Genomic DNA, 914,086 nt, shown 5'->3' with positions numbered 1-914,086 from the left:
GGCGATCGCGGCGCTGTCCGACCTCGGCAAATACGTCGCGGTCGACGTCTCCAGCATGAACACCGTCGCTGATGCCACGGCCAACGCCAACAGCGACGACGATGACGACGATGACGGCACCGGCGTGCGGCTCTACCAAAGCATCTACGAGACCGCGATGCGCAACAAAGTGCCGATGCCGGTCATCGACGACATGATCAAGATCTACTCCTACGACGTCGATTTCCAGCGCAAGGTGCAGCCTGGCGATTCCTTCGACGTGTTCTACGCCGGCGAAGACGAGGGCGTGACGTCGAACGAAAAGAACGACGTTCTGTTCGCTTCCCTCACGGTCGGCGGCGAGACCAAGAAATACTACCGCTACCAGAGTCCCGACGACGGCGTCGTCGACTACTACGACGAGAGCGGCAAGAGCGCGAAGAAGTTCCTGGTCAGGAAGCCCGTCAACAACGCCATCATGCGCTCCGGCTTCGGCGGCCGCCGCCATCCGATCCTCGGCTATGTGAAGATGCACACCGGCGTCGACTGGGCCACCGCCTACGGCACGCCGATCTTCGCCTCCGGCAACGGCGTGATCGAGAAGGCCGGCACTGAGGGCGGATACGGCAAATACATCCGCATCAAGCACAACAACGGGTACGAGACGGCCTATGGCCACATGTCGGCCTTCGCCAAGGGCATGGAAGCCGGCAAGAAGGTCCGCCAGGGCCAGGTCATCGGCTTCGTCGGCTCGACCGGCGCGTCGACCGGCCCGCACGTGCACTACGAAATCCTCGTGAACGGCCGCTTCGTCGATCCGCTGCGCGTGAAACTGCCGCGCGGCCGTTCGCTGGAAGGCCCGATGCTGGCCGGCTTCGAGAAGGAGCGCGACCGGCTCGACGGCATGATGAGCGGCCGGGGCGGCGCCATCGCCCGTATCTCGGATGCGACCGGCGGACCGTTGCAGGTCACCAACCGGTAGGCCGGCAACCGGCCGACATCGACCGGACATCTTCACCAACACGGTTGAATGGGACACTTTCGAAGCGACGCCGCTTTACGGCGACACAACGTCAAGTTTCGTTTGCCAAAGCCGGATGACGGGCGAATACTTTCCAAAAATGGGAGGTCACGCCATGAAGAACAGGCTTGCCTGCACGGCCGTCGTTGCTGCGATTTTCTGCACCACGAGCGCGTCAGCCCAGAAATTACCGGAGACTTGGGAGGTCACGAAACTCGTCCCCGGCTCGGCGTTCCATGGCGTGCATGGGCTCGGGATCGACAAGGCCGGCCATCTGTTTGCCGGCAGCGTCGCCGGCGCCATGCTCTACGAGGTGGATATCGCTAGCGGTACCGCCAAGGTTGCAATCCCGGCTCCGATCGGAATGGCCGACGACATCGCATTCGCGCCCGACGGCACCATGGCCTGGACCGGCTTCCTGGCCGGCGATCTCTATTCGCGCAAGGGCGACGGCCCGATCAAGAAGCTCGCCTCCGGCCTTCCCGGCATCAATTCGCTGGCCTTCCGCAAGGACGGCAGGCTCTACGCCACGACGGTCTTCCTCGGCGACACGCTCTACGAGATCGACGTCGAAGGCGTCAAACCGCCGCGTCAGATCATGGAGAAGATGGGCGGCCTCAACGGCTTCGAGTTCGGTCCCGACGACAAGCTCTACGGCCCGCTCTGGTTCAAGGGACAGGTCGCCAAGGTCGACGTCGACAGGGCCGAGCTGACGGTGGTTGCCGACGGCTTCAAGGTCCCGGCCGCGGTGAATTTCGATTCCAAGGGCAATCTGTGGGTGGTCGACACCGCGCTCGGCCAGCTCGTTCGGGTCGATCCCAAGTCGGGCGCCAAGACCATGGTCGCGCAGCTGAAGCCGTCGCTGGACAACCTCGCGATCGACGAGAAGGACCGCATCTACGTCTCCAACATGGCCGACAACGGTATCCAGGAGGTCGATCCGGCCAGCGGCCAGGCCAAGCAACTCATCATCGGCAAGCTCGCGTTGCCCGGCGGCATCGGCGTCACCTCGGAGAATGGCAAGGATACGATCCACGTCGCCGACGTGTTCGCCTATCGCACCGTGGACGGTACGACCGGCGAGGTCACCGAGAAGGCGCGCATGCACGCCGCCGGCGTCACGCTCGAGTATCCGATGAGCGCCACGGCAAAGGGCAACGACGTGATCCTGTCGAGCTGGTTCACCGGCACGGTGCAGGTGATCGACAACAAGACCGGCGCGACGCGCGACATGCTGCATGACTTCAAGGCGCCGCATGATGCGATCGTGCTCGAGGACGGCAGCATCCTGGTGGCCGAGCTCGGCACCAAATCGCTGGTCCGCGTCAGCGGCGAGCACGGCAAGGATCGCACCACGCTGATCGGCGACCTCGAGGGTCCGGTGGGGCTCGTCGCCGGATCGCATGGCGAAGTCTATGTCACCGAGGCCTTCGCGGGTGTCGTGTCCAAGATCGAGCAAAACGGCGAGAAGACCGTGCTCGCCAAGGAGTTGAAGATGCCCGAGGGCCTCGCGCGCACCAGCGACGGCAAGCTGATCGTGGCGGAAGTCGGCGCCAGGCGGCTGATCGAGATCACGCCGGAGGACGGCAAGATCACCGAGATCGCGGCCGATCTCCCGATCGGCCTTGCGGGCGCACCCGGCGGCCTGCCCACCCACATCCCGACCGGCGTCGCCATCGGCGCCACCGGCGTCATCTATTTTTCCTCCGACATCGAGAATGCGATCTACAAGGCGGTGAAGAAGTAGCGTCTGCCAGCGGAATCCGGCTGCGGGGGAACCGGCGCGCGGGTTCCCGGTTAGAGGCTAACGGGACCGACCAGCAGGAGGATCGCCCCATGACGCGCCTCTCACGCGACGATGTCGTCAAGACCGTGGACCGGGCCGACGACGTCACCATTGCCCAGATTATCGGGACCGGCGCGACCGTCGAAGAACTCGCCGAAGCCCAGGCCTGGCTCGCCAATGACGAGCCGATGATCAACGACCTACGTCCACTGGCGCAGGGCCGGGTGCGCGAGCTGGTGGATATCCTGTCCGAGCTTGAAGAAGAAGACGACGAGGCCGGACCGGCCGAGCCCGGCTCCGCGTCCGCCGTCGGCTAGGATCAGCCCAAAACAATTCGCCCCGGAGAAGTGAACCTCTCCGGGGCGGTCTGTCGTTTCAGGCAGCGATGACGCTCAGTTCAACTTCCGCTTCGACACCGGCGCCTCGAACTGGGCGATCTCCGCGGTCTGCGGCGCCTTGCCGTTGAAGGTCAGCACGTTGCCTTCAGAGGAGATTGCAACGCTGTCGCCGTCCTTGACGTCGCCGGCCAGGATCATCTCGGCGAGCGGGTCCTGGAGGTAGCGCTGGATCACCCGCTTGAGCGGCCTTGCGCCGTAGGCCGGATCCCAGCCCTTGGCGGCGAGCCAGTCGCGGCCGGCATCATCCAGCGTCAGCACGATCTTGCGATCGGTCAGCAGCTTCTGCAGCCGGGCGAACTGGATCTCGACGATCCGGCCCATCTCGCTCCTCTGCAAGCGATGGAACAGGATGATCTCGTCGACACGGTTGAGGAATTCGGGGCGGAAATGTCCCCGCACCATTCCCATCACCTGCTCGCGCACGGCCGACGTGTCTTCGCCCTCGGGTTGATTCACCAGGAACTCCGAACCGAGGTTCGAGGTCATGATGATCAGCGTGTTGCGGAAATCGACGGTGCGGCCCTGGCCATCGGTCAGGCGGCCGTCGTCGAGCACCTGCAACAGGACGTTGAAGACGTCAGGATGCGCCTTCTCGATCTCGTCGAACAGCACGACCTGGTAGGGCCGGCGCCGCACCGCTTCGGTGAGCGCGCCGCCCTCGTCATAGCCGACATAGCCCGGAGGCGCGCCGATCAGCCGCGAGACCGAATGCTTCTCCATGTACTCGGACATGTCGAGGCGGACCATCGCGGTCTCGTCGTTGAACAGGTACTCCGCGAGCGCCTTGGTCAGCTCGGTCTTGCCGACGCCGGTGGGGCCTAAGAACATGAACGAGCCCATCGGCCGGTTCGGATCCTGGAGACCCGCGCGGGAGCGGCGCACGGCCGTTGCGACCGCATGAACGGCTTCGGCCTGGCCGACGACGCGCTTGCCGAGGGAGTCCTCCATCTTCAGCAACTTGTCCTTCTCGCCCTCCAGCATCTTGTCGACGGGCACGCCGGTCCAGCGCGAGACCACCTGCGCGATGTGGTTGGCGGTGACCGCCTCCTCCATCATCTCGCCGGAGTTCTCCTTGGCCTCGATGTCCGCAAGCTGCCGTTCGAGCTCGGGGATCCGGCCATAGGCTAGCTCGCCGGCACGCTGGAATTCGCCGCGGCGCTGGGCATTGGCGAGCTCGACACGCAAGCCGTCGAGCTCGGCCTTGAGCTTCTGCGCATCGGAGAGCTTGTTCTTCTCCGCGCTCCAGCGCGCCGTCAACGACGCGGATTTTTCCTCGAGCTCGACGAGTTCCTTTTCAAGCGTCTGCAGGCGGCTCTTCGAACCGGCGTCGCTCTCCTTCTTCAATGCTTCCTGTTCGATCTTCAGCCGGATGATTTCCCGATCCATCGAATCGAGCTCTTCCGGCTTGGAATCGACCTGCATCTTCAGGCGCGCGGCGGCCTCGTCCATGAGGTCGATCGCCTTGTCGGGCAGGAAGCGGTCGGTGATGTAGCGGTTGGACAACGTCGCGGAGGCAACAAGCGCGGAATCGGTGATCCGCACGCCATGGTGCTGCTCGTACTTGTCTTTCAGGCCGCGCAGGATCGAGATGGTGTCCTCGACCGAGGGCTCGCTGACGAAGATCGGCTGGAAGCGCCGCGCCAGCGCCGCGTCCTTCTCGACATGCTTCTGATACTCGTCGAGCGTGGTCGCGCCGATGCAGTGCAGCTCGCCGCGGGCGAGCGCCGGCTTCAGCAGGTTCGATGCGTCCATCGCGCCGTCGCCCTTGCCGGCCCCGATCAGCGTGTGCATCTCGTCGATGAACAGGATAAAGGTGCCCTCGCTCCCGGTCACCTCCTGGAGCACGGCCTTCAGCCGTTCCTCGAACTCGCCGCGGTATTTCGCGCCGGCGATCAGTGCGCCCAAGTCGAGCGAGAGCAGCTTCTTGTCCTTCAGGCTCTCCGGCACGTCACCGTTGACGATGCGCAGCGCGAGGCCCTCGGCGATGGCGGTCTTGCCGACGCCGGGCTCACCGATCAGGACGGGATTGTTCTTGGTCCGGCGCGAGAGCACCTGGATGGTGCGGCGGATCTCCTCGTCGCGGCCGATGACCGGGTCGAGCTTGCCGTCGCGCGCGGCCTGGGTCAGGTCGCGGGCATATTTCTTCAGCGCGTCATAGGCGTTCTCGGCGGTCGCCGAGTCGGCCGTGCGGCCCTTGCGCAGGGCCTCGATCGCCGCGTTGAGGTTTTGCGGGGTGACACCACCCTTGCTGAGGATCGTGCCGGCCTCGCTGGTCTTCTCCAGCGTGAGGCCGAGCAGCAGCCGCTCGACGGTGACAAAACTGTCGCCGGCCTTCTCGCCGGCCTTTTCGGCGGCATCGAAGGTGCGTGCGAGCTCGGGCGCCAGATAGATCTGCCCGGCGCCGCCGCCGGAGACCTTCGGCACCTTGTTCAGGGCGTCCTCGGTCGCCTTCAAAATTGCGCGGGAGTTGCCGCCGGCACGGTCGATCAGACCGGCAGCGAGCCCCTCATTGTCGTCCAGCAGCACTTTCAGAACGTGCAGGGTCGAAAACTGCTGGTGCCCCTCGCGCACCGCAAGCGACTGCGCGGACTGGATGAAGCCCCTGGAGCGTTCGGTATACTTCTCGATGTTCATCTTTTCTTTCCCTCGGCCTGCCCATGGAGCCCTCTAAGGCACTCCAAACGGCATCTTCATTGGGTTTCCGATTACCGCATTGACGTTTCTCAACCGGTAACGGTCGTTATTTACCGACGCTGCCGCCGGCCTGAGGCAGATGTGGGAAGCGGGCTGCGGGAGCGAAAGAGGCGTCTTCACAATTTCGTGCGCGCATCGGCCCGCTTGGCGCGGCGTGGCCGAATCCCCTAAGTAGCGCCATGACAGCCAGCCAGACCGCCGAGATTACCGGCCTCTACCGCTATCCCATCAAGGGCCTCACCCCGGAACCCCTGCCCCGCGTTGCCTTGCGGGTCGGCCAGACCCTGCCCGCCGACCGCCGCTACGCCATCGAGAACGGCCCGAGCGGGTTCGATCCCGAGGCGCCGGCCTGGAAGCCGAAAATCCAGTTTCTGATGCTGGCGCGCAATGAGCGGCTGGCTTCGCTCGACAGCCGGTTCGAGGACGCGACCAACCGCCTGACCATCCGCAAGGACGGCCAGATCGTCGCCAGCGGCGATCTGGAGACCGCCGCCGGGCGCGCCGCCATCGAGCGCTATTTCACCGAGAACTTCCAGCCGGAGTTGAAGGGCCCACCGAAAGTCCTGTCGGGCCGCGACCACAGCTTTTCCGACGTCGCCCGCAAGGTCGTCTCCATCATCAATCTGGACAGTGTCCGCGCGATCGAGACCATGCTCGGCGGCACCGCCGTGCATCCCCTGCGCTTCCGCGCCAATCTCTACGTGAAGGGCTGGCCGGCCTGGTCCGAGCTCGACCTCGTCGGCCAGACGCTCGCGATCGGTCAGGCCCGGCTGAAGGTGGTCAAGCGCATCGTCCGCTGCCCGGCCACCAATGTCGATCCGGAGACCGCAATGCGCGACCTCGAAATCCCGCCGACGCTCTCGCGGCATCTCGGACATATGGACTGCGGCATCTATGCCGAGGTGATCACCGATGGCGAGATCGGCGTGGGGGATGCGGTCGCGGTGGAAGAGCCGAAGCTGGTGTGAGCTTCGTAGGGTGGGCAAAGCGAAGCGTGCCCACCAACTTTATCTCTGCGGAGCGAGATGGTGGGCACGGCGCTAACGCGCCTTTGCCCACCCTACGCTCCCTCACCTCAGTTCGGCATCACATACGCATAGATGCGGCCGCGCGAGACCGGCGCCTCGCGGACGCGGTTGCCGTTGTTGCCGGAGATCATGATCGGATTTCCCTGCGCGTCGACGCCGGTGATGATGCCAACGTGGCCGCCCCGGCCGCCGCGCGACATCACCGCGATGGCACCGACCTGCGGGCCGGAGACACGCGTGCCGTAACGCGCGAATGAATTCGCCATGTCCGAGCCGGTGCCCCGGTGGCCGGTCTTCTCAAGCACCATGTTCATGAAGCGCGCGCACCACAGGCTGCCACGCCCGGTCGGGTTGCCGCCGAGATAACGGCGCGCCTCGGACACGAGGCCCGATCCGCCGCCGAAGCCGCTGCTCATACCCATGTTGCCGGCGTTGCCATTGTCGCCAGCGCTGCTCTTGTTGACAGCGTGGCTCATGTTACGGGCGCGGCTCACTTTGCCGGCGCGGCTCACGTTTTCACCGATGCCCATTTCACCGCCGCCCAGATAGCGCGTGTCACCCATGCCGCCGCTATTGGCGTTCGGATCGTAGCTGGCCTGCGTGTCCATGAAGCCGCCGGCCTGCAACTGCGCCGCGCTGCGCTCGAAGCGCGAACTGCGGGCCTGGTGCCGGTAATGATGATATCTGCTGGCGTGATGCGCGTAAGCATGCCGCTCTGCGCTATGACGATGCGGCCGTGCCGAGGCCGGAGACGAGAACGCGGCGACCGCCGCGAAGAACAGCGCCAGCGCGACAACACAACGCGACAGGCGAGACGCAAACAACTCGAACATTAGTCATCCTTCGTTGACACCCCCACTTCCCAGCCGGCCCGTGCGCGGCCGACATCCCTCGGGCCGTTAAGCCGCCCCATGTGGCGAGAAAAAGACACCGTGCCGGTGAATAGCTGGGTTGATTTTGTGTCGGTGCCGGCCTGACGCTGCCGCATTGCGGACAACAGCATTAACTGCGATCCTCCATCTGCGGCTAGAAGAGAGGGAAACGGTTAATGCCCCACGCCACGACCAGGGACGACGTCCGCATCTATTTCGAGGAAGCGGGCCAGGGAACGCCGATCATCTTCCTGCACGAGTTCGCGGCCGACTACACCAATTGGGAGCCGCAGATGCGCTACTTCTCGCGCGGCCACCGCTGCATCACCTATTCGGCGCGCGGCTACACGCCGTCGGACGTGCCTGAGGGCGAGGTCTACACCTACACGCATTTCTACACCGACGCGCTCGCGGTGCTCGATCATCTCAGGATCGACCGCGCGCATCTCGTCGGGCTCTCGATGGGCGCCTATTCGTCGCTTCAAATCGGACTGAACGCGCCGCAGCGGGCGCTGTCGATGACGCTAGCCGGCGTCGGCTCCGGTTCGGAGATCGAGAATCTCGACGCCTGGCGCAGGCAATGCCGCGCCAATGCCGAGCAATTCGAGACGCTCGGCTCCACGGAGGTGGCAAAAGTCACGCGCGAGGCGCCGAGCCGGATTCCCTTCCTGGTCAAGGACCCACGCGGCTACGCCGATTTCTACGCCGCGCTGGCGCGGCACGATGCCAGGGGATCGGCGCGCACGATGCGCGGCTTCCAGGGCGGCCGTCCCTCGATCTACACCACGACGGACGCGATCAGGGGCGTCGCGACGCCGGCGCTGATCATCTGTGGCGACGAGGATGACCCTTGCGTCGGGCCGAGCCTGTTCCTGAAGAAGCATCTTCCGGCCGCGGGCCTCGCGATGTATCCGAAGTCGGGGCACGTGCTCAACCTCGAGGAGCCCGCGCTGTTCAACGAGACCGTGGAGCGGTTCGTCACGCTGGTGGAAGCAGGTCGCTGGCCGGCGCGCGATCCGAGGTCGGTGGCGGCGCATTAGTTTACCCAGTCATTCCGGGGCGCTCGAAGAGCGAACCCGGAATCTCGAGATTCCGGGTTCGGCACTTCGTGCCGCCCCGGAATGACGCCTACGGCGTCACTTCCCCTGCCCGCGCGTGAGCAGAAACACGCCCTGCTCGCCGAACATATTCCACACCCACCAGGGCAGGTTCAGCGGCACCGGGCGGCCATAGAGATCGAGCGCCACCGAGCGTTCCATCTTGACGTTGATCTCGTCGCAGAGCTCGACGAAATCCTTGATGGTGCAGAAGTGGATGTTGGCGGTGTCGTACCAGGTCGCCGGCAGGTTCTCGGTGCGCGGCATGTGGCCGCCGATCAGGAGCTGGAGCCGCATCTTCCAGAAGCCGAAGTTCGGGAACGAGACGATGGCGCGGCGGCCGATGCGCAGGAGATTTTCCAGCACTACACGCGGCTGCCGCGTCGCCTGGAGCGTCTGCGACAGGATCACGTAGTCGAAGGCATCATCGGGATAGTTCACGAGGTCGGTATCGGCGTCGCCCTGCACCACCGCGAGGCCCTTGGCGACACAGCGGTTGACGCCCTCGCGCGACAATTCGATGCCGCGGCCGTCGATGCCGCGGGTCTCCAGAAGCTGGAGCAGATCACCGTCGCCGCAGCCGACATCGAGCACCTTGGAGCCCGGCTTGACCATCTCGGCGACGAGCAGATGGTCGGCGCGAAAATGACCGGACTGTCCCGCGCTAAGGCCGCCCAGCGGCAGCACTTCCTGCACTGACATCCTAGCCACCCCTGCCGTTGAGTCCGCGCGCCTTGCCGGCCGATTCCAGGAAGGCGCGGGCGATGTCGAAGAATTCGGGCACGTCGAGCAGGAAGGCGTCATGGCCGCGATCGGTCTCGATCTCGGCGAACGATACCCGCGCGCTCGACGCATTCAGCGCATGCACCAACGCGCGCGATTCCGAGGTCGGGAACAGCCAGTCGCTGGTGAAAGAGACCACGCAGAAGCGCGTCTTGATGCCCGCGAACGCCTTCGCCAGCACGCCGCCATGGTCGCCGGCGATGTCGAAATAGTCCATCGCTCGCGTCAGATAGAGATAGGAGTTGGCGTCGAAGCGCTCGACAAAGGACGAGCCTTGGTAGCGCAGATAGGACTCGACCTGGAAGTCGGCGTCGAACGAAAAGGTCGGCAGGTCGCGGTCCTGCATGCGCCGGCCGAACTTGCGATGCAGCGCCGCGTCGGAGAGATAGGTGATGTGCGCCGCCATCCGTGCGACCGCAAGGCCGCGATGCGGATGGATGCCGCGATCGGCGTAGCCGCCATTGTGCCAGTCGGGATCGGCCATCACAGCCTGGCGACCGAGCTCGTGAAAGGCGATGTTCTGCGCCGAGTGCCGCGTCGAGCAGGCAATTGCCAGCGCGGAATACACGCGCTCGGGGTAGGCCGCCGTCCATTGCAGCACCTGCATGCCGCCCATCGAGCCGCCGACCACCGCGAACAGCGTGTCGATGCCGAGCCGGTCGATCAGCATCGCCTGCGCGCGAACCATGTCGGGGATGGTGATGACCGGGAAATCCAGGCCCCACACTTTGCCGGTCGCGGGATTGATCGAGGCCGGCCCGGTCGAGCCCATGCAGCCACCGATCACATTGGCGCAGATGATGAAGTATTGGCTCGGATCGAGCGGACGGCCCGCACCGACGAGGGTTTCCCACCAGCCGGGCTTGCCGGTGACGGGGTGCACATTGGCGACATGCTGGTCGCCGGTCAGCGCATGGCAGATCAGGATCGCGTTGGAGCGATCGGCGTTGAGCTCGCCATAGGTCTGGTAGGCGATCTGGAACGGGGTGAGATCTATGCCGCAGTCGAGCGGCAACGGCCGATCGGCGCCGAACTGCGCGACGAGCGAACTCGGATGATCCACTTCATGCGACCGCTCATCGGCACTGATCGCGGGACTGGATATCGACGTGACGCCAACCATCTGACCATCGACCTCGTTTGCGATCGGACTTCAGAGCGCTACTTGCATCAGGCCATAAAAAACCCGGCCTGAACGATAGGTTCGGCCGGGATCGGAAGCGTCCCCGGCCTGTTTAGCGAGTTTTTTAACGTGGCTGCAAGCCGGCCGGCTCAAATGACCACGGAACAGGCAAAACTTAACGGCTTGGACGGTTTTCGTCAAGATACGGTCCTGATTGACCAAATTCGTCCCCGTCGCGTCAGCCGAAAAGGCCCGATTTCCCTTTGCATTTCTCTTTGCTTTCGCCGCTCCGACTGCCTAATCAAGACATCGACCGCAGCGGGTCCGACCTGATGGACCCGCATTGGAACGCCTCTCAACAGCACTTGCCAGATATGTCCCAACGTCCGCCCGCGCCACCATCGTTGCAGGAATTGCGCAAGGAGATCGACGCGATCGACGAGGGCATGCATCGCCTCCTGATGCAGCGCGGCGACATCATCGACCGCCTGATCCAGGTGAAGCAGACCCAGGAGGTGGGCTCGGCGTTCCGGCCTGCGCGCGAGGCCGACATGATGCGGCGGATCGTGGAGCGCCATCGCGGCATCCTGCCGCTCGACACGGTCGAGAGCATCTGGCGCGTCATCATCGCGACGTTCACTTACGTGCAGGCGCCGTTCGCGGTGCATGCCGACATCTCGGTGAGCGAGCCCGCGATGCGCGATTCCGTGCGATTCCATTTCGGCTTCACCGTGCCTTACGTGGCGCATTTCAGCGCGCAGGCCGCGGTCGAGGCGGTCGCGAAATCCAAGGGCGATCTGGCGCTGGTCTCGGCGACTTCCAGCCGCACCCCGTGGTGGCTGGAGCTGGAAGCAGAAGGCGCACCGAAGATCATCGCGCGGCTGCCCTTCGTCGAGCGTGCCGACCATCCGGCCGCGCTGCCCGTGTTCGCGATCTCACGCGTCGCCGACAGTGCCCTGGTGACGGAGGTCGAGACCTTCAGCGTGCGCGTCTCGGGATGGAATGCCGAGATCGCGCGGGCGCTGTCGCCGCTCGCCGACATCGTGGCGGTGCCCGATACCGCCTTCGATGGCGCCGCGCTGCTGGTCTCGGTCACGAGCGCGAGCAGCATCGAAAAGATCAAGGCTGCCCTGATCGAGGCGGGGGCCTCGGTGCGCTCCACGGCCCTCGTCGGCAGCCACGCGACGCGCTATACGGTGCCCCCGACCGGGTCGAAATCGTAAGTTACGAGCCGCCTGCCATTCCGGAGTTGAAGATGTCCCGCCCCGTGCCGAACCCCGGCATTCTCGATATTGCGCCCTACACGCCCGGCAAGAGCCCGGTGCCGGAGCCGGGCCGCAAGGTGTTCAAGCTCTCGGCCAACGAGACGCCGTTCGGCCCCTCCCCCAAGGCGATCGAGGCCTTCAAGAAGGTGGCTGATCATCTGGAAGACTATCCGGAAGGCACCTCGCGGGTGCTGCGCGAAGCCATCGGCCGCACCTTCGGCCTCGACCCCAACCGCATCATCTGCGGCGCCGGCTCGGACGAGATCCTCAACCTGCTCGCCCACACCTATCTCGGCCAGGGCGACGAGGCGATCTCCACCACCCACGGCTTCCTGGTCTACCCGATCGCCACCATGGCGGTCGGCGCCAGGAACGTCATTGCACAGGAGAAGAACCTCACCTGCGACGTCGACGCCATCCTCAAGGCTGTGACGCCGAAGACGAAGCTGGTGTGGCTCGCCAATCCGAACAACCCGACCGGCACCTATATTCCGTTCGACGAGGTCAAGCGCCTGCGCGCCGGCCTGCCCTCTCACGTGCTGCTGGTGCTGGACGCCGCCTATTGCGACTATGTCTCGCGCAACGATTACGAGATGGGCATCGAGCTCGTCGCCACCACCGAGAACACCGTGGTGACGCACACCTTCTCCAAGATCCACGGCCTCGCCGCGCTGCGCATCGGCTGGATGTTCGGGCCCGAGCACATCATCGACGCGGTCAACCGCATCCGCGGTCCGTTCAACGTGTCGACGCCGGCAATGTACGCCGCGGTCGCCGCGATCGAGGACACCGCGCATCAGGCGATGTCGAAGCAGTTCACCGAGACCTGGCGCAACTGGCTGACCGAAGAGATCGGCAAGCTCGGCCTGAAGGTGACGCCGAGCGTCGCCAATTTCGTGCTGATCCACTTCCCGACCGACAGGGGCAGGACCTCGGACGACGCCGACGCCTTCCTCACGAAGCGAGGCCTCGTGCTGCGGGCATTGAAGAATTACGGCCTGCCACATTCCCTGCGCATGACCATCGGCACCGAGGAGGCCAACCGCCTCGTCGTCGACGGTTTGCGCGACTTCATGGCCGGCAAATGAGCGTACAGCCGCACTTCCAGCGCGTCGCCCTGATCGGCTTCGGCCTGATCGGCGGCTCGATCGCGCGCGCTGCGAAGCTCCAGGGCCTGGCCGGCGAGATCGTCACCACCGCGCGCTCGGAGAAGACGCGCGCGCGGGTGCTCGAGCTCGGCATCGTCGATCAGGTCGTGGCGACCAATGCGGAAGCGGTGAAGGATGCCGATCTCGTCATCCTCTGCATTCCCGTCGGCGCCTGCGGACCGGTGGCGCAGGAGATCGCCGCGCATCTGAAGCCCGGCGCGATCGTCTCCGACGTCGGCTCTGTGAAGGGCGCGATCGTCAGGGACATGGCGCCGCATCTGCCGAAGACCGTTCATTTCGTGCCGGCGCACCCCGTGGCGGGCACCGAGCACTCGGGGCCGGATTCCGGCTTTGCCGAGCTCTTCATCAACCGCTGGTGCATCCTCACCCCGCCGGAAGGCGTCGACGCGTCGGCCACCGATCGCTTGCGCGCCTTCTGGGCTGCGATGGGTGCCAAGGTCGAGGTGATGACGCCGGATCATCATGATCTCGTGCTCGCGATCACCAGCCATCTGCCGCATCTGATCGCCTACACCATCGTCGGCACCGCCGACGAGCTGGCGCAGGTGACGGAATCGGAAGTGATCAAGTTCTCCGCCGGCGGCTTCCGCGACTTCACCCGCATCGCGGCGTCCGACCCGACGATGTGGCGCGACGTCTTCCTCGCCAACAAGGAAGCCGTGCTGGAGATGCTCGGCACCTTCACCGAGGATCTGGCAAAACTCACCCGCGCGATCCGGCGCGGCGACGGCGAAGCGCTGTTCGACCACTTCACCCGCACCCGCGCCATCCGTCGCGGCATCGTCGAGATCGGCCAGGATTCGGCGGCGCCGGACTTCGGCCGGCCGCATGCGGCGCTGAAGAAGCCGTAGCTCCTGTCATTCCGGGGCGCCCGAAGGGCGAGCCCGGAATCCATTGGGCCACAGCGCACGCGGTGAAATGGATTCCGGGTTCGATGCTACGCATCGCCCCGGAATGACGAGAGAGGTTTCAATACAGCGGCGGAATCTGGCCGACCTTGACCGGGCCGAGCAGCACGGCGCCGTCGACGAACTTCAGCGGGAAGCTGCGGGCCTTCTTGCCTTCCAGCGTGCTCTCGGTGCCGATCGAATTGATGCCGGCGGCGACGCCGGCATTGGCGTTCTGCTTGATGACCTTGCCGAGGCCGGGAACGGCGCGATCGAGCGCGCCGAACAGATTGTTGAGATCCTGCGACTTCACGCCGGGCGCGACGCGGTCGAGGGTTGCCTGCGGCACACCCTCTTCCAGCATCTTCTCGATACCCAGCGCCGGGATCACGCGCTCGAGGCCCGTCACCGTCATCTGCAATTCGCCGTCGAGTCGGCCATTGGCCGAGAGCCCGAGCGTGCCGGCCGCGACCGCGATCATCTCGCCCTGCTGGATCCGCGACTGCACGATCTCGATATGGCCGCCGGCGGCCTGGATCTCGCGGAAGCGCTGCGGCCATGGCTTTGGGGTGAGGTCGGAGAGCCCGGTGACCTTGGCGCGCGTGTCCGCCTCGAACGGCTCGGCGAGCAAGGGGTGAACACCCTGGATGCTGCCCTGCGCGACGTGGAGCACGGTCTCGATCACGGGATGATCGGACGGCGATCCGTCCGCGAGGCGCCCGTGCAGCTCGACCTGCTTGGCGCGCGCGAGCGGCACCTGCACGCTGCCGTCGAGCCGGTTGATGACGGGATCGTCGAACACGATGGAGGCGCGGTCCGGCACCGCCGGCAGGCCGACCACGCTGCTGCGGCCCTTGCTCCAGTTCACCACGAAGGTGTTTTGCGTAACGCCGTCGGTGAGGGTCGCCGGCGCCGAGAATTCGGCGATGACGCGCTTGGGATCGTAGACCTGGGCGACGACCAGGATGTTGTCGAGCCTCGCCGTGAACGGCGTCTTGCTCGCGTTCTGCGAGACCAGGGCGACGCTGGCGCCGGAGCACTGGACCTCGAAGCGGAACGGGAAGCCCGCGATCGAGCGCTTGGCGCAATCATAGATGCGGCCGGACTTGGCCTCCTGCGCGCGCCAGGCGTCTGCGGCGATTTCGGCCTGCGAAGCGGCGTAGAACCAGAAGCAGCTCCACGCGACGGCGAGGATCAGGAGGAGAATGGGTGCGATGAAAAGGCCCCAACGGGGGCGGCGGCCTGCGGCAACGGTCAGATTGGACATGCGGCGACCCTTTGGCCTCAGATTTTGTCAAATGTAAGCGAGGTTGGCTTGCTCCGAAAGGCGGAGAATTCGCTTCGCTTGGGGGCGCGGTTCTGGTAGCCGTGCCCGCCATGTCGGAAATCACCCTCCCCTCCGTCACCACAGCCAACGGCGACCTCTGGGTGTTCGGCTACGGCTCGCTGATGTGGCGGCCGGGCTTCGAGTTCGAGGAGCGCGTCCCGGCGCGGCTGGTCGGCGAGCATCGTGCGCTCTGCGTCTATTCCTTCGTGCATCGCGGCACGCCGGAGAAGCCGGGCCTGGTGCTCGGGCTCGATCGCGGCGGCGCCTGTCGCGGCATCGCCTTCCGCGTCGCCGAAAAGAACCGTGCCGACGTCGTCGCCTATTTGCGGGAACGCGAGCAGGTGACGTCGGTCTATCGCGAGGTGATGCGTTCGGTGTGGCTGGAGAACGATGCGCGGCAGCGCGTCTCCGCACTCGCTTATGTCGTCGACCGCGGCCATGTGCAATATGCCGGCCGGCTGTCGCTCGCCGATCAGCATCGCCACGTGCTCCAGGGGCACGGCCAGTCCGGGGCCAACCGCGACTACGTGACGGCGACGGTGAAGGCGATCGAGGCCGAAGGCTTTCGCGACAAGCAACTGCATCAGCTCGCGACGATGCTGCATGGGGAGGCGCATTCCCTGCACGCGCCGGCTCCGAGCGAAGATCGCGAAAGCCGCTAGCTGCCAGTCGGCGCGTAGCTCGGCGCCGAACCGATCAGCTGCTCCTGCTCCTTGCGGCCCGCTTCGACGAGGCGGTCGGTCGCCTCTTCGATCGCCGTTTGCACGCGGGAGAGATACTCGTCCTTCGGCAGGCCCGGCGGCAGCGGATCGAGAAACTCCACCACCAGCGTGCCGGGATAGCGCATGAAGGTGCGGCGCGGCCAGAACAGGCCGGAATTGAGCGCAATCGGCAGACACGGCACGCCGCAGGACGAATAGATCTGCGCAAAACCGGTCTTGTAGTCGGGGGGCGCGCCCGGCGCGCGGCGCGTGCCTTCCGGAAAGATCACGAGCTGGCGGCCGCTGCGCACCGCGTCGCGCGCCCGCCGCGTCATGTCCAGCAGCGCCTTCACGCCGGCCTTGCGGTCAATCGCGATCATCCCGGTCTTGACCAGGAACTGACCGAACACCGGGATCTGCATGAGCTGACGCTTGAGGATGAAGATCGGGCGGTCGAAGAATCCCGGCAGCACGAAGGTTTCCCAGAACGACTGATGCTTTGCCACGATCACCAGCGGCCCCTGCGGGATCTTCTCCTGCCCGCGGAATTCCACCTTGATGTTGCAGATCACCCGCATCAGGACCAGCGTCGCCTTCGCCCACCATTGCGCGACCGTCAGCATGGCGCACGGAGGCATTGCAAAGGTCGGCAGCGCCACGATCGCGAGACACACCAGCACGGCGTAGAACAGCACGTTGAACACGAGCGAGCGCAGGAAAATCAAGAACATCGACGATCCGATCAATTGCCGATCAATTGGCCTGTGCAGTGGCGGGCCGCTTCGGCTGCATCCCGGGAGGCTGCTCCGATACTTCGGGCGAAAGGTCAATCCCGAAATCCTCCAGCCGCACCCTGACTTCGGCCGCGATATATTTGACATATTCCGACAGCAGCAGCCGCAAGGTGGACGCCGAGGCCCACCACGGCTCCTCGCGCCATTTGTCGCCGACCACGGCGAACGGGATCAGAATCGTCTCCGGCATTGCGTGCGAGAATTCCACCAGCGCGCGCGGCATGTGATAGTTCGAGGTCACCACGATCAGCGATTTGAACCGGCGCGCCTGCGCCCAGCGCCGCGCCTCCGCGGCGTTGCCGCGGGTCGAGAGCGCGGTGCGGTCGAGGTCGACGCAGCAGGTCATGAAGGACTGGTTCTCCGGCAGGGTCCGCGAGATGTCGCTTGCGGTCGAGGTCGGATGCACCCCGGAAATCAGGAGCCGCCTGCCGTAGCCGGCAGCCAGCAGCTCCATCGCATCCGACACCCGCGAGGAGCCGCCGGTCAGGACCACGATGCCGTCCGCCTTGCGGTCCGGCGCGATCTCGGCGCCGCGCAACTGCGACAGGAACGCGATGAAGCCCGCCGCCGCGCCGACGAAGGCGAACGCGATCGTCGACACCACGGCTGCGCGCAGCCAGCCGCGCGGCAATTTCGGCGATCGATCGTCGGTCGGCGAGGTCATGCGATGTCGGTAATCCCTTCCCCGGATGATTTTAAAACGTTTTGAGGCGAAGTGGAGTCCGGTTTATTCACCTTCTCCCACACGGGGGAAGGAAGAAGCACAACCTCAATCCACATCATTCAGCGTCGCGAACAGCGTCTGGCGCGAGGCGACGGCGGTGATGGCGCCGATCAGCACCGCCTGCACCGCGAGCACGACATAGCCGGAGGGCCGCAGCGAGAAGGTGCCCAGCAGGGCGGCGAACTGGTCGCCGACGGGCGTCCCCGAAAACCAGCCGGCGATCGACTCGGAGAAGCCGAACACCAGCATGGCGGCGCCGCCGCCGATCACGCCGCCCTCCAGGCCCAGCCTGAGGAAATGGCGCAGGAAGCGGTTGGCGATGTAGCGGTCGCCGGCGCCGACGAAATGCAGGACCTCGACGATCGGACGGTTCGCCGCCATGGCGCCGCGGGTCGCGAACGAGACCGAGATGATTGTCGCGATGATGACGAGCGCGAGGATGCCGAGACCGGCGAGCACGGTGGCGTTGGTCATCGAGCGCATGCGCTCGATCCAGGCGCGGTGATCGTCGACGCTGGCGCTTGGCGCCACTTGCGTCACGCGGGCGCGCAAGGCGGCAAGATCGAGCGCCGTGCCGGGCTGCACGCGCGCGATGATCATGCGCGGCACCGGCAGATCGTCCATCGACAGTCCGGTGCCGAGCCAGGGCTCGAGCAGCTTGCCGCTCTCGTCCTTGGTGAACGGCTTGACCTCGACGATACCGGCTTGCGCGCGCATTGCCTCGGTCACCGCGGCGGTGTCGCGCTCGAGGTCGCGCCCGGACTGCGGGCGAACCTGGATGGTGATTTCGCTCGCGACGTCCGACTGCCATTCGGCGGCGGAGGCGCTGACCAGCAGCACCGTGCCCGTGGTCATCGAGGCGAGGAAGGTCATGATGGCGACGACGGCGACCAGCGCGCGGCCGTGGATCGAGGCGCGCGGCACGATCGGCGACATGTTGCGCGCCTTGGCCGGAAGCTGCGGACGCTCCTGTCCGAGATCGACCAGCACGCCGCGCTCGTCGGGCTTACTCATAGACGTGCAGCCGTCCCTGATGCAGCACCAGCCGCCGCGCCTCGTACTGATCCATCAGGCCGATGTCGTGGGTCGCAATGATGACGGCGGTGCCCGATTTGTTGAGCTCGATGAAAAGGCGCAGCAGGCGGCGGCCGAGCGTCGGATCGACGCTGCCGGTCGGCTCGTCCGCGAGCAGAAGCTGCGGCCGCGAGATCACGGCGCGCGCGATCGCCGCACGCTGCTTCTCGCCGCCGGACAGGATCGGCGGCAGCGCGTCCATGCGTTCGCCGAGTCCGACCCAGCGCAAGAGGTCGATGACCTCCTTGCGATAGCTCGACTCGCTGCGGCCCATGACGCGAAACGGCAACGCGACGTTCTCGTAGGTCGTCATGTGGTCGAGCAGGCGGAAATCCTGGAGCACGATGCCGATGCGCTTGCGCAAGTCGGCGATCTCGTCCTTGCCGAGCTGCGAGATATCGTGGCCGAACAGGTTGACGAGGCCGCGCGTCGGCCGGTGCGACAGGAACAGCAGGCGCAAGAGCGAGGTCTTGCCGGCGCCGGACGGGCCGGTGAGGAACTGGAAGGAGTGCGCCGGGATCTGGAAATTGAGGTCGCGCAGGATCTCCGGCCCCAGGCCGTAACGCAATCCGACATTTTCGAACCGAACCAAGCTCAGCTCCGTTCGAGAGGGGGCGATGGCCGCGACGCGACGCTCCGCCACACGCGATCAACGGTTTTTGCGACCGTTATGGTTTCCGGTTCGTTAACGGTCGCCCTGTAGCATCCAGGACGCCCGGGTCTCCGCGACCTTGGCATCGTCAAGACTCGTTCATGCATCAAGGCTCGTCCATGCATATCGTCTGCCCCCATTGTACGACATCCTACGCCATCAAGCTTGCAAGCCTGGGGGCGAACGGGCGGACAGTCCGCTGCTCCCGATGCAAGCAGACCTGGGTCGCCTATGCCGAGGATGCCATCGAGGAGGCGTCCGTCCCGGCCATGGCCGCAGCCAGCCAGGCCGACGACCAGTCCGACCTCGCCGAGCAGTGGAACTCCTACGCCAAGGACGACGGCGCCACCGACACGCCTGTGGTCGACAGCCCCTCCATCGCCAGCGACTGGCCGGAGGAGGACGCCAAGGAGACCGAGGACGAGTGGTCGGCGGCGGCCCGGGACGCCGAGGACGAGGTCGACGGCGCGCAGCACCAGTCCTGGTTCCGCGGCCTGTTCAGCCGGCGCGGGGCACGGGTGAGGCGTCAGGCCCCCACGGCGGCGCCGCGAAAGTCCCATTTCGGCCTGCCGACCGCCTGCGCCGCCATGGGCGCGCTGGTGCTGGCCCTGATCGTCTGGCGCGGCGATATGGTTCGGCTGCTGCCGCAGACCGCGGCCTTCTACAAGATGGTCGGCCTCGACGTTAACCTGCGCGGGCTGGCCTTCAAGGACGTCAAGCTGTCCAGCGAGACCGTTGACGGTAAGCAGGTGCTGGTGATCGAGGGCGTCATCGTCGGCGAGGGCAAGAAGCCGCTCGATATCCCGCGGCTGCGCTTCGCGGTGCGCGACGCGCAGGGCGCGGAGATCTATGCCTGGAATACGGTGCTGGAGCAGACCGTGCTGCGGCCCGGCGAGCGCGCCTTCTTCCGCTCGCGCCTAGCCTCCCCGCCGCCGGAGGGCCGCAATATCGACGTTCGCTTCTTCAACCGGCGCGACATTGCCGGCGGCAGCGTGTAATCAGGCTCGCAAGGTCCGCACGGGAGGTTGGTCCCAAGGTTGGTCCCATGCCAAGAATCTTGATCGCCGACGACGAGGATTCGATGCGCCAACTGGTGGCGCGCGCCATCGCCATGGACGGGCACGAGACCGTGACCGCGCAGGACGGCGCCGAGGCGCTGGAGATCCTGACCCGCGAGGACGGCGCCTTCGATTTGCTGCTCACCGACATCCAGATGCCGGTCATGGACGGCATCGCGCTGGCGCTCTCCGCCGCGCGCGATTTTCCCGACCTGACGATTTTGCTGATGACCGGATTTGCCGACCAGCGCGAGCGCGCCTCGAACCTCAACGCGCTGGTGCATGACGTCGTGACAAAACCGTTCTCGGTCGCCGACATCCGCACCGCGGTGGCGGACGCGCTGGCGGCGAAGAAGAGGTAGCGCGCGCCGCACTTGTAGCACTGCTGTTACGCGATCCTCGTCCCTCATACACGGTGTCGTCCTGGCGAAGGCCAGGACCCATACCGCGAGGTCTATCTTTTAGGAATCGATAGCCGTACCGGACGGCGAGTCTTCGCCAAACCACTCCCTGGGGTAATGGGTCCTGGCCTTCGCCAGGACGACATTGGGGAGATAGTCGCGCTATCGCCTCAAAAATCCTTCAGCAGCCGCTCGATATAATCGAGCTCGATCTGCGGACGCGAGGTATCCCCTAAGCGGCGGCGGAGCTCTTCGAGGATGCGGCGGACGCGCTGGGCGTCGATCTCGCCGGGGATCTTGACCGTATAGTCGTCGCCGAACTCACGGCCGTGAAGCGGGCGACCGAGCGGATCGGTCTGATTGCCGCCGCTCTGCTGGCGGCCGGCCCGGTTGCCGGGACCATCGCCCTGCCCCTCGCCATCCCCCTGCTGCATCGCCTCGGCCATCTTCTGCGCACCCTTGCGCAAGGCGTCGAGAGCCTTGCCCTGCGAGTCCACGGCGCCGTCTGCATTGCCCTCGCCGAGCTTTGAGCCGGCATCGCCCATGGCACCGTCGGCGGTGTCCAGGCTGCCGTCGTCATCGTCACCGTCCTGATCGCCATCCTGACCGGGCTGTCCCTGGTCGCCCTTCTGCCCCTGCTGCCCTTTCTGGCCCTTTTGTCCCTTCTGCGTGAGGCCGCGCTTGGCGAGCTCGTCCTGCAGCTTCTTCAGCCGGTCGCGCAGCGCCTGCTGGTCCTGCTGGAGGTCTGACATCGACTGATCGCCCTGCTGCTTGCCGCGCGAGCGGTCACGCCGGGAGTCCTGGCCCTGCTTGTAGGTCTTGTCGCGCAATTGCTGCTGCTTGCGGATCATGTCGCTGAGCTCGTTGAGCGCCTGCTCCATGTCGCTGTCGCCGGATTGGCCGGGCTGCGCCATCTGGAGATTTTCCATGATCTGCGCCAGCTGCTCGAGCATGCGCTGCGCCGCCTCGCGATTACCTTCGCGCGCCGCCTTCTCGATCTGCTTCAGGAGATCTTCCAGATCCCGCTGCGTGATGACGGAGCGATCGCGATTGGAGGATTGGTTCCTTTCCGTCGCGCGCTTGTACTCCTCGAGCTTCTGAATGGCATCGGATTGATTGTTCAGGCTGCGCCCGGATTCCTTCTGCCGGAGGTTATCGCCGGCATCCTGCATCGCCTTTTCCGCGCCATCGAGCAGCGCATCGGGATCCTGATCCTGCTGGGCAGCGACGGACGGAAGGCCTCCCAACAGGAAGGCGAGGCAGGCGATCGAGATCGCCTTCAAGACTGGCACGCACGCTAGCTTCCGCATTTCCGGTCCCGCGTAAACTGGTTGGCCCCGTCGTCCCCCGCCTTGGCCCGGTTGCTCGCCGACTTCCGATAGGCCTGAAGCTGCTGACGCAATGCGTCCTGCTGCTGCGCCAGCTCCTCGAGCTGCTCGGGCGTCGCGTGCTGGGTCTTCTGTCGCAGCTCGACGGCCTTGTCGAGGATGAGCTGGACTTCCGCGGGGAACGGCTGCCGGGGTCCCAGCGGATTTTGCTCCGCGCGCCGGGCGAGGTCGCGCACCTTGCCGGCCATGGCCTCGCGGAGCTTTTGCGTCAGCACCCTGATCTCGTCCTCGCCGGCACCGCGCTCCAGCGCCCGCTTGAGCGCGTCCTGCGCCGAGCGCAGCGCGGCGTTGACGCTGCCGGCGACACCGTCGTCCTCGATGGTGACTGCGAACGCCCACATGCTCGCCACGACGTCGCGCATCGCGTCGTCGGTGCGGGCCGCCTCGAGCTGGACCGCGAGGCTGCGGAGACCGAGATAGCAGCCGGCATCCGGGGTGAACAATTCGGGCGCGATCATCAGCGCGTCGAGCGCGGCATAGACGTCGGAATTCTTGTTGGCGTCGAGCGCGAGGATGCGGCGCTGCTCGATCAGCGCGCGCGCCAGCGAGTTCGTGAACAGCCGCTCGGGCAGGCGCATGTTGAAGGGTTCGCTTCTAGCCTCGTTGCCGGCCTCGTCCTTGGCGGTGAGCGTCAGCGTGACGTCGGCGCCGGCATAGGGATCCTCGCTGAGGTCCTTCACCGTCTGGCCGACGCCGTTGCGGGTGCGCGCATTCGGCAGCACCAGCGGGAATTGCGGCGGCTGGAACAGCGGCCGTGCGGCCGCCTTGGTATCGGCGTCCTTGGTGGCTTCCTTCGCGCCGTCCTTCGCACCGTCCCTGGCATCGGCGGCGCGCAGGCCAATGTGCGCCTCGGCGCCGGTGACGCCGTAATCGTCCTCGATCTTGTAGGAGAGCTGAAGCGCGCCGCGCGCCTGGCGCTCCGGATCCTTGGCCAGCGCAATCGTCGGCGCGCGGTCCGGCGTTGCCGCAAACGCCCATTGCGGCTGGCCGGAGGGCGCGCGGACATGCGCGGTGCCGTCGCCGGTGATGGCGAAATGCTTCTCGTTGGTGCCCTTGGGCGTGGCTTCAGTGGGGGCGATCTCCTTGAGGCCGCCGGAGACGGCGACATCCAGGCTGCCGCCGGAGGAACGCACGATCAGGGTCGAGCCGGCGGGAACGGCGAGCGGGCCGCTGGCGGGCAGCGCCGCGGCCTCCCTGTTGGCGGCCGACAGGATCACCGGCGGCTTGCCGGTGTAGAGCGGCGGCGTGACCCAGGCATCGACGCGAACATTGGTCGGCGCCAGCACGCCGCTCCAGTCGAAGGCCGCCCCGAGCCGCATCGCACGCTCGTCGCCGGCGGCGAAGAAGGTCGCAACCAGCATCACCATGACCAGCGCACGCAGCGCCCAAGGATCATGCAGAGCGAGCCGCGGGCGCGGCAGACCGGCACGGATGCGCTTGAGCGAGGCCAGCGTGCGCTCACGCTGCGCCTGCCACAGCGCCTTCGCAACCGGGTCCTGCGAGGTCAGCGTGTCCGTGAGCGTGGTGGCCGGGCGGTGACGAATGCCGGAGCCGCGATCGAGCCGGCCCAAAGCCTCCTCGCGGCTCGGCCAGCGGAAGCGAACCAGCGGGAACAGGGCGGCAATCGCGATGCCGGCGAAAACGACGAGACCGATGGCGCGGGCAAGGAACGGCAGCGCCAGCCAGAGACCGGCCCAGGACAGCGCCAGGAACAGGCCGACGACGGTCAGAAGCCGCGCCAGATTCGGCCAGGCACGCTCCCACGCGATGGCATATCTCGCCCGATCAAGGGCCTGCGCCAGCTTCAACCGCGACAGAGCGTCGCCATCGCGGATCGGGTCTGACGGGTCAGGGGTGACGCCGTTCAATAAGCTCTCCAGGTTGCCCGGTAGAGGAGAGCGTATCACAACGGCAGCACTGAGGCATCCGTTCCCGTACGGGAGACACCCCTTTTCCCGCATAACACGAGGACGTGACTGGCCCGCCGCAACCCCGTAATTTCCGCGCCGCCATCCAAGGGACATGCAAAGGGAAACGAAGGAAACGCCATGGACAAGAAGATGCACGACAAGGGCCTGGAAATCCGCAAAGCGGTGCTGGGGGAAGCCTATGTCAACAACGCCCTGAAGAACGTCGACGACTTCAACCGTCCGTTCCAGGAGATGCTCAACGAATATTGCTGGGGCACGGTGTGGGGCCGCGAGGAGCTGCCGCGCAAGACCCGCAGCATGCTCAACATCGCGATGATCGCGATCCTCAACCGCCAGCACGAATTCCGTGCGCATCTGAAGGGCGCGCTCACCAACGGCGTCACCCGCGACGAGATCCGCGAGATCCTGATGCAGATCGCGATCTACGGCGGCATGCCGGCCGCAGTCGACAGCTTTCGCATCGCGCGCGAGGTGTTCGCGGAGATTGATGGGAAGGCGTGAGGGGGCAGGCTCTCGCCACTGTCGTCCCGGACAAGCGAAGCGGAGCGTAGCGCCGATCCGGGACCCATCACCGCAGGCGGATGTGGTTAGCGGGACTCGGAGTGACCGCTTTCGCGCTGCGACTCCTCCCTGGGGCTATGGGTCCCGGATCTGCGCGCGCTTGAGGCGCGCTTGTCCGGGACGACACCGGGGATAGAGCGCGGATTTTCACGACAACAACGAATAATCAACACAAGGAAACACCATGGACATCGGATTCATCGGCCTCGGAAACATGGGTTTCCCGATGGCGCGGCGGCTGATCGAGGCTGGCAACCGGCTCGTCGTGTTCGACACGCGCAAGGAGGTCGTGGACAAGCTCGTGGCGCGCGGTGCGACGCCGGCGACGTCGCCAAAGGACGTTGCCGATCGGGTCGAGACCGTGATGGCGAGCCTGCCCTCGCTGCAGGCTTCGCTCGAAGTTGCAACGGGGACGAACGGCGTGATCGAGGGGAGCCGCGTCAAGCGCTTCATCGATCTGTCCACCGTCGGCTCGACGATGGCTTCGAAGATTCACGGCCTGCTCGCCAAGCGCGACATCGTACAGATCGACTGCCCCGTCTCCGGCGGCGTCGGCGGCGCCGAGAAGGGCACGCTGGCGGTAATGGTGTCGGGGCCGAAGGCGGAGTTCGAACTGCTCAAGCCGGCGCTCGATGTGATCGGAAAAGTGTTCTTCATCGGCGAGAAGCCGGGCGCCGCGCAGACCATGAAGCTCGCCAACAATTTCCTCTCGGCCACCGCGATCGTGGCGACGTCGGAGGCGGTCGTCATGGGTGTGAAGGCCGGGCTCGATCCCGCCGTGATGATCGACGTCATCAATGCCGGCTCGGGCATGAACACCGCGAGCCGCGACAAATTTCCGCGCTCGGTGCTGCCGCGCACGTTCGATTTCGGCTTCGCCACGGGGCTGATGGTGAAGGACGTGCGCCTCGCGCTGGAGGAAATGAAGCAGCTCGGCCTGTCGATGGAGGTCGCGGACGCCGTGGGGCGCCTGTGGGAGACCGTGATCAGCGCGGAAGGCGCCGATTCCGATTTCACCGCGGCGATCAAGCCGATCGAGAAGAAGGCGGGGGTTGTGGTTGGGGGGAAGACGGGCGGTTTAGCGGGGAAGTAGTTTTCTCGCGCATCCCCTTTCCAGGTCGTCCTGGACAAGCGAGCGTAGCAAGCGCTGATCCAGGACCCATTACCACAGGGCGAGGTTTGGCGAAGACTCGTGGTTACCAGCCTCCCGCCAAAGTACTCCCTGGGGTAATGGGTCCTGGCTTTCGCCAGGACGACACCGAAATTGTCGAGGTTACGTCGCGTCTCACGATGAGATCACGACACGCCTCACAGCCACGGCGCCGGCGTGTCCATCGCGATCAGTTGCTCGACATCGATGCGCGGGCGAACCACGGCGTATTGGTCGTCCTTCACCAGCACCTCGGGCACCAGCGGCCGCGTGTTGTAGGTGCCGGCCTGCACCGCACCATATGCGCCGGCGGTCATGATGGCGAGGAGATCGCCCGCCTTCGGCGTCGGCAGCGTGCGGTCGAGCGCGAGATAGTCGCCGGTCTCGCAGACCGGCCCGACGACATCGGCCACCATCGTGGCCGCGTCCCTGGCCGGCTGCGTTACCGGCAGGATGTCGTGATGGGCTTCATACAGCGTCGGGCGGATCAGATCGTTCATCGCAGCGTCGATGATGACGAAATTCTTGCCGTCGCCGTGCTTCACATAGATCACCTTGGCAACCAGGATGCCGGCATTGCCGACGATCATGCGGCCCGGCTCGAACATCAGCGTGCAGCCGAGATTATGGCTGACGCGCTTGACCATGGCGGCATAGGCATCGGGCGCCGGCGGCGCCTCGCGATCCATGTAATAGGGAATGCCGAGGCCGCCGCCGAAATCGACATGCGAGATGTCGTGGCCGTCGGCGCGCAGCGTCTGCACGAATTCGGAGAGGATGCGAAACGCCGTCTCCATCTTCGACAGATCGGTGATCTGGCTGCCGATATGCACGTCGGTGCCGGTCACCTGGATCCCGGGCAGCTTCGCCGCGCGCGCATAGACCTCGCGAGCATGTGCGATCGGGATGCCGAACTTGTTCTCGGACTTGCCGGTGGAGATCTTGGCATGCGTGCCGGCGTCGACATCGGGATTGACGCGCACGGAAATCCGCGCGGTCTTGCCCATCTCGGTCGCAAGGCGCGACAACAGCTCGAGCTCCGGCTCGGATTCGACGTTGAGGCAGAGGATGTCGGCGGCGAGCGCAGCGCGCAGCTCGTCTTCCGTCTTGCCGACGCCGGAGAACAGGATCTTGCGTGCGGGGATACCCGCGGCCAGAGCACGCTTCAATTCACCGCCGGAGACCACGTCGGCGCCGGCGCCAAGCCTGGCGAGCGTACGCAGCACCGACTGGTTGGAGTTCGCCTTCATGGCGTAGCAGACCAGCACCTTCTCGCCGGCGAAAGCATCGGCGAAGACGCGGTAATGCCGCTCCAGCGTCGCGGTCGAATAGCAATAGAACGGCGTGCCGACGGTTGCGGCCAGCTCGGACAGGTTCACCGCCTCGGCGTGCAGCACGCCGTTGCGGTAGTCGAAATGGTTCATGGCGTTGGCTCAGTTGCCCCAGCCTATTTGCTGGGTTGGTCGTCCAGGAGCGGGTCGAGAATAAACGGTTTCTTCTTGCCCTTGGACGCCGCGGGGGCGGCGTCGGCGGCGGAGCTGGGGTTGAACAGGCTCGGCGTCTTTTGGGCTGCGGTCTCGGTGTCGGTTGGAGCTGCGACGTTGGCCGTGGACGCGCCGGAGGCGGTCGGCGGCAGGTCGAGGGGACCTTTGCGGCCGCAGCCGGCAAGCGCGAGCGCCGTCAGGCTCAAGACAATGATGGCCCACCCCGAGCCGGCCGGGCGAAACTTTGACGTCACGACGAATTCCCCACTACGCGGGGCGCACCATACAGAGATTGGCGCGCTCTGGCGAGAGCCGGATGACCATGAAACATAAGCGAAATTTTGCCCCTCAGCCCAATTTTCGCTCTTTTTCCAGCCGCTTCGCCCAGCTCTTTGCCTGCGACGCCACGTTCTTCGGCGCGGTACCGCCGAAGCTGGTCCGGCTCTTCACCGACGATTCGACCGAGAGCACGCCGAGCACATCCTTGGTGATCCTGGGCTCGATCGCCTGCATCTCCTTCAGCGGCAGCTCGTGCAGCGCCACGCCGCCCTCGGCGGCCTTGGCCACGATGCGGCCGGTGACGTGGTGCGCCTCGCGGAACGGCATCTTCAGCGTCCGCACCAGCCAGTCGGCCAGATCCGTCGCGGTGGCATAGCCCTCGCCGGCGGCGGCCTTCATCTTGGCCTCATCGGGCGCGAGGTCGCGGACCATGCCGGTCATGGCGCGGATGGCGAGCGACAGCGCGGCAAAGCCCTCCATCGCGCCCTGCTTGTCCTCCTGCATGTCCTTTTGGTAGGCGAGCGGCAGGCCCTTCATCACGATCAGGAGACCGTTGAGCGCACCGATGACGCGGCCGGTCTTGGCGCGTACGAGCTCGGCGGCATCCGGGTTGCGCTTCTGCGGCATGATCGAGGAGCCGGTGGTGAACTTGTCGCTGAGGCGGATGAGGCCGACCAGCGGCGAGGTCCAGATCACGATCTCCTCGGCAAAGCGCGACATGTGCACGGCGCAGATGGAAGCCGCCGACAGCGTCTCCAGCACGAAGTCGCGGTCGGAGACCGCGTCGAGCGAGTTCGCCATCGGCCGGTCGAACAGAAGCGCCTTTGCGGTCGCGTGGCGGTCGATCGGGAACGAGGTGCCGGCAAGCGCGGCGGCGCCAAGCGGCGATTCGTTGAGCCGCTTGCGGGCGTCCTGGAAACGGCCGCGGTCGCGCGCGGCCATCTCGACATAGGCGAGCAAATGATGGCCGAAGGTCACGGGCTGCGCTGTCTGCAGATGCGTGAAGCCGGGCATCACGGTGCCGGCATGCTCCAGCGCGCGTTCCACCAGAGCCTGCTGGAACGCGGCGAGCGCGGCATCGGTCTCGTCGAGAACGTCGCGGACATAGAGCCGGAAGTCGGTGGCGACCTGGTCGTTGCGCGAGCGCGCGGTGTGCAGCCGGCCGGCGGCGGGGCCGATCAGCTCGGACAGGCGGCTCTCGACATTCATGTGAATGTCCTCGAGCGCGCGCTTGAACGTGAAGCCGCCCTTGCCGATCTCTGACAAAATCGTGTCTAGACCCTTGCCGATATTTTTCGCATCAGAGGCCGTGATGATGCCCTGCGTGGCAAGCATCGCGGCGTGGGCCTTGGACGCGGCAATGTCCTGGGCATAGAGGTGACGATCGACGTCGATGGAGACGTTGATCTCTTCCATGATCTCATCGGGACGTTCCGAGAACCGGCCGCCCCACATCTTGTTGCTCATGATCCCCTGCTCACGCCTTGCTAGTCGCTGGTCACGTTTGCTGGCCGCCGCCAGCCGTATTAAGAGGCCCCTGATAGCCATATCTGCGACCGGATGACAAACGATATGCTCGACACGAAGCCCTCCGCCACGCGCCGGATCCCCCTCGTCATCGCCACCGTGGCGGTCGGCGGGCTGGCCGGCTTCGCTGCGTTGTACGGGCTGGGCCTGAGCCGGGCGCCTACCGGCGATCCGGCCTGCCGGGCGGCAGTGGCTACGGCGCAAAAGATCGCCCCGCTCGCCCATGGCGAGGTGGCGGCGCTGACCATGGCGAGCGCGCCCCTGAAGCTGCCCGACCTCGCTTTCGAGGACGCCGACGGCAAGCCGAAAAAGCTATCCGATTTCCGCGGCAAGACGCTGCTGGTGAACCTCTGGGCCACCTGGTGCGTGCCCTGTCGGAAGGAAATGCCGGCGCTGGACGAGCTCCAGGGCAAGCTTTCGGGCCCGAATTTCGAGGTGGTGGCGATCAATATCGACACCCGCGACCCCGAGAAGCCCAAAACCTTCCTGAAAGAGGCCAATTTGACCCGGCTCGGCTATTTCAACGATCAGAAAGCCAAGGTTTTCCAGGATCTTAAGGCCATAGGCCGGGCGCTCGGCATGCCGACCTCGGTGCTGGTCGACCCGCAGGGCTGCGAGATCGCGACGATCTCCGGACCGGCGGAATGGGCGAGCGAGGACGCGCTCAAGCTGATCCGGGCTGCGACGGGCAAGGCCGCCGCGGCGCTTTAAGGGTTTCAGGCCGTAACGTTGAGATTGCCGCCGACGCCGGGGCCGACATTGGCGAGCGAGGGTTGACCGGCGCCCATCAGTGTCAGGATGGTGGATTTCTCCATATCCATGTTCTGCTTGGTCAGCGTCGCCGCGATATTCGACTGCAACGCGCCTTGCTGAGCGGCCAGCATGGTGCTGACCATTGCCATCATATCCATTACGCGAACCCTCGTACCGGCCGTAACCTAGGCGCGAGGGGTTAACGCGACATGAATTGTCACGGAGCCGTAGGGTGGGCAAAGCAAAGCGTGCCCACCAATCAGCATCCTAGTTGCGGAGACATGGTGGGCACGGCGCGTCGCGCCTTTGCCCACCCTACGACGTCAGCGCGTCGGAACCGGCTTGGCGCCGCGATAATCGTAGAAGCCGCGCTGGGTCTTGCGGCCGAGCCAGCCGGCCTCGACGTATTTCACCAATAGCGGGCACGGACGGTACTTGGAGTCGGCGAGGCCCTCGTGCAGCACCTGCATGATCGACAGGCAGGTATCGAGGCCGATGAAATCGGCGAGCTCGAGCGGACCCATCGGATGGTGCGCCCCGAGCTTCATCGCCGCGTCGATCGCCTCGACATTGCCGACGCCTTCGTACAGCGTGTAGATCGCCTCGTTGATCATCGGCAGCAGGATGCGGTTGACGATGAAGGCCGGGAAATCCTCGGAGACCGCGACCTGCTTGCCGAGCTTGGCGACGAATTCCTTGGACGCCTCGAAGGTCGCATCGTCGGTGGCGATGCCGCGGATCAGTTCCACCAGCTCCATCAGCGGCACCGGATTCATGAAGTGAATGCCGATGAAGCGCTCGGGCCGGTCGGTGGCGGCGGCAAGGCGCGTGATCGAGATCGAGGACGTATCCGAGGCGACGATCGCCTCGGGCTTCAACACGGCGCAGAGCTCGTGGAAGATCTTGCGCTTGACCTCTTCCTTCTCGACCGCGGTCTCGATCACGAGATCGCAGTCGGCGAGATCGTCGAGCTTCTCGGCGGCCACGATGCGCGACAGCGCCTTGGTCTTGGCCTCCTCGGTGACGACCTTCTTGGAGACCTGGCGGGCCAGATTGCCGTTGATCGTGGCCATGCCCGACTTGAGGCGATCGGCCGAAACGTCGTTGAGCACCACGTCGAAGCCAGCCAGCGCCGCAACATGCGCGATGCCATTGCCCATCTGCCCCGCGCCGATCACGCCGACCTTCTTGATCACTGCCGCCATAATGTCATCCACCGGAACGGCGCGCATATCGCGCCTGCCTATCCCCCAAGCCGGGAGGTCTGATTGATCAGAGCCTTGATTTAATCAGAACCTTGGCTCGAAACCTAGATTGGATCGCTCCCCCGACGTGCCCCACGCCAAAGAAAACGCCTCAAAAATGAAACACCGGCCGGAGTGTATACCTCCGACCGGTGTTTTGAACGGCTTTTACTTGCCGAGCTTGCCGAGTTCGGCCGTCAGCTCCGGAACCGCCTGGTAGAGGTCGGCGACCAGGCCGTAATCGGCGACCTGGAAGATCGGCGCGTCCTCGTCCTTGTTGATCGCCACGATCACCTTGGAGTCCTTCATGCCGGCCAGATGCTGGATCGCGCCGGAAATGCCCACCGCGACATAGAGCTCGGGGGCCACGACCTTGCCGGTCTGCCCAACCTGCCAGTCGTTCGGCGCATAGCCGGCGTCCACCGCCGCGCGCGAGGCACCGACGCCGGCGCCGAGCTTGTCGGCGAGGGGCTCGATGTATTTGGCGAAATTCTCGCGGCTCTGCATGGCACGGCCACCGGAGACGATGATCTTCGCCGAGGTCAGCTCGGGACGGTCGCTCTTGGCGACCTCCTCGCCAACAAACGACGACAGGCCCGGATCAGCCGCCGCCTGAACGCTCTCGACCGGCGCACTGCCGCCCTCGCCCGCTGCGGCGAAGGTGGAGGTCCGCACCGTGATGACCTTCTTGGCGTCCTTCGACTTCACCGTCTGGATGGCGTTGCCGGCATAGATCGGACGCTCATAGGTATCGGGGGCGACCACCTTGATGATCTCCGAGACCTGCATGACGTCGAGCAGGGCTGCGACGCGCGGCATCACGTTCTTGAAGCGCGAGGTCGCGGGCGCGACGATCGCGTCATAGGACGGGGCCAGCGAGACGATCAGCGCGGCCAGCGGCTCGGCAAGATCGTGCGCGTAAAGCGCGCCATCGGCGAGCAGCACCTTCTTCACGCCCGCGAGCTTGGCGGCGGCATACGCCGCGGCCTTGGCACCCTCGCCGGCCACTAGGACCTCGACGTCCGCGCCGAGCGCGGCGGCCGCGGTCAGGGCCTTGTTGGTCGCATCCTTCAACGACGCGTTGTCGTGTTCGGCAATCAGAAGCGTCGTCATCAGAGCACCCCGGCTTCGTTCTTGAGTTTCGACACCAGCTCGGCGACGTCCTTGACCTTGACGCCGGCCTTGCGGCCCGCCGGCTCGGTCGTCTTGAGAACCTCGAGGCGCGCGGTGACGTCAACGCTGTAATCGGCGACGGTCTTCTCCGCGATCGGCTTCTTCTTCGCCTTCATGATGTTGGGCAGCGAGGCGTAGCGCGGCTCGTTGAGACGCAGGTCGGTGGTCACGATCGCCGGTCCCTTCAGCTTCACGGTTTGCAGACCGCCGTCGACTTCACGGGTGACCTTGAAGTCGCTTCCTTCGACCTCGAGCTTCGAGGCGAACGTCGCCTGCGACCAGCCGAGCAGCGCGGCCAGCATCTGGCCGGTCTGGTTGCTGTCGTCGTCGATCGCCTGCTTGCCGAGGATGATCAGGCCCGGCTGCTCTTCCTCAGCGACCTTCTTCAGGATCTTGGCGACGGCGAGCGGCTCGACGGTGCCCTCGGCCTTCACCAGGATGCCGCGATCGGCGCCCATGGCAAGACCGGTGCGGATCGTCTCCGACGCCTGCGCCGGCCCAATGGAAACCACCACGACCTCGGTGGCCTTGCCACCTTCCTTCAGGCGCAGCGCTTCCTCGACCGCGATTTCGTCGAACGGGTTCATCGACATCTTGACGTTGGCGAGTTCAACGCCCGATCCATCGCCCTTGACGCGGACCTTGACGTTGTAATCGACCACCCGCTTTACCGGCACTAAGACCTTCATCGATCCTCTTTCACTCAATTTGGGAGGGGGGTTATCAACTGGCGCGGAACCTAAAGGCCTGACCCGGCCCGGTCAACGCGCGAAGGGGCCAAATTTTAGACCTTAGAAATGCGCCGCTCCAATGGGTCAGCGGTTCTGGCCTGGAACCCAGAGCACGTCGCCGGCGCCGTTATGGTTGGCGGCGCGGCTGGCCACGAACAGGAAGTCCGACAGGCGATTCATATACTGGATACCAGCAGCGCCGACCGGCTCGCCCGGCTGGGCAGCCAGTTCCACCATCACGCGTTCCGCCCTGCGGCATATCGTGCGTGCGACATGGAGGTAGGCGGCAGCGGGCGTTCCCCCCGGCAGCACGAAGGAGGTGAGCGGCGCGAGCTTGTCGTTGAGCGCGTCGATGTCGTGCTCGAGCCGCTCGACTTGGCTTGCCACCACCCGCAGCCGTTCCACCTTGCCCTCACGCTCGGGCACGGCGAGGTCGGCACCGAGATCGAACAGGTCGTTCTGGATGCGGCCGAGCATCGCATCGAACTCGGGCGCATCATGGGTATGGAGACGCACGACGCCGATCGCGGCATTGGTCTCGTCCACCGTGCCATAGGCCTCGATGCGCAAATCATACTTCGGACGGCGTTCGCCCGAGCCGAGCGCTGTCGTGCCGTCGTCACCAGTCTTCGTATAGATGCGATTCAGCACAACCATGTTCAACGCCCCATCGCCCAGACCGCGATCATGGCAATGACAATCGCCACAAACTGCAGCAGCACGCGCCAGCGCATCAGCTTCTGCGAGGTGTTGGGCGAGCCGCCGCGCATCATGTTGACGAGACCGAGCAGCAGCACCAACGCCACGGCACCGGCTGCCGCCGGCAGGATGAAAGTACTCAGGATAAATGCCATCGGGGGTAGATAACACCGTGCGCGCCGGTCCGCTATCTCCCCCCACCCGTCATTCCGGGGCGCGCCAACGGGTCCGCAACGCGGCCCGGTGGCGCGAGCCCGGAATCCATCAAGCTGCGTCACGCGCGGCGAAATGGATTCCGGGCTCGATGCTCCGGGTCGTGCTTTGCGCGGTCCCGTCACATCGCCCCGGAATGACGACTGGCTTGGTCGGCGATCTGGCTTTTAAGCCAATAATATCAGAAGCTAGCTGGATGATTTCTGATCTGCATAGGTCGCCTGTCTTCTTTGCCTCTCCCGGCAAGCGGGGAGATGGTATGCGCCGGGGCAAGCCGTGAAAGCCATCCGCTACATCTACGTCGTCGTGATGGATGCGTTCTACACGTTCCTGGCCGACGACGGCTGGGCGATCGCGAGCCACATCGCGCTGTCGACATTGATGGCGCTGTTCCCGTTCCTGATCGTGCTGACCTCGCTCGCCGGCTTCTTCGGTTCCAAGGAGCTCGCCGACCAGGCCGCCAGCCTGATGCTCGAGGTCTGGCCCAAGCAGGTCGCCGACAGCCTTTCCGGCGAGATCCACGACGTGCTGACCACGACCCGCACCGGCGTGTTGACCATCGGCGCGGCGCTGTCGGTCTATTTCGCCTCGAACGGCGTCGAGGCGCTCCGCGTCGCGCTCAACCGCGCCTATGCGGTGGTGGAGATGCGGCGCTGGTATTGGCTGCGGCTGGAATCGATCGGCTATACGCTGGTTGCGGCCTTCACCGCGCTTGCCATGGCGTTCCTGATCGTGCTCGGCCCACTCATCATCGAAGCGACGCGACGCCACATCCCGCTGTTCGTCGAGTCCAACGAGAGCATCCTCACCTGGCTGCGCTACGGCATCACCATCGGCGCGCTGGTGGTGGCGCTGATTATCCTGCATGCGTGGGTGCCGGCGGGGCGGCGCAGCTTCCTCCAGATCCTGCCCGGCATCGTCTTCACCATGGTGGCGTCGCTGATCTCGGGCATCGTGTTCGGGCAATATCTGGCGCGCTTCGCCAACAATTACGTGACGATGTATGCGGGGCTGGCCTCGGTGATCATCGCGCTGGTGTTTCTGTATTTCATCGCCGCGATCTTCGTCTACGGCGGCGAGCTCAACGCCGCGATCATCAAGTCGCGGCTACCTCACGGCGTGTCGCTTCAAGCAGCGCAGTCGCTAAAGCACGCGGAGACACGGGCTTGACCAGGAAGGCGTCGGCGCCCGCCTCGCGCGAGGCCGCCTCGTCCTCGCCGCGCCCGGAGACGCCGATGATGGGTATTTGAGCGAGCGGCGCCGGCATGGTGCGGATCCGCCGGATAGCCTCGACGCCGTCGATGCCCGGCAGCACCATGTCCATCAGCACCGCGTCGAAGGCCCCCTGCGCCAGCCGGTTCACCGCATCCTCGCCGCGCCCGATGAACTCGGCATGGTGGCCGAGCTCGGTCAAAATGGTGTTGAGCACGACGCGACCGAACGGATTGTCCTCGACGCTGAGCACGCGCAGCGCGGCCGCCGCATCGGCCTCGGCTTCGCCCTTCGCCTTGCGGGACCTGGCCGGTCCCGCCGCGTCCAGCGACACGGTCAATGTGAAGGTGGCGCCGCCGCCGCGCCGCGGTGCGACCGAGATGTCGCCACCCATCCCGCGCGCCAGCTGCTTCACCGAGGATAGCCCCAAGCCCGCGCCGCCGAAGCGCGAGGCGATGGTGACATTGGCCTGGGTGAACGGGCGGAACAGCCGCTTGATCTCGGCCATGGTCAGGCCGATGCCGCTGTCGGACACCGCGAAGGCGACGCCGACCCTGCCCTTCATCTTGTCGTTTTTCTTGCCTTTGGTTGGACGCCAAGGCGCGACCACGAGCGCCACGCCGCCCTGGTCGGTGAACTTCACCGCATTGTCGATGAGGTTCTCGAGTGCAGCGCGCAGGCGGACGGGATCGCCGACCACCAGCCCTGGCAGCTTTTCGGAGAGCTCGACCTGGGCCTGGAGGCCCTTGGCCGCGGCGCGCCCGGCGAGCGAATCGCCGGCGCTGCGGGCCAGCGCCCGCAGGTCGAACAGATCCTGCCGCAGCGCGCCGCCACCCTTCCCGGCCCCCTTGCCGGTTCGGGCGGCGTCCACGAACAGGGTGGCGAGGCTCGCCAGATGCTCGGCACCGGCCTTGATGGTGTCAGCCCAGCGCCGCTCCCGCTCCCCGAGATCCGAGGTCGCGAGCAGGTCGCTGATCGCGAGAATGCCGGTCAGGGGCGTGCGGACCTCATGGGCAAAGGCGGCAAGCGCCGCCTGGACCACGTCCGGCGCGACCACTTTGGTGGTGCGCTTGCGCACCTTTCCGGCCGCCCCGGACCGCTTCCGAGGCAATCGCCTGGACGTCCGCGTAGTGCGCGCTGGGCGCGTTTTCGCCGCCATAATTCCCCTTCGAAGTATCCCCTTCGAACCCCCGGGCCGTCAGTCGAGCATGGCACGGCGGAACCCCTGGAGTCACGGCGGTGTTTGGCTAAACCCCAGAGAAACTTCACCTAATCCCACCAGAGCGCGGATGCCGACGGGCGATGCACCGGCGTCGCGTAACTCCCGCAAGCCGGTCGAGCGGCTCGATTTCGACAGCTTCCGCCCGGCTTCATCCCGAATCAGGGCGTGGTGGCGGTAGGCGGGTTCCGGCAGGCCAAGCAGGGTTTGCAGCAGGCGGTGGACGGAGGTGGCGTGAAACAGGTCCTGGCCGCGCACCACCTCGCTGATCCCCTGGAGGCCGTCGTCGACGACCACGGACAAATGGTAGCTGGTCGGCGTCTCCTTGCGAGCCAGGATCACGTCTCCCCAGGCCTCCGGCCGCGCGGGAACGACGCCCCTCTCGCCGTCCGGCCCCTCGCCGAGTTCATTCCAGGCCAGACTGGCAACGCGCCGGCAGGCGGCCGCCATGTCGAGCCGGAGCGCATAGGGCGCGCCGGATGCGATCAACCGCGCCTGCTCGCCGGCGGACAGCGACTTGGCGTCTCCGGGATACAGCGGCGCGCCGTCGGGATCGCGCGGCCACGGCCCATCGGCCTCGCGCGCGGCCACAAGTCTTGCGATCTCGGCGCGGCTTTCGAAGGCGGGATAGACGAGGCCGAGCGCAGAGAGCTTTTCCAGCGCGGCGCGGTAATCGGAAAGATGCTCCGACTGCCGGCGCACCGGTGTTTCCCAGGCAATGCCGAGCCAGGCGAGATCCTCGTAGATCGCCGCCTCGAACTCAGGCCGGCAGCGCGTCGCATCGATGTCCTCGATCCGCAGCAACAGCCGCCCGCCGGCCTCCCGCGCGCGGTCGAAGTTGAGCAACGCCGAATAGGCGTGGCCGAGATGCAGGAAGCCGTTCGGGCTCGGAGCAAATCGGAAAACGGGTGGCGACATATGACAGGATCTCGTGATGGCCGGGCTTGACCCGGCCATCCATCTTCCATGACTCTGTTACGATAGGAGATGGATGCGCGGGTCCCGCCTACGCCGAAGGCATCAACGGGCTTTTCGGTATTGGGCCAGCGCAGCTTTAGCAGAGACGGCAAGCCCCGCGCATGACGAGTTAGGCCACAATGACCATCCACCTCGAAACCCAGTCCGATCTCGAAGAGGCCGTCCACGCGCTGGTGAAGCGCGATCCTCGGCTCAAGCCCGTGCTTGCGGCTGCGGGCATGCCGGCCTTGCGGCGACGCGAACCGGGCTTCCCCGGGCTCGCGCATATCGTCTGCGGGCAGCAGCTCTCGACCGCCAGCGCCGCGGCGATCTGGGGACGGCTGTCGGCCGCGTTAGATCCGTTCGATCATGAGGCGGTGGGCCGCGCGCGCACCGACCGGCTGGGACGGCTTGGCCTGTCCGCCGCCAAGATCAAGACGCTGAAACATCTTGCGCGCGAGATCACGGCGGAGCGGCTGAACCTCGACGTGCTCGCCGAGGAAGATGCCGACGCCGCGCATCACACGCTGATCTCGCTGCCCGGCATCGGACCGTGGACCGCGGACGTCTATCTCCTGTTTTGCCTCGGCCATGGCGATGCCTGGCCGGCCGGCGACCTCGCGGTGCAGGAGGGCATCAAGATCGGCCTCGGCCTTCAGGCACGGCCGACGGAGAAGCAGATGGTGCCGCTCGCCGAACCCTGGCGTCCGCTGCGCGGCGCGGCGGCGCATCTGTGGTGGAGCTATTACCGCGCGGTGAAGAAACGCGAGGGCGTGCTCGCGGGCGAGGCGAACGCCGTTTTAAACAATGTTGCTGTTGCAAAGCCCTCACAGGTGAAAGAGAAGATGCCGGCACGAAAGAAGCCGGGACCTTCGCCATGACCTCGACCGACTTCGTCGTTGCGCGCAACGATCTCGAGCAGTGCAAGCTGATCGAGACCGCCATTCCGGATGCAGCCGCGCTGCCGGCGGATGCGCTGCTGGTGAAGGTCGAGCGCTTCGCGCTCACCGCCAACAACATCACCTATGCCGTGATGGGCGACGAGCTGAAATACTGGCAGATCTTTCCGGCGCCGCAGGGTTTTGGCAACATTCCGGTATGGGGTTTTGGCGAGGTGATCGCCTCGAAACATCCCGGCGTCGCCGCCGGCGAGCGGTTGTTCGGCTATTTTCCGATGGCGACGCATCTCGTCATCGAAGCCACGGACGTCAGCAAGCGCGGCTTGCGCGACGGAGCCGCGCATCGGCAAGGCGTGGCGCCGGTCTACAATCTCTACTCCCGCGTCACCGACGACCCTGCCTATGCAGGACGGCAGGGCGACTACCAGGCGCTATTGCGACCGCTGTTCATGCTGTCGTTCCTGGTCGACGATTTTCTGGCGGAGAACGATGATTTTGGCGCGCGGACCGTGCTGCTGTCGAGCGCCTCGAGCAAGACGGCGTTCGGCCTTGCGCATCTGTTGCACACACGCGGCCGCAAGGTGATCGGCCTGACCTCAGCCGGTAATACCGGCTTCGTGACGTCGCTCGGATGTTACGACGAGGTCGTCACCTATGACCGCGTGACGTCCTTGCCATCGAATGCGCCGGTCGCCTTCGTCGACATGGCCGGCAGCAGCGCCCTGCGCGCCGAACTGCACCGGCATTTTGGCGACCAGATGAAATGCTCGGTGCGCGTCGGTTTGACACATCGCGCCACCCTGCCCGGCGCAAAACCGCGCTGGTTCTTCGCGCCGGACCATATTCGCAAGCGGGCAAAGGATTGGGGGCCTGGCGGCATCGAGCAGCGCTTTGGCGCGGCATGGTCGGGCTTCGCGCCGCTGCTGGAGAAATGCCTGCGTGTGATCGAGAGCCGCGGACCGGAGGCGGTGCAGAGCATTTATCTCGACACGTTGAAGGGGCGCATTCCGCCCGAGCAGGGCCATATGCTCTCGCTGCTCGGGTAAAGCGCTTTTGACATCGGCTGATCCAGTATAGCGTTCGACCTCTATTATTATCGGAGCATGATCTCTTCGGAAAACCGCTACACACTTTTCCGGATCATGCTCCAGAGGAAACGCCGCGAAGACGGCCACGAGGTCGCGAATGCTGGACAGGACGAAGGATATTTCCGTCGCCGCGCAGGCCTGGCTCGATGAATTCAGGGACGCGCTGGGCAAGCCGGAGCCCGCCGCCGCACTCGACCTCCTCTTCCTCCCCGACAGCTTTTGGCGCGATGTGCTGGCGCTGAGCTGGAACTTGCAAACGCTGGCTGGCCGCAGCGCAATCGCGCAGGCGTTGGCCGCGCTCGCGTCCGGGGCTGCACCGACCCATTTCGAGATCGCGCCGAACCGTGCGCCACCGCGCTGGGTGACGCGCGCCGGCACCAGCAACATCGAAGCCATCTTCAATTTCGAGACCGCGCTCGGCCGCGGCAGCGGCATCCTGCGGCTCGTGCCTGATAGCACCGACGGCGACCGGTTGAAGGCGTGGACGCTGCTGACCGCGCTCGACGAGCTCAAAGGCTTCGAGGAACAGCTCGGCACGTCACGGCCGCGCGGCCAGGCCTATTCGCGCGATTTCCGCGGGCCGAACTGGCTCGACCAGCGCAACACGTCGCGCGACTACGCCGATCGCGACCCGGCCGTGCTGGTGGTCGGCGGCGGCCAGGCCGGGCTCGCCATCGCGGCACGGCTTAAGCAGTTGAAGGTCGATACCTTGATCGTCATCGCGAGGCGCGGATCGGCGACAATTGGCGCAAGCGCTATCACGCGCTCACCCTGCACAACCAGGTGCAGGTCAATCACCTGCCCTACATGCCGTTCCCGGCGAACTGGCCGGTCTATATCCCCAAGGACAAGCTCGCCAACTGGTTCGAAGCCTATGTCGATGCCATGGAGCTGAACTTCTGGACCGGCACCGAGTTCGAGGGCGGCGCTTACGACGAGGCGAAAGGCCAATGGACCGTCACGCTGCGCCGCGCGGACGGCGGCAAGCGCACCATGCATCCGCGCCATGTGGTGATGGCGACCGGCGTCAGCGGCATCGCCAATGTTCCTCACATCCCAACGCTCGAGAATTTCAGGGGTACGCTGGTGCATTCCAGCCGCTACGAGGACGGCGAAAACTGGACAGGCAAGCGCGCCATCGTCATCGGCACCGGCAACAGCGGCCACGACATCGCGCAGGATCTTTATTCCAGCGGCGCCGAGGTGACCCTGGTGCAGCGCTCGCCGACGCTGGTCACCAATATCGAGCCGTCGGCGCAGTTGGCCTATGCGACCTACAATGAGGGCACGCTCGAGGACAACGATCTGATCGCGACCTCGATGCCGACGCCGCTGGCGAAGAAGACCCATGTGATGCTGACGGAGCAGTCGAAGGAGCTCGACAGGGAGCTGCTCGACGGCCTCTCCCGCGTCGGCTTCAAGCTCGACTTCGGCGAGGCCGGCACCGGCTGGCAGTTCAAATACCTCACCCGCGGCGGCGGTTATTATTTCAACGTCGGCTGCTCCAACCTCATCGCCGAGGGGGCGATCAAGCTCAGGCAGTTTTCCGACATCGAAAGCTTCGTCGCCGAGGGCGTTCGGATGAAGGACGGCACGACCATTCCGGCCGACCTGATCGTGCTCTCGACCGGCTACAAACCGCAGGAATATCTGGTGCGAAAGCTGTTCGGCGATGGCGTAGCCGATCGCGTCGGCCCGGTCTGGGGATTTGGCGAAGGCTTCGAGCTGCGCAACATGTATGCGCGCACGAAGCAGCCCGGCCTGTGGTTCATCGCCGGCAGCCTCGCCCAGTGCCGGATCAACTCGAAATATCTCGCGCTCCAGATCAAGGCCATCGAGGAAGGGATTTTGGGGCGTGAGGTGGATACAAGGTAACACACACGTCATTCCGGGGCGCGCGTAGCGCGAGCCCGGAATCCATCTACCCCCGGGATATGCGGCCCGATGGATTCCGGGTTCACGCTACGCGCGCCCCGGAATGACAAGAGGAGAAACCCAATGCCAGCCATTCTCGGCACCGGCGAGCACCGCTACCGCGTCGTCGAAAACTTCGCGAAACTTCCGGACGGCTGGCAGCTCACCGACGTCGCCGCGGTCGCGGTCGACAGCCTCGACCGCGTCTATGTCTTCAACCGCGGCGCCCATCCGATGGTGGTGCTGGATCGCGAGGGCAATTTCCTGCGCAGTTGGGGCGAGGGCCTGTTCTCGCGCGCGCACGGCCTGCACATCGATGCCGACGACAATCTCTACTGCACCGACGACGGCGACCATACCGTGCGCAAATGCACCAGCGACGGCAAGGTGCTGCTGACGATCGGGATCCCCGCAAAGCCGGCGCCGTTCATGAGCGGCGAGCCGTTCCACCGCTGCACCCACACCGCATTGTCGCCGAAAGGCGAGATCTATGTCTCCGACGGCTATGGCAATGCGCGCGTGCACAAGTTCACGCCGGACGGCAAGCTGATCAAGAGCTGGGGCGAGCCCGGCACCGACCCCGGCCAGTTCAACATCGTGCACAACATTGCCACCGATTCCGACGGCTGGGTCTACGTCGCCGACCGCGAGAATCATCGCGTGCAGGTATTCAATGGCGAAGGCAAATACGAGACGCAGTGGAACAACCTGCACCGGCCCTGCGCGCTGTGCTGCTGCGGTGGCGGCAGGAGCCCGACCTTCGTGATCGGCGAGCTGGGCCCCGGCCTCGATATCAACCGCAATGTGCCCAATCTCGGCCCGCGGCTGTCGATCGTGGACGCCAAGGGAAATCGCATCGCGCGGCTCGGCGGCGAGGAAGGTCCGGGCGTGGCCAGCGGCAAATTCCTGGCCCCCCACGGCATAGCGCTGGACTCGAAGGGCAACATCTATGTCGGCGAGGTCGGTGTCATCAACTGGACGACAAGCTTCCCGGACCAGGAGATGCCGGCCGTGGTGCGCGCGACCCGGTGCTTGCAGAAGCTGGAACGGGTGCGGGAGTAGCCGCCGCGGCAAGCCACGACGCGCCGCCAAAGGCGGTTCCGCGCCAGTTGCCGGCCCCGCCCCGAATCGCGGCGTTTTTGAGCGCTTTTGCCACCCCGCCGCCGCATTGCCTGCGCCTGAATAAGTCGCTCAACGGGCTTCACAATCCCGTCACGCTGCATGTAGTATGTCAATACATGCTGCTTCGCAGCGTACATGGAGGCCGGGAGCGTTACTTGAACGCACATGTCTCGCAAGGCAGTTGGCCGGTGTTGGTGCTGAATGCGGACTTCCGGCCGCTGAGTTACTACCCACTGTCTCTGTGGTCGTGGCAGGACGCGATCAAGGCGGTGTTCCTCGACCGCGTCAACATCGTCGCGCATTACGATCAGGCGGTCCGAAGTCCCACGCTGGAAATGCAGCTGCCAAGCGTGGTCTCGCTCAAATCCTTCGTCAAGCCGACCACCCACCCCGCCTTCACCCGGTTCAACGTCTTCCTGCGCGATCGTTTCGCCTGCCAATATTGCGGCTCGCCCGAAGATCTCACCTTCGATCACATCATCCCGCGCAGCAAGGGCGGCCAGACCACCTGGGAGAACGTGGTCGCGGCGTGCTCGCCCTGTAATCTGCGCAAGGGCAATCTCACCCCGGCGCAGGCCAAGATGTTTCCGCGCCAGAGCGCCTTCGCGCCGACCGTGCACCAGCTCCACCGCAACGGCCGCATGTTCCCGCCGAATTACCTGCACGACAGCTGGCTGGACTATCTCTACTGGGATACCGAACTGGATCCGTAGGGCCGGCGCGCAACAATGTTGTGGGACTCATAAGAGTGTCAAAGGACACATAAGAGTGTCACGTTTTTGGGCGCCGCCGGGGCCTAAGAATTGCAACCTTAGATGCGTTTCAAGCCTGCAAACCGCAAGAATCCGGCATTTGCGGCGCGGTCGGCGGGAGGGATTGCTCCATGCTGACCCAGATCTATGAGATCTCAAGCCCGGATGAGGCGCGCGTCGTTTCGCAGATCGGTATCGACCACGTCGGGGTTCTAGTAGGCGACGGCGGGTTTCCACGCGAACAGCCGCTCCCCCGGGCGGCGGAAATTGCGGCGGCGATAGTGGCGCCTGCGAGATTTTCGGCGCTGTTTCTCACGGCGCGAGTGGCCTTCATCATCGAGTGGGCGCGGGCGCTCAAGCCGGCCATCATCCACCTTGGCGCAGCACCCGAGCTGCTCGCTCCGGATCAGGTCGCCACCGTCAAAGCGGCGCTGCCGGATAGCCTGATCATGAGGAGCGTGCCGGTCTATGGCGAGGAGAGCATCGACATCGCTCGAACCTACGAAGGCATCGCGAACTACCTGCTGCTGGACAGCCACCGTCCATCCGACAAGCAGATCGGAGCGCTGGGCGTGCCGCACGATTGGAGCATCAGCAGGCGCATCGTCGAAGCAGTCGGCACCTCCGTAATCCTCGCCGGAGGACTGGGTCCCGACAACGTCGCGCAGGCAATCGGTGTGGTCCGGCCGGCCGGCGTGGATTCAAAGACGAAGACCGACAGGGAAGGATCTCACGCAAAGGATCTTGAACGCGTGAGGCGATTCTACGAAGCCGCGCGCAAGGCGATTGCGGCGACGTAGGACGGGGTGCGAACATCCCCAGGGAATCAACGGGGAAATGAGCGCCGGCCGTAGTAGCGTTGCCGCAACGTGTCATTGTTCATGTTAAGCCACCGCCTCTTCTTCGATACGTAGCGCTTGGTGGACGAAACCTCTTCAGAATCCGATTTGAGGTTTACGGCGAGGAACTCCCCCGTATGGTCTCCAATGGATCTGACGACAACATCGCCGGTCTTGGTCGTCATGAGAGCAATGCCTTGCTTCCAGAGGAGCTCCTTTATCTCGTCGCGAGGATGATCGTACTGATTGTCGTAGTTCGACGAGCAAATTGCGAGGCTAGGCTCAAGATGTGAAAGGAAGGTCTTCGTCGTAAATCCGTTATCAGCGCCATGATGAGCGAGAATCATGACGTCCGTCTCGGATCTGAGAATCGGAGCGCGTCGCAGTCTGGAGGAGATCATGGAGCATTCAACGTCGCCGAGGCTGAGCACGTTGAAGCTACCCTTCCTGAAGTGTTTGACTGTGGAATTGTTGTTCGCGCACTCTTGGTCAATGTGCTTGGGATTGTAGAAGGTGTTTCGGTACGCGGCAGTCGAGGCCTTATCGAGAGCCTCTATGTACTTCGGTGTGATGTGCTCGATGTCGGGTATGCGGTTGCGGGGCGCTCGACGGCTCTGATAGTCGGCGATGATCTCCAGACAGCCCTCCCCATGATCGCTGTAGGGATTGTATCCGGGGCACTCGATTTCGGCTGGACGAATGAGATCGAGCAGTTCCTGCAGTTCGTGCTTGTTGCAGTGGTCGGAGTCCCAACTGGTTATGTCGAGAGAGTCTGCGTACTCGACGCCGCAGATCTTCATTTCGTGCATGAGCGTCCGCCGGCTCACGTCGGTCAATCGACCCTCGATCACCGTGAAATGTCCACCCGCAAAGTAGGAGAAGGACGAACCGGGGCAACCGAGCTGGTAGGCGCGAAAGCGCGTTACTACACCTTTCAACATGTGGTCGGATCCCAAGCAAGCGAACGGGTAAAGTGTTTGGTGGCGTACGTCGTGAGCGTGATGTCGGCGGCTTCGTATCCATGCCGAGTGAGGCGATCGAAACCCTGTTCGCCAAGGGCCTTCAAATCGGTTGGATGACCGGCGGCAGCACCCGCTTCTTGGTCTGGCTGAACCGCGTCGTAAAAGCCTACAGGTCGGTTCGCCGAGGCTTTTATGCCCACCTCTCGGACAGAATTTCCCATGCGGACCAGCACGCCAGGCACGGCCCCGGTTGTCAGATCCGCAACCAGCATTCGGCTTCGAAGCGAACGAATTTGATCACTCGCGATGTCGAAGAGTCGAGGCGATGCCAGGCGGCCGCTTGCCAGCGCGGCAAGTTTGGACTGAGTCGGCGGACCGAGGGGGCCGGAAGCATCGCTGCAAATGAGGAAGTCTGATCTCGCCAAGCCCTTTCCGGGCTTGTGGAAGAACTCGAGACCGAGATTTTCGTATGCACCACCGTCCCAAAGGCGCACTACATCGAAGGGCGGATCCTTCTTGCGGATCGGCTTTCTGGTCGCCGGGTCGGTATCCCACCATCCGTCGCTCGGCACCGCCATTCGCAGAGCTCCGATGGCATATGGGACGGCTGCGGATGCGGCGACTGCCGACGACAACGGGACGCCGGGATCGTAGTGCCTTCCGAATTTCCAGTCGCCCATCTCTCGCTTGGAGAAGCGCCAGTTCTTGCCCGTTTCAAAGCAGGTGGTGTTGATCTGCCATGTCGGCTCGTCCGGAAGATCGGTCAGTTTGCCACGGACGCCCCACCGTCGTTCTAGTAGTGTCGCCAACACGGAGGCACGATGACGAAGCAGTTGCAGATTGAATTCCAAGACTCCGCGCCAACCGACCGCACTCAAACTGAAAAGGTCGGTTGTGGATAGGATTCTTCGAAGTTCCGGGAAGATGGTCTGCTTGAATTCGGCCGAGGTCGGCCATCGCATGCCTGCATGGGACACGATGGCCGCGGTGATGAGGCTGCCGCCCGAGACGGTTGACAGAGCAGTAACCGACTCCATGAGGTGTTCGTCGGCCAGGCGCCTCAACACACCGAGATGAAAGGCGGCGGCCCTCACGCCACCGCCGGAAAGGGCGAGGCCGAGTTTCAGCGGCTGTTGTGCGCTGATATCAGGCTCGCTCACCGGTAGCCTCCTTGACGATGATCAGCGAAACAGGAAGATCGACGTCGGGTTTGGTGGCGGAATGGATCCGTACGCCGTCGTCGTTTGCGATTCCCATCAGCGCGGGCACGCCGTTCATGTCCAGAAGTTCGGCCAATTCGGCGAGTTGAAGGAGGTCCTTCGGGCTAGGCGCAGCCGCATAGCCCTTCGGATGCGAATGCCATTCGCCGACGTAGACTAGTACCCACTTTTCTTGGAACGTGAGTCGTGATTCAAGGTCGGGATGATACCCGAAGCAAGAGAAGTCCACCTTTCGAGGAAAGATCGCAAGGTGCTTGAGGCGTGCTGTCGCTCACCGGTGACGTTGCAGCGCGATTTGAAGCGGGCGCGGATAGTTCTGTTGGCGGCGGATGGGCGCAGCACCCGGTCGATCGCCAAGGAAGTTGGGGTCCAGCCGCGGATTGTCAGCCTTTGGCGGCATCGCTATGCCGACCATGGCCTTGAAGGGCTGCAAGACAAGCCGCGGCCTGGCAAGCAGCCGATCTATACGAAGACGACCGACAAGCGGATTCTGAAGCTGCTGGATAAGCCGCCACCGCAAGGGTTTGCGCGCTGGACCGGCCCCCTGCTGGCCGAGGCGCTGGGCGATGTCGATGTCCAATATGTCTGGCGGTTCCTGCGCAGCCACAAGATTGACCTGGTGGCTCGCAAGTCCTGGTGCGAGAGCAACGACCCGAACTTTACGGCCAAAGCCGCCGATGTTGTCGGCCTCTATGTCGCGCCGCCGGCGAAGGCCATTGTGCTGTGCGTGGACGAGAAGCCCTCGATCCAGGCTTTGGAGCGAGCGCAGGGTTATCTGAAGTTGCCCGATGGCCGCGCCTTGACCGGCCAAAGCCACGATTACAAGCGGCATGGCACCACAACATTGTTTGCGGCGCTCGAAGTCGCCACCGGAAAGATCATCGCGACCCATTCAAAACGCCGGCGCCGCGTCGAGTTTCTCGATTTCATGAACAGCGTCACCGCGGCTTTTCCGAACCGCAAGCTTCACGTCATCCTCGACAACCTCAACACCCATAAAAAGAACGAGGACTGGCTCAAGGCCCACCCCAACGTGCAATTTCATTTCACGCCGACAAGTGCGTCATGGCTCAATCAGGTCGAAGTATGGTTTTCCATCTTGCAGGGGCAGTCGCTCAGCGGCACCTCCTTCACGAGCCTCAAGCAGCTTCAGGAACACATCGATGCCTACGTCAACGCATACAAAGAGCTGGCCCCGCAAATTCGGACAGTAGCTTGAGTGGATTTTCTGCCTGACAGCGGCGAGGATTCTTGCTGCGAATCAGGAGCGAAGATGACGAAGAAGAGCCGCCGGACGCATTCTCCGGCATTCAAGGCGAAGGTTGCTTTGGCTGCGGTCAAAGGCGACAAGACACTGGCGGAGCTGGCGCAGCTGTTTGATGTTCATCCGAACCAGATCACGATCTGGAAAAACCAGCTCCTGGAAGGCGCCGCCGGCGTGTTTGGGCATGACAAGACATCGGCCGAGACGCCGGTCGATTTGAAGGCGTTACATGCCAAGATCGGCGAGCTGGCGTTGGAAAACGATTTTTTGTCCGGCGCGCTCACCAAGGCGGGCCTGCTGAGCGCAAAGCGATGATCGACCGCGGTCATGATCTTTCTATCGTGCGCCAGGCGAAGGTCCTGAAGCTGGCTCGCAGCACGGTCTACTATGAACCTCGGCCAGTTTCGGCCGAGGACCTTGCCTTGATGCGTCGGCTCGATGAGCTGCATCTCGATTATCCCTTCGCGGGAGCGCGTATGCTGCGATCGTTGCTGCGGCGGGAGGGCGTATACGCCGGTCGCCGCCACATCGCGACGCTGATGAAGCGCATGCGGATCGAGGCGGTCTATCGTCGCCCGAACACGAGCAAGCCGGCTCCGGGTCACAAGATCTACCCGTACCTGTTGCGCGGATTGAAGATCGAGCGGCCCGACCATGCGTGGGCAATGGACATCACCTACATTCCGATGCGGCGTGGCTTCGTCTATCTCGCGGCGGTCGTCGATGTGTTCAGCCGACGGGTCCTGGCCCATCGCGTCTCGATCACAATGGAGGCGGCCTTCTGCGTCGAAGCGGTCCAGGAGGCGTTGGCGAAGCACGGCAGGCCCGAGATTTTCAACACGGACCAGGGCAGCCAGTTCACCAGCCTCGAGTTCACCGATGTGCTGCTGGACGCGAAGATCGCCATCAGCATGGACGGCAAGGGCGCCTGGCGCGACAACGTGTTTGTCGAGCGCCTCTGGCGCACGGTCAAATACGAAGAAGTTTATCTCCGCGCCTACGACAGCGTGTCCGAGGCGCGAGCGACAACTGCCAAGTATCTGGCCTTCTACAATCAGGGGCGCCCTCACTCGAGCCTTGACGGGCGCACGCCCGACGAGGCTTACTTCGGCACGCAAGCTATGGTGATGGCCGCATGACCGTCGCCGACGATTTTGTCGTCGCTCTGGTCGGGCTACGCCCTCCCGACGCAACGACAAAATCGTAAAGCCCCGCGTTCAGCATAACCCGGCAGGAATCCACTTAAATCCAGCGGGGCGCTGTCCAAACAACCGGGGCCAGCTCTATCTGCGCCTGGCCAAGCGCGCCGCCATCATGGTCGGCCGCTATACCCACGCTCACCAGTTCAAGCGCGCCCGGCGCCAACTCAAGTTCCTGCGGACGCGGCTTGGCCGGATCATCCGCGACATCCGCCGCAAGATTGATGGCGATGCGGCGCTGGAAGCGCGCTTCGGCCCGCTGCTCGATCTGGCGCAGCGGGTGCGCAGCCAGGATCAGCATCAGCGCGGCCCCAAGGGAGCTATGGCTGATTTTGGGTGACGCGGCCTGATCAGGCGGCGTGGCTTTCAGTGTTCGGAATGACTTCGATTCCGTCGATGAACTTTACACCGGCGATGACTTTCGGCAACTGGTTCGTGCTCTTCAATCGCCGCCAGGTCTTCGATGCGGCGTCGATGAGCTTGAACACCATCAGCTTCGCAGTTTGTTGCGACAGCGATCCCTTGGTCCGCACCGTTCGGTGGCGCACCGTGGCGAAGACGCTCTCGATCGGGTTCGAGCTGCGTAGGTGGATCCAGTGCTCAGCAGGGAAGTCGAAGAAGGCGAGCAGCGCATGGCGATCCTTGATCAGGCACTCCACCGCACGTCCGTATTTGACGTGGTATTTCTCGACGAAGACGTCGATCGCGGTTTCAGCTTCGGCCCGGTGTGGGGCCAGATAGATGTTCCGCAGGTCGTTCTTCATGGGGCCCTGCACGGATTTGGCGACCTTGTCGAGTACGTTGCTCACTTTATGGCACCAGCATCGTTGGTGCCGCGTGCCGGGAAAGGCCTCGTCCAGTGCCTTCCAGAAGCCGAGGGCGCCGTCGCCGATGGCGAGTTGCGGGGCAATCCGTAACCCGCGTTGCCGCAGGTCGATCAGGAGTTCGCGCCAGCTCTGCGCGCTCTCGCGCACGCCGACCTGGAAGCCGATCAGCTCCTTCTTGCCTTCCGGCGTGGTGCCAATCAGCACCAGCATGCATTCGCTGTGATCTTCCATGCGGGCCTGCAGGTACACGCCATCGGCCCAGATGTAGACATAGCGACGCGCCGACAGATCGCGTCTCTGCCAGCGTTCGTACTCGACCTGCCAATCGGCCTTCAGGCCGGCGATCACCGAAGGCGACAGGTTCGGCGCATCCTTGCCGAGCAGCGCCGAGAGCGCCTCCTGGAAGTCGCCGGTCGAGATGCCGCGCAAATAGAGGACCGGGATCAAGGCATCCAGGCTCTTCGTCCGCCGCGCCCATAGCGGCAGGATTGCCGAACTGAAGCGGAGGCGGTCGCCTGGCCCGCTCGCTCCGCGGTCGCGGACCTTGGGACGAGCGACCTCCACCGGACCGATGCCGGTCGCAATCTCGCGCACCGGACCGTGCCCATGTCGGACCAGGCGCGCTCGACCGTCGGGCAGCGTCAGATTGGCCGTGCTGGCCAGAAACGCGCCAACCTCGATCTCGATCGCCCTGGCAAGCAGGTCCCGCGCGCCGGCTCGAACGATATCGGTCAGTGGATCATCAACCGCGGACGGCTGACGGAAAGCAAGAACATTGGTAGTCTCGGTCATGGCGTATCGCTCTCCTCGAGAGGTTCTGGCAGGCTCGTCACCCGCCTCGATACGCCGCCTTCCTCACACCGTCATCACCCAGATTCCGCCATAGCTCGCCCCAAGGTCTATGCGTTGCATGCGCCGGAGGTCGAGTGCATCGGCAAGGGCAAAGCCCGCGCGCCTTACGAGTTCGGCTGCAAGGTCAGTATCGCCACCCCCGTGACGTCCCCGAAGGGTGGACAGTTCGTGCTCCATACCAAGGCGCTGCACGGCAATCCCTTTGACGGCCACACGCTCGGCCCCGTGGTCGCCGACATGGAGAAGCTCACCGGCGTGGAGGCTCGTCGTATCCACGTCGACAAAGGGTACCGTGGCCACAACTACCCGCACCGGTTCAGGGTCTGGATCTCGGGTCAGGTTCGCCGCGTCACGGCTTCCATCCGGAGCGAGATGAAGCGTCGCGCGGCTGTCGAACCCGTCATCGGTCACGTCAAGGCCGAGCACCGCATGGACCGCAACTATCTCAAAGGCAGAGTCGGTGACCGCATCAACGCCGTCCTCGCCGCGGCCGGCTACAACTTCGGCCTGCTCCTGCGATGGCTCGCAGAACTCTTGCGTGCCATCATCCGCGCCTTCGCCGAAACTGTCCCGGCTCAAAAGATCGCTTAAATCAGCGCTCGTCCGCGTTCTTCACGGAGGACCAACATGCGTAATCGAGCGCGTTGCAAAGTACGGGTCGTCAGGCGGTGAAAAGCCGAAGGCAATCCTGTGCGCCTCGCCAGACAAGATGTGCGGCCGCATCAATCGGGCCCAAAAGCCGCCCTCTGACGAATAGGATGGGCTAGCAGTTGACGGTGCTCAGACCGTGTAGCGGCACACGGTATATGCATGTATATGCATGTATATGCATGTATATGTAAAGAAATGCGACAGATGCGTTAATAGAATTGCAGAATCCTACATGTCGAACGCGATGCTCAAATCCAGCTGCGCCCCCCCGAATTTACCGCCCCCCAACGCCTTTCCCGAAGACCCCGGGTCGCTGGCTGCCAAAGAGGTCGCGCGACTGAGCATTCTTGACGGCATGCGGGGAATTGCTGCCATCTGTGTCGCCTTTTTACATTTTTATGAACCCTTTCAGTTCGGTCCTCAGAACTGGATTCCTCACGGTTATCTCGCTGTAGATTTTTTCTTTTGCTTGTCAGGGTATGTAATGGCATTTGCCTACGACCCTTCTCGCGTAGAATTGTCACCCACAGAACTTATTAAAAGGCGTCTGATACGACTGCATCCGCTCGTCGTAATTGGCTCCTTGTTGGGCTTCGTTGTGGTTGTAATCGGACGATTCTATGCGCCTATGGCTGCCGCGTTATTCAATTTTAGTGTCACGGAGTTTTTTATTCTCCTCACCTGCAGCGTACTTCTGTTGCCGCACTTATTTGTCCACGATCCCAGCTTTCCTATTTTTCCTTTTGTCGCTCCCGCCTGGTCATTGCTTTGCGAGTATGTGGCGAGCCTAACGTTTGCTCTTTGTCTGCGCCAACTATCGCTTCGATGGTTGCTAGCGATGCTCGCCTTCGCCGCGGTTGCAACGGCATACACGTGCTACGATTTCGGAAGCCTAAACGGCGGTTTCGACCGCAGAACCTTCTGGATTGGCTTTGTACGGGTAGGTTTTTCATTTATCGCGGGCGTTGTTGCTTGCCGTATTGGCAGGCAACCGCTGTTGCCAGGGGCAGCATATTACCTTCCGCTTATCATGCTTGCGACCTTCTTTTGGCCCTTCCTTTGGAAGCCCTACGATTTCCTGATCGTCACAATCGTATATCCGCTCCTTGTTTGGCTGGGCGCTAATGCAATCGGGAGTCCGTCGATCAACCGTTTTAGCGAGTTTATCGGAGATCTTTCATATCCGCTTTATATGACCCACTACGTTCCACTCATGCTATTGTTCGGCGGAACTTCGGCAGGTTGGGTTGCGCAGATCCATGCAGCGCTAGCGGTACCAACCGTGACTCTAGTTGCAATCGCTTTTAGCTTTCTTGTTAAGCGATATATCGACGAACCGATCCGAGCCACTTTGCGTCACAGATCATTTGAGCACCTCAAAGGCTAATGCAGGCACTGCCGCAGGTATGCACGGATGTTCTTATCCTGTTCTGCTCTCAGAAGCGCTTTCGCCCCCTCTGGCCTTCCAGCTTCAGGGTAATTAGCTAGCCCGATCTATTCACGAGAGCACGGTCGTTCTTGACGTCTGACGGGGGCTGGCGGCTGGCGTGGGTGACCGTCCGGCCTTTTCTCACCGGGTTCTACATCAAGCTGTTTTGTAGGCGATGGAGGAGTGGGGCGGGTGAGCGGGCGCAGGCCCGGTCGGTTACGGACCGAGCGGGAGCAGCGCGCCGGGCAAGCAGCGGATCAGGTCGGCTTCGGGACATGCCGCGGCAAACGCAAGGCGAATGCGGCTCGAGGTCTCGACCACACGGGCGGCGAGCTTCAAGAGCCGAAGACGCAGCGTCGCGAACTCGGCAGCGGCCAATTCCCGGACTTTGGGAATGGCGTCGCGCACGGTCAGCATCAGCCAATAAGCGGCCGTATGGAGCACGAGACGGACCTGGTTGGCGAGCGCCGAACGGCAGCTGGTGCGGTCGGAGGCGAGCTGCGTCTTATGCAGCTTGATCAGATTCTCGGCTTGGCCGCGCGCGCAATACAGGCTGTCGTAGATCCACTCGGCCGAGCCGACATCGAGGCTGGTGACGACGAAACGGATGTCGAGGCCGAGCATCGTCGCCTCAATACGGGCGACGGTGCGCCGTTCGCGATCCCAGGACTTTGCCTTGTGGCGCGTCTCGGTATAGCCACGCAGAACCGGCAGGTTCTCGATGGCGCGTCGGGTGCGGATGTCGTCGGCGACCTCGTCGACTTTTCTGGCGAGAGGCTTGGTGCCGGACAGACCGAAGATGTAGTCGATGCCGTTGGTCTCGCACCACGCCATGGCCTCCGGCCGGGCATAGTGCCCGTCGCCACGGAACGTAATTCGCGTGTTGTGCCACCGCGTCCGGATATGCCGTACCAGGCGGCGCAGAAGGGCACGCACCTCGACGCCGCCCGGCGTCTTGCCGGGCCTCAGCACGACCGCCACGGGACGGCTCTTCTCCGTGTCGTAGACGTGGATCGGCAGGAAGCAGCGTTCGTCATAATGAGCGTTGAACAGCGAGAGCTGCTGATGGCCGTGGACGACATCGCAGGTATCATCGATGTCGAGCGTGACGGATGCCGGCTCGCGCGGGTAGCTATCCATCCATGCGTCGACCAAAATGTAGGTCAGTCGGATCACGTCGCGCAGGCGCGGAGCATTCTCCAGCCGCGACAGCGTCGGTTGGGAACACAGATCGCGGCCCGTGTCCGGCAGCCGTCCGCAGGCCAGCTTGAATGCGGGATCGGACCGCAGATGATCGAGGTCGTCGGCGTCCTCGTAGCCGCAGCAGATCGCGAACATGCGCGCGCGGAACATATCGACAAGGCTGTGCACGACCCGCGTCGGATCGCGCCGATCCGGGAACACCCGGGCCAGATTGTCGGCCAAGCCGAGACGCCGCTCGGCCATCGCCAGAAGCATCACGCCCCCGTTCGAGGTTAGGCGCCCACCATCGAAGGCAGCTGTGACTTTCTTGGCGTGAATGGCTGGAAACGAGAAGGGCGGAATCGTATCGTCGGTCATGGCGGGCGTGGCGTTCGCGGTTGGAGGTGATGGGGTTGGCTTCACAACCGAATCCTACGCCGTATCAGCGCTTTACACCACGCTCGCCAGCCTCTCGGGCGCCTCTTACGAATAAGACAGGTTAGCTTGCTAATGGTCTACGGCTTGAAATGGATAATCGAGCGAAGGAACTCGGGCATCTCAGGGCGCGTGGGACACGCATACTCAGTCGGTGGGGCGCCATCCTTGAAACCCAAGCCATAGCGGAAGGCGATGACGAGGTGTGCGGCATAATTCGTTAGTTCTTCAGTGCTGAATACCTGGGCTTTGGTCAGAGATCGCTTTTTCGAGCGAAGGTGAAAGACGAAGTCGTCGCCTTCATACTCCCCAGCGATAGAGTGAACGACGTTATTTCTGACGTACTGGATGCCTTTTAGTATTGGCCTTAGTTCATCGAAAGCCTTCTGCGCTGGGGCCGGTAATTCGGAAAGCTTCGACAGCTGGTGAATCTTTTCCGCCCGCTGGTCTGCACTCAGGGTGAAAACGACTATTACTGCTTCATCATCGGTGAGGCCCCCGCGGGTCACTTCAAATTCCTCCGGGTGTGGTCAGTCAAATTCCTCCACCCGCGAGGCAGGACAAGGGACTGTTAGTTTGAGTTTGTTTCCCGGGCAAGAGCTTCAGCGGCTTCTTTGAGCCGATAGCTGCGTCCGTCGAACTCAAGCAGATGGCAATGATGCATAAGGCGATCGAGGATCGTCGTGCTCATAGTGTTGTCCCCAAGGTATGCCCCCCAATCCTGCACGACGCGATTGGAGGTGACGATGACGCTGCGGCGCAGTTTGTAACGCTGATGGATCAGGGTCTGCAGCAAAGTGCCGGCGTCGTCGGGGATGGCGCGTGCGAGGAATAGATCGTCCAGCACGAGGAGATCGCAGTCGATGATGGTTCGCAGCCGGACCTCGCGTTGTGCCGGAGAGTTCAGGGCGTAGTGGTGAAAGAAGTCGTCGGTCTCAAGATACTGGACCTTGTGGCTTTGCAGGATCGCCTGATAGGCAATCGCCTTGGCGATGTGCGACTTCCCGGTGCCAGGTTTGCCAACAAGCAGAGCGTTCTCGCCAGCGGCAATGAACGCCAGGGTGTGGAGCTGGAAGCAGGTCTGACGTGGCAGTTTGGGATTGAAGGACCAGTCGAACTCGGCGAGCGTCAGCTTTTCGTCGAGCCCGGATTGCTGGTATCGCCGCTCGATAAGACGGGACTGACGACGGTCCAGTTCATCCTGCAGGATAAGGGAGAAGGTCTCGAGGAAGGGCTGGTTGGCGCCCTGCGCCTGGAGCACGCGCGTCTGCAGCGTGTCGCGGACACCCGACAGGCGCAGCTGTCGTAGGCAACGCTCAATTTCCGGCATGGTCATCATGTGGCTAGGTCTCCAGTTTAAGGTGAGAAGGTGCAGCGGGAGCGCTCGTGGCGCCGGAGTTGGCCGGGGTTGCGCAGGCGACACGAGCGCGGATTGCCGTGGCGTGATCGTCGTGAGCCTCGGCCTGCCGACCATTGTCGTCGGCGTCGCGCCGCACAGCGCGGCTGAAGAGGTCGCCGTATTCCGCGGGGGTACGGATCAGCGGATGATCCTGGGTGAGCGGCGATGCCGGCTGTGGCGTCACTCCAACCTGCTCGATCGCCTGTTCGAACAACCGCTCGACGGTCGCACGCACGTGCTTGTAGCGGTAGATGCGGTTGTCGATGGCGTGCGCGCAGGCCTGCTCGACCAGCCGCGCCGGATACTTCCGGCCCAGCCCGACAATGCCCCACATCGCGCGCTGTCCGGGGCGCCCTTCGGTGTCGAACACCTGCTGGCACAAGGCCCTGGTCTGCGGTCCGATGCGCTCGGCGCTCGCCAGCAGCACGGCGGTTTGCCGCGACGGGTTGAACGGCCGTTCGCTGGTCGGCAGGACGACAGAACCGGGGTGCGCCATCCGGGAATGAACACGCAGCAGCGCACGGGTGTGGCGATCACGGATCTCGATCGTGGTGGTGTAGATGCGCACGACGACCTGGCTGCCGATCGGCGCGGGCCGCGCGGCGTAATAGCTGTTGTCGACGCGTACGGTGGTGTCGTCGCAGACAGTCCGGACGACTTCGGTGAAGATGCGGAAGGGAGCGACAGGCAGCGGCCGCAGGTGCGGCTTCTCTTCCTGGAACATCGCCTCGACCTGACGGCGCGTGCTGCCGTGGATGCGTTTGGAAGCCCAGTTCTCCTCCCAGTGCCTCAAGAACTCGTTTTGCGCCTCCAGCGTCTCGAAGCGCCGTCCGGCCAGCGCAGTGCCCTGGGTATGTTGAATCGCATTCTCGACGCATCCTTTCCGATTTGGATCGGCCACGCGCGCGGGATCGGCGACCACGGCGTAATGAGCCAGCATCGCGCTGTAAATCGGGTTGAGCTGGGGCTCGTACAAATCCGGCTTGAGGACGCCTTCCTTCAGGTTGTCGAGCACGACATAGCTGGGGACCCCGCCAAAATACCGGAACGCCTCTTCGTGGAGCTGCGCCCAGACTTGTTGGCTGGACTTCCAGACTACCCGCCGGAAGCTGCGCCGCGAGTAGCGTAGCGTCATCACGAACAGGCGGGGACGACGGTACCGCCCGCTCTTCGGATCAACCGTCGGCGCGCCCTCGCCATAGTCGACCTGAGCTTCCTCGCCGGGGAGGAACTCAAGACGATCAAACTGCTCAGGATCAGCGTGCCGCAACCGGCGCACAAACCGCTTGACACTCTGGTAGCTGGACGGAAAGCTAAATTGATCAACCAGGTCCTGGTAAATCGCCTGCGCGTTCCGCTTCAGCCGGACCTGTTCTTCGATCCACGTCCGATGCGCTTCGCAAGCCGAACGGGCCAGGCTGCTGGTGACCGTCGCTTCCGATGTCCCAAAAGCCGGTGGTCGGGGTGGAGGAATTTGGCCGTCCGCGCTCACCGAGCCGGTGGTCACTTCCCCGGGGGAATTTGCCTCCGCACCGGCCCGCAGCGCCTGATAACGCCGGATCGTCTTGCGATCGACACCCGTCAGCCGGTGAATCTCGCGCTGGCTGGTGTTGCGATCAAGTAATGTAAGTACGGTGCTTTGCAGATGTCGCTTCAAGACGTTCAACTCCCCGGCCCCTTGCTGGCTAAAGGGGTCGAACATAAACGTCCTGCCTGACCGGCTACTGCTGTTCAGCGGCGCTGACGGCGATCATCAGGTGGGGGAGTTTCAAGTGACCATACCCGGGGGATTTTGACCGACCCACGGGGGTGAGGCGAAGAATGACTTTCAGGCAATTTCCCAGGATGTGCTCGATGTGGGACCAGCGCAAAGCCAGGACGCCGAGCTTGGCGTACTCAGCATCCGTGAGGGCTGGCTCAAAATTATAGGGTGTGGGGATCATGACGTCGCCCTGTTAAGACGCGGGCTTAAGACCCCCACCTTCCGCGAGCTAACGCTTTTTCCTTCCGGCCGCCCTGCGCATCCCGACACGGAGCTTCAGGGCCGCCAGCGCGGCGGCGCTCGTCAAACGATTTGCGCTCGTTCCAATCGGCTACGGCGCGGAGACTCGCCGCACCGGCGCCAGTGGAGATGGCCTGCTGCAGATGCGAATTGTTTATTCCCTCGGCCCGTTTCGGCTTCCGGAAAGTGCGAGAAATTCTCGCACTTTCTCCAACGGCCATTTCTGCCTGCACCTGCTCCCAAATCTCCTTACGTCGCTTGATGTAAAACCTCTCGCACCTAGCCAACCACCGGACATTTACGGAGAGCGAAGCTGTCTCTTTCCGGTGGACAGCCTTTGGTTGCGATAGTAACTTGGTCGTTTTTCAGGATGTGAGATTTTCTTATGCGCGATTGGCAACTGCCGTTTTCTCGCGTGTGCTCGGATTGCACCTCAAAGCGCGAACGAAGATCCTACCGCCGATTACTGTCATGCGCTGCGATTTTGAGCGGTGCGTGATGCTGCTCTACATTTACACGGTCATAATGATCGAGTCGTGGCTCGATTTCTGGCTCACGTCAGCCCAACGTCTCGCCCCAGCATGCTGCCCGTGCTGGGGTCTCTCTTTCGGAGACTGACTTGGAGTCCTGGCAGCCTGTCGGTCGTGATTGAAGCAAGACAGTCCGTCACCCTTTCGCCAGCTATCGCGAGCGCACCCAGTGCCTTTTATGACTAACCCGCACACCGCAAGCAGCGCGGGCGCGCTGGCGAAAGTCTCACAGGCATGCCACCCGAACCGGTTGGCACACACGCGGCTCTCCTAGCCTGTCTTATTCGTAAGAGGCGCCCGAGAGGCTGGCGAGCGTGGTGTAAAGCGCTGATACGGCGTAGGATTCGGTTGTGAAGCCAACCCCATCACCTCCAACCGCGAACGCCACGCCCGCCATGACCGACGATACGATTCCGCCCTTCTCGTTTCCAGCCATTCACGCCAAGAAAGTCACAGCTGCCTTCGATGGTGGGCGCCTAACCTCGAACGGGGGCGTGATGCTTCTGGCGATGGCCGAGCGGCGTCTCGGCTTGGCCGACAATCTGGCCCGGGTGTTCCCGGATCGGCGCGATCCGACGCGGGTCGTGCACAGCCTGGTCGATATGTTCCGCGCGCGCATGTTCGCGATCTGCTGCGGCTACGAGGACGCCGACGACCTCGATCATCTGCGGTCCGATCCGGCATTCAAGCTGGCCTGCGGTCGCCTACCGGACACGGGCCGGGATCTGTGTTCCCAGCCGACGCTGTCGCGGCTGGAGAATGCTCCGCGCCTGCGCGACGTGATCCGACTGACCTACATTTTGGTCGACGCATGGATGGATAGCTACCCCCACGAGCCGGCATCCGTCACGCTCGACATCGATGATACCTGCGACGTCGTCCACGGCCATCAGCAGCTCTCGCTGTTCAACGCTCATTATGACGAACGCTGCTTTCTGCCGATCCACGTCTACGACACGGAGAAGAGCCGGCCCGTGGCCGTCGTGCTGCGGCCCGGCAAGACGCCGGGCGGCGTCGAGGTGCGTGCCCATCTGCGCCGCCTGGTACGGCATATCCGCACGCGATGGCACAACACGCGAATTACGTTCCGTGGCGACGGGCACTATGCCCGGCCGGAGGCCATGGCGTGGTGCGAGACCAACGGCATCGACTACATCTTCGGTCTGTCCGGCACCAAGCCTCTCGCCAGAAAAGTCGACGAGGTCGCCGACGACATCCGCACCCGACGCGCCATCGAGAACCTGCCGGTTCTGCGTGGCTATACCGAGACCCGCCACAAGGCAAAGTCCTGGGATCGCGAACGGCGCACCGTCGCCCGTATTGAGGCGACGATGCTCGGCCTCGACATCCGTTTCGTCGTCACCAGCCTCGATGTCGGCTCGGCCGAGTGGATCTACGACAGCCTGTATTGCGCGCGCGGCCAAGCAGAGAATCTGATCAAGCTGCATAAGACACAGCTCGCCTCCGACCGCACCAGCTGCCGTTCGGCGCTCGCCAACCAGGTCCGTCTCGTGCTCCATACGGCCGCTTATTGGCTGATGCTGACCGTGCGCGACGCCATTCCCAAAGCCCGGGAATTGGCCACTGCCGAGTTCGCGACGCTGCGTCTTCGTCTCTTGAAACTCGCTGCCCGTGTGGTCGAGACCACGAGCCGCATTCGCCTTGCGTTTGCCGCGGCATGTCCCGAAGCCGACCTGATCCGCGGCTTGCCCGGCGCGCTGCTCCCGCTCGGTCCGTAACCGACCGGGCCTGCGCCCGCTCACCCGCCCCACTCCTCCATCGCCTACAAAACAGCTTGATGTAGAACCCGGTGAGAAAAGGCCGGACGGTCACCCACGCCAGCCGCCAGCCCCCGTCAGACGTCAAGAACGACCGTGCTCTCGTGAATAGATCGGGCTAGAAGAGCGCGTATGCGTGCAGCGATCTTCCGCGCCTCCTTCGGCCCGAGGTTGGGTTTCAAGCTGTCGAGTATGCCTAGCACTGCCTGAGCCTCCTCGGCATTAAACGTCGCGACATGGCGATCTGCTTGGCTCAAAGACTGATCGGCCGCGCTGGCCTGATTGGCTGCAAACACCGCAAGCGCTTGAGACCGCAGGGACGTGATTTGCTGCTCGAATATGTGCATCCATTGGCCTGTAGCTACCCTGTGTGGTGACGTCGCAAGCGATGGTGGCCAGCCTTCGCCCCTTGGATTGGCAGGGCTGGCCACCTTTGCTCCCGAGGGGCCCAAAATTCCCCCCTGGTGCCACCAAGGAGTATCGCTGAGAAGGACTGGAAGCACCTACCAGCACCAGTGGGTTGTCGCGCCCCCGCGTGCATGCCATATCAAAGTGCTCGGCCTGCAAATGTTCGAGCTGGCTCCGCTCATAGGAGTAACCGCCGTGCCTAGGACCGAAGTGGTAGCGGCAATCCAAGCATTCACGGACTACGCCCGGAGGCCAAGCCATACACCGGCAGAAGACACGTACGCGCCACAGCGAACTGAAGAACAGCTGCCGTTTGGCGATCCCGGGTTGAAGTTATCTGCTCAAAAATGGACGCGGTGGCGGATTGCCCTCTTTCGACCTTATCCGAATTCGAGGCGCTCAGACGCGAGATGGGGACAGATTTTCCCGCAACGCACCCGCTTTACTAAACCGTGTAGCGGACGCATTTTTACGCTGCGGGTCGACGGATGCCGGCCCCTTAATCAGGACGGAGCCGGATGATGCCTAGCACATTCTCGCTGCACAAGATCGACGAAGCTATACGCGACCTCGAAGAAAAAGTTGCTCACGGTGCAGAAATCAGCCGCGAGGAGCTCGCGAGCGGCATTCTGCGGATTACGAAGCGTCTTCGAGATGAACTCGAAGCCGCGCTCAAGGTAATCGATAGCCTCAAGGATCACACCGGGCTCACGGTGGCAGCCGCGCGACCTAAACAGCGGGAACGTTAGCGGTCACGTGACTCGGCGCTTTGGGGTGGACCGATAAAGCGCTGTCCCTATCACGCGCCGCCAACTTCGCCCGGTCAGCCTCAAGGGAGGGAGAAGCTGACCGGGCAACGTATCCTCCGGACGAATGCCCTAGAGCAACTACCAGGATAGGGCGGTACTTGGCAATCAGTCTCGGATCGCAGGCAGCGCCGTCGCGAGTCGCCATCGGCAACTTACTACCAAGGAAGGTACAGCGCAACGAACAGTACCAAGAGGATTAGAGCGCACGCCCACGCGAACAATAGCGCCTTATCCATCGGCCGATTCCGATCGATCTCCTCGGCCGCCCGCAGCGGCGTACCACTGCGGCCTTTTTTCGTTGAACGCACGTTGCGGTCCTTCACCCGATTCGTAGATTTTCCGCCGAGTCTTTTCCGCGATTGTTCACGACGTCGAAGCTAACCTTAGCTCCCTCTGCGAGTGAGGTGAAACCAGCCTTCTCAACTGCCGAGATGTGAACAAAGACGTCCTTCCCACCAGAATCCGGTTGAATAAACCCGTACCCCTTCGTCGGGTTGAACCACTTCACCGTCCCCATTGCCACTTAACTTCTCCATTTTTAAAAAACCAAAGCTATTCCCGACTTTCGACAAAAGAAAGGCTGGCGGTAACCCCTCGCTTAGGAGTCACACTCCCGAATGATTAGGTCGTTTCAATTGTTCCGGTGATAACCACTCCGCGTCCCGACGCGATGATCTCTTCTGGGGAATGTCGTGGTGACTCCGCACCTCGTTGCGAGGCGCTACACGCTGAGGGACCAGGCCTCGCGTTCCGCGACTAACTGATTATTACGTTCCCGCTGTAGTTGCTTTCTATGAAATGCAGAACATCGGGAGGGGAAATGCCAGACGTACAGGTCACCTGCATCAACAAGCAGCCACGCGACAACTCGCATGAGGGGATTACGCACCTCGGAGGGGGCGGTTGGAAGTGGCCGAGATCGCAGGAACGGCACCAATACATTTTTCACGTTGGTCAGCGGTAAGCGCGCCGACGTTGGTGTCGTTAGCGGCCCGAATGGGAAATACGATCGAACTCACGCTGATGGCTACTACAACGATAACCTCCTAGCTCTGCCGGAGTGTCTGTGAGTTCTAGTCAAGCAAATCGTCCGCCTCCTCTGCCGTCGCCCAACTAATCTTGCTCGCATCGGCCGGTGTCGCGCCCATACTGCTTAGGCACAGCCTCAGTAGGCTGAGCGATTTTGTATCCGTCTCCGCGCCGCTTTGCAGGCGAGCGCGCAAGACTGATGCGATGGAGACAAGACAACGGTGCGATGCATTGAGCCACGGCAACTCGCTGGCGAATTCACGCCATGCAGTAGCCTGTTGCTCGTTTAGCCAAGTGGGTGGAGCGCCGATTATCGTTGCGTTTATAGCGACCAGCATTGATGATGTGCCGGCCTTCAACCAGCGCCTTGGCGGCCGGCTTTCTTGGTCGTGGCATTTTGCCCCTGGACGTCCGAATTGCAGATGCGTGAATTTTCGGGGGCCGCCGGTAGCTAGTGGCGGCAGTGGGAGGGATTGCGAACACCCCTCCCCGGCACTGCTGCTCAGGGCGTTAACGATATCCCTCGACGGCGCATCGCAGCCTCAATCCGCCGCTTTGCTGCAGCGCGGTTGTCGGAGCGCAGCCCTGCTGAGGTGGCCCTGCCGTATGCGCCCCAAAGAACCAAGCTAACTTCTTCATAAAGCCTGGCCTGAGTTATCAGCCGTCGAGGCAGGTCACCCGTATCGTCCCACTCTTCGATTTCAGGCGAAAATGAAACGGAAACCTCATTAACGGTGTCGGTCCCAACGATTGCAATCGCTTCCTGCCCGAGCGGAGATTCGGCGTTCGGAATGATCGAGTAGAAAAGCCCGACATTGTCGGAACGGAACTTGAGGGTGCCGTTGCCGACACGGGCCAGCGGCCGTGAGACGTCGTGCGCCCACAGCGCTGCCACGTCTGGGTCTTCCTGGAGGTGTGAGTCAAAAGCGCCGCGCGCGAAGCGCTCCTCGAAGGCACCCGCAATGATCGCGGGCTGATTCCACGAGATCGCGTAGCCGGTGATAGCTTGCTCACCCATTGCGAGAAGCCGCTTTCATTCGTCGCCCACGCTTGTCGATCTCAAGCTTTCGCGCAAAGTAAATCGCAGAGTCAGACCGCTCAACATGTCGCTTCTCGCCAGGCAACTTGACGAGGCGGCGACGTTTGGGGCGAGCGGAGTTTGCATCTGTCTTCTCAAGGGCGCGATTATCAAACATACCCCGCCTCCCTGGCTTCGCGCACAAATCGCGGAATCTGCCCGTCACGCGGGTCTCCGAGGAATCCAAGCGAGAGTGGGGTCAGCGACGTCCAGGCGACGTCCTCGGCCTCGAACTGGTTACGCAAATCATCATAATCCGCGCGTGCCGACGCCAGCACATCAAGAGCTTTCGCGACGGCAGCAACACGCCGCGCGTATTCCGGCTTGGCGATCTGACAGACAGCCTGGCTCGCCGGAGTTTTCGCATCGCTCAACCTACGTCCAACGATTTCAATAGCGATCTCGACGTCGGCCAGCTTTGCGCGAATATCCGTCGCCTGCTTGCCCAACATCGGGGCGCTGTCGGCCTCATCGCCCAACAATTCAGCTATGCGCGGCGAAACGCGCGGGCCTTTATCACCGGCCGCGTCGATCTGCTTCTGTACATCGCGCAATTCGCCGTTGAGTTTGGATTGCAGCGCGTGAAGATCGGCCCTCTTCTGTACCAGGGCGGCAAATTCCGGGCTTGCTTCCGCCAGTGACGGAATGCGGTATTCTGCCGTGTCTTTCTTCTTAAGCAATGCCATCAAAACAAATCCTTCATCAAATTCACGAACGCCTCACCCTTCACCAGGCCAGCGATGCGATGCGGTGCCTGTTGGTGAGAAGCGAGCGTGCCGGGCAACACGAAACGAATTACGATGCCTTCTGGCGTATGTACCGATAGCTCGCGCCAGCCGTGGACGAACTCAAAGCGGTGGCCGCGAACGTCCTCGACGGCGTCGGACGCCCCGCCGATAGCGATCTCGGATTTCACTTCCAGGTACTCCAGCGCCGATCGCGGGATAGAGTCCGGAGCATCGGCCGAGAGCATCGCACCGCCGGGAGTCATTGCGCTATAGGCGCGAGCATGGTCCACGGCTTCATGAAGTTTCGGCGCCGACATCAGCGTTGACAGTAGAGTGCAGACGTCGCGCTCCCTAGTTCTGGGGCAACGCCCGGCGCGCCAACGGGAAGCTGTCCGGCCTCCTGTAGCCGCCGGCTGATGCCGTTGGTGCGGCTTCGCGGAAAGCCGATATGTGTCTCGATTGCGTCGAGCACGCGATTGAGTGTGGCCGTGGTGGCCCTATCATCCTTTCAGGATTGGGAATTGCGATTGGTGGGCTAAATAAAAAGCCGACAGGCGGCCTCACGGCTCAAGGCCGGAAAAAAGGACGCCGGTTTAGGCCGGCGCCGAAGTGCGCGTCACGTCGAGATGTTCGTAAGCGGAGCTTTTCTCCCATTTGATTGACTGGTTTCGCTTCGGCTTTCGCTCTGCGATCCTTGGCTTGTCAGAGAGCCGAGAGGAGACTGAAGGCGATGGAACAATCGGGGGAGGAAGCCGAAGCTGATGGCTTTGTGGGGAAGCTTACGCGCCGGACGCGTTCTGGAGGCCGGTTATGGTCTGCGGAGATCAAGGGGCGCGCTGTTTTCGAGAGCATGAAGCCCGACGCCCGGGTATGTGATGTCGCACGGCGTTATGGTGTGAAGGCCCAGCAGTTGACGACGTGGCGCAGATTGGCGCGTGCTGGCCGGCTCGCATTGGTCACGGACGACGCGGCGGATTTCGTGTCGATCGAGCTGAGCGATCCAGTGGCGTCAGGCAAGAGCGAGGGGCCCGTCGAGATTACGATTGGCAAGGTTTCGGTCCGCCTGGATGCGGACGTGTCGGCGGTGCGGATCGCGGAGATCGTGACTGCGATCGAGCGCGGCGCATGATCATTCCGGCGCAGGGACTGCGGATTGTGCTTGCTGTGCGTCCTGTTGACTTCCGGTGCGGGCACGACGCGCTGGCCGGTCTTGTGCAAAACACGCTTGGGCTCGATCCGCATTCGGGCCTGATCGTGGTTTTTCGTTCGAAGCGCGCCGACCGGCTGAAGATTTTGCTATGGGACGGCACGGGCCTCGTTTTGGTCTACAAGCGCCTTGGCCGCGATGGTCGTTTCGAGTGGCCGCAGATCAGCGACGGCGTCATGCATCTGACGCGCGTGCAGTTGTTGATGCCCCTCCTTGTTAGGCTGACAGATTCTTAGATCAAGTTGCGCGATGACGTGGTTTCGAAGGTCTCCGATGGCGTGAAGAACGGATGGTGTATTCGGGAAGAGATAGGCGCCGCTGGGCTGGCGATCAATTAGCAAACGCTTGGTTCGGATCTGAACATAGAGCCAGTTTACTGGAATCTCGAGCCTTCGGGCCAGTTCGGGCGGGCTGAGGTATGAGTCGTCATGCTCCCATCGGCTGCGCTGGGCAGTTACCTTGATGGCGGCGGCACGACGGAGCCGCCCAACGGTGATAGGCAGCACCTTATCGGCGCAACGGGGAGAGCGGTGACCTTCCCGAGTAAGGATTGTGGCGATCTTGTCGTCTGGGACGCCGTCGCGAGCGAGCGTCAGAAGGCGTTCCCGCATCTCTGTGCCTCGCGTCAATCTGGTGACGGAGTTGACGCTCATCTTCACTTCGAGCTCCGTCACGGCGCCTCCCCGCCAGACGATCCTAGCCAGGGCCAAGTCGCGCTCACCGCGGTCGAGAACGACCTTTTCGATGAGACATCGCAACAACGCCTTGCGATGCGCATCCGAGATAGTCTCGTCACCCCATATCTGCGGGAGGCGGCCGGTGAGGCTGATGACCTTGTCGTTGAGCTCCTTGCTTATGGCCACTTGTGTGATGGCTTTGGGCGGCGTCTGTCGGGCAAGCGCCTCTTCGGCGGCGCGCACGTCGTTTAGCGCCGCTTCCCATCGACGCTCGAGTTCCGAGGCGACCAACCGATTATCTGGATCAGCTCGGTTGAACTGCCGTTCGGCGAGCGCCGCCGTGTATCGCTTGCGCTCGAGCTCTCGTTCTGCACTGGAGCGTAGCGCATTGTTCGTCTGCTGCTGCACCCGGCGGGAGCGCGACAAGGCATCGAGTTCGGCCGGCGCTAGTGCGGTTAGGAATGCGTCGCCAACGGCTGCATCGATATGGGCGGCGCGGATGTGTTGGCAGGTTGGCTGACCTTCCTGGGTACGCAGGTGATTGCATACATATTCGCCGCCGCCCTTGTAGCGGACGTACATCTTATGGCCACATCGTGCGCACCAGGCAATGCCGTGGAGCAGGAGCTCGCCATTGCGAGGCGCGCCGCGGGTTTTGATGCGCATGTATTCGGCTCGGTTATCTCTGATGACGGATCGGATTTTTTCATAAATTGGCCAGTCGATATAGGCTGGATATCGATCTTTAACGACGATCCGCCACTCCTCCATCGGCCGCGGAGCCTTTTGTGGCAGGGCCCCCTCCCGCTTCGGCGGCCGGAAGCGGGTTCGTCCATAGACAAAGGCGCCCGCGTATGCGGGGTTCTTCAAGATCGCCGCGACGGCAGCCAGCGTCGCGCGCGTCCAGCACAAATCGCCATATCGATCACGACGCGGCAGTTCCAGGTCACGCTCGTTCAACGCTCGCATGACCTTGGCAACGCTGCGCAGCTGCAGGAATAACTGGAAGACGAGACCGAGCCGCCCTTGCACGGCCATGTCGGGATCCTTAACGACCACACCGCTCGGGTCCCGCATCAGCCGAGCTATGGCGGAATCTGGGTGATGACGGTGTGAGGAAGGCGGCGTATCGAGGCGGGTGACGAGCCTGCCAGAACCTCTCGAGGAGAGCGATACGCCATGACCGAGACTACCAATGTTCTTGCTTTCCGTCAGCCGTCCGCGGTTGATGATCCACTGACCGATATCGTTCGAGCCGGCGCGCGGGACCTGCTTGCCAGGGCGATCGAGATCGAGGTTGGCGCGTTTCTGGCCAGCACGGCCAATCTGACGCTGCCCGACGGTCGAGCGCGCCTGGTCCGACATGGGCACGGTCCGGTGCGCGAGATTGCGACCGGCATCGGTCCGGTGGAGGTCGCTCGTCCCAAGGTCCGCGACCGCGGAGCGAGCGGGCCAGGCGACCGCCTCCGCTTCAGTTCGGCAATCCTGCCGCTATGGGCGCGGCGGACGAAGAGCCTGGATGCCTTGATCCCGGTCCTCTATTTGCGCGGCATCTCGACCGGCGACTTCCAGGAGGCGCTCTCGGCGCTGCTCGGCAAGGATGCGCCGAACCTGTCGCCTTCGGTGATCGCCGGCCTGAAGGCCGATTGGCAGGTCGAGTACGAACGCTGGCAGAGACGCGATCTGTCGGCGCGTCGCTATGTCTACATCTGGGCCGATGGCGTGTACCTGCAGGCCCGCATGGAAGATCACAGCGAATGCATGCTGGTGCTGATTGGCACCACGCCGGAAGGCAAGAAGGAGCTGATCGGCTTCCAGGTCGGCGTGCGCGAGAGCGCGCAGAGCTGGCGCGAACTCCTGATCGACCTGCGGCAACGCGGGTTACGGATTGCCCCGCAACTCGCCATCGGCGACGGCGCCCTCGGCTTCTGGAAGGCACTGGACGAGGCCTTTCCCGGCACGCGGCACCAACGATGCTGGTGCCATAAAGTGAGCAACGTACTCGACAAGGTCGCCAAATCCGTGCAGGGCCCCATGAAGAACGACCTGCGGAACATCTATCTGGCCCCACACCGGGCCGAAGCTGAAACCGCGATCGACGTCTTCGTCGAGAAATACCACGTCAAATACGGACGTGCGGTGGAGTGCCTGATCAAGGATCGCCATGCGCTGCTCGCCTTCTTCGACTTCCCTGCTGAGCACTGGATCCACCTACGCAGCTCGAACCCGATCGAGAGCGTCTTCGCCACGGTGCGCCACCGAACGGTGCGGACCAAGGGATCGCTGTCGCAACAAACTGCGAAGCTGATGGTGTTCAAGCTCATCGACGCCGCATCGAAGACCTGGCGGCGATTGAAGAGCACGAACCAGTTGCCGAAAGTCATCGCCGGTGTAAAGTTCATCGACGGAATCGAAGTCATTCCGAACACTGAAAGCCACGCCGCCTGATCAGGCCGCGTCACCCAAAATCAGCCATAGCTCGCATCAGCCCGATTGGCAGCATAACCGCAAGTTCGCCGCGTTCGGCTTTGGCCAGCAGGCCGGCGGTCAGCCGGCTGCGGATCGTATGTAGCTCAAGCTCGGAGATCGAACCCTTCAGCCCGAGAAGCAACCGTCCGTTGGGAGTGCCCGGATCATAGACACCATCGCGGTCGGCGATCAGGCAGCCACGTAGACCACAGATATCCAGGAGCGGATACCAGTCGGTACAATTACGCGCCAAGCGGGTCACGTCGATCGACAGGATGAGTCCCACTTCACTCAGGCCAACACGGCCAACGAGTTCCTTGAAGCCGTTACGCTGTGCTATAGACGCGCCGCTCAACCCGAGATCGGCATCAATCACGTCGATGGCCGCCTCACGCCATCCGAGTTCGCGGGCGCGCTGGCGAAGCGCGTATTGAAGGCGCAGGCTCTCCTGATTGCTTACGACCTGATGGGGCGTCGACTGCCGGATGTAGACTACGGCTTTGCGCGCCAAGTGGCTTGGTGTGACCAGCTCGGACTTCATGAGGGATCTCCGCCAAAATTGCGGCGACGTCTTCGACGATCTGGCGTCGGAGCGCGGGCGTCAGCGTCGACCAAAGATCGGCTGGATCCATGCTCATGTGCGTCGGGACAATCCGCTGTCGATAAAAGCTCGAGTAGAGCCTCCATACTCAGCTTAATCTGATTTGCCTCTTGCTCATAATATTCGATTGCGGTTGCTTGAATCAGAAGACTGCTTCCTGCGCGATACTCAACTTCATACGAAGCGGGAATGCCTCGGCCTCGCTGACCGATCTTCCTAATCACTCGATATGAGCGCCCCCACAAAGGATGGTGGGGGTCCCGAACCTCGACCACCTCCGGAAATGATTCGTCAGACTCACTATCAGGGACATTCCTCAATCCCCTCGTTTGAAGGGCTGAACTGGAAGCGAGTGGGCGAACGGATTGTCGCGACGACGCCAGCTGCGGCGAACTGACTCAGACCCGACAACCTGTTTCGCGCGGGGCTTTGGGATGATAGCTTGCGGATGTGCCGCCGTCCCCCTTTGATCCCGCCCGTCTTGCAGCGCTGCCCGCCGATTTGCGCGCGCTCTTCCGCGCGCAGGAAGCGATGATTGAAGCCGAGCGTCGTCGCGCAGACGATGAATGCTCGGCGCGCCTTCATGTCGAGAGTGAACTGGCTGCGTCCAAAGAGAGCGTCGAACGCCTCGAACTGCTCGTGAAGGAGTACGAGCGCGCACGTTTCGGTAAACGCTCGGAGAAGTTCAATCCCGATCAGATGCAACTGGTTCTCGAGGACATCGAGATTGCCATCGCCGAAGTCCAGGAACGCCAGGACGATCGTGCGCGCCGCGCCGGCACGGCGCCGTCCAGCCGCCGGACCAGGCGCGCTGCCCGTGCCTTTCCCGCGCACCTGCCGCGCATCGAGCAGGTGATCGAACCCGAGAACCTCGAGTGTCCCTGCGGCTGCGGCCGGATGGTCCAGATCGGCGAGGATCGCTCCCGCCGTCTCGATGTCATGGCCGCCCAGTATCGTGTGATCGAGAGATAGCGGTACGACGACCCCACCTCGTTTAGGTGGACGGGATGAGCGAGACTCGCGCGTGGATTTGACAACGCGAGGGACGCTCGTTCCATGCATCAAGACAGACATCAAGACGGGCATGATGCCGCCTCCTATCAGCGGATCGAGGTGATCACAGGGGAGAGGCGACGGCGCAGTTGGAGCGATGCGGAGAAGGCGCGGATCGTGGCCGAGAGTGCCGATCCGGAGACGAGCATTTCCGAGGTGGCTCGACGCAACGGGGTGAACCGGGGACTGCTCAGTGTGTGGCGGCGCCAGGCGCGGCTCGCGTCGAGCGAAGCGCCGCAGTTCGTGCAAGTCAGGCTCGAGGCCGCCGTCGAGGCGCAGCCGAACGCGATCGATAAGGCGCATGTTCTGACGGATCCGGCCGAGCGGATCGAGGTGATGATCGCGGGCGCGACGGTGCGCGTGCCCGTCGGCGTCGACGCCGCGACGCTGGAGCGCGTGCTGGCGGCGGTGAGATCGACGCGATGATCTCTTTCGGTCCAATGGTCCGTGTGTTCGTCGCGACGCAGCCGATTGACTTTCGTAAAGGCGTTCATGGCCTTGTCGCGCTGGTAGCGGAGGGATTAGGCGGCAAGCCCTACAGCGGTGACGTTTATGTCTTCCGATCGAAGCGATCGGATCGTTTGAAGCTACTGGTTTTTGACGGCTCGGGAATGGTTCTAGCGACGAAGTGGCTGGAGAATGGGGGCTTTGCCTGGCCACCTGTTCGCGAGGGTACGATGCCGGTGACGGGGGCGCAACTGGCGATGCTGATTGAAGGTCTTGCGGAGTGGTCGCGTGTGGTCCCGAAGGTGACGAAGCGGCCGACGAAGGTTGCCTGAAGCGTCTTGTTTTGCTGGCGATTGCGAGTGCGTTCGTGTAGCTCTGCGATATGGCGCTTCGCCCCGAAGATCTCCCCTCTGACCCTGCGGCTCTTGCCGAGATGGTGCTGGCTTTCGAAGGCGAGAACGATGATCTGCGCGCAGAGATCGCCACGTTGAAGAGCCTGATCTTCGGCGCACGATCGGAGCGCGCGGCGATCGTCTGCGCCGAACAGATCGCGTTTGATCTGGAACGGACCGCCGGCTCACAGCTCCCGGCCAATGACGACAAACCGGACGCGCCGCGGCCGGAGCGGCGCAAAGCGAAGCGCAACATCGGCGCGCTGCCGGCGCATCTGCCTCGGGTCGAGCGGGTGATCGAGCCGGCGTCCACGCTGTGCCCGTGCTGCACGGGTCAGATGCATCGGATCGGCGAGGAGAGCAGCGAAGCGCTCGATCGGGTTCCCGCGTGGCTGCGTGTGCTCCGCACGATCCGTCCAAAATACGCCTGCCGCTCCTGTGAGGGCCCGATTGTCCAGGCCCCGGCACCGGCGCGGCTCGTCGAGGGCGGCATGGCAACGACGGCGCTGATCGCGCATATCGCCGCGGCCAAATATGCCTGGCAATCGACGCTCTATCGCCAGACGCAGATCCTGGCGGGTCAGGGTGTCGTCGTCGACCGTCAGACGCTGGCGCGCTGGATGGGGAGCGCGGCGTGGCTGGTCAGGGGCCTCTACGATCTGCAACTGAAGACTATGCACGGCTTCGAGCGGCTGTTCTGCGACGAGACGCCGATGCCAGTTCTCGATCCGGGACGCGGCCGCACGAGGATCTGCCAGTTCTGGGCGCACGCGACGGACGATCGGGCGTGGAAGGGGCCGGCGCCGCCGGCGGTCGCCTACGTGTTCGCAGGCGGTCGCGGCAAGAAGGAGATCGTGGCGCAGTTGGCCGGCTTCGAAGGCGTGCTGCAAGTCGACGGCTATGCCGCCTACACCTCGCTGGCCGGCGATGCGAAGATGTCGGGCCAGATCCAGCTGGCGTATTGTCTCGTTCACGCGCGCCGCAACTTCGTTAGGGTGCACAAGACGACGAACTCACCCCTCGCCGCGGAGGTTATCGAGCGCGTTGCGGCCGTCTACGCGATCGAGGAGAGGATCCGCGGTCTCGACGCTGGGGAACGCCGCGCGACGCGACAGGCCGAGACGAAGCCGCTGATGGAGGCGTTGAGGGCCCGTCTGATCGCTGTGAAGGACGGGATCTCCCGCCGCTCGACGCTCATCAAGGCGATCGACTACATGCTCGAACGCTGGCAGGGCCTGACGGCATTCCTGGATGACGGGCGGCTCGAGCCGGACACCAACACGGTCGAGCGATCGATCAGGCCAATTGCGATCGGAAAAAAGAACTCGTTGTTCAGTGGTGACGAAGGCGGGGGCGAGACCTGGGCGATACTCGCTTCGCTTCTTAACACAGCGAAATTGAATGGCCTCGACCCCGAGGCGTATCTCGTCGACGTTCTCGATCGCATGGTGAGCGGCGCCACGAAGACCAACCAGCTTCACGAACTTCTGGCCTGGAACTGGAAGGCCGCACGCGAAGCCGAAAAGCGGGCCGTGGCATGACGAAGCCGAAGCAAGGGCGGGGAACGCGAAAAGCACGCAAGACGACGATGGCGGACTATGCCATGTCGTTCGAACGGCTCGGGCAATGGATCAGCAAGCGCGCCAGGTCGCCGACGCTTCGGCATCCGCGGGCGACGTCGCTCTCCATGCTCGATGGCGCGGTGGCCGCGGTCGTCGCCGGGCCGGTCTCGATGGCGTCCGAGGAATGGGTGTGCCCGCTCCTCGGCGTAGACCCCGACGCCTTCAATCACGACACCGAGGAGTTCTCGGCGATCGCCGCCACGCTGATGCGCCACAACGCAATCGGCGAGACGCTGTCGACGAGACCGGAGAGCTTCGAGCCGCTGTTCGTGCGATCACCGGACGGCGAAGTCGACCCGCGGCCCTGGTGCATGGGCTTCTACGCCGTCATGAAGCTTCGGCTTCTCGTCTGGTCGCGGCTTCTCTCCCCGAACGGAACCGAACACCTTATGCTGCGGCCGATCTTGGTCCATTGCATCGACGACGCCGGTCGGCCCTTGCTACCTCCGGCCCGGCGCACGCTGGGAACGCAGCCCATTGTCCAAAACGCCTGGCGCGACATTCCAGCAACCGTCGAGGCCCTGCGGCAGTTCTGGATGCCTATACGCTTCAAGCGCGGTGCGTAGGCCGTCCGCACCAAGTCCGTGGCTCCGTGGGCCTCTCGTACCGTTTACGATCGAGACGGTGCGACCGCGCTACGCCTGCGCAAAGGGCTGCACCGGTGTTGCTCAGGCGCCGGCGCCCGCCCATCTCGTGGAGGGTCATCCCCACCGAGGCGCTGCTGGCGCAGGTGGCGGTCGCCAAGTTCAGCGAGCACATGCCACTCTATCGTCAGTCGCAGGTTCTGGCTCGGCATGGCATCTTCATCGATCGCGCCGTTCTGGCAGACTGGATGGGAACGGTCGCCTTCCACCTCGCGCCGCTGGTCGAGCGCATGAGCGTCGTGATGAAGCAATCGGGCCGCTTGTTCATAGACGAGACCAGGGCGCCTGTGCTCGATCCGGGCCGGGGCCGAACGAAGACCGGCTATCTGTGGGCTGTCCTGCGCGACGATCGCGGCCACGGCGGCGCTGATCCACCAATCGTGGTCTACCACTACGCGCCAGGACGCGGTGGTGACCATGCTGAGCGCATCCTCGAGGGCTTCGACGGCATCCTTCAGGTCGACGGATACCAGGGCTATCATCGGCTCGCACGGCCCAAGCGCAAAGGCGGCGTGCCGCTGCGGCTGGCCGCATGTTGGTCCCACTCAAGGCGCAAGATCATCGCAGCGACTCCGAAAGCCGGCTCACCCATCGCCGAAGCCGTTCTCGCGCGCATCGCCGCACTCTATGCGATCGAGAAGGAGATCCGTGGCGCCGACGCCCCGGCTCGGCAAACGACCCGTAACGAGCGATCACGGCCGCTCGTCGCTGAACTCGAGAGGTTTCTGCGCGAGCAAGCGCTCGCCTGTCGCCGGGCAGCGAGATGGGCAAGGCGATCGCCTATCTCCTGAACCATTGGGATGGCCTCACCTTGTTTCTCGACGATGGTTGCGTTGAGATGGACACCAATCCCGTCGAAAATCAAATCAGGCCGCTGACTCTGACGCGTAAAAATAGTTTATTTGCTGGTCACGACGAAGGTGGTCGTTCATGGGCGCGCATAGCTTCGCTCATCGCCACCTGCAAAATCAACAGCGTGGAGCCCTACGTCTGGATGAAAGCGACGCTCAAAGCGATCGCAACCGGTCACCCGCAGTCCCGGATCGACGAGCTCCTGCCCTGGTCGTTCGGCCGCACCTCGTAATTCTCCGTCGTTGCCGCCTCCATACCCCCCGCCAACGATTTGCAAACACGTTGATCAACAGACTGCAATCCCCACGCCAAACCTTTGCGAATGGGACGCGAACGTCGCTTACTGTTCTTCGCATTCGCGGTTACCCCCTCTTAGTTTTTACTGGCTAACAGCAACCATCATGCCAACTCTTGAATTTGCTCCGTCAGATTCCGAAGAAGCTGGTATAACACTCGTGACCTATCCTCATAGCAAGTGCATAGCACTTGAGAGGCTGCGCACCGCCGTCAGGAACGAAACAGCGGCTGTTCACATACCTACACGGCTGCTGAATTGGCGGATTGCTTCAAAGGCGCCGCATAGGTTGGCTTTGCTCCTTAAAGCCAGCGACAGGGCTTTGGACGTGCAGACGGCAGCGCTAGCATGGTGACCCGGGTTGCTGACGTATTCCGTCTTTGCTCGCGACCGGTACGGAGGAAGCAATGGTCTTCCACGGTCGAACACGACAAAACGGAAGATCTGAAATATGCGCAGGCCTGTTTGGCCGTGCCCCGGCAATCCTGGGCGGCTCCGGACTCGATCGTAGCGATAACGTGCTCTACGGAACATGCGGCCTCAGCCGATGGCGAGATCGACGGATGGCATAGCAAACTCTTATGGTAGCTTACCGCGTTGCACAACGACATGTTGCGCTCTCATCGACTCGGGGGCGGGCGTTGATACATTTCTTGGAGCGCGTTGCTAACATTGCCCGGACAGTCCAGATCGGGCGTCACGAGCAAGTGTCGCCAGATCGGTTTCGAGCTTCGGTTGATTCAAGAAGATTGCGTCTATTAGCGCCTGCGCCGGCTGCTCGGCGGACTCAACCAGCGCCGCCCTCTCGGCCCGCGCAGGGGGAGCGAACACACGTTTGACGACAGTCGGCGAGCCCTTGAGCCCACATTTGGAGATGTCTTCGACACCTGCATCTTGCGCGCTCCATTTCACGATTTTGGCTCGCGCGGCACGCAAGGCATCCGCCATCGCGCCTCGCCGAATCTGATTCGTCGCCTCAAGCATGGTGATGAGGCAGGGCAACCTAGTGTGCAGAACCTGCACACCGCCTTCCGAGCGCCGCTCCGCTTCAATTGTTTCATTGGCGACGTCCACGGATCTGACCTTCGCAACGTAAGTTAGCTGCCCTACGCCCAGTCGCTTCGCGATGCCAGGACCAACCTGCGCTGTATCGCCGTCGATGGTCTGCTTTCCCGTGAAGATGAGGTTTGCCGGACCATATTCCTTGCCAATTTTCCGGATCGCTGTTGCAAGCGCATACGTAGTGGCCAGCGTATCCGAGCCCGCAAAGCAGCGATCAGTAAGTAGGACGGCGCGATCAGCACCATAAGTCAGCGCCTTTCGCAACGACTCCTCTGCCGATGGCGGCCCCATGGTAAGCACGGTAATTTCGCCACCGAACCGATCGCGCAGCCCCAGCGCGGCCTCGAGCGCGAATAGGTCATACGGGTTGATGATGGTCGGCACTCCCTGACGCATGATTGTATTGGTCACGGGGTGCACGCGGATCTGCGCCGAGTCCGGAACTTGCTTGATGCAGACAATATTATGCAAGGTGTTGCTCCTAAAGTTACGTCAGCTGGGAAGAGAACAGCAAGTGTTGTACCATCCCCGCCGCTTGGGACCGCGCTCGCTGTCACAAGGCTTAAGACCGGGTAGTGCGCCCTCTCTACCCCGCGCTTCCTGAAAGGGATGCCGGCACAAAGCAGGCTCGGACAGCGCTGTTTCGCAGCACCACGCTGGCAAGTGGCGGCGGGACTGCTTGCGGATTGACTGCCGCTAATCCCCTGCAGGCCCGGACCGGTCGAGGGTCATTAAGCATTGCGTTCGCCAATCCGGCTTGATTGAGATAAGGATGATAGCTCTTTGCATACCGGCGGTTCGCGATTGTGCGACTCGCAGGTGAGGCTCTCCGCCCCATCTGTCGCTGAATAGTTGAGCCCTTCTCGGGGTCGCGGCAAGCCGACGCCCCCGGCGGTCCATTCCCCTCAGATTGCTAGATTAACTACGCGGACCGTCTTCACTTATCGATTTGGCGGAATCAGTCCAGGCCGATGCGGGGCGCTCAGAACCGCTTTATCTCGATTCCGTATTTCCTCAGCGCGTAGCCGACTTGGCGCGGGGTTAGCCCGAGTAGGCGCGCTGCCTTGGCCTGCACCCAGCCAGACTTTTCCATAGCCGCAACGACCCGCTCGCGATCAGCCATTCTCGCACCACTAACGAGAACTGTGCCGGAAGGTGCCAATGAGCCCGGTTCGCAGACAGCCTGCGGCGGAGGGGCCGTTTCAGCCAGCGGGATGATGGACTTTGCAGGCACCGGTTGCATCGGTGCCGCCGGGTCTGTCTTGCCATACGATGTGCTTTTCCAAAGCGTCGTGGAAAGGCATTGGCCTTGGCTGCATGCAAAGTCACTTCTTACAATCGATGATCCGGCACTGAGTGTCGCGGTCCGCTCGATGCAGTTCTCGAGTTCGCGGACATTTCCCGGAAATTTACAGCTCATCAGTACATCGATCGCACTCGCCTCCAGAGTAAGAGAGCGGCCGTTCTCGCTGTTAAACTTTCTGAGGAACTCTCTTGCGAGCAGCGGAATATCACTGCGTCTTTCGCGAAGCGGCGGCAACAACAAGGGAACTACGCTAATACGATAGTAGAGGTCCGCGCGGAATTCGCTCCTTGCCACAGCCTCTTCAAGGTTCCTGTTGGTCGCAGCTATCACCCGAACATCGACTTTAATCGTGTGATTGCTGCCGACGCGCTCGAACTCCTGCTCTTGCAGAACTCGCAGCAACTTCGCCTGGAACGGAGCTGAGATCTCTCCGATCTCGTCAAGAAATAGCGTCCCTTTGTCAGCAAGCTCGAAGCGCCCCTTGCGGGCGCTGACAGCACCGGTAAAGGCACCTTTCTCATGGCCAAACAATTCCGATTCCAGGACCGTCTCGGGGAGCGCCGCGCAATTCAGCTTAACGAACGGCCGCTTAGCACGAACGGACGACTCGTGAATGGCCTTGGCTACCAGCTCCTTCCCGGTACCGGATTCGCCACGCAGCAGAACCGTGCTGTTTGATCTGGCTACAACGACAATCTTCTCAAGCAGTGCGCTCAGCGCCGGGCTGTCGCCAATGATCCCGTGTGCCTGAAGCTGCTTGCGCTCGCGAGCGGGCGGCCCACGATCAACTGTCTGTTTCTCTAGCCGGTCCTTGTCCACCAACGATTGTTCGCGATCGCCGGCGAACAAGCGATGTAACTTGATCGTTTGTCCTATCACGTTCGCGACCATGGCGAGCAGCCGCGCATCGTACTCGAGAAGACTTGAACTGCCTTCCGGGATACGGTCGATCGTCAGCGTACCAACGACCGTCGAATCAACGCGAATCGGGACCCCGATGAACGCTACCGGTATACTATCAGAGGCGCCGAGAACCTCCCGGTCGGCAGCGCTGAAGGCCGTCTCGGCGGCTACATTCTCGACCATAAGAGACCTGCCTGTCGCTACGATCTCGTGGATTGCTTTCTGCGGCACGCACGTCCGGTAACGTTCGTCAGTGCCTTCGCTCCAGCCGGCGCCAACTGTAAGTTCTGGAACGCCGTCATCGTTGAACAGCGAGACGAGGCCGTGTCGCATCTGCACAAACGATTGCAGAAGACCGAGAACGTTGGCCAAGGTGACTTCGAGCCGGCCGGGAGCATTTAGTATTTTCGATATTTCGAAGATGCCGGCCAGCGCGCTCTCATGCGACGGCTCCCCCGGGGGGGCACGCTCCGGTTCCGGCTGCGAGGCAGGTCTTTCGCTCGAGGAGGGGATATGCAGCATAAGCCTGTCTCCGTTTCCTTGATCATCCTCCCTGGACCCATGTCCGGATTGGCGAGGTTCGTTTTGCATGTCACTCTCGATCTAGCGCCAAGTGTTGACGAGATGACATCGAACCGTGACACTTTTTCATGGCACGACAGTAAACTTGCCGTGTGCCTTCGATTCATTTTCTGTTGATTGTATGCGCGCGGTCAGCGGAGAACGTGAGTCCGTTGGGAAGCTCAAGTCAGCTTCGCCGCCGGGCCGGCCGCTTCACAGATGCTGGCCACCGTTGATCGGCACCTCGGCACCCGTAACATAGCTCGCCGCATCCGAGCATAGGAAGAAGATGACCTTGGCCACTTCGTCCGGAGTACCCACTCTGCGCAGCGGGATACTTGCCACGACGCGCGCTTCCGCGTCGGGCGACAGCATGTCGGTCCTGATTTCGCCGGGCGCGATCGCATTGACGCGAATGCCATGCGGCGCATAGTCGTGGGCCAATTCGTGTGTGAGGCTCGCAAGCGCAGCTTTCGAGGTCGCATAGGCGCTACCGGCGAATGGGTGCACCCGCGAGCCCGCGATTGAAGTCACATTCACGATCGATCCTGACGCGGCTCTTAGCTCATCAAACAAACCCTGCGCCAGCAGGATCGGAGCCACCAGATTAAGATGAAAGACCCTCATCCAGGTATCGGTTGAGGTGGTCAACGATGTCATCCGATCGCCTGTGGGCGTTTTCGGCGACACACCCGCATTATTCACCAGCGCGTGCAAGGGCGCACCGGCCAAGCGTTTCTTAACCTCGGTGATTGCGCGCGGCAGCATTCGATGATCGCCGAGGTCGACCTGGAAATGATCGTCATTCCCAGCCTCCCAGGGGCATCGCTCGCCGTCGAACGGTTGGCGTGCGCAAGAAATGATGCGCCAGCCTGCCTCCGAGAATAGCTTGGCAGTGGCATGGCCAATTCCGCGCGATGCCCCGGTGAGTAACATCACCTTCGGTTCTCCACGATCAACGCGCGCATTAACGGCGTCAACGAGGCGATCCAAATGTGCTTCGGGCAGCGGACCTCGGATCAGATTGTCATTTGGCAGATCGAGACCCACGGCCGCCTCCTCTACTTTTGCGCCCGCGCACGCGTAGCAGGATTTGCGCCACTGCGATGCACGTAAATACGCTTCCGTTTTGCGTCCTAATGTCGCGCACGCGGAATGCTTGGCGCATTCAAGACAGCGGAGGTGAGCTTTCTGACAGCGATGGTGACTCTGCTACGTAAGTTCGCGAGCACTCGCCCGCTTCATGAAAGGGCTACCCAGCCCGCGTTCGCTTTCACGATCGCACAACCGTACGAGCCTGCGGCTGGCCGGCGCCTCTCGTCGAAGTCGAAAGATGCCCGGGGATAACGGCCACGGCCATTAGCCGCCCCAACATAAAACTGATGTACCAAGCTTGCACGTTAGATTCGTCGGCGGCCACTTTTGATCTATCGCGCCATGCTCTGAGCGGCACTGGATTTCGCGGCGCTAGTTCCAAGCATGAGCTGGCGAGCTGAAATGTTCATCCGTGATTGAGCGTTGTTTAGCTTCCATCTGCGGCCCGCCCGAAGCGAAGACGAAGGCGTGCTCCTTCTGTAAAACGCAGCGGCACTTTAGGGCCGTTGTTGTCGAAGCCGCGCCTTAGCCGAACGCATTCGGCCGCGGCTTCGTTCTCTTCGCCCCTGGAACGTTGCGGCAATGACAGCCCGCGGGCCAGAAAATCGTCGCCCGGAGAAGAACTTCCACGGCTATCGGACGTAAAGAGCGGCGGTGAGATCGATCACGCGGGTTTGCGACTTTCACGAGAGCTATGGCTGATTTTGGGTGACGCGGCCTGATCAGGCGGCGTGGCTTTCAGTGTTCGGAATGACTTCGATTCCGTCGATGAACTTTACACCGGCGATGACTTTCGGCAACTGGTTCGTGCTCTTCAATCGCCGCCAGGTCTTCGATGCGGCGTCGATGAGCTTGAACACCATCAGCTTCGCAGTTTGTTGCGACAGCGATCCCTTGGTCCGCACCGTTCGGTGGCGCACCGTGGCGAAGACGCTCTCGATCGGGTTCGAGCTGCGTAGGTGGATCCAGTGCTCAGCAGGGAAGTCGAAGAAGGCGAGCAGCGCATGGCGATCCTTGATCAGGCACTCCACCGCACGTCCGTATTTGACGTGGTATTTCTCGACGAAGACGTCGATCGCGGTTTCAGCTTCGGCCCGGTGTGGGGCCAGATAGATGTTCCGCAGGTCGTTCTTCATGGGGCCCTGCACGGATTTGGCGACCTTGTCGAGTACGTTGCTCACTTTATGGCACCAGCATCGTTGGTGCCGCGTGCCGGGAAAGGCCTCGTCCAGTGCCTTCCAGAAGCCGAGGGCGCCGTCGCCGATGGCGAGTTGCGGGGCAATCCGTAACCCGCGTTGCCGCAGGTCGATCAGGAGTTCGCGCCAGCTCTGCGCGCTCTCGCGCACGCCGACCTGGAAGCCGATCAGCTCCTTCTTGCCTTCCGGCGTGGTGCCAATCAGCACCAGCATGCATTCGCTGTGATCTTCCATGCGGGCCTGCAGGTACACGCCATCGGCCCAGATGTAGACATAGCGACGCGCCGACAGATCGCGTCTCTGCCAGCGTTCGTACTCGACCTGCCAATCGGCCTTCAGGCCGGCGATCACCGAAGGCGACAGGTTCGGCGCATCCTTGCCGAGCAGCGCCGAGAGCGCCTCCTGGAAGTCGCCGGTCGAGATGCCGCGCAAATAGAGGACCGGGATCAAGGCATCCAGGCTCTTCGTCCGCCGCGCCCATAGCGGCAGGATTGCCGAACTGAAGCGGAGGCGGTCGCCTGGCCCGCTCGCTCCGCGGTCGCGGACCTTGGGACGAGCGACCTCCACCGGACCGATGCCGGTCGCAATCTCGCGCACCGGACCGTGCCCATGTCGGACCAGGCGCGCTCGACCGTCGGGCAGCGTCAGATTGGCCGTGCTGGCCAGAAACGCGCCAACCTCGATCTCGATCGCCCTGGCAAGCAGGTCCCGCGCGCCGGCTCGAACGATATCGGTCAGTGGATCATCAACCGCGGACGGCTGACGGAAAGCAAGAACATTGGTAGTCTCGGTCATGGCGTATCGCTCTCCTCGAGAGGTTCTGGCAGGCTCGTCACCCGCCTCGATACGCCGCCTTCCTCACACCGTCATCACCCAGATTCCGCCATAGCTCCTTTCACGAAGCCATAAGCGCTTGCGAGTTGTCTTCAATCAGGATCAACCGGCCCGGATCGTTCAAATCGAATTCTATAACGCGTGGGGCGAAAAGACGCGCATAGCGCGTAAAAGCGCTCGTTGGCGGAAAACGGATCACCGTGTCGCAGCGGGCAAGGAGATACATCTCGGTGAGGGCAGAAAAGCCGCCTTCAGCTCCGAGGGCGGGATGGTGCAATGGGCCCGCTTGAGGCTCCTGGAACTGCTTTGGAATCGCGAAGATATCGGGAAATTTAACCGAAACCTGCTCGAGGACGAGCGCACTGTCCGTGCACAGGAACGCCCTCACAGGTTTTGCGTGGGATAAACTCCTGGCCTCATCAATGGCATTGTAGATCTGCCGCAAGGCGCGCTCCGTGTCCGCCCAGTAAGGGGCATGCCCCATAATATCTTCGCCATTGCCATGCCGGACATGAATGCCGATTACGCTGTACGGCTCAAAGTGCTCGCGGTAGATAGCATCAATCCGGGCCTGAATTTCAGGCCGCGGCTTAATACTCCGGAAGATTTCTCGTTCCGCTTCCTGATCGCAGCGCCACATCAGGCAGGCATCACACACAACCGTGTTAGCGTCACTATCTCTCTGACTTTGGAACAGTTGATCGAGTTGATCGCGTTCCCTGAAAATCTGCTCGTCCGGTCGATAGATGCAATCGAAAGATGGCTTGTTCCACCATGTTGGAAAGAATGGTCCTGGAAACGAACGCGTATTGATGTCGTCATCGCAAATTACTCGCACTCCGCCAATGTCTTCAACCGGTTCGAAGAAGACTGGAAAGGCATTGGTGAATGGTTCATCAAGATAACAAGATCCCCGCCAATCAATGGCTAGCGTCCGTCCTGTCTGCTTTGCAAATCGCCAGGCTGCCGCGAGTGACCACAGACAGTCGCCAAACCCCGTACGTCGCCGGGACACTACGAACCGATCATTGCTCGAACCGCTAACCATCTGCCTTGCCTTTTCGCGCGCTCCTGGTTGGACAAGAGACGTCAGTACAGACGTCTCGCGTATCTTCTCGCCCGGCGTCACGGCCTGAAATCGCGGTGCCGGCGAGCTGCATCGGTAGAACTTCATAGCAGGGCTATCCGTGACGGGCCGCGTTTTCTCAATACGATCGTCCTTTCTTCAACGGTGTTGCATCGACCTGCCCGAAGCCCGATGCCCGATGCCCCGCTCTGCATCGGATGGCCTGGTCCCCTCACATGCACGCATGGGCGTGGCCATGCTCATGAGTCATGGCTATGTTCCGCTTTGTACATTATCGTGACCGCAAGCCGCGTGCAGCGGATGCAGGCGAACGCCCCGAAGCTCCCATACGAGCCGCAATTCCTTCACAAGATCTTCACGCTTGGCCTGGTCCAGCAGGGCTGTGTCGAAAAGCGACCCGAGCGACGCCTCGCCCTCGATTCGCATCAAGATCTCGAAAAGCTCAGGTGAGATACGCATACTAGAGTGGGCGGAATGTCCCATGCGGATCTCGCAGACCGTTTCCTGCCGATCTGGCGCTATGTGGGAGCGAACACGATGAAGGGATGCGTACGGCGGCAATGACGCAGCCAGCGCACTCCAATCCTGCAGTGATGCTGGCCGCTTCCTGACGAGGAACGGCCCAACAACAAGTCCGTCCAGATCAGTCGTCAAAAACGTGGTGATCGCATCTGACACGGACTGCACGATCGGCTCGGCATTGTTGTTAAATGAGGTATTTAGAAGAATCGGAATGCCCGTTCGCTTCTTGAACGCATTAATGACGTCCCAGTAGGCGGGGTTTGTCTTGCGCGATACGGTCTGCAGCCGAGCCGTCCCATCAACGTGCGTGATCGCACCGAGCACGTTACGCTTGGCTTCACGCACGCGAACTACGAAGTTCATGAAGGGGAGCTGCCGCGTGCCGTCGGGGAGCTCAAAAAACTCGCTCGCATCCTCCTCTAATGCAGATGGCGCAAAGGGGCGATAGCCCTCGCGCTTCTTGACCATCGCGTTGATGCGATCCTTGTTTTCCGCAGGCCGCGGGTCCGCTAGAATGCTGCGGTTACCAAGCGCACGTGGGCCGAACTCAGAGCGCCCCTGAACCCAGCCGATTACAGCGCCATTTGCCATCCAGTCCGCCGCACTGGATGCTATGTCATCACTTCGTTGAATGTCGAGGTGGCCTGACCATGCGTTGAGCTCAAGCTCTGTGGCTTGCTCGTTCCCAAGATCGGGCCCCCAATAAACGTCCGGCAGTCGCTCGCGCGGCGCTGGCCTGCCTAGCTCGCTTGATACCATTAATGCAGCGCCGAGTGCGCAACCGGCGTCGTGCGACGCGGGTTGAACAAAGATGTCGTCAAATAGCCCGGAATAAAGCAGCTTACCGTTCAGCGTGCAATTATGGGCCACCCCGCCAACTAGGCACAGGCGTGTCATGCCCGTCGCTTCACGATGGTGCCGCAGGGTGTGAAACACGATCCGCTCCATCGCTTCCTGCAGCGACGCGCTGACATCTCGATGCTGTTGGGTGAATGGCATTCCCTTTCGCCGAACCTGGATGCTGCGCAAAAGGGCTGGTCCGATTCGATCCAGGTGAACGCGATAGCCACCGCTGTCCAACAACTCGTAGAACTGCGCGAAGAGCTCGCGATAGCGATCGGGATCACCATACGGTGCAAGCCCCATCACTTTGTATTCGTCGAACATCCCGCAGCCGAGATATCGGATCGTCTCGAGATAGAACAGCCCAAGAGAGTTGTGTTCCGGGAAACTTACAAGCTGCGCAATTTCGGTCCCGGACCCTACCGCCATTAAGCCTGAGAGAAAATCGCCCCCGCCGTCGATCGCAAACACCAGACTTTGCTCGAACCCGGACATGGCAAACGCGCTCACGGCATGTACTTCGTGGTGATTCACGAAGGAAACCCGGACGGATCGATCTCGGCCCCGAATTCCCGTGCCAACAGCTGCCGCAGCAACAGTTTGGGGTCCAACGGAACGGGCTGAGAAACAGAAAGGCGCTCGAGCATGGTTTTGCAGTAAGCTTCAGTCGCGTAGAACGCGATACGGTCGATGTCGCCGAGCTCGACTCCTGCGGTAGAAAGGCAGTATCGGATCGAATTGCTGGGGAACTTGTTGGAGTGCTTGACGCGGTTGAGGCGCTCCTCTTCGACAGCAGCAATTACGCGGCCGTCCTGCACAAGTACCGCAGCGCCATCGTGAAGAAATGTATTCGGCAGCTCCGGAGAGCTTTCATAGATTCTGTCAAGGCCGCCACTCAGTCCTATGCTCAACATCCCGTTCTCCATGGAAGGCCATGCCGTCCCACCGATCTAATCTGTACAGTCACGCGCAGCCGGTGCGCGTGCCAGGCAGCACAACACGACTTTGCAAGGTCCGATCGGCCGAACAGGCGGCCGTAGAGCTGGCTCGATCGCGGCTTCTCAAGGCCGTTTCACAAGCTGCTGTGACAAACCAGGTCACTCGCGAGCTACCGCGGAACGCATCATGACACTGCATCGCTTTGACTTTCTCCGTTTCGCTGAACTCACGTCAACGCAGCAGGCGGCGCCGAAATAACGCGATCGACGCGAAAAAGGGCAAGACCGCGTAAACGCAGAGCGCGCCTACGTGTAGGGCGGCATTGTCGGCGCCGCGCTCAAGCATCACTGGGCGAATAAGGTCGACCGAATGTGCCAGCGGCAACAAGCCGGCAAAGTGCTGAAATGAGTCGGGCATTTGGCTCGTCGGAAAGACCGCGCCACACAAGAACACCATGGGCGTAAGGACGAGCGACTGGTAAAACACGAAGTAATCGTAAGTTGGCGCAAGAGATATGACGATCATTGCCAGGCTGGCGAAGACAAGGCCCGTAAGGGCGATTGTCGGTATCGCACAAAGAACCGACGTCCAGGATGCATAACCCAGGGTGGCAGCGACAATCCCGATTGCTGTCCCGGCTAGAACGGACTTACTGGCCGCCCACACCAACTCACCTAGAACGATATCGCCAAGCGTGAGCTGTGTGAACAAAATTCCCTCCCAGGTGCGCTTGACATCCATCCGAGCAAAGGCTGCGTACAGAGTTTCAAAGGTCGCGGATGTCATAGCGCTAATCGCGACCATACCCGCCGCCAAAAACGCAATGTACGAAGTCCCCTCAACCCGTCCCACAATGAGTCCGAGCCCAAAGCCAAGGCCAAACAGATTGGTTATGGGATCTGCGAGGTTGCCGAGAAGCGATGCAAGCGCGACTTTCCTCCATGCCAAGTAATTTCGACGCCATACCGCGGTCCAATTGTACGCATTAGCCGGCATGACCGACGCATAACCATCATCCATCGCTCATTTCTCCATCTCGCGCCCGGTCAACCGCAAAAACACGTCTTCGAGATTCGGGGGGCGCTGCAGAACGCGAAGGTCCGTTCGCCCGCGCAGGTGCACGCTGATTTCGTCCGGACATCGCGCGTAACAAAAAAGCGTCTCTCCACTCACTTCGATATGCCGCGCATACGGCCTGATCAGCTCCCGGAGTTGATCTAGATCACCGCCATAGATCTCGATCACGTTGCAGCCGATATGCTCGTCGATCAAGGCGTCTGGCTTGCCTTCGGCGATTTTGCATCCACTCTCAAGCACGCATAGCCGATCGCAAAGGCGTTCGGCCTCTTCCATGAAGTGAGTGGTCAAGAGGATCGTCTTGCCGCGCGCAAGAAGAGCCCGCAGGCGTTCCCAGATCAGGTGGCGAGCATGCGGATCGAGCCCCGTCGTCGGCTCGTCCATCACGAGTAGATGTGGATCATTGATCAGAGCGCGCGCCAGCGTCAGCCGCCGCTTCATACCACCGGACAAAAGGGAGACGCGCACGTCCGCCTTGCTTTCAAGCCGCGCAAACTCAAGCAACGAGGGCACAACCGCTTCGATCGCGCGAGCGCTCATGCCGAAATAGCGGCCAAACACAAGCAGGTTCTCCCGCACGGTGAACTCGGGCTCAAGGTTATCGAACTGCGGCACCACGCCTACGCGCACACGCGCCGCACGAGCGCGGGAAGGCACAGGCTCATCGAGGACCGTAATCTTGCCTCGATCGGGGGAAATCATGCCGAGGAGCATGCGTGCAATCGTACTTTTGCCAGCTCCATTTGGCCCAAGCAGCCCGAAGCACTCTCCGCGCGCAACCGAGAACGACAGGTCATTGACGATAACCTTGTCCCCGAATGACTTTCTCACGCCGACAAGGTCGATCGCCATATTGGACATGTTCATCTTAGGCTGACAGAAGTCGTTCCGCAGGCGATGACTTCTTGATGACCGTTTTGCTCCAGAGCATGCCCTCGCACCACACATGCTCGACGCGCCCCCATTGGCATGCCGCCGCAGCATCGGGAAAGAATCCCCGTCCATGGAGGTTGGCGCTCGTGGTGCAGAGCAGCGGAATGCCGGTGAGTTGCTCAAATTCGATGAGAAGCGCAGCAATTTTGTGAGGAGAGTTGCGGGAAATTGTCTGCAGCCGCGCCGAGCCGTCGAGATGTACCACTGCCGGGATCTTGTCGCGCCAATTCGCCCGGGTCTGGTGATCGAATAGCATGTAAGGATCTGGCGTACCCGGGCTGAAGATCTCCGGCGCACGATCTTCCAGACAGATCGGCACCACCGGCCGGAAGTGTTCGCGCCGTTTGATGTCGTTGAGATGATCCTTCATCTCCGGGGACGTTGGGGCCGCAAGAATGCTTCTACCGCCCAACGCCCGCGGCCCGAGCCCGGCACACCCGGAAAGAAAGATGACGGGCTTGTTGTCAGCAAGAATCGAGGCAAGTTCAGGCAGACTGCACGGCGCCGCCTCCCAGTCCGGCGGAACCTCGCTCTCCTGCAGGGCGGGGCCACTGTAAACTGACCATTCCAACGGCTCGAAGCCATCTTGCGCTGCCATAGCGCCGCACGCCGCGCCGATTGCCGAGCCACTGTCATTTGGAAACGGCGGCACCCAGACATCATCGAATAATCCGGTCGCGCGAAGCGCGCTGTTCCATTTGATGTTGAGACCGCAACCTCCGGCGATGCATAGATTTCGCGCTCCCGGAAGCGACGAGTGCCGTAGCAGAACCATCGCGATCTCCTTAACGAGAAGACGTCCCAGAAACACATGAAACGACGCAAGGACGTCCTCCGCGCGCTTGGCCTTCAGGCGCAATGCGCTTGACTCGAAGAAGTCGTGAATAACTGCGAGAGACGCTTCCGCATTGTTGATGTTTTCGCGGTAGCGACGAGCCTGCTCCGTGTCAGCCGCTAAGCGCGTTTCATAAAGCTCCTGGAACACTTCCACGATGCTTTCGTCCACGGAACCAAGCTCGATGTAGGCCATCAGCTTGCCAGCAATGCCCAAATCCCAACTGGAGCGGTTCGGCTGCCGGTATGGGCCGAAGTGAAGGCCCGCGGCGGCATAGGCATGGCCAATCATCGGAAACAGCGATCCGATGAGCCGCGCGCCCTGGGGCTCGACATAGTAAAGGCGTGGAAAGATACAGCCGTCCCATACCAGACACAACGCGGGTTTCCCCGCGCTGGCGAAAGGACTGGTGCTATATGCTGAGGCGACATGGCCCGTGACATGCGGGTAGCTCTTATATGGAAACTCCTCGCCTCCGAGGAGGAGGCCATAGCCGTCGACGGAATCAAGGAGGCCCTCAGCATGACGCTCGACATATGGCGCGCCTTTTAGCGCGACCGGCACCGCTCCGCTTAGGAGCTGGAACTGCGATTCATTCTCCCCGTCCCAGCCATCAATCACGAACTGATCGATGTCGCGCGGATTCAGGCCATGCTCCGCCAAGGCGAAGACGACTGCATCGAGATTGTCGACGGACTGATAGCGTGGACCATTGCCGCGCTTCTCTTGCTCGACGCAAAAAAGACGCCGACCGTCCTCGACGACAGCAATTGCTCCGTCATGTGTCAACTTTATTCCGCAGATGCGCATACGTCCTCCTGGCCTAATGACCGGCGTTTGATTGTGCCGACGCGCCGCCCGGCTTCAGAAACCGGACGATCAAGCAGTCTTCGCTCGCCGACCCGGTGCAGCAGTGCCGGCGCTCGATCTCTGATAGGCTCTCATTGAAGAGAGCGATCACCGTCTCAGCACCGGCAGCATGCCCCCAGCGTTGACATATTTCATCACGCGCAGACCCGAAAATGAGAGTCTCATCTGGCGCAAGCATACTCACCAGGTTGCGGATAGCCGCATGCATCTCGACCACGTCCCCGAGGTAGTAAAGAACCTCAGCCACGACAATCAAATCGAATTGCTCAGTGGTCGAGAACCGCTGAATGTCGCAGGTCACCCAACTAATATGTGACCATTTCCCGGTCCGCAGTCGCGTTCGCTCGATTGCCTGCGGCATGACATCCACGACCGTAAGTCGCTCGCATAGCGGCGCCAGCATCTCCGTGAATGCACCGGCTGCACATCCTACTTCGAGCGCAGACGCCGCATCTCCGTCGCGGCGCGACATCCGGAGCATTTGCGCGTATCGCTGCTGCTCGAACGCACTAGTGTCGAGGCGCCACGGGTCGTCGACAGCCAACTCTCGCTCTAATAACTGATGGTTTTCGTCCTGAGTCATCAGCCGACCACTTATTTGTAGACAGTCGAACGATCGCGACCGGAAACACGCTCCGTCGCCGCCAGGCTCGATGGAGGCTGCGATAACGCCGCCTTACGAATAGGAGCAGGCGCCCCCCTACACCAGCAGGACTTCGTCCGGCATTCGGGTGCAGGATGACAGGCTGTTTCCCCTCTTCCGTCGGCATATCGGTGACTTTCCGAGATAGCCAATCGCTATTGCTCAATGTACAAAGCGCATAGGCCTTCAAAGGCAGTAAGAGACAGATATTGATCGGCGTGTGGAGCGAGAAGCCGATAAACCGCAGCTCGCGGGCACGAAGCGCTGCCACACAGCACCGGACCGTAGTCATTGCAGCAATCGTCAATCCCGTCCACCAGGGTATAGAGCCATCGATCAGGAGCTGTGCGAGCGCAGCAAGTGATGAAATGGCGAGGAGCAATGGGCCGAGATTTTGCCCGATAACGTCTAGCGTCAAATAACCATCGAGCTCTGGCAGCAGGCGCCAAGCAAGAAACGTATCTCGAAAGGTACTTCGCGCCCAGCGGAGTTGCTGTCGTAGATATGGCCGAAGACTGTGCGGGACGACTGTGGCTGCTATGGCGTCCGGAACGTATTCGGTTCGAAACCCCGCCTTGAGCATGAGTATCGTTAGGTGGCGGTCCTCGCCGAAATCGCTCGGCTTCCCACGAAAGAATTGGGCTTCATATTGATCAAGAAGCAAGGCGAGCGCGGAACGCCGATACATGGCACATGGGCCGCAGCAACACATGACGGCACCGAAGCGCGCCTGTGCCGCGCGCTCTTCGTTGCACGCGAGCCAATATTCCATGTCGATCAGCCTGGTCAGCCAGGTCTGGTTGCGATTGCTCGCGATCAGCTGACCCATGGCCGCACCGATTCCCGGGTCATGCATCTTCAATACAAGCTTCGTGACGACGTCGGCAGCAAGTATCGTATCGGAATCGACGTTGAGAACCAGATCACCGGATGAGCTGCGTATCGCTGCGATCTGCGCCTTGCGCTTTCCCACATTGTTCGCCAACAAGATAAAACTGAATCTCGGATCGCTCGCATATATCCGGTGTACAGGCGCGACAACGTCGCGGTTTGCCGATCCGTCATCGACCACATATATCTGCATCTTTCCGGCGTAGTCTTGACTGGCAATCGACTCCAGACATTCGGCGAGTGTGTTCGGATTCTCGTTGAAGCACGGCACGATCACGTCCACAGCAGGAACGACCACCTCGGCTTGTCCAAGGTTGTCCAGCGATGAGTTGATCGCCGGCTGAGCATAAAGCGCTTGCACGCTCTTATAGATCGTCGATAGGAGCGCATAAGATGAAACGGCGGCAGCACTGGTCGTCGCGAGCAGGTCCATGGGGTGTCGTTTTTTCAGTGGAGTTGAGGGAGTGGACGGATTACAAACCCGCGCCGTTGTAGTGCTGGAATGAGATATGCCAGCGCCGTCCTGGTCTGATCGCGCAGCGTAGAGCCACTGGGCAATCCCTCCTCATCGGGAGGATATCCGTCGTGCAGGAGCACAATTGCACCCGGGCGTACGTTCGCCAGTACGGAATTCACAATTGCATCAACCCCGGGGCGGGACCAATCTCTAGGGTCGACCGACCAGTGCAGAGCCGTGAGACCAGCGCTCGCCGCCACTGCGAGCACATCTCGCGTCCATATGCCGTAAGGCGCTCGCATATGCCTGGGCGAGGCCAGCGGGCACGCCAGACGGATGGCTTCGCTCGCCGTCAGCACCTCGTCGTGTAGCTCCGTAGGTCCGCATCTGGATAGATCAGGATGGGTCATCGTATGGTTCGCAACCTCATGCCCTTCCGCAATCATTCGTCGGATGAGTTCAGGATGCTCCGTCGCGTACGTCCCGATGACGAAGAATGTCGCGGGGACCCGATGTTGCGCCAGGACATCGAGCACCTCTGGCGTACAAAATGGATTTGGCCCATCGTCAAAGGTCAAATGGACAGCTCGACTTCCGCCCGCGTCAGCGTAGTCGCAGCGGACAGTAGATAGGGTGGAACGCTCTGTCACAACTCAGGCCCGTTACGATCGATGACAGTCCCGGCCGGCCATTCGCTTATCGAGCGTCCGACCGGAAACACCACGACGATCACGTCTTCGATGCGCGTCGGCGATACATTTGGATAGACATCCGGCAAGGTGGAGCGGACGCGAATGCCACGCATCAGGGTGGCGAGCCCCTGCCTTTCGACCAGTCGGGTCAAATGTTTTTCGAGGGCCGAGCGAACCGCGCCAAATCCGAATGGAACGCCGAGCTCCTGGAGTGCGGGATACATCACGCGCATTGCGTGGCCTATCCCGTGCCCCTCGAGATCGGGGCGCACCGCATACAACCCCAGTTCGGCCACAGGGAGATCGACTTCACCAACTTTGATGAAGCGGCGCAGTAGCCCGATGTGAGCCGCTACCCCGCGCGCGTCGTAACCAATTACGCGGAGCTCGGGTCTTGCTCCAGCCCAACTTCGGCTCCGCTCAAACGGCTGCGCATTGAACGCACCCGTCGGTCCGTAACTCTTGCGGAAGAACTCCGCGAGCTCGGCATGATCGGCGAGCTGCAGTTCACTTTCCCAACGAAGGCTCCACTGCACTTGAGCGCGCCCAGAAGATCCTTCCGCAGTCGGGGAGACGGCAATGTTCATGGCGAGCTTCCTTGCGCCGGTGGAATGAAGAGCGGGGATGGTCACGTCAATTCGCTATTCGCCGAACCGCCGATGAATGCTGAGATGCGCCGCCATGCTCTGTCGGAGCTCGGCACTGCTCGCCTACTCCGCGCCGCTGGCCTTTGCGCGACGGAGCGATCGCTTGATTGCACCCTCGTGCGGTTGATGCCGCGCTCACGATAAATCGGAAGCTGCCGACGAGGCGGTTGGGCTAGCCAGAACCTGTCTGCACCAGCGAGCTTTTGCGCCTGCAGTCGCATCGCCCTCCGGCGCTTTGACGTCTGAGGGCCGGCCATCGGCGCGCAAGCCTCATCGATGGCGCATCGGAGCGGCATCAGATCACACTGGCTTTTATACATCTTCGACACGCCCCACATGCACTGGACAGGCGAGCCATTTGGAACGGCGCCTGGAATTCTTGGCATCCGCAACCTGCGTCTGCCTCTATTCTTCGACACTAGAATGAGTCTGAACGCGCCCTCAATTGTACGCGGGTAAACCTCAAATATGGAAACGGATGATATCCGCATACCAACGTTTATCGGGACGCGCTTGGCGTTCGAACGGCCACGCTTAAGGAGAAACACAACGCGCGCCCATGGTGCGCTCCCACGTCTGGGAGCTCTTCTCTTAGCTCACGTGAACGACCGGAAACCATCGTGGCGCGTCTAATTGCTTTTTCCAAACTTCAGTTTGCTATCCAACCTCCCCCAGTTTGGTAAAATCGATTGTTTCGATAGAACACATCCACACGATGGATAGACTCATCACATGCGGTTCAAGGGACTTGATCTAAATCTTCTCGTTGCGCTCGACGCCGTGATGACGGCGCGCAACCTCACAGCGGCGGCTCGCAAAATCAATCTGAGCCAGCCTGCTATGAGCGCTGCGATCGCACGGCTGCGCACCTATTTCCGCGATGAACTCTTTACTATGAGAGGTCGCGAACTCGTCCCGACACCTGGCGCGGAAGCTCTTGCAGGTCCGGTTCGCGAGGCCCTGCTGCACATCCAACTCTCAATCATATCGCGGGACGCGCTCGACCCTGCTCAATCGAGCCGACGCTTCAGGGTCATTCTCTCAGATTTTATGACGATCGTTTTTTTCCGCAGAATTGTGGACCGCATGGCGCAAGAAGCCCCCGCGGTGCGCTTCGAACTGCTGCCATTTTCTGATGAACCGGATGAGCTGCTGCGGCGGGGCGAGGTCGACTTTCTCATTCTGCCGGAACTTTTCATGTCGAGCGCGCACCCTAAGGCGACGCTGTTCGACGAGAGCCTCGTATGCGTCGGATGCCGCGCGAACAAGCAGCTATCCCGGCAGCTTACGTTCGAACAATACATCTCGATGGGGCACGTTACTGCCAAGTTCGGACGCGCACTGAGACCGAACCTCGAAGAATGGTTTTTGCTTGAGCACGGCCTGAGGAGACGAATTGAGGTCGTCGTGCAGGGCTTTAGCCTGATTCCGCCCCTGTTGCTAGACACGAGCCGTATCGGCACGATGCCCTTACGACTGGCCAGGCACTTCGAAAAGCGGATGCCGTTGCGGATCATCCAACCGCCCCTCCCCCTGCCCACATTCACAGAGGCCCTGCAGTGGCCCTCATTCCACAATACCGACCCCGCGAGCATCTGGATGCGTCGGATATTGCTCGAGGAAGCATCCAACATGGCATCTGGGGACCAGGAGCCTCCAACTCGCAGGCGCTGTTAGGCTTACCTTAAGCTGCGCTCTGAACATCCCCGGCACACTGTAGAACCTTCGACGTGCCCCGTTTTCTTTCGTCTCTCCAGGGTATGGAGGTGAGAAGGAGCCATAGACGCGCAATGCGACGATCGGTCGCGAAGCCTTTTCCAGTTGTGCGCGTGGTGACCTCGAAGGTGCGGTTTGATGCGCTCACGACGCATTCAGGCTACGTCCGGCAACCATCGCAGAAGAATATGCCACCCGTGCAAATGTTTGGCTCTATCACTAAAATGTCTTGAACCGCACATTGCGTCAGGTTGTAGGTTGCTCTCGTGACAAGCGCTGCACGACCCAGCTGTCGACACCGCGCTTTGGCACGCTGACGAACACTGGGCTGATCTGCCATCAGCGGACTGAACGACCCTGCTGCGTGGCCGGCCGGAACCGGCAAGACCAATTAGCTTGGAGCTCCCGACGCTTTCCCGCCGCTGCCGATCGGCTTTCCGCTTGCTCTCCATTGTTGCGGTCATCTCGCAAGCTTCTTTTCCCGGGCGCAGGAATGAGCCGATGTCCATTGGGGCGGGCCAAGACGATTGCTCCAGGCGCTGGCGCCACCGCACGCTATTGCGCAGCAACGACGTTTGTGCCGGATAGGAAGAGATGCGTTTCAAAGGTCTGGATCTAAATCTTCTGGTCGCGCTGGATGCTCTAATAACTGAGCGCAACCTCTCCTCAGCCGCACGCAAGATCAATCTTAGTCAGCCGGCAATGAGCGCAGCCGTTGCCCGGCTGCGCAAGCATTTCCGTGATGAACTGTTTGGAATGAGGGGGCGCGAACTTGTCTTGAGCTCACGCGCGGAAGGGCTCGCGGCTCCTGTGCGCGAGGCTCTGATGCACATTGAACTCTCGATTATGGCCCGACATCCGTTCGACCCAGCTCGATTGAACCGCCGATTCAGGATCGTCCTTTCTGACTTCGTAACAGTTGTGCTCTTCCGAAATGTCGTAGCACGCGTCACGCGAGAAGCCCCCGCCGTCAGCTTCGAATTGGCTGCGCCGACCGATGAACACGAGCTGCTCCTCCGCCGCGGTGAAGTCGATTTTGTTATCCGGCCAGATTTTTTCATGTCCAGCACGCACCCCAGAGCGGCCCTATTCGAGGAGCGACTCGTCTGCGTAGGCTGCTGCACCAATAGGGAATTACAACCCCGGCTTACATTCGATCGATATATGTCGATGGGTCACGTTGCAGTTAAGCACGGAGGTGCGCCCCGGACGCCAGTTGAGCATTCCTTTTTGACTGATCTCGGACCCACGCGGCGCATCGACATCCTCGTGCAGAGCTTCAGCATGATCCCGCCTCTCATAGTTGGGACGAACCGCATAGGCACGATGCCATTAGGGCTCGTGAGGCATTTCCAAAGAACGATGCCCCTTCGGATCGTTGAGCTTCCGCATCCATTCCCCGCCTTCACCGAGGCGGTCCAATGGCCCTCACTTCACAACAGCGACCCGGGAAGTCTGTGGATGAGGGACATTTTGTTGCAGGAGGCCACCCGCATGGCAACTACACAAGAGCTCCGTGTGACCAGCAGCCCGGAAGACGCGGAGCCCCCGGGACATTTCGTGCGATCCGTCTCACCGTTGCCGTAAGCACATTCGCGAAGTCTACGAACCTCACATTCCAACACTTGTCTCAACACACAATTCCTGCTCGCCTGGCTTGCTCTTATTGCCGGGGGAAAGGATCCTTGCGGCAGGCAAGAGGCGCTTTCGCTCTTCGCACCTCCGCCTCGGGCGCGAGAAACGGCAGACTGCCGACTTGATGCTTTTAGGGACGGGAACGGAACGGGGCCGGCGAGCGACGGAGCAATGCCTTCGCACTGAAGCTAGCCCGATCTATTCACGAGAGCACGGTCGTTCTTGACGTCTGACGGGGGCTGGTGGCTGGCGTGGGTGACCGTCCGGCCTTTTCTCACCGGGTTCTACATCAAGCTGTTTTGTAGGCGATGGAGGAGTGGGGCGGGTGAGCGGGCGCAGGCCCGGTCGGTTACGGACCGAGCGGGAGCAGCGCGCCGGGCAAGCAGCGGATCAGGTCGGCTTCGGGACATGCCGCGGCAAACGCAAGGCGAATGCGGCTCGAGGTCTCGACCACACGGGCGGCGAGCTTCAAGAGCCGAAGACGCAGCGTCGCGAACTCGGCAGCGGCCAATTCCCGGGCTTTGGGAATGGCGTCGCGCACGGTCAGCATCAGCCAATAAGCGGCCGTATGGAGCACGAGACGGACCTGGTTGGCGAGCGCCGAACGGCAGCTGGTGCGGTCGGAGGCGAGCTGTGTCTTATGCAGCTTGATCAGATTCTCGGCTTGGCCGCGCGCGCAATACAGGCTGTCGTAGATCCACTCGGCCGAGCCGACATCGAGGCTGGTGACGACGAAACGGATGTCGAGGCCGAGCATCGTCGCCTCAATACGGGCGACGGTGCGCCGTTCGCGATCCCAGGACTTTGCCTTGTGGCGGGTCTCGGTATAGCCACGCAGAACCGGCAGGTTCTCGATGGCGCGTCGGGTGCGGATGTCGTCGGCGACCTCGTCGACTTTTCTGGCGAGAGGCTTGGTGCCGGACAGACCGAAGATGTAGTCGATGCCGTTGGTCTCGCACCACGCCATGGCCTCCGGCCGGGCATAGTGCCCGTCGCCACGGAACGTAATTCGCGTGTTGTGCCATCGCGTGCGGATATGCCGTACCAGGCGGCGCAGATGGGCACGCACCTCGACGCCGCCCGGCGTCTTGCCGGGCCGCAGCACGACGGCCACGGGCCGGCTCTTCTCCGTGTCGTAGACGTGGATCGGCAGAAAGCAGCGTTCGTCATAATGAGCGTTGAACAGCGAGAGCTGCTGATGGCCGTGGACGACGTCGCAGGTATCATCGATGTCGAGCGTGACGGATGCCGGCTCGTGGGGGTAGCTATCCATCCATGCGTCGACCAAAATGTAGGTCAGTCGGATCACGTCGCGCAGGCGCGGAGCATTCTCCAGCCGCGACAGCGTCGGCTGGGAACACAGATCCCGGCCCGTGTCCGGTAGGCGACCGCAGGCCAGCTTGAATGCCGGATCGGACCGCAGATGATCGAGGTCGTCGGCGTCCTCGTAGCCGCAGCAGATCGCGAACATGCGCGCGCGGAACATATCGACCAGGCTGTGCACGACCCGCGTCGGATCGCGCCGATCCGGGAACACCCGGGCCAGATTGTCGGCCAAGCCGAGACGCCGCTCGGCCATCGCCAGAAGCATCACGCCCCCGTTCGAGGTTAGGCGCCCACCATCGAAGGCAGCTGTGACTTTCTTGGCGTGAATGGCTGGAAACGAGAAGGGCGGAATCGTATCGTCGGTCATGGCGGGCGTGGCGTTCGCGGTTGGAGGTGATGGGGTTGGCTTCACAACCGAATCCTACGCCGTATCAGCGCTTTACACCACGCTCGCCAGCCTCTCGGGCGCCTCTTACGAATAAGACAGGCTAGGCGTTTACGTTGCAACGGCCGCGGCAGGGCGCAGCTCTCTCAAGAAGGTAGGCCAGGCACGGAGCTCTTGCCGTCAACTCCCTGGGTCGGTAGTTGCTCCCGATGAACGGAGATGATCAGCTTATTCGGATTCCTACCACCGTTCATTGTGAGCATAGAGATCGTCGGACTTGCCGTGCCGTCGAAGCTAGCATCGCGAACGCGTGTGGCCTGAACGCATCACACAGCAGCACATCACATCCTCATCGCCTTGCGCCGCAGGTATGACTTCTTTTGGCCCTACCGCAGCCAAACGTCTTGACGACGTGCGCTGCGCTTGACTCAATTTCAAACAAGGAGCTGAACGTTGAAGCTTTGCAGCGGGGTGTTCGATCCAGAAGAGCTATCTGCCCTCGGACGGCTTTATGACGGCGCCGTCGACGCGCTACCTCCGTCGATGCGGAGTCCAGAAAACTGCGCAGCAATCGCCAAACTTATCCTGGAGCGTACGGCGGCTGGCGAGGCTGAACTGGCACGCCTGGCGAACTTGTTGATCACCCTTTCTCCTGAGGGTTGATCAGCCGCCATTCTAAGGATAGTCACCACTCGCGCGCATGAATTAAAGGCGATTCAACTGGAGCTTAGAAATCCGCTTGAATCATACGTGACGTCAGGTTGTAGGCTTTGAAATTGAACAACATGAACAGAGCTACACCAAGACGGCGTCGATGGCGCATCGGCGAACTTGCAGAGGCGACCGGAGTAACGGTGCGCACGCTGCACCATTATGAGCACACTGGACTGCTAGCAGCGACAGAGCGCACTGAGGGCGGTCACCGGATGTATGACCGCGAAAGCGGGCAACGGGTTCATCAGATTCGCGCGCTGCGTGAGCTTGGCTTCTCGCTCGTGGAGATCCGTAAAGCTATGGAGGGGACGACCTCACTCACGGACTTGCTGCGCAAACATCTAGAGCGCATAGAAGTCCAAGTCGCGCGCACAACTCTGTTGCGCGACCGTTTGCGCAACATGACCATCGACAGCGAGGCGCAGGTAAGTGTGGATGAGCTGCCTGCCACCCTGAACGCCATGTCGCGCGCCGAGACGCGGAGTCAGACGTCCCGGTGCACCTGCAATTTAGCTGCGGAGCGAGAGGACCGCTGGCGGCGAATCCGTGATGATCTTCGCGACTGCATGGATGGGGGCGAGCACCCTTGCGGAGAGCGCGCAAAGGCTGTCGCGGTTGCAGCACGCTTGCTGATCAGCGAAATCGCCGGCGACGATTCACGTGTTTCGATGATCCTGAAGGTACTTGCACGATTAAGCGCGCCCCGCAGTCTGGCTGGTTGGGATCCCTGTCTAATGCAATATCTCGATCTTGCCCTTGGCGGATTGGAGGATCAGCCTTACTGACGCATTCATGGCGGGTTCCACACGCCGGTTAGGGCAAGCTAAGAAACGCTAGGTGAACCGGCCGCTCTCCGACGCGGCTTGGAGTTTTTACGGAATCAAACGGAAGGATTGTCACCGCCGGTCGATCCGCGTCCCTGACGCCTCCATCGCTCTTCCCAAAAGGGCTTGATCCGCACGTAACGTCAAGTTGTAGATCTTACCGTAGTTGGCGGCTCGCCCGGCCAACGCAGGTTTGCCCAGCAAGCAACGCCTGTCTGCAGGCGTGGTTGACTACAACCAGTTGCGGTTCACTTCAGGTGAGCATTGGAAGCTCTACAATGGTAAATAAGCGGCATGCCTCTCTTGCGCCTGCGGCGCTTCTCTTCTGCGCTCTCGTCGCTCCGTCTGCGCGCGGCTCTGAAATAAAGATCGCCGTGGCTGGCCCAATGACCGGAAGCAGCGCTGCATTCGGCGCGCAAATGCGCGATGGTGCGGCCGCGGCGGTCGAGGTCCTGAACGCCTCAGGCCAGCTTCCCGATAATGCCAAAACTATATTGAGCGTCGCTGACGACGCCTGCGACCCGAGGCAAGCTGTCGCAGTCGCGAATAAGCTCACGACAGAGCGGATCCTGTTGGTGGTTGGCCATTTTTGTTCCTCTTCGTCGATCCCGGCCTCCGACATCTACGCGAAGCTGGCATCGTCCAGGTGTTACCAGGCTCGTCAACTCCTCAACTAACAGAGCACGGCCTTGAGACTGTCTTTCGGATCTGCGGCCCGACGACCAACAGGGAGCCGTTGCCGCCGAGTACATTCACACGAATTATCGCCTCGAGAAAATCGCGGTGCTGGACGACAAGAGCACTGCTGGCAGGGGGATTGTCGACGTGGTTGAAGCCCGGCTTCATCGATTGGGATGGCAGGTGAGCCGGCAAAGCTATGTTGCCGGTGAAAGGGGCTTCAGAGCCTTGCTCTCAAGAATGAAGAAGGACCGGCTGCGCGTCGCCTATATCGGCGGCTACCACACCGAAGTCGGATTGTTGGTACGCCAGGCAGCAGAAGCAAAAGCAGACCTCACGGTCATGGCGAACGATCCGCTGATGACCTCCGAATTCTGGGCCATTACCGGCAGCGCTGGGAATGGCACATTGTTTACCTTCATGCCCAACCCCGCTGGGAACGCCAATGCTGCCAGTGCGGTCGCCGGACTCAAAGCTTCCGGGCTGCCCGGTGAAGGCTACACACTATACGCTTGTGCCGCTGTGCAAGCCTGGGCAGAGGCGGTGAACCGGAGCGGCTCCTTCAATGCTGACCGGGTCGCCAGCGCGCTTCGTTCCCGACCGATCGACCGGTTCGACAAAAGGAGGGACAACTCGGCTTCTGGATTTTTGGTTTATCGCTGGCGCGACGGTCATGTCGAGCGTGTCAAGAAGTACTGATTTTCATGCAACGCAGCATTCCCCACGCGAAGTATCTCGAATGATGAGACGCCCTCAGAACGTTGTCGCAGCAATGCTCGCTAGCGCTTTTATATTCGCTGCTTTTGCAGCGTTTTTCGCGCTCGCTGCGGCGCTCGCAGAGCTACCGAGCGCCGCCCTGCCGAAGGTGCTACGCCCGATGATAGACAAATAGCAGCCCCCTTGTCTGATCCCGTCTGCAGCACTGGCCTCGGAGGCGGCCATTTACCGTTCTGCTAGGTTTGAAGGCATGCCCCTTATGCAGCCAGTGATCGAAGGTTGAGGACTAGGAAAGCGAAGCTAACGATTCTTTATGGACAAGCACGGATTTTGTTGGAGGCGTTCGCCTTCTGTCAGATTCGTGCCCGACCAGCATCTACGCATTCTCTAGCCTGGATTATATCGCGCAATCTCAGATCCACGAATGGAAGAGACAGCGGGACGGCACGAAGCAATCAGGCCCACTAGCTAGACTATAGCCGAGTATACGGGTAGCGAGAGCTGGTGGATAGCCGGCGCCGGCATGTCTCTCTTGGCCGCGGGGGCACCAAGGTTTTGGCGTCCAAGTCAACGCTACTCGTTCCGCTACTTCGTGCGCTCTCAAGCATGGCGGGTCATCAGCGGCTCAGCCGCCTGCCCGGGCATTCCCTATGCTTCCTAGCCCGGATAGCAGGAGAACCAATCAACCGGCTCCGATGAAGGCGGTGAGATTGCTCGCCTGCGCTATCAACGAACTGGATGCATCCCATCAACACTTTCTATTTTACTAATTGAAGCCAAACACCGCATAAGTCGATCGCCGGCTTACGGAAGGCAGTGTTCACGAATGTCGCGTGATAATGGATCACTTGGTCGCAGAGCAAATCACGTGCTTCGTGGCTGCTTCGAGCAATGTTTGACGGCAAGACACGTGGGGGCACGAATGCAGTGCGGTGACCAGTCGCAGTTGGCGCGCAATCTACACGACGTTGCCTGCCCCTTTGGGCATGATACTTGATTGCTCTAAGAAGACAGCTATCACGCACACTCGGCGATGGTAAATGCCTCCGCAGCGTAGAACTCGGGCAGGTGAGTTGGCCTTCGCAGGGGTGCGGGCTGGACCTTTCGCTCTGACCAGGCGGGTCGCCTCAACAGTCCGGCGCTGTTGCCGCGGCCTCCAAGCAGAGCAGTACAATCAGCTGTGTGGCCCCGAACAGAGTCACCGCTGTTGCCGAACGCACTGGGCGGCTCGAGAATCCATTCAAATCCCGCGCCATCGGCAACGCTTTTCGTTTTTCCCTAGACGCTCATTGCACTTTTGCAATCCTTTCGCGGCACATATGTGCCCCCTCTTCCAGGGGACCGGAAGCGCCTCCTGTGCAGCAGTCATTTGTCCAGCGAAGCGTCCGCCGTTTGGCGAACGGGAAACGATACCTCTACTCCGCCTGTCTTGCATTTCACCACTTTGGAGAAATACCGTGGAACTTGACCCTTCCAATTCACGCATACAAAACCTCGAGGATCGCGTCGACCTGCAACTCGACATCGTGGCTGGGCTCATGCGCGAAGAAGGCAACGAGCTGGAAGCGATCCGATTACTTAATGCCCTCATAGGCCAAATGATCACCGCGGAACTGGAGCTCGGCCAGCTTGGCGATACAAGAACCGGCCACGGACGAATGCGATTGTCGCAAGACCGTGGCGTTTACCACCCCGAGGACCTTCAGATTCTGGGACGCCTTTTTGATCAGACTGTGGCGGCATTACCGGCCGCGCTGCGGACTTCCGCCAATCGATTGACGATCGCCAAGCTCATTCTTTCACGTGCGGCAGCGGACTGAGATTTCATTTGCGCTTTTTGGAGATTGATGGCGTTGAGCGGACGTTTATGGCTGGGCTGACAGTTACACTTAGGCCGCACACACCAGGGATCGACATTTGCTGTTTATGGGCTCACCGTCCGTAAGCGCGCCGCTTCCGCTGGCCTTTCATATGGCAACAGTTCGCCACCACTTTCGAAATCAGGCTTGCTCTATCTCACGCCGCCGGCGACGCATTCGATCTAGCTGGGCCTTGCTGTCCCTCGACGCCTTTCACGAGCTGCAAGTATCCAAAGCTCGGAAGCGCGCCGCCGATCCCACGCTGCGCCGGCTTTCCTACGCAACTCCGTATTGAACCCACACCGACGGCGCCCGGCCCTTCTTTGCCAAACGACTAAGAATCCGCCGTGGGGAAAGTGCAATTGCCCTTGCATCTCGTTCCCTCTCTTAGGCGCCTGACCGGTAACAAACACCACGGCCGGAGCGAAAGCCACGCGCAGGTGAATATCACACGGCAATAGGCGTCGAGACTTGTCGCAAAGCAGACAAGTCTCATCCGGAACAGGCTACATCACCCCAAATCCGACGTCACAAGCGCCATTGCGGTTTGAACGCTTCTTGAGAGTGGGAAAAGAGTAGGCGGCCTTTTTCATCATGCTGGGCTTTAACCGCAACCGGTGGGGGCCGATCTTCCGAATGAAGGAAGAAAAGCCACAACTTGGTGACCGACCAAGAGGCCCACGACGGCAATGAAGGGCACGACAACTCGTACTCGCTTCACTCTTTTCAGAATTTCTTCGAATTGCGCGGGCATTACGGCGTTCGGTCATCGCAACTTCAACAAGCATCTATATCCTCTCCTGAAGTCCCGGGAGTAGCGTGGAAGAGGTTGAAGAGCAGATGTCTTTCGTGCTGAGACACGCAACACAATCCGGTTGCTTTTGAGAAGGTACTTCCTTGTATCAGGATGTCGAGGAGCGTTAGAGATGGATCAGATCTTTTCCGAGCAGGTGCAGGTGCCAGATGCCGTTGTGAGCGTCGCATTTGACAAGGCTTGGAGCTTTGTCGAGAAGGATCCGCTGCTGGCACGTAATCTGAAGGCCGTCCTTCATAGCCGATTGCGCACTTACCTCGAGTGCTCGATAAGAAACAGCGAACGGAATGCTCTGAATCTGGCCAACGAGGCGATACGCAACTTGCGGGCTGAACTGGCACCGTCGACCGGGCAATGACTCGCTTGTGCCTATTGCGGCGAGAGCATCCGGCGCCGTTAAGGCATTTAGGGCGCCTCATACGGTGGAAAATTCGGGCCAGTGCGTGGTCGAGCAGACTTTTCTCTAATCATGTGCGGCCCCGCTGAAACGAGAGCGCTCGAGAAAGCTGTTGCCTCTGCAGCTCCTCTGGCGGCCGAGACCAGGAAGCTGAACACCAGGCCCAGACGGCGGCGAGACGGGGCGGCCGCGCTGGTATTCGCTCGCGCCAGGAAACCGACCACGGTGACCTTGAGCTCGGCACGATCTTGCGCAACTTCAAGCAAGAGCAAATCCGCAGTCTAGCACGCAGTGGGCTTCCCGACCCATCAATCAAGGTCGAAGTTGACGGACCATCGAGCTAGACTTGTGGTCGTTCCAGAGCCAAAGCGATCGAGCCTGCAATCGATCGGCATCGCGTTGCTCGCGATTGCAAGCGATAGCACGTCCGTGTTGCCGGAAGAATGACCTTAAGCGCCTGAGGCGTGCCATCGATCCAGTACTGTAAGTGCGGCTGGGCGTTGCCGCAGCTTAGCGACGGAAGGAGCCGAACACCTTTTGGCTTTGCTCCGCGTCGCAGGTGATCATGAACGATCATTTTCAAAGAGGATGATCCGCGCGAGGCGACCACTGCCGAGCCACAGCGTCTCGGTAGAAGCAAAGCAGCGGAAACCGCGAGCTCCGCAATCTGACGCCGCGGGCGATTGGGCACGTTTCTTTCCAAGACATGTTGTGCGCCAGTTACAGCAATTCGCGTTCATGTTGTTAAACGGCACGGTGCCTGGGGCACCTAAAGGAAACAACACGCGAATGAAAAAGATTCTTATTCTGACTGCATGCATCGGCGCACTCTGTGCGGCCGCCCCCTCATTCGGCACGGATCTGGCCGGGCAGCCCGTCAAGGTCAAGGCGGCACCGCTGCCGGTCGCGGCCCCGATTATCGATTGGTCCGGCTACTATATGGGCGCAAACGGTGGCTGGGGAACGAGCCACAATTGCTGGGATTTCAATGGCATCACTTCCGAGGGCTGCCATAATTCGACTGGCGGTACCGTTGGCGGCCAGATCGGCTATCGTTGGCAAATCTTCAACATGGTGTACGGCCTCGAAGGCCAGGGCAACTGGGCCGACTTCCGCGGCTCCAATGTCAGCACCGCCTTCCCGACAGACACCGTTGGCACCACGACAGATGCATTCGGCCTACTCACGGGCCATATCGGATACGCGTTCAATGCTGTGCTCCTTTATGGCAAGGGCGGTGCTGCGGTGACCAGCAACACCTATTACGTCAACTCGGTGGCAACCGGCACCGAGCTTGGCAAAAACAATGATGTGCGTTGGGGTGGCGTGCTGGGCGCCGGTGCCGAAGTCAGCCTCACGCCGAACTGGTCAGCGGGCGTCGAGTATAACCACTTGTTCATGCAGCGCAGCAACATAAGCTTCCCAGCGGCCCTTGGCGCGGATCGCGCGCACCAGGACGTCGATCTCATCACGGCACGGCTCAACTACAAGTTTGGCTGGCCATTCGCCAGATAAAGATCTCCACGCGTTTGCATGAATCGGGACCCCGACCCGCGGTCGGGGTTCTTTCCTCAGCTGTTCCTCTCCCTAGACCCCTGTCCGACGTCCCGAGCAAGCGGTGCGGGCTCATCTGAGCAAAGAATCACCCGCTGGTGGAGAGAGCCATGCTCCGACTAGTGAGCATTAGATCGGCCGATTCCACATCTTACCGACCTTACGAAGCCCCAGAACCTCACCCAGCGCGAGATGCAGACTTGCCCAAAGGAGGGTTATATCTGCGAGTTCACCGAAAGCGCCGTGCTCAACTTGCCAGAAGCTGGAAGCCAAAGTCGTTCCTCAATTGAATTCAAAGAACATCGAGGCGAATAGCTATCGCGACTGCTTGAATCCGGCTGGTCGCACCCAGCTTTCCCATCGTATTCTTGACATGAAAATTGACTGCATTCTCGCTGATTTCCAGGATCATCCCAATTTCCCATAACGATTTTCCTTCTCTGACGCCATTGGCCGCATTCGTTGCTCTGCCGGCGACTGCGCCAGGATGATCGCATCGTCAAACAACCGAATAGCGTCATCATCCTTGCTCCGAGGCGATCGACAAAGTGCTCGCTGATGGCGAGCTGGCGAACTCGGAGATCATCGCCTGTCGTCCGTGCGGATCGACTCCATGCGAACACAAGGATGCTCCATCTTACTCATGCCGGCAGTGATAGAAGGGCCGAGGGCCCCGGGACTGTGCTGGCGACAAGAACCGAGCGCACGCACGGCTAGATGCTTGGGTCGGTTTAGCTTGCATGGCGAGAAAACGCAGTCGCGTCCGAACGGTGCTTCGCTTTGTCTCTCGGGCGAGCACGAGGAGATCTTGGGCTCTGAACTACACGTAAGGTAGAGCACGCACCTTTCAGTGCGAGACTCGATCTGCGTCTTGTCAGTACCAATTCCCTGCTTTGAGATGAAGACAACAGAAGTGTCATCTTTTTTTCCCAATCTTGCGAATCATCCATCGCTAACCTGTCGCTGATTCTCGGCGTGTGACAGCGTCGGTGACGCGATCGATGAGCTGCACGGAAGATCCGATGCAGACGCTACTCCCCGCATCGTTGTCCGGCATTTCATCGGGCCCGTCCGGCAGCCCGGTACAAACGAACCGAACGGACAGAAATGGGCCACGTCAAAAACGCAACAAGCGATAGGCGCAGTCGCGAAACCTGTTTGATGCGGAAGACGCTTTGCATGCGCATTCCAGAAGGAGAGGCCCCCGGATCGGACTAGCAAGTGCCATACCAACTGTTGATTTCGCCAAAATCAATCGTCGCAAAAGGACTTCGAATGCGGACGGTTGGTTGCGAGGTAGGTGCCTCGAAGCATTCATGACATGGGGAGGGAAGGCGACAGTACCATTGCGAGCTGCGGCACGAGGTAAGCTACAGCAACAAATGCAGCTCACCTCGGCAGCTCACCTCGGCCGCCCCCTCGAGTGCCGTCCTCTCAGGGCCTCAAACGCCCCCTATTGGGGCCCAGTCAACTACCAACCTCGGCAATTGATGGGAGGGTCCACACATGGCACTCGCTAAGGAACTTGAACTGACTACACCTCCGGCCGCACGATTCCGGCGAACCGCTTAGATCCGCCCCGAGCGGAAATACAATTAGGCCGCACCAGATGCACGAATCATGATGGGCTTGCTAATAAAACGGGCGAAGATCGTCGCCAAGATATGTGAAACATGGCTTCCCTGCTCTTCGCGATCATCTCCCTGCTATATGCGAGCGTTGGCCAGGCTGGCGGGACTGCATTCCTCTCGCTAATGGCTTTTTTTTGGTATGTCATCGACAGAGATGCGCCCCACGGCGCTTGGTCTCAACATTGTCGTCGCGGCTTATTCTACTTGGCTGTTCAACCACAACAAGGTCGTTGACTGGACAATCCTGCGCCCTCTTCTCTTTTCGTCAATGCCAGCGTCGCTTGCCGGTGGCTTGATTGTGCTCGAGGAGCACATGTACAAAACACTAACCGGACTCGTTCTTCTTCTGGCGAGCGCAGTGATGATCATGCAGCGGGGACGAGCTGTCGATCGCGTCGGCGAAATTCCGCTCCGGGAAAGCGTGAGCATTGGCGCGGTCCTTGGCCTCGTTTCTGGCCTGACTGGGGTGGGCGGCGGTGTGTTCCTCGCCCCGACGCTCATCGCACTGAATTGGGCATCACCGAGGCAGACCGTCGCGCTATCACCCCCTTTTATCCTGGCCAATTCCACAGTCGGCTTCGTCGGAGCTCTTTTCACCGGGCAATTTCCCTCTCCGGATTTGGCTCTATACGCTATCTTCACGCTGGCGGGGGCGGTCGCTGGAGCAGTAATCGGCCTGAAATGGTTGAGCCAGACAGCCATCAGATTCATACTGGCGGCCGTTCTGCTCGTTGCCGGCATTCAATTGGTTCGCGCTTAAAGTGGAAACGCGCATCTTTCATGCGGGCGATCCCAGCGCGGTCAGATCGAAGTACAAGGTTTCTGCGAGCCGCGGCTCAAGCCTGGTCCGAGCGCCTTGCCCAACACTGAAAGCCGCCAACACGATCGCGAAAAGCCGTAGGGTCGAGCGAGGGTGAGGCGGATCCGAGCGCGCTCCGCATCGTCCTGAGGCGGACGGTCAGTACTAGATCGCATCCGATTCGCGCTTCCAATCGACCTGCAGGATCAACGTCGGGCAGGCCGGGCGAGCAAACGAGGCGTACGCCGATCTCGGCTATGGCCTGGCGCGACGCTTCAATCAAGCGTGCCCGACGAAGAGCACCTGATCGATGGCGATCCGGCAAGCTCTCACTACCCTGAGGACCGCGCCAGGGTGCGCATTCGACTTGGTTAGGAGCGATAGGGCGATGAACTCTCAATATAGTATTTCTGCAAGGCCGCGCAATCTCCTTTCTCGCGCGCGTGTGGGCTGCGTCCTCATGGAGAATATTACGAAGATGATGTCCACGCTCGATTGGTTTTCGAAACAGACACTTTATCGATCCAGTGTGAATGGACTGGAACGCCAGGATGCGAATCCCATTTTCTGTAATCATGAGGCACAACCTTACACCCCGGCTCCTGCATACATGGCCTCCAGCTCGCAGCGTAGGAATGTTTTGTGACGGGATGATCGACGCCTCACCAGGCGACTTATGTGGAACCGAATCTGGAGGTCCATCGCATTGATGCGACGCCAATGAAGACTCGCTGCATAGATATGCGATCTGGCCAATCAACAGCTGCAACGGCGTTATCAGAAACAAAACGCCTCAACCGATGAAGCAGAATAGAAAGTACAGCAAATCGTTCCGAGCTCGCGTTTGCCATCAGCACGACGTCCAACTCGTTGTGAGTTAGTGACATGTATTTGGATCTGAACGAGACGCCGGCGAACCAAGGCGTCCCGACGCACTTTGCCGGGGGCGTGAAGTGCGCCGGGGCCACCCCAACATCATCAGTACATCCGTGATGATGCTTGCGGCAATGAGACAAGCAGCGTGGCGGAATTGAGGCTCATTGATTTTATGCTGGAAACCAAAAAAGTTTTTCGTGAGCTGCTACAAAAGACTTGAATCGCACGCAGCGTCACGTGCTGCAATCGCACATCGCGCTCTGCTCTAGCCCGATCTATTCACGAGAGCACGGTCGTTCTTGACGTCTGACGGGGGCTGGCGGCTGGCGTGGGTGACCGTCCGGCCTTTTCTCACCGGGTTCTACATCAAGCTGTTTTGTAGGCGATGGAGGAGTGGGGCGGGTGAGCGGGCGCAGGCCCGGTCGGTTACGGACCGAGCGGGAGCAGCGCGCCGGGCAAGCCGCGGATCAGGTCGGCTTCGGGACATGCCGCGGCAAACGCAAGGCGAATGCGGCTCGTGGTCTCGACCACACGGGCAGCGAGTTTCAAGAGACGAAGACGCAGCGTCGCGAACTCGGCAGTGGCCAATTCCCGGGCTTTGGGAATGGCGTCGCGCACGGTCAGCATCAGCCAATAAGCGGCCGTATGGAGCACGAGACGGACCTGGTTGGCGAGCGCCGAACGGCAGCTGGTGCGGTCGGAGGCGAGCTGTGTCTTATGCAGCTTGATCAGATTCTCTGCTTGGCCGCGCGCGCAATACAGGCTGTCGTAGATCCACTCGGCCGAGCCGACATCGAGGCTGGTGACGACGAAACGGATGTCGAGGCCGAGCATCGTCGCCTCAATACGGGCGACGGTGCGCCGTTCGCGATCCCAGGACTTTGCCTTGTGGCGGGTCTCGGTATAGCCACGCAGAACCGGCAGGTTCTCGATGGCGCGTCGGGTGCGGATGTCGTCGGCGACCTCGTCGACTTTTCTGGCGAGAGGCTTGGTGCCGGACAGACCGAAGATGTAGTCGATGCCGTTGGTCTCGCACCACGCCATGGCCTCCGGCCGGGCATAGTGCCCGTCGCCACGGAACGTAATTCGCGTGTTGTGCCACCGCGTGCGGATATGCCGTACCAGGCGGCGCAGATGGGCACGCACCTCGACGCCGCCCGGCGTCTTGCCGGGCCGCAGCACGACGGCCACGGGCCGGCTCTTCTCCGTGTCGTAGACGTGGATCGGCAGAAAGCAGCGTTCGTCATAATGAGCGTTGAACAGCGAGAGCTGCTGATGGCCGTGGACGACGTCGCAGGTATCATCGATGTCGAGCGTGACGGATGCCGGCTCGTGGGGGTAGCTATCCATCCATGCGTCGACCAAAATGTAGGTCAGTCGGATCACGTCGCGCAGGCGCGGAGCATTCTCCAGCCGCGACAGCGTCGGCTGGGAACACAGATCCCGGCCCGTGTCCGGTAGGCGACCGCAGGCCAGCTTGAATGCCGGATCGGACCGCAGATGATCGAGGTCGTCGGCGTCCTCGTAGCCGCAGCAGATCGCGAACATGCGCGCGCGGAACATATCGACCAGGCTGTGCACGACCCGCGTCGGATCGCGCCGATCCGGGAACACCCGGGCCAGATTGTCGGCCAAGCCGAGACGCCGCTCGGCCATCGCCAGAAGCATCACGCCCCCGTTCGAGGTTAGGCGCCCACCATCGAAGGCAGCTGTGACTTTCTTGGCGTGAATGGCTGGAAACGAGAAGGGCGGAATCGTATCGTCGGTCATGGCGGGCGTGGCGTTCGCGGTTGGAGGTGATGGGGTTGGCTTCACAACCGAATCCTACGCCGTATCAGCGCTTTACACCACGCTCGCCAGCCTCTCGGGCGCCTCTTACGAATAAGACAGGCTAGCAAGTCACTTATCTCCGTGACGCTCCGGCCTTGAACGGGAGGCATCCGTCGATTGCGGAGCAACCACGTCGGCCTTTCCTCGGAAGTCCAGCAACAAGCTCAGCTGCCCTGCTGAGGTTTTAAGATCCCTGTTTCCGTCGCAAAAAGGCAGGACGCCAGGGGGAATGCGGAAACGACGCTGCCCGATGAGCGATTGATACTGCGCACGGCTAGTCGCGGTACACCGCGCTAATTCGAGCGTCCTCGTAGAAATTCATATGCCACCATAAACGTCCGAATAATTGCGGACGAGCGGCGCTCACTTCCAGGCATGAACCCCAACGCTGCGTTTGGCCGTGACGTCGAGAGCAGGCCAGATCTCAGGAACCGTTAGACGCGTTTGACATAACGCAAAGACATAACAGTGGGCATCGGTCAGCTTTATGCCGCTCGACCATGAGAAAGTTAGGCTTTGCAGACGTCTCTCCTGAACAAGTATTGCGACGCTCGCCTGCCTTGGTACACCATATACCCGACCGTGCCGGATTTCTCCGCGACCGTCGGTGCCAAGACTTGTGAGACATGGTTGAGGCGGCTGCCGCCCGACGATCCCGTGTCGCTATACATCCACGTTCCGTTCTGTCGTGCTATCTGTTGGTATTGCGGCTTCCCTACAAGCCTCACTCGCAGCGAGCGACCGATCCGCAAGTACTTGGCGACGCTGCATGCCGAGATACGTTTGGTCGCAGAGCAAGCGCCTCGCGCGCTGCCGGTAAGCGACGTGCATTTCGGCGGCGGGACGCCGACTACTATTGCACCGGCCGATTTTCTCGCCTTGATGGGACTCCTGCGACGCTGCTTCGCGTTCAGCAAATCAGCTACCATCGCCATAGAAATCGACCCACGTGCGTTCACGGCCGAGATGGTTGAAACATTACAAGTGGCCGGCGTCAATCGCGCGAGCATCGGCGTGCAAAGCTTCGACGGGGTGGTTCAGAGGTCGGTCAACCGCGTCCAGAGCGAGGTGCAGACGGCGTCTGTCGTCGAAAGCCTTCGCCAGCATGGGATAAGCCGCATCAATTTCGACCTCCTCTTCGGACTGCCGCATCAGACGGTGCGATCTTGCGTGGACTCTACACGGACGGCTCTGGCCATGCGGCCAGACCGGCTTGCAGTTTTCGGCTATGCTCACGTCCCCTCCTATATGAAACGTCAGCGCCAGATCGATGAGACGGCGCTGCCGGATAATCTCGCCCGCGCCGAGCAAGCCGCGGCTATTGCAGATACGCTGGTCTCGGCTGGCTACCGCCAGATCGGGCTCGACCATTTCGCCCTGCCCAACGACGAGCTCGCGCTGGCGCAGAAAGCCGGTCAGCTTCGCCGCAACTCCCTGGGCTATTCGGCTGATACCTGCAAAACCGTGATCGGCTTAGGTCCGTCAGCCATCGGCCGTCTGCGTGAGGGTTACGTTCAGAACGAGAGCGCAACCGCTTCCTATCACCAACACATTCAGGCTGGTCGTCCGGCAACCTCAAAAGGCTACTGCCTCTCCCCCGAAGATCGCCTCCGCGCCGCAATTATCGAGCGTCTGATGTGCGATTTGCAGGCCGACGTACCAGCGATCTGTGCTGCTCACGGATTTGATCCAATTCCTCTTCTCAATTCGGCCGACCGGCTGGGAATGCTCGCCGAAGACGGGATAGTGGACATTGAAGAGGGATTCATTCGGGTCAAGCAGGAACACCGGTTTCTCGTTCGTGCTGTTGCTGCCGCATTCGACACCTATCTCGACCGTATCCCTATTAACTAAGCCGCGCATGTGAGCAGATCTCAAACATTTAAGCTCTTCGCGACGGAATGATCTGAAGAGGCACCTCCGGCAGACAGGCCAGATTTCGAGGATGCAGCGGCGGTGTCATGACAACGATCTTTCAGATATGGCCTCAAACCGGGAGGGCTGACTAAAGGGAAGCTGATTTGAAGGAGAAGCGCAGCGGATTCCGCCGTTCAGGGCCACGGCTCGATCATGCCGAAAGGGCTCTGCCCCACCTCCCCTTGACTGCTCTTGATGCTGGTGACGGCCTCAGCGACGTGCCGCTGGAGACGCCGGCGCCCGCACCAGCTTCGGGAAATTTACGGCTGGAGGCAGCTTTGCGAAGCTACGGTCCACCTCCTCGAGCACAGTTGGACACTCGACGACGCCTGCAGCGTCCCAGACTCAAGGCTCGGCTGTCTTCGGTCCGGCGATCACTGGCGCGCCTCCGACGGAAACAGGTCCCTGTGGTTTGGACCGCCCGAAGCGTTTCCTGGCGGCGCTCGAAACAGCCCGGGCTGGCGACAAAGGAGGCTCGGAAGCAGCAGAAGGGACAGGTGTTGAACTCTGCAGCGCATCGATCCGCGAAGTCAGTATGGTGATCTGATCCAGGACCCCTTTGAGGACATCCCGCTGGGCATCGATCCGGCGGTTGAGTTCTGCGATCTCATCACCATTTTTCTGCTGTGCCCACTTTATCTCGGACAAGGATGCCCTGTCCTCCGGTGGCAGGCTCATCGTTGAAGCGACTTCGCTGCTTTCCGGCGTCTCGACAGGCTCTTCAAGGTTAGCCCAAAGCCAGGCGCTAGCAGCACACGAGCCGACGAGGATAAGCGGGAGCACCAAAACCGGGAGAATCCGTCTTGACGGCCCGTGCAAGAGCGGCCGCAAGTCTGAAGCGGCCGCTTGATCAATCAAGTCCATTGTCCCTCGCTCAAGATCTCGTTCCAGCAGGCTTATTTTGTCGACGCGATAGCTCGCGATGCTCCCGCGTTCCAGGAGCTGCCAGCGTCGACAATAATCAATCTTGGTGAGCTTCCCGATCGGCTGCGCCTACTCCTATGAAACGCTCCTTCTTGAGCAACGCGACAATTTGCGCGCGTTCTCAATGATAGCGCCACCAGCGAGCAATGGTTCTCGTCGTAGTCGGCGATGGCGCAGCATTCTCTCATCATTCAGAAGAACCTTGCAGATTTTTTACCGTGCCCCGGCACGAATGCAAACCGTCCACTGATTCCTGCAAGTGTTCGATGGAGCCCCGCCTCACGCATTGCCCAGACCAGCAACCTCGTCTGGGACGCGCCACGTAAGCGCCACGGCTGATCGGCCGAGCCGCAATGGCGCGATTGGACCGGCAAACATTGCACCTGATCAACTACCAGTTCCGGCAGGTTGTTCGAGATGACGGGCACGTGGCAAGCGTAACCAACGAACGCCGCGCACATCAAGGTTTTGGATGCAAGACAGGTTTTGCCGCGCCGACGGCAGAAAGCAACTGCTCGCCGATATCCGCCAAAGCTGCTCGATGGCTGATTCCTCCGGTCCCCTGGGCTATCACGTTGGATGTTGTGGTGTGGTTGCCGCGCGCGCAAATCCAAAAGCTCTTCGGCCTTCAAGCCCGCCGATCGTCTCGTGTTTCGCTGACAACGATACCAATGAAACGCTTCGTGAAGCCAAGCCTCTTGCACGGCTAGCCTTGCTTTCGGGTGGCTGCCGTTTGGTCCAGAAAGCCGCCTTCGATGCAGATGCGCACCACCGCCAGACTCGCCTGACGCACAGTGAGCAAGGTGGACATTCGCAACGCTTTGGCGGCCAGGACAGAACGCTCCGCGCGCTCGTGAGCATTTGCCGAGCCAGCGCTCTCCGCTGGCTCTGGGCGCACCGGCGTCACGCACAACCAAAGTTTCGGACCAGATCATCCTCGCGCCGCGAGCTGAGAGGTTCAGGAAGCCTGAGTGGCTCTGTTCGGATAGATCGAGTTCTGGCTCGTCCCCCTCCCCCACGGACGCGAAACGACAGCCGCGATGCCGCTTGCTCGTCATTGCGAGGAGCGCTGGCGACGAAGCGATCCAGACTGCCACTGCGGGGGGTTCTGGATTGCTTGGCTGCGCTTGCAATGACGATGTGGAAGCAGGCGCGTGCCACACGCCGCCGCGAGCTCACTTCGGGCCAATCAGGCCGCATATTCATGGCCGGCAGACATGGACCCGAACTACGCCATGCGTGATTGCCTTCTTGCGACGACCTCGCCCCGGACATACTCGGCTACGGCAGCACTTTCTTTCAATTTAAGACCAAGGGGAAAGCAATCTGGGCTTGCTATCGCACTTTCGCTAGCGGCTTGTCTGGTCGGCAATCCCGTACTGGCACAAACCGCGAGCGGACTTGATCCTAGTAACCACCCTGTGGATCAGGCCAGCAAAAGAGGAAAGACTTCCGACCGGGCCGCAAAGCTCCCGATCGACCTGATCTGTCAGGCAATCCGCCCTCCTGCCCCGGCGCGAGCAGCAGGTCCCGGAGTGCCTTTGGAGAAGCGCGGCAATGCGGACAGGGCTGCTCAGACGAGACCGCAAAAAACGATCGATCCCTTCCAAAGGTACGACAATCTGCGTGAAAAAGGGTTGTGGTTCCCCATCCCTGGTCCTGCAGATACGATTGATCAGGACAAGGGGGGCGTTAGATCTGCGCTGGCGGACGTCGGCATCGGCTATATCGGGTGGACACATAACTCCTTTGCAAGCAACCAGCTACCGCATGCAGCCAGAAGCACTATCGCAAACCAGCTCTATATGGGCCAGAATCCGACTTTCGCGTCGGCGAACTTCATGATCGTCACCTACGATCTGAGCCGGTTTGGCATTGCCGACGGACAGATTGTCGTAGGGGCCGAGCAGCAATACTGGACGTGGGATCGCCCAGGGCCAGATCGGGTGGGACTCAATACGCTCGCCTACTACCAGACTTTCTTCAACAGGACACTAGAACTCAAACTTGGCTACCTCAGAAACCAGAATGAATTCACCGGCACATTGTTCGGAGGAATCACAGGATCGAACATGTCTGCCTTGTTCCAGGCTGGGATGAGCACCAATGCCGCGCCCACGCCAGCGGCCAACTTGAAGTACAATTTTGACGCTCGCTTGTACAACAAGGTCTCCGTCCAGCGCTCAATCAGTCCAGATGGTGCCTATGCCCATATAACCGAGAATCCCACCGGCTTGAAATGGAGCACGGCCAATGCAGGCATCCTTCTTGTCGAAGAAGCCGGCTACAAGAGCAAGGCTGCTCCCGGCGTACCCGACACGTGGCTGCGGGCGGGCGTTGGTTTGAACAGGAGCCGCTACACGAATTTGGCGGATCCCAAGCAACAAAGGGAGAGCGGAAATAATTTTCACTACATCGCTGCGGACAGGCAGCTCTGGCAGAGTGACGCCCTTGGGTCGCCGTCTCGCGGCATCTACGGCGGCTTCTCCGTCATGGGAGCTCCACCTGAGCGCAACAGGATCAGCCGGTATTACGAGCTTCGTCTTTATGCAAAGGGACCTTTTGATAGCCGGCCCAGTGATCTGATTGCTCTCGTGGCGACCAACACGGCCTGGAGTAAGCTTGCAGTGGATGCTGCTCTGGCAAAAGGCCAGCTTGCGCACCGCGATAGCACAGCAGTCACGGGAACATACATCGCGCATCTCGCTCCGGGGATATATGCAAGCGTCGGACTGTCATACATTCATTACCCGACAATCATCACACACACGCCCCAAACGGAACACGCGCTCAATCTGTTGATATCTACGTTGATATTCTTCTGATCATCGCAAGCGCCGTTCTGCTCCGACGTTATCGTGACGCATGGGACCGAACCCTACCACGGCAAGTCGGCTAAGCGTGACAGAAACGAGAGCGCGACCTTCGACCGAGCAACGAGCACCACTTTATCGGCATGGGGAAGGACCTGGACGATCGTAAGCTCGGGGGAAACCAGCGAGCGGAAGGCATGGAGCAAGGGCGAATCGCGGGCATCGATTGCGATTCTGATCTTATGACCTTATTCGCGCCCGTGAATTCCGCAACCTTCACCAAAGAACCCAATTGCATGAGACGAGGCGGTCTCGCGGGCGCCGGCATCACCGCGTTGATGAGCCGCGAGGCCGTTTGCTACGACAATGCCCCGATGGAGAGCTTCCTCCATACACTGGTTCGTCATCGCAACCATAACCGCGCCGACGCCCAGCGCATTATCTTTGCTTTCATCGAGGGCTTCTACGAGCCGAACCCGGCTCCATTCCGCAATCGATATATCGCCCGATCGAGATGGAGCTAAAAGCCGCTTAAACCCCTCCACTCTTTCGGGGAAGATCAGACTGCCCTAAATTTAGAGCCGAGTCATCTGGATCGACGGATACTGGCGACGGTATGGATTGATCATCGAGCAATCGCCAAAGCTCCCCTGGAGAGAATTGCTCTAGATCGAAACTAAGCCCTTCTGGACCGGCGGAGAACGACGGGGCAGGGTGTTGGCGCAAGTCATCCTGCAAGTCCTTTTCTAGTCGCTGAAGCTCCTCTGAGGGGACGGAGACGGGGGACGGCATGGATTGATTATCAAGCAATCGCCGAAGCTCCCCTGGAGAGAATTGCTTTAGATCGAAACTAAACTCTTCTGGATCGGCGGAGAACGACGCGGCAGGGTGTCGGTGCAACTCGCCCTGTAAGTCCTTTTCCAGTCGCTGAAGCTCCTCCGAAGGGACGGAGGCTGGTGACGGAATGGGTTGATGATCAAGATGATCCAGCACTTGCAAAAGCTCCCACTGATGAAGCTGCTCGGGATTGATCGCGACGTGCCCTTGGACGAAAGCCGACGGGGCGGGTTGATCCTCCTGCCCGTCCCGAAGCTCCTCTCGCCGACTGCTAGCTAGCTTCGTACGAGGCCCTGTGCTGTGCAGCGGCGTCGCCGATGAGCGTCGGTTCCATCAGTGCCGCGCTTTCGGGATGGATGGGGGCCACGTTCGGGGGGCGGGCGCGACCGCTCCGTTGGCGTACGATGACTTCGCCCGTCGACCGAAAGGTGCGGAGATGGTCTAATGCTACAAGGAGGATTTTGGGATTTCCCTTTCCGACGAACTCGTATACGTCACCGCCATTGCTCAGCGACTTATTGTCCTGCCGAGCAACAATGCTCGGTCTGCGTTTTGCGAAGAGCCAACGGCTAAAGCTAAGAAGAGCGCCTGCATGTTGCTTCGCCCCACCGGCGACCATCCCGCCTTTGATGAGAGCCTCCTCAAGCCTCAAGATTTCGGGAGCATCCTCGGATAAACAGGCCGCTTGTCCAACTGATGCCCCCGTACCACAATCCCAGTTGATTGAGCCGGCTGCATCGCGGAGGCTGCTGACATTGCTCCACCACCGCCTGAATTGGCGAACTCGCTCAGCTGCTGCTCAATGGCAACGCCTTGCGGACTTTTTAGGGCCCTTGGCCTCTTCGCTGCTCTCAACTCAGCTGTGTTACGCTCATCGTTGATGAGGACCTCGCTTGGCAAGAGGTTGCTCCTGGCAAGTGCACTCATCGGCTCGGCCGGGGACTGCTGGTGTAGCTAGACCATTGGTAGAGGGCCTACCGCGTGGCCCACCGTCAGGGATCGCGTTATCGGCTTCGCGCACCTCGTTTAATTGCTGCTCAAAGTCGTCTTGCCCGGATCGGTCGGGTTGATGCTCTTGCGAGACCTGTACCGCGGCCCGGCAGTTACGTCAAAATTGTGCGGTTCCACATTAGCCTCTCGTCATGAAATCAATTGAGCTAGGGTCTGTACCTAAATAGCGCCACGTGATTCTCTTGCCTACGTGTTGATTCGGGGGCGAGAGAATGCGCGCTGGTTTGTTTTGGCTGAACGACAGGCAATGGGCGCGTATCGAACCGCATCTGCCGAGGGGACTGACGGGGCCGGATCGGGACGACGACCGACGCATCGTCAGCGGCATCATTCACATGCTGCAATCGGGTGCACGATGGCGTGATTGTCCACGTGAATACGGCCCTTACACGACGATCTACAATCGCTTCAATCGCTGGGCCAAGCGAGGACGATGGTGCGCAATCTTCGAAGCGCTGGCCAAGCCTGGCGAAGACGGCGTCGTACTGTCGCTCGACTCGACCTCGATTAAAGCTCACCGGTGTGCCTCCGGCGGAAAAGGGGGGAGCACAATCAAGCAATCGGCCGCTCGCGCGGAGGCCGCACGACAAAAATCCATGCGCTGAGCGATCCGCTCTGCCGGCCGGTCGTCCTGCATCTGACTCCAGGCCAGGATGCCGATATCGCTGCGGCTCCCGATGTCCTGGCGCTCGCGCCACCCATGAGCGTGCTCCTCGCCGACAAAGGGTATGATGGCGACAAGCTTCGCGGCGAAATCATTCGTCGTGGCGCCAAGCCCGTAATCCCCAATAAATCTAACCGTGTCGTCATCCATCGCTTCAACAAACGCGCCTACAAAGAATGTCATCGAACGCTGCTTTTGCAGGCTCAAGGACTTCCGGCGCATCGCCACGCGATATGACAAGCTCGCCCGTAATTTTTTGGCCGCTGTTCATCTCGCCGCTCTCGTCGCATATTGGCTCAATTGAGTCTGGACCCTAGTCCTACTATGAACAAACTTTCGAGAATCTGACGAGCCGTCGCCCGCGGCTCTCAATCGTCGCGCAACTTCATGCCGAAATCCTCGACTTGCGCGCCACCGGTCTGTCGCCGCGCGGGATCGCGCCGCAGATCGCCATGAGCGTGAGGACTATCGAACGCTGGCTTGCTGCGGGCGGTGAGCCTGAGCGCCGGCGGCCGCCCGCACACTCTGTCCTCATTGATCCTTTTCGAGATTATTTGGGAAAAGCGCTGGGAGGAAGCTGACCTTAGCGATTTTTATCGCACCAAGCTCGCTTTCTCGACTTCCCAGGTCCAGTGGGCACTTGCACTCTGCTCCCGAGCGGACCAGGTGTTTGCAACGCAGCGCGAGGGGACTTTGCATAGCGCAATAACTGAACTGGGCATGAGGCCTTAAGCTATGCAGGTTGCGAAATACCGCGCCCGCCGAGGAATTTGGGCGGCCATCAGGAAAAGCCTTTGTCAGCAAACTTTCGTTTGGTGGCCAAGTTCTTGGCGCTTGGCCATCGCCTGCGCTCGGCGCCGGTGCTCCCTCGATCAGGAATGCGTTCGATCTGTGGTAGCTGCGGTTTTCAAGACAAGAATTGGCGGACTATGTGAAAGGATCAGGGATGCAGAAAGCATGTCCGGGCACGCACCAAATTGGTAGAATCGCTTGGCAGATTCTACAAAGAGGAGGCTGGACGGTTCAGGCCGTGCCCCTGCAACGGATCCATCGCCTGCCAACAGCCTCGCTATAGAACGCCTTACGCGAGCTGCCCCGCCGAAAGCTCGATTGCAGGCCCTGCTGCCTCTTCAGCCACGTTCAGGATAAATGCGTACGCGCTGGCGGCCTTCGCTCTCCACCAATTCACCCCTGTAAGGCACTCCGCGGATCTCGAAATAGGTTGGTTGGCCCGCCCGCGGCAGGATGCCTTGGCCTTCCAGGGCGCGGACGAGGTAGGGCGGAAGGAATCGATCTCGGTGCTCCCATCCCCGCGGATCAGATACCCAAGATCAACGGGCCCCTCACCGGATTGCACGGCTGGCACGATCGGCCGGGGACGATAGAGCGACTGAGACGGGCCTGGTTCATCCGGCTGGCTCACGCGGGGATGATGGATCAGGCGAACATCCCTGCGGCCTCCTGGTCCAAACGTAGCCGAAAATAGCGCTCCCCATTGATCACAAACTGACTTGGCCCGAACTGGTTTGGCAGCAGATGCATATTTCCCAATACATCGATCAACACGACTGAAGCCGCCTGGGAGCCGTGGCGCCAGCCGGCGCCAACGATCGCTCCTATATCCCGCAGCTCCGGAGCCGCCCCCGGCGGTCCTGCGAACGACGAGGCGGCTGCAAATTCAGATGCTGGCGCAGAGCGCGCATCGTCACGCAAGTCGTGGGGTGTGGGGTGGATCCAGATCAACGAAGGAGTCGAGACCGCCGTAGATGTTTGACGATCGAGGCCTCACGGACGACGGCGATGCGGAGTCTTGCATCTGTTGCCCGAGCCAGGCCCAGGCTCCCTGGCTGGGGGTGGCCGGTGTAGCAGGAAGCTCGAGCGGCGGATGAGCTTGCGCGCCCCAGTGCGGCGCTGGCTCTGGTGAGGCGGGTCCTTGGATCTGCTCGCCAAGCCAATCCCAGGCGCCCGCGCTCGGGCTAGCTGGCGTTGCGGGAGGACCCTGCAGTGCATGCGGCTGTCGAGCAGCTTCCCAAGAAGGCTGGCCCGGATCCTCAGGAGGCCTCAATCCAAGCGCCCTGTTCGCCTCCAGGATTTGCTCGTATCCGCCAAGTTTGACCAGATCAGCATTGATCTTCTTGTCGTTGGTTTCGCGCCTGTACTCCTCGAGATCCCGGACAAACGCGGGGGTGGAAAGTCGGCCGGCCATCGGTGGCCTATCATGGGTCCGCAGCCACTCACTCAGCTTAGACATGCGGCGAGCTTGCCTGTCGATCGTCTTCGGCTCGATCCTGTGTGTTGCCTTTTCCGCCGCCGCCCACATGTGGATGAGGGTTGCGTCCGCGCCGTGAGGAGCCAGTCGGCGGAGATCAGGCGCCAGGGCGTTTCCGGCACCGACCTCACGGAGCTTCTTCAAGGCCGCCTTGATGCGCGTGCCGCGGCGGCCTGCGTACCTGTCGACCTCCTCATCGAGCTCAGCTTCCAGCTGGTGGTTTTCCACCTCCGGATTGTCCTGCTGCGCGTTTTCCAATTCCCGGCTATTCGATCCGCAATTGAGGGCCTGCCGTGCTCGCTCAGGAGCACGCTCAAATGGCGCAAATCGGTTGCCGCATTCTTGATCGTGCCGTCGGTGAGGTTACCCGCCGCCTTGTTTCGGAAATCTTTAATGAGCTCCTCATCGGCCGCAGAGACCCCGCGCGTCCGGCCCGGCTGCCTCGCATAATCAATTCGTAAATTCGTCGAAAAGACGTCAGATTGCCCAGCGTCGCGCGACGAATTTTCACTGCTGCTCCGGCCAAGCGCCTTGCCGATTCCCGACTTGAAGCGTGACCATAATCTGCGGCTTTTTCCGCGTTTGGCCGACGCGGCAGACTCTGCGTCCGGAAAGCTTTAGCGCGCGCTGCTGAACAGATCATCTCGCAAACTAGACTGCGGCACTTGCGTCGCAGCGGTAAGCTGGGAATGTCTACGCTCCGGCGCGTGTCGCCTAGCGCACTCTCCCTAAAAGTGGAGTGCGGCGGCGCCCGCATCGAACCGCCGAAATCGTCCCGCCGGACTGCTCGACCACCTCCTGCGGGAGGCCGATCAGGTGAAGTTGACTTGCTTTGATCAGACGGATCGAGATGCAAATCCTCCATACGCTTCTCAAAGTCGCCTTGCTCGCTTGAGTCGCCCCGTCGCTGACCCGCCCGCCCCGGCAGCGCGGCGTACTCCCGCATCCAGGCTCCTGAATCGAAGAATGGGTCAACCGGATCCATCCTGCTCTCCTCATGTTTGTAGAGACCCTGCAGCAATCCGTACGGCCTGGATTACGGCGAGATTGCAGCTCTTCAGATTCTCGATTGTTGTAGCCGCAACCTTTCAAGAAGCTGACGAGATCAGGATATTGCTGCGCGCGAGACCGGCGTCGCATCGGCACCCGCCTGACGACGGACGGAGTTGCTCCAATTTTATCGCACCTCTCCCCGTGGGTCGGTCAAAATCCCCCGGGTATGGTCACTTGAAACTCCCCCACCTGATGATCGCCGTCAGCGCCGCTGAACAGCAGTAGCCGGTCAGGCAGGACGTTTATGTTCGACCCCTTTAGCCAGCAAGGGGCCGGGGAGTTGAACGTCTTGAAGCGACATCTGCAAAGCACCGTACTTACATTACTTGATCGCAACACCAGCCAGCGCGAGATTCACCGGCTGACGGGTGTCGATCGCAAGACGATCCGGCGTTATCAGGCGCTGCGGGCCGGTGCGGAGGCAAATTCCCCCGGGGAAGTGACCACCGGCTCGGTGAGCGCGGACGGCCAAATTCCTCCACCCCGACCACCGGCTTTTGGGACATCGGAAGCGACGGTCACCAGCAGCCTGGCCCGTTCGGCTTGCGAAGCGCATCGGACGTGGATCGAAGAACAGGTCCGGCTGAAGCGGAACGCGCAGGCGATTTACCAGGACCTGGTTGATCAATTTAGCTTTCCGTCCAGCTACCAGAGTGTCAAGCGGTTTGTGCGCCGGTTGCGGCACGCTGATCCTGAGCAGTTTGATCGTCTTGAGTTCCTCCCCGGCGAGGAAGCTCAGGTCGACTATGGCGAGGGCGCGCCGACGGTTGATCCGAAGAGCGGGCGGTACCGTCGTCCCCGCCTGTTCGTGATGACGCTACGCTACTCGCGGCGCAGCTTCCGGCGGGTAGTCTGGAAGTCCAGCCAACAAGTCTGGGCGCAGCTCCACGAAGAGGCGTTCCGGTATTTTGGCGGGGTCCCCAGCTATGTCGTGCTCGACAACCTGAAGGAAGGCGTCCTCAAGCCGGATTTGTACGAGCCCCAGCTCAACCCGATTTACAGCGCGATGCTGGCTCATTACGCCGTGGTCGCCGATCCCGCGCGCGTGGCCGATCCAAATCGGAAAGGATGCGTCGAGAATGCGATTCAACATACCCAGGGCACTGCGCTGGCCGGACGGCGCTTCGAGACGCTGGAGGCGCAAAACGAGTTCTTGAGGCACTGGGAGGAGAACTGGGCTTCCAAACGCATCCACGGCAGCACGCGCCGTCAGGTCGAGGCGATGTTCCAGGAAGAGAAGCCGCACCTGCGGCCGCTGCCTGTCGCTCCCTTCCGCATCTTCACCGAAGTCGTCCGGACTGTCTGCGACGACACCACCGTACGCGTCGACAACAGCTATTACGCCGCGCGGCCCGCGCCGATCGGCAGCCAGGTCGTCGTGCGCATCTACACCACCACGATCGAGATCCGTGATCGCCACACCCGTGCGCTGCTGCGTGTTCATTCCCGGATGGCGCACCCCGGTTCTGTCGTCCTGCCGACCAGCGAACGGCCGTTCAACCCGTCGCGGCAAACCGCCGTGCTGCTGGCGAGCGCCGAGCGCATCGGACCGCAGACCAGGGCCTTGTGCCAGCAGGTGTTCGACACCGAAGGGCGCCCCGGACAGCGCGCGATGTGGGGCATTGTCGGGCTGGGCCGGAAGTACCCGGCGCGGCTGGTCGAGCAGGCCTGCGCGCACGCCATCGACAACCGCATCTACCGCTACAAGCACGTGCGTGCGACCGTCGAGCGGTTGTTCGAACAGGCGATCGAGCAGGTTGGAGTGACGCCACAGCCGGCATCGCCGCTCACCCAGGATCATCCGCTGATCCGTACCCCCGCGGAATACGGCGACCTCTTCAGCCGCGCTGTGCGGCGCGACGCCGACGACAATGGTCGGCAGGCCGAGGCTCACGACGATCACGCCACGGCAATCCGCGCTCGTGTCGCCTGCGCAACCCCGGCCAACTCCGGCGCCACGAGCGCTCCCGCTGCACCTTCTCACCTTAAACTGGAGACCTAGCCACATGATGACCATGCCGGAAATTGAGCGTTGCCTACGACAGCTGCGCCTGTCGGGTGTCCGCGACACGCTGCAGACGCGCGTGCTCCAGGCGCAGGGCGCCAACCAGCCCTTCCTCGAGACCTTCTCCCTTATCCTGCAGGATGAACTGGACCGTCGTCAGTCCCGTCTTATCGAGCGGCGATACCAGCAATCCGGGCTCGACGAAAAGCTGACGCTCGCCGAGTTCGACTGGTCCTTCAATCCCAAACTGCCACGTCAGACCTGCTTCCAGCTCCACACCCTGGCGTTCATTGCCGCTGGCGAGAACGCTCTGCTTGTTGGCAAACCTGGCACCGGGAAGTCGCACATCGCCAAGGCGATTGCCTATCAGGCGATCCTGCAAAGCCACAAGGTCCAGTATCTTGAGACCGACGACTTCTTTCACCGCTACGCCCTGAACTCTCCGGCACAACGCGAGGTCCGGCTGCGAACCATCATCGACTGCGATCTCCTCGTGCTGGACGATCTATTCCTCGCACGCGCCATCCCCGACGACGCCGGCACTTTGCTGCAGACCCTGATCCATCAGCGTTACAAACTGCGCCGCAGCGTCATCGTCACCTCCAATCGCGTCGTGCAGGATTGGGGGGCATACCTTGGGGACAACACTATGAGCACGACGATCCTCGATCGCCTTATGCATCATTGCCATCTGCTTGAGTTCGACGGACGCAGCTATCGGCTCAAAGAAGCCGCTGAAGCTCTTGCCCGGGAAACAAACTCAAACTAACAGTCCCTTGTCCTGCCTCGCGGGTGGAGGAATTTGACTGACCACACCCGGAGGAATTTGAAGTGACCCGCGGGGCACCTCTTCGCCGGTTTCGTGTTTGAGCTGACGAAATTGGTCGACCGATCTAACAATGGATCGCCGGTCGATCGTGCGCCGAATTCAAGCATCACGGCGGGACTTACATAGCCGCTACCGTCTCCAATGGATCATACGTGACGTGCATCTTGTCGTCCTTGGCATCAATTTTGGTAGTGAGCTTGTCCTATTGCAGGCGTTCATTGATGACGCACAACGTCTTTTCCTTGACGCAGACCGGAGGCGTTCTCGCGCGTTGGCACTTTTGCTTTGACTGCGGTTCTGAGGGACCAAATTGTCCACCGGGTCCGGAGCTGTTGCTCGAATGCCGTATGTGAGATCCACGTCGTACGAGAAACGGCGAATTGCGCCGTAAGCCTTCGAAAGGGACGTTCCGCTCGGAGACGAGATTCTCGCCCAGTGGCGACGAGCGCGTTCAGGCATCAAAACGACCCCAAACATTCTTTTTCGAGAAGATGTGCAGGGCGTCCTGAGTTCGCAGCAGTAACGGTGCCTGGCAAGCCAAGTTGGCAATGAAGATCCGGCAGACTTCGATTCGCTCACTTCAATCGGGCTCAGTCTTTGACTGAGGGACCGCAAGGCTTCTCGTGCAGTCTCGGGACCGCCCCGCTCGAGCGCGCACGACCTCACCTGCACGACGGCTTGGCCATCGTAAGCTGCCAACGCGGTGCATGCTTGAACTCCACAACTTGCTTGCCAAGATGGAGCTCGCGGAACGCCCCCGAAGTCAAATAAACCTGCCGAACAGTCTGCGGCCTCGTCAACCGAGTTGGTTGGCTGAGGCAGCGCCTCCGTAACCGATGATTTCGCCGCGGCGCGCCTTGGTCTCCTCAACAACTTTTCGACCGACTGAGCTCTCGTTCCGAAGCAACTTTCGACGGGGCGCAGATAGGCGCCCTCGCCTCGCGCACGGGAATTTTCGTCGCTCACCGACCGAACGAATATAGCCGCGAAGCATCAGCCCACTTCGCTCTCCGGAGATCTGCGCAAGGCGCTGAACAGGCAAATCAGCCGTTCCCGAGCGATGACGACGTGCTGACGTGACGGTCCGTAGAGCTTGCCGACACTGATCCGCCAAAACGGACAAGATGATCTGCGAGCTGAAGCGGGCGCATGTGGGTGGACGGCGAACAGATGAGATCGTCGCGCCGGCCCCCCTTTCCGTCGGTTTGGCTCCGGCGGCGGTTGGGTTGCTGTACAAGACTCTCCATCACAATCAGGCTCGCTCCCCTCATTCATCCGAGGATCGCCGTGGAACCCCTTCACCGTGAACATTGCTCTTTGTTCGATCCTGATGGTTCGTGGGCAGCCAATCTGTGACACCCGCGAAGAACACTCTCAGCGACCATCTCGCAGCTTCGCCATCTTTCAGTTGATGGGAATGAGGCTCGCGGCCTGATGGGTTAGCACCGATGCCGAAGGATCTATATTCGGCATAATAGCTCGTGCTCAACTTGTTGGTCTCGCCGGGAGCCCATTCGCGCCAGCCTTCCGCAATCACTCGTGCATCTATCTTTGTCGACAGGAAGACCACTGTGGCGTAGGAGCGCCAGGGGCGGCCAAGCGCGATATAGCGCGCAGCAGGGTCGGCACTTAGCCTGCAATGATCAAAAACATAGCCACTGTCCTCATCCGGCGTTGCCTTGCTCTGAGCGGTATAGATGACCGCTTGATTGGCGATGCCGTGCAATTCACATTGCCGGAACCAGGCCTTGGCGTTGCCAAATATGAAATCGACATGCCCTTCGATGTAGCAGTTCGAGAAGTATTGTCGTGACATTCTACCGTTTGGTCCCTTGCCGGCAAACAGCGTGTCCTGGGCGCCGAGCAGGCGGACGCGCGTAATGACGTCCCTATCTCCGGTAACGGACAGCGCTACCGCCTGCGAAGGTGGATTGGCCGGATTGAGGGCATAGTCGTTCTGAATGGTCAGATTCTCGAGCCGGAAGTCATCGCTAGGGGCATCCAGCGTCGCCGAACGGGCCGTTCCTCCTACATTGACCGCGCCGTCGCCATACACAATGACCGTATCCTCCGGCTTGTTGCCAGTCCCTGCGAGATGAACACCGGATTTCGTGATTTTAACCTTCTCGCGATAGATGCCCGGCGCGATCCGGACGTTTCCGCCTTCCGCCGGCAATGCGTCGATGGCTTGCTGCACGGAGTGATAGTCTGCATTTCCGGCATGCGACACCAACAGTGGATGAGCGTACGCCGCGGCGATGCAGAAACATCCCGCCAGAAGTGCAGCGGAGGAAACGAAAATTCGCATGTGATCTTACACTTCGTTTCTCAGCGGGATAGCCGTCGCGCATCGACACAAGATTTTCATCGCCAAATCAGAACCTGCGTCACCTTGACATTTCCGGCCCTGCAAAACTGTCGGCCAATAGCAACCAACTCGGGACATGAGCCCGACCTTCGTCAACACCAGTAATCTTGGCCCCAGATGCGGAACTCACCACCTGAGTTCGGCGCCGCGTGTAGTGCTTACCGATTGCCGTCGCGGAATGCCTTGGAACATACCTCCGATCCGCGCAGCGGCGGTTGTGTAGCTCGTCCGGGCAGCGGGGGCCATACGTCAGAGTGATTTGCGCTGACGTTCGCATGTTCAAGTTGCCAAGTCGCGGAATTGGCAAATCGAACATCTTCGAGTGTCACGTCCAGGGCATGCCGCTCGTCTATGCCGCGCATCAGCAGCACACCAGTGTCGCCATGCACATGACGGAGAACGATTTGCCGATAGACCGGAATCCTCGTGCCTTGAGCGCGCGGATCATATTTTGCATCGAAAGCCAGCGGCCACCGGTTGCCCCTCAGGCACACGTACTCATAAGTCACGTTCTCGACCAGACCGCCTCGACCAACATCGCTCTTGATGCGCAGGCCCGACGTCGTACCATCCAGTGTCAGATTACGCACCAATATGTCTCTGGCCCCGGAATTCACCTCGCTGCCGATCGACATGCCATGCCCCCAGCCGAAATAATTATCAATGATCGAGATATGGCTGCTTGAACCATTGTCGCCGGCCTTGATTGCGACATTGTCGTCACCCGTACGGATCCAGCTGTGGGTGATGGTCACATCCTGACTGGCGCCAAGATCGATGCCATCGGTGTTGCGGGCATCCGCCGGCGAATCGATCGTGAGGGCCCAAAACGTGGCACCTTCAACCCGGTTCATCGCGACATGAAAATTGGCAGCGTTGCGCAAGGTGACACCAGAGAACGTGATATCCTGCGCATGATCGACCTGGATCAAGCGTGGGGCGTTCTGATTGCCGCCCTGGGCTTGGGCGCGGCGGGCTAGCTGCCACCAGGTTTCCGCGCCGCCGCCGATCAGCGCGCCGCCCTGACCATCGATGATGCCCTCTCCGTAGATACCGCCGCCGCGCGTTTTAGAAAAGCTGATGAATGGCCGGCAACCGTCGCCCTTTTCCGCAATGCGACCACATTGTCCGAGGCCCTTGTCGTAAGCGGCAGGTTCGGGGATGGCGATCAGTGTCGCACCGCGTCCGACCCATAAGGTCACGCCCGATTTCATCTCGAGTGGACCTGAGTGAAACTCGCCGCGCCCGAGATAAACTGCAGCGCCATCGGGGCAATGTTCAATGGCCTCCTGTAGGCTAACTGTATCGTTCTTGCCGGAAGGCACAGGGCGATCACAGACCGTATCAGGTGCAACAGGTTCGGCGATAGTCCGGCGGTCTTGCGCTTTTGCGGCGGGGCCGACAACCATGGAGGCGAGTATGGACAATAGGGCCCAGTTGCGAAAACGCTTTGTCATTGACCTGCTCGTGCTTTTGTCACGCGCATCATTGTCGCGTGCCTTTTCTGGTATTGAGCGCTGGCTTGATCGAGTCGCCGCGTGCGTCACTGGCGCGCACAAGATGACATTTATCCGACGCAGTAGACGCCTGGACTTGAGATCGCGCAGCAGCACCTTGCCTATGCGCGAAAAAGATGAAGCGTTTTGCGATAGTACGAAAATCCAACAACTTCGTAACGTCAGCCTGCTCACACTGATTGAGCTCCCAACCGGCCCCCGATTTCATTTGTGCAACTCCAATTGCGCGTGAGTCCACGCAGCCTCTCGTCCAGGATCGGTGGGCAGTGAGTATTCGGGAAAGCTTTCGAGAAGCTGACGAGGCTACGGCCGGCACCGGATCGCATTCGCACCGGATCCCCTCTTCCTGGTGTCTCACGAATTTTTAGATGACTGCCGTTACCCGCCCTGTTCCGGAGTGATCGCTTGCGGGACATAGTCAGTGAGTTCCGTCATCATCCATGCGATGCCGGAGGCATGGTCGGCTTCCGCGGTCAGCACCGCTCGGCACGTCGCCTGCCCCACGGCCATAGCGGACCATCGTGGTCATTGAACGCGCCCGCTCGCGCCCCCTCCATGGACGCCTAATCGGAAATTTCAACGACTTAAAGACGGACAAGACGACCGAACTGGCTGGAAGTGGAGAGCTCTTGACACTCGATTCAGGACATCTACGTGAGCAGCCCCGAAACAGGAGGCTCTAGCCAAAGACGCGGCGATACGTCCCCTATCTGGTGCTGCTCTGCGCGCATCCCTGGCGGACGCACCGCGATCAGCCAAAAAGCCGAGCCTATCGGCAAGGCCGCACCTAATTGTCCAGTTCGCCCGCCGGGTTCGCAACACCATGCGTCTCGAGATCTTCGCCAGGTCCGTCCCAAAACCTGTCGCCGTTAACGTGCGCGGCGGCAGCTTTCAGCGGTCCCATCGAGGCGAAAACGCCACGGCAGCATCCGGGTTAACAGGATTATCGAGGCTTCGCGATTTAGGCGGCCGTGCGTTGCGTATTGAATTGTTTGCCGCAGAGTTGCGCTGGCGTTCATCGATCGAGACCGCTCGACACTCAAGCCTCCGCTCCAGATCCGCCAATCCTGCCTTACATTCGGCGACAACCGATTGGGCGCGAAGCAGCTTGACCTTGAGCTCGTCCTGTTGCCTGAGTATGTTCTCAATTTCCCAATCGTTCTGCATTAGCCTCATTGACCATCTGCAAGCCCCGATGCAAGGCCGACACCTAGCTTCAAGAGCGCAGGCTCTGCATGTCGCAGATGCCCCACCCCGAACCATGGGCTAATCCGATGCCAAACGATCGTCCTGAGGACGCCTTTACGCTGGCGTTCTTGCTGAGAACCACCATTCGTTGCGAGCCCCCAAGACAATCGGCTTCTGCCCGGCAAACCGGAGCGCGATCCCAAGATGGCAGAGTTCGCGAGGCAGGCGCCCGGTTTGGAAAGCGCATCGGGGGACCTCTGCCATCGATCAAGCGGGCATATTTCATCTCAATACTTCAACCGGATGCTGAACGAGCATCATAGTCACAGGTGGTTTCGTCCCATCTTCAAGCAACTGGCATGCCAATGCTGGTTGAGCGTTTTTATGAAGAAACGATGTCGGTTTGCCCGCAGCACGTAGTTGCGGGCGGTGCTGTTGTCGCGCTTGAAACAAATGACGTCCTGAGCGAGACAGCCAAAGCCGCAACCACGAGCGTCCGCGCGCATTTTCTAATGAAACTCTGGCAGGACTGGATCGAGTTCTTCCTGCTCGAGCGTCTTGGCTCCATCTTTCGCCAGGTACGCTGCCAGAGCTGCGATACCGGAGTCCGGTGGACATCGAGCGGGTGCGGATTTTTTGAACGGCACTTGTCCCAAACGCTCGGCAACTTCGACACTCATGAGGTGGGCACGGATCGGCCGGTCGACGGCGCGCTCGATGGTGTGGAAGATCCAGGTGCCGTCCGGATCGATGTCCGACCAATGAAAGATCGGCGTCTGTTCGGATACCAATCCTGCGATCGTCCGCAGCGCCTGCTGGGTGGCAAGCGAGGGGTACCCTCCGACATACATGGTCGTTCCTAATCGGCCGGGGTCCGCCTCGGCGATGTGCCGGTTGAAGCTTGCGAGATTTTCGATCGTTAGCACGTAGGCCGGCGGCTCCCGGAAGCGGACGCGATCTGCTTCCTTGGGAGTGATTCCGAGATACAGCGGAGAGATTCCGGAGAGGTCGGCTCCATCGAGGTCGATCTTGCCCGCGATCAGCAGCGGTGGCGCGAAGCGCTCAAGGCCGATTGCCCGGAGCGCCTCGCGTGGCCGCGCGCCGGGGGGAAACTCCAGGATGCCGCTCAGGAGCCGCACGACCGCGCCTTCGATCCGTTCGAGCGTTTTGCTGTGCCCCACCGTTCGTCTCGAGAAGGTCTTGTAGTCGACGCCAAGATGTTTGTTGGCCAGGATGGCCTGGGCGAGAACGAACGCGTCGCGCAGTGTCTCGACATCGGACGAAGCGAACCCGTGCCACGTTTTCCCCCGCCCCCATACCTCGGCGACTTGGGAAGCGCTGTTCTTCAGAGAGTCGTGCATCGCCGCCCCGGCGACAAGCCGCACAGCGGCATCCTCCGCGATGCGCGACGCGGGGGTACGGCGGAGATATCGGTATAGGATCTCCGCCGAGGCCAGCCGCACATGTGCCACTTGGTCGCGCATGGGGCCCCGCCCCCAACCAAGGGAGACCGCGCCGGCGCTTTCGGCTTCCCTGATCTGTTTCAGGAAGGCGTCCGCCGCGACTACTGATGGGAAAGCGGGGTAGTCCGGGTGGGCGATCGGGCTTGCGGCCCCCGCCTCGAAGCGGTTGAGCAGGTCGTTCAGCAGGCCGATCGCATCCGTGAAACGCCGAGCCATGGCTACTCGGCGGCCAGACGGGTGGCGAGCTCATCTTCGGACATCAGGTCCGGATCGATGGCCATCAGCTCGCGCTTGGCCTTCTCTTTCAGTTCCACCACAGTGGCCCTGGACTGCTCGCCGATGCGGTCCACCTCCACGATGGTGTCCATGTGCTCGAGCACGGCGACGCGCTTCTCGAACGGCGCCGCGATCACGAACTGCAGGCCGAGGTTTTTGTAAAAGCTCATCATCTGCCGCTGGTTCTTGCCGTCCATCTTGGAGAAGGCCTCATCGAACATGGCGAGCGCGAAACCGGCGGGCTTGCCGGCACGACGCTCCGCGCTGCCGTAGACGGCGGCCAGCGAAGCGCCGATGGCAACGTAGATAGGCACCTGTTGTTCGGCGCCAGACCCGGTGCCGCGCCGCTGCTCCCAGCGGGTCGAGCGGCCGGTGGCAACATCCTCCATGTGGATCTCGAAGGTGTAGAAGTTGCGGTAGTCCTCGAACTGGGTGAAATCCTTGTCGGGGTCCTCGAGCAGCGCCTCGAGTGCGACGATCGTATCCTTGTGCGGGAAGTCATCGGGCACGTCGCCCCGGAACAGTATATCGAGCGCCTCCGGAGAGGTTTTGGCGATCTCGATGATCTTCAGGATGGGCTGGAATTCCACCATCTGGGTGCGATGGAATGAATATCGCTCGTTATGGAACGGATGTGCGTAGAGGCTACGGTTCAACGATTGCAGCTCCCGCTCCATCTTTCCGATCCGGGCCGTGAGCGCGTTGATGAACTCGCCGCGCAGCAGGGTAGAGGCCTTTTCCGCCGCATCCCGCGCCTGCCTTTCGTACTGGCGCAGCTCATTGGATTCGATATCCGAGATCAGCCGCTCCATCCATGGCTTCACCTCCCGCAGCGGCTCGCTTTCCGCACCGACCTGCGAACTCATCCCGAACTGGTCGAAGTAATCGTAAAGAAGCTCGCGGACCCGTCGCTCGATCCGGGCGCGCTCGTTGTCGGACACATTCGCATCCTTCAAGGCCTTCTCGGCGATGGCCCGGTGTTTCTCAGCGAAGCCCTTTTGGGCTGCGGCATCGAGGCGGTCGCGGTAGACGGCCCTGCCTTTCGCGGTGGAGTAGAGTGGGAAGAACTTGCGGTATATCGACCGGGCGACCCTGAGGTTGAGTTCGGAGCCGGGCACGTTCTCGCCCTCTCCGAGCCTCCTCTCCGCCGACCTGACCTCGCCGTCATGCTCGCCGAACGCCTTCTGCTGTGCCTTTCTCTCCTCCAGCCTCTTCTCCTTCAGCTTTTGCTGCGCCCTCTTTTTGTCGCGAAGCCCGCCGTCCCCCGCGCCGTCGAGGGCATCGAGCCTGGCCTGAGCTTCAGCGACCTCAGTCTGCGCGGCCGCGAAGGCGGCCGCGCAAGCCCCCAGATCATTACGTCCCTCGCAGATGTTCTTCAGAGCGGCAAAAGCCTGCTCCGCGGCATGGGCCTCCTTCCCCTTGTCGATCAGGATCCGACCCAGCTCCTCGGCCTGATCCTGCAGGGATCGCAGGGCGTTCGCCTGGGCTGCCTTTCCGATCTTATACTGCGAGGATTCGATCCAGCGATGGCTCCGGACGAGTCCGTCGTCGTAGAGGCCGTCCTTCATAATCGCCCGGCCGGGCCTGTTGAACTGGTCGAGCGTGTCGGCGAGACGGACGTTGCCGTAGCGGCGCATGATGAAGGCCATCGCGTCCGGATCCTGGCTCCGGAAGATCGAGGGGAAAGTGCCGCGCTCCGGCTTGGCCCTGAACTGCTCGAGCTTGTTTAGGCTCACGAGCGATGCATGGCGAAACTCGCGGCGACCTTCCTTGAAGATTGACGTGGCGGCGCTGATATCCGCTCTGTCCACGAACACGGCTTCCCGGTCGCGACCGAGGAGCGCCTCGGCGGCTCCTACCCACTCGGGTTCGGCGACTTCGATGATGTCGCAGAGTACGCGCGGGACCATTCCACCCTGCCGCAGCCTGCGGCAGAGGAGTTCAGTGTCGTCGCCGAGATAGGCGCGCGCCCCTCCGGCGGCGTGCTGTCGGATCCGTTCGAGCACCTCGTCGCGCCTGCCGCGGAGGCCGGAAAGCTCCGCGATGATCCTTTGACGCGCTTCGTCGATCTTCGGCAGCCATTTGGCGCCGCTTGCCGCGAAGGACTTCTCGGCCGCGGTGACCTCGTCGGAGACGCCCCCGATGTCGGCCCCGGCGGTGGCGGTCAGAAGACGCTCAAGCGCAGGAACGAAGTCCTCGAAACCGTCCGCGCACATCGCGCGTAGCGGCTCCAGGCGACGGATGTTCTCCATGCGAGCCTTGAAGTCCGCCGAGGCGCGGTGCGCCGCCTGCCCGGCCACATCGGCGGTCTGCTGCAGGGACTTTCTGCCGGTCTTGGCATCGTGCTCGGCGATCGCGGCCGTGAGACGTTCGATCTCCTTATCGATGGCCTTGACGTCGTCGTCGATGAATTCGAGTTCTTTTGCTGCGGCGTCCCGGCGCGCCATCTCGGTACGCCGCTTGGTCTTGAAGTCCAGGTTTGTCGCGCGCGCCGCGAGCCAAGTCGCGCGTTTTGCGACCCATTCCTCCCTGAACTTGGTCTCGAGCGCCTCTTCAAGCGCGGCGAGGACGCCCCGAAGCGCCCTTAGGGCTTCGAGCCTGAGGCGCATTTTCCGGATGGTCTCGCTGATGTTGCGGTATGTCTGGATCGACTCGCGCAGCTCCTTGATGCCGATCGGACTGTCCTCGAGGATGTAGTTCCGCACGAACTGCGTCGCCGTCTGGTTGTGATCGAGCGTCATCGCGTTGACGATTGATTTCTGCAGGGCGCTGGCGTTCTGTTCGCCAAAGGACGAATGCGGCAGAAGATGGCGCATGTACTCGCGGACATAGTCGCTCGCCCGGTCGCGATGATTGACGAAGTTGCCTTCGCCGACCGCTGCGACGATCCGGGCGCGCACGTCCTCCCACTGCGCCGGGAATTGCGACTTTCCTCGCTGCTCGATGAAGTCCTTGGAGCTCAGAACGGTCCCGACGGCGACGAAGAGTGCCAGCACGGTCTCCCTGCTGTCGGACTTGCGCGCCTCGAGCGCCATGCCGATCGTGACCGGTGACCGGGCGCCTTCCGTGTCTTCGAAACCGAGCGCGATGTAGGTGCGCGCCTCGTCGCGCCGGCGCTGATCTTCGCCGAGCGTCCCAAGGCAGTAATCGACGACGCTGCGCTTCGAGCCGCTGCGCGATTTTCCGCTATCGCCGGCGACCGCGTTCAGTGCGCAAGAACCGCCGGCTCCCGCCGGTGAGAACGACCTGTGCCATGTCGAGGATTGTGGATTTGCCGGACCGGTTCTCGCCCAGGACCCCGACGTGTCCCCTCACGTCGATGTCGGCGACGTCGAATAGGTGCCAGTTCACCATCGTCAGGTGGCGTAGCTCCATCATGCCTCGTCTCCTGCGGGCTGCGGAAACCGCGCCTCCTCGCTACGGACGTAGCGCTCGAGCCGTTGGAGGGCATCGCCGCCACTGATCAGCTTAATCATCGGACGGATCCTGATCTCGCAGTCCTGCTGCTCGTCGTCAAAATCACCGATCTCGACCAAACTGCGTTGGGCGACCTCGCGCAGGATGTCCCGGAACCGGGCAGCCGAGATCGCGCCACCGCCGCCGTGTTGCGCCATCTCGCGGTAGCGATCGAACAGGTCGTTCAAAGTGGCCACTACGACGGCCCGGTCCTCGACTGCTCCGACGTTCACCTCCTGCTGCCAGTATGCCGCCAGCACCAGCATGACGATGGTTTCGTCGAGCTTCATCCGGGGCAGCGGCACGTCCTCGTCCATGGCGACGATGCCGGCCCACTGCGCCTCCGGATCGCGGTGGACGCGGTATCCGCAACTATCGAAGAAGCCGTCGACCACGTCGCGGAAGCGGCCGTCCATGATCGTGTTGTAGACTGTCCCGGTCCGGGGGTCTCCCGCGAACACGAACTGCCGCCGTAGCAGGAAGTGCTGCGCTTTGCGGAGGTCGGCTGCCTTTTCCGCGCCGAAGGAGCGCTCGACGTTTTCGAACTCACTGAGCATGAGCCGCCCTCGCCTTCCGGAGTGCGCCCGATCGCTTGACCAGGAAGTTGGCGCAACGGAGCCATTCGCTGTCGTGTGGGGGCGTGTCGGGGCACGGTTCGAGTTCGAACCCGGCCGCGACCTGCGCCGGAACCTCGCCTGTCAGCGCATATCGGCGGGCGCAATCGAAGGCGAGAAAGTCGTCCACGGTATCGATTTCCATGAAGCGGGCTTCCCTGGTCGCGAATGGCGGCACCTGGCCCTCGAGGAATCGTCTGACATCCTCGGGGCGGGGCGCGATGCGAGCGATGTACTCGAGGCGGAGCTTCTTGCGCAGTTCATACAACGGATCCGACGGCGGCTCGGCGAGCTCCCTTGCTTCGACGGGACGGCGCGGCTGCCTGGCCGGCGCCTGATGGTGCTCCGACCAGGGCGACCGCAGCGGCTCGATGCTCCATTCGATTGTCGCCTTGTGGTGCCTGCCGTCGCGCAGTAAGGCATCCAGGCGCCGCACCAGGTCGCCGGCCCGGCCGACGAGTCCCTGCCCGCCCCGCTCGGCGTACTTAATGGTGTTGCGGACCCGGGCTTCGAGCTGCCTGCGGAAGGCCTCGATCCTGTCGAACATCTCCCCGATCTGATCGAAGATGCTTTCGATAGCCAGCAGGTCGTCGGCCGCGGCCATTCGACCGTCCTCGATGTCGGCTGCCATGCTGGAAGCTATGTACTCCTCGGCGAGGACCTGCATGGTTTCCGGGCTGTAGGAGATCCTCCGCGCGAGATCGACGATGGCGTCGCGGAAGCGGTATGGATGGTTGACGGTGAGGATGGACTCGAAATCCTTCAGCAGGAGCTGTTCGATGAACTCCTCGAAAAAGGCTTCGAGCCGGGTAGCGACTGTTTTCGACTCCATGACGGTCCGTCGGACGCGCTTCAGGTCGGCCAGAATGGCCCGCAGACTCTTAGTGAACTGGTCGGCCTGATTGCGCGCCTCGCGGACGGCGAGCGCGGCTTCGCGCTGCTTGCGGTCGGTGATCTCAGGCCTCAGTTTTTCGACGGCCTCCAGGTTGAGGCGGATTTGCACGATCAAGCCGCCGAATCGCTGCGAGAGATCCTTGTTGAGGCTCGCGAGCCGTTGCAGCACGAGCAGCGGTCCCATAGCCATGTCCACAGTGACGCGAAGCCCGTATTCCTCCTCTTCAAGCCATCCCCAGACGAGCAGCCGGGCGTATAGTTGTCGGGCAAGACCGAGCGCCTTGTCGCCCTTCTCGGAAGCGAGCGCGACGTCGGCCTTCCGGATCCGGCGGCGTCTCGCGGAGATCATTTCCGGCAGGCTGCCGAAATCATCGCCCTCGTTCCAGAGGACGGGGTTGGCGCGCATGACGTCGTAGATGGCGTGGACCACCTGCTGCGGCGTCGGGAACGACGGCGCGCCTGAAAAGAAGCGTTCGTGCAGATCCGGCAGACACGCTGCGTACAGGTGCTTGTGATCGCGCGAAAAAGCTAAAAAGGCGTCGTCATGCAAATGGCGGAACAAGGTCAATGACGCGGCTCCTGGGCCCGACCTCATCCTGAGTTGGCGGCGCTAAATGCACGGCCTGCCGGGCAAAATGTTAGTGAGAGTGGGTCTTGAAAACACAACCGGAAGATCAGTTCTTAGTATGTTCTAATATAGCTTTCCAGCTCAATCGCTGTCGAGACTCCAAAGGTCCGATCGGAGCTAGTGTCCGGTCTCAGATCGGGAACAATCCGGCCTCAAGTCATTGAATTTGTTGTTGTTACTATTGCGGCAAAATGGATACAAGGAGTTGCTTGGCACGATAGTGATACGAACGTTCGACATGTCGAGGAGGCTCTCTCGCCCACCGGCAGATTCGAGCCCAGCTCTACATCGATCATCAGCTTTAGCTTTTTAGTAATTTCAATAAGAGCGGCAGTGGGATCGCGGGGTTTCATACGCAATTGCGTATTATGCCTAGTATACGCGAAAGCGTATGATCCGTAGATATTCGCGGTCGCGTATATTGACAAATTATACGCGTTTGCGTATCATGCCTTTATGGATACGATTGCCCGCACCCCCCAGCAAATCGGCGCCGGGATCAGGCGCTACCGGCGGCAGAAGAAGCTCACCCAGGGGGACCTCGGTGAGAAGATGCATGCGCGTCAAGCGACGGTCTCGAAGCTGGAGGCCGGTGAACCTGCAACGCAGCTGCGCATCTTGATGGATGCGCTGGCCGCGCTCGACCTCGAGCTGGTCATCCGGCCGCGCACCAAATTGACGGCTGAAGCGATTGAGGATCTGTTCTGATGGCGCGTCGCCCTGCCCGTGCGCCGCTCAACGTCTACCTCAACGCACGGCTGGTCGGGCGGCTGCGGCGCGAGAGCAGTGGCGCAATCGATTTCCAGTATGACAAGCAGTGGCTCGCGTGGGAAAATGCCATCCCCGTTTCCGTGTCGCTGCCATTGCGGGAGGATCGTTATATCGGCGATCCCGTCGTCGCTGTTTTTGACAATCTTCTGCCCGATAATGACGACATCCGCCGACGCGTCGCCGAACGCGCGCATGCTGATGGCGCCGATGCTTACAGCCTGCTCTCCGCCATCGGCCGCGATTGCATCGGGGCGCTGCAATTCCTTCCCGACAGTGCCGCACCCGGGGGCGCCGGCGCCATTGATGGCCGCGCCGCTAGCGATCAGGAGATCGCCGCCATTCTCGGCAACCTTGCCAGCAATCCGCTCGGCATCGGCCCCGACCAGGACTTCCGCATTTCTCTCGCGGGCGCGCAGGAAAAGACAGCGCTGCTTTACTGGAAAGACAAGTGGCACGTGCCTCATGGCACGACCGCAACTACGCACATTATCAAGCCGCAGATCGGGAAGTTGCCGAACGGAATCGACCTGACCGGCAGCGTTGAAAACGAGCATCTGTGCCTTGAGCTGGTTGCGGCACTCGGCTTGCCTGTCGCCAAATCAAGCATCATCGATTTCGCCGGGCGCCGCGTGCTCGCAGTTGAGCGGTTCGATCGCATCTGGACGCGCGACGGCCGCCTGTTGCGGCTGCCGCAGGAAGACTGCTGCCAGGCGCTGTCCGTTCCACCCGCGCGAAAGTATGAATCCGATGGCGGACCCGGCATCCGCAAAATCTCGGATTTCCTCAAGGGCAGCGATACGCCTGAGGACGACCAGGCCATTTTCTTCAAGGCGCAGATCGTGTTCTGGCTGCTTGCCGCCACCGATGGCCACGCGAAGAATTTTAGCATTCATTTGGCGCCGGGCGGTCGTTTTCATCTTGCACCGCTTTACGACATCATTTCGACCCAACCGAGCTTGGACGCTGGACAGATCAGCCAAAACCAAATGAAGCTGGCCATGGCGATCGGCAGCAACCGGCATTACATCGTCCACACGGTTCTCGGCCGACATTTCGTGCAGACTGCGAAAAGCTGCGGTCTACCCGACAAAACAGTCAAGGTTGTCATCCAGCAGCTCGGCGATACAGCCGCAAAGGCCATAGATCAGGTGCTGAATGCGCTTCCAAAAGGATTTCCGGAGAAGATGGCCATATCGATTGCTGATGGCGCAAAGCGCCGTGTGAATTCGCTGGCTGTGCTCAAGAGTAGTGAATGATCGCCGGTTTGCGCAAGCGTACGATGACCTCCGTGAACGGTGGCAGGAAGACCGGATCTACCAAACCAAACCTGGAAGCTGCCTACCAGAGGAGCAGCAGCGCGATCAGCAACAGGGAGCGTTGCCCGAAAGCAGCCAACCAGCGGCTCAAGAAACGGGCCCGGTTCAAGAACGGCGATTGCCGCTCTCCTTCGACGGCGAGCGGCCCGCGCCGTCCGTATGCAAGCTCCAACAGCGACTGCGTTTCCAAACTAGTACCCACTTTTCTTGGAACGTGAGTCGTGATTCAAGGTCGGGATGATACCCGAAGCAAGAGAAGTCCACCTTTCGAGGAAAGATCGCAAGGTGCTTGAGGCGTGCTGTCGCTCACCGGTGACGTTGCAGCGCGATTTGAAGCGGGCGCGGATAGTTCTGTTGGCGGCGGATGGGCGCAGCACCCGGTCGATCGCCAAGGAAGTTGGGGTCCAGCCGCGGATTGTCAGCCTTTGGCGGCATCGCTATGCCGACCATGGCCTTGAAGGGCTGCAAGACAAGCCGCGGCCTGGCAAGCAGCCGATCTATACGAAGACGACCGACAAGCGGATTCTGAAGCTGCTGGATAAGCCGCCACCGCAAGGGTTTGCGCGCTGGACCGGCCCCCTGCTGGCCGAGGCGCTGGGCGATGTCGATGTCCAATATGTCTGGCGGTTCCTGCGCAGCCACAAGATTGACCTGGTGGCTCGCAAGTCCTGGTGCGAGAGCAACGACCCGAACTTTACGGCCAAAGCCGCCGATGTTGTCGGCCTCTATGTCGCGCCGCCGGCGAAGGCCATTGTGCTGTGCGTGGACGAGAAGCCCTCGATCCAGGCTTTGGAGCGAGCGCAGGGTTATCTGAAGTTGCCCAATGGCCGCGCCTTGACCGGCCAAAGCCACGATTACAAGCGGCATGGCACCACAACATTGTTTGCGGCGCTCGAAGTCGCCACCGGAAAGATCATCGCGACCCATTCAAAACGCCGGCGCCGCGTCGAGTTTCTCGATTTCATGAACAGCGTCACCGCGGCTTTTCCGAACCGCAAGCTTCACGTCATCCTCGACAACCTCAACACCCATAAAAAGAACGAGGACTGGCTCAAGGCCCACCCCAACGTGCAATTTCATTTCACGCCGACAAGTGCGTCATGGCTCAATCAGGTCGAAGTATGGTTTTCCATCTTGCAGGGGCAGTCGCTCAGCGGCACCTCCTTCACGAGCCTCAAGCAGCTTCAGGAACACATCGATGCCTACGTCAACGCATACAACGACAGAGCCGAGCCCTTCGTCTGGACCAAGAAAAAGGTCCGTCAACGCCGTTTCAAAGGCCGCCGTATCACTCAGCTCTGATTCCGGGTACTAGGTGTTTAGTCCCGGCATTTGCTGGAGCGGATTAAGTTTGAATCGTTCTGGCTGGGAAGTCCAGCATTTGCAGATGTATTCGTAGGGCGTGAGGCCCTTCAGGGTCTTCAGCCGGCGAGCGAAGTTGTAGGCGCGGACGAAGTCGGCGAGGTGGCTGCGCAACTCGTCATGCGTGTCGTAGTGGAAGCGCTTGACTGTGGCCTCCTTGATGGTGCGGTTCATCCGCTCGACCTGGCCGTTGGTCCAGGGATGCTTAGGCTTGGTCAGGCAACGATCGATATCATTGCGGGCGCAGGCCACCTCGAAGGCATGAGCCCAAAATGGTTGCTTTCGTTCGATCATGGCTTTGATATCGGCCACAGTCCAACTCCCACCGCTTGGGTCGGTGAGTGGGTGCCGTTGTCCGTCAGAACGGTGTGGATCTTGTAAGGGACTGCCTTGATCAAGTTCCGCAAGAAGTCGGCTGTGACACTCGTGGCTTTTCGTGCAACTCGGTGAAGGCGCATCGATCGATTGCGACGAAGAGATAAAGCCCTCCCATCGCGGTGCGAACCTCGGCGATGTCGATGTGGAAGTATCCGAGATAGCTTTTGAACTTGCGCCTTACGCCCTTGCCATCCTCCACGTCGGAAGCCGTGAGATGCCATGGCGCTGAAGACAGCGATAAAGCGATGAGCGTGTCAGATGCGGGATTGTCGCCTGGAGAGCATAGAGGCAGTCATAGTCATCCAGCGGCAGCAGCGCATGCTTGCAAAAGGCGACGATGATGGCCTCCTTCTCAAGCGACAAACTGGTGGATTTTGGCTCTCTCGGGCCGGTCGGAAGATCGGCCACCGAACCGCGCTTCTTCCATTTTGCGACGGTCTTCGGATTGATCCATAACGCTTGGACAGCGCCCCAGGCTCTCTTGACTATTTTGTATTGTTCGACGGATTGCCTCCGTCGTTGTGGCGCAGCCGTGAAGAACCTGCTCCGTTTGGATACTGTCAACGAAAACCTCGTCCCGCGTAGCGGGCCGATTGTCAGTTCGGCAACAAAGTGTCACCAAGTGGACGATACGCAGGGTCAGAAAAACGAAAAATCAGCAATCTTCAATTCGGCACGCCTCTTGCCCTGTTAACGGCGTCGGCACCAATCGCTTGTGAGCCCGAGATGGATGATTTGGCGACTTTGAGCAAAGGCACGGAGACTGGCTGTGTCGCGAACTGACGTAGAGCGATTCGTCAACGATCTGGGGAACGACGGTGGTCTGCTTGAACGCGTAAAACCAATTGCTACCGGCCTTGCATCGATTGTCGCGATCGGAAAGAGCCTCGGCTACAGCTTCACACCTGATGAAGCTAAAAGTTGCATTCGAGCTCGACAGAAGTTGACGACTAAACCGCTCGCCGGTGGCACTTTTAATTCGAGTGATACGATCTCGACCGGCGCTGTTCAGGCCCTTGCAGAGGTGGCCACGAGCGGCGCGCAAGCCGCGGAAGCGGCCTCTGACCACGCCACAGCAGTTGAGCCCGTTGCAGTTGTTGTGGTTGTTATTGTAGCGGTCGTGGCCGAGGTCTGACATGCCTTCGCTCTGACCGCATCGGGTGGTTGCTCGAGGAGGCGATGAAGTGCGATGAAAACATGAAGTAAGCTTCGTCAATGACACACGCTGCCGCCGAGCACTACCGACAGATTTTTGACCGACGTACCCCGGAGCAACTGCGCACGCTATCGCACCTCAAACGCTTCATGGAGCGGTTAGTCGGTGACGTGGAGTTCCGCAGGGCGCTTGCGGAGGCAATCGCCACCCCTCGAGCGGTAACAGAGCGGTACGGCATCAAAGTGGATCCAATGGAGGTTCTGCCGCTCTGGCGCGGTGGCTACCAACAATTCCGCTTCAAGCCGGAGTCTGCGCCGTGGCCGCTGGCTGTGATGTGGGATGAGTATCTCCGCGAGATGATGCGTCATCGCGACCTCTTGCGCGACGAAGGCGAGATGTCGACGATCAATCCTCGCTTTCATGCTTGGCGCGAGCGGCAAATCCGGCGCTGCAATGACCAATTGGGCGTGTCGGCGGCGTCGCTCACCCACCCATAATCGCTTTCGAGCTAAGCGAAGGCTGCAGCGTCGGTTGTTGGTTCTGTGGCCTCTCGGCCGAGAGCTTCACAGGGTATTACGACTATAGCAAAGAGCATGCAGCGCTTTGGCGGGGCGTGGTTGGTGTCGCGAGCGAAATGTTTGGTTCGGCAGTCCGCACGGGCTTCTGCTACTGGGCCACGGATCCTATGGACAACCCACACTACCATCGCTTTCTGTTCGACTACTATCAGATTACGGGCACGTTACCGCAAACAACAACGGCAGCCCCACTCAAGGATCCGGCACTCACCAGGCACGTGCTCGGGCTCTTCAATCTATATCGTACGACGACGAATCGTTTCTCCGTGCTGAGCAGGGCACATCTTAATCAGATTCACACGGCGTTTTCGCCCGAGGAGTTGCTAGGAGTCGAACTCATCCTGCAGGGCAAGGAGGCGCTGACGGCAAAGGCCATGGCCGGGCGCGCGCGCGAGCGGAAGGAGAAGCTCAGGGGCGCTAAAAAGGACGCTGCAATCGCCTTTCTGGAACGCAATCACACGACGATCGCCTGTGTTTCCGGCTTCCTCGTAAATATGCGACAGGGGCGTTTCGACTGGTGACGCCGGTGCCGGGTAGCGACCGCTGGCCTCTCGGGTACCGCATCCTGGGCGAACGCTTCTTCAGCACGCCTGGTGTGCAGTTGCCGTCCGCGATCAAAGGGCCAACGGAAATCGGGGCGATGTCGTCGAGCACGCGGTGTTCCATGTTGCGTGAGCGAAGATGAAAGCACCGGTTCCCCGCCTTGTATTGCAGGTCCCTGCGGAAGCGGATCGGCAGGTCATGGGCTGGGCTCTCGAGCATATGCTGTTCGATCATGCTCTGCAGCCCGCCCCGGAAAGCGTCGTCCAGTCACCGGTCTGCCAGATGAAGCAGTCGTCGAGGTCTTCTTCGATCAGCCCGGTCATGTACAAACGTCGGAGCTGGTTATTCGGGTCGCAGCTGACGGAACAACCCTCCTTGGGGTCGCCGACTTGCTCGATCAGTTGCGAAGGAGTCAAACACGCGTCCTCCCATACGGGTGCAGATTGTGCCGATTCGCATTGAGGCACTACTTAGCCTCAAGCAACGGCAGCATCCCACCATCCAGCAGTGCTGAGCGCGATGTCAAGCCGCTCCGCATCCACGGTCCGTGGCTTCGTGCGTGCACAACCGGCGTGACAAAAGAAGACCAGCGGGGTTCCGCGCTTGCGGCTTCGAGCCAAGCCCTCATTTCCGGGCATCAGCGGTGCACGACTGGGACGCACGCGGTTAAGTCAAGAATGGCTTGCCCCGCCCAGTGGTCAATCAAATGGTTCTGCCAGACGACGGTGCCGCTGGTTCCGGAGAGGTCGTGGCTTTTCGTGGCGCGCCACTGCAACTTGCACTGGCGGTGATCCCTGCTAGCGGACGACGACGCGCCTGAAACTTTGATAGGCCCATGTGAATGACGACGTCAGTCCGTTCATCGATGATGAAAAACAGCGAGTCGCAGTCGAGGGTGGCGCCGCTAAATACCAAGAGCGGAGCCGCGTGTAGGCAATTATTCACCGCTCGGCTCCAGCACTCTCTGCTTGTTCATGCCGTCCAGTCGCCCGGCAACGAACGTGACGCGGAAATCGTGGCTCGAAGCGGGCTGCCCACTAGCCGAATTAGCGACTTCATGTTCACGGCTCCAGTCAGGAGTCGCGCAGGAATTCACTTTGCCGTCCGGCGCATGAGACTATGGCAGGGCGAACGCACCTGTGCGCACATCATGAATAACGTGGAATGATTATGAGTATCTATGTGCCAATCGTCCTAGTCAACATGCCTGTGTCGGCAGTCGAAAGGCCGTCGCTAGCGCTTGGTCTGCTGAAATCAGCGCTGACCCAGGCTGGACTGCAATCCACCATAGCATATGCCAACATCTGGTTTCTAGAATACATAGGCATCGCCGACTATGGACCTCTTGAGAATTGCCCGCCAGAGGAGGCACTGGTTGATTGGCTGTTCGCGGGCATTGCTTTTCCCGACTTCGAACCCGAACAAAACGCCTTCCTCGACCTCTATTTCGAGCGCAACCCGATACACGCAGGCAAAGGTATGGCCGAGCGTCGCGCGAATTTCCTTAGGCTGCGCTCGCTCATCGGCGGGTTTATCGACTGGACGGCTGACAAGATATTGGCGAAGCGGCCGGCTATGGTCGGGTGCAGCTCGACCTTCACCCAGCATGTCCCCTCGCTCGCGTTGCTGCGCCGGCTGAGCGAGCGCTCACTTGATCTTGTCACCCTCATGGGTGGAGCGAACTGCGAGTCGGTAATGGGGCGCAGCACTCACGCGCGTTTCCCATGGGTCGACTATGTCGTGTCGGGCGAGGCCGACGCACTGATCGGCCCGCTGTGTTGGGACATCCTAAATCGCGGCAGAGACATCCCGCCTGCTGACCTGCCATTTGGCGTTTTCGGCCCGACGCATCGCGAGGCCGGCTATCCCGCGGCGTCGACGCGCGACTTAGTGCCCCGCGCCGTGATCGAGAACATGCGTGACCTGCCGCTGCCGGATTTCTCGGACTATTTTGCGGAGGTCGAGGCATCGCTCTACGCCGACCGCATCCATGCTGGGCTGCCGATGGAGTTCTCTCGCGGCTGCTGGTGGGGCGAGCGCAGTCATTGCCTGTTTTGCGGGCTGAACGGCGGATCGATGACCTACCGCCAGAAGCCCGCGGGGCAGGCCGCAGCGGAGATGATTGAGATGTCGGCGCGCTACGGCTCGTCGCGCATCGAAGCTGTGGACAATATTATGGCCATTGACTACCTTGAAAAGGCGCTGCCTCACCTCACCGCGCTACCCGAGAAGCTCGCGATCTTCTTTGAGGTCAAAGCCAACCTGAAGCGCCACGAAGTGGAGAAGCTGGCTGCCGCCGGCGTCCGCTGGATTCAACCGGGTATTGAGAGCCTGGATACTCGTGTTTTGAAGCTGATGCGCAAAGGAACGACCTCAGCGCACAATGTTCAGCTGTTGAAGTGGTGCCGTCAGTACGGCGTGCGGGTCAGTTGGAGTTTATTGTGGGGCTTTCCCGGCGAGAGTGATGCATGGTATGCGGAAATGGCCTCTTGGTTGCCGTTGCTGCATCATCTGCAGCCGGGACCTGCGGTACGCTTGCGATACCAGCGCTACAGCCCCTATCATTACACAGCTGAGAAACATGGACTGAAGCTGCTCCCGGCCGCCCCCTATCGCTACGTGTATCCGCTGTCGGAGCGCGATCTCTCGGAACAGGTATACTACTTCGAAGACAGCGAAGACCACGATGTCGGCGGCCATTTCACAGCGCGCGACGAAAACCGCCCGGGGCTAAATGCCGTCGCCAAGGGCATCGATGCCTGGCTGAAAGCCTGGAGCGTTCCGACTTTCTCTATGCTGTCGATGCAGGACAACGGCGACGAAATCATAGTCGAGGACACGCGAGCCATAGCAGTCGAGCGCGAACACCGCGTCAGAGGACTCGAGCGAGAAATTCTTCTGGCCGCGGACGAAGGCTCGCCTGAAACCCGCCTGCGCGATCGGCCGGGCGCGGCGAATGTAATGCAGGGCGAGATTGATGAGGCGATAGCTAACATGATCGCCCGCAAACTGATCGTACGGCTTGACGCGCGGCTGGTTGGGCTCGCGTTACGGCATCCATATACGCCAATCCTTCCCCTGACTGCGTTCCCTGGTGGCTATCTCGACCGACGCTCCACGCCAGTGGCCCTCCCGCGCGAATAGGAAAACTGCGGTGTGCACTTCGCAGGGCCACACCCTTCGCCTGTCTCCTTTGCTTGGCGCTCGCGCCAGTCTTGTCGTTTTGTTCGCCCGCGTCGTCGAGCACAATCAACGGCGTCGAGCCCAAAGCTCCAACATATATGGTTTGAGATATTTGGCCGAAGCGGCGGCGATAATCGCGCCAACCCTAGTGGAGCCGATGAAGTTTATGCGGCGTACGGTGGGATGGGCAATGATCGCCCCAACGACGGGGCCAGCATCGGCGCTCGCATTCGCGAGGAAGTTGACCACTCCGGCGGGACGGCCCGCCGCTCTCCGTCACGGTGTCCGAAAGAAATCCCCAGACTAAACCCCAGACTAAACGGAAATTTTAGTCTGGGGCCGCTCCGGGTCAATCTCAAAACCAATCTTATTTGAAGGAGTTAACTGGCGCGCCACTCCGAATAAAACCACGAACTCTTATGTAATTGAGATCAATATGTAATTCAGCCATACGTCTGTTGGCCCGCCGCTCTAGGATTGAGCGTTTCAAATCGTGAGGCCTACGCTCGGCTGCGCTGATCATCCGAGGGACCAGAATTCGTTTTGCTCCCTCACACGGGATATTGTGGGGCTCCGGCACATCCCCGCTGCGCATCGGAGCGGTATCCAGGTCGACCAGCACCTCCCCCGATGTCACCGCCGTCGGTCTCTGTTCGCCATCGAAAAGCGCCTATCAGGCACACGCACCTGGATCGGTCTTACGTCTTGATAGAGGTCCCAAACATGAGCGCCGAAAAGACCGACGCTCGCCAAAGCAAGCGAGATCACGATCATAACTGCCTCCTCTTATTGTTAATCTGGTGAGTAGCAGAGGAGGCCGGTTTTCGAAATTTCGGTCGTTTGCTTAAGTGATTTCCCGGAGGAGAGGTCACTCAGGCGGAGGGGGCTAACTGTTCTACGCGCCTGCCGCGCCAAGAGCGCGCGGCCGCAAAAGGGAAGTTCCACTCATCTCTACCGGCCTTGGCAAGCCCATCAGCTCCAAGATCGTGGGCTCGATATCCGCAAGCCGCCCTTGCGCCAGCGATGCGTCGCCAGCGCCCGCCAGCAGGACAGGCACAGGATTTGTCGTGGGAGGTATGGGGGGCCACCAGTTTCTATCGCCCTCTGACCGTCACGCTCGGAACTGAGGGCGGCAGCGCCGCGCTCAGGCGCGAAATATCCCCAATTGCAGACCGCGGCGGGGTGTCACGGGGTCGTAATCACATGCAAGACTGCAGACACACCGGCCTCAGTGAGTATCATCGCGAGCCGCGTGATCCTGATGCGAGTGCACGCCCCCTGGTGAGACCAAGCCCAAGAGGTGGCAGGTACCGCCGGTCTGCCGCAGCCGGTCTCAGGCCGATGAGGGCAGCCGTATGCTTGATCTCGCCGTCGGCAATCGCCGCGCTGATGCGCGGCAGGTCCTGCATCACGAGCGACCGGCGCCAATGTTGAGATGCCTGACCTCAGAATTACCCATTTGCCCTTTCGGCAGCCCGACATCCTGGCCCGACGTTCGCAGGAGGGCATGCGGGCAGCTGCCCCATAGAAGGTTGGAATTGGGAGTTCGCGCCTGACGAACGGCATTGTCAGCGATCTCGTCTCGCCAACCCCAGCCGTCCAAAACGACCAGCATCACGGATCGGCGCTTGTCCATCTCTTGAGCCCTCTCGCTTACACGACGGGACCGATCGAAAGGAGATGAGATACTATCTGTCGGCGTGTCGCTAACCTGCGACACCGTCTCGATCCCCTGTGAGCATGCCCCGATCTCATTTCTTGACCGCGAGAGCGTAAAGGTAGGCAAGGATCGCGTGTACGTCTTCGTCGGAGAATTCGATCTGTGGCATTTCCCTGTGCTTGGAAACCATGCCCTCCGAGAGCTCTGCTTGCAGCTCGCGTGGATTGAACCGGGCGTAGACGTCGCGCATCGGCGGAGCTTCCTTGAGCGGGCTTTCGCCAACGGCTTCGATCACGTGGCAACGGGCGCATTTCTCTTGAAGGACCATCTTGCCTTGCTTAGCTGCCTTGCTGAGGTCGGCGGCCTCGATCTCCACCGGCAAGCCCAGGAGCAATCCGATGCTGAGGCTCCGAGCCACGAAACGCGCTGCCATTTGTCTGTACCTTCCTAGGACCGAATTAGCGGACCGCGCTGACAAGACGCCGACTGGGCGATCAAATAGTCCTAGCTTCATCGGCGTCACCTTGTGTGCCCACTCCGGGCGCCCCGGTGAACATAGTCGACAGGCCTTCGTACGGCCTCCCGAACCTCATCGTCTTTTAGTGCATCCTGAATCCCGCGCGCCGACTTGCACTGATTGATCTCCATCGGGATAGCCTTCTCAAAGCGCGAGCGACTTGACCGCGCGCTCTCGCGCTTTGAACTTCAACTCTTCGCGATGGGCAGATTCCGTTTCATGTGGGTTTTCAAGCTCGTCGAACGAAGTCATTGTTCGTCTCATTCCGTCGGGCTCGCTCGGCAAGCAAAGCTAGTCGGAACACACAGTCAGCTATTGATTCAAGTCAACGCCGGTCAGCGAAAATCCACTTCTGTTGTTGGCGAGGCGCATGCACCCGAAACTGAAATAGACTTCTCGACTCCTTGAAGATCCATCCTTGGGACTGCTGCGAAATGAGAGGCGTCGCAACTTCGATTGGAGATCACACCGGTGGCCCGATGCCAGGGCATGCCTCTGCGCCGCCGCCCCGCGACTGCCAAACGGCCTTTCAAAAGATCGCCACGGACTGCGTCCAATTGATTGAGCGCAATCACACGTCGGCCACTGCGGCTGATCCTGAGGCCATTCATGCGATGAGGATAGAGCTCACGCGGCTCCGAGCCGCGGTCCGTTTCTTCTCTTCCATGGTCAAGGATGAGGCATGGTCACGGATCAGCAAGGAGCTGCGCTGGTTGAACTCCGCGCTTGGCAATGCACGCGACCGCGATGTTACCGCAAATTATACGCGGCGAAAGCGTTATCGCAGCTGGGCAAAGGGTTCTCGGCGCGAAGTGGGGCGAGAGCAGGAGCAAGCTCATCGTAGCCTAACGCGAATGCTCACCTCTGCTCGATACGCTCAATTGATAGCGACGCTCAATCATTGGCTGGCGAAGGGTCCCTGGCTGAAGCATGATCAGCGGCTCCGGTCCGAGCCCATCGATGTCTACAGCCAAGCGATTTTAGGTGATTGGAGGACCGAAATTTGGCAAAAAGGCCAACGTCTTCGAACTCTCCGGCGCAAACAACTACATCGGCTGCGGATCCGGTGCAAACGCTACCGCTATATGTTAGCGGCACTGCAGTCTCTGCAAGTCAGCATGCCTCCGCAAGATTTGGCATTCGGTGAGATCGCCACACGAGCGCATCGCGCGTTAGGCGACCTCCGAGACCTCGACCGCCTGCGGAAGACGGCACAACGTCTGCCTCCCCATTATCGCAAGAACAAGCGAAAACTACTCGAACAGGCTGATCAAGCGTTTCGACGGGCGCCCGAGGCTTTGCGGCGGACCGCGCCGGTTAAGCCCTCACGGCGGCACCGCTAAGCTCCTGATTTCACATCAACACCCGCAACTCATAGTGGCTGCAAGCAAAGATCGGTCACGATGAACGATGAAGCAAATCTTCTCCAGGGAAACGGTGAGCGTCGCTTCGTACGCTTCCATCCTCGTTGATTCATTCATCCTGCATGATGTTTATCCCAGCAGAACGAGCGAGGCTCATGACTTGGATAAAGCTATGTGACACCCGCGCTATCACTCGTACGCCTCCATGGCGCTTTCAGTACGACAGCTGTCGATTCAAATCAAACCGTGCGATCGGCTTCTGGTCTTTCAACACCGTCGTGCGGAGCCAAGAGAGGCGAAGCGCGGCATCGCAGCGTCTACGGGCGTGGATTTGCCTCCAGTAAGCTGTCCTCGTCGGCCGGTATCAGAGGTAGTCCAGACATTCGGCAACGACTGCCGGTCCGAGGCTCTTCGTACCGACGAAAGGCGACGAAATAGCCGCGTTCTGTCACGCAAAGCCGTCGCCGAATTATTGCGGCGGCTTTAACTCGCCTGCCAGCCAGCCGACAGCATCTGTTTTCATTGGATCCACCGCGAAAGACACGACTTCCGTGCGTTCGCAAGTCGAGCATTCAAATGTTCGCTCCTCGAAACCACGCTTGCCAGGAGAGACGCGAGCCAATGCCATCCGGTGCTTACACACCGGACACATCGGCCGCGTGTTTGAAGATGCAGGCATCTGTTGACCACCCATGCCGGATAATACGTTTTTCGAGGCAGGACTCTCTGCAGCGGAAGCTGATCGCTTATTGAGCGTGAATCGCACCGTAAACCGCGCGCCTTGCCCGGAAGGATTTGCGCCGAAGGTCGCCTGGCCGCCGATTTGATTGACCAAAGATGAAACGATCTTCATCCCGAGACCTTTCGACCTCGTTGGATCAAATCCCTTTGGAAAGCCGGGGCCGTCGTCAAAGACCGACAGTTCGTAGCCTTCCGCGCTCATGCCCAATCTTATTGTGATTTTGCCGTCGGCATGTTTGGCGGAGTTCATAACAAGCTCACTGACAATGTATCCCAGCGGTACTCCGATCGTGGTCGGCACTTCCACCGCAATACCCTCAACTGCAAGATCGCGATGTTCGCCCGGAAGAATCCCCCTCAGGTCGTGGCAGAGGTTCTCAAGATAATGCTTGAGCTCGACACTTCCGACGTGATCAAGAGCGTGAAGACGTTTATGCACGCTCCCTATGGTGGCGACCCGATTTGCTGCGATTTTCAGTTGATCTGCTGCCTTGGCGTTCGGCACTTCCCGGCTTTGCAGTGAAAGCAAGCTTGCAACCATCTGAAGGCCGTTCATCAGTCTATGGTCAGACTCGCGGTTCATCAGATCTTTGTGCCTAATTAATTCGTCTTTCTGATCCAGCAGCAATTGTTCACGCGCGAGGGCTTCTCGTAGCTGGGCTTCCGTTTGCTTTAGCCTTTCGACTTCCTTTTGCCCCGCCTCGATCGCAACGCAAAATGCGCGGGAGCAATCTTCGGGCTGTCGAAATGGCTCCGGTCGAACGGGCTCTTGTCCTGGAGGCGTGAACGCATTGCTCATAGCTTACTCCAATACCAACGATAACAAGTTTGGTATTCCAGCAGCCACCGTTCGTAGTGGCGGAGAACTACTCCGGCGGCTCAAGACCCGGTGAGCGCAGCCAATTGCTGATCTGCAAGCCAATTTCAGCCTGCCGGGCCTTGCGTATCAGTTTCTCGCGCCCGGCGCCTGCTGCAAGCAATTTTGCTTGCTGACGCAATCGCTCTGCCTCTTCGCCAAGGCGCTGTTCCAGAGTTTTCGTCTGCTTGAAGCGACTTCGCATCCGATACCCCCACTTGGGCGGCTACAACTTATAATATTCTCCTTGAGACGCGAAAAGAACGCTTGATGCAGATCAAAAAGCTTTAGACCCCTGCTGGGGCCTATTGCAGCCACAACACTGACCAAGGCCGATACAAAGATCTTGCATCCAGCAAGCCAAGCTGCGCGCGATTGCTAAGACTTGATCTCATCGGTCCACACCTTGAAGCTGACCAAGGTATTGGGCCCGAACGTATGGGTAATCGGGACGTCAGCAGCGTCACGTCCCTGCGCAATCAATATGCGTCCGATACGCGGGACGTTGTTGCGTGGATCGAACGTGTGCCAACGCCCGCCGATGTAGGCTTCGAACCATCCGGCGAAATCGCCTGCGGCATATGGCGGAGGCATGCCGATATCGCCCAGATAGCCGGTGCAGTATCTTGCCGGAATGTTCATGCAACGGCAGAAGGTGATGGCCAGATGCGCGTAGTCGCGACAAACGCCCTTACCCTCATTGAATACTTGCCATGACGTCTTTGTCGCGCGCGCGTGCTCGTAGCCAAATTGAATGTGATTGTGAACGAAATCGCAGATCGCCTGAACGCGCGCCCATCCAGGCGGCTCCTTTTCAAAAAGCTTCCACGCGACATCGGACAGCAGGTCTGTTTCGCAATAGCGACTGCCGAGAAGATAGACGATTGTATCTGCCGGCAAGTCTTCGATCGCGTGTTGTTGTGCCGTGGGCACAACGACATCCGGCAAGCCTGTGTCGCGAATGATACCGTCAGCCGCCAGGCGCATCCGGCCGCGTGGGGCAACGATGCGGCTGCACCAATTGCCGAAGCCATCACGGTATGGGACGATCGTAACGGAGGGATCCGTCGTCAGATAGTCGGGCACAATCACATCTGAAGCCCGCGTGAAATGAACGCCCAGCACCATGATCATGGGTGTAGGCTGAGGAAAGTCGTAAATCATCTCGTAGCCGACCCGAATCTTCACCTCAGAATCCTCCAGGTTGGTCGGTTTGACTGATTCCGCCTATGGGCTCACGCTATGGTAAAGTGTAAAGTTGCATGCAACACGCAGCCGACGGGCGCTAGCCCCGATGATGCAGTCCAAGTGTTTCTTTCACTTCGTCGTCCTCGAGGGCATCTTTAATAGACCGATCGGCCTGCTTCCTCTCCAGGATGCCCGCGCCCCGATCCGGTGCGGGCACCTCCGACTGATGCTTGGCTAAGCGCCCCAGCGCCCTCTGATCATCCTTGCTCATTTCACTTTCTCTCGTCGAACTGCTCCGCCAGCCAAAAAGACGTTGCTGACTCGATCGACGCACGGTGGGGCCGACTCAATATCGGGAAAGGCGCCTGCAAATCGAAGCGCGAGACTTCGGTTACCATCATTACGGGCATGGATGGCGTAGGCCGTCGTAACCAACATAGGTGCCGGAATACGGGTCATAGGACCTGAAACGTTGCGCACAATAGCCGACCGCGTCGCCACCAACATAGGGAGCCGGCGCGACGTAGGCCGGCCCGTAATACCCGGGACCGTAGCCGTAATAGCCGTAGGGTTGCGGTTGCGTTGCGCCAATAATCGCCCCGCCGATCAGCGCGCCAGCGATGCCTGCACCAATCCCAATACCTGCACCGCCACGATAGCCGCCGCGCCAGCCGCGACGATATTGCACGGTCTCTACCGATGGTGTCACCGCGCTGCGCAGCATCAGCGGGGAGGTTAATGGCGCCGCAGCGGCAGGCACGATGAGCCACGGCGTGGCGGCGACGATGAGCGCAAGAAGCATAGTTTTAGGCGACTTGTTCATGACAGCATCTCCAAATGCGTTTTCGAGTGGCGCGGCTGCCTTGGGTGCAGCCGTCGTCTTCGGAAAGGGAATGCGTAATAATGATCCAGGAAGGCTTACGTGAATTGATCTAGCGCAACGTGAGCGCGCATCAATCGGACAGACTTAGCTTTGTTCATCGCAGACCCTCGTGAAGCAGCGCCCTGCGCATGAGCGAGAGCCGATCTTTCTTTTCGTCCGCAGTGGCGCACGCGCGTCGCGGCCCGCGGCAGCACAGGGGCTTCCATGCTTTCACTCATCATCGGGATCTTGATCATTTGCGTCGTCGGGGCACTTTGCTTCTGGGCCATCGACAGGTTCGTCAATGAATCCCGCTTGGCGGGCCTTCTCAAATTGTTGGTGGCGCTGATCTGCCTGGCGGCCATCCTTCAACGGCTGTTGCCGTTGGCGGGAATCAATTGGCTATAGCCGACCGGGAATCGCCGAAGGTCGATCTATGACGTGACAAGAACTTCTACGGACATCCCGGCGAAGGCGCCGGTGCTACCGACGAAGCTGCCGGACACCGGGATCGTCTGCCGGATATCGCGCGCGACCGCGACCGGGATCAGATTGAAGCCACCGAGGCTACGATTCGTCGGGTCGAATGTGATCCAGCCGGCTCCAGGTACGAAGACCTCCGCCCACGCATGGGTCGATCCCGCACCGCTCGATCCAATGCTTTGTCGCTCCGGGTTGTAAAGGTAGCCAGAGACGATTCTGGCTCCGAACCCGAGCATGCGTGCTGCTTCGGTGAATAATACCGCGAAATCCCGACACGACCCCCAGCCACGATTGAGGGTTTCTACCGGCGTTTGGGTGCCCTCATCCTCGCGGCTCTGATATCGGACAGCTTCGGACACGCCGAAGCTGAGGTCCTTTAGCAGTGACAGCGTGTCAGTCCGACTTCCTCGAACGAACGTTTGTGCCCAATTTCGCAGGACCCCCGCCGTGTCCGAGAACTGGGGGACGGCCAGGGCGCCGAGATCGGTCCAATCATCATCGGAATAGCGGAATGGGTAAGATATTGCCGAAACGGCGATGTCGAACACCGGCCATGCAACTGCGTCGAGCTGAAGCTCCGCGACGCTCGCGATCACCAGGTTGGAGGCTGTCATCTGAAACGTGGCCGTCGCGATCGCATTGCCAAACACATCGTGCGCCCAGGTCAGCGCCGCAGGGGGCGTCACCGTGACGTTGCTCGAAATCAGACGAAGCTCGCGGCTTTCGCGCGGACGAAGCATCAGGCGGTGCGGTAACAGGCGCACGGGCTCGTTGAATCGATAAGTCGTTGTGTGAAGAACCCTCAGCGTCGTCAACGAAAGCTCCAATCGGCCACAACTTCGGATCGAGACCTTGTTGGTGACCCCCTCGCGAAGTATGGCCCAGTTGAACGTGCCCACGCAAATGTCGATCCAGATGACCGAAAACCAGATGGATTTGCGGTCGAGGCATCGGGCAAGAACGTTGAATGTCTCCCACGTGGCCCTGTTGACGGATATCAAAGTCCGAGCACAACATCGGTTTCGCTATGCCGCGTGATCCGACAGGTGTGACGCGACTGCCGGTCAGAGGGCTGCAAACCTGTGGATGTTGCGTCGGCGCGCCGACCTTGGGATGGTTGAGGCGATCAGGAGGCAGCACCATGAAGAAACGGCCACCGCTTCCAAAACATTTGAGCCGCCATCGGTATCACACGCTGCTGATCCGGCTGCAGATCGAGCTCGTGAAGCTGCAGCGCTCCGTGATTGAGCGCGATCAGCGTATCCTCATCATCGTCGAAGGTCGCGACGCCGCCGGCAAGGATAGCGCGATCAAGTCGATCGTCGAACATTTAAGCCCGCGCGATACCCGCGTCGTGGCGCTGGGGCCGCCAAGCAATCGGGAACGGTGTTCATGGTACTTCCAGCGTCACGTTTCGCATTTGCCCGCGGCAGGAGAGATCGTGCTGTTCAATCGCAGTTGGTACAACCGGGCGGGAGTTGAGCGTGTCATGAGCTTTTGCACCAAGGAGGAAACCGAGGAATTCCTGGAGACCGTGCCGGCTTTCGAGGCAATGATTGAGCGGTCGGGTATCACCTTGCTCAAGTACTACCTGGATATTTCGAAACAGGAACAGAAGCGACGGCTCGCTGACCGCCAAAGGGATCCCCTGAAGCAATGGAAGTTGAGCCCCATCGATGCCAAGGCGCAGAAGTATTGGAAGGCCTATTCCGAAGCACGAGACAAGATGCTGGAGCGGACGCACACCGTCACCTCGCCCTGGACCGTGGTCCGGGCCGGCGACAAGGAACATGCGCGACTTAATATCATTCGCGATATGCTGTGGCGGCTGAACTATCCAGGCAAGCACCGTCGCCTCGACAGGCCGGATCCGACCGTCGTGTTTCCTTACGACAGGGCCTGTTATGAGCGCGGCCTCATCGAGGCTTAGACTGAACTCGACCGGTGATCCCTGAGCACCTGGCTCACTCAGAAGCCGCCCTTATGCAATACCCTGTTGACTTAGATCATTACGGGAAGCGCCAGTTCCGGAGACTAAGCAGTGATCGTGACGCGCCTGAGCGGTGACCGTGGTCGAGCGTCACGAGGTGAAATAAGTATCGCATCGGCTGCCTACCGTCAGGAGGCCCTCATCAGGCCCTCCGCTGGACGGCTAAGGAGAGAGGGAATTGGACAAATGAGCCGCCTCCACAAAGAGACCCACCTCGTTACGCGCATCGGCTGGTTGAGAGCGGCCGTGCTCGGTGCCAATGATGGGATCATTTCAACCGCCAGTCTTATCCTGGGAGTGGCGTCAGCTGCCGTCTCCCGAAGCGACGTTCTCTTGACCGGGATCGCCGGGCTGGTTGCCGGCGCAATGTCCATGGCGGCCGGCGAATATGTTTCCGTCAGTTCGCAGTCGGATACGGAGCATGCCGACCTCGCGCGTGAGAAGCACGAACTGACGGGTGATCCGGTGGCTGAGAGGGAAGAGCTTGCTCAGATTTATGTCGCGCGAGGCGTCGAGGCGAGCCTCGCCCGCGAGGTTTCCAAGCAATTGATGGCAAAGGACGCCCTGGGTGCGCACGCACGGGATGAACTTGGCATTTCGGAAATCAGCACCGCCCGTCCCGTACAGGCGGCGTTAGCATCGGCCGCAACCTTCTCCGTAGGAGCAGCAGCGCCGCTTGCGCTTGTCCTGGTCTCGCCATCCAATGTTTTGATCCCGACCGTCTCTGCAGGTTCGTTGCTCTTCCTGTCGCTGCTCGGCGCGATCGGTGCCAAGGCAGGAGGCGCCGGCCTATTGAGGCCAACCATACGAGTGACATTCTGGGGGGCCTGTGCGATGGGCCTCACGGCGGGAATTGGCGCGGTTGTTGGCAAGGTTGTATGAGCGCCCGTTTGCCAAGCCTGTTGGCAGTGCCTGCTTACGGCGAAACCGTGTGGTCTCGATGTCCAGTACTTTTTTCGTCCGACCGATGTTCGATTATCTCTACAACGTTGGCCCCTCACGACTTGGCCCGAAGTCGTTTTCGCGGGCGCACTGCCCCGGATTTGATTTAGATCAGTCTTCTCGCGAACCACGCCTGTACAGGTGGAACAAACGCAAGTGCGGAGGCTCTCTTTGAGGTGAGGTAGCGCTCATGTTTATCAAGACATTTACGTTGCATTCACTTACCTATCTCGTTGGCATTACCAGTTCACTAGCAGTGCCCCAAGTCATTCCATCGGCGGGTCCAGCGGCAGTTTTTCAGTCGGATACCAGCACTCCTCGTCAGGTCGTCGACCGCACGCTTAAGAGTGACAGGTTGCCCGTCAAGCAAGCAGAGCCCGAGGCTCATGGCAAAGGGGCGCGCGTACCGGTGCCAGCACGCACGGCGCCAAATCGAAAATGGACCGATTGTAGGCCGCCTATCGATGTAATTGGGCGCTGCTTTGCAGACCTTGGAAACCAGGGCACCTTTCGGACCTGACCTGCAAAAGAATTGCATTGCGCCAACGCGCACCTAGCGGCTCGGTCCAACCGCAACACTTCCCCTAATGGCACTTGCGTTAAATCGTCAAACGGACACAATGGCTCTCGCCAGCGCCCTTAGCACATCACGGCTTGGAGGCTGCTAATGGATCAGACGGTTGATCGAAATGTGGGTGCCCTAGGCGGCACAGGCGCCCGTCGGTTGTTACTATCGACCACTTTGGCGACGGCTCGCGAGAAGCGGCTTGCCCTGGTGATTGCCGTCGTAGCCTTTGTCGCGTTCCTGGCGGTCGTGCCTTTGGCGCGGGTCCCGTTGGCAAAAATGCCAGCCTTCATCCCAAGCTACGAAGCTGCGCTCTTCTTCATCGACCTGATTACAGCAGTTCTTCTTTTCGACCAGTTCGTCCGCGTGCAGACTAGCGGCATCCTGTTTCTTGCCGCTGGATATCTGTTTGACGCTTTCATCATCGTTCCACACGCCCTGAGCTTTCCCGGCGCCTTCGCGCCGACTGGGTTGCTGGGTGGCAACGCACAGACGACTGCCTGGCTTTATGTGTTTTGGCACGGTGGATTTTCACTGTTCGTGCTTGGCTATGCGATGTGGGAGCGAAGCATTGTTGATCAAGGCAAGCCGTCATGGACGCGCTCCCAAATCATATGGGCTATCTTCGGTTCCATCGTGGCGGTGGCGGTATTGACGACCGTATTTGTAATGATCGCAACCGTAGGACATGACTTGCTACCGATAGTGATGCAGGGCGGCGATTATTCGCTTCTGGTGACGAAGGGTATCAGCCCAACAGTCTGGGTTCTGACCCTTATTGCCATGCTCCTGCTTTGGCGGCCAAAGCTTGGCGGGCTGCCACCAGCCTAGCTAGTCGGACAGAAACGGGTAGCTAATTGGTATGGCGACCCTTTGACTTGCATGCTCTACCACGTGCGTCGTCTTCAAACGTTACCTCTCAGCGGAAGATCGGAAGCGGCGATCTGGTCCATGAACGGCGCAGTCTGAGCCGAATCGGACATTCGCCCTTTGGCCCCTTGATCTGTCGCAATGGGCTCGCCGCAAAGTCCTGCTATCAACACACTCAGTCCGCACATCGCCGTGCTGGGGCCAGAATGGAGGCTAAAATGACCATCAAGGACATTGGCCCGAAACCACAATCGTTCAATATTGAACACGCGACGAAGGAAAACACAAATTATCGCTCCGTCGCCTGGAGCGGGCGTTATCTGCAAGTGACGCTAATGTCGATCCCCGTCGGCGGGGATATTGGCCTTGAAGCACATCCAGAAACGGATCAGTTTTTGCGCCTTGATGCTGGCCGTGGCCGGGTGCAGATGGGAGCCGCGAAAGACAAATTGACTTTTGAAAAGGAAGTTTCGGACGGTTGGTGTGTGCTTGTTCCGGCGGGAGCTTGGCACAACATTACCAACATAGGCACGACTCCAATGCAGGTCTATGCGATCTATGCGCCCGCCCATCACAAGCCTGGCAAGGTGCACGCGACGGCGGCGGCGGCCGAAGCAGACAAAGACGACGAGCCGGCGGCGTGGTCAGTGCAGCTAAAACATGCACCCGACAAACACGGGTGATGGCGGAAAAGCCGCTGCCCATTTCTCGCTTCGCATCCATGGCACCGCCCTCTTGGCCGTTCGTGTCATTTGCTGCGGTCGCACAAAGATGTTCGTTATCGGAGCGAAGGGGGCATGGCCGAAATTGTGAGTCATGAAAGGGTACCGATCAGCTAGGTGCTCCATTCGAGGGCGAATTGATCAGTCCCAGACATCGCCTGGTCCCCCTGCATCACTTTTGATCCACCTCAACGGCATAGCCAGGATCGCCTCATAACGTAGGGCTTCGGGCCTCGACCGAGAGATTGATAGCAATGGAGGACCATGCCGTGCTCAAATTCAATCAACTCGTCACAGTCGCTTCCATATCAATCGCCATCGCAGTGTCTTCCCCAGGCGCCAACGCCCAGCCTTACGGACCTGGAGCGCATGGCTGGGGACGGGACATGATGGGCTCAGGCATGATGATGGGGCCAGGGTTCATGGGGCGCGGCGGATTTGGGGGCATGTGCAGCCCCGCCGCCGCCGGCTTTTCCGGGTGGCGCATTGATCGGCTAGAACAGGTGATCAAGCCGACCGATGCGCAACGTGCGAAGTTCGATGAATTGAAGGCGGCATCCGATAAGGCCTCCGAGGCCCTCCGCCTCGCGTGTCCGACCGACGTGCCGACGACCGCGGTCGGTCGAATGGAGTTCATGGAGAAGCGCATGGAAGCGATGGTGCAGTCCGTCAAGACCATGCGTCCCGCTTTCGAGGCCTTCTACGCCACTCTCAGCGACGAACAGAAGAGCCGACTGGATTCGCCTTCGGACCGGGGCCGATTTTGGCGCCACCTTTGGTAGAGCCCCAGCCCGGCCCTGAAGACGACGCTTCGGATTTTCGTGCAGTTGCAGTTGGGCCTATGCCGATGGCCAGGAGGGATCCTAAAATGGGTTATTACTTCAGCAAGACCTTGCCGGTCGGGTTCGACGAAGCCGTGCGACGCGCCACCGAAGCCCTGAAGCAAGGCGGCTTCGGCATCATCACGGAAATCGATGTCACGCGAACGTTCAAGGAAAAGCTCGATGTCGACTTCCGAAACTATCGTATCCTCGGGGCATGTAACCCGCGGCTCGCCTACGAAGCTCTTCAACTTGAGGACAAGGTCGGCACCATGCTGCCGTGCAACGTCGTCGTTCAGGAGATCGCTCAGAATCGCACCGAGATCGCTGCGATTGATCCCGTCGCATCGATGCAGGCAACTGAAAATCCCGGCCTCAAGGCATCAGCTCAGCGCGTCCAAACCCTGCTCCGAAGCGTGATCGACGGCTTGTAGTCAGCCACGTCAAACCATTCATAGATTGGCCGACGGCTGACGCACGTCGTAGAGGAGAACAAGCTTACCGAAGCGGATTGTTGCTTTGCACGCCAAGACATGTTGCCGCTACAATGCTGATCGGCGAGGTCGTTCAGCCGGCGGCAACTTTCGTCGTAGTCCAGAGAGCCTACAGCTGGTTTGCCGACAACTACGCGCGCCTTGCATAACGGGCGGCTCCCGCCAATAGCCTCGCCTCACCTCTGTTGGTTCTGGACCAGATTGATCGATGCAAAGCGGATGACCAGCCGGCATGTGCACGCCCTTGAGTGTAGCAGACCGAAAGGCGGACCAAGTGGACGACGAGCTGCTTTTCAAGCTGGAGCAGCGTCTGGGGCGGATCCATGCCCGGCAGCGACTCGGCATCGAGACCGATCACGAGGCGCAACTCTTTGGTCAGGGCCTCAACTTCTTCCATATCGAAAACTGGTACTCCGTCCATTCGTTGATACGAAGTGTTCTCAGGCTTTCCGGCCTCTATTGGCGCGGACGTCGAAATGCCGAGCGCATCGTCGTCAAGCACAACAGCGTGGAATGCGCGAATTTGCCGTCGCTGTTTGACGGCTTCACTATCCTTCATATCAGCGACACCCACGTCGACATGAGCGAGCGAGCCATGCAACGGCTCATCGAACTGGTTTCCGGCATGAACTACGACTTGTGCGTTCTGACCGGCGACTATCGCGCCAAGACTTTCGGAGACTACGGCGCAGCGCTGAAAGGCATGGCACGGATAGTGGCCCACCTGAAACGCCCCCTTTACGGCGTGCTCGGCAACCACGACACCATCAAGATGCTGCCCGGCCTTGAGGCGATGGGCATACGCATGCTTCAGAACGAGTGCGAGAGGATCAAGCGCGGCGACCAGGAGATATTTGTCGCGGGCATTGACGACGCACACTACTTCAGGGTGGATAACATCGAGAAGGCCCGGTCGCAGGTCCCCGACGGCGCATTCTCGATCCTGCTGTCACACACACCGGAAATCTATCGGCAGGCGGCCCATGCCGGGTTTGATTTACTGTTGAGCGGCCATACGCACGGGGGGCAGATCTGCCTTCCCGGATCGATCCCCATCACCCTCGACTCCGTGCTGCCTCGCCGGATGGGCGCCGGCGCCTGGCGCTACAATGATATGATTGGCTATACGTCCGTTGGCGCGGGATCGAGCGTCGTTGCCGTAAGATATAACTGTCCGCCGGAAATCACGTTGCATCGTCTGTGCCAGCTTACGGATTAATTCAATACGGCTGATCTCTAAGGCGCAACATATACAGTATCCGCGACGTCGCGAGCTCGCCGACGAAGAAGAGCCAGACAGCCACGACTATGTCGACGTAACTCAGAGAAAGCATGTCCCGGCAAGCCAGCAGCGGGAACAGCGATTCCGGCACCTGATCCAAGCCGATTGCCTGGCTGCTCGGCGGAAAATTGAGACGCCGTTTCAAGAAGCTCGATAAGAGATCGCCCACCATCGCGACAACCGCCACCAAAGCGCCGCGCTCGGGATCGAGGCCAAGGAAGACCGCACCGATTGCCGTCGCCACGATCGACACGATGATACCGCGAATGGTCTTCGAAGACCCGAACAGCGGTCGGCCATCGAAAAGCAAGAGACCTGCATCCAGCGGACACGCAAAGTGGGCCCTGAAGACCTTCTTGGCCACGACCGGTGCTCCGTTTGCGAGCGTCAAAAGCACGAGTGAAACAAGAATTGGCACCGCGGACATCTAGCGGCCTATCGTCTGCATTGTAGTCGAGGCGAGCCGACCATCTCGTCCGGCGAGGCCCCCGCTCCCATCCCCGAACACGTCCATAAAGTCGCCATTGGACTCCCGGCAGCGCTACCTTTTGGAATGAGGCAGCATCCGAACGAGGGTGCGGTCCCGAAATACCCAGTGATGGATGAGAGCGGCGCCGGCGTGGAACGCCGCCAGAATGACCAATGCATGGGCAAGAATTTCATGCACCTCTTTCACACTGTGCGCAAAGACAGGGTCCTTGAGCCATGGTGACGATATTACAGCAAGACCAAACAGCGGCAGCTCGTCGCCACGCGCGAACTGAAGCACGATGCCTGCGACCGGCACCGCGACAAGCAATGCATAAAGGCTGTAGTGCGCAATTCCGGCGGCAGGGTCCAGCCATCTTCCCATCCACGCGCCGAATTCAGTCGCCTCCGTTGGAGGTGCTGGATCAACCCGCCGCCAACTCAGGCGCGCGACCAGTAGAGCCAAAATCGCGATGCCGGCGGAAATGTGAACGAAAAGGCCGGTCTGGCGAGGTTCGCCCTTGGGCAAGACATCGCCAAATACTCCTAGCACCCAAGCAAGGACGACGAGAAAGACGGTCAGCCAGTGCAATGCCCGCGCGATCGCACCGTAGTCCCTGGCCGAATTAAAAAGTCGCATGGCGGGCGTCCTCACACCAACAATATCCGGAGCACGGTTCGATTCTTTGAGATGGATCAAGTTGGTCCGCTGCAAGCCGAGAGATCGCGCCCAATCGTCCAGATTGTTCGCGATATCGACTTGCCGCGCCTTTATAACAAAGGCTTCTCGCTCGGGACCTGGCGGAAGCGTTCGGGTCGCCCAAAACAGGCCACCACGAAATTCAGATTAGGCCACTGAGGGTTAAAACAGGCCAGCGCCCGACCTCACAACTCAAACGATTGATTCGGCAGCGGCATTTCGACATGGGTATCGCCAAGATGCGCCGCGAACTGATTCATGGTGTTTTCTTCGCCGTGAACAAGGAACGTTCGTTTTGCGCCGGTCTGCTGTTGCCAGGCCAGCAACTCGGCCTCGTCGGCATGCGCTGAAAAGCCGTTGATGGTGTAGACGCGAGCCTTAACGGGGATATCTTCGCCAAAGATGGTCACTTGTTTGGCGCCGTCGATAATGCGGCGAGCGAGAGTTCCAGCGGCCGCGTAACCGACGAATACGATGCTAGAATCCTCGCGACCCAGATTGTGCTGCAGGTGGTGGCGCACGCGGCCGCCGGTGCACATACCGGCGCCGGCCATGATGATGGCCCCGCCGTGAACGTTGTTTATCGCAATGGATTCGGCGGACTCCCGCGTGAAGTGCAATCCTGGCAAATCAAGCGGGTCTTGTCCGCCTTCAAACAGCTTCGCCGTCGCCGGCTCAAAGCATTCCGGATGGCGTCGGAAGATCTCGGTCGCTGAGATCGCCATCGGTGAATCCAGATAAACTTGCGTCGATTTCGCGAGCCGACCCTGAGCCATCCCCTGCCCCAGGAAATAGATCAGCTCTTGCGCACGCTCCAGAGCGAAAGTGGGGATGATCACATTTCCCCCGCGCTTGAAGGTTTCGGCAATTGCCGAGAAAAACTCATCGATCGAGGGGCCCAAGGGCTTGTGCAGGCGATCGCCGTACGTGGTTTCCATGACGACATTCTCAGCGCGTGGCGGCGTCGCGGGGCTGCGCAGCAGCAACCGACCAGCATTGCCCAGGTCGCCCGAAAAAAGTACACTGGTCGAATGGGTCTGCTCCTCCAGCTGCAGGAAAATGCTTGCCGAACCCAGAATATGCCCGGCGTCGACGAACGCCGCGTGCACGCCCGCAGCGACCTCAAGAACCTCAGAATAGGCAGCGGTCCGGCCGAAATAGTCGAGACAGTTCAGCGCATCGAGGGTCGAATAGAGCGCCTCTTTTGTGTCACGGCTTGTTCCGCCGTGACCGGTCCTGCCGGCACGGCGTCGTACCTCCTCCTCCATGAGGTGGGCCGCATCGAGAAGGACGAGCCGCGCCAATTCACGGGAGGCTGACGTTGTGATGATCTCTCCCCGAAACCCTCTCTTCGCCAATAGAGGCAGGCGCCCGCAATGATCCAGATGCGCGTGGGTTAGTAGTACGTAGTCGATACTGGCGGCTTCAAAGCCGAAAGGCCCGGCGTTCTCCTCGTCCAACTCTCGGCTACCCTGATATAGCCCGCAATCGATCAAAATTCGCTTTCCCGCGCATTCAACCAAATGACAGGAGCCGGTAACATCGCGGTCCGCTCCATGAAATGACAATTTCAAGTCACCCTCCCTTGTAAGACAAACCTTCAAACCTGTGCCGGCGTTGCATTGCTGTCGAACCACCGTCTGTCAGAGTGCCGCGTGCAACGGCTCGCCGCTCGCATCGTGCCACCGCAAGATTCCGTCCCAGATCTCCTGCGCCGTCTCCGCAAACCAGAACAACTCCCGATCCTCAGAATCGATGACACCTTCCTCGACGAGGAAATCGATGTCGACGGCGCGACGCCAATAGGCTTCACCCACCAGCACGACAGGAATTGGCTTGATTTTCCGCGTTTGAATGAGAGTTAGCACCTCGAACAACTCGTCCAAGGTACCGTAGCCCCCCGGGAAGGCGACCAACGCCTTGGCGCGCAGAAGAAAATGCAGCTTGCGCAACGCAAAATAATGGAAGCTGAAGCAGAGCTCGGGGGAGACGTATGGGTTCGGGTATTGCTCGTGAGGGAGGCTGATGTTCAGACCGACCGATTTGGCGGCGACGTCGAATGCTCCACGATTGGCGGCCTCCATCATTCCTGGTCCTCCGCCCGTCATGATGGCCGTATGGCGTTTGCGCGCGCCATGATTTGCACTGCTCACGAGGCGGCCGAATTCGCGAGCCACCTCGTAATAGTGGCTCTTGGCATGGATTCGCTCGGCGATGCCGAGCTGACGGTCCAGGTCCTTGTTGCTTGCGTCGGCAGCGAGAGCTGCGCGCAACATATCTACCTTGCGGAGCGCTGCAGCCGGCTCGCAGATGCGCGTGCTTCCGAACACCACGAGGGTTTGATGAATTTCGTGCTCTTCAAGCAGCAGCTCGGGCTTGAGATAGTCGATCTGAAGGCGCACGCCACGCAGGCCATCTCGCGCAAGAAACTCAATGTCGGTATCAGCGCGACGGTAGCTAGGGCTATTCAAGACGGCCTGCACACGCTGCAAGGCCTCAGGATCTTCCTGAATTGCCTTTGGCTGTTGCCACGGCAGCGCTTCACGCCATTTCCGTGGGTGAGCCGGCGCCGGAATCGCATGATTGTGTTTCATAAATCTCCAGAAATCCCCAATTGGCTAACGTCTTTCCGTACGGCCAGCTACCGAGATTCGAGTCTAGTCAGATTTGCGCCGCTCCAAGCAATAATCTCAAGAGTGAGACCTAATTGCCATGAGCGTGTTGATGCGGATCAAGCCTCATCCAGCCTCCGGAGCTCGGACTGCTTGATGGCGATCAAATAGCTCACCAATCTGCGTGTTATTCGCTTGCGTGCCACGAAACGCCGGCAATCCTCGGTGCAACCTGCGCAAATGAGAGCCGGATCAGCCGTCAAAGAGATCATGCCATGGCGAAGCAAGGGACTCCCAAAGCAAGAACGAAAGAAGGCGTAGTAAGGAGCAGGAAAGACGGGGTTCGAGAGATTAGCGGAATGCTTGATTCAATTCGGCTGGATTGGAACGATTTATCCAAGAAACCTGTCGCCGTTCGACACACCAATGGCATCAAGAAGCTGCTCCGTTGGTGTGAAGCCGAATTAAAGGCGCTGAGGAAGCATTACAATGAAACCGATGGGTGAGCACCCCATAACCGGCGACGGTGTTTCCTCGAAGTGGTGAGAATACCATAGCGAACGAAGGGCCGGCGGATATGGCACCCCAAAAACTTCGACTACCATTTAACTTTAGCGATCTCGAACATAGACACGACAAGCTGATTTCGCCGCGCGATTTTTTTCACCGAATGTTGCGGGCAATCGGTGTCTGGTGTGCGCTTGCCCTGTTCGGGCTCATCATTGGCATGGCAGGCTATTGTTACTTCGAAGGCATGTCGTTTCCAGACGCCTATGTGAACGCGGCCATGATCCTCTCCGGCATGGGGCCGCTCGGCGAACTCAAGACGACTGCCGGAAAGCTCTTCGCGGGCTCTTACGCAATCTTCTCTGGGCTCATTATCGTGATCGCTACGTCCTTTGTCCTCGCACCCATTTTTCATCGCGTGCTGCATCACTTTCATGTCGAGACAGCAGAAAGAGAGTAGTTGCACTCTCCCGTGCACCCACGCGCCAACGTTCCTGATCGTTGTCGCCGGGCAACGCCTGGCCAGCGTTCAGGCGAGCCGGCCTAGATGCGGCGTCTACGCCGCGACGACAAAACAATGGAACGTCAACTCCAATCGATAATTGGCGGCATCGCGGACGGATCCAACAGCGTTTCGAGATGCTCGCACGACCGTTTCGCCAGGCCCTTGTGATCCAATATCGTGATCATGCCTCTGGCATCGAAATGAGGACCTGTGTTTGAATTTTGCCGGCCTTTTGTGCGCCGCACGCCCAGCGTCTCAGCCAGCAATTGCTGCGTCAGCCCGATCTTGTCGCCGCCAATAGGCTTGATCGGGATGCTTCGTCGGTCCGCTAACCGCCACGAGCGGTATGTTGCTTGAACTTGTTTCGTTGTCGGCGCGAATAGACCAGCACCGACGTGGTGTTGCGAGGAACAGTTCCAAATCAACCTATAGCTCACGAAATCGCTAGATCGCTTTCACCGTCGCTTAGGAGCTTCGTCATCATGGGCGGCCTTTCCGCTTCGAAATAAACCGTCGATTTTGCGCTACATCAAAGCTGCCGCGAGCGCGAGGAGCAGGCTTTATCTGATATTTCTTCAACCTGCGGAGAAGCCAGATGAGCCTTCCGAAATTGTGGACCACCAGCCTGGAACCTGCATTCGACCCGTTCAGGGCCATGCGGCGTGAAATGGAAAACGCGCTTCGCGCTTTCGATCAGGGCTCGCCTTCGCCCAGCATTGGCGCGGGAGCGCCGGCAATCAATGTGGCGGAAACCAAGGATGCCTTCGAGGTGACAGCCGAACTTCCCGGCGTGGACGAGAAAGACATCAAGGTCAGCCTGGACGGCAATCAGCTGGTTATCTCCGGCGAGAAAAAGGCGGAGAGCACGAAAGATGAAAAGAACTGGCACGTCGAGGAGCGCAGCTACGGCTCATTCTATCGATCGATGTCTCTGCCCTTCGAACCGGAAGACGGAGCCGTCGAGGCTCATTTCGACAAGGGCGTGCTGCATCTCGCCGTCAAGAAGCCTGCCAAAGCGGTGAAGACCACCAAGACGATCGATATCAAGACCGGCGCTCCCCCGAGCGCGAGCTCTGCGCCGAACAAGGTCGCGGCACCTGACAAGGCCGCCTAGCCCTGTGCAGCCGTCGTCGAAAGCCGGAGACCCGAACTCAGATAAGCTGGTCGCGGTCTCCGGATTTTCTCATTCGTCTTCTTCGATGCCGCGATCGAATGAGACCTCGCAGCTTGATCGGCTTTTTGGTCTCAGCAGGGCCACTTGTCGCGCTTGTGAGACACGATGAGAGTTCCGATGAAAAAGCCAGTTCGCTCAATTGACGAGCCTGAGCTGAGCCTGAGGAGGCACCACGTGCCGACCGGCCGCCGTCGGAAGGATTTGTGGTGGTTGTCGACGGGCACTTCAAGTCGGAATTCGAGACGGCCGAAGCGGCAAAATCAGACGGTCGCAAACTGAAATCGACCTATCCGATGCTCAAGATCGAAATCTATGACGCCGTTACAAAAGTCAGAACGTTATTGGGCTAAGAAACTTAGGCCAGGTTCCACTGTCTCAGCCACACGTTCCTTTAACGGAGGCCGGTCCGAATCGCGTCGGCGCGTTGACGTGCACAAGCAGAAGCGCTGCGCCTAGGACTCCAGGAAGGACATCCCATGTCACCTTTCACCCATTCCGCTGCCATGTCCGTGCCCTTCGTCCGCTTGGTTGCGATCACGGCGCTGGTAGGCTCCACAATGCTCGCCAGCGCGTCGGCTCGCGCCGAGACCAACCCAGACGCGGCAATCCAGTTGGTGCAGGCCGATACGAGCCGGGCCGCCGCGGGAGCCACCGAGGCAAAGGGAGAGAGCGTCGAACAACGGATAAGCACTCTTCAGAGAGCGCTTAAAATCACGCCCGACCAAGAACCGAAATGGGACGCGGTAGCGCAAGCGATGCGCGAGAATGCCATAAACATGGACACCTTGATTGCGGAAAATCGGAGGATTCCCCCACAAGACATGACCGCAGTCGACGATCTGAAAAGCTATCAGAAATATGCACAGGCGCATGTCGACGGGCTGAAGAACCTGATTGCATCATTCGCGACGCTTTACGACGCGATGCCCAACGACCAGAAAAGGATCGCCGACGACGTTTTCAGGACCTCCGAACGCGAACGCTCTCCTGCGCCGGTAGTTTATGGTCCGTTCTTTCCCTTCTTTCCGTATTTTCCATTCAGCAGGTAGTGCCAGGGAAACGCTCGCCGCAGGGCACCTATTCGACGATCTGTAAAGCGATTAAGCCGCGTAGATCTCGATCGGTTCTGGAAACCCTTGAGTTGGTACACCTTGGCCTCGCTGCGCTACCCACGCCTGCCGAGCGGCCAGCTTCCAAGCTTTCGCTTGGCTACGTCGGGCGCGGTGCACGCACAACCCCGGGAATGGTCACTCCTTAGAGTATTCAAACGCCGGCAGCATCTTAAGCCCGTCCTTTGACCCGCCTGGCAACACAATCTTCTTATCGGCGAACTTCAGGCTGTCATAACGGACTACCACCAGGTGGGTGCCCATACCCAAGAAACCACCGATGGACAGAACGGCATAGGGCTGCTTTCCATCTCGCGTCACAAGGAGGTCATCAATCTTCCCGATCGTTTCATCCGCGTCGTTGACGATGCTGCTGCCAATGACCTTGGAGGCTCGATAGCCGGCCGCCACAGTCTGCAGATCGACTTTTGCTATCTCTACTGATTGTGGTGCGCCCTGTGCGTTTGCATGTGAAATAAGAAGGCTCATGCCAATCATTACAGCGCCGGAGAACAACGTCGTTTTCTTCATCACTACTCTCCTTTGCTAGGTGTGCACCTAGCTACAAGAGGCGATATCGCTAAGCGAGGCGAGGCCGCCGAAAGAGAACGTCGACCAAGTCGATCAGCGGCCTCGATTAGCAACTTACTTTAGGGTAGAGAACCAACTATCAATGTCCTTGCGAACCTGGTCTTTCGCAAAACCATATCGCTGCTGAAGCCGCCCCTCTAGCTGTTCGCGTTTGCCGTTGATCGCAGTGAGATCGTCGTCGGTAAGCTTGCCCCATTTTTCCTTCACTTTGCCTTGGAACTCTTTCCAGTTTCCTTCAACTCGGTTCCAGTCCATGGTGTATCTCCAAAGATGAGATCAAACACGCGCCCGTCGAAACGAGGCTTAGCAAGTAAGAACGATTACGCTCGTACGGCTCTTGACAAAGATCAAAGTGAGGTACTCGGATAAGCCTGAGGACCAGACGCCGCGATGGGCCACCAGAGGCCAAGATTCATTTCACGCCGAGGTCGTCTCCTAGACCACCAAAAGTTCGACCTCCAGCACGATGACGCTGGCCTGCATTGCAAGAGCCGTCCTCCTCGAGATCGGCCAGCGCGATCACGAGCGCGGCGCCGACGAGACGCTTGGTCTCATCAAGTGGAGTGGGCCAGCGCGGATGGATAGGCCTCTCTCGCGATTACGAAGCCCGCTGAATTCAACTCAACCCGAACCGTCCAATGAACCACGTCTTCACGACATGCGTCAGGATGACGTAGCTCGGAAGAATAAGGCTGAGCGCGATCCAGTAGGTCGGCGGCAGTGGGACGAAACCCAAAAAGCCCGCAAGCCAGGAGTATGGGAGAGCTATTCCGATTGCGGCAATGATGAGGGTTGTCGTGATGAGCGCTGTGCTGGCTCGACTCTGAAAACACGGAATCTTCGCCGTGCGAATAATATGGATGATCAAGGTCTGGGTAAGCAGCGATTCGACGAACCAGCCGGTCTGGAACAATGCCGGGTTATTCCACGCATTGAAGGCGTAGAGCATCGTGAAATAAGTGACATAGTCGAAGATCGAGCTGATTGGGCCGATGAACAGCACGAATTTCGTGATGTTGCCAATGTCCCATCGCCGCGGCACCGCCACAAATTCCGCATCTACATTATCGGTCGGGATCGTGGTCTGCGAGCAGTCGTAAAGCAGGTTGTTGGTGAGCACCTGAATCGCCGTCATAGGCAGAAACGGCAGGAAGATGCTGGCCCCGAGCACGCTGAACATATTACCAAAATTGGAGCTCGCGCCCATCTTGATATACTTGGTGATGTTGCCGAACACCTTACGTCCCTCGATAACGCCGTCGCCGAGCACCGCCAGGCTCTTCTCGAGCAAAATGATATCCGCTGACTCCTTGGCGATGTCGACGGCGCTGTCCACGGATATGCCGACGTCCGCCGTCTTGAGCGCAGGCCCGTCGTTGATGCCATCCCCCAGGAAGCCGACGACGTGCCCCTTGCGGTGAAGGGCATCGATAATGGCGGCCTTCTGCGACGGCGACACCTTGGCGAATACCGTCGCGGTCTCCGCCAGGTTCGCCAACTCTTCCGGCGACAGCGCCACCATCTCGCTGCCGAGAACGATGCGGTCCACGGAAAGACCAACATCATGGCAGATCTTGCGCGTAACGATGTCGTTGTCCCCGGTCAGGATTTTCACTTGAACGCCGCCAGCCTGTAGCGCGGCAATCGCCGGGGCGCATGTCTCCTTCGGAGGGTCAAGGAATGCGATGTAGCCGAACAACATGAGATCGGCCTCGTCGGCGACAGAGTACGTCGCCTGAGTTGGCGGCATCTCCTTGGTGGCGACAGCGATGACCCGAAATCCGTCCGCGTTGAGCTTTGCCGTCGTTTCCTTCGCGGAGGCGAGATGGCTCTCATCGAGGAGACCCGTCTCGTCACCGATCGCGTAGCGCTTGCAGACCGCGAAGACTTCTTCGACAGCGCCTTTACAGATGAGGATATGAACTCCGTCGTCGCGCCCGAGAACGACGGACATTCTCCGCCTCTCGAAGTCGAATGGTATTTCGTCGATCTCCTTGAACCGCTCCCGAACCTTTAGGCCACCTTCGAGATCACCGTGCTTCAGGACCGCGACGTCGAGCAGATTCTTGAGGCCGGACTGGAAATAACTATTCAGATAGGCGTACTCGAGCACGCTGTCTGAATCGGCGCCCCTAATGTCAAGGTGGCGCTTGAGGATAATCAGGTCCTGAGTGAGAGTGCCGGTCTTGTCCGTGCACAACACGTCCATGGCCCCGAAGTTCTGGATTGCATTGAGACGCTTAACAATGACTTTCTTTCGGGCCATTGCCATTGCGCCCTTTGCCAGATTGACCGTCACAATCATCGGCAACATCTCGGGCGTCAAACCTACAGCCACGGCGACCGCAAACAACAGCGCTTCGAGCCAGTTGCCCTTGGTCACGCCATTGATCACAAACACAAGCGGCGCCATCACCAGGATGAACCCGAGCATCAACCAGGTAAAACGAGTAATGCCCTTGTCGAAGCTCGTGAGCTCTCGCGTCCCGGCGATTGCAGTTGCTACGATGCCGAAAGCAGTTCGCGGGCCGGTCAGCACGACGACGCCGCAGCCGATTCCGCTGACGACGGCGCTGCCCATAAAGCAGATATTGGGGAGATCAAACGGAGTCTCAGCCGCACCTTCATGGGGCGCGGCGAGTTTCTCAAGCGGCATTGCCTCGCCAGTGAGGGTCGATTGGTTGACGAAGAGATCCTTGGCCGAAATCAGTCTGAGGTCGGCGGGGATCATGTCTCCGGCAGACAGCAGAACGATGTCGCCAGGCACAAGTTGATCGATCGGAACAACGATGTGGTCGGCTCCCCCCTGTCGACGTACAGAAGCGGTTATCGAAACCATCTTTTGTAGTTCGTCGGCAGCGTTGTTCGACCGATACTCCTGTAGGAATCCTAGGGCGATGCTCAGGACGACCATGATCGCGATCATGATCGCCGCACGCTGATCGCCAAGGAAATAGGATGCCGTCGCCAGTGATAGCAGAAGGATATTCAACGGATTTATCGAGCGCGCAGCAAGCTCGCCAAGAACCGTATGACGCGCTTGCCGAGCGACTCGATTGAGCCCGACTGAGCGGAGCTGCTCGACGACCTGACCGGGCGCGAGGCCCGCCGCCGTGCTGGACAACCGCTGCAATGCCTCGTCGGGCGACAGGCGAGCGACTTCGGCCAGGGCTTTTCCGCTTAGCGTCGATCCTTCGGGTGTACTCGGCGGCGATAGCACAGGGACTAAAGTAGTCGTCACCGCTACCGGATCCAGCTTGTTCAAGAAACGTCTCCTTGCACCGATGGGATCCGCCTGGATCACTGAAAAGAGCTGTTCGGACAAGTAAGCGCGCATTCCCCTAAGTGCATCGGACAAAATGTTCGGTGCGAAAGGAGGCGATTGCGTAGCCACTGCATCCTGCCGCGGGTATCCGAAAGCAGGATATCGACTTGACCAACCGAACGAGTTTCAAGCGTAACGGCTGACTATGCGCGAACTTTGATTGGGATCAATGGCTCTCGCTGCGGACATCGACGGCAGCGGACACTCAACGTCTCAAAGGCAAGCCCTTCCCTGGCTGTCATTGATCCAGGTCAATGTGCGCAAAAAACAAAATCCGGTGCCGCAGGAACCATCATCGGTCGGCGCCATTCGTTTCTTCGTCCGATACCGGACGTATAACAATTGGTGAAGCTCATGAAAAAACTTCTTTTAGCGACGGTCGCCATCGTCGCATTCTCTGCGCCCTCATTGGCGGCTGAAACGACCAAGACTGTCGGCCAAGCGCCGCCATCGTTCTACCTGGCTCAGGATACCGCGACTTTGAAATGTCAAATCGTCGAAGCTCAGCCCGCTGCTGGCAGCAGCATGAAGGTCATCGGTGCTGCTCACACGACAAAGGCATCAGCAGAGACGGCTTTGAAGGCGGATAAGACCTGCGCCAAGTAATTGAGTGCCGGCGCGAGCACGGGACGGGTCTGTTAGTTGCCTACCTCGACCCGTCCCGCTGCTACCGATGGTTTAACCGAGGGCGCCGCCAACCACCAACAGGGACAACTCCATTGACGGCCCGACCGGTCGCTGAGCCTTTGCTCTGCGTGCCCAACACGACACGAACTATTCCCAGTTTAAATTTCCCCAAAAGGAAGACGTCATGCGAAAGGCTCTCATTATCGCTACGACCGCAGCCTTGTTGACCGGTACGGTCATAACCGGGTCAGCGGTCGCGCGCGATCGTTCGGACCGCACAGAATTGACCTTGAGCCAGATCACAGATCAGGCGTCGGCTCGCGCCGCCCAGATGAAGGCTGACCTGCGTCTCACTACAGAGCAGGAGAAGAATTGGCCGGCTTTTGAAACTGCAGCGGTGGATATGTGGAAGAAGCAGACCGAGCAACAAATTGCCTGGCGAAATGCCCGGGCCAAGCAACAGGGTAGCGTCGATCTCATCGACGAAATGCGCAAGGATGCTGACCAGCAGATCGACGAAGCGAATGCACGGAAGAAGCTCGCAGAGGCCGCCCAACCGCTTTACAGCAGCCTCGACGATCAGCAAAAGCACCGATTTGCCGAGGCCCTTTTTCGCAGGGATCGTGATCGGCGCGCCTATTGAGCGACGAAATTGAATAGCGGGCAGCTCTCCTGGCTGCTCGCTATTGCAGCGCCACTCGCGCTACGCGATCGAAGCAAGTCCGCGACTGACTTCTGTCAGTCGCCAGCTCGAAAGTCATCGGCGAAATACCGTTGATACAAATCAACGACGACCAACCATTCAAGCCACAACTTGAAATGCTCCCGTTCAGGGAGTGAGCATTGGAGGATACACCTATGGACAAGGACCGGGTCATCGGAATCGGCGAAGCAGATCGAGGGCACAGTGAAGCAGGTGGTCGGCAAAGCGGTCGGCGACGCCAAGCTGGAGGCGGAAGGCAACGCTGACAAGATCGAGGGTCAGGTGCAGAACGCCGTCGGCGGCATCAAGGACACGCTCAAAGGAAAATAGAACGGCAGCGAGCCTTTTCTTCCCGTCCGGCTTGGGATCGTGCCCTAGCCGAAAGGCAAGAGTCTTTCATTTGGAGGCATCGATGGTTTTTGAATCCGTAGAGATTTCGACCCCTGCTCAAGAAGATGTCGCAGTATCGTGGCCAGCGATTGCGGCGGGTGCAATTGCGGCCGCCGCCCTGACCCTCGTTCTCCTTGCATTCGGTGCCGGCATGGGGTTCTCGGCCGTATCCCCATGGGGCAATTCGGGCATATCGGCGAGCACATTTCAAATCACGACAGGTCTTTATCTGATCGTGGTCGCGCTGCTCGCCTCCGCCATGGGGGGATATGTCGCCGGGCGATTGCGTACAAGATGGGTCGGTGTCCATACCCACGAAGTCTACTTCCGCGATACAGCTCATGGCTTTTTGGCGTGGGCATTGGCCACTGTGATCGGCGCCGGGTTCTTGGCCGCGGCGGCCAGCAACATTGCTGGCGGCGCATCACCGGGACTTGCAGCGGCACCCAATGTGTCGGCAACTGCGGGCTCCGGCAGCCATTTGGATTATTATGTGGATGCCTTGTTGCGACCCAATCCTGCCGCAAGCCCGAATACTACCGATCCGGGAGCAGCTCGCCGCGAAATTGCGGGCATCCTGATGAAGGGCGTTGCTGACGGCGATGTCGCCGGGCCGGACCGCACCTATTTGGCGCAGGTCGTCGTAGCCCGAACCGGACTTAGTCAGGCGGATGCCGAGAAGCGGGTTTCGCATCTGATCGACCAGGCAAAGACCGATTTGGACAACGCCCGAAAGGCCGCGGCCAAATTGTCTCTATGGCTCACCGCCGCTCTCCTTATCGGCGCCTTTGCTGCGAGCCTGGCGGCCACGCAGGGCGGAAGAGTCCGGGATTTAAACGCGAGTCTTACCGACGGGTAGGCGAAGCAACAGGAGGACATCATGGGCCGTGGAATTCTACTTTGGATGTTGGGAGTCCCCATTCCGATTATCATTCTTCTCGCTCTTTTGCGGCACTAGATCGCGAAGGAGCCCTTCGAGATGCTGTGCAGCTCGCCTTGTCTGACGCCGGGCCTGCCACATCGCGAGGAACACACAGTTCACTGCTTCGGCTCCGCCAAGCGAGCAGCCGTCGCGAAATTGCATGTGATTGCCACTGCGTTGCTGCAATTGCTCTTATTCGAGCCGATACACGCGGTCGATGAAGAACAGGATGAGTGCGCTCTTGCCTCGGTCTATTCAACCCTGAGCGAAGAGACGGCAAGCGGACAAGACACCAGCGTCAACGATCGAACCGCCGCGCATCGATCGCTCCCGTTTGGGACGCTCGTCCGCGTCGACAATCAGGCAAACGGACAGTCGGCCGTCGTAAGGGTCACCGATCGCGGCCCGTTCGTCAGCGGAAGAATAATCGATCTATCACAAATCGCCGCACATGAGCTCGGCTTCGCCGATTTGACGAAGGTGTGCCTCAAGATCCTGTGGCTTCCGGAAGCTCGACCGATCAAGGAAAAATGACTGTTGCGATCGGTACTCGCCCGGTTCAGCGGCTTCGCCGACGCACCAGCGCCGTTTGGATCGCTCCGAGACCTCAGTCCAGAGCTATCAAGAGGCGCGGCCCGGAAGTCTGGTCGGCTCGACGACCATAGCGGTGTTCATCGTGTGAACCGCCGCCGTGGGCCGCACGACGGTGGCGGCCCAGTCACCCCTCAGTCTGATTTTCTCAATTGCGCATGAGCATCATTCGATACCTAAAATACATTGCCGCACCGAATTCCCGCTCGAGCGAGCTCGGCGCGTGAACCGCCGCGCGCACGACGGCCTCAGGCGGCGTTATGTCTCATTTTGCTTCTCGTTTGCGATTTGCGCCAACAGCTTGCGTACCCGCTCATCATGAAAGGCCATTCCGAAGAGCGCCAGAACGACCTGACCGGGCGGAAGTTCTTCGTCGCCCTTTGCCTGTCGGATGAACATTTCCATCTCACCGTTCTCACGAACGACAATAGCCGCGTCGTTGGAACGAAGATCAATGCGAGTCGGCCGTTTTAGCCCGAACATTCTCAACTCCTGCTCGCGCGTTTCGCCAGATGGCACATTTCCAACACTCGTGGATGGAATTCCAGAGAAGCAAAATCTCGCCGCTAGACTACCGCACCCTGAGTTTGGGAATTGAAGCTCTATCGTCGGTGAAAGGGCTTGATCCATATCAACCGCGCACGAACCGACCGATACGAAAATTGGATACGCATGCAGGGCGTTACGCAAGGTCCCCCTCGGTGAGCGGAGAGAATAATATGAATTTGCACACACCATCAGTGCCGCTCTTTATCGTCTCGTTGGTGCTTGCTGCACTTGCCTTGATTGGGCATTTCGTACTGCTTCCGTTTGTTACGCTCTATGGTTTCTGGGTGGCTATCATCGCCTATGTCATCCTCGCCGCGGGCGTCGTGATGAAAACCTAACCGCTCCGAAGAGGTGAAGGTTGCAACTCGTTGTTGTTTTCACTCATGGAAAGCTTCGGATTGCGGTGTGTGTCTCAGCCACGAGCGAGATCGTCGCGCCTTCGGTCAATTGTTGCACACTGGATCACTTTTAGGAGATTGAAATCGTTCTCACTGCCAATCACATTGCGCCGATCGTCGCCCTCGTCGCCGGCATGATCCTGATCGTGCCATGGCTATTGAATTTCATCATCGCCATCTACCTCATCGTGGTAGACCTGTCGGACTCAACGGCGTTTACCATTTCGTCGGGTGGAATTGCGTATGCACCAAGACAGACTAAAGACATTTCAGCGATAGGATCACTCTAACGGCGCGAGCTTGAGGCGGCCAAGTGTCGCCGCCAGATCTTCGAACTTGAAGGGCTTCTTCAGCACCGGCCGGCCCGCATAACCGTCTTTCAAATTATGACCGCTGTTGCCGGTCGCATAGACAAACGGTACTCCGCGCGCGGAGAGCGCGTCCGCCACAGGATGACTATCGTTTCCGTCCAAATTCATGTCGAGCAGAGCGACGTCGAACGCTTGCGTATCAATCAGCGTGAGCGCCTTACCGACCGTCGCGGCAGATGTCACCGACTTGCAGCCGAGGTCGGCAAGCATGTCTTCAATCATGATGAGAACCAGCATTTCATCCTCGACCACGAGGGCTCGCAGGCCGCACAGCAACTTATCCAACATGAGCACCTCCTGGCACCGGAATGTCCATCGTGCAGATAAGGCCGTTCGGCCGATAGTCGAGCTGCACGGTTCCTCCCAACTCATGGGCGAGGCCACGCTCAAGCACCCGCGAACCAAAGCCCTTGTGTGGCGGCGGCGTGACCGGAGGCCCACCGTTCTCCGTCCAGCTCAGCAACAGCCGTTTTCCGGCCGGTGTCGTCTCCGTCGTCCACGCAATCTGGATTGATCCGGCCGCGTTGGACAATGCACCGTATTTCACGGCGTTGGTCGCAAGCTCGTTGAACGCAATGCCAAGGGCTAAAGCTGATTTTGGCGGGAAGCGGATGTTCTCCCCCGTGATCACGATGCGATTCGCCCGTCCGCCGGAGACCCCGAATGGCTCCAGGGCATCGTGAGCGATATCGTGCAGACCGGCGCTTTCCCATCTTTCACGCGTCAGCAGGTCGTGCGACCGGGAGAGCGCAAACAGCCGGGATTCGATGGATTGTCGAATCGCCTTCGGATCGGTCGTCATTCGCAATGTCTGCCAGACGATCGATTGCACGGTGGAAAGGGTATTCTTGACGCGATGGTTCAGCTCGTCGATCAGCATCCTGGATCGGACTTCCTCCTCCTTGTGCTTGGTGAGATCGATGAGCGATACGAAATACTGAACGATTTTACCGTCCGTATCGCGAACCGGGCTGACGAAGAGCGCGCCCCAGAATTCGCTCCCGTCCTTGCGGCGGTAGAGAACTTCTGTGCCGCCACCGGACGACCCTTCGAACTCGGTTTTGGTTCGCCTCAAGGCCTCGGCATCCGAACCGTTCGCCATCAGAAAATTGAAGCCTTTGCCGAGCACTTCTTCCCGGCTGTACCCGGTCAGGTCGAGGAGACTGTCGTTGGCAAAAATGATCGGATTGTCGGGCTTCGCCGCGTCCGCAAACAGCATTGGCATTCGGGTTGTTTCAGCGGCAACGACGAACGGGCCGAGGTCCTTGCGAAACCCCTCGACTGCGGCCTCGGCACCCTTCTGCCGGTCAGACTTTTCCGTGATCTCTGGCATGTCCCCGGTCGATCAATGGCGCTTTGCAGGCAATGCCGTGATCACGGTCCTGCTTCTTCCTGAAACAAGCGTTTTGATGATAGCATAATGGTCATGCCGCCGGGGAAGTCATTGCGGTGGGTCAAGATCCCGATCGCCCGGGCCTGCTTAGCTAATTCGGTGACTCCCGGCTGATGAAACAGGGTGACGCGGGCGCATGAAGGCTGACGTTGCATCACCTGCGGCTCCCGAGGCCGTCCCCCAACCGGCGGAGGCAATTCCGAAGCTGCCGCAGGCCGCAGATCCTCTGCTGCCGATCATGCCGGGCGCGACGGCGAGACCTCCTCTCGCGGACGCGCTCATCAAAGCTGCGCCAGTACAAGATTTCAATCTTGCCCGAGACTTGGGCGTGTTCGCGCGTGTTCGCGCCGAAGGTGGACGGCGCGTGGTAGCGATCTTCGCTGCCTCGACGGTCGTCACCATTGCCAACATGTTCGGACAAGTCCAACTCAATGATTGGAACGGCCGGTTCTTCGATGCTGTCGGCCGCAAGGACTTGTCGGGCTTCGTCCACGATCTCCAGGCGTTCGTTGTCATTATCGCCATTTTGTTGGCGCTCACGGTCGCGAACACCTATCTCCAGGAGCGCCTGAAGTTTCGACTGCGCGAATGGATCACCCGTCACCTTCTGGCCGAGTGGCTCAAACCATTGCGCGTCTATCAGCTCGGCTTTGCTGGCGAATATGGACACAATCCGGACCAGCGCATCCAGGAGGATACGCGCCTTTTGGGCGACTACACTGCCGACCTCGGCTGCGGCATCGTCTATTCCTTGCTCCAACTCATCGCCTTCGTCGGCATGCTTTGGACTCTCTCGGCGCAGGTCACGTTCCAGGTCGCGGGCTACGGCATCGCCATTCCCGGCTACATGGTCTGGTGTGCGCTCGCTTATGCCTCGATCGGCTCCGCTCTGACTTGGATCGTGGGGCGACCGCTGATTGCCCTGAACGGCGAGCGATATGCGCGTGAGGCGGAATTCCGCTTCGCGCTCGTTCGGGTCAACGAATCCGGCGAGAGCATCGCACTGCACGGAGGGGAGACCGACGAACGACGGCATCTCGAGGCTGGGCTCGCGGCTGTCGTGGACACGATGCGGCGGATATCCACTTCGCTCGCTCGCCTGACGTGGATCACATCGGGCATTGGCTGGCTGTCGTTGGTCGTTCCGATACTGGTGGCAGCACCGGCCTATTTCGGCGGCAACCTGACGCTGGGCGGCCTGATCATGGTGGCGGGCGCGTTCACCCAGGTCCAATTGGCGTTGCGATGGTTCGTCGACAATTTTTCACGGCTCGCCGACTGGCGCGCAGCGGTCCACCGCGTCGCGCGCTTTCGCGAAGCGCTCGACAATCTCCCTGCGATCGAATCGGGCGCAGAGGAAATCAAACGCGCGCTGCACCCGGAGGGACATCTCACTTTCGAAGCCGTGCGCGTCCTCTTGCCGGACGGACATATCGTTATCGATGACGCGACGGTCAGCATCACCCCGGGCGAGCGGGTCCTGATTGTCGGCGACACCGGAAGAGGAAAATCGACACTGTTCCGCGCCGTGGCGGGTCTATGGCCATGGGGTTCGGGGACAATCCTCACGCCTCCACCCGCAGCCATGGCATTCCTGCCGCAGCGACCTTATCTGCCGCTGGGGACGCTACGAAACGCCCTGAGCTATCCGAGCCCGCCCGACGCCTTCCTCGATGCGGATGTGCGACAGGCCCTGGAGCGGTGCGATCTCGGCAATCTCATTCCCAAGCTCGACACAACCGAGCGTTGGGACAAGGAGCTTTCGCTTGGCGAACAGGAGCGCCTCGCTTTTGCACGCCTTCTCCTGCACAAGCCGGGATGGGTCTTTCTGGACGAAGCGACGGCGGCGCTTGACGAGGACAGCCAGCGCCGCGTCATGGCTCTGTTCGATGATGAGCTGAAGCAGACCACCGTGTTGAGTATTGGTCACCGTCCCGATCTTGCCGTCTACCATACCCGAACTCTCCAGCTCGTTCATGGAGTTGACGGTGACCGCCTCAAGCTCAAACCGCCCCCTGCACCACCTCCGCCACGACGCTGGCTGCAGCGGCTCGACGACTGGCTGCTGACTATCCGGCGATAATGGGGGACCATTTCGGGCACCTACAACTTTTGATTTGAGTCAACAGGCTTGGCTTAACTTCGCTACAAGATGAGTTCCTTATTGGAAACTCATCTATCAACCTCTGGTTGATCAATGTTGAAGCGATGACGTCGCGACCAAACCACAAAGGGAGCTATCGAAATGTCAATTTGGACCATCATTCTGATCATTCTAATCATCGCGCTGCTGGGCGGCTTTAGCGGGATCGGTGGCGGTCCGTTTTACGGTACTGGCTACTACGGCGGCGGCGGTCTTGGTCTTGTGATCGTCATTCTGCTGATCTTGCTTTTGCTCGGCAAACTTTGACCCAGCGGTTGCCGGCAGCGGTGATGGTCCGGCTTGAATTTGAATTGGCCGGACTCAGGCATCCAATTAACGCACGCAAATCGGGAATCCCGGACCATGTCTCGCAATATACTCTACCTCGTCATCGGCGCGCTCGCCGTCGTCGCTGTGGTACTGGGCTATCAAGTCTACCGGGAGCGACAGAAAACCACTGGCGTCGAGATCAGCATCGGCGAGCATGGCGTTTCAATCGAAAAGAAATAGCACAGCATCTCCCCGGTGATGCTGGCCACAGCCGTCGCCGGAAACTTCGAGATCGCCCACTCAACTCAGACGACCAAGAAACCCAATATCCACAAGGTCCCACCAAAGGAGTCGGACAATGTCGATCGGACTTATCCTCATCATCATCCTTGTCATCTTCTTGCTTGGTGGCTTCAGCGGCCGCTTTGGCGGCTACGGCTACGGCTACGGTCACGGCGGCATGGGTATCATCGGCATCATCCTGGTCATCCTCGTCGTATTGCTGCTGCTGGGTCGGATTTGACCCCCGTCGTTCTCAGCTGCGGCGACCTTGGGCTTTCCACGAGATCTGTCGCCGGCGTCATGAGTCCCAACGAGCCTCGACCATGCATCTGGTCGTGGCTTTCCGGTCCGCCGCCACTTCATGCGGGACTGAGCGTCCGCGTCGCTGCTTGATTGGAGTTGCTGATCGGTCAAGGGGCCGCCCGAAGAGATCGCCGTTCGATCGAGTGGAGAAAAACGGATGCACCAGCCGAAGCTCACAACGCTCGCCGAGGTGTTTGTCCCCGCCTCGGTGCTGCTGCAGCGGTTGCACGACGAGGCTCCGGCAGATCACTTTACCCTGGGTTGGCTGATGAGCCGCATGCACAAGCGCTCCTTCGGCCTCATCATGCTGCTGCTCGCTGTGGTCGCCGTTGCACCGGGTGTCTCGATCGTCGCGGGCCTGCTGCTCATGATCCCCGCGTCCCAGATGATCCTGGGCCAGAACATGCCGGTGTTCCCGCGCCGCATCGCCGCCCGTCCGTTGCCGACGCGGCACCTTGCCGCTCTGGTGCAGCGCGCCGTGCCCGTGCTGAGGTATCTTGAGAAACTCATTCATCCGCGCTGGCCGACTCCGATCGATGCGACCAAGCGTCTCGTCGGCGCCGTCGTCGTGCTCCTGAACATCACCCTGCTCTTCACGCCGGTCCCTTTCAGCAACGTCGTTCCCGCCCTGGTGATCGCGTTGATCTCGCTGGCCTATTTGGAGGAAGACGGACTCCTGCTCTCAATCGCACTGCTGGTCAGCGTCGTTGTGCTAGCGGTCGAATTGACGGCAGTCTGGCAGACCGTCCTTGGCGCGAAATGGATCTTCGGCCTCTGGTAATAGCTCGGCCGAGCGCAAGCCCCGCGGTGAAATGGCGGGTGTACCGTCGCGCTGATCTGAGCACGGCAAAGGCCGGATCGCTGTCAGGCTAAAGCCGGATCTGAAACATGGGTATCCGCTTTCGGTTGCCAACGACGGTCCGGCTTTGCCCGAAGGGTTCGACCCCGGCGCGAGCAGAGGCTTGGGGATGAGAATAATTCAATACTTCACCAGCCAGATTGGCGGTGAGTTACGGATCGACCGTGGCGACGACGGTAAGGGCGCGCGATTTACCGTGATGTTTCCTGCGCCGACGGGAGCAAGCGACTAGCTGCCTTCGGCATTATCCGGAAAGACGTCTCGTCGAACTTGATAGCCTCTCTCAAGGAATGGGTGTCGGGCAACCGCCAGAATCGCAAATCTAGCAGATTCCCGCTCGGGAAAGCGTATGATTTAGTTGTGATGACCGCATCTTTCACGGAACGGCCGATGTGTCCGGTTTGCAAGCACCGGATGGCATTGGCACGCATCTCTCCCCGGCAAACGCGGATTCGAGGAGCGCACCTTCGAATGCTCGACCTGCGAACGTACTGAAGTGGTGTCTTTCGCCGTCGACCCCATGAAGACAGATGCGGTCGGCTGGCTGGCAGGCGAACTGCGGCCGCCTCGATAAAGTTCGGTTGCCGCTTTGCGTGAGTGAGGGGGGCCTGATGGACGAGGATTTCTGCAGAGAACAGGCGCAGCGCGCTCGTGCCCTAGCCAAACGGGCCGATCCCTTCACCAGGCGGCGTCCGCTGGCGTTGGTCAGCCGATATGACGCAATGTGGGCGGCTCCGACGCAGGACTCGAAGATCGAGCGGCCGCTGCCGGTGCGCACTGCGCCGCCGGCGTCGATCTTCTCCGGGTAGGCCGAGGCATGACGAGAGAAACCTCACCTTGACGGCGTTTGCGCTTTCCGTCTGAACCCCGTCGCCTAGCGCATTCGTTTTGTGGTGTCTCCCTGGACCGCGGTCGAGGGCGGCGTCAGGAACGCATCGAACCGCTCCTTTACGACGGCGTAGCATTCGCACGATGCCTTCTCCAGTCCGGCCCGATCTACGATCTGGATCTTCCCACGCCGGTAATATCTGATCAGCCCCGCCGTCTGCAGCGCCTGCGCCGCCATGGTCACCGACTTGCGGTTGGCGCCGAGCATCTCCGACAGGAATTCGTGGGTGTAGGGCAAGGCCTCACCCTCGGCGCGGTCGTGCATCATCAACAGCCAGCGGCACATCCGCTCTTCCGTGCTGTGCAGGGCATTGCACGCGACGGTCTGTTGCACCTGTGACAGCAGCGTCTCGGAGTAGCTGACGAACAAGTTGCGGACGTGTTCGCTACTCCTGAATTCCGATTGCAGCAGTTCGATCGGACAGCGGACCATGCCGCCCTCCAATTGTACCAGGCACCGGTTAAAGGAGGCCCGACTGTACATGGCGGCGAACAAACCGAACGCGCCCTCGCGGCCGATGTTCGCGGTCTCGATTGCCGAACCGTTTTCAAGAACAGTCAGCAGCGACAAAACCGAACCTTCCGGAAAATAGGCATGCTTGAGCAGCCCGCCCGCATCGCAAACCACAGCGCCCAGCTTAAGCGTGACCGGCTCGAGATGAGGGTCGATGCGCTTGCGGCTGGAAGCCTCCAGCGCGCCCAGCAACCGGTTGCCTTGCGGCTCAACTATTCGAAGCATCGGCATCCGGTTCACCTGTCTATTTCAGAACTCCTCCGCGGCGGCAAGACATGGTCACCCGCAGGCTAGTCCCTCCAAAGCTGGCGCGGGAGCGAGTAGTGCCGCTCATCCCGCCAACGTTTCCTGGCTGACATGAAGCTCTATCGGCTGCAGGCCGCCGTCCTTGCCGAAGTTTGCCAACAGCGCCAAGTCCCGCGCCAGTTGGGCCGTCATCGGCCCTGAAACCGGATTTCCGATTGTCACGATTATGATGTCTGGTAGCGGACATAATCTTGATTTGAGTCAAACGGATATGGCTGCGCCGCTATAGGTTATTCCGACCGCGCGAGCCGCGGATCCCCAGTATCCGCACGGATCAACCGACGGGCTCAAACCTTCACGGAAAATTTCCATAAGTCGTTCCCATCGCCCTCACAAAGAGACCCATCTCGTCGATCGCATCGGGTGGCTCAGGGCGGCGGTTCTTGGAGCCAATGACGGAATCATATCGACCGCAAGCCTGATCGTCGGCGTAGCCGCAGCGGCGGCGAAGCAGAACGACGTCCTGATTGCTGGAGTCGCTGTACTGGTCGCCGGCGCCATGTCGATGGCAGCCGGCGAGTATGTCTCCGAGAGTTCGCAGTCCGACACCGAGAAGGCGGATCTCGCACGAGAACGGAGTGAACTGCGCAGCAACCGTGAGGGAGAGCTCGAGGACTTCGGCGTTAGCGCAGGCGCGAAGGTGAGCTTCTGAGCTGCGGCAGGTTTGGCGCCACTATGGTTCTGGGCGCGGCCTCCGCGCTCAGTTACATTTCTTCGGGAGTAGCAGATGAGAAAGACGATTGACCACGTCGCTGTGGTGGGCTGTGGATTGATCGGCTCGGGTTGGACGAGTTGGTTCCTCTCGCAGGGGTTGGCGGTCACCTGCCATGCCCCTGCACCGGGAGACGCGCTTGAGACGAGCCGTTGCCGCCGATTTGTCTCAGGTTGGACTCAAGGAGGCAGCCCAAAGGCAACTGATGGCGCGCCTCAATTTCGAAGCGGATTTGGCGAAGGCCGTATCCTGCGCGAGCTGGGTACAGGAAAACGCGCCTGAGGATATCCAGCTGAAGCGCGACGTGATCATCCGTATCGACGATACTGCGCCGCCAGACGTGGTGATCGCGTCCAGTACCTTGAGCATCAAGGTCAGCGACTTGCAGACGGGCATGTCTCGTCCGGCGCGCCTGGTGGCCGGTCATCCATTCCTGCCCGTGCCCTTGATATCGCTTGTCGAGGTCGGCGGCGGAGCAGCCACATCCTCCGCCGCCGTCACCGCTGCAATGGACTTCTATCGTTCGATCGGAAAGTAGCCCATTCGGCTGAACCGTGAAATCACTGGGCACATCGCGAATCGCCTGCAGGCTGCCTTGATGCGGGAAGCGTTCTTCCTTCTGCAGGAGGGCATTGCTTCAGCATCGGATATCGACCTCGCGCTGACCTAGGGTGGCGCGCGCCAGGCGTTCGCCAACCTCGGTGGGGCGCTGAAGAACATGTGGGAAGATCTAGGCGCTACGGTGCCGACGCCAGAACTCGAGGTGCTAGCTATCGCCCGGAGCCGAGGAATGCCTCCGACAAAACCTAGGCGCGGTGGACCGAGGAACGGGTGAGAGTGGATAGAACGGTCCAGCGAGAAAAGAGGCTCCTCGCCGCAGAAGAGCAGACTCGATGAAGAAGGTGCGGCAGGCTTAGCTTACGCAGATCCTCCGGAACAGCCTTCCGGAGCGGATAGATGCGAATTTTTGGATGCTTCCACGGACGTCACATTGCAAGCGGCACTGTACCAATGGGGCAGTGCTAAGCGGTTGGAATTACTGAATTGCTTTGGATATCCGGCTCTTAGAAGAGCCATGGTGCGCTACTCAGAATAAAACTTCGAATACGTATGTCATTGAACAACGTGCAGCGGGCGCTTTGAAGCGTCGCAATTATTTCGAATATTCCGAATTCTGTGAGACCCCGATGCACAGGTGTGAAAATGCTAGTTTTAATGGTAGACAACTAGGTCTTCACTAGCATATAGTTTTAGCTAGTGCGGTGGTTTCTGGTGTAGACTGCGGTATGATGGTGAATCCCAAACAACTGCGAAGTGACGCGTCAAAATTTCAGGCTGACCGATCGAAGTCGCGATCCGGTAGGGAAACGACTGGAACGACCAAGGCGATCCGGGCTGTTCTTCCGCATATCTACAGCCTCCGCCAAGACGGAGTGCAATGGGCTGCGATTGCGGCCGCTCTTGCTGTTCAGGGCATCGTTCAAGGTAAAGCCCGCATCCCCCTGACGACCAATCGCCTAACGGCGCTTGTCCGCCAAATCGAACTGCAGAATCAAAAGCGTGCTGCGAAGAAAGAAGTAGTTAGAGAGGCGAACGAAATCGCAATCCAAGATCACGGTCTGTCCATGCCCCCAGCGCTTGAAACAAAACCGCGGACGATTGTTGGGGAAGAGGCTCGGCGCCCGCACCGCCGAAGCCAGTCCACTTCGCAAGCCACAGATTCCCAGGAGGCGTGGTCCGATCAGGCACACGCCGTCGGCCGGCAAATGGATCTAGAGAATGGCGGTGCTTCCCGGAAACAGCGCGCACGCGGCGATGTCGCCGAAAGTGCCTCAGGTCGATCGAAGCGCGCAGTAAAATTGCCCGCGCAATCCAACCGAGAGGTGCTTGCGTTCATGGATCGAGCTCGTGCCTTTCGGCGACGACAGGACTGACTTCTACCGACGGCAAATCTGCCGTCGGCTCCAGACATGTTGACCTCGACCACAAGCTTCGTAATGAACGCTTTCTGCAGCCGGAGTGGTCGCGTGATGGAGCTATAAGGTCGGCTGGCGCAGCGCGTGCGCCGCATAGCCGAGCTACCACCCTTTCATCAAGCGGCGCTGGTTGCTCTTGCGGAGCGATACGTCGTCAAGTGTCATTCGGAGTGCGATTCGAGCTCTTGTCGGCGCCGAAGGGGTTGGCCGCTCTGACGGCTATGCCGGCGCACAACGGAACGAGAGGCTTAGGACGGTGGAGTCGTCTCTCGGCCATCACACCCTAGGTCGATGCAAAGACCCTCTCAGAAGGTTCGCGTAACCTCTGGCGATTGAACGGTTGAAAGCCGGAAGTCGTGACGTTCCGGACGGCTTGTAAGGAGAGCAGGCGAGGTGGCAGAGTTCGCCAGTGAATATCCCGCAGCATCTATCCAGTCGACACGATCGCCACGAACGATCGGCCGAACGTCATATATTCCCTGCCGGCCGTCCGTCCCTGTTAAGGCGGCGGCACTCCCTCGAACGATCTCCTGCGCGACATCTCCATCGGCAAGAGACCTCTGCCAGGCGAGGAACCATTGCGGATCGATCAGGGTCTCGGCCTCGAGCCCAGCGGCTTGTGCCGCAAGCCAGACTTCAAACTCGGCACGTCGCGCGGCCGCAGCCTCCCTGGTTTGCGCCAGGCCCTGCGACAGTGCGAAGGCGACGAAAGGATCTAGTGTTCCCCAGCGCAGCAATTCCCGGAACCAAAAGGCGGCCCATGGGAGGTTCGTGGTCGCACGCCAGGTTTGCAGACTCGGCGTCTCGAGCGCACCAGCGTTAGCATTCCACGCTTGGGCCACCGCCGCACCCACCGCGACGCCTAGTCTAAACTCAAGATTGTCTCCGACAAAACGTTGCCAGGATCGCAACCTATCCGCGCTCGGCGCCACCGAGCCTGGGCGTTGTGTCCACCAGCCCAAGATGCCACGCCAATCGGCGAGGAGCTGCTGGTCACCGGGAGTCGGACGAACACGAAAACCGATTCCGGGCTCCGCGCGGATGCGCTCGCCGAGTCGAGCAAACAGTTCGAAGCGTTGTTCTGCTGTCCATGTCCCGTATTCGGCAGCCGCGAAGAGCTCTGCGACCAGTTGGGGGGCGACGAGCTCAAAGCGGCGACCGATATAGGGGGTAAAGCCGTACTGGTAGAGCCTTCGACGCTGCAGTGCATTGGGATAGAGCCTCTCGACAAATGCTCTGCCACGCTTAATGAAGCTGCGTTCCAGCCAGGCCTCCTCGGCCGCGGCCACCTGCGCAAAGGTACGTTGCCACAAGTCGCGCAAGTAAACCTCGGCACGCGGGCCGTTGACCTCTGCTTGTTCGAACCGAGCCAGCTCTTCAATCGCTGCCAGCAAGAAGCCGTCCAATTCGTCCAAACTGTCGCCCAGCAAATCGTGCGGCGTCCGTGACGCTACCCCGAGGTTCGCACCCGCCCCCTCGGGAAGTGTCGCCTCCAGCCAAGCGAGAAAGTGCTCCTCGGTCTGCAACCCGAATTGAGTAATCGCACGATTTGCGATTGACCGCAGCAGCACCGCAAGCGGGCTTCCGGCGCCTCCAACCTCTTCGTCGGCGCGCAGGCGGAACAGGAGGTTGTCATATTCTGCTGATCTTGCACGAACCTGCCTTTGCTGGACTCGACGCTTCGCGGGGGCCGTCGACGATATCGTCTCAGGTACAGCGACGAGCGTGATCCCTTCTATCGATTGAGCGGCGCCTGGACGCCCGGCTCTTCCAGCGAGGTTGCGAAACTCCGCCGTCGACATTGGTACGACGACCGGTTGACCAGTTTGCGGATCAAAACTGCGGCGCTCAAGGCTCGTCAGGAAGATGATGTCGAATGGCAGGTTCACCCCTTCCGTCAGTGTAGCTGTTGCCACCGTGATCGGGCAGATTCGCCGATCGATGAGGTCGGTCATCAGGCGCCTCAAGCGTTGAGGCATCTGGCCGTGGCTTGTAGCAATCCCTCTCTCAAGCAACCGGAGTTCGAAAGAATCGAGGCCGCAATAGTCGAGGCATGCCAAGCGAGTCTCCTGGTAACGCGCAAGGCCATCCGCATCCGTAGGCGGCGCAAATGGCGGCACGTTCTGCCAATTGGCTAAAGCGAATGCTTCAGCATAGCGCTTCATCAAGCGCTCAGGCGCCTGAGCCACCGATATCAACACACGGCGTCCGCCTTCGAGGAGATGCAGAGCGGTCCACAAGACATATAGTTCGGTGAAATGCGGAAGGCTGTCGCGAACAGGTGCTGCAGGATCCGGCATCGCCGGAATTCGCAGCGGAAGGTAGACAGGTTGATCGCGCCCGCGAACGTACAACATCTGTCCGTTCATGATGTCGAGGATTGCCTCCGGCACGCGCCGCGAAGCTACTCTCAAGGCGCCAATCAATTGGCGGCTGCTCCTGTAGCCTATCCCGACGGGCTCGGCGTCTGCTCGCCCCTCGATCCAACGAGCAACGGGGCGTGCCGCGCCACCCGCGACCGCCGTGAGCGCGATCCGCGCCATGTCAGGTTTGTTCGCGAGCAAGCGCGTGACCATTGCTTCAATACGCATTGCGCGGCTGGTGTGGGCGGCTAGGGCCTCCCTTGTAGTGACATCGTCCTCGCTTACCACCTGATGCGCTTCATCTATTATCAATAAGCGCAATCGCTGGGTTAGCAGGTGACCGACGTATCGCAGAAGCGCTTCAGCCTTTTCAACCGTTGCGATCAATACGACGGCTCGATCCGCCGTTAGCCAATAGTCCGTAATGCCCCAGTCGGCGCCGCCATACAGGCCGGTGATGATGAGATCGCTACCGAGCTCCGAGGTCAGTTTTGTCTCGACCTCACTCGCGAGTGCCCGAGAGGGGACGAGGTATAATGCAAGCGGCGCCTCGCCCGGCTGAACATCAATAAGGAGCAATTCCTTCACGAGCGCCAGATTTGCGACGAGTGTCTTGCCGGAGCCTGTCGGCGTGCAGAGAGCGAAGCTGCTGTTCGCCATGAGCCGTTCAAGGCCTTGAACCTGCGATGCCCACAGCACGCCACGTCCTCTGGCGAACTGCTCACGAGCGAAGCGCCACATGCGGGCCTGATGGTTCGGTGCGTTTTCTGCAAGTCGCCGAACGCGCCCGTGCAGGCTGTTATCGGCAAAGCGCTTCGCCGTCGATTCGATCAAGTTGATGAGTATCCAGAGCTCCTCGCTGGAAAGCCGAGTGGCAAGCATGTTTAGGTCTGAAAGCTTGTTCAGCGCCAGCTCGACCCGACCTTGGCTGCCTCGACGAACGGCATCGCCGAGAAGCCCGACGACACGTATAAGCTCCACGAGCACGTACCACCCGACGGGGCTTTCGCGGCGGTCGGCTTCCCGACGCTGCGGACCTGCGGCATCATCGTCGTTGGCCGGGTCGTCGGTCTCATCGTCTGCCAGATCTGCGGCGTCGAGGACTCCGGCTGAACCGGAGCGACCTGTCAGCTCCGGATGATCCCTCCAAAAGAGGGCGCAATGCTCAAGCAGGCTGTCGAAATCGGGGCTCAGGAAGTCCGCGAAAATCTCAGCGATGCCGGCGCCGTATCGCCCCTGACGCAGCAAGCTCGTCGCCATGGCCGGCAAGCCCGCAAGCTGGTATGCCCCTGCGGCGAGAAGCGCCACCGGCACGTCTCTGGTGACGGGGTCGGAGGATCGAGCCAGCCATTCGAGCAATTCGGCCGCTCGACGATAGCAGGCGAGCGAATCCGGCGAGGCCTGACCGTCCACTTCGCGAAGGATTGATGCGGCGTGCAGCAGGCGACGAGCATCGGCGAGCTGCTCATGCGACTCTCGCTCCGTCCATCCGATGGGCGGAACCTGCCAGGAGATCTGGAGGCTACGGACAAACAGCCGGGCCTGCGTTGGCGTGAGCTCGTTCTCGATCGCAAGAGCCCTGAGACTCAGCGCCAGTTCGCGCCTCTGCTCGTCGAGCCGAGCCATCAGCGACCGTCCCACAACGAGCGATACAGGCTTTCTATGAGATCGACGCCGCCCTCAAGAACGAGCTCGACTACCTGCAACGGACGGCCGGCGGTGTATTCGACCGGGTGCGAATTCGTCGGGAGGTACGTTTGCCCTTGCGCCCGACGGGCCGCCCTGTTCCCTGCCACGAAAACGAGGTCTGTTCGCGGGAGGGGATTCCCGCCGATGAGCAACGCTCTATCGAGCGAGACGATCGCCTCCGCATAGTAGTCGCGCGCCTTCTCGCACAACAGGCGGTGCATCTGCTCCAGACCTTGGGGAGTTGGTAGCCCGCGGTTGATCTCGTTCCAGACACCGTCGTTGCTTCGCACCCGGGCGCCAGCCGGACCTGTCCATTCACCGAACATCATCGTGTCCATCACGCTAGGCGTGAGATCGGCGCGCCACTTGGCTTCACCTGCGATGAATCTGACGACCTCGCCGCTGGCCGGATCTATGGCTAGAGCAATGAAGTCGTTTCCGTGCCGGCCGGAGATTTCCCGCACACGCGGCGGATCACGCGCCAAGTCGAAGATGTAGGCCTCCGCTTCTGCGTGGTATCGAAAGAGGAAAACCGGAATGGTCCACTGATGTCCGCCGATAAACTGGTAGGCTTGGGTCATCAGCCCGGTCATGACCTCCCCAAATAGACCCTTTTTTGCCGTGGGCGGGAGACAGGTGGGATACTGAGCATGAGCGCCCGGAGCCCCGGCATCGGGATGCAAGTCGATGCGAGCAGTGCGGTGAAAGACCTCGCGGGCATCGAGATGGGCCGACTCGAAATAGGGGCGGAGTTCGTCAACAACGGTTTGGTCGTTCGGGATGATCTGTTCGAAAAGCAGATGCCCGTAGCTTCCGTTCATTCGCGCATATCCCCGAAGCCAGCGCTGGAGCAGCGGCATTGGAGGGGGGCAATCATGCATCATTCTCGTTGAGCTCCAGCGCATTCCGCGAGCCAGCGGATCGCTAGTTCGCGGTCATCTCAAGACTCCCACATGCAATGCAAATCCATTACCCGCGCTGTCGTTACGACGCAAGGAGCCGTCTACCATCCAAAGGCAACGGATATCAGGCACTTGTGGAATTATCCAACTGCGTCGAGATAAGCTCACGAAACAAACGCGGCAATCAGGGAAGCCATTGCTGTCGCAGCGATAAGGCTGCTCGGGACGCCTGACGCTTAGCGAGGCCGAATCGGACAGCCGATCGATCGCCGCCTGACCACGAAGGAACGCTGGACGCGATACCTCGCTATGACCTGTGCGCGTTCCATCGTGCCTAGCCTGCGCCCGGTTTAGGTCAAACTCGAGACTAGAAGCCGGACGGATCGTCTCCGCCACGCGTCGAGAACGGCCGCCCGGCGAACGCCGGGCGGGCTTGTTTGAGCTTCCCTCAGTCTGCACTCTTGCGTGGCCGCGACCAGAGGAGCGTGTAGCCTTCGTCGCCTTCGTCATCGAACAGGTTGGCGTAAATCGGCGAATTGAAGGAGGGATCGTCGAGCTTGAGCGAGAGGTAGTCGCGGCCCTCCTCGGAACGCTTTGACCACGCTGCTCCGATTTCTGCTCGGCGAACGTACACGCGGTGGCTCGGAGCATTGTCGTTGGAGCGGTTGGGCTCGGCGACGATGCGGACACCCTTGGCCTGCAAGCTCAGTGTGACGATCTCACCCTGAAAATCGTTACCGACCTTCTTGAACGAACCGATGGTAGCCATATCAAGTCTCCTTGCGTTGTTTCGGACCGCGACCACCGCGGCCTCGATGGCGATGACCAGGCCGAATGACGAGCGGCGACGCACCCGCATGCGGGCCGAAGCATCGCGGAGGACGCCATGGCTGAGACTTTCTTGTCTCGCGAGGAATGGGCTTGCCCAGGGGAAGAAAGTCGCAAGACTGGCGTTGCGTCTCAGACGGTCGAGGCGCAGCCGGTCTTCGGCCAGATCAAGCCATCAAAGAGGCGAGGTGTTCGCGTGCTGAACAACATTGAGAGGAGGCGTGGCTGCTTTCGGTCGTACGATACAAGAGGTCGGTTCGTTTTCAGGTGGGAAATGAGAGAGCACAGTGCAGGAACGGGCGACATCATCTTCCGAATACAAGCGCGCCTGCAAGCAGGCTCCTATCCCAACACATGGCGTGACGAAAAGCGCTGGCCTGGTGGTTCTGAAGTGCTGCAAGAGAAGGCCGCCTATCGGATCGACCGAACGTCACTGCGCATAACGACCCAAGCGACAAACGATGCGGAAGCGAAGGTAACACGCTGCTCTGGTCGCGGCTGCCAGCGCAAGCGAAGACCCGTTCAAGCCCGTTCCGGTCCCGACAGGCGCATTCGATGGGGACAGCATCGCACACCGTCTATGCAAGCGGCCTGGAAACAGACGGAGGTTGCGTGTGGTGGCGATAGTCCGGCACAGTTTGCAAACCGTGCTGATTCCTCGGAACGTCTTTGCAGTAGCAGCGCGGCATGAAGCGCGAGACTGGACGGCGGCGCTATGCGCCGCCGTCGCCAAACTTCCAGACCGGGATTCCCATCCGCCTCGCCTTGTCAGCGAGATTGTCCTGAATTCCCGTTCCTGGGAAGACCATGACGCCGATTGGCATCATCGTCAGCATGAGATCGTTGCGCTTGAATGGCGCCGACTTGGCGTGCTTCGACCAATCCGGCTTGAATGCGACTTGCGGCACCTTGCGGTTCGTCGCCCATTTGGCCGCAATCAGCTCGGCGCCCTTTGGCGAGCCTCCATGCAGCAGGACCATGTCGCTGTGCTTGGCGTGAGCCTTGTCGAGGCGATCCCAGATCAGATGATGGTCATCGAAGTCGAGGCCCCCGGTCAGTGCGACCTTGGGTCCGATCGGAACAAGCACCTCAGTCTCGGCGCGACGCTTTGCGGCGAGAAAGTCTCTGGAGTCGATCACCGCCGAAGTGACCGAGCGATGGTTGACGAGCGATCCGGATCGTGGGCGCCATAGCGAACCAGTGTGGGTTTCGAATTGCGCGATGGCTTGTTCGCGGAACAGCTCCATGCAATTGCGGCGTTCGATCAGGGAAAGCCCTTCCTTGACAAGCCGCTCGAGTTCGACCGACCGCACCTCGGAACCATCCTGCTCACATTGAGACCTGCGCTGAGCCTGTTCGTTGTCGTCGAGCTGGCGCTCGATGCGACCCGTCGCTCGATGGAACAGATTGACCGTCGACCGGAGCAGGTCGTCCAGATCCGGCTCCATGCGGCTGTCGCTCAGGGTTGCCACGAAGGCATCGAAGATGTCGGCCACCGCCGCTGCGATCATCTTGCCTTCGGGAAGTGGCCTGGGATCAGGTTCGTCGCTGAACGGTCGGTAGCCGTAGAGTTGCAGCTCGGTCAGAACGTGATGAAGCGGGGATGAACCGTGCTGCGGTTCGAATGCGGTGTCGTCACGATCGGTCATGGGATGAGGCCCTGCGTGGATCGGCCGCGACCATCGCGGCCTTCGTGGCGATCACTCAGGCGGCGGGCGGGCCGGACCAGAACCCGAAGCAAAGCGGAGGGCCGAAGCGAGAGCGGAGGATGGCAGGGCGCGGCTATTTTGCTTCGCGATGCAAAGGCGGATGGACTGATCGATGTTGATTTTCACAGTGACCACCGCCGGCGGAAAATAGCCGCGCCGCTGCCATTGCCGGTCCGGCCCGCCTGCGGTCCGATCGCCCTCTTGAAGGCCGGGCGCGGTCTTGTCACAACGAGGTCTCGTCTTGATCGGGCTGTCGACTACGATTGCGAAGCGCAGGCGCTCATGCCGTGATCGCGACCGTCGACGGCAAGAAGCGGACGACATCCACGGGCGCAAGCTGAAAGCGCAACGCTGCCCGGAGCTCGTCGACGCCGAAGGCGCGCAGATCCTCGTTGAAATCGTCAGACCGGGGCGATAGTGGGATCGCCTCGATACCGGCGGCTCGAGCCCGCTGCGCCAACGTGGAAGCGACGGCCTCTCCGGCCGCATCGGCATCACCGGCGATGTAGAGCCTTCGCAGGCTCGGTGGCAGCAGCAAGGCCGCGAGATGATTGGCCGATAGCGCTGATGCCATTGGCAAGGTCGGCAGGGCGCAACGCAAGGAGAGCATGGTCTCGATGCCTTCGCCCGCAACGAGCACGTCATCGGCGACACCGAAGCGAACTGCGTTGCCGAGCAGAAGGCCCATCGACCGGCGTGGCGTGTCGATGGGCGCCTTGCTCTTACCGGAAGGATCGAGCCAGGTGCGGTGCACGCCCGTGATGACACCATCGAGCGTGGTGACGGCCGCGATCAAGGCTGGCCAGAGCTCCATCGGCAAACGGTGATCCGGCCTGTAGTAGCAGTGCGGATGGAAGCGAAGGCTTGAGGTCTCGTGGAAAGCAGAGATGCTTCTGGTCCGGAGGTAGGTTTCAGCGATCGTACCGTGGATCGGCTTTGACATGGCAAATAGCCGCCGTGCTGATTGCGCTGAGCCGCTAGGTACGGGCGCGATCAGCGACGTCGATCCTGCTTCACATTCCGGCTGTGGCAGGCTGAGAAAGCGCCGCGCCTCGGCGAGGACATCGCGGAATTTAACAAACCCGCAGCTTTCCCTGATGACGTCGAGCAGATCGCCATGTTCAGCGGTCGCGGCATCGGTCCACTTGCCGGCCGCTCCCGGGTGCTCGCTTCGTGGGCGCAGCCGAACGAACATCGATCGGCCGGGCGTGTTGCGGACATCGCCGACGACCCAATAACGGCCAACGCGTCGCCCATTGGAAAGATAGCAGCGGCAGAAGACCTCCGCCCGCTCGGCAAGCCGGCGGGCGAGATCGGATACTTGAGCAGACATGACCGTTCCCACCAAAAAGAAGGCCCGCCGGGGCTGGCGGGCCTTCGAGGTCGACGCTTCCGCTTGCTTACTCGGCCGCGACGAACGGCTCGTCTGTGACAATTGCATCATCTTCGGTCGGATGGTCTGCGTCGGGCATGGCCGCTTCGCATTCGATCACTGGCGCCTCCTCGCCCGAAGCGGATGACGAGATTCGACCAGACTCAAACGCCGATGATGTTGCGCTGATGGATCGACCAGGCGTGCGCAGCGGCTCCGGAAGCCAGCCTGAGCCGGCGAGCAGCTCTTGTGCCTTCTCTGCCATTTCACCCTTCTTGAGGTGCTCGATGCGCTGGGCGGCAGTGTCGCCCTTGGCCTCGCGGACCGATTGCAGGATGCGCGCCTTGGTCACCCGCCCCAAGTAGTTGTCGACGGTCGGCGTCCAGCCTGCGGCAGCAAGGTTGAGCCCGATTGCCTCGGCGAGGCGGTCGGCGTGAGCCAGCGCACGCGGCCGCCGATTCCAGGGCTCGTACACCGCATTGATGCTGAGCGCGATGCAATGCGCGAACAGGGCATCGCGGCTGTCCCGATCGAAATTCGCGAGCGCGTCCCAGAGCTCGGCTGATTCACGCGGCAATTGCTCCGACCACCGCCGGTGCCTCTCGTCGACGGCCTTGGCGATCGTGGCATCGCCGAGGCCCGGCGCCTGGCTGCCGAAGACGATGCTTTTGGCGTCGATATCGAGGCAGGATTCGGGCGTGTAGCGGTAGAAGAGCTTCAAGCAAAGGGCGTGCAGTGCCGCCAGGAACGCGACGTCGGGGTCCCCTGCCAGCGCTTCGCGCAAGGCCAGGGTGCGATACGCCGTGAGCTCGGTCATCAGCCGGTCTGGGATAGGCTTGATGCCGTCCTCCTGATCAGGCACCTCGGCAGTTGCCGAGGTGCCTGTCTGCCCCACGGCCGGATCTCCTGAAGCAGAGCTCGCCGCTGGAGTAGCACTCGACTGGGCGTCCGCCTCTCCCTTCGGCTCCGGAATTGTCGGCTCATCTCGGGACGGACGTAGCCGCGCTCGACCCGAAGCGCTCCCGACGCGTCGATGCTGACGAAGGCACCCGCGCGCGCGATTTCGTCAGGATCGTACTGGACCGGCCGATCATCGAGCTCGGCAAGGGCCGTCTCGATCTCGCCAAGGCGCTGATCGATCCCTTCGGGAAGGACGTCGACATCGGAATGCTCCTGCTCGAGACCCTCGTATTCGGCGCGCAGCGCTGCGGCCGCGGCGACCTCCTCGTCGGTCATCGCGACCGGCTCGCCAGAGATGCGGCGTAGACCGTAGATGTGGCCGTAGGGAAAATCGATCGCAACCTCCACCCATTTCCAGCCTTCGGAGCGGATGTTGGCCGCCTCGCGCTCCAGCTTCTCGGCGACGAGGCGATCGAGCAGCATCGGCTCTTGCAGCCAACCGCCGTCATCCTGCTGAAAGAGATCGCGGATGAGGTCCCCGCCGGCGGCTTCATAGGCCTCGATTCCGACGAACTGGGCGCGCTTGTCGGTGGCGCGCACGGCCCCCTCGGTGAGGAGACGCCGGATGTAGTAGGGTTCCTTGTTGTGCGACCGCTGCACAGCCTCCCACACCTGCTCCTGGCGCGCGTGGTCCGGATTAACTGCAAAGGCCATGAGCTGGTCGAGGCTCATGCCGTCTTCGGCATAGACCCCGAGTAGCGCTGGCGACACGGCGGCGAGCCGGAGCCGTTGCTTGACCACCGACACGCTGACGAAGAAGGCGGCTGCAACCTCCTCCTCGGTCCTACCCTTCTCGACGAGATCGCGGAAGGCGCAGAACTGATCGATGGGCGCGAGTGGCACGCGCTGGATGTTCTCAGCGAGCGAATCTTCCTCGGCGAGGCCATCGGTCCGGATGACGCAGGGAACCGGCGCGTTGCGCGCCAGCCGCTTCTGCTTGACCAGAAGCTCGAGCGCGCGATAGCGCCGCCCGCCGGCCGGGATTTCGAACATGCCGGTTTCGGCACCCTGTTCGTCGAGGACCGGCCGGACGGTGAGGCTCTGAAGCAGGGTGCGCCGCGCGATGTCCTGCGCAAGCTCCTCGATCGAGATGCCCGCCTTGATACGGCGGACATTGGACTGGCTCAGCACCAGCCGATTGAAGGGAATATCGCGAGACTGGCTGAGGGTGATCTTGCGAACAGAATTTGCCATTGACGTTTCTCCGCGACGGGCGATCCAGAGCCTCTCTGGACCTTCTGGCCCGTCACGAAGCGAAGCGCCGCCCTCTTCCTCTGAGGGCGGCGCCAAGGCGGAGAAGACGGCAGGCTGGGCTGCGGTAGCTCGCTTCAGTTGACGCGGTCGAGCAGCTTTTTTGCCCGCCCCTCAAGATCGAGCCGGGCGTCCTGATGCGGCTTATCCCGCGCAACAGCAGTGATGCCCTGCACGAAATCGAAGACGCTCTCGGGCTTGCGGCCTTCCTCGGCAAGCACCGTCTCGATGATCTTTGCTGTCTCCAATTTGCCGAACCCACGCTTGCGCAGGAAGTCGGTTCGCTCTTCGTCGCTGCGGGCGACGATGCGCTCGCGCGCCGTCCTAATGCCGTTGAGGTATGGTAGCGGCGAGGAGTTGGCAAAGCGCGTAAGCGCCGGCGCCGCCTCATGGGCGAAGCGGGCCGCCGCGTATTTGGAATGGCGGATGGTGATTTCCTCAAAGTCCTCGACACCCCAGAGGTTGCGGTTCTGGCAGACCGCTCTGAGGTAGAAGCTCGCAATGCCGAGCGTCTTGGCACCGACCTCCGAATTCCAGCAATAAAAACCGCGGAAGTAGAGGTCGGGCGAGCCATCAGACAGCTTGCCGGCCTCGATCGGATTGAGATCGTCGACCAGAAACAGGAATACGTCGCGATCGGAAGCGTAGAGGGTCGTGGTGGTTTTCGTGACGTCAACTCGCGGATTGTAGATGCCGATCGACCAGTCGAGCACGCCCGGCACCTTCCAGCGGGTGTCGCCGGTGCCATTGCCGGCAATGCGCTGCACGGCGGCGACCAGCTCCTGGTCAAAGATGCGCCCATAGTCGGGGCTGGTGACTGCGCGAAGTTCAGCACGTCCGTCCCCGACCTCAAGCGTCTTGATCAGCTCCGCTCGATTTGAAGTCAGTCCGTACTGCAAATTGATGGCCGCGAGTGGCGCCGGCAGTTGTCGCAAATAGGCCGATGGTGCGCCGACCATTGTAGCGAGCTGACCGAAGCTCCAGTGCGTCGGCGCAAGAGGGGCGGACTCACCTGGCAGCATCAACGTCAGCCGCTCCGCGTTATCGCGATTGGCTTCCACCCGGATCGCCGCGCTTTCCACGGTCCGGGTCCGACTTCGCTCGGCGCGGCCGCGCACGGCGGCGTGGAGTTCGGAGAGCGACAAATACCGCTCGTCCGCCGGGCGGGAAAACCATTCCGACGCGACGCGGCCGACGCGTTCACCGCGGCTCACATCCACCCTATAGCCGGCTCGCTGATTGCGAGCGCTATCTAAAACAGTCACTTTGGTCATGGGAATCTCCATGACGGGCGCCGCGAGACTCTTCTCTCGGCTCTCAACCCGTCACAGAAATTCCGACCAACCTCTAACTTGGACGGTGCTGGGGAACTTTCGAAGACGCCCAATAGAACCCGGCCAGTTTCGAATCCCATGCCATGGGAATTAGTGCCGAAGGAAAGTGAAGTCACTCGCGGCACAACTTCACGAAAACGCAGCAAGAGCGCCGCTTGAGGCGGCCTTCACGCGGAGCGTGGAGGCAACTACGTGGAAAGCGCTGGCGCTCGCTAACGCAAATGTACTCTCAGTCACGCCGGAACGGCCAGAACGCGATTGGTCCCCAATCTTCGATCCGGCTCGCTGAACTTGACGCGTCGAAACACGTCCTCAATGCGGCATTTCACAGGGGCTGTGTCATATTCATCTCCACGCGACCCAACGATCAATCCGCGTCCCGGAAAGCTCTGGCCGTCGATCTCGAAGAATAGCCGATGTGTGAACAATCCTTCTTCGTCCACATACAGAATGTCTCCGCCCGAAAATTCGGCCGCCAATTGGATGCAGCCTCCGATCGCACCTTGCAGCGACTCCAATCTGTTAGTGACCTCGATTGCTTTCACGTGGCGGTGATATGGGTCGATGAGAATTGCGGGATAAGTCCGTAGCCTGCGCGCAGCGCCTGACTTGACCGACGGGGTTGGTCGGCGGATGGGAGGCAGCTGTGATACATTGAAGAACGTCGACCCGGGCGGAAGAAAGTCATCGACGTCCTGGAGTTCCTCTGCGGTCCTGATATCGACTTTTCGTAGATGATTTGCAAAGCCACGGTCATACTCGCAAGCCGCATGCCAGGAGGTGGTAACAGCGATTCGCTGAAGTGTCCGAGCGAGCTCATCGGATGTCGTGCCGGCCGCTCGAAATAGATCCGCGCTTACCGGCTTTTGATTCGGCGGACCTCCAAGCGGCGTCAACATGTCGGTAGCAAGGACCTCGCCGGGTGAACCCCACATCCAGGTCAGAATCCGACGGGAGAATTCACCAGGCGGCGAGACGACCGCGAAAACACGCGGCGCCCCAAGCTGCCCACCGGGACTCGTCTGCGTCAAAAGTACGATAGCGGACACTTCGAGCGCTTTGCCAATCATCAACGCCTGATCAACAAAGTCTAGATACAAGGCAAGGTAGCCCGCATTAAACGTCTCCGCCTTTTCGGCCATTTCTCTGGTGACTTGAAGCTTGATAAGGCTGTCGAGGACCTCCCCTCCAAATTGGAAAGCCGCGACGTGACGATCGCAATGCCCGCCTTGGTCAAGGAACCAACGCGCGATCGTTGCATCGAACTCAGTATTGATATCGACCCCGCCGGGAGACTGCGCGCGGATAGCAGCCGCTTGGTATGCCGTCGCCATCATGGCAACCAATGGGTTCTTGGCTTGAGGTGAGTTGCCCTTACCGCTGGCGCGGAGCGCGGCCGTCACTTCGCGGCTCATCCAATACGAAACGGTCCAACCAAGTTGTCATTCTGCTTTCCTCAGATTGTTGGGCAATTGCCTACCTGATGAAGCCTCCGATCAAATGAAGCGAATACATCAATTTCAACCGATTGCAGTTAGGCACACCGAGGCAAGGTTGCTGCGCATCCGAGCATCTCCTGCTCTGTACAAGAGCGGCGGTAGCAGCGAACGTCGTCCAGTGCACGTCGACGCTGGAACGGCGGGAGCGGCACGTTAGGGATCGATCAACCAAAGTAACTGACAGGAGAAGGCGAATACTGCCAATCGAAGCGAGGCGGTCGCAAAGCCGTCACAGGCGAAGAAAACGTTTATTCGCGTGGGGTAGATCACAACGGAGCAAGCGAATGAATGCGCCCGTGCGTTGAGCATCTAACAGGCAAAGCGGATTGGCCCGTCACGCGGAGTTTTCTCGATGGACAGTACTAGCGCCCCCTCGGTGAACGTCTTCTTCGCGTATCAGCTTAGCTATATCCCACGCGGGTATCGCAAAGTGCGCACGCGCTGGTGTCCCGGAACGGAGACAATTGCGCTCCGATCGGTCTCAAAATCGGTCATGAAGCCTGCTTTCAGGATCGACCGACGGAGCGCAGGAAGCCGCATGGTCACTGAGATATTTCGCCTCGATGACGAGCTGTGGTGGCCGGTCGTGTTTAGATCTCCATTCTGGAACAAGCAATTTTTCTTTAACGCTTTGGAGGCCGGCGTTCCTGAGGCTCTTCAAGCGATCAGCATTGATGTGCCTTGGGCAGGCGAGGCCATTGAGGAACTCGACCCTTTATTCGTCGGGCGAGTTGTCGCGTCCACGGAGCAGAAGATGCAAACGAGGGCTGCAGGCGCAGCAAACAATTTAATGATGGTTGATGGCGACCATTTGTTCGTACGCGGCGGAGAACCAATCTGGATTGGGCCTCGCAATCGCCAGGGCGCGCCTTCTCACCTGTTCGGAGAGATAGCTAACTCTGGTGCTGCATTCGGTTCGGCGCTACCGCTCAATCCGGTTTCGACTGCCGGCGAGAACGAGCTCACTATATCAGACATAAATGCTGCAGCGATTGCAGGACGAATTAATAGGGTCTTGAGAACTGCAGCTCGTCATCCAGTTTACGATATCCAGATACTCGAGGATTGCCGCCCCAAGTTCGATCCAATTGACTTTCAGATAAGAGCTTGTCTGAGGGAGTTATCCAGACAAGTTGAACGAGCAATCAATCGGCCTAAGTTATCGCAAGCAGTTCGCCGATCTGCGACCATCTTCACAGATATCGATCTGTTTACCGACCAAACGACCACCGAATGTGCAGCCACCTTGCGCGTTTTCGTGAACTGGTATCGATATCTGCCGGTAGAGCAGGGCTATGAGTTTCGTGCGGCATACGACCTAGTTTTGACCTGCATCGGTGCCATCGAGGCGCGGTGTACCCGGGAAGGTCTGAAATCGCCATTCGAGCCATGGCGACTGGAGCCTGCGGACGAGGAGGCTCTCGTGCTTCTCGGTCAATGAGGCTTATTCCAGCGAAAACCATGAGCTAAGCAGGTTGGCGTCGCCCCGCTGGGTCGTTGTCGCCACGCATCGTTTGGAGCACCTGTCAAGCCCACGGGGTCGGAGTGACGGATAGCTAAACCTCGCAAATTGTCCGCGCCAGTTAACTGCGGACAAAAGCGATGCTCACCTGGTTAGACGAATATACTGCCCATATGGGTCGCAAGCTGCGCCTCGAGCTTGCAAACAGGGTGGCCGGAATCACGGACACCACTAGCGATTATCAGATCGTGCGAGAGGTGACGGACACGGCGGCGGATCGCTTGTTTGCCGCCGCTGAGTTCGACCTCCCCTTTGACAGCACGTACGAATCCGTCGCAGCATTGTGGCCCTTCTTTCGCCGTCCTGACGAGTTGAAAGGCGCGCGCCCCTACGCATGCGCGGTCGGAGCCGATCTTGCCAATCTCTTCAAGAATGCTGCTGCGTCGCCGGAGATCGTGCGCACAGCGGACCGGTTGCTCAAGGAGCGCGTGACCGCTTACATCGACATTGCGGACAAGGCGGTCCGCATTGGGCCCTTGCTGCATGTTAAGGCGGTGATGGTGATGCGGGTTCCGAGCGAAGCGGAGGACCGCGCACTGCAGCCTGGGGAACGATGGGCGCCGTCCGACACGGATCGGCTGCGCATCTTTGTGAAACTTGGGCCCGTCGGCGACATCGCGCTCGGGACGATCAAGTGGACATCGGGCGGGACACAGGTTCAATGCGACCAGCTGGCCGCCTCATTCCTGAGCGAATTTTCTGACTCGAGTTGGGATCCCAATGATTTCGCCACCAAGATCGAGAGCTTCATCTCGCTTTCCCTGGCGTACTCGGTGGTGGCGGCGCCGCGAGATCGCGAGGAACTGCGGGCAGGCCCCGAACCATTCCGCAACCGGATGGACCGGAGTGCGCGTCGAGGATGGAAGCGATTTACGCTATTCCAAGTCGAGCGCCTCAAGGCCCCCGCCAACAAGTTCGGCAGGATCGGCGGCGGCGGAGCGGAAGGATGGGAGCTTACCCGGCGGATCTCCGTGACCGGTCACTTCAAGATGCAGCCCTGCGGAGCCAGGTCCGAAGACCGTAAGCTGATCTTCGTCAGCACGCACTATCGCGGTCCTTTGGACGGAGCTCCGCTTCATAGGATTTCGGCACTTAGGGCCCCGCCGAACGGGGCCGGTTAGGGGACGCGCTTATGCGCCCCCGCTTGTGTAAAGCTTTTAGCACCTCGGTCGACAGAATTACCGAATCGCGTCATTCGCACGGACAAGACACTATCGGTTGGCACTTGGGTCAAGCGCTGGTTGATCTCGCCGCCGGCCAGAACTCTGTCGAGGCGGCGATTTTCAATCAGGCATACTTTAACGCGAATTATCAGTAGGGACTAGTGCCCAAGACTTGCGGTTAGCATAGATCGCGTCGAGCCGGCTCCGCACGCGTAGGACATTGCGAGCCATGTCTGAGAAAATTTGGCCGTCGGCCTGGCGGTTCGCCTCCGTGTAGTAAGATAGAGGGCATTCAAGGTCGTAAATAGCGAGAACGGTGATGTTCTGTTTGAGGATGCGCTGCAATGCGAGCCGCGCCTTATCGCTCTTGTGTTCCACCAGTTCATCTGTCGACGGCACGAGAATCGTTCCGTTGCTTTTGATTCTCTGCACCAGTTTGAGCAAGTCTGTCCTGTCGGCGCCGCCGCTCTCGCTAACAACTCCCCTGCACCAGACATCTCGCGAGGGATCAAACCGGTCCACGATCAAGAAGTAAGCAAGTTCTTGTACATCGGGGCGTGACAGGTAGCTCAGGATGCTGCCTACGGCACTGACCTGTTGCGCTCGAGACGGAATTGGCTTCGGGTAATCTTCCAGAGCAGGTTGGCCAGTGGCGTCTGGATCAATGTATCCATAGATTGGTAATTTGGTGCCCATGTCGCTCTGTTCTCGCTCCGACTTAATCGCGTCAGTTGTAAGGGGAGCGTTCTAAACGGCGCCTCAAGTTTTGAGGTTAGGTTTTTCTTATTAGGTGCGAGGAATTCGGGCGAAGGGTCCGATTATCTGGCTCTGTCCCAGCTAAAATTTATTCCGCACCCGCGCAAACCAAACCTTTGTCAAGCCCACCGGGTCGTGCTGCGAGCGGCGCTCCTGAAGCCTAGGAGATCCGGCAGCGACAAAGGAGACAAGCTCAATGCGTGCGATCCTGATTAATCCCGTGAAGAAGACCGTCGAACCCTACACCGTCGACCACCGGCTCGCCTCCCTGCAAGCCGCCGTCGGGGGGACCATCGCTTGGGGCACCGAGCTCCAGACCGGCGACGTGCTCTACATCGATGACGAGGGCCTCTTGAAGCCCAATCCGGCTTTCTTCTCACTGGGCAGGCGCACTTTCGCAGGTCGTGGACTTCTGGTCGGCCCCGAGCGTCCGCGCATGACCGACGTGGTGTCGACCGTCGAGGAAATCGCAAGGAAGGTCCGCTTCGGCGTCACGATGGATGTCGACAAGCTCCTGACGGCCAAGTGCATGACTTTCGAAACGGCGGAAGAGTTCTTCGAGTATCTGCGCCGGCAGCGCGACGAAGAGCTCGAGTAGGCCGCAAGCAGGAGAAATGATCATGGATTTCACCGAATCTGTCCAGCACACCTGCGACGGCGTCGATGCAGGCGACGTCGGTTCTGACGGAGACAACGCCGAAAACGTTGCTCAAGCAGCAAAACTGATGATCGCGGAAGCGGACCGCGCGGTTCAGTCCTGCAACGAGGTCCTGCGCGATCAGCTCGAGAAGGTTGGCCGGAAGGTTCCGACCGAGAAGACCGTGGCGTTGATCTACACCGCCTACTGCGCGATCGCTGCGACCGGCTCTCAGGCTCAGTTCTTGGCTGAGCGTCAGATCAAGGTCCATGGCAGCACGAAGAACGACTGCTACCCGGTCTTTCGGGCGTTCACCCGGACCGCGCATCCCTGGTTGCGCGACCGGGTTTGCAAGTATGCGCAAGTCGCGGCTCTTGCGGTTCACGGGAAGGTGGCGCCCGAAACGTTTCCCGATTGGCTGAAGCGCAACCCCATCGAAAAGGCCTGCCGCGAGTACCGCCGCATCATGCGGGATCGGAACAAGTCGGAGCGTGACGAGCATCTGCAGCGTGTCTGGGAGTTCTTGGTCGATCCGAAGAAGGAGCCCGAGAAGGCGCCGATCGTCGCCGCCACGCCGATCACGCCGGGCTACGTCGGGTTGAAGCTGGCCGTGGTCGACTTCACGCACGACGGCAGCGGCAATTTTCGCGTGCTCGGAATCATGCCGCAAGATGCCGACGCCGTCATGCGCATGGCACTGACGGCCGCGAACAAGGAAACGAATATCTAGCCAAGTAAGGAGTACAGAAATGTCGACGAACGACTCGAATGACGACTTCGCCCCAGCCGCCGCGTTCATGGAATCGGCTGCCATGGATCTCGACGCGACGATGAGCTTTCTCGTGGACACCGCCGACATCGCTTCGCAGCTCCGAGTGATGTCGACCGGCGCCGTGCAGCACACCGAGCTGGTGGACGTGCTCAGGCCGGATCTGACGGCTGCTTTCAAGTTGCCGCTCCATACGGTTATCGATCCGCCGGGCTTGGCGTCGAAGATCGTGAAGGCGTCGCGTCGCGGCAAGCTCAGGCTGGAGGGGTTTCAGGTCGTGGAAGGCTTCTTCACGCAGCCGCGTCTGGTCCTGCTGATCCATCGCCGCGTCGTCGGCCAGCTCTACTGCTCGCGCGATGGCCAGAGCCTCCAGCTGGAATTCCGCGAGCGGACGGACGCGCGGGACATGGGCAACGCTGTGCTGGCGCTCGGTCGGCTCTCCTTCAACGTGCATACGCCGCTCGGCTCCGCGCCGGCCGACAGCATCCACTAGCCTCGATGCCGATTAACGAGACCACAATGCGGCTTGACCGCGACCTGTTGCATCGCCGTCCGGATCTGGCCGACGCTCTCCTCGACGGCCAGCATGGAACCATCCTTCATGAGGTCAGCCACTATACCGCGGCGAATGCCGACGGAATAGTTAGGGGACACCTCGTCATTCACGCGAGCTCCGCCCGCGCGGCCGCCGGTTTTGTGCCGGATGACATATTGGCAAAGCAGCTCGCGTCAGACCCCGCGCGGCGGTCTTTCGTTGCCTCTGCCGGCCTGCTGGCCGAACATCACTTCTGCGGAAAGACAAGGCCGCTGCGTGCACGGGCCGACATCGCCGCCCATCAGGCGGTATTCGGCCTGGCCTCCGCCGACCTGATCATCGCTCACTGGAAGCAAGACTACCTTCCGCGCATCGGCGCTCTCGCTGGCTGCGTCGCCGCGAATTTCGATCGGTGCGTTCACTATTGTGACACCAACAGGTTCCTCATCGACGACCACCACGTGATCCCGAGCTGCATGTTGCGGTCGCCGCGGTGGCGGGGACTGCGTGCACGTCTTGATGAAGCGGTTTGGACCTACCCGGTCAAGGAGCGTCGCCGGGCATTGGAGGAATTCCTCGCGGTGCACGCCGGCTCCCGCACGGCCTAGTCCAGCTCTGAGCAAGGATTTTGAGTTTGCCCAGGACAAAATCTTCGTTCCCGAAATTTCTCAACTTCCGCTGGAGCAGGATCGGGACTCCACGACACAGGAGATAAACTCGTGCCCGACACTGAACTGCGCATTCGGCTCGTGACCCTGAACGAGGCGTTCGAAGACCTCGGCCGCAACCCGCGGCCCTTCCTGCTGATCAACATCGAGCGGCATCCCCGCGGCCTTCCCATGCCGAACCAGCGCCTGCTGGAGCGGCTTCGGGAGGATTGCGACGATGACCTCCTGATCGTCCCGGCGCAGCTGGCCGAGCTCGATGCCGCCCTGCCACTCTGCCGGGACCGGGACAGGTTCTGCGCCGGTGAGTTCGTCCTGATGAATGCGACGCAGCTGCACGAGACCCCCGAGCGTCCGCATGGCGGACAGGACGTAGCAGGACTCGAGGAGCGCGCTCGCGACGGACTTTACATGACCGTGGCGATGGTCACCGAGCGGCTGCGGGCCTGCGACGATCATCAGGAAGGCCGCAAGATGGCGACCGAGACCCGCCGCGGCGAGATCTTCGAGACCCTGCAGCCGCTGCTCGGGAACTTGTCGGTGAGGAACTGCTTCGATGCTGGCCAAAGGCGCATCACGGCATGGTATCCGGGGTTGACTGCTTATCAAGTCATGAAGTCGGTCTACGTCGGCGTGCTGGAGCAGTTGCGCAGCGGCGCCAAGCCGGCGTTCGTGAAGGCAGAGCAGCTCGAACTCGTGCGCGTCGCGCATGCCGTCTACGCCAAGACCGAGGAACTCCTGAAGGCCCAGCACGCGATGTCCGCCGAGCTCCGCAAGATGATGGAGAGCGACGTGTTCGCGAAGGCAAATCCGCAGGAGCAGCATGAGATGCAAGCGAAGTTTCTGCGCGAGCATGCGCCGGCCCAGCATCAGGAGCTGGCGCACAACAAACAGGGCGGGCCGTCGCTGGCGCAGCTGATGCGGGCGGCAGCTGCAATGGATATCAATCCGTCCGGGATCTATGCCAACGTTCTCTTCTACAAGAGCGAACTCGACTGCGCGATGCTCCTGGGCCGCGTCGAGCGCGGCGTCGGCGTCATGTTCAGGTCCAACCACATCAAGGCGCTGAAGCGCTTCATGACGCAGGCGGATGAAGCCGAAGCCAAGATCGCCGTCGATGCGGAGATTGAGGCCGCGCGCTGCCTCCGACATCTCGCCCTTCGGGTGAGGACGCGTGCCGGATGGGACGAGTTCTTCAGCATTGCAGAGGCGGATGGCCGCGAGTACTGGATCAGCAAGGCATTGTAGTCTTTAGTGTTTTTGGCAGCGATCTTCGTTCCCGAAATTCTGAGACCAAACTGGCTTTAATAGAAGGGCTCCGCAACCGGCGGGGCCCTTCGCGTTTCGGCTCCGTCCATGAAGAGGGAGCCACATGGCCAAGACCAAATCTCCGATCCACCCCGTCAAGGCGGTTAACCCGCCCGTGACCTGCATTGTCGACGGCGACGTCGGCGGGGTCGGCAAGTCGTTGCTCGCGATTTTGATCGCGATGGCATTCTCGCTGATCGACGTCACGCTCAAGGTCTTCGAGCTCGACGAGCAGGGCAAGCTCCAGAGGTTCCTGGGCCCCGAGGTCCAGAGCCTGCATGCCGCAAGGCTCGACGCCGATGCCGATGGCGAGCGCGACCTCCTGCCCGTGTTCTCCCCCTTCCATGAAGCACTGACAGGCATGCCGCAGACCAATGCGTCCGTGCTGCTCGAGGTCGGCGGCGCGTTGACGGAACTCGCAAATGCCTTCATCGCGGAGGTCGACGTCGACGACGACATTTCGGCGCTCGGTCTCAACGTGGTGGTCTTCCTGGTCATGGTCGCCACTGCAGAATCGGTTCGTCAGGTTCTCGGGCAGGCAGCGAGGCTCGAGCGCATCCTGCCCTCGGCGCAAATCGTGATCGTCCTCAACGAGCGCGACGGCTGCCCGCAGAAGGCCTCGCGCGACATGCCGGAGGAATTGGCCAAAGGTGTTGACGGTCTTCTCGACACTTATACCCACATCCGCCTGCCGCGCCTGAGGCCGCAGTCGCGTCGCCTGTTGGAGATGCTGGGCGAGTCGCCACCCTCAATCATGTCCTGGCGTCACGACCACTTCCGGGAAGCCATGTTGCGGACGAGGCTGCCGCTGTCGTACGCGAAGCGTTTCGTGAACGACGTCGCCGACTGGAGCGGAAAGATCCACAGCGAGCTGGTGCGCATCCTGCCGTTTCTCGGAGGCGGTCATGGCTGAGCGGCTCAAGACGTTCCTGCAGGATGTGCGCACCCTGCGCGCGCAGCAGGGTGCCGAGCAGTCGGCGCGCTTGGACCGGCTGAGGGCGATGACGCCCGAACAGCTCGTCCGCCTCCCGCGCGAGGAGCTGCAGCAGCTCACGGACCGGCAGTATGTCGAGATCGTTCGCCACGTCGCGCCGGAGCATCGGCTGCCGGAGCCGCAGGAGGTGCCGGTGGGGTCGGGTGAGTCCTGGGCTCGACTCCGCTCGATCGCGATCCCGACGGCCGCACGAGCGGCGGTGCTCGGCGTGTTGACGGGGCTCGCCGTCCTCCTCGCGAGCCTTGCGGTCGGCCCCACCATCGATTGGTGGCACTACCGCAAGCCGCCGGTGCGCAGCGCGCAAGCCTCGACTTGGCCGGGCTGCCCGCGGCTAAGCGGCTGGGTGGATGGCTGCACCTATGTGCCCGTGCGGGACATCGCGTGGGAGCGTGCAGCTGACCTGCTCGAGATGAGTGAGGCAGAGCTGCGGCAAGCCAACCAACACATCAACGCGGCCTACATCCCCGCCCAGGCGACCCTCGTTCTCTGGCGGCATCGCGGCCAGCTCTACTAGGGAGACTGACATGAAGCTCGCAACTTACGAAAAGCGCGATCTGACGGCGACGAAGCGCGTGCGCTTCCCCGTCGGCATGGCTATGCTGGTGATGGCGATCTGGATGGCGTTTTGGGTCGCGCCGCCCGTCGGCTGGTATGCTGATGCGCCGTGGACCGGATCCGGTCCGCTGCTGTGGGAGGCGATGAGTGGATCGTACCTCGGCGTGCTCGCCGAATGGCCCACGGTAATTCCGGCCTACACCCATGTACTCGCGGCTTTCACGTCTGCTTGGCGCATCCCGCTCGCGACCGGCATGGTCTTCGAGTTCTACATCCGTGTCGCCGGCTGCCTGCTGGCCTGGTTCGCAGCCTGGTCCAGCGCCTCGCGCATCATGATGCGCGAGGCCGCGATCATCGATACCCGTAAGCACTATGAAGGCCAGGAACTTCAGCACGGCAGAGATGCGAGGCGAAGCGCTTCGGCGTCCATGGCCCAAGAGGATCGGGAGAAAGGGCTGGGAATCGCGCTTGCCCCCGGCGTGATTCTGTCGCGCTTACGGGAGATTCGCGGCGTGCTCCTCCTCGGGGCACCCGGATCGGCGAAAACACGGATCATCTTGCATCTGTTGCAGGAGATCTTTGCCGCGATGTACCGCTGGCCAAACCGCAACGTGCGCATCCTGATCCACGACACCACCGGCGAGATTCTGAGCGGCCTGCCGCTACCTGACGCAGCCTTCGCGGCGCTGCACGGGCACCGGCCGGGCGGCTACGCCTGGGCAGTCGGGCGTGACGTGTTGACCAAGAGCGACGCCGAAGCTTTCGGTGCGCTGCTCGCTCCCCACACGGACGAAAGCGTTTGGGAATCCGGCAGCGGCACCCTGCTCGCCGGCTGCGCCGTCCTGTGCCAGAGCCGCCACGGGATCCTGTGGGGCATGCCTGAGTTCTATGATGCGACGCTTTTGGATCCTGTTGAACTCAAGACGCAGTTGCAGGCCGTCTACCCGCCCGCTGCCGAGCTGATCGAGGTCGACCCGGAGACCGGCGGGTTGTCGCGGACCACCGTCAGCTTTTTCCTGTCGCTCCGCGCCGCAGTGTTGCGGTTCCTGCGACCGCTCGCGGATAACTGGCGCGATCTTCCTGCAAACCGGCAGTTCTCGTTCCGGGAATGGCTCGACGGCTCGAACCCGGCTCAGCCGCGGACCGTCGTGGTGCAGCGCGCGGGTCGCTATCCCGAGCTCTCCGCCGCCTGGATCGGCGCCATCGTCGACACCATCGCCGCCCATGTGAACGACGAGTCGTTTCCGAACTCGCAAACCCGGCGTGTCTTCCTCTGCCTTGATGAGCTGGCCTCTCTAGGCCGGCTGCGACGCTTCCCGGATCTCGTCGATCTCGGCCGCAACAAGGGTGTGGGAGTCCTGGCGGCTGCACTGCATGAGGTCGAGCAATTGCAGGAGCGCTATGGCGACAAAGTCGCAACCAGCATTCTGCGCCGTTTCCGCACCAAGATCGTTTGCCAGCAGAATCTCGATGGCGGCACGGTGCAGTTCTCTGAGCACATGATCGGCAAGCGGACCGTCGAAGTGGAGGAGATCACCACGACCACAGCGAGAGGGCCGCAGGGCAGGACAACCTCGCAAACGAAGGCGAGCGCCAAGAAAGAAGTGCCGATCGTTCGCGCGGAGCGCCTGGCCTGCGAGCTCGGCGTCTTCGGCAACACGGTCAAGGCCATCGCCGTCGGTATCGGCGATCCCGCGCTCCTGACCTGGCCCGTGACCGTCTGGCGTCGCCGTCGATAGAAGAGCGGACGAGTCCGGCCTCAATCTTCGTTCCCGAAATTTGCAGGCCGCATCGGGTGTAATTGGAAGGCCTCCAAAGGGGGGCCTTTCTTTCGTGGTTGCGACCTGGAATCCGGCGGCGGCGAGTTCGTACTACACGCGTCAGCGTGAGACGGAGTATTACGCTGGTAGTGGCGAGCCGCCCGGCATCTGGTACGCGCCTGCCGGGGATCTTGGTCTCGTCGACGGCTCCGCCGTCGACCGCGCCACGTTCGATCGCCTGTATCATGCGCTCGATGTAAATGGCGCGTCGCTGCTCGAACAGATTCGCCGCCACAAAGAGCGTACGCCCGCCTTCGACGTCACGCTGAGCGCGCCGCGTTCGGTTAGCCTCGTTTGGGGCCTTGGATCGTACGATACAAAAAGCCTGATCGAAGCAGCCCAGCAGAAGGCCGTTCGGGCTACGCTCGCCATGCTGGAACGCGAGGCGAGCTGGGCGCGCCGCGGGTTCAAAGGGACGTTCGTAGAGAAGGTGGCGCTGTCGGCGGCGACGTTCCGGCACGGGGAGAGTCGAAAAGCCCAGCACAGCGACGGGCGCGTATTCGCCGATCCGAATTTGCACACGCATTGCGTGTGGCTTAACATCGCCACACGTCGAAGCGATCACACGGTCGGCGGGCTGCATTCGAAAATCATCCGCAACTTCAAGATGGCAGCGGGCGCGACGTATCACGCAGCATTGGCGCATGAACTCAAGCAGCTCGGTTTTGCCATTGATCGCGTCGGCAAGAACGGCACGTTTGAAATTGCCGGCGTCGATGATGCGACAATCAAGTATTTCAGCGCACGGCGCCAGGAGATCGAGGACGAACTCGCCGAACATGGCGTCACCAGCGGCCAAGCAGCGGCGCTGGCGGCCGCCATCGCCAAGGCGACGCGAAGCAGCAAGCGTGAGAGCGAAAGCGTCCAGCGGGAGGAGGTTTGGCGCGACGCCGCGCAATCGCTGGGCCTCGACACCGCATCGTATGCCGAGAGCTTGAGGGACGCCTCGAAGCTGCTTGATCAGGAGGCGGGCGAGCGGCTGCTCTCCGAGCGGTTGGCGGCGCTGCCGGCGATTCTCACCGAACATGAGAGCGTCATTGAGCGGCGGGAGCTCCTGCGTTCCGTCTCTGCCGCCTTGGTCGGCACCAGCTTGCCGGCCGAGCGCGCTGAAACGGAGCTCACCCGCCTGCTGAGCCAGGGGGTGTTTCTGGAAATCGGCCGGGATGCAGTCGGCTTACCCTGCTACTCGACGCCGGAAATGCTGGCGATCGAGCGCGAGGTCGTTGAACAGGCGCAGCGTCTCGCAAGCCAACCCTGGCTCTCCCTCGATCCGCAGTGGCTGAGGCATCGCTGCCAGACTTCCGGGCTCACAGCCGAGCAGACCGAGGCGGCACTCGCAGCCACGACTAGCGCGGCGGTGGCCATCGTCGAAGGCGCCCCTGGGGTCGGAAAATCTGCCCTGCTGAAGCCAGTAGTACAGGGATACGCCAGCGCCGGATGCCGGGTGATCGCCACGGCATCCGCCTGGCGGATCGCCAACATGCTCCGAGACGATCTCGGAATCGAAGCGCGGGCGACCGCCTCCTGGATCTCGCGGCTCGAGGCCGGTGAAAAAGTTCTCGACGATCGGACCATCCTGATTGCCGACGAAGCCGGCTTGCTCTCCTCGCGGGACATGCACGCTCTGCTGGGCGCCGTCACGAAGGCCGGTGCCAAGATCGTCCTGGTGGGGGATCGGCGCCAGCTCCAGGCGATTGGCGCCGGCGGAGGTCTTGACCTCGCCTCCCGCGCCGTTGAGGCCGCGCGTGTCAACCAGATCGTTCGCCAGCGCGAACCATGGGTGCGCGAGGCCATCTCCGCCTTTGGCATGGGAAGGGCAGCGCACGCGCTCGAGGCGTTCGCAACCCGCGATCTCGTGATCGAGGCGAATGGCGCCAAAGCAGCCATCACTGGGGTTTTGGATTTGGCGGAGCAGGTCCACGCACGTGATCCCGGTGCCTCGATCCTGATCCTCGCCAAGACCAACGCCGCGGTAGCCGGCATCTCGCGGGCCACTCGCGAGCGCCTCAGGAACAGCGGCATCATCAGGGGTCCCGAGCTTAGCTTCACCGCGGCTACATCATCCGGCCACTCGACCGAGATCGTACTGGCCGCGGGGGACAAGATCCGCTTTCTTGTCCGCGATGACGAGCTTGGCGTTGTCAACGGATCTACGGCAACCGTCGTCAAGGTCAGCGAAACCAACGAGCCCTTCAGCAGCGGCAATCGGGTTCTCATCGAGGTCCAGATCGGGGACCGGCGGATTGCCTTCGATCCGATGCGACTTGCCGACGCGCAGGGGCGCCCCCGCCTTGGCTGGGCCTATGCCTCGACCATCTACGGCAGCCAGGGCCTCACGGTCGACCACGCCGTGGTCTATCTGGATCATACCTACAATCGTCATGACATCTACGTGGCGGTAAGCCGTGCGCGGGAGCGGACGGCGCTGGTGGTCGATGCCAAGAGCATTGATCGGCGCCTTGCCTCCGAACTGCCCTTCGATCAGCAGCGCGATGAGCTGTTTTCGGCGAGCCAGCGCCGAAGCTGGCTGGCCGAGCGGCTATCGCGCGCCTCGCCCAAGGTTTCCACGCTCGACGTCATTGAGGGTTCGCCGCCGCTCGAGCCGCAAGCCGAGAAGGATCGGCATCGTCGACGGGAGCTCAGCTATGAGCTCTAAGCCCAGTACTGCTCCGTCGCAAATCACGCGGCGGAGGATGCAGGTCGGTACCCGCGTCCAGGTGGCTGCTGCTCATGGCGTGACGAAGAAGAGAGGACGTCGGCAGCCGCAGGCCGAGGAATTTCAGGTGGCACTCGATCTTCCACCCTCGCCTCCGATCCTGGAGCGCGAGCTACGGGCGATCGAGGTTTTGCTTGGTCGCGAACTGCAGGACTTGCTGACTGATAATGCAACCGATTCTAACGAAAATAGCCGTTGACAGGGCATCACGTGAGATTCACGAATCGAACGTGAGAAGGCCGTCAGCCTAAAGGTGTCAGTAGAGTCCTCCGATGAACAAGCACGTATTTCGCAATTCGATTTCCAAACAAACTGACGCAGCAAAGCGCGTCGCGACCTACTACAGGGTCAGCACCGGACGCCAGTATGCCAACGAAGCGTCAATACCGAGCCAGCGGAAAATTACGGCAAGCTTCGCCGATCAGAACGGCTACGCCATCGTCGAAGAATTTGTGGAAGCAAAGACCGCGACCGATGATCGTCGGCCCGTGTTGCAGGACATGATCGAGCGCGCCTGTGCGCCCGATCACCCCTACGACGCGATCCTCTTCTATGCATTCAACCGGTTCTTCCGCAACGTCGCCGAGATGGAGTTGACGATCCGGAAGCTGCGCAAGCACAGCGTCGAGGTGGTCTCGGTCACACAGCCGACGGAGGACGATCCCAGTCAAATCCTCGTTCGTCAGATCATCGGAGCTTTTGACGAGCACACATCCAGAGAGATATCAAAAAACACAACACGCGCTATGCGCGAGTCGGCAAAACAAGGGTTCTGGAACGGTGCGACGCCGCCCCTCGGCTATCGGATTGTTGAGGCTGAGCGGCGCGGACAGAAGATCAAGAAGAAGCTCGACATTGATGCAGTCGAAGCCGAAACGGTTCGGCTGATGTTCAAGCTTTATCTTGAGGGCGACGGCAAGAGCGGCCCGCTCGGCGTCAAGGAGACGACGAAGTGGCTGAACAGCCATGGCCACCGCACCCGCCGCGGCGCGACCTTCGGTGTCGGGCCGGTCCACAAGATCTTGACCAACAGCTGTTACGCGACCGGACAATGGCCGTACGGGGTGCGCAGCTCGCGCGATGGCAGCAAGCATGACCCATCGACGGTAATCCATATTCCCATCCCGGTCCTGATCGAGCAGGCCGATTTCGACCGCGTCCAGGCAAAGCTCGCCCGCAGCAATCCCAAGACCACGCCGCCACGGGTCGTGAACGGTCCTTCACTGCTGACCGGCATCGCGGTCTGCGCCTCGTGTGGCTCTGGAATGACCCGGACCGGCACGACCAATCGACAGGGGCGCTCATACTCGTATTATTCGTGTGCGGGTTGCCAGCAGAAGGGGAAGTCCGCTTGCAAGGGCCGCCATGTGCCGGCGGCGACGCTGGATGAAATCGTCTTGACCAACCTCAAGCAGCGCGTGCTGGCGCCCGACCGCATCGCTGACCTCCTGAAGTTGCTGATCGAGCGCCAGGCCGCGAAGAGCGAGTCCGCCGACGGCCGGCTGCTGGCTCTGCAGAAGGAATTGAGCGATTGCGAAGATCGCCTGAAGCGGCTTTATCGCTCGATTGAAGACGGCATCGTCGAGCTCGACGATATCCTGCGAGAGCGCACTGCGGCTCTGAAAGCTCAACGGGACCGGGCCAAGGCGGCCCTCGATCATGCCCGCGCCCAATGCGGCATGGCGGCTGCCGTCACAGCGGAGAAGATCGACGCCTTCGCGCGACTGATGAACGCGAAGCTGGATGGCGGCGACACAAACACCCGCAAAGTCTATATCCGCTCCATCATTGACGCGGTCGAGGTCGACGACAGAGCCATCCGGATTATCGGCAGCAAGGATATCCTCCAAGCTGCCATCGCCGGCAAACAGACCGAGAACAGGAATCTTCTAGGTTTGGTACGCAAATGGCGCGCCCGGAACGATTCGAACGTCCGACCCTCAGATTCGTAGTCTGTATTTCCTCGTTGATTTTATTGGATAATTTCGCGATTTGTTGCATTTTTGTTGCATGAGTTCGAGGTTCGACGTAATACAACATGGTCACACGTGATGCGGGATCGGCCATGTCAATCAGGAAGCGTACCTGGAAGACCGCCAACGGCGATATTCGCACGGCATGGGTGCTCGATTACTTTGATCAGAACCGCAAACGACGCCTTCGCACCTTTGACCGTAAACAGGATGCAGAGAAGTTCGAGGCCACAACCCGCATCGAGATCGGTAAGGGCATTCACGTTGCCGATCGTGACTCCATCACGGTGAAGGAGGCAGGGGACATGTGGCTCGCTGAATGTCGCGCCGAAAACCTCGAACCGACGACCCTCGAGCAATACGACCAGCATCTTCGACTGCACATCGTGCCGTTCATCGGGTCAGAGAAGTTGTCCCATCTCAATGTGCCGCTCGTCAGTTCATTCCGAACCAAGCTTCGCGATGAAGGGAGGTCCCCCGCGATGGTCCGCGGAGTGATGGGATCGTTGGGTGCCTTGATCTCGGTCGCTCAACAACGCGGCCAAGCCGCGCACAATCCCGTCCGCGAATTGAAGCGATCACGACGGAAAGGCAACGCGAGCCAGCAGCGTCATAAGCCAAAGCTCAAAATTGGCGTCGACATCCCGACTCGCGACGAAGTTCGTGCATTGTTGTCGAAGGCAAAAGGTCGATACGGGCCATTGCTGATGACTGCCGTCGTCACCGGACTGCGTGCCTCCGAATTGCGCGGTTTGCGATGGGAAGATGTAGATCTAGACACTAAGAAACCCGAGCTGCATGTTCGACAGCGCGCTGATCGGCGCGGCGTCATCGGTCCACCGAAATCGGCATCCGGCTATCGCACGATCCCCTTGCCTCCTGACACCGCTCAAGTGTTGCGCGAATGGAGACTGATTTGCCCGAAGAAGCGAGATCACAAGAGGGATCCGGGCAAGCTGCACCTTGCCTTTCCGAACGGTGCCGGCAACGTCGAATTGACGGGCAACATCATCAAGCGTGGCCTGATCCCGACCATGATCGCAGCCAAACTCGTCGTACCAGCGCTCGATGAACACAAGAAAGTAAAGCGCGACGAGAGCGGAAAGGCGATCTTTGAACCCAAATATACGGGGATGCATGCCCTGCGGCATTTCTTCGCGTCATGGTGCATCAATCGCAAGGTCGATGGTGGTCACGAATTGCCACCGAAAATTGTGCAGGAGCGATTAGGTCATTCGACGATCGCGATGACGCTCGATATCTATGGACACCTCTTCCCGCGCGGTGACGACACCGCCGAGTTGGCGGCGGCCGAACAATCGCTGTTTCGCCCCCCTGAAAGAAGCCGCTCTTAAAAATCGCAATGCGAACTAGTTTTGCGCTGGAACGGCGTTCGCTCGCTCCCCTCCATTCAGGATTTGCCATGTCACGTGCGGCGGCCATTATCTTTGTGCTTTTTTGCGGTAGCGCTCACGCCACTGAAGCCGACAGCTTCGTTCAGTGGAGCTCGACAAAGTTCAAATCGATTCTCACCGAGATGGGCGCAGCGTCGGTCGGCTACGGTGGAAAGCTAATTTTGGGCAACTGTGCTCCGCCAGACGCGAGCGCTTTCGACCAGACCGTAAGAAGTTATCAAGAATTTGAGCGCGAGGCGCTCGCCCGAGCTGCAACGAAGTTCGCTGGTCGAGACCCCGACAGCGAATACGTGCAGCGAACGATCGTATCCACGCGCAACGCTTGGCGCAGAGCACTGTCAGGATCGAGAGCCCTTCAAGCCAAGAGCGCCTTCGACAGCAACTGCCTCGATTCTGCGGATCGCCTCTATCGAGAAGTCATCGATCTTGATGCATCGCCGCACGACGTGCAGTTGGCTCTGGTCGGAATGGGCGACATCCGTGAGCGTCGTCGGCAAAAGCAGCCAACCGATAGCTCCTTCGGGGGACGTTGGTGGAACGGCAAATAGACTGCACCTTTTTCAAGGCTCTTGCCGGCACCACGCAGAACGCTACCCATTCCGCCGGCGGGCTGCCGCTCAGCCTAGACCGCTACGGGCGGACGGTGGCAACTTTCCAGGTGCGTGGCGCGGATTTGCGCGAATGGCTGGTCGAGCCGCCTTAGCTTCGATTGGCCCGAACAGTCGGCAGGCATGTATGGACGGCGAGAAGCCGGACCGGGCGGGCCGGGTATATGGTGGGGGTACTACGTCGAGCGAGCTATGGCTGATTTTGGGTGACGCGGCCTGATCAGGCGGCGTGGCTTTCAGTGTTCGGAATGACTTCGATTCCGTCGATGAACTTTACACCGGCGATGACTTTCGGCAACTGGTTCGTGCTCTTCAATCGCCGCCAGGTCTTCGATGCGGCGTCGATGAGCTTGAACACCATCAGCTTCGCAGTTTGTTGCGACAGCGATCCCTTGGTCCGCACCGTTCGGTGGCGCACCGTGGCGAAGACGCTCTCGATCGGGTTCGAGCTGCGTAGGTGGATCCAGTGCTCAGCAGGGAAGTCGAAGAAGGCGAGCAGCGCATGGCGATCCTTGATCAGGCACTCCACCGCACGTCCGTATTTGACGTGGTATTTCTCGACGAAGACGTCGATCGCGGTTTCAGCTTCGGCCCGGTGTGGGGCCAGATAGATGTTCCGCAGGTCGTTCTTCATGGGGCCCTGCACGGATTTGGCGACCTTGTCGAGTACGTTGCTCACTTTATGGCACCAGCATCGTTGGTGCCGCGTGCCGGGAAAGGCCTCGTCCAGTGCCTTCCAGAAGCCGAGGGCGCCGTCGCCGATGGCGAGTTGCGGGGCAATCCGTAACCCGCGTTGCCGCAGGTCGATCAGGAGTTCGCGCCAGCTCTGCGCGCTCTCGCGCACGCCGACCTGGAAGCCGATCAGCTCCTTCTTGCCTTCCGGCGTGGTGCCAATCAGCACCAGCATGCATTCGCTGTGATCTTCCATGCGGGCCTGCAGGTACACGCCATCGGCCCAGATGTAGACATAGCGACGCGCCGACAGATCGCGTCTCTGCCAGCGTTCGTACTCGACCTGCCAATCGGCCTTCAGGCCGGCGATCACCGAAGGCGACAGGTTCGGCGCATCCTTGCCGAGCAGCGCCGAGAGCGCCTCCTGGAAGTCGCCGGTCGAGATGCCGCGCAAATAGAGGACCGGGATCAAGGCATCCAGGCTCTTCGTCCGCCGCGCCCATAGCGGCAGGATTGCCGAACTGAAGCGGAGGCGGTCGCCTGGCCCGCTCGCTCCGCGGTCGCGGACCTTGGGACGAGCGACCTCCACCGGACCGATGCCGGTCGCAATCTCGCGCACCGGACCGTGCCCATGTCGGACCAGGCGCGCTCGACCGTCGGGCAGCGTCAGATTGGCCGTGCTGGCCAGAAACGCGCCAACCTCGATCTCGATCGCCCTGGCAAGCAGGTCCCGCGCGCCGGCTCGAACGATATCGGTCAGTGGATCATCAACCGCGGACGGCTGACGGAAAGCAAGAACATTGGTAGTCTCGGTCATGGCGTATCGCTCTCCTCGAGAGGTTCTGGCAGGCTCGTCACCCGCCTCGATACGCCGCCTTCCTCACACCGTCATCACCCAGATTCCGCCATAGCTCACGTCGAGCCATGGCTATTCATACCAGAGGCCAGCCGGCCGCTTGTTTGGTAGTGACGAACGAGCATCCCAATTCGGCCGACTCAATTGTTGCTTGCGTTTGGTCCGAAATTCCCGCAGCATGAGGACCTCGGAGAGTGACTATGTCCAATGAGTTTCGGATCAGCTTTCCTGAAGCAAGCTCGGCCGAGCGTTCTCGCTTGGCGGCGAGGCTAGAGACTGCGCTCTTGGCTGTCGAGGGACTTCAGGTATCCTTAGTGAAGGAAAGGTCCGACTCACAAGACGCAGGCACGATCCTCTCGATTGTGTTGAGCGCTCCCGCGATCGCCCTTTCAATAAAAACATTAGCCGCGTGGCTTGTTCGAAATAATCAGACCAGCATAACCATTCAAAAGGCTGATGGGGCGGTCATCATTCGAAATATGCGAAGCGAGGACGCACCAAAGGCCATAGAGGCCTTGAAAGAAATTGTCGGCACCTGATTCCATTGGCGATTTCTATGCGATCATCTTAGGCGCGAGCAGCTGGCCTAAAGCGCCTCAGCTCACGGCCTCGCACCTGTTTTCAAATTCAGCAAAAGCCTTCAAGCAATACCTAGTTCATCCATCTGGATTATCGGTGAGGTCGGACCATCTACTCGATCTCTTTGATGACAATCGATCGTTCAGTGAGATCGATGAGGAAGTTGAACACTTTCTAAGGACAGCGGCAGCACGATCAGGCCATGAGATAAAAAATCTGGTCCTTTACTATACCGGCCATGGTGTTTTCTCAGAGGGGGACCTCAAATATTGCCTTGCCGTAAAATCCACCAGGATCGGAGCTCTCGGCGCTTCGGCCTATCGGGTTAACAGCTTGGCTAGAACGCTAAACCGCGTCGCCCCAGATGCCCGCAAATTCATAATCATCGATGCCTGCTTTGCTGGCGCAGCCCAGCCCGACTTCATTCCGCAAGGACCAGTCGCGGAGCGGATGGAAGAGCAGACGATGGCAGGTTTCGCCGAAAGTGGAACGGCGCTTCTATGTGCGGCGAGCGCTGCGGACGTCGCCCTCGCCCCTGTTTTTGGAACTTACACGATGTTCAGCGATGCCTTGTTGAATGTCATGCAAAGCGGCTCGCCTAACCGAGGAGCCTATTTGTCGTTTGATGACATCAGAACTTTGGCTACCCAGTTTATAAGAAAAAAACACCAAGACGATGCCGTCCTCCCAGAAGTACACGTGCCGGACCAAAGGCGCGGAGACCTTGCAAGTGTCAAATTCTTGCCCAATCCCGCGACTTCCGGAGAGCGTCGAAAAGCTCCAAGTTGGCGGGCGACCTATCACAGCTATTTGGGAAACTTGGCTCAAATCGCACTCAAGAATCCCGTTCGATCTAGTGTAGCGGCCGGGGTCGCTTCGGCACTTGCTTCCTATTTGGTAACGCATTCGGGCCTTCAATTGATCCCGCGTGAAAACATGCCGCTGGAGCCGGGGGTAATTTTTGGGGCAGTTCTCGCCCTCTGGCTGTACTTGTTCGGGTCTCGCAAGAAACGTCTCCTAATGGCGACCATTGTGCTTGTGACGCTCGGATGGTACGTGGCCATTAATGCAACGCTGGCGATTTTCAACGAAATTCCAACAACCCGCGTATCGCCTCCCATCGCGGAGACCGATGGAGGTCAGCCGCAGATCAGTGACGGCACGCCTGATAATCGAGAGGCCGTTGTTCAGGAATTTCGGTTTACGTTGTTTATTGCTGGACTTGGCGGAGGATTCATCGGTGCAATTTCTGTAGCGTTGTCCGCGTCTCTCAATCGGAGAAACTTTCGCCGGGTTGAGCCTTGGGCGCTAACCCTGTTGACCGGGACTATCATCGGCGCAGCCGGAGTGCAGATTTTCCAATTTTTTGATTTAAAACCGGGGGGTGGGGATTTGCAATATTTGATCTTATTCTTGTTGTGGCAACCTAGTGTTCTATTAGTGGTATGTTACTCGCTCCAACCGCGCGACTGACGCGATAATCGGTTGCCGGCCGAAGAGCGATTGCTCGCGAATGCTTTAGCAATCCCAGCACCCAATCCCGAAATAATGAGAACGGACATCCTCTCCTTCGCTTCATCCTCTTGTTCTGGGCTTGCTCAGCCGCGCCCCCAAATTAGATTTGCGTGGAAGATTCAGCTCTGAAACATTCAATGCAACGACCGTTGCACGATATGTTCCGGGGCAGTTCATGAAGCCAAATCGCTATATCGCCTACTACCGCGTTTCGACCCAGCGCCAAGGGCGATCTGGCCTCGGTCTAGAGGCTCAACGAAAGGCCGTAATTGACCGCCTATGCGTCGGCGCTCAGCTCGTAGCCGAATACACGGAAATCGAAAGTCCTAGCAGCTTGCCGACTGCATCGCGCCACCCTGATCATTGCCAAATTGGATCGCCTCGCCCGAAATGTAGCTTTCGTGTCCAACCTCATGGAGGCGGGAGTCGAGTTCGAGGCAGTAGATTTTTCGCAAGCGAATAAGCTCACGATCCATATCCTCTCAGCGGTGGCGGAGCATGAAGCCAAGATGATATCTGATCGCACGCGGACCGCGCTGGATACTGCAAGGGCCCGGGGAACCCGTTTAGGCGGGTACCGTGGTCGTGCAGGAACCTGCAACGACCTCGCAAAAGCGCGGGCTGCCCGAAGCGCCAAAGCAGACCGCCGGCCTCTGATCTCGTTGCTACTATTCAAGCAATCAGGGCCGATGGCGGGTCTTCTCTTGCTGACCTTGCCGCAGCGCTAAACGCTCGAGGCATCACTGCGCCTCGCGGAGGCAAGTGGCGTCCGGCCCAAGTGAGACGGGCCTTACAGCGCAATCCCCCACCGCTTCCTGTCGAGCTTCGCCTTTCACCTGTCAGCGGCAGAGATTTCCCTTAGCTGTGTCTCATACTCGACGCCTAAAGGGGACCCAACAGCCTCTCCACTCGTCAGCAGGAGTGAGGCGATAAAGGCGTCATTCATTTTCTTTCCCGACAGGCTCACTCTAATCGCAGGCACAGTCTGCATCGGACGCCACAGCCGAAACGCCTCTTCGGCAATGACATTCTGCCATTGTCTCTCCAGCCAATTCGCTAGAACTGGGATAAGCGTTTTCCGGAAAATTGATTGCCGAATTCTTTCGAACAGCCTCAATCCAACTTCCCACAATCTGCGGGGCTCTAAATGGCTCCGCGACCATATGAGGGTAATAGCTTCAGTTACAGTCTGGTCTAAGGGGGCGAGAGGCGCGTTTACACCGCACCATTTATCGACCACGCATTTGCCAGGATAGCTTTCGCCGAAAACTTCCGTGAGGTTCTTCTGAAGGTCAATAGCAGGGTTGGTCGCGCCCCCTAACGCAGCGGCTACTCCAAAGGCAATGAGAGCGTCCACCGCCACGCCCTCAACATGTGGGTCGGCCAGCTCAGCGGCTGCAAGAGGCCGAACCTCTCCCCTTGGTGGTGCCATGGGATTAAACGTAGCGCGAGCGGCTAACCGCTCCCTGCGCACATGTTCCGCGCCAGCCAGATAATCCGCCAGATGTCGCGCGAAGCCCACGCTGTCCGCGCTGAGCACATCCAACGTGATAGAGCGCTGTCGCAGCGCGATCTCCATCAGCAGGATGGGGCCATCCCGGAGGTGCGAGCGCAGCGATTTCACGACGCCAGCATCGCACTTAGACGAAATCTCTGCCTCAGCTAACATATACCAAGCAAGGTCCAGTGGGCCGAGCGGCAAATCCGCAACGGAAGCCGTAGGATCTGGGTTGCTACACGCGCCCGGCAACATCTCGATCGAGTTGTCAGCGATCAACAGTGCTTGCTTGTCGACACGCGACTTTAGCCAAAGCACCGTATGGCGCACCACACGATGACAGTATCCGGAGCGCAACGATCCTTCCGGATCGATCTCTTCCAACCGTATCAAACACGATGCCATCGCTTGAAGCGCCGCTTCTAATTCGCCCGTTTCGATGAGTGCAACCGCACGATCGGCCTCGAGGCCGATTGCCATTGCCTGCATATCACGTGCCTCCGCCGCGGCAGCAGACTTTTCCGCCTCTCCAAACCAGGCTCCGGCTTGCGTCCAATCCTTCGTTTTTGCGGCGCTGATTGCCGCTTCGCGCATTGCAAATGCCCGGTCACTCGGGCTGTCCCGGCCGACCACATCCGCTATCCCGTGCAAGATCTTAACCGATTCCTGATGCTTGTCATGCCGCCAGAACACCCTCGCACGTGCACGTGCGATCGCCACATCCTCATCCACTGCCGCAACAGCTTCGTCGAGCGCTGCCAATGCACCCGCTTCATCGTTCATATACTCATCGAACATCACAGCGCGCGCCACATAGCATTGAACCGCAAGCGCTCGGAGCTTCCATTTCTGTGCCAGGAGCGCCATTCGCTCGTAACGCTCAGCGGCATCGGCTGGATTCAGCTCATTGCGGCGCGCCTCGGCTGTCCACGGCGGATTGACTAACAACGAATAGTCGAACGGATTGCCTTTAAACGCTTCAAGCCACAGGGACCGATCCGCATCGCTCAGGCGGTCCATGTCGACCAGGATCTCCTCAAGTCGCCTAACCGATTGCAAGTGGCTGCAACCAACGTTGAAGATGAATCCATAGAAGGTTAGTCCAGCATCTTTTGACGCCTTCTCTGCTCCTTCTTTTAGTTCTCTGAGGATCGGATTTGTTTTGGCCAGGGCTCGGGCTCGCTGCAACAACTCGACCCAATTCGACACCGATGAGGCAATACCAAGCGTGGTCAAGATTGATACCAAAGCAATCGGCTCTAAGAGGCCGCGCAGCGTTTCATCCGTCTCCTCACTTGCCTCGCGCAGGAGCGCATCGACGCAGGCTACCGTATCTTTTGGCTCCTTTTTGCTGGCGACGAGCTTGAACTGGGCCATTCGCAGCATAACCGATACCGCGCGGTTCTGCGGGAAGATGGGCTGATCTGTTCGCAAAAGCGGGAGCATGAAGAACTGCTCCTGCAGTAGCTCCGCTGCCTTCGATTCTGCGGTCAAAACGGTGTGTGCCAGGACGAACAGACTATGCTCTTCTTTGCCCAGGATCCCATGCATCAAGATCCCGTTGGCGTCAGTTGCGTTGATACGGCGCTTTGCAAGCATCTGAATAGCTATGGCGGCATGTATCGACTGCCGCACCTCAGAAGTCAGCATGCCTTGGCCAGCGTTGGCCGCCAGCGGCGAAACTCGAAGGACGTCCTTACCGGTTACCTCGACCCACGGCCCGATGAGGCTATCCAGCAGTTCCCCCGCGCGTGGGATTGGAGGCGGCGTCTCGGCGACCTTCAAGGCGAGTGAACGATCGAAGCGGCCAACGATTAGACTCATGCGGTAGAGAAGATTGCGAGCATCTTCCGACAAAGCAGCAACCATGCTGCGGCGGGAAGCCTCCCGTTCCGCATCGGTATCGTCCGAAGCAAAACCTCGAATTACGACCTCGCGCACCTCGGCCCAAGGCCAGCCGCGCGCAGCCATCCCCATGACGAACGCATGGACAAGCTGGGGATGACCTTGTGCACCTGCGGCGAAAGCGATTGGTCCCCACACATCAGGATCACCGCCCGCGACCTGAACAATTTCATTCGCCTCTGCCTCTACGAGATAGGGAACCTCGATAACAGCCGTGGCATCAAGGCCAATTTCGGTAAGGGTCTTTTGAGAAGGGCGGCGGTAGGCCGTAACGATCGCCAAACGATCCCGACGCCGCAAAGCTTGCACGCATCGGACAAAAGCGGCTCGTGCCTGCCCATCTTCCATCTGATTGAAATCATCGAAAATCAAACAGTCAAAGTTAAGAGTCCCGATGCGTCCTAGCGTAAGGCCCAGCCGGTGGACAGCGTCTGGTGGGTCGGCATCTCTTAAATCGACAGTGACAAAGCCGAATGGATTTTTGGTTGCGACCTCACGGGCAATGAGGGATTTACCGAGTCCGCTACCGCCCACCAAGATAGCGCACCCCTTTTGCACCAGTTCGTCCTCGACCTGGGACGCCAACGATCGTCTGGCAATGATGCCGCGCGGAGTGGCAAGGTCAGAGCTTGGGATCAGCCATCGGGTATCGACCACCGATAAAACGGCGTCCAGGGATTGCCCGCCCGCTAAGGCGACTGCAAGCGCGGCTCCCAAATCCAGCACGGACCCAGCGGCTTTACGCGGCACGCTTATGCGCGTTGCCCCATCGATTACGCTGTAAAGCTCGGCCCTTGTCAGAGCGCGGTCTGAAGCGTTCTTGAGTACACTTTTCTTAAGAACCTGGTGCATCAAAACATTTGCGAGTTGCCGAGCTTCCGTCGCCGGAAGATTGAACCGATCACGGCCAAGAACGACCAGGCGCTCTTCGATTTCCTCCGTGATCCCTGCGAGGTCGGCTTGCTGAGTATCCCAGTGGATTCGTTGAAGCAGATCACGGCGGAGCGCTTCATCGTCGCGTAAGGTCACGAAAGTCCGCACATCAGCGGAAAACCTATCGCTGGCCAGGATGGCGCGCAACGGAGCAACGTCCGCACTTGCAGCAGCTTGCCGCCAGTAGATGAGGCCCGGCAATCCCCCAGGGCGATCAGAAACTCTATGCTCAATCCCAACTGAAGACGTGGTGAGATACCGCAATTGAACTATGCGGCTTTTGTTGCCAGCGGCAAGCACAACAAAGGCGTTGATGGCTTCCCGTACAGCTTCGGTGTTGAGGGTAACTGATCCTGACTCGGCCGTATCCTTGACCTGGACAGCGTTCAGCGACTGCTCGGCCACTGTTGCGTAGTCCTCGGCAACTTCCAGAAACAGACTGCCGGTCTCGCCAAGATCAAGCCAAGCGAGCGTGGCGGCAGCGACCTGATAAGCATAGCCCCTCAGAGACGCAACCGCTTGCCGCTCCGCCTCGCCCACCGGGGGCTCGTCGATGGATGCGCCAGGAGTAAAGGGGCCAGCGCCGCTGGGATACGTGGTCAAGAATCAAGCTCACCGATTGAAGTGGAGGCAATCATAGCGTGCGTTTGGTACCGAACAAGCGCGTCCTTCGCGACGACTAGTCAGGGCTTCCAATGTCGCGAGCTGCGTCGAAACCGTGGCCCTGTACTACCCCCTCCCTATCTGTAACAGTGCAAAGATAGAGCTGGCCCCGGTTGTTTGGACAGCGCCCCGCTGGATTTAAGTGGATTCCTGCCGGGTTATGCTGAACGCGGGGCTTTACGGTTTTGTCGTTGCGTCGGGAGGGCGTAGCCCGACCAGAGCGACGACAAAACCGTCGGCGACGGTCATGCGGCCATCACCATAGCTTGCGTGCCGAAGTAAGCCTCGTCGGGCGTGCGCCCGTCAAGGCTCGAGTGAGGGCGTCCCTGATTGTAGAAGGCCAGATACTTGGCAATTGACGCTCGCGCCTCGGACACGCTGTCGTAGGCGCGGAGATAAACTTCTTCGTATTTGACCGTGCGCCAGAGCCGCTCGACAAACACGTTGTCGCGCCAGGCGCCCTTGCCGTCCATGCTGATGGCGATCTTCGCGTCCAGCAGCACATCGGTGAACTCGAGGCTGGTGAACTGGCTGCCCTGATCCGTGTTGAAAATCTCGGGCCTGCCGTGCTTCGCCAACGCCTCCTGGACCGCTTCGACGCAGAAGGCCGCCTCCATTGTGATCGAGACGCGATGGGCCAGGACCCGTCGGCTGAACACATCGACGACCGCCGCGAGATAGACGAAGCCACGCCGCATCGGAATGTAGGTGATGTCCATTGCCCACGCATGGTCGGGCCGCTCGATCTTCAATCCGCGCAACAGGTACGGGTAGATCTTGTGACCCGGAGCCGGCTTGCTCGTGTTCGGGCGACGATAGACCGCCTCGATCCGCATGCGCTTCATCAGCGTCGCGATGTGGCGGCGACCGGCGTATACGCCCTCCCGCCGCAGCAACGATCGCAGCATACGCGCTCCCGCGAAGGGATAATCGAGATGCAGCTCATCGAGCCGACGCATCAAGGCAAGGTCCTCGGCCGAAACTGGCCGAGGTTCATAGTAGACCGTGCTGCGAGCCAGCTTCAGGACCTTCGCCTGGCGCACGATAGAAAGATCATGACCGCGGTCGATCATCGCTTTGCGCTCAGCAGGCCCGCCTTGGTGAGCGCGCCGGACAAAAAATCGTTTTCCAACGCCAGCTCGCCGATCTTGGCATGTAACGCCTTCAAATCGACCGGCGTCTCGGCCGATGTCTTGTCATGCCCAAACACGCCGGCGGCGCCTTCCAGGAGCTGGTTTTTCCAGATCGTGATCTGGTTCGGATGAACATCAAACAGTTGCGCCAGCTCCGCCAGTGTCTTGTCGCCTTTGACCGCAGCCAAAGCAACCTTCGCCTTGAATGCCGGAGAATGCGTCCGGCGGCTCTTCTTCGTCATCTTCGCTCCTGATTCGCAGCAAGAATCCTCGCCGCTGTCAGGCAGAAAATCCACTCAAGCTACTGTCCGAATTTGCGGGGCCAGCTCTAGCGGACTTCAAGTTGTTTGGATTTGAGCCGGTTTGCGACAATATGAACAAGAATGAATAGGTAAACTGATTTAGAGAGGGCGCTGATGCGCCTACCCGGCGCAGATGATGTTCCCCGCATCCATAAACGGGCAGCGTCCCCAGCCCTCCCTAATTGAGGCACAGAGGGGTTCAATCCGGATAGAGGCATATGGATAGCGTGCACGATCAGGTCTGTGAGCCTTCAGACCGCAAGTATCTCTCGCAGTTGACGATCGAATTTAGGTTGATTGCCTTGCACAGGATGATTGGTACTGGAACGGCCGCTCGGTGCTGTGATGTCCTCCTCAATTGCGGTACTGCTTGACGTCAGTGTCTTCCGCTGCTGGGAATGCGATATGTGTTCGTCGCTCGTCCTCTCGATTTTCTACGTCGGGACGTAGCCATACGATGGCAGCATCGCTCATTACATCTCGCGCCCCAGTTGGAGGAGGTAGAAATGTCCGACGAAATTGTCGATCAATCCGATGATCACATCTCCATAGACATCGGCCTAATTCAATTGGTCAACGAGGAAGGGCAAACGCTGATCCAGAAGGACTACCGCGTCGGCGGCGAGGTATGGCGCGTTCACAAATACGATCCCGACCCATTACCATCTGCCCCTCACGCGCACTGCATCGATGGCCGAAAGCGGTTCGGCTATAAGCTCCATCTCGGTACCGCCGAAGTGTTCCATAGCAACAATGACCCGACTGGATATCGGCTGGAGCGAAAATACTTCCTGCGGCTGTGCGAGCTAGTGTCTAAGAAGTTTCCGCACCTGGTACTGCCTCTCGCGACCTCAGCCGAGTGATCCGCATAATCGGTCCGGCTGTTTTAGGGGATGAAGTTGGTATAGCCGGAGCCGCTCAGGGGCGGCGTGCCGCATCCAGGCCACGACTGCGGAACGTCGCTCGTCGCCGTCAATTGTAATTCGTCAGCACGTAACAAGAATATTCTGCTTGGTTTTAACTAGTTTAACTACAGCGGCAGCCGGTATTAGGAGGGTCGTGCAAACCGAAATAGGAGTTTCACGATGTCAGCCTACGATCCACTGCGACGTTATCTGATGGCTAGCCAGTCCGATCTTGTCGTTATGGACTTTCGCGAGATCGAGGAAGTGAACTGCAGGCCGTTACCCTCGTCCGCCCATAGGTATCCAGCCTGGTGGGCTAACGAAGAACCCGACAAGACTACTCATTCCCACAGCCGCGCATGGATGCTGGCTGGCTATGCCGCGACACCCGAACTGCTTCGGCGGCGGGTCACCTTCAAACGCCAGCGCTAGGTGCCGACGGTCACCAATCCATTACATTGCGCAGGGTGTTGATCGCATGCGGTGGCTTACCCTTCATCGCTGCATTTGAAGTGATCCCGCCGATCCCCACTCCGTCCAGCCACGCCGTATGTTTTCGGTTCAAAAGAGCCGGATTTTTTCGCCGGCAGATAAATATCATCAGCGCTTCGAGTGCCTGAAGCCAATCTCTGCGAGGCCGGGCAAATCCGACCTGTTTCTCCTTCCGCTTTCCGAGGAGGTGGAGACAGATTGTCCCCTTCATCCAACCGTTGCGGCTATCAAGCTGCGAAATCATGCGTAAATTGCGTTGGTTAAATACCTCTTTGCTAAATTTCTGCTTAGTCGTGAGGCCGACGTAGATTGGTTTATAATTCCGACCGTTACGCAGAGAGAAGATATAGATTCCTATAGCGTCCGAGAGCCTGCCTCCTGCGGCCTGATTGACATAATCCCACCCATCTTTCTGCCAAGCGTTTTCAAATACTCGGTCTCGGTCAATTTCATATGGTCCGAACACCTCGAACGTCTTCGTCATGAACGGGATACCTCGCTTTATGAAACACGATTGGTTGGAAGCGCCACCGTGGGAGCAGCTCCAGAACACGATGCCAATTTGGCATCTCACTAGCTCTCACTTCTTGGTCGGTCCCCCGATTGGCTCCTCGTTCAGGTACCGCAAAAATTCCGGTGCAAGTAGCTTGCTCCCAATCAGGACAAATGCATCGACCGCCGCAACGAGCAATTTCACGTCCAGACCTTTGGTCGAGGCGGCTACCAGGAACGAAAACGCTACCAGATAAAAGATCGTCACCAGAAGCAAGATCAACCCCAAAAAGCCGAGATCGAGCGCATCCTGCTCTGTTTCGGCGTGGTAGGCGCTGTACCAGAAGAACAGGACGATCAGTGCGATCGTAACAAGGAAGGCTAGTCCGAGCCCCGCTCCGAACCATTGCCAGGCGTCCTTCGTGAGAGCTTCGGACTCCAACATCAGCATCTCATCCCCCAATATGTGTATGCTATCGTGCTGCGTCAATCTTAGGCTGAAATTGGTCGCGTGTTCAACGGGCCACCCGAAAAGGACGAACGATCGACGGGCTTCGAGGGTCTTCCGGCTTTGGAGCTTATAACTCCAGAACCTCGCATTCGAACGCCACGCGCGGCGAAGACTTTGATCTCGTCGACGCCGCCGATCTGCCTGCTCGTGTTGACGTAGACAAAGACGGTCATTGGTCCCTCTTCAGCTCGCGCCGGCCTCAATGCGGCTCTCTGCCGTCCGGAGTGAAACTCCCGAACGTGATGGCGGTTCAATGCGCGCATGACGCCGATCCGAGCGAACGTCATCGGGCCGCCGAGATCAGCTAGCAGCATCAACGCCTCGATCGCGGCCTGCCATTCTGGCGCATCGTGCGGGTGTTGATGGTACTGGAACGGCCGCTCAGTGCTGTGATGTCCTCCTCAATTGCGGTACTGCTTGACGTCAGTGTCTTCCGCTGGTGGCATCCTCTCGATTTTCTACGTCGGGACGTAGCCATACGATGGCAGCATCGCTCATTACATCTCGCGCCCCTGTTTGGAGGAGGTAGGATCTAATTGGGTACCTCGCCTTTGGGAGTTGCGGTTTGGAAAAAACACCCACAGGGTGAGCGTAGGTATTACTTAACCCAGAGGGCTCCATGCTGCGAATTGTAATCGCCGTATTGCTTTGGTTGCCTGCAACGGCCATCTGGGCTTCTGATTTCGAAATCAAGCCATTTATGTTCGGCTGCCATAAAAGCAAAATCAACTGGGTATGGCTCGCATATAGGATTGATAACAAGAACCGAAAAATCCACGCGTGCACCGGGTCTTTTCAAGTCAAGAGCGCCGAAGTCACTGGGAATTGCCGGGAACAGACCTTTGAGAGCGCCCTTCCTGCATCGAGCAGAATCAAGAGCGAAATACATCCAACTTATAATGATCCGACGTGTTTCACTTCGCCGAACTACGCCCTGTGGCAAATTGACGAGGTCACGGGAGCCACGCAATTTTGTCTCGTAAACAATGGCCCGCAAAAATGCGTTGATGCTACGCCAAGATAGATGGATGGATTACGCGCGAAAGACCAGGTTGGAAGATGAAGGAGTTATAATCATTGGAGAGATTAAATGAGAACTCTTGCCTTTGTGGCTGTAGCAATCGGAATTGGATGTACTGCATTATCGCCGGCTTACGCGTATCCCGCTTGCCCGGTCAATCAGCCCGCGCGCGAGCTTTGTAAGTGCGGCGGTATAGCTTTCCAGATATGCGCTCCCGGCCAGTATTGTACCGACATCGGAACGTGTGTCGGGAGATCAATAAAAAGACATAGAAAATCTCAGGAGTAGTGTGATTTTGCCGGCATCCGGCCCCCGACAATATTTTCCCGATAATCTTTCACAAGGTTCTTCGTAAGGAGGCACAGCGCCTGTTTCACATCGCTGCGCGCCGCCTGACCTCCTCGGTCCTTATCGATCGTCCTCGGCTAAGGTCACTTGCGTTCCTCAATAGGTTGGCCTTCACGTTTGAAGTGAAGGAGCAATTTTTCCCATCTCTAACGGGCTGAAGGTAGAAACGAGACCGCCAGATTTATCACATGGGCCGACTACCTCCAAGTTCAGGACGCGCGTTTCCCACGCGATGGTTGACATAGGGTCTGCCAATCGCGCTCCCAACCTCTCGACGCGCGCGGGAGATTGATCGCGGTTTGCAGATGGACCCAGACTGAATTCGATTCAGGTTCAATTGCTCGCGGCAAGAGGCGACCGAGGTGCCGCCCCGTACTGCTGGTACGACCGCACTACCATCTCTTTAAAAAGACCGCAGTGCCGCCGCGAGGGAGGCCAATGATCAGCATTGACCAGTTTCGCGCAAAGTTGCACGACAATGAATAAGTGAACCTGCTCAAATGCGTGCTGATGCGTGTTTTACCCTGTCGGTGATGTTCCCCTCGTTACACGCGAAAAATCGTCCCAGTGGGCCCCTAATGGAGGCGAACATGGGTTCTAGACAAGGAGCGGCATGTGGGATCATCGGGTATCGCGGGCGGCGTAGGGTGATCTGCGTTCTGTTTTCCGAACCGCAGTACTTCAACGCCATTGGCGGGCACGCGTGCCTCGTTGCTGGTGAGCCGAAGCATATCGGCCGGTTCGAGGACTCCATGAGACGCCTCCCAAGAACTGCTACTTGCCGTCTGAATGCACCGATCGCACCAGTACGCGAGCACGTCTCGGCTTCGGTTATGTTCTATGCGGCTGGATGAAATCGACACGATGGAGATGCCAGTACTATCGGCTCACATGGAACGTGATGCATCTGTGATGCTGTATGGTCGGGTTGTCTTTTGGGGATGCATCAGAGTGACATGATTTTTGCGGTTTTGTGTTTGATGTTGAATACGTTGCTGAGGGAATGAATGGTTCGACAACATAATCAATATAAAGGGTGGGATCACGGCAGGAGGTTCCTCGCATCAAGTCTTACGAGAAACGGCCCTCTGCCGTAGCTCTGCACGAACGCATCTACGGTGAACAGATCCAAGAATGGGTTATAGCTGTGATTGCGAAACAGAATCGCGCCGACGGATCGGTCAACGTTGTACCGGAGACGGCCGGACTTCTCGATGCGGCTACAATGACGCTTGCGACGAAAAAGTCGGTTTTCGTGAAAACGGCCTAATCGGTCTAAGTTCACACAAAAAAGCTGTAGATTAGACTGCCAGAAGGCGACGTGATCAAAAGTAAGCAGATCACCGGCAGAACTTACACCCGCCCGGCTGACGGCCCGAGTACCAGTATGCCGAGCTTCGATGTGGAAGCAATCCTGGTGTCCGTGGTTGCGGTCGGGCCTGTCGGAATAGGCCGTGAACAAGCGACCCGGCATTCTTCTGGGACCGGTATAGGTGGTGCCCCTGTCCTCACCGGTCTGTCTTGAGTGCCATCGTTGAACAAAGTGCTCATTGAAGAGCGCGTGCAACCGAGGCAGAGATTCTGGACCATCAAACGACACGTCTAGAGCTATCTCAAGGTACGACATAACGTGAGATACTTCTGATAAAAACTTCAACGCAGTTGGTAATGGCCGGACCACGGTCAGCACTACGTTGGCGTGGTTTTCGCTGGGACGCTGGTCAGCAAAGTAACTTTGCCTTTGGAGAAAGGATAGCTCCTGCTCCCTCAGTTCTCTCGGCAGCCGCAGCCTCAAATTGTCAAAATAGGTAGTCTTTTGGCGAGGCCGCAAGCTATCCAAGACCACTTGAGCGGTCATCATGCATCCGGATCCGCACTATCGGCGTGAACGAGCGATACCAGATCTCCAAGTCTGTAGTAGGCCTTCGGACAGTTTGCTTTAGTATTGAGCCGCACTCTCTTCAGTATACCGGCCTTTTCCAACCGGATGATTGTCGATTTGCAGACGCCCAGAATGCGCGCTGCCCGAGCGCGATCGACTAGTAACCGTTCCGTGTCACCAATATTGCTTCTCATGAAATCACGAAGGGGTTGGCGCCAAGCGCGCGCTGCCAGACTTTCAGCGTTTTGAACGATCAGCTCCCTGCGTGAGCGCACGATCGATCTCCGACCTGCGGGCGCAGATGGTCTTCGCGCCAAGCTTCTTGGCAGGGATCACCCCTTTAGAAATCAAGTAATAGACACTTCTGCGTTCGCGTCCGATGTACTCCGCGATAGCAGCAACCCCCCAGAGGAGATCGCCAGGAAGGTTGGTCGGCTGTCTATCATTGATCATGGTGCGGCTCCGTTTCACCATGATCGAAATAGTAGAGCTATTAGAGAAAATCTTCGGCGATAAATCGCGATCAATCGTCGATGCGCGACTGCATCTTGCGTTTGATCGTGCTCGCCGCAAGGTTGAACCCGTAACGCTCGGATGCAAAACTGCTTGCCTCCTCGGCAGCTTGATCTTCTGCGCTATTCGCTCCGGTCGCCTTCATGCCTTCAGCGCGCAACTTGTCTCTGCGTTTGCGGGCCCAATTCACGATCGCTTCGCTCTGCAGTTTCTTGACACGATTTGGTGGAGCGCCTTTGCGCCCGTGCCCCTTGTGCTGGCCCAGTTTTGCGCAATCGAAAATTAGGCGTGCGGCCTCAAGTGGCAAAATGATCGGATTGTCCGATCGGCGCGTGTTCCTCTTGTAGATTTCCATCTCTAGGAACTCGACCGCGCTTTCTCGGTCCCAAATCTGCTCCTCAGCAGGGTCTTCATCGTCGCGTGGGGTCATATCAACGCAATTTTGTTGCGGTCATGTTGCATTCACACAGCATCATAATTTGTAAGTGTTTGAAAAACCACGAAAACATGTTGGGTTAGATGCAACATGAAAAATGGAGACCTAATCGTAGCGATCCGGGTAACGGTATGACATTAAAGAGGAAATTATGGCGCGCCCGGAACGATTCGAACGTCCGACCCTCAGATTCGTAGTCTGATGCTCTATCCAGCTGAGCTACGGGCGCGTTTTTCGCGGACAGTGCGGGCTGGGCCCGCAGGCAGCCTCCGGACAGCGCCGGAGGGGTGCGAAAGAGCGCTCTGACTAACCGCTCTTGTCCCGATTGGCAAGGTCCGGGATGGGGAGATTTTGTAGAGAAATGACGACTTCGCCCGGGTCATTCCGGGCTCGCCAAGCGAGACGTGCGGAATCTCGGCCCCAAACCTCTGGATTCCGGGTTCGGCGCTTTGCGCCGCCCCGGAATGACGCCGTTGCTCGGCCGCTGACCGACTTACGCCCGCGCCCGCTCGTTGCGGATGGAGAGCAGTTCCACGGGGCGGTCGGGGATGACGATCCGGAAGGTGGCGCCGATGGTGCCTTCGACCAGGTGGATGTCGCCGCCATGGGCGCGGACGAGCTCGGCGGCGATGGCCAAACCAAGCCCGCTGCCGCCAGGACGGCCCGATGTCTGGAACGCCTCGAACAGATGGTCGCGGGTCTTCTGGGGGACGCCGGGACCGGTGTCGGAGACCTCCAGGATGGCGACGGCGCCCTCGCGCTTGCCCGTGATCCGGATCTGCTGCGCGCCGCCGTCGCCGGAGGAATGACTTTCCAGCGCCTGGGCGGCGTTGCGGACGAGGTTGAGCAGCACGCGGAACAGCTGGTCGGGGTCGGCATCGACCGCGAGCCCGCGCTCGATCGCGGCGACCCAGGCGATCGAGGCATCGCTGGCAAGGCCGGCGGTCTCGCGCACCTCGAGCACGACAGGCTCGATCAGGATCATGCGGCGGTCGGGCGAGGCCTCCTGGGCGCGGCCGTAGGACAGCGTCGACTGGCAGAAGGCGATGGCGCGCTCGAGCGAACGCACGAGCTTGGGCGCAAAGCGCTGCACCCGCGGATCCGGCACGCTGGCAAGCTGGTCCGACAAAAGCTGCGCCGACGCCAGCAGATTGCGCAGATCGTGGTTGATCTTGGAGACGGCGAGGCCGAGGGCGGCAAGCCGGCTCTTCTGATGCAGCATCGACATCAAATCGCGCTGCATGTCCGACAATTCGCGTTCGGCGACCCCGATCTCGTCGCTGCGCTGGCTCGGCACGATGATCCGCGCCGAGCTCTCGGGGTTTTCGTGGAAGCCGACCAGGCTCGCGGTGAGCCGCCGCATCGGCCGCACGAAGAGATAGTGGAGCGCGAGATAGACGAGGCCCGCGGTCAAGACCCCGATGATCAGCGCGACCACGACGACATTGCGGGAGAAGCGGTACATCGACTGCCGCAGCGGCAATTCGTCGGTCACGATCTCGACGAACTGGGCGTTGCCGACGCCGGGGCCGACGATGCGGATGGCCTGGTTGCCGGTCTCCAGCATCATCTGGATCGAGCCGGTGATCGCCTCCCATACGGTCATGTCGCGGAGATCAACGTCGTGCTCGATCGCGGCGGGCAGATTGTCGCTGGCGAGCAGCCGGCGCTGCTGGCCCATCTTGATGGCGACGGCGCGGGCATTGATGCTTTTCAGGATCTCGCGCGACAGCGAATCGGGAACCATGCCGAGCGGGGCGGCGTCGAGCACCAGCGCCGCCGTGTTGGCGGCGGCCACGCGGTCGTTCAGCCGGTTGACCCAGAAGTTGGCGATGGCGGGCACGTAGAGCAGGATGGCCGCGATCATCACCAGGGGGACCGTGAGCAGCAGCAGCTTGCCTGACAGCCCCAAGCCGGCAGGCCCGCGCGGCCGCATCGCCGGCGGGTCCCGCTGATCCGTATCCTGGATCGGCTGGAGGTCTGTCGCTGCCACGAAATTCGTCCTCACTGACTTGGCCCGACTGAGTTGGCCGGTGAACGATCTGGCGGAGGAAGGATGCGGCCCGCCCCCGGTCCGGTCAAATTACGGATCGCTAATCTCCCAAGGTGGGATGTAGGCGCTGATAAGGCGAGTCGCCACCTCAACGATTAAAAACCCCGCACAATCAGCGATATTCAGCGCAATCCTGCGCTCTCGCGGCGTTGACGAAAAGGGAGCGCTCGCATATAAGCCGCCCGAATTGTCCGCGATGACCCGGTGTGACGCCGGGAGCGGCTCTCTTGGGGCCGAAAAAGGGCCCGTTTTGGGCCGCATCGTTGGGACTTTACCATCAATTCTACAGGCAAATTGCCCGGTCAGCGGAGAAAAACCCGTGAAGCGGACTTATCAACCCAGCAAACTGGTGCGCAAGCGCCGTCACGGTTTCCGTGCCCGTCTCGCCACTGCCGGCGGCCGCAAGGTTCTCGCCGCCCGCCGCGCCCGCGGCCGCAAGCGTCTGAGCGCCTGAGCCAGACCCCCTTTTTGGGATTTCATCATGGATCGGCTGAGGCAGCGGGCGGATTTCCTCGCCGTTGCCAATGGCGCGCGGGTGAATAGTCCCGCGTTCGTCCTGCAAAGCCGCCCCCGCGACGACAGCGGCCCGATCAGAATCGGCTTCACCGTCACCAAAAAGAACGGCAACGCCCCCGAGCGCAATCGCATCCGGCGCCGGCTTCGCGAACTCGTGAAGCGGCTCGAGCCGGTGTTAATGCAGCCCCATCATGATTATGTGCTGGTCGGCCGAAGGGACGCGTTGTCGCGCCCCTTCGCCACCATGCTCGACGATCTGCGCATAGCGTTCTCGAAGCCCGCGCGGCATACGGCCAAGGAACAGTCAAAGGGACGCGGCCAGAGGCCCGGCACCGCTCCTGCTGCCAGCCGCAAAACGGATTGATGACGAGACATTAGATGATGACCGACAATCGCAATACCATCCTCGCCGTCATTCTATCGGGCCTCGTGCTGATCGCCTGGCAGTATTTCTACAACGTGCCGGCGATGGAGAAGCAGCGCGCCCAGCAGCAGGCGCAGGCCGAGCTTCAGAAGACCACGCCGCAGCCGACGGCCTCCGCGACGCCGGGGGCCACGCCGCAATCCGGCGGTGCCGCGCAGCCGTCAACGCCGGCAGCAGGCCAGCAGGCCCAGCCGGTCGTCGCCCGCGACGCCGCGATTGCGGCCAGCCCGCGCGTGAAGATCGACACGCCGCGGATCGCCGGCAGCATCTCGCTGAAGGGCGGCCGCATCGACGATGTCGCGCTGGTGCAGTATCGCGAAACGGTCGATCCGAAGTCGCCGCCGATCGTCCTGTATTCGCCCTCGGGCACCGCTGAGCCCTATTACGCCGAGTTCGGCTGGGTGCCGGCCACGGGCGTGACGGCGAAACTGCCGGACGCGCAGACCCTCTGGCAGCAGGACGGCAGCGGCAGCCTGACGCCGACGACGCCGGCGGTGCTGAAGTGGGACAATGGCGAGGGCCTCACCTTCCGCCGCACCATCTCGGTCGACGACCACTATCTCTTCACCATCAAGGACGAGGTGAGCAATGTCGGCAACGCGCCGGTCACGCTCTATCCGTTCGCGCTGATCTCGCGTCACGGCACGCCGCAGGTTTCCGGCTACTACATCCTGCACGAAGGCCTGATCGGCTATCTCGATGGCTTGCAGGAATACGCCTACAAGAAGATCGACGAAGCCAAGTCGGTGAACTTCAAGGCCACCAATGGCTGGCTCGGCATGACCGACAAGTACTGGGCCTCGGCGCTGCTGCCGGACACCAGTGCCCAGCTCCAGGCGCGCTTCTCGTCGAACCCGGTCGGCAACGTCCACACCTACCAGACCGACTATCTGCTCGATCCCGTCACCGTCGCGATCGGCGGCAGTGCGACGGCGAACGCGCGGCTGTTTGCCGGCGCCAAGGAAGCCGGCGTGGTCGGCATCAACTTCCCGCTCGCCGGCCACGGCGGCTACAACAAGGAACTCAACCTCAACCATTTCGACCTGTTGATCGACTGGGGCTGGTTCTACTTCATCACCAAGCCGATGTTCCTCGGCCTCGACTTCTTCTACCGCTTCTTCGGCAATTTCGGCATCTCGATCCTGCTCGTGACCGTGATCGTGAAGCTCTTGTTCTTCCCGCTGGCGAACAAGTCCTACGCCTCGATGGCGAAGATGAAGTCGATCCAGCCGCAGCTTCAGGCGCTGAAGGAGCGCTACCCTGACGACAAGGTGAAGCAGCAGCAGGAGATGATGGAGATCTACCGCAAGGAGAAGATCAATCCGGTCGCCGGCTGTCTTCCCGTCGTGATCCAGATCCCGGTGTTCTTCTCGCTCTACAAGGTGCTGTTCGTCACCATCGAGATGCGGCAGGCGCCGTTCTACGGCTGGATCAAGGACCTCTCCGCGCCGGATCCGACCAATCTGTTCAACCTGTTCGGGCTGATCCCGCTCGATCCGACCACGATTCCGGTGTTCGGCCACTACCTCGCGCTCGGCATCTGGCCGATCATCATGGGCATCACGATGTGGTTCCAGATGAAGCTGAACCCGACGCCGCCGGATCCGACCCAGCAGATGATCTTCAACTGGATGCCGCTGATCTTCACCTTCATGCTGGCGGGCTTCCCGGCGGGCCTCGTGATCTACTGGGCCTGGAACAACACGCTCTCGGTGCTCCAGCAGAGCTTCATCATGCGCCGCAACGGCGTGAAGGTGGAGCTGTTCGACAATCTCAAGGCGACGTTCGCGAGGAAGGCGACGTAAGTCACCCACTCCGTCATTCCGGGATGGTGCGAAGCACCAGACCCGGAATCTCGAGATTCCGGATTCGATGCTTCGCATCGCTCCGGAATGACCGCGAAACAAAGAGCTTCGCATGACCGACGACAAAGATGCGAAGCTGATCGAGGCCGGGCGAAAGCTGTTCGCGCGCGACTGGCAGTTCATCTGGGCCTCGCCCTCGATCCAGACGCTGCCGCCGATGGACGGGCTGGAGATCGCCTTTGCCGGCCGCTCCAATGTCGGCAAGTCGAGCCTGATCAACGCGCTCACCGGCCGTAACGCGCTGGCGCGCACCTCGCATACGCCGGGCCGCACCCAGGAGCTGATCTTCTTCGAGGTCCCCGGAAAGAAAGACCTGCGCCTCGTCGACATGCCCGGCTATGGCTACGCCAAGGCACCGAAGAGCCAGGTCGCGTCCTGGACCGAGCTGATTCATAAATTCCTGCTGGGCCGCGCCAGCCTCGCGCGCGTCTATGTGCTGATCGACGCGCGGCACGGCCTGAAGGACGTCGATCTCGATATCCTCGGGACGCTCGACCGCTCCGCCGTCAGCTACCAGATCGTGCTGACCAAGGCCGACCAGGTGAAGCCCTCCGAGCTTGCCTCGCGCATTGCCGAGACCGAGGCCGCGCTGGCCAAGCATCCGGCCGCGTTCCCGAACGTGCTCGCGACCTCGTCGCGGAGCGCGACGGGCATGGCCGAGCTGCGCGCCGCGATGGCGAAGCTGCTGGAAGAGCGGAGCTCGTGATGGCCGCGCATCGCCTGTTGATTGGGCTTGCCGGCTTGATGGGCGCCGCCGGCGTCGCGCTGGCCGCCGCCTCCGCCCATGGCGGCGACGCGAGCCGGCTTGCCTCCGCCAGCGCCATGCTGCTGTTTCATGCAACTGCCATACTTGCGACGGTCGCGCTGCTCGCGCGCGGCCTTCTGCACGGCGGAATTGGCCTCATTGCCGCGTGCGGCTTCGTAGGCGGCGCCGCGCTGTTCGCGGGCGATCTCACCTTGCGGCAATTTGCCGGGCACTCGCTGTTTCCCTACGCGGCGCCGACCGGTGGGACGGTGATGATCTTGAGCTGGCTGGCGGTGACGCTGGCGGCCGTGGTGGCGCAGAAATAGCGCACGATCTTCCCCTCCCCTGGAGGGTAAGAACCAACACCCACTTTGCGCTGCCCCCGCCAATCGGATAGAACGCGGCCCGACAGTCCCGCCAGCGAGATCCGCCTCATGACCGACATCTCCCCGCTCGACCAGGCCCGCATCCTGTCCGAAGCGCTGCCGCACATGCAGCAGTATGACGAGGAAACCATCGTCATCAAATATGGCGGCCATGCCATGGGCGACGAGGAGACCGCGAAGAACTTTGCCCGCGACATCGTGCTGCTGGAGCAGACTGCGATCAACCCGGTGGTCGTGCATGGCGGCGGGCCGCAGATCGCGACCATGCTCAAGCGCCTCGGCATCCAGTCGGAATTCGCCGCCGGCCTGCGCATCACCGATGCCGCGACCATCGAGATCGTGGAGATGGTGCTGGCCGGCTCCGTCAACAAGCAGATCGTCGGCTATATCAACGAGGCCGGCGGCAAGGCCGTGGGACTATCCGGCAAGGACGCCAACATGGTGAAGGCGTCGAAGACGACGCGCACCATCGTCGATCCGGGCTCGAACATCGAGAAGGCGATCGATCTCGGCTTCGTCGGCGACCCCGAGAAGGTCGACCTCACGCTGCTCAACCAGCTGATCGGCTACGAGCTGATCCCGGTGCTGGCGCCGCTCGCAACCTCCAAGGAAGGCCAGACGCTGAACGTCAACGCCGACACCTTTGCCGGTGCCGTCGCGGGCGCGCTGAAGGCCAAGCGCCTGTTGCTGCTCACCGACGTGCCGGGTGTGCTCGACAAGTTGAAGAAGCTGATCCCGCAATTGTCCGTGAAGGACGCGCGAAAACTGATCGCCGACGGCACCATTTCCGGCGGCATGATCCCCAAGGTCGAGACCTGCATCTACGCGCTCGAACAGGGCGTCGAGGGCGTCGTCATTATCGACGGCAAGATGCCGCACGCGGTGCTGCTGGAGCTGTTCACCAACCAGGGCACGGGAACGCTGATACATAAGTGAGGCGCGAGCGAACAAAGAGCGGCGTCATGGCCGGGCAACAGCGCGAAGCGCGTCTTCGCGAAAATGTCCCGGCCATCCACGATCTTTCGCCCCGCGCCAAGAACGTGGATGCCCGGGACAAGCCCGGGCATGACGAGCCGAGAGAGCGACGGCATCGTCGCTCGGTCGTGACCCGTTTCCTGATGACGCTGCCGGCTGCGGCCGTGTCGTTCGTCTTCTCCTCCGCCCCCGCCTTCGCCGACCTCGAGATCTGCAACCGCATGTCCTATGTCGTCGAGGCCGCGATCGGCATCGACGACAAGGCGGCGACCGCGACGCGCGGCTGGTTCAGGATCGATCCCGCCACCTGCCGCGTGGTGGTGCAGGGCACGCTGACCGCCGACCGCATCCTGCTCAATGCCCGCGCGCTCGGCGTCTATGGCGCCTCGCCGATCCCGCAGAACGGCAACGACATGCTGTGCGTCGCCCAGGACAATTTCGTCATTGCGGCTGCGCGGCAATGCCGCAGCGGCCAGACGCAAGTCCCCTTCACGCAGGTGACGCCGACGCAAGGCGACGACGGCAACCTGGTGACGTATCTCGCCGAGGATTCCGAATATGACGACGAGCAGGCGCGCCTCGCCGGCATCCAGCGGCTGCTGGTGATTATCGGTTATGACGTCGGGGCGATCGACGGTGTCGACGGACCGAAGACGCAAGCAGCGCTGGCTGCGTTCCTGAAGAGCCGCGGGCTGCCGTCCGACGCCGTGTCGTCGCCAAATTTCTTCAAGACCATGGTCGACGCGACGCAGACGCCGTCGCCGAGCGGCCTGACCTGGTGCAACGACACCCCGCACAAGGTGATGGCGGCGATCGCCACCGACGACGGCAAGTCGGTGACGAGCCGAGGCTGGTACCGCATCGACCCCGGCAAGTGCCTGCACCCCGACGTGAGCGGCCAGCCGAAGCAGATCTTCAGCTTCGCGGAAGCCGTCGACGCCGACAACCGCGCCGTCAAGCTGAAGGACAAGCCGCTGAACTGGGGCGGCGAGAAGCAGCTCTGCACGCGCGAGACCAAGTTCGAGACCGTTGAGCAGACCGATTGCGGCGCGCGCGGGTTTGCGGCGACGGGTTTTGGCGCGGTCGACATGTCGAGCGGCGGCAGGACGCTGCGGTTTGCGATGCCGTGATGTGATGATGGCGCTACGCATTGCGCCGTCGTCCTGGCGAAAGCCAGGACCCATTGCCCCAGGATCGGGTTTGGCGAAGAACGACGACCAGATTGCCCCAATGATCGGTCACGGAGTATGGGTCCTGGCTTTCGTCAGGACGACGATTGAGGGCGGGGCCGCGGCCTCGGTCAACGGATAGAGAGTTGCAATGAACCCACCCCGCGCCTTCACCCATGTCGACACCTGGGTGTTCGACCTCGACAACACGCTGTATCCGCATCATGTCAATCTGTGGCAGCAGGTCGATGCGCGGATCGGCGAGTTCGTGTGCAATTGGCTGAACGTCAGCCCTGAGGAAGCGCGCCATATCCAGAAGGACTACTACCGACGCTTCGGCACCACCATGCGCGGCATGATGACCCTGCACGGCGTGCGCGCCGACGACTATCTCGCCTACGTGCATAAGATCGATCATTCGCCGCTGGAGCCGAATCCGGCGCTCGGCGCGGCCATCGCAAAACTGCCGGGACGCAAGCTGATCCTGACCAACGGCTCGGTCGACCATGTCGGTGCGGTGCTGGCGCGGCTCGGCCTCGCCACCCATTTCGACGGCGTGTTCGACATCATCGCGGCCGAGTTCGAGCCCAAGCCGGCCCCGCAGACCTACCGGAAATTCCTCGGCGACCATGCCGTCGATCCCGCCCGCGCCGCGATGTTCGAGGACCTCGCCCGCAACCTCACCGTCCCGCACGAGCTCGGCATGACCACCGTGCTGGTGGTGCCCGACGGCACCAAGGAAGTGGTGCGCGAGGACTGGGAACTGGAGGGCCGCGACGCCGCCCATGTCGACCACGTCACGGATGATCTGGCGGGGTTTTTGGCGGGGTTGTCGCCTCACTGACCGCCGTCGTCCTGGCGAAAGCCAGGACCCATGACCCCAGGGAGAGGTTGCGGCGCGAGACTGACAACCACGAGTCGTCGTTAAACTCCTCCCTGGGGTCATGGGTCCTGGATCGCCGCTCCGCTTCGCTGCGCTGGTCCAGGACGACGGTGGGGGATGGAGGACGACAGCGGAGTATGCCTTGACTCTCCCCTGCCAAATCCCGAAAAAGCGCCCCAATCCGTCAAAATTCCCGTTCCGAAGAGGAAATCCCGATGTCCCTGTCCGCCCTCGAATCCACCATCAACAGCGCCTTCGACGCGCGTGACGGCATCTCGACCTCGACCAAGGGCGAGGTGCGCGAGGCCGTGGACCAGGTGCTGGAGACTCTGGACAAGGGCGAGGCACGCGTTGCCGAGCGCGGGGCCGACGGCAAGTGGAAGGTCAATCAGTGGCTGAAGAAGGCCGTGCTGCTGTCCTTCCGCCTCAACGACATGGGCGTCATTCCCGGTGGTCCGGGCCAGGCGACCTGGTGGGACAAGGTGCCCTCGAAGTTCGAGGGCTGGGGCGAGAACCGTTTTCGCGATGCCGGCTTTCGCGCGGTGCCGGGCGCGGTAGTGCGCCGCTCGGCGTTCATCGCCAAGAACGTCGTGCTGATGCCGTCCTTCGTCAATCTCGGCGCCTACGTCGATGAGAGCACGATGGTCGACACCTGGGCCACCGTCGGCTCCTGCGCGCAGATCGGCAAGCGCGTGCACATCTCCGGCGGCGCCGGCATCGGCGGCGTGCTCGAGCCGCTCCAGGCCGAGCCCGTGATCATCGAGGACGATTGCTTCATCGGCGCGCGCTCCGAGGTCGCCGAAGGCGTGATCGTGCGCAAGGGCGCGGTGCTGGCCATGGGCGTGTTCCTGGGCGCCTCGACCAAGATCGTCGACCGCGACACCGGCGAGGTCTTCATCGGCGAAGTGCCTGAATATTCGGTCGTGGTGCCCGGCGCGCTGCCCGGCAAGCCGATGAAGAACGGCCATATCGGCCCGAGCACCGCCTGCGCCGTGATCGTCAAGCGCGTCGACGAGCGCACGCGGTCGAAGACCAGCATCAACGAGCTGCTGCGGGATTAAGACTCTCTCCTCCCCCTCTCCCCGTTCTTACGGGGAGAGGGTTGGGGTGAGGGCCTCTCTCCACGGATGAGATTGCCGTGAGACCTGTACCCCCTCACCCGGATCGCTCCGGACGATGCTTCGCATCGCCGAGGCGATCCGACCTCTCCCCGCAGGCGGGGAGGTGAAGAGCCCCTTGCGGCACCTATCGAACCCTCCCTCCCTCCATCGCGACCAATTCCCGGACGGCCTGCGCCGCCCGGAACCTTCGCCATGGACTGGACCTGGTACCTCTTCCGCTTCGACGGCCGCATCAACCGCGCCCTGCTGTGGCAGGCGCTGCTGATCGTCGCGCTGCTGGCGGGCTTGCTGGAGATCGTCGGTCAAGTCATCGGGATCCTCGGAGGGACCAGATCCACCTTGAAGCTCGCCGTCGACCTCGATTTCGACTTCGGTCTCGACGACCTGTTCAAGCTGGTCGATCCCCGAGCCTCCCGCTCGCTGGCATCCGCCGATCGCGCGACCTCGATCCTCAAGGCGTCCGGCATGGCGCTGTTCTTCTGGATTTATCTCGCGACTACGATCAAGCGACTGCACGATCGCGACAGGAGCGGCTGGTGGATCGTTCCGTTCTTCGTCGTGCCCGGCCTGTTCAGCCAGTTCGCGGACCTGCTGCCCAACTCAAACTGGATGCTTCCGCTCAGCCTGGCCGCCTCGCTCCTGTGGCTGTGGGGTCTTGTCGAAATGTTCTGCCGGCCCGGCACCTCGGGCCACAACCGGTTCGGCCCCGACCCGCTCATCGAGATCGAGGACAGTTCGGCATCGGCCGCGCCGCCTGCGCAAGGCTGGGACCAGAGCCGCGAGATCGAAATTGTCCCGCCCAGTGCTAGCCCACCCGGCGGCATGCATGTTAAGCGGGGCGCATGACCGATGCTCTCTCGATTGCCCGCGATCTCATCCGCTGCCCCTCGGTAACTCCGGCCGATGCCGGCGCGCTCGGGGTGCTTGAAAACGCCCTCAACGCCGCCGGCTTCACCTGCCAGCGCGTGACGTTCAGCGAGCCCGGCACCGCCGACGTCGACAATCTCTATGCGCGGATCGGCAGCGAAGGGCCGCACATCACCTTCGCCGGCCACACCGACGTGGTGCCCGCTGGCGACGAAAGCGCCTGGAGCGTCGGCGCATTCTCCGGCGAGGTAAAGGACGGTTTTCTGCACGGCCGCGGCGCGGTCGACATGAAGGGCGGCATCGCCTGCTCGGTCGCCGCGGTGCTGGAGCATCTCGCCGCCAACGGCGGCAAGCCGCGCGGCGACGGCACGGGTTCGATCTCGTTCCTGATCACCGGCGACGAGGAAGACGTCTCCATCAACGGCACCATCAAACTTCTGAAGTGGGCCGCCGAGCGCGGCGAAACATTCGATCATTGCGTGCTGGGCGAGCCCTCCAATGTCGAGACGCTCGGCGACACCATCAAGGTCGGCCGACGCGGCTCGCAATCCGGCACGCTGTATGTCGACGGCGTGCAAGGCCATGTCGCCTATCCGCACCGCGCCTCCAATCCGGTGCCGGACATTTCGCGATTGATCGTGGCGATCTCCGACGAGCCGCTCGACCACGGCAGCGCGCAGTTCCAGGCGTCCAACCTCGAATTCACCTCGGTCGACGTCGGCAACAAGGCCAACAACGTCATCCCCGGCGAGGCCCGCGCCAAGTTCAACATCCGCTACAACGACAACCATACGCAAGCGAGCCTGCGCGAGCTGGTCGAGACGCGGCTGGCAAAGGCTTGCGGCAACCGCATCAAGGCTCGCATCGTCTGGGAGCCGTCGAACTCCAACGTGTTCGTGACCAAGCCGGGTCCGTTCACCGATCTCGCCGTGTCCGCGATCGAGGAGATCACGGGGCGGAAGCCGGAGCTGTCGACGAGCGGCGGCACCTCGGATGCGCGCTTCATCTCCAGCTATTGCCCGGTGATCGAGTTCGGCCTGGTGGGGCAGACGATGCATCAGGTGGACGAGCGCGTGCCGGTGGGGGATCTGGAAAAGCTGACGAAGGTGTATCGGGGGATACTGACGCGGTATTTTGGGTGAGGCGATAGCGCCGCCTGGAATTCCGCTGTCATCGCCCGCGAAAGCGGGCGATCCAGTATTCCAGAGACAGCCGTGATTGAACCGAGAGGCCGCGGCGTACTGGATTCCCCGCCTTCGCGGGGAATGACAGTGGCGGGTGTCGCGAGAGTTTCCCGCCTCCCGTCTCTCTAATAATCTACCTTCACCAGATACAGCCCATCCGGCGGCGCGACGATGCCGCAGGCGGCGCGGTTGCGGGCCGCCAGCGCTGCGGAAAGATCGTCCGCGGTCCAGCGGCCTTCGCCGACCCAGACCAGCGATCCCACCATCGAGCGCACCTGGCTGTGCAGGAACGAGCGCGCCGAGGTGATGATGGTGATCTCGCGCCCGTCGCGCAGCACGTCGAGTTGGTCGAGCGTCTTCTCCGGCGACTTGGCCTGGCACTCGGTGTCGCGGAAGGTGGTGAAATCATGCTTGCCGAGCAGGCGCCGCGCGGCCGCATGCATCGCATTGCTATCGAGCCGGCGCGGTACGCGCCAGGCGTGGCCGATGTCGAGCGCGAGATTGGCGCGGGTGTTGACGATGCGGTAGCGATAGTGGCGCTTCACGGCCGAGAAGCGCGCTTCAAAAGTATCAGGTACGATCTCGGCCTCGAGCACCGCGATCGGATGCGGCCGCAGATGCGCATTGAGCCCGTCGCGAAAGCGGCCCGGCGGAAACTGCTTCTCGATATCGACATGCGCGACCTGACCGCGCGCATGCACGCCGGCATCGGTGCGACCCGCGCCATGCACCCGCAGATCCGCACCGGTCATCGCCTTCACCGCCGCTTCCAGTGCGCCCTGCACCGACGGCAGCGTATCCTGCACCTGCCAGCCGAAGAACGGCGCGCCGTCATATTCGATGGTGAGCTTGTAGCGGGGCATCGTTTCCAATTCTGCCGTCATCGCCCGGCTTGACCGGGCGATCCAGTACGCCGCGGCCTATCCGTTCGACCGAGAAGCCTCGGCGTACTGGATACCCCGCCTTCGCGGGGTATGACAGTGTCAGGTGAATTTGGCGCCCGCCTTCAGCGGCACACCACGCAAGAAGTCCGTAGCCTGCATCCGCGCCTTGCCTTCGCGCTGCAGCTCGATGATGCGGATCGCGCCCTCGCCGCAGGCGATGGTGAGCCGGTCGTCGAGCACCTCGCCCGGCGCGCCCGAGCCCTTGGCGAGCTCGCAGCGCAGGATTTTGACGCGCGCGTTCTCGCTGACGCCTGCGAGCTCGGCCCAGGCGCCGGGGAACGGCGACAGGCCGTGGATGTGGCGCAGCACCGCCCGCGCGGGCTTGGTCCAGTCGATCCGCGCCTCAGCCTTGTCGATCTTGGCCGCATAGGTGACGCCGTCCTCGCTCTGCTTCTTGAGCTGGAGCCCCCCGCGGTCGAGCGCGGCCATGGCGCGGACCATCAGGTCGGCGCCGAGGCGCGAGAGACGACCGTGCAGGTCGGCCGCGGTCATGGTGTCCGTGATCGCCAGCCGCTCGGCCATGGCGACATCGCCGGTGTCGAGGCCGACATCCATCTTCATCACCATCACGCCGCTTTCGGCATCATCAGCCATAATCGCGCGGTTGATCGGCGCGGCGCCGCGCCAGCGCGGCAAGAGCGAGGCGTGCAGATTGTAGCAGCCGAGCTTCGGCGCATCGAGGATGGCCTGCGGCAGGATCATGCCGTAGGCGACGACGACGGCGGCATCGGCGTCAAAGGCGCGAAATTCTTCCAGCGCCTCCTCTGTCTTCAGCGTCTTCGGCGTCAGCACGGGAACGCCGAGTCTTCGCGCGGCTTCCTCGACCGGGGTCGGCTGCAATTGCAGGCCGCGCCGCCCGCCCGGCTTCGGCGCGCGGGTATAGACGGCCACGATCTCATGGCCATGCGCGACGAGCTCGAGCAGCGTCGGCACGGAGAAATCGGGCGTGCCCATGAAGATCAGGCGAAGGGGCATCGGAAAAACCTGCGAGGAACGTGATCCAATTACGGTCATTCCGGGGCGGCTCGAAGAGCCGAACCCGGAATCTCGAGATTCTCAGGTGCGCAATTGCGCACCATAGTTCGATGCTGCGCATCGCCCCGGAATGACGGAGAACCTCACTCCGCGCGCTTGGCGGCTTTCTCGAACTTCTTCAGCACGCGGTCGCGCTTCAGCTTCGACAGATAGTCGACGAACAACACGCCGTTGAGGTGGTCGATCTCGTGCTGGATGCAGGTGGCGTAGAGGCCTTCGGCGTCCTCCTCGTGCACCTTGCCGTCGAGATCGGTGAAGCGCACGCGCACCTTCGCAGGCCGCTCGACCTCCTCGTAATATTCGGGGATCGACAGGCAGCCTTCCTCGTAGACCGACAATTCCTCGGACGAGGCGATGACTTCCGGATTGATGAAGACGCGCGGCTCCGGCTTGGTCTCGCCGTTCTCGTCGCGCTTGGCGAGGTCCATGGTGATCAGCCGCAGCGGCTGGGCGATCTGGATCGCCGCCAACCCGATGCCGGGCGCGTCGTACATGGTCTCGAACATGTCGTCGGCAAGCTTGCGGATCTCCGTCGTGACCTTCTCGATCGGCTTGGAGACCAGACGCAGCTGCTTGTCGGGCAGGATGATGATTTCTCTGAGGGCCATGGCGGGCGATTTAAGCCGGGCGCGACAAGCGGTCAATGAGGCCCGGAACGCGTTAACGATCCGCTAACCATAAAACTTCAGCTTTTGTTAACCATAAAAATTAACGGGGCATTTACCATAAATGTTCGCTATTCGTTCGTGCCAGCAGCCGAATCGGCTAGAAGGACAGGCATGAACGAGATCATTTTCGTGGCTGGCGACTGGCCGGTGCGCACGATCGACGCGCTGATCGGCTTCGGCGTCCTGGTCCTCATCCTGCTGGTTGTGATCGCCGTGGTCATTGCACGCTCGGGGCGGCGCGGGGCGGAACTCGCGATGGCGAATGCCATCCGCGCCGACGAGCTCGAGGAGCGCATCAGCCAGATGCTGCACGCCCAGAGCGAGGCTTCGGGCCGGGTCGATGCCATGACCCAGGCGCTGGCCGGCCGCCAGGCCGAGATGGCGCGGGCGGTCAACGAGCGGCTGGATTCGGTGACCCATCGCGTCGGCCAGTCCATGGAGCACTCGACCCGCAACACCATGGAGAGCCTGCACGCCCTGCACGAGCGGCTCGGCATCATCGACAACGCGCACAAGAACCTCACCGACCTCACCACGCAGGTGACGACCTTGCGCGACGTGCTCGCCAACAAGCAGTCGCGCGGCGCCTTCGGCCAGGCCCGGATGGAGGCGATCGTCCAGGACGGCTTGCCGAAGGGCGCCTACGAGTTCCAGTTCACGCTCTCGACCGGCAAGCGGCCGGACTGCGTCATGTTCCTGCCCGACCAGCGCCCGCTCTGCATCGACGCGAAGTTTCCGCTCGAGGCGATGACCGCGCTGCACGATGCCCGCACCGACGAGGAGAAGCGCATCGCCACGCAGCGGCTGCGCGGCGACGTGATGAAGCATGTCAGCGACATCGCGGAAAAATATCTCGTCACCGGCGAGACCCAGGAGATGGCGCTGATGTTCGTGCCGTCGGAATCGGTCTACGCCGAGATCCATGACGGCTTCGACGACGTGATCCAGAAGGCCTATCGCGCCCGCGTCGTGCTGGTGTCGCCCTCGCTGCTGATGCTGGCGATCCAGGTGATGCAGCAGATCATGAAGGACGCGCGCATGCGCGATGCCGCCGACCAGATCCGCACCGAGGTCATCAAGCTCGGCGACGATCTCGGCCGCTTGCGCGACCGCGTGCTGAAGCTCCAGAAGCATTTTGCCGACGTGAACGAGGACGTCCGCCAGGTGCTGATCTCCGCCGACAAGATCGAGAAGCGCGCCGGACGGATCGAGGAGCTGGATTTCAGCAAGGCCGATACGCCCGCGGAGGGCCCGCACCTGGTGGCGACGGGCGCGGCCGAGTTGTTCCCGAGGAAGCTCCAGGCGGGGGAGTGAATTCTTCACCTCTCCCCGCTTGCGGGGAGAGGTCGGATCGCCCCCGGGCGATGCGAAGCATCGTCCGGCGCGATCCGGGTGAGGGGGTACAGGTCTCACGGCCATCTCACGTGCGGAGAGAGGCCCCTCACCCCGCCCTCTCCCCGTAAGAACGGGGAGAGGGAGAAGAGGCACCGCCCCCAGAATCTGCTAACACCTCCCCATGACCGCACCCGACGCGACCACCGGAACCGTCCAAACCAGCGCTGACGCCCCCGCCGCCTCCTGGCGCGACAGCCTTGCCGTGTACCTGCAACCGCGGGTGCTGATCGTGCTGTTTCTCGGCTTCTCGTCCGGCCTGCCGCTGGCGCTGTCGGGCTCGACGCTGCTGGTGTGGATGCGCGAGGCCGGGGTCGATCTCGGGACCATCGGGCTGTTTGCGCTGGTCGGTACGCCCTACACGCTGAAATTTTTGTGGGCGCCGCTGGTGGACGCGCTGCATGTGCCGCTGTTCACGCGCGCGTTCGGACGGCGCCGCGGCTGGCTGCTGTTCTCGCAGCTGCTGCTGATCATCGCCATCCTGCTGCTGGCGCTGACCGATCCCGCGCGCTCGCCGTTCTACGTCGCGCTCGGCGCGTTGCTGGTGGCGACGACGTCCTCGACGCAGGACATCGTGGTCGACGCCTTCCGCGTCGAGAGCCTGCCGGAGAGCGAGCAGGCCGCCGGGATGGCATCCTATGTCGCGGCCTATCGCATCGGCATGCTGGTCTCGACCGCGGGCGCTCTGTTCATCGTCTCCGGTTTCGAGAGCACCGGCATTTCGCGCACATCGGCCTGGATGTGGGGCTATGTGGTGATGGCGGCGATGGTGCTGATCGGCACAATCACCGCGCTGGCCGCGACCGAGCCCGAGCAGTCGGTGCGGGCGGAAGCCGCAACGCAGGCCGATACGGCGTTCGCGCGCGTGCTGCACGCGGCGATCGGCGCGTTCTCGGAATTCCTGGCGCGCAAGGACGCGCTCGCCGCGCTTGCCTTCGTCGTACTGTTCAAGTTCACCGATGCCTTCTCCGGCACCATGACGGCGCCGTTCGTGATCGACCTCGGCTTCTCCCGCAACGACTATGCGGCGATCGTGAAGGGCGTCGGCCTTGCGGCGACGCTGATCGGCGGCTTTGCCGGCGGCTTCCTTGCCCGACGCTACCCGCTGGCGACGTGCTTATGGATCGGCGGCGTGGTGCAGGCGCTCGCCAACCTCTCCTTCTCCTGGCTGGCCTTCGTCGGCACCAGCCAATGGGCGCTCGCCTTCGCCATCACAGCTGAGAATTTCACCAGCGCCATCGGCACCGTGATCTTCGTCGCCTATCTCTCCGCGCTGTGCCAGAATCCGCTGCACACGGCGACGCAATACGCGCTGCTCACCGCGCTCGCCGCGGTGGGACGCACCTATCTCTCGTCGGTGGCCGGCTATGTCGCCAAGGCGACCGGCTGGCCGCTGTTCTTCGTGATCTGCGTGCTGGTGGCGATCCCGAGCCTGGTCCTGCTGACATGGCTGCAGAAGCGCGGGCATTTCGAAGAGCTGGGGCCGGTAAGGGTGTGACCACCACTGCTGTCATGCCCCGCGAAGGCGGGGCATCCAGTATTCCAGAGACAGTTGTGATTGACCGAGAAGCCGCGGGGTACTGGATCGCCCGCCTTCGCGGGCGATGACACCGGAGTTGTGGAGAAGGCGTCGCGAATCACCCCCTACTGCTTCTTGATGATGCTCCACTTCGTGACCACGGCTTCGCTCATCTGGCCGGGATCGCTGGCGCAAGCGACCTCGTCGACCTTGACCGAGATCTCCTTGCCGACGAACGATTTCAGCTGCGTGGCCTGCGCGTCGCTGGAGGTGACGAGCTGGAAGGTCTCGGGGCCCGTCTCGAGATTGCAGAGCCCGTTCGGCGCCGGCAGGCGGCGCGGCTCGGAGGTGATCTGATACATCGCGATCCGCTTGCCGGCGTTCTTGACGTCGCGCACCTTCATTGCGTTCAATTCGCCGGAGAGCACGTCGCCGGTGTTGATCGGCTTGCCGGGCTTGGGCGCCGGCGGCGCCGCGTCGTCCTGCTGCGCGGAGATGGCCGGCGTCACCAGCAGCAGCATCGTCGCGGCCAAAGCCAATCGAGTGGCGAAAAGTTTCGTCATGTCGTCCGTTCCGTGGGGTCTGTAGGATAGCTAGAACAGGGTCCGCTGCCGCATCGCGGCCGATAGCGTACCTTCATCGAGATAATCAAGCTCGCCGCCGACCGGCACACCATGGGCGAGCCGGGTTACTTTTACGTTGGCGTCCTGAAGCAGGTCGGTGATGTAGTGCGCCGTGGTCTGGCCGTCGACCGTCGCGTTCAGCGCCAGGATGACTTCGTGGACCTCGGCAGCATGTGCGCGCGCGACCAGCGCGTCGATGGTGAGATCCTGCGGGCCGACGCCGTCGAGCGGCGACAATGTCGCACCCAGCACATGATAGCGCCCTTGAGTCGCATTGGCCCGCTCCAGCGCCCAGAGGTCGGCGACATCGGCGACGACCACGATGATCGCGGGATCGCGCTTCGGATCGGTGCAGACGGTGCAGGGGTTTTGCGTGTCGATGTTGCCGCAGGTCTTGCAGACCTGGACCTTGTCGAGCGCGACCTGGAGGGCCGAGGACAGCGGCATCATCAGCGCCTCGCGCTTCTTGATCAGATGCAGCGCGGCGCGCCGCGCGGAGCGCGGACCGAGGCCCGGCAGCCGTGCGAGAAGCTGCACCAGCCGCTCGATTTCGGGACCTGCAACCGCGCCCATGTTACTGGCCGAACAGCCCCGGCGGCAGGCCGAGCCCGCCGGTGAGCGACTGCATCTTCTCCTGCACGGCGGCCTCCGCCTTGCGGCGGGCATCGCCGAGCGCGGTCACGAGCAGGTCCTCGAGCACCTCGCGCTCTTCCGCCTTCATCAGCGAGGGATCGATCTTCACGCCCTTGACGTCCATCTTCGCGGTCATACGCACCACGACGAGGCCGCCGCCGGAGATGCCTTCGACCTCCACATTGCCGAGCGCGTCCTGCATCTCCTGCATCTTGGATTGCAGCTGCGCCGCCTGCTTCATCATGCCGAGAAAGTCAGCCATAGTCCCGTGTCCTTGGAAAGATAGGCTCAGAGATCGTCGTCGGTATCGGAACCGTCGGGCGGATCGTCACTGCCATAGTCGGCGTTAATATTGGATTCCGGCGTCTCGGGGGCAAGCCTGCGAACCTCGACGACCTTCGATCCGGGGAAGCGCGACAGCACCTCCTGCACGCGCGGATCCGCCTCCGCGGTACGCGCATGCTCCTGCTTGGCGGCCTGGTTCACCGAACGCAGCGTCGGCTGGCCCTGCTCGTTGGAGACGATCACGGTCCAGCGCCGGCCGGTCCAGAGTTCGAACTTTCGCGCGAGCTCGGTGATCATGGTCCTGGAGGCATTGGGCTCGAGCGCGACTTCCAGCCGGCCCTCCTCGAAACGGACGAGGCGCATGTCGGCTTCGAGCGCGGCCTTGGTCATGATGTCGCGCTTCTGGCCGGCAAGCGCGACGAGCTGGGTGAAGCTCGTGATGCGCAGCTGGGGTGCCGCGGCTTGCGGATCCGGCGCGGGCGCCGCCATCTGCGGCCGGGCAGCACCGCCGCCGAACGATGACGGCGATGAGGTCGGCGCGCGCATGGGCGCGGCCGAGGCGACAGGCGCAGCAGACGCAACCGGCGCGGCCGGCGCGCTACGCGCCGCACTGCCGCCGCTCACGACCGGCGAGCCGCCGCCGTTCTGCTCCAGCATCCGGATCGCCTCGTCCGGCGTCGGCAGGTCGGCGACATAGGCGATGCGCACCAGCACCATCTCGGCGGCGGCGGCGGGGCGCGTCGCGGCCTGCACCTCGGTGATGCCCTTGAGCAGCATCTGCCACATCCGCGACAGCACGCGCATCGAGATTTTCGAGGCGAAATCCCGCGCGCGCACCCGCTCGGTCTCGCCATAGGCGACGTTGTCGGCGGTCGCCGGCACGATTTTCACGCGGGTGACGAAATTGACGAACTCGGCGAGGTCCGAGAGCACGACGATCGGATCGGCGCCGACGTCGTACTGGTCGCGGAACTCCTTGAAGGCGGCGGCGATATCGCCACGCGCCAGCGAATCGAACAGGTCGATCACACGCGTACGGTCGGCGAGGCCCAGCATCTGCCTGACCGCATCGGCTTTCACCGTGCCTGCCGCATGCGCGATCGCCTGGTCGAGCAGCGACAGCGAATCACGCACGGAGCCTTCCGCGGCACGCGCGATGATGCCGAGCGCCTCGGGCTCGATCTCGACGCTTTCCTTCGCCGCGATGCTGGCGAGGTGCTTCATCAGCACGTCGGCCTCGACCCGGCGCAGGTCGAAACGCTGGCAGCGCGACAGCACGGTGACCGGAACCTTGCGGATCTCCGTCGTCGCGAACACGAACTTGGCGTGCTCCGGCGGTTCCTCCAGCGTTTTCAGGAAGGCGTTGAACGCCGCCGTCGACAGCATGTGGACTTCGTCGATGATGTAGACCTTGTAGCGGGCGCTGGCCGGCGCGTAGCGCACGCTGTCATTGATCTGGCGGACGTCGTCGACGCCGGTATGCGAGGCCGCGTCCATCTCCAGCACGTCCATGTGCCGGCTTTCCATGATCGCCTGGCAATGCACGCCCAAGGTCGGCATGTGGATGGTCGGACCCTTCACCGAGCCGTCCGGCATCTCGTAGTTGAGCGCACGGGCAAGAATTCGCGCGGTGGTGGTCTTGCCGACGCCGCGGACGCCGGTGAGGATCCAGGCCTGCGGGATGCGCCCGGTCTCGAATGCATTGGAGACGGTGCGGACCACGGCCTCCTGGCCGATCAGGTCGTCGAACGAGGAGGGGCGGTATTTGCGCGCCAGCACCCGGTAAGGCGCGTTGCCAGCCTGGCTGGCGCTATCGGAGTTAGGGGGGGCGCCGGCGTCGGTCATCGGTCGATCCGCAATGAAATCTCTCTCGGCCGGCTCTTGCGGAAAGGAGCGCGCTGGCGGCAGGGCCGCCGGCGCAATTCGCTCGGAAAAACAGGTAGGAGACTGACGAGCGACCCGATCCGGACCTCGTTAGGGCTGCTTCCTTCCGGACCTGACCCGGTTGGCGAGTGGCTCGTCCACCGCCAATCTCCCGGTCCCTATTTGGGGCCAAAAGGTCGGGAAAGCAAGCGGGTATCAGCTTGAACCGGTTGAGTTTGCCCAGCATCCGGGCAATTCCCGGTCTGCCCAGCCGACAGGCTGTGCTTTCGCTGATGAGACCACCTTGCTAGAACCTTGCCGGAACCCCATCCAACCAGAAAAGCGATTGATCCCAATGGTTACACGTCGTGATGTTGCATCGATTGTCGGACTTGGCGCCGTTGGCGCGATGGCCGCGGGCGCACTGGCGTCCTCGGCCGTGGCCCAGGCCGCCGATCCGAACGAATCGACCTTCGCCCGCATCCGCCGCACCAAGAAGATGCGGATCGGCGCGGTCGGCGGCGGCGCGCCCTATTACATGAAGGACCTCGCCAGCGGCCAGTGGAAGGGCTTTTACGTCGACATCGCCAAGGCGCTCGCCGACGACATGGAAGCCGAGCTCGAGATCACCGAGACCGCCTGGGGCAATTCGGTGCTGGACCTGCAGTCCAACAAGATCGACATCTTCTTCGGCCTCAACCCGACCCCGAAGCGCGCGCTGGTGGTCGATTTCTCGGTGCCGGTCTTCAACAACGCCTTCGGCATCCTGTGCAAGAAGGACTTCAAGCCGAAGACCTGGGCCGAGCTGAACTCGCCCGACGTCAAGATCGCGGTCGACCAGGGCTCCTCGCACGACCAGGTCGTCAGCCGCCTGATACCGAAGGCGCAGATCTCGCGGCTGAAGACCGCCGATGACGCCACCGCCGCGCTCCAGACCGGCCGCGTCGACGCGCAGTGCCTGATCACCATGCTGTCGCTGACCGTGCTGAAAAAGAATCCCTCGCTCGGCCAGTGCTGCCGACGCCGATCTTCGCCACCACGTCGAACGCCGGCTTCCGCCGCGAGACCGACAAGACCTGGCGCGACTACGTCAACACCTGGATCGACTTCAACAAGGGCCTCGGCTTCATCCGCAATGCGATCATCACCAACATGGAGCTGGTGGGCGTGACCGAGGCGGACATTCCGCCGGGCGTTTCGTTGTAAGCTCCCACTGTCATTCCGGGGCGATGCGAAGCATCGAACCCGGAATCTCGCACTGCAATCTCTGGATTCCGGGTTCGCGACTTCGTCGCGCCCCGGAATGACGGTGCAAACGGCACCCGCGACGAGTAAACGCACGCATGTATCACTGGGACTTCGGCATTCTCTGGAGCTATCGCTGGCTCTTTCTCAACGGGCTCGGCGTCACCGTCGGCTTCACCGTGGTCATCGTGGTGCTCGGACTGGTGTTCGGCCTGTTCGGCGCGTTCGGCAGCCTGTCGCGCTTCAAGGCGGTGCGCCTCGTCGCCCTCACCTTCATCGAGGCGTTCCGCTGCACGCCGATCCTGGTGCAGCTGATCTGGTTCTATTACGCGCTGCCGATCCTCGCCGGCGTCGAGATGACGCCGATCACGGCCTCCGCGCTGGCACTCTCGCTCTATGGCGGCTCGTTCTATTCGGAGATCATCCGCGGCGGCATCGTCTCGATCGACAAGGGCCAGTCCGAAGCGGGTGCCGCGCTCGGCATGACCCCTGGCCAGGCGATGCGGCGCATCGTGCTGCCGCAGGCGATCAAGCGCATGATCCCGGCGCTGATGAACCAGTCGATCATCCAGTTCAAGAACACCTCGCTGGTCTCAGTGCTGGCGGTGCCTGACCTCGTCTATCAGAGCCAGGTCGCGGCCCATGACAGCTACCGGCCGCTGGAAACCTACACGGCGGTCGCGGTCGCCTATGCCGCGATCCTGATTCCGCTCACCATCATCGTCCGGCGCGGCGAGAAGCGACTGGCGGTCGGCGAATGAGCGACACTTCGAAGATCGAGATCCGCGCCTTACGCAAGAGCTTCGGCAGCAACGAGGTCCTGAAGAACATCAGCCTCGACGTCGCCAAGGGCGGCGTCGTGGCGCTGATCGGCCCGTCGGGCTCGGGCAAGTCGACGCTGCTCCGCTGCGTCAATCTTCTGGTGACGCCTGATGGCGGCAGCGTTCGCGTCGGCGATACACGCTTCCAGTTCGGCGAGGGCGCAAAGCTGCCCGACGTGAAGACACTTGCAAGATTCCGCGCCACCACCGGCATGGTGTTCCAGCACTTCAACCTTTTCCCGCACATGACCACGCTCCAGAACGTGATGGAGGGACCGGTCACGGTGCGCCGCATGGCCAGGGCCGACGCCGAGAAGCTCGCGCGTGCGCAGCTCGCAAAGGTCGGCCTTGCCGAGAAGGCGGACCAGTATCCGGCGACGCTCTCGGGCGGACAGAAGCAGCGCGTCGCGATCGCGCGGGCGCTGGCGATGGAGCCGGACGTGATGCTGTTCGACGAGGCCACCTCGGCGCTCGATCCCGAGCTCGTCGGCGAGGTGCTCGCCGTCATGCAGCGGCTGGCCTCGGAGGGCATGACCATGGTGATCGTGACCCATGAGATCGCCTTTGCCCGCGAGGTCGCCGACCGCCTCATCTTCATGCGCGACGGTGTCGTCGTCGAGGAAGGCCCAGCGCGACAGGTGATCGACAATCCCCAGGAAGCCGCGACGCGTGCCTTCCTCAGCCATTTCCACCGCACCGGCGCGCTGCCGCCGGCCAACGCAACATCCTGATGTCCGATATCAATCGCGTCTATCTCGTCACCGGTGCCGCCAGCGGCATCGGCCGCGCCACCGCAAGACTGCTCGCGGCGCCCGGCACCGCGCTGCTGCTGCACACGCGCTCCAATGCGGCCGGCCTCGATGTCCGCTGCGGCGGAAGCCGAAGCGCAAGGCGCTGTGGTCGCAAAATGCCTCGGCGACCTCGCCGGGGAGGCCGCCGCCACCGACGCCGTCGCCGCTGCGCAAACCGCCTTCGGCCGACTCGATGGGTGGATCCTCGTGGGCGGCCATGCCCGCCGCGGCAGCGCGATCGGCACGCCGGCGGATCAATTCCGCCAGGCGATGGACGAATCCGCGCTGGCCTTCACGCGCCTGGTCGACGCCGCGCTGCCGCTGCTGCGCGCCGGCCGCGACGCACGGATCGTCGCGGTGTCGTCCTTCGTGGCCCACGCGATCCGCCCCGAGTTTGCGCCGTTCGCGGCAACGGCCGCCAGCCGCTCCGCGCTTGAAGCGCTGGTGCGGCTCACTGCGGTTGAGCTCGCGAAAGACGGCATCACCGTCAACGCCGTCTCACCGGGCCTCATCGTCAAGGACAAGCCGAGCGAGAGCCGGCTGTCGCCCGAGCAGATCGCTGCGACCGAAGCGCTGATTCCGATGCGCCGCCGCGGGCGGCCGGAGGAAGTGGCCGAAATCATCGCCTTCCTGGCGTCCCCCAAAGCATCCTACGTCACCGGCCAGGTCTGGCACGTCAATGGAGGCCTGACATGACCGAAGCAACCGTCGAACGCATCAGGCTGTTCCTGATCGAAAGCCCGATCAAGATGGCGCGCCTGCAGGGCGTCGGCAACGTCAAGGGCACGGTGAAGCGCGTGCTGATCGAGCTCACGTCAAGCGACGGCGTGATCGGCTGGGGCGAGGCAGCGCCGTGGGAGGTCTTTACAGGAACGCCGGAAGCAGCCTTCTCCGCGCTCGACATCTATCTGCGGCCGATCGTGCTCGGCAAGCCGGTGCGCCGCATCCGGGCGCTGATGGCCGAGCTCGACCGCGCGCTGGTCGGACATGCCGAGGCCAAGGTCGGAATCGAGATGGCGCTGCTCGACATCGTCGGCAAGTCGTCGGGGCTGTCGGTCGCCGACCTGCTCGGCGGCCGCGTGCGCGACACCATCCCGCTCTCCTTCTCGATTGCCGATCCGGACTTTCCCGCCGATCTCGAGCGCATGCGAAGAATGGTTCCGGACGGCAATGTCATCTACAAGGTCAAGACCGGCGTGAAACCGCATCGCGAGGATCTCGATCATCTCGAGGCAATCCGGAAGGAATTCGGCGACAAGGTCGACCTCCGCGTCGACTACAACCAGGCGCTGGCGCCGTTCGGCGCCATCTAGATCCTGCGCGATGTCGAGGAGTTTGCGCCGACCTTCATCGAGCAGCCGGTGCCGCGCAAATATCTCGACGTGATGGCGCAGCTCACCGCGGCGCTGGAAACGCCCGTGCTCGCCGACGAAAGCTGCTTCGACCGCCGCGACATGATGGAGGTGGTGCGACGCGAGGCGGCCGACGCCGTCTCGATCAAGCTGATGAAGGCCGGCGGCCTGTTCGAGGCCCAGGCGATCATGGCGATCGCCGACATCGCCGGCCTGCCCGGCTATGGCGGCACGCTGTGGGAGGGCGGCATCGGCCTTGCCGCAGGTACGCAGCTGATTGCGGCCACGCCGGGCATCTCGCTCGGCTGCGAATTCTACATGCCGCATCATGTGCTCACCGAGGACGTGCTGGAAGAGCGCGTCGCCAACCGCGCGGGTCACGTGGTCGTGCCCGACGGCCCCGGTCTCGGCATCCGCGTGAGCGAAGCCTCGGTCCGCGCCAATGCGCAGGTGCTCGCGGAGGCGTAGTTTCTGTCATTCCGGGGCGCGCAAAGCGCGAGCCCGGAATCCATAACCACAGGAAGAGGTGGTGGCGGGGGCTGGCAACTGCGAGTCTTCGCCAAATCTCTCCCTGTGGTTATGGGCCCCGGATCAGCGCTCCGCTTCGCTGCGCTTGTCCGGGGCGACGACCGTGTATGCGGTACCGGCGGAGCCCCGATCCTTCCCCTATCGGAATCGGTATCGTATGGTCGAACCCAACAAGCCCGTCCCACCGGGCCATCCGGAAAACCTTCATGTCCGAACCCGCCTGGTCGCTGCACTCCCGCCTGAAAGAGGACACCATCGACATCGGCGACCTGCCGCTGTCGATGGTGCTGGTCATCAAGGACGCCAATTATCCCTGGCTGTTGCTGGTGCCGCGGCGCCCCGATGCGGTCGAGATCATCGATCTCGACGAAGTGCAGCAGGCGCAGCTGATGACCGAGATCTCCCGCGTCTCGCGCGCGCTGAAGGAGATCACCAAATGCGACAAGCTCAATATCGCGGCGCTCGGCAACCTCGTGCCGCAGCTTCACGTCCACATCATCGCCCGCCGCACCGGTGACGCCGCCTGGCCGCGGCCGGTCTGGGGCGTGATGCAGCCCTTGGCGCATGACGCCACAGAGGTGCAGAATTTCATCAGCGCGCTTCGCCGAAAAATCTGGTTGGGTTGAAAGAACAAGAAATGTCAGCATTCGACGCATTTCCGCTGGGACAGCCGGCCTTCGTCACCAACATCCTCGACCGCGCCGCGCATCTGCGCCGCGACGACGAAAAGCTGTTCGCGCTGGAGCAGAAGCCGTCCTCGCGCGCCTATGTCGTCCACCGCGACTCGCTGTTGGTGAAGCGCGAAGGCGAAAACGTGCGCGCGCTGCTGGGAATCGACGAGGCGCTGAAATGCGGCGCCAATCCCGGCACGATCTTCTTAGGCTTACGCGACGGCGCCGCTGTGTTCGGCATGGGCCTGTCGCAGGCCGCCGCCGAGAAGCTGGTCGGCCGCGAGGACTACAGCCTCACCGAGCTGCGCGGCATGGCCATGCAGGGCGCGATTCCCCCCGACGAGCTTTCGGCGATCGCGATGGCGAAGTCGATGGTGAGCTGGCACCAGCGCCACGGCTATTGCGCCAATTGCGGCACGCGCAGCGCGATGAAGGAAGGCGGCTGGAAGCGCGATTGCCCTGCCTGCAAGGCCGAGCATTTTCCGCGCACCGATCCGGTCGTGATCATGCTGGTCGCCTCCGGAGAAAAATGCCTGCTCGGCCGCCAGAAGCAGTTTCCGCCGGGCATGTTTTCCTGCCTCGCCGGCTTCGTCGAGGCCGCCGAGACCATCGAGGACGCGGTGCGCCGGGAGATCCTCGAAGAATCCGGGATCCGCTGCACCGACGTGCAGTATTACATGACGCAGCCGTGGCCCTACCCGTCGTCGCTGATGATCGGCTGCAGCGCGCGGGCGCTGAACGAGGACATTGTCGTCGATCATTCCGAGCTGGAGGATGCGCGCTGGTTCACGCGCGAGGAGGCGGCACTGATGCTGACGCGGACGCATCCCGACGGGCTCGCCGGCCCGCATCCCTTCGCCATCGCCCATCATCTGCTCGGCCGCTGGGTGCACGACAAGAGCGGCGCTTGAGCTGAGGCCGGTGATGGCCGGGATCGCGCCGCGCATTCTCTGCATCGGCATTCCCGTGCGCGACCTGACCTTTCGCGTGGAGGCCGTGCCCGCGCACGGCAGCAAGGCGAATGCCACACATCTTGCCGAGATCTGCGGCGGCAACGCGCTCAATGCCGCGATCGCGATGGCACGGCTTGGCGGCCGCGTCTCGCTCGCGGGTCCCATGGGCGATGCGCGGGAGACGTCGAGCGGCTTCATTCTCGAACGGATGGCGCAGGAAGGCATCGACATCGGCCATATCGTGCGCATGCCAGGCCTGACGACGCCCGTCTCCGCGATCATGATCGAGCCCTCCGGCGAGCGGACACTCACGATCTATCGCGATCCCGGCCTGTGGAGCGTGGAGCTGCCCGATGCCGACGCCCTGCTCGCCGATTGTCGGGCGGTCCTCGTCGAAAGCCGCTGTGCAGGGTTCGCGACCTCCCTCTGCGCCGAGGCACGCCGGCGCGGCATTCCCGCCGTCGTCGGCGTGGACCGCGCGATGTCTTTGCAGGACGGCCTGCTCACGGCGGCCTCGCATCTTCTGTTCGCCAGTGAACAGGTGCAGGAGACTGCCGGCATCGCCGACGACGGCGAAGCATTGCGGCACCTGGCGAGGTTGACGTCGGCCTTCCTCGCCGCCACACGCGGTCCCCTCGGTACGATCTGGCTGAACGATGCAGGCGAGCTTGAGGAGACACCGGCCTTCCCGGTTCAGGCGGTCGATACGCTCGGCGCCGGCGACGTCTTCCATGGCGCCTTCACGCTTCGCCTGGCCGAGGGTGCGGTGGTACGGGAGGCGCTGCGATTCGCCGCGGCTGCCGCAGCGCTGAAATGTACCCGCCATGGTGGCGGCCTGGCTGCCCCGCAACGCGTTGAAGTTGAAAGGCTTTTAGACGGACCGCCAGCGGGGGCGCCGGGCGGGTCGCCAAGATTATAGGCTTGTCGTGGAAAGATTTTCTCTATATCAGGGAAATCGCCCCCTATAATGAAACAAAGTTCTTCAAATGACTGACCTCGCCGTCCAGATCCCCGAGACCAGCCGCCGCCTCGACGCCATCGACCGCAAGATCCTGATGGTACTCCAGGAGGATGCCTCCCTGTCCGTCGCCGAGATCGGCGATCGTGTCGGCCTGTCCTCGACCCCCTGCTGGAAACGCATCCAGCGGCTGGAGGCCGACGGGGTGATCCTGAAACGGGTCGCCCTCGTCGACCAGAACAAGATCGGGCTCGGCATCTCCGTGTTCGTCTCGGTCGAGAGCTCCGATCATTCCGACGCCTGGCTCAAGAAGTTCGCCGAAGCCGTCAGCGCCATGCCCGAGGTGATGGAGTTCTACCGGATGGCCGGCGACGTCGACTACATGCTGCGCGTCGTGGTCGCGGACATGCAGGCCTATGACGTGTTCTACAAGAAGCTGATCAGCGCCGTGCCGCTGAAGAACGTCACCTCGCGCTTCGCGATGGAGAAGATCAAGTCGGTCACCGCGCTGCCGATTCCGGCGGTGGTGGCGGCTTAGAGCTCACCACACGAAAAGTGTCATCGCCCGGCTTGACCGGGCGATCCAGTACTCCGAGACGCCTGCGATTGAACCGGGAGGCCGCGGCGTACTGGATGCCCCGCCTGCGCGGGGCATGACGCAGTGCATGTGGTGATACCGGCCCCTCTCAGATCGTCTGATTGTACGCGCCGACTTCGGGATGCGTGCGCAGCACGCTGTTCACCATCTCGAACATGTCGTGCATGCGCTGCTCGGAGACCGGGCTCTCGACCACGACCACGAGCTCGGGCTTGTTGGAGGAGGCGCGCATCAGGCCCCAGCTGCCGTCTTCCACCGTGACGCGCACGCCGTTGACGGTGACGAGATCGCGGATCGCCTGGCCGCCGATCTTGGCACCCTTGGCCTGCAAGCCTTCGAAATGCTTCACCACGGCGTCGATGACGCCGTATTTGACCTCGTCGGCGCAATGCGGCGACATGGTCGGCGACGACCAGGTTTTTGGCAGCGCGTTCTTCAGGTCGGCCATCGACTTGCCGGGGGCGCGGTCGAGCATATCGCAGATCGCAATCGCCGAGACCAGGCCGTCGTCATAGCCGCGTCCATACGGCTTGTTGAAGAAGAAGTGGCCCGACTTCTCGAAGCCGGCGAGCGCACCCGTCTCGTGGGTGCGGCGCTTCATGTAGGAATGGCCGGTCTTCCAATAGGTGGTCTTGGCGCCCTGCTTCTGCAACACCGGATCGGTGATGAAGAGGCCGGTCGATTTCACGTCGACGATGAACTGCGCGTCCTTGTGGATCGCCGACATGTCGCGCGCCAACATCACGCCGACCTTGTCGGCGAAGATTTCCTCGCCGGTGTTGTCGACGACGCCGCAGCGGTCGCCGTCGCCGTCGAAGCCGAGGCCGACATCGGCCTTGTGATGCAGCACCGCGTCGCGGATCGCGTGCAGCATCTCCATGTCTTCAGGATTCGGATTGTATTTCGGGAACGTGTGGTCGAGCTCGGTGTCGAGCGGGATCACCTCGCAGCCGATCGCCTCCAGCACCTGCGGCGCGAATGCGCCCGCGGTGCCGTTGCCGCAGGCCGCGACGACCTTGAGCTTGCGCGTCAGTTTTGGACGGCTGGTGAGATCGGCGATGTAGCGCGCCGGATAATTCTCGTGGAATTGATAGGAGCCGCCGACCTTGTTCTTGAAATCAGCGTTGAGCACGATCTCCTTGAGCCGCGTCATCTCGTCCGGGCCGAAGGTCAGCGGGCGGTTGGCGCCCATCTTCACGCCGGTCCAGCCATTGTCGTTGTGCGAGGCCGTGACCATCGCGCAGCAGGGCACGTCGAGATCGAACTGCGCGAAATAGGCCATCGGCGTCACCGCGAGCCCGATGTCGTGCACCTTGCACCCCGCCGCCATCAGGCCGGAGATCAGCGCATATTTGATCGAGGCCGAATAGCCGCGGAAGTCATGGCCGGTGACGATCTCTTGGCTGACGCCGAGTTCCGCGATCAGTGCGCCGAGGCCCATGCCGAGCGCCTGGATCCCCATCAGGTTGATTTCCTTCTGGAACAGCCAGCGCGCGTCGTATTCGCGAAAACCCGTAGGTTTCACCATCGGCTCGGATTCGAAGGCGTAGGTGTTGGGCAACAAGACGGATTTCGGCTTGGGAAACATTGAGACGGTCTCGTGAAAAGGGGGGGGCAGGATTTGATGCAGCCTTAGCGAATGCCAGGCCGCAGCGGAAGGCGGGAATGGCAGCTTGTGGCTTATAATTGCGGCAGTTTAGCAACGGGGGAAATCTGACCGCGAGAGCGGTCGAAACAACGACGCTTTTTGAAATATACGGTCGCAGGAGCCTTTGGGAGGCTCTTACTGCTCCAGCACCATCTGCCCGTTGGCGTACTCAAAACGCTTCAGCCGGGACAGGAAGGAGAGGCCGAGCAGGTTTTCCGACAGCGCCTCGTCCGGCAACACCATGGCGTCGACGTCGCGCACGACGAGGCCGCCGACCTACAGCATGGCGATGCGGGTGCGCGCGGCCTTGATGGTGCCGTTGGCGGTGGAGACGGTGGCGTTGTACTCGCCGCGCGAGGGACGCAGGCCGAAGCGGGCGGCCGAGGTCTCGTTCAGCGCAACGACGGAGGCGCCGGTGTCGACCATGAAGCCGATGCGCTGGCCCTCGATCCGGCCCTCGGTCTGGAAATGGCCACGGCCGTCGCGGCCAATGGCGAGGCTGCGGCCACCGACCGGCGCCGTGGTTGCGACCGCGACCGTCGGGCGCGGCGCTGACGTGGCGGAAGCGGAGCTCATCCTGTCCGCCATCTGCGCCATGAAGGTGCCGAGGCCGATCATGATGGCCGCGAGGATCATTATGTTACGCATCACACCACTTCCGAGCCGGAAAGCTCGATTTCACCACGCGACACGACCGTCCGCGAGCGACGCCGCGGCCGGGCCAGTGCCATTTTGACGAAAAGGATGAGCGGACGGTTAATACGGGTTCGTGATTTCTCAGGTGCCGCGCGGTTTGACCCGCCGGGTCGGCAATGCATTCGCCGGATCTTCCGGCCAGGGATGGCGCGGGTAGCGGCCGCGCAGGTCGGAGCGTACCGCGGCGTAGCTGCCGCGCCAGAAACCGGGGAGATCGCGCGTCACCTGCACCGGGCGCTGCGCCGGCGACAGCAATTCCAGCACCAGCGGCACCTTGCCGGCCGCGATCGACGGATGGGTGTTGAGGCCAAACAACTCCTGGAGCCGCACTGCGATGGTCGGCCCCTGCTCGGCCTCGTAGTCGATCGCGAGCACGGTCCCGGTCGGCGCCTCGAAATGCGTCGGCGCCTCGCGGTCGAGCCGTGCGCGCATCTCCCACGGCAACAGCGCCATCAGCGCATCGGAGAGATCGCCGGCGGAGATATCCTTGAGCGCTATCTTGTCGTAGAGCGCGGGCACCAGCCAGTCGTCGCGCCGCGCGATCAGACCGTCGTCGGACAGGTCAGGCCAGCTGTCGCCTTCGGCCTTGCGCAGGAACATCACGCGGTCGCGCCATTGCTTGGCCGCCTTCGACCAGGGCAACCGGTCGAGGCCCGCGGCGATCAGACCATCCGCGAAGATGCGCGCGGTCTCCTCCGACGGCGACACAGCCAGCGTAGCTTCAGAGAGCGTGATCGCATGCAGCGCGCGCTTGCGCCGTGCACGCAGCGCCATCGCGCCGCGATCGAACGAGATCTCGTCAACGGTCTCGATATGCTCGGCGAAATGCCGCTCGATGTCGCCCTCGGTGATTTGCGCGGCGAGCAGGATGCGGCCGCTCGCCGCCGTGCCCGTCATTTCGCCGATCGCGATATAGGGCGCGCGGGCGAGCGACGAGGTCTGCTCGACGGCGGCGCCGCGACCGTTGGCGAGCACGAAACTGCCGTTACCGCGATTGCGCGCGACGCGGTCCGGGAAGGCGTAGGCGAGCATCAGGCCGGTCGAGAGATCTTCCTGCGGCCCCTCCTTCTCTGACGCCGCGACCTGCGAGGCCCAGCGCCGGGCAAGGTCGCGCGCACTCGATGCGCGCGGTGAGCGGTCGCGGCGGAACTGGTCGCGCCGGTGCTCGAGATCGGCGCTGTCGCCGCCGAGCCCGCGCTCGGTGAGGATCGCCGCGATCTCGGCGGCGTCTCCGCCCGCGCCGGCGCGATGCGAATCCACGATCATGCGCGCCAGCCGCGGCGGCAATGCCAGCGCGCGCAGGCTCTTGCCCTCCGCGGTGATGCGGCCGTCGCCATCCAGCGCATTGAGCTCGCTGAGAAGGCTCTTGGCTTCCTTCCAGGCCGGCTGCGGCGGCGGGTCGAGGAACGACAGCGCGGCGGGGTCAGTGACGCCCCATTGCGCCAGATCGAGCACCAGCGAGGACAGATCGGCGCTGAGGATTTCGGGCTGGGTGTAGGGCGCGAGCGACGCCGTCTGCGGCTCGTCCCAGAGCCGGTAGCAGACGCCCGGCTCGGTGCGGCCGGCGCGGCCGCGGCGCTGGTCAACCGCGGCGCGCGAAGCGCGCACGGTCTCGAGCCGGGTCAGGCCGATATCAGGCTCGTAGCGCGGCACGCGGGCAAGACCGGAATCGACCACGATGCGGACGCCTTCGATGGTGAGCGAGGTCTCCGCGATCGAGGTCGCCAGCACCACCTTGCGCGTGCCCTTCGGCGCGGGCGCAATGGCGCGATCCTGCACGGCGGCATCGAGCGCGCCGAACAGTGGCACGATCTCGATACTGGCGTCCTGGACGCGCTCGCCGAGAAAATTCTGGGTGCGGCGGATTTCAGCGGCGCCGGGCAGGAACGCCAGCACCGAACCGCCATCGGCGCGCAACGCCGAGGCGATCGCATCCGCCATCTGCCGCTCGATCGGCGCGTCCGCCTTGCGGCCGAGATAGCGCGTCTCGACCGGAAAGGCGCGGCCCTCGCTTTCGACGACGGGCGCCTCACCGAGCAGCTTTGCGACGCGGGCGCCGTCGAGCGTTGCCGACATCACGAGAATGCGCAGATCCTCGCGCAGGCCGGTTTGCGCGTCACGCGCCAGCGCAAGGCCCATGTCGGCGTCGAGCGAACGCTCGTGAAATTCGTCGAACAGGACGGCGGCAACGCCGGAGAGCTCGGGATCGTCCATGATCTGGCGGGTGAAGATGCCTTCGGTCACGACCTCGATGCGCGTCGCGCGCGATATTTTCGAGCCGAAACGGACGCGGTAGCCGACGGTCTCACCTGCCCGCTCGCCGAGCGATTTGGCCATGCGATCGGCGCTGGCGCGCGCCGCGATGCGCCGCGGCTCCAGCACGATGATCTTCTTGCCCTTGGCCCAGGGCGCATCGAGCAGCGCCAGAGGCACGCGCGTGGTCTTGCCGGCGCCGGGCGGGGCCACCAGCACGGCCGCATTGTGTGCCTCGAGCGTGCGCGACAAATCGTCGAGCACGGCATCGATCGGGAGGGGCGTGTCGAAGCTGCGGGGCAAAGGTCTCGGTCCGTCATCACCCGCGAAGGCGGGTGATCCAGTAAACTCAGGTCCCAATCATCACGAAGATCGGGGTTACTGGATACCCCGCCTTCGCGGGGTATGACAATCGTGTGTCGCTATCAGCCCTGCGCCGACGGACGGCCGACGCTCTCGTAGGTGAAGCCGGCGGCGCGCATGTCTTCGGGGCTGTAGATGTTGCGGAGGTCGACGACGACGGGCTGCGCCATGACGCTCTTCAGCCGGTCGAGATCGAGGCCGCGGAACTGCACCCATTCGGTGACGACAACCAGCGCATCGGCGCCTTGCGCACAGGAATAGGCGTCCTCGCAATAGGTGATGCTGGGCAGCTCACTCTTGGCCTGCTCCATGCCGACGGGATCGAAGGCCTTCACCTTGGCGCCCATGTCGATCAGGCCGGTCACCAGCGGGATCGACGGCGCATCGCGCATATCGTCGGTGTCGGGCTTGAAGGTGAGGCCGAGCACGGCGATGGTCTTGCCGCGCAGCGAGCCGCCGAGCGCCTGGCTGACCTTGCGCGCCATCGCGCGCTTGCGGTTCTCGTTGACGGCCAGCACGGATTCGACGATGCGCAAGGACACGTCGTAGTCCTGCGCGATCTTGATCAGCGCCTTGGTGTCCTTCGGGAAGCACGAGCCGCCGAAGCCGGGACCTGCATGCAGGAACTTGGTGCCGATGCGGTTGTCCAGGCCAATGCCGCGCGCGACCTCCTGCACGTTGGCACCGACCTTCTCGGAAAGGTCCGCGATCTCGTTGATGAAGGTGATCTTGGTCGCGAGGAACGCGTTGGCGGCGTATTTGATCATCTCGGCTGTGCGACGCGCCGTGAACATCAGCGGCGCCTGGTTCAGCGACAGCGGGCGATAGATGTCGCCCATCACCTTGCGGGCGCGCTCGTCGGAGGTGCCGACCACGACGCGGTCCGGGAACTTGAAGTCGCGGATCGCCGCGCCCTCGCGCAGGAATTCGGGGTTGGAGGCGACGACGACGTCGGCGTTGGGATTGGTTTCGCGGATGATGCGCTCGACCTCGTCGCCGGTGCCGACCGGCACGGTCGACTTGGTCACCACGACGGTGAAGCCCGACAGCGACTGCGCGATCTCTTTCGCGGCGGCGTAGACGTAGGACAGATCGGCGTGGCCGTCACCGCGGCGCGACGGCGTGCCGACCGCGATGAAGACGGCATCGGCGTCCGCGACCGGCTTCGACAGGTCGGTGGTGAAGTCGAGCCGCTTGGCCTTGACGTTGGTCGCGACCAGCTCGTCGAGCCCGGGCTCGTAGATCGGGATCTCGCCGCGATGGAGTGCCGCGATCTTCTTCTCGTCCTTGTCGACGCAGGTGACGTCGTGACCGAAATCCGCAAAGCAGGCTCCGGACACCAGTCCCACATAGCCCGTTCCGATCATCGCGATTCGCATGAGAAACCCTGTCTTGGCTTGGTTAACGAAACCCCAATGCGGGGCGGTTTAGCATTTTCCCGATGGAAGGGAACAGTCTGCGAGCAAAAACCGGCACGCGAATTGAACCGGTAAAGAAGTCGTAAGCCGCAAGGCCCCACACTGCATCACGCCCGCACAGAGCCGGGTGGAACACGCCTCGAAACGGGACACCATGGCACCATCAGGCACAATCCCTGGGAACGGGGGCGTTAACGCCCCTTCTGCCGCACGTGTCGACTGGGTCGACTATGCCAAGGGCATCTGCATCGTCATGGTCGTGATGATGCATTCGGTGCTGGGGGTCGAGCTCGCCGCGGGCGAGACCGGTTTCATGCATGTCGCCGTGGCCTTCGCAAAGCCGTTCCGGATGCCGGATTTCTTCCTGATTTCGGGCCTGTTCCTGTCATTGGTGATCGATCGCGACTGGCGAACCTATCTCGACCGCAAGGTGGTGCATTTCGCCTATTTCTATGTCGTCTGGGTGACAATCCAGTTCGGCTTCAAGGCGCCCGCCTTCGCGGCGGAGACGAGCTGGCGCGAGGTCGGCCTCTTGTATCTCGAATCCTTCATCGAGCCGTTCGGCACGCTCTGGTTCATCTACCTGCTGCCGGTCTTCTTCGTCATCACAAAGCTGACACGGCGCGTCCCACCGCTCGCGATCTGGCTGATCGCCGCGGCGCTGGAGACGGCGCGCATCGCGACCGGCTGGACCGCGATCGACGAGTTCTGCGCGCGCTTCGTCTATTTCTATTCGGGCTATCTGTTCGCGCCGTACGTGTTCGCGCTGTCGGATCGCGCGCGCAGCCATCCTGGGCCTGCACTCGCGGCGCTCGCGACCTGGGCGCTGATCAATGCCGGCCTCGTCGCGCATGGGGCCAGCGAATGGAAGGTCGTCTCACTCCTGCTCGGCTTTGCAGGGGCCTGCGCCATCATCACCATGGGCACGCTGCTCGCGCGCGTGCGGTGGCTGAACTTCTTCCGCTTCTGCGGCGAGCACTCGATCGTGATCTATCTCGCCTTCTTCCTGCCGATGGCGGCAACGCGCACGCTGCTGCTGCGCACCGGCGTCATTCCTGATATCGGCACGGTGTCGCTGATCGTCACCATCGCCGGCGTGCTTGGATCGCTCGCGATCTGGCAGGCCGCCCTGCGGCTCGGTGCCGACTTCCTGTTCGAACGGCCGGATGCGTTCTGGATCGCGCCGAAGAAGGCGGGCGTGCGGTTGCAGGCGGCGGAGTAGCTGCACTCTCGGTGTCGTCGCCCGGCTCGACCGGACGACCCAGTACGCCGGGACGCCAGTGATTGAGCCGAGAAGCCGCGGCGTACTGGATTCCCAGCCTTCGCGGGGAATGACAGTGGGGATGCGAGGAATGACAGCGGGGGATAGTCGCGCCGTCAGCCCAAAAATCCCCCTCCCAAGGCTGTCAAAGCCCGCAAAAATTCATACATTGCGGCCATGCCCAAGACATCCCCGAAGACCACCGCCAAAGCTGACACCAAGGCTGCCGCGCCCAAGACGGCCGCCGACAGCAAATCCGCTGCTGCCACAGCTGCTGCCAAACCGGTGGCGGCGAAGGCGGCCGGCAAGGGCGACCATGTCTTCCTGGTCGACGGTTCCTCCTACATCTTCCGCGCCTATCACGCGCTGCCGCCGCTGAACCGCAAATCCGACGGTCTTCAGGTCAATGCCGTGCTCGGCTTCTGCAACATGCTGTGGAAGCTTTTGCGCGACATGCCAGCCGACAACCGGCCGACGCATCTGGCCATCGTGTTCGACAAGTCGGAGGTCACCTTCCGCAACAAGATCTACCCCGAGTACAAGGCGCACCGGCCGCCGGCGCCCGACGATCTGATCCCGCAATTCGCGCTGATCCGCGAGGCCGTGCGCGCCTTCGACCTGCCCTGCCTGGAACAAGGCGGCTTCGAGGCCGACGATCTGATCGCGACCTATGCGCGGGAGGCCAGCGACCGCGGCGCCACCACGACCATCGTGTCCTCCGACAAGGATCTGATGCAGCTCGTGAACGACAGGATCACGATGTACGACACCATGAAGGATCGCCGGATCGGCATTCCCGAGGTGATCGAGAAATTTGGCGTTCCGCCGGAGAAGGTGGTCGAGGTGCAGGCGCTCGCCGGCGATTCCACCGACAACGTGCCGGGCGTCCCCGGCATCGGCATCAAGACCGCGGCGCAGCTGATCGTCGAATATGGCGACCTCGAGCAGCTCCTGTTCCGCGCGACCGAAATCAAGCAGCCGAAGCGGCGCGAGGCGCTGATCGAGAATGCCGAAAAGGCGCGGATCTCGCGCAAGCTGGTGCTGCTCGACGACAAGGTCGAGCTGGAGGTGCCGCTCGACGACCTCGCCGTCCACGAGCCCGACGCGCGCAAGCTGATCGCCTTCCTGAAGGCGATGGAGTTCTCCACGCTGACGCGCCGCGTCGCCGACTATTCGCAGATCGATCCCGCCAATGTCGATGCCGATGTGGCGAACAGCAGCGAGGCCCGCGGCGGCGACAGCGCGGCCAGGACGACCTCGTCCGCGACGTCCGGCGATCTCTTCGCCGCTCCTGCGGTTACGGCAACGGGCGGCGACAAAGGCGGCAAGTCGGCCAGCATCGAGGGCGCGCCGATCTCGCTCGCCGCCGCGCGCGAAGAGGCGCTGCGCAAGCTTCCGGTCGACCGCGGCAAGTACCAGGCGATCAAGACGCTCGCCGAATTGAACGCCTTCATCGCGCGCATTCACGATGCCGGCCATGTCGCGATCGAGATCAGGGCGAACTCGATCGATCCGATGCAGGCCGATCTCTGTGGCATCGCGCTGGCGCTCGCGCCGAACGATGCGTGTTACGTGCCGCTGGCGCACAAGCAGTCCGGCGGCGGCGCCGGCCTGTTCGATGCGGGCCTCGCGCCCGATCAGGTCAAGCATGCCGACGCGATCGACGCGTTGCGGCCGGTGCTGGAATCATCGGGCATCCTCAAGATCGGCTTCGACGTCAAATTCACCGCCGTCATGCTGGCGCAGCACGGCATCACCCTGCGCAACACCGACGACGCGCAGCTGATCTCTTATGTGCTCGACGCCGGCCGCGGCTCGCACGGACTGGAATCGCTCGCCGAGCGCTGGTTCGGCCACGCCATGCTGAAGGAGGGCGAGCTGCTCGGCAGCGGCAAGGGCAAGATCACCTTCGACCAGGTGCCGATCGACAAGGCCGCGCCGCTGTCGGCCGAAGGCGCCGACATGGCCTTGCGGGTCTGGCGCGTGCTGAAGCCGCGACTCGTCGCCGAGCACATGACGACGGTCTATGAGACATTGGAGCGGCCGCTGGTCGCGGTGCTCGCGCGCATGGAGCGGCGCGGCATCTCGATCGATCGCCAGGTGCTGTCGCGTCTCTCCGGCGACTTCGCCCAGACCGCGGCCCGCGTCGAAGCCGAGATCCAGGAGATCGCGGGCGAGCCGGTCAATGTCGGCAGCCCCAAGCAGATCGGCGACATCCTGTTCGGCAAGATGAGCCTGCCGGGCGGCACCAAGACCAAGACCGGCGCATGGTCGACCACCGCGCAGGTGCTCGACGAGCTCGCCGAGCAGGGCCACGACCTTCCGAAGAAAATTCTGGAGTGGCGCCAGGTCTCGAAACTCAAATCGACCTACACCGACGCGCTGCCTGAATACGTCAATCCGCAGACCCATCGCGTGCACACGACCTACGCGCTGGCCGCGACCACGACGGGCCGGCTGTCGTCGAACGAGCCGAACTTGCAGAACATCCCGGTGCGCACCGAGGACGGCCGCAAGATTCGCCGCGCTTTCATCGCGACGCCCGGGCACAAGCTCGTCTCCGCCGACTATTCGCAGATCGAATTGCGGCTGCTGGCCGAGATCGCCGACATCCCCGTGCTGAAGCAGGCGTTCCGCGACGGGCTCGACATTCACGCCATGACCGCGTCGGAAATGTTCGGCGTGCCGATCAAGGGCATGCCGAGCGAAATCCGCCGCCGTGCCAAAGCAATTAATTTCGGCATCATCTACGGCATCTCGGCGTTCGGCCTCGCCAACCAGCTCGGCATCGCGCGCGAGGAGGCGTCGGCCTACATCAAGAAGTACTTCGAGCGCTTCCCCGGCATCCGCGCCTATATGGACGAGACGCGCGACTTCTGCCGGAGCCACGGCTATGTCACGACGCTGTTCGGCCGCAAGTGCCATTACCCCGACATCAAGGCGTCCAACGCCTCGGTGCGCGCCTTCAACGAGCGCGCCGCGATCAACGCGCGTCTTCAGGGCACCGCAGCCGACATCATCCGCCGTGCCATGACGCGGGTGGAGGACGCACTCGCCGAGAAGAAACTCTCGGCGCAGATGCTGCTCCAGGTGCATGACGAATTGATCTTCGAGGTGCCGGACGCCGAGGTCGAGGCGACGCTGCCGGTCGTGCAGCACGTCATGCAGGACGCGCCGTTCCCGGCCGTGCTGCTGTCAGTGCCGCTGCATGTCGATGCACGCGCGGCGAAGAATTGGGACGAGGCGCATTGACGGCTCTTCACCTCGGCTCACTTGCGCTTCGCTGACGCCACAAACACGGTGTCGTCCCGGCGAAGGCCGGGACCCATAACCACAGGATCGAGTTGGGCGAAGATTGCCCACTACGATCCCGCACCACACTTCTCCCTGGGGGTATGGGTCCCGGCCTTCGCCGGGACGACGCCAGAGAGACACGCACTGTATCGAATTGTCCTCCGAGCAATTGCGCGATGGCCCGGCGGCGCGGCGCATATTAGAACCGTGCCGTCTCCTGCACCGGTTCTCCCATGCCCCACACTTCCGCGCTGCTCGGCTTCGCTCTCGTCTGCCTCGGCCTCGTGCTCACGCCGGGACCGAACATGATCTACCTGATCTCGCGCTCGATCACGCAGGGGCCGGCGGCGGGCATCGTCTCGCTCGGCGGCGTGGCGCTCGGCTTCGTGTTCTACATGCTGTGCGCGGCGTTCGGCATCACGGCGCTGCTGCTCGCCGTTCCCTTTGCCTATGACGCGCTGCGCTTTGCCGGTGCCGGCTATCTGCTGTGGCTGGCCTGGCAGGCGGTGAAGCCGGGCGGGCGCTCGCCGTTCCAGGTGAAGCAGCTTGCGATCGACAGTCCGCGCAAATTGTTCGCGATGGGCTTCGTCACCAATCTGCTCAACCCGAAGATCGCGATGCTGTATCTGGCGCTGCTGCCGCAGTTCATCGATCCCGCAGCCGGCAGCGTGCTGACGCAGTCGGTGGTGCTGGGCGCGATCCAGATCGCGATCAGCGTCAGCGTGAATGCGATGATCGCGCTCGCGGCCGGATCGATCGCGCTGTTCCTGGCGAACCGGCCGAGCTGGATGCTGGTGCAGCGCTGGCTGATGGGCACGGTGCTGGCCGGGCTTGCGGTCAGGATGGCGGTGGAAGCGCGGAAGGTGTGATTGGCTCTTAACCTCTCCCCGCTTGCGGGGAGAGGTCGGATTGCGAAGCAATCCGGGTGAGGGGGTACAGGTCTCACGCCGATCTCGCGTGTGGAGAGAAGCCCCTCACCCCAACCCTCCCAGCGCGAGCGAAGCTCGTCGCGGCCCCGTAAGAACGGGGAGAGGGAGAAGAAAGCTCAATCCAGCTTCGCGTCCATGCCCCGCTTCACCGCAGGCCGCGCCATCAGGGCCTCGTACCAGCGCTTGACGTTGGGGAAGTCGGCCAGCTCAACCTTGTGGCGTGGATGGCGCCAGGCCCAGCCCAGGATGGCAAAATCGGCAACCGAGAGGTCGCCGGCGACGAAGTCGCGGTCCGCCAGCCGGCGGTCGAGCACGGCGTAGAGCCGGCGGGTTTCGGCCATGAAGCGCTTCAGGCCGTAGGCGCGGTCCTGCTCGTTCTCGAGCGCGATGAAATGATGCACCTGGCCGGGCATCGGGCCGAAGCCGCCCATCTGCCACATCAGCCATTCGTAGACCGGGATACGACCCGCGAGCGATTTCGGCAGGAATTTGCCGGTCTTTTCGCCCAGGTAGAGCAGGATCGCACCGGATTCGAAGATGCTGACGGGCTTGCCGTCCGGCCCCTCGGGGTCGACGATCGCAGGGATCTTGTTGTTGGGGGAGAGCTTCAGGAACTCCGGGGCCATCTGCTCGCCCTTGGTGATGTTCACCGGGATCACCTTGTAGGGCAGCCCCATTTCCTCCAGCGCAACCGAGATCTTGCGGCCGTTCGGCGTATTCCAGGTGTGCAGCTCGATGGTCATGCGTCGTTTCCTTCCCCAAAAGGCATGAGCCCTCACCTACTCCAGAAGGTTGCGACCCCACAACCGGCGGTCCGGGATGGCCGATCGTCGGCCGATCCCTGTTGACTGGACCTGTCCCCTCTGGAATGTCGCGGCCGTCGCGGATAAATTCCGCCACTTCCAAAAACGCTCCCGAGGGACCGCCGTGTCGAAATCAGCCTCCCGCGCCCGCCTGTTCGAAATCATCCGCCGGCGCTCCTTCGGCCGCGGCGAGGTGACGCTCGCGTCGGGCCGCAAGAGCGATTTCTACTTCAACCTCAAGCCGACCATGCTCGACCCGGAGGGCGCGACGCTGCTCGCCGAGCTGACCTATGAGGCGCTGAAGGACGACAATCTCGATTTCATCGGCGGGCTTGAGATGGGCGCGGTGCCGCTCGCCGGCGCGCTGGCGCAGATCTCCTGGATCAAGGGCCACCCGATCGCGGCGTTCTTCGTGCGCAAGAAGCCGAAGGAGCACGGCGCCAAGCTCGCGATCGAAGGCCTGCCCAGGGGCGAGACGCTCCAGGGCAAGCGCGTCGTGATCGTCGAGGACGTCACCACGACAGGTGGCTCGGCGATGAAGGCGGTGGAATCCGTGCGTGAGACCGGCGCCGAGGTGGTGCTGGTGCTGACCATGGTCGACCGCGAGGAAGGCGCCACCGACACGTTCGGTGCGGCCGGCCTGCCGTTCCGCTCGCTCTACAAGGCGTCGGAATTCTTGAAGGCGTGACGGCTCTTCCCCCTCGCCCCGTTCTTACGGGGCCGCGACGAGCTTCGCTCGCGCTGACGGTTGGGGTGAGGGGCCACCCTCCACGGGTGAGATGGCCGCGGGACCTGTCCCCCTCACCCGGATCGCACCGGACGATGCTTCGCATCGCCGAGGCGATCCGACCTCTCCCCGCAAGCGGGGAGAGGTGACCTCAACCGCTCATTTACCATCCCGCCTTATGGTGAATCCTGTGCTGAGACCTCGCGGGTCGCGGCCGGTTCAGTAGCGTCGGGTGGAGTAAGCGTTGCGTACAGTCATGTCCCATGCGCGCCGGCGGCGTCGCGCGATGCTTGTGGCCGCCACCCTGGCAGCCCCGCTGCTTGCAGCTCCCGCCCCGGTTTCGGCCGAAGGCCTGTTCGACTTCTTCTTCGGCGGCGTGCAGCAGCAGCGGCCGCAGCGCGAGGTGCCGCAGCAGGCGAGCTCCTACGCCGATCCCTTCACCGGCCAGCAGAATCCCGCAACCCCGCAATATGTGCCGCCGACACGTTCAGCGGCCGCCGGCGGCTCGGGCCCGGCGTTCTGCGTGCGCAGCTGCGACGGCAAATATTTTCCGCTGATGCGCGGCCTCGCCTCGCCGGCGCAGATGTGTCAGGCGTTCTGTCCTGCCAGCGCGACGAAGATCTATTTCGGGTCCTCGATCGACGGCGCCGCGTCGCAGACCGGCGAGCGCTATGCCGACAGCGAGAATGCGTTCGCCTATCGCAAGGCGCTGCGCGCGGACTGCACCTGCAACGGCCGCGAGCCGGTCGGCCTCGCCCCGGTCGATCTCGCGCTGGATTCTTCGCTGAAGGCCGGCGACGTGATCGCCACCTCCGACGGCCTCGTCGCCTATACCGGCATCCGCGTTGGCAACGACCAGACCGCCGACTTCACCCCGGTCGCCTCCTATCCCGGCCTCACCGCACAGGTCCGCGCGCGCCTCGGCGAGATGAAGGTGGCCCCGGTGCGCGCAGAGACGGTGGCAGCAGATGCGCCGGCAGCGGAGATCGTGCGCGAGACGCTGCCTGATGTGACGGTGCCGAAGACGCAGGCGAAGCCGGCGAAGCGGGCAGGACTGGATTAGGACCCAACTATAACCAAGCCGTCGTTGCGAGGAGCACTTGCGACGAAGCAATCCAGAATCCCTCTGCGGAAGGATTCTGGATTGCTTCGCTACCGCTCGCAATGACGGAGGGTGCGGCGTCACCTCCCGATAATCACCCCGATCACATTCGGCGCCGCCAGATATTTCTCCTCGATCGCCGCCCGCGCGGCGGCGCGGTTTTCGGCAGTCAGCAGGCCGCGCTTCTCGGCCAGGATCATCCAGCAGAAACCCCACCAATCGGTCAGCATGCCCTGATCGCCAACGAGGTCATAGCCCTGCTCGGCCGCGAAGATGCGCGCATGCGCTTCGTCCAGCGCGTCGAGAAACAGGTGGTCCTCGACCGAGAACAGGTCGTCGCTGATGTCGTCGATGGTGTAGCCCCAGATCGACTGGCACACCGCGTTGAACTCGCGGTCGAGCTGGTCGTCATCGATCCTCTGGCGCCGCGCCGCCTGATGCAGCCGCGACAGCGAGCGCGCGAAATCGGCGATCCGGGTGAGGGCAAACTGGTCGAAGGCAATGGTGGACATGTAGTCCTCGCAAAGTCGGACAGACGCTAGATATTGTGTCGGCAACGCGCCGAATCACAATGATATATCAAAGGCTTGCTAAATTGTTCTTAATTTGTTCTGATGCTGAAGGATTGGTTGTTGAGATCGTCGTCCTGGCGAAAGCCAGGACCCATTACCCCGGTCAGCGTTGCCTTTGCGAGCTTGAGCCATGAGCGCAGGCGGCTATTACGTCTACATCCTCGCAAGCCTCCATCAACGGGACGATCTATATCGGCGTGACCAGCGACATCCGCACGCGGCTTGAACAACATCGTTCGGGCCGCGGCTCCAAGTTCGTGCAGAAGTACAATATCTTCCGTCTCGTTCACGTCGAAGCGTTCGCGACGCCGCAGGAAGCCATCGCGCGCGAGAAGCAGCTCAAGTTCTGGAAACGGGACTGGAAGATCAAGCTGATCGAACAAGAAAATCCTGATTGGAATGACCTGTCGGGCCTTCTCTGACAGTCGGGGTAATGGGTCCTGGCTTTCGCCAGGACGACGTTGTGGTGAAAGCTGGCGCGAAGGCGACACCGAAATCTTCGCCGGGACGACGATGGGGAAGCAGTTTCCGCTTCCCTCCCCTCCCCCTCAATTCACCGCCGACACCAACCTGTCCCCGCACGCATTCGCATAAAACTTGCCGCCGCATTGGCGCTTGATGGCGGCGCAGCGTTGTGCGGGTGTTGCGTTTTGCGGGAGCGAGAAGCCGCAGCTCAGGCCATCAGCGCTACGGCCCTTGCCGGCGGCGAAGGCGGCGCTCGAGGAGGCGATGCAGATGACAAGGAGCGCTGCAGCAGCGATTTCAATCAGCAGTCTCATGGGGCGTCTCCTCCACACTGATGGCTGAATTAGCCGCCACACTAGCACCAAATCCACGTTCTCCGTGCTCGTCCGGGTTCCCAAATCGGCCCGTTCCTTGCATAAATTTGCGCCAGCGCAGTGCACGGCCGCACCGGCGATAGTTCCGGTGCAGAGGCAAGACGCGTAGGGTTAGTGGTGTTTCTGTCGACCAGGAAGTGACGGCCTTGCAAGATCAATCGTTCCAGCCAAACTTTCCCGCCCCCGACCAGCCCATCGACGAGCTCGCGCTGGCCGAGATCAAGGGCGCGATCCTGGCGAAGCTGCGCCTTGCCATCGGCAAGGACGCCGGCATGGCGACCAGGCACGACTGGTACCAGGCCGCGGCGCTCGCGCTGCGCGACCGCATCGTGCATCGCTGGCTCACGGCCGAGAAGCACAGCTACGACGCGGGGCGCAAGCGCGTCTATTATCTCTCGCTCGAATTCCTGATCGGCCGCCTCTTCACCGATGCGCTCAACAATATGGGGCTGCTCAAGATCTTCGAGGTCGCGCTCGGCGATCTCGGCGTCTCCCTGCCCGAACTGCGCAAATGCGAGCCGGATGCCGCGCTCGGCAATGGCGGTCTCGGGCGGCTTGCCGCCTGCTTCATGGAGAGCATGGCAACGCTCTCGATCCCGGCGATCGGCTACGGCATCCGCTACGATTACGGCCTGTTCCGCCAGATCATCAACCAGGGCTGGCAGCAGGAATATCCGGACGAGTGGCTCGGCTTCGGCAACCCCTGGGAATTGCAGCGGCCGGAAGTGATCTACAACATTCATTTCGGCGGCGGCGTCGAGCATGTCGACGACAAGGGCCGCGACCGCGCGATCTGGCATCCGGGCGAGACCGTGCAGGCGATCGCCTACGACACGCCGATCGTCGGCTGGCGCGGCCAGCACGTCAATGCGCTCCGCCTGTGGTCGGCACGCTCGCCCGATCCGTTGAAGCTCGACGCCTTCAACAAGGGCGACTACGTCAGCGCCAGCGCCGAGCAGTCGCGCGCCGAAGCGATCTGCAAATTCCTCTATCCGAACGACGAGAGCCCGGCGGGCCGCGAGCTGCGCCTGCGCCAGGAATATTTCTTCGTCTCCGCCTCGCTCCAGGATCTGGTCAAGCGGCATCTGTCGTCCGACGGCCAGCTTCGCAGCCTGTCGTCGAAGGTCGCGGTGCAGCTCAACGACACCCATCCGAGCCTCGCCGTCACCGAGCTGATGCGGATCCTCGTCGACCTGCACAATTTCCGCTGGGACGAGGCGTGGAAGATCACGGTCGCGACGCTGTCCTACACCAACCACACGCTGCTGCCCGAGGCGCTGGAGACCTGGCCGGTCGAGCTGTTCGAGCGCCTGTTGCCGCGGCATCTGGAGATCATCTACCGCATCAACGTCCAGCATCTGGCGCTCGCCGAGGCGCGCGCGCCCGGCGACATCGATTTCCGCGCCTCGGTCTCGCTGATCGACGAGAAGAGCGGCCGCCGCGTGCGCATGGGCCAGCTCGCCTTCGTCGGCTCGCACCGCATCAACGGCGTCTCGGCGATGCATTCGGACCTGATGCGCGAGACCGTGTTCCACGATCTCAACCATCTCTATCCCGGTCGCATCACCAACAAGACCAACGGCATCACCTTCCGCCGCTGGCTGATGCTGGCAAACCCGAAGCTGACCGACCTGTTGCGCGAGACCTGCGGCGACGCCGTGCTCGACGATCCGACGCAGCTCTCACTGATCGAGGCGCGCGCCAGCGACGTCGAACTCCAGAAGAAATTCCGCGCCGTCAAGCATCACAACAAGACGGCCCTGGCGCGGCTGATCGGCGAGCGGCTCGGCATCAAGGTCGACCCGGGCGCGCTGTTCGACGTGCAGATCAAGCGCATCCACGAATACAAGCGCCAGCTGCTCAACGTCATCGAGACGGTCGCGCTGTACCAGGCGATCAAGGACGATCCCAACGGCAACTGGGTGCCGCGGGTGAAGATCTTCGCCGGCAAGGCGGCGGCGAGCTACAAATACGCCAAGCTGATCATCAAGCTGATCAACGACGTCGCCGAGGTCGTCAACAACGACCCCGCGATCGGCGGCAAGCTGAAGGTCGTCTTCCTGCCCGACTACAATGTCAGCCTCGCGGAGGTGATCATTCCCGCGGCCGACCTGTCCGAGCAGATCTCGACCGCCGGCATGGAAGCTTCCGGCACCGGCAACATGAAGCTGGCGCTCAACGGCGCCATCACCATCGGCACGCTCGACGGCGCCAATATCGAGATCCGCGACCATGTCGGCAACGAGAACATCGCGATCTTCGGCATGGAGGCCGGCGACGTCATGATCCGGCGCAAGCAGGGGCTGGATGCCTCCGACGTGATCCGCAGTTCGCCAAAGCTCCAGCGCGCCATCAACGCGGTCGGCGCCGGCGAGTTCTCGCCCGGCGACCCCGGCCGTTTCGAATCCATCGCGCATGCGCTGCGCTATCTCGACCATTACATGGTCAGCGCCGATTTCGATTCCTACTACGAGGCGCAGCGCGCGGTCGATGCGCGCTGGCAGGTGGCGCCGGCCTGGACCCGCGCTTCGATCCTCAATGTCGCGCGCATGGCGTGGTTCTCCTCCGACCGCACCATCCGCGAATATGCCGAGGAGATCTGGAACGTGCCGGTCAATCCGACCACGCCGCTGCTGCCGGACCTGCGCGACGCCGCCGGCTGATTTTCCGCAGTGTGAAATCGGCGTTACCTGCGAGGTTATTGCACAGCCAGGCAATGGCTGTGGTATGACGACCGTCATTCCGGGGCGGCTCGCAGAGCCGAACCCGGAATCTCGAGATTCCGGGTTCGATGCTTCGCATCGCCCCGGAATGACAGACGGAAACACCCATGCACGCCAAGCTCCCGCACCCGTTCGACGACGCCACCCGCATCACCGCCGGTGACAGCAGCTGGCAGGGGCACACCAGCGACGATTACTGGGCCTTTGTCGGTCCGTTCGGCGGCGCCACCGCCGCGACCATCTTGCGCGCGCTGATCGAGCATCCGCAGCGCGCCGGCGACCCGCTGGCGCTCACCGTCAATTACTGCGCGCCGATCGCCAAGGGCCCGTTTGACCTGGATGTGCGGCTGGTAAAGGCCAACCGCTCCAGCCAGCACTGGAGCGTCGAACTGTCGCAGGACGGCGGCGAGGTCGCGACGCTCGCAACCGCGGTGTTCGCCGAGCGGCGGCCGTCCTGGGAGCACAGGGTGGCGACGGTCCCGGACGCCGCGGCGTTCGAGGCAACGCTGCCGTTCCCGAAGATCTCGGCGTCCTGGGCCAACCAGTATGAATTCCGCTTCGTCGAGGGCGAGATGCGGATCGGCCCGCCGCAGGCCGAGCTTGCCAGCACCTATTCGAAGATCTGGATCAGCGACCGCACCCCGCGCAGGCTCGACATGCTGTCGCTGATGTCGATGTCGGACGCCTTCTTCGGCCGCATCTTCCACGCGCGGCGCGAGCTGGTACCGTTCGGCACGGTGTCGCTGACGACCTATTTTCACACCGACAGCGAGGAGCTCGCAGCCGAGGACATCACGCGCGTGCTGGCGACGGCCGATTCGAAGATCATGCACAAGAGCTACGCCGACCAGAACGCCGAGCTGTGGTCGCCGAACGGAAGGCTGCTCGCGACGACGACGCAGATCGCGTATTTCAAGGCTTGAGCTGCCTCCACGTCATTGCGAGGAGCGTAGCGACGAAGCAATCCAGACTGTCTCCGCGGAGGGATTTCTGGATTGCTTCGCTGCGCTCGCAATGACGGTGGAGATATCTCGCCACAAACAAAAAGGGCGGCCTCGCGGCCGCCCTTTTGCATTCTCAAATGATGCGACCTTACTCCGCCGCGAGCTTCACGTCCGGCGCGGCCGCGCGCACCTCGGCGTCGACCTGGGCTTCGAACTTGGCAAAGTTCTTCTGGAACATGCCGACCAGCGCGCGGGCGGTCTTGTCGAACTCGTCCTTGTCCTTCCAGGTGTTGACCGGGTTGAGGATCTCGCTCGGCACGCCCGGCAGCGCGGTCGGGACCGCGAAGCCGAAATACTTGTCGGTGCGGAATTCGACGTTGCGAAGCGAACCGTCGAGCGCCGCGGTGAGCAGCGCGCGCGTCACCTTGATCGGCATGCGCGAGCCCGTGCCATACTTGCCGCCGGTCCAGCCGGTGTTGACCAGCCAGCAGTCGACATTGTGCTGGGCGATCAGGTCGCGCAGCATGTTGCCGTAGACGGATGGATCGAGCGGCAGGAAGGGCGAGCCGAAGCAGGTCGAGAATTCCGGCTGCGGCTCGTTGCCGAGACCGCGCTCGGTGCCCGCGACCTTGGCGGTGTAGCCGGAGAGGAAGTGATACATCGCCTGCGCCGGCGACAGCTTTGCGATCGGCGGCAGCACGCCGAAGGCGTCGGCGGCGAGCATCACCACGTTCTTCGGCTGCGGCGCGCGGCCGGTGCGCGAAGCGTTCGGGATGAAGTCGAGCGGATAGGCCGACCGGGTGTTCTCGGTCTTGGAGCCGTCGTCGAAGTCCACAACGCGGGTGTCCTCGTCGAGCACGCAGTTCTCGAGCACCGCGCCGAAGCGCGTGCTTGCGGCATAAATCTGCGGTTCGGCTTCCTGCGAAAGCTTGATGCACTTGGCGTAGCAGCCGCCTTCGAAATTGAAGACGCCGTTCGGGCCCCAGCCGTGCTCGTCGTCGCCGATCAGGGTGCGGTTCGGGTCGGCCGACAGCGTGGTCTTGCCGGTGCCGGAGAGGCCGAAGAAGATCGCGGCATCGTCCTTGGCGCCGACATTGGCCGAGCAGTGCATCGGCATCACGCCGCGCTCGGGCAGATAGTAGTTCAGCGTGGTGAAGACCGACTTCTTCATCTCGCCGGCATAGTAGGAGCCGCCGATCAGCACGATCTTGCGGGCGAAGTCGATCGCGACGACGTTCTCCGACTTGCAGCCGTGGCGCTTCGGATCGGCGCGGAAGCTCGGCATGTCGATGATGGTGAGCTCGGGCGTGAAGGTCGACAGCTCGATCGCCTCGGGGCGGATCAGCAGCGTGCGGATAAACAGCGAATGCCAGGCGAGCTCGGTGAACACGCGGGTCTTGATCCGGTAGGCCGGATCGGCGCCGCCGTAGAGGTCCTGCGCGAACAGGCTCTTGCCTTCGGCGTGCTTGAGGAAGTCCTGATAGAGCGTCTCGAACTGCTCCGCGGTGATCGACTGGTTGCCGGCCCACCACATCTTCTTGTCGGTGGTGGCATCGCGCACCGTGAACTTGTCCTTGGGGCTGCGGCCCGTGAACTCGCCGGTGTCGGCGCACAGCGCACCGTCGGCAGACAGCACCGCCTCGCCCGCGGAGAGCGAGTATTGATAGAGTTGCGGCGCGCCGAGGTTCCAGTGAACCTGTTTGAGATTCTTTAAGCCGAATTTGTCGGCGCCGAAGGCACCGTTGCGCACGCCCGTCTCTTGCACGAAAAAATCCTCCTAGAACCCGCGACACATAGCGCGACCAAGCTTTGGCGCCATCGCAGTCACCGTGAATAATAGGCCATCCAGCCTAGGTTGGGCGACCTAATACTGATGAACGCTGGCGTTGCCAAGCCGATCCCGCAGGATTTGGTTTATTCAAGGACCGCGCCAAACGTCGCGCATGTCTGCTCTGAGCAGGTGCATCAAAAAATCACGAATGATCGCGCAACCAAATGCGCGTTTCGACGTTATCGGGGGTTATTGCGACGCACAATTCCCTGGCGTCTATCGTACGTCTCCCTCGCCGATCAGCGCGAACGGTCCCCACATCGCAGGATAGGCGTTGCGCGGCGACGAGGCGTCGTCGAGATACGTCAACATGGCGCGGCGCAATGCTTGGGCACGACCGATTCTTGGTTCGTTTTTGAGCAGAGCGAATGTCGACGTGGTCAAGCGGGTGGCAGCTTCCGAATCCACTGCCCAATGCGAGACCAGGAGCGCGCGGGCACCGGCATAGAAGAACGAGCGCGCCAATCCCGACAGGGCCTCTGCGCCGGGCTTGTCGCCGGCGATGGTGTTGCAGGCCGACAGCACCACCCAATCCGCATTGAGCTTGAGCTGGGCGACTTCGCTCGCCGTCAGCAAACCGTCGTCCAGCTCCGTAGGCTGATCTGGAATGGAGAGCGCAAGCGAAGGCTCGCCCAGTCCCTTGACGTCGCCCGCAACGAGGCCGTGGGTGGCAAAGTAAATGATGCTGTATTGAGCAAGCGCTGCACGCTTGAGCGTCGTTTCGCTGGCGTCGCGGCCAAGATGGATATCGACATCGCCTGCGCCGACATCCCTGGCCACCGCGTTCAGTTCGTCGGCAGTGTCAGGCAGTTGCGGCAGCGCTTGCGCAAGCCGCGCACGATCGACGCCGGCGCCGCGCCAGAAGTCGGTATAGGCAATCGTCGCGATGCTGCGCGCGGCGACCTTGCCGCTTGCGGCGCGACGATCGGCCGGCCCTTCGGCTGCAGGGTTGAACACAGGATCGCCAAAGCCGGTCATTGGCTTGACGCCTTGATCCTTGCGCGCAAAGGCCCGCAGCGATTTCAGGCTGATCACCGACGGCAGCACCGAGACGGCCTGACGCCGCAACAGCCAGGCGGCGTTGCGATAGCCTTCGAGCTTGTCCGGGATCGCAGCTTGCGGCTTCTCCGTGACGAGCAGATGAAACGGCAGTGCGGTCAGTGCGGCCGAGGGCACCACCAGCAGGCTGCGCTTGTCTTTCGTCAGCGCTTCGACCGGGCCGAGCAGCGCGACATAGAGCTCATTGGCGAGCGCGAGGTCGAACAGGCCGGATTTGCCGGACGCATCACGCGCCTTGCCGACGTCGAGCCCTTTGCGGAACGCCGACACCTTCTGCGCCAGCGCGTCCGCGCCAAGCGGAATCTCCTTCCAGTCGACGCCCTCGCGCGTGATCGCGATGACATAGCCCTGCTTGTCCACGACGGAATAGATCGTCATCGCCTCGTCGGCCGACAGCAACGGCTGGATGTCCTTCACACCGAGCGGCAGCGGATTGGACAGCAAGGCATAGTCGGGAAACTCGACGGCGAGTGTCTTCTGCAAGTCGGCGCGCTCGCTCGCGATCGCCGCGATCCGCGCGCGGCTGCGCTGCTCGGCCGCGACGTCGCGTTGCGCCGATTGCTTCGATACCGCCGTGATGATCGCCTTGTCGAGCGCCTCGGCCTCGGCCGCGAGATCCTGCTCCTTGCGCACGAGTTCGGCGAGCCGGTCGCTGCCGGCTGCAAGCCGCACCGCGAGCTTGTTCACGGCGGAGGCGGCGGACGATTGCGTGCCGCGCTGGATCGCGGCCAGCGCTTCGTCGAGGGCCTTGTCGTCGGAGAGGAGATGCTGCTGCCGCGCGGAAAACAGGATCGGCAGCACCACACGCAGCTGCGCGCGGCCGCTGCGAAGCGTCCTTTCCGCCAGCGGCAAGGCATCGGCAGTGCGCCCGGAGACATAAAGGAAATAAGCGAGATTGCTGGTCGAGGTCACGACGTCAGGATGATCCAGCCCAAGCGCGCGCTCGCGGATCGCAAGGGCGCGCCGGTAGAGCGGCTCGGCATCGGCATAACGCTGCTGGTGGTCGTAGAGCCCGGCGAGATTGTTCAGCGAACGCGCGACGTCGGGATGATCCGGACCCAGCACCTTTTCGCGGATCGCGAGCGAGCGCTTGATCGGCGCCTCGGCATCCGCATCGCGGTTGAGGTCGCGATCGACCTGACCGATGTTGTTCAGAACCGTGGCGACCGCGGGATGCTCGGGCCCGGCGGCCTTCTGATAGATCGCGAGCGCTCGCTGGAACAGCGGCTCGGCGTCCGCAAAATGCTCCTGCTTCACGTAGAGCGTGGCGAGATTGTTGAGGGCCTGGCCGACATCGGGATGCTCGCGCGACAGCGCCTTTTCGCGAATGGCCAGCGCACGCTTGAACAGCGGCTCGGCTTCAGTGAAGCGGCCCTGCCGCTGATACAGCGCGGCGAGATTGTTCAGCTCGGGCGCGATCAAGGCGGTGTCGAGGCCGAGCGACTTTTCCATCAGCGCGATCGCGCGCTTGAAGATCGGCTCGGCGAGGTCGTCGCGGCCCTGGCCGGCATAGACCTGGCCGAGATTGTTGAGCGCGGCGGAGAGTTCGCGGCCGTCGTTACCCTTCTCCAGGCTCGCCACCATGGCCTGCGCCAGGGGCAGCGCCTCCGCATATTTGCCGGCCTGGTTGAGCGCGTTGATCCGCGCGCCCTGTGCGGCGAGATCGGCCTTCTGGGCAAGACCGGGGGTGGCAAGCGACGTGGTGATCGCGAGCGCCAGACCCGCGGCCAACGCCAAACGACGATGCGTCATGAACCCTCTCGCTGCCAATCCCGAACCGCTCACGGTGTTGGGTCGCAGCGATCGGCAGCGGCGTTCAATTCTGGCGCGGCTCCTCCGCCTTCGCGCGCGCCTCGCCGGCAAGGCGGACCAGCATCTTGCGCAGCGCCGTGCCGCTGGTCACCCGCTCCGGGAAGTCCAGCCGCAGCGCGGTCTGGCCGTCCTGCATGTCGAGGCCCTCCGGGTCACAGCCGGTGCAGCGCCAGTCGCCGGCGGCGGCGCCGAGCAGCCTGGTCGCGTAGAGGCCCATGGCGTCGCGGTGGTCGGCATTCATGTGCTCCACGGCCCCCTCTTCCGCCGCCAGCAGGTCCTCGGCGCCGCTGAGATCGGTCAGAAACTGCTCCGGCTTGAGGTCGACGATCCGTCCGAAGCCGGCCACCAGATGGGTTCCCGTGGGCCGGATCCTGAAGAACGAGAAGTCCTTAAACGAAACAAAGGCTTCCGCCGACGGGTGCGCATTCAGATACCGCCGTTCGAGAAGATCCTTCTCGGCGCCGGCCTGCTCCGCCAGGCCGGACAACATGATCCGGGCGCCCTCTAGCGGATCGCCGGCGGCGCGCTCATCCAGCATCAAGGAGACCCGGCTATCTGCCAGGATGTTCCTGGTGTGCACGGCCAATCCGGAGATCAGCAGGATCGGCGAGCCATCCGGGTGGCTCGCCAGATTGACCAGGGAGCAATAGGGATCGCCGCTGCCCACCATCAACGTTGCGAGAGCGCCCTGCCGCGACCGCCTGAGCAGCGACTTGGCGAGCTTTCCGGGGTCGAAATCGGGGGTCGGTTGCATGGGCTTTCTCGGCTCAGGTGGTTGCAAGGGGGGTCTTTTTTCGGCTAAACGGGGGTCTGGTTATGGGTCGGGATGCGGCGAATCTGCCGTGTTTCGTGGAACTTGGTCACACTTCAGCCCAGCTTGCATTGCTCGGTGACAAAGTTCGAACGCCAAGTTCGGGACCCATGTATGCGGCGCATCACTGGATTGCTCGCCGTTTCAAGCCACGACCCAAACGGAAAGCAGAAAGCAGAGGCTCATGCCCACAATCGCTTTGGTCGACGACGACCGCAACATTCTCACATCCGTCTCGATCGCGCTGGAAGCCGAAGGCTACCGCATCATGACCTACACCGACGGCGCTTCCGCGCTTGACGGTTTCCGCACCACCCAACCCGACCTCGCCATCCTCGACATCAAGATGCCGCGCATGGACGGCATGGAGACGCTGCGCCGCCTGCGGCAGAAGTCCGACCTGCCGGTGATCTTCCTGACCTCCAAGGACGAAGAGATCGACGAGCTGTTCGGCCTCAAGATGGGCGCCGACGATTTCATCCGCAAACCGTTCTCGCAGCGGCTGCTGGTCGAGCGCGTCAAGGCAGTGCTGCGCCGCTCGGCGCCGAAGGACCCGACCGTAGCGCCGAAGGAGAACGACGCCAAGGCGCTCGACCGCGGTCTTTTGCGCATGGATCCGGAACGCCATACCTGCACCTGGAAGAACGAGCCGGTGACGTTGACCGTCACCGAATTCCTGATCCTGCAGGCGCTCGCGACCCGGCCCGGCGTGGTGAAGAGCCGCAACGCGCTGATGGACGCCGCCTACGACGACCAGGTCTATGTCGACGACCGCACCATCGACAGCCACATCAAGCGGCTGCGCAAGAAGTTCAAGGTGGTCGACAACGAGTTCGAGATGATCGAGACGCTGTACGGCGTCGGCTATCGTTTCAAGGAAGCCTGAGGCGGCAGGGCACCTTCGCGAATGTCCAGAGCATTGCCGGTTCTGGTTCCATCGGAACCGGGATGACTCTAGAATGCGGGGACCGTCGCACGAGCTGTCCTAACGCGGGCGTAAGCATTGCTGGACCGAACGCAGCCTGACCCGAACCAGAGCGCCGAGGATATCGCATCCGACGGCGTTCCGGTGCACGTCGCCGAGGACAAGCCGGCGGCGCAGGGCTGGCGGCCGCTGAACTGGCTCAAGCGCGCCGGGCAATTCTTCTTCGCGCTGTCCTTCTCGAGCCTGACCCGCCGCATCGTCTCGCTCAACCTCGCCGGCCTCGTCGCGCTGGTGGCGAGCATCCTCTATCTGTCGCAATTCCGCGCCGGCCTGATCGACGCGCGCGCGCAGAGCCTGCTGGTGCAGGCTGAGATCATCGCCGGTGCGATCGCGGCCTCCGCGACGGTGCAGACCAACGCCATCACGATCGACCCCGACCGGCTGCTCGACCTCAAGCCGGGCGAGACCTATGGCGGCTCGGACGACTATTCGCCGCTGGATTTTCCGATCAATCCGGAGCGCGTCGCGCCGGTGCTGCGCACGCTGATCTCGCCGACCAAGACGCGCGCCCGCATCTACGATCCCAACGGCAGCCTGCTGCTCGACAGCCGCAACCTCGAGAACGTGCTGCGCTTCCCCCTGCCGCCGCTGTCCGCCGAGAAGCCCGGCGTGGTCGAGCGCGGCATGGTCGCGGTGCGCACCTGGCTGAACCGCGGCGACCTGCCGCTCTATCGCGAGCTCGGGCCCGAGAACGGCAATGGCTATGCTGAAGTGGGCGACGCGCTCCAGGGCCAGAAGCGCTCGATGGTTCGGGTCAATGCGCGCGGCGAGGTGATCGTCTCGGTCGCGGTCCCCGTGCTGCGCTCGCGCGCCATCCACGGCGCGCTGATGCTGTCCACCCAGGGCGACGACATCGACCAGATGGTCACCGCCGAGCGCCTCGCCATCCTGAAAGTCGGCGGCGTCGCCGCCGCGGTCATGATCATGCTGTCGCTGCTGCTGGCCAGCACGATCGCAGGTCCCGTACGCCGGCTCGCGGACAGCGCCGAGCGCGTCCGCCGCCGCATCAAGACCCGCGTCGAGATTCCCGACTTCACCCGCCGTCGCGACGAGATCGGGCATCTGTCCGGCGCGCTGCGCGACATGACCAACGCGCTCTACAGCCGCATCGAGGCGATCGAGATGTTCGCCGCCGACGTCGCGCACGAATTGAAGAACCCGCTGACCTCGCTGCGCTCCGCGGTCGAGACGCTGCCGCTGGCGCGCAACGAGAACAGCCGCGCCCGCCTGCTCGAGGTGATCGAGCACGACGTCAAGCGGCTCGACCGCCTGATCTCTGATATCTCCGACGCCAGCCGGCTCGATGCCGAATTGCAGCGGCAGGACGCGATTCCGGTCGATCTGCGCCGCCTGCTCGGCACGCTGGTCTCGGTCGCCAACGAAACCAAGCTCGGCCACGACGTCGCGGTCGAGGCGCGCTTCGAGGGGCGCGGGCCGACCGACACGTTCGCCGTGACCGGCCACGATTCACGGCTCGGGCAGGTGGTCTCGAACCTGCTCTCCAACGCGCAATCCTTCTCGGAGGCCGGCAGCAAGGTGCGCCTCACCTGCCGCCGCGTGCGCGGTGAAATCGAGATCGTGGTCGACGACGACGGCCCCGGCATCCGCGATGACGCGCTGGAGCGCATCTTCGAGCGCTTCTACACCGACCGTCCGCATCAGGGCTTTGGCCAGAACTCCGGCCTCGGGCTCTCGATCTCCAAGCAGATCGTCGACGCGCATGGCGGGCGCATCTGGGCGGAGAACCGCCCCGGCCCCGCGGACGAGGACGGCGCGCCGACGGTTGCCGGCGCGCGCTTCGTGGTGAGGCTGCCCGCGCTATGAGCGACGGCGGGCCCAGCGTGCACGCCTCCGCGGTCAAGGTCGGGAATCTGGCAGTGCTGATCCGCGGACCGTCGGGCTCCGGCAAGTCGCGCCTTGCCTTCGATTTGATCATGGCGGGGCGCGCCGGCGTGGTCGAAAGGGCCGTTCTGGTCGGTGATGACCGTGTCCATCTGGCGACAGTCGGCGACGAAATTGAAGTCCGCCCCGCGCCGCCGCTCGCCGGCCTGATCGAGATCCGGGGCCTCGGAATCCGCCGCTGCGACTTCGTGGAGCATGCGACCGTCGGCCTCGTGGTCGATCTGGCCGCCGCGGACACGGAACGCCTGCCGCCGGCCGAATCCCTGAAAACAAGCATTTTAGGTGTCGAAATACCGCGAATCCCTGTTAGCCGCGATTATTCGCCCCTCCCACTGGTTGTTGCGGCCTTGACCACTACCAAGAGTTCATCTTCCGTTAATCCCTCAGGCGATTGTTTGAAGGGAAATGGTAACCATATGAACCCCACTATCGCGACCGAATAGACCGGCGCAGCTCCCCTCATCCATCCGTCTAAGTTCAGGGAGATACGCAACATCCCCTCTTGCGCAGGGGCTCTGGATGGTCAAAGTGGCGCGTTCGTGCGGTGCACCAAAAGCGCCCGCGAGGAGTTTTCCGATGATTGGTCTAGTACTTGTGACCCACGGGCGCCTTGCCGACGAATTCAAGGCAGCGCTTGAACATGTCATGGGCCCACAAAAGCAAATCGAAGCGATTACGATCGGCGCTGAAGATGATTCCGATCTGTGCCGAAGCGACATCATCGAGGCGGTTAACCGCGTCGATTCCGGCGACGGCGTTGCGATCCTCACCGACATGTTCGGCGGCACGCCATCCAACCTGGCAATATCCTGTATGAGCCGGCCGAAGGTCGAGGTGCTCGCGGGCATCAACCTTCCGATGCTGGTGAAGCTCGCCAAGGTGCGTGAGGAACGCGCGCTGCCCGACGCGATCGCGATGGCCCAGGAAGCGGGTCGCAAATACGTCACCATCGCCAGCCGCGTGCTCGCCGGCAAATGAGCGACGACGCGCCGCAAGCCGGGTCGGGCGTGCCCGCGGGCGCGATCTCCAAGGAGCTCCTCATCATCAACAAGCGCGGCCTGCACGCACGCGCCTCGGCGAAATTCGTCCAGGCGGTCGAGCGCTTCAACGCGCAGGTGTGGGTGACGCGCGGCTGCGAGACCGTCGGCGGCACCTCGATCATGGGCCTGATGATGCTCGCTGCGGGACCCGGCACGACGATCACGGTCGCTGCGGCCGGTGCAGATGCCGATGCCGCGCTCGCGGCGATCACGGAGCTCGTTGAAAGCAAGTTCAACGAGGAGGGGATTTAGCGCCCTCCCGCCATGCGCCGTGCTGCACTCCCTCGCCCCGTTCTTACGGGGAGAGGGTTGGGGTGAGGGGCCTCTCTCCACACACGAGATCGTTGTGAGACCTGTACCCCCTCACCCGGATCGCAAGAGCGATCCGACCTCTCCCCGCAAGCGGGGAGAGGTGAACAGAGGTCACTTCGCCGGCGGCGCGATGTAGATGTTCCAGCTCATCGACGGGCCGGCCTTGCCATGGGTGAAGCGGCGCGTCGTCATCACGATGCGCTCGGCGTTCGGCGCAGTCTCCGACACCCATTTCTCGAACGCCGGCAGGCGGCCGTCGGTCGGATCGAACACGCCGATGAAGCCGTAGGTCTTGACGTCATCGCGCGAGGTCAGGCCGGAATCCCAGGCCTCTAACGGCAGCAATGCGGACGGATGATCCGGGCTGTAGAACACCAGCGGCTGGATCTGTTCCATCGTGCCGGCAACGACGGCCCAGCGCGAGCCGAAGCGGGTGTGCCAGGCCTGGGTCAATTCGCGCGCGAGCTCCGAGCGCGCGCCATAGATCGCTGCGTTGCCGGCATTGGCCGCCATCTCGCGCGCGGCGATCCAGGGCGAGGCGGCAAGCGTCGCAACGCTGAGCACGAGCCAGATCGCGACGATGTTGAACAGGGTCGCGCTCTGCACCCGCAGCGCGGGGATCGCGACCAGCGCCAAGGGCACCAGGAAGAACAGCGAGATGCCCCAATCGGTCTTCATGTAGATGCTGAAAACCAGTGCGCCGAGCGGCGGGCCGACCGCGACGATGATCTGGATGATCCAGACATTCAGCGCCTGCGAGACATTGACACCCGGATTGGCGCCGCGCGCCCAGGCGCGGGTGACGATGCGCGAGGGCGTACGCAGCAGCAGCTTGCGCCACGGCGGCACCCACGCCATGGCGAGCGCGGCCAGCACCACCGGCAGCGCCAGCAGCGCGACATTATGCAGGGCATAGCCGGCCACGAGCTGATGCACGAGACGGCTGTCCTCGAGGCTGTAGGTGTCGCCGGCATAGGTCAGCGGCACGAAATGCACCTCCGCCAACCAGACGATGTGCGGGATCATCGCCACCACCATCGTCGCGATCGCCACCCACGGCGCCGGCGACAGCAGGAATTTCAAGCGGTCGGGATGGATCAGCGCGGCAAGGCCGATGGCGCCGATCATGGTCAGCACCCAGTACTTGGTCATCAGCGCCAGCGCGCCGGCGAGCCCGAACCAGATCCCGGACTGCCAGCTCCGCTTCTCGAAGGCGTTGAGATAGGCGAGCACGAGCAGCGGCAGCATGACGAGCTGGAGCAGGTCCGGGTTGTACTTGAAGCCCTTGAAATTGAAGATCGGGTAGAGCGCGACCATCACCACGACCAGGAACGCACGCCGTGCATCCACGACGCGCAAGCTCAGCAACCAGCAGATCACCATGCCGATGCCGACGGTCGCCATTGCCAGCGCATAGGTCGCCCAGTCCGCCGCCGGGAACACCTTGAACCAGAGGCCGGCGACCCAGCCCGACAACGGCGGGTGCTTGCCGTAGCCCCACAGGAATTTCTGGCTCCAGCCCCAGGCTTCCGCGACGTCCATGTGAACGTCCTGCGCTGCCTTGAGATTGATCAGGATGAAGGTCCAGAGCACCGCATGCAGGATCGCGAGCTGGATCACCAGCCACAGGCGGGCCTCCGGCCGGACCGCGCTGGCAACCAGCCAGGCCCGGAAGCGGTTGAAACTCACCCGGGTCTTCGCGCGGGCTCGGCCAGATGGGATTGAGGTCGTCGACATCAGCCGTTGCGTAGCGCGTTTTGGCCCGTCGTGGAATCAGCTTGGCGTGAAGAAAGGCCCTGAAAATACAGCAATATGGTTGCCGCACGGGGATGTGAGTGGTATCCCGCGCCCATGACGACCGTCCCCATTTCCAACATCCGCAATTTCTCCATCGTCGCCCATATCGACCATGGCAAATCGACGCTGGCCGACCGCCTGATCCAGATGACCGGCGGCCTCACCGACCGCGAAATGGCGGGCAAGGAGCAGGTGCTCGATTCCATGGATATCGAGCGCGAGCGCGGCATCACCATCAAGGCGCAGACGGTCCGGCTCGCCTACCGCGCCAAGGACGGCAAGGACTACATCTTCAACCTGATGGACACGCCCGGCCATGTCGACTTCGCCTACGAAGTCTCGCGGTCGCTGGCGGCCTGCGAGGGTTCCCTGCTGGTGGTCGACGCCAGCCAGGGCGTCGAAGCGCAGACGCTCGCCAACGTCTACCAGGCGCTCGACAACAATCACGAGATCGTTCCGGTCCTGAACAAGGTCGACCTGCCGGCCGCCGAGCCCGAGAAGGTCAAGCAGCAGATCGAGGACGTCATCGGCATCGACGCCTCGGACGCGGTGATGATCTCGGCCAAGACCGGCCTCGGCGTGCCCGACGTGCTGGAAGCCATCGTCACCCGCCTGCCGCCGCCGAAGGGCGACCGCGATGCGACCTTGAAGGCGCTGCTGGTCGACAGCTGGTACGACGTCTATCTCGGCGTCGTCGTTCTGATCCGCGTCGTCGACGGCGTCATGAAGAAGGGTAGCCGCGTGCGCATGATGGGCACGGGCGCTGCCTACGACGTCGAGCGCGTCGGCTTCTTCACGCCGAAGATGACGCAGGTCGACGAGCTCGGCCCCGGCGAGATCGGCTTCATCACCGCCGCGATCAAGGAAGTCGCCGACACCCGCGTCGGCGACACCATCACCGACGACAGGAAGCCGGTCACGGAAATGCTGCCGGGCTTCAAGCCGGCGATCCCGGTGGTGTTCTGCGGCCTGTTCCCGGTCGACGCCGACGATTTCGAGACGCTGCGCGCCGCGATGGGCAAGCTGCGCCTCAACGACGCCAGCTTCTCGTTCGAGATGGAAACCTCCGCGGCGCTCGGCTTCGGCTTCCGCTGCGGCTTCCTCGGCCTGCTGCACCTCGAGATCATCCAGGAGCGGCTGTCGCGCGAGTTCGACCTCAATCTGATCGCGACCGCGCCGAGCGTCATCTACAAGATGAAGCTGACCGACGGCACCGAGCTCGAGATCCACAATCCCGTCGACATGCCCGACGTGGTCAAGATCGCGGAGATCCAGGAGCCCTGGATCGAGGCGACGATCCTCACGCCCGACGAATATCTCGGCAGCGTGCTGAAGCTGTGCCAGGACCGCCGCGGCTCGCAGAAGGAGCTGACCTATGTCGGCGCCCGCGCGATGGTGAAATACGACCTGCCGCTGAACGAGGTCGTGTTCGACTTCTACGATCGCTTGAAGTCGGTCTCCAAGGGCTACGCCTCGTTCGACTATCATCTCACCGACTACAAGCCGGCCGATCTCGTCAAGATGCAGATCCTGGTCAATGCCGAGCCGGTGGACGCGCTCTCGATGCTGGTCCACCGCACCCGCGCGGAAGGGCGCGGCCGCGCCATGGTCGAGAAGATGAAGGAGCTGATCCCGCCGCACATGTTCCAGATCCCGATCCAGGCGGCGATCGGCGGCAAGGTGATCGCCCGCGAGACGGTCCGCGCGCTGCGCAAGGACGTCACCGCGAAGTGCTACGGCGGCGACATCACGCGCAAGCGCAAGCTTCTGGAGAAGCAGAAGGAAGGCAAGAAGAAGATGCGGCAGTTCGGCAAGGTCGACATCCCGCAGGAAGCCTTCATTGCCGCGCTGAAGGTGGATAGCTGAGGCTGCTGCCCGGACCAGTTTTGACGTAACGAGACTGGTCAGGCCCCGCTATCCGTGGCCGGCAAACAAAAACCGCGAAAATAACCCCATGCACAGTAGCCGGCCCCTTGTCGGCATTGCGCTTTTTCGAATTTTCGATTTTACGAAATCGATTTGACCCGTCGGGCAAAACAGGGGCATGATGGCATCATGGCAGCGGGTGCGACGCGGGCGCTCATCAGGGCGCATCATCTCGACCGCCGACCGATTGGCAACCTCTGATCTCGATATCCAGGCGCCACGTCGATGACGCTTACGTCGGCTTCTGGCCAATCAACCGACCTGCCAAGCGCTTCTCCTCGAAGACCGCTTCCGACCCGAAGGTAACACGCCGAAGGCCTGAGTGATCAACATCACAGATCCAAGACTTGCCTTTCGGCAGGCTCCGCATACGCTGCGCACGTGATGTTCGGGGCTGCGATGGGCGCATTTCGCTGGTTTTCATTGTTATTCGTCGTCTGGCTAACCTGCGGTTCGGCGCACGCCGAGCGCCGCGTCGCGCTCGTTATTGGCAATTCGGCCTACAAGAGCGTGCCGAGGCTTGCGAACCCGGTGAATGATGCCGCTCTGGTCGGTGGCATGTTCAAGAAGGCCGGATTCGACAGCGTCGACATCAAGCTCGACCTCACCGTGGTCGATATGCGCAAGGCGCTTCGCGAGTTTGCAGGCAAGGCTCGCGAGGCGGAAGTCGCCGTCATCTATTACGCCGGCCACGGGATCGAGTTGGACGGCAACAACTATCTGATCCCGACCGATGCTGCCCTGGAGACGGACAACGACGTGTTCGACGAGGCGTTTCCTCTCGACCGAGTGTTGTTTGCCATCGAACCGGCCAAACAGCTCCGCCTCGTCATTCTCGACGCCTGCCGCGACAACCCCTTTGCCAAGACAATGAAGCGCACGGTTGCCGCGCGCTCCATCGGACGTGGTCTTGCCAAGGTCGAGCCGACCAGTTCGAACACCATGATCGCCTACGCTGCGAAGGCGGGCTCGACCGCCTCCGATGGCGACTCGAAGAACAGCCCGTTCGCGGCCGCGCTCGTCGAGCGTCTGCCCACACCGGGCGTCGACCTGCGCAAGGCCTTCGGCTTCGTGCGCGACGATGTCCTCAAGAACACCGGCTACAAGCAGGAGCCCTACGTCTACGGCTCGCTCGGCGGTGACGACGTCCCCCTGGTCCAGGCCAAGCCGGCAGCCGCATCCGGGCCTCAGGCGAGCCCCGATGACGCCGTCCGTCGGGATTATGAGCTGGCTCTGCAGATCGGCACGAGAGAGGTTTGGACGGCTTTCCTCGCGAAGTATGCCGACGGGTTCTACGCCAGCCTGGCCAAGGGGCAATTGAACCGAATCGCAGCAGAAGAGACGCGCGCCGCCGCCGCCGACAAGGCGCGGCAGGCCGAAGACGAGAAAGCGCGGCTTGCGGCGGAGCGGGCCAGGAAGGCGGAGCAAGACAGGGCGGCGGCAGCCGCCAAGGCCGCCGAAGATGCGCGGATTGCGGCTGAGAAGGCCAAGCAGGTCGAAGAGGCCAAGGCCGCCGCGGCCGAGCAGCGCAGGAAAGAGGCCGAGGCCGCAGCAGCCAAAGCGCTCGCCGACAAGCAGGCAGCCGAGAAGGCCCTTGCGGACAAACAGGCCGCCGACAAAGCCGCTACCGAGAAAGCCGCCGCAGAACTGGCGGCGAAGAAGGCCGCCGAGAAGCCCGCAGGCGCGGATGGTGAACAGAAGGTCGCGGCGCTCGCGCCGCCGTCGGCGCAGCCTGCCATGTCACCCCAGGAGGTCGCGAAATCGGTGCAGTCGGAATTGCGCCGGGTCGGGTGCCTGACTGCGTCGGCTGACGGTGACTGGAATACGACGTCACAGCGCTCGCTGACGCTGTTCAACAAGTATGCCGGAACGAAACTCGACGCCAGGCTCGCCAGCTTCGACGCGCTGGACGCCATCAAGGCGAAGCCGGGCCGGGTCTGCCCGCTGGTGTGCGACCATGGCTTCAGGGCCGACGGCGATGCCTGCGTCAAGATCACATGCCGCGCCGGCTCCCGCGTCAACGACGACAACGAATGCGAGAAGATCCCGGAGAGGAAACCCACGGCCGCGCGCGAGAATGCAAAGGGACGAGACGAGCAGCGCAAGCAGGTTGAATCGGCACCGACCAAGCCGCAGAGCACCGGCCAGATGGTTTGCAATGCGGCGGGATGCCGCCCAGTACGTCCGGGATGCAAGCTCGGCTATGCAAGGTCCGGGCAGGGCGTGACGGTCGCTGAAGGGACCCGGGAAGTCTGCAATTGAGGCGACGGGGGATAGATTTGCGGCGATGAAAGAGATTTCCCCTGGATAGTGAGCGCTTCGTTCCAACTCTCGATGATCGGGTGTACGGAAAGCCAGTGTCCGCCTTTCCTAAAGCGGTGACACAGCGCCTCGTCGGCTCTTGGCCATCGCGCCGGCGAGCGCAACGCAGCGGCTTGTCCGGAGCCCGGCGCAAGCCGGAGGTCGCCGGCTGAGGGGTAAACCGACGCGGTTGCCCCCAAGCCGGCTATTCCCCGACTGTTCAGTTCCTGTCAGGTGCTCCGCCCGGAAAGCCGACGACGCCCGTCAGGGACCTCCATCTCGTGCCCCCGCGCGGCTTCACGACGTCTTCTGCTTCGCTTCGACGTATCGCGCGAAGTTGTCGAGGATCGCCTGCCAGCCGCCCTGCTGCTGCTCGACCGAGTGGGTCGGCTCGCTATCGAAGACAACGCGGACGACAATGCCATTCGAGCCCGGCACGAACTCAACCTCGGCCTTGCGATCGCCGAACGCATATTCGATCAGCTTGTGTTCGACGATCTTGGTGTAGGTGCCGGCGAAGTCAAAGCCCATGCTGCCGTCCTTGGCCTCCATGCGAGACGAGAAGATGCCGCCTTCTCGCAGGTCGACCGTCGCCTTGGTTGTATGCCAGTCGTCGGACGCCGCGTTCCACTTCACGATGTCGGCAGGCGTCGTATAGGCACGCCAGACCTGATCGATGGGGGCTGCCACGGTGGTTTCGACGGTGATCCTCATGAACATTGCTCCTGGTTCGATTTTGACGGTCGAGGTGACGGCATCACTGACGTGTGCGAGGTCCATCCAAGGACGATCGAGACTGGTCCGTGCCGACATGGTCGTGTCGTGAATGTCCAGAAAAAGCAAACCCGTCACACTGAAGGGCGAGCAAATGCGCGGTCATGAGGTCCAAGGCGCTGTCAGATCATTGCCCGAGCTGTTGAAGCACGGCGGACCACAACGCAAGCGGCTCCCTGAGGGCTCCCGGTTCGGACGGCTTCTGGCGAACGGCGGTGTGCACCATGACGAGCTTCGAGGCCGGATCGACCAGGATGACCTGACCGCGGATGCCGAGCAGGGCAAATCTGCGCTGCTCGCCGGGCAGGAGCCACACCTGATAGCCGTAGCCGAAATAGGGTGTGGCCACGCGCGGAGCGAGATGACCGTCGTCTGGCCTGACGGTCGTGGCATCCAGCAGCCATTGCCGGGGGATCAACTGACGGCCTTCCCAGGCGCCGTCATGCGCGAGCAGCCGGGCGAGGCGCGCATAGTCGCGCAAGGTTGCGTTGAAGCAGCAAAAGGCGATCTCCTGCCCGCTGCCGTCGATCGCCCATGAGGCATCCGCTTCGGTGCCGATGGCATCCCAGATCCGGTCGTGGAGATAGTCGGCAACCGGCGTGCCCGTTGCGGAGCGCAGGACCAGGCCCAAGATCTCGGTTTCCACACTGGCATAGTGCCATCGGGTCCCCGGCGGTGCGGTTCTTGTATTGAATTGTGCGACGACGGCGGCGGGATCTTTCGGCTCTTCAACGAACAGGGCTCGCCCAAGCCGGGCTATGTCATCTTGCCCGTCATAGACCTCGGAAAATTCGACGCCCGACGACATGTTCAGCAGGGCCCGGATGGAGGTGCTTCCATATTCCGTTCCCGCAAGGCCGGAGACGTAGGTCGAGACGGGATCGTCGATCGACTTGATCCGTCCCTCCGAGACCGCGATCCCGACCAGCATGCCCACCAGCGTCTTGGCCATGGACTGCGAGAGAAAGCGGTCGTGGTCGGTCCGCGCATATTGATAGTGCTCGTACAGGATTGTGTCGTCCCTGGCGATCAGGAGTCCCGTCACCGGGTTGCGCTTGAGGTAATCCGCGATGCTCAGCCGTTCCGTACCGAAACTGTAGGTGATCGCTGGCTCCGGCGCGCGCTTGAACTGCCAGGGCGCCGTCGCCCGACCGATCGGGCGCGAGGGATAGATCTCGCCGAAATGGCTGTAGACGCCGACGAGCTTGTCGATCTGGGTGGTGGTCCCCCGCGTGCCGACCGGATAGCCGGACGCCGCGCCGTAGAGCTCGGCATCGGGGCCGCTCTCCGAAAAGACCGGTCCCGCCTCGCCGGGAAAGCTTCGGACGTCCTGTGCGCAGGCCAGGGGCGCCCAGAGCGCGGAGGCGAGAATGACAGGCAAGAAAAGCCCCCGGCACCCGCGGGGCTTGCTGAGTGCTCCCCAATTCATCGTACTTGTCTCCTCACACATTTTTGTTTGTGTGCGTTTATGAGAACAACCTCGCAGACCGGTGACGGAGGCATGCTATCATTACGGGTAGACGGTGTCAGCATGTGGCCCATCGCCGACGTCGGCCGAATTCCGCGCTGCAGATGACAGACCTCTCGCGCCACCGAGACATCCATCATCCGATCGCGAAATCAGCCGCTGTCTCGGCGTGGATCGCCGTCGTGTCGAACGTCTCGACCGTCGTGTCGCCCTGCCCGACCAGCATCGTGATCTCGGTGCAGCCGAGGATGATGCACTCGGCACCACGGGCGACCAGCGCCGCCATCACCTCCCGATAGCGGCAACGCGAGGGGGCGGCGACGTTTCCAAGGCACAGCTCGTCGTAGATGATGCGGTTGACGTCGGCCCGCGCCTCGGCGGGAGGAACGAGGACGTCGAGATCATGCGCGCGCAGCCGGTCGATGTAGAAGTCTTCCTCCATCGTGAACTTCGTGCCGAGCAACCCGACGCGCCGGTATCCTTTGGACCGGATGCGCTGTGCCGTTGAGTCGCCGATATGGATGAAGGGAATGGTCAGCTTCGCCACGATCTCGGGCGCCAGCTTGTGCATCGTGTTGGTGCACAATACGATCGCCCGCGCGCCGGCGCTTTCCAGGCGCAGCGCGACCTCGGCGAGGCTGCTTGCGGCCTCCTGCCAGCGGCCGGCGTACTGCATCTCCTTGATCTCCTGAAAATCGAAGGAATACATCAGCAACGGGGCCGAGTGCAGCTTGCCCATGCGGTCGCGGACACGCTCGTTGATCAGCTTGTAATAGAGCGCGGTGCTCTCCCAGCTCATGCCTCCGATCAGGCCAATGGTTCGCATCCCGGCGTCTCCCAAAACTCGCTCGATGGATCGTAGACGAAGACGCGGAAGCTCGCCATGACCCGATTGAACCAGCCGCAAGTCCGGCTACACCAAACAAGGTCGTGCCGCTGCAATAGCCGCCGTTTCTCGCAGATGGATGCGCGATACGGATGAAGCGGGGTGCCTGCATGCGGTTTTTCCTGTGTGAGATCGTCGCCCGAATCGTCGCGATCTATCTGTGCGTCGATTGCAGCCGCATGCTGCGCGACGGCTATACCGAGAGGCAAATCAGGGCTTCCAGTCCCGATCTCGTGGTCTGTCTGCTGGACTGGTCGAGGCAGGTTTTCCAGAGGGACACCGCGCCGGTCCAGTACTGGATCGAAATGGGCCATCAGGCCATCTGCCTTTTGGCGTGCCTCGTCGTCGCGACCTTCGGGTGGTGGCTGCCGAACGGCTGAGCAGCCGGCGATGGCGTTCCGGGACCGCAACCGACCTCGCCCTGGGGCGAGCGAGCGCGGGCAATCTTGATCCTCCCTGCCAAATAGACCACCATCGCTTGTCTTACCGCTCACGGCAGAATGGCGAGGAAACGCAGATGAACGCAACTCGCGGGTTTGGCCTGGTTGAGCGGGCGCGGGCCATCGCACCACTGATCGCGGGCGAGGCCGACGAGATCGAGCGGACGCGGAGGCTGACGCCGGCCGTCGTTTCAGCGCTGGTCGAGAACGGGCTCTATCGCGCGCTGCTGCCGCAGAGCCTTGGTGGCACGGAAGCTCCGATCGAAGCCTTCATGCAGATGCTGGAGGAGATCGCGAAGGCGGACGCCTCCACGGCCTGGTGTCTCGGCCAGTGCTGCGTCTGCGCGATGATCGCGGCCTCGCTCGACCGCGACACCGCGCACGAGATCTTCAACACACAGCCGGGCATCCTCGCCTGGGGTGCGATCGCGCATGAGGCGCGCGCGGTCGAGGGCGGCTATCGCGTCACCGCGCGCTGGGATTTTGCCTCGGGCTCGCGGCAGGCGAACTGGCTGGGGGCGCATGTCCGCATCGTCGGCGCCGACGCTGTGCCGCGAAAAAATGCCGACGGCTCGCCAGAGGTGCGCACCATCCTGTTTCCGGCAGAGAGCGCCGTGCTGCACGACGTGTGGCAGGCGATCGGGCTCGCCGGCACCGGCACGGATTCCTATGAGGTGAGCGACCTCTTCATCCCCGAGCGCTTCACCGCGTTCCGCGACGTGCCGTCCGCGCTGCGCGAGAAGGGGCCGCTCTACAGGATCGGCACCGGCTCGACCTTCAGCCTCGGCTTTGCCGCGGTCTCGCTCGGCGTCGCGCGCGCCACGCTGGATGCCGCAATCGCACTGGCGCGCGGCAAGCACCAGTCGCTGGCGGCCAGCGCCATGCGCGACAACCACGCGGTCCACGGCCTGATCGGCCGCACCGAGGGCGACCTTCGCGCCGCGCGCGCCTATCTCTACGCCACCGCAAATGCGATGTGGCGCGACCTGTCAGCGACCGGCGAATTCAGCGCGGCGCATCGCAGCGCGGTTCGCCTCGCCGCGACCTGGACCATCCACCAGTCGGCCAAGGTGGTGGACGCCGCCTACCACATGGCCGGCGCCACGGCCGTGTTCCGCAGCAATCCGTTCGAACGGCGGTTCCGCGACATGCACGCCATCGCGCAGCAGATCCAGGCGCGCGACACGCATTATGAGGATGTGGGGAAGGCGATTTTAGCGGGCAATTGAGGCGGAGTGATAGCCGCACGGCCGGTGCGCTCCCTCCCCCGCTTGCGGGGTCGCGACGAGCTTCGCTCGCGCTGAGAGGGTTGGGGAGAGGGTGGCTCCAGAATCGAGAACCCCCAAGAGGAGAGAACCCTCACCCGCGCCTTCGGCGCGACCTCTCCCGCAAGCGGGAGAGGTTAACCGAGAGAGTGGCGCGTCCCTTACATTGGGAATTCACGGTGAGCTGCGAAGAATGGCCGGAGGAGCATGACGATCACGCCACCATCGCGGCGTCTTCCTCGTCGGCGGCATCGATGCCGCGCTGCGCGGCGAGCAGGCTGATGATCTCGATATTGGGGCGGGCCTTGCTAAACAGAAAACCCTGGCCTTCGTCGCAGCCTTCGGCCCGGAGGCAGCTCAGCTCGGCCTCGGTCTCGACGCCTTCGGCGGTGATGGTGACGCCAAGACCTTTGCCGAGGCTGACGATGGAGCGGATGATCGCCTGGGCCTCGCGGTTGGCGCCGAGATCGCGCACGAAGGACTGGTCGATCTTGATCTTGTCGAAGGGGAAGCTGCGCAGATAGCTGAGGCTGGAATAGCCGGTGCCGAAATCGTCCATCGAGATGCGTACCCCGAGCGCGCGCAGCGCATGCAGCGTCGCCAGCACCTGGGCGCTCTTCTCCAGCAGCAGCGTCTCGGTGATCTCGAGCTCGAGCCGCCGCGGCGGCAGGCCGGAATATTTCAGCGCGTCCGTCACCATCGAGAGTAGGTTGCCGCTGCGGAACTGGAGCGGCGACAGATTGACGGCGACGCGGACGTCGTCGGGCCAGGTCGCGGCGTCGAGGCAAGCGCGGCGCAGCATCAAGCCGCCGAGCGGATTGATCAGGCCGGTTTCCTCGGCGACAGGGATGAACTCCGCCGGCGAGACCATGCCGCGCTCGGCATGCGGCCAGCGCACCAGCGCCTCGAAGCCGGTGATGCGGCCGCTCGAGAGGTCGATCAGCGGCTGGTAGTACGGCCGCAACACGTCGTTCTGGATCGCGTCGCGCAGCTCGACCTCGATCTTGCGCCGGCTCTGCGCTTTCGCATGCAGCGCCGCCTCGAAGAAGGCGAAGGTGCCGCGCGCGTCCAGCTTGGCGCGCGACAGCGCCATGTCGGCGCTCTTGAGCAGCTTTTCGGAATCGTCGCCGTCGGCCGGCGCTATCGCGATGCCGATGGAGGCGCCGATCACCACGGAATGGCCGTCGAGCAGATAGGGATCGGCGATGGCCTCCAGCAGGCGCTTGGCCAGCATCACCGCGTCCTCGGGACGGGTCAGCCCGCTCTGCACGATCGCGAACTCGTCCGAATTGAGCCGCGCCAGCGCGTCCTCTTCGCGCAAGGTGGAGCGCAGCCGCTTGGCGACACCGCGCAAGAGCTTGTCGCCGACGGCGTGTCCCAGCGTCTCGTTGACCGCCTTGAAATTGTCCAGCCCCAGCATCAGCACCGCGACCTTCTCGGAACTGCGGCGCGTGTGCAGCAGCATCTCGTCGACCTGCTGGCGCAGCAGGTTGCGGTTCGGCAGGCCGGTGAGCCCGTCATGCTGGGCCATGAAGGCCAGCCGCGCCTCGGCGCGCTTGCGCTCGGTGATGTCCATCAGCGCGAGCAGCACCGCGGGCCGCTCGGCATAGGTCAATTCGCGCGAATAGATCGCAAGGTCGATCAGCGCGCCGTCGGCCTTGACGTGCTTCCAGGTGCGCGCGGCCTGCTCGTCGCTGGAGCGGTCGGTGGTCCAGGGCGGCTCGCTGTCGAAGGCCTGCAAGGACCGGATCTTCAGCTTCTCGAACTCGGTGCGGCTATAGCCGTAATGGGCGACCGCGGCGTCGTTGACGCCGAGGATGCGCTCGTCGTCGAGCGCGCAGACGATCATGGGGACGGGATTGCCGTCGAACAGCAGGCGGAACGAGGCCTCGCGCTGCTTCAACTCGGTGATGTCGACGCGCACGCCGACGACGCCGCCGTCGTCGGTGCGGCGCTCCTCGATCAGGATGACACGGCCGTCCGACAGCGTCTGCTCGTGACGTGCGCCCGGCTGATAGAGCTTCTCCAGCCGCCGGGCGATCCACTCTTCCTCGTGGCCTGCGGCTTCCGGATAGTCGCCGCGGGCGACGCCGACGCGCAGCGTGTCTTCGAGGCGCGCGCCCTCCGCGAACAGATCGGCGGTCTTGCTGTAGATCTCGGAATATTGCTTGTTCCAGAGAACGTAGCGGCCTTCGGGGTCGAGAATCACGATGCCCTGCGGCAGCAGGTCGACGGCCTGGCGCAGCCGTTCGTGCGATTTGCGCGCCTCGATGATGGCCGCTTCGGCTTCCGCGCGGCTCTGCACGAGTTCGTCGTGCCTGGCGGGTCGATGCGAGGCGCGCGCGAAACGCGGCTTGCGCGGCCGCTCGCCGGCCGCAGCACGCACGTTGCGCTTTCGCTTTCCTGGTTTTCGAGACCCCAAACTCAACTTCACATGTCCCAGTCGCGCCCTGTGGCCGCAAGTCTTGAGGCAAGTCTTGGGGCAAGGGTCTGAAAAAAAAGTAATCTTCGCCGGCCCCGCGGCTCGCATGCATCCGCAGCCGTGCCTGTTTGCGAGGCGTGAAAGCCTCGGCGGGCGCAGCAAACCCGTTTCGCCGTCGCAATCGGACGGCGCGCTGGCGCAAAATTGCGCGCGCGCTTGAATCATTTCCGAAATCGCGCGCGATTGCATGCCGACCGCGGTTATTCCGCACGCCGCGCACGAATTTTGGTCAATGCAGGATACGGTTATCGGGCCGTTAAGAATCGGCTGGCCGGCATGCGACTTTGTGATGGTCTAATTGGAAATACGGATCGTCGTGTTGCGCGCACCCTCGCGCTGGACCAGCGCGAACAGGGCGGCCGCATGCGCGGGATGCAAGCGGACACAGCCGTGCGAGGCCGGCCCGCGCCGGCGTCACCCAATATCCCGCCAGCACAAGCGCCGCAGTCACGCCCCGCATCGCGAGCCGTGCACATTGCCGGTTCATGACCAAAGCCCCGCAGCTTTTTGTCCGGCCAGCATGGTGTCGGGGCCGGACCGCGGCTGTAAAGACACCGTGAGGCGGCGGCCGGTCGAAAGCCTAATTCTTAACCCTGACGCAGCGTTGGGCTATAAGGTGATCAGCATGAGTCCCCGCCGCCTCGTCCCTCTCCTGCTTTTCGCGACACTCCTGACCGCCGGCGGCGCGCTGGCCCAGGACAAGGGCAGCGTGAACCCAAAGCCGCTGCCGCCGCTCGCCAACCCCAACGATCCCAGCATCGGCGCCAAGGAGCTGTTCGCGCGAAAGCTGCTGCCCTCGAAGGGGCCGGCGCATGTCATCGGCTCCTACACCAAGGGCTGCATCGGCGGCGCCGAACGGATGCCGCTGAACGGCGACAATTGGCAGGTGATGCGGCTGTCGCGCAATCGCAATTTCGGCCACCCCGAGATGATCGCGCTGATCAAGCGGCTCGCGGCAAGGGCGCACAAGGACGCGGGCTGGCCGGGCATCCTGGTCGGCGACATCGCCCAGCCGCGCGGCGGGCCGGCGCTGTCGGGCCATGCCAGCCATCAGATCGGCCTCGATGCCGACATCTGGCTGACGCCGATGCCCGACCATCGGCTCTCGCGCGAGGAGCGCGAGGAAATGTCCGCGGTGATGATGGTGCGGCAGGACCGGCTCGACATCGACCCGAAGGTGTTCACGCCGTCCCACGTGCTGGTGCTGCGCGACGCCGCGCAGGAGCCGGCGGTGCAGCGCATCTTCGTCAATGCCGCGATCAAGAAGGCGCTGTGCCGCGAGGCCAAGGGCGACCGCTCCTGGCTGTCGAAGATCCGGCCATGGTGGGGCCATGACTATCACTTCCACATCCGCATGCGCTGCCCGCCGGGCGCCGGCGAATGCGAGGGCCAGCCGTCGCAGTCCGAGGACGAAGGCTGCAAGGAGGCCGATCTCGCCTACTGGTTCTCTGATGCCGTGCTGCACCCCAAGCCGCCGCCGGAGCCGCCAAAACCGAAACCGCCGATGACGCTGGCGCAGATGCCGGCGGCCTGCAAGGCGGTGCTGCACGCGGCGGATGCGAAACCGTAACGCTCTCCGCCGTCGTCCTGGCGAAAGCCAGGACCCATTACCCCAGGGAGGGGTCGTGGCGCGAGCTGGCAACCGCGAGTCCTCGCCAAACTACTCCCTGGGGTAATGGGTCCTGGATCGGCGCTCCGCTCCAGACAACGCTATGCGTTGTCAGGAGCTGCGCTTGTCCAGGACGACGATGGGTGGTTCGCTCCAGCCCAATGCGCTAGTATCGGCCTGCCGCCGCGCCGTAAGCCCGCGGCATCTCGGGACGCGCATCCCGTTCTTCAACAAGCCTGACCGCAAGCCCCGCGTCTTTCGCGTGGCCAACGATGAGATTTGACATGCGCATCCTCACCTTCCTCGCCGCGCTCACGCTCGGTGCGACCTCCGCTCTGGCCGCCGAAGAGCCGAGCGGCTGCGACAAGTTCAAATGGCCGATCGAGCGCGAGCGCGCCGCGCTGACGGCGCCGGACCGTGCGAAGCTCGTTTCGGGGAGCGAACAGGCCGCGCTGCCGTCATCGGCCATTACGCTGGGGCTGGTCGCCCCGAGCGAAGCAAAGCTGCCCACGCCGCCGGAGCGGGCGCCGAAGGACGGCACCTTTGCCGGTTTCACCGGCATCAAGACAACGAAAGCCGGGCTCTACACGATCAGCCTGTCGGCCGGCGCCTGGGTCGACGTGGTGCAGGACGGGCATGTCCTCAAGCCCGTGGCCTTCAGCGGCGCGACCGATTGCGACGGCATCCGCAAGACCATGAAATACGAGCTGTCGGCGCAGCCCTTGGTGCTCCAGGTCAGCGGCGCCAGGGACAATTTTATCTCGATCGCGATCCTGCCGAGCGAGTAGGCAAGGGTCGGACCAAAGGTCGCCTTTGACCTCAAAGGTCGCCTTTGACCTGTTCCGCCAGCCTGTTATGGTCGCGCCCAGCGATATCCCGAGGGACCGTAAGTCCGTCGGGCTCCCCGGAACAGCGCGTCCGCCGATCGCACCCCTGACTCAACCAACGCCGTCTTGCGTGCGCTATTGGCGCGCGCAGGCGCGCATGGAGCGCTCCCGATGTCCCGCCCTTCCGTACTTTTTTCCGCCTTCATCGTTTTGCTCGCGGCTTTGTCGCCCGCCGCCGCCGAGGACAAGACCATCACCGTGTTCGCCGCCGCCTCGATGAAGAACGCGCTCGACGAGATCGACGCGGCCTACACCGCGAAGACCGGCGTCAAGTTCAGCGTCAGCTATGCCGCAAGCTCGGTGCTCGCCAAGCAGATCGAGCAGGGCGCGCCGGCCGACGTGTTCGTCTCCGCCGACACCGACTGGATGGACTACGCGATCTCCAGGAAGACCATCAACGAGCCTTCCAGAGTCAACCTGCTCGGCAACAGCATCGTGCTGATCGCGCCGAAGGATTCCAAGATCGACAGCGTCGCCATCGCGCAGGGCTTCGACCTCGCCAAGCTCGCGGGCGACGGCAGGATCGCGACCGGCGACGTCAAGTCGGTGCCAGCAGGCAAATATGCCAAGGCTGCACTGGAGAAGCTCGGCGCGTGGCAGGCGGCCGAGCCGAAATTCGCCATGGCCGAGAGCGTGCGCGCCGCGCTGACGCTGGTCGCCCGCGGCGAGGCCGATCTCGGCATCGTCTATTCGACCGACGCCAAGGTCGAGCCGGGCGTCAAGATCGTCGGCACCTTCCCGGCGGACTCGCATCCCGCGATCATCTATCCCGTTGCCGCGACCGTGACCGCGAAGGGCGAGACCAGCGACTATCTCGCCTTCCTGCGCTCGACTGCGGCCAAGACGATCCTGGAAAAATACGGCTTCAAGTTCCTGATCAGCCCCACGACGTGATATCAGCGACTTGATGTCCGAGATCTCACCTGCCGAATGGACTGCGATCCTGCTCTCGCTCAGGGTCGCCGTGATCGCAACGCTGGTGGCGACGCCGTTCGGCATTGCGCTGGCATGGCTGCTCGCGCGACGCGATTTCTGGGGCAAGTCGCTGCTCGATGCGCTGGTGCACCTGCCGCTGGTGCTGCCGCCGGTCGTGACCGGCTATCTGCTGCTTCTCACCTTCGGCCGCCGCGGCCTCGTCGGCGGCTTCCTCGCCGACCATCTCGGCATCGTCTTCGCGTTCCGCTGGACCGGCGCGGCGCTCGCCTGCGGCGTGATGTCGTTTCCGCTGCTGGTACGCCCGATGCGGCTGTCGATCGAGGCGATCGACCGCAAGCTGGAGCAGGCCGCGGAGACGCTTGGCGCGGCACCGTGGAAAGTGTTCTTCACCGTGACGCTGCCGCTGGCGCTGCCCGGCGTGCTCGCCGGCATGGTGCTCGGCTTCGCGAAAGCGATCGGCGAGTTCGGCGCGACCATCACCTTCGTCTCCAACATTCCCGGCGAGACCCAGACGATTTCCTCGGCGATCTATTCGTTGATCCAGACGCCCGATGGCGATGCCGCGGCGGGCCGCCTCGTGATCGTCTCGGTCATCCTGGCGCTGGGTGCGCTGATTGCCGCCGAGTGGTTCGCCCGCCGCGCCACCGCGCGATTGCACGGGAATTGACCATGCTGCGGGTCGATGTCGAAAAGCAGCTCGGCGAGTTCTCGCTTCACGCATCGTTCACCGGCGAAGGGCGCGTCATCGGCCTGTTCGGTGCGTCAGGCGCCGGCAAGACCTCGCTGGTCAACATGATCGCCGGGCTCTTGCGGCCCGACCGCGGCACTATCGTGATCGACGGCGAGACCGTGGACGACACCGCGGCCGGCATTCATGTGCCGCCCTGGCGCCGCCGCATCGGCTATGTGTTCCAGGACGCGCGGCTGTTCCCGCATCTCAACGTTGCGCAGAATCTCGACTATGGACGACGGATGAACCGCCTTGCGCCCGATCCTGCCCAGCACAGGCGCGTCATCGACCTGCTCGACATCGGCGCCTTGCTTGACCGCCGTCCCGGAAAACTCTCCGGCGGCGAGCGCCAGCGCGTCGCGCTCGGCCGCGCGCTGTTGTCCAAACCGCGCTTGCTGCTGCTCGACGAGCCGCTCGGCGCGCTCGACGAAGGCCGCAAGCTCGAGATCCTGCCCTATCTGGTGCGGCTGCGGGATGAGGCCAACGTCCCCATGGTCTATGTCAGCCACGACGTCGCCGAGTTGCGCCAGCTCGCGACGCAAATCGTGATGCTGAAAGAGGGGCGCGTGACGTCGTTCGGCGGGGTGAAGGTGCTGACGTGAGGGGCTTGTGACGTTGCCGCTCTCTTGCTTGTCGTCCCTCAGCTCGCGAACAGCGGCCGCGCTGCGTCGGTCAGCATGCCATGCGCCCGCTTGACGTTGTCGAGAAACTGCCGCACGCTTTCCTGCCAAGTGAAAGTCAGGGCATAGGCCCGGCATTTTTCGCGCGGCACCTGCAGGGCGGCGAGCGCCGCGCGGCGCAGGTCGGCATCGAGACAGCCGCATCCGGACTCTCCGATCACATCGAGCGGCCCCATCACCGGGAAGGCCGCAACCGGCAGGCCGCACGCCAACGCTTCGAGGATCACCAACCCGAACGTATCGGTCAGGCTCGGAAAGACGAAGACATCGGCTGACGCGTAGACATCGGCGAGTGCTCGCCCGGTTCGCGTGCCGAGAAAATGGACCTGCGGAAACCGCGCCTGCAGGCTCGCACGCAACGGCCCGTCGCCGACCACGACCTTCGAGCCCGGCAGGTCCAAGGCAAGGAAAGCCTCGAGGTTCTTCTCGACCGCGATGCGGCCGACATACAGGAACACCGGCGCCGGAAAGGCGAGCGGCTGCACGCTGCGCGGACGAAACAGCACGGCATCGACGCCGCGCGACCACGGCATCAGGTTGCGGAAGCCATGCGCCTTCAGGGCCTGTTCCAGCGTCGGCGAGCCGACCATGATGCCGTCGCCGCCGTTGTGGAAACGGCGCAGTACCGCATAGCTCCACCTCAGCGGCACCGGCAGCCGCTCCGCCAGATATTCAGGAAAGCGGGTGTGATAGCTCGTCGTGAACGGATAGCCGCGGGTCTGGCAGACATGGCGAGTGATCCACCCGATCGGCCCCTCGGTCGCGATGTGCACGGAATCCGGACTCATGCTTTTGATCGCGCGCTCGATTCGCCCCACCGAGGCCAGCGCGAGGCGGATCTCCCGGTAGCCGGGCAGCGGCACGGTGGGGAAATCGCCCGGCGTGAGGAAGCCGATACTGGCGCCGAACGAAGGCGCTTCGCTGGCGAGATATTCGAGCGAGCGCACCACGCCGTTGATCTGTGGGCGCCAGGCGTCGGTTGCCACCAGCACGCGCATCAGGCGACCGCCCTTGCGAACGGCACCACGCTCGACGGCCCCGGCATCTGCTGGGGCCGCGCCTCGACCCAGCGGATGATCTCGAACCGGCCGTCATGGTGCTCGACGACACCGGTGCAGGATTCCACCCAGTCGCCGGTGTTGATGTAGCGAATGCCGAACTCGTCATGCATCGCTGCGTGATGGATGTGGCCGCAGATCACGCCCTGCGCAGCGTGCCGCCTTGCCTCCGACGACAGAACCTCCTCGAAGCGGCCGATGTGATTGACCGCATTCTTGACCCGCAGCTTCGCCCAGGACGAGAACGACCAATAGGCGAGCCCGAACCGGCTCCGGATCCAGTTGAGCCAGACGTTGGAGGCAAGCGCCGTGCGATAGCCGACATCGCCGAGCAGCGCCAGCCAGCGGGCGTGGCGTACGACGAGATCGAAGTGATCGCCATGGACGACGAGACAAGCGCGGCCGTCGACGCCCCGGTGGATCGCGTGCTCAACCACCTCGACGCTGCCAAAGGTCGAGCCGACATAGTCGCGCACGAACTCGTCGTGATTGCCGGCTACATAGACGATCCGCTTGCCGCGCCGCGCGATATCGACGAGCGCCTGCACCACTGCATTGTGCGTGCCTGGCCAGTACCAGCTCGACCGCAGGTACCAGCCATCGACGATGTCGCCGACCAGGAACACAGTGTCGGCGTCATGGTGATGGAGAAAGTCGATCAGCCGCTCGGCCTGGCATCCCCTCGTCCCAAGATGGACATCGGAGATGAACAAGCTCCTGACCTTGACGACGTCGGACGGCAAGGCCGCATCCCTGTCCGGACTCTGCGCCGGCCGGTCGCCGCGATTGTCATCGCGCAGGAATGCCATCGCGGCAGCTTCCGCCAATCCCGCGACCGCCTTCGTCACATCGCGGTTGGCGCGGCGCCGGAAGATCGAGCGATGCCAATAGACGCCGACGGCAAGAACCAGGAGCGCGAACTGGGCGCCGCGATGCCGCCCGTCGGACGCCGCGACACCGAACTGAAGGCCGGCGAGCAGGATCAGCACCGCGGCGGTGAGATGCTCAAGCGTGTGCGAGCCGGACCGAAACCGGGACAACAGGGGTCTCATGCGATCTCCTCCACAGCCTTGGGGGCGGCGATGGCGCGCGACGACGCGAGGCGCGGCCGCGCGATCGCGTGCGTGTAAAGGCGAAGTCCGAGAATGATCGCGACCTCCACAGCGACGAGGATGGCGACCACCCAGAAGCCGATGCTGACGGGATCCTGACCGCTGTCGCGCAGCACATAGCCGAGGCTCAGGAACGGCATGTTCCAGATCACGGTGCCGATTGCGGTGGCGGTGACGAAGGCGCGCGGCTCCAGTTGCAGCACGCCGGCCGGCAACGCCAGATAGATCCGCACGGTCGGCAGCGTCTGGCCGATCAGCGTGACCCAGAAATGGTTGCCGCGATAGGCATCGGTGAGTTGCTGATAGAACGAGGGCCGCAGCAGCACGTATTTGCCGTAAGTCCTCACCAGTCGCTCGATCCGCTGCGAGCCGAGCGCGCGGCCAAGCCCGTACCAGCCGAGCGCGCCGACGACCGATCCAACACTTGTCGCCACGATGGTCATGGCCAGCGACGCGCCGTCGGACACGGTGAGACCGAGCAGCATCAACAGAACGTAGGACGGAAACACCGGAATGAATTTCTCGGCGAGCGCCAGGCAACCAATGCCCAGCAGGCCGAAGTGCAGAAACATTGCGATCGTGCTCGACGTGTCCATGGTGCCTCGATCACGCGTAGGGGGGACGGCGGCTGATCCGGTACACCGAGGCCGGAGGCAGGTTGCGATAGGTCTGCCCGATGCAACTTGCCTGCAGATCGAGATGATCGAGGATCGCATCAGGGACGGGACAGCGCGGGCCGTACGTGATCTGGTAAAACGCGCCGCCCGGACGGAGATAGGCAAACGCGCCGTCGAGAATCGCCAGCACTTTTCCTGGCGGCATCGTGAGCAATCCGAGGCCGCTGACGACGGCGCCGACCGGCGCCCCTTCAAACAGTTTTTCTCTCACCAGCCAGGCCGCATCCATCCACAGCACGCGCGCGCCGGGGAAGCGCTGCTGCAGCAACGGGATGAAATCGGAGCCGTATTCGACCAGCGTCAGATTCTGCTGCCGGACGCCGCGATCGAGCAATGCGCGGGTGAACACGCCGGTGCCGGGGCCGAGTTCGATGACGGGGCCAGTCTCGGCCGTGATCTCCTGCGCCATCAGCGACGACGCGGCGGGTCCCGACGGCGTAACCGCTGCGACACGCAAAGGATCGCGAATCCAGGCGCGGAAGAACGGCAGGATGTCAGCAGACAACATGCGAGATCTCCCTCGCGATGCAGTCGGTCTCGCAGGTGCGGTTCAGTACCAAGGTCATTCAAATGTCTTTCCGCTTGCGCGTGTCCGCCATCGAACGCGGGGCGTCGCGCAGGTGAGCCATGTCGGGCCTGGCAGGATGATCAAGCCCGACCCAATAGTGGCTTCAGTCTCACGCCTACATTGCGAGAGTCTGTCGCGAATGCGCATCTTTCAAAAAAACATCCGCGACGTTCGCGCTGGATGGAGCCGCAAGGTTGCCGCAATGAATTGGACAAAAAGCCGGCAGCGAGCGCGAAGGAGAGACTCCTCGATGCGGGCACTGTTGGTGGAACCACACCCTCCGCTGTCGTCCCGGCGAAGGCCGGGACCCATACCGCGTGATCGATCGAGAGCGTTCGGTGCGAGTACCGGCAAAGAAGAGATAGCTACCAGTCTTCGCCAAACTTCTCCCTGTGGTTATGGGTCCTGGCTTTCGCCAGGACGACGTTGGGGAGGCTTATCGCTTCAACAACTCACACCGCCATGACGACGCCGGGACCGCTAAACCCCCGCCACCGAGGTCCACAGCTCCGCCAGCTTGCGGCGCAGCGCCTGCCAGCGCGTCAATGGCGCGGGCGTTTCCTCGTCTTCCGGCAGGCGCAGGCCCACGACGTTGACGCGGCCGCCGGAGATGCTGCGTGCGACCAGCACGATCTCGTCCAGCGCAAGCTCAGCGCCCTCTTTCGGCGCGCGGTCGAGATGGACGTCGAAATAGTCGGCCAAGGTCAGCTTGCCTTCGTCCTCGCTCACCTTCACGCCATAGATCTCGGCGAGCTCGGCGAGCGTGTGCTCGCCGGAGACCATGAAGTCGCCGAGCAGATGCGGGTCCGGCGCGGTGCTCGGCTGCATGTCGACGAAGAAGCGGTCGAGCGACTCGGCCTTTTCCGGCGGCGCCAGCAGATAGATGTAGTCGCCGGGCGCGATCGGATCGGCCTCCGTCGGCGTCAGAATGTTCTCGTTGCGGATCACCAGCGTCGGCTTCGACCAGGACGGGATCAGGCCGCGGCGGAAGTACAGGCTCTTGGATCGCACCGGATAGCCGACGAGCTGCTGCTCGAGCTGGCCGGGCAGATCCAGCTCGACACGCCTCGGGCCGCGCTCGGCGCGCGGCAGCGCGACGTGCAGCTTGCGTGCGGCCGGCGCCAGGGTCCACCCTTGCAAGAGCAGCGAGATGATGACGACGACGAAGGCGACGTCGAAATAGAGATAGGCCTTGGACAGGCCGACCAGCATCGGGATCGACGCCAGGAAGATCGCGACGGCACCGCGCAGGCCCGTCCAGGCGATGAAGATCCTTTCGCGCCAGTTGAAGCGGAATGGCGCCAGGCAGACGAACACCGCGAGCGGCCGTGCGACCAGCATCAGCACGAGCGCGACGGCGACAGCCGGCAAAACGCTGGCGCCGAGCCGGCTCGGCGAGACCAGGAGACCGAGCAGCACGAACATCACGATCTGCGCCAGCCAGGTCGCGGCATCGAGGAAGGTCACCACCGAATTATGCGCGCGCGTAGGCCGGTTACCGATGATGATGCCGGCGAGATAGACCGCGAGGAAGCCCGAGGCATGCAAGATCTGCGAGCCGCCGAAGATCACGAGCGCGCCTGTGGTCACGAACGGCGCATGCAGGCCCTGCGGCAGCGCCACCTGGTTGAGCGCGATGACGACGAGACGTCCGCCGAAGAAGCCGACGACGGCGCCTAGCACCGCCTCCTGCAGGAACTCCATCAGCACGTGCCCCGCCGAGCTCGATCCCAGCGAGATGTATTCGACCAGCATCAGGGTGAGGAAGATCGCGAAGGGGTCGTTGGTGCCGGACTCGGCCTCCAGCGTCGCACCAACGCGCGGACGCAGGCGCAGGCCCTGGGTATGGACCAGCAGGAACACGGCGGCCGCATCGGTCGAGGCTACCACGGCTCCGACCAGCAGCGACTCCGTCCAGTTGAGGTCGAGCGCGTATTTGGCGAACGGCGCCGTGATCAGCGCGGTCAGCAGCACGCCGACGGTCGCGAGCACCACGGATGGCGCAAGCACGGTGCGGATGCTGGCAAAGCGCGTCTTCAGGCCGCCGTCGAACAGGATCAGGGCCAGCGCCACCGAGCCGACCAGATAGGTGGTGCGGACGTCGTCGAACTGGATCTGCCCGGGACCGGAATCGCCGGCGAGCATGCCGATCACAAGGAAGACGAGCAGCAGGGGCGCACCGAAGCGCAGCGCAAGCAGGCTCGACAGGATACCCGCCATCACCAGGACGGCGCCGAGCAATATGGCGAGGCTGACAGAGTCGAGAGAGGCCATCCACCTTCCGGGTAAAAATAGCTGGATTTGCATCCTTATCGTCGCTGCACCGGCGCGCCAACCCATTTTCTCCCGCTCGCGGCAATCTGCCCGTATTTTGCGGCCTTAACGCGCTTCACATAGCGGTGTATCGATGGCCGGGCCGCACCCTTTGTGGGATTCTGCAGCGCCCTCGAATCAATTCCTCCCCCGCTTCCCGACGAGACCGATGGACATGGACCTCAAAGACTTCATGGAGTTCGTGCAGACGACCGCACGCAGCGTCGGGGCGGAGATTTCCTCACCCTGGTTCTACCTGCAATTTGGTCTCATTCTCGCGGCAGCCGGCATCGCCTATGCCGCGGAAGCCGGCGTTCGCAACCGCGTCGACATGACATCGCTGGCGATGGGCTGGCCGCTGCCGCTCCGGCACTTCTCCCGCGTCATGGTCTCCAGTGCCTCGACGGCGGTGTTCACCCTGCTCGTGATCATCTCCCGCTTCGTGATGTACCATGCGACCTGGCCGAGCCGCAGCTATCTCTTGATGGTCGCCGCCAAGATGGGGTTGGCCTGGCTGGCGATCCGGCTCGTGACCTCGGTGCTACGCAACGCCTTCATCGTCAAGCTGGTGTCGATCACGGCGTGGTTCGTCGCCGCGCTTTCCATCCTCGGCCAGCTCGACGCGACGATCGATCTGCTCGATTCCTTCGCGATCGTGCTTGGCGGCCTGCGGCTGACCCCGCTGCTGGTGATCAAGGCCGGCGCGCTGCTGCTCATCGCGCTGTGGGCCACCAACATCGCCAGCAATTTCGCCGAGAGCCGGATCAACTCGACCACCGATCTGACGCCGTCGGTGCAGGTGCTGCTGGTCAAGATCATCCGCATCGGACTTCTGGCCATCGCAATCGTCATTGCGCTCGGCGCGGTCGGCATCGACCTCTCGGCGCTCGCGGTATTCTCCGGCGCGGTCGGCGTCGGCATCGGTATCGGCCTGCAGAAGATCGTCGCCAATTTCATCTCGGGGATCATCCTGCTCGCCGACAAGTCGGTGAAGCCCGGCGATCTCGTCACCATCGGCGACAACACCGGGCGCATCAGCGCGATGAAGACGCGTTATATTTCCGTCGCCGCCGGCGACGGCCGCGAGTTCCTGGTGCCGAACGAGGACCTGGTGACGCAGAAGGTCGTCAACTGGACCTATACCGACAAGAACACGCTGGTGAAGATCGCCTTCGGCACCAATTACGACGCCGACCCCAGGCTGGTCTGCAAGCTCGCCATCGAGACGGCCATAGCCCATCCCCGCGCGCAGAAAGCCAAGCCGCCGAACTGCATCCTGACCGAGTTCGCGGAGGCCGGGATGAAGTTCTCGCTGACCCTCTGGCTCGCCGACCCCGACGGCATGGACAATGTCAAAAGCGACGTGATGCTGGCGCTGTGGGAGGCCTTCAAACGCGAGGGCATCCGGGTTCCCTATCCGGTCCGCGAAATCCGCGTCCGCGGCGGCGCCCTGCCGGTGGAAACCACCGTAGAAGTCCCGAATTAGGCCCGCTTTCGGGCGCAAGGCCCACGCTCGGCTTGCATGAAGGCCCGCGATCATTAGATTAGGGCCTGAAATCAAGCCCTTTCCACCGCATCGAGCCCCGCAAAGACCATACAAGCATGAGCTACGTCGAAGCCACCGATACCTCCCTGCGCAAGACCGGACAGATCAAGCTGCATGGACCGAGCGCCTTTGCCGGCATGCGCAAGGCGGGCGCGCTGGTAGCCAAGTGCCTCGACGAGCTCACCGACATTGTCGGGCCGGGGGTGCCGACCGAGCGCATCGACCAGTTCGTCCGCGACTTCGCCTTCAGCCATGGCGCCTATCCGGCGACGCTGATGTATCGCGGCTACCGCTACTCGACCTGCACTTCGCTCAACCACGTGGTCTGCCACGGCATGCCCGGCGACCGTCCGCTGAAAGAGGGTGACATCGTCAACATCGACGTCACCTTCATCGTCGACGGCTGGTACGGCGATTCCAGCCGGATGTATGCGATCGGCCCGATTGCGCGCAAGGCCGAGCGGCTGATCGAGGTGACCTATGAAGCCATGATGCGCGGCATCGCGGCGGTGAAGCCCGGCGCCACCACCGGCGACATCGGCCACGCCATCCAGAGCTTCGTCGAGCCGCAGGGCATGAGCGTGGTGCGCGATTTCTGCGGCCATGGCCTCGGCCGCATGTTCCACGACGAGCCGAACATCATCCATATCGGCCGCCCCGGCGAAGGCGTCCAGCTCAAGCCCGGCATGTTCTTCACCATCGAGCCGATGATCAATCTCGGCAAGCCGCATGTGAAGATCCTCTCCGACGGCTGGACCGCCGTCACTCGCGACCGTTCGCTGTCGGCGCAGTTCGAGCACTCGGTGGGCGTGACCGCGACCGGCGTCGAGATCTTCACGCTGTCGGAGCGGCACGGCGAGAAACAGATCGGGTGATCCCGGCGCGCGTCCTATCGCCGGCGGCGGAATGACGACGGCGGCCGCCTGTAGGTCGCGGCAAAAGCATCGTTGAAGCGGCGGACGCTGCCGAAGCCCGCCGCAAACGCAATCTCCGCCAACGTCATCTCAGTCTGGTCGATCAGACGCTTGGCTTCCTGCACCCGGCGGGTCGCCGCGATCTCGCTCGGGCTCGCGCCGGTGTGGCGCATGAACAGGCGCAAGAGATGGCGCGGCCCGACCCCAAGCGCTTCTGCAAGCTCCACCATCGACGCGCGATCCAGAAAACCGTCGTTGATCAGGCGCATGCCGCGCGCAACGGTGGTGGCGGTCCCCATCCAGGCCGGCGACCCCGGCGCCGTTTCCGGCCGGCAACGCAGGCATGGGCGGAAGCCGGCGCGCTCCGCAGCCGCAGCGGTCGGATAGAAGGTCACGTTCTCGGAGCGCGCGGGGCGAACCGGACAGACCGGCCGGCAATAGATCCGCGTCGAGCGGACGCCGGAGAAGAACAGGCCGTCGAATGCGCGCGCACGCGCCAGCCGCGCCCGGTCGCATGTGTCCCAGTCGAGATGCGGTGGCAGCGTTTGCCGATGTGCCGAACCTGTCGCCATCGCGGAAGAATAATGGCCGCGCGGCTCGCCGAGTAGCTGAAATCGGACTCGGTCGGGCGATGAGGTCCGAATTCAGCCAGCCCGCGCCGTCGCTCCGGATCATGGTGCCGACACATCCGGAGCACATCGCATGAGCACGCAGGCGCAACAAACGACGTCAGGACAAACCACGCTCGCATTCGAGGTCGGGCCGCTGCTGCTGCTGGCGCTGATCTGGGGCAGCTCGTTCACGCTGATCAAGGTCGCGATCCCCTCGATTCCGCCCGTCACGATGGTCGCGGCGCGGGTGACCATCGCGGCCATTCTCCTGCTCCTGATCGCTCGCGCGCAGGGACACGCCCTTCCCCGCCGGGGATCGGTGTGGGCTGCGTTCCTCGTGCAGGGCCTGCTGCAAAGCGCGCTGCCGTTCACCCTGATCAGCTGGGGCGAGGCGCATATCGCCAGCGGCCTCGCCGGCGTGCTCAATGCGACTCCGCCGATGTTCGTGCTCGCAATCGCGATGACGACCGGGCGCGGACGGCAGACCGTCAGCGGCCGTAAGATCATCGGCGTCGCTCTTGGCCTTGCGGGCGTTGCCGTGACCATGGGCGCCGACGCGCTCTCGGGGATCGGCACGACCGCTCCGCTGGCGCAAGCGGCCGTGCTGTGCGCGAGCCTCTGCTACGCGGTCGCGCCGATATGGGGACAGCGCTTCTCGGGCCTTCCCGCGATCGTCACGGCCGCCGGGGCCATGAGCTGCGCCGCCGTGCTGATGCTCCCGGCGGCCGCAGCGCTCGAGCGGCCATGGGCGCTGGCGCCGACGGCGCAGGCGATCATCGCGGTGCTCAGCCTCGCGGTCATCTGCACCGCGCTCGCCATGGTGATCTATTTCCGCCTGATCCGCACACTCGGCCCGCTCGGCACGACAAGCGGGAGCTATTTGCGCGCAGGTTTTGCGGTGGCGCTCGGCACCGCGCTCCTTGGCGAGAGCTTCACATGGTCCAGCCTTGCCGGAATGGCGCTCATTCTCGCAGGCGTGGTGGCGGTCACGGTGCCCGCTCCTGCACGGACCGGCAAGACAGCGACCGGCGCACCGTCCCGCAATTGACGGTTGCAAAAGCGCAGGTCCCCGGCGATGCTGGCGGCCGATGCCCGCCAAAGCCGACCACGACAAGAGCAAGCCGGAGGACGCGCCGCACTATCACGGCCATCGCGAGCGGTTGCGCGAGCGCTTCTACAGCGCCGGGGCGGATGCGCTCAGCGACTACGAGCTGTTGGAGATGGCGCTGTTTCCGGCGCTGCCGCGGCGCGACACCAAGCCGCTCGCCAAGACGCTGATCAAGATTTTCGGCTCGTTCGCCGAGGTCGTGCACGCGCCGGTGGCGCGCTTGCGCGAGATCGACGGCATCGGCGAATCCGCGATCCACCAGCTCAAGCTGATCGCAGCCGCCGCGCATCGCATCGCCAAGGGCGAGGTCAACAGCCGCAACGCGCTGTCGTCCTGGAACGAGGTGATCGACTATTGCCGCACCAGCATGGCCTTTGCCGACAAGGAGCAATTCCGTCTGCTCTTCCTCGACAAGCGCAACCAGCTGATCGCCGACGAGGTGCAGCAGACCGGCACCGTCGACCACACCCCGGTCTATCCGCGCGAGGTGATCAAGCGCGCGCTGGAGCTGTCGGCAACCGCCTTGATCCTGGTGCACAACCACCCTAGCGGCGATCCCTCGCCGTCGCAGGCCGACATCCAGATGACGAAAGCGATCATCGACATCGCCAGGCCGCTCGGCATCGCCGTGCACGACCACATCATCGTCGGCAAGAACGGGCATTCCAGCTTGAAGGGGATGAAGCTGATCTGACGACGTCGGCTCTTGGGGCTAAAGCGGACCTTACCGCGAACTTCGCAAAACGACGCGACTGACCCAATGTATGGTCCGGCCGTGCGTAGCAAGAGGTTCGTCGATCAGGTGGTGTGGTCTTGCATCAATGTATCCGGCCTTTGATTGGAGCATTTTCTCCGGGCCATCATGGATATCAGCGCGCGTGCGTTCTCATTAGCGGACAGGCCTCGATTGGGCCATTTGGGTCACCAGTGTTCGCATGCGCCGGGAAGACCGAACCTCCATCTCGTCTCATCCTCTCGCAGACCTCGGCTGGAACCTGTTGATGGGGTTACGTCATCGCTTGCTCCTCCTACCTCGCAGTTCCTGTGTTCGAGCCAGGGGCCGTTCCTTCGTCCCGGCCCGCAGGACGTGCGTCGCGTCGCGCGCACGGGCGGTCAAGGCCGGCCGTTGCGCTTTGCTTGCGGCTGGCTCCGGCGTTGCCAGGCCGCGCCTTGACCGCGCCGAGCACGGCGCGACGATCAAGCGGGTCGGACGCCTGCATCGTTGGTCCTTGTCAGCTCGAAGGCGCGTCCTTTAGCCAGCACCGCCCAGGCGATGCGGGCAAGCTTGTTGGCGAGTGCGATCGCCAGCACGTTGTGGTGCAATCGCTTCTTGGCGGCTTCGATCCAGGATCTGAGTCCGTAACGTTCCCAGTTCTTGATCCTGACCAGCACCACCCATGCCGCCTGGACGAACAGAACGCGGAGGTAGCGATTGCCGCGCCTTGAGATTTTGCCGAGGATCGTGCGGTCTCCCGTCGAGATCTGCTTGGGCACCAGCCCGAGCCAGGCGCCGAAGTCACGGCCTTTGGAGAAGACGTCTCCAGTGCCGATCGCGGCCACCATGGCGCTCGAAATGATCGGCCCGATGCCAGGCACCGTCATCAGGCGCGAACATGCCTGATCTTGACGGGCCAGTGCTTCGATCTCGCCGGAGAGCCTATCGATGCGCTGATCCAGCCGACGCCAGTCGCCTGCCAACTCCTCGATGACACACAACATGCGTGGCGACAGGGCATCGGTGCGCGTCGCAAGGATGGTGGGCAGTTCTGTGCGCAGGAAGCCGATACCCTGGCGCACCGCGATCCCGCGTTCCAGCATGAAGGCGCGAATCTGGTTGATGATGCCGGTGCGTTGCGACACCAGCCGCTCGCGCACCCGATGCAGCGCCTGCAGATCCAGTTGCTCCGCGGTCTTGGTCGCCACGAACTTCATCGTCGGGCGCTGCACGGCTTCGGCAATCGCTTCGGCGTCATTGAAGTCGTTCTTCGGTCCTTTGCTATAAGGGCGGACATATTTGGCCGGCATCAACCTGGCATCGTGACCTAACGATGCGAGTTTGCGGCTCAAATGATGTGCGCCGACGCAGGCTTCCATGCCGATCAGGCAAGGCGGCATATTGGCGAGCCGCGCCTCGACCTGGCCACGCGACCACTTTTGCCGCAGCACGACGGTGCCGCGCGTATCGTGGCCCACGACGTGGAACGAGTTTTTGCCGATATCGATGCCGATCACGGCGATCGCGGTACTGGGTGTCTGGGACATGGCGTGCTCCTTGTCTTGGCGCCCCTGGCCAGCTTATCGCTGGCGGGGCAGGAGCACGGCCGGACCATCCCATTAGGCGACATTCAACGTCTGGAGTGATTTCCAGCTTCTGTCTGATCTTCGGATGCTAGCCGGGGAAGTCGCGGAACTCCTTGACGAGATTAAACGGAATTTTCCACCCGGCGCCTCCCCCGCGCATCAGCATCTTGATGTCTTCCGCCCTGTTTTCTTTTCCGGTTTTCGGATCGGTCTCCAGCGTGTGGCCTTGGCTGTCCCAAGGTTTGCTCGCGCTCTTCGAGTAGTAGCCGAGAAAATGGCCAGATTCATGGGCAGACGTGTTAGGCCCGCGTTGCGAGCTGATGAAGGCAAGGTCCAGCGATCGAGCAAATGAGCCATTGGCGGGGCCGCCATTGGACCAAACCTTATCGACGCAAAAAATGGTTAGATGGGCGCCCTGAACTTTGTGTTTGACGAAGAAGCCCTTCAGTTTTTCGACGTCGATCACATCGGGAAAGGTCGCTAGGCTCGCATCCTTCATGCCAGTCGCAGTGGCGAGGTCCTGTTTGACGGCAGCCTGCGAGTCGTCGATGACCAGCCAGTCGCTTGGCACCCGCTCGAAGCGGATGTTGGCCTGCGGCCTCCATATATTGTTCATCGTCAGCAATTCATCTTGCTCGTTGCAAGGCTTCTTGGCGTGAAACGCCGGAGCGCCGCCACTCCCCGGAACCATGACGTTACGGAACGCCACCTTGATCTTGATTTCCGGCAGCACGACGACATGGAGCTTGGCTTCGATCTTCCGGCCGGCCGAACGGGCCACCACCTCCAGGCCGGGAAAGCCAATCGGCTTAATCCGGCCATTGATTTCGAAAAACCGTGCATCGCCATTGAAGGTGGTGGGAAGTGACGCCGCCCTGAGCTGCGGATCGATATCGGGTTCGGAGAAGGTGTCTCTGGCTTGCATTACGCGTCTAAGGGTATCGGCGCCATCGATCTCCTTGATCCCGAGGGCATGGGCGTTAGGATCGACTTTGAGCTTTCTTCCGGGATCGATCAGCGCCACGATGTTGGAGCCGCCGAACGGCACCACCATGCCTGGCGGGCTGCGGCGCTCATCGATGCCGGAGCGGCGGAAAACCTCTTGAAAAGCGGCCATGTCTGGTTCTCCTGTCTTAGTTCGGTCCGTCAACGCGAAATTTTGCGCGCGGAATGAGAGCCTCCTTCGGCGGCGGGAACACCAACTGGCCGGCCCCCGCGGCGAGATGCAGAAAATTTCGGCGGCGAAGTTTCATGGCAGTCCCTCCGCAACAATTGGGCACGGACGGCAGTAGGCGTAGCCTACTCCGCTTTGCGGAGAACGCGGAAGGCCAATCAATGTCCGCTTCTGGCCCATCAGAGAAGTGGCGGAACGCTTCATTGAGGTCCGTTCAATCAAACGCCTCATCGGCCGCGCTCCACGGCCAGAACGAAAGCCGTTCCGAGCGGTCCGGCGAATGCGCGCGGTGTCAGGCCGGGTATGTGAATGACCGAGGCCACGGCCGACGGCCCGGACTTCCGGCACCACGCACTTTCCTTCATCCGCCTTGAGTGGTCGTAGATCTTGCCGGTGACGATGGGGCGGGCTTGAAAAACGCTCTCAGCGGCGGCAATCTCGGCCTGATTGAGGCCTCGATCTGGAGAATCTCGGCTTATGCCGATCGATGCGAGGATCGACGATGAAGCAGCGGCTTATAATGTGGCTTGCCGTTGTTGCGGGCGTCGCCCTGGTGCTCGCCGTCGCCTGGGCCGCCATCCTGTGGACCCGCCCGGAGCCTATTCGCATCGCGTTCGCCAATTCGCTTTCTGGACCGTCGGCCCCGGCCGGGACGGAAAGCCTGGTCGCGACGCAGCTTGCAATCGACGAGGTGAACGCCAAGGGTGGCGTCAACGGACGGCTAATTGAACTCGTTCTGTTCGACGACGCAAGCGATCCAGCCGTGGCGCGCGCGAACGCGCAGGCGATCGCCGACAGCCCATGCGTCGCTGTGCTCGGCCATTATCTCAGCTCCGCGTCGCTCGCGGCCGCGCCGTTATATAAGGATGCGCGGATTCCGGCGCTCACGGGAAGCGCGGCTGCCGACGATCTGACATCCACCAATGATTACTATTTTCGTGCGTTGGCGCCGGTCTCCGCGCAGGCGCGCTCGATCGCGGAACATCTGCGCGCCGTGATGAAGGAGCCAAAAGTCCGTCTTGTTCACACGCGCGATTCCTACGGCAATAATTTTGAGCATGGGTTTGCCGCGGCCTATCCGGCGGAGCAGTTGCACGTGTTCGGACTGGACGTCGCAGCCGGTCAGATCGGATCGATGGATGGGACGCTAGCCGCTGCCGCGCAGGAGCCCGGACCCGGCGTTATCGTTGTCGGCGCGGCACCCGATTTTAGCCCAGACATCGTCAAGGCGCTGCGCCGCCACGGCATCAAGGGAACGATCATCGCATCCCAAGGCGCGGCCCGCGAAAGCTATTTGCAGAATTTCGCCAACGAGCCCGAGGAAAAATCGCATCCGGGTTTCTTCAGCGAGAATCTGTATGCCGCTTCATCGCTGATGTTCGACAGCGCAGGCGTGGCGGCGCAGGCCTTTGCCGTCGACTACAAGGCGAAAGCGGGAACCTCGCCAAGCTGGGTTGCCGGCGGCGCGTATGACGCCGCGCGCCTGATGATCGATGCGCTGAAACGAGCTGCCGTACATCACCGGTTTATGGGGCAGGGGATTCAGAAACGATCCGACAGCAAGCTTGCGGATCGCGACCGGGTGCGCGCCGCACTGGCCGCGATCGACAGTCCGAAATCGGCGGTCGTCGGGCTGACGGGGCGGCTCTATTTCAACGCGAACCGCGACATTCCGCGCCCGATCCGAATGGGTTTCTTCCATTACGGTCGGTTCGTCACGGCGCCGCAGCAACTCGTGCGCATCGATCAGCCTGATGGAATCGATCTCGCCGCGGAACAGGAGAAGGGCCATGTCATCGCGTTCGAGGATCGGCGCTACTGGATTCAGCGCGTCGTTTATACCGGCATCGACATCATTCGCGTCAGCCGGATCGACGTGAAGCAAAATTCGTTCAACGTCGACTTCTATCTCTGGATGCGATTCGCTGGCGACGATGAGGCGCAGACGCACGTCGAATTCCCGGCATTGCTGGATCGCGGGGCGTTCGATCCAGCTCGACCGGTTCAGGCTGGACACGAAGATGGCCTGAGCTACCGGCTCTATCGCATCAACGGCGATTTCAAGGCCCATTTCGATCTCCATGATTATCCATTCGACACGCAGCAATTGCATCTACTTTTTCAGAACACGGAACAGCGGCGGGAACTCGTCACCTATGTCATCGATCGGTTCGGCTTGCGCCTCGCCGACGACGGAAGCTCGCGGGCCGAGGACGGGGCCTATTCCGGACTTCCGCTCTGGCGATTTCTCGGGCTGAACTATTTCGTCGAATCCCTGTCCAGCGGATCGACGCTCGGAAAGGCGCCTTTGTTTGGTGCCGAGGCAAGGACGGAATTCGCGGGCTTCGATGCGGCCATCATGCTGCGCCGCAGCTCCGCCATCTACATGCTGAAGAACCTACTGCCGCTGTTTCTGCTCGTGCTCGTCGTATTCGCCACGCTGTTCTTTCCCGAAACCATGTTTCGTGAACGCGTGACGATCCCAGTGACCTCGATCCTGGCGAGCGCGGTGCTGCTCGTAGCGGTAAACAGTCAGATCGGCGATGTCGGATACACGGTGGTGGTCGAAGAGATGTTCTACATCTTCTTCGTACTATGCCTGATGGCGATGTTGGCGGGCTACAGACATGAAAAACTTCGGGACGCGGGCCGAAAGCGCGTCGCTGTTGTTTCGGATCACGTAGCGCAGATCATTTATGCCGGGACGGTGCTCGCTATGATCGTCGTGCTCTACCGGCGTTACGCCGTATGAGGCAAGCGTGGATACCTCGCCGGCCCGCCACACATCGCCAGGTCGCTCGGCATCGCCGTGCACGACCACATCATCGTCGGCAGAAGTGGCCACGCCAGCCTGCGCGGGATGCGGTTGATCCAGGGCTCCAAATCGTGGCGGCGGATTGAGAGGAAGTCCCGCCTATCTTATCAGTGCCTGCCGCTGAATCGGCCGCATGGCTCTCAGGCCATCTCACCGAACCAGTTGCCAGCCCTTCGGCGTCCAGCGCAGCAGCGCGGCGGAAAGCGGCTTCGGCGCGCGCGCCATGACGTTCCTGGCGAGCGTCCGCAGCGCGTCGAGCGCGGCGCCGCTGTCTTCGCTTGCATAGAGCACGAGATCGGCCGACGGCGCCGCCACGATCAGGACGCCACCCTGGGCCTGCGCGAGCGGCGCCCAGCTGTCGATCAGCGCAAGCCGGCTGGTCTGATAGTAGTCTCCCTTCAGCGTACCGAATTGTCCTGATGGGACCGCCTTTGCGGCGGTCGCGAGCGGCTTCATGCTGCTGCGCAGATTGGCGATGGCGATGTCGAAGACCTGGTCCGGCGTCAGGCCGAGCGCAGCACGATCCTTGTCATTGAACACCCGTATCGTCCGCGGCGAATCCAGCACCGGGACGATCACCAGCCCCTCTGCCAGGGGCCGCGTCAGGGCCGGACCGCGCGCATCGACCTCCCGAAGCGCCTGCCGCATGTAATCGGCCGAGCGCACGACCACGCGCAGCGCTGCTCTGGTTGGAGGATCATTCCGATTGCTTGTCGTTGCCACGACGCCGCTGACATAGGTGCCGATCTCCTTGCTGCAGGCGCCCGTGTTGGTCTTGCAGAAGGCGTAGATGCGATCGAGGTTGGCTTGCAGAGGGCCGATCGAAAGCGTCAGCGGCCCCTTGATCACGACAGGGGTGTCACGAATCTCGGCGCGGATGCGCTCGGCCACGAAAGCCGTAAACGCGGGTTCGTCGGCTGGAGTCTGTTGTGCACGGGCGGACCCGGCTCCGACGAGCTCGCCCGCTGCGATGACGGCGATCAGAAGCCGGCACATGCGAGATCGGATAGTCATGCGATCCACCACCCCGGGATGGCGGCCCGCGGCCGATGCTCACCCCTCCCCGCCAAGTCAACCGCCGGCCGCCGTCAACCCCGCGACGCCGGAGGCTGAACGATCAATAGCAATATCGGGGATCGACCGGGACGTAGCGGCCGTCGGGGCGCTGCATGTAGCAGCCGCGCTGATAGGCGTACTAACCGGAGCGGCGGCGCTCGCCCTCGGAAGCGATCGCGGCACCCGTGCCGGCACCGACGACGGCCCCGATTGCGGCACCGCGGCCTCCACCGATCGCGCCGCCGAGGATCGCCCCGCCGACTCCGCCGATGATTGCGCCGCCGACGGCGTCCTGGGCCGCCGCCTCATGCACCGGCATCGCCATCGCAACCGTCAGACACGCAGCGATCCCAAAACTTCCAATGCGAAGACCTCGAAGCATGCTCGACCTCCCCTGTGGTGAGCTGTGTCATAGCGCCGGAAGCGGATTTGGGCCAGAAAAATAGCCGGCGCGGCCACCTGGCACGCGCCGCGATGGCGCCGGGGGCTCTGCGATGGCGGCAGCTCAGACCGTGCCGGGTGCGGTGCACATGCCGGCCATCTCCGTGTCAGGGCTCGATCCAGCGCTGCACGGCCTCGGCGGTGTCGGCGGGCGTGGTGTTGAAGCAGATCGCCGCATTGGGCGCCAGGCGGTGGACGAGGTTGAGCACATTCTCGAACAGCAGCAGGCGCTGCTTCGGCTCGCGCAGGCCCGCGCCGATCACGATGCAGTCGAAGCTCTCGTCGCGCAACGCCGCCGTCACCGCCGCTTCCGCAGCCGCGTCGAGATCGATCAGGCAGCTCGTGACCTCGTAACCGAGACCGCGCAGGCGCAGCAGCTGGGTCTCGATATAGTTGCGCACGAGCTCCGGCGTGAGCTGCGGGAATGTGCTGTAGTCCGCAACCCCGGGTTCGATGCCGATCGCGAGGACGCGCTTGGCCATGCAAGCCTCCTGAGCAAGCCTCCTGACCGTGTGCGCTGCTAACGGGCGGACGCCGCCGCGGGTTCCGGGATTCGCGGTGACCCGCGTTCGCAAGCCGCATCCGCCTTGCGACCTCCGACCGCAGCCCTGCCGTCGATTTTCCCGCTCAGGCTGTAACCCATTTCACACACGCCGGGCCGGCGACCTGTCACATTCACGCAGATTACGCCGGCGTCGCGCCCTGATTACGGCGCCTGGCTCACTTTGACATGCACGGCGACTCGATCGTTCATCCATTTGCGGGAGCGGGAAATGTTGTCATTCGAGAGTTTGAAAGACGAATACGAGCGGAATTGGGCCAGTCTCGAGGTCAGGCCCTCACGCCTCGCCGAAGCCAATGCGGTCGCACGCAAGGCCCTCAACGGCAAGGCGACCTATCAGCAGATCGAGCGGTTGACCGGCGTGCCCTGGCATTTTGCCGCGCTCTGCCACTATCGCGAATCCAACTTCGATTTCGACACCTATCTCGGCAACGGCGAGACGATCCATCGCGCGACGACCATCGTTCCGAAAGGGCGCGGCCCGTTTGCCACCTTCGTGGACGGCGCCGTGGACGCGTTCAGAATCGAGAATTTCGTTGGCGCTCACGACTGGGGTATCGCGCGGATTCTGTACCGCCTCGAGGCGTTCAACGGCTTCGGCTATCACGCCAAGGGCTGCAATTCGCCCTATCTCTATGGCGGCTCGACACTGTACGGCCCGCCCGAGGCAAGGGCCGGCAAATTCGTCCGCGACCACGTGTTCGACTCGAACCACGTCGATTCCCAGCTCGGCACCGCGGTGATCCTGCATGCGATGATGTCGCTCGATTCCTCGATCGCCATCGACGGCAGCACGCAATTCGTGGGCCGCACCGAGCCCGAGGACGACATCGCCTCGACGGTCGTTCTGATGCAGCAAGCGCTCAACAAGCTCGGCGCCAACCCGCCGCTTGCAGAGGACGGCATCAGCGGACCGAAGACCAAGGCTGCGGTCTCGCAGTTTCAGCAGCAGAACGGCCTGAGGGATACCGGCCTTCTCGACGGGGCCACGGTCGCCGCCATCACGCGCGCGACGCAGTCGGGCACCGCCGGGCAGGCCGGCGATCTGTCCCAGGCCCTGAAGCGGCTGGAGGACCTCGCGCAGTTGCTGCGACCGTCGGCCGGCGGCGCAACGCCGGGGACGACGACGCCGGGCAACACGCTGCCCGCCACCAACGACCCGATCAGCCTGTTCGAACGGCTCTTTTCCCTCATCAACAAGACGGCGCCCATGCCAGGACCGGTCACCCCGACCAATCCCGCCCCCGTCGATCAGCTGAAGCAGGTCGTCGACCTGCTCAGCACCTTGCTCAACAAGGACGGCAAGCCCGTGCTCGGCCAGGTCAACGGCGCGCTCGGCGAGACCATCGGCAAGCTGCTCGACGGCAAGAAGACCGCGCTCGGCATCGGCGGCTCGGTGCTCACCGCGCTGCTGTCGTCGGTGACGGCAAGCCCCAATGCGGGCGGCATTGCCGGATTGCTCGGAACGATCGTGTCGGCCGTGCCGGGCCTCGGCCAGTTCGCGATGCCGATCTCGCTGGCGCTCACGGCCTGGGGCGTGCTCGGCAAGCTGGAGAAGTGGGCGCAGGGCACCGCGCCGCCGCCCAAGGCTACGACGTAAAGCCGACGACGTAGAGCCGACGACCTAACCACAACCGCGCAGCCGTTTCAGCGCGCCTCAAGCCATGCCGCCGGCATCGGCAATGTCTGCCGCACGTCGTTCCATCAACCCGCGCTCGCGCGCATTGGTTGCAAGACGGGCGGCGGTCTCGAACGATAGCCGTGCCTCGGCGAAGCGGCCGAGCCTGTGCAGAAGGTCGCCGCGCACGGCCTGAAGATGGTGATAGGTCCTGAGCGCCGGCTCGTCGGCGATCAGCTCGACGAGATCGAGCCCGGCCTGCGGCCCTTCGGCCATGCCGAGCGCGACCGCGCGGTTGAGTTCGATTACGGGCGAGCGCACCAGCGTCGCAAGCTGGCCATAGAGCTCCGCGATGCGTCGCCAGTCGGTGCTTGCGGCCGTCTCCGCGGTGGCGTGACACGCGACGATTGCGGCCTGCAGCGTGTAGAACCGGCCGGCTCCGCCGAGCTCGCGCGCGCGGTTCAGCGCCCGAAGGCCGCGCGTGATCTGGAGCCGATCCCACAGCCCGCGATCCTGGTCCATGAGCAGGATGGGCTCGCCATCGCGGTCGGTGCGGGCATGCATCCGCGCGGCATTCAGGTCCATCAGCGCCATGAGACCGTGCACCTCGGGCTCGAGCGGCGCGAGCCCGACCAGCACCCGTCCCATGCGTAGGGCCTCGTCACAGAGCTGCGGCCGCAGCCACTCCTCGCCGCGAGAGGCCGAATAGCCCTCGTTGAAGATGAGATAGACGACCTCGAGCACCGAGGCCAGACGCTCGGAAAGCGCCTCGCCGCCAGGCGTTTCGTAGGTGAGGCCCGACCGCGAAAGCGTGCGCTTGGCGCGGACGATGCGTTGGGCGATGGTTGCCTCCGTGACCAGGAAGGCGCGCGCGATCTCGTCAGTGGTCAGGCCGCAGATCATGCGCAACGCCAGTGCCGCGCGGGCCTGCCGCGGCAGCAGCGGGTGGCAGGCCGTGAAGATCAGCCGCAGCCATTCGTCACCGATGTCGTCGTCGAGGGCGGTGTCGAAATCGGGCATCGCGTCCTGTTCCTGCATCAGCTCGTGCGTCAGCAGGTCCTGCTTGCGGGTGAGCATTTTCGCCCGGCGCAGATGATCGAGCGCACGGCGCTTCGCCGTCGCAACCAGCCACGCACCGGGATTGTCCGGCACCCCGCTCAGCGGCCAGGCCTCCAGCGCGGCGACGAGAGCGTCCTGGGTCAATTCTTCCGCGAGCGTGACGTCCCGCAGCATGCGCGACAGCGTCGCGATCAGCCGCGGCTGCACGACGCGCCAAGCTGCGTGAATCGCGGCGCGGATCGCGCGATCGATGTCGGCGGCCGTCATCGCCGCCGACCAGAGCCCTTTCCGTTCCGACGGAATCGGAACGGGGCTCTGGATTCTTGTCTTGACGCGTTTTCTTTACGCGAACCGGTATCCACTTCGCTTGAAAACGCTCTAAGACGAACGGTGGTGTTCATCAGGCGTGGGCGGCGACCCTGGAATGCGCGTCGATCTCGCACGCCGTGTCGACGCCCGGCGTCGCGAATGCCCGCAATTCGCAGGTACCGTCCCATCCCGGCATGTGATCGAGATGCAACTGCATGAATTCCTTCGCCATGGCCAGGGCTTCCGCCTTGTCGCGCAGCTCGAAAATGGCGTAGCCGCCGATCACTTCCTTGGCCTCGACGAAGGGGCCGTCGATGACGCTGAGCTCGCCGTCGACGATCTTCACCCGTGCGCCGGTCGCAAGCGGCATCAGGCCGCCGGTGTCGAGCATTCGACCGGCCTTGATCTCCCGCTCTGATATTTTCTGCATCGCCTCCATCAGTGCCGGGGTCGGGCCCGCCATCGGCTGGCTGGAGGTGACGATGTACATGAAGCGCATGAAAAACTCCCTTGGCGCGAGCAGCGACCGCTCCGGCCGCAAACCGGCTCGCTATGGATGTGACGATTGAGCCTCGGCTAAATCGACATCCCCGAGAGAAATTATTGGCCGGGAGAAATTATTGCCGCAGCATGATCAGGGGATCAGCGGTATCGGGAACGCGCCGCCACTGCGCGTTGTCGTCGGCCTCGAACTGCCAGACATCGCCTGATTTCGACATCAGGATGATCTGGCCGCGTTCGAGCCGCCATTGCGTCGGATTGAACTGCGCGATGCCCGCATCGCATTTCGGCTTCAGGAAGACCTGGAAATTGTCCGGCCCCGCCTCGGTATTGGTCAGCGTCAGCCCGCAGACCGGCTGGCCGTTGCCGCGCACCATCGACCAGTCGCCGATCATCTGGTCCATCGACTTGGCCATCGAACGGGCGGCGGCGAGGTCCTGCAGGATGTAGACACCTTCGCCCTGCCGCAGCCCCTCGAAGATGCCGGCCTCGACCTCGGTGAAGTCGATCACCGCTTCACCGGTCGCATCCTGCAAGCGAACGATGTCGAGACCCCTGACGCTCCAGGCTACGATGTCCTTGGTGAAGGGCAGCGCGGTCTTGCAGGCCGGCTCCAGCTCCAGCTTGAAGCCCTGGCCCGCGGCGTCGCTCTTCATGGTGACCACGCAGGTCTTGCTGCGCTCGGTGGTCGAGAGCTCCCATTGCCCGGGCATCGTCTTCTTCAGGCTCGTCGCATCCTGCGCCAAGGCAGGGCCGACCGCGGCGACACATGCCGCGATGGCCAATGCAGCGACCCGAAGAATGGTCATCAGCGCCCCTTGAACGGCGTTTCCGCAACCGGGGTCAACGGCGCCTTGCCGGCGAACCAGGCCTTGAGGTTGTCGACGACGAGCTGATCCATCGCGTTGCGCGTCACCACCGAGGCCGAGCCGATATGCGGCAGCAGCACGACGTTCTGCATGCTCTTGAGCTCGTCCGGCACGCTCGGCTCCGCTGCGAACACGTCGAGGCCGGCGGCCAGGATGGTGCCGGATTTCAGCGCCTGCACCAGCGCCGGCTCGTCGACCACGGAGCCGCGCGCGACATTGATCAACACGCCGCGCGGGCCGAGCGCCTTGAGCACCTCGGCATTGATCATCTTGTTGGTGCTGGCGCCGCCGGGCACGATCACCATCAAGGTATCCACCGCCTTCGCCATCTCGATCAAGTCAGGGTAGTGCTTGTAGGAGACGTCCTTGGACGGGTTGCGGGAGTGGTAGACCACCGGCACCAGCGAGGCATCGAGCCGGCGCGCGATGGCCTGGCCGATCCGGCCCATGCCGACGATGCCGACCTTGCGGTCGCGCAAGGAGCCGACGCTGAGCGGATAGTTCTGCGTCTGCCAGAGGCCGGAACGGACGTAGCGGTCGGCCTTGATGAATTCGCGCACGGTGGAGATCAGCAGGCCCATCGCGACGTCGGCGACCTCCTCGGTCAGCACGTCGGGCGTGTTGGTGACGATGATGTTGTGCTCGGCCGCGTATTTGGCGTCGACGTGGTCGTAGCCGACGCCGAAGCTCGCCACCATCTCGATCTTGGGCAATTGCGACAGCGAGTCCCTGTCGGCACGCACCGTGTGATAGGTCACGGCCACGCCGCGGATCTTTTCGCGGATCGCGGGTGTCAGCCGCTCGAGGTCGCCTCGTGTCTCGGCCTTGTGCACGACGAAATGATCGGAAAACCCGTTCTCGAGGATCGGCCGCACCGGCCCATAGATCAGAAGGTCGATCTTTTCGGACGAAATCGAACCGGCGGTCATCAGTTTTCCTTTCCAAGGGCGCTTTCGTGCCAGCGCCGTAAAACGAGGTGGGAAACTAGCGCCAGCACCCCATAGATGACAATCCCGGCCAGCGACAACAGCAGCAGCGCGGCGAACATGCGGGGTATATTCAATCGGTAGCCTGACTCGGCGATCCTGTAGGCGAGCCCAGAGCCGGCGCCGGCCGTTCCGGCCGCGATCTCGGCCACGACAGCGCCGATCAGCGACAGCCCTCCGGCGATGCGCAGGCCGCCGAGGATATAGGGCAGCGCCGCCGGCAGCTTCAGGAAGCGCAGGGTTTGTGGTGGCGAGGCGCCATAGAGCTGGAACAGGCCGGCCAGATTGCGGTCGACCGAATTGAGCCCGAGCGTGGTGTTGGAGAGCACCGGGAAGAAGGCGACGATGAAGGCGCAGACGACGACCGCGGTCTGCTGCTCCAGATAGATCAGGAGCAGCGGTGCAATCGCGATAACAGGCGTCACCTGGAGGGCGACGGCGTAGGGGAATAGCGAATATTCCACCCATTTCGACTGGTTGAACAGCAGCGCCAGCGCGATACCGCCGACGCTCGCTGCCACAAATCCTTCAAGCGTGGTCAGAAGCGTGGTGGCGAGCGATTGTGACAGCACGGCCCAGTCCTTGATCAGCGTCAGGAAGATCACGGAGGGCGCGGGCAGCACGTAAGGCGGGATCTCCCTGATGCGGACCACGAGTTCCCAGGCGAGAAGCCCGGCCGCAAGCACGATGACGGGAAGCACGAAGCGCACCGCGCGGTGCGCGCCGGACGGACTGGCGGTGACGGAGGGCTGCGCGCTCATAGCACCGGTTGCCCCGAATAAGACGGCGCCAGCGCGGCCGACACCTTCCGGCAATAGTCCGAATAGGCGGCCGAGGTGCGAAACTCCTCTCCGCGCGGCTCGACCGTCTCGATGCGGATGTCGGCCTGGATCCGGCCGGGCCGCGCCGTCATGACCACCACGCGCTGCGACAGATAGACGGATTCGAACACCGAATGGGTGACGAAGATGACGGTCTTGCGCAGGCTGCGCCACAGCGCGAGCAGGTCGTTGTTGAGGCGGAAGCGCGTGATCTCGTCGAGCGCCGCGAACGGCTCATCCATCAGGAGGATATCGGGATCGGTGACGAGCGCGCGCGCCAGCGAGACCCGCATCTTCATGCCGCCGGACAGCTCGCGCGGATAGGCGTCGGCGAAATCGGCAAGCCCGACGCTCTCCAGCGCTTCGTCGGCGCGCCCGCGCGCCTCCGCCTTCGCCACGCCCGCGAGCTTCAACGGCAGCCGCACGTTCTCGCGCACGCTGGTCCAGGGCATCAGGGTGGGCTCCTGAAAGACGAAGCCGATGCCGTGCCCCGGCTGTGCAGGTCCCGCGTGACGCGCCATCCGCACGATGCCGGACGACGGCGCGCTGAGCTCTGCGATCAGCCGCAGCGCGGTCGACTTGCCGCAGCCGGACGGCCCCAGCAGCGAGATGAACTCGCCCTTGCGCACGGCGAGATCGAGCGGCCCGAGCGCCATGACGCCGTTGTCATAGACCTTCGTCACGCCGCGCAGGCTGACGGCGAGCGCCGTCAGGCTGGCCTCGACGGTGGACGAGGTTTTGACTGGTGACATGGACCTTGCGTTACGGCTTGCTCGGGCGCAGCTCGACGCCGACGCCCTTGTTGACGAAGCGCAGCGTATAGGACTTGCGGAAGTCGAGATCCGGCTTCACCACGCCCGCCTTCACCATCTTGTTGAAGAAGGAGGTGTAGCGCTCGTCGCTCATGGCGCCGATGCCGTTCTTCAACGACTCGCCGGAATCGACGATGCCGTATTCCTTCATCCTGGCGACGGAATAGGCAAGCAGATCGTCGGTCATCTCAGGGTTGAGCTTCTTGATCATGGCATTGCCGGCGGAATTATCGCCGTAGATATAGTTGTACCAGCCGATCATGGAGGCATCGACGAAGCGCTGCACCAGATCGGGCTTCTTCTCGGCGATGTCGCGGCGGGTCTCGATCAGGGTCGAATAGGTATTGAAGCCGTAATCGGCGAGCAGCAGCACGTTCGGCTTGAAGCCGGCGGCCTTCTCGACCGCGAAGGGCTCGGAGGTGACGTAGCCCTGCATCGCGCTCTTGGGATTGGCGATGAAGGGCTGCGGATTGAAATTGTAGGGCCGGACGTTCTTCTCGTTGAAGCCGTATTCGGACTTGAGCCACTGGAAGTAGCTGCTCATGCCCTCCTTGGAGACGAACAGGGTCAGCGGCTTGAGGTCCTCGATCTTGGCGACTTTGGCGTCCGGCTGCGTCAGCATCACCTGCGGATCCTTCTGGAACACCGCGGCGATGGTCACGACGGGAACGTTGTTGGCGACCGCATCGAACGACATCAACGTGTTCGCGGCCATGAAGAAATCGATCTTGCCGGCGATCAGCAGCATCCGGTTGTTCTCGTTGGGACCGCCGGGGACGATGGTGACGTCGAGCCCGTATTTCTTATAGGTGCCGTCGGCGACCGCCTGGAAGAAGCCGCCATGCTCGGCCTCGGCGACCCAGTTGGTGCCGAAGGTGACTTTGTCCAGGGTCTCGGCGCGCGCCGGGACGACCGAGACAAGAGCGGCCATCAAGCCCGCCGTTAACGCTCGCCGCAGATGAGAGAGGGTCATAATGGCACTCCGTCGATCGCTTCTGGCCCAATCGCTTCTGGCCCATGTGAAAGCAACGCGATAAAACCGCATGAGTTCGGGGACGCGAGCCGGCCAGGCCCGCGTCCCCTCATACGCCAAATTACGTGACAAATTCGGGCAAAGAAACCTTGATGATGCCGTCCCGCGACTGGACCGAGATCCGTTGGGCCGACGCCGTCCCTGCGGAGACATCGCGCTGGATCGCGGTGCTGCCGCTGGCGGCGACCGAGCAGCACGGCCCGCACCTGCCGCTTGCAACCGACGTGCTGATCGCGGACGCCTATCTGGCGCGCGTGCGCGAGCTTTTGCCCGCGACCATTCCGGTCAGTTTCCTTCCCGTTGAACCGGTCGGAATTTCCACCGAGCATATCGACTATCCGGGCACGCAGACGCTGCCGACCGACGTGGCGCTGAAAAGGTGGACCGCGATCGGCGAGGAGGTCGCGCGGCGCGGGGTGAAGAAGCTCGTCATCATCACCAGCCATGGTGGCAACAGCGCGGCCATGATGCTGGTCGCGCAGGATCTGCGCGCGCATCACAAGCTGTTCGTGGTGACGACGTCGTGGTCGCGCCTGTCGGGCGCCGACAAGCTGTTCCCGGCCGAGGAGGTGCGCCACGGCATTCATGGCGGCGCGATCGAGACCTCGATCATGCTGGCGCGCTATCCCGACCAGGTGCGCGCGGATGCGATCGCGGATTTTTCCGCGAGCAGCGTCGCGATGGAGACGCAGTATCGTTGGCTGTCGACGCAGCGGCCCGCGCCATTTGCCTGGCAGGCGCAGGATCTGAACGCCAGCGGCGCCATCGGCAATGCGACGCTGGCCGTACCTGAGAAAGGCGCGCAATTGTTGGATCAGGGTGCGCGCGCCTTCTGCGAGCTGCTCACCGAAGTCGATAACTTCGACGTGAACAGGCTCGCCAAGGGCCCTCTCGGCTAGGCCAACATCCTCCTGGAATCATTGAGGAAAGGACCTCACCCGGGGGGCGCATCCGCCGTCTTCGAACCGGACGCGCAGAGCCTCCGTCCAACTGGGCACGCGGGCCACAACGGACCGCCTCAACCCGGATGGAGTTTCACATGTCGATCAAGACCAAGATTGCCGCCGCAGCTCTCGCTGCCCTCGCCGTCACCGGCAGCATCGTGTCCACCACCTCCTCGGCCGAAGCCAAGCAGCCCGGCTGGGTCTGGGGTGTGGGTGCCGGCATCGCCACCGCCGCTGTGGTCGGCTCCGCGATCGCCGCCAGCAATGACCCCTATTACTACGGCTATCACCGCTGCGGCTGAGTCGCCCAGTACAACGCCTTCGGCCAGTACGTTGGCCGCGTTCGCAGCTGCTACTGATTTGAGTACCTGAGGCCGATCTCACGTGGATCCTGCGTCCGACACGGGCGCCTCATCCACCCCGTGTCGTGCCCCGACCCCGCCCGGCTGTCCCCCCGGGCGGGGTCAACTGTTTTGGGCCTGAGAATTTGTTGCAGTCACGTCACACAGCGGTGCGAACCATCACCTGCGGCAATCCGCTTCAGTTGCTATTGCGAATTAATCGCAATAAGGTTTGCAGCAGACACGGGGACTTGGGAAGAAATCGCGTCGGATCGAGATCATCTCGGCCGATCATGCGAGCAACCGGAACCTGGTGACAGGATCGTCGCGAATCGGCAGGGATGTCGGCTGCGGCTGATAGGACACATTCGCGTATTGGGGGCGTGCGTTTTGACGTTGAGAGGTCACCGTTACAGGTATTTGCGGACGGCCGCGGCAATCGCCTCGGGCGTGATGGTTTTGCCCGCCGCGAGCCGCGCGGCCGATCTGCCGCTGAAGGCACCGGCGCTGAAGACCGTCTATGACTGGACCGGCCTCTACATCGGCGCGCATGTCGGCGTCACCCGCGGCACGTCGTCGGCGACACTGATCGATCCGACGCTCGCGACCGACGACCATGTGTTTACCGGCGCGACCGGCGGCGTGCAGGCGGGCTACAACTGGCGCCTCAATTCGGGGCTCCTGCTCGGCGTCGAGGGCGACATCTCGTTTCCGAACTATCTGCCGTCCAACCACGTCGTGTCGTCGGCGGCGACCGTTCTGTCGAGCGCGGAGGAGCGCTGGGACTATGTCGCGAGCCTGCGCGCACGGCTCGGCTACACCAGCGGCAACTGGCTGTTCTACGCGACCGGCGGCGCGGCCTTCACCGGCGAGCGTTTCCTGTCGACGCCGACCGGCGGCACTGAGGAGAAGGTGTTGCACACGCGGTTCGGCTGGACCGCCGGCGGCGGCGTCGAATATGCCTTCGCGCCGCACTGGAGCGCGCGGCTCGAATATCTCTACAGCAAGTTCGACAACGCCAACGTCACCTTCCCGTCCGGCGCGCAATATTCGTCGTCGATGGATTTCCAGAGCCTGCGCATCGGCCTCAATCGCAAGATCGACTGGCCGGGCGTGCCGACCTACAACCCGAAGTCCGACGTCACCGACACCGAGTCCAGTCGCTGGGAGATTCACGGCCAGTCGACCGTGCTGGGGCAGGGCTACCCCGCGTTCCACGCGCCCTATACCGGAACGAACAGCCTGCTCCCGTCGCCGGATTTCCAGCAGACCTGGAGCAACTCGCTCTATCTGAATGCGCGGCTGTGGGACGGCGGCGAGGTCTATTTCAATCCCGAGCTGCTGCAGGGCTTCGGCTTCAACAACACGACGGGCGCTGCGGGCTTTCCCAACGGCGAAGCGCAGAAGTCCGGCTTCCCCTATCCGCACTTCAACGCCTCTCGCCTGTTCGTGCGCCAGACCTTCGGCTTCGGCGGCGAGCAGGAGGAGCTTGCCAGCGGGCAGCTTCAGCTCGCGAGCAAGGTTGACGTCTCGCGCCTCACCTTGCAGGTCGGCAAGTTTTCCGTGGTCGACGTGTTCGACGGCAATTCCTATGCGCACGATCCGCGCAAGGACTTCATGAACTGGTCGATCTGGGCGTCCGGCGCTTTCGACTACGCCGCCGACAAGCTCGGCCTCGGCTACGGCGCGACCGCCGAATTGAACCAGAAGCAATGGGCGCTGCGCGCCGGCTACTTCCTGATCGATGCCGTCTCCAACTCGAACAATTTCGACATGAACGTCGGCCGTCGTGGCGAATATGTCATGGAGCTCGAGACGCGCTACTCGCTGTTCGGCCTGCCCGGCAAGCTGCGCACGCTCGGCTTCGTCAACAGCGCCTTCTCCGGCAGCTATCGCGAGACGCTGGACAATCCCGCGTTCGGCGTCGACATCAGCCAGACCCGCCGCGGCCGCCTCAAATACGGCTACGCGTTCAACGTCGAACAGGCCATCACCGACGATATCGGCGTGTTCGGCCGCTGGAGCTGGAACGACGGCCGCAACGAGATCATGGCCTTCACCGACATCGACCGCAGCCTGTCCGGCGGCGTCTCGGTGAAGGGAACGAAATGGGGCCGGCCCGACGACGTCGTCGCCATCGCCGGCGCCATCAACGGCCTCTCGCAGGACCATCGCGACTTCATCGCCGCCGGCGGTCTCGGTCCGCTGATCGGCGACGGCCAGCTCAACTACCGCCGCGAACGCGTGCTGGAGACCTATTACGCCTACGCGCTGAACAAGGCGCTGACCTTCACCGCCGACTATCAGCTCATCGTCAATCCCGCCTACAACGCGGATCGTGGCCCGGTGTCGGTGTTCTCCGGCCGGCTCCACGGCGAGTTCTGAGCGCGCGCGCCTCGTCCTTCGAGACGCCCGCTTCGCGGGCTCCTCAGGATGAGGCTAAGCATTGGTGCCCGTCGAAACTGTGGCCGCGCACTCCGTCCTCATCCTGAGGAGCCCGCGAAGCGGGCGTCTCGAAGGATGGGCCAAAGGGACGTCGCTCTGCAAATACGATTGCGACCCCAGCGGGGAGAGGAGTTCGATTTTCTACGCGGCCCGGATCGCGTCCAGGAACTTTCCGACCTCGACCTTGAGGCGGCTGCTCTCGCCCGACAGCGATCTGGCTGCCGCGAGCACATTCGAGGATGCCGATCCGGTCTGGCTCGCGCCGCGCTGCACGTCGACGATGCTGGCGGAGACCTGCTGGGTGCCGCGGGCCGCCTGTTGCACGTTGCGGGAAATCTCCCGCGTCGCCGCGCCCTGCTCCTCGACCGCCGAGGCGATCGCGGACGCGATCTCGGACATGCGGGTGATGGTGTCGCCGATCGACTTGATGGCGCCGACAGAATCCTCCGTCGCCGTCTGGATTCCCGCAATCTGCTGGCTGATCTCGCCGGTGGCCTTGGCGGTCTGCTCGGCCAGCGCCTTGACCTCGGAGGCGACGACGGCAAAGCCGCGGCCGGCCTCGCCGGCGCGGGCCGCCTCGATGGTGGCGTTCAGCGCCAGGAGATTGGTCTGGCCCGCGATCTGGCTGATGAGCTCGACGACATCCCCGATCCGGCCGGCGGCCTTGGCCAGCTCGCCGACGTGATCGTTGGTCCGCCCGGCCTGCTGCACCGCTTCGCCGGCGACGCGCGCGGAGTCCTGGACCTGCCGGCTGATCTCGTCGACCGACGAGGCCATTTCCTCCGCCGCCGCGGCAACGGTCTGCACGTTGGTGGAAGCCTGCTCGGACGCTGCCGCGACGGTCGCAGTGACCTTTTCCGATTGATCGGCCGTGCTCGTCAGCGTTCCCGCCGAGGCCTCCAGCTCCGAGGATGCCGACGCCACGGTGTTGATGACGTCGCCGATCATCGCTTCGAAGTCGCGCGCGATCTGGTCCATCCGCTGGCTGCGACGGAGCTTCGCCTCGGCTTCGACCGCGGCCGCCTCGTCGGCGGCCTTCTTGGTCGCGAGCGAATCCTTGAAGTGCCGCAGCGAGCCCGCCACCTGGCCGATCTCGTCGTTGCGGCCCGTCGCGGGGATCTCGACCTCATGCTGTCCGGCGGCGAGCGTGCCGATAACGTCCGCGAGCCGGCTAAGCGGCGTTACCACGCGGCTGCGCAGCATCATGGTCACGCCACCGAGCGTCCCGAGCAGTGCCAGCACCGCCACGCCCGCAAGCGCGAGCATCGCCAGCGCGCCATCGCGCGCGGCCGCGGCGCGCTCGGCCGCTTCGGCCAGCGCGGCGTCGCGCACGCCGTAGAACATCTGGATGGCCGGCACGATAACACCGGCCAACTCTTCGGCGTTGACGCCGTACTTGCCGTCGCTACGGGCCGCCGGCATTTCCTTATCCACGACGAGCGCGGCTTTGCCGAAATAGGAGTCCGTCGCCGCCTTCAGCGCGGTGGCGATGCGGGGCGGGCTTCCGAGCTGGTCGATACCGGCCTCGATGCGCTCGCGGTCGGCCTCGACACGCCCCTGCATGCGATCCATCAGCGAGAACTCGGCCGCGGTGAGCGGCCGGCGTACGCTCAGCGCCGGCGACAGCGTGGCGGCGCGGCTGCCGGCCGAGACGCGCAGATCCTGCGCCGTCCGTGCCAGGCTCAGCAGCGCCGCAAGCGAGGAATCGGCATTGACGACCTTCGCCTCGAGCCGGTTCATGACCGGCTCGATATTGCCGAGCACCTCGGCAACACCGGGCAGGAAACCCTTGATCGCGGCGCTGTCGCGCGCCGCCAGCGGAACACTCATCGCGCGATCTGCCGCAGCGTTGATCTCCTTCAGCCGCCGCGCGGCACGGTCGAGATGCTCCGCAATCGCTCCGCCGTCATCCAGCACCATGATGGCCCGCCTTGCGCTCTCGAAGGCGGTTTCGGCGGCTTTTGCGGCCTTCGCGGCAGCATCGATCTGGGCCTGCGTCGCAGCGACCTCCTGGAAGATCGGTCCAATGTAGGGGGCACGAAGACCGGCGACTTGCTGGCTGACCATCAGGGTCGCACCAAAAGCGTCAACCGTCTTGATCGCATCGGAGCGGTTCGTGAAGATGCGCGCCTGGGGTATCAGCACCTCGGCGCCGAGGATGACTGCAAAAACCGTCACCGTCAGCATCGACAGCGCGAAGAGCTTCCCGATCCGCATCCTTGGGTCCCCGAATACATTGCTACAAATGTCGAAAACCTAGCTGGCGGCCACTAAGGGCCCGTTAAGCAACGGCCCGTAGTTCAGCGGAGTGCCTTGCGCCGCGCGGGTCGCCGGAAAGCTGTCATCGCCGGGTTCCCCGTGGTGCCAGATGCGACAGAATTGCCGGCATTCTCCTCGCAAAACACCTATATCAATGCTTGCGCCGCCATCCGGCCGCACTCGCATACCTCCGGAACATCAATGCTCTCGGTCGAACTCGTCATCGTCGTCGTCCTGATCGTCATCAACGGCCTGCTCTCCATGTCCGAGCTGGCCGTGGTCTCGTCCCGTCCGGCCCGCCTCTCGCTGCTCGCCGCCAAGGGCGTGCGCGGCGCCGACCGCGCGCTGACGCTGGCGGCCGATCCCGGCAAATTCCTCTCGACAGTGCAGATCGGCATCACGCTGGTCGGCGTGCTCTCGGGTGCATTCTCCGGCGCGACGCTCGGGCAACGGCTGGCGCAATGGCTGGTCGAGCTCGGCCTGTCCGCCGGCATCGCCGACATCGTCGGCGTCGGCATCGTCGTCACGCTCATCACCTACGCCACACTGATCGTCGGCGAGCTGGTGCCGAAGCAGGTGGCGCTGCGCGACCCCGAGAGCATCGCGGTCAAGGTCGCGCCCGCGATGCATGTTCTGGCGCGGATCTCGCTGCCGCTCGTCTTCCTGCTCGATCTCTCCGGCAAGCTGATCCTCACGCTGCTCGGCCGCGGCGGCAAGGCCGAGGAGAAGGTCTCGGAGGACGAGATCCATCATCTCGTCAGCGAAGCCGAAAATGCCGGCGTGCTCGAGCCCGGCGAGAAGGAGATGATCGCCGGCGTGATGCGGCTCGGCGACCGGCCGGTCGGCGCCGTCATGACGCCGCGCACGGAGGTCGACGAGATCGACCTGAACGACGCACCGGAAGCCATTCAGCAGATCATCGCCAAGAGCCCGCATTCGCGCTTTCCGGCCTCGGACGGCGAACGCGACAAGCCGATCGGCGTGCTCCAGGCCAAGGACCTGCTGGTCGCGTTCATGAGCGAACGCACGCCCGATCTGCGGGCGCTTGTTCGCGAAGCGCCAAGCATTCCCGCCTCGGCGGATGCCCGCGACGTGCTCGCGATCCTGAGGGCCGCTCCGGTCCATGTCGGTTTCGTCTATGACGAGTACGGCGCCTTCGAAGGCGTGGTCACCGCGGCCGACATTCTGGAATCGATCGTCGGCGCGTTCCATTCCGAGGAAGGCCCGCCGGAGCCGGCCTATGTCAAGCGCGCAGACGATTCGCTGCTGGTCGCCGGCTGGATGCCGGTCGACGAATTCTGCGAGCTGCTCGGCATCGAGCTGCCGCCGCACCACCGCTTCTACACCGTGGCGGGCCTCGTGCTGCAACACTTCAACGTGCTGCCCAATGTCGGCGACGCCTTCGACCTCGGCGGCTGGCACATCGAGGTGGTCGATCTCGACGGAAGAAGGATCGACAAGATTCTGGCGAGCCGTCGGGGTGAGCAGGCGGCGGCGTGAGTGCGCGCTTGCGTGAAGTGACGCATGCTGTCGCGCCAATCTCCACTCGTCGTCCCGAACAAGCGCGCCTCAAGCGCGCGCCGATCCGGGACCCATACTCCCAGGAAGCCGTTTGGCGAAGACTGGGTGTTCGGTACTACCACCAACCGCAATCGATCGATCACGCGGTATGGGTCCCGGATCTGCGCTGACGCTTGTCCGGGACGACAGCTGAGATTGTGGCTCGCGCTCATGCCAGATGCAGGCGCCTACCCGAACCTCACACCGATCCGCTTTTCCTTGCGCCAGACCACGGTGCACGCCAGATGCTTTCCGTCGGCCTGGATGAGCAGGGTGAAGTGTTCGGGAATGCCGACCGGGCTGGTAACGTCGAGGGCTGCGCCGGTGTCCGAGAAATTGCGGACAGTGCAGTCGATCGCGCCGCCACCGAACTCGATCGTTCCGGCCTTCAGCACGCGATGCCTGGCTTTGTTGCGTCGCTCGTCCATGGGATGAACTATACCCAAAGTTGAATCAGACGTTAAGCCCCCGCTCTGCTCGCGACAATTTCATGGCCTCGCGCGGGCCGCATCATGCCGTGGCCCGGCGCCTCACAGCGCCGGCTGGAACGTCTCCGCCCGCGCCATCCGCCAGGCGTCGCAGAAGCGCGGGTCCTCCGTGCCTTCGAGCAGTTCGCCCGGCCGCAGCGCCGGATAGAGCTGTGCGAAAGATTGCACCTGGGTCGTCGACCTCCGTTGACTGAAGTGGATCGGGCGCAGCTGCTGGGGATGTTCGAGGCCGGCCGCGGCGATCAGCTCGGTCAGCGAATGCAGCGTGGCATGGTGGTAATTGTGCACGCGGTCGATCTTGAGCGGCACGTAGAGCGCGCGCGCCCGCGTCGGGTCCTGCGTCGCGACACCGGTCGGGCAGCGGTCGGTGTGGCAGCTCAGCGACTGGATGCAGCCGAGCGAGAACATGAAGCCGCGCGCCGAATTGCACCAGTCGGCGCCGATCGCCATCGCCCGCGCCATGTCGAACGCGGTGGCGATCTTGCCGGAGGCGCCGAGCTTGATGCGGTCGCGCGCATTGATGCCGATCAGCGCGTTGTGCACGAAATTGACGCCCTCGCGCATCGGCATGCCGAGATGGTCCATGAACTCGAGCGGCGCCGCACCAGTGCCGCCCTCGTTGCCGTCGACGACGATGAAATCGGGATAGATGCCGGTCTCCAGCATCGCCTTGCAGATCGCCAGGAATTCCCAGGGATGACCGATGCACAGCTTGAAGCCGGCCGGCTTGCCACCGGAGAGGCGGCGCATCTCAGCGATGAACTGCATCATGCCAACGGGCGTCGAGAAGGCGCGGTGCGAGGCCGGCGAGATGCAGTCCTCGCCCATGGACACACCGCGGATCTTGGAAATCTCCTCCGAGACCTTCGCCGCTGGCAGCACGCCGCCATGGCCGGGCTTGGCACCCTGGCTGATCTTGAGCTCGACCATCTTGATCTGGTCCTGGCCGGCGACGCGCGCGAACGCTTCGGGATCGAACGAGCCGTCGAGATGGCGGCAGCCGAAATAGCCGGAGCCAATCTCCCAGATGATGTCGCCGCCCATCTCTGCGTGATAGGGGCTGAAGCCGCCCTCGCCGGTGTCATGGGCAAAGCCGCCCTTCTTCGCGCCGGCATTGAGCGCACGCACCGCGTTCGGGCTGAGCGCGCCAAAGCTCATCGCCGAGATGTTGAACACCGAGGCCGAGTAGGGCTTCTTGCAGTCCGGTCCGCCGACGACGACGCGAAACTTCTCCTCGGCATGCGCCTTCGGCGACACCGAGTGATGCATCCACTCATAGCCCTCGCGGTAGACGTCCTCCTGGGTGCCGAACGGACGCTTGTCGAGCTGCATCTTGGCGCGCTGATAGACCACCGCGCGGGTGTCGCGCGAGAACGGCATGCCGTCCTTCTCGCTCTCGAAGAAATACTGCCGCATCTCGGGGCGTATCTCTTCGAGCAGGAAGCGGATATGCGCCGAGATCGGGTAGTTGCGCAGCACCGCATGGCTCTTCTGGAGCAGGTCGCGGACGCCGAGCAGCGTCAGGGCGCCGAAGATCAGGATCGGGATCAGCAGGATGTCGAAGATCTTGCGGTCGGCGATGCCGAAGCCGATCAGGAGCGCGGTGACGACCGCGCAGATCGTCAGCACTATGAAGCGCGGCGAGAATGGCATCAGCAGGGTTTCCATGGCCCCCTCTTCCAACGGCCCACGCTTCGATTTTGGCGCTTTGCTATTTTCGTCGGCCGCGATTCCCATCCTCTCGCCAGCTTGAGGCGGTACGATACGCCCGCGCCTGTCATACGGATATGACGCGGCCCTTGTTTCAGGCTAGCGAATTCCGCCGCCGCAGATCAATCCGCCGAGAGGTTAGGCTTTTGCAGTGCAGCAGAGGGAGTGGGGATGGGAATAGTGGGGCGGCCGGGCCAGGTGCTTTACCCACCGCCGTCGTCCTGGCGAAAGCCAGGACCCATTACCCCTAAACGGGGTTGCGCGAAGACTGACAACGACCAGCCTTCGCCAAACTTGACTCGGTGGGTATGGGTCCTGGCTTTCGCCAGGACGACACCGAGAGGATAAACGAGCGGTGCTTACCGCTCGACGAACGCCTTCTCGATCACGAAATGGCCCGGCTTGTTGCCGCTTCCCTCGATGAAGTCGCGGCCTTCGAACATCACCTTCAGCTCTTCCAGCATCGCCGGGCTGCCGCACATCATGATGCGGTCGGTTGCGATGTCGAGCGGGCCCTGTCCGATGTCGTTGAAGATCTGCTCGGAGCTGATGAGGTCGGTGATGCGGCCCCGATTGCGGAACGGCTCGCGGGTCACGGTCGGATAATAGACCAGCTTGTCCGCGAGCAGCTCGCCGAACAGCTCGTCCTCGCGCAGATTGGCGACGAGCTTCTCGCCGTAAGCGAGCTCGGAGACCTGGCGGCAGCCATGCACCAACACGATGGTCTCGAACTGCTCGTAGACGTCGGGGTCCTTGATCAGGCTCGCGAACGGCGCGAGGCCTGTACCGGTCGAGAGCAGCATCAGCCGCTTGCCCGGGATGAGGTTGTCGGTGATCAGCGTGCCGGTCGCCTTGCGGCCGACCAGGATGGTGTCGCCCTCCTTGATCTTCTGGAGGCGCGAGGTGAGCGGGCCGTCCTGAACCTTGATCGAGAAGAACTCGAGCTCTTCCTCGTGGTTGGCGCTCGCCATGCTGTAGGCGCGCAGCAGCGGACGGCCGTCGACCTCGAGGCCGATCATCGCGAACTGGCCGTTCTGGAAGCGGAAGCCCGTATCGCGCGTGGCGCGGAAGCTGAACAGCGTGTCGGTCCAGTGCTGGACGGAAAGAACCTTCTCTCGGTAAAACGCGCTCATGATTTTCGATATTCCGAATAATTGCGGTTTTAGGGCAAAAGCGCTGCCCGGCCCTGAAAGCGGGGCGGACACCATTGCCATGGCGGAGGATTTCGCGTGTGTGATCTACGCCATTGAGACCAATAATCAACCTCGTTTCGGATGCAATTGATGCCGATCAAACCGGCACTTGCGGTGGAATTGGCCGCATCATTAATGAATCTGCTGCGCGGCGCGCACAGAGGGCAATTTCTTTTCCCTTTCGGGCTCGATGGCAGCACTTAATTTCCGTCGCGCTCGCGAGAATTTCATTAAGAATAGCTCTGATCTTCACCCCGGCTTGGCGCCGATGCCCGCATTTTTGCGGCTTTTGGCGACAGGAATGATTGAGACCCATGGCCAGCAGCGAACGCATCTTCGTCCAGGCGATCAGGCGCTATTGCGCCCGACATGGCATTGCCGTCGACATCCGCGCCGGTGGCTGGCTGATCGCGATGCGCCGGGGCGAGGCGCGCCACTTCGCCTTCGGCTACGACATCGGCCTCAACAGCGCCATCGCGCATCGCCTCGCCAACGACAAATCGGCGACCGCCGAGGCGCTGTCGCTTGAAGCCGTGCCCTGCATTCCTCATCATCTCTTCCTCAACCCGAGCATGGGCGCGCATGTCGCCGGCCCTGGTTGGCGTGAAGCGATGCTGGCGCTGCTTGCGCAGCACCCGCAAGGCGTGGTGGTGAAGCCGAACGAGGGCACGTCCGGACGCGCGGTGTTCAAGGTGACGAGCGCTGCCGAGCTCGATCGCGCCGTCTGCGAGGTTTTTTCGTCGGGCCTCGGCCTCGTGATCGCGCCTTATGTCGAGATCGAGGAGGAGGTCCGCGTGATCCTGCTCGATCGCAAGCCGATGATCGTCTACCGCAAGGACCGGCCGTCGGTCGTCGGCGACGGGGAGCATACGTTGCGCGAGCTCGCGATCGCGGCGGGACACGACGGGCAGCTCCGCGAGCTCGAAGCGCGCGAGGTGAATGCGGTCGTCCCGAACGGCAAGCGGCGCATCCTGAACTGGCGGCACAATCTCGACGCCGGCGCGCGGCCGGTCCTGATGGAGAATGGCGAGGTGCGCGCGGCATGCGTGAAGCTCGCCGTCGACGCCGCCAACGCCATCGGCATCGCCTTCGCCTCGATCGACGTGGTGCGCGTGGATGGCGCCTGGCGCGTGCTCGAGATCAATTCCGGCGTGATGATGGAGGCGCTGGCGAAGCTCCATCCGGAGCTGGTGCAGGCGACGTATGACGCGGCGCTGGACCGGGTGTTTGGGAAGAGATAGCAGCCGCGAGCTCGCTGCGCCCTCTCCCCTTGTGGGAGAGGGTGGCTCACCGCGTAGCGGTGAGACGGGTGAGGGGTCTCTCTCCGCGCGTGAAACTCTTGCGTCTGAATTTGCGGAGACAACCCCTCATCCGGCGCTTCGCGCCACCTTCTCCCACAAGGGGAGAAGGGAAGGCAGCGAGCCTGCGGCACGGCGCGATCACTAATTATTCGCGCTCGCCGAATCGTCCATCGCCTTGAAGGCTTCCTCGAGTTGCAGCGAGATCGGCACGTTGAGCCGTTCGCCGGTCGGAAGCCTGGCAGTGAACCATTTGTTGTAGAGCGGGACGAGGTCGCGGTTGGAGCCGAGCTTGCGGAAGGTGCGCTCGACCACGGCCGACAATTGCGGCTCGCCTTTCCTGAACATGATGCCGTAGGGGTCGTAGGACAGATAGTCGCCGGTGACGCGGTACTTGTCCTGCGCCTTGTGGCGCGCGATCAGGCCGGAGAGCAGGATGTCGTCGGTCGCGAACGCATCCGCCTTGCCGTCCGCGAGCATCTGGAACGATTGCTCGTGATCGGCGCCGACGGCGATGGTCAGCCCCAGCGAGGATTTCTTGTCGGCCGCCTGGATCGCCTGCTCATTGGTGGTGCCCTTCGTCACCACGATGGTCTTGCCCTTCAGGTCGGCCAGCGACTGGACGCTGGACGCCTTCGGCACCATCAGCTTGGTACCGGCGACGAACATCAAGGGGGAGAACGCGACGCGCTTGGCGCGCTCGGCATTGGCCGTGGTCGAGCCGCACTCCAGGTCGATCTTGTTCTGGAGCACCGCTTCGATGCGGTCGTCCGAGGTGACCTTGACGTAGTCGATCTTGAGATTGGGATCGTCGACCTCGACGCCGATCTCCTCGACGATGGCCTCGCAGAGTTCGAGGCTGTAGCCGATCGGGCGGCCCGACTGGTCGAGGAAGGAGAACGGCGGCGAGCTCTCGCGATAGCCGAGCCGCACGACATGCGCCTTCTTGATGGCCGACAGCGTCGGGCTGAGCCCTTCGCTCCCGGTCTGGGCGAGTGCTGTGGTCGCGAGCAACGATGCCGCGAGCCAGAGGCAGCCGCCGATCACTGACCTTGTCAGTGTCTGGCCCATGGTGTGCTCCTAACCATGGCCGGCCATGGCGGGCACTTCGCCCGGCACCATGTCATCAGGAACGGCGTCGCCCGGTCCCATCGCATGCTCCGGCCCAAGCTCGCCTTCCCACTTCGCGACGACCGAGGTCGCGAGCGTGTTGCCGATCACGTTGGTCGCGCTGCGGCCCATGTCGAGGAAGGTGTCGATGCCCATGATCATGAGCAGGCCGGCCTCGGGGATGTTGAACTGCGCCAGCGTCGAGGCGATCACGACGAGGGAGGCGCGCGGCACGCCGGCGACGCCCTTCGAGGTGATCATCAGCGTCGCCAGCATCGCGAGCTGCGTGCCGAGCGGCATGTCGATGTGGTAGCTCTGCGCGATGAAGATGCTCGCGAAGGTGCAGTACATCATCGTGCCGTCGAGGTTGAAGGAATAACCGAGCGGCAGCACGAAGCTCGAGATCCGCGACGAGGCGCCGAAGCGGTTGAGGCCCTCCAGCGTCTTCGGATAGGCCGCTTCCGAGCTCGCGGTCGAGAACGCGATCATCAGCGGCTCGCGGATCAGCTTCAGCAGGTGGCTGTAGCGCGGCCCGATCACGATGAAGCCCACGATCACCAGGATCGTCCACAGGAGCGCCAGCGAGAGATAGAAGCCGCCCATGAACACGACGAGCTTCCAGAGCACCAGCAGGCCGTTCTTGGCCACCGTCGCCGTGATGGCGGCCCACACCGCGAGCGGCGCGAACAGCATCACATAGCTCGTCACCTTGAGCATGATGTGGCCGATATCGTCGATCAGCGCCAGGATCGGCTTGGAGCGCTCCGGCATCGCGCCCATCGCCACCGAGAAGAACACGGCGAAGATCACGATCTGGAGGATCTCGTTCTGCGCCATCGCGTCCGCGATCGAGGTCGGGATCAGATGGGTCAGGAATTTCTCGATCGAGAAGGCCGAGACCGGCAGGCCGGTCGATTGGCCTGCCGCAGGCAGCGTGCCGGGGAAGTTGGCGCCGGGCTGAAGCAGATTGACCATGATCAGGCCGAGCATCAGCGAGACGAAGGAGGCGCTGATGAACCACCCCATGGTCTTGGCGAAGATGCGGCCGAGCTTGGCGCCCGAGCCCATATGGGCGATGCCGCCGACCAGGGTCGCAAACACCAGCGGCGCGATGATCATCTTGATCAGGCGCAGGAACATCATGGCGATCAGGTTGATGGACGAGGCCCAGTCGGCGCGCGTATCGGGCAGGAAGTTGTAGATCGCCGAGCCCATGATGATGCCCAGCACCATCGCGCCCAAGATGTATTGCGTAAACCTGTTCGACATTGCTTACCCCCACGTACACCGGCGCTTCATGATGTCGCAGATATGGCGGCTGCGCAACTCGCTTGCCGGGTGGCCGCGTTGGCCGGATGTTCCCGTTGTGAAACGGCCCCCCGCGATCTAGCCTTCATGCAGCGCACAACGAATGCGCCTGCACGTTTTCTTTGCGGCAGCTGCATCAATAATCGTCAAACAAACGGAGAGGGAAACGCCATGAGCGGCAGCATCAATCGCCAGATTCTTCTGGTCGAAAAACCCAGCGGCAAGCTCGGCCCTGAACATTTCAAGATGGTCGACGGCGCGATGCCGGAGCCGAAGGACGGCGAGGCTTTGCTGCGCGTGCGTTACATCTCGCTCGACGCCGCCAACCGCGCCTGGATGCATGGCGCGACCTATCGTTCAGCCGTCGAAGCGAACAGCGTGATGGCCGGCGGCGGCATCGCCGAGGTCGTCAGCTCGAAGGCGCCGGGGTTGGCTGCCGGCGACATCGTGTTCGGCGACACCGGCTGGCAGGAGTTTGCCGCGGTGCCGGCAAAGCATCTCACCAAGATGCCGAAGCTGGAACCGATGACGCATCTGCTCAGCGTGTTCGGCATCGCCGGCCTCACCGCCTATTTCGGCCTGCTGGAGGTCGGCAAGCCCAAAGAGGGCGAGACCGTCGTGGTCTCCGCGGCGGCCGGCTCGGTCGGCTCGGTCGTCGGGCAGATCGCCAAGATCAAGGGATGTCGCGTCATCGGCATCGCCGGCGGCGCCGACAAGTGCAACTGGCTGACCTCCGAGCTCGGCTTCGATGCCGCCGTCGACTACAAGGACGGCGCGGTGTTCAAGGCCCTGCGCGCGGCCGCGCCAAAGGGCATCGACGTCTATTTCGACAATGTCGGCGGCGACATTCTGGAAGCCTGCCTGCCGCAGATGAACAATTACGGCCGCATCGCCTGCTGCGGCGCGATCTCGCAATATGACGGTGCGCCTGCCGCGCACGGTCCGCGCGGCGTACCCGGCCTGATCGTGGTGAAGCGGCTCGTCATGCAGGGCTTCATCGTGATGGACTACATGAAGGACAGCCAGCGCGCGCTCGCCGAGCTCCAGGGCTGGGTCAAATCCGGCAAGCTGAAGGTGCAGGAGGACATCATCGACGGATTGGAGAACACGCCGAAAGCGCTGATCGGATTGCTCGCGGGCGAGAACCGCGGCAAGCGCATGGTCAAGCTCTGACGACGTATTGCTTGAGCATGATCTCCGCGCAAACGCGTTCCGCGTCTGTCGCGAGGGATAACCGCTGCACACTTTGCGCTGACGCGGCCCTTCGGGTCCGGATCATGCTCTAGTTACGTCGCAATTGCGCCGGCATTATCCACTTGCGGTAGAGGCCAAAGCATCCAAAGATACCGCGCGCGAGGCATCACTCGCGACGATTGCGCTTGAATCACATTTGAAAATCGTCGGCGCTACCGACAGGGCGGGAATTCACTCAGATGTTCAACACGTTGAAACATGCATCAACGCGCACGGCGTTGCTCGCGGCCGCGCTCTTCGCAACTGCAACAGGCGCGGTCGCGCAAGCGCCGACCGACGCGCAGAAGAGCGCGATCCGGTCCGCATGCCGCTCGGACTTCATGGCGCACTGCTCGAGCGTCACGCCCGGCGGCGTGGAAGCGTATCAATGTCTGGCGAAGAACATGTCGAGCCTGTCACCTGGGTGCCAGACCGCGGTTCGCGCGGTCGAGCCCGCTGCGGCTCCGAAGACCGAAGCCGCGCCGGCCGCACCAAAGACCGAAGCTGCGCCCAAGACCGAGTCCAAGACGGAAACGGCGCCTGCGGCGCCGAAGGCTGAATCGGCGCCCGCCGAAAAGCCCGCCGCCGCACCAGCGCCGAAGGCAGCTGCCGCCAAGCAACCGAGCAGCGCGCAGGTCGCCGCGGTCAAGAGCGCGTGCCGCGCCGACTATCCCAAGGTCTGCGCCAGCGTGCCGCCGGGCGGTGCGCCCGCGCTCGAATGCCTTGAGAAGAACAAGGCAAGGGTTTCGCCCGCCTGCGAGAAGGCCCTGAGCGCCGCGGCCGGCGGCGGCGCGGCAGCAACGGCAGCGCCTGCGGGCGCAGCCCCTGCGGCGGCGGCAGCACCGGCGGCCGCGCCAGCCGTGATCGTTCTGCGCCCGCTGCGGCCGCGCGAAGAGCTGTTCATCGTCCGATCGGCCTGCGGCGCCGACATCCGCACGCTGTGCGCCGGCGTCGCGCCCGGCGGCGGCCGCATCGTGCAATGCATCGCCAGCAATGCCGCATCGCTGTCGCCCGCGTGCAAGGACGTGCTGGCACCGTTCGCGGCGCGATAAGGCAGCGCACGGCGACGCGCCGGAGTACACGACACCGATCGGCGGCATGCGCGAATGAATTCTCGCACGCCTGCCGCGATCAACCTTTGCGGATATCGATTTCGATCACGACAAGACCGGGAGGACAACATGCGTTCATTGCTGCTGGTTGCTTCTGCACTCCTCGCCTTCGGGGCGACCATGACGTTCGAGGCCACCGACGCCAACGCGGTGGTGTGCGCCCGCGGCGTCTATCGCGCCGGCTGCGCCGGGCCGAACGCGGCCGTCGTGGTCCGCAAGCCGGTTCCGGTGGTCCGCTGTACCAGGGTGCTGGTGGACGGGGTCTACGTGAAGCGTTGCGTCTGATCGCCGGGTGGCCAAGAGGGCGCGCTTTGGCTATGGTTCGCTCCTGACGGTTTCGGACGCGCGCAAGACGCAGGTCCGGAAGCGAGCTTTGGCGCGCCGTGCTTGGCCGATAATTCTGCTGGCGCGGGAGGCCGGAGCACATTAGTCTACCCCTAGATAGTAAGTATACTGTCAATTAGGGAGGCAGACGTTGCGGATCGCCGTGATTGGCGGGGGGCCCGGCGGGCTCTACTTCGCCTATCTCTGGAAGAAGCGTCATCCCGAGGATCAAGTCGACCTGTTCGAACAGAACCCGGCCGACGCGACCTGGGGCTTTGGCGTGGTGTTCTCCGACCAGGCCCTGGAGTTCCTGCGCGCCGACGACCCCGAGACGGTCGATGCGATCGCGCCGCATATGGAGAGCTGGGAGAACATCACGCTCAACCTGCAGGGCGGCAGCGTCGCCATCGACGGGGTCGGCTTCTCCTCGATCGGGCGGCTCGAGCTCTTGCAGTTCCTTCAGCAGCGCGCGCTCGATGTCGGGGTCACGCCGCGCTTCGACACGCAAATTCACGGGATCGACCAGCTCAACGGCCACGATCTGATCGTCGCCGCCGACGGCTTGAACTCGCTGGTGCGCCGCGCTTACGAGGGCGATTTCGGCACCTCGCTGTCCTACTCCTCCAACAAGTTCGTCTGGTACGGCACCTCGAAGCGCTTCGACACGCTGTCACAGACTTTTGTGAAGACCGACCGCGGCGCCTTCAACGCCCATCACTACCGCTATTCGCCGACCATGAGCACCTTCCTGGTCGAGTGCGACCACGCCACCTGGCAGGCCTATGGCTTCGCCTACAAGGACGTCGAACAGTCCAAGGGCGTCTGCGAGGAGGTGTTCGCCGACACGCTCGGCGGCCACTGCCTCGTCTCCAACAAATCGGTGTGGCGCAATTTTCCCTGGGTCTGGAACGAGCACTGGTCGTTCAAGAATATGGTGCTGATCGGCGACGCGCTGCACTCGGCGCATTTCTCGATCGGCTCCGGCACGCGGCTCGCGATCGAGGACGCGATCGCGCTGGTCAAGGCGCTGGAATCCGATGCGCATCTGAACACCGCATTGCTTCGCTACCAGGCCGCGCGCAAACCGGTCGTGCAGAAGCTCGTCGACGCCGCACGAACCAGCGCCTCCTGGTACGAGAACTTTGCCCAGCACATGCAGCTCGACCTGATGGATTTTGCCTACAGCTACATCACCCGCTCCGGCCGCATCGACGATTCCCGGCTGCGGGCGATGTCGCCGGCCTTCATGGCGCGTTACGAGGCCGCCAAGAACGGTGGGGATGCGGCCAGTGAGGCTACCGCATGAGCAGCGAGATTTGCGACCAGGTGCCCGCGGACAGCGCGGGCGCACGCGAGATCGGCTTTGCCGTTCCGGAAATCTACAACGCCAGCCGCGTGCTGTTCGACAATCTCGGCAAGGGATATGGCGACAAGCTCGCGCTGATTGGTCCGGCGGGCACGCGCACATATGCCGAGCTCTGCGCGGAGGCTTGCCGCTGGGGCAACGGCTTCATCTCGCTCGGCCTCAAGCGTGGCGATCGCGTGCTGCTGTTCCTCGACGATACGCCGGCTTATCCCGCCGCCTTCTTCGGCGCCGTGCGTGCCGGCTTCGTGCCGCTCCTGATCAACACGCTGACGCCGCCGGATCTGTTGCAATTCTATCTCGCCGATTCCGGCGCGACCGTCGCGGTGGCCGAGTCCGAATTCTGCGCGCGCTTCAATGCGGAGGCGTGCAAGGACACAGACCTGCGCTCGCTGATCGTCGTCAATGGCGAAATGGGCGAGCATGCTGCGCCTGCGGCGGTCATGGCGGCAAGCTGGCTTGCGCAATTCCCGGCGGAGCTTGCGGAAGCGAACACCCATCGCAACGAGATGGCGTTCTGGATGTACTCGTCCGGCTCGACCGGCCGGCCCAAGGGCATAGTGCACCTCCAGCACGACATGACCTATAGCGAGCTGGCCTTCGCGCAGAATGTGTTGAAGCTGACGCCTGACGACATCTGCTTCTCGGTGCCGAAGATCTTCTTTGCCTACGGGTTCGGCAACTCCGTCACCTTCCCGTTCTCGGTCGGCGCGGCGACGCTGCTGCTGCCGGGACAGCCGAAGCCGGCGACGATCTTCGCGGCGATCGAGCAATACAGGCCGACCGTCTTCTTCGGCCTGCCGACGCTTTACACCTCGCTGACCAAGGCCGAGGGCGCACAACAGACGAACTTCTCGTCGCTGCGCATGGCGCTCTCCGCAGCCGAAGTGCTCTCGGCCGAAGTCTTCAACGGCTGGAAGGCGCTCACGGGGCTCGAAATCGTCGAAGGCCTCGGCTCGACCGAGGTGCTGCACATCTATCTCTCCAACCGTCCCGAACGGAAGAAGCTCGGCGCCGCGGGCCTGCGCGTGTCCGGCTACGAGGTCACGCTGCGCGACAAGGACGGAAGCGAGGTCGGCGACGGAGAGGAAGGCATCTTGTGGGTGCGCGGCGATTCCAACACGCCACTGTACTGGAATCGGCCGGACAAGTCCGCCGAGACCATCCGCGAGGGCGGGTGGATCTACACCGGCGACCGCTTCGTCCGCGATGCCGACGGCTTCCACTTCTTCCGCGGCCGCGCCGACGATCTCATCAAGATCTCGGGCCAGTGGGTCTATCCGCTCGAGGTCGAGCTCTGCCTCGCCGATCACCCCGACATCCGCGAATGCGCGGTGTTCGCCGCCGAGCTGCCGGACCGTCGCATGACGCTGAAGGCGGTGGTGGTGATGAACAGCCGTGCCGTCGACCAAGGCGAAGCGACGCGGCGGCTACAGGATTACGTGAAGGGCAAGCTCTTGCCCTACAAATATCCGCGCGAGGTGATCTTCATCGACGAACTGCCGAAGACGGGGACGGGGAAGATCGACCGGCAGGCGTTGCTGCGGATGTGAGGCCAGGCACTGTTAGGGACGCAGCACGCAACCACACTCTCGCTGTCATCGCCCGCGAAAGCGGGCGATCCAGTACGCCGGGACGGTGAGGAATACGGAGAATCCGCGGCGTACTGGATTCCCCGCCTTCGCGGGGAATGACACCGCTATTGTTGCAACATCAGCGTCTTACTCACTCGTTCACCCGCCCTTCCCCAGATGCTCCAGCGCGTCCTCGGCCCGCAGCGGCACGCGCGAGACTTCGTTGTTGAGATCGACGAGCTGCACCAGAAGCCCCATCAGCGCCTTGCGGTCGGCGGGTTTCAGCGGCTCCAGCATGCGCGCCTGGGCGCGTTCGACGGCGGGGATGATCTCGCGCAGGATCGCGGCGCCTGATTTGGTCAGGTAGAGCAGCTTGATCCGCTTGTCCTCGGGCGCGGGCTTGCGCTCGATATAGTCCTTGGCCTGAAGCCGTTCGATCACGCTGCCGAGGGTGGAGCGGTCGAACGCGATCACCGCCGACAGCCGCGTCGCATCGATGCCGGGATGGGTGTGGATCGCGATCAGCGCCCCATACTGCACCGGCGTGAGATCGAACGCCTTGCACTCCTCCATGAAGATCGAGACCGCGATCTGCTGCATGCGCCGGAACAGATAGCCCGGCGCGGCATAGACCGCGTCCATCGTGATCGGGGGAGGAGGCTTACTCGGCATCGGGCTGCTTCTCCGGTGCGGCATCGGCGAACGCCGGCAGCGCCTTGGCGGCGGCCTCCGCCTTCAGCAGGCGCGGATAGGCCGAGACGTCGACGCCGAAGCGGCGCGCGTTGGCAAGCTGCGGCACGAGGCAGAGATCGGCGAGCGTCGGCGCATCGCCGAAGCAGAACGGGCCCGGCTCGTCCCTGATCAGCGTTTCGCACGCCGACAGTCCCTCGCGGTTGACCCAGGCGGCCCAGTCCTGGACCTTCTCCTCCGCAAGCCCGAGCTCGCGCAGCCGCGCCAGCACCTTCAGGTTCTGCACCGGATGGGTGTCGCAGGCGATCGCCAGCGCAAATGCCCTCACCTTGGCGCGTCGCAGCGGATCCTTCGGCAGCAGCGGTGGATTGGGGTGCGTCTCGTCGAGCCATTCGATGATCGCGACCGATTGGGTCAGCACCGCACCGCCATCGTTCTCCAGCGCCGGCACCAGCCCTTGCGGATTGATGGCGAGATAGGCGGGCGCGCATTGCTCGCCCTTGCGAAGATGATGCGGCAGATGCTCGGCGCCGAGGCCCTTCAGATTCAGCGCGATCCGCACCCGGTAGGCGGCGCTGGAGCGGAAATAGCCGTGCAGCTTCATCGAAACCCTCCCTTTTGTTTTCTGTCATTCCGGGGCTCGCGAAGCGAGAGCCCGGAATCCATACTCCCGATCGTGGTTATGGATTCCGGGCTCGACGCTGGCGCGTCGCCCCGGAATGACGACAACCTTGTATGCCGTCCGTCACATTGACGCTACCTAGATCGTCAGTATACTGTCAATCAACAAAACGACGGGAGCCGCACCATGGAAGCCGTGACCAAGACGCCGGAACGCGAGGCGTTCTACAAGAAGATCGACGGCGAAAATCTCACCGCGCTGTGGACGGTGATGGGCGATCTGATCACGCCGGAGCCGAAGAGCGCCTGCCGGCCGCACCTCTGGAAATTCGACGTCATCCGCGACTACATGCGTGAAGCCGGCAAGCTGATCACGGCCAAGGAGGCCGAGCGCCGCGTGCTGGTGCTGGAGAACCCGGGCCTGCGCGGGCAATCAAAAATCACGACCTCGCTCTATGCCGGCGTACAGATGGTGGTGCCCGGAGACGTCGCTCCCGCGCATCGGCACAGCCAGTCGGCGCTGCGCTTCGTGCTCGAAGGCAAGGGCGCCCACACCGCCGTCGACGGTGAGCGCACCGCGATGGAGCCCGGCGATTTCATCATCACGCCGTCGATGACCTGGCACGATCATTCCAACGAGACCGACGAGCCGATGTTCTGGCTCGACGGCCTCGATATCCCGCTGGTGCAGTTCTTCGACTGCTCCTTTGCGGAAGGCGCGAAGGAGGACCAGCAGAGGATCACGAAGCCCGCCGGCGACAGCTTTGCGCGCTATGGCCACAATCTGCTGCCGGTCGACGTGAAGCGGAGCTCGAAGACCTCGCCGATCTTCAGCTATCCCTATGCGTACACCCGTGAAGCGCTGGAGAAGGCTCGCGCGAGCCAGGAATGGGACGCCTGTCATGGGCTGAAGCTGAAGTTCAGCAATCCCGAGACCGGCGACTTTGCGATGCCGACCATCGGCACCTTCATCCAGTTGCTGCCGAAGGGGTTCAAGACTGCGCGATATCGCTCCACCGATGCGACGGTGTTCTGCCCGATCGAAGGCCGCGGCCGCAGCCGCATCGGCGATGCCGTTTTCGAATGGGGCCCGCGCGATCTGTTCGTGGTGCCGAGCTGGCACTGGGTGACGCACGAGGCCGACGACGACGCCGTGCTGTTCAGCTTCTCGGATCGGCCCGTGCAGCAGAAGCTCGACCTGTTTCGCGAGGATCGGGGGAATGCCTAAGGCGGGGTGCTATAGCCTTACATTCGGTGTCGTCCCGGCGAAGGCCGGGACCCATACCGCGTGATCTATCGGGGAAACAGCGGTATTCGTACCGACCAAAGGTAACTACCAGTCTTCGCCAAACCGCTCCCTGTGGGTATGGGTCCCGGCCTTCGCCGGGACGACGACGGAGGTTGTGGCGCGCGGCTTCGTCTACGTCATCATTGCGAACGCAGCTACCGCCAGTGCAGCAACCGCGTCTCCAGCAGATTGATCACCTTGCCCACCGCGAGGCCAAACACCGATAGGATCACCACGCCCGCGAGCAGCTGATCCGTCTGCATCAGATTGCCGGCCTGGAGCACGAAGGCGCCGATGCCGTATTGCGCGCCGATCATCTCGGCGCTGACGACGAGCAGCAGCGCCACCGAGGCAGTGATGCGGAAGCCGGCGAGGATCGCCGGCAGCGCGCCCGGCCAGATCACCTTGCGCACAATGGTGGCGAAGGGCACGTTGAAGCTCTGCGCCATGCGGATCAGGTTGCGCGGCACCGCATCGACGCCGCTATAGACCGAGATCGCGGTCGAGAAGAACACACCCAACGCAATGGTCGCGATCTTCGGCTCTTCGCCGATGCCGAGCCAGAGGATCAACAGCGGCAGCAGTGCGATCTTCGGGATCGGGAACAGCGCCGAGATGAAGGTGATGCCGACGCTGCGCGCGAGCCGCGACAGGCCAATGGCAAAGCCGACGGCGACGCCGGCCGCCGTTCCCAGCAGCCAGCCGACACCGATGCGCAGCAGCGAGGCCGAGAGGTGCTGCCAGAGCGCGCCTGACATCGCCAGCTCGTAGATCGCGCGCACGATCGCTAACGGCGCCGGCAGGAACAGCGGATTGACGAGACCGGCGCTCCCGGCTGCCTGCCAGATCGCGATGACGAGGGCGAGCGCGATCCAGCCGCCGAAGCGGCTCGACGCGGGCACGAAGCCGGCGCCGCGGAAGCGGACGCGACGGGTCGCCTCGCTCTTGACAGGTGTCTCCGCCACCGGCGCGCGATCAAGCATGCTGGACCTCGCGCTCGGCATCGATCGCCTCGTGGCGGATCAGCGACCAGATCTGGTTCTGAAGCAACAGCAGCTTTTCGCGCGCCGCGGTTTCGCCGCGCTCGGCGCGCGTCATCGGCACGGTGACGACCTCGCGGATCCGCCCGGGCCGGCGCGACAGCACCACGATGCGGTCGGCGAGCCGCGCCGCCTCTTCGAGATTGTGCGTGACATAGACCGCGCCCATGCCGCCGTCGGCGAGCAGGCGGACGAAGTCCTCCATCAACAACTCGCGGGTCTGCGAATCCAGCGCCGAGAGCGGCTCGTCCATCAGCAGGATGGCAGGCCTGACCGCCAGCGCCCGCGAAATCCCGACGCGCTGGCGCATGCCGCCGGAGAGCTGCTTTGGATAGGTCTTGCGAAAATCGGTCAGGCCGGTGCGGCGCAGCGCATCCTCGACCAGCGCGCGGCGCTGCGCCGCCGAGAGCTGGGCGTGCAGCAGCGGGAATTCAACGTTCTCCTCGACCGTCGCCCAGGGCAGCAACGCAAAATCCTGGAACACGAAGGTGAGCGGATTGAGACTGTCCGCCGGCGGCGCCCCGCGCAGCTCCGGCGCGCCGGAGGTCGGCTGCAACAGCCCGCCGAGGATCGACAGCAGCGTGCTCTTGCCGCAGCCGGAAGGACCGACGATCGCGACCACCTCGCCGGCACCGACGGTGAAGGAGACGTCGTCAAGCACGGCGAGGTCGCCGAAGCGGTGGGTGATGTGGTTGGCGATCAGGTCCATGCTGTCTCGTCTATCCGGTTCTCCGTCGTTCCGGGATGATCCGAAGGATCAGACCTCAGGTGCGCAATTGCGCACCGGGGAACCTCGAGATTCCGGGTTCGATGCTTCGCATCGCCCCGGAATGACGGAAGCATCAATCCGCCTTCACATAGTCCTTTGCAATGATCGCATTGGCATCAAAGCCCTTGTCGGCAAAGCCCTGCTCCTGGAGCCATTTGATCTGGTTGTCGACGTTCTTGACGTCGAGCTTGCCGTCGGGATCGATGTAGGCGCAGTTGCCGACCACCTGCTCGACCGGCAGATTGGTGTACTTCGCGATGATCTCCAGCAGCGGCTTGGTCTGCTCGTTGACGGGCGCCACGCCGTCCTTCATCGCGGCGAGGATCACGTCGTGGTATTCGCGGTCAGCCTTTGCCAAAGCGCCGAGCAGCTTGGTCACCAGCGCCTTGTTGGTCAGCGTCTTCGGCGAGGCGAACACTGCGCCCAGCTGCCAGGGCGTCTCGTCCCCGACCCAGCCCAGGAACTTCGCGCCGCCCTCATCCATCAGTTTTCGCGCGGTAGAAATCGGTAGTAGCGCGGCATCGACAGTCTCGCCTTTCAGCGCGGCCGTCGCATTGGACAGCGACTGCAGCGGGATGATCTTCACGTCGGCGAGCTTGAAGCCGTATTTGTCGGCGAGCAGCCCGAGCGAATAGTGGAAGGATGATCCGACCTGCGTGACCGCGACGCGCTTGCCCGCGAGGTCCTTCGGCGTTTTCAGCCCGGCCGCGTAAGCGTTGTTGCTGGCGAAATAGCCGATGAGGGGATAGCCGGCTTTTTCGCGGCTCATGCCGCCGATCACCTTGAGCACGCCCTTGCCGGCGAGATTGTAGAGACCGGCAGTGAACGCGGTGACGCCGAAATCGACGTCGCCCGAGGTGGTGGCGACCGCGATCGGCTGCGCCGCGTCGAAGAACTTCAGCTCGACGTCGAGCCCGGCCTCGCGAAAATAGCCCTTGTCCTGCGCGATGAAGACCGGAGCGGAGGAGGACAGGCGGAGCACGCCGATCCTGGCCTTCAGCGCGTCCTCAGCCTGCGCCGCGCCCATCGCCATGATCGCCACCAGGCCCGCAAGCGCGAGCCGCGCAATCCCGATCATCCGGTTTCCTCCGTCGTTGTCTTGGTCGTTCTCTTGCAGCCCGTCAAAGCCCTTCGGGCACGGGCTGGTCCCGTCCGATGAAGGCGCCCTGTTGTTTCAACGTTTCCTGCAATTTTTCAATGGGGATGTCACGCGGGATCCGATTTCCGGAGAGCGCCAGCGCGGCGGCGGAACCTGCGGCCTCCCCCATCACGAAACAGGCACCCGAGACGCGGGCGGCCGACTGGCCCTCATGGGTCATCGAGGCGCAGCGGCCGGCGACCAGCAGATTGTCGACCCCCTCGGGCACCAGCATCCGGTACGGTAGTTCGTTATAGCCGCGCGATTCCGGGATTGGCGGAAAAGTGAAGATCACATCGCCGGGAACGTGAGCCTCGATCGGCCAGCCGTTGACGCCGATGGAATCCTCGAACGAGGCACAGCCGAGCACGTCCTCGCCGCTGAGCTGGTAGCCGCCTTTGATGCGGCGGGTCTCGCGGATGCCGAGCTGCGGCGGCAGGTCCACGATGTAGGACTTCTCAAACCCCGGCACCGTGCGCAGGAATTCGAACGCGGCGAGCGCCTGCCTGCGGCCCTCGATCTCACCGCGGGTGAGATCGTCGGGCTCGATGCCGTTGATGGCGTGGCCATCCTCGCGCGCGACCTGCGTGAAATTCACCCGCCATTCGATGCCGGATTTCTGCGGCCGCACGATGGCACTTTTCCGCGGGAAGCTGTGGGTGCCGGCGGCGAGCGCCCTTTCCATCAGCTGCGGGATGGTGCGCCAGGCCTCGCCCGCCTTCTCCGGATCGATATTGTTGAGGCGGAGCATCATCGACGGGTAGAGCGGATGGCCGTGTTCGTCGCCGACTTCGAACGGCGCCCCGGCCCAGACCGCGAGATCGCCGTCACCGGAGCAGTCGATGAAGATCTCCGAGCGCACCGCCTGCCGGCCGCCCTTGGTCTCGACCATCAGCGCGTCGATACGGCTGTTATCGCCCATCACCACGCCGGCGCCGAGCGCATGGAAGAGGATATTGACCTTGTGACTTGCAAGGAGGTCGTCGGCCGCGATCTTGTAGGCCGCGGTGTCGTAGGCCTGGGCAAAGACCTTGCCGAGGATCAGATGCGGGGTGTTCAGGCCGTTGAGCAGGTCGATCCGCGCCAGGAGCTCGGACGCCATGCCCTGCACCAGCCGGTGGGCCTGGCCGTAGACGTTGCCGTGCAGGCCGCAGAAATTGGTGACGCCGGCCGCGGTGCCCATGCCGCCAAGGAAGCCGTAGCGCTCGATCAGCAGCGTCTTCCGCCCCGCCCGCGCTGCCGACGCCGCCGCGATAATGCCGGCCGGACCGCCGCCGAGCACGACCACCTCATATTCGCCGTAGAGCGGCACCCGGCGCGCTGGTTCTTCGATCGTCGTGGCCCGCATGGCGCGTCCTATCCCTGAAAATCCTTGCTTGGGACCGACTATGAATTAACGCGAGGCGGGCTACAATCCACCAAATTACGCGATCAGCTTTCTCGAATCGCGAAAGGTCAGAGATGGACATCCTGGTGAACCTTCAGGCGTTCCTCGCCACCGCGGATGCGGCCGGCTTCTCTGCCGCCGCGCGAAAGCTCAATGTCTCGACCTCCGTGGTGGCCAAGCGCGTCACGCAGCTGGAGGCGCGGATCGGCACGCCGCTGTTTCACCGCTCGACCCGGCAATTGCGGCTGACCGACGCCGGCCAGCGCTATGTGCATCGCGCGCGTGGCGTCGTCACAGACGCCACCGACCTGCTGTCGCGCATGGGCGAGAAGGGCCACGATCTCGTCGATCACCTTCGCATCAAGGCGCCGACCTCGCTGACGGTGGCGCGCCTCGCCGACGCCTTCAGCGCCTTCCAGACCCAGAATCCGCGACTGAAGCTCGAGATCGTGCTGATCGACCGCCCGGTCGATCCCGTCACCGAAGGCTTTGATATCGCCATCGGCGCCTTCCCGCACTCCTTCGGCGGCGTGGTCGACGAGCCGCTCTGCGCGCTGAAGCGGCTGCTCTGCGCTTCCCCCGCCTACTTGAAGAAGCACGGCACGCCAAAGCATCCGCGCGACCTCGTCGAGCATCGCTGCCTCAGCTTTCTGCCGACGGGACCGGAATGGATTTTTGACGGGCCGCGCGGCCGCATCAGCATCCAGGTCAGCCCGCTGCTCTCCTCCAACGAGGGACACGTGCTGGCGCGCAGCGCCATCGCCGGCAACGGCATCGCGCTGATCTCGCATTATCTCGTCGCCGATGCCTTGCGCGACGGCACGCTCAAGCCGGTGCTGCGCGACTTTCCGATTCCGGAATTGTGGGTGAAGGCCGCGATCCCCGAACGCCGGCGCAACGCGGCGGCGGTGCAGGCGCTGCTCACTCTGCTGAAAACGTCACTCGCGTCGTCACTGTAAGCCGCGTCGCGCGGCTGTCACAAGATCGCAGTTGCTCTTGATTGTCGGACCTGAGAGAAGGGCCGCCATGGATTCGATAGTCGTGAAATTCGCCCTGCCAGCCCTGATCGCTCTTGCGATCTCCACCACTCCCGCCGCAGCCGTGGAGCAGAACTGCCGCTTCATCCAGGCCAAGGCCGATCGCGAGGCCTGCTACATGCGGCAGGAGGAAGAACTGGCCGCAAAGCGCAAGCCTGCTGCGCCCGTGAATGAGGGCAAGACGCTCGAAACGCTGCGCCAGATGCGGCAGGACGACGACGCCGTCTATCGCAGCATCAACAACATCTGCCGCGGCTGCTGAGCCGAGAACGCTCAGCCTTTCCCGCCACCCCAATTCCCCGCCCGCTTCTCGGCGAACGAGGCCAGCCCCTCCGCCGCCTCCGAGCTCTGGCGCTTGACCGAATGCAGGTGCACGAGCCGCGTGTACGCCGCATCGTCCACCGCCATCCCGCCGAACGAGCTCTCCAGCGCGAGCCGCTTGGTCTCGGCCATCGCCTCGGGTCCGTTGGCGAGGAGCTGCCCGACCACCTTGGCTCCGGCGGCCTCCAGTTCGGCGAGCGGCACGACCTCGTGCGCGAGACCGATACGGCGCGCGTCCTCGGCACCGAAGCGTTCGCCGGTCAGCGCGTAGCGGCGGACCTGCCGCACGCCGATGGCGTCGCAGAGCTGCGGGATGATGATCGCCGCCGTCAGGCCCCAGCGCACCTCCGTGATCGAGAACAGGGCATTGTCCGCCGCGATCACGACGTCGCAGGCCGCGATCACGCCGGTACCGCCGCCGAAGCAGCCGCCCTGCACCAATGCGACGGTCGGAATCGGCAGCGTGTTGAGCCGCTGCACGGCCTCGAACGTCGCCCGCGATGCCGCTTCGTTGGCCTCGGCCGATTGCGGCCGCACGCCGTTGATCCATTTGAGGTCGGCGCCGGCCTGGAAATGCTTGCCGTTGCCCCGGAGGACCACGACGCGCAAATTGGGCCTCTTGCCGAGATCGTCCATGGCCGCGAGCACGCCCGCGATCAGCGCACCGTCATAGGCGTTGTTGACCTCCGGCCGGTTCAACGTGACGGTCGCAACCCCACGCTCATCCAAAGTCCACAAAACGGGGTTGGCAGTCATCGGCGATCCTCCGGTCGTTTGTTTGCCCTGCACTATGGCCGAGGCCACGCGCCCTGATCCATATCTTTCCGGCGTGGGGCGGCCGCGTCCATCGCATGGCGGCTTGTGTCATGCTGGCGCGGGGTGGCAGCAAGGGATCAGGACGGGACATCACATCATGCGCATTTGCATTTTCGGCGCGGGCGCCGTCGGCAGCCACATTGCGGTCCGGCTGGCGCGCGCCGGCCATGAGGTCTCGTGCGTGATGCGGGGGGCGCATCTGGAGGCGGCGCGTGCGGGCGGCCTGAAGCTGCGTGTCGGCGATTCCGAGGTCACCGCCAAGGTGAACGCCTCCGGCGATCCCGCCCAGCTCGGCCCGCAGGACGTGGTGATCTCTACGCTGAAGGCCACCGCGCTGACCGGACTGGTCTCCAGCATCAAGCCGCTGCTGCAAGACGACACGGCGATCGTGTTCGCGCAGAACGGCGTTCCCTGGTGGTACGGGATCGGCCTGCCGCCGCGGCACCCGACGCCGCCGGACATTTCCTTCCTCGACCCGGGCGGGCGCCTGCGCGCCTGCATCCCGAAGGAGCGGATCATCGGCGGCGTGATCTTCTCCTCCAACGAGGTGGTCTCGCCCGGCGTGGTGCAGAACCTCACCCCGGACCGCAACCGCCTGCTGATCGGCGAATGCGACGACCGCAATTGCGAACGCATCACGAAACTCCGCGGCGTCCTCAACGATGCGCGGCTGGAATCGCCGCCGGTGGCCGAGATCCGCGAAGCGATCTGGTCAAAGCTGCTGACCAACATGTCGCTGTCGGTGCTGTGCCTGCTGACCGGCCAGACCGCACGCGGCGTGCGCGACGACCCCGCCTTTGCCGAGGTCATTCCGCGCATGTTGAACGAGGCCAACGACATCGCGCAGCACTTCATTCCCGAGGTCAAGCGCGTCACGCGCAGCGGCCCCGCCCCCAACCACAAGCCGTCGCTGCTGCAGGATTACGAGATCGGCCGCGCCATGGAGATCGACGTGCTGGTGAAGGCGCCCGCCGCCTTCGCGCGCACCTCGGGCCTGCCGACGCCGACCCTCGACCTGATCGCCGCGCTGGCGATCCAGAAGGCGCGCGACAAGGGGCTTTATTCGGCCTGAGTTCAGGCGAGCCCGCCGATCCAGGTCGTGAGCGCGTCGAGCACCTCGGTGAGCGCCTCTTCGTTGCTACGGCCGGACTTCTTCAGCACCGCGAAAGAGTGATCGCCGCCCTCGACCTCATGCAGCGTCGCCTTCGGGCCAAGCCCTTCGACGACGGGCTTGAGGATGCCGAGGTCGGCAAGCTTGTCGCGCGTGCCTTGCAGGAACAGCATGGGGATAGCGATGCCGGCGAGGTGCTCGGCGCGCTCCGCCGACGGCTTGCTGTCGGCATGCAGGGGAAAGCCGAGGAAGGCGAGCCCTTTGACACCAGGCAATGGAGCCTTGGACTGCGCCTGCGAGGTCATCCGCCCGCCGAACGACTTGCCGCCGGCGACGAGCGTCACGCCAGGGCACAGCCGCACCGCCTCCGCGACCGCCGCGCGGATGGCGGCGTGCGCGACCGCCGGCTGGTCGGGACGTCCTTGTTTCTTTTCCATATAGGGGAAATTGAAGCGGAGCGTCGCGATGCCGCGCTCCGCGAGGCCTTCCGCAACCTTGTCCATGAACGCATGCCGCATGTCGGCACCTGCGCCGTGCGCCAGCACGTAACAGGCGCGCGCATTTTCGGGCTGCGTCAGGATCGCGGAGACCGTACCAATGCGCTCGATGTCGAGCTTGAGCTCTTGAGTTTTGGTCGCCACAATCAGCCATCCCGACAGACGCTGCTCCGGCCGCCTTGGTAGCGTCACCGGCGCAGCCTGAAAACACAATAATTGTCGCCGCCGACCAGCCTACCAAGCCGGAACGACGCATCAACCGAGGTGACCATGTCCTACCGCTCCTCCTGGATGACCGAAGAGCTCGACGTCTTTCGCGACCAGTTCCGGAAATATCTTGCCAAGGACCTGGCGCCGCATGCCGAAAAATGGCGCGAGCAGAAGATGGTGGACCGCTTCGCCTGGCGCGGGCTCGGCGAGATGGGCGCGCTCTTGGCGAGCGTGCCGGAGGAATATGGCGGGCTGGGCGCAACCTTCGCCTATGACGTCAGAAGATTGACCAGGACCTGCTGCAGCTGAATCCGGTCGCCGCGAACCGGCGGCAAGCCGTGCTGCGGCTCGACGATGAGGGCGACGTCGTCCTTGGCGAGCTCGCGCGCGACCAGCGCAGTCGCCTCCTCGATGACCTCGCCGATTTGCAGCAGATCCTGCTGGGGTGCAGCCTTCTTCAGGAAGGTCCGGATCCGGGTCACGATCTCGCTGGCGCGGCGGCCCTGAGCAACAACATGGCCGATCGTGGTGGCGACCTCCTTGAGATCGGGTACGTCGCGCCGCAGCCATCGCAAGCCGGCTTCGCCGCTGGTGACGATTGCCGCCAGCGGCTGGTTCACTTCGTGCGCGATGGACGCGCTGAGCTCGCCGAGGGTGGCAACGCGCGCAGCATGGGCGAGCTCGGCTTGTGCCGCGAGCAGTGCATCCTGAGCCTGCTTGCGCTCGGTGATGTCGACGACGAAGACGAGCACGTTCTGATCTCCGTCGGGTTCGGGCGGAAAGGTGATCGTGAACAGCACGGGGACCTTACGCCCGTCGAAGCTCACGAGCTGGGTCTCCCCTTCGTGAAACCGCTCTCCATTCGCGAATGCGACCAGGGCGTCGACGAAACTGCGATCATTCTCGCCCAGCAGCTTGTCCGCGTTCTCGATGAAGGCAGCAGAGCCGCTTGCCCCCGCCATCTTCTGCAGGGCCGGATTGACGTCGGTGATTCTGGCGAGGCGGCGGGCATGCCTGACGAAATCGGGGTTGCGTGCCAGATAGTCGCGCAGGTCCGCCCCTCCGGTCTGCAGCGAATCCAGCGCGGTCCGCAGTCCGCTCCAGTCCTCCTCGACGACGCCGATCCGGCTTGCGTCGAACATCCGGCGGTATCGCCGCTCGCTCTGCACCAGCGCGCTGTGCGCCGCCACGCGGTCCGTAACGTCGGTGTGCGTTTCGAGCACCCCGACGGGTTTGCCGAGATGGTCGTGCTGAAGGGCCCATCGGGCGTCGACGGTGAGCGCGGCGCCGGCCTTCGTCCGTTGCTCACCCCTGCCTTCCCATCGCCCGGTATCGAGCAGGCTGGCCTCGATGGCTTCCCGCCGGTCGGAATAGCTGGTCCGCAGAAGCTTGTCGGCGAGCTGCCCGAGCGCCTCGTCGGCCGACCAGCCGTAAGTCTGTTCCGCGGTTTTGTTCCAGAACGTGATCACGCCGCCGCGATCCCTGACGAAGATCATGTCATGCGAGAGATTGAGCAGGCGCGCTTGCGCCGCGAGGCGCGTCGTCGCCGCGTGATTCTGCAGCACCAGCAGGGTGGTGATCCCGATCGCCGCGAGGCTCACCAGCGCGCGAAGGGCGGGCGAGGCGATTTCATGCAGATCGTGCGACAGCAGATAGGCCGTTATGGTCAGGACGACACAGGCGGTCGCGGCGACGACGATGTCGTTGCGCCGATTCGTCCTCGCCGCGAGGAGGATCGCGATGACATAGAGTACTGCGACCGCGCCCTCGAGCGGCGTCAGCACGTCAACCATGAAGACCGCGAAGGCGAGGGCGGCGGACCAGAACCGCAAGCCGGCGCGGCTCATGGATGAACCCGTGGGCCGATCAAGGTTCGTCATCGTCGCAGGCTGTGCTTCTTCTCATCGCAGCCACGTTGATGCCGCGATTTGATCGCGTCCACAATATCCAGCCGGCCGATTTTCGTGCTCTCGTGGAAGACCTCCTGGACAGTTGAATCCGGCGCGGGCGCGACCGGGAGATTCTCCGGCGGAACGAGGCTTCTCGGTGATATCGCCGATCACGGCCGCGTCAACTTACCGCAGGCGCGCCGAACCGCCGGCCTCGTGCGTCCGTAGCTGCCGGCGAGGTGTTCCGCTCGCACTCTCGCCCGGTGGCTGTACCGCGATCATACCTAGGTATGACGCAGTTAACCCGAGACCTTATCCATGCACCCGCGCGTAGAATGGAGCGCGCGGATCGCCGAACTACTCTGCTCCCATCGCATTCGGACAAGTCGTCAGACATTGCCGATGCGAAATGGAACAAGGAGTTCGACGATGTCGCTGCAGATGTCACACCCGCAAAATGCCAAGGACCATGTCGCCGCCGCAATCGACGTCTCGTCAATCGAACGTGGGCGGCTGCGGTCATCGAGACGTTCACGGCGCTCCGGCGAGGAGGCCATGACGCTCTCCCTCGTTCATCTGGATGTTGCGCTGGCCATCGAGCCGCCTGCGCCGGACGTGCTGGGATCTGCCGATAGCGAGCCGAGCTTCAGGGTGTCCGCGAAACGGCTTGCGTGCGCCTCCTCGGAGGTCGATCGGGAGACGGGCGCGGAAGGATTCACGGATCCGGTGATGCAGCGCCTCTCGGATGCACTCGCGGCCACCAAAGCCATGCACCATCCCCATTCTGCCATCCTTGTCGATGCGCTGCGTCTGGCCATTCTGACCCGCAAGGCAAGCCGGCGGACGGTGGCCGGACAAGGCCAGCCCGAGTCGGCCGAGGGTGATCATGAAGGCCGGGTTTGCCGGGCGGTGCGGTCGTTGCAGAAATGGCGCCTCAAGCGCGTCATGCAGTATGTCGACGACAATCTGGCCGCCAAGGTGACCTTGGAGCATCTGGCCGCCGTTGCCGGCCTTAGCCGGATGCACTTCGCGGCGCAGTTCCGGGCGGCCGTCGGCATCAGGCCGCACGAGTATTTGCTGAAGCGGCGGATCGAGCGGGCCCAGGAATTGCTGCAACAAGCTGACGTCTCGCTCGTCGACATCGCCTTGACCGTCGGGTTCCAGACGCAGGCTCATTTCACGACGGTGTTCAAGCGCTTCGCGGGCGACACGCCGTATCAATGGAGGAGCGCCTATCTCGCGCAATTCCTGCCGCTGCCGCCCGTCGGAGCAAGACCGTCATGAGCAACCCTGGCATTCAGGCCCTGCTGCTGCAGCTGGTCGGCATTCATTCGGCGCTGGTGCACCATGAGATCATGGGAATGTTGGAGATCGCTCGCGGTCTCGGCGCCTCCTATCGGTTCGCATCCTCGGAACCCGGGGCGGGCGCCTTCTACGGTCGCGTTACTATAAACTTCTGCAGGCTCATTGCCGCCGGCATCGCGCACTATGCCTTGATGGAGCCGTCGATCGAAGAAACGGCCACGCAAAGCTGAAGGAGGCGGAGCCAGTCTCGGAATGTCGAGAATGCTGTATCTTTCAACGGGGATTGACTGACACCCTCCGCCATCCCACGATTTTGTGCGGCAAGCAACGTTTCCGAACTATTTCGAGCGCGATAGCTGTTAGGCCTCAGGCGTCATCGCGAGAATCTCCTCCAAGCCCAAGAGCCCAGAATGAATGCAAACGACATCACGCGCATCCCGAACAGGAATCTGCCCAGCAAGTCAGCGGTAACAACATATCATATGCCGGGCGGCGGCGGGTTGCTGTGGGCGGTGGCGGTTTCACCTGATCGCACCCAGGACATTCGCATACAGACGCTGGGCGCCTTGGGCGTCATCGATACTTATCTGAAGGATGCGGGTCTGGACCGTACGCGCATCGTCAAGGCTGAGATCGTGGTGACCGACCACGACAACAAGCCAGCCTTCGACGAGGCCTGGGCGAGCTGGATGCCGGCGGGTTATGGGCCGGTGCGCTCGTTCGTGCAGTCGGTCATGCCCGATGGCGATATGATCGAGATCATCATCACTGCCGCTCTGCCGGCGGGCGCGCGCGACACGTCTCAGGCGTCAGGCTGAAGATCCCCGAAGCTTGTTCGCTTTGCCCCGTCTTGCCGGCGCTCATCGGCCATCGTCAGAGGACGACGTCCCGGTTGACGTTCTTGTACAGCAGATAAACCGAGTGGTTCAGGCCGGTGGGATAGAATTGCTGCGGACAGAACGATCCCATCCAGATGAAATCATCAACCCAGATTTCGTGCCAGCTATTGCCAAGATAATACAGGCCTTGCCCCTCCAGCATGAACAATCCGTGTTCCATGATGTGCGTTTCGACAGCCGGGAAGCAGACGCCGGGCTGGAAAAACATCAGGTTCATCTCAAAGTCGAACCGCAGGTCGCCCATTGGCAGCAGGTGCTTGAACCCGCGGCCCTGCAGCCCGGTATGGTTCGTCATCGGCATGGATTGTTGTTGACCGATGATCGCCGTCGGGGTGGCGATGCCCTCGGCCTTCTCATAGCGCTTCTTGACGGCGATGATGCGGGCAGGCGCGGTGGGACGACAGGACATCGTGAAGGATACGCCGGGCGGTACATAGACAAAGGCGCCGACAGCAAGCTCCACTGGCGGGTCGGAGCCGATGGTCACGTCCACGCCTCCTGCCACAACATAGAAGAAGTGCTGCAGGTCCACACAGATCGGCTGGGCCGTACCGCCCGCGGGCTCGATTTCCAGCATATATTGGGCAAAACCGGCGCCGAGCGAAGGCGCCGCCAGAAAGCGCACGGTTGTGGATTTCCACGCCGGAAGCCGGCTCTTCAACACGCCTTCCGGCGGCATGAACGCGAAGTTGCGACCGACAACGCCGCGATTGTGGCCGATCGCTCCGGGAGGAACGATGCCGGGTTGGCCGGGCAAGTCGGTGGGATGCATCTGAGGTCCTCGGGGAGTCTGGTTCAATCGAAAGGTTCTAGCGAAAGGCCGCGTCGGCGGATTTCGGAAACATGCCGCGGACACTGGAGCCCGCTTCACGTTGCAGCCGGTTCCGGACAGTTATCATCACGGGATCCTTGCGACGAGAGCGCGAATGCAGAACATACCAGCCAGTCCCTCGCATCAATGCGGAAAGGACAGTGGAGCAATGAGCCGGCCCAGGTCGAGCTCCGATGCGACGCCGACGTGAGGCTTAGCTCAAGGAATAGGACGCGTCCGCCGGATTTCCATCACCCTCCATTTCCCGTCCCCCGCGCGCTTCAGCGCGGGGTCGCTCACCCGCACGTGCTCCGCCAGAAAATCGATGAACGCGCGGACGCGCGCCGGGAGCGGCGCGGTGTGGCCGACATAGACAGCGTGGATGTCTTCGCGGTCGCCGGGATTGTAGTTCTGCAAGACCGGGACGAGGCGGCCTGATTCGATGTCGGGGCCGATGTGGAAGAGGGCGAGGCGGGCGAGGCCCACGCCGCCGAGCGCGAGGCGGCGGGCGGCTTCGCCGTCGCTGGCGCGGGCGGCCGGCGGCGGCATGGCTTCCTCGGTGTGCTCGCCGCGCTTGAAGGGCCAGGCGCGGATCGAGCGCGGAAAGGTCCAGCCGATGCCGCGGTGATCGGCGAGATCCGCTGGTGTCTTTGGTGTGCCCGCGTGCGCGAGATAATTCGGCGCGCCGACCACGACCATGCGGCTGGTGCCGAGTTTTCGCGCGACGAGGCGTGAGGCGCGCAACGGGCCGACGCGGATGGCGACGTCGGCGCGCTCCTGCATCAGGTCGATCAGCGTGTCGGTCAGCACGAGATCAAGCGTGACGTCGGGATGCTGTTCGAGGAAGCGCGGGATCAGCGGCATCAGATGCAGCATGCCGAAAGGGATGTTGCTGTTCACCGCCAGGCGGCCGCGCGGCGCGGCGCCTGAGGCCGCCTCGCGCTCGGCCTCCTCCATCTCGGCGAGAATGCGCACGGCGCGCTGGTAGAAGGCCTGGCCTTCCTCCGTCAGCGTGAGCTTGCGCGTGGTGCGGTTGATCAGCCGCGAGCCGAGCCGTGCCTCCAGCCGCGAGATCAGCTTACTGACGCCCGACGGCGTCAGGCGCAGTTTTCGCGCGGCCTGGGTGAACCCGCCCAGGTCGACGACGCGGACGAAAACCTCCATCTCGGCGGAGCGGTTGGTGTCGAAACGGGCCATGTTGAATTTACGTCACAAATGATTGGATTGCGGACATGCTAATGCTTTTGCTGCAGCGCGGCTATCTGCGTGGCTCGTGCCATCCATTGGAGTACCGCATGCCTCCCGCCGTCCTTGCGCTCACCGCCGGTGCCTTCGGCATCGGCACCACCGAATTCATCATCATGGGCCTGCTGCTCCAGGTCGCCGCCGACATGCATGTCTCCGTGCCGATCGCGGGCCTCCTCATCTCCGGCTATGCGCTGGGTGTGTTCGTCGGCGCGCCGGTTCTGACGCTGGCGACGCGGCGGATGCCGCGCAAAACCGTATTGCTGGCGCTGATGGCGATCTTCACGCTTGGCAATGCCGCCTGCGCGCTGGCGCCGAACTACGAATTGCTGATGGCGGCGCGGGTGCTAACCTCGCTGGCCCACGGTACGTTCTTCGGCGTCGGCTCGGTCGTGGCCACCGGCCTCGTCGCCGAGGACAAGCGCGCCTCGGCGATCGCGACCATGTTCATCGGCCTCACGGTCGCAACGCTGCTGGGCGTGCCCTTCGGCGCCTGGTTCGGCCTGATGCTCGGCTGGCGCGCGGCGTTCTGGGCGGTAACGGTGATCGGCGTGATCGCCTTTGCCGTGGTCGCCGCGTTCGTGCCCGGCCATGTCGGCAATGGCGACAAGCCGATCTCGCTGGCTGAAGAGCTCGCGGTGCTCGGCCGTCCGCAGGTGCTGCTCGGCCTCGCCATGACCGTGTTCGGCTTTGCCGGCCTGTTCGTCGTCTTCACCTATATCCAGCCGATCCTGACGCGCTTCACCGGTTTTTCGGAGGAAGCGGTGTCGCCGATCCTGCTGGTGTTCGGCGCGGGTCTTGCGATCGGCAACGTCGCGGGCGGCAAGCTCGCCGACCGCGGCCTGGCGCGGGCCCTGATCGGCACTCTCGCCGCGCTCGCCATCGTGCTGCTTGGCCTTGCCGCGGTGCTGTCGGTCAAGATCCCCGCTGTCGCGTTGATCCTGCTGCTCGGCATCGCCGCCTTCGCAACCGTCGCGCCGCTCCAGCTTCGCGTGCTGGAAGCCGCCGGCCCGAGCGGCCGCACGCTCGCCTCGAGCCTCAACATCGCCGCGTTCAATCTCGGCAACGCGCTGGGGGCCTGGGCCGGCGGTGTCACCATCGATCGCGGGCTCGGCCTCTCCGCGTTGCCGCTGGTGGCGGCCGGCATCACCGCGGTCGGCCTCGTGCTGGCGCTGTGGAGCCTCCGGCTCGACCGTACCACGGTCGCCGTCGCAGCATGCCCGGCGGAATAGGAGAGCGATCATGGAATACCGTAATCTCGGCGCGTCCGGGCTCAAGGTCCCCGTCCTCAGCTTCGGCACCGGCACTTTCGGCGGCCAAGGCCCGTTATTCTCTGCCTGGGGCCGCAGCGGCACGGAGGAAGCGCGCAGGCTGGTCGACATCTGCCTCGATGCCGGCGTCAATTTGTTCGACAGTGCCGACGTCTATTCGAACGGTGCCTCCGAGGAGATTCTCGGCGCTGCGATCAAGGGCCGCCGCGACAAGGTGCTGATCTCGACCAAGATGAGCCTGCCGATGGGCGATGGCCCGCTCGATGCCGGCTCATCGCGGCAGCGGTTGCTGACTGCGGTCGACGCAGCGCTGCAACGGCTCGGCACCGACACCATCGACCTCCTTCAGCTTCACGCGTTCGACGCGTTCACACCGATCGAGGAGGTGCTGTCGACCCTCGATACGCTCGTGCGTGCCGGCAAGCTGCGCTATGTCGGCGTTTCCAATTTCGCGGGCTGGCAGCTGATGAAGTCGCTCGCCATCGCGGACCGGCACGGCTGGCCGCGCTATGTCGCGCACCAGGTCTATTACTCGCTGCTCGGCCGCGACTATGAGTGGGAGCTGATGCCGCTCGCGCGCGATCAGGGCGTCGGCGCGCTGGTCTGGAGCCCGCTCGGTTGGGGGCGGCTGACCGGAAAGATCCGGCGCGGCCAACCGCTGCCGCAACAGAGCCGCCTGCACGCCACCGCGCAATTCGGTCCGCCCGTGGACGAGCAGCGGCTTTACGCGATCGTCGACGTGCTGGATGCGATTGCCGCCGAGACCGGCCGCACCGTGCCGCAGGTCGCAATCGCCTGGTTGCTGTCGCGCCCCACCGTCTCTTCCGTGATCATCGGCTCCCGTGACGAGGCGCAGCTGCGCGACAATCTCGGTGCGGTCGGCTGGTCGCTGGGCGCGGATCAGATCAAGCGTCTCGACGAGGCGAGCGCCGTGATGCCGCCCTATCCCTATTACCCCTATCGCATCCAGGAGGGTTTTGCGCGGCTCAATCCACCGCTGGTGTGACGGATAGCTAATAGAAGGCGGCGATCGCTGCGCCTAGCCCCTGCGGAAGGTTGGGTTCTTCAGCGTGTCGATGAAGACGGGATCGTCGGCCACCGTGAGGCCATCCAGCTTGATCGGATGCAGCGGCTCGGCTGCTGCTGCGACAGCTGCCAAATCCGGACCGGTCCGGATGCCGTTATATGCCAGCCGCGGGCGCAATTGGACATTGTTGCCGAACTGCTCGTCCAGCGCGAGACGCCATCCGGTTCGTGACACCGTTCCGCTCGCGATCGCGGCCGACATTGCGATGCTGTGCGGCTGCAACGTGCCGAGATTGCCGAGCGCGGCACTCAATCGGGTCGTTGCTTCCGCCAGCGTGATCTTCTCGATCCCCGGATCCTGGTCGGGCGAGGTGAAATCGATCACCCGCGCACTCCTGCCGACTTTGAGGGCCTCGCCGCTTCCGCCTGCCTGCTGCATGGCCTTCTTGGTCCCATAGCGCGCTCGCCCGCCGATCGTGACCAGGACGATATCCTGCTCGCGCGATTTGATCAGGTGGGCGTAAGGATCGCCGGTGACACCCTTCACGACGAGGAGATCGGCGAACTTGCCCTTGGCGATGGTTCCCAGCTTTGAGTCCCACTTCAGGATCGCGGCCGGATTGCGCGTTGCCATCGCGACGATATCGTAATCGCTGAAGCCGAGATTGAAATGCGCGGATACGACCTTCGCCGCCTTCAGCTGGCCCAGCAGGTTCTTGCTGCCGGACGGCGACCAATCCGAGCCCAGCGCGATGGTGAGGCCTGCGGCGCGCGCTGCGGCGACATCGGTCGTCTTGCCATAGAGCAGCAGGTTGCTCAGGGGCGACCAGACGACCCTGGCCTGGTGCTGGGCCATCGTTCCGAAGTCGGTCGCATCGAGCGCCGTGCAATGAATGCCGGCCAGCGACGGCTCGATCGCCCAATCTCCCGCGGAATTGCGCAGCGCCAGGAAGTGGCTATGCGCCTTGGGATCGATGCCCTCGCTTAAGTGGAGCAGGAAACACGCCGACGATTTCAGCTCGTTGTCGAACTTCGCCCAATCCTCGGCATCGATGTCGGGAATCTTGGAGTGTGCCCGCGGAAGATCGGGCGGGCTCCCGATCTCGGCGGCGCGCAGCGCGCCCTTGTAATATTTGTGGATCGTGCCGCTCCAGTTCGACAGCGTGATCCCCTGGCTCGTCGTCGTTCCCGCGACCAGGCATTTGGCTTCGACATAGCGAACCAGGGCCGGCAGCAGCGAGCCGTCGTCGGCAAGGGCGATCGCGCTCATCGGGCCGGTCACGGACGTCTTGTACGATTTGGCATTCTGCCACTGGTCGCGATTGCCAAAGAGCTGCGGCACGCGCCAGAGCGGCAGGACGTTGTAGCTGAGGTGATTATGCAGCTCGATCAGGCCGGGATAGATGGTGCCGCCGGTGGTCACCGCGGCGACGGCCTCGAAGCCCACCGGGGCCGGCTGTCCCTTGGGCAGGATCGCGGCGATCCGATTGTCCTCGATGAAGATCGTCCCGTTCTTGATGACGTCGCCCTCAGTGGCCATCGTCACGATCCGGCCGGTCAGCGCCCATCGCTTCGGGTTTGCGGCCGGGCTCATGGAATCACCCCATCGGGAATGGTGATCATGATGGTGCGCCGCTTGGCCGCCGCGTCAACGCCCTGGCGCACGGCCCACGGCGTATCTCCACGCATCCAGGCCGGCAGTCCCGCCGGAAGGTCCTTTGCAATGATGTCGACAAGCTCGGACGGCTTGAAGGCGTCGCCGTACGGCACGAGTGTCGTCGGCACGTCGGGATGCTTGACCTCAGGCGCCAGCGCCGCGAGGGCGGCATTCCATTTGGCCAGCATGATCTTGGTATTCGCCGCCTGCGTCGCGGAATCATGCGCGGAGCTTTCCGGCCAGGTCGGGTGCGTGATGTGCTGATACGCGAGGGTCTTGTAGGCCGCGCCGTCGGAGCTCTTGAGCCAGGCTTTCCAGGCCTCGTCCGCGAGGCCGCCGAGCGAGACGACAGCCTCGATGTTGCCGGGGCCCAGCACGGCCTTGAACCATTTGTTGCGATAGTCGACGATGCCCGGCTCGTTCTTGTGCTTGGAGCCGCCGCTCTGGCCGTAAACGCTGTACAGGAAGGTGTTCACCATCACATAGCTCTGCACGATGCCGAGCTTGGCCAGAAAGCCCTGGGTCCGGCGGCCCGCGGTGCCGACCAGGATTCGGCGCACGATGGTCTCGTGCTGGGCGGGATCCTGGCCGACGATGAGCACACGCGCCGATCCGTCCAGCCGGCCGCGGTGAAAGATGGGCCCCCATTCGATGCGGAAGTCGTGGGGATCGTAGGCTTCAGGACCAGGGTAGCTGGTGCACAGATCGCGAAAGGGTTGCTCGCCGTATCCGGCGTCGAATTCTGTGAGCATGGAAAATGCTCCAATCTGCCGATGTCAAAATAGCTGCGTCAAAAAACCTGGTCGTTATGCCGCAATCTCAGCGGTAGCTTGTTCAACCATTCAACCAATATATGGGTCAAGACAGCGGGCGCAAAGGTTCATGGGCGTCCCTGGCTCCGGGGCCGTGACAGAGCGTCGCGACAACGCGCCATGCAGAAACGCGCCTGTACACGGTCGCGTGATCTCCATAACCTCCGCGGCGCAATTTCAGGAGATGCGGCGTGGCGAAGAAGACGGCGAGCAAGAAGAAAAGTGTTTCAAGGAAAGTAACGAAGACCTCGAGCAAGAAAGCCACCGCCCGCAAGGGTGCCGTCGCGAAAGATGCGAAGAAATCAGTCAAGAAGGCCGCCCCGCGCAAATCGGCCACGGCGCGCCGTCCCAAGGGGCCGGTCTGGCAATGGTCTGCTGTCGATACCGCGGCCGCGATCCGCAACGGCGCAATCTCCGCGGTCGAGACTGTCGAGGCGCATCTGGATCGGATGCGCGCGGTCAATCCCAGGCTGAATGCGGAATCAAGGAAAACGTCGATTACGAAGGCCGGCCGAACTTCAACGGCGTGCCCGCCAACAAGGATTACATCGCGCCGTCGGATGCGCCTGTTGTCCGTAACCTGAAGAAGGCCGGCGCGATCGTCATCGGTCTCACCAACACGCCGGAATTCTCCTTCCGCGGCTTCACCGACAATCCCCTGCATGGGCTGACGCTGAACCCCTGGGACCCTGATATCACCTGCGGCGGCTCCTCGGGTGGCGCGGGGTCGGCGGTTGCCGCCGGTATCGGCACGATCGCCCATGGCAACGACATCGGCGGCTCGCTGCGCTGGCCGGCGCATTGCAACGGCGTTGCCACCATCAAGCCGACGCAGGGCCGCATCCCCGCCTTCAACGGAAGCGCAACAGCCGAGCGGCCGATGCTGGCGCATCTGATGTCGGCGCAGGGGCCGCTCGCCCGCCACGTCGCCGACGTTCGCCTTGCGCTGGAGGTGATGAGCCAGCGCGATCCGCGCGATCCCTGGTGGGTGCCGGCGCCGCTTGTGGGGCCGAAGCCGAAGGGACCGATCAAGGTCGCGCTGGCGAAGATCCCCGACGACATGGACGTCGATCCGGCGGTCGCCACGGCGCTGCGCCGGGCCGCCGATCACCTCGAGCGTTCCGGCTATCGCGTCAGCGAGGTCGAGGTGCCCGACATCAACGGCGTCTGGCAGACCTGGTGCGACATCATCACCAACGAGACGATGGTGATGCAGGAGGCCGCGATGCTGAAGGTCACGTCCGAGGATTTCCACAAAGCGTGGAACGGCATGAAGGCCAAGGCCAATGTGCTCGATCTCAAGGCCTGGATGCAGGCGACGGCCGCGCGCAACGGCCACATCCGCGCCTGGCAGCTGTTCTTCGAGGACTATCCGGTCGTGCTGGCGCCGACCACGGTCAGTCCGACGCCGGGCCCACGCGACGACACTATCAGCGCCGAGCGCGTGCAGGAGGTGTTCTGGGGCGGGATACGCTTCATCTCCGCGATCAACGTGCTGGGCCTGCCCGGCGCGGTGGTGCCGGTGGCCTTGCACGAGGGCAAGCCGATCGGCGTGCAGCTCATCACCGGCCGCTACCGCGAGGACCTCGCGCTCGATGCCGCGGCGGCGATCGAGAAGCGTGCCGGCGTGCTCGCCCATCGCCTATGGGAGACGATGGACTAAGCGCTCGCGAGTTGCCGCCGCGTTGACAGTGCCGCCCTCGCTCCCTGTGGGAGAGGGTGGCACTGGCGGCCTTCGGCCGCCGTCCCTTGAGAACGCCGATGCTTTGCATCCGCGATGGGAAGCGAGTCGCGCCTAGGCGTACGAATTCGTTAATCCAATTTGATTCGAATTTTAGCCAATTCACCAATAACCGTTAGGGTTACTTCCTCGATCTCTAGGCGAATTATTGCTCGCTTTACCACCCGCCTCTAACACGAGGACGGCGGACAACGCACGTGCCTCATACAGGCCAATAAGTGCGGCCCGCTCCACGCGGAGGTGGCACGATGCGCAACGAGACGATCGCTATTCACGCCGGCTATGAGCCCGAAGCCACCACGCATGCGGTTGCCGTGCCGATCTACCAGACCGCGGCCTACGCCTTCGACAGCGCCGATCACGGCGCGGCGCTCTTCAATCTCGAGGCCGAGGGTTTCCGTTACAGCCGCATCGCCAATCCGACCAGCGCGGTGCTGGAGAAGCGTATCAACCAGCTCGAAGGCGGCGTCGGCGCGCTTGCGGTCGCGACCGGCCAGGCGGCGCTGCATTTCGCCTTCGTCAACGTCGCCGATCACGGCGGCAACATCGTGTCCGTGCCGCAGCTCTACGGCACCACGCACACGCTGCTCTCGCACATTCTGCCGCGCCAGGGCATCACGGGCCGCTTCGCCGAGAGCGACAAGCCGGATGCGATCGAGAAGCTGATCGACGAGAACACCCGTGCGGTGTTCGCCGAGACCATCGGCAATCCTGCCGGCAATGTCTGCGACATCGAGGCATTGGCGAAGATCGCGCATGCCCATGGCGTGCCGCTGATCGTCGACAACACGGTCGCAACCCCGATCCTGCTCAAGCCGTTCGACTACGGTGCCGACATCGCCGTGCATTCGTTGACCAAGTTCCTGGGTGGCCACGGCACCACGCTCGGCGGCGCCATCGTCGATTCCGGAAATTTTCCGTGGGCGAAATACGCCGACCGCTTCCCCGCCTACAACAAGCCGGACGCGTCCTATCACGGCCTCGTCTATGCCGAGCGCTTCGGCAAGACCGCCTATATCGAGCGCGCGCGCAGCGTCTATCAGCGCACCATGGGCTCGGTGCTCTCGCCGTTCAACGCCTTCCTGTTGCTCCAGGGCATCGAGACCGTGGCGCTGCGCATGGAGCGCCACGTCGAGAACGCGCGCAAGGTCGCCGAATTCCTGCGCACTGACCCGCGCGTCGCCTGGGTCAACTACACGGGCTTCCCGGACAGCCCCTACTATCCGCTGGTCCAGAAATATCTCGACGGCAATGCCTCCTCGCTGTTCACCTTCGGCATCAAGGGCGGCATGGAAGCCGGCAAGACCTTCTACGATGCGCTGAAGCTGATCACGCGCCTCGTCAATATCGGCGACGCGAAGACGCTGGCCTGCCATCCGGCTTCGACCACGCACCGGCAGATGTCGGCGGAGCAGCAGCGCCTCGCCGGCGTTCTGCCGGAGACGATCCGCCTGTCCATCGGCATCGAGCATGCTGCCGATATCATCGAGGACATCGACCAGGCGTTGGAAAAAGCCTGTCCGTCGTCGCGCCTCCAGGCCGCGGAGTAGGCGACGGCCCCGATGACGATCCTGATCGACAGGGATCACGGTATGTCGAGCCCGGCGCTGGTGCCGGCTGAGGGCGATCTGGCGCGCGATCATGCCGGCGCCGAGCTCACCATCGGGCTGGTCAACAACATGCCTGATCCGGCGCTGAAGGCGACTGAGCGGCAGTTCATGAAGCTGCTCCAGGCCGCCGCCGGCCCGCGCCGCATCCGCTTCCACTGCTTCTCGCTGCCCTCGGTCAAGCGCTCGCCCGAAGCTAAATGGCACGTCGAGAGCGAATATTCCGATCTCGCGGATCTCAAGCGTCAGCGATTCGACGGGCTGATCGTGACCGGCGCCGAGCCGGTCGCGCCCGAGCTCGACCAGGAGCCGTACTGGCGCGACCTCACCGATCTGGTCGACTGGGCGAGGACCAACACGCGCTCGACGATCTGGTCATGCCTCGCCGCGCACGCCGCGGTGCTGCACCTCGACGGCATCGCGCGGCGACGGCTACCGGCCAAGTGTCACGGCATCTTCGACTGCGAGGCCGTTACGGGTGATCCGCTGACGCATGCCCTGCCTGCGCCGCTCAAGGTTTCGCATTCGCGCCTGAACGAGATCGTCGAGAGCGACCTCGAGCAGGCCGGTTATCAGGTCTTGACCCGCTCGGCACTGGCTGGTGTCGACGTCTTCGTCCGCCAATATGCCAGCCGCTTCGTGTTCTTCCAGGGCCACCCCGAATATGACGCATTGTCGCTCCAGCGCGAATATCTGCGCGACGTCGGCCGCTACCTCGTGCGCGAGCGTGACAATTATCCGCACCTGCCGGTGAGCTATTTTGACGCAGCGACGGAAGAGAAGCTTGTGCGCTTCGAGAAGCAGGCGAGACACCAGCGCCATCCAGCGCTCAGCAACGAGCTTCCCGCGCTGAATTTGCGCGCCGATATCGCCGCCGGCAGCGCGGCGGCGGCGCTATTCCGTAACTGGCTGCAGTATCTCGGCGCGGACGCCGATGCGTCGGTCCTGGCGCGCTAGGTCAGGACGCTTCACGTTAGGACTAACGAAGTGTGAAGCTTGCTTCCGGCAGCGTACGAATGCTTCACTGAAGGGGGCGGGGCAAACAGGAAATGCGGTCGTGTGGTCGGCACTCCAGGGACGCGTGAGCAATCGGCTGGCCCGGCATTTCCGCGCCGCGCCGCACCGGCTGCCCGCGCACGCGCCGATGGTGAGCTTCACCTTCGACGATGCCCCCGATAGTGCCGCCGGCGAGGGTGCTTCGCTTCTCGAAGCGCATGGTGGCCGCGGCACCTACTACATCTCCGGCAGCCTGATTGGCCGGCCGTCGGATCATTGGCATGGGCTGTCGAACGACGCGATCGTGCGGCTTCACCATGCCGGCCACGAGATCGCCTGCCATACCTTTTCGCATCAGAGCGCGGTCAATCTCGGCGAGGCCGCCATGACCCGCGAGATCGAACGAAACCGCAGCCATCTCCGCGAAATCGATTCCTCGATCGCGCTGGAGAATTTCGCCTATCCGTACGGCCTCGCCTCGGTCTGGCGCAAGCCGCAGCTCGCGAGAACCTTCCGCTCGGCGCGCGGCATTCTGCCCGGCGTCAATCGCGATGTCATCGACCTCCAGTTCCTGCGCGCCTCGCCGTTGGTCGATTGCGAGATCGATAGGGCGGGCGTCGATCGCTATTTCGACGAGGCGGTCGCAAGCGGCGGATGGCTCATCTTCTACGGCCATGACGTCGTGAACGCGCCGAGCCCCTATGGCTGCACGCCGCACCTGATGCGCCATGCGCTGGAGGCGGCCGGCAAGCGCGACATGCCGATCGTAACCGTCGCGGAGGCGCTGCGACGAATCGGGGCGTAGCTCTCTTACCTCGCCCCGCTTGCGGGGAGAGGTCGGATCGCTCTTGCGATCCGGGTGAGGGGGTACAGGTCCCGCAACAGTCTCATCCGTGGAAAGAGGCCCCTCACCCCAACTCTCTCCCCGTAAGAACGGGGAGAGGCAGAAGAAGCAGCGGCGCAAGCGTCAAATCGTCTTGCCATGCCCGCGCAGCCATGCGACTGGCCTTGGGACGAATCCCACGGCCTCCGACACACCCATGAACGTCCCTTCCACTGCTCCGCTGCCCGCGCCGGCCAACGGCCGCGACGCGCTGTCGGTGCTGCATTCGGCGTTCGGCCTGCCGGGGTTCCGCGGCGCGCAGGGCGAGATCATCCGGCATGTCACCGATGGCGGCAATTGCCTCGTGTTGATGCCGACCGGCGGCGGCAAGTCGCTGTGCTACCAGTTGCCGTCGTTGCTGCGCGAAGGCTGTGGCATCGTGGTCTCGCCCTTGATTGCGCTGATGCGCGACCAGGTTGCCGGCCTGCTCGAGGCCGGGGTCAACGCCGCCGCGCTGAACTCGTCGCTGACGCCGCAGGAGGCTTCCGACATCGAGCGGCGCCTGATCGCGGGCGATCTCGACCTGCTCTATGTCGCGCCGGAACGACTGGTGACGCCGCGCTGCCTGTCGATGCTGGCGCAGGCCAAGGTGGCGCTGTTCGCGATCGACGAGGCGCACTGCGTCTCGCAATGGGGCCACGACTTCCGCCCCGAATATGTCGGCCTCTCCATCATCGCCGAGCGCTTTCCCGAGGTGCCGCGCATCGCGCTGACCGCGACCGCCGACGAATTGACGCGGAAGGAGATCGTTGAACGGCTCAAGCTTGGGGGCAGTCCGCAATTCGTCTCGAGCTTCGACCGCCCCAATATCCGTTACGAGATCGTCGACAAGCGCAATGCGGTGTCGCAGCTCAAGGAGTTCATCCGGGAGCGCCATGCGGGTGACGCCGGCGTGGTCTACTGCCTGTCGCGCAACCGGGTCGAGGAGGTCGCCGCCGCGCTCGATGATGCCGGCATCGCCGCGCTGCCCTATCACGCCGGGCTCGACAGTAGCGTGCGCTCGCGCAACCAGGACCGCTTCCTCAACGAGGACGGCATCGTCATCGTGGCGACCATCGCCTTCGGCATGGGCATCGACAAGCCCGACGTGCGCTTCGTCGCGCATCTCGATCTGCCCAAGAGCATCGAGGCCTATTACCAGGAGACGGGACGCGCCGGCCGCGATGGCAAGCCGTCCGCGGCATGGATGGCCTACGGCCTCTCCGACATCGTGCAGCAACGCCGCATGATCGACGAGTCCAGCGGTTCCGACGATTTCAAGCGCGTGTCGATCGGCAAGCTCGACGCGCTGGTCGGGCTCGCCGAGACCGCGCAGTGCCGGCGCAGGCGGCTGCTAGCCTATTTCGGCGAGATCGTGCACGGCGAAACCTGCGGCAATTGCGACAATTGCCTGACGCCGCCGAAGATGCGCGACGGCAAGGTGCTGGCGCAAAAACTGCTCTCCTGCGTCTATCGGACCGGCCAGCGTTTCGGCGCGATGCACCTGATCGACGTGCTGATCGGTCGCTTGACCGAGAAGGTCACGCAGTTCGGCCACGACAAGCTGTCGGTGTTCGGCATCGGGCGCGAGCTCAACGAAAAGCAGTGGCGCACGGTGCTGCGGCAGCTCGTCGCGATGGGCTATTTGCAGAGCGACAGCGAAGCTTACGGCGCACTGAAGCTGACGGAGGCCGCGCGCGGCGTGCTACGCGGCGAGACAGAGGTGTGGCTGCGTGAGGAGGCGCCCGGCACCCGCGCCCGTTCCAGCCGCGCAAAATCCCGCCGCGGCGATCTCGCGCCTGCCGCCAGCGCCCCGCAAGGCGATGTCGATCCTGAATTGCGTGCCCGGCTGCGCTCCTGGCGCTCGGATGTCGCGCGCGAACGTGGCGTGCCGGCCTATGTCGTGCTGCACGACGCCACGATTGACGGCATCGTGCGAGCCTGGCCGACCACGCTGGACGAGCTCCGCAACGTGCCCGGCATCGGCGACAAGAAGCTCGAGCATTACGGCGACGAGCTGCTGCAGATCGTGCGGACGCGGTAGGGGGGAGCTAATATCTCCACCGTCATCCCGGACAAGCGCGCCCAAAGCGCGCGCAGATCCGGGATCCATAACCACAGGCCGTGGGAAACGGCACGCCGACAGCCTCAGTGTGTTTCAACAATTGGCAGTCGGGGTAATGGGTCCTGGCTTTCGCCAGGACGAGACCAGTGAGGAGGCGCGCGCCGTCTTACGGCACCGACGCACTAGCCGTTTCTGAACGCGTAGCCGTAGCCGTTGAGCGCCGGGGCACCGCCGAGATGCGCGTAGAGGACCTTCGCGCCCTTCTCGAAATAGCCTTTCTGCGTGAGGTCGATCAGGCCCTGCATCGACTTGCCCTCGTAGACGGGGTCGGTGATCATGGCTTCGAGACGCGCGGTGAGGCGGATCGCCTCCTTGGTCTCTTCCGACGGCACGCCATAGGCGGGATAGGCGTAGTCCTCGATCAGCACGACGTCGTCTGCGACGATGTCCTTGCCGAGCTCGACGAGCTTGGCCGTGTTCTGGGCGATCGAGAGCACCTGCGCCTTGGTCTGCGCCGGGGTGAACGACCCGTCGATGCCGATCACCTTTCGCGCGCGGCCGTCGGCGGCGAAGCCGACCAGCATGCCGGCATGGGTCGAGCCGGTGACGGTGCAGACCACGATGTAGTCGAACTTGAAGCCGAGCTCAGCTTCCTGCTTACGCACTTCCTCGGCGAAGCCGACATAGCCGAGCCCGCCATATTTGTGCACGGAGGCGCCGGCGGGAATCGCGTAAGGCTTGCCGCCCGCGGCCTTCACTTCCTCGATCGCCTGCTCCCAGCTCTTGCGGATGCCGATGTCGAAGCCGTCGTCGACCAGGCGCACGTCGGCGCCCATGATGCGCGAGAGCATGATGTTGCCGACGCGGTCATAGACGGCGTCCTCGTGCGGCACCCAGGCTTCCTGCACCAGGCGGCACTTCATGCCGATCTTGGCGGCGACGGCGGCGATCATGCGGGTGTGGTTGGACTGCACGCCGCCGATCGAGACCAGCGTGTCGGCGTTCGAGGCGATCGCATCCGGGATGATGTATTCGAGCTTGCGCAGCTTGTTGCCGCCATAGGCGAGACCGGAATTGCAGTCCTCGCGCTTGGCATAGATCTCGACATTGCCGCCGAGATGCTTCGACAGCCGCTCCAGCTTCTCGATGGGCGTCGGGCCGAAGGTCAGCGGATAGCGCGCGAATTTTTCCAGCATGGTCAGGTCATCCCGATTGGTGTTGAGCTGGCCGCAGCGACTAGCATATGTGGTAAGGAATGTGCTCTCGAATGCTGCGCCGATGCTGCATGATATCTTGCGAAGATTTGCGATTTGGCTAAGGTTTTTTTCAGAAAATCATCCAGGATCGGAAGCTTCTTCCATGTCACTTCGGCTCGATCGAACCGACCTTAAGATATTGAGATTGCTTCAAAATAACGGTCGGCTCAGCAATGCCGAGCTGGCCGAAACCGTTGCGATCAGCCCCGCCACCTGCCATCGCCGCACCCAGCGCCTGTTCGAGGACGGCTTCATCGACACTGTGCGCGCCATGATCGCGCCGAAGAAGGTGGCGAAGGGGACGCTGGTCATGGTCGGCGTCGTGCTGGACCGCTCGACGCCGGAAAGCTTTGCCATCTTCGAGCAGGCGATCGCAAAACTGAAATTCGTGCTCGACTGCCACCTCGTCGCCGGCGACTTCGACTATTTCCTCAAGATCCGCGTCGGCGACATGGAGGATTTCAACCGCATCCATGGCGAACAGCTCATCGCGCTGCCGGGGGTGCGCCAGACCCGCACCTTCTTCGTGATGAAAGAGGTCGTCGACAACGCGCCGCTGGAGTTTTGAGCGGCTTCACGATGCCTGTTCGACGACGCCGTCCGGGACCTGCTCCCGCTCGGCGTCCTCCGGCCGCATCGCGATCACCGCGATCAGCCCGAGGCCGACGCCGATCATGACATAGAAGATCGGCGCCAGCGGGGAGCCGGTGAGCGCGATCAGCCAGGTCACGAAGAACTGGGCAAAGCCGCCGAACACCAGCACCGCGACATTGTTGACGATCGCAAGCGCGGTCGAGCGGACGCGGATCGGGAACAGCTCGACCAGCGTGGTGCAGTAGACGCCGAGGAAGAAGGCGCTGAAGAAGCCGATGACGATTTGGGCGACCAGGAGCCTTGCGATCGACGGCTCGGAGATCACCCAGGCATAGAGCGGGTAGAGCGAGACGAAATAGCCGATCAGCGAGACCAGCAACAGCGGCCTGCGCGGATAGCGGTCGGAGACAGCGCCCGCGATCGGCACGACGATCACCATCACGATTGCCGCGATCATCTGCACCAGGAAGCTCTGCATCAGCGGCAGCTTCAGCACCTCCTTGGCGTAGGTCACGGTGTAGCCGAAGGTGACGTAGAACGACACGGCGCTCGCCACCACCATGCCCATGCCGATCAGGAAATTGCGGCCGGGATTCTTCAGCGCGGCGATGAAATTGTCCTTGTGCAGCGTCGCCATGCTGCGCCGGGAAGCTTCGGGCTCGATGACGCTGGCGCGCATATAGAGCAGGATCGGAACGATCACGAGGCCGACGAAGAAGGGAATGCGCCACGCGCCGGCGGCAAGCTGCTCCGGCGTGAACGCCAGCGTCAGTGCGGCACCCAGCACTGCGCCGAGCACGTTGGCCATGAGCTGGCCGGCGATCTGCCACGAGCCATAGAAGCCGGTGCGGCCGGGAGGCGCCGCTTCGATCAGATAGGCGGTCGAGGTGCCGAACTCGCCGCCGACCGAAAAGCCCTGCAACAGCCGCGCCAGCAGCACGATCAGCGGCGCCGCAATGCCGGCCGTGGCGTAGGTCGGCGTCAACGCCAACAGCGCGACCGACACAGCCATGATGCCCATGCCGAGCGTCATCGCCGCCTTCCGCCCCTTGCGATCGCCGAAATAGCCGAGCACGAGGCCGCCGATCGGCCGCATGAAGAAGCCGGTGCCGAACAGCGCGGTGGTCAGCAGCAGTGCGTTGATCTCACTGCCCGAAATTTTCGGGTCGACCGGGAAGAACAGGTTCTTGATGACCGGTGTCATCAGGGCGAACACCGTGAAGTCGTACCACTCCAGGGCATTGCCGGCGATCGCGGCTGCGATGGCTTTCCTGTTCGTCTGCATCTCTCGCTTGCCTGTCCGGTTGCGCCTATTCGGCGGGTTGATGGGTGACGTCGGCATCCTGCCATTCGTCGCCGGCGAGTTCCGGCGTGGCGAAGGCCTGACGAACAGGCGACGGACGATGCCGCGCGCGAGCCGGTCGGCGCCTTCGCTGATCGCGGGGATATCGCCGGAGAGCTTTCCGTGGCTTAGCGTCGCCGGATAGTTGAAGCAATGCAGCCGCGCCAACATGGGGCAGGCGCCGGGCTCTTTCTCCAGGAACTGGAAGCTGTCGCCGAGGTCTGGCGAGTTCTCCAGCTCGGCATTGTCCATGCCGTCAGGTGCCGGGAAGCGGTCGCACCAGAACCGGATATGCGGCGCGAACTCGGCGAGCTCGTCGCGCAACGCGAGGTCGACCTTGAAGCCCGTGCCGAAGATGATGAAATCGGTCGCGTAGCGGCCCTTCGGCGTCGTTACCGTGAGATGGTCTCCCGCGACGACGAGGTCATCGATCGGGCTTGCGAGATGGAAATGCGCCTGCGGATAGGCGGAGACGCGCAGTACGCTTTGACGCGGCGGCGGCGTCTGCGCCTTCAGCGTGTGATCGAGGAAGCGCCATTTCCAGTCATCCGACAGGCCGGCAAAGCCGTGGACGACGCCCTGGCTGCCGATGCCGGTGAACTTGTTGACGCGCGGGATATCCGCGCGCCGAATAAAGAGGTCGAGCCGCGCTGCGCCCGCCTCCAGCGCCATCGCTGCGTTGTCCATGGCGGATGCGCCCGCGCCGACGACGGCAACACGCCTGCCGCGAAGTCTCTCGAAGTCGATAGGGGCGGACGAATGCGCCCAGAAACGTCGGTCGATGCCGTCGCAGAGCGACGGCACGTAAGCACCGCCGAGGCCGTCGCGCCCCGTCGCCAGCACGACATGGCGCGCGAGAATCTGTCGCGACGTGCCGCCCCCGCTGATGTCGAGCGCGAACAATTCATCGGTGCGCGCGTGGATTCGCTCGACCGAAACCCCGTTGCGGACCGGCAGGTCCAGCACCTTGCGGTACCAGATCAGGTAATCCATCCACATCGTGCGCGGCGCGCGGTCGAGCGCCTGCCAGGCCTGCCTGCCATATTGCGCCTCGTAGAAGGCGCGGAAGGTCAGCGCCGGCATGCCCATCGCAGGTCCGGTCAATTCCTTGGGCGAGCGCAGCGTCCGCATCCGGGCGAACGTGACCCAGGGGCCTTCCTCGCCGGCGCGGGCACGGTCGAGCACGAGCTGGTTGTCGACGCCGAGACGCCTGAGCATGGCGGAGGCGACGAGGCCGGCCATGCCGGCGCCGACGATGACGACGTCGACGACGCTCTCGCCATCGACGAGGCGGCGCGGCACCCACGATTTGGCCGGCAGTTCGAGCCAGGCCAGATCCTGCTTCAGGCGCGCTTCAAGCGCCGCGAGGCCCGCCGCGTCAGGTGTCATCGTCGTCATGAGGGAGCTTTCTCGAATTCACTGGTTTCGTCGCCGGCCTCGGCCAGCGCGGCGGCGCCGCTATGCAGTTTTGCGCCGGGCATCAGCGCGACCGCGGCGCGCAGTGCGTCGTTGAGCGCGGCAACCGTCGGCGTCAGCTCGCGCCCGGTCGGCGCAATCGCGGCGAACAGGAAGGGAATGGACACGTCCAGGGGCCGGGTGACGACGCCCTCCACCGGCAGGCTGGAGGTCAGCACCGGCTCGACCACGGTGATGCCGAGCGACTGCTTGGCCATGGCGATCGCCGTCAGCGAAGCGTTGGTGTCGATGACCTCAGCGGGCACGACACCCTCACGCTCCAGCGCCTCCTCCACGCGGCGGCGAAGCCGGTAGGGGTTGGCCATCGTCAGCAGCCGGACGCCAGCAAGATCGTTGAGGCGAATGACCTTCTTCTTTGCCAGCGGATGATCCATCGCGAGGCACGCGACGCACGGCACCTCGCAGACCCACTGCATGTCGAGCCCGGGATGCTGGATCGGCAGGCTCGCAAGGCCGAAATCGACCGACTGCGACAGCACCGATTGCACGACGTTCTCGGCCGAGAGCGCCTGCACGTGGACCTGGCTTGGCAGCAACTCGCGTTCGAGCGCTGCGAGCGCGGCCGGGACGAAGCCGGCCGCCAGCGCCGGGATTGCCGCCAGGCTGAGCACGGGAAGCGCCCCCGCACCGATCGCGTTGGCGCGCTGGCGGATGTGCTTCAAGCCCATCAGCAGCCGCTCGACCTCGGCATGAAACAGCACGCCCTTTGGCGTCGGGCTGATGCGCGGGCCGTTCCGGGTGAACAGGAGATAGCCGACGTCAGCTTCGAGATCCTGGATCTGACGCGTCACGACCGGCTGCGATCGGCCGAGCAGCCGCGCTGCGCCGGTGATGCTGCCGGCCGACATCACGGCGGCGAAGGCCTCGAGAAGGCGGATATCGATAACGTCCTGGTTCATCGCCATGTCGCCCGAATTATGTGAATATAGAATGAACAATATTTCTTGATGTGCAAGAGGTATTATGAGAGCATGAGGTTATGCCGATGGAGCCAACCCCCTTTCGCCACCACAATCCGGCCGGGCCGGTCTACCGGCGCGGCTGGGTCGACGAGGCTGTAGCTGCGATCGAGGCCGACCAATGCCGCACGGCCGACACGCATCTGATCCGGCTGATCGTGCCGGCGCTATCAGGCATCGACATCTATCTGAAGGACGAGTCCACGCATCCGACCGGCAGCCTGAAGCATCGGCTGGCGCGCTCGCTGTTCCTCTACGCGCTCTGCAATGGCCACATCCGCGAAGGCACGCCCGTGGTCGAGGCCTCGTCGGGATCGACCGCGGTGTCGGAAGCCTATTTCGCGCAGATGATCGGCGTGCCCTTCTACGCCGTGATGCCGCGCACGACGTCGGCGGAGAAGATCGCTGCGATCGAGCATTATGGCGGCAATTGCCATCTGATCGACGACGGCCGCGCGCTGTATGCTGAGGCCGCCGCGCTCGCCACCCGCCTGAACGGCCACTACATGGACCAGTTCACCTTCGCCGAGCGCGCCACCGACTGGCGCGGCAACAACAACATCGCCGAATCGATCTTCACGCAGTTGCAGGGCGAACCGCGCCCGCTGCCGGACTGGATCGTGATGGGCGCCGGCACCGGCGGCACCTCGGCCACCATCGGACGCTACTTGCGCTACCGCCAATATCCGACGCGGCTGTGCGTCGCCGATGTCGAGCATTCCGCCTTCTTCGATTGCTTCCGCACGCAGGACCGCTCCCACGTTTGCGAACGGCCCTCGCTGATCGAGGGCGTCGGCCGGCCGCGCTGCGAACCGTCCTTCGTGCCTGGCGTTGTCGACCGCATGATGAAAATCCCGGACGTCGCAACGATTGCGGCGATGAATGTACTGTCGCGCCGGCTGCGCCGATCCGTCGGCGGTTCCACCGGCACCAACTTCCTGGCGCTGTGCCGCATTGCCTCGGAGATGCGTAGCGCCGGCCAAGCCGGATCGCTGGTCACGCTGATCTGCGATTCCGGAGAACGCTATCGGCAGACCTACTATGACCCCGCATGGCTGAAAGCACGCGGCCTCGATCCAGCGCCGTTCGAGACTGCCCTGTCGTCGTTCCTGGATACGGCGCAGCCGCTGGCGCTCGCCGTCGAGGATGTTGTCAATCCACAGAGCCCGCGGAGTGTTGCTTGACCACGCTGATCGAAACCATTGCCGGCGTGCGCGCGGCGTCACGGCTCGGCCAGGCTCTGAACGCCCGCGCCGAGATTTTGCACCTCAGCGAAGCCGCCCATGACGCGGTGCTGCTGCCGCGCGAGCCCGGCGGCCTGAGCCACGGCTTGCGGGCGGCGCTCGCGGCGCGGATGTGCCGGCACGTCGGCGACGAGGCGCTGACCGCGCATTACGACTCCTATCTGGCGCACGCGAGCGATCTCGACCTGGCCGCTCTGGCACGGCCCGGCGGCCTGTGTGGCGATTCCCTGCACGACGCCATGGCCCGCCATGCCGACCTGCTGACGCTGTCGCCGCGCGAGGCGACGCGACAGGACATTGCGGCGCTGAAGACGGCCGGCGTCAGCGAGGCCGATATCGTGCGGCTGTCCGAGCTTGCCGCCTTCGTGAACTACCAGCTGCGGGTCCTGGCCGGCCTCAGGCTCCTGAAAGAGGTCGAAGCCCGATGAGCGAGGTCGTCCACAACTTCACCGCCACGATCCCGACCTGGTCGCCCTATGTCACGCCTGTCGAGCTCGCCTCGGCGACATCAGAGCAGCTCGCGGCGATGAAGGTCACGCCCTCCAACAAGGGCGTCTCGCCTTACGTGCTGACGCTGGCGCATGACCCGGAATCGCTCGCGGTGCGCTCGCCGCTGTTCAACCTCATCATGTATGGCAAGGACGGCTTGTCCCCGGCCGAGCGTGAGCTCGGCGCGCTGAGTGCCTCGGTCGTCAACCGCTGCATCTATTGCGCCGCCGTGCACGCCTCACGCTTCATCAGCTACTCCTGGCGCAACGACGTCGTCGAGGAAATCTTTGTCGACGAGCGCGATGCCACGCTGGAGGCGCGCCAGCAGGCACTGTTCAATTTCGCTACAAAACTCTCAACGACGCCGATCGAAGCTACCGCAGAGGACGCGCGTGCACTCGGCGAGGCCGGGCTGAGCGAGCTCGAGCAGCTCGACCTGGTGCTGTCGGCCGCGATCTTCGGCTGGGCCAACCGGCTGATGCATACGCTGGGCGAGCCGCTGGCGCGCCCGGAGGCGCCGTAACCGGCGTCTCCCTGTTATTTGCAAAATTGCACGATCGTCACGGCAACTTCACTTGCGATGCGCGCACATGCGGGCGACGGTCTCCGCTTCTCAACGAGGAGATCCCGCCGTGCGCCTTCCCATTCTCGATCCGAAAGATCTGACCGACGAACAGAAGCCGCTCTATGACGACATGCGGGCCGGCATCAAGGACCACTTCAAGGGCTTTGTGAACATGCGCGACGACGGCGCGCTGCTCGGACCCTGGAATCCCTGGGTCCGCGAGCCGCGCTTCGGCAAGCCGGTGTGGGAGCTGGTCAAGGCGATCGCGTCGAACCCGCTGCTGCCGGCCTCGGTGCGCGAGGTCGCGATCCTCGTCACCGGCTCGCATTTCCGCTCCGGCTACGAGCTCTATGCTCATGTGCTGGTGGCCGAGCAGCGCGGCCTCTCCGACGAGAAGCTCGCGACCATCGTGGCCGGGCAACGGCCGGTGGATCTGACCAAGCAGGAGGCGGTCGCCTACGACGTCGCATCGGCGCTGGTGAGCGGCGGCGTGCTGCCGGAACTGACCTGGCGCGCCGCGGTCAAGGAGTTCGGCGAGCATGGCGCGGCCGAGCTGTCCTATCTCGTCGGCGTCTATTGCATGGTCTCGGTCACGCTCAACACCTTCGACGTGCCGGTGCCGGAGTAGAAGCGCCTTGTTCTGTTCGAGCATGATCTTTTCGGAAAACCGCTGCACACTTTTCCGGATCATGCTCTAATTGCGCACGGCGTAGAGCGGCGTCCGCAGCGTCAGCTGGTAGGACGGTTTCGGCATCCATGCGATCTGCGCGGTGATGCCGAACAGGCGGTTGTCGTTTTTCGCAGCAGGCAGTCCGCTCGGCAGCGTCACGCTCCGTTGGGCCGCCAGGGCTTCGAACGCGGCCGACAGGGAGGTATCGCCGAAGCCGAGCCCGAGCGTGCCCGCGCGAATCGTCGCGTAAGTCGTGCGCAGGTCGAGATAGATGTCCGAACGGTCGGCTTCGCGATGGGCTGTGACGGGGCACGTGACGATCCGACGCGTGGCGACTTGATGACGGAACTGTTGTTAGATGGAACGTGATCACACCTGTGGTCAAGCGCTGTCCGCAAGCGATGGACTGCGCGGATGTGCGCGGGTACCCTGCGGTGATCGCGTTGACATACTCGCCGGCCAGAGTGCAGGCCGGACAATGGAGGGACGACAGTCATGAACACGACACGCCGCATCCTGCTCACTGGTCTGGCAGGCCTCGCTGTCGCTCCGACCGCCGTGGCCGCCGCCGTTCCGTCGGCCGAACCTGGCGACGTGACGGTCGCCGAAGAGCGCTTCGCGCGCACGATCGCGGCCGCGCATGCCCCCGATGTCACCTGCGTGCGGCAGGCCGAACGCTATGCGGATGCGCATTGGCTTGAATATGTTGCGGCAGCCAGAGCCGTGCTGGACGCGCGCGTGTGATTCGCGCTTTTACTTCTCCACCGCCCGCCGCACCTGTTCGCCGATCTGCGACAGCACGAGCTGCGCCTGCGGCAGGATCGCGCCCATGGCGTGGAAATTGTGGACCATGCCGTCATGGCAGACGTGCTCGACGGTGACGCCGGCGGCGAGAAGCTTGCGCGCATAGGCATTGCCTTCGTCGCGCATCGGGTCGAACTCGGCGGTATGGATGATCGCGGTCGGCAGGCCCGCAAGGCGTGTGGCGCGCAGGGGTGAGATGCGGGGATCGGCGGCATCGATGCCGCCGGGCAGATAGTCGGCGAGATCGGCTTCGATCGTGATGCGATCGATCAGATGGCCCTCGGCAAACGCCTCGCGCGAAGGCGAGGTCTCCTCGAAATCCAGCACCGGGCAGATCAGGCATTGCGCTAGGATGGACAGGCCGGCGTTCTGCAGCGCTTCCTGGCACACGATCGCGGCGAGCGTCGCGCCGGCGGAATCGCCGCCAACCACGAGGCGTCCGGCGTCGATGCCGAGGGACGACGCTTCGCGCGCGACCCATTCGGTGGCGGCGATCGCATCGTCCACCGCGGCGGGAAATTTGTGCTCCGGCGCGAGGCGGTAATCGACCGAGACCAGGCGGCAGCCGGTGGCATGCGCAAGTGCCGCCGCGATGCGGTCGTGCGTGGCGACGCTGCCGGCGACGAGCCCGCCGCCATGAAAGAACACGAAGCCCGGCGCGCGCTCACCGGCGGTTGCGGGCGAATACAGCCGATAGAGAAGCTCTCCGTCGGGGCCGGGCAGCGTGCCGTCGGAGACGGTCACGTCAGGCGCGTTAGTGCGCGCGAACTGCATCAGTTTCGCCAGCGACTGCCGCCGCGCCTCGACGCTCGGCCGGTTTCGCACCTGCGGCCCGGCCGCAGCCATCATGGTCAACAAACGCTTTGCGAGCGGATCGAGCGGCATGGAGGACTCCGTAACGTGGACGGCATTATATCCGGTTTGCTCCCCAATGTTATTTCACCGCGATGCTCACCCTCCGTCCAGGGGCCCCTCCAGGGGAGGGGGGTCATTCCCCGCAGGGAATCATTTAGAAATTGCCCCCAATAGTCGTGCCATATTGTGGCATCACGCCAAGGGGAGGCCGGCCATGGCCGAGATCAAGAAAGCCATCGAATATTCGCCGAGTTGGACCTTCTTCGAGGGCAAATGGCACGACGGCAATGTGCCGATCATGGGCCCGCGCACGCATGCGGCCTGGCTCGGCTCAGTCGTGTTCGACGGCGCTCGCGCGTTCGAGGGCGTCGCACCCGATCTCGACCGTCACATCGCCCGTGCCAATCAATCCGCGATCAATTTTGGCCTGAAGCCGGCGGTCGATGCCGGCACCTGGCTCACGCTCGCAAACGAAGGCATCGCGCGCTTTGCGGCGAATGCCGAGCTTTATATCCGTCCGATGTACTGGGCGGAGAACGGGTCGGGCGGCGGCGTGCTGTTCGACCCCGAGACCACCAACTGGTGCCTGTGCATCTACGAGGCGCCGATGCCCAAACCCGTCGGCAACGCCATCACGCTGTCGCCGTTCCGTAGGCCGACGGCCGAATGCGCGCCGGTCGAGGCCAAGGCGGCCTGCCTCTATCCCAACAATTCGCGCGCGCTGTCGGAGGCCGCCTCCCGCGGCTTCCAGAACGCGCTGATGCTCGACATGCTCGGCAATGTCGCCGAGTTCGGCAATTCCAACGTGTTCATGGCCAGGGACGGCGTGGTGTTCACGCCGGTGCCGAACGGCACCTTCCTCAACGGCATCACGCGCCAGCGCGTCATCGGCCTACTTCGCGCCGACGGCGTCACCGTGGTCGAGAAGACGCTGCGCTATGCCGACTTCCTCGCCGCCGACGAGATTTTTTCAACCGGCAATTTCGCCAAGGTCGCGCCCGTGATTCGCATCGACGAGCGGGAGCTGAAGCCGGGCCCGCTCTACACAAAAGCGCGCAAGCTCTATTGGGACTTTGCGCATGCGGTGAAGCTGGCGGCATAGGCTTCCTGACGTCGTCCCGGCTTTCGCCAGGACGACACCGAGGGTGTGGCATGCGCCACGCCTCAGGAGCCGCGCCTCCGGAACCGGCTGAACTGAAACGCCTGCGTCGATTTCCACGGCGTGTGATGAGTCTCGCTGCGCGTTTCGATCAGCTCGAAATCCGGCCCCAACTCCGTCGAAAGACTCGTGCTGTCGTGGCGCTGCACCGGCAGGCCGCTGCATTTCTCCGGACCATCGAGCGCAAAGGTGGCGATGATGACGTGGCCGCCGGCCGCAACCGCCGACCGCAGGCGCTCGACGTAAGCGGCCCTGTCGCGCGGATCGGTCAGAAAGTGAAACGCCGCACGATCGTGCCAGACCTCGTAGCTGCGCGCCGGCGGCCACGTCGTGGCGTCGGCGACGATCCAGTCGACGGACGCGGCCGCCGGGCCGATCCGCCGCTTCGCAGCGTCGAGCGCATTGGCGGACAGGTCCAGCACGGCGAGGTTGCGGTATCCGTCCTGCAAGAGAGCGTCCACCAGCCGCGAAGCGCCGCCGCCGATATCGATGATGCCTGCGCCGCGATCCACGTTGGCGGAGCGGATCATGTCGAGCGAGATCGCCGGGCTCTCCTGAAACCAGCTGACCTCGGTCTCGCCCTTTGTGGCGTAGACGTTGTTCCAATGCGCGCTTGGGTCGGACATGGCGGCTTCTCCAGCGTCGTCCTGGTGAAAGCCAGGACCCATTACCCCAGGAAGCAGTTTGGCGATGATTCGTCGTTCGGTACTGCTATCGATCTCTACCGACAGATCACGCGGTATGTGTCCTGGCTTTCGCCAGGACGACATTGTGGAATGACGGGCGCACAATCGCCAAGCAAACGCCCGCGGCAGGCGGCCGCGCTGAGGCGAACGAGAGGACCTACTCTTCCTTCTTCGACATCCGCTCGAGGCGTTCCTGCATTTCCTTCATCTGCTGGCGCAGATCGTCGATGTTGCTGTCCTTCGGCGCCTCGGCGGTCGCATCGGGCTCCGGCTCCGGGGTGGTGGAGGAGCGCGCCGGCGGGGCGAACGGCTTGAACATCGAGAAGGTCTGCTGGAACAGCTCCATGTTGCGGCGGACCTGCTCCTCCAGGGGCGCAAAGGGCGTGCCGGACAGCGTATTGGCGATCTGCTTCCGGAACTTCTCCTGTTCCTGGGTCAGCGTCGCGATCGACTGTTCCAGATATTTCGGCACCACCATCTGCATGCTGTCGCCGTAGAAGCGGATGAGCTGGCGCAGGAAGGTGGTCGGTAGCAGGTTCTGGCCGGCCTTGTTCTCCTGCTCGAAGATGATCTGTGCCAGCACCGAGCGGGTGATGTCGTCGCCGGTCTTGGCGTCGTAGACCAGGAAATCTTCGCCATCCTTGACCATGGCGGCGAGGTCTTCCAGCGTCACATAGGTGCTCGTTCCGGTGTTATAGAGCCGGCGGTTCGCGTATTTCTTGATGGTGGTGGGTTGGTCTGATTTCGCCATGGGCTCTCACTTGCAAGACGCTGAGAACGGGAACCCGGCGGCCGATGCCGCAGGGCGGGAAGAGTACGCAACGCAACAAAATAAGCATTTTCAAAGGGGTCACGCTACCGTTTTGTGCGCCACGGTTAATCGGGCAGCAAAAACGTGCTTGCGAAAGCGCCAAGAACGCTATTTGGAATGCGTTGCGGCATGAATTCGGTCACCGGCCGATTGACATGCCGCAATGACGTTAACAGGATGCCGTCCGAGACTGGCGAGCCGTTTCCCCAGCCCCGTCTGCCCCCATTCAACCCCAGGAGATGCCCATGTCAGACGATGTCGTCATCGTCAGCGCCGCCCGCACCCCGGTCGGAAGCTTCAACGGAGCGTTCGCGACCCTTCCCGCCCACGATCTCGGCGCCGTCGCCATCAAGGCCGCGCTGGAGCGTGGTGGCATCGAGCCCGGCCGGGTCTCCGAAGTCATCATGGGCCAGATTCTGACCGCCGCTCAGGGCCAGAACCCGGCCCGCCAGGCCTCGATCGCTGCCGGCATTCCGGTGGAGAGCCCGGCCTGGGGCGTCAACCAGCTCTGCGGCTCGGGCCTGCGCACGGTCGCGCTCGGCTACCAGGCGCTGCTCAACGGCGATTCCGAGATCGTGGTCGCCGGCGGCCAGGAATCGATGAGCATGGCTCCGCACGCCCAGTATCTGCGTGGCGGCGTCAAGATGGGCGCGCTCGAATTCATCGACACCATGATCAAGGACGGCCTGTGGGATGCCTTCAACGGCTACCACATGGGCAACACCGCCGAGAACGTTGCGCGCCAGTGGCAGATCACCCGCGCCCAGCAGGACGAGTTCGCGGTCGCCTCGCAGCAGAAGGCCGAGGCCGCGCAGAAGGCCGGCAAGTTCAACGACGAGATCGTCCCCGTCACCATCAAGACCCGCAAGGGCGACGTGGTCGTCAGCGCCGACGAATACCCGCGCCATGGCGCAACGCTCGATGCGATGGCCAAGCTCCGTCCCGCCTTCGAGAAGGACGGCACGGTCACCGCAGGCTCTGCTTCCGGCATCAATGACGGCGCTGCCGCCGTGGTGCTGATGACCGCCAAGCAGGCTGCCAAGGAAGGCAAGAAGCCGCTCGCGCGCATCGTGTCGTGGGCCCAGGCCGGCGTCGATCCGAAGATCATGGGCTCGGGCCCGATCCCGGCCTCGCGCGCCGCGCTGAAGAAGGCCGGCTGGAACGTCGGCGACCTCGACCTGATCGAGGCCAACGAGGCCTTCGCGGCGCAGGCTTGCGCCGTCAACAAGGACCTCGGCTGGGACACCTCCAAGGTCAACGTCAATGGCGGTGCGATCGCGATCGGCCACCCGGTCGGCGCCTCCGGCGCGCGCGTGCTGGTGACGCTGCTGCACGAGATGCAGAAGCGCGATTCCAAGAAGGGCCTTGCCACGCTGTGCATCGGCGGCGGCATGGGTATCGCGATGTGTCTGGCGCGCGACTGAATCTAGCTGTCGCGCAGCTTATTTGGACCATGCGCGTGCGCTGCACACATAAGTGAGTGCGTTGCACGCGACTAAAAAGGCAGCGGTTGCAAATCAAATATTCTTCGCAACCGCGTCAGCCTCGACTAAAGAGAAACGCCCGGCTCACGCCGGGCGTTTTGTTCTTGATGTCCGTCAAACGTCCCGCATAATCCGTAGCTAAAAACGATCACTCAGAAACGTCCGAAGAGTCCAAGGGAAGGAATACGATATGGCACGTGTTGCATTGGTGACGGGTGGTACGCGGGGCATCGGAGCTGCGATCGGCAAGGCGCTGAAGGCGGCCGGCTACAAGGTCGCGGCGAGCTACGCCGGCAACGATGCCGCGGCGGAGAAGTTCAAGGCGGAGACCGGCATCGCTGTCTACAAATGGGACGTCAGCAATTTCGACGCCTGCGCCGAAGGCGTGAAGAAGGTCGAGGCCGAGGTCGGCCCGATCGACGTGCTCGTCAACAATGCCGGCATCACCAAGGACGGCGCCTTCCACAAGATGAGCCTCGAGCAATGGAACGCCGTGATCGGCACCAATCTCGGCTCGCTGTTCAACATGTCGCGCCAGGTGATCGAAGGCATGCGCGGGCGCAAGTTCGGCCGCATCATCAACATCTCCTCGATCAACGGCCAGAAGGGCCAGTTCGGCCAGGTGAACTATTCTGCGGCGAAGGCCGGCGAGATCGGCTTCACCAAGGCCTTGGCGCTGGAGAACGCCAAGGGCGGCGTCACCGTGAACGCGATCTGCCCCGGCTACATCAACACCGAGATGGTGCAGGCGGTGCCGAAGGACGTGCTGGAGAAGGCGATCCTGCCGCTGATCCCGATCGGCCGCTTAGGGGAGCCCGAGGAAATCGCACGCGCGGTCGTGTTCCTCGCCGCCGACGAAGCCGGCGCCATCACCGGCTCGACGCTGACCGTCAACGGCGGCCAGTACATGGTGTGATGCGTAGGCATCACGCAGGCTGATATCGACGACGTCGTCATGCCCGGGCTTGTCCCGGGCATTTGTCCATGCACTGTCATTCCGGGGCGCCGCGATAGCGGCGAACCCGGAATCTCGAGATTCCGGGTTCTGCTCTTTGAGCCGCTCCGGAATGACGAGGCGATTTAAATGACTCCCCGCACCGCGACGCTGATCGGATTGACCGCGATCCTGATGTGGTCGCTGCTGTCAGTGATGACGGTGGCGACCGGAAAGATCCCGGCATTCCAGCTCGCCGCGATGACATTTGCGATCGGCGGCCTCGTCGGCCTGCTCACCTGGATCGGCCGCGGCGAGGCGGCAAAAAGCCTGCGCCAGCCACTGGCTGTGTGGACCGTCGGCGTCGGCGGACTGTTCGGCTATCACGCGCTGTATTTTTTGGCACTGCGCTTCGCGCCGCCGGCTGAAGCCGGTCTGCTCAACTATCTCTGGCCGCTGCTGATCGTGCTGTTCTCGTCCTTCCTGCCGGGCGAGCGGCTGGCCGTGCATCACATCGTCGGTGCCGTGCTCGGCCTCGTCGGCACCGTGCTGCTGTTCGCCGGCAACACCTCCGGCTTCGCGCCGGGGGCGGTGCCGGGATTGATCGCGGCCTTCATCGCCGCCTTCGTGTGGGCGACCTATTCGGTGCTGTCGCGCCGATTGAAGGCGGTGCCGACCGACGCGGTCGCGGGCTTCTGTCTCGCCACGGCGTTGCTCGCTGCGCTGATGCATGGCGCGCTCGAAACCACCGTGTGGCCGGAGACGGCGCTGCAATGGATCTCCGTGATTGGGCTCGGCATCGGCCCTGTCGGGGCAGCGTTCTACGCCTGGGACATCGGCATGAAGCGCGGCGACATCCGCGTGCTCGGTGCCGCCTCCTACGCGACGCCGCTATTGTCGACCGGCTTCCTCATCGCCGCCGGCTTCGCAAAAGCCAGTGCCAATATCGCCATCGCCGCGGTCCTGATCGCCGGCGGCGGCCTGATCGCGGCGAAAGATATGGTGTTGCGGAAGCGATGATTGTCATTCCGGGGCGCACGACGTGCGAACCCGGAATCCATTTATCGGCGTCAATGGTGGCGAAATAGATTCCGGGTTTGCCGCTTGCGGGGCGCCCCGGAATGACAGTGTGGAGCTACGGCTCCCAGCCCTTCGGCGCGAGCTCGAACTTCGCGAACTCGAATGCGGGTGCCACGGTGCAGCCGACCAGTGTCCACTCACCTGTTGTCTCGGCCATCTGCCATGCATCGGCCGGTACGATGGCCTGCGGTCGTTCGCCGCTCACGAGATCCGTGCCGAGGCGGACCTCGTGCTGGGAGCAGCCTTCATGCGCGATGCGCAGCATCAGCGGGCTGCCGGCGTAGTAATGCCAGATCTCGACCGCATCGATGCGGTGCCAGTGCGAACGCTCGCCGCGCGCGAGCAGGAAGTAAATGAGGGTCGAGCGCGAACGGCCGTTGGCGTCCGTGGTCTGGTCGCGAAACGTCTCGCGATAGTGCCCGCCTTCGGGATGCGGTCGGAGTTCAAGGCGCGCGATGATCTCGGCTGCGGTCGGCATCGATCCCCGTCAGGATTTGTTCTTTAGGATTTGTTCTTGCGCTCGCGCAGCTCGCCGAACACCGCGGCGGCATCCGCACCCTTCATGTGTAGCCTGGCTGCGACCGAGGGGTCATCGGCACGCAGGAACACGTTTGCTCGCTTCTCGTCACCAAGCAGTGAGGGGATCGTGGGCTTGTTCTCGGCGCGAAGCTTGGTCACCTCCGCCGCGCGCGCCTGAAGCGCCGCATTGTCGGGATCGACGGTGAGCGCGAACTTGACGTTGGAGGCGGTGTATTCGTGGCCGCAATAGAGCTTGAAATCGTCGGGCAGGGCCCGCAGCTTCAGCAGCGAATCCCACATCATCGGGTAGGTGCCCTCGAAGACGCGGCCGCAGCCGATCGAAAACAGCGTGTCGGCGGCGAACACGGTCTTCTCGGTGTCGAACACGTAGGAGATGTGGTCGAGCGTGTGGCCGGGCGTCTCCACGACGCGCGCCAGCAGGTTGCCGACCTTGACCACGTCGGCATTGGCGACGCGCAGGTCGACGTTGGCGATCGCAGTGGTCTTGTCGTGCGGCGCGACGACGCGGCAGTTATATTTCTGCTTGAGTTCGGCGACCCCGCCGACATGATCGCCATGATGATGTGTGATCAGGATGTCGGTGAGCTGCCAGCCCTCGCGCTCCAGCGCCTTCAGGATGGGGCCGGCCTCCGGCGCGTCGATCGACGCTGTCGCCTTGGTTTCCACATCGTGGATCAGGTAACCGAAATTGTCGTTTAAACAGCTGAAAGTACGAATTTCGGCAGCCATGACGTCTCCTTCGCGCTCAGCCCCGCCAGACAAATATGGCGTTAACGTTGCGCAGGCAATGCAATATTCAGCGCGCAGCGGCGGCCTTGCGCATGTTACATTGCCGTCATGAGCATCGACGTCGTCGACCTCCGCGAGTTCTATTCCCGTCGCCTCGGGATTGTGGCGCGGCAAATGATCAATCGCGGCATCAGGGAGCGCTGGCCGCGCGCCGAGGGCCAGCGTGTGCTGGGCATCGGCTATCCCACGCCCTATCTCGGACTGTTCCGGGAGGACGCCGAGCGCTGCCTCGCCTTCATGCCGGCGGCCCAGGGCGTCCTGAAATGGCCTACGGGGCGGCCGGCGCTGGCCTCGCTGGTGGATGAATTCTCGCTGCCGCTTCCCGATTCCGCGGTCGACCGCATCCTGCTGGTCCACGCGCTGGAGATGTCGGACGATCCGGCTGCGCTGCTGCGCGAGGTGTGGCGCGTGCTGTCGCCGTCCGGCCGCGTGATCGCGGTGATCCCGAACCGGCGCGGCGTGTGGACGCGCAGCGACAATACGCCGTTCGGCCACGGCCGGCCCTATTCGCGCTCGCAGATCACCGATCTGTTGCGCCAGACCTGGTTCACGCCGACCGCCTGGGGCGAGGCGCTGTTCATGCCGCCCTATGCCGGCGGCTGGGTGCTGAAATCGGCGCAGATGTGGGAGCGTGCCGGCGCGGCGCTGTCGCTACCCTTCGCCGGCGTGCACATCGTCGAGGCCACCAAGCAGGTCTATCGCGCGATCCCCGCCAAGCGCGAGCGGGCGCGGCTGATTCCCTCGTTGAAGCCGGTGCTGGTGCCGTCCTCGACGGTGACGCGCAGCTGAAAACAAATCGTCCCGGCGCGAGGCCGGGACGATGCAGATCAGAAAATCCGAAGGAGCTTACTCGCCGGGCGCCAGATCGTCGCTGGACGCGGCCGGAGCGGCTTCGCGCTCGGGGCGCGGGCCATGCGGCCGGCGCCGCCGGCGCGGAAAGCGCTCGCCGCCACCACCGCCCTCGAAGCCAGCCTGGCCGCCGTTCGCGCCGACATTCACTTGCGGCTGTGCGCCGGTGATGAAGGAGGGCAGGCGATCGACGCTGCCGGCATCGGCGATGACGGGCTGCGGCTGGTTCGGCGGCATTGGCTGCGGCTGATATTGCTGCGGCTGCGGACGATGGTCGCGTTCGCGGTGCTCGCGCGGCTGCTGGTTGTCGCGCTGGTACGACGGCTGGTTGTCACGCTGCTGGTGATCACGCTGATGATGATCGCGCTGGCCGTCGCGGTCGCGCATGAAGGGCTGCTGCTGTTGCGGCTGCGGGACGAAGCCCGGCTCCTGGCCGAAATTCGAGAAATTCTCGCCGTCGTCTTCGCCGTCGTCGCTATTGCTGCTGATGGGCTCGTCGCCGCGCGGCTGCTGGTTCTGGCGGAACTGCTCCTGGGCGGCCGCGATCAGGCGGAAATAATGCTCGGCGTGCTGGTAGTAGTTCTCGGCCGCAACGGGGTCGCCGGAGGAGCGCGCGTCGCGCGCGAGCTGCAGATATTTTTCGGCGATATGCGAAGCCGTGCCGCGGATCTTGATATCGGGTCCGTTGGACTCGTAGACCCGGGTCATCGGGTTCTGGCCGCGCCGGTTGTTGTTATTGTTATTGTTGTTGTTGCGGTTGCGCATCCGCTGCTTGTTCTGACCGTTTCTCATGTCCTGCCTTTAATTCCAGCCCTAAAGGTTGCACGCATTACTGATTGCTAGGAGTGACCTGATGACAGCGGTTCACATCGCTCACGCGCACCGCGCGCAAGAGGCGGCTTGAACCCTGCCAATGTTCGTCGACCGTCGCGTTCAACAAAGACGCGTTCCCCACCCGCCAGCATTCATTGCCAGCGAACCCATTCATTTTGCCTGCCAAAACAAGCCCTGGTTTCTTGCGTTAGTCTTCGCGCGCAATATCAGGCTTTCGTTCACTTTGCGGTCGGAAAGCTGCGCACCTCAATGGGCTATCGCGCTTAACAGGACCTGCGGCAAATCAGTGAAGCTCTCGCCCGAGAGCCCGGCTTTCGCCCGTAGGTGTACGGGGCCGACACCGATGTGTTGAGTAGAAGGTAGTCGTTCCCAAGGGATATTCCAAGTGGTTTTTACAGGCCAATCCGGCTTTTATGGGGGCATTTTTCGGGCCGAAACGGCCCGTGGGATACCCGCCAAATCGGCCTTGGGCGGCCTGTCCACCACCAACGCCGCAGCCGTCAAAAGGGTTTCAATATTTCGGGCCTGGCCCTGTCCGGCCTCGACGATCAGCGCTCCGCCGGGCGCGAGACGCTCGGCCGCCTGCGGGATCAGGGCGCGGTAGGCGTCATATCCGTCGTTGCCGCCGTCGAGCGCCAGATGCGGATCGTGCTCGCGCACCTCGATGCTCAATTTCGAAATTTCGGCGGAAGGGATATAGGGCGGATTCGACACGATGAGGTCGAATGGGCCGCGGAGCGCCGCTAAATAGGAACAGGCGACGAAGGCGGAGCGGTCGGCAAGGCCAAGGGTCACGGCATTGCCCCTGGCGGTCTCGAGCGCGTTCAGGCTGAGATCGGTGCCGACGCCGAAGGCGCCGGGAATATCGTGCAGCAGCGCCAGCAGGATCGCGCCGGATCCGGTGCCGATGTCGGCGATGCGTGGCTGCTGGATTGCCTTCTGCTCGCGGAAAAGCTCGAGCGCGCGCTCGACGACCGTCTCTGTGTCGGGGCGTGGGACCAGGGTTGCGTCCGACAGGCGGAACGGCAGGCCCCAGAATTCGCGCGTCCCGAGAATGCGCGCCACCGGCTCGCCCGCGATCCGGCGTTGCGCATGCTGCGCGAGCCGCGAGGCCTCCGCTTCCGTGAGGAGCCGCGCAGCCTGCGCGATCAGGCCGGTGAGATCGAGGCCGAGCGCAGCACCAAGCAGGATGCGGGCCTCGAGCTCGGCTTCCTCGAGCTGCGCCGATCGCAGCCGCGCCGCCAGTGCACGCCGTGCGCTCTCGATCGATTGTCCGGTGAAGGGATCGCTCACGCGGGGCGTCACGCCGCCGCGCCTTGCGCGGCGAGCTGTGCGGCCTGGTGCTCGGTGGTCAGCGCGTCGATCAATTCGCCAAGCGCTTCGCCCGCGATCACCTGCGGCAGCTTGTAGAGTGTCAGATTGATGCGGTGGTCGGTGACGCGCCCTTGCGGGAAATTATAGGTGCGGATGCGCTCGCTGCGATCGCCGGAGCCGACCTTTTCCTTGCGCTCGGCCGAGCGCGCCGCATCGACGCGTTGCCGCTCGGCGTCGTAGATGCGCGAGCGCAGGATGTTCATCGCCGAGGCGCGGTTCTTGTGCTGCGAGCGGCTGTCCTGCATCATCACCACGATGCCGGTCGGGATGTGGGTGATGCGGATCGCCGATTCGGTCTTGTTGACGTGCTGGCCGCCGGCGCCCTGCGCGCGCATGGTCTCGATGCGCAGATCATCGTTCTTGATGTCGACGTCGACATCCTCGACCTCCGGCAGCACCGCCACCGTCGCGGCCGAGGTGTGGATGCGCCCCTGCGTCTCGGTGTCGGGCACGCGCTGCACGCGGTGCACGCCGGATTCGAACTTCAGCTTCGAGAACGCGCCGCGGCCCTGCACCTCCGCGATGATTTCCTTGTAGCCGCCGACGGTGCCTTCGCTCGCCGAGATGACCTCGACCTTCCAGCCCTGCAGGCTGGCGAAGCGCTCGTACATCCGGAACAGGTCGCCGGCGAACAGCGAAGCCTCGTCGCCGCCGGTGCCGGCGCGGATTTCCAGCACCACGTTGCGGTCGTCCATGGCGTCCTTGGGCAGCAGCGCGACGCGGATTTTCTGGACGAGATCCTCGATCCTTGGCGTCAGCTCGTCGCGCTCGGCTTCCGCCATGCCGCGCATCTCCGCATCCGTCGTGGGATCGGCGATCAGCGCCTCGGTGTCGGCGAGTTCTTTAACCGCGGACCGGTAAGTCTTGACCGCCTCGATCAGCGGCGTGATCTCGGCGAGCTCGCGCGTGATCTGCACGTAGCGCTCGGAGGCGAGCTGTCCCAGCGATTCGGCCTCGAGCGAAGCGTGATGCGCGAGCAGGACGTCCAGTTTGGCTTCGGGGAGTGACGACATCGGGTAAGTCTCAAATGGCGGAAGGCGGCGAGGCGGCGGGACGCGGGCGACAGGCCCGCTACAAGGCCAGGCCTTCGGCCTCGGCAAATTCCGTCAGCTTCTGCCGGATCGAGACGCTGCCGCTTGGCGCATCCAGCAACGGGCCGAGCATCGCCTCGGCCTTCTTGGCATCGAGATCGATCACCATCGCCTTGACCGGGCCGAGCGCGGTTGCCGACAGCGACAGCGAGCGATAGCCCATCGCGATCAGCGCCAGCGCGCCGATCGGCTTGGAGGCCATCTCGCCGCAGAGCGACAGCGACTTCTGCGCCGCATTGGACTTGCGGGCAATGTCGCGGAGCGCGCGCAGGATCGGCGCCGACATGGTGTCGAAGCGCTCGGAGACCTTGGCATTGCCGCGGTCGACCGCGAACAGGAACTGGAACAGATCGTTGGAGCCGACCGAGATGAAATCGACCTTCTTCAGGAGCTCGTCGAGCTGATACAGCAGCGCCGGCACCTCGACCATGGTGCCGATGTCGATCCGCTCCGGCAGCGTGTGGCCGTGCTGGCGCAGATATGTGAGCTCGCGCTCGACCAGCGCCTTCGCCGAATCGAATTCGGCGACCTCCGAGATCATCGGGAACATGATGCGCAGCGCGCGGCCGCCGCCGGCGCGTAGCAGCGCGCGGATCTGGCCGCGCAAAAGGCCGGGACGATCGAGCCCGAGCCGGATCGCGCGCCAGCCGAGCGCCGGATTCTCCTCGATCACCGCTTCCATATAGGGCAGCGCCTTGTCGCCGCCGATGTCGAGGGTGCGGAAGGTGACGGGCTTGCTGCCCGCCGCATCCAGCACGGTGCGATAGAGCGCGAGCTGGTCGCTGGTGCGCGGCAGGCTCTGGCCGACCATGAATTGCAGCTCGGTGCGGAACAGGCCGATGCCGGCGCTGCCGGTGTCCTCGATATGCGGCAGGTCGATGGCGAGACCTGCGTTGATCATCAGCTCGACCTTCTGGCCGTCCTTGGTGACGCAGGGCCGGTCGCGCAGCGCGAGGTACTGCGCCTGGCGGCGGGCACGGAAGCGCACGCGCTCGGCGAAGGCCGCCTCGATCTCCTGCGAGGGGCGCACATAGATCGAGCCCGACGTGCCGTCGACGATGATGGCGTCGCCGGGATCGGCGATACCGGGCGCGTTCGGCACTTCGCCGACCGCAGGGATTCCGAGCGCGCGCGCCACGATCGAGACGTGGGAGTTGGCGGTGCCTTCCTCCAGCACGATGCCGCGCAGGCGCTTGCGGTCGTAGTCGAGCAGCGCCGCCGGGCCCATCGCGCGGGCGATGACGATGGCATTGTCGGGCAATTGTTCGCGTGACGGCGCGTGGTCCTGGCCGACGAGCTGCCGCATCAGGCGGTAGCCGAGATCCTCGAGGTCATGCAGCCGGTCGCGCAGGTATGGATCGGTCGAGCGCAGCATGCGCGCGCGGGTGTCGGACTGCACGCGCTCGACGGCGGCTTCCGCGGTGAGGCCGGTGGCGACCGCCTCGTGCAGCTTGTGCGACCAGCCCTGGTCGTTGGCAAACATGCGGTAGGCTTCCAGCACATCGCGGTGCTCGCCGCCCTCTGCGACGTCGCCGCGCTCCAGCATGCGGTCGAGATCGGCGCGCAGCTTGGCGAGCGCGGTGTCGAGCCGTTTGATTTCCTTCGGCAGGTCCTCGGCGATGTAGTCCTTGATGACGACGCGCGGCTCGTGCAGCACGACATGGCCGAGCGCGATGCCTTCCGACAGGATCGCGCCGACCCTCTGCATGGAGTGGCGCGCGGCCGGCTCGAGGCCGGGCTGGGCCAGCGCCGACAATTCGCCGGAGGCGATCAGCTCCGCCAGCACCATCGCGGTGGTCTGCAGCGCCTCGAGTTCTTCCTCGACATAGGTGCGCTTGGCACGGTTCTGCACCACCAGCACGCCGAGCGTGTTGCCGGCGCGCAGGATCGGCACGCCGAGGAAGGAGTGGTAGATCTCTTCGCCGGTCTCCGGGCGGAACGAGAAGGCCGGATGGCTCTGCGCGTCGTTCAGATTGAGCGGCGTCGCCTCGCTGGCGACGAGGCCGACCAAGCCCTCATGGGCGCTGAGCACGGTATGGTGCACTGCCTCGCGGTTGAGACCTTCGGTGGCGTAGAGCTCGAGCGTGTTGTCGATGCGCAGCACATAGACCGAGCACACCTCGGCCACCATGTTGGCGGCGATCAGCACCACGATCTTGTCCAGCCGCTCCTGGGCCGAGACCTGCTCCGCCATGGTTTCGCGGAGCCGTCTCAACAAGACGCGGGGACCTCCCGACGCGCTCCGCATGTACCCTCAGTCTCCTCCGTCAGCCGGGCCCGAAAGGGGGTCCCGGCGGCTCGCCCGAAAATCCAGAAAAACAACGAATTTGCTCATCCGGCGCCGGCCCGGGTCCAAATCTTCTTCAGATTTGGCGCCTGAGCCGAATCAGCACCGCCTCAACTGGGGCACAGTATGTGGCAGCCCACCCTGTTCGCCGTATAGCGAATTGGGGCTTGTTTTGCCAAGCAAAACGCCTGCCAGACGCGAAGGTGTGTACACCTTCGCGTTTGCTGCGACCGCTAAGAGAAAATTAGCCTAAGCCTGATCGAGGCCGTAGAGCGTATGCAGGGTCCGCACCGCAAGCTCGGTATAGGCGGTGTCGATCAATACCGAGAATTTGATCTCGGAGGTTGTAATGGCCCGGATGTTGATATTCCGTCCGGCGAGGGCCGAGAACGCCTGGGCGGCGACGCCGGCGTGGCTGCGCATCCCGCTGCCGATTACCGATATCTTGGCGACGTCGGTGGCGGTATCGAGCCGGGCATAGCCGATCTTGCCCTTGGCGGCGGTAATCGTGTCCCTGGCGCGGGTGTAGTCGGCGGCCGGCACCGTGAAGGTGAGGTCGGTGGTCTTGCCGTCCTCGGAAACGTTCTGCACGATCATGTCGACGTTGATGTTGGCATCCGCCAGCGGGCCGAAGATCGACGCGGCGACGCCCGGCTTATCCTCGATCTGGCGCACGGAAATCTGGGCCTCGTCCTTCGAAAAGGCGATGCCGGTGACGACGTGGCTTTCCATGATCTCCTCCTCGCTGCAGATCAGCGTACCGGGCGGCTGGTTGGCATGCGGGTCGATATCCTCGGGCTTGTCGAAGCTCGAGCGGACGAAGATCGGCATGTTGTGGACCATGCCGAGTTCCACGGAGCGGACCTGGAGCACTTTCGCGCCCTGCGAGGCCAGTTCCAGCATGTCTTCGAATGCGATCTTGTCGAGCCTCTTGGCCTTCGGCACGATTCGCGGGTCGGTGGTGTAGACGCCGTCGACGTCGGTGTAGATGTCGCAGCGGTCGGCCTTGACGGCGGCGGCGACCGCCACGGCCGAGGTGTCGGAGCCGCCGCGGCCGAGCGTGGTGATGCGGTTGGTCTCGGGGTTGATGCCCTGGAAGCCGGCGATGACGGCGACTTCCTTGCGATCCCTAAAGCGCTTGATGATCTCGCTGCCGTCGATGTCCTCGATCCGGGCCGAGGCATGGGCGTCGCTGGTCTTGATCGGGATCTGCCAGCCCTGCCAGGAGCGGGCCTGGATGCCCATGCTCTGGAGCACGATGGCGAGGAGGCCGGAGGTCACCTGTTCGCCGGAGGCGACGACGGCGTCGTATTCGCGCGCATCGTGCATCGGCGAGGCCTCGGTGCACCAGGCCACCAGCTCGTTGGTTTTGCCCGACATCGCCGAGACGACCACGGCCACTTCGTGGCCGGCGTCGACCTCACGCTTCACATGGCGTGCGACGTTGCGGATGCGTTCGATGTTGGCGACGGATGTGCCGCCGAATTTCATCACGAGGCGGCTCATGACGACGCGTGCATTCCCTCATAAGGATCAGTATGGTGACCCGCACTGGACGGGCCTCGCGGACACCGACCGCGCGTATACATAGCGGCGGGGCCGGGGGCAAGCGGGTTCCTGCGGGGGCAGGCTCGAGGTCCGGTTCGGGGGTAATGGGTTAACCGAGATCATGGCGCGTTACATCGACGAGATCCTGCAACCGGGCGAGCGGGTGCTGTATTCGACCAATGCGCACTGGATCTTCTATTTCCCGGCGATTGTGGCCTGGATCGTGGCCCTGGCCCTGTTCGCCCTGTCCCGGCAGAGCGACATCTACAGCGTGATGATCCTGTCCCTGTTCGGCTCCGGCCTGGTGGCGCTGGCCGCCCTGTACTGGACCGTGAAGGGCTGGTTCCATCGCTTCACCACCGAGACCGACGTCACCAACCTCAGGGTTGTGCACAAGACCGGGTTCATCAAGCGCCGCACCTTCGAGATGGCGCTGGACAAGGTCGAGAGCGTCGACGTCGATCAGACGATTCTTGGACGTATTCTCAACTACGGCGACGTGACCATTCGCGGTGTCGGCGAGGGGATCGAGACGATCAGGACCATCGCTTCGCCGCTCGCCTTCCGTAGTTCGATCACCACGCGGTAGGACCGCGCGTAACCATGAGCATGCAGCAAAATACTTCCGCAACTGCCCAGCTGGGCTCGACCGTCGACGCCGCCGAGATCGCGAAATTCTCGAAACTCTCCGCGGAGTGGTGGGACCCTAAGGGCAAGATGGCGCCGCTGCACCGGATCAACCCGTTGCGGCTCGGCTACATCCGCGACGCCGCCTGCCGCAAGTTCGAGCGCAACGTGCGCAGCCTCAACTGCCTCGGCGGCCTGCGCGTGCTCGACATCGGTTGCGGCGCCGGCCTGCTTTGCGAGCCGCTGTCACGGCTAGGGGCCCAGGTCATCGGCGTCGATCCCTCGCAGAGCAATATTGCGGCCGCAAAACTGCACGCCGACAAGAGCCATCTTGCGATCGACTACCGCTGCACCACGGTGGAGGAGATCGACCCGCGCGAGCGCTTCGACATCGTGCTGGCGATGGAGGTGGTCGAGCACGTCGTCGACGTCGGCGTTTTCCTGAAGCGCTGCGCCGCGATGCTCAAGCCCAACGGGCTGATGGTGGTCTCGACGCTGAACCGGAACTGGAAGAGCTTTGCGCTCGCCATCGTCGGCGCCGAATACGTGCTGCGCTGGCTGCCGCGCGGCACCCACGAATGGAACAAGTTCGTCACCCCCGACGAGCTGACGAAATACCTGCTCGACAACCGCCTCGTCATCACCGAGCAGACCGGCGTCGTCTACTCACCCTTCGCCGACAAGTGGACCCTCTCCTCCGACATGGACGTGAACTACATGGTGGTGGCGGAAGGGATGGTGTGAGGGGCTGTTCGTGGCGGCCCAGCTGCATCCACACCCACGGTGTCGTCCCGGCGAAGGCCGGGACCCATACCCCCAGGAGAAGTTGCAGCGCGAAGCTCGTCACCACGAATCTTCGCCAAACCAAATCGAGTGGCTATGGGTCCCGGCCTTCGCCGGGACGACATCGGCGTTTGTAGCGAGAGCATCGCACCCATGACATCCCTGTGATTGACCTGCTTTGCTGCTAGCGGCAGGTTGGCCGCAAATCCTCTCCCGCCACACCATCCCCACCCACCCCCATGCTCACCATCACCAGCCTCTGGATTCCCTTCACCGTCATTGCCGCGCTCGGGCAGGTCGCGCGCAATGCGATGCAGCGGTCGCTGACGAAGCCGCTGGGGACGTGGGGCGCGACCAATATCCGCTTCCTGTTCGGCTTTCCGTTCTCGCTGCTGTTTCTTGGCGTCGTGCTGGTCGCGACAGGCGATCATCTCGGCATGCCGCCGCCGGTGTTCTGGCCGTGGCTGCTGCTCGGTGCGCTCAGCCAGATCGTCGGCACCGGGTTGATGCTGCTGGCGATGAACGATCGCTCCTTCGTGGTGACGACGGCATACCTCAAGACCGAGGCGATCCAGACCGCGATCTTCGGCTTCGTCTTCCTCGGCGATCATCTCACCTTGCTGAAGGTACTGGCGATCGTGGTTGCGACAATCGGCGTCGTCATCACGGCGCTGCGGCCCGGCGGCGAGAAAAGCTTTGCCGAGCTGAAGCCGACCATTCTGGGGCTTGTGGCGGCCGCGGCGTTCGCGCTGTCCGCGGTCGGCTTCCGCGGCGCCATCATCACGGTGCCGAACGTGTCTTTCGTAACGGCGGCGTCCTTCACGCTGGTGCTGGGCCTGTTCGTGCAGACTCTGATTCTGACGATCTACCTGCTTTGGCGCGCGCCCAAGATCCTGCAGGCGATCCTTGGCCTGTGGAAGCCGTCGCTGTTCGCCGGCTTCATGGGCGCCTTCTCCTCGCAGTTCTGGTTCCTGGCGTTCGCGCTGACCGCGGCCGCGAATGTCCGCACGCTCGCCCTCATCGAGGTGCTGTTCGCACAAGGCGTGGCGTACTACTCGTTCAAGCAGCCGATCGCGCCACGCGAGATCTTTGGCATCGCGCTGATCGTGGTCGGCGTGGCGGTGTTGGTGGGGGCGTAGTTGACTGTCATTCCGGGGCGCCCGAAGGGCGAACTATGGAGCGCAATTGCGCTCCTGAGAATCTCGAGATCCCCCGATGCGCAATTGCGCATCTGAGGTCTGGTCCTTCGGACCATCCCGGGATGACGCGCTTCGCGCGTCAATTCCTGTCTTCCGGCAGCGTCGGCAGCGGCGAGACTTCGATGCCTTCGTCGATCAGCGACTTGGCCTCGTCGGGCGAGGCCTCGCCGTAGATCGGCCGATGCTCCTTGTCGCCGTAGTGCATCGCGCGGGCTTCGTTCGCAAAGCGCTCGCCGACATTGTCGGCGTTCTTCACGATGTGGTCGCGCAGCTCCTTGATCTTGGCGCGCAGCTCGCGCTCCTGCGCCATCAGCAGCGGGGTCGGTCCTGACGGCGCAGCCTCGGGCACGGGTGTTGAAGCGGGCTCCGGCGGAGGCGTGGCCGGCCCGCGGCCCTTCTTGCCGACGATGCGCGGCGCCATGATCGCCTTCTCGACCTTGGCCGAGCCGCAGATCGGACAGGTCACGAGCTTGCGCTTCACCTGCGAATCGTAGGCCGACGAGCTCTGGAACCAGCTTTCGAATGCGTGGTTGCGGTCGCAGTGAAGCGCGTAGCGAATCATGCCGATCCCCGCACCAGATGCAGATGATCCGGCCCGGCCTTGGGGTCGGCGACGCCGAAGCGGCGGCCGTGCTGGAGCGAAGGGATCGCCCGGCGCGCGGTCTCGACCTTGGCGGGATCGATCGTGGCCATGATAATGCCGGGCTCGACGTCACCTTCCGCGAGGATCTCGCCCCAGGGATCGATGATCAACGAGTGGCCATAGGTCTCGCGCTTGTTCTCGTGCAGGCCGGCCTGCGCCGCGGCGAACACGAAACAGCCGGTCTCGATCGCGCGCGAACGCAGCAGCACGTGCCAGTGCGCTTCACCGGTCTTGCGCGTGAAGGCGGAGGGCACCGTGATGAAATAGGCGCCGCTCTCGGCCAGCGCGCGGTAGAGCGCGGGGAAGCGCACGTCGTAGCAGATCGTCAGCCCGACCCGGCCCCAGGGCAGGTCGGAGATCACGGCGGTCTCGCCCGGCTGGTAATTGGCGGATTCGCGATAGCTCTCGCCGTCCGGCAGCTCGATGTCGAACATGTGGATCTTGTCGTAGCTCGCGAGCACATTGCCCTCGGGCCCGATCAGGAACGAGCGATTGACGGCTTTTTCGTCCGAGAACCGCAATGCCAGCGAGCCGACATGGATGTGGATCTTCAGCTCCGCCGCGAGCGCGCGATAAGCCTTCAGCGAGGCGTCGTTCTCTTCGCTCTGGAGGTGCTCGAACAGCGCCTTGCGGTTGAGCTGCATCATGTTGCTGACTTCGGGCGTCTGCACGTAGTCGGCGCCGTTGGCCGCTGCCTGCCGGATCAGCCTGGTAGCCTGCGCGAGGCTGGGCTCGGGCATCAGGCCGGTGCGCATCTGCACCATCGCGGCGGTGAAGGTCCTGTTGTCGCTCATGATTCGGCCTTCACGCTTTCGAGCATGCCGTCGAGCTTGCCCTCGCGGTCGAGGGCGTAGAGGTCGTCGCAGCCGCCGACATGGCTACCGCCGATCCAGATCTGCGGGAAGGTCGAGCCCTCGCCGGCGCGGTCGTACATCTCGTCGCGCCAGGACGGGTTCCTGGCGACGTCGAATTCCGTGAAGGTCGCCTTCTTGCGGGTCAGCAGCGATTTGGCCGCGGAGCAATAGCCGCAGCCTGGTCTGGTGTAGATCTCGACAGCGGCGGGCATCTTGTCTGGCGCTCTCATGTCATGAATTCATTGAATTATATGGGACTTCACCTGACCTCCACAACCCGGGCAAACACCAGCACGTCCACCTGGGCCGCTTTGGCGCGCAGCAAGGCACGGGCGCAGGCATCCAGCGTCGCCCCTGACGTCAGGACGTCGTCGACCAGGACGATGCGGCGGCCCTGCACCTCGGCCTGACGGTCGGGAGATACCTGGAATGCGCCCTGCACATTGGTGGCGCGCTGGGCCCGCGACAGGCCGATCTGCTGCTCGGTGGCGCGCACCCGGCGCAGCACCTCGCCTCGCACTTTCACCCCGCTCTGCCGCTCGATGCTTCGCGCCAGCGCCCCGGACTGGTTGTAGCGGCGGCGCCAGGCGCGCCGCCAATGCAGGGGAACGGGGATCAGCATGTCGGCCCCAGTGAGCAGTTCGCCGCCCGCGCGCGCCATCCAGCGGCCCATCGCCGGCGCCAGATCGGTGCGGTCCTGGTATTTCAGCGCATGCACCAGCGTGCGCGCGACGTCGTCATAGCGCACCGCCGCGCGCGCTCGCTGGTAGGCCGGCGGGCTCGCGATCGCCTCCATCGACAGCATGTCGGGGCCGGGATCGTAGACGAAGGGGATGCCGAGGCGCGGGCAATAGGGCCGTTCGATGAATGACAGCCGCGCCCAGCAGGCCGCGCACACGCCCTCGCTATCCACCGGCTCGCGGCAGGACACGCACAAGGTCGGCAGCGCAATGTCGAGCGCGAGCCGTGCCGCGCGCGCCAGCGCGTGACGACCGGCCGTCCATGCGGCACGCAGAGGGGCCGCGATCGAACGGGAAGGAGCGGGGTCGGCTTCCATGGGGGAAGGCTAGCGCTCTGCGACAATCCGCTCAAGCGGCTCGGTCTCGTGCCCCGGACGCAGCGCGGCGCGTCACTTGGTGCCGCACTGCGTCCGGGACACGGTTGCCAGAACGACTTGGATCGGCGTAACCAGCGGCATGGCTCAGAACGTGCAAACCCCGCCCGCCCTGTTCGATCGGGCCTTGCTGCACGCGCGGCAACGCCGTGCGCACGCGCAAGGCGCCGTGAGCTTCCTGCTCGATCGGGTGACCGAGGACATGTCCGACCGGCTCGCCGCGGTGATGCGGGAGTTTCACGCTCCGGCCGATCTCTGGACGCCCGGTGAAGGCCTCGCGGTCCTGCGCGCGCGGCTGCCGTCACTTCAGCGGATTGCACTTGGCGAAACCGGCGAGGAGAAGCTGCCCTTCACGCCCGAGAGCCTCGATCTCGTCGTCTCGGCACTGGCGCTGCAATTCGTCAACGACCTGCCGGGCGTGCTGGCGCAGGTCCGGCGCGCGTTGAAGCCGGATGGCTTGCTGCTGGCCGCGATGATCGGCGGCGACAGCCTGACAGAGCTGCGCCAGGCTTTTGCTGCCGCCGAAGCCGAATGCGAAGGCGGCGTGTCGCCGCGCGTCGCGCCGTTCGCCGATCTGCGCGACATCGGCGCGCTGTTGCAGCGCGCGGGCTTTGCGCTGCCGGTCACTGACGTCGACCGTGTCGTGGTGCGCTACGCCAATGCCTTCGCGCTGATGCAGGATATCAGGCACATGGGCGCGGCCAACGTATTGATCGAACGCCGCCGCACGCCGAGCCGGCGCGCGACGCTGCTGCGCATGGCCGAGATCTATGCCGAACGCTTTGCCGATTCCGACGGCCGCATCCGCGCGACATTCGACATCATCTGGCTCTCAGGCTGGGCCCCGCATGCGAGCCAGCAGCAGCCGCTCAAGCCGGGGTCGGCCAAGGCGAGTCTTGCGGAGGCGGTGAAGAAGGCGGGGGAAGAGTGATCCTCATGGTGAGGAGGCGCGTAAGGGCCGTCTCGAACCATGCAGGCCCCGCTCTTGCCGTGTGGCCATCCTTCGAGACGACCGCTTCGCGGTCTCCTCAGGATGAGGTCCGGCTTCACATCAGCAAATCAATCAAATGCGGGATCAGCGGAATGTCCGCGGGCGGCATCGGGTAGTCGCGCAGCTTGTTGGCACGGACCCAGGCGAGGGTCTGGCCTTCGCGTGCGGTGACCATCCCCTCCCAGCGCCGGCAGATGTAGAGCGGCATCAACAGGTGGAAGGTCTCGTAGCCGTAGCTCGCAAAGGTTAGCGGCGCCAGGCACGGCTCGGCAACGGTAATGCCGAGCTCTTCATGCAGCTCGCGGATCAGGCTCTGCTCCGGCCGCTCGCCGGGCTCGAGTTTGCCGCCGGGAAATTCCCAGAGGCCGGCCAGCGCCTTACCCTCGGGGCGCTGCGCGATCAGGACGCGCTTGTCGGCGTCGACAAGCGCGCAGGCCACCACCAGTGTGAGCTTGAGAGGGGTCATGGAGACTACGACCTGTAATCCCCGTTGATCGCGACATATTCCTTGGTGAGGTCGCAGGTCATGACGCGGTCGCGGCCCTTGCCGAGGCCGAGCGAGACCTTGATAGCGATCTCCGGCGCCTTCATCGCCTCCGACACCTGCGCCTCGTCGTAGTCGGGATCGCGCGCGCCGCTCCTGGCGACGCGGATGCCGTTGAAGGAGATCGAGAGCTTGTCGCGGTCGGCCGGCTCGCCGGCCTTGCCGACGGCCATCACCACGCGGCCCCAATTGGCGTCCTCGCCGGCGATCGCGGTCTTCACCAGCGGCGAATTGGCAATCGACATCGCGATCTTGCGCGCCGACGCCTTGGTCTTGGCGCCTTCGACGGTGATTTCGACCAGCTTGCGCGCGCCTTCGCCGTCGCGGGCGACCTGCTCGGCGAGGTTGGCGAGCACCTGGTTGAAGGCCTTGACGAAGGCCTTCAGCCTGGGATCGCTGGCGCGGCTGATTTTGGGCGCACCGTGCTCGGCGGCGGCGCCCGTCGCGAAGGCGAGCAGCGTGTCCGAGGTCGAGGTGTCGCCGTCGATCGTCACCGCGTTGAAGGTGTCCTCGACGCCGCTCTTGAGCAACGCTTGCAGGGCGGCCGGCGCGATCGGCGCGTCGGTGAAGATGAACGACAGCATCGTCGCCATATCGGGCGCGATCATGCCGGCGCCCTTGGCCATGCCGTTGATGGTGACCTTGGCCTTGCCGAGCTTGACGGTCGCTGTCGCGACCTTGGGGAAGGTGTCGGTGGTCATGATCGCCTTGGCCGCGGCGAGATAGTCGCCGGGCTCGGCGGTCTCGGCCAGTCGGCCCAAAACGCCGTCGAACTTGGTCGCGTCCAGCGGCTCGCCGATCACGCCGGTCGAGGCCAGGAAGATCTCGCTCTCGCTGCACCCGACGGCCTTGGCCGCGATCTTGGCGGTCAGCGCGGTGGAACCGCGGCCGGTCTTGCCGGTGAAGGCGTTGGCATTGCCGGAATTGACGACGAGGGCGCGCGCCTTGCCGCCCTTCAGCTTGGCGCGGCACCATTCCACCGGCGCGGACGGGCATTTCGACTTGGTGAAAACGCCGGCGACCGCAGTGCCCTTGTCCATCACCGCCAGAAGCACGTCGGTGCGGTTCTTGTAGCGGATGCCGGCCTCGGCCGTCGCAAGGCGGACGCCCGCGATCACGGGCATGTCGGGAACAGTCTTGGGAGCGAGGGGAGAGACGGAGGAGGACATCGCGGGGCGCCTTGGTGGGGTCTGGATATGCAGATGGCCGGGCATTTGCCCGGCCATTGCGACGTTAGATACTATTGGCGTCCGCGAAGTGACAGCGAATTCTTACTTCTTCGCAGGGGGCGCCATCTTGCTGTCGGAGGGCTTCGCATCGGAAGGCTTGGCCGCGTCGGCCGGCTTGGCGTCCGCGGCGGGCTGGTCCAGCCGCTCGACTTTGGCTTCCGTGCGCAGCTTGGCGACGTAGTCGGCCTGGGCTTTGCGGGTGACGTATTGCTCGATCTGGGCCTTGACCTGCTCGAAGTCCGGCGCCTTGCGGTTGCGCTTTTCCTCGACCTTGATGATGTGCCAGCCGAACTGCGACTTCACGGGGTCGGAGATCTTGCCCGGCTCCAGCGCGAAGGCCACCGCCGAGAATTCCGGCACCATCTGCTCCTTGGTGAAGAAGCCGAGGTCGCCGCCGTCGGCGGAGCCCGGATCCTTGGACTTCTTCTTGGCGAGTTCGGCGAAATCGGCGCCCTTGTCCAACTCGGCCTTCACCGCCTTGGCCTCGTCCTCGGTCTCGACCAGAATGTGGCGGGCGCGCACCTCCTGCTCGCCGGTGATCTGCTTGGAGGCCTCCTCGTAGACCTTCTTCATGGCGTCGGGGGTGGTGGCGGCCTTGCCCTCGTTGGCGAGCAGGCTGTCCATCAGGAGGCGGTTGCGGGCGAACGCCAGGCGCTTCTTGAACTCCTCGCTGTCGGCGACCTTCTTGTCCTCGGCGGCCTTGGACACGATCTTCATGTCGATCAGGAAGGACAGGACGTTCTCGTCCTTGGTCGCCGGGTCCATCTGGGCGAGGCTCGGCCCGAGTTCCTCCTCGGCCATGGCGACGTCGCTCTTCTTGATTTCCGCGCCATTGACCTTTGCCAGGACCGGATCGTCGGCAGCCCGGCCGGGACCCGCGATCAGCGCCAGCGCAAGGCAGCCCACGAGGGCGGTGGCGAGGCCGAAGCGCAGGCCGGTTTTGGTTACCGGGAACGAGGTGGTCATGGAAAATCCTTTTGTTGAAGCAGGGGGCTGCTCGAGCGGGGCGGACACTCGCCCAATTCAGGGGGGCTTGGCAACGCGAAAAGTCTGTCAAAATGATGAATTAGCCGCAATGCGCCCGCCGTTGACAAGGCCCTGACCGGGCCATATCTCTGCCCGGTCGCGACCATGGCGATGGCGTTTATTTTGCTGCGTTTTTGGCCGTTGAACCCAGACTTGCCCAATTCCCACCCATATGGCGGATGACCCCCCGCAGTCCGGGCTCTGGCGCCATCAGCGTCACGGTGAGTTGATAGGCAGGCGGGGGACAACTTCTTGGCTGCAACGCGGTTAAATCGCGAACACAGGAACTAGGCATGATCGGCGCGCTCGCCCGCAAGTTTTTCGGCTCCGCCAACGACCGGCGGGTGAAGGGATATCAGTCCCGCGTCAACGCGATCAACGCGCTGGAGCCCGAGCTCATCAAGCTCTCCGACGAGGAGCTCAAGGCCCGCACGGCCGACTTCAAGAAGCAGCTCGCCGAGGGCAAGACGCTCGATGACCTGCTGGTGCCGGCCTTCGCGACCGTGCGCGAGGCCGCCAAGCGCACGCTCGGCCAGCGCCATTTCGACGTCCAGCTGATCGGCGGCATGGTGCTGCACGAGGGCGACATCGCCGAGATGAAGACCGGCGAAGGCAAGACGCTGGTGGCGACGCTTGCGGTCTATCTCAACGCGCTCGCCGGCAAGGGCGTCCACGTCGTCACCGTCAACGACTACCTCGCCCGCCGCGACTCCGGCTGGATGGGCCAGATCTACGGCTTCCTCGGCATGACCACGGGCGTGATCGTCCACGGTCTCGACGATGCCGAGCGCAAGACGGCCTATGCCTGCGACATCACCTACGGCACCAACAACGAATACGGCTTCGACTATCTGCGCGACAACATGAAGTACCGGCTCGAGGACATGGTCCAGCGGCCGCACTTCTTCGCCATCGTCGACGAAGTCGACTCCATCCTGATCGACGAAGCGCGCACGCCGCTGATCATCTCCGGCCCGCTCGACGACCGCTCCGACTTCTACAACACCATCGACGGCTTCCTGCCCAAGCTCGACAAGACCGACTACGACGTCGACGAGAAGCAGCGCACGGTGACGCTCACCGAAGCCGGCATGGAGAAGATCGAAACCCTGCTGCGCGACGCCGGCCAGCTCAAGGGCGAGTCGCTCTACGACGTCGAGAACGTCTCGGTCGTCCACCACATCAACCAGGCCCTGCGCGCCCACACGCTGTTCACCCGTGACAAGGACTACATCGTCCGCGACGACGAGGTCGTCATCATCGACGAGTTCACCGGCCGCATGATGCCGGGCCGGCGCTATTCGGAAGGCCTGCACCAGGCGCTCGAGGCCAAGGAGCACGTCCAGGTCCAGCCCGAGAACCAGACGCTGGCCTCGATCACCTTCCAGAACTACTTCCGCATGTACGAGAAGCTTGCGGGCATGACCGGCACCGCCGCGACCGAAGCGGACGAACTGTTCGACATCTACAAGCTCGAGGTCGTGGAGATCCCGACCAACCTGTCGGTCGCGCGTCTCGACGAGGACGACGAGGTCTACCGCACGCAGAAGGAAAAATACGCCGCCATTCTCGCCGAGATCGAGCGGGCGAACGCGCGGCTCCAGCCCGTGCTGGTCGGCACGGCGTCGATCGAGAAGTCGGAGGTGCTCGCCGAGTTCCTCAAGTCGAACGGCTACAAGCAGATCGATTTCGGCAAGGAGAACGCGCTCGACAAGCTCTATGCGGCGGCCCGTGCCGGCAAGCCGTCGAAGCTGTTCGCGGTCCTGAACGCGCGCTTCCACGAGCAGGAAGCCTATATCGTCGCGGAAGCCGGCGTGCCCGGCGCGATCACGATCGCGACCAACATGGCCGGCCGCGGCACCGACATCAAGCTCGGCGGCTCGCTCGAGATGCGCGTCCCGAAGGAAACCGCGGGCATCGAGGACGAGGCCGAGAAGGCCAGGAAGATCGAGCAGATCAAGGCCGACGTCGAGCGCTTCCGCGAGATCGTGCTGAAGGCGGAGGAGATCGTCGAGATCGAGCCGGCGAAGGGTTCCAAGCCCGCCAAGACCGTGACGAAGCCGGGCGGTCTCTACATCATCGGCTCCGAGCGTCACGAATCCCGCCGCATCGACAACCAGCTGCGCGGCCGATCCGGCCGTCAGGGCGACCCCGGCCGCTCGAAGTTCTTCCTGTCGCTGGAAGACGATCTGATGCGCATCTTCGGCTCGGATCGCCTCGACAGCATGCTCCAGCGTCTCGGCCTGCAAGAGGGCGAGGCCATCATCCATCCCTGGATCAACAAGGCCCTGGAGAAGGCGCAGCAGAAGGTCGAGGCCCGCAACTTCGACATCCGCAAGAACCTGCTCAGGTTCGACAACGTCCAGAACGACCAGCGCAAGGTGATCTTCGACCAGCGCGTCGACCTGATGAAGGACGACAGCGTCGCCGAGACCGTTACCGACATGCGCCATGCCTTCATCGACGACCTCGTCGCCAAGCACGTGCCCGAGCATGCCTATGCCGAGCAGTGGGACGTTGCCGGCCTGAAGGAGGAGCTGAAGCGCGTGCTCGATCTCGACCTGCCGGTCGACGACTGGGCCAAGGAAGAGGGCATCGCCGACGAGGAGTTGCTCAACCGCATCGAGAACCGCGCCGACGAGCACATGGCCGCCAAGGTCGCGCAGTGGGGTCCCGACGTGATGCGTTACGTCGAGAAGACCATTCTGCTCCAGACGCTCGACCATCTCTGGCGCGAGCACCTGATCATGCTCGACCATCTGCGCCAGGTCATCGGCCTGCGCGGCTACGGCCAGCGCGATCCGCTGCAGGAGTACAAGACCGAGGCCTTCAATCTCTTCCAGGAGATGAGCGCGCACCTGCGCGAGGTCGTCACCGCGCAGCTGATGCGGGTCGAGATCGTCCCGCCGGAGCAGGAAGCGCCCGTGCTGCCGCCGATGGAAGCGCACAAGTTCGACCCGAACACCGGCGAGGACGAGATGGCGCTCGCCAGCGTCACGCTCGGCGCGCCGGCCTCCGACGCCGCCCAGCGCGATCCGAAGAACCCGGCATCCTGGGGCAAGATCGGCCGCAACGAGGATTGCCCGTGCGGCTCAGGCAAGAAGTACAAGCACTGCCACGGGCGGTATGCGTAACCGCTAGGCCCCACTGTCATGCCCTCGCGAAAGCGGGGCATCCAGTACGCCGCGGCGCTAGTTAAGCGCGACACCGCTGCAGCACATTCCGTCGTCATCCCGGCGAAGGCCGGGATCCATACCGCGGAATCTATCGAGAGCATGCAGTCGTTGCACCGCGCGAAGAAGCGCAACTAGAAGTCCACCTTTCGAGGAAAGATCGCAAGGTGCTTGAGGCGTGCTGTCGCTCACCGGTGACGTTGCAGCGCGATTTGAAGCGGGCGCGGATAGTTCTGTTGGCGGCGGATGGGCGCAGCACCCGGTCGATCGCCAAGGAAGTTGGGGTCCAGCCGCGGATTGTCAGCCTTTGGCGGCATCGCTATGCCGACCATGGCCTTGAAGGGCTGCAAGACAAGCCGCGGCCTGGCAAGCAGCCGATCTATACGAAGACGACCGACAAGCGGATTCTGAAGCTGCTGGATAAGCCGCCACCGCAAGGGTTTGCGCGCTGGACCGGCCCCCTGCTGGCCGAGGCGCTGGGCGATGTCGATGTCCAATATGTCTGGCGGTTCCTGCGCAGCCACAAGATTGACCTGGTGGCTCGCAAGTCCTGGTGCGAGAGCAACGACCCGAACTTTACGGCCAAAGCCGCCGATGTTGTCGGCCTCTATGTCGCGCCGCCGGCGAAGGCCATTGTGCTGTGCGTGGACGAGAAGCCCTCGATCCAGGCCCCGCGGGTCACTTCAAATTCCTCCGGGTGTGGTCAGTCAAATTCCTCCACCCGCGAGGCAGGACAAGGGACTGTTAGTTTGAGTTTGTTTCCCGGGCAAGAGCTTCAGCGGCTTCTTTGAGCCGATAGCTGCGTCCGTCGAACTCAAGCAGATGGCAATGATGCATAAGGCGATCGAGGATCGTCGTGCTCATAGTGTTGTCCCCAAGGTATGCCCCCCAATCCTGCACGACGCGATTGGAGGTGACGATGACGCTGCGGCGCAGTTTGTAACGCTGATGGATCAGGGTCTGCAGCAAAGTGCCGGCGTCGTCGGGGATGGCGCGTGCGAGGAATAGATCGTCCAGCACGAGGAGATCGCAGTCGATGATGGTTCGCAGCCGGACCTCGCGTTGTGCCGGAGAGTTCAGGGCGTAGCGGTGGAAGAAGTCGTCGGTCTCAAGATACTGGACCTTGTGGCTTTGCAGGATCGCCTGATAGGCAATCGCCTTGGCGATGTGCGACTTCCCGGTGCCAGGTTTGCCAACAAGCAGAGCGTTCTCGCCAGCGGCAATGAACGCCAGGGTGTGGAGCTGGAAGCAGGTCTGACGTGGCAGTTTGGGATTGAAGGACCAGTCGAACTCGGCGAGCGTCAGCTTTTCGTCGAGCCCGGATTGCTGGTATCGCCGCTCGATAAGACGGGACTGACGACGGTCCAGTTCATCCTGCAGGATAAGGGAGAAGGTCTCGAGGAAGGGCTGGTTGGCGCCCTGCGCCTGGAGCACGCGCGTCTGCAGCGTGTCGCGGACACCCGACAGGCGCAGCTGTCGTAGGCAACGCTCAATTTCCGGCATGGTCATCATGTGGCTAGGTCTCCAGTTTAAGGTGAGAAGGTGCAGCGGGAGCGCTCGTGGCGCCGGAGTTGGCCGGGGTTGCGCAGGCGACACGAGCGCGGATTGCCGTGGCGTGATCGTCGTGAGCCTCGGCCTGCCGACCATTGTCGTCGGCGTCGCGCCGCACAGCGCGGCTGAAGAGGTCGCCGTATTCCGCGGGGGTACGGATCAGCGGATGATCCTGGGTGAGCGGCGATGCCGGCTGTGGCGTCACTCCAACCTGCTCGATCGCCTGTTCGAACAACCGCTCGACGGTCGCACGCACGTGCTTGTAGCGGTAGATGCGGTTGTCGATGGCGTGCGCGCAGGCCTGCTCGACCAGCCGCGCCGGGTACTTCCGGCCCAGCCCGACAATGCCCCACATCGCGCGCTGTCCGGGGCGCCCTTCGGTGTCGAACACCTGCTGGCACAAGGCCCTGGTCTGCGGTCCGATGCGCTCGGCGCTCGCCAGCAGCACGGCGGTTTGCCGCGACGGGTTGAACGGCCGTTCGCTGGTCGGCAGGACGACAGAACCGGGGTGCGCCATCCGGGAATGAACACGCAGCAGCGCACGGGTGTGGCGATCACGGATCTCGATCGTGGTGGTGTAGATGCGCACGACGACCTGGCTGCCGATCGGCGCGGGCCGCGCGGCGTAATAGCTGTTGTCGACGCGTACGGTGGTGTCGTCGCAGACAGTCCGGACGACTTCGGTGAAGATGCGGAAGGGAGCGACAGGCAGCGGCCGCAGGTGCGGCTTCTCTTCCTGGAACATCGCCTCGACCTGACGGCGCGTGCTGCCGTGGATGCGTTTGGAAGCCCAGTTCTCCTCCCAGTGCCTCAAGAACTCGTTTTGCGCCTCCAGCGTCTCGAAGCGCCGTCCGGCCAGCGCAGTGCCCTGGGTATGTTGAATCGCATTCTCGACGCATCCTTTCCGATTTGGATCGGCCACGCGCGCGGGATCGGCGACCACGGCGTAATGAGCCAGCATCGCGCTGTAAATCGGGTTGAGCTGGGGCTCGTACAAATCCGGCTTGAGGACGCCTTCCTTCAGGTTGTCGAGCACGACATAGCTGGGGACCCCGCCAAAATACCGGAACGCCTCTTCGTGGAGCTGCGCCCAGACTTGTTGGCTGGACTTCCAGACTACCCGCCGGAAGCTGCGCCGCGAGTAGCGTAGCGTCATCACGAACAGGCGGGGACGACGGTACCGCCCGCTCTTCGGATCAACCGTCGGCGCGCCCTCGCCATAGTCGACCTGAGCTTCCTCGCCGGGGAGGAACTCAAGACGATCAAACTGCTCAGGATCAGCGTGCCGCAACCGGCGCACAAACCGCTTGACACTCTGGTAGCTGGACGGAAAGCCAAATTGATCAACCAGGTCCTGGTAAATCGCCTGCGCGTTCCGCTTCAGCCGGACCTGTTCTTCGATCCACGTCCGATGCGCTTCGCAAGCCGAACGGGCCAGGCTGCTGGTGACCGTCGCTTCCGATGTCCCAAAAGCCGGTGGTCGGGGTGGAGGAATTTGGCCGTCCGCGCTCACCGAGCCGGTGGTCACTTCCCCGGGGGAATTTGCCTCCGCACCGGCCCGCAGCGCCTGATAACGCCGGATCGTCTTGCGATCGACACCCGTCAGCCGGTGAATCTCGCGCTGGCTGGTGTTGCGATCAAGTAATGTAAGTACGGTGCTTTGCAGATGTCGCTTCAAGACGTTCAACTCCCCGGCCCCTTGCTGGCTAAAGGGGTCGAACATAAACGTCCTGCCTGACCGGCTACTGCTGTTCAGCGGCGCTGACGGCGATCATCAGGTGGGGGAGTTTCAAGTGACCATACCCGGGGGATTTTGACCGACCCACGGGGATCCAGGCTTTGGAGCGAGCGCAGGGTTATCTGAAGTTGCCCAATGGCCGCGCCTTGACCGGCCAAAGCCACGATTACAAGCGGCATGGCACCACAACATTGTTTGCGGCGCTCGAAGTCGCCACCGGAAAGATCATCGCGACCCATTCAAAACGCCGGCGCCGCGTCGAGTTTCTCGATTTCATGAACAGCGTCACCGCGGCTTTTCCGAACCGCAAGCTTCACGTCATCCTCGACAACCTCAACACCCATAAAAAGAACGAGGACTGGCTCAAGGCCCACCCCAACGTGCAATTTCATTTCACGCCGACAAGTGCGTCATGGCTCAATCAGGTCGAAGTATGGTTTTCCATCTTGCAGGGGCAGTCGCTCAGCGGCACCTCCTTCACGAGCCTCAAGCAGCTTCAGGAACACATCGATGCCTACGTCAACGCATACAACGACAGAGCCGAGCCCTTCGTCTGGACCAAGAAAAAGGTCCGTCAACGCCGTTTCAAAGGCCGCCGTATCACTCAGCTCTGATTCCGGGTACTAGCAGTCTTCGTCAAACCCAATCCTGGGGTAATGGGTCCTGGATCAGCGCTCCGCTCGAGACAACGCTGCGCGTTGTCGCGAGCTGCACTTGTCCAGGACGACGTGGGTTGAGAAATCGCGTCCGAAACGACGAGCTCAATTCGAGCTGTCGATCAAGCTCTCCAACAGCCGCTTCAATTCGCTCGTCGACTTGTCGCCGTAGCTTTCCAGGATGTGCTCCTCCTGGTCCACCGCGAGCGAGTTGAGCTTCTTGCACAGCACCTTGCCGCGGTCGGAGATGAACATCAGCACCTTGCGGCGGTCGTTCGGGTCCTGCACGCGATAGACCAGCGTGTCGGAGACCATGCGGTCGATCATCTTGGTCAGCGTCGGATGGTTGAGCAGCACGGCGTCCGCAAGCTCGCCCATCGAATGGCCGTTGCCATCCGACAGCACTTTCAGGATGCGCCATTGCTCGACGGGAACCCCTTCCTTGCTCAAGCGCAGTTCCAGCTGCCGGTTGATCTCCCGGTTGGCTTGCGCGAGCAGGTACGCGAGATGTTCGGTGATCGGGGTGTTTTCTTTCGACGGTTTTGCCACGGCTAAGACTTCGTCTTGACCCAAATGAGTGAATGACTTGCAATCAATGCTGCATCTATATGCACTTCAATTCTTGAATATTCAATATTTTCAAAATAGGATCATTGCCCAACAAAAGGGCGGAAGCCGCGGCCGCCTGCTCAATGTGCTTTCAGGTCTGGTGCCAGACAGGAGTTGGCGTGCGCGCGACGGTAAACTTCCCGGCTCACGGCGGCCCGGCGTTGCCGCCGTCCTTGGTGTTCAGGAATCTGTCGTCGTCGGCGGCCGACTTCGACCTGTCTCCGGTTGACGCGCATTTCATGAAGCGCCGTGGTGCGCGCAACAAGCTGCGCATCGGCAATTTCCTCACCTTCACCGGCTCGCCCGGGATCTGGGGCCCGACCTCCACCAACAGCGCGATGCTGGCGGTCGCCGAGATCAACAAGCGCGGCGGCATTCTGGGCCGCGAGCTGGAGCTGTCGATCTACGATTCCGGCGGCCCGATCGACGAGGTGGTGCAGCGCGCGGAGCAGGCGATCGCCTTCGACGAGGTCGACCTCATCATGGGCTCGCATATCAGCGCGGTCCGCGTCGCGCTGCGCAAGGTCACCGGCAATCGCATCCCCTACATCTACACGCCGGTCTATGAGGGCGAGCGCACGCCGGGCGTGATGGCGATCGGCGAGACGCCGCGCTGGCAGAGCCGCCCCGCCATCCACTGGCTGGCCGACGTCAAGAAGGCGGCTCGCTGGTATCTGATCGGCAGCGACTATGTCTGGCCCTGGCAGTCGCATCGCGCGGTGAAGCGCTACATCAAGGAGGCCGGCGGCCAGGTCGTCGGCGAGGAGTTCGTTCCCGTCGGCGAGGACAATCACGAGTCGCATCTGGCGCGCATCCACGCTGCCAAGCCGGACGTGGTGCTGATCTCGCTGATCGGCACCGACAGCATCACCTTCAACCGTGCCTTCGCAGAAGCCGGCCTTGCCACCTCGACGCTGCGGCTCGCGGGCGCGATGGACGAAACCGTGCTGCTCGGCATCGGCGCCGACAACACCGAGAACCTGTTCTGCGCCTCCGGCTATTTCAACGGCATGGTTTCGCGCGCCAATGACGAGTTCCTCGGCGCCTATTATTCCATGTTCGGTGCCAACGCGCCGCCGGTCGGCTCCGTCGGTCAGTCGAACTATGAGGGCCTCCGCTTCCTGGAATCCGTCGCCAATCGCGCCGGCTCGCTGGCCTTTCGCCCGCTGCTCAAGGCCGCGCGCAACACTGTCTATACGGCGGGCCGCGGTCCCGTGACGCTTCGCGACGGCCGCGCCGAGATGCCGATGTATCTCGCTGAAGCCGACGGTCTCGACTTCAGGATCATCAAGACGCTCTGAGAGGCATCTGCCGACGCGGCGCAGTCGACTTGCGAAATAATACTTGAAAAGGAAAATATTTCCGTCTGTAATATCGAGGCGAAGCCGGCTGGCCCGCGCCGTGCAGGCGCGAGCGAGCGGCCCCCCATCCAAAGCCAGGGATCAAGAAACCTCAAGGAGAGCGCCGTGACAGTTGTCCTTCCCACGCCCGCCCAACTTCGCAGTGTCGCCGAGCAATGCGGCCTTTCGCTCACCGACGACGACGTCGCCTCGTTCCGCGGCCTGATGCAGGGCTCGATCGAAGCCTACAATCTCGTTGCTGCGATGCCGGACGAGGTGCCGGAGGTGAAATATCCGCGCACGCCGGGCTATCGGCCCTCGGCCGAAGAGAACCCGCGCAACGCCTGGTATCGCAAGTCGACGGTGAAGGGCGCCGCCGGCGGCAAGCTCAAGGGCAAGACCGTCGCGCTGAAAGACAACATCATGCTGGCCGGCGTGCCCATGACCAACGGCTCGTCGACGCTGGAAGGCTATGTGCCCGATTTCGACGCCACCATCGTCACGCGCATGCTGGATGCCGGTGCCGAGATCAAGGGCAAGGTGCATTGCGAGCATTTCTGCCTGTCCGGCGGCAGCCACACCGGCTCTTACGGGCCCGTGCACAATCCGCACAAGATGGGTTACTCGGCCGGTGGCTCGTCGTCAGGCTCGGGCGTCGTGGTCGCGCTCGGCGAAGTCGACATGGCGATCGGCGGCGATCAGGGCGGCTCGATCCGCATGCCGTCCTCGTTCTGCGGCATTTACGGCATGAAGCCGACCTGGGGCCTCGTGCCTTACACCGGGATCATGCCGATCGAGATCTATGTCGACCATACCGGTCCGATGACCGCGACCGTCGCTGACAACGCGCTGCTGCTTGAAGTGCTCGCCGGCGATGACGGCTACGATCCGCGCATCAAGGCTCCGAAGGTCGAGGAATACACCAAGGCGCTCGGCCAGGGCGTCAAGGGCATGAAGATCGGCATTCTCAAGGAAGGCTTTGAGCAGCCGGTCGCAGAAGCCGCGGTGAATGAAAGCGTGCGCGAGGCGGCAAAGCGCTTCAAGGATCTTGGCGCCACCGTAGAGACGGTCTCAATCCCGATGCATCTCCTGGGCGGCGCGATCTGGACCCCGATCGGCACCGAAGGCCTGACCCAGACCATGATGTTCGGCGACGGCTACGGCCTCAGCCGCGGCGATCTCTATTCGACCTCGCTGATGGATTTTCATCGCGGCTGGCGCCGGCAGGCCGACTCGCTGTCCGAGACCACGAAGCTTTTCATGATGCTCGGCACCTACATCAACAACAATTTCGGTCCACGCTTCTACGGCAAGGCGCTCAATATCTCCCGCAGGCTGACCGCCGCCTACGACAAGGCGTTTGGGGATTACGATCTGCTTTTGCTGCCGACGACGCCGATGAAGGCAACCAAGCTGCCGGAGCCCACGGCCAGCCGCGAGGACTACGTCGCCCGTGCGCTGGAGATGATCGGCAACACCGCGCCGTTCGACATCACCCATCACCCCGCGATGTCGCTGCCCTGCGGCATGGTCGACGGCCTGCCCGTCGGCCTGATGCTGGTCGGCCGCATGTTCGAGGAATCGACCATCTATCGCGCCGCGCACGCCTTCGAGCAGATCGGCGACTGGAAGAAGATGTGAGCGAGGCGTCGATGCAGACGGACGGAACAGCACCAAATGGCTAACGCGTTCGTCGCGGCGTTCGAGATCCTGAGCTTTGGCGCGATCATCGTCCTGATCGTGCTGGGGCTCGGGATCATCGCCAGCATGATGGGCATCTTCAACTTCGCGCAAGGAGAGTTCGTCCTGCTCGGGGCCTACATCACCTATCTCGCCTACGCCGGGGGCCTGCCGATCTGGGCCGGCATGGTCGCGGCGCCCTTCGTGGTCGGCGCGCTCGGCTTTGTGCTGGAGGCGCTGATCATCCGCCGCTTCTACGCCGCGCCGATCGTGGCGATGCTCGGCACCTATGCGCTCGGCCTGATCATCCGCGAATCCGTGCGCGGCCTGATCGGCGGCTTCTATCTCACCGTGCCCGAGCCGATCGGCGGCTCGATCGACATCGGCGCGATGCACATCTCGGCATGGCGCTTCACCATCATCGTCATCACGCTGCTGGTGATGGGTGGCTGCTATCTCCTGCTCTCTCGCACGAGCTTCGGCCTGCGCGTCCGCGCCACGCTGGAAAATCCCTCGCTGGCGCGCGCCTCCGGCATCTCCACGCCGCTGATCTATGGCGCCACCTTTGCCTTCGGCGCGGCGCTCGCCGGCCTTGCCGGCGCGCTGATCGTGCCTGTCTTCAGCCTGTTCGCCGATCTCGGCCTGCGCTTCCTGATCCAGGGCTTTGTCGCGGTCATGGTCGGCGGCGTCGGCTCCTTCATCGGGCCGGTGGCGGGTGCCGGCGTCATCGGCACGCTGAGTGCCGCGCTGCCCTGGGTGATGGCGCCCGTCGTCGCCGACGTCCTCGTCTTCGTGCTCGCCATTGTCTTCATCAAATTCCGGCCGCAGGGCCTCATCGCTGGCAAAGGGGTTTAGTCATATGTTCGATCGTACGCAGCTCTCACGCCGCCGCTTCCTCTCCAATTTCGCCTTTGCGTCGGGCGCGGTCGCGACCGGCGTCGGCAGCTGGGTAATCCCGGCCCCTGGGCCAATGCGGCCGAAGCCCCGATCAAGGTCGGCATTGCCACCGATCTCACCGGCCCGATCGCCTACGCGGGCAATGCCGACGCCAATGTCGCCAAGATGGTGATCAAGGAGATCAACGCCGCCGGCGGCATGCTCGGCCGTCCGCTCGAGCTCTATATCGAGGACACCGCGTCGAACGAATCCGTCGCGGTCGGCAACGTGCGCAAGCTGATCCAGCGCGACAAGGTCGACATGGTGCTGGGCGGCATCACCTCCTCGATGCGCAACGCGATCAAGGACCCGATCGTGGCGCGCGGCAAGACGCTCTACATCTATCCGCAGCTCTACGAAGGCAAGGAGTGCACGCCCTATCTGTTCTGCACCGGCCCGACGCCGGCGCAGCAATGCGACGAGTTCATCCCCTGGCTGATCAAGAACGGCGGCAAGAAGTTCGCGCTGCCGAGCGCCAACTATGTCTGGCCGCACACGCTCAATGTCTATGCCCGCAAGGTGATCGAATCCAACGGCGGCGAGGTCGTGTTTGAAGAGTACTATCCACTCGACCAGGTCGACTTCTCCTCGACCGTCAACCGCATCATCTCCAACAAGGTCGACGTCGTCTTCAACACCGTCATTCCGCCCGGCGTCGGCCCGTTCTTCAAGCAGCTCTACGAAGCGGGCTTCCTCAAGAACGGCGGCCGTCTCGCCTGCGTCTACTATGACGAGAACACGCTCAACATCAATCAGGCGAGCGAGATCGAGGGCCTCGCGAGCTGCCTCGATTATTTCAAGGTGCTGACCAAGGAGAACCCGTTCGACGCCAAGATCCAGGCGGCCTACGAGAAGGACTTCCCGGGCAACTTCCTGTTCGCCGCCGGCAGCGCCGCCACCGGCACCTATCGCGGCCTCAAGCTGTGGGAAGCGGCGGTGAAAGAAGCGGGCAAGCTCGACCGCGAGTCGGTCGCCGCCGCGCTCGACCACGCCAAGATCGCCGAAGGTCCCGGCGGACCTGCCGAAATGGTGCCGGGCAAGCGGCACTGCAAGATGAAGATGTACACCGCGGTCGCCAAGGGCGGAAATTACGAGATCGTCGGACGCAGCGACGGGCTCGTCGATCCCAAGGAATGCTGAGGCGGAATGCCGAAGTCGATGAGTGTGGTAAGGGAAGCCATCGCCGGCGACGAAGCGGACGATGCAATGGCTGAACGCGAAGCGGCGGGACAGGTCGCGGCGGGACGAAGAGTCCTGCCGATCGTGGAGGGCGTGGTGCTCGTCGCCGCACTGCTCGCGCCGCTGGTGCTGCAGGACTATCTCACGGTGTTCGCCACCCGCGTGATCATCCTCGCGCTGTTCGCCCTGTCGTTCGATCTGGTCTGGGGCTATGCCGGCATCATGAGCTTTGGCCAGGCCCTGTTCTTCGGCTCGGCCGGCTATGGCGTCGCGCTGCTCGCGCGCGACCTCGACATCACCAACATCTTCCTGGTGCTGCCGGCGGGCACCATCATCGGCCTCACCTTCGCGCTGCTGCTCGGCGGCTTCCTGCTGCTGGGACGGCATCCCTCCAGCGTGATCTTCGTGTCGCTGGGCACGCTCACCGGCTCCTATGCCGCCGACCGCCTCGCGCGCGGCTGGTACTATCTCGGCGGCCAGAACGGTATTCCCTCGATCGCGCCGATGACGCTCGGAGGCTACGAATTCTCGGAAGGGCCCGCCTTCTACTATCTCGTGCTCGGCATCCTCGTCGTAGTCTACCTGCTCTGCCGCTTCCTGGTGCGCTCGCAGTTCGGCCTCGCGCTCGCGGGGCTGCGCGAGAACGAGCAGCGCATCGCCTTCTTCGGCTACAAGGCGCAGCATCTGAAAGCGATCATCTTCACCATCGGCGGCGGCGTCGCCGGTCTTGCCGGTAGCCTCTATGCCTTCCACGAAGGTTTCGTGTGGCCCAACATGGTCGGCGTCGTCGTCTCGACGCAGGTGGTGCTTTACGTGCTGTTCGGCGGCTCCGGCACGCTGATCGGGGCGGTCATCGGCGCGATCATCGTCGAAGGCGTCAGCTTCTGGCTGCCCGACAATTATCGCGACATCTGGCCGATCATCCTGGGCTTGCTGCTGCTGCTCGTGATCCTGTTCCGGCCACTCGGCCTGATCAGCTTCGCGCTGGGCGAGCGCGAGCGTGTCGGCAGCTTCGGTGCGAACCCGAAGGAGAAGCGCAATGCCGCTCCTTGAGGCCGCTGGCATCAAAAAGATCTTCGGCAAGCTCACCGCGCTCGATGGTGCGGCCCTCACCGTCGGCGAGAACGAGTTTCACGGCCTGATCGGCCCGAACGGCTCCGGCAAGAGCACGCTGATGAAGTGCATTGCCGGCGCCGAGGTGCCGACGCAGGGCAAGGTGAGTTTTATCAATGCCGACATCACCGCGTTCACGCCGACCGAGCGCGCCCGCGCCGGCATGAGCCTGAAATTCCAGATCACGAGCGTGCTGCCGACGCTGACGCTGTACGACAACATCCTGCTCGCGCTCCAGGCGCAATCCTCGCTGCTCGACCTCGTGTTCTCGCGCACGCGCGGCGCGCTGCACGACCAGGTCATGACCATGCTGACGCAGTTTCGCCTCGCCGACCGCGCCTTCGACGCGGCGGCGGCGCTGTCGCACGGTCAGCAGCAATGGCTGGAGATCGCGATGGCGCTTGCAGGAAAACCAAAGCTCCTGCTGCTGGACGAGCCGACCGGCGGCATGAGCCTCGAGGAGCGCCGCGTCACCGGCGAATTGCTCCAGCCGATCAAGAAACATTGCTCGCTCGTCATCGTCGAGCACGATCTCGATTTCATCCGCGACATCTGCGATCGCCTGACCGTGCTCGACCAGGGCAAGGTGCTGGCGTCAGGCACCGTGTCCGAGATCCAGGCCAACAAATCCGTCCAGGAGATCTATCTGCGCCGTGCCTGAATTTTTGGACATCAAGCATCTCGACGCCGGCTATGGCCGCAGCCAGGTCCTGTTCGACGTCAACCTCGGCATTCCCTGGCGCGGCGGCGTCGCCGTGCTCGGGCGCAACGGCGCCGGCAAGACCACGCTGATGAAGACCATCGTCGGCGAGCTTCCGGCGTGGAAGGGCGAGGTCGCCTTCGACGGCCGCGACATCAGCCGCCGCGCGACCCAGGAGCGCGTACGCGCCGGTATCGGCTACGTCCCGCAGGAGCATTCGGTGTTCGCGCGCCTGTCGGTGCGCGACAATCTCGCGGTCGGCTCGCTCGCGAGCAGCAAGGCCGACGCAGTCGATCACGTGCTGACCATCTTCCCGAAGCTCGGCCAGCGCCTCGACCAGCCCGCCGGCACGCTCTCCGGCGGCGAGCGCAAGATGCTCGCCATCGGCCGTGCCATGCTGGGCGATCCGAAACTGCTGCTGCTCGACGAGCCCACCGAAGGTGTCTGGATCGGCGTCATCGAGGAGATCACCGAGCGCCTGATGGAGCTCGCGAAAGAGATCGCCGTCATCATCGTCGAGCAGCACCTCGACCTCGCCTTGCGCGTCGCCGACTATGCCTACGTGCTGGACCGCGGAAGGGTCGCGCTGCAGGGCGAGGCGAATGATGTGCGCGGCAATCCGGAACTGCTGCGGTATCTGGCGCCGTAAGGTAGCGCTGCTCACCTGCGAGTGAGGCGCGGTACTCTCGTCCCCCCCTGTCATTCCCCGCGAAGGCGGGGCATCCAGTACGCCGCGGCTTCTCGATCGCTAATTGGTGCCTCTGGAATGCTGGATTCCCCGCCTTCGCGGGGAATGACGGCGTCAGGCTGGAATGGACCGGAGAGAACGCGCGGAGAGGCCGCGCGCTTACTTCACCGCCCCAAACCGGCTGTCGAACGAGTTCGACGACACCACAGGTGCCGCGCCTGCCATCTGGCCGCTGTCACCCGCACCATCCGACACCGACGGCTTCAGCGCAGGACGCGTTGCGGCGAGGCGCGTGTCGGGCTTCACCGGCTCTGCCGGCTTGGCGGCGGCCACAGCCGGCTTCGGCGCGTCCTTCGCTGCATCCTTGGACTTGTCATGGCCCGGCACGAACCGGGTGACTGCGGCCTTCAGCCTGGACGCTGCCGTCGGCGGCGTCGTGGACGTCGTAGCCGGGGCCACGGACGCCGTGGCTTGCGGCGGAGCCGAAGCGGTCGCCGTCGTGTCGGCGGTGCCAAGGCCCATCTTGCGGCCGAGGTTGGAGAAGAAGCCGCCGCTCTGCGATTTCTCTTGGGATTTCTCGGCGGGCGCTGCGGCCGCGACGCGCGTGCTGGTCGCGGGCGCGCTGACGGCGACGATCGGCTCTTCCTGCGGCGAGGGAGCGGCCGCGTCGAAATTCGGCTTCGGCGGATTGACGTGGCCGGGGATCGTGCCCGGCGCCTTCGCCATTGCCAGCATCTGCAGCGTGGTGCCTTCGGCGCCCTCCGACAGGCCGGTCGAGCCTTCCGGAATCTTGGCGGCGAAGATCTTGTTCATGCCGCCGTCGATGCCGGTGTTCATGCGCGCCACCGGCGTGCCCTTGGCGACGAGCTTGGCGTACTCGGCCTGGTCGCGCGCGTCCTTCTCGCGCACGGCGCTCGCGATGTCCTCGGGGATCACATAGCCCGGGCACTTTGCCGAGGCGTCGAACACCGGATCGCGCTTGGCATCGGGCGTCTTCGCTGCGTCGAAGACGTACTTCTTCTCGCAGAAATCGACCTTCGGCTCCTGCCGCGTCACCTCGAAATGATCATAGCCTTCCTTGATCATCTTCCAGAACGGCATGTTCGGATTGTTCCGGTGCTTGGCCATGTTCACCGGCGTCATCTTGAACGGATAGGCCTGCAGCTGGAACGCCTTCTGCCCGCCGAAGAAGGACTCGCGGCCGAGCGAATAGATCTCCGCGATCTGCTCGTCCGTCATGGCGTAACAGCCGCGCGAAGAACAATCGCCATGCACCATCAGCTGCGAGCCGGTACGGCCCAAAGCCTTGTCGAACGCGTTCGGATAGCCCGTGTTGAACGAGAGGTAATAGGCCGACTGCGGATTCATCTGGCCCGGATTGATCGAGTAGAATCCTTCCGGCGCCTGGCGGTCACCTTCGCGCACCTTCGGACCCAGATCGCCCGACCAGCGGCAGATCGGATAGGTCTTGAGCAGCGCGAACTGGCCGTTGCGGGTCTGCTTCCAGACTTCGAGCTCGGCTTCCTGCTTGAACAGGCGGACCAGGATCGGGGACTGCAGATCCATGTCCTTCTCGACCATCGCGGCGAGAAGCTTTGGCGGCACCGGCTGGTTGGCCTTGGCGTTGGTCGCGAGCGAAACCTGGTCGGTGTCGCAGCCGGCCAGCAGGACACTGGCCGTCAGCAGCGCAACCGAAGCCAAGAGCGCGCGAGCAAGCGAACGAGAAATCAAGATGGACCCCACACCGTGCCGGGCAGAGAGCGCGAACCCCAATTCTTTGGAGCATGATCCGACCGGAGATCCGGACCCGTCGTGACGGGCTTTTTCAAACCACGCTCCAGCGCTTATGCCCTGAAGCCATTGATTAAAATTCTAACCTCTGGGTCATGTGGTCGCAACCCGAGAGGGGATCACGAGCCCGTTGGCCCAGTAGCATGGTCAACAGAGACTAAATGGACGCGACTTTGGGCCTTACTTGGGCCTTCCGGCCCAATTGGGACTCAGATCGCCGATTTGGGCAAAAAAAGGGTTAATGCGGGGTTACCGGGCTCCAACCGTCATTCCGGGGCGCCCGAAGGGCGGACCCGGAATCTCGAGATTCCGGGTTCGATGCTTCGCATCGCCCCGGAATGACGACGTCGATGCCGCCCGAATCAGCCCAGTTTCCGGCCGATATCGAGGAATTTCTGCCGACGCTGCTTGCGGATGGCGTCGCCGTCGAGGCCGCGGAGCTCGTCAAACGCCTTGGCGATGGCCTCGCCCGTGGTGGCGATCATGGCGGCGGGGTCGCGGTGGGCGCCGCCGACCGGCTCCTTCAAAATGCTGTCGATCACCCCGAAGCGGAGCATGTCCTGGGCGGTGATCTTCATGTTGTTGGCGGCTTCCTGCGCCTTGGTGCCGTCGCGCCAGAGGATGGAGGAGGCGGCCTCCGGCGAGATCACGCTGTAGATCGCGTGCTCCAGCATCAGCACCCGGTTGGCGGTGGTGATCGCGATGGCGCCGCCCGACATGCCTTCACCGGTGATGATGGCGACGTTCGGCACGCCCAGGGACAGGCACGCATCGGTCGAGCGCGCGATCGCCTCGGCCTGGCCGCGCTCTTCGGCGCCGATGCCGGGATAGGCGCCGGCGGAATCGGCGAGCGACAGCACCGGCAGGCCGAATCGCTCGGCCATCTCCATCAGCCGCACGCATTTGCGATAGCCCTCGGGCCGCGCCATGCCGAAATTGTGCCGGATGCGGCTTTCGGTGGAATCGCCCTTTTCCTGGCCCATCACGCAGATCGGCTCGCCGCGGAAGCGGCCGAAGCCGGCGACCAGGGCCTCGTCCTCGCCGAACTTGCGGTCGCCGGCGAGCGGGGTGAATTCGGTGATCAGGCCTTTGATGAAATCGTTGAAATGCGGCCGCTGCGGATGGCGCGCGACCAGCGTCTTCTGCCACGGCGACAGGTTCGTATAGAGGTCGGCCAGCGCCTGCGCCGCCTTGTCCTCGATCCGCCCGATCTCGTCGGTGATGTCGGTCCCGGAGGCCGCGAGCGTCCGCAGCTCGTCGACCTTGGAGTCGAGCTCGGCGACGGGCTTTTCGAAGTCGAGATAGCTGCGCATCTGGTCTTGCATCAACTCAATATAGGGAGGACGGGGCGCGGCGGCGAAGCGATTTCGGACCTGCGGAAAGAAGTGTAGCCTCTTCAATGAGTTGGCTTGTGGGCTTCTGGGCAGCCCGCCAATTCAATCGTGAGGCCACGGCTCTTTCTGCGGAGATGTGGCCGAAGTCAAGGCGGTTTCGGCTGCGGCAGGCCTACTTCTCCGCCAGCGGGTGCAGGTCGCGCACCAGGCTCTTGAGCCGCTCCTCGACCACATGGGTGTAGATCTGGGTGGTCGAGATGTCGGTGTGGCCGAGCAGGGTCTGCACGATGCGTAAGTCAGCGCCGTTGTGCAGGAGGTGGCTGGCAAAGGCGTGGCGCAGCACGTGCGGGGAGACCAGCCGGGCCTGAAGCCCGGAGGCGACCGCGAGCTCCTTGAGGTCGCGGGCGAAATGCTGCCGGGTCAGATGCCCGCTCTCGCCGAAGGAGGGGAACAGCCATTTCGAGGCGGCAACGCCGGTCTTCTTGTCGGATTTCGCGGCTTCGGTCGCGGCGAGATAATCCGCCATCGCCTGCCGCGAGGCCTCGTTCAGCGGCACCAGTCGCTCCTTGTTGCCCTTGCCGCGCACCACGATCATGCGGGCGTCGCGCTTGGCCGCCGTGCGCGGCAGCGCCACCAGCTCGGAGACGCGCAGGCCCGTGGCGTACAGCACCTCGAGCAGGCAATAGAGCCGCAAGGCGCGCAGCCGCTTCGAGGGCGAGGCATCCTCCGCCTCGCTCAATTCCCTGGCGCGGCGGAGCATGCGGTCGACATCCGCGATCGACAGCACCTTTGGCAGGCCGCGGCCGCGTTTCGGGCCGGACAGGATCGCGGCGGGATCGTCGCTGCGAATCCGCTCGTTCAGCAGGAAGCGGTAGAGATGCCGCATCGCCGACAGGCGGCGCGCGACGCTGGTGGATTTGAAGCCACGCGTGTCGAGATCGGCGAGATAGTCGCGTAGCGTTTGGGTTTCGGCGTCCGCAAAACTGTGGCCGACGCGGCCCAGAAACTCGGAGAAGTCCGTGAGGTCGCGGCGGTAGGCATCGAGCGTATTGGGGCCGGCGCCCTGTTCCGCCGCGAGCATGTCGAGGAACAGGCCGGTGAGCTTGGCGTCTGAGGGCTTTGCACGCATGCCCTGGAGGCTAACTCCTATTTCTTGAGAAACTTATCCGGCGGGATCGTCACCGACATTTCCCGCGGCTTCGGATTGACGAAGTTCGCCAGCGCGAAAATCACGCCATAGACGATGCCGGCGATCACGGCGACGACCGTCAGGAAGCGGAACAGGCTGGGCATCGGTCTGGGGTCTCTGTAGGGGACTTGGCAGGCAAATTAACCAATGAAATCATCCAACATGTTCGCCGTTTCGTGGCAAGAGTCCTCTGGCGAGGCCTCCTTTGGGGTCGTATAGGTGGCCAAAGCAGGCCGCTTTTGGCGGCAGATCGAGCGAGACCCAGAGCGAGACCCAGAGCGAGACCCATGTCCGACGCCGCGTTGCCGATACAAGCATCGCCTGAGGCCGACATCCTGTCGGCGCTCGGGGCGCGCTCGATCGTGCTCGTCGGCATGATGGGGGTGGGCAAATCCACCATCGGCCGCCGCATGGCGGCCCGGCTCAAGCTGCCCTTCGTCGATGCGGACACTGAGATCGAGGCGGCGGCCGGCATGACCATACCGGAGATTTTCGAGCGCCATGGCGAGGGCCATTTCCGCGACGGCGAGGCCCGCGTGATCGCGCGCCTGCTCGACGGCGGCTCGGTGGTGCTGGCGACCGGCGGCGGCGCCTTCATGCGCGAGGAGACGCGCGCGCGCATCGCGACCAAGGCGGTCTCGATCTGGCTCAAGGCCGACCACGACGTCATCATGCGCCGCGTCCGCCGCCGCGCCGACCGCCCGTTGCTCCAGACCGCCGACCCCGAGGGAACCGTGACGCGCCTGCTCACCGAGCGCGAGCCGGTCTACAGCCATGCCGACCTCACCATCGCCTCGCGCGACGTGCCGCACGACAAGATCGTCGAGGAGTGTATCGAGACGCTGCGCGCCCATCTCTGCGGCGAACAGGCCGCCCAACCACCTGCCGACGTTGCGAGTGCCGTACGATGACTGCGCCGTTGAAACATTCCGATCCCGTCAACGTCGACGTCGCGCTCGGCGACCGCGCCTATGACATCGTCATCGGCCGCGGCGTGCTGGCCTCGCTCGGCGAACGGGTCGCAGCGCTGCGCCCAGGCGTGCGCACGGCTGTTGTCACCGACCGTACCGTTGCAAAGCACTGGCTCGAGCCGGCCGAAGCATCGCTCGCGGCCGCCGGCATCCCGACGTCGCGCATCGTCGTCGAGGAAGGCGAGATCTCCAAGACCTATGCCGGCCTGGAAAAGGTCAGCGAAGCCCTGATCGCCGCGAAGATCGAGCGCAACGATCTCGTCATCGCGCTCGGCGGCGGTGTGGTCGGCGATCTCGCCGGCTTTGCCGCCGCGATCCTGCGCCGCGGCGTCGATTTCGTGCAGGTGCCGACCTCGCTGCTGGCGCAGGTCGATTCCAGCGTCGGCGGCAAGACCGGCATCAACTCGCCGCAGGGCAAGAATCTGCTCGGCGCCTTCCACCAGCCGGTGCTGGTCATCGCCGACACCGCCGTGCTCGACACGCTGTCGCCGCGCCAGTTCCACGCCGGCTATGCCGAGGTCGCCAAATACGGCGTGCTCGGCGATGAGGCCTTCTTCACCTGGCTGGAAAAGAACCATTCCGACATCTTCAAGGGCGGATCAGCGCGCGAGCACGCGATCGCCACCTCCTGCCGTGCCAAGGCCGGAATCGTCTCGCGCGACGAGCGCGAAACCGGCGAACGCGCGCTGCTCAATCTCGGCCACACCTTTGGTCACGCGCTGGAAGCTGCGACCGGCTTCTCCGACCGTCTGTTCCACGGCGAGGGCGTCGCGATCGGCATGACGCTGGCGGCGCAGTTTTCCGCGAAGCTCGGCATGATCGGCGAGGCCGACGCGGCGCGCGTCGAGCGGCATCTCATCGAGGCCGGCCTGCCGACCCGCTTGCAGGACATCGCGGGCTTTTCGCAGGAAGGGCTTGCCGATGCCGACGCGCTGATGGCCCTGATGGCGCAGGACAAGAAGGTCAAGCGCGGCAAGCTCACCTTCATCCTGCTGGAGGCGGTCGGGCGCGCCGTGATCGCAAAGGACGTCGAGCCGGCCCCGGTGCGCGACTTCCTGAAAGAGAAGCTCGCGCAGAAGGCCTGATGCGCGGCTGAATTTCGTGAAAGCGTTTTCGAGCGAAGTGGGGACCGGTTCGCGCAAGGAAAACGCGTCAAGACAAGAAACTCGAGTGGTGCATGGACTGGCTCGGATTCACCATCGTCGTCCTCTGCCTGCTGGTCTCGGCGTTCTTCGCGGCGAGCGAGACCGCGCTGACCGGCGCCTCGCGCGCCAGCATGCTGCGGCTCTCCAAGCAGGGTAATCACGACGCCGACGTCGTATCCCAATTGCTCGACATGCGCGAGCGCCTGATCGGCGCGCTGCTGCTCGGCAACAACATCGCCAATATCGGCGCCTCCGCGCTCGCCACCGCCATCTTCACGTCCTGGTTCGGCGATGTCGGCGTGCTCTACGCCACCGGCGTGATGACCGCGCTGGTGGTGATCTTCGCCGAGGTGCTGCCCAAGACCATCGCCATCAACGCGCCCGACCGCATGGCGCTTGCGGTCGCGCGCCCGATGCGGCTGACCATGTATGTGCTGGGGCCGCTCCTCAAGATCGTCGAAGTCATCGTGCGCCTCTTGATGCGCCTGTTCGGCCTTGCCGGCGAGCACCAAGCCATCCTGTCGCCGACCGAGCGCCTGCGCGGCGCGGTCGACCTGTTGCATCACGAGGGCAAGTTCGAGAAGCAGGACCGCGACATGCTCGGCGGCCTGCTCGACCTGCGCGAGCTCCAGGTTTCCGACGTCATGATCCATCGCACCGAGATGATGATGATCAACGCCGACCTGCCGCCGGAGGAGCTGCTGCGCGAGGTGCTGGCGACCGAATACACCCGCATTCCGCTCTGGCGCGAGAAGCCGGAAAACATCATCGGCGTGCTCCACGCCAAGGATCTCTTGCGCGCGATCCGCGCCTCCGAAGGCGACACCTCGCGCATCGACGTCTCCACTATCGCGCTGCCGCCCTGGTTCGTGCCGGAGATGCGTCCCGTGTCCGAGCAGCTCAAGGCGTTCCGCCGCCGCAAGACCCATTTCGCGCTCGTCGTCGACGAGTACGGCGAGGTTGAAGGTCTCGTGACGCTGGAAGACATTCTGGAAGAGATCGTCGGCGACATCTCCGACGAGCACGACGTCGTGGTCGCGGGCGTGCGCGCCCAGCCGGACGGCTCGGTCGTGGTCGACGGCTCGGTGCCGATCCGCGATCTCAACCGCGCCATGGACTGGCATCTGCCCGATGGAGAGGCAACCACGGTCGCCGGCCTCGTCATTCACGAGGCCCGCTCGATCCCCGATCGCGGCCAGAGCTTCACGTTCCACGGCTTCCGCTTCCGCGTCCTGCGCCGCGAACGCAACCGCATCACCGCGCTCCGTATTTCACCGGTGCCGCGCGAGGCCGAGATGGAAGAAGCCAAGCCGAGAAGGGCGGGGACGTCGTTCTAGTTCTGCTTACGTTGCCGACTTGCATCGTCATTCCGGGGCGCCCGAAGGGCGAACCCGGAATCTCGAGATTCTCAGGGGCGCATTTGCGCCCCGTAGTTCGATGCTTTGCATCGCCCCGGAATGACTGGGCTACCCTTCCCCCGGCGCCTGCGCGTGGATGGCGAGCGCGTGCACGCTGCCGGAGAGTTCCGCGGCCAGCGCCGCATTTATCATGCGGTGGCGATCGACCCGGCTCTTCCCTTTGAAGGCTTGAGACACAATATAAACGCGAAAGTGCGTCTCGCCGCTGGGCCGATGGCCGGCATGGCCCTCATGCAGATGTGACTCGTCGACAACCTGCAGGCTTTCCAACGTGAAAGCTTCCTGCAACTTGTTGCTGATAATGTCGCTCATAGCCATGTGTGTGCCATTCAGGTGCAGAGGTCGCACTCCGTTATTTGCCGGGTTCGCAGCTAATTGCAATGTCAAGACTTGAAGGTTTTTGCATTGCGTAGTCAAAGTCAGCCATGCCGATCGATTCATCAAAGTTCTTCGACTCCATCCGCGTCAAGCCGCGGGGCAAGCAGCCCGAGGTGAAGCCGCGCGACACCGCGGTCGCGTGCGAATGGGCCGGATGCCAGAACAAGGGCGCACACCGCGCGCCGAAGGGGCGTGAGAACCAGCGCGAGTACTGGCACTTCTGCCTCAATCACGTGCGCGAGTACAACCAGAACTACAATTTCTTCTCCGGCATGAATGCCGACGCCGTCGCGCGCTACCAGAAGGATGCGCTGACCGGCCACCGCCCGACCTGGAAGATGGGCGCCAATGGCGGCAAGAAGGGTGCGGAAGCCGATATCGACATGGCGTCCGATCCGTTCAGCATGTTCAGCGAGATCAATGGCCGCGCCAACTGGCGGAAGGGTCCTGACGCCCAGCCCAAGGCCGAGACGCGCAAGGTGATGAACGCCGAGCGCAAGGCGCTCCAGGTCATGGGCCTCGGCCCCAGTGCCACGCTCGCCGACGTCAAGAGCAAGTACAAGGCGCTGGTGAAGCAGCACCACCCCGACGCCAACGGCGGCGACCGCTCGACCGAAGACCGCCTGATCGAGATCATCAAGGCGTATAATTATCTGAAGACGGTGGTGCGGGAGGCGTAGGGCCTCTTGCGGTCGTCGTCCTCCGAGAGTCTGACGGTCGCAGCCAAACTCTCGATGTCGTCCCGGCGAAGGCCGGGACCCATAACCCCAGGGAGTGGTTTGGCGAAGACTCGCAGTGAAGACGTCTTCCCGCGGTACTCCCACCTCCCACTATCGATAGATCACGCGGTATGGGTCCCGGCCTTCGCCGGGACGACGACGGAGTGAACCACTCCGTCGTCATCATTCCGTTCAAAGCTACTGGCCCTAGGCCTTCGGCACCGCCCCCACATAGGACGAGCTCGGCCTGATCAGCCGCCCGGTGCGCTGCTGCTCGCGCGCATGCGCGGTCCAGCCGGCGGCGCGCGCCACCGCGAAGATCGGCGTGAACGCCTGCCTTGGAATCGCGAGCGCATCGAGCAGGATCGCGGTGAAGAACTCCACATTCGTCTCCAGCGGCCGGTCCGGGTTCTTCTTGCGCAGCGCTGCGCGGATATAGGCCTCGACCTCGCCGGCAAACGGCAGGTCGGCGCCGTTGGAGGCGAGGGCCTCGATCGCGGTCTTCAGCACGTCGGCGCGCGGATCGCGCACGCGATAGACGCGATGCCCAAAACCCATCATCCGCTCGCCGCGTGCGAGCGCGGCATCCACCCAGGGCTGGATACGCTCGCGCGAGCCGATCGCATCGAGCATTTCCAGCACCGGCTCCGGCGCGCCGCCATGCAAGGGACCGGTCAGTGCGCAATAGCCGGCGGTGATGGCTGCGAACAGATCGGCCTGGGTCGAGGCCACCACGCGCGTGGTGAAGGTCGAGGCGTTCATGCCGTGGTCGCAGACGGTGACGAGATAGGCATCCAGCGCCGTGACCTCGCGCGTTGCCGGCGCGCGCCCATGCAGCATGCGCAGCGTGTCGGCGGCGTGGCTCGCGCTCGGATCGGGCGCGACCGGCTCGAGCCCCTTGGCGCGCCGGACCAGCGCGCCTGATATCACCGGAAAGGCGCCGACGATGGTCGCCTCATGCTCTAGCCCGTGCTCGGCGCGAAGGCCCGCGACGGCCGCGCGAAACCCGTCGACGATTCCCATCCCGTGCGTCGCCGGCAGCAGCTCGGCGAGCCGCGCGAAGGCGCGCTCGCGTGCGGCGCCCAGGCTCGCCCGCACATTGGCCTCGCTCAGCGAGGTCTTGCTGGCGCCGTTCCAGAGCCGGGCGGTGACGCCCTCAAAGCTCGATTTGGCGGCCAGCCGGCCGACATGCTCGCCGGCGATGATCAGCTCGCCGCGCTCGCCGTCGACATGACTCAGCACGGTCTCGGCCGCGGGAACGCCGTCCAGCCCGATCTGACTTTTGGTGAGGTGGATGTTCATGGCCCAAATCTCCTGTTCTACGCAGGTCAAAAGTCGGGCCTCTCGACAGATTGATCAATCTTGATTACATAAATCAATATGAAAAATTCTGATGAGCTCTACCTCTCCGCCCGGGAGGCGGCCGCCGAACTCGCGATCTCGCCGGCCACGCTCTACGCCTATGTCAGCCGCGGCCTGATCCGCTCCGAGCCGACGCCGGATTCGCGCAAGAACCGCTACCGCGCCGAGGACGTCCGCGCCCTGAAGGAGCGCCGGGTGCCGTCGCCGGAGCCGCGCGGGCTGCGCAGCTTCGATGCCGACTTGCCGGTCATGGACACGGAGATCTCGACCATCACCGAGGAGGGCGCGATCTATCGCGGCGTCAATTGCGTCGATCTCGCCGAGAACGACACGCTGGAGCACACGGCGACGCTGCTCTGGGACGTTTCCGGCGTCGATCCGTTTGCGCCTGACAATCAGCCCGAGATATCCGAGGAGATGCGCACGATCGCAGGCGCCGCGCGCCGCGCTGCGCCGATCGACCGCGCCATCGCCGTGCTGGCGCTCGCCGCGAGCGCCGATCCCCGCGCCTTCACCCGCGCCCCCGATGGCCGCGCCATGGTCGGCGCGCGCATCGTCCGCCTGCTGGTTGCGACCATGCTCAATGCGGAAGCCTCGGCCGAGCCGCTGCACCAGCAGGTCGCGCGCGTCTGGGCGGCGGACAACAAGCACGCGCCCGATCTGATCCGCCGCGCGCTCGTTCTGCTCGCCGATCATGAACTGAACGCCTCGACCTTCACCGCGCGCTGCGCGGCCTCGACCGGCCTCAATCTCTACGACGCCGTCATCGCCGGCCTCGCCGCGCTGAAGGGACCAAAGCATGGCGGCGCCGGCGTGCTGGCTTCACAGCTGGTGAAAACGCTGGTCGACCGCGATGTCGCTCCCGTGGTGCGCGAACGCGTCGCGCTCGGCGAGCGCTTCGCCGGCTTCGGTCACGGCGTCTACAAGCGCGGCGATCCCCGCGCGCAATCGCTGCTGAATGCGCTGTCGCGCGCCGGCGCGCCGCGCAAATTCACGCGCGAAGTGCCGGAGCGGATCGCCGAGGCGACCGGCGAATTCGTCAATATCGACTATGCGCTCGCCGTCCTCGTGCATGCCTTGCGCCTGCCTGCAGGCAGCGAGCTCGCGCTGTTTGCGATGGCCCGCAGCGTCGGCTGGATTGCGCACGCCAGCGAGCAATTGCAGTTCGGCAAGCTGATCCGCCCGCGCGCGCGGTACGTTGGTCCCGCGCCGGGGCGGCGGACGGGCGGGTCCTAACCTCTCCCGCTTGCGGGAGAGGTCGCGCCGGAGGCGCGGGTGAGGGCTCCCTCCTCTTGGGGGTTCTCGATTGTGGATGCACCCTCTCCCCAACCCTCCCCCGCAAGCGGGGAGGGAGCGCACCTCCGTCCGCCGTGGCAGCCAAAGCTAATCAGACCCGCGGCTTGGCCGCCGCGACACCACCACCGTTCCGCCGACGATAGATCCAAACCGTCACGCTCAGCACGATCGCACCGCCGATCACGGCGAGCATCCAGATATGCTTGCCGACATGCTCATGGTGCGGCAGCCCGGCATATTCGTGCAGGGCGGACACTGCCAGCACGCCCGGCAGCACATGCGCGGGGGCCCAGACCAGGATGGCCGGGATGTTGATCGCGTAGAAGCGGGCAGGGGGCATCCCGAGCGCGCCGGCCGTGACCGGGACAAACGCGCGGATCGGCGGCACGAAGCGGGCAAAGAACACGGCCCAGGTGCCGAAGCGGTGGAAGAAGCTTTCGCTCTCCTCGACCACGCGCGGATAATTGGTCAGCGGCCAGGTGTTGAGGATCTCGCGCTGCTGCCGGTGCCCGATCCAGTAGGCCGAGCCGTCACCCAGCACGGCCCCGAGCGCGGCCGCCAGCAGCACCCAGCCGAGTTTCAGCTCGCCGCCCGGGATCAGGGCGCTGAGCGCCAGGATGATGGTCGAGCCCGGGACCACCGATCCCACCACTGGAACGGCTTCCAGAAGCGCTGCCAGGAACAGGGTCAGATAAGCCAGCCACGCGTGGGCCGAGACGAAAGCGATGAAGGGATCGAGGAATGACGTCACGTCGTCTTTCGTGGTGGGAGGGGTTACGCCGGTCCAGACCCTACATAAGTAAGGAGAGGCGGTAAAAGTGCCACTCGCGTGGGCAGGCCAGCTGGCCCGCGCGAAATTCGAGCGTGATTCGCAGGGCAGCCTTCCAAAAATCGCGTTCCTTGCCTATCTAAATGAAAAGACAACGGAACTTTGATTGGAGGGCGGGCTTCTGCCCGCACGTTGTCTCTGATAGGTTCGCAAACGCACCCAGCCGCAGCCACCGTGCAATAACTGGTCTCGGGATCGCCCGGGGCCTCGGAGGATTGATGACGACCGCCGCCATGTCCAAAGTTGAGGAAGTTTCCGGTTTGCCCGACATGAAGGTGTCGGTGCGCCAGGTGTTCGGGATCGACAGCGATCTCGAAGTGCCGGCCTATTCCGAAGTCGATCCTCATGTGCCTGAAGTTGATTCCGACTACCGCTTCGACCGCGCCACCACGCTCGCCATTCTCGCCGGCTTCGCCCGCAATCGCCGCGTGATGGTGACCGGCTATCACGGTACCGGCAAATCCACCCATATCGAGCAGGTCGCCGCCCGCCTGAACTGGCCCTGCGTGCGCGTCAACCTCGACAGCCACATCAGCCGTATCGACCTCGTCGGCAAGGACTCGATCGTGGTCCGCGACGGCAAGCAGGTCACCGAATTCCGCGATGGCATCCTGCCCTGGGCGCTCCAGCACAACGTCGCGCTGGTGTTCGACGAATACGACGCCGGCCGTCCGGACGTGATGTTCGTGATCCAGCGCGTGCTGGAAGTCTCCGGCCGCCTGACGCTCCTGGATCAGAACAAGGTGATCAAGCCGCATCCGTCCTTCCGGCTGTTTGCGACCGCCAACACGGTCGGCCTTGGCGACACCTCGGGCCTCTATCACGGCACCCAGCAGATCAACCAGGGCCAGATGGACCGCTGGTCGATCGTCACTACGCTGAACTATCTCAGCCACGACGAGGAAGTGGAGATCGTGCTGGCGAAGGCCAAGCACTATCGCACCCAGGAAGGTCGCGACATCGTCAACAAGATGGTGCGCCTCGCCGATCTCACCCGCAACGCGTTCGCCAATGGCGATCTGTCGACGGTGATGAGCCCGCGCACGGTGATCACCTGGGCGGAAAACGCCGACATTTTCGGCGATATCGGCTTCGCCTTCCGCGTCACCTTCCTCAACAAGTGCGACGAGCTCGAGCGTCCCCTGGTCGCCGAGTTCTACCAGCGCTGCTTCAATGCGGAGCTGCCGGAATCGGCAGTCAACGTGGCGCTCAGCTGACCCATGGCCACCATCACCGTCGAGCGCACCATTGGGACGACCAAGAAGGCTGTGCTCGCCGGGCTCGGCGCCTATAACGACGAGCACTTTGGGAAGCAGAAGGTCAGGAGCATCGCGGTCTCACTGAAGGACCGCCGCAAGATCGTCGGCGGCATCGTCGGGCATCTCTGGGCCACGGTTCTGTTCATCCAGTACTTCTGGATCGACCAGAAGCTCGCGGCAAGGGTTTTGGGACGAAGCTGATCGCGGCGATCGAGGATGAGGCGAGACGGCATGGCGCGATCCAGGCCTATGTCGACACGATGAGTTTCCAGGCGCCGGGCTTCTATCGTTCCTGCGGGTACGAGGAATTCGGCACTCTCAAGGGCTATCCCGGCGGCGTGACGCGCCATTCGTTTACGAAGTCGCTATGAGCACATCATCATCCAATTCCAAATTCCGTAACAGCAAGGAAGCGCCGACCGAGCCGTTCAAGCGCTCGGTGGCTTCCTGCCTGAAGGCGATCGCGAAATCGCCCGAGCTCGAGGTCTCCTTTGCCGCCGAGCGGCCGGGCCTTGCGCCCGGCAAGGCGCGGCTGCCCGAGCCGGCGCGCAAGATGACCAAGCGCGATGCTGCCATCGTGCGCGGCCACGCGGATTCCATCGCGCTGAAGCTCGCCTGTCACGATCCGAAGCTGCATCGCAAGCTGATGCCGGGCAATCCGCAGGCACGCGGCGTGTTCGAGGCGGTCGAGCAGGCGCGGGTGGAGGCGATCGGCGCGCGCCGCATGGCGGGCGTTGCGAAAAACCTCACCGCGATGCTCGACGACCACTTCCATCGCGGCAAGTTCGACGAGATCACCGACCGTGCCGATGCGCCGCTGGCCGATGCGCTGGCGATGCTGGTGCGCGAGCGCCTCACCGGCATGGCGCCGCCGACGGCTGCGAAGAAGATGGTCGATCTCTGGCGGCCGATTCTCGAAGACAAGATCGGCAAGCGCCTCGACCGGCTCGACGGCGTGGTCGAGGACCAGACCAGGTTCGGCGACGCCGTGCATGACCTCTTGTCGGCGCTCGAGCTCGGCGACGAGCGCAACGCCGACAGCGAAGAGAATGACGACGACGACGAAAACCGCGACGGCGACAACGACCAGTCCGGCGCCGAAGGTTCGCCCGATTCCGATGCCGCCCAGGAGATGAGCGCCGACCAGGCGCAGGCGTCGAGCGAGGAGATGAGCGAGAGCGCGATGGAAAGCGCGCAGGCCTCGACGTCAGACACGTTCGACGACGGCGAGCTCGGCGACGACGAGACTCCGGGCGAGGCGACGCGTCCGAACGCGCACGGGAAGAACGAGCCGCGCGGGCCCGAATATCACGCCTTCGCGCCGAAATTCGACGAAGTCATCGCGGCCGAAGACCTCTGCGACCATGACGAGCTGGAGCGCCTGCGCGCCTATCTCGACAAGCAGCTGGCGCATCTGCAAGGCATCGTCGCCCGCCTCGCCAACCGGCTGCAGCGCAAGCTGATGGCGCAGCAGAATCGCGCCTGGGAGTTCGATCTCGAAGAGGGCATCCTCGACCCCGCGCGGCTGTCGCGCGTGGTGACCGATCCCTATCACCCGCTGTCCTTCATGCACGAGAAGGAGGCGACGTTCCGCGACACCGTGGTGACGCTGCTGCTCGACAATTCCGGCTCGATGCGCGGCCGCCCGATCACGGTGGCGGCGACCTGCGCCGACATCCTCGCCCGCACGCTGGAGCGTTGCGGCGTCAAGGTCGAGATTCTCGGCTTCACCACGCGCGCCTGGAAGGGCGGGCAATCGCGTGAAGCGTGGCTTGCGGCCGGCAAGCCGGCCAATCCCGGCCGTCTCAACGATCTCCGCCACATTATCTACAAGTCCGCCGACGCGCCCTGGCGCCGCGCGCGGAAGAACCTCGGCCTGATGATGCGCGAGGGACTCCTCAAGGAGAATATCGACGGCGAGGCGCTGGACTGGGCGCACAAGCGCCTGCTCGGCCGGCCCGAGCAGCGCAAGATCCTGATGATGATCTCGGACGGCGCGCCGGTCGACGATTCCACGCTGTCGGTCAACGCCGGCAACTATCTCGAGCGGCACCTGCGCCACATCATCGAGGAGATCGAGACCCGCTCGCCGGTCGAGCTGATCGCGATCGGCATCGGCCATGACGTCACGCGCTACTATCGCCGCGCAGTGACGATCGTGGACGCCGAGGAGCTCGGCGGCGCCATCACCGAGAAGCTTGCCGAGCTGTTCAGCGAGACGGCGACCGCACCGCAGCCCTCGGCAAGTCGTCCGCGCCGTAAACTGCATTCGTGAGCACGCTTCGATCCCGCCGCAGCTTCCTTGGCCACGCGGCGGCGGGATTTTCCACTTTCGCACTGTCCCGATTGGCGCAGGCGCAAGTCGCGACCGAGCCGCCGCCGCGCCCGCTCCAGGTCGAGCGCGCCGTCGCCGAGCCCGTCAGCATCGAGGTCAACGCGCGGCCGATCCCGAATTTCGAGCCGCGCGACCGTTCGCGCACGCGCTTCGGTTCGCTGGAGTATCGCAGCGGCCTGGTGCTGACCTCGCCCTATCGCGGTTTTGGCGGCCTGTCCGGCATCCGGCTGGATGCGAAAGGCGAACGCTTCCTTGCGGTCTCCGACCAGGGCGGCTGGTTCACCGGGTCCATCCGCTATTCCGGCAGCAGGATGGCCGGGCTCGACGACGTCGAGGCCGCGCCGCTGCTCAATGCGGAGGGACGGCCGATCACGGAAAAGCGCCTCTGGTGGGATTCGGAGTCGCTGACGCGCGACGGCAATGTCGTCTATGTCGGGCTCGAGCGCGTCAACCAGATCCTGCGCTACGATTTTTCGAAAGGCGGCACGCGCGCCCGCGGCGAGGTGATCCAGGTGCCGCCCGCGTTGCGCAAGCTGCCGCACAACAAGGGGCTCGAGGGGCTGGTCTTCGTCCCGAAGGGCCAGCCGCTCGCCGGCACCCTGATCGCCTTCTCCGAGCGCGGGCTGGACGCCGACGGCAATCTGGTCGCGTTCCTGATCGGCGGCCCCACGCCCGGCCAGTTCAGCGTCCGCCGCACCGAGAAGTTCGACATCAGCGACGCGGTGCTCTTGCCGTCGGGCGAGCTGCTCATCCTCGAACGCAAATTCTCCTGGTTCACCGGCGTCGACATCCGCATCCGCTCGATTCCCCTGAAATCGATCGCGCCGGGCGCGGTGGTCGACGGCCCTGCGCTGTTCAAGGCCGATCTCGGCCAGGAGATCGACAACATGGAAGGCATCGACGCCCACGTCACGCCCGCGGGCGACACCGTGCTGACGCTGGTCTCGGACGACAATTTTTCAATGCTCCAGCGCACGCTGCTGCTCCAGTTCACGCTGGTGGAGTGAAGTCATCGTTGAACGCGGTGGCTTTTGGCCGCGACAAACCATCATGCAATTCCGCTGTGCCATCGCTGCTGCGCTCTTCGTCGTGCTTGCCGGCCTGCCGCAGGCGCACGCCACGGCCGAGCACACCTATGCGAAGGGCGAGTACGGCATCATCTCGGGCGGGTGGGCGCCGAACAAGCGGCTCGCCATCGCCGTCCATGGTGAGGGCGACGGCGCGCATGATAAATTTCACGCCTATCTGATGGCGGAGCCGGGCCATCGCCGGCTTATGACGCTCGACAACGTCAACGACGACAACATCCTCGACACCGCGCCGGATGCGTTCCACGCCGCCTGGTCGGCGGACTCGCGCTACGTCGCCGTCACCTTCCGCAGCGAGCGCCACATCGTCACGCTGAACCTCTACGCCGTCGACGGCCGCCGCGCGCGCCTCGTCGATGCGCCGGACCTGTTCCGCGACGCGACCGGCCGCAGCATCGATCGCAAGACCGACGGCGATATGCGCACATCGGTACCCGCGCTGACATGGCAGGCACCGCGCCGTTTCCATCTCACCGACTACCGCGTGTTCGTCCTCGACGACACCGCGCTCGCGGACAAGCTCGGGCCGCTCGGCAAGGCGACGGCGATGAAGGATGGCCGCACCACCATCCAGTTTTCCGCCGAGACCGACGGCGAACTGCTGCCCGATGGCCGCATCCGCATGGGCAAGCCCAGGGCGGGCCAGTTCGAGGAGCTGGAGTAGGGCGGCGGCTGAGTTGATGTCGCGATCCCGTGATCATATGACGCGCGCAATGCATGCCGCCACGGGCGGGCATGTCCGCCGCGCGGCTAGCAATCCGGCATCCGCTCACTACACTTCCGTGATTGCCCTCCATCCCCCGGAACTCCCTGCATGAGCGCCCTGTTTTCCCCGATCAAGCTGCGCGGCCTGGCCTTGAAGAACCGCGTCGTGGTGTCGCCGATGTGCCAGTATTCGGCCGACGACGGCGTTCCGACCGACTGGCACTTCACCCACATCAACAATCTTTCGCTCTCGGGCGCGTCGATGTTCTGCATCGAGGCGACCCATGTGGAAGCGATCGGCCGCATCACGCCGGGCTGCCTCGGGCTCTACAGCGACGCCGCCGAAGCCGCGCTGAAGCAGATTCTCGCCTCCGTGCGCAAGCATTCCACGACCGCGGTCGCGATGCAGCTCGCCCATGCCGGCCGCAAGGCCTCCAGCGCGCGGCCCTGGGACGGCGGCCAGCTGATCCCGATCAGTGAAGGCGGCTGGCAGACGGTGGCCCCAAGCGCGCTGCCGCACAAGGAGGGCGAGGCCGCGCCGCTCGCGCTCGATGCCGCGGGCCTGACGCGCATCCGCGAGGCCTTCGTCGAGGCTGCGAAACGCGCGGAGCGGATCGGCATCGACGCCATCGAGCTGCACGGCGCGCACGGCTATCTCCTGCATCAGTTCCTGTCGCCGATCTCGAACCGGCGCACCGACGAATATGGCGGCAGCCTGCAAAACCGCATGCGCTTCCCGCTCGAAGTCTACGACGCGGTGCGCGCCGTGTTCCCGCACGACAAGCCGATCGGCATGCGGGTGTCGTCGACCGACTGGGTTGAGGGCGGCTGGGATCTGGCGCAGACCATCGAATTCGCCAGCGCGCTGAAGGCGCGCGGCATCGATTGGATCGATGCCTCCTCCGGCGGCGTCTCGCCGCTGCAGAAGATTCCGCTCGGCCCCGGCTATCAGGTGCAGTTCGCAGACGCCATCCGCCGCGAGACGGGACTGCCCACCATCGCCGTCGGCATGATCTCCGATGCCAAGCACGCCGAGGAGATCGTCGCCTCCGGCAAGGCCGACATGGTCGCGCTCGGCCGCGGCATGCTCTACGACCCGCGCTGGGGCTGGCACGCCGCCGCCGAGCTCGGCGGCGAGGTCGAAGCTCCGCCGCAATACTGGCGCTCGCAGCCGTCGACGCAGAAGGCGCTGTTCGGCAAGACGACGTTCGGGGCGAGGTAGGGGCGCATGCGAGGCGCAAGGACAGCGGCATAACCACAGGGAGTAACTCGATAGGTTTAAGTTGCGCGATCGCAGCCGTTCCCTCACGCATCCGTAACATCCCTCGGCTTCCACCCCCCGCAAAACTGGCCTAACGTCCGCACGTTCAACGCCTCACGGAGGCCCGCCATGCGTTATCCTGTCCGCAAAGCTGCTCACATCTTCGAGCGCGTGGGCCTAGCGATGGCAGGCGCGGCGTGCGGACTGTTCGTCGGCGCCTATGTCGGGTCGGCAATCCCCGTGCTCACCACGCAGGGTTTCCTGGTGCTGATGATGGCGCTGGGCGCGGTCGGCTTCTATCTCGGCATCGACACGCCGCAGCTGCCCTTCGACGAGGCGCACAGCGCCATCGACGCCGCGGAATTTTTGAGCTCCGCCGGCACGCTCTGCGCCACGCTCACCGCGCTCGCCTCCGTCGCCGTCATCGTGCTGCGGCTCGATCCGCACCTGGCCTGGACCTGGCTCTCTCTGTTCGGCTGGGTCGGCGGCGTCGCCATGCAGATCGTCGCCGGCGCGAAGGCCAGGATGCGGAAGTAGGCAAAGCCGTCGCCGCAAATTCCGGTGTCGTCCTGGCGAAAGCCAGGACCCATTACCCCAGGGAGAAGTTTGGCGGAGACTCGTCGTCCGGTACGCCTACCATCCACAACCGATAGATTCCGCGGTATGGGTCCTGGCTTTCGCCAGGACGACCATGGAGCGAGAGGCTACGGCAGAGCCAAGGAGGCAGCTCGCGCCTCAAAACACCACGCCGACTCGCGAGCCGCGCTTCCAGGCGATGCGGCAGCGTTTCTTGGTGTTGACGTGCAGCAGCTCGAACCTGTCGGGGATGCTCACCTGGCCGCCGAGATCGACGCACGCTCCGCCGGGCGAATAGTCGATCAGCGTGCAGGGGATCACCGGCGCGCGCGGGTCGGTGATGATCTTGGCCTGGCGCGATACCAGCCCTGCGGGCTTTACACGGGCGAACTTTCGCGGATGCATTGGCACATCTCCTCCAATTCCGCGGATAGCGCGGGTGGTCTCTTCCCAATGATCGACGGGAGTTGATGCGATCCGACTAAGGTGGGCGCGAGAATTTTAATGAAAAGTAGCGGCGAATGGCGAAAGCGGCGGTAGCGGGGTGCGACGGCGTTGCCCCACGCTCCGCCGTCGGCGCCAGCGCCATCTCACCCCGTCACCATCTCATCCGTCTCCGCCGCGGCCCCCACATGCGGCGGCACCGGCATCGGCACCGTCTCGTAGGTCTTCGGCAGATTCACCGGCCGGTAGTCCGGCTCCACCGCCATCCGCTTCACGACGCTCTCGTGCACATGCGCGCCTTCGGGGATCAGGCGCGGCTCGCAATCGGGGATGTAGAAGCCGAGAAACACCTTTCGCTCCGGCCACTCCTTGTACTTCGCGCTCTTCGGCAAATATTCCAGCAGCCGCCAGGCCGCCGTCATCGAATTGTGCAACTCGCCGGTCTTGCCGGTGTAGGCGGGCGGCACGTACTGGAACGGGGAGTTCTTGCGATGGACGCCCCAGGCGAGCTGGTTCACGGTGCGCGGGTTGAAGTTGAGCCCGGCCTTTCCCGCCTCGTCGATCATCCAGATCAGCGGATATTTCGACTCGCCGCTCTGGGCCTCCGGATAGCCGCCGCCGACGTCGCTGTGCACGCCGGCGAACCACACCTGCATGATGTCCTGCGGCTCCTTCTTGTCGTCGGGCACGAAGCGGTTGCTCCAATATTCCTGCGGCTCCCGCCATTGCTTGAGGCGGAACATGCAGCGCCGCTCGTCGATCGCGATCGCCTGCCGAAAGATTTTCACGCTCGGATTGCGCAGCGTGAAGGCGAGCTCCTCGAAGCTCGGCCAGTACAGCCGGTCGGGACGCGGCACGATCACGCTCGCCACGGTGTCCCACACCCCGATGAAATGGATGGTCGGCCAGCGCGAGGAGGTGATGCGCGCGAACTGCGCGGCGAGGTCGAACTTGTCCTGCGGCAGCGGCCCGTCGTCGTCGGAGCCGACGTCCTTGAGGTCGGCGATGTCGTTGCCGCGCCCCGAGCCGGAATATTGCTTGTAGGCGACGAGGCCCGAGCCTGCGAGATTGGCCTGCTCCGGCGAGATCAGCCCCACCTTGTGGATCAGCCCCGCCAGCACGCGCACGGTATAGGCGCCGCGCGAGAAGCCGAACAGGTAGATCTTGTCGCCGGGCGCATAGTGCTCGACCAGGAAGCAATAGGCCGACAGCACGTTGTCATCGAGCCCGTAGCCGGTGGCGAGCCCCAGCACCAGATTGACGTTGGCCTTGAGGCGGTGCCACGTCGTCGGCTCCGTCACCGTGCCGACGCCGGGATCGTAGAACACCATCTGCCGCGGCTGCGTCTTGTCGGTCTTGCGCAGGCAGCGATACAGCTTGAGGACGTTGGAGATGTTCTCGCTGATCTCGTTGCCGGTGCCGTCGCAGCAGATGACGAGGTGCTTCGGCTCGGTCTTCGGTTCGGTTCTGCGCTCGTGCTCCACAGGTCGGCCCCTCCCGGCAATGCTACCGGGGCGAGTATAGCAAAAAAGCGCGACGGCGAGGAGACGGGGGTGGTTGCCGCAGCGAAGGTGCGCTCCCTCGCCCCGCTCATGTCCGCCGAAGCCTTGGCGAAGGCGGATGCGGGGGCGCGACGAGCTGCGCTCGCGCTGAGAGCGTTGGGGTGAGGGGGAGTCTCCGCAGGGGAGGTGAGAGCTGGACTCGCGGAGAGTCCCCCTCACCCGGTATTTGCTGCGCAAATCCCGGCCTCTCCCCGCAAGCGGGGAGAGGCGAAAGAAACCCTACTTCTTCTTCGCCGGTCCGAAATCCGGCTGCCAAGCCGCGTCCTTGCGGCTCGGGGCCGCGGCGATCACCTTGGTCTTGTCCTTCTTCGGCTTCTTGGTTTCGCGGTTGCTGCGTTGCTGTCCCTTGGCCATGGCGTCGGTCTCCTGTGGGGGTTTGAGTTCGTCCAGTTCGTCCGATTGCAGCACGCGTCCGCGCGGCGTGCAGACGCGCACGTCCATGTAGCCCTCGCGCAGCAGCTTCCGCGCCAGCCGCAGCGCGACGGTGGCGCTGCCGCGGCCGAGATTGGAACAGCCATATTCGTTGGTGCCGCTGACGAGATAGGGCACGCGCATTGTCCTAGCCATTGAGGATGGCCGCCGCGCAGACCAGGAGCAGAAGGAACAGCGCGACGTCGACCTGTGGAACGATCCATTCCGGGACGCGAAACCGCGACATCGCACGCTCCTGCCAGAGCATGAAGATCAGCTCTGATAACTGGTCCTACGGCGGGAGCGCACGTGACCCTCAGTCACCGGTCGATGCCGTTGCAGGAAGTGCGGTGATAGGAGCGAGCCTACGCCTGCCCCATGCCAATAGCGAGGACTAAAACGCAGCCCGCAGCCCGCAGCCCGCGGCCCCGGCCGCGCGCGGCGCGGCGACGATAGTGCTGGCTATATCCGCCCAGGGAGCGCATGCTTGTCACAGCCGGCGTCGGTTGGGGCTTCGCTCGCAGGAAGGCAGGCGTCCATGACCATCCGTTCGCGACGAGAAACCGTCACCTTCAGGCATCCGTTCCGCATCAACGGCATCGACCGGTTGCTGCCCGCGGGCAGCTATGACGTCGTCACCGACGAAGAGATGATCGAGGGCCTGTCGTTCCCGTGCTGGCGGCGTATCGCCACCATGATCACGGTGCCGGCCGAAGGCGGGGGCGCCGGCATGACGGAAATGTTGTCGATCGGCTCGGTTGACCTCGCGGACGCGCAAGCCGCGGATGCGCAGGCCGCGCCGGCGAGCGTCGCCCAGAGGGTCGCCCATGACTGACGTCCCGGTGGATCTCGACAGGCATCGCGGCATGGCCGCCCAGAAGGCGACCGACCTGCGCCGCGCGCTGGCCGAGGTCGAGAACAATGTCCGGGAGCTGCGCGAGCGCGAGGCCGATCTCGAGAACCGCCTGATGACCGTGCCCGCCACCTCGTGGCCCGAGGCCGCGGTGAAGGCGCGCTATCTGCTCAACCTCTATGCCGCCAGCCTCTCCACCGAGGACACCCGCCACCGCGCGCTGGTGACGGCGCTGTTCGACGATTTCGCCAGGCTCAGTGGCGACAGCTGAGGCTCAGTGGCGGCAATTGAAGGCCGGCCGGAGCGCGGCAGCGGCAGTGCGCCCGTGGAACACAGCCGTCGTCCTGGCGAAAGCCAGGACCCATAACCACCGAACCGAGTTATTGTGAACGAACGCGGCCACAGCGTGCCTCCACAACGCTGACCGGGATAATGGGTCCTGGCTCCCGTGCGCAATTGCGCACCAGGCCGGGACGACGTCGGAGAATTCGCGGGCCGCGGCGGCATCGAAGCCCCGCGGCGACCGCCAAGGTGCAATCGCGTAAGGGAGTAAGCCATGACACCCACGAGCAGCCGCTTCGTCGGCTACGAACAGGACCGCGGCATCGTCCAGTTCCTGATGCAGGACGGATCGAAGGAGATCGCCTGCGCGATCTCGACCTCCGCGATGGACTATCTCGAGCGCGGCCCGCAGGCGAGGCCCGAGCAGCGCGAAGCCCAGTTCACCCGCCTGCGCGACCGCATCGAAGCGCGCGCCGCGAGCAAGTACCGCGCGACGGAGTTCGAGGGCACGCCGCCGGGGATCGTGCTGCGGAGCATTGATTTTCGGGGGTAGGGGAGGCGGGCTACCGCGGCTGCGACTTGTCCGTCTTGCGCAGGCAGCGATGGAGCTTCGGGACGTTGGAGATGTTCTGCGGGATCTCGTTGCCGATGCCGTCACGCCCCATGGCCGCATCGTCTGTTGACATTAACCGTCTGTTAACCATGCGGTTGCCTAATGTTGACGATGGGGGATCACCATGTCGGCCCATGTGACGCGACCGAGGTTGATGCCTGTTTCGGCCGATCCGGCCATCCGGTCGGTGGCGAGGCTGGCGGTTCGCGCCAAGGCCGTCCTACAGGGCAAAGCGCCTGTCCCACGGAGCAAAGCCATGTTCGGAAAGGACGACTTAGTGGACAATCTCAGCCGCGATCTCGATCGCGCGCGCGGAAGACGAGATGCGCTTGCATCCGAAGCCACGACCCTGACGGCCCAGATCGCCGAAATTGAAGCCCGTCTTTCGGAGGAAAAGAAAAGGCGTGAGCGTGAGCGCGTCTTGAGCGAGGTCGAAGCGATCAAGACGCGAATCAAGCAAGCCGCCGGCGCGTTTGCGCCTGTCGTCGATGGTCTCTCGAGGGCGATCGAGCAGGCTGCGGCGGTTGTGCCCGAGGCGCGCGAGCTCAATAGTTTCCTGGTGTCGGTGGCGACCGAGATCGACAGCGTGCTCGATCCCCTGCTCCGCGAACTGGATCAGCGCGCGGATGCGGTGCGAACCGGACAGGCAGCGCTGGACCTGCCGAGTTCGGCCATTGAAGCGCCGCCCATCGAGCTGCCAAAGGACACCAACGAGCGCCTGCTTCGTTTTCCGGCGTGGCTGTCCCGCGACAGGGAGACGGACAAGAAGGACACCGCCGAGAGCCCGCGCAGCACGGCGGCTTGAAACATCGGCGCGCTGCGCACGCTCTACGCCGTCATTCCGGGGCGCGCCTCTTGGCGCGAACCCGGAATCCATCCCTCAACACGCACTGCGGCCAAATGGATCCTCAGGTGCGCAATTGCGCATCCTAGCTCGCGACTTCGTCGCGCCCCGGGATGACGAGCTGTTGTTGGGCTCGCTGGTTGCCGAGCAGGTAACTCCCCCGCTCGCCACCGCTCAGTTGGCGGCGCGGCGCAGGAAGGCCGGGATATCGAGAGCGGCCTCGTCGGGCAGATTGCGCGCAGGGGCGCGGCCGTAAGGATCGAGCGGCTGAAGCGCCGCCTGCCGCGCATAGTCCAGACCCGGCCTTGCCGGTGGCCCCACGGGGTGGTGCGGCTGCGGGCGGAGCGGCGGGCTTTCCACTTGCGGCAGGGTAGCACTGCGCTCGATGCGATCGGCGATGCGACGGCCGTCGTTGCGCAGCCTGCCGGCGAGCTGCGTGAGGGCGGTTTCCACCGGTAGCGCCTGCTGCGCCGGATCGAGATTATCGATTCCGGTCGCAACCACCGAGACGCGGACGATGCCTTCGAGGCTTTCGTCAAACGACGCACCGACGATGATGTTGGCGTCCGGATCGGCCTCGTCGCGAATGCGGGTCGCGGCTTCGTCGACCTCGTACAGCATGAGATCCCTGCCGCCGGTGATGGAGATGATGAGGCCACTGGCACGCTTGATCGAGGGATTCTCGATCAGCGGATTGGAGATCGCGGCCACGGCGGCGGCGAGCACGCGCTTCTCGCCGGAAGCCTCGCCCCGTCCCATCATCGCCTTGCCCTTCTCCTTCATGACGGAGAGGACGTCGGCAAAATCGAGATTGATCAGACCTTCCTTGACGATGAGGTCGCTGATGCAGGCCACGCCCGAATAGAGCACCTGGTCGGCAAGGGCGAAGGCATCGGCGAACGTGGTCTTCTCGCTGGCCACCCGGAACAGGTTCTGGTTCGGGATGATCAAGAGGGTGTCGACCGTCTTCAGCAGCTCCTCGACGCCGGCTTCGGCAAAGCGCATGCGGCGCTGGCCCTCGAAGTAGAACGGCTTGGTGACCACGCCGATGGTGAGGATGCCGAGCTCGCGCGCAGTCCTGGCGATGATCGGTGCAGCCCCGGTGCCGGTGCCGCCGCCCATGCCGGCCGTCACGAACACCATGTGCGCGCCGGTCAGGTGCTCGCGGATCGTATCGATGACCTCCTCGGCTGCGGCGCGTCCCAATTCCGGCTGCGAGCCGGCGCCGAGGCCTGCGGTGACCGTTGTGCCGAGCTGGATGAGGCGCGTCGCCTTCGACATTGCAAGCGCCTGCGCGTCGGTATTGGCGACGACGAACTCGACCCCTTGCAGCCCGGCCGTGATCATGTTGTTGACGGCGTTGCCGCCGGCGCCGCCGACGCCGAATACGACGATGCGGGCCTTCATCTCGCGAATGTCGGTGATGCCAGTCATTCTGTCCTCGCGGTTGCTCCGGCGGCCGGGAATGGGGAAAGGTTCGAGTGCTACCTGCGAGCCGCGCGATCTGCTTGCACGATCGCAGCGGCCAGATGTCCCAATCGAAGCGCGGCCTGTCCCGCGATCCCGCCGCCAGGGCGGCGACCGGTCCGTAAGTCCGCCACTTCGTCTTCCAGTCGTGCCGCCCACGCATTGGCTGCCGCCGTCTCGGCCGCCGCCTGCATCAGCTCGACGGCCAGACGATCGGCGCGCTCACGCTCTCGCTCGAACACGGCCCTGTAGGCGGCTGCGACTTCTTCGAGCCGCGCGACCTCCGCCTTGAGTGCGTTGATCTCCAGAGCGTTTTCGAGCGAAGTGGGTGCCGGTTCGCGTGAAGAAAACGCGTCAGAACAGGAATCTAGAGCCCCGTTCCGACTTCGTCGGAACGGAAATGGCTCTACCGCCTCGATCTTTGCCATGGCGGCATCGATGTGGCCTGCCTGGCGGGCACGTCGCGGGCGGGACGTGTAGCGGAGCTCGGAGAAATCAACGCTGATCAGGGCCTTGCCATCATCCGACCGCGAGCGCGGCAACCGGCGACGTCTCGCCAGCGAACGAGCGGCCTCGCGCGAGATCTTGAGGCGGGCACTGAGATCGGCATACGTCAACAACGCAACGCACATCGGCGCTTCTCCTGGGGCGAACCGGGAAGGCATTTCGGGCTAATGATGGCTGGACGATCACAGCAGGCTAGGCTGCGTTGGTTAATGCACGGTTAACGCGCGGGGGACACTAACGCCGGGCGTGCGCGCCCGCCCCGAGCAGCGCGAAGCCCAGTTCACCCGCCTGCGCGACCGCATCGAGGCGCGCGCCGCGAACAAGTATCGGGCGACCGAGTTCGAGGGCACACCGCCGGGGATCGTGCTGCGGAGCATTGATTTTCGTGGGTAGGGGGAGGGCAATTGCGGTCGCGCCTTGTCGGTCTTGCGCAGGCAGCGATACAGGTTCAGAACGTTGGAGTTCAACGTCTCGTTGTCGGTGCCGTCAGAGCAGATGACCAGGAGGCTGGCAAGAAAGACTCTTGGCGAAGCTTACTGAAATCCCGTGAGGTCAGTAAGATTGGCGGGACATAATATTTTGAATGGCTGTTATCTCACGGTCTTTTATCATCGTGACAGCTACTCCAACGACAACACCTTCGGCCCCTATATCTTTGTAATGTCCCGCAGACGCGACGGAATATCGAAGCACGGATACTTGAGGCTGATGTAGGCGGCCAGCGAGAATCATCGTGGCGCTGAGTATCTTCGGTCCCATCGGTACGGCAACTATGGTGCTGTTGTGTTTCGTCGAAACTATCAGGTTGGAGATGTCATCGTATGCCCCAGCCATGTCGTTTAGAAAGTAGTCCACTATCTCATAATTTCGCTCGCCGAAATCGAAGCCGAAGTTTGCCTCTCTTCCGGCCTGCTGGAAACGCTCATCAATTCCGTTGGGACGGAAAATGAAGCTGATGTCAGGCTCATGAGCCTCCAAAATGTTGAGGGAAACGCCGTACTCGTAGCCGACGCCTAATAACGCAATTCTACCTGAATCAGGCGGTGCGACTTGCCCTGCGATTGCAGGGTGAGCAGCTGTCGAATTTCTTATAGGAACTAGGGTCCAGACTCAATTGAGCCAATATGCGACGAGAGCGGCGAGATGAACAGCGGCCAAAAAATTACGGGCGAGCTTGTCATATCGCGTGGCGATGCGCCGGAAGTCCTTGAGCCTGCAAAAGCAGCGTTCGATGACATTTCGTCCTTTGTAGGCGCGTTTGTTGAAGCGATGGATGACGACACGGTTAGATTTATTGGGGATTACGGGCTTGGCGCCACGACGAATGATTTCGCCGCGAAGCTTGTCGCCATCATACCCTTTGTCGGCGAGGAGCACGCTCATGGGTGGCGCGAGCGCCAGGACATCGGGAGCCGCAGCGATATCGGCATCCTGGCCTGGAGTCAGATGCAGGACGACCGGCCGGCAGAGCGGATCGCTCAGCGCATGGATTTTTGTCGTGCGGCCTCCGCGCGAGCGGCCGATTGCTTGATTGTGCTCCCCCCTTTTCCGCCGGAGGCACACCGGTGAGCTTTAATCGAGGTCGAGTCGAGCGACAGTACGACGCCGTCTTCGCCAGGCTTGGCCAGCGCTTCGAAGATTGCGCACCATCGTCCTCGCTTGGCCCAGCGATTGAAGCGATTGTAGATCGTCGTGTAAGGGCCGTATTCACGTGGACAATCACGCCATCGTGCACCCGATTGCAGCATGTGAATGATGCCGCTGACGATGCGTCGGTCGTCGTCCCGATCCGGCCCCGTCAGTCCCCTCGGCAGATGCGGTTCGATACGCGCCCATTGCCTGTCGTTCAGCCAAAACAAACCAGCGCGCATTCTCTCGCCCCCGAATCAACACGTAGGCAAGAGAATCACGTGGCGCTATTTAGGTACAGACCCTAGGTCTTTTGGGGGGGCGATATAAGCCGACGGCGAATAGAGGACGAGCATTGTCTCGCCATCGTTCAAACCGTCGAGCACGGTGAGAAGTACGCGTGCCATAAGCGACCGATCCATCGATGACACATCAACGGCAATCCTGACTGGGCCCTCGGTCCGTCTAAGAGATGTAATCAAACGCTGTATGGCTGCCTCAACAACGCCAGTTTGATCAGACGCTAATGTGAAACCCTTCTGTTCGGCAATCCGCGGATTTCCTTCGCACATAGTCAGGAGCGAGTCGTACCCTAAGTAGATATCGGCCAACGCTTTCCTGCTGGGCGGTCGTTCGCCCTGCGAACTGTCTCGTCTAGTAAATGGACTCAATGGCCCGTAGGCAAGTCGACAGGCGACCTGCCAAATATACTTGCGCGCTCGTCCCGCTCTTTGATTCTCATTTCCAAGGTGCATCTCGTCTAAGTTGATGCGTCGATCCTCGATAAACTGACCAAACGCGACGTCGCGCTCCAGCAATGCCTTAAATCGAACGTAGTGACTTCCTGACGGTGGGCTGTAGGCATGCTTCTGGTCGGGTGAAGTATTTGCTTCAGATATTGGCGATCGTCCTAGCACTCGCCAGGCAAAGGTTTGCGCATCGGGATCGGCCTGATCGGCAATATCTCCGGGGCACAAAATCCAGTCGACTGAGAGCCCCTCTTGTCTCAGGATTTCTGGAATTGCTCGGATTGGATTTGCAGGATTGTCCTTGCTCGAAGCAATTAAGAACGACGGTTCGCGCGTGTGCTCTTTTGACGGGCGATAGGCGTGTAGGTCACTTAGGATCAAAATTTGCGTCATTGTGATCGAAATTCGTTGTCAAGACTTCGACGGCATTCTTCCGCGCGTTCGCAAATCCGCTTATGTTTCGACGAACGGTAATTAGGCTTTGCTTCCATCTCTTCCTAAGCAGAAATTTTTTTGTGAGGGCGCTGTCGTAGGTCAGCGCGAATTGGCCGCCGACGTCGTCAATTGCCTCTAAGCAACCCAGCAGTCTCTGCAGATCCTGCTGGCTGAACGCAGAGCGATCATACTCAGTGAAAGGTCTTCTGCGTTTTATTGCGTAAGGCGGATCGAGAAAGAAGAATGCGTCCGATCTTAAATGGGCGGTAATGGTTGCTTCAAAATCGCTTACGCGAAATCTTGCTGACTGAAGGGTGGACGCCGCATCCAAGAACTCGTCCTCGCTCAACATCCTTCCCGTGCGGGACTGGGAGAAGGGGACGTTAAACTGTCCTTTTTTGTTCGTGCGATAGAGTCCGTTAAAGCAATTCCGATTTAGGTAATAGAAGTAGGCCGCTCGCCTGAATTTGTCGCTCGTGTCACCAATTTCTCTTCTAACCCGCAAATATGTTGCCTTCGAACGGCGCAGTCCGGTAGCGATTGTGTAAACAAGATCGGGCTGCTCCCTGCTGCACTTATAGAAGTTGATGAGATCAGAGTTGATGTCCGAGAGCACGGCGCGCCGTGGCTTCTGATCGAAGAACAGGGCGGCGGATCCGCAAAAGGGCTCGATGTAAACGGTAAGCGACGTTCGCGTCCCATTCGCAAAGGTTTGGCGTGGGGATTGCAGTCTGTTGATCAACGTGTTTGCAAATCGTTGGCGGGGGGTATGGAGGCGGCAACGACGGAGAATTACGAGGTGCGGCCGAACGACCAGGGCAGGAGCTCGTCGATCCGGGACTGCGGGTGACCGGTTGCGATCGCTTTGAGCGTCGCTTTCATCCAGACGTAGGGCTCCACGCTGTTGATTTTGCAGGTGGCGATGAGCGAAGCTATGCGCGCCCATGAACGACCACCTTCGTCGTGACCAGCAAATAAACTATTTTTACGCGTCAGAGTCAGCGGCCTGATTTGATTTTCGACGGGATTGGTGTCCATCTCAACGCAACCATCGTCGAGAAACAAGGTGAGGCCATCCCAATGGTTCAGGAGATAGGCGATCGCCTTGCCCATCTCGCTGCCCGGCGACAGGCGAGCGGCTTGCTCGCGCAGAAACCTCTCGAGTTCAGCGACGAGCGGCCGTGATCGCTCGTTACGGGTCGTTTGCCGAGCCGGGGCGTCGGCGCCACGGATCTCCTTCTCGATCGCATAGAGTGCGGCGATGCGCGCGAGAACGGCTTCGGCGATGGGTGAGCCGGCTTTCGGAGTCGCTGCGATGATCTTGCGCCTTGAGTGGGACCAACATGCGGCCAGCCGCAGCGGCACGCCGCCTTTGCGCTTGGGCCGTGCGAGCCGATGATAGCCCTGGTATCCGTCGACCTGAAGGATGCCGTCGAAGCCCTCGAGGATGCGCTCAGCATGGTCACCACCGCGTCCTGGCGCGTAGTGGTAGACCACGATTGGTGGATCAGCGCCGCCGTGGCCGCGATCGTCGCGCAGGACAGCCCACAGATAGCCGGTCTTCGTTCGGCCCCGGCCCGGATCGAGCACAGGCGCCCTGGTCTCGTCTATGAACAAGCGGCCGATTGCTTCATCACGACGCTCATGCGCTCGACCAGCGGCGCGAGGTGGAAGGCGACCGTTCCCATCCAGTCTGCCAGAACGGCGCGATCGATGAAGATGCCATGCCGAGCCAGAACCTGCGACTGACGATAGAGTGGCATGTGCTCGCTGAACTTGGCGACCGCCACCTGCGCCAGCAGCGCCTCGGTGGGGATGCCACCCTCCACGAGATGGGCGGGCGCCGGCGCCTGAGCAACACCGGTGCAGCCCTTTGCGCAGGCGTAGCGCGGTCGCACCGTCTCGATCACACGATACTGGGCGGCCATGACATCGAGACGGCGGGAGCGATCCTCGCCGATCTGGACCATCCGGCCGCAGCCGCAGGGACACTCGAGGTTCTCGGGTTCGATCACCTGCTCGATGCGCGGCAGGTGCGCGGGAAAGGCACGGGCAGCGCGCCTGGTCCGGCGGCTGGACGGCGCCGTGCCGGCGCGGCGCGCACGATCGTCCTGGCGTTCCTGGACTTCGGCGATGGCAATCTCGATGTCCTCGAGAACCAGTTGCATCTGATCGGGATTGAACTTTTCCGAGCGTTTACCGAAACGTGCGCGCTCGTACTCCTTCACGAGCAGTTCGAGGCGTTCGACGCTCTCTTTGGACGCAGCCAGTTCACTCTCGACATGAAGGCGCGCCGAGCATTCATCGTCTGCGCGACGACGCTCGGCTTCAATCATCGCTTCCTGCGCGCGGAAGAGCGCGCGCAAATCGGCGGGCAGCGCTGCAAGACGGGCGGGATCAATGGGGGACGGCGGCACATCCGCAAGCTATCATCCCAAAGCCCCGCGCGAAACAGGTTGTCGGGTCTGAGTCAGTTCGCCGCAGCTGGCGTCGCGACAATCCGTTCGCCCACTCGCTTCCAGTTCACTGCACGCGCGTCAGATGCATGACGCCGTCGCTGATCTGCGGCCACTCGAAACGACCATCGCGGCCAAGGCGCTTGTAGACCAAAACGAGGCCCGTGCCGTCCCATAGCAAAATCTTCAGCCGGTCGGCGCGCTTCGAACGAAAAACCACGATCAGGCCCGAATGCGGATCGAGCCCAAGCGTGTTTTGCACAAGACCGGCCAGCGCGTCGTGCCCGCACCGGAAGTCAACAGGACGCACAGCAAGCACAATCCGCAGTCCCTGCGCCGGAATGATCATGCGCCGCGCTCGATCGCAGTCACGATCTCCGCGATCCGCACCGCCGACACGTCCGCATCCAGGCGGACCGAAACCTTGCCAATCGTAATCTCGACGGGCCCCTCGCTCTTGCCTGACGCCACTGGATCGCTCAGCTCGATCGACACGAAATCCGCCGCGTCGTCCGTGACCAATGCGAGCCGGCCAGCACGCGCCAATCTGCGCCACGTCGTCAACTGCTGGGCCTTCACACCATAACGCCGTGCGACATCACATACCCGGGCGTCGGGCTTCATGCTCTCGAAAACAGCGCGCCCCTTGATCTCCGCAGACCATAACCGGCCTCCAGAACGCGTCCGGCGCGTAAGCTTCCCCACAAAGCCATCAGCTTCGGCTTCCTCCCCCGATTGTTCCATCGCCTTCAGTCTCCTCTCGGCTCTCTGACAAGCCAAGGATCGCAGAGCGAAAGCCGAAGCGAAACCAGTCAATCAAATGGGAGAAAAGCTCCGCTTACTGTAAACGCGTCTATCTAATGGGTAAACGGCTCTGAGAGGTTGCAGCATCTGCCGCTTGCTTCCTGCCCATCGTAGTAATGGTCTCACCCTAATTGCGCCCCAGGTTGATCCGAACTCGGTAGTGGACACGGTAGACCGCAAGCATCGGAACTTACAAGTTTTGGATGTAGGAGCGTCAACTACGACTTTGGATATCCACTGACGGATATGTTTAAGCCCGGCCGAGCCAGTGCCCCTAAAACAAAAACGGCCGGATCTTCCGATCCGGCCGCTACACAAAACTCTACTTGGCTAAGCCTACGCCACGCGACGCAACTTAGCCCCCGCCCAACTCGAAGAAATTCGCTTAGCTGGCCTTCTTGACCGGCGCGGTGACGCCGACCTTCTTCTGGATGGCGCGCTTCAGCTCGAGGGCGCGCGGCGACAGGGCGTCGGCGCTGGCCTTGAGCAGGAAGGCGTCGAGGCCGCCATTGTGGTCGACGCTCTTCACCGCGTTGGTCGAGACGCGCAGGCGCACGTTGCGCTCCAGGGCTTCGCTGATGAACGTCACGTTGACGAGGTTCGGCAGGAAGCGGCGCTTGGTCTTGATGTTGGAGTGGCTGACCTTGTGGCCGACGAGGGGGCCCTTGGCCGTCAGTTCGCAGCGGCGAGACATGTCTCAAATCCTCAATCTAAGCCCCCAACAATTTGCGGCCGCCATTCGGGGCGCCACGGGGGCAAATTCTCTGTCCTTGCAGGGAGCGGCGGACGTATAGGGGGGAAGCGGCGGGACGTCAAGTTTTTGGGGCGGATTTTGAGGCCGCCCGGGCGGTGTCCTCCCTCTCCCGCTTGCGGGGGAGGGCCGGGGTGGGGGTGCCTCCGCGGAGGGGCAGTCGTTATCACGGTTGGTGTCCCCAAGGGGAGAGAGTCCTCACCCGCGCCTTCGGCGCGACCTCTCCGGCAAGCGGGAGAGGTTTCAGAGCCCGCGGCTAAGCGCCCCGATCACCAAAACGGCAATGTTTAAAGTGCCTTACCATCACATAAAGGGCGTATTCGCCCCCGAAGTATCAGGTGGAGTTCCGCGCTTGTTGCGCCCGAACACATTGTTTGCCGCGGTTTTTGGCTTAAGTAACAACCGTCGCGCCCCGATTGGATCGTTTCGTGCCCATTTCCTCCCGATTTGCGCCCAAGCCGCGCATCGCCAGCCCGCGGTCTGCCGCCCGGCTGGCCATGGCGGCCCTGTGCGGGCTGGTCTTCGCCTGGGAGGCGAAGCCGGCCGCCGCACAAGGCAAGCTCGAGGCGCAGTATGAGGCGACGCTGGCAGGCATTCCGGTCGGCCGGGGCGCCTGGAACATCGACATCCAGGACGACGTGTTTGCCGCGGCCGCCTCCGGCGGCACCACGGGGCTCTTGAAGTCGTTCGCGGGCGGGTCCGGCACCGGCGCCTCGCAGGGCCGGGTCGTCAACGGCGCGCTGGTTGCGACCGGCTACCAGGCCTCCACCACCACCTCGAAGAAGACCGAAGAGATCCACATCACGCTCGACAAGGGCAATGTGAAGGAGTTCGGCATCGTGCCGGAGCCGCCGGTCGACCCTGATCGTATCGTCGTCACCGAGGCGCATCGCCGCGGCGTCTGGGATCCGATGACGGCCTCGCTGTTGCGCGTGCCCGGCACCGGCGATCCTGTCACGCCGGACGCCTGCCACAACGCAGCGCCGGTGTTCGACGGCCGCATGCGCTACGACTTAAAACTCGATTTCAAGCGCATGGAGACCGTGAAGGCGGAGAAGGGCTATCGCGGCCCGGTCGTGGTCTGCGCGCTCTATTTCGTGCCTGTCGCCGGCTACATCCCCGACCGCCCCGTGATCAAATACCTCGCCGCCCAGCGCAACATCGAGATCGCCTTCGCCCCGGTCGCCGGCACGCGCATCCTGGTTCCGTTCTGGCTGAAAGTGCCGACGCCGCTCGGCCCCGCGATGCTGGAAGCCACCAGCTTCATCACATCCCCCCAGCCGCCGCGGGTCGCGAAGACGCAGTAAAAGCCGCGCCATACGGGCTACCATTCCTCCGTCATTCCTGGGCGCGCCACTTGGCGCGAACCCGGAATCCATGGTGAGGCGAACCTTGCGGCCTGATAGATTCCGGGTTCGCGACTGGCGTCGCGCCCCGGAATGACGAGCGGAGCGATTCGGCACGCAGCTCCAACGCCTTATCCGCCGTCACCCCGCCAATCCCACGCGCGCCGTTTCTACTGTGCATGGGGTTGTTTTCGCAGTTTTTGTTTTGGCGCCCTCGATCCTTGAATCCATTTGACTCCTCCCCGATTCTGATTCGACTCCGCGCGCCGTCCCCAATTTTAAGGAACCCGCCATCGAAACGTCGCTTGTGCGGCAGCCCAAAACTCCATCTAGTGCAATCAAACACAGGGTGCCGCGACATGTTGCGTGAACGTAACAGGACTCAACAGGGAGTCAGCGATTCGGCCGCGATTCGTTCTAGAGTCGTTCCGAAGCTTAAGGACACAGGGAAAAGCGTCGCAAAGTGAGACAGTTGCGCGAGGTTCGGGCGGCTCCTTCTTCTCCCTCGCCCCGTTCTTACGGGGAGAGGGTTGGGGTGAGGGGCTGCTTCCACGGAATAGGTGATAGCTGGTTCGTGGAGAGTCCCCCTCACCCGGATCGCTTCGCGATCCGACCTCTCCCCGCAAGCGGGGCGAGGTGACTTCCAAGCGCTTCGCGCCTGGCCCTATTCGCGCCCGGCCGCCGCGCCGCCCCAAACAGCACTGACATTCGCCGAAATCGGCACTACCTAATCGTACAGAATGGCTTTTCCCCCTTCCCCCTTCGCCTCCGAGCGCGCACCCGGCGCGGGCGTCACTGCGGTGCTCGGGCCGACCAACACCGGCAAGACCCATCTCGCCATTGAGCGGATGCTCGCGCATCCCTCCGGCATGATCGGCCTGCCGCTGCGGCTGCTGGCGCGCGAGGTCTATAACAAGATCGCCGATCGCAAGGGCGTGGAGAGCGTCGCGCTGATCACCGGCGAGGAGAAGATCAAGCCGAAGAACCCGCGCTACTGGGTCTCGACCGTCGAGGCGATGCCTAGGGATCTCGACGTCTCTTTCCTCGCTGTGGACGAGGTCCAGATCGCCTCCGATCTCGAACGCGGCCACGTCTTCACCGACCGCATCCTCAACCGCCGCGGCCGCGACGAGACGCTGCTGCTGGGCGCTGCGACCATGCGCCCGATCATCGAGCGGCTCCTGCCCGGCGTGTCCATGATCACGCGGCCGCGGCTGTCGCAGCTGGAATTTGCCGGCGACCGCAAGATCACCCGCCAGCCGCGGCGCACCGCCATCGTCGTGTTCTCGGCCGACGAGGTCTACGCCATCGCCGAGCTGATCCGCCGCCAGCACGGCGGCGCCGCCGTCGTTCTCGGCTCGCTCAGCCCGCGCACCAGAAATGCGCAAGTGTCGATGTTCCAGAACGGCGACGTCGACTATCTCGTCGCCACCGACGCGGTCGGCATGGGCCTCAATCTCGACGTCGACCACGTCGCCTTCGCCTCCGACCGCAAGTTCGACGGCTACCAGTTCCGCCGCCTGACGCCGTCCGAATTCGCGCAGATCGCCGGTCGCGCCGGCCGCGCCACGCGGAATGGAACGTTCGGCACCACCGGCCGCTGCGCGCCGTTCGAGCCCGAGCTCGTCAACGCGCTGCAGAACCACACCTTCGACAGCGTGAAGATGCTGCAATGGCGCAATTCGAAGCTGGATTTCTCCTCGCTCGGCGCGCTCCAGGTGTCGCTGAACCTGTCCCCCGGCCATGAGGCGCTGACGCGCGCGCCGATCGCCGAGGACATGCGCGTGCTCGACCACGTGGCCCGCGACGCCGATGTGCGCGATTCCGCACATGGCAAGCTGGCCGTGGAGCGGCTGTGGGAGGCCTGCCAGGTCCCTGACTACCGAAAACTGTCGCCGGCGGCCCATGGCGAGCTCGTGACCACGCTGTACGGCTTCCTGATGCAGAAGGGCCGCATTCCAGATGCCTGGTTCGCGGCCCAGGTCGACCAGGCCGACCGCATCGACGGCGATATCGACACGCTGTCGGGCCGGATCGCGCAGATTCGCACCTGGACCTTCGTCGCCAACCGGCCGGACTGGCTCGCCGACCCCGAACACTGGCAGGGGATTACGCGGGAGGTCGAAAATAAATTATCGGATGCGCTCCATGAACGCTTGACTGAGCGTTTCGTTGATCGCCGGACCAGTGTATTGATGCGCCGCCTGCGGGAGAACACGAGCTTGAATACTAAAATCGGCAAGACCGGCGAAGTCATCGTCGAAGGCCATGTCATCGGCCGTCTCGATGGCTTCACCTTTGCACCGGATGCGGCGGAAGCCGGCTCCGATGCGAAAGCCTTGCAGGCTGCGGCCCAAGCGGTGCTCGCCGGCGAGATCAACGCGCGCGCCGAAAAGCTGGGCAACGCGCCGGACGAGCAGTTCGTGCTGACCTCGGAAGGCACCATCCGCTGGACCGGCGACGCCGTGGCGCGACTGTCCGCCGCGGAGGACGCGCTGCATCCGCGCATCCGCATCATCTCGGACGAGCGCCTGACCGGCAGCCCGCGCGAGAAGGTGCAGGCGCGCCTCGACCTCTGGCTCAAGACGCATATCGAAAAGCTGCTCGGGCCGATGTTCGAGCTCTCCAAGGCCGAGGACGTCACCGGCATTGCCCGCGGCATCGCCTATCAGCTCGTCGAGGCGCTCGGCGTGCTCGAACGTCCCAGGATCGCCAACGAGCTGAAGGATCTCGACCAGCCCTCGCGCGCCACTTTACGCAAATACGGCGTCCGCTTCGGCGCCTATCACCTCTATTTCCCCGGCCTCTTGAAGCCCGCCGCGCGTGCGCTGGCCGCGCTGCTGTGGGCGCTGAAGCAGGACAATGTCGATCTGTCCTCGCTCTCGGGCGCGCAGCATCTGGCATCTTCGGGCCGCACTTCGTTCCCGGTCGACAAGGCTCTGCCGCGCGATGCCTATCGCGTGCTCGGCTACAAGCAGGCCGGCGAGCGTGCCGTGCGCGTCGACATCCTGGAGCGCCTGGCCGACCTGATCCGTCCGGCGCTGGCCTGGCGCGAGAACTCGCCCGGCGAAAAGCCCGCCGGCGCGTTCGACGGCCGCAGCTTTATCGTGACCCAGGCGATGACCTCGCTCACGGGTTCGGCGGGCGAAGATTTCGCCTCGGTGCTGCGCGCGCTCGGCTATCGCATGGAGAAGCGCCCGCCGCTGCCGCCGAAGCCTGTTGCGCCTGTTGTGGAAGCGTCCAGCGCAGAGGCTTCCGCCGAGACGCCCGCGACCGAATCGCCGGTCGAGGGCGCTGTCGCCGCAGACACACCGATCGAAGTCGCAGCCGAAGCCGTCACCGTCGAAGACGCGCCCGGCATGGAGCAGCACGACGAGCCCGCGCACGAAGAGCCGGCGCTCGAAGCATCGCTAGAGGCTCCCGTCACGCCCGAAGATGCGCCCGGCATCGCGCCGCCGGCCGAAGAGGCGGCTGTGCCCACCGAGGCTGCCGGCCTTGAAGCCGCGCCCGCTGAAGCTGCCGCTGTCGAAGCTGCTGCATCGCCCGATGCCGCAGCACCTGTCGAGGCCGCTGCCGCGCCCGCCGAGCCGGAGCTCGTCGAGGTCTGGCGTCCCGGCGGCCGTCACGAGGATCGCAAGCCGCGCCACGAGCGCCATCGCCACCAGCGTCACCATCATCAGCCGCGTCCGCAGGCGGGCGCCGAGGCGGGTGCTGCGCCCGCCGAAGGCGAGGCCGCGCAAGCAGCCGACGGCGAGAAGCGCGGCGAGCGTCATCGCCATGGCGGGCATCGGAAAGATTTCCGCAAAGGCCGCGAAGGCGGTGCCGACGGCGCGCCGCGTCCCGAGGGGCGCGACGACAAGAACCGCAGCTTCCAGGGCAAGGATCGCGACAAGGATCGCGATCGCAACAAGGGCAAGTTCGGCGGCGATCGCGACAAGGGTCGCGACAATCGTGGCCGCGACCGCGACAAGGGCCGTGACCGCCAAGGCGGGCCGTCGCTGCGTCCCTACGCCTCGAGCGCGAACCCGCGCGAGCGCGATCGCCCGGTCGATCCCAATTCGCCCTTCGCAAAGCTCGCTGCGCTGAAGGAGCAGCTCGCGGGGCGCAAGGAGTAGCCCACGACCGAGCGGCAGCGCATCGACAAATGGCTGTGGCACGCGCGGGTGGTGAAGGCGCGCACCTCCGCCGCTGAACTCGTCGAGTCCGGCCATGTCCGCGTCAACGGCACGCGCGAGACCTCGCCCGGGCATGCGATCAAGGTGGGCGACGTGCTCACCATCGCGCTCGACCGCACCGTGCGCGTGTTGAAAGTGATAGCCTTCAACGAGCGCCGCGGCGATGCCGCCTCGGCGCGCGTGCTCTACGAGGAGTTCGGCGAAGGAAAGCGCAATTAATTGCGCTTTGAATTCATTTCTTGGTCGATCAATCGCGCAAAGCCGTCATGATCGACCGTCCCCGACCTTGCGGCGCCGGGCCATCCGCGCTACGCAAGCCGCGACTTTTAAAAGAGCTTTTCGGAGCGTTGGATGACTTACGTCGTCACTGAAAACTGCATCAAGTGCAAGTACACCGACTGCGTCGAGGTCTGCCCGGTCGACTGTTTCTACGAGGGTGACAACATGCTCGTCATCCATCCTGACGAATGCATCGACTGCGGCGTGTGCGAGCCGGAATGCCCCGCCGACGCCATCAAGCCGGACACGGAACCGGGCCTGGAAAAGTGGCTTTCGGTCAACGCCGACTACGCCAAGAGCTGGCCGAACATCACCCAAAAGAAAGAATCACCCGCCGACGCCAAGGAATTCGACGGTATGGAGGGCAAGTTCGAGAAATATTTTTCTCCGAATCCCGGCTCCGGAGACTAATTCGGACCCAAACTTAACCCTAATACCTTCGTTCGCGCCGAAAACCAGGCCTAAAGACCCCTAAATCATTGATTTTTGCGGGAAATGTGCTATATTGGGCACATTAAGCCGAACCCCGTCAGCCCCGTTGGCCCCTCTGGGTTCCCGTGAAACCAAATGTCGAACAGGGGCGTGGCAGTTTCCGCGCGCAGGCTGTGTCACAGAAAACGCGTAAAAAGAGTACTTCAGCGAGGGCTTCCCATAAGGAGGCCAAAAAAGTCGCCGCGGCCAGCCGTAGCGCATCCAAGGGTCGGACCGCGACGAAGGCGCCGGCTGCAAAGTCCTCGAAGAACAAAAGAAGCGCAATGCCTAACAAGACTGCCAAACCGGCCGCGAAAGCGACCGTTGCCAAGCCTGCTGCTGCTAAGGTTCCCGCTGCCAAGCCCGCTGCGCCGAAGGCCTCTGTTGCTGCTCCTGCCAAGGCTCCTGTCGCTGCCAAGCCGGCCGCGAAGCCGGCGGCTGCTGCGCCGAAGGTCGAGGAAAAGAAGGTCGTGACCCAGCGCCAGGGCTTCAAGGCCAACGAATTCGTCGTCTATCCCGCTCACGGCGTCGGCCAGATCCTGGCCATCGAGGAGCAGGAGATCGCCGGTGCGAAGCTCGAGCTGTTCGTCATCAACTTCATCAAGGACAAGATGACGCTGCGCGTTCCGACCGCCAAGGTCGCGAACGTCGGCATGCGGAAGCTGTCCGAGCCCGCGCTGGTGAAGAAGGCCCTGGAAACGCTCAAGGGCCGCGCCCGCGTCAAGCGCACCATGTGGTCGCGCCGCGCCCAGGAATACGAAGCGAAGATCAATTCGGGCGATATCGTCGCGATCGCGGAAGTCGTGCGCGACCTCTATCGCTCCGAGTCGCAGCCCGAGCAGTCCTACTCTGAACGCCAGCTCTATGAAGCCGCGCTCGATCGTCTGTCCCGCGAGATCGCGGTGGTGCAGCACTCGACCGAGACCGAAGCGGTCAAGGAGATCGAGGCCCAGCTCGCCAAGAGCCCGCGCCGCAACGCCAAGGCGGAAGCCACCGAGGGCGAGGCGGATGCCGAGGGCGATGCCGACGATACCGATGGCGACGACACCACCGTCGCCGACGAGGCGGCGTAAGCGCCACGTCGCGTCGATCGCAACAGATCAAAAGCCCGGCCTTGCGGCCGGGCTTTTTGTTTGGGGGCAGGGTCATACCAAGCGTCGTCCTGGCGAAGGCCAGGACCCATTACCCCAGGTTTGAGTTGCTGCGACGGCTCGGAGTTACAGCCTTCGTCAAACCGCAGCCTGTGGTGATGGGTCCCGGATCGGCGCTCGCTTTGCTCGCTGATCCAGGACGACGAGGAGAAGGAGGCATTGCCTCATTTCACCGGCCGCTTTTCCAGCTTCCTCGCCAGCGTCCGCCGATGCATGCCGAGCCGCCTCGCCGCCTCCGAAATATTGAAATCCGTCTCGATCAGGGTCTGGTGGATGCGTTCCCATTCCAGCGTTTTGATCGATGTCGGCCGCGCATCGAGCGCGACTTCGGCATTGCCTTCGGCCTTGTTGAAGGCGGCCTCGATGTCGTCGGTGTTCGACGGCTTGGCCAGATAGTGGCAGGCGCCGAGCTTGATCGCCTCGACGGCAGTCGAGATGCTGGCAAAGCCGGTCAGCACCACGATCAGCATCTCCTCGTCGTGCGTGTGCAGCAGCTCGACGCAAGCCAAGCCCGAAGCGCCGCCGAGCTTGAGATCGACCACGGCGTGGCCGAAGGATCGCTCCTCCAGCACTTTCCGCACCTCCTCGATCGAGCCGGCGAGCACGACCTCGTAGCCGCGGCGCTCGAACGAGCGTTTCAGCGTGCGCGCAAAGCCTTCATCGTCTTCGACGACGATGAGCGAACGGTCAGGCGTCAAAACTGCCTCCGATCGCGAGCGTTGCGAGGGGCAGGGTCAGGCGGACGGTGGCGCCGCGCTTCCTGTGGTTCTCGGCGGTTACGCTGCCCCCGAGCTTGCGCACAACGTTGACCACCAGGAACAGGCCGAGCCCGCCGCCGGCGCGGCCCTTGCTTGAGTGATAGGGCTTGCCGAGCTGCGCCAGCATCTCCGGCGCAAAGCCCGGGCCGCGGTCGCTGATCGACAGCACGAGATTGTCGCCCTCGCGCTCGGCCAGAAGCTCGACCCAGTCGCGCGAGACCTCATAGGCGTTGTCGAGCACGTTGAAGATCACCTGCTTCAGCGCGACGTCCGAGGCGATCGCGACGTCCTCGCCGAACGTGTTGACGAAATAGAGCGTGCGCGCCGAACGGGCGTTGCGCCACTCATCGACCAGTGCGGTGACGAAGGCCGTCACCGTCGTCGGCGAGGAACCTTCACCGCGCGCTTCGCCGGCGGACACCAGAATGCCCGTCACGATCGACTTGCAGCGTTGCAGCGAGGTCTCCATCTCCGCAAGATCCTCGGCGAGTTCCTGATCGGCGGCGAGATCCGGCATGCGGCGCCAGTCGCTGAGGATCACCGAGAGCGAGGCCAGCGGGGTGCCGAGCTCGTGCGCCGCGCCGGAGGCAAGCAGGCCCATACGGACGATGTGGTCCTGCTCGGCCGCATGCTGGCGCAGCGCCGCCAGATGCGCGTCGCGCTCGCGCAGGTTTCTGTTGATGCGGGTGACGAACACGACCAGCAGCACGGCGTTGAGCACGAAGCCCAACAGCATGCCGGCCACGGTGAGGCTGTAGGCCTCGCTGATCGGGTTCGGCGGCAGGTCGAGCGGCCGGTACGCCAATGTCAGCCAGACAAAGCTGGCGCAGGTCAGCGCCACCAGCGACCAGGTCGAGCGCGCATCGAGCAGCACCGCGCCCAGCGTCACCTGGAGCAGGAATAACGAGGTGAACGGATTGGTGGCGCCGCCACTGAGATAGAGCTGCGCGGTCAGCGCGGCGACGTCGAGCATCAAGGCGACCAGCAGCTCGTTGCTGGAGATCGCGGCGCGATGGCGCACCCAGACCAGGCTCGAGACGTTGAGCAGCACCAGCGCGCCGATCACGGCGCCCATCCGCTCCAGCGGCAGGGGGATGCCGAGCCAGAAATGCACGCCGCCGATGGTCACGATCTGGCCGACCACCGCGGTCCAGCGCAGCTGGATCAGCAACGCCATGTTCTTGCGGTTGGTCTCGTCGTCGGTCGGCGCAGCGCCGATCAGCTCGCTGCGCGCGTCCGCCTGCGATTGCAGCGTGACGGCGAGCTCGCCAAACGCCTGGGGAGGCGTTCTTCCGTCGTCAGGTCTGTTCGACGATCGTTCCAGCATCTGATCCCGTCCTGCGGGCGGCAGCATCGGAGCCGCCGGCCGGTTCGTGGACGAAGCGCCCGCGGCGGAACAGCCCGCCGCCGAATGTGACGAAAAGTTTACCGGCCAGCATGAACGCCAGGGCAAACCACGTCAGCGCGTAGATCAGGTGGTTATTGGGAAAGCGGATCACGGTCAATCCGCCGATGGGGCCCTCGATGGGGCCTTGGGCGGTTTGTGATCCGGCATCGGCATCGACGAAAAAGGGTGCGACATCGTGGAGGCCGCGCGCCGCCGCAATCGCGGCGACATCCCGCGAGTACCAGCGGTTGTGCTGGGGCACGTTGTTGCGGAGGAAGCCGCCTTTTGGCTCCGTCATGCGCAGCAGGCCGGTGATCTCGACCTCGCCGTCCGGATTGCCGTTCCGGCGCGTCGATGCCTCGCGCCGCTCGGGCGGCACGAAGCCGCGATTGATCAGGACCTGGGTGCCATCGTCGCGCTTGAGAGGCGTCAGCACCCAATAGCCGGGGCCTTCCTCGGTGACGGCCTGAACCAGCGTCTCGCGGTCATGCAGGAAGCGGCCGGCGACGGTGACATGCCTGTATTCGTCGCTTGCGGCGGAGACCGCAGGCCACGAAGCGGGCGAGGGGATCGGCTGGGCCGGGGCATGGACGCGCTGCTCGACGCGGTCGATCAACGCCAGCTTCCAGGCGCGGCGTTCGATCTGCCAGATGCCGAGCGCGATCAGAGCGGCAAAGGCCGTGAGCGAGAGGACCGTGAGCCAGAAGGACGGGCGCGCAGCCTTACGGCGCGCCCGTCCTGCCTTGCTCGTCACGGTCCCCAATTCGCTCACTTCATTCCGCTCATCTGGTGGATCGGCATCATGTTGCTGTTGAGGTGGTTCATCACCCACAGCGAGCCGGACAGTGCGATCACCACCATGACGATGGTGAAGATCAGCGCCATCATGCTCCAGCCGTTCTCGGATTTCGTGTTCATGTGCAGGAAGTAGATCATGTGCACGACAATCTGCACGACCGCGAAGGCCATGATGACCAGCGCGGTGATCTGCTTGCTCGCCAGTGTGCCGCTCATCACCAGCCAGAACGGGATCGCGGTGAGCACGACCGAGAGCACGAAGCCGAGCATGTAGCCCGAGAACGTGCTGTGGGCGTGGCCGTCGTCGTGGTGATGGTCGCCCGCGTGAGCGGCGTGGGTATCGGTGTTCATCGCAGAACTCCCAGGATATAGACGAAGGTGAAGACGCCGATCCAGACCACGTCGAGGAAGTGCCAGAACATCGACAGGCACATCAGGCGGCGGCGGTTGGCTTCGATCAGGCCGAACTTCCAGACCTGCACCATCAACGTGACCAGCCAGATCAGGCCGCAGCTGACGTGCAGGCCGTGGGTGCCGACCAGGGTGAAGAAGGCGGACAGGAAGGCGCTGCGCTGGGGCGTTGCGCCTTCATGGATCATGTGGGCGAACTCGGTCAGCTCGATGCCGATGAAGGCGGCGCCGAACAGGCCGGTGATCGCCAGCCACATCTGCGTCTGCGCGATCTTGTTCTGCTGCATCGTCAACATCGCGAAGCCGTAGGTGATCGACGACAGCAGCAGCATCGAGGTGTTCACCGCGACCAGGTCGAGGTCGAACAGGTCCTTCGGCGCGGGGCCGGCGGCGTAGTTGGCGCCGAGCACGCCGAAGGCGGCGAACAGCATCGCGAAGATGAGGCAGTCGCTCATCAGGTAGATCCAGAAGCCGAGCGAGGTGCTGTAGCCTTCCGGATGCGGGTGTTCGTCGGCGAGATAGAAGACCGGCTCGCCGGTCTGCGAGGGATTGACAGCGACAGTCATTTACTTGGCTCCGGCGAGCAGTTTGGTGCGCGCGTCCTCGGTCCGGATGACGTCGTCAGCCGGAATGTCGAAGTCGCGGTGATAGTTGAAGGTGTGACCGATCCCGACGGCGAGCATCGCGATGAAGCTCGCGGCGGCCAGCCACCAGATGTACCAGATCAGGCCGAATCCCATCGCGGTTGCCAAGCCGGCGAGGATGATTCCGGTGCCGGTGCTGCTCGGCATGTGGATCGGCTTGAACCCGATGAGCGGACGCTGGTAGCCGCGCTTCTTCATGTCCCACCACGCGTCATTGTCGTGAACGACGGGGGTGAAGGCGAAGTTGTAGTTCGGCGGCGGCGAGGAGGTCGCCCATTCCAGCGTGCGCGCGTCCCAGGGATCGCCGGAGACGTCCTTGAGCTGCTCGCGCTTGAGGAAGCTGACCGCGAACTGCATCAGCATGCTGAGAATGCCGAGGAAGACGAGGCCGGCGCCGATCGCGGCGATGACGAACCAGATCTGCAAGGACGGATCGTCGAACACGCGCAGGCGGCGGGTCACGCCCATCAAGCCGAGCACATAGAGCGGCATGAAGGCGAGGTAGAAGCCGACGACCCAGAACCAGAACGACAGCTTGCCCCAGAACACATCGAGCTTGAAGCCGAACGCCTTCGGGAACCAGTAGTTGATTCCGGCGAACGCGCCGAACACCACGCCGCCGATGATCACGTTGTGGAAGTGCGCGATCAGGAACAGGCTGTTGTGCAGCACGAAGTCGGCCGGCGGCACCGCCAGCAGAACGCCGGTCATGCCGCCGAGCACGAAGGTCAGCATGAAGGCAATGGTCCACATCATCGGCAGCTCGTAGCGGATGCGGCCGCGATACATCGTGAACAGCCAGTTGAACATCTTCGCGCCCGTCGGGATCGAGATGATCATCGTGGTGATGCCGAAGAACGAGTTCACGCTGGCGCCCGAGCCCATCGTGAAGAAGTGGTGCAGCCACACGAGATACGACAGGATGGTGATGACGACCGTGGCGTAGACCATCGACGTGTAGCCGAACAGGCGCTTGCCGGAGAAGGTCGAGGTCACTTCCGAGAAGATGCCGAAGGCGGGGAGAACCAGGATGTAGACCTCGGGATGGCCCCAGATCCAGATCAGGTTCACGTACATCATCGGGCTGCCGCCGAAATCGTTCGTGAAGAAGTTGGTGCCGACGTAGCGATCGAGCGAGAGCAGCGCGAGCACGACGGTCAGAACCGGGAAGGAGGCGACGATCAGGATGTTGGTGCAGAGCGAGGTCCAGGTGAACACCGGCATCTTCATCATGGTCATGCCGGGGCACCGCAGCTTGACGATGGTGCAGATCAGGTTGATGCCGGATAACGTCGTTCCGACGCCGGCGACCTGCAGCGCCCAGATGTAATAGTCGACGCCGACATCAGGGCTGTAGCCGATGTTCGACAGCGGCGGATAGGCGAGCCAGCCTGTGCGGGCGAACTCGCCGATGAACAGCGAGGCCATCACCAGCACCGCGCCGCCGACCGTCATCCAGAAGCTGAAATTGTTCAGGAACGGGAACGACACGTCGCGCGCGCCGATCTGGAGCGGAACGACGTAGTTCATCAGGCCCGTGACCAGCGGCATCGCCACGAAGAAGATCATGATCACGCCGTGGGCGGTGAAGACCTGGTCGTAGTGATGGGCGTTGAGATAGCCTTCGGAGCCGCCGAACGCGAGCATCTGCTGGCCGCGCATCATCAGCGCGTCGGCGAAGCCGCGCAGCAGCATCACGATGCCGAGGATCATGTACATGATGCCGATGCGCTTGTGGTCCACCGTGGTGAACCATTCGCGCCAGAGGTAGCCCCAGAGACGGAAATAGGTGAGGCCGCCGAGCAGCGTGGCGCCGCCGAGCGCGACCACCACGAAGGTGCCGACGACGATCGGCTCGTGCAGTGGCAGTGACTCGAGGCCGAGCCGGCCGAAGATGAGCTTGAGAAGATCAGGAGACATGCGAGCTCTCTTTAGGAGTCTGACTTCGGACGCTGTCCGAGGAAGAAGGACGAGGACTTGAGCGGCGTGAAGGTCGGCCGCTTCAGGCCGGCGCCGAGCAGCGGCGCGGTGTCGGCCGGCGCCTTGATCGACGCGGTGGTCTGGCCCTGCGGCGCATCCGGCGTGCAGGTGCCGGCGACGAAGGTCGGCTCGGGCCCGAGCGCGGTGCCGCGACGGGCGTACTTGTCGTAGGCGAGCGGCAGGGTGTTGTTCAGGCCCTCATGGCCGCGGCCACCCTTGGCGTCGATCGCCATCATCTCGCTCTGGCACATCTTGCCGGTCTCGACGCACATGTTGAGGATCAGGCGGTAGAGATCGGAATCGATGGTGCCGTAGCGCCGCACCGGCTCGTTCTGGCTCGGCTTTTCGAGCTGGAGATATTCGGCGCGGCCGAGCGAGCCGCCGGCGGACTTGGCGCTGGCGATCCAGGCGTCAAAGCCCTTGTCGTCGAGGCCCTGGAAGTCGAAGTGCATGCCGGAGAAGCCGGCGCCGCTGTAGTTCGCCGAGAAGCCCTTGTAGGTGCCGGTGTGGTTCACGACGGCGTGGAGCTTGGTCTCCATGCCCGGCATCGCGTAGATCTGGCCGGCGAGCGCGGGGATGTAGAACGAGTTCATCACCGAGGAGGCGGTGATGCGGAAGTTGATCGGGCGATCGACCGGCGCCGCCAGGTCGTTGACGGTGGCGATGCCGTAGTCCGGATAGATGAAGAGCCACTTCCAGTCGAGCGCGACGACGTCGACCTCGAGCGGGGCCTTGGACTGGTCCACGGCGCGGTCGGCGTGGATGCGGCCGAGCGTGCGATAGGGGTCGAGCAGATGCGTGCCCATCCAGGTCAGCGCGCCCAGGCAAATGATGATCAGCAGCGGCGCCGACCAGATCACCAGCTCGAGCTTGGTCGAGTGGTCCCAATCCGGCTCGTAGCGGGCCGAGGTGTTGGACTGGCGGTAGCGCCAGGCGAACAGCACCGTCAGTGCCATCACGGGGACGACGATCAGGAGCATCAGGACGGTGGAGATGATGACGAGGTCGCGCTGCTGGGCAGCGATGTCGCCGGCTGGCGCCAGCACGACGTAGTTGCAGCCACTGAGCGCGGCTGCCAAGGGTAGCAGCGCCAGGATCTTGAGACGGGACACGGGCCGAGCCTTTGAGAATGAGTTTCCTTTGCGGGCCAACGGGTAGCTGCGGCGCAGCAATCCGGACATTGGACAATTTGTCCAATGTTGCAGTGCGGAATGTTGGGCCAGACAGGCCCGGATTGCCTGGCGCACCGCCGGGCGGTCGGCTTTGGTTTTCAGGACGTTAAGGGCGCACGAATGGCGACGGCACAGACCCCTGCAATGGCAGACCTCCACTCGGGCGAGCACGGCCACGACCAGGCCAGTCCCGGCGAGATCGCCATCGGCGTCATCATCGGCCGCACCTCGGAATTCTTCGACTTCTTCGTCTACGCGATCGCCTCGGTGATCGTGTTCCCGCGCCTGGTGTTTCCGTTCACCAGCGAACTGACCGGCACGCTCTATTCCTTCATGATTTTCGCGCTGGCCTTCATGGCCCGGCCGATCGGAACCGTCATTTTCATGACGGTCGACCGTGAGTACGGCAAGACGGCCAAGCTGGTCTCGGCGCTGTTCCTGCTCGGCACCGCCACCGTGGCGCTCGCGTTCCTGCCCGGCTATTCCGAGATTGGCAGCGCCGCGATCTGGCTGCTGGCGCTGGCGCGTATCGCGCAGGGTCTGGCCTGGGGCGGCGCCTGGGACGGCATGGCCTCGCTGCTGGCGCTGAACGCTCCGCCCTCCAAGCGCGGCTGGTACGCGATGGTGCCGCAGCTCGGGGCCCCGCTCGGGCTGATCGTGGCGAGCGCGCTGTTCGCCTATTTCGCCGGCAACCTCTCGGCCGACGATTTCTTCGACTGGGGCTGGCGCTATCCGTTCTTCGTCGCCTTCGCCATCAACGTCGTGGCGCTGTTCGCGCGCCTGCGCATGGTGACGACGGAAGAATACGCGACGCTGTTCGAGACCCGTGAATTGCAGCCCGCGCGCATCTCCGAGACGGTCGCGCGCGAAGGCCAGAACATCATGCTCGGCGCATTCGCGCCGCTGGCGAGCTTTGCGCTGTTCCACATGGTCACGGTGTTTCCGCTGTCCTGGGTGTTCCTGTTCACCCGCGAAAGCCCGGTGCGCTTCCTGATCATCGAGATCGTCGCCGCCGTGTTCGGCGTCGCCGCGATCGTGGCCTCCGGCATCATCGCCGACCGCGTCGGCCGCAAGTCGCTGCTGATGGGATCGGCGATCGCGATCGCGGTCTACAGCGGCTTCGCTCCGCAGCTGCTCGACGCCGGCGCGTTCGGCGAGACCATCTACATGGTGATCGGCTTCGTCCTGCTCGGCCTGTCGTTCGGCCAGTCCTCGGGCGCGATCGCTTCGAACTTCAAGCAGGCGTATCGCTACACGGCCTCGGCGCTGACCTCCGACATGGCTTGGCTGTTCGGCGCCGGCTTCGCGCCGCTGGTCGCGCTGTTGCTCGCCACAAATCTCGGTGTCATCGCCTCGGGTGCGTATCTGCTCTCGGGCGCGTTCTGGACGCTGCTCGCGCTCTGGCTCAGCGGCCAGCGCGAGGCGGGCGACATGGACGCGGGCGCTTAGTCAAGCGCGGAGCTTGTAGGGTGGGCAAAGGCGCATGGCGCCGTGCCCACCTCTCTCAACGATTTCGATCGGAAATGGTGGGCACGCTACGCTTTGCCTACCCTACGGCAGTGTCTTCGTGGCTCCAGATCCCGGGTTCGCGCCAAGCGCGCCCCGGGATGACGCGCGCTTAGCGCAGCGTCAATCCGCCACGACCTTCACGCGATCCCTCACCTTCACCTGCGCGTTGCGATCGAGGCCGTTGAGCACGCGGAAGCGCTCGGCGGGGTGATCGACGCCGGCCATGCGGTGGGAGAGCGATTCCACGGTGTCGCCGGGCTGCACGGTGATGACCTTGATGCGCAGCGGGCGGGCGGCCTGGATCTCGTCGAGGGTCAGGCGACGGAACGAGTTGACGGTCTCGCGCGCATTGCGCTCGCTCTCGGTCGACTTCTGCCGTGCCGCGAAGATGAAGCGGTAGACGTCGCTGCCGAAACGCAGCGCATAGACCTTGAACTGCCACTGGTCGCCCTTGGCGGTGGCGGACGCGGCCGGGAAGCCGTTGATGGTGATGTCTTCCGTGGACGCCTTCTCGACGCCTTCCATCCAGCCCGAATTGAGGTAATCGCCGAGCGACTGCTCGGCCGGCACCCGCACCACGTCGAAGCGCATCGCCTGCGAGCCGCCGTCGCGCACGCCGATCACCGCCTGCGCGGTGTTGTCGAGCGTGAAATTGTCCGGCGCCTGGAAGGTGAAGCCGAGCTTCGGATGCAGGAAACGCCGGCCGCGGACAAAACCTTCGCTCGGGTCTTCGCCATAGACGAGGTTGTCGATCGCAGCGAGATAGCTCTCGCGGTCGCGCTCGCCTCCTTCCGGAGCGACGTATTGCCGCGCGATGGTCTGCGCGTTCTGCACACGCTCCGGGGTTGCCGGATGCGACGAGGTGAAGTCCTGCGCGCGCGGATCGAGCGAGGTCTTGCCGGCCTTGAGCTCGGCATTGCGCTCCATCGCGGAAAGGAAGCGCGCGGCACCATACGGGTCGAAATGTGCCTTGGCGGAGATGCCGACGCCGATGCCGTCCGCCTCGAACTCCTGGTTGCGCGAAAAGCTCGCCATGGTGAGCTTGGTCTTGGCCAGCGCGAGCGCGGTGAGATCGGGATCGTTGCTCATGTCGGTGACGACACGGGTGACGATCGCGGCCTGGCGCGCCTGGTCCTCGCGCATCGCGGCGTGCTTGGACAGCACATGCGCCATCTCGTGGCTGAGCACGGAGGACAACTCCGACGTATCGCTTGCGAGCGCAAGAAGACCGCGCGTGACATAGAGCTGGCCGTTCGGCAGCGCGAAGGCGTTGACCGCGCCGGAATTCAGAATGGTGACCCGGTAGCCCTGGTCGGGGCGGTCGGAGGCGGCGACGAGCCGGTCGACGGTCTTGGTGACCAGCGATTCGAGCCTCGGGTCGTCATAGGTGCCGCCGTAGCTCGCCAGGATGCGCTCGTGCTCCTTTTCGGTGGCGGGGGTCTGCGCGACGGCCGGCTTCGGCTTGGGCATCGCGACCGCCGGCGGGGCCGCCGCGGTCTGGAACCGGTTCATGTCGCCGCAACCGGCGAGCGCCGTGCCCAGCAAAAGGCATAGCACGGCCGGCGCAGCCCGAAGGCGGCGGCCTTCACCCGTCCAGTGCTGTTCTAGCACCCCATTCACGTCGCTTAACCCGTGCCCGGCCCGTTTAAGGCCTTACCCCTGCCGGCTCGTTTGCACCCAGCAACTCGACCTGTCCAACGAGGCGCACATCGATACGCGGCCCCGTATTCCCCTCAACCCAGCCCCGGACTCGAATACGTCGATTTTCCAGGGACTTAAGGGCTATCCCGGCGGTTTCGAACGCCGGTGATGCGCGCCTTGAAATAGTCACGGCAAAGCCGCGTGTCCAGTTCCGTCCGAAGTTGAGGTAGGTCATTGCCCCAGCTTGCCGGACCGATAGGACTTTGCCCTCGACCACCACAAAACGCCCGATCCCGGCCAAAATATCGTCCGGACTTTCCGCGTTTTTTATGGCCGACGGGTCAGCCCAGTTGCCCTTTTTTTGGCGTCGCGCCTCGGCCTCGGACGACATCAGGGCGGCCGCGCAGTCCCTGTCGGCGATCTCGGCGGAGACGATGGCGTCGCCCTGGGCCAGCAGCAGCGCCTGCACCGGGGTGTCGCTTTCGCCGATGAAGATCAACCCGCGCTGGCGCCCATAGCGGTCGGGCGTGTCGTCGGCGCTCCGCAGCGTCACGTCGCGGCCGACGAGCAGCGAACCCAGCGCCTGCTTCGTCGTTGCGGTCGGCTCGATTCCGGTAAGGCGGATCTCGCGGCCGTCGTCCAGACGCACGCTGCGCGCATCGACGATCGCGGCGACGCGGCCATCGCCCTGCGACTCGAACTGGCACGGCGCCGCGAACGCAGTGCGACCCGCAACGAGAAGAAGTGCGACGATGAGGTGAAGCAGTCGCGTCACGTTGCCTGGAGAGGTTGCGTTACGCTCCACTCTTAACTCAAACGAGGCCAACGACGAAGTGCTTCGATCCGATCCAGTGGCCGTGTGACGCTCAGCCATTGCCTCACATGCGTCATTGCGAGCGCAGCGAAGCAATCCAGGACTGTCCCCGCGGTGACAGTCTGATTGCTTCGCTGCGCTCGCAATGACGGTGCGGAAACGTCTTGCGTCATTCCACCATTCCGCTTTGCGGAAAACGCGTGACGATCGCGCGACCTGCACGCCCCTCGCGCTTGCTGCCCCCTCGCGCATGCGGCATGATTGCGGCAATAGCGATAACCAAGAGCAATAACCAAGCCGCCATCAGAGTACGGCGCGATAAGGGAGGTCTTTTTCGATGACGAGAATTTTGCCGGGCATTTTTGCCGCCGCGTTGGCCCTGAGTGCGAGCGCCGTGCAGGCCGAGGACAAGCCGCCCCTGAAGATCGGCGGCATCCTCGATATGTCGAGCCTCTATGCCGACATCACCGGTCCCGGCAGCGAGACCGCAGCCAAGATGGCCGCTGAGGATTTTGGCGGCGAGGTGCTGGGACGCAAGATCCAGGTGCTGGCGGCCGACCATCTCAACAAGGCGGATCTCTCCGCCAACATCGCCCGCGACATGCTCGACAACCAGGGCGTCGAGATGATCTACGACGTCGCGGCCTCCGCGACCGCGCTTGCGGCGGGCGAGATCGCGAAGGCGCGCAACAAGATCATCATGTTCAACGGCCCGGGCTCGATCCGTCTCACCAACGAGGCCTGCGGTCCCTACACCGTGCACTACGTGTTCGACACCTACGGCCAGGCCAACGTGACCGGCCTTGCAGCCGTGAAGTCGGGCCTCGACACCTGGTTCTTCCTCACCGCCGACTACGCCTTCGGCCAGGATCTGGAGAAGGACACCAGCGCCGTCGTCACCAAGACCGGCGGCAAGGTGCTCGGCGGCGTGCGCCATCCGCTCAACACGTCGGACTTCTCATCCTTCCTGCTCCAGGCGCAGGCTTCCAAGGCCAAGGTGATCGGCCTCGCCAACGCCGGCGGCGACACCGTCAATGCCATCAAGCAGGCGGCCGAGTTCGGCATCACCAAGGGCGGCCAGAAGGTCTCGCCGCTATTGGCCTTCGTGACCGATATCGATTCGATCGGACTGGAGACCGCGCAAGGCCTGCTGCTGGCGGAAGCCTTCTACTGGGACCTCAACGACGACACGCGTGCATTCTCCAAGCGCTTCACCGAGCGCATGAAGCGGCCGCCGACCTCGGCGCAGGCCGGCGTCTACTCCTCCGTGACGCATTACCTGAAAGCTGTGAAGGCGGCGGGCACGACGGATGCGGCTGCGGTCATCAAGGTGATGAAGGAGACGCCGATCAACGATTTCTTCGCCAAGGGTGGCAAGATCCGCGAGGACGGCCGCATGATCCACGACATGTACTTGTTCGAGGTGAAGAAGCCGTCGGAATCCAAGGGCCGCTGGGACGACTACAAGCTGCTCGCCACCGTGCCCGGCAGCGAAGCGTTCCAGTCGCTGGAGCAGTCGCGCTGCCCGCTGGTGAAGAAGTGACGGCGTGACGTAAGTCATGACGTCATCCCGGGGCGCGAAGCGAACCCGGGATCTCGAGGTTCCGGGTTCTCGCTTCGCGAGCCCCGGAACGACAATCTAACGGTCGGCGCGCCCCGGAATGACGAAACAACAAACAACAAGAGGGAGACGTCCCATGAGTAACGACATGGTCCTGCAAAAGCTCGAAGGCGGGCTGCTCACCATCACGATGAATCGCCCCGAACGGAAGAACGCGCTCAACCCGGACATGGTGCGCGGGCTGGTCGAGGCGGCGCGGCGCGCGGCTGACGATCGGAGGTGCGCGCGGTGCTGTTCAAGGGCGCCGGCGGCTCGTTCTGTGTCGGCGGTGACGTCAAGTCGATGGCGGAGGGCCGCGCGCCGCTGCCGTTCGAGCAGAAGCTTGCGAATCTGCGCCGCGGCATGGAAGTCTCGCGCATCCTGCACCAGATGCCGAAACCCGTGGTGGCGCAGCTCGACGGCGCCGCGGCCGGTGCCGGCCTCTCGATGGCGCTGTCCTGCGATCTGCGCATCGCCTCTGAATCCTGCAAGATCACCACCGCCTTCGCCAAGGTCGGCTTCTCCGGCGATTACGGCGGCACCTATTTCCTGACCCAGCTGCTGGGCAGCGCGCGGGCGCGCGAGCTCTATCTGATGTCGCCGGTGCTCACCGCGAAGGAGGCGCAGGCCATCGGCATGGTGACGAAGGTCGTGCCCGACGCCGAGATCGACACTGCCGCCCACGAGCTCGCGCTGTCGCTGGCGCAGGGCCCCTCGATCGCGCTCGGCTTCATCAAGCGCAACATCAACAATGCCGAGCATCTGGCGCTGGAGGACTGCTTCGACGGCGAGGCGATCCATCACACCCGCTGCGGCGACACCGAGGACCACAAGGAGGCCGCAAAGGCCTTCGTCGAGAAGCGCAAGCCGACCTTCAAGGGCGCATGACCATGGCGCCCTATGTGCGCTTGCGACAGATCTGCCTGGTCGCGCCGCAGCTCGCGCCCGTGATCTCCGACATCGCGGACATCATGGGCCTCGCCGTCTGCTACCGCGACGGCAATGTCGCAAAATACGGCCTGGAGAACGCCCTGCTCCCGGTCGACACGATCCTGCTGGAGGTGGTCGCCCCCTTCAAGGACGGCACCACCGCCGGCCGCTTCATCGAGAAGACCGGCGGCCGCGGCGGCTACATGGCGATCTTCTGCTGCAACGATCCGGACGAGCGCGGCTGCAACGCCAACGCGCTCGGCGTGCGTACGGCGAACGTGATCGACCACGCGCCGTATCACGGCGTGCAGCTCCATCCGCGCGACTGCCGCGCGGCCTTCATCGAGTTCAACCACACCAAAGGCAGCGACGACATTCTGGGGCCGTATCCGCCGGCGGGACCGGACTGGCAGAAATTTATCCGCAAGGATGTGACGCAGGCGCTGACAGCGGTGGAGATGCAGAGCCCGGATCCAGCGGGGCTGGCGGAGCACTGGGGCGGGATCATCGGGGTTGCGCCAAGCGATGCCGAGCTGAGGCTGCCCAACGCAACTTTTCGTTTCGTGAAGGGGCGTAGCGAGATCATGAGCGCGCTGGAGTTCCGGGTCGCTGATGTCGCGAGTGTGCTGCACGCGGCGAGGGCGAAAGGCCACGCGGTGGCTGGCAACGAGTTCTTGCTGGGCGGAGTGACGTTCCGGCTCAATGCGTGAGCTCTCGCCTTCGTAGCTCTCAAACCGTCATCCCCGCGCAACGGCTTCGCCGTTGCGCGGGGATGACGGTTTGAGAGAGTGCACGGCTCCACGAAAAAGGACTCGCCTCCCAATGCCGCATCCGCTCGACAGCTTCTTTTCGCCCGCCAGCATCGCGCTGATCGGCGCCTCGCGCGATCATGAGAAGATTCCCGGGCGGCTGCTCGCGATGCTGCGCAAGAACGAGTATCCCGGAAAGATCTATCCGGTGAACCCGAACTACGCCGAGATCGACGGGCTCGCCTGCTACAAGTCGATCGCGGAGATCGGTGCGTCGATCGATCTCGCCGTCGTCATCATTCCCGCCCGTGCCGTGCTGCCTGCGCTCGAGCAATGCGCCGTCGCCGGCGTCAGGAACGCCGTCATCATCTCCTCCGGCTTTGCGGAGGAGGGCGGCGACAGTGCGGCGATGCAGGATGCGATCGCGGCGCTGGCCAAGCGCACGGGCATGCGGATCTCCGGCCCCAACGCGGAGGGCTTTTTCAGCCAGATGCAGCGCGTGGCGGCGACGTTCAGCCCGGCCGTGGACGTCAAGCCGGGTGTGGTGCCGCTCGTCGCCACGCAAAGACGAATCGGCATCGTCGCGCAGAGCGGCGGCATCGGCTTTGCCTATTATCACCGCGCCCGGGCGCTCGGTGTCGCCGTGAGCTACGTCGTCAGCGCCGGCAACGAATCCGATCTCGGCGCCGGCGAATTCCTCGATTACCTGGTGCAGGATTCCTCGACCGACGTGATCCTGCTGTTCATCGAAGGCATCCGCGACGTTGGCAAGTTTCTTACGGCGGCGCGCCGCGCCGCGGAGGTGAAGAAGCCCGTCATCGTCACGAAAGTCGGCCGCTCCGGCGCAGGCCAGCGCGCCGCGGCCTCGCATACCGCGAGCATGGCCGGCTGGTCGGCAGCGTATGATGCGGTGTTCGCGAAATACGGCTTCATCGTCTCCAACGATCTCGACGAGGCGCTGACGATTGCCGCCGTGCTGGCGAGCAACCCGTTGCCGAAGGGCGATCGCGTTGCGGTCGTCACCGTCTCCGGCGGCGCCGGCATCTGGGGCGCGGATGCGGTGGCGCTGCGGGGCTTGCAGGTGCCGGAATTGTCCGAACCGGTCCAGGCGGAGATCAAGACGCTGATGCCGTCCTACGGCACCGCGCGCAATCCGATCGACGTCACCGCGCAGGGCGTCACGTCGGGCGGTCTTCAGAAGAGCGTCGATCTGCTCACGGCCTCGGACGAGGTCGACGCGATCCTGGTCGTGCTGTCGCTGTCGAGCGAGATGCGCAAGCCCTTCAGGGAGGAGGAGCTGACGCCGGTGCTGGCGGCGCAGCACAAGCCGGTGCTGTTCTATTCCTACACGGTGCCGTCCGACTTCGCACGGCGCGAGCTTGCCAAATCCGGCGTCGTCGTGCTCTCCGGCCTGTCCCATGCCGGCGTCGCGATGCGGCAACTCGTGGATTACGCCCGTTTCGAGCTGCCGAAGCCCGCGGACGAGGCGCGGTTGCCGTCGCGCGATCTCTCCGCGCATCTGACCTCGCCGGTTCTGTCAGAGGCCGACAGCAAGGCGTTGCTGCGCGCCGCCGGCATCGCGCTGCCGGACGAAGTGCTGGTGAAGGACAAGGCCGGGCTCGATGAAGCGGTCGCCCGCATCGGCTTCCCGCTGGTGATGAAGATCCAATCGCCCGACATCGCGCACAAGAGCGAGATCGGCGGCGTGCGCGTCAACATCGCCGCCAAGGGCGAGGTGTTTCTGGCGTTCGAGGCGCTGCTGGGCAATGCGCGCAAGCACCGCCCGGAGGCTGTGATCCAGGGCGTGCTGGTCGGTCCGATGGCGAAGCAGGGTGTCGAGATCATCGTCGGCACGATGACGGACAAGACCTTTGGTCCGATGGTGATGGTGGGTCTCGGTGGGATCACCACCGAGCTGTTCCGTGACGTCGCCTATCGTCCGGCGCCTGTGAGTGCGGAGGAGGCGGGGGCGATGCTCAAGGGTTTGAAGGCGGCGCCATTGCTGAACGGTTTTCGCGGAGCAGCGAAGGCGGATGTCGTGGCGCTGTCGCAATTGATCGCGGACGTCTCCGTGCTCGCCGCGCGGCATGCGAGGGACATCGCGGAGATCGAGCTCAACCCGGTGCTGGTGCACGCCGAAGGGCAGGGCGTGACGATCGTGGACGCGCTGGTGGTGGGGCGCGGCTAAACAGAGCTGGCCCCGCAAATTCGGACAGTAGCTTGAGTGGATTTTCTGCCTGACAGCGGCGAGGATTCTTGCTGCGAATCAGGAGCGAAGATGACGAAGAAGAGCCGCCGGACGCATTCTCCGGCATTCAAGGCGAAGGTTGCTTTGGCTGCGGTCAAAGGCGACAAGACACTGGCGGAGCTGGCGCAACTGTTTGATGTTCATCCGAACCAGATCACGATCTGGAAAAACCAGCTCCTGGAAGGCGCCGCCGGCGTGTTTGGGCATGACAAGACATCGGCCGAGACGCCGGTCGATTTGAAGGCGTTACATGCCAAGATCGGCGAGCTGGCGTTGGAAAACGATTTTTTGTCCGGCGCGCTCACCAAGGCGGGCCTGCTGAGCGCAAAGCGATGATCGACCGCGGTCATGATCTTTCTATCGTGCGCCAGGCGAAGGTCCTGAAGCTGGCTCGCAGCACGGTCTACTATGAACCTCGGCCAGTTTCGGCCGAGGACCTTGCCTTGATGCGTCGGCTCGATGAGCTGCATCTCGATTATCCCTTCGCGGGAGCGCGTATGCTGCGATCGTTGCTGCGGCGGGAGGGCGTATACGCCGGTCGCCGCCACATCGCGACGCTGATGAAGCGCATGCGGATCGAGGCGGTCTATCGTCGCCCGAACACGAGCAAGCCGGCTCCGGGTCACAAGATCTACCCGTACCTGTTGCGCGGATTGAAGATCGAGCGGCCCGACCATGCGTGGGCAATGGACATCACCTACATTCCGATGCGGCGTGGCTTCGTCTATCTCGCGGCGGTCGTCGATGTGTTCAGCCGACGGGTCCTGGCCCATCGCGTCTCGATCACAATGGAGGCGGCCTTCTGCGTCGAAGCGGTCCAGGAGGCGTTGGCGAAGCACGGCAGGCCCGAGATTTTCAACACGGATCAGGGCAGCCAGTTCACCAGCCTCGAGTTCACCGATGTGCTGCTGGACGCGAAGATCGCCATCAGCATGGACGGCAAGGGCGCCTGGCGCGACAACGTGTTTGTCGAGCGGCTCTGGCGCACGGTCAAATACGAAGAAGTTTATCTCCGCGCCTACGACAGCGTGTCCGAGGCGCGAGCGTCAATTGCCAAGTATCTGGCCTTCTACAATCAGGGACGCCCTCACTCGAGCCTTGACGGGCGCACGCCCGACGAGGCTTACTTCGGCACGCAAGCTATGGTGATGGCCGCATGACCGTCGCCGACGGTTTTGTCGTCGCTCTGGTCGGGCTACGCCCTCCCGACGCAACGACAAAACCGTAAAGCCCCGCGTTCAGCATAACCCGGCAGGAATCCACTTAAATCCAGCGGGGCGCTGTCCAAACAACCGGGGCCAGCTCTGGGTTCTCTCCGCGCACACATCTGCGAGAGAGGCATTTGCGGAGAGATACCCCTCATCCGGCGCTTCGCGCCACCTTCTCCCACAAGGGGAGAAGGAAGAAGAGGTCACCGCCCCCTGAAATTCGCCGCGCGCCGTTCTTCCGTCGCCTTCACACCCTCCTTGAAATCTTCCGTCGCGCGCAGGCGGGTCTGCTCGGCGAGCTCGTGGTTGGTGGCGGCCATGACGCGGTCGGCGAGGCTGGCGCGCATCGTCGCGCGCGTCGAGAGCAGGCCGAGCGGTGAGCACTCGGCGATCTCGCCGGCGAGCTTCATCGCGGCCGACTTCACCTGGTCCTGCGGCACCAGCTCGTTGGCGAGGCCCCATTTGACCGCTTCTTCGCCGGTGACGCGGCGGCTGGTGTAGAACATCAGCTCGGCGTTGTTCTTGCCGATCAGCTCCGGCAGCGTCACGGTCAGGCCGAAGCCGGGGTGGAAGCCGAGTTTTGTAAAGTTCGCGGAGAAGCGTGCTTCGGGGCAGGTGACGCGGAAGTCCGCGGACACCGCGAGGCCCAGGCCGCCGCCGATCGCCGCGCCCTGCACGGCGGCGACGATCGGCTTCTTAGCGCGGAAGATGCGCACGGCCTGGATGTAGAGATGGCTGATCGGGCCAAGGTTGTCGGCCGGGTCGCCCTTCTTCTCGGCCGCGCGCGCTTCCTGGGCTTGTCGCGCAGGGTCGCCAAAATTGGCGCCGGCGCAGAACGCCTTGCCCTGCGCCGAGAGCACCGAGGCGCGGATCTCGATGTCGCGGTCGAACTCGTCGAGCGCGTCCGCGATCTGGTTGATCAGCGAGATGTCGAAGAAGTTGAGCGGCGGACGGCGGATCTCGATGGTGCCGACATGCCCGACCTTGTCGACGCCGATATCTGTATACGTGCTCATGTGGCCTCCTATATCTCGATCTGTCCGTAGCGAAGAACCACCTCTCCCATAGGGAGAGGTCGGCGCGTAGCGCCGGGTGAGGGGCTGCGGTCCCTCGATGGAGCGTAACCCCTCACCCGATTTGCTGACGCAAATCGACCTCTCCCTATGGGAGAGGTGAACGGAGCGCGTGGCCGGGAGCTTGCTTTCATCAGCGCTAGCGCAAGCCAAGTCCGCGCGCGATGATACCGCGGAGCACCTCGGTGGTGCCGCCCTGGATGGTGAGTTTCGGTGCGGTCTTGATGGCGAAGTCGAGCTGCCGCTCCAGCGTCTCGCGGTTGGTCGCGGTCTCCTCGACGAAGGCGGCGAGATCGCGCACGCGATGCGGAAGCTGCTGCTCCCAGACCGTGCCGATGTCCTTGACGATGGAGGCTTCCACCACCGGCTCCTTGCCGGCTTGCAGCATGCCGGCGACGGAGACCGACATGCGCCGCATGGTGTGAAGCTGTGCCACCAGCCGGCCGATGCCTTCGGCGCTGCGTGTGTCCGGATTGGGACCGACCGCGCGGACCAGCTCGGTGAGCACATAGTACGTTTCCAGGAAGCGCTCGGGGCCCGAACGTTCGTAGGCAAGCTCGCTCGTCGCCTGCTTCCAGGCGCCGTCGACCTCGCCGAGCACGTGATCGTCAGGGACGAAGAAGTCGGTGAAGACGACCTCGTTGAACTCGTACTGGCCGGTGATCTGGCCGATCGGGTTCACCTGGATGCCCGGCTGCTTCATCTTGACCAAAAACTGCGTCAGACCGTGACGGCGGTTCTCCTTGGTCGGCGGCGAGGTCCGGAAGATCGCGATCATGTAGTCGGCGATATGCGCCGACGAGGTCCAGATCTTGGTGCCATTGATGAGATAGCCGCCGTCGGTCTTGGTCGCGCGGGTCTTCGCCGCGAACAGGTCCGAGCCGGAATTCGGCTCGCTCATGCCGATCGCAAAGCAGATCTCGCCGCGGCAGATGCGCGGCAGGATCTCCATCTTGATGTGTTCAGGCGCGTATTTCAGCAGCACCGGCCCGCTCTGGCGGTCGGCGACGAAGAAGCGCCGCGTCGGCGCATTCGCCACGCGCATCTCCTCGGTCACCACGTAGCGTTCGAGGAACGAGCGCTCCTGGCCGCCATATTTCTTCGGCCAGGTCATGCCCAGCCAGCCCTTGGCGCCGACCCGGCGGGAAAATTCCGGCGCGTCGGTGTCTTCGCGGTTGGGCTTGTGCGGATCGAAAGTGCCGGCGGCGATCTCCTCGGCGAGGAACGCGCGGACTTCCTTGCGCAATTGCTCGCATTTCTCGGGCAGGCGGATCGGATCGAAACGGAGGGCAGCGGTCATGTGTTTCGTCTCCCGATCAACGCGAAGCTACGAGCGGCCACAGTTCGTCGGCGCCGCGCCTTGCGACCAGCTTGCCGAGCTCGACCGCCCAGTGGCTTTCCGAACCGAAATCGTCGCGCCAGGCCAGCGCCCGCAGCGAATAGCGGTGCAGGATGTGCTCCATGGTGAAGCCGATCGCGCCATGGACCTGGTGCGCGATGGCGCCGCCTTTTTCGGCGGCTTCCGCGCAACGGATCTTTGCCGAGGCGGCCTCCAGGTAGACCTCGTCGTTGAACGCCTTTGCGTTTGCAATGGCATCGGCCGCGGAGGTTGCGGCCGCGAGCGCTGCGGCGGATTCGCCGGCAAGCCGCGCGAGATTGTGCTGCACGGCCTGGAATTTCGAGATCTTCTTCTCGAAGGCGACGCGCTCGTTGGAGTAGCGCACGGAGATGTCGAGCATCGCTTCCAGCGCGCCCGCGATCTGAAGGCTGCGCGCGACGCCGCCCATCAGCATCAGGGCGGTCTGGTCAAAGCCCTTCGGCGCCGGCTTGATCGTGATTGGCTGGGCCTTGTCGAGCGTGACGGTGTCGCTGTGGTCATAGCCGACATTGAGGCCGGATTCGATCCGGCCCTTGCTGGCATCGACCAGCGCGATCGAGACGCCGTCCTTGCCATGCGCCAGCACGGCAAAATGTTTCGCGGCCTTGGCAAAGGGCACGCCGCGGGCGCGGCCGGAGAGCGCGCCGTCGGCATCGAGCGTGATGCGATCCTTCGGCGACGCCGGGGCGACCGTCATCTCGCCTTCGGGCGAGGCGATCCTGGCCTGCGCGAGCAGCCAGCCCGCCAGCATGGTCTCGGCGAGGGGCACCGCGACCGCGAAGCGGCCGGCGGCGTTGAGCAGCGCAAAGCCGTCGGCAAGGCTTGCGCCGGAGCCGCCGAGATCGTCCGGCACCCAGGACAGCGGCAGTCCGGCCTCGCTCAGCGCCTGCCATAGCGGCGCCTGCCAGGAATCCTTCTTGTCGTTGTTGATGGTCTGCGGGTCGGCGAGATCGGCGAAGATCTTCTCCGCGGTCTCGACGACGATATTGTCACTCTCCGCCACAGCGTTCCCCGTGCTTTGCCATTGGCGCGTCCCGCCAAGTCAAGCCGGCGCGCGGTCTCTTCTTGCGCCCGATGATCTGAAAAAGCCATGGCCCTGACAAGCGTTGATCGCAAGCCCATCTGCGGCACCGGCATGGGCGCGAGAACCGATCTGGACTAGGGTCTGTACCTAAATAGCGCCACGTGATTCTCTTGCCTACGTGTTGATTCGGGGGCGAGAGAATGCGCGCTGGTTTGTTTTGGCTGAACGACAGGCAATGGGCGCGTATCGAACCGCATCTGCCGAGGGGACTGACGGGGCCGGATCGGGACGACGACCGACGCATCGTCAGCGGCATCATTCACATGCTGCAATCGGGTGCACGATGGCGTGATTGTCCACGTGAATACGGCCCTTACACGACGATCTACAATCGCTTCAATCGCTGGGCCAAGCGAGGACGATGGTGCGCAATCTTCGAAGCGCTGGCCAAGCCTGGCGAAGACGGCGTCGTACTGTCGCTCGACTCGACCTCGATTAAAGCTCACCGGTGTGCCTCCGGCGGAAAAGGGGGGAGCACAATCAAGCAATCGGCCGCTCGCGCGGAGGCCGCACGACAAAAATCCATGCGCTGAGCGATCCGCTCTGCCGGCCGGTCGTCCTGCATCTGACTCCAGGCCAGGATGCCGATATCGCTGCGGCTCCCGATGTCCTGGCGCTCGCGCCACCCATGAGCGTGCTCCTCGCCGACAAAGGGTATGATGGCGACAAGCTTCGCGGCGAAATCATTCGTCGTGGCGCCAAGCCCGTAATCCCCAATAAATCTAACCGTGTCGTCATCCATCGCTTCAACAAACGCGCCTACAAAGGACGAAATGTCATCGAACGCTGCTTTTGCAGGCTCAAGGACTTCCGGCGCATCGCCACGCGATATGACAAGCTCGCCCGTAATTTTTTGGCCGCTGTTCATCTCGCCGCTCTCGTCGCATATTGGCTCAATTGAGTCTGGACCCTAATTCCGCTTAGCGGAGTTTGCTCGATTTGCAGGGTGCGGCAAACTCGCTAAACAGGGCCAGCGACCCAAGGCTTGCATCAGATACAGGGGAAGGAAATCCGGATGGCCAAAGACAGCTTATGCGCAATCGTGACGGGGTCCGCATCCGGACTTGGCGCAGCGACCGCGGAAATTCTCGCACGGAGCGGGGCGCGGCTCGTCATCAACTATTCGTCGAGCCAGAAGGAAGCCGAGGCCACGGCAGAGCTCTGCCGCAACGCGGGCGCTGCGGAAGTCCTGGTCGCCCAGGGCGACGTTTCCAAGGATGAGGATTGCCGCAAGATCGTTGCGGCAGCCAGCGGCTGGGGCCGGCTCGACGTGCTCGTCAACAATGCCGGCACCACCAAGCATGTCGCCCATGCCGATCTCGACGGATTGTCGGCGGAAGATTTCCAGCGCCTTTACGGCGTCAACACCATCGGCCCGTTCCAGATGGTGCGCGCGGCGCGCAGCCTGCTGGAAGCCGGCGCGAAGGCGTCGGGGCGCCCGTCGGCGGTGGTCAACGTGTCGTCGGTCGCCGGCATCAGCGGCGTCGGCTCGTCGATCGCCTATGCCGCGAGCAAGGGCGCGCTGAACACGATGACGCTGTCGCTGTCGCGGGCGCTGGCGCCGCTGATCCGCGTCAACACGGTATGCCCCGGCTATATCGACACGCCCTGGTTCACCAAGGGCCGCGGCGAGGCCGGCGCAAAGCAGGTGCGCGACAGCGTGGTGGCGAAGGTGCCGCTGAAGGTCGCGTCAACCGCCGACGACATCGCGCAGCTCGTCTGCTTCCTGGCGATGCCGGCCTCCAGCAACATGACTGGCGAGGTCGTGCGCATGGACGCTGGCATGCATTTGATTGCGTGACTCTACACGACGTCATTCCGGGGCGATGCGTTAGCATCGACCCCGGAATCTCGAGATTCCGGGTTCGCGCGTTGCGCGCCCCGGAATGACGGTGGCTACCCCTTGATCACGCCGCTCGCCACCAGCCGGTGCCAGATGAACAGCACCACCACCGCGCCGATCGTGGCCATGATGAAGCCGGCGCCCTGGTCCGCGCCGTAATGCCCGATCGCCTGGCCGACGAACGTCGCCAGAAACGCACCGGCGATGCCTAGGATGGTGGTGAGGATGAAGCCGCTCGGATTGTTCGGCCCCGGCGCGAGCCAGCGCGCGATGAGACCGGCGATGAAGCCGACGACGATGATCCACAACAGGCCGCCCATGCTCATGACAATGCTCCCCTTCCCGAGAACGCGCAGATCAATCTTGACTAAATTCTGCCCGAGAGTTCGTTCTCGGTCGGCAGCCGTCCATCCGGCGTCAGGTGGTCGATCACCTGCGGCAGATATTGGCTGAGGCCGGAGAGCAGCTCCTCGCGCGACAGGCCGCTCTGGGCGGACAGGCTCTCGATCTGGTCCGCGCCGAGTGCGCTGGCGAGATCGCCGGGCGCGATCGGCTTGTTCTGGCCCTTGCCGACCCACGAATTCGCGGTCTCACCGTGGCCGCCCTGCTGGAGCTGATTGAGGAGATCGCCGAGCCCGCCGCTCAGCACGGTGCCGGCCGCGCCGCCCGCGAGCAGGCCCCCGAGGCCGCCTTTGAGCAGATCGCCGAGACCGCCGCCGCTCCCTCCGGGAAGCGTGGCGTTGCCCGTATTGACAGGCGTCGGAGGCGGCAGCGGTGAGCGCTGCTGCGGGGCGGGCGCGTCGCCCGGCTGGCCTGCTGTCAGATGCTTGAATGCCTTCCAGGCGAGCAGGCCGAGCAGCGCCATGGTCATCGGCGACATGCCGCCGGAGGATGGTTGCTCGCCCGTGCGCGATCCGTGCGGGCCGTTCTGCATGCCGTTGAGGACGTCGAGTAGACCCATGGTGCTCTCCTTTGGCGTTCTCGTTCGGCGAGTTTGCCGTTCCCGTTCGGCGAGCGCTCGCCGCTGACAAGCCCCCCGGGGCGAAAACATATGGGGCTCTCATGACCGTTACAAGGCGGACGCGCCGTAGCCGCGAGGCCCCCGGCTCTGCTATCGAAGGCCGGTGAGGTCAGGTGGTTGCGGATCGACCGATCGTGGTGGCCGGCGCGGGCGCCATCGGCTGTTTCGTCGGCGGCATGCTGGCGGCTGCCGGCCGTCGCGTCGCGCTGCTGGTGCGGCCGCGGGTGAAGACCGAAATCGAGCGGTTCGGCCTGCGGCTGACCGATTTCGACGGCTCCGAGAAGAAGCTCGGGGCCGGTCAGCTCGCGCTGTCGGAGGATCCCGCGATCTTCCATAGTGCCGGCATCGTGCTGGTGACCGTGAAGAGCGCCGACACCGCCGATGTCGCGGACCAGATCGCGCAGCACGCGCCGCAGGACGCTGTCATCGTCTCGCTTCAGAACGGCGTCGGCAATGTCGCGGTGCTGCGCGAGCACCTCGGCGGCCGGCGCGTGCTCGCCGGCATGGTGCCGTTCAACGTGATCGCGATGGGCGAGGGGCGCTTCCACCGCTCGACTTCCGGCGACATCCATGTCGGAGAGGACGCCGAGAACACGGCCGCGGCGCTCTCGGTGCCCGGTCTGTCGATGCGCGCGAGCCGCGACATCACCGGCGTGCAATGGGGCAAGCTGATCATCAACCTGAACAACGCGCTCAGCGCATTGTCGGACATGCCGCTCGCCGCGCAACTGGCAAGCCGCAACTGGCGAAAACTGTTCGCCGAACAGATGGCAGAGGGGTTGGCTGCGATGAAGGCCGCCGGCATCAATCCGGTCTCCGCGACGCCGATCCCGCTGAACTGGACGCCGACATTGCTGAGATTGCCCGACATGATCTTCAACGCGATCCTGGGGCGGACCATGAAGATCGATCCCGAGGCGCGCTCTTCGATGTGGCAGGACCTGAAGCAGGGCCGCAAGACCGAGATCGACTATCTCCAGGGCGCGGTCATCGCGCTTGCCGAGCAGAGCAATGTCAATGTGCCGCTGATGCGCCGCATTGTTGCGCTGATCAAGGAAGCTGAAGTCGCCGGCAACGGCCCTCCCGGGCTGACGCCGCAGCAGATTCGCGGGTAGCGCCTGAGTGCATGCCGCGCGACCGGAGGAGTAACGATGAGGCGTTTCTTGATGATCGGATTCGCACTGGCCGTGCTCTGCGGCGCGTCCACGTTTGCGGAAGCCCGGCCGCCGACGGTCATGAACTCTCCCGGTTATGACAGGCGATTGCAGGAGAGCAGGTCGCAGTTGGGCAGTTCACCGGCGACAGCGCCGGCGGATGCGCCGGTGGTCAAACCGAAGCGCAGCAAGAAGAAGCAGCCGAACTGAGGATGTCGGGTGGGCAAAGCGAAGCGTGCCCACCATCTTCCTTCTTGCCGGAATGGTGGGCACGGGGCGCGAAGCGCGCGCCTTTGCCCACCCGACGGTCAGTGCGAGAAGCTCACCCCTTCTTCGCCGGCTTGCTCGGCGTCGGGCTGAACAGCTTCTTCAGATCGTTCAGGCTTTCCGACAGCCGCGGCCATTCGCAGGAGAACGAGCCCTTGGTGCAGGGTGCGCCCTTCGGCCTCGGGCCCACGGCCTGCTGCACCTTCGGCCGTTCGACCGGGACGGGCACGCGCTCGACGTCGGTCCGCAGCGCGACCTGCTGGAGCTGCTGCACCTGTTGTTCCTGCTGCTCGCGCTGCTGACGCGCGGTGGCCTGGGCCGCTTCATTGCTGCGGCGCTGATTGGCGAGATAGGCGGTGTAGGCTTCGTCGATCTTCTTCTGCTCTTCCGGCGTCGGGTTGGGACCTGCGATATCGAAGGTGCGGTCCTGGAGGAAGTCGTAATAGGAGTAGCCGCCGCCCGGCTTGCGGCGTCCGGCGAACTTGGCGTTGCAATCCGCAAGCGCCGACGTTTTCTCCGCCTTGGTCGTGGCCTTCTCGGCGGCATCAGCGCATTCCTCGAAGTCGACAGGCGCGCGCTTCCACCATTGCGCTTGGGCATGCGCGTGCGTCAGCAGAAAAAATCCTGCTGCAGCAACGAGAAGCGCCGCACGACGCGATGCAAACACGGACCACATTCTACGAGAGCATTCCTTGCAAAACTCAACCCGAACTGAGTCGGGCCAATTTTTGCCTCTTTATCGCCGGCTTGTCACCCATGGAACTCGGGAATTTCATGACTGCAATGCTGACATTTTTTGCTTGACGTGGCGCGGGAGTCACAGCCGTACGGCACGTCATGCGCTTAGAGTTCTATCCATTCGGAGGCGAAGGGGAATGTTTGTCATGAGAGCGCTGGCCTGTCTTGCCGCACTCGTCCTGGTGCTGATCTGCGGCCATGCCTTTGCAGCGGACGAAGATGCGCCCAACCGCAAGCCGGTGAAGGCGATCGGCGATGCACGGCTCTCGGTCGGCGGCCGGGGAACGCTGCGGCTCTACCTCTCCCGCGACTGGTCGATGCCGCAGCCCGCGATCTCGCGCGCCGTCATCGTGCTGCACGGACGCCTGCGCAACGCCGACGAATATTACATATCGGCCAACAACGCGCAGGCCGCGGCGGGCGACGACGGCAAGGCCGCACTGATGATCGTGCCGCAGTTTCTCGCCGAGATCGATATCGAAGCGCACAAGCTGACGGAGGACACGCTGCGCTGGTCGCTGGAGGGATGGGAGGGCCCGATGCTGCGCTTGCGCCCAATCCGGTCTCCTCGTTCGAGGCGCTCGATGCGATCCTCGCAAGACTCGCCGACCGGCGCGTCTTCCCGAACCTGAAGCAGGTCGTGGTTGCCGGCCATTCCGGCGGCGGACAGGTCGTGCAACGCTATGCCATCGCCGGCAAGGGCGAGACGGCGCTGTCGCGCCAGCACATCGACGTCCGCTATGTCGTCGCCAACCCCTCGTCCTATGCCTATTTCAGCGCCGACCGGCCGGTGCCCGCAATTGCCGCGTCCTGTCCGGGCTACAACAACTGGAAATACGGCATGGGCGACCGGCCGCCCTATCTCGCCGACGCGACGCCGGCGGCGCTCGAGCAGCGCTATGTCGAGCGCGAGGTGATCTATCTGCTTGGCACGCTCGACACCAACCCGAAGCATTCCGCGCTGGACAAGAGCTGCATGGCGGAGGCGCAGGGGCCTTATCGTTACGCCCGCGGCCACGCTTACGTGGACGCGATGGCCAAGCGCGATCACGGTACGCCAAACCACCGGGTCTGGGACGTTCCCGGCGTCGGTCATGACGGCGACAAGATGCTGACCTCGAAATGCGGGCTCGCGGCCCTGTTCGATATTCCGGGCTGCGGCGCCGAGCGCTGACGCCGCTGCCTTGAAGCTCCGGCTCCGGCTGTTACACTTCGCACCGCGAGCGTCTCACCCCGAGGCGCCGCCAAGAAGACGAAGTGGAAACGCCTGATGCTGCTGCCCCTGTCCGACGTGCCGCGCTGGTACGCTGAGCGCAAACCCCAAGGCGCGATCGCCGTCCGCCACGGGCAGGATACGCTGACATGGGACGAGCTCGAGCGCGGCGCCAACCGGCGCGCGCGGGCGTTCGCGGCCAAGGGCGTCAAGCCCGGCGATTTCGTCGCGATCGGTCTTCCCAACGGTAATGCATTCTTCGAGACCTCGTTTGCGATTTGGAAGTGCGGGGCGACACCGACCTCGCTGTCATGGCGGTTGCCGCGCGGCGAAGCCGCCGCGGTGCTCGACATCCTCAAGCCTGCGCTGGTGGTCGGCGGCGAGGCCGATTGGAACGCGCCGAACCGTCTGCCTGCGGATTTCGTGCCGGAAGGATTTTCGGACGAGCCGCTGACGCCGCCGGTGGCGCGCTACTGGAAGGCCATGACCTCAGGCGGCTCGACCGGCCGCCCGAAAGTGATCCTCGATCATCACCCGGCGGTGACCGACACCGTCGCCGCGCCGGCGCTCAACATCCCCTTCGGGGTCTCGCTGCTCAATCCCGGCCCGCTCTACCACAATGCGCCGTTCATCGTGTCGCACACCGCGCTGTTCGCCGGCGGCCAGCTCACCGGCCTCGTCAAGTTCGACGCCGAGGAGACGCTGCGGCTGATCGAACGCGAGCGCGTGCAGTGGGTCAATTTCGTGCCGACCATGATGCACCGGATCTGGGCGCTGCCCGAGAACGTGCGCAACGCCTACGATGTCTCGAGCCTTCAGACCGTGTTTCACATGGCGGCTCCGATGCCGCCCTGGCTGAAGGAGAACTGGATCGCCTGGCTCGGGCCCGAGCGGGTCTGGGAGCTCTATGGCGGCACCGAGCGGCAAGGCTCCTGCATCATATCAGGCACGGAATGGCTGACCCACAAGGGCTCGGTCGGCAAGATCGGCGAGATGGCGCGCCTGCGCATCATCGGCGAGGACGGCAACGACGTCGCGCCGGGCGAGACCGGCGAGATCTATTTCCTCAACAATGACGGCAAGGACGCCACCTATCACTATCTCGGCGCCGAGCCGAAGCGGCGCGCCGACGGCTGGGAATCGCTCGGCGATATCGGCAGGCTGGATGCGGAAGGCTATTTCTATCTCGGCGACCGCCTCGCCGACATGGTGCTGCGCGGCGGCGCCAACATCTATCCGGCCGAAGTCGAGGCCGCCGTCTCCGCCTGCCCCGGCGTGCGCTCCTGCGTGGTGGTGGGATTGCCTGATCCAGAATTGGGCCAGCGCGTGCATGCCATCATCGAGCAGGAGCTGGATGCGGACGGCCAGGTTATCGCCGACGGCATGGCGGAGTTCTTGAAGGACAGGCTCAGCCGCTACAAGCACCCCGAGAGTTTCGAGATCGTCAGCGCCCCGCCGCGCGATGATTCCGGAAAAGTGCGCCGCACGCTGTTGCGCGACGAGCGCGCGGCGTGGATGAAGGAGGGGCGCGCCTTCCGGATCTGGCCGGCGAAGGCGCGGGCGCACGCCGAATAAGAAAATTCACGAAAGGACTCTTTGACATGACCATCACGATCGCAGCCAACAGCGTGCCGAAGCCGCCGGCCGACATCATCGAGGGCTTTCGAGGTGCGCCGACCTCCGTCATTTCAGACAACCTCGCCCGCTTGCCGGGCGCGGTGGGGCTGAAGCCCTATCATCGCGGCGGCAAGCTGGTGGGCACGGCCTTCACGGTGCGCACCCGGCCCGGCGACAATCTCGCCATCCACCGCGCGCTCGATCTGGTCGGTCCCGGCGACGTCATCGTGGTCGATGGCGGCGGCGACGAGACCCGCGCGCTGGTCGGCGAGATCATGAAGAACATCGCGCAGTGGCGCAAAGCCGAAGGCTACGTCATCGACGGCGCGATCCGCGATGTCGCGGCGTTCGCGGCTGATGACTTCCCCTGCTATGCCCGCGCGGTGATCCATCGCGGCCCCTACAAGAACGGCCCCGGCGAGATCAATGTGCCTGTTACGGTCGGCGGCAGCGTGATCTCGCCCGGCGACATCGTGGTCGGCGACGAGGACGGCGTGGTGTCGTTTCCCGCGGCTGGTTCGGCCGCGTTGCTGGAAGCCGTGCGCGCCCAGGTCGCGCGCGAGGAGGAGACGCTGAAGGCGATCCGCGAGGGCCGCTATCAGGGCTCCTATGGCAAGTCCTGATCGGCACGAACGAAGGGGAGGATGGCGTGAGCCAGAACGAAGAGTTCCACAATCTCGACGACGCCAGCGACGGGCTGTTCCGCGAGCTTGCGGCGGGGGTGACCACGCGCATCTTCTCCGGCGAGCAGGCGATGCTGTCGGTGGTGACGCTGGCGCCGCACGCGCAGGGTACGCTGCACTACCATCCCGAGGAGCAATGGGGCGTGCTGCTCGACGGCTCCGCCATCCGCGTCCAGGGCGATGAGGAGATCCCCGTGAAGAAGGGCGACTTCTGGCGCACGCCGGGCAATGTGCCGCACACCATGCGCGCCGGCCCCGAGGGCGCCCGCGTGCTGGACATCTTCAGTCCACCGCGGCCAGAATACAGAAAACCCGGGTCGGGTTTCGGGACGACCTAAGCGCCAAAGAGCAAAAGCCGGGCGCGGAAACACAAGGGAGGGGACCATGACGATCACACGACGGGCGCTGCTGGCAGCGCCCGCAATCCTGGCGATGGCGCCCGCGGCGGCGCAGGCCGGCAAGATCACCCTGGTCGTGCCGTTTCCGCCGGGCGGCTCGACCGACGCGATGGCGCGGCTGCTCCAGAGCAATCTGCAAACCAAGCTTGGCCGCATCGTCGTGGTCGAGAACAAGTCGGGCGCCGCCGGCGCGCTCGGCGCCGCGCAGGTCGCCAAGAGCCCGGCGGACGGCACGACGTTCCTGGTCACCTTCGATTCCCACGCGGTGATCCCGTCCATCCTCGACAAGCCGCCGGTGGACGTCGAGCGCGAGCTGATGCCGGTGCTGCTAGTCGGCACCGCGCCTTACGTGATCGCGGCCGGCGCCGGCCGTCCCTACAAGAGCTTTGCCGACGTGGTGGCGGCCTGCAAGGCAACGCCCGGCGCGGTGAAATACGCCTCCGTCGGCATCGGCACGCTCGGCCATCTCGCCATGACCGTGCTCGGCAACAAGGCCGGGGTCGAGATCATGCACGTGCCCTATCGCGGCGGCGGCCCCGCGATGAACGACGTGCTCGGCGGCCATGTCGATCTGATCGCGGGATCGGCGGCGCTGGTCGCAGCCCAGCTCGGCTCCAACATGCTGCGTCCGATCCTGCAGCTCGGCCGCGAGCGGCTGCCGGCGCTGCCCGATACGCAGACCGCGATCGAGGCGGGCTTTCCGGACTTTGAGACGCTGGCCTGGTGGGGCATCTTCGCGCCCGCGGGCACGCCGCCTGAGATCGTCGCCGCCATGGCGACGGCGTCCAGGGAGATCCTGAGCGAACCCGCGACCGCAGCCCAGCTCAAGGAGACCCAGCACATGACGCTGCTGCTCGAGGACGGCGCCGCCTTCAAGACCTTCTTCGACAAGCAGGTCGCCTATTGGGGCAAGGTGGTGCGCGAGAACAATATCAGGGCATGAGAGGCCTCTTCCCGGGATTGCCATCCCGGGTCCAGTGCGCTCGCGCGGGCTTGAGCGTCAGAGCATCTTGCCGACGATCTTTGTCATATCTGCCGCCGAAAACGCGCGCAGCGTTTCGGTGCGGACATTGCCGAGTGCGCTGAGACTAAGGCTGAGCGACATCGCGGCAGCCTCATCTGGAGCCTCGAGAACGGTTACAACGTCATACCGTCCCTGCGTCCAGACGATCTCTTTCACGGTCACTCCGAACGTCTTGGCCATCTCCTTGAAGGCGTCGGCCCGCTTCGGCGAGTCCTTGACGTTGCGGACTCCCTGATCGGTGAAGTTTCCCAGCACGACATAGGTTACCATGGTCGTCCTCCCTCGTTAGAACCCAGATACAATTCTCGCTTGAGGCAACCGCGCCGAGCTTGCCACGGCGGCTGAGAGAGCGCTACTTGCGCGTTGGGAACGTCAGCGGGTGTGACTTATTCGGTCAGGACAATGGACGCGCGAAACTGAGCTCGTGGCCGTCGGGGTCGGTGAGATGGAAGTAGCGCTCACCCCATTCCGCATCGCGAGGCGTGCTCGATGGCTGCCAACCGGCTGCGCGGGCGCGCTCGTAGGTCCCGTCGACATCGGCGACGTAGAAGATGACGCGCCCCCACCAGGACCAGTGCTTGTCGTCCGGTTGTGCGGTCAGGTTGAGATAGCCGGTCCCGGCGCGAAAGCTGGTGAATGCAGCGGCCTCGCCGCCATACAGGAGTTCGAACCCGAGCGAACGGTAGAAGTGCACGGCGCGCGCCATGTCATGGGTGCCGAGTGTGATGGCACTGATGCCCTCGATCATGGTGCCGGCTCCTGGACCCGGTTTTGGGCTGGGACCATGGTACACCCCTAACGCAGTTTGACGACCATCGGCGCGGCGCATCGCTGACCCCGTCTGGCGACTGGCGATCCCAATCCTGCTCTGCTAAGAGGGGTCGAAACCCGCCTCCCGCGGGTTCCGCGGTCCCGTAGCTCAGCCGGATAGAGCGGCGGTTTCCTAAACCGTAGGTCGGATGTTCGAGTCATCCCGGGATCGCCATTTTGTCATGGGCATTGGCCGCTATTTGGCGGGTCCATCGGCGCAAAAATTGCTAGAAGCGAACGGCTTCCTTCCTTGCTGGCCCGGCTGACCTGCTAGCCACGCCTCACTGCCCATCCGGAGACGACAATGCCTTTCGACTTGATCCTGCGCGGCGGCCGTGTGGTCGACCCGTCCCAGAAACTCGACGCCGTGACCGATGTCGGCTTTGCCGGCGGCAAGGTCGCTGCGGTGGGCAGCGGGCTCAAGGCGGATCCGGGCACGGAGGTGCGCGACGTGTCACGCTACATCGTGACGCCGGGGCTGATCGATCTCCACACCCATGTCTATTGGGGCGGCACCTCGCTCGGCATCGATGCCGAGGAATTCTGCCGCCTCTCCGGCGTCACCACGGCGGTGGACACCGGCAGCGCGGGGCCCGGCAATTTCGCGGGCTTCCGCAAGCATGTGATCGAGCCGAGCCAGGTCCGCATTCTCGCTTACCTGCACGTCTCGCATGCCGGCATCTTCGGCTTCTCGCACCGGATCATGGTGGGTGAGAGCGAGGAGTTGCGGCTGATGAATCCGATCGAGGCGGCCAAGGTGACGGATGCCAACCGCGATCTCATCGTCGGCATCAAGGTGCGCGTGGGCTTGCACTCCTCGGGCACGTCGGGGGCCGTGCCGCTCGACATCGCGCTCGAGGTCGCGAACGAGGTCGGCATGCCCCTGATGGCGCATATCGACCATCCGCCGCCGAGCTATGAGGACGTGCTGGCGCGCCTGCGGCCCGGCGACGTGCTGACCCATGCGTTCCGCCCTTTCCCCAACACGCCGGCGACGGCGCAGGGCACGGTGAAGAAGGCGGTGCTGGATGCGCGCGAGCGCGGCGTGCTGTTCGACATCGGCCACGGCAAGGGCTCGTTTGCCTTCAAGACCGCGCGCGCGATGCTCGCCAACGGCTTCTATCCGGACACGATCTCCTCCGACATCCATCAACTCTGCATCGATGGCCCGGCCTTCGACCAGGTCACGACCATGTCGAAGTTCCTGTGCATGGGCATGGAGCTGTCCGATGTGGTCGCCGCTTCGACGGTGAACGCGGCGATGGCGGCTGCGCCGCCCCGAGCTCGGCAGCCTCAAGCCGGGCTGCGTCGGCGACGCCACGCTGATTTCGGTCAGGCAGGGCCAGTTCGACTATGAGGACGTCGTCGGCGAGCACCTGATCGGCGATCGCAAGATCGTTTCGGAGGGCGTGGTCATCGGTGGCCGCTGGTTGCATCCGAATTGAGCGGATCAGGCTTGCTCGCGATAGAATTGCAGCAACCGCGTGCCCGCCGGCGAGAGCCAGTCGGGTGCGCCGGTGATGTAACCCTCGACGTGGTTGCTCGCGCCGACCAGATAGGTCACGGGCATGCCGACGAGCGTGAAGGCCGAGGCTGAGGCTTCCGTCGTGTCATACGCATCGACGTAGCAGGCGAGCTTTTGCACGGCTAGACCGCCGAGGAACGCGCGGATCTTGCGCAGGTCCTTCGTATCGGTGCAGATCGCGACAACGTCGAGCCGATCCGGCCGCGATCCCGCGAGGCTTGCGAGCACGGGCAGGTCGAGCCGGCAGGCCGCGCACCACGTCGCCCAGAAATTGACGAGCGTAATCCGGCCCGGCCGCGCCGTCAGCACAACGTCTTTTCCGTGCAGGTCCTGAAGCCTGAGCTGCGGCATCGTTGCGCGAGGCCGCACGACGGTAAACTGGCTGCGGCCGGCCTCCAACACCGGCGGCCAGGCGGGATCGCCGCCCTGCGCGCGGCTTGCGCGCGGAGGGACAAGGGCCGCCGGCGCGGCCATCAGCAGCGCTCGCCTGGACAGTGTCGTGCCGGGCGCACGAGGCTTCTCACGCATGGATATAGGCCCAGCCCTTCAATTGCAGATCGACGACGCGGCCGATCCCGAACGGGACGAGGCTCGCGCCCGATATCAACGGAATCGAGACCTGCTCCTTGGCTTCGGCGATCGCCTTCGACGACGCGCACATGCTGTAGGTGAGATTGTGCAGCGACTGCCGCAGCGTCGCGAGCGGCTCGACCAGCGGAGTCTTGTCCGCCCGGAAGACGTCGATGCCCTTGCCGTTGGCGACGACCTCGATCAGCAATCGCGCGCCCTTGTCGGCAAAGTGCTTTGCGAGATTGGCCGAGTAGCTGATCGCATGTCCCATGACATAGGGCTCGTTGCTGTCGATCAGGATCACGACGCCGTCGGCGAGACGATCCTCCCTGGCGGCGGCGCCGCCCGCGGTGAGGATCGCGGTGCCTGCGAGCAGACCCCTCCGGGACCATCCATTGGCTGAGATCATGGCGGCGGCGTTCCTGCCGGTCAGAGCTGACGCGGCGTAATCGGCGCCTTGCGGTCGCGTCCCCACAGCACGAACAGGCTGAGCGCGAGCAGGACGACATTGAGCGGCGTGACATCAGTCTCGCCACGCGAGAGGTGGAAGACGAGCGCGAACACCTGCAACACGGTGCAGCCGAGCGCGGCCAGCACCGTCAGCCGCGGCAGGATCCGCGTCAGGGCCGGAAGCAGGATGCCGATCCCGCCGGCAAGGTCGATCAGTCCGATGATTCGGACGAAGGTTTCGGAATACTGCCCGGCCCAGGGCATCATCGCGGCCAGCTGAGGGATAGGCGTGAGCAGCTTGACCAGCCCGGCCGAGGCGAAGACGAAGAAGATCAGGCCCTGTGCGGCCCAGAGGCCGATGCGAAGGGCGCGGCCCGGGGTGGCGGTTTCGAAGGTGGTGGCGGTCATGGTGGGTCTCCAGGGTCTGTGGGTCGCCACCATTTGATGGTTTCGCCTCATTTGATCATTATGCGTTCCATGATTTATTCCTTTCCTGGATGTTGATGATTTCATGGACTCGCTGGTCAGCATGAGGGTGTTTTGCCTGGTCGCGGAGCTGAAGAGCTTTGCGACCGCGGCGCAGCGCCTGCGCATTTCGCCCGCCATGGCGAGCAAGCACGTGATGCAGCTCGAGAAGCGGCTGGGCACGCGGCTGCTCAACCGCACCAGCCGGAGCGTCAGCCTGAGCGAGAGCGGCGCGCTCTATTTCGAGCAGGCGCGGCAGATGCTGGATTCGCTCGACGAGGTCGAGGCCGCCGTCAGCAAGGCGACCGTCGTTCCGCGCGGTACGTTGCGGCTGACCGCGCCGGTGTGGATGGCGAATGCGATCTTTGCGGGCGTGCTGGCGGATTACCAGGCTCGCTATCCGGAGGTGTGCCTCGACGTCGATCTCAGCGGGCGGCTGGTCAATCTGGTCGAGGAGGGATTCGATCTCGCCTTGCGCGCGACCGGCACGCCGGACGAGGCGCTGATCGCGCGTCCCATCACCAAGGTCCCCTTCTTGTTGGTTGCAGCCCCTGCGTTCCTCAAACGCGCCGGACGCCCGACGAAGTTCGCCGATCTCGCCGGCCAGGCGCTGTTGCACTACGCGCTCTATCCGGGAGAGAGCTTCTCCGTGAACAGGAACGGCACGGTCGAGACCATCAAGCTCAACCCGGTCCTGCGCAGCGGCAACGAGACGCTGCTCCACATGGCCGCGCTGGAAGGCATGGGCTTCGCCTTCCTGCCGAAATGGCTGGTCGCGGACGACATCGCCGCCGGCCGGCTCGTGCACATCCTGCCCGACGACATCATCTTCGAAGGGCGCCTGTTCGCGGTCTATCCGAGCCGCAAATACCTCTCCGCGAAGGTGAGGACCTTCATCGACTTCATCGCGGCCGACAAGCGGATGAGGTAACCAGCCGGATCACAGCGACCTTGCGATCAACAGCTTCATGATCTCGTTGGTGCCGCCATAGATCTTCTGGATGCGGGAATCGATGAAGATGCGCGAGATCGGGTATTCCTGCATGTAGCCGTAGCCGCCGAACAGCTGCAGGCATTCGTCGGCGGTCTGGACCTGCTTGTCCGAGCACCAGTATTTCGCCATCGACGCCGTGACGGTGTCGAGATCCCCGGCGACCAGGCGCTCGATGCACCAGTCGACGAAGACGCGCGCGATCATCGCTTCGGTCTTGCGCTCGGCGAGCGTGAAGGCGGTGTTCTGGAAATCCATCAGCGGCTTGCCGAAGGCCTTGCGTTCCTTGGTGTACTCGGTGGTGAGCTTGACCGCGCGCTCCATCGAGGCGACGGCGCCGACCGCGAGCGCGAGGCGCTCCTGCGGCAATTGCTGCATCAGCTGGACAAAACCCTGGCCTTCCTCCTTGCCGAGCAGGTTTTCCGGCGGCACCGTGACGTTGTCGAAGAACAGCTCCGACGTGTCGGAAGCGTGCAGGCCGATCTTGTCGAGGTTGCGCCCGCGCTTGTAGCCGTCCGCGCCTGCGGTCTCGACCACGATCAGCGAAATGCCTTTCGCACCGGCTTCGCCCGTGCGCGCGACCACGACGACGAGATCGGCGGCCTGGCCATTGGTGATGAAAGTCTTCTGGCCGTTGATGACGTAGGAATTGCCCTGCTTCTTCGCCGTGGTCTTCACGGCCTGGAGGTCATAGCCGGTGCCGGGCTCGGTCATGGCGATGGCGCCGACCATCTCGCCGCTCGCCATCTTCGGCAGCCAGCGCTTCTTCTGCTCCTCCGAGCCGTAATTGAGGATGTAGTGCGCGACGATGGCGCTGTGCACGGAGACGCCGGTCGTCAGCTCCGGCACCGTGCTCTCGAGATCATCCAGCACGGCGGCGTCAATGCCAGCCAGGCCATGTCAGGCCGGCCCGGTTCCCGCGTCATCACGCTGCGTGCAGGCACCGTGGACAGCGAAACCCTCGCCATCACGGTGCGGGACAGCGGCCCGGGCATCCCGCCTGATGACATGGCACGCCTGTTCGATCCGTTCTTCACGACAAAGGACGGCGGAATGGGCATGGGGCTTGCGATCTGCCGAAGGACGCTGGAAGCTCACGGCGGCCGATTGTCGGTGGTGAGCACCCCGGGCTCGGGAGCGACATTCCACCTGACATTGCCATATAGCCAAGAACACGCCTCGCCATGACACGACCAAACCAGGCTCAGCCGCCGACGCAATCCTCAAGCGCGACTGTCATCATCGTCGATGACGATGCGGGCATCCGCGCCTCGCTCGACAGCCTGTTCCGATCCGTCGGCCTCGAGACGCGCCTGTTCGGCTCGCCGGCGGAACTGCTCGGCGGCTCGCTGCCCGGCGGCCCAGGCTGCATCGTGCTGGACGTCCGCCTCCCGGGCGTGAGCGGGCTCGATCTGCAGAGCCAGCTCGTCCGGCAGGGCATCAGCTATCCGATCATCTTCATGACGGGCCATGGGGACATTCCGATGTCGGTGCGTGCCATGAAGGCCGGTGCCGTCGATTTCCTCTCCAAGCCGTTTCGCGACCAGGACATGCTCGATGCGGTGACGGCGGCGCTCGAACGTGATGCGCAGCACCGTGCCGAAGCCGCGACCAAGGAGGACATCCGCGCCCAGTACGAGACCCTGACGGCGCGCGAGCGCGAGGTGATGGGCCATGTCACCGCCGGCCTGATGAACAAGCAGGTCGCGGCCCTGATCGGCCTCAGCGAGATCACGGTCAAGATCCACCGCGGGAACGTCATGCGCAAGATGGGGGTTCGGTCGCTGGCCGACCTCGTCCGCAAGGCCGAGGCGCTGGGGGTATCCCAAACCCGCGGGACTACGGATCACACCTGAGTATAATTCCTGCGGGACTGCCCCGGGTGCATAAGGCGCCATCGGCCGCGCAAAGGGAGATGCCCTCCTTGCGGAACACCGCGGTCAGGATTGTGTGCCAATGGCCAAAACCCCGGTGATTGCGATCGTAGACGACGACGAAGGCGTTCGCACGTCGCTGGCGAGCCTGGTGCGCTCGATCGGCTACGAGGCCCAGGCCTACGAATCCGGCATGGATTTCCTGCGGCAGGCACCGGGAGACGATCCGGCATGCATGATCGCCGACGTCCAGATGCCTGTCATCACCGGCGATGAGCTGCAGGCACAGTTGATCGCGTCCGGCCGACGCTTCCCGATCATCTTCATGACGGCATTTCCAAGCGAATCCGTGCGCCGGCGCGTGATGGCGGCTGGCGCGCATTGCTATCTCGGCAAGCCCTCCAGCGGTGACGAGATCATCCGCTACCTCGAAGAGGCGCTGGCAGGCCACGCGCCGTAGTCCGCAAGACGGCCCCTGCCCCCAACCGGACGCGCATTCCGGCAAGCGGGTTGGTGGACCGGAAATACCGGCAAGCCCCGCAAACCTCATATTCGGCGCTGATTTTGCGAGATCGGCAGGCCCGCACGCTCTGCCGGAAACGGATGGGGCACGATGCCAGTGAACACCACAAGTGCCGCCGCGCCGCGTCCGCTGGTCTTTGCCGGCTTTCCGGCAAGTTCCTGGGCGTTCGCGCTTCGGGTCTGGCTGGCGATGCTGCTCGCGTTGTATGTGGGCTTCTGGCTCGAGCTCGAATCCCCGTCGTCGGCGGCCCTCACCGTGGCTGTGCTGGCGCTGCCGACACGCGGTCAGGGTATGGAAAAAGCCGGTTACCGCCTGCTCGCAACCGTCATCGGCGTCATCGCCTCGATCGCGATCGCCGGCCTATTTTCCCAGACCGGCGGCCTCCTGCTGGTGGTGTTGGGCATCTGGGTCGGGCTTTGCACCTATGTGGCCGGCCTGCTGGATGGCAATCGCGCCTATGCGGCGGCACTCTGCTGCATCACCGTCGCCCTGATCGCCGTCGAGCAGATCGACACGCCGCTACAGGTGTTCCCGACCGGCGTCGCGCGTGGCGCCGCCATCGGCATCGGCGTCCTTGCGGTGGCGCTTGTGAACGAGGTTCTGGCCGCGCCGAGCTATCATCCGGTTCTGGCAAGCCGCATCGAAGTGCTGCACCGCCGGGTCACGGATCTCGCGCGAGATGCCGAGCGCGGCGAGACTCCATCCGCGGCCGTTGGGGCTGGACTGCTGCATGACATCGCGGCGGTGCGTCCGGAGATCGCCAGCCTGACGACGGAATCGAGCATCGGCACGGCAAGGACCGCGGCCGCGCGTTCCGCGCTGGTCGATCTCGTCAGCGCGTTCTCGCTCGGTCGCATGCTCGCAGCGCTCCCTGCCGCGTCCGCGCTGGCGCCAGATGCAGCCGGGCTGGTCGCGATATCCCGATCCTGGCTCCGGGCCGAAATCGGCCGAAACAACGCGCTAGTCCGCGGCAGCCTCGATGCGCTGCGCGAAGGGACGAGCCCGTATCGTGCATGGCGCGCGCCGCTCTATCGCTCGCGCCGCATCGCGTCCGAGACTGGCGCACGGGCTGCGATCTCGTTCACGCTGATTGCAATTGTCTTCGTCCTGACGGGCTGGCCGACCACCGAGCTCTGCCTCTCGCTCGTTGCGGTGATCATCGGCCTCGGCTCGACGTCACCCTCGCCGCGCAACTTCACGATGGTGGCGGTGATGGCGACGCCGATCGCCTGCGTGCTGGCCGGCATCCTGAAATATCTCGTCTTCAACGGTGTGTCCGAGTTTCAGCTGCTCGCGATCGGTCTTGCGCCTGTCGTCATCGGCCTCGCACTGCTGATCACGCTGCCGAGCCCCATGCTGTCTTCAATCGGCCGCCTCGTGCTGGTGTTCACCCTCGTCGTGCTCGCACCAACCAATCCGCAGAGCTACGACCCCGAGGTGTTTCTCGTGACGAGCCTGTTTGTCTGCCTGTCGTCGACGCTGGTCTTCGCGGCGCAGTTGCTGCTGCCTCCCTTGTCGGGCGACCGGCGAGTTCGCCTGCTGCTGGGAGAGGCCCGGCGCGAACTGAGCCGCGCCGACGGTGGACGAGCCCGCCACCTCGCGCCGGAGGAAGCCGCCTTTCGCGACGCGGCGCGGATCGAGCAGATTTTGACCGCAAACGGCCCCTCCGCGATCGACGATCAGATGGCCGGCACGGCGATGCGCTGTTTCGACCAGGCCGCAGCCCTGCGGCGTTGCCGCGCCGAACTGGACCGGGTCGGACAGGGGCCGCTGGCCGTAGCGCCGCAGGCCGCGCGAGAGGCCCTCACCCGTCGGAACAGCGGCGTGATCCTCGCTGCAGCCGAGGCGCTGCACCAGTCGGCAGCACGAAGCGACCTGTCGGCCAGCGCGGCCATTGCCGCGCTGATTGCGGCAAGCGTGGCCTTCGCGCCGTCACAATCTCCGGCCGACTCCAGCCAAGGGAAACGACCATGATGAACACCTATCGGGAACTCGTCATCGGCGGCGTGCTCATTGCACCCATCGTTTCCTATGCGGCAACCGCGCTACTCGCGTTCCTGTTGCTGCGCCCGCTGCTGCGCTTCATCGGATTCGCGAGAGTCTTCAGCAACCCGTCGCTGGCCGAACTTTGCCTCTACGTGGCGATGTTCGGCATGCTCGCACTGTTCTTCTAGGGAGAAGAGTCATGGAAGCTACCCTGCCCCGCGACGCCGCCCCGCTTCGCAGCGAACCATCAGCCGAAGCACCGGGCGATGCCTCAAGTACCGCGGAGGGCTCCGCCGCACCGGAGACCGTGGCACGCGACACCAGCGATCGCACGGCGGACACCGTCAGACCTCCGACACAGGCAACGCCCTCCGCGAGGCCGCTGCGCAAGGCTGTCGGCCGATTCATGCTCGGCGCCGGCAAGCATCTCGCGACCCTCGGCATCGCATTGGTCGCCGTCTTGATATCGGTTGCGACTTGGCAGCACTACGTCACTGCTCCCTGGACGCGGAACGGCAGCGTGCGTGTCCAGGTCGCCAATGTCGCGCCGCAGGTTGCAGGCAAGATCGTGGCGCTGCGGGTTGGCGACAACCAGTTCGTCCACAAGGGCGACGTCCTTTACGTCATCGACCCCTTCGACTTCGAAGTGGCCGTCCGAATCGGCAAGGCGCTGGTTGACCAGCGGGCCGCGGATCTGGAGGTGAAGCAGGCCGAGTTCGACCGGCGTCGGCATCTGTCCAACCTCGCAACGACGCCCGAAGAGCAGCAGATCTATGCAGGCAACGCAGCGCAGGCGAAGGCCGCCTACGAGGCGGCGGCACACCAGCTCGCACAGGCGGAGCTGAATTTGAAACGGACCAGCGTGACCAGTCCCGTCGACGGTTACGTCACCAATCTCCTGCTGCGCGCAGGCGACTATGCCGTCACCGGCGTCAGCAACATCTCGGTGATCGATTCCAACAGTTTCTGGATCGACGGCTATTTCGAGGAAACCAAGATGGCTCGCGTCTGCGTCGGGGATCGCGCGGAAGCGCAATTGATTGGCTACGCCAAGCCGATCCTCGGGCATGTGAAGACCGTGACGCGCGGCGTCAGCGTGTCGAACGCCGCTGCGGGCACGCAGGGCCTGCCCAATGTCGACCCGATCTACACCTGGGTGCGGCTTGCCCAGCGCGTACCGGTTCGCGTCGCCATCGACACGGTGCCGCCGGATGTGCCACTGGTCTCGGGCATGACGGCGACGGTGACAATCCGACAGCCCTCCGCGGGCGATCACCAGACCCGGTTCGACTGGTTCCGCGCGAGCTTCGTGGATCCCCTCACTGATCTGTTCGGCGCAGGACAACCGCCGCGTGCGAACTGCCTGCAGGCCACATCCCAGCAACGCCCCGAGGTGGAAGCGATCCCGTATTCGCGCGAACCCGCGGTTCCCTCGGCACAGTCGATCGCGCCCGGCCTTACACCCGGCATCGACGCCTCGCCACGTCTGCCCTGAACACGTCTGCTCTGAATTAGACGAACACGCCCGACCGAACGAGACGGCGCCGCGTCAAACCTCTGGTCCGGCCGGTGCTGCGCTCTAACATCAGACCTCACGACACATGTGCTTGATCCCTTTGGTTCAATTGAACTCTTTGCGACATGCGGTCGCACCTCTCGCATTTGCAAAATCTAATACCGCTTAAGCATCCTTAACGAGCCTTTCGACGAGGCCGCACCTATCGTTCGAGCATGGACCAGTTGCATTCGGCAGCCGTCACGACGGCGGCAGAATCCAGGACACGGGGACGAACGATGCTCACCGATATCCAAGCGGCCGGCGCCCGGTCGACGTATCAACCCAGCCGCCACGAACCGGCCTCCCCGCAGGAGACTCGCGCATTTCCCCTCGAACGGAGGTGGCGCCAGCCCGCGGCCACGCCTGACGACATCACGATCTCGCGCTGGACCTGCACGCAAACGGGCATAAGGCACGAAGAGGCGACGACGCCTGCCGACCGATACTTCTTCGCCATCGCCTTGAAGACGTCCCGCGCCAAACTGACCAGAGGCCGTCACACCATCTTCGACGGCATCATGCCGGCAGGCACGCTGTATATCGGCGCACCGTTGCAGCAGCTCAGTGCGCAGTTCTCGGCGCCGTGCGACTTCCTGCACTTCCACGTCTCGGCCAGCACTTATTTTCCGTTCCTAAGGCCTGGAGCAGGAACAGCCTCGGCCGAAGGCCTCAACGACCTCGTGCTGCTCCGCGACCCCTTTGCCGAACAGCTGGCGAAGGCGCTGACCGAACGCGGCCATTCGGCTGACCGGGAATTCGCGCGCTGCATCGGTCAGACGCTGGCAATGCACCTCGCCCGGCGCGAGCTGCCACACTCGAAAGTCAATGCCTTGCCGAAATGGCGACTGCGGCGCGTGAAGGAATACGTCGGGACGCACTTCGACCACTGCATCAGCTTGTCCGAGCTTGCCAAGGTGGCGGGACTGTCCCGGATGCACTTCGCGGCCCAGTTTCGCGCCGCGACGGGATACCGGCCGCGCGAGTACCTGCTGCATCAGCGCATCGAGCGTGCGAAATCGCTGCTGTCGAATTCCGAGACGGCCCTGGCCGAGGTGGCGCTGACCGTCGGCTTCTGCACCCAAGCGCATTTCTCGACCGTCTTCAAACGGGTCACGGGTGACACGCCCGCGCGCTGGCGTTGCGCCAGCCGGAACGCATCGGCTTCGTCCAGGCTCTCCGGCGGCGATCCGGCTTCGACATACAAGGCCGTGTCTCACGTGCTGCCCGCGGACTTCTCGTGAATCATGCGAAATGAGAAACACAAGGGGTTCGTGAAATACTTTGGCCGCGGGATCGGCGATGCTGTGCGTGTTAGGTGACTGAGACCCCAAGTCACAGCTCGAGCCTCCCTCCTCCCTGGGCATACGAGCATTTTAGGGCCGTCCTCCCCCAAAGGACGGCCCCCTTTTTCGACCGCGCGGCGCGATCGACGGCATCGTCTCTTCGGAACTCGGCGAGGCTAGTCGTTCAGGTGACGCGCAGCCCAGGCGCGGACGCCCTGAAGACTCCTGAAATCATCCAGCGAGCGAGCCGGAAGTCCGGCCCCGATTTCCGCAACCATGCTGCTGAGCGCATGTCCCGGCCCCAGCTCGATAAACCCCGTAGCGCCCGCTTCGACACAGGCCCGCAGGCAATCCGCCCATTGCACCGTTTGCGAGATCTGCGCGGCAAGTTTGTCGCGACCGCTCTCGAGCGAGACGACCGGAGCGGCATCGATTCCGCTCAGAATGCGCGCACCGGTCCTCGGGGGAAATACCACCGACGCCAGGCGCAAGGTCTCACGAAAGACCGCGGACGCCGCGGCGAGCCGTTTGGTGTGGGAGGCAACCTCAACCGGCAACGCGACGATCCTTGCGCCGTGCATCGCCCGCGCGTCGTCGGCAATCCCGCCCAGCGCCTCACGGCCGCCGCCGATGACAAAGGCATCGCCCGGATTGACGATGGCGATCGCTGCGCCGTGACGTTCGCAAAGCTGACCGACCTCCTCGCGCGAAAGACCGCGGACGAAGATCAGCCCGTCACCCGCGCGCGTGGCCGCATCCATGGCCTCTGCGCGGCGTGCCACGAGATCGAGCGTGGTGGTCGCATCGAGCACACCGCCGACACCCCAGGCCGCGACCTCGCCGACACTGTAGCCGGCAATGATGACGCCGCGTGGAACGGCATCTGCGAGCGCGCGCGCCGCGGCGAGCGGCTGCACGGTGCAGAGAATCTGGCTCGTACGGTTGCGGTGCAGGGCCTCATCGGGTTCGCCGCGGACGAAATCGCGCGGATCGCTGCCACCGAGCAATGTCGCCGCGTGCGCAAACAGGTCCGCGGCCTCACGCGCGCCGCCCGTGAGGGCGAACATGTCCCGATGCTGTCCGCCTTGTCCCGAGCAGAGGATCGCAAGCGTCACGGTCGCGACCTAACCGGGAAAGAGCATGGCGATCGCAATCGCTAGGGTCACGACGCTGAATCCGGTGCTGGCGATGACCATGGATCCCGCCGTCGCGGAATCCAGCCGGTAGTTGACGGCAAACAGGATGCCGAAAAAGCCCGAGGGCACCGCGGCAAGCAGAATGGCAGTCTTCGCGGGATCAGGCGCAATCGGATGAAGTGAATGACCGCAATGGCCAGCAGCGGCCGAACGACATCCGAGGCCGCCGTTGCGGCCACGATCCGCCAATCCAGCCGGAACGATTGTGCCGACAGAATCGCCCCCGTGAGAAACAGGGCGACACCCGCGGCGGCACTCCCGATCAACGCCAGGCATGCATGGGCAAGTGCATCAAGGCTCACGTCCGACAGCGAAAGCAGGATGCCTGCCGCAGGCGCCAGTACGACCGGCTTGGTGATCGCGCGCCTGACTGCCGTCAGAATCTGCCGCGTCGACAATTCGGCGCCCTGCGCCCTGCTCGCACCCATTTCCACCATGATCAGGGTCAGCGGGCTGATCAGAATCGAGCCCGTTGCCAATGCGACCGCAACCGGGACGGTGCCGGCGGGGCCAACACGGACGACAGGATCGGAAGTCCGACGCCGGCAAGGTTCGGAAAGCCGATCGTCAAGGCCTGCAGCGACGCATCGGACCGGGACGCCTTCGAGAACCTGCGCGCGGCGCAATACCAGGCGACATAGAGCAACAGCATCGTCACGCCGAGCACCATGGAGAGCGGAACCTGTTCGATCATATCGCGGCGCGAGGCCGAAGCGGTCGCGGCGAACAAGGACGCCGGCAGCGCAAGATCCATCACCAGCGCGTTGAGGGCGTCGACGTGAAGATTGTCGACGATATGAAATTTTCCGGCGGCGTATCCCAGCAACAGGACGAAGAAGACCGGCACCAGCGCCATCAGGATCGCGTTGGACATCATGGAATCGGCCTGGGCATCGACGAAGAGCGTCATAGCGAGCAGGTCGGCCGATCCACCCGGGCTGAGACGGCGGGCGACGAAACTTTCGTGGATCGATTCTGCTCGCGCACGCCAGCCGGACGCGCAGACGCCGCCGGCATCGACGAAGCGACGCGCCGCGTCATGTGCAAAACGAAGGCCGTCGAGGCCGCCGCGATGCAGGAGGTTGGTGTCTTCGACGGAAGCGATCAGGGCAAAGCACGCCTCGACCCGGGCGGCTTCCGTATCCTCCACAACGACAGTTGCTCTCCGCAAGGCCGGCAAGCCGATTCCGTAGATGCTGGGAAATCCCCTCGCGGCCTCGATACGCGCACCGCCCGCGCGAAAGCGGCGGCGGGCTACGCTGCCATGGCTGTGCAGCAGCACCGGACCATCGAGGATGCTGTCGCCCCACAAGCGTGCTACGACATCGCCAAGCGGAAGCTCGAGAGCGACTAACCCGCCGGCTTTCGCACCGGCGGCCGCGCACAGCAGGCCGAGCCCGAAGATCGCGCCACGGTGCGTGTTGACCCCCGAAGTCGCCGCGAACATGGCGCGCTCCGCCTCGAGGCCAATGACCCGCAGCCGCCCCATACCGCAGCCAAGCGCACCTGCATCGGCCAGGCGTTGCAGATAGGGCCTGATGGCCGCGGCGCTGCGACGAAACGTGCCCGCATCCATGTCATCGTGACTGCCATTGTCGACATGGCTCACCAGCCCCGGTTTCGGCCAGGTTTCGAGCTCCTTGACGAGGCAATCGGCGGCAACAGCCCCGATGGCAGAGACATCGGGCATCATCCACGCGCGGCGCAGAAGCGGCCGTTCCATGCCTCTCGCGGCCATGGTGATCATGATCCCGTCGCTCCCGAAATGAATTGATGCCTGTCGAGCAGGACCACGCGCTCAATGCTCTTGACCAGAAGCTCGCTCGCGCCGCCGTGGACTTCGCGCCAGTTCACCGCAGCGCCGTCGGCGCTCATCAGCTCGCCATCAAGCCGCATCGGCGCGCTGATCTCGATCGCGGCGACATCGGCGACGAAACGATCGATGTCGGTTTCGCTTCGAAACTCGAACAGGACATCGAGATCGGAACGGTCGGTGACGTAATCGAGCCCGGTCAACGACTGCCAGGCCAGGCTGCCGTAGACGCGCGCATCCACCGAATGGCGAAGCGCCAGCCCGTCGAGCCGGTCGAGCGTCGGCCACCAGTTGCGCGGCGCGTAAGCCCGCGCCTGTTGCAGCGACGGCGGCCGCGCGACCGAGGCGACGTGGTCGATTTCGATCAGGAGGGCAACCCGCTTCTTGCCGGCAGAAGGCGGCAAGGGCAGGCCCAGCGCGACGCCGGTTGCCTCGTGTGGCAAGGCGCGCCGCCTGATCGTCGGCCACCGCATTTTGGGCCAGCGCGCGAGAAGGGAATCGGCAGCGAGATCGTCGCGCGCGTCCAACATCGCGCGCCACCCCGCGGGGCTGACGAAGACGAGGTCGTGACGACCGGGCGGTCGATCACCGTGCTTGCAGGGCGAGGTCACGAACGCGCTCCGCGATCTCGGCGGCCTACAGCCGGCCGCCACGCTGCTTGCCGAGCGCATCCCGCCGGTCCTGCGCGGCCGGCATGTCGGCGAGCAACGCCTCCAGCTGGTCGGCGAGCGATGCGGCATTGCTCCATGTCATGTGAACGGCACCCATTTGCGCGAGATTGGACAGGCCCGGCGCGAACACCGGCGTCGACTTCGCCTTTTCCTGTAGCGCCTCCATCGACAGCTTGGTCACCTTCGCCATCGAAGGCAGATCCATCACTGCGGGATCGGCTCCGGGCAGTCCGACCAGCACACGCGTTGCAAGGCCTGTCGCAAGCAGCGCACCCGCAGCCGAGTGGCCGTACAGGACGCCGACGGTCGGGCGGCCATTCATGTCCGCGTGGATCAGCACCTTCGCCAGATGTGCGAGGAACTCGTTCAGCCCGAGCAGTTCGTCACGCTTGCTCATGCGCTGGCTGTCGCTATCGACGAGCACCAGGATCGGCCCGGAGTCACGACCGATCGACTTCAGGACATGTGCGGAAAGCCTGATGGCCTCATCGACGCCCAGCGCGGTTCGATTCGCAACGCCGATCACCAGCATCGTGCCACCGGATCGCAGCGTCGCCGAGCCGTGAAGGACGCCGTTGTCGTTGCTTACCTCATGGCCGTCAGGAAAGAGCGAGGCGATGATGTCATCGAGCGTCACGGCTGGTCCTCCCGATCCTGTTGGCGAGCGCAATGAACTGATCTGCCGGCAGCTCCGGAACCGTCTCAGCGTGCTCGATGCCTTCCGCGGTCCAGATGTCGACGGCATCCGCGCAGGCGCCGAAGCGGCGCAACCGGCCGGCGAGCCGTTCCTGCTCGGCCTTCAGCCTGTCGAGACCGAAAGGTCCGACCAGGCCGATCAGCTCCAGCGCGGCCTCGCGAAAATCCTGCACATTGTCGTCGGCAAAGACATCGGCGGCGCCGAGCAGGCGGCGGTGCTTGCCGCCCATGGTCCGCCAGACCAGGGCACGATCGCGCGAGTCGAACTCCTCGACGCCGCGATTGGTCTCGATGACTTCGGGACCTGACACAGCGATGCGCCCCGGCTCCGAGACGGCGAGCGCGGAGCAACAGCCCGCGATCAAGCCGCCGCCGCCGTAGCATCCGGACCTGCCGCCGATCAGGCCGATGACCTTCACGCCGGCGGCGCGCGCTTCCATCACGGCGCGCATGATCTCGGCGATGGCAAGCTCGCCGGCATTGGCTTCCTGCAACCGGACGCCGCCGGTATCGAACAGGATCAGGACGGGGACCGAGCCGATCTCGCGCGCGGCGCGGAGCAGCCCGGTCAGCTTGGCGCCGTGCACTTCGCCGAAGGCGCCGCCCATGAAGCGGCCCTCCTGCGCGGCAACGAACGCCGGCGAGCCGTCGAGGCGACCGTGACCGACGACGATGCCGTCGTCGAACTGCTCGGGAAGATCGAATATCTTCAGATGCGGGCTGACCTCGCGCTGCTCCGGCCCGATGAACTCGACGAAGCTGCCGGCATCGAGCAGCAGTTCCAGCCGCACGCGGGCCGACGCCTCGTAGAAGCTGGTGCTGTGCGCCCGTTCGGCGGGGGTGATGTGCTTGATCGGCGCGGTCATTGGCCGTTCTCCGCGATCGATCGCACCGCCTGCGCCAGCCGGAGCGAGACCGTGTCGGGACGCGCGCCGCCGTCATTGATCGAGAATTTCAGCCCACCGGGCGAATAACGCTCGACGAAATCGCCGATCACGGCCCTCCAGACCTCGCCGAAGCCGACGGCGGCGGTCTTGATGTCGATGGCACATTCCGCATCCGGCAGCACGCGCTCCACCAGCACTTCGAGATTGCCCGAGGCAACTACGCCGACAATCGCGCTCCGCCTGGCGCCGTCGGCGCGGGCGCGAGCCGGGTGTCGAAAGCTGAGATCTTCCATGGCGCGTTCCTCACCAGTTCCTGAATTTTGAAGGGGGTGCGTACAAGCCGCCCGACCAGCGCACGAGATCCTTGATCGAGCGCGCCGCCAGCAGGCTGCGATCCGCATCGAGCGGATTGATGCCGAGATCTTCCGGCCGGCGGATCACGCCGCGCTCGCGCAGGCGCGCGACCATGCCGTGGTCCCGCCGACGGCCGACATCGGTGTAGCCGGCAACGCCACGGACGGCGTGCTCGCGCTCCTGCGCGGTGCGGCACAGCAAGAGATTCGCCACGCCCTCCTCGGTGACGATGTGCGTGACGTCGTCGCCATAGATCATGACCGGCGCCAGTTCGAGCTTCAGCTTCTCCGCGAGCTCGATGGCATCGAGCTTCTCGACGAACAGCGGCACGTTCTTGTCCCCGAACGTCTCGCCGATCTGCACGACCAGCTTGCGGCCGCGGCGCATCAGTGCCGAGCCGTCCGGATCGGCCTCCGCTCCGGCCTTCAGCCAGGGCTCGCTCGGATGACGCCGCCCGCGGGCATCCGCCCCCATGTTCGGGGCGCCGCCAAAGCCTGCGATGCGCGAGGTGGTGACGGTCGACGAATTTCCCTGCAGATCGATCTGCAGCGTGGAGCCAATGAACATGTCGCAGGCATAGAGCCCGGCGGCCTGACAGAAGGCGCGGTTGGAACGCAACGAGCCGTCGGGGCCGGTGAAGTAGACGTCGGATCTGGCGCGGATGTAGTCATCCATGCCGACCTCCGATCCGAACGAGTGGATCTGCCGCACCCAGCCGGATTCGATCGCGGGAATGAGTGCGGGATGCGGATTCAGCGCGAAGTGGGTCGCGATCCTGCCCTTCAGCCCCAGCCTCTCGCCGAATGTGGGGAGCAGGAGTTCGATCGCGGCCGTGCTGAAGCCGATGCCGTGATTGAGCCGCTGCACGCCATACGGTGCATAGACCCCCTTGATCGCCAGCATCGCGGTCAGGATCTGGCCTTCGGTGATCGCGGCCGGATCGCGCGTGAACAATGGTTCGACGAAGAACGGCTTGTCAGCCTTGACGATGAAATGGACACGGTCCGCCGGGATATCGACCCGCGGAACCGTCTCCACGATCTCGTTGACCTGGGCGATCACGACGCCGTCCTTGAACGTCGTCGCCTCGACCACGGTCGGTGTGTCCTCGGTGTTCGGGCCGGTGTAGAGATTTCCCTCACGATCGGCGCTGACGGCGGCGATCAGCGCGACGTGCGGCGTGAGGTCGATGAAGTAGCGGGCGAACAGTTCGAGATAGGTATGAACCGCGCCCAGCTCGATCTTGCCGCCGAACAGCATGCGCGCAATCCGCGCCGATTGCGGCCCGGAATAGGCATAGTCGAGCCGCTTCGCGACGCCGCGATCGAACAGGTCCAGATGTTCGGGCAGAACGACGCCCGACTGCACCATGTGCAGATCGTTGACCCTGGAGGGATCGACCGCCAGCAGCGCGCGGCTCAAGAGATCCGCCTGCTTCTGGTTGTCGCCCTCCAGGCAAACTCGGTCGCCCGGCCGGATCACGGCCTCCAGCAGGCGCGTGACGTCGTGTGCTTCGACGACCTTGCCGCGGGCAAGGACTGCTCCCGCCGCAATGCGGGCATCACGCGCGACACGGTTGTCCTGCCAGCTCGTCATGACTTCTGCCCCTTTGCGGCGTTGGCCCCGCTCCAGAGCGATCCCGGATTGGCACGGTCGGGATGGAGCTCGAGCATCGCCTCGTAGAGCTCACGCGGCGATGTCGTCGCCTTGTCGAGGCGGTTGAAATCGAGCAGGTATTGCCGGGTCTCCGCGATGTTGCGCGGATCGTCGTCGTTATCCGGCTTTTTGTGTCCGGCGACGACGAAGCGCGGCTTCAGCGCCGCAAGCCGGTCGAGCGCGGCGATCCATTCCAGCCGGCTCTGCGTGTCGGTTTCGGCCAGATAAGGATGAATGCCGTTGTATACGGTGTCGCCGGCGACGATCAGATCGAGAGACGGGACATGAAGGGCGGTTGAACGCGCCGTATCGGTTCGTCCCATGTCGATGACGACGAGCTTGTGCCCCTCGAGCGTGAGCTCGCCTTCGAGGGGCGCAGCCGCGACCAGGCGCTCTGCGATCTCGCCCGGAAAGCGCTTGCGCCAGAAGCCGTCGAGCGAGGCCGGCGAGAGCTGCGCCTTCATCTCGTCGACGACCTCGGGAACGGCAACGGCTTTTGCCTGCGGAAAGCGGTCGAGCAGCGGTGCCAGCCCGAAGAAATGATCCCCGTGCCCGTGTGTGACATAGATCGTCGTCAGATTTCGCTCGCAAGACGCGACCCAGTCCAGCAGCGTTTTCGACTGCCCGGCGGTGAGGAACGTGTCGACGAGGACCGCGTCCCGCTCGCCGTAGATCAACGTCGACGAATTCGCGACCCACATCAGGTCCGGATTGCCGGACGGCAAGTCGCGGCTCAGTCCGGCCCGCTTCACCGTCGTCACCTTCCAGTTCAGGGCGGCGCCGGTCGTCTCGATCACATTCATGGGAATTCTACTGATGGCACAGTCGGGCCGGCGGGAGTGCTGCCGCTCCCGCCGTCCTTCCTTCTGCCGGTCGTGCGTCAGGACCGGCGAAGCGTGATCACCGCGTAACCGGCTGCTGGATGCTGCGCGCGGCGCGGGTGATGACCGCAGCCACTTCCTTCGGATGCGACTCGTAGACCGAGTGGCTGGCGCCCGGGATCACGGTGGTCTGGCTCTTGGCGCGCTCGTAGTACCAGCGCTCCAGATCCGGATTGATGATCTGGTCGTTGCCGGAGACGATGCCCCAGCTCGGCTTGGTCTTCCACGCCGCCGCCGTCAGCGGCGTGCTGAACACCTGGGCCGCGGCCGGGACCTGGGAGCGCGCGACGAACTCGGCGCGCTCGCGCGGCAGATCGGGTGCGAACAGTTTCGGGAATTGCACGGGATCGAGATAGGTGAACTTGTCCGGCGTCACCTTGATGACGCCCTCGGTCTTCCCGAGCACGCTCGGCGTCTTCTTGCCCAACGCCGATTCGTCCTCTCCGACGTCGGGCGCGTGTGCGGCGACGTAGACGAGACCGACGACGCTCGGATGAACGCCGGCCTCGGTGATGATCGAGCCGCCGTAGCTATGGCCGACGAGAAGCGTCGGGCCATCCTGCAGATCGAGAATGCGCTTCGCCGCCGTGACGTCGTCGGCGAACGAGGTCTCGGGCTCCTGCACAATGGTGACGCGGAAACCTTCCTTGGTCAGGATCTCGTAGACCGGCTTCCAGCCGGACCCATCCACCCAGGCGCCGTGCACCAGGACGATGTTCTTCAGGGGCTCCGCGTTCGCAGGGACGACGGTCGAGAGCAAGGAGAGAGCGGCGGCAAAGGCGAGACCAGCGTTGAGGTGTTTCATGTCGGGATCACTCCGGGTTGGAATGACGCGACACTACGTGAGTCGTGATTCAAGGTCGGGATGATACCCGAAGCAAGAGAAGTCCACCTTTCGAGGAAAGATCGCAAGGTGCTTGAGGCGTGCTGTCGCTCACCGGTGACGTTGCAGCGCGATTTGAAGCGGGCGCGGATAGTTCTGTTGGCGGCGGATGGGCGCAGCACCCGGTCGATCGCCAAGGAAGTTGGGGTCCAGCCGCGGATTGTCAGCCTTTGGCGGCATCGCTATGCCGACCATGGCCTTGAAGGGCTGCAAGACAAGCCGCGGCCTGGCAAGCAGCCGATCTATACGAAGACGACCGACAAGCGGATTCTGAAGCTGCTGGATAAGCCGCCACCGCAAGGGTTTGCGCGCTGGACCGGCCCCCTGCTGGCCGAGGCGCTGGGCGATGTCGATGTCCAATATGTCTGGCGGTTCCTGCGCAGCCACAAGATTGACCTGGTGGCTCGCAAGTCCTGGTGCGAGAGCAACGACCCGAACTTTACGGCCAAAGCCGCCGATGTTGTCGGCCTCTATGTCGCGCCGCCGGCGAAGGCCATTGTGCTGTGCGTGGACGAGAAGCCCTCGATCCAGGCTTTGGAGCGAGCGCAGGGTTATCTGAAGTTGCCCAATGGCCGCGCCTTGACCGGCCAAAGCCACGATTACAAGCGGCATGGCACCACAACATTGTTTGCGGCGCTCGAAGTCGCCACCGGAAAGATCATCGCGACCCATTCAAAACGCCGGCGCCGCGTCGAGTTTCTCGATTTCATGAACAGCGTCACCGCGGCTTTTCCGAACCGCAAGCTTCACGTCATCCTCGACAACCTCAACACCCATAAAAAGAACGAGGACTGGCTCAAGGCCCACCCCAACGTGCAATTTCATTTCACGCCGACAAGTGCGTCATGGCTCAATCAGGTCGAAGTATGGTTTTCCATCTTGCAGGGGCAGTCGCTCAGCGGCACCTCCTTCACGAGCCTCAAGCAGCTTCAGGAACACATCGATGCCTACGTCAACGCATACAACGACAGAGCCGAGCCCTTCGTCTGGACCAAGAAAAAGGTCCGTCAACGCCGTTTCAAAGGCCGCCGTATCACTCAGCTCTGATTCCGGGTACTAGCCTCTGGAGGACGGGAGATGGGCTTAACAGCGAAGAAGATCGCGCGACTACTGGATCGACCTGGGCGCTACATCGACGGCGGCGACCTAGGACAGGGATTGTATCTGCAAGTGACTCCAGGCGGTGCGTCCTGGCTGCTGCGATACGAATTTGAATCCGCAACGCTAAAGAGTGGCAAACCAACAAAGCCCAACGGTCGGACGGGACGCCGTGAACGGTGGATGGGCCTATAGCGGTATCACTACAGCCAAGAACCTTTGCGCATTTTTGTTGAGAGAGGGCCTGAAGACCTAAGTTGTTTAAGTTGGTCGAGCGCTTCCGGTGTCCAAACGAACGATGCCATTGCTGCTACCTCCGGCTGTGGCTGGGATAGGTTTCGCCCCCTATACCGCCGGCGAGGCCGGGAGCGAAAGCCCGGAAGTTCCTGGGTCATGCGAGGAAGGCGCAGGAGGGGCGTTTCCCGTCCACGGTCCGATCTACCGGCCTATGGCGGACAGCCTCCCGTAGCGGCTCGGCGGCGTGCCAGGGAGGCTATCGCGGTCGCGATCTAGGGTCGCGGCGAGGCCGGTTCCTTTAAGCTTTCCCCGGTTCCCAGTTCTTCGCCAGTCAGTCAGTCTCCCCTAAAGGGGAGAGACTGTCTGGCGGACTGGTCGGACAGTGGCTATCCCGCCAGTCGATTAACTGCCCTAAAGTCAACAATTCCAATAACTTACTTTGGTCTAAAGCCGGCTAATTCTCTGGCCAGTTGTCATGACTGGCGGAAGGGCTGTGGAGCCTGGCTTTACCCCAAGGGACCCGTCTGCACCCCACCGTCCGGTTCCCACGCCACACCCCAGGGGGCACACCCAACTTTTACCTGCCAACCATCGTCTATCATTCGTATACAAACGACTAGGACTACTTTCCGCGCCTTTCCGGACCCTTTCGATCCTTCGCGATGATCTCCGGGCGGAAGGTATCTCCGCCCGTAAACACGCGAATCATCCGCTTTATCAGCTGCTTACGATAGGTAGCGCTCGAACTCCCGGTTAGAACCCCGGTAGCTATAGACTTTGGCGCACAATTAGAAGTTTAATCTAAAGGCTATGGACACTAAAAATAGCACCGCGAATACCGCGACGAAAGCGAACCGAAACGGCGTCAGAGCGAAGCAAAAGCCGAGCCGTGCCAAGCATGCCAAGCAGAAGCCGAGCCGTGCGAAGCTTCGTGGCCTGAGAACGCTCGATGACCTAGATGCCAGGACATCTGGATATCGCCGCGCTCGTGAACTGATTGGCGGGTTTGAACAAGACCTTGGCGGCGCAGATCACCTGACCACAGGCCAGCACCAGCTTGCGCAACGTGCTTCTGTGTATGGCGCTCTGATCGAAAGCTACGAAGTGCAATGGTTGGAAAGTCGCGTTGTTGACCCAAATTGGTTTGCGGCGACCAACGTGCAACGTCGTGTTTTGCGCGATCTGGGTTTAGAGCGCCGCGCGAAGGACGTAACACCCCCGTCCCTCGCCGACATTGCCGCAGAGATTGAAGCGGAGCGGGAGGCGGATGACGGATGACCGCAGCCCATCCACCACCAATCTCTGTAGCGGATGCCTTGAGAAGCAAGCGGCTGTTCCGACCATTCTTTGTAAGCGGAGCTTTTCTCCCATTTGATTGACTGGTTTCGCTTCGGCTTTCGCTCTGCGATCCTTGGCTTGTCAGAGAGCCGAGAGGAGACTGAAGGCGATGGAACAATCGGGGGAGGAAGCCGAAGCTGATGGCTTTGTGGGGAAGCTTACGCGCCGGACGCGTTCTGGAGGCCGGTTATGGTCTGCGGAGATCAAGGGGCGCGCTGTTTTCGAGAGCATGAAGCCCGACGCCCGGGTATGTGATGTCGCACGGCGTTATGGTGTGAAGGCCCAGCAGTTGACGACGTGGCGCAGATTGGCGCGTGCTGGCCGGCTCGCATTGGTCACGGACGACGCGGCGGATTTCGTGTCGATCGAGCTGAGCGATCCAGTGGCGTCAGGCAAGAGCGAGGGGCCCGTCGAGATTACGATTGGCAAGGTTTCGGTCCGCCTGGATGCGGACGTGTCGGCGGTGCGGATCGCGGAGATCGTGACTGCGATCGAGCGCGGCGCATGATCATTCCGGCGCAGGGACTGCGGATTGTGCTTGCTGTGCGTCCTGTTGACTTCCGGTGCGGGCACGACGCGCTGGCCGGTCTTGTGCAAAACACGCTTGGGCTCGATCCGCATTCGGGCCTGATCGTGGTTTTTCGTTCGAAGCGCGCCGACCGGCTGAAGATTTTGCTATGGGACGGCACGGGCCTCGTTTTGGTCTACAAGCGCCTTGGCCGCGATGGTCGTTTCGAGTGGCCGCAGATCAGCGACGGCGTCATGCATCTGACGCGCGTGCAGTTCGAAGCGAGAACTGGAAGCGAGTGGGCGAACGGATTGTCGCGACGCCAGCTGCGGCGAACTGACTCAGACCCGACAACCTGTTTCGCGCGGGGCTTTGGGATGATAGCTTGCGGATGTGCCGCCGTCCCCCATTGATCCCGCCCGTCTTGCAGCGCTGCCCGCCGATTTGCGCGCGCTCTTCCGCGCGCAGGAAGCGATGATTGAAGCCGAGCGTCGTCGCGCAGACGATGAATGCTCGGCGCGCCTTCATGTCGAGAGTGAACTGGCTGCGTCCAAAGAGAGCGTCGAACGCCTCGAACTGCTCGTGAAGGAGTACGAGCGCGCACGTTTCGGTAAACGCTCGGAGAAGTTCAATCCCGATCAGATGCAACTGGTTCTCGAGGACATCGAGATTGCCATCGCCGAAGTCCAGGAACGCCAGGACGATCGTGCGCGCCGCGCCGGCACGGCGCCGTCCAGCCGCCGGACCAGGCGCGCTGCCCGTGCCTTTCCCGCGCACCTGCCGCGCATCGACCAGGTGATCGAACCCGAGAACCTCGAGTGTCCCTGCGGCTGCGGCCGGATGGTCCAGATCGGCGAGGATCGCTCCCGCCGTCTCGATGTCATGGCCGCCCAGTATCGTGTGATCGAGACGGTGCGACCGCGCTACGCCTGCGCAAAGGGCTGCACCGGTGTTGCTCAGGCGCCGGCGCCCGCCCATCTCGTGGAGGGTGGCATCCCCACCGAGGCGCTGCTGGCGCAGGTGGCGGTCGCCAAGTTCAGCGAGCACATGCCACTCTATCGTCAGTCGCAGGTTCTGGCTCGGCATGGCATCTTCATCGATCGCGCCGTTCTGGCAGACTGGATGGGAACGGTCGCCTTCCACCTCGCGCCGCTGGTCGAGCGCATGAGCGTCGTGATGAAGCAATCGGGCCGCTTGTTCATAGACGAGACCAGGGCGCCTGTGCTCGATCCGGGCCGGGGCCGAACGAAGACCGGCTATCTGTGGGCTGTCCTGCGCGACGATCGCGGCCACGGCGGCGCTGATCCACCAATCGTGGTCTACCACTACGCGCCAGGACGCGGTGGTGACCATGCTGAGCGCATCCTCGAGGGCTTCGACGGCATCCTTCAGGTCGACGGATACCAGGGCTATCATCGGCTCGCACGGCCCAAGCGCAAAGGCGGCGTGCCGCTGCGGCTGGCCGCATGTTGGTCCCACTCAAGGCGCAAGATCATCGCAGCGACTCCGAAAGCCGGCTCACCCATCGCCGAAGCCGTTCTCGCGCGCATCGCCGCACTCTATGCGATCGAGAAGGAGATCCGTGGCGCCGACGCCCCGGCTCGGCAAACGACCCGTAACGAGCGATCACGGCCGCTCGTCGCTGAACTCGAGAGGTTTCTGCGCGAGCAAGCCGCTCGCCTGTCGCCGGGCAGCGAGATGGGCAAGGCGATCGCCTATCTCCTGAACCATTGGGATGGCCTCACCTTGTTTCTCGACGATGGTTGCGTTGAGATGGACACCAATCCCGTCGAAAATCAAATCAGGCCGCTGACTCTGACGCGTAAAAATAGTTTATTTGCTGGTCACGACGAAGGTGGTCGTTCATGGGCGCGCATAGCTTCGCTCATCGCCACCTGCAAAATCAACAGCGTGGAGCCCTACGTCTGGATGAAAGCGACGCTCAAAGCGATCGCAACCGGTCACCCGCAGTCCCGGATCGACGAGCTCCTGCCTTGGTCGTTCGGCCGCACCTCGTAATTCTCCGTCGTTGCCGCCTCCATACCCCCCGCCAACGATTTGCAAACACGTTGATCAACAGACTGCAATCCCCACGCCAAACCTTTGCGAATGGGACGCGAACGTCGCTTACCATTCTTTGATGGTGCAAGCTGGAACACGTGGGGTGCAGTGCTAAAGGGCGGCTTTGGTGAACCACTTAGCGCTAGTGAGCTAGACACATTTCTTTCGGTCGCAGAACGCCCGCCTCCCGCGCATCGGGTCAAGGAATTAGTTGCAATAGTCGGAAGAGGCGGCGGAAAGGATAAACGATTTCGAGTTTGCCCGATTGGCGCCGTCTCAGAAGAAAGCTTTCAAGCCTCTTGCTACTGCTTGGCGTGATCAGATCGCGAACCAGATTGCTACCCTGCTTCCGCAACCAAAGAAGACGGAGGCCGCATAACATGCCCAGAGTTCTTCGAAACCTTCGCATCGACGAAGTGAGCTGCGTCTTGACCCGCAGCAATCCGCTGGTCTCTGACATTTCGAGCTTGCTTGGACAGGAGCACACCTACAAGAATCAGGTCTTGAAGCCCGTGGCTCACGAAGTGGTATGGGATCCTGAGCTTTCCGCCGCGGCCGCAGTGGTGCTCGCGTCCATACTCGAGTGGCCCCGTAAAGACGTTTTGGAAGCCCAAACGCAAACGTTGCGGCTCGTCTCGGCCTACTACCGGCTCAAGGCTGCGACTGACGGCACCCAGACCGCAAAGGACCTCGCTCGCCAATTTGCAGAAGCGGCGGTGGCCGTCTCGACAGGCGGAAAATTGAAGACGAAAAAGGCGAAGGAGGTAGCGGCGGCGGTCGAGGCCGGTATATCGCTACTTGGGGATCCGACCGAGGATTGGCGAACAGCCAGCCAGGTCCTCGCGCAAACGCCGGCACTCGTCGAAATTCACCGCCAAGTTCGGCTTGTCCGGCTCTTTCGGGCGACCGACGCGTTAGGCGGCGGACTCGCGGACTCATGGGTCTCCACAGGCGGCTATGCCGGCGCTACTGTGCTGGTGAAGAAGGTGCTCGATCAGGAGCGGCTCTTGTCTGCGGAGCTGGAGCCGCAAGGTCTGCTCGTGATGAACATCCACAAGTCGAAAGGGAAGGAATTCGACGGGGTTATCCTTGTCGAGGGAGCGTTCAAGTCGTTCTTCTTCGATCGCAACGAGAAAGCACCGTTTACGCAAAGCCGTCGGCTACTTCGCGTGGGGATCACGCGCGCCCGCACGCGGGTGGCCATCGTCAGGCCGATGAACGCCGCGCCGCTCTGCGATATCTGACCTGGTTCGACCCGGGTATCTTCCGTAGGGAAGCAAAAGAGTATCTGGAGGGCCCATGAAGTCTGACGATCCGCGCCTCGAGCAGGCGCATAAGGCGATGATCGAGCGCATCGCCAAGTATGAAGAGCGCATCGTGACGACTTTGAAGGGACATCTCGCCGCAGAGCAGGCGCTCGATGACCTGCTGAAGAAGGCCCGGAGACGTCGAAAGCGACCGTTCGCGGGGAAGATCGACGTCGCGCAGAAACTCTTCCTGCCGGACCTCACGAACGAGATGTGGGACGTTCTTGAGGCGGGCAACGACTTGAGAAACGCCATCGCGCACGGCAAGCCCGAAGGTACGATCACGCAGAGGCTCGTCGACGTCCGTAAGGCGTTGCTGGCCTGGGTTTCGCCGGAGCAAAGATCGGGCATCGAGGCGATGACGGAGCCCCAGCTCATCAGCACGGCTTTCTTCCAATGCGCCAGCTTCATCGTCGTCGCGACCGACAAAATGAAGGACTAAGCGGTAGGAATGTTCGGAACGGGCCCTGAGGCGGCCGACCTACACTCTCGCCGAAAACCGCGTGAATGCCGTCAGCCGCTGCACGGCGGGCTCCACGTCGCGCATGTAGATCTCGGTCCGCAAGAATGCGATCTCGCCGTCGAGGGCGGCCTCGTCGACGTCGATGAACCAGGATTTTGGTCTGCCGTGGCTACCGTCGTTCCAGCGGTAGCCGCGCTTCTTCAGCGAGTCCTTGAGTTCGAACGGGGATCCCTCGGCCCAGACCCGCATCGTCGGCCTGCGGGCGTTCTCGAGCAGCAGCGCCAGCGCCGGCGCGCGCGTCGTCGGCAGCGTGACGTCCAGGATCTCCAGCAGGGCATGGCAGTCGTCGACGGCCCGATGGGCCTGGTGGAAGTAGCCGGCGCCGTTGAGCAGGTAGCCGAGTTGCGCGCCGGCGAAGCCGTGCGATCGCCAGTCGACCTCGGTCGCGCTGCAGGCCCAAGCTTTCTGTTCGAAGAGCGGCCAGTAGCGCTCGGCGAACTTGCGATCGAAATTGCTGTTGTGCGCAATCGTGATGAGGCTGTCTTCGACGAAGGCCGCGACCGCTGCATCGTCGATTTTGTGACCTGCGACCATCTCGTTGGTGATGCCCGTCAGTGCCGTCACCTCCGCTGAAATGGGCCCGCTCGGCTCGTTGAAGGCGGAGAAGACATCTCTGACGCCGACGATGCGGCCGTCCGCCGTGTAGTCAAATTTGACCATCCCGAGCTCGATGATCTCGTCCTTGGCGCAATCGAGGCCGGTGGTCTCGGTGTCGAGAAGAATGCCCGTCCTGACCTCCTGCCCTGAGGTCGGGACGTAGATCCCTCGGGCGACGAGGCGTCGCAGCACCCGGTAGTCGGGCGACCGAGCCAGCGCCTCGGCCATCGCGGCCAGGTCCGGCTGGTCGAGAGTATCCTCGCCTCTGATGGGCTGGGTCAGCGCGTCCATGGATCCACAATACCGGCCAAAAGCTCCGCGAGGTACCCGGAAGACAAGCGATTCACGACGTTTTCGGACGTGCCCGGGGGCGCTGCGGGCAGATGGTCAATTTTCCTGTTGGCCGGCCCGGAGCATGTCGGAACCGGCAGGCTCCATTCGTCTTGAATCCAGCACCGTCACCCGGAGTACCGCGTTCGCCTGTTCCGGGAGGCTGCCGGCAAGCGGGCCGACGCGGCCGCGCCGAAGACCCGCCGCCGACGGCGCTCGGCCGACGGCTAGGCCCCCTCCGCGATCCCGACACCTGCCGAGGCCCGCCACGCCCCCGCGTGGCGGGCCTCCCGTTGTTTGCGGATCCTTACCGCGCCCGCGGCTCCGGCCATGGGCGCGGCAGGGCAGGAGGCTCGGGACGTCCCGCGGCGTTTCGGGGCGCGCGGTTCGCCGCCGCCGGTCGCCGCGCCGTCGCCGCGTCCGCTTCCGTTCTTCGGAAATCGCCGGAATCCCCGGGGATTCAGAGGCTTACCGGCCTTCGTATCCTTTTATGGCCGGTACCCGCGCTCTCTGAAATTCCACGGCTTTTCGGAACGCCGGTGGCGGTTCGGGGCGCTCCAGGACGCCTCCGACGTCGGGAACCGGCGGGGCGCATCGCCGCTCCGTCGCCGCGCGAAGACTGCGGCAGGTCCTCACGGTCGATGCCCGCGGCGCAAGCGGTCCCCTCAAACCGCCGACCACCCACCGAGCTCGGCATGCGTGAATCGGCGGTCGAGCGAGCGGAGCGGCCGTCCCGATCACAACCGCGTCATTTGCGCGTGATCGCGCTCCACCCGCTCTGCGGGCATTTGTTACCGTTGACACGCAATCCGATCGGAGGGATCCGGCTTTGGTTCAGAGCTTCAACCCTTTGATGCCGCGATGCTTTCCGTCGCGCCGCCGTTTTGCTGGGGGAAGCGCCCCGGCTCTGGTTCGGGAGCTGCCATACTGATCCGAAGGACTCGTTTTTTGGGCCGGCAAGGATATGAAATCAGCGCGCGGTCCGGACCATCCAAGATGAATTCGGATTCCCGCAACTAGCGCCCAGGCTCGGGGCGCTAGGAAGTCCCAAGGACAAGTCAGGCAGCGGAAAAAGGACTCGGCGCGGCGGCCGCACCGCCGGGTCGTTCGCTTCCGACCTCCCGCCGCGCCGATCGAGGCGGCGTTCGGATCATCCGGCGCGCGTCGCCGGTGGCCCTGCCGCCGGCCTAGACCGCGGCGACCTGATCTTTGAGCGTCTTCTGACCGCGACGGCGACGGTCCACGGGACTTGCCGGCGCTTCGATCTCGTACCAGGGATGCTTTAGTATTTCCCGCAACATGGCGGCGGGTTTCGGTTTGCCGTACTTCTCGCCTTCGGTCCGTGGGGCGTGCCCCTGGATCGCGTCCAGCACCCGCTCCTTCATGTCGAAGTCCAGCCCGATCTGCTTGAAGCGGTAGCGCCACGCGTGGTTGGGGGCGACCTTCGGATTCTTGATCCGAAGGCGGTTGCGGACCCAGTCGGCGAGCTTGTTGCCGACGGAGGTGTAGGTCGGATTCTTCCGATCCTTCTTCCGCTGCCGCTCGACCGCGTAGAACAGCGGAGCTTCACCCTTCTTCAGGTGTGCCCAAGCGACGAAGCCCATCTGCAGCAGATGCGGATGAAGGGGAACGGTGCGCTCTTCGGCAGTCTTCACCGTTCCTGCCTCCGGCCTGATGTGAACGCACGGGATGCCCTCCTCCTCGATCACGTCGCAAGCGCGCAATTGCGTGATTTCGTTCACGCGTGCGCCGGTGTAAGCGCAGATCCACGGCACCCATCGGCGGGCGGCGGCATTCTCCTCGGTCATCCGCTCGTTCTGCGGACCGAGCGCGGCTGCCAGGATGGTATGCGCCTCCCGATCGTTGAAGCCGCCCTTCTTGATTTTCTTTTTCTCGGAAATGGTGACGAAGACTTCAGCGCCTGGATTTGCCGGAAGCTTCTTCTCCACCTTGGCCCACCGGAAGAAGGCGCGGGCGGCTGCGATATAGCCGAATTTGACGTTGCGCCGCGATGTCTTTGACGCCAGCAGCGCGTCGCGCCAATCGAGCAGATGCTGTTCGGTCACGCAGCTCATGTCGTCTGTGCCGATGCGTTTGATGAGTTGGCGGAAGTATGGCTCCCACTTTTTCTTGGTCGACGCGGCCAGATCCTTCGCCTTGACGAACTCGGCCCACAGTACGTCGAACTTCTTCGCAGGGTTCGGCGGCTTGTACTCCGGGAAGCGCTTAGCGAGCTCCTCGTTCGGCGTGTAGTCCTTCTTCGCGTTCTGCAGCAACTCCAGCCCAGCGAGTTCTTTGGCCTCGACGTAGGAGCGAAGGAAGGAATGAAGCCGGTCGCCGACGAGATGGATTCCCTTCCGTTGCAGGAAGGCTTTTGCTTCGGGTCCGAACGTCACGAACAGGTGCGGATCGAGCGGACCGATCGGAGGACGTTTGCGCTTCTCGTGCTCCCTCAACGACCGCTCGACCTCGGCCGGTGTCCCCGGTTCGTCGCGGCGCGCCGCCACCGTCTCCTTGTAGAATTCGCCAGCGAGCGCGGTGATCTGGAGGTGCGTGAGCTGCGTCGGCTGCTCGCCCGGCAGGCTCGCGCGCCACTGCCGCTCGAGTTTCAGGTTCTCTTCCTGGCAGAGGATCTTGGCCTCTTCCAAGTCGGTGGTATTCAGGCTGAACTTGATCTCGGCGGGCATCCCGAACATGCGGTACTTCGCCGGCACGCGACGTCGAAACCAATAGACTTTCGAACGCGGATTTTTCCAAGGGCCGATCACTACAAGTCTCACGGTGACCACTCCTGTGTACCACCGGGACTTTTCGGAAAGCCTTATTTTATAGGTAAAGGCGGAGTTTCAGGCGCTTAGTGGGGCCAATGGCGGAGAGAGTGTCCGCCACAGACTACTGAAATTACTACATTATTTTCATTTGTCTTTTTCGTACCCCCGAGTGTACCCACAAACCGCGGTCGACTTGGGCTCTCCGAAGGCAAAGGTCACACGTTCGAATCGTGTCGGGTGCGCCAGTAAAATCAGGCACTTCTCGAATTTTAGCTGATGGCAGATTTTCCCTGGGTAAGCACTGGGTAAGCACGGCGCATTGGTGCTTGGTTTGGCTTCAGTGCTGCTTTTGGATGGAAGGCGCTGCGCGCCCTAGAATGCGCTCGTAGAATTCAAGGCAATACGAGTCGGTCATTCCCGCAATATAATCACAGATGCAACGTTGCTTCCACGCAGTGTCGCCCGGGTTCGCTTCGATGAGAACTCGCCAGTCCTCCGGCATCAAAAGGTATCCGCCGTCGTCTTTCAGTTCGCCAAAGATCTGTTCGATGACCCATCGACCGCGGTTCTCAGCCGATTTTAAGCGCGAAGACATGATAACGGCTTCGAAGGATAACGTTTTCAGCACTTCAACTGCTAAGAAGGCATCGATGGAGAGCCGCACCTTCGATAAAGCGGGACGCATTTCGTCAAAGTGATAGATTTCTACAGCGCGGATGAAGCGCCCCACGAACTGGGAAGTAAATTCAGTTCGATAATAGCCGTTGCGGCACAAGTTGTCCGCCGTGCCTGCCGCAATCGACACAATCGCCGCGTTGTATTCGTCGGCTGCGATTTCACCGTCAGTGTAAAGCTCCTCCGGAACATCAACGTTCAAAACGCCAGCAAATATTCTGCGAAGCGTTGCGTTGTATTCCGACAAGGTGAAGCGCCGATCTGCCTCCGGAAGATGCCCGTAAGTTGCATCAAGTCGGCTTTTGACTTTTTCAACTATCGAAGATTTGGCGACGTCGGGCATCGCGATTATGGACAAGGGTGTAAGGAAGCCGCCCTTAAATGCATCCTCGAGGTCATAAGTGGAGTATGCGATGTCGTCAGCTACATCCATGATCGAGCATTCGATCGTCTTCATCATGCCGTCGAAGTTGCCGCCAACAACATTCTCTTTTATCCGATCAACCAACTCCCGCTCGTCAAACGCATAGCCCTTAACTGGATGCCCTTCATTCCGGGCTTGCCGCCTCGCATCGGTGTTGCGGGGAATTTCACGATCATATTTGAGAATTGCCGCCAGCGACCTGTACGTCAGATTTAGACCCAACCTACAATCGCGACCATCAAAAAACGGCGTCGGGATTTCATCGATCTGCGGATATGTAAGCGTCTGCTTTTTCTCAAGACGAGAGAGGATTCGCAAAGTCTGCGCGTTTCCTTCAAAACCGCCATACTCGACCATATGACGATCTAATTCAGCCTCGCCGTTGTGACCGAAAGGTGGATGGCCCACATCGTGTGCCAAGCCAGCGAACTCGATAAGATCCGTGTTGATATTGAAGGATCTAAAATATTCGTGCTCATCGTTCAACTTGATGGCAATTGACTTTGCTATCTGAGCGACTTCTAGCGAATGCGACATTCGGTTGCGAAAGAAATCGTTCTCCTGGCAGGGGAACAGCTGTGCTTTACCCTGCAGCCGACGGAACGAAGGACAATGAATCAGTCGGGCGTAATCACGCCGAAATTCGCTCCGATAACGCTCGGGGGAAAGCTCATCGGCGGCGGCAGGCTCCGTCGTCCGCTTTGCGTCGTTGGCGGTGTATAGAGGAGGGAGAGAACTGCTCTTAACGGTCGGATTTGATGGTGACGGTAATTTTGGGCCTTTCGGAGCCATGCGCGGCCTTCAACCGTATTGTCGGCGCAGAGGAAACCTTTGATCCATGGGCCGTCAGCATGGAGGCGTGCGATTGCGTGGCCTGCTTTCTTGCACCCTTGGTTGCTGCGGAGTCAACGCGGTCAAGTAGCTTTGTCATGGCTTATCTCCAGGCCCCAACGTTACCTCGTTGCGATTTTGAAATTCTTAAAGTCGCCGCGGCAAACGCCTGATTTTCCGGTCTGGCCCCATAGATCAGTGATTTGCGGCGGAAATCAACGGCCCGGCGGGCCTATCACCCCGCTCGCCCACGGGAAATCAAGGCGTCCCCGCACGCCTACTGGATGTACCGCCAAATCCGTTCGGATCAGCTAAGAACGCGGTCCACGCTAGTAGGCGACCCCGACAGGCCGAAGAACGAAGCCTCACCCTTGGTCTTCTAATTGAACTACAGCGCGAACAAAAATATTTTAGAAAGTCCCCGAAATGTCAATCGGCGTTGGACTGGGACCCCCCGATCGGCGTCCAAAGGGGACCCCTTTGATCGGCGAGTCTTGATGGTAGCGCTCGCGGCGTCGGAGCTGGCCGGGGTTGCGGAGACGGCGCGAGCGCGGGTTGTTTGATCGTCGTCGCGGCTTTTAAAGCGCCAGCTGTCGTTACCGGTCTCGACGATGTCGCAGTGATGAGTCAGCCGGTCGAGCAGCGCGGTCGTCATCTTGGCATCGCCGAACACGCTCGGCCACTCGCCGAATGCCAGATTGGTGGTGACGAGGACGGAGGCGCGCTCATAAAGCCGGCTGACGAGGTGGAAGAGAAGCTGACCGCCGGACTGGGCAAAGGGCAAATATCCGAGCTCGTCCAGGACAATGAAGTCCATGCGGGTTAGGTGCTCGGCAAGCCGGCCCTGTCGCCCGTTGCGGGTCTCGGTCTCGAGGCGGTTGACGAGGTCGACCACGTTATAGAAGCGGCCACGGGCGCCGGATCGGATGCAGCTTCGCGCGATAGCGATGGCCAGATGGGTCTTGCCGGTGCCCGTTCCACCGACCAGGACGACGTTGCGTTGCTGGGCGATGAAGCCGCCGCCGGCGAGATCATTGACAAGCGTCTGGTTGATCGGCGTGGCGTCGAACTGGAAGTCTGCGATGTCCTTTGCAAGCGGCAACTTGGCGATGGTGAGCTGGTATTTGATCGAGCGGGCCTGCTTCTCGTTGATCTCGGCGGAGAGCAGATCGCCGACGATGCGCTGGGGTTCGTGCTGGCGTTTGACGGCGGTCGCCATGATCTCGTCGAAGGCGGCCTTCATGCCGTAGAGCTTAAGCTCGCCCATGAGATCGAAGATTTGGGTTCGTTCCATCAGTTTGTCCTCCGGAGGTTGTCGTAGCGGGCACAATCGGCGATCGGCGCATGGCGAAGCGTCAAGGCGGCCGGCGTCATGATGTTGGCCGGTGGGGCAGGTTCACGTTGACGAGCCAGGATGTTGAGCACGACATCGGCGGAATGAACGTAAACGGTACGAGAGGCCCACGGAGCCACGGACTTGGTGCGGACGGCCTACGCACCGCGCTTGAAGCGTATAGGCATCCAGAACTGCCGGAGGGCCTCGACGGTTGCTGGAATGTTGCGCCAGGCGTTTTGGATGATGGGCTGCGTTCCCAGCGTGCGCCGGGCCGGGGGTAGCAAGGGTCGACCGGCGTCGTCGATGCAATGGACCAAGATCGGCCGCAGCATAAGGTGTTCGGTTCCATTCGGGGGGAGAAGCCGCGACCAGACGAGAAGCCGAAGCTTCATGACGGCGTAGAAGCCCATGCACCAGGGCTGCGGGTCGACTTCGCCGTCCGGTGATCGCACGAACAGCGGCTCGAAGCTCTCCGGTCTCGTCGACAGCGTCTCGCTGATAGCGTTGTGGCGCATCAGCGTGGCGGCGATTGCCGAGAACTCCTCGGTGTCGTGATTGAAGGCGTCGGGATCTACGCCGAGGAGCGGGCACACCCATTCCTCGGACGCCATCGAGACCGGCCCGGCGACGACCGCGGCCACCGCGCCATCGAGCATGGAGAGCGACGTCGCCCGCGGATGCCGAAGCGTCGGCGACCTGGCGCGCTTGCTGATCCATTGCCCGAGCCGTTCGAACGACATGGCATAGTCCGCCATCGTCGTCTTGCGTGCTTTTCGCGTTCCCCGCCCTTGCTTCGGCTTCGTCATGCCACGGCCCGCTTTTCGGCTTCGCGTGCGGCCTTCCAGTTCCAGGCCAGAAGTTCGTGAAGCTGGTTGGTCTTCGTGGCGCCGCTCACCATGCGATCGAGAACGTCGACGAGATACGCCTCGGGGTCGAGGCCATTCAATTTCGCTGTGTTAAGAAGCGAAGCGAGTATCGCCCAGGTCTCGCCCCCGCCTTCGTCACCACTGAACAACGAGTTCTTTTTTCCGATCGCAATTGGCCTGATCGATCGTTCGACCGTGTTGGTGTCCGGCTCGAGCCGCCCGTCATCCAGGAACGTCGTCAGGCCCTGCCAGCGTTCGAGCATGTAGTCGATCGCCTTGATGAGCGTCGAGCGGCGGGAGATCCCGTCCTTCACCGCGATCAGACGGGCCCTCAACGCCTCCATCAGCGGCTTCGTCTCGGCCTGTCGCGTCGCGCGGCGTTCCCCAGCATCGAGACCGCGGATCCTCTCCTCGATCGCGTAGACGGCCGCAATGCGCTCGATGACCTCCGCGGCGAAGGGTGAGTTCGTCGTCTTGTGCACCCTCACGAAGTTGCGGCGCGCGTGAACGAGACAATACGCCAGCTGGATCTGGCCCGACATCATCGCATCGCCCGCCAGCGAGGCGTAGGCGGCATAGCCGTCGACTTGCAGCACGCCTTCGAAGCCGGCTAACTGCGCCACGATCTCCTTTTTGCCGCGACCACCTGCGAACACGTAGGCGACCGCCGGCGGCGCCGGCCCCTTCCACGCCCGATCGTCCGTCGCGTGCGCCCAGAACTGGCAGATCCTCGTGCGGCCGCGTCCCGGATCGAGCACTGGCATCGGCGTCTCGTCGCAGAACAGCCGCTCGAAGCCGTGCATAGTCTTCAGTTGCAGATCGTAGAGGCCCCTGACCAGCCACGCCGCGCTCCCCATCCAGCGCGCCAGCGTCTGACGGTCGACGACGACACCCTGACCCGCCAGGATCTGCGTCTGGCGATAGAGCGTCGATTGCCAGGCATATTTGGCCGCGGCGATATGCGCGATCAGCGCCGTCGTTGCCATGCCGCCCTCGACGAGCCGCGCCGGTGCCGGGGCCTGGACAATCGGGCCCTCACAGGAGCGGCAGGCGTATTTTGGACGGATCGTGCGGAGCACACGCAGCCACGCGGGAACCCGATCGAGCGCTTCGCTGCTCTCCTCGCCGATCCGATGCATCTGACCCGTGCAGCACGGGCACAGCGTGGACGCCGGCTCGATCACCCGCTCGACCCGAGGCAGATGCGCCGGCAGCGCGCCGATGTTGCGCTTCGCTTTGCGCCGCTCCGGCCGCGGCGCGTCCGGTTTGTCGTCATTGGCCGGGAGCTGTGAGCCGGCGGTCCGTTCCAGATCAAACGCGATCTGTTCGGCGCAGACGATCGCCGCGCGCTCCGATCGTGCGCCGAAGATCAGGCTCTTCAACGTGGCGATCTCTGCGCGCAGATCATCGTTCTCGCCTTCGAAAGCCAGCACCATCTCGGCAAGAGCCGCAGGGTCAGAGGGGAGATCTTCGGGGCGAAGCGCCATATCGCAGAGCTACACGAACGCACTCGCAATCGCCAGCAAAACAAGACGCTTCAGGCAACCTTCGTCGGCCGCTTCGTCACCTTCGGGACCACACGCGACCACTCCGCAAGACCTTCAATCAGCATCGCCAGTTGCGCCCCCGTCACCGGCATCGTACCCTCGCGAACAGGTGGCCAGGCAAAGCCCCCATTCTCCAGCCACTTCGTCGCTAGAACCATTCCCGAGCCGTCAAAAACCAGTAGCTTCAAACGATCCGATCGCTTCGATCGGAAGACATAAACGTCACCGCTGTAGGGCTTGCCGCCTAATCCCTCCGCTACCAGCGCGACAAGGCCATGAACGCCTTTACGAAAGTCAATCGGCTGCGTCGCGACGAACACACGGACCATTGGACCGAAAGAGATCATCGCGTCGATCTCACCGCCGCCAGCACGCGCTCCAGCGTCGCGGCGTCGACGCCGACGGGCACGCGCACCGTCGCGCCCGCGATCATCACCTCGATCCGCTCGGCCGGATCCGTCAGAACATGCGCCTTATCGATCGCGTTCGGCCGCGCCTCGACGGCGGCCTCGAGCCTGACTTGCACGAACTGCGGCGCTTCGCTCGACGCGAGCCGCGCCTGGCGCCGCCACACACTGAGCAGTCCCCGGTTCACCCCGTTGCGTCGAGCCACCTCGGAAATGCTCGTCTCCGGATCGGCACTCTCGGCCACGATCCGCGCCTTCTCCGCATCGCTCCAACTGCGCCGTCGCCTCTCCCCTGTGATCACCTCGATCCGCTGATAGGAGGCGGCATCATGCCCGTCTTGATGTCTGTCTTGATGCATGGAACGAGCGTCCCTCGCGTTGTCAAATCCACGCGCGAGTCTCGCTCATCCCGTCCACCTAAACGAGGTGGGGTCGTCGTACCGCTATCGAATGAACGCCATGAGCGACCGCCTCGGCGCAGGCGGCTTCCACCGCGGGCAATCCGTCTGTCAGCACCGCATTGAGGATATCGACCATCTGTCGATTGCCATCGTCGGCACCGGCGAGTTTGCGCCGTACACGCTCAATCGCTGCGGGCAGCACCCAGTCCTTGAAGGGAGCGCCATTACGCAAGGCACCGGGCTTGCGCACAAGCACGGGCACATAGTGCCAAGGGTCGTAGACCGTCTCGCCGCGACCGAATGATCGCGGATGTTCGGCAACGACCCGGCCGTCCTGGCGGATCACGATGCGGTCCGCATAAGCCTGGACCTCAATGGGCCGCCCGACCGCGCTTGCCGCAACCGAGTACTTGTTGTTGTCGAAGCGCACCAGGCAGGTCTTGGAGACCGAGGCCGGGACGGCATGGAAGCCATCGAACCGACCTGCATAAGGCACGAGATTGGGTCGCTCGGCCTCGAAGATCTCCCAGACAGTCCGGTCGGCGAACTCTGGATGCCGATGCGCCTTGGCGTAGGCGATACATTTATCGAGCAACCAGGCGTTCAGCTCGTCCAATGTCTTGAAGCGCAGTCGCGGGGTGAAAAAGCGTTCGCGGACCAACCCGACCTGGTTCTCGACCTGTCCCTTCTCCCAGCCCGACGCTGGCGTGCAGGCAACCGGATCGACCAGATAATGGCTACACATCTGCAGGAAGCGCTGATTGTAGAGGCGGCCTTTGCCGACAAAGATCGTCTCCACCGCCGTCTTCATGTTGTCGTAGATGCCGCGCCGGCAAGTCCCCTTGAACAGTGCGAACGCCCGGTCGTGGGCGTCAAACACCATCTCCTGCGTCTCGCGCGGATAGGCCCGAACAAACAGCATCCGACTGTGGCAAAGCCGGACATGCGCCGCCTTCACGACCACCGTGGTTCCGCTCAACAGGACGACTTCGTGGCTCCAATCAAACTGGTAGGCTTCGCCGGGCGCAAAGCTCAACGGCACATAAGCTGAGGTCGTCGAGGCGCCACGCTCTCGGCTCCACCGCCGCGCATAGCGACGAACCGCGTCGTAGCCGCCGGCATATCCGAGGCCGCGAAGCTCTTCGAACAAGCGAATCAGCGTCAGCCGTTCGCGCGTCGTCTTGCTCTCGTTCGCCGCCAGCAACCGGTCAAGCTCGGCACTCCACGGGCCCATCTTCGGAAGCGGCTGCGTCTCTCGCTCGTACCGGAACTCCGTCGCCTCCGAGCGGATGACCTTGCGGACCACCTTGCGCGATACGCCAAGCTCCCGGCAGATCGCCTTGATCGGCTGACCATGAACAAAATAAGCGCGACGGATCTTCGCAATCGTCTCCACCACCAGCATCCCAACCTCGGCTTCCATGACTTGATGGAAGCCACTGTGGACCCTTGTCCCGGGGTCCCGATTGGATGCCGATTACCCCGAATACGGGGTCCTTATTCCATGCCGAAACACAGTTCATTGCCGCTGGCGAGAACGCTCTGCTTGTTGGCAAGCCTGGCACCGGGAAGTCGCACATCGCCAAGGCGATTGCCTATCAGGCGATCCTGCAAAGCCACAAGGTCCAGTATCTTGAGACCGACGACTTCTTCCACCGCTACGCCCTGAACTCTCCGGCACAACGCGAGGTCCGGCTGCGAACCATCATCGACTGCGATCTCCTCGTGCTGGACGATCTATTCCTCGCACGCGCCATCCCCGACGACGCCGGCACTTTGCTGCAGACCCTGATCCATCAGCGTTACAAACTGCGCCGCAGCGTCATCGTCACCTCCAATCGCGTCGTGCAGGATTGGGGGGCATACCTTGGGGACAACACTATGAGCACGACGATCCTCGATCGCCTTATGCATCATTGCCATCTGCTTGAGTTCGACGGACGCAGCTATCGGCTCAAAGAAGCCGCTGAAGCTCTTGCCCGGGAAACAAACTCAAACTAACAGTCCCTTGTCCTGCCTCGCGGGTGGAGGAATTTGACTGACCACACCCGGAGGAATTTGAAGTGACCCGCGGGGGCGGAGCGACCCGTATCTCGTTGCCGACGGGCGGTACTGTAAGTTAGGGCAGTCCAGTGAACCCCCGTCTGCATTGGCGTCTCTACCAGCCCAGCCGCATCGAAAACATCCCTACATGGTAACCTGAGTACTCAGTCATCGCTCTACCACCATGTAGATGCGGAGTCGCTCACCAAATCTTCTCCTTGCGCAGCGCGATTAAAAGGCTCCGCCTAAAGGGCCGCTATGGGCAAGCCGCTACGGATTTCGGTGCAAAGCAATCATCGCTCTTTGCTTGGGACCGCATCACACCGGTGACCACTCAATAGATTTCGCTTTGCAGAACATTTCGAGCAACGCATTCTTGTCCACCGCAAAATCAAAGGTTTTCATCGCAACGTTCTCAGCGCCATAAAAGCCATTTACTTGCACAGGCTGATCGTCCCCCTTCCCTTCCTGCGTTGTCATCTCGCGAAAGGGTCGCATAATAACGCCCCTTCGATCCCGTTTGACGACTTCGATTGCTTCCTCCAAGCGGTGGCGATCAGTCCATCTGAAATCAAGGCCGGTTTCTCTGTAAGAAAGACCAAGTTCATCGTGAACATGGACGATCTCGCCGGGCGGGGGATAGAATCCCGAGGTGCCATGCGCTGCTCGCCGAGGCTGAACCCCAGGCGAGGACGGACGCCAACCTGCTGCCTCCGCGATCCTAATGTAAGGTGATTTTACCGGGACCCGTCCGACATTCTGAAGCGTCAGCGCGAGGTTGAGACCAAACATCAAATCGCTGGTACTGATGCTGAGCTCCAATTTAAGCATCAGATCGAGTTGTCCTTCCCTTGTCGCAAACATGAGGTCACGAACCTCACCATGTTCCATTACCCGCGTCCTGTCAGACCCGCGCCGAAAATACTGATGGTGAACATTACTGTAATGGGGCCGATCAGATGATTCAGGTACGTCGATTACGATGAATCCTTCATCCTTGCTGCCAGTTTCCTCAATGAAGAAGACATCGATGCCCGTGTGTTGAGGAGAAAGCATTTCAGGAATCGCCGCCCGAACTAAGTTGGTCGTCCGCTGCAATTGTTTGACCGAATGCTTCGCTATCGCGACGTCAATATTGTCCGTGCGCTGCGTCCTGATCCCAACAACGAGAACGCCGCCTTCAGCATTCGCCATTCCTGTTACGGCTTCGGCTAACAGCTTTCGGTCGTCTTTCGTCAACTTACCGCCATCGTGAGGCAGCGTCTTGAATTCGAGGTGAAGCGTTTCTTCCTCTCGATCAGTCACGATCTGATCAAAGTACTCAGCGCCTCCTGATCTGATGTTGTCGCTGCGGCGTTTCGTTCCCGGACTCGAACCTTGCAGGTCAATCATTCCGCAGCTCTCGCGCAGTTCGGATAAGCTCAAAGAGCTTTGGTCGCTGCCACATCTGGCAAGAATTCATCAGCGACTTCCGCGCCAGCTGCACGGATGCGCGAATTCTCCTCATGGCTGAACAATCCGCCGGGCGCTGAAATTCGCATGTAATGACTGCGGCCGTGCGCACCTGCTTTGTGGTCCGTCACGAGCTTTATGACGTCCTCGGCTGTGTTAACGTACCGTGCTGGTATCTCTCCACCGGGAAGACCGGTATCCTTACGCACAAACCAAATAGATATCGTCATCAATCAATTCCCTTCGCTCAGGTCTTTGAATACGACTACGGCTGGCGCAATGTATGGTTTAGTATAGCTGCTTTCAAGAAGCGCCATTTGTCGATTTCAGCAGCGCAGCACGCAGCGCTAGTTGAACAACCGGTGATGTCATGGCCGGTCATGATGACGACAACGCATGCGAGCATTGTCCGGGTCCGGCGTTATGTTTTTCCTGCCTCCCGAGTTTCTCCTGAACGCTTCGGTCCGAATTCTTTCCACAAGCCGAGAATGAGGATTGAATGAACGATTAGATTACCGAGATGCCAATCAAATTGACCTGCATCCAATAGGCCGTGTGCGATCTCGTTTCGGCGATTAATCCCACGTGGATCGGCATATAGGGCCTGAAAATGAAACGTCGTATCGGGTCCAAGAGCTTCGGCGACCTTGTCATTGTACAGGATTTCGCCCATCCCAATAGCAACGCTTGTTCCGGGTATCGTCGGGTGGGCCTTTGTGATCGGCACGCCGATGCTGTCGGCGACTTTCCTCAGACCGCGCTCGATCTGCGGAATGAGAACATGCGCAGCTTTGACTTGATCGCCTCGCTCCCATGCGGCAACGCCCTCCAGCAGCAGGCTCATATCATCAAACAGCCCATGGCGATTGGCCCATCCGACAAAATGCTCAGGTGCAACATCGTGTTTTTCGCGCAGGCGCAAGATGGCTTGAACCAACCAGGGCGCGAGGAGTTGAAACGCGAGCTTAGCCTCAAGAAAGACCCGGCCGAAAGCATCGTCCTCGACAGAACCGATTTTGGCGGTTACACGGTTGTCGGCCATGACCATCTGCGTTATGTGCGCCATGATCGGGGCCTCCTTCAGCGTCTTCTCAACCTGCTGATCGAGATCGGCCCGCTTCAGCAAGAACTCTCGCGTAAGGCGCACAAGGCTCGCGACCAAATTGTCAACGATCACAAGATCCAAGAACCTTTCCATATCGTCCTTGGTTATCTCGATCTTGTGTTCGAACGATTGAAGGTTTTCACCAGCCGCGCCGATCTTCTGCTGCATCGAGATGCGGGTTCTGTCGCGTTCATCCTTGAGCCCCGCGCGGCTATATGCGTCGGTCGCGGTCTGCAGGAGTGCCGCAGCCAACATGGGATCAGCATTGCTCGCAAAATGTTCGAACGCGGCCCCGATCGCCTGGTGAAGGCGCTTGATGTCGTCGAATTTTTTGAGACGTCGATAGTATGGGATTAAACGTTCGGCCGCATCTTTGGTGTCGTGCGGATTAAACTTTGCCGGGTCGCCGGTAGTGGAGCCTTTCGTAACAACGCTCTCCAAGTCGGCTACAAGTTCGGCTCGCTCTTCGTCGGTGACACCAGCTTTCTTGTCTTCGAGCAAACGATCGACAGCAAACCACCACATTCCCGCGCCGTTTTTCATCAACCCACGATGAAGCTCCATGAACGTCACACGGGCGCGATTGGTACGTTCCGTATCCCCAATGAGCACCGCGAGATCGAGGGCGCGGATCGCAAACAATACATGTTCGTGATCTTCCGCCATGCGCGGGATTGCATCAAGGTAGGCATCGACAGCGATGCGCGCATCTTCAGGATCGCGCTTACGCTTGCCGATCAGCCCGCTCATTTCCCACGCGAGATCAGCATAACGGGACTTCAGAAACGGGTGCTTTAACGATCTCGCGCGCGCAGCCCAGTGGTCTACGGTCTCAGGAACAGTTCCGGCGATGTCGGGAAAATAAAATTTCTTACCTTGACCGTCGATGCCTGAGCCCATCGGGCCGAAGTAACTATTCCAGGGATTCTCGTGCCGTCCGGTCGCTAGGCCGAACGCCAGCACCTCTGCCCAAGCACCGGCATTCTCATTCTCGCTTGGTTTGATCAAGGCGTTCCGAGCCGCCGTGAGTTCGCCTCCGATTTTAAACTCGTCAAACGGCTCCTGTTTCTTGTCATAGAGTTGAACGATTGCTTCAAGGGGCGATGGCACCGTCAGCGTGATAGTCCCGACCGGGGTCGACACAGTCGACACGCGACCTTTGCCTCCTTTTCGGATTGCGCGTTTGTCCAGCGGGCTACTCCCCAACAGCGCGGCGATCTCGGGCCCGGGTACCGTCGATCGGGTGGCGAGCGCGCCAGCGAGACGTATGACTTTGTCTCGGTGACGATCAAGTAGTTCATGTGCCATGTCATAGCCTATCTCGCGAAGCCCTCCCGCAACTCGCTCGGTGCGTCCGTCCATCAGCACATTGATTTTCGCCATGTCCGCCAACTCGGACAAATCGTTAGTGGGAGCTTTGAGCAGGTCTTGAGCTATGCCGCCCGCCGCGCACAGGGCTATTCGGTCTATCAGAGACATAGACCTCTTTTCCTCGATCTCGGCAGCGCCAGCGCTGGGATCACCATTGATCCCGATTGCAACCCTGCCAACATTTAGCCCGAGCGCCCAGGCGACGACTGCATGGCCTGCCTCGTGGATCGCAGCCCCCCGACGTTCCTCTTCAGGCGTCACATCAGCTCCTGTCACCTATCTACACGTTGCAGTGGTATTTGGTGGCGGGTCAACCATTTGCCAAGGTGCCATTGCCATAAAGCCGCTGGGCCAGAACTCCTGTTCGTGGCTGCACCCCATCCGGTCAGGCGCGGGGTCGCAGGGACCATACTGGGATGGTGAGGGATCGCCTGCAGTCGCGCCACATACCCACTCAACTTGATGTTTCGTGCATTCGGTAGCCGGGGCCGAACCGAGCCGTTCGCGGAAAAGCGAATCGTTCGCTTATTGGAGCCGGCTAATAGTACTGTGACTCACATTGTACGACCGTGCTATGTCCGTAAGCACTTCGCCAGCCTCCCGCCGGGCGATCGCTTCTTTTCGCTGATGGGTGGTCAGCTTCGGCTTCCGACCAAGGATTACCCCCCTCGCCTTTGCACGTTCGCGCCCCTCGCCCGTCCGGGTCCGGATTAGTTCGCGCTCGAACTCGGCGAGACCGCCCAAAACGGTCAGCATCAATCGGCCATGCGCCGTTGTGGTGTCAGCCCAAGTATCTCTGAGGGATTTGAACCCTGCTCCCTTTTCCGCTATCGTCCCTAGCAAGTTGAGGAGATCTCGTGTGGACCTCGCCAATCGATCGAGCCTGGTGACGACCAACACGTCTCCCTTTGCGAGAAGCCCCATCAGACGCAGGAGCTGCTTGCGGTCCGACCGAGCGCCGCTGATCTTCTCCTGAAATATCTTCTCGCATTTTGCTGCTCTCAGCTCGGCCAATTGAGCGGCTAAGGACTGTCCATCGGTGCTTACCCGGGCGTATCCGTAAAGCGCCATATCGCTCTCCATTCGCACATATAATATGCACAGCATAAAGCCCCGTTTTATAGGGGTCAACGATTCTGTGCATAAATCATGATTTATGCACTGAGCCTAGAGTCCGCTGATGCTGCGACCGAACAGCCACGACAGATATTGTCTGGGACTCCTTGAGTAGCCCGCGCCGCCGCGGTGGGCTGCAGTGCGAATGCAGCGGGGAGCTATTACTGATCTCTGTTATTGATACGTTGACCCAATCGACGCCAGCCAAAAAAGCGGCCACATCTGTTCCGACATCGCCCTGGTGGTTTAACGTGCGGCATGTCTAATCGCTCTAATCGCTTGGCCAGGTCGAACTGAGACTTGACCAGTTTTAGCTATCAGCACGGCCCGCGGCAGGTAGCGGCTGTTCGGCAACCAACGAATACCGCTCCACACAAACATGGGTCCAGCCCAGCAGGACATGAGTGCGTTGAGCTTGACCTACCGGACGAGCTGGTACTTTGAGACAATCCGGCTAGCGCGGTTATAAGGGCAGTATCGCGCGCGGCCGCAGTATATCGTGCCTGCAGCTTTCTTCCTAAAGTTTGCAATCGGCTCGCTCGGTCGCTCTCATCCATTTTTCCGTATGCCGTGAAAAGCGCCTCCCGATTGGATGAGCTTGATCTCAGAATTTCATAAGCGTCCGCCTCCGAGAGCCCCAGGTCCCTGGTCAAAATGCTTCCCGCTCCACCGAGCGCGCCTCGCTCCGTCTGGTCCGCAATATTGAGGATGACGTTAAATGCAGCTTGGTCTACAGATACCAACTGACTCTGAGCCGCGGCAAACCGGAACGGCGTGCTGCTAGCGGGGTGACTATCCGCGAAAGCAGACATCTGAGGATTATTGCGGATCGACTCAACGTCGCCGGACAATCTACGGATGGTTTCGGCGATCAGACGATTACCGTCCCCTTTTTTCGCAGCCTCCGCAGCCTTGTACGCTGACTCTAGTTTTCGAGCAGCCGGAAATGCGCGCCATGTGTCTTCTGGCGCTGTCGGCGTATACCCTAAGTCACGAAGTGTTCGAGAAATACGATCGTCCCCTGGAAGAGCGTAATCAGCAATTTTATCGAGGACGGCTGAAGCAGAGGCATCATCGAACGCGTTAACCGTAGCAACGCCTTCTAGGAAGAAGGCGCACAAAGTCACGAAGCAGAAAAGTAATAGTCGCGAGAGAAAGGGAAGTAGAGTACTATTGGAGGTTTTTTGAACTGGTGCCGGGACCATGGTCTGCTCCATCAGAAGTGGATAAATCGCTTAAGCGTCTTAGTTCATTTAAAATTTCCATTCGGCGGGTCTTGCCCACAAGCGAGAGCGTTGCAGTCGGTAGTATCAACAGCAAAGCCGCCATGGCGCGGATGCTTTGCAATTCAAATTGGCGAAAAGCACTATCCCAGAATTGGAACGAGTTGCCTTCAAGTGAAAGAAGACCTGGGCGAACAGGCGGACGATTGGGATCAGCAACGGCTCTCAAACTGTCGGCCTCCTGCACGATTCGCAGCGACTCACCATTATTTGTGAGCGCATCTGCAACATCTTCAATAAAGTTGCGATCAATCAAATGACGCGGCGCTGGAAGGGCGTTGGTATAGATTTTTAGGTCCTTCGGATTTACTGGAGATTCTCGCTGTTTAGTTAAGGACCTTAGAAAGGGCGCCAAGTCGGAGTACTCTTTGCCATAAGATACGGCGACAAGGCGTCCGGATAAACGAAAGGCTTCTGCATGATCAGCCCGAAGCAAAACGTAATGTCGATGTTTTGCCCCTTTTAGCTTGTCGTCGATCCAGCTATGGAGCAGGCCAAGATTCGGATCGTGGAGACCATCGCCACAGCCGATAAAAACGAAGCTGTTCAGGATGGCGGCCGCCTTCTGGACAGACTGAGCTAATTCGTCGCCAAGAAGCTGATCGTAGGACCTCACGCCCAGTATTACCGACGCGGGCTCCCTCCAATAACCATGTAGGTGAAGCACGTCTTCACTCGTTCGAGCAATAACGTCAATTGCGCCATTGACGTCCCGCCATGTTACCGCCCGCGCCTTAAATTGACGCTCAAGCAGGTCATCATAGTTCGTAGTCATTACAATCGGGCGCCATTCATCCCGCAATTGTTTGATTGAGCGCAATATCTCCGGATTAGCGACCGCAAGATCTCCGAATGAACGCTCCAGCCAACCGAACCACTCACCACCGGCCACTCCACCGAGTCGGCGTGTTACCTCTTCAGCTATAGCTAGCCAACCCTCCGAAGTACTGGCTCTTAGTAACTGCAGCATCGCCGTTCGCCACTCCGCCGTTGCAGTCCTTCCTGACAGGGCGTGGCATAAGTCTATTCCGCTTTCGATCAAACCCCTCCAAGATGCGGTCTGTGCGTTTGCAGTTGCTTGAGCTGAAACACCTGCGCCAATAACAAGGATTGCGCGCCGCTGCGCGAGCGTTTCGATTAGTGCATCTTTCAAGTAGTCGGTGCCGTTCATCGTTTGTAACATTCGCCTAACTCAGAAGTCTTGGGGCCCTTTATCAGAGTATTTTTTGACTGACGCCACGAAGAAATTTATTCGGCGTTTCGCTCAATAGTCGCCATGCTACCATAGCTCAACCTATTGTATAGTGAGCTTTTGCGAAAGAGCAGTTACCCGAGTGGTGGAAGCCTTGATCCTTTCTTGGGCCCTACAATGTTTGTTCGCCTTGGCGTCATGAGGTGCTAAACCGCAACGGCCCGCCCATGTCACACCAAAGTGCGGTTTCGGCGAGCCGCGCCCGGTATGCGAGCGATAAGTCCGAAAGGATGCCTCTGGAGCAGTATGGTGTTTCATAGAAACCTCACCTCCTGCAGCCGTTCTTACCGCTATCGTCTCGCGAGCCGACTGCTAGAATGTGACCTCAAAAAACAAATCGTCCTCAATGACGCTTGCTTGCTTCTTGGCCATTGGCTGGTCGACGCGGAGGACCACGTCCTTCGCGCGCTCGTTGAGCGCGGCGACGAGCTCGTCGAGCGGCATTTTTCCCCAGCGTTTCTTGACCGCCATCTCATGGTCGACCGGAATCATCGCGACCCGGAGTCGCTGCATTTCTTCGAGGCCCAGCGTCTTGAGCGTGGCATTGTGGCTGCCATGGTGACCTACTTTGTAGAAGATCGCATTCTTGAGCAGGTCTGGCCCGGTGACGGTCTTGCCGTCCACTGTCCACAAACAGTCCTTCCAGGACAGCCAGTTGCCCACTTGCGCATCGGCCGCGAACAACAAGACGTCACCGCCGGGCAGTTCGATAGCAATCACGAGACTAGTGTTGTTGGTCAGGCTGTCGAGCTGTAACGCTAGATCTGAAGCACCGCCCAGCCAATCGCTATCGATGCGGCGCCATGCATCGGGCGCAGCGTCGCCCGGCTGCCAGTAACGCTCCCTGAAGAAATGGAGTTCAGGGGCCGATTGCGCGTAAGCGAAGGGAATCTCGTATTGCTGATCGAACGGACGGTCGGTGTCAGCATTGCTCAACGCGGTACCCGCGCCGTCCATGAATAGCGGAAAACTGTCGAGCGCCAGACCATAAGTTTCCTTTTGGCTCGCCGACGGGTTGATCTTGCGCAGCATCTTCTCGTCATGGGGCGGACCAAGCACGTAGAACCGTGCATTGGTCCCCGCGGGCTGGACTGGCGGATCGGTCGGAAGGCAATAGCGCGGCTTGGCCGTCTTCGCCCGAACATTGCTGAGCGCGTCTGCGGTCGTTGGTCCCTTGGCTAGACCGAAGAACTCCAGAATACCGCTGAGCTCAGCGACGCCGTCCGGATCCCCTGCCATCTGCATTTGGCTCAGCCCCATGCGCAGGGCGGTAAGCGCCAGGCCCTTCTCCTTTTTTAATTTCTTGGTCAGCTCGTCATCAGGGTTCTCAGTCCAGGCCAACCAAACTTGGCCGACCTTTAGTTTGTCAAAGGATTGCTTGGCCTGAACGAATCCCGAGAGATGGTCCCAATGCTCGTGGGTCGCGATCAATAGATCGACCCCGCCACCGGTGACTTCGACGATATTGTCCATGACTTGATTCATGATCGTGCTAGGATCGGGCGTACCCAGAACGACACCGCAGTCGATCATCACGTAGAACGGACGCTTGCTTCCGTCGGTGCGCGGCAGCGCAATTAGGAAACAATCGCCCAGGCCCTGGCGATACATTCTGACCTTGGCCCGGTAGCCTGAAGCCGGCGTCACTGCTCTAGCTGCTGCGACAAGTGCCGCGGGCGCTCCGCGCCGCGGCCGCTTCGATTTCCGGGCCACCTTCTTCTTTGCCGTGCGCGCCAATGACCTTCTCCTATCCGTGCACGTGATGCATCAAAGCGAAGGGCTCGCGGGCGTTGGTCGGGTCTACGAAGTAATTGCCATGCAGACCGCCGCTGGTATCGGCGGCAAATTTCATCTGATTGGCAAAGCGCCAGGCACTATCGACTTTTTTGCGCACCATGTACCGGACTTCCGCCGTCGCAAGGTCGATGATCAACGTGCACCCGCCGCGAAATCGCGCCCCCGGCATCCCCTTTGGCCGGAAGCTCTGAGTGATCTCGACAACCAAGTCGGAGCGAATGTTGCTGTCGGGGCCGACCCTACGTACCGGTCGTACTGAATGAACCTCGATCGTGCGCAGGCAACCTTCCTGGCTGCCGATCGTGTACGGCACGGGTTCAGGAATTCGGACAAGACCGAGAGCTGCCAATTCGTCGTCGCTGACGGCTGTCTTATCCATCAGCCAGTGCCACAAAACACGGGCGTTCTCGTTCGAAAGATCGTATGCCTGCTTGCGCTCGCTCTTCAAATCCCAGTCGGTCGACATTTTCTTAAGAACCTCCTGCACCTTCACCTGCCGCAAAGGCAACGGCGGCGGCTCCCAGATCAAGCTGCCGGGCGAAAGATGTTTCACGTCGCGCGGGTAGATTCCCCGGTTACGAAACGCCTCAATGAACGCGATGCGGTAACCGAGCCTGTCATAAGGCACGAGATCAGTATCGGCCGTGATTAAAGCGCGCAAATATTCGCCGAAGACGATATCGATCGGCGGACAGTAGTCCAATGCGCGTATGCATATATTCAGGATTTGGCTAGCGACCTTGCTCGCCTCCCGCGCTAGGCGGTTGACCAGATCAGTCGAGATCGCTCCGTCGGGCAGGACGCCGGTGCCTCCGGTGGCAAGGCGCACGAGGTCAGCCGTTCGTCGCTTGTAGATCTGAAGAAAGGCGTCGAACACCGCGGCGACCATTACAGCGCCGATGGCGTGAGGGTCTCCCGTTGCCCTTGCGTCATCGTAGTCGCTCTGTTTCGGTTCGCGGCGAACCCATTTCCCCTTTTCGCCGCTACCATCCTTCGCCTTTTCGGTTTCGCCAATATAGTCTCGCAACGCGCCGTAACGCCCAGTCGCCTCGCCGAATTGAACCGCAAGTTGACCGAGCAGATTCTGCTGTTCGAGATCGCCGCGTGTGGCCTCGATCTGGTGGCTTAGCGCCTCCGGAAGCGTGAAGTGCTGGAATATCGCGACGATGTCGGCAAACGCCTCGTGGAACGCGAATACGTCTGGATTAGTCGCCTCGCGGAAGCGCCGATGCACACCGTCGAGCAAGGCGTGCGTCGTCTCATGAGCGACCACGTCATGCGAAACTGCCGTGAAGATCACGCTGCCTTGCATCAGGCCTTCTGCCGCGGAGTCGGATGCGCTAAAGTAGCCAAGCAACAGTGCTTTGTGTTCCGGACTATAATAGGCATTCTTGGCGCGCAGCGCGTGCGGATAGATTCGCAACCGCTGTACGTATTCTAGTTTTTTGGTGGGCTCCGTGTCCGGGCATTTCTCGGTTTCCGAAGCGTGCGTTTCCTGCGGCACTACAATCTCGCGCGGCGCCCAAAGCGCGACGCGGCCCAGCGCTTTCTCGAAATACTCGATGGTCTTCATCGACACCGCATATACCATCTGCTGGTGGAACTGCGGATTGGCCTCCGAGGGCGTCAGGCCCGATCTCGTCAGAATGTGCGGATGGTTTAGGTCGACCGGAGCATAGCAGCATTGGCTTGCGGGATCGACGTCGATCACCTCGATATATTCGCCAATCGGACCCTGCTTAAGGTCGTCCTCCCAGTGGACCTCCAGTGTGGCTTCGTTGATGCCGAGCGTATCAAGCTTCGCGCCCAGCGATGGGTCGTAGGCATACACTCGCAACGGCCGGATTGCCGGCTTCGGCGGACGCGGACGCTTTGCGTGCTCAAGTTGAACGGTGAGAACAGCGTTACCCAGGGGCTTCGGGGGTGTCGGGTTTCCAACGGGGATGTTTGCAGCCGCTCCGCCCAAGGCCAGCCGAAGCGCAGTCGATGCCCGCGGATGCGCGATCAGCGCCTCGGCAAGACGCCGCAGATCGGCCGGCGACGCTGCAGCGGGGTCGGGCGGGATGATGCTTTCGATGTCGGTGTTTTGCGAAAGCTGCAAAGCCTCCAGTTCGAGCATCCGTCGTTGTGGAGAATCCGGCATCGCCTGGATGCCGAGGCCGGTCAGGATCTGCAGGATCGGGAACGAGACGGTGTCAGGGGCGGTTTGGCGAAGGGTCGATGCCGCGCCGGGAACTACGGCGAGCGCTTCGCTGGTTCGCAATTCGCCGCGCCCGAGGCGTTTGACTTCCTGTTCGTTTCCCTTGGCGCTTTCGAATAGCGCGTTGCGGATCGCTTCGACCCGCATCCACCCTTGCAGATAGGCATCGACAGCGGCGCGGTTCTTTTGCAGCCAGATCGCCGCAGCGGCCGCAACCTGCGGCGTCGCAGCCGACGTGCCCTGGCCATCGAAATCGACGATACTGCTGCAACCAAAGCGCGCCCACGGCACATTGGGCGTGGGTGCCGCGACCGCGGTCGACATTTTGCTGTCGGGCCCGTAATTGCCGGCCATGAGTCGAATGTCGAGGTCAGCGTATGGCTTGCCATTTGCCATCACACCGCAGGCGGCGATGACACGGTTGAACCGAGCAGGATAGACGATGTTGTGGGTCGGGAGATTACCGAAATTATTGCCGGCCGCGGTGACGATGAAGACGCCCTGCTCGTATAGCGCATTCACGGCGTCGGCCCAGGCCTGCGACGCCAGCCCGCCCATGCTCATGGTGATGATGTCGACGCGATCGGCGCCGTTGGCGTTCAGCCCATGCACATAGTCGAACGCGCGCGCGATCGAACTATTGCTGAACAGCACGACCCGGTTGGCGACCCGAACCGGCACGATTTCTGCAAACGGCGCCCCGCCCAACACTGGCTGTCCTGGCAATGCGGCGCCGGCAAGGATGCTGAGCGTGCCGGTGCCGTGACCGAGATTGGTGAGGAGTCCGCTGGTCTGGTCGCTCGCATCATTCGGATTGTCGTCATTGACGAAGTTACGTCCGATATCGCGACGCAACCGTTTTGGGAGGGTGTGGTGATTGGGGTCGTATCCGGTGTCGAAATGCGCGATACGAACTTTCGAGGCGACCTGCGGTCCGCCGATCGCGGCGATCGCGCTGTCAAATTGCGAGTGGGAGGCGGCGCGGAACCAGTAATTGTCATTATCGCGGGGGAAATCGGAACTCTGCGTGTCCGCACTTTCGCACGACTGCGCTAGGGCCCGCCCGCCCTCGGAAGACTTGCCCGTTGTCCACTTCTGTTCGACGTCAGGCTCAGCGAATGTAGGCGGCGGCCTGCCCGCGACCCCAATCCCCTGCTGCATGAGCGAATGACAGACGTCCCAGGCATTTGCCTCGGCAAATCCGGGTGGCGGCGTCAGAAGGTGCCAAACCTCGCCACCGGCCGCGCCAAACGCCGGCTGCGAGTCAATGCTTTGGAACAGGCGGGTGGCCGCAAACGTCACAGTTGAAGCGCCGAAGGTAAGCTGCGGTGCGGAAAAACCCGGCGCGGCCTTTACTAGAATGCGCTGCATCACGAAAACTCCGGCCGAGTGATCAACCCAGAGATGCCCGGCGTCATCAATATCGAACATTAAAAATGGTGTTGCGTCAGCTTAGGTGGGCAGAACAACAGCATATGTAACTCAAATCTTTATCGGCCGCAACCGAAGCGAGTGTCGCAACGGTGCGACCACTGGAAGATTCGCCGTTTTGGCGCGTCGATAAACACCACTCTCAACCGTTGGCGAGCCGGGGGTGTAAGGACTCGATCGTCTTCAGGCCCCAGACCTGGCCTTTCTCCCGCTTTTCCTCCGTCCAGACAGTTGTCGACTTCCAGTCCGGCACGAGCATCAGACGCGCGCCAGCCTTGGCGACCAAGTCTTTGCAGCGGTCCGGTTAAGCTCTCATCCAGCAGCCTGAGGCGGCGGGTGATGACGAGGTGGCGGCGGCAGGCGTCGGCAACATCGAGCGATCGATTTTTCAATGCAGTCCGACACTGCTTTTAATTACGGCACGCCCGCGAAGATCAAATCTTGCAATCTGCAACACAGCCTTCAAGTCGGCTCCATCCTCGCCCGTCACTTGGTGGCATTGGCGCTTCGGCGCGGTGTTCAGGCGGACCCATGAACTAAGTACCGGCTTGAACGCCCCGCTTACGAAGCAACTAGTTTAGCGCTTTATAGATTAATCATGTGGGATCGGCGCACCTCTTGGTACGTCCACATAATTGCAGTTGCCAGATTTATCCTTATAGCACACGAGCCAGTAACGCGGGTCGGTGCTCGGAGCAACGCCGCAGAGCGAATGTTCTCTTGCTCCATGCTCGGCGAGTCGGACGAATTGACTATGTAATTTGTTGCTTAGATCGGCAAACTTCAACTTCGATTTTTTATACCCCAATTTGCGAGCTATCTTGTAATTTCGGGGCACTCCTTGATGTCTGTCCGGGATTGTCTGTGCTACTTTTTTTGCCATAATCTTCTCCCTGTATTGAAGGCTAGCTCACAGAGTGGAAAGCCTTGTCCCATTATGGCTTCACTAGAACATCTAGTTATTGCCCTTGATTGCATTGGCGACCGCAATTCCGATCTGTGACGCCAAAGCCGCATTTTGCTGAGCTTGTGACGGGCCGGCCTCGGTTGTAGGTCCCATCGAAATGATCAGATCTTGGGTGCGGCTCCGCTGGGTGCCTAATAGCGGTAACGATCCGGTGTTCGCGGAAACGCGCAGAAGTTTCCATGATGGCGTGACATTCCCACTATACAGGATAACAAAGGTTATCTCGTGGGCGATCACGTCCTTTTTCGATGCTTTGGCTTCTGCCTGCAAAGATTTGGCGTAGTCTGGAACCGCGCCGCCGCGCACGAAAGTGGGCGTCGTAGCAGCGTACAGCCATTCCTTGAGCTTTAGGTCGCCCTGTACCAACGTCCCGTGCTGCTGGTTGCATAACATTGCAACCGGCTCGGTGCCCGATGCGGCAGCAAGTTCGTAGATTTGGTCCCTCAAAGCTCTGGCTTTTGCTAGCGAAGCCTTGTCGGTGAAACGCTTGAAGTCGATTAGCCAAGACAGCGTTTCCTTTCGAGTTGCGTCCGCAGATGCACTCCCGCCGAGTCCGAGGGAGAAACTCTGCGGAGTAGTTACCGTTATGTTATGGGCAAATTGAGTTACGGCAGGCGCCATCGGCGGAGTAAACGTGACGCCTGGATTAAGAGAACCCTTCTCATCGACTGTTATTGTCAGGATCGCCTGCGCTCCCCACTTATTCAGCCAATCGACGGAGCGGCCCTGCTGCAGTCCCGCAGCACTTGCTGCTGCAGCCGCATCAATGTCGTCAAGAAGAAGAAACTGAACGCTGGTCTGCACCTCGCACTGAACGTGCTCCACGACGGCGTTGACCATGGTTTGCGTGTCTTGACCGTCGTAGATTTCACTCAACGCGGGGACGTACAGGCCACACCCGCTAAGAAATCCAATGACAATGATGGAAGCTGTTAGCGAATATCCTTTTCGGTCGAACATAATTTGCGCCCCCGCGTACGATCGCAAAATATCTAACGAAAAATGATATGCTACTCTAGGGTGTAGCGCCATTGCAAGCGTTGTATGCCGCAGTTACCCCTTTGTGGCCCTACTGGCTCAGTTTTTGTCTTCGCCGGTGGTAAAGAATACCAAATGCGTCTCAGTGGACGCCACAAGGGCGCCAGCCGGGGAAGCGGGAGCTATGGCTGATTTTGGGTGACGCGGCCTGATCAGGCGGCGTGGCTTTCAGTGTTCGGAATGACTTCGATTCCGTCGATGAACTTTACACCGGCGATGACTTTCGGCAACTGGTTCGTGCTCTTCAATCGCCGCCAGGTCTTCGATGCGGCGTCGATGAGCTTGAACACCATCAGCTTCGCAGTTTGTTGCGACAGCGATCCCTTGGTCCGCACCGTTCGGTGGCGCACCGTGGCGAAGACGCTCTCGATCGGGTTCGAGCTGCGTAGGTGGATCCAGTGCTCAGCAGGGAAGTCGAAGAAGGCGAGCAGCGCATGGCGATCCTTGATCAGGCACTCCACCGCACGTCCGTATTTGACGTGGTATTTCTCGACGAAGACGTCGATCGCGGTTTCAGCTTCGGCCCGGTGTGGGGCCAGATAGATGTTCCGCAGGTCGTTCTTCATGGGGCCCTGCACGGATTTGGCGACCTTGTCGAGTACGTTGCTCACTTTATGGCACCAGCATCGTTGGTGCCGCGTGCCGGGAAAGGCCTCGTCCAGTGCCTTCCAGAAGCCGAGGGCGCCGTCGCCGATGGCGAGTTGCGGGGCAATCCGTAACCCGCGTTGCCGCAGGTCGATCAGGAGTTCGCGCCAGCTCTGCGCGCTCTCGCGCACGCCGACCTGGAAGCCGATCAGCTCCTTCTTGCCTTCCGGCGTGGTGCCAATCAGCACCAGCATGCATTCGCTGTGATCTTCCATGCGGGCCTGCAGGTACACGCCATCGGCCCAGATGTAGACATAGCGACGCGCCGACAGATCGCGTCTCTGCCAGCGTTCGTACTCGACCTGCCAATCGGCCTTCAGGCCGGCGATCACCGAAGGCGACAGGTTCGGCGCATCCTTGCCGAGCAGCGCCGAGAGCGCCTCCTGGAAGTCGCCGGTCGAGATGCCGCGCAAATAGAGGACCGGGATCAAGGCATCCAGGCTCTTCGTCCGCCGCGCCCATAGCGGCAGGATTGCCGAACTGAAGCGGAGGCGGTCGCCTGGCCCGCTCGCTCCGCGGTCGCGGACCTTGGGACGAGCGACCTCCACCGGACCGATGCCGGTCGCAATCTCGCGCACCGGACCGTGCCCATGTCGGACCAGGCGCGCTCGACCGTCGGGCAGCGTCAGATTGGCCGTGCTGGCCAGAAACGCGCCAACCTCGATCTCGATCGCCCTGGCAAGCAGGTCCCGCGCGCCGGCTCGAACGATATCGGTCAGTGGATCATCAACCGCGGACGGCTGACGGAAAGCAAGAACATTGGTAGTCTCGGTCATGGCGTATCGCTCTCCTCGAGAGGTTCTGGCAGGCTCGTCACCCGCCTCGATACGCCGCCTTCCTCACACCGTCATCACCCAGATTCCGCCATAGCTCGGGAAGCGGGACCGGAAGCCGGATTCATCAGCGGGATGATTAAGACGTATAGAACGAACGGCTTTCCGTGGAGCCGAAGTCGATCGGCCGAAGGCGCCTCCTGCGGTACGCCCCGCAGCAAAGCAGCAAATCTGACCACGCAGCCCTTCCAACTTCTGCCCATGGTCTCCCAGCGAAGCGATAAGCATTGCCCGTCAACGTGCCGCCACCAAAACAAAAGTGACCAAGTCTAAATGACACCGCTATTGGAAGCTCCGCTGGATCAGGAAGCAGCATGGATGGCACTCGACGAGATTTTTACCCTCGCCGATAAATATAATTCGAGCGACGCCTACCTCGAATTGATGCGGTTTGTCGGTCGGTTTCGGTTCTATTCCCCCTTTAATGCGATGTTGATCCATACGCAAATGCCGGGCGCGCCCTTCGTTTGCACTAGTCGGTGGCGGCGGGACTATCGTCGGGAGATCAAAATCAGCGCCGGCCAATTGTGATCCTTCAACCGATGGCGGGCCCGGCACCGGAGGCGTCGGTTCAGGATTCATGCACACTCCCCTTTTGCATAATGTGCCCACGGCGTATGTCGCCCGGCGTATATCAAGAGAAGGGCGTCTTGAAATCCTACCCAATTGTTGGGGAATGCCGGTCGCGTCGAAAGCTATGGCCGGCTTATTCGCTTTCGCCGGATCTCAGGGCGGGGTCTGTGACAAAATCTCGTCGAGAAAGCTGATGCGGCGTCGAACCATAAGGTGAAGCTCCGAAGAGCTTCCGACTTCAAGGAGACGCAACGTTCGCCGCTTCTCCGCAAACGCTGAACGAACTTCCGGCAAGCCCTGGATCGTGGGCTTCGCGCTGGCCAAAAGCTGCTTACCAAGATCACGCAACTCGGATTGTAAGGACGAGCCCTGATTCGGATCATCTTCGTACCAGGCTTCGACCAGAAGACGAAAGGGGTCCGGCCACGCAGCAGCCAATGATTCTTCAGCCCCGGCGGGAATTGGGAAACTGAGCAGACTCTCCAAGGCGAAGTCGATTCTGTCGCAAGGAAATACTCTGAGAACGACATCGAACATTTCGGATTGATTGGCCCACCCCGCTCGCGTCGCCGCAATAATCGGCGAACGCGCTACCCGACATGCGAGTAGAAAACCCTCCTCAACCAAATCGCGGTCCGCCGTCCCCTCTTCGCGCGCAATCAAGCCGGCGACCAGATGCTGAAGCAATCGGACCTTGCGATCGAGATAAGGGGGATCGACCAGGTCTTGCTGCCGAACCGGCGACAGCGCAACTAGCCGATCCAATACTTTCGCCAGCTCGGTGAAATCCTTGCGATAAGTATCCCTGTCGAATACGACGTCCGCAATCCGCCATCCAGCCTCGTCGGTAAGGCGGACAATGTCCCTATCCCGGCATTCCCCCTCCGAGCTGGAACTGGGCCTAGTGAAGCGCAAGTCTTCCGGCGTGCCGGCGCGGAGCAGAAGGCCGATTGCCAACTGACGATGAGTGGGCGCAAGGAGACGAGCTGCGATCAATGCAAGCCGACTTGTTCCGTGCGAGTGATTTGCAGCAACTCCGACGGCTTCAGAAAGTATCACGAAGGTGGAAGCCGGATCGGCAATGATGTGCTGCAAGGGCGGCTTGAAGCTGGGCGGAGCGGCTGTACCTCCGAGGCGAGTTTGAATGGCTGCTGTATCGAGGTCGCGGAAGAGACGGTCGATCTCTCGACGCGGATCGCACCGGTTCGTCTCGAGCTCGTCAAGCCGTTCGTGCAATTCAACGATGACGTCGTCCAGAGACAGATACCTCTGATGCGGAGTCACGACGGACCCCAGAACGTCCTTGTTGGCTTCCAGCAAGTCAGCGTAGAGATAGAATGCCCAGGCTTCCTTGGAAGCCTCCGCAACGCCTCGCCGTCGCGCACTCCCGAGCGAGCGCAACCGCGCCACGGTGCCGGAAATCTCCTCGAATGATTCCTTGATCCATCCGATTTCGCGAAGCGTGGCAGAGCGCCTCAGATTGCTCGCCGCATCATGCGGCTGATCCGGCCAGAGCGACAGCAGCTCGTCGATCACCTGGATCTGGAGATGCGTCAGCGCAAATGCGAGCGCCCCGCGCACGGCGAGTTCGCGGCCAGGGCCCTCGCCTCCAACCATCCACAACACGTCGCGCAGAAGCTGGGCCGTCGCGGCATCATCGTCCAGGCGCGCCTCCCGTTCGACGATTTCGAACAGGGGAAGCAGATCAAGCACGCCATTATGCGCCCTCGGCCGCCCACCCGAAAATGCGTTCTTGCTCGCTTTAATGATATGTTTTGCCCGAGCGGCTTCGTCATCTGGCGAGCCGATATCGCCCAGGAAGTGGGTGAGAAGGTCCTGGAGCGAATTGAACGATCTGCCCCCGGTGGCATCGATCGTGAGAAGCCCGACAAGGGCTTCCAGCAATATATTCTTGAGCTTACCGGAGAGCTCGCCTCCTGGCCGCGCCAGGCCGATCCGCAAACTCTCGGCGACGATGAGCGCGGTCTTCTCTCTTTCAGTCAGGAGATTTGGCGGCCTTCTGCTGACCTTGGCGTCTGCTCTTTCGTTTAGCTTACCCAACACACCCCGTTCGATAGCGGTGTCAAATGTGAGCGAAAGTGCCTCATCGAGGGCAAGAAGAAGGGCCGACCGATTGCGCGCTGGCGCGACGAGCCAACGCGGATAGGCGTCGAGCCGCCGCCGCCAATCCAAATGGTTTTTTGCCGGCCGGCTTGACGGATCTTCCTCCGAAGGATTGCGACGAGTTGTCGGCCACTCGAGATTCACGCGCAGGCTGTGAAGACGATTGTGGATATCGGAAAGGAACTTCTCGATCATCTCGTTCGACGACAGGTTCTGCCATTCTCGCTTTTGCGAGAGATCTATCTGATTGATCAGTCTTCCCGCCATCAGGTTGACATCGATCGGATCGGTCGGGCGCAGGCTGACCAGATAGATAGGCTGAATATTGCGCCCGAGATGGTCCCGCACCCAGCCATGCCAGGCGCGGAAATTCGGATCGGCGCCGGAAAAGCCGAACAGGACAGTTACGTTTTCCATCAGGCTTTGTTGAACGAGCGAGACAAAGGGTGCGTACGTCTTAGGGTAGGTGCGGAAATCCTCTTCGGTGAAGATCAGGCGGCTTCCCGATCGCGCGCAACCATGGAGCTTGACAATCCGCGGAGCACAGGTGGACGCAATTTGTTCGACGGTGACTACGCTGTCATAGGAACGGTCATACGTATCGACCGCACGCTCCAGCAACGAATCCCAGTTGGTCGTGAAAATGTCCGCCCAGGGCAACCGCACCAGGAGTTGATGAGCCAAGCCTGGCGCATAATCAGCGTCCGGTACCGCAGTCTCCAGGGCCGCGCGCAAGCGCGCTGAGCCCTTTTGCGCTTCGAACTTGTCTCCAAGCGACATCATCCCTGAGGCGCCGCTGGCATCTTCGAACAGTGCGCGGCGCCGCTCGCCGAGCTGACAGTGAGCAGGTCGCGGTTCCGGGCAAAGCCCCATCGGAGGGCAGTGGGCGCAGGGGGGCAACAACTCGTCGATCAGGGGGCGGACAATGTCACGCCAAAGCGGAAATCTGCGTCTGCTTTCCACTCGCGGCTGAGCATTCAGGCTGAAGCCCGCGCCAATCATTGCCGTAGCCCGACCGCCGCCACGCCCGTCCCGCGCTGCGAGTGCCACTGCAATCGTTTCGATCGAGCTTTCGACGTCCATTTGCGACCCGCCACGCGCTCAACGGCTTATTGACACAATTCTTCGCATTTGACAATTATCGCGTGCATCAAATGAGAACCTCGCCGCTCGAATGTAGGAACCGGTCAAGGCCCGCGGGCTTTTTGGCCACTTCTATGAGGCTTCACTTTGGCAGAGATATCGACCCAACGCGTCGAAGCAATGCGGCAAGAATTGAACGATCTTTCGCAACTTAACGCTGCAATGTTCCGCCAGATTTTTAGCGGCGATTCAACAGAGAAAGGTCTTTTTGCAGCGCGGTATGACAAGACCAACCCAGAAGCGGATAGTTGCTCCGCCGAACGCGGCTGGGATCTCCGAATAGAAGGGGATTTTTTCCTTGTGAAGCATGCCCACGATTCCATTTACATCATCGTCGGAGATGCGACCGGACATCACGCCTATGCCGGCGCGCTCAAGGTATTTGTCGCGGCAGCTCTGCAGAACATTTTCGACAGTTTTGCAAAAAAAAAGCGCGCGCCGACCGGCAGCAAGGTGCTCAAGGAGCTCCATGCTTTCTTCGCAAAAGTAGGCGAAGCCGCTCTGATCGAAGATAGCAACAAGCCCCTCCACCACGGCGTCGACGCGATCGTTATCAGAATTCGCCCGGGGGCCAAGGCGGTGACATGCGCCAGTGCAGGGCTGCCGCTGTTCAAAGTCGGCCCCAAGGGCATCGTTCGCGTCGGTGATTTCAACGACCAGGATGGCATCAATTTTCCGACCAGCCTTGAAATTACCGTACCTTTTGAGCCGAAGGATGTCCCTCTCGATGTACGGGAAACCCGCTTCCTGGCGGTGGTGACGGACGGATTTCACGATCTCAGAAGGGTCGTCGACGGAAATCCGCAAAGCTTCGGGGAGACTGGTATTCGAACCGCGTTGCAAGGGGCCCTCGCCCGGCGCAAGACAGGTCATAGCCGCGGCCAATCCCCAGCCGCGGTTGTGGCGTCCACACTGGTAGCCGCCGCCAAGGCCTTTCGTAAAGGTTATATGATACCAGAAGAAAAGGACGATGATCGTTTAGCGGTCGTGGTCGATCTACGCGCGGCTTGGACTTGATCGGCGCTAGAAAGTGCCAAGATCTGCGGGGAAATCGTTGCCAGATCCGAAATGTTAACGACTTGTACAACCGAATCGATCACAGATCTGCAGGCAGACGGGCCTCGCTATTCAGTTGCACCGGGACTTGCGTCCTGGTTTGAATTGGCGCGACACTCCCGCAGCCGCAAGTTGTCAGCCAGCGTCAAACCTTTCAGCGCAGACTCAAGGGGGTTTGCATGACAATCCACCACAGCCTGATCCGGGACAAAGCTGCCGAATACAGGCTCGGATATTTCCTCGATCCAGATCGCAATGTGATATTTTCTGCCGAACGACCGGATCTGGTGAATGGCGAACACTTGAACAAGGCGCTCGCTTCAATCGAGCTCAAGCTCCGCAGAATGGGCGCCAGCGTGCGGGCGATCCAGGCCGTGAAAGACATTATCATCGAGCTTGCGTGCAATACGCTGATGCATGGTGCCGGCGACCAATCCCGTCCAGAACTGCTGGTTGTGAGCCACTACGATGGTCATATCGGAGTGTGGTTGTTCGGCCAGGGCCGAAGGAGTCAGATCCAGCGATTGCACAGAATCATCAAAGCCATCGACAGTATGGCGAAGCCGCCGAAGCATCGGGACATATTATTCGAACGGCGGAACAGGGACCTGTTGCGGACGAATTCGTCCCCTGCCAGCAAATCATATGGCAGTGGCGCCGGGATGCTGACCATCGCAGCTTTGTCCAGCATGCCCATTCGATTCGCTTCCAGCACGTCGGACGACAAATCGTTCATGTTGCTTTCAACCATCTAGGCGCAAACCGGCATGAAGCAGGAATCAAAAGCGCAAGTACCTGGTATTGATCTGACATTTCCCGACGGAAAGACCGGCTGGATTTGGGGCATATCTGGAGTCGACGATCTGCGCGGCGCGAGTTTCGAAAAAGCATCTCTCTATTTGCGAGACCGGGCAAGGCAGGAAGGCGCTTTCAATTGGACCATCATTTTTGAGCTCGATCATATCGGCTCTCCGGCATTCAGATCCTTGCTGCACCTGATCACCGTGCTCGATCAGCTTGTCATGGAAAAATCCGACAGGCGGACGGTCAAGATTGTGTGGGTAATCAAGCCCAGCGAGGAAAGCATGCGCAGCATGGCCTACGAGATGGTCCGACATTGCGAGGGTATGAGAAAAAATGACCGGCGCACAAAAGGGATCAAGATCGAAATTGTCGACCAACCACCTAGTCAGACGCCGCGTCGTTAGTTTCACGATCAGCGAAGTATGTGGCATCGAACTTGAACCAGACGAGAAGGACGGGACGTTTTTGGATTAGATCCGTCCAGGTAGTGATCCTGATCACTTAGCGCCCGGCTGAGGACGCGGTTCGGTACTTGTGGGAAACCGGTTCGCCACCGCATTCGACCAGCAACTGATTCTTGGCATAGCTTCCTCGGAATAGGCGCGCAACGCTTGTCCCTTATCCGTCGCGTGTTGGGCTCGCAGCCTTGACATTCCCAATCACCGCCTGACCGCCGTTACTTACCTCGATCCTTTCGATACGAATAATCTGGGTACCGCCGTTGCGAAGGCGGCGCATTGTCTCAATCTGGCCGGTAAAAGCATTCAATAGCCGAGCTCCGGCCGACGCCATTATGGCCACGTGTCGGTCGCCGCCGTAGGCGCCGCCGGCCCTGCTCAAGACTGCCATGGCGACTGCATGCGTGCAGGCCATCTGGATCGCCAGTGCGGCCTCCATCTCGTTCTTCGGCTCGGCCGCCTCGATAAAGGCCAGCACGGCGTTGACGCTTGTCTCCGAGATGCCTCCCGAGGGCATGCGCGAGGCATTCTGTATCTGCACAAGCGTCGCGTTCACGAAGTCGCTGGAGGTCGTGCCCAAGGCAGCCTTCAGTCGGTTCCACCAGAACTTTTTGTCGCCGTCCGGCGGATAGGGTTTCGAGTAGTCGCTGCTGATGCGCCGGAGCTTGACGCGAGTGCGGCGGGCGGGCGCCTTTGCGACAGACGTGCTCGGAACTGCCTCGGTTCTGGTCATTTGTCGGTCGCCTTCGCGTAAAGCCGAAGGATTTCCTTTATCCATCGACGTTCCTCCATCGATTCGGCGGTCCAATAGCCGCTTTTGAAGTTGCCATTTCTCTCGACGCGCGGCGCGCCAGGGCTCAACCCACCATGAATGCGACACCTCGCACGGCCGCGGATAGCCGGAGACTGGCAGGGGGTGCCTGCACGCGTCTTTGCACCACAGCGGGGGGCGGCCCTGATGTTCGCTAGCTGAGTCATGACACGGTCCTGGTCCATGGGGTTGTTCGTCATTTTTACCGCCCCTCCCCCTTATCCCGGACAAGCCCGCTCCTCAGATCCCCTAAAGCGATGGTAATCATTGAATCGATCTTTTCCGTTCGGCTTCGATTTGGCGCCACGCCAACGGCTCGGCTTCCTCGCGAGGCATACCTTGGTCAAACTCCAGGATGGCGGCGCGCTCGTCGAACGCGGCTTGCCAGTCGTCGTCGTCCCAGGCGTACCGATTGTTGAAAGCAGGGAAATTGTGGAATGGGTCAGACGGTCTACCGACAAAACTGACAGAAGCTACCGCGCCATCGGGAGTGATCTTTAAAACGCCATCAGACCCGTTTGACAAAACTGAGAAAATCCTTCCTGGAGCGGTTTTGTCAGTTTTGTCGGTAGGCTCTCCGAGAGTTTTTGCGCTTTCTCGCAACTGGTCCAGCCATTTTCCCATATGATCAGCCCTCCACCTTCAGGCTTGGGTTCCAACTATATGCGACGGAAGGGCGGCCACCGGCTGGATGACCCGTCGATGGAATCTCGCGGCAGTGATGGGTGCCGATGAGCATGTCGATGGCCGACGCCACTGCGTCCCGATCGTTCAAAGAAGCCCAGCCCTTGCGCTGGACATCGCGCGGGGTGAACGGCTCGGGCAGCTGGTGGCGGCGTTCGACGATCAGCCGTGCGCCGTTTTCTGCCATGGTCTCGCCCGCCGAATATAGCCGGTTGGCGTGGCTGCGCAGATAATCCGCCCAACCGAGGGCGCGGCGCATCGCCACCTCATTCACCTCGAAGCGCCCGCCATCGGCCAACTCAAACAACAACGCCAACGCCGCTACCGTCTTCGGCATTTTGAGAACGTGACTTTCCAGCGTCGACGGGAGAGAGCCCGAGCGCGCCTCTGCCTGAATCTCTGTCATCCATTGCTCAAACAGCGCCTGGCTCTGTGGCGAAAAGCGTAGGATCGCTGGCTTGTCGGTGTCGCCCATTGAAAGGTCGAATAAGTCGCGGAACACCTTCTCGTAGGCCAAGCGCGCTTTCATGTCCGGCTTCCGATCGACCCACCGCCATGATGCCCGGTCATCCGGCCACACTGTCATTTGAAAGCGTTGGATCAGACCGTCGTTTCCGGTGCCGGACATGGCGCCGCGCACAATTGGTGCAATGCGCGAAGGCTGGACTCCGCCGATGATGCTAACGGTACAGTTTTCGATATGAACGGTACCCCGCCCGATGCGGTCGTAGGTAAAGCGACCATCGCCGTTGTAGGCTTCTAGGTAAAAGGCCCGCTCGCTTTGATGCTCTTCGCTTTCGAGGCGCGTTAGAAATCCCGGCAACTCATCCCGGATCAGCAGTAGCCCACGCGGGTTTTCATTCAAGAGCTCGCCGAGCTTCTCGACGGTCGTGTCGTTCACAACGATTCTCGGACAAGGTGGCTCTTCGTCGTCCTCGACCAGGTTGGCGAGAATGCCCCGTGCGCCTTCACGGTCCCCGCTCGTCAGCGCCTTTTCCGCTTTCTTCTTTGCATCCTTGGCGTCGAGGCTGGCTAGCGCGTCGTCAATCTCAGCCGTCCTAATTTTCTCTTCCCATTCTTCGCGGAGCTCGTCCTGAATGGTATAAATTGGACCGAGCGCTGACTGCATAGCCGGTGACTTCATCGCGCTGGGCCGGCCGATGATCGCGCCCCAAAGGTTCGGTACAACCTCCCAATCATCGTTCTGCTTCGGACAAATGCGCACACGGTTGCCAATTACTGCGGCAAGACCACAAACGGCTGTGACCGCGGCGAAATCGGGGGGCGCTTGCTGCCGATCGGCGACATCCAGAACGTAGTCGCGGATTGCATCCGGCAACAATTCAGGGATGAACGGCTCGACCGGCGGCAGCGTCGAGATGATCGACATCACGGCAGGCCAGCGCGGTCCCACGGCGGCAAGGATCGGCTTGGCTTCCACCAACAGCTGGGAGAGATCGCTGTCTGACATGCCCGCCGGGAGTGGGTCGGCGAGATCCCATTTTGAGGGAAAAGTCTCCGGAATGACTACACTATGAACTGAGGCGGCACCTACGCCAAGCAAGATATCGGCGACGTCTTGCCCGTAGGCCGCGCCGCGATCGTCGGCGTCCTGCCAAATAACGACGCGGCAGCCTGCCAGGGGTGTCCAATCGGTTTTCTTTGCAGCCTGGGACCCGCCCGACGATGTGACGACCACATAGTTTGCAAATCGTTTACTGGCAGCGTCAGCGGCCTTCTCACCTTCCACGACCAATACCGGCAAGAACGGATTAGCGGCAAGCCGGCCGAGACCATATAGGGGGCGAGGGTCCGGGAAGCCTTGGCAACGCCATTCGCTATGGCCATTGGGTCCGGAGCAAAACATGAAAGGCTTAAACTGCTTGGCTGCGAGCACGCCATTCGCGGCGAGATCGAACCGAACCATGTAGCCCAGCAATAGGCCGTCGGGGTCGACATAGCGCCAACTGCGGGAAAATTCAAAACCGCTTGGTGTAAATCGCTTAACAAGATTCATGGGAAGGCCCGGAGCGGAGGCAGGTACTGGCAAGATCGGCTTCCAGGCGTCCGATATCGGTGGCGGCGTGGGGTGCTCAATCGATAGGGGGGAAAAGGGATTTTCGAGGCGGATCACTTCTGTCCCTCCGAAATACCAAGCATAGCAGCAACCAAGCGAGCGGCCTCAGGTGGGGTCAGGTGAAAAAGGTATGCGGCCAAACTGACCACGCCGACGCCGCGGTCGCCGGTTGCAAAATCAGCCCATTTTCCGTTCACCAGGTTGATGCTGAACGAGCCTAGATTACGGTCGGCACGTGTCGGGTTCTTCGCTACGAACTCACATCCCTGACGTTTTCCGTCGGGAAGCCATCGTTGAAGTATCAATAGCAGCGCCGGAAGGGCTACTGCGTTCACGGCACCGAAGTCGATGCGTTTCATCATCGCCGACCACTACGCATTTTCGTAGGCGAAGAAGTGAGTTGCTTCTTCGCGACGCGGACCTCCGTAGCGCGGTCGGTCCAGCCCTTACGCGTCTTGCAAGACTCAGCTTCAAGCTGTCGCGTGACGTAATCGCGAAGCGAAGCAACGATGACCTTACGAGACCGCCCGTCCGTATAGCTCTGGATTTCGCCCAAGTTTAGCAACTCGTAAAACCGCGTGTTGCCGCATCCAATAGCTTTGCGGGCATCCCTCGGGGATACCACCAATGGTTCAATTTCGGTCGGTTTGGATATTTGCGCCATCTTCGTCCCCACGATGCGAACGTGGACGAAGGCGTACACCAACGAAAATGGGCAAAGTGCTATTTTTGGATCTTAGTTTGCCCAGACTGAATTGATTTGACGGGATCAAGCGATTTTTTCAGCCTGTCCCGATGGAAGTCAGCATAGTATTCAACTTCGCTTCGTTCGCGCGGAAGCGCTCGGCGGACCTTCCCAGCTGCTACGTCTTTAACGGCCTTGATAAATGAATTTGCGGCATATGGCCGCCCGGCCTTCTTGAGTTTCATTTCACCCGCGATCGCGCGCGAAAAACGAATGAAGGGTCCGTTCTTCGACGCAAGTTCGCTCGGGGATTTCGCGCCTGAGAAGCCCAGTTCAGTGTATACGATTGGCAACCAATCACCGAACAGCGCTTCAAACGGGCTACGAGCCTGGAAACTGTGTCGCCAAGACGTTTCCACATCGTCTTTATCGTATTGCCGTTCAGCGAGTTCCCGAGTGATCAAGTCCTGCAATGTTTGGATTACCGCTCGTGGCGTTTGGGCAGGCTTAGAAAGATGTCCCCATAGATTGTCGTGCCAAAGACTGTCGTCTTTCATCATTTGGCCCAGCCGCTTCGCGCGATTGAGGACCAACTTTAAACGCCGCCGTTGCGACATCTCGTATTTATCATTGTGATATTGTAAGGCCGCACAATAGAGTTCGATGCACTCATCTATGCCTTGTGCCAAAGCCTCACGATCTAAGTTTTTGGGGAAATGTTCTTTGCCAACTGCCTTCAAAACTCTATTCAGCCCCGCAGGGGCGATCACTACTTTTTCATCAACCATTCGGATCATTCCGCCGGCTAGGCAGACGCGCTATGGGCTCTTCCAGCACTGATCGGCGTCACGGATCTATGGACGACGGGCTTGGAACAATAACTTTCCCACTGGGCCATCAGGGACTGTCGCTTTTCTAAAATGTCCCCGCGCTGATAGGCTGCTTCAACTTTGTTGCCAGCGACGTGGGCCAGGGCGGCCTCGACAACCTCACGCGGGAAGTTAGTGCATTCGGCTGCCCAAGTACGGAAAGTCGAGCGGAAGCCGTGGGTAGTAATGTCGTTGTGGCCCATGCGCCTAAGCAGCATCAGTAGCGACATGTTGGATAGGTTTGCTCTACGGTCTCCAGTGAAAATGTGATCGTTTACGTTTGGTTTTGTGACTATCATACTCCTAAGGATTTCGATGGCTCGATCTCCGAGTGGAATGCGATGTTCTCGCCCTGCTTTCATTCGCTCCGCAGGAACCGTCCATAGACGGCCACCTAGATCAATCTCCGACCATGTGGCGCCCAACACTTCGCCGGTCCGCGCTGCCGTCAGAACCGCGAACTCTAGCGCGCGTGCGGCGACAGCATCCCGCGCTTTTACGGCAGCGACGAAAGCGGGAATCTCGACGTAAGGAAGTGCCGCATGATGTTTCACACGCCTGACTTTACCGCGAGCAGGAAGCAGGTGGTCAAGATGACCGCGCCACCGGGCTGGGTTTTCGCCATCTCGATAACCGCGTACTCTTGCCCAATCCAAAATCCGTTCTATGCGCCCCCTCAACCTCACTGCTGTTTCGGGTTTCGAGGACCAGATCGGTTCGATCGCTTTCATCACCAGTCCAACGTCGACCCGTTGAACTGGAAGCTTGCCAAAAATAGGTGAGCAGTAGGTGGCGACCGTGGTCGCCCACTGGTTGGCATGCTTGACGTTGCGCCAACCGGCTCGATGAGCCGCAATGTAGGCTGTGGCACATTGGTCGAATGACATCGACTTGGCTGCTACCAGGCTGGCTTCGGCCCGGGCCGCCTCCCGTTCTACGATGGGATCTTTACCGGCCCTGCGCATTTCACGCGCAATCGAGGCGAGATCACGAGCTTCCGCCAACGGGACGTCAGCCAGTGGGCCAAGACCCATCTGCCGCTCACGGCCCGACACTGCATACCTAAAAAGCCATGACTTTCGTGGGGTGCCGTCGGAGGCGTTAGTGACCTGCAAATAGAGGCCGCCACCATCGCCATACATGCCCGACACCCTAATGGTTTCGACCTTTCGGTGTGACAGACGGTTGATCGTGCGCGCCACGCCTACCTCCGCTTCTACCCTCGTTCTACCCCCGAATTGTAGCGAAGGTCGGCGAACGTGTACAGATAGGGATGGTGGAGGTAGTGCCTATATTTATTGGACAATTTGAACGTCGGTGAACGATGGCGAAATGGTCGGTGGCGGAGAGAGTGGGATTCGAACCCACGGTACGGTTTCCCGCACACACGCTTTCCAAGCGTGCGCCTTAAGCCACTCGGCCATCTCTCCGGAGCGCCCTCTCTTGAAGGGGCGCCGGCGATTTTGCAAGAGACCGCGAGAAAATCGGGTGAATTTTCCGTAAGATGTTGTATTTAAACGACAATATCTGGCGTCGGCGGCTGTTTTGGAACCGCCTGCTGGCTGAACCCAGGACGGGTTTGGCGCGACGATTCATTTGAGAATGCCAAACACGACCGGGGGCGCATGACCATCCGCAAGACCATCGCCGCACTGGGCCTGATTTCGGCCCTTGGCTCCGCCTTTGCCGGGCCGGCCCTGGCTCAGGTCTGCACCCGCCAAGGGGTTGACGTCAGCTGCGACGACGGGCGGCGCGGGGTGCTTTCGGGCGATGCCATCATCTGGCCGGACGGGACGCGCTCGAGTTCGTCGCCGCATCCGAGCGTGATCATCGGCAACAAGAGCTCGGTGCATGTCGGGCCCGGCGTGTTCGTCGGCCAGGGCAAGGGCATGGTGCCGCTGGACGATCCCAACGCGCCGAACAAGCGGCAGTGCGCGATTCTGGATGGCGTGTCGTATTGCTATTGACGATCTCTTCCTTCCCCCCTCGTGGGAGGGGAGAAGATCAGAGCGAGCTTCACGGAAGCTAAATCAACCGCACGCCCGAGATCGCCGACTTCAACCAGCGCAGCGCTTGCGGGGGCTGGGCTGCGAGCGGGGCGACGGCGGCCTTCTCGATCCGGCATTTTTCGAGCTCGGCGACGAAATCGGCGGACCATTGCTGGATGGTGTGGCCGCGCAGCTTCTTCATCATCGCGTCCCAGCGCATCTTGCGCTCGGTGAGCGGCATCGCGGCGGCGATCGCGATCGCGCGCGCCATGGCGTCGATGTCGTGCGGATTGACCAGCAGCGCCGTGTCGAGCTCATTCGCCGCGCCGGCGAATTTCGACAGCACCAGCACGCCGGGGTCGGCCGGGTTCTGCGCGGCGACATACTCCTTTGCGACGAGGTTCATGCCGTCATGCAGCGGCGTCACCACACCGATCTGCGCGGTGCGATAGAGGCCCGCGAGCACGGCCTGGCTGAAGCCCTTGTTGAGATAGCGGATCGGCGTCCAGTCCACCTCGCCGTGGCGGCCGTTGACGTCGGTGACGAGACGCGCGACCTCGTTCTGAAGATTGCCATAGGCCTCGATGGCACCGCGCGAAGGGTTGGCGATCTGGAGCAGCGAGATGCTGCGCAAGAATTGCGGCTGCTCGGTCCAGAGCCGGTCGAACGCGCTGATGCGGTTGACGAGGCCCTTGGAATAGTCGAGCCGGTCGACACCGATCGCCAGACGCTCGCCGTTGAGGCTGCGGCGCAGCCGCGACACATCCGGATGCGAGGCGGACTTGGCGGCATACTGCGCGAATTTCTCCGCATCGATGCCGATGGGGAAGACTTCACAGCGGGTGCGGCCGTGCTGCGACAGCACAACACCATCATCGATGACGAGACCGAGCTCGCCGGCGACATAACCAAGGAAATTCTGGCGATCCTCCTCGGTCTGGAAGCCAATGAGATCGTAGGCGAGCATCGCCGTGATCAGTTCGCGATGATTGGGTACGCCCTGCGTCACCGCGGCCACCGGCCACGGCGTGTGCAGGAAGAAGCCGATCGGATCGCCGACGCCGAGATCGCGCAGCTCCGCACCGAGTGCGAGGAAATGATAGTCCTGCACCCAGAATGCGGTCCGGGGCTTGCGGAAGCGCATCAAGGCGCGCGCCATGAAGGCGTTGACCTCGCGATAGCTGACATAGTCTTCGCGCGAAACGCGGATCAAATCGCTGCGCGAATGCAGCGCCGGCCACAACGCCGAATTGGCAAAACCTTCGTAGTAGCCGCCGTAATGCGCCGCCGGCAGATCCAGCGTCGCAATCGCGCCCGAACCCAGCGCCTCGATCTCGGCAAACGGTTCCTTCTGATGGCCGTCACGCACGCGGCCGGAAGACCCCACCCAGATGGCACCCGAATGTTCCACAACGGGAAGCAATGCCGCAGCCAAGCCGCCCGTCATGGGCTCGTTGGGTTTGCCGCGCGCAACACGATTCGAAACGACGACTAAGTTCACAGGTCGTCCCCTCCTGTTCATTCCACCCCGTTTAACTGGCGTTCATCAATATGGTTCCTGTCATCATTTCCACGAAATGAAACCAAAGTCAGGCGCGCACGTTGGAACTGGTTTCGCTTGCGGAACCTACTGCAAAGACAGTCATTTTGGTACTATTGCACGGCATGCATCGCTGCACGCTAGGGCGCTGCGCCGACGGCCTTTATGTCTGCAGCGTGGCGCTGCCTTTGTTTCACCTCGGATCGAGCAGGCGCGCGAGGAACGCGCGCACATCGCTCGGCGCATCGAAGTGACCATTCACACCCATGGCACGGCGGCCCACCGAAAAAGCGAGCCCGTTCATGTCAGGCATGATCGCGAACACGGTCTCGTCGGTGACGTCGTCGCCGATGAACAGTGGACGCCGTCCCCTGAACGGTTCGTGCTTCATCAACTCGTGCACGCCGGTCGCCTTGGTGAAGCCGGAATGCTTGATCTCGCAGACGAACTTTCCGGGCAGCACCTCGATCGGCGCATTGGGCAGATCGGCGCGGATCAGCGAGACAGCCTCGAAGATCGCCTTCTCCGCATGCGGTGCGAGGCGATAGTGCAGCGCGAGCGAATAGCCCTTGTCCTCGAGCAGAATGCCCGGACTGAGCTTTGCGATCGCAGCGAGCCGCCGCTTCAACTCCTTGTCCAGCGGCGGCGCGTGCACATCATCCGCTTCATTGTCCACCGACAGCCGCATCTCCGCACCGTGGCCGGCGACGGCGCGATAGACGTCGGGCGCGAAGATCAAGTCGATGTCGTTGAGCGAGCGGCCGCTGACCAGCGCCAACGCCCCGGAGGTGCGTTCCACCAGCCGCTTGAGCGTCTCCGACAGGCCCGGCGGCACCCACACTTCGCGCGGCGTCGGCATCAGGTCGAGCAGCGTGCCGTCGATGTCGAGCAGGATCGCGGTCTCGTCGAGATGTGGCACGAGCGCATGCGGCACCGGCACCGTTTCCGGCACATCGTCGTCAACGGGCATGGTGCGCTTCTCGTCCACTGCCATTTCCGCAAGTTCCGATTTCATAGTCTACTCCATAAAGGCCAGCGGCCGCGCTATTTGTTCGAGCGATTTGCGTTCCGCGGAGACGGCGTAGCGCCACGCCACGATCGCGGCCGCGATCATGAGGAATGCCCCCAGCAAATAGCCGGCGAACACGCTTGTACGTGATCCCGTGTCGATCAGCGCGCCGAACAGCGCCGGGCCGATGACGCCGCCAATACCGGTGCCGACCGCGTAAAACACCGCGATCGCCAGCGCGCGGACTTCCAAAGGAAACGTCTCGCTGACCGTGAGATAGGCCGCGCTCGCGGCGGGCGAGGCAAAGAAGAAGATCACCATCCAGGCGATGGTCTGTCCTTGCGCACTGAGCGCCCCGATCGAGAACAGATAGCCCGACAGCGCCAGCAGCAGGCCTGACGCGCCATAGGTGAACATGATCATCGCGCGCCGTCCGAGCGTGTCGAACAGGCGGCCGAGCAGCAGAGGGCCGAGGAAATTGCCGGCGGCGAAGGGAAGCAGATACCATCCGACATGATCGGCGCTGATGCCGTAGAAATCGGTCAGCACCAGCGCGAAGGTGAAGAAGATGGCGTTGTAGAAGAAAGCCTGCGCGCCCATCAGGACGAGGCCGACCAGCGCACGCTGGCGATAGACCGTGAACAGCGTGTGCATGACCTCGCGAATCGGCGTGTGATCGCGCATCTTCAGCCGGATCCTGGTGAAGCGTCGGTCGCTCGCATCCTGGTCGTGTCCGATCACCGAACGCTCGATCTCGTCGACGATGGCGTGGGCCTGATCGGGCCGCCCGTGGATCATCAGCCAGCGCGGACTTTCCGGGATCCACATCCGCATCAACAGCACGACGAGGCCGATGCTCGCGCCGATGAGATAAGCGAGGCGCCAGCCGAGATCGGGGCCGATCAAGGCGGGATCCAGCAGAACGATGGCCGCCACCGCGCCCATGGCCGCGCCGATCCAGAAGCTGCCGTTGATGACGAGATCGGTCCAGCCGCGATAGCGCGCCGGCACCAGCTCCTGGATGGTCGAATTGATCGCGGTATATTCGCCGCCGATGCCGGCGCCGGTGAGAAAACGAAACAGCGCGTAGCTCGCGATATCCCACGACAGTGCGGTCGCAGCGGTGGCGGAGAGATAAAGCGCGAGCGTGATGAAGAACAGTTTCTTGCGGCCGATGCGGTCGGTCAGCCAACCGAAACCGAGCGCGCCGAGCACCGCGCCGGCGAGATAGGCTGAATTGGCAATGCCGAGATCGAGATTGGAGAATTGCAACGAGGGACTTTGCTTCAGCGCGCCGGAAAGCGCACCGGCGAGTGTCACCTCGAGCCCGTCGAGGATCCAGGTGATGCCGAGCGCCAGCACGACCCGGGTGTGAAAGCCGCTCCACGGCAGCGCGTCGAGACGTGAGGGAATACTGGTCTCGATGATGCGATCGGTCGCGACCGCCGAGACACCAGGTCCATAATTCAGCGCTTGGCTTTGCTGCAATTCCATCGCGTTGCTGGGTCTGACCAATGGAAGCGACCCCGGTTCACATGATGTGGCCAGGGGCGAACCGATCATCGGGGTGCGGCATTCCGCCTGCCACCTGCGACAACGTCTGCGGCAAGCGCCGGTTCCCACAGGAACGGCCTCCGACGCCGTCCGTTTCCGAAGGAGCCGCAGGGAGTTGACGCATGGCTCACGTCAGAAAGACGACACATTCTCGCAAAACAGCTGCGCGCAGCAGGAAGACCAGCGTGCGCAAGAGCGCGAAACGCGCGACGCCGAAGCGCTGGTCGCAACGTGTGACCAAGGAGAGCGACGCGCTCGATCTCAAGCGCGGCGTATTCACGCTCACGAGTCCGAAGAAGATCGCAGCCTCGCTGAAGCGCTCGGCCGAGCACAGTTCGCGCCGCAAGACCGGCGCCTATCGTTCGGCGCTGTCGATGCTGACGTTCTATATCAACCGTGCCGGCAAGACGCTGCCGAAAACACAGCGGGCGCGGCTGGAGCAGGCGAAGGTGGAATTGAAGCGGGCGTTTGGAAGGGCGTGAGGCTTAGACGGCACAGCGAAAAATCAGCCGTCGTCCTGGACAAGCGAGCGGAGCGAGCGCTGATCCAGGACCCATTATCACAGGACGTGGTTTGGCGAAGACTTGCGGCTGGCTGCTCGCGCAACGACTGCTCCCTGGGATAATGGGTCCTGGCTTTCGCCAGGACGACAGCGGAGAGAGTGGAGAAGTCCGAGCCTTACGCCGCCCGGATATTCCCCATGAACCGGTCGAGCTCGGCGCGGAGGCGGGTGCTTTCGCTGGAGAGGGTCTTGGCCGAATTCAACACCTCCTCCGAGGCCGAGCCGGTTTCGGCGGCGCCGCGGTTGACCTCGCCGATGTCGGTGGCTGCGGTCTGGGTGCCCTGGGCGACCGTCTGGACGCTGCGCGCGATCTCCTGCGTCGCGGCGCCCTGCTGCTCCACCGCGCTCGCGATCGACGTCGAGATCGACGAGATCTGGCCGATGGTGGCCCCGATCTCCTTGATCGCGGCGACCGACTCGGCGGTGGCGCCCTGCATGCCCGTGATGTGGGAGGAAATCTCGTCGGTTGCTTTCGCCGTCTGGCTGGCCAGCGACTTCACTTCGCTGGCAACCACCGCAAAGCCGCGGCCGGCTTCACCGGCGCGCGCCGCCTCGATGGTCGCATTGAGCGCCAGCAGGTTGGTCTGCTCGGCGATCGCGGTGATGAGCTTGACGACCTCGCCGATCTGCTGGGCGGCATGCGAGAGCTTGCCGATGCGGCCGTCGGTCTCCTTGGCCTGCACCACCGCAGCTTCCGCAATGCGGCTGGAATCGCGCACCTGGCGGCCGATCTCCTCGACCGAGGCCGAGAGCTCTTCCGTCGCGGTGGCGACCGACTGCATGTTGCTGGAGGCCTGCTCCGAGACGCCGGCGACCTGGCTCGACAGGCTCTGCGTGGTCTCGGCGGTACGGGTCAGCGTGGACGCGGCCGATTCGAGCTGCACGGCCGAGGCCGAGACGTTGGAGACGATGGCGCCGACGGCGTTCTCGAAATCGTCGGCAAAGCGGATCAGTTCGGAGCGGCGGCTTGCGGCCTGCTCTCGGCTCTGGGCTTCGCTGGCGGCGGCATCGCGCTCGGCCTTGGCGACGGCCTGAACCTTGAACTCCTCGACCGCGCCGGCCATCTCGCCGATCTCGTCCTTGCGACCGAGGCCCGGCAGCACGACGTCGAAATTGCCCGAGGCGAGTTCGCGCATCGCCTTGCACATCGCGATCATCGGACGCGAGATGCCGTTGCCGAGCATCAGGGCGAGCACGGCGCCGATGGCCAGGCCGCCCAGCGCCAGCATCAGCATCAGCCGTTCGGTCTCTCCGATCGTTGCATTGGCGCTGGCCTCGATTTGCTGCTGATCGGCGGTCAGGTCCGATCGCAGCTCACTCGAAAGCTTGAGGATGGACGCGGCCGTCTTGGTCATCTCGCCGTTCGACTTGACGATGACCTTCACGTTCTCGGTCAGCTTGGCAAAGGAGGTGCGGTACTGCTTCAGCAGGTTGCTGATCTCGGTGACGCGGTCGGTGATCTTCTGGTCGTTGGCATAGATCGAGACCAGCAGGGTCTCCAGGAACTTGATGCGGGCGATCACGCCGTCGGCGGTCTTCGGTTCGGGCTTGGCGACGAAGGCGCCGACAGAGGTGGAGACCGCAAGATATTGCGAGGTGACGTCCTTGGCCGTGGTCTGGACCGAGGCGAGCCCGGCGAGCGCCGCGGTATCGGCAAGGTCGTCGAACTTGAAGCGAATCTTGTTGCCGACGCTGTTGAGCTCATCGGCCGCGATCTTGTTGTTCTCGCGCGTCAGGGTGATGATCTCACCGAATACCTTCGTAAAGCGCTGGAACTCCGCCTCGAGCTTGCCGACCTGCTCGCGGCGCGCGGCGCCGGTCGTGGCGGACGTCGATTTGGCGATCGCCGCCTTCAGATTCTCTTCGGCCGCCTTGGCCGCGGTCTCGTCGTCTGTCGCGCCGGTCAGCGTATAGGCCCGCGCCAGCCCCTGGTAGGCGATCAGCTCGCGGTCGACGGTTCGCGCGAGATCCGCTTCCGCCACGCTGGTCCGGTAGGAGGCCACGGCGGCCTGGATCCGCTCGAAGCCGAAATAGGCGAAAGCCATGCTGACCGCGAGGATGGCCAGCACCGCCACGAAGCCGAGGATGATTTTTGCGCGAAAACGCAAGGTTGGAAGTTTCGATGTGTTCGGCGTGGATTTGACGGACATTCCCCCACCCCATTCCATTCGCGGAAAACCAGGCGCAGCCCGGAAGCAGCCCGCTTCCCGACTCGTGTGCACGGTAATTGGCAAAGGATAAGCGGCGGTAAATTTGCGGCGTCGCAACTTGCGGTTCGGTGACGCGGGCAAATGTTAAGGCGCGCTTTCTCGCGCCGCTACAAATTGAAGGCCGGCGCCAATCTCCGCTGTCGTCCCGGACGAGCGCAGCGAAGATCCGGGACCCAGCCACAGGGAGTGGTTTGGCGAAGACTCGGAGTTACCAGCTCGCGCCGCAACTTCTCCCTGGGAGTATGGGTCCCGGCTCGGCGCGCGCTTGGAGCGCGCTGGTCCGGGACGACAGCGGAGAGGGAGGCGGCAGCGAAAACCTCAGTCGTCGTCCTGGACAAGCGAGCGGAGCGAGCGCTGATCCAGGACCCATTACCACAGGACGTGGTTTGGCGAAGACTTGTGGTTGCCGGTCTTCGCCCAACTGGATCCCGGGATAATGGGTCCTGGCTTTCGCCAGGACGACAGCGGAGAGAGCGCTATGCCGCCCGGATATTTGCCATGAAGCGGTCGAGCTCGGCGCGAAGACGCGTGCTTTCGGATGACAGCGTCTTGGCCGAATTCAACACCTCCTCCGAAGCCGAGCCGGTTTCGGCGGCGCCGCGATTGACCTCGCCGATGTCGGTGGCTGCAGCGTGGGTGCCCTGGGCGACCGTCTGGACGCTGCGCGCGATCTCCTGCGTCGCGGCGCCCTGCTGCTCGACCGCGCTCGCGATCGACGTCGAGATCGACGAGATCTGGCCGATGGTGGCGCCGATCTCCTTGATCGCGGCAACCGACTCGGCGGTGGCGCCCTGCATGCCCGTGATGTGGGAGGAAATCTCGTCGGTGGCCTTCGCCGTCTGGCTGGCCAGTGACTTCACTTCGCTGGCAACCACCGCAAAGCCGCGGCCGGCTTCACCGGCGCGCGCCGCCTCGATGGTCGCATTGAGCGCCAGCAGGTTGGTCTGCTCGGCGATCGCCGTGATGAGCTTGACGACCTCGCCGATCTGCTGGGCGGCGTGCGAGAGCTTGCCGATGCGGCCGTCGGTCTCCTTGGCCTGCACCACGGCGGCCTCGGCAATGCGGCTGGAATCGCGCACCTGGCGACCGATTTCCTCGACCGAGGCCGAGAGCTCTTCCGTCGCGGTGGCGACCGACTGCATGTTGCTGGAGGCCTGCTCCGAGACGCCGGCGACCTGGCTCGACAGGCTCTGCGTGGTCTCGGCGGTACGGGTCAGTGTGGACGCCGCCGATTCGAGCTGCACGGCCGAGGCCGAGACGTTGGAGACGATGGCGCCGACGGCGTTCTCGAAATCGTCGGCAAAGCGTATCAATTCGGAGCGGCGGGCGGTGGCCAGTTCCTTGTTCTGGGCTTCGCTGGCGGCGGCATCGCGCTCGGCCTTGGCGACGGCCTGAACCTTGAACTCCTCGACCGCGCCGGCCATCTCGCCGATCTCGTCCTTGCGACCGAGGCCCGGCAGCACGACGTCGAAATTGCCCGAGGCGAGTTCGCGCATCGCCTTGCACATCGCGATCATCGGACGCGAGATGCCGGTGCCGAGCAGGAAGGCGAGGATCGCACCTAACAGCGTGCCGCCGACGGCCAGCATCAGCACCAGCTGCTCGGTCTGCCCGATGGTCGCTTCCGATTCCGTATCCAGCCGCTGCTGCTCGGCGACGAGGTCCGCCTTCATGGCGGTCGCTCCTTGCAGGATCGCACCAGCCGAGCCGCTCATCTCGGTCACGAGCTCATCGACCATCTTGGCGTTGGCGATCAGCTTCTCCAGCGCGTCGCGATAGGCCGCGAGCAGCACCTTCGCATCCTTCAAGCCGGCGACGATCTTGTCGTCCATGGAATAGACCGCGCCCAGCGAGTTCTCGACGAACTTCAGTCGCGCCAGCGCGCTTGTCGTCACCGCCTGGTCGGAGTTGAGGATGAAATTGCTCGCTGCCGAACTCGCAGTCTGGAACTGGGCATTGACCTGCTTGGTGCCGAACTCGATCGCCTGCGCCTCTGCGTCGGAGGCGTTGTTGCCGATGTCGTCGAGCTTGTACTTCAGGAGGTTGGCATTGCGCTGGAGCTGGTTCTGGACCAGCAGGGCGCTGTCGCGCTTGGCCTGCAGGATCTTTGCGAACGTCGCGGAGAAGTTGGAGAACTCCTTGGCGAGCCTGTTGAGACTTTCCTGCCGCGCCGGCCGCTTGGCGCCCTTGATCGCCTGGTCGATGGCGTTCTTCAGGCTGGCCTCGGCTTCCAGCGCCGCCTTGGCGTCATCTTCCTTGCCGGTGACGACGAAGTAGCGGGCGGACGAACGATAGGCGAGCAGCTCGCGGTCGATGTTGCGGGCGAGGTCGGCCTCCGAAACGCTGGTGCGGTAGGACCCGACCCCGGAGGAGACCCGCTCAAAGCCGAAATAGGCGAAAGCCATGCTGCCGGCGGAGATCACCAGCACTGCGGCAAAGCCCAGGATGATTTTGGCGCGGAACCTGAGGGTCGGAAATATGGTGCGCTTGGACGGCGACGCGATACGCCCGGACATTCCCACCCCCAACCTTATGTTCTTGCAACAATCACGCGGCCCGGAAGCAGCCCTTTCCGAACGCGTGCGGAAAATTAAGGCAGAAACGTCAAGGGGTGGTAAATCCGTCCGGCCTGCACCCCGGGTGGAGAGAGTTTCCGGCCCCTCGCGCGCGTCCAGCCTTGCCGGGCCGAGCGGCGCCGTGTTGCGGCTAACCGGAAAACGCCTTATTCTTTGAAGACTTGTCGGGCACTTATCAGGCACTTGGCGTCAGACCAGGCTGGTCCTCGAGGGGAGAAACGGAGTGGGGCAAACCGATTTTCGGTTTGGCGGTGCGTCTGGCGTTGCCGTTGCCAAATCGAAGGCTGCGAGCGTCGATGAAGCCGTGGCCGAGCTCGCCGCCCAGCTCCCATCCGACGAGCTGGCGCTGATCCTGGTCTTCCTCTCGCCCAGCTACGACCCTCATCACTTCATCGCCGAGATCACCCGGCAATTCGACGAGACTCAGGTCTGCGGTTGCACGACCGCGGGCGAGCTCGCCCCTGACGGCTGGGACGAGAACAGCGTCGTGGCGCTGGCGTTCAGCCGCGCCGACTTCTCGGCCGCGGTGCGGCCCATTCTCAACCTCGACAGCTTCCGCGTCGAGGACGGCCGCAGGATCGGCGGCGAGCTCCGGCAAGAGCTGTTGCGGATCACCCCGCAAGTCGATCGCGGCAATCCCTTCGGCCTGGTGTTGATCGACGGCCTGTGCCGCCGCGAGGAGGCGGTGATGTCCGCGATCTATGCCTCGCTCGACGACATCCCGGTCGTCGGCGGGTCCGCAGGCGACGGGATGCGCTTCGAGAAGACCTGGGTGTTCTGCGATGGCAAGGCACACACCAACGCCGCCCTCCTGATCCTGTTGAACACCTCGCTGCCGTTCCGGGCTTTCAAGTGCGACAATTTCGAGCCGAGCCCGCAGAAGATGGTGGTCACCGAAGCCGACATCGAAAATCGAACGGTCAGGGAGCTGAACGCGGAGCCCGCGGCCGAGGAATATTCGCGTATGGTCGGGATCCTGGACGCCAAGCTCGATCCATTTTCCTTCGCGTCCCACCCCGTGCTGGTGCGCGTCGGCGGCGCCTATTACGCGCGGTCGATCCAGCGCGTCGAGCCGGACGGCTCCTTACATTTCTTCTGCGCCATCGACGAGGGCATGGTGCTGACGGCGGCGACGTCGCGCAGCCTGGTCGGCTCGACCCGCGACACCTTCGCCGAGATCCGGGACCAGATCGGAGACGTCTCGCTCTATATCGGCTTCGAGTGCCTGCTTCGCCGGCTCGACGCAGAGCAGCATCAGCTCGCCCGCGACATGTCCGACCTGTACCGGCAGAACCGGGTCGTCGGCTTTCATACCTATGGCGAGCAGTTCGGCTCCATGCATGTGAACCAGACCTTCACCGGCGTTGCGATCGGAAGGCGCCCGTCGTGACGGACATGTTGCAGGGCCCTGATGCGGTCGACCAGCTGCGGCGCGAGGCGGCGAAGCTGAAGAAGATCAATGCCGCGCTGATGTCGCGCGTCGAACGCTCGATGGACCAGCAGCTCAACGCCTTTTCATTGTTCGAAACCGCCATTGCGCTCGACCACAAGGTTCGCGACCGGACTCACCAGCTGCGCGAGGCGCTGCATTCGGTCGAGCGCGCCAATGAAGGGCTCTACCGCGCCAAGCAGCAGGCCGAAGCCGCAAGCTCGCTGAAATCATCGGTGCTGATCTCGGTCACCCACGACCTGTTGCAGCCGCTGAACGCGGCGCGCCTGACGCTGTCGGCGCTGACCGAGATGATGGAATCGCAGGAGGCGGGCCTGCTCATCGACCAGGCCGACCGCTCGCTGCTGATGCTGGAGGATTTGCTGCGGTCGCTGCTGGAGATCGCAAAGCTCGACGCCGGCGCGCTCAAGCCCGACGTGCGCGCGATTGCGCTGGCGCCCCTGTTCGAACAGCTCCGCAACGAATTCGAGCCGGTCGCGGCGCGGCAGGGTCTTTCCCTGCGCATCCGCGCCTCGCCGCGCGCCGTGAGGTCGGATGCGATGATGCTGCGGCGGATCCTGCAGAACCTGCTTGCCAATGCCATCCGCTATACCCGCAACGGCGGCGTCGTCATGGGATGCTGGCTGAGGGGCGACCACATCTGCATCCAGGTCTCCGACACCGGGCCTGGAATTGCACAGGCGCAGCAGCAGGCAATCTTCCGCGAATTCCAGCGCGGCGAGGCGACCGCGACCGACCAGGCCGGCTTCGGGCTCGGCCTCTCCATCGTCCGCCGTTTCGCAACCGTGCTCGGGCACGAGGTGCGGCTGTCGTCGCAGGTCGGCCGGGGATCGACCTTCACCCTGGAGCTGGAGCCCGCCGACCTCGCCGAGGTCAGCGACGAGGTGCACGAGGTCAAGCTCGCCGAGCGGCGCTATAGCGGGCTCGAAGGCGCCAAGATCCTGCTGATCGAGAACGACCCGAACGGCTCGGAGGCGATGGCCGCGCTGCTGGAAGGATGGGGCTGCGACGTCGCGACCACGCGCTCGGCCGCGGATGCGCTGCTGCGCCTCAGCGAGCTCGGCGGCGCACCCGATGCCGTGATCGCCGACCTCCATCTCGATCACGGCGAGAGCGGCTTGTCGGCCATCGCCGACGTCCGCCAGCATCTGAAGCTCGACACGCCGGCCATGATCATCACGGCCGATTACTCCGAAAAGGCCGCGAAGGACGCGAGCCGCCACGGCCTCGAAGTGCTGAAGAAGCCGATCAAGCCCGCCGAGATGCGGGCGCTGCTGTCGTTCCTGCTGAGCTAGCCCGCGCGGATGGCCTTCGCCCCCGCCTGCGGGGCAAGCGCGCATGGCTCCCAACAAAAATGGCGAAAACAACCCCATGCACAGTAGCGGTAATATATTACGTTTCTTCAAGGCAATGATTTACAACCGAAAACAGAAACAGAGCGCTCTCAATCTGGAGGGCAAACCAGGCGCGGATCGCCTCACTGCTGGTCCGGCCGTGGCCGCTCGCGCTCGGCCGCGGTGCCCCCGCCTGCCAGCGTCGCGAAATCGATCCTGGACATTTCGACGATGGCCTTGGTGCGGCTGATCACGTTGAGCTTGCGCAGGATGTCGGAGACGTGGACCTTCACCGTGGTCTCCGAGATCTTCAGCTCAAAGGCGATCTGCTTGTTTTGCAGCCCGCGCTTGAGCATTTCGAGCACGCGCAATTGCTGCGGCGTCAGCTCGTGCAGGCGCTTCAGGAGATCCTGCGCGGGGCCGGCCGCGCGCTGCGGGCGGACCTGCCCGCGATACGCGGCGGGAACACAGACCGCGCCGCGCAGCACCTCGCCGATCGATTGCGCCAGATCCTGCTTGGACGACGATTTGAGGATGTAGCCGGACACGCCGAGCGACAATGCGCCGGAGATGATCTGCCGATCCTGATATCCGGATACGATGACGACGGGAATTTTGGGGAACGCCTTGCGGATGCGGATGATGCCCGAAAGACCCGTGGTGCCCGGCATCGACAGATCGAGCAGGATCAGGTCGAGCTCGGTGGTCGCCGCGACCTGCTCCAGCGCGCCGTCGATCGAGGTCGCCTGAAGAATATCGGCCGCGGGCGCCACCATCCGGAGCGCGCCCTCGAGCGCCTCGCGAAACAGCGGATGGTCCTCGACGATCAGAAATCGCATCACGTATGAGCCATTCTGAAGACCTTGCCCAAGATGCCGCCGGGGCCGACGTTGAATTGCACATGCTGAGAATGGCTCAGCAGGGCCGCGCCGGCTTGATCCAGGTCAAGGACGACAGCGCGCGTCATTGCGGCCTGCCGCGATCGACCCGTGCATGAGGCCGGCTGCGCGGATCGGGCAGCTCCATCTTGCCGATCTCGATGATCGCCTTGTTGCGGCTGAACAGGCCGAGCTTGCGCAGGATCTCGGTGATATGCGCCTTCACCGTGGATTCGGCGAGCTGAAGCTCCTGGGCGATCTGCCGGTTCGGATAGCCGCGACGCAGGAGGTCGAGCACGCGAAGCTGCTGCGGCGTGAGCTCGCGCAGCTTGACCTCGAGCGCCTTGCTGGCATCGGCCCGCCGCCGCGGCGTCGCCACGAAATCCTTCGGCACCGACACCGATCCGCTCAGCACACCCTCGATCGATTGCGCCAGCTCACGCTTCGACGTCGACTTGGGCAGATAGCCGGCGGCGCCCAGCGCCAACGCCTCGCGGACGACGTGCTGATCCTCCTCGCTCGACACGATAGCGACGGGCAGGCGCGGATAGGCCTCGCGCAAGCGCAGGAAGCCGGAGAAGCCGGTCGCATCCGGCAGCGAGAGGTCGAGCAGCGCGAGGTCGATGCCCTCCCCGGCCGACAGAATATGCAGGGCATCCCCGATCGACATCGCTTCGAAGATCCGCGCCTCCGGCAAGGCCAGCCGCACCGCATTGCCGAGCGCCTCGCGAAACAGCGGATGATCGTCGATGATCAGGAAGCTGGTCATGGGGCCTTCCCAACACTGCACCGCACCCGCATCGACCGCAGCAGCGGAAGCGGCACATCCATGCGATAGCCGTCCGGCGCCGGGATGATGCCGGACGGACGCTACCACATCCTCCCGATCGCGTTCGGTCAAGATCGTTCAGTCGTTCGATTCGGACTGGACCGTCACCAGGAAGGAAAAGATGTGGTCGAACTGCTCGTCGGTGAAGACCTCTTTCCAGGCCGGCATGCCCTTGGTCGGCCGTCCCTCATGCACGGTCGTCCAGAACTTCTCGCGCATCTCGTCGCCGTAGCGGTGACGCAGCAGCCGCAGGTCGATCTTCCGCTCGCTCTGGATCGCGTCGGGGCCGTGGCAGTGCGCACAGGTTCCGTTGAAGATCTCCTTGCCCGAGCCGACGGCCTCGGCGGCCGGCGCGGCCGCGTCCCCCTTGGTCTCGGTCGCCACCACATTGGCGGTCTGCGTCGCGCCGGGTCCGGTCCCGGTCGTCGTTCCCGCCGGCATCGCCCGGGTCGCACCGAAGCGCGCCGGCTGGCCGGTCGGCAGGCCATATTTCACCGCGAGCGCGCCGATCGTGCCCTGAAGCTGCGGCAGGACGGCATCGACGCGATCACGCAGCTCGGTGGACGTCTTCGCAAAGCCGATCGCCGCATCCCATGACAGGCCTTCACCCTCGGTGAGCTGGATCTGATAGCGATCGCCGTAGCTGGTCTTGTTCAGCCAGCCGGCGACCGGCCCCCAGATGAAGGCGACGTCGGCCTTGCCCTGATCGAGCGCCTGCATGCCTTGCTCGGGTGACAGCACCGTCACCTTCTGGATGTCGTCACGGCTCGCGAGCAGGTTTTGCGGCGTGCTGGCGAACTGCACGGCGACGCGCTTGCCCTTGAGGCCGTCGATGCCATCGAGCGCCTGCCCCTTGGCGGCCACGAGGGCATAGCCCTGCTTCGCGAACGCGTTGGAGAAGATCACGGCCGGTCCCATGAAATCCTCGGACCGCGGCAGCCCGATCATGGCGTCGCATTGCTTGCCGAGCAGGGTGACGCGCACGGTGCGCTTGCCGAAATAGGATTTGTACCAGTCAAAAGCGATTGGCCGGCCGAGCGCCTGCGCCAGGGCCTGCCCGATCTCGACATAGAAGCCCGGTTGCGACGGACTATCGCTCGAGAATGGAAGATTGGTCGGATCGGCGCAGAGGCGGAGCGGCTGCGCCTCGTCTGCGCGCAGCGAGACCGGAACGATCAGCGCGGCACATGTGAGCAGGCCTGCGATGGCGCGATTTCGGCTCGCACCGATGCCGGAATGATTCGGACGCATCCTCGTCTCCCATAGCTTTGTTGAGCCGGAGCTCGTTGAGCCAAGCGCAGCGGCACCAGGCATCGGCCGATGCCGCAACCAAAGTCTGGAAAAAGCGCGCGCGTATCCCGCGGGGATACGCGCGCGAGTGGTCACTGGACGGAGAACACGAAGAGCGAACCGCCCTCGGGAGCTGCGGCCGTCATCTTCTTTCCTACCTCGCCCAGGAACGCAGGCAGCGCAGCCGTGCGGCCGACGACGATGGCGACATATTGCTTGCCGTCGACCTGGTAGGTCACCGGACCTGCGCCGATGCCGGAGCCGAGATTCCTGCTCCACAACACCTTGCCGGACTTCGCATCGATGGCGCGGAAATCGCCATGGATGTTGCCGGCAAACACGAGGCCACCGCCGGTGGTCAGCGTGCCACCGTTGAACGGCAGGTCTTCCTTGATCGACCAGACCTTCTTCTGCGCGACCGGATCCCAGGCCACGAGCTCGCCGAGGAAACCGCCGGGGCCTTCCTTGGTCGGGAATTCGGCGCCGAGATAGAACACACCGCGCTTGTAGGCGACGTCGGAGACCGACCAGTCCATGCAGACATTGTTGGACGGGATGTAGACGAGGCCGGTCTGCGGGTTGAACGACATCGGCTGCCAGTTCTTGCCGCCGATCAGGTTCGGGCAGATGTCCTTGGCGGGATGGTTCGGCCCGGGACGCTTGTCGGGATCCTCGACCGCGCGCATCGTGGCGACGTCCCACTTCTTGGCCCAGTTGGAGAACACGTATTTCTCCGCCGAAAGCACCTTGCCGGTCTCGCGATTGGCGACGAAGAAGTAGCCGTTGCGATCCGCCTTCATCAGCGCCGGCACGGTGCTGCCGCCGATCTTCAGATCCGCGAGCACGGCTTCGTTGACGCCGTCATAGTCCCAGGCATCGGCCGGCGTGGTCTGGATGTGCCACTTGATCTTGCCGGTGTTGGGATCGAACGCCACCGTCGAGGCGGTGTAGAGGTTGGTCAGCTTGCCGAAATTGCCGTCGCCGGTCGAGCGTACCGCCGTGTTCCAGGGGCCGGGATTGCTGGTACCCCAATAGACCGTGTCGGTCTTCGGATCGTAGGAGCCGACCAGCCAGGCCGCACCGCCGCCATGCTGGGCGGAGTCGCCCTTCCAGGTGTCGCCGCCGGGCTCATCCGGCGACGGAACGGTGTAGGTCTGCCAGAGCTGCTTGCCGGTGTTGATGTCGAAGGCCTGGAGCGAGCCGCGCACGCCGTACTCGCCGCCGCCGAAACCGGTGATGACCTTGTCGCGCACGACGAGCGGCGGCGAGGTGATGACCGAACCCTGCTTGTAATCGACCACCTTCGCCGTCCAGAGCGCCTTGCCGGTCGCGGCATCGAGCGCCGTCAGCTTGCCGTCGAGGCGGCCGACGAAGATCTTGCCGTCGGCATAGGAGACGCCGCGATTGTTCACGTCGCAGCAGGCGTATTGCAGCACGTCCTCGGGAATATCGGGTTCGTAGGTCCATTTGCGCACGCCGGTGGCGGCATCGAGTGCGTAGACGTATTTCGGGCCCCAGGAGCTCGAAACGTAGAGCGTGTTGCCGACGACGATCGGCGAGGATTCGTTCGAACGGAGCGAGGCGAGCGAGAACGAATAAGCGAGCGTCAGCTTGCCGGCGTTCTCGGTGTTGATCTGCTTCAGCGGGCTGAAGCGCGTGTTGCCGTAGTCGTGGCCGGCAACGGCCCACTGGTTCGAATCGGATTGCGCCTTGAGCAGGGAGTCGTTGGCGCGAACGCCCGACGTAGCGGTGGCCAGCATCGCAACCATCGAGATGCCAGCCAAGAAGCCCTTCGTTCCAAAGGTCATGTATTCCCTCCACGATGTTGTTGTGCACGCCATGTTAGGCGCCTGAGCGCGCCGCGCCCGTGATGCGCAGTTCGTCTGCGAGCCATCGTTCGAAATTACAGCATCGCCTTGTCGCGCTTAGTATAGGCGGAAGGTAGTAGTGCAAATCATTGGCGGCTTTTGCCGCTCATCTCGTTGTCCGGGCTTGCGTCTTGCCCTTATTTTACAGCTCAAAATGCGCCATCGGATTTGGGCAGCATCGCGCCGTAATCCGCTTCGTCCGGCCCAATCAGCGCAGTAGGGTGGGCAAAGCGAAGCGTGCCCACCTCTTCTCTCGCAATCGTGGATTGGTTAAGTGGTGGGCACGGCGCAAGAGCGCCTTTGCCCACCCTACTAGTTCGCGTCAGGGCGCCGAGGACGACGCGCTGATCACGATGATGGCGCTACCACAGCCGCGAAGCTTTCGAAGAAATTCGCGGCAAGCTTTCGCGACGTCGAATCGATCAGCCGCGAGCCGAGCTGTGCGAGCTTGCCGCCGATCTGCGCGTCGGCCTCGTAGTGCAGGACGGTGACGCCAGGCGATTCTTCTTCCAGCCTGACCTTCGCGCCGCCCTTGGCAAAGCCGGCGACGCCGCCGGCGCCTTCGCCGACGATGCGGTAGCCGTTGGGCGCATCGATATCGGTCAGCGTCACCTTGCCGCTGAACGTCGCCTTCACCGGGCCGACCTTCAGCACCACGGTCGCAATCATCTCCGTCGGCGATGCCATCTCCAGCGATTGGCAGCCGGGAATGCAGCGCCTGAGAATATCGGGATCGTTGAGCGCGGCCCACACATTGGCTTTCGACGCTGGGATACGCTGACTGTCGTTCATCTGCATCGCTTCCACCCCTTTTGACCGTTGCTTGTATGGCACGACTAGGGCGGCGCCCGGCTGCGATCAATCGCCAGGAAGTACTAGGGGTGCTTTTTCTGGCGTCTCATTCACTCAATGCCACGCTGCGGCCCGATGGATTCCGGCTCCCTCGCTCCGCTCGGGCCCCGGAGTGACGGAATGGACTGTCCGGCGAGGAACGCCAAGGTCAACATCAATAGAATCAATGACTTAGCCTGCCGCCGTCTACTACCAAGATCGCGATTACAACGGCGTGGGCGCGTGCTCCTATTCGCAACAACGAACACGACATCAAAGGGAGAAACGACGCGCCAAGGGCGCCGACATCCAGGGCCAGCGCCTCGCGCCGGCGGCTGAACCCAGCCGCCATCGACGAAGCGGAGATCGTTCTCGAAAGCTCCCTGCAAGGTCGCGCCACGCACTGGCGGCGGCACGGAACATCGTGGCCGAATCGCGCACCGCGACAGCCGCCACGATGACCTTTCGATGACGCGCAGTCCCCAAAATCCCAGTTGCAAAGTTCCGTTCGCGCTGTCTCTAATTGGAATAACTACAAACATTCGGGAGGACTTCACCGTGTCTACAGTCAAACTGACAGTGAACGGCAAGGCCGTTGCTGTCGACGTCGAGGATCGCACGCTGCTGGTCCATCTCCTGCGCGATCACCTCAACCTCACCGGCACCCATGTCGGCTGCGACACCAGCCAGTGCGGTGCCTGCGTCGTGCACATGGACGGCCGCGCGGTGAAATCCTGCACCATGCTGGCGGGACAGGCCGACGGCGCCAGCGTCACCACCATCGAGGGCATCGCCAAGGGCGACGAGCTGCATCCGATGCAGGCCGCCTTCCGCGACAATCACGGCCTGCAGTGCGGCTATTGCACGCCGGGCATGATCATGTCGGCGATCGACATCGTGCACCGCCATGGTGGCGAGCTCGACGAGGCCACCGTCCGCCAGGAGCTCGAAGGCAATATCTGCCGCTGCACCGGCTACCACAACATCGTCAAGGCCGTGCTGGATGCAGCAGGACGCATGAAGGTTGCGCAGGCGGCCGAGTAAGGCCGCCCGCCTCGAACAAAGACCACCACTTGCTGCTTTCGATGGAAAGCGCAGTCAAAATAATTCCGGTCGGGAGGACCAGACATGGGTGTTGAAGGCATCGGCGCGCGAGTCGTGCGCAAGGAAGACAAGCGTTTCATTACCGGCAAGGGCCGCTACGTCGACGACATCAAATTGGTGGGCATGACCCATGCCCATTTCATCAGAAGCCCGCACGCGCACGCCAAGGTGAAGAAGATCAACTCTTCCGCCGCGCTGAAGATGCCGGGCGTGGTCGCGGTGCTCACGGGGCAGCAGATCGTCGACGACAAGGTCGGTAACCTGATTTGCGGCTGGGCCATCACCTCCAAGGACGGCAGCCCGATGAAGATGGGCGCATGGCCGGCGATGGCGCCGGAGACGGTGCGCTTCGTCGGTCAGGCCGTCGCGGTCGTGATCGCCGACAGCAAGAATCTGGCGCGCGACGCGGCGGAAGCTGTCGTGGTCGATTACGAGGAACTTCCCGCGGTCGCCGACGTCCACGCCGCGATCAAGGCCGGCGCGCCGCAGCTTCATCCCGAGGCTCCCGGCAACCAGGTCTATGACTGGGTGATCGGCGACGAGGGCGCCACCGATGCGGCCTTCGCCAAGGCCGCCAATGTCGTGAAGCTCGACGTCACCAACAACCGCCTCGCGCCGAACGCGATGGAGCCGCGCGCGGCGATCGCCGATTACGACGCCGCGGAGGAGCATTTCACGCTCTACACGACGTCGCAGAACCCGCACGTCGCCCGCCTCGTGCTGTCGGCGTTCTACAACATCGCGCCCGAGCACAAGCTGCGGGTGATCGCGCCCGACGTCGGCGGCGGCTTCGGCTCCAAGATCTTCATCTATCCGGAGGAGATGGTGGCGCTGTGGGCCTCGAAGAAGGTCGGCCGTCCCGTGAAATGGACCGGCGACCGCACCGAGGCCTTCCTCACCGACGCGCATGGCCGCGACCATGTGACCCATGCCGAGATGGCGTTCGACGCCAGCAACAAGATCACCGGCCTCAAGGTGAAGACCTATGCCAATTTCGGCGCCTACATGTCGCTGTTCTCCTCGTCGGTACCGACCTATCTCTACGCGACGCTGCTGTCGGGCCAGTACAACATCCCGGCGATCCATGCCGAGGTGATCGGGGTCTACACCAACACCACGCCGGTCGACGCCTATCGTGGCGCGGGCCGCCCCGAGGCGAGCTATTTGATCGAGCGGCTGATGGAGACGGCGGCGCGGCAGTTGAAGGTCGATCCGGCCGCGCTGCGCCGGACCAACTTCATCACCCAGTTCCCGCACCAGACGCCCGTGATCATGGCCTATGACACCGGCGACTTTAACGCTTCGCTCGACGCCGCGATGAAGGCGATCGACTATGCCGGCTTCGCCGCGCGCAAGGCCAAGGCCAAGGCGGACGGCAAGCTGCGCGGCATCGGCGTGTCCTGCTACATCGAGGCCTGCGGCATCGCGCCGTCGAAGGCCGTCGGCAGCCTGGGGGCCGGCGTCGGCCTTTGGGAATCCGCCGAGGTGCGCGTCAACCCGGTCGGCACCATCGAGATCCTCACGGGCTCGCACAGCCACGGCCAGGGTCACGAGACGACGTTCTGCCAGCTCGTGGCGGAGCGCCTGGGGGTTCCCATCAGCCAGGTCTCGATCGTTCATGGCGACACCGACAAGGTGCAGTTCGGCATGGGCACCTACGGCTCGCGCTCGGCGGCCGTCGGCCTCACCGCGATCCTGAAGGCCATGGAGAAGATGGAGTCCAAGGCCAAGAAGATCGCCGCGCATGCGCTGGAAGCGTCGGAAGCCGACATCGTCATCGAGAACGGCGAGTTCAAGGTGACGGGCACCGACAAGGCGATCGCCTTCCCGATGGTCGCGCTCGCAGCCTACACCGCGCACAATCTGCCTGACGGAATGGAGCCGGGCCTGAAGGAGAGCGCCTTCTACGATCCGACCAACTTCACCTTCCCGGCCGGTACCTATATCTGCGAGCTCGAGGTCGATCCCGGCACCGGCAAGACCTCCTTCGTCAACTTCGTCGCGGCCGACGATTTCGGCCGGCTGATCAACCCGATGATCGTCGAGGGCCAGGTGCATGGCGGCCTGGTTCAAGGCATCGGACAGGCGCTGCTCGAGCACGCGATCTACGACGCCAACGGCCAGCCGGTCACGGCCTCGTTCATGGACTATGCCATGCCGCGCGCCGACGATGTGCCCTCGTTCAACCTCTCCCACACCACGACGCTGTGCCCGGGCAATCCGCTCGGCATCAAGGGTTGCGGTGAGGCCGGCGCGATCGGGGCGTCAGCGGCCGTGATCAACGCGATCACGGATGCGATCGGCAAGAACAATCTGGAAATGCCCGCAACCCCTGACCGGGTGTGGCGCACGATCAACGCGGCTTAACCGCCTCATCATCGTCATTCCGGGGCGACGCGAAGCGTCGAACCCGGAATCTGGAGCCACGAATTCAACCTCGAGATTCCGGGTCTGCGCCTGCGGCGCATCCCGGAATGACAGAGAAAAGATTTCAGGAGCAACCAAGATGTACCAGACCACCTATCATCGCGCTTCCTCGGTCGACGAAGCGGTCAGCCTGTTCGGCAAGAGCAGCGAGGCGAAATTCCTCGCCGGCGGCCAGACGCTGCTGCCGGTCATGAAGCAGCGCCTCGCCAGCCCGTCCGACGTGATCGACCTCGGCAAGATCAAGGACATGATCGGCATCGAGGCCGCCGGCGACACGCTGACCATCAAGGCCGCCACGCCGCATTACGACGTGGCGACCAGCGATGCCGCGAAGAAGGCGATCCCCGCGCTCGCCTATCTCGCGTCGCTGATCGGCGACCCCGCCGTGCGCTACCGCGGCACGATCGGCGGCTCGCTCGCCAACAACGACCCTGCCGCGGATTATCCGGCCGCGACGCTGGCGCTCGGTGCCACCGTGAAGACCAACAAGCGTTCGATCTCGGCGGAGGATTTCTTCAAGGGCCTGTTTACGACGGCGCTCGAGGACGGCGAGATCATCACCGCCGTGTCGTTCCCGGTTCCGGGGAAAGCGGGCTACGCGAAATTCCCGCATCCGGCCTCGCGCTTTGCGCTGACCGGCGTGTTCGTCGCGCAGACGAAGTCGGGCGATGTCCGCGTTGCCGCCACGGGCGCCTCGCAGAGCGGCGTGGTGCGCATTCCCGCCATCGAAGCCGCGCTCAAGGCCAACTGGTCGCCGTCGGCGATCGACAGCGTGACTATTTCGGCGAGCGGACTTCTGTCCGACATCCACGGCACGTCGGAGTATCGTGCGAACCTCATCAAGGTGATGGCGCAGCGTGCGGTGGCCGCCGCAGGCTGACGATCCCGCTCTAGCGACTGAACACAAATTTTCCGCGGCGCGCAGAAATGCGCGCCGCTTTTATTATGCGCCCATGCATGAAAACCGCTTGCCTCGCTGGCGGGAAGGCGAGAAAAGTTAATCAGCCAATTAACTCGCCCCCAAGAGCAACGTCGGAGGCGTTTGCCGGATCACCGGCACTTGCCTGCGACCCGAGGAAACAACAACGTGCTCGACAAATCAGCCCCCACCTCGTCCGTCCGCGCCTCCGGCCCGCTCTCGGGCTTCCGCATCGTCGAATTCGCCGGCATCGGGCCCGGCCCGTTCGCCTGCATGATGCTGGCCGACATGGGCGCCGACGTCGTCACGCTCGACCGGGTCGGCGCCAAGAAGAGCATGAAGTCGGTGGCGGGCCGCGGCCGCAAGGTGATCGAGCTTGACCTCAAGGACAAGGCGGCGATCGCACAGGTGCTCGACCTGCTTGCGAGCGCCGATGCGCTGGTCGAAGGTTTTCGTCCCGGCGTGATGGAGCGGCTCGGACTGGGCCCCGACGTGGTGCTCGCGCGCAACCCAAAGCTCGTCTACGGCCGCATGACCGGCTGGGGCCAGGAAGGCCCGCTCGCGAATGCCGCCGGCCACGACATCAACTACATCTCCATCACCGGCGCGCTCGCCGCGATCGGCACGAAGGAGGCGCCGGTGCCGCCGCTCAACCTGGTCGGCGATTTCGGCGGCGGTGCACTCTATCTCGTCGTCGGCGTGCTCGCGGCCCTGCTCGAAGCATCGAGGTCCGGCAAGGGCCAGGTGGTCGATGCCGCGATGTGCGACGGCGCCGCATCGCTGATGTCGTTCTTCTTCGACATGACCACGATCGGCCGCTGGACCGAAGGGCGCAACCAGAACTTCCTCGACGGCGGCGCGCATTTCTACGGCGTCTACGAATGCGCCTGCGGCCATTTCGTCTCGATCGGCTCGATCGAGCCGCAGTTCTACGCGCTGCTGCGCCAGCACGCGGGCCTGACCGACGCCGATTTCGACGCGCAGATGGACCGCAAGGCCTGGCCGGCGCTGAAGGAAAAGCTGAAAGCCGTGTTCAAGAGCAAGACGCGCGAGGACTGGTGCAAGATCATGGAAGGCACCGACATCTGCTTCGCGCCGGTGCTGACCATGTCGGAGGCCACGCAACATCCGCACATGGTCGCCCGACAGGTGTTCGTCGAGCGCCACGGCGTGAAACAACCTGCGCCCGCACCAAGGTTCTCACGGACGCCATCAGCGGTGCGCGAGCCGGAGGGCGCGGAGATCGCGGCGGTGACGAAGGCGTGGCAGGCGGCGAAATAATCTCCGCCGTCGCAACACGCTCCGCTTTCGTCCCGGACAAGCGCAGCTCTAGACAACGCATAGCGTTGTCTAGAGCGGAGCGCTGATCCGGGATCCATAACCACAGGCCGTTGTGGTTACGGGACTCGGAGCTACCGCTTTCGCGCCGCAACTCCTCCCCGTGGCATGGGTCCCGGATCTGCGCTTGCGCTTGTCCGGGACGACACCTGTTATGAGGCGGCAAATGCAGGCAATAGCGACGAGCTACGCCGCGTCATCCACCTTCAGCACCCCGCGCCGGATCTGGTCCTCCTCGATCGATTCGAACAGGGCCTTGAAGTTGCCCTCGCCGAAGCCGTCATCGCCCTTGCGCTGGATGAACTCGAAGAAGATCGGGCCGATCGCGTTGGCCGAGAAGATCTGCAGCAGCACCTTGGTCTGGCCGCCGTCGACCACGCCTTCGCCGTCGATCAGGATACCGTTCTTCTGAAGCCGTGCGATGTCCTCGCCATGCTTCGGCAGGCGCGCGTCGATCCGCTCGAAATAGGTCTCGGGCGGCGAGGGCATGAAGGGCAGGCCGGCCTCGCGCAGGCCCTCGATGGTGTGGTAGATGTCGCGGCAGCCGCAGGCGATGTGCTGGATGCCTTCGCCGCGATAGATCTTCAGATATTCCTCGATCTGGCCGGAATCGCCGGCGTCCTCGTTGATCGGAATCCGGATCTTGCCGTCGGGGCTGGTCAGCGCGCGCGAGAACAGGCCGGAGGCGCGCCCCTCGATGTCGAAGAAGCGGATCTGGCGGAAGTTGAACAGCCTTTCGTAGAAGCCGGTCCAGACATCCATGCGGCCGCGATGAACGTTGTGGGTGAGGTGGTCGAGATAGAACAGGCCGGCACCGACCGGCTTGGGATCGCGCGCGCCCATCCACTCGTACTCGGAATCATAGGCCGAGCCCTTGGCGCCGTAGCGATCGACGAAATAGAGCAGGCTGCCGCCGATGCCCTTGATCGCGGGCACGTCGAGCGCCTTCTGCGCGGATGACACGTTGGCGGGCTCTGCGCCGAGCGCAATCGCGCGCTCGTAGGCCGCCTTCGCATCGACGACGCGAAACGCCATCGACGGCGCACAGGGACCGTGCGCGGCGACGAAATCGTAGCCGTGGGTGCCGGGCTGCTCGTTGACGAGATAGTTGATGTCGCCCTGGCGATAGACCGTGATCGCCTTGGTCTTGTGGCGCGCGACGGGCACATAGCCCATCAGCTTGAACAGCGCGTGCAGCTGTTCCGGATTGGGATGCGCATACTCGACGAACTCGAAGCCGTCGGTGCCCATCGGATTGTCGGCGCTGATCGTGGCCGGCGGTGCATCGTGCGGAAACGGACCCATGCTGCTCTCCCAAATGGCTGCTGGGAGGAACTATCCTTCATGGGACGCGCAAGGGGCGTGCAAACGGGACGACATTTGGCTATCATATGCACGATCCGTGCATCAAATGGACAAAGCCCGCATGATTTCGGTGGACGCCTTCGACCTCAGGATTCTCGGCGCGCTCCAGGACGACGGCCGCCTCACCAACCAGGAGCTTGCGGAGCTCGCAGGTCTCTCGGCCTCGCAATGCTCGCGGCGGCGGATGCGGCTGGAGGAGGAGAAGGTGATCGCGGGCTATCACGCCGATCTCTCCAGCGAGGCGCTCGGCTTCGGCGTGATCGCCTTCATCCAGGTGGGGCTCGCGACCCACTCGCCGGACAATTCCAAGCGTTTTCGCGCGCTGGTGAACCGGATCGACGAGATCCAGGAAGCCTACTCGCTGACGGGCGATGCCGATTACGTGCTGAAAGCCGTGCTGCGCGACCTGAAGGGCCTCTCCAACCTCGTCAACGACGTTCTGATGCCGCACCAGAGCGTGGCGCATGTGCGTTCCTCGATCGTGCTGGACAGGCTGAAGGAAAGCACGCGGCTGCCGCTGAGGGATTTGAAGGCTGGCTGAAATCGAGGGAACTACGGCATTCGCGCGTCACGCGCCGTCTGCGATGATCCGGCCGATCCGGAGATTCGACCATGGCCCTCCAGCTTCGACCGAACTGCGAATATTGCGACCGCGACCTGCCGCCTGACGCAACGGATGCGCGGATCTGCTCCTATGAATGCACATTCTGTGCGGACTGCGTCGAGACCAAGCTCTCCAACGTCTGCCCGAATTGCGGCGGCGGCTTTGCGCCGCGCCCGATCCGCCCCACGCAGGAATGGCGGCCGGGCGTGTGCACGACCAGGCAGGCGCCGTCGGACAAGCGGGTGCATCTGAAATACAGCGTGGAGGATGTCGCGGCACATTGCGCGCGGATACGCGACGTGCCGCCGGAGAGGCGTTGAATTTCTAACTCGTCGTTCCGGGGCGCGCGAAGCGCGAACCCGGAACCTCGAGATTCCGGGTTCGATGCTTCGCATCGCCCCGGAATGACGACCATCTCACTCCGCCGGCAAAATCGTCCCCTCGACCTGGCCGAACCCGACGCGATAGCCGGCGCCCTGGCACCAACCCCGCATGACGAGGCTGTCGCCGTCCTCCAGGAACGAGCGGTTGATGCCGCCGGGGAGTTCGACCGGCTCGGTGCCGTTCCAGCTGATCTCCAGCAGGCTGCCGCGCTGGTTCTTCTCCGGGCCGGAGATGGTGCCGCTCCCTAGGAGATCGCCGACATTCATGGCGCAGCCAGAGGAGGCGTGATGCATGAGCTGCTGCACCGAGGACCAGTACATGTACTTGAAATTGGTGCGGCTGATGCTGGTGGGCGCGTTGGCGCCGCCGGGCCGCAGCGAGACGTCGAGCTCGATGCTGTAGTTCTGCGGCTTGGCCTGCTTGAGATAATCGAGCGGCACCGGCTCCTGCTCCGGCCCCTTCAGCCGGAACGGCTCCAGCGCCTCGCGCGTCACCACCCACGGGCTGATCGAGGTCGCAAACGCCTTTGCCAGGAACGGACCGAGCGGCACGTACTCCCACTGCTGGATGTCGCGCGCGCTCCAGTCGTTGAGCAGGACGAAGCCGAAGATCATCTGTTCGGCCTGCTGCTCGGTGAGCATGCCGCCCATGGCTGAGGGCTGGCCGACCACGACGCCCATCTCCAGCTCGAAATCGAGCCGCTTGCAGGGACCAAAGCTCGGAACGTCGACATTCGGCGGCTTCAATTGCCCGCGCGGGCGCTTCACGTTGGTGCCTGACACCACGACCGTGGACGCGCGGCCGTTATAGGCGATCGGCATATGCAGCCAGTTCGGCTGCAACGCATTGTCCTTGCCGCGGAACATCACGCCGACATTGGTGGCGTGCTCCCTGGACGAATAAAAGTCGGTGTAGCCGGAGACCGCGAACGGCATGTGCAGTTTGGCGTCGCGCATCGGCACCAAGGCCTGCTTGCGCAGCTCCTCATTGTCGCGCAGCTCCGGATGATCCGCGCGCAGGAGCTCGCTGATCCGCGCCCGCGTCCTTGCCCAGACCTTCGGCCCCAGCGCTATGAACGGATTGAGCGAGGCGCCCGAGAACACGCCGAGCGCGCCGACATCGAGACGCGAGTCCTGCTCGAGCTCCCAGAGATCGAGCACGTAATTGCCGATCGCGACGCCGACGCGCGGCGTCGGGTTGGCCGCGGTCGAGAACACGCCATAGGGCAGGTTCTGGATCGGGAAGTCGGAGGCCGGATCGACGTCGATGAAGGAGCGGAGGCTGGGATCGTTGGGGTGGGGCATTGGTTTCCTGCCGGATGTTCTGAGACGGTTTCTCCGCCGTCATTCCGGGGCGCGCGGAGCGCGAGCCCGGAATCCATAACCACGATCGTGAGTATGGATTCCGGGCCTGCGCCTCTGGCGCATCCCGGAATGACGAAGTCACTACGGCCTGTTCGGATCGAACCGCTTCTCCAGGCCCTTCCAGCAATCGGCGTAATCGTCCTGGAGCGTGGACGCGTTCGCGGCATGCGCGGTGACGCGCTGCGGGTAGCGGGTCTCGAACATGAAGGCCATGGTGCCGGTCAGCTTCACCGGCTTCAATTCGCCGTTGCTGGCGTGCTCGAAGGCATCACGATCCGGGCCGTGCGGCAGCATGCAATTGTGCAGGCTCATGCCGCCGGGGACGAAGCCCTGCGGCTTGGCGTCGTAGACGCCGTAGATCAGGCCCATGAACTCGCTCATGATGTTCATGTGGTACCACGGCGGCCGGAAGGTGTTGTCGGCGACCATCCAGCGCTCCGGGAAGATCACGAAATCGATGTTCGCGGTGCCCGCGGTCTCCGACGGCGAGGTCAGCACGGTGAAGATCGACGGATCGGGATGGTCGAAGCCGATCGCGCCGACCGGAGAGAAGGTGCGCAGATCGTATTTATAGGGCGCGTAATTGCCGTGCCAGGCGACGACGTCGATCGGCGAATGCGGCAAGGTGGTCTTGAACAGCGACCCGCCCCATTTCACGAACAACTCGGTCGGCGTGTCCTTGTCCTCGTAGTTCGCGACCGGCGTCAGGAAGTCGCGCGCATTGGCGAGGCAGTTGGCGCCGATCGGCCCGCGCTCCGGCAGCGTGAAGGCGCCGCCGTAGTTCTCGCAGAGATAACCGCGCGCGGGCCCATTCGGAATCTCGACCCGAAACTTGACGCCGCGCGGGATCACCACGATCTCGCCGGGCTCGGCGTCGATGCGGCCGAACTCGGTGACGAGGCGCAGGTTCCCCTGTTGGAGCACGAACATCAGCTCGCCGTCGGCATTGTAGAAATGCTGGTCCACCATCGACTTGGTGATGAGATAGACATGCGCGGCCATGCCGGCCTGCGTATTAACGTCGCCGGCCGTCGTCATGGTCTGCACACCCTGAACGAAGGTGACCTCCTCCTGCGGCACCGGCGTCGGGTCCCAGCGCATCTGAGCGATGGGCAGATCGTATTCATGGCACGGCGCCGAGCGCCACAGGCCGGCATCGGCCTTCTCGAAGCGGCCCGAATGCTTCACCGAGGGGCGGATGCGGTAGAGCCAGGAGCGCTCATTGCTGCCGCGCGGCGCGGTGAAGGGCGAGCCCGACAGCTGCTCGGCATAGAGCCCGTAGGCGCAGCGCTGCGGCGAGTTGCGCCCGATCGGCAGCGCGCCCGGCAGCGCCTCCGTCTCAAAGCTGTTGCCGAAGCCGGACATGTAGCCCGGCGTGACCTGGGCCGAGCTGCGGATGATCTGGTCAGGCGAGGTATTGATGTTCATGACTATCCTCCTCCTTGCAAGGCGGTCCACATCTCCTGATCGCGCTTGTCGGTCCAGATCACGGGGTCGTCGATCCCCGACGCTTCGTCGTAAGCGCGCGACACGTTGAACGGCAGGCAGTGCTCGTAGATGGCGAAGCTCGAAAACTTCGGATCCATCACCTCGCGCGTCGCCGCCATCGATTCCTTCAGCGTGCGTCCTTTGGCGACCGAGATTTCGGCGGCGCCATAGAGCGAGGTGACGAAGTCCCGCGTCATCGCGATGGCCTCGCGCACGGTGGCTGTGCCCTTCAGCGCATCGCCGCGCCCCGGCGCGATCGCCCTGGGATTGAAGTTGCGGATCTCGTTCAGCGTCAGCGGCCATTCGCGCAAATGCGCATCACCGCAATAGCAGGCCGAGTGGTACTCGATGAGATCGCCGGAGAACATCACTTCCGCATCCGGCACCCAGGCGACGATGTCGCCCGAGGTGTGGCCGGCGCCGAGCTGCATCAAGCGCACCTCGCGCTTGCCGAGATAGATCGACATCTCGCCTTCGAAGGTCAGCGTCGGCCAGGTCAGACCGGGAATGCTCTGCGCATCCTGGAACAGGCGCGGGAAGCGGCCGTATTCGGAATCCCAATCCTGCTTGCCGCGCTCCTCGATGAGACGATAGGTCTCCTGCGAGGCGACGATACCTTGCGCCTTGTAGGCGGAGGCCCCCAGCACGCGCACGGCGTGATAGTGCGACAGCACGACATATTTGATCGGCTTGTCGGTGACGGTGCGGACGCGCTCGATCACCTTGTTCGCCATCGCGGGCGTTGCCTGCGCGTCGAACACGAGGCAGCCGTCGTCGCCGACGATCACGGCCGTGTTCGGATCGCCCTCCGCGGTGAAAGCATAGAGATCGGCGCCGATCTCGGAGAAGGTGATTTTCTTCTCGGCGAGATCGCCGGTGGACGCGAAGTTCTTCGCCATCAATTCATCCTTAGGTCACAGGGTTATTGTTGTTGCTGTTGTTGCTGCTGCTGGCCGTCGATCATGCGGCGCTTGGCGAGCCCGATCGCTTCCCGCAGCACATCGATGTCGCCGATATGGTTGGCGAGGATCAGCACCAATGCCGCGTCGAAATCGGCGCTCTGCTCCTCCGTGAGGCCGCGATGCGCCTCGACGATGGCGCGAAAGGCGTCGTCCGGGCGTGCGAAGTTGGAACTGGTGGACAGCGGCATACCAAACCTCAATTCAAGCCTTCGGCGCGCGACAGCGCCGCAGCAATGGTCTCGCGCGTCGGATGACGGAACCGCGCAGCAACGTAACCATCGGGCCTGAGCAGATAGGCAGCACCCGCGTCGGCGTCGTAGCGCCTTGCGACGAGGCCCGAGGGATCAGCAAGGCCGCCCTCGCCGCCGATGCGGATATCCTTCACGCCTTCGGGCACGCCGAGCTCCGTGCCATTGCTGAACGACAGCAAGGTGAAGTCTGTTCCGCCCTTGCGGAATGCATCCGTCAGATAGGCCTGCTCACCCGCGCTTGTGGCAACCGGCGCATCCAACATGGAACAGCCGGGCCGCGGGCCGGCGCCCCACATATCCGCATCGGGCGACGACAGCGACGTATCATAGCTGCACGGCACCGAGAGCCGCCCACCATTGACCATGCGCTTGCCGAATTCGGTCTCCTTAGCGAGCGACAGCACCGCCTTGCGCAGCCGCGCCTCCTGGTGCGAGTTCGGCGCCATGAAATCGGTCGAGCGGGTGGATTCGCGGATGTTCTCATCCGCCGCCATGCTGCGCTCGGCGTGGTAGCTCTCCAGCAGGCTCGCGGGCGAGGTGCCGCGCAGGACGCGGTCGAGCTTCCAGGACAGGTTTTCCGCGTCCTCGAGTCCCGAATTGGCGCCGCGCGCACCGAAGGGCGAGACCTGATGCGCGGAGTCGCCGGCGAAGATCACGCGGCCATGGATGAAGCGGTCCATGCGCCGGCACTGGAATTTGTAGAGCGAGATCCACTCGAACTCGAACTTGTCGTGGCCCAGCATGCGCGCAATCCGCGGCCGCACGTTTTCCGGCTTCTTCTCGACGACCGGATCGGCGTAGCGATTGAGCTGGAGATCGATGCGCCAGACATCGTCGGGCTGCCGGTGCAGCAGCGCCGAGCGTCCCGCATGGAACGGCGGATCGAACCAGAACCAGCGCTCGGTCGGGAATTCCGCCGTCATCTTGACGTCGGCGATCAGGAACTGGTCCTCGAACACCTGGCCGGCGAACTCGGCGCCAACCATCTGCCGCAGCGACGACCGCGCGCCGTCGCAGGCGACGACGTATTGCGCGTGCAGGCGGTAGGCGCCCTCCGGCGTCTCGATCGTCAGCGCGACGGAATCGTTGCGCTGCTCCAGCGCCGTCACCTTGTTGCGCCAGCGCAGGTCGATCGCAGGCAGATCGCTGATGCGATCGACCAGATAGGCCTCGGCGTAATATTGCTGGAGATTGATGAAGGCCGGCCGCTTGTGACCGTCTTCCGGCAGCAGGTTGAACTGGTAGAGCTGGGACTCGCCATGGAAGATGCGACCGACGCTCCACACCACGCCCTTCTCGACCATGCGGTCGCCGACGCCAAGCCGGTCCCAGTACTCCAGCGAGCGTTTCGAGAAGCAGATCGCGCGCGAGCCTTCGCCGATGCGGTCGGCATCATCCAGAAGGACGACGCTCTGGCCGCGCTGCGCGAGGTCGATCGCCAGCGACAGCCCGACCGGGCCCGCGCCGACAACCACAACCGGATGCTCGGCCGGGCTTTGCCCGAGACGGTCCTGATCGGGGTGGCGGCGATAGCCGAATTGGGTCTTGGTCTGATGCACATTGACCTGCGCCATGCGCTAACCTCGGCTCTGGTCAGGAGAGGGCTGATCTGCTAGATAGTCTCACGTGCAACTATTTTGGACCGGAGCCGGCCGGCCGTCAACTGGAATTCGGAGCGCAAGCCTTGGCGAGGACATCCAGCGATGCGGCGCTGCAGAGACAAGAGGCGGGCGAGGCGTCGCCGCGGCAAAAAACGCGGCTCGATCTGTTCAAGTTCGTGCCGTTCCGCCTCAACCGGCTTGCCGCGGAGGTGAGTTCCGCGCTCGCGGTCGAATATCAGGAGCGTCACGGCCTCGACATTCCGGCCTGGCGCGTGATCGCGACGCTCGGTTTCCGCAACGATGCCTGTAGCGCGCAGTACATCTCGCAATGCACCCGCACGCACAAATCGACCATCAGCCGCGCCGTCACCATGCTGTTGCATGAGGGACTAATCGAGCGCGTCGAGAACGAAGCCGACCGCCGCGAATTCCGCCTGCAACTGACGAAGAAGGGCCGCGCGCTCTACGAAGAGCTGTTCCCGCAATTGCTGCGGCGTGAGGACGAGATCCTCGCCTGCCTCTCGGCGCAGGAGCGCAAGCAGCTCTCGGCTCTGCTCGGCAAGATCGAGCAGAGTCTCGACCTGATCCAGACCAGCGAAGAGGCGGATGCCAAGCACGCGTATTAGGGTGCGGAATAGACGCTCCAGCATGTAGTTGCTGAGCCGTCTTTGTCGCGACTTTCCGCTCGGCCGACGGCGGCCCGATGCCGAAGCGACGACGCGGTCAAGACAACTGCGCTTGGCGGCGTCGGCACATTGCGGCCGGTCAGGACCGCCGCGCGGCCGATGCGGCTCACAGAACCTCAATACTCTAACGCTACGCCCGCAACTCTCAGCGGAGCCTCAGAGATCGATGCCGACCGCGATGTTACGGCCCTTCAATTCGGCAAAGGTTAGTGTGTGCGCGTACAGCTTTGTGAATGCTTCATCCTTTCGCAAATCGCCATGAGCGCGGCTATCGCGATGGTGATGTCGCCGGCGCCGGCGCCGGGGCGCGATCTCGACGGACGCTACAGGAATTCACCACTTCTCGAATGGTTTGAGAGTTTGGCAAGCGGCAAAGGCCTCTGCTGTTCGCACGCCGACGGTCATGCCGTCGAAGACGTAGACTGGGAAGCCAGAGACGGCCACTACCGTGTGCGACTGCCGAAAACCGCCGACTCCAAAGTGATGATCTGGGTCGATGTGCCTGACGATGCCATCATCACCGTACCGAACAAAGTCGGACGCACCATGGTCTGGCCGATCTACAACGACCTCTATCCGGAGATATCGATCCGGTGCTTCTTGCCAGGGAGCATGACCTAGATTGGCGGGCGCTTGTAAAGGATTGACCGATGACCAGCGGCTATTTTGAAGACACCGAGATTGGCGATAGCCGCAAGGCCGGCCCCTATTTTGTCTCCAAGGACGAAATTATTCAGTTCGCCAAGCAATATGAGCACGGCCCTTCCACATCGATGAGGAAGCTGCTGCGCGCTCAGTTTTTGCGGGACTGACGGCATCCGGTGCCCACACGTTCGCGATCTTCATCTCGCTAACGAGCAAACTACAGCCTCCGCTCCGTGTCCTTGCCGGGCTCGGCTGGGATGAGGTGAGGCTGCCGAACGCGGTACGCCCCGGAGACCACCTTGATCTTGAATCGATCGTTCTGGAGAAGCGCGAGTCGAGGTCGAGCTCCGATAGGGGAATCCTTCGCAACCAAATCCACTTGCGCAACCAAAGACGCGAGACGGTGCTACAGTGCATCGGCAATGTTCTCGTTGCGAGGCGACCGGATGCGAAAGCATCGATGTAAGCCATCCAATAAGCTGCCGTCGGTTGGTTTCGCTCTGATGTCTCTTGTGCGTCACAAGGCGACATTCCGGGTTCGGGGCTGGGTGTCCGCTTTACCCTAGAAAGCAAACATCCCGGATTTACGAAGTACACGCCCCTGCATTCCTGACGACTAGTACCCGGAATCAGAGCTGAGTGATACGGCGGCCTTTGAAACGGCGTTGACGGACCTTTTTCTTGGTCCAGACGAAGGGCTCGGCTCTGTCGTTGTATGCGTTGACGTAGGCATCGATGTGTTCCTGAAGCTGCTTGAGGCTCGTGAAGGAGGTGCCGCTGAGCGACTGCCCCTGCAAGATGGAAAACCATACTTCGACCTGATTGAGCCATGACGCACTTGTCGGCGTGAAATGAAATTGCACGTTGGGGTGGGCCTTGAGCCAGTCCTCGTTCTTTTTATGGGTGTTGAGGTTGTCGAGGATGACGTGAAGCTTGCGGTTCGGAAAAGCCGCGGTGACGCTGTTCATGAAATCGAGAAACTCGACGCGGCGCCGGCGTTTTGAATGGGTCGCGATGATCTTTCCGGTGGCGACTTCGAGCGCCGCAAACAATGTTGTGGTGCCATGCCGCTTGTAATCGTGGCTTTGGCCGGTCAAGGCGCGGCCATTGGGCAACTTCAGATAACCCTGCGCTCGCTCCAAAGCCTGGATCGAGGGCTTCTCGTCCACGCACAGCACAATGGCCTTCGCCGGCGGCGCGACATAGAGGCCGACAACATCGGCGGCTTTGGCCGTAAAGTTCGGGTCGTTGCTCTCGCACCAGGACTTGCGAGCCACCAGGTCAATCTTGTGGCTGCGCAGGAACCGCCAGACATATTGGACATCGACATCGCCCAGCGCCTCGGCCAGCAGGGGGCCGGTCCAGCGCGCAAACCCTTGCGGTGGCGGCTTATCCAGCAGCTTCAGAATCCGCTTGTCGGTCGTCTTCGTATAGATCGGCTGCTTGCCAGGCCGCGGCTTGTCTTGCAGCCCTTCAAGGCCATGGTCGGCATAGCGATGCCGCCAAAGGCTGACAATCCGCGGCTGGACCCCAACTTCCTTGGCGATCGACCGGGTGCTGCGCCCATCCGCCGCCAACAGAACTATCCGCGCCCGCTTCAAATCGCGCTGCAACGTCACCGGTGAGCGACAGCACGCCTCAAGCACCTTGCGATCTTTCCTCGAAAGGTGGACTTCTCTTGCTTCGGGTATCATCCCGACCTTGAATCACGACTCACGTTCCAAGAAAAGTGGGTACTAGTTGACCCTCATGGCGAGGAGGCGCGACGCGCGGCGCCGTCCAAAACTCAATCGTCGTCCCGGACAAGCAGTGCTCTAGACAACGCGAAGCGTTGTCTAGAGCGAAGCGCAGATCCGGGATCCATAACCACAGGACGCAGTGATCACGAAGACTCGCGGTTGCAGTGTCGCGCCAAACTCTTCCCTGGGATTATGGGTCCCGGATCTACGCGCGCTTTGGGCGCGCTTGTCCGGGACGACGAGCGTGGGGCAGGTCTCAACCGCTATTTCACGAACGACCGCGACGGCGGCAAATGCAGCGCCCAGGCGTCGACCTTGTCGCTCGCACGCGGATAGATCTCCGTCACGATCGGATCGTGGCCGGGAATGAACCTGTCGGGGTGGCCGGCGAGACGCTCGATCGTCTCCCAGCCCTGTGCCATGTCACCGACATTGTAGACGATCGGAAACGGGCTGCGGCGCTGCAGATTGGCGTAGTAATGCGCGGCGTCGGACGCCAGCACCACCGGCCCGCGCGCGGTCTCGACCTTGACCACCTGCAAGCCGTCGAATGGCCGCCAACACGGTGCACGGTGATTCCGGGCGCGATCTCGCCGTCGCCGGAATAGAAATTGACGCGCTCGCCATAGACATGGCGCACCATCTGCGTGACGTGCTCGACCGAGAACGGATGTCGCAACAGTCCGTTGCACATGCAGCGGCCGGTCGCGTAAGCCATCTCGCGCTCCTGAAGATGGAAGCGCGCGTTCGCAAAACGATCGAGATTGCCGGCATGGTCGTAATGCAAATGCGTCACGATGATGTCGCGAATCGCCGACGCCCTGACGCCAAAGCGCTCCAGCGCATCGACCGGATTGAGCGTCAGCTTGCGCGCGCGTGCGCTCGCCTCCTCGGCATTGAAGCCGGTATCGACCAGGATGTCGCGGCCGCCGCCGCGGATCAGCCAGACGAAGTAGTCGAGGTCCTGCGCCGCGCTGTCATGCGGATCCGGCGCCAGGAAGTTCATGCTGGGAGTGCGCGGCGACATGGTCGCATAGCGCAGTGCGTAGATTTCGTAGGCGTTTCCCATGATTTTTCTTTTGGTCTTGCTTCTTGTGTGGACCTTCGGGGAGGTACGAGCGCACCAAGCCATTGTCCGCCGGAAAGGTCAAACGCCATGCGTGATGCGCGGAGGCCCCCTCCAATGTGAGACCAATCACATTTTCGGCGCCAAGATTCCCCTAAAAAAGACTCCCCTAACAGGGGTGCCCCGAGATGGCCGCTGCAATGCCCAACCGGATCGCGTCGAGCACGACCATGATGGCCCGTTTATTCCCCTCGCGGCGCGCCCCTGCGTTGCGGTCAATCGTCGCGATAATGCCGAATCTCCAAGCGGTTGACGCCCCCTCTCCCCGGTTTGATAATGCACATTGCGTAAGTTAAGGTCGCCGCGGCGCAAGCTGGGAACGGCGCCCTTTTGGCTGGACCGCGCTGATTATGAAAATTCGCTTCCTTTTCCTTCTTGCCTTGCTCGTTTCGCTCGTCCCGACCGCACCGTCGCTTGCGGCCGGCGACCGTTATGCGCTGGTCATCGGCAACGCCAAATATCCGGATGCAGACGCCCCGCTGAAGGAGCCGCTCAACGACGCACGTGACGTCGCCGACGAGCTCAAGCGCGACGGCTTTTCGGTCGAGATCGGCGAGAACCTGACCGGCGACGGCATGCGCCGCGCCTTCGACAAGCTCTACGGCAAGATCAAGCCGGGCTCGGTGGCGCTGGTGTTCTTCAGCGGTTTCGGCATCCAGTCGGCGCGCCAGAGCTACATGCTGCCGATCGACGCGCAAATCTGGACCGAATCCGACGTACGCCGCGACGGTTTCAGCCTGGAAGCCGTCCTCGGCGAGCTCAACACCCGCGGCGCCGGCGTCAAGATCGCGCTGATCGATGCCTCCAGGCGTAACCCGTTCGAGCGCCGGTTCCGCAGCTTCTCGGCCGGCCTGACCCCGGTCATCGCGCCGAACGGCACGCTGGTGATGTATTCGGCGGCGCTGGCCTCGGTGGTGTCGGACGCCGGCGGCGAGCACAGCCTGTTCGTCCAGGAACTGCTGAAGGAAATCCGCGTCCCCGACCTGATGGCCGAGGAGACGCTGAACCGCACCAAGATGGGCGTCACCCGCGCCTCGCGCGGCGAGCAGGTGCCGTGGATATCCTCTTCATTGGCCGAAGATTTCTCGTTCATTCCGGGAGCCGGCGGATCGCGTCCGACAATGGCGCCGCCGCCCGCGCCCCCCGCGCCGCCACCCGTCGTCGCCAATAACCCGCCGCCGGCACCACCGGCGCCGCCATCACCGCCTCCGCCGCCGAAGCCGGCCGACACGGCAGCCGCACCGGCGCCCGCGCCCGTCCCGGCCCCATCACCGAAGCCCCAGGTCGAGGCCGCCTTACCCCCGCCGCCGCCGCCGGTGAAACCGGCCGACCCCGCTCCCGTGCCGAACGCGGACGCCGGGCCTAGCGCGGCCGCCCTCGCGGAGGACCCCACCATCAAGGGCCTGACGGCCAAGATCGCGGCCAATCCTGATGACGTGAACGCGCTGTACCGGCGCGGCCAGGTCTATGCCAGCAAGGGCGCCTACAACCTCGCCATCAAGGATTTTGACGACACGCTCCGGATCAACTCGAAGGACGTCGAGGCGCTGAACAACCGCTGCTGGACCCGCACGGTGGTCGGCGATCTCCAGGGCGCGCTGAAAGACTGCAACGAAGCGCTGCGGCTGCGGCCGAACTTCGTCGATGCGCTGGACAGCCGGGGGCTCGTCAATCTGAAATCGGGAGCGGTGAAGAACGCGATCGCCGATTTCGATGCGGCCCTGAGGATCAATCCCCGCCTCACCTCCTCGCTGTACGGACGTGGCATTGCGAAGCAGCGCAACGGCTCTGCCCAGGAAGGGGCTCTGGACATTGCCAATGCCAAGGCGATGGATCCGAACATCGTTCAGGAATTCGCAAGCTACGGAGTCCGCTAGTATTTTTTTGAGTTGAGGCGACCGACGCCTCGAACCCCCGGCGGCCCAGGCAAGACTAATGGGCGGATGCCGCAGGCGGCCTTTCCCGGGGGGCCTATTGCAGGAATTTTGGAACCACGCAGCTCGGCTGCGCAGGAGGGACTGGCAATGAGATCGGCTGCAAAAGGACTTACCGCAATCCTGTCCATCATGGCCATTGGCGCCGCGCTGTCGCTGCCGGCCTCACCCGCATTCGCCGGCGACGACGGCAACAGCAAGAACGTCACCGAGGACGAGATCGTCCGCGCGCTGGCGCCGCCGCAGAAGAAGCCGCTGACCCGCGGCCTCTCGATCGCGCCGCAGGCCGACCCCGCGCCGAGCGCGTCGGAGACCAAGCTGATCCAGTCCGTGCGCGGCCGCTCGACGCGCTCGCTGTCGTCGACCGAGCGCGAGGAAATCGCGTCAGTCGCCAAGGACAAGCCGAACATCGATCTCGAGATCACCTTCGACTACAACTCCGCCAACATCAGCACCAAGTCGCTGGCTTCGGTGCAGGCTCTCGGTCGCGCGCTGACCAGCCCCGACCTGAAGGGCTCGACCTTCGTGGTCGCCGGCCACACCGACGCCGCCGGTGGCGAGAGCTACAACCAGGACCTGTCTGAACGCCGCGCGGATGCGATCAAGCGCTACCTCGTCGAGAAGTACAGCATCTCCGCGACCGACCTCGTCACCGTCGGTTACGGCAAGAGCAAGCTGAAGGACCCGAGCCAGCCGATGGCCGAGGTCAACCGCCGCGTGCAGGTCGTCAACATGGAAAACAAGACCACCGCATCGAAGTGAGCACGACGCAATCCGTTGAAGTGACCGTGCGTGATGTGGTGTAAAGTCTCGCTTCCAAAGCGCGTCCCGCAGCCTTGCGGGACGCCGCTTTGTTTCAGGGAAACGCTCTCAGCAGGCCTCGTGCAGATGGCCGTGAGCCAGGCCAGGACAATCCGGCGATGAACGTCTCCGACTATCTCAAGCCTGCCGGAACCGTGGCGTTCATCGTCGCGCTCGGCATCGGCTATTATCTGTTCGAGCATCGGCGTCGCCCCGAGGCGAAGGAAACGCCGGGCGAGGCGCTCGTCATCGTGACGAAGTCGACCAATGCCTGCTTCTCCGACCTCGTCCGGGTGACCGGCTTTTTCGTGCCGCGCCGCGAGGCCGTGGTCGTCGCCGACCAGGAAGGCTCCCGGGTCACCGACCTCTTCGTCACCGAAGGCACCATGGTCACCGACAACCAGGAGCTGGCGCGCCTGACGGCGCCGCCGCAGATCCCGGGCCAGCCGCAGCGGCCCGGCGCGCAAGGCCCGATCTCGCTGAAGGCGCCGGCGCCGGGCCTCGTCACCGAAGTTCGCACCATCGTCGGCGCGCCGGCCTCGCCGCAGGCCGGCCCGATGTTCCGCATCGCCGTCAACAACGAGATCGAGCTCGACGCCCAGGTCCCGGCCGTGCACATGCCCAAGCTCAGCGCCGGCGCGACCGTGCGCATCAGCCGCGACGACGCGCCCGATCTGATCGGCCGGGTGCGGCTGGTTGCGCCCGAAATCGACCGCGCCACCCAGCTCGGCCGTGTCCGCATCAGCGTCACCAACAATCCCTCGCTGAAGGTCGGCGTGTTCGCCCGCGCCTCGATCGACGCCAAGCGAAGCTGCGGCGTCGCGGTGCCCAAGACCGCGATCGACCATCTCACCGTGCATGTCGTCAAGGGCAACACGATCGAGACGCGCAAGGTGCGGGTCGGGCTGTCGTCCGACACCGCGACGGAAATCCTGGAAGGGCTCGACGTCGGCGAAATCGTCGTGGCCGACGCCGGCTCCTCACTGCATGACGGCGACCAGATCAAGACCATGTTCGCCGATGAACTCGATCGCACGCGGGTACGCTGATGGCTCTCAATATCTCGGCATGGTCGATCCGGAATCCGCTGCCGTCGGTCGTCTTTTCGATCATCCTGCTGATCCTCGGCTGGACCTCCTTCGCCAAGCTCGCGGTGACGCGGCTGCCCTCGGCCGACATTCCCGTGATCTCGGTCGCGGTGTCGCAGTTCGGTGCTGCGCCCGCCGAGCTCGAATCCCAGGTCACCAAGACCATTGAAGACGCGGTCTCCGGCGTCGAGGGCGTGCGGCACATCACCTCCTCGATCACCGACGGCCTGTCGCTGACCACCATCCAGTTCGCGCTGGAGACCAACACCGACCGCGCGCTCAACGACGTCAAGGACGCAGTGACGCGGGTGCGCTCCAACCTGCCGCAGAACGTCACCGAGCCCTTGATCCAGCGCGTCGACGTCATCGGCCTGCCGATCGTGACCTATGCCGCGATCTCGCCCGGCAAGACGCCGGAGCAGCTCTCCTATTTCGTCGACGACGTGGTCAAGCGCGCGCTCCAGGGCGTGCGCGGCGTCGCCCAGGTCGAGCGCATCGGCGGTGTCGAGCGCGAGATCCTGGTCTCGCTCGATCCCGACCGCCTTCAGGCGATGGGCCTGACCGCCGTCAATGTCAGCCAGAGCCTGCGCGGCACCAATGTCGACGTCGCCGGCGGCCGCGCCGAGATCGGCAAGAACGACCAGGCGATCCGCACCCTGGCCGGCGCCAAGACGCTGAGCGACCTCGCCGGCACCATGGTCCCGCTGTTCGGCGGCGGCGAGGTCCGGCTCGACGATCTCGGCACCGTCACCGACACCATCGCCGACCGCCGCACCTTCGCCCGCTTCAACGGCGAGCCGGTGGTCGCGCTCGGCATCAAGCGCTCCAAGGGCGCCAGCGACGTGAAGGTCGCCGACGCCGTGCAGAAGCGCATCGACGCGCTCAAGGCCGCCTATCCCGACGTCGACCTCAAGCTGATCGACACCTCGGTCGAATACACCAACGGCAATTACGAAGCGGCGATCTCGACCCTGTTCGAGGGCGCCATCCTCGCCGTCGTCATCGTGCTATTGTTCCTGCGCGATCTGCGCGCCACCATCATCGCCGCGATCTCGCTGCCGCTGTCGATCTTCCCGGCATTCTGGGCGATGGACCTCCTCGGCTTCTCGCTCAACCTCGTCAGCTTCCTCGCCATCACGCTGTCGACGGGTATTCTGGTCGACGACGCCATCGTCGAGATCGAGAACATCGTGCGGCACATGAACATGGGAAAATCGCCCTATCGTGCCGCGCTGGAAGCCGCCGACGAGATCGGCCTCGCGGTGATCGCGATCTCGCTCACCATCATCGCGATCTTCGCCCCCGCGAGCTTCATGTCGGGCATCGCCGGACAGTTCTTCAAGCAGTTCGGCATCACCGTCTCGGTGCAGGTGTTCTTCTCGCTGCTAGCGGCGCGCTTCGTCACGCCGGTGCTGGCCGCCTACTTCCTCAAGCATGGCCATCACGAGGAGCCGCCGCCCGGGCGCGTGCTGCGGTCCTATCACCGGATCGTGGCCTGGTCGGTGAAGCACTATTTCATCACGGTGCTGATCGGCTTCGGCATCTTCGCCGCCTCGATCTGGAGCATCACGCTGCTGCCGCAGGGCTTCCTGCCGGCGCAGGACAGCGCGCGATCGCTGCTTGCCCTCGAGCTGCCGCCGGGCACCCAGCTCGCCTACACCGAAAAGGTCACCGAGGACATCGTCGCGCGGCTGCGCAAGCGGCCCGAGGTGAAGAGCATCTTCGTCGACGGCGGGCGCGTTCCACCCGGCACCCAGGAAGTCCGGCGCGCCGCCCTCATCATCAACTATACGCCCAAGGGCGATCGCGACATCACCCAGCGCGAGCTGGAATTCTCGATCAGCCAGGAGCTGGAGAACATTCCCGACATCCGCTTCTGGTTCCTCGACGAGAACGGCCTGCGCGCGATCTCGCTGGTCGTGACCGGCGTCGACGCCAACATCGTCAACAACGTCGCCAGCGAGCTCGCGACGCAGATGAAGCGGATTCCGACCATCTCCAACGTGATCTCGGAAACCACGCTGGAGCGGCCCGAGCTGCGCATCGAGCCGCGCGCCGATCTCGCCGCACGCCTCGGTGTCTCAACCGAAAGCCTGTCGCAGACCATCCGCGTCGCCACCATCGGCGACGTCGGGCCTGCGCTTGCCAAATTCGACGTCGGCGACCGCCTGGTGCCGATCCGGGTGCAGCTCGAGGACGCCGCGCGCGGCAACCTCAAGACGCTCGAACAATTGCGCGTGCCGCTCGGCGAGCATGGCGAGAAGGGCGGCGTGCCGCTCTCGGTCATCGCCGACGTCAAGCTCGACCAGGGTCCGACCAGCATCAACCGTTACGACCGGGACCGCCAGGCCACCGTTGCCGCCGACCTCGACGGCTCCGCGGCGCTCGGCGATGCCACCAAGAAGATCAACGAGCTGCCGGTGATGAAGAGCCTGCCGAAGGGCGTGAAGGTCTCACCGTCCGGCGACGCCGAAAGCCTGAACGAGCTGTCCGACGGCTTCGCCACCGCGATCACCGCGGGCCTGATGATGGTCTATGCCGTGCTGGTGCTGCTGTTCGGCACCTTCCTGCAGCCGATCACCATCCTGTTCTCGCTGCCGCTGTCGATCGGCGGCGCCATCGCGGCCCTGCTCGTCACCGGCAAGCAGCTCACCACGCCGGTCTGGATCGGCATCCTGATGCTGATGGGCATCGTCACCAAGAACGCGATCATGCTGGTGGAGTTCGCCATCGAGGCGATCCGCGACGGCAAGCCGCGCGACGAGGCCATGATCGACGCCGGCATGAAGCGCGCCCGCCCGATCGTGATGACAACGATCGCGATGGCCGCCGGCATGATGCCGAGCGCGCTCGCGGTCGGCGCCGGCGGTGAGTTCCGCTCGCCGATGGCGCTCGCGGTGATCGGCGGCCTGATCTTCTCGACCATCCTGTCGCTGGTGTTCGTGCCCGCGATGTTCATGGTGATGGACGATCTCGGCGCCCTGATCTGGCGCTTCGGCAAGCGGCTGATCGTGCACAGCGAGGATACCGAGGCCCCAAGTCATCACGAAGCTTCGCCGGCACAGCCGGCACCGAAGAGCATCGTGCATCCGGCGGCGGAGTAAGGTTCGCGAGAGCCCCTACTCGTTCCGCGCGATCGCCGTCAGCTTGGTCATGTTCCTCAGCAGGATGCGGCCACGCTGGAGATCGAGGATCGCGTCCTTGCGCCAGGCCTGAAGCTGGCGATTGACGCTTTCGCGGGCGGCGCCGACGAAGACGCCGAGCTGCTCCTGCGAGATGTGCACCTCCGAGCCGAAATCGGCGGCGAGCGCGCAGAGCCGCCGCGCGAGGCGAACCGGCAGCGGCTGCAGCATGGACTCTTCCATGCGCTCGCTCTGCCAGCGGATGCGCTGGCACAGCAGCGCGATGATCTTGATCGCGACCTTCGGCTCGCGCTCGAGGAAGGAGAGAAAGTCTTCGCGCCGCAGCACGAACAATTCGCTGGCTTCGCCCGCGGTCGCGTCCGCGGTGCGGTTCTGGCCGTCCAGCACCGCGACCTCGCCGAACAGGTCGCCCGGCCCCATGAAATTCAGCGTCAGCCGGCTGCCGTCGGCGGCGCCGGTCTCGATGCGGACCTGGCCGCGGCGCATGCCGAACAGCGCGTCTCCGGCATCGCCCTTCTGGAACAGCACCTCGCCGTTCGCCAGATGCTGGGTGTGGCAGAGATTGGACAGCCGCTGGAGCTCGTCTGCGCCGAGATCGGCGAACATCGGGTTCATCTTCAGGATGACCGCAAATTCGGCCTGCTTGCTCATTTCAACTTCCTTGTGAATTTACTTGTCAATTTCGCTGGCAAATCGGCTGGAACCATCAACGTCCAGAATCGCGTAAAACCGCGCCGGAGAAGTGTGTCATAAGTCACATAACTTTGCAGCACCCCCTGACTATTTTTGACCGCTTGGAGCGGCTTCCCGTCCCGGGATAAACTCACGCGCATAGGACGGGTGAGCGGCCGGGGTTCGGCACCGTTCGTCCGTCGTTGGAAAGTCGACATGAGAGCAGTGAAATTCGCCGGCGCCGCGGTCGCCGCTGTCGTCATCGTGATCGCGCTTCTCCTCGTGGTCGGGATCCCATCGGGCTTCCTGACCTCGACGATTGCGTCGCGGGTCGAGAGCGCGACGGGCTATCGCCTGTCGATCGACGGCACCACCAGGATCAGCCTGTGGCCGACGCTGAACGTCACCTTGAACGATCTCACGCTTCAGGATCCGAAGGACCGCAGCGGCATCACGCGCCTCACGGTCGACAGCGTGCAGGCCGACATGTCGCTCTCCAGCGTCTGGTCGGGCCGCCCGAAGATCAGCGAGCTCATCGTCACCCGCCCCGTGCTCTACCAGCCGCTGCTGCGTGAGCGCCTGCCGAATGCCGGCGCCTCGTCGAAGCCGCTCGCGCTCGACACGGACGGCACGACCATCGACCGCGTCAAGGTCACCGACGGCGAGGTCGCATTCGCGCGCGTGCGCGATCGCGTCGAGAGCCGCATCAGCGCCATCAATGCCGATGCCGTCGTTGGCCGCGACCGCAACGTCAGCATCACCGGCACCGCGCGCGTCGGCGAGCACCCGACCAAGTTCGACATCAAGGCGACGACGCCCGCGCCGCCAACCGACCGGCCGACGATCCCGGTGGAGTTCGCCATCGACATGCCTGATGTGCTGAAGTCCCGGCTCGCAGGTCACGCCGAGATGCGGCTGAGCGGCGATCTCGTGATGATCAACGGCGTAAACGGCACGCTCGGCGACGGCGCGTTCAACGGCTGGGCCTCGGTCGACATCGCGAGCAAGCCTCTGGTCAAGGTCGATCTCGACTTCCAGCGGCTCACGATTCCGCTGGCGAAATCGCCGGACGGTGCGTCCGGACAGCCCTGGAGCAATGCGCCGATCGACGTGTCCGGGCTCAATTATGTCGATGCACAAATCAGGATCTCCGCGAACGACGCCGTGATCGGCGATGCGCGTCTTGCGCCGCTGGCGCTCGATGCAAAGCTCGCCGGCGGCGTGCTGAAGGCCGGCACCGCCAATCTCGGCGCCTATGGCGGCCAGGTCTCCGGCGAAGTGATCCTGGATGCGACCAGCGGCGCGCCGAGTTTTGCCATGCATTCCGACCTCGTCGGCGTGCGCGCGCTGCCGCTGCTCCAGGGCCTTGCCGAATTCGACCGGATCGACGGCAAGCTGCAAGCCAAGCTCGCATTGCGCAGCGCCGGCACCAGCCAGCGCGCCCTGATGGCGAACATGCAGGGCACGGCCTTCGTCAATTTCCAGGACGGCGCCATCCGCGGCATCAACGTCGCGCAGATGATCCGCTCGCTGACATCGGGCACGCTCTCCGGCTGGCAAGACAACCAGAACAGCGGCCAGGACCAGAGCACGGATTTGTCGCAGCTCTCGGCCTCCTTCCGCATCGACAAGGGACAGGCGGTGACGACCGATCTTAACCTGATCGGGCCGCTGGTGCGCGTGACCGGCGCCGGCACCATCGCGCTCGACACCAAGATGTTGGGCTTTCGCGTCGAGCCGAAGCTGGTGATGACCACCGAGGGCCAGGGCCGCGCCTCCGAGCCGGTCGGCTTCGGCATCCCCGTGATGATCCAGGGCAGCTGGTCGCAGCCGCGGATCTACCCTGACATGGCCGGCATGCTCGACAATCCCGACGCCGCCTACGCCAAGCTGCGCGAGATGGGCAAGGGCCTGTTCGGGCCTGATGGCGCCGGGCTCGGCAATATCCTGGGCAGCCTTGGTCTCGGCGGCACGACCGCGCCGGGTGGCGGCAATGCAGCCAACAACGCCAATCCGCAAACCCAGCAGCCGGGGCAGAACAATCTGCTCGGCGGCCCGCTGGGCGAGGCGATCGGCAATCTGATCCAGCAGGGGCTTTCCAGCGGAGCTGCAACCGGTGCTGGCACCGGCCGCAGCCGCAGCCTGCCCGCGACGCCGTCCACACCGGCACCGCAGGCCTCGCCCGCGCCGGCGCCCCCGGCCTCGGACGAGCCGCCGGTGGCGCAGCAGGACAGCCAGCCCATGAACGACGTGTTGCGGCAGCTCTTCAATAATCGATGATTGGCGGACCAACAGGCTGGACTCCACGCCAATCCCTTACATCGGCCCGGCCTTTCCCTGCTTCCTCCGAACGGATGAGCCTGCGACAATTCACCACCCTTTAGGCCCGACCCGGCGTCCACTTCGAGTAACCACGCCGGCCGGTCCTCCGGTCCCCGGGACGTCCCTTGGCCCAAATTGTGATAGAAGGGCGGCTGGGCCTGTACGGCCCGTAGCGCCGGCGTCGATGGCGGCGCGAGAGGATCCGGATGGCGGGAGCGAACGACAAGACACGGTTTCTGCGCGAGGGCCTGTTCGCCAAATACGTCGTCTCCCTCGTCGGCCTCGTCGTGTTCGTCCTCGCCGTCAGCGGCGCGATGGAGACCTGGATCTCCTATCGCGCCACCAAGACACAGCTGACCGACGGGCTGGAGGACAAGGCGCAGGCCGCGGCCCGGCGGGTGGAACAGTCGATCTCCGAGCTCGAGCGCCAGATCAGCTGGGTGACCCGCGCGAGCCAGGACACCCTCGAGAAGCGCCGCGCCGACTACGCCCAGCTCCTGCACCAGGTCGCGGTGGTCAACCAGCTGTTCCAGCTCAACGGCGAAGGCCGCGAGGTGCTGCGCGTCTCGCGCCAGTCGACCACGACCGGCGGCAATGCCGACCTCTCCCGCGACATGCGCTTCACCGACACCGTCGCCCGCGGCGTCAGCTACGCGCCGGCCTGGTTCTCCGACAGGACTCCGTTGATGTCGATCTCGGTGGCGCATTCCGGCTTCAACGCCGGCGTCACGGTCGCTGAGATCGATCTCAGCTTCCTCTCCGAATTGCTGTCCGACGCCCAGGTCGGCAAGGCGGCCTTTGCCTATGTGGTCGATCCGCGCGGCCGCGTGCTGGCGACGTCCTCGAAAGGACCCGATGTCGGCAAGGACCTCTCCAAGCTGCCGCAAGTGGCTGCCGCGATTTCGTCCGGCCGCGGGCCCGACACGTCAGGCACCGACTTCAACGGCTATTCGGTGCTGACCGCCGCGAGCACCGTACCGAAGCTCGGCTGGAGCGTGCTGTTCGAGCAGCCGACCACGCAGGCCTTGACGCCGATCCGCGATCAGCTGGTGCGCATCGCGCTCTTGATCGGCATGGGCCTGATGGTCGCGATCCTCGCCGGCACGCTGCTCGCCCGCCGCATGATCATTCCGATCACGGCGCTGCGCGACGGCGCGCACAAGCTCGGCGAAGGCGATTTCAGCCAACGCATCGACGTGCACACCTCCGACGAGCTGGAAGATCTCGCCGGCCAGTTCAACCGCATGGCCACCCAAATCCAGGAGACCTATTCGAACCTGGAGACCAAGGTCGAGGAGCGCACCCGCGATCTCGCGCAATCGATCAACGAGCTCAAGGTGCTGGAAGAGGTCGGCCGCGCCGTCGCCTCCTCGCTCGATCTCAACGCGGTGCTGCCGACGATCGCCGCCCGCGCGATCGAGATCACCCATGCCGATGCGGTGCTGATCTACGGCTTCGACGCCGGGACGCGTCGCTTCAACCTGGTCGAATCCAACGGCATCGACAAATCGGCAGACGGCGCCCATGTCACGATCGACGAAGGCGACAACATCCTGAGCGATGCCGCGGCGAGCTGTGAGCCGATCGCGCTTGCCGATCTCGACCATGCGGCCGAGCAGCCGCTGCGCGACGTCGCGATCGCGGCCGGCTTCCACTCCGTGCTGGTGGTACCGCTGGTGGACCAGCAGGGCACGCTCGGCTCGCTCGTTGTTTTGCGCCGTGCCGGCGGCGAGTTCGCCACCAGCATCATCGGCCTGATGCGCACCTTCGCGAACCAGGCGGTGCTGGCGATGCGCAATGCGCGCCTGTTCACCGAGGTCGATCACAAGAGCCACGCGCTGGAGGCGGCGCACGAGACCGTGCGCGCCCAGGCGGACAAGCTGCGCGTGCAGACCGAGCAGCTCAAGGACTGGAACAAGTCGCTGGAGGAGCGCGTCGAGAAGCAGCTCGGCGAGATCGAGCGCATCCGCAAGCTCGAGCGGTTCCTCGCACCGCAGGTCGCGCAGTTGATCGCTTCCTCCGACAGCCCCGAGGGGCTGCTCACCAGCCAGCGCCGCGAGGTCACGGTCGTGTTCTGCGACCTGCGCGGCTTCACCGCGTTCACGGAAGCGACCGAGCCGGAAGAGGCGATGAACGTGCTGCGCGAATATCACGCGGCGCTCGGCACGCTGATCTTCAAGTATGAGGGCACGCTCGACAAATATGCCGGCGACGGCGTGATGATCCTGTTCAATGCACCGATTCAATTCGAGGACCACACCCAGCGCGCCGTGAAGATGGCGGTGGAGATGCGCGACACCATCGGCCCGCTGACCGAGCGCTGGCGCAACCGCGGGCATAGCCTCGGCTTCGGCATCGGCATTGCACTCGGCTATGCGACGCTCGGCCAGGTCGGCTTCGAGCAGCGGCTGGAATATGCCGCGATCGGCAGCGTCACCAACCTCGCCTCGCGCCTCTGCGGCGAAGCCAAGGCCAACCAGATCGTGGTCAGCCGCCGCGTCTACGGCATGGTCGAACCCTGGGTGGAGGCGCGCGCGCTCGACGATCTCGTGCTCAAGGGCTTCAATCATCCCGTGCTGGCGATGGAGATATTGAGCTGGCGCGAGGAAGTGGAGAACGTGGTGGATGCCGCGGCGGCGCGCAGGCGGGGGTAGCCGCTTTTGTCCAGCAGCAGCAAATGACGCGAGGGGCCAGAAGGCGACATCGTTGACGCGCCACAATTGTCGCCAACGACTTCTTCGAGTGAGCTGCCTAGCTGTGAAGTTGCGAGTTGAGGCCGTCCCAATTTGGTGTACGTCTGGTTGCCTCAAGAGCGCCGCTCTGGGAATTGCGACGAAAAAGAAGGCCCTTCTGGCCTGACAGTTCTTTGGCTTTCAGGACTCGGCCATCTTCCAAAAGGATGCGCGCGCCTGCCGTGACATAGCAGCCCGCTTCGACGACACAATCGTCACCCAACGAAATGCCGATACCGGCGTTGGCTCCGATCAGGCAGCGCTCGCCAACTGTAATCCTCTCTTTCCCTCCTCCGGACAGAGTGCCCATGATCGACGCTCCGCCACCAACGTCGCTGCCACTTCCCACAACCACGCCGGCGCTGATCCGGCCTTCGACCATGCAGGGACCGAGCGTGCCCGCATTAAAATTGCAAAAGCCTTCATGCATGACGGTCGTGCCCGGCGCCAGGTAGGCTCCAAGCCTTACGCGATCCGCATCTGCAATTCTCACGTCCACAGGCGTCACATAGTCAGTCATGCGCGGAAACTTATCCACGCCTGTCACCTCAAACGCGAGGGCACGCTTTCGCGCTACGAGTTGCGCTTCCGGTACACGAGAGCATTCACAGGGACCGAGTGTCGTCCAGGCAACGTTAGGTAACAGACTGAAAATTCCTTCAAGGTTCAGGCAATTCGGCTGGACGAGCCGGTGGCTCAGGAGATGGAGTCGAAGATATGCGTCGTGCACATCAGCCGGCGCAGATGCAAGGGAGTCAATTTCCGTTTGGATTGGAACGATGTCGACATTGCGAATGTCGTCGTGTCGCGCATATCCGTCCGCCGACTCACCCAACGATCTGCTGATCTCGTCGCTCGTCAGCCGTACCGTTGCCGCCTTGTCGGCCTCCACAACCAGACGCAGCTGAAGAAACCAGGAATCTAACACGCGACCGTCAGCGGTAATCGTCGCAAATCCCTCGCCTCTCGCGCCCCTCAGCTCCATCGCCATTTGAATTGCTCACACTACGACCCTATACATAATGCATACGCGAGTTCTCCTGGAATTGGCAACTTCTGCATTCTCAAACACGTCCGCTTTGGATTCATTTTCGACGGATTCAGCAGGGAGGCGACGGGTAATGTCCGCTTCTGCCCGTAAGCCGGGGCCGGGCCGAGAGCGTTGCGTCCGGCCAGATCCCCGTGATTCAAACTTCCAATCCGAGGGAGGTTCTTCAACAGGATCAAACGGTGTCGTCGGGTCGCGACGCGCCATGACGGGCTTGCCGCCAACTACCTTGCCTTCGTTCAACTCGCGTCAATTAGGCTGCGGCTTAATGAGTCCGCGTCCAAAATCGGGCGATGGCAGCTGAGAATGCGGCGCGATTTGCGCATCTCATCCACGAACCACATCCGTTCTCCCCGCGACTAACCATCGCCTCAACGGCGAGGCGGGCTTCGGATGGGAGACGATCGTGTCGCTTGGCTTGCCTTCGCGCGCCTATGACTTGCAGATGCTGGACCGTCCGACTGAGCGTGCGCGCGACCACGGCTGGGTCTATGGCTTGCCGTCGGGCATCACATCCGAGCAATGGCCGCTCGATCCCGTCACCGGCTATCCGTGGGTTTACACTTCTGCTGCCGGACGATTATCGCGTCCATGGCGAGGACATCGTCGTGGTGTCGTTCTTCGCGACCGCGCCCGATCACAATGACGGCGGCGCGCCCGACGACCCTGAGATCCGCGAGGCGGTGATGGCGCTCCCCTCGCATCCGCGCCTGTCGCGCATGACTGACATTCTCGATTACGAATATGCTGCGCTGCTGCTGACCAAGGCGGAATATGACGGCGCGTTCGCGACGCCGCCGGCGCCGCTTGCGCTGGCGACGGCCGACCGGCCGCGCTGGCTGGATGTCGGCGGCGCCTGCGCCTTCTTCGAGGCCGCCGCGCCCTACGCCAGGAAGATGTTCGCCGCGCCGCCGCGCGCCGATCTCGCCGAGACCCGCGCGATCGCCTTGACGCCGCGCGCGAGCGATCCCAATGCCGGCAAGGGCCCGCAGGACGAGCACGTCCGCCAGAACCCACCGACCGGCTATCAGCCCTATTACTATTATGTCGGCGGCGTGCCGAGCCGCGACAATTTTCGCCTGCACGATTGGAGCAAGGACCACGCCCACAACCATCTCGGCGGCACCATGCGGCCGTGCCAGGCGGTGCCAGAGATGAGCCCGTTCTACATCGAGTTCGAGGAATATTTCGGCGGCTACAATTTTGGCGGCGGCAATGCGCAGCTCGACTTCAAGGACATGAAGTTCGACTGGGCGTGCGGGTGATCACGCCCCGCGCTTGGGTCCGATCGCCTCGAAGCCGGCCTTCTGCTCGTCGCTCAGATCAGCCTCGAAATCGTCGAGCGCATCGCCAACACCGTTCACCGCTTGCAGCATCGTCTCCAGCCGCGCCTTCACGGCCGCGAGGCGGCCTTGCGGTGTCGTGGCGGCCTTGGTCGGGCAGGCGCTCAGCGTCTCCATGGTGCGCAGCGTGGTGTCCTGGAGCACGTCGAGCCGGGCGCGGCCGATGTCGTCGAGGCGAAGCGTGGACGCGATGTCGGCGACGGGCCATTGCTGCTGCACGAGCTGCTCATACTGGCGCTGCAGCTGGGGGTCATAGCGGGGATCCCTGTCTGCCGCGCAAGCCGCGGCTGCCTGCGCATCCTTGTGCTGGCTTGACGCGAGCGCGGCGCGAGCCTCGTTGGCCAGCGCATCGAGCCTGGACTTCTGGTTCGCGTCGAGAAGATCGACAAATTTCGAAAGCTGCGGCGCTATCGCGTCCGTTGCCTTGATCATGGCCTCCAGGCGCTCGCGCATCAGGCCGAGGCGCTCGGATGCGGTCGCAGGCACCTGCGCCGGGCAGGTCGCGCGAATGCTGTTGCGGGCAGCTAGCCAGGCGGCACTGAGATCGTCGAGCGCGGTGCGCTGCAATTCGTTCGGCTGCACGGCAGCGGTGATGCGATCCGCCGGGAAGCCGGCGGGATCGCTGACGTCACAGATGTTTTGCGCCGACGGAATCCTGCGCGCAAACCGGCCTTGCGGCGCGGCGTAGGTGGCAAACTCCTTGGCCGCATAGGGCGAGAACAGCGCGGCATAGATGTCGCCGTAGCCGTAGAGCGAGATGCTGGTCGTATCACCAAGGATGATTGCATTGGCGAGATCGTCATGGGCGAACGGCCAGAACACCGGACCGGCCCAGCCATAGCTGCCGTCGGGGTGGCGCCACCAGCCCTGCGGGCGGCGGCCGCCATGCCAGCCCGACAGCGCCGCTTGCGCCGTGAGCACCGCGCGCAGGATGGCGGGATTGGGCGGTTGCCGGCTCTCGACGCCGCGGGGATCCTGCGACCGCAACGCGGCGGAGCGGTATCCGCCGCCTCGCACCGCCATGCGGGCATGACGCAGGCGCGACAGGCCGATCACGTGACCGACGGCGAACCGCGCGACGCCGAGCGGCCCGCCGCGCAGTCCGAACTGCGCTTCGGCCCTGTTCGGCAGCAGCACGGCCAGAACGACAAGGGCGGCGCCCGCCAGCACGGGGGCCATCCGTGATCCCGACATGATCGCTGACCTGACCGCCTTGGCCCTCCTCCAGCGCCAAGCGCGCACCACCTCGCATCACATGACGCGCGGGGGAACCAAAGGTTCCGGGAGTACGACGGTCAAAGCGCCGCGGCGGTGAGAAGAAGCGCCGCGCTCATTCCGCCTTTTGCGGCAGCACAAGAGTCTGGCCGGGATAGATCAGGTTCGGGTTGTGGATCTTGGCGCGGTTGGCGTTGAAGATCACGGCGTAGCGGGCGCCGTCGCCGTAAGCGAGCCGGCTGAGCGCCCACAGGCTGTCGCCGCGGGAGATCACCCGGCTGCCGCCCGCCTCCGCCTGTGTGCCGCTGAGGGCGTCGCCCGGCGAAGCCGATGCGACCGTCGTGGCGGCAGGTGCTCGCGCCATGCCCCTTGGTTTCGGTGCCCCCATCATTCTGGGCCGCGTCGCCGGCCTGTCCGATGCCGACGGCAGGGATGCCACGACATCCGATCTCGCGTCCGGCGTCTCGGCCCGCTTTGTTTCCAGTTTGGCGGCGGGCGGTGCAACACGCGCCGGCGGCGGCGCCGCCTCCGCGATCGTCACCGGCATGGTGCGGCTGGACTGCGTGACGGTGCCATCCGGCGCCCTGGCGCGCAGGGTCAGCTCGTAGCTGCCGGCGGGAAGTTGCGGCGGCGTCATGACGAACTGGCCCGACGCATCGGCCACGACCGAATCAAGCGGCTGGCCGTCGCGCAGCAGCTCGACCTTTGCACCCGGCGTGGCCTGGCCCGCGATCACCGCCGCTTCGCCATGGTCGTCGATGCGGGCGACGTCGAACCGGGGACCGGCGTCGGTCGCGGCCACCGGCGGCTTGACCGGCACGAGATCAGCCAGCGCCGTGACCTGCTTCTGCGTCTCGGCCAATGGACCCGCAGGCTTCGGCGCGGCGGCGAGCTTCGGTTCCTCGGGCGTCGGCACTGCCTTGGTCTCGGCTTTAGGTTCGGTCTTGATTTCGGCGTTGGCTCCGACCTTGGCCTCGGGCTTGGCCGCGACGGCGATCTCGGTGCTCGTTCCGCCCGGCAACAGGCGGCGCAGCTCGGTGGGGCCGATCACCAGCACGGTGCCGACCACCGCGAGCAGGCAGAATGCAATGAAAGCCTTGGAAGCGGTCATCATCAGAAAGCAGACCCTTGCTGGCAAATCGGCCGATGACGGCAAGTTGCTCCGATTTGGCTACGGCAGCAAGACGGTCGAAGGGATTACCGCCCTCCGTTCCCACCCGCCGCGGATGAACCGGCGCGGCCCCGTCGGCGTCAAATGATCGAGGCCGCATCGCGGCCTATTTTTTGAGGATTTTTCCCGTGACTGCATTTTGCCGCCCCGCGCCATGGCTGGCGCTTGCCGTGATGCTCGCCGCCACCCCCGCACTTGCCGCCTCGGGCCCGCCGCCGGACTACATCCTCACCGACAATGCCGATCTCGCCTTCACCTCGCCCGACGGCGCCACCCGGATCGAGCAGTACATGAAGGACAGCAAGGATTTCGACGTCAAATGGCAGGCCTGGGCGAGGAACGGCGAGCGGATGACGGAGCTGAAGCCCGAGCAGGGCTATGGCGCCGGCTTCCGCTTCACCAGCGACTCGCAATGGCTGGTGCGGATGCAGAAGACCGGCTCGGGCGAGCAGGATCTGTTTCTCTACCATGTCGAGAACGGCGCCTTCGTGAGCGCGACGAAGAAGTCGCTCAGTGACCTCGCCTGGGCCTATTTCCACAGCCGGCCAGACACGAAGAACATGAAGCTCGACTACCACATCTCGGCCAATCTGATGAAGGGCACCGAAGATGCTTATCGCTGGCTCGGCGTTGACTGGCCCAACAACCGCTACCTCCTGATCTCGCTGTCGGGCGAAATGGACAAGCATCCGAAGAACGTCGCCGTGAAGGGACTGGCCGACTGGAAATGTCGTTATGACCTCAAGACCGGCAAGTTCGACGTGCCGGCGATGTTCGCCAAGGGCAACGCGGAGGCGCTGAACTGGGAGATCAAGCGGTGAGATTTGGCCTCGCCGGCCCTGGGCGGCTGCGCTCAAACAAAAACGCGAAAACAACCCCAAGCCCAGTAGAACCGCAGGGCGGGGCGGCGAGGCGTAACTTGCCTTGCGGACTGGCTTCCGCCGGCCGGGACGCCAACACCGATTCCGTTCCGATTCATATTTTCGTAACCCTCACTGGTAACGGGGTCTTGTCGGTTTTGCTGCATCTTGCATCCCACGGGAGGGCTGGATGGGCACTTCGATCCGATGGACCGCGCGGATGCGCGCGCTGCTGCGCCGTTGGCGCGGGGCGCCGCTGACATGGCTGATCGTCGGCGGCTTCGTGCTGATGGCTGCAACCGCCATTGGCACCGCGCTCACCGTCGACCGCTTCCGGCAGAATGCGATCGAGAGCGGCCGCGACGGCCTGGAGAGTGCCGTCCGCCTGCTGGCCCGCCATTTCGACCGCGAGTTCGCGGATTTCGCGGTGCTCCAGAAGAGTGTCATCGCCGAGCTCGAAAGCCACGGCATCGCCTCCACCGACGTCTTCCGCAGCGAGATGGGTACCCTCGCCATGCACGAGGTGTTGCGCGCAAAAGCCAGCGGCTGGTCCGACGTCGCCGGCGCCAATGTGTTCGACTCCAACGGCGTGCTCATCAACTCGTCGCGGCGCTGGCCGGTCGCCGACATTTCGGTCGCCGACCGCGGCTATTTCAACCGCCTCAAATCCGACCCGACCTCGCAGGAGGAGATCGAGGTCGTGCCCGGACGGTTCGGCAACGGACCGGCGATCGTGTTCGCGCGGCGCGTCTCCGGCCCCCATGGCGAATTCCTCGGCATGGTCTCGCGCGCGATCACGCCCGACCAGCTCGAATCCTTCTTTGCTTCGACGGGGCTCGGCGACGATTCCTCGATCGCGATGCACCACCAGAACGGCCAGCTGCTTGCGCGCATTCCGCATGTCGACGCGATGATCGGGCAGAACTACCACACCGGCTCCCCCGAGCAGAAAGCCGTGTTCGAGCGCACCTTCGTCACGATGCAGCTCGCGAGCCCGATCGACGGCAAGGACCGCATCGTCGCCTCCCGCCTCCTGACCGGCGCGCCGCTGGTGATCGTTGCGACCAGGTCGCTGGACGCGACGCTCGCCACCTGGCGCACGCAAACGAAATTCTTCGTCACCGTGGCCGTGCTGTCGATCGGCCTGCTCGTCCTGACGCTGTTCCTGATCTTCCGCCAGGTGACCCGCCGGCTCTCGCTGGAGAAGCAGCGGCTCGACACCGCGCTGAACACCATGACGCAGGGCCTTCTGATGTTCGACCAGGACGAGCGGCTGATCGTCTGCAACCGGCGCTACATCGAGATGTACCACCTGTCCACCGACGTGGTGAAGCCCGGGGCCTATTTCCGCGACGTCATCCAGCACCGCCACGACACCGGATCGTTCGACGGCGACGTCGATTCCTATTGCGACGGCATTTTGGGCAGTGTCGGACGGACCCAGAGCGCGATCGTCGAGACCGCCGACAGCCGCCTGATCGAGATCAAGAACCAGCCCGGCGCCGCCGGCGGCTGGCTTGCCACCCATGACGACGTCACCGAGCGCATCCGCGCCGACGAACGCATCGCGCATATGGCGCATTACGACGCGCTGACCGACCTGCCCAATCGCGTGCTGATGCGCGGCCATCTGGAACGCCGCGTGGCGGAGCTTGCCGAGGGCAAGCCGTTCGCGATCCTCTATATCGACGTCGACGAGTTCAAGGGCGTCAACGATTCGTTCGGACACGAGGTCGGCGACGAGCTGCTGCGCCAGGTCGCGAACCGCCTGCGCGCCTGCGTCAGCGGCAACGACCTCGTCGCGCGGCTGGGCGGCGACGAATTCGCCATCGTCAAGGCCGGTACCCGCGACCAGGCCGAGCTGACGGCGCTGGCGGAAACGATCCTCAACGCATTGCGTGCGCCCGTGAACTGCAAGGGCCAGGAGGTTCCGACCGATGCCAGCATCGGCATCGCAATCGCGCCCGACCACGGCGACAATCTCGACGACCTGCTCAAGCGCGCCGACCTGGCGATGTATGCCGCCTAATCCGAGGGCCGCCGCACCTTCCGCGTCTTCGTGCCCGAATACGACGCCAAGGCGCGGCTGCGCCGGCAGCTGGAGCTCGATCTGCGGCAGGCGCTCACGCGCGGCGAGTTCGAGGTGCACTATCAGCCGCTGGTCGACCTCGCGGCCAACGTCGTGACCGGCTGCGAGGCGCTGCTGCGCTGGCACCATCCGGAGCGCGGCATGGTCTCGCCCGCCGACTTCATTCCGGTCGCGGAAGACACCGGACTGATCGGCGAGATCGGCGAATGGGTGCTCAAGCAGGCCTGCACGGAGGCGGCCTCCTGGCCGGGCGATATCCACATCGCCGTCAACGTCTCGCCGGTGCAGTTCCGCTCCAAGACGCTGGCGCTCAAGGTCGCCGCCGCGCTTGCCGAATCGGGCCTGGCGCCCGGGCGGCTCGAGCTCGAGGTCACCGAAACCGTCCTCATTCGCGACGACGAGGAGGCGCTGACGATCCTCCAGCAGTTGCGCGAGCTCGGCGTGCGCATCGCGCTCGACGATTTCGGCACCGGCTATTCGTCGCTGAGCTATCTGCACCGCTTCCCCTTCGACAAGATCAAGATCGACCGCAGCTTCATCAGCGACATCGGCGAGCCCGAGGACTCCTCTCCGATCGTCCAGGCCGTGGTGCACATGGCCGCCGCCCGCCGCATGGCGACGACGGCCGAAGGCGTCGAGACCGAGGCGCAGCGCGAGGTGCTGCGCCAGCTCGGATGCAGCCAGATGCAGGGCTGGCTGTTCAGCCCGGCCGTCCCGGCCGCGAAGCTGAAGCGGTTGCTGTCGGCGCAGGCGGCCGCGGCTTAAGCGCCGTTTGCGCAGGCGATGACGGTGAAAACACCTCTCGCGCGGCCCGGAATAGGCTTCAGGTGGCGAATTGACGCGCACGGCGGCCTTATCGATTGACACGGCGGCCCGGGAGTGTTCACGTCGTCCCCGAACTGTATCGCGGCGACAAGCAGCTCGCGTGTTCGAGGCCGGCGCTGAAGATCGCCGTCACTGTCATCCTCACGATCGCAATGAAACTCCTGCGCAATCGGCTGCGTGCAGGACTGCCGTATTTCGCAGCCGGACGAGGAGACACAATTGCAGGTACTTGTTCGCGACAACAATGTCGACCAGGCGCTTCGTGTCCTGAAGAAGAAGATGCAGCGCGAGGGCGTGTTTCGGGAAATGAAACAGCGGCGCTCCTACGAGAAGCCGTCGGAGAGAAAGACGCGCGAAAAATCCGAGGCCATTCGCCGCGCCCGCAAGCTCGCTCGCAAGCAGGCGATCAGGGAAGGCTTGCTGCCGGCGCCGCCGAAAAAGAAGCTTCCGGAGCGCAAGCCGCCGCTGCCGCAGACCGCTGCCAGGCCCGCGGGCTGAAACGGCGGCACGACAACGCCGTGAGACCGACCGGGCAATGAGAACAGGCCGGCATCGTTGCCGCGCATCTTGTATCCGGGAAGATGGTCCATATCTCATCGGCATGATGAAGCTCACACTCGTCCAGGACCAGGCTATCCAGGCGCTCATGGCAGGCATCGTCGGCGCCGAGACGTTCGATCGCGTCTTCGCGGGCATCCGCTTCGACAATATCGAGGGCACGATGCTCTACGCCTTCGCCGGGAACGCGGAGGTCGCGTCCGACATCGAGGACAGCTACTCGCCCTACATCGCCGCGGTCGCATCGCAGGTGCTGGACAAGCAGGTGGACGTCGTCATCGTGATGCCGAAAGTGCTGCAGTAGGGTTCATCGAGCGAGACGGCGCACACCCGCCGTCCGTCTCGCCCCGCGGCATCGTCCCACCCTGCAGACCTCATGGCGCCACCAACAAAAGCCGTGGCGTGACCTCGAAATAAATCCGCGCTAACCTCTTGAGCACAAGAACAAGAGGAAACGCCAATCGTGTACGACTACATTATCGTGGGCGGCGGCTCGGCGGGGTCCGTGCTGGCCCACCGGCTCTCCGCAAAGAGTGCCAACAAGGTCCTGCTCTGCGAAGCCGGACAGGACACACCACCCGGCAACGAGCCGGCCGAGATCAGGGACAGCTATCCGGGCACGGCCTATTTCGATCCGCGCTTCCACTGGACGGAATTGAAGGTCACGACGCAGGTCGTCAGCCACAACAATCCGAACGAAGCGCGTCCGCCCTTGCGCAAATACGAGCAGGCGCGTGTGCTCGGCGGCGGCTCGTCGATCAACGGCCAGATGGCCAACCGCGGCGCGCCGACCGACTACGACGAATGGGATGCGCGCGGCGCCGAAGGGTGGACGTGGAACGACGTGCTGCCGTTCTTCAAGAAGGTCGAGCGCGACCTCGATTTCGACGCCCGTATCACGGCAAGGACGGCCGGATCCCGGTGCGCCGGATTCCGCGGGAGCACTGGACACGGCATTCGCAGGCCTTCGCCGATGCCTTCCAGCAGGCCGGTCATCAATTCGTGGCGGACCAGAACGGCGAGTTCGTCGACGGCTATTTCGCGGTGACGCACTCCAACCAGGCCGAGCAGCGCGTCTCCGCCGCGATGGGCTATCTCGATCGCGACACCCGCAAGCGCGCCAACCTCATGATCTCCACCAACACGCAAGTTCGGGAGCTGCTGTTCGAAGGCACGCAATGCGTCGGCGTGAAGGCCAGGGTCGACGGGCGGGAGCAGGAATTCCGCGGACGCGAGATCATTCTCTCCAGCGGCGCCATCCATTCGCCGGCGCATCTGCTCCGCGCCGGTATCGGCCCGGTCGGCCACCTCAAGGACATGGGGATTCCCGTGCTGACGGGCTTGCCGGGCGTCGGCCAGCGCCTGATGGATCATCCCTCGATTTCGCTGTCGTCCTTTGTCCGCCGCGGCGCGCGCATGAACGAGCATACCAGGCGCCACATGCAGCTTGGCCTGCGTTATTCGTCCGGGCTGTCAGGGGTGCCGAAGGGCGACATGTTCGTCGTCGTGCTCAGCAAATCGGCCTGGCACGCGGTCGGCGCGCAAATCGGCTCGCTGCTGACCTTCGTCAACAAGACCTATTCCGAGACCGGACAGGTCAAGCTTGCCTCGCGCGACCCTTCCGCAGAGCCGATCGTCGAGTTCAACCTGCTGTCGGACCGGCGCGACCTCGATCGGCTGATGAGCGGCTTCCGCAAGATGGCGGCGGTGCAGATGAGCGAAATCGTCAGGAAGGTGACGGACAAGCCGTTCCCGGCCGCCTATACCGACAAGGTCCGCAAGATCGGCGTGGTCAACACCAGGAACAAGGTCCTGACCAGGATCGCGGCGGCGCTCATGGACGGGCCGGCGGCGCTGCGTCACTACCTGATCGACAATTTCGTGGTCGAAGGCTTCACCTTCGATGACGTGATGAACGACGACGAGGCGCTTGAAGCCTTCGTGCGCAAGGCGACCATCGGCGTGTGGCACGCCTCGTGCTCATGCCGCATGGGCCGGGCCGACGATCCGATGGCGGTGGTCGACAACCAGGGCCGCGTCAGGGGTGTCCAGGGTCTGCGGGTCGTCGACGCCTCGATCTTCCCGGTGGTGCCATGCGCCAACACCAACTTTCCGGTGCTGATGTCGGCGGAGAAGATCGCTGCAACCATGCAGTGAGGAATCCCGGCGGGACGAGGTCCGGAAGCGGAGGCGAGTCCAAACCGGACCTCGGACCGCAGACGTCGCCCTCGGGCGAAGCCGGCGATCGGGGAACAGCATCCCGATCGGGACGAAAGTTCACATCAGCCGTTTGGCCGCGTGCACTTCGACGAACTCGGCGTCGGGATGCGTGACGATGGTGGCGAACATGATGCCGCTGATGATCAGCGACCAGGCGGTGTCCCAATAAATCCAAAACACGTGCCAGCCTCCGTTTTGGCGTCCTCCGCCCGCGAGATCAGGGGTAACGGCGGGAAGGGGGCTGCCGTTCCCTAGCGATCATGTGGCCCTGCGGCCTGAGATGGTGCAGAGGAAGCGCAGCGCTGTTCAAGTTTGTCGGAGAGACCTTGCGATCGGTTTAACCGGTGTGGCGCTTTGCCACGACATCCTCATCCCGCGGACCCTTTCATCCCCTTGGGCTGTGAACGAGTTCATAGAGGCGCGGCCGTTTGCAGTGCACGATGGTTCACACGCGCCCGGGCGCATCGAACATTCGACCGACGGATTTTCGCCATGCGCAAACGACTCGTCGCCTGGACCATCCTGACCTCGGCATTGCTCGCGGTCGTCGTGTGGACCGTGCTCGGGCCGCCCGACCATCCCGCCGGCCCGAATCTGCACTTCCGCAACCTGACGGCCGCGGTGCGGTAGCCGCCTTCGGCGCGACGCAACCGATACCATTTCGGCATCGATCGATCTCATTTGGAATTTGGTGCGGCGAGGCGCCTGCCGCTATCCTCTGCGACAAAACAACAATGCCGCATTGGCCCCGAGGAGAACGCCCATGCCGAGACCGACACGCTGCGTCGCATCCAAAACGCCCCGCGCTGCGATCGCCACCACCCTCGCCTTCCTTGCCCTCATTTCGGGAGTTCGCGCCGGCATGGCCGAGACCTTTGCCTATGTCGGCAATGCCGATAGCAACGACATCAGCGTGTTCAAGCTGTCCGAAAGCGGCGAGATGACACCGGTGCAGACCCGCGCCTTCACGGGCGTCGAAAAGCCGGGCTCCTCGACGCCGCTCGCGATCACACCCGACCACCGCGTGCTGATTGCCGGCGTCCGCTCGCAGCCGTTCCAGGCGGTAAGTTTTGCGATCGACCCCAAGACGGGCCAGCTCAGCCATATCGGCAACGGACCGCTCGCCGACAGCATGGCGAACATCGCAACCGACCGCGGCGGCAAGGTCCTGTTCAGCGCCTCCTATGGCGGCAACAAGGTCGCGCTGAATCCGCTTTCCGCGAACGGCGTCGCGGGCGAGCCGAAGCAGGTGATCCCGACCGGGCTGAACGCGCACGCCTTCCTGCCCTCGCCCGACAACCGCTTCGTGTTCGCGACCAATCTCGGCTCCGACCAGGTGCTGAGCTTCGCATTCGACGCCACGACCGGTACGCTCACGCCGAGCGATCCGCCGAACTACAAGGTGCCGGAAAAATCGGGGCCGCGGCACTTCGTGTTCCATCCGAACGGCAAGTTCGTCTATCTCATCCACGAACTGAACGGCGATGTCGCTGCTTTCACCTATGAGGCCAAGAGCGGCGCATGGGACGAGATCCAGCGCACCACCGCACTGCCGGAGGGTTTTAATGGGAAACCCTGGGCCGCCGACATCCACATCACCCCGGACGGGCGCTTCCTCTACGCCTCCGAGCGCACGACCAATACGCTCACCGCCTACAAGGTCGATGCGGCCAGCGGCAAGCTGACCACGGTCGGCAGCGTGCCGACCGAGAAGCAGCCGCGCGGCTTCAACATCGATCCTTCCAGCCGCTACCTCGCCGCGGTCGGCGAGTTGTCCGACGGCATGACGGTCTATGCCATCGACCAGAGCAGCGGCGCGCTCAGCAAGCTGAAATCCTACCCCACCGGCAAGAAGCCGAACTGGGTGGAGTTCCTGAGCCTGCCGTGAGGGGCCGCGGCCGGCCTAAGTAATCATCCGTAATTTCAAAGTCCGGGGCTTTTCATCATATGACGGTCATGGACCGTCATATTGTCTTCAAGTGCCCCCAGACCGGCATGAACGTGCAGCATCGGCTTGGCGACGAGCCGGCCGACCGCACGCACGTGTCCGTACCCTGCCCGGCCTGCACGCGGCTGCATCTGATCGACCGTTCCTCCGGCAAGCTGCTCGGCGATCGCCGAAGCTGACCGGCAGCTAGGCAGAACCGTCGCATCCCATCTCGAACCACGAGCTGTGCGGCCGCCGCGCCCTGCCCGGCGGCGAGCGAACCTGTTCTCCAATCCCGCGACTAATCAAAGACTTGCCGCGGCAGCCCGGGCGGCGCCGCATCCCGCTTTGGGACAACGCTGCCGTAGTCCTTGCCGCTGCCATCTGCTATCGATTGGAGGCATAGCCCCCGTGGAATTTCCGATGCGCCATTTGCCCCGTGCCGCTGTTCGAGCCCTGTTTCCCGCAACCATCGCCGCAGTGCTCGTCTTCGGCCAATATCCGGCCGGAGCCGCCGATGACGACGCCCCCAAGGGGCCGGCCGTCACAGTGCTGAAGGTCGCAAAATCCTGCTTCTCCGACATCGTCGAGGCCACCGGCACAATCATCGCGCGCGAGGAGACCTCGGTGCGGCCCGAACGTCCTCGCCTGAAGGTAACGGAAGTGCTGGCGGAAGCCGGCGAGACCACCACCGCCGGCCAGGTGCTGGCGCGCCTCGCGCTGCCCGAAGGCGGCACGCTTCAGGTCACCGCGCCGGTCGCGGGTGTGATCGCCACCTCGACCGCGCAGATCGGCAACCTCGCCTCGGCCAAGGGCGAGGCACTGTTCACGATCGTGGCGCGCAGCGAATACGATCTCGTCGGCCTCGTGGCGACGACCGACATGCGCAAGCTCGCAGTCAACCAGCAGGCGACCGTGCGTATCGCCGGCGCCGGCGACATCGACGGCAAGGTGCGCCGCATCGGGCCGACCGTCGAGCCGAACATCCAGCAGGGCATGGTCTATATCGGCATCTCCTCGCAGAAGCGGCTGCTGCTGAATGCGAGCGGGCGCGCGCTGATCAAGACCGGGCAGAGCTGCAACGTCGCGGTGCCGCTGACCTCCGTGCAATATTCGTCCGCCGGCACCGTGGTGCAGGTGATCCGCCGCAACCGCGTCGAGACCAAGCGCGTCGAGATCGGCTTGATGTCGGGCGGCAATATCGAGGTCCGCGACGGCCTCAACGAAGGCGACGTCGTCGTCGCTCGCGCCGGCGCACTGCTCCGCGAAGGCGATCCCGTGCGCCCGGTGATGGCCGCGGAAGCGGCGAAGTAGCAGCCACGATCGTCATTGCGAGGAGCTCTTGCGACGAAGCAATCCAGAGTCTTTCCGCGGAAAGATTCTGGATTGCTTCGCTGCGCTCGCCATGACGGTGTAGGGGCAGATGTGCGTTACACACGCATATCGTAGGCTGGATTAGCCGAAGGCGTAATCCACCTCTTTGCTTTCCGCTCTGAGAGAGAAGTGTGGATTACGCTTCGCTAATCCACCCTACAATCGCCGGGAAAAACTAGCCGCCGGCTTCGCCGAAATGGACGTCTTCGAGCAGCGAGGAGGAGACGGTCGGGACCTGGTCGCCTTCGGAGGCGCGGGAGATGGCGACGCGGGTCTTGTTGAAGGCGCTTTCGGCGCTGCCCTGCGCAGCGAGGTTGCCGAGCAGCTCGCTCACCAGCACGCTATGCTCGCCCTTGCCGTCGTCGACGACCTTGCCGGGCGAAGCGGAGGAGAGGATCAGCGCATTGTCGGGCGCGCTGATCGGCGCGAGGCCGTGGCTGTAGGAGCGGAAGCGGCGCTCGTAGGGGTTACGGCGGGAGGCATCGACGACGACGAGCTTGGCCTTGGCGCCCTGCTCCTTCATCATGTCGAGCACGCCGTCGATGGAGACGCCCTGGCGGCGGACGTCGCTTTCCTTCCAGATCACGGCGTCGATCGGCAGCATGTAGCTCTGGCGGCCGGCCTGCACGCCGTAGCCGCCGAAGAACAGCATGACGACGGTGTCGCGCTTGATCCGGGACTTCAGGCGGTTGACGGCGCGGACCATGTCGTCCTTGGTCGCGTCTTCCACCATGTCGACGTCAAAGCCGTTCTTGCGCAGGGTCGAGGACAGCGCGCGGGCGTCGTTGATCGACTGCGTCAGCGGCGCGTTGGCGTCGGGATAATGTCCATTGCCGATGACGAGCGCGAGCCGGGAAGCCTGGCCGATCGACCCGGTGACCTGGTCGGTCGTAACAGCCTTGGCGGCATCGAGCGCGCGCATGTTGAGGGCAGCATGGGCGCCGATCACGAGCGAGACCGTGCCGATGAGGGCTGCGGCCACCGCAATCGTGCGTCGGGAAATGTCGAGCTGCCTTACATTCATCTCGCTTCATTCCTGTCAGTGCCAAAGACCGGCCACGCGCGCGCATACAGGTTGAGTAGCGCGATAGCGTCTTTAGGTTTGAGGGATTGGCCGGGGGAGTGCCCCCCAATTGCGCGCAATTTGCGGCGCCGCACCAAACAAACCTTTAACGGGATATAGGGTGCCCCGCAATAGATTGCCCAAAATTTGAGCTAAGTCGCTGAAGATGTTAGTTAATTACCTGACCTGGATTTCTCCGTTTTTGGTATCCCCGTAGCCTTCCGGGCTCTGATCAGGCAGCCCTCGTGCCGACTTTTTCCGTGACTGCCATCACATTTGTTTTTCCTGCGAATCCGGGTAGCTTTTTCAAAGACTTGCAGGGGTGGTGCGCAGATGGGAGCGCACCGGCCGTCCCCGACCAAGGCCCCGCGACCAGGTATTTCATGAGCTTTCATTATTTTGCCGGCGCCGCCTGCCGGGCGCTGACGGCGCGGAAGGACGGCCCCTCGCTTTACGACGTCTGCGATCCCGTATTGTCAGGCCCCGCCAGCGGCGATCCGCATCTGGCCAAATTCTACAAGACCGCACTCGGCAATCCCGCGCTGCGGGTGCTGCTCCGGCGGGCCGGGCTGCCCGAGTTGCGCAACGAGGCCAAGCTCACCCGGCTGCGCGAGGCACTCACCCGCGCCCGCGACGAGGCCGAGCCGGACTGGGCGGCGGTCGGCCAGCCCGTCGCCGATCTCGTCGACAGCATCAGGCTCGACCATCCGAGGCCACCGCCGGCGCTGTTCGTCGGCGCCATGCCACAGGCTTCACAGATCGACGGCGTGATCCGCGACTGCGCGCAGCATCTGCTCGGCTCGTACCGCAAGAACGGTTTCCTGCCGACCTATGCCGCCTTCAACCTGATCGGCGACCCTGATTTCCGGGGACGCGAGCTGACCATGGCGCTCACCGGATTGAACGCGCGCGGCTACAAGAACTCCTCGCTGCTGTTCAATCTCGCCCGCGTCTTCATCGCGCGCTCGAAGGCAGCCGCCGTGGTCAATCCGCCCTGGACCGGCATCGCCGAGCCGATGTGGGAGCCGGTGCAGATCCGCCACCGCTCGGCCTATTACGATGCGTTCTTCATTGAAGCGCTGCTCAGCTTCGTTGAGACCGGGCTCGCTTCACCGGCCGACAAGACGGCGGCAGAGCGCGCCATCGCCGACATGGTCGATTTCTGCGTCAACATCAGCCGCGAGGAGGTCGAGGGCACCGACGGTGCGCGCTTCAATGTCATCACCGCGCTCGCGCCCGCGCCACATCCGCGCTTTTCCCGCTTCTTCGCCCAGATCAAGCAGGATCTCGGCTTCGGCGTCTATGTGCCGGACTGCGACACCACGGCCTGCTCGATCTCGGCGGCGACGCAGGCGGGCTGCACCGATCCGATCATCGACCAGCCGCTGCTGGATTTCTACAGCGGTTACCAGGTGCGCGCCGGCGTCAACGAGCCGCGCGTGACCGTGCCGCTCAATGACAATATCGACTACGAGGGCGGGGTCGCGACCTGGATCGACAATCTCAGGGGCGAACGGCCCTACGGCAACGATCTCGATCCGACGCTCAATCTCGACATTCTAGAGGTCAGCTTCCGCAACCTCGTGCGCTGGAAGATTCTGGAGACGCCGGCCCGGCTTGCGACCGTGCATCGCATCATCGGCTTCCAGAAGCGGCTCGCGGCCAGCGGCGCCTTCGCCAATCCGCGCTCGCACATCTATTACCTGCCGGAACTCTACAGCGCCTATTTCGGCCGCTGCTATGCCGCCTTCCTCGCGCTGCCGCTGGCGGCGCAGGGGGCGATCGATCCGGACGGCGACTTCGATTTCATCCGCCACCGCGTGCTCTCCTACGTCAAGGGCGAGCTGATGGCCGCCGAGATGAACGTGTTCGACGCGGCACTCGCCTTGATCGCGCTCGGCCATCTCGGCGCCGACCCGCGTGCCTTCGCGCCGGCGCTGAATGTCATCGTCGCGAGTCTGGGCGAAGGCGGCCGCCGCGGCCCGTTCCGCGCCTACGAATGGAACAAGATGAAGACGCCGACGCGGATCCTGGTGGGCGGACCGGAGGTGACGTCGGCGTTCGTGCTGATGGCGCTGGCGGTGGCGAAGCGGGCGATGGCGCGGGGGTAACGTGTCTTCCCCCTCCAGGGGAGGGTAAGTGGCGTCCACGACAATGACGGGAAGTTGAAAGCTTAATCGTTAGGCAAGCGCTGGCCGGGCGGCCAAAAGCCGACCACAATTGCGCGGCTTATCGAGATTTTCCTGAACACTGGACCGGCATGTTGCGAAAATTCCTGCTTGCGCTGTCTTTGCTCGCCCCGACGCTCGCCCAGGCCGCCGACATCACCGGCACCGCAAAGGTCCGCGACGGCGATTCCGTCGTGATCGGCAACACGAGGGTCCGGCTCGGCGGCATCGACGCGCCGTCGTCCGACCAGCTCTGCCTCAACACCCATACCGAGCGCTGGACCTGCGGGATCGCGGCACGCGACGAACTCGCCAAATACACCGAGGGCAAGAACTGGGTCTGTCATGCCCGCGCGATCGACCGGCGCGGCCGCACCGTGGCGCGCTGCGAGGTCGGCGGCGAGGACATCCAGAAATGGCTGGTGCGCAGCGGCTGGGCGCTGTCCTACACCCGCGTTTCGCACGATTACGACGCCGACGAGGCTGCCGCGCGTGAGGCTAAGGCCGGCATGTGGCAGGGCGCCTTCATTGCGCCCTGGGACTGGCGCGTGCGCAACAAGAAGACGACGATATTGGGCGCCACCAAGCCGCCGGAGGGAGCGCATGCCGTGCTGCTCGCTTCGGCCTCGGGGCCGGTCGCGCCCTCGCCGGACTGCACCATCAAGGGCAACGTCAACACCGCCGGCGAGTGCATCTATCACCAGCCGACCAGCCGCTGGTACACCCAGATCAAGATGAAGATCAGCAAGGGCACCCGCTGGTTCTGCTCGGTGGAGGAGGCGGAAGCCGCCGGCTGCCGCGAGACCAAACGATAACCCAGCCCTGCATTTTGCGTGCTTTTCTTGGCTTCCAGCAGCGCGTAAAAGTACGACTCGAGCGACCCACCAGCCTGTCCTCCAGCAACAAGGACCAACAGCAATGACCGTTCGCGCGGGCCGGGAATTTCTGGCCATCCCCGGGCCCACCACGATGCCCGACGAGGTGCTGCGGGCGATGCATCGTCCGGCGATCGACATCTACCAAAGAGATGCTCGACCTGACGGAGAGCCTGCTCAGCGACATCTCGAAACTGTTTGCGACCAGGGGCAAGTCCTACATCTACATCGCCAACGGTCATGGCGCCTGGGAAGCCGCGCTGAGCAACGTGCTCTCGCGCGGTGACAAGGTGCTGGTGCTGGAGAGCGGCCGCTTCGCGATCGGCTGGGGCAATGCGGCAGCGCTGATGGGTGCCGAGGTCGAGGTGCTCAAGGGCGACTGGCGTCGCGCGGTGCGGCCGCACGAAGTCGAGGAGCGCCTGCGCCGCGACAAGGAGCACAGGATCAAGGCCGTCGTCGTTGTCCAGGTCGATACGGCCTCGGGCGTGCAGAACGACATCGAAGCGATCGGCAAGGCGATCAAGGCGAGCGGTCATCCCGCGCTGTATATGGTCGACACCGTCGCCTCGCTCGGCTGCATGCCGTTCGAGATGGACAAATGGGGCGTGGACGTCGCGATGTCCGGCTCGCAGAAGGGCCTGATGACGCCGCCCGGCCTCGGCTTCGTCTCCGCCAATGCGCGCGCGCTCGAGGTGCACAAGAAGGCGAACATGTCGACGCCCTATTGGAGCTGGAGCGAGCGCGAGGGCACCGAGAATTATCGCAAATATGCCGGCACCGCGCCGGTGCATCTGCTGTTCGCACTGCGCAAGGCGATCGACCTGCTGCACGAGGAAGGGCTTGAAAACGCCTTCCGCCGCCACAGCCTGCTCGGCGAAGCCGCGCGCCGCGCGGTATCCGCCTGGACGGAAGGCCAGGTGCTCGGCTTCAACATCGCCGAAGCCAGCGAGCGCTCCAACACTGTGACCACGGTGACCATGAGCAACGGCCATGATCCCGCAGTGCTGCAACGCTATTGCAAGGACAAGTGCGGCGTGGTGCTCGGCACCGGCATCGGCGACCTCTCCGGACAAGCCTTCCGCATCGCCCATATGGGCCACATCAACGCGCCGATGCTGCTCGGCACGCTGGGGGTGGTCGAGATCGGCCTCAACGCGCTGAAGATCCCGCACGGCAAGGGCGGGCTGGAGGCGGCGGTCGCGTATCTCGGCGAAGAGGTGGCGGCGTAGGCGCAAGCCACCGCTGTCGTCCCGGCGAAGGCCGGGACCCATACCGCGTGATCTATCAGTGACGCACGGTGTGCGTACCACGAGAAGACTCTTTAACTACGAGTCTTCGCCAAATTCCTCCCTGGGGTTATGGGTCCCGGCCTTCGCCGGGACGACAGCGGGGTTTTTGGCTACTGCTGACCATCACAGCTGCAGTCTTGTAGCCCGGGTGAGCGAAGCGACACCCGGGATCTGCGCAAGGTTCCGCATATCGCTTCGCTCTTGCGGGCTACGGCTGCGGCACGCGATACGCCTCGACCTGCGCCTTCAGCTCCTCCAGCGACGCGAGCGGCGCCTTCGGATCGACCCGGTATTCCCTGCTCGCCAGCCATTTCAACACCATCGCGTCCACGGCCGGCGAATGGTGGATGACGTCGCCGTAATTGTTGAGGTCGTGGGTCACCGCCTTGATCGCGCGGAAATCGTGGAGGCGCACGTTGGGAAGCTGCGTCAGGCGCTGCGCGATGCGGGCCGTGAGATCGGTGACGATGGTCAGCGTCGCCGGTGAGGCATCGCGCATCGCGACGAATTGCAGGATCGAATAGGGCGGGAAGTAGACGTCGAAGGTCACGTCCGGATGGCGCGTGATCAGGCTGGCGGCGTCACGCTCGAAATGCCTGATCATGGCGTCACGCTCGTAGCCCTCGCCGAGAAAGCTGCTGCGCACCGGATCGGTGATATAGGCGAAGGCGGCGCGTGTCCTCTCGGCGTTGTAGGCGCGCGCGACGTCGAAATCCCGTGGCAGCGCGTAGATGTCGTCGACGTCGGACAGCGCGAACTTGACGGGGAGAAACGGCGCCGCACGGCTCAGCGGCTCCCGCAGCGGCGGGACAGACCGCAGCAGCGCGAACAGGGATTCCTTCGCCATCGGCCCGCTGAACAGATATGCCGCGATCCCCTTGGCCGTCCTCCGATAAAGATCGACGGACAGATAGGGATCGGCCTCGATGCCGGCCGCATCGACAAAGCTGAAATCGTCCATCGCCCAGATCACGCGCCGGGCGCCGCGATCGATCGCCTGCTCCAGCACAAAGCCCTGCTGGCGCGAATTGGACCCGGTCATCGCCAGCTTGAGCGAACGGACGCCGAGCGCGCGGTCGATGTCGCTCTGGCGGAAATGGATCGCGAGCGAGGTGCCGATGAAGGCGGTGTCGAACGACTGGCTGCGGATCAGCCCGGCATTCTGCATGCGCGTGTCGTCGGAATAGAACGGCGCGACGAGGCGCGACGGGCGGAACAGTTGCAGGGGATCGACGGCAAAGGTGAGCGCCGCGGCGCCCAGCACGCACGCGACGCTCGCAAGGAGAAGGCGCATCACGCTGGTGAACGATCCCCGCATCAGAACCGGAAGTAGATGAATTCGCTGCGGCTCTGGATGCCCAGAAGCCCGAATGCGAGCACGAGCGATGCACCATAGAGGAACAGCGGCCGCATGCGCCCTGCCCGCAAGCTTTCGCCAACCCTGCGGTTGCCGTGATCGTAGCCCATGATTCCTTGCGTGTTCGGCGCCAGCCACACCAGCGCCGCATAGATCGCGACCTGCACCAGCGCCGCGATCTCCTCGCGGCCGAGGACGATGTTCAAGGGATCAGTCATGGCACTGATGATCCGCAACGCCCAATCGACCCGCTCGGCGCGGAAGAACACCCAGGCGACGACGACGGCGAGGAAGGTCAGCGCGGCACCAAGGATGCGGACCGGGCGCGCATGAAGCGACGGGATGGTCTGCACCAGCGCGCTGAAGGCGTGATTGACGCAGAGATAGGCGCCGTGCAGCGCGCCCCACACCACGAATGTCCAGGCCGCGCCGTGCCAGAGCCCGCCGAGCAGCATCGTGATCAGCAAATTGACATAGCGCAGCACGTGGCCGCGGCGGCTGCCGCCGAGCGGGATGTAGAGATAGTCGCGCAGGAATTGCGACAACGTCATGTGCCAGCGGCGCCAGAACTCGACGATGCTCGCAGCCTTGTACGGCGAGTTGAAGTTGACGGGCAGGAAGATGCCGAACATCAGGGATATCCCGATCGCCATGTCGGAATAGCCGGAGAAGTCGAAATAGAGCTGGAACGTGTAGGCGAGCGCACCACACCAAGCCTGGTCGAAGCTCGGCGAGCGCGCTTCGAAGGCGAGCGCGACCAGGGGCTGGATGCCGTCGGCAAGGCAGGTCTTCTTGAACAGGCCGATGGCGAAGATGATGATTCCGCACAGGATCAGATGCGCGTGCGGCTGCTTGGACTCCTCCCGCTCGAATTGCGGGATCATGTCCTTGTGGTGGAGGATAGGCCCCGCGATCAGATGCGGGAAATAGGTCACGAACAGCGCGTAATGCGGCAAGGCATAACGCGCGACCTGGCCGCGATAGGCATCGACCAGGAACGCGATCTGGGTGAACGTGTAGAAGGAGATGCCGACCGGCAGCAGGATGTGGACCGCGACATGCGTGCCGAGCAGCGCATTGAGATTGTCGGCGGCGAAGCCCGCATATTTGAAGATGCCGAGCACGAGGAGATCGCCGGCGACACCAAGGGCAAGTGCCGCCCGGCGCTGCGTTGGCATGAGTTCCGCCGCAATCAGGAGATGGCCGACACCGTAGTTGAAGGCGATCGACGCCAGCAGCAGCGCGACAAACTGCCAATTGCCGATGGCATAGAAGGCGAGCGAGGCGACCGCCAGCCAGATCACCGGGGTCAGATTGCTACGCCGCCCGAGCCAGAAGTACCCGGCCAGCGCAGCCGGCAGGAACAGCAGGATGAACGGGTAGGAATTGAACAGCATAAGGCTGGACCGGCGGCGGGGTACTGCCCCTAAAGCATACACGGGGGCGATCAACAACCCGGCGACTTGGCGCAGTCCTTGCCGCAGCGGCGCTGGCAATCCGTGGAATCGGGACGATATAAGGGAGTGCATCTTCTCCCTCCCCCCGTTCTTACGGGGAGAGGGTCGGGGTGAGGGGCCTCTCTCCACACGCGAGATGGTCGAGAGACCTGTACCCCCTCACCCGGATTGCATCTCCGATGCAATCCGACCTCTCCCCGCAGGCGGGGAGAGGTAAGGAAGAGGCGCCATACGGACGTGAGATGATGAGGATCGAGTGACCCAGATCAAGACACCTCCCCAGCCCCCCGTCGCCCCGCGCCGGCCGCACAGCTTTACCCGGCACGGCATCACCGTGACCGACGACTATGCCTGGCTGAAGGACGAGAAATGGCAGGAGGTGCTGCGCGACCCCGGGGTGATCGACCCCGACATCCGCAAATATCTGGATGAAGAGAACGTCTACACCGAGAGCCTGCTCGGCCATACCGCGGCGCTGCAGAAGACGCTGGTGCGTGAGATGCGCGGGCGGATCAAGGAGGACGATTCCAGCGTGCCGTCGCCGGATGGCCAGTTCGCCTATTTCCGCAGGTTTCGCGAGGGCGGGCAGCACGAGCTGTTCGGCCGCATGCCGCGCGAGGGCGGCGACGGCCATATCGTGCTCGACGGCGATGCGCTCGCCAAGGACCACAAATATTTCAAGTTCGGCGGCAGCCGGCATTCGCCCGATCACAAGCTGCAGGCCTGGAGCGCCGACACCAAAGGCTCCGAATATTTTTCGATCCGCGTGCGCGACTGGGCGACGGGGAAGGACTTTGACGACCTCGTCGAGGAGACCGACGGCGGCATCGTCTGGAGCAAGGACGCGAAAAGCTTCTTCTATGTGAAGCTCGACGACAATCACCGGCCGATGCAGGTGTGGCGGCACCGGCTGGGGACGAAACAGGCCGACGATACGCTCGTCTATGAGGAGCAGGATTCCGGCTGGTTCACCCATCTGCACGAGAGCACCAGCGGCCGCTTCTGCGTGATCGCGGGCGGCGATCACGAGACCTCCGAGCAGCGGCTGATCGATCTCGAAAGCCCTGATACGCCGCCGCGGCTGGTCGCGGCGCGTGAGGAAGGCGTGCAATATTCGCTGGCCGATCGCGGCGATCAGCTCTTCATCCTCACCAATGCCGATGACGCCATCGACTTCAAGATCGTCACCGCACCGCTTGGCTCGCCCGAACGGAAGAACTGGCGCGATCTGATCCCGTGTCGTCCGGGGATCTACATCATCGACCTCGATCTCTATGCCGGCCATCTGGTGCGGCTGGAGCGCGCCAATGCGCTGCCGGCGATCGTGATCCGCGATCTCGCATCGAACGAGGAGCACGCCATCGCCTTCGACGAAGCCGCCTATTCGCTCGACACGATGGGCTCCTACGAGTTCGAGACAACGAACTTGCGTTTCGCCTATTCGTCGATGACGACTCCGTCGGAGGTCTATGATTACGACATGGCCAAGCGGACGCGGACCTTGCGCAAGCGCCAGGAGATCCCGTCCGGCCACAATGCGAGCGACTACGTCACCACGCGCATCATGGCGAAGGCGCAGGACGGCGCCGAGGTGCCGGTCTCGATCCTCCATCGCCATGGGCTGAAGCTCGACGGATCGGCACCGCTCCTGCTCTACGGCTACGGCTCCTATGGCATGGCGATGCCGGCCTCGTTCAACGCCAACCGCCTGTCGCTGGTCGATCGCGGCTTCGTCTATGCCATCGCCCACATCCGCGGCGGTGCCGACAAGGGCTGGGGCTGGTATCTCGACGGCAAGCGCGAGAAGAAGACGAATTCGTTCGACGATTTCGCCGCCAGCGCCCGCGCGCTGATCGACGCAAAATACACCAGCGCAAGGCGCATCGTCGGCCATGGCGGCTCGGCCGGCGGCATGCTGATGGGCGCGGTGGCCAACCGCGCCGGCGAGCTGTTCGCCGGCATCGTCGCCGAGGTCCCGTTCGTCGACGTGCTCAACACCATGCTCGACGACACGCTGCCGCTGACGCCGCCGGAATGGCCGGAATGGGGCAACCCGATCGAGAGCGAAAAGGATTTTCGCACCATCCTGTCCTACTCGCCGTACGACAATGTCGCGGCCAAGGCCTATCCGGCCATCCTGGCGATGGGCGGATTGACCGATCCGCGCGTCACCTATTGGGAGCCCGCCAAATGGATCGCGCGCCTGCGCGCCACCATGCGCGGCGGCGGCCCGGTGCTGCTGCGCACCAACATGGGCGCCGGCCACGGCGGCGCCTCGGGACGATTTGATCGTCTGGACGAGGTGGCGATCGTCTATGCGTTCGCGCTGTGGGCGGCGGGAATGGCGGAGGCCGGGATGTAGCCCCATCGTCGTCCTGGCGAAAGCCAGGACGACGATGGAGTGTAAACTACCTGCCGTTCTTCTTCCGCCATTCCGCGAAGTCGGTGAGCGTCTGCGGATCGGTGGCAGGATAGAGACCGAAGATGCCGCGCCCCTTGCCGACCTCCTCGGTGACGAAGTCCTCGAACGCGGTCATCTCGAACGTCTCGTTGGCGATATCGTCGGCAAGATGCGCGGGGATCACGATGACGCCGTCGGCATCGCCGAGGATGACGTCGCCGGGAAACACCGGCGCATCGCCGCAGCCGATCGGCACGTTGATCTCGATCGCCTGATGCAGCGTGAGGTTCGTCGGCGCTGAGGGACGATGGTGGTAGGCGGGGATGCCGAGCTTGGCGATCTCGGCGGAATCGCGAAAGCCGCCGTCGGTGACGACGCCGGCGACACCGCGCTTCATCAGCCGCGTCACCAGGATCGCACCGGCCGAGGCCGCGCGCGCATCCTTGCGGCTGTCCATCACCAGCACCGAACCGGGCGGGCAATCCTCGACCGCCTTGCGTTGCGGATGCGAGCGGTCCTTGAAGACGTCGATGGTGTTGAGATCCTCGCGCGCCGGCATGTAGCGCAGCGTGAAGGCCTCGCCGACCATGGTCGGCTGGTCAGGGCCGAGCGGGTGCACATCCTGGATCATCTGGATGCGCAGGCCGCGCTTGAACAGCGCGGTGGCGACGGTGGCGGTGGAGACGGATTTGAGCTTGTTGCGGGTGGCTTCGCTGAGTTTTGTCATTGGCGCTTTCTTTCTCGTTCGTCATTCCGGGGCGCGCCACTTGGCGCAAACCCGGAATCTCGAGGTTCCGGGTTCGCTTCGCGCCCCGGAACGACGGTGTTAGTAGATCGACGGCTCGCCGATCGGCGCGCCGAAATCGGTCTCGAGGAAGTCGAAGTCGCAGCCGTCATTGGCCTGCTTGATGTGCTTGGTGAACATCCAGCCATAGCCGCGCTCGAAGCGGCGCTCGGGCTGCTTCCAGGCGGCGCGGCGTTTTTCGAGCTCGGCTTCGCTCACATCGAGATTGATGGTGCGCGCGGCGACGTCGAGGGTGATGCGGTCGCCGTTCTGCACCAGGGCCAGCGGGCCGCCGATGTAGGACTCCGGTGAAACGTGCAGGATGCAGGCGCCGTAGCTGGTGCCGCTCATGCGCGCGTCCGAGATGCGCACCATGTCGCGCACGCCCTGCTTCACGAGCTTGGTCGGGATCGGCAACATGCCCCATTCCGGCATGCCAGGTCCGCCCTGCGGCCCCGCATTGCGCAGGATCAGGATGTGATCCTCGGTGACGTCCAGGTTGGGATCGTCGACCGCCTTCTTCATTGACGGGTAATCGTCGAACACCAGCGCTGGGCCCGTGTGCTTGAGGAAGCGCGGCGCGCAGGCGGAGGGCTTGATGACGCAGCCGTCGGGCGCGAGATTGCCCTTGAGCACGGCAAGCGCGCCTTCCTTGTAGATGGGATTGTCGACCGAGCGGATCACGTCGTCATTGTGCACCTCGGCATGCGCGATGTTCTCAGCCACCGTCTGGCCGGTGACGGTGATGCAGTCGAGATGCAGATGCGGCTTGATCTGGCCCATCAGCGCCGGCAGGCCGCCGGCATAGAAGAAGTCCTCCATCAGATAGGCATCGCCGCTCGGCCGCACGTTGGCGATCACAGGCACCTTGCGGCTCGCGATCTCGAAATCGTCGAGACCGATGTCCTGGCCGGCACGGCGGGCCTGTGCGATCAGATGGATGATCGCGTTGGTGGAGCAGCCCATCGCCATCGCGACCGCGATCGCGTTCTCGAACGCCTTGCGGGTCTGGATCATCTTCGGCGTCAGATCCTCCCACACCATCTCGACGATGCGGCGGCCACATTCACTGGCCATGCGGATGTGGTTGGCGTCCGCCGCCGGAATCGAGGAGGCGCCGGGGAGGGTCATACCGATCGCCTCGGCGATCGCCGTCATGGTCGACGCCGTGCCCATGGTCATGCAGGTGCCGTAGCTGCGGGCGATGCCGGCCTCGATGTCGAGCCAGTCCTTGTCGGAGATCTTTCCGGCGCGGCGCTCGTCCCAGTATTTCCAGCCGTCCGAGCCGGAGCCCAGCGTCTTGCCCTTCCAGTTGCCGCGCAGCATGGGACCTGCCGGCAGATAGATCGCCGGGATGTTCATCGAGGTCGCGCCCAGCAGCAGCGCGGGCGTGGTCTTGTCGCAGCCGCCCATCAGCACCACGCCGTCGACGGGATGGCTGCGCAGCAGCTCCTCGGCGTCCATGGCGAGCAGATTGCGGTAGAGCATCGTGGTCGGCTTCAGCAGCGATTCCGACAGCGACAGCGCCGGCAGCTCGAGCGGCAGGCCGCCGGCCATCAGGATGCCGCGCTTGACGTCGTCGACGCGCGACTTGAAGTGCATGTGACAGGGCTGCGCGTCCGACCAGGTGTTGAGGATCGCGATGATCGGACGGTCCTTCCACTCCTCGGGGGCGTAGCCCATCTGCATGGTGCGGGAGCGGTGGCCGAACGAGCGGAGATCGTCGGGCGCGAACCAGCGCGCGCTGCGGAGCTGGTCGGGTGTTTTCTTCTTGGTCATGATTGAGTGCCCCATTTCTGGACCGTGTTCCGCTCGATGGCGCGGAAGATCAGGTTCTCGACAAAGAGCCCGATGATAATCACCGTCAAGAGGCCTGCGAAGACGGCGGGTATGTCGAGGAGGTTGCGGTTCTCGAAGATGAACCAGCCGAGCCCGCCTTGGCCCGAGGACACGCCGAACACCAGCTCGGCCGCGATCAGCGTGCGCCAGGCGAAGGCCCAGCCGATCTTGAGGCCGGTGAGGATCGAGCCGAAGGCGGCGGGGATCAGGATTTTCGCCACATAAGGCAGCCCGCGCAGGCCGTAATTGCGCCCGACCATGCGCAGCGTGTTGGACACACTCTTGAAACCGGAATGGGTGTTGAGCGCGACCGGCCACAGCACCGAATGGATCAGCACGAAAACGAGGCTGCCGTTGCCGAGTCCGAACCAGATCAGCGCCAGCGGTAACAGCACGATCGCCGGCAGCGGATTGAACATCGCCGTGACGGTCTCGAGGAAATCGGTGCCGATGCGGGTCGAGATCGCAAGCACGGTGAAGATCGCGGCGAGCACGATGCCGGCCGAATAGCCCATGAACAGGACCTTCAGCGAGGCCCAAGCCCGCATTGGAATCGTGCCGTCCTTCACGCGCTCATACATCGTGACGATCGTGTCGTGGAGCGTCGGAAACAGCAGCGGATTGTCGAGGGCGACGCCGTAGGCTTCCCAGACTGCCGCCAGGAACAGAATGATGACGGTCTTGCGGACAAAACCGTCGTTCCACAACAGCTCGGCCACGCTCAGCTTGCGCTCGACCTCGGCAGCGCCGCTGGCAGCAGCGACCGACGCGTCACGCAGCAATATTCTCGCTTCGCCCATGTCGAGGCTCCCTCAATGCGCGGTGGCTTCGGCGGCGAACAGGAGATCGTGGATCTCCTTCTCCAGCCGGCCGGCGCTGCCGTCCGCACTCGAGACCTTGTCGACATCGACCACCTCGGCCTTGACGCGGCCGGGATGCGGCGACAGCAGGAGGATGCGGTTGCCGATGCGGATCGCTTCCGCGATCGAATGGGTCACGAACAGCACTGTGAACCTGGTCTCGCTCCAGAGCTGGAGCAGCTCGTCCTGGCAGGTCCGGCGCGTCAGCGCGTCCAGCGCCGCGAACGGCTCGTCCATCAAGAGAATGTCCGGCTCCATCGCCATGCCGCGCGCGATCGCGACGCGCTGCTTCATACCGCCGGACAGCGTGTGCGGATAGGCATCGACCACGCGGGTGAGGCCGACCTTCTCGATGTAGGCCCGCGCGCGGGCCTCGGCGTCCTTGCGCGGCAGCTTTCGTGCGGTGAGCAGCGGAAACATCACGTTGGCGAGCACCGTCTTCCACGGCAGCAGCTGGTCGAACTCCTGGAAGATCATCATGCGGTCGGCGCCCGGGCCGTGGATCTCGCGACCGTTGATGCTCATGCGGCCTTCGCTCGGGCTCATGTAGCCGCCGACGGCCTTGAGCAGGGTCGACTTGCCGCAGCCGGACGGTCCGAGCAGCACGAAGCGGTCGGACCTGTCGATGGTGAAGCTCACCCTCTCGGTGGCGGTGACGACAGCGCTGGAGGTCTTATAGCGCAGCGTCACTCCGTTGACGTCGAGCAGCGCCATCAGTTGCCCTTCAGGTCGTGCGCGACGGGGAGATAATAGTCGGTCCAGGCCTTGGGCTGATTCTTCAGCGTGCCGGTCTTGTAGAGATGGGCGGCGAATTTCATCGTACCCTGCGGCTCGAGATTCCACTCCATCATGCCGGGCTCCTTGAGGAGATCGAGCAGTTCCTCCACCGAGGTCTTGTCGCCGGTGATCTCCTTGTAGATCTCGACGGCCTGCCTGGTGTCGCTGCGGATCAGATCCTGCGCTTCCTTGGTGGCGTCGCGCACCGCCTGGATGATCTTGGGATTGGCGTCGGCGAATTTGGTCGTGGTGAAGAACTGGGCCTGGCTGAGCGGCCCACCCATCACGTCGGGCGACGACAGCACGACATGCGCACCGGGCACGTTCTTCAGCTCCAGGAACGTGAACGGCGGGATCGAGAAGTGGGTGTGCACCTCGTGCTTGGAATTGGCGAGCGCCGCATAGGCGTCGGGATGGCCGAGCTGCACGGTGTTGGCGTCGAGCTTGGACCATTGATCGGCGCCGAAGGCCTCGGCCGCCGCGATCTGAAGCACGATCGCCTGGGTCGAGACTTTCACCGTCGGCACCGCGATCTTGTCGCTGGGGCCGAAATCCCTGATCGACTTGATGTTGGCATCGCGGCTGATCAGCGTCATCGGCTGCGCCGAGGTTGCGACGATGCCCTTCACGCCGCCGCGGGTGCGGTCCCACAGCAGCAGCAGATTGCCGGTGCCGGTGTTGAGGATGTCGACGCCGCCTGCGAGCAGCGCATCGGTCTGCGCGCCGCCGCCGGAGAAGGTGACCCATTTGGTCGTGACGCCTGATACCCCGAGCGAAGCGGCATGCTTCTCGATCAGCTTCTGCTTCTCCATGATGTGGCTCGGCATGTAGAAAATGCCGGGCTGGCGCGACAGCGAGACCTCGGACTTCTGCTGTGCATGCGCCGCGGACACCGAGAGGGCGGTTGCGGCGATCAGGGCGGCAGCCGCAAGCTTGCTACGAAGATGCATCATCATTGTTGTGTGTTTCCTCCGGCCAGCGTCGAGCTGCGTTGACCCTGCTGATGCACTAATATATTAGTGCATCAAAGGCAAGCCCGCGGGACCCGACATGGACGCAGCCCACACCGCGCCGCGCGCGGCCACAAAAACCGCTTCAAGTCCCGCCAACCGGCTCGACCGCGCCCGCCAGGCCGCACCGCAGGTGTTCGAACGGTTGCGCAATGCGATCATCGCGCTGGAGCTGCCGCCGGGCGCGCCGCTGTCACGCGCCGAGCTCGCCGGCCAGTTCGGCGTCAGCTCGACGCCGGTGCGCGACGCCCTGATGCGGCTCGAGGAAGAGGGGCTGGTCGACGTGTTTCCACAGCACGCGACCGTGGTCAGCCGGATCGACATCGGCCGCGCCCAGCAGGCGCATTTCCTGCGCCAGGCGCTGGAGCTCGAGATCGTCCGCCTGCTCGCGGAGAAGCATGACGACGCCCTGATCATCCGCCTCGACCACGCCATCGCACTCCAGCAGCAATTCGCGAAGGCCGGCGAGTTCGAGGCGTTCATGGCCGCCGACAACGACTTCCACGCCCAGCTCTACGCCGCCGCCGGCAAGCAGGAGCTGTGGGCACTGGTGCGCAGCCGCAGCGGCCATATCGACCGGCTGCGCCGGCTGCATCTGCCCTCACCGGGCAAGGCCCAGAACATCGTGCGCCATCACAGGCTGATCACCCGCGCGATCAAGACCGGGGACGCCGACGCCGCGCAACAGCATCTGCGCAAGCATCTGTCGGGCACGCTGAGCGAGCTCGACAATATCCGGAGCCACCACCCGGAGTACCTGACGGACTAGTCAGGCGGCGTTGCGCCGGTCCGGCCCGCGATAATCGGCATCGTCGCTGTTGCGGCGGTCCATCGGACCAGTGCGCAGCCTGACGAAGAAGGCCTGGACCTCGGTGGCGAGACGTTCGGCTGCTCCCGAAACGTGGTTCGCGGCGCCCATCACGTCGTCGGCCGAGCGGTTGGTTTCCGCGATGGCGCCGGAGACGGTCCCGATGCTGGTCGCCAGCGTCTGCGTGCCCGACGCCGCCATCTGGACGTTCTGCGAGATCTCCCGCGTCGCGGCGCCCTGCTCCTCCACGGCGCTGGCAATCGCCGCGGTCACCTCGTCGATCCGGCGCATGGCGGTTGCGACCTCCTTGACGGAGGCGACTGCGCTGCCGGTCGAGTTCTGGATCGCGGCAATGTGCTGAGCGATGTCCTGCGTCGCATTGCGGGTCTGGTCGGCCAGCGCCTTGACCTCGGAGGCCACGACCGCAAAGCCGCGGCCGGCCTCGCCGGCGCGCGCGGCCTCGATGGTGGCGTTGAGCGCCAAAAGGTTGGTCTGGCCCGCGATCGCCTGGATCAAATCGACCACCGAGCTGATGCTCTGGGCGGCGTGCGCGAGGCCTTCGATCTCGGCCTCGGAGCGCGCGGTCACCTCGCCCGCCGACCGCACGGTCTTGTTCGACAGTTCGATCTGCCGGCCGATCTCGACGATGGAGCTCGCGAGCTGCTCGGCCGCCGCGGCGACGGTCTGGACGTTGACCGCGGTCTGTTCGGATGCGGTCGCTGCGGACGCGGCCTGGCTCGTCGCATGGTTGGCGATGCCGCCGAGGCTCTCTGCGGTCTGCCGCATGGTGCCGGCGTTCTCGCCGACCAGCGCGAGCAGGTCGCGCGAGGTCCCGCGAAATTCCTCGACCGCGTCCTCCATGTTGCGGTTGGCCGCTTCGCGCGCCTCCGCCTCGCGCGCGAGAGACGCCGCCGCCTGCTGCTGGGCGATGACGTTGTCGCGGAACTTCGCCACCGCCTGCGAGACCACTCCGATCTCGTCGCCGCGCCCGGCCGTCTTGAATTCGACACTGGTGTCGCCCCCGGACAGGCGCGCGGAATCGCCCACCAGCTCGACGATCGGACGGGTGATGGAGCGCGCAACCAGGATCGCAATCGTTGTCCCGAGCGCAAGCCCCGCGGCGAGCAGGATCCATTGCAGCAGCAGCAACCTCTCGACCGCGTCGGCCACGCTGCGGGCGTCCTCGGCGAGCTTCGACTGCTGGTCGCTCTTGAGTCCGCCGGAGCGCTTGCCATCGGCGTCCTTGCGACCGTCGAGCAGATCGAGGATGCGGGCTGCGCGCGGCGCGGCCTCGGTGGACAGGATGAAGACCGGCGCGTTCCATTGCGGCGTCCGGCGGATCGCGAAGATCTTTTGCGGCAGCGGGGTGAAGGCCTCGTTCGCCCTGGCGATGGCCCGGTAAGCGGTCGCCTGCCTTTCGGTGAGCAGATCCGCCTGGGTGCCGACCGATGCGAGCGCGGCCCTGAAGGTCGCCAGCGGCTTTTCGAACTTGTCACGGTCGGCCGCCTCGCCCGAGGCGACGTAGAGCCGCAATTGCGATCCCGACGCGGCGAGATTGCCGCGCACGTCGGCGAAGGTCTTGAGCAGGCGCTTGCGCTGGGGCGTCGCCTCCAGCGCCTCCTCCTCGTCGATCATCGAGGTGATCTCGGCGAACATGGTCGCGATCAGCGGCGCGGCCTCCTTGGCCAGGAGCTCGCTCGCCGGATAGGCCGACGGGGTGAAGGCGGCGAGTTCGGCCTTGTCCTGGGCCTGGCGGAACTCCGCGATCAGCGCCCTGGCTTCGCTCCAGTTGGTCTTGTTCTGCGGGTTGGAAAACCCCTCCGCCATGCGGTCGACCGCGGCGGCGGTGCGATCCAGGTCGGCCCAGACCGCCGCCCGGTCACGCTTGCCCTGCGCATCGCCGGTCAGCAGATAGCCGCGCAGCACCGAGAGCGTGGAGTAGAGATTGCCGACGAGTTCCGTGCTTGCGACTGCGACCGGCGCTCGCAGATCCACGACCGTCTTGATCCGCGACGAGATGTCCGAGACGGCGGCGACGGTGTAGATCACGGTCGCGGCGAGCAGAATGCAGATCAGCGCAAAGCCGCCGAGCAGCCGGGTCCGAATTCCGGTGTTCGCAATCGATTTGAACATGGAAGATCTCGTGCTGGTGGTCGGTTGATCGGTTGGCGTGGTGGGACGCCAGAATGTGAGCAATGAAATGCGCGAAATACTGATACGAGGACTGTCGGAGATTGTAGTCAGCGGCCTTTAATCCATAGTGAAGGCTCGGGTTCCGTACAACTACGGCGAGAGAAATATCTCCCGATGCTAAAACGGGTTACGATGTTTGGAACCAGGCCCGGCCTCAAATGCACGCAAGAGTGCGTATGATGTGCAAGGCATTGCCTCCCGGCGCGCCAGGAAAGGCAATCGCGGCAGACGCGAGGCGCTTGCGGGGCGGATAGAATCCGCGCAACAATTTCGTATTTGATGCCTTGATTTGCGGTCACTGGAACGTCCCAGCCGACCCGGAGGAATTCAGACGTGGCCAACATCCTGATCGTGGATGACGACCCGGCCGTGCAGATCACGATCCGGCTGCTTCTGGAGAGAGCCGGTCATCACGTCACCGTCGCCGGCGACGGCCACAAGGGACTTGCGCTGTTCGAGGCCAGCCCGTTCGACCTCTTGTTTCTCGACATCTTCATGCCCGGCATGGACGGGCTGGAGACGATGCGCCACATCCGGGCGCTAGCCCCGGCGATTCCGATCATCGTCATTTCCGGCCGATCGATCACGCCGGACGCCCATGCGGAGCCGGATTTCCTGAAGATGGCGACCAAGCTCGGTGCAGTGCAAGCCTTCAGAAGCCGTTCCGGGCAGACGCGCTGCTCGCCGCGGTGAGCGGCTGCCTCGACGCGGGCAAGCCGGAGGGGCCCGATGTCAGTACCGGCCGCCGATGACGAGGGCGTCTCCTCTGCTGCAGGCCAGAACACGCACGGTCATCCGGGAACCCCTGCGAATATCTCCATGACCCTCGCAACCCGGCTGGCCATCGCGATGATCCTGCTGGTGGCGGCTACCGTGACCGCCGTCGGCTGGCTGGGCTGTCGCAACATCACACAAGCCGTCATTCCGCGGGTGCTGGAGCGGGTCGAAGCCCAGTCACGCCTGCTGGCCACCAATCTTGAATCCTACGTTGCCGGCGTTCGCGGCGATTTGGTCGGCTATCGCTCCGCCGCGGCCATCAACGGTCTGATCCGGGCCCACCTCGGCGGAGGAATTGACGCTCTTGACGGCGTCTCGGAGCAGACCTGGCGCGAGCGTATCGCGGCGCGGCTCGCGGCCGAGATCGAGGCCAAGCCCAGCTATGGACAGTTTCGAATCATCGGTCTTGACGACGATCAGCGCGAGCTGGTCCGCGTCGATCGCTCCGGCCCGAACGGAGCAGTACGAGTTGCCCCCGACAGCGAACTGGAGCGCAAGAGCGAACGAACCTACTTTCAGGAAACGATACGACTGGCGCCGGGCGAGATTTATGTGTCGCCCATCGAACTCGCGACCCGCCAGGGGGGAACCACGGCCTTGCACACTCCGACCCTGCGGGCCGCGACGCCGCTGTTCACGCCCGACGGCAAGCCGTTCGGCATCATCATCGCCAATATCGACATGCGTCCGGTACTCGACCGCATTCGCTCGACGACGAGCTCGGGAGGCGAGATCTACGTCGTGAATGCGCGCGGTGACTATCTGGTTCATCCCGATCAGACGCGAGAATTCGGCTCGTTGCGCGCCCCCCCACCAACTGGCGCAGTGATTTTCCATTTTTCTCAGCCCTGGCAGGCTCGCCGGGAGTATCCACGCAGCTCGCGACCGATGGATCGGGCCGGCCGAGCGGCGCGGCGATCGCGCCTGCGCTGCTTGCGAGCAAGGAATGGGTCGCAATCATCGTGACCATTCCCCCGGCCGTCTTTGGCCGCGTGCCGGCCGCCATTCAAAAAACGTCCTTGCTCGTCGGCTTGCTTGCCGTCCTCGCCGCGGCTTCACTCGCGGTGCTGCTGGCGCGCTCCCTGACTCGCCCGATCGGGCGCCTGACCGCGGCCGTGGAGGCCATCGGCAGCGGACGGCCAGCGGACATTCCCGTCGATGCAAGCGGCGAGACGGGCGTGCTGGCGCGGGCCTTTGCCCACATGGTCGAGGAGATGAAGGCAAAGACGTCGGCACTGGAGCACGAGGTCGAGGAGCGGCGTCGCACCGAGGCCGTCCGCGACCAGCTCGCCGTCCGCGAAAGCCTGTTCAGCGCGGCGGTCCAATCCTCCGACGATTCGATCGTCCTGCAAACGCTCGACGGCATCATCATCGGCTGGAACGCGGCAGCCGAACGCCTCTACGGCTATTCGGCCGAGGAAGCGATCGGACAGCCGACGTCGATCCTGCTTCCGCCGGATCGCCGCGAGGAGGGCAAGGACTATCTTCGGCGGATTGCGAGGGGTGAGCGGATCGAACATTTCGAAACCGTGCGCCTGCGCAAGGATGGCAGCCCGGTCGAAATCTCGGTGAGCCTCTCACCGATCAGGGGCCCCTCCGGCGAGATCATCGGCGCCTCGGGCTCGGCGCGCAGCCTCACCGAGGCGCGACGGACCGAGCGGGCGCTACAGCAGCAGCTCGAGGAGCGGCGGCAGCTTTTCGACGCCTCGCAGGACCTGATCATGATCATGGACTCGCAGGACCATATCGCGCAGATCAGCCCGAGCTGCGAGGCCATTCTCGGCTACCGGCCCGACGACATGATCGGCTACAGCGGCGCCGATTTCATCCACCCGGCCCATCTCGAACAATCGCGCGAGGAAATGCGCGCACTCAGGCGCGGCGGGCACCCGAAGCTCGCCGACACCCGCTGCCTCCACAGGGACGGACGCGAGATCTGGCTGTCCTGGCTCGGCAACTGGTCGGATCAGGCCAAGCGCTACTTCTTCGTCGGGCGCGACATGACCGAGGCAAGGCTGGCCGAGGAGTCCTTGCGCGAAAGCGAGCAGCTGGCCCGCAACATCGTCGAGACCGCGCTCGACGCCTTCGTCCAGACCGACGACCGCAGCATCATCCTGAACTGGAGCTCGCGGGCCGAAGAGCTGTTCGGCTGGCGCCGCGACGAAGCGCTGGGCAGGAATGCGATCGACCTCATCGTCGCCACAGGTGAGCGCGAGAGGGTCAAGGCGGGTCTCGCACGCTTCCTCGATTCCGGAGACGGTCAGACGCTCAATCGCCGCCGCGAGCTGGTCTGCTGCCGCCGTGACGGCAAGGAATTCAAGGCCGAACTGAGCGTCACGGCGCTGAAGCGCCGCGAAGGCATTCTGTTCAACGTCTTCTACCGCGACCTCACCGACAAGATCGCGTCCGAGGAACGCATCCGCCATGCGGAGAAGATGGAGGCGGTCGGCCAGCTCACCGGCGGCGTGGCGCACGACTTCAACAACATCCTCACCGTGATCACCGGGACGATCGAAATCCTCAGCGACGCAGTGGCCAAGGAGCCCGAGCTTGCGGCGATCACCCGGATGATCGACGAGGCCGCCGGCCGCGGCGCCGAGCTGACCCAGCACCTGCTCGCGTTCGCGCGCAAGCAGCCGCTCCAGCCGCGCGAGGTCGACATCAATTCGCTGATCGTCGACACCGCAAAGCTGCTGCGGCCGACGCTGGGCGAGCAGATCCAGATCGAATCCGTGTTCGAGGAGGAGAGCTGCGTTGCGATCGTCGATCCCAACCAGCTCACCACCGCGATCCTCAACCTCGCGCTCAACGCCCGCGACGCCATGCCCGGCGGCGGCAAGCTGATCGTGGAGACGGGCGCCGCCTATCTCGACGAGGTCTATGCCAGCGTCAACGACGTCCGGCCCGGGCACTACGTGCTGATCGCCGTGAGCGACACCGGAACCGGCATTCCGTCCAACATGCTGACCAGGGTGTTCGATCCCTTCTTCACCTCGAAGGGACCGGGCAAGGGCACCGGGCTCGGGCTTTCGATGGTCTACGGCTTCATCAAGCAGTCCGCGGACCACATCAAAATCTACAGCGAGGAAGGCCACGGCACCACGATCAAGATGTACCTGCCGCCGGGCAAGACGGCGACGGCGGTCGGCGACGGTGTGATCCCCGCGACGATCGAGGGCGGACACGAGACGATCCTGGTGGTCGAGGACGACCGGCTGGTGCGCGACTACGTGCTGGCGCAGCTGCATGCGCTGGGCTACGTCACCTTGCAGGCTGCGAACGCCGCGGAAGCGCTCGCGATCGTCGCCGCCGGAAAGCCGTTCGACCTCCTGTTCACCGACGTCATCATGCCCGGCAGGATGAACGGACGGCAGCTCGCCGACGAGCTGATGAAGACGCGCCCCGATCTCAGGGTGGTCTACACGTCAGGCTATACCGAGAATGCGATCATCCATCACGGCCGGCTGGATTCGGGCGTTCTGCTGCTCGCAAAGCCCTACCGCAAATCGGATCTCGCGCGGATCATCCGCAAGGCGCTGCTGGGGTGAGACTTGGGAGTCATTCCGGACGCGCGTAGCGCGATCCGGAATCTCGAGATTCCGGGTTCGATGCTCCGCATCGCCCCGGAATGACGAAGAAATGTCCGCGACGCAACCGACCCTACGACGCGCGCTGCGCCGCGGTCATCACGATCCGGATCAGGTCGGCGGCATTGCGCGCACCGAGCTTCTTCATGATGTTGGCGCGGTGGTCCTCGATGGTGCGCGGGCTGATGCCGAGAGTGCGGCCGGCTTCCTTGTTGGAAGCGCCGGCGGCGAACTGCTCGAGCACCTCGCGCTCGCGCCGCGTCAACGGCTCGCGTCCGGGGAAATGCAGCGAGCCGAATTTCGGCGCTGCGTTCTCCGCCTGCCTGCGTGCATAGGCGCCGATCGCCTCGTCGAGGCGGCCGACGATCTCGCTGCCGCGGAACGGCTTCTCGATGAAGTCGAGCGCGCCGCTCTTGATGGCGCCCACCGCCATTGTGATGTCGCCCTGCCCGGAGATCATGAAGATCGGCGCCGGATAATCCTCACCGTGCAGCTCCTTCAGAATGTCGAGACCCGACTTTCCGGGAATGTGCACGTCGAGCAGGATCGCAGCCGGTGTGCGGTTTCGCGCGACGGAGAGCAGCGCTGCGCCGTCCGCAAAACAGATCACCTCATAGCCCGCCGCCTTCAACACCATCGACAAGGTGTCGCGAACAGCCGGGTCGTCGTCGACTACGAAGATTTCACCGCGAGAGGTTTGTTCGGCCATGTGCCATGTCCAATTGGCATTAGAGTCCATTCGGCATTGAGGACTCGCGTCCGCGCCAACCGTTATGGCGTTCGGCGCGGATTCGGCCCACCCGTATTTGTACGGGACATAGACTTAACGCACAAGTAGCGGCATGGCGCCTAATTGCGGGGGACGGAGAATATCCATGCTAAATTTGGCCAGCACGCCACCTCTCGTCACGACGCCCGAGGCCAACAGCCGTCAGTTGATTGCGGCCGACCTTCGCTGCCTGATCGCGCAGATCGAGAGCAGCATGCGCCTGATCGACGCAGCCATGATCGATGCAGGCCCGGAGCAGGACGACAACGGCGATCAGGCCGGTTCCGCCGACATTTTCGTGCTCGACGACGTCACGCCGCGCTATGCCACGGCGAGTGCCGCCCTCAACGTCTGCCGGGCGGGCCTTGGCCACGCCCTGCAATACCTGTCGGATTCCGGCGACCCGGTGTAGGTCGCGATCGGCGCGGCGGCGGCTGCATCCGATTGCATGGCAGCTCCGCGCGTCAGGTGCGGTGCCGTTCCACGATCGCGTCGCTGGCGACACCACCCCAGGTGTGGATCGCCGGCAGCCCCATCGCGGTCTTGCCGAGGTTGGCGAGGCTGATGCGCAGGGCCGCCAGATCGAGCGGCTTCGGCAGGCCCTGGAGCTGGATCCCGACGGAGCGGGCGAAGCTGCGGGCGGCGCTGCGGCGCTTGCCGTCCATGCCGCTGATGACGATCACGGCACCGGCGAATTTCGCGTTCGCCATCTCGCGCAACACGTCGATGCCGTCGCCATCCTCCAGCACGAGATCGAGCGTCACGCAGTCGAAGCGCGCGGCGCGCAGCTTCTCGATCGCTTCCGCCACGGACGGCGCCACGGTGACCTCGTGGCCGGCCTGCTTGGCGGCGACCGTGATCAGGCTGCGCTGCGTGGCGTCGTCATCGACCACCAGGAGCTGGAGCGCACGCCGCTCGGCGACGTCGGGCAGGTTCGACGGGACGGGGGAGAGGGAACTTCTGGGCATTGCCGTATTCCTGAGATTGAGACAGGCAATGGATACACGGCGCGCGCTTAGGCCACGTAAAGCTGCCGCGGCAAATTCGCCCGGATGTTTCAGCAAATGTAAAGCAACGTGGCGGAAAGCGCCGGCGCCGCCACGCGCCGGTCAGGCTGCCGCGTCGTGGCCGCCGGCGGCGCCGCGCTTCTTGCGGTTCTTGCCGCGCAGGAACTGGATGTCCATTTCGGCGCCGTTGACGCGCACCAGCTCGCAGCGGCGGTAGGCTAGGCCGGTGGACGACAACAGCAGGAAGAACTCTTTCAGGTTCAGCCCCTGGATCGAGCCTTCAACCGTGAGGATGGCGTCGGTGTCGGAAATGGCGTTGAGCTTGCAGTCACGGCGCCAGGTGCCGTCGATGGCCATGATGCAGACATCATAGCCGCGACTGAAGGTGACGCGCTCCGCGCCTTTTCCATCCTCGGCCATGCCTATCGTCCCGCCATCACCGCCATGCGCGGCGCCACGCCGGCGAGAGCCGGCTTGGCCACGGCTGCACGCGGATCGTTCGGCTTGTAGAGGCCGCGCCGGTCGGGAATCGGCCTGAACGTATCCGTCAGTCCGACCACGGTTTCGGCGGCACCCAGCACGAGGAAGCCATCGGGCTCGATCTGGCGCGCCAGGCGGTTGAAGATGTTGATCTTGGTGTCCTGGTCGAAATAGATCAGCACGTTGCGGCAGAAGATGACGTCGAACGTACCGAGCTGGGCGAAGTCGTGCAGCAGGTTGAGCTGGCGGTGCTGGATCATCGCCCGCAATTCGGGATTGATCTGCCAGGTCTCGCCGGTCTGCTTGAAATATTTCACCAGCATCTGGATCGGCAGGCCGCGCTGCACCTCGAACTGGCTGTAGACGCCGGCCCTGGCCTTCTCCAGCACCTCCTGCGACAGGTCGGTCGCGATGATCTCGACGCGCCAGCCGGTGAGGGCCGCACCCATTTCCTTCAGGCACATCGCCAGCGAATAGGGCTCCTGCCCGGTCGAACCGGCGGCGCACCAGATCCGCACGCTGCGGCGGCCGGCGCGCGCCCTGATGATCTCGGGCATGATGGTGTCGCGGAAATGATCGAACGGGACCTTGTCGCGGAAGAAGAAGGTCTCGTTGGTGGTCATGGCTTCGACCACGTCGGTGATGAGCGCGCGCGAGCCACCCTGCAGCTTCTGCACGAGCTCGGGGATGCCGGAGAGCCCGGCCTTGCGGGCGAGCGGCAAGAGGCGGCTTTCGATCAGATACTGCTTGTCTGCGGACAGATCGAGACCTGAATTGTCCTTCAGGAACTTGCGCAGATACTCATACTCGGTCGGGGTCACAGATGGCCTCTCGAAAGCTGTACTGAAAACACTCTGGCCGGAACACTCGGGCCAGACACACTCAGACCATGGCTTGTCCGACCGGGATCAAGCCGACTTCAGCGAACTTGTCGGCGATAATGTCTTTGTCGAAGGGCTTCATGATGTACTCGTTGGCGCCGCCACTGAGCGCCTGGGCGATATGGGCCACATTGTTCTCGGTGGTGCAGAACACCACCTTCGGCTGGTCGCCGCCGGGCAGGCGGCGCATGTGGCCCATGAACTCGAAGCCGTCCATGACGGGCATGTTCCAGTCGAGCAACACCGCATCGGGCAGTTGCCGCTGGCAGATCTCGAGCGCCTTCGAGCCGTCCTCGGCTTCGGTGACCTGGAATTCCAGGCCTTCCAGAATGCGGCGCGCGATCTTGCGCACGACGCTGGAATCATCGACCACCAAACAGGTCTTCATTTTGGTTCTCCGGCTTCGATGTTTCGTTGGTTCACGCAGCCATTTGCACTTTGGTTTCGAGCTCGAGGACGCGATCGACGTCGAGGACGACCATGAGCTGGCCGTCGAGGCGGTGGACACCGCCGGCGAGCTTGGCCATGCGGGGGTCGAGGTTGACGGGGTTTTCTTCCTTGCCGTCCTCGGGCAGGCGCAGCACCTCGCCGATCTGGTCGATCAGCAGGCCATAGGATTCGCCGCGCAGGTCGACACCGACCGCCATCGGCACCTTGCCGTCCTCGGGCCTCGGCAGGCCGAGACGGGCGCGCATGTCGACCACGGTGACGATGCGGCCGCGCAGGTTGAGGACGCCGGCGATCTCGCGGGAGGACAGCGGAACGCGGGTGACGCGCTCGGGCATGAACACGTCCTGGACGCGGGAGATCGGCAGGCCGAACAGCTGGCCGCCGATCATCGCGGTGACGTATTCGACCATGGCGCCTTCGGTGGACTGGGTCTTGTTGGCCATCAGCGTATCTCCTGATCCCGCTTTTTCGTTTTGAGCATGATCTCGTCGGAAAACCGCTTCACACTTTTCCGGATCATGCTCTTACGCCGCTGCCCGGCTCAGCTCGGAGGCGCCGGCGGCGCCCGCGGTCTGCTCCTTCAGCGCCGCGATCAGACCGGGACGGTCGAACTTGGCGACATAGTCGTGGAAGCCGGCCTGACGGCCGCGCTCGATCGCCGCCGGCGACACCAGCGCGGACAGGCCGATGATCGGCATCGCGCCGAGATTGTTGTCGGAGCGGATCACCTCGGCGAACTCGAACCCGTTCATGTCGGGCATCTCGATGTCGGTCAGGACCACGTCGAAGCTCTGGGCGCGCAGCGCGGCCAGGCCCTCCTGCGCGGTCGGCGCGGTGCGGACGCGGTAGCCGGCGGCTTTCAGGACGGGGGCCAGCATGTTGCGGAAGAACGCGGAGTCGTCGACCAGCAGCACCGACTGCGAGTGCATCGACGGCTTCATCTCCTTGCGGGTGAACCAGTCGGCGAACGCCATCGGCAGGAAGTGGCCGACGTCAATCACCTCGGTGGCCTGCCCCTTGATCACGGCCGAGCCCAGGATGCCCTGGCTGGAGCCGCCGACCTCGATGTTGAGGCGTTCCTCGACGATGTCGATGATCTCGTCGACGACGAGGCCCATGGAGCGGCCGTCGTCGGCGAACACCAGGATCGGCTGGGCGCCCTGGCTGGCAACGGTGACGCTCTCCATGGCGACGAGCGGCATCAGCTGCTCGCGGTACTGCACCATGTAGCGGCCGTTGCTGAACTCGATCTTGTCGGCGGGGAGCTCTTCGAGGCGCGTAACGAGCCCGAGCGGGACCGCCTTGGGCTGGGACGAGCCGGCGCGGAACACCAGCAGCGAGGTGGTCTGCTCGCCACTTCCGATGTGATGCGCCCCGTTCTCGTCGCCCATGTCATGGGCCGAGGAGCCGGCAGCACCCAGCGCCTTGGCAATGCCGTTGGGGTCGATGATCATGATGACGGCGCCATCGCCCAGGATGGTGTTGCCGGAGAACATGTCGATGTGACGCAGCTTCGTCGACATCGGCTTCACCACGATTTCTTCGGTGTGGAAGACGCCGTCGACGACGATGCCAAAGGTCTGGCTGCCGACCTGCGTCACCACGATAAAACCGTTCTCGGGATCGCTGGCCGCGCCGTCGTCGATCTTGAGCAGCTTCTTCAAATGGATCAGCGGCAAGAGCTTGTTGCGGAGACGAAGAACCGCCGTGTCCTTGATGCGCTCGATGCGGTGCTCGCTGTTGGCGCGGGCCCGGACCAGCTCGACGACGGAGAGCTGCGGGATCGCGAAGCGGTCGCCGGCGGCTTCCACGATCAGCGCGGAGACGATGGCCAAGGTCAGCGGGATCTTGATGGTGACGGAGGAACCCTCGCCGGCCACCGACTTGATGTCGATGGTGCCGCCGATCTGGTCGATATTGGTGCGCACCACGTCCATGCCGACGCCGCGCCCCGACACCGAGGTGATGGCGGCCGCGGTCGAGAAGCCCGGCGCGAAGATGAACTTGTGGATCTGGGCTTCGCTCATCTTCTCGAGCTCGGCCTCGGTGACGAGACCCGAGGAGATCGCCTTGGCCTTGATCCTCTCGGTGTTGAGGCCGCGGCCGTTGTCGGCGATGCAGATGATGATGTGGCCGCCCTCGTGATAGGCGGAGAGGCGGATGGTGCCCTGCTCGCCCTTGCCGGCCGCGAGCCGCTCGGCGGGGGTCTCCAGGCCATGGTCGGCGGAGTTGCGCACCATGTGGGTGAGCGGGTCCTTGATCAGGTCGAGCACCTGGCGGTCGAGCTCGGTGTCGGCGCCGTGCATCTCCAGCTCGATCTGCTTGCCGAGTTCGCTCGACAGGTCGCGGACGATGCGGGGCAGCTTCTGCCAGGCATTGCCGATCGGCTGCATGCGCGTCTTCATGACGCCTTCCTGCAGCTCGGCGGTGACGTTGGAGAGGCGCTGCAACGGCACCTTGAACTCGGTGTCCTCGTTGCGGCGGGAGATCTCCAGCAGCTGGTTGCGGGTCAAGACCAGCTCGGAGACCATGGTCATCAGATGCTCCAGCGTATCCACGTTGACGCGGATCGACTGGTTGGCGATGCGGTCGCCCTCGGAGGCGCCCTCGTCGGCCATCGACTTCTTCGGCGCGGCCTTCTCCTTGGCGGCAGGCTTGGCAGCTTCCTTGGCAGCCTCTTTGGCAACAGGGGCCGGAGCCGGCGCGGGCTCAGCCTTGACCTCGGCCTTGACGATTGGCGCGGGGATTGGGGCTTCGATCGCGGTCTCGCGGAAGGCGCGCTCGAGCTCGTCCAGCGACACCTCGCCCGGGCGCAGCGGGCGCTCCAGGGTCTGGTCGATCAGCGAACCCGTGGTCATGTCCTTGGCCGGCGCAGCGGCGGCCGGCGCTTCCGGCACCAGCGGCGGGGCGTCAGCAACGGGAGCGGCGCTGCCAGCCGCCATCGCCGCCATGCCCTGCTCGACCATCGCTTCCAGCTTGTCGATGAGATCGCGGTCGGTGCCCTCGGGCTCGGCTTCGGTCGCCTCGAGGCCGGCGAGGATCTCCTTGATGCGGTCGATCGAGGACAGGATCACCGTCACCGCCTGCCCCGTCACCGGCATGCCGTCGCGGAACTTGCCCATCAGCGTCTCGCCGGCATGCGCCAGCGCTTCCAGTCGCGGCAAGCCGAGGAAGCCGCACGTCCCCTTGATGGTGTGGACCAGGCGGAAGATGTTATCCAGGATCTTGGCGTTGTTCGGCTCCTGCTCGAACTTCACCAGCTGATTGTCGACGGTGTCCAGGCTCTCGCTGGTCTCCGTCAAGAACTCCCGCAACAGATCATCCATGAGCTACGCCTTACTGAGCTGGACTTCGACGCCTGAGCCACGCTTGGCATCGACGGAGGTCCCCGTCTGGATCGTTAGACATCCCCTTTCACGGTCCCGTTAATTTCATCCTCCGTGCTAATACGGATATTGAAGAGAAGTTTGCGGTTCGGTCACATGCGGCAACGCTTCTCGGTAAAACCGGCACCGAACCGTCGCGAAAAAAAGCGTTAGGTAAACGCGCCGATAACGGCGCGACGACGCGCGCGAAAAAATCCTGGTCGTGAAGGACGATATGCACGGCCCACGTGAAATCGAAGCCGATCGGGAGCGCTCTCGCGACCGTCGCGGCGTGCCCTGCCGGGATCCGCAAGGCCCGCGTTTGTGGTAAACAGACGCTTACCCCGCCGCTACGACGGCCTGCGCCGCGCTAACCCAGGCGCGCGGCCGAGGCAACGTCGTCGGAGCGGTGCTCCGCAAGGCAATCGTTGATGGCGGCGAGCAGAGCGTGCGGCGTGAACGGCTTGCGCAGACAGCGTGCCGCGCCGAGCTCGCGCGCCATCCGGAGGAAATCGGGAGCGGGTGAATTCAGATTTGCGAAAGCGTAGCCGGACATCGCGATCAACGGAATGGTGGGCGCCCGCTCGTGGAACACCCTGATCGATTCGAAGCCGCGCATGTGCGGCATGAAGATGTCGATGATCATCAGATCGAACTGTCCGTGTTCGAGAGCGCGCAGTCCGACCTCTCCTCCTTCGGCAATCGTCACCCGAAAATGGTTTCGCTGAAGATAGACCTCGATGGCCATGCACACCATCGGGTCGTCGTCGACAACGAGAATATGGCGCAGACTTTCTGTCCCCGTTTGAGCTTCCCGTTTCGGCGATTCAATAATTGAACCGTGGGGCACGCCTTTCTCCTCTGGTTGGGATCGAACTGACGGTCGCGAACGTCTTTGGCGAAGCCAGGAGGACGGAAACGACGGACGCGAAATCTGCAGCCATGCGGCGCCATGAATCGGCGCGATGTCCGGTCGCTGTAACCACTCGTCCAATAGACGAGGCTGCGCGGACTGACCGGTGTCCGATCGCCGCGCGGATGCAGTGCTCCCGGCTCATGAAGGCCCCCTGCCACTTTTTCCTGTGCGCCCTCACAGGACTGGCGCGAAGGTTCTCGAGCGAATCAGCGCGCTGTACTTATTTCCGCCGCAAATGCGGCAGCCTGTCTGCCCTCTAACGGGTATATAGACAGCACCACAACCTGTACAATATACTTTTGTTGCCGTGCAACTGAACGACGCAACAGGGTGCTGCATCGATCTTAGGTCGAACGCGCCGGAATTGATCCTGAATGACCACGAGCGGCTTCCCGCCCAATCAGTTGCTGCAAATGCTCGATGCGGCAGATTTCGACCTGCTGCGCCCCCATCTCGCGACAGTCGAAATGGTCAGGGAATCTGTCTTGGGCGAGGCGGGCGCCGCGTTGCGATACGTCTACTTCCCGCACGGCGGGTCCATTTCGATCACGCTGGGCTTGTCCGAAGGACAAATGATCGAGATCGCAATGCTGGGGCGCGACAGCGTCGTGGGCAGTGGCGCGGCGCTTGCCGACGGCATCGCGCCGGCGGACGCGGTCGTGCTTTTCCCCGGCACGGCTTCCATGCTTGAAATCGCGGCTTTCCGGACGATCGCCGCCGCGAGCGTCCCGTTTCGAAATCTGATGGTGCGTCATGAGCAGGTCCTGCTCGCGCATGCGCAGCAATCGTTGCTCTGCAATACGCTGCACCCGGTCGAGGCCCGGCTGGCGCGCTGGCTCTTGCGCGCCCGCGACCTGTCCGACAGCGCGATCCTTCCGCTGACACAGGAGACGCTGGCACAGATGATGGGCGTGCGGCGCAACGCCATTTCTCTCGTCGCGCATGCACTGCAACGGGCCGGCATTATTCGCTACACCCGCGGGCAGATCGAAATCATCGACCTGCGCGCGCTGGAGACGACGTCCTGCGACTGCCATTCGGCGGTCAAGGCCACCCATTCACGCCTGCTCGGAGCGCCGCGGTGACGAGAAGTCGATGCGACCGTTCTGCATGCCGAGGTGCACACAGCGCCGCGAAGGTGACCGTCGCACTCGGACAACTTGTCCCAATTGCCTATATATCCCGACGGGAACATGATGGAGCTTGCCCGTGCCGGGATCCGCAAATTCGCTCTCGCAAGTCCCTGCCTGACGAGACGGGAGGCAGTTTTGGAAACGATGGTGCGTCCGTCCAACGGTTTCCTGTCCGCGCTCACGGCGGACGATTATGAGCTGATCCGCCCATATCTGCGCACGGTCGAGCTGCCGCACGAGGCCGTGCTGGTCGAGACCGGCGAGACGCTCAAGCGCGCGTTCTTTCCCCACCGCGGCGTCATCTCGCTGGTGGTGAACCTCGCCAAGGGCGAGCATGTGCAGGTCGCCATGATCGGCCGCGACAGCCTGCTCGGCACGCTCTCGACCATGGGCGATACTTGCGCGCTGAACACGGCAATCGTGCTGGTTCCCGGCGTCGCGTCGGTGATGGATCTCGACCGGCTGCGCATCGCGGCCGACCAGAGCGGCACCCTGCGGACGTTGCTCACGCGCCACGGGTTGGCGGTCTACGCTCAGGTCCAGCAGACCGCGGGCTGCAACGCCGCCCATCCGGTGGAATCGCGGCTGTCGCGCTGCCTGTTGCACACCCATGATCTGTCGGGCGACTACCGGCTGCTGCTGACCCAGGAGGCCATGGCGCAGATGATCGGGGCGCGGCGCAACAGCGTGTCGCTGGTCGCCAATACCTTGCAGCAGGCCAATTTCATCCACTACAGCCGCGGGCACATCCAGATCCTGAACCTGGACGGCCTGCGCCAGACCGCGTGCGAATGCTACGCAACGGTGAAAGCCCAGTACGACCGGCTGCTCGGCCAGCGCTGACCGGCGCCGTCGCGTGGTAAACCTGCGGCTAACGCCGGCCTGCAAACACCTGCTGTCCCGCTACCGGAACTGAAATTCAAATGCCGTAGACACAGGCCGGACCTCGCGCCGGACGCGCCGCGCGACAAGCGGACCGTGACCAAGGCAGGCAAAGCCATGTTTGAAATGACCGCTGCGCCTGCGCAGGCAGCGCTCGATGCCGAGCCCGCGCGCGAGCCGGGCGCGTACGCGGCGCTGGTGCGCGAGATCGGCGAGGACGGTGCCGGCGAAGTGCGCGCCGTGTTCTGGAGCGAGACCTGCGCGCGCCTGCAACTGTTCCGCACGCTCGCGCTCGCGCAGCACCACGCGAAGATCGCGCGCGAAGCGCATTCGCTGAAGAGTGCGGCCGGGACGTTCGGCTATGCCAGGCTCGCGGCGCTGGCGCTGCAGCTGGAGAAGACCGCGGAGACGCTCGGTGAGGCCGAATTCGGTGATCTGCTGGAGCGCATGGATGCCGCCTACGCCGCCGCGCGCGCGCAGGAGCGGCAGGCATAGCGAGACCGATGCAACCCCGCCGTACTTCTACGGTTTGGGATTTTCACAGATGGCTAATCATAGGTGGCGATAGTCGCGGGAAACCAGGAGGGTTTCCATGTTCACCTACGAGACAGTGGACCAGAAGGAGGTCCGTCGCTTCCGTATCGCGCAGTTCAACGGCCGGATGGCGACGGTGAAGGCTGGCGAGTCGACGGTGACCGGCTTCGTGCGCTCGGTGCTGGAGCAGGAATCGAGCACCCCTCCCCGCTGGACCATCACGATCATTCCGAACGCGCCGAAGGAAGAGATCAAGCCGCTGCGCCCCAGCTCGCGCGCGCGCGCCTTCTCCGAAGACTATTTCTGAACGCGATCGGCTTCTCCCGCCCCCGCGCCGCCACCGGCGGCGCAAGACAAGAACCTCAATCGATTGAATGCAGCAGCGCCGCGCGGACGAGGTCCGCGGTATTGCGCGCACCGAGCTTGCGCATCGCCTCGGCGCGATGGCTCTCAAACGTGCGCGGACTGATCTGCATCCGAAGCGCACCCTGCTTGTTCGAATAGCCCTCACTGATCAGCCGGAGCACCTCGCGCTCGCGCTTGGTCAGCCGCTTCTGACCCGACAGGCCCAGGAGTTCGGGACTCGGCACGCGCTGCGCCTGCGGCGCACGGGCGATCTTCGCTTCGGCGTCCTCGATCCGGGGCGGGATCGGCGAGTCAACCTTGTGGGGGCCGGCAAGCTGCTTGACCAGGCCGCAAACGCGCTCGGTCTGCGTCAGCGCATTCTCCACCACCCGCTGCAAATAGGCACGGTCGCCCGTAGCCGGCGCGAGCTGATCGCTGTGATGCTTGATCTCGCCCATGTAGAGCAGGAGCGCAGTCAGGGGGCCGTTGAGCTCGCGGGCGATGACAGCGGCCATTTCGTCTGCGGCCTTGGCGCGAGCGGCGTTCAGGCGGACGAAATCGAGCTCTTCAGCCGGAGCAGTGCTGCTTTCGTACCATTCCGACGGCCGCGAATCGGTAGCCGTATCGTTCTGTGACCCCATGTGACCTGTTTAGCGGAACCCGGGCCGATCTGTGGTTAACTTTTTGCTCCGTAAGACTACGGTAATTTTGGCAGTTTTGCGCTAAAATACCGGCGTCGGCACAATTTATGCTTGCGCGAAGCTTGCCTTGACCATGCAAGGGTTGAGAATTTCGCCCACTTCCTGGGCAGACGGGCCGAAGCCTCCTTAACCGCCGTCGCCCGGACGGTCCTCCGCCGCCCCCGGATTTTACGGATAAATTAACGGCGACTTGCTTCTCTAGAGCCCGATTGAGAGCGCGCAAATGCCTCCATGCATTGAGCCCGTAGGCTTGCTGGAATCGTTGCGGAAGATTGCGTGCCATGAACGAGATCGATCGGCTGACCGAATTCTTGCAGAGGCTGACGCCGCTGTCGCGCAGCTGTCTGCTCAGCGAGCTCGAACGGCTCGAGCTGTGCGGCATCGACATGCCGGGCTCGGCCGACGTCCAGGCCCGCCTGCGCGCCGAGTTTCGCAAGGACGGTTCGACCCAGGCGCGCGCCACCAGCCCCTCGCGTTATTTCTTCGCCCCGCTCGAGCTGCTGCTGATCGACGGCGCACCCGAGCATGCCAATATGGGGCGAATTTCGCGCAACACCCTCACCCCGATCTGGGAGTGGATCTGCCGCGATCTGCTGCCAACCATGGCGCGCGACTACATCAAGGCGATCAACGACCAGGTCGCCGCCAACAACCCGAAGGAAGTGCTGAAGGTCGCGTCGATCTTCCAAACCAAGGTCGTCAAGGTCCTCGAGAACACCCTCGCATCAGCGGAGAGCGCCGAGTTCGCCCGCGGCAAGCTCGCGCAATACACGGCTTCGCGCAGCGCCTTCGACGACGTGAAGAAGATGCAGCAGGTGCTGCGCGCCGGCGCCGCGCTGCCGAAGTTCAACGAAAAGCTGCCCGAGAAGATCGCGAAATTCGACGACGGCCAGGTTGCCCAGATCACCGCGCAGCTCGATGCCTTCAAGAAGGCTCATCCCGAGGCGCTGCCCTTCGCGCTGGCGCTGGTGGCGCGGCGGCTGAAGACGTCCTGGCAATTGGTGCGCCTCGCCACCAGGGCCGCCGCGAGCAAGAGCGCGGCCGACGTCGCCGCCACGCCCTATGCCTGCGTCGTTGCCATGGTGCTCGACCGGCTCGACGACAAGCGCCTCGCGCTCAGGATCGCGCTCCGGCACAACCGGGTGCTGGTCGCCCGCGACCTGCTCGCCGAAATCTACGACACCGAATATGCGCTCAAGGTCCGCATCGACGGCATCGAGAATTGCGAATGGGGCGTCCGCCTCCAGCAATTGATGGACGCGATCGCGGCGCTGGTGGCCGCCGAGGTAAGCCGCTTCCCGGCCAATGTCGGACACATTCTCGGCTCGCGCCGGCTACGCAGTCACGATACGCTCGGCGGCAAGCTGTCCTACCTGGCGTGGAAGGGACGCGATGCCGTGCAGGACGGCGCGGCGGCGTTTCGCAAATTGATCGGGCAGACCTGACATCCGGCAGCGCACTCAATGCGCGCGCGGCAGGCACAGGAAGCGATCGAGAAATCGCCCTGACAGCACGAACCTGAACCACCAATACAATATCCGCCGCGTCGTCATTGCTGCGATCCTTGACAGCCCACCACCGGCTGCCTGGAGCAATAGCGCAGGTGCAGCAAACCGCATGTGATCTGCTTCACACTTGCGCCGCCGCGGCCACGCATTGTCGCAGAACCGTCACGAGCGGAGGCGGGACATGCGCGCATCGCGCGAGAATGAGTTCTTCGGCCGTAGCTGCCGCTCTTATCCTCCGATGCACGGCATGAGCCTTGGGAAGGAATCCGCGATGAGATCGAACCGACGGACATTGACGATGGCGGCCCTGCTTGCGGGCGCGCTGGCGCTCACATCGACGACGATGGCACAGACGTCGCCGCCGCAAGGCAATGCCGCGCCGACCGCCGACAACGCGGTGCTGCTCACCGTCTTCTTCAAGCACGACCAGTCCCGCCCGCTCAACGAGCTGAATGCGCAGCTCGATAGGCAGGGATTCCACAAAGCGTTTCCGCCGCCCGGAATCGAGGTCGTGAGCTGGTACGTGATGATGGGCATCGGCCAGGTGATCACGCTGCGCCTGCCGGCTTCGCGGCTGCGCGAGGTCAATCGCGTCATCGAGGATACCGCGTGGGGCTCGTACCGCACCGAGTTCTATCCGACCTATGACTACAAGGCGGTCGGCATGGCTCAGCACGACAAAGCCACAGCCAATTGAGGCGAGCGTTATTCAATTGGGCGACACGCGAACGGCTTCGTCCAATTGCAGGACACCGGTCTTGATCTCGCAGCGGCCGCATCTTTCAAAAATCTCTCGCGATGACCGTGTCATGCGCCCGTCACGCACGGTCAGACGTAAAGACTCTTCGAAGAAGATCCGAACAATTTTAGGAATGATGAGGGCTTTAACGTTACCCAGATAATCCGACGATCGACTGAAGCCCTCCATATTTGAAACTGCTCCCATCGCTAACACCGTCGCGGAACGGGAGTGGTTTGCGATGAACGATCAAATTGTAGAACTCGCCGGCGGAAGGCCCAGAACCTTCGGACGGCGAAAGGTAACGCCGCGCGCTTGCGTCGCCGACGGCAAGCGCCATCTGCGTGCTTTCCTCGCCGAGGTGCTGGAGGATCTCGGCTTCGTCACGACCGAATGCGCCAGCGCGGAGGAGCTGCAAACCGTACTGACGCGCGAGCTGCCGGATCTGATCCTGCTCGGAATCGCCGCCGACGGCATCGAGCCCGGGACATTTCTGCAGACGCTGGTTCGCGAGGCATTCGACGGCAAGGTTCTCGCCGTCGGCGCCCGCGAGTCGATCATCGTCAGGGCCGTGCAGCAGGTCGGCGAGGAATATGGCCTTGCGATGCTGCCGCCGCTGACCACGCCCTTTGCCGCCGAGACGCTGCGCGAGCGCGTCGCGATGCTGCTGCCGGAGGAGCCGGCGCCGAGCCCGGCCGTGCATGTCGGCGAGGCCCTGCATGCCGGCTGGCTCGAGCTCTGGTATCAGCCCAAGATCGACGCGAGGACGCTGATCCGCAACGGCGCCGAGGCACTGGTGCGGATCCGCCACCCGACCTGGGGCGTGGTGCCGCCCGCCTATTTCATCCCCGAGGCGCACGATCCGCATCTGCGCGACCTGTCCGAATTCGTGATCGGGCGCGCCGTGCAGGACTGGCACTATCTGCTGGAGCACCAGAGCCCGGTCGATCTCTCGATCAACCTGCCGGCCTCGTATCTGAAGGAGCCGCAGGCCGTGCGCGATCTCTGCCGGCGCGTGCCGACGCATCCGGCCTTCGGCGGACTGACGATCGAGATCGACAGCGAGGAGGCGATCCGCGACCTCGATCACCTCGCCGAGGTGGCGCGCGAAGTGCGCCTGCACAATATCGGCCTGTCGATCGACAATCTCGGCGCCAACTGGCCGTCGCTGATGGACCGGGACAGGCTCCCCTTCATCAAGCTGAAGGCCGACCGGCACTTCGTCACCGGCAGCGGCAATGACCGCCTCAAGCGCACGGTGTGCCGCCACATCGTCGAGCTTGCGCAGGGCTACGGTGCGTGCGCGATCGCCGAAGGCGTCGAGAGCCGCGCCGACCTCGTCGCCGCGAACGAGCTTGGCTTCGACTTCGTGCAGGGCTTTCTGTTCGGCAAGCCGATGCCGCTGAAGAAGTTTGCCCGTTCGACGCTGACGAAGACGGTGATGGAGTGAGCGCGTTCGCGGCGATCACGCTCGCAAGCGTGCACTGTCGATTGCTTCGAAGCGCTTCCGGCGTGCCACGCGCGGGTGTCGTGATCCCGCGCGCGTTCGCCGTGATGCAAGGCAATTCGGAGAACTACGCTGTTGCCGCGCGAACATCCGTCGGCTGCGGCAATGGGCTGTCGTCAGGCAAACCGCCGCGCGAAGAAGACGCAGACGACGACGAGCGCGGTCGCGGCGATCATGCTCCATGCGACCGGCTCATGCAGCAGGAGGCCGGCAAGCGCGAGACCGAAGAACGGCTGGAGCTGCTGCAACTGACCGACGCGCGCGATGCCGCCGATCGCAAGGCCGCGGTACCAGAAGATGAAGCCGACGAACATGCTGAAGATCGAGACGTAGGCGAGCCCGATCCAGGCCGGCGCACCGACGCCGCTCCATGTCGACGGCCAGGTCAGGATCGCGACCGACACCATCAGCGGCACCGCAAGCAGCAGCGCCCAGGAGATCACCTGCCAGCCGCCGAGGCGGCGCGACAAAGCGGCGCCTTCGGCATAGCCGAGCCAAGTATCTGGCCTTCTACAATCAGGGACGCCCTCACTCGAGCCTTGACGGGCGCACGCCCGACGAGGCTTACTTCGGCACGCAAGCTATGGTGATGGCCGCATGACCGTCGCCGACGGTTTTGTCGTCGCTCTGGTCGGGCTACGCCCTCCCGACGCAACGACAAAACCGTAAAGCCCCGCGTTCAGCATAACCCGGCAGGAATCCACTTAAATCCAGCGGGGCGCTGTCCAAACAACCGGGGCCAGCTCTCCCACACAGCACGATCGCGGCGACCATCAGCAGATCGCCGGCGAGTGACGCCGAGCCGTCGTTGGAGAGAGCAAAGCCGCCCACCGTGGCGCTGCCGAGGATCGCGAACAGCCAGAACAGCGGTCTTGGCCGCTCGCCGCCGCGCAGCACGGCGAAGATCGCGGTCGAGAGCGGCAAGAGGCCGATGAACACGATCGAATGCGCGGAGGTGATGTGCTGGAGCGCAAGCGCCGTCAGCAGGGGGAAGCCGACCACCACGCCGATCGAGACGATGGCGAGCGAGGCGAGATCCTTTCGCTGCGGCCGCGCCTGACGGAGCAGGCCGAGCACGGCCGCGCCTATCAGCGCGGCGATGACCGCGCGCGCCGACGTCAGGAACAGCGCGGAGAAGCCGCCGACCGCCACGCGCGTCGCCGGCAGCGAGCCGCTGAAGATGATGACGCCGAGAAGCCCGTTGCCCCAGCCGCTGCCCGCCGATTGCATGTCCGCCTCGTCTTCTTGGGCGGCGATACTCGGCCTTCACCGGTGGCAAGAACAGCCACAATCCAGTACAATCCGGCCAAACTGTATGGGTATGGAAGGCAGTACACCTTGGACAGCAGGGCGCTGACGAAAGGCCGGGGCGGCACCCGGACCGTTGATGTGATGAGCGCGATCCGCGCCAAGGTCGCGGGCCGCGCGCTCGGTGCCGGCGACCGCCTGCCGTCGATCCGCAGCCTTGCCGCGACGATGGGTGTTTCGCCCTCCACCGTCGTCGAGGCCTATGATCGCCTCGCCGCCGAAGGCCTGATCCGCCCCCGTCGTGGCTCCGGTTTCTACGTCTCGCCGACCGTCACGCCGCCCCTTGCGTTGACCGAGGTCGAGCCGCGCCGCGACCGGGAGGTCGATCCGTTCTGGGTTTCGCGGCAATCGCTCGATGCCGAAGAAAGCGTGCTCAAACCCGGCTGCGGCTGGCTGCCGCCGGAGTGGATGCCGGGAAGAGGCCTTGCGCCGCGCCGCTCGCGCGCTCGCCCGCACGGATGCGAGCGTATTGACCAATTACGGTTCGACATCCGGCTCCCTCGCCCTGCGCCGGCTGCTGCTGACGCGGCTCGCGGAAGACGCAATCGAGGCTTCGGCCGACCAGGTGATGCTGACGGGTTCAGGCACGCAGGCAACCGACTTGATCTGCCGCTTCCTGCTCCGTCCCGGCGACACCGTGTTGGTGGACGATCCGTGCTACTTCAATTTTCGCGCGCTGCTGCGAGCGCATCAGGCCAGGATCGTCAGCGTGCCCTACACGCCGTCGGGTCCGGATGTCGCGCGCTTCGAGCAGATTCTCGCCGGCGAGCGGCCACGGCTCTACATCACCAATTCAGCGCTGCACAATCCGACCGGCGCGACGCTCTCGCTCCAGACCGCACACCGGCTGTTGACCGCGTCCGCGGCGCACGACCTCACCATCGTCGAGGACGACATTTTTGGCGACTTCGAGCCGGAGCGCTCGCCGCGCCTGGCCGCACTCGACGGCCTCAATCGCGTGATCCGCATCGGCAGCTTCTCCAAGACGCTGTCGGCCTCGGTGCGCTGCGGCTACATCGCAGGGCGCGCCGACTGGATCGAGCATCTCGTCGATCTCCAGGTCGCAACCAGTTTTGGCGGCCCGAGCCCGGTCGCGACCGACATCATCGCCAGGGTGTTGGCCGGCGGCAGCTATCGCAAGCACATGGACGAGCTCAGGCAAAGGCTCACGCGCGCCAGGCGCGAGGTGGCACGCAAGCTTCAGGCGCTCGGCATCGAGCCCTGGCTGATGCCGAGCGGCGGCTTCTTCCTCTGGTGCCGTCTCACGGGCGGACAGGATGCTACGTCCGTTGCGCGCGCGGCACTCGAAGAGGATATCGTGCTCGCACCGGGCAACGTGTTCAGCGTGTCGCAGACGGCATCGCGCTTCATGCGGTTCAACGTGGCGCAGATGAGCGATCCGCGGATGTGGGACGTGATGCGACGAGCGTTGAAGGCCAAATGATCGGCGCCTAGGACGCTGGTTTGAGGTCGATCCGAGTTCGGCCGACAGCGATGCTCTCTCGTTCCCTCCGTTGGGGGAGCAGGCGAGTCTCATCTCATCGGGTCTTAGTACAACGGCTCCTCGTACACCGGCTCGCCGTCGAGCAGCAGGCGCTTGATCGCGGCGCGGCCTGAGGGCAGCACGGCGGCGACGACCCGCAGCTTCTGCTGGTTGCGGGCCTGCTCGAGCTTCTTGCCCTCGCCTTCGGGCACGAAATAACTTTCGAGACCGTATTTGATTGTGAGCTTGTCGCAGAAGGTGCGGCCGGGCGAACCGCAGGAATAGGGGACACGGCCGCGGATCAGCACTTCGGGCGCCGTAACCGCGACAGGCTCGGCGTGAACCGAGACGGCCTCGTAAAGCCCGTTGACATTGGGCGCCAGCTTGACGAACACAACGGAATTGCGCTCGGCCGCCGGCTTGCCGGCAAGCGCGCCGGCCGGCAGTTGCGAGATGTCGTAGCGGAGCACGACATAGTCGCCGCGCAAGAGATCGCGGGGATCGACCGGCTGCGTCTGCAAGGTCACCTCACGGCCTTCGCGCAGGATCTGCATGCGATCGGCGACCATCAGGACCAGCAGCACGCATTGGACCAGGATGGCGACGCCGAACAGCACCGCTTTCGGAATGCGCTGCCAGAACCTGGTGACGGACGCGACCAGTTCCATCATCGCCCCGCCCTCGGCAGTGCGCGATTGAGCGCGGTTGCAAATGCGACGGCAACGACGCCGGCCGCCGCAAGGAAGGCCGAGCGGCGCAGCAGCGAGCCCTTTACCGCCCAGGTGATGCCGGCGATGACGCCGGCGATCCCGAGCCAGCCGGCCACGATCCGCGGACGCACATCATCGAGCATGCCGGAGACGACGAGGCTGAGCATGGCGCAGAGCAGCGCAGCGTAGGCGAACCAGGGCTCTCCGGCGGTGGATACCGGCCACAGCGGAGCTGCGAGCAGGGCGAGCCCGATCGAACATCCTGCAAGGATTTCACCTGCGCGCTTGGTGATCCCGGCGGACGCGAGAGCGAGGATCACACCCGCAGCCCCGCACAGGATCGCCCAAAGCGGCTGGGCTGGCGCACTGCCGGTCCGAAAGCGAATGATATCGTCGACCGTCGTCACCTCCAGGAACGCGACCACGGTCAGCGAAAACGCCCCGTAGATCGATAGAGCAGTCCCGAGACGAAGCGCTCTCGGCGACGGCGCTGCGGCGATCGCGAGCCCGGCGCCGAACAGCAAGGCGGCACCGTTCGCGAGCACGAATGACGGCTGAGCACCATCGAATTCGAAGCGAAGCGACGTCGCGATCCACCACGGCAGCACCGCGATCGCGACGAGGTGGGCCGCGACGCGGGAATTCCACGCAAGCGCAAGAGCGGCGGCGAGGAGCCACACCGCCGCGAACGGAAGATGCAGCGCATCCGGCGCGTCGTAAGTCCGCATGCAGGTCCAGATGCAGGCGGCCACGAGGGCGACCGCAAGCGCGCCGCGCGATTCGGTCAGCAGCGCCGCTGCGAACGCGCCGATCGACCACAGCAGCATGCCACCGGCAAAATCCTCGCCGAGATGGTACATCTGACCGACCAGGGCAATACCCGCGCCGAAGATGACCGCGCCGATGCTCGCGCAGAGATCGGCAAGAATCGTGCGCCCCTTCGCCGCGAACCACGCCCCAAGGCCCCCTGCGACGACCATGCCGGCAATCAGGATTCCGAACCGCAGCAGCCGCGCGATCTCCGTCCAGTGCGCCGCGACGAAGGCGAGGAAAGCGGCTGCGATCAACAGGCCGCCAACGATGCCGACGACCACCGCGATGTTGACGCCGGGCGACAACGGCGGCAGCGCATTGCGGATCGAGACGGCGGCCGCCGGCGCGATCACGCCGTCTGCTTCCCATTGCGCCAGATCAGCTTCGAGGCGCTGCCGGTAGGTTTTGTCGAACATCGTCGTGAATCACCTCGCTCCCGGCCGGCGGGCCGGCGGGCTGCTGTTGGTCGGGCCGCGAGGGTAGCAGGTTCAAGCTGTCACTGCTGCGGTTGCGGGACACCGGGTTGTCGATTGCTGCGCAGTCAGCCGGCAAGGCTCCGTTCGCGGATCGCCTGCGCACCCGCGAGAATGCCGCGCTGGAGCGCGCGTGCGGCCGGCGACAGATCGCGGCCGATGCGCCAGGAAGCTGCCCTCGCGGACGGTGCTGACAAACGGTCCCATAGCCTGAAGGCGATCTATCTTTTCATATTCTGCAAAAGAGATGCTCGGACTGCGCCAATGGTTTGAAGAGACTCAAGGCTGTAGCCTTCGGTCAACATGGCCGTAAACGGCCACGCTGCAACGGGGGGACTGCATCCATGGAATTCTTGGCGCAGCAGCGCGGCTATCATCAGACCTCGCGACAGGTGATCAACAATGTGGTCGAGCAGACCGGCGCGCGCAGCGGCCTGAGCGGTCGCCCCGTCGGGACGGTGAGGAGAGCGCTCCTGTGTCTCGTCGCCGCGACGACGCTGGCGCTCCAGGCCGGCGCCGCGGGGGCCCAGACGGCCGCGGAATCCTGGCCGAACCGCGCGATCACCTGGGTGGTGCCGTTCGGGGCTGGCGGCGTCACCGACCTCGTCTCGCGCAAGATCGCGGAGCTGCTGCGGACGCGGCTTGGGCAGCCGGTGGTGGTGGAGAACCGACCCGGCGCTGGCGGGACCATCGGGACAGAGTTCGTTGCCCGGGCCCAACCCGACGGCTACACCGTGCTCTACGCCTCCGGCGGGCCTATGACGATCCAGCCGAACCTGGGGCTGGCGAAGCTCAACTACGACCCGCTCAAGAGCTATATCCATGTCCGCGGCGTGAGCTCGGCAAACCAGATCCTCGTCGCAACCTCGGCAGCGCCCTACAGCACGCTGGCTGAGTTCGTCGCCTACGCGAAGACCAACCCGGGCAAGGTCAACTTCGGCTCCCCCGGCCCCGGCACCGCCCAGCACCTCGCCGGCGAGATGTTCCAGGCGGCCGCCGGCATCAAGCTGACCCATGTGCCCTACAAGTCGGGCTCGAGCCAGATGACCGACATGATGTCGGGCATCCTGGACGTCTCCTTCGACTACCTCACCGTGCTCAGGCCGCTGATCGACACCGGCAAGGTCAAGGTGCTCGGCACCACCGGCACGGCGCGGCTGGCCGCGTTGCCCGACGCGCCGACGGTGCTCGAGGCCGGCTACCCGGACGCCGTCAGTGTCGGTTCGACCTGGGTCTCGGTCCCGGCCGGGACCGACCCGAGAATCGTGGGCAAGCTCTCTGAGGCGCTGGCCGCGGTGCTCGCCGACCCCGGCATCGTCGCGGACCTCGCCACCAACGGCCAAGTGTCGATTGCCGACAAGGGGGCGGCCGAGATGGGACCGTTCATCGTCGAGGAGACCGCACGCTACAAGCGGGTGATCGAGAGCGCGGGCATCGCCGCGCATTAGCTCAGGCGCACGGTTGCGGGCATCGCACACTCGAGGGAGCGGCCGTCGGCGTGGCGCCGACCGATCGTGATGCCAGTTCTAGTTCGCCTTGATGCCAGCTTCGCTGATGAGCTTGCCCCATTCCGCGCTTTCGCTTTGAATGAAGCGGCCGAACTGCTCCGGCGACATTGGCGCGGGCTCTGCGCCGAGGGTCCTGATCTTCTCGGCCACCGAGGGGCCCTTCAGGGCTTTCGTGAAAGCCTCGTTCAGCCTGGCGACGATGTCGGCGGGCGTGCCGGCCGGCGCAACCAGCCCGAACCAGCCGACGGATCCGAAACCCGCAATGCCGCTCTCGGCCAGCGTCGGCACATCCGGCAGGGATGCAAGGCGGCGCGCTGAGGAGACGCCGATCGCGTTGAGCTTGCCCTCGAGGATCAGTTGCTTCGATGCGGGAATATCCAGCACCGCGAAGGGGACATGTCCTGCGAGGACGTCGACCGTCGCGGGCGCGGTCCCGCGATACGGGACCAGCTCCATGGCGATCCCGGTCCTCTGCGTGAACAGCGCGGCCGTCAGATGCATGGCCGTCGAATTGCCGCCATGTCCGATCGACAGCGTACCCGGCTTTGCCCTGGCGAGCGCCACCGTCTCCGCCGTGTTGTGCGCAGGTATGTTCGCGGAGGCAACGAGCACGAAGGGAATTTCCGCAAGCAGCGTGATCGGGGCGAGATCCTTCAGCTCGAACGGCATCGACGAATTGAGATGCGGGTTCACCGTCAGCGCGCCCGCCGGCGCGACGCCGAGCGTGTAGCCGTCGGGCTTGGCCTGCGCGACCGCGGCCATGCCGATATTGCCGCCGGCGCCGGCGCGATTCTCGATCACCAGGCTCTGCTTGAGCTCGGCGGTGACCAACGGCTCGAGCGCACGGATCACGGTGTCGGCGCTGCCGCCGGGCGGGAAGGTCACGATGATCTTGATCAATTGCTCCGGATAGGCGGCCTTGCCCGCCGTCAACGGCAGCACGGCGAAAGTCGCGGCCGTCAGCACGGCCAGAATGCGGCGCCCTGCAACGTGAAACACGTTCCCCTCCTCGGTACGTTCTTGTTTGTGAACCACGACCGGGCGGCCCGCGCCGCCAGACCGTCCGCTTCAAGTTGCCTTACGCCGCAGCGCCGGTGATGCGCGCCAGCAAGCCTTGTGGATCCGCGGGCGCGACCTGCCCGCGCCAGGCGATGTGCTGGTCGGGCCGCGCCAGCACCAGCTTCTCGGCATAGGTGCCGTTCGCCTCATCGGGCGCGATGTCGACCAGCGCGAGCGGGATGCCGCGCTCCCTTGCGGCGGATTGCAGCCGCGCCACATCGATCGCCGGGTCGAACCGCAACAAGGTGTAGCCGGCTCCGAATGCATCGTAGAGCGATCGTCCGTCGCGCAGGAACAGATGCGGCGCGCGGGCGCCCGGCACAGTGGAGGGCGTGAAGCTGCCCATCGCGTAAGCCGGCGGCGTTTCGCCGTCATAGGCAATGATCGGCGAGGCATCGTAGTAGTAGCCGAAATTGAGACCCGCGCAGCAATATTGCTGCACGTTGAGATCGTAAGCCGCCCTGGCCAGCGTTGCGCGCGCCGCCTGGCCGCGCGGCGTGTCGTCCTCGATCTCCGCGGACACGCCGCCGCGCTGCGCCATCATCTTCATCGCGTGGTCCATCGCGAAGCGCGACACCTGCTCGGTGATGGGCTGACGCTCCGCTTCATATGCGTCGAGGATCGAAGCCGGCGCCCAGCCGTTCAGATGCGCCGCCAATTGCCAGCAGAGATCGACAGCGTCGGCAATGCCCGCATTCATGCCGTAACCGGCATAGGGCATCCACAGATGCGCGGCGTCGCCACAGATGAAGACCCTGCGGTCGCGGAAGCGATCGGCCACGAGGCGACGCCCGACCCAATCCTCCTTGCTGAGGACGCGATATTCGAAGCGCTCGTCGACGCCGAGGATGGCGCGGATCGACCAGTCGCGATCGACCGAGTCGAATTCGGGCTCGTCGGGCTTCAGATGATTGTGGATCAGCCAGCGGTCGTGGCCGTCGATCGCAACCGTCGTGCCCGAGCGTCGCGGGTTGAGCGAGAGCACCATCCAGGCCGGCTTGTGCGCGCCCATCAACTCCCTCAGCTGCGGGGCTTCGATGAAGGTCGATTGCACGCGCTGGATCACCGGCGTGCCGGAGAGGCTTGCGCCGATCGATTTGCGAACCAGGGAACGGCTGCCGTCACAGCCGATCACGAAGGACGCTTCGATGCGAAGCGAGCTCCCGCTGTCGAGGTCGCGCGCCAGTGCGACCACATGGTCGTCGCCCTGTTCGATGTCAGTGATTTCCGTGCGCGCCAGAATGGTGATGCGCGCTTGAGCGGCCGCATGGCTGAACAGGATCGGCTCGAGGTAGACCTGGTTGATCCGGTGCGGCGGCTCGGGCGTCGGCCACCAGGTGTCGGGACCGCCGGTTGCGCTGTAACGGCGCGCGCGGGAGGGAATGTCGATGCGGCACAGCTCGATGCCGGTCGCCGTGGTCCGATAGGAGCAATCGTTCGGGAAGTCCGCCGGCAGGCCTGCATCGCGCAGCTTTGCGGCGACGCCGAGCCGGCGGAAGACTTCCATCGAGCGCGCCGAGACGTGATTGCATTTGACGCTGGGCGGATCGCCGGCATGGCGGATCTCCGCGACGACGACGTCAATCCCGCGCGAGGCCAGATCCATCGCCGCGGTCAGTCCCACGGGCCCGGCGCCCACGACCAGCACCTGTGTCCTCATGCTCGTCTCCGCTCCCCTTGCCGTACGGCGGATTCTCCGACCGCGCGGCATGCATTTTATTGCAGGCTCGCTTATGAGATAAGCCAGAAAGAACTCATCAATTCATGAGCCCTGCCTATGAATGTCACCTTGCGCCAATTGCGGGCCTTCACCGGCGTCTATCGCACCCGCAGCATCACGCGGGCCGCGCGCGAGCTCGGGATCACGCAGTCGGCGGCGAGCCTGTTGATCCAGCAGCTCGAAACCCAGCTCGGCGTCAAACTGTTCGATCGCTCCACGCGTTCGGTGCAGCCGACCTTGGCGGCCGACGAGGCGTTCCATTCCGCCGAACGGATGCTGGGCGATGCGCTGGGCCTGTCACGGCGCATGCGCGACCTCGCGCAAGCGCGCGCCGGCCGCGTCGCGTTTCTGGCATCGGCCGGCGCCGCCTCGGCGCTGCTGCCCCTGGTGCTGGCGAAATTCCGTGCGGCCCATCCCGACATCGAGATCGACATGCGGGATGTCGCCGCCGACGATCTCGTTCCGCGCCTGATCGCAACCGACGCGGAGTTCGCCATCGGCAGCGTGGAAGGTGAATTCGCGGAGATGACGATCGAGACGCTGACCCGCGGGCGCCTGAGCGCGATCGGCCGGAGCACAGCCGACTTCGCCGCGCGGCGCGCGCTGACATGGGACGAACTGGCACAGCTCCCGACGATCGCGATGCGGCGCGAGACGCGGATCCGCATGCAGATCGATCAGGCGCTCGGCGCGCAGGGCAAGCATCTCAATCCAACCTATGAGGTGACGCTGATTAACACCGCGCTCGCCATGACCGCGCAGGGCCTCGGCCTCGCCATTCTCCCCGCGACGATGCTGCCGGCCGATCAGTTCCCGACGCTGATCGCAAGACCTCTGATCCGCCCGGCCATCACCCGGCCGGTGTCGCTGCTGCAGCGTCAGGGCCGGACGCTGTCGCCGGCCGCGCAGGCGTTTGTGGTGATGGCGCGGACGGTGCTGGCGGGTCCGTAATCAATGTAGCCCCTGCTCGGGCTACTCCGCCAGATTGTGCTGCTGCCAGCGCAGCAGATAGGCCTGCAATCGCCAGATCAGCGCGGACAGCGCAACGCCGACCAGCATCAGCACGATGACGGCGACCATCATGCCCGAGGCCTCCGCGCGCGCTTCGGACTCGATGATCAGGCGTCCGATTCCGCGTTCCGCGCCGATGAACTCGCCGACGATCACGCCGATCAGGGCGAACGAGATCGCAGGCGTCAGCGAGGCGAAGACCCAGGCCATGGTCGATGGGATGACCACCGTGCGGGTGATCTGCCACTCGCTGGCGCCGAGCAGCCGCGCCGCGTTGACAAAGCCCTCGTCGATCGAGCGCGCCCCCTCGAACGTGTTGAAGAAGACGAGGAAGACGACCACGATCCATGACGTCACGACCTTCGAGGTATCGCCGATGCCGAAGGCCAGCACGATGATCGGGGCCAGCGCGATGCGCGGGATCGAATTCACCGCGGTGATGAAAGGCTGGAAAATGGCGCTCAGTCGGTCCGAGCGGCCCAGCACGAGGCCCGCGGCGAAGCCGCTGCTGACGCCGGTCGCGAAGCCGAAGAAGGTGTTCTTCAGGGTGACGGCGGTCGCGATCCAGAGATTGTTCTCGGATCGCGCCATGCAGCGGGCGAATTCGCCATTGAACCAGCCGTTGAACACGCCGAGCTTGGACTTGAGACAGCTCAGGATCAGGAAATGCTCGAAGATGTCCGAGGGTTTTGACACGAAGTAGGGGTCGAGCAGATCAGGTACCAGCCAGGGAAGCCGGCCGTGCAGATCGTAACCCCATTGCCAGATCGACAGGAAGCAGGCGCAGATCGCCATTTGCCAGGCCAGGGTCCTGCCGGCGTTGCGCGCGCGTCTCATGGCTTGCGGCCCTTGATGAACTCTTCGCCGAGCGAGTGCCAGATCAGCTGGAACAGCTCGGCATAACGCGGCGTCTCCCGGATCTTCACCGCATTGCGTGGGCGGGCAAAATCCACATCGAAACTCTCCTTGATCCGGCCGGGCCGCGCGGAGAACAGAATGATGCGGTCTGCCAGCGTCAGGGCTTCGCCGAGATCATGGGTCACGAACAGCACGGTCTGCTGCTCGCGTTCCCAGATGCGAAGCAGCACGTCGTGCATGTCGATCTTGGTGTGGGTGTCGAGCGCGCCGAACGGCTCGTCCATCAGCAGGACCTGCGGCTCAACGACCAGCGTTCGCATCAAGGCGGCACGCTGGCGCATGCCGCCGGACAATGCAGAAGGGTAGGCGTTGCCAAAGCCCTCCAGCCCGGCCTGCACCAGGCAGGCACGGACACGCTCCTTTCGCTCCGCCACCGGGACGCCCGCCAGCTCCAGGCCGTAGCCGATGTTGTCGGCGACTGTCCGCCAGGGAAACAGCGTATCGCGCTGGAACACGTAGCCGACGTCAGACGTCGCCCGTCCGGGGACAACAGGCGTTCCGTCGATCAGAATCTGACCGCTGGTCGGCTTGACCAGTGTCGCTATCATGTTGAGGACGGTGCTCTTGCCGGAGCCGGATGGCCCCAGCAGGGCGACGAATTCGCCGCGCCGGACATTGAAGGAGACGTCGCGCACCGCCTCGATGGCGGTGCCCGCCAGCTGGAAAGTCTTGCACAATCCGCGCACGTCGATGCGCCGCATCTCAGGCGGCGCGTCGGCGTGCGGCGCATGTAAGGCCTGCACGCTCAAGCCGGATAGGCCTTGCGTGCCGCTTCGATGAAGCTGGTGGTGACGACGTCGGCCATGGCGAGCGGCTTGATCCCGGTCATTTCACGGAACCAGACCTTCTGCCCGCGTGCAAAACTCTCCGCATCGATGACGCATTCGTAGTCGGTGACCTTCTTCATGATCCCAATGTCGAAAACATTCGCATCGCGCGACGTGCTCCCGACATAAGGCTCGATCGCGTCGTAGATCTCTTCGGGGGAGTGCCCCTTGATCCACTGGGTCGCGCGCCACAGCGCCGTGACGAACGCCTGCATCTTCTGCGGGTCCTTGTCGATGGTCGACTGCAAGGTGAAATGAGACGTCACCGGGACCTTGCCGCCGATATACTTGGCCCAGACCGCCTCGTCGGTTCCGTCGAACAACAGCGCGCCCCAGCCCTGCTCGATCGAATCCTTCAGGATCGACGGCGAGTTGATGAGGACATCGACCTGTTTCGTTTTCAACGTCCCCATCATGGTGTCGACATTGCCGGTGCCGATCCAGGTCACCTTGTCGTCGAGCCCCATGGTTTCCATGTAATAGGAGGCCCAGACGTGGTTGGTGCCGCCAAGCGACGACACCGCAACGATCGGCTTGCGTCCGTCAGGCCGCTTCCACTTCGCCAGCGCCTCCAGCGTGGTGATGCCCTGATCGAACAGATCCTTGCGGATGATGAAGATCGCGGCGTTGCTGCGGGTATCGACCGGCATCAGCACGCGCGCGCTGCGGCCGTGATTGCTGAGCTGCATCGGGTGGGTGATGTCGCCGATGCCGATATCTCCCTGGGACGAAGCAATGATCTCACGGGTCTTCACGCCGCTGCCGCCCTGGATCAGCTTGCAGTCGAGGCCGGCCTCCCTGAAGAACCCGGCACGGTCGGCGACGAATTGGGACTGATACACCGGAATGGCCACCGGGTAGATCACGCGGCCCGACGGGGTATCCGCCCACGCCCGCCCCGCCGCCATGGAGACACCGGCGCCGGCGACAATCGTCAGCGCCGACCGTCTTGTGACCCGAGTTCTCATCACGCGTGCTCCCTCTCCTTGCCGACCACCTTGTCGAGCGCGCTCAGCACCGCATCGCCCATCTCCTGGGTCGAAAGTCTTTTTGCGCCGGGTTCGGCGATATCGGCCGTTCTTGCGCCGGCGGCCAGGGCCGTATCCACGGCCTTCTCCAGCAGCGCGGCATCTTCAGGCCGATGGAGGGTAATGCGCAACATCATTGCGACGCTGAGGATCGAGCCAAGTGGATTGGCGATGCCCTTGCCCGCAATGTCAGGCGCGCTGCCGTGAACCGGCTCATAGAGCGCCTTGCGACGTCCGAGCCGGTCCGGCGGCCCGAGCGAGACCGACGGCAGCATGCCGAGCGAGCCCGACGCCATCGCCGCGCAATCGGAGAGAATGTCTCCGAATATATTGCAGGTCACCATGACGTCGAATTGCGAGGGTGCCCGCACGATCTGCATCGCGGCGTTGTCGACATAGAGATGGGTCAGCTCGACATCGGAAAACTCCGCTTCATGCAGCGCGGTGACCTCCTCGCGCCACAGCGCACTAGTACCCACTTTTCTTGGAACGTGAGTCGTGATTCAAGGTCGGGATGATACCCGAAGCAAGAGAAGTCCACCTTTCGAGGAAAGATCGCAAGGTGCTTGAGGCGTGCTGTCGCTCACCGGTGACGTTGCAGCGCGATTTGAAGCGGGCGCGGATAGTTCTGTTGGCGGCGGATGGGCGCAGCACCCGGTCGATCGCCAAGGAAGTTGGGGTCCAGCCGCGGATTGTCAGCCTTTGGCGGCATCGCTATGCCGACCATGGCCTTGAAGGGCTGCAAGACAAGCCGCGGCCTGGCAAGCAGCCGATCTATACGAAGACGACCGACAAGCGGATTCTGAAGCTGCTGGATAAGCCGCCACCGCAAGGGTTTGCGCGCTGGACCGGCCCCCTGCTGGCCGAGGCGCTGGGCGATGTCGATGTCCAATATGTCTGGCGGTTCCTGCGCAGCCACAAGATTGACCTGGTGGCTCGCAAGTCCTGGTGCGAGAGCAACGACCCGAACTTTACGGCCAAAGCCGCCGATGTTGTCGGCCTCTATGTCGCGCCGCCGGCGAAGGCCATTGTGCTGTGCGTGGACGAGAAGCCCTCGATCCAGGCTTTGGAGCGAGCGCAGGGTTATCTGAAGTTGCCCAATGGCCGCGCCTTGACCGGCCAAAGCCACGATTACAAGCGGCATGGCACCACAACATTGTTTGCGGCGCTCGAAGTCGCCACCGGAAAGATCATCGCGACCCATTCAAAACGCCGGCGCCGCGTCGAGTTTCTCGATTTCATGAACAGCGTCACCGCGGCTTTTCCGAACCGCAAGCTTCACGTCATCCTCGACAACCTCAACACCCATAAAAAGAACGAGGACTGGCTCAAGGCCCACCCCAACGTGCAATTTCATTTCACGCCGACAAGTGCGTCATGGCTCAATCAGGTCGAAGTATGGTTTTCCATCTTGCAGGGGCAGTCGCTCAGCGGCACCTCCTTCACGAGCCTCAAGCAGCTTCAGGAACACATCGATGCCTACGTCAACGCATACAACGACAGAGCCGAGCCCTTCGTCTGGACCAAGAAAAAGGTCCGTCAACGCCGTTTGAGCTATGGCGGAATCTGGGTGATGACGGTGTGAGGAAGGCGGCGTATCGAGGCGGGTGACGAGCCTGCCAGAACCTCTCGAGGAGAGCGATACGCCATGACCGAGACTACCAATGTTCTTGCTTTCCGTCAGCCGTCCGCGGTTGATGATCCACTGACCGATATCGTTCGAGCCGGCGCGCGGGACCTGCTTGCCAGGGCGATCGAGATCGAGGTTGGCGCGTTTCTGGCCAGCACGGCCAATCTGACGCTGCCCGACGGTCGAGCGCGCCTGGTCCGACATGGGCACGGTCCGGTGCGCGAGATTGCGACCGGCATCGGTCCGGTGGAGGTCGCTCGTCCCAAGGTCCGCGACCGCGGAGCGAGCGGGCCAGGCGACCGCCTCCGCTTCAGTTCGGCAATCCTGCCGCTATGGGCGCGGCGGACGAAGAGCCTGGATGCCTTGATCCCGGTCCTCTATTTGCGCGGCATCTCGACCGGCGACTTCCAGGAGGCGCTCTCGGCGCTGCTCGGCAAGGATGCGCCGAACCTGTCGCCTTCGGTGATCGCCGGCCTGAAGGCCGATTGGCAGGTCGAGTACGAACGCTGGCAGAGACGCGATCTGTCGGCGCGTCGCTATGTCTACATCTGGGCCGATGGCGTGTACCTGCAGGCCCGCATGGAAGATCACAGCGAATGCATGCTGGTGCTGATTGGCACCACGCCGGAAGGCAAGAAGGAGCTGATCGGCTTCCAGGTCGGCGTGCGCGAGAGCGCGCAGAGCTGGCGCGAACTCCTGATCGACCTGCGGCAACGCGGGTTACGGATTGCCCCGCAACTCGCCATCGGCGACGGCGCCCTCGGCTTCTGGAAGGCACTGGACGAGGCCTTTCCCGGCACGCGGCACCAACGATGCTGGTGCCATAAAGTGAGCAACGTACTCGACAAGGTCGCCAAATCCGTGCAGGGCCCCATGAAGAACGACCTGCGGAACATCTATCTGGCCCCACACCGGGCCGAAGCTGAAACCGCGATCGACGTCTTCGTCGAGAAATACCACGTCAAATACGGACGTGCGGTGGAGTGCCTGATCAAGGATCGCCATGCGCTGCTCGCCTTCTTCGACTTCCCTGCTGAGCACTGGATCCACCTACGCAGCTCGAACCCGATCGAGAGCGTCTTCGCCACGGTGCGCCACCGAACGGTGCGGACCAAGGGATCGCTGTCGCAACAAACTGCGAAGCTGATGGTGTTCAAGCTCATCGACGCCGCATCGAAGACCTGGCGGCGATTGAAGAGCACGAACCAGTTGCCGAAAGTCATCGCCGGTGTAAAGTTCATCGACGGAATCGAAGTCATTCCGAACACTGAAAGCCACGCCGCCTGATCAGGCCGCGTCACCCAAAATCAGCCATAGCTCACGCCGTTTCAAAGGCCGCCGTATCACTCAGCTCTGATTCCGGGTACTAGGGCCAAGGCCACGACCTTCCGGCAGTGTGCCGAGGCCTACATTAAGGCACATCAATCGGGCTGGAAAAGTGCCAAGCACGCCAGCCAGTGGGCGGCGACGCTGGAAGCATACGCTTACCCGGTCATCGGTTCCCTCCCCGTGGCTCTAGTCGATCGCAGCCACGTCATGAAGATCCTTGAGCCAATCTGGACCACCAAGACCGAGACCGCCAGCCGCGTCCGCGGTCGCGTCGAGAAGATACTGGACCGAGCCCGGGCGATCGGGCTGCGGGAGGGCGAGAACCCCGCCCGCTGGACTGGACATCTCGACCAGCTCTTGCCCCGCAAGACCCAGGTTTCTCCCGTCGAGCACTTCGCCGCCCTGCCCTACAAGCAGATGCCGGCCTTCATGACGAAGCTACGCAAGCGGGATGGCGTCAGCGCGCGGGCGCTGGAGTTCACAATCCTCAACATCACCCGTACCGCAAACACCATCGGCGCGAAGTGGTCGCAGATAGACGAGAAGGAACAGACCTGGACCATTCCTGGCGAGCTGATGAAGGGCAAGAAGGGAAAGCGCCGGCCGGACCATGTTATCCCCCTCTCTGACCGCGCTCTGGCGATCCTGCAGGATCTTCCGCGCGACGGCGGCGAGTTTGTCTTTCCGGGCGCCAAGGAGGGCGCCGGCCTCAGCAACATGGCAATGGCCGAGACCCTCAAGGAGATGGGATACGACGGCGACACGGCGACCGTTCACGGCTTCCGCTCGACGTTCAAGGATTGGGCTTCCGAACAGACCAGCTACGCCAACGAACTAACCGAGATGGCGATGGCGCATACGGTCTCGAACAAGGTTGAGGCGGCTTATCGGCGCGGCGACATGCGTGAGAAGCGCGTTCGGTTGATGGAGGATTGGGCCGGCTACTGCGAGGGGCAAGCGGTAGGCGGTGACAACGTGGTGGCGATCGGAGCGCGGAAATGACGGCTACTAATCTGCAATTGGTGCTGGACGCCCTGCGGAGCTTCAACGACCATATTGTCACTCACGGCGATCTGAGCCCGCATGGCCTGACTAACCAAATGCGCCTTGAGCGGCTAATCGCTGATCGCGTGATGTTTAACGCCGGCTGGCACGCCGCGAAGGGGTCGGCAACGGACGAGTTGCGCGGTGCGGCATCAACCGACAAACTTCTCCCCATATTGCTGAAAATTGCGGAGAACTCGAGAGACTACGCTGCTGCGTCCAAGCGGCTTGCTGAGGCAAGCGCCGCGCTTGAACAGCCTAAAAAGATGGGCCGGAGGCCGGGCTCATATGAGGGATGGCACTTTGAGCCGGGCTATTCAGTTGTTGTCGCCATGATCGAGACCGAGCCGGGAAAGAAGCTGCCGGATCATGTCCGATGGGCGGTTAGAGAGGGCTGGCTTAAGAAGGACATTCCCGACAGGACGCACCTTCGCAGGATCGGGCTGATCCGACAGCGCCTAGCTGCCGAAGATGCAGCGCGGCTGGCGGCGATGGGCGCCAACGTGGTCCCCTTCAAGCCGCGACGAAAACCACAAAAACGAGCCAAATAGTTTTTGTGCCATTCGCTTGTTACAAAATCGGGCGCCGCAATTGTTGTGGCGCCCTTTCGATTCTGCCCCGAGTCCAATCAGTATAACTAGGTGCCCACGTTCTTACGGATTGTCCTGAGAACGCAGGAGGCACCCAGCAATGACGACGCTACGCAAGGCAATTCGACGGCCCCGCGTATTGGAGGCCACGGGTTGGTCAGTCCCGACCCTCTACCGCAAAATGAAAGAGCGGACCTTCCCGCAGAGTCAAAGACTCGACCCTAACGGCCAAGCAGTCGTTTGGTGGGAGGATGAAGTTGCCGCGTGGCAGCGAGGTGAGTGGAAGGCCACGGAGGCCGCTGCCTGATGAAACCCCATATGGAAAACCCGGCGCTGGCGGGCACCGGGCTTCCGAAATCTGATCTGGCTGGCGCTTCGATCTGTTCGGAATCTATCCCTTCGCTCCCTCCAATTCAAGCTGATCCTGCGGCCGAGCGACGTTTCGCTCAGGCGCTTGCCGAGCGTGTGTTCGGCATCGCGTCAAACTCCCAAGTTGGGAGATTGATCCCGGTTGTCCGGCGTCGGCGGAGGATTGCGGCATGATGCACATCAAGCCCGATGAGCTTCGGCCACTGATCGTCACCGATCCGAAGATCCGCAAGATGCTCCAGCTTGCCGGCCTGCGCTTCATGTGCAGCCGCGCCCGCTGGCTCGACAGCGAGGCTACCAAGCTCGGTATTGCCTTGAAGGCCGGCAGCATGACCTCAGACGAGGTTGACGCCAAGCTGGAGGAAATGGGCGCGCTTGATTTGGTGTATCCACTGGTTACGTTCGACGAGATGGAGGCCGATCCGCCGGCAAAGAGCTGGCTGATTAAAGGAATCCTCGCCCGCGGCGAAACATCGGCTTGGATTGCCCCACCTGGAGCGATGAAATCCGCGCTGTTGGCGGAGGCCGCAATCTGTGTCGGCGCCGGTCTCGATTGGCACGGCTACCGAAACAAGGGCGCCGCTGGCGTGCTCTATTTCGCGATCGAGCGGTCAGACCTTGTTAAGCGGCGCTTGCGGGCTCACCGGGCGCGGCTAGTACCCGGAATCAGAGCTGAGTGATACGGCGGCCTTTGAAACGGCGTTGACGGACCTTTTTCTTGGTCCAGACGAAGGGCTCGGCTCTGTCGTTGTATGCGTTGACGTAGGCATCGATGTGTTCCTGAAGCTGCTTGAGGCTCGTGAAGGAGGTGCCGCTGAGCGACTGCCCCTGCAAGATGGAAAACCATACTTCGACCTGATTGAGCCATGACGCACTTGTCGGCGTGAAATGAAATTGCACGTTGGGGTGGGCCTTGAGCCAGTCCTCGTTCTTTTTATGGGTGTTGAGGTTGTCGAGGATGACGTGAAGCTTGCGGTTCGGAAAAGCCGCGGTGACGCTGTTCATGAAATCGAGAAACTCGACGCGGCGCCGGCGTTTTGAATGGGTCGCGATGATCTTTCCGGTGGCGACTTCGAGCGCCGCAAACAATGTTGTGGTGCCATGCCGCTTGTAATCGTGGCTTTGGCCGGTCAAGGCGCGGCCATTGGGCAACTTCAGATAACCCTGCGCTCGCTCCAAAGCCTGGATCGAGGGCTTCTCGTCCACGCACAGCACAATGGCCTTCGCCGGCGGCGCGACATAGAGGCCGACAACATCGGCGGCTTTGGCCGTAAAGTTCGGGTCGTTGCTCTCGCACCAGGACTTGCGAGCCACCAGGTCAATCTTGTGGCTGCGCAGGAACCGCCAGACATATTGGACATCGACATCGCCCAGCGCCTCGGCCAGCAGGGGCCGGTCCAGCGCGCAAACCCTTGCGGTGGCGGCTTATCCAGCAGCTTCAGAATCCGCTTGTCGGTCGTCTTCGTATAGATCGGCTGCTTGCCAGGCCGCGGCTTGTCTTGCAGCCCTTCAAGGCCATGGTCGGCATAGCGATGCCGCCAAAGGCTGACAATCCGCGGCTGGACCCCAACTTCCTTGGCGATCGACCGGGTGCTGCGCCCATCCGCCGCCAACAGAACTATCCGCGCCCGCTTCAAATCGCGCTGCAACGTCACCGGTGAGCGACAGCACGCCTCAAGCACCTTGCGATCTTTCCTCGAAAGGTGGACTTCTCTTGCTTCGGGTATCATCCCGACCTTGAATCACGACTCACGTTCCAAGAAAAGTGGGTACTAGGGCTTGCTGGCACGCCTATCTGTGTATCAAGCGCCACAATCGACCTGACGCACCCTGACGCCTTCAAAAAGGTGATTGATACGATCCGGGACGCCCAGACCATCTTGGGCGATGATATTGGGCTGGTGATTATCGACACCTTCGCGAAGCTGATCGCGGCGGCCGGCGGCGACGAGAACAGCGCCAAGGATCAGGGCGCCGTGTTCGCCAATGTGCAGCGGGTGAAGAACGTAACGGGCGTTCATGTCGCACTGATCGGCCACACCGGAAAGGACCAGAACCGCGGCGCGAGAGGATCTAACGCACTATTGGGTGACGTTGATGTCATGGTGACGATCGGCGGCGACGAAATCAAATCTGTAACCGTCACCAAGGCGAACGACGCGCCGGAAGGCCCCCTCTTCTCGTTCAAGTCTGATGTCCATGAGTTCGGCACAGATGAGGATGGCGACCCGATCACGGTCAATGTGGTCAGCTCGGAGGAGGTTTCATCGCAAGTTGCGACGAAAGGTCAGGAGCCGAAGTTGAAGCCCAACCAACAGACCGCCTTCGCCATCCTGCACGGCGCCGGCTCAGCAGGGCTGACACTGGAGGACTGGAACGCCCAAGCAAAGGACGCCGGCCTTGGCCTGAAGCGAAAGGCCGACCTGACTGACATCCGCAACGCCCTGCTCTCCAAGGGGCTTGTCCGCCAGTACGGAGACAGGTGGCGCGTGTCTCATGACTGAGTACGGGTTCGAGGGTTCGTAGGTTACGGCTCTTATAGAGAGCCGAACCGTACCGAACCCCGAACTCTACAACCCGAACCCGAACCGAACCCGAACCGAACTACCGAACCATTGGAAGGTGCTGAGTGAACAAACAGCCGAAGACCAGTCATCTGACACCGTGGAAGCCGGGACAGTCCGGCAACCCTCTGGGGCGGCCACAGGGAGCCCGTGCGAAGTTCTCCGAGAAGGCGTGTGCTGATGCGCTGGCGGACTGGACGACCAACGGTGCAACCACGCTGGAGCGTGTGAGGGCCACCGACCCGTCAACGTATTTGCGGGTGCTGTTCTCGATCATCCCGAAGGACGTTGCGATCTCGATCGAGAACCGCACCGGCCCGATGGATAGTGCCGAGATGCAAATGATGCGCCGGCTCGTTGGACTGATCCAGGCGACGGCAGCGGCGATCGACCCGGAGACCGTGTTCGGTTGGATCGAGGAAGATCTGAGAGCGCGCGTCGCGAAGGATCTGCCGGAGGTGGAAAGACTGGATTAGGCGGAAACTGGTTCTGCCGGCGAACTGGTTTCGAGGCCGAAAACAGCATTATCTTTATCAGGCGTTCTCACTGCGCACGCCACTACGTACAAATGCCATGGCGTTTTCTGGGGTATTTCCATAGATTCCTTCGTGACTGATTTGCACACGAAGGACCGCGACGATGACCGACGACGAGATCAAGGCCCAGGCCGCAGCCAAGGCCCAGGCCGAACGTGACGAGCTGATTGCTGCGCTCCAGAACCGCACGGCGCTGGGGCGCCTGGCGCTCACTGAGGCCAATACAGTGTTCGACGTCATGGCCGAGCTGGGCTTCGCGATCACCAAGGCCGGCTGACATGTGCCACCGACCAAGTCCCGATCGGGCAGACCTGGGCGAGCTAGCCCGGATGCTCCAGCAACATACGCCCATGTGCCAGCTTTCCGACATGCAGGTGCGGAGTTCGCTCGAGCTGATGCAGCAGCGCGGCTGGAAGATCACGGCGCCCAGCGCGGCGCCTGAGGCTGGGCGGTCCGAGTGATGGCCCAGCAGTACATCGGCACAGGCCGCATCGGCCCGGGCAAGAACGTTGCCTACCCGTCTCCGCTCCCGATCTGATCGACGCTGACCCTAACGAGGCGGTGACACTCAAGCAGGCGGCTCAGGAGCTCTCGCATGCTCGTGGAGACATCTCCAGGTTCGTCGAGGGCGCCAGTCTTTCCAATATTCAGGATAAGGTCGACAAGACCCGCCTTGCAGAGCTGAAGAACAACCCCAGTGCAGCGCAGGAACTCGGGTTAAACGATCAGGACGTTACTGCGGCCGCGCAATCTGAAACGAAACGAGCAATTGCTGACGATCTCGCCAAGGAAGCAAGGGCCGAGCCGGCCACCCCGGCAGTTGATGGCCTCGATCCCGAAGTCGAGAAGGCGCTGAAGCATCCCCAGGTCCGGCAGGCGATCGAGGAGGAGCTGGGCCGGGCTGATGTCGCCAAGCAGCAGTATGCGACGGCGCTCAACACTGCGCACCAGTATGCGCAGGCGAGCCTCCTGGATCATTTCCCAGAGCTGGCGGACTTCCCGGTTGATCAGTGGGCGGAGGGCATCGCAATCCTGCATCAATCCGACCCGCAGCGTGTGCAGCGGGCCATGGGCGTGCTCCAGCGGGTTGATCATCTCCAGCAGGCGCAGGCGCAATGGCAGCACCATCAGGCGGCGGAGCAGCGGCAAAGGGTCGAATCCTGGGCCCAAGAATGAGGGCGCCCGGTATGACGCGTGGGCCGCGAAAGAGGGCATCAAGCCCTCAGAGATAGCGCGGGCCGCGGAGGAGTACCTGGGCGATCTGGGCGTCGACAGGGACTCGCTGGCACGGCTGACGAACGACAACCCGGTCCTGCGCTCGTCTGAATTTCAGCGCATGCTGACCGATGCCGCTCGATATCGGATGGTCATGGGAGCACACGCCAAGGCAAGCGCGAAGGCCGTTCCTCCAGTTATGCGGCCTGGCGTCGCAAGCAGCACACCACGAAGCGGCGATCATTCCGGGCAGATCGCGGAACTCCAGAAGCAACTGGATACGGCAACGGGCAACAAGGCCATGCGCATTGCCGCGGAGATCACAGGCCTTCGACGCGCAGCAGGAGCAAGGTGAGATGAACGGGAAAGGCTTTCTGGATCAGGTGGACTGGTTCACCGACAAGTTTGGCGGCAAGCAGCAAACCGACGACGAGATCATCGATCGGTTTGCGCTGAACGGCGCGGAAAATCGTATCGCTATGCTGCACCAGATCGAGGGCGAAGAGCTGGAGGACATCTCCACGCCAAACGAGATCCGGAAGGCCGCGCGCCGTATGAAGCTGGTCCGGCAGATGAACGAAACACATAGCGCGCTGCTCAAGGCAGGTCGATGAGAAACCCCGTGCTTGAAGCCCTGCTCAACGCCAAGGTGGCCGACGTTGTCGAGCCCCCGCGGTCCTGGGGCAAGGAAGAAAAGCAACGCTTTCTGCAACTCCCTCGGGACTTGCAGCTCTACTTCGCGAAGCGGGAGCAGCAGCGAGACGACACAGTGCGCCGGGCGCAAAACGAAGCGGCTCAAGCCCGGCGGGAAATGAAAGAACTCCAAGCGAAACTGGCGGCCTCGGAAGAGAGGCTTGCAAAGATTGAGGAAAAGAATGCCGAAACAAGAGACGTTGCCGCCTGAAGAGCGGATCAAGGCAATCTGCGATGAAGCGAATGCGATCGTGGATGCGAAGGCGACCGAGTTGAAGAAAGAGTTTGAAGGACTCCCGTATGTGTCGCTGCGCCGCGACCTCGAGAATAAGGCGCCGGGCTGTGCGTGCCGGCAGGCGCTCGCGATCCTGCGGGAGGGAAAATGACCGCACCCATTGGTGGCCTGCTCAGCGGATTGACCGATCCGAAATTCATGGCGGAGATTGCGGAACGCCAGCGCATTGCTGCGCACGTTGCGGCCCAGATGGGGGTGACGGTGGAGGAGGCGAGAGCGGCATTGCGTGCTTTCGAGGCCGAAACCTCCAGCGATGGCCATACACAGCATTGATATGACGCACTGGACGGACTCGATCAGCGGGGTGCTGGATCATGCCGAACGGCTTGACGGCGACCTCGAGTATTTCGCCGAGCACTATCTGAAGATCCGCCCCAAGGCCGGCGGCGTCGTCCCGTTCAAATTCAACCCGGTGCAGCGAAAGCTGCACGCGATCATCGAGGAGCAGCGCGCCAAGACTGGCATGGTCCGCATCGTGGTGCTGAAGGCCCGGCAGGAAGGCGTGAGTACCTACGTTGCCGGCCGCTACTATCACAAGACCATCAAGAAGCCGGGCTTCCTGACTGCGATCGTGGCCCATGAAAAGCCGGCGGTCCGCAACCTTTTCGGCCTGGTCAAGCGCATGCATGACCTGATGCCGGATGACATGCGACCGGTGACTGGCGCCTCGAATGCCGAAGAGCTGAAGTTCAGCAACATAGACAGCGGCTATCTGGTTTCCGTTGCGACTGAGGACGGCGCTGGCCGATCATCGACGGCCCAGGCTCTGCACGCCTCCGAGGCTGCCTTTTGGGTGAACCTGAAGGAGCAGTTGGCGGCGCTGATGGAGACGGTGCCCGACCTTCCCGACACCGAGATCATTGTCGAGACGACCGGCAACCAGTTTGGCGATGAGTTTCACCAGTTCTGGTGCAAGGCCCTTGCCGGCGAGAACAGCTTCCTCGCGGTGTTCCTGCCGTGGTCGGAAGATCCGACCTACCGCAAGGCCCTCCCCGACGACTTCGCCATGAGCACCGAGGAAAAGCAGTTGGCCGAGCTGCACAAGCTCGATGCCGAGCAGATCTATTGGCGCCGTTGCAAGATCGCGGACAAGGGCGACATCAACTATTTTAAGCGCGAGTATCCGCTGACGCCTGACGAGGCCTTCCTCGCCTCCAGCTTCGACAGCTTCATTCCGCATGAACTGGTGCTGCGGGCTCGCAAGAACGACCACAAGGGGACCGGACCGCTAATCGTTGGAGTCGATCCCGCCCGGTTCGGCGCTGACAGCACGGCCATTGCCTGGCGCCGCGGCAGCGGTATCGAGAAGATCGAGAAGCGCCACGGCCTCGACACCATGCAGGTCGCGGGTTGGGTGGCCCAGATCATTCGGGACGACAAGCCGGCCAAGGTGAATATCGACGTTGGCGGCCTCGGCGCCGGCATCTACGACCGTCTGGTCGAGCAAGGCTATGGCGGCTCATTCGGCAGCGGCTTGCTCAACGCGGTCAACTTCGGCTCAAAGCCCGTCGAGCCTCCACCGTTGGACGACAGCGGCAAGCCATCGGGCGGCCCCGCCAACCGCCGGGCTGAGATGTGGTCGCATCTGAAGACCGCGCTGGAGGGCGCTAACTTCTCTCTGCCAGACAGTGACAGCCTGCAAACCGACATATGCGGCCCTGGCTATCGCTACATGAGCGATGGCCGGCTTGTCCTGGAGAGCAAGGACGACATGAAGAAACGGGGGATGCCGAGCCCGGACGAGGGCGACGCGGTGGCGCTTTGCTTCAGCGAGCCCGGCGGGGCGCCTGTGGTCTCGAATGCCAATTTTAACCGGCGGATCGAGTATCCGGGCATGGGGGTGGCGTGATGCTCTCGTCTACGCCCCGAGGGCATCTAATGCCAGAGCAGAAAAGTAGTTGTTCCTCATTAACCGATAGTTGCCTAAAATGTGGCAACTGGCTAATGACCCGCAGTGGTTGTAGGGTGGAACCGCTATGGGCAAGGACGCGTTACCAGACCCCGGCCCATGGATTGGGGCGGTGGAGCGGATTGGGATTGGGAATACGGTTGTCCTCGTGCTGGCCCTTGGGTTCGCAAGTTCACTGCCTTTCCAGGGGGCGGCCTATCTTCGAGCTATTAACGAGCTTGTGAAGACTGTGTCGAAATATCGCAAAGAGAAGACGCGCGTCCCAGATAAGATCAAGGGCAAGCAGGCAAATCTCGGGGCGGCTCTAGCCCGATCTATTCACGAGAGCACGGTCGTTCTTGACGTCTGACGGGGGCTGGCGGCTGGCGTGGGTGACCGTCCGGCCTTTTCTCACCGGGTTCTACATCAAGCTGTTTTGTAGGCGATGGAGGAGTGGGGCGGGTGAGCGGGCGCAGGCCCGGTCGGTTACGGACCGAGCGGGAGCAGCGCGCCGGGCAAGCCGCGGATCAGGTCGGCTTCGGGACATGCCGCGGCAAACGCAAGGCGAATGCGGCTCGTGGTCTCGACCACACGGGCAGCGAGTTTCAAGAGACGAAGACGCAGCGTCGCGAACTCGGCAGTGGCCAATTCCCGGGCTTTGGGAATGGCGTCGCGCACGGTCAGCATCAGCCAATAAGCGGCCGTATGGAGCACGAGACGGACCTGGTTGGCGAGCGCCGAACGGCAGCTGGTGCGGTCGGAGGCGAGCTGTGTCTTATGCAGCTTGATCAGATTCTCTGCTTGGCCGCGCGCGCAATACAGGCTGTCGTAGATCCACTCGGCCGAGCCGACATCGAGGCTGGTGACGACGAAACGGATGTCGAGGCCGAGCATCGTCGCCTCAATACGGGCGACGGTGCGCCGTTCGCGATCTTAGCCACGCAGAACCGGCAGGTTCTCGATGGCGCGTCGGGTGCGGATGTCGTCGGCGACCTCGTCGACTTTTCTGGCGAGAGGCTTGGTGCCGGACAGACCGAAGATGTAGTCGATGCCGTTGGTCTCGCACCACGCCATGGCCTCCGGCCGGGCATAGTGCCCGTCGCCACGGAACGTAATTCGCGTGTTGTGCCACCGCGTGCGGATATGCCGTACCAGGCGGCGCAGATGGGCACGCACCTCGACGCCGCCCGGCGTCTTGCCGGGCCGCAGCACGACGGCCACGGGCCGGCTCTTCTCCGTGTCGTAGACGTGGATCGGCAGAAAGCAGCGTTCGTCATAATGAGCGTTGAACAGCGAGAGCTGCTGATGGCCGTGGACGACGTCGCAGGTATCATCGATGTCGAGCGTGACGGATGCCGGCTCGTGGGGGTAGCTATCCATCCATGCGTCGACCAAAATGTAGGTCAGTCGGATCACGTCGCGCAGGCGCGGAGCATTCTCCAGCCGCGACAGCGTCGGCTGGGAACACAGATCCCGGCCCGTGTCCGGTAGGCGACCGCAGGCCAGCTTGAATGCCGGATCGGACCGCAGATGATCGAGGTCGTCGGCGTCCTCGTAGCCGCAGCAGATCGCGAACATGCGCGCGCGGAACATATCGACCAGGCTGTGCACGACCCGCGTCGGATCGCGCCGATCCGGGAACACCCGGGCCAGATTGTCGGCCAAGCCGAGACGCCGCTCGGCCATCGCCAGAAGCATCACGCCCCCGTTCGAGGTTAGGCGCCCACCATCGAAGGCAGCTGTGACTTTCTTGGCGTGAATGGCTGGAAACGAGAAGGGCGGAATCGTATCGTCGGTCATGGCGGGCGTGGCGTTCGCGGTTGGAGGTGATGGGGTTGGCTTCACAACCGAATCCTACGCCGTATCAGCGCTTTACACCACGCTCGCCAGCCTCTCGGGCGCCTCTTACGAATAAGACAGGCTAGAGGCACGCAAGCGCAACGGGCGCGGAGGATGATATGCTAGTCTGGTTTGCCACAGCAGCAGCAGCCATCGTCATATGTTCCGCGATCTATTACGTCTTCGCGCGTGAGCAGCTATTTCGGCTGGAGCGGTACGAATATTGGTCTGATCGTTTTTTTGCAGCAGCCAAGCCACTCGTGTCTAACCCCGAGACGCCCGAAAGCTTGATTTCCCTAATTGGAGACTTCAACAATCTGATCACCGACGAACGAGCGCCCGTCGGCGTGGTGAATGTGTTTCGAGCCAAGCTTGAGCGGAAAGACAAGAAAAAGTCAGAGTACTCTCCCGACCCGAGCTTCCGCGCCTTTTTTGAGAAGTTTCCAGATCTCCTCCACAATGCGGGGGTCGTCTCCCACGCCGGGCTACTTGCGGCCAGCTATGCTCATTGGGTGATGGGGGTCCAGGCGCGCGCAATACTTGCGGACACTTTCGCGGAAATGGAGCTTCGGCGAAACGAGATCAGCGATACTGCTGACGTGAAGGATATGACGCGCGCCTATCGCGGTCCAAGCTTAGTGCCGTTGATTATCCGAAGATAACTCCACAGGTGCGCCGCTTCCGCGGCGCTCACCTGCGCGGGATTGTGACCTGATCCAGCATCTCAGGCGCAAACGTTTCCCATTTGGGCGTATATTCGGCGCCACTGATATTGAACCAGTAGCACATGCACCCCCCGCTCGCGGCTGGGTTCGAGATAGTCATAGTCGGACCTCCCGACTTAAGCCTGACCGTATCGCCCTTCTTAAATTCTGCCATCGGTTGATTCTCCTGTTTCTTGCCCTACAACGATTCCGCAACCGTAAGGCGAGAGCAAGCGCGACTTGCGGTGGATTGACACTCTTCGCCCTTTGACCTGCCTCGACTCAGGCGAGCCCTTCCGCAGCGCAATTCTGCGCTTGTGGAGGCGGAAGAGGATCTGCGGGGGAAAATCAAGACGGACGCCGGCGAGATTGAACGACAATCCCCTGGGATTTATGCGATCTCAGAGTAGTAGCTGGTGCAACCCAACCAAATTGAGCGTGAATATCGAACTGGAGACGCATCCAGCGCCCGGCGAAATCGGCGGCTTTCTTGGCGTCTGCCTCCATTTTATTGAGCGACATTTCTGTGTGCACCTCATTGGCAGCGTCATCCTTCGTTGGTTCGTAAAACCTTACGCGCACAAGATGCCCGCTCGCTGAGTGCTCCACCTCCATATACCCGTGTGCCATCATGCGCCGGTGCCTTTCGTAGGCGTCCATCTCGTCCAGCAGCTCAACAGCCTTCGCACGGAATTGAAATAGCGGTCCGTGGGGAACATCAAGTAGCTGTCTGATTGCCTTGACCCTGCTCGGTAGACGGTAAGGAAATTCATTACGCTTGGTGAAATACGGATCAACCTGCTCCATCGACACCCACAAGTTACCAAGCAAGTACTCCACCTGAGAATAGGAGCCCACCAACATGCCCCGCAATTTGTTCGCGCGCTCGATTATCCGCTGCTTCTGGGGAGATATCGGTCGGTCGAGAGGGTGATACATTTTTCGTGCCGAACGGCGGCTTGCAAATCGGATATAGCGCAAAAATGGGTGACGGCGAAACCGAGGCCAAGGTCGCGAACCGGTTGCTCTGGCGGCGCTACCGGGCGACCAGGAGCGGCAGCGATTTTAACCGGCCGCTGACCTACAAGAGCTATGCACTATTGCGAGCATTGGTAACGGCCGTTTAGGCCACTACCAATTCACGTGGTTTGATCTGCTTCAGCTCGCTAGCAATCTCGGCGCCGGTCTTTTCGACCTCAAACCTCGATTGCAGCGTAAGCCAGAAGTCGGGCGTGGTGCCGAATACCTTTGCGAGACGCAATGCGGTATCAGCCGTAATACCCGTTTCCTCCCGGGCAATGCGCTCAATGCGAGTGCGCGGGATATGGCACAGGTTCGCAAGGGCGTACGGAGTTAGGCCGTAGGGCTCCATAAATTCTTCCCGCAGGACCTCTCCCGGGTGCAGTGGCTTCAACTTTGCCATTTCTTAACCCTCCTACTTAGTCGTGATAATCTACGATCTCAACGTCATACGCTTCGCCATCTCTCCAAACAAAGCAAACTCGGAACTGTTTGTTGATCCAAATCGCGTGCTGTCCTTTGCGATCTTTTTCCAGTTCATGAAGCTTGTTGTTTGGCGGTGCTTTCAGATCGAATAGCTCCTTTGCAGCGTCAACCATTCGGACTTTCCGACGAGCCACCCTGACAATTGTTGTCGGGAACCCGCGGGGGCAGTTGCCGTCAAAAACCGCCTTGGTGTTGGCGTCCTTGAAAGACCGAATGGCCATCGATTGCTCGCTAACGTATCGATCCCTGATACGTTCCGCAATACTGAACGTATCAAGAACTGATACTATTAATAATATAGGTAACGGGATCGTCACATTGGCCAGTATTTGACGAAATCGAGCGCGGATTCAATCTTGGGGAGTATTTAACCCCAGCTAAAGCGGCCAAAAGCGATTAACCGCCCTTGGACTTCGCCTTCAGCCCCAGCTCGACAAGGCGGCGGATGGCTTCTGACCGTGAAACGTCGTGTTTTCCTGCCCAAGTGTCGAGCGCTTTCATGGTCTGAATCTCGAACCGGGCGGGGATTGTCCCGCCATACTTGATGCCGGGTGGGCGCCCCATGGACTTTTTGTGTACAGATTTCTCTTGTTTGGTCATGACTTTTCGTATACAGGAAAAGCAAGCCGAGGGGAAGCGTCAACTTCCGCCCCGGCTCTAAACCCAGTCAAGGAGTGACCCGTGACTAGATCTGACACTCACGATACCACAATCACGTCTGGATTTGCCCGACTTCGCCGGCTTATGAACCGTCCCGTCGCGCCAGTACCGCTGGTGGCGGTGCTGACCATCTGCTCCGGCTCGCTGCTGGTGCACTTGCTGCTGTGGGTGCAGCCATGACCGGAAAACCAGCCGGTGATGTGATGGACAAAAATCTCTTGATAGATCAGGCCTGCGATATCTACTGCCACGGCCTAGCCCGGATAGATACGCTGGGGCCGAACCGCCGGTTGGTGTTCACGGTGCCGAGTGTCGACAGCACCGGCTATCAGCAAGTGGTGGTGAAGCTGATCCTGCCGGCCGAGTTGATGGTGACGCTTGCCTACATGGCGGCAGGTACCGACCGAGACACCATCTCGCCCGACCTGATTGCGCTCGAAACCGGGAGGGCGAATTGATGGACGTGAATGACATTGACAACGCGCTTCACGAAATCAGGCAGATGGTTCTGGTTGCGATTGGCGCGCATGAAAGTCTGCTCGGTGATCCTGATCCTGAGGTTTTCAGCATGCCGCGACGTGATGCGGAAATGCTCTCATTCAGCATCTTTGATGTCCTAAAACGGGTTGAAGATCTGAAGGAAAAGCTGACCGAGCCAGCAAGGCCGCAAGCGAAGATTGTCCTGATCGGGGGCAACGAGTGCGCCTGATCCGGCTCTACGTCGGCCGGCTGTGCTTCAAGCTCAGCTTGTGCCTCGCGATCGCTGGGAAGAAGGTCTCTGGCATCTGACAGCAAAAGGCCCGCCGGTTCACTGGCGGGCCTAGCACTCCCGGCGCTCCAATCCGCAATTGGATCGGCAGCCGGGAGCATTGGGGGCTGGAAAGCGAGCCGTGCCACGTTCGATCTCTAACGACAATGGGTAAAACAGCGGACTCCGGTAGTCGTACGGATGCATTTTCGGAACGGGGTGTTCTACTGTGAGAACACCGGCGCGATTTAAGCATCAAACAATTTTTAGTTGTCCGGGAATGCCGCAGTGTGGGTGTGTGTGTGTGTGTGTGTGTTGGAACCACGCTGCGGCTTTTCCCATGAGCTAATTCGCTTTGGGGGTGCGCTGGGTCAATTTTGCCCAGATTCGGCCCGCGATAGGTGTTAACAAACACCTATCACCGCGCGGCCCCTGGCTTTCATCGGTGATGAGAACGCCATTAGCGCTCCCGCCTCCTCTAGATAGGAGCAGCGCCATGCGTCGCCATTCCACGCAAACCAAATCGCTTGAAGGACGTCTCGCCGAAGAGGCGAAGCGCCTGCATGAACAAGCCGAATTGCTTCCGCATGGCAATCTGCGCGAAGCCGTCGAAAGGAAAGCACGGCAGGCTGAAACCGCCTCGCACATCAGCGAGTGGCTGAGATCACCCGGATTACAGCCGCCGGTATGACACCAACCGCACTTGATGAGCTTATCGAGATACAGGCGGACCTTGCTGAGCTTCGCAAGCTTGCATGTGTGTTCCCTCCCGAAACGGAGAAGGTCTTGCAACTGTTCGCGGACCTAATGGAGAGGCGCGCTCGCGAGATCGACAAAATGATTTGAGGCCGCCTCAGTTGGCGGTGTCTTTCATTGCTTCAGCTTGCGCCGCCCCGGCCCTTGGTCATGTCGCGTTTCGGTACCCCATGATTGCGAGCTGTGGGTTACCTCGGTCGAAGTCTGGCCGAACCTCGGCGCCGCGATTGCCGCAACCCCAGCAAACGAACCGCGGCTCGAGATCGGATAGCCTCACAGTGTCAGGCCAGCGGTCGGCGTCCAGGGCGACGTGATGGCCACAATGGCAATAGATCAAGACGCCGCGCACACCCATCTCTCGTAAGCGGAGCTTTTCTCCCATTTGATTGACTGGTTTCGCTTCGGCTTTCGCTCTGCGATCCTTGGCTTGTCAGAGAGCCGAGAGGAGACTGAAGGCGATGGAACAATCGGGGGAGGAAGCCGAAGCTGATGGCTTTGTGGGGAAGCTTACGCGCCGGACGCGTTCTGGAGGCCGGTTATGGTCTGCGGAGATCAAGGGGCGCGCTGTTTTCGAGAGCATGAAGCCCGACGCCCGGGTATGTGATGTCGCACGGCGTTATGGTGTGAAGGCCCAGCAGTTGACGACGTGGCGCAGATTGGCGCGTGCTGGCCGGCTCGCATTGGTCACGGACGACGCGGCGGATTTCGTGTCGATCGAGCTGAGCGATCCAGTGGCGTCAGGCAAGAGCGAGGGGCCCGTCGAGATTACGATTGGCAAGGTTTCGGTCCGCCTGGATGCGGACGTGTCGGCGGTGCGGATCGCGGAGATCGTGACTGCGATCGAGCGCGGCGCATGATCATTCCGGCGCAGGGACTGCGGATTGTGCTTGCTGTGCGTCCTGTTGACTTCCGGTGCGGGCACGACGCGCTGGCCGGTCTTGTGCAAAACACGCTTGGGCTCGATCCGCATTCGGGCCTGATCGTGGTTTTTCGTTCGAAGCGCGCCGACCGGCTGAAGATTTTGCTATGGGACGGCACGGGCCTCGTTTTGGTCTACAAGCGCCTTGGCCGCGATGGTCGTTTCGAGTGGCCGCAGATCAGCGACGGCGTCATGCATCTGACGCGCGTGCAGTTCGAAGCGAGAACTGGAAGCGAGTGGGCGAACGGATTGTCGCGACGCCAGCTGCGGCGAACTGACTCAGACCCGACAACCTGTTTCGCGCGGGGCTTTGGGATGATAGCTTGCGGATGTGCCGCCGTCCCCCATTGATCCCGCCCGTCTTGCAGCGCTGCCCGCCGATTTGCGCGCGCTCTTCCGCGCGCAGGAAGCGATGATTGAAGCCGAGCGTCGTCGCGCAGACGATGAATGCTCGGCGCGCCTTCATGTCGAGAGTGAACTGGCTGCGTCCAAAGAGAGCGTCGAACGCCTCGAACTGCTCGTGAAGGAGTACGAGCGCGCACGTTTCGGTAAACGCTCGGAGAAGTTCAATCCCGATCAGATGCAACTGGTTCTCGAGGACATCGAGATTGCCATCGCCGAAGTCCAGGAACGCCAGGACGATCGTGCGCGCCGCGCCGGCACGGCGCCGTCCAGCCGCCGGACCAGGCGCGCTGCCCGTGCCTTTCCCGCGCACCTGCCGCGCATCGAGCAGGTGATCGAACCCGAGAACCTCGAGTGTCCCTGCGGCTGCGGCCGGATGGTCCAGATCGGCGAGGATCGCTCCCGCCGTCTCGATGTCATGGCCGCCCAGTATCGTGTGATCGAGACGGTGCGACCGCGCTACGCCTGCGCAAAGGGCTGCACCGGTGTTGCTCAGGCGCCGGCGCCCGCCCATCTCGTGGAGGGTGGCATCCCCACCGAGGCGCTGCTGGCGCAGGTGGCGGTCGCCAAGTTCAGCGAGCACATGCCACTCTATCGTCAGTCGCAGGTTCTGGCTCGGCATGGCATCTTCATCGATCGCGCCGTTCTGGCAGACTGGATGGGAACGGTCGCCTTCCACCTCGCGCCGCTGGTCGAGCGCATGAGCGTCGTGATGAAGCAATCGGGCCGCTTGTTCATAGACGAGACCAGGGCGCCTGTGCTCGATCCGGGCCGGGGCCGAACGAAGACCGGCTATCTGTGGGCTGTCCTGCGCGACGATCGCGGCCACGGCGGCGCTGATCCACCAATCGTGGTCTACCACTACGCGCCAGGACGCGGTGGTGACCATGCTGAGCGCATCCTCGAGGGCTTCGACGGCATCCTTCAGGTCGACGGATACCAGGGCTATCATCGGCTCGCACGGCCCAAGCGCAAAGGCGGCGTGCCGCTGCGGCTGGCCGCATGTTGGTCCCACTCAAGGCGCAAGATCATCGCAGCGACTCCGAAAGCCGGCTCACCCATCGCCGAAGCCGTTCTCGCGCGCATCGCCGCACTCTATGCGATCGAGAAGGAGATCCGTGGCGCCGACGCCCCGGCTCGGCAAACGACCCGTAACGAGCGATCACGGCCGCTCGTCGCTGAACTCGAGAGGTTTCTGCGCGAGCAAGCCGCTCGCCTGTCGCCGGGCAGCGAGATGGGCAAGGCGATCGCCTATCTCCTGAACCATTGGGATGGCCTCACCTTGTTTCTCGACGATGGTTGCGTTGAGATGGACACCAATCCCGTCGAAAATCAAATCAGGCCGCTGACTCTGACGCGTAAAAATAGTTTATTTGCTGGTCACGACGAAGGTGGTCGTTCATGGGCGCGCATAGCTTCGCTCATCGCCACCTGCAAAATCAACAGCGTGGAGCCCTACGTCTGGATGAAAGCGACGCTCAAAGCGATCGCAACCGGTCACCCGCAGTCCCGGATCGACGAGCTCCTGCCCTGGTCGTTCGGCCGCACCTCGTAATTCTCCGTCGTTGCCGCCTCCATACCCCCCGCCAACGATTTGCAAACACGTTGATCAACAGACTGCAATCCCCACGCCAAACCTTTGCGAATGGGACGCGAACGTCGCTTACCATCTCTCGCATCTCGCCGAAGGTGATCTTGAGCGGCCGGCCATCTGCGTGCGTTGATGTGCGGCGTTTAGGACGAGGCATGCCGCCATCGAAACGCGGCTAAGGCGAGAGTCAAATTATCGATTCCTAGCGGCGCGGAACGAGCGCGAACTACTGCCGGTCGTGGGTATGGAGAACTGCCCGTCCCTACCCGGTCAGCCCATTCCAAATCTGCTCAAGCTCCGCGGCCTCGCGACGCAGGCGCCGAGAGCGCATTGTACGTTCAACTGTGCGCCGAATGACGACAATCAATCTAACTAGCTGATTTTGCTGATGTTTTGGCGGAGAGGGAGGGATTCGAACCCCCGATAGGCTTGCACCTATGCCGCATTTCGAGTGCGGTGCATTCAACCACTCTGCCACCTCTCCTGAAGGCGCCAAGTAAGGAGCAGGGCCCCTGTGGTTGGGGCGTTAATAGGCGAGGATGGCGGGCCAGACAAGGCGCGAAAGGGGAAAATCCGCTGCCTCTTTCAACCCCATCCCAGCCTTCGGGAGGAACCGCGATGGAGCATCTGACGATCAAGGTCAATGGCGCCAATTTCCACCTGGTTCGCGCTGGAAAGGGCAAACCGCTGCTTTTGCTGCATGGTTGGCCGGAATTCTGGCTGACCTGGGAGCCGGTGATGGTCCGGCTGGCCGATCGCTTCATGCTGATCGCGCCCGACCTGCGCGGCTTTGGCGACAGCGACAAGCCTGACGGGCCTTACGGGCCGGACGGCCATGCCGCCGACATGCTTGCGCTGATGGAGGGGCTCGGCATCGAGCGATTCGCCGTGGTCGGCCACGATGTCGGCGGCGCCGTGATGCAGCCCCTGGCGCGGCAGGCACCGGGCCGGCTCGCCGGTCTCTTCTTCTTCGATTTCGTCTATCCCGGCATCGGACCGCGCATGGCGGCGCCCGACCGGCTCAACCACATCTGGTACCAGTCCTTCCACCAGATGGAGATGGCCGTGCGGCTCGTCGGCGCGAGCCGCGAGAGCTGCCGGCTCTATATCAGTCACTTCCTGAAGGGCTGGGCGCATCGAAAAGACGCCTTCGACGACGTCCTCGACGCCTTCGTCGACAATTTCTCTAGGGTGGGCAACCTTGCCGGCGGCTTTGCGCATTATCGCGCCTCGCATGCCGGGCGCGTCGCGATGATGAAGGGCGAAGCTCCACAGCTTCCGCCGATCGACGTGCCGACCTGCGTCCGCTGGGCCGAGCACGATCCGCTGTTTCCCTATGCGTGGACCGACCGGCTCGGCGAGACGTTCAGCGCGCTCGATCTCGCGATGTTTCCCGGCGCCGGCCACTTCCCGCATCGGGAAAATCCCGACCACGCGGCCGCGGAGATCGCGGCGTTCTTTCAGCGCGTCGGCTGGAGTTGAGTCCGAGGAAGGGGTGGGACCGCCAGACGCGGTAAACACTGGCGGTCCCGTGCCGCTCATTGCAATACTGACCGGGAAGGGCGGCTTCGCCGGCCAGGTGAGGCGACGATTCGACCGTAGCGGGTGCCCCATGCACCGCAACGCAATCCGTCCCTTAACCTAACCAGTCAAGGTTACTCCTTGTCAGACTTGGCCTTTTTCTTCCCATTCTCGGTAGAATCACGGTCTTTCCCATTGTCCTTGCGGCGGTTGGTGAAGCGCGCATTGCCGAGGCCCGTGCCGATGGTGAGCACGCCCCAGCGCTCGACATCCTGCATGAACGGAACCTCCGAGAGGCCCTGAACCACGCCGTCATTGTGCATCAGGATCGCGGTGTCGTGCTCGCCGATCTCGGGAATGCCCTCGATCAGGCTCGCCGGCAGGTTGAACTTGCTGCTCTCCCAATTGCCCGGCAGGTTCTGCGCGCCCTTCTCGATCGAGCCGTCGGCGTCGATCACGCCGGGACAGGCGATGCCGATGAAGGGCGCGAGCTTGAAGCCTTCGGTCTCGGCCTCGGCGATCAGCCCCTTCAGCATCTTGGTGAGCCGCTTCACCGCGCCTTCGCGCGTCGGCTCGTCGTCGGCATGACGCCATAGCTCGGATTTCACGACCTTGGCCTTCGACAGGTCTTTTGCCTTTTTCCAGCTCGTTTCCACCAGGCCACAGCGGATATTCGTACCGCCGATATCGACGGCGAGGATGCTGTCATGAGCCTCGAAGATCCATGACGGCGCCAGATGCAGCGCACCTATCAGGCCGGCTTCATCAGGATGATGGCGGATCGGCTGCATGTCGATCTTGAAGTCCTCGGATTTCAGGATGATCTCGGTGCGCGCGATCGCAAGCTCGCCGAGCCTGGAATCACGAAATCCGCCGCCGACCATGATGCGCTCGGTCTTGGCCCAGGCCTTGGTCTTGAGGAAGCGGCGCGTGACATAGGCGAGCTGCTGGGCGAAATCCTCGATCGCGCTGTGGACCAGCGCCGAGGCCTCGGTGTCGTCGCCGATCAGGATCGCATCCAGCGTCTTCTTGCTGATCTGGTCCGAGGGCTCCTTGCCGAACGGGTCCTCGCCGGTCTTGCGCAGCGGCTTGCGCCAGCGGTCGAGGATCTCGCGGAACGCGCCCTTGCTGGCGCGGTCGCCGAGAAAACCGTCCTCGTCCTTGATCTCGATGTCGAAACTGTCGACGTCCACCGACGGCAGGCGGCTCGCGCCGTGCTGCGCAATGCCCGTCGTCGCGACCAGTTCGTTCGTTGCCATGGGACCCTTGCCCGCTTGCGAAATCTGGGGGACAACGGCGCGGGAACCCGTTGGTTGCAACGCCGGGGGAGAATCGGCGGATGGGCGGGCGGCCAAATCCTTCAAATCCGGGCCTTTTTCAGCGGTTTTCCTTGACTTGCGGCGTCCGGCGGCTATAAGTCCCACACCCGGCGCGGGGCGTTTCTCGCGCCGCTTGTTTTTGCGTGGGTTTTCAAAGGGATAACTCCCGCCCGCACAAAACTCGCATAAACCCATAGCGACTGACAAAAAGCCGGCCCCGACGGACTGTCGCGAGGCCGGGATTGAACACGAAGGAAAACAACGATGTTCGCAGTCATCAAAACCGGCGGCCGGCAGTACCGCGTCGCTCCGGATGATGTCCTGGAAGTAGGCAAGATCGAAGGCGAAGTCGGCTCGATCGTGCAGCTGAATGAAGTTCTGGTGGTCGGCGGCGACACGCCGATCCTGGGTCTGCCCACGGTGGCCGGCGCGTCCGTTGCGGTCGAGGTGCTCGACCACAAGCGCGGCCCCAAGGTCATCGCGTTCAAGAAGCGCCGCCGCAAGAATTCGCGCCGCAAGCGCGGCTACCGCGACGAGATCACGGTGCTGCGCGTCAGCGAGATCCTGACGGACAACGCCAAGCCCACCAAGGGGCCGCGTCCGAAGAAGGAGAAGGTCGCCAAGGAAGACGCCGCCGCATAAATTGATCACGCCAATTCACGAATTGATGCGTGAGAAATTATGAAATGATTCCGTCAAGGAATTGATCTAGAACTACTCAGGATTTCGGAGACGAGCCATGGCTCACAAAAAAGCAGGCGGTTCATCGCGCAACGGTCGCGATTCAAAGGGCAAGCGCCTCGGCATCAAGGCGTTCGGCGGGGAAGTTGTGATTCCCGGCAACATCATTGCGCGTCAGCGCGGCACCACCTGGCATCCCGGCCTTAATGTCGGCATGGGCACGGACCACACTTTGTTCGCCAAGATCGAGGGTCGCGTCACGTTCCAGGCCAAAGCCAACGGCCGCACATTCGTATCGGTACTCCCGATCGCAGAGGCGGCTGAATAGACGGTGGATCAAATTTGGAGTCCGCCGGGTCCTGACCAAACCGGCGGAGTCCACAAATAGGCTCCAGGGGAGGCGGGAAACCGGCCTCCCCTTTCGTTTTGTCTTAGTGACTTCGACGGAGCCGGACATGTTGCAGGATTTTTCGAGCACCACCTTGCGGGAGGCGAGACCTGATGTCGTCGCCACCGAACGGCTGACCTTGCGGCGGCCGACCCTCGCCGACGTCAGGACCATCGCCCGGCTCGCCAATGATCGCCGCGTCGCCGAGAACACGCGCCGCCTGCCGCATCCCTATTCGCAGGACGACGCCATCGAATTCGTCCGTGCCACCGCCGAGATCGGCAGCGAGACCGTGTTCCTGATCGAGCACGACAGCGGGCCGGTCGGCATGGTCGGGATCGACTGCTCGAAGCCCGACAATGCCGAGCTCGGCTACTGGCTCGGCGTCGAGCATTGGGGCCAGGGCTTCGCCACCGAGGCCGCACGCGGCGCGATCGACTTCTTCTTCGAGGAGTTCGAGGACGACCACCTCCATGCCGGTGCGCGCGTCACCAACCCCGCCTCGCGCAAGGTGCTGGAGAAGTGCGGCTTCCAGTGGAGCGGCGTCCAGCTGCACCGCTTCCTGGCGCTGGGCTCGTCCACGCCCGTCGATTGCTTCCGCCTGTCGCGCGGGGTGTGGGCGTCGCTGAAGAGCTGGAGCAGCGCAAGACGGGTGAGGTAGGGCGCAGGCCGCGCCACAATCGACACTGTCGTCCCGGGGCGCGACGAAGTCGCGAGCCCGGGACCCATAATCCCAAGGAGAAGTGCGAGGCGAAGCGCCCACTCCGAGTCTTCGTCAAACCACTCCCTGTGGGTATGGGTCCCGGGCTCGCGCTGTGCGCGCCCCGGGACGACGTTGTGGCTACGCCGGCGGATTTATCTCGTTGCTCGGGCGCCCCAGATCGCGCTCACGCAAGTAGATATAGAACCCGGCGCCGATGATGATGGCGGCGCCGACGATCGTTGCTATCGACGGCACGTCGCCGAACACGACGAAGCCGAAGATCACGGCCCAGACGATCATCGAATATTGATAGGGCACGACGACGCTGGCCGGCGCGAGCTTGAGGGACCGGTTGACGCAGAACAGCGCCGTCACCGAGATGCATCCGGCCAGGGCGAAGATGACGAGGCTGCCTGATGTCGGCGGCACCCAGTGGAATGCCGACAACACCGCGCCCAGCAAAAACGTGCCGACGAATTGCGAGGACGCCATCACGATGTCGGGGGTCTTGCGCAGGCTGCGGGTGATCAGCATCAGGGTTGCAAAGGACAGGCTGCCGCCCAGCGCGATCAGCGCCGGCAGGCTGACGGTCTGCGCCGACGGCCGCAGCGCGATCACGACGCCGCAGAAACCGATCAAAATCGCCGTCCAGCGCCGCCAACCCACCTTCTCGCCCAGGAAGATCGCCGACATCGCGGTGACGAAGATGGGGCCGGCGAGGTAGTACGTGATGACGTCGGCGAGCGGCAGATAGACCGTCGCAAGGAAGAAGGCCGCCACTTCCAGCGTCGAGAGCACGACGCGGAACAGCTGCAAGCGCGGCCGCTCCAGATGCAGGAACTGGCGACGCTGCCGCCAGATCAGCGGCGACAGCAGCAACAGCGCCGCGCAGGCGCGCAGGAACAGCAGCTGCCCCACCGAATAGGTCCCCACCAGGAACTTGCCCATGGCGTCGCCGAACGAGAACATGAAGATCGACAGCACCATCAGCGCAATGCCGGCGAGGCGCGCGGAGCGGTCGTCATAGGCGGAGAGGTTCTTGAAGAAGGGCATTGAAACGAGTCGGAGTGTGAGAGGTCGTCATTGCGAGCGAAGCGAAGCAATCCAGACTGTCTCCACCGCGGCAGTCTGGATTGCTTCGTCGCTTCGCTCCTCGCAATGACGGGCGGAGAGAGCACGGAAAACCCGCGATTAGCGTCGCTTGCGGTCGTTTTAATGACGTGAGCGACTGGGACAAGCCCGCCACCGCCGAATTGAACGGATTGTCGCACTCTTCGCGTCGCGGTAGCGATAGGCGCCTCATCGACAAAGAGAGCTTTGACATGACCGACTTCGATCCGGCCCGGCACCGCATGATCCCCACGCAACGCTGGTTTGAGGATTTCGTCGTCGGCGAACGCTTCGTGCTGCCGAGCCGGACCCAGACCTCGGCGGTGTTCGCGGCGTTCCAGACCGCGAGCGGCGACACCCACCCCGTGCATTACGACGTGGAATATTGCCGCAGCCGCGGCATGCCGCATCTGCTCGCCCACGGCTTCCAGACCTTGATCCACACCGCGCCCGGCGCCGGCCTGTTTCCGTTCATGGTCGAGGACTCCCTGGTCGGCTTCCTCGAGCAATCGAGCCAGTTCCTCAAACCCGTGTTCGCCGACGACACCATCTATCCCGCGCTCGAGGTCACGGAGCTCGCGCCGGGACGCTCGACCGGCGTGGTGACGCTCAAAAGCACCGTGTTCAACCAGCGCAAGGAGCTGGTGCTGGAGGGCATTCAGAAATTCCTGATCCGGCGACGGCCCCTCTGATGTCGTCTTGGAAGTCGTCCGGGGGTTAAGCAAGGGGCGAAATTCGCGGAATTTCGGCCGGTTTGCGGGTAAGTCCGGGTTGCCGCGGGGGACCGGCTGGCCTACCTATGGCCCATGAAATTCCTCGACGAAGCAAAGGTCTATATCCGCTCCGGTGACGGTGGGAACGGCTGCGTGGCGTTCCGCCGCGAGAAGTTCATCGAATTCGGCGGCCCCTCCGGCGGCAATGGCGGCCGCGGCGGCAACGTCATCATCGAGGTCGCGGACGGGCTCAACACGCTGATCGACTACCGCTACCAGCAGCATTTCAAGGCCCAGAAGGGCGAGAATGGCGCAGGCTCGGACCGTCACGGCGCCAACGGCAAGAACATCGTGCTGAAGGTGCCGATGGGTACGCAGATCTTCGATGAAGACCGCGAGACGCTGATCCACGACTTCACCAATGTCGGCGAGAAATTCGTGCTCGCCGAGGGCGGCAATGGCGGCTTCGGCAACGCGCATTTCAAATCCTCGACCAACCGCGCGCCGCGCAACGCCAATCCCGGCCAGCCCGGCGAGGAGCGCTGGATCTGGCTGCGGCTGAAACTGATCGCGGATGCGGGCCTCGTCGGCCTGCCCAATGCCGGCAAGTCGACCTTCCTCTCCAAGGTCAGCGCGGCCAAGCCGAAGATCGCCGACTATCCCTTCACCACGCTGCATCCGCAGCTCGGCGTCGTGAATGCAGACGGCCGCGAATTCGTGCTGGCCGACATTCCCGGTCTGATCGAGGGCGCGCATGAAGGCGCGGGCCTCGGCGACCGCTTCCTCGGCCATGTCGAGCGCTGCCGCGTGCTGCTGCATCTCGTCGATGCGACCTGCGAGCACGCCGGCAAGGCCTACAAGACGGTGCGCACAGAGCTCGATGCCTATGGCGGGCTGCTCACCGACAAGATCGAGATCGTCGCGCTGAACAAGATCGACGCGGTCGAGCCGGACGAGCTCAAGAAGCAGAAGGACCGGCTGAAGCGCGCCGCCAAGAAGACGCCGCTGCTGCTCTCCGCCGCGACCGGAGAGGGCGTGAAGGAAGCGTTGCGCGCGCTTGTCGCAGTGATCGGCGAGGCCCCGGTGTCCGCCAAGGCGAAGAGCGCCGCCGAAGCCGAGCCCTGGTCGGCTTAAACTATCTCCCCTGGGTCGTCCCGGCGAAGGCCGGGACCCATAACCACCGAATGCGATTTGGCGAAGATTGGTCATTGCCATCTCGCGCCATAACATCTTCTGAGGAGTATGGGTCCCGGCCTTCGCCGGGACGACATTGGAGTGTAGGCTGCGGGCACCCGCATCACTGGCAGGTTGTCACCGGCGCTCTAATATCGCAGCATTAAACAATCAAGAAACGGCAGGGATGACGCATGGCGCGCGCGAAGAACGTTCTCTGGATCATGTGCGACCAGCTTCGCTATGACTATCTCGGCTGCACCGGCCATCCCACGCTGAAGACGCCCAACATCGATGCCATGGCGAAGCGCGGCGTGCTCTTCAGCAAGGCCTACGTGCAGTCGCCGATCTGCGGGCCCTCGCGGATGTCGTTCTACACCGGCCGCTACATGCGCTCGCACGGCTCGCACTGGAACGGCTGGCCGCTGCGCGTCGGCGAGCCCACGCTCGGCGATCACCTCAAGAAGATCGGCGTGCGCAATGTGCTGGTCGGCAAGACCCACATGGCGCCCGACCTCGAAGGCATGAAGGCGCTCGGCATCCCGCCGGAGTCGATGATCGGCGTGCATGTCGCCGAATGCGGTTTCGAGCCTTACGAGCGCGACGACGGCCTGCACCCGACGGGACGGCCGCGCCCGAAATACGATGAATATCTGCGCAAGCAGGGATTCGAAGCCACCAATCCCTGGGAGCATTGGGCGAATTCAGGTGCGGCGGAAGATGGCAGTTTGCAGAACGGCTGGCTGCTGGTGCACGCCGACAAGGCCGCGCGGGTGCCGGAGGAGCATTCCGAGACGCCCTACATGACGCGGCGCGCGATGGACTTCATCAGTGAGGCCGAGACCGACGGCAAGCCGTGGTGCCTGCATCTGTCCTACATCAAGCCGCACTGGCCCTACATCGCGCCCGAACCCTACGCCAGCATGTATTCGACCGATGACATGATCCCGGTGATCCACTCCGAGCGCGAGCGCCAGAATCCGCATCCGGTGTTCGGCGCCTATATGGACATGCGCTACTCCCGCAACATGGCGCGCGACGACGCTCGCGAGAAGGTGATCCCGACCTATATGGGCCTGATCACGCAGATCGACGACCAGATGGGCGCGCTGATGAAATTCCTGGAAGAGCGCGGCCTGCTGGACACCACCATGATCGTGTTCACCTCCGATCATGGCGACTATCTCGGCGATCACTGGATGGGCGAGAAGGATCTGTTCCACGAGCAGTCGGCAAAGATTCCGCTGATCATCATCGATCCCTCCCGGGAAGCCGACGCCACGCGCGGCACGCGCAGCGACGCGCTGGTGGAGGGCATCGATCTTGCGCCGACCTTCGTCGATTATTTCGGCGGCAAGGTGCCGGGCCACATCCTCGAGGGACGCTCGCTGCTGCCGCTGCTGCGCGGGCCGACGCCGTCCGACTGGCGCAAGGTCGCGTTCTCCGAATACGACTACGCCATGCAGGACGTGCGGCTGAAACTGAATCAGCCGATCGAGCGCTGCCGCCTGTTCATGGTGTTCGACGGCCGCTGGAAATACATCCACGCCTCCGGCTTCCGCCCGATGCTGTACGATCTCGAAACCGACCCGCAGGAATTTTTGGATCGCGGCGACGATCCCGAATGCGCTGGTATCGTCGCGCGCCTTCAGGCCGAGCTGTTCGACTGGGCGCTGCATCCCAACGACCACATCACCACGCCGCGCGAGAAGATCGCGGCTTATGCCGACAACCAGCTCCAGGTGAAGGGCGGTGTTTTGATCGGCATCTGGGACGAGGCCGAGCTTGCGGCGATCAAGGACGGCATCGCGCAGCGCGCGAAGCTTTGAGTCTGTCTTCGCCTCTCCCCGCTTGCGGGGAGAGGGAGAAGAATTCAATTCTCGATCTTGTATCCCGTCGCCTTCACGATCGGCTGCCAGAACGCCGTGTTGGCGGCGAGCTCCTTCGTCAGCTCATCCGGGCTGCTGCCGACCGGGATCAGGCCGATCGCGGTGAGCTTCTCCTTCACCTCGGCCTTGGCAAGCGCAGCGCTCGCGGCGGCGCCGAGCTTGCTGGCGAATTCCGGCGGGCTGCCGACGGGAAGCCACATGCCGTACCAGGCATCCGCAACGAGAGCGATGCCGCTCTCCTTCAGCGTCGGCACCTCCGGCGCGAAGGGCGACCGTTCCGCGCTCGAGACCGCGATGATCTTCACGCCCTTGGCGCGGTGCTGCGGCAGCGCATCGGCCAATGTCACGATGCCGAACGACAGATGGCCGCCGATGAGATCGTTGAGGATCGGCGCGCTGCCGCGATAGGGCACGCGGGTCAGGGGAATGCCGAGATCCTTCTCGAGCTTGGAGCCCATGAAATGTGGAATGGTGCCGTTGCTCGGCACCCCGAACGACGTCTTGTCCGGATGCGCCTTCAGCCAGGCCACGAATGACTTGAAATCGGCAGCATCGATCGCCGGGCCGATCACGACGGCGAATTCGAACCGCGCCAGCAGCGACACCGGCATGAAATCCTTGGCCGTGTCGAAGCTCGGCGTCGTCTCCACCATCGGCAGCAGATACATGGTGGGGCCCGTCGTCACCAGCACCATGCTGCCATCGGAGTTCGCACCCTTCACCGCCTTGATGCCGATCAGGCCGTCGCCGCCAGTGCGGTTCTCGACCACGATGGTCCTTTGCAGCACCGGCGCCATCTCCTGCGCGATCAGCCGGCACAGCGTGTCGCCGCCGGCGCCCGCCGCGAACGGAAAGATGATTTTTGAAAGCCCCGCCTGCGCTTGCGCCTCGCCCGCCTCTGCCAGCAGCGGCAGCCCAAGACCTCCTCCAAGACATCCGGCCATGAATTTGCGGCGATCCATACGTTTCCCCTTCCAGCCCGTTATTGGTTGCCGGCATTAGAACCGCCCCCGCGCTCAAGACAAGGCCGAAGACCAAGCCACGTTGCGCCGTTTACCGGGCCAGCCGCCTTGCGCCGGCCATCGTCCTGCTGCAAAAGCAGGCCTTACCGGCGCCGCTTGTTTGCTCCGCCGTTCCCGAACCCGAGCAATTCGTCACACGCGCCAACACATACACACATGGCCAGCCCCGAACTCAGTCAATTCCGCCGCATCGTCGTCAAGGTCGGCTCCGCTCTGCTGGTCGATTCCGACAAGGGCGAGGTGCGGACGTCCTGGCTCGCCGCGCTCGCCGACGACATGGCCAAGCTGCACAAGGAGGGACGCGACGTCCTCGTCGTCTCCTCGGGCTCGATCGCGCTCGGCCGCAGCCGGCTCAAGCTGCCGCGCGGCCCGCTGAAGCTGGAGGAGAGCCAGGCCGCCGCGGCCGTCGGACAGATCGCGCTGGCGCGGATCTGGTCGGAGGTGCTAGGGGCCCACGGCATCGACGCCGGGCAGATTCTCGTGACGCTCCAGGATACCGAGGAGCGCCGCCGCTATCTCAATGCGCGCTCCACCATCGGCAAGCTCCTGGAGTGGCGCGCCATCCCCGTGATCAACGAGAACGACACGGTCGCCACCACCGAGATCCGCTACGGCGACAACGACCGCCTCGCCGCGCGCGTCGCGACCATGGCGAGCGCCGATCTCCTGGTGCTGCTCTCCGATATCGACGGGCTCTACGACGCGCCGCCGAAGAACAACCCGAACGCAAAGCTCATTCCCGTCGTCGACAGCATCTCCTCGGAGATCGAGGCGGTGGCGGGCGACGCCGAGTCCGAGCTCTCGCGCGGCGGCATGCGCACCAAGGTCGAGGCGGCCAAGATCGCGACCACCGGCGGCACGCATATGCTGATCGCCTCCGGCAAGATCGAGCATCCGCTCCGGGCGATCGCCGATGGCGGCCGCTGCACCTGGTTCCTGACGCCGGCCAATCCCATTACCTCGCGCAAGCGCTGGATCGCGGGCACGCTGGAGCCGAAGGGCACGCTGACGATCGACGCCGGCGCGGTGACGGCGCTGCGTGCCGGCGCCAGCCTGCTGCCGGCCGGCGTGATCAAGGTCGAGGGCCAGTTCGCCCGCGGCGATGCCGTGATCGTGCGCGGCCCCGATACGAGCGAGATCGGCCGCGGCCTGATCGCCTATGACGCCGACGACGCCGAACGCATCAAGGGCCGCTCCTCCCCTGATGTGATGACCATCCTCGGCATCAGCGGCCGCGCAGAGATGATCCACCGTGACGATCTGGTGGTGGGCGGGTAAACCCGTTGCTCCGTCATTCCGGGATGGTCCGAAGGACCAGAGCCGGAATCTCGAGATTCCGGGTTCAATGCTCCGCATCGCCCCGGAATGACGCCCAAGGAAAACATGGACAAGCCCGCCACAACGTCGGGGCTGGGCCAATGACCCAGCCGTCGCGCGGCTGGGGAGACCTGCCATACCCTCCCCGCCCTTCGCAAAAGCGGGATTTCCGTGCTAGGACACCGTCTTAGCAGAAGGTTGAAACCCCATGGCCGCCCCCCTCAAAGCCGTTGACGGCAATGCCGATCTCCAGGCGTTGATGTCCGATCTCGCCGCCCAAGCCCGCGCTGCCGCGCGCGTGCTGGCGCTGGCGCCGCCGGAGCAGAAGAACCGGGCGCTGGAGGCCATGGAGCGGGCGATCCGCGCGAACGCGGCTCCGATTCTCGCCGCCAATGCCGAGGACGTCGCTGAGGCTCGCGCCTCCAGCAACATGACCGCGTCCTTCATCGACCGCCTGACGCTGACACCGGCGCGTGTGGAGAGCATGGCCGAGGGTATCGGCATCGTGCGCGGCATCGCCGATCCGGTCGGAATCGTCACCGAGAGCTGGCAGCGGCCGAACGGCATGACCATCGAGCGCGTGCGCGTGCCGCTCGGTGTCGTCGGCGTGATCTTCGAAAGCCGGCCGAACGTCGCAGCGGATGCCGGCGTGCTGTGCCTGAAGTCCGGCAATGCCGTGATCCTGCGCGGCGGCTCCGACAGTTTCCGCTCCTGCCGCGCCATCCATGAATGTCTGGTGCAGGGCCTGCGCGAAGCGGGCCTCCCCGAGGCTGCGATCACGCTGGTGCCGACGCGCGACCGCGCGGCGGTCGGCATGATGCTGTCGGGGTTGAACGGCGCGATCGACGTCATCGTGCCGCGCGGCGGCAAGAGCCTCGTCGCGCGCGTCGAGCAGGAAGCGCGCGTGCCGGTGTTCGCGCATCTCGAAGGCGTCAACCACGTCTATGTCGATGCCAGCGCCGACCTCGCCATGGCGAAGTCGATCGTGCTCAACGCCAAGATGCGGCGCACCGGCGTCTGCGGCGCAGCCGAGACGCTGCTGGTCGATCGCGCGGCTGCTGCGACGAGCCTGAAGCCGCTGGTCGAGATGCTGATCGAGGCCGGCTGCGAAGTGCGCGGCGACGACGTCGTGCAGAAGACAGACGCGCGCGTAAAGCCTGCGAACGACGACGATTGGGACACCGAATATCTCGACGCGATCATCGCGGCGAAGGTGGTGGACGGCGTCGACGGCGCGATCGCGCATATCCAGAACCACGGCTCGCATCACACCGATGCGATCGTGAGCGAGAACGAGGCCGCTGCGAAGAAATTCCTGAGCGAGGTCGATTCCGCCATCGTGCTGCACAACGCCTCGACGCAATTTGCCGATGGCGGCGAGTTCGGCTTCGGTGCCGAGATCGGCATCGCCACCGGCCGCTTTCACGCCCGGGGACCTGTCGGCGCCGAGCAGTTGACGAGCTTCAAATATCGCGTTCACGGCACCGGGCAGACGCGGCCGTAGATAACGTCGCGAGGCGCGGGCAATTGAGCAACAATTTCGTCGTGCCGCGTTTCGTGGCGCAAGCGATCCCGCCCTCGACCCCGGGCATGCGCGTCGGCCTGCTCGGCGGCTCCTTCAATCCGCCGCATCAGGCCCATCGCGCGATCAGTCAGTTCGCGCTCAAGCGATTGCAACTCGATCGCGTCTGGTGGCTGGTCACGCCCGGCAACCCGCTGAAGGAGAACGGCACGCTGCATGAACTCGGCGCGCGCATGCAGGCCGCGCGCGACGTCGCCAACGATCCCAGGATCGAGGTGAGCTGTCTCGAATCCGTCATTCGCACGCGCTACACTATCGACACGATCAACACCTTGCGCCGCCGTCTCCGCGGCCTGCGCTTTGTCTGGATCATGGGCGCCGACAACCTCGCTCAATTCCACCGTTGGCAGGACTGGCGGCGCATCGCCGGCCAGGTGCCGATCGCGGTCATCGATCGCCCGCCGCAGAGTTTTCGTGCCCTCGCCTCTCCTGCCGCCAAGGCACTATCGCGCTACCGCCTCCCCGAGAATGAGGCGGCGTTGCTGGCGGATCGGCCGGCGCCGGCCTGGGTCTTCCTCACCGGACTGAGGCTGAACCTGTCCTCGACGGGCCTACGGAACCCGGACGGGAGCTGGAAAGGTACGAAGTGAGACAGACTGTGCGGATCGGGGCTCTCTGGCATATTGAAACCCTTAACCCCACATGATGTAGTGTAACCCGCGAGGGTCGGATTCGGCTCTCGCGATACAGTGAAAGGAATGGTCCCTGGCCACATCTGTATTGTCCAAGTCTGTTTTACCCAAGGTTGCTAAGCCTACGCGTAAAACATCGACCAAAGCTGCGGCCTTGAAGGCGCAACCCGACGCCGACAAGACGCTGAGCCTGATCCTCTCCCGCCTCGAGGACATGAAGGCGGAAGAGACGGTCACCATCGACCTTCGCGGCAAATCGGCGTACTCCGACTACATGATCGTCACCACGGGCCGGGCCAACCGGCACGTCGGCGCGATCGCGGAAAACGTCACGAAGAGCCTCAAGGAAACCGGCATCAAGAACATCCACGTCGAGGGCTTGCCCAATTGCGACTGGGTGCTGATCGATTCCGGCGATGTGATCGTGCACGTGTTCAGACCCGAGGTCCGCGAGTTCTACAATCTCGAGAGATTGTACACGCAAGGCCCAGGGGCGGCGAAGGCGATCTAGCCCGATCTATTCACGAGAGCACGGTCGTTCTTGACGTCTGACGGGGGCTGGCGGCTGGCGTGGGTGACCGTCCGGCCTTTTCTCACCGGGTTCTACATCAAGCTGTTTTGTAGGCGATGGAGGAGTGGGGCGGGTGAGCGGGCGCAGGCCCGGTCGGTTACGGACCGAGCGGGAGCAGCGCGCCGGGCAAGCCGCGGATCAGGTCGGCTTCGGGACATGCCGCGGCAAACGCAAGGCGAATGCGGCTCGTGGTCTCGACCACACGGGCAGCGAGTTTCAAGAGACGAAGACGCAGCGTCGCGAACTCGGCAGTGGCCAATTCCCGGGCTTTGGGAATGGCGTCGCGCACGGTCAGCATCAGCCAATAAGCGGCCGTATGGAGCACGAGACGGACCTGGTTGGCGAGCGCCGAACGGCAGCTGGTGCGGTCGGAGGCGAGCTGTGTCTTATGCAGCTTGATCAGATTCTCTGCTTGGCCGCGCGCGCAATACAGGCTGTCGTAGATCCACTCGGCCGAGCCGACATCGAGGCTGGTGACGACGAAACGGATGTCGAGGCCGAGCATCGTCGCCTCAATACGGGCGACGGTGCGCCGTTCGCGATCTTAGCCACGCAGAACCGGCAGGTTCTCGATGGCGCGTCGGGTGCGGATGTCGTCGGCGACCTCGTCGACTTTTCTGGCGAGAGGCTTGGTGCCGGACAGACCGAAGATGTAGTCGATGCCGTTGGTCTCGCACCACGCCATGGCCTCCGGCCGGGCATAGTGCCCGTCGCCACGGAACGTAATTCGCGTGTTGTGCCACCGCGTGCGGATATGCCGTACCAGGCGGCGCAGATGGGCACGCACCTCGACGCCGCCCGGCGTCTTGCCGGGCCGCAGCACGACGGCCACGGGCCGGCTCTTCTCCGTGTCGTAGACGTGGATCGGCAGAAAGCAGCGTTCGTCATAATGAGCGTTGAACAGCGAGAGCTGCTGATGGCCGTGGACGACGTCGCAGGTATCATCGATGTCGAGCGTGACGGATGCCGGCTCGTGGGGGTAGCTATCCATCCATGCGTCGACCAAAATGTAGGTCAGTCGGATCACGTCGCGCAGGCGCGGAGCATTCTCCAGCCGCGACAGCGTCGGCTGGGAACACAGATCCCGGCCCGTGTCCGGTAGGCGACCGCAGGCCAGCTTGAATGCCGGATCGGACCGCAGATGATCGAGGTCGTCGGCGTCCTCGTAGCCGCAGCAGATCGCGAACATGCGCGCGCGGAACATATCGACCAGGCTGTGCACGACCCGCGTCGGATCGCGCCGATCCGGGAACACCCGGGCCAGATTGTCGGCCAAGCCGAGACGCCGCTCGGCCATCGCCAGAAGCATCACGCCCCCGTTCGAGGTTAGGCGCCCACCATCGAAGGCAGCTGTGACTTTCTTGGCGTGAATGGCTGGAAACGAGAAGGGCGGAATCGTATCGTCGGTCATGGCGGGCGTGGCGTTCGCGGTTGGAGGTGATGGGGTTGGCTTCACAACCGAATCCTACGCCGTATCAGCGCTTTACACCACGCTCGCCAGCCTCTCGGGCGCCTCTTACGAATAAGACAGGCTAGAGGCTCAAAGAGCCGATTTCGAATCGGCTGACGCGCATGCTAGCGTCGTGTGCGCGCGAGATGCGCGCGGCCTCGAAAACACGACTCTGGACACATGCGTGTTGCTGTCATTGCGGTGGGCCGGCTGAAGCAGGGCCCCAAACGGGAGCTTGCCGACCGCTATTTCGAGCGGTTCGACGAGGCCGGCCGCAAGCTCGGATTCCGCGAGTTGTCGATCCACGAAATTCCCGAGAGCCGCGCGCGCGACGCCGCGACGCGGATGGCCGAAGAGGCTGCGGCGATCGGTGCGCACATCCCGGACAAGTCGATCCTGGTGGCGCTGGACGAACGCGGCCAGAATCTCGATTCCACCGTATTCGCACGGCACCTCGGGCGCTGGCGCGACGAGGGTGCCGGTCATACTATCTTCGTGATCGGAGGGGCGGACGGACTTTCGCCCGAATTGCGCCGTAAGGCCAAGCTCGCGATCGCGTTCGGCTCTGCGACCTGGCCGCACCAAATGGTCCGCGTCATGCTTCTGGAACAGCTCTATCGGGCCGCCACCATCCTGGCCGGCCACCCCTATCACCGCGCGTGATCCGCGCCACAACGAGCACCTTTGCCTAAAGCGATGCGAGCGCCTGTCCTCAACCTGCTGCTGATCGCGAGCGTCTCAGGCGCAAGTGTCTTGGATGCAAGTGTCTTGGGCGCAAGCCTCGCGCAAGCTCAGACGCCGGCACCGCAGACGGCAGCCGTCTCGCCCGATGCGATCAAGCAGCGCGAGCAGGAGCTGGAGGCCGCGCGCGCCAGGCAGAAGAGCGCGGAGGAGGCGCAGGCCAAGCTCAAGGCCGAGATCACCTCGCTCGGCCAGGACCGCACCCAGCTCAACCAGCAGCTGATCGACACCGCCGCCAATGTGCGCTCCGTCGAGACCAAGATCGACGAAGCCGAAGCGCGGCTGAAGACGCTCAACGGCCGCGAGCAGGCGATGCGCACCTCGCTTGATTCGCGCCGCGCCGACATCGTCGAGGTACTGGCGGCCTTGCAGCGCGCCGGCCGGCGCACGCCGCCCGCGCTGCTGGTGCGGCCCGAGGACGCGCTGCAATCGCTGCGCACGGCGATGCTGCTCGGCGCCGTCGTGCCGGAACTGCGCGGCCGCGCCGAAAAGATCGCGAGCGAGCTCGGCGAGCTCGTGGCTCTGCGCAAGAACATCGCCACCGAACGCGACCAGCTCGCCTCCGATCGCGACAGGGTCCGCAACGACCAGAGCCGGCTCGCCGCATTGGTCGACGAACGGCAGCGCCAGCAGGCCGCACGCGAAAAGGACCTCGATGCCGAGAACTCGCGCGCCATCATGCTTTCAAGGCAGGTCGGCGATCTCCAGGGCCTGATCGCCAAGATGGAGCAGGACCTGCAAAGCGCCGCCAAGGCGGCGGAGAAGGCAGCCGAGGCCGCCGGGCAGGCGGAGGCAAAAGCGGCCGCCGGCGCCAAGTCCGGCCCTGGCGCTTTCAAGGACCGGTCCCGGACCAGTCCCGCGATCGCCTTCGCTTCGGCCAAGGGCCTGCTGCCGCTTCCGGTTAACGGTAACAAGATCAGGGACTTTGGCGGTTCCGACGGGGTCGGCGGGGTCCAGAAGGGCATTTCGCTGGCCACCAAGCCCGGCTCCCAGGTCACGACGCCGTGTGATGGCTGGGTGGTCTATGCCGGCCCGTTCCGCAGTTATGGACAACTCTTGATCCTCAACGCCGGGGGCGGGTATCATGTCCTGATCGCCGGGATGGAGCGCATTTCGGTCAACATCGGACAGTTTGTGCTCACGGGGGAGCCGGTCGCGACCATGGGGTCGACCTCTCAAGTCGCCTCCATTCTCGCCACGAACGCGAGTCAACCTGTGCTGTATGTCGAGTTCCGCAAAGACGGCACTCCAATCGATCCAGGCCCATGGTGGGCCGCAAATGAAGGCGAGAAGGTTCGCGGATGATGCGCAAGACTTCAGTTATCCTCCTCAGCGCGGCCACCGGTGCGGCGCTGACGCTGTTCGTGACCCAGCCGCGCGCGGTCTTCATGGGCTCCAGCGCGCGGGCCGCTACCGCAGACACCTATCGCCAGCTCAATCTGTTCGGCGACGTCTTCGAGCGCGTGCGCTCCGACTATGTCGAGAAGCCCGACGACACCAAGCTGATCGAATCCGCCATCAGCGGCATGCTCACCGGCCTCGATCCGCATTCGAGCTACATGGACGCCAAGAGCTTCCGCGACATGCAGGTGCAGACCCGCGGTGAGTTCGGAGGCCTCGGCATCGAGGTCACGATGGAAGACGGCCTGATCAAGGTCGTCTCGCCGATCGACGACACACCGGCCTCGCGCGCCGGCATCATGGCCAACGACATCATCACCAATCTCGACGACGAAGCGGTGCAGGGCCTGACCCTGAACCAGGCGGTCGAGAAGATGCGCGGTCCGGTCAACACCAAGATCAAGCTCAAGATCATCCGCAAGGGCCAGGACAATCCGCTCGACGTCACCTTGGTGCGCGACAACATCCGCGTCCGCTCGGTGCGCGCCCGCATCGAGGCCGACGACATCGCCTATATTCGCATCACCACCTTCAACGAGCAGACCACCGAAGGCCTGAAGCGCGAGGTCGCCAACCTCTCGAATCAGATCGGCGACAAGCTGAAGGGCTACATCATCGACCTGCGCAACAATCCGGGCGGCCTGCTCGAGGAAGCGGTCACCGTCTCCGACTCGTTCCTGGAGAAGGGCGAGATCGTGTCGACCCGCGGCCGCAATGCCGAGGAGACCCAGCGCCGCACCGCGCATGCCGGCGACCTCACCAAGGGCAAGCCGGTCATCGTTCTGGTCAATGGCGGCTCGGCCTCGGCGTCCGAAATCGTCGCCGGCGCGCTGCAGGACCACAAGCGCGCGACCATCGTCGGCACGCGCTCGTTCGGCAAGGGCTCGGTGCAGACCATCATCCCGCTCGGCTCGGGCAACGGCGCGCTGCGCCTGACCACGGCGCGCTACTACACGCCGTCGGGCAAGTCGATCCAGGCCAAGGGCATCGTGCCCGATATCGAAGTGCTCCAGGACGTGCCGGACGAGTTGAAGTCGCGCACCGACACCAAGGGCGAGGCTTCGCTGCGCGGCCATCTGAAGAACGACGGCGACGAGAAGACCGGCTCGCAGTCCTACGTCCCGCCGGACGCCAAGGACGACAAGGCGCTCAAGCTCGCCGACGACCTGCTCTACGGCATCAAGAACAGCGCCTCCGCGGCGCCCACGCCGGGTACCGACAAGGCCGCGGCCGACAAGCCCAAAGCGGCGAACTAAGTCGGCGCGACCAGCGCGATCCAACGCAAAGGGCGGCTCCCGGAGCCGCCCTTTTTGCTGGGATCTCCTGGCATCCCCGGCCTATCCCGGCCTGCCGCCGCTTGACCTCGGCGTGGTATCGTCAGCAGCAGTGATTCGGGATCGCGCATGACTGAAACGGCCGATGATCTGAGCGCCCCGCTCGGACAGGACAAGCCGCGCCGAAAACGCCGGCTGCGGCTGCCGTTCACGGCCATGCAGGCGCTCGCCATGCTGCTCGGCCTGTTCCTCGTTACCTTTGCCGGCTTCGCGATGTTCAACAAGGATCCGCTCGGCGGCGAGCCGATGACGCGGATCGCGATCCGCGAGCCCAAAGCCACGGACGAGAAGCCGGCCGCCTCCGGCCACGGCCAGGACAGCAAGCAAGAGAGCAAGCACGAGACCAGGGAGGCGCCGAAGCAGGCCGCTACCGGCGAGCAGAAGACCGTCACCATGATCGACGGCTCCACCGGCGCGCGCCACGACGTGGTGATCGGCGCCGGCGAGGCCGCCGACAAGGGCGAGGCGGCGTCCGCACCGCCGCCGGTCATGGCCGGAATCGACCCGAAGCTGCTTGAGAAGTCGCGCTACGGCATGATCCCGGTGGTCGCCGACGGATCGAAGCCGTTCAACGTCTACGCGGCCGATGCCGACCGCGCCAAGGCCGCCAAGATGCCGGTGGTCGCGATCGTGATCGGCGGGCTCGGCGTCGGCGCCGCCAAGACCACCGACGCGATCATGAAGCTGCCGGCCGCGGTGACGCTGGCCTTCACGCCCTATGGCTCCGATCCAGGAAAACTCGCCGAGCGCGCCCGCGCCCAGCGCCACGAGATCTTCCTCCAGATCCCGATGGAGCCCTACGACTTCCCTGACAACGACCCGGGCCCGCAGACGCTGCTGACTTCGCTCAGCGCCGACCAGAACATGGACCGCCTGTACTGGCACCTGAGCCGGATGCAGGGCTATGCCGGCATCACCAATTTCATGGGCGCCCGCTTCGTGGCGACGGACGCGGCGATGCAGCCGATCATCCGCGAGGCGGCCAAGCGCGGCCTCGGCTTCTTCGACGACGGTTCCTCGCCCCGCAGCATCGCGCCCCAGGCCGCAGCGAGCCAGGCGATGCCGTTCGGCAAGGGCGACATCGCGATCGACGTGGTGCCGACCCCGGCCGAGATCGACCGTGCCCTGAACAAGCTCGAATCGGCGGCGCGCGAGCGCGGCACGGCCATCGGCACCGCCTCCGCCCTACCCGTCTCGATCGAGCGCATCGGCGCCTGGACCAAGACATTGGGCGACCGGGGTATCCTTTTGGTGCCATTGACAACCGCGATGCTGAAATCAAAATCCAGCTAAATCAACGAATTGGTACGGTACGGGTCCCGCGGGGCCGAGATGCCCTGCCGGAAGCACGCGAGAGGTTTGGCGGAATGGCGCGTTACGAGGATCTGCCCTACCGGACTTGCGTCGGAGTGATGCTGATCAACGCGAAGGGACTGGTGTTCATCGGCCGCCGCGCCGGTGGCATCGAACATATCGACGACACCCATGTCTGGCAGATGCCGCAAGGCGGTGTCGATCCCGGCGAGGACACCTGGGCGGCCGCCAAGCGCGAGCTCTATGAGGAGACCAGCGTGCGCTCGGTCGAGCGGCTCGGCGAGGTTCCGGACTGGCTGATCTACGACATCCCGCGCACGGTCGCAGGCCGCGCCTGGAAGGGCCGCTACCGCGGCCAGCGCCAGAAATGGTTCGCGGTGCGCTTCACCGGCAAGGACAGCGAGATCAATGTCGAAAATCCCGGCGGCGGCCACAAGGCCGAGTTCGTCAGCTGGCGCTGGGAGCCGATGAAGAATCTTCCCGGGCTGATCATCCCCTTCAAACGCCCGGTCTATGAGCGCGTGGTGAAGGAGTTTTCCGCGCTGGCGGAGGAATAGTTTGCACCGTCACTCCGGGGCGTGCGAAGCACGAACCCGGGATCTCGGAATTCCGGGGCTGGTCTTTCGGACCATCCCGGAATGACGATCAGAGAAGTGACCGCATGTCGAACGACAACAAACCCTACCGTCCCAATGTCGGGATCGCGCTGTTCAATGCCGAAGGCCGCGTGCTGATCGGCCACCGCTTCAAGGGCGACGGCCCCGAGATCATCCTGCCGGGTCTCGACTGGCAGATGCCGCAGGGCGGCGTCGACGAGGGCGAGGACCTGCGCGATGCGGCGATGCGCGAGCTCTGGGAGGAGACCAACGTCGTCAGCGCGAGCTATCTCGGCGAGACCGACTGGCTCACCTACGAATTCCCGCCCTATGACGGACCGCAGACGCATCGACTGGCGAAGTTTCGCGGCCAGCGCCAGAAATGGTTCGCGCTGCGCTTCACCGGCAAGGACGACGAGATCGATCCGCTGACGCCGCAGAACGGGCAGCCCGCGGAATTCGACGCGTGGCGCTGGGAGCAGCTCGATCGCGTCGCCGATCTCGTGGTGCCGTTCCGCCGCGAGGTCTATCGGGCCGTGGCGCAGCAGTTCGCGCCCTTCGCGAGCTAAACTGCGAAAACAACCCCATGCACAGTAGAATGGTGGTTGAAATCATTGGGACATTCTCGACGGAAATTTGCGCGTGCGGGCCGCACGATTCTCTCGTTCCTCCCCCCTTGTTGGGGAGGGAACGCACCTTTGTTGGCGCGTTCGTCGGGCCCAATCAGTCCTCCGTGAAGAACGCGGACGAGCGCTGATTTAAGCGATCTTTTGAGCCGGGACAGTTTCGGCGAAGGCGCGGATGATGGCACGCAAGAGTTCTGCGAGCCATCGCAGGAGCAGGCCGAAGTTGTAGCCGGCCGCGGCGAGGACGGCGTTGATGCGGTCACCGACGCTGCCTTTGAGATAGTTGCGGTCCATGCGGTGCTCGGCCTTGACGTGACCGATGACGGGTTCGACAGCCGCGCGACGCTTCATCTCGCTCCGGATGGAAGCCGTGACGCGGCGAACCTGACCCGAGATCCAGACCCTGAACCGGTGCGGGTAGTTGTGGCCACGGTACCCTTTGTCGACGTGGATACGACGAGCCTCCACGCCGGTGAGCTTCTCCATGTCGGCGACCACGGGGCCGAGCGTGTGGCCGTCAAAGGGATTGCCGTGCAGCGCCTTGGTATGGAGCACGAACTGTCCACCCTTCGGGGACGTCACGGGGGTGGCGATACTGACCTTGCAGCCGAACTCGTAAGGCGCGCGGGCTTTGCCCTTGCCGATGCACTCGACCTCCGGCGCATGCAACGCATAGACCTTGGGGCCGCGCTGATGCTGATCCTGGCTGCGCACCCGCTGCGCCAGATCGAGCAGCGGGCCGAAGCGCGCTTCCAGCGCCGCATCGCCATCAATCTTGCGGCGGATGTCGCGGATGATCCGGCCAAGCCGCGTCCGCAGGAACTTGAGTTGGCGCCGGGCGCGCTTGAACTGGTGAGCGTGGGTATAGCGGCCGACCATGATGGCGGCGCGCTTGGCCAGGCGCAGATAGCTCTGGCGCAGCGGCACACGGTTGCGCTTGGCAAGCCCGACGAGCTTGGTGATGGCCCGATGCATCAGCCGCGCGTCGGTCGGATGGGCAACGGCCTTGGGCTGCACCGTGGTATCGACCACCACTCGCTCCAGGTCCTTGGGACCGATGGCGCCAGTCTTGTGTGCCACCGACAGACTTTCCTGGATCAACGCGACGAGCTGCTCCTCGCCGAGCCGCTGGCGCCAGCGCGTCATCGACGATCGATCGAACGGCAGCCGGTGGCAGAAGCTTAACTCGCCGCAGAAGTATTGGTAATAAGGGTTCTCGATCCAGCGGGCGCACAGCACCTCATCCGAGAGATTGTGTGCATGTGCTTCAGAATGAACAGGCCGGCGACAAGCCGCGTCGGTAGGCCAGGCTGCCCCGGCCCGGTTTGGCACACCGAACCAAAGCGGTCATCCAGAAACTTCCAGTCGATCAGCGCCCCGCGGGTCACTTCAAATTCCTCCGGGTGTGGTCAGTCAAATTCCTCCACCCGCGAGGCAGGACAAGGGACTGTTAGTTTGAGTTTGTTTCCCGGGCAAGAGCTTCAGCGGCTTCTTTGAGCCGATAGCTGCGTCCGTCGAACTCAAGCAGATGGCAATGATGCATAAGGCGATCGAGGATCGTCGTGCTCATAGTGTTGTCCCCAAGGTATGCCCCCCAATCCTGCACGACGCGATTGGAGGTGACGATGACGCTGCGGCGCAGTTTGTAACGCTGATGGATCAGGGTCTGCAGCAAAGTGCCGGCGTCGTCGGGGATGGCGCGTGCGAGGAATAGATCGTCCAGCACGAGGAGATCGCAGTCGATGATGGTTCGCAGCCGGGCCTCGCGTTGTGCCGGAGAGTTCAGGGCGTAGCGGTGAAAGAAGTCGTCGGTCTCAAGATACTGGACCTTGTGGCTTTGCAGGATCGCCTGATAGGCAATCGCCTTGGCGATGTGCGACTTCCCGGTGCCAGGTTTGCCAACAAGCAGAGCGTTCTCGCCAGCGGCAATGAACGCCAGGGTGTGGAGCTGGAAGCAGGTCTGACGTGGCAGTTTGGGATTGAAGGACCAGTCGAACTCGGCGAGCGTCAGCTTTTCGTCGAGCCCGGATTGCTGGTATCGCCGCTCGATAAGACGGGACTGACGACGGTCCAGTTCATCCTGCAGGATAAGGGAGAAGGTCTCGAGGAAGGGCTGGTTGGCGCCCTGCGCCTGGAGCACGCGCGTCTGCAGCGTGTCGCGGACACCCGACAGGCGCAGCTGTCGTAGGCAACGCTCAATTTCCGGCATGGTCATCATGTGGCTAGGTCTCCAGTTTAAGGTGAGAAGGTGCAGCGGGAGCGCTCGTGGCGCCGGAGTTGGCCGGGGTTGCGCAGGCGACACGAGCGCGGATTGCCGTGGCGTGATCGTCGTGAGCCTCGGCCTGCCGACCATTGTCGTCGGCATCGCGCCGCACAGCGCGGCTGAAGAGGTCGCCGTATTCCGCGGGGGTACGGATCAGCGGATGATCCTGGGTGAGCGGCGATGCCGGCTGTGGCGTCACTCCAACCTGCTCGATCGCCTGTTCGAACAACCGCTCGACGGTCGCACGCACGTGCTTGTAGCGGTAGATGCGGTTGTCGATGGCGTGCGCGCAGGCCTGCTCGACCAGCCGCGCCGGATACTTCCGGCCCAGCCCGACAATGCCCCACATCGCGCGCTGTCCGGGGCGCCCTTCGGTGTCGAACACCTGCTGGCACAAGGCCCTGGTCTGCGGTCCGATGCGCTCGGCGCTCGCCAGCAGCACGGCGGTTTGCCGCGACGGGTTGAACGGCCGTTCGCTGGTCGGCAGGACGACAGAACCGGGGTGCGCCATCCGGGAATGAACACGCAGCAGCGCACGGGTGTGGCGATCACGGATCTCGATCGTGGTGGTGTAGATGCGCACGACGACCTGGCTGCCGATCGGCGCGGGCCGCGCGGCGTAATAGCTGTTGTCGACGCGTACGGTGGTGTCGTCGCAGACAGTCCGGACGACTTCGGTGAAGATGCGGAAGGGAGCGACAGGCAGCGGCCGCAGGTGCGGCTTCTCTTCCTGGAACATCGCCTCGACCTGACGGCGCGTGCTGCCGTGGATGCGTTTGGAAGCCCAGTTCTCCTCCCAGTGCCTCAAGAACTCGTTTTGCGCCTCCAGCGTCTCGAAGCGCCGTCCGGCCAGCGCAGTGCCCTGGGTATGTTGAATCGCATTCTCGACGCATCCTTTCCGATTTGGATCGGCCACGCGCGCGGGATCGGCGACCACGGCGTAATGAGCCAGCATCGCGCTGTAAATCGGGTTGAGCTGGGGCTCGTACAAATCCGGCTTGAGGACGCCTTCCTTCAGGTTGTCGAGCACGACATAGCTGGGGACCCCGCCAAAATACCGGAACGCCTCTTCGTGGAGCTGCGCCCAGACTTGTTGGCTGGACTTCCAGACTACCCGCCGGAAGCTGCGCCGCGAGTAGCGTAGCGTCATCACGAACAGGCGGGGACGACGGTACCGCCCGCTCTTCGGATCAACCGTCGGCGCGCCCTCGCCATAGTCGACCTGAGCTTCCTCGCCGGGGAGGAACTCAAGACGATCAAACTGCTCAGGATCAGCGTGCCGCAACCGGCGCACAAACCGCTTGACACTCTGGTAGCTGGACGGAAAGCCAAATTGATCAACCAGGTCCTGGTAAATCGCCTGCGCGTTCCGCTTCAGCCGGACCTGTTCTTCGATCCACGTCCGATGCGCTTCGCAAGCCGAACGGGCCAGGCTGCTGGTGACCGTCGCTTCCGATGTCCCAAAAGCCGGTGGTCGGGGTGGAGGAATTTGGCCGTCCGCGCTCACCGAGCCGGTGGTCACTTCCCCGGGGGAATTTGCCTCCGCACCGGCCCGCAGCGCCTGATAACGCCGGATCGTCTTGCGATCGACACCCGTCAGCCGGTGAATCTCGCGCTGGCTGGTGTTGCGATCAAGTAATGTAAGTACGGTGCTTTGCAGATGTCGCTTCAAGACGTTCAACTCCCCGGCCCCTTGCTGGCTAAAGGGGTCGAACATAAACGTCCTGCCTGACCGGCTACTGCTGTTCAGCGGCGCTGACGGCGATCATCAGGTGGGGGAGTTTCAAGTGACCATACCCGGGGGATTTTGACCGACCCACGGGGATCAGCGCCGCCAACCGCACCAGCGGGTGGCCCATGTCGATGATTTGATCGAGCGCCGGAAGCAACAGGTCTTTCTGGCGATCATCCCGCGGTTTGCTCATCGCCGTCCCCAATGCCGATGACCCGTCCGTCAGGGAATCACGAATCGCTCGAAAGCAAAATCCCAAAACGCAAGAAACCGCGGCCCAACACCCGGCTTTCCTGCAAAATCGAATACTTTATCGAGACAACTTCTGCCTATCTCTCAGGCCGATCTGCATTCTTCACGGACGACCAATCAGAGCAAGCGCTAGTTCGTCGGCCCGACCGTGAACGGGCCGATCGCGATCACGTGGCAGTCGCTGTCGCGCCTGGCGCAATCGGCCAGCGCGGAATTGACCGCGGTCTGCTCGTCGGCGGCCTTCAGGCCGAGGCCGGGGCGTCCTGCGTTGCCGACGGCGACGGCATTCCAGCCCATGCCATCCGCGAGCTTGCGCACGACCTCGTCGCGGGCGTCGGCCACGATCGAGGCATTGCTCGCAGCATGGAAGAAGCCGGTGATCCTGAGCAGGGTCGGAATCGGCACGACGAAATTATCGTCCACCGCGACGATCATGCAGGCGACGCCCGCGATCGCGCCGCACGATTCCAGCGCACGCCGCGCCGATTCCTCGGGCGATGATGAGCCCAGCACCATGAAATATTGTCCGCCCGGGCCGAGCGCGACCGACCGGGATTTCGCCGCCGGCACGAACATGTTCTCGAGCCGGACCTTTTGCGGATCGCGCACCATCGGAAAGTCCTTCGACGCAAAGGTTCGCTCGGTCATCGCGTCATGCCGAAAATAGGGAGACGGCGGCATCGGCGGCTTGCCATGCGTGTAGACGACATTGTTGCCGACCGCATAGAGCTCGCAGCGCCGCGGCGATTGCGCGGCATCGGCGCGCTTCTGGCACTGATCGAGCGCGGCGTTGCGCGCGGCCTCCTCGTTCGGCTGGTTCAACGCTGAACCGGTGAAGCCGCCGATATTGAGCGCGAAGGCCTTGTAGTCGCCGGCGGCGGAATAGTCCCCGGCCAGATAGTTGCGGATGCGCTCGTTGATGAAGGGCACGCTGTCGGCAGCAAACTTGCCCGTCATCGGCGAGGCGGATGGCGACGGTGCGGGCATCGGAGCCATCGCAGCGCCGGCATTCGGCGGCGCCGTCGGCGCTACCTGCGCCTTTGCGAACTGGGTCGGCGTCGCGCTCGGCGCGGCACTGGGTGTCGCGGCCGGCGTCGCCACGGCGGTCGCCGTCTGCTTGAGCTTGGTGTTGTAGAGGAAGCCGGTGACAACGATGGCAACGACCGAGACGACTGCCACCACCAGCGGCCACATCCACACGGGTGCGGCGGCGAGCTTGGAGGCGGGCTTCTTCAACTGCGGCTTCGAATAGGTGCCGTCCTCGCGCCGCATCGCCACCATGTAGGCATGCACCGGCGTCGGGATGTTCTTCACCTCCTGCGCGCCGATATCGGCGAACTGCACCGACAGCTTGTTGGCGACCTGCTCGTGCACGGCACGGGAAACGCAGATGCCGCCGACCTCGGCGAGGCCTTCCAGCCGCGCGGCGATGTTGACGCCGTCGCCGAGCAGATCGCCGTTGCGCTCGACCACGTCGCCGATGGTGATGCCGATGCGGAACGACATCTGCCGGCTCGGCGGATAGGCCATGTTGCGGGTCCGCAAGGACTCCTGGATGTCGATCGCGCAGCGCACCGCGTCCACCGCGCTCGGAAATTCCGCGAGCACGGCATCGCCGGCGGTGTTGAAGATGCGACCGTTCGCCTTTGCGATGAAATCGTCGATGACTTCGCGGTAGGAGGCCAGGCGCCGCAGCGTCTCCTCCTCGTCTTCCGCGACCAGCCTCGAATACCCGGCAATATCGGCTGCGAAAATCGCTGCGATCTTGCGTTTCATCTGTGACCCGCCCCGGAACAAATTCGCAGGCGAAGAATGCCGCTATCGGCTGCGCAGTGCAACAAAGTTTCAGCGCCCGCCACTACCGTGACGAGCGCTGAACTTATTCAGGAATTTCTTGCAGGAATTTCGCGTTCGAGCCCCGAAGCGATGCCTCGGGGCTTAATGCATAGCCGTCGAGCTGAGCTGCTGCTGGATGCTCTTGAAGTGATCGAGCCGCTCGATGGCCAGATCGAGCTCGCCGCCTTCGTGCTCCTTCAGGCCCTCCTCCATCTCCGCGATGGTCTCGGCGAACTGGGCACGATCGAGCTCGTCCAGAGAGGTCGCGACGTCGGCGAGCACGGTGAGGCCCTTTTCGGAGACTTCGGCGAGGCCGCCGAGCACGATGATCTTCTCGTGCTTGCCGGCGGCGGTGACGGTGAGGATGCCCGGCCGGATTGCAGCCACGACCGGCGCATGTCCCGCCAGCACGCCGAAGTCGCCCTCGACGCCGGGGATGTCGACCTGGTCGACCTCACCCGAGAATGCGAGCTTTTCCGGCGAGACGAGATCGAAGTGGAAGGTGGCCATGGAGAACCTGCGAATAGCGAGTGGCGAATGGCGAGCGGCGAGTGGGAGCGGCGACTATTCGCTACTCCCCATTCGCCATTCGCTTCTTAGGCCGCTTCAGCGGCGAGCTTCTTGCCCTTCTCGACCGCCTCTTCGATGGTGCCGACCATGTAGAAGGCGGCTTCCGGCAGGTGGTCGTACTTGCCTTCCACCAGGCCCTTGAAGCCCTTGATGGTGTCGGCGAGGTCGACGAACTTGCCGGGCGAGCCGGTGAAGATTTCGGCGACGTGGAACGGCTGCGACATGAAGCGCTCGACCTTGCGGGCGCGGGCCACCGTCAGCTTGTCCTCTTCCGAAAGCTCGTCCATGCCGAGAATGGCGATGATGTCCTGGAGCGCCTTGTAGCGCTGCAGCACCTGCTGGACCTGACGGGCGACCGCGTAGTGCTCCTCGCCGACGACCAGCGGGGAGAGCATGCGCGAGGTCGAGTCGAGTGGGTCCACCGCCGGGTAGATGCCCTTTTCGGCGATCGAGCGCGACAGCGTGGTGGTCGCGTCCAAGTGCGCGAACGAGGTCGCGGGCGCCGGGTCGGTCAAGTCGTCGGCCGGAACGTAGATGGCCTGCACCGAGGTGATCGAGCCCTTCTGCGTGGTGGTGATGCGCTCCTGCAGCGCGCCCATGTCGGTCGCGAGCGTCGGCTGATAACCCACCGCCGAAGGAATACGGCCGAGCAGCGCCGACACTTCCGAGCCGGCCTGGGTGAAGCGGAAGATGTTGTCGACGAAGAACAGCACGTCCTGGCCCTTGTCGCGGAAGTCTTCCGCGATGGTCAGACCGGTGAGCGCGACGCGGGCGCGGGCGCCCGGCGGCTCGTTCATCTGGCCGAACACCAGCGCGCACTTCGACTTCACGCTCGGATCCGGATTGTGCGGATCGGCGTTGACCTTGGACTCGATGAACTCGTGATAGAGGTCGTTGCCCTCGCGGGTACGCTCGCCGACGCCGGCGAACACGGAGTAACCACCGTGCGCCTTCGCGACGTTGTTGATCAGCTCCTGAATCAGCACGGTCTTGCCGACGCCGGCGCCGCCGAACAGGCCGATCTTGCCGCCCTTCGCATAGGGAGCCAGGAGATCGACGACCTTGATGCCGGTGACGAGAATTTCAGCTTCGGTGGACTGGTCGGTGTAGGTCGGCGCTTCCTGGTGGATGGCGCGCAGGCCTTCCGACTTGACCGGGCCGGCTTCGTCGATCGGCTCGCCGATGACGTTGATGATGCGGCCGAGCGTGCCTTCGCCGACGGGAACGCGGATCGGCGAACCGGTGTCGGTCACTTCCTGGCCGCGGACCAGACCCTCGGTGGTGTCCATCGCGATCGTGCGCACGGTGGATTCGCCGAGATGCTGGGCGACTTCGAGCACCAGGCGGTTGCCGCCGTTCTTGGTCTCGAGCGAATTGAGAATGGCCGGGAGGTGGCCTTCGAACTGCACGTCGACGACGGCGCCGATGACCTGGGTGACGCGACCGGACTGGGCTGCCATTGAATGTCTCCTTCGATCCGAACTTCTAGACCACGGTCAACTGACCGGGATGTTGGGTTTAACGGGCAATGAAGCGCCTTGATCAGACGGCCTCGGCACCCGAGATGATTTCGATCAGTTCCTTGGTGATCTGCGCCTGACGCGTGCGGTTGTAGACCAGCGTCTGCTTGCGGATCATCTCACCGGCGTTGCGCGTCGCGTTGTCCATCGCGCTCATCTGCGCGCCGTAGAACGAGGCGTTGTTCTCGAGCAGCGCGCGGAAAATCTGGACCGCGAGGTTGCGCGGCAGCAGGCGCGTGAGGATCTCGTCCTCTTCCGGCTCGTATTCGTAAGACGTCGTGCTGGCGGCAGCGCCCTCCTCGACGACCAGCGGGATGATCTGCTGGGCGGTCGGGATCTGGGCGATCACCGAGCGGAAGCGCGAATAGAACAGCGTGCAGACGTCGAATTCACCGGCCTCGAAGCGCGCCAGAACCTTCTTGGCGATGTCCTCGGCGTTGACGAAGCCGAGCTGGCGAACGCTGCGCAGGTCGAGATGCTCGACGATCTGCTTGTCGAACTGGCGGCGCAGCTGCTCGTAACCCTTGCGGCCGACGCAGAAGAATTTCACTTCCTTGCCCTGCGCCATCAGCGCCAGCGCGCGCTCACGGGCGAGACGCACGATCGAGGAGTTGAAGGCGCCGGACAGGCCGCGCTCGCCGGTGCAGACCAGCAGCAGGTGGACCTGGTCCCTGCCGGTGCCGGCCAGCAGCGCCGGCGCGCCGGGCGAGCCCGCCGCGGCGCCGGCGATGTTGGAAATCACCGCGCTCATCTTGTCGGCATAGGGACGCGCAGCCTCGGCCGCGGTCTGCGCGCGGCGCAGCTTCGAGGCCGCGACCATCTGCATGGCCTTGGTGATCTTTTGCGTCGCCTTGGTGGAGGCGATGCGGACGCGCATGTCTTTAAGTGACGCCATTCTTCGTCCCCGACGGTTCGAGCCCTTGCGGCCAAACCGCTAGCCTGTCTCTGTCGTCATGCCCGGGCCTGTCCCGGGCATCCACGTCTTGGTCTTCCACGCGGCAAGGCGTGGATGGCCGGGACATCAAATGCGAAGACGCGCTTCGCGCTTTTGGCCCGGCCGTGACGGTTCTTACGCGAAGCTCTTCGCAAAACCTTCGACCACCGACTTCAGCTTGGCAGCGGTGTCGTCGGAGAGGTCGCGGCTATCGCGGATCGAATTGAGGATCTCGACGTTCTTGCCGCGCAGCAGCGAGAGCAGACCGTCCTCGAACGCGCGCACCTTGTTAACGGGGAGCGGATCGAGATAGCCGTTGGTGCCAGCCCAGATCACGCAGACCTGCTCTTCCATCTTCAGCGGCGAGAACTGCGGCTGCTTCAGGAGCTCGGTCAGGCGCGAACCGCGGTTGAGCAGGCGCTGGGTCGAGGCGTCGAGGTCGGAGCCGAACTGCGCGAACGCCGCCATTTCGCGATACTGCGCGAGCTCGCCCTTGATCTTGCCGGCGACCTTCTTGGTGGCCTTGGTCTGCGCGGACGAACCGACGCGCGACACCGACAGACCGACGTTCACCGCGGGACGGATGCCCTGGAAGAACAGGTCGGTTTCCAGGAAGATCTGGCCGTCGGTGATCGAGATGACGTTGGTCGGGATGTAGGCCGACACGTCGTTGGCCTGGGTTTCGATAATAGGCAGCGCGGTCAGCGAGCCCGAGCCATGATCCTTGCTGAGCTTCGCCGCGCGCTCGAGCAGGCGGGAGTGCAGATAGAACACGTCGCCCGGATAGGCTTCGCGGCCCGGCGGACGGCGCAGCAGCAGCGACATCTGGCGGTAAGCGACGGCCTGCTTGGACAGATCGTCATAGATGATGACGGCGTGCATGCCGTTGTCGCGGAAGAATTCGCCCATGGTGCAGGCAGTAAAGGGGGCAATGTACTGCATCGGCGCCGGATCCGAGGCGGTGGCGGCGACGATGATCGAGTATTCGAGCGCGCCCTGCTCTTCCAGCACCTTCACGAACTGGGCGACGGTCGAACGCTTCTGGCCGACTGCGACGTAGACGCAGTACAGCTTGATGTTCTCGTCGGGCTGCGCGTTGAGCGGCTTCTGGTTCAGGATGGTGTCGAGCGCGATCGCGGTCTTGCCGGTCTGACGGTCGCCGATGATCAGCTCGCGCTGGCCGCGGCCGATCGGGATCAGGGCGTCGATCGCCTTGAGGCCGGTCGCCATCGGCTCGCTCACCGACTTGCGCGGAATGATGCCGGGCGCCTTGACGTCGACGCGCATGCGCTTGTCGGCCTGGATCGGCCCCTTGCCGTCGATCGGGTTGCCGAGCGCGTCGACGACGCGGCCGAGCAGGCCCTTGCCGACCGGCGCGTCCACGATGGCGCGGGTGCGCTTGACGGTCTGGCCTTCCTTGATCTCGCGGTCGGCACCGAAAATAACGACGCCGACGTTGTCGGTTTCGAGGTTCAGCGCCATGCCGCGGGTGCCGTTCTCGAACTCGACCATCTCACCGGCCTGGACGTTGTCCAGACCGTAGACGCGGGCGATACCGTCGCCGACGGACAGCACCTGTCCGACTTCGGAGACTTCAGCTTCCTGGCCGAAATTCTTGATCTGGTCCTTGAGGATCGCGGAAATTTCCGCGGCGCGGATGTCCATCAGCCTGCCTCTTTCATCGCGTGCTTGATCGAATTGAGTTTGGTGCGAAGCGAACCATCCACCATGCGGCTGCCCAGCTTGACGACGAGGCCACCGATGATCGAGGGATCGACTTTCACGTTCAGCGCGACGTCCTTACCGGTCACCGACTTCAGGGCAACCTTGAGGGCGTCGAGATTCTTGTCCGAGAGCGCCTCCGCCACGGTGACATCAGCGGTCGCCTCGCCCTTGAACTTGGCGACGAGGGCGCGGTAGGCGCGGATGACGTCAGCCACCACGAACAGGCGGCGGTTGGCGGTCAGCACTTTCAGGAAATTGGCAGAGATGCCGGCGATGCCGACCTTGTCCAGCACGGCCGTGAGGGCCCTGGACTGGGCATCGGCCGCGAACACCGGGCTGCGGACGAGGCGCTTCAGATCGGCGCTCTCGCCGAGCAAGGCCTCGAACCTGTCGAGGTCGGCCTTGACCTCGTCGACCGCTTTCTGGTCGCGGGCCAGTTCAAACAAGGCCGTTGCATAACGGCCGGACACACCGGAAACGGACGTATCTTCTGCAGCCACAGACGCGCTCTTTTTGCTGTCAAATTCGCAAGGGAAAAACCGTCGCCACGAAGCGGCGCCTAGCGATCCAAGCCCTTGGAATTCAAGCGGGACTTCGATTTTCGACCAACACGGGAAGTGCCGGGCTCGTTAAAATCGCGGCTTTGCTAACATAGCAGGCGCGCACGTGCAACATGACGCCAAATTAAAGGCACGAGGTTCTGTCGCCAGTTCGTCGCACTCGACGGCGCTTCAATGACGAGGGGTCGGCGACCTCGACGATGACCTGCCACGCCACGGAATTGCCGCGAGCCTTGCGGCGGTGCGGCGCCGTTGGTTCCTGCTCTCAGCGCATAGCGGCCATGAACACGGATCGCTGAGGCGTGAATTCGGCCCCGGTCGCGCCGCCCGCTGAATACTTACCCAATTCTAAGTGCTGAGAGCGATGACTTCACTCTACAGTATTCATAAGTAATAGTTCAGTTAATGAATCGTTAAAGTTAAAGATTACGGAATGTCGGATGAATATACCGGCAGGTCACAAGATATTTCACGACGAAACAGAATGGAATTACTGCCCAATTCATGCCGCATTGCGCAACGAAACGCCAAACCGCTCACAAACCGATGAGGGCTCCACTGGCCACATATGTGGCAATACTAGCTTAGGGACCACTAAATGCTGTCTTTCAAGACGCTGGGCACTGTGACCCGGCCGCGCACGGCGATCGCTTTCATAGCCGCAACCCTCTTCATCGGTGGAACCGCCACCGAAGCTTCCGCCAAATCCAGGCATCACCGGCACCATCATCGTCACCACGCCCAGACCGACGCCAATGCAGGCTCTGATTGGCGCAATGCCAATGCGGCAATGACGCCGTCCTCGGGCACCGGGCACAGCTTCTCCGGCATGGCCTCCTATTACGGCAACGAGTCCGGCAGCAGGACCGCCTCGGGCCAGCGCTTCAACCAGAACGCCATGACCGCGGCACACCGTTCGCTGCCGTTCGGCACCAAGCTGCGCGTCACCCACGGCGGCTCGAGCGTGATCGTCACCATCAATGACCGTGGCCCGTTCATTCGCGGCCGTGTGCTCGACCTCTCCACGGGCGCTGCCCGCGCCATCGGCCTCACCGGCGCCGGCGTCGGCCGCGTCACCGCGGAAGTCATCTCCTAAGGCGCCACGGCGCCTCACATTGCCCGCGCACTTTCCATCAGTTTGATGCGCGCATGAAACAAGCCCGCCGTCTTGGGGGACGGCGGGCTTTTTGTTGTCGTCATTCCGGGGCGATGCGCAGCATCGAGCCCGGAATCCATCGGGCGGCAGGGCCCGCGGTGAAATGGATTCCGGGCTCGCGACTTCGTCGCGCCCCGGAATGACAGCGGAGAATGGCGGCGACGGCAGCCTTACAAAAAGCTCTGCGGATCGACGTCCACCTCCAGCTTCTGATTGCCCTTCGGTTTCGGACACACAGCGAGCCAGTTGCGCAAATAGTCCGACAGGTCGAAACCGCGCGCCGATTTCACCAGGATGCGGAAGCGGTAGCGGCCCTTGATGACGGCGAGCGGCGCTTCCGCCGGGCCCAGCACCACCACGCGCTCGTCGCGCGGCGCGAGCGCAACGAGGCGGCGGCCAAAGCCTTCCGCGCTCGGGCGGTCGCCGGCCGAGATGATCAGGCTGGCGAGCCGGCCGAACGGCGGATACAGCGTGCGCTCGCGAAGATCGATCTCGCTGTCGTAGAAGGCCTCGCGGTCGCAGGCGATCAGCGCCTTCATCACGGGATGATCGGGCTGGTGGGTCTGGAGATAGCCGACGCCGCGGCCCTGCTCGCGTCCGGCGCGGCCGATCACCTGGTTCAGCAATTGCCAAGTGCGTTCCCCCGCGCGCGGATCGCCATTGGACAGGCCGAGATCCGCATCCACCACGCCGACCAGATTGAGCCGCGGGAAATTGTGGCCCTTGGCGACGAGCTGCGTGCCGATGATGATGTCGACGCGGCCCTCCGCGATCTCGGCAAGCTCGGAGCGCATGGTCTCGATCGAGGTGATGAGATCGCTCGACAGCACCATGGTGCGCGCCTCCGGGAACAGCGCGGCCGCTTCTTCCTGCAGGCGCTCGACGCCGGGGCCGACCGCGACCAGCGATTCCTCCGCCGAACAGTTCGGACAGACATGCGGGCGCGGCATCGAGAAGCCGCAATGGTGACAGACGAGGCGCTGGCGGAAGCGATGATCGACCAGCCAGGCATCGCAGATGGTGCAGGCGAAGCGGTGGCCGCAGGCGCGGCACAGCGTCAGCGGCGCATAGCCGCGGCGATTGAGGAACAATAGCGCCTGCTCGCGCCGCTCGATCGCGGTCCTGATCTCGCCCGCCAAGCGCGGCGAGATGAAGCGGCCGCGCGCCGGCGGCTCGCGGCGCATGTCGATCGCCTCGATATGCGGCATGTGCTGGCCGCCGAAGCGCGAGGGCAGCGCGATGCGCTGATAGCGGTTCTTGCGCGCATTGACCTCGGATTCGACCGACGGCGTCGCGGAGGCCAGCACGATCGGAATTTTTGCGATATGCGCGCGCACCACCGCCATGTCGCGGGCATGGTAATGCACGCCCTCGTCCTGCTTGTAGGCCTGGTCGTGCTCTTCGTCGACGACGATGAGGCCGAGATTGGCGTAGGGCAGAAACAGCGCCGAGCGCGCGCCGACCACGACCGGCGCGCTGCCTTCGGAGATCGCCGCCCAGTTGCGCGCGCGGGTGCGCGGGGTGAGCTCGGAGTGCCATTCGATCGGCCGCACGCCAAAACGCTGCGCGAAGCGGTCGAGGAACTGGCCGGTGAGCGCGATCTCCGGCATCAGGATCAGCGACTGCCTGCCGCGGCGGATCGCCTCCGCCACCGCCTCGAAATAGACCTCGGTCTTGCCCGAGCCGGTGACGCCGTCGAGCAGCGCGACGTGGAAGGTGCCGTTGGCCGCGAGCGCGCGCATCGTATCGACCGCGGTGCGCTGGAGCGGTGTGAAATCCGGCCGGCCAAAATCCGGATCGGGGGCCGGCGGCGGCGGCGGCGGCGGCATCGGCTCGACCGTCAGCGTGCCTTCGTCCACCAGCCCGTCGATCACGCCGGCCGAGACGCCCGCCTCCTTGGCCGCCTCGGACTTGCCGTGCAGCAGCCGGTCCGACAGCACCTCGATCACGCGTTGCCGCGCCGGCGTCAGCCGCCTGGGGGGATCGCCGACCAGGCGCACGCCGGGGCGCACCCGCTCGGGGCCGAGATTCTCGCCCATCCGCAGGCACATGCGCAGCACCATGCCGCGCGGGCTCAGCGTGTAATTGGCGACCCAGTCGACGACGGAACGCAACTCGGGCTTCAGCGGAGGGAGATCGAGCTTCTCGCTGACCTCCTTGAGGCGGTTGTGCAGGCGCGGATCGGGATTGGCGTTTTCCGCCCAGACCACGGCGAGCACCTCGCGGGGCCCAAGCGGCACGCCGACGAGATCGCCCGCCTTCAGCTCCATCCCGCGCGGCACCTTGTAGGAATAGGTCTGGTCAAGCGCGACCGGCACCAGCACGTCGACCATGCGGGTCGCGTTGGCGGAAACGGTGCTGCTGCGGGACGTGTGGTCCATGAACTGAGAATCGGAACCCGGGGGCCTCAAGGCTAGCGCCGTGAGGCGGCCTTAGCGAACGATAAACGAGTGTGATGCGATATACTGTGCGGAATCACCACGTCCAGAGCGCATGAGCAAAGCGGCCGCCCCACAAATCGAGCTCGCCAGCGCAGATCCCTCGATCGCGCAGGAGATGACGCGCTGGCTGTCGCATCTCGGCGCCGAGCGGCGGCTGTCGCCGAAGACGCTGGAGGCCTATGGCCGCGACTTGCGGCAGTGCCTGGATTTCCTCTGCAATCATTGGGGCGAACGCGTCACGCTCAAGCGCTTCGCCGCGCTGGAGGCCACCGACGTGCGCGCCTTCATGGCGATGCGCCGGGCCGACGACATTGCCGGCCGCTCGCTGATGCGCGCGCTGGCGGGCCTGCGCTCGTTCGGCCGCTTCCTCGAACGCGAGGGCAAGGGCAAGGTCGGCGCGCTCTCCGCGATCCGCGCGCCGAAAGTCGCAAAGAGCCTGCCGAAGCCGCTGCCGATGGCGTCGGCCAAACGTCTTGCGGACGCCGACGAGCGCGCCGGCGAGGAACGCGAGACCTGGATTCTGGCGCGCGATGCGGCGGTGATGGCGCTGCTGTATGGTTCCGGCCTGCGCATCTCCGAAGCACTCGGACTGAAGCGCCGCGAGGTGCCGAAGCCGGGCGAAGGCGATGTGCTGGTCGTCACAGGCAAAGGCAACAAGACCCGCATGGTGCCGGTGCTGCAGAACGTGCTGGCGCTGGTGCAGGAATATGTTTCGATGTGCCCCTATCCGCTGCCGGCGGAAGGGCCGATCTTCGTCGGCGCGCGCGGCGGTCCCTTGAGCCCGCGCATCATCCAGCTCGCGATGGAGCGGCTGCGCGGCGCGCTCGGCCTGCCCGACAGCGCGACGCCGCACGCGCTGCGCCATTCCTTCGCCACGCATCTTCTGTCGCGCGGCGGCGACCTGCGCGCGATCCAGGAACTGCTCGGCCATTCCTCGCTCTCGACCACGCAGATCTACACCGGCATCGATTCCGAGCGGCTGCTGGAAGTCTATGCCAGCGCGCATCCGCGGCGGTGAATTCTGACATCAAGCTGTCATAGCAAGCTCTTGGCGCGCATGCCTCTTGCGCGGCGCCCGCGGTTCGGTCAATCGTGGGGCATAAAGGCAGGAGGGATTTATGAGCGCACATGAAAGCATGGAGCATGCCGAGCACGCCGAACACGCGTCCGGCTCGAACAAGAAGATCGCCCTTCTGATCGCCGTGCTGGCCCTGTTCCTGGCGATCTCGGAGACGCTCGGCAAGGGCGCCCAGACCGAATCGATCAGCAAGAACGTCGAGGCCGCCAATCTCTGGGCGTTCTTCCAGGCCAAGAGCATCCGCCGCACCGTGGTGGTGACCGCGGCCGAGCAGGGCAAGCTCACGGTCGTCGGCGCGACCGACGACGCCATGAAGGCAGCGGTGCAGAAGCAGGTCGACGACTGGACCAAGACCGCGCAGCGCTATCGCTCCGAGCCCGAGACCGGCGAAGGCACCGAGCAGCTCGCCGAGAAGGCCAAGCATGCCGAGCACGAGCGCGACGAGGCGACCGCTAAATACCATCACTTCGAGCTGGCGTCGGCCGCCTTCCAGATCGGCATCGTGCTGGCCTCGGCCACCATCATCACCGGCATCTTCGCGCTCGCCTATGTCGGCGGCCTCCTGACGCTCGCCGGCCTGCTCATGACCGCGCTCGGCCTGTGGTGGCCGCATCTGCTGCATTTGCATTGAGGGGGCTGATGAGGCGGTTGCGCTGCCAATTCCGTCATCCTTCAAGGGCCGCTGAAGAAGCGGCCACCTCCACGGCTTCGCCGTTGCGCGGGGGTGACGGTGATAGATTGATTGCCGCAGCAATCACCGCGCCTGGTGCACGCTCTTGCGGAAGCGCTGGATCAGGCGGAGCGTGCGGGCGGACCAGCCTTCGCCGTTGCCGGTGATCAGCTCGCGGATGCGCTGCTTGATCGGGTCTACCAGCAGGTGCGCCTTGGCACGCACCTTCATCACGAGATCGTAGATCCGCTCGAACCAGTGCATCTCCAAAAGCTTGTCGCGCGTGACGTCGAACACGAAGGCGGTGACGCCGACGCCGACGAGCTTTGCGAACAGGATCGTGAAGACGGCGCTGGTCCAGTATTCATGCGTGAGCAGCCACAGGCCGACCAGCTTGAGCGGAAACAGCGGGATGATGGGGACCGCGAACACGATCAGCGTCATGGCCGGCGACAGCGCGTCGACACGCTCCGTCAGCCATTGCTTGAAACGCGCGAGCGGGATGGCTGCGACAACCCGCGCGACGATCGGTTCGAGATGGTCCCACAGCCAGGCTTCGATCAGGAAAATGATCGCAAGCAGGACCCAGACCGGTTGGAGAAGGCGGCGCAGCATGTGTTGTCCCGCCCGATTCGGCTCGGGGCGTCGCCTACATATGGATGGCCCGCTTGCCGACTGCAAGCGCGGCTTCCTTGATGGCCTCCGAGCGGGTCGGATGCGCGTGGCAGGTGCGCGCGAGATCCTCCGCACTGCCGCCAAAGTCCATGAGAACGCACGCCTCATGGATCATTTCGCCGGCTTCGCGACCGATAATGTGCACGCCGAGCACGCGATCGGTCTTCGCATCTGCGAGAATCTTCACAAAGCCATCGGTGGTCTGGTTGACCTTGGAGCGGCCGTTGGCGGTAAAGGGAAACTTCCCGACGGTATAAGCCACGCCCGCCTGCTTCAGTTCCTCCTCGGTCTTGCCGACGGAGGAGACTTCCGGCGTGGTATACACGACGCCTGGGATAACGTCGTAATTCACGTGGCCGGCCTGGCCTGCGATGATCTCGGCAACCGCAACGCCTTCATCCTCGGCCTTGTGCGCGAGCATCGGGCCCGCGACGACGTCGCCGATGGCATAGACGCCCTTCAGGCTGGTGGCGAAATGCGGATCGATCTGCACGCGGCCGCGATTGTCGAGCGCAACGCCGGCTTCCTTCAGGCCGAGCCCATCGGTGTAGGGCACGCGGCCGATGCAGACGAGCACGACGTCGGCTTCCAGCGTCTCCGCAGCGCCGCCGGCGGCGGGCTCGATCGTCGCCTTCAGCGTCTTGCCGGAGGTATCAACGGCGGTGACCTTGGCGCCGAGCTTGAATGCAAAGCCCTGCTTCTCGAGGATGCGCTGGAATTGCTTGGCGATCTCGCCGTCCATGCCGGGCATGATGCGATCCAGGAATTCGACGACGACGACTTCGGCGCCGAGCCGCTTCCACACCGAGCCGAGCTCGAGGCCGATCACGCCGGCGCCGACGACGAGCAGCTTGCCGGGGACCTTGTCCAGCGACAGCGCGCCGGTGGACGAAACGATGCGCTTCTCGTCGATCTCGATGCCCTTGAGACGCGCGATGTCCGAGCCGGTGGCGATCACGATGCTCTTGGTCTCGACGACCTGCGACTTGCCGTCGGCGGAGACTTCGACCTTGCCGGTGCCAAGAATCTTGCCGGTGCCCTTGAGCACGTCGATCTTGTTCTTCTTCATCAGGAACTCGACGCCCTTGACGTTGCCGTCGATGCCCTGCTGCTTGAAGTTCATCATCGCCGGCAGCTCGAGCTTCGGCGCGGAGACCGACACGCCCATCTTGGCGAAGGAGTGCGCGGCCTCCTCGAACATTTCGGAAGCGTGCAGCAGCGCCTTCGAGGGCATGCAGCCGACATTGAGGCAGGTGCCGCCGAGCGTTGCGTTCTTTTCGACCACGGCGACTTTCATGCCGAGCTGGGCTGCGCGCACCGCGCAGACATAACCGCCCGGTCCGGTGCCGATGACGACGAGATCGTAGGTAGCCATGAGAGAAAGTCCCGTGAGTTTAGCGTGGAAAGATGCGTCAGCGTCCGCGCGGCGCGTCAGCGTCCGCCGGACACGTCGAGAATGGCTGAGGTGACGTAGGAGGCATCGTCCGACATCAGCCAGACGATGGCGTTGGCGATTTCCTCGGCGGTGCCGACGCGCTTCATCGGCACCAAATGGGCCAGACGATGGGCGCGGTCGGGCTCGCCGCCGGCGGCGTGGATTTCGGTGTCGATTAGGCCGGGCCGGATCGCCGCGACGCGGATGCCTTCGCCCGCGACCTCGTAGCCGAGCCCGACGGTGAAGGAATCGACCGCGCCCTTGGACGCGGCATAATCGACATAGGTGTTGGGTGCGCCGAGCCGGGCTGCGACCGACGACAGGTTCACGATGACGCCGCCCTTGCCGCCGTGCCTGGTCGACATCCGCTTCACCGCCTCGCGCGCGCAGAGGATGGAGCCGGTGACGTTGACCGCCATCACGCGCTGGATGCGCTCGGCCGACATCTCGTCGACGCGCACGCCGCTCTTGCCGACGATGCCGCCGTTGTTGACGAGTGCGCCGAGCGTGCCGAACTTGTCCGCCTGCTTGAACAGCTCGAGGATGTCGCTTTCCTCGGCGACATCGCATTTCACCGCGATGGCCTTGCCGTTGCTGGCCGCGATCTGCGCGACGACTTCATCCGCAGCCTGCTTGTTGCTGGCGTAGCCGACCACGACACGGAAGCCGCGTGCGGCCGCCGCGATCGCGGTCGCCCGCCCGATGCCGCGGCTGCCGCCGGTGATGACAACGACTTTATCGGTCATGCGCGCCTCCATGGTTCGACACGCGCCGTCGCGTGAGGGCGACGGCGCTCGCAGAGCATCAGCGATCAGAGATCGAGCACCAGGCGCGCCGGATCTTCCAGGCTCTCCTTGACGCGAACGAGGAAGGTGACGGCTTCCTTGCCGTCGATGACGCGGTGATCGTAGGACAGCGCCAGGTACATCATCGGGCGGACCTCGATCTTGCCGCCGACGACCATCGGCCGCTCCTGGATCTTGTGCATGCCGAGGATGCCGGACTGCGGCGCGTTGAGGATCGGGGTCGACATCAGCGAACCGTAGATGCCGCCATTGGTGATGGTGAAGGTACCGCCCTGCATCTCGTCGATCTTGAGCTGGCCGTCACGGGCGCGGCGGCCGAAATCGGCGATGCCCTTCTCGATGTCGGCGATCGACTTGTGGTCGCAGTCACGCACCACGGGCACGACGAGGCCCTTGTCGGTGCCGACGGCGACGCCGATGTGATAGTAGTTCTTGTAGATCAGGTCAGTGCCGTCGATCTCGGCGTTGACGGCCGGGATGTCCTTCAGCGCCTGCACGACGGCCTTGGTGAAGAAGCCCATGAAGCCGAGCTTGCTGCCGTGCTTCTTCTCGAACGCGTCCTTGTAGTGGGCGCGCAGCGCCATGACGTTGGTCATGTCGACCTCGTTGAAGGTCGTGAGCATGGCCGCGGTGTTCTGCACGTCCTTGAGGCGGCGCGCGATGGTCTGGCGCAGCCGGGTCATCTTGACGCGCTCTTCGCGGGCGGCGTCATCGGCCGGCGACAGCGCGCGGACCTGAACGGCGGCGGCGGGCTGGTTGACCGGGGTCGGCGCGGAGGCCGCACGCTCGATCGCGGCGAGCATGTCGCCCTTGGTGACGCGGCCGTCCTTGCCGGAGCCCGGAACGGTCGAAGCGTCGATGCCGGTCTCGGCCGAGAGCTTGCGCACGGAGGGGGCGAGCGGGGCATCGGCCGGCGGCGCCTTCGCGGCCGGAGCCGGTGCGGCAGCAGCCGCCGCGGCGGCCGGAGCAGCAGCGGGCTTGGCGGGAGCAGCGGCCGGCTTGGCCGCGCCGGCGGCGCCTTCGGTGATCTGGCCGAGCAGCGCGCCCACGGCAACGGTCGCGCCGTCAGCGGCGATGATCTCGCTCAGCGTGCCGGCGGAGGGCGCCGGGACTTCGATGGTGACCTTGTCGGTCTCGAGCTCCACCAAGGGCTCGTCAACGGCGACGGGGTCGCCGGCCTTCTTGAACCAGCGGCCGATGGTGGCCTCGGTGACGGATTCGCCGAGCGTCGGCACACGAATTTCAGTCATGGTCTTTTCCTTAAGGGATCGCCAATGCGGTCATGAATTCCAATTGTCACGGCCAGCGAAAAGCAGGCCATCCAGCAAGCCGGGACGTTCGCATTCACGAGGACGCCATGGCATGCCGGATGCCCCGCTTTTGGCGGGGCATGACGCAGTTCAAAAAGTTCAGCTCAGTGCTTCGTCCAGGAACGCCTTCAGCTGAGCCTGATGCTTGGACATCAGACCCGTGGCGGTCGCGGCGGAAGCGGCGCGGCCGACATAACGCGGACGCCGGCTCACACCGTTCACCTGGTTCAGCACCCACTCCAGATAGGGCTCGATGAAGTGCCAGGCACCCATGTTGCGGGGCTCTTCCTGGCACCACACCACTTCGGCCTTCTTGAAGCGCGACAGCTCGGCCACCAGCGCCTTCAGCGGCACCGGATAGAGCTGCTCGACGCGCATCAGGTAGATGTCGTCGATGCCGCGCTTCTCGCGCTCCTCGTAGAGGTCGTAATAGACCTTGCCGGAGCAGAGCACGATGCGGCGGATCTTCTCGTCCGGAACGAGCTTGATGGCATCGGTCGGCAGCATCTGGGCGTCGTCGTACAGGATGCGGTGGAAGGTCGTTCCCTTCGCAAGCTCCTCGAGACGCGACACCGCCCGCTTGTGACGCAGCAGCGACTTCGGCGTCATCAGGATCAGGGGTTTACGGATCTCGCGATGCAGCTGCCGGCGCAGCACGTGGAAGTAGTTCGCCGGCGTGGTCGGGTAGACCACCTGCATGTTGTCTTCCGCGCACATCTGCAAGTAACGCTCGAGGCGCGCCGAGGAGTGCTCCGGTCCCTGCCCTTCATAGCCGTGCGGCAAGAGGCAGACGAGGCCGGACATGCGCAGCCATTTGCGCTCGCCCGAGGAGATGAACTGGTCGAACACGACCTGCGCGCCGTTGGCGAAGTCGCCGAACTGCGCTTCCCACAGGGTCAGCGTGTTCGGCTCGGCGAGCGAATAGCCATATTCGAAGCCGAGCACGGCTTCTTCCGACAGCAGCGAGTTGATGACCTCGTAATGGCCCTGCTCGTGGCCGAGATGGTTGAACGGCGTGTAGCGGCTCTCGTCTTCCTGGTCGATCAGGACCGAGTGGCGCTGCGAGAAGGTGCCGCGCTCGGAATCCTGGCCGGACAGCCGGACGTGATGGTTCTCGTTGAGCAACGAGCAGAACGCCAGCGCTTCGCCGGTCGCCCAGTCGATGCCGGCGCCGCTGTCGATCGCCTTGGAGCGGTTCTCCAGGAAGCGCTGGATGGTGCGGTGGACGCGGAAACCATCCGGCACCTTGGTGATCTTGCGGCCGATATCCTTCAGCGCGGTGATGTCGACGCCGGTGACGCCGCGGCGGGCGTCCTCTTCCTGGTCGGCGATCTTGAAGCCCGCCCACTTGCCGTCGAGCCAGTCGGCCTTGTTCGGCTTGTAGGAGGTACCGGCCTCGAACTCGGCATCGAGCCGCGCGCGCCAGTCGGCCTTGGCCTTGTCGACCTCGCCCTCGGTCATCACGCCTTCGCTGATGAGGCGGCGGGCGTAGAGCTCGAGCGTGGACGGATGCGCCGCGATCTTCTTGTACATCACCGGCTGGGTGAACGCCGGCTCGTCGCCCTCGTTATGGCCATGCCTGCGGTAGCAGAACATGTCGATGACGACGGGCTTGTGGAACTTCTGCCGGAATTCGGTCGCGACCTTGGCCGCGAACACCACGGCTTCCGGATCGTCGCCGTTCACATGGAAGATCGGCGCGTCGATCATCTTCGCCACATCCGACGGATAGGGCGAGGAACGCGAGTAACGCGGATAGGTGGTGAAGCCGATCTGGTTGTTGACGATGAAGTGCACGGAGCCGCCGGTGCGGTAGCCCTTCAGGTCCGACAGACCGAAGCATTCCGCGACCACGCCCTGGCCGGCGAACGCGGCGTCGCCGTGCATCAGCAGCGGCATGACGGAGATGCGCATATCCGGCGGATCGCCGTGCTGGTCCTGCTTGGCGCGGACCTTGCCGAGCACGACGGGATCGACGATCTCGAGATGCGAGGGATTGGCGGTCAGCGACAGATGGATGCGGTTGCCGTCGAACTCGCGGTCCGAGGAGGCGCCGAGATGATACTTGACGTCGCCGGAGCCTTCGACCGCGTCAGGGTTGGCCGAGCCGCCCTTGAACTCGTGGAACAGCGCGCGGTGGGCCTTGCCCATCACCTGGGTCAGCACGTTGAGGCGGCCGCGATGCGGCATGCCCAGCACGATTTCCTTCACGCCGAGATTGCCGCCGCGCTTGATGATCTGCTCGAGCGCGGGGATCAGGGATTCAGCACCGTCGAGACCGAAACGCTTGGTGCCGGTAAACTTGGTATCGCAGAACTTTTCGAAGCCTTCGGCTTCGACCAGCTTGGTCAGGATGGCTCTGCGGCCCTCGCGGGTGAAGGAGATTTCCTTATCGGGCCCCTCGATGCGCTCCTGGATCCAGGCCTTCTGCGCGGCATTGCTGATATGCATGAACTCGACGCCGAGCGTCTGGCAGTAGGTGCGCTCGCAGATCGCGGTGATCTCGCGCAGCGTGCCGTATTCGAGGCCGAGCACGTGATCGAGGAAGATCTTGCGGTCAAAATCGGCCTCGCTGAAGCCGTAGGTGCGCGGGTCGAGCTCTTCGCGGTTGCGCGGCGCCTCGATGCCGAGCGGATCGAGCTTGGCGTGGAAGTGGCCGCGCATGCGGTAGGAGCGGATCAGCATCAGGGCGCGGACCGAGTCGCGCGTCGCCTGGAGCAGATCGGCGGAGGAGATATCGGCGCCCTTGGCCTGCGCCTTGGCGGCGATCTTGCCGCCGACCGCCTTCTCGACCTCGGCCCAATTGCCGTCGAGGGCGGAGGTCAGGTCGTCCTGCGGCGTCAGCGGCCAGTTGGCGCGCTCCCAGGACGGGCCCTCGGCGTTCCTGCGGACGTCGTCCGGCTGGTCCTTCAGGCTCTTGAAGAACTCCTGCCACTCGGTGTCGACCGAGGACGGGTCCTTCTCGTAGCGGGCGTAGATTTCGTCGATGTAGGTGGCGTTGGTGCCCTGCAAAAAAGATGAGAGGGCAAAGGCTGCGTTCGCGTCTTGGCGAGACATACTTGAGTTCCTGGCGATTTCGGTTCGCGCATAACAAACGGCGCTGGCGCTGGGCTCCCCGGCAGAGGCCCAGCGCGATTGGCACCATTTACCCTATTTGCTGCGAAACTTCGCCCGGAAAAGTACGAAGAAGTGAATTAGCCCTTCAACTTTTCGGCAAGCGTGTGCCCGAGGCGGGCGGGAGACGGCGAGACTGTAATCCCAGCCGATTTCATCGCGTCGGTCTTGGAACCGGCGTCGCCCTTGCCGCCCGAAATGATCGCACCGGCATGACCCATGCGGCGGCCGGGAGGGGCGGTGACGCCGGCGATGAAGCCGACCATCGGCTTCTTGCGGCCGCGCTTGGCCTCGTCCTTGAGGAACTGGGCGGCGTCCTCCTCGGCGGAACCGCCGATCTCGCCGATCATGATGATCGATTCCGTCTTGGGGTCGGCGAGCAGCATTTCCAGCACGTCGATGAACTCGGTTCCCTTGACCGGGTCGCCGCCGATGCCGACCGCGGTGGTCTGGCCGAGGCCTTCCTGCGAGGTCTGGAACACGGCTTCATAGGTCAGCGTGCCGGAGCGGGAGACGATGCCGACGCTGCCGGTCTTGAAGATGTTGGCCGGCATGATGCCGATCTTGCATTCGCCGGCGGTCATGACGCCCGGGCAGTTCGGCCCGATCAGGCGGGACTTGGAACCGGCCAGCGAGCGCTTCACGCGGACCATGTCGATGACCGGAATGCCTTCCGTGATGCAGACGATCAGCGGGATCTCGGCGTCGATGGCTTCGCAGATCGCATCGGCCGCGCCCGGCGGCGGCACGTAGATCACCGACGCATCCGCGCCGGTCTTCTCACGCGCGTCGCGCACGGTGTCGAACACCGGCAGGCCCAGATGCGTCGAGCCGCCTTTGCCCGGCGAGGTGCCGCCGACCATCTTGGTGCCGTAGGCAATCGCGGCCTCCGAGTGGAAGGTGCCGTTCTTGCCGGTGAAGCCCTGGCAGATGACCTTGGTGTTCTTGTCGATCAGGATGGACATGAGGTCTGCTTTCGCGAAACTAACGAGTGAGAGGTCAGTGGATGCGGCGGTAGACGCCGGTGAGCACGTCAGCCCAGCCTTCCGCGTCCGGCGAGAACTGGATCTTCAACGAGTAGGAATTGTCGTCGATGATCTCGTAGACGTGGCGCGCATTGCCGCGGAGCGAGCCGCGCACCAGCGTCAGGGTCTTGCCGACCCACCCGCCGGAGGCGGGCGAAGGCGGCGTGTAGCCGAGCGAGTCGTACCAGAACAATTTGTAGGTCCGGTCCTCGCGGTCGAAGGTGAAGATGCCGTGGGTGGCGAAGATCTGCTTGCCGTCGCGCATCTGGACCGAGTCCTGGATCAGGTAGAACCCGTTCAGGTCCATGCGCGCGACGGTGCGCGAGGTGGCCGGCCCGCCCGCCGTCCAGCGCGACGGGAAGACCACCTCTTCGCCATCCCATTCGCCGGCGAACGCGGCGAGACGCGCGTGCTCTGCAAGCGGAGATGATGCGGCGAGATGGTCCTGGGCCATGGCGTTAGCCTCCCTTGACGGCCTTCACGATCTTCTGCGCGGCGTCGTCGAGATTGTCGGCCGGCACCACGTTCAGTCCGGATTCAAGGATGATCTTCTTGCCGAGCTCGACATTGGTGCCTTCGAGGCGAACCACCAGCGGCACGCTGAGGCCGACCTCGCGCACGGCGGCCGTGACGCCCTCGGCGATCACGTCGCACTTCATGATGCCGCCGAAGATGTTGACCAGGATGCCTTTCACGTTGGGATCGGCGGTGATGATCTTGAACGCGGCCGCGACCTTCTCCTTGCTGGCGCTGCCGCCGACGTCGAGGAAGTTCGCCGGCGCCATGCCGTAGAGCTTGATGATGTCCATCGTCGCCATGGCGAGACCGGCACCGTTGACCATGCAGCCGATGTTGCCGTCGAGGGTGACGTAGTTGAGGTCGTACTTGGACGCCTCGATTTCCTTGGCGTCTTCCTCGGTCTCGTCGCGTAGCGCGAGCACCTCGGGATGACGGAACAGCGCGTTGTCGTCGAACGACACCTTGGCGTCGAGCACGCGGAGCTGGCCCTGCTTGGTCACGACCAGCGGGTTGATCTCCAGCATCGACATGTCCTTGGCGACGAATGCCGCGTAGAGCTGCGCGGTGAGCTTCTCGGCCTGCTTGGCGAGATCGCCGGAGAGCTTCAGCGCGTTGGCGACGGTGCGGCCGTGATGGCCCATGATGCCGGTCGCGGGATCGACCGAGAAGGTGACGATCTTCTCAGGCGTGTTGTGCGCGACGTCCTCGATGTTGACGCCGCCTTCGGTCGACACGACGAAGGAGACGCGCGAGGTCTCGCGGTCGACCAGCAGCGAGAGATAGAACTCCTTGTCGATGTCGGAGCCGTCCTCGATGTAGAGGCGGTTGACCTGCTTGCCGGCAGGGCCGGTCTGGAACGTCACGAGCGTCGCGCCGAGCATCTGCTTGGCGAATTCGGAGACCTCGGCGGCCGACTTGGCGATGCGGACACCGCCCTTGTCGCCGGCGGAGGCTTCCTTGAACTTGCCCTTGCCGCGGCCACCGGCATGGATCTGGCTCTTCACCACATAGACCGGACCAGGCAGCGCCTTGGCGGCGGCCTCCGCGTCTGCGGCTTTGAGGACCGGCACGCCCTTGGAGATTGGAACGCCGAACTCGCCCAGCAGCGCTTTGGCCTGATATTCATGGATATTCATATGGTCGCTCCCTGAATCCGCGGGCGGCGACCTCGTAGGCCCACCTCAGTCTTGTGGCTGGCATACCATATACCACAGGAACTGCAACCCGGATTCTTTGACATCGAGATCTTTGGACTGCTGAGCCGGAACCCGCCAGGCCTTCAACAAGAGTTGCTGCCGGGCCCCAGAAGTGAAACCGCCGAAGACCGGTTTTCCGATCTTCGGCGGGATTTGTTTGCGCCTTAGCGGCCGAGAAGATCGGGGGCGATCTTCTTGCAGGCGTCGACCAGGCCCTGCACCGCGCCGACCGACTTGTCGAAGGCCTCGCGGTCCTTGCCGGCGAGCTCGATCTCGACGACGCGCTCGACACCCTTGGAGCCGATCACGACGGGCACGCCGACATACATGTCCTTCACGCCGTATTCGCCGTTGAGGTAGGCGGCGCTGGGCAGCACGCGCTTCTTGTCACGCAGATAGCTCTCGGCCATCGCGATCGCGGAAGCGGCCGGGGCGTAGAAGGCCGAGCCGGTCTTGAGCAAATTGACGATCTCGGCGCCGCCGTTGCGGGTGCGGTCGACGATCTCGTCGAGGCGCGCCTGCGAGGTCCAGCCCATCTTGACGAGGTCAGGCAGCGGGATGCCGGCGACGGTGGAGTACTTCACCAGCGGCACCATGGTGTCGCCGTGGCCGCCGAGCACGAAGGCGGTGACGTCTTCAACGGAGACGTTGAATTCGTCGGCCAGGAAGTAGCGGAAGCGCGCCGAGTCCAGCACGCCGGCCATGCCGACGACCTTCTTGTGCGGCAGGCCCGAGGCCTTCTGGAGCGCCCACACCATGGCGTCGAGCGGGTTGGTGATGCAGATGACGAAGGCGTCGGGGGCATACTTCTTGATGCCGGCGCCGACCTGCTCCATGACCTTGAGGTTGATGGAGAGGAGATCGTCGCGGCTCATGCCGGGCTTGCGCGGGACGCCGGCGGTGACGATGCAGACCTTGGCGTTGTCGAGCGCCTCGTAGGAGTTCGCGCCGGTGTAGTGGGCGTCGAAGCCGTCGACCGGGGAGGACTGCGCAATGTCGAGCGCCTTGCCCTGCGGCACGCCCTCGGCGATGTCGAACATCACGACGTCGCCCAGTTCTTTCAGGCCGATGAGGTGAGCCAGCGTTCCGCCGATCTGACCGGAGCCAATCAAAGCAATCTTGTCGCGCGCCATGTGAACCTGTCCTTTAGACACGTAAGGAGGGGAAAACTGACAGGGTGGTTATCCCTTTCGCTTCGCCCGTTCAAGTCGGTGGATGCCCAATTGTCGGGCTTGCCGAGATCGCAGCCAGCATACCCCCGTCCATCATTCCGGGATGCGCCGACAGGCGCAGGCCCGGAATCCATCGGGCTGCAGAGTTAGTGGCGCGATGGATTCCGGGCTCGCGACTTTGTCGCGCCCCGGAATGACGGCGGAGAAAATGGTGAAATAGGACTTAAGTCTCCACCAGGCCCTTGGTGGAGCCGCTGGCGGTGGAATCCTTGCGGCCGTGAGGCAGCGCCAGATAGGATTCCGAGCTCATTTCGATCAGCCGCGAGGCGGTCCGCTTGAACTCGTTGGCCTCGTTGCCCTCATCGGCGAGGTACAGCGAGATCGGGTTGGCGTCGGCCGAGGCCATCAGCTTCACGGCATTGTCATAGAGCGTATCGATCAGCGTGATGAAGCGCTTGGCGGCGTTGCGCTGGGAGAAGTCCATCACTGGAATATGGTCGACCAGGATGGTGTGATAGTCGTGCGCGAGCCTGAGGTAATCCGATGCGCCGAGCGGCTTCTCGCAGAGATCGGCGAACGAGAACCGCGCCACGCCATGGGCCGAGCACGGCACGTGCAGGATGCGGCCCTTGATCAAAATATCGCGCGACTTGCATTTGGCGCTGCCGCTCATCCGCGACCAGGCGCGGTCGAGGGCTGCGTCCGCATCGCCATCCGCCGGCGTCAGCCACATCGGCACGCCCTGAAGCTTCTCCAGCCGGAAGTCGGTGCGCGCATCGAGCCGCGCCACGTCCATGTGGTCGGTGATCTGCTTGATGAAGGGCAGGAACAGCGAACGGTTGAGGCCGCCCTTGTAGAGATCCTCGGGCGCGACGTTGGAGGTTGCGACCACCACGGTGCCGAGCTCGAACAGCTTTGCGAACAGGCGGCCGAGGATCATGGCGTCCGCGATGTCGGTGACGTGGAATTCGTCGAAGCAGAGCAGCCAGCTCTCCTCGAAGATCGCGTTCGCGGTCAGCGCGATGACGTCGCCGTCGGCGATCTCGCCGCGCGCGATGCTCTGGCGATAGTCGTAGATGCGCTCGTGCACATCGGCCATGAACTCGTGGAAATGCGCGCGGTGCTTGTGCTCGACGGTACTGTGCTGGAAGAACAGGTCCATCAGCATGGTCTTGCCGCGGCCGACCTCGCCATGGATGTAGAGCCCGTGCGGCGCCTCGTCCTTGTCACTGCTGAACAGACGGCTGAGCAGGCCCTGCTTGCGCTGCGGCTTGTAGCTGCCGAGCCGCTGGTCGAGCGCCGCATAGGCTTCGGCGACTTCGGCCTGCGCAGCATCGGGCTCGATCGCGCCGTCGGCGATCTGGGCCTGATAGGCCTCGCGGAATTGGGAACTGGGGGGCGAGAGCATGGCTCTTTACCGCCAGAGACGGACGGAAATTGCAAGCCGTGAATTGGTGTCAGGGGTATGCGAATTTCCTCACTCTCCCCGCAGGCGGGGAGAGGTAAAGACCTACTCACACAGCTCGTAGGCGTCCTCGACCACATACGGTCCGCCGCCGGTCGATGCACGGGACGAGAACAAGACAAAACGTTCGGCCATGAACGCCTTGCTCGGGAAGTAGCCGCGCAGCGACAGATAGTCGGCGACGTCACGGTCGGTGGCGTCGTGCAGTCGCGCCAGCGTGACGTGCGGGATGAACTTGCGTCCCTCCGGATTAAGGCCGATCCGCTGCATCATCCGCTCGAGCTCGGCCTGCAATTCGATCAGCGGCTTGCTCGGCGCGATGGTGGCGACCACCGCGCGCGGCTTGCGGCCGCCGAAGCTCGTCAGCCCCTGCACCTTCACCTCGAACGGTTTGCGGTTGACGCGAAACAGCATCGAGGCGATCTCGTTGGCGGAGACGCCGTCGATATCGCCGATGAAGCGCAAGGTGACGTGATAATTTTCGGGATCGATCCAGCGGGCGCCGGGAAGGCCGCCCCTCAAGTTGGAAAGCGTCTGGCCGATCTCGGCCGGGATTTCCAGACCAGTGAACAAACGCGGCATCGTTTCGCACTCCCGATGCTTGGGTACGGTCCCTTGAAGCAGGACCTTATCCAAATTAGAGCCGGCGACGAATCACCGGTACCCTGATTCCTATCGCAGTTGTGTGACTCTGCGAAGCATCGCGCGGGCCACCCCGTGAAAACCCTGGGAATTAGGGTTAGCGTTGCCTGCTTTTCAACGGCGTTGCTCGCTTATGTTGCGCAGGAATGCCTCCACCGTGGGCATCATGTTGCCGACGATGATGTCCACGCCCGCCGCGGTCGGATGGATGCCGTCGGCCTGGTTGAGCTTGGCGTCGGCCGCAACGCCGTCGAGAAAGAACGGATAGAGCGGCACGTCGAATTGTTTCGCAAGATCCGGATAAATCGAATTGAAGCGGGCGGCGTAGTCGGCGCCGTAATTCGGCGGAGCCAGCATGCCGCACAGCATGACCGGAATCCTGCGCGCCTTCAGCCGCTGGACGATGTCGGTCAGCGCGGTGCGCGTCAGGCCGGGATCGATGCCGCGCAGCGCGTCGTTGGCGCCGAGCTCGACGATCACCCCCTCGGTTCCCTCAGGGACCGACCAGTCGAGCCGGTCGCGGCCGCCGGAGGCGGTGTCGCCGGACACCCCGGCATTGGTCATGCCAACCTCTATGCCTTTGGCCTGCAAGGCTTTTTGAAGTTTCGCGGGGAATGCCTCCTGGGCCGGGAGGCCGAGGCCGGCGCTCAAGGAATCGCCGAGGACCACCAGCTTGATCGGTTTGGCGGCCGGCTGGGCCTGTGCCGACGCATTTGTCGCAATTGTCATCACGGCGAGCACCAACACGGCTATGTGCATGAACAATCCGTAACGCCTCTCGACCGCGCTATCGGAGTTGCCATATGACCGGACCATGGACACTCGCATCGAATCCTCTTCGCTCGCCGGCACCACGCCGGACACCATCGCCATCTCCAACGTCAATCTCTCATTGGGTACGGGCGCGGCACGCGTTCACATCCTCAAGGATATCAGCTTGCGGGTCGCCTCGGGCGAGACGATTGGCCTGATCGGCCCGTCAGGCTCGGGCAAATCCACGCTGCTGATGGTGATGGCGGGGCTGGAGCGTCCTGATAGCGGAGAGGTGGTGGTGAACGGCACGCCTTTCAATGCCCTCGACGAGGACGCGCTCGCCCGCTTCCGCGGCCGCCAGGTCGGCATCGTCTTCCAGTCCTTCCATCTGATCCCGACCATGACGGCGCTGGAGAATGTCGCCGTGCCGCTTGAGCTTGCCGGCAATCCCGAGGCCGCGAAACGCGCGGCGCAGGAGCTGCAATCGGTCGGGCTCGGCGACCGCCTGCATCATTATCCGACGCAGCTTTCCGGCGGCGAGCAGCAGCGCGTCGCGCTCGCGCGCGCGCTGGCGCCCGATCCTGCGATTCTCGTCGCCGACGAGCCGACCGGCAATCTCGACGAGGCGACCGGAAAACAGATCGTCGACCTGCTCTTCACCAAGCATGCCGAGCGCGGCATGACCCTGGTGCTGGTCACGCACGATTCCTCGCTCGCGCATCGCTGCGATCGCGTCATCCGCCTGCGCTCCGGGCGCATCGACACGCAGTCTGCACCGGCATGAGCGCCGCGGCCGAACCGTTCGTGCGGCCCAACGCCGCCGCGTTGTCGCTCCGCTACGCCTTACGCGAATTGCGCGGGGGCCTGCGCGGCTTCTACGTCTTCATCGCCTGCATCGCGCTCGGCGTGATGGCGATCGCCGGCGTCGGCTCGGTGTCGGCGAGCCTCTCCGACGGTCTCGCCCGCGAAGGCCGCACGCTGCTCGGCGGCGACGTCTCCTTCGTGCTGTTCCAGCGCGAGGCCAAGCCCGAGGAAGTCGCTTTCCTGCGTTCGCGCGGCACCGTCTCGACCGCCGCGACCCTGCGCGGCATGGCGCGCTCGGCCGACGGCCAGCTCGCGCTGGTCGAGATGAAGGCGGTCGACGACACCTATCCGATGCTCGGCCAATTGACGCTGGCGCCACAGCTGCCGATGTCCGACATCCTTGCGGAGCGTGACGGCGCGTTCGGCGCGGCTGCCGATCCGACGCTGCTGGCGCGGCTCTCGCTCAAGACCGGCGACCGCGTCACCATCGGCTCGGCGACCTTCCAGATCCGCAGCACGGTCGAAGCCGAGCCCGACAAGCTCGCCGGCGGCATCGGCTTCGGCCCGCGCTTCCTGATCAGCGAGGCGGGCCTGCGGGCCACCGGCTTGATCCAGCCCGGCAGCCTGGTGCGCTGGGTCTACCGGGTGAAGCTGCCCGATACCGCCAACAACGAGCGCGCCACCGACGCCTTCATCGCCGATGCGCGCAACGCCGCGCCGCAGGCCGGCTGGGAAGTCCGCAGCCGCTCCAACGCCTCGCCGCAGCTCGAGCGCAACATCAGCCGCTTCACGCAGTTCCTGACGCTGGTCGGCCTCGCCGCGCTGCTGGTCGGCGGCGTCGGCGTCGCCAACGCGGTGAAGAGCCATATCGACCGGAAGCTCGAGGTGATCGCGGCCTTCAAGGCCGTCGGCGCCACGGGCCGCGACGTGTTCGGCATCTATCTCGCCCAGGTCATCCTGCTGGCCGCGATCGGGTCCGTGATCGGGCTCGCGCTCGGCGCCGCCATGCCCTTCGCCATCGTCGGGCTGTTCGGCAAGCTGCTGCCGCTGCCGGTGGTGCCGGCCGTGCATGCCGACGAGCTCGCGCTGTCCTTCGTCTACGGCCTTTTGACCGCGCTCGCCTTCGGCCTGTGGCCGCTCGGACGGGTGCACGACGTGCCGGTCGCCGCACTGTTCCGCGACACCATCAGCTCCGAATGGCACCGGCCGCGCTGGAGCTATCTCGTGTTCATGGGCGTCGTGATCGCCCTGCTCGTCGCTGTCGTGATCGGCCTGTCCTTCGACAAGCGCATCGCGGCGGTGTTCGTGGCCTCCTCGGTCGTCGTGTTCGCGCTGCTGCGCGGCATCGCCGCCCTGCTGATGACGATCGCGCGGCGGATGCCGCGGACGCGGCTGCCGATGCTGCGGCTCGCGATCGCCAACATCCACCGGCCCGGCGCGCTGACGCCCTCGGTCGTGCTGTCGCTCGGCCTCGGGCTCGCCGTGCTCGTCACCATCACCCAGATCGACGGCAATCTGCGCCGGCAGTTCCTCGCGGCCCTGCCGGATCAGGCGCCGTCGTTCTTCTTCATCGACATTCCGAGTACGCAGGCGGCGCAGTTCGACGGCTATCTGCGCCAGATCGCGCCCGGCGCCAAGGTCGAGGACGTGCCGATGCTGCGCGGGCGCATCGTCGCCGCACGCGGCGTCCGCGCCGAAGAGCTCAAGCCGACGACCGATTCCGAGTGGGTGCTGCAAAGCGACCGCGGCCTCACCTATACCGGCGAGCTGCCGAAGGGCTCCAAGGTGGTCGAGGGCGAGTGGTGGAGCGCCGACTATTCCGGCCCGCCGCTGGTCTCGATGGAGAAGAAGATCGCCGACGGGCTCGGCCTCAAGCTCGGCGACGAGGTCGTGGTCAACGTGCTCGGCCGCGACATCCCGGCGAAGATCAGCAATCTGCGCAACATCGACTGGCAAGGCCTCGGCATCAATTTCGTCCTGGTGTTCTCGCCGAACGCCTTCAAGGGCGCGCCGCATACCCATATCGCGACGCTGACGGAAGCCGGCAGCAATGCCGAAGGCGACGGCAGGATCATCAAGCAGGTGGCCGACACCTACCCGATGGTGACGAGCGTGCGCGTGCGCGAGGTGATGGAGACGGTCGGCTCGGTCGTGACCAATCTTGCGCTGGCGATCCGCGGCGCGAGCGCCGTGACCCTGATCTCGGCGATCCTGGTGCTCGGCGGGGCGCTCGCGGCCGGCCATCGCCACCGGGTCTACGATGCGGTGATCCTGAAGACGCTGGGCGCGACGCGGCTGCGGCTGCTCGGCGCCTATGCGCTCGAATACCTCCTGATCGGGCTTGCAACCGCGGTCTTCGGCGTGATCACCGGCAGCATCGCCGCCTGGATGATCGTGACGCGGCTGATGACGCTCAGCTTCGTCTGGCAGGCCGGCAGCGCGGCCGGCGTGGTCGTGGCCGCCCTGGTCGTCACCGTCGGGCTCGGGCTCGCCGGCACGCTCCTGGCGTTGAACAAAAAGCCCGCCACGGTGTTCCGGAATTTGTGACAAAAGGTAGCGGGCCGCCGCGCGGGTGCGGAAACGCACGATTCTTGCGATTAACCACGTCCGCTCGCCAGGATTGCCGGCGAGGGCGACATTCGGCCGCGCGTGGACGGTTGCAGCGAATGTGTTAGTTTCCCACATATCCAATGGGTTCGGACCCCCGATTGTTAGCCAAAATTTAGTCGGCAGACATCGGTATCCGAGATAGAGTTTGACGAACCGGCGGCATGGCGACCCTCATGCCGGACCGGCCAACCAACGGGAATTCGACCATGTCGGACCTAGACCGTAACTACGCTTCTCCTTTCGGCAGGGCCGCCGGGCGTGTTGACGCCGCGACGGTCGATGCCGGCCTGCGCGCCTACATGCTGCGCATCTACAACTACATGAGCATTGGCCTCGCCATCACGGGCCTTGCCGCACTCGGCGTCTACATGGCCGCCGTGACCGACGTTCCGACCCCGGAAGCCGTCCGCGTCGGCAAGCTGTTCCTGACGCCGTTCGGCTATGCGATGTTCGTCAGCCCCCTGAAGTGGCTGTTCATGCTCGCGCCGCTCGCCATGGTGTTCGTGATCTCGGCAGGCATCAACCGTCTGGCGCCCTCGACCGCCCAGATCCTGTTCTGGGTGTTCTCGGCGCTGATGGGCATCTCGCTGTCGTCGATCTTCCTGGTGTTCACGCACACCTCGATCGTGCGGGTGTTCTTCATCACCGCGGCGACCTTCGGTGCGCTCAGCCTCTACGGCTACACCACCAAGCGTGATCTGACCGGGATGGGCTCGTTCCTCTTCATGGGCCTGATCGGCATCATCATCGCGAGCCTGGTGAACCTGTTCCTGGCGAGCTCGATGCTGCAGTTCATCGTGTCGGTGGTCGGCGTGCTGGTGTTCGCGGGCCTCACCGCCTGGGATACCCAGCGGCTGAAGAACGACTACATCTACGGCTACGCTGCGGCCGGCGGTGACATCGCAGAGCGTGCGGCCATCACCGGCGCGCTGTCGCTGTACCTGAACTTCATCAACCTGTTCACGCTGCTCCTGCAGCTCCTCGGCCAGCGCGATTAAGCGATCGGCGAGAGAGTGGACGACACGAACCCCGGCCGAGAGGCCGGGGTTTTTGTTTGAGCCGGGTGCCTCCACGAACACCGTCATTGCGAGCGCAGCGAAGCAATCCAGAGTGCTTCCGCGGATGCATTTCTGGATTGCTTCGTCGCAAGGGCTCCTCGCAATGACGGAGTATATGGAAACGATGTTGCCTCTTCCGGCCGCCGCGGGAAGGCTCTAATCTTCCCCCATGTCCGCACCTGAAATCAGGCCCACCCTTGAGGCCGACCTCCCCACCATCACCGCCATCTACCAGCAGGCCGTCCGCGAGGGCACGGCGACGTTCGAGCTGGAGCCGCCGGATCTTGCCGAGATGACGCGGCGCTACCGCGCGCTGGTCGACGGCGGCTATCCCTATTTCGTCGCCATCCTCGACGGCCGCGTTGCCGGCTACGCCTATGCCGGCGCCTACCGGCCGCGGCCAGCCTATCGCTTCACGGTCGAGAATTCGATCTATCTCGACCCCTCCTTCCACCGCCGCGGCGTCGGCTCGTTGCTGCTGGAGCGGCTGATCGCCGAGTGCGAGGCGCGCGGCTTCCGCCAGATGATCGCGGTGATCGGCGATTCCGCCAATGCCGGCTCGATCGGCGTGCACACCAAGGGCGGCTTCAGGATGATCGGCACGCATCCCAATGTCGGGCTGAAATTCGGCCGCTGGCTCGACACGGTGATGATGCAGCGCGAGCTCGGCGAGGGCGCCAGCACGGTGCCGGGGAAGTAAGGGCCTCACGTCATTCCGGGGCGCGCATAGCGCGAACCCGGAATCCAGAAGTTTCAAGCGAGCGATGCGGATCGAGATTCTCAGGCGCGCAACCGCGCGCCGGAGTTCGCGACTTCGTCGCGCCCCGGAATGACGACCGAAGGTCGTCACACCACGGCCAGCTTGCGATCGATCACCAGCAGCACGCGCTCGAGCTCGTGGCCGCGGCGCAGGATCAGGCCGGTCGCCGAGATCACGCTGTACATGCCCTGCTTGCGCGCGAGGCGCGGGTCCTTCTCGATGCGATAGATCGGCACTTCCGAGGCACGGCGATAGACCGAGAACACCGCACGGTCCTTCAGGAAGTCGATGGCATAGTCGCGCCACTCGCCGTCGGCGACCATGCTGCCGTAGAGATTGAGAATTCGGCGCAGCTCGAGCCGGTTGAAGGTCACTTGGTTCGGCTGCGCATTCGCAGCGGGGGGACGCGCCGCCGCGCGCTGCTCGCTCGGATCGGCATCCTCCGACGTCAGACTCATGGAGCGCCTCCTGATCGCACGGCATGATCGCGTCCGCGAAAACCGTCCCCGGAACCGCGGATCATGACAATCGCATGATTGCGCCAACCGTTCCCCACCGCAAGGGCTCTCGAGGGCTGTTTGAAGAGCTCTCGGTGCAACCCATTGAACCGGGGGCGAATCGGAACACACGCAACGGTGGAACTCTGTCGCGACGAACCGTCACGGGATCGTTAGCAGGAATCATAGTATCGCCGCTTTTCCGCCCAGCGCCTGCCGCCCTGCACTGCGAAAAGAGCTGTGTGCGTTGACCCGGTCCTTTCGGTTCCGGATTCCTCAGCCCCCAGCCCCCCGGGGTCGACGGGATCGGGTCTGTACGCGCGACAAGGAGGGCCAACGCGAGTTGGTCCTTTTTTGTTTGTGTCGGGATGTTTCTTTCCCCGCTGTCATTCCGGGACGCGCGAAGCGCGGGCCCGGAATCCATCAATCCAAGGTTCCCAGTTGAGAAATGGATTCCGGGCTCGCGCCAAAGAGGCGCGCCCCGGAATGACGAGGGACAAGATTTTTCCGACACGATCTTGCGTACGCTCTCTCCCCTCATCCTTCGCGCGGCGTCCCGAAGGATCGAGGCCCGAGCGGCATCAGCGGGGCCTTTCATGGTTCTCGCGGCGATGCGCAGCATCGTCCGCCGCGCGCGCAAGGGGCGCGCTCCTCACCATGAGGAGATAGAGCCAGACCGCGCATCAGGAAGAATGCGAAGCGTGCGCGTCAGTGCAGCGACGTGTATGCCGCGCCCAGCATCGGGCCGGGTTTCTCGCGGCTGCCGTCCTGGACATAGACCACCGCGCCATCGACGCCGTCGCGCGTGAGGTTCTCGATCGGCACCGTCCAGCTTTCCGGACGACCGTTCCAGTCGCCGACCTTGAGCAGGTTGCGCACCACGTTGTGATAGGTGATCTGCTGTCCGCGATTTTCGCCTTTGGCGATCGCGATCGGCACTGACTTCGCAATCGAGCAGATCCAGACTTCGCCGTGCGAGATCGCCGGCTCCTTGCTCGCGGCCACCGACACGTGGATCTGCTTGCCCGAGAGCGACATCGTCACCGGCACGCTCATCACGCCCATGCCTTTGTCGGTCTTGCCGATCGCACTCTCGATGCCGGCACGATCACTGCCGACGACATGCGTCGAGCCGTTCACCACGACCTGCGGGGTGTAGACCTCGCGGTCGCCGCGCATGCGCGAATAAGCGCGCTGCCGCGCCGAGAAGCGCGAATCCGCCAGCGTGTCCTTCCAGCCGAGATAATCCCAATAATCGATCGGCATGCTCAGCGCGATGATCGAGGGATCGCTGGAGAGATCGCCGATGATCTTGTCGGCGGGCGGGCAGGAGGAGCAGCCCTGCGAGGTGAAGAGCTCAACCACGGCGCGGGGATCAGCCTCAGCGGGACGGATGACGGCGACGATCGCACAGATGCCGAGTGCTCCCGACCAGAAGGCACCGGACCAACGTGAAATCAGATGAGAAGCCGTCATTGCTGTCATGTCGAACGCCGCACACCGTTGCTCGTGGGAAGGGAAATCTTATCGCCTGATGGTCACCGTAGTCTTACGGGCACGGCACATTCAACCGTCCAGGGCGGAGTTTCCGCCGGGCGGGCCCATCCGAAGCATGCCGCAAACGCGCGAAGGCGGCCTTGTGATAGGCCGCCTTCGTTTAACCTTCTACTCACTTCGCAGTGAGCCACCGTTCACAAATCCGCGCTTAAGCCGCGAGCTTGCGCAGCACGTAGTGCAGGATGCCGCCGTTCCGGTAGTAGTCGAGCTCGTCCAGCGTATCGATGCGGCAAAGCAGCGAAACGCGCTGCAACGAACCGTCGCCGGAGACGATCTCCGCGGTCAGCTTCTGGCGCGGCTTCAGATCGCCGACGAGACCACGCAGCGTGACCTTCTCGTCGCCCTTCAGGCCGAGCGACGACCAGGAGGTGCCTTCCTCGAAGGTCAGCGGCAGCACGCCCATACCGACAAGATTGGAGCGATGGATGCGCTCGAAGCTCTGGCAGATCACCGCGCGCACGCCGAGCAGGCGCGTGCCCTTTGCAGCCCAGTCGCGCGAGGAGCCGTTGCCGTATTCGGCGCCGGCGAACACCACCAGCGGCACCTGCTCCTGCTGGTACTTCATCGCGGCGTCGTAGATCGACATCTGCTCGCCGTCGGGCCAGTGCTTGGTGAGGCCGCCTTCCGGGATGTTGCCGTCGGCGCCCTTGAGCATGAAGTTCTTGATGCGGATGTTGGCGAAGGTGCCGCGCATCATCACTTCATGGTTGCCGCGCCGGGTGCCGTACTGGTTGAAGTCGGCGGGACGCACCTGGTGCTCGCTGAGATACTTGCCCGCGGGCGAGGTGAGCTTGATCGAACCGGCCGGCGAGATGTGGTCGGTGGTGATCTTGTCGCCGAACATGGCGAGGATGCGCGCCTCGACGATGTCGGTGACCGGCTCCGGCTCCTTCTTCATGCCTTCGAAGTAGGGCGGGTTCTGCACGTAGGTCGAGCTCATGTTCCAGCGATAGGTCTCGCTCTCGACGGTCTTGATCTTGCGCCAGTTGGTGTCGCCCTTGAACACGTCGGCATACTTCTTCTTGAAGATCGACGCGGTCACGAACTTCTTCATGAAGGCGTTGATCTCCTTCGACGTCGGCCAGATGTCCTTGAGGTACACCGGCTTGCCGTCCTTGCCTTCACCGAGCGGCTCGACGGCGAGGTTCTTGGTCACGCTACCCGCGAGCGCGTGAGCGACGACCAGCGGCGGCGAGGCCAGATAGTTCGCCTGCACGTCCGGCGAGACGCGGCCTTCGAAGTTGCGGTTACCGGAGAGCACGGCGGCGGCAACGATGCCGTTGTCGTTGATCGACTTCGAGATCTCCTCCGGCAGCGGACCGGAATTGCCAATGCAGGTGGTGCAGCCGAAGCCGACCAGGTTGAAGCCGACCTTGTCGAGATCGGCCTGAAGGCCGGAATCGGCGAGATAGGCCGCGACCACCTGGCTGCCCGGGGCAAGCGAGGTCTTCACCCACGGCTTGGCCTTGAGGCCCTTCGCCGCGGCATTGCGGGCCAGGAGCCCGGCGCCGATCAGCACGCTCGGGTTCGAGGTGTTGGTGCAGGAGGTGATCGCCGCGATCACGACGTCGCCATGGCCGATCTCGTACTTCTTGCCTTCGACGGCAAAGCGCTTCGCCGGCTCTTCGGTCTTCTTGTACTCATTGGCGAGCGCGACCGAGAAGCCTTCCGCGACCGACGGCAGCGCGATGCGGCCTTCGGGACGCTTCGGACCGGCCATCGACGGCACGACGTCGGCGAGGTCGAGCGTCAGCGTTTCCGTGAACACCGGATCGGCCGACTTGGCGGTGCGGAACAGCCCCTGCGCCTTGGCATAGGCCTGCACCAGCGCAACGCGCGGTGCGGCGCGGCCAGAGGTCTTGAGGTAGTCGATCGCGGCAGCGTCGACCGGGAAGAAGCCGCAGGTCGCGCCATATTCGGGCGCCATGTTGGCGATGGTCGCCTTGTCGGCGACGGAGAGATGATCGAGGCCGGGGCCGAAGAACTCGACGAACTTGCCGACGACGCCGAGCTTGCGCAGCATCTGCGTCACGGTCAGCACGAGGTCGGTCGCGGTGACGCCTTCCTTCATCGCGCCCTTCAGCTTGAAGCCGACGACGTTAGGCAGCAGCATCGACAGCGGCTGGCCGAGCATGCAGGCTTCCGCCTCAATGCCGCCGACGCCCCAGCCGAGCACGGCGAGACCGTTGACCATCGTGGTGTGGGAATCGGTGCCGACCAGCGAGTCGGGATAGGCGACCTCGAAGGTGCCGGTCTTCTTGCCGACCGTCATCTTCTCCTTCTTGGTCCAGACCGTCTGGGAGAGATATTCGAGATTGACCTGGTGGCAGATGCCGGTGCCGGGCGGCACGACGGAGAAGTTCGAGAACGCCGCCTGGCCCCACTTCAGGAACTCGTAGCGCTCCTGGTTCTGCTTGTATTCCTCGGTGACGTTCTTGGCGAAGGCCTTGTTGTCGCCGAAGAAGTTCACGATCACGGAATGGTCGATGACGAGATCGACCGGCACCAGCGGATTGATCTTCTCGGCATCGCCGCCGAGCTTCTGCATCGCGTTGCGCATCGCGGCGAGATCGACCACCGCGGGCACGCCGGTGAAGTCCTGCATCAGCACGCGCGCCGGGCGGAACGCGATCTCGTGCTCCAGCGACTTCTTGCGCAGCCATTTGGACACCGCGACGATGTCCGCCTTCTTGACCGAGCGGCCGTCCTCATTGCGCAGGAGGTTCTCGAGCAGGACCTTCATCGAATAGGGGAGTTTCGAAATTCCCTTCAGACCATTCTTCTCGGCCGTGGGCAGGCTGTAATAGACATAGGTCTTGGCGCCGACCTTGAGGGTCTTTTTGCATTTGAAGCTGTCGAGCGAGGTCATGTAGGAAATCCCAATTGTTAGTTATACCCGGCAAGGGGTATTTTAACACCGTCAGCGAGTCCGGCTGAGTCGCTTGCAGGGGCAGGTTGAGTTGCTGCATCAAGTAGTTCCGGGCTTATAGAAGCTTTCTAACCGCGCCGCCACAGCCACAAACGTGCCGCAGCAATCCGCGAGCCAAAAATTCCCATGCGCTACCCCAAGTTTTCCCGAGGCCTGGTTTGAACGGGTTGATACGAGGCAAGATGCAGCTTTCCGGACGTGGGGTGATCTGTGTGCGGGGCGGCCGCGAGGTGTTTGCCGGGCTCGATTTCGAGGCCGTCTCCGGCGAGGCCGTGGCGGTCGTCGGCCGCAACGGGTCGGGCAAGACCTCGCTGCTGCGGCTGATCGCGGGGCTGCTCATTCCGGCTGGCGGGACGATCGCGCTCGATGGCGGCGATGCCGAGCTGACATTGCCTGAGCAATGCCACTATCTCGGCCATCGCGACGCCCTGAAGCCGGCACTGAGCGTGGCGGAAAATCTGTCATTCTGGGCCGATTTTCTCGGCGGCGAGCGACTTGATGCCCATGAGAGCCTCGCCACGGTCGGGCTCGACCACGCCACCCACCTGCCGGCAGCGTTCCTGTCGGCCGGCCAGCGCCGCCGGCTCTCGCTGGCCCGGCTGCTGACGGTCCGCCGCCCGATCTGGCTCCTGGACGAGCCGACCACGGCGCTGGACGTCGCCGGCCAGGACATGTTCGGCGGCCTGATGCGCGACCATCTCGCCCGCGGCGGCCTGATCATCGCCGCCACCCACATGGCGCTGGGGATCAAATCACGCGAGCTGCGGATCGGGGGTGTGGCATGATTCCGACCGACCCTCAGCTTTTCGAGCGGCAAAGCTCCGCTCTACCCGTTCCCTCCCCCCCTGTGGGGGAGGGTCAGGGAGGGGGGTGCCACACAGGGACCCTCTCGATCTACCGAAGTCCTTCCCTGAACCCAAGCACACCTTTTCCGGGGCCACCCCTCTCCCATAGCCGAAGCTTCGCTTCGGCGTCTCTTAAGAGGACGGCCGCCGGAGGCGGCCTACACCTCCCCCGCAAGGGGGGAGGGAGCGCAGATTGCCTGTGGCGCGAGTCGGGCTCTTACGATCGTCTCGAAGCCGAAAAGGCAGCCCCATGACCGCCCTGTCCGCCCTCATCCGCCGGGATATCAGGATCGCGCTCCGCGTTGGCGGCGGGGCGCTGATCGGCGTGCTGTTCTTCCTGACCGTGGTGGTGCTGATGCCGTTCGCGGTGGGGCCGGACCTCGCGTTGCTGTCGCGGCTGGGGCCGGCCATTCTCTGGCTCGGCGCCCTGCTGGCGAGCCTGCTGACGCTGGACCGGCTGTTCATGGCCGACCATGAGGACGGCTCGCTCGACCTGATCACGATGAGCCGGACGCCGCTGGAACTCGCCTGCGCGGCGAAAGCGCTGGCGCATTGGCTGGCGGCGGGCCTGCCGCTGATTGTCGCAACCCCCGTGCTCGGGCTCTTGCTGAACCTCGACATGGTCGCGACCGGCGCGGTGGCCCTGACGCTGCTCGCGGGCACGCCGGCCCTGACCTTTACCGGCATGATCGGCGCCGCGCTGGCGGTGACGCTGCATCGCGGCGGGCTTTTGATGGCGGTTCTGGTGCTGCCGCTGTCGATCCCGGTGCTGATCTTCGGGGTCGCGGCCTCCCAGGCCGTGATCGTCGGTCCCATGTCGTTCGGCGCACCGTTCTCGATCCTGTGCGCGCTGTCGCTGGTCAGCCTCGTGATCGGCCCCTTCGCCGCGGCGGCGAGCCTGCGGCATGGTCTCGACTGAGATGAGCTCGACTGACCTTGACCCCGATCAACTTTCGCTACCCGCTTTTATGCTGATTGCGTGAGTGCTGACCTGTGATTATCAGAATACCATGACGCTGATCGACCTCGCCAACCCGACACGGTTCCTCGCGCTGACGGCGCGGGTGTTGCCATGGCTTGCGGCCGCGACCGTCATCCTGCTCGCGATCGGCCTCTACCAATCCGCGCTAGCGCCCGACGACTACCAGCAGGGCGCGACCGTGAAGATCATGTTCATCCACGTGCCCAACGCCTGGCTGTCGATGTTCGTGTGGGGCGTGATGAGCATCGCCTCATTGGGCACGCTGGTGTGGCGGCATCCGCTCGCCGACGTCGCCGCGAAGGCGGCAGCTCCCATCGGCGCCGCCTTCACCTTCCTCGCGCTGCTGACCGGCTCGCTGTGGGGCCGGCCGATGTGGGGCACCTATTGGGAATGGGACGCTCGCCTGACCTCGGTGCTGATTCTGTTCCTGATGTATCTCGGCCTGATGGCGCTGTGGCGCGCGGTCGACGATCCCTCGCGCGCGGCGCGCGCCGCCGCGGTGCTGACGCTGGTCGGCGCGATCAACCTGCCCATCATCAAATTCTCGGTCGACTGGTGGAACACGCTGCACCAGCCGGCTTCGGTGATGCGCATGGGCGGTTCGTCGCTCGACAAATCGTTCCTGATTCCGCTGCTGGTGATGGCGATCGCGTTCACGCTGCTGTTCGTCACGTTGCACCTGGCGGCGATGCGCAACGAGATCCTGCGCCGCCGTGTCCGCTCGCTGCAGATGATGCAGGCGAGCCGCATGGCGTTTTCGAGCGAAATGGGCGCCGGTTCGCGTCAAAACAACGCGTCAAACGAAGTCGGGGCTGCATGATCATGTCGCTCGGTCCCTATGCCTCCTTCATCGTGACGTCCTATGCCGCAGCCGCGCTCGTGGTCGCGATCCTGATCGGCTGGATCGTGCTCGACTATCGCAGCCAGACCCGGCGCCTGCGCGACCTCGACCGCAGCGGCATCACCCGCCGCTCGGGGCGCAGCGCGATGGATCGGCCATGAGCGAGCAGTCGACTTCCGCGAGCCCGCAGCGCCGCACCTTCCTGATGGTGTTGCCGCTGATCGCCTTCATCGGCCTGGCGCTGCTGTTCTGGTTCCGGCTCGGCAGCGGCGATCCTTCGCGGATTCCCTCCGCGTTGATCGGACGGCCGGCGCCGCAGACCGCCCTGCCGCCGCTCGAGGGATTGCAGGCCGACAACGTCCAGGTGCCGGGTCTCGATCCCGCCGCGTTCAAGGGCAAGGTCAGTCTCGTCAACGTCTGGGCCTCCTGGTGCGTACCCTGCCACGACGAGGCGCCGCTTCTGACCGAGCTGGGGAAAGACAAGCGCTTCCAGCTCGTCGGCATCAACTACAAGGACGCGGCCGACAACGCCCGCCGCTTCCTCGGCCGCTACGGCAACCCGTTCGGTCGCGTCGGCGTGGACGCCAACGGCCGCGCCTCGATCGAATGGGGCGTCTATGGCGTGCCGGAGACCTTCGTCGTCGGACGTGAGGGCACCATCGTCTACAAGCTGGTCGGCCCGATTACGCCGGACAATCTGCGGAGCGTGCTGCTGCCGCAGATGGAGAAGGCGTTGAAGTAGTTACTGTCATTCCGGGGCGGCTCGCAGAGCCGAACTATGGTGCGCACTTGCGCACCTGAGAATCTCGAGATTCCGGGTTCACGCTTCGCGTGCCCCGGAATGACATCAAACAGTCACCCCTTCCTGACATCCCCCGCATCCGCCTTGCTCGCTTCCAGCGAGACCGGCTCGAGGTGGTAGCGCTTGGTCAGCGGCATCTGGGCGATGGCGAAGATCATCGTGATCGGCGTCACGCCGAACACCTTGAAGTTCACCCAGAAATCCGTGCTCTGGGTGCGCCAGACGATCTCGTTCAGCACCGCCATGCCGGCGAAGAACAGCGCCCAGCGCAGCGTCAGGATGCGCCAGCCCTGCGGCGTCAGGTTGAACATCTGGTCGAACATCACGGCGATGAAGGAGCGGCCGAACAGCAGCCCGCCGCCGAGGATCGCGGCGAACAGGCCGTAGATGATGGTCGGCTTGACCTTGATGAAGGTCTCGTCGTGCAGCACCAGCGTCAGCGTGCCGAACACCAGCACGATCACGCCCGTCACGATCGCCATGATCGGGATATGGCGCGTCACCACATAGGAGGCGATCATCGCCGCGACGATCGCGACCATGAAGGCGCCGGTCGCGGCGAACAGATTGAACTTCGCATTCACGAAGAAGAAGACGAGCAGCGGACCGAGTTCGGTCGCAAGCTTGAACAGCGGATGCGGCTGGGTCTTGTCCATTCCCTGACTTTCGTTGATGTCATCCCCCGCGAATGCGGGGGATCCAGTATTCCGTGGCACCTGTGATCGACAACCGGCGGCGCGGCGTACTGGATGCCCCGCCTGCGCGGGGCATGACGAAAGAAACCTATGACTCGATTCCGGCGATCGCACGGGCGAAATCGCGCGCGGTGAAGGGCGCGAGATCATCGACGCCTTCGCCGACGCCGATGAAATGCACCGGCAGTTTGAATTTCTCCGCGAGCGCCACCAGGATGCCGCCGCGCGCCGTGCCGTCGAGCTTGGTCATCACGAGGCCGGTGACGCCGGCGGTGCGATGGAAGGCCTCGACCTGCGACAGCGCGTTCTGGCCGACGGTGGCGTCGAGCACAAGCAGCACCGCATGCGGCGCAGTGTCGTCCACCTTGCGGATGACGCGCACGACCTTTTCGAGCTCGTTCATCAGCTCGGCCTTGTTCTGAAGCCGCCCGGCGGTGTCGATCAGGAGCACGTCGGTCTTCTGCTCCTTCGCCGCCGTCAGCGCGTTGAAGGCGAGGCTCGCCGAGTCGGAGCCTTGCGTGCCCACGATGACCGGTGTTTTCGTACGCTCACCCCAGACCTTGAGCTGCTCAATCGCCGCTGCGCGAAAAGTGTCGCCGGCGGCCAGCATCACCTTGCGGCCTTCGGAGGCGAATTTTTGCGAGAGCTTGCCGATGGTGGTGGTCTTGCCGGAGCCGTTGACGCCGACGACGAGGATGACGAACGGCTTCCTGGCCGCATCGATCTCGAGCGGCTTCGCCACCGGCGCCAGCACCTTCTCGACCTCGGTCGCAACGACGTCCTTGACCTCGTCGGCCGAGATCGCCTTGTCGTAGCGCCCGGTGCCGACGGCGTCCGCGATGCGCACCGCGACGGATGTGCCGAGGTCGGCGCGCAGCAGCACGTCCTCGATGTCGTCGAGCATGGCGCGGTCGAGCTTGCGCTTGGTGACGAGGTCGGCGACCGCGGTCCCGAGCGAGGACGAGGTGCGCTTCAGCCCGTTGGACAGGCGGCGCCACCAGCTCAGCTTGGGGGGATCTGACGTGGTATCGTTCATGATGCTCGTGCCGACGATTTGAAGTTCCTACTCTCTTGCCGCAAGTCCGGTTAGGAACTTCAAATCGAACAGCGGCACGAGAAAATATTGTTGCCAGTGCGGCCCTGGATTTGGCATTCGCTTCACATTTCGCGGCAGCCGCTGAGCGAATGCCAAATCCACCGCACTGGTGTGTTAGCCGTTCCGGCTCCCAAACGAAAGTCTTGACCGAAAGTCCTGCAATTGCTCGATGTTCCCGAATTGACCGCTGACGAAATCCTGGGCCGCGTGCTCCATCGCGACGGATTGATGCTGGTCATCGACAAGCCGGCCGGTCTGCCGGTGCATCGCGGCCCCAAGGGCGGCGCCAATCTGGAGGCATCCTTCGACGCGCTCCGTTTCGGCCTGCCGCGGCCGCCGGTGCTGGCCCACCGGCTGGACAAGGACACCTCCGGTTGCCTCATCCTCGGCCGCCATCGCAAGGCGACCGCCTCGCTCGGCCTGCTGTTCAAGCACGGCAAGATCGGCAAGACCTACTGGACCGTGGTCGAAGGCGGGCCCGCCGAGGACGAAGGCACCATCGATATGCCGCTCGGCCGGCTCAATGCCGAGCGCGGCTGGTGGCAGAAGCCCGATCCCGAAGGCCAGAAGGCGATCACCAACTGGAAGGTGATGGGCCGGGGTGACGGTTTCACCTGGCTCGCCATGGAACCGGTGACGGGGCGGACCCATCAATTGCGGGTGCATTCGGCCGCGACCGGCTGGCCGATCTTCGGCGATAACATTTACGGCAACGGCCCGCGCTTCGGCGAGCCGAAGCTGCACCTGCACTCCCGCGAGATCGTAGTGCCGATCTCCCGGAACAAGGAGCCGGTCCGCGTGGTGGCCCCGGCCCCGCCGCACATGCATGAGAAGCTTCGGGCCTGCGGGTGGAATGGGGAGTAGGTGCCGTTCACCTCTCCCGCTTGCGGGAGAGGTCGTGCCGAAGGCGCGGGTGAGGGCTCTCTCCTCTTGGGGATTCTCGATTGCGGAGACACCCTCTCCCCAACCCTCTCCCGCTAGCGGGAGAGGGAGCGCAGCGCCGCCGCGGCAGCACTTCGTTCTCCTCGGCCATGGTTTACGAAACGTTCAGGGCTCGCCTCTAATGATAGCGGTTGCTTAGAACAAGCTTCCGTCAATCCGCTCAGGACGAGCCCCGCGTCATGTCCAAGGCCGAGCTATCGATCATCGACGAGGTCGAATCCGCACTTCGGATTGGCTCGGCGGAAAAGGGCCTGGAGACGGCCCGCCGCGTCACCGACCTGTTCCTGTCCTCCGCCGGCAGTTTTGACGACGAGCAGATCGCGCTGTTCGACGAGGTGCTCGAGCGCCTGATCGGTACCATCGAGCTTCGCGCCATCGCCGACATGGGCGCACGCGTGGCGCTGGCCGAGATCAGCGCACAGCTGGCGCCGATCGCACAGGCGCCACCCTCCGTCATCCGCCGCCTCGCCAACAATGACGAGATCCGCATCGCCGGTCCCGTGCTTCAGGAATCCGCGCGCCTCGACGACGGCGAGCTGGTGAGGATCGCATCGTCCAAGGGCGAACCGCATCTGCTCGCGGTCGCCGGGCGGTGGTGGCTGAAGGAGATCGTCACCGACGCGCTGCTGGCGCGCCGCTATCCCAGTGTCAGCCGGCGGCTTGCCGCCAATCCGGGCGCACGCGTCTCCGGAAACGGATTTGCCGTCATCGTCGGACAGGCGGAGTCCGATCCCGAGCTCGCCGTCAGCGTCGGCGTCCGCGTCGATCTGCCTCGGAGCTGCGCCGCCAATTGCTGCGCTCGGCGACGGACACGGTTCGCACCCGCCTGCTGTCGCGCGCGCCGCCGCATCTGTTCGAGGAAATCCAGAGCGCGATCGCCGCCGTTACCGCCGGCGTCACGCGCGAGATGTCCGGTGTCCGCGATTTCGAAGGCGCCAAGCGCGCCATCGCAGGTCTCAAGGCATCCGGCCAGCTCAACGAGGCGACGCTGTTCAGCTTTGCCAAGCAGCGGCGCTATGAAGAAACCGTCGCCGCGCTGGCGGTGTTGTCGCAGTCCACCGTCGAGGTGATTCGCCCGCTGATGCAGAGCCTGCGCGAGGACGGCCTGCTGGTGCCGTGCAAGGCGGCGCAGCTCAGCTGGGAAACCACCGCCGCCGTGCTCGAAAGCCGCTTCGCCACCGGCGCGATGAAGCCGGCGGATCTTGCGAGAGCGCAGGGGCATTACGCACGAATGACGCCGGAGAACGCGCGGCGCACGCTGCGGTTCTGGCAGGTGCGGGCGTCGTAGCGGAGCGGGTTTGAGGCGCGCTGCGGGCCACGCCCTCCGCTGTCGTCCTGGCGAAAGCCAGGACCCATAACCACCGAATTCAATTTGGCGAAGACTGGTGGTTGGCAATCCCGTGCAACAACTTCTCCCTGGGGTAATGGGTCCTGGCTTTCGCCAGGACGACGACGGCAGATTACGTGGTCAACCGCTCACCATCGCTGCCGACGATCATCCGCGGCACCACGCTCCCCACGCGCGCGCCCGCGATCGCCACCGGCAGATAGTGCTCCGTGCGGCCCTGGCTCTCACTTTCGATCAGCACATCGCGCGTTGCGCCAATTTCGGCTTGCAGCCTCTGACGCAATGCTGCCTCTCCAGCCGCACGCAGCCGCCGCGCGCGTTCCTTGATCTCAGGCCCCGCAACCTGCGGCATCCGTGCGGCGGGCGTGCCGGGGCGCGAGGAATAGGGGAAGACGTGCAGGAAGGTCAGGCCGCATTCCTCGACCAGATCGAGCGAGCGGGAAAACATCGCCTCGGTCTCGGTCGGGAAGCCCGCGATGATGTCGGCGCCGAAGGCGACGTCCGGGCGCAGGCGCCGCACCTGATCGCAGAAGGCGATCGCATCGCCCCGCAAATGCCGCCGCTTCATGCGCTTCAAGATCATGTCGTCGCCCGACTGCAGCGACAGATGCAGATGCGGCATCAGCCGCGCATCGTCCGCGATCGCGTCGAGCAGATCGTTGTCGGCCTCGATCGAATCGATCGAGGAGATGCGCAGGCGCTTCAGCTCCGGCACATGCCGCAGGATCTGCTTCGTCAGCATGCCGAGCTTCGGCGCGCCCGGCAGGTCGGCGCCATAGCCGGTGAGGTCGACGCCGGTCAGCACGATCTCGGCATGGCCGCGCTCCGCCAGCGCCCGCACCTGCTCGACCACGGCGCCCATCGGCACCGAGCGCGAATTGCCGCGGCCATAGGGGATGATGCAGAAGGTGCAGCGATGGTCGCAGCCGTTCTGCACCTGCACGAACACGCGCGGCAGACCGCTTGCGAAGCCGTCGATGAGATGCGGCGCCATCTCCTTCACCGCCATGATGTCGCTGACGGCAATCTTCTCCCTGGCGCCGATGTCGAAGGCATCGCGCGCCTCGCGCCAGGCATCGCTGCGCATCTTGTCGTCATTGCCGACGACGCGATCGACCTCGGCCATATCGGCGAACATCCGGCTTTGCGTCTGTGCGGCGCAGCCGGTGACGACGATGCGCGCCCCCGGCCGCTCGCGCTTCAGCTTGCGGATCGACTGCCGCGCCTGCGCCACCGCCTCGTTGGTGACGGCGCAGCTGTTGATGACGATGGTGTCTACGAGACCTGCGCCTTCGGCTTTGCTGCGGATCACCTCGGCCTCGAAGGCGTTGAGGCGGCAGCCGAAGGTGACGATATCGACGGACATTATCCGACCGGCGCGAACAGCGCCGGATCGAAATTGCCCTCATATTCGAAGGTCGCGGTGCCCGTCATCAGCACGTGGTCGTCGCGCTCGCGCCATTCGATGCCGAGCTTGCCGCCGGGCAGCGTGATCTCGACGTTGCGATTGGCGCGCTTCAGGCGTGCTGCGGCGACGGCCGTCGCGCAGGCCGCCGACCCGCATGCCCTGGTGAGGCCGGCGCCACGCTCCCAGGTGCGGATCGTGATGTGGTCGCGGTCGACGATATGGGCGAGCGTGATGTTGGCGCGCTCGGGGAAGATCGGATGGTTTTCCAGCAGCGGACCAAAGCGCGCGAGGTCATAGGCGTTGACGTCGTCGACCCAGAAGATCGCGTGCGGGTTGCCCATGCTCACCACTGAGGGCGAATGCAGGATCGGATTGTCGATCGGCCCGATCTGCAATTCGATGTAGCGGGTGTCGCGAAACTCTTCCGCCAGCGGAATGTCCTGCCAGCCGAACTTGGGCACGCCCATGTCGACGGTATAGAGATCGGGCGCCGGGCCCTGCCAGGCATTGAGCAGGCCGGCGGCCGTCTCGAACGTCGCTGTTGCCTGCCCGGTCTTCTCGAAGATGCGCCGCACCACGCAGCGCATGCCGTTGCCGCAGGCGCCGGCTTCGGAGCCGTCATTGTTGTAGATGCTGATGAAGGCCTCGGTGCCGTCGAGCCGTGGCTTCTGAAGCACCATGAGCTGATCGTAGGGCACGCCGCCCTGCGCGGATGCCACCGCGCGGGCATCGTCCGGCGTCACCTTTGCCGTGGAATCGCGCATGTCGACAACGACGATCTCGTTGCCGATACCGTTCATCTTGGCAAATGCGTGGTTGGCCAGCGCGCTCATGAAATTTCCTGAATTTCGCCTGCCTTATATGGCGATCCTTGGCCGCTTGGCCAGTGATTTGCCGCCGGGCGCCAGGACGTTCGCCATGACGCATCTGTCATGGGACGAATTCGGCGCTCGCGTGTTAGAACGGCGCGGCTCGCGCGAACCGGGACGCGCGGCCGGGTTAGGGCCTTGGTGGGTAAGGTCTTGATGAATTAGGGCCTTGCTGGACCAAGGCCTTGGGGAGAATAAAATGAACACTTTTCGTCGTCTCGCTCTGGCCGCGCTGATCCCGGCAGCGGCCTTGTCGCTTGGGCTATCCGCCGCTCTGGCGCAGAGCCCGAGCCCGGCGCCGGCTGCCTCGGCGAGCCCCTCGCCGGCCCCGTCGGCCTCGCCCGCCCCGGCTGCAAGTGCCTCGCCCGCTCCCGTGGCAACGCCCTCGCCTGCGGCGAGCGCCTCGCCGGCTCCCGCAGCATCGCCCGCGCCCGCAGCCAGCACCTCGCCCAGCCCGACGGCCCCGGCTGTCGCCGCCACCCCCGCCCCGGTCCAGACCGCCGATCCCTTTGGCCTCGAGACCACGCTCGAGTCCAGGAAGGTCGTGATGGTCAAGGGCACTGCCAATTGGGACTCGGCCTTCGACACGCTGGTCGACGCCTTCAAGGCGCTGAACACGCTCCTGGACAAGCAGGGCATCAAGCACGCCGGCAATTCGATGATCGTCTATACCTCGACCGACGACACCGGCTTCACCTTCCTCGCCGAGATTCCGGTCGAGCAGGATCCCAAGAACCTGCCCAAGGACATGAGCGTCGGCAAATCGCCTGAAGGCAAGGCGCTGAAATTCGTCCATCGCGGCTCCTACGACAACATGGACAACACCTACGAGGCGATCACCAATCACCTCGACGACAAGAGACTGGAAGCCAAGGACACCTTTATCGAGGAGTACCTCACCGATCCCCTGAAGACGGCGGAGGACAAGCTCGTGATCAATGTTTTCGTGCCACTGAAGTGAGACCGATGAAAAAGCCTGCCGTACTCGCCGCCGTTTTCGCTGCCACGCTGCTGGCAACGCCCGTGCTCGCCGACGATTTTCCCTCCGCGATCTCGGTGAGCGGCGAGGCCACCGTTTCCGTGGCGCCCGATCTTGCGCAGATCGACGCGGGCGTCGCCAATGACGCCAAGACGGCGAAGGAAGCCTCCGACGCCAACAACGCCGCGATGGGCAAGGTGCTTCTGGCGTTGAAGGGGGCCGGGATCGCCGAGAAGGATTACCAGACCTCACGGCTGTCGCTGCAGCCGCAATACGGCCAGAACAAATCCACCGGCGCCTCGCCCGTGGTCGGCTTCCGCGCCTCCAATCGCGTCACCGTCAAGATTCGCGATGTGACCAAGATCGCCGGCATCATCGACACGCTGGTCAGCGCCGGCGCCAACGATATCGGCAACATCTCGTTCGAGGTGACGCAGGCGTCAAAACTGCTCGACGACGCCCGCGAGCAGGCGGTGGCGGATGCCCGCCGCAAGGCCGAGATCTACGCCAAGGCCACCGGCGTCACGCTGGGTGCACCGCTCAGCGTCTCCGAAGGCGGCGCGCCGGTGCCGTTGTTCAAGGCGCGAATGGCCACGGCACCGATGGCCGCACCCGCAGCCGTCGCACCGGGCGAGGAGACGCTGTCGGTGACGGTGAATGTGAGCTGGGCGATCAAGCAGGGGCAGTAGACGTAGCGCCGTAAGAGGCACACTGCTCGCTACAAATACAACTGTCGTCCCGGCGAAGGCCGGGATCCATACCGCGTGATCTTTCGGTAGGCGCAGGTCGCCGTACCGCGGGAAGACTGAAAACGACGAGTCTTCGTCAAACATCTTGCTGTGGGTATGGGTCCCGGGCTCGCGACTTCGTCGCGCCCCGGGACGACGAGCTGTATGGGTGGCGACAGCGGAGCTAAATCTCCACCACCTGCCCCGGCTTCATCGCGACGAACCGCTGCTGCGGAATCTGCGCGGCATCCAGCGCCTCGACCAGCGCTTTCGCAGGTGCGTCGATCGCCTCGTCCGTCAGCTGGAAAGTGCCGTGATGATGCCCGAGCGCGTCCTGCGCGCCGCAATCGAGCAGCGCCTTCACGGCATCTTCCGGATTCATGTGCTGGTCGCGCATGAACCAGCGCGGCTCGTAGGCGCCGATCGGGAGGATCGCCAGGCGTAACGGCCCGTGCTTCTCCGCGACGCGGCGAAAATGTCTGCCATCGCCATAGCCGGAATCGCAGACGACGTAGATTTTCCCGGCCGGCGTCTCCAACACAAAACTCGCCCACAGCGCCTTGTTGCGATCGAACAGGCCGCGCGCTGTCCAGTGCCGGGTCGGAACCAGATGCACGGCGATGCCGCCGCCGAGCTCGACGCGGTCGTGCCAGTCGAACGCCTCGGCCTTGATCGACGAGTCGGTGCTGCGCATCGTCACGTCATTTCCGAGCGGCGTGACCACCCGCGGAGCAAAATTCTTGGCGAGCCGCGACAGCGTCGCGATGTCGAGATGATCGTAGTGCCCGTGCGAGACCAGCACGACGTCGATCTTCGGCAGCTTCTCGAAGGCGATGCCGGGATCGTTGTGCCGCTTCGGGCCGGCAAAGCCGACGGGCGACACCCGCGAGGACCAGACGGGATCAACGAGGATGTTGAGGCCACCGGCCTGGATCAGCCAGCTGGCGTGACCGACGAAGGAGAGCCGTGCCTTGCCGCCGTCGACGCGCTCCGGCGGGGTGTCGGCATGGGGGCTCGGAGCCCAATCCGGCCAGGCCGCCCGCTGCCGCTTGCCGCTGAACTGCCAGCGCAGCACCTCGCGAAGCGGTTTCGGCGGCGCGCCGTCGGGATCGAAGAAGTGCAGGCCGTTGAAATGGTCGGAGGCGGGACCGTCATAGGTCTTCATGCTAGATATCCAGAGGGAGGGGATACCGACCAGCGCACCGGCTCCGGCAAGCAGTCCGAAAAGGCGGCGGCGGGTGACCGGCACGGGCGGGTTTCTAGGGATGGTCGGGACGGCAAGACATCACCGCCTATATGGGCGGGGCCGCCAGAAAAGGAACCCATCGCCAAAGGGTCATAATTTCAGAGCCTTGCCCTGCCAGGGGCGTTCCGGCGCCCTAACTTTCCTTGACTTTTGGGCGGGAGCGGCGTTTAACTCCGCCACTTTCTCGGAAAGGCTTTCTTTTCGATCCGCCGACTGGCCCTGGAGGCCAGAGGTCAACGCCCGACAGCGCTATGCGCCCTCGGGCGCAAAGGTGTTTGGAAGATCGCTTCCTGGCTTCAGGCCACGGACCGAGAACTGGTCATCCCCCGCGAAGGCGGGGCATGACAGAGGTGAATGCGGCAACCCTGCGCAAGCAGGACAAGGGACAACGGCATTGTTCGACAATCTGTCGGAACGGCTTGGCGGCATCCTCGATCGTCTGACGGGGCGCGGGGCGCTGACCGAAAAGGACGTCGACGCCGCGATGCGCGAGGTGCGCCGCGCGCTGCTGGAGGCCGACGTTGCGCTCGAAGTCGTGCGCAGCTTCACCGAACGCGTCCGCGAGCAGGCGATCGGCGCCACCGTCGTCAAGTCGGTGACCCCCGGCCAGATGGTGGTCAAGATCGTCCATGACGAGCTGATCAACACGCTCGGCGCCGAAGGCCAGACCATCGACATCAATTCCGTGCCGCCGGTGCCGATCATGATGGTCGGCCTGCAGGGCTCCGGTAAGACCACCACCACCGCGAAGCTCGCCCGCCGCATGGTCCAGCGCGACAAGCGCAAGGTGCTGATGGCCTCGCTCGACGTCTATCGCCCGGCGGCGATGGAGCAGCTGGCCGTGCTCGGCCGCGATCTCGACATTCCGACCCTGCCGATCGTGGCGGGACAGCAGCCGGCGCAGATCGCAAAGCGCGCGCTGGAAGCCGGCAAGCTCGGCGGCTACGACGTCGTGCTGCTCGACACCGCCGGCCGCACCACGCTCGACGAAGACATGATGGCGGAAGCCGCAGCCATCAAGGCTGCCGCGAATCCGCATGAAGTGCTGCTGGTCGCGGACTCGCTCACCGGCCAGGACGCCGTCAATCTTGCCCGCGCCTTCGACGAGCGCGTCGGCCTCACCGGCATCGTGCTGACCCGCGTGGACGGCGACGGCCGCGGCGGTGCCGCGCTGTCGATGCGTGCCGTCACCGGCAAGCCGATCAAGCTGATCGGCACCGGTGAAAAGACCGACGCGCTGGAGGACTTCCATCCCGACCGTATCGCCGGCCGCATCCTCGGCATGGGCGACGTGGTGTCGCTGGTCGAACGTGCCGCCGCCAACATCGACGCCGAAAAGGCCGCGCGCACCGCCGAGCGCATGCGCAAGGGTCAGTTCGACCTCAACGACATGCGCGAGCAGCTGTCGCAGATGGCCAATATGGGCGGCATCAGCGGCCTGATGGGCATGATGCCCGGCATCTCCAAGATGAAGAACCAGATCGCTGCCGCGGGGATCGATGACAAGATCTTGAAGCGCCAGGTCGCGATCATCGATTCCATGACGCGCGACGAGCGCCGTCATCCCGACCTGCTCAAGGCCAGCCGCAAGAAGCGCATCGCCGCAGGCAGCGGCCAGAGCGTCGAGCACGTCAACAAGCTGCTCAAGATGCACCGGAACATGGCCGACGTGATGAAGGCCATGGGCTCGGGCAAGCGCGGCCCGCTCGCTGGCATCGCCCAGGCGATGGGCTTTGGCGGCGGCATGAAGATGCCTTCGCCCGAAGAGATGAAGGCGATGCAGGAGAAGATGCAAAGCGGCGGCGGACAAGGCCTGCCGAATTTGCCGAAGGATTTGCCGCCCGGTCTTCGCACCGGCCTGCCGAACCTTCCTGGACTGACCGGGCTGAGCGGCAAGCCGACGCTGCCGGGCCTCGGCGGTTTCACGGGCAAGAAGAAATGAGGAATTCGTCGCACGGGATCGCATCGGTCTCGCGCAACGCGGAATACCAATCAACCGAACAAAACGTACTTTGAAGGAGAACTGAATGTCCGTCGTTATCCGCCTCGCCCGCGCAGGCACCAAAAAGCGTCCCGTCTATCACGTCGTCGTCGCCGACTCGCGCTTTCCGCGCGATGGCCGCTTCATCGAGCGTCTCGGCTACTTCAACCCGCTGCTGCCGAAGGACAACGAGGCGCGCCTCAAGCTCGACATGGAGAAGGTGAAGGCCTGGGTCGCCAAGGGCGCGCAGCCGTCGGACCGCGTGTCGCGTTTCCTCGACGCCGCCGGCGTCAAGAAGCGCGAAGCGCGCAACAACCCGCAGAAGGCCGTGCCGCGCAAGGAGCGCAAGGCGCAGGCCGAAGCTGCCGCGAAGGGTTAAGGCCAGACCATGTCGGCGCTGGTCTGCGTCGCGCGGATCGGCGCCGCGCATGGTGTGCGCGGTGCGGTCAAATTGTGGACCTTCACCGAAGATCCCTTCGCCATCAAGCGCTACGGTCCGCTTCTGTCCAAGGACGGCAAGCGCCAGTTCGAGGTCACGCAGGCGCGCGAGGCGAAGGATCATCTGGTCGCGACGTTCAAGGGCGTCACGACCCGCGATGAGGCCGAGCGCCTCAACGGCATCGAGCTCTACGTCGCGCGCGAAAAGCTGCCCGCGACCGACGAGGACGAATATTACCACACCGATCTGATCGGGCTCGCCGCCGTCACCACGGACGGCGAGCCGCTCGGCCGCGTGCTCGCGATCCATAATTTCGGCGCCGGCGACATCATCGAGATCGCGCCGCCGAAGGGCACGAGCCTGCTGCTGCCGTTCTCCAACGCGGTGGTGCCGGAGGTCGATGTCGCCGGCGGCCGCGTCGTGGTCGCCCTGCCGCAGGAGATCGCGAGCGATGAGGCTGAAGAGCGCTAACCGCGCTCAGACTGTCTGGCGGCCCTGCTGCTCGAGCCAGTCGCAGAACACCGCGCGATGCGGATCGTCGTCGGGAAAGTAAGCAAAATAGCTGCGGGCCGGCAGGCTGATGTTCGGAAACGGCGTCACCAGACGGCCGGCCGCGAGATCGTCGGCGATCAGTGCCGTCGGTCCCATGGCGACGCCGAGGCCGTCGAGCGCCGCCTGAAGCGTCAGATAGAAATGATCGAAGGTCAGCGACGCCGCGCCCTCCAGCGCGGACTCGCCTGCATCGGTCAGCCAGTCGCGCCACAGCCGCGGCATCGAGGTGACGTGCAGCAGCGTATGCCGGCTGAGATCCGCAACCTCGGTCAGCGGCAGCTTCGCGAGCAGAGCGGGACTGCACACCGGCAGCCGCTGCTCCGACAACAGGAAGCGCGACGCAAAGCCGTGAAAGGTGTCGGGGCCGCCGCGGATCACCACGTCGAACAGCTCGGGCAAGGCATCCACGGGATCGTTCGACGTCGACAGCCGCACCTCGATATCGGGATGCTCGGCACGAAACCTTGTCATGCGCGGCAACAGCCAGCGCAGGCTGAATGTCGCTAGCGCGTTGACGCGCAGCACCGCGGCCGGCGCCTCGCCGCGACGCTTGCGATGCTGCTGCACGGCGGCCGAGACCCGATCGAGCGCGGGCGCGAACTCCGCGAGCAGCGCGGCGCCAGCCGGCGTCAGCACCACCCGCCGCACCGATCGCCGGAACAGCGCCGGCGGCCCGAGCCAGGTCTCGAGCAGGCGGATCTGCTGGCTGACCGCGCCATGGGTCACGCCAAGCTCGCCGGCCGCCTCCTTGAAGCTGCCAAGCCGGGCCGCCGCCTCGAAGGCACGGACAGCGTTCAGGGGCGGCAGGCTGCGGCGAGGAACGAACATGGCCATACAATAGAATTTCTAGCGCATGATCCGATTATTACTGGTTTGTGACGGATTCTTGAAGGTCGCATAGTGGAGGCCAAAGCACTTACATAGCTTCGTCTTTCGACTTCTTTTGGTTTGAGATCGTGGCAATTCTCCCCTCAGGTTTTCTATCGCAATCGCAAACGGCCCCTCCCGGCGAGGAGACGCTGAGCAAGCCGCGCCGCACCCTGGCGGCGACCGGCATCAACCACGCCCTGCACGATGGCTACACCGACCTGATCTATGTGCTGCTGCCGGTCTGGCAGGCCGAATTCGCGCTCAGCTACGGGCTACTGGCGGTGATGCGCGGGCTCTATTCCGGCGCCATGGCCGGGCTGCAAATCCCGGTCGGCCGCCTCGCCGAGCGGATCGACGGCAAGATCCTGCTCGCGCTCGGCACGCTGCTCGCCGCGCTCGGCTATGTCCTGGCCGGACTGTCCGGCGGCGTCATGGGACTGGGCCTTGCGCTCCTCATATCCGGCGCGGGTTCGAGCACGCAGCATCCGCTCGCCTCGGCCGCAGTGTCGCGCGCCTATGGCAAGGCGGCGCGCGGACCGCTCGGCATCTATAATTTCAGCGGCGATCTCGGCAAGGCGGCACTCCCGGCCCTGACCGCGGTGCTGCTGGTGATCGTGTCGTGGCGGCACGCGCTGCTTCTGGTCGCACTGATGGGCCTAGTCGTTGCGCTCTGCCTCGCGCTGCTGATGCCGGCTGTCGGCAAGGGGTTTGCGCACAAATCAGCGGTCACGACGCAAGGCACGCATGCCGGCCGCGGCGGCTTCTCCTGGCTGCTCGCGATCGGGATTCTCGACAGTGCGGTGCGGATGGGCTTCCTCACCTTCCTGCCGTTCCTGCTGCGCGACAAGGGCGCCTCGCTGCCGACGAGCGGCTTTGCGCTGGCGATGGTCTTCATCGGCGGCGCCGCCGGCAAATTCACCTGCGGCTGGCTCGGCGAACGCGTCGGCACGATCCGCACCGTGCTTCTCACCGAGGGCGGCACCGCCGCGCTGATCCTCGCGGTGCTCGCATTGCCGCTGATCCCGGCGATCATCGTGCTGCCGCTGCTCGGCGTGATGCTCAACGGCACGTCCTCGGTTCTCTACGGCACGGTCCCCGAGCTCACATCGCCCCATCGCACCGAGCGGGCCTTCGCGCTGTTCTACACCGGCACGATCGGATCGGGCGCCATCGCGCCGGTGCTCTACGGCCTGCTCGGCGACGCCGTCGGTCCGACGCTGGCAACCGCGGCGACGGCCGTCACGGCGCTTGCGATCTGCCCGCTCGCGCTGGTGCTGGCATCGCATCTGCCGAATGACCGGCGAGCCTGAGGAATCCGAGGCCTCGACCTGTCGGCCGCAATGCCCTAACCAGCGGCGATGACGACTTCCTCACCCTGGCGCGCGACGGTGCTGACGCTGTTTCCGGAGATGTTTCCGGGACCGCTCGGCGTGAGCCTGGCCGGCCGCGCGCTGGCCTCCGGGCTCTGGCAGCTCGAGGCGCGGGACATCCGGGCCTCGGCGACCGACCGCCATCGCAGCGTCGACGACACCCCGGCCGGCGGCGGCCCGGGCATGGTGCTGCGGGCGGATGTTCTGGCGGCCGCCATCGACGCGGCGGAGATCGGCCAAGGTTCTTCAAAGGAACGCCCCCGCCTGCTGATGAGCCCGCGGGGTCGGCCATTGACCCAGGCTCGCGTCGTGGAGCTCGCCCGGGGCCCCGGCCCCCTGATCGTCTGCGGGCGGTTCGAAGGGATCGACCAGCGGGTGATCGACGGGCGGGGCCTGGAGGAGGTCTCGATCGGCGATTACGTGCTCTCCGGGGGCGAAATCGCGGCCCTGGCGCTGATTGACGCCTGCGTCCGGCTGTTGCCGGGCGTGATGGGCAAGGAAGCCTCGGGAACCGAGGAAAGCTTCTCCGACGGCCTGCTCGAATACCCCCAATATACCCGCCCGCAGCTGTTCGAAGGGGTTCCGATCCCCGAGATCCTGACCTCCGGCGACCACGCCAAGGTCGCGGCCTGGCGGCGGGCCGAAGCCGAGGCCCTGACGGCGGCCCGGCGGCCCGATTTATGGGCCCAGATCCCGGTCAAGGCTCCGAATCGGGCCGGTCGCCAAAAAACGCCAAAAAACAAGACAGACGGGTGACAAACGCTCCGGCTTGCCTTATAGCAGCGGCCAAATCCGCAATGGCTGGATAGACGAATTTTGCGCAGCCCCCGTTTGAAAAGGCTGGGCGCGCCGATGGAGATTTACCCATGAACCTGATCAAGCAGCTCGAACAAGAGCAATTCGACAAGCTGTCCGCCGGCAAGGACATTCCGGAATTCGGTCCCGGCGACACCGTGATCGTCAACGTGAAGGTCGTCGAAGGCGACCGCACCCGCGTGCAGGCCTATGAAGGCGTCTGCATCGGCCGTTCCGGCGGTGGCCTCAACGAGAGCTTCACCGTGCGCAAGATTTCGTACGGCGAGGGCGTCGAGCGCGTATTCCCGGTGATGTCGCCGATGATCGACTCGATCAAGGTCGTGCGCCGCGGCAAGGTGCGTCGCGCCAAGCTCTATTACCTCCGCAACCTTCGCGGCAAGTCGGCCCGCATCGTCGAGAAGCAGGACCGCCAGGCTGCCGTCGGCGAGTAAGCTCCGCCCACCAGGCAAGTTTCGAAGAGCGCGGGGCCGAACGCCCCGCGCTTTTTTGTTGCGTCAGCCGTGCGCGTCAAAGCCCTCGCGCTTCCAAATCTCCCTGCTATATATTCTTGGAATGTTTCCAGATCTGACCAGTCTCGCCCCCGTCAAGCACATCGTCATCGACGATCGCTCGCGGCTGCCTGGCCGGTTCTTCGGACGCTTCGCGACCTCGGCAACGTCAGAGCTTACACGCGCAGCCTAAAAGCTGCGCCGACGATTTTGTTGCCCGCGCGCCATCCGCGCATATCCGCTGACACAACATTCCCGGAGCTCAAGCTCATGTCCAAGCCGACCACCCTGTACGACAAGATCTGGAACGACCATCTGGTGCACGAAGCCGACGATGGCACCTGCCTGCTCTATATCGACCGCCATCTGGTGCACGAGGTGACCTCGCCGCAGGCGTTCGAAGGCCTGCGCGCGACCGGACGCAAGGTCCACGCGCCCGAGAAGACGCTCGCCGTCGTCGACCACAACGTGCCGACCACCGACCGCACCAAGCCGAATCCGGATCCGGAGAGCATCGAGCAGATCAAGGCGCTGGCCGACAATGCCAGGGAATTCGGCATCGAATATTACAACGAGTTCGACAAGCGCCAGGGCATCGTCCACGTCATCGGCCCCGAGCAGGGCTTCACCCTGCCCGGCACCACCATCGTCTGCGGTGACAGCCACACCTCGACGCATGGCGCGTTCGGCGCGCTCGCGCACGGCATCGGCACCTCCGAGGTCGAGCACGTGCTGGCGACGCAGACGCTGATCCAGAAGAAGGCCAAGAACATGCGCGTCACCGTCGACGGCAAATTGCCTGACGGCGTGACCGGCAAGGACATCATCCTCGCCATCATCGGCGAGATCGGCACCGCGGGCGGCACCGGCTACGTGCTGGAATACGCCGGCGACGCGATCCGCGCGCTCAGCATGGAAGGCCGCATGACGGTCTGCAACATGTCGATCGAAGGCGGCGCCCGCGCCGGCCTCGTCGCGCCCGACCAGAAAGCCTACGACTTCCTGCGCGACCGCCCCAAGGCGCCGAAGGGCGCGGCCTGGGACGCGGCGATGCGCTATTGGGAGAAACTGCGCTCCGACGACGGCGCGCATTTCGACCACGAGCTGCGGCTCGACGCGGCCAAGCTGCCGCCGATCGTGACCTGGGGCACCTCGCCCGAAGATGTCATCTCGGTGACCGGCGTCGTCCCGGACCCCGACAAGATCGCGGACGAGGCCAAGCGTCTCTCCAAGCACCGCGCCTTGAAGTACATGGGCCTGACGGCGGGGACCAAGATCACCGACATCAAGCTCGATCGCGTCTTCATCGGCTCCTGCACCAACGGCCGCATCGAGGATCTGCGCGCCGCCGCCAAGATCGCAGAAGGCAAGCAGGTCTCCGCCAGCGTCAACGCCATGGTGGTGCCGGGCTCCGGCATCGTGAAGGAGCAGGCCGAGGCCGAGGGTCTGGACAAGATCTTCATCAAGGCCGGCTTCGAATGGCGCGAGCCGGGTTGCTCGATGTGCCTGGCCATGAACCCGGACAAGCTGAAGCCGGAAGAGCGCTGCGCCTCGACCTCGAACCGCAATTTCGAGGGCCGCCAGGGCTTCAAGGGCCGCACGCATCTGGTGTCGCCGGCGATGGCGGCGGCAGCTGCGATCGCGGGTCACTTCGTCGACGTCAGGGAGTGGCGCTAAGCCGCTCCCCGCAATTTGAGCTAAAGCGGCAAACCGCCGTTAATCGCCAGCGCCGACACTGCGTCCTCGCGACGACTTCGCGAGGACACGCCTGATGGCCAACAAGCCTGAATATGTCGATCTGATCAGCGAGGCGACCCGCCAGCACCGGCGGCGCGCGACACCCTTGCGCATCGTCGCCAAGCCGGAGGTCGAGGAGACCTCAAAGCTCAGCCGCTGGCCGCCGGCGATGTTCAAGCAGTGGAAGCTCGAGAACCTGATGCGGTGGAAGGCTTCGTCGTGGAAGCTGAAGGATTGGCTCTGAATCAAAGAGCGCCACTATCCGCAGTCATTCCGGGGCGCCCATAGGGCGAACCCGGAATCTCGAGATTCCGGGTCTGGCGCTGACGCGCCATCCCGGAATGACGGCGCTAACTCACATCACCAATAGCGGTACGGATAGTGCCAGCGATGCCAATGGTGCCAGCGGCAGATGCGGCGCGGGCCGTAATAGGTCCAGATGATCCGGCAGCGGCGCGGATAGTGGTAGTAGGGATAGTAGCCGCCGTAATAATAGCGCCGGTGGAAGTGGCGATAGCCGTAATGCGGGCGATAGACTCCGTAGCGATGGAATCCGCCGCCGCCATAGTGGTGAACTCCGCCGTAGCGAATGCCGCCGCCGTGAAAGGCCGGCGCGGCGCGGAAGCCGCCGCCATGGAAGCCGCCAAAATGTCCTCCGCCACCGCGGAAGCCACCGCCGCCGCCGCCGTGAAAATGTCCGCCACCACCATGTCCCCCGCCGCCGTGGCGAACCTGCGTAACGAGGTCGTCGCTTGCGGCCTTCGCTGCCGGCAACGCCGTCGGATTGATTGGAGTCATCGCCTCGGCGCGGCGCGCCGTCCCGGCCGACAGCATCAGCGTGGCAACGGTCGCCAGCCCGAGCAAGCGTATCGGGCCTGTCCCAACACCCAGAATCCTCAGCATCGAATTTCTCCTGAGCCTGGACAGCGGCATTGCGGCGCAGCGCCTCGCGCCACCGCTGCTCATTTGGCTGTTCATTCGCGGTCGCTCCCAAGATTAAATTAGGGACAGCGACGTGAACGCGTCATGAATGAACGATGTTGCGGGCAACGCGCCGCGGCGCAGTGCCGCGATGGGAGGAATTCTTGCAATGACTGTCTACGCGATCGCGCAATTAAAGATGACGGACCGCGCGGCCTATGACCGCTACCAGGCGCGGTTCTTCGATGTGTTCAGGAAGTACAGCGGGCGGCTTCTCGCGGCCGACGAACAGCCCCGCGTGCTCGAAGGCACTTGGCCCTATGACAAACTTGTCATGATGTCGTTTCCCGATGAAGCCGCGTTTGTTGCCTTCTCCAACTCAGCCGACTACGAGGACATCTCGCGCGATCGCAAGGCGGGCGCGCAGGCGACCGTGCTGCTGGTGAAGGGATTTGCGCCTGCCGGCTAGCGCGTCACCACCACGGTCCGAAACCGAGCACGAAGGGAGCGGGCACACCGTAGGGATAGGGACGGTAGTAGACAGGCCGCGCGTAGTAGCGCGGATCACGGGACGCAGAGTGCCGCGCAATGTCGTCATGTCGCGTGTGTCGTCGCGCATCAAAAACTGCGATCCCCGCCGAGGCATCCGGCTTCGTCATTCTCTGCACCGCGGAAGCGCGAGGCATGGCGGCGGCGAGCCCAACGATAACGGCCAATGCAATCCATCGCGTCATGACGACCTCCGCGCCCAGCATGCGGGCTTCGTTCTTGCGGTGCACGCGCTGACCAGGCGTTACGACACAAGGATTAGGGCCGGACCCTAGAGCCTTGAGACTGAATAGGCTATGGATGAACGCGCCCCGGACATGAATGCAGAGGGCGCGACAAGTTCCTGAGTCCCGGCGCAACATTTCAGGCGCTGCCAAAACCGGCCGTCAGCGACGAACGTATCTTCTGGTCGAGCGAATGCAGGAGATGGTCATGCCGAATTCCAGCGGATTGCGGATATCTCGCCTCGTGATCGCAGCGAGCCTTGCACTCGGTGCGAGCTCGGCGATTGCCGCGCAGGGACCGGGCGTCGAGGCCGGCGTGGCAAGCCCGCTGGCTCAGCTCGTGATGACGATCCTGGTCTATGGCGCGTCCGCAGCTGTCGTCGGCGCCGGCCTGATCGGCGCGCTCCGCGGCAACTGAGGGCGCGTCAGCCTCGGCGCCAGTAGCAGCTCATATGCGGCACGATCACCGTGCCGCTGGGCCGGTATTCCTGCACATAGGTCGCGTTGCACTCGCGGACCGCATCGGGACCAGGATTGTAGCGCGGATAGACGCCGTCCGGGCTGTAATAGGGCGTGACACGCAGGCGCGCCGGAGGGCGCCTGCGTGGCGGCGGCGCGTCGGGCGAGACGGCCTGGGCCAGCCGGATTTCAGGGGCGGCCGTCTGCGTCTGGGCATTGGCTCCGCCGCCGACAAAAAAAGTCGAAAACAACCCCATGCACAGTAGAACCAGAACTGCTGTTCCCGCCCGCATCGCACCACCACTGACCTGAGCCAACCCCTTGATGCGCCGTACGCTCCTCGTTTTCGCGTGCGGCGTCAACGCTCCTTCTTGGCCCGATCCTATAAAGCGGGATGCATCGCCGCGGAACCCACGCTAAGAGAGGTCCATGTGGACGGAATTGAAAGCGCCCTCGTTGGCCGAGATGGAAGCGATGGCCCATGACGTGTTCGAGCGCCTGCCGGCGGAGTTTCGCGGGCTGTGCGAGGGCGTGATCATCCGCGTCGACGACTTCCCCACCGAGGAGGTCCTGGACGAGATGGAATGCGAGAGCGAGTTCGACCTGCTCGGCCTGTTCCAGGGCATCGGCCTGCCCCAGCAGAGTTTTGGCGACGTGGCGCGGCTGCCGAACATGGTCTGGCTCTACCGCCGGCCGATCCTGGACTACTGGGCCGAGCACGACGAGAGCCTCGGCCATATCGTCCGCCACGTCCTGATCCACGAGATCGGCCACCATTTCGGCCTCTCGGACGACGATATGGCGGCGATTGAGGCCAAAGCAGACTAGTACCCGGAATCAGAGCTGAGTGATACGGCGGCCTTTGAAACGGCGTTGACGGACCTTTTTCTTGGTCCAGACGAAGGGCTCGGCTCTGTCGTTGTATGCGTTGACGTAGGCATCGATGTGTTCCTGAAGCTGCTTGAGGCTCGTGAAGGAGGTGCCGCTGAGCGACTGCCCCTGCAAGATGGAAAACCATACTTCGACCTGATTGAGCCATGACGCACTTGTCGGCGTGAAATGAAATTGCACGTTGGGGTGGGCCTTGAGCCAGTCCTCGTTCTTTTTATGGGTGTTGAGGTTGTCGAGGATGACGTGAAGCTTGCGGTTCGGAAAAGCCGCGGTGACGCTGTTCATGAAATCGAGAAACTCGACGCGGCGCCGGCGTTTTGAATGGGTCGCGATGATCTTTCCGGTGGCGACTTCGAGCGCCGCAAACAATGTTGTGGTGCCATGCCGCTTGTAATCGTGGCTTTGGCCGGTCAAGGCGCGGCCATTGGGCAACTTCAGATAACCCTGCGCTCGCTCCAAAGCCTGGATCGAGGGCTTCTCGTCCACGCACAGCACAATGGCCTTCGCCGGCGGCGCGACATAGAGGCCGACAACATCGGCGGCTTTGGCCGTAAAGTTCGGGTCGTTGCTCTCGCACCAGGACTTGCGAGCCACCAGGTCAATCTTGTGGCTGCGCAGGAACCGCCAGACATATTGGACATCGACATCGCCCAGCGCCTCGGCCAGCAGGGGGCCGGTCCAGCGCGCAAACCCTTGCGGTGGCGGCTTATCCAGCAGCTTCAGAATCCGCTTGTCGGTCGTCTTCGTATAGATCGGCTGCTTGCCAGGCCGCGGCTTGTCTTGCAGCCCTTCAAGGCCATGGTCGGCATAGCGATGCCGCCAAAGGCTGACAATCCGCGGCTGGACCCCAACTTCCTTGGCGATCGACCGGGTGCTGCGCCCATCCGCCGCCAACAGAACTATCCGCGCCCGCTTCAAATCGCGCTGCAACGTCACCGGTGAGCGACAGCACGCCTCAAGCACCTTGCGATCTTTCCTCGAAAGGTGGACTTCTCTTGCTTCGGGTATCATCCCGACCTTGAATCACGACTCACGTTCCAAGAAAAGTGGGTACTAGATCGCCGCAGAAGGTGCGCTCCCTCTCCCGCTTGCGGGGAGGGTTGGGGAGAGGGTGTCTCCACAATCGAAAACCCCCAAGGGGAGAGAGCCCTCACCCGGCGCTTCGCGCCGACCTCTCCCGCAAGCGGGAGAGGTGAAGTCCCGATGCCGCACCAATTGAGCCTCAAGCAGACTAGGGTCCAGACTCAATTGAGCCAATATGCGACGAGAGCGGCGAGATGAACAGCGGCCAAAAAATTACGGGCGAGCTTGTCATATCGCGTGGCGATGCGCCGGAAGTCCTTGAGCCTGCAAAAGCAGCGTTCGATGACATTTCGTCCTTTGTAGGCGCGTTTGTTGAAGCGATGGATGACGACACGGTTAGATTTATTGGGGATTACGGGCTTGGCGCCACGACGAATGATTTCGCCGCGAAGCTTGTCGCCATCATACCCTTTGTCGGCGAGGAGCACGCTCATGGGTGGCGCGAGCGCCAGGACATCGGGAGCCGCAGCGATATCGGCATCCTGGCCTGGAGTCAGATGCAGGACGACCGGCCGGCAGAGCGGATCGCTCAGCGCATGGATTTTTGTCGTGCGGCCTCCGCGCGAGCGGCCGATTGCTTGATTGTGCTCCCCCCTTTTCCGCCGGAGGCACACCGGTGAGCTTTAATCGAGGTCGAGTCGAGCGACAGTACGACGCCGTCTTCGCCAGGCTTGGCCAGCGCTTCGAAGATTGCGCACCATCGTCCTCGCTTGGCCCAGCGATTGAAGCGATTGTAGATCGTCGTGTAAGGGCCGTATTCACGTGGACAATCACGCCATCGTGCACCCGATTGCAGCATGTGAATGATGCCGCTGACGATGCGTCGGTCGTCGTCCCGATCCGGCCCCGTCAGTCCCCTCGGCAGATGCGGTTCGATACGCGCCCATTGCCTGTCGTTCAGCCAAAACAAACCAGCGCGCATTCTCTCGCCCCCGAATCAACACGTAGGCAAGAGAATCACGTGGCGCTATTTAGGTACAGACCCTAGATCTGCCGAATTCGGCCTAGGATTCGGACCCCGATCGCGATAAATACCTGTTCCCCCTGAACCACCCGGGAAAGCGCAACCATGGACAAGTTCACCACGCTGGAGGGCGTCGCGGCGCCGCTGAAGATCATCAATGTCGACACCGACATGATCATTCCGAAGCAGTACCTCAAGACCATCAAGCGCACCGGCCTTGGCAAGGGGCTCTTCTCCGAGCAGCGCTACAAGGACGACGGCAGCGAGAATCCGGACTTCGTGCTGAACCAGCCAGCTTATCGCAACACCAAGGTGCTGGTCGCCGGCGACAATTTCGGCTGCGGCTCGAGCCGCGAGCACGCGCCGTGGGCGCTGCTCGACTTCGGCATCCGCTGCGTGATCTCGACCTCGTTCGGCGACATCTTCTACAACAACTGCTTCAAGAACGGCATTCTGCCGATCCGCGTCTCCCAGGAAGACCTCGACAAGCTGTTCGACGACGCCGAGCGCGGCGCCAACGCGACGCTGACGATCGACCTGCCGAACCAGGAGATCCGCGGCCCTGACGGCGGCAAGGTCAAGTTCGAGATCGACCCGTTCCGCAAGCACTGCCTGATCAACGGCCTCGACGACATCGGTCTCACCATGGAGAAGAAGGCCTCGATCGACACCTACGAGGACAAGCTCAAGCGCGAACGCGCCTGGGCGTGATCTCGATATCCGGTTCAAGCCCCGGTGCTGATTGCGCCGGGGCTTTTTCTTTGCCCTGATTATCCCCTATAGCTTCCGCGCATGCTGCCCGACATCGTCACCTTCTGGCACGGCCCGATGGACGCCCTGCGCCAGACCTGTCTGCGCTCGCAACTTGCGGCCGGTCACAAGGTCACGGTCTACAGTTTCGACACCATTCCCGGCCTGCCGGCAGGCATCGAGAATGCCGAGGCCGAAGCGATCCTCCCGCACGCATTCTCAGAGCGCTTGCGGCCGCCGCAACCCGACGGAAGCTGGCGCGACTGGACCACGCTTCAATTCAGCGACTTCTTCCGCATGAAGCTGATGGCGAAAGGCCTCGGCCTCTGGCTCGACGCCGACGTGCTGCTCCTAAGGCCTGTCGAGATCGATCCGGCAAAGCCCTACTTCGCCTGGGAGCGGCCGCGCCAGCTCGGCAATTCCGTGATCTACCTGCCGCCCGGGCACGGCATCGTTGCCGCCTTCGAGGAACTGATGGAGCAGGAGGAGCTGACGCCGAACTGGCTGTCGGTGCGCCATCGCATCACCTTCATGATGCGCCGCCTGCGCGGCGGCTCGAACCGCCTCTCCGATATTCGCGTTGCGATCTTCGGGCCCGCGGCGCTGACCGCGCTGGCGCGTCGCACCGGAGAATTGCAGAGCGCGCTGCCGAAGCAGTCGTTCTACGCCGTGCATGCCGAGCCAAAATTGTTCTTTGATCCCTCGAGCTATCTCGGCCTCGTCACCGACCCCCAGATCATCGGCCTGCACATCTCGCCCAAGGGCCGCGGTAGCGAAAAACCGATCCCGGGCAGCCTGTATGCCTGGGCGACGGAGCGGTTCGGCTAGCTGTCGCGCAGGAAGTGCGCTCCCTCTCCCGCTTGCGGGAGAGGGTTGGGGAGGGGGTGTCTCCGCAGGCGAGAACCCCCAAGAGGAGAAAACCCTCACCCGGCGCTTCGCGCCGACCTCTCCCGCAAGCGGGAGAGGTTGACCACCTCGCAGCCCGCTCTTCCTGTTTGATCCAGCGCAACGCGCTCCTGCATCATTGTGCCTAATCTGGCTCCAATTCCACGACCCCAAGAGGAGCCTCGCATGAGCACCGCAAGCAGGCCTTATCCCATCGTTCAGGATCTCATCGACTCCTTTGCGAGCTGGCTGAAGCATCGCCGCGAGATGAACGAGATGCGGCAGCTCGATCGCGCCGATTTCGACCGGATCGCGAGCGATCTCAGGATCGCGCCGGATGATCTCGAAGAGCTGGTCCGCCACGGCAAGCACGCCGCCGATGAGCTGCCGAAGATGCTGGAGCAGCTCGGCATCAGCGCTGAAGGGCTCGGACGCGCACAGCCGCTGCTGCTGCGCGACATGGAGCGGGTCTGCTCGCTCTGCGGTCACAAGGGACAGTGCGACCGCGATCTCGCCGACGGCACCGCCGCGGAAAACTATCACGGTTATTGCGGCAATGCCGCGACGCTGGAATCGCTCGACCGCGCAGATCTCGCGCCGCGCTGAGCGGCGCGGATTGCGACGGAAATCATCCGATCAACATCGACAGAACCGTGCGCGCAAGATCAGCTGGCCGCTCCACCAATTGATCTGCGCCGGCCGCCTCCAGCTCATCCCGGTTGCCATAACCCCAGAGCACGCCAAGGCCGCGCATCTTGACCGCGTGAGCGCCGGCGATGTCGTGGTGGCGGTCGCCGATCATGAGGCTGTGCGAGGCGGCGATACCGCATTCAGACAGGATATGGGCAAGCAACTCCGGCTTATGATCGAGCTTGCCGCCCGGCACCGAGCCGTGGATGCCGTCGAAATACGCCGCTAAATTCAGGATCTCCAGGATCCGTCGCGCGAAGACTTCACGCTTCGATGTGGCGAGGTAGATCCTCAATCCGGCTTGCCGCAATTCCTGGAGCGCTCCGCTGATTCCAGGACAGGGCTCGCTTCCGAGCAAGCCGCTTTCACCATAGTGCTGACGATAGGCGACAACGGCTTCGTCGATCCGGTCGTCGCCATATGCCTGCAGCAACGTCCGCAAGATGTCTTCGAGTGGTGGCCCGATCGCTATATCGGGCGCCTTGCCGGGATCATGCCCGAGCACACGCAATGCTGCCGAGCAGCTTGCTGCAATGCCCGGCTGCGAATCGACCAGCGTACCGTCGAGATCCAGAAAGACGGAACGGGCCGGGGACACACCTCAGCCCTTCCCCATCGCCGCGATCGCGTCCGCAATCGCGATCGTGCGCCGCGCCATGTCGGCATGCAGCCGCTCGACCATCGCCCCGTCGAGGCGGATCGCGCCGCGCGAGACGTTCTCGGGCAATTCGAACGCCGCGATGATTTTTCGCGCGCGCGCGACTTCCTCTTCCGGCGGCGTGAAGATCGCGTTGCAGGCTTCGATCTGCGAGGGGTGGATCAGCGTCTTGCCGTCGAAGCCGAGGTCGCGGCCCTGCGCGCATTCGGTGGCGAAACCGTCGGAATTGTTGATGTCGCTGTAGGGGCCGTCGAGGATTTCGAGGCCATGGGCGCGCGTCGCCAGGATGCAGTGGGTGATCATCGGGATCATCGCGGCGCGGCCGGGCAGCATCTTGATGCGCGTCTCGCGCGAGATGTCGTTCGGGCCGAACACGAAACCGGAGAGGCGGCTCGTTGGATTGCGCCCGGCGGCGGCCAGCTCCTCGGCATGGAGCACGGCGCGCGCGGTCTCGATCATGGCCCAGACCTTCACGGTCGGCGCGGCGCCGAGCTCGGCGAGGCGGCGGCCGATCGCGTCGAGATCTTCGACGCTTGAAACTTTTGGAACCAGGATGCCGTCAGGCGATGCCTTGGCCGCCATCGCGACGTCATCGGCCCACCAGGGCGTATCGAGACCGTTGGTCCGGATCAGGATCTCGCGCTTGCCGAACCCCTTGGCCGCGATCGCGGCGGCGATTCCGTCGCGTGCCGCCGCCTTGGCGTCAGGGGCGACGGAATCCTCGAGATCGAGGATCAGGCCGTCGGCGGCCAGATTCCGCGCCTTCTCCAGCGCGCGGGGGTTCGAGCCGGGCATGAACAGATGGCTGCGGCGCGGGCGGGTCATGCGAATGGTCCTTCCGGTTTCCTCGTATCTCGTCTGACCTGAGCCGATAGCATCTGGCATGCCTATTCGAAAGGCTTGTTCGCCCCTGCGGCATATGGTTAGGCATAGGCCATGGTCACATTCCCGAAGCATTTGCTGGAAGGCTACCAAGCCTTCGCCACCCAGCGGCTGCCGACCGAGCAGAGCCGCTACCGTGAACTGTCGGTGAAGGGGCAGTTCCCGGAAGTGATGGTGATCGGCTGCTGCGACAGCCGCGTCTCGCCCGAGGTGATCTTCGACGTCGGCCCGGGTGAATTGTTCGTCGTCCGCAACATCGCCAACCTGGTGCCGGTGTATCAGCCCGACGGCAACGCGCACGGCGTCTCGGCCGCGCTCGAATATGCCGTGACGGTGCTGAAGGTGAAGCACATCGTGGTGCTCGGGCACGCGCAATGCGGCGGCATCCGCGCCTTCGTCGACAAGATCGAGCCGCTCACCCCCGGCGACTTCATCGGCAAATGGATGCAGATGTTCATCAAGCCGGGCGAAGTGGTCGAGCAGCGCGACCACGAATCGATGGCGCAATTCGTCGAGCGCATCGAAAAGGCCGCGGTGTTCCGCAGCCTGGAAAACCTGATGACCTTCCCGTTCGTGCAGAAGGCGGTCGATGCCGGCCAGATGCAGACCCACGGCGCCTATTTCGGCGTCGCCGAGGGATCGCTGTTCGTGCTGGACAAGGTCGCGAAGGAATTCCGCAGCGTCAAGGACGCGGCGTAGTCGATCTCGTAAACTGGCGCATCAAACGAGATCGTCGTCCCGGACAAGCGGAGCTCTTGGCAACGCGCAGCGTTGTCCAGAGCGGAGCGCCGATCCGGGACCCATAGCCACAGGAAGTTGTTTGGCGAAGACTCGTTGTTGCCAGCTCGCGCAACAATGCGGGCCGGTGGTTATGGGTCCCGGATCTGCGCGCGCTTTTGGCGCGCTTGTCCGGGACGACGAGAGGCGTGGGCGAAGGCTTACGCCGCCTTCTTCGCGCTGATCAGCTTGCGGTTGATCAGCACTTCGGCGATCTGGATCGCGTTGAGCGCGGCGCCCTTGCGCAAATTGTCGGACACGCACCACAGCACGAGGCCGTTCTCCACTGTCGCGTCCTCGCGGATGCGGCTGATATAGGTCGCGTCCTCGCCGGCGGCTTCATACGGCGTGGCGTAGCCGCCGGGCTCATGCTTGTCGATGACGAGGCAGCCCGGCGCTGTGCGCAGGATGTTGCGCGCTTCGTCGGCGCTGATCGGGTTCTCGAACTCGATGTTGACGGCCTCGGAGTGGCCGACGAAGACAGGCACGCGCACGCAGGTCGCGGAGAGCTTGATCTTGGGATCAAGAATCTTCTTGGTCTCCATCATCATCTTCCACTCTTCCTTGGTGTAGCCGTCCTCCATGAAGACGTCGATCTGGGGAATGATGTTGAAGGCGATGCGCGCGGGAAACTTCTTATTGACGATCTCGCTGTTGGTGTAGACGGCCTTGGTCTGCGAGAACAATTCGTCCATCGCATCCTTGCCGGCGCCCGACACCGATTGATAGGTGGAGACCACGACGCGCTTGATTGTCGCCTTGTCGTGCAGCGGCTTCAGCGCGACCACGAGCTGCGCCGTCGAGCAGTTCGGGTTGGCGATGATGTTCTTCGTCTTGAAGCCTGCGGCCGCATCCGCGTTCACCTCGGGCACGATCAGCGGCACGTCCGGGTCCATGCGCCAGGCCGAGGAATTGTCGATCACGACCGTGCCGGCGGCGCCGATCTTCGGCGACCATTCCTTCGACACCGAGCCGCCCGCCGACATCAGGCAGATGTCGACGTCGGAGAAGTCGTAGTGCTCGAGCGCTTTGACCTTCAGGGTGCGGTCGCCATAGGAGACCTCGACGCCGACGCTGCGGCGTGACGCGAGGGCCACGACCTCGTCCGCGGGGAATTTGCGCTCATCGAGGATGTTGAGCATTTCCCGTCCGACATTGCCGGTCGCGCCGACGACTGCGACTTTGTAACCCATCGTTCACTCTCCGATGAAAAAGCCCGTTCCCGAAGCAGACGCTTAAACAGGAAGAGCAGCGCTTCTATGCGAGAACCGGCCTCAAGACAACGTTGGACCATGCCCGAAGGCCGTGGATGCAGTCGCCTGAGGCCAGCACGGCCGCAACTCCCACCCAGATCCATCTGGCGCTCGCCAATTTCGCCGACGAGGTCGTCGGCACGCTGGCGCGCCTGTTCGCCTATGTGGGGACGCTGGTGCTGTTTGCCATCCTGAGCCTTGCGGCCTTGGGTCAGCTCCCGAGCCTGCGCGACGACGATCCGGCGCTGAAGCCGGGCTGGAGCGTGGCCGACCACTCGCATCCGGCCTTCGCCATCAGCCGGCTAAATTCATCAGATAAAACAGCCACTTATACCATCCTACGACATCCCGAAGGTGGCCGCCGGGACGTGATGCGCTGGACTGGCGAGGCAGACCGGCCCATCGCCGAGCTCGATATTTACCGGGAAGGCGGCGAATTCGACGTGGCGCGCCCGGCCACAGCAGACCTGGCCGTCCAGATGGGACTTGGTGCGGCCGCCCCGCTCGAGCAGGCCGGCCTGATCGACACGAAATTCGGCCCGGTCGCCCTGTACCGGCCGACCGGCACGGCGCAGGCGTGCCTTGGCTATCTCAAGCGCAGCGAGGAGCCGGCGCTCCAGCTCTCCGGCTTCTCCTGCCAGGGCGATACGCTGCCCGCCCAGCGCGCGGCCATCGCCTGCACGCTGAACCGGCTGACGCTGCTCACCTCGGGCAACGAGCCGAAGCTGGCGGAATTGTTCGCCCGTGCCGAGCTCAAGCGCAGGGGTTGCGACCCCCAGGGCTCGCCGGACTGGCTGCTGGGCGCCGCGAACGCGCAATTGCGCGGGGCGCTTTGATCGGCATCAAGCTCAAGTGGCTGGTATTCATGCAACTTTTGCCGGCGCGCACGATTATTCCGCCCTGGTGTGACCCAATAGACCTAGTTGCGGCCACCCCGACCGGGCTAGTATGGGTCGAAATCGACTGGCGGCTTGCCGCCTGAAGGGGACGTGATGAGCTCGAAATTTTCTGCCGCGAACAAATTGGCGACGTTGCTTGCGGCGGGCGCCGCGATTGCCATGGTCTTCGCGGCACCGGCTTCGGCCGACACCAGGACCAAGCAGCGCTATGACGATCGCGGCCGGCCCGTTTACGGCCCGAGCGGCCCCAACACGGTCTATCAGCAGGGACGCACCCGCATCTATGTGAGCAAGCGCTCCTGGCTCGACGGCGGCACCGAGGTCAATCCGGGCGATCGCAAGTTCTCCGACTACGCCTTCCCGCCGGCGGTGGGCTATCCGTCCTTCGCCCGCGAGAACCTCAACCGCCCGATCGATCGCCAGCCGCTGTCCCCGCCGTCCGATGTCGGCGGCTATCCGCAGAACTTCCCGCTGTACTGAGGCGGACGCAGGCACCGAATCAAATGGCCGGGCTCACGCCCGGCCATTTTTGTTTTCTCGCACCGTCATTCCGGGATGGTGCGCAAGCACCAGACCCGGAATCTCGAGATTCCCCGGTGCGCAATTGCGCACCTGAGGTTCGGCTCTTCGAGCCGCCCCGGAATGATGGCACTTGCCGCTTACGCGTGCAGCTTCTGCAATTCCTTCAGGATCGCTTCGCCCATCTGCGTGGTCGAGGCGGCCGTGGTGCCTTCCGACTTGATGTCGGCGGTGCGCAGGCCGCTGGCCAGCACGGCGGCGATCGCGGCATCGACCTTGTCGGCGAGCGCGCCCATGTCGAAGGAGTAGCGCAGCGCCATGCCGAAGGACGAGATCATCGCGATCGGATTGGCGAGACCCTTGCCGGCGATGTCGGGCGCCGAGCCGTGCACGGGCTCGTACAGCGCCTTGCGCTTCTTGCTCTTGACGTCGACCTCGCCGAGCGAGGCCGAGGGCAGCATGCCAAGCGAGCCGGTCAGCATCGCCGCGATGTCGGACAGCATGTCGCCGAACAGATTGTCCGTGACGATGACGTCGAACTGCTTCGGCCACTTCACCAGCATCATGCCGCCGGAATCGGCGAGCTGATGCTCGAGCGTGACGTCGGGATATTCGCGCTTGTGGACCTGGGTCACGACCTCGTTCCAGAGCACGCCCGATTTCATGACGTTGCGCTTCTCCATCGACGTCACCTTGTTCTTGCGCTTCTTGGCAAGGTCGAAGGCGACGCGGGCGATGCGCTCGATCTCATAGGTGTCGTAGACCTGGGTATCGATGGCGCGCTTCTGGCCGTTGCCGAGATCGGTGATGGTCTTGGGCTCGCCGAAATAGACGCCGCCGGTGAGCTCGCGCACGATCATGATGTCGAGGCCCTCGACCGCCTCGCGCTTCAGGCTCGAGGCATCGGCCAGCGCCGGGTAGCACACCGCGGGGCGGAGATTGGCGAACAGGCCGAGATCCTTGCGCAGGCGCAGCAGGCCGGCTTCGGGGCGCACCTCGTAGGGAACGGCATCCCACTTGGGACCACCGACCGCGCCGAAGATGATGGCGTCGGCGGCAAGCGCCTTGGCCATGTCGCCCTCGGAGATCGACACCTTGTGCGCGTCATAGGCGGAGCCGCCGACGAGGCCGGTGTCGGTCTCGAATTTGGCGATCCCGGCCGAATTGAGCCAGTCGATCAGCCGCTTCACCTCGCCCATCACCTCGGGGCCGATACCGTCGCCGGGGAGCAGCAGCAGTTTGTGGGTCGCCATGGTCGTTTCCTTCTCGATCCTCTCTCGTCATTCCGGGACGCGCCTCTCGGCGCGGGCCCTGAATCCATAACCACCAGCCGGGGTTATGGATTCCGGGCTCGCCCGCTTCGCGTGCGCCCCGGAATGACGGCCGGCCGGAGTGCTAGAGCGGCGTTGCGCGCTTGGCAAGACACCATTGCCGCGCCACGGCTGTGCAAGACCGGCAGGGCCTGCCACAGTGCGGGACGCCGGAGTACCCCCTTGCACGCGCCTGACCGCCCCCCGCCCGACGCGCACCCCGCGCGGCTGATCCTGATCCTGTCGCTGGCAGCGACCGTCGGGCTCGGCATCGGCCGCTTTGCCTATGCGCTGGTGCTGCCCGACATGCGGGAGACCCTCGGCTGGTCCTACTCGGCGGCCGGTTTCATGAACACCATCAACGCCGTCGGCTACCTCATAGGCGCGCTGGTGGCGTCCCGGCTGATCCAGCGCGTCGGCTGGTCGGCGGCAATCCGCGGCGGAACCCTCGCCTGCGTCGCCGCGCTCGCCACCTGCGCACTGACCGGGAATTTCGTGGCGCTGAGCCTTGCACGCCTGGTGCTGGGCCTGGGTGCTGCGGCCGGCTTCGTCGCCGGCGGCGCGCTGGCCGCTTCGATCGCGCAGTCGCAGCCCGCGCGGGCGAATTTCCTGCTCAGCCTGTTCTATGCCGGCCCCGGCATCGGCATTCTCGCCTCGGGCCTGATCGCACCGTTCACGCTCCAGCATTTCGGGCCGGGCTCGTGGTGGCTGGTGTGGTGGGCGATGACGCTGCTCTCGGCCGCGATGACCGTCCCGCTGTTCCTGGTCCGCATCGAGAGCCGCGTGCGTTTCACCGAAGGCAGCCACGCCGCCTTCGCAATTCTCCCCGTGCTGATCTACCTGGCCGGCTACTTCCTGTTCGGCGCCGGCTACATCGCCTACATGACCTTCATGATCGCCTATGTGCGCGACGGCGGCGGCGGAGCCGCGGCGCAGGCGGCGTTCTGGAGCCTGATCGGCCTCAGTGCCTTCGTCACGCCGTGGGTCTGGCGCGGCGTCCTCGCGCTCGATCGCGGCGGGCTTGCCACCGCCATCATCCTCGGCACCAACGCGCTCGGCGCAGCCTTGCCGATGCTGGGGCATTCGCCGGCGTGGCTCGCGGTCTCGGCGGTCGTGTTCGGCGTCGCCTTCTTCGCGGTGGTCGGCTCGACCACGGCCTTCGTCCGCTTCAACTATCCGCCCTAGGTATGGCCGACCGCGATCGCGGCGATGACGATTTCGTTCGGCGTCGGCCAGACGCTGGGGCCGATCGTGGTCGGCGCCATCACCGATGCGCTGGGCAGCCTGAGTTACGCGCTGAACGTCTCGGCCGCACTGCTGGCGTTGGGCGCGGTGGCGGCGCTGTGCCAGCGGAAGGTGGGGCCGGCCCGGCAATCGGTACCGTAGGGTGGGCAAAGCGAAGCGTGCCCACGATCTCTAAAATAACGGGAAGGTGGTGGGCACGGCGCGTTGCGCCTTTGCCCACCCTACGGCAGCACTCGCTTCGCGAGCCCCGGAATGACTGCCTCAATCAGCTCCCGCTGAACGAATTATACCCCTGGTCTTCCCAGTAACCGCCCTTGTAGTCGTTGGTGACTTCCATCGAGACCACGTATTTCGGGTTCTTGAAGCCGAGCTTTGTCGGCACGCGGATCTTCATCGGGAAGCCGTAGGCGCGCGGCAAAATCTCGTTGGCATATTTGAACGTCATCTGGGTCTGCGGATGCAGCGCGCTGCGCATGTCGAGAGGCGAATTGTAGCCGTCCTTGTCGGCGCACTGGAACCAGACATATTTGGCGCGCGTGTCGGCGCCGATCAGCTTGAGGAAATCGCGGAGCGGCGTGCCGGTCCAGCTGCCGATCGCGCTCCAGCCCTCGACGCAGATGTGACGGGTGATCTGCGTGACCTGCGGCAACTTGTAGAGCTCGTCCAGCGTCCAGGACTTCTTGTTGTCGACGAGGCCGCGCACTTCGAGCTTCCAGTCCGCGGCCGAAACCTCCGGCGCGTCGTCGAGATCGTAGTAGGCGTTGAATAGAAACGGCTTCGTGATCGCGCTCTCGGGGAAGGTCGGCGCCAGCGCGTCGGGATTGAAGATGAAGGCCTGCACCGCGTCGTTGAACTTCGAGACCTGCGCCAGCAGCGTATCGGCCGAGGACGAGTCCACGACGTCGCAGCCGGTCAGCAGCGTCAGCGCGCCGAGGCTGGCGCCGCCCGCGATGAAGCGGCGACGGGTAAAATCCGGCATCGTCTTGATGGCGTCCTTGATGAGCAACCGCTTGTCAACGCCGGGGATCAGGAATGAACGCTTGGCCATCGCTATTCTCCCTTATCGCCCGATGATCATCGCGCGCAGGCTCTTCGGCACCAGCAGCGCGAGCAGGACGTGAATGACGAGGAAGGCGCAGATCGCGGCCATGCAGAAGAAGTGCACGTAGCGCGCGGTCGGATAGTCGCCGAACAGCATCACGAGATAATAGAGCTGCACCGGCTTCCACATTCCAAGGCCGGAGAGCACGATCAGCACGCCGACGACGATGATGCCGGCATAGAGCAGTCGCTGCACGTAATTGTAGACGGTGAGATCGTCATGGCCGAGCTTGAAGGTCAGCGCCGCCCTGACGTCGTGGAGCACGCCGGACGGGGTGATCGGCAGCAGTTTTTTCCGGAAGCGGCCGGTGGCGAAGCCGGTGACGAGATAGGCAAGGCCGTTGATCATCAACAGCCACATCGCCGCAAAATGCCAGAGCAGGCCGCCGCCGAGCCAGCCGCCAAGCGTGTACTCGCGCGGGAAACTGAAACCGAACAGCGGCGAGGCGTTGTAGATCTGCCAGCCCGACAGGATCATCAGGATCATGGCAAGAGCGTTGATCCAATGCATGACGCGGACCCAGGCCGGCTGGATCACTTTGGCCGGGCTGGACCGGACCTGCTCGTCGGTGACTGTAAGGCTCGCCATGGTGGTTCCGTCCTGAACGTCGTGTGACACCGAATATACGCCGATGCGTCCGCTTTCGTTACGCCTACGCACGACATCGAGTCGATGCCGGCAGGCTATGCTGGTCACAAAAATGCGAGCCGGGTGCCCCCGGCTCGCCGTCTCAAAGCACCCTGTCGGGGATGAAACAGGACGCCGCGGTGTTACGTCGCCGGCATCAGCACGGTGTCGACCACATGGATCACGCCGTTCGACTGGTTGACGTTGGAAATCGTCATCATCGAGGTGCCGCCCTTGGCGTCGACGATCCAGGTCTTGCCGTCCATCTTCTTCACCGTCAGCTCCTCGCCTTCGGCGGTCTTCAGCTTCTTGCCGTCGGTGAGGTCGGAGGCCTCGAGCTTGCCGGGCACGACATGGTAGGTGAGGATCTTGGTCAGCGCCGCCTTGTTCTCGGGCTTGACCAGATTGTCGACGGTGCCGGCCGGCAGCTTGCCGAAGGCCGCGTTGGTCGGCGCGAACACCGTGAACGGACCCTTGCTTTCCAGCGTCGGCACGAGACCGGCCGCCTTCGCCGCCGCCACCAGCGTGGTGTGGTCCTTGGAGTTGACCGCGTTCTGGACGATGTTCTTGGACGGGAACATTGCGGCGCCGCCGACCATGACGGTCTTCTCCTCGGCGCGAGCGGGCGCGACGACGGTCGCGGTGATGGCGAGGGCGCTGAAGGCGGCGGCAGCGAGATAGGCAATACGCTTCGACATGGAGGGTCTCCCGATTGAATTGAGACCGGCAATGGCCGGTGCTTGAGTTGGGGCAACAACGGCGGCTGCGGCAGTTTGGCGTGAAGCAGCAGCGCGTCGTTGGACCGAACTACGGGAGGGTTTGCGAAGTGGTTTCGAAGAAAAATTCTTTGTAATGCGTGAAAATATGTGGGGGCGTGTCCGTGTGATGCGCGAACGCGCCACCATCTCAGGAGCCGTAGGGTGGGCAAAGACGCGCATGCGCCGCGCCCACCATCTCGCGCTCGATTGAGATAGGCATGGTGGGCACGCTTCGCTTGGCCCACCCTACAAGACTCAATCCCTGTTGTTCGGCGTCTGGATGAACCCGCGATTATACGTCGGGCTGATCAGGAGCTCGTTGATGCAGACTCGCGCCGGCATCGATGCGATGAAGGCGATGGTGCGGCCGAGGTCTTCGGATTGCAGCATCCTGGCCTGCTCCTCCTCGCTCGGCACCACCGGGCGCTGCTTCAGGATCGGCGTCGCGACCTCACCCGGCATCAGGCAACAGGCGCGCAGGCCGTTGACGCATTCGTCCATGTTGAAGGAATGGGTCAGCGCCAGCACCGCGTGCTTGGTCGTGGTGTAGGCAGGACCCGGCATCTTCGAAACGTGCCGGCCGGCCCAGGACGAGACGTTGATGATCGAGCCGTCCTTTTGCTTGCGCATCGTCGGCAGCACCGCGCGCATGCAATAGAGCACGCCGTTGAGGTTGACCTGGACCAGCTTGTCCCAGCCCTCCAGTTCCATGTCCTTCCAGCTTCGCTTCGGGACATTGATGCCGGCATTGTTGACCAGGAGATCGATACGGCCGTGCCTGGCGACGATCTGATCGGCCGTCTTCTGGGCCTCGGCGGCGTTGGACACGTCCAGTGCGATGGCCTCGGCCGCCCCGCCCGCCCCGATGATCTTGGCAACTACGGTATCCAGGGCATCCTTGCGGCGGCCCGAGACCACCACCGTCCAGCCGTCGGCAGCTAACGCCTCGGCGCCGGCCTCCCCGATGCCGCTGCCGCCGCCCGTGACCCAGGCCACGCGTTTCCCATTTTTGGTCATGCAAACTGTCTCCGTTGCTTCATCGGGGCGGTTTTTGCTAATCCAGCCCTCGGTTTTGACCGACCTTGTCTTACAAGCCTTGCGGTCGAGGAAATCTTGCATGAACCGAGCTGCCAACGCCAACCTGTTTTCCCGCCTGTTCGATGGCCTGGACGATCCCAAACGCCTCGCGATCGAGACGCATGACGGCGCCCGTATCAGCTATGGCGATCTGATCGCGCGGGCCGGGCAAATGGCGAACGTGCTGGTCGCGCGCGGCGTGAAGCCTGGCGACCGCGTCGCGGTGCAGGTCGAGAAATCGGTCGCGAACATCGTGCTTTATCTCGCCACGGTGCGGGCCGGCGCGGTCTACCTGCCGCTCAACACCGCCTATACGCTGAACGAGCTCGATTACTTCATCGGCGACGCCGAGCCGTCGCTGGTGGTCTGCGATCACTCCAAGGCGGAAGGCCTCGCCCCGATCGCCGCGAAGGTGAAGGCCGGGGTCGAGACGCTCGGCCCCGACGGCAAGGGCTCGCTGACGGAGGCCGCCGACAAGGCAAGCAGCGCGTTTACGACGGTGCCGCGCGAAAACGACGATCTGGCCGCGATCCTCTACACGTCGGGCACCACCGGCCGCTCCAAGGGGGCGATGCTCACCCACGACAATCTCGCGTCGAACTCGCTCTCGCTCGTCGGCTACTGGCACTTCACCGACAAGGACGTGCTGATCCACGCGCTGCCGATCTACCATACGCACGGTCTGTTCGTGGCGACCAACGTGACGCTGTTTTCGCGGGCGTCGATGATCTTCCTGCCGAAGCTCGACCCTGACCTGATCATCAAGCTGATGGCGCGCGCCACCGTGCTGATGGGCGTGCCGACCTTCTACACCCGCCTCCTGCAAAATGCCGCGCTGTCGCGCGAGACCACCAGGCACATGCGGCTGTTCATTTCGGGCTCGGCGCCGCTGCTCGCCGAAACCCACCGCGAATGGTCGGCGCGCACCGGCCATGCCGTGCTCGAGCGCTACGGCATGACCGAGACCAACATGAACACGTCGAACCCCTATGACGGCGAGCGCGTGCCCGGCGCGGTCGGTTTTCCCCTCCCCGGCGTCTCCCTGCGCGTGACCGACCCCGAGACCGGCAAGGAGCTGCCGCGCGAGGAGATCGGCATGATCGAGGTCAAGGGCCCGAACGTGTTCAAGGGCTACTGGCGCATGCCGGAGAAGACCAAGGCGGAATTCCGGCCCGACGGCTTCTTCATCACCGGCGACCTCGGCAAGATCGACGGCAAGGGCTACGTCCACATCCTCGGCCGCGGCAAGGATCTCGTGATCTCCGGCGGCTTCAATGTCTATCCGAAGGAAATCGAGAGCGAGATCGACGCGATGCCCGGCGTGGTCGAGTCCGCCGTGATCGGCGTGCCGCATGCCGATTTCGGCGAGGGCGTCACCGCCGTGCTGGTCTGCAACAAGGGTGCCGAGGTCAACGAGGCCTCCGTGCTGAAAGCGCTCGACGGCCGGCTCGCCAAATTCAAGATGCCCAAGCGCGTCTTCGTGGTCGACGAGCTGCCGCGCAACACCATGGGCAAGGTGCAGAAGAACGTGCTGCGGGATACCTACAAGGATATCTACGCGAAGAAGTAGGGAAAGACCGCACCGCACTCTCGCTGTCGTCCTGGCGAAAGCCAGGACCCATTACCCCAGGGAGAAGTTGCGGCACGAAGCTGGCAACCACGAGTCTTCGCCAAACCACTCCTTGGGGTAATGGGTCCTGGATCGGCGCTCGCTGCGCGAGCTTGTCCAGGACGACGTTGGAGTTGGCATAGCGCGCTCTCTCAACAACGTCATTGCGAGCGCAGCGAAGCAATCCAGACTGCCGCCGCGGAGAGATTCTGGATTGCTTCGCTGCGCCCGCAATGACGGAGCTCGTGGCGTCTACTGCCCGCCCACCAGGCTCATCACAAACCGGCTGCCGACAATAAACAGATAGCACCCGAACGCTGTCTCCAGCGTGCGCTTCGACATCGCATGCGCGGCTCTCACGCCGAGCGGCGCCGTAACCAAGCTCATCGGCATTACCAGCACGGCACCGATCAGCGAGACATAGCCGAGCGCGAACGGGACTTGCAGCGCTGCGACGGCCGGGTAGCTCGCCGCCGCCGGCCAGCCGGCATAGATGTAGCCGAGCGCGCCGGGGATCGAGATCAGCACCGCGAGCGCCGACGACGTCGCGACCGCCTGATGGATCGGCCGGCCGTAGAAGGTCATCAGCAGATTCGAGAACAGGCCGCCGCCGATGCCCATCAGCGTCGACAGGATGCCGACGCAGAAGCCGTAGATCCGCATCACCGGACCTTTCGGCAGGTCGTCGCCGAGCTTCCAGGTTTCGCGCGCGAAGATCAGCCGCACGGCGGCCGACCAGGCGACGCAGACGAACACGATCTTGAACAGCCGCTCCGGCGCGTGGCGCGCGACCACGCTGCCGGCGACGACGCCGATCACGATCGGCAGCCACCAGACGCGCAGGATCGCCATGTCGACGGCGCCGCGCTTGTAATGCGCCTGGAACGAGCGAATCGAGGTCGGGATGATCACCGCAAGCGAGGTGCCGACGCAGAGCGGCATGCGCACCTCGAGCGGCACGCCGGCGATGCGGAAGCATTCGTAGAACACCGGCACGAGAATCGCGCCGCCGCCGATCCCGAACACACCGGCCAGAAATCCCGAGAGCGCACCCGTTGCGATCAGCAGCAACGCGAGCTCCACGATCTCCTTGATATCAAGTCCCGCCATCAGCACGTCCAAAGCCTGTTCTCAACGACAGGGATAGACCCTTTCGCATTGCGCGACTATCGGCGAAGCTGGATAGACTATCTTGCTGAAAACGGAAGGATGGCCATGGACCAGCTCGCGGCGATGGCGACCTTTGTCCGGGCTGTCGACAGCGGCAGCCTGTCCGCGGCGGCGCGGTCGTTGCCGAGCTCGCTGACGGCAGTGAGCCGGCAGATTTCGGCGCTCGAACAGCATTTCGGCACGCGCCTGCTGGTGCGTACGACGCGGCAGCTGGCGCTCACGGACGACGGCCGCATGCTCTACGAGCGCGCCAAGTCGATCCTCGGCGAGGTCAAGGAGATCGAGGAGGCGCTGGCGGGAAGCCGCCGCGAGCCGTCGGGGCGCCTGCGCGTGAGTGCGCCGACATTGATGGGGCGCCTCCTGATCGCACCGCTGCTGGGCGACTTTCTGCACGCCTGTCCCTCGCTGTCAGTCGATCTGCTGCTGGTCGATCGCAACGTCAACCTGATCGAGGAGGACGTCCATCTGGCGCTTCGCGTCGGGCGCATTCCCGATTCCCAGCTCGTGACGCGGAAACTCGCGGAGGTGCAGATGATCCATTGCGCCTCGCCTGGCTACCTCGCGCGCCGCGGCGAACCGCAGAGCCCGTCCGATCTGCCGCGGCATGATTGCCTGGTGTTCTCCGATGCGCCGGGTGCAGCGACCTGGCGATTCGGCCGCGACGCGAAGGGCGGATCGCGAATCAGGATAGCGGGACGGCTCTGGGTCAACAGTCTCGACGCGCTCGCCAGCGCCGCGGAGAACGGCGCCGGCATCGTCCGCGTGCCGTCATGGCAGGTGGAAAGGCAACTTGCCGAGGGGCGCCTGCGTCGTCTGTTGCGTGAGCATGAACCTGCTCCGGCTCCGCTCCACGCGCTCTATCAGCCGTCGCGCCTGGGGTCGGCGAAGATTCGTGCATTCATCGATTTCCTGGTCGAGCGATGGCGCGGCAGCGATCCCCTCGGACGCTGATTCCTGCGGCGGGGTGGGATGCAGGCCGCGCATATCCACCCGTCAAACGAAAAATCGGTGCGCACGGCGGAAATCGAAATTGCCTCGCCGGCGATTCGTGCCGACGTGGGCGTCATGAACTGACTGGTTCGAACTCTGGCTGGCCCGCGGCGGCTTAGAGCCGTTCCAATAGTAATTTCAATGTGCCTCGGCCGTCGCCACAAAAGGTGAATATATATTCTATTCTTTGTCGGCACACCATTGCTCTGGTATACCAAGCCCCTGATTGGCCTTGTTTCATCAACGCTGTAGCGCTGAACCACGGTTCGATTTATGGCGATTTGGTGATTGCGCCGGCCAAATCGACTCCGTAAATAGAGCCGACCTTTCGCGATCCCCGCGCGCCCCCTGCTGGGCCGCTACACAACATCAAAGCCCATGACCGCACGGATCGAACGACCGCTTTCACCACACATGCAAGTCTACCGCTGGACGTTGACGATGGCGCTGTCCATCGTCCATCGCGCCACCGGTATCGCCCTCTATGCCGGAACCCTGCTGCTGGCCTGGTGGCTGATCGCGGCGGCCTCCGGCCCCGCCGCCTATTCCCATGTCCAGGCCTTCACCGGCAGCATCATCGGCCGGCTGATCGTGTTCGGCTACACCTGGGCGCTGATGCACCATATGCTGAGCGGCATCCGGCACTTCGTCTGGGACCTCGGCTACGGCTTCAAGGCCAATGAGCGCGAAGCGCTGACCTGGGGCGCGCTGATCGGCGGCATCGTGCTGACGGTGCTGATCTGGATCGTCGCCTACGCGATCGGAGGTGGACGATGAGCGCAACCGATACGCCGAAGCGCAGCATGCGCACCCCGCTCGGCCGCGTCCGCAATCTCGGCGCGGCGCATTCGGGCACGTCGGACTTCTGGCGCCAGCGCATCACCGGCGTCGCGATGGTGCTGATGATGATCCCGGTGATCGTGATCATCGTGATGCTGTTCGGCCGCAACCAGGCCTTCGTAGCGCAGACCATCGGCTCGCTGCCGATCGCCATCATCATGCTGCTCTTCATCTTCGCCAGCGCCTGGCACATGAAGATCGGCATGCAGGTGGTGATTGAGGACTACGTCCATAACGAGAAGCTGAAGCTCACGGCGATCATGCTCAACAACTTCTTCTCGATCGCCGTGGCACTCGCCTCGACCTACGCGATCCTGAAACTTTCATCCGGAGTGTAACCCATGGCCAACGAGACGAATGGCAAGGGCAACGGCGCTCCCGCCACCAACGGAAAAGCCTATCCCATCGAAGACCACACCTATGACGTCGTCGTGGTCGGCGCCGGCGGCGCGGGACTGCGCGCCGTGGTCGGCTGCAGCGAGGCGGGCCTGCGCACGGCCTGCATCACCAAGGTGTTTCCGACCCGCTCGCACACGGTCGCGGCGCAAGGCGGCATCTCCGCCTCGCTCGGCAACATGCACAAGGACGACTGGCGCTGGCACATGTACGACACCGTGAAGGGGTCGGACTGGCTGGGCGACCAGGACGCGATCGAATACATGGTGCGCAACGCGCCCGACGCGGTCTACGAGCTCGAACATTGGGGCGTGCCGTTCTCGCGCACCGAGGACGGCAAGATCTACCAGCGCCCGTTCGGCGGCATGACGTTGGACTTCGGCAAGGGTCAGGCGCAGCGCACCTGCGCCGCCGCGGACCGCACCGGCCATGCCATGCTGCACACGATGTACGGCCAGTCGCTGCGTCACGCGGCCGAATTCTTCATCGAGTTCTTCGCCATCGACCTGATCATGGACGACCAGGGCACCTGCCGCGGCGTCATCGCGCTCAAGCTCGATGACGGCACGCTGCATCGCTTCCGCGCCCAGACCGTGATTCTCGCGACCGGCGGCTACGGCCGCGCCTATGCCTCCTGCACCTCGGCGCACACCTGCACCGGCGACGGCGGCGGCATGGTGCTGCGCGCCGGCCTGCCGATGCAGGACATGGAGTTTGTGCAGTTCCATCCGACCGGCATCTACGGCTCGGGCTGTCTCGTCACCGAAGGCGCGCGCGGCGAAGGCGGCTATCTCGTCAACTCCGAGGGCGAGCGCTTCATGGAGCGCTATGCGCCGTCGGCCAAGGACCTCGCATCGCGCGACGTCGTCTCGCGCGCAATGACCATCGAGATCCGTGAAGGGCGCGGCGTCGGCAAGAAGAAGGACCACATCTTCCTTCATCTCGACCATCTCGATCCCGCGGTGCTGGCCGAGCGCCTGCCGGGCATCTCCGAATCCGCGAAGATCTTCGCCAATGTCGACGTGACGCGCGAGCCGATCCCGATCGTGCCGACCGTGCACTACAACATGGGCGGCATCCCGACGAACTATCACGGCGAAGTGCTGACCAAGAAGGACGGCGACGACAACGCCGTCATCCCCGGCCTGATGGCGATCGGCGAAGCGGCCTGCGTCTCCGTGCACGGCGCCAACCGTCTCGGCTCCAACTCGCTGATCGACCTCGTGGTGTTCGGCCGCGCCGCCGCGCTGCGGCTGGCCGAGAAGCTCACGCCCAACGCCAAGCAGCCCGAGCTGCCGGCGAACTCCGCCGAGCTCGCGCTCGGCCGCCTCGATCATTACCGCTACGCCTCCGGCGGCACGCCGACCGCAAAGCTGCGCGAAGGCATGCAGCACGTGATGCAGAGCAACTGCGCCGTGTTCCGCACCGGCGAAGTCCTGAGCGAAGGCCAGAACCTGATCGAGAAGGTCCACAGCGGCATCACCGACATCGCCGTGTCCGACCGCTCGCTGGTGTGGAATTCGGACCTCGTCGAGACGCTGGAGTTCGACAATCTGATCGCGCAGGCGGTGGTGACGATGAACTCGGCCGCCAACCGCACCGAGAGCCGCGGCGCCCACGCCCGCGAGGATTTTTCCGAGCGCGACGACAAGAACTGGATGAAGCACACGCTGGCCTGGCTGGACGATGCCGGCAAGGTCAAGATCGAGTACCGCCCGGTTCACGACTACACCATGACCAACGACGTGCAGTACATCCCGCCCAAGGCGCGCGTGTACTGATCGAACAGCAGCCGTCATTCCGGGGCGATGCGCAGCGTCGACCCCGGAATCTCGAGATTCCGGGTCTGGTCCTTCGGACCATCCCGGAATGACGAAAGGTTAGAGCAATGGTTGAATTCGCACTTCCGAAGAACTCCAAGATCACCGGCGGCAAGACCTGGCCGAAGCCCGCGGGCGCGACTGACGTTCGCGAATTCCGCGTCTATCGCTGGAATCCGGACGACGGCAAGAATCCGAGCGTCGACACCTACTACGTCGACACCAATGATTGCGGTCCGATGGTGCTGGACGGCCTGATCTGGATCAAGAACAACATCGACCCGTCGCTGACCTTCCGCCGCTCCTGCCGCGAAGGCGTCTGCGGCTCCTGCGCCATGAACATCGACGGCCAGAACACGCTGGCCTGCACCCGCTCGATGCACGACGTGAAGGACGGCGCGGTGAAGATCAATCCGCTGCCGCACCAGCCGGTCGTCAAGGACCTGGTTCCCGACCTCACCAATTTCTACGCGCAGTATGCCTCGGTCGAGCCGTGGCTGAAGACGACCTCGCCGACACCGCAGAAGGAATGGCGCCAGAGCCACGAGGACCGCGAGAAGCTCGACGGCCTCTACGAGTGCATCCTCTGCGCCTGCTGCTCGACCTCATGCCCGAGCTATTGGTGGAACAGCGACCGCTATCTCGGCCCCGCCGCGCTGCTCCAGGCCAACCGCTGGGTCTCCGATTCGCGGGACGAGGCGACCGGCGAGCGGCTCGACAATCTCGAGGACCCGTTCCGGCTCTACCGCTGCCATACCATCATGAACTGCGCCAAGGCGTGCCCGAAGGGCCTCAACCCGGCGGAAGCCATCGCCGAGCTCAAGCTCAAGATGGTCGAGCGGCAGATCTAGACCTGATTCATGCTTCGATCCCCGGCCGAGATGGCCGGGGCCTGCTGCGGCCGGCGTCAATTTGAGTAGATTTTTCCGCCAACCCGCGCCGCGGGCGATTATCTGGAATTGCAACCACCGGTTCCGGTCATAAGCGGCTTCCTTCCCAGCGGGAAATTCAGTTAAGCTCGGGTCCAGGGACCGGAGCGACTGTGCAGGGTGCGCAACGCAATTCGCTGAAGCTGTTGCAGTGGATGATGGCGGCATCCCTGGCATTGCCGATTGCCCTGTTCGCGATCGCCGCCACGATCTCCTACACATCGACCAAAGATATCGCCGACCGCGAGATCGAGCGCACCCTCGACGTCGCGCATGAGCACGCGCTCAAGGTGTTCGAGACCATCGACCGCAGCCTTGCCGAGCTCAACGAGGTCGTGCGCGGCCTCCCCGACGACCTCATCCGCGCGCGCGAACCGGCGCTGCACCGCCGCCTGAAGCGGCTGGCCGATTCGCTGCCGCAGCTCAAATCGGCCTGGATCTTCGATGCGAACGGAAAGGCGCTGGTCAACAGCCTCGCCTCGCCGCCGCCGGAGCTGAGCTTCGCGGACCGCGACTACTTCTACGCCCATGTCGACCAGGCCATCGGCACGTTCATCGGCATGCCCCTGACGCCGCGTCCGCCCTATCAGGGTGCGCGCTTCTTCGGGATGAGCCGCCGCCGCGACTCCGACGACGGCAGCTTCATCGGCGTGATCCAGGCCTCCGTCCTGCCGGAATATTTCGAGAGCTTTTACGCCAGGATCGGCTCCGATCCCGGCAGCTTCTTCGCGATGGGTCGCGCCGACGGCGTGGTGCTGGCGCATTTTCCGCGGCTCGACCGCGACCTCCGGCTCGATCCAGGCGGGCCGGTCGGCCGCCAAATCGCCGCGCACCCCGCGCACGGGCTCATGACCATCGCCTGGCCGTCAGACGGGATCGAGCGCCGGCTCGGCTACAGGCGCATCGCCGAATATCCGATCTATGTCAGCGCGGGGCTCGAGACCTCGGCGATCCGCGCGCGCTGGCTCGCCACAATGGGCCAGCATCTGGTGTTCGGCGTTCCCGCGACCGCACTGCTGTTCCTGCTGCTCGCGTTCGCCTTCCGGCGCACCCAGCATCTCCAGACCGAAGCCGCAAAGCGGCGCGAGGCCGAGGAGGCGCTCAAGCACAGCCAGCGCCTGGAGGCGCTCGGCCAGCTCACCGGCGGCGTCGCACACGACTTCAACAATCTGCTGACCGTGATCCGCGCCTCCGTCGACCTCTTGAACCGGCCGCAACTGACGGAGGAGCGGCGGCAGCGCTACATGACCGCGATCGCGGATGCGGTCGCGCGCGCCGCCAGGCTGACGTCGCAGCTCCTCGCCTTCGCGCGGCGCCAGACCCTGAAACCGGAGGTGTTCGACGTCGGCGAGCGGATGCAGTCGCTGCACGACATGCTCGCCACCTTGCTGGGACCCGCGATCGAGATCGCGACACAGCTGCCGGCCGAGCCGTGCCTCGTCAATGCCGATGCCAGCCAGTTCGAGACGGCGCTGATCAACATGGCGACCAATGCGCGCGATGCCATGCAGGGCAAGGGCCGGATCAGCTTCAAGGTCGAGGTGGCGACGACCGTTCCGGACACACTAGCGCATCTTCCGGGCGGTCATATCCCTGACAGCAATGGCTTCGTCTGCGTCGTCGTCAGCGATACCGGAATCGGCATTCCGGCCGCGCGCCTCGGGCGCATCTTCGAGCCGTTCTTCACCACCAAGCAGGTCGGCCACGGCACGGGTCTTGGCCTTTCCCAGGTGTTTGGCTTTGCCCGGCAATCCGGCGGCGAGGTGACGGTCACCAGCGAAGTCGGCCAGGGCAGCACCTTCTCGCTCTATTTGCCGCGCGTGCCGGCGGACCTGCTGCCGCAGCAGCAGGCGCCGAACACCGCACCGGCGCTGCCGGGCAGCGGCATGTCGGTGCTGGTGGTCGAGGACAATATCGAGCTCGCCAATTTCGCCGCCGATGGGCTCACCGAGCTCGGCTACAGCATCACCCTGGTCGACAACGCCGCCGACGCGCTCGCCGAGCTGGTCGTGGACACGGATCGTTTCGACGTCGTGTTCTCCGATGTGGTCATGCCCGGCATGACCGGGCTCGAGCTGGCGCGGGCGATCCGCGATCGCGGCATCGGCGCACCGGTCGTGCTGACCACCGGCTACAGCGAGGCGCTGGCGCAGGACGGCAGCGACGGTTTCGAACTCGTGCAAAAGCCCTATTCGATCGAGGAGCTGTCGCAGATCCTCCACAGAGCCGCGCGGCTGCGGCGGGTACGCGGTGGCGCGGCCGAATAGCCCGGCCTCGGAACCGCTGGGAACCGACTGATTTCCCTTGCGTTGTCCGGCCATGCAAAAACCGGCCGGGAAGCGCGAACAGGGCAAGAAGCCGCCCATCATCGAAATCGAGGGCGAGACTGGCGAGGACGTGGCTCCGCCCCCGCCCGAGGAGCTCGAAGCCGATCCCGAGCTGTCACCTGAAGAGGCCGAGCAGGCGCGCAAGGATTATCTGCTGACCCGCTTCTGGATCAGCGCGCGCGGCTTCTGGGGCCGCAACGGCGATCGCCTCGCCTGGCCGTTCTCGATCGGCCTCGGCATGCTGATCGTCCTCACCGTCGCCTTCCAGTACGGCATCAATGTCTGGAATCGCGCGATCTTCGACGCCATCGAGAAGCGCGATGCGGCCAGCGTGTTTCATCTCACCGCGGTGTTCTTTCCACTCGCGATCGGCAGCATCGTGCTCGGCGTGGCCCAGGTGTTCGCGCGGATGAGCATCCAGCGGCGCTGGCGGGCCTGGCTCACGGCAAGCGTGCTGACGCGGTGGCTCGCCAACGGGCGATACTACCAGCTCAACCTCGTCGGCGGCGACCACAAGAATCCCGAATACCGGATCGCGGAGGATCTGCGCATCGCGACCGATTCGCCGGTCGATTTCCTCGCCGGCGTCACCTCGGCACTGCTGTCGGCGGTGACCTTCATCGTCGTGCTCTGGACCATCGGCGGCGCGCTCACGATCGCGCTGGGTGGATCGACCATCACCATTCCCGGCTTCCTCGTGATCGCCGCGATCCTCTACGCCGCGATCGCATCGAGCTCGATCGTGGTGATCGGCCGCCGCTTCGTGCAGATCTCCGAAGACAAGAACCAGGCCGAGGCCGATTTCCGCTACACCCTGACGCGCGTGCGCGAGAACGGCGAGAGCATCGCGCTGCTCGGCGGCGAGGAGGAGGAGCGCGGCGGCATCGACCGCAATTTCACCAACGTGCTGCGGCAATGGGCGCGGCTCGCCGGCCAGCACATGCGCACCACGCTGGTGTCACAGGGATCGAACCTCGTTGCACCGGTGGTGCCTCTGCTGCTCTGCGCACCCAAATTCCTCGACGGCAGCATGACGCTCGGGCAGGTGATGCAGGCGGCCTCCGCCTTCACCATCGTGCAGGGCGCGTTCGGCTGGCTGGTCGACAATTATCCGCGGCTGGCCGACTGGAACGCCTGCGCGCGCCGCATCGCCTCGCTGATGATGTCGCTGGACGGCCTCGAGCGCGCCGAGCAGGGCGACGGCATCGGCCGCATCAAGCGCGGCGAGACCAGCAACGAGGCGATGCTGGAGCTGAACGACCTCTCGGTCACGCTCGACGACGGCACCGCCGTGGTCGGCGAGACCGAGGTGGTGATCGAGCCCGGCGAGCGCCTGCTGGTCGCCGGCGAATCCGGCACCGGCAAGAGCACGCTGGTGCGCGCCATTGCGGGGCTGTGGCCGTGGGGCGGCGGCAGCGTCAATTTCCATCCCGACCGGCGGCTGTTCATGCTGCCGCAGCGGCCTTACGTGCCCTCCGGATCCCTGCGCCGCGCGGTCGCCTATCCCGGGGCCGAAGACGACTGGACCGTCGACGAAATCGGAGAAGCCCTGCACAAGGTCGGCCTCGACCATCTCAAGGAGAAGATCGAGGAGGAAGGACCGTGGGATCAGACGCTGTCCGGCGGCGAGAAGCAGCGCCTCGCCTTCGCTCGGCTCCTGCTGCACAACCCCGACATCGTCGTCCTTGACGAGGCGACCTCGGCGCTCGACGAGAAGAGCCAGGACAAGATGATGAAGATGGTCACCGACGCGCTGCCGAAGGCGACCATCGTCAGCGTCGCGCACCGCGTCGAGCTGGAAGCCTTCCACAGCCGCAAGATCGTGCTGGAGCGGCGCAAGGGCGGCGCCAAGCTCGTCAGCGACATCGACCTGATCCCGCGCAAGGGCCGGCGCAGGCTGCTCGGCCGCTTCCTGCGCCCGCGCAAGCCAGCGCCGACAAAGGCGGCGTGAAGCACTTCTCTCTCCCTCGTCGTCCCGGACAAGCGCAGCGAAGCGGAGCGCCGATCCGGGACCCATACCCACAGGGAGAGATTTGGCGAAGACTCGGAGTGGGAGTTTGGCGTCACGACTCCTCCCTGGGGTTACGGGTCCCGGGCTCGCTTCGCGCCCCGGGACGACACCGGTGATCGAGCGTTGGAGTCCCCGGCAAAACCGGCTATGCATGCGCCGCTTGCAACGAGGACCGCCTGCTTGACGACCGACAACGCCCCTTCGTCCGCGCCGTTCGGCACGTTTGCGCCGAATGCAGCGCAGGCCGCGATCATTCGCCTCGCGACGCAATCGGGGCTGAAGCGCGGCGCGTTCCGGCCCTGGCTGTCGCGGCTGGTCAATCTGCTGCGCGGCGGTCCGGTCGACGTGCAGTATCAGGGCGCCTCGTTCCGCTTCTACCACCAGGGTAGCGCGACCGAGCGCGGCGCGCTGTTCAACCCCGACTACAATCTCGACGAGCTCGACTTCCTGCGCCAGCACACGCCGGCGGGCGGCGTGTTCGTGGACGTCGGCGCCAATGTCGGCACGTTTGCCCTGGTGATGGCGCGGCAGGTCGGGCCCGCAGGCAAAGTGATCGCGATCGAGCCGCATCCGCTGACCTTCGGACGTCTCTCCTTCAACCACGCCGCCTCGAAAGCGACGCAGGTCCGCCTGGTGCAGGCCGCAGCAGGCGACAGCGACGGCGAGCTGATGATCGAGAGCGGCGGCGGCAATCTCGGTGCCACCCACGTCGTCACCGGCACGGCCGGCGCCGATGCGATCAAGGTCCCGTCGCTGCGCTTGATGCGCATTCTCGACGAGGCCGGCGTCACGCAGGTCGACGCGCTCAAGATCGACGTCGAAGGCTTCGAGGACCGCGTGCTGACCGGCTTCTTCCGCGACGCGCCGCAAGCGCTGTGGCCACGCGCGGTGGTGATCGAGCATCTGTCACAAAAGGAATGGCAGCAGGATTGTATTGCCGACATGGTCGCGCGCGGCTTTACGATCGCACGCAAGACACGAAGCAATACGTTCCTGTCACGCTGACAGGGGCGAACAACGGAGGTTGCGATGATCGACCATTTGGGTTTCTCCGTCTCCGACTATGAGCGCGCGAAAGCGTTCTATGCCAAGGCGCTGGCGCCGCTCGGCTACAGCCTGATCATGGAGGTCACGGCGGAGCAGACCGGCCACGATCCGGCCGCCGGCTTCGGTGCCGACGGCAAGCCGGATTTCTGGATTGGCGGCGAAGGCGCCATGAACAAGCCGGTGCATGTCGCGATCGCGGCAAAGGACCGCGCCACGGTCGACGCCTTCTACAAGGCGGCAATCGCGGCCGGTGGCCGCGACAACGGACCGCCCGGCATCCGTCCGCACTATCATCCGAATTATTACGGCGCCTTCGTGCGGGACCCGGACGGCCACAACATCGAAGCCGTCTGTCACGCGCCCGAATAGGCGCGCCCCGCGACGACGCGGCAAGGAACATCGGCGCGGCATCGTCGTTGTTGTCCTCCGGACAACCGAACTCGATGATGCCGATGCCGATCGAACCGCCTGAGATTCCGCCGGCAACACCGGGGACTCCCACCGAGCCGCCGCCTGGAATTCCGCCGGGCAATCCTCAGCCCGAAATCACGCCGCCGGTGCACGAGCCCGGCGAATCACCGCGGCCCGACGAATTGCCGGGCCGCATGCCTGAAGAGATTCCATCGCGCGGGCCGAACGGACCGCTCACTCCCGGTCCTGCGACGGACGCAGCTCCGCAGCGGGATCACACATGAGGCGAACCATCACATGTGAGGCGATTGCAACCCACGCCTGAATGCGCAATGAACATCGGCATAATGAGGTGATTTGCGTGCAGAAATAAATCGGGCCGCGCCCGCTTCGCCCGCCACAATGCGGCCTAACGCGTAGCTGTTCATCCCACCACTTCGTCAAAGAACCTTCCGGGGAAGTTCACCACTATGACCAATCTTCGTTTCGTGCTGCTTGCCACCACGGCTCTGACCGCGATGCAATTGGCAAACACCGCATCGCATGCGCAAGGCGCTTCGCCGCTCGTGGTCGCGCAGGCCCAGCCTCAAGAGACGGGCCCTGACGGAAAACCGAAGCAGCCGCCGAAGGGACCGCCAGGGGCTGCGCCGCCTGCTGCGCCCGCGCGCCCGGCCGCTCCGCCGCCCGCCGCTGCGCCGCCGCACCCGCCCGCTGCGCCTCCGCCGGCCGCCGCGCCGCCGCGCCCCGCGGCGCCTCCGCCGCCTCCGCCTCCGCCTGCGGCACGTCCGGCTCCGCCGCCCCCGCCACCGCCGCCTGCAGCTCCGAAGCAGCCTTCGCCGCCTCCGGCCGCGGCCCCGCAGCAGCACGCCCCGACACCGCCGCCTCCGGCTCCGCCCGCAGCACGTCCGGCGCCCACGCCACCCGCGCCGCCGCCCGCCGCAGCTCCACAGCACGCGCCGCCGCCTCCGCCTCCTCCCGCGGCACGTCCGACTCCGACACCTCCGCCGCCGCCTCCTGCAGGCCCCGCGGCGCGGCCCACGCCTGCGCCCACAGCAACGCCAACGCCCGTGGCTCCTCCGCCCGCAGCGCCGACGGCCCGCCCCGGCTCGCCTGCGCCGGCAGCCACTCCCGCTCCGACGCCGACACCCGCACCGACAGCAACACCTGCGCCGACCGCGACGCCGGCTCCGGGCAGCACGCCCGGCGCTCCGCCGGCCGGACGCCCCGGTGCACCGCCGCCCGGCGTACGGCCCGGTTCGCCCCCGGCTGCAGGATCACCGCCAGCTCCAGGCGCTACGCCCGCTCCAACGACCACGCCGGCACCCGGCGGCACCGCGACGCCGCCATCCGGACGTCCGGGTCCTGCACCGACGCCCGCGCCCGGCACGGCGACCCCGGCTCCGACGGCAACGCCGGCCCCCGGCGGCGCTCTGACGCCGCCGCCCGGACGTCCCGGTGCGGGACCGACGCCAGGACCTCAGGGTGGAACGCCGCCCGCCGGCGCGCCTGCTGCCGGAACTCCGGCTGCGACGCCCCAGGCCGGCGGCCTCCCGGCCCGGCCCGCGGCTCCTGCCGGTGCCGCAGCGCCGAGCACAGTCCCGGGCTCGGCGGCCGCAACGCCGCCACCCAACAGGGCGCAATTCGCTCCGCCGACGGTTACGCCTGCCTTCCAGGCCGCGCCGACAGTCGTCGCACCGCTGCCACCTCCGCCGCGTCCGCCGCAGCGTGACCTGACGCCGCTCGCGATCGGTGCGGGCGTCGTGGCCGGCGCCGTGATCGGTGCGACCATCGCCGACCTGCACAACCAGCGACGCGAGTCCATCGAAGGCGGCCGCACCGTCTACACCGAGCCGGATCGCATCATCATCCGCGATCCCGGCGGGCAGGCCTACGTCCGCGGCAACGATCTCTATCGCTTCCGCTATGGCGCCCGCGACATCCGCACCGACACCGTCGGCGGCGATACTCGCACCGTCGTGATCCGTCCCGACGGCAGCGAGATCATCACCGTGGTCGCTCCCGACGGTCGGTTGCTGCGGCGAATTCGCAGGGACCCCGGCGGGCGCGAGCTCATCATCATCGACAACAGTTACCGCGATCCGCAGTCGGTCGGCGGCTTCTATGTCGACGCGCCGCCGCCGGTCGTGAACATTCCCTACGATCGCTACATCGTCGACGCGGAGGAGGCGTCGCCGGACGTGATCTACCAGACCATGGAGGCACCGCCGGTGCAGCGGATCAATCGGCGCTACACGCTCGACGAGATCCGCTACAGCCCGAATATTCGCATGCAGATGCCGAGCATCGACGTCAACACGATCACCTTCGAGACGGGTTCGTGGACGATCCCACCGGATCAGGCGGCGAAGCTGCAAGTGATCGCCGACGGCCTCAACCGTGCGATCCAGGCCAACCCGCGCGTGGTGTTCCTGATCGAGGGACATACCGACGCGGTCGGCAACGAGGTCGACAATCTGTCGCTGTCGGACCGCCGCGCGCAGTCCGCGGCCGAATTGCTGACCCAGCAGTTCGGTGTGCCTGCGGAGAACCTGACGTCGCAGGGCTATGGCGAGCAGTACCTGAAGGAGCAGACGCAGGGGCCGAGCGCGATCAACCGGCGCGTCACCGTCCGCAACATCACGCCGCTGCTCAACGGCGGTCAGGCCTCGCTGCCACCGCCCCCGCCCGGCACCGCGCCGCCGCGGTAACGGCACACACAAACGCAAAATGGCCGGGCGAAATCCCGGCCATTTTTGTTTTCGTTGTTGCGCGCGACGTTGCGGCACATCGCGCAATCGTAGGGTGGGCAAAGGCGCGCGAGCGCCGTGCCCACCACTATCTCGGACGTGGAAGGATGGTGGGCACGCTTCGCCTTGCTCACCCTACGGCTACGACTATCTCAGCCCTTGTCGTTCTCCAGCCGGAAGATCTGCGAGCCTTCGCTGCCCGAGAGCAGGCCAGTGTCCGTATAGAGCTTCAGCTTGGTCCGCGTGTCGGCGATGTCGAGGTTGCGCATGGTGAGCTGGCCGATGCGGTCGGCCGGCGTGAAGGCGGCATCCTCGACCTTCTCCATGCTGAGCCGCTCCGGCGCATAGGTGAGGTTGGGGCTCTCGGTGTTTAGGATCGAATAATCGTTGCCGCGGCGCAGCTCGAGCGTCACCTCGCCGGTGACGGCGCGCGCGACCCAGCGCTGCGCGGTCTCGCGCAGCATCAGGGCCTGCGAATCGAACCAGCGGCCCTGATAGAGCAGGCGGCCGAGACGCATGCCGCTGATGCGGTACTGCTCGATGGTGTCCTCGTTGTGGATGCCGGTTACGAGGCGCTCATAGGCGATGTGCAACAGCGCCATGCCGGGCGCCTCATAGATGCCGCGGCTCTTGGCCTCGATGATGCGGTTCTCGATCTGGTCGCTCATGCCGAGGCCGTGGCGGCCGCCGATCGCATTGGCTTCGAGGAACAGCGCGACGGGATCGGTGAAGGTCTGGCCGTTCAGCGCGGTGGGCTGGCCTTCTTCGAAACGCACGACGACCTTCTCGGCCTTGACGTTGCAGTCCTCGCGCCAGAACGGCACGCCCATGATCGGGTTGACGATCTTGATGCCGCTGTCGAGGCTCTCGAGATCCTTGGCTTCATGCGTGGCGCCGAGCAGGTTGCTGTCGGTCGAGTACGCCTTCTCGGCGCTCATCTTGTAGGCGAAGCCCTGGGCGGTCATGAACGCCGACATCTCGGCGCGGCCGCCGAGCTCGTCGATGAACTGCTGGTCGAGCCAGGGCTTGTAGATGCGCAGGCTCGGATTGGTGAGCAGGCCGTAGCGATAGAAGCGCTCGATGTCGTTGCCCTTGAAGGTCGAGCCGTCGCCCCAGATGTTGACGCCGTCCTCCTTCATCGCCGCGACCAGCATCGTGCCGGTGACGGCACGGCCGAGCGGCGTGGTGTTGAAATAGGTGATGCCGCCGGTCGAGATGTGGAAGGCGCCGGACTGGATCGCGGCGATGCCTTCGTGGACGAGCTGCGTGCGGCAATCGACCAGCACGGCCTTCTCGGCACCGAATTCCTGCGCCTTGCGCGGGATCTCGTTGTAGTCGGCTTCATCGGGCTGGCCGAGATTGGCGGTATAGGCGTAGCAGCGCGCGCCCTTCTGCTTCATCCAGAGCAGCGCCGCGCTGGTGTCGAGGCCGCCCGAAAACGCGATGCCGACTTTCTCGCCCTTGGGCAGGCTCTTCAGGATCGTGGTCATGGGGCTTCCAATCGGGTCTCAGGGGGCTGATGGCGGTTGCGGATTGACCGGGCGAATATCAAATTTCGCAGGGCTCGGCACGCATTTAATGGCTCAAACTGACAGCTCGGGGCCGGTCTTGCGGCCGAACAGGCGCTGGCGGAGCCGGTAGGCGGGCATGTTCAGCCGGGTCAGGACGGCGTCGACCGCCTGGTCCGAAAACCGCGTCCGCGGCCAGCGGTAAATCATCGCGTAGGCGAACCAGATCACGACGAAGGTGACGAGGCCGGCGATCGACACGTCGGTGAAGAAGTGCCCGCCGAAGGCCATGCGCAGCCCGCTGGTCACAAGGCCGAAGACGACCGCGCCGGCATAGGCGAGCGGGCGCCACGCCGGCGGCGCCAGCGCTGCCGGGGCCAGCGTCCAGAACGCGGTCGCGCCCTCACCCGAGAAGAACGAGCAGTTGCGCACGCAGCCACCGCGCGGATCCCACCACGGCACGAACTGCTGGTCGCCGGCAAACTGCGTCACCACCACCGGGCGCGGACGGCCCCAATAGGTCTTGAAGGTGAGGTTGGTAAGGATTCCGGCCGACAGGATGATCGTCACCAGCAGGAACACGATCGCGCGCCCCGACACCATCAGCGGCCGATCGGGCCGGATCATCTTGACCACAAGCGCCACCAGCGAGGGCAGCACGAACGCCCAGGCGATCCACATCGCCGCGTCACGCGCGACGCCGGCCCAGCCGCTCGATTTGAGCGGAAACGTCTTCGTCTCGGGATCGAAGAACAGCGCGGCGAGCTTGAGATCGAGTTCGGGATAGAGGCCGAAAACGACACCGATCACGAGCCACAGCGCCAGGGCGATGAAAAGTCCAGTCCGGTTCATGCCGCGCGGTTTAGCGGAGTGGGGCGGGGATGAAAACCCTTTCACCGTCATTCCGGGGCGGCTCGCAGAGCCGAACCCGGAATCTCGAGATTCCCCGGTGCGCAATTGCGCACCTGAGGTCTGGTCCTTCGGACCATCCCGGAATGACAGCGCCAGTCACCGCGCATCGGGCCTCGACTGCGACGGCAGCGGCGGAGGCGGCTTGCGCGGGGGTGGCGGATTGCGCCAGGCGCCGGCGTTGCGGCCGGCGATCAGCCAGTAGACCACGCCGGCCACGATGCCGGCGCCGGTCATGATCTCGAGGTGACGCCGCACGACGCCTTCGAACTGCAACGTGTCGGAGTGAAAGGGAACGAGGCCGAGGTAGCAGGCGAGCCCCACAACGCCGCCGCCGACGGCGTAGGCCAGTGCGCTGCGGATGTAGAGCGCTTCAGTGATCGCGACGATCACCGCCGCCGGCACCAGCGCAAAGCCGGAGACGAAGATGAAACCGAATCCGAGCAGGATGTCGATCGCGCCTTCATCGACGGGGCCTGCGCCGAGATCGGCGAATTCCGGAAACAGCAGCGCGACGACGACGATCATGCCGCCGACGAAGCAGGCGGCGAGAAAGCCCATGAAGATGACGACGAGGCGGCCGATCAGGGACATCTGATGGCCCTGTTGAGTGTCATCGTCATTCCGGAGCGGTGCGCAGCACCGAATCCGGAATCTCGAGATTCCGGGTTCGCGCTACGCGCGCCCCGGAATGACGGCTCATAAACGCAGATGGTCGGATCAAGCCCAGGCATGACGAGAGTGCACGAGGCACGCATCCTCAATCCGTCATCGCCATGGCGCGCAGCGTCTGGCGTTCGCGGGCCGAGAGCTTTTCGGTTTCCGACTTGAGCTGGCCGCAGGCGGCGAGGATGTCGCGGCCGCGCGGGGTTCGCACCGGCGAGGAATAGCCGGCGTTGAAGATGTATTCGGAGAATTTCTCGATCTGGTCCCAGTCCGAGCATTCATAGGCGGTGCCGGGCCAGGGATTGAACGGGATCAGGTTGATCTTGGCGTGAATGCCCTTCAGCAGCTTCACCAGCAGCTTTGCATCGTCAAGCGAATCGTTGACGCCCTTGAGCATCACATATTCGAAGGTGATGCGGCGGGCGTTCGAGGCGCCGGGATAGTCGCGGCAGGCCTGAAGCAGCTCCTTGATCGGATATTTGCGGTTGAGCGGCACCAGCTCGTTGCGCAGCTCGTCGCGCACCGCGTGCAGCGAGATCGCGAGCATCACGCCGATCTCCTCGCCCGCGCGCACGATGTTCGGCACAACGCCCGAAGTCGACAGCGTGATGCGGCGGCGGGAGATGCCGATGCCTTCGTTGTCGCCGACGATGAGCAGCGCATCGCGCACCGCATCGAAATTGTAGAGCGGCTCGCCCATGCCCATCATCACGATGTTGGTGACGCGGCGCGTACCGTCCTCGCGATCGGCCCAGTCGTTGAGGCGATCGCGTGCGACCATCACCTGTCCCACGATCTCGCCGGCGGTGAGGTTGCGCACCAGGCGCTGCGTGCCGGTGTGGCAGAACGAGCAATTCAGGGTGCAGCCGACCTGCGAGGAGACGCAGAGCGTGCCGCGATCGGTCTCGGGGATGTAGACGCACTCGACTTCATGCGCCTTCTCGACATTGTCGCCGCTCGGCAGCCGCAGCAGCCATTTGCGGGTGCCGTCATTGGAGATCTGCTCGGCCACGACTTCGGGCCGGTCGACGGTGAAATGCTGCGCGAGCTCGGCGCGAATGCCCTTCGAGACCGAGGTCATCTCGTCGAAATTCTGGGCGCCACGGAAATACATCCAGTGCCGCAGCTGCTGCACGCGCATCTTGCGCTGCGCAGGCGCGACGCCGATCTCGCCGAGGCGATCGGCAAGCTCGTTGCGCGACAGGCCGATGAGCGACGGCTTGGCCGGCGGCACATAGGTTTCGAGCGGAGTCTTCTCCACCAATATTGCGTTGTGCGGCTCGGTCGTCGGTTGCATGGAATGGACCTAATGGCTTGGTCGTTCCGGGATGGTCCGAAGGACCAGACCCGGAACCTCGAGATTCCGGGTTCGCGCTTCGCGCGCCCCGGAATGACGGAAAAACTTGGAACCGCCCCTATATAGCAACCGGAACGGCCGATTGCGACCGTGATACCGCTTGCAGCCTTGACGCCCGCAATCTTACCGTCGGCAGTCTTACCGTCGGCAGTCCTGGGCGATCTTGTCGAGCGCCTGGGCGAGGCCCTTCAGCGAAAACGTGTCGGTCGTCTCCGTCCCCTTGGCCGAGATGCCTTTGACCACGAGATCGGCGGATTTGCGCATGGCTTCGACCATCCGCTCCTCCTCGGCCGCGTTCTTGATCCAGAGGCCGTCGCCCTGCGTGTACATGGCGAAAGCGGCGCCGCCGACCTCGACAGACGATTCCGATCCCGGCTTCAACGCGTAGCCGATCATGACAGAGACTTCGTTGTTCACCTTCTCGGCAGGCCGGGTCGAGACGAAGGCATAGGCGGGATCACGCGGCCGGTTCGGCGGATTGGTCTTCGACGACGACGGTTTGGCCAGCGCAAAGCAGACCTTCTTGCCGTTGGGCGTGGCCGAATAGGCGCCCCAGGTGCCGAACTGGCCGATCAGGGTCGGCTCCGCGCCGCCCGCAACCGCCGCAGCCGGGCCCGCCGGCTTGCTCTCGGGCTTCGCTGCCGTCTTTGCGGTCGTATTGGCCGCCGGCGCAGCCGCTTTCGGTGCGGCCTCTTTGGGTGCGGACTTGGGCGCCGGTTGCGCCGTCTGAGCCCGCGCGGAATCAGTGATTCCCCACGCCGTCACGCCGGCCGTCAAAGCCAAAAATAGCACCCGCCACATGCTGGAGTGGTTCCCTCAATATTGTGACTGGAAGATGGCCCGGCCGCGCTTTGTCCCCGCGGCAGGGATAACCGGGAAAGTTCAATTTGGGAAGGCAGTTAGCGGGTTGGCAACAGCTAACCCCGGGATCGCGCGGCACGCTGGTCGGCCCATTGCGCGTCGGTCCAGCCAAGCAGGTCTTCGGCGCCGGAACTGCGCAGATGCGCGCCGCCGTCAATCACCACCATCTCGCCGTTGATGTAGCCGGCGCGATCGGAGACCAGGAAGCTGGCGAGATCGGCAAGCTCGCTGTGGTCCCCGGTCCGGCCGAGCGGGTTGCGCGCGGTCCAGCCGTCGTCGCGGCCTTCGAGGCGGAGCTGCCCCGATGCGCCGGCGGTCGGGAACGGACCTGGCGCGATCGCGACGGTACGGATGCCCTTCGGACCCCACTCCACTGCAAGGCTTTTGGTCATCGCCAGCAGCGCCGACTTCGCCATCGCCGACGGCACGGTGAAGGCGCGGCCGGTGATGGTCGAGGTCGAGAGGATCGAGAGCACGACGCCGGCATGCCTGCCGTCGATCCAGCGTTTGCCGGCGGCGAGCGTGCAATACATCGCGCCATGCAGCGTCGGCGCCAGGATCGCATCCGCGGCGCGGAAGGACAGATGCTCGCTCTGGGCAATGAAGGTCGCCGCGGCATTGTTGACGAGAATGTCGAGCGGCGCCTCGCGCCAGATCGCGTCCATCATGCTCTCGACGGCGGCGCCGTCGCGGATATCGCAGGCGATCGTGGTGACCTTGCCGCCGCTCTGCGCGCGCATCTCGGCTGCAGTCGTTTCAAGCCGATCGAACTTGCGGCCGCAGATCACGAGCTCGGCGCCGAGCGCGAGGAAACGTCGCCCCATCGCGGCGCCGAGGCCCGAGCCGCCACCGGTGACGAGAATGCGCTTGCCTCTGAGCAGACCCGTTTCAAACATCGTTTGAATCCTTCATCTCCTTCTTGTTCCGTCATTGCGAGCGCAGCGAAGCAATCCAGACTATTTCCGCAGGACGGATTCTGGATTGCTTCGCTGCGCTCGCAATGACGCAAGGATAGGCCTGCGCGCTCCCTTAGACAAAGAATCCGGATTGTAGGGCCGCGCTAAATCCGGCAGAAACGGGCCAACTATAATTCCACCTCGAAACGCCCAAGACTTCGCTTCTCAAGAAGGTGTCGCCATGAAAGCCATTCTCTGCACGCAATATTGCCAGCCCGACGATCTCGTGCTCGCCGAGGTGCCGGATCCGGTGGCAGCTCCCGGCGAGGCCGTGATCGCGATCAAGGCGGCGGCGCTGAACTTCTTCGACATCCTGATGATCCAGGGCAAGTACCAGATCAAGCCGCCGTTCCCGTTCTCGCCGGCCGCCGAAGTCGCGGGCGTAATCGAGAGCATCGGCCCCGGCGTGACCGACCTGAAGGTCGGCGATCGCGTGGTCGCCTCCTGCGGCCACAACGGCGCGCGCGAGAAGATCGCGCTGCCGGCGGCGTCGATCGTGAAGATCCCTGACAATCTCGACTATGACCGCGCGGCCGGCATCATCATCATCTACGGCACCGCGCTGCATGCGCTGGAAGATCGCGCCAGCCCCAAGCCTGGTGAGACGCTCGCGGTGCTCGGCGCGGCCGGCGGCACGGGCCTCGCCGCCTGCGAGCTCGGCAAGCTGATGGGCCTGAAGGTGATCGCCTGCGCCTCGTCGGACGAGAAGCTCGAATTCGCGAAAGCCCATGGTGCCGAGCTCACGCTGAACTACGGCAAGGAAGATTTGAAGGAAGGCCTGCGCAAGCTCACCGGCGGCAAGGGCGTCGACATCATCTTCGATCCGGTTGGCGGCGCCTATGCCGAGCAGGCGCTGCGCTCGATCGCCTGGGAAGGCCGCTTCCTCGTGATCGGCTTTGCCGCCGGCGACATTCCGAAGATGCCGCTGAACCTCGCGCTGCTGAAAGGCTGCGACATCCGCGGCGTGTTCTGGGGCGCCTGGACCCGGCTCAATCCCGCCAAGAACCGCGCCAATCTCGAGAAGCTCGTGAAGTGGACCGCGGAAGGCAAGATCTCATCGCACGTCGATCGCACCTTCCCGCTGGCACAGACCGCGGACGCGCTGAAGGTGCTCGCGGGACGCCAGGCCATGGGCAAGGTGATCTTGCATCCGTGACGGTGCAGGCGACGGCGCGACGCCGCCGCTACGCACACACCTGTCATCGCATGTGAATTTCACGAGGATTGTCCGCGGGCTTGCTTCGCCTCTCCCGCTTGCGGGAGAGGCCGACGCGCCCCGGGCGATGCGAAGCATCGTCCCGAGCGCGGCGGGTGAGGGCTCTCGCCACACAGGGACATCCTCCGTATTCCCTGGCAATCCCGCCGCGGAGACACCCCAACCCAAGCCCTCCCCCGCAAGCGGGAGAGGGAGCCCAGCGCCGATGCCGCCGCACGGTAGCGCCTTCGCAACCACCATCGCCAAAATTGCGGTGCACTCCGCCGCGCCGCCCGAATCAAACCCAAATTTTTCCCGATTCGCCCCAACCGTTGTCGCTTTTTGGGCTGATTCAAATTGCGATTTACCGGTTCCAGTCTGCAGGGCGCTCCTGGACAAAAACAAGAAAACTAAAACCGGCACTGCCCCGCGTTGTGTCAGTATTGGGGGAAGCATCACCATGGAGACGACGGCATTCCGTCCGTCCTGGGGGTCGAGAACGCTCGACTCCGAACAAGCGGCATCACATACGTCCACCGCATCCTACATTCGTGCGCGCGCTGAACGGACCGATCCTTCATCGCACGATCCTATGCCACTGTTCTTGTCCGATCCGCTCAGCGCGCCGGATCCACGGGAATTCGCGCCATTGGCCGTGCGCACCAGGACCAGAATCGTCCGGCGCATTCTCGCTGCCGTCCTGGCCGCGTCGGTCATCGCGGTCCCGATTGCGCTGTTTTGGTCCGACATCAACCGGCTGCTCACCGTCAACGGCGCGTCGTGGATCGGCGCGGCCGCGAACGAGGCCGCGGCTCCCGCCAATCCGCCCGCCGCACGGCAGGGTCCGGTCAAGGATGCCGCGCGTGTGACCAACACGATGCTGGCGAGCGGAGACGCACAGGATATTGCCGCACCGGCGACGCCGAGCCGCGAGGCGATCGCAACCGCCTATCAGAGCGCGCTACAGGCTCAGGCACCCGCGCCCGTACCGACACAAGTCGCCGCACAGCCCGCGCCACCGCCGCCAGCCAAGAGCCTCGACGCCGACACGTTGGCCGGCTTGATGGCGCGCGCCAAGAGCCTGATGACCATCGGCGACATCGCCGCGGCGCGTCTGCTGCTCGAGCGCGCGGCGAATGCGCAGGATGCGACGGCGGCTTTCCTGCTGGCGCAGACCTACGATCCAGCCGTCCTGGGCACCAAGGACACGCGGAGCATCACCGCCGACGCCGGCGCCGCACGCGACTGGTACCAGCGGGCCGCCAGCCTCGGATCGGCGGAGGCACGACGGCGGCTCACCCAGCTCTCGAACTAGAACTCTTCAGGGGACATCATGCGTAACGTTTTGGGAATGGCGCTTGCCGCCATCATGACCATCTGTGCCTTCGCAGCGCGCGCCGATCAGACCGAATACGATCCGGCCAAGGTCTCGGACAGTCTGAAGGCCATCTTCCAGTTCGGCTCGACCTCGACCAAACAGGCGCTCAACGCCAACACCGTCACGCTGATAACAGGCACGATCGGCGGCACCTATGTGCAGTTCGGCGCCGACCTCGCCTCCGTGCTCGACGACGGCAACAAGATCCGCGTGCTGCCGATCGTCGGCCGCGGCTCGGTGCAGAGTGTCGCCGACATTCTGTTCCTGCAAGGCGTCGATCCCGGCGTCGTGCGGGCCGACACGCTCGACTATCTCGAGCGCAAGGGCTTTGCCAAGGACATCAAGAAGCAGTTCACGTATGTCACCAAGCTCTACAATGAAGAGATGCAGGTGATCGCGCCGCGGTCGATCGCAACGCTGAAGGACCTCGAGGGCAAGAAGGTCAGCGTCGACCTGCCCAATGGCGGCACCTTCGTCACCGCGCTCACCGTGTTCGAACGGCTCGGGATCAAGGCGAACTTCGTCTATGTCGAGCAGCGCATCGCGATGGAAAAGCTGAAGGCCGGCGAGATCGACGCCGTGATCGTGGTCGGCGGCAAGCCGTACAAATCGGTCTCGACCTTCGGCAATGACGGCCGCTTCCATCTCGCGAAGGTCGACTATGCAAAGCCGCTCCAGAGCGACTATCTGCCGGCGACGCTGACCGCGAAGGACTATCCGAACCTGATCAAGGAGGGCGAGAGCGTGGACACGATCGCCGTGCCTGCGGTGCTCGCGGCCTACAACTGGGCGCCCAACACCGAGCGTTATCGCAAGCTCGCACTGTTCGTGGACGCGTTCTTCACGAAATTCCCCTCGCTCCAGAACCCACCCTTCCATCCCAAGTGGAAGGAGGTCTCGCTCGCCGCGCCCCTGTCAGGCTGGAGCAGGCTGCCGGTGGCGCAGCAATGGCTCGACAAGCACGGCGTCGAGCCGGTGACGCGCCAGCGCTTCGAGGCGTTCCTGAAGCAGAGCCCCGCGGCCGCACAGGTGTCCGACGCGGACAAGGAGACCTTGTTCAAGCAATTCCAGGCGTGGGATGCGGAGAAGGCGCGGGCGCAGGCGGAGAAGAAGTAGCTCCCTCGGCGTCGTCCTGGCGAAAGCCAGGACGACACGGAGGATGTGGCGACGAGGCGTTGCCAGCAACTACTCTCCTGCCTCCACCTCGTCCACGCCCCGCTTCAGCGCGGCGCGGGCGGCTTCGCGGTGCTCCGTCGTGATGTGGCTGGCGACCATGCGGATGGCGGTGGCGAGCACGGCGGCGTCGTCGGTGAAGCCGAGGATCGGCATCACGTCGGGGACGAAATCGAACGGCAGGATGAAATAGGCGATCGCCCCCAGCAGCGACGCCTGGACATGGCGCGGCGTCTGCCGGTCGAACGCGCAGTAGTAGGCGGCGAGCAGGTCTTCGGCGAACGGCAGATGCGCGGCGACGCGCTTCAGCTTGCGCCAGAAGCGGCGGCGAACGCTTTCACGATCTTCCGCGAGCCGATCGGCCGGCTCGAAGCCGACGCTGTGTTCGGCAGCCATGCTCCAAAACTCCCCGTTCAGCCCGGAGCGGCGGATCGCCGCATCCCCTGCTGATCACAATCACAAGATGGGGATGCAGCCGGTCGCTGCAAGACGTCAGCCCGGTGTAAGCTTGGCGATGGCGTTCATCGCCCTGGCGAGCTCGATGTCGAGCGCTGTGACGCCGCCGGCGTCATGGGTCGACAGCACCACCTCCACGGTCTTGTAGACATTGCGCCATTCGGGGTGATGATCCATCTTCTCGGCAACCAGCGCTGCACGGGTCATGAAGCCGAAGGCTTCGTTGAAATCCTTGAAGACAAAGGTTTTCCCGATGGCGTCGCGGCCCGAAACCTCGGTCCAGTCAGGGATTCCGCCCAGCGCCTGCTTGCGCGCCTCCGTCGTCAGCCGTTCTGCCATGATCGTCTCCGTGCTTCAGGGGAACTTTACCCTAACACCGTGCTTACGCCCGGGTTCACGCGGGATATGCCCCATCCGCTAACCATGACGGAGATGTAACCCCGCCGGACAAGAAATTTGCTACAATTGCGGGCGTAAATCGCCGGCGAAGATGAAACTGAGCCTCAAGCGCCTGTTCGGGAGATCGATGACCGGGGGATTGGACCTGGCCGAAACGCCCTCTCCGCCTTCGCCGCGATCAGCGGCGCGGAAGACGGCGCTCGTGTCTCTGGCGCTGGTGCTCGCAATCGTCGGCGCGCTTGCCGGCGGCTATTATTTCGCGATGCGGCCGGTGGCGCTGAAGATCGCGGTCGGTCCCCCCAATAGCGACGACATCAAGGTCGTGCAGGCGCTGACGCAGGCCTTCTCGCAAAACAAGAGCTATGTGCGGCTACGTCCGATCCAGACCGACGGCGCCACGGCCAGCGCCGAAGCGCTTGCGGAGGGCAAGGTCGATCTTGCCATCGTACGCGGCGATGTCGACGTGCCGAAGAACGCGCAAGCGGTCGCGACCCTGCGCAAGAACGTCGTGGTGCTGTGGTCCGTCCCCGGCAAGGGCAAGAAGAAGGGCGCCAAGATCACCAAGATCGCGCAGCTCGCCGGCCATCGCGTCGGCGTGGTCGGCCGCACGCAGGCCAACGTCAACCTGCTCAAGGTGATCCTCCAGCAATACGGCGTCGATCCCGCCAAGGTCGAGATCATACAATTCCCGGCCAATGAGGCCGCCGAGGCAATCAAGGCCCAGAAGGCCGATGCCTATCTCGCGGCCGGCCCCGTCAACAGCAAGATCACGTCGGATGCGATCGCCGCCTCCACCAAGGATTTCGGCGCGCCGACTTTCCTCGCGATCGATTCGGCGGATGCGATCGCGCAGAATCATCCGGTCTATGAAGCGGCGGAGATTCCCGCCGGCACCTATGGCGGCTCGCCTGACCGACCGGAGGACGAGGTCAAGACCATCAGCTTCGCGCACCACATCGTGGCGCGCAAAGGCGTGTCCGAAACCACCATCGCGGCGTTCACGCGCCAGCTCTTCGCCGTGCGCCAGCAACTGGTGACGGAATTCCCGCTCGCCGCCAAGATCGAAACGCCCGACACCGACAAGGATGCCGTGATCCCCGTGCATCCCGGTGCCGCGGCCTTCGTCGACGGCGAGGAAAAGACCTTCCTCGACAGATACAGCGATTACATCTGGTGGACCCTGATGGCGCTCTCCGCCATGGGTTCGATCGGCGCGTGGTTTGCGGGCTATCTGAAGAAGGACGAGCGCGACAACAACAGCCATCTGCGCGATCGCCTCCTCGACATGATCGCGGCGGCGCGCAAGAGCGAGACCATGGACGAGCTCGACCAGATGCAGACCGAGGCCGACGAGATCCTGCGTGACACGCTGCACTGCTACGACCACGGGGCGATCGAGGAAGGTGCGCTCACCGCGTTCAACATCGTGCTCGACCAGTTCCACGCCGCGATTGCCGACCGCAAGGCCGTGCTGTTCAGCATGCCGCAAAACCCGCCGCGCGCCGGCGCGCAATTCCGGGCCGCCGGCAACGCGTAAACGGTTGCGCGCGTAATCGCTGCGTCACATTGTCTCAATATAGACTTTACCGTCATTCCGGAGCGCGCGAAGCGCGAATCCGGAATCTCGAGATTCCGGGTCCGGTCCTTCGGACCGTCCCGGAATGACAGCGCCAGATGCGCCTAAGACAACCAGCGAATCCACCATGAACATCAAATTCTCCCGCCGCCGTTTCCTCGCCACCAGCACCGGTGCGCTTGGCGCAATCGCAATGCCCTATCTGTCGCGCGCGGCCGACCGGCCGGCGGTCACCCATGGCGTGCAGTCGGGCGACGTCACCGTCGACGGCGGCGTGGTCTGGGCGCGCGCCGATCGTCCATCGCAGATGCTGGTCGAGGTGGCGACGACGGAGTCCTTCAAGGACGTGCGCGCGCTGCCACCGATCGCGGCGCTGCCCGAAAGCGATTTCACCGCGAAGATGCTGATCGAAAATCTTCCGGGCGGGCAGGACATCTTCTATCGCGTCCGCTTCCGCGATCTCTCGCACGGCGCGATCGAGGGCGAGCCGGTGGTGGGCCGCTTCCGCACCGCGCCGGCCGACCGCCGCGACGTCAGCTTCGTCTGGGGCGGCGACGTCGCAGGTCAAGGCTGGGGCATCAATCCCGATGACGGCGGCATGTTCACCTTCTCCGCGATGCGCAAGCATCGTCCGGATTTCTTCCTGCACTCGGGCGATACGATCTATGCCGACGGCCCGATTGAATCCGAGGTGAAGCTCGCCGACGGCAAGACCTGGAAGAACGTCACCATCCCCGAGAAGGCCAAGGTGGCCGAGACGCTGGACGAGTACCGCGCCGCGCACAAATACAATTTCACCGACGCGAACCTCCGCGCCTTCAATGCCGAAGTGCCGATCTTCGTGCAATGGGATGACCACGAGGTGACCAACAACTGGTCGCTGTCAAAGGAGCTCCCGGCGACCTACAAGGTGCGCGACATCGCGCTGCTCGCAGCGCGCGCGGGCCGCGCCTTCCACGAGATGTATCCGATGCGCGAGAGCATCAATGAGCCGGGCCGCGTCTATCGGCAGATCTCCTACGGCCCGCATCTCGACGTGTTCGTGCTCGACGAGCGCAGCTATCGCGGCCCCAACGGCGCCAATCTCGAAACCGCATACGGCCCCGCCAGCTATTTCCTCGGCCCGGACCAGATCGCCTGGCTCAAGCGCGGCCTCCTCAACTCGCGTGCGACCTGGAAGGTGATCGCCTCCGACATGCCGCTCAGCCTCGTCGTCTCGGACACGCCGAAGGGCGGATCGGAAGCGATCGCTCAGGGCGACGGCCCGGTGCGTGGCCGCGAGTTCGAGATCGCCGACATCCTGCGCTTCATCAAGACGGCGCCGATCAGCAACACGGTGTGGCTGACCGCGGACGTGCATTACGCCGCCGCGCATTACTACGACCCGAACAAGGCGCAATTCCAGGATTTCGAGCCGTTCTGGGAATTCGTCTCCGGCCCGCTGCACGCAGGCACCTTCGGTCCGAACGCGCTCGACAACACGTTTGGGCCGGAGGTGCGCTTCGTCAAGGCGCCGGGCAAGGACAGCCAGAACCTGCCGCCGTCGGCCGGCATGCAGTTCTTCGGTCACGTCAAGATCGACGGCGCCTCCGGCCAGATGACGGTGACCCTGCGCGACCGCACCGACGTCGCGCTGTGGTCGACGACGCTGGATCCGAAGCTCGCTTGAGTCGCTTCAGCCAGAGCGGAGCGTCATGAGCCGCGCGACCGTAGCGCGGCCTCGAGCGCATCGCTCGAGCACGGCTTTTGCAAACGCGGCCGGTTGACGAAATCCGAAGCGATCCGTGTCTCGGCGCCATAGCCGGTGACGAAGACGAAGGGAATCTTCAGGGCCGCCAGCCGCTCGGCGACGGCAAAGCTGTTCTCGCGGCTGAGCTCGACGTCGAGCAGCGCGAAGTCGGGCGCGCGCGCCGCGATCGCGGCCAGCGCCTGCGCCACCGAACCCACGGTGCGCACGCTCGTCACGCCAAATCCGAGCAGGCGGTCCTCGAAGTCGATCGCGATGATCGGATCGTCCTCGACGATCAGGACATCGGCGGGGACGTCGGACGAACCGTCCGGGGAAGCAGGTATCATGATCCTGGCTATCGAGGGCTGCATGTTCTTACCGATCAAGGACAGCCGCATTCCGACGCCTGCGCCCAGCGCATCGGAGGGTTCCCGGAACGAAACTCACCACCGAACAGTTTTGACGTCTGTCCACTTGTGCACACGGCCAGCGATCGAGACTCGCTCGTGCTGAAAGGAGAGCAGGGATTTACGATGGACGCGCGTATCGGGAAGGCGACGGAGGTCGGCAGCCGGCCGGCCAACAATCTGCTGCGACGCTTGAGTCCGGCCGACTATGCGCTGCTCGCGCCACACGTCATCGTTGACGATGCCGCGGCCAACGAGCTGCTCTACAGTCCCGGCGACGATGTCCAGGTCGTGCACTTTCCGTGCGGGCCGTCGCTTGCGACCTTTCTCGTTCCCAACGAAGACGGCCGCGACGTCGAGACCATCCTGGTCGGCCGCGAAGGCGCGGTCGGCGGCATCGTCAGCGAGGGATTTCTGCCGGCCTACACCCGCATCTGCGTGAAATTCGGCGGGCCGTTTGCGCGCATCCATGTCGGCAAATTGGAGGCGGCCAAGCTGCGCTCGCCCACGCTGCGCAACATCTTCGCCCGCTACGCCGATTGCATGCTAGCGCAGATCTTCCAGTCCACCGCCTGCAACGCCATCCACTCGATCGAGCAGCGCACGGCGAAATGGATCCTGGCGGCGATGGAGCGCACCGGCGACGAGAGCAGCGTGCCGCTGACGCATGAGCAGCTTGCGACGCTGCTCGGGGTGGGGCGCAGCTATGCGAGCCGCGTGCTCCAGTCGTTCAGGGCCGACGGCATCCTCGACACGCGGCGCGGCTCGATCCTGGTCCGCGACCGCGACCGCCTGCGCCTGCGCGCCTGCCTCTGCAACGAGGCGGTGAAGAACCATTTCGAGGAAGTGCTGCGCGGCGTCTACCCGACGGAGGAGGCGAGCAGCACGGGCTGACCCTCTCCGGCGCGCTCCCGATCCCCCTGACCTCCCGCTCCATGCAGAGCAATCGCATGTGGATTTCACGAGGATTGTCCGCGGGCTTGCTTCGCCTCTCCCGCTTGCGGGAGAGGCCGACGCGCCCCGGGCGATGCGAAGCATCGTCCCGAGCGCGGCGGGTGAGGGCTCTCACCACGCAGGGACGTCCTCCGCAATCCCAGGCAATCCCGACGCGGAGACACCCCATCCCCAGCCCTCCCCCGCAAGCGGGAGAGGGAGCCGAGCGCCGGTGCCGCCGCATCGTGCAAACCACATGCGATAGCCCTGCGCTCCATGAAAGGATGCCGACGTGCGACACCGCACGTCCGCCGTGCTATACCCGCTCCGCATGAGCGGGGCGTTCCTTCACACTGTCTTCGATGTTGCGGCGTGGCTGGCGGCGGGGGCGGCGGTTTACTGGCTGTCGCGACAAGGCTTGCGGTTTCCGGCGCAATCCTTCGAGCTGCCCTACATCGCCGCGCTGGTGTTCGGCGCCGGCATTGGCGCCTATCTGTTCGGGTCCGCCAATCTGTGGCTGTCGGGCGAGAGCGGCATTGCGCGCTCGGTCGAGGGCGCGCTTGCCGGCGGCATCGTGGCGGTCGAGCTCTACAAAAGGACCGCAGGCATCGCCCTGCGCACGGGCGCGCGGTTTGCGCTGCCGCTGGCCCTCGGCATCGCGATCGGGCGGCTCGGCTGCTATTTCGCGGGCCTCGACGATTTCACCTACGGCACGCCGACGGCATTGCCCTGGGGCCATGATTTCGGCGACGGCATTCTCCGCCATCCCGTGCAGCTCTACGAGAGCGCCGCGATGGGCGTGTTCGCGCTGCTCTATGTGCTGGCGGTCTTGAACCGGAACGCATTCGCGATCACCAATGGTTTCTACCTGGTTCTGCTCTACTATGGAGCGCAGCGCTTCCTGTGGGAATTCCTCAAGCCCTACGGCACGCTGATCGGCCCCCTCACGCTGTTTCACCTGCTGTCGCTGTCCATCCTCCTCTACGCCGCAATCATGCTGGCGACGGCGCCCAAAGCGAGACCTGTGCATGAACGCGCCGTTGCGTAAGTCGCGTCCCTACATCTTCTGGGGCCAGACCCAGTCCCTCTGCGAGACCTGCCTGAAGCTGGTGCCGACCAAGATCCAGATCCTCGACAACGAGGTCTGGTACGAAAAGCGGTGCAAGGAGCATGGTGTTCAGTCGACGCTCGTGTCCACCGACGCGGCCTATTGGCGTCTGTGCAAGGATTTCATCAAGCCGGGCGACCGCCCGCTGCAATTCCAGCACCGCACCGAATTCGGCTGCCCCTATGATTGCGGCCTCTGCCCGGATCACGAGCAGCATTCCTGCCTCGCGCTGATCGAGATCACCGAGCACTGCAATCTCACCTGCCCGGTCTGCTTCGCCGAATCCGCGCCAACGCGGACCAAATTCACCCCGCTCGCGACGGTGGAGAAGATGCTCGACGCGCTGGTTGCCAGCGAGGGCGAACCCGACCTCGTGCAGATCTCCGGCGGCGAGCCGACATTGCACCCGGACTTCTTCGCGATCCTGGACGCCGTGCGCGCCCGCCCGATCCGCCATGTCATGATCAACACCAACGGCCTGCGCATTGCCCGCGAAAAGGATTTCGTGGCGCGGCTCGCCGAGAACAAGCGCGGGCTGGAGGTCTATCTCCAGTTCGATTCGCTGCAGCGCGATCCACTGATCAATCTGCGCGGCGCGGATTTGCGCAAGATCCGCCAGCAGGCGCTGGAGAACCTCGAGCATTACGGCGTGTCGACCACGCTGGTGGCGACCATCAAGCGCGGCGTCAATGATGCCGAGATCGGCGACATCGTGCGTCACGCGCTGACCTGGAAATGCGTGCGCGGCGTCACGCTCCAGCCGGTGCAGGATGCCGGCCGCAACGAGAACTTCGACAAGAATACCGACCGCATCATGCTGTCGGAGATTCGCAACCGCGTGGTCGAGACCGGCGTGTTCGGCGACAAGGACATGATCCCGCTGCCCTGTAACCCCGAGAGCATCTCGATCGGCTACGGTCTGCGCAACGGCGAGAAGGTGCTGCCGCTGACCTCGCTGATCCCGCAGGAGCAGCTGGTTGCGGTGATGCCCAACACCATCAGCCCGGAGAAATATCCGATGCTGCGGGAGAAATTCGTCGATTTGTTCTCACTGTCGTCGGGCCCACTCAACACCTCCGAGCGCGTTTGCGAGCTCTTGTGCTGCCTGCCGAGCTTCGAGGTGCCGGAAGGACTTTCTTACGAGAACGTGTTTCGCGTCACCATCGTGCAGTTTCTCGACCGCTTCAATTTCTGCGTCGGCAACGTCAAGCGGTCCTGCATCCATTTCGTCACGGAGCAGGGCGCGATCATTCCGTTCGACACCTACAATCTGTTCTATCGCAACGGAAAGATCGACGGCATCCGCGCTGCGCTGGCTGGCGAGACGTATCGCGAGGCACGCCAAAGCGAGGAGGTGCCGCGATGAGCGACACCGGCACGCCTCCTCCGACTCCGACGCCGCAAGGGGACGCGCCTCCGATGGCGCCGCCACGGCGCGACGGGCGCCTGACCGCTTTCATGGTGATCGCCGGCGTGGTGCTGCTTTTCCCCGGCCTGTGCTTCCTGGCATTCGGCGGCCAAGGTGCCCCCTTTGTCCTGATTGGATTGGTCCTGGTCGGATTTGCGATCTTCCTGTTCATCCGGGCGGCGAGCCCGCCTAAGCCCTGACAAGAGTGTCGCCTCCTCATGAGCAACATCGCCCCCCCGCCTCCGCCTCCTCCGGCCGCCCCGCCGCAGCGCGGCGGCTGCCTGACCGCGCTCATGGCGATCTCCGGGGTCATCCTGCTGCTTCCGGGTCTTTGCGCGCTCCTGTTCGGCGGAATCTCCATATCCGAGGGGGGCAAGATCGATTCCGACATCGCCCCGCTGGTCTTCCTGGGGCTGGTCGTCGGCATCGGGGGCGTCGTCCTGATCTGGGCGGCGATCAAGGGGCGAAAGGCCCCCGCCCATCCCGGAACCCAGCCCTAAGCCCCGGGAATTCCCGGACAAAATTCAGTCAACCAACCGGCAAAGAACACATTGTTTTTTGGCGGTTTTTGCATATATTGCGCCGCAACGCGCAGGGTGCCCGGTCGATAGACCGGGCTTCCCTTTTTGGGCGGAAAGCGCCCGTTTCCAGTCTTCCAGCGTTGTTTCGAGAAGAGGTCCCGGTCTGGCCGGCGAGATCGCGCTTAACCCATTGTTCGAACGCAAAGAAGCTCACTCATGAACCTCCGCAACGTCGCCATCATCGCCCACGTCGACCACGGCAAGACGACCCTGGTCGACAAACTCCTCCAGCAGTCCGGCACGTTCCGCGAGAACCAGAAGGTGACCGATCGCGCCATGGACTCCAACGATCTGGAGCGTGAGCGCGGCATCACCATTCTGGCCAAGGCGGCCTCGGTGCAGTGGAAGGACACCCGGGTCAACATCGTCGACACCCCCGGCCACGCCGATTTCGGCGGCGAGGTCGAGCGCATCCTCAACATGGTGGACGGCGCGCTGGTGCTGGTGGACGCCGCAGAAGGCCCGCTGCCGCAGACCAAGTTCGTGGTCTCCAAGGCGCTGAAGGTCGGCCTCAAGCCGATCGTCGTCATCAACAAGGTCGACCGCCCCGACGCGCGCCCGACCGAAGTCATCAACGAGGTGTTCGACCTGTTCGCGGCGCTCGACGCCAGCGAGGAGCAGCTCGACTTCCCGATCCTCTACGGATCGGCCAAGCAGGGCTGGATGGCCGAGAGCCCCGAGGGTCCGCAGGACAAGGGCATGGAGCCGCTGTTCGACCTGATCCTGCGCCACGTCGCGCCGCCGACGGTCGAGGAAGGTCCGTTCAGGATGATCGGCACCATCCTGGAGGCCAACCCCTATCTCGGCCGCATCATCACCGGCCGCATCTCCTCCGGCGTGCTCAAACCGAACCAGCAGGTCAAGGTGCTGCATGCCGACGGCAAGCTGGTCGAGACCGGGCGCATCACCAAGATCCTGGCGTTTCGCGGCCTTGAGCGCACGCCGCTCGATGAAGCCGAAGCCGGCGACATCGTCGCCATCGCGGGCCTGACCAAGGGCACCGTCGCCGACACCTTCTGCGATCCGACCGTCGAGGTGCCGCTGCCGGCGCAGCCGATCGATCCGCCGACCGTGTCGATGTCCTTCATCGTCAACAATTCCCCGCTCGCCGGCACCGAAGGCGACAAGGTGACGAGCCGCATGATCCGCGACCGTCTGCTCCGTGAAGCCGAAGGCAACGTCGCGCTGCGCGTCGTCGAGGCCGCCGACAAGGACGCGATGGAAGTCTCGGGCCGCGGCGAATTGCAGCTCGCGATCCTGATCGAGACCATGCGCCGTGAGGGCTTCGAGCTCTCGGTGTCGCGCCCGCGCGTCGTGTACCAGAAGGACGAAGCCACCGGCGCCACCATGGAGCCGATCGAGGAGGTCGTGATCGACGTCGACGAGGAGCATTCCGGCGTCGTCGTGCAGAAGATGAGCGAGCGCAAGTCCGAGCTGGTCGAGATGAAGCCGTCCGGCGGCAACCGCCTGCGCCTGGTGTTCTACGCGCCGACCCGCGGCCTGATCGGCTACCAGGGCGAGCTGCTCACCGACACCCGCGGCACCGCGATCATGAACCGCCTGTTCCACGGCTACGCCCCGTACAAGGGCGAGATCCAGGGCCGCCGCAACGGCGTGCTGATCTCCAACGACCAGGGCGAGGCCGTGGCCTACGCCATGTTCAAGCTGGAAGACCGCGGCCCGATGATGATCGAGCCGGGCTGGAAGGTCTACAAGGGCATGATCGTCGGCGAGCACACCCGTGACAACGATCTCGAGATCAACGTGCTCAAGGGCAAGCAGCTCACCAACATCCGCACGACGTCGAAGGACGAAGCCGTGCGCCTGACCCCGCCGATCCGCATGACCCTGGAAAAGGCGCTCGCCTATATCGAGGACGACGAGCTCGTCGAGGTCACCCCGAAGTCGATCCGCCTGCGCAAGAAGCACCTCGACCCGAACGAGCGCAAGCGCGCGGAGAAGTCCAAGGAAGCGGTGGCGTAAGCTACCGCACGCCGTTGTGCCGTAGGGGGGGCAAAGCGCAGCGTGCCCACCACTTGAAGTCCCGGTCGGCAATGGTGGGCACGGCGCAAGAGCGCCTTTGCCCACCCTACGGAGCTTCACTCCCGTCTCTGGAATACTGGATCACCCGCTCCAGTGCGCAAGCGCGCACAGGGCGGGTGATGACAGCTGACTTGTGGCGGCTTCAGCACATCCAGCGAACGTGCTAGAGCCCGCCCATGAGCTCCCTTCCCTCCTCCGTTGATGTCGCGATCATCGGCGCCGGTGCTGCCGGGCTCGGCGCAGCGCACGCGCTGGCGGGCTCCGGCCTCTCCGCCATCGTGCTGGAGGCCCGCGACCGGCTCGGCGGCCGGGCGTGGACCGTGCAGGCCTCGCCTGAGGTGACGTTCGACGTCGGCTGCGGCTGGCTGCATTCGGCGGACCAAAACTCCTTCGTCGCAATCGCAAGGCAGCTCGATTTCGAGGTCAACAAGGACCTGCCGCCCTGGCGCGAGCGCGCCTTCGGCAACGCGTTTCCGCAAAGCCAGCGCGACGAGTTCATGCAGGCGATGGACGCGTTCTACGAGCGCCTCTGGCAGGCCGCGCAAAAGGGCAAGGACGAGCCCGCGAGCCTGAGCCTCGAGCCCGGCAATCGCTGGAATCCCATGATCGACGCGATCTCGACCTATATCAACGGCTGCGAACTCAAGGACATGTCGACGCTGGACTGGGACGCCTATGAGGACACCAACCTCAACTGGCGCATCCGCCGCGGCTATGGCGCCCTGATCGCGGCCTATGGCGCGCCCTGCCCGGTGGCACTGAACTGCATTGTCACGCTGATCGATCATTCCGGCCCGCGCATCCGCCTCGAGACGTCGCGGGGCACGCTGACCGCCGGCAAGGTGATCGTGACCGTGCCGACCAATCTGATCGCCGATGAGGCGATCCGCTTCTCGCCACTGCTCCCGGCCAAGGTCGATGCCGCCGCCGGCCTGCCGCTCGGCGTCGACGACAAGGTGACGCTGGCGCTTAGCGATGCCGAGGCGTTCCCTAGGGAAGGCAACCTGCGCGGCGCCACCATGCGCACCGCGATGGGCACCTACCACATCCGCCCGTTCGGCCAGCCCTGCATCGAAGGTTTCTTCGGCGGCAGCTTTGCAAGAGACCTGGAAGACGCCGGCGACGGCGCGATTGCCGCGCAGAGCATCGACGAGATCGCGAGCTTCCTCGGCAACGACATCCGCCGCAAGCTGAAGCCGCTGTACGAATCGCGCTGGGCGCGTGATCCTTTCGCGCGAGGGTCGTATTCACATGCGCTACCCGGACATGCCGGCGACCGCGCCGTGCTGGCCGCGCCGATGAATGGCCGGCTGTTCTTCGCTGGAGAAGCGACGTCGCCGAACTTCTTCACCACGGCGCATGGGGCGCGGGACAGCGGGGAACGGGCGGCGAAGGAAGTGCTGGCGGCTCTGCGCAAGCCATAACCGCAAACTCCGTCATTGCGAGCGCAGCGAAGCAATGACGAATTACTCAATCACCCGTGCTCGCAAATCTGCATCCGGCACAAAGCACGCCTCATACTTCCCAAAAATGCGGTAGCGGTTGCGCGCGATGAGGCTGTAGACGGGATCCCGCAGCGGCTTCGGTACCGCGAACAACGCGCGTACCCAGCCCCAATCGGGAAGCTGCGACAGCACAGTCAGCGCGGCATCCGACTTCATGAACACCTCGCCGCCGTGAACGACGGCGTTGGTGTCGGGATCCCCAGGGTCGATGCCGAACGTGCGCGCCAAACGCGCCCCATAGTCCGACTGGATCGGCGTGAAACGAAAGCGCTTCGCCGTGTCGCGCTTGGCGACGAAGCGCACCCAGCGCGAGCAGAAGATGCAGACGCCGTCGAACAGGATCACATCGTCGTCGGGCCATTTTGGCATCAGCGATTATCCAGCATCAGAAGCGCAACCAGCATCAGCACGATCGCAGGCCCCGTCTTGACCAGCGCGCCGAGCGGCTCGATCCAGAGATCGGGCGTGAGGATCGCGGCACCGAACATATAGCCGAGCGAGGCGACAATGCCCGCAACCAAGCCGACCGCAGCCGTACGTCGGAACGCGATCAGCACGCCGATGCTCATGTCCATCAGGCTGGTGCCGATGGTGATGGGATCGACCAGCGCAGGCGCAAAATTGTGCGCGCTCAGGATGCCGGCGGCGGCGCGGTAGGAGACGAACAGCGCGATGAAGCCGGAGACGCCCCAGAACGCGGCCAGGCTCGCGAAGATCAGCGCCTTAATCAGAAACAGCCGCGCGAACCATTTGTCCTGGATGGTGGCGGGATGACGTCCGATCACTTCAGCCAGCGTTTTCGGCACGATGCCCGTGGCGGCGATCCAGGCCGAGGGATCACCGCTCACGCCGCGGCGCAGCTCGGCTATGGCGGTGGAGCGCATCGGCGGCATCCAGCCGAGATAATTGGCGAGATCGCCGATTTTCGCGCCGAGATCGAGCATCAAGGTCGGCATCGCGATGCGCGGCCAACCGGCCGTGCCGAATGCGAACCGAAACTGCTTGATGATTCCGGCCATGGTGACCGGCTCCGATAGCATCAGGTCCCAGCACACTGATATCACGGATGCATCGTCGATATCACGCGCGGCGAGCCAGGCGATGGTCGCCGAGATGTCCTCGACGGCGACGGGCTGGAACGGCGTCGCCATCTCCGCACCCGGCAAGTCGAGCGGGAAGGCGGCGAGCGCGCGCAGCATGGCGCTGCCGCCATAGGCTGACGGCGCGACCACGAAGCCGGGCCGCAGGATGGCATGGGCGATGCCGGAGGCCGCGATCAATCGCTCGGCCTCGCGCTTGGTCGTCGCGAAAGCGGTACGGTCGGCTTCGGCCATTCCCGGAATCGAGATGTGCACCAGCCGGATCGCGCGGCCGCTGTCGCCGATCGCCTGAAGCAGACGCGCGACGAAATCCCGGTGCACGGCGCTTGTGTCGCTGCCGGGCCCATCCTGGAGCACGCCGAGGCAATTCACGACGACATCCACGGCATGCTCGCGCAGCAGGCGTGTCAGCGCGGCCGCATCGAGCGATAGGAGCGGAAGCTCGATATCGAGCGCGCTCATCATCTGCGCCGGCGACAGGCTGCGCGCCACGCCGACGGCGCGAAAGCCCCGCGCGCGCAGATCGTCGGTGACGAAGCGGCCGATCAGGCCGGAGGCGCCGAGCACCAGGATGGTTCGCTGGTTCATCATTCCCTCAAAACGGCTTGGCGACCATCAGCCAGAGGATCAGCATCGTCGCGCCGAAGCCGGGGAAGCCGAACGCGAACCAGCGGCGGAACAGGACGAAGTAACGCTCCGGCAGCGCGGCGCGCCGCTCGGAAGCCTTGCGCGCGAGATCGCGCATCTCGATCTGCATGAAGACGACAGGGATCCAGAACAGGCCCGCGATGGCATAGAGCGCGAGCGAAGCGAGCAGCCAACGCTCCGTGAACGACGTGGCCGAGAGCATCATCAGCAGGCCACCGCTGACCGGCTGCAAGATCACGGCCGACAGCGTGAAGATCGCGTCGGCAATCACCACCACCGAAGCCGTGCGCGCAATGAAGTCTACATCGTGCGTGCGATGCGCCATCAGCATGAAGAAGGCGATGCCGGTTCCGGTGCCGAGGATTACGATGGCGCCGAGCACGTGCAGGTATTTGACCAGGAAATATAACGTCATGGTTTCTTCTTCAGCGCACGCTCGAGCTCGCCGCCGGCGGCTTTGACGCCGGCTTCGGTCTCGATCATCCAGTGCCCCTCGCTGCCCACCCCGGGCAGTGCGCGGAAATCGACCTTACCGCCACCGCCGCGAAATGCGTCTGCCAGCGACTTCGAAAATACCGGCGGAAAATAGCTGTCATTGTTCGCAACGAGCCATGTGACGGGAATGCGCGCCGCCCTGCCGAATTCAGCAGCGGCCGCGAGAAGCGCATGCGGCGCGCAGATCCGGTTCGGTTCGTCATTGGCATGGCCGCCGCGCCCCGGCGCAAACACTGTGATCGCCGAGATCGTCTTGGGATCGGCATTGGCGAGCGCCAGCGCGCCCCAGCCACCGGCGGAATGGCCGATCACGATCGCGGCATCCTTGCGGATGAAATCCTGCTTTCGCAAATGGTCCAGTGCCAGCGAAATTTCTTCGGCCGTCGCACGCCCCGAGCGCGCGTAGTCCGCTTCATCACAGCCGCCCTGGTCCTCGACATAGCGGCCGCCGGTTGCACCGTGGCCGAGCCGTTCCGGCACCAGCACGGCAAAGCCGCGCGCGACGAGGAACGCTGTGAGCGCGCGGTATTCCGGCTGCGGCATTTGTGCACGACGCAAGCCGTTCTGCGTCGAAGCATGCGCGATGACCGCGAGTCGAAATGGACCGGCACCGAACGGGCGAAACAGCAGCGCATGCGCGGCAATGTCCGTATCCGGCGACGGCACACGCCACTCCTGCCGGCGAAACGGCTCGCCTTCCTCGCCCGACGCACCGAACGTGACCTGGGCGCACAGAGGCGGCGCGGTCAGCAAGGCCAGCAGAGGCAGGAGCGCAAGGATGTTGAAGAGCCGCATGAATTGCCGGAGGCGAGCACGGACAGTGAAGGCCAGACTAACGGGAACGAATCATCCTGGGCGGACTTTCTGCGTTGCCATCGCCGTTCATTGGTTGCCGCAACGGAGTTTTGCACCGACGCGTGGCAGTTCGTTGCCGTTCAGGGCAGCGCCTTGTCCTCTTTCGGTACAACACGGTTGAAATACTGATGCAGAAAGTCCACAGGTTAACCGATAATTAACGATAGGTCTTGCCGCCGACGCGGCGACTTGGTTTGATCGTCTCCATGAGCACAACCCTGATCGAGGTCCGGCCGGCCAAAGCTGCAGATGCAACTGCGGTGGCGTCAACCCATGACGAAGCCTGGCGCTCGGCCTATCAGGGCATCATTCCCGGCGCCGAGCTGGAGAAGCTGATCAACCGCCGCGGTCCGCAGTGGTGGGACAGCGCGATCCGCAAGGGCAGCCGCGTCAGCGTGCTGGTGTTCGGCGACAAGATCGCAGGCTATGCCAATTACGGCCGTAACCGTGCCCGCAGCTTGCACTTCGACGGCGAGATCTACGAGCTCTATCTGCGCCCCGAATTCCAGGGCCTCGGCTTTGGCCGGCGCCTGTTCGCCGCCGCCCGCCGCGACCTGATGCAGAGCGGGCTGAAGAGCATGGTTGTGTGGGCGCTCTCGGACAACGATCCGGCGACCGAGTTCTACCGGGCCCTGGGCGGCCGCATGGTGGCGCGTTCTTCGGAACGATTCGGGCCGAAGTCGCTCGACAAGGTTGCCTTCGCTTGGACCAATTGAGCTGCTGAAAGTCTAGCCGGCAGCTTTTCCCATCCGTCGATACCGTTTGCCGCTTGAGCCGGTGTTCGCTGGATTCATTATTTCACAAAAAACACGATGGATTGGGGGGCCAAGCCCGCGTATGACAGCGCCGAAATCGCTGCCGGGCGCGATTTAACCTCGGCAACAACGGAGCCTTGAATGCGTATCGATGCTATCTCGATCGGGAAAAACGTCCCACAGGACGTCAATGTCATCATCGAAGTCCCCGTGGGCGGCGAACCGATCAAATACGAGATGGACAAGGAGGCCGGCACGCTGGTGGTCGACCGCTTCCTGTACACGCCGATGCGTTACCCCGGTAACTACGGCTTCATCCCGCACACGTTGTCGGACGACGGCGACCCCTGCGACGTGCTGATCATCAACACCCGCGCCATCATCCCCGGCGCCGTCATGAGCGTACGCCCGGTCGGCGTGCTGTTCATGGAAGACGAAGCCGGCGGCGACGAGAAGATCCTGGCGGTGCCGTCGTCGAAGCTGACGCAGCGCTACGACAAGGTGAAGTCGTACTCCGACCTGCCCGACATCACGCTGCAGCAGATCCAGCACTTCTTCGAGCACTACAAGGATCTCGAGAAGGGCAAGTGGGTGAAGATCCTGCGCTGGGGCGGCCCGGAGGACGCGCACAACCTGATCCTCGAGGGCATCGAGCGCGAGAAGAAGAAGAAGAAGGGCTGAGCTTCTGTGTCCCGGACGCGGCGCGACATGAAATGACGCGACGCTGAGCCGGGACCCATGCCGCCACTGGGCCGCGGCTCAGCAGCGCACCGCTGAAGAAGCGCTGCGCTGCGTCCGGGGCACGAGAGTTTACCTACACCGCCGGCTTCGGCAGCCCGGCGATTGCGCAGGCCGCGCGCAGCGTGTTCACGAGCAGGCACGCCACCGTCATCTGGCCGACGCCGCCGGGCACCGGCGTGATGGCACCGGCAACGCCGAGCGCTTCCTGATAGGCGACGTCGCCGACAAGGCGCGTCTTGCCGTCCTCCTTTGGAATCCGGCTGATGCCGATGTCGATCACGGTCGCGCCGGGCTTCAGCCAGTCGCCGCGCACCATCTCCGGCTTGCCGACGGCGGCGTAGACGAGATCGGCGCGCTTCACGAGGCCCGGCAAATCGCGCGAGCGCGAATGCGCGATGGTCACCGTGGCGTTCTCGTTCAGCAGCAATTGCACCAGCGGCCGGCCGACCAGGTTGGAGCGGCCGATGACGATGGCGTTCAAGCCCTCGAGCGAGGGATGGACGCTCTTGGTCAAAATGATGGAGCCGAGCGGCGTGCAGGGCGACAGCGCTTCGAAGCCGCCAGCGAGACGACCGGCATTGTTCGGATGCAGGCCGTCGACATCCTTGGCGGGATCGATGGCGTTGATGACGGCCTCGGTGTTGAGGCCCTTCGGCAGCGGCAGCTGGACAAGAATACCGTGCACGGCGGGATCGCGGTTGAGCTTTGCGACGACGGCCAGCAAGTCCGCTTGCGAGACGTCAGCCGGCAGCTTGTGCTCGAACGAGGCCATGCCGGCCGCCTGCGTCTGGGTGCCCTTGGAGCGGACATAGACCTCGCTCGCCGGGTCGTTGCCGACCAGGACCACCGCAAGGCCCGGCACCAGATTGTGCCCGCGCTTGACGCGGGCAACCTCGTCGGCAACGCGCGCCCGGAGGTCCGCGGCAATGACTTTTCCATCGATGATCTTGGCCGTCATGTCAGTTCCCTTGGTCTTTCGATTTGGCGGATGCGAGTTGGCGCAAGGTCTCGCCGAGCCGCGCCGGATCGCCGTCGACCGCGATCTGCTTCAGCCGCGAGGTTGCTCCGGACAGGAGTCTTACGCTGGCCTTGGGGACACCAAGCGATTTCGCCAGCAGGACCAAAACGGCCTTGTTGGCCTCGCCGCCATCGGCGATCGCGCGCACCCGCACCTTGAGCACGCTGCGGCCATCGGCCAGCTGCTCGATCCCGTCGATGTCGTCGCGGCCGCCGCGCGGCGTCACCCGCAGCGCGATGCTGATTCCTGCAGCCGAGTAACGCCAGGGTTCCTTGAAGGCCTCTTTCGCGACCAAGGCGCTCCTGCCTGCTTAGATGACGTTCGGGTAGATGTAATACAGGATCACCCGCTCGATGAACATGATGAGCAGGATCAGGATGATCGGCGAGATGTCGAGGCCGCCGAGGCTGGGCAGGAAATTGCGAATCGGCGCCAGCACCGGCTCGGTGATCCGGTAGAGGAACTCCGCAACCGCCGAAACGAACTGGTTGCGGGTGTTCACCACGTTGAAAGCGATCAGCCAGGACAGGATCGCGGAGGCGATCAGCAGCCAGACGTAGAGGTCGAGCACGATGATGACGATGTCGAGAACGGCACGCATGGCTTTTGAAGACTCTGGCTTTTGAAAACTCTGGCTGCGGTCGGGATTGACGCCTTTTGCTAGATATCGGTTCCCCCCGGCCCAAACAAGGGAAGTTCGGACGCAGGAATGGCTAAAACCGGGTTACGCCCGTCCTTGACTTGACCTTGGCAGGGACTTAAATGGCGCCCGGTTGTCGGCCGCGTTTACCAGGGCGGCCAACAAACGGGGCCATAGCTCAGCTGGGAGAGCGCGTCGTTCGCAATGACGAGGTCGGCGGTTCGATCCCGCCTGGCTCCACCAGCCTTCGCAGGCTGCGCCTGCTTCGGCTCGGCAAGCCCGCTCGTAGCGAAGGCTGCCACGCCATAGCCCACGGGGCGACGGCGGGCTCCATCCGAAGACCTCTCCCCCTACCTCCCCGTAAACCTCGGCCGCCGCTTCTCCATGAAGCTTTTCACGCCCTCCCGGAAATCGCTGCCGCCGAGCGCCACCATCATCTCCCGGTTGGCCTCGATCGTTGCCTCGGCCAGCGTCTGGAACGGCACCTCGTAGAGCTGGCGCTTGATCACGGCCATCGCGCTCGGCGAGACGAAGTCGGCGAGGTCGCGCGCATAGGCGTAGGTTTCCTCGCGGAGCTTCTCCGGCGAGCACAGGCGGTTGACCAACCCGATCCGCAGCGCCTCGTCGCTCGAAACGCGGCGCGCCGAGAGCAACAGATCCATCGCGTTGGCATGGCCGACGATGCGCGGCAGCATCCAGCTGATGCCGTGCTCGGCGATGAGTCCGCGCCGCGCGAAGGCGGTGGTGAACACGGTGTTGTCGGCGGCGAAGCGCAGGTCGCAATAGAGCGCGTGGACGAGGCCGATGCCCGCGGTCGCGCCGTTGAGCATGGCGATGACGGGCTTGCCGATCGACGGATAGAAGCCGTAGCGCGTCTGCCAGTCGGGCCGACGATTCATGTCGAAGGGCGGCAGGCTCGATGCGCGCCTGACGTCATCGGGGTCGAGCCCTTTCAGCGCATCCATGTCGGCGCCGGCGCAGAAGGCGCGGCCCGCGCCGGTGAGCACGATGACGCGGACATTGTCGTCGGCGCTTGATGCTTCCATCGCATGGCGCACGTCGCGCTCCATTGTCGGCGTCCACGCGTTCATGCGGTCCGGGCGATTGAGCGTGATGGTCGCGACCTTGTCGCTCACCTCATAGAGAATGTGTTCATAGGCCATGACGCTCTCCCTTTGTCTGCCGGCACGCGTTCGCGCGCGCTCGTTGTCAGCGAGCCTAGCATATCCAGGGATGAGGCAAGGGCTTGCGCGAAGGCGCGATCACTCGGCGGCTTGCGCCAGCAGCGGCCGGCGCGCCAGCCAGCCATTGATGAAGTGATCGAGCCAGGCGCGTTCCGCGGCATCGTACACGGCACGGTCCGCGAAATGATGATGCCGCTCGCGCGCACCGGGCGCGCTGAACCCGTCATAGCCGCGCGTGGTCCAGCGATGCATCATGGCGTAGGTCACGTCAGGATGAAACTGCACGCCGAAGGCATGGCCCGCACGGAACGCCTGCACCGGAAAATCGTCGCCTTCCGCAAGCAGCTCAGTGCCGGCCGGCAGCTCGAAACCCTCGCGGTGCCAGTGATAGACCTGCGCCGGCCAGGCCGGACAGAGCGCGTAGCCCGCGGCCGTCGGGCGGATCGGATAGTAGCCGATCTGGGTCAGTGCCTCCGCATGCGGCGCGACGCGGGCGCCGAGCTGCATCGCCAGCATCTGCGCACCGAGACAGATGCCGAGGAACGGCCGCTGTTCGCGAAGCGGAATTTCGATCCAGTCGATCTCGCGGCGGATGTAGTCGTCGGGATCGTTGGCGCTCATGGGGCCGCCGAAGACTACGGCGCCGGCATGCTGATCGAGCGTCTCCGGAAGCGGATCGCCAAAGCGGGGACGGCGGATGTCGAGACGATGGCCGAGCGCGCGCAGCGCATTGCCGACCCGGCCGGGCGTCGAGGATTCCTGGTGCAGGACAATCAGAACCGGCAACCGGGCTTCGGGACGAGCAGCAGATGCGCCAAGGGCCCTTCTCTTCGGGAAGGGCACCAATTCCGCGCCACCAAACCTGTCCGTCCGGAACGACATTGCCTTTCCAAATGCTATCGGTTCAGACCGCCAGCATAGCTAAGCGATGGTTAACATCGTGTGAGTTTGCGCACACACGACACCGATCAGGAAAGCAAGCTCCGGGCCACGACAGGCTTCGAGCGTTCTTCAGCGTCTCTGCCGCTGGAATCGGCTGGTGGCGGACAGGATAAAGCCGCGCGGGAAGAAACGTAGCGCGAACGGCACAATCTTGATGCCGAGACCCGGCAGCACTGCCCGTTTATTTGCCATCAGCCCACGATAGGCCTCCCGTGCAACATCGGAGGCAGGAACATTGAGAAGGGCCGTGTTGTGTCCGGATCCGACACCGGCGCGCGCCTGGAATTCGGTAGGCACCGGACCCGGGCAAAGTACGGTGACGCGGACGCCGCGCGGCGCGAGCTCCGCCCGCAAGGCCTCGGTGAGAGAAATCACATAGGCCTTGGACGCGTAATAGACCGCCATGCCGGGGCCGGGCAGAAAGCCGGCGACCGAGCCGACATTGAGAAGACCGCCCTTGTTCCTGATGAGCTGATCGGCAAATCGCAGCGACAGATCGGTCAGGGCCCGGACGTTGACATCGACGATGCGAACCTGCTCGTCGCGATCGCACTCGATGGCATCGCCGAACACGCCGAAGCCGGCATTGTTGACGAGATGGTCGAGCTCGACATCTTCGGCGGCGAGCGCGGCCGCGATCTTCTCGCCGGCATCAGCTTCCTGGAGGTCGCCGGCGATTACGATCGGCTTCTTGCCGCCCTTGGCGGCGAGCTCGTTCGCGAGCGCCTCGAGCCGGTCCGCGCGCCGCGCCGTCAGCGCCAGACGGTGTCCATTCGCGGCGAACACCCGCGCCAGCTCCGTGCCGATGCCCGCCGAGGCACCGGTGATCAACGTTACCCGCTCAGTCACGATCGAAGTCTCTTGAATTGAAGTTTTTAGTCCCACAATGGCGGAACGAGAGCATAGGCCGTACGCGACAGGCAAGCGGCGCTGACAGCGTGGCCGCTTGAGCGGGCATCAGGGAGAGCAGAAAACCCGGGGATTTACGGATGAATCCGGGATAACCGCAGCCGGGGGCTACATTAAAGTTTCGTCATGTAGCCTGTACAACCGGCAATCCCCGAAATCAGCCGCCTACGGCGCCGTCCTTCACCTGGTTACCGGCACGGTCCGCCACGGCATGCTTCAGGTCGATCCGGTCGCGCTGGGAAATCCCGAGCAGGTCGGAGGCGCGCCAGACCACGTTGTCCTCGAACTCGGAGACCTGGCCGTCGGCATAGACCAGCTCCCACATCATCTGGACGATGCGCTTGCGGCCCGCTTCGTCGAGCGAGCGCATGATGACGCTGGTGAAGTGATAGAGGTCGACCGCCTCGCCCTCGACCTGGATCGCGTCGGCGATCAAACGATCGGCAGTGCCGCGATCGAGCCCAAAATGGCTTTCGATCAGGCTGTGCAGCTTGCGCTGCTCGGTCGCCGTCGGCTGGCCGTCCAGCGAGACCACGTGAACCAGCAACGCGGTCGCCGCCAGCCGATAATCGCTGTCGCCGAATGCGCGATCCCCGGCATGGGGAGCAACAATGTCGGCGATGAATTGACGCAGGCCGTCGAGCATGGGGTCCTACCGAAAACGATGACGCCGCGGGGGCGCGGCGTTACCAGCATTATATGTGCGGGAAACTCAACCGGCGCAACGTGCGTCAGTTCCCCGCGCTGCATTACGTTTCGGCAATCTGTTCGCTGTCATTCCGGGGCGCGCGAAGCGCGACCCCGGAATCTCGCGCTACAATCTCGAGATTCCGGTCTGGCCCTTCGGGCCATCCCGGAATGACGGTGGCTCACGGTATCTCGTACACCACCATCTTGTCGGCGATGCCGCGCAATGCGGCCTGCTTCTGGATCGGCCTGATCTCACGCTGCTTCAGCACTTCCGCTACGGCTGGCGCGTCCAGCACTGCCCCCGTGACGTGCATCTCCTGCGCGGTCGACAGGCTCTGCACGCGGGCGGCGATGTTGACTGTCTGGCCGAAATAATCCTGCCGCTCGTTGAGCATCACCGCGAGGCACGGACCTTCATGGATGCCGATCTTGACGATGAGATCGGCGGTGCCGCGCTGCTTGTTGAGCACGTCCATCGCCGCACGCATCCGCAGGCCCGCGACGATCGCGTGCTCGGGACGGACGAAGGTCGCCATCACGGCGTCGCCGATGGTCTTCACCACCGCGCCCTTCTCGGAGGAGATGATCTCGAGCAGCGCATGGAAATGCGCGCGCACGAGATCGAAGGCGGCGAGATCGCCGACCCGCTCGTAGAGCGCGGTCGATCCTTTCAGATCCGTGAACAGAAATGTCAGGGACGTGATCTGGAGCCGCTGATCGACACTGAGATTGTCCGCCTTGAACACATCGCGGAACGTCTGGTTCGACAGCATCCGCTTGGCGGTGAGGAACGGCTTGCGCTTGCCGATGAGGTGATGAAGCGCCTCGGCCGCGATGAACACCGACGGCAGCACGCGTACGCCGGCCTGGTTCTCCAGCGACAGCCGCAGCGGACCCGGCCGCATGGTCGTGGTGCCCGTCGGCGCCTGCACCCTGTTGTACATGATGGCGAGCTGCTGGCGGTCCTTGGTCGGCTCGCCCTGGACGTCGATGAAATGAGCGGCGTGCGTCACCGGCTCGAAGATGATGATGAAGTCGTTCGGCAGCTGCAGCGACATGGTCGCCTTCTCGCCGGCCGGCAGCTCCATCGTATCCAGTGTGACCTCATTGGCCAGCGTCGCAAACGATTCCTTGTTGAAGTCGACGCCGGAGCTCCAGAACACCTGCTTGAAATACTCCCATACCGGAAGCGTATCCGGGTCGTGCGCCGCGATGCGCCGGACGCGCGGGTTCACGGTGAAGGAGACCTCGACCTGGTCGTCGACGGAGGCCTTGTAACCGCAGGCACAGAGCGCACAGTGATAGTCGTCGGGCTTGAGCGCCTTCAGCGTCGCGTGAGCGCCAAGCACACCGCCGCAGCCCGGACACAGCACGTTCCAGCCGAGATCGAACAGCCCGAGCCGCGCCGAATGCAGGAAGGCGGAGATCGCGCGCTCTTCGTCGACACCATGCTGCCTGGCGAAATCGAGGACATTGACGCGGTTGAGCTCGTGATCCTCGCCGTCCTCGATGAGGCGCGCAATCTCATCGACCGCCTTCGGATCGGCGGTCTGCTTCAGAACGGAAAACTGGGCCTGGATGTCGCTCATGGCGTAACTCTATCTAGGGTGGATCACGCCATCGGCCAGGCGAGCGCCTGTCACCGACGCGTGATTCGGAACATGGGTGAGCGGTCCGGCTGGGTCGTGACGACGCCATGCGGGATCACGGGAACCGTATCGACCAGCTCGACGCGAAACGCACCGATCAGCCGGGCCAGCGCCAGCACGGATTCGGCTTGCGCAAACGGCGCGCCGACGCACACGCGCGGACCCGCGCCGAACGGCAAATAGGCAAAACGGTCGGGTGCTTCGGTCGACATGAAACGCTTTGGAACGAACGCGTTCGGCTGATCCCACAGCTTTTCGTGCCGGTGCAGCAGCCAGGGCGCGATCATGATGATGTCGCCCCTGCCGATCTCGATTCCAGCCGCATTGTCCTTCGCGCGCGCGGCACGCGCGATCAGGAAGGCGGGCGGATAGAGCCGCATGGTTTCTTCGATCACCGCACGGGTGAATTTCTGGCGATCGATGTCGGCCATGCTGTCGAGATGTTCGCCGCGGGTCTCGGACGCCACCTCCTCCTGCGTATCAGGATCGAGCGCGAGCAGATAGAGCGCCCAGAACAGCGCGGTCGCCGTGGTTTCGTGACCGGCGAGAATCATGGTCGCGACTTCGTCGATAAGCTGCTCGTCCGAAAAGCCCTTGCCCGTTTCAGGATCGCGCGCCTCGTCCATGAGATCGAACAGGTCGCGCGGCGGCGCGCCGTCCTTTTTCCCGGCGGCGCGCCGCTCTGCGATCAGCATCGCGACGAATTCGGTCCAGCGCTTGCGGAAACGGGCGCGGGCAAAATCCATCGGGCTCGGCCAGGACACCGGCAGCAGCATGTCGAGGAAATAGGGCCGTCCCAGCCGCTCGCCATATTCCACGACGAAGTTGCGCAAGGTGGCGCCATGCCGGTCCATGCCGAACGAGAACATCGTGCGCCCGGCGATCTCGAGCGTCATGCGCTGCATCGCCTCGCGCAGATCGACGGTCTCGCCGCTGCGCGCATCCAGCTTCGCGATGGTCTCGTCGAGCACCGCCGTCATGTGCGGAACGAGATTTGCGGTGGCGCGCGGCGTGAAGGCCGGCGCAAGCGTGCGGCGCTGAAACGTCCAGGCATGACCTTCCGCAATCAGGAGGCCTTCGCCGAGCACGGGACGCAGCATGCGAATGCCGGCCGGCGTGCGCGTGTAGTTCTCGTAATTGCTGAGCAGGACATGCCGGATCGCGTCCGGGCGGTTCAGGATGAAGCTCTTATGGAGGAAGAAGCGGCCCTCGAGAACGTCTTCCTCATAGGCGCGCTGTCCCCAGGTTGCGATCATGTTCTGCCTGATCACAGCGACCCGTCCGAGGAACGACATGTCGTCGGGGGCACGCGGCGGCGTCGGGGGGATGATGGGCCGCCGCACGCTGGCGATGTTCATGGCTCTCTCCCGCAGATGTGACGCAGGCAAATAGCTAGTAAGTCAGCTCGGCAACCGCAATCCTGTTCTCGGCGGCAGGCCAGAGGCGTGCCACGATCCGTTCTTCGCCGAACTGGGCCACGATGTTACGCCCGATCTCGCCGGCCGGAAGCCGCAATGTTGCTGTCGCATCCGTGGGTACGCCCGGTTTGACGTCGGCCGGCTCCTTGCCGTCGAGCAGAACCACGTCCCGCGGCAGGCCGAAATAGCCGCGCGGACGTGACATGATCACGACTGCGTCGGCATCCTTGTCCGCCGGCCCGAGCGGGCGCGCGGCACGCAGGTGGACGACGTCGGACGAGCGCGGGAAGGGCGAGCGATAGATATGCGTGGTCGGCGCATCCGGCGACGCGAGGACGAATTCGAGCGGCCAGGAGGGTTCGACCTGCGCCGGCCCCCAGCGGCCGTCAGCACCGGTCTTCGCGCTGTGCACGGCATTGCCGTTGCGCTCACCGGTATCCGGATCGACGCGGAAGATATCGACGGTTGCGCCCGCCACCGGCCGATTGGTGGACACGCCGCCCGGCGTTCCCGTGACGAGGCCACTCAGCCTGACGCTCGGTCCCGGCACGATCGCGATGCGCGCGGGCTCGCGGCCGGCGATGAACTTGTAGATCTCGCGGAACGCGCGCGGGTGAAACGCCACCTCGCGATGATCGAGCGCACCGAGCACGAGATTGGTGGCCCCCCGCAGCTCCGGCCCCTCGGCGGTGACACCGGTCGGCGTGCCGGGCTTGCCGATGAAGCGGCCGTCGGCTTGCGCGTATTTGTCCATGCCATCGCTCCGCAGGGTGAGGAAAGCCGTGCCCGGCGTCACCTCGCTCTCGCCCCCGTTCAGCCCGCGCAGGAAAACGCCGCGGCCGTTGAACTCGTTGTTGGGCTGGTCGTCGCTCGCGAACACGCCGTGATTGGGCGTGCCGCACAGGACGGCGTGGCTGACGTCAGCCACACCGCCGTTCCTGATGACATTGCGGATCGCATAGCCGCCGCGCGAGCTGCCGACCAGCGCCACGCGCGCCGCACCGGTACGGCGCTTCAGCTCGGCGATGGCGGCGGCGAGCTCACGGCGCTGGTCCTCGGTCGAGGAGCGGTTCGCCTGCTCGACCGTGTCGTCGCTCCGCGCATTAGGATCGGTGAAGTTGATCGCCAGCATGCGATCGCGCGCGATGCCATTGGATTCCATCCGCCACATCGTGGTCATCCAGAGCGCGTCGTAGTCGCCATTGCCGTGGACGAACAGGATCGGCGGCACCTCGGCGCCCTGCGCCGCGGGCGCGGTTTGAGCGAAAGCATCCATCCGGACGCTCGCAAGCGCAAAAGGCAATGTGCCGGCACCTTGCAGGATCGTCCGTCGCGACAGCTTCATCTGTTCCTCCCCGGCAAAACCGCCTCTTTGCACCGCTTATAGCGTCCTAACCACTGGACAGCGAAGGACTTTCGCGGGCATCACTGAATCCGCCGGAATCGCCAGGACCACTTCTGCCAGCCCATATGGAAGGGGATATGACCGAGCAGCCGAACCGTCAGAGAATCGCAGCCGACGGCATCGCCGCGCCGCTGCGATACACCGTGTTCCGGCGCATCTGGCTCGCCAGCCTGCTCTCCAATCTCGGCCTGCTGATCCAGGGCGTCGGCGCCGCCTGGGCGATGACGCAGATGGCGGCCTCGGCCGACAAGGTGGCGCTGGTGCAGACCGCGCTGATGCTGCCGATCATGCTGATCTCGATGCCGGCGGGCGCCATCGCCGACATGTATGACCGCCGCATCGTCACCCTGGTCTCGCTCATGATCGCGCTGACCGGCGCGACTGCGCTCACGATCCTGGCCGGGCTCAAGCTGATCACGCCGGAAGCGCTGCTCGCCTTCTGCTTCGTCGTGGGCAGCGGCAACGCGCTGTTCGGCCCGGCCTGGCAATCCTCGGTCAGCGAGCAGGTGCCGCCCGAAGCACTGCCGTCGGCCGTCGCGCTGAACGGCATCAGCTACAACATCGCGCGTAGCTTCGGTCCCGCGGTCGGCGGTGTCATCGTCGCCGCGCTCGGCGCGGTGGCGGCGTTTGCCTGCAACGCGATCCTCTATCTGCCGCTGCTGGTCGTGCTGCTGCTGTGGCGGCGCAGCACCGAGCCCTCGCGCCTGCCCCGCGAGAAGCTCAACCGCGCCATGGTTTCGGGCTTCCGCTACATCACCAATTCGCCGCCGATCAAGATCGTCCTGCTGCGCACGCTGGTGATGGGCCTGATCGGCGGCGCCATCATGGCGCTGATGCCGCTGGTCGCGCGCGACCTCTTGCATGGCGGCGCGCAGACCTACGGCATCATGCTCGGCGCCTTCGGCATGGGCGCGGTCATCGGCGCGCTCAACATCCACGAATTGCGCAAGCGCATGAGCGGCGAGTCCGCGATCCGCGCCTGCACCATCTCGATGGCCTTTGCGATGGCCGCCCTTGCCGTGAGCACAGAACCGGTGCTGACGGCGACCGCGCTGGTGCTGGCCGGCGCGGTCTGGATGGCCGCCGTCGCGCTGTTCAATATCGGCGTGCAGCTCTCGGCACCGCGCTGGGTCGCAGGCCGGTCGCTGGCAGCGTTCCAGGCCTCGATCTCCGGCGGCATCGCGATCGGCGCCTGGGGCTGGGGCCATCTCACCGACTATGCCGGCGTCGAGGTCGCGCTTCTGGTCGCGGCAGGCCTGATGCTGATCTCACCGCTGCTCGGGATCTGGCTCACGATGCCGCGCGTCGGCGCCCGCAACGAGGACGCCGAGGTGCTGGCCGATCCCGAAGTCAGGCTGTCGCTCACCGGCCGCAGCGGACCGCTGGTGGTCGAGATCGAATACCGGGTGTCTCAGGAGAACGCGCGCGCCTTCCACAATGTGATGCAGGACGTGCAGCTCTCGAGGCAGCGCAACGGCGCCTATGGCTGGTCGATCGCGCGCGACATCGCCGACCCCGAATTGTGGACCGAGCGCTATCACTGCCCGACCTGGTTCGACTATCTTCGCCAGCGCAACCGCTCGACCCTATCCGAACGCGCGCTGCATCAGCAGGCGATCGACTTCCACATCGGCCCCGAGCCGGTGCGCGTCCGCCGCATGCTGGAGCGTCCGTTCGGCTCGGTGCGCTGGAAGGAAGAGACGCCGGACCAGGGAGCAAGCGAGGTGCTGCCAGTGGTTGCGACCGCGGCGGGGAGCAGCACGTAGGTTCTGCCGTCGTCCCGGCGAAGGCCGGGACCCATAACCACAGGCAAAAGTTTGGCGAAGACTCGGAGTTGCGACCGAGTCCTGTACAGCTAGTCGCGCTCTATCGATAGATCACGCGGTATGGGTCCCGGCCTTCGCCGGGACGACAATCACGTTTACTGCCCGTGCTCCGTCAACACCTTGTCGCAGCCCTTGCTGAGCCGCGTGCGGTTCTGCTTGAGGCAGGCGAGCACAGCCTGGTCGCCATTGTTCATCACGGGGCGGCTGAAGCGCGTGACGTCGCGCGCGCAGGCGTCGTGTCCGGGCTGTTGTTGCGCGGAGGCGCCAGATGCGCACAGAAGAAAAGGAACGATCAAAAGAAATCTGGTCATCGCGTAATGCCTCTTACCCGGAAGATGTGCGGGCGAAGCTAGTGCGACGATCCCGGAGCCGCAACGGCTTTATTGACAGGCTGCATCGCGCCACAGCGTGGCCCCGGCTTGACGCCGGGGCACAACGCGAGGGGAGCTAACCGACGCAACGATCGCTGTGTGCTCTTACTGGTTGCCCTGAGCGTCAGCGACCTTGCGTGACGCGCCCTTGGCGAGGTCCTTGTCCATCACCGCGCGGCAGCCGGCGCTCAGATCCGAGCGATGCTTCATCATGCACGCGGTGATCTTCGGGATGTTGGGGATCTCCGACGAGCACAGGCGGAAGGCATCGCCGGTGCACTGCTGCTGCGCCTCGGCCGAGAAGGCGAAGCTCGAAGTCGTCGAGACGATCGAGACGATGGCGGCGAAGCCCAGAGCCAGGCTGGTGTCGCGGATCTTGCTGCTCAAGGACTTGGCGGTAAGCGACTTGGCCGTAAACGACTTGGTCATTTGAAGCTCCCATTGGCGCCGCTGCAAGCGGAGCCCATTGTTGATGGGAACTACGATGCTCCAGCAAAACAGTTTCCACTGTGATGACGGTCACTGGATGCACCCCAACTGTGACATCGGTCACATTGGCGCACCTCGCTGAAAATCCGGCGCAAACGCCGTCGCGTTGGTGTCACGTTAACTGTTCCTTCGCATTAATGGCTCGTCGCGCGGGAAATTCCGCAGGTTTGGTTGCGTAATTGGAAAGAGTAACGATGCGTAATGCGTTGGGCCTGATGCTGGCCAGTGTAGTTGCGGCGGTCGTGATCGCCGCCGGAGGTTGGTTTTATTATTCCTCGCGCGCCGATCAGGCCGCTCCCAAGACAATGGCCGCCCGTGCCGCCGATCAATTGCCGGCACAGGCGAAGCTCGCCGCCAAGGATGACGTCGAGACCACCGCGGCGCTCGCGGGCAAGCCGGCGGCAGCCGCCCCGGCGCCGGCGCCCGCTCCGGCCATGCCGGTTCAGCAGAGATCGACCTGCGCCAATCCGAACGCCCTCGGCGTCGCCCGCGTGGTCGAGATCGACACCACCGGCGGTCCCGGCTTTGGCTTCGAGCACTTCAAGCAGTTCGATTTCCTCACCGACAAGGAGGTCGTGCTGACCTTCGACGACGGTCCGTGGCCGGTCAACACGCCCGCAGTGCTGAAGGCGCTCGCGGATGAATGCACCAAGGGCCTGTTCTTCTCGGTCGGCAAGCACGCGACCTACCACCCGGAGATCCTGCGCCAGGTTCTGGCCCAGGGCCACACGGTCGGCACGCACACCTGGTCGCATGTCAACCTGAACAGCAAGAAGATGACGGAGCAACAGGTCAAGGACGAGGTCGAGAAGGGCTTTAGCGCAGTGAGGTTCGCGCTCGGCACCAATCCCGCGCCGTTCTTCCGCTTCCCGCAGCTTCAGCACAATCCGGCGATGGTGAGCTATTTCGGCACCCGCAACGTCGCGATGTTCTCGACCGACATCGATTCCTTCGACTTCAGGAAGGGCGCGACGCCGGAGAAGATCGTCGAGACCGTGATGGGCAGGCTCGACAAGCTCGGCAAGGGCATCATCCTGATGCACGACTTCCAGAAGCACACCGGCGAAGCCATGCCGGCGCTGCTCGCGCGGCTCAAGGCCGGCGGCTACAAGATCGTGCAGATAAAGGCCAAGACCACCTTCCAGACGCTGCCGGAATATGACGAGGCGCTGCTGAAGGACCTGAAGGTGCCGACCTCGAGCGCGCGTCCGATCGGAAGCGTGGTGCAGACGGTTTCGCAGTAACGCGTTCGACCGGATCGAAAACTCTTGCGTGATGGCCGGGCTTGTCCCGGCCATCAACGTTCTTGGGCCTGCGTGGAAAGGTCATGGATGCCCGGGACATCTGGCGCGAACACGCGCCTCGCGTTTGCCCGGGGCGTGACGGCGAGGGTGGGGCGCAAAGACCGCTTACCAATAGATGCCGTGGCGATGCAGCTCGCTGATGATGCGGCCTTCGGTCCAGGTACGCTTGTGCTTCGGCTTGTTGACTTTCGCCGTGGTCTTCGTTGCGGTCGCGGCGGGCGCTGAAGTCGTCGTGGCTACGGCGGGTGCCGCAGCAGGCGCAGGGGCCGAGATCGCCGGCGGACGGTCGACATATTTCGGAGCTTCGGTGACGGGTGCGGCTTCACTCACTTGCGTCGTCACGGCGATTGTCGCCGTCGCTTGCGGCGCCGAGGCCTGTTCGCTCGCCGTGGCCAGCGAGAGGCTGCGTGGACCGGCCGCCTGAGCAGATGCTGAAGCCAGGACCATGGCGGCCACCAGAATGATCTTCCGCATGTGAAATCTCCCCGTGTTGGCGTGACCGGGACGCTATGGGAGATACACGCGACATTATGTGATCACGATCACGCAGGCGACTGGGCGATCCTGAACCCGCGCACTCATGCCGGCTGTATGCTTCGGTTGAGACGCTTGTCTGTGATAACAGGATGAATTCGGGGCGCTGGTGCCGCAAGAGGGATTCGAACCCCCGACCCCGTCATTACGAATGACAGAGTTGATGACGCCAGATCCAGTTAAGGCACCCTAAATCCAGTTGCCAAATTCTATTTCCATGTTAAAAATCAACTAGATACGTGATTATATCGGTTCAAATCCACTCAAATCGCGACATCTCACCAGGCAGTGATTACACTGATTATCGCATTGATTATTTCTGGGGTTGCCCATGCCAGCCAAGAAAATAACCGAAGCTTGGGTTCGCAACCTAACCTGGGCGAAAGCAATAAACCGACATGGCGGTGCTGAGACGGGGAAAAAGCAAGTCACCTTCATTGACACCATCGATCGGGGTCTCGCCCTGGTTCTCGTACTGAGTTCGGGGGGAACCAAGGCATGGAGGGTGATAACCTACGCCAACGGCAAGGCACAAAGCAGAAAGATCGGCACCTATCCGCGTCTTGTCGCCACTCGCTCATATTGTCGGTTGCAATTTCATTTTCAGTACAGACGGAAGATCTCCAATCAGCGGCTTCAGCAAGTTTAAGATGGACTTTGACAAGGCGGTCGTGGCCAACTCAAGTAATCCAGGCGCGCAAGGTATTCCGAATTGGACATTGCACGATCTTCGGCGCACGGCTCGCTCCCTTATGAGCCGATCAGGGGTTCCTCCCGATCACGCCGAGATTTGTCTTGGGCATACGCTCGGGGGTGTTCGCGGCACATACGACCGTTATGGATATTACACTGAGAAGAAGGCGGCGTACGAAGCACTGGCTTCACAGATCGATCGGATCGTCCACCCCAAGAAAAACGTCGTCAGCATCGGCTTGAAGCGATCGTAGAGCCCTTCCAGACGTGCCGAGCCAAAAAAAGCTCGCAGCTGAATGTCATAGCTCTGGAATTTGAAGCCGGTTCACCCTAGATCGTCAATTAGGCTGGGATCCCATGTCCCGGCTGGTGTCGGTCCAAATCGGGCCAGTGAAATTCTGGTTACAGGGTAATTCCGACACTAGGTCATTTACCTAATGGCGCGCACGACAGCTGTCGTGTCCGGACACACTAGGGGCGTGATCCTTCATGTTGCGCAACGATCGGTCTTCGGCCGGTCGCGCTGAAGGATATGCACTATGCGCTCCAATTTTTCGTCCCACCCCTTGGATTCCGTCGCACAACGACCCTGGCTGATTTCGCGCGCCAAAGCTGCCAAGCTTCTGGGCGTGAGCGTGGCCACAATAATCAGGTTGGAAAAGGAAGGCGTTCTCTCGCCCGTTCGTTTGAGCAAACGAAGCCCCGTGTCGATGGTCCTCTATCGGTATGAGGAGGTGCAAAAGCTTGCCCAATAAGGCGATTTCGTAGCCTTGGCATTCCTTTGAACAAGGGCCGGCGAGGCAATCCCTAGTGGGACGGCCATGGGTGCTCGGTCGGTCTCAACCATCGAAGTGATGTAAGCGGAGCTTTTCTCCCATTTGATTGACTGGTTTCGCTTCGGCTTTCGCTCTGCGATTCTTGGCTGGTCAGAGAGCCAAGAGGAGACTGAAGGCGATGGAACAATCGGGGGAGGAAGCCGAAGCTGATGGCTTTGTAGGGAAGCTTACGCGCCGGACGCGTTCTGGAGGCCGGTTATGGTCTGCGGAGATCAAGGGGCGCGCTGTTTTCGAGAGCATGAAGCCCGACGCCCGGGTATGTGATGTCGCACGGCGTTATGGTGTGAAGGCCCAGCAGTTGACGAGGTGGCGCAGATTGGCGCGTGCTGGCCGGCTCGCATTGGTCACGGACGACGCGGCGGATTTCGTGTCGATCGAGCTGAGCGATCCAGTGGCGTCAGGCAAGAGCGAGGGGCCCGTCGAGATTACGATTGGCAAGGTTTCGGTCCGCCTGGATGCGGACGTGTCGGCGGTGCGGATCGCGGAGATCGTGACTGCGATCGAGCGCGGCGCATGATCATTCCGGCGCAGGGACTGCGGATTGTGCTTGCTGTGCGTCCTGTTGACTTCCGGTGCGGGCACGACGCGCTGGCCGGTCTTGTGCAAAACACGCTTGGGCTCGATCCGCATTCGGGCCTGATCGTGGTTTTTCGTTCGAAGCGCGCCGACCGGCTGAAGATTTTGCTATGGGACGGCACGGGCCTCGTTTTGGTCTACAAGCGCCTTGGCCGCGATGGTCGTTTCGAGTGGCCGCAGATCAGCGACGGCGTCATGCATCTGACGCGCGTGCAGTTCGAAGATGCCCCTCCTTGTTAGGCTGACAGATTCTTAGATCAAGTTGCGCGATGACGTGGTTTCGAAGGTCTCCGATGGCGTGAAGAACGGATGGTGTATTCGGGAAGAGATAGGCGCCGCTGGGCTGGCGATCAATTAGCAAACGCTTGGTTCGGATCTGAACATAGAGCCAGTTTACTGGAATCTCGAGCCTTCGGGCCAGTTCGGGCGGGCTGAGGTATGAGTCGTCATGCTCCCATCGGCTGCGCTGGGCAGTTACCTTGATGGCGGCGGCACGACGGAGCCGCCCAACGGTGATAGGCAGCACCTTATCGGCGCAACGGGGAGAGCGGTGACCTTCCCGAGTAAGGATTGTGGCGATCTTGTCGTCTGGGACGCCGTCGCGAGCGAGCGTCAGAAGGCGTTCCCGCATCTCTGTGCCTCGCGTCAATCTGGTGACGGAGTTGACGCTCATCTTCACTTCGAGCTCCGTCACGGCGCCTCCCCGCCAGACGATCCTAGCCAGGGCCAAGTCGCGCTCACCGCGGTCGAGAACGACCTTTTCGATGAGACATCGCAACAACGCCTTGCGATGCGCATCCGAGATAGTCTCGTCACCCCATATCTGCGGGAGGCGGCCGGTGAGGCTGATGACCTTGTCGTTGAGCTCCTTGCTTATGGCCACTTGTGTGATGGCTTTGGGCGGCGTCTGTCGGGCAAGCGCCTCTTCGGCGGCGCGCACGTCGTTTAGCGCCGCTTCCCATCGACGCTCGAGTTCCGAGGCGACCAACCGATTATCTGGATCAGCTCGGTTGAACTGCCGTTCGGCGAGCGCCGCCGTGTATCGCTTGCGCTCGAGCTCTCGTTCTGCACTGGAGCGTAGCGCATTGTTCGTCTGCTGCTGCACCCGGCGGGAGCGCGACAAGGCATCGAGTTCGGCCGGCGCTAGTGCGGTTAGGAATGCGTCGCCAACGGCTGCATCGATATGGGCGGCGCGGATGTGTTGGCAGGTTGGCTGACCTTCCTGGGTACGCAGGTGATTGCATACATATTCGCCGCCGCCCTTGTAGCGGACGTACATCTTATGGCCACATCGTGCGCACCAGGCAATGCCGTGGAGCAGGAGCTCGCCATTGCGAGGCGCGCCGCGGGTTTTGATGCGCATGTATTCGGCTCGGTTATCTCTGATGACGGATCGGATTTTTTCATAAATTGGCCAGTCGATATAGGCTGGATATCGATCTTTAACGACGATCCGCCACTCCTCCATCGGCCGCGGAGCCTTTTGTGGCAGGGCCCCCTCCCGCTTCGGCGGCCGGAAGCGGGTTCGTCCATAGACAAAGGCGCCCGCGTATGCGGGGTTCTTCAAGATCGCCGCGACGGCAGCCAGCGTCGCGCGCGTCCAGCACAAATCGCCATATCGATCACGACGCGGCAGTTCCAGGTCACGCTCGTTCAACGCTCGCATGACCTTGGCAACGCTGCGCAGCTGCAGGAATAACTGGAAGACGAGACCGAGCCGCCCTTGCACGGCCATGTCGGGATCCTTAACGACCACACCGCTCGGGTCCCGCATCAGCCCGATTGGCAGCATAACCGCAAGTTCGCCGCGTTCGGCTTTGGCCAGCAGGCCGGCGGTCAGCCGGCTGCGGATCGTATGTAGCTCAAGCTCGGAGATCGAACCCTTCAGCCCGAGAAGCAACCGTCCGTTGGGAGTGCCCGGATCATAGACACCATCGCGGTCGGCGATCAGGCAGCCACGTAGACCACAGATATCCAGGAGCGGATACCAGTCGGTACAATTACGCGCCAAGCGGGTCACGTCGATCGACAGGATGAGTCCCACTTCACTCAGGCCAACACGGCCAACGAGTTCCTTGAAGCCGTTACGCTGTGCTATAGACGCGCCGCTCAACCCGAGATCGGCATCAATCACGTCGATGGCCGCCTCACGCCATCCGAGTTCGCGGGCGCGCTGGCGAAGCGCGTATTGAAGGCGCAGGCTCTCCTGATTGCTTACGACCTGATGGGGCGTCGACTGCCGGATGTAGACTACGGCTTTGCGCGCCAAGTGGCTTGGTGTGACCAGCTCGGACTTCATGAGGGATCTCCGCCAAAATTGCGGCGACGTCTTCGACGATCTGGCGTCGGAGCGCGGGCGTCAGCGTCGACCAAAGATCGGCTGGATCCATGCTCATGTGCGTCGGGACAATCCGCTGTCGATAAAAGCTCGAGTAGAGCCTCCATACTCAGCTTAATCTGATTTGCCTCTTGCTCATAATATTCGATTGCGGTTGCTTGAATCAGAAGACTGCTTCCTGCGCGATACTCAACTTCATACGAAGCGGGAATGCCTCGGCCTCGCTGACCGATCTTCCTAATCACTCGATATGAGCGCCCCCACAAAGGATGGTGGGGGTCCCGAACCTCGACCACCTCCGGAAATGATTCGTCAGACTCACTATCAGGGACATTCCTCAATCCCCTCGTTTGAAGGGCTGAACTGGAAGCGAGTGGGCGAACGGATTGTCGCGACGCCAGCTGCGGCGAACTGACTCAGACCCGACAACCTGTTTCGCGCGGGGCTTTGGGATGATAGCTTGCGGATGTGCCGCCGTCCCCCATTGATCCCGCCCGTCTTGCAGCGCTGCCCGCCGATTTGCGCGCGCTCTTCCGCGCGCAGGAAGCGATGATTGAAGCCGAGCGTCGTCGCGCAGACGATGAATGCTCGGCGCGCCTTCATGTCGAGAGTGAACTGGCTGCGTCCAAAGAGAGCGTCGAACGCCTCGAACTGCTCGTGAAGGAGTACGAGCGCGCACGTTTCGGTAAACGCTCGGAGAAGTTCAATCCCGATCAGATGCAACTGGTTCTCGAGGACATCGAGATTGCCATCGCCGAAGTCCAGGAACGCCAGGACGATCGTGCGCGCCGCGCCGGCACGGCGCCGTCCAGCCGCCGGACCAGGCGCGCTGCCCGTGCCTTTCCCGCGCACCTGCCGCGCATCGAGCAGGTGATCGAACCCGAGAACCTCGAGTGTCCCTGCGGCTGCGGCCGGATGGTCCAGATCGGCGAGGATCGCTCCCGCCGTCTCGATGTCATGGCCGCCCAGTATCGTGTGATCGAGACGGTGCGACCGCGCTACGCCTGCGCAAAGGGCTGCACCGGTGTTGCTCAGGCGCCGGCGCCCGCCCATCTCGTGGAGGGTGGCATCCCCACCGAGGCGCTGCTGGCGCAGGTGGCGGTCGCCAAGTTCAGCGAGCACATGCCACTCTATCGTCAGTCGCAGGTTCTGGCTCGGCATGGCATCTTCATCGATCGCGCCGTTCTGGCAGACTGGATGGGAACGGTCGCCTTCCACCTCGCGCCGCTGGTCGAGCGCATGAGCGTCGTGATGAAGCAATCGGGCCGCTTGTTCATAGACGAGACCAGGGCGCCTGTGCTCGATCCGGGCCGGGGCCGAACGAAGACCGGCTATCTGTGGGCTGTCCTGCGCGACGATCGCGGCCACGGCGGCGCTGATCCACCAATCGTGGTCTACCACTACGCGCCAGGACGCGGTGGTGACCATGCTGAGCGCATCCTCGAGGGCTTCGACGGCATCCTTCAGGTCGACGGATACCAGGGCTATCATCGGCTCGCACGGCCCAAGCGCAAAGGCGGCGTGCCGCTGCGGCTGGCCGCATGTTGGTCCCACTCAAGGCGCAAGATCATCGCAGCGACTCCGAAAGCCGGCTCACCCATCGCCGAAGCCGTTCTCGCGCGCATCGCCGCACTCTATGCGATCGAGAAGGAGATCCGTGGCGCCGACGCCCCGGCTCGGCAAACGACCCGTAACGAGCGATCACGGCCGCTCGTCGCTGAACTCGAGAGGTTTCTGCGCGAGCAAGCCGCTCGCCTGTCGCCGGGCAGCGAGATGGGCAAGGCGATCGCCTATCTCCTGAACCATTGGGATGGCCTCACCTTGTTTCTCGACGATGGTTGCGTTGAGATGGACACCAATCCCGTCGAAAATCAAATCAGGCCGCTGACTCTGACGCGTAAAAATAGTTTATTTGCTGGTCACGACGAAGGTGGTCGTTCATGGGCGCGCATAGCTTCGCTCATCGCCACCTGCAAAATCAACAGCGTGGAGCCCTACGTCTGGATGAAAGCGACGCTCAAAGCGATCGCAACCGGTCACCCGCAGTCCCGGATCGACGAGCTCCTGCCCTGGTCGTTCGGCCGCACCTCGTAATTCTCCGTCGTTGCCGCCTCCATACCCCCCGCCAACGATTTGCAAACACGTTGATCAACAGACTGCAATCCCCACGCCAAACCTTTGCGAATGGGACGCGAACGTCGCTTACGAAGTGATCTGAATAGGTTTGGATACCCGCGTCGAGCAAAGATGATGAGTTCACTGCATGTTGCAGATCTTTTCGCACTGCCAAGGAAACTTACTTGGCAGTGGGTGGGGTGACGCAAGCGTCACCCCAAATGCATAACAACACCATACATCACCTATCCCTTGTCAAATTCTTCTATGATTTCAATCACCATCTATTCCACTCGAACTCATCGCATCCCTAAAAAGGCATTCCTCTAAGTATGCATGACATTCCACGCAGGTCGGTACTGCCCTATGAGCTCCAACTCGATTGCATTGATCTCATCAGCCTTCAGGACGCAAAGCCATAAAGAGACGCTCTCACGTAATGGGGCTATGAGCGCATTCAGATGGCAGTTCGTGGACTGCCCATCGAGGTAGCAGTTCTTCGGGTGCACTTTTCCATAACCATGGTTGATGCGCTTCTTCATCGAGTCTTTGCAGCGACCGATGTATTTCAAATCGTCACCGACGAAGTACGCATATACGCCCATCGCACCTAAGTACCGAGGATCGGCGATTTGAAATGTACGGTACTCTAGCCCGTCTTATTCGCGAGAGGGCGCCTGAGAGGCTGGCGAGCGTGGTGTAAAGCGCTGATGCGGCGTAGGATTCGGTTGCGAAGCCACCCCATCACCTTCAACCGCGAACGCCACGCCCGCCATGACCGATGATACGATTTCAGACCACTATCGAGAAGCAAGAATTCAACACAAATAAAACCTCTGCCTCGCGCTCGATCTCTTCATGCTTGATAGTCTCGTTTCGGAGGCTGATCACCTACCGCGTCTAATAGGCCGCTCGCGCCGGTTTCTTTGGACGCGGCACGACCGCGACTCCACGTTTCGGCACAGAAATGATCGGGAGTCACTCAATCTTTCTTCAACTTAACCCGTCTTATTCGTAAGAGTGCGCCTGAGGGGTAAAGCGCTGATGCGGCGTAGGATTCGGTTGCGAAGCCAACCCCATCACCTCCAACCGCGAACGCCACGCCCGCCATGACCGACGATACGATTCCGCCCTTCTCGTTTCCAGCCGTTCACGCCAAGAAAGTCACAGCTGCCTTCGATGGTGGGCGCCTAACCTCGAACGGGGGCGTGATGCTTCTGGCGATGGCCGAGCGGCGTCTCGGTTTGGCCGACAATTTGGCCCGGGTGTTCCCGGATCGGCGCGATCCGACGCGGGTCGTGCACAGCCTGGTCGATATGTTCCGCGCGCGCATGTTCGCGATCTGCTGCGGCTACGAGGACGCCGACGACCTCGATCATCTGCGGTCCGATCCGGCATTCAAGCTGGCCTGCGGTCGCCTACCGGACACGGGCCGGGATTTGTGTTCCCAGCCGACGCTGTCGCGGCTGGAGAATGCTCCGCGCCTGCGCGACGTGATCCGACTGACCTACATTTTGGTCGACGCATGGATGGATAGCTACCCGCGCGAGCCGGCATCCGTCACGCTCGACATCGATGATACCTGCGATGTCGTCCACGGCCATCAGCAGCTCTCGCTGTTCAACGCTCATTATGACGAACGCTGCTTCCTGCCGATCCACGTCTACGACACGGAGAAGAGCCGGCCCGTGGCCGTCGTGCTGCGGCCCGGCAAGACGCCGGGCGGCGTCGAGGTGCGTGCCCATCTGCGCCGCCTGGTACGGCATATCCGGACGCGATGGCACAACACGCAAATTACGTTCCGTGGCGACGGGCACTATGCCCGGCCGGAGGCAATGGCGTGGTGCGAGACCAACGGCATCGACTACATCTTCGGTCTGTCCGGCACCAAGCCTCTCGCCAGAAAAGTCGACGAGGTCGCCGACGACATCCGCACGCGACGCGCCATCGAGAACCTGCCGGTTCTGCGTGGCTATACCGAGACGCGCCACAAGGCAAAGTCCTGGGATCGCGAACGGCGCACTGTCGCCCGTATTGAGGCGACGATGCTCGGCCTCGACATCCGCTTCGTCGTCACCAGCCTCGATGTCGGCTCGGCCGAGTGGATCTACGACAGCCTGTATTGCGCGCGCGGCCAAGCCGAGAATCTGATCAAGCTGCATAAGACGCAGCTCGCCTCCGACCGCACCAGCTGCCGTTCGGCGCTCGCCAACCAGGTCCGTCTCGTGCTCCATACGGCCGCTTATTGGCTGATGCTGACCGTGCGCGACGCCATTCCCAAAGCCCGGGAATTGGCCGCTGCCGAGTTCGCGACGCTGCGTCTTCGTCTCTTGAAACTCGCTGCCCGTGTGGTCGAGACCACGAGCCGCATTCGCCTTGCGTTCGCCGCGGCATGTCCCGAAGCCGACCTGATCCGCGGCTTGCCCGGCGCGCTGCTGCCGCTCAGTCCTTGACCGGCGGGGCGTCCGCCCCCCGTTCGCCCAACCTATCCCTCAAGCGCGTTGCAAAGTACGGGTCGTCAGGCGGTGAAAAGCCGAAGGCAATCCTGTGCGCCTCGTCAGAGCAGATGTGCGGCCACATCAATCGGACTAGAAAAACGCACTCTCACGAATAGGACGGGCTAGATCACCATGCTTGTTCAGAAAACGAGCTATGGCTGATTTTGGGTGACGCGGCCTGATCAGGCGGCGTGGCTTTCAGTGTTCGGAATGACTTCGATTCCGTCGATGAACTTTACACCGGCGATGACTTTCGGCAACTGGTTCGTGCTCTTCAATCGCCGCCAGGTCTTCGATGCGGCGTCGATGAGCTTGAACACCATCAGCTTCGCAGTTTGTTGCGACAGCGATCCCTTGGTCCGCACCGTTCGGTGGCGCACCGTGGCGAAGACGCTCTCGATCGGGTTCGAGCTGCGTAGGTGGATCCAGTGCTCAGCAGGGAAGTCGAAGAAGGCGAGCAGCGCATGGCGATCCTTGATCAGGCACTCCACCGCACGTCCGTATTTGACGTGGTATTTCTCGACGAAGACGTCGATCGCGGTTTCAGCTTCGGCCCGGTGTGGGGCCAGATAGATGTTCCGCAGGTCGTTCTTCATGGGGCCCTGCACGGATTTGGCGACCTTGTCGAGTACGTTGCTCACTTTATGGCACCAGCATCGTTGGTGCCGCGTGCCGGGAAAGGCCTCGTCCAGTGCCTTCCAGAAGCCGAGGGCGCCGTCGCCGATGGCGAGTTGCGGGGCAATCCGTAACCCGCGTTGCCGCAGGTCGATCAGGAGTTCGCGCCAGCTCTGCGCGCTCTCGCGCACGCCGACCTGGAAGCCGATCAGCTCCTTCTTGCCTTCCGGCGTGGTGCCAATCAGCACCAGCATGCATTCGCTGTGATCTTCCATGCGGGCCTGCAGGTACACGCCATCGGCCCAGATGTAGACATAGCGACGCGCCGACAGATCGCGTCTCTGCCAGCGTTCGTACTCGACCTGCCAATCGGCCTTCAGGCCGGCGATCACCGAAGGCGACAGGTTCGGCGCATCCTTGCCGAGCAGCGCCGAGAGCGCCTCCTGGAAGTCGCCGGTCGAGATGCCGCGCAAATAGAGGACCGGGATCAAGGCATCCAGGCTCTTCGTCCGCCGCGCCCATAGCGGCAGGATTGCCGAACTGAAGCGGAGGCGGTCGCCTGGCCCGCTCGCTCCGCGGTCGCGGACCTTGGGACGAGCGACCTCCACCGGACCGATGCCGGTCGCAATCTCGCGCACCGGACCGTGCCCATGTCGGACCAGGCGCGCTCGACCGTCGGGCAGCGTCAGATTGGCCGTGCTGGCCAGAAACGCGCCAACCTCGATCTCGATCGCCCTGGCAAGCAGGTCCCGCGCGCCGGCTCGAACGATATCGGTCAGTGGATCATCAACCGCGGACGGCTGACGGAAAGCAAGAACATTGGTAGTCTCGGTCATGGCGTATCGCTCTCCTCGAGAGGTTCTGGCAGGCTCGTCACCCGCCTCGATACGCCGCCTTCCTCACACCGTCATCACCCAGATTCCGCCATAGCTCTCAGAAAACGGCGGTACGTGAGATCCCCCTCGGCTTTCATTCTCAATAGGAAATCACCCAGGGGGCTGTGGAGCGCAGTTTGGTGCCGAGGCGAAATGACAGATTGCAAACCCGCGTACCGTGGATGGGCCAAGGTTTGCGCAACGGTTTTGTTGTTCTTCAGAGCGAATACGTCCGCACGCATATCGGGTTCAAACGTCAGGGGGACACGCTCGAACCGAAGGTCGTTCCCTTGGCCGTTCCGCAACAGTCTTTGGTCCATTCCCGCCTTCAATTAGAATACCTCTGTGCCTCCATTAGGGAGGGCTGGGGACGTTCCTTGTATATAGATGCGGGGAATATCATCTGCACCTCATCAGCGCGTCAGCGCCTCTCTAAAACAATTCACCTACTCATTCCTGCTCATGTCATAGCAACTTTGCTCAGATCTAAACAACTTGAAGTGCGCTTTCCCAGCCGAGCAGTACCGGCGCTTCGCTCCGACTGCTCCTCCTCACGACGCCAGAAGAGATACCTTTTGGTACTTGCATCGCCCGCGCGGGTTCGAAGACCATCTCATCAGTTCATCCCTTAAAAGGCAGCTGAGCACCGAGACGGCAGTTCTTGGAGTAAAGCGAAAATGTTCTCAGCCCTTGGCTTTCGCTTGTACTTTCGAGGTGGCTGGCCCGTATGGGATCGGATGCTCACCGGTCCGGCACGCAACCGGATCGATGGAGCCGCCTTCAAAGCGCGATCGGCACGGTTGCTCGGGTGGCAACACGAGGTCGGCGGCAGGCCCGACAAAGCGGGGGCAGAGGTATTTCCGCCATTTGCCCGCGTGAGAAGGGTACAAGTCAATCGCACTCCTTTCGGTACCCAAGCGAAATTCTTGCGATTAGAGCGGCTATCGACGCCAGGTGTCCGACTAGCCCGCCCTGTTATGAAAGGTTTGGTGACCGCCGTTTGGCGTGCAATAGTCCTTTGGTTCCCGCGTCGAGAGAACGCGGTTCGATCAGGGTGGGGAGCGATGGGGTTCTTTAGCGATCTGTTCGGTGGCGGGGGACGCCGGGAAATCGAGCGCCTATTGAACCCCCTGCTCGGCTCTAAGCTTCAGGAGTTCGCCGTCGTCGACGCGGACGACGTGTACATGAAGCACTATTTCCTCTTCAGGGACCGGGACGGCAAGCCGGAAGAATTTGTCGTCATCTACCGTCGCTTCGATCCCGAACTGCACTACCTCCGTACCCACTACAGGAAGGCCGGGGAATCGTTCTTTGTGACCATCAGCGAACAGGTCTGGTCGTTTTCCATCGGCTATCTGATCGAGCAGGGCAAGCGCCTCGCAGGGTCAACACGGCCTCAGAAGAACCACTTGGCCGCCCAGGTCTCGGCAGGCGAATTGAAGCATCCTGACTGGAAGCCTCCTGGCAAGGCACCGGAAGGACCGAAGGCACCGGAAAACCCTCAGCCTCCTAGATCGCCATATGAATGGAACCGATCGGAGCAACCGAAGGCCCCGATCCTGGAGAGCGGCGGCTTTGGGGTGAATGAGTACGTGGTCTATCCGGCGCATGGCGTCGGCCAGATCCTCGCGATTGAGGACCAGGAGATCGCGGGCACCAAGATGCAGCTGTTCGTGATCAATTTCATCAAGGACAAGATGACGCTGCGCGTGCCCACCGCGAAAATCGCGAACGTGGGCATGCGGAAGCTGTCCGAACCGGCTCTCGTAAAGAAGGCATTCGAAACCCTTAAAGGGAGGGCGCGCGAGAGCACAAATACTACTTGGTCGGAACTAGCCCGTCTTATTCGTAAGAGTGCGCCTGAGGGCTGGCGAGCGTGGTGTAAAGCGCTGATGCGGCGTAGGATTCGGTTGCGAAGCCACCCCATCACCTTCAACCGCGAACGCCACGCCCGCCATGACCGATGATACGATTCTGCCCTTCTCGTTTCCAGCCGTTCACGCCAAGAAAGTCACAGCTGCCTTCGATGGCGGTCGCCTGACCTCGAACGGGGGCGTGATGCTTTTGGCGATGGCCGAGCGGCGTCTCGGCTTGGCCGACAATCTGGCCCGGGTGTTCCCGGATCGGCGCGATCCGACGCGGGTCGTGCACAGCCTTGTCGATATGTTCCGCGCGCGCATGTTCGCGATCTGCTGCGGCTACGAGGACGCCGACGACCTCGATCATCTGCGGTCCGATCCCGGATTCAAGCTGGCCTGCGGACGGCTGCCGGACACGGGCCGCGATCTGTGTTCCCAACCGACGCTGTCGCGGCTGGAGAATGCTCCGCGCCTGCGCGACGTGATCCGACTGACCTACATTTTGGTCGACGCATGGATGGATAGCTACCCGCGCGAGCCGGCATCCGTCACGCTCGACATCGATGATACCTGCGACGTCGTCCACGGCCATCAGCAGCTCTCGCTGTTCAACGCTCATTATGACGAACGCTGCTTCCTGCCGATCCACGTCTACGACACGGAGAAGAGCCGGCCCGTGGCCGTCGTGCTGCGGCCCGGCAAGACGCCGGGCGGCGTCGAGGTGCGTGCCCATCTGCGCCGCCTGGTACGGCATATCCGGACGCGATGGCACAACACGCAAATTACGTTCCGTGGCGACGGGCACTATGCCCGGCCGGAGGCAATGGCGTGGTGCGAGACCAACGGCATCGACTACATCTTCGGTCTGTCCGGCACCAAGCCTCTCGCCAGAAAAGTCGACGAGGTCGCCGACGACATCCGCACGCGACGCGCCATCGAGAACCTGCCGGTTCTGCGTGGCTATACCGAGACCCGCCACAAGGCAAAGTCCTGGGATCGCGAACGGCGCACTGTCGCCCGTATTGAGGCGACGATGCTCGGCCTCGACATCCGTTTCGTCGTCACCAGCCTCGATGTCGGCTCGGCCGAGTGGATCTACGACAGCCTGTATTGCGCGCGCGGCCAAGCAGAGAATCTGATCAAGCTGCATAAGACACAGCTCGCCTCCGACCGCACCAGCTGCCGTTCGGCGCTCGCCAACCAGGTCCGTCTCGTGCTCCATACGGCCGCTTATTCCCCGCGGGTCACTTCAAATTCCTCCGGGTGTGGTCAGTCAAATTCCTCCACCCGCGAGGCAGGACAAGGGACTGTTAGTTTGAGTTTGTTTCCCGGGCAAGAGCTTCAGCGGCTTCTTTGAGCCGATAGCTGCGTCCGTCGAACTCAAGCAGATGGCAATGATGCATAAGGCGATCGAGGATCGTCGTGCTCATAGTGTTGTCCCCAAGGTATGCCCCCCAATCCTGCACGACGCGATTGGAGGTGACGATGACGCTGCGGCGCAGTTTGTAACGCTGATGGATCAGGGTCTGCAGCAAAGTGCCGGCGTCGTCGGGGATGGCGCGTGCGAGGAATAGATCGTCCAGCACGAGGAGATCGCAGTCGATGATGGTTCGCAGCCGGACCTCGCGTTGTGCCGGAGAGTTCAGGGCGTAGCGGTGAAAGAAGTCGTCGGTCTCAAGATACTGGACCTTGTGGCTTTGCAGGATCGCCTGATAGGCAATCGCCTTGGCGATGTGCGACTTCCCGGTGCCAGGTTTGCCAACAAGCAGAGCGTTCTCGCCAGCGGCAATGAACGCCAGGGTGTGGAGCTGGAAGCAGGTCTGACGTGGCAGTTTGGGATTGAAGGACCAGTCGAACTCGGCGAGCGTCAGCTTTTCGTCGAGCCCGGATTGCTGGTATCGCCGCTCGATAAGACGGGACTGACGACGGTCCAGTTCATCCTGCAGGATAAGGGAGAAGGTCTCGAGGAAGGGCTGGTTGGCGCCCTGCGCCTGGAGCACGCGCGTCTGCAGCGTGTCGCGGACACCCGACAGGCGCAGCTGTCGTAGGCAACGCTCAATTTCCGGCATGGTCATCATGTGGCTAGGTCTCCAGTTTAAGGTGAGAAGGTGCAGCGGGAGCGCTCGTGGCGCCGGAGTTGGCCGGGGTTGCGCAGGCGACACGAGCGCGGATTGCCGTGGCGTGATCGTCGTGAGCCTCGGCCTGCCGACCATTGTCGTCGGCGTCGCGCCGCACAGCGCGGCTGAAGAGGTCGCCGTATTCCGCGGGGGTACGGATCAGCGGATGATCCTGGGTGAGCGGCGATGCCGGCTGTGGCGTCACTCCAACCTGCTCGATCGCCTGTTCGAACAACCGCTCGACGGTCGCACGCACGTGCTTGTAGCGGTAGATGCGGTTGTCGATGGCGTGCGCGCAGGCCTGCTCGACCAGCCGCGCCGGATACTTCCGGCCCAGCCCGACAATGCCCCACATCGCGCGCTGTCCGGGGCGCCCTTCGGTGTCGAACACCTGCTGGCACAAGGCCCTGGTCTGCGGTCCGATGCGCTCGGCGCTCGCCAGCAGCACGGCGGTTTGCCGCGACGGGTTGAACGGCCGTTCGCTGGTCGGCAGGACGACAGAACCGGGGTGCGCCATCCGGGAATGAACACGCAGCAGCGCACGGGTGTGGCGATCACGGATCTCGATCGTGGTGGTGTAGATGCGCACGACGACCTGGCTGCCGATCGGCGCGGGCCGCGCGGCGTAATAGCTGTTGTCGACGCGTACGGTGGTGTCGTCGCAGACAGTCCGGACGACTTCGGTGAAGATGCGGAAGGGAGCGACAGGCAGCGGCCGCAGGTGCGGCTTCTCTTCCTGGAACATCGCCTCGACCTGACGGCGCGTGCTGCCGTGGATGCGTTTGGAAGCCCAGTTCTCCTCCCAGTGCCTCAAGAACTCGTTTTGCGCCTCCAGCGTCTCGAAGCGCCGTCCGGCCAGCGCAGTGCCCTGGGTATGTTGAATCGCATTCTCGACGCATCCTTTCCGATTTGGATCGGCCACGCGCGCGGGATCGGCGACCACGGCGTAATGAGCCAGCATCGCGCTGTAAATCGGGTTGAGCTGGGGCTCGTACAAATCCGGCTTGAGGACGCCTTCCTTCAGGTTGTCGAGCACGACATAGCTGGGGACCCCGCCAAAATACCGGAACGCCTCTTCGTGGAGCTGCGCCCAGACTTGTTGGCTGGACTTCCAGACTACCCGCCGGAAGCTGCGCCGCGAGTAGCGTAGCGTCATCACGAACAGGCGGGGACGACGGTACCGCCCGCTCTTCGGATCAACCGTCGGCGCGCCCTCGCCATAGTCGACCTGAGCTTCCTCGCCGGGGAGGAACTCAAGACGATCAAACTGCTCAGGATCAGCGTGCCGCAACCGGCGCACAAACCGCTTGACACTCTGGTAGCTGGACGGAAAGCTAAATTGATCAACCAGGTCCTGGTAAATCGCCTGCGCGTTCCGCTTCAGCCGGACCTGTTCTTCGATCCACGTCCGATGCGCTTCGCAAGCCGAACGGGCCAGGCTGCTGGTGACCGTCGCTTCCGATGTCCCAAAAGCCGGTGGTCGGGGTGGAGGAATTTGGCCGTCCGCGCTCACCGAGCCGGTGGTCACTTCCCCGGGGGAATTTGCCTCCGCACCGGCCCGCAGCGCCTGATAACGCCGGATCGTCTTGCGATCGACACCCGTCAGCCGGTGAATCTCGCGCTGGCTGGTGTTGCGATCAAGTAATGTAAGTACGGTGCTTTGCAGATGTCGCTTCAAGACGTTCAACTCCCCGGCCCCTTGCTGGCTAAAGGGGTCGAACATAAACGTCCTGCCTGACCGGCTACTGCTGTTCAGCGGCGCTGACGGCGATCATCAGGTGGGGGAGTTTCAAGTGACCATACCCGGGGGATTTTGACCGACCCACGGGGCTTATTGGCTGATGCTGACCGTGCGCGACGCCATTCCCAAAGCCCGGGAATTGGCCACTGCCGAGTTCGCGACGCTGCGTCTTCGTCTCTTGAAGCTCGCTGCCCGTGTGGTCGAGACCACGAGCCGCATTCGCCTTGCGTTCGCCGCGGCATGTCCCGAAGCCGACCTGATCCGCGGCTTGCCCGGCGCGCTGCTGCCGCTCAGTCCTTGACCGGCGGGGCGTCCGCCCCCCGTTCGCCCAACCCATCCCTCAAGCGCGTTGCAAAGTACGGGTGGTCAGGCGGTGAAAAGCCGAATGCACTCCTGTGCGCCTCGTCAGAGCAGATGTGCGGCCACATCAATCGGACTAGAAAAACGCACTCTCACGAATAGGACGGGCTAAGCTCCGTGTAAGCCGCGCTCTCGAAATTAAAACGTCGGTACACTCGGCATGAACCGTGCGATGAGCCGCGAGCCTCGCCCAACACAAGAGGGTCGAAGCCGAGCACGTTGGCCCCACGACGCACGAGCGAATGGAACGCAGAGCTGCCGATCAGGCCGAGGCCGACAACGGCGATTTCGCAAACCCGCATCCCCGCTCCCTCTTCCGCCGTCTGGCACGGCCTGTTGATCTCCCACGCCGCCGCACCTTCTGAGGGCCCCCGTGCTTGGTGGACACGCCGCAGCCGCGGCAGAGCACAACAATGCCTGACACTCGCGCAGCATTCGCACTGCGCCTTGTCAGCCTTTTTCTTGTATGGGTTTACGACCCGCCCGTGATCCAAACCGAGCGAGGGGACTCTACCAGGTAAGAACGAGCGGCGCTTGCCCCTTGCGCGGAACGGCGAAGTGCCGCTCGCGCCCGCATATCGGCCCGACCGTTCGGCGCTGGATGCGGTGGGGAAAGCGCGTGAGCGCTGCTGGAAATTCGATTGGGTAATTGACTTGGACATTAGGTCGTTCTTCGACTCAATTCCATGGGATCTGATCGAAAAGGCGGTAGCCCATCATACGGAATCGAGCTGGGTGCGTCTTTACGTGAAGCGGTGGCTGCAAGCACCCGTCGAGCGGGAAGATGGGACCCTCGAGGAAAGAACACGTGGAACCCCTCAGGGTCCTTCGGTCTCGCCGTTGCTCGCGAACCTCGTGCTGCATTATGCATTCGATCTATGGATGCAACGCACGCTCCCGCATCTTTGCTTCGAGAGATACGCAGACGATGCGATCGTTCATTGCAGGACTGAAAGCGAGGCTCGAACCGTGATGGTGGCGATCCGAAAACGTCTTGCGGAATGCGGTCTGGAACTCCACCCGGAGAATAACCCGGATCGTCTACTGCAAGGATAATAAACGGAAAAAGGAATGCGAACACATCTCGTTCGACTTCCTTGGCTACACCTTCCAGCCGCGCGGCGCTCGCGATCGAAAGGGCAAGAAGTTCCTCAACTTCCTCCCGGCAATCAGCAACAAGGCTGCCAAAGGAATCCGACAGACCATTCGCTCATGGCGACTGGGTTCGACGCGAAACCACTGGAGTCTTGAAGAACTCGCCAAGCTGATTGATCCTGTCGTGCAAGGATGGCTGAACTATTACGGACGGTTTTATCGCACGGAATGTGTCAACGTCCTTCGTCACGTTAACGACGCGCTCGCCCGTTGGACGAGGCGGAAATACAAGCGGTTGAAAGGCCGGAAAGTCGCCTCAGTATATTGCTTGGGACGGCTCGCGCAGCGCGATCCGAACCTGCTTTATTTGTGGCGAGTCGGCATTCGACCTGCGGCTGGAAGATAGAAGCCGGATGAATCGGGAGATTCACGTCCGGTTTCGTGAGCACCTCGGGGTGAGATTCCCCGGGGTGACTCGACCGACCGTGACGCGCTTGAGGTCCTGGCTGCGCAACGCACCGGCCTGGTGTGCGATCCGCAGACTCTCGGCCAGCAGCCGTTCCAGCTTGTCGCCGAGCCGTTTGCGCCAGTGGCTCAGGTCCGAACGCTCGTGCGGGAAAACGTGCTGGAAGAATTCCTCGCCGGTGAAGAACTGGAAATAGGGATCGTGGACCCAGCGCTCGCACACCCCCTCGTCGGACAGGCCGTAGATGTGCTTGAGCAGCAGCAATCCGATCATGAAGCGGGTCGCGATCCCGGGCCGGCCATTCTCGCTGTAGAGCGGCGCGACCTCGCCGTCGATCCAGTCCCAATCGACCTTGCCGGCGAGCAGAACCAGCTCGTGCTTCATGTTGATGATCTGGTCCAGCCGTGCCCGGAACAGATCGTTCGAGCAATTCGTCCTGTGTTTCTTCGGTCGCATTGGTCCCTCCGATGCACCACAGAATCACGGTTCGCAGCGGCAGGGAAATCCAAAATCGAAATTGCAGGCTCTTGGCCTCCCGAGCCTCCGTTCCCTGCAAATCTCGAACCGCGCTCAGCTGAAAAAGCGACTCCCGATCAAGAGCTTGGAGGCTTGTTCACGGGCGACGAACGACCCGCGCGAGATAGCGGCAGGTCGAGGACGTCCATGTCCCTGCCGCCGGCAGCTTCAAGTAAGCCCGTGATGATGACCGACAGCGCCGCCCTGACGCTCTAATCCGGGCGATACCACGGTCTGCGGAGAATATAGTAAACACGAGCTTGCTGACGTCGCCGCCAAGGTCGATCATGTGAAGTGAGATATTGTTTTCTCGACATCACTCATCGACAAGCCGCCGGGATGCATAGGTATATTCGAGCGCCACCCGGCGTGCATCTTCAATGAGATTGGCGGCGGCACTATGTCCCCCGTCGAGGTTCTCATAGTAAAAATAGGGCTGGCCTAGCTCAGCGAGCCTCGCGGCTGCCTTACGGCCGTGGGCCGGATGCACGCGGTCGTCCTTGGTGGAGGTGAGAATGAAGGGGGTCGGGTAGGTCTTGGCCGGCACCAACTTCTGATAGGGCGAGTAGGCCTCGAGCCACTCGCGCTGTTCGGGAATGGCGGGATCGCCATACTCGCCGGTCCAGGAGGCCCCGGCGGCCAGCTTGGTGAACCGAACCATGTCGAACAGCGGCACCTCCACCATGGCGGCATTGAAGAGGTCGGGTCGCTGGGTGAATGCGGTCCCCACCAGCAGGCCTCCTTGGCTGCCGCCGGCTACGCCAAGGCGGCGCGGAGAGGTGATCTTCCGTCGGATCAGGTCCTCCGCAACGGCGATAAAATCATCCCATGTGCGCTGCTTTGTTGCCCCCTGGGCGGCCTCGTGCCATCGCGGCCCGTACTCGCCGCCGCCGCGCAGGTTGGCGACGACATATGCATTGCCCTGCTCGAGCCAGAGCCGTCCCATAACCCCCGCATAAGACGGCAGGAGCGGAATCTGAAACCCGCCATAGCCATAGAGAATGGTTGGGGTCGATCCGTCAAACCTCGCGCTCTTGGGCCGCACCACAAAGTAAGGAATGCGGGTGCCGTCTCGCGAAGTTGCCTCGAACTGCTCCACGACAAGTCTAGACGCATTGAACCTAGGAGGTATCGACTTCAGTATCTCGAGGCGTTCGGTCGCGGCGTCGAAATACCAGAGCGACGTCGGCCTGAGAAAGCTGGAGACGGTGAACATCACCTCGTCCGTTTCATTCGATGCGGCAGGTAGACCGATACTCGCATTCTCCGGAAGCGGGATCGGCGTGGCCCGCCAGGCGTCCTGATCATACTTGTAGACGAACGCCTTGCTCTGAACATTGTCGAGGGTCGTCAGGATCAACAAGTTCCTGGTGGCGCTGAACCCGCTGAGCGCCTGCCGAGGCCCGGGCTGGAAGACGAGCGACGGCCTGGCACGCAGCGGATCCTGCTTCCATTCGGCCAGGTCATACGAGATGATCGAGCCGGCTGCGAAGCGGGTGCCGCCGGACGGCGTCCACTCCTCGTTGAGCGTCACGAGCAGGCGGCCACTGGCGATGCCGCCGATGGTCGCCTTCTTTGGCAGGTTGAGCTTGATCGGCCCCTTGGGCCCGAAGAGCACATACTCATACTCGAACGTGCTGATAGTGCGCACCGCGCCGGTCGCATGGACCGTGCCTTCACTGTCGCGCAGCGCGAATGGCTCCGTCCCGTCATCGGTCGGTTCGCCGCGAAAGACCTCGCGCGCTTCAACGAGCGGCTGAGCGCGCTTGAGCTCCTTCACGACGAAAGGGTAGCCGGCCTGCGTCGTGGTCCCTTCGCCCCAATCGCGTGCGATCAGGATCGTGTCGCCGTCGATCCAGCTGACGCCCTGCTTTCCCTCCGGAAGGTCGAAGCCGGTGGTGACGAAGGCTTGGGCGTCCGCGTCGAACTCGCGCACGAACACGGCGTCCTTGCCGCCCTCGGAAAAATTGAGCAGGCACAGGCGCTCTTCGGGCGGCAGGCAGCTACCCCCTTTAAAGACCCAGTTCTTCTTCTCCGCGGCAGCCAGCGCATCCAAGTCGAGGATGGTGTCCCATCGCGGGTCCTGGGCGCGATAGCTCTCAAACGTGGTACGTCGCCAGACGCCGCGCACGTGATTCTCGTCCTGCCAGAAATTGTCGAGACCGCGCCGTCCGAAGGAAACGTACGGAATCCGATCCTTGGCCTGGAGGATGGTGAGCGCCTCTTGATAGAAGCGCTGATAGCGGGGATCCGATTGGAGCGCGCCGAGCGTCTTGTCGTTCTCGGCGCGAGCCCAAGCCAATGCGCGCGGCCCTTCGATCTCCTCGAGCCAAAGGAAAGGATCGTCCGCCTGCATCGCAGCCGGCAGTTTCTGGGGCAGTGCCGCGGACATCAAACAGGTCATGGAGAGCGATGCGGCGAGGAGGAGCGACTTTTTCATGGGACTTGTCCTGGACTGGGTCGGCGGGCCGGGCTCGCCGCGTCTTGCGAGGTGGGCGGAAGCAGACGGAATATATGCATTCGGTCTCGAAGAGCGGATATGCGGGGAACCGCGCCCGCTGGTGCCCCGAACGAAGCAAGCAGCGTGCCGCTTGAAAATCGGAGGTTCTCCAGTCGCTTGCTACTTTGTGTCAGCGTTAACTTGGGGACGTTGGTCTCAAAGCTGACAATCGCGCCATGAGCAACGACAATACGTTGCGCAGCAGGAAGCCGCCTTTTGCGCTAAGCATGAGAAGGCGAAAGCCACCTCCTCCGGTATCCTCAGCTCGTGATCTGGCCGTCGCCAGCGGCGACACGATCCGGAAGCCAACAGCCGCGGCCCGCCGGCTTGCGGCATGACGTTCGAAGTAGCGGCCGATATCGATCCGGATTTCCTCTGCCGCGCTAAAGCGGTCGACCAACCTACTCTGGTAGGTGCTTTGCGAACTTCTTTGCAATAGCATCAGGGCGCGCTCTGGAGGCATACCCGTCTCCGGAAAGACCGAGGCGGCGGCTTTGCCGAGGAGACGAGGCTGGCGGCCGGGTTACGCGTGATAGGGACAGCGCGTCACTTTCGGAAAACTCCGAGACGCCGAGTTACGTCGTCGCTAACTTTGCAGGCACGGGCGCGGCAGGGACAGCGTCGATTTACGCGCTTTTTTCGGCGCCAAGTCGGGCCCGTGCTGCTCTCCCTCTCCATGGCAGAAGTGCAAGCGTCTTCAACCGCGTCAGGCTTTCGATCGTAAGTGCGGTAGGCCACGGCAGCACGTTTGCAGGTTCGTTGTCCGCGCTTTCGGCAGGAGCTTGAGCAATTCGGGTTTGATAAAGCCGAGCGGCCGAGCGCAGCCGTGGGCACGAAAACCCAAGGGAGCACGGGCCATTCCTTATCGAGTCGATCGTTAATAAGCCGAATTGGGCTGAACTGGACAGTTGAGCGTTGGCCAGAGTGAGAGCAGGAAGAGGGACAAAAGGTCTCTGAGCCAAGCCAGGACACGGCGGAGGTTGTGGCCAACGGCCGAGAGGAGAACGTTAGCGGCATCTCCGGCGCGGCCTTTGAGATAGCAGCGGCCAAGGTGACCTTCGTTCTTCATGTGTCCGATGATGGGCTCGATGGCGGAACGGCGGCGTAGCTCGCGCTTGATGACGCCGAAGACGCCGCGCTTCTGGCCCGAGATGAAGACGCGGCGGGGATTTTGTGTGTCGTGGCCGCGATATCCCTTGTCGACATAGGCCCGTTCGATCGGGCAGCCGGTGAGGCTCTCGGTGCGCTCGATGACGTCGCGAAGGGTGTGACCGTCGTAGGGGTTGTCCGGCAGCGAGCAGGCGTGGAGCACGAACAAGCCGCCGGGAGCTCTTTGGTTGTTGGTGACGATGGATGCCTTCACGCCGAACTCATAGGGCGCGGCGGCCTTGCCCTTGCCGATGCACTCGACCTCCGGAGCATGGAATTCAGCTTGAAGCCGCGCTGGCGCTGCTGCTGCGAGCGGATCTGGGTGGCTCGGCTCAGCGGCAGGGCGAATGCCTCCTCCAGTGCGGGCTGGCCCTCGGTCTTGCGGCGAATGTCGCGGATGATCCGGCCCAGCCGGCTGCGCAGAAGGCGCAGCTGTCGCTGATGCCGGTTGAATTGTTTGGCATGAGCGTAGCGGCCCGCCATCATTGCCGCGCTTTTGGCCACGCGAACATAGGATTGCCGGAGCCTGACCCCGTGCTTCCTCGCCAGGCGGTTCAACCCGCGGATCGCTGCATGCAGCAGCTTGGCGTCGGTCGGAAAGCTGATGGCCTTCGGTTGGACGGTCGTGTCGACCGTGACCCGCTTGAGGTCCTGGCTGCGCAACGCACCGCTCGCGTGCGCCACCCGAAGGCTCTCGGCCAACAACCGCTCCAGCTTGTCGCCGAGCCGCTTGCGCCAGTGGCTCAGGTCTGAGCGCTCATGCGGGAAAACGTGCTGGAAAAACTCTTCGCCGGTGAAGAACTGGAAGTACGGATCGTGGACCCAGCGCTCGCACACCCCTTCATCGGACAGGCCGTAGATGTGCTTGAGCAGCAGCAATCCGATCATGAATCGGGTCGCGATACCCGGCCTGCCGTTGTCGCTGTAGAGCGGCGCGATCTCGCCGTCGATCCAGTCCCAATCGACCCTGCCGGCGAGCAGAACCAGCTCGTGTCGCATGTTGATGATCTGGTCCAGCCGGGACCGGAACAGATCGTTCGAGCCTGTCGTCCTGTGCTTCTTTGGTCGCATCGGTGCCTCCGATGCAGCACGGAATCACGGTTCGCAGCGGCAGGGAAATCCAAAATCGAAATTGCAGGGTTTTGGGCTGTGAAGCCTCAATCCCCTGCAATCTCAAATGCCGCCGCAACCGGAAAACAGACTCCCAATCAAGTGCTTGGAGGCTTGTTCACGGACAACTATCGACCAGCGTGTCTTCCGTCAGCGTCGAGTCTTGCAACCGCTTTACGAGAGCGCGCGGTTTCGCCGCGCCTTGAGTGGAAAATGACTGTTGCAAACGCACAGGTTGTGTGCAACCATAGGCTTGGGACTCAGAAACCCAAGATAGCATCAGTTGGCCATCAATGGGCCTGCGGTAACAGCCCCGTTCGGCGGGGACGGTGCGCCCATGTCGAAGGGGCACCCCAAAAGCATATTGGCCGTTCAGGATTACGGCTTCTGAACCCCGGCAGCCAGTCCGCTACCGGCAGCAGAGCTAAAAGCAAGATCCATGAGCCATCAGCGAATCTCGCGCCGCGCGTTGGCGATCGCTCGCGTCTGCAGCCTCGAAGTGTTGCACGACAACGAAACATCTCAGCAGAGGGCCGACCGGTTGCTGGCGCCGCACAAGCGGCGCAACCGTTGCCCGTCGTCAAATGATTTGAGGCTGATTAGGCGACTCGCGAAGGGAGGGTCTGGCCCCTCAGCGGTTAGAGTTTAAGCGGCCTGCACTCGATGCTGCGAGCGACGGTTTGCGTCTCATCGGCGCCATCCCGCTCGAGCAGAACGACGAGTGGCCGTCCAGCGCGGCAACCATCGCACTTTAGGCAATGATCCCGTCGTCAGGCCCCGGCAATCGCTAACTCCGTTCGGCCATCCGGCGATCGCGGCCACCGCATTCAGCTTGCGCCCCGCGTACGATCCGTGTTCGCGCTATGTGCGGCGCGTGATTCTAAAAAATTGAAGTTACCCTAAATATCTTGCGTGCCCAAAGCTGGGTACCCCCCAGAGCTTTCGGAGCTGCAACCTGCACGCACCGCGGATGTGATGCGGCTCTCGACCCGGTCGCGTTGTTGCGCGATATCCGCGGCGCGCAGGAACGCCTCGCCGCGCTTGCGGATACCCAGCCAATCGTCAATCCTGCTGCGGCATCGCAATCGATTGATCTCTTTCTGGCAAGTCTACGAACCGCCTGGAAGGACGGAGCTATGCGACCGACGGATCGGCCAATCGTGAAAGCGAAGAGAGGCCCGCGCCGTCCCGACCCGCTCAATGATGTGCCAGGTGCCAGCGGAGGAGGCCGGGCGCTCCGAAACCCCCGCCATCTCCGCATGGCTGACCTATTTTATTTAACGCCCCGCGAACGAAGCGCACTCATGGCTCAGCCAGTTTTCTCAGAATCTTTGACGTATGCCGATAACGTTGGCATTGTTGCCCTCTTTGAGGCCACCGAGTGTTCCAAAGGCCCCCGAGCGGTGCTGAATGCGATAGACGAGTTCGGTGTTCGGCAGGCTTGCCAAACCAAACGCAAGCTCGAAACCCAAATAGAAAAGCAGCCTTGCGCTTCCCTGATGGACAAGTTGGTGTTCGCCCTCCTGTCCGATCGGATTAGATATTGCACTTAGTCCAAAGACGAACCCAGGTGAGATCCGAACGGCATCGAACAGCTTGAGGCCCTCATGCCGAAAGCTGACGCCCGCCCACAGCTCCGCAGAATGCATCACCCTGTCAGCGTACGTGACGGTATCGCAGCAGACTTTGTAATGCCCGAATCTGTCGGCGAGGCCGACTTCGGCACCCAAGAGCAACCCGCTGTTGAATTGAAAGAAGTCCCGCTGATAGGCTCCGCCCACGATGTAGTTGTCGTAGGTGAGTTCCGAAGACGGCACGCCAATGCCAAATTTAAAGGTTTCTCCTAGATTTCCCGAGTTCGTCCTTCCACCAAACAGAAAAACGGACTGCTTGAGAGCGGGCTGCGTGGCTAGTTTGAACGGTGTGAGCAGATAAGCGCTGTAGTCCTCGGCAGATAATTGTTGTGCGAGCGCCGAGCCAGTGACATGCGCGCTGTCGGCCATGCTTTCCGTGGAAACAAATCCCATCGCAAGAAAGCTCAGGGCATGCAGCGTCGAACGCGCGTGAGATCCTGTTCCGTGACAATGCGCACCGCGCGCGGCGAATTTCGGAGGTTGCTGCACTGTTCGGCCGGTTAGTCTATCGAGATTACAGATGTAGACGGCCCCCCACTTGCCAGGATTGTAGCAGACTTCTGACCAGATCGCTTGCTATCAGATGTCCGGCCTGTTTGCGCGGACAAAGTCCGCTGGCCGAGATGATGTTCGCTACGCACGCTCCAAGCACATGGGCGACACTCGTGGTGCCAGTGTAATCTTCGGAAGCTCGCGCGTATCGACCGATCGGTCCTTCCATCTACTGCGTCCTGCAAGTTCGTGGGCAATCCGCCGAGCAACCTCGCTCGCGGTCCGATTTCAGATCAAGTCGGCATGGCTGCTACCGGCTGGTTGTACACGCCGCCCGATATCATCAAGCGCCAAGCGATGCGGGCAAACTTGTTGGCCAACGCCACCGCAACCAACTTCGGCGGCTTTCGCTCCAGCAGTGAGGCGAGCCATGGTGTGGGCTTATGACGACCCTTGTGGATATGCCTCAGCAGCGCGGTGGCACCGACAATCAACGTCGATCGCAGTACAGAATCTCCAACCTTTGTGATGCCGCCGAGTCTTTGCCGGCCGCCAGTTGAATGATCCTTGGGTGTCAGTCCGAGCCATGCCGCAAAGTCGCGACCCGATCTGAACGTCTCGGGCGGCGGTGCCTTCATGCTGAGCATCGACGACCCAATCGGACCGATGCCGGGAATTGTCGCAATACGCCTGCAGATGTCGTCCTCGCGATGCCACTTCATCAGCTTGGCCTCGATCTTCGCCAGGCGGGCTTCAACCGCGGCATACTCGTCCGCCTGAAAGCGGAAGAGATCCCGCGCCATTTCCGGCAGGCTATCGTCTTCCAGCACACGTTTGATGAGTGCGGCTACGTTCTGCCGGCCGGCGGGGCCGACGATACCAAACTCAGCGGCATAGCTTCTGAAAGCATTGGAGAGCTGAGACTTCACGCTGACCAGGCGTTCTCGCACGGTCATCAACATGCAAGCCGCTTGCCGTTCCTTCGATTTCACCGGTACGAACCGCATGCTGGGCCGGGTGACCGCCTCGCACAGCGCCTCGGCGTCGGCCGCGTCGTTCTTGCCGCGTTTCACGTAGGCCTTCACATACTGAGGTGGGATTAGCTTTACCTCGTGTCCAAACGATTGCAGCAGGCGCCCCCAATGGTGCGAGCTGCCGCAGGACTCTATGGCGACGAGAACTGGCGGAAGCCGCTCGAAGTAGCGGATCATCTCGGCTCGCCGAAACTGGCGCCGAACGACCACTACCTCATTCTCATCAACACCGTGAAGCTGGAACACCGACTTCGAAGTATCCATGCCGATACGAACGGGAATATTCATTAGACTTTCCTCTCATCTTCCGTGACGCCGAGAGCGCCATCAAACCGTGGGGATGAGAGGCCGTCCACACCAGCACATGAGTTTCTATGCATTGCCTCCAACCCTGCTCTCACACCGCAAGATGGCGTGTATCAAAATGGCAACATGGGCGTGTCCATTTCAGTGAAAGCCCATGACTCCTTTTCGCTATTTCTCCTTCGAGTGGGCGCGTCCTGGCTGAGCGGAATCTGGCTCTTGCGCATCATCAAGCCACGTCGAGACTCGGCTTGCCGAAATGAGTTGCTTCGGCACATAGGGATTGATGGTGCCAGCGTAGACGGCAAGTCCTTCGCTGACCTTTTGCCGCGCAAACTCCTTGGCCTCCATTTCTGTGTCAAAGGTACTCGTCACGCGAGGGCTTCGCCTTCTAGGCAGAATCCCCCGTTTCTGTGCCTCAAAGGTTACGTACCAAGTCCGCGCCATCCATTTTCCAATGAGAATGCTTACCGACTTCATGCACGATTGCCCGACGCGGAGGGCATCAATAGTCAAGCGCGCGCAAACCATCGCGAGGTATCGAAGGTGCGGCGGCTACACCGCGTGTTGGCGAACCAGATTCCGATGGGGTAGTAGTCTAAAACGTCTTCATTCGAAGAGTGTTGATCGAAGTCAAACTCACGCTCGTGAGAGCTGGGATTATTTTTTCACCCAAGATTAAGGAGGCAAGTGAACGATCAGTCTGGAATGATTTCGCGCCGCAGAGCATTTTCACTGCTTGGACTAACCGCTGCGTTGACCCTTGTTGGTCTGAGCGGAATTTCGATATCATCTGTCGAGTCTCATGCGAGGCGTTGGAAGGCAATGGGCTTTGGCAAGGCCGTGCTGCCATGGAATTGGAGTGCCCATGTCCGGTCTGTCGCGCCGACTCAAGCAGCTTGACGAGGAATTGCTCGCCCTCGGCGAGGAAACGATGCTGCTCGAAGAGCTTGACGGCTTTATCGCCGGTTTGCTGGCCTGCCCGGAGCAGATCACGTCCAGCGATTGGCTTCCAGTCGTGTGGCATGAGGACAGTACGGACCAGCCGGTCTTCGAGAATCTCGACCATACTGTTCGCCGTCAGCGCATCTGAGACAAATTGAAGGATTTGCGGAGGGAGGATTTCTGGTTCATCGTAGCCACCAGGAGCGCAGATGAAGCAGAAATCCGGACTGGGCAAAGCGCCGGCAGACCAAGTGCTAACCCGTCTTATTCGCGAGAGGGCGCCTGAGAGGCTGGCGAGCGTGGTGTAAAGCGCTGATGCGGCGTAGGATTCGGTTGTGAAGCCAACCCCATCACCTCAACCGCGAACGCCACGCCCGCCATGACCGATGATACGATTTCAGACCACTAAAGCCTCTGCCTCGCGCTCGATCTCTTCATGCTTCTGCATGCTTCTGCCGAAGGTGCCGAATTAGCGAGAACATGTCAGTTTAGATTGGCTAATAGTTCCGTTCTTGCAAACAAACTTACCATTCTCACAATCAGAAACACCACCTTTCTTGCCTGAACAAGGCGTGTTCCGGGCTTCGGCGATCGAGACTGAGCCGAGGAAGACAAGAAGGGCCGTAGCCCATACCTGCGCCCGGGCCAGCGAGCGTGCCAACGCAGCGATACCCGCGACAGACATTTTCTTGACGCAGTTCATCGCGAAATTCCTCCTGGTAGCCCAGACAAATGGTGCCATGGCATGTCGTAGTTGTAGGAGGAACGCCACCCTTGACCATGAAGTCGCAGCCAGTTTGATAGTCTCGTTTCGGAGGCTGATCACCTACCGCATCTAATAGGCCGCTCGCGCCGGTTTCTTTGGACGCGGCACGACCGCGACTCCGCGTTTCGGCACAGAAATGATCGGGAGTCACTCAATCTTTCTTCAACTTAACCCGCCTTATTCGTAAGAGTGCGCCTGAGGGGTAAAGCGCTGATGCGGCGTAGGATTCGGTTGCGAAGCCAACCCCATCACCTCCAACCGCGAACGCCACGCCCGCCATGACCGACGATACGATTCCGCCCTTCTCGTTTCCAGCCGTTCACGCCAAGAAAGTCACAGCTGCCTTCGATGGTGGGCGCCTAACCTCGAACGGGGGCGTGATGCTTCTGGCGATGGCCGAGCGGCGTCTCGGTTTGGCCGACAATTTGGCCCGGGTGTTCCCGGATCGGCGCGATCCGACGCGGGTCGTGCACAGCCTGGTCGATATGTTCCGCGCGCGCATGTTCGCGATCTGCTGCGGCTACGAGGACGCCGACGACCTCGATCATCTGCGGTCCGATCCGGCATTCAAGCTGGCCTGCGGTCGCCTACCGGACACGGGCCGGGATTTGTGTTCCCAGCCGACGCTGTCGCGGCTGGAGAATGCTCCGCGCCTGCGCGACGTGATCCGACTGACCTACATTTTGGTCGACGCATGGATGGATAGCTACCCGCGCGAGCCGGCATCCGTCACGCTCGACATCGATGATACCTGCGACGTCGTCCACGGCCATCAGCAGCTCTCGCTGTTCAACGCTCATTATGACGAACGCTGCTTCCTGCCGATCCACGTCTACGACACGGAGAAGAGCCGGCCCGTGGCCGTCGTGCTGCGGCCCGGCAAGACGCCGGGCGGCGTCGAGGTGCGTGCCCATCTGCGCCGCCTGGTACGGCATATCCGGACGCGATGGCACAACACGCAAATTACGTTCCGTGGCGACGGGCACTATGCCCGGCCGGAGGCAATGGCGTGGTGCGAGACCAACGGCATCGACTACATCTTCGGTCTGTCCGGCACCAAGCCTCTCGCCAGAAAAGTCGACGAGGTCGCCGACGACATCCGCACGCGACGCGCCATCGAGAACCTGCCGGTTCTGCGTGGCTATACCGAGACGCGCCACAAGGCAAAGTCCTGGGATCGCGAACGGCGCACTGTCGCCCGTATTGAGGCGACGATGCTCGGCCTCGACATCCGCTTCGTCGTCACCAGCCTCGATGTCGGCTCGGCCGAGTGGATCTACGACAGCCTGTATTGCGCGCGCGGCCAAGCCGAGAATCTGATCAAGCTGCATAAGACGCAGCTCGCCTCCGATCGCACCAGCTGCCGTTCGGCGCTCGCCAACCAGGTCCGTCTCGTGCTCCATACGGCCGCTTATTGGCTGATGCTGACCGTGCGCGACGCCATTCCCAAAGCCCGGGAATTGGCCACTGCCGAGTTCGCGACGCTGCGTCTTCGTCTCTTGAAACTCGCTGCCCGTGTGGTCGAGACCACGAGCCGCATTCGCCTTGCGTTCGCCGCGGCATGTCCCGAAGCCGACCTGATCCGCGGCTTGCCCGGCACGCTGCTGCCGCTCAGTCCTTGACCGGCGGGGCGTCCGCCCCCCGTTCGCCCAACCTATACCTCAAGCGCGTTGCAAAGTACGGGTCGTCAGGCGGTGAAAAGCCGAAGGCAATCCTGTGCGCCTCGTCAGAGCAGATGTTCGGCCGCATCAATCGGGCCCCAAAGCCGCACTCTCACGAATAGGACGGGCTAGCTCAGGAAATTGAAGTCAAGATCAATTCGGGCGACATCGTCGCTATCGCTGAAGTTCTCCGTGACCTTCACCCGCAGGCAACTGAACGGGAGCCGGTGTACAGCATCCGGCAACTCTACGATGCGGCGCTCGATCGCATGTCACGCGAGGCCGCGGTCGTTCAACACACGACCCATGACGAAGCGATCCACGAGATCACTTCAGAGCTCGCGAAACAAAGGCCACCTATCCATGAAAAGTTGGCCGGGAGCGATCAGCAAGCCCGGCCGAAGGTTTCTGTCGAAGTGTCGCCGTGGGAAATATCGACGGACAAGTGAAATGGACCCGCGGAGCGGGACCGGTTGAACCGGTTTGTTAGTTGGAAACGGATCGCTCCTGATCCCTTTCTATCACGCAGCCAGAGACTCTGTCTGCTGGAATTGCTGTGGGCATGTGGTCAACGCGTCAGCGTTGTCCACCATGTCCACAGCCTGCGCGGCCTGCATCCGTTCGCGCCAGACCGCCATCGGCGTGCGATAGCCGAGGGACTGATGAAGGCGACGATCGTTGTAGAAGGCGATCCAGCTCGCGATCCCTGCCTTGGCCTCGCGGCCGTCGGCATAGCCCTTGAGATAGATGTCCTCATGCTTGAGCGACCGCCACAGCCGCTCGATGAAGACATTGTCCATCCAACGACCGCGGCCATCCATGGAGATCTTGATCCCTGCGCCCACCAACGCGCCGGTGAAGGCCACGCTGGTGAACTGGCTGCCCTGGTCGGTGTTGAAAATCTCCGGCGTGCCGTACGTCGCCAGCGCCTCTTCCAGAGCCGCCACGCAGAACGAGACGTCCATCGTATTCGACAACCGCCACGCCAGAACCGCACGGCTCGCCCAGTCGATGATGGCGACGAGATAGAGAAAGCCGCGGCCGATGGGCAGATACGTGATGTCGGCCGCCCACACCTGGTTCGGCCGGTCGATCGTCATGTTGCGCAGCAGATAGGGATAGATCTTGTGGCCCGGCGCCGGCTTTGTCGTGTTCGGCTTCGGTCCCAGCGCCGCGATGCCCATCTTGCGCATCAACCGCTGCACGCGCTTGCGATTGACCTGAAGCCCCTCAGCCTTCAGCATCGCGGTCATTCGCCGCGAGCCCAGGAATGGCCAGGCGGTGAACAGCTCGTCGATCCGCTGCATCAGGGCAAGGTCGTTGTCGTTGGCCGGCTGTGGCGGCCGGTAGACCCCAGAACGGGCGATGCCAAGCAACATGCATTGCCGGCGGATCGACAGCGCCTGGTCGGCGCGATCGAGCATTCCTCGACGGTCCGGCGTGCTCATCTTCCGGACCTCCGCGCTAAAAAATCGCGCTCGACTGTCAGTTGTCCAATCTTGGCGTGCAGCTTCTCGATCTCGCGTTCGCGCGTTTCCTCGCTCTCGCGCCCGACACCCGCGTCAAAAGCCCGGGCCGCCTGGTCCAGCAGCTGCTTCTTCCAGGCATAGATCTGGTTCGGGTGAACCTCATAGCGCTGGGCCAGATCGGCCACCGTCGCCTGCTCCCGCACCGCTTCCAGCGCGATCTTTGCCTTCAACGCCGCGTCGATCTTCCGTCGTGTCTTCTTCGTCATCATGCCCTCCGTCTATCAAACGGAGCGGCCCTTTTCCAACTTAGCCTCTGGTCCCAAAACCGGGGTCCATTTCAAAGTACAATGAGATCGGGCGAGTTTACGAGTTCAACAACCTGCTGGGCCCGGCAGTGAAACGAAATTTGACGTCCGTTTCCGTCTCACTCGGGAGAACGATGGCCGGACAATCACGCCGTTCATCTACTTTGTTATCGAGCCATACATCTTGGAACAGAACGGATTTCTTGCGGCAATGTTCGCTCCGAGTGACGCGTTGCTCGACTATAAAATCTTTACGGTGAAAGTTGAGCCGATTGCGACTGGAGCGAATTTTATTCTCGTCACGGATCGAGAGGATGTTGAGCAATGTCTGCGAGTTCTAATGCTCGGTCGGCAAATCATGTTTCGCCTCCTATCAGAGAGTGGACCACTTGCCTCGTTCCCACTCGAAAATGATATTGGCTTTTCAGAGTCGTATCGTGAGTTGAGACAGTTGCTTTTGACATGACAGAGCAACCCTTATTTTTGGAGACACTATTTCAGCAATTCGAACCAGTGATCTGGGAGGTGTACGGCCGGGCGGCGGCTACTGCAGGAGTGGACCCTGCCGCTGTGCCGCTTGAACTGGCCGCCGTCTCCTGGCGCTTCGGCAAGCAGGAGGCGGAGTTTGCAGCGCTCTCGCCCCCTCCCCATGTCGCCATCACCTGGAACGGAATCGCGAGCCTCTGGGCCGCATCGCATGCGATTGCACGGGTCGCCCGGGTGATGTTCGAAGCGCAGCGGAAGCTTGAACCGGCCGACGATAGGCGGCTGATGCTCTCCAACTACCCGGAGGCACGAATGGGCCTCGACCTGTTCGAGCTGTCGCTCCGCTTTGCGGAGAAGCCCTTTGAGCACTGGGTGCAAGAAGCCTGGGCGCCGGTGCCTACGGCCGATCCCACGTCAGAGGATGATCGTAACGGAAACGCGCTGTTCCTCCGCGCGCTCGGTTGGATCATCCGTCACGAACTTGCGCATCTAGTGAAGAAGCATCTCGATCAGACCAGTATCCAGCAGGAGGAGCACTTCCGGCGCGAATACGAAGCGGACGAGACAGCGACGCTATGGCTGAAGGGCGCCCTGACTGCCGACCCAAACCGGCAGGAAGGCGCGCATCCATCCGCTGATGAGCTCGCCCTTGAGGGAGCCGCGGTCGGTATTTTCAGCGGCATGTCTGGATCAGTCAGTTCGAATGCGTGCCGCACGCGGAAAGCCAGACACATCCCGCGGCCGCGGACCGACTTCTGAAGGTGGTCGATCTTCTCGGCCTGAAAGAGGACAGCGGCGCGCTTGAGATCGTCAGCTATGCGATCAAGGCGCTGATCGATCCCGAAGGCGCGTGGGCCGGTTTCTCTGATCGGCCGACGGCACTCGATGCGGCGTATGAGGCAACCGTTGAATTGAGCAGGCACATCCAGCGCAATCGATAGTTCGCATCGGTCGTCACCATGGACCAGCCGCTTCTTCGGAAACACGGGACAGAGATGCAGAGATGGCCTAATTGAACAACAATTCTTCGGCTAGCCGAGGCAGCGTGATCGAGCCCTCGACCGACTTGTTGTGGAGCGAAAAATGCGAGTCTCTGACCTGGAAAGACGAGAGTTAGAGCGGCTGCTTCTCGACCGCCTACTGAAAGATGCGATCGAAGCTCAAAAGATAGGCTTTAGGCCACGAGCATTTCGATTGATGCTCGCTGATATAGGGCCGGTGCAGGCCTGCGTTCGCCTACTCACATCGAATACGGTCCCAGACGGTTTCTTGATACTATGGGAGAAGGGACGGGTGGATCTCACAGCCGAAGCGGCAGTTCTATCGGGCCCTTGGAAAGCACTATTCGACGCGTCAGTTTTGAAATGCGCCGAGGAGAGACCAGAGGCCCGACCTAGTACCCGGAATCAGAGCTGAGTGATACGGCGGCCTTTGAAACGGCGTTGACGGACCTTTTTCTTGGTCCAGACGAAGGGCTCGGCTCTGTCGTTGTATGCGTTGACGTAGGCATCGATGTGTTCCTGAAGCTGCTTGAGGCTCGTGAAGGAGGTGCCGCTGAGCGACTGCCCCTGCAAGATGGAAAACCATACTTCGACCTGATTGAGCCATGACGCACTTGTCGGCGTGAAATGAAATTGCACGTTGGGGTGGGCCTTGAGCCAGTCCTCGTTCTTTTTATGGGTGTTGAGGTTGTCGAGGATGACGTGAAGCTTGCGGTTCGGAAAAGCCGCGGTGACGCTGTTCATGAAATCGAGAAACTCGACGCGGCGCCGGCGTTTTGAATGGGTCGCGATGATCTTTCCGGTGGCGACTTCGAGCGCCGCAAACAATGTTGTGGTGCCATGCCGCTTGTAATCGTGGCTTTGGCCGGTCAAGGCGCGGCCATTGGGCAACTTCAGATAACCCTGCGCTCGCTCCAAAGCCTGGATCGAGGGCTTCTCGTCCACGCACAGCACAATGGCCTTCGCCGGCGGCGCGACATAGAGGCCGACAACATCGGCGGCTTTGGCCGTAAAGTTCGGGTCGTTGCTCTCGCACCAGGACTTGCGAGCCACCAGGTCAATCTTGTGGCTGCGCAGGAACCGCCAGACATATTGGACATCGACATCGCCCAGCGCCTCGGCCAGCAGGGGGCCGGTCCAGCGCGCAAACCCTTGCGGTGGCGGCTTATCCAGCAGCTTCAGAATCCGCTTGTCGGTCGTCTTCGTATAGATCGGCTGCTTGCCAGGCCGCGGCTTGTCTTGCAGCCCTTCAAGGCCATGGTCGGCATAGCGATGCCGCCAAAGGCTGACAATCCGCGGCTGGACCCCAACTTCCTTGGCGATCGACCGGGTGCTGCGCCCATCCGCCGCCAACAGAACTATCCGCGCCCGCTTCAAATCGCGCTGCAACGTCACCGGTGAGCGACAGCACGCCTCAAGCACCTTGCGATCTTTCCTCGAAAGGTGGACTTCTCTTGCTTCGGGTATCATCCCGACCTTGAATCACGACTCACGTTCCAAGAAAAGTGGGTACTAGTTCCGAACAATTAGGATCTAATAAGCAGCCGGTGCTATTATGCGGATCACTCGGCTTCAGGTCGCGAGGGGCAGTACCAGGTGTGGAAACTTCTTAGACACTAGCTCGCACAGCCGCAGGAAGTATTTTCGCTCCAGTCGATATCCAGTCGGGTCATTGTTGCTGTGGAACACTTCGGCGGTACCCAGATGTAGCTTGTAGCCGATGAATCTCTTTCGGCCATCGATGCAGTGCGCGTGAGGGGCAGATGGCAACGGGTCGGGATCGTATTTGTGAACGCGCCATACCTCGCCGCCGACGCGGTAGTCTTTCTGGATCAGCGTTTGCCCTTCTTTGTTGACCAATTGAATCAGGCCGAGGTCTACAGAGATGTGCTCATCAGATTGATCGACAATTTCATCCGGCATTTTTACCTCCCAAGAGCGCGACATGTAACGAGTAATGCTGGTCATCGTCCAGCGGTTAGGATGCGCGATCGCTTCACTGCAGGCTATGGCTCCGTCTCACCGCGGGCACGACAGATCGTCTGATTTTTGCGGAGCCGCATATCCCTTCCGGCGCAAAGGGCGGGATGCCATGCTCGGACCGATGATGTAAGTGAAAAGGGGGGCAGGAGGGAAAATGGCGGGGCTCTAATCCGGGGCGTCTTTAAGGGCCTGGGATACGAGTGGCAATAGCTGTCGTGCCGCTGTTATCACTGCCGATATCACTTCCATCTGATGACATGTCCGCCATTGGCACTTCGATGCCCAATATGTCGCTCTTAAGAGACACGCCGTCAGAAAGCCTCCGGCTGACACAGAACATGGTGTGCTTTGCCAACGTGAGGTCCAGAAAAGGTCAGATCGACCCGAGACTTTCCGTTTTTCCATGCAAGCTGCACGTTCTTTGGGTGATACGGAGTGTCGATGATGAATCCCCATTTATCTCCAGTGATCTTGTGATTGAAGGGCGGAGCGTGTTTTTGAAGAAATGATGCGAAGGCTTCCGAAAAGCGGCGCACGTCCGCATCCCCTACGCTTTTGCTTTTCGCAACCCGTACCAGGCACTCAGCCAGTGCTGATTTGCGCCAATTGGCGTGCGCCGTGCTATGAATGGCGAACCAGTCGCGCAGTTCTTCTATCTTGAGGGTTCTATCCCACGGGTCTTCTTTAGGCACTCTAGCCAAGTAGACTAATGGGGCAACAAGAACGGTTAGATAGCGCTGCGCTCGGCCGCAACTAACCAGCTCGCTTGCCCGCTCGTGGTACCGCCTTGCTTGGCTTTCTGTGAAGTCGGCAGCAATCTTATCTTCGATTAAAACGGCCACCTGCTCCATACCATTTGAGAAGATGGCGAGAACATCAGTTTCGCCCCATTTCGCATTTGTTTTTGCAGAAACAGAATGTTCGGCTTCTCGGCACTTGAAGCCTCCGAGCCCGATACACTCTGCGAGCCAAGTATCGAACCCGCTGTTGCTATGAAGCTCTTCAAGGATGAAGAGATCGAGATCTCTTTCCTGCATTCTGAAAACCATAATACTGCTCAACGATTGTCTTATAACTTAAAATTTCCCGTTCACCGGACCGGAGCGCTTCGGTCTCCAACGAGCGTTCGTACTTATAGTACTCGCACCGACCCGAATATCCGCCCCCGTTTCATCCTTAAGAAGTGGACCCTATCAGACAGCAGCACTGCGCGCCATTTGGCCGGCCAATGCGCGCATGGATGTGCGGAAGTGGTACCCGAGGGGTTCTCGGTGTGCGGGAAAAAGGACAGCTGGGATTTCACAGCCGAGCTGCAGTTCAACACGCATCGGGTTCAAGTTCACACCTTAAAAGGCCTTCCTCTTATTCAAAGCCACGGCACGTGAGTTCCCCCTCCACTTTCATTCTGCCTAGGGAATTGCCGAGCGGGGTTTGCAGCGCTGCTTGGTACCCGAGTGGAATGACAGATGACAAACCTGAATACCGGCGGATGGAGCAGCGTTTGCGCGACCGTCTGACCGTCTTATTGTTTTTGAGAGCAAATAGGTTCGCAAGCGTCCCCGGTTCAAACGCAACAGGAACACGCGCGAACCGAAGATCGTCGCCCAGACTTGTCCGCAATACCCTTTGATCCAATTCGCCCTCCGCAATTAAAGCCCCTCTCCGCCCCGCTGCGGGAGCGCTCGAGACGTTGCCGGTTATGGTCCAGGGGCAATACATCACCTGTTGCTCGAACGCATCAGGGCCTCTCCAAATCAATCTGCCTATTCAGTCTTGCTCAACTGAGCCCAAACCTGTTCAGATCAATCAAAATAGCCGACCACGACGTGAGACAATTGACGCGATGGCGGCAAACCTTGTCCTGACGGGTACTCGGCAGTCGGTTTCGGTGGAGTATCGCTGGGTTCGGATGACATGCGCCACTATTGCGCGCCGCAGTCACTATCCGCCAAAGTATCAGTACCACATGCATCCCTCAAAAGGTCGATCGGCTTGAGCACCTGCGATGATCGCCCAGTGCTAGAGTTGCTGTCTGTGCTTGACCATACGTAGTGCCGCGTCGGCTGGAGAGATCACGGAGACGAGAGGCGCACGACACACAGAAGGCTCCGGCTTGCCCGCCTAGGCAGGCCCGTCTAGGTTGCGTGGCATGATTGATTGGACCGCCTTCCCTGTACGCGATGGCCTGACCGCGCTGGCGCTGATTGTAGCCAGTTTGAGCCTGTACACTTCCTGGAGCACTGCCCGACGGGCGACGGCAGAGAAGGCCGTGAATGCGTGGATCACGCTCACGCGTTCCGGTACCGAATGGTGGCTCGCGACATTAAACGTCAAAAACGGCTCTCACCTTGGTATCGAGATCGAGAAGCTCGGCGTTGATCTCCCCGATTATCGGCTCGGCGATCCATCGCAGGCAAAGCAGATCACGGCTGCTGATGGCACACCAACCGGAATGGACATCGCAGACGTTGACCATTGCTTGGCGATGGCATTCAAATTCAACGTCGCTGCGGGCGAAGCACTGCAATGCAACTTTTTACTGCATCAGCCTGCACACAGTCAGCGCAAAAGCGCCAAGGTCAACGTGATGTATTGGACGCTAGAGCCCAAGAGGCGATGGCGCATCCTGCCGGTGATGGTGCAAACCCGAAGCGGTTGATGAGGGTAGGCCATGATCGCCTTCTGTTTCACGAAATCAATTTTCGCGCGGCGCGAAGTGCGCGTGCGCGCCATAGTACCGAAGTACCGAGGGTCACCGATTTGAGATGCACGGTACTCGACATCACCATGCTTATTTAGAACACAGCGGTACGCGAGGTCGCCGCGACTTATTCGGTGGATCAGGCGAATTCGAGAATTTCATACCTAGAAAAAGCCAGCGCGTCCGCGCCGAGTCGGACCTCCGTCAGACGCCGCGCAGTTTCGCTGATGATGGGTCACTACCTGACAACATCTGCGCGTGAGAATGCCGACTTTTCATCCCCTAAAAGGGAGATCCCATTTTAGAAGTGCGGCACGACTAAACTGATTAGAGAAGGACATTGCAGCACTGTGTCGGAGACAATGCTTTGCGGTGAGCCGCGGATCTAACGCTCGACGTGCGCCCAGTGGACGCTTAGATCGGTTTAGGGCGGTTCTGAGTGGAGGGCGCGAGGCAGAACGCGGAGAACATTACAGATCGCGGAAAAGCTCCATAGCGCTCCCTGCTTCGATCTATGCGATTTTGCAATCTTAGATGCCGGATTGCGCGACGGTGTGCATCCTAGATCAGCATGCGAGAGTACTCCTAGTTACAACCTATCGATGTTCCTCCCTAAAATGTCAGTACCGCGATCCCCGCGCGGGTGCATTCAGAGGAGAGAACAAGTGGTCACGCAAAAACGGGATAGAGCACCGGAAACGCGCTTCATGGCGAATGCTGCTGGTCGAAGCTCTGGCCGTCGGAAGAGTAAGGTCCGCGACCTATTCGAAACCGAGGGTGCCGAAGCGGCTTGGGTACTCGGACTGCGGCTGGGTTTGAACGACAGCACTCTGCGAGCTTGGTTTGCTTATTGGCAGGCATTGCCGCCGCGGTCTGACTAATCTGATCCGCCGGAGCTTCAGAACGTTGCTGCGGGGTGTGTCGAAATTTGCGAGTATGAAGCCAGCTTTACTCAAAGAGTTGGATGAATCGCGATGACACGGCATCCTGAGCCCCATGTCCGCCGGGCAGTTCGCGTACTTGCTATGGTCAGCGAACTCCATCGGCGTGGATATCAAAAGCTCCGGGTCATGCCGTTCATGGCGCCGAGCGGCGCCTACTGGCGCTGTTGGATTGGTCCCGACACACTCTTCTATCGCAATCACGGTGCCTTTCTCTGCGATACCGGGTACAGCGAAGAGCAATCAGTCAGCCTGTGTGCACGCTACACGTCCGGCGAGGAAGACCGATACTTTGGTTGGCCAGACGCTGAAAACGACGAGGCTCGATCGCTAGCAGACAAATTCTTGGCGCGGTTTACTAGGCTCGCCAGCGCCGGCGAAGGGTGGAGCTATGCTTACGCCGGCTGGTATCAGCGGCTGCTTGGACTTGCTTACCGAGGTTGGATGCCGGTGGTCCTCTCTGATGACGACAGTTCGTCTCGTAGAGGGATTAATCTTCGAGACCTTCGGCCGCAAGAGTGGCGTTCCGCAAATGAAAAGAGGCCCTCGTTGC

809 protein-coding genes, 6 tRNA genes, 1 other RNA gene, 62 pseudogenes and 1 riboswitch (2 of these 879 cut by a window edge) are annotated in these 914,086 nt (G+C 63.3%); of the genes and pseudogenes, 454 read left to right on the top strand and 424 right to left on the bottom strand.

The features are described 5' to 3' along the window. From ACFLEY_RS04930 to ACFLEY_RS04920, 3 genes are all read left to right on the top strand, one after another. Positions 1-961 carry the end of a M23 family metallopeptidase gene (locus ACFLEY_RS04930; protein WP_028173527.1) on the top strand. It extends 1,094 nt beyond the left edge of the window, so 961 of the gene's 2,055 nt are visible here — the last part of the coding sequence; its start codon lies beyond the left edge, outside the window; the stop codon is at positions 959-961. 154 nt (positions 962-1,115) lie between these two features. Continuing rightward, positions 1,116-2,747: an SMP-30/gluconolactonase/LRE family protein gene (locus tag ACFLEY_RS04925; RefSeq protein ID WP_060910132.1), complete on the top strand. Its 1,632-nt coding sequence runs from the start codon at positions 1,116-1,118 to the stop codon at positions 2,745-2,747. Positions 2,748-2,836: 89 nt separating this feature from the next. After that, entirely contained in the window at positions 2,837-3,103 is a 267-nt protein-coding gene (locus ACFLEY_RS04920; protein WP_060910131.1) for a hypothetical protein, read from the top strand. A gap of 75 nt (positions 3,104-3,178) precedes the next feature. Here ACFLEY_RS04920 and clpB read toward each other — a convergent pair whose 3' ends face one another. Continuing rightward, positions 3,179-5,818 carry an ATP-dependent chaperone ClpB gene (clpB, locus tag ACFLEY_RS04915; protein WP_060910130.1) on the bottom strand — a complete coding sequence of 880 codons (2,640 nt, stop codon included), beginning with the start codon at positions 5,816-5,818 and terminating at the stop codon, positions 3,179-3,181. 239 nt (positions 5,819-6,057) lie between these two features. On the opposite strand from clpB, the gene ACFLEY_RS04910 reads away from it, so the two are divergent. After that, entirely contained in the window at positions 6,058-6,846 is a 789-nt protein-coding gene (locus tag ACFLEY_RS04910) for an MOSC domain-containing protein (RefSeq protein WP_060910129.1), read from the top strand. A 107-nt stretch (positions 6,847-6,953) separates the two neighbouring features. On the opposite strand, the gene ACFLEY_RS04905 is transcribed toward ACFLEY_RS04910, so the two are convergent. Further along, positions 6,954-7,739 (bottom strand): TIGR02594 family protein, encoded by a 786-nt coding sequence (locus tag ACFLEY_RS04905; RefSeq protein ID WP_060910128.1) that lies wholly within the window; start codon positions 7,737-7,739, stop codon positions 6,954-6,956. Positions 7,740-7,954: 215 nt separating this feature from the next. On the opposite strand from ACFLEY_RS04905, the gene ACFLEY_RS04900 reads away from it, so the two are divergent. Next, positions 7,955-8,818, top strand: coding sequence for an alpha/beta fold hydrolase (locus ACFLEY_RS04900; protein ID WP_060910127.1), 864 nt, complete (start codon positions 7,955-7,957; stop codon positions 8,816-8,818). Positions 8,819-8,914: 96 nt separating this feature from the next. Here ACFLEY_RS04900 and metW read toward each other — a convergent pair whose 3' ends face one another. Both metW and ACFLEY_RS04890 read right to left on the bottom strand, forming a co-directional pair. Then, positions 8,915-9,577, bottom strand: coding sequence for a methionine biosynthesis protein MetW (gene metW, locus ACFLEY_RS04895; RefSeq protein WP_060910126.1), 663 nt, complete (start codon positions 9,575-9,577; stop codon positions 8,915-8,917). 1 nt (position 9,578) lies between these two features. Beyond that, a complete protein-coding gene (locus ACFLEY_RS04890) occupies positions 9,579-10,781 on the bottom strand; it encodes a homoserine O-acetyltransferase (RefSeq protein WP_396604543.1) in 1,203 nt (400 codons plus the stop codon). A 91-nt stretch (positions 10,782-10,872) separates the two neighbouring features. Next, positions 10,873-10,952, bottom strand: a riboswitch (SAM riboswitch). Between the two features lie 203 nt (positions 10,953-11,155). Between ACFLEY_RS04890 and ACFLEY_RS04885 the strand changes: the two genes are divergently transcribed. From ACFLEY_RS04885 to ACFLEY_RS04875, 3 genes are read left to right on the top strand one after another with little or no spacing between them, the layout of a single operon-like run. Then, on the top strand, positions 11,156-12,004 hold the full coding sequence (locus ACFLEY_RS04885; RefSeq protein WP_060910124.1) for a chorismate mutase: 849 nt from the start codon (positions 11,156-11,158) through the stop codon (positions 12,002-12,004). Between the two features lie 32 nt (positions 12,005-12,036). Continuing rightward, positions 12,037-13,134, top strand: a complete 1,098-nt coding sequence (hisC, locus tag ACFLEY_RS04880) for a histidinol-phosphate transaminase (RefSeq protein WP_211433837.1) — start codon at positions 12,037-12,039, stop codon at positions 13,132-13,134. Continuing rightward, positions 13,131-14,066, top strand: coding sequence for a prephenate/arogenate dehydrogenase family protein (locus ACFLEY_RS04875; RefSeq protein ID WP_060910123.1), 936 nt, complete (start codon positions 13,131-13,133; stop codon positions 14,064-14,066). Before hisC ends, ACFLEY_RS04875 begins: the two co-directional genes overlap by 4 nt. Positions 14,067-14,184: 118 nt before the next feature. On the opposite strand, the gene ACFLEY_RS04870 is transcribed toward ACFLEY_RS04875, so the two are convergent. Further along, positions 14,185-15,369 (bottom strand): DUF2125 domain-containing protein, encoded by a 1,185-nt coding sequence (locus tag ACFLEY_RS04870; RefSeq protein WP_060910122.1) that lies wholly within the window; start codon positions 15,367-15,369, stop codon positions 14,185-14,187. A 110-nt stretch (positions 15,370-15,479) separates the two neighbouring features. Between ACFLEY_RS04870 and ACFLEY_RS04865 the strand changes: the two genes are divergently transcribed. After that, positions 15,480-16,091 (top strand): gamma-glutamylcyclotransferase, encoded by a 612-nt coding sequence (locus tag ACFLEY_RS04865; RefSeq protein ID WP_060910121.1) that lies wholly within the window; start codon positions 15,480-15,482, stop codon positions 16,089-16,091. Here the strand turns inward: ACFLEY_RS04865 and ACFLEY_RS04860 are convergent. The 4 genes from ACFLEY_RS04860 to ftsE form a co-directional block, all read right to left on the bottom strand. Continuing rightward, entirely contained in the window at positions 16,088-16,861 is a 774-nt protein-coding gene (locus tag ACFLEY_RS04860; protein ID WP_060912867.1) for a 1-acyl-sn-glycerol-3-phosphate acyltransferase, read from the bottom strand. The two genes, ACFLEY_RS04865 and ACFLEY_RS04860, sit on opposite strands and share 4 nt — an antisense overlap. A gap of 22 nt (positions 16,862-16,883) precedes the next feature. Beyond that, positions 16,884-17,588, bottom strand: a complete 705-nt coding sequence (locus ACFLEY_RS04855; RefSeq protein WP_011084209.1) for a YdcF family protein — start codon at positions 17,586-17,588, stop codon at positions 16,884-16,886. 105 nt (positions 17,589-17,693) lie between these two features. Beyond that, positions 17,694-18,662 carry an ABC transporter permease gene (locus ACFLEY_RS04850; protein ID WP_011084208.1) on the bottom strand — a complete coding sequence of 323 codons (969 nt, stop codon included), beginning with the start codon at positions 18,660-18,662 and terminating at the stop codon, positions 17,694-17,696. Continuing rightward, positions 18,655-19,314: a cell division ATP-binding protein FtsE gene (gene ftsE / locus ACFLEY_RS04845; RefSeq protein ID WP_027544305.1), complete on the bottom strand. Its 660-nt coding sequence runs from the start codon at positions 19,312-19,314 to the stop codon at positions 18,655-18,657. Before ftsE ends, ACFLEY_RS04850 begins: the two co-directional genes overlap by 8 nt. Positions 19,315-19,493: 179 nt before the next feature. Between ftsE and ACFLEY_RS04840 the strand changes: the two genes are divergently transcribed. Together ACFLEY_RS04840 and ACFLEY_RS04835 are read left to right on the top strand one after the other, a co-directional pair. After that, the gene (locus ACFLEY_RS04840) at positions 19,494-20,372 is read left to right on the top strand and encodes an MJ0042-type zinc finger domain-containing protein (RefSeq protein ID WP_038965355.1); all 879 of its coding nucleotides are present in this window, start codon (positions 19,494-19,496) and stop codon (positions 20,370-20,372) included. Positions 20,373-20,419: 47 nt separating this feature from the next. Next, positions 20,420-20,794: a response regulator gene (locus tag ACFLEY_RS04835; protein WP_028173540.1), complete on the top strand. Its 375-nt coding sequence runs from the start codon at positions 20,420-20,422 to the stop codon at positions 20,792-20,794. 209 nt (positions 20,795-21,003) lie between these two features. Here ACFLEY_RS04835 and ACFLEY_RS04830 read toward each other — a convergent pair whose 3' ends face one another. Together ACFLEY_RS04830 and ACFLEY_RS04825 are read right to left on the bottom strand one after the other, a co-directional pair. Beyond that, complete coding sequence (locus ACFLEY_RS04830; protein WP_060910119.1) at positions 21,004-22,143, bottom strand: DUF4175 family protein; 1,140 nt, start codon at positions 22,141-22,143, stop codon at positions 21,004-21,006. Beyond that, positions 22,131-24,089: a TIGR02302 family protein gene (locus ACFLEY_RS04825; RefSeq protein ID WP_396604542.1), complete on the bottom strand. Its 1,959-nt coding sequence runs from the start codon at positions 24,087-24,089 to the stop codon at positions 22,131-22,133. The genes ACFLEY_RS04830 and ACFLEY_RS04825 overlap by 13 nt, the downstream gene beginning before the upstream one ends. A 180-nt stretch (positions 24,090-24,269) precedes the next feature. Here ACFLEY_RS04825 and ACFLEY_RS04820 point away from each other — a divergent pair, with 180 nt between their 5' ends. Together ACFLEY_RS04820 and ACFLEY_RS04815 are read left to right on the top strand one after the other, a co-directional pair. Further along, positions 24,270-24,653 (top strand): carboxymuconolactone decarboxylase family protein, encoded by a 384-nt coding sequence (locus tag ACFLEY_RS04820; protein ID WP_060910117.1) that lies wholly within the window; start codon positions 24,270-24,272, stop codon positions 24,651-24,653. 244 nt (positions 24,654-24,897) lie between these two features. Continuing rightward, entirely contained in the window at positions 24,898-25,806 is a 909-nt protein-coding gene (locus tag ACFLEY_RS04815) for an NAD(P)-dependent oxidoreductase (protein WP_060910116.1), read from the top strand. 215 nt (positions 25,807-26,021) lie between these two features. On the opposite strand, the gene lysA is transcribed toward ACFLEY_RS04815, so the two are convergent. From lysA to argH, 3 genes are all read right to left on the bottom strand, one after another. After that, positions 26,022-27,287: a diaminopimelate decarboxylase gene (gene lysA / locus ACFLEY_RS04810; protein ID WP_011084201.1), complete on the bottom strand. Its 1,266-nt coding sequence runs from the start codon at positions 27,285-27,287 to the stop codon at positions 26,022-26,024. Between the two features lie 23 nt (positions 27,288-27,310). Then, on the bottom strand, positions 27,311-27,601 hold the full coding sequence (locus tag ACFLEY_RS04805) for a lipoprotein (RefSeq protein WP_011084200.1): 291 nt from the start codon (positions 27,599-27,601) through the stop codon (positions 27,311-27,313). Positions 27,602-27,695: 94 nt separating this feature from the next. Further along, entirely contained in the window at positions 27,696-29,093 is a 1,398-nt protein-coding gene (argH, locus tag ACFLEY_RS04800) for an argininosuccinate lyase (RefSeq protein WP_060910114.1), read from the bottom strand. A gap of 105 nt (positions 29,094-29,198) precedes the next feature. Here argH and ACFLEY_RS04795 point away from each other — a divergent pair, with 105 nt between their 5' ends. After that, a complete protein-coding gene (locus ACFLEY_RS04795) occupies positions 29,199-29,864 on the top strand; it encodes a thiol:disulfide interchange protein TlpA (RefSeq protein WP_060912866.1) in 666 nt (221 codons plus the stop codon). Positions 29,865-29,869: 5 nt separating this feature from the next. Here the strand turns inward: ACFLEY_RS04795 and ACFLEY_RS04790 are convergent, their stop codons facing one another. From ACFLEY_RS04790 to ACFLEY_RS04765, 6 genes are all read right to left on the bottom strand, one after another. After that, a complete protein-coding gene (locus ACFLEY_RS04790; RefSeq protein ID WP_038965352.1) occupies positions 29,870-30,064 on the bottom strand; it encodes a hypothetical protein in 195 nt (64 codons plus the stop codon). Positions 30,065-30,229: 165 nt separating this feature from the next. After that, complete coding sequence (locus ACFLEY_RS04785; protein ID WP_011084197.1) at positions 30,230-31,111, bottom strand: 3-hydroxybutyryl-CoA dehydrogenase; 882 nt, start codon at positions 31,109-31,111, stop codon at positions 30,230-30,232. 207 nt (positions 31,112-31,318) lie between these two features. Then, on the bottom strand, positions 31,319-32,263 hold the full coding sequence (locus tag ACFLEY_RS04780) for an electron transfer flavoprotein subunit alpha/FixB family protein (protein WP_211433836.1): 945 nt from the start codon (positions 32,261-32,263) through the stop codon (positions 31,319-31,321). Further along, positions 32,263-33,012 carry an electron transfer flavoprotein subunit beta/FixA family protein gene (locus ACFLEY_RS04775; RefSeq protein ID WP_060910113.1) on the bottom strand — a complete coding sequence of 250 codons (750 nt, stop codon included), beginning with the start codon at positions 33,010-33,012 and terminating at the stop codon, positions 32,263-32,265. Before ACFLEY_RS04775 ends, ACFLEY_RS04780 begins: the two co-directional genes overlap by 1 nt. 126 nt (positions 33,013-33,138) lie before the next feature. Further along, positions 33,139-33,711, bottom strand: coding sequence for a cob(I)yrinic acid a,c-diamide adenosyltransferase (locus ACFLEY_RS04770; protein ID WP_011084194.1), 573 nt, complete (start codon positions 33,709-33,711; stop codon positions 33,139-33,141). A gap of 2 nt (positions 33,712-33,713) precedes the next feature. Then, positions 33,714-33,908 (bottom strand): twin transmembrane helix small protein, encoded by a 195-nt coding sequence (locus tag ACFLEY_RS04765; RefSeq protein ID WP_028173548.1) that lies wholly within the window; start codon positions 33,906-33,908, stop codon positions 33,714-33,716. Positions 33,909-34,242: 334 nt separating this feature from the next. Between ACFLEY_RS04765 and ACFLEY_RS04760 the strand changes: the two genes are divergently transcribed. Next, positions 34,243-35,136, top strand: a complete 894-nt coding sequence (locus tag ACFLEY_RS04760; protein ID WP_011084192.1) for a YihY/virulence factor BrkB family protein — start codon at positions 34,243-34,245, stop codon at positions 35,134-35,136. Here ACFLEY_RS04760 and ACFLEY_RS04755 read toward each other — a convergent pair. Then, on the bottom strand, positions 35,063-36,337 hold the full coding sequence (locus ACFLEY_RS04755; protein WP_060910112.1) for an ATP-binding protein: 1,275 nt from the start codon (positions 36,335-36,337) through the stop codon (positions 35,063-35,065). The two genes, ACFLEY_RS04760 and ACFLEY_RS04755, sit on opposite strands and share 74 nt — an antisense overlap. 72 nt (positions 36,338-36,409) lie before the next feature. Further along, positions 36,410-37,315, bottom strand: coding sequence for a tRNA glutamyl-Q(34) synthetase GluQRS (gene gluQRS / locus ACFLEY_RS04750; protein ID WP_211433835.1), 906 nt, complete (start codon positions 37,313-37,315; stop codon positions 36,410-36,412). A gap of 179 nt (positions 37,316-37,494) precedes the next feature. Between gluQRS and ACFLEY_RS04745 the strand changes: the two genes are divergently transcribed. The 6 genes and pseudogenes from ACFLEY_RS04745 (at position 37,495) to ACFLEY_RS04720 (ending at position 43,929) form a co-directional block, all read left to right on the top strand. Then, positions 37,495-38,235, top strand: coding sequence for a DNA-3-methyladenine glycosylase (locus tag ACFLEY_RS04745; RefSeq protein WP_011084189.1), 741 nt, complete (start codon positions 37,495-37,497; stop codon positions 38,233-38,235). Beyond that, the gene (locus tag ACFLEY_RS04740; RefSeq protein ID WP_060910111.1) at positions 38,232-39,299 is read left to right on the top strand and encodes a DUF2855 family protein; all 1,068 of its coding nucleotides are present in this window, start codon (positions 38,232-38,234) and stop codon (positions 39,297-39,299) included. Before ACFLEY_RS04745 ends, ACFLEY_RS04740 begins: the two co-directional genes overlap by 4 nt. 139 nt (positions 39,300-39,438) lie before the next feature. Next, positions 39,439-41,216: pseudogene (locus ACFLEY_RS04735) on the top strand (flavin-containing monooxygenase). A gap of 123 nt (positions 41,217-41,339) precedes the next feature. Further along, positions 41,340-42,317, top strand: a complete 978-nt coding sequence (locus tag ACFLEY_RS04730; protein ID WP_060910110.1) for a peptidyl-alpha-hydroxyglycine alpha-amidating lyase family protein — start codon at positions 41,340-41,342, stop codon at positions 42,315-42,317. Between the two features lie 215 nt (positions 42,318-42,532). Next, positions 42,533-43,090, top strand: a complete 558-nt coding sequence (locus ACFLEY_RS04725) for an HNH endonuclease (RefSeq protein ID WP_028173554.1) — start codon at positions 42,533-42,535, stop codon at positions 43,088-43,090. A 170-nt stretch (positions 43,091-43,260) separates the two neighbouring features. Then, positions 43,261-43,929, top strand: coding sequence for a phosphoribosylanthranilate isomerase (locus ACFLEY_RS04720; RefSeq protein WP_060910109.1), 669 nt, complete (start codon positions 43,261-43,263; stop codon positions 43,927-43,929). Positions 43,930-43,955: 26 nt separating this feature from the next. On the opposite strand, the gene ACFLEY_RS04715 is transcribed toward ACFLEY_RS04720, so the two are convergent. From ACFLEY_RS04715 to ACFLEY_RS04700, 4 genes and pseudogenes are all read right to left on the bottom strand, one after another. After that, entirely contained in the window at positions 43,956-44,804 is an 849-nt protein-coding gene (locus ACFLEY_RS04715; RefSeq protein WP_211434568.1) for a hypothetical protein, read from the bottom strand. A 98-nt stretch (positions 44,805-44,902) separates the two neighbouring features. Then, complete coding sequence (locus tag ACFLEY_RS04710) at positions 44,903-46,090, bottom strand: patatin-like phospholipase family protein (RefSeq protein WP_309142180.1); 1,188 nt, start codon at positions 46,088-46,090, stop codon at positions 44,903-44,905. Beyond that, entirely contained in the window at positions 46,077-46,208 is a 132-nt protein-coding gene (locus ACFLEY_RS04705) for a hypothetical protein (RefSeq protein WP_304567086.1), read from the bottom strand. Before ACFLEY_RS04705 ends, ACFLEY_RS04710 begins: the two co-directional genes overlap by 14 nt. A gap of 15 nt (positions 46,209-46,223) precedes the next feature. Continuing rightward, positions 46,224-46,379 (bottom strand): annotated as a pseudogene (locus tag ACFLEY_RS04700) (Mov34/MPN/PAD-1 family protein); the annotation flags it as partial. Between ACFLEY_RS04700 and ACFLEY_RS04695 the strand changes: the two are divergent. From ACFLEY_RS04695 to ACFLEY_RS04685, 3 genes and pseudogenes are all read left to right on the top strand, one after another. Further along, a pseudogene (locus ACFLEY_RS04695) lies at positions 46,353-47,345 on the top strand (IS630-like element ISRj1 family transposase); the annotation flags it as partial. The pseudogenes ACFLEY_RS04700 and ACFLEY_RS04695 sit on opposite strands and share 27 nt — an antisense overlap. A 78-nt stretch (positions 47,346-47,423) precedes the next feature. Further along, positions 47,424-48,553 (top strand): IS3-like element ISRj2 family transposase gene (locus ACFLEY_RS04690; RefSeq protein ID WP_396604959.1). Its coding sequence is split into 2 segments (ribosomal slippage): positions 47,424-47,676 and positions 47,676-48,553, totalling 1,131 coding nucleotides; the frame shifts between segments, so codons are not numbered across the junction. Between the two features lie 139 nt (positions 48,554-48,692). Next, positions 48,693-48,929, top strand: a pseudogene (locus ACFLEY_RS04685) (IS5/IS1182 family transposase); the annotation flags it as partial. Between the two features lie 34 nt (positions 48,930-48,963). Here the strand turns inward: ACFLEY_RS04685 and ACFLEY_RS04680 are convergent. Further along, positions 48,964-50,232 carry an IS256 family transposase gene (locus ACFLEY_RS04680; RefSeq protein ID WP_038952271.1) on the bottom strand — a complete coding sequence of 423 codons (1,269 nt, stop codon included), beginning with the start codon at positions 50,230-50,232 and terminating at the stop codon, positions 48,964-48,966. Positions 50,233-50,334: 102 nt separating this feature from the next. Between ACFLEY_RS04680 and ACFLEY_RS04675 the strand changes: the two are divergent. Both ACFLEY_RS04675 and ACFLEY_RS04670 read left to right on the top strand, forming a co-directional pair. Beyond that, positions 50,335-50,883 (top strand): annotated as a pseudogene (locus tag ACFLEY_RS04675) (IS5/IS1182 family transposase); the annotation flags it as partial. 292 nt (positions 50,884-51,175) lie between these two features. Then, positions 51,176-52,330, top strand: coding sequence for an acyltransferase (locus ACFLEY_RS04670; protein ID WP_249163601.1), 1,155 nt, complete (start codon positions 51,176-51,178; stop codon positions 52,328-52,330). A gap of 258 nt (positions 52,331-52,588) precedes the next feature. Here the strand turns inward: ACFLEY_RS04670 and ACFLEY_RS04665 are convergent, their stop codons facing one another. From ACFLEY_RS04665 to ACFLEY_RS04645, 5 genes are all read right to left on the bottom strand, one after another. Next, entirely contained in the window at positions 52,589-53,932 is a 1,344-nt protein-coding gene (locus ACFLEY_RS04665; RefSeq protein WP_060910107.1) for an IS1380-like element ISBdi2 family transposase, read from the bottom strand. Positions 53,933-54,069: 137 nt separating this feature from the next. Next, positions 54,070-54,498, bottom strand: a complete 429-nt coding sequence (locus ACFLEY_RS04660; RefSeq protein WP_396604541.1) for a hypothetical protein — start codon at positions 54,496-54,498, stop codon at positions 54,070-54,072. 62 nt (positions 54,499-54,560) lie between these two features. Continuing rightward, complete coding sequence (gene istB, locus ACFLEY_RS04655) at positions 54,561-55,328, bottom strand: IS21-like element IS1631 family helper ATPase IstB (RefSeq protein WP_060912419.1); 768 nt, start codon at positions 55,326-55,328, stop codon at positions 54,561-54,563. Between the two features lie 4 nt (positions 55,329-55,332). Continuing rightward, the gene (gene istA / locus ACFLEY_RS04650) at positions 55,333-57,090 is read right to left on the bottom strand and encodes an IS21-like element IS1631 family transposase (protein ID WP_129557431.1); all 1,758 of its coding nucleotides are present in this window, start codon (positions 57,088-57,090) and stop codon (positions 55,333-55,335) included. A gap of 19 nt (positions 57,091-57,109) precedes the next feature. Then, positions 57,110-57,331, bottom strand: coding sequence for a hypothetical protein (locus ACFLEY_RS04645; protein ID WP_396604540.1), 222 nt, complete (start codon positions 57,329-57,331; stop codon positions 57,110-57,112). Between the two features lie 984 nt (positions 57,332-58,315). Between ACFLEY_RS04645 and ACFLEY_RS04640 the strand changes: the two genes are divergently transcribed. Then, complete coding sequence (locus ACFLEY_RS04640; RefSeq protein WP_039183842.1) at positions 58,316-59,659, top strand: IS1380-like element ISBdi2 family transposase; 1,344 nt, start codon at positions 58,316-58,318, stop codon at positions 59,657-59,659. Between the two features lie 965 nt (positions 59,660-60,624). Continuing rightward, on the top strand, positions 60,625-60,855 hold the full coding sequence (locus tag ACFLEY_RS04635; protein WP_014498624.1) for a hypothetical protein: 231 nt from the start codon (positions 60,625-60,627) through the stop codon (positions 60,853-60,855). 379 nt (positions 60,856-61,234) lie between these two features. Here the strand turns inward: ACFLEY_RS04635 and ACFLEY_RS04630 are convergent, their stop codons facing one another. After that, a complete protein-coding gene (locus ACFLEY_RS04630; protein ID WP_028182460.1) occupies positions 61,235-61,438 on the bottom strand; it encodes a cold-shock protein in 204 nt (67 codons plus the stop codon). A gap of 349 nt (positions 61,439-61,787) precedes the next feature. On the opposite strand from ACFLEY_RS04630, the gene ACFLEY_RS04625 reads away from it, so the two are divergent. Beyond that, positions 61,788-61,985, top strand: coding sequence for a DUF3892 domain-containing protein (locus tag ACFLEY_RS04625; RefSeq protein WP_129557470.1), 198 nt, complete (start codon positions 61,788-61,790; stop codon positions 61,983-61,985). A 461-nt stretch (positions 61,986-62,446) separates the two neighbouring features. Here the strand turns inward: ACFLEY_RS04625 and ACFLEY_RS04620 are convergent, their stop codons facing one another. From ACFLEY_RS04620 to ACFLEY_RS04610, 3 genes are all read right to left on the bottom strand, one after another. Further along, positions 62,447-62,962 carry an HK97 family phage prohead protease gene (locus ACFLEY_RS04620; RefSeq protein ID WP_396604539.1) on the bottom strand — a complete coding sequence of 172 codons (516 nt, stop codon included), beginning with the start codon at positions 62,960-62,962 and terminating at the stop codon, positions 62,447-62,449. A 170-nt stretch (positions 62,963-63,132) separates the two neighbouring features. Continuing rightward, entirely contained in the window at positions 63,133-63,708 is a 576-nt protein-coding gene (locus ACFLEY_RS04615; protein WP_060908976.1) for a hypothetical protein, read from the bottom strand. Further along, on the bottom strand, positions 63,708-64,067 hold the full coding sequence (locus tag ACFLEY_RS04610) for a hypothetical protein (protein WP_396604372.1): 360 nt from the start codon (positions 64,065-64,067) through the stop codon (positions 63,708-63,710). The genes ACFLEY_RS04615 and ACFLEY_RS04610 overlap by 1 nt, the downstream gene beginning before the upstream one ends. A gap of 413 nt (positions 64,068-64,480) precedes the next feature. On the opposite strand from ACFLEY_RS04610, the gene ACFLEY_RS04605 reads away from it, so the two are divergent. Together ACFLEY_RS04605 and tnpB (ACFLEY_RS04600) are read left to right on the top strand one after the other, a co-directional pair. Continuing rightward, positions 64,481-64,879 carry a transposase gene (locus ACFLEY_RS04605; RefSeq protein WP_026192391.1) on the top strand — a complete coding sequence of 133 codons (399 nt, stop codon included), beginning with the start codon at positions 64,481-64,483 and terminating at the stop codon, positions 64,877-64,879. Continuing rightward, positions 64,876-65,103 (top strand): annotated as a pseudogene (gene tnpB, locus ACFLEY_RS04600) (IS66 family insertion sequence element accessory protein TnpB); the annotation flags it as partial. The gene ACFLEY_RS04605 and the pseudogene tnpB (ACFLEY_RS04600), both read left to right, overlap by 4 nt. Here the strand turns inward: tnpB (ACFLEY_RS04600) and ACFLEY_RS04595 are convergent. Next, positions 65,047-66,603, bottom strand: a complete 1,557-nt coding sequence (locus tag ACFLEY_RS04595) for a recombinase family protein (RefSeq protein WP_396604958.1) — start codon at positions 66,601-66,603, stop codon at positions 65,047-65,049. The pseudogene tnpB (ACFLEY_RS04600) and the gene ACFLEY_RS04595 overlap by 57 nt on opposite strands. A 210-nt stretch (positions 66,604-66,813) precedes the next feature. Between ACFLEY_RS04595 and ACFLEY_RS04590 the strand changes: the two genes are divergently transcribed. Next, entirely contained in the window at positions 66,814-68,082 is a 1,269-nt protein-coding gene (locus tag ACFLEY_RS04590) for an IS256 family transposase (RefSeq protein WP_038952271.1), read from the top strand. 10 nt (positions 68,083-68,092) lie between these two features. On the opposite strand, the gene ACFLEY_RS04585 is transcribed toward ACFLEY_RS04590, so the two are convergent. Continuing rightward, positions 68,093-68,644, bottom strand: coding sequence for a recombinase family protein (locus ACFLEY_RS04585; protein ID WP_396604538.1), 552 nt, complete (start codon positions 68,642-68,644; stop codon positions 68,093-68,095). 510 nt (positions 68,645-69,154) lie between these two features. Between ACFLEY_RS04585 and ACFLEY_RS04580 the strand changes: the two genes are divergently transcribed. The 6 genes and pseudogenes from ACFLEY_RS04580 to tnpC (ACFLEY_RS04555) all read left to right on the top strand — a co-directional run. Beyond that, positions 69,155-69,676, top strand: a complete 522-nt coding sequence (locus ACFLEY_RS04580) for an IS66 family transposase zinc-finger binding domain-containing protein (protein WP_396604537.1) — start codon at positions 69,155-69,157, stop codon at positions 69,674-69,676. A 198-nt stretch (positions 69,677-69,874) separates the two neighbouring features. Next, positions 69,875-70,183: a transposase gene (locus ACFLEY_RS04575; RefSeq protein ID WP_373565448.1), complete on the top strand. Its 309-nt coding sequence runs from the start codon at positions 69,875-69,877 to the stop codon at positions 70,181-70,183. Further along, positions 70,180-70,536, top strand: coding sequence for an IS66 family insertion sequence element accessory protein TnpB (gene tnpB, locus ACFLEY_RS04570; protein WP_018273742.1), 357 nt, complete (start codon positions 70,180-70,182; stop codon positions 70,534-70,536). The genes ACFLEY_RS04575 and tnpB (ACFLEY_RS04570) overlap by 4 nt, the downstream gene beginning before the upstream one ends. Before the next feature lie 50 nt (positions 70,537-70,586). After that, the gene (gene tnpC, locus ACFLEY_RS04565; protein WP_060910101.1) at positions 70,587-72,137 is read left to right on the top strand and encodes an IS66 family transposase; all 1,551 of its coding nucleotides are present in this window, start codon (positions 70,587-70,589) and stop codon (positions 72,135-72,137) included. A 47-nt stretch (positions 72,138-72,184) separates the two neighbouring features. Continuing rightward, the gene (locus tag ACFLEY_RS04560; RefSeq protein ID WP_063824268.1) at positions 72,185-72,784 is read left to right on the top strand and encodes a UPF0149 family protein; all 600 of its coding nucleotides are present in this window, start codon (positions 72,185-72,187) and stop codon (positions 72,782-72,784) included. A 49-nt stretch (positions 72,785-72,833) separates the two neighbouring features. After that, positions 72,834-73,946: pseudogene (gene tnpC / locus ACFLEY_RS04555) on the top strand (IS66 family transposase); the annotation flags it as partial. Positions 73,947-74,675: 729 nt separating this feature from the next. On the opposite strand, the gene ACFLEY_RS04550 reads toward tnpC (ACFLEY_RS04555), so the two are convergent. The 13 genes and pseudogenes from ACFLEY_RS04550 to ACFLEY_RS04490 all read right to left on the bottom strand — a co-directional run bounded on the left by ACFLEY_RS04550 (position 74,676) and on the right by ACFLEY_RS04490 (position 91,342). After that, the gene (locus tag ACFLEY_RS04550) at positions 74,676-75,542 is read right to left on the bottom strand and encodes an electron transfer flavoprotein subunit beta/FixA family protein (protein WP_011084835.1); all 867 of its coding nucleotides are present in this window, start codon (positions 75,540-75,542) and stop codon (positions 74,676-74,678) included. A gap of 511 nt (positions 75,543-76,053) precedes the next feature. After that, complete coding sequence (gene nifA / locus ACFLEY_RS04545; protein WP_396604536.1) at positions 76,054-77,802, bottom strand: nif-specific transcriptional activator NifA; 1,749 nt, start codon at positions 77,800-77,802, stop codon at positions 76,054-76,056. Positions 77,803-78,054: 252 nt separating this feature from the next. Beyond that, positions 78,055-78,891, bottom strand: a complete 837-nt coding sequence (locus ACFLEY_RS04540) for an SDR family NAD(P)-dependent oxidoreductase (RefSeq protein WP_060910099.1) — start codon at positions 78,889-78,891, stop codon at positions 78,055-78,057. A gap of 767 nt (positions 78,892-79,658) precedes the next feature. Beyond that, entirely contained in the window at positions 79,659-80,927 is a 1,269-nt protein-coding gene (locus ACFLEY_RS04535) for an IS256 family transposase (protein WP_038952271.1), read from the bottom strand. Between the two features lie 100 nt (positions 80,928-81,027). Continuing rightward, entirely contained in the window at positions 81,028-82,140 is a 1,113-nt protein-coding gene (locus ACFLEY_RS04530; RefSeq protein WP_082755863.1) for a nodulation protein NodZ, read from the bottom strand. A gap of 165 nt (positions 82,141-82,305) precedes the next feature. Then, positions 82,306-84,332 (bottom strand): annotated as a pseudogene (locus tag ACFLEY_RS04525) (carbamoyltransferase). A gap of 256 nt (positions 84,333-84,588) precedes the next feature. Further along, positions 84,589-85,377, bottom strand: coding sequence for an ABC transporter permease (locus ACFLEY_RS04520; protein ID WP_396604535.1), 789 nt, complete (start codon positions 85,375-85,377; stop codon positions 84,589-84,591). Between the two features lie 3 nt (positions 85,378-85,380). Beyond that, positions 85,381-86,301: a nodulation factor ABC transporter ATP-binding protein NodI gene (gene nodI / locus ACFLEY_RS04515; RefSeq protein WP_082755861.1), complete on the bottom strand. Its 921-nt coding sequence runs from the start codon at positions 86,299-86,301 to the stop codon at positions 85,381-85,383. A 1-nt stretch (position 86,302) separates the two neighbouring features. Continuing rightward, complete coding sequence (nodU, locus tag ACFLEY_RS04510) at positions 86,303-88,012, bottom strand: nodulation protein NodU (RefSeq protein ID WP_060910095.1); 1,710 nt, start codon at positions 88,010-88,012, stop codon at positions 86,303-86,305. Positions 88,013-88,025: 13 nt separating this feature from the next. Further along, positions 88,026-88,655, bottom strand: a complete 630-nt coding sequence (nodS, locus tag ACFLEY_RS04505) for a nodulation methyltransferase NodS (protein WP_060910094.1) — start codon at positions 88,653-88,655, stop codon at positions 88,026-88,028. After that, entirely contained in the window at positions 88,582-90,039 is a 1,458-nt protein-coding gene (nodC, locus tag ACFLEY_RS04500) for a chitooligosaccharide synthase NodC (RefSeq protein WP_082755860.1), read from the bottom strand. Before nodC ends, nodS begins: the two co-directional genes overlap by 74 nt. A gap of 14 nt (positions 90,040-90,053) precedes the next feature. After that, positions 90,054-90,713, bottom strand: coding sequence for a chitooligosaccharide deacetylase NodB (gene nodB / locus ACFLEY_RS04495; protein WP_011084823.1), 660 nt, complete (start codon positions 90,711-90,713; stop codon positions 90,054-90,056). Next, on the bottom strand, positions 90,710-91,342 hold the full coding sequence (locus tag ACFLEY_RS04490; RefSeq protein WP_060912862.1) for a NodA family N-acyltransferase: 633 nt from the start codon (positions 91,340-91,342) through the stop codon (positions 90,710-90,712). Before ACFLEY_RS04490 ends, nodB begins: the two co-directional genes overlap by 4 nt. 792 nt (positions 91,343-92,134) lie before the next feature. Between ACFLEY_RS04490 and nodD1 the strand changes: the two genes are divergently transcribed. Continuing rightward, on the top strand, positions 92,135-93,079 hold the full coding sequence (nodD1, locus tag ACFLEY_RS04485) for a transcriptional regulator NodD1 (RefSeq protein WP_018646994.1): 945 nt from the start codon (positions 92,135-92,137) through the stop codon (positions 93,077-93,079). Between the two features lie 633 nt (positions 93,080-93,712). Beyond that, positions 93,713-94,705: a transcriptional regulator NodD2 gene (gene nodD2 / locus ACFLEY_RS04480; RefSeq protein ID WP_035696200.1), complete on the top strand. Its 993-nt coding sequence runs from the start codon at positions 93,713-93,715 to the stop codon at positions 94,703-94,705. A gap of 397 nt (positions 94,706-95,102) precedes the next feature. Here the strand turns inward: nodD2 and ACFLEY_RS04475 are convergent, their stop codons facing one another. Next, positions 95,103-96,446, bottom strand: a complete 1,344-nt coding sequence (locus tag ACFLEY_RS04475) for an IS1380-like element ISBdi2 family transposase (protein ID WP_396604534.1) — start codon at positions 96,444-96,446, stop codon at positions 95,103-95,105. A 471-nt stretch (positions 96,447-96,917) separates the two neighbouring features. Here ACFLEY_RS04475 and ACFLEY_RS04470 point away from each other — a divergent pair, with 471 nt between their 5' ends. The 7 genes from ACFLEY_RS04470 to ACFLEY_RS04440 all read left to right on the top strand — a co-directional run bounded on the left by ACFLEY_RS04470 (position 96,918) and on the right by ACFLEY_RS04440 (position 103,982). Further along, complete coding sequence (locus tag ACFLEY_RS04470; protein WP_014497819.1) at positions 96,918-97,127, top strand: hypothetical protein; 210 nt, start codon at positions 96,918-96,920, stop codon at positions 97,125-97,127. A gap of 122 nt (positions 97,128-97,249) precedes the next feature. Further along, the gene (locus ACFLEY_RS04465) at positions 97,250-97,963 is read left to right on the top strand and encodes a MerR family transcriptional regulator (RefSeq protein ID WP_026312621.1); all 714 of its coding nucleotides are present in this window, start codon (positions 97,250-97,252) and stop codon (positions 97,961-97,963) included. A gap of 425 nt (positions 97,964-98,388) precedes the next feature. Beyond that, positions 98,389-98,679: an ABC transporter substrate-binding protein gene (locus ACFLEY_RS04460; RefSeq protein WP_028154217.1), complete on the top strand. Its 291-nt coding sequence runs from the start codon at positions 98,389-98,391 to the stop codon at positions 98,677-98,679. A gap of 31 nt (positions 98,680-98,710) precedes the next feature. Beyond that, entirely contained in the window at positions 98,711-99,379 is a 669-nt protein-coding gene (locus tag ACFLEY_RS04455) for a branched-chain amino acid ABC transporter substrate-binding protein (protein WP_283823352.1), read from the top strand. 1,475 nt (positions 99,380-100,854) lie between these two features. After that, entirely contained in the window at positions 100,855-101,217 is a 363-nt protein-coding gene (locus tag ACFLEY_RS04450; protein WP_014497821.1) for a hypothetical protein, read from the top strand. Between the two features lie 965 nt (positions 101,218-102,182). Further along, the gene (locus ACFLEY_RS04445; RefSeq protein WP_082755858.1) at positions 102,183-102,428 is read left to right on the top strand and encodes a hypothetical protein; all 246 of its coding nucleotides are present in this window, start codon (positions 102,183-102,185) and stop codon (positions 102,426-102,428) included. A gap of 828 nt (positions 102,429-103,256) precedes the next feature. Next, positions 103,257-103,982 carry an outer membrane protein gene (locus tag ACFLEY_RS04440; RefSeq protein ID WP_014497822.1) on the top strand — a complete coding sequence of 242 codons (726 nt, stop codon included), beginning with the start codon at positions 103,257-103,259 and terminating at the stop codon, positions 103,980-103,982. Positions 103,983-104,313: 331 nt separating this feature from the next. On the opposite strand, the gene ACFLEY_RS04435 is transcribed toward ACFLEY_RS04440, so the two are convergent. Then, on the bottom strand, positions 104,314-104,433 hold the full coding sequence (locus ACFLEY_RS04435; protein ID WP_018646991.1) for a LuxR C-terminal-related transcriptional regulator: 120 nt from the start codon (positions 104,431-104,433) through the stop codon (positions 104,314-104,316). Between the two features lie 1,373 nt (positions 104,434-105,806). Between ACFLEY_RS04435 and ACFLEY_RS04430 the strand changes: the two genes are divergently transcribed. Continuing rightward, complete coding sequence (locus ACFLEY_RS04430; protein WP_396604533.1) at positions 105,807-106,412, top strand: sulfite exporter TauE/SafE family protein; 606 nt, start codon at positions 105,807-105,809, stop codon at positions 106,410-106,412. Positions 106,413-107,753: 1,341 nt separating this feature from the next. On the opposite strand, the gene ACFLEY_RS04425 is transcribed toward ACFLEY_RS04430, so the two are convergent. Next, positions 107,754-109,097 (bottom strand): IS1380-like element ISBdi2 family transposase, encoded by a 1,344-nt coding sequence (locus tag ACFLEY_RS04425; RefSeq protein ID WP_039183842.1) that lies wholly within the window; start codon positions 109,095-109,097, stop codon positions 107,754-107,756. Between the two features lie 576 nt (positions 109,098-109,673). Between ACFLEY_RS04425 and hemN the strand changes: the two genes are divergently transcribed. Then, positions 109,674-111,011, top strand: a complete 1,338-nt coding sequence (gene hemN / locus ACFLEY_RS04420; RefSeq protein WP_060910092.1) for an oxygen-independent coproporphyrinogen III oxidase — start codon at positions 109,674-109,676, stop codon at positions 111,009-111,011. A gap of 408 nt (positions 111,012-111,419) precedes the next feature. On the opposite strand, the gene ACFLEY_RS04415 is transcribed toward hemN, so the two are convergent. Further along, positions 111,420-111,938 carry a hypothetical protein gene (locus ACFLEY_RS04415; RefSeq protein WP_011084803.1) on the bottom strand — a complete coding sequence of 173 codons (519 nt, stop codon included), beginning with the start codon at positions 111,936-111,938 and terminating at the stop codon, positions 111,420-111,422. A gap of 413 nt (positions 111,939-112,351) precedes the next feature. On the opposite strand from ACFLEY_RS04415, the gene ACFLEY_RS04410 reads away from it, so the two are divergent. The 5 genes and pseudogenes from ACFLEY_RS04410 (at position 112,352) to ACFLEY_RS04390 (ending at position 117,627) form a co-directional block, all read left to right on the top strand. After that, positions 112,352-112,708 carry a hypothetical protein gene (locus tag ACFLEY_RS04410; RefSeq protein ID WP_161170727.1) on the top strand — a complete coding sequence of 119 codons (357 nt, stop codon included), beginning with the start codon at positions 112,352-112,354 and terminating at the stop codon, positions 112,706-112,708. Positions 112,709-113,215: 507 nt separating this feature from the next. After that, positions 113,216-114,823, top strand: a complete 1,608-nt coding sequence (locus ACFLEY_RS04405) for a carbohydrate porin (protein WP_223153702.1) — start codon at positions 113,216-113,218, stop codon at positions 114,821-114,823. A 131-nt stretch (positions 114,824-114,954) separates the two neighbouring features. Beyond that, entirely contained in the window at positions 114,955-115,335 is a 381-nt protein-coding gene (locus ACFLEY_RS04400; RefSeq protein ID WP_011084799.1) for a transposase, read from the top strand. A 448-nt stretch (positions 115,336-115,783) separates the two neighbouring features. Further along, the gene (locus tag ACFLEY_RS04395; RefSeq protein WP_171901195.1) at positions 115,784-115,927 is read left to right on the top strand and encodes a hypothetical protein; all 144 of its coding nucleotides are present in this window, start codon (positions 115,784-115,786) and stop codon (positions 115,925-115,927) included. A gap of 922 nt (positions 115,928-116,849) precedes the next feature. Next, positions 116,850-117,627, top strand: a pseudogene (locus ACFLEY_RS04390) (IS5-like element ISBj2 family transposase). Positions 117,628-119,028: 1,401 nt separating this feature from the next. Here ACFLEY_RS04390 and ACFLEY_RS04385 read toward each other — a convergent pair. Continuing rightward, entirely contained in the window at positions 119,029-119,850 is an 822-nt protein-coding gene (locus ACFLEY_RS04385; RefSeq protein WP_060910089.1) for a hypothetical protein, read from the bottom strand. 1,039 nt (positions 119,851-120,889) lie between these two features. Between ACFLEY_RS04385 and istA (ACFLEY_RS04380) the strand changes: the two genes are divergently transcribed. After that, a complete protein-coding gene (istA, locus tag ACFLEY_RS04380; RefSeq protein ID WP_129557431.1) occupies positions 120,890-122,647 on the top strand; it encodes an IS21-like element IS1631 family transposase in 1,758 nt (585 codons plus the stop codon). Between the two features lie 4 nt (positions 122,648-122,651). Beyond that, a complete protein-coding gene (gene istB / locus ACFLEY_RS04375) occupies positions 122,652-123,419 on the top strand; it encodes an IS21-like element IS1631 family helper ATPase IstB (RefSeq protein WP_038952109.1) in 768 nt (255 codons plus the stop codon). A 1,327-nt stretch (positions 123,420-124,746) separates the two neighbouring features. Here the strand turns inward: istB (ACFLEY_RS04375) and ACFLEY_RS04370 are convergent. The 7 genes from ACFLEY_RS04370 to ACFLEY_RS04340 form a co-directional block, all read right to left on the bottom strand. Next, positions 124,747-125,787 carry a pectinesterase family protein gene (locus ACFLEY_RS04370; protein ID WP_060910088.1) on the bottom strand — a complete coding sequence of 347 codons (1,041 nt, stop codon included), beginning with the start codon at positions 125,785-125,787 and terminating at the stop codon, positions 124,747-124,749. A gap of 218 nt (positions 125,788-126,005) precedes the next feature. Beyond that, a complete protein-coding gene (locus ACFLEY_RS04365) occupies positions 126,006-127,304 on the bottom strand; it encodes a glycoside hydrolase family 28 protein (protein ID WP_014497833.1) in 1,299 nt (432 codons plus the stop codon). A gap of 1,757 nt (positions 127,305-129,061) precedes the next feature. Continuing rightward, positions 129,062-130,231 carry a Wadjet anti-phage system protein JetD domain-containing protein gene (locus ACFLEY_RS04360; protein WP_396604532.1) on the bottom strand — a complete coding sequence of 390 codons (1,170 nt, stop codon included), beginning with the start codon at positions 130,229-130,231 and terminating at the stop codon, positions 129,062-129,064. A 2-nt stretch (positions 130,232-130,233) separates the two neighbouring features. Further along, positions 130,234-133,326, bottom strand: a complete 3,093-nt coding sequence (locus ACFLEY_RS04355) for an SbcC/MukB-like Walker B domain-containing protein (protein ID WP_249163409.1) — start codon at positions 133,324-133,326, stop codon at positions 130,234-130,236. 151 nt (positions 133,327-133,477) lie between these two features. Continuing rightward, positions 133,478-133,669 carry an ATP-binding protein gene (locus ACFLEY_RS04350; RefSeq protein WP_249163410.1) on the bottom strand — a complete coding sequence of 64 codons (192 nt, stop codon included), beginning with the start codon at positions 133,667-133,669 and terminating at the stop codon, positions 133,478-133,480. Next, positions 133,666-134,304 (bottom strand): DUF4194 domain-containing protein, encoded by a 639-nt coding sequence (locus ACFLEY_RS04345; RefSeq protein ID WP_011084789.1) that lies wholly within the window; start codon positions 134,302-134,304, stop codon positions 133,666-133,668. The genes ACFLEY_RS04350 and ACFLEY_RS04345 overlap by 4 nt, the downstream gene beginning before the upstream one ends. Then, entirely contained in the window at positions 134,294-135,823 is a 1,530-nt protein-coding gene (locus ACFLEY_RS04340) for a Wadjet anti-phage system protein JetA family protein (RefSeq protein ID WP_249163411.1), read from the bottom strand. Before ACFLEY_RS04340 ends, ACFLEY_RS04345 begins: the two co-directional genes overlap by 11 nt. 516 nt (positions 135,824-136,339) lie before the next feature. Between ACFLEY_RS04340 and ACFLEY_RS04335 the strand changes: the two genes are divergently transcribed. The 3 genes from ACFLEY_RS04335 (at position 136,340) to ACFLEY_RS04325 (ending at position 139,272) form a co-directional block, all read left to right on the top strand. Then, a complete protein-coding gene (locus tag ACFLEY_RS04335) occupies positions 136,340-136,591 on the top strand; it encodes a helix-turn-helix domain-containing protein (RefSeq protein ID WP_011084786.1) in 252 nt (83 codons plus the stop codon). After that, positions 136,591-137,910 (top strand): type II toxin-antitoxin system HipA family toxin, encoded by a 1,320-nt coding sequence (locus tag ACFLEY_RS04330; protein WP_011084785.1) that lies wholly within the window; start codon positions 136,591-136,593, stop codon positions 137,908-137,910. Before ACFLEY_RS04335 ends, ACFLEY_RS04330 begins: the two co-directional genes overlap by 1 nt. A 297-nt stretch (positions 137,911-138,207) precedes the next feature. Then, positions 138,208-139,272 carry an IS630-like element ISRj1 family transposase gene (locus tag ACFLEY_RS04325; RefSeq protein WP_026192128.1) on the top strand — a complete coding sequence of 355 codons (1,065 nt, stop codon included), beginning with the start codon at positions 138,208-138,210 and terminating at the stop codon, positions 139,270-139,272. A 9-nt stretch (positions 139,273-139,281) separates the two neighbouring features. Here ACFLEY_RS04325 and ACFLEY_RS04320 read toward each other — a convergent pair. Continuing rightward, a pseudogene (locus ACFLEY_RS04320) lies at positions 139,282-140,266 on the bottom strand (integrase core domain-containing protein). Between the two features lie 213 nt (positions 140,267-140,479). On the opposite strand from ACFLEY_RS04320, the gene ACFLEY_RS04315 reads away from it, so the two are divergent. The 4 genes from ACFLEY_RS04315 (at position 140,480) to ACFLEY_RS04300 (ending at position 145,131) form a co-directional block, all read left to right on the top strand. Beyond that, entirely contained in the window at positions 140,480-140,845 is a 366-nt protein-coding gene (locus tag ACFLEY_RS04315) for a Nif11-like leader peptide family natural product precursor (protein ID WP_011084781.1), read from the top strand. 80 nt (positions 140,846-140,925) lie between these two features. After that, positions 140,926-141,363: a hypothetical protein gene (locus ACFLEY_RS04310; protein ID WP_249163509.1), complete on the top strand. Its 438-nt coding sequence runs from the start codon at positions 140,926-140,928 to the stop codon at positions 141,361-141,363. A gap of 137 nt (positions 141,364-141,500) precedes the next feature. Then, positions 141,501-141,965: a hypothetical protein gene (locus ACFLEY_RS04305; protein ID WP_249163510.1), complete on the top strand. Its 465-nt coding sequence runs from the start codon at positions 141,501-141,503 to the stop codon at positions 141,963-141,965. 1,186 nt (positions 141,966-143,151) lie between these two features. After that, positions 143,152-145,131, top strand: a complete 1,980-nt coding sequence (locus ACFLEY_RS04300; RefSeq protein WP_060910084.1) for a RiPP maturation radical SAM C-methyltransferase — start codon at positions 143,152-143,154, stop codon at positions 145,129-145,131. Between the two features lie 88 nt (positions 145,132-145,219). On the opposite strand, the pseudogene ACFLEY_RS04295 reads toward ACFLEY_RS04300, so the two are convergent. From ACFLEY_RS04295 to ACFLEY_RS04275, 5 genes and pseudogenes are all read right to left on the bottom strand, one after another. Next, a pseudogene (locus ACFLEY_RS04295) lies at positions 145,220-145,443 on the bottom strand (aldehyde dehydrogenase family protein); the annotation flags it as partial. 955 nt (positions 145,444-146,398) lie between these two features. Then, on the bottom strand, positions 146,399-146,467 hold the full coding sequence (locus ACFLEY_RS04290; RefSeq protein WP_373565265.1) for a hypothetical protein: 69 nt from the start codon (positions 146,465-146,467) through the stop codon (positions 146,399-146,401). Positions 146,468-146,578: 111 nt separating this feature from the next. After that, positions 146,579-146,785 (bottom strand): hypothetical protein, encoded by a 207-nt coding sequence (locus ACFLEY_RS04285; RefSeq protein ID WP_249162816.1) that lies wholly within the window; start codon positions 146,783-146,785, stop codon positions 146,579-146,581. A 136-nt stretch (positions 146,786-146,921) separates the two neighbouring features. Continuing rightward, on the bottom strand, positions 146,922-147,263 hold the full coding sequence (locus ACFLEY_RS04280; protein ID WP_060910083.1) for a cytochrome c: 342 nt from the start codon (positions 147,261-147,263) through the stop codon (positions 146,922-146,924). 228 nt (positions 147,264-147,491) lie between these two features. Beyond that, positions 147,492-147,599, bottom strand: coding sequence for an ATPase inhibitor subunit zeta (locus ACFLEY_RS04275; RefSeq protein ID WP_129557468.1), 108 nt, complete (start codon positions 147,597-147,599; stop codon positions 147,492-147,494). A gap of 182 nt (positions 147,600-147,781) precedes the next feature. Between ACFLEY_RS04275 and ACFLEY_RS04270 the strand changes: the two genes are divergently transcribed. Beyond that, positions 147,782-148,690, top strand: a complete 909-nt coding sequence (locus ACFLEY_RS04270; protein WP_396604531.1) for a CHAD domain-containing protein — start codon at positions 147,782-147,784, stop codon at positions 148,688-148,690. Between the two features lie 490 nt (positions 148,691-149,180). Here the strand turns inward: ACFLEY_RS04270 and ACFLEY_RS04265 are convergent, their stop codons facing one another. The 5 genes from ACFLEY_RS04265 to ACFLEY_RS04245 form a co-directional block, all read right to left on the bottom strand. After that, entirely contained in the window at positions 149,181-150,251 is a 1,071-nt protein-coding gene (locus tag ACFLEY_RS04265; protein WP_082755850.1) for a sensor histidine kinase, read from the bottom strand. A 67-nt stretch (positions 150,252-150,318) separates the two neighbouring features. Next, positions 150,319-150,513, bottom strand: a complete 195-nt coding sequence (locus tag ACFLEY_RS04260) for a hypothetical protein (protein ID WP_211433458.1) — start codon at positions 150,511-150,513, stop codon at positions 150,319-150,321. Between the two features lie 173 nt (positions 150,514-150,686). Continuing rightward, entirely contained in the window at positions 150,687-151,496 is an 810-nt protein-coding gene (locus ACFLEY_RS04255) for a transglutaminase family protein (protein WP_060910080.1), read from the bottom strand. 97 nt (positions 151,497-151,593) lie between these two features. Then, positions 151,594-151,767 (bottom strand): hypothetical protein, encoded by a 174-nt coding sequence (locus tag ACFLEY_RS04250; protein ID WP_171901193.1) that lies wholly within the window; start codon positions 151,765-151,767, stop codon positions 151,594-151,596. Positions 151,768-151,896: 129 nt separating this feature from the next. Continuing rightward, the gene (locus ACFLEY_RS04245; protein ID WP_060910079.1) at positions 151,897-152,319 is read right to left on the bottom strand and encodes a BA14K family protein; all 423 of its coding nucleotides are present in this window, start codon (positions 152,317-152,319) and stop codon (positions 151,897-151,899) included. Positions 152,320-152,583: 264 nt separating this feature from the next. Here ACFLEY_RS04245 and ACFLEY_RS04240 point away from each other — a divergent pair, with 264 nt between their 5' ends. After that, positions 152,584-152,766, top strand: coding sequence for a hypothetical protein (locus ACFLEY_RS04240; RefSeq protein ID WP_060910078.1), 183 nt, complete (start codon positions 152,584-152,586; stop codon positions 152,764-152,766). A 26-nt stretch (positions 152,767-152,792) separates the two neighbouring features. Here ACFLEY_RS04240 and ACFLEY_RS04235 read toward each other — a convergent pair whose 3' ends face one another. Continuing rightward, on the bottom strand, positions 152,793-153,656 hold the full coding sequence (locus ACFLEY_RS04235; RefSeq protein ID WP_060912861.1) for a transglutaminase family protein: 864 nt from the start codon (positions 153,654-153,656) through the stop codon (positions 152,793-152,795). A 326-nt stretch (positions 153,657-153,982) separates the two neighbouring features. Here ACFLEY_RS04235 and ppk2 point away from each other — a divergent pair, with 326 nt between their 5' ends. The 7 genes from ppk2 (at position 153,983) to ACFLEY_RS04200 (ending at position 160,464) form a co-directional block, all read left to right on the top strand. Then, entirely contained in the window at positions 153,983-154,771 is a 789-nt protein-coding gene (ppk2, locus tag ACFLEY_RS04230) for a polyphosphate kinase 2 (protein WP_060910077.1), read from the top strand. Between the two features lie 246 nt (positions 154,772-155,017). Beyond that, entirely contained in the window at positions 155,018-155,713 is a 696-nt protein-coding gene (locus ACFLEY_RS04225) for a VIT family protein (protein WP_060910076.1), read from the top strand. A 727-nt stretch (positions 155,714-156,440) separates the two neighbouring features. Beyond that, a complete protein-coding gene (locus ACFLEY_RS04220; protein WP_396604530.1) occupies positions 156,441-157,169 on the top strand; it encodes an MASE4 domain-containing protein in 729 nt (242 codons plus the stop codon). A 257-nt stretch (positions 157,170-157,426) separates the two neighbouring features. After that, positions 157,427-157,891, top strand: a complete 465-nt coding sequence (locus ACFLEY_RS04215; RefSeq protein ID WP_060912860.1) for a cupin domain-containing protein — start codon at positions 157,427-157,429, stop codon at positions 157,889-157,891. A gap of 428 nt (positions 157,892-158,319) precedes the next feature. Further along, on the top strand, positions 158,320-158,712 hold the full coding sequence (locus tag ACFLEY_RS04210) for a Spy/CpxP family protein refolding chaperone (protein ID WP_396604529.1): 393 nt from the start codon (positions 158,320-158,322) through the stop codon (positions 158,710-158,712). An 86-nt stretch (positions 158,713-158,798) separates the two neighbouring features. After that, positions 158,799-159,185 (top strand): DUF302 domain-containing protein, encoded by a 387-nt coding sequence (locus tag ACFLEY_RS04205; RefSeq protein ID WP_211433475.1) that lies wholly within the window; start codon positions 158,799-158,801, stop codon positions 159,183-159,185. Positions 159,186-159,519: 334 nt separating this feature from the next. Next, on the top strand, positions 159,520-160,464 hold the full coding sequence (locus tag ACFLEY_RS04200; RefSeq protein ID WP_060912859.1) for a metallophosphoesterase: 945 nt from the start codon (positions 159,520-159,522) through the stop codon (positions 160,462-160,464). Position 160,465: 1 nt separating this feature from the next. On the opposite strand, the gene ACFLEY_RS04195 is transcribed toward ACFLEY_RS04200, so the two are convergent. The 4 genes from ACFLEY_RS04195 to ACFLEY_RS04180 all read right to left on the bottom strand — a co-directional run bounded on the left by ACFLEY_RS04195 (position 160,466) and on the right by ACFLEY_RS04180 (position 164,289). After that, positions 160,466-160,891 carry a CDP-archaeol synthase gene (locus ACFLEY_RS04195; protein WP_309142072.1) on the bottom strand — a complete coding sequence of 142 codons (426 nt, stop codon included), beginning with the start codon at positions 160,889-160,891 and terminating at the stop codon, positions 160,466-160,468. A gap of 177 nt (positions 160,892-161,068) precedes the next feature. Then, on the bottom strand, positions 161,069-161,635 hold the full coding sequence (locus tag ACFLEY_RS04190) for a cytochrome b (RefSeq protein WP_060910070.1): 567 nt from the start codon (positions 161,633-161,635) through the stop codon (positions 161,069-161,071). A 245-nt stretch (positions 161,636-161,880) separates the two neighbouring features. After that, positions 161,881-163,269, bottom strand: coding sequence for an MBL fold metallo-hydrolase RNA specificity domain-containing protein (locus ACFLEY_RS04185; RefSeq protein ID WP_060910069.1), 1,389 nt, complete (start codon positions 163,267-163,269; stop codon positions 161,881-161,883). 69 nt (positions 163,270-163,338) lie between these two features. Then, positions 163,339-164,289: a TIGR00730 family Rossman fold protein gene (locus ACFLEY_RS04180; protein ID WP_211433462.1), complete on the bottom strand. Its 951-nt coding sequence runs from the start codon at positions 164,287-164,289 to the stop codon at positions 163,339-163,341. Between the two features lie 293 nt (positions 164,290-164,582). On the opposite strand from ACFLEY_RS04180, the gene ACFLEY_RS04175 reads away from it, so the two are divergent. Both ACFLEY_RS04175 and ACFLEY_RS04170 read left to right on the top strand, forming a co-directional pair. Beyond that, positions 164,583-164,813 carry a hypothetical protein gene (locus ACFLEY_RS04175; protein WP_129557465.1) on the top strand — a complete coding sequence of 77 codons (231 nt, stop codon included), beginning with the start codon at positions 164,583-164,585 and terminating at the stop codon, positions 164,811-164,813. 71 nt (positions 164,814-164,884) lie between these two features. Continuing rightward, positions 164,885-165,274 (top strand): hypothetical protein, encoded by a 390-nt coding sequence (locus ACFLEY_RS04170; protein ID WP_063824267.1) that lies wholly within the window; start codon positions 164,885-164,887, stop codon positions 165,272-165,274. A 125-nt stretch (positions 165,275-165,399) separates the two neighbouring features. Here ACFLEY_RS04170 and ACFLEY_RS04165 read toward each other — a convergent pair whose 3' ends face one another. Next, a complete protein-coding gene (locus tag ACFLEY_RS04165) occupies positions 165,400-165,756 on the bottom strand; it encodes a hypothetical protein (RefSeq protein WP_129557464.1) in 357 nt (118 codons plus the stop codon). A gap of 158 nt (positions 165,757-165,914) precedes the next feature. Here ACFLEY_RS04165 and ACFLEY_RS04160 point away from each other — a divergent pair, with 158 nt between their 5' ends. The 3 genes from ACFLEY_RS04160 to ACFLEY_RS04150 all read left to right on the top strand — a co-directional run bounded on the left by ACFLEY_RS04160 (position 165,915) and on the right by ACFLEY_RS04150 (position 167,542). Beyond that, positions 165,915-166,433: an Hsp20/alpha crystallin family protein gene (locus ACFLEY_RS04160; protein ID WP_082755848.1), complete on the top strand. Its 519-nt coding sequence runs from the start codon at positions 165,915-165,917 to the stop codon at positions 166,431-166,433. A gap of 263 nt (positions 166,434-166,696) precedes the next feature. Then, entirely contained in the window at positions 166,697-166,843 is a 147-nt protein-coding gene (locus ACFLEY_RS04155; protein ID WP_249162812.1) for a hypothetical protein, read from the top strand. A 126-nt stretch (positions 166,844-166,969) separates the two neighbouring features. Then, positions 166,970-167,542 (top strand): Spy/CpxP family protein refolding chaperone, encoded by a 573-nt coding sequence (locus ACFLEY_RS04150; protein ID WP_082755847.1) that lies wholly within the window; start codon positions 166,970-166,972, stop codon positions 167,540-167,542. Between the two features lie 198 nt (positions 167,543-167,740). Here ACFLEY_RS04150 and ACFLEY_RS04145 read toward each other — a convergent pair whose 3' ends face one another. The 3 genes from ACFLEY_RS04145 to mgtA form a co-directional block, all read right to left on the bottom strand. Beyond that, positions 167,741-168,133: a PRC-barrel domain-containing protein gene (locus tag ACFLEY_RS04145; RefSeq protein WP_060910065.1), complete on the bottom strand. Its 393-nt coding sequence runs from the start codon at positions 168,131-168,133 to the stop codon at positions 167,741-167,743. A gap of 114 nt (positions 168,134-168,247) precedes the next feature. Further along, positions 168,248-168,448 carry a CsbD family protein gene (locus ACFLEY_RS04140; protein WP_038959623.1) on the bottom strand — a complete coding sequence of 67 codons (201 nt, stop codon included), beginning with the start codon at positions 168,446-168,448 and terminating at the stop codon, positions 168,248-168,250. A 361-nt stretch (positions 168,449-168,809) separates the two neighbouring features. Further along, on the bottom strand, positions 168,810-171,413 hold the full coding sequence (mgtA, locus tag ACFLEY_RS04135; protein WP_396604957.1) for a magnesium-translocating P-type ATPase: 2,604 nt from the start codon (positions 171,411-171,413) through the stop codon (positions 168,810-168,812). Between the two features lie 459 nt (positions 171,414-171,872). On the opposite strand from mgtA, the gene ACFLEY_RS04130 reads away from it, so the two are divergent. The 5 genes from ACFLEY_RS04130 to ACFLEY_RS04110 all read left to right on the top strand — a co-directional run bounded on the left by ACFLEY_RS04130 (position 171,873) and on the right by ACFLEY_RS04110 (position 174,694). Continuing rightward, entirely contained in the window at positions 171,873-172,124 is a 252-nt protein-coding gene (locus ACFLEY_RS04130; protein ID WP_060912856.1) for a hypothetical protein, read from the top strand. Positions 172,125-172,329: 205 nt separating this feature from the next. Next, entirely contained in the window at positions 172,330-172,788 is a 459-nt protein-coding gene (locus tag ACFLEY_RS04125) for a Spy/CpxP family protein refolding chaperone (protein ID WP_060910064.1), read from the top strand. A 264-nt stretch (positions 172,789-173,052) separates the two neighbouring features. Beyond that, positions 173,053-173,178 (top strand): CsbD family protein, encoded by a 126-nt coding sequence (locus tag ACFLEY_RS04120; RefSeq protein ID WP_309142073.1) that lies wholly within the window; start codon positions 173,053-173,055, stop codon positions 173,176-173,178. A gap of 82 nt (positions 173,179-173,260) precedes the next feature. Continuing rightward, positions 173,261-174,097, top strand: coding sequence for a hypothetical protein (locus ACFLEY_RS04115; RefSeq protein WP_060910063.1), 837 nt, complete (start codon positions 173,261-173,263; stop codon positions 174,095-174,097). Positions 174,098-174,250: 153 nt separating this feature from the next. Continuing rightward, positions 174,251-174,694, top strand: a complete 444-nt coding sequence (locus tag ACFLEY_RS04110; protein WP_396604956.1) for a septal ring lytic transglycosylase RlpA family protein — start codon at positions 174,251-174,253, stop codon at positions 174,692-174,694. Positions 174,695-175,009: 315 nt separating this feature from the next. On the opposite strand, the gene ACFLEY_RS04105 is transcribed toward ACFLEY_RS04110, so the two are convergent. Then, complete coding sequence (locus ACFLEY_RS04105; protein ID WP_211433463.1) at positions 175,010-175,234, bottom strand: hypothetical protein; 225 nt, start codon at positions 175,232-175,234, stop codon at positions 175,010-175,012. 236 nt (positions 175,235-175,470) lie between these two features. Between ACFLEY_RS04105 and ACFLEY_RS04100 the strand changes: the two genes are divergently transcribed. Beyond that, positions 175,471-175,638: a hypothetical protein gene (locus ACFLEY_RS04100; protein WP_171901192.1), complete on the top strand. Its 168-nt coding sequence runs from the start codon at positions 175,471-175,473 to the stop codon at positions 175,636-175,638. 143 nt (positions 175,639-175,781) lie between these two features. Beyond that, positions 175,782-175,898: pseudogene (locus ACFLEY_RS04095) on the top strand (DUF3096 domain-containing protein); the annotation flags it as partial. A gap of 81 nt (positions 175,899-175,979) precedes the next feature. Here ACFLEY_RS04095 and ACFLEY_RS04090 read toward each other — a convergent pair. The 3 genes from ACFLEY_RS04090 to ACFLEY_RS04080 are packed head-to-tail and all read right to left on the bottom strand — an operon-like array spanning position 175,980 to position 177,617. Beyond that, a complete protein-coding gene (locus tag ACFLEY_RS04090; RefSeq protein ID WP_060910061.1) occupies positions 175,980-176,357 on the bottom strand; it encodes a response regulator in 378 nt (125 codons plus the stop codon). Beyond that, the gene (locus ACFLEY_RS04085; protein ID WP_060910060.1) at positions 176,347-177,402 is read right to left on the bottom strand and encodes an HWE histidine kinase domain-containing protein; all 1,056 of its coding nucleotides are present in this window, start codon (positions 177,400-177,402) and stop codon (positions 176,347-176,349) included. Before ACFLEY_RS04085 ends, ACFLEY_RS04090 begins: the two co-directional genes overlap by 11 nt. Before the next feature lie 41 nt (positions 177,403-177,443). Further along, positions 177,444-177,617, bottom strand: coding sequence for a hypothetical protein (locus ACFLEY_RS04080; RefSeq protein WP_211434780.1), 174 nt, complete (start codon positions 177,615-177,617; stop codon positions 177,444-177,446). Between ACFLEY_RS04080 and ACFLEY_RS04075 the strand changes: the two genes are divergently transcribed. The 7 genes from ACFLEY_RS04075 to ACFLEY_RS04045 all read left to right on the top strand — a co-directional run bounded on the left by ACFLEY_RS04075 (position 177,599) and on the right by ACFLEY_RS04045 (position 182,128). After that, entirely contained in the window at positions 177,599-179,545 is a 1,947-nt protein-coding gene (locus ACFLEY_RS04075; protein WP_060910059.1) for an ABC transporter ATP-binding protein/permease, read from the top strand. The genes ACFLEY_RS04080 and ACFLEY_RS04075 overlap by 19 nt on opposite strands. 162 nt (positions 179,546-179,707) lie before the next feature. Next, positions 179,708-179,872 carry a DUF3309 family protein gene (locus ACFLEY_RS04070; protein ID WP_082755843.1) on the top strand — a complete coding sequence of 55 codons (165 nt, stop codon included), beginning with the start codon at positions 179,708-179,710 and terminating at the stop codon, positions 179,870-179,872. A gap of 96 nt (positions 179,873-179,968) precedes the next feature. Continuing rightward, positions 179,969-180,115 carry a hypothetical protein gene (locus ACFLEY_RS04065; RefSeq protein WP_171901190.1) on the top strand — a complete coding sequence of 49 codons (147 nt, stop codon included), beginning with the start codon at positions 179,969-179,971 and terminating at the stop codon, positions 180,113-180,115. A 118-nt stretch (positions 180,116-180,233) separates the two neighbouring features. Further along, positions 180,234-180,398 (top strand): DUF3309 family protein, encoded by a 165-nt coding sequence (locus tag ACFLEY_RS04060; RefSeq protein ID WP_082755842.1) that lies wholly within the window; start codon positions 180,234-180,236, stop codon positions 180,396-180,398. Positions 180,399-180,617: 219 nt separating this feature from the next. Continuing rightward, positions 180,618-181,241 (top strand): exopolysaccharide biosynthesis protein, encoded by a 624-nt coding sequence (locus ACFLEY_RS04055; protein WP_060910058.1) that lies wholly within the window; start codon positions 180,618-180,620, stop codon positions 181,239-181,241. A gap of 76 nt (positions 181,242-181,317) precedes the next feature. After that, positions 181,318-181,551 carry a hypothetical protein gene (locus tag ACFLEY_RS04050; protein WP_373565267.1) on the top strand — a complete coding sequence of 78 codons (234 nt, stop codon included), beginning with the start codon at positions 181,318-181,320 and terminating at the stop codon, positions 181,549-181,551. 379 nt (positions 181,552-181,930) lie between these two features. Next, positions 181,931-182,128 carry a hypothetical protein gene (locus ACFLEY_RS04045; RefSeq protein WP_060912853.1) on the top strand — a complete coding sequence of 66 codons (198 nt, stop codon included), beginning with the start codon at positions 181,931-181,933 and terminating at the stop codon, positions 182,126-182,128. Positions 182,129-182,193: 65 nt separating this feature from the next. Here ACFLEY_RS04045 and ACFLEY_RS04040 read toward each other — a convergent pair whose 3' ends face one another. Continuing rightward, positions 182,194-182,952, bottom strand: a complete 759-nt coding sequence (locus tag ACFLEY_RS04040) for a Crp/Fnr family transcriptional regulator (RefSeq protein WP_396604955.1) — start codon at positions 182,950-182,952, stop codon at positions 182,194-182,196. A 385-nt stretch (positions 182,953-183,337) separates the two neighbouring features. Here ACFLEY_RS04040 and ACFLEY_RS04035 point away from each other — a divergent pair. From ACFLEY_RS04035 to ACFLEY_RS04020, 4 genes and pseudogenes are all read left to right on the top strand, one after another. Further along, a pseudogene (locus ACFLEY_RS04035) lies at positions 183,338-183,643 on the top strand (VIT1/CCC1 transporter family protein); the annotation flags it as partial. A 111-nt stretch (positions 183,644-183,754) separates the two neighbouring features. Next, positions 183,755-183,823 (top strand): annotated as a pseudogene (locus tag ACFLEY_RS04030) (hypothetical protein); the annotation flags it as partial. A gap of 55 nt (positions 183,824-183,878) precedes the next feature. Then, complete coding sequence (locus ACFLEY_RS04025; RefSeq protein WP_211433465.1) at positions 183,879-184,277, top strand: 3-hydroxyacyl-CoA dehydrogenase NAD-binding domain-containing protein; 399 nt, start codon at positions 183,879-183,881, stop codon at positions 184,275-184,277. A gap of 60 nt (positions 184,278-184,337) precedes the next feature. Continuing rightward, positions 184,338-184,409 (top strand): hypothetical protein, encoded by a 72-nt coding sequence (locus ACFLEY_RS04020; RefSeq protein ID WP_082757183.1) that lies wholly within the window; start codon positions 184,338-184,340, stop codon positions 184,407-184,409. A gap of 1,611 nt (positions 184,410-186,020) precedes the next feature. Here ACFLEY_RS04020 and ACFLEY_RS04015 read toward each other — a convergent pair. From ACFLEY_RS04015 to ACFLEY_RS03980, 8 genes and pseudogenes are all read right to left on the bottom strand, one after another. Further along, entirely contained in the window at positions 186,021-189,704 is a 3,684-nt protein-coding gene (locus tag ACFLEY_RS04015; RefSeq protein WP_060910056.1) for a DEAD/DEAH box helicase, read from the bottom strand. Continuing rightward, positions 189,704-190,588, bottom strand: a complete 885-nt coding sequence (locus ACFLEY_RS04010; RefSeq protein ID WP_306421869.1) for an aminotransferase — start codon at positions 190,586-190,588, stop codon at positions 189,704-189,706. Before ACFLEY_RS04010 ends, ACFLEY_RS04015 begins: the two co-directional genes overlap by 1 nt. A gap of 529 nt (positions 190,589-191,117) precedes the next feature. Continuing rightward, the gene (locus tag ACFLEY_RS04005) at positions 191,118-191,438 is read right to left on the bottom strand and encodes a DUF736 domain-containing protein (RefSeq protein ID WP_060912850.1); all 321 of its coding nucleotides are present in this window, start codon (positions 191,436-191,438) and stop codon (positions 191,118-191,120) included. A gap of 772 nt (positions 191,439-192,210) precedes the next feature. Then, positions 192,211-193,146: a DUF2493 domain-containing protein gene (locus ACFLEY_RS04000; protein ID WP_060910055.1), complete on the bottom strand. Its 936-nt coding sequence runs from the start codon at positions 193,144-193,146 to the stop codon at positions 192,211-192,213. Positions 193,147-193,486: 340 nt separating this feature from the next. Further along, positions 193,487-194,539, bottom strand: coding sequence for a toprim domain-containing protein (locus ACFLEY_RS03995; protein WP_060910054.1), 1,053 nt, complete (start codon positions 194,537-194,539; stop codon positions 193,487-193,489). 67 nt (positions 194,540-194,606) lie between these two features. Further along, a pseudogene (locus tag ACFLEY_RS03990) lies at positions 194,607-196,732 on the bottom strand (ParB/RepB/Spo0J family partition protein). 134 nt (positions 196,733-196,866) lie between these two features. Further along, a complete protein-coding gene (locus ACFLEY_RS03985) occupies positions 196,867-198,063 on the bottom strand; it encodes a hypothetical protein (protein ID WP_060912849.1) in 1,197 nt (398 codons plus the stop codon). Positions 198,064-198,356: 293 nt separating this feature from the next. Continuing rightward, entirely contained in the window at positions 198,357-199,538 is a 1,182-nt protein-coding gene (locus ACFLEY_RS03980) for a DUF3846 domain-containing protein (protein ID WP_211433467.1), read from the bottom strand. Positions 199,539-200,160: 622 nt separating this feature from the next. On the opposite strand from ACFLEY_RS03980, the gene ACFLEY_RS03975 reads away from it, so the two are divergent. Together ACFLEY_RS03975 and ACFLEY_RS03970 are read left to right on the top strand one after the other, a co-directional pair. After that, a complete protein-coding gene (locus tag ACFLEY_RS03975; RefSeq protein WP_060910051.1) occupies positions 200,161-201,063 on the top strand; it encodes a hypothetical protein in 903 nt (300 codons plus the stop codon). 161 nt (positions 201,064-201,224) lie between these two features. Next, positions 201,225-202,265: a hypothetical protein gene (locus tag ACFLEY_RS03970; RefSeq protein ID WP_060910050.1), complete on the top strand. Its 1,041-nt coding sequence runs from the start codon at positions 201,225-201,227 to the stop codon at positions 202,263-202,265. Positions 202,266-202,442: 177 nt separating this feature from the next. Here the strand turns inward: ACFLEY_RS03970 and ACFLEY_RS03965 are convergent, their stop codons facing one another. Continuing rightward, positions 202,443-203,003 (bottom strand): hypothetical protein, encoded by a 561-nt coding sequence (locus ACFLEY_RS03965; RefSeq protein WP_060910049.1) that lies wholly within the window; start codon positions 203,001-203,003, stop codon positions 202,443-202,445. 256 nt (positions 203,004-203,259) lie between these two features. Between ACFLEY_RS03965 and ACFLEY_RS03960 the strand changes: the two genes are divergently transcribed. The 11 genes from ACFLEY_RS03960 (at position 203,260) to ACFLEY_RS03910 (ending at position 215,014) form a co-directional block, all read left to right on the top strand. Then, positions 203,260-203,661: a DUF3846 domain-containing protein gene (locus tag ACFLEY_RS03960; protein WP_060910048.1), complete on the top strand. Its 402-nt coding sequence runs from the start codon at positions 203,260-203,262 to the stop codon at positions 203,659-203,661. Between the two features lie 22 nt (positions 203,662-203,683). Next, positions 203,684-204,430: a hypothetical protein gene (locus ACFLEY_RS03955; protein ID WP_060910047.1), complete on the top strand. Its 747-nt coding sequence runs from the start codon at positions 203,684-203,686 to the stop codon at positions 204,428-204,430. 19 nt (positions 204,431-204,449) lie between these two features. Beyond that, positions 204,450-204,962 (top strand): hypothetical protein, encoded by a 513-nt coding sequence (locus tag ACFLEY_RS03950; protein WP_060910046.1) that lies wholly within the window; start codon positions 204,450-204,452, stop codon positions 204,960-204,962. A 26-nt stretch (positions 204,963-204,988) separates the two neighbouring features. Continuing rightward, positions 204,989-205,612 (top strand): hypothetical protein, encoded by a 624-nt coding sequence (locus ACFLEY_RS03945; RefSeq protein ID WP_129557461.1) that lies wholly within the window; start codon positions 204,989-204,991, stop codon positions 205,610-205,612. 111 nt (positions 205,613-205,723) lie between these two features. Continuing rightward, entirely contained in the window at positions 205,724-206,917 is a 1,194-nt protein-coding gene (locus tag ACFLEY_RS03940) for a hypothetical protein (protein WP_396604528.1), read from the top strand. A gap of 124 nt (positions 206,918-207,041) precedes the next feature. After that, entirely contained in the window at positions 207,042-207,890 is an 849-nt protein-coding gene (locus ACFLEY_RS03935) for a hypothetical protein (RefSeq protein ID WP_060910043.1), read from the top strand. Continuing rightward, positions 207,883-208,485, top strand: coding sequence for a hypothetical protein (locus ACFLEY_RS03930; RefSeq protein WP_060910042.1), 603 nt, complete (start codon positions 207,883-207,885; stop codon positions 208,483-208,485). The genes ACFLEY_RS03935 and ACFLEY_RS03930 overlap by 8 nt, the downstream gene beginning before the upstream one ends. Before the next feature lie 10 nt (positions 208,486-208,495). After that, positions 208,496-210,265, top strand: a complete 1,770-nt coding sequence (locus ACFLEY_RS03925; RefSeq protein ID WP_060910041.1) for a type IV secretion system DNA-binding domain-containing protein — start codon at positions 208,496-208,498, stop codon at positions 210,263-210,265. A 94-nt stretch (positions 210,266-210,359) separates the two neighbouring features. Continuing rightward, positions 210,360-213,002: a MobF family relaxase gene (gene mobF / locus ACFLEY_RS03920; protein ID WP_211433469.1), complete on the top strand. Its 2,643-nt coding sequence runs from the start codon at positions 210,360-210,362 to the stop codon at positions 213,000-213,002. Positions 213,003-213,039: 37 nt separating this feature from the next. Continuing rightward, positions 213,040-213,261 (top strand): hypothetical protein, encoded by a 222-nt coding sequence (locus ACFLEY_RS03915; RefSeq protein ID WP_060910037.1) that lies wholly within the window; start codon positions 213,040-213,042, stop codon positions 213,259-213,261. Between the two features lie 73 nt (positions 213,262-213,334). After that, a complete protein-coding gene (locus ACFLEY_RS03910; protein ID WP_396604954.1) occupies positions 213,335-215,014 on the top strand; it encodes a recombinase family protein in 1,680 nt (559 codons plus the stop codon). On the opposite strand, the gene ACFLEY_RS03905 is transcribed toward ACFLEY_RS03910, so the two are convergent. Further along, positions 214,970-215,051, bottom strand: a tRNA-Ser gene (locus ACFLEY_RS03905). The two genes, ACFLEY_RS03910 and ACFLEY_RS03905, sit on opposite strands and share 45 nt — an antisense overlap. A gap of 76 nt (positions 215,052-215,127) precedes the next feature. Between ACFLEY_RS03905 and ACFLEY_RS03900 the strand changes: the two genes are divergently transcribed. From ACFLEY_RS03900 to ACFLEY_RS03890, 3 genes are read left to right on the top strand one after another with little or no spacing between them, the layout of a single operon-like run. After that, positions 215,128-216,390 carry a tyrosine-type recombinase/integrase gene (locus ACFLEY_RS03900; protein ID WP_396604527.1) on the top strand — a complete coding sequence of 421 codons (1,263 nt, stop codon included), beginning with the start codon at positions 215,128-215,130 and terminating at the stop codon, positions 216,388-216,390. Positions 216,391-216,398: 8 nt separating this feature from the next. Beyond that, on the top strand, positions 216,399-216,998 hold the full coding sequence (locus ACFLEY_RS03895) for a hypothetical protein (RefSeq protein WP_396604526.1): 600 nt from the start codon (positions 216,399-216,401) through the stop codon (positions 216,996-216,998). Then, positions 216,983-217,153 (top strand): hypothetical protein, encoded by a 171-nt coding sequence (locus tag ACFLEY_RS03890; RefSeq protein ID WP_396604525.1) that lies wholly within the window; start codon positions 216,983-216,985, stop codon positions 217,151-217,153. Before ACFLEY_RS03895 ends, ACFLEY_RS03890 begins: the two co-directional genes overlap by 16 nt. 125 nt (positions 217,154-217,278) lie before the next feature. On the opposite strand, the gene ACFLEY_RS03885 is transcribed toward ACFLEY_RS03890, so the two are convergent. Continuing rightward, complete coding sequence (locus ACFLEY_RS03885) at positions 217,279-218,547, bottom strand: IS256 family transposase (RefSeq protein WP_038952271.1); 1,269 nt, start codon at positions 218,545-218,547, stop codon at positions 217,279-217,281. Positions 218,548-218,786: 239 nt separating this feature from the next. Between ACFLEY_RS03885 and ACFLEY_RS03880 the strand changes: the two genes are divergently transcribed. The 4 genes from ACFLEY_RS03880 to ACFLEY_RS03865 all read left to right on the top strand — a co-directional run bounded on the left by ACFLEY_RS03880 (position 218,787) and on the right by ACFLEY_RS03865 (position 221,542). Then, complete coding sequence (locus ACFLEY_RS03880) at positions 218,787-219,125, top strand: hypothetical protein (RefSeq protein ID WP_396604524.1); 339 nt, start codon at positions 218,787-218,789, stop codon at positions 219,123-219,125. Further along, positions 219,112-220,638, top strand: a complete 1,527-nt coding sequence (locus ACFLEY_RS03875) for a caspase family protein (RefSeq protein ID WP_396604523.1) — start codon at positions 219,112-219,114, stop codon at positions 220,636-220,638. The genes ACFLEY_RS03880 and ACFLEY_RS03875 overlap by 14 nt, the downstream gene beginning before the upstream one ends. A 413-nt stretch (positions 220,639-221,051) precedes the next feature. Continuing rightward, the gene (locus ACFLEY_RS03870; protein ID WP_396604522.1) at positions 221,052-221,408 is read left to right on the top strand and encodes a recombinase family protein; all 357 of its coding nucleotides are present in this window, start codon (positions 221,052-221,054) and stop codon (positions 221,406-221,408) included. Beyond that, a complete protein-coding gene (locus ACFLEY_RS03865; protein ID WP_396604953.1) occupies positions 221,351-221,542 on the top strand; it encodes a recombinase family protein in 192 nt (63 codons plus the stop codon). Before ACFLEY_RS03870 ends, ACFLEY_RS03865 begins: the two co-directional genes overlap by 58 nt. Here ACFLEY_RS03865 and ACFLEY_RS03860 read toward each other — a convergent pair. Both ACFLEY_RS03860 and ACFLEY_RS03855 read right to left on the bottom strand, forming a co-directional pair. Beyond that, positions 221,513-225,556: a hypothetical protein gene (locus ACFLEY_RS03860; RefSeq protein WP_396604521.1), complete on the bottom strand. Its 4,044-nt coding sequence runs from the start codon at positions 225,554-225,556 to the stop codon at positions 221,513-221,515. The two genes, ACFLEY_RS03865 and ACFLEY_RS03860, sit on opposite strands and share 30 nt — an antisense overlap. 368 nt (positions 225,557-225,924) lie before the next feature. Next, positions 225,925-227,054, bottom strand: a protein-coding gene (locus ACFLEY_RS03855; RefSeq protein WP_129557324.1) for an IS3-like element ISRj2 family transposase whose coding sequence is annotated in 2 segments (ribosomal slippage) — positions 225,925-226,802 and positions 226,802-227,054 — 1,131 coding nt in all. Because the reading frame shifts where the segments join, the coding sequence is not laid out codon by codon here. 566 nt (positions 227,055-227,620) lie between these two features. Between ACFLEY_RS03855 and ACFLEY_RS03850 the strand changes: the two genes are divergently transcribed. Together ACFLEY_RS03850 and ACFLEY_RS03845 are read left to right on the top strand one after the other, a co-directional pair. Then, entirely contained in the window at positions 227,621-227,977 is a 357-nt protein-coding gene (locus ACFLEY_RS03850; RefSeq protein WP_396604520.1) for a hypothetical protein, read from the top strand. Between the two features lie 222 nt (positions 227,978-228,199). Next, positions 228,200-228,451, top strand: a complete 252-nt coding sequence (locus ACFLEY_RS03845) for a hypothetical protein (RefSeq protein WP_396604519.1) — start codon at positions 228,200-228,202, stop codon at positions 228,449-228,451. Between the two features lie 10 nt (positions 228,452-228,461). Here the strand turns inward: ACFLEY_RS03845 and ACFLEY_RS03840 are convergent, their stop codons facing one another. Further along, positions 228,462-228,995, bottom strand: a complete 534-nt coding sequence (locus ACFLEY_RS03840) for a hypothetical protein (protein ID WP_396604518.1) — start codon at positions 228,993-228,995, stop codon at positions 228,462-228,464. Positions 228,996-229,091: 96 nt separating this feature from the next. Then, complete coding sequence (locus ACFLEY_RS03835; RefSeq protein WP_396604517.1) at positions 229,092-229,454, bottom strand: hypothetical protein; 363 nt, start codon at positions 229,452-229,454, stop codon at positions 229,092-229,094. 679 nt (positions 229,455-230,133) lie between these two features. On the opposite strand from ACFLEY_RS03835, the gene ACFLEY_RS03830 reads away from it, so the two are divergent. Then, positions 230,134-230,538: a hypothetical protein gene (locus ACFLEY_RS03830; protein ID WP_396604516.1), complete on the top strand. Its 405-nt coding sequence runs from the start codon at positions 230,134-230,136 to the stop codon at positions 230,536-230,538. A gap of 2,464 nt (positions 230,539-233,002) precedes the next feature. Here ACFLEY_RS03830 and ACFLEY_RS03825 read toward each other — a convergent pair. From ACFLEY_RS03825 to ACFLEY_RS03810, 4 genes are all read right to left on the bottom strand, one after another. Beyond that, positions 233,003-233,218 (bottom strand): helix-turn-helix transcriptional regulator, encoded by a 216-nt coding sequence (locus ACFLEY_RS03825; protein ID WP_396604515.1) that lies wholly within the window; start codon positions 233,216-233,218, stop codon positions 233,003-233,005. A 70-nt stretch (positions 233,219-233,288) separates the two neighbouring features. Next, on the bottom strand, positions 233,289-233,708 hold the full coding sequence (locus ACFLEY_RS03820; RefSeq protein WP_396604514.1) for a hypothetical protein: 420 nt from the start codon (positions 233,706-233,708) through the stop codon (positions 233,289-233,291). A gap of 158 nt (positions 233,709-233,866) precedes the next feature. Continuing rightward, positions 233,867-233,943, bottom strand: a tRNA-Arg gene (locus ACFLEY_RS03815). A gap of 264 nt (positions 233,944-234,207) precedes the next feature. Further along, complete coding sequence (locus ACFLEY_RS03810; protein WP_028175987.1) at positions 234,208-235,707, bottom strand: HAMP domain-containing sensor histidine kinase; 1,500 nt, start codon at positions 235,705-235,707, stop codon at positions 234,208-234,210. Between the two features lie 379 nt (positions 235,708-236,086). Between ACFLEY_RS03810 and rpmH the strand changes: the two genes are divergently transcribed. The 11 genes from rpmH (at position 236,087) to dapE (ending at position 245,860) form a co-directional block, all read left to right on the top strand. Beyond that, positions 236,087-236,221, top strand: coding sequence for a 50S ribosomal protein L34 (rpmH, locus tag ACFLEY_RS03805; RefSeq protein WP_008542748.1), 135 nt, complete (start codon positions 236,087-236,089; stop codon positions 236,219-236,221). A 27-nt stretch (positions 236,222-236,248) separates the two neighbouring features. Next, the gene (gene rnpA, locus ACFLEY_RS03800) at positions 236,249-236,647 is read left to right on the top strand and encodes a ribonuclease P protein component (protein ID WP_011090819.1); all 399 of its coding nucleotides are present in this window, start codon (positions 236,249-236,251) and stop codon (positions 236,645-236,647) included. A 17-nt stretch (positions 236,648-236,664) separates the two neighbouring features. Next, positions 236,665-238,512, top strand: coding sequence for a membrane protein insertase YidC (gene yidC, locus ACFLEY_RS03795; RefSeq protein ID WP_038966085.1), 1,848 nt, complete (start codon positions 236,665-236,667; stop codon positions 238,510-238,512). A gap of 112 nt (positions 238,513-238,624) precedes the next feature. Then, complete coding sequence (yihA, locus tag ACFLEY_RS03790) at positions 238,625-239,278, top strand: ribosome biogenesis GTP-binding protein YihA/YsxC (RefSeq protein ID WP_028175985.1); 654 nt, start codon at positions 238,625-238,627, stop codon at positions 239,276-239,278. Further along, a complete protein-coding gene (locus tag ACFLEY_RS03785; protein ID WP_038966082.1) occupies positions 239,278-239,643 on the top strand; it encodes a DUF423 domain-containing protein in 366 nt (121 codons plus the stop codon). Before yihA ends, ACFLEY_RS03785 begins: the two co-directional genes overlap by 1 nt. A gap of 108 nt (positions 239,644-239,751) precedes the next feature. After that, positions 239,752-240,639 carry an acetylglutamate kinase gene (gene argB, locus ACFLEY_RS03780; protein ID WP_060910035.1) on the top strand — a complete coding sequence of 296 codons (888 nt, stop codon included), beginning with the start codon at positions 239,752-239,754 and terminating at the stop codon, positions 240,637-240,639. 182 nt (positions 240,640-240,821) lie between these two features. Continuing rightward, positions 240,822-241,808, top strand: coding sequence for a DUF1036 domain-containing protein (locus ACFLEY_RS03775; protein ID WP_060912848.1), 987 nt, complete (start codon positions 240,822-240,824; stop codon positions 241,806-241,808). A 190-nt stretch (positions 241,809-241,998) separates the two neighbouring features. Next, positions 241,999-242,691 (top strand): pyrimidine 5'-nucleotidase, encoded by a 693-nt coding sequence (locus tag ACFLEY_RS03770; protein WP_011090825.1) that lies wholly within the window; start codon positions 241,999-242,001, stop codon positions 242,689-242,691. Positions 242,692-242,945: 254 nt separating this feature from the next. Then, on the top strand, positions 242,946-243,791 hold the full coding sequence (gene dapD / locus ACFLEY_RS03765; protein ID WP_011090826.1) for a 2,3,4,5-tetrahydropyridine-2,6-dicarboxylate N-succinyltransferase: 846 nt from the start codon (positions 242,946-242,948) through the stop codon (positions 243,789-243,791). Positions 243,792-244,043: 252 nt separating this feature from the next. Further along, positions 244,044-244,697: a DUF805 domain-containing protein gene (locus tag ACFLEY_RS03760; RefSeq protein WP_060910034.1), complete on the top strand. Its 654-nt coding sequence runs from the start codon at positions 244,044-244,046 to the stop codon at positions 244,695-244,697. Next, positions 244,694-245,860 carry a succinyl-diaminopimelate desuccinylase gene (dapE, locus tag ACFLEY_RS03755; RefSeq protein WP_060910033.1) on the top strand — a complete coding sequence of 389 codons (1,167 nt, stop codon included), beginning with the start codon at positions 244,694-244,696 and terminating at the stop codon, positions 245,858-245,860. Before ACFLEY_RS03760 ends, dapE begins: the two co-directional genes overlap by 4 nt. Positions 245,861-246,027: 167 nt before the next feature. Here the strand turns inward: dapE and truA are convergent, their stop codons facing one another. From truA to def, 3 genes are all read right to left on the bottom strand, one after another. Next, positions 246,028-246,765 carry a tRNA pseudouridine(38-40) synthase TruA gene (gene truA / locus ACFLEY_RS03750; protein WP_060910032.1) on the bottom strand — a complete coding sequence of 246 codons (738 nt, stop codon included), beginning with the start codon at positions 246,763-246,765 and terminating at the stop codon, positions 246,028-246,030. A gap of 120 nt (positions 246,766-246,885) precedes the next feature. Then, positions 246,886-247,821: a methionyl-tRNA formyltransferase gene (fmt, locus tag ACFLEY_RS03745; protein ID WP_211433470.1), complete on the bottom strand. Its 936-nt coding sequence runs from the start codon at positions 247,819-247,821 to the stop codon at positions 246,886-246,888. Between the two features lie 143 nt (positions 247,822-247,964). Then, positions 247,965-248,489 carry a peptide deformylase gene (gene def / locus ACFLEY_RS03740; RefSeq protein ID WP_011090831.1) on the bottom strand — a complete coding sequence of 175 codons (525 nt, stop codon included), beginning with the start codon at positions 248,487-248,489 and terminating at the stop codon, positions 247,965-247,967. Positions 248,490-248,660: 171 nt separating this feature from the next. On the opposite strand from def, the gene ACFLEY_RS03735 reads away from it, so the two are divergent. Next, entirely contained in the window at positions 248,661-249,863 is a 1,203-nt protein-coding gene (locus tag ACFLEY_RS03735; RefSeq protein ID WP_211433471.1) for a DNA recombination protein RmuC, read from the top strand. 202 nt (positions 249,864-250,065) lie between these two features. After that, positions 250,066-251,439, top strand: a complete 1,374-nt coding sequence (locus ACFLEY_RS03730; RefSeq protein WP_011090834.1) for an AmpG family muropeptide MFS transporter — start codon at positions 250,066-250,068, stop codon at positions 251,437-251,439. A 146-nt stretch (positions 251,440-251,585) separates the two neighbouring features. On the opposite strand, the gene ACFLEY_RS03725 is transcribed toward ACFLEY_RS03730, so the two are convergent. The 5 genes from ACFLEY_RS03725 to ffs all read right to left on the bottom strand — a co-directional run bounded on the left by ACFLEY_RS03725 (position 251,586) and on the right by ffs (position 255,037). After that, the gene (locus tag ACFLEY_RS03725) at positions 251,586-252,023 is read right to left on the bottom strand and encodes a hypothetical protein (protein ID WP_060910031.1); all 438 of its coding nucleotides are present in this window, start codon (positions 252,021-252,023) and stop codon (positions 251,586-251,588) included. Positions 252,024-252,053: 30 nt separating this feature from the next. After that, positions 252,054-252,656, bottom strand: coding sequence for a recombination mediator RecR (gene recR / locus ACFLEY_RS03720; protein ID WP_011090836.1), 603 nt, complete (start codon positions 252,654-252,656; stop codon positions 252,054-252,056). 1 nt (position 252,657) lies between these two features. Continuing rightward, positions 252,658-252,978 carry a YbaB/EbfC family nucleoid-associated protein gene (locus ACFLEY_RS03715; RefSeq protein WP_011090837.1) on the bottom strand — a complete coding sequence of 107 codons (321 nt, stop codon included), beginning with the start codon at positions 252,976-252,978 and terminating at the stop codon, positions 252,658-252,660. Between the two features lie 26 nt (positions 252,979-253,004). Further along, positions 253,005-254,846 (bottom strand): DNA polymerase III subunit gamma/tau, encoded by a 1,842-nt coding sequence (locus ACFLEY_RS03710; protein WP_211433472.1) that lies wholly within the window; start codon positions 254,844-254,846, stop codon positions 253,005-253,007. Between the two features lie 94 nt (positions 254,847-254,940). After that, positions 254,941-255,037: signal recognition particle sRNA small type (gene ffs / locus ACFLEY_RS03705), an RNA gene on the bottom strand. Positions 255,038-255,219: 182 nt separating this feature from the next. Between ffs and ACFLEY_RS03700 the strand changes: the two are divergent. The 9 genes and pseudogenes from ACFLEY_RS03700 (at position 255,220) to ACFLEY_RS03660 (ending at position 262,721) form a co-directional block, all read left to right on the top strand. Beyond that, positions 255,220-256,070 (top strand): annotated as a pseudogene (locus ACFLEY_RS03700) (transporter substrate-binding domain-containing protein). A gap of 137 nt (positions 256,071-256,207) precedes the next feature. Next, the gene (locus ACFLEY_RS03695; RefSeq protein WP_027547482.1) at positions 256,208-256,870 is read left to right on the top strand and encodes an amino acid ABC transporter permease; all 663 of its coding nucleotides are present in this window, start codon (positions 256,208-256,210) and stop codon (positions 256,868-256,870) included. Further along, on the top strand, positions 256,867-257,661 hold the full coding sequence (locus tag ACFLEY_RS03690) for an amino acid ABC transporter ATP-binding protein (protein WP_011090841.1): 795 nt from the start codon (positions 256,867-256,869) through the stop codon (positions 257,659-257,661). The genes ACFLEY_RS03695 and ACFLEY_RS03690 overlap by 4 nt, the downstream gene beginning before the upstream one ends. Then, a pseudogene (locus tag ACFLEY_RS03685) lies at positions 257,661-258,417 on the top strand (SDR family NAD(P)-dependent oxidoreductase). Before ACFLEY_RS03690 ends, ACFLEY_RS03685 begins: the two are co-directional and overlap by 1 nt. Further along, positions 258,414-259,541 (top strand): annotated as a pseudogene (locus ACFLEY_RS03680) (muconate cycloisomerase family protein). Before ACFLEY_RS03685 ends, ACFLEY_RS03680 begins: the two co-directional pseudogenes overlap by 4 nt. Before the next feature lie 266 nt (positions 259,542-259,807). Then, a complete protein-coding gene (locus ACFLEY_RS03675; RefSeq protein WP_060910029.1) occupies positions 259,808-260,227 on the top strand; it encodes an HIT family protein in 420 nt (139 codons plus the stop codon). An 11-nt stretch (positions 260,228-260,238) separates the two neighbouring features. Further along, a complete protein-coding gene (gene nudC / locus ACFLEY_RS03670; RefSeq protein ID WP_011090845.1) occupies positions 260,239-261,183 on the top strand; it encodes an NAD(+) diphosphatase in 945 nt (314 codons plus the stop codon). Positions 261,184-261,196: 13 nt separating this feature from the next. Further along, positions 261,197-262,144 (top strand): sugar kinase, encoded by a 948-nt coding sequence (locus ACFLEY_RS03665; RefSeq protein WP_060910028.1) that lies wholly within the window; start codon positions 261,197-261,199, stop codon positions 262,142-262,144. A 67-nt stretch (positions 262,145-262,211) separates the two neighbouring features. Next, complete coding sequence (locus ACFLEY_RS03660) at positions 262,212-262,721, top strand: Lrp/AsnC family transcriptional regulator (RefSeq protein WP_011090847.1); 510 nt, start codon at positions 262,212-262,214, stop codon at positions 262,719-262,721. A gap of 148 nt (positions 262,722-262,869) precedes the next feature. On the opposite strand, the gene ACFLEY_RS03655 is transcribed toward ACFLEY_RS03660, so the two are convergent. The 4 genes and pseudogenes from ACFLEY_RS03655 to ACFLEY_RS03640 all read right to left on the bottom strand — a co-directional run bounded on the left by ACFLEY_RS03655 (position 262,870) and on the right by ACFLEY_RS03640 (position 269,120). After that, positions 262,870-264,369 (bottom strand): phosphomannomutase/phosphoglucomutase, encoded by a 1,500-nt coding sequence (locus ACFLEY_RS03655; RefSeq protein WP_060910027.1) that lies wholly within the window; start codon positions 264,367-264,369, stop codon positions 262,870-262,872. Between the two features lie 195 nt (positions 264,370-264,564). Beyond that, positions 264,565-265,077: pseudogene (locus ACFLEY_RS03650) on the bottom strand (TIGR02281 family clan AA aspartic protease). A 129-nt stretch (positions 265,078-265,206) separates the two neighbouring features. Then, the gene (hrpB, locus tag ACFLEY_RS03645) at positions 265,207-267,681 is read right to left on the bottom strand and encodes an ATP-dependent helicase HrpB (RefSeq protein ID WP_211433473.1); all 2,475 of its coding nucleotides are present in this window, start codon (positions 267,679-267,681) and stop codon (positions 265,207-265,209) included. Positions 267,682-267,803: 122 nt separating this feature from the next. Beyond that, positions 267,804-269,120: a UDP-glucose/GDP-mannose dehydrogenase family protein gene (locus tag ACFLEY_RS03640; protein ID WP_011090851.1), complete on the bottom strand. Its 1,317-nt coding sequence runs from the start codon at positions 269,118-269,120 to the stop codon at positions 267,804-267,806. 193 nt (positions 269,121-269,313) lie between these two features. On the opposite strand from ACFLEY_RS03640, the gene ACFLEY_RS03635 reads away from it, so the two are divergent. The 3 genes from ACFLEY_RS03635 to ACFLEY_RS03625 all read left to right on the top strand — a co-directional run bounded on the left by ACFLEY_RS03635 (position 269,314) and on the right by ACFLEY_RS03625 (position 274,583). Beyond that, positions 269,314-270,381 (top strand): acyltransferase family protein, encoded by a 1,068-nt coding sequence (locus ACFLEY_RS03635; protein WP_060910025.1) that lies wholly within the window; start codon positions 269,314-269,316, stop codon positions 270,379-270,381. Between the two features lie 216 nt (positions 270,382-270,597). Beyond that, positions 270,598-273,672 carry a DNA polymerase I gene (gene polA, locus ACFLEY_RS03630; RefSeq protein WP_060910024.1) on the top strand — a complete coding sequence of 1,025 codons (3,075 nt, stop codon included), beginning with the start codon at positions 270,598-270,600 and terminating at the stop codon, positions 273,670-273,672. 275 nt (positions 273,673-273,947) lie between these two features. After that, complete coding sequence (locus ACFLEY_RS03625; protein WP_028176044.1) at positions 273,948-274,583, top strand: LysE family translocator; 636 nt, start codon at positions 273,948-273,950, stop codon at positions 274,581-274,583. Positions 274,584-274,759: 176 nt separating this feature from the next. Here ACFLEY_RS03625 and ACFLEY_RS03620 read toward each other — a convergent pair whose 3' ends face one another. Beyond that, positions 274,760-275,386: a glutathione S-transferase family protein gene (locus ACFLEY_RS03620; protein ID WP_011090855.1), complete on the bottom strand. Its 627-nt coding sequence runs from the start codon at positions 275,384-275,386 to the stop codon at positions 274,760-274,762. A gap of 184 nt (positions 275,387-275,570) precedes the next feature. On the opposite strand from ACFLEY_RS03620, the gene pyrE reads away from it, so the two are divergent. Both pyrE and ACFLEY_RS03610 read left to right on the top strand, forming a co-directional pair. Next, positions 275,571-276,134 carry an orotate phosphoribosyltransferase gene (gene pyrE / locus ACFLEY_RS03615; protein WP_027547500.1) on the top strand — a complete coding sequence of 188 codons (564 nt, stop codon included), beginning with the start codon at positions 275,571-275,573 and terminating at the stop codon, positions 276,132-276,134. Between the two features lie 325 nt (positions 276,135-276,459). Next, a complete protein-coding gene (locus ACFLEY_RS03610) occupies positions 276,460-277,236 on the top strand; it encodes a DUF2865 domain-containing protein (RefSeq protein ID WP_171901318.1) in 777 nt (258 codons plus the stop codon). A gap of 119 nt (positions 277,237-277,355) precedes the next feature. Here ACFLEY_RS03610 and ACFLEY_RS03605 read toward each other — a convergent pair whose 3' ends face one another. After that, positions 277,356-277,787 (bottom strand): hypothetical protein, encoded by a 432-nt coding sequence (locus ACFLEY_RS03605; RefSeq protein WP_060910022.1) that lies wholly within the window; start codon positions 277,785-277,787, stop codon positions 277,356-277,358. Between the two features lie 190 nt (positions 277,788-277,977). Here ACFLEY_RS03605 and ACFLEY_RS03600 point away from each other — a divergent pair. Beyond that, positions 277,978-278,269, top strand: a pseudogene (locus ACFLEY_RS03600) (GIY-YIG nuclease family protein). Between the two features lie 126 nt (positions 278,270-278,395). On the opposite strand, the gene ACFLEY_RS03595 reads toward ACFLEY_RS03600, so the two are convergent. Beyond that, the gene (locus tag ACFLEY_RS03595; RefSeq protein WP_060910020.1) at positions 278,396-278,626 is read right to left on the bottom strand and encodes a hypothetical protein; all 231 of its coding nucleotides are present in this window, start codon (positions 278,624-278,626) and stop codon (positions 278,396-278,398) included. A gap of 206 nt (positions 278,627-278,832) precedes the next feature. On the opposite strand from ACFLEY_RS03595, the gene ACFLEY_RS03590 reads away from it, so the two are divergent. Then, positions 278,833-281,349, top strand: coding sequence for a glycogen/starch/alpha-glucan phosphorylase (locus ACFLEY_RS03590; RefSeq protein WP_060912847.1), 2,517 nt, complete (start codon positions 278,833-278,835; stop codon positions 281,347-281,349). A gap of 167 nt (positions 281,350-281,516) precedes the next feature. After that, positions 281,517-282,332, top strand: coding sequence for an acyl-CoA thioesterase II (locus ACFLEY_RS03585; RefSeq protein ID WP_211433619.1), 816 nt, complete (start codon positions 281,517-281,519; stop codon positions 282,330-282,332). Positions 282,333-282,501: 169 nt separating this feature from the next. Here the strand turns inward: ACFLEY_RS03585 and ACFLEY_RS03580 are convergent, their stop codons facing one another. From ACFLEY_RS03580 to ACFLEY_RS03570, 3 genes are all read right to left on the bottom strand, one after another. Further along, on the bottom strand, positions 282,502-284,118 hold the full coding sequence (locus tag ACFLEY_RS03580; RefSeq protein WP_011090863.1) for a phosphoenolpyruvate carboxykinase: 1,617 nt from the start codon (positions 284,116-284,118) through the stop codon (positions 282,502-282,504). A gap of 282 nt (positions 284,119-284,400) precedes the next feature. Continuing rightward, positions 284,401-286,995, bottom strand: coding sequence for a tetratricopeptide repeat protein (locus ACFLEY_RS03575; protein WP_060910019.1), 2,595 nt, complete (start codon positions 286,993-286,995; stop codon positions 284,401-284,403). Positions 286,996-287,059: 64 nt separating this feature from the next. After that, positions 287,060-287,809 (bottom strand): HugZ family protein, encoded by a 750-nt coding sequence (locus tag ACFLEY_RS03570; RefSeq protein WP_060910018.1) that lies wholly within the window; start codon positions 287,807-287,809, stop codon positions 287,060-287,062. A 241-nt stretch (positions 287,810-288,050) separates the two neighbouring features. On the opposite strand from ACFLEY_RS03570, the gene ACFLEY_RS03565 reads away from it, so the two are divergent. The 5 genes from ACFLEY_RS03565 (at position 288,051) to ACFLEY_RS03545 (ending at position 292,045) form a co-directional block, all read left to right on the top strand. Next, the gene (locus ACFLEY_RS03565; protein WP_008542552.1) at positions 288,051-288,752 is read left to right on the top strand and encodes a response regulator transcription factor; all 702 of its coding nucleotides are present in this window, start codon (positions 288,051-288,053) and stop codon (positions 288,750-288,752) included. Positions 288,753-288,869: 117 nt separating this feature from the next. Beyond that, entirely contained in the window at positions 288,870-290,675 is a 1,806-nt protein-coding gene (locus ACFLEY_RS03560) for a sensor histidine kinase (RefSeq protein WP_028175918.1), read from the top strand. Next, positions 290,672-291,196, top strand: a complete 525-nt coding sequence (locus tag ACFLEY_RS03555) for an HPr kinase/phosphorylase (RefSeq protein WP_060910017.1) — start codon at positions 290,672-290,674, stop codon at positions 291,194-291,196. Before ACFLEY_RS03560 ends, ACFLEY_RS03555 begins: the two co-directional genes overlap by 4 nt. A gap of 133 nt (positions 291,197-291,329) precedes the next feature. After that, complete coding sequence (locus ACFLEY_RS03550; RefSeq protein ID WP_011090868.1) at positions 291,330-291,731, top strand: PTS sugar transporter subunit IIA; 402 nt, start codon at positions 291,330-291,332, stop codon at positions 291,729-291,731. Next, entirely contained in the window at positions 291,728-292,045 is a 318-nt protein-coding gene (locus ACFLEY_RS03545) for an HPr family phosphocarrier protein (RefSeq protein WP_060910016.1), read from the top strand. The genes ACFLEY_RS03550 and ACFLEY_RS03545 overlap by 4 nt, the downstream gene beginning before the upstream one ends. Positions 292,046-292,216: 171 nt before the next feature. Here ACFLEY_RS03545 and ACFLEY_RS03540 read toward each other — a convergent pair whose 3' ends face one another. Beyond that, the gene (locus tag ACFLEY_RS03540; RefSeq protein ID WP_060910015.1) at positions 292,217-293,842 is read right to left on the bottom strand and encodes a glycosyltransferase family 39 protein; all 1,626 of its coding nucleotides are present in this window, start codon (positions 293,840-293,842) and stop codon (positions 292,217-292,219) included. Between the two features lie 114 nt (positions 293,843-293,956). Between ACFLEY_RS03540 and lepA the strand changes: the two genes are divergently transcribed. Then, a complete protein-coding gene (gene lepA, locus ACFLEY_RS03535) occupies positions 293,957-295,768 on the top strand; it encodes a translation elongation factor 4 (protein ID WP_060910014.1) in 1,812 nt (603 codons plus the stop codon). A 459-nt stretch (positions 295,769-296,227) separates the two neighbouring features. Further along, the gene (locus ACFLEY_RS03530) at positions 296,228-298,090 is read left to right on the top strand and encodes a caspase family protein (protein ID WP_060912846.1); all 1,863 of its coding nucleotides are present in this window, start codon (positions 296,228-296,230) and stop codon (positions 298,088-298,090) included. A gap of 336 nt (positions 298,091-298,426) precedes the next feature. Here the strand turns inward: ACFLEY_RS03530 and ACFLEY_RS03525 are convergent, their stop codons facing one another. The 3 genes from ACFLEY_RS03525 to ACFLEY_RS03515 form a co-directional block, all read right to left on the bottom strand. After that, complete coding sequence (locus ACFLEY_RS03525) at positions 298,427-298,843, bottom strand: SRPBCC family protein (RefSeq protein WP_038967708.1); 417 nt, start codon at positions 298,841-298,843, stop codon at positions 298,427-298,429. A gap of 187 nt (positions 298,844-299,030) precedes the next feature. Then, a complete protein-coding gene (locus tag ACFLEY_RS03520; RefSeq protein ID WP_060910013.1) occupies positions 299,031-300,284 on the bottom strand; it encodes a serine hydrolase in 1,254 nt (417 codons plus the stop codon). A gap of 223 nt (positions 300,285-300,507) precedes the next feature. Next, a complete protein-coding gene (locus ACFLEY_RS03515; protein ID WP_060910012.1) occupies positions 300,508-301,197 on the bottom strand; it encodes an aspartate/glutamate racemase family protein in 690 nt (229 codons plus the stop codon). 170 nt (positions 301,198-301,367) lie between these two features. On the opposite strand from ACFLEY_RS03515, the gene ACFLEY_RS03510 reads away from it, so the two are divergent. Both ACFLEY_RS03510 and ACFLEY_RS03505 read left to right on the top strand, forming a co-directional pair. Further along, positions 301,368-301,637 carry a hypothetical protein gene (locus tag ACFLEY_RS03510; protein WP_060910011.1) on the top strand — a complete coding sequence of 90 codons (270 nt, stop codon included), beginning with the start codon at positions 301,368-301,370 and terminating at the stop codon, positions 301,635-301,637. Positions 301,638-301,774: 137 nt separating this feature from the next. Then, on the top strand, positions 301,775-302,926 hold the full coding sequence (locus ACFLEY_RS03505; RefSeq protein ID WP_060910010.1) for an acyl-CoA dehydrogenase family protein: 1,152 nt from the start codon (positions 301,775-301,777) through the stop codon (positions 302,924-302,926). A gap of 250 nt (positions 302,927-303,176) precedes the next feature. Here the strand turns inward: ACFLEY_RS03505 and ACFLEY_RS03500 are convergent, their stop codons facing one another. Beyond that, positions 303,177-305,348, bottom strand: coding sequence for a putative bifunctional diguanylate cyclase/phosphodiesterase (locus ACFLEY_RS03500; RefSeq protein ID WP_396604513.1), 2,172 nt, complete (start codon positions 305,346-305,348; stop codon positions 303,177-303,179). Positions 305,349-305,738: 390 nt separating this feature from the next. Then, the gene (locus tag ACFLEY_RS03495; protein ID WP_249162929.1) at positions 305,739-305,822 is read right to left on the bottom strand and encodes a hypothetical protein; all 84 of its coding nucleotides are present in this window, start codon (positions 305,820-305,822) and stop codon (positions 305,739-305,741) included. Positions 305,823-306,069: 247 nt separating this feature from the next. Between ACFLEY_RS03495 and mepA the strand changes: the two genes are divergently transcribed. From mepA to modC, 5 genes are all read left to right on the top strand, one after another. After that, positions 306,070-307,014, top strand: coding sequence for a penicillin-insensitive murein endopeptidase (gene mepA / locus ACFLEY_RS03490; protein ID WP_060912845.1), 945 nt, complete (start codon positions 306,070-306,072; stop codon positions 307,012-307,014). A 323-nt stretch (positions 307,015-307,337) separates the two neighbouring features. After that, positions 307,338-307,841 (top strand): hypothetical protein, encoded by a 504-nt coding sequence (locus tag ACFLEY_RS03485; RefSeq protein WP_060910008.1) that lies wholly within the window; start codon positions 307,338-307,340, stop codon positions 307,839-307,841. Between the two features lie 210 nt (positions 307,842-308,051). Then, the gene (modA, locus tag ACFLEY_RS03480) at positions 308,052-308,834 is read left to right on the top strand and encodes a molybdate ABC transporter substrate-binding protein (protein ID WP_060910007.1); all 783 of its coding nucleotides are present in this window, start codon (positions 308,052-308,054) and stop codon (positions 308,832-308,834) included. 13 nt (positions 308,835-308,847) lie between these two features. Next, complete coding sequence (gene modB / locus ACFLEY_RS03475) at positions 308,848-309,543, top strand: molybdate ABC transporter permease subunit (RefSeq protein WP_011090882.1); 696 nt, start codon at positions 308,848-308,850, stop codon at positions 309,541-309,543. A gap of 2 nt (positions 309,544-309,545) precedes the next feature. Next, entirely contained in the window at positions 309,546-310,208 is a 663-nt protein-coding gene (gene modC, locus ACFLEY_RS03470) for a molybdenum ABC transporter ATP-binding protein (protein WP_060910006.1), read from the top strand. Positions 310,209-310,246: 38 nt separating this feature from the next. On the opposite strand, the gene ACFLEY_RS03465 is transcribed toward modC, so the two are convergent. The 5 genes from ACFLEY_RS03465 to ACFLEY_RS03445 form a co-directional block, all read right to left on the bottom strand. Continuing rightward, positions 310,247-311,284, bottom strand: a complete 1,038-nt coding sequence (locus ACFLEY_RS03465) for a glycosyltransferase family 1 protein (protein ID WP_060910005.1) — start codon at positions 311,282-311,284, stop codon at positions 310,247-310,249. Beyond that, positions 311,284-312,153 (bottom strand): UDP-2,3-diacylglucosamine diphosphatase, encoded by an 870-nt coding sequence (locus tag ACFLEY_RS03460; RefSeq protein WP_060912844.1) that lies wholly within the window; start codon positions 312,151-312,153, stop codon positions 311,284-311,286. The genes ACFLEY_RS03465 and ACFLEY_RS03460 overlap by 1 nt, the downstream gene beginning before the upstream one ends. 239 nt (positions 312,154-312,392) lie before the next feature. After that, the gene (locus ACFLEY_RS03455; protein ID WP_060910004.1) at positions 312,393-313,052 is read right to left on the bottom strand and encodes a DedA family protein; all 660 of its coding nucleotides are present in this window, start codon (positions 313,050-313,052) and stop codon (positions 312,393-312,395) included. Between the two features lie 10 nt (positions 313,053-313,062). Then, positions 313,063-313,641, bottom strand: a complete 579-nt coding sequence (locus tag ACFLEY_RS03450) for a class I SAM-dependent methyltransferase (RefSeq protein WP_060910003.1) — start codon at positions 313,639-313,641, stop codon at positions 313,063-313,065. Between the two features lie 540 nt (positions 313,642-314,181). Next, positions 314,182-315,975 (bottom strand): potassium/proton antiporter, encoded by a 1,794-nt coding sequence (locus ACFLEY_RS03445; RefSeq protein ID WP_060910002.1) that lies wholly within the window; start codon positions 315,973-315,975, stop codon positions 314,182-314,184. A 208-nt stretch (positions 315,976-316,183) separates the two neighbouring features. On the opposite strand from ACFLEY_RS03445, the gene ACFLEY_RS03440 reads away from it, so the two are divergent. Further along, the gene (locus tag ACFLEY_RS03440) at positions 316,184-317,500 is read left to right on the top strand and encodes a mechanosensitive ion channel family protein (RefSeq protein ID WP_028175937.1); all 1,317 of its coding nucleotides are present in this window, start codon (positions 316,184-316,186) and stop codon (positions 317,498-317,500) included. A gap of 116 nt (positions 317,501-317,616) precedes the next feature. Beyond that, positions 317,617-318,435: a type I methionyl aminopeptidase gene (gene map / locus ACFLEY_RS03435; RefSeq protein WP_011090891.1), complete on the top strand. Its 819-nt coding sequence runs from the start codon at positions 317,617-317,619 to the stop codon at positions 318,433-318,435. Between the two features lie 14 nt (positions 318,436-318,449). On the opposite strand, the gene ACFLEY_RS03430 is transcribed toward map, so the two are convergent. After that, a complete protein-coding gene (locus ACFLEY_RS03430; RefSeq protein WP_060910001.1) occupies positions 318,450-319,046 on the bottom strand; it encodes a bifunctional transcriptional activator/DNA repair enzyme AdaA in 597 nt (198 codons plus the stop codon). 130 nt (positions 319,047-319,176) lie between these two features. Here ACFLEY_RS03430 and ACFLEY_RS03425 point away from each other — a divergent pair, with 130 nt between their 5' ends. After that, on the top strand, positions 319,177-320,133 hold the full coding sequence (locus ACFLEY_RS03425) for a DMT family transporter (RefSeq protein ID WP_211433616.1): 957 nt from the start codon (positions 319,177-319,179) through the stop codon (positions 320,131-320,133). A 40-nt stretch (positions 320,134-320,173) separates the two neighbouring features. Further along, positions 320,174-320,887 carry a DNA repair protein RadC gene (gene radC, locus ACFLEY_RS03420; RefSeq protein ID WP_060909999.1) on the top strand — a complete coding sequence of 238 codons (714 nt, stop codon included), beginning with the start codon at positions 320,174-320,176 and terminating at the stop codon, positions 320,885-320,887. A gap of 503 nt (positions 320,888-321,390) precedes the next feature. On the opposite strand, the gene ACFLEY_RS03415 is transcribed toward radC, so the two are convergent. After that, positions 321,391-322,455, bottom strand: coding sequence for an IS110-like element ISBj4 family transposase (locus ACFLEY_RS03415; RefSeq protein ID WP_011087397.1), 1,065 nt, complete (start codon positions 322,453-322,455; stop codon positions 321,391-321,393). A gap of 127 nt (positions 322,456-322,582) precedes the next feature. Next, a complete protein-coding gene (locus tag ACFLEY_RS03410) occupies positions 322,583-323,611 on the bottom strand; it encodes a hypothetical protein (protein ID WP_060909998.1) in 1,029 nt (342 codons plus the stop codon). A 559-nt stretch (positions 323,612-324,170) separates the two neighbouring features. Between ACFLEY_RS03410 and ACFLEY_RS03405 the strand changes: the two genes are divergently transcribed. Then, the gene (locus ACFLEY_RS03405) at positions 324,171-326,420 is read left to right on the top strand and encodes an ABC transporter substrate-binding protein (RefSeq protein WP_060909997.1); all 2,250 of its coding nucleotides are present in this window, start codon (positions 324,171-324,173) and stop codon (positions 326,418-326,420) included. 213 nt (positions 326,421-326,633) lie between these two features. Here ACFLEY_RS03405 and ACFLEY_RS03400 read toward each other — a convergent pair whose 3' ends face one another. The 3 genes and pseudogenes from ACFLEY_RS03400 to ACFLEY_RS03390 form a co-directional block, all read right to left on the bottom strand. Further along, on the bottom strand, positions 326,634-327,497 hold the full coding sequence (locus ACFLEY_RS03400; protein WP_249163037.1) for a hypothetical protein: 864 nt from the start codon (positions 327,495-327,497) through the stop codon (positions 326,634-326,636). A 103-nt stretch (positions 327,498-327,600) separates the two neighbouring features. Next, a pseudogene (locus ACFLEY_RS03395) lies at positions 327,601-327,921 on the bottom strand (YMGG-like glycine zipper-containing protein). A gap of 166 nt (positions 327,922-328,087) precedes the next feature. Further along, complete coding sequence (locus tag ACFLEY_RS03390) at positions 328,088-328,462, bottom strand: hypothetical protein (RefSeq protein WP_060909995.1); 375 nt, start codon at positions 328,460-328,462, stop codon at positions 328,088-328,090. Positions 328,463-328,753: 291 nt separating this feature from the next. On the opposite strand from ACFLEY_RS03390, the gene ACFLEY_RS03385 reads away from it, so the two are divergent. Next, positions 328,754-330,142, top strand: coding sequence for a peptidoglycan-binding protein (locus tag ACFLEY_RS03385; RefSeq protein WP_060909994.1), 1,389 nt, complete (start codon positions 328,754-328,756; stop codon positions 330,140-330,142). A gap of 57 nt (positions 330,143-330,199) precedes the next feature. Here ACFLEY_RS03385 and ACFLEY_RS03380 read toward each other — a convergent pair whose 3' ends face one another. From ACFLEY_RS03380 to ACFLEY_RS03350, 7 genes are all read right to left on the bottom strand, one after another. Continuing rightward, the gene (locus ACFLEY_RS03380) at positions 330,200-331,486 is read right to left on the bottom strand and encodes an RNA polymerase sigma factor (RefSeq protein ID WP_060909993.1); all 1,287 of its coding nucleotides are present in this window, start codon (positions 331,484-331,486) and stop codon (positions 330,200-330,202) included. A gap of 133 nt (positions 331,487-331,619) precedes the next feature. Further along, positions 331,620-332,027: a YciI family protein gene (locus ACFLEY_RS03375; RefSeq protein WP_060912843.1), complete on the bottom strand. Its 408-nt coding sequence runs from the start codon at positions 332,025-332,027 to the stop codon at positions 331,620-331,622. A 118-nt stretch (positions 332,028-332,145) separates the two neighbouring features. After that, on the bottom strand, positions 332,146-332,838 hold the full coding sequence (locus ACFLEY_RS03370; RefSeq protein WP_011082919.1) for an AprI/Inh family metalloprotease inhibitor: 693 nt from the start codon (positions 332,836-332,838) through the stop codon (positions 332,146-332,148). Beyond that, positions 332,838-333,827, bottom strand: a complete 990-nt coding sequence (locus ACFLEY_RS03365; RefSeq protein WP_011082920.1) for a 2-hydroxyacid dehydrogenase — start codon at positions 333,825-333,827, stop codon at positions 332,838-332,840. The genes ACFLEY_RS03370 and ACFLEY_RS03365 overlap by 1 nt, the downstream gene beginning before the upstream one ends. Then, complete coding sequence (locus tag ACFLEY_RS03360; RefSeq protein WP_211433805.1) at positions 333,827-334,645, bottom strand: ABC transporter permease; 819 nt, start codon at positions 334,643-334,645, stop codon at positions 333,827-333,829. Before ACFLEY_RS03360 ends, ACFLEY_RS03365 begins: the two co-directional genes overlap by 1 nt. After that, positions 334,642-335,457, bottom strand: a complete 816-nt coding sequence (locus ACFLEY_RS03355) for an ABC transporter ATP-binding protein (RefSeq protein ID WP_060909992.1) — start codon at positions 335,455-335,457, stop codon at positions 334,642-334,644. The genes ACFLEY_RS03360 and ACFLEY_RS03355 overlap by 4 nt, the downstream gene beginning before the upstream one ends. A 10-nt stretch (positions 335,458-335,467) precedes the next feature. After that, complete coding sequence (locus ACFLEY_RS03350) at positions 335,468-336,490, bottom strand: ABC transporter substrate-binding protein (protein ID WP_011082923.1); 1,023 nt, start codon at positions 336,488-336,490, stop codon at positions 335,468-335,470. A gap of 152 nt (positions 336,491-336,642) precedes the next feature. Here ACFLEY_RS03350 and ACFLEY_RS03345 point away from each other — a divergent pair, with 152 nt between their 5' ends. The 3 genes from ACFLEY_RS03345 to ACFLEY_RS03335 all read left to right on the top strand — a co-directional run bounded on the left by ACFLEY_RS03345 (position 336,643) and on the right by ACFLEY_RS03335 (position 340,220). Then, on the top strand, positions 336,643-337,449 hold the full coding sequence (locus tag ACFLEY_RS03345) for a creatininase family protein (RefSeq protein WP_060909991.1): 807 nt from the start codon (positions 336,643-336,645) through the stop codon (positions 337,447-337,449). A 140-nt stretch (positions 337,450-337,589) separates the two neighbouring features. Then, positions 337,590-337,796: a hypothetical protein gene (locus tag ACFLEY_RS03340; protein WP_060909990.1), complete on the top strand. Its 207-nt coding sequence runs from the start codon at positions 337,590-337,592 to the stop codon at positions 337,794-337,796. A gap of 492 nt (positions 337,797-338,288) precedes the next feature. Beyond that, positions 338,289-340,220 (top strand): carbohydrate porin, encoded by a 1,932-nt coding sequence (locus ACFLEY_RS03335; protein ID WP_060912842.1) that lies wholly within the window; start codon positions 338,289-338,291, stop codon positions 340,218-340,220. A 201-nt stretch (positions 340,221-340,421) separates the two neighbouring features. On the opposite strand, the gene ACFLEY_RS03330 is transcribed toward ACFLEY_RS03335, so the two are convergent. Further along, positions 340,422-342,497 (bottom strand): methyl-accepting chemotaxis protein, encoded by a 2,076-nt coding sequence (locus ACFLEY_RS03330; RefSeq protein WP_060909989.1) that lies wholly within the window; start codon positions 342,495-342,497, stop codon positions 340,422-340,424. Positions 342,498-342,740: 243 nt separating this feature from the next. On the opposite strand from ACFLEY_RS03330, the gene ACFLEY_RS03325 reads away from it, so the two are divergent. Continuing rightward, entirely contained in the window at positions 342,741-344,039 is a 1,299-nt protein-coding gene (locus tag ACFLEY_RS03325) for a hemolysin family protein (RefSeq protein WP_028175109.1), read from the top strand. A gap of 248 nt (positions 344,040-344,287) precedes the next feature. Here the strand turns inward: ACFLEY_RS03325 and ACFLEY_RS03320 are convergent, their stop codons facing one another. The 3 genes from ACFLEY_RS03320 to ACFLEY_RS03310 all read right to left on the bottom strand — a co-directional run bounded on the left by ACFLEY_RS03320 (position 344,288) and on the right by ACFLEY_RS03310 (position 347,430). Next, on the bottom strand, positions 344,288-344,527 hold the full coding sequence (locus ACFLEY_RS03320) for a PilZ domain-containing protein (RefSeq protein WP_011082930.1): 240 nt from the start codon (positions 344,525-344,527) through the stop codon (positions 344,288-344,290). A gap of 102 nt (positions 344,528-344,629) precedes the next feature. Beyond that, complete coding sequence (locus ACFLEY_RS03315; RefSeq protein ID WP_060909988.1) at positions 344,630-346,255, bottom strand: FMN-binding glutamate synthase family protein; 1,626 nt, start codon at positions 346,253-346,255, stop codon at positions 344,630-344,632. Between the two features lie 401 nt (positions 346,256-346,656). Beyond that, on the bottom strand, positions 346,657-347,430 hold the full coding sequence (locus tag ACFLEY_RS03310; RefSeq protein WP_028175111.1) for a ferredoxin--NADP reductase: 774 nt from the start codon (positions 347,428-347,430) through the stop codon (positions 346,657-346,659). On the opposite strand from ACFLEY_RS03310, the gene ACFLEY_RS03305 reads away from it, so the two are divergent. Together ACFLEY_RS03305 and ACFLEY_RS03300 are read left to right on the top strand one after the other, a co-directional pair. Then, positions 347,429-347,581: a hypothetical protein gene (locus tag ACFLEY_RS03305; protein ID WP_156149860.1), complete on the top strand. Its 153-nt coding sequence runs from the start codon at positions 347,429-347,431 to the stop codon at positions 347,579-347,581. The two genes, ACFLEY_RS03310 and ACFLEY_RS03305, sit on opposite strands and share 2 nt — an antisense overlap. A 223-nt stretch (positions 347,582-347,804) precedes the next feature. Beyond that, the gene (locus ACFLEY_RS03300; protein WP_060909987.1) at positions 347,805-348,731 is read left to right on the top strand and encodes a RimK family alpha-L-glutamate ligase; all 927 of its coding nucleotides are present in this window, start codon (positions 347,805-347,807) and stop codon (positions 348,729-348,731) included. A 201-nt stretch (positions 348,732-348,932) separates the two neighbouring features. Here the strand turns inward: ACFLEY_RS03300 and ACFLEY_RS03295 are convergent, their stop codons facing one another. Further along, positions 348,933-349,859 (bottom strand): amino acid ABC transporter substrate-binding protein, encoded by a 927-nt coding sequence (locus ACFLEY_RS03295; RefSeq protein ID WP_161532559.1) that lies wholly within the window; start codon positions 349,857-349,859, stop codon positions 348,933-348,935. A 9-nt stretch (positions 349,860-349,868) separates the two neighbouring features. Further along, positions 349,869-351,167, bottom strand: a complete 1,299-nt coding sequence (locus tag ACFLEY_RS03290; protein ID WP_011082935.1) for a dicarboxylate/amino acid:cation symporter — start codon at positions 351,165-351,167, stop codon at positions 349,869-349,871. A 210-nt stretch (positions 351,168-351,377) separates the two neighbouring features. On the opposite strand from ACFLEY_RS03290, the gene ACFLEY_RS03285 reads away from it, so the two are divergent. From ACFLEY_RS03285 to ACFLEY_RS03265, 5 genes are all read left to right on the top strand, one after another. Next, a complete protein-coding gene (locus ACFLEY_RS03285; RefSeq protein ID WP_060909985.1) occupies positions 351,378-352,379 on the top strand; it encodes an NADP-dependent oxidoreductase in 1,002 nt (333 codons plus the stop codon). A gap of 260 nt (positions 352,380-352,639) precedes the next feature. Beyond that, a complete protein-coding gene (locus ACFLEY_RS03280; protein WP_060909984.1) occupies positions 352,640-353,491 on the top strand; it encodes a cysteine rich repeat-containing protein in 852 nt (283 codons plus the stop codon). A 129-nt stretch (positions 353,492-353,620) separates the two neighbouring features. Further along, complete coding sequence (locus tag ACFLEY_RS03275; RefSeq protein ID WP_038966627.1) at positions 353,621-353,836, top strand: hypothetical protein; 216 nt, start codon at positions 353,621-353,623, stop codon at positions 353,834-353,836. A 190-nt stretch (positions 353,837-354,026) separates the two neighbouring features. Continuing rightward, the gene (locus tag ACFLEY_RS03270; RefSeq protein WP_028175116.1) at positions 354,027-355,181 is read left to right on the top strand and encodes an FAD-dependent monooxygenase; all 1,155 of its coding nucleotides are present in this window, start codon (positions 354,027-354,029) and stop codon (positions 355,179-355,181) included. Next, entirely contained in the window at positions 355,178-356,791 is a 1,614-nt protein-coding gene (locus ACFLEY_RS03265) for a benzoate-CoA ligase family protein (protein ID WP_060909983.1), read from the top strand. The genes ACFLEY_RS03270 and ACFLEY_RS03265 overlap by 4 nt, the downstream gene beginning before the upstream one ends. A 180-nt stretch (positions 356,792-356,971) precedes the next feature. Here the strand turns inward: ACFLEY_RS03265 and ACFLEY_RS03260 are convergent, their stop codons facing one another. Both ACFLEY_RS03260 and maiA read right to left on the bottom strand, forming a co-directional pair. Next, positions 356,972-357,484, bottom strand: coding sequence for a MarR family winged helix-turn-helix transcriptional regulator (locus tag ACFLEY_RS03260; RefSeq protein ID WP_028175118.1), 513 nt, complete (start codon positions 357,482-357,484; stop codon positions 356,972-356,974). After that, positions 357,474-358,106, bottom strand: coding sequence for a maleylacetoacetate isomerase (maiA, locus tag ACFLEY_RS03255; RefSeq protein ID WP_011082941.1), 633 nt, complete (start codon positions 358,104-358,106; stop codon positions 357,474-357,476). The genes ACFLEY_RS03260 and maiA overlap by 11 nt, the downstream gene beginning before the upstream one ends. A 204-nt stretch (positions 358,107-358,310) precedes the next feature. Here maiA and gtdA point away from each other — a divergent pair, with 204 nt between their 5' ends. Then, the gene (gtdA, locus tag ACFLEY_RS03250; protein WP_060909982.1) at positions 358,311-359,351 is read left to right on the top strand and encodes a gentisate 1,2-dioxygenase; all 1,041 of its coding nucleotides are present in this window, start codon (positions 358,311-358,313) and stop codon (positions 359,349-359,351) included. A gap of 215 nt (positions 359,352-359,566) precedes the next feature. Here the strand turns inward: gtdA and ACFLEY_RS03245 are convergent, their stop codons facing one another. The 4 genes from ACFLEY_RS03245 to ACFLEY_RS03230 all read right to left on the bottom strand — a co-directional run bounded on the left by ACFLEY_RS03245 (position 359,567) and on the right by ACFLEY_RS03230 (position 363,706). After that, positions 359,567-360,394 (bottom strand): ABC transporter permease, encoded by an 828-nt coding sequence (locus tag ACFLEY_RS03245; RefSeq protein WP_028175120.1) that lies wholly within the window; start codon positions 360,392-360,394, stop codon positions 359,567-359,569. Then, positions 360,387-361,160, bottom strand: a complete 774-nt coding sequence (locus ACFLEY_RS03240; RefSeq protein WP_060909981.1) for an ABC transporter ATP-binding protein — start codon at positions 361,158-361,160, stop codon at positions 360,387-360,389. The genes ACFLEY_RS03245 and ACFLEY_RS03240 overlap by 8 nt, the downstream gene beginning before the upstream one ends. A 133-nt stretch (positions 361,161-361,293) precedes the next feature. Further along, entirely contained in the window at positions 361,294-362,298 is a 1,005-nt protein-coding gene (locus tag ACFLEY_RS03235; protein WP_060909980.1) for an ABC transporter substrate-binding protein, read from the bottom strand. Between the two features lie 43 nt (positions 362,299-362,341). Next, a complete protein-coding gene (locus tag ACFLEY_RS03230; protein ID WP_060909979.1) occupies positions 362,342-363,706 on the bottom strand; it encodes an FAD-dependent oxidoreductase in 1,365 nt (454 codons plus the stop codon). Positions 363,707-363,819: 113 nt separating this feature from the next. Here ACFLEY_RS03230 and ACFLEY_RS03225 point away from each other — a divergent pair, with 113 nt between their 5' ends. Beyond that, the gene (locus ACFLEY_RS03225; RefSeq protein WP_028175123.1) at positions 363,820-364,704 is read left to right on the top strand and encodes a LysR family transcriptional regulator; all 885 of its coding nucleotides are present in this window, start codon (positions 363,820-363,822) and stop codon (positions 364,702-364,704) included. A 67-nt stretch (positions 364,705-364,771) separates the two neighbouring features. Continuing rightward, entirely contained in the window at positions 364,772-365,044 is a 273-nt protein-coding gene (locus ACFLEY_RS03220) for a hypothetical protein (protein ID WP_051000323.1), read from the top strand. Between the two features lie 11 nt (positions 365,045-365,055). On the opposite strand, the gene ACFLEY_RS03215 is transcribed toward ACFLEY_RS03220, so the two are convergent. Next, on the bottom strand, positions 365,056-365,859 hold the full coding sequence (locus tag ACFLEY_RS03215; protein ID WP_060909978.1) for an enoyl-CoA hydratase-related protein: 804 nt from the start codon (positions 365,857-365,859) through the stop codon (positions 365,056-365,058). A gap of 157 nt (positions 365,860-366,016) precedes the next feature. Between ACFLEY_RS03215 and ACFLEY_RS03210 the strand changes: the two genes are divergently transcribed. Next, entirely contained in the window at positions 366,017-366,991 is a 975-nt protein-coding gene (locus tag ACFLEY_RS03210) for a ketopantoate reductase family protein (RefSeq protein ID WP_060909977.1), read from the top strand. A gap of 2 nt (positions 366,992-366,993) precedes the next feature. On the opposite strand, the gene ACFLEY_RS03205 is transcribed toward ACFLEY_RS03210, so the two are convergent. Continuing rightward, positions 366,994-367,671: an alpha/beta family hydrolase gene (locus ACFLEY_RS03205; RefSeq protein ID WP_060912841.1), complete on the bottom strand. Its 678-nt coding sequence runs from the start codon at positions 367,669-367,671 to the stop codon at positions 366,994-366,996. Between the two features lie 126 nt (positions 367,672-367,797). Here ACFLEY_RS03205 and ACFLEY_RS03200 point away from each other — a divergent pair. After that, positions 367,798-368,013: pseudogene (locus ACFLEY_RS03200) on the top strand (acyl-CoA dehydrogenase family protein); the annotation flags it as partial. On the opposite strand, the gene ACFLEY_RS03195 reads toward ACFLEY_RS03200, so the two are convergent. After that, the gene (locus ACFLEY_RS03195; protein WP_396605008.1) at positions 368,007-369,233 is read right to left on the bottom strand and encodes a PAS domain S-box protein; all 1,227 of its coding nucleotides are present in this window, start codon (positions 369,231-369,233) and stop codon (positions 368,007-368,009) included. The pseudogene ACFLEY_RS03200 and the gene ACFLEY_RS03195 sit on opposite strands and share 7 nt — an antisense overlap. An 822-nt stretch (positions 369,234-370,055) precedes the next feature. Between ACFLEY_RS03195 and ACFLEY_RS03190 the strand changes: the two genes are divergently transcribed. The 3 genes from ACFLEY_RS03190 (at position 370,056) to ACFLEY_RS03180 (ending at position 371,749) form a co-directional block, all read left to right on the top strand. Further along, on the top strand, positions 370,056-370,910 hold the full coding sequence (locus ACFLEY_RS03190; protein WP_060909820.1) for a helix-turn-helix domain-containing protein: 855 nt from the start codon (positions 370,056-370,058) through the stop codon (positions 370,908-370,910). Next, the gene (locus ACFLEY_RS03185; RefSeq protein WP_060909821.1) at positions 370,907-371,161 is read left to right on the top strand and encodes a hypothetical protein; all 255 of its coding nucleotides are present in this window, start codon (positions 370,907-370,909) and stop codon (positions 371,159-371,161) included. Before ACFLEY_RS03190 ends, ACFLEY_RS03185 begins: the two co-directional genes overlap by 4 nt. A gap of 180 nt (positions 371,162-371,341) precedes the next feature. Next, positions 371,342-371,749, top strand: coding sequence for a RidA family protein (locus tag ACFLEY_RS03180; RefSeq protein ID WP_060909822.1), 408 nt, complete (start codon positions 371,342-371,344; stop codon positions 371,747-371,749). A 55-nt stretch (positions 371,750-371,804) separates the two neighbouring features. Here the strand turns inward: ACFLEY_RS03180 and allE are convergent, their stop codons facing one another. Further along, a complete protein-coding gene (allE, locus tag ACFLEY_RS03175; RefSeq protein WP_060909823.1) occupies positions 371,805-372,602 on the bottom strand; it encodes a (S)-ureidoglycine aminohydrolase in 798 nt (265 codons plus the stop codon). A gap of 258 nt (positions 372,603-372,860) precedes the next feature. After that, positions 372,861-373,838, bottom strand: coding sequence for a LysR family transcriptional regulator (locus ACFLEY_RS03170; RefSeq protein ID WP_060909824.1), 978 nt, complete (start codon positions 373,836-373,838; stop codon positions 372,861-372,863). A 98-nt stretch (positions 373,839-373,936) separates the two neighbouring features. Here ACFLEY_RS03170 and ACFLEY_RS03165 point away from each other — a divergent pair, with 98 nt between their 5' ends. Together ACFLEY_RS03165 and ACFLEY_RS03160 are read left to right on the top strand one after the other, a co-directional pair. Then, complete coding sequence (locus ACFLEY_RS03165; RefSeq protein ID WP_060912832.1) at positions 373,937-375,118, top strand: MFS transporter; 1,182 nt, start codon at positions 373,937-373,939, stop codon at positions 375,116-375,118. Positions 375,119-375,128: 10 nt separating this feature from the next. Next, positions 375,129-376,163 (top strand): aldo/keto reductase, encoded by a 1,035-nt coding sequence (locus ACFLEY_RS03160; protein WP_060909825.1) that lies wholly within the window; start codon positions 375,129-375,131, stop codon positions 376,161-376,163. A 33-nt stretch (positions 376,164-376,196) separates the two neighbouring features. Here ACFLEY_RS03160 and ACFLEY_RS03155 read toward each other — a convergent pair whose 3' ends face one another. Next, the gene (locus tag ACFLEY_RS03155) at positions 376,197-377,777 is read right to left on the bottom strand and encodes an amidohydrolase family protein (protein WP_396604512.1); all 1,581 of its coding nucleotides are present in this window, start codon (positions 377,775-377,777) and stop codon (positions 376,197-376,199) included. Continuing rightward, positions 377,774-378,592 carry a uracil-DNA glycosylase gene (locus tag ACFLEY_RS03150; protein ID WP_060909826.1) on the bottom strand — a complete coding sequence of 273 codons (819 nt, stop codon included), beginning with the start codon at positions 378,590-378,592 and terminating at the stop codon, positions 377,774-377,776. Before ACFLEY_RS03150 ends, ACFLEY_RS03155 begins: the two co-directional genes overlap by 4 nt. Positions 378,593-378,843: 251 nt before the next feature. Between ACFLEY_RS03150 and ACFLEY_RS03145 the strand changes: the two are divergent. The 5 genes and pseudogenes from ACFLEY_RS03145 to recQ all read left to right on the top strand — a co-directional run bounded on the left by ACFLEY_RS03145 (position 378,844) and on the right by recQ (position 385,902). Continuing rightward, a pseudogene (locus ACFLEY_RS03145) lies at positions 378,844-380,315 on the top strand (amidase family protein). A 326-nt stretch (positions 380,316-380,641) separates the two neighbouring features. Next, a complete protein-coding gene (locus ACFLEY_RS03140) occupies positions 380,642-381,943 on the top strand; it encodes an O-acetylhomoserine aminocarboxypropyltransferase/cysteine synthase family protein (protein ID WP_060909827.1) in 1,302 nt (433 codons plus the stop codon). A 12-nt stretch (positions 381,944-381,955) separates the two neighbouring features. Then, positions 381,956-382,957, top strand: a complete 1,002-nt coding sequence (locus tag ACFLEY_RS03135) for a homoserine O-succinyltransferase (protein WP_060909828.1) — start codon at positions 381,956-381,958, stop codon at positions 382,955-382,957. 100 nt (positions 382,958-383,057) lie between these two features. Then, positions 383,058-383,801, top strand: coding sequence for a polysaccharide deacetylase family protein (locus tag ACFLEY_RS03130; RefSeq protein ID WP_060909829.1), 744 nt, complete (start codon positions 383,058-383,060; stop codon positions 383,799-383,801). Between the two features lie 235 nt (positions 383,802-384,036). After that, entirely contained in the window at positions 384,037-385,902 is a 1,866-nt protein-coding gene (recQ, locus tag ACFLEY_RS03125) for a DNA helicase RecQ (RefSeq protein WP_211433737.1), read from the top strand. Between the two features lie 203 nt (positions 385,903-386,105). Here the strand turns inward: recQ and ACFLEY_RS03120 are convergent, their stop codons facing one another. Beyond that, a complete protein-coding gene (locus ACFLEY_RS03120) occupies positions 386,106-387,119 on the bottom strand; it encodes a 1-aminocyclopropane-1-carboxylate deaminase (protein WP_011083073.1) in 1,014 nt (337 codons plus the stop codon). 163 nt (positions 387,120-387,282) lie between these two features. Between ACFLEY_RS03120 and ACFLEY_RS03115 the strand changes: the two genes are divergently transcribed. Next, positions 387,283-387,747, top strand: a complete 465-nt coding sequence (locus ACFLEY_RS03115; RefSeq protein ID WP_060909830.1) for an Lrp/AsnC family transcriptional regulator — start codon at positions 387,283-387,285, stop codon at positions 387,745-387,747. Positions 387,748-387,753: 6 nt separating this feature from the next. Here the strand turns inward: ACFLEY_RS03115 and ACFLEY_RS03110 are convergent. From ACFLEY_RS03110 to ACFLEY_RS03100, 3 genes and pseudogenes are all read right to left on the bottom strand, one after another. Next, positions 387,754-388,980: pseudogene (locus ACFLEY_RS03110) on the bottom strand (citrate-proton symporter); the annotation flags it as partial. Between the two features lie 103 nt (positions 388,981-389,083). Next, positions 389,084-390,513 (bottom strand): annotated as a pseudogene (locus tag ACFLEY_RS03105) (NAD(P)-binding domain-containing protein). Continuing rightward, a complete protein-coding gene (locus tag ACFLEY_RS03100) occupies positions 390,510-391,490 on the bottom strand; it encodes a LysR family transcriptional regulator (protein ID WP_396604511.1) in 981 nt (326 codons plus the stop codon). The pseudogene ACFLEY_RS03105 and the gene ACFLEY_RS03100 overlap by 4 nt, the downstream one beginning before the upstream one ends. An 86-nt stretch (positions 391,491-391,576) precedes the next feature. On the opposite strand from ACFLEY_RS03100, the gene ACFLEY_RS03095 reads away from it, so the two are divergent. From ACFLEY_RS03095 to ACFLEY_RS03080, 4 genes are all read left to right on the top strand, one after another. Beyond that, positions 391,577-392,734, top strand: coding sequence for a PLP-dependent cysteine synthase family protein (locus tag ACFLEY_RS03095; RefSeq protein WP_039186708.1), 1,158 nt, complete (start codon positions 391,577-391,579; stop codon positions 392,732-392,734). Beyond that, entirely contained in the window at positions 392,731-393,222 is a 492-nt protein-coding gene (locus ACFLEY_RS03090; protein WP_028175245.1) for a CMD domain-containing protein, read from the top strand. Before ACFLEY_RS03095 ends, ACFLEY_RS03090 begins: the two co-directional genes overlap by 4 nt. Next, positions 393,219-393,806, top strand: a complete 588-nt coding sequence (locus ACFLEY_RS03085; protein ID WP_060909832.1) for a peroxidase-related enzyme — start codon at positions 393,219-393,221, stop codon at positions 393,804-393,806. Before ACFLEY_RS03090 ends, ACFLEY_RS03085 begins: the two co-directional genes overlap by 4 nt. Before the next feature lie 109 nt (positions 393,807-393,915). Beyond that, positions 393,916-394,476 carry a carboxymuconolactone decarboxylase family protein gene (locus ACFLEY_RS03080; RefSeq protein ID WP_028175243.1) on the top strand — a complete coding sequence of 187 codons (561 nt, stop codon included), beginning with the start codon at positions 393,916-393,918 and terminating at the stop codon, positions 394,474-394,476. Between the two features lie 66 nt (positions 394,477-394,542). Here the strand turns inward: ACFLEY_RS03080 and ACFLEY_RS03075 are convergent, their stop codons facing one another. Next, positions 394,543-394,677 carry a hypothetical protein gene (locus ACFLEY_RS03075; protein WP_283822081.1) on the bottom strand — a complete coding sequence of 45 codons (135 nt, stop codon included), beginning with the start codon at positions 394,675-394,677 and terminating at the stop codon, positions 394,543-394,545. A gap of 336 nt (positions 394,678-395,013) precedes the next feature. Here ACFLEY_RS03075 and ACFLEY_RS03070 point away from each other — a divergent pair, with 336 nt between their 5' ends. Further along, positions 395,014-395,262: a hypothetical protein gene (locus ACFLEY_RS03070; RefSeq protein ID WP_060909833.1), complete on the top strand. Its 249-nt coding sequence runs from the start codon at positions 395,014-395,016 to the stop codon at positions 395,260-395,262. Between the two features lie 9 nt (positions 395,263-395,271). Here the strand turns inward: ACFLEY_RS03070 and ACFLEY_RS03065 are convergent, their stop codons facing one another. After that, positions 395,272-396,207: an alpha/beta hydrolase gene (locus tag ACFLEY_RS03065; RefSeq protein ID WP_060909834.1), complete on the bottom strand. Its 936-nt coding sequence runs from the start codon at positions 396,205-396,207 to the stop codon at positions 395,272-395,274. Between the two features lie 184 nt (positions 396,208-396,391). On the opposite strand from ACFLEY_RS03065, the gene ACFLEY_RS03060 reads away from it, so the two are divergent. Further along, complete coding sequence (locus ACFLEY_RS03060) at positions 396,392-397,279, top strand: branched-chain amino acid aminotransferase (protein ID WP_060909835.1); 888 nt, start codon at positions 396,392-396,394, stop codon at positions 397,277-397,279. A 62-nt stretch (positions 397,280-397,341) separates the two neighbouring features. Here the strand turns inward: ACFLEY_RS03060 and ACFLEY_RS03055 are convergent, their stop codons facing one another. Further along, a complete protein-coding gene (locus tag ACFLEY_RS03055; protein ID WP_060909836.1) occupies positions 397,342-397,962 on the bottom strand; it encodes a trans-aconitate 2-methyltransferase in 621 nt (206 codons plus the stop codon). A gap of 217 nt (positions 397,963-398,179) precedes the next feature. Continuing rightward, entirely contained in the window at positions 398,180-398,773 is a 594-nt protein-coding gene (gene phaR / locus ACFLEY_RS03050) for a polyhydroxyalkanoate synthesis repressor PhaR (protein ID WP_011083059.1), read from the bottom strand. A gap of 305 nt (positions 398,774-399,078) precedes the next feature. On the opposite strand from phaR, the gene ACFLEY_RS03045 reads away from it, so the two are divergent. The 3 genes from ACFLEY_RS03045 (at position 399,079) to ACFLEY_RS03035 (ending at position 402,271) form a co-directional block, all read left to right on the top strand. Continuing rightward, a complete protein-coding gene (locus ACFLEY_RS03045; RefSeq protein WP_028175239.1) occupies positions 399,079-400,257 on the top strand; it encodes an acetyl-CoA C-acetyltransferase in 1,179 nt (392 codons plus the stop codon). 250 nt (positions 400,258-400,507) lie between these two features. Beyond that, the gene (gene phbB, locus ACFLEY_RS03040) at positions 400,508-401,233 is read left to right on the top strand and encodes an acetoacetyl-CoA reductase (protein ID WP_028175789.1); all 726 of its coding nucleotides are present in this window, start codon (positions 400,508-400,510) and stop codon (positions 401,231-401,233) included. Positions 401,234-401,401: 168 nt separating this feature from the next. After that, positions 401,402-402,271 carry a DMT family transporter gene (locus ACFLEY_RS03035; protein ID WP_011083056.1) on the top strand — a complete coding sequence of 290 codons (870 nt, stop codon included), beginning with the start codon at positions 401,402-401,404 and terminating at the stop codon, positions 402,269-402,271. A gap of 115 nt (positions 402,272-402,386) precedes the next feature. Here ACFLEY_RS03035 and ACFLEY_RS03030 read toward each other — a convergent pair whose 3' ends face one another. Together ACFLEY_RS03030 and gloB are read right to left on the bottom strand one after the other, a co-directional pair. Further along, positions 402,387-402,809, bottom strand: coding sequence for a cupin domain-containing protein (locus ACFLEY_RS03030; protein ID WP_011083055.1), 423 nt, complete (start codon positions 402,807-402,809; stop codon positions 402,387-402,389). A 23-nt stretch (positions 402,810-402,832) separates the two neighbouring features. Continuing rightward, positions 402,833-403,600 carry a hydroxyacylglutathione hydrolase gene (gloB, locus tag ACFLEY_RS03025; RefSeq protein ID WP_060909837.1) on the bottom strand — a complete coding sequence of 256 codons (768 nt, stop codon included), beginning with the start codon at positions 403,598-403,600 and terminating at the stop codon, positions 402,833-402,835. Between the two features lie 108 nt (positions 403,601-403,708). Between gloB and ACFLEY_RS03020 the strand changes: the two genes are divergently transcribed. Continuing rightward, positions 403,709-404,449 (top strand): methyltransferase domain-containing protein, encoded by a 741-nt coding sequence (locus ACFLEY_RS03020; protein WP_011083053.1) that lies wholly within the window; start codon positions 403,709-403,711, stop codon positions 404,447-404,449. A 57-nt stretch (positions 404,450-404,506) separates the two neighbouring features. Here the strand turns inward: ACFLEY_RS03020 and ACFLEY_RS03015 are convergent, their stop codons facing one another. The 5 genes from ACFLEY_RS03015 to ACFLEY_RS02995 form a co-directional block, all read right to left on the bottom strand. Continuing rightward, positions 404,507-405,301, bottom strand: coding sequence for a DUF4167 domain-containing protein (locus ACFLEY_RS03015; protein ID WP_060909838.1), 795 nt, complete (start codon positions 405,299-405,301; stop codon positions 404,507-404,509). A 453-nt stretch (positions 405,302-405,754) separates the two neighbouring features. Beyond that, the gene (gene prmC / locus ACFLEY_RS03010; RefSeq protein ID WP_211433735.1) at positions 405,755-406,648 is read right to left on the bottom strand and encodes a peptide chain release factor N(5)-glutamine methyltransferase; all 894 of its coding nucleotides are present in this window, start codon (positions 406,646-406,648) and stop codon (positions 405,755-405,757) included. Beyond that, positions 406,645-407,730, bottom strand: a complete 1,086-nt coding sequence (gene prfA, locus ACFLEY_RS03005; protein WP_060909839.1) for a peptide chain release factor 1 — start codon at positions 407,728-407,730, stop codon at positions 406,645-406,647. Before prfA ends, prmC begins: the two co-directional genes overlap by 4 nt. A 58-nt stretch (positions 407,731-407,788) precedes the next feature. Beyond that, complete coding sequence (gene ptsP / locus ACFLEY_RS03000; RefSeq protein ID WP_060909840.1) at positions 407,789-410,056, bottom strand: phosphoenolpyruvate--protein phosphotransferase; 2,268 nt, start codon at positions 410,054-410,056, stop codon at positions 407,789-407,791. A gap of 288 nt (positions 410,057-410,344) precedes the next feature. Continuing rightward, complete coding sequence (locus ACFLEY_RS02995; RefSeq protein ID WP_060909841.1) at positions 410,345-411,601, bottom strand: aspartate kinase; 1,257 nt, start codon at positions 411,599-411,601, stop codon at positions 410,345-410,347. Positions 411,602-411,764: 163 nt separating this feature from the next. Between ACFLEY_RS02995 and ACFLEY_RS02990 the strand changes: the two genes are divergently transcribed. The 3 genes from ACFLEY_RS02990 to ACFLEY_RS02980 all read left to right on the top strand — a co-directional run bounded on the left by ACFLEY_RS02990 (position 411,765) and on the right by ACFLEY_RS02980 (position 414,192). After that, complete coding sequence (locus ACFLEY_RS02990; RefSeq protein ID WP_011083047.1) at positions 411,765-412,232, top strand: PH domain-containing protein; 468 nt, start codon at positions 411,765-411,767, stop codon at positions 412,230-412,232. 14 nt (positions 412,233-412,246) lie between these two features. Then, positions 412,247-413,014 (top strand): bifunctional 2-polyprenyl-6-hydroxyphenol methylase/3-demethylubiquinol 3-O-methyltransferase UbiG, encoded by a 768-nt coding sequence (gene ubiG / locus ACFLEY_RS02985; RefSeq protein WP_028175796.1) that lies wholly within the window; start codon positions 412,247-412,249, stop codon positions 413,012-413,014. Positions 413,015-413,292: 278 nt separating this feature from the next. Then, on the top strand, positions 413,293-414,192 hold the full coding sequence (locus ACFLEY_RS02980; protein WP_060909842.1) for an EamA family transporter: 900 nt from the start codon (positions 413,293-413,295) through the stop codon (positions 414,190-414,192). 139 nt (positions 414,193-414,331) lie between these two features. Here ACFLEY_RS02980 and ACFLEY_RS02975 read toward each other — a convergent pair whose 3' ends face one another. From ACFLEY_RS02975 to ACFLEY_RS02960, 4 genes are read right to left on the bottom strand one after another with little or no spacing between them, the layout of a single operon-like run. Beyond that, positions 414,332-414,814, bottom strand: coding sequence for a DUF1178 family protein (locus tag ACFLEY_RS02975; RefSeq protein WP_011083044.1), 483 nt, complete (start codon positions 414,812-414,814; stop codon positions 414,332-414,334). Further along, a complete protein-coding gene (locus tag ACFLEY_RS02970; RefSeq protein ID WP_060909843.1) occupies positions 414,811-415,689 on the bottom strand; it encodes a carbon-nitrogen hydrolase family protein in 879 nt (292 codons plus the stop codon). Before ACFLEY_RS02970 ends, ACFLEY_RS02975 begins: the two co-directional genes overlap by 4 nt. After that, entirely contained in the window at positions 415,686-415,961 is a 276-nt protein-coding gene (gene grxC / locus ACFLEY_RS02965) for a glutaredoxin 3 (RefSeq protein WP_011083042.1), read from the bottom strand. The genes ACFLEY_RS02970 and grxC overlap by 4 nt, the downstream gene beginning before the upstream one ends. 47 nt (positions 415,962-416,008) lie before the next feature. After that, positions 416,009-416,806 carry a ComF family protein gene (locus tag ACFLEY_RS02960; protein WP_211433734.1) on the bottom strand — a complete coding sequence of 266 codons (798 nt, stop codon included), beginning with the start codon at positions 416,804-416,806 and terminating at the stop codon, positions 416,009-416,011. Between the two features lie 139 nt (positions 416,807-416,945). On the opposite strand from ACFLEY_RS02960, the gene ACFLEY_RS02955 reads away from it, so the two are divergent. Continuing rightward, on the top strand, positions 416,946-417,794 hold the full coding sequence (locus ACFLEY_RS02955; protein WP_060909844.1) for a methyltransferase domain-containing protein: 849 nt from the start codon (positions 416,946-416,948) through the stop codon (positions 417,792-417,794). A 115-nt stretch (positions 417,795-417,909) separates the two neighbouring features. Here the strand turns inward: ACFLEY_RS02955 and ACFLEY_RS02950 are convergent, their stop codons facing one another. The 3 genes from ACFLEY_RS02950 to ACFLEY_RS02940 form a co-directional block, all read right to left on the bottom strand. Continuing rightward, a complete protein-coding gene (locus ACFLEY_RS02950; RefSeq protein ID WP_028175803.1) occupies positions 417,910-418,320 on the bottom strand; it encodes a (deoxy)nucleoside triphosphate pyrophosphohydrolase in 411 nt (136 codons plus the stop codon). A gap of 5 nt (positions 418,321-418,325) precedes the next feature. After that, entirely contained in the window at positions 418,326-419,567 is a 1,242-nt protein-coding gene (argJ, locus tag ACFLEY_RS02945; protein ID WP_060909845.1) for a bifunctional glutamate N-acetyltransferase/amino-acid acetyltransferase ArgJ, read from the bottom strand. A 102-nt stretch (positions 419,568-419,669) separates the two neighbouring features. Further along, the gene (locus tag ACFLEY_RS02940) at positions 419,670-420,593 is read right to left on the bottom strand and encodes a peptidylprolyl isomerase (protein ID WP_028175805.1); all 924 of its coding nucleotides are present in this window, start codon (positions 420,591-420,593) and stop codon (positions 419,670-419,672) included. Positions 420,594-420,946: 353 nt separating this feature from the next. On the opposite strand from ACFLEY_RS02940, the gene secA reads away from it, so the two are divergent. Both secA and ACFLEY_RS02930 read left to right on the top strand, forming a co-directional pair. Next, a complete protein-coding gene (secA, locus tag ACFLEY_RS02935; RefSeq protein ID WP_396604510.1) occupies positions 420,947-423,787 on the top strand; it encodes a preprotein translocase subunit SecA in 2,841 nt (946 codons plus the stop codon). Between the two features lie 128 nt (positions 423,788-423,915). Next, positions 423,916-424,497: pseudogene (locus ACFLEY_RS02930) on the top strand (IS630 family transposase); the annotation flags it as partial. 73 nt (positions 424,498-424,570) lie between these two features. Here ACFLEY_RS02930 and istB (ACFLEY_RS02925) read toward each other — a convergent pair. Together istB (ACFLEY_RS02925) and istA (ACFLEY_RS02920) are read right to left on the bottom strand one after the other, a co-directional pair. Beyond that, positions 424,571-425,338: an IS21-like element IS1631 family helper ATPase IstB gene (gene istB / locus ACFLEY_RS02925; RefSeq protein WP_038952109.1), complete on the bottom strand. Its 768-nt coding sequence runs from the start codon at positions 425,336-425,338 to the stop codon at positions 424,571-424,573. A gap of 4 nt (positions 425,339-425,342) precedes the next feature. Beyond that, positions 425,343-427,100: an IS21-like element IS1631 family transposase gene (istA, locus tag ACFLEY_RS02920; protein ID WP_100214066.1), complete on the bottom strand. Its 1,758-nt coding sequence runs from the start codon at positions 427,098-427,100 to the stop codon at positions 425,343-425,345. Between the two features lie 92 nt (positions 427,101-427,192). On the opposite strand from istA (ACFLEY_RS02920), the pseudogene ACFLEY_RS02915 reads away from it, so the two are divergent. Then, a pseudogene (locus ACFLEY_RS02915) lies at positions 427,193-427,729 on the top strand (IS630 family transposase); the annotation flags it as partial. A 147-nt stretch (positions 427,730-427,876) separates the two neighbouring features. On the opposite strand, the gene ACFLEY_RS02910 reads toward ACFLEY_RS02915, so the two are convergent. Then, entirely contained in the window at positions 427,877-428,320 is a 444-nt protein-coding gene (locus ACFLEY_RS02910) for a MarR family winged helix-turn-helix transcriptional regulator (RefSeq protein WP_018643508.1), read from the bottom strand. Between the two features lie 179 nt (positions 428,321-428,499). Between ACFLEY_RS02910 and ACFLEY_RS02905 the strand changes: the two genes are divergently transcribed. From ACFLEY_RS02905 to ACFLEY_RS02875, 7 genes and pseudogenes are all read left to right on the top strand, one after another. Beyond that, complete coding sequence (locus ACFLEY_RS02905; RefSeq protein WP_060909847.1) at positions 428,500-429,681, top strand: substrate-binding domain-containing protein; 1,182 nt, start codon at positions 428,500-428,502, stop codon at positions 429,679-429,681. A gap of 165 nt (positions 429,682-429,846) precedes the next feature. After that, entirely contained in the window at positions 429,847-431,361 is a 1,515-nt protein-coding gene (locus ACFLEY_RS02900; protein WP_060909848.1) for an amidase, read from the top strand. A gap of 36 nt (positions 431,362-431,397) precedes the next feature. Beyond that, positions 431,398-432,255: a branched-chain amino acid ABC transporter permease gene (locus ACFLEY_RS02895; protein WP_060909849.1), complete on the top strand. Its 858-nt coding sequence runs from the start codon at positions 431,398-431,400 to the stop codon at positions 432,253-432,255. A 4-nt stretch (positions 432,256-432,259) separates the two neighbouring features. Continuing rightward, positions 432,260-433,476, top strand: a pseudogene (locus ACFLEY_RS02890) (substrate-binding protein). 6 nt (positions 433,477-433,482) lie between these two features. Continuing rightward, complete coding sequence (locus ACFLEY_RS02885; protein WP_060909850.1) at positions 433,483-434,568, top strand: branched-chain amino acid ABC transporter permease; 1,086 nt, start codon at positions 433,483-433,485, stop codon at positions 434,566-434,568. Beyond that, complete coding sequence (locus tag ACFLEY_RS02880) at positions 434,555-435,289, top strand: ABC transporter ATP-binding protein (RefSeq protein ID WP_060909851.1); 735 nt, start codon at positions 434,555-434,557, stop codon at positions 435,287-435,289. The genes ACFLEY_RS02885 and ACFLEY_RS02880 overlap by 14 nt, the downstream gene beginning before the upstream one ends. Continuing rightward, a complete protein-coding gene (locus ACFLEY_RS02875; RefSeq protein WP_211434016.1) occupies positions 435,282-435,977 on the top strand; it encodes an ABC transporter ATP-binding protein in 696 nt (231 codons plus the stop codon). Before ACFLEY_RS02880 ends, ACFLEY_RS02875 begins: the two co-directional genes overlap by 8 nt. A gap of 198 nt (positions 435,978-436,175) precedes the next feature. Here ACFLEY_RS02875 and ACFLEY_RS02870 read toward each other — a convergent pair whose 3' ends face one another. The 4 genes from ACFLEY_RS02870 to ACFLEY_RS02855 all read right to left on the bottom strand — a co-directional run bounded on the left by ACFLEY_RS02870 (position 436,176) and on the right by ACFLEY_RS02855 (position 440,434). Next, the gene (locus tag ACFLEY_RS02870) at positions 436,176-437,747 is read right to left on the bottom strand and encodes a murein L,D-transpeptidase family protein (RefSeq protein WP_249163217.1); all 1,572 of its coding nucleotides are present in this window, start codon (positions 437,745-437,747) and stop codon (positions 436,176-436,178) included. Between the two features lie 422 nt (positions 437,748-438,169). Further along, on the bottom strand, positions 438,170-439,132 hold the full coding sequence (locus tag ACFLEY_RS02865) for an acetyl-CoA carboxylase carboxyltransferase subunit alpha (RefSeq protein WP_011083023.1): 963 nt from the start codon (positions 439,130-439,132) through the stop codon (positions 438,170-438,172). Between the two features lie 181 nt (positions 439,133-439,313). Continuing rightward, complete coding sequence (xerD, locus tag ACFLEY_RS02860; protein WP_060909854.1) at positions 439,314-440,270, bottom strand: site-specific tyrosine recombinase XerD; 957 nt, start codon at positions 440,268-440,270, stop codon at positions 439,314-439,316. A 17-nt stretch (positions 440,271-440,287) separates the two neighbouring features. Then, a complete protein-coding gene (locus ACFLEY_RS02855; RefSeq protein ID WP_011083021.1) occupies positions 440,288-440,434 on the bottom strand; it encodes a hypothetical protein in 147 nt (48 codons plus the stop codon). A 183-nt stretch (positions 440,435-440,617) separates the two neighbouring features. Between ACFLEY_RS02855 and ACFLEY_RS02850 the strand changes: the two genes are divergently transcribed. From ACFLEY_RS02850 to ACFLEY_RS02840, 3 genes are all read left to right on the top strand, one after another. After that, entirely contained in the window at positions 440,618-441,241 is a 624-nt protein-coding gene (locus ACFLEY_RS02850) for a shikimate kinase (protein ID WP_060909855.1), read from the top strand. After that, complete coding sequence (gene aroB / locus ACFLEY_RS02845; RefSeq protein ID WP_028175816.1) at positions 441,238-442,386, top strand: 3-dehydroquinate synthase; 1,149 nt, start codon at positions 441,238-441,240, stop codon at positions 442,384-442,386. Before ACFLEY_RS02850 ends, aroB begins: the two co-directional genes overlap by 4 nt. Positions 442,387-442,478: 92 nt before the next feature. Next, entirely contained in the window at positions 442,479-443,783 is a 1,305-nt protein-coding gene (locus ACFLEY_RS02840; protein WP_011083018.1) for an HlyC/CorC family transporter, read from the top strand. A gap of 129 nt (positions 443,784-443,912) precedes the next feature. Here ACFLEY_RS02840 and ACFLEY_RS02835 read toward each other — a convergent pair whose 3' ends face one another. Continuing rightward, positions 443,913-444,182: a BolA family transcriptional regulator gene (locus ACFLEY_RS02835; protein WP_060909856.1), complete on the bottom strand. Its 270-nt coding sequence runs from the start codon at positions 444,180-444,182 to the stop codon at positions 443,913-443,915. Between the two features lie 107 nt (positions 444,183-444,289). Here ACFLEY_RS02835 and ACFLEY_RS02830 point away from each other — a divergent pair, with 107 nt between their 5' ends. Next, positions 444,290-444,922: a J domain-containing protein gene (locus ACFLEY_RS02830; RefSeq protein WP_011083016.1), complete on the top strand. Its 633-nt coding sequence runs from the start codon at positions 444,290-444,292 to the stop codon at positions 444,920-444,922. Between the two features lie 246 nt (positions 444,923-445,168). Here the strand turns inward: ACFLEY_RS02830 and ACFLEY_RS02825 are convergent, their stop codons facing one another. Further along, entirely contained in the window at positions 445,169-446,263 is a 1,095-nt protein-coding gene (locus ACFLEY_RS02825; RefSeq protein WP_060909857.1) for a citrate synthase/methylcitrate synthase, read from the bottom strand. 78 nt (positions 446,264-446,341) lie between these two features. Here ACFLEY_RS02825 and ACFLEY_RS02820 point away from each other — a divergent pair, with 78 nt between their 5' ends. Beyond that, a complete protein-coding gene (locus ACFLEY_RS02820) occupies positions 446,342-447,559 on the top strand; it encodes a citrate synthase family protein (protein WP_011083014.1) in 1,218 nt (405 codons plus the stop codon). A gap of 151 nt (positions 447,560-447,710) precedes the next feature. Here the strand turns inward: ACFLEY_RS02820 and ACFLEY_RS02815 are convergent, their stop codons facing one another. Next, on the bottom strand, positions 447,711-448,370 hold the full coding sequence (locus ACFLEY_RS02815; protein ID WP_161532594.1) for a DedA family protein: 660 nt from the start codon (positions 448,368-448,370) through the stop codon (positions 447,711-447,713). 311 nt (positions 448,371-448,681) lie between these two features. Here ACFLEY_RS02815 and cobS point away from each other — a divergent pair, with 311 nt between their 5' ends. From cobS to ACFLEY_RS02775, 8 genes are all read left to right on the top strand, one after another. Further along, positions 448,682-449,665: a cobaltochelatase subunit CobS gene (gene cobS / locus ACFLEY_RS02810; protein WP_370139181.1), complete on the top strand. Its 984-nt coding sequence runs from the start codon at positions 448,682-448,684 to the stop codon at positions 449,663-449,665. Positions 449,666-449,668: 3 nt separating this feature from the next. Then, complete coding sequence (locus tag ACFLEY_RS02805) at positions 449,669-449,908, top strand: hypothetical protein (protein WP_249163216.1); 240 nt, start codon at positions 449,669-449,671, stop codon at positions 449,906-449,908. Beyond that, positions 449,833-450,078, top strand: a complete 246-nt coding sequence (locus ACFLEY_RS02800) for a GNAT family N-acetyltransferase (protein WP_306421917.1) — start codon at positions 449,833-449,835, stop codon at positions 450,076-450,078. Before ACFLEY_RS02805 ends, ACFLEY_RS02800 begins: the two co-directional genes overlap by 76 nt. Further along, positions 450,075-451,982: a cobaltochelatase subunit CobT gene (cobT, locus tag ACFLEY_RS02795; RefSeq protein WP_011083010.1), complete on the top strand. Its 1,908-nt coding sequence runs from the start codon at positions 450,075-450,077 to the stop codon at positions 451,980-451,982. The genes ACFLEY_RS02800 and cobT overlap by 4 nt, the downstream gene beginning before the upstream one ends. After that, positions 451,979-453,049, top strand: a complete 1,071-nt coding sequence (locus tag ACFLEY_RS02790; protein ID WP_211434014.1) for an esterase-like activity of phytase family protein — start codon at positions 451,979-451,981, stop codon at positions 453,047-453,049. Before cobT ends, ACFLEY_RS02790 begins: the two co-directional genes overlap by 4 nt. Positions 453,050-453,092: 43 nt before the next feature. Then, positions 453,093-453,794 carry a hypothetical protein gene (locus ACFLEY_RS02785; RefSeq protein WP_060909859.1) on the top strand — a complete coding sequence of 234 codons (702 nt, stop codon included), beginning with the start codon at positions 453,093-453,095 and terminating at the stop codon, positions 453,792-453,794. A gap of 150 nt (positions 453,795-453,944) precedes the next feature. After that, entirely contained in the window at positions 453,945-455,057 is a 1,113-nt protein-coding gene (locus ACFLEY_RS02780) for an NADH:flavin oxidoreductase/NADH oxidase (protein WP_060909860.1), read from the top strand. 168 nt (positions 455,058-455,225) lie between these two features. After that, complete coding sequence (locus ACFLEY_RS02775; protein ID WP_060909861.1) at positions 455,226-455,633, top strand: hypothetical protein; 408 nt, start codon at positions 455,226-455,228, stop codon at positions 455,631-455,633. 198 nt (positions 455,634-455,831) lie between these two features. Here ACFLEY_RS02775 and ACFLEY_RS02770 read toward each other — a convergent pair whose 3' ends face one another. The 3 genes from ACFLEY_RS02770 to ACFLEY_RS02760 form a co-directional block, all read right to left on the bottom strand. Beyond that, on the bottom strand, positions 455,832-456,077 hold the full coding sequence (locus ACFLEY_RS02770; protein WP_028175824.1) for a PilZ domain-containing protein: 246 nt from the start codon (positions 456,075-456,077) through the stop codon (positions 455,832-455,834). A 185-nt stretch (positions 456,078-456,262) separates the two neighbouring features. Further along, positions 456,263-457,600 (bottom strand): DUF2235 domain-containing protein, encoded by a 1,338-nt coding sequence (locus tag ACFLEY_RS02765; protein ID WP_028175825.1) that lies wholly within the window; start codon positions 457,598-457,600, stop codon positions 456,263-456,265. Between the two features lie 297 nt (positions 457,601-457,897). Further along, complete coding sequence (locus ACFLEY_RS02760; protein WP_211434017.1) at positions 457,898-458,245, bottom strand: hypothetical protein; 348 nt, start codon at positions 458,243-458,245, stop codon at positions 457,898-457,900. 382 nt (positions 458,246-458,627) lie between these two features. Here ACFLEY_RS02760 and ACFLEY_RS02755 point away from each other — a divergent pair, with 382 nt between their 5' ends. The 3 genes from ACFLEY_RS02755 (at position 458,628) to ACFLEY_RS02745 (ending at position 459,777) form a co-directional block, all read left to right on the top strand. Then, positions 458,628-458,924: a hypothetical protein gene (locus ACFLEY_RS02755; protein WP_060909863.1), complete on the top strand. Its 297-nt coding sequence runs from the start codon at positions 458,628-458,630 to the stop codon at positions 458,922-458,924. Beyond that, positions 458,917-459,213 (top strand): hypothetical protein, encoded by a 297-nt coding sequence (locus ACFLEY_RS02750; RefSeq protein WP_027545228.1) that lies wholly within the window; start codon positions 458,917-458,919, stop codon positions 459,211-459,213. The genes ACFLEY_RS02755 and ACFLEY_RS02750 overlap by 8 nt, the downstream gene beginning before the upstream one ends. A gap of 285 nt (positions 459,214-459,498) precedes the next feature. Beyond that, a complete protein-coding gene (locus tag ACFLEY_RS02745; RefSeq protein ID WP_060909864.1) occupies positions 459,499-459,777 on the top strand; it encodes a DUF1488 domain-containing protein in 279 nt (92 codons plus the stop codon). Positions 459,778-459,787: 10 nt separating this feature from the next. Here ACFLEY_RS02745 and ACFLEY_RS02740 read toward each other — a convergent pair whose 3' ends face one another. Continuing rightward, positions 459,788-459,910, bottom strand: a complete 123-nt coding sequence (locus ACFLEY_RS02740; protein WP_257787568.1) for a hypothetical protein — start codon at positions 459,908-459,910, stop codon at positions 459,788-459,790. Between the two features lie 183 nt (positions 459,911-460,093). Here ACFLEY_RS02740 and ACFLEY_RS02735 point away from each other — a divergent pair, with 183 nt between their 5' ends. After that, positions 460,094-460,642: a hypothetical protein gene (locus ACFLEY_RS02735; protein ID WP_236842158.1), complete on the top strand. Its 549-nt coding sequence runs from the start codon at positions 460,094-460,096 to the stop codon at positions 460,640-460,642. A 213-nt stretch (positions 460,643-460,855) separates the two neighbouring features. Here ACFLEY_RS02735 and ftsZ read toward each other — a convergent pair whose 3' ends face one another. Both ftsZ and ACFLEY_RS02725 read right to left on the bottom strand, forming a co-directional pair. Beyond that, positions 460,856-462,115 carry a cell division protein FtsZ gene (gene ftsZ, locus ACFLEY_RS02730; RefSeq protein WP_060909865.1) on the bottom strand — a complete coding sequence of 420 codons (1,260 nt, stop codon included), beginning with the start codon at positions 462,113-462,115 and terminating at the stop codon, positions 460,856-460,858. 50 nt (positions 462,116-462,165) lie between these two features. Further along, the gene (locus ACFLEY_RS02725) at positions 462,166-462,780 is read right to left on the bottom strand and encodes a hypothetical protein (RefSeq protein WP_060909866.1); all 615 of its coding nucleotides are present in this window, start codon (positions 462,778-462,780) and stop codon (positions 462,166-462,168) included. Positions 462,781-462,907: 127 nt separating this feature from the next. On the opposite strand from ACFLEY_RS02725, the pseudogene ACFLEY_RS02720 reads away from it, so the two are divergent. Further along, positions 462,908-463,048: pseudogene (locus ACFLEY_RS02720) on the top strand (DUF1488 domain-containing protein); the annotation flags it as partial. A gap of 159 nt (positions 463,049-463,207) precedes the next feature. On the opposite strand, the gene ACFLEY_RS02715 reads toward ACFLEY_RS02720, so the two are convergent. From ACFLEY_RS02715 to rpmB, 8 genes and pseudogenes are all read right to left on the bottom strand, one after another. Further along, the gene (locus tag ACFLEY_RS02715) at positions 463,208-463,633 is read right to left on the bottom strand and encodes a hypothetical protein (RefSeq protein WP_060909867.1); all 426 of its coding nucleotides are present in this window, start codon (positions 463,631-463,633) and stop codon (positions 463,208-463,210) included. Positions 463,634-463,765: 132 nt separating this feature from the next. Then, positions 463,766-464,526, bottom strand: a protein-coding gene (locus tag ACFLEY_RS02710) for an IS5 family transposase (RefSeq protein WP_110115998.1) whose coding sequence is annotated in 2 segments (ribosomal slippage) — positions 463,766-464,187 and positions 464,187-464,526 — 762 coding nt in all. Because the reading frame shifts where the segments join, the coding sequence is not laid out codon by codon here. Between the two features lie 45 nt (positions 464,527-464,571). After that, entirely contained in the window at positions 464,572-465,426 is an 855-nt protein-coding gene (locus tag ACFLEY_RS02705; protein WP_129557426.1) for a hypothetical protein, read from the bottom strand. Then, positions 465,401-466,210 (bottom strand): Dam family site-specific DNA-(adenine-N6)-methyltransferase, encoded by an 810-nt coding sequence (locus ACFLEY_RS02700; protein WP_060909868.1) that lies wholly within the window; start codon positions 466,208-466,210, stop codon positions 465,401-465,403. Before ACFLEY_RS02700 ends, ACFLEY_RS02705 begins: the two co-directional genes overlap by 26 nt. A 50-nt stretch (positions 466,211-466,260) precedes the next feature. Beyond that, positions 466,261-467,804, bottom strand: a pseudogene (tnpC, locus tag ACFLEY_RS02695) (IS66 family transposase). Positions 467,805-467,991: 187 nt separating this feature from the next. Further along, entirely contained in the window at positions 467,992-468,273 is a 282-nt protein-coding gene (tnpB, locus tag ACFLEY_RS02690; RefSeq protein WP_060909869.1) for an IS66 family insertion sequence element accessory protein TnpB, read from the bottom strand. After that, a complete protein-coding gene (locus tag ACFLEY_RS02685; protein ID WP_026192391.1) occupies positions 468,270-468,668 on the bottom strand; it encodes a transposase in 399 nt (132 codons plus the stop codon). Before ACFLEY_RS02685 ends, tnpB (ACFLEY_RS02690) begins: the two co-directional genes overlap by 4 nt. A gap of 445 nt (positions 468,669-469,113) precedes the next feature. After that, positions 469,114-469,422 (bottom strand): 50S ribosomal protein L28, encoded by a 309-nt coding sequence (rpmB, locus tag ACFLEY_RS02680; RefSeq protein WP_011082994.1) that lies wholly within the window; start codon positions 469,420-469,422, stop codon positions 469,114-469,116. A 554-nt stretch (positions 469,423-469,976) separates the two neighbouring features. Here rpmB and ACFLEY_RS02675 point away from each other — a divergent pair. From ACFLEY_RS02675 to ACFLEY_RS02655, 5 genes are all read left to right on the top strand, one after another. Then, positions 469,977-470,786, top strand: a complete 810-nt coding sequence (locus ACFLEY_RS02675) for a DUF3108 domain-containing protein (protein ID WP_060912835.1) — start codon at positions 469,977-469,979, stop codon at positions 470,784-470,786. Between the two features lie 779 nt (positions 470,787-471,565). Beyond that, on the top strand, positions 471,566-474,940 hold the full coding sequence (locus tag ACFLEY_RS02670; protein ID WP_060909870.1) for a helicase-related protein: 3,375 nt from the start codon (positions 471,566-471,568) through the stop codon (positions 474,938-474,940). Positions 474,941-474,988: 48 nt separating this feature from the next. Further along, the gene (locus tag ACFLEY_RS02665; RefSeq protein WP_060909871.1) at positions 474,989-475,219 is read left to right on the top strand and encodes a S4 domain-containing protein; all 231 of its coding nucleotides are present in this window, start codon (positions 474,989-474,991) and stop codon (positions 475,217-475,219) included. A 132-nt stretch (positions 475,220-475,351) separates the two neighbouring features. Continuing rightward, positions 475,352-475,690 (top strand): ferredoxin FdxA, encoded by a 339-nt coding sequence (gene fdxA, locus ACFLEY_RS02660; RefSeq protein ID WP_011082989.1) that lies wholly within the window; start codon positions 475,352-475,354, stop codon positions 475,688-475,690. A 344-nt stretch (positions 475,691-476,034) separates the two neighbouring features. Beyond that, the gene (locus tag ACFLEY_RS02655) at positions 476,035-476,823 is read left to right on the top strand and encodes a CarD family transcriptional regulator (RefSeq protein ID WP_171901176.1); all 789 of its coding nucleotides are present in this window, start codon (positions 476,035-476,037) and stop codon (positions 476,821-476,823) included. 242 nt (positions 476,824-477,065) lie between these two features. Here the strand turns inward: ACFLEY_RS02655 and ACFLEY_RS02650 are convergent, their stop codons facing one another. The 7 genes from ACFLEY_RS02650 to cyoA are packed head-to-tail and all read right to left on the bottom strand — an operon-like array spanning position 477,066 to position 483,991. Next, positions 477,066-477,599, bottom strand: a complete 534-nt coding sequence (locus tag ACFLEY_RS02650) for a response regulator transcription factor (RefSeq protein ID WP_027545216.1) — start codon at positions 477,597-477,599, stop codon at positions 477,066-477,068. Further along, entirely contained in the window at positions 477,589-478,986 is a 1,398-nt protein-coding gene (locus tag ACFLEY_RS02645) for an ATP-binding protein (protein WP_028175152.1), read from the bottom strand. The genes ACFLEY_RS02650 and ACFLEY_RS02645 overlap by 11 nt, the downstream gene beginning before the upstream one ends. Next, the gene (locus ACFLEY_RS02640) at positions 478,958-479,818 is read right to left on the bottom strand and encodes an SURF1 family protein (protein WP_060909872.1); all 861 of its coding nucleotides are present in this window, start codon (positions 479,816-479,818) and stop codon (positions 478,958-478,960) included. The genes ACFLEY_RS02645 and ACFLEY_RS02640 overlap by 29 nt, the downstream gene beginning before the upstream one ends. After that, positions 479,815-480,195 (bottom strand): cytochrome o ubiquinol oxidase subunit IV, encoded by a 381-nt coding sequence (gene cyoD, locus ACFLEY_RS02635; protein ID WP_060909873.1) that lies wholly within the window; start codon positions 480,193-480,195, stop codon positions 479,815-479,817. The genes ACFLEY_RS02640 and cyoD overlap by 4 nt, the downstream gene beginning before the upstream one ends. Continuing rightward, a complete protein-coding gene (gene cyoC, locus ACFLEY_RS02630; protein WP_060909874.1) occupies positions 480,192-480,821 on the bottom strand; it encodes a cytochrome o ubiquinol oxidase subunit III in 630 nt (209 codons plus the stop codon). The genes cyoD and cyoC overlap by 4 nt, the downstream gene beginning before the upstream one ends. Beyond that, positions 480,822-482,819, bottom strand: a complete 1,998-nt coding sequence (gene cyoB / locus ACFLEY_RS02625; RefSeq protein ID WP_060909875.1) for a cytochrome o ubiquinol oxidase subunit I — start codon at positions 482,817-482,819, stop codon at positions 480,822-480,824. A gap of 11 nt (positions 482,820-482,830) precedes the next feature. Continuing rightward, positions 482,831-483,991: a ubiquinol oxidase subunit II gene (gene cyoA, locus ACFLEY_RS02620; protein WP_028175149.1), complete on the bottom strand. Its 1,161-nt coding sequence runs from the start codon at positions 483,989-483,991 to the stop codon at positions 482,831-482,833. A 180-nt stretch (positions 483,992-484,171) separates the two neighbouring features. Between cyoA and ACFLEY_RS02615 the strand changes: the two genes are divergently transcribed. Further along, positions 484,172-485,500, top strand: coding sequence for an MFS transporter (locus ACFLEY_RS02615; protein WP_060909876.1), 1,329 nt, complete (start codon positions 484,172-484,174; stop codon positions 485,498-485,500). Positions 485,501-485,680: 180 nt separating this feature from the next. Here the strand turns inward: ACFLEY_RS02615 and ACFLEY_RS02610 are convergent, their stop codons facing one another. Then, complete coding sequence (locus tag ACFLEY_RS02610) at positions 485,681-487,072, bottom strand: M48 family metalloprotease (RefSeq protein ID WP_249163303.1); 1,392 nt, start codon at positions 487,070-487,072, stop codon at positions 485,681-485,683. A gap of 133 nt (positions 487,073-487,205) precedes the next feature. Further along, positions 487,206-488,006: a thermonuclease family protein gene (locus tag ACFLEY_RS02605; RefSeq protein WP_373565399.1), complete on the bottom strand. Its 801-nt coding sequence runs from the start codon at positions 488,004-488,006 to the stop codon at positions 487,206-487,208. Between the two features lie 346 nt (positions 488,007-488,352). On the opposite strand from ACFLEY_RS02605, the gene ACFLEY_RS02600 reads away from it, so the two are divergent. From ACFLEY_RS02600 to ACFLEY_RS02580, 5 genes and pseudogenes are all read left to right on the top strand, one after another. Further along, positions 488,353-489,558 carry an ABC transporter substrate-binding protein gene (locus ACFLEY_RS02600; RefSeq protein WP_011082976.1) on the top strand — a complete coding sequence of 402 codons (1,206 nt, stop codon included), beginning with the start codon at positions 488,353-488,355 and terminating at the stop codon, positions 489,556-489,558. 154 nt (positions 489,559-489,712) lie between these two features. Further along, a pseudogene (locus ACFLEY_RS02595) lies at positions 489,713-490,503 on the top strand (enoyl-CoA hydratase). A 2-nt stretch (positions 490,504-490,505) separates the two neighbouring features. After that, on the top strand, positions 490,506-491,255 hold the full coding sequence (locus tag ACFLEY_RS02590; RefSeq protein WP_060909878.1) for a hypothetical protein: 750 nt from the start codon (positions 490,506-490,508) through the stop codon (positions 491,253-491,255). A 112-nt stretch (positions 491,256-491,367) separates the two neighbouring features. After that, positions 491,368-493,482: an acetate--CoA ligase family protein gene (locus ACFLEY_RS02585; protein WP_211434178.1), complete on the top strand. Its 2,115-nt coding sequence runs from the start codon at positions 491,368-491,370 to the stop codon at positions 493,480-493,482. Between the two features lie 90 nt (positions 493,483-493,572). Continuing rightward, positions 493,573-494,702 (top strand): IS3-like element ISRj2 family transposase gene (locus tag ACFLEY_RS02580; RefSeq protein ID WP_129557324.1). Its coding sequence is split into 2 segments (ribosomal slippage): positions 493,573-493,825 and positions 493,825-494,702, totalling 1,131 coding nucleotides; the frame shifts between segments, so codons are not numbered across the junction. 251 nt (positions 494,703-494,953) lie between these two features. On the opposite strand, the gene ACFLEY_RS02575 is transcribed toward ACFLEY_RS02580, so the two are convergent. From ACFLEY_RS02575 to ACFLEY_RS02565, 3 genes are all read right to left on the bottom strand, one after another. Continuing rightward, positions 494,954-495,766, bottom strand: a complete 813-nt coding sequence (locus ACFLEY_RS02575; protein WP_060909916.1) for an enoyl-CoA hydratase/isomerase family protein — start codon at positions 495,764-495,766, stop codon at positions 494,954-494,956. Positions 495,767-495,962: 196 nt separating this feature from the next. Then, complete coding sequence (locus ACFLEY_RS02570; protein ID WP_060909917.1) at positions 495,963-497,123, bottom strand: acyl-CoA dehydrogenase family protein; 1,161 nt, start codon at positions 497,121-497,123, stop codon at positions 495,963-495,965. A 16-nt stretch (positions 497,124-497,139) separates the two neighbouring features. Further along, positions 497,140-498,204: an acyl-CoA dehydrogenase family protein gene (locus ACFLEY_RS02565; protein ID WP_060909918.1), complete on the bottom strand. Its 1,065-nt coding sequence runs from the start codon at positions 498,202-498,204 to the stop codon at positions 497,140-497,142. A 221-nt stretch (positions 498,205-498,425) separates the two neighbouring features. Between ACFLEY_RS02565 and ACFLEY_RS02560 the strand changes: the two genes are divergently transcribed. Both ACFLEY_RS02560 and ACFLEY_RS02555 read left to right on the top strand, forming a co-directional pair. Continuing rightward, a protein-coding gene (locus ACFLEY_RS02560) for an IS5 family transposase (protein ID WP_110115998.1) occupies positions 498,426-499,186 on the top strand; the annotation gives its coding sequence in 2 pieces (ribosomal slippage) (positions 498,426-498,765 and positions 498,765-499,186; 762 coding nt in all). A 114-nt stretch (positions 499,187-499,300) separates the two neighbouring features. After that, positions 499,301-500,086, top strand: coding sequence for an SDR family NAD(P)-dependent oxidoreductase (locus ACFLEY_RS02555; protein WP_011082969.1), 786 nt, complete (start codon positions 499,301-499,303; stop codon positions 500,084-500,086). Between the two features lie 95 nt (positions 500,087-500,181). On the opposite strand, the gene ACFLEY_RS02550 is transcribed toward ACFLEY_RS02555, so the two are convergent. Then, a complete protein-coding gene (locus ACFLEY_RS02550; RefSeq protein ID WP_161532573.1) occupies positions 500,182-500,454 on the bottom strand; it encodes a GlsB/YeaQ/YmgE family stress response membrane protein in 273 nt (90 codons plus the stop codon). 41 nt (positions 500,455-500,495) lie between these two features. Beyond that, a complete protein-coding gene (locus ACFLEY_RS02545) occupies positions 500,496-501,089 on the bottom strand; it encodes a YidB family protein (protein ID WP_161532572.1) in 594 nt (197 codons plus the stop codon). A 173-nt stretch (positions 501,090-501,262) separates the two neighbouring features. On the opposite strand from ACFLEY_RS02545, the gene ACFLEY_RS02540 reads away from it, so the two are divergent. Beyond that, a complete protein-coding gene (locus ACFLEY_RS02540) occupies positions 501,263-502,264 on the top strand; it encodes a 2-dehydropantoate 2-reductase (protein WP_060909919.1) in 1,002 nt (333 codons plus the stop codon). 36 nt (positions 502,265-502,300) lie between these two features. After that, entirely contained in the window at positions 502,301-502,513 is a 213-nt protein-coding gene (locus ACFLEY_RS02535; RefSeq protein WP_028175138.1) for a hypothetical protein, read from the top strand. A 112-nt stretch (positions 502,514-502,625) separates the two neighbouring features. Here the strand turns inward: ACFLEY_RS02535 and ACFLEY_RS02530 are convergent, their stop codons facing one another. Next, positions 502,626-503,246 (bottom strand): hypothetical protein, encoded by a 621-nt coding sequence (locus ACFLEY_RS02530; protein ID WP_038966637.1) that lies wholly within the window; start codon positions 503,244-503,246, stop codon positions 502,626-502,628. Between the two features lie 208 nt (positions 503,247-503,454). Between ACFLEY_RS02530 and ACFLEY_RS02525 the strand changes: the two are divergent. The 5 genes and pseudogenes from ACFLEY_RS02525 (at position 503,455) to ACFLEY_RS02505 (ending at position 508,162) form a co-directional block, all read left to right on the top strand. Next, positions 503,455-504,482: pseudogene (locus ACFLEY_RS02525) on the top strand (alpha/beta hydrolase). 96 nt (positions 504,483-504,578) lie between these two features. Then, the gene (locus tag ACFLEY_RS02520) at positions 504,579-506,096 is read left to right on the top strand and encodes an AMP-binding protein (RefSeq protein ID WP_060909920.1); all 1,518 of its coding nucleotides are present in this window, start codon (positions 504,579-504,581) and stop codon (positions 506,094-506,096) included. Positions 506,097-506,122: 26 nt separating this feature from the next. Continuing rightward, a complete protein-coding gene (locus ACFLEY_RS02515; RefSeq protein WP_060909921.1) occupies positions 506,123-506,761 on the top strand; it encodes an RraA family protein in 639 nt (212 codons plus the stop codon). Positions 506,762-506,787: 26 nt separating this feature from the next. After that, a complete protein-coding gene (locus ACFLEY_RS02510; protein ID WP_060909922.1) occupies positions 506,788-507,159 on the top strand; it encodes a cupin domain-containing protein in 372 nt (123 codons plus the stop codon). A 46-nt stretch (positions 507,160-507,205) separates the two neighbouring features. Next, positions 507,206-508,162 (top strand): tripartite tricarboxylate transporter substrate-binding protein, encoded by a 957-nt coding sequence (locus ACFLEY_RS02505; RefSeq protein ID WP_060909923.1) that lies wholly within the window; start codon positions 507,206-507,208, stop codon positions 508,160-508,162. A gap of 57 nt (positions 508,163-508,219) precedes the next feature. On the opposite strand, the gene ACFLEY_RS02500 is transcribed toward ACFLEY_RS02505, so the two are convergent. Both ACFLEY_RS02500 and ACFLEY_RS02495 read right to left on the bottom strand, forming a co-directional pair. Then, positions 508,220-508,513, bottom strand: coding sequence for a GYD domain-containing protein (locus ACFLEY_RS02500; protein ID WP_011082959.1), 294 nt, complete (start codon positions 508,511-508,513; stop codon positions 508,220-508,222). Between the two features lie 124 nt (positions 508,514-508,637). After that, positions 508,638-508,991 carry a VOC family protein gene (locus tag ACFLEY_RS02495; RefSeq protein WP_038966633.1) on the bottom strand — a complete coding sequence of 118 codons (354 nt, stop codon included), beginning with the start codon at positions 508,989-508,991 and terminating at the stop codon, positions 508,638-508,640. 160 nt (positions 508,992-509,151) lie between these two features. On the opposite strand from ACFLEY_RS02495, the gene ACFLEY_RS02490 reads away from it, so the two are divergent. Both ACFLEY_RS02490 and ACFLEY_RS02485 read left to right on the top strand, forming a co-directional pair. After that, positions 509,152-509,228, top strand: a tRNA-Arg gene (locus ACFLEY_RS02490). 129 nt (positions 509,229-509,357) lie between these two features. After that, a pseudogene (locus ACFLEY_RS02485) lies at positions 509,358-510,498 on the top strand (amidohydrolase/deacetylase family metallohydrolase). A 5-nt stretch (positions 510,499-510,503) separates the two neighbouring features. On the opposite strand, the gene ACFLEY_RS02480 reads toward ACFLEY_RS02485, so the two are convergent. From ACFLEY_RS02480 to ACFLEY_RS02470, 3 genes are read right to left on the bottom strand one after another with little or no spacing between them, the layout of a single operon-like run. After that, the gene (locus tag ACFLEY_RS02480) at positions 510,504-511,106 is read right to left on the bottom strand and encodes a TlpA disulfide reductase family protein (RefSeq protein WP_060909972.1); all 603 of its coding nucleotides are present in this window, start codon (positions 511,104-511,106) and stop codon (positions 510,504-510,506) included. After that, positions 511,099-511,557 (bottom strand): DsrE family protein, encoded by a 459-nt coding sequence (locus ACFLEY_RS02475; RefSeq protein WP_060909973.1) that lies wholly within the window; start codon positions 511,555-511,557, stop codon positions 511,099-511,101. The genes ACFLEY_RS02480 and ACFLEY_RS02475 overlap by 8 nt, the downstream gene beginning before the upstream one ends. A 20-nt stretch (positions 511,558-511,577) precedes the next feature. Continuing rightward, positions 511,578-512,006 carry a DoxX family protein gene (locus tag ACFLEY_RS02470; RefSeq protein WP_060909974.1) on the bottom strand — a complete coding sequence of 143 codons (429 nt, stop codon included), beginning with the start codon at positions 512,004-512,006 and terminating at the stop codon, positions 511,578-511,580. 103 nt (positions 512,007-512,109) lie between these two features. On the opposite strand from ACFLEY_RS02470, the gene ACFLEY_RS02465 reads away from it, so the two are divergent. Further along, the gene (locus tag ACFLEY_RS02465) at positions 512,110-512,994 is read left to right on the top strand and encodes a LysR family transcriptional regulator (protein WP_396604509.1); all 885 of its coding nucleotides are present in this window, start codon (positions 512,110-512,112) and stop codon (positions 512,992-512,994) included. Positions 512,995-513,003: 9 nt separating this feature from the next. Here ACFLEY_RS02465 and ACFLEY_RS02460 read toward each other — a convergent pair. Then, positions 513,004-513,936, bottom strand: a pseudogene (locus ACFLEY_RS02460) (acyl-CoA dehydrogenase family protein); the annotation flags it as partial. A 15-nt stretch (positions 513,937-513,951) separates the two neighbouring features. On the opposite strand from ACFLEY_RS02460, the gene ACFLEY_RS02455 reads away from it, so the two are divergent. The 7 genes from ACFLEY_RS02455 (at position 513,952) to ACFLEY_RS02425 (ending at position 520,236) form a co-directional block, all read left to right on the top strand. Next, a complete protein-coding gene (locus ACFLEY_RS02455) occupies positions 513,952-514,242 on the top strand; it encodes a sensor histidine kinase (RefSeq protein ID WP_396604508.1) in 291 nt (96 codons plus the stop codon). Further along, complete coding sequence (locus ACFLEY_RS02450) at positions 514,239-514,910, top strand: response regulator transcription factor (protein ID WP_060909818.1); 672 nt, start codon at positions 514,239-514,241, stop codon at positions 514,908-514,910. Before ACFLEY_RS02455 ends, ACFLEY_RS02450 begins: the two co-directional genes overlap by 4 nt. Positions 514,911-515,010: 100 nt before the next feature. Further along, positions 515,011-515,388, top strand: a complete 378-nt coding sequence (locus ACFLEY_RS02445; protein WP_028175265.1) for a response regulator transcription factor — start codon at positions 515,011-515,013, stop codon at positions 515,386-515,388. Positions 515,389-515,541: 153 nt separating this feature from the next. Then, positions 515,542-517,425, top strand: coding sequence for an FUSC family protein (locus ACFLEY_RS02440; protein WP_060909817.1), 1,884 nt, complete (start codon positions 515,542-515,544; stop codon positions 517,423-517,425). Further along, the gene (locus ACFLEY_RS02435; protein ID WP_060909816.1) at positions 517,422-517,625 is read left to right on the top strand and encodes a DUF1656 domain-containing protein; all 204 of its coding nucleotides are present in this window, start codon (positions 517,422-517,424) and stop codon (positions 517,623-517,625) included. Before ACFLEY_RS02440 ends, ACFLEY_RS02435 begins: the two co-directional genes overlap by 4 nt. 11 nt (positions 517,626-517,636) lie before the next feature. Further along, on the top strand, positions 517,637-518,932 hold the full coding sequence (locus ACFLEY_RS02430; protein WP_060909815.1) for an HlyD family secretion protein: 1,296 nt from the start codon (positions 517,637-517,639) through the stop codon (positions 518,930-518,932). 299 nt (positions 518,933-519,231) lie between these two features. Beyond that, positions 519,232-520,236 carry a helix-turn-helix domain-containing protein gene (locus tag ACFLEY_RS02425; RefSeq protein WP_249162996.1) on the top strand — a complete coding sequence of 335 codons (1,005 nt, stop codon included), beginning with the start codon at positions 519,232-519,234 and terminating at the stop codon, positions 520,234-520,236. Between the two features lie 218 nt (positions 520,237-520,454). Here ACFLEY_RS02425 and ACFLEY_RS02420 read toward each other — a convergent pair whose 3' ends face one another. The 11 genes and pseudogenes from ACFLEY_RS02420 to ACFLEY_RS02370 form a co-directional block, all read right to left on the bottom strand. Continuing rightward, positions 520,455-521,393, bottom strand: coding sequence for an acyltransferase domain-containing protein (locus ACFLEY_RS02420; protein WP_060909813.1), 939 nt, complete (start codon positions 521,391-521,393; stop codon positions 520,455-520,457). Positions 521,394-521,440: 47 nt separating this feature from the next. Further along, complete coding sequence (locus tag ACFLEY_RS02415) at positions 521,441-521,953, bottom strand: AEC family transporter (RefSeq protein ID WP_396604507.1); 513 nt, start codon at positions 521,951-521,953, stop codon at positions 521,441-521,443. After that, positions 521,932-522,330, bottom strand: a complete 399-nt coding sequence (locus ACFLEY_RS02410; RefSeq protein WP_249166213.1) for an AEC family transporter — start codon at positions 522,328-522,330, stop codon at positions 521,932-521,934. Before ACFLEY_RS02410 ends, ACFLEY_RS02415 begins: the two co-directional genes overlap by 22 nt. Positions 522,331-522,363: 33 nt before the next feature. Then, positions 522,364-523,221: pseudogene (mdcB, locus tag ACFLEY_RS02405) on the bottom strand (triphosphoribosyl-dephospho-CoA synthase MdcB); the annotation flags it as partial. Next, the gene (gene mdcG / locus ACFLEY_RS02400) at positions 523,218-523,898 is read right to left on the bottom strand and encodes a malonate decarboxylase holo-[acyl-carrier-protein] synthase (protein WP_060912831.1); all 681 of its coding nucleotides are present in this window, start codon (positions 523,896-523,898) and stop codon (positions 523,218-523,220) included. The pseudogene mdcB and the gene mdcG, both read right to left, overlap by 4 nt. A gap of 25 nt (positions 523,899-523,923) precedes the next feature. Continuing rightward, complete coding sequence (gene mdcE, locus ACFLEY_RS02395) at positions 523,924-524,595, bottom strand: biotin-independent malonate decarboxylase subunit gamma (RefSeq protein ID WP_060909812.1); 672 nt, start codon at positions 524,593-524,595, stop codon at positions 523,924-523,926. Next, positions 524,582-525,520, bottom strand: a complete 939-nt coding sequence (locus ACFLEY_RS02390; RefSeq protein ID WP_060909811.1) for a biotin-independent malonate decarboxylase subunit beta — start codon at positions 525,518-525,520, stop codon at positions 524,582-524,584. The genes mdcE and ACFLEY_RS02390 overlap by 14 nt, the downstream gene beginning before the upstream one ends. Beyond that, the gene (gene mdcC, locus ACFLEY_RS02385; RefSeq protein ID WP_028175276.1) at positions 525,517-525,834 is read right to left on the bottom strand and encodes a malonate decarboxylase acyl carrier protein; all 318 of its coding nucleotides are present in this window, start codon (positions 525,832-525,834) and stop codon (positions 525,517-525,519) included. The genes ACFLEY_RS02390 and mdcC overlap by 4 nt, the downstream gene beginning before the upstream one ends. Before the next feature lie 10 nt (positions 525,835-525,844). Continuing rightward, on the bottom strand, positions 525,845-527,491 hold the full coding sequence (gene mdcA / locus ACFLEY_RS02380; protein ID WP_060909810.1) for a malonate decarboxylase subunit alpha: 1,647 nt from the start codon (positions 527,489-527,491) through the stop codon (positions 525,845-525,847). Beyond that, positions 527,488-528,354: an MBL fold metallo-hydrolase gene (locus ACFLEY_RS02375; RefSeq protein WP_060909809.1), complete on the bottom strand. Its 867-nt coding sequence runs from the start codon at positions 528,352-528,354 to the stop codon at positions 527,488-527,490. The genes mdcA and ACFLEY_RS02375 overlap by 4 nt, the downstream gene beginning before the upstream one ends. 97 nt (positions 528,355-528,451) lie before the next feature. Beyond that, complete coding sequence (locus tag ACFLEY_RS02370) at positions 528,452-529,237, bottom strand: alpha/beta hydrolase (protein WP_211433738.1); 786 nt, start codon at positions 529,235-529,237, stop codon at positions 528,452-528,454. Positions 529,238-529,297: 60 nt separating this feature from the next. Between ACFLEY_RS02370 and ACFLEY_RS02365 the strand changes: the two genes are divergently transcribed. The 7 genes from ACFLEY_RS02365 to ACFLEY_RS02335 all read left to right on the top strand — a co-directional run bounded on the left by ACFLEY_RS02365 (position 529,298) and on the right by ACFLEY_RS02335 (position 536,306). Next, a complete protein-coding gene (locus tag ACFLEY_RS02365; RefSeq protein WP_026192128.1) occupies positions 529,298-530,362 on the top strand; it encodes an IS630-like element ISRj1 family transposase in 1,065 nt (354 codons plus the stop codon). A gap of 1,098 nt (positions 530,363-531,460) precedes the next feature. Continuing rightward, the gene (locus tag ACFLEY_RS02360) at positions 531,461-531,928 is read left to right on the top strand and encodes a hypothetical protein (protein WP_060909807.1); all 468 of its coding nucleotides are present in this window, start codon (positions 531,461-531,463) and stop codon (positions 531,926-531,928) included. Positions 531,929-532,097: 169 nt separating this feature from the next. Further along, positions 532,098-532,496, top strand: a complete 399-nt coding sequence (locus ACFLEY_RS02355; RefSeq protein ID WP_026192391.1) for a transposase — start codon at positions 532,098-532,100, stop codon at positions 532,494-532,496. Beyond that, positions 532,493-532,909 carry an IS66 family insertion sequence element accessory protein TnpB gene (gene tnpB / locus ACFLEY_RS02350; RefSeq protein ID WP_145982909.1) on the top strand — a complete coding sequence of 139 codons (417 nt, stop codon included), beginning with the start codon at positions 532,493-532,495 and terminating at the stop codon, positions 532,907-532,909. Before ACFLEY_RS02355 ends, tnpB (ACFLEY_RS02350) begins: the two co-directional genes overlap by 4 nt. Positions 532,910-532,970: 61 nt before the next feature. After that, the gene (gene tnpC / locus ACFLEY_RS02345; protein WP_396605007.1) at positions 532,971-534,515 is read left to right on the top strand and encodes an IS66 family transposase; all 1,545 of its coding nucleotides are present in this window, start codon (positions 532,971-532,973) and stop codon (positions 534,513-534,515) included. A 422-nt stretch (positions 534,516-534,937) separates the two neighbouring features. After that, positions 534,938-535,801, top strand: coding sequence for an ATP-binding domain-containing protein (locus ACFLEY_RS02340; RefSeq protein WP_060909806.1), 864 nt, complete (start codon positions 534,938-534,940; stop codon positions 535,799-535,801). Between the two features lie 97 nt (positions 535,802-535,898). Then, positions 535,899-536,306 carry a hypothetical protein gene (locus ACFLEY_RS02335; RefSeq protein WP_249163445.1) on the top strand — a complete coding sequence of 136 codons (408 nt, stop codon included), beginning with the start codon at positions 535,899-535,901 and terminating at the stop codon, positions 536,304-536,306. Between the two features lie 39 nt (positions 536,307-536,345). On the opposite strand, the gene ACFLEY_RS02330 is transcribed toward ACFLEY_RS02335, so the two are convergent. From ACFLEY_RS02330 to istA (ACFLEY_RS02285), 10 genes and pseudogenes are all read right to left on the bottom strand, one after another. Continuing rightward, positions 536,346-537,212: a 3'-5' exonuclease gene (locus tag ACFLEY_RS02330; RefSeq protein WP_060912830.1), complete on the bottom strand. Its 867-nt coding sequence runs from the start codon at positions 537,210-537,212 to the stop codon at positions 536,346-536,348. A 1,289-nt stretch (positions 537,213-538,501) separates the two neighbouring features. Continuing rightward, the gene (locus ACFLEY_RS02325) at positions 538,502-539,821 is read right to left on the bottom strand and encodes a tyrosine-type recombinase/integrase (RefSeq protein ID WP_129557425.1); all 1,320 of its coding nucleotides are present in this window, start codon (positions 539,819-539,821) and stop codon (positions 538,502-538,504) included. 601 nt (positions 539,822-540,422) lie between these two features. Continuing rightward, the gene (gene dgt, locus ACFLEY_RS02320) at positions 540,423-541,976 is read right to left on the bottom strand and encodes a dGTP triphosphohydrolase (RefSeq protein ID WP_396604506.1); all 1,554 of its coding nucleotides are present in this window, start codon (positions 541,974-541,976) and stop codon (positions 540,423-540,425) included. Positions 541,977-542,403: 427 nt separating this feature from the next. Then, complete coding sequence (gene istB, locus ACFLEY_RS02315; RefSeq protein WP_396605006.1) at positions 542,404-543,309, bottom strand: IS21-like element helper ATPase IstB; 906 nt, start codon at positions 543,307-543,309, stop codon at positions 542,404-542,406. Then, positions 543,309-543,458 (bottom strand): annotated as a pseudogene (locus ACFLEY_RS02310) (IS21 family transposase); the annotation flags it as partial. The gene istB (ACFLEY_RS02315) and the pseudogene ACFLEY_RS02310, both read right to left, overlap by 1 nt. A gap of 48 nt (positions 543,459-543,506) precedes the next feature. Continuing rightward, entirely contained in the window at positions 543,507-544,106 is a 600-nt protein-coding gene (locus ACFLEY_RS02305; RefSeq protein WP_018273740.1) for a UPF0149 family protein, read from the bottom strand. 47 nt (positions 544,107-544,153) lie between these two features. After that, complete coding sequence (tnpC, locus tag ACFLEY_RS02300; RefSeq protein ID WP_035681142.1) at positions 544,154-545,704, bottom strand: IS66 family transposase; 1,551 nt, start codon at positions 545,702-545,704, stop codon at positions 544,154-544,156. Positions 545,705-545,754: 50 nt separating this feature from the next. Further along, positions 545,755-546,111 (bottom strand): IS66 family insertion sequence element accessory protein TnpB, encoded by a 357-nt coding sequence (gene tnpB, locus ACFLEY_RS02295; RefSeq protein ID WP_018273742.1) that lies wholly within the window; start codon positions 546,109-546,111, stop codon positions 545,755-545,757. Next, complete coding sequence (locus ACFLEY_RS02290) at positions 546,108-546,416, bottom strand: transposase (protein WP_396604505.1); 309 nt, start codon at positions 546,414-546,416, stop codon at positions 546,108-546,110. The genes tnpB (ACFLEY_RS02295) and ACFLEY_RS02290 overlap by 4 nt, the downstream gene beginning before the upstream one ends. Before the next feature lie 193 nt (positions 546,417-546,609). Continuing rightward, positions 546,610-547,977, bottom strand: a pseudogene (istA, locus tag ACFLEY_RS02285) (IS21 family transposase); the annotation flags it as partial. Between the two features lie 113 nt (positions 547,978-548,090). Between istA (ACFLEY_RS02285) and istB (ACFLEY_RS02280) the strand changes: the two are divergent. After that, positions 548,091-548,573, top strand: a pseudogene (gene istB / locus ACFLEY_RS02280) (IS21-like element IS1631 family helper ATPase IstB); the annotation flags it as partial. A gap of 360 nt (positions 548,574-548,933) precedes the next feature. Here the strand turns inward: istB (ACFLEY_RS02280) and ACFLEY_RS02275 are convergent. From ACFLEY_RS02275 to ACFLEY_RS02240, 8 genes are all read right to left on the bottom strand, one after another. Beyond that, a complete protein-coding gene (locus tag ACFLEY_RS02275) occupies positions 548,934-550,007 on the bottom strand; it encodes a helix-turn-helix domain-containing protein (protein WP_396604504.1) in 1,074 nt (357 codons plus the stop codon). 481 nt (positions 550,008-550,488) lie between these two features. Next, positions 550,489-552,804, bottom strand: coding sequence for a DUF4209 domain-containing protein (locus ACFLEY_RS02270; protein WP_396604503.1), 2,316 nt, complete (start codon positions 552,802-552,804; stop codon positions 550,489-550,491). Between the two features lie 264 nt (positions 552,805-553,068). After that, on the bottom strand, positions 553,069-553,614 hold the full coding sequence (locus ACFLEY_RS02265) for a recombinase family protein (RefSeq protein WP_396604502.1): 546 nt from the start codon (positions 553,612-553,614) through the stop codon (positions 553,069-553,071). A gap of 1,215 nt (positions 553,615-554,829) precedes the next feature. Then, on the bottom strand, positions 554,830-556,113 hold the full coding sequence (locus ACFLEY_RS02260) for an SIR2 family NAD-dependent protein deacylase (RefSeq protein WP_396604501.1): 1,284 nt from the start codon (positions 556,111-556,113) through the stop codon (positions 554,830-554,832). A gap of 393 nt (positions 556,114-556,506) precedes the next feature. Further along, positions 556,507-557,931, bottom strand: a complete 1,425-nt coding sequence (locus tag ACFLEY_RS02255; protein ID WP_396604500.1) for a hypothetical protein — start codon at positions 557,929-557,931, stop codon at positions 556,507-556,509. Between the two features lie 10 nt (positions 557,932-557,941). Further along, positions 557,942-561,622 carry a S8 family serine peptidase gene (locus tag ACFLEY_RS02250; RefSeq protein ID WP_396604499.1) on the bottom strand — a complete coding sequence of 1,227 codons (3,681 nt, stop codon included), beginning with the start codon at positions 561,620-561,622 and terminating at the stop codon, positions 557,942-557,944. A gap of 955 nt (positions 561,623-562,577) precedes the next feature. Next, entirely contained in the window at positions 562,578-563,549 is a 972-nt protein-coding gene (locus ACFLEY_RS02245; RefSeq protein WP_396604498.1) for a hypothetical protein, read from the bottom strand. Between the two features lie 230 nt (positions 563,550-563,779). Then, positions 563,780-565,048 carry an IS256 family transposase gene (locus tag ACFLEY_RS02240; protein ID WP_038952271.1) on the bottom strand — a complete coding sequence of 423 codons (1,269 nt, stop codon included), beginning with the start codon at positions 565,046-565,048 and terminating at the stop codon, positions 563,780-563,782. A 330-nt stretch (positions 565,049-565,378) separates the two neighbouring features. Between ACFLEY_RS02240 and ACFLEY_RS02235 the strand changes: the two genes are divergently transcribed. Beyond that, positions 565,379-565,636: a hypothetical protein gene (locus tag ACFLEY_RS02235; protein WP_396604497.1), complete on the top strand. Its 258-nt coding sequence runs from the start codon at positions 565,379-565,381 to the stop codon at positions 565,634-565,636. A gap of 195 nt (positions 565,637-565,831) precedes the next feature. On the opposite strand, the gene ACFLEY_RS02230 is transcribed toward ACFLEY_RS02235, so the two are convergent. Beyond that, a complete protein-coding gene (locus ACFLEY_RS02230; protein WP_396604496.1) occupies positions 565,832-568,885 on the bottom strand; it encodes an SIR2 family NAD-dependent protein deacylase in 3,054 nt (1,017 codons plus the stop codon). A 147-nt stretch (positions 568,886-569,032) separates the two neighbouring features. Between ACFLEY_RS02230 and ACFLEY_RS02225 the strand changes: the two genes are divergently transcribed. The 3 genes from ACFLEY_RS02225 (at position 569,033) to ACFLEY_RS02215 (ending at position 571,209) form a co-directional block, all read left to right on the top strand. Next, complete coding sequence (locus tag ACFLEY_RS02225) at positions 569,033-569,962, top strand: SpoIIE family protein phosphatase (protein ID WP_396604495.1); 930 nt, start codon at positions 569,033-569,035, stop codon at positions 569,960-569,962. 218 nt (positions 569,963-570,180) lie between these two features. Then, positions 570,181-570,756, top strand: a complete 576-nt coding sequence (locus ACFLEY_RS02220; protein ID WP_396604494.1) for a DUF6272 family protein — start codon at positions 570,181-570,183, stop codon at positions 570,754-570,756. A gap of 12 nt (positions 570,757-570,768) precedes the next feature. Then, complete coding sequence (locus ACFLEY_RS02215) at positions 570,769-571,209, top strand: hypothetical protein (protein ID WP_396604493.1); 441 nt, start codon at positions 570,769-570,771, stop codon at positions 571,207-571,209. Between the two features lie 214 nt (positions 571,210-571,423). On the opposite strand, the gene ACFLEY_RS02210 is transcribed toward ACFLEY_RS02215, so the two are convergent. The 8 genes from ACFLEY_RS02210 to ACFLEY_RS02175 all read right to left on the bottom strand — a co-directional run bounded on the left by ACFLEY_RS02210 (position 571,424) and on the right by ACFLEY_RS02175 (position 577,819). Then, positions 571,424-571,996 carry a hypothetical protein gene (locus ACFLEY_RS02210; RefSeq protein ID WP_396604492.1) on the bottom strand — a complete coding sequence of 191 codons (573 nt, stop codon included), beginning with the start codon at positions 571,994-571,996 and terminating at the stop codon, positions 571,424-571,426. Continuing rightward, on the bottom strand, positions 571,993-572,241 hold the full coding sequence (locus ACFLEY_RS02205; protein WP_396605005.1) for an HGGxSTG domain-containing protein: 249 nt from the start codon (positions 572,239-572,241) through the stop codon (positions 571,993-571,995). Before ACFLEY_RS02205 ends, ACFLEY_RS02210 begins: the two co-directional genes overlap by 4 nt. Before the next feature lie 97 nt (positions 572,242-572,338). Beyond that, positions 572,339-572,698, bottom strand: a complete 360-nt coding sequence (locus ACFLEY_RS02200; protein WP_396604491.1) for a hypothetical protein — start codon at positions 572,696-572,698, stop codon at positions 572,339-572,341. 4 nt (positions 572,699-572,702) lie between these two features. Further along, complete coding sequence (locus ACFLEY_RS02195; protein WP_396605004.1) at positions 572,703-574,148, bottom strand: YfjI family protein; 1,446 nt, start codon at positions 574,146-574,148, stop codon at positions 572,703-572,705. A gap of 740 nt (positions 574,149-574,888) precedes the next feature. After that, the gene (locus tag ACFLEY_RS02190) at positions 574,889-575,197 is read right to left on the bottom strand and encodes a hypothetical protein (RefSeq protein ID WP_396604490.1); all 309 of its coding nucleotides are present in this window, start codon (positions 575,195-575,197) and stop codon (positions 574,889-574,891) included. Between the two features lie 361 nt (positions 575,198-575,558). Next, the gene (locus ACFLEY_RS02185; RefSeq protein WP_396604489.1) at positions 575,559-576,308 is read right to left on the bottom strand and encodes a hypothetical protein; all 750 of its coding nucleotides are present in this window, start codon (positions 576,306-576,308) and stop codon (positions 575,559-575,561) included. A gap of 17 nt (positions 576,309-576,325) precedes the next feature. Beyond that, the gene (locus ACFLEY_RS02180; protein ID WP_396604488.1) at positions 576,326-577,591 is read right to left on the bottom strand and encodes a tyrosine-type recombinase/integrase; all 1,266 of its coding nucleotides are present in this window, start codon (positions 577,589-577,591) and stop codon (positions 576,326-576,328) included. 138 nt (positions 577,592-577,729) lie between these two features. Continuing rightward, positions 577,730-577,819 (bottom strand) — tRNA-Ser (locus ACFLEY_RS02175). A gap of 195 nt (positions 577,820-578,014) precedes the next feature. Between ACFLEY_RS02175 and ACFLEY_RS02170 the strand changes: the two genes are divergently transcribed. After that, positions 578,015-578,356 (top strand): hypothetical protein, encoded by a 342-nt coding sequence (locus tag ACFLEY_RS02170; RefSeq protein WP_038966690.1) that lies wholly within the window; start codon positions 578,015-578,017, stop codon positions 578,354-578,356. Between the two features lie 58 nt (positions 578,357-578,414). On the opposite strand, the gene ACFLEY_RS02165 is transcribed toward ACFLEY_RS02170, so the two are convergent. The 3 genes from ACFLEY_RS02165 to ACFLEY_RS02155 form a co-directional block, all read right to left on the bottom strand. Next, a complete protein-coding gene (locus tag ACFLEY_RS02165; RefSeq protein WP_060909803.1) occupies positions 578,415-579,878 on the bottom strand; it encodes a trehalose-6-phosphate synthase in 1,464 nt (487 codons plus the stop codon). Between the two features lie 232 nt (positions 579,879-580,110). Further along, a complete protein-coding gene (gene otsB, locus ACFLEY_RS02160; protein WP_060909802.1) occupies positions 580,111-580,932 on the bottom strand; it encodes a trehalose-phosphatase in 822 nt (273 codons plus the stop codon). A gap of 3 nt (positions 580,933-580,935) precedes the next feature. Beyond that, positions 580,936-582,420 (bottom strand): MFS transporter, encoded by a 1,485-nt coding sequence (locus ACFLEY_RS02155; RefSeq protein ID WP_211434357.1) that lies wholly within the window; start codon positions 582,418-582,420, stop codon positions 580,936-580,938. 182 nt (positions 582,421-582,602) lie between these two features. On the opposite strand from ACFLEY_RS02155, the gene ACFLEY_RS02150 reads away from it, so the two are divergent. After that, entirely contained in the window at positions 582,603-582,962 is a 360-nt protein-coding gene (locus tag ACFLEY_RS02150) for a DUF3175 domain-containing protein (protein ID WP_074076407.1), read from the top strand. 196 nt (positions 582,963-583,158) lie between these two features. Here ACFLEY_RS02150 and ACFLEY_RS02145 read toward each other — a convergent pair whose 3' ends face one another. Both ACFLEY_RS02145 and ACFLEY_RS02140 read right to left on the bottom strand, forming a co-directional pair. Next, positions 583,159-585,192: a methyl-accepting chemotaxis protein gene (locus ACFLEY_RS02145; protein WP_396604487.1), complete on the bottom strand. Its 2,034-nt coding sequence runs from the start codon at positions 585,190-585,192 to the stop codon at positions 583,159-583,161. Between the two features lie 536 nt (positions 585,193-585,728). After that, a complete protein-coding gene (locus ACFLEY_RS02140) occupies positions 585,729-587,768 on the bottom strand; it encodes a methyl-accepting chemotaxis protein (RefSeq protein ID WP_060909800.1) in 2,040 nt (679 codons plus the stop codon). A gap of 283 nt (positions 587,769-588,051) precedes the next feature. On the opposite strand from ACFLEY_RS02140, the gene ACFLEY_RS02135 reads away from it, so the two are divergent. Both ACFLEY_RS02135 and ACFLEY_RS02130 read left to right on the top strand, forming a co-directional pair. Next, positions 588,052-589,218, top strand: a complete 1,167-nt coding sequence (locus ACFLEY_RS02135) for an FIST N-terminal domain-containing protein (protein WP_060909799.1) — start codon at positions 588,052-588,054, stop codon at positions 589,216-589,218. A 5-nt stretch (positions 589,219-589,223) separates the two neighbouring features. Then, on the top strand, positions 589,224-590,573 hold the full coding sequence (locus tag ACFLEY_RS02130) for a hybrid sensor histidine kinase/response regulator (protein ID WP_060912829.1): 1,350 nt from the start codon (positions 589,224-589,226) through the stop codon (positions 590,571-590,573). 182 nt (positions 590,574-590,755) lie between these two features. On the opposite strand, the gene ACFLEY_RS02125 is transcribed toward ACFLEY_RS02130, so the two are convergent. The 5 genes from ACFLEY_RS02125 to ACFLEY_RS02105 form a co-directional block, all read right to left on the bottom strand. Then, complete coding sequence (locus tag ACFLEY_RS02125; protein ID WP_049832585.1) at positions 590,756-591,451, bottom strand: response regulator transcription factor; 696 nt, start codon at positions 591,449-591,451, stop codon at positions 590,756-590,758. A 124-nt stretch (positions 591,452-591,575) separates the two neighbouring features. Continuing rightward, positions 591,576-592,259, bottom strand: a complete 684-nt coding sequence (locus ACFLEY_RS02120; RefSeq protein WP_011083163.1) for a response regulator transcription factor — start codon at positions 592,257-592,259, stop codon at positions 591,576-591,578. Positions 592,260-592,397: 138 nt separating this feature from the next. After that, positions 592,398-593,570, bottom strand: a complete 1,173-nt coding sequence (locus tag ACFLEY_RS02115) for a c-type cytochrome (RefSeq protein ID WP_060909797.1) — start codon at positions 593,568-593,570, stop codon at positions 592,398-592,400. A gap of 131 nt (positions 593,571-593,701) precedes the next feature. After that, entirely contained in the window at positions 593,702-595,417 is a 1,716-nt protein-coding gene (locus tag ACFLEY_RS02110; RefSeq protein ID WP_039186352.1) for a PQQ-dependent methanol/ethanol family dehydrogenase, read from the bottom strand. 408 nt (positions 595,418-595,825) lie between these two features. Continuing rightward, the gene (locus ACFLEY_RS02105; protein WP_028175650.1) at positions 595,826-596,275 is read right to left on the bottom strand and encodes a carbon monoxide dehydrogenase subunit G; all 450 of its coding nucleotides are present in this window, start codon (positions 596,273-596,275) and stop codon (positions 595,826-595,828) included. Between the two features lie 591 nt (positions 596,276-596,866). On the opposite strand from ACFLEY_RS02105, the gene ACFLEY_RS02100 reads away from it, so the two are divergent. The 4 genes from ACFLEY_RS02100 (at position 596,867) to ACFLEY_RS02085 (ending at position 602,039) form a co-directional block, all read left to right on the top strand. Further along, positions 596,867-597,352 (top strand): (2Fe-2S)-binding protein, encoded by a 486-nt coding sequence (locus ACFLEY_RS02100; RefSeq protein WP_028175651.1) that lies wholly within the window; start codon positions 596,867-596,869, stop codon positions 597,350-597,352. Between the two features lie 84 nt (positions 597,353-597,436). Continuing rightward, positions 597,437-599,779: a xanthine dehydrogenase family protein molybdopterin-binding subunit gene (locus tag ACFLEY_RS02095; protein WP_060909796.1), complete on the top strand. Its 2,343-nt coding sequence runs from the start codon at positions 597,437-597,439 to the stop codon at positions 599,777-599,779. Positions 599,780-599,918: 139 nt separating this feature from the next. Next, entirely contained in the window at positions 599,919-600,719 is an 801-nt protein-coding gene (locus tag ACFLEY_RS02090) for a xanthine dehydrogenase family protein subunit M (protein WP_060909795.1), read from the top strand. A 207-nt stretch (positions 600,720-600,926) separates the two neighbouring features. Then, positions 600,927-602,039 carry a CaiB/BaiF CoA-transferase family protein gene (locus ACFLEY_RS02085; protein ID WP_060912827.1) on the top strand — a complete coding sequence of 371 codons (1,113 nt, stop codon included), beginning with the start codon at positions 600,927-600,929 and terminating at the stop codon, positions 602,037-602,039. 243 nt (positions 602,040-602,282) lie between these two features. Here the strand turns inward: ACFLEY_RS02085 and hppD are convergent, their stop codons facing one another. Further along, positions 602,283-603,401 carry a 4-hydroxyphenylpyruvate dioxygenase gene (gene hppD / locus ACFLEY_RS02080; RefSeq protein WP_060909794.1) on the bottom strand — a complete coding sequence of 373 codons (1,119 nt, stop codon included), beginning with the start codon at positions 603,399-603,401 and terminating at the stop codon, positions 602,283-602,285. Between the two features lie 121 nt (positions 603,402-603,522). On the opposite strand from hppD, the gene ACFLEY_RS02075 reads away from it, so the two are divergent. After that, on the top strand, positions 603,523-604,002 hold the full coding sequence (locus ACFLEY_RS02075) for an Lrp/AsnC family transcriptional regulator (RefSeq protein WP_028175656.1): 480 nt from the start codon (positions 603,523-603,525) through the stop codon (positions 604,000-604,002). Positions 604,003-604,073: 71 nt separating this feature from the next. Then, positions 604,074-604,385 carry a DUF1272 domain-containing protein gene (locus ACFLEY_RS02070; RefSeq protein ID WP_011083173.1) on the top strand — a complete coding sequence of 104 codons (312 nt, stop codon included), beginning with the start codon at positions 604,074-604,076 and terminating at the stop codon, positions 604,383-604,385. 96 nt (positions 604,386-604,481) lie between these two features. On the opposite strand, the gene fahA is transcribed toward ACFLEY_RS02070, so the two are convergent. The 5 genes from fahA to ACFLEY_RS02045 all read right to left on the bottom strand — a co-directional run bounded on the left by fahA (position 604,482) and on the right by ACFLEY_RS02045 (position 610,088). After that, a complete protein-coding gene (gene fahA, locus ACFLEY_RS02065) occupies positions 604,482-605,753 on the bottom strand; it encodes a fumarylacetoacetase (RefSeq protein WP_060909793.1) in 1,272 nt (423 codons plus the stop codon). Between the two features lie 141 nt (positions 605,754-605,894). After that, positions 605,895-607,241, bottom strand: a complete 1,347-nt coding sequence (hmgA, locus tag ACFLEY_RS02060; protein ID WP_060909792.1) for a homogentisate 1,2-dioxygenase — start codon at positions 607,239-607,241, stop codon at positions 605,895-605,897. A gap of 2 nt (positions 607,242-607,243) precedes the next feature. After that, complete coding sequence (locus tag ACFLEY_RS02055; RefSeq protein ID WP_060909791.1) at positions 607,244-608,200, bottom strand: MBL fold metallo-hydrolase; 957 nt, start codon at positions 608,198-608,200, stop codon at positions 607,244-607,246. 23 nt (positions 608,201-608,223) lie between these two features. Further along, positions 608,224-608,451 (bottom strand): DUF2783 domain-containing protein, encoded by a 228-nt coding sequence (locus tag ACFLEY_RS02050; protein ID WP_060909790.1) that lies wholly within the window; start codon positions 608,449-608,451, stop codon positions 608,224-608,226. Positions 608,452-608,459: 8 nt separating this feature from the next. After that, positions 608,460-610,088 carry an FAD-dependent oxidoreductase gene (locus tag ACFLEY_RS02045; RefSeq protein ID WP_060909789.1) on the bottom strand — a complete coding sequence of 543 codons (1,629 nt, stop codon included), beginning with the start codon at positions 610,086-610,088 and terminating at the stop codon, positions 608,460-608,462. Positions 610,089-610,198: 110 nt separating this feature from the next. Between ACFLEY_RS02045 and ACFLEY_RS02040 the strand changes: the two genes are divergently transcribed. From ACFLEY_RS02040 to ACFLEY_RS02025, 4 genes are all read left to right on the top strand, one after another. Next, positions 610,199-610,741: a MarR family winged helix-turn-helix transcriptional regulator gene (locus ACFLEY_RS02040; RefSeq protein WP_060909788.1), complete on the top strand. Its 543-nt coding sequence runs from the start codon at positions 610,199-610,201 to the stop codon at positions 610,739-610,741. 318 nt (positions 610,742-611,059) lie between these two features. Continuing rightward, positions 611,060-611,422 (top strand): hypothetical protein, encoded by a 363-nt coding sequence (locus ACFLEY_RS02035; protein ID WP_060909787.1) that lies wholly within the window; start codon positions 611,060-611,062, stop codon positions 611,420-611,422. Positions 611,423-611,451: 29 nt separating this feature from the next. Next, complete coding sequence (locus ACFLEY_RS02030) at positions 611,452-611,613, top strand: hypothetical protein (protein ID WP_249163272.1); 162 nt, start codon at positions 611,452-611,454, stop codon at positions 611,611-611,613. Further along, positions 611,571-611,912 carry a MaoC/PaaZ C-terminal domain-containing protein gene (locus tag ACFLEY_RS02025; protein ID WP_309142125.1) on the top strand — a complete coding sequence of 114 codons (342 nt, stop codon included), beginning with the start codon at positions 611,571-611,573 and terminating at the stop codon, positions 611,910-611,912. Before ACFLEY_RS02030 ends, ACFLEY_RS02025 begins: the two co-directional genes overlap by 43 nt. Before the next feature lie 163 nt (positions 611,913-612,075). Here the strand turns inward: ACFLEY_RS02025 and ACFLEY_RS02020 are convergent, their stop codons facing one another. Both ACFLEY_RS02020 and ACFLEY_RS02015 read right to left on the bottom strand, forming a co-directional pair. Further along, positions 612,076-613,140: an IS630-like element ISRj1 family transposase gene (locus ACFLEY_RS02020; RefSeq protein ID WP_026192128.1), complete on the bottom strand. Its 1,065-nt coding sequence runs from the start codon at positions 613,138-613,140 to the stop codon at positions 612,076-612,078. 308 nt (positions 613,141-613,448) lie between these two features. Beyond that, a pseudogene (locus ACFLEY_RS02015) lies at positions 613,449-614,254 on the bottom strand (N-acyl homoserine lactonase family protein). 407 nt (positions 614,255-614,661) lie between these two features. On the opposite strand from ACFLEY_RS02015, the gene ACFLEY_RS02010 reads away from it, so the two are divergent. The 4 genes from ACFLEY_RS02010 (at position 614,662) to ACFLEY_RS01995 (ending at position 621,238) form a co-directional block, all read left to right on the top strand. Continuing rightward, positions 614,662-616,188, top strand: coding sequence for a caspase family protein (locus ACFLEY_RS02010; RefSeq protein ID WP_211433827.1), 1,527 nt, complete (start codon positions 614,662-614,664; stop codon positions 616,186-616,188). Positions 616,189-616,335: 147 nt separating this feature from the next. Next, positions 616,336-617,007, top strand: a complete 672-nt coding sequence (locus ACFLEY_RS02005) for an OmpA family protein (RefSeq protein ID WP_028175667.1) — start codon at positions 616,336-616,338, stop codon at positions 617,005-617,007. A 158-nt stretch (positions 617,008-617,165) separates the two neighbouring features. After that, the gene (locus ACFLEY_RS02000) at positions 617,166-618,095 is read left to right on the top strand and encodes an efflux RND transporter periplasmic adaptor subunit (RefSeq protein WP_396604486.1); all 930 of its coding nucleotides are present in this window, start codon (positions 617,166-617,168) and stop codon (positions 618,093-618,095) included. Then, positions 618,095-621,238: an efflux RND transporter permease subunit gene (locus ACFLEY_RS01995; RefSeq protein WP_060909783.1), complete on the top strand. Its 3,144-nt coding sequence runs from the start codon at positions 618,095-618,097 to the stop codon at positions 621,236-621,238. Before ACFLEY_RS02000 ends, ACFLEY_RS01995 begins: the two co-directional genes overlap by 1 nt. 15 nt (positions 621,239-621,253) lie before the next feature. On the opposite strand, the gene ACFLEY_RS01990 is transcribed toward ACFLEY_RS01995, so the two are convergent. Continuing rightward, the gene (locus ACFLEY_RS01990; RefSeq protein WP_028175670.1) at positions 621,254-621,928 is read right to left on the bottom strand and encodes a Crp/Fnr family transcriptional regulator; all 675 of its coding nucleotides are present in this window, start codon (positions 621,926-621,928) and stop codon (positions 621,254-621,256) included. 237 nt (positions 621,929-622,165) lie between these two features. On the opposite strand from ACFLEY_RS01990, the gene ACFLEY_RS01985 reads away from it, so the two are divergent. Then, positions 622,166-624,229 (top strand): AsmA family protein, encoded by a 2,064-nt coding sequence (locus tag ACFLEY_RS01985; protein WP_211433826.1) that lies wholly within the window; start codon positions 622,166-622,168, stop codon positions 624,227-624,229. Between the two features lie 248 nt (positions 624,230-624,477). Further along, positions 624,478-626,925 carry an adenylate/guanylate cyclase domain-containing protein gene (locus ACFLEY_RS01980; RefSeq protein ID WP_060909782.1) on the top strand — a complete coding sequence of 816 codons (2,448 nt, stop codon included), beginning with the start codon at positions 624,478-624,480 and terminating at the stop codon, positions 626,923-626,925. A gap of 97 nt (positions 626,926-627,022) precedes the next feature. On the opposite strand, the gene dapD (ACFLEY_RS01975) is transcribed toward ACFLEY_RS01980, so the two are convergent. Next, positions 627,023-627,994, bottom strand: coding sequence for a 2,3,4,5-tetrahydropyridine-2,6-dicarboxylate N-succinyltransferase (gene dapD / locus ACFLEY_RS01975; RefSeq protein ID WP_060909781.1), 972 nt, complete (start codon positions 627,992-627,994; stop codon positions 627,023-627,025). 216 nt (positions 627,995-628,210) lie between these two features. Here dapD (ACFLEY_RS01975) and ACFLEY_RS01970 point away from each other — a divergent pair. Then, a pseudogene (locus tag ACFLEY_RS01970) lies at positions 628,211-628,318 on the top strand (IS5/IS1182 family transposase); the annotation flags it as partial. A gap of 341 nt (positions 628,319-628,659) precedes the next feature. Further along, positions 628,660-629,316 (top strand): hypothetical protein, encoded by a 657-nt coding sequence (locus ACFLEY_RS01965; RefSeq protein ID WP_396604485.1) that lies wholly within the window; start codon positions 628,660-628,662, stop codon positions 629,314-629,316. On the opposite strand, the gene ACFLEY_RS01960 is transcribed toward ACFLEY_RS01965, so the two are convergent. After that, positions 629,317-630,588: a Spy/CpxP family protein refolding chaperone gene (locus ACFLEY_RS01960; RefSeq protein WP_060912826.1), complete on the bottom strand. Its 1,272-nt coding sequence runs from the start codon at positions 630,586-630,588 to the stop codon at positions 629,317-629,319. It abuts the gene before it with no gap. Positions 630,589-630,724: 136 nt separating this feature from the next. Continuing rightward, entirely contained in the window at positions 630,725-631,723 is a 999-nt protein-coding gene (locus ACFLEY_RS01955) for a LysM peptidoglycan-binding domain-containing protein (protein ID WP_060909780.1), read from the bottom strand. On the opposite strand from ACFLEY_RS01955, the gene ACFLEY_RS01950 reads away from it, so the two are divergent. From ACFLEY_RS01950 to ACFLEY_RS01925, 6 genes and pseudogenes are all read left to right on the top strand, one after another. Further along, positions 631,707-631,868: a hypothetical protein gene (locus tag ACFLEY_RS01950; RefSeq protein WP_171901174.1), complete on the top strand. Its 162-nt coding sequence runs from the start codon at positions 631,707-631,709 to the stop codon at positions 631,866-631,868. The two genes, ACFLEY_RS01955 and ACFLEY_RS01950, sit on opposite strands and share 17 nt — an antisense overlap. A 40-nt stretch (positions 631,869-631,908) precedes the next feature. Beyond that, on the top strand, positions 631,909-632,601 hold the full coding sequence (locus tag ACFLEY_RS01945; RefSeq protein ID WP_038967443.1) for a hypothetical protein: 693 nt from the start codon (positions 631,909-631,911) through the stop codon (positions 632,599-632,601). A 229-nt stretch (positions 632,602-632,830) separates the two neighbouring features. Further along, positions 632,831-635,494, top strand: a pseudogene (locus ACFLEY_RS01940) (EAL domain-containing protein). Positions 635,495-635,773: 279 nt separating this feature from the next. Next, entirely contained in the window at positions 635,774-636,052 is a 279-nt protein-coding gene (gene rpsU, locus ACFLEY_RS01935; protein ID WP_011083197.1) for a 30S ribosomal protein S21, read from the top strand. Positions 636,053-636,155: 103 nt separating this feature from the next. Continuing rightward, positions 636,156-636,416 (top strand): hypothetical protein, encoded by a 261-nt coding sequence (locus tag ACFLEY_RS01930; RefSeq protein ID WP_038967442.1) that lies wholly within the window; start codon positions 636,156-636,158, stop codon positions 636,414-636,416. A 159-nt stretch (positions 636,417-636,575) separates the two neighbouring features. After that, positions 636,576-638,269: pseudogene (locus ACFLEY_RS01925) on the top strand (GMC family oxidoreductase). Between the two features lie 120 nt (positions 638,270-638,389). Here ACFLEY_RS01925 and ACFLEY_RS01920 read toward each other — a convergent pair. Continuing rightward, positions 638,390-638,512, bottom strand: a complete 123-nt coding sequence (locus ACFLEY_RS01920) for a hypothetical protein (RefSeq protein ID WP_256380414.1) — start codon at positions 638,510-638,512, stop codon at positions 638,390-638,392. Between the two features lie 312 nt (positions 638,513-638,824). Here ACFLEY_RS01920 and ACFLEY_RS01915 point away from each other — a divergent pair, with 312 nt between their 5' ends. The 4 genes from ACFLEY_RS01915 to ACFLEY_RS01900 all read left to right on the top strand — a co-directional run bounded on the left by ACFLEY_RS01915 (position 638,825) and on the right by ACFLEY_RS01900 (position 641,573). After that, a complete protein-coding gene (locus ACFLEY_RS01915; RefSeq protein WP_156149861.1) occupies positions 638,825-638,962 on the top strand; it encodes a hypothetical protein in 138 nt (45 codons plus the stop codon). A gap of 133 nt (positions 638,963-639,095) precedes the next feature. Continuing rightward, positions 639,096-640,220: a beta-propeller fold lactonase family protein gene (locus ACFLEY_RS01910; protein WP_060909779.1), complete on the top strand. Its 1,125-nt coding sequence runs from the start codon at positions 639,096-639,098 to the stop codon at positions 640,218-640,220. A gap of 68 nt (positions 640,221-640,288) precedes the next feature. Further along, a complete protein-coding gene (locus ACFLEY_RS01905) occupies positions 640,289-640,459 on the top strand; it encodes a hypothetical protein (protein WP_165448133.1) in 171 nt (56 codons plus the stop codon). A 223-nt stretch (positions 640,460-640,682) separates the two neighbouring features. Continuing rightward, a complete protein-coding gene (locus tag ACFLEY_RS01900; RefSeq protein ID WP_396604484.1) occupies positions 640,683-641,573 on the top strand; it encodes an efflux RND transporter periplasmic adaptor subunit in 891 nt (296 codons plus the stop codon). Positions 641,574-641,808: 235 nt separating this feature from the next. Here the strand turns inward: ACFLEY_RS01900 and ACFLEY_RS01895 are convergent, their stop codons facing one another. Further along, positions 641,809-642,657, bottom strand: coding sequence for a caspase family protein (locus tag ACFLEY_RS01895; protein WP_011083202.1), 849 nt, complete (start codon positions 642,655-642,657; stop codon positions 641,809-641,811). 422 nt (positions 642,658-643,079) lie between these two features. On the opposite strand from ACFLEY_RS01895, the gene ACFLEY_RS01890 reads away from it, so the two are divergent. The 3 genes and pseudogenes from ACFLEY_RS01890 to ACFLEY_RS01880 all read left to right on the top strand — a co-directional run bounded on the left by ACFLEY_RS01890 (position 643,080) and on the right by ACFLEY_RS01880 (position 646,968). After that, positions 643,080-644,807: a hypothetical protein gene (locus ACFLEY_RS01890; RefSeq protein WP_060909778.1), complete on the top strand. Its 1,728-nt coding sequence runs from the start codon at positions 643,080-643,082 to the stop codon at positions 644,805-644,807. A gap of 149 nt (positions 644,808-644,956) precedes the next feature. Continuing rightward, positions 644,957-645,679, top strand: coding sequence for a thermonuclease family protein (locus tag ACFLEY_RS01885; protein WP_011083204.1), 723 nt, complete (start codon positions 644,957-644,959; stop codon positions 645,677-645,679). Positions 645,680-645,782: 103 nt separating this feature from the next. Further along, positions 645,783-646,968: pseudogene (locus tag ACFLEY_RS01880) on the top strand (pyridoxal-phosphate-dependent aminotransferase family protein). 268 nt (positions 646,969-647,236) lie between these two features. Here ACFLEY_RS01880 and ACFLEY_RS01875 read toward each other — a convergent pair. Next, positions 647,237-648,346, bottom strand: a complete 1,110-nt coding sequence (locus tag ACFLEY_RS01875) for a hypothetical protein (RefSeq protein ID WP_060909777.1) — start codon at positions 648,344-648,346, stop codon at positions 647,237-647,239. Continuing rightward, positions 648,346-649,782, bottom strand: a complete 1,437-nt coding sequence (locus ACFLEY_RS01870) for an MBOAT family protein (protein ID WP_060909776.1) — start codon at positions 649,780-649,782, stop codon at positions 648,346-648,348. Before ACFLEY_RS01870 ends, ACFLEY_RS01875 begins: the two co-directional genes overlap by 1 nt. Before the next feature lie 316 nt (positions 649,783-650,098). Here ACFLEY_RS01870 and ACFLEY_RS01865 point away from each other — a divergent pair, with 316 nt between their 5' ends. Beyond that, positions 650,099-652,204, top strand: a complete 2,106-nt coding sequence (locus ACFLEY_RS01865) for a S9 family peptidase (RefSeq protein WP_060909775.1) — start codon at positions 650,099-650,101, stop codon at positions 652,202-652,204. 46 nt (positions 652,205-652,250) lie between these two features. On the opposite strand, the gene ACFLEY_RS01860 is transcribed toward ACFLEY_RS01865, so the two are convergent. The 5 genes from ACFLEY_RS01860 to ACFLEY_RS01840 all read right to left on the bottom strand — a co-directional run bounded on the left by ACFLEY_RS01860 (position 652,251) and on the right by ACFLEY_RS01840 (position 657,459). Further along, on the bottom strand, positions 652,251-652,970 hold the full coding sequence (locus ACFLEY_RS01860) for a ribonuclease activity regulator RraA (protein WP_060909774.1): 720 nt from the start codon (positions 652,968-652,970) through the stop codon (positions 652,251-652,253). Between the two features lie 99 nt (positions 652,971-653,069). Then, positions 653,070-654,806 (bottom strand): L-arabinonate dehydratase, encoded by a 1,737-nt coding sequence (gene araD / locus ACFLEY_RS01855; RefSeq protein WP_060909773.1) that lies wholly within the window; start codon positions 654,804-654,806, stop codon positions 653,070-653,072. Next, entirely contained in the window at positions 654,803-655,666 is an 864-nt protein-coding gene (locus tag ACFLEY_RS01850) for an ABC transporter permease (RefSeq protein WP_396604483.1), read from the bottom strand. The genes araD and ACFLEY_RS01850 overlap by 4 nt, the downstream gene beginning before the upstream one ends. A gap of 12 nt (positions 655,667-655,678) precedes the next feature. Further along, positions 655,679-656,440, bottom strand: coding sequence for an ABC transporter ATP-binding protein (locus tag ACFLEY_RS01845; RefSeq protein WP_060909771.1), 762 nt, complete (start codon positions 656,438-656,440; stop codon positions 655,679-655,681). Then, entirely contained in the window at positions 656,440-657,459 is a 1,020-nt protein-coding gene (locus tag ACFLEY_RS01840) for an ABC transporter substrate-binding protein (RefSeq protein WP_060909770.1), read from the bottom strand. Before ACFLEY_RS01840 ends, ACFLEY_RS01845 begins: the two co-directional genes overlap by 1 nt. Before the next feature lie 94 nt (positions 657,460-657,553). On the opposite strand from ACFLEY_RS01840, the gene ACFLEY_RS01835 reads away from it, so the two are divergent. Then, positions 657,554-658,282, top strand: coding sequence for a GntR family transcriptional regulator (locus ACFLEY_RS01835; protein WP_060909769.1), 729 nt, complete (start codon positions 657,554-657,556; stop codon positions 658,280-658,282). Here ACFLEY_RS01835 and ACFLEY_RS01830 read toward each other — a convergent pair whose 3' ends face one another. Continuing rightward, on the bottom strand, positions 658,283-660,454 hold the full coding sequence (locus tag ACFLEY_RS01830) for a methyl-accepting chemotaxis protein (protein WP_060909768.1): 2,172 nt from the start codon (positions 660,452-660,454) through the stop codon (positions 658,283-658,285). It abuts the gene before it with no gap. Positions 660,455-660,847: 393 nt separating this feature from the next. Between ACFLEY_RS01830 and ACFLEY_RS01825 the strand changes: the two are divergent. Continuing rightward, positions 660,848-661,266, top strand: a pseudogene (locus ACFLEY_RS01825) (response regulator). Next, positions 661,244-664,839: pseudogene (locus ACFLEY_RS01820) on the top strand (PAS domain S-box protein). The pseudogenes ACFLEY_RS01825 and ACFLEY_RS01820 overlap by 23 nt, the downstream one beginning before the upstream one ends. 112 nt (positions 664,840-664,951) lie before the next feature. Here the strand turns inward: ACFLEY_RS01820 and ACFLEY_RS01815 are convergent. Continuing rightward, positions 664,952-665,587, bottom strand: coding sequence for a response regulator transcription factor (locus tag ACFLEY_RS01815; protein WP_011083218.1), 636 nt, complete (start codon positions 665,585-665,587; stop codon positions 664,952-664,954). A 166-nt stretch (positions 665,588-665,753) separates the two neighbouring features. On the opposite strand from ACFLEY_RS01815, the gene ACFLEY_RS01810 reads away from it, so the two are divergent. Next, positions 665,754-666,059, top strand: coding sequence for a hypothetical protein (locus tag ACFLEY_RS01810; RefSeq protein ID WP_060909767.1), 306 nt, complete (start codon positions 665,754-665,756; stop codon positions 666,057-666,059). Between the two features lie 52 nt (positions 666,060-666,111). Here ACFLEY_RS01810 and ACFLEY_RS01805 read toward each other — a convergent pair whose 3' ends face one another. The 7 genes from ACFLEY_RS01805 to ACFLEY_RS01775 form a co-directional block, all read right to left on the bottom strand. Further along, on the bottom strand, positions 666,112-666,615 hold the full coding sequence (locus ACFLEY_RS01805) for a response regulator (RefSeq protein WP_011083220.1): 504 nt from the start codon (positions 666,613-666,615) through the stop codon (positions 666,112-666,114). A gap of 141 nt (positions 666,616-666,756) precedes the next feature. After that, the gene (locus ACFLEY_RS01800; protein WP_011083221.1) at positions 666,757-667,074 is read right to left on the bottom strand and encodes a hypothetical protein; all 318 of its coding nucleotides are present in this window, start codon (positions 667,072-667,074) and stop codon (positions 666,757-666,759) included. Positions 667,075-667,076: 2 nt separating this feature from the next. Further along, positions 667,077-667,955: a protein-glutamate O-methyltransferase CheR gene (locus tag ACFLEY_RS01795; RefSeq protein WP_060909766.1), complete on the bottom strand. Its 879-nt coding sequence runs from the start codon at positions 667,953-667,955 to the stop codon at positions 667,077-667,079. A 61-nt stretch (positions 667,956-668,016) separates the two neighbouring features. Beyond that, positions 668,017-668,403: a response regulator gene (locus tag ACFLEY_RS01790; protein ID WP_028143851.1), complete on the bottom strand. Its 387-nt coding sequence runs from the start codon at positions 668,401-668,403 to the stop codon at positions 668,017-668,019. A gap of 31 nt (positions 668,404-668,434) precedes the next feature. Next, a complete protein-coding gene (locus ACFLEY_RS01785; RefSeq protein ID WP_011083224.1) occupies positions 668,435-668,908 on the bottom strand; it encodes a chemotaxis protein CheW in 474 nt (157 codons plus the stop codon). 81 nt (positions 668,909-668,989) lie between these two features. Then, complete coding sequence (locus tag ACFLEY_RS01780; protein ID WP_060910700.1) at positions 668,990-671,791, bottom strand: hybrid sensor histidine kinase/response regulator; 2,802 nt, start codon at positions 671,789-671,791, stop codon at positions 668,990-668,992. A 409-nt stretch (positions 671,792-672,200) separates the two neighbouring features. Beyond that, complete coding sequence (locus ACFLEY_RS01775) at positions 672,201-672,680, bottom strand: response regulator (protein WP_082755765.1); 480 nt, start codon at positions 672,678-672,680, stop codon at positions 672,201-672,203. Positions 672,681-673,120: 440 nt separating this feature from the next. On the opposite strand from ACFLEY_RS01775, the gene ACFLEY_RS01770 reads away from it, so the two are divergent. From ACFLEY_RS01770 to ACFLEY_RS01755, 4 genes are all read left to right on the top strand, one after another. Further along, the gene (locus tag ACFLEY_RS01770) at positions 673,121-673,831 is read left to right on the top strand and encodes a Crp/Fnr family transcriptional regulator (protein WP_211434417.1); all 711 of its coding nucleotides are present in this window, start codon (positions 673,121-673,123) and stop codon (positions 673,829-673,831) included. A 192-nt stretch (positions 673,832-674,023) separates the two neighbouring features. Then, positions 674,024-674,722: a Crp/Fnr family transcriptional regulator gene (locus ACFLEY_RS01765; RefSeq protein ID WP_171901173.1), complete on the top strand. Its 699-nt coding sequence runs from the start codon at positions 674,024-674,026 to the stop codon at positions 674,720-674,722. Positions 674,723-674,878: 156 nt separating this feature from the next. Then, positions 674,879-675,256 carry an Hpt domain-containing protein gene (locus ACFLEY_RS01760; RefSeq protein ID WP_060912824.1) on the top strand — a complete coding sequence of 126 codons (378 nt, stop codon included), beginning with the start codon at positions 674,879-674,881 and terminating at the stop codon, positions 675,254-675,256. Between the two features lie 97 nt (positions 675,257-675,353). Then, the gene (locus ACFLEY_RS01755) at positions 675,354-675,602 is read left to right on the top strand and encodes a hypothetical protein (RefSeq protein ID WP_060909763.1); all 249 of its coding nucleotides are present in this window, start codon (positions 675,354-675,356) and stop codon (positions 675,600-675,602) included. 55 nt (positions 675,603-675,657) lie between these two features. On the opposite strand, the gene ACFLEY_RS01750 is transcribed toward ACFLEY_RS01755, so the two are convergent. Continuing rightward, a complete protein-coding gene (locus ACFLEY_RS01750) occupies positions 675,658-676,281 on the bottom strand; it encodes a helix-turn-helix transcriptional regulator (RefSeq protein ID WP_060909762.1) in 624 nt (207 codons plus the stop codon). Between the two features lie 341 nt (positions 676,282-676,622). Here ACFLEY_RS01750 and ACFLEY_RS01745 point away from each other — a divergent pair, with 341 nt between their 5' ends. Continuing rightward, positions 676,623-677,786: a hypothetical protein gene (locus ACFLEY_RS01745; RefSeq protein WP_060909761.1), complete on the top strand. Its 1,164-nt coding sequence runs from the start codon at positions 676,623-676,625 to the stop codon at positions 677,784-677,786. A 334-nt stretch (positions 677,787-678,120) separates the two neighbouring features. After that, positions 678,121-678,546, top strand: coding sequence for a hypothetical protein (locus ACFLEY_RS01740; protein WP_161532699.1), 426 nt, complete (start codon positions 678,121-678,123; stop codon positions 678,544-678,546). Between the two features lie 12 nt (positions 678,547-678,558). On the opposite strand, the gene ACFLEY_RS01735 is transcribed toward ACFLEY_RS01740, so the two are convergent. Next, positions 678,559-678,777 (bottom strand): hypothetical protein, encoded by a 219-nt coding sequence (locus tag ACFLEY_RS01735; RefSeq protein WP_129557423.1) that lies wholly within the window; start codon positions 678,775-678,777, stop codon positions 678,559-678,561. Positions 678,778-678,829: 52 nt separating this feature from the next. On the opposite strand from ACFLEY_RS01735, the gene ACFLEY_RS01730 reads away from it, so the two are divergent. Then, positions 678,830-680,038 (top strand): EAL domain-containing protein, encoded by a 1,209-nt coding sequence (locus ACFLEY_RS01730; RefSeq protein ID WP_028174835.1) that lies wholly within the window; start codon positions 678,830-678,832, stop codon positions 680,036-680,038. A gap of 173 nt (positions 680,039-680,211) precedes the next feature. On the opposite strand, the pseudogene ACFLEY_RS01725 reads toward ACFLEY_RS01730, so the two are convergent. Then, positions 680,212-680,589: pseudogene (locus ACFLEY_RS01725) on the bottom strand (EamA family transporter); the annotation flags it as partial. On the opposite strand from ACFLEY_RS01725, the pseudogene ACFLEY_RS01720 reads away from it, so the two are divergent. Further along, positions 680,577-680,696: pseudogene (locus ACFLEY_RS01720) on the top strand (IS3 family transposase); the annotation flags it as partial. The pseudogenes ACFLEY_RS01725 and ACFLEY_RS01720 overlap by 13 nt on opposite strands. 146 nt (positions 680,697-680,842) lie before the next feature. On the opposite strand, the pseudogene ACFLEY_RS01715 reads toward ACFLEY_RS01720, so the two are convergent. Continuing rightward, a pseudogene (locus ACFLEY_RS01715) lies at positions 680,843-681,325 on the bottom strand (EamA family transporter); the annotation flags it as partial. Positions 681,326-681,487: 162 nt separating this feature from the next. Between ACFLEY_RS01715 and ACFLEY_RS01710 the strand changes: the two are divergent. Then, positions 681,488-682,847 (top strand): annotated as a pseudogene (locus tag ACFLEY_RS01710) (PLP-dependent aminotransferase family protein). Positions 682,848-682,951: 104 nt separating this feature from the next. On the opposite strand, the gene ACFLEY_RS01705 reads toward ACFLEY_RS01710, so the two are convergent. Then, a complete protein-coding gene (locus ACFLEY_RS01705) occupies positions 682,952-683,557 on the bottom strand; it encodes a GDYXXLXY domain-containing protein (RefSeq protein ID WP_060909760.1) in 606 nt (201 codons plus the stop codon). Next, a complete protein-coding gene (locus ACFLEY_RS01700) occupies positions 683,554-684,825 on the bottom strand; it encodes a DUF2157 domain-containing protein (RefSeq protein WP_060909759.1) in 1,272 nt (423 codons plus the stop codon). The genes ACFLEY_RS01705 and ACFLEY_RS01700 overlap by 4 nt, the downstream gene beginning before the upstream one ends. Before the next feature lie 401 nt (positions 684,826-685,226). Between ACFLEY_RS01700 and ACFLEY_RS01695 the strand changes: the two genes are divergently transcribed. Beyond that, a complete protein-coding gene (locus ACFLEY_RS01695) occupies positions 685,227-686,330 on the top strand; it encodes a tripartite tricarboxylate transporter substrate binding protein (RefSeq protein ID WP_060909758.1) in 1,104 nt (367 codons plus the stop codon). Positions 686,331-686,408: 78 nt separating this feature from the next. Here ACFLEY_RS01695 and ACFLEY_RS01690 read toward each other — a convergent pair whose 3' ends face one another. Beyond that, entirely contained in the window at positions 686,409-687,389 is a 981-nt protein-coding gene (locus tag ACFLEY_RS01690) for a tripartite tricarboxylate transporter substrate binding protein (protein WP_060912822.1), read from the bottom strand. Between the two features lie 79 nt (positions 687,390-687,468). Continuing rightward, on the bottom strand, positions 687,469-689,109 hold the full coding sequence (locus tag ACFLEY_RS01685; RefSeq protein ID WP_060909757.1) for an FAD-dependent oxidoreductase: 1,641 nt from the start codon (positions 689,107-689,109) through the stop codon (positions 687,469-687,471). A gap of 117 nt (positions 689,110-689,226) precedes the next feature. On the opposite strand from ACFLEY_RS01685, the gene ACFLEY_RS01680 reads away from it, so the two are divergent. Further along, positions 689,227-690,120: a LysR family transcriptional regulator gene (locus ACFLEY_RS01680; protein ID WP_060909756.1), complete on the top strand. Its 894-nt coding sequence runs from the start codon at positions 689,227-689,229 to the stop codon at positions 690,118-690,120. Positions 690,121-690,141: 21 nt separating this feature from the next. Here the strand turns inward: ACFLEY_RS01680 and ACFLEY_RS01675 are convergent, their stop codons facing one another. The 4 genes and pseudogenes from ACFLEY_RS01675 to ACFLEY_RS01660 all read right to left on the bottom strand — a co-directional run. Then, positions 690,142-691,017, bottom strand: coding sequence for an ABC transporter permease (locus ACFLEY_RS01675; protein ID WP_060909755.1), 876 nt, complete (start codon positions 691,015-691,017; stop codon positions 690,142-690,144). Further along, a complete protein-coding gene (locus ACFLEY_RS01670; protein WP_049832547.1) occupies positions 691,014-691,799 on the bottom strand; it encodes an ABC transporter ATP-binding protein in 786 nt (261 codons plus the stop codon). Before ACFLEY_RS01670 ends, ACFLEY_RS01675 begins: the two co-directional genes overlap by 4 nt. A gap of 44 nt (positions 691,800-691,843) precedes the next feature. Then, a complete protein-coding gene (locus ACFLEY_RS01665; RefSeq protein WP_060909754.1) occupies positions 691,844-692,893 on the bottom strand; it encodes an ABC transporter substrate-binding protein in 1,050 nt (349 codons plus the stop codon). Further along, positions 692,893-693,426: pseudogene (locus ACFLEY_RS01660) on the bottom strand (isocitrate/isopropylmalate family dehydrogenase); the annotation flags it as partial. The pseudogene ACFLEY_RS01660 and the gene ACFLEY_RS01665, both read right to left, overlap by 1 nt. A gap of 41 nt (positions 693,427-693,467) precedes the next feature. On the opposite strand from ACFLEY_RS01660, the gene ACFLEY_RS01655 reads away from it, so the two are divergent. The 6 genes from ACFLEY_RS01655 to ACFLEY_RS01630 all read left to right on the top strand — a co-directional run bounded on the left by ACFLEY_RS01655 (position 693,468) and on the right by ACFLEY_RS01630 (position 698,595). Continuing rightward, positions 693,468-694,538 carry an IS630-like element ISRj1 family transposase gene (locus ACFLEY_RS01655; RefSeq protein ID WP_396604482.1) on the top strand — a complete coding sequence of 357 codons (1,071 nt, stop codon included), beginning with the start codon at positions 693,468-693,470 and terminating at the stop codon, positions 694,536-694,538. A 63-nt stretch (positions 694,539-694,601) separates the two neighbouring features. After that, entirely contained in the window at positions 694,602-695,870 is a 1,269-nt protein-coding gene (locus tag ACFLEY_RS01650; RefSeq protein ID WP_038952271.1) for an IS256 family transposase, read from the top strand. A gap of 66 nt (positions 695,871-695,936) precedes the next feature. Further along, a complete protein-coding gene (locus tag ACFLEY_RS01645; protein WP_063824306.1) occupies positions 695,937-696,914 on the top strand; it encodes a site-specific integrase in 978 nt (325 codons plus the stop codon). Further along, the gene (locus ACFLEY_RS01640) at positions 696,911-697,507 is read left to right on the top strand and encodes a hypothetical protein (RefSeq protein WP_129557422.1); all 597 of its coding nucleotides are present in this window, start codon (positions 696,911-696,913) and stop codon (positions 697,505-697,507) included. Before ACFLEY_RS01645 ends, ACFLEY_RS01640 begins: the two co-directional genes overlap by 4 nt. A gap of 139 nt (positions 697,508-697,646) precedes the next feature. Beyond that, complete coding sequence (locus ACFLEY_RS01635) at positions 697,647-697,853, top strand: AlpA family phage regulatory protein (protein WP_082755758.1); 207 nt, start codon at positions 697,647-697,649, stop codon at positions 697,851-697,853. Positions 697,854-698,085: 232 nt separating this feature from the next. Further along, positions 698,086-698,595, top strand: a complete 510-nt coding sequence (locus ACFLEY_RS01630) for an AAA family ATPase (protein ID WP_082755757.1) — start codon at positions 698,086-698,088, stop codon at positions 698,593-698,595. Here ACFLEY_RS01630 and ACFLEY_RS01625 read toward each other — a convergent pair. After that, positions 698,582-699,645 (bottom strand): annotated as a pseudogene (locus ACFLEY_RS01625) (IS630-like element ISRj1 family transposase). The gene ACFLEY_RS01630 and the pseudogene ACFLEY_RS01625 overlap by 14 nt on opposite strands. A gap of 117 nt (positions 699,646-699,762) precedes the next feature. Here ACFLEY_RS01625 and ACFLEY_RS01620 point away from each other — a divergent pair. From ACFLEY_RS01620 to ACFLEY_RS01575, 10 genes are all read left to right on the top strand, one after another. Then, a complete protein-coding gene (locus ACFLEY_RS01620) occupies positions 699,763-700,419 on the top strand; it encodes an AAA family ATPase (protein WP_060909751.1) in 657 nt (218 codons plus the stop codon). A gap of 125 nt (positions 700,420-700,544) precedes the next feature. Further along, entirely contained in the window at positions 700,545-700,955 is a 411-nt protein-coding gene (locus ACFLEY_RS01615; RefSeq protein WP_129557421.1) for a DUF5681 domain-containing protein, read from the top strand. Between the two features lie 163 nt (positions 700,956-701,118). Then, positions 701,119-701,292, top strand: coding sequence for a hypothetical protein (locus ACFLEY_RS01610; protein WP_171901172.1), 174 nt, complete (start codon positions 701,119-701,121; stop codon positions 701,290-701,292). Positions 701,293-701,576: 284 nt separating this feature from the next. After that, positions 701,577-702,191, top strand: coding sequence for a hypothetical protein (locus ACFLEY_RS01605; RefSeq protein ID WP_211434499.1), 615 nt, complete (start codon positions 701,577-701,579; stop codon positions 702,189-702,191). A 160-nt stretch (positions 702,192-702,351) separates the two neighbouring features. Next, a complete protein-coding gene (locus ACFLEY_RS01600; RefSeq protein ID WP_129557420.1) occupies positions 702,352-702,585 on the top strand; it encodes a hypothetical protein in 234 nt (77 codons plus the stop codon). Between the two features lies 1 nt (position 702,586). Beyond that, a complete protein-coding gene (locus tag ACFLEY_RS01595; protein ID WP_060909747.1) occupies positions 702,587-702,844 on the top strand; it encodes a hypothetical protein in 258 nt (85 codons plus the stop codon). Between the two features lie 8 nt (positions 702,845-702,852). Next, positions 702,853-703,134, top strand: coding sequence for a hypothetical protein (locus tag ACFLEY_RS01590; RefSeq protein ID WP_129557419.1), 282 nt, complete (start codon positions 702,853-702,855; stop codon positions 703,132-703,134). Continuing rightward, positions 703,106-703,309 carry a hypothetical protein gene (locus ACFLEY_RS01585; RefSeq protein WP_129557418.1) on the top strand — a complete coding sequence of 68 codons (204 nt, stop codon included), beginning with the start codon at positions 703,106-703,108 and terminating at the stop codon, positions 703,307-703,309. The genes ACFLEY_RS01590 and ACFLEY_RS01585 overlap by 29 nt, the downstream gene beginning before the upstream one ends. Further along, a complete protein-coding gene (locus ACFLEY_RS01580; RefSeq protein WP_129557417.1) occupies positions 703,306-703,491 on the top strand; it encodes a hypothetical protein in 186 nt (61 codons plus the stop codon). The genes ACFLEY_RS01585 and ACFLEY_RS01580 overlap by 4 nt, the downstream gene beginning before the upstream one ends. Beyond that, positions 703,472-705,067, top strand: a complete 1,596-nt coding sequence (locus ACFLEY_RS01575) for a hypothetical protein (RefSeq protein ID WP_396604481.1) — start codon at positions 703,472-703,474, stop codon at positions 705,065-705,067. Before ACFLEY_RS01580 ends, ACFLEY_RS01575 begins: the two co-directional genes overlap by 20 nt. 525 nt (positions 705,068-705,592) lie before the next feature. On the opposite strand, the pseudogene ACFLEY_RS01570 reads toward ACFLEY_RS01575, so the two are convergent. Continuing rightward, positions 705,593-706,906, bottom strand: a pseudogene (locus tag ACFLEY_RS01570) (IS1380 family transposase). Between the two features lie 158 nt (positions 706,907-707,064). On the opposite strand from ACFLEY_RS01570, the gene ACFLEY_RS01565 reads away from it, so the two are divergent. Then, positions 707,065-707,607 (top strand): hypothetical protein, encoded by a 543-nt coding sequence (locus ACFLEY_RS01565; protein WP_060909742.1) that lies wholly within the window; start codon positions 707,065-707,067, stop codon positions 707,605-707,607. 28 nt (positions 707,608-707,635) lie between these two features. Here ACFLEY_RS01565 and ACFLEY_RS01560 read toward each other — a convergent pair whose 3' ends face one another. Both ACFLEY_RS01560 and ACFLEY_RS01555 read right to left on the bottom strand, forming a co-directional pair. Beyond that, positions 707,636-707,770 (bottom strand): hypothetical protein, encoded by a 135-nt coding sequence (locus ACFLEY_RS01560; protein WP_249163548.1) that lies wholly within the window; start codon positions 707,768-707,770, stop codon positions 707,636-707,638. Positions 707,771-707,997: 227 nt separating this feature from the next. Further along, the gene (locus tag ACFLEY_RS01555) at positions 707,998-708,513 is read right to left on the bottom strand and encodes a hypothetical protein (protein WP_396604480.1); all 516 of its coding nucleotides are present in this window, start codon (positions 708,511-708,513) and stop codon (positions 707,998-708,000) included. A gap of 119 nt (positions 708,514-708,632) precedes the next feature. Between ACFLEY_RS01555 and ACFLEY_RS01550 the strand changes: the two genes are divergently transcribed. After that, positions 708,633-708,776 (top strand): hypothetical protein, encoded by a 144-nt coding sequence (locus ACFLEY_RS01550; RefSeq protein WP_171901171.1) that lies wholly within the window; start codon positions 708,633-708,635, stop codon positions 708,774-708,776. Here the strand turns inward: ACFLEY_RS01550 and ACFLEY_RS01545 are convergent. From ACFLEY_RS01545 to ACFLEY_RS01535, 3 genes are all read right to left on the bottom strand, one after another. Then, positions 708,773-709,072: a HigA family addiction module antitoxin gene (locus ACFLEY_RS01545; RefSeq protein WP_060909739.1), complete on the bottom strand. Its 300-nt coding sequence runs from the start codon at positions 709,070-709,072 to the stop codon at positions 708,773-708,775. The genes ACFLEY_RS01550 and ACFLEY_RS01545 overlap by 4 nt on opposite strands. Before the next feature lie 16 nt (positions 709,073-709,088). Further along, complete coding sequence (locus ACFLEY_RS01540; protein WP_082755755.1) at positions 709,089-709,376, bottom strand: type II toxin-antitoxin system RelE/ParE family toxin; 288 nt, start codon at positions 709,374-709,376, stop codon at positions 709,089-709,091. A 175-nt stretch (positions 709,377-709,551) separates the two neighbouring features. After that, the gene (locus tag ACFLEY_RS01535; protein WP_049807601.1) at positions 709,552-709,755 is read right to left on the bottom strand and encodes a hypothetical protein; all 204 of its coding nucleotides are present in this window, start codon (positions 709,753-709,755) and stop codon (positions 709,552-709,554) included. A gap of 236 nt (positions 709,756-709,991) precedes the next feature. Between ACFLEY_RS01535 and ACFLEY_RS01530 the strand changes: the two genes are divergently transcribed. From ACFLEY_RS01530 to tnpC (ACFLEY_RS01505), 6 genes are all read left to right on the top strand, one after another. Continuing rightward, a complete protein-coding gene (locus ACFLEY_RS01530) occupies positions 709,992-710,273 on the top strand; it encodes a hypothetical protein (protein WP_038943178.1) in 282 nt (93 codons plus the stop codon). Continuing rightward, entirely contained in the window at positions 710,273-710,524 is a 252-nt protein-coding gene (locus tag ACFLEY_RS01525; protein ID WP_060909738.1) for a hypothetical protein, read from the top strand. The genes ACFLEY_RS01530 and ACFLEY_RS01525 overlap by 1 nt, the downstream gene beginning before the upstream one ends. A gap of 535 nt (positions 710,525-711,059) precedes the next feature. Continuing rightward, positions 711,060-711,254: a hypothetical protein gene (locus ACFLEY_RS01520; protein WP_080586571.1), complete on the top strand. Its 195-nt coding sequence runs from the start codon at positions 711,060-711,062 to the stop codon at positions 711,252-711,254. A gap of 523 nt (positions 711,255-711,777) precedes the next feature. Then, the gene (locus tag ACFLEY_RS01515) at positions 711,778-712,176 is read left to right on the top strand and encodes a transposase (protein WP_026192391.1); all 399 of its coding nucleotides are present in this window, start codon (positions 711,778-711,780) and stop codon (positions 712,174-712,176) included. Further along, positions 712,173-712,589: an IS66 family insertion sequence element accessory protein TnpB gene (gene tnpB, locus ACFLEY_RS01510; RefSeq protein WP_145982909.1), complete on the top strand. Its 417-nt coding sequence runs from the start codon at positions 712,173-712,175 to the stop codon at positions 712,587-712,589. Before ACFLEY_RS01515 ends, tnpB (ACFLEY_RS01510) begins: the two co-directional genes overlap by 4 nt. A gap of 61 nt (positions 712,590-712,650) precedes the next feature. Next, entirely contained in the window at positions 712,651-714,195 is a 1,545-nt protein-coding gene (tnpC, locus tag ACFLEY_RS01505) for an IS66 family transposase (protein ID WP_224517700.1), read from the top strand. A 430-nt stretch (positions 714,196-714,625) separates the two neighbouring features. Here tnpC (ACFLEY_RS01505) and ACFLEY_RS01500 read toward each other — a convergent pair. Next, positions 714,626-714,715: transfer RNA gene (locus ACFLEY_RS01500), tRNA-Ser, on the bottom strand. 134 nt (positions 714,716-714,849) lie between these two features. On the opposite strand from ACFLEY_RS01500, the gene ACFLEY_RS01495 reads away from it, so the two are divergent. Further along, positions 714,850-715,713, top strand: a complete 864-nt coding sequence (locus ACFLEY_RS01495; RefSeq protein ID WP_396604479.1) for an alpha/beta fold hydrolase — start codon at positions 714,850-714,852, stop codon at positions 715,711-715,713. Positions 715,714-715,886: 173 nt separating this feature from the next. On the opposite strand, the gene ACFLEY_RS01490 is transcribed toward ACFLEY_RS01495, so the two are convergent. Next, positions 715,887-717,011: an ROK family protein gene (locus ACFLEY_RS01490; RefSeq protein ID WP_396604478.1), complete on the bottom strand. Its 1,125-nt coding sequence runs from the start codon at positions 717,009-717,011 to the stop codon at positions 715,887-715,889. Between the two features lie 324 nt (positions 717,012-717,335). On the opposite strand from ACFLEY_RS01490, the gene rplU reads away from it, so the two are divergent. From rplU to ACFLEY_RS01475, 3 genes are all read left to right on the top strand, one after another. After that, positions 717,336-717,713, top strand: a complete 378-nt coding sequence (rplU, locus tag ACFLEY_RS01485; protein WP_396604477.1) for a 50S ribosomal protein L21 — start codon at positions 717,336-717,338, stop codon at positions 717,711-717,713. 97 nt (positions 717,714-717,810) lie between these two features. Continuing rightward, positions 717,811-718,080: a 50S ribosomal protein L27 gene (gene rpmA / locus ACFLEY_RS01480; RefSeq protein ID WP_011083253.1), complete on the top strand. Its 270-nt coding sequence runs from the start codon at positions 717,811-717,813 to the stop codon at positions 718,078-718,080. Between the two features lie 127 nt (positions 718,081-718,207). Beyond that, positions 718,208-718,801 (top strand): GNAT family N-acetyltransferase, encoded by a 594-nt coding sequence (locus ACFLEY_RS01475; protein ID WP_060909733.1) that lies wholly within the window; start codon positions 718,208-718,210, stop codon positions 718,799-718,801. 180 nt (positions 718,802-718,981) lie between these two features. On the opposite strand, the gene ACFLEY_RS01470 is transcribed toward ACFLEY_RS01475, so the two are convergent. Beyond that, on the bottom strand, positions 718,982-719,896 hold the full coding sequence (locus ACFLEY_RS01470; RefSeq protein WP_396604476.1) for a DMT family transporter: 915 nt from the start codon (positions 719,894-719,896) through the stop codon (positions 718,982-718,984). Between the two features lie 269 nt (positions 719,897-720,165). Between ACFLEY_RS01470 and ACFLEY_RS01465 the strand changes: the two genes are divergently transcribed. The 3 genes from ACFLEY_RS01465 (at position 720,166) to ACFLEY_RS01455 (ending at position 723,668) form a co-directional block, all read left to right on the top strand. Continuing rightward, on the top strand, positions 720,166-720,645 hold the full coding sequence (locus ACFLEY_RS01465; RefSeq protein ID WP_060912820.1) for a MaoC family dehydratase: 480 nt from the start codon (positions 720,166-720,168) through the stop codon (positions 720,643-720,645). 114 nt (positions 720,646-720,759) lie between these two features. Beyond that, complete coding sequence (gene obgE, locus ACFLEY_RS01460; RefSeq protein ID WP_011083257.1) at positions 720,760-721,800, top strand: GTPase ObgE; 1,041 nt, start codon at positions 720,760-720,762, stop codon at positions 721,798-721,800. 233 nt (positions 721,801-722,033) lie between these two features. Beyond that, the gene (locus ACFLEY_RS01455) at positions 722,034-723,668 is read left to right on the top strand and encodes an alkaline phosphatase family protein (protein ID WP_060909731.1); all 1,635 of its coding nucleotides are present in this window, start codon (positions 722,034-722,036) and stop codon (positions 723,666-723,668) included. A gap of 44 nt (positions 723,669-723,712) precedes the next feature. Here the strand turns inward: ACFLEY_RS01455 and ACFLEY_RS01450 are convergent, their stop codons facing one another. After that, positions 723,713-724,690: a Bug family tripartite tricarboxylate transporter substrate binding protein gene (locus ACFLEY_RS01450; protein ID WP_060909730.1), complete on the bottom strand. Its 978-nt coding sequence runs from the start codon at positions 724,688-724,690 to the stop codon at positions 723,713-723,715. Between the two features lie 216 nt (positions 724,691-724,906). Here ACFLEY_RS01450 and proB point away from each other — a divergent pair, with 216 nt between their 5' ends. The 4 genes from proB to rsfS all read left to right on the top strand — a co-directional run bounded on the left by proB (position 724,907) and on the right by rsfS (position 728,792). After that, on the top strand, positions 724,907-726,028 hold the full coding sequence (proB, locus tag ACFLEY_RS01445; protein ID WP_028174855.1) for a glutamate 5-kinase: 1,122 nt from the start codon (positions 724,907-724,909) through the stop codon (positions 726,026-726,028). A gap of 247 nt (positions 726,029-726,275) precedes the next feature. Beyond that, positions 726,276-727,571: a glutamate-5-semialdehyde dehydrogenase gene (locus ACFLEY_RS01440; protein WP_060909729.1), complete on the top strand. Its 1,296-nt coding sequence runs from the start codon at positions 726,276-726,278 to the stop codon at positions 727,569-727,571. A 23-nt stretch (positions 727,572-727,594) separates the two neighbouring features. Further along, the gene (locus ACFLEY_RS01435; protein WP_060909728.1) at positions 727,595-728,239 is read left to right on the top strand and encodes a nicotinate-nucleotide adenylyltransferase; all 645 of its coding nucleotides are present in this window, start codon (positions 727,595-727,597) and stop codon (positions 728,237-728,239) included. Positions 728,240-728,435: 196 nt separating this feature from the next. Then, the gene (rsfS, locus tag ACFLEY_RS01430) at positions 728,436-728,792 is read left to right on the top strand and encodes a ribosome silencing factor (protein WP_027523570.1); all 357 of its coding nucleotides are present in this window, start codon (positions 728,436-728,438) and stop codon (positions 728,790-728,792) included. A gap of 157 nt (positions 728,793-728,949) precedes the next feature. On the opposite strand, the pseudogene ACFLEY_RS01425 reads toward rsfS, so the two are convergent. Next, positions 728,950-730,263, bottom strand: a pseudogene (locus tag ACFLEY_RS01425) (IS1380 family transposase). A gap of 219 nt (positions 730,264-730,482) precedes the next feature. Here ACFLEY_RS01425 and rlmH point away from each other — a divergent pair. The 6 genes from rlmH (at position 730,483) to ACFLEY_RS01395 (ending at position 736,257) form a co-directional block, all read left to right on the top strand. Beyond that, complete coding sequence (gene rlmH / locus ACFLEY_RS01420) at positions 730,483-730,965, top strand: 23S rRNA (pseudouridine(1915)-N(3))-methyltransferase RlmH (RefSeq protein ID WP_060909727.1); 483 nt, start codon at positions 730,483-730,485, stop codon at positions 730,963-730,965. 33 nt (positions 730,966-730,998) lie between these two features. Then, positions 730,999-732,348 (top strand): murein hydrolase activator EnvC, encoded by a 1,350-nt coding sequence (locus ACFLEY_RS01415; RefSeq protein WP_060909726.1) that lies wholly within the window; start codon positions 730,999-731,001, stop codon positions 732,346-732,348. Beyond that, complete coding sequence (locus ACFLEY_RS01410; protein WP_060909725.1) at positions 732,345-733,700, top strand: S41 family peptidase; 1,356 nt, start codon at positions 732,345-732,347, stop codon at positions 733,698-733,700. Before ACFLEY_RS01415 ends, ACFLEY_RS01410 begins: the two co-directional genes overlap by 4 nt. 147 nt (positions 733,701-733,847) lie before the next feature. After that, entirely contained in the window at positions 733,848-735,071 is a 1,224-nt protein-coding gene (locus ACFLEY_RS01405) for a divergent polysaccharide deacetylase family protein (protein WP_060909724.1), read from the top strand. Between the two features lie 74 nt (positions 735,072-735,145). Continuing rightward, on the top strand, positions 735,146-735,649 hold the full coding sequence (locus ACFLEY_RS01400; protein WP_011083268.1) for an RNA pyrophosphohydrolase: 504 nt from the start codon (positions 735,146-735,148) through the stop codon (positions 735,647-735,649). Positions 735,650-735,753: 104 nt separating this feature from the next. Next, positions 735,754-736,257 (top strand): RNA pyrophosphohydrolase, encoded by a 504-nt coding sequence (locus ACFLEY_RS01395; RefSeq protein ID WP_011083269.1) that lies wholly within the window; start codon positions 735,754-735,756, stop codon positions 736,255-736,257. Between the two features lie 189 nt (positions 736,258-736,446). On the opposite strand, the pseudogene ACFLEY_RS01390 reads toward ACFLEY_RS01395, so the two are convergent. The 10 genes and pseudogenes from ACFLEY_RS01390 to ACFLEY_RS01345 all read right to left on the bottom strand — a co-directional run. Next, positions 736,447-737,690 (bottom strand): annotated as a pseudogene (locus tag ACFLEY_RS01390) (IS5 family transposase); the annotation flags it as partial. A 74-nt stretch (positions 737,691-737,764) separates the two neighbouring features. Next, on the bottom strand, positions 737,765-738,532 hold the full coding sequence (gene istB / locus ACFLEY_RS01385; RefSeq protein ID WP_396604475.1) for an IS21-like element IS1631 family helper ATPase IstB: 768 nt from the start codon (positions 738,530-738,532) through the stop codon (positions 737,765-737,767). 4 nt (positions 738,533-738,536) lie between these two features. Further along, complete coding sequence (istA, locus tag ACFLEY_RS01380; protein ID WP_100214066.1) at positions 738,537-740,294, bottom strand: IS21-like element IS1631 family transposase; 1,758 nt, start codon at positions 740,292-740,294, stop codon at positions 738,537-738,539. A gap of 19 nt (positions 740,295-740,313) precedes the next feature. Further along, positions 740,314-740,502 carry a hypothetical protein gene (locus ACFLEY_RS01375; protein WP_396605014.1) on the bottom strand — a complete coding sequence of 63 codons (189 nt, stop codon included), beginning with the start codon at positions 740,500-740,502 and terminating at the stop codon, positions 740,314-740,316. 188 nt (positions 740,503-740,690) lie between these two features. Continuing rightward, on the bottom strand, positions 740,691-742,337 hold the full coding sequence (locus tag ACFLEY_RS01370) for an adenylate/guanylate cyclase domain-containing protein (protein WP_060909721.1): 1,647 nt from the start codon (positions 742,335-742,337) through the stop codon (positions 740,691-740,693). Between the two features lie 162 nt (positions 742,338-742,499). Next, entirely contained in the window at positions 742,500-742,907 is a 408-nt protein-coding gene (locus ACFLEY_RS01365) for a F0F1 ATP synthase subunit epsilon (RefSeq protein ID WP_060909720.1), read from the bottom strand. Between the two features lie 86 nt (positions 742,908-742,993). After that, entirely contained in the window at positions 742,994-744,427 is a 1,434-nt protein-coding gene (atpD, locus tag ACFLEY_RS01360; RefSeq protein ID WP_011083272.1) for a F0F1 ATP synthase subunit beta, read from the bottom strand. 82 nt (positions 744,428-744,509) lie between these two features. Beyond that, positions 744,510-745,382: a F0F1 ATP synthase subunit gamma gene (locus ACFLEY_RS01355; protein ID WP_060909719.1), complete on the bottom strand. Its 873-nt coding sequence runs from the start codon at positions 745,380-745,382 to the stop codon at positions 744,510-744,512. Positions 745,383-745,556: 174 nt separating this feature from the next. After that, positions 745,557-747,086 (bottom strand): F0F1 ATP synthase subunit alpha, encoded by a 1,530-nt coding sequence (gene atpA, locus ACFLEY_RS01350; protein WP_011083274.1) that lies wholly within the window; start codon positions 747,084-747,086, stop codon positions 745,557-745,559. After that, positions 747,086-747,646 carry a F0F1 ATP synthase subunit delta gene (locus ACFLEY_RS01345; protein ID WP_011083275.1) on the bottom strand — a complete coding sequence of 187 codons (561 nt, stop codon included), beginning with the start codon at positions 747,644-747,646 and terminating at the stop codon, positions 747,086-747,088. The genes atpA and ACFLEY_RS01345 overlap by 1 nt, the downstream gene beginning before the upstream one ends. A 658-nt stretch (positions 747,647-748,304) precedes the next feature. On the opposite strand from ACFLEY_RS01345, the gene ACFLEY_RS01340 reads away from it, so the two are divergent. Next, entirely contained in the window at positions 748,305-748,802 is a 498-nt protein-coding gene (locus tag ACFLEY_RS01340) for a septal ring lytic transglycosylase RlpA family protein (protein ID WP_011083276.1), read from the top strand. Positions 748,803-749,032: 230 nt separating this feature from the next. Here ACFLEY_RS01340 and ACFLEY_RS01335 read toward each other — a convergent pair whose 3' ends face one another. After that, a complete protein-coding gene (locus ACFLEY_RS01335) occupies positions 749,033-751,243 on the bottom strand; it encodes a primosomal protein N' (RefSeq protein WP_211433813.1) in 2,211 nt (736 codons plus the stop codon). Positions 751,244-751,355: 112 nt separating this feature from the next. Between ACFLEY_RS01335 and ACFLEY_RS01330 the strand changes: the two genes are divergently transcribed. Both ACFLEY_RS01330 and ACFLEY_RS01325 read left to right on the top strand, forming a co-directional pair. Beyond that, the gene (locus ACFLEY_RS01330; protein ID WP_011083278.1) at positions 751,356-752,321 is read left to right on the top strand and encodes a tyrosine recombinase XerC; all 966 of its coding nucleotides are present in this window, start codon (positions 751,356-751,358) and stop codon (positions 752,319-752,321) included. Positions 752,322-752,421: 100 nt separating this feature from the next. Next, positions 752,422-753,012 carry a DUF4337 domain-containing protein gene (locus ACFLEY_RS01325; RefSeq protein ID WP_060909718.1) on the top strand — a complete coding sequence of 197 codons (591 nt, stop codon included), beginning with the start codon at positions 752,422-752,424 and terminating at the stop codon, positions 753,010-753,012. Positions 753,013-753,135: 123 nt separating this feature from the next. Here ACFLEY_RS01325 and ACFLEY_RS01320 read toward each other — a convergent pair whose 3' ends face one another. From ACFLEY_RS01320 to ACFLEY_RS01265, 12 genes are all read right to left on the bottom strand, one after another. Further along, positions 753,136-753,666: a hypothetical protein gene (locus tag ACFLEY_RS01320; RefSeq protein WP_011083280.1), complete on the bottom strand. Its 531-nt coding sequence runs from the start codon at positions 753,664-753,666 to the stop codon at positions 753,136-753,138. 34 nt (positions 753,667-753,700) lie between these two features. Further along, the gene (lpdA, locus tag ACFLEY_RS01315; RefSeq protein WP_060909717.1) at positions 753,701-755,101 is read right to left on the bottom strand and encodes a dihydrolipoyl dehydrogenase; all 1,401 of its coding nucleotides are present in this window, start codon (positions 755,099-755,101) and stop codon (positions 753,701-753,703) included. Positions 755,102-755,157: 56 nt separating this feature from the next. After that, complete coding sequence (locus ACFLEY_RS01310) at positions 755,158-755,907, bottom strand: SDR family oxidoreductase (protein WP_028174864.1); 750 nt, start codon at positions 755,905-755,907, stop codon at positions 755,158-755,160. 65 nt (positions 755,908-755,972) lie between these two features. Beyond that, on the bottom strand, positions 755,973-757,217 hold the full coding sequence (odhB, locus tag ACFLEY_RS01305) for a 2-oxoglutarate dehydrogenase complex dihydrolipoyllysine-residue succinyltransferase (protein WP_060909716.1): 1,245 nt from the start codon (positions 757,215-757,217) through the stop codon (positions 755,973-755,975). 159 nt (positions 757,218-757,376) lie between these two features. After that, positions 757,377-760,334: a 2-oxoglutarate dehydrogenase E1 component gene (locus ACFLEY_RS01300; protein WP_060909715.1), complete on the bottom strand. Its 2,958-nt coding sequence runs from the start codon at positions 760,332-760,334 to the stop codon at positions 757,377-757,379. Between the two features lie 137 nt (positions 760,335-760,471). Further along, positions 760,472-761,356 carry a succinate--CoA ligase subunit alpha gene (gene sucD / locus ACFLEY_RS01295; protein WP_011083285.1) on the bottom strand — a complete coding sequence of 295 codons (885 nt, stop codon included), beginning with the start codon at positions 761,354-761,356 and terminating at the stop codon, positions 760,472-760,474. A 34-nt stretch (positions 761,357-761,390) separates the two neighbouring features. Continuing rightward, a complete protein-coding gene (locus tag ACFLEY_RS01290) occupies positions 761,391-761,870 on the bottom strand; it encodes a DUF1579 family protein (RefSeq protein WP_060909714.1) in 480 nt (159 codons plus the stop codon). A 4-nt stretch (positions 761,871-761,874) separates the two neighbouring features. After that, the gene (sucC, locus tag ACFLEY_RS01285; RefSeq protein ID WP_060909713.1) at positions 761,875-763,071 is read right to left on the bottom strand and encodes an ADP-forming succinate--CoA ligase subunit beta; all 1,197 of its coding nucleotides are present in this window, start codon (positions 763,069-763,071) and stop codon (positions 761,875-761,877) included. Positions 763,072-763,295: 224 nt separating this feature from the next. After that, a complete protein-coding gene (mdh, locus tag ACFLEY_RS01280) occupies positions 763,296-764,264 on the bottom strand; it encodes a malate dehydrogenase (protein ID WP_008145224.1) in 969 nt (322 codons plus the stop codon). Between the two features lie 262 nt (positions 764,265-764,526). Further along, positions 764,527-765,711, bottom strand: coding sequence for a cell division protein ZapE (gene zapE, locus ACFLEY_RS01275; protein WP_060909712.1), 1,185 nt, complete (start codon positions 765,709-765,711; stop codon positions 764,527-764,529). A gap of 102 nt (positions 765,712-765,813) precedes the next feature. After that, the gene (gene thpR, locus ACFLEY_RS01270; protein ID WP_011083289.1) at positions 765,814-766,350 is read right to left on the bottom strand and encodes an RNA 2',3'-cyclic phosphodiesterase; all 537 of its coding nucleotides are present in this window, start codon (positions 766,348-766,350) and stop codon (positions 765,814-765,816) included. A gap of 174 nt (positions 766,351-766,524) precedes the next feature. Next, on the bottom strand, positions 766,525-767,169 hold the full coding sequence (locus ACFLEY_RS01265) for an arylesterase (RefSeq protein WP_396605003.1): 645 nt from the start codon (positions 767,167-767,169) through the stop codon (positions 766,525-766,527). 55 nt (positions 767,170-767,224) lie between these two features. On the opposite strand from ACFLEY_RS01265, the gene ACFLEY_RS01260 reads away from it, so the two are divergent. The 4 genes from ACFLEY_RS01260 (at position 767,225) to ACFLEY_RS01245 (ending at position 772,335) form a co-directional block, all read left to right on the top strand. Continuing rightward, on the top strand, positions 767,225-767,947 hold the full coding sequence (locus tag ACFLEY_RS01260) for an ABC transporter ATP-binding protein (protein ID WP_060909711.1): 723 nt from the start codon (positions 767,225-767,227) through the stop codon (positions 767,945-767,947). Beyond that, positions 767,944-770,514, top strand: a complete 2,571-nt coding sequence (locus ACFLEY_RS01255) for an ABC transporter permease (RefSeq protein WP_060909710.1) — start codon at positions 767,944-767,946, stop codon at positions 770,512-770,514. Before ACFLEY_RS01260 ends, ACFLEY_RS01255 begins: the two co-directional genes overlap by 4 nt. Before the next feature lie 269 nt (positions 770,515-770,783). Further along, a complete protein-coding gene (locus ACFLEY_RS01250) occupies positions 770,784-771,575 on the top strand; it encodes a Bax inhibitor-1/YccA family protein (protein WP_028174871.1) in 792 nt (263 codons plus the stop codon). A gap of 229 nt (positions 771,576-771,804) precedes the next feature. After that, positions 771,805-772,335 (top strand): GNAT family N-acetyltransferase, encoded by a 531-nt coding sequence (locus tag ACFLEY_RS01245; RefSeq protein WP_060909709.1) that lies wholly within the window; start codon positions 771,805-771,807, stop codon positions 772,333-772,335. A 146-nt stretch (positions 772,336-772,481) separates the two neighbouring features. Here the strand turns inward: ACFLEY_RS01245 and ACFLEY_RS01240 are convergent, their stop codons facing one another. The 3 genes from ACFLEY_RS01240 to acnA form a co-directional block, all read right to left on the bottom strand. Next, entirely contained in the window at positions 772,482-772,853 is a 372-nt protein-coding gene (locus ACFLEY_RS01240; RefSeq protein ID WP_060909708.1) for a DUF2794 domain-containing protein, read from the bottom strand. A 747-nt stretch (positions 772,854-773,600) separates the two neighbouring features. Next, positions 773,601-774,377: a thioredoxin family protein gene (locus ACFLEY_RS01235; RefSeq protein ID WP_060909707.1), complete on the bottom strand. Its 777-nt coding sequence runs from the start codon at positions 774,375-774,377 to the stop codon at positions 773,601-773,603. Positions 774,378-774,597: 220 nt separating this feature from the next. Continuing rightward, complete coding sequence (acnA, locus tag ACFLEY_RS01230) at positions 774,598-777,318, bottom strand: aconitate hydratase AcnA (protein WP_060909706.1); 2,721 nt, start codon at positions 777,316-777,318, stop codon at positions 774,598-774,600. Between the two features lie 242 nt (positions 777,319-777,560). Between acnA and ccmA the strand changes: the two genes are divergently transcribed. The 5 genes from ccmA (at position 777,561) to ACFLEY_RS01205 (ending at position 780,788) form a co-directional block, all read left to right on the top strand. Further along, positions 777,561-778,163 carry a heme ABC exporter ATP-binding protein CcmA gene (ccmA, locus tag ACFLEY_RS01225; RefSeq protein WP_060909705.1) on the top strand — a complete coding sequence of 201 codons (603 nt, stop codon included), beginning with the start codon at positions 777,561-777,563 and terminating at the stop codon, positions 778,161-778,163. 310 nt (positions 778,164-778,473) lie between these two features. Continuing rightward, positions 778,474-779,142, top strand: a complete 669-nt coding sequence (gene ccmB, locus ACFLEY_RS01220) for a heme exporter protein CcmB (RefSeq protein ID WP_011083299.1) — start codon at positions 778,474-778,476, stop codon at positions 779,140-779,142. 91 nt (positions 779,143-779,233) lie between these two features. Beyond that, a complete protein-coding gene (locus tag ACFLEY_RS01215; protein ID WP_011083300.1) occupies positions 779,234-780,025 on the top strand; it encodes a heme ABC transporter permease in 792 nt (263 codons plus the stop codon). Continuing rightward, on the top strand, positions 780,022-780,207 hold the full coding sequence (gene ccmD, locus ACFLEY_RS01210; RefSeq protein WP_028174876.1) for a heme exporter protein CcmD: 186 nt from the start codon (positions 780,022-780,024) through the stop codon (positions 780,205-780,207). Before ACFLEY_RS01215 ends, ccmD begins: the two co-directional genes overlap by 4 nt. Then, positions 780,204-780,788 carry a DsbE family thiol:disulfide interchange protein gene (locus ACFLEY_RS01205; protein ID WP_028174877.1) on the top strand — a complete coding sequence of 195 codons (585 nt, stop codon included), beginning with the start codon at positions 780,204-780,206 and terminating at the stop codon, positions 780,786-780,788. The genes ccmD and ACFLEY_RS01205 overlap by 4 nt, the downstream gene beginning before the upstream one ends. Before the next feature lie 113 nt (positions 780,789-780,901). Here the strand turns inward: ACFLEY_RS01205 and ACFLEY_RS01200 are convergent, their stop codons facing one another. Both ACFLEY_RS01200 and ftsY read right to left on the bottom strand, forming a co-directional pair. Further along, on the bottom strand, positions 780,902-781,504 hold the full coding sequence (locus ACFLEY_RS01200) for a septation protein A (RefSeq protein ID WP_060909704.1): 603 nt from the start codon (positions 781,502-781,504) through the stop codon (positions 780,902-780,904). A 127-nt stretch (positions 781,505-781,631) separates the two neighbouring features. Continuing rightward, the gene (gene ftsY, locus ACFLEY_RS01195; RefSeq protein ID WP_060909703.1) at positions 781,632-782,579 is read right to left on the bottom strand and encodes a signal recognition particle-docking protein FtsY; all 948 of its coding nucleotides are present in this window, start codon (positions 782,577-782,579) and stop codon (positions 781,632-781,634) included. 222 nt (positions 782,580-782,801) lie between these two features. Between ftsY and ACFLEY_RS01190 the strand changes: the two genes are divergently transcribed. Next, positions 782,802-783,503: an RluA family pseudouridine synthase gene (locus tag ACFLEY_RS01190; RefSeq protein WP_028174878.1), complete on the top strand. Its 702-nt coding sequence runs from the start codon at positions 782,802-782,804 to the stop codon at positions 783,501-783,503. Positions 783,504-783,775: 272 nt separating this feature from the next. Here ACFLEY_RS01190 and ACFLEY_RS01185 read toward each other — a convergent pair whose 3' ends face one another. After that, on the bottom strand, positions 783,776-784,153 hold the full coding sequence (locus tag ACFLEY_RS01185) for a hypothetical protein (protein ID WP_369527227.1): 378 nt from the start codon (positions 784,151-784,153) through the stop codon (positions 783,776-783,778). Here ACFLEY_RS01185 and ACFLEY_RS01180 point away from each other — a divergent pair. Then, positions 784,082-784,869 (top strand): annotated as a pseudogene (locus tag ACFLEY_RS01180) (DUF2336 domain-containing protein). The gene ACFLEY_RS01185 and the pseudogene ACFLEY_RS01180 sit on opposite strands and share 72 nt — an antisense overlap. Positions 784,870-785,041: 172 nt before the next feature. On the opposite strand, the gene mtaB reads toward ACFLEY_RS01180, so the two are convergent. Beyond that, positions 785,042-786,295, bottom strand: coding sequence for a tRNA (N(6)-L-threonylcarbamoyladenosine(37)-C(2))-methylthiotransferase MtaB (mtaB, locus tag ACFLEY_RS01175; RefSeq protein ID WP_060909702.1), 1,254 nt, complete (start codon positions 786,293-786,295; stop codon positions 785,042-785,044). After that, positions 786,295-787,170 carry a diaminopimelate epimerase gene (dapF, locus tag ACFLEY_RS01170; RefSeq protein WP_060909701.1) on the bottom strand — a complete coding sequence of 292 codons (876 nt, stop codon included), beginning with the start codon at positions 787,168-787,170 and terminating at the stop codon, positions 786,295-786,297. The genes mtaB and dapF overlap by 1 nt, the downstream gene beginning before the upstream one ends. Before the next feature lie 235 nt (positions 787,171-787,405). Here dapF and ACFLEY_RS01165 point away from each other — a divergent pair, with 235 nt between their 5' ends. Continuing rightward, on the top strand, positions 787,406-788,167 hold the full coding sequence (locus ACFLEY_RS01165; RefSeq protein WP_082755750.1) for a GyrI-like domain-containing protein: 762 nt from the start codon (positions 787,406-787,408) through the stop codon (positions 788,165-788,167). 5 nt (positions 788,168-788,172) lie between these two features. After that, entirely contained in the window at positions 788,173-788,874 is a 702-nt protein-coding gene (locus tag ACFLEY_RS01160) for an SIMPL domain-containing protein (protein ID WP_038965070.1), read from the top strand. A gap of 223 nt (positions 788,875-789,097) precedes the next feature. Here the strand turns inward: ACFLEY_RS01160 and ACFLEY_RS01155 are convergent, their stop codons facing one another. Further along, positions 789,098-790,162: an MBL fold metallo-hydrolase gene (locus ACFLEY_RS01155; RefSeq protein ID WP_211433810.1), complete on the bottom strand. Its 1,065-nt coding sequence runs from the start codon at positions 790,160-790,162 to the stop codon at positions 789,098-789,100. A gap of 391 nt (positions 790,163-790,553) precedes the next feature. Between ACFLEY_RS01155 and ffh the strand changes: the two genes are divergently transcribed. The 3 genes from ffh to rimM all read left to right on the top strand — a co-directional run bounded on the left by ffh (position 790,554) and on the right by rimM (position 793,050). After that, entirely contained in the window at positions 790,554-792,101 is a 1,548-nt protein-coding gene (gene ffh, locus ACFLEY_RS01150; protein ID WP_060909698.1) for a signal recognition particle protein, read from the top strand. Positions 792,102-792,186: 85 nt separating this feature from the next. Next, a complete protein-coding gene (rpsP, locus tag ACFLEY_RS01145; protein ID WP_011083313.1) occupies positions 792,187-792,519 on the top strand; it encodes a 30S ribosomal protein S16 in 333 nt (110 codons plus the stop codon). Between the two features lie 9 nt (positions 792,520-792,528). Beyond that, entirely contained in the window at positions 792,529-793,050 is a 522-nt protein-coding gene (rimM, locus tag ACFLEY_RS01140) for a ribosome maturation factor RimM (RefSeq protein ID WP_060909697.1), read from the top strand. A 6-nt stretch (positions 793,051-793,056) separates the two neighbouring features. Here the strand turns inward: rimM and ACFLEY_RS01135 are convergent, their stop codons facing one another. Continuing rightward, a complete protein-coding gene (locus tag ACFLEY_RS01135) occupies positions 793,057-793,959 on the bottom strand; it encodes a LysR substrate-binding domain-containing protein (protein ID WP_060912818.1) in 903 nt (300 codons plus the stop codon). A gap of 128 nt (positions 793,960-794,087) precedes the next feature. On the opposite strand from ACFLEY_RS01135, the gene ACFLEY_RS01130 reads away from it, so the two are divergent. The 5 genes from ACFLEY_RS01130 (at position 794,088) to ACFLEY_RS01110 (ending at position 798,656) form a co-directional block, all read left to right on the top strand. Continuing rightward, positions 794,088-795,311, top strand: coding sequence for an MFS transporter (locus tag ACFLEY_RS01130; RefSeq protein WP_074076431.1), 1,224 nt, complete (start codon positions 794,088-794,090; stop codon positions 795,309-795,311). A 48-nt stretch (positions 795,312-795,359) separates the two neighbouring features. After that, complete coding sequence (gene trmD, locus ACFLEY_RS01125; protein ID WP_011083317.1) at positions 795,360-796,127, top strand: tRNA (guanosine(37)-N1)-methyltransferase TrmD; 768 nt, start codon at positions 795,360-795,362, stop codon at positions 796,125-796,127. 110 nt (positions 796,128-796,237) lie between these two features. Beyond that, positions 796,238-796,618: a 50S ribosomal protein L19 gene (gene rplS, locus ACFLEY_RS01120; protein WP_011083318.1), complete on the top strand. Its 381-nt coding sequence runs from the start codon at positions 796,238-796,240 to the stop codon at positions 796,616-796,618. Between the two features lie 327 nt (positions 796,619-796,945). Further along, positions 796,946-798,352: a 3-isopropylmalate dehydratase large subunit gene (gene leuC, locus ACFLEY_RS01115; protein WP_211433809.1), complete on the top strand. Its 1,407-nt coding sequence runs from the start codon at positions 796,946-796,948 to the stop codon at positions 798,350-798,352. 94 nt (positions 798,353-798,446) lie between these two features. Then, positions 798,447-798,656, top strand: coding sequence for a hypothetical protein (locus ACFLEY_RS01110; protein ID WP_028174890.1), 210 nt, complete (start codon positions 798,447-798,449; stop codon positions 798,654-798,656). A 116-nt stretch (positions 798,657-798,772) separates the two neighbouring features. Here the strand turns inward: ACFLEY_RS01110 and ACFLEY_RS01105 are convergent, their stop codons facing one another. Next, entirely contained in the window at positions 798,773-799,315 is a 543-nt protein-coding gene (locus ACFLEY_RS01105; RefSeq protein ID WP_060912817.1) for a hypothetical protein, read from the bottom strand. A gap of 187 nt (positions 799,316-799,502) precedes the next feature. On the opposite strand from ACFLEY_RS01105, the gene ACFLEY_RS01100 reads away from it, so the two are divergent. Beyond that, positions 799,503-799,802, top strand: coding sequence for a DUF1330 domain-containing protein (locus ACFLEY_RS01100; RefSeq protein ID WP_038965080.1), 300 nt, complete (start codon positions 799,503-799,505; stop codon positions 799,800-799,802). A gap of 4 nt (positions 799,803-799,806) precedes the next feature. Here the strand turns inward: ACFLEY_RS01100 and ACFLEY_RS01095 are convergent, their stop codons facing one another. Beyond that, entirely contained in the window at positions 799,807-800,088 is a 282-nt protein-coding gene (locus ACFLEY_RS01095; protein ID WP_249163041.1) for a hypothetical protein, read from the bottom strand. A 226-nt stretch (positions 800,089-800,314) separates the two neighbouring features. Between ACFLEY_RS01095 and ACFLEY_RS01090 the strand changes: the two genes are divergently transcribed. Next, complete coding sequence (locus tag ACFLEY_RS01090; RefSeq protein WP_171901169.1) at positions 800,315-800,524, top strand: hypothetical protein; 210 nt, start codon at positions 800,315-800,317, stop codon at positions 800,522-800,524. A gap of 7 nt (positions 800,525-800,531) precedes the next feature. Here ACFLEY_RS01090 and ACFLEY_RS01085 read toward each other — a convergent pair whose 3' ends face one another. After that, positions 800,532-800,822 (bottom strand): hypothetical protein, encoded by a 291-nt coding sequence (locus tag ACFLEY_RS01085; protein ID WP_028174895.1) that lies wholly within the window; start codon positions 800,820-800,822, stop codon positions 800,532-800,534. Between the two features lie 172 nt (positions 800,823-800,994). Here ACFLEY_RS01085 and ACFLEY_RS01080 point away from each other — a divergent pair, with 172 nt between their 5' ends. Further along, positions 800,995-801,393, top strand: a complete 399-nt coding sequence (locus ACFLEY_RS01080) for a metallopeptidase family protein (protein WP_060909695.1) — start codon at positions 800,995-800,997, stop codon at positions 801,391-801,393. 9 nt (positions 801,394-801,402) lie between these two features. Here the strand turns inward: ACFLEY_RS01080 and ACFLEY_RS01075 are convergent, their stop codons facing one another. Together ACFLEY_RS01075 and ACFLEY_RS01070 are read right to left on the bottom strand one after the other, a co-directional pair. Beyond that, positions 801,403-802,467: an IS630-like element ISRj1 family transposase gene (locus ACFLEY_RS01075; RefSeq protein ID WP_026192128.1), complete on the bottom strand. Its 1,065-nt coding sequence runs from the start codon at positions 802,465-802,467 to the stop codon at positions 801,403-801,405. 233 nt (positions 802,468-802,700) lie between these two features. Further along, positions 802,701-803,461 (bottom strand): IS5 family transposase gene (locus tag ACFLEY_RS01070; RefSeq protein WP_110115998.1). Its coding sequence is split into 2 segments (ribosomal slippage): positions 802,701-803,122 and positions 803,122-803,461, totalling 762 coding nucleotides; the frame shifts between segments, so codons are not numbered across the junction. Positions 803,462-803,608: 147 nt separating this feature from the next. Here ACFLEY_RS01070 and leuD point away from each other — a divergent pair. The 3 genes from leuD to ACFLEY_RS01055 all read left to right on the top strand — a co-directional run bounded on the left by leuD (position 803,609) and on the right by ACFLEY_RS01055 (position 805,744). After that, positions 803,609-804,214 (top strand): 3-isopropylmalate dehydratase small subunit, encoded by a 606-nt coding sequence (leuD, locus tag ACFLEY_RS01065; protein WP_011083326.1) that lies wholly within the window; start codon positions 803,609-803,611, stop codon positions 804,212-804,214. A gap of 81 nt (positions 804,215-804,295) precedes the next feature. Then, on the top strand, positions 804,296-805,081 hold the full coding sequence (locus ACFLEY_RS01060; RefSeq protein ID WP_060909694.1) for a hypothetical protein: 786 nt from the start codon (positions 804,296-804,298) through the stop codon (positions 805,079-805,081). Positions 805,082-805,324: 243 nt separating this feature from the next. Then, complete coding sequence (locus ACFLEY_RS01055; protein WP_038965082.1) at positions 805,325-805,744, top strand: hypothetical protein; 420 nt, start codon at positions 805,325-805,327, stop codon at positions 805,742-805,744. Positions 805,745-805,766: 22 nt separating this feature from the next. Here the strand turns inward: ACFLEY_RS01055 and ACFLEY_RS01050 are convergent, their stop codons facing one another. Further along, a complete protein-coding gene (locus ACFLEY_RS01050) occupies positions 805,767-806,426 on the bottom strand; it encodes an HAD family hydrolase (RefSeq protein ID WP_060909693.1) in 660 nt (219 codons plus the stop codon). Between the two features lie 3 nt (positions 806,427-806,429). Beyond that, positions 806,430-807,311 carry a CoA ester lyase gene (locus ACFLEY_RS01045; protein ID WP_011083330.1) on the bottom strand — a complete coding sequence of 294 codons (882 nt, stop codon included), beginning with the start codon at positions 807,309-807,311 and terminating at the stop codon, positions 806,430-806,432. Between the two features lie 111 nt (positions 807,312-807,422). Here ACFLEY_RS01045 and ACFLEY_RS01040 point away from each other — a divergent pair, with 111 nt between their 5' ends. Then, complete coding sequence (locus tag ACFLEY_RS01040) at positions 807,423-808,067, top strand: carbonic anhydrase (RefSeq protein WP_060909692.1); 645 nt, start codon at positions 807,423-807,425, stop codon at positions 808,065-808,067. A gap of 239 nt (positions 808,068-808,306) precedes the next feature. On the opposite strand, the gene ACFLEY_RS01035 is transcribed toward ACFLEY_RS01040, so the two are convergent. Further along, positions 808,307-809,338: an aspartate-semialdehyde dehydrogenase gene (locus ACFLEY_RS01035; protein WP_060909691.1), complete on the bottom strand. Its 1,032-nt coding sequence runs from the start codon at positions 809,336-809,338 to the stop codon at positions 808,307-808,309. Between the two features lie 116 nt (positions 809,339-809,454). Here ACFLEY_RS01035 and ACFLEY_RS01030 point away from each other — a divergent pair, with 116 nt between their 5' ends. Together ACFLEY_RS01030 and ACFLEY_RS01025 are read left to right on the top strand one after the other, a co-directional pair. Further along, positions 809,455-810,234 (top strand): hypothetical protein, encoded by a 780-nt coding sequence (locus ACFLEY_RS01030; RefSeq protein ID WP_060909690.1) that lies wholly within the window; start codon positions 809,455-809,457, stop codon positions 810,232-810,234. A gap of 156 nt (positions 810,235-810,390) precedes the next feature. Then, the gene (locus ACFLEY_RS01025) at positions 810,391-810,777 is read left to right on the top strand and encodes a hypothetical protein (RefSeq protein ID WP_028174905.1); all 387 of its coding nucleotides are present in this window, start codon (positions 810,391-810,393) and stop codon (positions 810,775-810,777) included. Positions 810,778-810,956: 179 nt separating this feature from the next. Here the strand turns inward: ACFLEY_RS01025 and leuB are convergent, their stop codons facing one another. Continuing rightward, on the bottom strand, positions 810,957-812,069 hold the full coding sequence (gene leuB / locus ACFLEY_RS01020) for a 3-isopropylmalate dehydrogenase (RefSeq protein WP_011083334.1): 1,113 nt from the start codon (positions 812,067-812,069) through the stop codon (positions 810,957-810,959). Positions 812,070-812,309: 240 nt separating this feature from the next. Here leuB and ACFLEY_RS01015 point away from each other — a divergent pair. Beyond that, positions 812,310-813,512 (top strand): annotated as a pseudogene (locus tag ACFLEY_RS01015) (YbfB/YjiJ family MFS transporter). Positions 813,513-813,636: 124 nt separating this feature from the next. Here ACFLEY_RS01015 and ACFLEY_RS01010 read toward each other — a convergent pair. The 4 genes from ACFLEY_RS01010 to ACFLEY_RS00995 all read right to left on the bottom strand — a co-directional run bounded on the left by ACFLEY_RS01010 (position 813,637) and on the right by ACFLEY_RS00995 (position 816,875). Further along, positions 813,637-814,419 carry a molybdopterin-binding protein gene (locus ACFLEY_RS01010; RefSeq protein ID WP_060909689.1) on the bottom strand — a complete coding sequence of 261 codons (783 nt, stop codon included), beginning with the start codon at positions 814,417-814,419 and terminating at the stop codon, positions 813,637-813,639. Positions 814,420-814,431: 12 nt separating this feature from the next. Further along, complete coding sequence (locus ACFLEY_RS01005; RefSeq protein WP_060909688.1) at positions 814,432-815,061, bottom strand: cytochrome b/b6 domain-containing protein; 630 nt, start codon at positions 815,059-815,061, stop codon at positions 814,432-814,434. Between the two features lie 182 nt (positions 815,062-815,243). After that, the gene (locus ACFLEY_RS01000; RefSeq protein ID WP_060909687.1) at positions 815,244-815,798 is read right to left on the bottom strand and encodes a fasciclin domain-containing protein; all 555 of its coding nucleotides are present in this window, start codon (positions 815,796-815,798) and stop codon (positions 815,244-815,246) included. A gap of 315 nt (positions 815,799-816,113) precedes the next feature. Beyond that, on the bottom strand, positions 816,114-816,875 hold the full coding sequence (locus ACFLEY_RS00995; protein ID WP_060909686.1) for an SDR family oxidoreductase: 762 nt from the start codon (positions 816,873-816,875) through the stop codon (positions 816,114-816,116). Between the two features lie 100 nt (positions 816,876-816,975). Here ACFLEY_RS00995 and ACFLEY_RS00990 point away from each other — a divergent pair, with 100 nt between their 5' ends. Further along, positions 816,976-818,505, top strand: coding sequence for a malonyl-CoA synthase (locus tag ACFLEY_RS00990; RefSeq protein ID WP_060909685.1), 1,530 nt, complete (start codon positions 816,976-816,978; stop codon positions 818,503-818,505). 291 nt (positions 818,506-818,796) lie between these two features. Here ACFLEY_RS00990 and ACFLEY_RS00985 read toward each other — a convergent pair whose 3' ends face one another. Next, positions 818,797-819,657, bottom strand: a complete 861-nt coding sequence (locus tag ACFLEY_RS00985; protein ID WP_060912816.1) for a sulfite exporter TauE/SafE family protein — start codon at positions 819,655-819,657, stop codon at positions 818,797-818,799. Positions 819,658-819,759: 102 nt separating this feature from the next. Here ACFLEY_RS00985 and ACFLEY_RS00980 point away from each other — a divergent pair, with 102 nt between their 5' ends. From ACFLEY_RS00980 to ACFLEY_RS00930, 11 genes are all read left to right on the top strand, one after another. Next, positions 819,760-820,665: a LysR family transcriptional regulator gene (locus tag ACFLEY_RS00980; protein WP_038965085.1), complete on the top strand. Its 906-nt coding sequence runs from the start codon at positions 819,760-819,762 to the stop codon at positions 820,663-820,665. A 417-nt stretch (positions 820,666-821,082) separates the two neighbouring features. Continuing rightward, the gene (gene sdhC, locus ACFLEY_RS00975) at positions 821,083-821,481 is read left to right on the top strand and encodes a succinate dehydrogenase, cytochrome b556 subunit (protein WP_011083343.1); all 399 of its coding nucleotides are present in this window, start codon (positions 821,083-821,085) and stop codon (positions 821,479-821,481) included. Then, on the top strand, positions 821,478-821,882 hold the full coding sequence (gene sdhD, locus ACFLEY_RS00970; RefSeq protein WP_011083344.1) for a succinate dehydrogenase, hydrophobic membrane anchor protein: 405 nt from the start codon (positions 821,478-821,480) through the stop codon (positions 821,880-821,882). Before sdhC ends, sdhD begins: the two co-directional genes overlap by 4 nt. A 3-nt stretch (positions 821,883-821,885) precedes the next feature. Further along, positions 821,886-823,721, top strand: coding sequence for a succinate dehydrogenase flavoprotein subunit (sdhA, locus tag ACFLEY_RS00965; protein WP_011083345.1), 1,836 nt, complete (start codon positions 821,886-821,888; stop codon positions 823,719-823,721). A 107-nt stretch (positions 823,722-823,828) separates the two neighbouring features. Further along, positions 823,829-824,611, top strand: a complete 783-nt coding sequence (locus tag ACFLEY_RS00960) for a succinate dehydrogenase iron-sulfur subunit (RefSeq protein ID WP_011083346.1) — start codon at positions 823,829-823,831, stop codon at positions 824,609-824,611. Positions 824,612-824,802: 191 nt separating this feature from the next. After that, complete coding sequence (locus ACFLEY_RS00955; protein ID WP_060909684.1) at positions 824,803-826,956, top strand: hybrid sensor histidine kinase/response regulator; 2,154 nt, start codon at positions 824,803-824,805, stop codon at positions 826,954-826,956. A gap of 52 nt (positions 826,957-827,008) precedes the next feature. Beyond that, the gene (locus ACFLEY_RS00950) at positions 827,009-828,967 is read left to right on the top strand and encodes an ABC transporter ATP-binding protein/permease (protein WP_060909683.1); all 1,959 of its coding nucleotides are present in this window, start codon (positions 827,009-827,011) and stop codon (positions 828,965-828,967) included. A gap of 240 nt (positions 828,968-829,207) precedes the next feature. Beyond that, a complete protein-coding gene (locus tag ACFLEY_RS00945; RefSeq protein WP_060912815.1) occupies positions 829,208-830,032 on the top strand; it encodes an FkbM family methyltransferase in 825 nt (274 codons plus the stop codon). A gap of 24 nt (positions 830,033-830,056) precedes the next feature. Continuing rightward, positions 830,057-830,443: a VOC family protein gene (locus tag ACFLEY_RS00940; RefSeq protein WP_011083350.1), complete on the top strand. Its 387-nt coding sequence runs from the start codon at positions 830,057-830,059 to the stop codon at positions 830,441-830,443. 83 nt (positions 830,444-830,526) lie between these two features. Then, a complete protein-coding gene (locus ACFLEY_RS00935) occupies positions 830,527-830,769 on the top strand; it encodes a hypothetical protein (RefSeq protein WP_249163143.1) in 243 nt (80 codons plus the stop codon). Between the two features lie 186 nt (positions 830,770-830,955). Next, positions 830,956-833,193 carry an OmpA family protein gene (locus ACFLEY_RS00930; protein WP_211433940.1) on the top strand — a complete coding sequence of 746 codons (2,238 nt, stop codon included), beginning with the start codon at positions 830,956-830,958 and terminating at the stop codon, positions 833,191-833,193. Positions 833,194-833,384: 191 nt separating this feature from the next. Here the strand turns inward: ACFLEY_RS00930 and argG are convergent, their stop codons facing one another. The 6 genes from argG to ACFLEY_RS00900 form a co-directional block, all read right to left on the bottom strand. Continuing rightward, entirely contained in the window at positions 833,385-834,722 is a 1,338-nt protein-coding gene (gene argG, locus ACFLEY_RS00925) for an argininosuccinate synthase (RefSeq protein ID WP_011083353.1), read from the bottom strand. A gap of 93 nt (positions 834,723-834,815) precedes the next feature. Beyond that, positions 834,816-835,592, bottom strand: coding sequence for a phosphatase PAP2 family protein (locus ACFLEY_RS00920; RefSeq protein WP_060909681.1), 777 nt, complete (start codon positions 835,590-835,592; stop codon positions 834,816-834,818). Positions 835,593-835,748: 156 nt separating this feature from the next. After that, positions 835,749-836,243, bottom strand: a complete 495-nt coding sequence (locus ACFLEY_RS00915; RefSeq protein WP_011083355.1) for a hypothetical protein — start codon at positions 836,241-836,243, stop codon at positions 835,749-835,751. A 166-nt stretch (positions 836,244-836,409) separates the two neighbouring features. Further along, positions 836,410-837,612 carry a 23S rRNA (adenine(2503)-C(2))-methyltransferase RlmN gene (rlmN, locus tag ACFLEY_RS00910; RefSeq protein WP_060909680.1) on the bottom strand — a complete coding sequence of 401 codons (1,203 nt, stop codon included), beginning with the start codon at positions 837,610-837,612 and terminating at the stop codon, positions 836,410-836,412. 198 nt (positions 837,613-837,810) lie between these two features. After that, complete coding sequence (locus tag ACFLEY_RS00905; RefSeq protein WP_011083357.1) at positions 837,811-838,473, bottom strand: invasion associated locus B family protein; 663 nt, start codon at positions 838,471-838,473, stop codon at positions 837,811-837,813. Between the two features lie 116 nt (positions 838,474-838,589). Continuing rightward, positions 838,590-839,429, bottom strand: a complete 840-nt coding sequence (locus tag ACFLEY_RS00900) for an SDR family oxidoreductase (RefSeq protein ID WP_060909679.1) — start codon at positions 839,427-839,429, stop codon at positions 838,590-838,592. Between the two features lie 241 nt (positions 839,430-839,670). On the opposite strand from ACFLEY_RS00900, the gene ACFLEY_RS00895 reads away from it, so the two are divergent. The 3 genes from ACFLEY_RS00895 (at position 839,671) to ACFLEY_RS00885 (ending at position 843,178) form a co-directional block, all read left to right on the top strand. Next, positions 839,671-840,645, top strand: a complete 975-nt coding sequence (locus ACFLEY_RS00895) for an NADPH:quinone oxidoreductase family protein (RefSeq protein ID WP_396604474.1) — start codon at positions 839,671-839,673, stop codon at positions 840,643-840,645. A gap of 631 nt (positions 840,646-841,276) precedes the next feature. After that, a complete protein-coding gene (locus ACFLEY_RS00890; RefSeq protein WP_249163142.1) occupies positions 841,277-841,999 on the top strand; it encodes a hypothetical protein in 723 nt (240 codons plus the stop codon). An 18-nt stretch (positions 842,000-842,017) separates the two neighbouring features. Continuing rightward, the gene (locus ACFLEY_RS00885) at positions 842,018-843,178 is read left to right on the top strand and encodes a TAXI family TRAP transporter solute-binding subunit (protein WP_211433939.1); all 1,161 of its coding nucleotides are present in this window, start codon (positions 842,018-842,020) and stop codon (positions 843,176-843,178) included. A gap of 69 nt (positions 843,179-843,247) precedes the next feature. Here the strand turns inward: ACFLEY_RS00885 and ACFLEY_RS00880 are convergent, their stop codons facing one another. Together ACFLEY_RS00880 and ACFLEY_RS00875 are read right to left on the bottom strand one after the other, a co-directional pair. Next, positions 843,248-843,631 carry a YkvA family protein gene (locus ACFLEY_RS00880; RefSeq protein WP_028174925.1) on the bottom strand — a complete coding sequence of 128 codons (384 nt, stop codon included), beginning with the start codon at positions 843,629-843,631 and terminating at the stop codon, positions 843,248-843,250. A 96-nt stretch (positions 843,632-843,727) separates the two neighbouring features. Then, positions 843,728-844,030, bottom strand: a complete 303-nt coding sequence (locus ACFLEY_RS00875) for a 4a-hydroxytetrahydrobiopterin dehydratase (RefSeq protein ID WP_011083363.1) — start codon at positions 844,028-844,030, stop codon at positions 843,728-843,730. 151 nt (positions 844,031-844,181) lie between these two features. Here ACFLEY_RS00875 and ACFLEY_RS00870 point away from each other — a divergent pair, with 151 nt between their 5' ends. Further along, positions 844,182-845,627 (top strand): TAXI family TRAP transporter solute-binding subunit, encoded by a 1,446-nt coding sequence (locus ACFLEY_RS00870; protein ID WP_060909678.1) that lies wholly within the window; start codon positions 844,182-844,184, stop codon positions 845,625-845,627. A 166-nt stretch (positions 845,628-845,793) separates the two neighbouring features. Then, on the top strand, positions 845,794-847,335 hold the full coding sequence (locus ACFLEY_RS00865) for an alkaline phosphatase (RefSeq protein WP_211433938.1): 1,542 nt from the start codon (positions 845,794-845,796) through the stop codon (positions 847,333-847,335). 23 nt (positions 847,336-847,358) lie between these two features. Here ACFLEY_RS00865 and ACFLEY_RS00860 read toward each other — a convergent pair whose 3' ends face one another. After that, entirely contained in the window at positions 847,359-847,742 is a 384-nt protein-coding gene (locus ACFLEY_RS00860; RefSeq protein WP_171901168.1) for a response regulator, read from the bottom strand. A 186-nt stretch (positions 847,743-847,928) separates the two neighbouring features. On the opposite strand from ACFLEY_RS00860, the gene ACFLEY_RS00855 reads away from it, so the two are divergent. The 7 genes from ACFLEY_RS00855 to ACFLEY_RS00825 all read left to right on the top strand — a co-directional run bounded on the left by ACFLEY_RS00855 (position 847,929) and on the right by ACFLEY_RS00825 (position 855,299). Then, positions 847,929-848,696: a Crp/Fnr family transcriptional regulator gene (locus tag ACFLEY_RS00855; RefSeq protein WP_051000234.1), complete on the top strand. Its 768-nt coding sequence runs from the start codon at positions 847,929-847,931 to the stop codon at positions 848,694-848,696. Positions 848,697-849,066: 370 nt separating this feature from the next. Then, positions 849,067-849,783, top strand: a complete 717-nt coding sequence (locus ACFLEY_RS00850) for a prolipoprotein diacylglyceryl transferase (RefSeq protein WP_060912813.1) — start codon at positions 849,067-849,069, stop codon at positions 849,781-849,783. Further along, positions 849,764-851,209 (top strand): radical SAM protein, encoded by a 1,446-nt coding sequence (locus ACFLEY_RS00845; protein ID WP_060909676.1) that lies wholly within the window; start codon positions 849,764-849,766, stop codon positions 851,207-851,209. The genes ACFLEY_RS00850 and ACFLEY_RS00845 overlap by 20 nt, the downstream gene beginning before the upstream one ends. Then, positions 851,206-851,451: a hypothetical protein gene (locus ACFLEY_RS00840; protein WP_028174932.1), complete on the top strand. Its 246-nt coding sequence runs from the start codon at positions 851,206-851,208 to the stop codon at positions 851,449-851,451. Before ACFLEY_RS00845 ends, ACFLEY_RS00840 begins: the two co-directional genes overlap by 4 nt. Positions 851,452-851,469: 18 nt before the next feature. Further along, positions 851,470-851,751, top strand: coding sequence for a hypothetical protein (locus ACFLEY_RS00835; RefSeq protein ID WP_011083370.1), 282 nt, complete (start codon positions 851,470-851,472; stop codon positions 851,749-851,751). A 237-nt stretch (positions 851,752-851,988) separates the two neighbouring features. Further along, positions 851,989-853,815 (top strand): translational GTPase TypA, encoded by a 1,827-nt coding sequence (typA, locus tag ACFLEY_RS00830; RefSeq protein ID WP_028174933.1) that lies wholly within the window; start codon positions 851,989-851,991, stop codon positions 853,813-853,815. Positions 853,816-854,051: 236 nt separating this feature from the next. Next, positions 854,052-855,299, top strand: a complete 1,248-nt coding sequence (locus ACFLEY_RS00825) for an NAD(P)/FAD-dependent oxidoreductase (protein WP_060909673.1) — start codon at positions 854,052-854,054, stop codon at positions 855,297-855,299. Positions 855,300-855,341: 42 nt separating this feature from the next. On the opposite strand, the gene ACFLEY_RS00820 is transcribed toward ACFLEY_RS00825, so the two are convergent. Genes ACFLEY_RS00820 through ACFLEY_RS00805 form a run of 4 tightly spaced genes read right to left on the bottom strand, consistent with a single transcriptional unit; the run spans position 855,342 to position 858,418 of the window. After that, the gene (locus tag ACFLEY_RS00820; RefSeq protein WP_060909672.1) at positions 855,342-855,749 is read right to left on the bottom strand and encodes a thiol-disulfide oxidoreductase DCC family protein; all 408 of its coding nucleotides are present in this window, start codon (positions 855,747-855,749) and stop codon (positions 855,342-855,344) included. After that, entirely contained in the window at positions 855,749-857,068 is a 1,320-nt protein-coding gene (locus ACFLEY_RS00815) for an SDR family oxidoreductase (protein ID WP_060912812.1), read from the bottom strand. Before ACFLEY_RS00815 ends, ACFLEY_RS00820 begins: the two co-directional genes overlap by 1 nt. A gap of 7 nt (positions 857,069-857,075) precedes the next feature. Then, complete coding sequence (locus ACFLEY_RS00810; protein ID WP_060909671.1) at positions 857,076-857,543, bottom strand: DUF2269 domain-containing protein; 468 nt, start codon at positions 857,541-857,543, stop codon at positions 857,076-857,078. Beyond that, positions 857,540-858,418 (bottom strand): dienelactone hydrolase family protein, encoded by an 879-nt coding sequence (locus tag ACFLEY_RS00805; protein WP_060909670.1) that lies wholly within the window; start codon positions 858,416-858,418, stop codon positions 857,540-857,542. The genes ACFLEY_RS00810 and ACFLEY_RS00805 overlap by 4 nt, the downstream gene beginning before the upstream one ends. A 266-nt stretch (positions 858,419-858,684) precedes the next feature. Here ACFLEY_RS00805 and ACFLEY_RS00800 point away from each other — a divergent pair, with 266 nt between their 5' ends. Further along, entirely contained in the window at positions 858,685-859,194 is a 510-nt protein-coding gene (locus tag ACFLEY_RS00800; RefSeq protein WP_008136728.1) for a GNAT family N-acetyltransferase, read from the top strand. A 180-nt stretch (positions 859,195-859,374) separates the two neighbouring features. Beyond that, entirely contained in the window at positions 859,375-859,914 is a 540-nt protein-coding gene (gene ppa, locus ACFLEY_RS00795) for an inorganic diphosphatase (RefSeq protein WP_060909669.1), read from the top strand. A gap of 133 nt (positions 859,915-860,047) precedes the next feature. On the opposite strand, the gene ACFLEY_RS00790 is transcribed toward ppa, so the two are convergent. From ACFLEY_RS00790 to ACFLEY_RS00780, 3 genes are read right to left on the bottom strand one after another with little or no spacing between them, the layout of a single operon-like run. Next, a complete protein-coding gene (locus ACFLEY_RS00790) occupies positions 860,048-860,932 on the bottom strand; it encodes a bifunctional methylenetetrahydrofolate dehydrogenase/methenyltetrahydrofolate cyclohydrolase (RefSeq protein WP_060909668.1) in 885 nt (294 codons plus the stop codon). A gap of 1 nt (position 860,933) precedes the next feature. Further along, positions 860,934-861,287, bottom strand: coding sequence for a DUF167 domain-containing protein (locus ACFLEY_RS00785; protein ID WP_060909667.1), 354 nt, complete (start codon positions 861,285-861,287; stop codon positions 860,934-860,936). A gap of 15 nt (positions 861,288-861,302) precedes the next feature. Further along, on the bottom strand, positions 861,303-861,593 hold the full coding sequence (locus tag ACFLEY_RS00780) for a YggT family protein (RefSeq protein WP_007598721.1): 291 nt from the start codon (positions 861,591-861,593) through the stop codon (positions 861,303-861,305). Positions 861,594-861,799: 206 nt separating this feature from the next. On the opposite strand from ACFLEY_RS00780, the gene ACFLEY_RS00775 reads away from it, so the two are divergent. After that, positions 861,800-861,875: transfer RNA gene (locus tag ACFLEY_RS00775), tRNA-Ala, on the top strand. Positions 861,876-861,982: 107 nt separating this feature from the next. On the opposite strand, the gene ACFLEY_RS00770 is transcribed toward ACFLEY_RS00775, so the two are convergent. The 7 genes from ACFLEY_RS00770 to ACFLEY_RS00740 form a co-directional block, all read right to left on the bottom strand. Beyond that, entirely contained in the window at positions 861,983-862,795 is an 813-nt protein-coding gene (locus tag ACFLEY_RS00770) for an enoyl-CoA hydratase (protein ID WP_396604473.1), read from the bottom strand. A gap of 99 nt (positions 862,796-862,894) precedes the next feature. Then, positions 862,895-863,698, bottom strand: a complete 804-nt coding sequence (locus ACFLEY_RS00765) for a glutamine amidotransferase (RefSeq protein ID WP_060909665.1) — start codon at positions 863,696-863,698, stop codon at positions 862,895-862,897. 129 nt (positions 863,699-863,827) lie between these two features. Next, positions 863,828-864,607 carry an SDR family oxidoreductase gene (locus tag ACFLEY_RS00760; protein WP_060909664.1) on the bottom strand — a complete coding sequence of 260 codons (780 nt, stop codon included), beginning with the start codon at positions 864,605-864,607 and terminating at the stop codon, positions 863,828-863,830. A gap of 217 nt (positions 864,608-864,824) precedes the next feature. Next, positions 864,825-865,313, bottom strand: coding sequence for a TerB family tellurite resistance protein (locus tag ACFLEY_RS00755; RefSeq protein WP_060909663.1), 489 nt, complete (start codon positions 865,311-865,313; stop codon positions 864,825-864,827). Positions 865,314-865,536: 223 nt separating this feature from the next. Next, positions 865,537-866,946, bottom strand: a complete 1,410-nt coding sequence (locus ACFLEY_RS00750; RefSeq protein WP_211434163.1) for an adenylate/guanylate cyclase domain-containing protein — start codon at positions 866,944-866,946, stop codon at positions 865,537-865,539. 50 nt (positions 866,947-866,996) lie between these two features. Then, positions 866,997-868,364, bottom strand: coding sequence for a cytochrome P450 (locus ACFLEY_RS00745; RefSeq protein WP_060909662.1), 1,368 nt, complete (start codon positions 868,362-868,364; stop codon positions 866,997-866,999). A gap of 34 nt (positions 868,365-868,398) precedes the next feature. Next, positions 868,399-869,769, bottom strand: coding sequence for a hydrolase (locus ACFLEY_RS00740; RefSeq protein ID WP_060909661.1), 1,371 nt, complete (start codon positions 869,767-869,769; stop codon positions 868,399-868,401). A 137-nt stretch (positions 869,770-869,906) separates the two neighbouring features. Between ACFLEY_RS00740 and ACFLEY_RS00735 the strand changes: the two genes are divergently transcribed. After that, a complete protein-coding gene (locus tag ACFLEY_RS00735) occupies positions 869,907-871,595 on the top strand; it encodes an MFS transporter (protein ID WP_011083388.1) in 1,689 nt (562 codons plus the stop codon). Positions 871,596-871,750: 155 nt separating this feature from the next. Here the strand turns inward: ACFLEY_RS00735 and ACFLEY_RS00730 are convergent, their stop codons facing one another. Both ACFLEY_RS00730 and ACFLEY_RS00725 read right to left on the bottom strand, forming a co-directional pair. Next, the gene (locus ACFLEY_RS00730) at positions 871,751-871,966 is read right to left on the bottom strand and encodes a hypothetical protein (protein ID WP_396604472.1); all 216 of its coding nucleotides are present in this window, start codon (positions 871,964-871,966) and stop codon (positions 871,751-871,753) included. Positions 871,967-872,131: 165 nt separating this feature from the next. Further along, on the bottom strand, positions 872,132-872,455 hold the full coding sequence (locus tag ACFLEY_RS00725) for a hypothetical protein (protein WP_211434162.1): 324 nt from the start codon (positions 872,453-872,455) through the stop codon (positions 872,132-872,134). A 254-nt stretch (positions 872,456-872,709) separates the two neighbouring features. Between ACFLEY_RS00725 and ACFLEY_RS00720 the strand changes: the two genes are divergently transcribed. After that, complete coding sequence (locus ACFLEY_RS00720) at positions 872,710-873,759, top strand: polysaccharide deacetylase family protein (protein ID WP_060909659.1); 1,050 nt, start codon at positions 872,710-872,712, stop codon at positions 873,757-873,759. Positions 873,760-873,924: 165 nt separating this feature from the next. Here ACFLEY_RS00720 and ACFLEY_RS00715 read toward each other — a convergent pair whose 3' ends face one another. Then, positions 873,925-874,293, bottom strand: coding sequence for a hypothetical protein (locus tag ACFLEY_RS00715; protein WP_011083392.1), 369 nt, complete (start codon positions 874,291-874,293; stop codon positions 873,925-873,927). A 391-nt stretch (positions 874,294-874,684) separates the two neighbouring features. On the opposite strand from ACFLEY_RS00715, the gene ACFLEY_RS00710 reads away from it, so the two are divergent. From ACFLEY_RS00710 to tnpB (ACFLEY_RS00695), 4 genes are all read left to right on the top strand, one after another. Beyond that, positions 874,685-875,002 carry a DUF4102 domain-containing protein gene (locus tag ACFLEY_RS00710; RefSeq protein ID WP_129557414.1) on the top strand — a complete coding sequence of 106 codons (318 nt, stop codon included), beginning with the start codon at positions 874,685-874,687 and terminating at the stop codon, positions 875,000-875,002. 1 nt (position 875,003) lies between these two features. Continuing rightward, positions 875,004-875,300: a hypothetical protein gene (locus ACFLEY_RS00705; protein WP_129557413.1), complete on the top strand. Its 297-nt coding sequence runs from the start codon at positions 875,004-875,006 to the stop codon at positions 875,298-875,300. A 700-nt stretch (positions 875,301-876,000) separates the two neighbouring features. After that, complete coding sequence (locus ACFLEY_RS00700; RefSeq protein ID WP_026193420.1) at positions 876,001-876,399, top strand: transposase; 399 nt, start codon at positions 876,001-876,003, stop codon at positions 876,397-876,399. Then, positions 876,396-876,698: an IS66 family insertion sequence element accessory protein TnpB gene (gene tnpB, locus ACFLEY_RS00695; RefSeq protein ID WP_060909277.1), complete on the top strand. Its 303-nt coding sequence runs from the start codon at positions 876,396-876,398 to the stop codon at positions 876,696-876,698. Before ACFLEY_RS00700 ends, tnpB (ACFLEY_RS00695) begins: the two co-directional genes overlap by 4 nt. On the opposite strand, the gene ACFLEY_RS00690 is transcribed toward tnpB (ACFLEY_RS00695), so the two are convergent. After that, the gene (locus ACFLEY_RS00690) at positions 876,652-878,757 is read right to left on the bottom strand and encodes a recombinase family protein (protein ID WP_060909278.1); all 2,106 of its coding nucleotides are present in this window, start codon (positions 878,755-878,757) and stop codon (positions 876,652-876,654) included. The genes tnpB (ACFLEY_RS00695) and ACFLEY_RS00690 overlap by 47 nt on opposite strands. 588 nt (positions 878,758-879,345) lie before the next feature. On the opposite strand from ACFLEY_RS00690, the gene tnpC (ACFLEY_RS00685) reads away from it, so the two are divergent. Together tnpC (ACFLEY_RS00685) and ACFLEY_RS00680 are read left to right on the top strand one after the other, a co-directional pair. After that, positions 879,346-880,890, top strand: coding sequence for an IS66 family transposase (gene tnpC / locus ACFLEY_RS00685; RefSeq protein ID WP_224517700.1), 1,545 nt, complete (start codon positions 879,346-879,348; stop codon positions 880,888-880,890). Positions 880,891-882,020: 1,130 nt separating this feature from the next. After that, the gene (locus ACFLEY_RS00680; protein WP_396604471.1) at positions 882,021-883,364 is read left to right on the top strand and encodes an IS1380-like element ISBdi2 family transposase; all 1,344 of its coding nucleotides are present in this window, start codon (positions 882,021-882,023) and stop codon (positions 883,362-883,364) included. 227 nt (positions 883,365-883,591) lie between these two features. Here the strand turns inward: ACFLEY_RS00680 and ACFLEY_RS00675 are convergent, their stop codons facing one another. Next, positions 883,592-884,860, bottom strand: a complete 1,269-nt coding sequence (locus tag ACFLEY_RS00675) for an IS256 family transposase (protein WP_038952271.1) — start codon at positions 884,858-884,860, stop codon at positions 883,592-883,594. A gap of 1,103 nt (positions 884,861-885,963) precedes the next feature. On the opposite strand from ACFLEY_RS00675, the gene ACFLEY_RS00670 reads away from it, so the two are divergent. Together ACFLEY_RS00670 and ACFLEY_RS00665 are read left to right on the top strand one after the other, a co-directional pair. Continuing rightward, the gene (locus ACFLEY_RS00670) at positions 885,964-886,866 is read left to right on the top strand and encodes a CarD family transcriptional regulator (RefSeq protein WP_249163582.1); all 903 of its coding nucleotides are present in this window, start codon (positions 885,964-885,966) and stop codon (positions 886,864-886,866) included. Then, a pseudogene (locus ACFLEY_RS00665) lies at positions 886,856-887,992 on the top strand (IS1380-like element ISBdi2 family transposase); the annotation flags it as partial. The gene ACFLEY_RS00670 and the pseudogene ACFLEY_RS00665, both read left to right, overlap by 11 nt. 76 nt (positions 887,993-888,068) lie before the next feature. On the opposite strand, the gene istB (ACFLEY_RS00660) reads toward ACFLEY_RS00665, so the two are convergent. Continuing rightward, the gene (gene istB, locus ACFLEY_RS00660) at positions 888,069-888,836 is read right to left on the bottom strand and encodes an IS21-like element IS1631 family helper ATPase IstB (protein WP_038952109.1); all 768 of its coding nucleotides are present in this window, start codon (positions 888,834-888,836) and stop codon (positions 888,069-888,071) included. Positions 888,837-888,840: 4 nt separating this feature from the next. Next, positions 888,841-890,598 carry an IS21-like element IS1631 family transposase gene (gene istA, locus ACFLEY_RS00655; RefSeq protein WP_129557431.1) on the bottom strand — a complete coding sequence of 586 codons (1,758 nt, stop codon included), beginning with the start codon at positions 890,596-890,598 and terminating at the stop codon, positions 888,841-888,843. Between the two features lie 106 nt (positions 890,599-890,704). On the opposite strand from istA (ACFLEY_RS00655), the pseudogene ACFLEY_RS00650 reads away from it, so the two are divergent. From ACFLEY_RS00650 to ACFLEY_RS00640, 3 genes and pseudogenes are all read left to right on the top strand, one after another. Then, positions 890,705-890,917 (top strand): annotated as a pseudogene (locus ACFLEY_RS00650) (transposase); the annotation flags it as partial. A gap of 617 nt (positions 890,918-891,534) precedes the next feature. Next, entirely contained in the window at positions 891,535-892,032 is a 498-nt protein-coding gene (locus ACFLEY_RS00645) for a reverse transcriptase domain-containing protein (protein WP_060909656.1), read from the top strand. Then, the gene (locus ACFLEY_RS00640; protein WP_080587263.1) at positions 891,971-892,477 is read left to right on the top strand and encodes a group II intron maturase-specific domain-containing protein; all 507 of its coding nucleotides are present in this window, start codon (positions 891,971-891,973) and stop codon (positions 892,475-892,477) included. Before ACFLEY_RS00645 ends, ACFLEY_RS00640 begins: the two co-directional genes overlap by 62 nt. A gap of 75 nt (positions 892,478-892,552) precedes the next feature. On the opposite strand, the pseudogene ACFLEY_RS00635 reads toward ACFLEY_RS00640, so the two are convergent. The 3 genes and pseudogenes from ACFLEY_RS00635 to ACFLEY_RS00625 form a co-directional block, all read right to left on the bottom strand. Then, positions 892,553-892,993: pseudogene (locus ACFLEY_RS00635) on the bottom strand (transposase); the annotation flags it as partial. 376 nt (positions 892,994-893,369) lie between these two features. Further along, a complete protein-coding gene (locus ACFLEY_RS00630; protein ID WP_211434496.1) occupies positions 893,370-895,493 on the bottom strand; it encodes a prolyl oligopeptidase family protein in 2,124 nt (707 codons plus the stop codon). 937 nt (positions 895,494-896,430) lie between these two features. Continuing rightward, a pseudogene (locus tag ACFLEY_RS00625) lies at positions 896,431-897,773 on the bottom strand (IS5 family transposase). A 1,019-nt stretch (positions 897,774-898,792) separates the two neighbouring features. On the opposite strand from ACFLEY_RS00625, the pseudogene ACFLEY_RS00620 reads away from it, so the two are divergent. After that, positions 898,793-899,011 (top strand): annotated as a pseudogene (locus tag ACFLEY_RS00620) (ISNCY family transposase); the annotation flags it as partial. A gap of 123 nt (positions 899,012-899,134) precedes the next feature. Here the strand turns inward: ACFLEY_RS00620 and ACFLEY_RS00615 are convergent. The 3 genes from ACFLEY_RS00615 to ACFLEY_RS00605 form a co-directional block, all read right to left on the bottom strand. Continuing rightward, the gene (locus ACFLEY_RS00615; RefSeq protein ID WP_396605013.1) at positions 899,135-899,815 is read right to left on the bottom strand and encodes a hypothetical protein; all 681 of its coding nucleotides are present in this window, start codon (positions 899,813-899,815) and stop codon (positions 899,135-899,137) included. 416 nt (positions 899,816-900,231) lie between these two features. Further along, positions 900,232-901,260, bottom strand: a complete 1,029-nt coding sequence (locus ACFLEY_RS00610) for an IS110 family transposase (RefSeq protein WP_060909654.1) — start codon at positions 901,258-901,260, stop codon at positions 900,232-900,234. 186 nt (positions 901,261-901,446) lie between these two features. Continuing rightward, positions 901,447-901,650 carry a hypothetical protein gene (locus tag ACFLEY_RS00605; protein ID WP_253580069.1) on the bottom strand — a complete coding sequence of 68 codons (204 nt, stop codon included), beginning with the start codon at positions 901,648-901,650 and terminating at the stop codon, positions 901,447-901,449. A 493-nt stretch (positions 901,651-902,143) separates the two neighbouring features. Here ACFLEY_RS00605 and ACFLEY_RS00600 point away from each other — a divergent pair, with 493 nt between their 5' ends. The 3 genes and pseudogenes from ACFLEY_RS00600 to ACFLEY_RS00590 all read left to right on the top strand — a co-directional run. Next, positions 902,144-902,368 carry a UPF0149 family protein gene (locus ACFLEY_RS00600; RefSeq protein WP_038954026.1) on the top strand — a complete coding sequence of 75 codons (225 nt, stop codon included), beginning with the start codon at positions 902,144-902,146 and terminating at the stop codon, positions 902,366-902,368. Between the two features lie 896 nt (positions 902,369-903,264). Beyond that, positions 903,265-904,608, top strand: coding sequence for an IS1380-like element ISBdi2 family transposase (locus tag ACFLEY_RS00595; protein WP_396604470.1), 1,344 nt, complete (start codon positions 903,265-903,267; stop codon positions 904,606-904,608). A 170-nt stretch (positions 904,609-904,778) separates the two neighbouring features. Beyond that, positions 904,779-905,096 (top strand): annotated as a pseudogene (locus tag ACFLEY_RS00590) (hypothetical protein); the annotation flags it as partial. A gap of 72 nt (positions 905,097-905,168) precedes the next feature. Here the strand turns inward: ACFLEY_RS00590 and ACFLEY_RS00585 are convergent. Further along, a protein-coding gene (locus ACFLEY_RS00585; protein WP_244433177.1) for an IS3 family transposase occupies positions 905,169-906,382 on the bottom strand; the annotation gives its coding sequence in 2 pieces (ribosomal slippage) (positions 905,169-906,106 and positions 906,106-906,382; 1,215 coding nt in all). 223 nt (positions 906,383-906,605) lie between these two features. Between ACFLEY_RS00585 and ACFLEY_RS00580 the strand changes: the two genes are divergently transcribed. The 3 genes from ACFLEY_RS00580 to ACFLEY_RS00570 are packed head-to-tail and all read left to right on the top strand — an operon-like array spanning position 906,606 to position 907,848. After that, entirely contained in the window at positions 906,606-906,887 is a 282-nt protein-coding gene (locus ACFLEY_RS00580; RefSeq protein ID WP_396604469.1) for a hypothetical protein, read from the top strand. Further along, a complete protein-coding gene (locus ACFLEY_RS00575; RefSeq protein WP_211434579.1) occupies positions 906,884-907,666 on the top strand; it encodes a phage exclusion protein Lit family protein in 783 nt (260 codons plus the stop codon). Before ACFLEY_RS00580 ends, ACFLEY_RS00575 begins: the two co-directional genes overlap by 4 nt. Positions 907,667-907,668: 2 nt before the next feature. Then, the gene (locus tag ACFLEY_RS00570) at positions 907,669-907,848 is read left to right on the top strand and encodes a hypothetical protein (protein WP_211434578.1); all 180 of its coding nucleotides are present in this window, start codon (positions 907,669-907,671) and stop codon (positions 907,846-907,848) included. Between the two features lie 465 nt (positions 907,849-908,313). Here the strand turns inward: ACFLEY_RS00570 and ACFLEY_RS00565 are convergent, their stop codons facing one another. The 3 genes from ACFLEY_RS00565 to ACFLEY_RS00555 form a co-directional block, all read right to left on the bottom strand. Then, positions 908,314-909,378 (bottom strand): IS630-like element ISRj1 family transposase, encoded by a 1,065-nt coding sequence (locus tag ACFLEY_RS00565; RefSeq protein WP_026192128.1) that lies wholly within the window; start codon positions 909,376-909,378, stop codon positions 908,314-908,316. A gap of 102 nt (positions 909,379-909,480) precedes the next feature. Next, positions 909,481-909,831 (bottom strand): hypothetical protein, encoded by a 351-nt coding sequence (locus ACFLEY_RS00560; protein ID WP_129557411.1) that lies wholly within the window; start codon positions 909,829-909,831, stop codon positions 909,481-909,483. A gap of 371 nt (positions 909,832-910,202) precedes the next feature. Further along, a complete protein-coding gene (locus tag ACFLEY_RS00555) occupies positions 910,203-910,952 on the bottom strand; it encodes a PD-(D/E)XK nuclease family protein (protein ID WP_211434473.1) in 750 nt (249 codons plus the stop codon). A 1,088-nt stretch (positions 910,953-912,040) separates the two neighbouring features. Between ACFLEY_RS00555 and ACFLEY_RS00550 the strand changes: the two genes are divergently transcribed. Continuing rightward, the gene (locus ACFLEY_RS00550; protein ID WP_211434472.1) at positions 912,041-912,550 is read left to right on the top strand and encodes a hypothetical protein; all 510 of its coding nucleotides are present in this window, start codon (positions 912,041-912,043) and stop codon (positions 912,548-912,550) included. A 1,067-nt stretch (positions 912,551-913,617) separates the two neighbouring features. After that, positions 913,618-914,086 carry the 5' portion of a hypothetical protein gene (locus tag ACFLEY_RS00545; protein ID WP_211434471.1) on the top strand. Its footprint extends 137 nt past the window's final position, so 469 of the gene's 606 nt are visible here — the first part of the coding sequence; the start codon lies at positions 913,618-913,620; its stop codon lies off the right edge, out of view.

This window comes from Bradyrhizobium sp. YCK136 (genome assembly GCF_044570075.1).
Lineage (GTDB): Bacteria > Pseudomonadota > Alphaproteobacteria > Rhizobiales > Xanthobacteraceae > Bradyrhizobium > Bradyrhizobium diazoefficiens.
The sequence above is the reverse complement of the archived record's forward strand: the minus strand, read 5'-3'. Positions and strand labels throughout refer to the sequence as shown.

Coding starts and splice junctions, on each gene's coding strand:
- ACFLEY_RS04925 (WP_060910132.1), top strand. CDS start 1,116: ATGAAGAACAGGCTTGCCTGCACGGCCGTCGTTGCTGCGATTTTCTGC.
- ACFLEY_RS04920 (WP_060910131.1), top strand. CDS start 2,837: ATGACGCGCCTCTCACGCGACGATGTCGTCAAGACCGTGGACCGGGCC.
- clpB (WP_060910130.1), bottom strand. CDS start 5,818: ATGAACATCGAGAAGTATACCGAACGCTCCAGGGGCTTCATCCAGTCC.
- ACFLEY_RS04910 (WP_060910129.1), top strand. CDS start 6,058: ATGACAGCCAGCCAGACCGCCGAGATTACCGGCCTCTACCGCTATCCC.
- ACFLEY_RS04905 (WP_060910128.1), bottom strand. CDS start 7,739: ATGTTCGAGTTGTTTGCGTCTCGCCTGTCGCGTTGTGTTGTCGCGCTG.
- ACFLEY_RS04900 (WP_060910127.1), top strand. CDS start 7,955: ATGCCCCACGCCACGACCAGGGACGACGTCCGCATCTATTTCGAGGAA.
- metW (WP_060910126.1), bottom strand. CDS start 9,577: ATGTCAGTGCAGGAAGTGCTGCCGCTGGGCGGCCTTAGCGCGGGACAG.
- ACFLEY_RS04890 (WP_396604543.1), bottom strand. CDS start 10,781: ATGGTTGGCGTCACGTCGATATCCAGTCCCGCGATCAGTGCCGATGAG.
- ACFLEY_RS04885 (WP_060910124.1), top strand. CDS start 11,156: ATGTCCCAACGTCCGCCCGCGCCACCATCGTTGCAGGAATTGCGCAAG.
- hisC (WP_211433837.1), top strand. CDS start 12,037: ATGTCCCGCCCCGTGCCGAACCCCGGCATTCTCGATATTGCGCCCTAC.
- ACFLEY_RS04875 (WP_060910123.1), top strand. CDS start 13,131: ATGAGCGTACAGCCGCACTTCCAGCGCGTCGCCCTGATCGGCTTCGGC.
- ACFLEY_RS04870 (WP_060910122.1), bottom strand. CDS start 15,369: ATGTCCAATCTGACCGTTGCCGCAGGCCGCCGCCCCCGTTGGGGCCTT.
- ACFLEY_RS04865 (WP_060910121.1), top strand. CDS start 15,480: ATGTCGGAAATCACCCTCCCCTCCGTCACCACAGCCAACGGCGACCTC.
- ACFLEY_RS04860 (WP_060912867.1), bottom strand. CDS start 16,861: ATGTTCTTGATTTTCCTGCGCTCGCTCGTGTTCAACGTGCTGTTCTAC.
- ACFLEY_RS04855 (WP_011084209.1), bottom strand. CDS start 17,588: ATGACCTCGCCGACCGACGATCGATCGCCGAAATTGCCGCGCGGCTGG.
- ACFLEY_RS04850 (WP_011084208.1), bottom strand. CDS start 18,662: ATGAGTAAGCCCGACGAGCGCGGCGTGCTGGTCGATCTCGGACAGGAG.
- ACFLEY_RS04840 (WP_038965355.1), top strand. CDS start 19,494: ATGCATATCGTCTGCCCCCATTGTACGACATCCTACGCCATCAAGCTT.
- ACFLEY_RS04835 (WP_028173540.1), top strand. CDS start 20,420: ATGCCAAGAATCTTGATCGCCGACGACGAGGATTCGATGCGCCAACTG.
- ACFLEY_RS04830 (WP_060910119.1), bottom strand. CDS start 22,143: ATGCGGAAGCTAGCGTGCGTGCCAGTCTTGAAGGCGATCTCGATCGCC.
- ACFLEY_RS04820 (WP_060910117.1), top strand. CDS start 24,270: ATGGACAAGAAGATGCACGACAAGGGCCTGGAAATCCGCAAAGCGGTG.
- ACFLEY_RS04815 (WP_060910116.1), top strand. CDS start 24,898: ATGGACATCGGATTCATCGGCCTCGGAAACATGGGTTTCCCGATGGCG.
- lysA (WP_011084201.1), bottom strand. CDS start 27,287: ATGAACCATTTCGACTACCGCAACGGCGTGCTGCACGCCGAGGCGGTG.
- argH (WP_060910114.1), bottom strand. CDS start 29,093: ATGAGCAACAAGATGTGGGGCGGCCGGTTCTCGGAACGTCCCGATGAG.
- ACFLEY_RS04795 (WP_060912866.1), top strand. CDS start 29,199: ATGCTCGACACGAAGCCCTCCGCCACGCGCCGGATCCCCCTCGTCATC.
- ACFLEY_RS04790 (WP_038965352.1), bottom strand. CDS start 30,064: ATGGATATGATGGCAATGGTCAGCACCATGCTGGCCGCTCAGCAAGGC.
- ACFLEY_RS04785 (WP_011084197.1), bottom strand. CDS start 31,111: ATGGCGGCAGTGATCAAGAAGGTCGGCGTGATCGGCGCGGGGCAGATG.
- ACFLEY_RS04780 (WP_211433836.1), bottom strand. CDS start 32,263: ATGACGACGCTTCTGATTGCCGAACACGACAACGCGTCGTTGAAGGAT.
- ACFLEY_RS04775 (WP_060910113.1), bottom strand. CDS start 33,012: ATGAAGGTCTTAGTGCCGGTAAAGCGGGTGGTCGATTACAACGTCAAG.
- ACFLEY_RS04770 (WP_011084194.1), bottom strand. CDS start 33,711: ATGGTTGTGCTGAATCGCATCTATACGAAGACTGGTGACGACGGCACG.
- ACFLEY_RS04765 (WP_028173548.1), bottom strand. CDS start 33,908: ATGGCATTTATCCTGAGTACTTTCATCCTGCCGGCGGCAGCCGGTGCC.
- ACFLEY_RS04755 (WP_060910112.1), bottom strand. CDS start 36,337: ATGGCGGCGAAAACGCGCCCAGCGCGCACTACGCGGACGTCCAGGCGA.
- gluQRS (WP_211433835.1), bottom strand. CDS start 37,315: ATGTCGCCACCCGTTTTCCGATTTGCTCCGAGCCCGAACGGCTTCCTG.
- ACFLEY_RS04745 (WP_011084189.1), top strand. CDS start 37,495: ATGACCATCCACCTCGAAACCCAGTCCGATCTCGAAGAGGCCGTCCAC.
- ACFLEY_RS04740 (WP_060910111.1), top strand. CDS start 38,232: ATGACCTCGACCGACTTCGTCGTTGCGCGCAACGATCTCGAGCAGTGC.
- ACFLEY_RS04730 (WP_060910110.1), top strand. CDS start 41,340: ATGCCAGCCATTCTCGGCACCGGCGAGCACCGCTACCGCGTCGTCGAA.
- ACFLEY_RS04720 (WP_060910109.1), top strand. CDS start 43,261: ATGCTGACCCAGATCTATGAGATCTCAAGCCCGGATGAGGCGCGCGTC.
- ACFLEY_RS04705 (WP_304567086.1), bottom strand. CDS start 46,208: ATGAACGGCGTGCCCGCGCTGATGGGAATCGCAAACGACGACGGCGTA.
- ACFLEY_RS04680 (WP_038952271.1), bottom strand. CDS start 50,232: ATGACCGAGACTACCAATGTTCTTGCTTTCCGTCAGCCGTCCGCGGTT.
- ACFLEY_RS04670 (WP_249163601.1), top strand. CDS start 51,176: ATGTCGAACGCGATGCTCAAATCCAGCTGCGCCCCCCCGAATTTACCG.
- ACFLEY_RS04665 (WP_060910107.1), bottom strand. CDS start 53,932: ATGACCGACGATACGATTCCGCCCTTCTCGTTTCCAGCCATTCACGCC.
- istB (WP_060912419.1), bottom strand. CDS start 55,328: ATGATGACCATGCCGGAAATTGAGCGTTGCCTACGACAGCTGCGCCTG.
- istA (WP_129557431.1), bottom strand. CDS start 57,090: ATGTTCGACCCCTTTAGCCAGCAAGGGGCCGGGGAGTTGAACGTCTTG.
- ACFLEY_RS04645 (WP_396604540.1), bottom strand. CDS start 57,331: ATGATCCCCACACCCTATAATTTTGAGCCAGCCCTCACGGATGCTGAG.
- ACFLEY_RS04640 (WP_039183842.1), top strand. CDS start 58,316: ATGACCGACGATACGATTCCGCCCTTCTCGTTTCCAGCCATTCACGCC.
- ACFLEY_RS04635 (WP_014498624.1), top strand. CDS start 60,625: ATGATGCCTAGCACATTCTCGCTGCACAAGATCGACGAAGCTATACGC.
- ACFLEY_RS04625 (WP_129557470.1), top strand. CDS start 61,788: ATGAGGGGATTACGCACCTCGGAGGGGGCGGTTGGAAGTGGCCGAGAT.
- ACFLEY_RS04620 (WP_396604539.1), bottom strand. CDS start 62,962: ATGGGTGAGCAAGCTATCACCGGCTACGCGATCTCGTGGAATCAGCCC.
- ACFLEY_RS04615 (WP_060908976.1), bottom strand. CDS start 63,708: ATGGCATTGCTTAAGAAGAAAGACACGGCAGAATACCGCATTCCGTCA.
- ACFLEY_RS04610 (WP_396604372.1), bottom strand. CDS start 64,067: ATGTCGGCGCCGAAACTTCATGAAGCCGTGGACCATGCTCGCGCCTAT.
- ACFLEY_RS04605 (WP_026192391.1), top strand. CDS start 64,481: ATGGAACAATCGGGGGAGGAAGCCGAAGCTGATGGCTTTGTGGGGAAG.
- ACFLEY_RS04595 (WP_396604958.1), bottom strand. CDS start 66,603: ATGCGAGCGTTGAACGAGCGTGACCTGGAACTGCCGCGTCGTGATCGA.
- ACFLEY_RS04590 (WP_038952271.1), top strand. CDS start 66,814: ATGACCGAGACTACCAATGTTCTTGCTTTCCGTCAGCCGTCCGCGGTT.
- ACFLEY_RS04585 (WP_396604538.1), bottom strand. CDS start 68,644: ATGAAGTCCGAGCTGGTCACACCAAGCCACTTGGCGCGCAAAGCCGTA.
- tnpB (WP_018273742.1), top strand. CDS start 70,180: ATGATCTCTTTCGGTCCAATGGTCCGTGTGTTCGTCGCGACGCAGCCG.
- tnpC (WP_060910101.1), top strand. CDS start 70,587: ATGGCGCTTCGCCCCGAAGATCTCCCCTCTGACCCTGCGGCTCTTGCC.
- ACFLEY_RS04560 (WP_063824268.1), top strand. CDS start 72,185: ATGGCGGACTATGCCATGTCGTTCGAACGGCTCGGGCAATGGATCAGC.
- nifA (WP_396604536.1), bottom strand. CDS start 77,802: ATGCTGCATATCCCCTCCTCGAGCGAAAGACCTGCCTCGCAGCCGGAA.
- ACFLEY_RS04535 (WP_038952271.1), bottom strand. CDS start 80,927: ATGACCGAGACTACCAATGTTCTTGCTTTCCGTCAGCCGTCCGCGGTT.
- ACFLEY_RS04530 (WP_082755863.1), bottom strand. CDS start 82,140: ATGAAGTTCTACCGATGCAGCTCGCCGGCACCGCGATTTCAGGCCGTG.
- ACFLEY_RS04520 (WP_396604535.1), bottom strand. CDS start 85,377: ATGGATGATGGTTATGCGTCGGTCATGCCGGCTAATGCGTACAATTGG.
- nodI (WP_082755861.1), bottom strand. CDS start 86,301: ATGAACATGTCCAATATGGCGATCGACCTTGTCGGCGTGAGAAAGTCA.
- nodU (WP_060910095.1), bottom strand. CDS start 88,012: ATGCGCATCTGCGGAATAAAGTTGACACATGACGGAGCAATTGCTGTC.
- nodS (WP_060910094.1), bottom strand. CDS start 88,655: ATGACTCAGGACGAAAACCATCAGTTATTAGAGCGAGAGTTGGCTGTC.
- nodC (WP_082755860.1), bottom strand. CDS start 90,039: ATGGACCTGCTCGCGACGACCAGTGCTGCCGCCGTTTCATCTTATGCG.
- ACFLEY_RS04490 (WP_060912862.1), bottom strand. CDS start 91,342: ATGAACATTGCCGTCTCCCCGACTGCGGAAGGATCTTCTGGGCGCGCT.
- nodD1 (WP_018646994.1), top strand. CDS start 92,135: ATGCGGTTCAAGGGACTTGATCTAAATCTTCTCGTTGCGCTCGACGCC.
- nodD2 (WP_035696200.1), top strand. CDS start 93,713: ATGCGTTTCAAAGGTCTGGATCTAAATCTTCTGGTCGCGCTGGATGCT.
- ACFLEY_RS04475 (WP_396604534.1), bottom strand. CDS start 96,446: ATGACCGACGATACGATTCCGCCCTTCTCGTTTCCAGCCATTCACGCC.
- ACFLEY_RS04465 (WP_026312621.1), top strand. CDS start 97,250: ATGAACAGAGCTACACCAAGACGGCGTCGATGGCGCATCGGCGAACTT.
- ACFLEY_RS04460 (WP_028154217.1), top strand. CDS start 98,389: ATGACCGGAAGCAGCGCTGCATTCGGCGCGCAAATGCGCGATGGTGCG.
- ACFLEY_RS04445 (WP_082755858.1), top strand. CDS start 102,183: ATGGATCAGATCTTTTCCGAGCAGGTGCAGGTGCCAGATGCCGTTGTG.
- ACFLEY_RS04440 (WP_014497822.1), top strand. CDS start 103,257: ATGAAAAAGATTCTTATTCTGACTGCATGCATCGGCGCACTCTGTGCG.
- ACFLEY_RS04435 (WP_018646991.1), bottom strand. CDS start 104,433: ATGATCCTGGAAATCAGCGAGAATGCAGTCAATTTTCATGTCAAGAAT.
- ACFLEY_RS04430 (WP_396604533.1), top strand. CDS start 105,807: ATGCGCCCCACGGCGCTTGGTCTCAACATTGTCGTCGCGGCTTATTCT.
- ACFLEY_RS04425 (WP_039183842.1), bottom strand. CDS start 109,097: ATGACCGACGATACGATTCCGCCCTTCTCGTTTCCAGCCATTCACGCC.
- ACFLEY_RS04415 (WP_011084803.1), bottom strand. CDS start 111,938: ATGGACTTGATTGATCAAGCGGCCGCTTCAGACTTGCGGCCGCTCTTG.
- ACFLEY_RS04410 (WP_161170727.1), top strand. CDS start 112,352: ATGGCGCGATTGGACCGGCAAACATTGCACCTGATCAACTACCAGTTC.
- ACFLEY_RS04405 (WP_223153702.1), top strand. CDS start 113,216: ATGGACCCGAACTACGCCATGCGTGATTGCCTTCTTGCGACGACCTCG.
- ACFLEY_RS04400 (WP_011084799.1), top strand. CDS start 114,955: ATGGGGAAGGACCTGGACGATCGTAAGCTCGGGGGAAACCAGCGAGCG.
- ACFLEY_RS04395 (WP_171901195.1), top strand. CDS start 115,784: ATGATCAAGATGATCCAGCACTTGCAAAAGCTCCCACTGATGAAGCTG.
- istA (WP_129557431.1), top strand. CDS start 120,890: ATGTTCGACCCCTTTAGCCAGCAAGGGGCCGGGGAGTTGAACGTCTTG.
- istB (WP_038952109.1), top strand. CDS start 122,652: ATGATGACCATGCCGGAAATTGAGCGTTGCCTACGACAGCTGCGCCTG.
- ACFLEY_RS04370 (WP_060910088.1), bottom strand. CDS start 125,787: ATGCGAATTTTCGTTTCCTCCGCTGCACTTCTGGCGGGATGTTTCTGC.
- ACFLEY_RS04365 (WP_014497833.1), bottom strand. CDS start 127,304: ATGACAAAGCGTTTTCGCAACTGGGCCCTATTGTCCATACTCGCCTCC.
- ACFLEY_RS04360 (WP_396604532.1), bottom strand. CDS start 130,231: ATGGCTCGGCGTTTCACGGATGCGATCGGCCTGCTGAACGACCTGCTC.
- ACFLEY_RS04355 (WP_249163409.1), bottom strand. CDS start 133,326: ATGGCGCTCGAGGCGCGCAAGTCCGACAGCAGGGAGACCGTGCTGGCA.
- ACFLEY_RS04350 (WP_249163410.1), bottom strand. CDS start 133,669: ATGATGGAGCTACGCCACCTGACGATGGTGAACTGGCACCTATTCGAC.
- ACFLEY_RS04345 (WP_011084789.1), bottom strand. CDS start 134,304: ATGCTCAGTGAGTTCGAAAACGTCGAGCGCTCCTTCGGCGCGGAAAAG.
- ACFLEY_RS04335 (WP_011084786.1), top strand. CDS start 136,340: ATGGATACGATTGCCCGCACCCCCCAGCAAATCGGCGCCGGGATCAGG.
- ACFLEY_RS04330 (WP_011084785.1), top strand. CDS start 136,591: ATGGCGCGTCGCCCTGCCCGTGCGCCGCTCAACGTCTACCTCAACGCA.
- ACFLEY_RS04325 (WP_026192128.1), top strand. CDS start 138,208: ATGATACCCGAAGCAAGAGAAGTCCACCTTTCGAGGAAAGATCGCAAG.
- ACFLEY_RS04310 (WP_249163509.1), top strand. CDS start 140,926: ATGACACACGCTGCCGCCGAGCACTACCGACAGATTTTTGACCGACGT.
- ACFLEY_RS04305 (WP_249163510.1), top strand. CDS start 141,501: ATGTTTGGTTCGGCAGTCCGCACGGGCTTCTGCTACTGGGCCACGGAT.
- ACFLEY_RS04300 (WP_060910084.1), top strand. CDS start 143,152: ATGATTATGAGTATCTATGTGCCAATCGTCCTAGTCAACATGCCTGTG.
- ACFLEY_RS04285 (WP_249162816.1), bottom strand. CDS start 146,785: ATGCTGGTCGTTTTGGACGGCTGGGGTTGGCGAGACGAGATCGCTGAC.
- ACFLEY_RS04280 (WP_060910083.1), bottom strand. CDS start 147,263: ATGGCAGCGCGTTTCGTGGCTCGGAGCCTCAGCATCGGATTGCTCCTG.
- ACFLEY_RS04275 (WP_129557468.1), bottom strand. CDS start 147,599: ATGACTTCGTTCGACGAGCTTGAAAACCCACATGAAACGGAATCTGCC.
- ACFLEY_RS04270 (WP_396604531.1), top strand. CDS start 147,782: ATGAGAGGCGTCGCAACTTCGATTGGAGATCACACCGGTGGCCCGATG.
- ACFLEY_RS04265 (WP_082755850.1), bottom strand. CDS start 150,251: ATGAGCAATGCGTTCACGCCTCCAGGACAAGAGCCCGTTCGACCGGAG.
- ACFLEY_RS04260 (WP_211433458.1), bottom strand. CDS start 150,513: ATGCGAAGTCGCTTCAAGCAGACGAAAACTCTGGAACAGCGCCTTGGC.
- ACFLEY_RS04250 (WP_171901193.1), bottom strand. CDS start 151,767: ATGAGCAAGGATGATCAGAGGGCGCTGGGGCGCTTAGCCAAGCATCAG.
- ACFLEY_RS04245 (WP_060910079.1), bottom strand. CDS start 152,319: ATGAACAAGTCGCCTAAAACTATGCTTCTTGCGCTCATCGTCGCCGCC.
- ACFLEY_RS04240 (WP_060910078.1), top strand. CDS start 152,584: ATGCTTTCACTCATCATCGGGATCTTGATCATTTGCGTCGTCGGGGCA.
- ppk2 (WP_060910077.1), top strand. CDS start 153,983: ATGAAGAAACGGCCACCGCTTCCAAAACATTTGAGCCGCCATCGGTAT.
- ACFLEY_RS04225 (WP_060910076.1), top strand. CDS start 155,018: ATGAGCCGCCTCCACAAAGAGACCCACCTCGTTACGCGCATCGGCTGG.
- ACFLEY_RS04220 (WP_396604530.1), top strand. CDS start 156,441: ATGGATCAGACGGTTGATCGAAATGTGGGTGCCCTAGGCGGCACAGGC.
- ACFLEY_RS04215 (WP_060912860.1), top strand. CDS start 157,427: ATGACCATCAAGGACATTGGCCCGAAACCACAATCGTTCAATATTGAA.
- ACFLEY_RS04210 (WP_396604529.1), top strand. CDS start 158,320: ATGGGCTCAGGCATGATGATGGGGCCAGGGTTCATGGGGCGCGGCGGA.
- ACFLEY_RS04205 (WP_211433475.1), top strand. CDS start 158,799: ATGGGTTATTACTTCAGCAAGACCTTGCCGGTCGGGTTCGACGAAGCC.
- ACFLEY_RS04190 (WP_060910070.1), bottom strand. CDS start 161,635: ATGCGACTTTTTAATTCGGCCAGGGACTACGGTGCGATCGCGCGGGCA.
- ACFLEY_RS04180 (WP_211433462.1), bottom strand. CDS start 164,289: ATGAAACACAATCATGCGATTCCGGCGCCGGCTCACCCACGGAAATGG.
- ACFLEY_RS04175 (WP_129557465.1), top strand. CDS start 164,583: ATGGCGAAGCAAGGGACTCCCAAAGCAAGAACGAAAGAAGGCGTAGTA.
- ACFLEY_RS04170 (WP_063824267.1), top strand. CDS start 164,885: ATGGCACCCCAAAAACTTCGACTACCATTTAACTTTAGCGATCTCGAA.
- ACFLEY_RS04160 (WP_082755848.1), top strand. CDS start 165,915: ATGAGCCTTCCGAAATTGTGGACCACCAGCCTGGAACCTGCATTCGAC.
- ACFLEY_RS04150 (WP_082755847.1), top strand. CDS start 166,970: ATGTCACCTTTCACCCATTCCGCTGCCATGTCCGTGCCCTTCGTCCGC.
- ACFLEY_RS04145 (WP_060910065.1), bottom strand. CDS start 168,133: ATGAAGAAAACGACGTTGTTCTCCGGCGCTGTAATGATTGGCATGAGC.
- ACFLEY_RS04140 (WP_038959623.1), bottom strand. CDS start 168,448: ATGGACTGGAACCGAGTTGAAGGAAACTGGAAAGAGTTCCAAGGCAAA.
- ACFLEY_RS04130 (WP_060912856.1), top strand. CDS start 171,873: ATGAAAAAACTTCTTTTAGCGACGGTCGCCATCGTCGCATTCTCTGCG.
- ACFLEY_RS04125 (WP_060910064.1), top strand. CDS start 172,330: ATGCGAAAGGCTCTCATTATCGCTACGACCGCAGCCTTGTTGACCGGT.
- ACFLEY_RS04115 (WP_060910063.1), top strand. CDS start 173,261: ATGGTTTTTGAATCCGTAGAGATTTCGACCCCTGCTCAAGAAGATGTC.
- ACFLEY_RS04105 (WP_211433463.1), bottom strand. CDS start 175,234: ATGTTCGGGCTAAAACGGCCGACTCGCATTGATCTTCGTTCCAACGAC.
- ACFLEY_RS04100 (WP_171901192.1), top strand. CDS start 175,471: ATGAATTTGCACACACCATCAGTGCCGCTCTTTATCGTCTCGTTGGTG.
- ACFLEY_RS04090 (WP_060910061.1), bottom strand. CDS start 176,357: ATGTTGGATAAGTTGCTGTGCGGCCTGCGAGCCCTCGTGGTCGAGGAT.
- ACFLEY_RS04085 (WP_060910060.1), bottom strand. CDS start 177,402: ATGCCAGAGATCACGGAAAAGTCTGACCGGCAGAAGGGTGCCGAGGCC.
- ACFLEY_RS04075 (WP_060910059.1), top strand. CDS start 177,599: ATGAAGGCTGACGTTGCATCACCTGCGGCTCCCGAGGCCGTCCCCCAA.
- ACFLEY_RS04080 (WP_211434780.1), bottom strand. CDS start 177,617: ATGCAACGTCAGCCTTCATGCGCCCGCGTCACCCTGTTTCATCAGCCG.
- ACFLEY_RS04070 (WP_082755843.1), top strand. CDS start 179,708: ATGTCAATTTGGACCATCATTCTGATCATTCTAATCATCGCGCTGCTG.
- ACFLEY_RS04065 (WP_171901190.1), top strand. CDS start 179,969: ATGTCTCGCAATATACTCTACCTCGTCATCGGCGCGCTCGCCGTCGTC.
- ACFLEY_RS04060 (WP_082755842.1), top strand. CDS start 180,234: ATGTCGATCGGACTTATCCTCATCATCATCCTTGTCATCTTCTTGCTT.
- ACFLEY_RS04055 (WP_060910058.1), top strand. CDS start 180,618: ATGCACCAGCCGAAGCTCACAACGCTCGCCGAGGTGTTTGTCCCCGCC.
- ACFLEY_RS04045 (WP_060912853.1), top strand. CDS start 181,931: ATGGACGAGGATTTCTGCAGAGAACAGGCGCAGCGCGCTCGTGCCCTA.
- ACFLEY_RS04040 (WP_396604955.1), bottom strand. CDS start 182,952: ATGCCGATGCTTCGAATAGTTGAGCCGCAAGGCAACCGGTTGCTGGGC.
- ACFLEY_RS04015 (WP_060910056.1), bottom strand. CDS start 189,704: ATGGCTCGGCTCGACGAGCAGAGGCGCGAACTGGCGCTGAGTCTCAGG.
- ACFLEY_RS04010 (WP_306421869.1), bottom strand. CDS start 190,588: ATGAACGGAAGCTACGGGCATCTGCTTTTCGAACAGATCATCCCGAAC.
- ACFLEY_RS04005 (WP_060912850.1), bottom strand. CDS start 191,438: ATGGCTACCATCGGTTCGTTCAAGAAGGTCGGTAACGATTTTCAGGGT.
- ACFLEY_RS04000 (WP_060910055.1), bottom strand. CDS start 193,146: ATGACCGATCGTGACGACACCGCATTCGAACCGCAGCACGGTTCATCC.
- ACFLEY_RS03995 (WP_060910054.1), bottom strand. CDS start 194,539: ATGTCTGCTCAAGTATCCGATCTCGCCCGCCGGCTTGCCGAGCGGGCG.
- ACFLEY_RS03985 (WP_060912849.1), bottom strand. CDS start 198,063: ATGACCAAAGTGACTGTTTTAGATAGCGCTCGCAATCAGCGAGCCGGC.
- ACFLEY_RS03980 (WP_211433467.1), bottom strand. CDS start 199,538: ATGAGCCGCGAAGTGACGGCCGCGCTCCGCGCCAGCGGTAAGGGCAAC.
- ACFLEY_RS03975 (WP_060910051.1), top strand. CDS start 200,161: ATGGTCACTGAGATATTTCGCCTCGATGACGAGCTGTGGTGGCCGGTC.
- ACFLEY_RS03970 (WP_060910050.1), top strand. CDS start 201,225: ATGCTCACCTGGTTAGACGAATATACTGCCCATATGGGTCGCAAGCTG.
- ACFLEY_RS03965 (WP_060910049.1), bottom strand. CDS start 203,003: ATGGGCACCAAATTACCAATCTATGGATACATTGATCCAGACGCCACT.
- ACFLEY_RS03960 (WP_060910048.1), top strand. CDS start 203,260: ATGCGTGCGATCCTGATTAATCCCGTGAAGAAGACCGTCGAACCCTAC.
- ACFLEY_RS03955 (WP_060910047.1), top strand. CDS start 203,684: ATGGATTTCACCGAATCTGTCCAGCACACCTGCGACGGCGTCGATGCA.
- ACFLEY_RS03950 (WP_060910046.1), top strand. CDS start 204,450: ATGTCGACGAACGACTCGAATGACGACTTCGCCCCAGCCGCCGCGTTC.
- ACFLEY_RS03945 (WP_129557461.1), top strand. CDS start 204,989: ATGCGGCTTGACCGCGACCTGTTGCATCGCCGTCCGGATCTGGCCGAC.
- ACFLEY_RS03935 (WP_060910043.1), top strand. CDS start 207,042: ATGGCCAAGACCAAATCTCCGATCCACCCCGTCAAGGCGGTTAACCCG.
- ACFLEY_RS03930 (WP_060910042.1), top strand. CDS start 207,883: ATGGCTGAGCGGCTCAAGACGTTCCTGCAGGATGTGCGCACCCTGCGC.
- ACFLEY_RS03925 (WP_060910041.1), top strand. CDS start 208,496: ATGAAGCTCGCAACTTACGAAAAGCGCGATCTGACGGCGACGAAGCGC.
- ACFLEY_RS03915 (WP_060910037.1), top strand. CDS start 213,040: ATGCAGGTCGGTACCCGCGTCCAGGTGGCTGCTGCTCATGGCGTGACG.
- ACFLEY_RS03910 (WP_396604954.1), top strand. CDS start 213,335: ATGAACAAGCACGTATTTCGCAATTCGATTTCCAAACAAACTGACGCA.
- ACFLEY_RS03900 (WP_396604527.1), top strand. CDS start 215,128: ATGTCAATCAGGAAGCGTACCTGGAAGACCGCCAACGGCGATATTCGC.
- ACFLEY_RS03895 (WP_396604526.1), top strand. CDS start 216,399: ATGCGAACTAGTTTTGCGCTGGAACGGCGTTCGCTCGCTCCCCTCCAT.
- ACFLEY_RS03885 (WP_038952271.1), bottom strand. CDS start 218,547: ATGACCGAGACTACCAATGTTCTTGCTTTCCGTCAGCCGTCCGCGGTT.
- ACFLEY_RS03880 (WP_396604524.1), top strand. CDS start 218,787: ATGTCCAATGAGTTTCGGATCAGCTTTCCTGAAGCAAGCTCGGCCGAG.
- ACFLEY_RS03850 (WP_396604520.1), top strand. CDS start 227,621: ATGTCCGACGAAATTGTCGATCAATCCGATGATCACATCTCCATAGAC.
- ACFLEY_RS03845 (WP_396604519.1), top strand. CDS start 228,200: ATGTCAGCCTACGATCCACTGCGACGTTATCTGATGGCTAGCCAGTCC.
- ACFLEY_RS03840 (WP_396604518.1), bottom strand. CDS start 228,995: ATGACGAAGACGTTCGAGGTGTTCGGACCATATGAAATTGACCGAGAC.
- ACFLEY_RS03835 (WP_396604517.1), bottom strand. CDS start 229,454: ATGCTGATGTTGGAGTCCGAAGCTCTCACGAAGGACGCCTGGCAATGG.
- ACFLEY_RS03830 (WP_396604516.1), top strand. CDS start 230,134: ATGCTGCGAATTGTAATCGCCGTATTGCTTTGGTTGCCTGCAACGGCC.
- ACFLEY_RS03825 (WP_396604515.1), bottom strand. CDS start 233,218: ATGATCAATGATAGACAGCCGACCAACCTTCCTGGCGATCTCCTCTGG.
- ACFLEY_RS03820 (WP_396604514.1), bottom strand. CDS start 233,708: ATGACCCCACGCGACGATGAAGACCCTGCTGAGGAGCAGATTTGGGAC.
- rnpA (WP_011090819.1), top strand. CDS start 236,249: ATGGATCGGCTGAGGCAGCGGGCGGATTTCCTCGCCGTTGCCAATGGC.
- yidC (WP_038966085.1), top strand. CDS start 236,665: ATGACCGACAATCGCAATACCATCCTCGCCGTCATTCTATCGGGCCTC.
- yihA (WP_028175985.1), top strand. CDS start 238,625: ATGACCGACGACAAAGATGCGAAGCTGATCGAGGCCGGGCGAAAGCTG.
- ACFLEY_RS03785 (WP_038966082.1), top strand. CDS start 239,278: ATGGCCGCGCATCGCCTGTTGATTGGGCTTGCCGGCTTGATGGGCGCC.
- argB (WP_060910035.1), top strand. CDS start 239,752: ATGACCGACATCTCCCCGCTCGACCAGGCCCGCATCCTGTCCGAAGCG.
- ACFLEY_RS03775 (WP_060912848.1), top strand. CDS start 240,822: ATGACGCTGCCGGCTGCGGCCGTGTCGTTCGTCTTCTCCTCCGCCCCC.
- ACFLEY_RS03770 (WP_011090825.1), top strand. CDS start 241,999: ATGAACCCACCCCGCGCCTTCACCCATGTCGACACCTGGGTGTTCGAC.
- dapD (WP_011090826.1), top strand. CDS start 242,946: ATGTCCCTGTCCGCCCTCGAATCCACCATCAACAGCGCCTTCGACGCG.
- ACFLEY_RS03760 (WP_060910034.1), top strand. CDS start 244,044: ATGGACTGGACCTGGTACCTCTTCCGCTTCGACGGCCGCATCAACCGC.
- dapE (WP_060910033.1), top strand. CDS start 244,694: ATGACCGATGCTCTCTCGATTGCCCGCGATCTCATCCGCTGCCCCTCG.
- truA (WP_060910032.1), bottom strand. CDS start 246,765: ATGCCCCGCTACAAGCTCACCATCGAATATGACGGCGCGCCGTTCTTC.
- fmt (WP_211433470.1), bottom strand. CDS start 247,821: ATGCCCCTTCGCCTGATCTTCATGGGCACGCCCGATTTCTCCGTGCCG.
- def (WP_011090831.1), bottom strand. CDS start 248,489: ATGGCCCTCAGAGAAATCATCATCCTGCCCGACAAGCAGCTGCGTCTG.
- ACFLEY_RS03735 (WP_211433471.1), top strand. CDS start 248,661: ATGAACGAGATCATTTTCGTGGCTGGCGACTGGCCGGTGCGCACGATC.
- ACFLEY_RS03730 (WP_011090834.1), top strand. CDS start 250,066: ATGACCGCACCCGACGCGACCACCGGAACCGTCCAAACCAGCGCTGAC.
- ACFLEY_RS03725 (WP_060910031.1), bottom strand. CDS start 252,023: ATGACGAAACTTTTCGCCACTCGATTGGCTTTGGCCGCGACGATGCTG.
- recR (WP_011090836.1), bottom strand. CDS start 252,656: ATGGGCGCGGTTGCAGGTCCCGAAATCGAGCGGCTGGTGCAGCTTCTC.
- ACFLEY_RS03715 (WP_011090837.1), bottom strand. CDS start 252,978: ATGGCTGACTTTCTCGGCATGATGAAGCAGGCGGCGCAGCTGCAATCC.
- ACFLEY_RS03710 (WP_211433472.1), bottom strand. CDS start 254,846: ATGACCGACGCCGGCGCCCCCCCTAACTCCGATAGCGCCAGCCAGGCT.
- ACFLEY_RS03695 (WP_027547482.1), top strand. CDS start 256,208: ATGTATCACTGGGACTTCGGCATTCTCTGGAGCTATCGCTGGCTCTTT.
- ACFLEY_RS03690 (WP_011090841.1), top strand. CDS start 256,867: ATGAGCGACACTTCGAAGATCGAGATCCGCGCCTTACGCAAGAGCTTC.
- ACFLEY_RS03675 (WP_060910029.1), top strand. CDS start 259,808: ATGTCCGAACCCGCCTGGTCGCTGCACTCCCGCCTGAAAGAGGACACC.
- nudC (WP_011090845.1), top strand. CDS start 260,239: ATGTCAGCATTCGACGCATTTCCGCTGGGACAGCCGGCCTTCGTCACC.
- ACFLEY_RS03665 (WP_060910028.1), top strand. CDS start 261,197: ATGGCCGGGATCGCGCCGCGCATTCTCTGCATCGGCATTCCCGTGCGC.
- ACFLEY_RS03660 (WP_011090847.1), top strand. CDS start 262,212: ATGACTGACCTCGCCGTCCAGATCCCCGAGACCAGCCGCCGCCTCGAC.
- ACFLEY_RS03655 (WP_060910027.1), bottom strand. CDS start 264,369: ATGTTTCCCAAGCCGAAATCCGTCTTGTTGCCCAACACCTACGCCTTC.
- ACFLEY_RS03640 (WP_011090851.1), bottom strand. CDS start 269,120: ATGCGAATCGCGATGATCGGAACGGGCTATGTGGGACTGGTGTCCGGA.
- ACFLEY_RS03635 (WP_060910025.1), top strand. CDS start 269,314: ATGGCACCATCAGGCACAATCCCTGGGAACGGGGGCGTTAACGCCCCT.
- polA (WP_060910024.1), top strand. CDS start 270,598: ATGCCCAAGACATCCCCGAAGACCACCGCCAAAGCTGACACCAAGGCT.
- ACFLEY_RS03625 (WP_028176044.1), top strand. CDS start 273,948: ATGCCCCACACTTCCGCGCTGCTCGGCTTCGCTCTCGTCTGCCTCGGC.
- ACFLEY_RS03620 (WP_011090855.1), bottom strand. CDS start 275,386: ATGACCATCGAGCTGCACACCTGGAATACGCCGAACGGCCGCAAGATC.
- ACFLEY_RS03610 (WP_171901318.1), top strand. CDS start 276,460: ATGCTTGTGGCCGCCACCCTGGCAGCCCCGCTGCTTGCAGCTCCCGCC.
- ACFLEY_RS03605 (WP_060910022.1), bottom strand. CDS start 277,787: ATGTCCACCATTGCCTTCGACCAGTTTGCCCTCACCCGGATCGCCGAT.
- ACFLEY_RS03595 (WP_060910020.1), bottom strand. CDS start 278,626: ATGAGACTGCTGATTGAAATCGCTGCTGCAGCGCTCCTTGTCATCTGC.
- ACFLEY_RS03585 (WP_211433619.1), top strand. CDS start 281,517: ATGCACGCCAAGCTCCCGCACCCGTTCGACGACGCCACCCGCATCACC.
- ACFLEY_RS03575 (WP_060910019.1), bottom strand. CDS start 286,995: ATGACGCATCGTCGTTTGGCGTTGGCCGCGGGTCTGGCGCTCGCGATC.
- ACFLEY_RS03570 (WP_060910018.1), bottom strand. CDS start 287,809: ATGCAACCGACCCCCGATTTCGACCCCGGAAAGCTCGCCAAGTCGCTG.
- ACFLEY_RS03565 (WP_008542552.1), top strand. CDS start 288,051: ATGCCCACAATCGCTTTGGTCGACGACGACCGCAACATTCTCACATCC.
- ACFLEY_RS03555 (WP_060910017.1), top strand. CDS start 290,672: ATGAGCGACGGCGGGCCCAGCGTGCACGCCTCCGCGGTCAAGGTCGGG.
- ACFLEY_RS03550 (WP_011090868.1), top strand. CDS start 291,330: ATGATTGGTCTAGTACTTGTGACCCACGGGCGCCTTGCCGACGAATTC.
- ACFLEY_RS03545 (WP_060910016.1), top strand. CDS start 291,728: ATGAGCGACGACGCGCCGCAAGCCGGGTCGGGCGTGCCCGCGGGCGCG.
- ACFLEY_RS03540 (WP_060910015.1), bottom strand. CDS start 293,842: ATGTCGACGACCTCAATCCCATCTGGCCGAGCCCGCGCGAAGACCCGG.
- lepA (WP_060910014.1), top strand. CDS start 293,957: ATGACGACCGTCCCCATTTCCAACATCCGCAATTTCTCCATCGTCGCC.
- ACFLEY_RS03530 (WP_060912846.1), top strand. CDS start 296,228: ATGGGCGCATTTCGCTGGTTTTCATTGTTATTCGTCGTCTGGCTAACC.
- ACFLEY_RS03525 (WP_038967708.1), bottom strand. CDS start 298,843: ATGAGGATCACCGTCGAAACCACCGTGGCAGCCCCCATCGATCAGGTC.
- ACFLEY_RS03515 (WP_060910012.1), bottom strand. CDS start 301,197: ATGCGAACCATTGGCCTGATCGGAGGCATGAGCTGGGAGAGCACCGCG.
- ACFLEY_RS03510 (WP_060910011.1), top strand. CDS start 301,368: ATGCGGTTTTTCCTGTGTGAGATCGTCGCCCGAATCGTCGCGATCTAT.
- ACFLEY_RS03505 (WP_060910010.1), top strand. CDS start 301,775: ATGAACGCAACTCGCGGGTTTGGCCTGGTTGAGCGGGCGCGGGCCATC.
- mepA (WP_060912845.1), top strand. CDS start 306,070: ATGAGTCCCCGCCGCCTCGTCCCTCTCCTGCTTTTCGCGACACTCCTG.
- ACFLEY_RS03485 (WP_060910008.1), top strand. CDS start 307,338: ATGCGCATCCTCACCTTCCTCGCCGCGCTCACGCTCGGTGCGACCTCC.
- modA (WP_060910007.1), top strand. CDS start 308,052: ATGTCCCGCCCTTCCGTACTTTTTTCCGCCTTCATCGTTTTGCTCGCG.
- modB (WP_011090882.1), top strand. CDS start 308,848: ATGTCCGAGATCTCACCTGCCGAATGGACTGCGATCCTGCTCTCGCTC.
- modC (WP_060910006.1), top strand. CDS start 309,546: ATGCTGCGGGTCGATGTCGAAAAGCAGCTCGGCGAGTTCTCGCTTCAC.
- ACFLEY_RS03465 (WP_060910005.1), bottom strand. CDS start 311,284: ATGCGCGTGCTGGTGGCAACCGACGCCTGGCGCCCACAGATCAACGGC.
- ACFLEY_RS03460 (WP_060912844.1), bottom strand. CDS start 312,153: ATGGCATTCCTGCGCGATGACAATCGCGGCGACCGGCCGGCGCAGAGT.
- ACFLEY_RS03455 (WP_060910004.1), bottom strand. CDS start 313,052: ATGGACACGTCGAGCACGATCGCAATGTTTCTGCACTTCGGCCTGCTG.
- ACFLEY_RS03450 (WP_060910003.1), bottom strand. CDS start 313,641: ATGTTGTCTGCTGACATCCTGCCGTTCTTCCGCGCCTGGATTCGCGAT.
- ACFLEY_RS03445 (WP_060910002.1), bottom strand. CDS start 315,975: ATGGCCTCTCTCGACTCTGTCAGCCTCGCCATATTGCTCGGCGCCGTC.
- ACFLEY_RS03440 (WP_028175937.1), top strand. CDS start 316,184: ATGGACATGGACCTCAAAGACTTCATGGAGTTCGTGCAGACGACCGCA.
- map (WP_011090891.1), top strand. CDS start 317,617: ATGAGCTACGTCGAAGCCACCGATACCTCCCTGCGCAAGACCGGACAG.
- ACFLEY_RS03430 (WP_060910001.1), bottom strand. CDS start 319,046: ATGGCGACAGGTTCGGCACATCGGCAAACGCTGCCACCGCATCTCGAC.
- ACFLEY_RS03425 (WP_211433616.1), top strand. CDS start 319,177: ATGAGCACGCAGGCGCAACAAACGACGTCAGGACAAACCACGCTCGCA.
- radC (WP_060909999.1), top strand. CDS start 320,174: ATGCCCGCCAAAGCCGACCACGACAAGAGCAAGCCGGAGGACGCGCCG.
- ACFLEY_RS03415 (WP_011087397.1), bottom strand. CDS start 322,455: ATGTCCCAGACACCCAGTACCGCGATCGCCGTGATCGGCATCGATATC.
- ACFLEY_RS03410 (WP_060909998.1), bottom strand. CDS start 323,611: ATGGCCGCTTTTCAAGAGGTTTTCCGCCGCTCCGGCATCGATGAGCGC.
- ACFLEY_RS03405 (WP_060909997.1), top strand. CDS start 324,171: ATGAAGCAGCGGCTTATAATGTGGCTTGCCGTTGTTGCGGGCGTCGCC.
- ACFLEY_RS03400 (WP_249163037.1), bottom strand. CDS start 327,497: ATGACTATCCGATCTCGCATGTGCCGGCTTCTGATCGCCGTCATCGCA.
- ACFLEY_RS03390 (WP_060909995.1), bottom strand. CDS start 328,462: ATGGCCAAGCGCGTCCTCGCGATCGGCATCGAACCCGGGGTTGCGGAC.
- ACFLEY_RS03385 (WP_060909994.1), top strand. CDS start 328,754: ATGTTGTCATTCGAGAGTTTGAAAGACGAATACGAGCGGAATTGGGCC.
- ACFLEY_RS03380 (WP_060909993.1), bottom strand. CDS start 331,486: ATGACGGCCGCCGACATCGATCGCGCGATCCGCGCCGCGATTCACGCA.
- ACFLEY_RS03375 (WP_060912843.1), bottom strand. CDS start 332,027: ATGCGCTTCATGTACATCGTCACCTCCAGCCAGCCGATGGCGGGCCCG.
- ACFLEY_RS03370 (WP_011082919.1), bottom strand. CDS start 332,838: ATGACCATTCTTCGGGTCGCTGCATTGGCCATCGCGGCATGTGTCGCC.
- ACFLEY_RS03365 (WP_011082920.1), bottom strand. CDS start 333,827: ATGACCGCCGGTTCGATTTCGTCCGAAAAGATCGACCTTCTGATCTAT.
- ACFLEY_RS03360 (WP_211433805.1), bottom strand. CDS start 334,645: ATGAGCGCGCAGCCCTCCGTCACCGCCAGTCCGTCCGGCGCGCACCGC.
- ACFLEY_RS03355 (WP_060909992.1), bottom strand. CDS start 335,457: ATGTCACCAGTCAAAACCTCGTCCACCGTCGAGGCCAGCCTGACGGCG.
- ACFLEY_RS03350 (WP_011082923.1), bottom strand. CDS start 336,490: ATGACCCTCTCTCATCTGCGGCGAGCGTTAACGGCGGGCTTGATGGCC.
- ACFLEY_RS03345 (WP_060909991.1), top strand. CDS start 336,643: ATGATGCCGTCCCGCGACTGGACCGAGATCCGTTGGGCCGACGCCGTC.
- ACFLEY_RS03340 (WP_060909990.1), top strand. CDS start 337,590: ATGTCGATCAAGACCAAGATTGCCGCCGCAGCTCTCGCTGCCCTCGCC.
- ACFLEY_RS03335 (WP_060912842.1), top strand. CDS start 338,289: ATGGTTTTGCCCGCCGCGAGCCGCGCGGCCGATCTGCCGCTGAAGGCA.
- ACFLEY_RS03330 (WP_060909989.1), bottom strand. CDS start 342,497: ATGCGGATCGGGAAGCTCTTCGCGCTGTCGATGCTGACGGTGACGGTT.
- ACFLEY_RS03325 (WP_028175109.1), top strand. CDS start 342,741: ATGCTCTCGGTCGAACTCGTCATCGTCGTCGTCCTGATCGTCATCAAC.
- ACFLEY_RS03320 (WP_011082930.1), bottom strand. CDS start 344,527: ATGGACGAGCGACGCAACAAAGCCAGGCATCGCGTGCTGAAGGCCGGA.
- ACFLEY_RS03315 (WP_060909988.1), bottom strand. CDS start 346,255: ATGGAAACCCTGCTGATGCCATTCTCGCCGCGCTTCATAGTGCTGACG.
- ACFLEY_RS03305 (WP_156149860.1), top strand. CDS start 347,429: ATGATTTTCGATATTCCGAATAATTGCGGTTTTAGGGCAAAAGCGCTG.
- ACFLEY_RS03310 (WP_028175111.1), bottom strand. CDS start 347,430: ATGAGCGCGTTTTACCGAGAGAAGGTTCTTTCCGTCCAGCACTGGACC.
- ACFLEY_RS03300 (WP_060909987.1), top strand. CDS start 347,805: ATGGCCAGCAGCGAACGCATCTTCGTCCAGGCGATCAGGCGCTATTGC.
- ACFLEY_RS03295 (WP_161532559.1), bottom strand. CDS start 349,859: ATGGGCCAGACACTGACAAGGTCAGTGATCGGCGGCTGCCTCTGGCTC.
- ACFLEY_RS03290 (WP_011082935.1), bottom strand. CDS start 351,167: ATGTCGAACAGGTTTACGCAATACATCTTGGGCGCGATGGTGCTGGGC.
- ACFLEY_RS03285 (WP_060909985.1), top strand. CDS start 351,378: ATGAGCGGCAGCATCAATCGCCAGATTCTTCTGGTCGAAAAACCCAGC.
- ACFLEY_RS03280 (WP_060909984.1), top strand. CDS start 352,640: ATGTTCAACACGTTGAAACATGCATCAACGCGCACGGCGTTGCTCGCG.
- ACFLEY_RS03275 (WP_038966627.1), top strand. CDS start 353,621: ATGCGTTCATTGCTGCTGGTTGCTTCTGCACTCCTCGCCTTCGGGGCG.
- ACFLEY_RS03265 (WP_060909983.1), top strand. CDS start 355,178: ATGAGCAGCGAGATTTGCGACCAGGTGCCCGCGGACAGCGCGGGCGCA.
- ACFLEY_RS03260 (WP_028175118.1), bottom strand. CDS start 357,484: ATGCCGAGTAAGCCTCCTCCCCCGATCACGATGGACGCGGTCTATGCC.
- maiA (WP_011082941.1), bottom strand. CDS start 358,106: ATGAAGCTGCACGGCTATTTCCGCTCCAGCGCCGCCTACCGGGTGCGG.
- gtdA (WP_060909982.1), top strand. CDS start 358,311: ATGGAAGCCGTGACCAAGACGCCGGAACGCGAGGCGTTCTACAAGAAG.
- ACFLEY_RS03245 (WP_028175120.1), bottom strand. CDS start 360,394: ATGCTTGATCGCGCGCCGGTGGCGGAGACACCTGTCAAGAGCGAGGCG.
- ACFLEY_RS03240 (WP_060909981.1), bottom strand. CDS start 361,160: ATGGACCTGATCGCCAACCACATCACCCACCGCTTCGGCGACCTCGCC.
- ACFLEY_RS03235 (WP_060909980.1), bottom strand. CDS start 362,298: ATGATCGGGATTGCGCGGCTCGCGCTTGCGGGCCTGGTGGCGATCATG.
- ACFLEY_RS03230 (WP_060909979.1), bottom strand. CDS start 363,706: ATGCGGGCCACGACGATCGAAGAACCAGCGCGCCGGGTGCCGCTCTAC.
- ACFLEY_RS03225 (WP_028175123.1), top strand. CDS start 363,820: ATGGACATCCTGGTGAACCTTCAGGCGTTCCTCGCCACCGCGGATGCG.
- ACFLEY_RS03220 (WP_051000323.1), top strand. CDS start 364,772: ATGGATTCGATAGTCGTGAAATTCGCCCTGCCAGCCCTGATCGCTCTT.
- ACFLEY_RS03215 (WP_060909978.1), bottom strand. CDS start 365,859: ATGACTGCCAACCCCGTTTTGTGGACTTTGGATGAGCGTGGGGTTGCG.
- ACFLEY_RS03210 (WP_060909977.1), top strand. CDS start 366,017: ATGCGCATTTGCATTTTCGGCGCGGGCGCCGTCGGCAGCCACATTGCG.
- ACFLEY_RS03195 (WP_396605008.1), bottom strand. CDS start 369,233: ATGATCTTCGTCAGGGATCGCGGCGGCGTGATCACGTTCTGGAACAAA.
- ACFLEY_RS03190 (WP_060909820.1), top strand. CDS start 370,056: ATGTCGCTGCAGATGTCACACCCGCAAAATGCCAAGGACCATGTCGCC.
- ACFLEY_RS03185 (WP_060909821.1), top strand. CDS start 370,907: ATGAGCAACCCTGGCATTCAGGCCCTGCTGCTGCAGCTGGTCGGCATT.
- ACFLEY_RS03180 (WP_060909822.1), top strand. CDS start 371,342: ATGAATGCAAACGACATCACGCGCATCCCGAACAGGAATCTGCCCAGC.
- allE (WP_060909823.1), bottom strand. CDS start 372,602: ATGCATCCCACCGACTTGCCCGGCCAACCCGGCATCGTTCCTCCCGGA.
- ACFLEY_RS03170 (WP_060909824.1), bottom strand. CDS start 373,838: ATGGCCCGTTTCGACACCAACCGCTCCGCCGAGATGGAGGTTTTCGTC.
- ACFLEY_RS03165 (WP_060912832.1), top strand. CDS start 373,937: ATGCCTCCCGCCGTCCTTGCGCTCACCGCCGGTGCCTTCGGCATCGGC.
- ACFLEY_RS03160 (WP_060909825.1), top strand. CDS start 375,129: ATGGAATACCGTAATCTCGGCGCGTCCGGGCTCAAGGTCCCCGTCCTC.
- ACFLEY_RS03155 (WP_396604512.1), bottom strand. CDS start 377,777: ATGAGCCCGGCCGCAAACCCGAAGCGATGGGCGCTGACCGGCCGGATC.
- ACFLEY_RS03150 (WP_060909826.1), bottom strand. CDS start 378,592: ATGCTCACAGAATTCGACGCCGGATACGGCGAGCAACCCTTTCGCGAT.
- ACFLEY_RS03140 (WP_060909827.1), top strand. CDS start 380,642: ATGCGCAACGAGACGATCGCTATTCACGCCGGCTATGAGCCCGAAGCC.
- ACFLEY_RS03135 (WP_060909828.1), top strand. CDS start 381,956: ATGACGATCCTGATCGACAGGGATCACGGTATGTCGAGCCCGGCGCTG.
- recQ (WP_211433737.1), top strand. CDS start 384,037: ATGAACGTCCCTTCCACTGCTCCGCTGCCCGCGCCGGCCAACGGCCGC.
- ACFLEY_RS03120 (WP_011083073.1), bottom strand. CDS start 387,119: ATGCTGGAAAAATTCGCGCGCTATCCGCTGACCTTCGGCCCGACGCCC.
- ACFLEY_RS03115 (WP_060909830.1), top strand. CDS start 387,283: ATGTCACTTCGGCTCGATCGAACCGACCTTAAGATATTGAGATTGCTT.
- ACFLEY_RS03100 (WP_396604511.1), bottom strand. CDS start 391,490: ATGAACCAGGACGTTATCGATATCCGCCTTCTCGAGGCCTTCGCCGCC.
- ACFLEY_RS03095 (WP_039186708.1), top strand. CDS start 391,577: ATGGAGCCAACCCCCTTTCGCCACCACAATCCGGCCGGGCCGGTCTAC.
- ACFLEY_RS03085 (WP_060909832.1), top strand. CDS start 393,219: ATGAGCGAGGTCGTCCACAACTTCACCGCCACGATCCCGACCTGGTCG.
- ACFLEY_RS03070 (WP_060909833.1), top strand. CDS start 395,014: ATGAACACGACACGCCGCATCCTGCTCACTGGTCTGGCAGGCCTCGCT.
- ACFLEY_RS03065 (WP_060909834.1), bottom strand. CDS start 396,207: ATGCCGCTCGATCCGCTCGCAAAGCGTTTGTTGACCATGATGGCTGCG.
- ACFLEY_RS03060 (WP_060909835.1), top strand. CDS start 396,392: ATGGCCGAGATCAAGAAAGCCATCGAATATTCGCCGAGTTGGACCTTC.
- ACFLEY_RS03055 (WP_060909836.1), bottom strand. CDS start 397,962: ATGTCCGACCCAAGCGCGCATTGGAACAACGTCTACGCCACAAAGGGC.
- phaR (WP_011083059.1), bottom strand. CDS start 398,773: ATGGCGAAATCAGACCAACCCACCACCATCAAGAAATACGCGAACCGC.
- ACFLEY_RS03045 (WP_028175239.1), top strand. CDS start 399,079: ATGTCAGACGATGTCGTCATCGTCAGCGCCGCCCGCACCCCGGTCGGA.
- phbB (WP_028175789.1), top strand. CDS start 400,508: ATGGCACGTGTTGCATTGGTGACGGGTGGTACGCGGGGCATCGGAGCT.
- ACFLEY_RS03035 (WP_011083056.1), top strand. CDS start 401,402: ATGACTCCCCGCACCGCGACGCTGATCGGATTGACCGCGATCCTGATG.
- ACFLEY_RS03030 (WP_011083055.1), bottom strand. CDS start 402,809: ATGCCGACCGCAGCCGAGATCATCGCGCGCCTTGAACTCCGACCGCAT.
- gloB (WP_060909837.1), bottom strand. CDS start 403,600: ATGGCTGCCGAAATTCGTACTTTCAGCTGTTTAAACGACAATTTCGGT.
- ACFLEY_RS03020 (WP_011083053.1), top strand. CDS start 403,709: ATGAGCATCGACGTCGTCGACCTCCGCGAGTTCTATTCCCGTCGCCTC.
- ACFLEY_RS03015 (WP_060909838.1), bottom strand. CDS start 405,301: ATGAGAAACGGTCAGAACAAGCAGCGGATGCGCAACCGCAACAACAAC.
- prfA (WP_060909839.1), bottom strand. CDS start 407,730: ATGTCGTCACTCCCCGAAGCCAAACTGGACGTCCTGCTCGCGCATCAC.
- ptsP (WP_060909840.1), bottom strand. CDS start 410,056: ATGCGGAGCGCGTCGGGAGGTCCCCGCGTCTTGTTGAGACGGCTCCGC.
- ACFLEY_RS02995 (WP_060909841.1), bottom strand. CDS start 411,601: ATGAGCCGCCTCGTGATGAAATTCGGCGGCACATCCGTCGCCAACATC.
- ACFLEY_RS02990 (WP_011083047.1), top strand. CDS start 411,765: ATGGCGCGTTACATCGACGAGATCCTGCAACCGGGCGAGCGGGTGCTG.
- ubiG (WP_028175796.1), top strand. CDS start 412,247: ATGAGCATGCAGCAAAATACTTCCGCAACTGCCCAGCTGGGCTCGACC.
- ACFLEY_RS02980 (WP_060909842.1), top strand. CDS start 413,293: ATGCTCACCATCACCAGCCTCTGGATTCCCTTCACCGTCATTGCCGCG.
- ACFLEY_RS02975 (WP_011083044.1), bottom strand. CDS start 414,814: ATGATTCGCTACGCGCTTCACTGCGACCGCAACCACGCATTCGAAAGC.
- ACFLEY_RS02970 (WP_060909843.1), bottom strand. CDS start 415,689: ATGAGCGACAACAGGACCTTCACCGCCGCGATGGTGCAGATGCGCACC.
- grxC (WP_011083042.1), bottom strand. CDS start 415,961: ATGCCCGCCGCTGTCGAGATCTACACCAGACCAGGCTGCGGCTATTGC.
- ACFLEY_RS02960 (WP_211433734.1), bottom strand. CDS start 416,806: ATGGAAGCCGACCCCGCTCCTTCCCGTTCGATCGCGGCCCCTCTGCGT.
- ACFLEY_RS02955 (WP_060909844.1), top strand. CDS start 416,946: ATGGCTCAGAACGTGCAAACCCCGCCCGCCCTGTTCGATCGGGCCTTG.
- ACFLEY_RS02950 (WP_028175803.1), bottom strand. CDS start 418,320: ATGACCCCTCTCAAGCTCACACTGGTGGTGGCCTGCGCGCTTGTCGAC.
- argJ (WP_060909845.1), bottom strand. CDS start 419,567: ATGTCCTCCTCCGTCTCTCCCCTCGCTCCCAAGACTGTTCCCGACATG.
- ACFLEY_RS02940 (WP_028175805.1), bottom strand. CDS start 420,593: ATGACCACCTCGTTCCCGGTAACCAAAACCGGCCTGCGCTTCGGCCTC.
- secA (WP_396604510.1), top strand. CDS start 420,947: ATGATCGGCGCGCTCGCCCGCAAGTTTTTCGGCTCCGCCAACGACCGG.
- istB (WP_038952109.1), bottom strand. CDS start 425,338: ATGATGACCATGCCGGAAATTGAGCGTTGCCTACGACAGCTGCGCCTG.
- istA (WP_100214066.1), bottom strand. CDS start 427,100: ATGTTCGACCCCTTTAGCCAGCAAGGGGCCGGGGAGTTGAACGTCTTG.
- ACFLEY_RS02895 (WP_060909849.1), top strand. CDS start 431,398: ATGGCTAACGCGTTCGTCGCGGCGTTCGAGATCCTGAGCTTTGGCGCG.
- ACFLEY_RS02885 (WP_060909850.1), top strand. CDS start 433,483: ATGCCGAAGTCGATGAGTGTGGTAAGGGAAGCCATCGCCGGCGACGAA.
- ACFLEY_RS02880 (WP_060909851.1), top strand. CDS start 434,555: ATGCCGCTCCTTGAGGCCGCTGGCATCAAAAAGATCTTCGGCAAGCTC.
- ACFLEY_RS02865 (WP_011083023.1), bottom strand. CDS start 439,132: ATGCAAGACCAGATGCGCAGCTATCTCGACTTCGAAAAGCCCGTCGCC.
- xerD (WP_060909854.1), bottom strand. CDS start 440,270: ATGCGTGCAAAGCCCTCAGACGCCAAGCTCACCGGCCTGTTCCTCGAC.
- ACFLEY_RS02855 (WP_011083021.1), bottom strand. CDS start 440,434: ATGCCCAGCCTGTTCCGCTTCCTGACGGTCGTCGCCGTGATCGCCGGC.
- ACFLEY_RS02850 (WP_060909855.1), top strand. CDS start 440,618: ATGTCCGACGCCGCGTTGCCGATACAAGCATCGCCTGAGGCCGACATC.
- aroB (WP_028175816.1), top strand. CDS start 441,238: ATGACTGCGCCGTTGAAACATTCCGATCCCGTCAACGTCGACGTCGCG.
- ACFLEY_RS02840 (WP_011083018.1), top strand. CDS start 442,479: ATGGACTGGCTCGGATTCACCATCGTCGTCCTCTGCCTGCTGGTCTCG.
- ACFLEY_RS02835 (WP_060909856.1), bottom strand. CDS start 444,182: ATGGCTATGAGCGACATTATCAGCAACAAGTTGCAGGAAGCTTTCACG.
- ACFLEY_RS02830 (WP_011083016.1), top strand. CDS start 444,290: ATGCCGATCGATTCATCAAAGTTCTTCGACTCCATCCGCGTCAAGCCG.
- ACFLEY_RS02825 (WP_060909857.1), bottom strand. CDS start 446,263: ATGAACATCCACCTCACCAAAAGTCAGATCGGGCTGGACGGCGTTCCC.
- ACFLEY_RS02820 (WP_011083014.1), top strand. CDS start 446,342: ATGAAAAATTCTGATGAGCTCTACCTCTCCGCCCGGGAGGCGGCCGCC.
- cobS (WP_370139181.1), top strand. CDS start 448,682: ATGTCCAAAGTTGAGGAAGTTTCCGGTTTGCCCGACATGAAGGTGTCG.
- ACFLEY_RS02805 (WP_249163216.1), top strand. CDS start 449,669: ATGGCCACCATCACCGTCGAGCGCACCATTGGGACGACCAAGAAGGCT.
- cobT (WP_011083010.1), top strand. CDS start 450,075: ATGAGCACATCATCATCCAATTCCAAATTCCGTAACAGCAAGGAAGCG.
- ACFLEY_RS02785 (WP_060909859.1), top strand. CDS start 453,093: ATGCAATTCCGCTGTGCCATCGCTGCTGCGCTCTTCGTCGTGCTTGCC.
- ACFLEY_RS02780 (WP_060909860.1), top strand. CDS start 453,945: ATGAGCGCCCTGTTTTCCCCGATCAAGCTGCGCGGCCTGGCCTTGAAG.
- ACFLEY_RS02775 (WP_060909861.1), top strand. CDS start 455,226: ATGCGTTATCCTGTCCGCAAAGCTGCTCACATCTTCGAGCGCGTGGGC.
- ACFLEY_RS02770 (WP_028175824.1), bottom strand. CDS start 456,077: ATGCATCCGCGAAAGTTCGCCCGTGTAAAGCCCGCAGGGCTGGTATCG.
- ACFLEY_RS02760 (WP_211434017.1), bottom strand. CDS start 458,245: ATGGCTAGGACAATGCGCGTGCCCTATCTCGTCAGCGGCACCAACGAA.
- ACFLEY_RS02755 (WP_060909863.1), top strand. CDS start 458,628: ATGACCATCCGTTCGCGACGAGAAACCGTCACCTTCAGGCATCCGTTC.
- ACFLEY_RS02750 (WP_027545228.1), top strand. CDS start 458,917: ATGACTGACGTCCCGGTGGATCTCGACAGGCATCGCGGCATGGCCGCC.
- ACFLEY_RS02745 (WP_060909864.1), top strand. CDS start 459,499: ATGACACCCACGAGCAGCCGCTTCGTCGGCTACGAACAGGACCGCGGC.
- ACFLEY_RS02740 (WP_257787568.1), bottom strand. CDS start 459,910: ATGTCAACAGACGATGCGGCCATGGGGCGTGACGGCATCGGCAACGAG.
- ACFLEY_RS02735 (WP_236842158.1), top strand. CDS start 460,094: ATGTTCGGAAAGGACGACTTAGTGGACAATCTCAGCCGCGATCTCGAT.
- ftsZ (WP_060909865.1), bottom strand. CDS start 462,115: ATGACTGGCATCACCGACATTCGCGAGATGAAGGCCCGCATCGTCGTA.
- ACFLEY_RS02725 (WP_060909866.1), bottom strand. CDS start 462,780: ATGTGCGTTGCGTTGTTGACGTATGCCGATCTCAGTGCCCGCCTCAAG.
- ACFLEY_RS02705 (WP_129557426.1), bottom strand. CDS start 465,426: ATGACGCAAATTTTGATCCTAAGTGACCTACACGCCTATCGCCCGTCA.
- tnpB (WP_060909869.1), bottom strand. CDS start 468,273: ATGATCATTCCGGCGCAGGGACTGCGGATTGTGCTTGCTGTGCGTCCT.
- ACFLEY_RS02685 (WP_026192391.1), bottom strand. CDS start 468,668: ATGGAACAATCGGGGGAGGAAGCCGAAGCTGATGGCTTTGTGGGGAAG.
- rpmB (WP_011082994.1), bottom strand. CDS start 469,422: ATGTCTCGCCGCTGCGAACTGACGGCCAAGGGCCCCCTCGTCGGCCAC.
- ACFLEY_RS02675 (WP_060912835.1), top strand. CDS start 469,977: ATGGCGGCCCTGTGCGGGCTGGTCTTCGCCTGGGAGGCGAAGCCGGCC.
- ACFLEY_RS02670 (WP_060909870.1), top strand. CDS start 471,566: ATGGCTTTTCCCCCTTCCCCCTTCGCCTCCGAGCGCGCACCCGGCGCG.
- fdxA (WP_011082989.1), top strand. CDS start 475,352: ATGACTTACGTCGTCACTGAAAACTGCATCAAGTGCAAGTACACCGAC.
- ACFLEY_RS02655 (WP_171901176.1), top strand. CDS start 476,035: ATGCCTAACAAGACTGCCAAACCGGCCGCGAAAGCGACCGTTGCCAAG.
- ACFLEY_RS02645 (WP_028175152.1), bottom strand. CDS start 478,986: ATGCTGGAACGATCGTCGAACAGACCTGACGACGGAAGAACGCCTCCC.
- cyoD (WP_060909873.1), bottom strand. CDS start 480,195: ATGAACACCGATACCCACGCCGCTCACGCGGGCGACCATCACCACGAC.
- cyoC (WP_060909874.1), bottom strand. CDS start 480,821: ATGACTGTCGCTGTCAATCCCTCGCAGACCGGCGAGCCGGTCTTCTAT.
- cyoB (WP_060909875.1), bottom strand. CDS start 482,819: ATGTCTCCTGATCTTCTCAAGCTCATCTTCGGCCGGCTCGGCCTCGAG.
- ACFLEY_RS02615 (WP_060909876.1), top strand. CDS start 484,172: ATGGCGACGGCACAGACCCCTGCAATGGCAGACCTCCACTCGGGCGAG.
- ACFLEY_RS02610 (WP_249163303.1), bottom strand. CDS start 487,072: ATGAACCGGTTCCAGACCGCGGCGGCCCCGCCGGCGGTCGCGATGCCC.
- ACFLEY_RS02600 (WP_011082976.1), top strand. CDS start 488,353: ATGACGAGAATTTTGCCGGGCATTTTTGCCGCCGCGTTGGCCCTGAGT.
- ACFLEY_RS02590 (WP_060909878.1), top strand. CDS start 490,506: ATGGCGCCCTATGTGCGCTTGCGACAGATCTGCCTGGTCGCGCCGCAG.
- ACFLEY_RS02585 (WP_211434178.1), top strand. CDS start 491,368: ATGCCGCATCCGCTCGACAGCTTCTTTTCGCCCGCCAGCATCGCGCTG.
- ACFLEY_RS02575 (WP_060909916.1), bottom strand. CDS start 495,766: ATGAGCACGTATACAGATATCGGCGTCGACAAGGTCGGGCATGTCGGC.
- ACFLEY_RS02570 (WP_060909917.1), bottom strand. CDS start 497,123: ATGACCGCTGCCCTCCGTTTCGATCCGATCCGCCTGCCCGAGAAATGC.
- ACFLEY_RS02555 (WP_011082969.1), top strand. CDS start 499,301: ATGGCCAAAGACAGCTTATGCGCAATCGTGACGGGGTCCGCATCCGGA.
- ACFLEY_RS02550 (WP_161532573.1), bottom strand. CDS start 500,454: ATGAGCATGGGCGGCCTGTTGTGGATCATCGTCGTCGGCTTCATCGCC.
- ACFLEY_RS02545 (WP_161532572.1), bottom strand. CDS start 501,089: ATGGGTCTACTCGACGTCCTCAACGGCATGCAGAACGGCCCGCACGGA.
- ACFLEY_RS02535 (WP_028175138.1), top strand. CDS start 502,301: ATGAGGCGTTTCTTGATGATCGGATTCGCACTGGCCGTGCTCTGCGGC.
- ACFLEY_RS02530 (WP_038966637.1), bottom strand. CDS start 503,246: ATGTGGTCCGTGTTTGCATCGCGTCGTGCGGCGCTTCTCGTTGCTGCA.
- ACFLEY_RS02520 (WP_060909920.1), top strand. CDS start 504,579: ATGCTGCTGCCCCTGTCCGACGTGCCGCGCTGGTACGCTGAGCGCAAA.
- ACFLEY_RS02515 (WP_060909921.1), top strand. CDS start 506,123: ATGACCATCACGATCGCAGCCAACAGCGTGCCGAAGCCGCCGGCCGAC.
- ACFLEY_RS02505 (WP_060909923.1), top strand. CDS start 507,206: ATGACGATCACACGACGGGCGCTGCTGGCAGCGCCCGCAATCCTGGCG.
- ACFLEY_RS02500 (WP_011082959.1), bottom strand. CDS start 508,513: ATGGTAACCTATGTCGTGCTGGGAAACTTCACCGATCAGGGAGTCCGC.
- ACFLEY_RS02495 (WP_038966633.1), bottom strand. CDS start 508,991: ATGATCGAGGGCATCAGTGCCATCACACTCGGCACCCATGACATGGCG.
- ACFLEY_RS02480 (WP_060909972.1), bottom strand. CDS start 511,106: ATGCGTGAGAAGCCTCGTGCGCCCGGCACGACACTGTCCAGGCGAGCG.
- ACFLEY_RS02475 (WP_060909973.1), bottom strand. CDS start 511,557: ATGATCTCAGCCAATGGATGGTCCCGGAGGGGTCTGCTCGCAGGCACC.
- ACFLEY_RS02470 (WP_060909974.1), bottom strand. CDS start 512,006: ATGACCGCCACCACCTTCGAAACCGCCACCCCGGGCCGCGCCCTTCGC.
- ACFLEY_RS02465 (WP_396604509.1), top strand. CDS start 512,110: ATGGACTCGCTGGTCAGCATGAGGGTGTTTTGCCTGGTCGCGGAGCTG.
- ACFLEY_RS02455 (WP_396604508.1), top strand. CDS start 513,952: ATGTCAGGCCGGCCCGGTTCCCGCGTCATCACGCTGCGTGCAGGCACC.
- ACFLEY_RS02450 (WP_060909818.1), top strand. CDS start 514,239: ATGACACGACCAAACCAGGCTCAGCCGCCGACGCAATCCTCAAGCGCG.
- ACFLEY_RS02445 (WP_028175265.1), top strand. CDS start 515,011: ATGGCCAAAACCCCGGTGATTGCGATCGTAGACGACGACGAAGGCGTT.
- ACFLEY_RS02440 (WP_060909817.1), top strand. CDS start 515,542: ATGCCAGTGAACACCACAAGTGCCGCCGCGCCGCGTCCGCTGGTCTTT.
- ACFLEY_RS02435 (WP_060909816.1), top strand. CDS start 517,422: ATGATGAACACCTATCGGGAACTCGTCATCGGCGGCGTGCTCATTGCA.
- ACFLEY_RS02430 (WP_060909815.1), top strand. CDS start 517,637: ATGGAAGCTACCCTGCCCCGCGACGCCGCCCCGCTTCGCAGCGAACCA.
- ACFLEY_RS02425 (WP_249162996.1), top strand. CDS start 519,232: ATGCTCACCGATATCCAAGCGGCCGGCGCCCGGTCGACGTATCAACCC.
- ACFLEY_RS02410 (WP_249166213.1), bottom strand. CDS start 522,330: ATGGCGCTGGTGCCGGTCTTCTTCGTCCTGTTGCTGGGATACGCCGCC.
- ACFLEY_RS02390 (WP_060909811.1), bottom strand. CDS start 525,520: ATGACCGCGCCGATCAAGCACATCACCCCCGCCGAACGGGCGCACAGC.
- mdcC (WP_028175276.1), bottom strand. CDS start 525,834: ATGGAAGATCTCAGCTTTCGACACCCGGCTCGCGCCCGCGCCGACGGC.
- mdcA (WP_060909810.1), bottom strand. CDS start 527,491: ATGACGAGCTGGCAGGACAACCGTGTCGCGCGTGATGCCCGCATTGCG.
- ACFLEY_RS02375 (WP_060909809.1), bottom strand. CDS start 528,354: ATGAATGTGATCGAGACGACCGGCGCCGCCCTGAACTGGAAGGTGACG.
- ACFLEY_RS02370 (WP_211433738.1), bottom strand. CDS start 529,237: ATGAAACACCTCAACGCTGGTCTCGCCTTTGCCGCCGCTCTCTCCTTG.
- ACFLEY_RS02365 (WP_026192128.1), top strand. CDS start 529,298: ATGATACCCGAAGCAAGAGAAGTCCACCTTTCGAGGAAAGATCGCAAG.
- ACFLEY_RS02360 (WP_060909807.1), top strand. CDS start 531,461: ATGGACACTAAAAATAGCACCGCGAATACCGCGACGAAAGCGAACCGA.
- ACFLEY_RS02355 (WP_026192391.1), top strand. CDS start 532,098: ATGGAACAATCGGGGGAGGAAGCCGAAGCTGATGGCTTTGTGGGGAAG.
- tnpB (WP_145982909.1), top strand. CDS start 532,493: ATGATCATTCCGGCGCAGGGACTGCGGATTGTGCTTGCTGTGCGTCCT.
- tnpC (WP_396605007.1), top strand. CDS start 532,971: ATGATTGAAGCCGAGCGTCGTCGCGCAGACGATGAATGCTCGGCGCGC.
- ACFLEY_RS02340 (WP_060909806.1), top strand. CDS start 534,938: ATGCCCAGAGTTCTTCGAAACCTTCGCATCGACGAAGTGAGCTGCGTC.
- ACFLEY_RS02335 (WP_249163445.1), top strand. CDS start 535,899: ATGATCGAGCGCATCGCCAAGTATGAAGAGCGCATCGTGACGACTTTG.
- ACFLEY_RS02330 (WP_060912830.1), bottom strand. CDS start 537,212: ATGGCCGAGGCGCTGGCTCGGTCGCCCGACTACCGGGTGCTGCGACGC.
- dgt (WP_396604506.1), bottom strand. CDS start 541,976: ATGGCTCCGAAAGGCCCAAAATTACCGTCACCATCAAATCCGACCGTT.
- istB (WP_396605006.1), bottom strand. CDS start 543,309: ATGGAACGAACCCAAATCTTCGATCTCATGGGCGAGCTTAAGCTCTAC.
- ACFLEY_RS02305 (WP_018273740.1), bottom strand. CDS start 544,106: ATGGCGGACTATGCCATGTCGTTCGAACGGCTCGGGCAATGGATCAGC.
- tnpC (WP_035681142.1), bottom strand. CDS start 545,704: ATGGCGCTTCGCCCCGAAGATCTCCCCTCTGACCCTGCGGCTCTTGCC.
- tnpB (WP_018273742.1), bottom strand. CDS start 546,111: ATGATCTCTTTCGGTCCAATGGTCCGTGTGTTCGTCGCGACGCAGCCG.
- ACFLEY_RS02275 (WP_396604504.1), bottom strand. CDS start 550,007: ATGATTGACCTGCAAGGTTCGAGTCCGGGAACGAAACGCCGCAGCGAC.
- ACFLEY_RS02265 (WP_396604502.1), bottom strand. CDS start 553,614: ATGGCGCTTTACGGATACGCCCGGGTAAGCACCGATGGACAGTCCTTA.
- ACFLEY_RS02260 (WP_396604501.1), bottom strand. CDS start 556,113: ATGAACGGCACCGACTACTTGAAAGATGCACTAATCGAAACGCTCGCG.
- ACFLEY_RS02250 (WP_396604499.1), bottom strand. CDS start 561,622: ATGTTCGATATTGATGACGCCGGGCATCTCTGGGTTGATCACTCGGCC.
- ACFLEY_RS02245 (WP_396604498.1), bottom strand. CDS start 563,549: ATGTTCGACCGAAAAGGATATTCGCTAACAGCTTCCATCATTGTCATT.
- ACFLEY_RS02240 (WP_038952271.1), bottom strand. CDS start 565,048: ATGACCGAGACTACCAATGTTCTTGCTTTCCGTCAGCCGTCCGCGGTT.
- ACFLEY_RS02235 (WP_396604497.1), top strand. CDS start 565,379: ATGACACCGCTATTGGAAGCTCCGCTGGATCAGGAAGCAGCATGGATG.
- ACFLEY_RS02230 (WP_396604496.1), bottom strand. CDS start 568,885: ATGGACGTCGAAAGCTCGATCGAAACGATTGCAGTGGCACTCGCAGCG.
- ACFLEY_RS02220 (WP_396604494.1), top strand. CDS start 570,181: ATGACAATCCACCACAGCCTGATCCGGGACAAAGCTGCCGAATACAGG.
- ACFLEY_RS02215 (WP_396604493.1), top strand. CDS start 570,769: ATGAAGCAGGAATCAAAAGCGCAAGTACCTGGTATTGATCTGACATTT.
- ACFLEY_RS02210 (WP_396604492.1), bottom strand. CDS start 571,996: ATGACCAGAACCGAGGCAGTTCCGAGCACGTCTGTCGCAAAGGCGCCC.
- ACFLEY_RS02205 (WP_396605005.1), bottom strand. CDS start 572,241: ATGACTCAGCTAGCGAACATCAGGGCCGCCCCCCGCTGTGGTGCAAAG.
- ACFLEY_RS02200 (WP_396604491.1), bottom strand. CDS start 572,698: ATGGGAAAATGGCTGGACCAGTTGCGAGAAAGCGCAAAAACTCTCGGA.
- ACFLEY_RS02195 (WP_396605004.1), bottom strand. CDS start 574,148: ATGTCGATCATCTCGACGCTGCCGCCGGTCGAGCCGTTCATCCCTGAA.
- ACFLEY_RS02190 (WP_396604490.1), bottom strand. CDS start 575,197: ATGATGAAACGCATCGACTTCGGTGCCGTGAACGCAGTAGCCCTTCCG.
- ACFLEY_RS02185 (WP_396604489.1), bottom strand. CDS start 576,308: ATGGTTGATGAAAAAGTAGTGATCGCCCCTGCGGGGCTGAATAGAGTT.
- ACFLEY_RS02170 (WP_038966690.1), top strand. CDS start 578,015: ATGACCATCCGCAAGACCATCGCCGCACTGGGCCTGATTTCGGCCCTT.
- otsB (WP_060909802.1), bottom strand. CDS start 580,932: ATGAAATCGGAACTTGCGGAAATGGCAGTGGACGAGAAGCGCACCATG.
- ACFLEY_RS02155 (WP_211434357.1), bottom strand. CDS start 582,420: ATGGAATTGCAGCAAAGCCAAGCGCTGAATTATGGACCTGGTGTCTCG.
- ACFLEY_RS02150 (WP_074076407.1), top strand. CDS start 582,603: ATGGCTCACGTCAGAAAGACGACACATTCTCGCAAAACAGCTGCGCGC.
- ACFLEY_RS02145 (WP_396604487.1), bottom strand. CDS start 585,192: ATGTCCGTCAAATCCACGCCGAACACATCGAAACTTCCAACCTTGCGT.
- ACFLEY_RS02140 (WP_060909800.1), bottom strand. CDS start 587,768: ATGTCCGGGCGTATCGCGTCGCCGTCCAAGCGCACCATATTTCCGACC.
- ACFLEY_RS02130 (WP_060912829.1), top strand. CDS start 589,224: ATGTTGCAGGGCCCTGATGCGGTCGACCAGCTGCGGCGCGAGGCGGCG.
- ACFLEY_RS02125 (WP_049832585.1), bottom strand. CDS start 591,451: ATGCGATTTCTGATCGTCGAGGACCATCCGCTGTTTCGCGAGGCGCTC.
- ACFLEY_RS02120 (WP_011083163.1), bottom strand. CDS start 592,259: ATGACCAGCTTCCTGATCATCGACGATCATCCGCTGTTTCGCGAGGCG.
- ACFLEY_RS02115 (WP_060909797.1), bottom strand. CDS start 593,570: ATGCGTCCGAATCATTCCGGCATCGGTGCGAGCCGAAATCGCGCCATC.
- ACFLEY_RS02110 (WP_039186352.1), bottom strand. CDS start 595,417: ATGACCTTTGGAACGAAGGGCTTCTTGGCTGGCATCTCGATGGTTGCG.
- ACFLEY_RS02105 (WP_028175650.1), bottom strand. CDS start 596,275: ATGCAGATGAACGACAGTCAGCGTATCCCAGCGTCGAAAGCCAATGTG.
- ACFLEY_RS02095 (WP_060909796.1), top strand. CDS start 597,437: ATGGGTGTTGAAGGCATCGGCGCGCGAGTCGTGCGCAAGGAAGACAAG.
- ACFLEY_RS02090 (WP_060909795.1), top strand. CDS start 599,919: ATGTACCAGACCACCTATCATCGCGCTTCCTCGGTCGACGAAGCGGTC.
- hppD (WP_060909794.1), bottom strand. CDS start 603,401: ATGGGTCCGTTTCCGCACGATGCACCGCCGGCCACGATCAGCGCCGAC.
- ACFLEY_RS02075 (WP_028175656.1), top strand. CDS start 603,523: ATGATTTCGGTGGACGCCTTCGACCTCAGGATTCTCGGCGCGCTCCAG.
- ACFLEY_RS02070 (WP_011083173.1), top strand. CDS start 604,074: ATGGCCCTCCAGCTTCGACCGAACTGCGAATATTGCGACCGCGACCTG.
- fahA (WP_060909793.1), bottom strand. CDS start 605,753: ATGCCCCACCCCAACGATCCCAGCCTCCGCTCCTTCATCGACGTCGAT.
- hmgA (WP_060909792.1), bottom strand. CDS start 607,241: ATGAACATCAATACCTCGCCTGACCAGATCATCCGCAGCTCGGCCCAG.
- ACFLEY_RS02055 (WP_060909791.1), bottom strand. CDS start 608,200: ATGGCGAAGAACTTCGCGTCCACCGGCGATCTCGCCGAGAAGAAAATC.
- ACFLEY_RS02050 (WP_060909790.1), bottom strand. CDS start 608,451: ATGCCGCTGTCCACCAGTTCCAACTTCGCACGCCCGGACGACGCCTTT.
- ACFLEY_RS02045 (WP_060909789.1), bottom strand. CDS start 610,088: ATGGCGCAGGTCAATGTGCATCAGACCAAGACCCAATTCGGCTATCGC.
- ACFLEY_RS02035 (WP_060909787.1), top strand. CDS start 611,060: ATGAGCGCGGCTATCGCGATGGTGATGTCGCCGGCGCCGGCGCCGGGG.
- ACFLEY_RS02030 (WP_249163272.1), top strand. CDS start 611,452: ATGACCAGCGGCTATTTTGAAGACACCGAGATTGGCGATAGCCGCAAG.
- ACFLEY_RS02020 (WP_026192128.1), bottom strand. CDS start 613,140: ATGATACCCGAAGCAAGAGAAGTCCACCTTTCGAGGAAAGATCGCAAG.
- ACFLEY_RS02010 (WP_211433827.1), top strand. CDS start 614,662: ATGAAAATTCGCTTCCTTTTCCTTCTTGCCTTGCTCGTTTCGCTCGTC.
- ACFLEY_RS02005 (WP_028175667.1), top strand. CDS start 616,336: ATGAGATCGGCTGCAAAAGGACTTACCGCAATCCTGTCCATCATGGCC.
- ACFLEY_RS02000 (WP_396604486.1), top strand. CDS start 617,166: ATGAACGTCTCCGACTATCTCAAGCCTGCCGGAACCGTGGCGTTCATC.
- ACFLEY_RS01995 (WP_060909783.1), top strand. CDS start 618,095: ATGGCTCTCAATATCTCGGCATGGTCGATCCGGAATCCGCTGCCGTCG.
- ACFLEY_RS01990 (WP_028175670.1), bottom strand. CDS start 621,928: ATGAGCAAGCAGGCCGAATTTGCGGTCATCCTGAAGATGAACCCGATG.
- ACFLEY_RS01985 (WP_211433826.1), top strand. CDS start 622,166: ATGAGAGCAGTGAAATTCGCCGGCGCCGCGGTCGCCGCTGTCGTCATC.
- ACFLEY_RS01980 (WP_060909782.1), top strand. CDS start 624,478: ATGGCGGGAGCGAACGACAAGACACGGTTTCTGCGCGAGGGCCTGTTC.
- dapD (WP_060909781.1), bottom strand. CDS start 627,994: ATGGCGATGGAGCTGAGGGGCGCGAGAGGCGAGGGATTTGCGACGATT.
- ACFLEY_RS01960 (WP_060912826.1), bottom strand. CDS start 630,588: ATGTCGGGATCACGGATGGCCCCCGTGCTGGCGGGCGCCGCCCTTGTC.
- ACFLEY_RS01955 (WP_060909780.1), bottom strand. CDS start 631,723: ATGATGACCGCTTCCAAGGCTTTCATTGCATTCTGCCTGCTCGCGGTG.
- ACFLEY_RS01930 (WP_038967442.1), top strand. CDS start 636,156: ATGATGAAGCTCACACTCGTCCAGGACCAGGCTATCCAGGCGCTCATG.
- ACFLEY_RS01915 (WP_156149861.1), top strand. CDS start 638,825: ATGCGCAAACGACTCGTCGCCTGGACCATCCTGACCTCGGCATTGCTC.
- ACFLEY_RS01910 (WP_060909779.1), top strand. CDS start 639,096: ATGCCGAGACCGACACGCTGCGTCGCATCCAAAACGCCCCGCGCTGCG.
- ACFLEY_RS01905 (WP_165448133.1), top strand. CDS start 640,289: ATGGACCGTCATATTGTCTTCAAGTGCCCCCAGACCGGCATGAACGTG.
- ACFLEY_RS01900 (WP_396604484.1), top strand. CDS start 640,683: ATGCGCCATTTGCCCCGTGCCGCTGTTCGAGCCCTGTTTCCCGCAACC.
- ACFLEY_RS01895 (WP_011083202.1), bottom strand. CDS start 642,657: ATGAATGTAAGGCAGCTCGACATTTCCCGACGCACGATTGCGGTGGCC.
- ACFLEY_RS01890 (WP_060909778.1), top strand. CDS start 643,080: ATGAGCTTTCATTATTTTGCCGGCGCCGCCTGCCGGGCGCTGACGGCG.
- ACFLEY_RS01885 (WP_011083204.1), top strand. CDS start 644,957: ATGTTGCGAAAATTCCTGCTTGCGCTGTCTTTGCTCGCCCCGACGCTC.
- ACFLEY_RS01875 (WP_060909777.1), bottom strand. CDS start 648,346: ATGCGGGGATCGTTCACCAGCGTGATGCGCCTTCTCCTTGCGAGCGTC.
- ACFLEY_RS01870 (WP_060909776.1), bottom strand. CDS start 649,782: ATGCTGTTCAATTCCTACCCGTTCATCCTGCTGTTCCTGCCGGCTGCG.
- ACFLEY_RS01860 (WP_060909774.1), bottom strand. CDS start 652,970: ATGACAAAACTCAGCGAAGCCACCCGCAACAAGCTCAAATCCGTCTCC.
- araD (WP_060909773.1), bottom strand. CDS start 654,806: ATGACCAAGAAGAAAACACCCGACCAGCTCCGCAGCGCGCGCTGGTTC.
- ACFLEY_RS01850 (WP_396604483.1), bottom strand. CDS start 655,666: ATGGGCGAAGCGAGAATATTGCTGCGTGACGCGTCGGTCGCTGCTGCC.
- ACFLEY_RS01845 (WP_060909771.1), bottom strand. CDS start 656,440: ATGGCGCTGCTCGACGTCAACGGAGTGACGCTGCGCTATAAGACCTCC.
- ACFLEY_RS01840 (WP_060909770.1), bottom strand. CDS start 657,459: ATGATGATGCATCTTCGTAGCAAGCTTGCGGCTGCCGCCCTGATCGCC.
- ACFLEY_RS01835 (WP_060909769.1), top strand. CDS start 657,554: ATGGACGCAGCCCACACCGCGCCGCGCGCGGCCACAAAAACCGCTTCA.
- ACFLEY_RS01830 (WP_060909768.1), bottom strand. CDS start 660,454: ATGTTCAAATCGATTGCGAACACCGGAATTCGGACCCGGCTGCTCGGC.
- ACFLEY_RS01815 (WP_011083218.1), bottom strand. CDS start 665,587: ATGGCCGAACAAACCTCTCGCGGTGAAATCTTCGTAGTCGACGACGAC.
- ACFLEY_RS01810 (WP_060909767.1), top strand. CDS start 665,754: ATGCTAAATTTGGCCAGCACGCCACCTCTCGTCACGACGCCCGAGGCC.
- ACFLEY_RS01805 (WP_011083220.1), bottom strand. CDS start 666,615: ATGCCCAGAAGTTCCCTCTCCCCCGTCCCGTCGAACCTGCCCGACGTC.
- ACFLEY_RS01800 (WP_011083221.1), bottom strand. CDS start 667,074: ATGGCCGAGGATGGAAAAGGCGCGGAGCGCGTCACCTTCAGTCGCGGC.
- ACFLEY_RS01790 (WP_028143851.1), bottom strand. CDS start 668,403: ATGAAGACCTGTTTGGTGGTCGATGATTCCAGCGTCGTGCGCAAGATC.
- ACFLEY_RS01785 (WP_011083224.1), bottom strand. CDS start 668,908: ATGGCCAACAAGACCCAGTCCACCGAAGGCGCCATGGTCGAATACGTC.
- ACFLEY_RS01780 (WP_060910700.1), bottom strand. CDS start 671,791: ATGGATGATCTGTTGCGGGAGTTCTTGACGGAGACCAGCGAGAGCCTG.
- ACFLEY_RS01770 (WP_211434417.1), top strand. CDS start 673,121: ATGACCACGAGCGGCTTCCCGCCCAATCAGTTGCTGCAAATGCTCGAT.
- ACFLEY_RS01765 (WP_171901173.1), top strand. CDS start 674,024: ATGGTGCGTCCGTCCAACGGTTTCCTGTCCGCGCTCACGGCGGACGAT.
- ACFLEY_RS01760 (WP_060912824.1), top strand. CDS start 674,879: ATGTTTGAAATGACCGCTGCGCCTGCGCAGGCAGCGCTCGATGCCGAG.
- ACFLEY_RS01755 (WP_060909763.1), top strand. CDS start 675,354: ATGTTCACCTACGAGACAGTGGACCAGAAGGAGGTCCGTCGCTTCCGT.
- ACFLEY_RS01750 (WP_060909762.1), bottom strand. CDS start 676,281: ATGGGGTCACAGAACGATACGGCTACCGATTCGCGGCCGTCGGAATGG.
- ACFLEY_RS01745 (WP_060909761.1), top strand. CDS start 676,623: ATGAACGAGATCGATCGGCTGACCGAATTCTTGCAGAGGCTGACGCCG.
- ACFLEY_RS01740 (WP_161532699.1), top strand. CDS start 678,121: ATGAGATCGAACCGACGGACATTGACGATGGCGGCCCTGCTTGCGGGC.
- ACFLEY_RS01735 (WP_129557423.1), bottom strand. CDS start 678,777: ATGGAGGGCTTCAGTCGATCGTCGGATTATCTGGGTAACGTTAAAGCC.
- ACFLEY_RS01730 (WP_028174835.1), top strand. CDS start 678,830: ATGAACGATCAAATTGTAGAACTCGCCGGCGGAAGGCCCAGAACCTTC.
- ACFLEY_RS01705 (WP_060909760.1), bottom strand. CDS start 683,557: ATGATGGAACTGGTCGCGTCCGTCACCAGGTTCTGGCAGCGCATTCCG.
- ACFLEY_RS01700 (WP_060909759.1), bottom strand. CDS start 684,825: ATGTTCGACAAAACCTACCGGCAGCGCCTCGAAGCTGATCTGGCGCAA.
- ACFLEY_RS01695 (WP_060909758.1), top strand. CDS start 685,227: ATGGAATTCTTGGCGCAGCAGCGCGGCTATCATCAGACCTCGCGACAG.
- ACFLEY_RS01685 (WP_060909757.1), bottom strand. CDS start 689,109: ATGAGGACACAGGTGCTGGTCGTGGGCGCCGGGCCCGTGGGACTGACC.
- ACFLEY_RS01680 (WP_060909756.1), top strand. CDS start 689,227: ATGAATGTCACCTTGCGCCAATTGCGGGCCTTCACCGGCGTCTATCGC.
- ACFLEY_RS01675 (WP_060909755.1), bottom strand. CDS start 691,017: ATGAGACGCGCGCGCAACGCCGGCAGGACCCTGGCCTGGCAAATGGCG.
- ACFLEY_RS01670 (WP_049832547.1), bottom strand. CDS start 691,799: ATGCGGCGCATCGACGTGCGCGGATTGTGCAAGACTTTCCAGCTGGCG.
- ACFLEY_RS01665 (WP_060909754.1), bottom strand. CDS start 692,893: ATGAGAACTCGGGTCACAAGACGGTCGGCGCTGACGATTGTCGCCGGC.
- ACFLEY_RS01655 (WP_396604482.1), top strand. CDS start 693,468: ATGATACCCGAAGCAAGAGAAGTCCACCTTTCGAGGAAAGATCGCAAG.
- ACFLEY_RS01650 (WP_038952271.1), top strand. CDS start 694,602: ATGACCGAGACTACCAATGTTCTTGCTTTCCGTCAGCCGTCCGCGGTT.
- ACFLEY_RS01640 (WP_129557422.1), top strand. CDS start 696,911: ATGACGGCTACTAATCTGCAATTGGTGCTGGACGCCCTGCGGAGCTTC.
- ACFLEY_RS01635 (WP_082755758.1), top strand. CDS start 697,647: ATGACGACGCTACGCAAGGCAATTCGACGGCCCCGCGTATTGGAGGCC.
- ACFLEY_RS01630 (WP_082755757.1), top strand. CDS start 698,086: ATGATGCACATCAAGCCCGATGAGCTTCGGCCACTGATCGTCACCGAT.
- ACFLEY_RS01610 (WP_171901172.1), top strand. CDS start 701,119: ATGACCGACGACGAGATCAAGGCCCAGGCCGCAGCCAAGGCCCAGGCC.
- ACFLEY_RS01600 (WP_129557420.1), top strand. CDS start 702,352: ATGCTGACCGATGCCGCTCGATATCGGATGGTCATGGGAGCACACGCC.
- ACFLEY_RS01595 (WP_060909747.1), top strand. CDS start 702,587: ATGAACGGGAAAGGCTTTCTGGATCAGGTGGACTGGTTCACCGACAAG.
- ACFLEY_RS01585 (WP_129557418.1), top strand. CDS start 703,106: ATGCCGAAACAAGAGACGTTGCCGCCTGAAGAGCGGATCAAGGCAATC.
- ACFLEY_RS01580 (WP_129557417.1), top strand. CDS start 703,306: ATGACCGCACCCATTGGTGGCCTGCTCAGCGGATTGACCGATCCGAAA.
- ACFLEY_RS01575 (WP_396604481.1), top strand. CDS start 703,472: ATGGCCATACACAGCATTGATATGACGCACTGGACGGACTCGATCAGC.
- ACFLEY_RS01565 (WP_060909742.1), top strand. CDS start 707,065: ATGCTAGTCTGGTTTGCCACAGCAGCAGCAGCCATCGTCATATGTTCC.
- ACFLEY_RS01560 (WP_249163548.1), bottom strand. CDS start 707,770: ATGACTATCTCGAACCCAGCCGCGAGCGGGGGGTGCATGTGCTACTGG.
- ACFLEY_RS01555 (WP_396604480.1), bottom strand. CDS start 708,513: ATGTTGGTGGGCTCCTATTCTCAGGTGGAGTACTTGCTTGGTAACTTG.
- ACFLEY_RS01550 (WP_171901171.1), top strand. CDS start 708,633: ATGGGTGACGGCGAAACCGAGGCCAAGGTCGCGAACCGGTTGCTCTGG.
- ACFLEY_RS01545 (WP_060909739.1), bottom strand. CDS start 709,072: ATGGCAAAGTTGAAGCCACTGCACCCGGGAGAGGTCCTGCGGGAAGAA.
- ACFLEY_RS01540 (WP_082755755.1), bottom strand. CDS start 709,376: ATGGCCATTCGGTCTTTCAAGGACGCCAACACCAAGGCGGTTTTTGAC.
- ACFLEY_RS01535 (WP_049807601.1), bottom strand. CDS start 709,755: ATGACCAAACAAGAGAAATCTGTACACAAAAAGTCCATGGGGCGCCCA.
- ACFLEY_RS01530 (WP_038943178.1), top strand. CDS start 709,992: ATGACCGGAAAACCAGCCGGTGATGTGATGGACAAAAATCTCTTGATA.
- ACFLEY_RS01525 (WP_060909738.1), top strand. CDS start 710,273: ATGGACGTGAATGACATTGACAACGCGCTTCACGAAATCAGGCAGATG.
- ACFLEY_RS01520 (WP_080586571.1), top strand. CDS start 711,060: ATGCGTCGCCATTCCACGCAAACCAAATCGCTTGAAGGACGTCTCGCC.
- ACFLEY_RS01515 (WP_026192391.1), top strand. CDS start 711,778: ATGGAACAATCGGGGGAGGAAGCCGAAGCTGATGGCTTTGTGGGGAAG.
- tnpB (WP_145982909.1), top strand. CDS start 712,173: ATGATCATTCCGGCGCAGGGACTGCGGATTGTGCTTGCTGTGCGTCCT.
- tnpC (WP_224517700.1), top strand. CDS start 712,651: ATGATTGAAGCCGAGCGTCGTCGCGCAGACGATGAATGCTCGGCGCGC.
- ACFLEY_RS01495 (WP_396604479.1), top strand. CDS start 714,850: ATGGAGCATCTGACGATCAAGGTCAATGGCGCCAATTTCCACCTGGTT.
- ACFLEY_RS01490 (WP_396604478.1), bottom strand. CDS start 717,011: ATGGCAACGAACGAACTGGTCGCGACGACGGGCATTGCGCAGCACGGC.
- rplU (WP_396604477.1), top strand. CDS start 717,336: ATGTTCGCAGTCATCAAAACCGGCGGCCGGCAGTACCGCGTCGCTCCG.
- rpmA (WP_011083253.1), top strand. CDS start 717,811: ATGGCTCACAAAAAAGCAGGCGGTTCATCGCGCAACGGTCGCGATTCA.
- ACFLEY_RS01475 (WP_060909733.1), top strand. CDS start 718,208: ATGTTGCAGGATTTTTCGAGCACCACCTTGCGGGAGGCGAGACCTGAT.
- ACFLEY_RS01470 (WP_396604476.1), bottom strand. CDS start 719,896: ATGCCCTTCTTCAAGAACCTCTCCGCCTATGACGACCGCTCCGCGCGC.
- ACFLEY_RS01465 (WP_060912820.1), top strand. CDS start 720,166: ATGACCGACTTCGATCCGGCCCGGCACCGCATGATCCCCACGCAACGC.
- obgE (WP_011083257.1), top strand. CDS start 720,760: ATGAAATTCCTCGACGAAGCAAAGGTCTATATCCGCTCCGGTGACGGT.
- ACFLEY_RS01455 (WP_060909731.1), top strand. CDS start 722,034: ATGGCGCGCGCGAAGAACGTTCTCTGGATCATGTGCGACCAGCTTCGC.
- ACFLEY_RS01450 (WP_060909730.1), bottom strand. CDS start 724,690: ATGGATCGCCGCAAATTCATGGCCGGATGTCTTGGAGGAGGTCTTGGG.
- proB (WP_028174855.1), top strand. CDS start 724,907: ATGGCCAGCCCCGAACTCAGTCAATTCCGCCGCATCGTCGTCAAGGTC.
- ACFLEY_RS01440 (WP_060909729.1), top strand. CDS start 726,276: ATGGCCGCCCCCCTCAAAGCCGTTGACGGCAATGCCGATCTCCAGGCG.
- rlmH (WP_060909727.1), top strand. CDS start 730,483: ATGCGTGTTGCTGTCATTGCGGTGGGCCGGCTGAAGCAGGGCCCCAAA.
- ACFLEY_RS01415 (WP_060909726.1), top strand. CDS start 730,999: ATGCGAGCGCCTGTCCTCAACCTGCTGCTGATCGCGAGCGTCTCAGGC.
- ACFLEY_RS01410 (WP_060909725.1), top strand. CDS start 732,345: ATGATGCGCAAGACTTCAGTTATCCTCCTCAGCGCGGCCACCGGTGCG.
- ACFLEY_RS01405 (WP_060909724.1), top strand. CDS start 733,848: ATGACTGAAACGGCCGATGATCTGAGCGCCCCGCTCGGACAGGACAAG.
- ACFLEY_RS01400 (WP_011083268.1), top strand. CDS start 735,146: ATGGCGCGTTACGAGGATCTGCCCTACCGGACTTGCGTCGGAGTGATG.
- ACFLEY_RS01395 (WP_011083269.1), top strand. CDS start 735,754: ATGTCGAACGACAACAAACCCTACCGTCCCAATGTCGGGATCGCGCTG.
- istB (WP_396604475.1), bottom strand. CDS start 738,532: ATGATGACCATGCCGGAAATTGAGCGTTGCCTACGACAGCTGCGCCTG.
- istA (WP_100214066.1), bottom strand. CDS start 740,294: ATGTTCGACCCCTTTAGCCAGCAAGGGGCCGGGGAGTTGAACGTCTTG.
- ACFLEY_RS01375 (WP_396605014.1), bottom strand. CDS start 740,502: ATGAGCAAACCGCGGGATGATCGCCAGAAAGACCTGTTGCTTCCGGCG.
- ACFLEY_RS01370 (WP_060909721.1), bottom strand. CDS start 742,337: ATGAAACGCAAGATCGCAGCGATTTTCGCAGCCGATATTGCCGGGTAT.
- ACFLEY_RS01365 (WP_060909720.1), bottom strand. CDS start 742,907: ATGGCCACCTTCCACTTCGATCTCGTCTCGCCGGAAAAGCTCGCATTC.
- atpD (WP_011083272.1), bottom strand. CDS start 744,427: ATGGCAGCCCAGTCCGGTCGCGTCACCCAGGTCATCGGCGCCGTCGTC.
- ACFLEY_RS01355 (WP_060909719.1), bottom strand. CDS start 745,382: ATGGCGTCACTTAAAGACATGCGCGTCCGCATCGCCTCCACCAAGGCG.
- atpA (WP_011083274.1), bottom strand. CDS start 747,086: ATGGACATCCGCGCCGCGGAAATTTCCGCGATCCTCAAGGACCAGATC.
- ACFLEY_RS01340 (WP_011083276.1), top strand. CDS start 748,305: ATGCTGTCTTTCAAGACGCTGGGCACTGTGACCCGGCCGCGCACGGCG.
- ACFLEY_RS01335 (WP_211433813.1), bottom strand. CDS start 751,243: ATGGACCACACGTCCCGCAGCAGCACCGTTTCCGCCAACGCGACCCGC.
- ACFLEY_RS01330 (WP_011083278.1), top strand. CDS start 751,356: ATGAGCAAAGCGGCCGCCCCACAAATCGAGCTCGCCAGCGCAGATCCC.
- ACFLEY_RS01325 (WP_060909718.1), top strand. CDS start 752,422: ATGAGCGCACATGAAAGCATGGAGCATGCCGAGCACGCCGAACACGCG.
- ACFLEY_RS01320 (WP_011083280.1), bottom strand. CDS start 753,666: ATGCTGCGCCGCCTTCTCCAACCGGTCTGGGTCCTGCTTGCGATCATT.
- lpdA (WP_060909717.1), bottom strand. CDS start 755,101: ATGGCTACCTACGATCTCGTCGTCATCGGCACCGGACCGGGCGGTTAT.
- ACFLEY_RS01310 (WP_028174864.1), bottom strand. CDS start 755,907: ATGACCGATAAAGTCGTTGTCATCACCGGCGGCAGCCGCGGCATCGGG.
- odhB (WP_060909716.1), bottom strand. CDS start 757,217: ATGACTGAAATTCGTGTGCCGACGCTCGGCGAATCCGTCACCGAGGCC.
- ACFLEY_RS01300 (WP_060909715.1), bottom strand. CDS start 760,334: ATGTCTCGCCAAGACGCGAACGCAGCCTTTGCCCTCTCATCTTTTTTG.
- sucD (WP_011083285.1), bottom strand. CDS start 761,356: ATGTCCATCCTGATCGACAAGAACACCAAGGTCATCTGCCAGGGCTTC.
- ACFLEY_RS01290 (WP_060909714.1), bottom strand. CDS start 761,870: ATGGCCCAGGACCATCTCGCCGCATCATCTCCGCTTGCAGAGCACGCG.
- sucC (WP_060909713.1), bottom strand. CDS start 763,071: ATGAATATCCATGAATATCAGGCCAAAGCGCTGCTGGGCGAGTTCGGC.
- mdh (WP_008145224.1), bottom strand. CDS start 764,264: ATGGCGCGCGACAAGATTGCTTTGATTGGCTCCGGTCAGATCGGCGGA.
- zapE (WP_060909712.1), bottom strand. CDS start 765,711: ATGCTCTCGCCCCCCAGTTCCCAATTCCGCGAGGCCTATCAGGCCCAG.
- thpR (WP_011083289.1), bottom strand. CDS start 766,350: ATGCCGCGTTTGTTCACTGGTCTGGAAATCCCGGCCGAGATCGGCCAG.
- ACFLEY_RS01265 (WP_396605003.1), bottom strand. CDS start 767,169: ATGCACATAGCCGTGTTGGTGCTCGCCGTGATGACAATTGCGACAAAT.
- ACFLEY_RS01260 (WP_060909711.1), top strand. CDS start 767,225: ATGGACACTCGCATCGAATCCTCTTCGCTCGCCGGCACCACGCCGGAC.
- ACFLEY_RS01255 (WP_060909710.1), top strand. CDS start 767,944: ATGAGCGCCGCGGCCGAACCGTTCGTGCGGCCCAACGCCGCCGCGTTG.
- ACFLEY_RS01250 (WP_028174871.1), top strand. CDS start 770,784: ATGTCGGACCTAGACCGTAACTACGCTTCTCCTTTCGGCAGGGCCGCC.
- ACFLEY_RS01245 (WP_060909709.1), top strand. CDS start 771,805: ATGTCCGCACCTGAAATCAGGCCCACCCTTGAGGCCGACCTCCCCACC.
- ACFLEY_RS01240 (WP_060909708.1), bottom strand. CDS start 772,853: ATGAGTCTGACGTCGGAGGATGCCGATCCGAGCGAGCAGCGCGCGGCG.
- ACFLEY_RS01235 (WP_060909707.1), bottom strand. CDS start 774,377: ATGACAGCAATGACGGCTTCTCATCTGATTTCACGTTGGTCCGGTGCC.
- acnA (WP_060909706.1), bottom strand. CDS start 777,318: ATGACCTCGCTCGACAGCTTCAAATGCAAAAAGACCCTCAAGGTCGGC.
- ccmA (WP_060909705.1), top strand. CDS start 777,561: ATGCAGCTTTCCGGACGTGGGGTGATCTGTGTGCGGGGCGGCCGCGAG.
- ccmB (WP_011083299.1), top strand. CDS start 778,474: ATGACCGCCCTGTCCGCCCTCATCCGCCGGGATATCAGGATCGCGCTC.
- ACFLEY_RS01215 (WP_011083300.1), top strand. CDS start 779,234: ATGACGCTGATCGACCTCGCCAACCCGACACGGTTCCTCGCGCTGACG.
- ccmD (WP_028174876.1), top strand. CDS start 780,022: ATGATCATGTCGCTCGGTCCCTATGCCTCCTTCATCGTGACGTCCTAT.
- ACFLEY_RS01205 (WP_028174877.1), top strand. CDS start 780,204: ATGAGCGAGCAGTCGACTTCCGCGAGCCCGCAGCGCCGCACCTTCCTG.
- ACFLEY_RS01200 (WP_060909704.1), bottom strand. CDS start 781,504: ATGGACAAGACCCAGCCGCATCCGCTGTTCAAGCTTGCGACCGAACTC.
- ftsY (WP_060909703.1), bottom strand. CDS start 782,579: ATGAACGATACCACGTCAGATCCCCCCAAGCTGAGCTGGTGGCGCCGC.
- ACFLEY_RS01185 (WP_369527227.1), bottom strand. CDS start 784,153: ATGCGGTTCGCCCTTGGACGATGCGATCCTCACCAGCTCGCCGTCGTC.
- mtaB (WP_060909702.1), bottom strand. CDS start 786,295: ATGTCCGTCGATATCGTCACCTTCGGCTGCCGCCTCAACGCCTTCGAG.
- dapF (WP_060909701.1), bottom strand. CDS start 787,170: ATGAGCGCGCTGGCCAACCACGCATTTGCCAAGATGAACGGTATCGGC.
- ACFLEY_RS01165 (WP_082755750.1), top strand. CDS start 787,406: ATGAACACTTTTCGTCGTCTCGCTCTGGCCGCGCTGATCCCGGCAGCG.
- ACFLEY_RS01160 (WP_038965070.1), top strand. CDS start 788,173: ATGAAAAAGCCTGCCGTACTCGCCGCCGTTTTCGCTGCCACGCTGCTG.
- rpsP (WP_011083313.1), top strand. CDS start 792,187: ATGTCCGTCGTTATCCGCCTCGCCCGCGCAGGCACCAAAAAGCGTCCC.
- rimM (WP_060909697.1), top strand. CDS start 792,529: ATGTCGGCGCTGGTCTGCGTCGCGCGGATCGGCGCCGCGCATGGTGTG.
- ACFLEY_RS01135 (WP_060912818.1), bottom strand. CDS start 793,959: ATGTTCGTTCCTCGCCGCAGCCTGCCGCCCCTGAACGCTGTCCGTGCC.
- trmD (WP_011083317.1), top strand. CDS start 795,360: ATGACGACTTCCTCACCCTGGCGCGCGACGGTGCTGACGCTGTTTCCG.
- rplS (WP_011083318.1), top strand. CDS start 796,238: ATGAACCTGATCAAGCAGCTCGAACAAGAGCAATTCGACAAGCTGTCC.
- leuC (WP_211433809.1), top strand. CDS start 796,946: ATGTCCAAGCCGACCACCCTGTACGACAAGATCTGGAACGACCATCTG.
- ACFLEY_RS01110 (WP_028174890.1), top strand. CDS start 798,447: ATGGCCAACAAGCCTGAATATGTCGATCTGATCAGCGAGGCGACCCGC.
- ACFLEY_RS01105 (WP_060912817.1), bottom strand. CDS start 799,315: ATGCTGAGGATTCTGGGTGTTGGGACAGGCCCGATACGCTTGCTCGGG.
- ACFLEY_RS01100 (WP_038965080.1), top strand. CDS start 799,503: ATGACTGTCTACGCGATCGCGCAATTAAAGATGACGGACCGCGCGGCC.
- ACFLEY_RS01095 (WP_249163041.1), bottom strand. CDS start 800,088: ATGCTGGGCGCGGAGGTCGTCATGACGCGATGGATTGCATTGGCCGTT.
- ACFLEY_RS01090 (WP_171901169.1), top strand. CDS start 800,315: ATGCCGAATTCCAGCGGATTGCGGATATCTCGCCTCGTGATCGCAGCG.
- ACFLEY_RS01085 (WP_028174895.1), bottom strand. CDS start 800,822: ATGGGGTTGTTTTCGACTTTTTTTGTCGGCGGCGGAGCCAATGCCCAG.
- ACFLEY_RS01080 (WP_060909695.1), top strand. CDS start 800,995: ATGTGGACGGAATTGAAAGCGCCCTCGTTGGCCGAGATGGAAGCGATG.
- ACFLEY_RS01075 (WP_026192128.1), bottom strand. CDS start 802,467: ATGATACCCGAAGCAAGAGAAGTCCACCTTTCGAGGAAAGATCGCAAG.
- leuD (WP_011083326.1), top strand. CDS start 803,609: ATGGACAAGTTCACCACGCTGGAGGGCGTCGCGGCGCCGCTGAAGATC.
- ACFLEY_RS01060 (WP_060909694.1), top strand. CDS start 804,296: ATGCTGCCCGACATCGTCACCTTCTGGCACGGCCCGATGGACGCCCTG.
- ACFLEY_RS01055 (WP_038965082.1), top strand. CDS start 805,325: ATGAGCACCGCAAGCAGGCCTTATCCCATCGTTCAGGATCTCATCGAC.
- ACFLEY_RS01045 (WP_011083330.1), bottom strand. CDS start 807,311: ATGACCCGCCCGCGCCGCAGCCATCTGTTCATGCCCGGCTCGAACCCC.
- ACFLEY_RS01040 (WP_060909692.1), top strand. CDS start 807,423: ATGGTCACATTCCCGAAGCATTTGCTGGAAGGCTACCAAGCCTTCGCC.
- ACFLEY_RS01035 (WP_060909691.1), bottom strand. CDS start 809,338: ATGGGTTACAAAGTCGCAGTCGTCGGCGCGACCGGCAATGTCGGACGG.
- ACFLEY_RS01030 (WP_060909690.1), top strand. CDS start 809,455: ATGCAGTCGCCTGAGGCCAGCACGGCCGCAACTCCCACCCAGATCCAT.
- ACFLEY_RS01025 (WP_028174905.1), top strand. CDS start 810,391: ATGAGCTCGAAATTTTCTGCCGCGAACAAATTGGCGACGTTGCTTGCG.
- leuB (WP_011083334.1), bottom strand. CDS start 812,069: ATGGCGACCCACAAACTGCTGCTGCTCCCCGGCGACGGTATCGGCCCC.
- ACFLEY_RS01010 (WP_060909689.1), bottom strand. CDS start 814,419: ATGGCCAAGCGTTCATTCCTGATCCCCGGCGTTGACAAGCGGTTGCTC.
- ACFLEY_RS01005 (WP_060909688.1), bottom strand. CDS start 815,061: ATGGCGAGCCTTACAGTCACCGACGAGCAGGTCCGGTCCAGCCCGGCC.
- ACFLEY_RS01000 (WP_060909687.1), bottom strand. CDS start 815,798: ATGTCGAAGCGTATTGCCTATCTCGCTGCCGCCGCCTTCAGCGCCCTC.
- ACFLEY_RS00995 (WP_060909686.1), bottom strand. CDS start 816,875: ATGACCAAAAATGGGAAACGCGTGGCCTGGGTCACGGGCGGCGGCAGC.
- ACFLEY_RS00990 (WP_060909685.1), top strand. CDS start 816,976: ATGAACCGAGCTGCCAACGCCAACCTGTTTTCCCGCCTGTTCGATGGC.
- ACFLEY_RS00980 (WP_038965085.1), top strand. CDS start 819,760: ATGGACCAGCTCGCGGCGATGGCGACCTTTGTCCGGGCTGTCGACAGC.
- sdhC (WP_011083343.1), top strand. CDS start 821,083: ATGACCGCACGGATCGAACGACCGCTTTCACCACACATGCAAGTCTAC.
- sdhD (WP_011083344.1), top strand. CDS start 821,478: ATGAGCGCAACCGATACGCCGAAGCGCAGCATGCGCACCCCGCTCGGC.
- sdhA (WP_011083345.1), top strand. CDS start 821,886: ATGGCCAACGAGACGAATGGCAAGGGCAACGGCGCTCCCGCCACCAAC.
- ACFLEY_RS00960 (WP_011083346.1), top strand. CDS start 823,829: ATGGTTGAATTCGCACTTCCGAAGAACTCCAAGATCACCGGCGGCAAG.
- ACFLEY_RS00950 (WP_060909683.1), top strand. CDS start 827,009: ATGCAAAAACCGGCCGGGAAGCGCGAACAGGGCAAGAAGCCGCCCATC.
- ACFLEY_RS00940 (WP_011083350.1), top strand. CDS start 830,057: ATGATCGACCATTTGGGTTTCTCCGTCTCCGACTATGAGCGCGCGAAA.
- ACFLEY_RS00935 (WP_249163143.1), top strand. CDS start 830,527: ATGCCGATCGAACCGCCTGAGATTCCGCCGGCAACACCGGGGACTCCC.
- ACFLEY_RS00930 (WP_211433940.1), top strand. CDS start 830,956: ATGACCAATCTTCGTTTCGTGCTGCTTGCCACCACGGCTCTGACCGCG.
- argG (WP_011083353.1), bottom strand. CDS start 834,722: ATGACCACGATCCTGAAGAGCCTGCCCAAGGGCGAGAAAGTCGGCATC.
- ACFLEY_RS00920 (WP_060909681.1), bottom strand. CDS start 835,592: ATGAACCGGACTGGACTTTTCATCGCCCTGGCGCTGTGGCTCGTGATC.
- ACFLEY_RS00915 (WP_011083355.1), bottom strand. CDS start 836,243: ATGTCCCTGATCGGCCGCCTCGTCGTCATCTTCATGGGCTTTCTCGCC.
- rlmN (WP_060909680.1), bottom strand. CDS start 837,612: ATGCAACCGACGACCGAGCCGCACAACGCAATATTGGTGGAGAAGACT.
- ACFLEY_RS00905 (WP_011083357.1), bottom strand. CDS start 838,473: ATGTGGCGGGTGCTATTTTTGGCTTTGACGGCCGGCGTGACGGCGTGG.
- ACFLEY_RS00900 (WP_060909679.1), bottom strand. CDS start 839,429: ATGTTTGAAACGGGTCTGCTCAGAGGCAAGCGCATTCTCGTCACCGGT.
- ACFLEY_RS00895 (WP_396604474.1), top strand. CDS start 839,671: ATGAAAGCCATTCTCTGCACGCAATATTGCCAGCCCGACGATCTCGTG.
- ACFLEY_RS00890 (WP_249163142.1), top strand. CDS start 841,277: ATGCCACTGTTCTTGTCCGATCCGCTCAGCGCGCCGGATCCACGGGAA.
- ACFLEY_RS00885 (WP_211433939.1), top strand. CDS start 842,018: ATGCGTAACGTTTTGGGAATGGCGCTTGCCGCCATCATGACCATCTGT.
- ACFLEY_RS00880 (WP_028174925.1), bottom strand. CDS start 843,631: ATGGCTGCCGAACACAGCGTCGGCTTCGAGCCGGCCGATCGGCTCGCG.
- ACFLEY_RS00875 (WP_011083363.1), bottom strand. CDS start 844,030: ATGGCAGAACGGCTGACGACGGAGGCGCGCAAGCAGGCGCTGGGCGGA.
- ACFLEY_RS00870 (WP_060909678.1), top strand. CDS start 844,182: ATGAAACTGAGCCTCAAGCGCCTGTTCGGGAGATCGATGACCGGGGGA.
- ACFLEY_RS00865 (WP_211433938.1), top strand. CDS start 845,794: ATGAACATCAAATTCTCCCGCCGCCGTTTCCTCGCCACCAGCACCGGT.
- ACFLEY_RS00860 (WP_171901168.1), bottom strand. CDS start 847,742: ATGATACCTGCTTCCCCGGACGGTTCGTCCGACGTCCCCGCCGATGTC.
- ACFLEY_RS00855 (WP_051000234.1), top strand. CDS start 847,929: ATGGACGCGCGTATCGGGAAGGCGACGGAGGTCGGCAGCCGGCCGGCC.
- ACFLEY_RS00850 (WP_060912813.1), top strand. CDS start 849,067: ATGAGCGGGGCGTTCCTTCACACTGTCTTCGATGTTGCGGCGTGGCTG.
- ACFLEY_RS00845 (WP_060909676.1), top strand. CDS start 849,764: ATGAACGCGCCGTTGCGTAAGTCGCGTCCCTACATCTTCTGGGGCCAG.
- ACFLEY_RS00840 (WP_028174932.1), top strand. CDS start 851,206: ATGAGCGACACCGGCACGCCTCCTCCGACTCCGACGCCGCAAGGGGAC.
- ACFLEY_RS00835 (WP_011083370.1), top strand. CDS start 851,470: ATGAGCAACATCGCCCCCCCGCCTCCGCCTCCTCCGGCCGCCCCGCCG.
- typA (WP_028174933.1), top strand. CDS start 851,989: ATGAACCTCCGCAACGTCGCCATCATCGCCCACGTCGACCACGGCAAG.
- ACFLEY_RS00825 (WP_060909673.1), top strand. CDS start 854,052: ATGAGCTCCCTTCCCTCCTCCGTTGATGTCGCGATCATCGGCGCCGGT.
- ACFLEY_RS00820 (WP_060909672.1), bottom strand. CDS start 855,749: ATGCCAAAATGGCCCGACGACGATGTGATCCTGTTCGACGGCGTCTGC.
- ACFLEY_RS00815 (WP_060912812.1), bottom strand. CDS start 857,068: ATGAACCAGCGAACCATCCTGGTGCTCGGCGCCTCCGGCCTGATCGGC.
- ACFLEY_RS00810 (WP_060909671.1), bottom strand. CDS start 857,543: ATGACGTTATATTTCCTGGTCAAATACCTGCACGTGCTCGGCGCCATC.
- ACFLEY_RS00805 (WP_060909670.1), bottom strand. CDS start 858,418: ATGCGGCTCTTCAACATCCTTGCGCTCCTGCCTCTGCTGGCCTTGCTG.
- ACFLEY_RS00800 (WP_008136728.1), top strand. CDS start 858,685: ATGAGCACAACCCTGATCGAGGTCCGGCCGGCCAAAGCTGCAGATGCA.
- ppa (WP_060909669.1), top strand. CDS start 859,375: ATGCGTATCGATGCTATCTCGATCGGGAAAAACGTCCCACAGGACGTC.
- ACFLEY_RS00790 (WP_060909668.1), bottom strand. CDS start 860,932: ATGACGGCCAAGATCATCGATGGAAAAGTCATTGCCGCGGACCTCCGG.
- ACFLEY_RS00780 (WP_007598721.1), bottom strand. CDS start 861,593: ATGCGTGCCGTTCTCGACATCGTCATCATCGTGCTCGACCTCTACGTC.
- ACFLEY_RS00770 (WP_396604473.1), bottom strand. CDS start 862,795: ATGGCCTATGAACACATTCTCTATGAGGTGAGCGACAAGGTCGCGACC.
- ACFLEY_RS00765 (WP_060909665.1), bottom strand. CDS start 863,698: ATGTCGTTCCGGACGGACAGGTTTGGTGGCGCGGAATTGGTGCCCTTC.
- ACFLEY_RS00755 (WP_060909663.1), bottom strand. CDS start 865,313: ATGCTCGACGGCCTGCGTCAATTCATCGCCGACATTGTTGCTCCCCAT.
- ACFLEY_RS00750 (WP_211434163.1), bottom strand. CDS start 866,946: ATGAGCGACATCCAGGCCCAGTTTTCCGTTCTGAAGCAGACCGCCGAT.
- ACFLEY_RS00745 (WP_060909662.1), bottom strand. CDS start 868,364: ATGAACATCGCCAGCGTGCGGCGGCCCATCATCCCCCCGACGCCGCCG.
- ACFLEY_RS00740 (WP_060909661.1), bottom strand. CDS start 869,769: ATGAAGCTGTCGCGACGGACGATCCTGCAAGGTGCCGGCACATTGCCT.
- ACFLEY_RS00735 (WP_011083388.1), top strand. CDS start 869,907: ATGACCGAGCAGCCGAACCGTCAGAGAATCGCAGCCGACGGCATCGCC.
- ACFLEY_RS00730 (WP_396604472.1), bottom strand. CDS start 871,966: ATGACCAGATTTCTTTTGATCGTTCCTTTTCTTCTGTGCGCATCTGGC.
- ACFLEY_RS00725 (WP_211434162.1), bottom strand. CDS start 872,455: ATGACCAAGTCGTTTACGGCCAAGTCGCTTACCGCCAAGTCCTTGAGC.
- ACFLEY_RS00720 (WP_060909659.1), top strand. CDS start 872,710: ATGCGTAATGCGTTGGGCCTGATGCTGGCCAGTGTAGTTGCGGCGGTC.
- ACFLEY_RS00715 (WP_011083392.1), bottom strand. CDS start 874,293: ATGCGGAAGATCATTCTGGTGGCCGCCATGGTCCTGGCTTCAGCATCT.
- ACFLEY_RS00710 (WP_129557414.1), top strand. CDS start 874,685: ATGCCAGCCAAGAAAATAACCGAAGCTTGGGTTCGCAACCTAACCTGG.
- ACFLEY_RS00705 (WP_129557413.1), top strand. CDS start 875,004: ATGGACTTTGACAAGGCGGTCGTGGCCAACTCAAGTAATCCAGGCGCG.
- ACFLEY_RS00700 (WP_026193420.1), top strand. CDS start 876,001: ATGGAACAATCGGGGGAGGAAGCCGAAGCTGATGGCTTTGTAGGGAAG.
- tnpB (WP_060909277.1), top strand. CDS start 876,396: ATGATCATTCCGGCGCAGGGACTGCGGATTGTGCTTGCTGTGCGTCCT.
- ACFLEY_RS00690 (WP_060909278.1), bottom strand. CDS start 878,757: ATGAAGTCCGAGCTGGTCACACCAAGCCACTTGGCGCGCAAAGCCGTA.
- tnpC (WP_224517700.1), top strand. CDS start 879,346: ATGATTGAAGCCGAGCGTCGTCGCGCAGACGATGAATGCTCGGCGCGC.
- ACFLEY_RS00680 (WP_396604471.1), top strand. CDS start 882,021: ATGACCGACGATACGATTCCGCCCTTCTCGTTTCCAGCCGTTCACGCC.
- ACFLEY_RS00675 (WP_038952271.1), bottom strand. CDS start 884,860: ATGACCGAGACTACCAATGTTCTTGCTTTCCGTCAGCCGTCCGCGGTT.
- ACFLEY_RS00670 (WP_249163582.1), top strand. CDS start 885,964: ATGGGGTTCTTTAGCGATCTGTTCGGTGGCGGGGGACGCCGGGAAATC.
- istB (WP_038952109.1), bottom strand. CDS start 888,836: ATGATGACCATGCCGGAAATTGAGCGTTGCCTACGACAGCTGCGCCTG.
- istA (WP_129557431.1), bottom strand. CDS start 890,598: ATGTTCGACCCCTTTAGCCAGCAAGGGGCCGGGGAGTTGAACGTCTTG.
- ACFLEY_RS00630 (WP_211434496.1), bottom strand. CDS start 895,493: ATGAAAAAGTCGCTCCTCCTCGCCGCATCGCTCTCCATGACCTGTTTG.
- ACFLEY_RS00615 (WP_396605013.1), bottom strand. CDS start 899,815: ATGGCCGACAGCGCGCATGTCACTGGCTCGGCGCTCGCACAACAATTA.
- ACFLEY_RS00610 (WP_060909654.1), bottom strand. CDS start 901,260: ATGAATATTCCCGTTCGTATCGGCATGGATACTTCGAAGTCGGTGTTC.
- ACFLEY_RS00600 (WP_038954026.1), top strand. CDS start 902,144: ATGTCCGGTCTGTCGCGCCGACTCAAGCAGCTTGACGAGGAATTGCTC.
- ACFLEY_RS00595 (WP_396604470.1), top strand. CDS start 903,265: ATGACCGACGATACGATTCCGCCCTTCTCGTTTCCAGCCGTTCACGCC.
- ACFLEY_RS00575 (WP_211434579.1), top strand. CDS start 906,884: ATGACAGAGCAACCCTTATTTTTGGAGACACTATTTCAGCAATTCGAA.
- ACFLEY_RS00565 (WP_026192128.1), bottom strand. CDS start 909,378: ATGATACCCGAAGCAAGAGAAGTCCACCTTTCGAGGAAAGATCGCAAG.
- ACFLEY_RS00560 (WP_129557411.1), bottom strand. CDS start 909,831: ATGCCGGATGAAATTGTCGATCAATCTGATGAGCACATCTCTGTAGAC.
- ACFLEY_RS00550 (WP_211434472.1), top strand. CDS start 912,041: ATGATTGATTGGACCGCCTTCCCTGTACGCGATGGCCTGACCGCGCTG.